714 protein-coding genes, 15 tRNA genes, 3 other RNA genes, 3 pseudogenes, 1 CRISPR repeat array, 4 riboswitches and 3 other annotated features (1 of these 743 running past the window's edge) are annotated in these 797,351 nt (G+C 38.8%); of the genes and pseudogenes, 253 read left to right on the top strand and 482 right to left on the bottom strand.

Annotation, left to right across the window (positions count from 1 at the left end):
* Window positions 1–163: 163 nt before the first annotated feature.
* The 6 genes from PKC96_04280 to PKC96_04255 form a co-directional block, all read right to left on the bottom strand.
* Window positions 164–1,003 (bottom strand): hypothetical protein, encoded by an 840-nt coding sequence (locus tag PKC96_04280; protein HMM00539.1) that lies wholly within the window; start codon window positions 1,001–1,003, stop codon window positions 164–166.
* A 1,237-nt stretch (window positions 1,004–2,240) separates the two neighbouring features.
* The gene (locus PKC96_04275) at window positions 2,241–4,835 is read right to left on the bottom strand and encodes a heavy metal translocating P-type ATPase (protein ID HMM00538.1); all 2,595 of its coding nucleotides are present in this window, start codon (window positions 4,833–4,835) and stop codon (window positions 2,241–2,243) included.
* Window positions 4,836–4,849: 14 nt separating this feature from the next.
* On the bottom strand, window positions 4,850–5,224 hold the full coding sequence (locus PKC96_04270; GenBank protein HMM00537.1) for a metalloregulator ArsR/SmtB family transcription factor: 375 nt from the start codon (window positions 5,222–5,224) through the stop codon (window positions 4,850–4,852).
* A gap of 624 nt (window positions 5,225–5,848) precedes the next feature.
* A tRNA-Ser gene (locus PKC96_04265) sits at window positions 5,849–5,939 on the bottom strand.
* A 102-nt stretch (window positions 5,940–6,041) separates the two neighbouring features.
* On the bottom strand, window positions 6,042–7,484 hold the full coding sequence (gene proS / locus PKC96_04260) for a proline--tRNA ligase (protein ID HMM00536.1): 1,443 nt from the start codon (window positions 7,482–7,484) through the stop codon (window positions 6,042–6,044).
* A gap of 6 nt (window positions 7,485–7,490) precedes the next feature.
* Window positions 7,491–9,245, bottom strand: a complete 1,755-nt coding sequence (locus PKC96_04255; GenBank protein HMM00535.1) for a hypothetical protein — start codon at window positions 9,243–9,245, stop codon at window positions 7,491–7,493.
* Window positions 9,246–9,352: 107 nt separating this feature from the next.
* On the opposite strand from PKC96_04255, the gene PKC96_04250 reads away from it, so the two are divergent.
* From PKC96_04250 to PKC96_04240, 3 genes are all read left to right on the top strand, one after another.
* Window positions 9,353–9,443: transfer RNA gene (locus PKC96_04250), tRNA-Ser, on the top strand.
* Window positions 9,444–9,756: 313 nt separating this feature from the next.
* Window positions 9,757–10,665, top strand: coding sequence for a hypothetical protein (locus PKC96_04245; GenBank protein ID HMM00534.1), 909 nt, complete (start codon window positions 9,757–9,759; stop codon window positions 10,663–10,665).
* Window positions 10,666–10,727: 62 nt separating this feature from the next.
* The gene (locus tag PKC96_04240) at window positions 10,728–11,720 is read left to right on the top strand and encodes a DNA cytosine methyltransferase (GenBank protein ID HMM00533.1); all 993 of its coding nucleotides are present in this window, start codon (window positions 10,728–10,730) and stop codon (window positions 11,718–11,720) included.
* Between the two features lie 39 nt (window positions 11,721–11,759).
* Here PKC96_04240 and PKC96_04235 read toward each other — a convergent pair whose 3' ends face one another.
* From PKC96_04235 to PKC96_04220, 4 genes are read right to left on the bottom strand one after another with little or no spacing between them, the layout of a single operon-like run.
* The gene (locus PKC96_04235; GenBank protein ID HMM00532.1) at window positions 11,760–11,963 is read right to left on the bottom strand and encodes a helix-turn-helix transcriptional regulator; all 204 of its coding nucleotides are present in this window, start codon (window positions 11,961–11,963) and stop codon (window positions 11,760–11,762) included.
* Between the two features lie 7 nt (window positions 11,964–11,970).
* Window positions 11,971–13,773 (bottom strand): AAA family ATPase, encoded by a 1,803-nt coding sequence (locus PKC96_04230; protein ID HMM00531.1) that lies wholly within the window; start codon window positions 13,771–13,773, stop codon window positions 11,971–11,973.
* Between the two features lie 3 nt (window positions 13,774–13,776).
* Window positions 13,777–14,214 (bottom strand): hypothetical protein, encoded by a 438-nt coding sequence (locus tag PKC96_04225; GenBank protein HMM00530.1) that lies wholly within the window; start codon window positions 14,212–14,214, stop codon window positions 13,777–13,779.
* Window positions 14,198–15,151, bottom strand: a complete 954-nt coding sequence (locus PKC96_04220; GenBank protein ID HMM00529.1) for a hypothetical protein — start codon at window positions 15,149–15,151, stop codon at window positions 14,198–14,200. Before PKC96_04220 ends, PKC96_04225 begins: the two co-directional genes overlap by 17 nt.
* A 286-nt stretch (window positions 15,152–15,437) precedes the next feature.
* Here PKC96_04220 and PKC96_04215 point away from each other — a divergent pair, with 286 nt between their 5' ends.
* The 59 genes from PKC96_04215 (at window position 15,438) to PKC96_03925 (ending at window position 55,690) form a co-directional block, all read left to right on the top strand.
* On the top strand, window positions 15,438–15,956 hold the full coding sequence (locus PKC96_04215) for a hypothetical protein (protein HMM00528.1): 519 nt from the start codon (window positions 15,438–15,440) through the stop codon (window positions 15,954–15,956).
* Between the two features lie 69 nt (window positions 15,957–16,025).
* Window positions 16,026–16,235 carry a hypothetical protein gene (locus PKC96_04210; GenBank protein HMM00527.1) on the top strand — a complete coding sequence of 70 codons (210 nt, stop codon included), beginning with the start codon at window positions 16,026–16,028 and terminating at the stop codon, window positions 16,233–16,235.
* Window positions 16,180–17,415 carry a DUF2800 domain-containing protein gene (locus PKC96_04205; protein ID HMM00526.1) on the top strand — a complete coding sequence of 412 codons (1,236 nt, stop codon included), beginning with the start codon at window positions 16,180–16,182 and terminating at the stop codon, window positions 17,413–17,415. The genes PKC96_04210 and PKC96_04205 overlap by 56 nt, the downstream gene beginning before the upstream one ends.
* Window positions 17,412–18,383 carry an ATP-binding protein gene (locus PKC96_04200; GenBank protein HMM00525.1) on the top strand — a complete coding sequence of 324 codons (972 nt, stop codon included), beginning with the start codon at window positions 17,412–17,414 and terminating at the stop codon, window positions 18,381–18,383. The genes PKC96_04205 and PKC96_04200 overlap by 4 nt, the downstream gene beginning before the upstream one ends.
* Window positions 18,384–18,385: 2 nt before the next feature.
* The gene (locus PKC96_04195; protein HMM00524.1) at window positions 18,386–18,874 is read left to right on the top strand and encodes a hypothetical protein; all 489 of its coding nucleotides are present in this window, start codon (window positions 18,386–18,388) and stop codon (window positions 18,872–18,874) included.
* An 11-nt stretch (window positions 18,875–18,885) separates the two neighbouring features.
* Window positions 18,886–20,463: a DEAD/DEAH box helicase gene (locus PKC96_04190; protein ID HMM00523.1), complete on the top strand. Its 1,578-nt coding sequence runs from the start codon at window positions 18,886–18,888 to the stop codon at window positions 20,461–20,463.
* Window positions 20,464–20,475: 12 nt separating this feature from the next.
* Complete coding sequence (locus PKC96_04185; protein ID HMM00522.1) at window positions 20,476–22,473, top strand: AAA family ATPase; 1,998 nt, start codon at window positions 20,476–20,478, stop codon at window positions 22,471–22,473.
* 226 nt (window positions 22,474–22,699) lie between these two features.
* Entirely contained in the window at window positions 22,700–23,116 is a 417-nt protein-coding gene (locus PKC96_04180; protein HMM00521.1) for a RusA family crossover junction endodeoxyribonuclease, read from the top strand.
* Entirely contained in the window at window positions 23,113–23,547 is a 435-nt protein-coding gene (locus PKC96_04175; protein ID HMM00520.1) for a hypothetical protein, read from the top strand. Before PKC96_04180 ends, PKC96_04175 begins: the two co-directional genes overlap by 4 nt.
* Before the next feature lie 226 nt (window positions 23,548–23,773).
* Window positions 23,774–24,295 carry a hypothetical protein gene (locus tag PKC96_04170; GenBank protein ID HMM00519.1) on the top strand — a complete coding sequence of 174 codons (522 nt, stop codon included), beginning with the start codon at window positions 23,774–23,776 and terminating at the stop codon, window positions 24,293–24,295.
* An 8-nt stretch (window positions 24,296–24,303) separates the two neighbouring features.
* Entirely contained in the window at window positions 24,304–25,407 is a 1,104-nt protein-coding gene (gene dcm / locus PKC96_04165) for a DNA (cytosine-5-)-methyltransferase (GenBank protein HMM00518.1), read from the top strand.
* Complete coding sequence (locus PKC96_04160; GenBank protein HMM00517.1) at window positions 25,404–26,636, top strand: DNA modification methylase; 1,233 nt, start codon at window positions 25,404–25,406, stop codon at window positions 26,634–26,636. The genes dcm and PKC96_04160 overlap by 4 nt, the downstream gene beginning before the upstream one ends.
* Before the next feature lie 95 nt (window positions 26,637–26,731).
* Window positions 26,732–27,043 (top strand): hypothetical protein, encoded by a 312-nt coding sequence (locus PKC96_04155; GenBank protein ID HMM00516.1) that lies wholly within the window; start codon window positions 26,732–26,734, stop codon window positions 27,041–27,043.
* On the top strand, window positions 27,036–27,464 hold the full coding sequence (locus PKC96_04150) for a hypothetical protein (protein ID HMM00515.1): 429 nt from the start codon (window positions 27,036–27,038) through the stop codon (window positions 27,462–27,464). Before PKC96_04155 ends, PKC96_04150 begins: the two co-directional genes overlap by 8 nt.
* Complete coding sequence (locus tag PKC96_04145) at window positions 27,464–27,841, top strand: hypothetical protein (protein ID HMM00514.1); 378 nt, start codon at window positions 27,464–27,466, stop codon at window positions 27,839–27,841. Before PKC96_04150 ends, PKC96_04145 begins: the two co-directional genes overlap by 1 nt.
* A gap of 52 nt (window positions 27,842–27,893) precedes the next feature.
* A complete protein-coding gene (metK, locus tag PKC96_04140; protein HMM00513.1) occupies window positions 27,894–29,045 on the top strand; it encodes a methionine adenosyltransferase in 1,152 nt (383 codons plus the stop codon).
* Window positions 29,011–29,295 carry an HNH endonuclease gene (locus tag PKC96_04135; protein HMM00512.1) on the top strand — a complete coding sequence of 95 codons (285 nt, stop codon included), beginning with the start codon at window positions 29,011–29,013 and terminating at the stop codon, window positions 29,293–29,295. Before metK (PKC96_04140) ends, PKC96_04135 begins: the two co-directional genes overlap by 35 nt.
* Window positions 29,296–29,327: 32 nt before the next feature.
* On the top strand, window positions 29,328–29,774 hold the full coding sequence (locus tag PKC96_04130; GenBank protein HMM00511.1) for a hypothetical protein: 447 nt from the start codon (window positions 29,328–29,330) through the stop codon (window positions 29,772–29,774).
* A 103-nt stretch (window positions 29,775–29,877) separates the two neighbouring features.
* Window positions 29,878–30,315 carry a hypothetical protein gene (locus PKC96_04125; GenBank protein HMM00510.1) on the top strand — a complete coding sequence of 146 codons (438 nt, stop codon included), beginning with the start codon at window positions 29,878–29,880 and terminating at the stop codon, window positions 30,313–30,315.
* A gap of 55 nt (window positions 30,316–30,370) precedes the next feature.
* Window positions 30,371–30,706: a hypothetical protein gene (locus PKC96_04120; protein ID HMM00509.1), complete on the top strand. Its 336-nt coding sequence runs from the start codon at window positions 30,371–30,373 to the stop codon at window positions 30,704–30,706.
* The gene (locus PKC96_04115; protein ID HMM00508.1) at window positions 30,703–32,340 is read left to right on the top strand and encodes a terminase large subunit; all 1,638 of its coding nucleotides are present in this window, start codon (window positions 30,703–30,705) and stop codon (window positions 32,338–32,340) included. The genes PKC96_04120 and PKC96_04115 overlap by 4 nt, the downstream gene beginning before the upstream one ends.
* A gap of 25 nt (window positions 32,341–32,365) precedes the next feature.
* The gene (locus PKC96_04110; GenBank protein ID HMM00507.1) at window positions 32,366–32,989 is read left to right on the top strand and encodes a hypothetical protein; all 624 of its coding nucleotides are present in this window, start codon (window positions 32,366–32,368) and stop codon (window positions 32,987–32,989) included.
* A gap of 15 nt (window positions 32,990–33,004) precedes the next feature.
* On the top strand, window positions 33,005–34,219 hold the full coding sequence (locus tag PKC96_04105; protein HMM00506.1) for a phage portal protein: 1,215 nt from the start codon (window positions 33,005–33,007) through the stop codon (window positions 34,217–34,219).
* A complete protein-coding gene (locus PKC96_04100; protein ID HMM00505.1) occupies window positions 34,203–34,397 on the top strand; it encodes a hypothetical protein in 195 nt (64 codons plus the stop codon). The genes PKC96_04105 and PKC96_04100 overlap by 17 nt, the downstream gene beginning before the upstream one ends.
* Window positions 34,394–34,990 carry an HK97 family phage prohead protease gene (locus PKC96_04095; GenBank protein ID HMM00504.1) on the top strand — a complete coding sequence of 199 codons (597 nt, stop codon included), beginning with the start codon at window positions 34,394–34,396 and terminating at the stop codon, window positions 34,988–34,990. Before PKC96_04100 ends, PKC96_04095 begins: the two co-directional genes overlap by 4 nt.
* Window positions 34,991–34,994: 4 nt before the next feature.
* The gene (locus PKC96_04090; protein ID HMM00503.1) at window positions 34,995–36,122 is read left to right on the top strand and encodes a phage major capsid protein; all 1,128 of its coding nucleotides are present in this window, start codon (window positions 34,995–34,997) and stop codon (window positions 36,120–36,122) included.
* A 25-nt stretch (window positions 36,123–36,147) separates the two neighbouring features.
* Window positions 36,148–36,438 (top strand): hypothetical protein, encoded by a 291-nt coding sequence (locus PKC96_04085; protein ID HMM00502.1) that lies wholly within the window; start codon window positions 36,148–36,150, stop codon window positions 36,436–36,438.
* Window positions 36,425–36,763, top strand: a complete 339-nt coding sequence (locus tag PKC96_04080) for a hypothetical protein (protein HMM00501.1) — start codon at window positions 36,425–36,427, stop codon at window positions 36,761–36,763. The genes PKC96_04085 and PKC96_04080 overlap by 14 nt, the downstream gene beginning before the upstream one ends.
* The gene (locus tag PKC96_04075; protein ID HMM00500.1) at window positions 36,747–37,124 is read left to right on the top strand and encodes an HK97 gp10 family phage protein; all 378 of its coding nucleotides are present in this window, start codon (window positions 36,747–36,749) and stop codon (window positions 37,122–37,124) included. The genes PKC96_04080 and PKC96_04075 overlap by 17 nt, the downstream gene beginning before the upstream one ends.
* Window positions 37,114–37,467: a hypothetical protein gene (locus PKC96_04070; GenBank protein HMM00499.1), complete on the top strand. Its 354-nt coding sequence runs from the start codon at window positions 37,114–37,116 to the stop codon at window positions 37,465–37,467. The genes PKC96_04075 and PKC96_04070 overlap by 11 nt, the downstream gene beginning before the upstream one ends.
* Window positions 37,457–38,026, top strand: a complete 570-nt coding sequence (locus tag PKC96_04065; GenBank protein ID HMM00498.1) for a hypothetical protein — start codon at window positions 37,457–37,459, stop codon at window positions 38,024–38,026. Before PKC96_04070 ends, PKC96_04065 begins: the two co-directional genes overlap by 11 nt.
* A 1-nt stretch (window position 38,027) precedes the next feature.
* Window positions 38,028–38,363, top strand: a complete 336-nt coding sequence (locus tag PKC96_04060) for a hypothetical protein (GenBank protein ID HMM00497.1) — start codon at window positions 38,028–38,030, stop codon at window positions 38,361–38,363.
* Window positions 38,364–38,569: 206 nt separating this feature from the next.
* Window positions 38,570–40,711, top strand: a complete 2,142-nt coding sequence (locus PKC96_04055) for a hypothetical protein (protein ID HMM00496.1) — start codon at window positions 38,570–38,572, stop codon at window positions 40,709–40,711.
* Window positions 40,708–41,532 carry a hypothetical protein gene (locus PKC96_04050; GenBank protein HMM00495.1) on the top strand — a complete coding sequence of 275 codons (825 nt, stop codon included), beginning with the start codon at window positions 40,708–40,710 and terminating at the stop codon, window positions 41,530–41,532. The genes PKC96_04055 and PKC96_04050 overlap by 4 nt, the downstream gene beginning before the upstream one ends.
* Window positions 41,533–41,537: 5 nt before the next feature.
* The gene (locus tag PKC96_04045) at window positions 41,538–42,656 is read left to right on the top strand and encodes a hypothetical protein (protein HMM00494.1); all 1,119 of its coding nucleotides are present in this window, start codon (window positions 41,538–41,540) and stop codon (window positions 42,654–42,656) included.
* A complete protein-coding gene (locus PKC96_04040) occupies window positions 42,656–43,435 on the top strand; it encodes a hypothetical protein (protein ID HMM00493.1) in 780 nt (259 codons plus the stop codon). Before PKC96_04045 ends, PKC96_04040 begins: the two co-directional genes overlap by 1 nt.
* A 14-nt stretch (window positions 43,436–43,449) precedes the next feature.
* Window positions 43,450–44,136, top strand: a complete 687-nt coding sequence (locus PKC96_04035) for a hypothetical protein (GenBank protein HMM00492.1) — start codon at window positions 43,450–43,452, stop codon at window positions 44,134–44,136.
* Window positions 44,136–44,681 (top strand): hypothetical protein, encoded by a 546-nt coding sequence (locus PKC96_04030; GenBank protein HMM00491.1) that lies wholly within the window; start codon window positions 44,136–44,138, stop codon window positions 44,679–44,681. The genes PKC96_04035 and PKC96_04030 overlap by 1 nt, the downstream gene beginning before the upstream one ends.
* 1 nt (window position 44,682) lies before the next feature.
* Window positions 44,683–45,105 carry a hypothetical protein gene (locus PKC96_04025; GenBank protein ID HMM00490.1) on the top strand — a complete coding sequence of 141 codons (423 nt, stop codon included), beginning with the start codon at window positions 44,683–44,685 and terminating at the stop codon, window positions 45,103–45,105.
* 18 nt (window positions 45,106–45,123) lie between these two features.
* Window positions 45,124–45,426 (top strand): hypothetical protein, encoded by a 303-nt coding sequence (locus tag PKC96_04020; GenBank protein ID HMM00489.1) that lies wholly within the window; start codon window positions 45,124–45,126, stop codon window positions 45,424–45,426.
* On the top strand, window positions 45,423–46,076 hold the full coding sequence (locus PKC96_04015; GenBank protein ID HMM00488.1) for a hypothetical protein: 654 nt from the start codon (window positions 45,423–45,425) through the stop codon (window positions 46,074–46,076). The genes PKC96_04020 and PKC96_04015 overlap by 4 nt, the downstream gene beginning before the upstream one ends.
* Entirely contained in the window at window positions 46,073–46,501 is a 429-nt protein-coding gene (locus PKC96_04010; GenBank protein ID HMM00487.1) for a phage holin family protein, read from the top strand. The genes PKC96_04015 and PKC96_04010 overlap by 4 nt, the downstream gene beginning before the upstream one ends.
* Window positions 46,494–46,814, top strand: a complete 321-nt coding sequence (locus tag PKC96_04005) for a hypothetical protein (GenBank protein HMM00486.1) — start codon at window positions 46,494–46,496, stop codon at window positions 46,812–46,814. The genes PKC96_04010 and PKC96_04005 overlap by 8 nt, the downstream gene beginning before the upstream one ends.
* A gap of 268 nt (window positions 46,815–47,082) precedes the next feature.
* Window positions 47,083–47,463 carry an RNA polymerase subunit sigma-70 gene (locus tag PKC96_04000; GenBank protein HMM00485.1) on the top strand — a complete coding sequence of 127 codons (381 nt, stop codon included), beginning with the start codon at window positions 47,083–47,085 and terminating at the stop codon, window positions 47,461–47,463.
* Window positions 47,456–47,662: a hypothetical protein gene (locus PKC96_03995; protein HMM00484.1), complete on the top strand. Its 207-nt coding sequence runs from the start codon at window positions 47,456–47,458 to the stop codon at window positions 47,660–47,662. Before PKC96_04000 ends, PKC96_03995 begins: the two co-directional genes overlap by 8 nt.
* A 4-nt stretch (window positions 47,663–47,666) precedes the next feature.
* Complete coding sequence (locus PKC96_03990; protein HMM00483.1) at window positions 47,667–48,971, top strand: recombinase family protein; 1,305 nt, start codon at window positions 47,667–47,669, stop codon at window positions 48,969–48,971.
* Complete coding sequence (locus PKC96_03985; protein HMM00482.1) at window positions 48,971–50,560, top strand: recombinase family protein; 1,590 nt, start codon at window positions 48,971–48,973, stop codon at window positions 50,558–50,560. The genes PKC96_03990 and PKC96_03985 overlap by 1 nt, the downstream gene beginning before the upstream one ends.
* Window positions 50,561–50,726: 166 nt before the next feature.
* A complete protein-coding gene (locus PKC96_03980; protein HMM00481.1) occupies window positions 50,727–51,170 on the top strand; it encodes a hypothetical protein in 444 nt (147 codons plus the stop codon).
* A 311-nt stretch (window positions 51,171–51,481) separates the two neighbouring features.
* Window positions 51,482–51,901, top strand: coding sequence for a hypothetical protein (locus PKC96_03975; GenBank protein HMM00480.1), 420 nt, complete (start codon window positions 51,482–51,484; stop codon window positions 51,899–51,901).
* Between the two features lie 111 nt (window positions 51,902–52,012).
* The gene (locus PKC96_03970; protein ID HMM00479.1) at window positions 52,013–52,204 is read left to right on the top strand and encodes a hypothetical protein; all 192 of its coding nucleotides are present in this window, start codon (window positions 52,013–52,015) and stop codon (window positions 52,202–52,204) included.
* A 57-nt stretch (window positions 52,205–52,261) separates the two neighbouring features.
* A complete protein-coding gene (locus tag PKC96_03965; GenBank protein HMM00478.1) occupies window positions 52,262–52,444 on the top strand; it encodes a hypothetical protein in 183 nt (60 codons plus the stop codon).
* A 104-nt stretch (window positions 52,445–52,548) separates the two neighbouring features.
* Window positions 52,549–53,052 carry an aminoglycoside nucleotidyltransferase gene (locus tag PKC96_03960; GenBank protein ID HMM00477.1) on the top strand — a complete coding sequence of 168 codons (504 nt, stop codon included), beginning with the start codon at window positions 52,549–52,551 and terminating at the stop codon, window positions 53,050–53,052.
* Between the two features lie 110 nt (window positions 53,053–53,162).
* On the top strand, window positions 53,163–53,570 hold the full coding sequence (locus PKC96_03955; protein ID HMM00476.1) for a hypothetical protein: 408 nt from the start codon (window positions 53,163–53,165) through the stop codon (window positions 53,568–53,570).
* A gap of 164 nt (window positions 53,571–53,734) precedes the next feature.
* Complete coding sequence (locus PKC96_03950; GenBank protein ID HMM00475.1) at window positions 53,735–54,097, top strand: hypothetical protein; 363 nt, start codon at window positions 53,735–53,737, stop codon at window positions 54,095–54,097.
* Window positions 54,098–54,117: 20 nt separating this feature from the next.
* The gene (locus PKC96_03945; GenBank protein HMM00474.1) at window positions 54,118–54,543 is read left to right on the top strand and encodes a hypothetical protein; all 426 of its coding nucleotides are present in this window, start codon (window positions 54,118–54,120) and stop codon (window positions 54,541–54,543) included.
* Window positions 54,544–54,573: 30 nt separating this feature from the next.
* Window positions 54,574–54,840 carry a hypothetical protein gene (locus tag PKC96_03940; GenBank protein HMM00473.1) on the top strand — a complete coding sequence of 89 codons (267 nt, stop codon included), beginning with the start codon at window positions 54,574–54,576 and terminating at the stop codon, window positions 54,838–54,840.
* Window positions 54,818–55,180 carry a hypothetical protein gene (locus PKC96_03935; GenBank protein ID HMM00472.1) on the top strand — a complete coding sequence of 121 codons (363 nt, stop codon included), beginning with the start codon at window positions 54,818–54,820 and terminating at the stop codon, window positions 55,178–55,180. The genes PKC96_03940 and PKC96_03935 overlap by 23 nt, the downstream gene beginning before the upstream one ends.
* The gene (locus tag PKC96_03930) at window positions 55,170–55,472 is read left to right on the top strand and encodes a CPCC family cysteine-rich protein (protein ID HMM00471.1); all 303 of its coding nucleotides are present in this window, start codon (window positions 55,170–55,172) and stop codon (window positions 55,470–55,472) included. The genes PKC96_03935 and PKC96_03930 overlap by 11 nt, the downstream gene beginning before the upstream one ends.
* 44 nt (window positions 55,473–55,516) lie before the next feature.
* Window positions 55,517–55,690, top strand: coding sequence for a hypothetical protein (locus PKC96_03925; GenBank protein ID HMM00470.1), 174 nt, complete (start codon window positions 55,517–55,519; stop codon window positions 55,688–55,690).
* A 457-nt stretch (window positions 55,691–56,147) separates the two neighbouring features.
* Here PKC96_03925 and PKC96_03920 read toward each other — a convergent pair whose 3' ends face one another.
* A complete protein-coding gene (locus tag PKC96_03920) occupies window positions 56,148–56,999 on the bottom strand; it encodes a DUF3737 family protein (protein ID HMM00469.1) in 852 nt (283 codons plus the stop codon).
* Window positions 57,000–57,148: 149 nt separating this feature from the next.
* On the opposite strand from PKC96_03920, the gene PKC96_03915 reads away from it, so the two are divergent.
* The 6 genes from PKC96_03915 to PKC96_03890 all read left to right on the top strand — a co-directional run bounded on the left by PKC96_03915 (window position 57,149) and on the right by PKC96_03890 (window position 63,034).
* A complete protein-coding gene (locus PKC96_03915; protein HMM00468.1) occupies window positions 57,149–57,586 on the top strand; it encodes a MerR family transcriptional regulator in 438 nt (145 codons plus the stop codon).
* A 226-nt stretch (window positions 57,587–57,812) separates the two neighbouring features.
* Complete coding sequence (locus tag PKC96_03910) at window positions 57,813–58,667, top strand: Fic family protein (protein ID HMM00467.1); 855 nt, start codon at window positions 57,813–57,815, stop codon at window positions 58,665–58,667.
* 446 nt (window positions 58,668–59,113) lie between these two features.
* Window positions 59,114–59,800, top strand: a complete 687-nt coding sequence (locus PKC96_03905) for a hypothetical protein (protein HMM00466.1) — start codon at window positions 59,114–59,116, stop codon at window positions 59,798–59,800.
* 778 nt (window positions 59,801–60,578) lie between these two features.
* Window positions 60,579–61,925 (top strand): AAA family ATPase, encoded by a 1,347-nt coding sequence (locus PKC96_03900; protein HMM00465.1) that lies wholly within the window; start codon window positions 60,579–60,581, stop codon window positions 61,923–61,925.
* 271 nt (window positions 61,926–62,196) lie between these two features.
* Window positions 62,197–62,691, top strand: coding sequence for a TM2 domain-containing protein (locus PKC96_03895; protein ID HMM00464.1), 495 nt, complete (start codon window positions 62,197–62,199; stop codon window positions 62,689–62,691).
* A 4-nt stretch (window positions 62,692–62,695) separates the two neighbouring features.
* Window positions 62,696–63,034, top strand: coding sequence for a TM2 domain-containing protein (locus tag PKC96_03890; GenBank protein HMM00463.1), 339 nt, complete (start codon window positions 62,696–62,698; stop codon window positions 63,032–63,034).
* A gap of 50 nt (window positions 63,035–63,084) precedes the next feature.
* On the opposite strand, the gene PKC96_03885 is transcribed toward PKC96_03890, so the two are convergent.
* Window positions 63,085–64,089 (bottom strand): YitT family protein, encoded by a 1,005-nt coding sequence (locus PKC96_03885; GenBank protein ID HMM00462.1) that lies wholly within the window; start codon window positions 64,087–64,089, stop codon window positions 63,085–63,087.
* Window positions 64,090–64,286: 197 nt separating this feature from the next.
* Between PKC96_03885 and PKC96_03880 the strand changes: the two genes are divergently transcribed.
* Both PKC96_03880 and pgeF read left to right on the top strand, forming a co-directional pair.
* Window positions 64,287–65,066 (top strand): hypothetical protein, encoded by a 780-nt coding sequence (locus PKC96_03880; protein HMM00461.1) that lies wholly within the window; start codon window positions 64,287–64,289, stop codon window positions 65,064–65,066.
* A 101-nt stretch (window positions 65,067–65,167) separates the two neighbouring features.
* The gene (pgeF, locus tag PKC96_03875) at window positions 65,168–65,938 is read left to right on the top strand and encodes a peptidoglycan editing factor PgeF (protein HMM00460.1); all 771 of its coding nucleotides are present in this window, start codon (window positions 65,168–65,170) and stop codon (window positions 65,936–65,938) included.
* Window positions 65,939–65,956: 18 nt separating this feature from the next.
* On the opposite strand, the gene coaD is transcribed toward pgeF, so the two are convergent.
* From coaD to PKC96_03860, 3 genes are read right to left on the bottom strand one after another with little or no spacing between them, the layout of a single operon-like run.
* On the bottom strand, window positions 65,957–66,448 hold the full coding sequence (gene coaD / locus PKC96_03870) for a pantetheine-phosphate adenylyltransferase (GenBank protein HMM00459.1): 492 nt from the start codon (window positions 66,446–66,448) through the stop codon (window positions 65,957–65,959).
* Window positions 66,445–66,978: a 16S rRNA (guanine(966)-N(2))-methyltransferase RsmD gene (gene rsmD, locus PKC96_03865; GenBank protein ID HMM00458.1), complete on the bottom strand. Its 534-nt coding sequence runs from the start codon at window positions 66,976–66,978 to the stop codon at window positions 66,445–66,447. The genes coaD and rsmD overlap by 4 nt, the downstream gene beginning before the upstream one ends.
* A gap of 1 nt (window position 66,979) precedes the next feature.
* Entirely contained in the window at window positions 66,980–67,342 is a 363-nt protein-coding gene (locus tag PKC96_03860; GenBank protein HMM00457.1) for a YlbF family regulator, read from the bottom strand.
* Window positions 67,343–67,453: 111 nt separating this feature from the next.
* Between PKC96_03860 and def the strand changes: the two genes are divergently transcribed.
* The 3 genes from def (at window position 67,454) to PKC96_03845 (ending at window position 70,321) form a co-directional block, all read left to right on the top strand.
* Complete coding sequence (gene def, locus PKC96_03855; protein ID HMM00456.1) at window positions 67,454–68,002, top strand: peptide deformylase; 549 nt, start codon at window positions 67,454–67,456, stop codon at window positions 68,000–68,002.
* 91 nt (window positions 68,003–68,093) lie between these two features.
* Window positions 68,094–69,776 (top strand): ribonuclease J, encoded by a 1,683-nt coding sequence (locus PKC96_03850; GenBank protein HMM00455.1) that lies wholly within the window; start codon window positions 68,094–68,096, stop codon window positions 69,774–69,776.
* Window positions 69,773–70,321 carry a Maf family protein gene (locus PKC96_03845; GenBank protein ID HMM00454.1) on the top strand — a complete coding sequence of 183 codons (549 nt, stop codon included), beginning with the start codon at window positions 69,773–69,775 and terminating at the stop codon, window positions 70,319–70,321. Before PKC96_03850 ends, PKC96_03845 begins: the two co-directional genes overlap by 4 nt.
* 12 nt (window positions 70,322–70,333) lie before the next feature.
* Here the strand turns inward: PKC96_03845 and PKC96_03840 are convergent, their stop codons facing one another.
* Both PKC96_03840 and PKC96_03835 read right to left on the bottom strand, forming a co-directional pair.
* Window positions 70,334–70,711: a hypothetical protein gene (locus tag PKC96_03840; protein ID HMM00453.1), complete on the bottom strand. Its 378-nt coding sequence runs from the start codon at window positions 70,709–70,711 to the stop codon at window positions 70,334–70,336.
* 12 nt (window positions 70,712–70,723) lie between these two features.
* Window positions 70,724–71,512: an NAD kinase gene (locus PKC96_03835; GenBank protein ID HMM00452.1), complete on the bottom strand. Its 789-nt coding sequence runs from the start codon at window positions 71,510–71,512 to the stop codon at window positions 70,724–70,726.
* 79 nt (window positions 71,513–71,591) lie between these two features.
* On the opposite strand from PKC96_03835, the gene PKC96_03830 reads away from it, so the two are divergent.
* Window positions 71,592–72,179 (top strand): CYTH domain-containing protein, encoded by a 588-nt coding sequence (locus PKC96_03830; GenBank protein HMM00451.1) that lies wholly within the window; start codon window positions 71,592–71,594, stop codon window positions 72,177–72,179.
* A 47-nt stretch (window positions 72,180–72,226) separates the two neighbouring features.
* Here PKC96_03830 and PKC96_03825 read toward each other — a convergent pair whose 3' ends face one another.
* Window positions 72,227–72,658: a Spx/MgsR family RNA polymerase-binding regulatory protein gene (locus PKC96_03825; protein HMM00450.1), complete on the bottom strand. Its 432-nt coding sequence runs from the start codon at window positions 72,656–72,658 to the stop codon at window positions 72,227–72,229.
* Between the two features lie 259 nt (window positions 72,659–72,917).
* Here PKC96_03825 and trpS point away from each other — a divergent pair, with 259 nt between their 5' ends.
* Both trpS and PKC96_03815 read left to right on the top strand, forming a co-directional pair.
* Window positions 72,918–73,892 (top strand): tryptophan--tRNA ligase, encoded by a 975-nt coding sequence (gene trpS, locus PKC96_03820; GenBank protein HMM00449.1) that lies wholly within the window; start codon window positions 72,918–72,920, stop codon window positions 73,890–73,892.
* Window positions 73,892–74,713 carry a Cof-type HAD-IIB family hydrolase gene (locus PKC96_03815; GenBank protein ID HMM00448.1) on the top strand — a complete coding sequence of 274 codons (822 nt, stop codon included), beginning with the start codon at window positions 73,892–73,894 and terminating at the stop codon, window positions 74,711–74,713. The genes trpS and PKC96_03815 overlap by 1 nt, the downstream gene beginning before the upstream one ends.
* Window positions 74,714–74,740: 27 nt before the next feature.
* Here PKC96_03815 and PKC96_03810 read toward each other — a convergent pair whose 3' ends face one another.
* Window positions 74,741–76,441 (bottom strand): phospho-sugar mutase, encoded by a 1,701-nt coding sequence (locus PKC96_03810; GenBank protein ID HMM00447.1) that lies wholly within the window; start codon window positions 76,439–76,441, stop codon window positions 74,741–74,743.
* 12 nt (window positions 76,442–76,453) lie between these two features.
* Window positions 76,454–77,416, bottom strand: coding sequence for an RluA family pseudouridine synthase (locus tag PKC96_03805; protein ID HMM00446.1), 963 nt, complete (start codon window positions 77,414–77,416; stop codon window positions 76,454–76,456).
* A gap of 125 nt (window positions 77,417–77,541) precedes the next feature.
* On the opposite strand from PKC96_03805, the gene PKC96_03800 reads away from it, so the two are divergent.
* The 3 genes from PKC96_03800 (at window position 77,542) to PKC96_03790 (ending at window position 79,021) form a co-directional block, all read left to right on the top strand.
* A tRNA-Ser gene (locus PKC96_03800) sits at window positions 77,542–77,632 on the top strand.
* 752 nt (window positions 77,633–78,384) lie between these two features.
* Window positions 78,385–78,723, top strand: coding sequence for a hypothetical protein (locus tag PKC96_03795; protein ID HMM00445.1), 339 nt, complete (start codon window positions 78,385–78,387; stop codon window positions 78,721–78,723).
* Window positions 78,704–79,021 carry a hypothetical protein gene (locus tag PKC96_03790; protein ID HMM00444.1) on the top strand — a complete coding sequence of 106 codons (318 nt, stop codon included), beginning with the start codon at window positions 78,704–78,706 and terminating at the stop codon, window positions 79,019–79,021. Before PKC96_03795 ends, PKC96_03790 begins: the two co-directional genes overlap by 20 nt.
* Before the next feature lie 508 nt (window positions 79,022–79,529).
* Here PKC96_03790 and PKC96_03785 read toward each other — a convergent pair.
* The 10 genes from PKC96_03785 to PKC96_03740 all read right to left on the bottom strand — a co-directional run bounded on the left by PKC96_03785 (window position 79,530) and on the right by PKC96_03740 (window position 89,361).
* Entirely contained in the window at window positions 79,530–79,895 is a 366-nt protein-coding gene (locus PKC96_03785) for a hypothetical protein (protein ID HMM00443.1), read from the bottom strand.
* 103 nt (window positions 79,896–79,998) lie between these two features.
* Window positions 79,999–80,850, bottom strand: a complete 852-nt coding sequence (locus PKC96_03780; GenBank protein ID HMM00442.1) for a DegV family protein — start codon at window positions 80,848–80,850, stop codon at window positions 79,999–80,001.
* Window positions 80,851–80,997: 147 nt separating this feature from the next.
* Window positions 80,998–81,213, bottom strand: a complete 216-nt coding sequence (locus PKC96_03775) for a helix-turn-helix transcriptional regulator (GenBank protein HMM00441.1) — start codon at window positions 81,211–81,213, stop codon at window positions 80,998–81,000.
* Between the two features lie 30 nt (window positions 81,214–81,243).
* Window positions 81,244–82,113 (bottom strand): hypothetical protein, encoded by an 870-nt coding sequence (locus PKC96_03770; protein HMM00440.1) that lies wholly within the window; start codon window positions 82,111–82,113, stop codon window positions 81,244–81,246.
* A 3-nt stretch (window positions 82,114–82,116) separates the two neighbouring features.
* On the bottom strand, window positions 82,117–82,962 hold the full coding sequence (locus PKC96_03765) for an HAD family hydrolase (protein HMM00439.1): 846 nt from the start codon (window positions 82,960–82,962) through the stop codon (window positions 82,117–82,119).
* A gap of 106 nt (window positions 82,963–83,068) precedes the next feature.
* Window positions 83,069–83,617, bottom strand: a complete 549-nt coding sequence (raiA, locus tag PKC96_03760) for a ribosome-associated translation inhibitor RaiA (protein ID HMM00438.1) — start codon at window positions 83,615–83,617, stop codon at window positions 83,069–83,071.
* Between the two features lie 131 nt (window positions 83,618–83,748).
* Entirely contained in the window at window positions 83,749–84,930 is a 1,182-nt protein-coding gene (gene metK, locus PKC96_03755; GenBank protein HMM00437.1) for a methionine adenosyltransferase, read from the bottom strand.
* Between the two features lie 287 nt (window positions 84,931–85,217).
* Window positions 85,218–85,793 carry a phosphate propanoyltransferase gene (gene pduL / locus PKC96_03750; protein ID HMM00436.1) on the bottom strand — a complete coding sequence of 192 codons (576 nt, stop codon included), beginning with the start codon at window positions 85,791–85,793 and terminating at the stop codon, window positions 85,218–85,220.
* A 30-nt stretch (window positions 85,794–85,823) separates the two neighbouring features.
* Window positions 85,824–87,086, bottom strand: coding sequence for a lysophospholipid acyltransferase family protein (locus PKC96_03745; GenBank protein HMM00435.1), 1,263 nt, complete (start codon window positions 87,084–87,086; stop codon window positions 85,824–85,826).
* A complete protein-coding gene (locus PKC96_03740) occupies window positions 87,064–89,361 on the bottom strand; it encodes a flippase-like domain-containing protein (GenBank protein ID HMM00434.1) in 2,298 nt (765 codons plus the stop codon). The genes PKC96_03745 and PKC96_03740 overlap by 23 nt, the downstream gene beginning before the upstream one ends.
* Before the next feature lie 143 nt (window positions 89,362–89,504).
* Here PKC96_03740 and PKC96_03735 point away from each other — a divergent pair, with 143 nt between their 5' ends.
* The 4 genes from PKC96_03735 to PKC96_03720 all read left to right on the top strand — a co-directional run bounded on the left by PKC96_03735 (window position 89,505) and on the right by PKC96_03720 (window position 93,508).
* Window positions 89,505–90,023: a GtrA family protein gene (locus PKC96_03735; GenBank protein ID HMM00433.1), complete on the top strand. Its 519-nt coding sequence runs from the start codon at window positions 89,505–89,507 to the stop codon at window positions 90,021–90,023.
* Window positions 90,013–91,578 carry an NAD(P)/FAD-dependent oxidoreductase gene (locus tag PKC96_03730; GenBank protein ID HMM00432.1) on the top strand — a complete coding sequence of 522 codons (1,566 nt, stop codon included), beginning with the start codon at window positions 90,013–90,015 and terminating at the stop codon, window positions 91,576–91,578. The genes PKC96_03735 and PKC96_03730 overlap by 11 nt, the downstream gene beginning before the upstream one ends.
* Window positions 91,562–93,376: a glycosyltransferase family 39 protein gene (locus PKC96_03725; GenBank protein HMM00431.1), complete on the top strand. Its 1,815-nt coding sequence runs from the start codon at window positions 91,562–91,564 to the stop codon at window positions 93,374–93,376. Before PKC96_03730 ends, PKC96_03725 begins: the two co-directional genes overlap by 17 nt.
* 47 nt (window positions 93,377–93,423) lie before the next feature.
* Window positions 93,424–93,508: transfer RNA gene (locus PKC96_03720), tRNA-Leu, on the top strand.
* A gap of 204 nt (window positions 93,509–93,712) precedes the next feature.
* On the opposite strand, the gene PKC96_03715 is transcribed toward PKC96_03720, so the two are convergent.
* Window positions 93,713–94,243 (bottom strand): NgoFVII family restriction endonuclease, encoded by a 531-nt coding sequence (locus PKC96_03715; GenBank protein HMM00430.1) that lies wholly within the window; start codon window positions 94,241–94,243, stop codon window positions 93,713–93,715.
* 652 nt (window positions 94,244–94,895) lie between these two features.
* Here PKC96_03715 and PKC96_03710 point away from each other — a divergent pair.
* Complete coding sequence (locus tag PKC96_03710; GenBank protein ID HMM00429.1) at window positions 94,896–95,555, top strand: redox-sensing transcriptional repressor Rex; 660 nt, start codon at window positions 94,896–94,898, stop codon at window positions 95,553–95,555.
* Between the two features lie 33 nt (window positions 95,556–95,588).
* On the opposite strand, the gene PKC96_03705 is transcribed toward PKC96_03710, so the two are convergent.
* The 3 genes from PKC96_03705 to PKC96_03695 form a co-directional block, all read right to left on the bottom strand.
* Entirely contained in the window at window positions 95,589–97,283 is a 1,695-nt protein-coding gene (locus PKC96_03705) for a M3 family oligoendopeptidase (GenBank protein HMM00428.1), read from the bottom strand.
* 24 nt (window positions 97,284–97,307) lie between these two features.
* Window positions 97,308–98,912, bottom strand: a complete 1,605-nt coding sequence (gpmI, locus tag PKC96_03700) for a 2,3-bisphosphoglycerate-independent phosphoglycerate mutase (protein ID HMM00427.1) — start codon at window positions 98,910–98,912, stop codon at window positions 97,308–97,310.
* A 67-nt stretch (window positions 98,913–98,979) separates the two neighbouring features.
* On the bottom strand, window positions 98,980–99,495 hold the full coding sequence (locus PKC96_03695) for a hypothetical protein (GenBank protein HMM00426.1): 516 nt from the start codon (window positions 99,493–99,495) through the stop codon (window positions 98,980–98,982).
* 186 nt (window positions 99,496–99,681) lie between these two features.
* Between PKC96_03695 and PKC96_03690 the strand changes: the two genes are divergently transcribed.
* From PKC96_03690 to PKC96_03620, 15 genes are all read left to right on the top strand, one after another.
* On the top strand, window positions 99,682–100,518 hold the full coding sequence (locus PKC96_03690; GenBank protein HMM00425.1) for an HAD family hydrolase: 837 nt from the start codon (window positions 99,682–99,684) through the stop codon (window positions 100,516–100,518).
* A gap of 93 nt (window positions 100,519–100,611) precedes the next feature.
* Entirely contained in the window at window positions 100,612–101,325 is a 714-nt protein-coding gene (gene ispD, locus PKC96_03685; protein HMM00424.1) for a 2-C-methyl-D-erythritol 4-phosphate cytidylyltransferase, read from the top strand.
* Window positions 101,315–101,707: a S1 RNA-binding domain-containing protein gene (locus PKC96_03680; protein ID HMM00423.1), complete on the top strand. Its 393-nt coding sequence runs from the start codon at window positions 101,315–101,317 to the stop codon at window positions 101,705–101,707. The genes ispD and PKC96_03680 overlap by 11 nt, the downstream gene beginning before the upstream one ends.
* A complete protein-coding gene (locus PKC96_03675; protein HMM00422.1) occupies window positions 101,704–102,984 on the top strand; it encodes a glucose-6-phosphate isomerase in 1,281 nt (426 codons plus the stop codon). Before PKC96_03680 ends, PKC96_03675 begins: the two co-directional genes overlap by 4 nt.
* A 131-nt stretch (window positions 102,985–103,115) precedes the next feature.
* Window positions 103,116–103,191, top strand: a tRNA-Val gene (locus PKC96_03670).
* A 22-nt stretch (window positions 103,192–103,213) separates the two neighbouring features.
* Window positions 103,214–103,297, top strand: a tRNA-Tyr gene (locus PKC96_03665).
* A 6-nt stretch (window positions 103,298–103,303) separates the two neighbouring features.
* Window positions 103,304–103,379 (top strand) — tRNA-Gln (locus PKC96_03660).
* 5 nt (window positions 103,380–103,384) lie between these two features.
* Window positions 103,385–103,460: transfer RNA gene (locus PKC96_03655), tRNA-Lys, on the top strand.
* 1 nt (window position 103,461) lies between these two features.
* Window positions 103,462–103,550, top strand: a tRNA-Leu gene (locus tag PKC96_03650).
* Window positions 103,551–103,935: 385 nt separating this feature from the next.
* Window positions 103,936–104,664 carry a hypothetical protein gene (locus tag PKC96_03645; GenBank protein ID HMM00421.1) on the top strand — a complete coding sequence of 243 codons (729 nt, stop codon included), beginning with the start codon at window positions 103,936–103,938 and terminating at the stop codon, window positions 104,662–104,664.
* 183 nt (window positions 104,665–104,847) lie between these two features.
* A complete protein-coding gene (locus tag PKC96_03640) occupies window positions 104,848–105,228 on the top strand; it encodes a hypothetical protein (protein ID HMM00420.1) in 381 nt (126 codons plus the stop codon).
* Window positions 105,229–105,230: 2 nt separating this feature from the next.
* On the top strand, window positions 105,231–105,701 hold the full coding sequence (locus tag PKC96_03635; GenBank protein HMM00419.1) for an NfeD family protein: 471 nt from the start codon (window positions 105,231–105,233) through the stop codon (window positions 105,699–105,701).
* A 14-nt stretch (window positions 105,702–105,715) separates the two neighbouring features.
* On the top strand, window positions 105,716–106,654 hold the full coding sequence (locus tag PKC96_03630; protein ID HMM00418.1) for an SPFH domain-containing protein: 939 nt from the start codon (window positions 105,716–105,718) through the stop codon (window positions 106,652–106,654).
* Window positions 106,655–106,981: 327 nt separating this feature from the next.
* On the top strand, window positions 106,982–107,365 hold the full coding sequence (locus PKC96_03625) for a desulfoferrodoxin family protein (protein HMM00417.1): 384 nt from the start codon (window positions 106,982–106,984) through the stop codon (window positions 107,363–107,365).
* A 155-nt stretch (window positions 107,366–107,520) separates the two neighbouring features.
* A complete protein-coding gene (locus tag PKC96_03620) occupies window positions 107,521–107,763 on the top strand; it encodes a NifU family protein (protein HMM00416.1) in 243 nt (80 codons plus the stop codon).
* 36 nt (window positions 107,764–107,799) lie between these two features.
* Here the strand turns inward: PKC96_03620 and PKC96_03615 are convergent, their stop codons facing one another.
* The 26 genes from PKC96_03615 to PKC96_03490 form a co-directional block, all read right to left on the bottom strand.
* Window positions 107,800–109,284 (bottom strand): 5'-nucleotidase C-terminal domain-containing protein, encoded by a 1,485-nt coding sequence (locus PKC96_03615; GenBank protein HMM00415.1) that lies wholly within the window; start codon window positions 109,282–109,284, stop codon window positions 107,800–107,802.
* Entirely contained in the window at window positions 109,281–110,057 is a 777-nt protein-coding gene (locus PKC96_03610) for a 3'(2'),5'-bisphosphate nucleotidase CysQ (protein HMM00414.1), read from the bottom strand. The genes PKC96_03615 and PKC96_03610 overlap by 4 nt, the downstream gene beginning before the upstream one ends.
* Window positions 110,050–111,000, bottom strand: a complete 951-nt coding sequence (locus PKC96_03605) for a bifunctional oligoribonuclease/PAP phosphatase NrnA (GenBank protein HMM00413.1) — start codon at window positions 110,998–111,000, stop codon at window positions 110,050–110,052. Before PKC96_03605 ends, PKC96_03610 begins: the two co-directional genes overlap by 8 nt.
* Window positions 111,001–111,058: 58 nt before the next feature.
* Window positions 111,059–111,922: a class II fructose-1,6-bisphosphate aldolase gene (fba, locus tag PKC96_03600; GenBank protein HMM00412.1), complete on the bottom strand. Its 864-nt coding sequence runs from the start codon at window positions 111,920–111,922 to the stop codon at window positions 111,059–111,061.
* A gap of 35 nt (window positions 111,923–111,957) precedes the next feature.
* Window positions 111,958–112,353, bottom strand: a complete 396-nt coding sequence (gene rpoE, locus PKC96_03595) for a DNA-directed RNA polymerase subunit delta (protein ID HMM00411.1) — start codon at window positions 112,351–112,353, stop codon at window positions 111,958–111,960.
* A 20-nt stretch (window positions 112,354–112,373) separates the two neighbouring features.
* Window positions 112,374–114,005, bottom strand: a complete 1,632-nt coding sequence (argS, locus tag PKC96_03590) for an arginine--tRNA ligase (GenBank protein HMM00410.1) — start codon at window positions 114,003–114,005, stop codon at window positions 112,374–112,376.
* Between the two features lie 81 nt (window positions 114,006–114,086).
* On the bottom strand, window positions 114,087–114,563 hold the full coding sequence (gene ispF / locus PKC96_03585; protein HMM00409.1) for a 2-C-methyl-D-erythritol 2,4-cyclodiphosphate synthase: 477 nt from the start codon (window positions 114,561–114,563) through the stop codon (window positions 114,087–114,089).
* A 4-nt stretch (window positions 114,564–114,567) separates the two neighbouring features.
* Window positions 114,568–115,677 (bottom strand): redox-regulated ATPase YchF, encoded by a 1,110-nt coding sequence (gene ychF, locus PKC96_03580; protein HMM00408.1) that lies wholly within the window; start codon window positions 115,675–115,677, stop codon window positions 114,568–114,570.
* Window positions 115,678–115,799: 122 nt separating this feature from the next.
* The gene (locus PKC96_03575) at window positions 115,800–116,000 is read right to left on the bottom strand and encodes a cold shock domain-containing protein (protein HMM00407.1); all 201 of its coding nucleotides are present in this window, start codon (window positions 115,998–116,000) and stop codon (window positions 115,800–115,802) included.
* Between the two features lie 192 nt (window positions 116,001–116,192).
* Window positions 116,193–118,979, bottom strand: coding sequence for an ABC transporter ATP-binding protein (locus PKC96_03570; GenBank protein ID HMM00406.1), 2,787 nt, complete (start codon window positions 118,977–118,979; stop codon window positions 116,193–116,195).
* Window positions 118,976–120,193 carry a hypothetical protein gene (locus tag PKC96_03565; GenBank protein HMM00405.1) on the bottom strand — a complete coding sequence of 406 codons (1,218 nt, stop codon included), beginning with the start codon at window positions 120,191–120,193 and terminating at the stop codon, window positions 118,976–118,978. The genes PKC96_03570 and PKC96_03565 overlap by 4 nt, the downstream gene beginning before the upstream one ends.
* Entirely contained in the window at window positions 120,193–120,879 is a 687-nt protein-coding gene (locus PKC96_03560) for an ATP-binding cassette domain-containing protein (GenBank protein HMM00404.1), read from the bottom strand. The genes PKC96_03565 and PKC96_03560 overlap by 1 nt, the downstream gene beginning before the upstream one ends.
* A gap of 34 nt (window positions 120,880–120,913) precedes the next feature.
* Window positions 120,914–121,144, bottom strand: coding sequence for a DUF951 domain-containing protein (locus PKC96_03555; GenBank protein ID HMM00403.1), 231 nt, complete (start codon window positions 121,142–121,144; stop codon window positions 120,914–120,916).
* The gene (miaA, locus tag PKC96_03550) at window positions 121,125–122,015 is read right to left on the bottom strand and encodes a tRNA (adenosine(37)-N6)-dimethylallyltransferase MiaA (protein HMM00402.1); all 891 of its coding nucleotides are present in this window, start codon (window positions 122,013–122,015) and stop codon (window positions 121,125–121,127) included. Before miaA ends, PKC96_03555 begins: the two co-directional genes overlap by 20 nt.
* Entirely contained in the window at window positions 122,012–123,838 is a 1,827-nt protein-coding gene (gene mutL / locus PKC96_03545; GenBank protein HMM00401.1) for a DNA mismatch repair endonuclease MutL, read from the bottom strand. Before mutL ends, miaA begins: the two co-directional genes overlap by 4 nt.
* A 10-nt stretch (window positions 123,839–123,848) precedes the next feature.
* A complete protein-coding gene (mutS, locus tag PKC96_03540) occupies window positions 123,849–126,371 on the bottom strand; it encodes a DNA mismatch repair protein MutS (protein ID HMM00400.1) in 2,523 nt (840 codons plus the stop codon).
* Window positions 126,372–126,426: 55 nt separating this feature from the next.
* Entirely contained in the window at window positions 126,427–126,747 is a 321-nt protein-coding gene (locus PKC96_03535) for a YlbF family regulator (GenBank protein HMM00399.1), read from the bottom strand.
* Window positions 126,740–128,188: a tRNA (N6-isopentenyl adenosine(37)-C2)-methylthiotransferase MiaB gene (miaB, locus tag PKC96_03530; protein ID HMM00398.1), complete on the bottom strand. Its 1,449-nt coding sequence runs from the start codon at window positions 128,186–128,188 to the stop codon at window positions 126,740–126,742. The genes PKC96_03535 and miaB overlap by 8 nt, the downstream gene beginning before the upstream one ends.
* Window positions 128,185–128,985 carry a TIGR00282 family metallophosphoesterase gene (locus PKC96_03525; protein ID HMM00397.1) on the bottom strand — a complete coding sequence of 267 codons (801 nt, stop codon included), beginning with the start codon at window positions 128,983–128,985 and terminating at the stop codon, window positions 128,185–128,187. Before PKC96_03525 ends, miaB begins: the two co-directional genes overlap by 4 nt.
* A gap of 45 nt (window positions 128,986–129,030) precedes the next feature.
* Entirely contained in the window at window positions 129,031–130,590 is a 1,560-nt protein-coding gene (rny, locus tag PKC96_03520; protein ID HMM00396.1) for a ribonuclease Y, read from the bottom strand.
* A gap of 333 nt (window positions 130,591–130,923) precedes the next feature.
* Window positions 130,924–132,066, bottom strand: a complete 1,143-nt coding sequence (locus tag PKC96_03515; GenBank protein ID HMM00395.1) for a hypothetical protein — start codon at window positions 132,064–132,066, stop codon at window positions 130,924–130,926.
* A 98-nt stretch (window positions 132,067–132,164) separates the two neighbouring features.
* On the bottom strand, window positions 132,165–133,202 hold the full coding sequence (recA, locus tag PKC96_03510; GenBank protein HMM00394.1) for a recombinase RecA: 1,038 nt from the start codon (window positions 133,200–133,202) through the stop codon (window positions 132,165–132,167).
* A gap of 49 nt (window positions 133,203–133,251) precedes the next feature.
* Window positions 133,252–133,722 (bottom strand): CinA family protein, encoded by a 471-nt coding sequence (locus PKC96_03505; protein ID HMM00393.1) that lies wholly within the window; start codon window positions 133,720–133,722, stop codon window positions 133,252–133,254.
* Window positions 133,709–134,344: a CDP-diacylglycerol--glycerol-3-phosphate 3-phosphatidyltransferase gene (pgsA, locus tag PKC96_03500; GenBank protein ID HMM00392.1), complete on the bottom strand. Its 636-nt coding sequence runs from the start codon at window positions 134,342–134,344 to the stop codon at window positions 133,709–133,711. Before pgsA ends, PKC96_03505 begins: the two co-directional genes overlap by 14 nt.
* Before the next feature lie 28 nt (window positions 134,345–134,372).
* Window positions 134,373–134,706, bottom strand: an RNA gene (gene rnpB / locus PKC96_03495) — RNase P RNA component class B.
* A 3-nt stretch (window positions 134,707–134,709) separates the two neighbouring features.
* Window positions 134,710–135,069, bottom strand: a complete 360-nt coding sequence (locus PKC96_03490; protein HMM00391.1) for a DivIVA domain-containing protein — start codon at window positions 135,067–135,069, stop codon at window positions 134,710–134,712.
* Window positions 135,070–135,182: 113 nt separating this feature from the next.
* On the opposite strand from PKC96_03490, the gene PKC96_03485 reads away from it, so the two are divergent.
* A complete protein-coding gene (locus PKC96_03485; GenBank protein ID HMM00390.1) occupies window positions 135,183–135,929 on the top strand; it encodes an exonuclease domain-containing protein in 747 nt (248 codons plus the stop codon).
* Window positions 135,926–136,516, top strand: a complete 591-nt coding sequence (gene recU, locus PKC96_03480; protein HMM00389.1) for a Holliday junction resolvase RecU — start codon at window positions 135,926–135,928, stop codon at window positions 136,514–136,516. The genes PKC96_03485 and recU overlap by 4 nt, the downstream gene beginning before the upstream one ends.
* On the opposite strand, the gene nth is transcribed toward recU, so the two are convergent.
* The 8 genes from nth to PKC96_03440 all read right to left on the bottom strand — a co-directional run bounded on the left by nth (window position 136,504) and on the right by PKC96_03440 (window position 142,309).
* Window positions 136,504–137,157: an endonuclease III gene (gene nth, locus PKC96_03475; protein ID HMM00388.1), complete on the bottom strand. Its 654-nt coding sequence runs from the start codon at window positions 137,155–137,157 to the stop codon at window positions 136,504–136,506. The genes recU and nth overlap by 13 nt on opposite strands.
* Window positions 137,144–137,791, bottom strand: coding sequence for a DnaD domain protein (locus PKC96_03470; protein HMM00387.1), 648 nt, complete (start codon window positions 137,789–137,791; stop codon window positions 137,144–137,146). The genes nth and PKC96_03470 overlap by 14 nt, the downstream gene beginning before the upstream one ends.
* A gap of 40 nt (window positions 137,792–137,831) precedes the next feature.
* Complete coding sequence (locus PKC96_03465; protein ID HMM00386.1) at window positions 137,832–138,500, bottom strand: CCA tRNA nucleotidyltransferase; 669 nt, start codon at window positions 138,498–138,500, stop codon at window positions 137,832–137,834.
* Window positions 138,501–138,567: 67 nt separating this feature from the next.
* Entirely contained in the window at window positions 138,568–138,840 is a 273-nt protein-coding gene (locus tag PKC96_03460; GenBank protein ID HMM00385.1) for an HU family DNA-binding protein, read from the bottom strand.
* A gap of 112 nt (window positions 138,841–138,952) precedes the next feature.
* On the bottom strand, window positions 138,953–139,960 hold the full coding sequence (locus PKC96_03455) for an NAD(P)H-dependent glycerol-3-phosphate dehydrogenase (protein ID HMM00384.1): 1,008 nt from the start codon (window positions 139,958–139,960) through the stop codon (window positions 138,953–138,955).
* 1 nt (window position 139,961) lies between these two features.
* The gene (der, locus tag PKC96_03450; protein ID HMM00383.1) at window positions 139,962–141,272 is read right to left on the bottom strand and encodes a ribosome biogenesis GTPase Der; all 1,311 of its coding nucleotides are present in this window, start codon (window positions 141,270–141,272) and stop codon (window positions 139,962–139,964) included.
* On the bottom strand, window positions 141,269–141,952 hold the full coding sequence (gene cmk, locus PKC96_03445) for a (d)CMP kinase (protein HMM00382.1): 684 nt from the start codon (window positions 141,950–141,952) through the stop codon (window positions 141,269–141,271). The genes der and cmk overlap by 4 nt, the downstream gene beginning before the upstream one ends.
* 15 nt (window positions 141,953–141,967) lie before the next feature.
* A complete protein-coding gene (locus tag PKC96_03440; GenBank protein HMM00381.1) occupies window positions 141,968–142,309 on the bottom strand; it encodes a hypothetical protein in 342 nt (113 codons plus the stop codon).
* Between the two features lie 151 nt (window positions 142,310–142,460).
* Here PKC96_03440 and PKC96_03435 point away from each other — a divergent pair, with 151 nt between their 5' ends.
* The 3 genes from PKC96_03435 to PKC96_03425 all read left to right on the top strand — a co-directional run bounded on the left by PKC96_03435 (window position 142,461) and on the right by PKC96_03425 (window position 144,562).
* On the top strand, window positions 142,461–142,655 hold the full coding sequence (locus PKC96_03435) for a ferredoxin (protein HMM00380.1): 195 nt from the start codon (window positions 142,461–142,463) through the stop codon (window positions 142,653–142,655).
* A 93-nt stretch (window positions 142,656–142,748) separates the two neighbouring features.
* Window positions 142,749–143,663, top strand: coding sequence for an ABC transporter ATP-binding protein (locus PKC96_03430; GenBank protein HMM00379.1), 915 nt, complete (start codon window positions 142,749–142,751; stop codon window positions 143,661–143,663).
* A 2-nt stretch (window positions 143,664–143,665) separates the two neighbouring features.
* Window positions 143,666–144,562, top strand: a complete 897-nt coding sequence (locus tag PKC96_03425) for an ABC transporter permease (GenBank protein HMM00378.1) — start codon at window positions 143,666–143,668, stop codon at window positions 144,560–144,562.
* A 1-nt stretch (window position 144,563) separates the two neighbouring features.
* Here PKC96_03425 and PKC96_03420 read toward each other — a convergent pair whose 3' ends face one another.
* The 10 genes from PKC96_03420 to sufC form a co-directional block, all read right to left on the bottom strand.
* On the bottom strand, window positions 144,564–145,166 hold the full coding sequence (locus tag PKC96_03420; GenBank protein ID HMM00377.1) for an ECF transporter S component: 603 nt from the start codon (window positions 145,164–145,166) through the stop codon (window positions 144,564–144,566).
* A gap of 48 nt (window positions 145,167–145,214) precedes the next feature.
* Window positions 145,215–145,331: riboswitch (FMN riboswitch) on the bottom strand.
* Window positions 145,332–145,365: 34 nt separating this feature from the next.
* A complete protein-coding gene (locus PKC96_03415) occupies window positions 145,366–146,193 on the bottom strand; it encodes a ParB/RepB/Spo0J family partition protein (GenBank protein HMM00376.1) in 828 nt (275 codons plus the stop codon).
* On the bottom strand, window positions 146,180–146,950 hold the full coding sequence (locus PKC96_03410; protein ID HMM00375.1) for an AAA family ATPase: 771 nt from the start codon (window positions 146,948–146,950) through the stop codon (window positions 146,180–146,182). The genes PKC96_03415 and PKC96_03410 overlap by 14 nt, the downstream gene beginning before the upstream one ends.
* A 72-nt stretch (window positions 146,951–147,022) precedes the next feature.
* Complete coding sequence (gene rsmG / locus PKC96_03405; protein ID HMM00374.1) at window positions 147,023–147,727, bottom strand: 16S rRNA (guanine(527)-N(7))-methyltransferase RsmG; 705 nt, start codon at window positions 147,725–147,727, stop codon at window positions 147,023–147,025.
* The gene (mnmG, locus tag PKC96_03400) at window positions 147,727–149,598 is read right to left on the bottom strand and encodes a tRNA uridine-5-carboxymethylaminomethyl(34) synthesis enzyme MnmG (protein HMM00373.1); all 1,872 of its coding nucleotides are present in this window, start codon (window positions 149,596–149,598) and stop codon (window positions 147,727–147,729) included. The genes rsmG and mnmG overlap by 1 nt, the downstream gene beginning before the upstream one ends.
* Before the next feature lies 1 nt (window position 149,599).
* Window positions 149,600–150,997 (bottom strand): Fe-S cluster assembly protein SufB, encoded by a 1,398-nt coding sequence (gene sufB, locus PKC96_03395; GenBank protein ID HMM00372.1) that lies wholly within the window; start codon window positions 150,995–150,997, stop codon window positions 149,600–149,602.
* Complete coding sequence (locus PKC96_03390; GenBank protein HMM00371.1) at window positions 150,990–151,442, bottom strand: SUF system NifU family Fe-S cluster assembly protein; 453 nt, start codon at window positions 151,440–151,442, stop codon at window positions 150,990–150,992. Before PKC96_03390 ends, sufB begins: the two co-directional genes overlap by 8 nt.
* The gene (locus PKC96_03385) at window positions 151,429–152,655 is read right to left on the bottom strand and encodes a SufS family cysteine desulfurase (GenBank protein ID HMM00370.1); all 1,227 of its coding nucleotides are present in this window, start codon (window positions 152,653–152,655) and stop codon (window positions 151,429–151,431) included. Before PKC96_03385 ends, PKC96_03390 begins: the two co-directional genes overlap by 14 nt.
* Entirely contained in the window at window positions 152,652–153,515 is an 864-nt protein-coding gene (locus PKC96_03380; protein HMM00369.1) for a SufD family Fe-S cluster assembly protein, read from the bottom strand. The genes PKC96_03385 and PKC96_03380 overlap by 4 nt, the downstream gene beginning before the upstream one ends.
* Window positions 153,512–154,339 carry a Fe-S cluster assembly ATPase SufC gene (gene sufC / locus PKC96_03375; GenBank protein ID HMM00368.1) on the bottom strand — a complete coding sequence of 276 codons (828 nt, stop codon included), beginning with the start codon at window positions 154,337–154,339 and terminating at the stop codon, window positions 153,512–153,514. The genes PKC96_03380 and sufC overlap by 4 nt, the downstream gene beginning before the upstream one ends.
* A 203-nt stretch (window positions 154,340–154,542) precedes the next feature.
* On the opposite strand from sufC, the gene PKC96_03370 reads away from it, so the two are divergent.
* The 3 genes from PKC96_03370 (at window position 154,543) to PKC96_03360 (ending at window position 158,330) form a co-directional block, all read left to right on the top strand.
* Window positions 154,543–156,300 carry a peptidylprolyl isomerase gene (locus PKC96_03370; GenBank protein HMM00367.1) on the top strand — a complete coding sequence of 586 codons (1,758 nt, stop codon included), beginning with the start codon at window positions 154,543–154,545 and terminating at the stop codon, window positions 156,298–156,300.
* Window positions 156,287–157,789 carry a hypothetical protein gene (locus PKC96_03365; GenBank protein ID HMM00366.1) on the top strand — a complete coding sequence of 501 codons (1,503 nt, stop codon included), beginning with the start codon at window positions 156,287–156,289 and terminating at the stop codon, window positions 157,787–157,789. The genes PKC96_03370 and PKC96_03365 overlap by 14 nt, the downstream gene beginning before the upstream one ends.
* Window positions 157,790–157,907: 118 nt before the next feature.
* On the top strand, window positions 157,908–158,330 hold the full coding sequence (locus tag PKC96_03360) for an HIT family protein (protein ID HMM00365.1): 423 nt from the start codon (window positions 157,908–157,910) through the stop codon (window positions 158,328–158,330).
* 23 nt (window positions 158,331–158,353) lie between these two features.
* Here PKC96_03360 and PKC96_03355 read toward each other — a convergent pair whose 3' ends face one another.
* From PKC96_03355 to PKC96_03340, 4 genes are read right to left on the bottom strand one after another with little or no spacing between them, the layout of a single operon-like run.
* Window positions 158,354–159,289: an HD domain-containing protein gene (locus PKC96_03355; GenBank protein ID HMM00364.1), complete on the bottom strand. Its 936-nt coding sequence runs from the start codon at window positions 159,287–159,289 to the stop codon at window positions 158,354–158,356.
* A gap of 3 nt (window positions 159,290–159,292) precedes the next feature.
* Window positions 159,293–160,084, bottom strand: coding sequence for a RecX family transcriptional regulator (locus PKC96_03350; protein HMM00363.1), 792 nt, complete (start codon window positions 160,082–160,084; stop codon window positions 159,293–159,295).
* A complete protein-coding gene (locus PKC96_03345; GenBank protein ID HMM00362.1) occupies window positions 160,062–161,234 on the bottom strand; it encodes a glycosyltransferase in 1,173 nt (390 codons plus the stop codon). Before PKC96_03345 ends, PKC96_03350 begins: the two co-directional genes overlap by 23 nt.
* The gene (locus PKC96_03340; protein HMM00361.1) at window positions 161,231–162,514 is read right to left on the bottom strand and encodes a lysylphosphatidylglycerol synthase transmembrane domain-containing protein; all 1,284 of its coding nucleotides are present in this window, start codon (window positions 162,512–162,514) and stop codon (window positions 161,231–161,233) included. Before PKC96_03340 ends, PKC96_03345 begins: the two co-directional genes overlap by 4 nt.
* 176 nt (window positions 162,515–162,690) lie before the next feature.
* Between PKC96_03340 and PKC96_03335 the strand changes: the two genes are divergently transcribed.
* Complete coding sequence (locus PKC96_03335) at window positions 162,691–164,469, top strand: ABC transporter ATP-binding protein (protein ID HMM00360.1); 1,779 nt, start codon at window positions 162,691–162,693, stop codon at window positions 164,467–164,469.
* Window positions 164,470–164,482: 13 nt separating this feature from the next.
* Window positions 164,483–166,411, top strand: a complete 1,929-nt coding sequence (locus PKC96_03330) for an ABC transporter ATP-binding protein (protein ID HMM00359.1) — start codon at window positions 164,483–164,485, stop codon at window positions 166,409–166,411.
* Between the two features lie 46 nt (window positions 166,412–166,457).
* Here PKC96_03330 and PKC96_03325 read toward each other — a convergent pair whose 3' ends face one another.
* The 26 genes from PKC96_03325 to PKC96_03200 all read right to left on the bottom strand — a co-directional run bounded on the left by PKC96_03325 (window position 166,458) and on the right by PKC96_03200 (window position 200,558).
* Window positions 166,458–167,102, bottom strand: a complete 645-nt coding sequence (locus tag PKC96_03325; protein ID HMM00358.1) for a Type 1 glutamine amidotransferase-like domain-containing protein — start codon at window positions 167,100–167,102, stop codon at window positions 166,458–166,460.
* Between the two features lies 1 nt (window position 167,103).
* Window positions 167,104–167,961: a metallophosphoesterase gene (locus tag PKC96_03320; GenBank protein ID HMM00357.1), complete on the bottom strand. Its 858-nt coding sequence runs from the start codon at window positions 167,959–167,961 to the stop codon at window positions 167,104–167,106.
* The gene (locus PKC96_03315; protein ID HMM00356.1) at window positions 167,958–170,387 is read right to left on the bottom strand and encodes a glycoside hydrolase family 3 C-terminal domain-containing protein; all 2,430 of its coding nucleotides are present in this window, start codon (window positions 170,385–170,387) and stop codon (window positions 167,958–167,960) included. Before PKC96_03315 ends, PKC96_03320 begins: the two co-directional genes overlap by 4 nt.
* Window positions 170,371–171,420: an alpha/beta fold hydrolase gene (locus PKC96_03310; GenBank protein ID HMM00355.1), complete on the bottom strand. Its 1,050-nt coding sequence runs from the start codon at window positions 171,418–171,420 to the stop codon at window positions 170,371–170,373. Before PKC96_03310 ends, PKC96_03315 begins: the two co-directional genes overlap by 17 nt.
* Before the next feature lie 61 nt (window positions 171,421–171,481).
* Entirely contained in the window at window positions 171,482–173,989 is a 2,508-nt protein-coding gene (locus PKC96_03305; protein HMM00354.1) for an ABC transporter ATP-binding protein/permease, read from the bottom strand.
* Window positions 173,986–176,145 carry an ABC transporter ATP-binding protein gene (locus tag PKC96_03300; GenBank protein ID HMM00353.1) on the bottom strand — a complete coding sequence of 720 codons (2,160 nt, stop codon included), beginning with the start codon at window positions 176,143–176,145 and terminating at the stop codon, window positions 173,986–173,988. The genes PKC96_03305 and PKC96_03300 overlap by 4 nt, the downstream gene beginning before the upstream one ends.
* A gap of 218 nt (window positions 176,146–176,363) precedes the next feature.
* Window positions 176,364–177,281, bottom strand: a complete 918-nt coding sequence (locus tag PKC96_03295; GenBank protein ID HMM00352.1) for a hypothetical protein — start codon at window positions 177,279–177,281, stop codon at window positions 176,364–176,366.
* Window positions 177,282–177,284: 3 nt separating this feature from the next.
* On the bottom strand, window positions 177,285–177,701 hold the full coding sequence (locus tag PKC96_03290) for a (deoxy)nucleoside triphosphate pyrophosphohydrolase (GenBank protein ID HMM00351.1): 417 nt from the start codon (window positions 177,699–177,701) through the stop codon (window positions 177,285–177,287).
* A 6-nt stretch (window positions 177,702–177,707) separates the two neighbouring features.
* Window positions 177,708–178,391, bottom strand: a complete 684-nt coding sequence (locus PKC96_03285; GenBank protein HMM00350.1) for a CBS domain-containing protein — start codon at window positions 178,389–178,391, stop codon at window positions 177,708–177,710.
* A gap of 96 nt (window positions 178,392–178,487) precedes the next feature.
* On the bottom strand, window positions 178,488–180,050 hold the full coding sequence (locus PKC96_03280; protein HMM00349.1) for a hypothetical protein: 1,563 nt from the start codon (window positions 180,048–180,050) through the stop codon (window positions 178,488–178,490).
* Window position 180,051: 1 nt separating this feature from the next.
* Entirely contained in the window at window positions 180,052–182,763 is a 2,712-nt protein-coding gene (locus PKC96_03275; protein ID HMM00348.1) for a hypothetical protein, read from the bottom strand.
* Window positions 182,764–183,043: 280 nt separating this feature from the next.
* Window positions 183,044–183,388 (bottom strand): DUF1801 domain-containing protein, encoded by a 345-nt coding sequence (locus PKC96_03270; GenBank protein ID HMM00347.1) that lies wholly within the window; start codon window positions 183,386–183,388, stop codon window positions 183,044–183,046.
* Window positions 183,389–183,421: 33 nt separating this feature from the next.
* Window positions 183,422–184,225, bottom strand: coding sequence for an ABC transporter permease subunit (locus tag PKC96_03265; GenBank protein HMM00346.1), 804 nt, complete (start codon window positions 184,223–184,225; stop codon window positions 183,422–183,424).
* Window positions 184,218–185,108: an ABC transporter ATP-binding protein gene (locus PKC96_03260; protein HMM00345.1), complete on the bottom strand. Its 891-nt coding sequence runs from the start codon at window positions 185,106–185,108 to the stop codon at window positions 184,218–184,220. Before PKC96_03260 ends, PKC96_03265 begins: the two co-directional genes overlap by 8 nt.
* A 4-nt stretch (window positions 185,109–185,112) precedes the next feature.
* Window positions 185,113–185,730, bottom strand: coding sequence for a TetR/AcrR family transcriptional regulator (locus PKC96_03255; GenBank protein ID HMM00344.1), 618 nt, complete (start codon window positions 185,728–185,730; stop codon window positions 185,113–185,115).
* Window positions 185,731–185,844: 114 nt separating this feature from the next.
* A complete protein-coding gene (locus PKC96_03250; GenBank protein ID HMM00343.1) occupies window positions 185,845–186,999 on the bottom strand; it encodes a hypothetical protein in 1,155 nt (384 codons plus the stop codon).
* A complete protein-coding gene (locus PKC96_03245) occupies window positions 186,992–188,149 on the bottom strand; it encodes an NADP-dependent malic enzyme (GenBank protein HMM00342.1) in 1,158 nt (385 codons plus the stop codon). The genes PKC96_03250 and PKC96_03245 overlap by 8 nt, the downstream gene beginning before the upstream one ends.
* Window positions 188,150–188,167: 18 nt before the next feature.
* On the bottom strand, window positions 188,168–191,275 hold the full coding sequence (locus PKC96_03240; protein ID HMM00341.1) for an Ig-like domain-containing protein: 3,108 nt from the start codon (window positions 191,273–191,275) through the stop codon (window positions 188,168–188,170).
* A gap of 15 nt (window positions 191,276–191,290) precedes the next feature.
* Window positions 191,291–193,273, bottom strand: a complete 1,983-nt coding sequence (locus tag PKC96_03235; GenBank protein HMM00340.1) for an alpha/beta hydrolase — start codon at window positions 193,271–193,273, stop codon at window positions 191,291–191,293.
* Window positions 193,274–193,372: 99 nt separating this feature from the next.
* Window positions 193,373–194,254, bottom strand: a complete 882-nt coding sequence (locus PKC96_03230; GenBank protein ID HMM00339.1) for a LysR family transcriptional regulator — start codon at window positions 194,252–194,254, stop codon at window positions 193,373–193,375.
* Between the two features lie 151 nt (window positions 194,255–194,405).
* Window positions 194,406–195,761 carry a hypothetical protein gene (locus PKC96_03225; protein HMM00338.1) on the bottom strand — a complete coding sequence of 452 codons (1,356 nt, stop codon included), beginning with the start codon at window positions 195,759–195,761 and terminating at the stop codon, window positions 194,406–194,408.
* A 186-nt stretch (window positions 195,762–195,947) separates the two neighbouring features.
* Window positions 195,948–196,032 (bottom strand) — tRNA-Leu (locus PKC96_03220).
* A 132-nt stretch (window positions 196,033–196,164) separates the two neighbouring features.
* Window positions 196,165–196,971, bottom strand: coding sequence for a MetQ/NlpA family ABC transporter substrate-binding protein (locus PKC96_03215; protein ID HMM00337.1), 807 nt, complete (start codon window positions 196,969–196,971; stop codon window positions 196,165–196,167).
* An 18-nt stretch (window positions 196,972–196,989) separates the two neighbouring features.
* A complete protein-coding gene (locus PKC96_03210) occupies window positions 196,990–197,652 on the bottom strand; it encodes a methionine ABC transporter permease (protein ID HMM00336.1) in 663 nt (220 codons plus the stop codon).
* Entirely contained in the window at window positions 197,633–198,643 is a 1,011-nt protein-coding gene (locus PKC96_03205; protein ID HMM00335.1) for a methionine ABC transporter ATP-binding protein, read from the bottom strand. Before PKC96_03205 ends, PKC96_03210 begins: the two co-directional genes overlap by 20 nt.
* A gap of 36 nt (window positions 198,644–198,679) precedes the next feature.
* Window positions 198,680–198,918 (bottom strand) — a binding site (T-box leader).
* 155 nt (window positions 198,919–199,073) lie between these two features.
* A complete protein-coding gene (locus tag PKC96_03200; protein ID HMM00334.1) occupies window positions 199,074–200,558 on the bottom strand; it encodes an aldehyde dehydrogenase family protein in 1,485 nt (494 codons plus the stop codon).
* Window positions 200,559–200,780: 222 nt separating this feature from the next.
* On the opposite strand from PKC96_03200, the gene PKC96_03195 reads away from it, so the two are divergent.
* Window positions 200,781–201,287 (top strand): GNAT family N-acetyltransferase, encoded by a 507-nt coding sequence (locus PKC96_03195; protein ID HMM00333.1) that lies wholly within the window; start codon window positions 200,781–200,783, stop codon window positions 201,285–201,287.
* Between the two features lie 177 nt (window positions 201,288–201,464).
* On the opposite strand, the gene PKC96_03190 is transcribed toward PKC96_03195, so the two are convergent.
* The 18 genes from PKC96_03190 to PKC96_03105 all read right to left on the bottom strand — a co-directional run bounded on the left by PKC96_03190 (window position 201,465) and on the right by PKC96_03105 (window position 216,845).
* On the bottom strand, window positions 201,465–202,121 hold the full coding sequence (locus PKC96_03190) for a Pr6Pr family membrane protein (protein ID HMM00332.1): 657 nt from the start codon (window positions 202,119–202,121) through the stop codon (window positions 201,465–201,467).
* Between the two features lie 549 nt (window positions 202,122–202,670).
* Window positions 202,671–202,746 (bottom strand) — tRNA-Thr (locus PKC96_03185).
* A 3-nt stretch (window positions 202,747–202,749) separates the two neighbouring features.
* Window positions 202,750–202,824: transfer RNA gene (locus PKC96_03180), tRNA-Val, on the bottom strand.
* A 67-nt stretch (window positions 202,825–202,891) separates the two neighbouring features.
* The gene (locus PKC96_03175; protein ID HMM00331.1) at window positions 202,892–204,271 is read right to left on the bottom strand and encodes an MATE family efflux transporter; all 1,380 of its coding nucleotides are present in this window, start codon (window positions 204,269–204,271) and stop codon (window positions 202,892–202,894) included.
* 53 nt (window positions 204,272–204,324) lie between these two features.
* A tRNA-Ile gene (locus tag PKC96_03170) sits at window positions 204,325–204,401 on the bottom strand.
* A gap of 141 nt (window positions 204,402–204,542) precedes the next feature.
* Window positions 204,543–206,333, bottom strand: coding sequence for an NADH-dependent [FeFe] hydrogenase, group A6 (locus tag PKC96_03165; protein HMM00330.1), 1,791 nt, complete (start codon window positions 206,331–206,333; stop codon window positions 204,543–204,545).
* A gap of 11 nt (window positions 206,334–206,344) precedes the next feature.
* A complete protein-coding gene (gene nuoF, locus PKC96_03160; GenBank protein HMM00329.1) occupies window positions 206,345–208,261 on the bottom strand; it encodes an NADH-quinone oxidoreductase subunit NuoF in 1,917 nt (638 codons plus the stop codon).
* 52 nt (window positions 208,262–208,313) lie between these two features.
* Entirely contained in the window at window positions 208,314–208,823 is a 510-nt protein-coding gene (locus PKC96_03155) for an NAD(P)H-dependent oxidoreductase subunit E (protein HMM00328.1), read from the bottom strand.
* A 134-nt stretch (window positions 208,824–208,957) separates the two neighbouring features.
* Window positions 208,958–210,205 carry an MFS transporter gene (locus PKC96_03150; GenBank protein HMM00327.1) on the bottom strand — a complete coding sequence of 416 codons (1,248 nt, stop codon included), beginning with the start codon at window positions 210,203–210,205 and terminating at the stop codon, window positions 208,958–208,960.
* A 92-nt stretch (window positions 210,206–210,297) separates the two neighbouring features.
* Window positions 210,298–210,699, bottom strand: coding sequence for a 30S ribosomal protein S9 (gene rpsI / locus PKC96_03145; GenBank protein ID HMM00326.1), 402 nt, complete (start codon window positions 210,697–210,699; stop codon window positions 210,298–210,300).
* A 2-nt stretch (window positions 210,700–210,701) separates the two neighbouring features.
* Window positions 210,702–211,154: a 50S ribosomal protein L13 gene (gene rplM, locus PKC96_03140; GenBank protein ID HMM00325.1), complete on the bottom strand. Its 453-nt coding sequence runs from the start codon at window positions 211,152–211,154 to the stop codon at window positions 210,702–210,704.
* 187 nt (window positions 211,155–211,341) lie between these two features.
* On the bottom strand, window positions 211,342–212,061 hold the full coding sequence (locus PKC96_03135; GenBank protein ID HMM00324.1) for a YebC/PmpR family DNA-binding transcriptional regulator: 720 nt from the start codon (window positions 212,059–212,061) through the stop codon (window positions 211,342–211,344).
* Between the two features lie 138 nt (window positions 212,062–212,199).
* Window positions 212,200–213,009: a histidinol-phosphatase gene (locus PKC96_03130; protein ID HMM00323.1), complete on the bottom strand. Its 810-nt coding sequence runs from the start codon at window positions 213,007–213,009 to the stop codon at window positions 212,200–212,202.
* Entirely contained in the window at window positions 212,999–213,736 is a 738-nt protein-coding gene (gene truA, locus PKC96_03125; GenBank protein ID HMM00322.1) for a tRNA pseudouridine(38-40) synthase TruA, read from the bottom strand. Before truA ends, PKC96_03130 begins: the two co-directional genes overlap by 11 nt.
* Window positions 213,736–214,611, bottom strand: a complete 876-nt coding sequence (locus tag PKC96_03120; protein ID HMM00321.1) for an energy-coupling factor transporter transmembrane protein EcfT — start codon at window positions 214,609–214,611, stop codon at window positions 213,736–213,738. The genes truA and PKC96_03120 overlap by 1 nt, the downstream gene beginning before the upstream one ends.
* A gap of 1 nt (window position 214,612) precedes the next feature.
* Window positions 214,613–215,542, bottom strand: a complete 930-nt coding sequence (locus PKC96_03115; protein ID HMM00320.1) for an energy-coupling factor transporter ATPase — start codon at window positions 215,540–215,542, stop codon at window positions 214,613–214,615.
* On the bottom strand, window positions 215,533–216,348 hold the full coding sequence (locus PKC96_03110; protein HMM00319.1) for an energy-coupling factor transporter ATPase: 816 nt from the start codon (window positions 216,346–216,348) through the stop codon (window positions 215,533–215,535). The genes PKC96_03115 and PKC96_03110 overlap by 10 nt, the downstream gene beginning before the upstream one ends.
* 20 nt (window positions 216,349–216,368) lie before the next feature.
* Window positions 216,369–216,845 (bottom strand): dCMP deaminase family protein, encoded by a 477-nt coding sequence (locus PKC96_03105; GenBank protein ID HMM00318.1) that lies wholly within the window; start codon window positions 216,843–216,845, stop codon window positions 216,369–216,371.
* A 102-nt stretch (window positions 216,846–216,947) separates the two neighbouring features.
* Here PKC96_03105 and PKC96_03100 point away from each other — a divergent pair, with 102 nt between their 5' ends.
* Window positions 216,948–217,259 carry a hypothetical protein gene (locus PKC96_03100; GenBank protein HMM00317.1) on the top strand — a complete coding sequence of 104 codons (312 nt, stop codon included), beginning with the start codon at window positions 216,948–216,950 and terminating at the stop codon, window positions 217,257–217,259.
* A 23-nt stretch (window positions 217,260–217,282) separates the two neighbouring features.
* On the opposite strand, the gene PKC96_03095 is transcribed toward PKC96_03100, so the two are convergent.
* The 21 genes from PKC96_03095 to PKC96_02995 form a co-directional block, all read right to left on the bottom strand.
* Window positions 217,283–218,920: an alpha-glucosidase gene (locus tag PKC96_03095; GenBank protein ID HMM00316.1), complete on the bottom strand. Its 1,638-nt coding sequence runs from the start codon at window positions 218,918–218,920 to the stop codon at window positions 217,283–217,285.
* 16 nt (window positions 218,921–218,936) lie between these two features.
* Window positions 218,937–219,095 (bottom strand): hypothetical protein, encoded by a 159-nt coding sequence (locus PKC96_03090; GenBank protein ID HMM00315.1) that lies wholly within the window; start codon window positions 219,093–219,095, stop codon window positions 218,937–218,939.
* A gap of 111 nt (window positions 219,096–219,206) precedes the next feature.
* Window positions 219,207–220,115 carry an alpha/beta hydrolase gene (locus PKC96_03085; protein HMM00314.1) on the bottom strand — a complete coding sequence of 303 codons (909 nt, stop codon included), beginning with the start codon at window positions 220,113–220,115 and terminating at the stop codon, window positions 219,207–219,209.
* Between the two features lie 96 nt (window positions 220,116–220,211).
* The gene (gene smpB / locus PKC96_03080) at window positions 220,212–220,676 is read right to left on the bottom strand and encodes an SsrA-binding protein SmpB (protein HMM00313.1); all 465 of its coding nucleotides are present in this window, start codon (window positions 220,674–220,676) and stop codon (window positions 220,212–220,214) included.
* A gap of 12 nt (window positions 220,677–220,688) precedes the next feature.
* Complete coding sequence (locus PKC96_03075; GenBank protein HMM00312.1) at window positions 220,689–221,984, bottom strand: alpha-amylase family glycosyl hydrolase; 1,296 nt, start codon at window positions 221,982–221,984, stop codon at window positions 220,689–220,691.
* 9 nt (window positions 221,985–221,993) lie between these two features.
* The gene (locus PKC96_03070) at window positions 221,994–222,197 is read right to left on the bottom strand and encodes a metal-sensing transcriptional repressor (protein HMM00311.1); all 204 of its coding nucleotides are present in this window, start codon (window positions 222,195–222,197) and stop codon (window positions 221,994–221,996) included.
* 56 nt (window positions 222,198–222,253) lie between these two features.
* Window positions 222,254–224,749: a heavy metal translocating P-type ATPase gene (locus PKC96_03065; protein HMM00310.1), complete on the bottom strand. Its 2,496-nt coding sequence runs from the start codon at window positions 224,747–224,749 to the stop codon at window positions 222,254–222,256.
* A gap of 124 nt (window positions 224,750–224,873) precedes the next feature.
* Entirely contained in the window at window positions 224,874–225,653 is a 780-nt protein-coding gene (locus PKC96_03060) for a hypothetical protein (GenBank protein HMM00309.1), read from the bottom strand.
* A gap of 327 nt (window positions 225,654–225,980) precedes the next feature.
* Window positions 225,981–226,793 carry an AraC family transcriptional regulator gene (locus tag PKC96_03055; protein HMM00308.1) on the bottom strand — a complete coding sequence of 271 codons (813 nt, stop codon included), beginning with the start codon at window positions 226,791–226,793 and terminating at the stop codon, window positions 225,981–225,983.
* Window positions 226,794–226,923: 130 nt separating this feature from the next.
* Window positions 226,924–226,998 (bottom strand) — tRNA-Gln (locus tag PKC96_03050).
* Window positions 226,999–227,062: 64 nt separating this feature from the next.
* On the bottom strand, window positions 227,063–228,601 hold the full coding sequence (locus tag PKC96_03045; protein ID HMM00307.1) for a glycosyl hydrolase 53 family protein: 1,539 nt from the start codon (window positions 228,599–228,601) through the stop codon (window positions 227,063–227,065).
* On the bottom strand, window positions 228,598–229,974 hold the full coding sequence (locus PKC96_03040; GenBank protein HMM00306.1) for a hypothetical protein: 1,377 nt from the start codon (window positions 229,972–229,974) through the stop codon (window positions 228,598–228,600). Before PKC96_03040 ends, PKC96_03045 begins: the two co-directional genes overlap by 4 nt.
* A gap of 20 nt (window positions 229,975–229,994) precedes the next feature.
* Entirely contained in the window at window positions 229,995–230,855 is an 861-nt protein-coding gene (locus PKC96_03035; protein HMM00305.1) for an ABC transporter permease subunit, read from the bottom strand.
* Window positions 230,852–232,615, bottom strand: coding sequence for a sugar ABC transporter permease (locus tag PKC96_03030; GenBank protein HMM00304.1), 1,764 nt, complete (start codon window positions 232,613–232,615; stop codon window positions 230,852–230,854). Before PKC96_03030 ends, PKC96_03035 begins: the two co-directional genes overlap by 4 nt.
* Window positions 232,616–232,631: 16 nt before the next feature.
* Window positions 232,632–233,843: an extracellular solute-binding protein gene (locus PKC96_03025; GenBank protein HMM00303.1), complete on the bottom strand. Its 1,212-nt coding sequence runs from the start codon at window positions 233,841–233,843 to the stop codon at window positions 232,632–232,634.
* A gap of 13 nt (window positions 233,844–233,856) precedes the next feature.
* Window positions 233,857–234,945 carry a glycosyl hydrolase 53 family protein gene (locus PKC96_03020; protein ID HMM00302.1) on the bottom strand — a complete coding sequence of 363 codons (1,089 nt, stop codon included), beginning with the start codon at window positions 234,943–234,945 and terminating at the stop codon, window positions 233,857–233,859.
* On the bottom strand, window positions 234,938–235,183 hold the full coding sequence (locus PKC96_03015) for a hypothetical protein (GenBank protein HMM00301.1): 246 nt from the start codon (window positions 235,181–235,183) through the stop codon (window positions 234,938–234,940). Before PKC96_03015 ends, PKC96_03020 begins: the two co-directional genes overlap by 8 nt.
* Complete coding sequence (locus tag PKC96_03010) at window positions 235,156–236,967, bottom strand: hypothetical protein (protein ID HMM00300.1); 1,812 nt, start codon at window positions 236,965–236,967, stop codon at window positions 235,156–235,158. The genes PKC96_03015 and PKC96_03010 overlap by 28 nt, the downstream gene beginning before the upstream one ends.
* A complete protein-coding gene (locus tag PKC96_03005) occupies window positions 236,963–239,032 on the bottom strand; it encodes a glycosyl hydrolase 53 family protein (protein HMM00299.1) in 2,070 nt (689 codons plus the stop codon). The genes PKC96_03010 and PKC96_03005 overlap by 5 nt, the downstream gene beginning before the upstream one ends.
* Window positions 239,029–239,841: an AraC family transcriptional regulator gene (locus PKC96_03000; protein HMM00298.1), complete on the bottom strand. Its 813-nt coding sequence runs from the start codon at window positions 239,839–239,841 to the stop codon at window positions 239,029–239,031. Before PKC96_03000 ends, PKC96_03005 begins: the two co-directional genes overlap by 4 nt.
* A 359-nt stretch (window positions 239,842–240,200) precedes the next feature.
* On the bottom strand, window positions 240,201–241,649 hold the full coding sequence (locus PKC96_02995) for an O-antigen ligase family protein (GenBank protein ID HMM00297.1): 1,449 nt from the start codon (window positions 241,647–241,649) through the stop codon (window positions 240,201–240,203).
* A gap of 121 nt (window positions 241,650–241,770) precedes the next feature.
* On the opposite strand from PKC96_02995, the gene PKC96_02990 reads away from it, so the two are divergent.
* The 3 genes from PKC96_02990 to PKC96_02980 all read left to right on the top strand — a co-directional run bounded on the left by PKC96_02990 (window position 241,771) and on the right by PKC96_02980 (window position 244,334).
* Window positions 241,771–243,009, top strand: coding sequence for a nucleotide sugar dehydrogenase (locus tag PKC96_02990; GenBank protein ID HMM00296.1), 1,239 nt, complete (start codon window positions 241,771–241,773; stop codon window positions 243,007–243,009).
* Window positions 243,010–243,089: 80 nt separating this feature from the next.
* Entirely contained in the window at window positions 243,090–243,485 is a 396-nt protein-coding gene (gene tagD, locus PKC96_02985) for a glycerol-3-phosphate cytidylyltransferase (protein HMM00295.1), read from the top strand.
* Window positions 243,486–243,491: 6 nt separating this feature from the next.
* On the top strand, window positions 243,492–244,334 hold the full coding sequence (locus PKC96_02980; GenBank protein HMM00294.1) for a LicD family protein: 843 nt from the start codon (window positions 243,492–243,494) through the stop codon (window positions 244,332–244,334).
* A gap of 12 nt (window positions 244,335–244,346) precedes the next feature.
* Here the strand turns inward: PKC96_02980 and PKC96_02975 are convergent, their stop codons facing one another.
* The 34 genes from PKC96_02975 to PKC96_02810 all read right to left on the bottom strand — a co-directional run bounded on the left by PKC96_02975 (window position 244,347) and on the right by PKC96_02810 (window position 282,545).
* The gene (locus PKC96_02975; protein HMM00293.1) at window positions 244,347–244,961 is read right to left on the bottom strand and encodes a sugar transferase; all 615 of its coding nucleotides are present in this window, start codon (window positions 244,959–244,961) and stop codon (window positions 244,347–244,349) included.
* Window positions 244,943–246,133: a glycosyltransferase family 4 protein gene (locus PKC96_02970; GenBank protein ID HMM00292.1), complete on the bottom strand. Its 1,191-nt coding sequence runs from the start codon at window positions 246,131–246,133 to the stop codon at window positions 244,943–244,945. Before PKC96_02970 ends, PKC96_02975 begins: the two co-directional genes overlap by 19 nt.
* A gap of 12 nt (window positions 246,134–246,145) precedes the next feature.
* Window positions 246,146–247,156 (bottom strand): polysaccharide biosynthesis protein, encoded by a 1,011-nt coding sequence (locus PKC96_02965; protein ID HMM00291.1) that lies wholly within the window; start codon window positions 247,154–247,156, stop codon window positions 246,146–246,148.
* Between the two features lie 14 nt (window positions 247,157–247,170).
* Window positions 247,171–248,292, bottom strand: a complete 1,122-nt coding sequence (gene wecB / locus PKC96_02960) for a UDP-N-acetylglucosamine 2-epimerase (non-hydrolyzing) (protein HMM00290.1) — start codon at window positions 248,290–248,292, stop codon at window positions 247,171–247,173.
* Window positions 248,293–248,448: 156 nt separating this feature from the next.
* A complete protein-coding gene (locus PKC96_02955) occupies window positions 248,449–249,747 on the bottom strand; it encodes a Wzz/FepE/Etk N-terminal domain-containing protein (GenBank protein ID HMM00289.1) in 1,299 nt (432 codons plus the stop codon).
* Window positions 249,748–249,861: 114 nt separating this feature from the next.
* Window positions 249,862–250,974, bottom strand: a complete 1,113-nt coding sequence (locus PKC96_02950) for an NAD-dependent epimerase/dehydratase family protein (protein HMM00288.1) — start codon at window positions 250,972–250,974, stop codon at window positions 249,862–249,864.
* A complete protein-coding gene (locus PKC96_02945; GenBank protein ID HMM00287.1) occupies window positions 250,971–252,161 on the bottom strand; it encodes a glycosyltransferase in 1,191 nt (396 codons plus the stop codon). Before PKC96_02945 ends, PKC96_02950 begins: the two co-directional genes overlap by 4 nt.
* On the bottom strand, window positions 252,158–256,249 hold the full coding sequence (locus tag PKC96_02940; protein HMM00286.1) for a glycosyltransferase: 4,092 nt from the start codon (window positions 256,247–256,249) through the stop codon (window positions 252,158–252,160). The genes PKC96_02945 and PKC96_02940 overlap by 4 nt, the downstream gene beginning before the upstream one ends.
* Window positions 256,239–256,670 carry a hypothetical protein gene (locus tag PKC96_02935; protein HMM00285.1) on the bottom strand — a complete coding sequence of 144 codons (432 nt, stop codon included), beginning with the start codon at window positions 256,668–256,670 and terminating at the stop codon, window positions 256,239–256,241. The genes PKC96_02940 and PKC96_02935 overlap by 11 nt, the downstream gene beginning before the upstream one ends.
* 71 nt (window positions 256,671–256,741) lie before the next feature.
* Window positions 256,742–257,749, bottom strand: a complete 1,008-nt coding sequence (galE, locus tag PKC96_02930; protein ID HMM00284.1) for a UDP-glucose 4-epimerase GalE — start codon at window positions 257,747–257,749, stop codon at window positions 256,742–256,744.
* Window positions 257,750–257,851: 102 nt separating this feature from the next.
* Window positions 257,852–258,937: an NAD-dependent epimerase/dehydratase family protein gene (locus PKC96_02925; GenBank protein ID HMM00283.1), complete on the bottom strand. Its 1,086-nt coding sequence runs from the start codon at window positions 258,935–258,937 to the stop codon at window positions 257,852–257,854.
* Window positions 258,938–259,096: 159 nt separating this feature from the next.
* On the bottom strand, window positions 259,097–259,933 hold the full coding sequence (locus PKC96_02920; GenBank protein ID HMM00282.1) for an ATP-grasp fold amidoligase family protein: 837 nt from the start codon (window positions 259,931–259,933) through the stop codon (window positions 259,097–259,099).
* Window positions 259,934–260,228: 295 nt separating this feature from the next.
* A complete protein-coding gene (locus PKC96_02915; GenBank protein ID HMM00281.1) occupies window positions 260,229–261,335 on the bottom strand; it encodes a sugar-transfer associated ATP-grasp domain-containing protein in 1,107 nt (368 codons plus the stop codon).
* Between the two features lie 73 nt (window positions 261,336–261,408).
* The gene (locus tag PKC96_02910) at window positions 261,409–262,143 is read right to left on the bottom strand and encodes an acyltransferase (protein HMM00280.1); all 735 of its coding nucleotides are present in this window, start codon (window positions 262,141–262,143) and stop codon (window positions 261,409–261,411) included.
* 2 nt (window positions 262,144–262,145) lie between these two features.
* Window positions 262,146–263,606, bottom strand: a complete 1,461-nt coding sequence (locus tag PKC96_02905; GenBank protein HMM00279.1) for a polysaccharide biosynthesis C-terminal domain-containing protein — start codon at window positions 263,604–263,606, stop codon at window positions 262,146–262,148.
* A gap of 249 nt (window positions 263,607–263,855) precedes the next feature.
* Window positions 263,856–265,037, bottom strand: coding sequence for a hypothetical protein (locus tag PKC96_02900; GenBank protein HMM00278.1), 1,182 nt, complete (start codon window positions 265,035–265,037; stop codon window positions 263,856–263,858).
* A gap of 49 nt (window positions 265,038–265,086) precedes the next feature.
* Window positions 265,087–266,133 carry a glycosyltransferase family 2 protein gene (locus PKC96_02895; protein HMM00277.1) on the bottom strand — a complete coding sequence of 349 codons (1,047 nt, stop codon included), beginning with the start codon at window positions 266,131–266,133 and terminating at the stop codon, window positions 265,087–265,089.
* On the bottom strand, window positions 266,130–267,068 hold the full coding sequence (locus tag PKC96_02890) for a capsular polysaccharide synthesis protein (protein ID HMM00276.1): 939 nt from the start codon (window positions 267,066–267,068) through the stop codon (window positions 266,130–266,132). The genes PKC96_02895 and PKC96_02890 overlap by 4 nt, the downstream gene beginning before the upstream one ends.
* The gene (locus PKC96_02885; GenBank protein ID HMM00275.1) at window positions 267,065–268,066 is read right to left on the bottom strand and encodes a glycosyltransferase; all 1,002 of its coding nucleotides are present in this window, start codon (window positions 268,064–268,066) and stop codon (window positions 267,065–267,067) included. Before PKC96_02885 ends, PKC96_02890 begins: the two co-directional genes overlap by 4 nt.
* Before the next feature lie 116 nt (window positions 268,067–268,182).
* Window positions 268,183–269,259, bottom strand: a complete 1,077-nt coding sequence (locus tag PKC96_02880) for a glycosyltransferase family 2 protein (GenBank protein ID HMM00274.1) — start codon at window positions 269,257–269,259, stop codon at window positions 268,183–268,185.
* A gap of 4 nt (window positions 269,260–269,263) precedes the next feature.
* Entirely contained in the window at window positions 269,264–269,842 is a 579-nt protein-coding gene (gene rfbC / locus PKC96_02875; protein ID HMM00273.1) for a dTDP-4-dehydrorhamnose 3,5-epimerase, read from the bottom strand.
* Window positions 269,839–270,765 carry an NAD(P)-dependent oxidoreductase gene (locus PKC96_02870; GenBank protein ID HMM00272.1) on the bottom strand — a complete coding sequence of 309 codons (927 nt, stop codon included), beginning with the start codon at window positions 270,763–270,765 and terminating at the stop codon, window positions 269,839–269,841. The genes rfbC and PKC96_02870 overlap by 4 nt, the downstream gene beginning before the upstream one ends.
* A 1-nt stretch (window position 270,766) precedes the next feature.
* Window positions 270,767–271,834 carry a CDP-glucose 4,6-dehydratase gene (rfbG, locus tag PKC96_02865; GenBank protein HMM00271.1) on the bottom strand — a complete coding sequence of 356 codons (1,068 nt, stop codon included), beginning with the start codon at window positions 271,832–271,834 and terminating at the stop codon, window positions 270,767–270,769.
* Window positions 271,821–272,606: a glucose-1-phosphate cytidylyltransferase gene (gene rfbF / locus PKC96_02860; GenBank protein HMM00270.1), complete on the bottom strand. Its 786-nt coding sequence runs from the start codon at window positions 272,604–272,606 to the stop codon at window positions 271,821–271,823. Before rfbF ends, rfbG begins: the two co-directional genes overlap by 14 nt.
* 50 nt (window positions 272,607–272,656) lie before the next feature.
* Window positions 272,657–273,397: a sugar transferase gene (locus tag PKC96_02855; protein HMM00269.1), complete on the bottom strand. Its 741-nt coding sequence runs from the start codon at window positions 273,395–273,397 to the stop codon at window positions 272,657–272,659.
* 172 nt (window positions 273,398–273,569) lie between these two features.
* The gene (locus tag PKC96_02850) at window positions 273,570–275,189 is read right to left on the bottom strand and encodes a Na/Pi cotransporter family protein (GenBank protein ID HMM00268.1); all 1,620 of its coding nucleotides are present in this window, start codon (window positions 275,187–275,189) and stop codon (window positions 273,570–273,572) included.
* Window positions 275,190–275,239: 50 nt separating this feature from the next.
* Window positions 275,240–276,445: a carbamoylphosphate synthase large subunit gene (locus tag PKC96_02845; GenBank protein ID HMM00267.1), complete on the bottom strand. Its 1,206-nt coding sequence runs from the start codon at window positions 276,443–276,445 to the stop codon at window positions 275,240–275,242.
* A gap of 134 nt (window positions 276,446–276,579) precedes the next feature.
* Window positions 276,580–277,134: a flavodoxin family protein gene (locus PKC96_02840; GenBank protein HMM00266.1), complete on the bottom strand. Its 555-nt coding sequence runs from the start codon at window positions 277,132–277,134 to the stop codon at window positions 276,580–276,582.
* Between the two features lie 157 nt (window positions 277,135–277,291).
* A complete protein-coding gene (locus PKC96_02835; protein ID HMM00265.1) occupies window positions 277,292–278,206 on the bottom strand; it encodes a cation diffusion facilitator family transporter in 915 nt (304 codons plus the stop codon).
* A 5-nt stretch (window positions 278,207–278,211) separates the two neighbouring features.
* Window positions 278,212–279,138 carry a nitroreductase family protein gene (locus PKC96_02830; GenBank protein HMM00264.1) on the bottom strand — a complete coding sequence of 309 codons (927 nt, stop codon included), beginning with the start codon at window positions 279,136–279,138 and terminating at the stop codon, window positions 278,212–278,214.
* Between the two features lie 176 nt (window positions 279,139–279,314).
* Window positions 279,315–280,118: a LacI family DNA-binding transcriptional regulator gene (locus tag PKC96_02825; protein HMM00263.1), complete on the bottom strand. Its 804-nt coding sequence runs from the start codon at window positions 280,116–280,118 to the stop codon at window positions 279,315–279,317.
* A 131-nt stretch (window positions 280,119–280,249) separates the two neighbouring features.
* Window positions 280,250–280,990 (bottom strand): amino acid ABC transporter ATP-binding protein, encoded by a 741-nt coding sequence (locus tag PKC96_02820; protein HMM00262.1) that lies wholly within the window; start codon window positions 280,988–280,990, stop codon window positions 280,250–280,252.
* On the bottom strand, window positions 280,974–281,714 hold the full coding sequence (locus tag PKC96_02815) for an amino acid ABC transporter permease (protein HMM00261.1): 741 nt from the start codon (window positions 281,712–281,714) through the stop codon (window positions 280,974–280,976). Before PKC96_02815 ends, PKC96_02820 begins: the two co-directional genes overlap by 17 nt.
* 3 nt (window positions 281,715–281,717) lie before the next feature.
* Window positions 281,718–282,545: a transporter substrate-binding domain-containing protein gene (locus tag PKC96_02810; protein HMM00260.1), complete on the bottom strand. Its 828-nt coding sequence runs from the start codon at window positions 282,543–282,545 to the stop codon at window positions 281,718–281,720.
* A gap of 99 nt (window positions 282,546–282,644) precedes the next feature.
* Window positions 282,645–282,818: riboswitch (Lysine riboswitch) on the bottom strand.
* A 172-nt stretch (window positions 282,819–282,990) separates the two neighbouring features.
* On the opposite strand from PKC96_02810, the gene PKC96_02805 reads away from it, so the two are divergent.
* Window positions 282,991–284,694: an alpha amylase N-terminal ig-like domain-containing protein gene (locus PKC96_02805; protein HMM00259.1), complete on the top strand. Its 1,704-nt coding sequence runs from the start codon at window positions 282,991–282,993 to the stop codon at window positions 284,692–284,694.
* Window positions 284,695–284,842: 148 nt separating this feature from the next.
* Here the strand turns inward: PKC96_02805 and glmS are convergent, their stop codons facing one another.
* Complete coding sequence (glmS, locus tag PKC96_02800; protein ID HMM00258.1) at window positions 284,843–286,630, bottom strand: glutamine--fructose-6-phosphate transaminase (isomerizing); 1,788 nt, start codon at window positions 286,628–286,630, stop codon at window positions 284,843–284,845.
* 92 nt (window positions 286,631–286,722) lie between these two features.
* A complete protein-coding gene (locus tag PKC96_02795) occupies window positions 286,723–287,793 on the bottom strand; it encodes a hypothetical protein (protein HMM00257.1) in 1,071 nt (356 codons plus the stop codon).
* Between the two features lie 259 nt (window positions 287,794–288,052).
* On the opposite strand from PKC96_02795, the gene PKC96_02790 reads away from it, so the two are divergent.
* Window positions 288,053–288,571 carry an isochorismatase family cysteine hydrolase gene (locus PKC96_02790; GenBank protein ID HMM00256.1) on the top strand — a complete coding sequence of 173 codons (519 nt, stop codon included), beginning with the start codon at window positions 288,053–288,055 and terminating at the stop codon, window positions 288,569–288,571.
* Between the two features lie 124 nt (window positions 288,572–288,695).
* Window positions 288,696–290,690 (top strand): DEAD/DEAH box helicase, encoded by a 1,995-nt coding sequence (locus PKC96_02785; protein ID HMM00255.1) that lies wholly within the window; start codon window positions 288,696–288,698, stop codon window positions 290,688–290,690.
* An 11-nt stretch (window positions 290,691–290,701) separates the two neighbouring features.
* On the opposite strand, the gene PKC96_02780 is transcribed toward PKC96_02785, so the two are convergent.
* From PKC96_02780 to PKC96_02745, 8 genes are all read right to left on the bottom strand, one after another.
* On the bottom strand, window positions 290,702–291,412 hold the full coding sequence (locus PKC96_02780) for an HAD family hydrolase (protein ID HMM00254.1): 711 nt from the start codon (window positions 291,410–291,412) through the stop codon (window positions 290,702–290,704).
* 57 nt (window positions 291,413–291,469) lie between these two features.
* Entirely contained in the window at window positions 291,470–293,080 is a 1,611-nt protein-coding gene (locus tag PKC96_02775) for a formate--tetrahydrofolate ligase (protein ID HMM00253.1), read from the bottom strand.
* A gap of 143 nt (window positions 293,081–293,223) precedes the next feature.
* On the bottom strand, window positions 293,224–294,219 hold the full coding sequence (locus tag PKC96_02770) for an aldose epimerase family protein (GenBank protein ID HMM00252.1): 996 nt from the start codon (window positions 294,217–294,219) through the stop codon (window positions 293,224–293,226).
* Between the two features lie 2 nt (window positions 294,220–294,221).
* A complete protein-coding gene (locus PKC96_02765) occupies window positions 294,222–295,559 on the bottom strand; it encodes a family 1 glycosylhydrolase (protein HMM00251.1) in 1,338 nt (445 codons plus the stop codon).
* 118 nt (window positions 295,560–295,677) lie between these two features.
* Complete coding sequence (locus tag PKC96_02760) at window positions 295,678–296,649, bottom strand: carbohydrate ABC transporter permease (GenBank protein HMM00250.1); 972 nt, start codon at window positions 296,647–296,649, stop codon at window positions 295,678–295,680.
* A gap of 1 nt (window position 296,650) precedes the next feature.
* Entirely contained in the window at window positions 296,651–297,646 is a 996-nt protein-coding gene (locus PKC96_02755) for a sugar ABC transporter permease (GenBank protein ID HMM00249.1), read from the bottom strand.
* Window positions 297,647–297,735: 89 nt separating this feature from the next.
* Entirely contained in the window at window positions 297,736–299,109 is a 1,374-nt protein-coding gene (locus PKC96_02750) for a carbohydrate ABC transporter substrate-binding protein (protein ID HMM00248.1), read from the bottom strand.
* A 52-nt stretch (window positions 299,110–299,161) separates the two neighbouring features.
* Window positions 299,162–300,187 (bottom strand): LacI family DNA-binding transcriptional regulator, encoded by a 1,026-nt coding sequence (locus PKC96_02745; protein ID HMM00247.1) that lies wholly within the window; start codon window positions 300,185–300,187, stop codon window positions 299,162–299,164.
* A 314-nt stretch (window positions 300,188–300,501) separates the two neighbouring features.
* Between PKC96_02745 and PKC96_02740 the strand changes: the two genes are divergently transcribed.
* Together PKC96_02740 and PKC96_02735 are read left to right on the top strand one after the other, a co-directional pair.
* The gene (locus tag PKC96_02740) at window positions 300,502–302,922 is read left to right on the top strand and encodes a glycosyl transferase (protein ID HMM00246.1); all 2,421 of its coding nucleotides are present in this window, start codon (window positions 300,502–300,504) and stop codon (window positions 302,920–302,922) included.
* Window positions 302,923–302,977: 55 nt separating this feature from the next.
* Complete coding sequence (locus tag PKC96_02735) at window positions 302,978–304,180, top strand: arginine deiminase (protein ID HMM00245.1); 1,203 nt, start codon at window positions 302,978–302,980, stop codon at window positions 304,178–304,180.
* Here the strand turns inward: PKC96_02735 and PKC96_02730 are convergent.
* The 4 genes from PKC96_02730 to PKC96_02715 form a co-directional block, all read right to left on the bottom strand.
* On the bottom strand, window positions 304,177–304,821 hold the full coding sequence (locus PKC96_02730; GenBank protein HMM00244.1) for a hypothetical protein: 645 nt from the start codon (window positions 304,819–304,821) through the stop codon (window positions 304,177–304,179). The two genes, PKC96_02735 and PKC96_02730, sit on opposite strands and share 4 nt — an antisense overlap.
* An 84-nt stretch (window positions 304,822–304,905) precedes the next feature.
* Complete coding sequence (locus PKC96_02725; protein ID HMM00243.1) at window positions 304,906–305,406, bottom strand: GNAT family protein; 501 nt, start codon at window positions 305,404–305,406, stop codon at window positions 304,906–304,908.
* Window positions 305,407–305,409: 3 nt separating this feature from the next.
* Window positions 305,410–306,075: a CatA-like O-acetyltransferase gene (locus tag PKC96_02720; protein HMM00242.1), complete on the bottom strand. Its 666-nt coding sequence runs from the start codon at window positions 306,073–306,075 to the stop codon at window positions 305,410–305,412.
* Window positions 306,076–306,087: 12 nt separating this feature from the next.
* Window positions 306,088–306,591 (bottom strand): GNAT family N-acetyltransferase, encoded by a 504-nt coding sequence (locus tag PKC96_02715; protein HMM00241.1) that lies wholly within the window; start codon window positions 306,589–306,591, stop codon window positions 306,088–306,090.
* 108 nt (window positions 306,592–306,699) lie between these two features.
* On the opposite strand from PKC96_02715, the gene PKC96_02710 reads away from it, so the two are divergent.
* A complete protein-coding gene (locus tag PKC96_02710) occupies window positions 306,700–308,073 on the top strand; it encodes an MFS transporter (protein HMM00240.1) in 1,374 nt (457 codons plus the stop codon).
* A 2-nt stretch (window positions 308,074–308,075) separates the two neighbouring features.
* Window positions 308,076–309,107, top strand: coding sequence for a DUF2804 domain-containing protein (locus PKC96_02705; GenBank protein HMM00239.1), 1,032 nt, complete (start codon window positions 308,076–308,078; stop codon window positions 309,105–309,107).
* Between the two features lie 47 nt (window positions 309,108–309,154).
* Here PKC96_02705 and PKC96_02700 read toward each other — a convergent pair whose 3' ends face one another.
* Window positions 309,155–310,360: a GGDEF domain-containing protein gene (locus tag PKC96_02700; GenBank protein ID HMM00238.1), complete on the bottom strand. Its 1,206-nt coding sequence runs from the start codon at window positions 310,358–310,360 to the stop codon at window positions 309,155–309,157.
* A gap of 345 nt (window positions 310,361–310,705) precedes the next feature.
* Here PKC96_02700 and PKC96_02695 point away from each other — a divergent pair, with 345 nt between their 5' ends.
* The 12 genes from PKC96_02695 to mtnN all read left to right on the top strand — a co-directional run bounded on the left by PKC96_02695 (window position 310,706) and on the right by mtnN (window position 327,244).
* On the top strand, window positions 310,706–313,732 hold the full coding sequence (locus PKC96_02695) for an EAL domain-containing protein (GenBank protein HMM00237.1): 3,027 nt from the start codon (window positions 310,706–310,708) through the stop codon (window positions 313,730–313,732).
* 28 nt (window positions 313,733–313,760) lie between these two features.
* Window positions 313,761–313,835: riboswitch (cyclic di-GMP riboswitch) on the top strand.
* A gap of 26 nt (window positions 313,836–313,861) precedes the next feature.
* Entirely contained in the window at window positions 313,862–314,698 is an 837-nt protein-coding gene (locus PKC96_02690; GenBank protein HMM00236.1) for a hypothetical protein, read from the top strand.
* 1 nt (window position 314,699) lies between these two features.
* The gene (locus PKC96_02685; GenBank protein HMM00235.1) at window positions 314,700–317,060 is read left to right on the top strand and encodes a hypothetical protein; all 2,361 of its coding nucleotides are present in this window, start codon (window positions 314,700–314,702) and stop codon (window positions 317,058–317,060) included.
* Window position 317,061: 1 nt separating this feature from the next.
* A complete protein-coding gene (locus tag PKC96_02680) occupies window positions 317,062–317,877 on the top strand; it encodes a hypothetical protein (protein HMM00234.1) in 816 nt (271 codons plus the stop codon).
* Between the two features lie 253 nt (window positions 317,878–318,130).
* Window positions 318,131–319,024, top strand: coding sequence for a hypothetical protein (locus tag PKC96_02675; GenBank protein HMM00233.1), 894 nt, complete (start codon window positions 318,131–318,133; stop codon window positions 319,022–319,024).
* 112 nt (window positions 319,025–319,136) lie between these two features.
* Window positions 319,137–319,529, top strand: coding sequence for a hypothetical protein (locus PKC96_02670; GenBank protein ID HMM00232.1), 393 nt, complete (start codon window positions 319,137–319,139; stop codon window positions 319,527–319,529).
* Window positions 319,530–319,605: 76 nt separating this feature from the next.
* Window positions 319,606–319,689, top strand: a riboswitch (cyclic di-GMP riboswitch).
* Between the two features lie 205 nt (window positions 319,690–319,894).
* Window positions 319,895–321,046: a hypothetical protein gene (locus PKC96_02665; GenBank protein HMM00231.1), complete on the top strand. Its 1,152-nt coding sequence runs from the start codon at window positions 319,895–319,897 to the stop codon at window positions 321,044–321,046.
* A 73-nt stretch (window positions 321,047–321,119) separates the two neighbouring features.
* On the top strand, window positions 321,120–322,661 hold the full coding sequence (locus PKC96_02660) for a hypothetical protein (GenBank protein ID HMM00230.1): 1,542 nt from the start codon (window positions 321,120–321,122) through the stop codon (window positions 322,659–322,661).
* Window positions 322,662–322,671: 10 nt separating this feature from the next.
* The gene (locus PKC96_02655) at window positions 322,672–324,147 is read left to right on the top strand and encodes a hypothetical protein (protein HMM00229.1); all 1,476 of its coding nucleotides are present in this window, start codon (window positions 322,672–322,674) and stop codon (window positions 324,145–324,147) included.
* Window positions 324,148–324,151: 4 nt separating this feature from the next.
* On the top strand, window positions 324,152–324,958 hold the full coding sequence (locus PKC96_02650) for a S26 family signal peptidase (GenBank protein HMM00228.1): 807 nt from the start codon (window positions 324,152–324,154) through the stop codon (window positions 324,956–324,958).
* Window positions 324,936–326,519, top strand: coding sequence for an EAL domain-containing protein (locus PKC96_02645; protein ID HMM00227.1), 1,584 nt, complete (start codon window positions 324,936–324,938; stop codon window positions 326,517–326,519). The genes PKC96_02650 and PKC96_02645 overlap by 23 nt, the downstream gene beginning before the upstream one ends.
* Complete coding sequence (gene mtnN, locus PKC96_02640; protein HMM00226.1) at window positions 326,516–327,244, top strand: 5'-methylthioadenosine/S-adenosylhomocysteine nucleosidase; 729 nt, start codon at window positions 326,516–326,518, stop codon at window positions 327,242–327,244. The genes PKC96_02645 and mtnN overlap by 4 nt, the downstream gene beginning before the upstream one ends.
* A 52-nt stretch (window positions 327,245–327,296) precedes the next feature.
* Here the strand turns inward: mtnN and PKC96_02635 are convergent, their stop codons facing one another.
* The 3 genes from PKC96_02635 to PKC96_02625 all read right to left on the bottom strand — a co-directional run bounded on the left by PKC96_02635 (window position 327,297) and on the right by PKC96_02625 (window position 330,152).
* Entirely contained in the window at window positions 327,297–328,211 is a 915-nt protein-coding gene (locus PKC96_02635) for a YitT family protein (GenBank protein HMM00225.1), read from the bottom strand.
* Window positions 328,212–328,254: 43 nt separating this feature from the next.
* Window positions 328,255–329,544: an aspartate--tRNA(Asn) ligase gene (gene aspS, locus PKC96_02630; protein ID HMM00224.1), complete on the bottom strand. Its 1,290-nt coding sequence runs from the start codon at window positions 329,542–329,544 to the stop codon at window positions 328,255–328,257.
* Between the two features lie 218 nt (window positions 329,545–329,762).
* Entirely contained in the window at window positions 329,763–330,152 is a 390-nt protein-coding gene (locus PKC96_02625) for a hypothetical protein (protein ID HMM00223.1), read from the bottom strand.
* Between the two features lie 162 nt (window positions 330,153–330,314).
* Here PKC96_02625 and PKC96_02620 point away from each other — a divergent pair, with 162 nt between their 5' ends.
* On the top strand, window positions 330,315–331,052 hold the full coding sequence (locus PKC96_02620; GenBank protein ID HMM00222.1) for an NAD-dependent protein deacylase: 738 nt from the start codon (window positions 330,315–330,317) through the stop codon (window positions 331,050–331,052).
* A 64-nt stretch (window positions 331,053–331,116) separates the two neighbouring features.
* A complete protein-coding gene (locus PKC96_02615) occupies window positions 331,117–331,992 on the top strand; it encodes a hypothetical protein (protein HMM00221.1) in 876 nt (291 codons plus the stop codon).
* Window positions 331,993–332,468: 476 nt separating this feature from the next.
* On the opposite strand, the gene PKC96_02610 is transcribed toward PKC96_02615, so the two are convergent.
* From PKC96_02610 to rmuC, 3 genes are all read right to left on the bottom strand, one after another.
* Window positions 332,469–332,544, bottom strand: a tRNA-Ala gene (locus tag PKC96_02610).
* 54 nt (window positions 332,545–332,598) lie between these two features.
* Window positions 332,599–333,315: a VTT domain-containing protein gene (locus tag PKC96_02605; protein ID HMM00220.1), complete on the bottom strand. Its 717-nt coding sequence runs from the start codon at window positions 333,313–333,315 to the stop codon at window positions 332,599–332,601.
* A 269-nt stretch (window positions 333,316–333,584) separates the two neighbouring features.
* Entirely contained in the window at window positions 333,585–334,832 is a 1,248-nt protein-coding gene (gene rmuC / locus PKC96_02600) for a DNA recombination protein RmuC (GenBank protein ID HMM00219.1), read from the bottom strand.
* A 175-nt stretch (window positions 334,833–335,007) separates the two neighbouring features.
* On the opposite strand from rmuC, the gene PKC96_02595 reads away from it, so the two are divergent.
* On the top strand, window positions 335,008–336,246 hold the full coding sequence (locus tag PKC96_02595; GenBank protein HMM00218.1) for a damage repair protein: 1,239 nt from the start codon (window positions 335,008–335,010) through the stop codon (window positions 336,244–336,246).
* The gene (locus tag PKC96_02590) at window positions 336,243–336,554 is read left to right on the top strand and encodes a YolD-like family protein (protein ID HMM00217.1); all 312 of its coding nucleotides are present in this window, start codon (window positions 336,243–336,245) and stop codon (window positions 336,552–336,554) included. Before PKC96_02595 ends, PKC96_02590 begins: the two co-directional genes overlap by 4 nt.
* On the opposite strand, the gene PKC96_02585 is transcribed toward PKC96_02590, so the two are convergent.
* The 8 genes from PKC96_02585 to secG form a co-directional block, all read right to left on the bottom strand.
* A complete protein-coding gene (locus PKC96_02585; protein HMM00216.1) occupies window positions 336,546–337,883 on the bottom strand; it encodes a hypothetical protein in 1,338 nt (445 codons plus the stop codon). The genes PKC96_02590 and PKC96_02585 overlap by 9 nt on opposite strands.
* A gap of 45 nt (window positions 337,884–337,928) precedes the next feature.
* A complete protein-coding gene (locus PKC96_02580; protein ID HMM00215.1) occupies window positions 337,929–338,528 on the bottom strand; it encodes a manganese efflux pump in 600 nt (199 codons plus the stop codon).
* Between the two features lie 157 nt (window positions 338,529–338,685).
* Window positions 338,686–339,906, bottom strand: a complete 1,221-nt coding sequence (locus PKC96_02575) for an aminopeptidase (protein HMM00214.1) — start codon at window positions 339,904–339,906, stop codon at window positions 338,686–338,688.
* A gap of 110 nt (window positions 339,907–340,016) precedes the next feature.
* Window positions 340,017–341,066, bottom strand: coding sequence for an NAD-dependent epimerase/dehydratase family protein (locus tag PKC96_02570; GenBank protein ID HMM00213.1), 1,050 nt, complete (start codon window positions 341,064–341,066; stop codon window positions 340,017–340,019).
* A 92-nt stretch (window positions 341,067–341,158) separates the two neighbouring features.
* Window positions 341,159–341,755, bottom strand: a complete 597-nt coding sequence (locus tag PKC96_02565) for a hypothetical protein (protein HMM00212.1) — start codon at window positions 341,753–341,755, stop codon at window positions 341,159–341,161.
* Window positions 341,736–342,539, bottom strand: a complete 804-nt coding sequence (locus PKC96_02560; protein HMM00211.1) for a bifunctional 5,10-methylenetetrahydrofolate dehydrogenase/5,10-methenyltetrahydrofolate cyclohydrolase — start codon at window positions 342,537–342,539, stop codon at window positions 341,736–341,738. The genes PKC96_02565 and PKC96_02560 overlap by 20 nt, the downstream gene beginning before the upstream one ends.
* A 60-nt stretch (window positions 342,540–342,599) precedes the next feature.
* Entirely contained in the window at window positions 342,600–344,750 is a 2,151-nt protein-coding gene (gene rnr / locus PKC96_02555; GenBank protein HMM00210.1) for a ribonuclease R, read from the bottom strand.
* Between the two features lie 55 nt (window positions 344,751–344,805).
* Window positions 344,806–345,036 carry a preprotein translocase subunit SecG gene (secG, locus tag PKC96_02550; GenBank protein ID HMM00209.1) on the bottom strand — a complete coding sequence of 77 codons (231 nt, stop codon included), beginning with the start codon at window positions 345,034–345,036 and terminating at the stop codon, window positions 344,806–344,808.
* Window positions 345,037–345,284: 248 nt separating this feature from the next.
* Between secG and PKC96_02545 the strand changes: the two genes are divergently transcribed.
* Window positions 345,285–345,704, top strand: a complete 420-nt coding sequence (locus PKC96_02545; protein HMM00208.1) for an Hsp20 family protein — start codon at window positions 345,285–345,287, stop codon at window positions 345,702–345,704.
* Window positions 345,705–345,732: 28 nt separating this feature from the next.
* Here PKC96_02545 and PKC96_02540 read toward each other — a convergent pair whose 3' ends face one another.
* From PKC96_02540 to PKC96_02475, 14 genes are all read right to left on the bottom strand, one after another.
* Entirely contained in the window at window positions 345,733–346,428 is a 696-nt protein-coding gene (locus PKC96_02540) for a DNA alkylation repair protein (protein ID HMM00207.1), read from the bottom strand.
* Complete coding sequence (locus tag PKC96_02535) at window positions 346,425–346,955, bottom strand: hypothetical protein (protein HMM00206.1); 531 nt, start codon at window positions 346,953–346,955, stop codon at window positions 346,425–346,427. Before PKC96_02535 ends, PKC96_02540 begins: the two co-directional genes overlap by 4 nt.
* A 1-nt stretch (window position 346,956) precedes the next feature.
* The gene (uvrB, locus tag PKC96_02530; GenBank protein HMM00205.1) at window positions 346,957–348,930 is read right to left on the bottom strand and encodes an excinuclease ABC subunit UvrB; all 1,974 of its coding nucleotides are present in this window, start codon (window positions 348,928–348,930) and stop codon (window positions 346,957–346,959) included.
* Window positions 348,923–349,891 (bottom strand): YitT family protein, encoded by a 969-nt coding sequence (locus tag PKC96_02525; GenBank protein ID HMM00204.1) that lies wholly within the window; start codon window positions 349,889–349,891, stop codon window positions 348,923–348,925. Before PKC96_02525 ends, uvrB begins: the two co-directional genes overlap by 8 nt.
* Window positions 349,884–350,991, bottom strand: a protein-coding gene (gene prfB / locus PKC96_02520) for a peptide chain release factor 2 (protein HMM00203.1) whose coding sequence is annotated in 2 segments (ribosomal slippage) — window positions 349,884–350,918 and window positions 350,920–350,991 — 1,107 coding nt in all. Because the reading frame shifts where the segments join, the coding sequence is not laid out codon by codon here. The genes PKC96_02525 and prfB overlap by 8 nt, the downstream gene beginning before the upstream one ends.
* A gap of 11 nt (window positions 350,992–351,002) precedes the next feature.
* Window positions 351,003–353,435 carry a preprotein translocase subunit SecA gene (secA, locus tag PKC96_02515; protein ID HMM00202.1) on the bottom strand — a complete coding sequence of 811 codons (2,433 nt, stop codon included), beginning with the start codon at window positions 353,433–353,435 and terminating at the stop codon, window positions 351,003–351,005.
* 247 nt (window positions 353,436–353,682) lie between these two features.
* The gene (locus tag PKC96_02510; protein ID HMM00201.1) at window positions 353,683–354,303 is read right to left on the bottom strand and encodes a phosphoribosyltransferase family protein; all 621 of its coding nucleotides are present in this window, start codon (window positions 354,301–354,303) and stop codon (window positions 353,683–353,685) included.
* Window positions 354,293–355,441 (bottom strand): helicase-related protein, encoded by a 1,149-nt coding sequence (locus PKC96_02505; protein ID HMM00200.1) that lies wholly within the window; start codon window positions 355,439–355,441, stop codon window positions 354,293–354,295. The genes PKC96_02510 and PKC96_02505 overlap by 11 nt, the downstream gene beginning before the upstream one ends.
* A 78-nt stretch (window positions 355,442–355,519) precedes the next feature.
* Window positions 355,520–355,969, bottom strand: a complete 450-nt coding sequence (gene rpiB, locus PKC96_02500; protein HMM00199.1) for a ribose 5-phosphate isomerase B — start codon at window positions 355,967–355,969, stop codon at window positions 355,520–355,522.
* A 2-nt stretch (window positions 355,970–355,971) separates the two neighbouring features.
* The gene (locus tag PKC96_02495) at window positions 355,972–356,583 is read right to left on the bottom strand and encodes an L-threonylcarbamoyladenylate synthase (GenBank protein HMM00198.1); all 612 of its coding nucleotides are present in this window, start codon (window positions 356,581–356,583) and stop codon (window positions 355,972–355,974) included.
* 7 nt (window positions 356,584–356,590) lie between these two features.
* Window positions 356,591–357,472 (bottom strand): peptide chain release factor N(5)-glutamine methyltransferase, encoded by an 882-nt coding sequence (gene prmC / locus PKC96_02490; GenBank protein ID HMM00197.1) that lies wholly within the window; start codon window positions 357,470–357,472, stop codon window positions 356,591–356,593.
* Window positions 357,438–358,514: a peptide chain release factor 1 gene (gene prfA, locus PKC96_02485; protein HMM00196.1), complete on the bottom strand. Its 1,077-nt coding sequence runs from the start codon at window positions 358,512–358,514 to the stop codon at window positions 357,438–357,440. The genes prmC and prfA overlap by 35 nt, the downstream gene beginning before the upstream one ends.
* A gap of 219 nt (window positions 358,515–358,733) precedes the next feature.
* A complete protein-coding gene (locus PKC96_02480) occupies window positions 358,734–360,482 on the bottom strand; it encodes an ABC transporter ATP-binding protein (GenBank protein ID HMM00195.1) in 1,749 nt (582 codons plus the stop codon).
* Window positions 360,469–361,947 carry an ABC transporter ATP-binding protein gene (locus PKC96_02475; protein HMM00194.1) on the bottom strand — a complete coding sequence of 493 codons (1,479 nt, stop codon included), beginning with the start codon at window positions 361,945–361,947 and terminating at the stop codon, window positions 360,469–360,471. The genes PKC96_02480 and PKC96_02475 overlap by 14 nt, the downstream gene beginning before the upstream one ends.
* 764 nt (window positions 361,948–362,711) lie before the next feature.
* Between PKC96_02475 and PKC96_02470 the strand changes: the two genes are divergently transcribed.
* The 12 genes from PKC96_02470 (at window position 362,712) to PKC96_02415 (ending at window position 372,022) form a co-directional block, all read left to right on the top strand.
* Window positions 362,712–363,665, top strand: coding sequence for a metallophosphoesterase (locus PKC96_02470; protein HMM00193.1), 954 nt, complete (start codon window positions 362,712–362,714; stop codon window positions 363,663–363,665).
* Window positions 363,662–363,817, top strand: coding sequence for a hypothetical protein (locus tag PKC96_02465; GenBank protein ID HMM00192.1), 156 nt, complete (start codon window positions 363,662–363,664; stop codon window positions 363,815–363,817). The genes PKC96_02470 and PKC96_02465 overlap by 4 nt, the downstream gene beginning before the upstream one ends.
* A complete protein-coding gene (locus PKC96_02460; GenBank protein ID HMM00191.1) occupies window positions 363,810–364,088 on the top strand; it encodes a hypothetical protein in 279 nt (92 codons plus the stop codon). Before PKC96_02465 ends, PKC96_02460 begins: the two co-directional genes overlap by 8 nt.
* A 101-nt stretch (window positions 364,089–364,189) precedes the next feature.
* Entirely contained in the window at window positions 364,190–365,980 is a 1,791-nt protein-coding gene (gene dnaX / locus PKC96_02455) for a DNA polymerase III subunit gamma/tau (protein HMM00190.1), read from the top strand.
* Window positions 365,980–366,288 (top strand): YbaB/EbfC family nucleoid-associated protein, encoded by a 309-nt coding sequence (locus tag PKC96_02450; protein ID HMM00189.1) that lies wholly within the window; start codon window positions 365,980–365,982, stop codon window positions 366,286–366,288. Before dnaX ends, PKC96_02450 begins: the two co-directional genes overlap by 1 nt.
* A gap of 2 nt (window positions 366,289–366,290) precedes the next feature.
* Window positions 366,291–366,902 (top strand): recombination mediator RecR, encoded by a 612-nt coding sequence (gene recR / locus PKC96_02445; protein ID HMM00188.1) that lies wholly within the window; start codon window positions 366,291–366,293, stop codon window positions 366,900–366,902.
* A gap of 4 nt (window positions 366,903–366,906) precedes the next feature.
* Window positions 366,907–367,539: a dTMP kinase gene (tmk, locus tag PKC96_02440; GenBank protein ID HMM00187.1), complete on the top strand. Its 633-nt coding sequence runs from the start codon at window positions 366,907–366,909 to the stop codon at window positions 367,537–367,539.
* Window positions 367,536–368,516, top strand: coding sequence for a hypothetical protein (locus tag PKC96_02435; protein ID HMM00186.1), 981 nt, complete (start codon window positions 367,536–367,538; stop codon window positions 368,514–368,516). Before tmk ends, PKC96_02435 begins: the two co-directional genes overlap by 4 nt.
* 1 nt (window position 368,517) lies before the next feature.
* On the top strand, window positions 368,518–369,426 hold the full coding sequence (ricT, locus tag PKC96_02430; GenBank protein ID HMM00185.1) for a regulatory iron-sulfur-containing complex subunit RicT: 909 nt from the start codon (window positions 368,518–368,520) through the stop codon (window positions 369,424–369,426).
* A gap of 5 nt (window positions 369,427–369,431) precedes the next feature.
* Window positions 369,432–370,295: a 16S rRNA (cytidine(1402)-2'-O)-methyltransferase gene (gene rsmI, locus PKC96_02425; protein ID HMM00184.1), complete on the top strand. Its 864-nt coding sequence runs from the start codon at window positions 369,432–369,434 to the stop codon at window positions 370,293–370,295.
* A gap of 127 nt (window positions 370,296–370,422) precedes the next feature.
* Window positions 370,423–371,049, top strand: a complete 627-nt coding sequence (gene upp, locus PKC96_02420) for a uracil phosphoribosyltransferase (GenBank protein ID HMM00183.1) — start codon at window positions 370,423–370,425, stop codon at window positions 371,047–371,049.
* A gap of 1 nt (window position 371,050) precedes the next feature.
* Complete coding sequence (locus PKC96_02415) at window positions 371,051–372,022, top strand: ribose-phosphate pyrophosphokinase (GenBank protein ID HMM00182.1); 972 nt, start codon at window positions 371,051–371,053, stop codon at window positions 372,020–372,022.
* On the opposite strand, the gene hpt is transcribed toward PKC96_02415, so the two are convergent.
* From hpt to PKC96_02280, 27 genes and pseudogenes are all read right to left on the bottom strand, one after another.
* Window positions 372,023–372,550 carry a hypoxanthine phosphoribosyltransferase gene (gene hpt, locus PKC96_02410; GenBank protein HMM00181.1) on the bottom strand — a complete coding sequence of 176 codons (528 nt, stop codon included), beginning with the start codon at window positions 372,548–372,550 and terminating at the stop codon, window positions 372,023–372,025.
* 46 nt (window positions 372,551–372,596) lie between these two features.
* Window positions 372,597–376,127: a YfhO family protein gene (locus PKC96_02405; GenBank protein HMM00180.1), complete on the bottom strand. Its 3,531-nt coding sequence runs from the start codon at window positions 376,125–376,127 to the stop codon at window positions 372,597–372,599.
* A 453-nt stretch (window positions 376,128–376,580) separates the two neighbouring features.
* Window positions 376,581–376,910: pseudogene (locus tag PKC96_02400) on the bottom strand (nucleotide pyrophosphohydrolase).
* Window positions 376,911–377,147: 237 nt separating this feature from the next.
* Window positions 377,148–377,486 carry a hypothetical protein gene (locus tag PKC96_02395; protein HMM00179.1) on the bottom strand — a complete coding sequence of 113 codons (339 nt, stop codon included), beginning with the start codon at window positions 377,484–377,486 and terminating at the stop codon, window positions 377,148–377,150.
* A 125-nt stretch (window positions 377,487–377,611) separates the two neighbouring features.
* A CRISPR array of direct repeats spans window positions 377,612–378,900; the repeat unit is 36 nt; unit sequence GCATAAGTTAGTAATCAAATAACACATCTCTCAAAC.
* Window positions 378,901–378,963: 63 nt separating this feature from the next.
* On the bottom strand, window positions 378,964–379,647 hold the full coding sequence (gene csn2 / locus PKC96_02390) for a type II-A CRISPR-associated protein Csn2 (protein HMM00178.1): 684 nt from the start codon (window positions 379,645–379,647) through the stop codon (window positions 378,964–378,966).
* Window positions 379,644–379,949 (bottom strand): CRISPR-associated endonuclease Cas2, encoded by a 306-nt coding sequence (gene cas2, locus PKC96_02385; GenBank protein ID HMM00177.1) that lies wholly within the window; start codon window positions 379,947–379,949, stop codon window positions 379,644–379,646. The genes csn2 and cas2 overlap by 4 nt, the downstream gene beginning before the upstream one ends.
* A gap of 11 nt (window positions 379,950–379,960) precedes the next feature.
* Complete coding sequence (cas1, locus tag PKC96_02380) at window positions 379,961–380,824, bottom strand: type II CRISPR-associated endonuclease Cas1 (GenBank protein HMM00176.1); 864 nt, start codon at window positions 380,822–380,824, stop codon at window positions 379,961–379,963.
* Between the two features lie 19 nt (window positions 380,825–380,843).
* On the bottom strand, window positions 380,844–385,106 hold the full coding sequence (cas9, locus tag PKC96_02375) for a type II CRISPR RNA-guided endonuclease Cas9 (protein ID HMM00175.1): 4,263 nt from the start codon (window positions 385,104–385,106) through the stop codon (window positions 380,844–380,846).
* A 271-nt stretch (window positions 385,107–385,377) separates the two neighbouring features.
* A complete protein-coding gene (locus PKC96_02370; GenBank protein ID HMM00174.1) occupies window positions 385,378–386,373 on the bottom strand; it encodes an RluA family pseudouridine synthase in 996 nt (331 codons plus the stop codon).
* 1 nt (window position 386,374) lies between these two features.
* Window positions 386,375–386,683: a hypothetical protein gene (locus PKC96_02365; protein HMM00173.1), complete on the bottom strand. Its 309-nt coding sequence runs from the start codon at window positions 386,681–386,683 to the stop codon at window positions 386,375–386,377.
* Window positions 386,684–386,729: 46 nt separating this feature from the next.
* Window positions 386,730–387,077, bottom strand: a complete 348-nt coding sequence (locus PKC96_02360) for an ASCH domain-containing protein (protein HMM00172.1) — start codon at window positions 387,075–387,077, stop codon at window positions 386,730–386,732.
* Between the two features lie 453 nt (window positions 387,078–387,530).
* Window positions 387,531–388,442: an aldo/keto reductase gene (locus tag PKC96_02355; GenBank protein ID HMM00171.1), complete on the bottom strand. Its 912-nt coding sequence runs from the start codon at window positions 388,440–388,442 to the stop codon at window positions 387,531–387,533.
* A gap of 23 nt (window positions 388,443–388,465) precedes the next feature.
* Window positions 388,466–389,017: a hypothetical protein gene (locus tag PKC96_02350; GenBank protein HMM00170.1), complete on the bottom strand. Its 552-nt coding sequence runs from the start codon at window positions 389,015–389,017 to the stop codon at window positions 388,466–388,468.
* Complete coding sequence (locus tag PKC96_02345; GenBank protein HMM00169.1) at window positions 389,007–389,549, bottom strand: hypothetical protein; 543 nt, start codon at window positions 389,547–389,549, stop codon at window positions 389,007–389,009. The genes PKC96_02350 and PKC96_02345 overlap by 11 nt, the downstream gene beginning before the upstream one ends.
* Window positions 389,550–389,602: 53 nt before the next feature.
* A complete protein-coding gene (locus PKC96_02340; protein HMM00168.1) occupies window positions 389,603–389,962 on the bottom strand; it encodes a thioredoxin family protein in 360 nt (119 codons plus the stop codon).
* A gap of 1 nt (window position 389,963) precedes the next feature.
* Window positions 389,964–391,130, bottom strand: coding sequence for an FAD-dependent oxidoreductase (locus PKC96_02335; protein HMM00167.1), 1,167 nt, complete (start codon window positions 391,128–391,130; stop codon window positions 389,964–389,966).
* 73 nt (window positions 391,131–391,203) lie between these two features.
* Window positions 391,204–391,995: a lysophospholipid acyltransferase family protein gene (locus PKC96_02330; GenBank protein HMM00166.1), complete on the bottom strand. Its 792-nt coding sequence runs from the start codon at window positions 391,993–391,995 to the stop codon at window positions 391,204–391,206.
* Window positions 391,996–392,010: 15 nt separating this feature from the next.
* Window positions 392,011–392,358: a hypothetical protein gene (locus PKC96_02325; GenBank protein ID HMM00165.1), complete on the bottom strand. Its 348-nt coding sequence runs from the start codon at window positions 392,356–392,358 to the stop codon at window positions 392,011–392,013.
* A gap of 42 nt (window positions 392,359–392,400) precedes the next feature.
* Window positions 392,401–393,159, bottom strand: a complete 759-nt coding sequence (locus PKC96_02320) for a glycosyltransferase (GenBank protein ID HMM00164.1) — start codon at window positions 393,157–393,159, stop codon at window positions 392,401–392,403.
* A gap of 78 nt (window positions 393,160–393,237) precedes the next feature.
* Window positions 393,238–394,671, bottom strand: a complete 1,434-nt coding sequence (locus PKC96_02315; GenBank protein HMM00163.1) for a monomeric [FeFe] hydrogenase — start codon at window positions 394,669–394,671, stop codon at window positions 393,238–393,240.
* Entirely contained in the window at window positions 394,661–395,428 is a 768-nt protein-coding gene (locus tag PKC96_02310; protein ID HMM00162.1) for a phosphotransferase, read from the bottom strand. The genes PKC96_02315 and PKC96_02310 overlap by 11 nt, the downstream gene beginning before the upstream one ends.
* A gap of 161 nt (window positions 395,429–395,589) precedes the next feature.
* Window positions 395,590–396,084, bottom strand: coding sequence for a hypothetical protein (locus tag PKC96_02305; GenBank protein ID HMM00161.1), 495 nt, complete (start codon window positions 396,082–396,084; stop codon window positions 395,590–395,592).
* Window positions 396,085–396,117: 33 nt separating this feature from the next.
* Complete coding sequence (gene feoB, locus PKC96_02300) at window positions 396,118–398,277, bottom strand: ferrous iron transport protein B (GenBank protein ID HMM00160.1); 2,160 nt, start codon at window positions 398,275–398,277, stop codon at window positions 396,118–396,120.
* Window positions 398,270–398,506: a FeoA domain-containing protein gene (locus tag PKC96_02295; GenBank protein ID HMM00159.1), complete on the bottom strand. Its 237-nt coding sequence runs from the start codon at window positions 398,504–398,506 to the stop codon at window positions 398,270–398,272. The genes feoB (PKC96_02300) and PKC96_02295 overlap by 8 nt, the downstream gene beginning before the upstream one ends.
* Before the next feature lie 220 nt (window positions 398,507–398,726).
* Entirely contained in the window at window positions 398,727–399,236 is a 510-nt protein-coding gene (locus tag PKC96_02290; GenBank protein ID HMM00158.1) for a flavin reductase family protein, read from the bottom strand.
* The gene (locus PKC96_02285) at window positions 399,233–399,517 is read right to left on the bottom strand and encodes a SemiSWEET transporter (GenBank protein ID HMM00157.1); all 285 of its coding nucleotides are present in this window, start codon (window positions 399,515–399,517) and stop codon (window positions 399,233–399,235) included. Before PKC96_02285 ends, PKC96_02290 begins: the two co-directional genes overlap by 4 nt.
* Window positions 399,518–399,519: 2 nt before the next feature.
* Entirely contained in the window at window positions 399,520–399,936 is a 417-nt protein-coding gene (locus PKC96_02280) for an ester cyclase (protein HMM00156.1), read from the bottom strand.
* A 182-nt stretch (window positions 399,937–400,118) separates the two neighbouring features.
* Between PKC96_02280 and PKC96_02275 the strand changes: the two genes are divergently transcribed.
* Genes PKC96_02275 through PKC96_02245 form a run of 7 tightly spaced genes read left to right on the top strand, consistent with a single transcriptional unit; the run spans window position 400,119 to window position 406,985 of the window.
* Window positions 400,119–401,051 (top strand): substrate-binding domain-containing protein, encoded by a 933-nt coding sequence (locus PKC96_02275; protein HMM00155.1) that lies wholly within the window; start codon window positions 400,119–400,121, stop codon window positions 401,049–401,051.
* A 17-nt stretch (window positions 401,052–401,068) separates the two neighbouring features.
* Window positions 401,069–402,025 (top strand): phosphate ABC transporter permease subunit PstC, encoded by a 957-nt coding sequence (pstC, locus tag PKC96_02270; GenBank protein HMM00154.1) that lies wholly within the window; start codon window positions 401,069–401,071, stop codon window positions 402,023–402,025.
* Window positions 402,022–403,242, top strand: a complete 1,221-nt coding sequence (gene pstA / locus PKC96_02265; GenBank protein HMM00153.1) for a phosphate ABC transporter permease PstA — start codon at window positions 402,022–402,024, stop codon at window positions 403,240–403,242. Before pstC ends, pstA begins: the two co-directional genes overlap by 4 nt.
* Window positions 403,239–404,006 (top strand): phosphate ABC transporter ATP-binding protein PstB, encoded by a 768-nt coding sequence (gene pstB / locus PKC96_02260; GenBank protein ID HMM00152.1) that lies wholly within the window; start codon window positions 403,239–403,241, stop codon window positions 404,004–404,006. The genes pstA and pstB overlap by 4 nt, the downstream gene beginning before the upstream one ends.
* 17 nt (window positions 404,007–404,023) lie before the next feature.
* Complete coding sequence (gene phoU, locus PKC96_02255; GenBank protein ID HMM00151.1) at window positions 404,024–404,668, top strand: phosphate signaling complex protein PhoU; 645 nt, start codon at window positions 404,024–404,026, stop codon at window positions 404,666–404,668.
* 8 nt (window positions 404,669–404,676) lie between these two features.
* Complete coding sequence (locus PKC96_02250; GenBank protein HMM00150.1) at window positions 404,677–405,351, top strand: response regulator transcription factor; 675 nt, start codon at window positions 404,677–404,679, stop codon at window positions 405,349–405,351.
* The gene (locus tag PKC96_02245) at window positions 405,348–406,985 is read left to right on the top strand and encodes an ATP-binding protein (GenBank protein ID HMM00149.1); all 1,638 of its coding nucleotides are present in this window, start codon (window positions 405,348–405,350) and stop codon (window positions 406,983–406,985) included. The genes PKC96_02250 and PKC96_02245 overlap by 4 nt, the downstream gene beginning before the upstream one ends.
* A gap of 80 nt (window positions 406,986–407,065) precedes the next feature.
* On the opposite strand, the gene PKC96_02240 is transcribed toward PKC96_02245, so the two are convergent.
* The 8 genes from PKC96_02240 to PKC96_02205 form a co-directional block, all read right to left on the bottom strand.
* Complete coding sequence (locus PKC96_02240) at window positions 407,066–407,680, bottom strand: deoxynucleoside kinase (protein ID HMM00148.1); 615 nt, start codon at window positions 407,678–407,680, stop codon at window positions 407,066–407,068.
* Complete coding sequence (locus PKC96_02235; GenBank protein HMM00147.1) at window positions 407,677–408,270, bottom strand: hypothetical protein; 594 nt, start codon at window positions 408,268–408,270, stop codon at window positions 407,677–407,679. The genes PKC96_02240 and PKC96_02235 overlap by 4 nt, the downstream gene beginning before the upstream one ends.
* 83 nt (window positions 408,271–408,353) lie before the next feature.
* Window positions 408,354–408,992 (bottom strand): hypothetical protein, encoded by a 639-nt coding sequence (locus PKC96_02230; GenBank protein ID HMM00146.1) that lies wholly within the window; start codon window positions 408,990–408,992, stop codon window positions 408,354–408,356.
* A 144-nt stretch (window positions 408,993–409,136) separates the two neighbouring features.
* On the bottom strand, window positions 409,137–409,907 hold the full coding sequence (locus tag PKC96_02225) for an amino acid ABC transporter ATP-binding protein (protein HMM00145.1): 771 nt from the start codon (window positions 409,905–409,907) through the stop codon (window positions 409,137–409,139).
* Window positions 409,894–410,577 (bottom strand): amino acid ABC transporter permease, encoded by a 684-nt coding sequence (locus tag PKC96_02220; GenBank protein HMM00144.1) that lies wholly within the window; start codon window positions 410,575–410,577, stop codon window positions 409,894–409,896. Before PKC96_02220 ends, PKC96_02225 begins: the two co-directional genes overlap by 14 nt.
* 4 nt (window positions 410,578–410,581) lie before the next feature.
* Window positions 410,582–411,403, bottom strand: coding sequence for a transporter substrate-binding domain-containing protein (locus tag PKC96_02215; protein HMM00143.1), 822 nt, complete (start codon window positions 411,401–411,403; stop codon window positions 410,582–410,584).
* 80 nt (window positions 411,404–411,483) lie between these two features.
* Window positions 411,484–411,714, bottom strand: a binding site (T-box leader).
* A gap of 71 nt (window positions 411,715–411,785) precedes the next feature.
* Window positions 411,786–413,558, bottom strand: coding sequence for an ABC transporter ATP-binding protein (locus tag PKC96_02210; protein ID HMM00142.1), 1,773 nt, complete (start codon window positions 413,556–413,558; stop codon window positions 411,786–411,788).
* Window positions 413,551–415,386 (bottom strand): ABC transporter ATP-binding protein, encoded by a 1,836-nt coding sequence (locus PKC96_02205; GenBank protein ID HMM00141.1) that lies wholly within the window; start codon window positions 415,384–415,386, stop codon window positions 413,551–413,553. The genes PKC96_02210 and PKC96_02205 overlap by 8 nt, the downstream gene beginning before the upstream one ends.
* Window positions 415,387–415,727: 341 nt before the next feature.
* Between PKC96_02205 and PKC96_02200 the strand changes: the two genes are divergently transcribed.
* Window positions 415,728–416,645, top strand: a complete 918-nt coding sequence (locus PKC96_02200; GenBank protein HMM00140.1) for an NAD(P)-dependent oxidoreductase — start codon at window positions 415,728–415,730, stop codon at window positions 416,643–416,645.
* Between the two features lie 52 nt (window positions 416,646–416,697).
* On the opposite strand, the gene adhE is transcribed toward PKC96_02200, so the two are convergent.
* The 5 genes from adhE to purB all read right to left on the bottom strand — a co-directional run bounded on the left by adhE (window position 416,698) and on the right by purB (window position 425,960).
* Window positions 416,698–419,319, bottom strand: a complete 2,622-nt coding sequence (gene adhE, locus PKC96_02195; GenBank protein ID HMM00139.1) for a bifunctional acetaldehyde-CoA/alcohol dehydrogenase — start codon at window positions 419,317–419,319, stop codon at window positions 416,698–416,700.
* A 495-nt stretch (window positions 419,320–419,814) separates the two neighbouring features.
* Window positions 419,815–422,061 carry a hypothetical protein gene (locus tag PKC96_02190; protein ID HMM00138.1) on the bottom strand — a complete coding sequence of 749 codons (2,247 nt, stop codon included), beginning with the start codon at window positions 422,059–422,061 and terminating at the stop codon, window positions 419,815–419,817.
* Window positions 422,062–422,277: 216 nt separating this feature from the next.
* Complete coding sequence (locus tag PKC96_02185) at window positions 422,278–423,165, bottom strand: fructose bisphosphate aldolase (GenBank protein ID HMM00137.1); 888 nt, start codon at window positions 423,163–423,165, stop codon at window positions 422,278–422,280.
* A gap of 81 nt (window positions 423,166–423,246) precedes the next feature.
* Window positions 423,247–424,521, bottom strand: coding sequence for an adenylosuccinate synthase (locus tag PKC96_02180; GenBank protein HMM00136.1), 1,275 nt, complete (start codon window positions 424,519–424,521; stop codon window positions 423,247–423,249).
* A gap of 8 nt (window positions 424,522–424,529) precedes the next feature.
* Complete coding sequence (gene purB / locus PKC96_02175) at window positions 424,530–425,960, bottom strand: adenylosuccinate lyase (GenBank protein HMM00135.1); 1,431 nt, start codon at window positions 425,958–425,960, stop codon at window positions 424,530–424,532.
* Between the two features lie 421 nt (window positions 425,961–426,381).
* Here purB and PKC96_02170 point away from each other — a divergent pair, with 421 nt between their 5' ends.
* On the top strand, window positions 426,382–427,017 hold the full coding sequence (locus PKC96_02170; protein ID HMM00134.1) for a hypothetical protein: 636 nt from the start codon (window positions 426,382–426,384) through the stop codon (window positions 427,015–427,017).
* Window positions 427,018–427,111: 94 nt separating this feature from the next.
* Window positions 427,112–427,270 carry a rubredoxin gene (locus PKC96_02165; GenBank protein ID HMM00133.1) on the top strand — a complete coding sequence of 53 codons (159 nt, stop codon included), beginning with the start codon at window positions 427,112–427,114 and terminating at the stop codon, window positions 427,268–427,270.
* Between the two features lie 46 nt (window positions 427,271–427,316).
* Here the strand turns inward: PKC96_02165 and PKC96_02160 are convergent, their stop codons facing one another.
* From PKC96_02160 to PKC96_02120, 9 genes are all read right to left on the bottom strand, one after another.
* Window positions 427,317–429,458: a hypothetical protein gene (locus PKC96_02160; GenBank protein HMM00132.1), complete on the bottom strand. Its 2,142-nt coding sequence runs from the start codon at window positions 429,456–429,458 to the stop codon at window positions 427,317–427,319.
* Window positions 429,439–429,639: a hypothetical protein gene (locus PKC96_02155; protein HMM00131.1), complete on the bottom strand. Its 201-nt coding sequence runs from the start codon at window positions 429,637–429,639 to the stop codon at window positions 429,439–429,441. The genes PKC96_02160 and PKC96_02155 overlap by 20 nt, the downstream gene beginning before the upstream one ends.
* Complete coding sequence (locus PKC96_02150; GenBank protein HMM00130.1) at window positions 429,620–430,636, bottom strand: ABC transporter ATP-binding protein; 1,017 nt, start codon at window positions 430,634–430,636, stop codon at window positions 429,620–429,622. The genes PKC96_02155 and PKC96_02150 overlap by 20 nt, the downstream gene beginning before the upstream one ends.
* The gene (locus PKC96_02145; protein ID HMM00129.1) at window positions 430,629–431,699 is read right to left on the bottom strand and encodes an ABC transporter ATP-binding protein; all 1,071 of its coding nucleotides are present in this window, start codon (window positions 431,697–431,699) and stop codon (window positions 430,629–430,631) included. The genes PKC96_02150 and PKC96_02145 overlap by 8 nt, the downstream gene beginning before the upstream one ends.
* A gap of 2 nt (window positions 431,700–431,701) precedes the next feature.
* The gene (locus tag PKC96_02140; GenBank protein ID HMM00128.1) at window positions 431,702–432,610 is read right to left on the bottom strand and encodes an ABC transporter permease; all 909 of its coding nucleotides are present in this window, start codon (window positions 432,608–432,610) and stop codon (window positions 431,702–431,704) included.
* A 2-nt stretch (window positions 432,611–432,612) separates the two neighbouring features.
* A complete protein-coding gene (locus tag PKC96_02135; GenBank protein ID HMM00127.1) occupies window positions 432,613–433,662 on the bottom strand; it encodes an ABC transporter permease in 1,050 nt (349 codons plus the stop codon).
* Between the two features lies 1 nt (window position 433,663).
* Window positions 433,664–435,595: an ABC transporter substrate-binding protein gene (locus PKC96_02130; protein ID HMM00126.1), complete on the bottom strand. Its 1,932-nt coding sequence runs from the start codon at window positions 435,593–435,595 to the stop codon at window positions 433,664–433,666.
* A 74-nt stretch (window positions 435,596–435,669) separates the two neighbouring features.
* Window positions 435,670–437,163, bottom strand: a complete 1,494-nt coding sequence (gene xylB / locus PKC96_02125; protein ID HMM00125.1) for a xylulokinase — start codon at window positions 437,161–437,163, stop codon at window positions 435,670–435,672.
* On the bottom strand, window positions 437,160–438,542 hold the full coding sequence (locus tag PKC96_02120; protein HMM00124.1) for a glycoside hydrolase family 32 protein: 1,383 nt from the start codon (window positions 438,540–438,542) through the stop codon (window positions 437,160–437,162). Before PKC96_02120 ends, xylB begins: the two co-directional genes overlap by 4 nt.
* A 73-nt stretch (window positions 438,543–438,615) precedes the next feature.
* Here PKC96_02120 and PKC96_02115 point away from each other — a divergent pair, with 73 nt between their 5' ends.
* Window positions 438,616–439,587, top strand: a complete 972-nt coding sequence (locus PKC96_02115; GenBank protein HMM00123.1) for a LacI family DNA-binding transcriptional regulator — start codon at window positions 438,616–438,618, stop codon at window positions 439,585–439,587.
* 40 nt (window positions 439,588–439,627) lie between these two features.
* Here the strand turns inward: PKC96_02115 and PKC96_02110 are convergent, their stop codons facing one another.
* From PKC96_02110 to PKC96_02015, 20 genes are all read right to left on the bottom strand, one after another.
* Window positions 439,628–440,410 (bottom strand): hypothetical protein, encoded by a 783-nt coding sequence (locus tag PKC96_02110; protein HMM00122.1) that lies wholly within the window; start codon window positions 440,408–440,410, stop codon window positions 439,628–439,630.
* A gap of 348 nt (window positions 440,411–440,758) precedes the next feature.
* Window positions 440,759–441,880: a family 43 glycosylhydrolase gene (locus tag PKC96_02105; protein ID HMM00121.1), complete on the bottom strand. Its 1,122-nt coding sequence runs from the start codon at window positions 441,878–441,880 to the stop codon at window positions 440,759–440,761.
* Window positions 441,881–441,888: 8 nt separating this feature from the next.
* A complete protein-coding gene (locus tag PKC96_02100) occupies window positions 441,889–443,103 on the bottom strand; it encodes a family 43 glycosylhydrolase (GenBank protein ID HMM00120.1) in 1,215 nt (404 codons plus the stop codon).
* Window positions 443,090–444,121: a family 43 glycosylhydrolase gene (locus PKC96_02095; protein ID HMM00119.1), complete on the bottom strand. Its 1,032-nt coding sequence runs from the start codon at window positions 444,119–444,121 to the stop codon at window positions 443,090–443,092. The genes PKC96_02100 and PKC96_02095 overlap by 14 nt, the downstream gene beginning before the upstream one ends.
* A 42-nt stretch (window positions 444,122–444,163) precedes the next feature.
* The gene (locus PKC96_02090) at window positions 444,164–446,179 is read right to left on the bottom strand and encodes a hypothetical protein (GenBank protein HMM00118.1); all 2,016 of its coding nucleotides are present in this window, start codon (window positions 446,177–446,179) and stop codon (window positions 444,164–444,166) included.
* A 46-nt stretch (window positions 446,180–446,225) separates the two neighbouring features.
* Window positions 446,226–447,959 (bottom strand): glycoside hydrolase family 2 TIM barrel-domain containing protein, encoded by a 1,734-nt coding sequence (locus tag PKC96_02085; GenBank protein HMM00117.1) that lies wholly within the window; start codon window positions 447,957–447,959, stop codon window positions 446,226–446,228.
* A gap of 2 nt (window positions 447,960–447,961) precedes the next feature.
* On the bottom strand, window positions 447,962–448,843 hold the full coding sequence (locus tag PKC96_02080) for a carbohydrate ABC transporter permease (GenBank protein HMM00116.1): 882 nt from the start codon (window positions 448,841–448,843) through the stop codon (window positions 447,962–447,964).
* Window positions 448,844–449,767, bottom strand: coding sequence for a sugar ABC transporter permease (locus PKC96_02075; GenBank protein HMM00115.1), 924 nt, complete (start codon window positions 449,765–449,767; stop codon window positions 448,844–448,846).
* Between the two features lie 11 nt (window positions 449,768–449,778).
* Entirely contained in the window at window positions 449,779–451,083 is a 1,305-nt protein-coding gene (locus tag PKC96_02070; protein ID HMM00114.1) for an extracellular solute-binding protein, read from the bottom strand.
* 9 nt (window positions 451,084–451,092) lie between these two features.
* Window positions 451,093–452,202 carry a family 43 glycosylhydrolase gene (locus PKC96_02065; protein HMM00113.1) on the bottom strand — a complete coding sequence of 370 codons (1,110 nt, stop codon included), beginning with the start codon at window positions 452,200–452,202 and terminating at the stop codon, window positions 451,093–451,095.
* A 2-nt stretch (window positions 452,203–452,204) separates the two neighbouring features.
* Window positions 452,205–454,214 carry a carbohydrate binding domain-containing protein gene (locus tag PKC96_02060; GenBank protein HMM00112.1) on the bottom strand — a complete coding sequence of 670 codons (2,010 nt, stop codon included), beginning with the start codon at window positions 454,212–454,214 and terminating at the stop codon, window positions 452,205–452,207.
* A gap of 19 nt (window positions 454,215–454,233) precedes the next feature.
* The gene (locus tag PKC96_02055; GenBank protein HMM00111.1) at window positions 454,234–455,202 is read right to left on the bottom strand and encodes a LacI family DNA-binding transcriptional regulator; all 969 of its coding nucleotides are present in this window, start codon (window positions 455,200–455,202) and stop codon (window positions 454,234–454,236) included.
* Window positions 455,203–455,476: 274 nt separating this feature from the next.
* On the bottom strand, window positions 455,477–456,139 hold the full coding sequence (locus PKC96_02050; GenBank protein ID HMM00110.1) for a TIGR00266 family protein: 663 nt from the start codon (window positions 456,137–456,139) through the stop codon (window positions 455,477–455,479).
* Between the two features lie 476 nt (window positions 456,140–456,615).
* The gene (locus PKC96_02045) at window positions 456,616–459,015 is read right to left on the bottom strand and encodes a hypothetical protein (GenBank protein HMM00109.1); all 2,400 of its coding nucleotides are present in this window, start codon (window positions 459,013–459,015) and stop codon (window positions 456,616–456,618) included.
* Between the two features lie 76 nt (window positions 459,016–459,091).
* Window positions 459,092–460,837 (bottom strand): glycoside hydrolase family 2 TIM barrel-domain containing protein, encoded by a 1,746-nt coding sequence (locus PKC96_02040; GenBank protein ID HMM00108.1) that lies wholly within the window; start codon window positions 460,835–460,837, stop codon window positions 459,092–459,094.
* Window positions 460,838–460,840: 3 nt separating this feature from the next.
* Window positions 460,841–463,303, bottom strand: a complete 2,463-nt coding sequence (locus PKC96_02035) for a family 43 glycosylhydrolase (protein HMM00107.1) — start codon at window positions 463,301–463,303, stop codon at window positions 460,841–460,843.
* Window positions 463,300–466,107 carry a GDSL-type esterase/lipase family protein gene (locus tag PKC96_02030; protein ID HMM00106.1) on the bottom strand — a complete coding sequence of 936 codons (2,808 nt, stop codon included), beginning with the start codon at window positions 466,105–466,107 and terminating at the stop codon, window positions 463,300–463,302. Before PKC96_02030 ends, PKC96_02035 begins: the two co-directional genes overlap by 4 nt.
* Window positions 466,108–466,121: 14 nt before the next feature.
* Window positions 466,122–467,024 (bottom strand): carbohydrate ABC transporter permease, encoded by a 903-nt coding sequence (locus PKC96_02025; protein HMM00105.1) that lies wholly within the window; start codon window positions 467,022–467,024, stop codon window positions 466,122–466,124.
* Window positions 467,021–467,962: a sugar ABC transporter permease gene (locus PKC96_02020; protein ID HMM00104.1), complete on the bottom strand. Its 942-nt coding sequence runs from the start codon at window positions 467,960–467,962 to the stop codon at window positions 467,021–467,023. The genes PKC96_02025 and PKC96_02020 overlap by 4 nt, the downstream gene beginning before the upstream one ends.
* Window positions 467,963–467,964: 2 nt before the next feature.
* Window positions 467,965–469,488: an extracellular solute-binding protein gene (locus PKC96_02015; protein ID HMM00103.1), complete on the bottom strand. Its 1,524-nt coding sequence runs from the start codon at window positions 469,486–469,488 to the stop codon at window positions 467,965–467,967.
* A 158-nt stretch (window positions 469,489–469,646) separates the two neighbouring features.
* Here PKC96_02015 and PKC96_02010 point away from each other — a divergent pair, with 158 nt between their 5' ends.
* Entirely contained in the window at window positions 469,647–470,576 is a 930-nt protein-coding gene (locus tag PKC96_02010) for an ArsR family transcriptional regulator (protein HMM00102.1), read from the top strand.
* Between the two features lie 152 nt (window positions 470,577–470,728).
* Here PKC96_02010 and PKC96_02005 read toward each other — a convergent pair whose 3' ends face one another.
* Genes PKC96_02005 through PKC96_01990 form a run of 4 tightly spaced genes read right to left on the bottom strand, consistent with a single transcriptional unit; the run spans window position 470,729 to window position 473,634 of the window.
* Complete coding sequence (locus tag PKC96_02005; GenBank protein HMM00101.1) at window positions 470,729–470,905, bottom strand: hypothetical protein; 177 nt, start codon at window positions 470,903–470,905, stop codon at window positions 470,729–470,731.
* Between the two features lie 4 nt (window positions 470,906–470,909).
* Entirely contained in the window at window positions 470,910–473,168 is a 2,259-nt protein-coding gene (feoB, locus tag PKC96_02000; GenBank protein ID HMM00100.1) for a ferrous iron transport protein B, read from the bottom strand.
* Window positions 473,165–473,410 (bottom strand): ferrous iron transport protein A, encoded by a 246-nt coding sequence (locus PKC96_01995; protein ID HMM00099.1) that lies wholly within the window; start codon window positions 473,408–473,410, stop codon window positions 473,165–473,167. The genes feoB (PKC96_02000) and PKC96_01995 overlap by 4 nt, the downstream gene beginning before the upstream one ends.
* Before the next feature lie 2 nt (window positions 473,411–473,412).
* Complete coding sequence (locus PKC96_01990; protein ID HMM00098.1) at window positions 473,413–473,634, bottom strand: FeoA family protein; 222 nt, start codon at window positions 473,632–473,634, stop codon at window positions 473,413–473,415.
* A 235-nt stretch (window positions 473,635–473,869) separates the two neighbouring features.
* On the opposite strand from PKC96_01990, the gene PKC96_01985 reads away from it, so the two are divergent.
* Window positions 473,870–474,253: a metal-dependent transcriptional regulator gene (locus PKC96_01985; protein ID HMM00097.1), complete on the top strand. Its 384-nt coding sequence runs from the start codon at window positions 473,870–473,872 to the stop codon at window positions 474,251–474,253.
* A 51-nt stretch (window positions 474,254–474,304) separates the two neighbouring features.
* On the opposite strand, the gene PKC96_01980 is transcribed toward PKC96_01985, so the two are convergent.
* The 4 genes from PKC96_01980 to PKC96_01965 form a co-directional block, all read right to left on the bottom strand.
* The gene (locus PKC96_01980) at window positions 474,305–476,026 is read right to left on the bottom strand and encodes a hypothetical protein (GenBank protein HMM00096.1); all 1,722 of its coding nucleotides are present in this window, start codon (window positions 476,024–476,026) and stop codon (window positions 474,305–474,307) included.
* A 232-nt stretch (window positions 476,027–476,258) separates the two neighbouring features.
* Window positions 476,259–476,954 (bottom strand): MBL fold metallo-hydrolase, encoded by a 696-nt coding sequence (locus PKC96_01975; GenBank protein ID HMM00095.1) that lies wholly within the window; start codon window positions 476,952–476,954, stop codon window positions 476,259–476,261.
* A 489-nt stretch (window positions 476,955–477,443) separates the two neighbouring features.
* On the bottom strand, window positions 477,444–478,433 hold the full coding sequence (locus tag PKC96_01970) for a YegP family protein (protein ID HMM00094.1): 990 nt from the start codon (window positions 478,431–478,433) through the stop codon (window positions 477,444–477,446).
* A gap of 395 nt (window positions 478,434–478,828) precedes the next feature.
* Window positions 478,829–479,578 (bottom strand): exodeoxyribonuclease III, encoded by a 750-nt coding sequence (locus PKC96_01965; protein HMM00093.1) that lies wholly within the window; start codon window positions 479,576–479,578, stop codon window positions 478,829–478,831.
* A gap of 369 nt (window positions 479,579–479,947) precedes the next feature.
* Between PKC96_01965 and PKC96_01960 the strand changes: the two genes are divergently transcribed.
* From PKC96_01960 to PKC96_01945, 4 genes are all read left to right on the top strand, one after another.
* Window positions 479,948–481,210, top strand: a complete 1,263-nt coding sequence (locus PKC96_01960; GenBank protein ID HMM00092.1) for an ATP-binding protein — start codon at window positions 479,948–479,950, stop codon at window positions 481,208–481,210.
* A gap of 3 nt (window positions 481,211–481,213) precedes the next feature.
* On the top strand, window positions 481,214–481,897 hold the full coding sequence (locus tag PKC96_01955) for a hypothetical protein (protein HMM00091.1): 684 nt from the start codon (window positions 481,214–481,216) through the stop codon (window positions 481,895–481,897).
* Between the two features lie 20 nt (window positions 481,898–481,917).
* Window positions 481,918–482,175: a hypothetical protein gene (locus PKC96_01950; GenBank protein ID HMM00090.1), complete on the top strand. Its 258-nt coding sequence runs from the start codon at window positions 481,918–481,920 to the stop codon at window positions 482,173–482,175.
* A gap of 248 nt (window positions 482,176–482,423) precedes the next feature.
* Window positions 482,424–483,392, top strand: coding sequence for a Gfo/Idh/MocA family oxidoreductase (locus PKC96_01945; GenBank protein HMM00089.1), 969 nt, complete (start codon window positions 482,424–482,426; stop codon window positions 483,390–483,392).
* Here the strand turns inward: PKC96_01945 and PKC96_01940 are convergent.
* The 4 genes from PKC96_01940 to PKC96_01925 all read right to left on the bottom strand — a co-directional run bounded on the left by PKC96_01940 (window position 483,389) and on the right by PKC96_01925 (window position 487,472).
* Window positions 483,389–483,931 (bottom strand): GNAT family N-acetyltransferase, encoded by a 543-nt coding sequence (locus PKC96_01940; protein ID HMM00088.1) that lies wholly within the window; start codon window positions 483,929–483,931, stop codon window positions 483,389–483,391. The two genes, PKC96_01945 and PKC96_01940, sit on opposite strands and share 4 nt — an antisense overlap.
* Before the next feature lies 1 nt (window position 483,932).
* Entirely contained in the window at window positions 483,933–484,529 is a 597-nt protein-coding gene (locus PKC96_01935) for a hypothetical protein (GenBank protein HMM00087.1), read from the bottom strand.
* A gap of 67 nt (window positions 484,530–484,596) precedes the next feature.
* Window positions 484,597–485,616, bottom strand: coding sequence for an NAD(P)-dependent oxidoreductase (locus PKC96_01930; protein HMM00086.1), 1,020 nt, complete (start codon window positions 485,614–485,616; stop codon window positions 484,597–484,599).
* A gap of 50 nt (window positions 485,617–485,666) precedes the next feature.
* Window positions 485,667–487,472, bottom strand: coding sequence for an EAL domain-containing protein (locus PKC96_01925; protein ID HMM00085.1), 1,806 nt, complete (start codon window positions 487,470–487,472; stop codon window positions 485,667–485,669).
* Window positions 487,473–487,958: 486 nt separating this feature from the next.
* Between PKC96_01925 and PKC96_01920 the strand changes: the two genes are divergently transcribed.
* Window positions 487,959–488,858, top strand: coding sequence for a diguanylate cyclase (locus PKC96_01920; GenBank protein HMM00084.1), 900 nt, complete (start codon window positions 487,959–487,961; stop codon window positions 488,856–488,858).
* Between the two features lie 31 nt (window positions 488,859–488,889).
* Here the strand turns inward: PKC96_01920 and PKC96_01915 are convergent, their stop codons facing one another.
* From PKC96_01915 to PKC96_01900, 4 genes are all read right to left on the bottom strand, one after another.
* On the bottom strand, window positions 488,890–490,341 hold the full coding sequence (locus PKC96_01915) for a tryptophanase (protein HMM00083.1): 1,452 nt from the start codon (window positions 490,339–490,341) through the stop codon (window positions 488,890–488,892).
* A gap of 53 nt (window positions 490,342–490,394) precedes the next feature.
* Window positions 490,395–490,628, bottom strand: a binding site (T-box leader).
* Between the two features lie 67 nt (window positions 490,629–490,695).
* A complete protein-coding gene (locus tag PKC96_01910) occupies window positions 490,696–492,498 on the bottom strand; it encodes an ABC transporter ATP-binding protein (GenBank protein ID HMM00082.1) in 1,803 nt (600 codons plus the stop codon).
* A 46-nt stretch (window positions 492,499–492,544) separates the two neighbouring features.
* Window positions 492,545–494,314 (bottom strand): ABC transporter ATP-binding protein, encoded by a 1,770-nt coding sequence (locus PKC96_01905; GenBank protein ID HMM00081.1) that lies wholly within the window; start codon window positions 494,312–494,314, stop codon window positions 492,545–492,547.
* Window positions 494,315–494,342: 28 nt separating this feature from the next.
* Window positions 494,343–494,768, bottom strand: coding sequence for a MarR family transcriptional regulator (locus PKC96_01900; protein HMM00080.1), 426 nt, complete (start codon window positions 494,766–494,768; stop codon window positions 494,343–494,345).
* Between the two features lie 159 nt (window positions 494,769–494,927).
* On the opposite strand from PKC96_01900, the gene PKC96_01895 reads away from it, so the two are divergent.
* Window positions 494,928–495,611, top strand: coding sequence for a YoaK family protein (locus tag PKC96_01895; protein ID HMM00079.1), 684 nt, complete (start codon window positions 494,928–494,930; stop codon window positions 495,609–495,611).
* 24 nt (window positions 495,612–495,635) lie between these two features.
* Here PKC96_01895 and PKC96_01890 read toward each other — a convergent pair whose 3' ends face one another.
* From PKC96_01890 to PKC96_01790, 21 genes are all read right to left on the bottom strand, one after another.
* Window positions 495,636–496,079 carry a GNAT family N-acetyltransferase gene (locus tag PKC96_01890; protein ID HMM00078.1) on the bottom strand — a complete coding sequence of 148 codons (444 nt, stop codon included), beginning with the start codon at window positions 496,077–496,079 and terminating at the stop codon, window positions 495,636–495,638.
* A gap of 465 nt (window positions 496,080–496,544) precedes the next feature.
* A complete protein-coding gene (locus PKC96_01885; GenBank protein HMM00077.1) occupies window positions 496,545–498,200 on the bottom strand; it encodes an FAD-dependent oxidoreductase in 1,656 nt (551 codons plus the stop codon).
* 211 nt (window positions 498,201–498,411) lie between these two features.
* Entirely contained in the window at window positions 498,412–499,851 is a 1,440-nt protein-coding gene (locus PKC96_01880; GenBank protein HMM00076.1) for a transglutaminase-like domain-containing protein, read from the bottom strand.
* Between the two features lie 152 nt (window positions 499,852–500,003).
* Window positions 500,004–500,735 (bottom strand): tryptophan synthase subunit alpha, encoded by a 732-nt coding sequence (locus PKC96_01875; GenBank protein ID HMM00075.1) that lies wholly within the window; start codon window positions 500,733–500,735, stop codon window positions 500,004–500,006.
* 12 nt (window positions 500,736–500,747) lie between these two features.
* A complete protein-coding gene (locus PKC96_01870; protein HMM00074.1) occupies window positions 500,748–501,533 on the bottom strand; it encodes a BtpA/SgcQ family protein in 786 nt (261 codons plus the stop codon).
* Complete coding sequence (locus PKC96_01865) at window positions 501,526–502,290, bottom strand: nucleoside phosphorylase (protein ID HMM00073.1); 765 nt, start codon at window positions 502,288–502,290, stop codon at window positions 501,526–501,528. Before PKC96_01865 ends, PKC96_01870 begins: the two co-directional genes overlap by 8 nt.
* 3 nt (window positions 502,291–502,293) lie before the next feature.
* Complete coding sequence (locus tag PKC96_01860) at window positions 502,294–503,247, bottom strand: PfkB family carbohydrate kinase (protein ID HMM00072.1); 954 nt, start codon at window positions 503,245–503,247, stop codon at window positions 502,294–502,296.
* Window positions 503,244–503,810 (bottom strand): isochorismatase family cysteine hydrolase, encoded by a 567-nt coding sequence (locus tag PKC96_01855; protein HMM00071.1) that lies wholly within the window; start codon window positions 503,808–503,810, stop codon window positions 503,244–503,246. The genes PKC96_01860 and PKC96_01855 overlap by 4 nt, the downstream gene beginning before the upstream one ends.
* Entirely contained in the window at window positions 503,803–504,720 is a 918-nt protein-coding gene (locus tag PKC96_01850; GenBank protein HMM00070.1) for an ABC transporter permease, read from the bottom strand. The genes PKC96_01855 and PKC96_01850 overlap by 8 nt, the downstream gene beginning before the upstream one ends.
* 1 nt (window position 504,721) lies before the next feature.
* On the bottom strand, window positions 504,722–505,834 hold the full coding sequence (locus PKC96_01845; GenBank protein ID HMM00069.1) for an ABC transporter permease: 1,113 nt from the start codon (window positions 505,832–505,834) through the stop codon (window positions 504,722–504,724).
* Window positions 505,806–507,395, bottom strand: coding sequence for an ABC transporter ATP-binding protein (locus tag PKC96_01840; protein HMM00068.1), 1,590 nt, complete (start codon window positions 507,393–507,395; stop codon window positions 505,806–505,808). The genes PKC96_01845 and PKC96_01840 overlap by 29 nt, the downstream gene beginning before the upstream one ends.
* Before the next feature lie 31 nt (window positions 507,396–507,426).
* The gene (locus PKC96_01835) at window positions 507,427–508,578 is read right to left on the bottom strand and encodes a BMP family ABC transporter substrate-binding protein (protein HMM00067.1); all 1,152 of its coding nucleotides are present in this window, start codon (window positions 508,576–508,578) and stop codon (window positions 507,427–507,429) included.
* A 35-nt stretch (window positions 508,579–508,613) separates the two neighbouring features.
* Window positions 508,614–509,345 carry a GntR family transcriptional regulator gene (locus PKC96_01830; protein ID HMM00066.1) on the bottom strand — a complete coding sequence of 244 codons (732 nt, stop codon included), beginning with the start codon at window positions 509,343–509,345 and terminating at the stop codon, window positions 508,614–508,616.
* A gap of 251 nt (window positions 509,346–509,596) precedes the next feature.
* A complete protein-coding gene (locus PKC96_01825; GenBank protein ID HMM00065.1) occupies window positions 509,597–511,858 on the bottom strand; it encodes a hypothetical protein in 2,262 nt (753 codons plus the stop codon).
* On the bottom strand, window positions 511,848–513,350 hold the full coding sequence (locus PKC96_01820) for a glycoside hydrolase family 127 protein (protein ID HMM00064.1): 1,503 nt from the start codon (window positions 513,348–513,350) through the stop codon (window positions 511,848–511,850). Before PKC96_01820 ends, PKC96_01825 begins: the two co-directional genes overlap by 11 nt.
* Window positions 513,351–513,423: 73 nt before the next feature.
* Window positions 513,424–515,646: an Ig-like domain-containing protein gene (locus tag PKC96_01815; GenBank protein ID HMM00063.1), complete on the bottom strand. Its 2,223-nt coding sequence runs from the start codon at window positions 515,644–515,646 to the stop codon at window positions 513,424–513,426.
* A 35-nt stretch (window positions 515,647–515,681) separates the two neighbouring features.
* Window positions 515,682–518,726 carry an Ig-like domain-containing protein gene (locus PKC96_01810; protein HMM00062.1) on the bottom strand — a complete coding sequence of 1,015 codons (3,045 nt, stop codon included), beginning with the start codon at window positions 518,724–518,726 and terminating at the stop codon, window positions 515,682–515,684.
* A 1-nt stretch (window position 518,727) separates the two neighbouring features.
* On the bottom strand, window positions 518,728–520,758 hold the full coding sequence (locus PKC96_01805; GenBank protein ID HMM00061.1) for a right-handed parallel beta-helix repeat-containing protein: 2,031 nt from the start codon (window positions 520,756–520,758) through the stop codon (window positions 518,728–518,730).
* 1 nt (window position 520,759) lies between these two features.
* Window positions 520,760–522,499 (bottom strand): hypothetical protein, encoded by a 1,740-nt coding sequence (locus PKC96_01800; protein ID HMM00060.1) that lies wholly within the window; start codon window positions 522,497–522,499, stop codon window positions 520,760–520,762.
* Window positions 522,500–522,504: 5 nt separating this feature from the next.
* A complete protein-coding gene (locus PKC96_01795; protein HMM00059.1) occupies window positions 522,505–523,374 on the bottom strand; it encodes a carbohydrate ABC transporter permease in 870 nt (289 codons plus the stop codon).
* Between the two features lie 8 nt (window positions 523,375–523,382).
* Window positions 523,383–524,357 carry an ABC transporter permease subunit gene (locus tag PKC96_01790; GenBank protein HMM00058.1) on the bottom strand — a complete coding sequence of 325 codons (975 nt, stop codon included), beginning with the start codon at window positions 524,355–524,357 and terminating at the stop codon, window positions 523,383–523,385.
* A 264-nt stretch (window positions 524,358–524,621) separates the two neighbouring features.
* On the opposite strand from PKC96_01790, the gene PKC96_01785 reads away from it, so the two are divergent.
* Window positions 524,622–525,479 carry an AraC family transcriptional regulator gene (locus PKC96_01785; GenBank protein HMM00057.1) on the top strand — a complete coding sequence of 286 codons (858 nt, stop codon included), beginning with the start codon at window positions 524,622–524,624 and terminating at the stop codon, window positions 525,477–525,479.
* Here the strand turns inward: PKC96_01785 and PKC96_01780 are convergent.
* The 5 genes and pseudogenes from PKC96_01780 to PKC96_01760 all read right to left on the bottom strand — a co-directional run bounded on the left by PKC96_01780 (window position 525,476) and on the right by PKC96_01760 (window position 531,918).
* Entirely contained in the window at window positions 525,476–526,816 is a 1,341-nt protein-coding gene (locus tag PKC96_01780) for an RDD family protein (protein HMM00056.1), read from the bottom strand. The genes PKC96_01785 and PKC96_01780 overlap by 4 nt on opposite strands.
* Before the next feature lie 593 nt (window positions 526,817–527,409).
* A pseudogene (locus PKC96_01775) lies at window positions 527,410–528,375 on the bottom strand (ATP-binding cassette domain-containing protein).
* Between the two features lie 201 nt (window positions 528,376–528,576).
* On the bottom strand, window positions 528,577–529,368 hold the full coding sequence (gene rhaD / locus PKC96_01770; GenBank protein HMM00055.1) for a rhamnulose-1-phosphate aldolase: 792 nt from the start codon (window positions 529,366–529,368) through the stop codon (window positions 528,577–528,579).
* Between the two features lies 1 nt (window position 529,369).
* Entirely contained in the window at window positions 529,370–530,605 is a 1,236-nt protein-coding gene (locus PKC96_01765) for an L-rhamnose isomerase (protein HMM00054.1), read from the bottom strand.
* On the bottom strand, window positions 530,602–531,918 hold the full coding sequence (locus PKC96_01760; protein ID HMM00053.1) for an FGGY family carbohydrate kinase: 1,317 nt from the start codon (window positions 531,916–531,918) through the stop codon (window positions 530,602–530,604). The genes PKC96_01765 and PKC96_01760 overlap by 4 nt, the downstream gene beginning before the upstream one ends.
* A gap of 95 nt (window positions 531,919–532,013) precedes the next feature.
* Between PKC96_01760 and PKC96_01755 the strand changes: the two genes are divergently transcribed.
* On the top strand, window positions 532,014–532,847 hold the full coding sequence (locus tag PKC96_01755; protein ID HMM00052.1) for an AraC family transcriptional regulator: 834 nt from the start codon (window positions 532,014–532,016) through the stop codon (window positions 532,845–532,847).
* Window positions 532,848–532,863: 16 nt separating this feature from the next.
* Here PKC96_01755 and PKC96_01750 read toward each other — a convergent pair whose 3' ends face one another.
* From PKC96_01750 to PKC96_01670, 17 genes are all read right to left on the bottom strand, one after another.
* Entirely contained in the window at window positions 532,864–534,990 is a 2,127-nt protein-coding gene (locus PKC96_01750) for an ADP-ribosylglycohydrolase family protein (protein HMM00051.1), read from the bottom strand.
* 13 nt (window positions 534,991–535,003) lie between these two features.
* The gene (locus PKC96_01745; GenBank protein HMM00050.1) at window positions 535,004–536,341 is read right to left on the bottom strand and encodes an extracellular solute-binding protein; all 1,338 of its coding nucleotides are present in this window, start codon (window positions 536,339–536,341) and stop codon (window positions 535,004–535,006) included.
* An 18-nt stretch (window positions 536,342–536,359) separates the two neighbouring features.
* A complete protein-coding gene (locus PKC96_01740; protein ID HMM00049.1) occupies window positions 536,360–537,220 on the bottom strand; it encodes a carbohydrate ABC transporter permease in 861 nt (286 codons plus the stop codon).
* Window positions 537,220–538,098 (bottom strand): sugar ABC transporter permease, encoded by an 879-nt coding sequence (locus tag PKC96_01735; protein ID HMM00048.1) that lies wholly within the window; start codon window positions 538,096–538,098, stop codon window positions 537,220–537,222. Before PKC96_01735 ends, PKC96_01740 begins: the two co-directional genes overlap by 1 nt.
* Complete coding sequence (locus tag PKC96_01730) at window positions 538,091–539,716, bottom strand: hypothetical protein (GenBank protein ID HMM00047.1); 1,626 nt, start codon at window positions 539,714–539,716, stop codon at window positions 538,091–538,093. The genes PKC96_01735 and PKC96_01730 overlap by 8 nt, the downstream gene beginning before the upstream one ends.
* A gap of 41 nt (window positions 539,717–539,757) precedes the next feature.
* Window positions 539,758–541,146, bottom strand: coding sequence for a hypothetical protein (locus PKC96_01725; GenBank protein HMM00046.1), 1,389 nt, complete (start codon window positions 541,144–541,146; stop codon window positions 539,758–539,760).
* A gap of 5 nt (window positions 541,147–541,151) precedes the next feature.
* Window positions 541,152–542,435, bottom strand: a complete 1,284-nt coding sequence (locus PKC96_01720) for a hypothetical protein (protein HMM00045.1) — start codon at window positions 542,433–542,435, stop codon at window positions 541,152–541,154.
* A 17-nt stretch (window positions 542,436–542,452) separates the two neighbouring features.
* Window positions 542,453–543,421 (bottom strand): LacI family DNA-binding transcriptional regulator, encoded by a 969-nt coding sequence (locus PKC96_01715; protein HMM00044.1) that lies wholly within the window; start codon window positions 543,419–543,421, stop codon window positions 542,453–542,455.
* A gap of 180 nt (window positions 543,422–543,601) precedes the next feature.
* Window positions 543,602–543,859 carry a kinase to dihydroxyacetone kinase gene (locus PKC96_01710; GenBank protein HMM00043.1) on the bottom strand — a complete coding sequence of 86 codons (258 nt, stop codon included), beginning with the start codon at window positions 543,857–543,859 and terminating at the stop codon, window positions 543,602–543,604.
* A gap of 240 nt (window positions 543,860–544,099) precedes the next feature.
* A complete protein-coding gene (locus tag PKC96_01705) occupies window positions 544,100–545,257 on the bottom strand; it encodes a Fic family protein (protein HMM00042.1) in 1,158 nt (385 codons plus the stop codon).
* Window positions 545,258–545,540: 283 nt separating this feature from the next.
* Window positions 545,541–546,521, bottom strand: a complete 981-nt coding sequence (locus tag PKC96_01700; GenBank protein HMM00041.1) for a hypothetical protein — start codon at window positions 546,519–546,521, stop codon at window positions 545,541–545,543.
* 759 nt (window positions 546,522–547,280) lie between these two features.
* Window positions 547,281–550,331: an AAA domain-containing protein gene (locus tag PKC96_01695; protein ID HMM00040.1), complete on the bottom strand. Its 3,051-nt coding sequence runs from the start codon at window positions 550,329–550,331 to the stop codon at window positions 547,281–547,283.
* Between the two features lie 73 nt (window positions 550,332–550,404).
* On the bottom strand, window positions 550,405–551,664 hold the full coding sequence (locus tag PKC96_01690) for a DUF3578 domain-containing protein (GenBank protein ID HMM00039.1): 1,260 nt from the start codon (window positions 551,662–551,664) through the stop codon (window positions 550,405–550,407).
* A gap of 443 nt (window positions 551,665–552,107) precedes the next feature.
* Window positions 552,108–553,091: an alpha/beta hydrolase gene (locus PKC96_01685; protein ID HMM00038.1), complete on the bottom strand. Its 984-nt coding sequence runs from the start codon at window positions 553,089–553,091 to the stop codon at window positions 552,108–552,110.
* A gap of 17 nt (window positions 553,092–553,108) precedes the next feature.
* Window positions 553,109–553,558 (bottom strand): cyclophilin-like fold protein, encoded by a 450-nt coding sequence (locus PKC96_01680; protein HMM00037.1) that lies wholly within the window; start codon window positions 553,556–553,558, stop codon window positions 553,109–553,111.
* Window positions 553,530–553,967, bottom strand: coding sequence for a cupin domain-containing protein (locus tag PKC96_01675; protein ID HMM00036.1), 438 nt, complete (start codon window positions 553,965–553,967; stop codon window positions 553,530–553,532). The genes PKC96_01680 and PKC96_01675 overlap by 29 nt, the downstream gene beginning before the upstream one ends.
* Window position 553,968: 1 nt before the next feature.
* The gene (locus PKC96_01670; GenBank protein HMM00035.1) at window positions 553,969–554,295 is read right to left on the bottom strand and encodes a carboxymuconolactone decarboxylase family protein; all 327 of its coding nucleotides are present in this window, start codon (window positions 554,293–554,295) and stop codon (window positions 553,969–553,971) included.
* 134 nt (window positions 554,296–554,429) lie between these two features.
* Between PKC96_01670 and PKC96_01665 the strand changes: the two genes are divergently transcribed.
* Window positions 554,430–555,002: a TetR/AcrR family transcriptional regulator gene (locus tag PKC96_01665; GenBank protein HMM00034.1), complete on the top strand. Its 573-nt coding sequence runs from the start codon at window positions 554,430–554,432 to the stop codon at window positions 555,000–555,002.
* Here the strand turns inward: PKC96_01665 and PKC96_01660 are convergent.
* The 5 genes from PKC96_01660 to PKC96_01640 all read right to left on the bottom strand — a co-directional run bounded on the left by PKC96_01660 (window position 554,999) and on the right by PKC96_01640 (window position 557,697).
* Window positions 554,999–555,598: a TetR/AcrR family transcriptional regulator gene (locus PKC96_01660; GenBank protein ID HMM00033.1), complete on the bottom strand. Its 600-nt coding sequence runs from the start codon at window positions 555,596–555,598 to the stop codon at window positions 554,999–555,001. The genes PKC96_01665 and PKC96_01660 overlap by 4 nt on opposite strands.
* Before the next feature lie 19 nt (window positions 555,599–555,617).
* A complete protein-coding gene (locus PKC96_01655) occupies window positions 555,618–555,968 on the bottom strand; it encodes a dihydropteridine reductase (protein HMM00032.1) in 351 nt (116 codons plus the stop codon).
* 121 nt (window positions 555,969–556,089) lie between these two features.
* Window positions 556,090–556,512 carry a pyridoxamine 5'-phosphate oxidase family protein gene (locus tag PKC96_01650; protein ID HMM00031.1) on the bottom strand — a complete coding sequence of 141 codons (423 nt, stop codon included), beginning with the start codon at window positions 556,510–556,512 and terminating at the stop codon, window positions 556,090–556,092.
* 14 nt (window positions 556,513–556,526) lie between these two features.
* Entirely contained in the window at window positions 556,527–557,024 is a 498-nt protein-coding gene (locus tag PKC96_01645; protein ID HMM00030.1) for a hypothetical protein, read from the bottom strand.
* 76 nt (window positions 557,025–557,100) lie between these two features.
* Complete coding sequence (locus PKC96_01640; GenBank protein HMM00029.1) at window positions 557,101–557,697, bottom strand: N-acetyltransferase; 597 nt, start codon at window positions 557,695–557,697, stop codon at window positions 557,101–557,103.
* A 290-nt stretch (window positions 557,698–557,987) separates the two neighbouring features.
* Between PKC96_01640 and PKC96_01635 the strand changes: the two genes are divergently transcribed.
* On the top strand, window positions 557,988–558,131 hold the full coding sequence (locus tag PKC96_01635) for a hypothetical protein (protein HMM00028.1): 144 nt from the start codon (window positions 557,988–557,990) through the stop codon (window positions 558,129–558,131).
* 160 nt (window positions 558,132–558,291) lie between these two features.
* Here the strand turns inward: PKC96_01635 and PKC96_01630 are convergent, their stop codons facing one another.
* From PKC96_01630 to PKC96_01595, 8 genes are all read right to left on the bottom strand, one after another.
* Window positions 558,292–558,666 carry a hypothetical protein gene (locus tag PKC96_01630; protein ID HMM00027.1) on the bottom strand — a complete coding sequence of 125 codons (375 nt, stop codon included), beginning with the start codon at window positions 558,664–558,666 and terminating at the stop codon, window positions 558,292–558,294.
* Window positions 558,667–558,676: 10 nt separating this feature from the next.
* On the bottom strand, window positions 558,677–561,115 hold the full coding sequence (locus PKC96_01625) for a DUF5050 domain-containing protein (protein HMM00026.1): 2,439 nt from the start codon (window positions 561,113–561,115) through the stop codon (window positions 558,677–558,679).
* A 13-nt stretch (window positions 561,116–561,128) separates the two neighbouring features.
* Window positions 561,129–562,022: a helix-turn-helix domain-containing protein gene (locus PKC96_01620; GenBank protein ID HMM00025.1), complete on the bottom strand. Its 894-nt coding sequence runs from the start codon at window positions 562,020–562,022 to the stop codon at window positions 561,129–561,131.
* A gap of 1,281 nt (window positions 562,023–563,303) precedes the next feature.
* Window positions 563,304–568,439: a DEAD/DEAH box helicase gene (locus tag PKC96_01615; GenBank protein ID HMM00024.1), complete on the bottom strand. Its 5,136-nt coding sequence runs from the start codon at window positions 568,437–568,439 to the stop codon at window positions 563,304–563,306.
* 6 nt (window positions 568,440–568,445) lie between these two features.
* On the bottom strand, window positions 568,446–569,468 hold the full coding sequence (locus PKC96_01610; GenBank protein ID HMM00023.1) for a hypothetical protein: 1,023 nt from the start codon (window positions 569,466–569,468) through the stop codon (window positions 568,446–568,448).
* Complete coding sequence (locus PKC96_01605) at window positions 569,461–571,020, bottom strand: hypothetical protein (GenBank protein HMM00022.1); 1,560 nt, start codon at window positions 571,018–571,020, stop codon at window positions 569,461–569,463. Before PKC96_01605 ends, PKC96_01610 begins: the two co-directional genes overlap by 8 nt.
* Window positions 571,017–572,507 carry a hypothetical protein gene (locus PKC96_01600; GenBank protein ID HMM00021.1) on the bottom strand — a complete coding sequence of 497 codons (1,491 nt, stop codon included), beginning with the start codon at window positions 572,505–572,507 and terminating at the stop codon, window positions 571,017–571,019. Before PKC96_01600 ends, PKC96_01605 begins: the two co-directional genes overlap by 4 nt.
* Window positions 572,508–572,534: 27 nt before the next feature.
* Window positions 572,535–572,720: a hypothetical protein gene (locus tag PKC96_01595; protein HMM00020.1), complete on the bottom strand. Its 186-nt coding sequence runs from the start codon at window positions 572,718–572,720 to the stop codon at window positions 572,535–572,537.
* A gap of 1,835 nt (window positions 572,721–574,555) precedes the next feature.
* Here PKC96_01595 and PKC96_01590 point away from each other — a divergent pair.
* Both PKC96_01590 and PKC96_01585 read left to right on the top strand, forming a co-directional pair.
* The gene (locus PKC96_01590) at window positions 574,556–575,122 is read left to right on the top strand and encodes a recombinase family protein (protein HMM00019.1); all 567 of its coding nucleotides are present in this window, start codon (window positions 574,556–574,558) and stop codon (window positions 575,120–575,122) included.
* Window positions 575,123–575,140: 18 nt separating this feature from the next.
* Window positions 575,141–575,758 (top strand): hypothetical protein, encoded by a 618-nt coding sequence (locus PKC96_01585; protein ID HMM00018.1) that lies wholly within the window; start codon window positions 575,141–575,143, stop codon window positions 575,756–575,758.
* On the opposite strand, the gene PKC96_01580 is transcribed toward PKC96_01585, so the two are convergent.
* The 7 genes from PKC96_01580 to PKC96_01550 form a co-directional block, all read right to left on the bottom strand.
* The gene (locus tag PKC96_01580) at window positions 575,750–577,006 is read right to left on the bottom strand and encodes a restriction endonuclease subunit S (GenBank protein HMM00017.1); all 1,257 of its coding nucleotides are present in this window, start codon (window positions 577,004–577,006) and stop codon (window positions 575,750–575,752) included. The two genes, PKC96_01585 and PKC96_01580, sit on opposite strands and share 9 nt — an antisense overlap.
* Entirely contained in the window at window positions 576,996–577,601 is a 606-nt protein-coding gene (locus tag PKC96_01575; protein HMM00016.1) for a restriction endonuclease subunit S, read from the bottom strand. Before PKC96_01575 ends, PKC96_01580 begins: the two co-directional genes overlap by 11 nt.
* On the bottom strand, window positions 577,591–579,270 hold the full coding sequence (locus PKC96_01570) for a class I SAM-dependent DNA methyltransferase (protein ID HMM00015.1): 1,680 nt from the start codon (window positions 579,268–579,270) through the stop codon (window positions 577,591–577,593). Before PKC96_01570 ends, PKC96_01575 begins: the two co-directional genes overlap by 11 nt.
* Window positions 579,271–579,285: 15 nt before the next feature.
* Complete coding sequence (locus tag PKC96_01565) at window positions 579,286–582,360, bottom strand: type I restriction endonuclease (protein ID HMM00014.1); 3,075 nt, start codon at window positions 582,358–582,360, stop codon at window positions 579,286–579,288.
* Between the two features lie 3 nt (window positions 582,361–582,363).
* Complete coding sequence (locus tag PKC96_01560; protein ID HMM00013.1) at window positions 582,364–582,552, bottom strand: helix-turn-helix transcriptional regulator; 189 nt, start codon at window positions 582,550–582,552, stop codon at window positions 582,364–582,366.
* Between the two features lie 387 nt (window positions 582,553–582,939).
* The gene (locus tag PKC96_01555) at window positions 582,940–583,413 is read right to left on the bottom strand and encodes a hypothetical protein (GenBank protein HMM00012.1); all 474 of its coding nucleotides are present in this window, start codon (window positions 583,411–583,413) and stop codon (window positions 582,940–582,942) included.
* Window positions 583,414–583,520: 107 nt separating this feature from the next.
* Entirely contained in the window at window positions 583,521–584,339 is an 819-nt protein-coding gene (locus PKC96_01550) for a DUF4373 domain-containing protein (protein ID HMM00011.1), read from the bottom strand.
* A 406-nt stretch (window positions 584,340–584,745) separates the two neighbouring features.
* Here PKC96_01550 and PKC96_01545 point away from each other — a divergent pair, with 406 nt between their 5' ends.
* From PKC96_01545 to PKC96_01535, 3 genes are read left to right on the top strand one after another with little or no spacing between them, the layout of a single operon-like run.
* A complete protein-coding gene (locus PKC96_01545; protein ID HMM00010.1) occupies window positions 584,746–585,054 on the top strand; it encodes a recombinase family protein in 309 nt (102 codons plus the stop codon).
* Entirely contained in the window at window positions 585,044–585,328 is a 285-nt protein-coding gene (locus tag PKC96_01540) for a recombinase family protein (GenBank protein ID HMM00009.1), read from the top strand. Before PKC96_01545 ends, PKC96_01540 begins: the two co-directional genes overlap by 11 nt.
* The gene (locus PKC96_01535) at window positions 585,312–585,962 is read left to right on the top strand and encodes a hypothetical protein (protein ID HMM00008.1); all 651 of its coding nucleotides are present in this window, start codon (window positions 585,312–585,314) and stop codon (window positions 585,960–585,962) included. Before PKC96_01540 ends, PKC96_01535 begins: the two co-directional genes overlap by 17 nt.
* A gap of 127 nt (window positions 585,963–586,089) precedes the next feature.
* On the opposite strand, the gene PKC96_01530 is transcribed toward PKC96_01535, so the two are convergent.
* From PKC96_01530 to PKC96_01465, 14 genes are all read right to left on the bottom strand, one after another.
* Entirely contained in the window at window positions 586,090–587,400 is a 1,311-nt protein-coding gene (locus tag PKC96_01530; protein ID HMM00007.1) for a Dam family site-specific DNA-(adenine-N6)-methyltransferase, read from the bottom strand.
* A gap of 1 nt (window position 587,401) precedes the next feature.
* Window positions 587,402–588,151, bottom strand: a complete 750-nt coding sequence (locus PKC96_01525; protein HMM00006.1) for a DUF6339 family protein — start codon at window positions 588,149–588,151, stop codon at window positions 587,402–587,404.
* On the bottom strand, window positions 588,144–589,058 hold the full coding sequence (locus tag PKC96_01520) for a hypothetical protein (GenBank protein ID HMM00005.1): 915 nt from the start codon (window positions 589,056–589,058) through the stop codon (window positions 588,144–588,146). The genes PKC96_01525 and PKC96_01520 overlap by 8 nt, the downstream gene beginning before the upstream one ends.
* The gene (locus tag PKC96_01515; GenBank protein HMM00004.1) at window positions 589,049–590,998 is read right to left on the bottom strand and encodes a hypothetical protein; all 1,950 of its coding nucleotides are present in this window, start codon (window positions 590,996–590,998) and stop codon (window positions 589,049–589,051) included. Before PKC96_01515 ends, PKC96_01520 begins: the two co-directional genes overlap by 10 nt.
* Window positions 590,999–591,009: 11 nt before the next feature.
* On the bottom strand, window positions 591,010–591,237 hold the full coding sequence (locus tag PKC96_01510; GenBank protein HMM00003.1) for a hypothetical protein: 228 nt from the start codon (window positions 591,235–591,237) through the stop codon (window positions 591,010–591,012).
* Between the two features lie 91 nt (window positions 591,238–591,328).
* A complete protein-coding gene (locus PKC96_01505) occupies window positions 591,329–592,756 on the bottom strand; it encodes a hypothetical protein (GenBank protein HMM00002.1) in 1,428 nt (475 codons plus the stop codon).
* A 115-nt stretch (window positions 592,757–592,871) separates the two neighbouring features.
* Window positions 592,872–594,848 carry a hypothetical protein gene (locus PKC96_01500; protein ID HMM00001.1) on the bottom strand — a complete coding sequence of 659 codons (1,977 nt, stop codon included), beginning with the start codon at window positions 594,846–594,848 and terminating at the stop codon, window positions 592,872–592,874.
* 160 nt (window positions 594,849–595,008) lie between these two features.
* Window positions 595,009–596,388: a 23S rRNA (uracil(1939)-C(5))-methyltransferase RlmD gene (gene rlmD / locus PKC96_01495; GenBank protein HML99999.1), complete on the bottom strand. Its 1,380-nt coding sequence runs from the start codon at window positions 596,386–596,388 to the stop codon at window positions 595,009–595,011.
* 19 nt (window positions 596,389–596,407) lie between these two features.
* Window positions 596,408–597,997, bottom strand: coding sequence for a methionine--tRNA ligase (gene metG / locus PKC96_01490; GenBank protein ID HML99998.1), 1,590 nt, complete (start codon window positions 597,995–597,997; stop codon window positions 596,408–596,410).
* A gap of 59 nt (window positions 597,998–598,056) precedes the next feature.
* A complete protein-coding gene (rpmE, locus tag PKC96_01485; GenBank protein ID HML99997.1) occupies window positions 598,057–598,263 on the bottom strand; it encodes a 50S ribosomal protein L31 in 207 nt (68 codons plus the stop codon).
* 185 nt (window positions 598,264–598,448) lie between these two features.
* On the bottom strand, window positions 598,449–599,009 hold the full coding sequence (locus PKC96_01480; protein ID HML99996.1) for a TetR-like C-terminal domain-containing protein: 561 nt from the start codon (window positions 599,007–599,009) through the stop codon (window positions 598,449–598,451).
* Between the two features lie 3 nt (window positions 599,010–599,012).
* Window positions 599,013–599,882 (bottom strand): DUF1295 domain-containing protein, encoded by an 870-nt coding sequence (locus tag PKC96_01475; protein ID HML99995.1) that lies wholly within the window; start codon window positions 599,880–599,882, stop codon window positions 599,013–599,015.
* Window positions 599,879–600,982, bottom strand: coding sequence for a glycosyltransferase family 4 protein (locus PKC96_01470; GenBank protein HML99994.1), 1,104 nt, complete (start codon window positions 600,980–600,982; stop codon window positions 599,879–599,881). The genes PKC96_01475 and PKC96_01470 overlap by 4 nt, the downstream gene beginning before the upstream one ends.
* Window positions 600,963–601,592, bottom strand: a complete 630-nt coding sequence (locus PKC96_01465) for a hypothetical protein (GenBank protein HML99993.1) — start codon at window positions 601,590–601,592, stop codon at window positions 600,963–600,965. The genes PKC96_01470 and PKC96_01465 overlap by 20 nt, the downstream gene beginning before the upstream one ends.
* 103 nt (window positions 601,593–601,695) lie before the next feature.
* Here PKC96_01465 and PKC96_01460 point away from each other — a divergent pair, with 103 nt between their 5' ends.
* From PKC96_01460 to mscL, 4 genes are all read left to right on the top strand, one after another.
* Window positions 601,696–603,093, top strand: a complete 1,398-nt coding sequence (locus PKC96_01460) for a TldD/PmbA family protein (GenBank protein ID HML99992.1) — start codon at window positions 601,696–601,698, stop codon at window positions 603,091–603,093.
* Window positions 603,090–604,412, top strand: coding sequence for a TldD/PmbA family protein (locus PKC96_01455; protein ID HML99991.1), 1,323 nt, complete (start codon window positions 603,090–603,092; stop codon window positions 604,410–604,412). The genes PKC96_01460 and PKC96_01455 overlap by 4 nt, the downstream gene beginning before the upstream one ends.
* 119 nt (window positions 604,413–604,531) lie before the next feature.
* Complete coding sequence (locus PKC96_01450) at window positions 604,532–605,404, top strand: DegV family protein (protein HML99990.1); 873 nt, start codon at window positions 604,532–604,534, stop codon at window positions 605,402–605,404.
* A gap of 98 nt (window positions 605,405–605,502) precedes the next feature.
* A complete protein-coding gene (mscL, locus tag PKC96_01445; GenBank protein HML99989.1) occupies window positions 605,503–606,033 on the top strand; it encodes a large conductance mechanosensitive channel protein MscL in 531 nt (176 codons plus the stop codon).
* Here the strand turns inward: mscL and PKC96_01440 are convergent.
* From PKC96_01440 to serS, 14 genes are all read right to left on the bottom strand, one after another.
* Complete coding sequence (locus PKC96_01440; protein ID HML99988.1) at window positions 606,015–606,572, bottom strand: hypothetical protein; 558 nt, start codon at window positions 606,570–606,572, stop codon at window positions 606,015–606,017. The genes mscL and PKC96_01440 overlap by 19 nt on opposite strands.
* Window positions 606,565–607,098, bottom strand: a complete 534-nt coding sequence (locus PKC96_01435; GenBank protein ID HML99987.1) for a sigma-70 family RNA polymerase sigma factor — start codon at window positions 607,096–607,098, stop codon at window positions 606,565–606,567. The genes PKC96_01440 and PKC96_01435 overlap by 8 nt, the downstream gene beginning before the upstream one ends.
* 41 nt (window positions 607,099–607,139) lie before the next feature.
* Window positions 607,140–609,311, bottom strand: coding sequence for an ATP-binding cassette domain-containing protein (locus PKC96_01430; GenBank protein ID HML99986.1), 2,172 nt, complete (start codon window positions 609,309–609,311; stop codon window positions 607,140–607,142).
* Between the two features lie 4 nt (window positions 609,312–609,315).
* Entirely contained in the window at window positions 609,316–610,638 is a 1,323-nt protein-coding gene (locus PKC96_01425) for a hypothetical protein (protein ID HML99985.1), read from the bottom strand.
* Between the two features lie 121 nt (window positions 610,639–610,759).
* The gene (locus PKC96_01420) at window positions 610,760–613,435 is read right to left on the bottom strand and encodes a calcium-translocating P-type ATPase, PMCA-type (protein ID HML99984.1); all 2,676 of its coding nucleotides are present in this window, start codon (window positions 613,433–613,435) and stop codon (window positions 610,760–610,762) included.
* 280 nt (window positions 613,436–613,715) lie between these two features.
* A complete protein-coding gene (locus PKC96_01415; GenBank protein HML99983.1) occupies window positions 613,716–614,831 on the bottom strand; it encodes a hypothetical protein in 1,116 nt (371 codons plus the stop codon).
* A gap of 11 nt (window positions 614,832–614,842) precedes the next feature.
* Window positions 614,843–616,015: an iron-containing alcohol dehydrogenase gene (locus PKC96_01410; GenBank protein HML99982.1), complete on the bottom strand. Its 1,173-nt coding sequence runs from the start codon at window positions 616,013–616,015 to the stop codon at window positions 614,843–614,845.
* Window positions 616,002–616,568 (bottom strand): TetR-like C-terminal domain-containing protein, encoded by a 567-nt coding sequence (locus PKC96_01405; protein ID HML99981.1) that lies wholly within the window; start codon window positions 616,566–616,568, stop codon window positions 616,002–616,004. Before PKC96_01405 ends, PKC96_01410 begins: the two co-directional genes overlap by 14 nt.
* The gene (locus PKC96_01400; protein ID HML99980.1) at window positions 616,565–617,476 is read right to left on the bottom strand and encodes a pseudouridine-5'-phosphate glycosidase; all 912 of its coding nucleotides are present in this window, start codon (window positions 617,474–617,476) and stop codon (window positions 616,565–616,567) included. The genes PKC96_01405 and PKC96_01400 overlap by 4 nt, the downstream gene beginning before the upstream one ends.
* 11 nt (window positions 617,477–617,487) lie before the next feature.
* A complete protein-coding gene (locus PKC96_01395; protein HML99979.1) occupies window positions 617,488–619,947 on the bottom strand; it encodes an HAD-IC family P-type ATPase in 2,460 nt (819 codons plus the stop codon).
* Between the two features lie 123 nt (window positions 619,948–620,070).
* Window positions 620,071–622,698 (bottom strand): ABC transporter ATP-binding protein/permease, encoded by a 2,628-nt coding sequence (locus PKC96_01390; protein ID HML99978.1) that lies wholly within the window; start codon window positions 622,696–622,698, stop codon window positions 620,071–620,073.
* A gap of 137 nt (window positions 622,699–622,835) precedes the next feature.
* Entirely contained in the window at window positions 622,836–623,297 is a 462-nt protein-coding gene (gene tadA / locus PKC96_01385; protein ID HML99977.1) for a tRNA adenosine(34) deaminase TadA, read from the bottom strand.
* 22 nt (window positions 623,298–623,319) lie between these two features.
* Window positions 623,320–623,408, bottom strand: an RNA gene (gene ffs / locus PKC96_01380) — signal recognition particle sRNA small type.
* A 136-nt stretch (window positions 623,409–623,544) separates the two neighbouring features.
* Window positions 623,545–624,831, bottom strand: coding sequence for a serine--tRNA ligase (gene serS, locus PKC96_01375; protein ID HML99976.1), 1,287 nt, complete (start codon window positions 624,829–624,831; stop codon window positions 623,545–623,547).
* A 391-nt stretch (window positions 624,832–625,222) separates the two neighbouring features.
* Here serS and PKC96_01370 point away from each other — a divergent pair, with 391 nt between their 5' ends.
* On the top strand, window positions 625,223–625,588 hold the full coding sequence (locus tag PKC96_01370) for a hypothetical protein (GenBank protein HML99975.1): 366 nt from the start codon (window positions 625,223–625,225) through the stop codon (window positions 625,586–625,588).
* 2 nt (window positions 625,589–625,590) lie between these two features.
* Here PKC96_01370 and PKC96_01365 read toward each other — a convergent pair whose 3' ends face one another.
* The 3 genes from PKC96_01365 to PKC96_01355 are packed head-to-tail and all read right to left on the bottom strand — an operon-like array spanning window position 625,591 to window position 629,596.
* Window positions 625,591–626,703: an alkaline phosphatase family protein gene (locus tag PKC96_01365; GenBank protein HML99974.1), complete on the bottom strand. Its 1,113-nt coding sequence runs from the start codon at window positions 626,701–626,703 to the stop codon at window positions 625,591–625,593.
* Complete coding sequence (locus PKC96_01360) at window positions 626,678–628,249, bottom strand: FGGY-family carbohydrate kinase (GenBank protein HML99973.1); 1,572 nt, start codon at window positions 628,247–628,249, stop codon at window positions 626,678–626,680. Before PKC96_01360 ends, PKC96_01365 begins: the two co-directional genes overlap by 26 nt.
* A 57-nt stretch (window positions 628,250–628,306) precedes the next feature.
* Window positions 628,307–629,596, bottom strand: a complete 1,290-nt coding sequence (locus PKC96_01355) for a hypothetical protein (GenBank protein ID HML99972.1) — start codon at window positions 629,594–629,596, stop codon at window positions 628,307–628,309.
* A gap of 312 nt (window positions 629,597–629,908) precedes the next feature.
* Between PKC96_01355 and ppdK the strand changes: the two genes are divergently transcribed.
* Window positions 629,909–632,557: a pyruvate, phosphate dikinase gene (ppdK, locus tag PKC96_01350; protein HML99971.1), complete on the top strand. Its 2,649-nt coding sequence runs from the start codon at window positions 629,909–629,911 to the stop codon at window positions 632,555–632,557.
* Between the two features lie 656 nt (window positions 632,558–633,213).
* Here the strand turns inward: ppdK and PKC96_01345 are convergent.
* The 15 genes from PKC96_01345 to rpmH all read right to left on the bottom strand — a co-directional run bounded on the left by PKC96_01345 (window position 633,214) and on the right by rpmH (window position 644,697).
* The gene (locus PKC96_01345) at window positions 633,214–633,939 is read right to left on the bottom strand and encodes a trypsin-like peptidase domain-containing protein (GenBank protein ID HML99970.1); all 726 of its coding nucleotides are present in this window, start codon (window positions 633,937–633,939) and stop codon (window positions 633,214–633,216) included.
* A complete protein-coding gene (locus tag PKC96_01340; protein ID HML99969.1) occupies window positions 633,940–634,431 on the bottom strand; it encodes a DUF5104 domain-containing protein in 492 nt (163 codons plus the stop codon). It abuts the gene before it with no gap.
* A gap of 22 nt (window positions 634,432–634,453) precedes the next feature.
* Window positions 634,454–635,185, bottom strand: coding sequence for a DUF4474 domain-containing protein (locus tag PKC96_01335; GenBank protein HML99968.1), 732 nt, complete (start codon window positions 635,183–635,185; stop codon window positions 634,454–634,456).
* Complete coding sequence (locus PKC96_01330; GenBank protein ID HML99967.1) at window positions 635,178–635,639, bottom strand: hypothetical protein; 462 nt, start codon at window positions 635,637–635,639, stop codon at window positions 635,178–635,180. The genes PKC96_01335 and PKC96_01330 overlap by 8 nt, the downstream gene beginning before the upstream one ends.
* 352 nt (window positions 635,640–635,991) lie before the next feature.
* Entirely contained in the window at window positions 635,992–636,252 is a 261-nt protein-coding gene (locus PKC96_01325; protein HML99966.1) for a hypothetical protein, read from the bottom strand.
* Between the two features lie 43 nt (window positions 636,253–636,295).
* Window positions 636,296–637,675, bottom strand: a complete 1,380-nt coding sequence (glmU, locus tag PKC96_01320; protein HML99965.1) for a bifunctional UDP-N-acetylglucosamine diphosphorylase/glucosamine-1-phosphate N-acetyltransferase GlmU — start codon at window positions 637,673–637,675, stop codon at window positions 636,296–636,298.
* 48 nt (window positions 637,676–637,723) lie between these two features.
* Window positions 637,724–638,581: a 4-(cytidine 5'-diphospho)-2-C-methyl-D-erythritol kinase gene (gene ispE, locus PKC96_01315; protein ID HML99964.1), complete on the bottom strand. Its 858-nt coding sequence runs from the start codon at window positions 638,579–638,581 to the stop codon at window positions 637,724–637,726.
* A 54-nt stretch (window positions 638,582–638,635) separates the two neighbouring features.
* Window positions 638,636–639,466 (bottom strand): 16S rRNA (adenine(1518)-N(6)/adenine(1519)-N(6))-dimethyltransferase RsmA, encoded by an 831-nt coding sequence (gene rsmA / locus PKC96_01310; GenBank protein HML99963.1) that lies wholly within the window; start codon window positions 639,464–639,466, stop codon window positions 638,636–638,638.
* The gene (rnmV, locus tag PKC96_01305) at window positions 639,463–640,008 is read right to left on the bottom strand and encodes a ribonuclease M5 (protein ID HML99962.1); all 546 of its coding nucleotides are present in this window, start codon (window positions 640,006–640,008) and stop codon (window positions 639,463–639,465) included. The genes rsmA and rnmV overlap by 4 nt, the downstream gene beginning before the upstream one ends.
* On the bottom strand, window positions 640,001–640,783 hold the full coding sequence (locus PKC96_01300; protein ID HML99961.1) for a TatD family hydrolase: 783 nt from the start codon (window positions 640,781–640,783) through the stop codon (window positions 640,001–640,003). The genes rnmV and PKC96_01300 overlap by 8 nt, the downstream gene beginning before the upstream one ends.
* A 4-nt stretch (window positions 640,784–640,787) precedes the next feature.
* On the bottom strand, window positions 640,788–642,116 hold the full coding sequence (gene mnmE, locus PKC96_01295) for a tRNA uridine-5-carboxymethylaminomethyl(34) synthesis GTPase MnmE (protein HML99960.1): 1,329 nt from the start codon (window positions 642,114–642,116) through the stop codon (window positions 640,788–640,790).
* A 79-nt stretch (window positions 642,117–642,195) separates the two neighbouring features.
* The gene (gene jag / locus PKC96_01290) at window positions 642,196–642,798 is read right to left on the bottom strand and encodes an RNA-binding cell elongation regulator Jag/EloR (protein ID HML99959.1); all 603 of its coding nucleotides are present in this window, start codon (window positions 642,796–642,798) and stop codon (window positions 642,196–642,198) included.
* Window position 642,799: 1 nt separating this feature from the next.
* Window positions 642,800–644,173, bottom strand: a complete 1,374-nt coding sequence (locus PKC96_01285) for a YidC/Oxa1 family membrane protein insertase (GenBank protein HML99958.1) — start codon at window positions 644,171–644,173, stop codon at window positions 642,800–642,802.
* Window positions 644,154–644,504: a ribonuclease P protein component gene (gene rnpA, locus PKC96_01280; protein ID HML99957.1), complete on the bottom strand. Its 351-nt coding sequence runs from the start codon at window positions 644,502–644,504 to the stop codon at window positions 644,154–644,156. The genes PKC96_01285 and rnpA overlap by 20 nt, the downstream gene beginning before the upstream one ends.
* Before the next feature lie 58 nt (window positions 644,505–644,562).
* Window positions 644,563–644,697 (bottom strand): 50S ribosomal protein L34, encoded by a 135-nt coding sequence (rpmH, locus tag PKC96_01275; protein ID HML99956.1) that lies wholly within the window; start codon window positions 644,695–644,697, stop codon window positions 644,563–644,565.
* A 119-nt stretch (window positions 644,698–644,816) separates the two neighbouring features.
* Between rpmH and msrA the strand changes: the two genes are divergently transcribed.
* From msrA to gyrA, 7 genes are all read left to right on the top strand, one after another.
* On the top strand, window positions 644,817–645,341 hold the full coding sequence (msrA, locus tag PKC96_01270; GenBank protein ID HML99955.1) for a peptide-methionine (S)-S-oxide reductase MsrA: 525 nt from the start codon (window positions 644,817–644,819) through the stop codon (window positions 645,339–645,341).
* Between the two features lie 419 nt (window positions 645,342–645,760).
* Window positions 645,761–647,119: a chromosomal replication initiator protein DnaA gene (dnaA, locus tag PKC96_01265; protein HML99954.1), complete on the top strand. Its 1,359-nt coding sequence runs from the start codon at window positions 645,761–645,763 to the stop codon at window positions 647,117–647,119.
* A gap of 139 nt (window positions 647,120–647,258) precedes the next feature.
* Entirely contained in the window at window positions 647,259–648,386 is a 1,128-nt protein-coding gene (gene dnaN / locus PKC96_01260) for a DNA polymerase III subunit beta (GenBank protein HML99953.1), read from the top strand.
* Window positions 648,387–648,491: 105 nt separating this feature from the next.
* Window positions 648,492–648,722, top strand: coding sequence for an RNA-binding S4 domain-containing protein (locus PKC96_01255; protein HML99952.1), 231 nt, complete (start codon window positions 648,492–648,494; stop codon window positions 648,720–648,722).
* The gene (gene recF, locus PKC96_01250) at window positions 648,712–649,797 is read left to right on the top strand and encodes a DNA replication and repair protein RecF (protein HML99951.1); all 1,086 of its coding nucleotides are present in this window, start codon (window positions 648,712–648,714) and stop codon (window positions 649,795–649,797) included. Before PKC96_01255 ends, recF begins: the two co-directional genes overlap by 11 nt.
* The gene (gene gyrB / locus PKC96_01245) at window positions 649,794–651,872 is read left to right on the top strand and encodes a DNA topoisomerase (ATP-hydrolyzing) subunit B (GenBank protein ID HML99950.1); all 2,079 of its coding nucleotides are present in this window, start codon (window positions 649,794–649,796) and stop codon (window positions 651,870–651,872) included. The genes recF and gyrB overlap by 4 nt, the downstream gene beginning before the upstream one ends.
* Window positions 651,873–651,889: 17 nt before the next feature.
* Complete coding sequence (gene gyrA, locus PKC96_01240; protein ID HML99949.1) at window positions 651,890–654,523, top strand: DNA gyrase subunit A; 2,634 nt, start codon at window positions 651,890–651,892, stop codon at window positions 654,521–654,523.
* A 97-nt stretch (window positions 654,524–654,620) separates the two neighbouring features.
* Here the strand turns inward: gyrA and PKC96_01235 are convergent, their stop codons facing one another.
* From PKC96_01235 to PKC96_01205, 7 genes are read right to left on the bottom strand one after another with little or no spacing between them, the layout of a single operon-like run.
* Window positions 654,621–654,956: a hypothetical protein gene (locus PKC96_01235; protein HML99948.1), complete on the bottom strand. Its 336-nt coding sequence runs from the start codon at window positions 654,954–654,956 to the stop codon at window positions 654,621–654,623.
* Window positions 654,957–656,489 carry an ABC transporter ATP-binding protein gene (locus PKC96_01230; protein ID HML99947.1) on the bottom strand — a complete coding sequence of 511 codons (1,533 nt, stop codon included), beginning with the start codon at window positions 656,487–656,489 and terminating at the stop codon, window positions 654,957–654,959.
* The gene (locus tag PKC96_01225; protein ID HML99946.1) at window positions 656,489–658,312 is read right to left on the bottom strand and encodes an ABC transporter ATP-binding protein; all 1,824 of its coding nucleotides are present in this window, start codon (window positions 658,310–658,312) and stop codon (window positions 656,489–656,491) included. Before PKC96_01225 ends, PKC96_01230 begins: the two co-directional genes overlap by 1 nt.
* An 11-nt stretch (window positions 658,313–658,323) precedes the next feature.
* Entirely contained in the window at window positions 658,324–658,944 is a 621-nt protein-coding gene (locus PKC96_01220; protein ID HML99945.1) for a TetR/AcrR family transcriptional regulator, read from the bottom strand.
* 53 nt (window positions 658,945–658,997) lie between these two features.
* Window positions 658,998–659,699, bottom strand: coding sequence for a pseudouridine synthase (locus PKC96_01215; protein HML99944.1), 702 nt, complete (start codon window positions 659,697–659,699; stop codon window positions 658,998–659,000).
* Window positions 659,689–660,282, bottom strand: a complete 594-nt coding sequence (locus tag PKC96_01210; GenBank protein ID HML99943.1) for a phosphatase PAP2 family protein — start codon at window positions 660,280–660,282, stop codon at window positions 659,689–659,691. Before PKC96_01210 ends, PKC96_01215 begins: the two co-directional genes overlap by 11 nt.
* 10 nt (window positions 660,283–660,292) lie before the next feature.
* Window positions 660,293–661,189, bottom strand: a complete 897-nt coding sequence (locus tag PKC96_01205; protein HML99942.1) for a DUF368 domain-containing protein — start codon at window positions 661,187–661,189, stop codon at window positions 660,293–660,295.
* Window positions 661,190–661,272: 83 nt separating this feature from the next.
* On the opposite strand from PKC96_01205, the gene pth reads away from it, so the two are divergent.
* The 16 genes from pth to rlmH all read left to right on the top strand — a co-directional run bounded on the left by pth (window position 661,273) and on the right by rlmH (window position 681,814).
* Window positions 661,273–661,827, top strand: coding sequence for an aminoacyl-tRNA hydrolase (pth, locus tag PKC96_01200; protein ID HML99941.1), 555 nt, complete (start codon window positions 661,273–661,275; stop codon window positions 661,825–661,827).
* A gap of 11 nt (window positions 661,828–661,838) precedes the next feature.
* Window positions 661,839–665,324: a transcription-repair coupling factor gene (gene mfd / locus PKC96_01195; protein ID HML99940.1), complete on the top strand. Its 3,486-nt coding sequence runs from the start codon at window positions 661,839–661,841 to the stop codon at window positions 665,322–665,324.
* A gap of 1 nt (window position 665,325) precedes the next feature.
* Complete coding sequence (locus PKC96_01190) at window positions 665,326–665,610, top strand: RNA-binding S4 domain-containing protein (protein HML99939.1); 285 nt, start codon at window positions 665,326–665,328, stop codon at window positions 665,608–665,610.
* Window positions 665,585–666,817 carry a tRNA lysidine(34) synthetase TilS gene (tilS, locus tag PKC96_01185; protein HML99938.1) on the top strand — a complete coding sequence of 411 codons (1,233 nt, stop codon included), beginning with the start codon at window positions 665,585–665,587 and terminating at the stop codon, window positions 666,815–666,817. Before PKC96_01190 ends, tilS begins: the two co-directional genes overlap by 26 nt.
* 115 nt (window positions 666,818–666,932) lie before the next feature.
* Window positions 666,933–670,337, top strand: coding sequence for a S8 family serine peptidase (locus tag PKC96_01180; GenBank protein HML99937.1), 3,405 nt, complete (start codon window positions 666,933–666,935; stop codon window positions 670,335–670,337).
* A 372-nt stretch (window positions 670,338–670,709) separates the two neighbouring features.
* Window positions 670,710–672,680 carry an ATP-dependent zinc metalloprotease FtsH gene (gene ftsH, locus PKC96_01175; protein ID HML99936.1) on the top strand — a complete coding sequence of 657 codons (1,971 nt, stop codon included), beginning with the start codon at window positions 670,710–670,712 and terminating at the stop codon, window positions 672,678–672,680.
* A 19-nt stretch (window positions 672,681–672,699) separates the two neighbouring features.
* Window positions 672,700–673,674, top strand: coding sequence for a tRNA-dihydrouridine synthase family protein (locus tag PKC96_01170; GenBank protein ID HML99935.1), 975 nt, complete (start codon window positions 672,700–672,702; stop codon window positions 673,672–673,674).
* Window positions 673,675–673,761: 87 nt separating this feature from the next.
* The gene (gene lysS, locus PKC96_01165; protein HML99934.1) at window positions 673,762–675,240 is read left to right on the top strand and encodes a lysine--tRNA ligase; all 1,479 of its coding nucleotides are present in this window, start codon (window positions 673,762–673,764) and stop codon (window positions 675,238–675,240) included.
* A gap of 191 nt (window positions 675,241–675,431) precedes the next feature.
* Complete coding sequence (rpsF, locus tag PKC96_01160) at window positions 675,432–675,719, top strand: 30S ribosomal protein S6 (protein HML99933.1); 288 nt, start codon at window positions 675,432–675,434, stop codon at window positions 675,717–675,719.
* A 20-nt stretch (window positions 675,720–675,739) separates the two neighbouring features.
* Entirely contained in the window at window positions 675,740–676,159 is a 420-nt protein-coding gene (locus PKC96_01155) for a single-stranded DNA-binding protein (protein HML99932.1), read from the top strand.
* Window positions 676,160–676,178: 19 nt separating this feature from the next.
* Window positions 676,179–676,406: a 30S ribosomal protein S18 gene (gene rpsR / locus PKC96_01150; GenBank protein HML99931.1), complete on the top strand. Its 228-nt coding sequence runs from the start codon at window positions 676,179–676,181 to the stop codon at window positions 676,404–676,406.
* Between the two features lie 156 nt (window positions 676,407–676,562).
* On the top strand, window positions 676,563–678,641 hold the full coding sequence (locus PKC96_01145; protein HML99930.1) for a DHH family phosphoesterase: 2,079 nt from the start codon (window positions 676,563–676,565) through the stop codon (window positions 678,639–678,641).
* A gap of 13 nt (window positions 678,642–678,654) precedes the next feature.
* The gene (gene rplI, locus PKC96_01140; protein ID HML99929.1) at window positions 678,655–679,104 is read left to right on the top strand and encodes a 50S ribosomal protein L9; all 450 of its coding nucleotides are present in this window, start codon (window positions 678,655–678,657) and stop codon (window positions 679,102–679,104) included.
* Window positions 679,085–680,593, top strand: a complete 1,509-nt coding sequence (gene dnaB / locus PKC96_01135; GenBank protein HML99928.1) for a replicative DNA helicase — start codon at window positions 679,085–679,087, stop codon at window positions 680,591–680,593. Before rplI ends, dnaB begins: the two co-directional genes overlap by 20 nt.
* Window positions 680,593–681,345 carry an MBL fold metallo-hydrolase gene (locus PKC96_01130; GenBank protein HML99927.1) on the top strand — a complete coding sequence of 251 codons (753 nt, stop codon included), beginning with the start codon at window positions 680,593–680,595 and terminating at the stop codon, window positions 681,343–681,345. The genes dnaB and PKC96_01130 overlap by 1 nt, the downstream gene beginning before the upstream one ends.
* Window positions 681,335–681,814 carry a 23S rRNA (pseudouridine(1915)-N(3))-methyltransferase RlmH gene (gene rlmH, locus PKC96_01125; GenBank protein HML99926.1) on the top strand — a complete coding sequence of 160 codons (480 nt, stop codon included), beginning with the start codon at window positions 681,335–681,337 and terminating at the stop codon, window positions 681,812–681,814. Before PKC96_01130 ends, rlmH begins: the two co-directional genes overlap by 11 nt.
* Before the next feature lie 4 nt (window positions 681,815–681,818).
* On the opposite strand, the gene PKC96_01120 is transcribed toward rlmH, so the two are convergent.
* The 3 genes and pseudogenes from PKC96_01120 to PKC96_01110 all read right to left on the bottom strand — a co-directional run bounded on the left by PKC96_01120 (window position 681,819) and on the right by PKC96_01110 (window position 685,366).
* Window positions 681,819–683,564, bottom strand: a complete 1,746-nt coding sequence (locus PKC96_01120) for a hypothetical protein (GenBank protein ID HML99925.1) — start codon at window positions 683,562–683,564, stop codon at window positions 681,819–681,821.
* Window positions 683,557–684,290 (bottom strand): annotated as a pseudogene (locus tag PKC96_01115) (ABC transporter ATP-binding protein). Before PKC96_01115 ends, PKC96_01120 begins: the two are co-directional and overlap by 8 nt.
* Window positions 684,291–684,481: 191 nt before the next feature.
* The gene (locus PKC96_01110; GenBank protein ID HML99924.1) at window positions 684,482–685,366 is read right to left on the bottom strand and encodes a PocR ligand-binding domain-containing protein; all 885 of its coding nucleotides are present in this window, start codon (window positions 685,364–685,366) and stop codon (window positions 684,482–684,484) included.
* A 142-nt stretch (window positions 685,367–685,508) separates the two neighbouring features.
* On the opposite strand from PKC96_01110, the gene PKC96_01105 reads away from it, so the two are divergent.
* The 5 genes from PKC96_01105 (at window position 685,509) to PKC96_01085 (ending at window position 690,626) form a co-directional block, all read left to right on the top strand.
* Entirely contained in the window at window positions 685,509–686,504 is a 996-nt protein-coding gene (locus PKC96_01105; GenBank protein ID HML99923.1) for an aldose 1-epimerase family protein, read from the top strand.
* The gene (locus PKC96_01100) at window positions 686,497–687,900 is read left to right on the top strand and encodes a hypothetical protein (protein HML99922.1); all 1,404 of its coding nucleotides are present in this window, start codon (window positions 686,497–686,499) and stop codon (window positions 687,898–687,900) included. Before PKC96_01105 ends, PKC96_01100 begins: the two co-directional genes overlap by 8 nt.
* 1 nt (window position 687,901) lies before the next feature.
* A complete protein-coding gene (locus PKC96_01095) occupies window positions 687,902–689,392 on the top strand; it encodes an FGGY-family carbohydrate kinase (GenBank protein HML99921.1) in 1,491 nt (496 codons plus the stop codon).
* Between the two features lie 10 nt (window positions 689,393–689,402).
* The gene (locus tag PKC96_01090; GenBank protein ID HML99920.1) at window positions 689,403–690,239 is read left to right on the top strand and encodes a class II fructose-bisphosphate aldolase; all 837 of its coding nucleotides are present in this window, start codon (window positions 689,403–689,405) and stop codon (window positions 690,237–690,239) included.
* A 117-nt stretch (window positions 690,240–690,356) separates the two neighbouring features.
* On the top strand, window positions 690,357–690,626 hold the full coding sequence (locus PKC96_01085; protein HML99919.1) for a hypothetical protein: 270 nt from the start codon (window positions 690,357–690,359) through the stop codon (window positions 690,624–690,626).
* 53 nt (window positions 690,627–690,679) lie between these two features.
* Here PKC96_01085 and PKC96_01080 read toward each other — a convergent pair whose 3' ends face one another.
* The 11 genes from PKC96_01080 to PKC96_01030 all read right to left on the bottom strand — a co-directional run bounded on the left by PKC96_01080 (window position 690,680) and on the right by PKC96_01030 (window position 701,420).
* Window positions 690,680–691,300: a S26 family signal peptidase gene (locus PKC96_01080; GenBank protein HML99918.1), complete on the bottom strand. Its 621-nt coding sequence runs from the start codon at window positions 691,298–691,300 to the stop codon at window positions 690,680–690,682.
* A complete protein-coding gene (locus PKC96_01075) occupies window positions 691,287–691,907 on the bottom strand; it encodes a V-type ATP synthase subunit D (protein ID HML99917.1) in 621 nt (206 codons plus the stop codon). The genes PKC96_01080 and PKC96_01075 overlap by 14 nt, the downstream gene beginning before the upstream one ends.
* Window positions 691,907–693,355, bottom strand: coding sequence for a V-type ATP synthase subunit B (locus PKC96_01070; protein ID HML99916.1), 1,449 nt, complete (start codon window positions 693,353–693,355; stop codon window positions 691,907–691,909). The genes PKC96_01075 and PKC96_01070 overlap by 1 nt, the downstream gene beginning before the upstream one ends.
* 9 nt (window positions 693,356–693,364) lie before the next feature.
* Window positions 693,365–695,113 carry a V-type ATP synthase subunit A gene (locus PKC96_01065; GenBank protein ID HML99915.1) on the bottom strand — a complete coding sequence of 583 codons (1,749 nt, stop codon included), beginning with the start codon at window positions 695,111–695,113 and terminating at the stop codon, window positions 693,365–693,367.
* Window positions 695,114–695,707 (bottom strand): hypothetical protein, encoded by a 594-nt coding sequence (locus PKC96_01060; protein ID HML99914.1) that lies wholly within the window; start codon window positions 695,705–695,707, stop codon window positions 695,114–695,116.
* Complete coding sequence (locus PKC96_01055; GenBank protein ID HML99913.1) at window positions 695,707–696,027, bottom strand: V-type ATP synthase subunit F; 321 nt, start codon at window positions 696,025–696,027, stop codon at window positions 695,707–695,709. The genes PKC96_01060 and PKC96_01055 overlap by 1 nt, the downstream gene beginning before the upstream one ends.
* 14 nt (window positions 696,028–696,041) lie before the next feature.
* Complete coding sequence (locus PKC96_01050) at window positions 696,042–696,494, bottom strand: ATP synthase subunit C (protein ID HML99912.1); 453 nt, start codon at window positions 696,492–696,494, stop codon at window positions 696,042–696,044.
* Window positions 696,495–696,505: 11 nt separating this feature from the next.
* Complete coding sequence (locus tag PKC96_01045; GenBank protein ID HML99911.1) at window positions 696,506–698,434, bottom strand: V-type ATPase 116kDa subunit family protein; 1,929 nt, start codon at window positions 698,432–698,434, stop codon at window positions 696,506–696,508.
* A gap of 12 nt (window positions 698,435–698,446) precedes the next feature.
* Window positions 698,447–699,478 carry a V-type ATPase subunit gene (locus tag PKC96_01040; GenBank protein HML99910.1) on the bottom strand — a complete coding sequence of 344 codons (1,032 nt, stop codon included), beginning with the start codon at window positions 699,476–699,478 and terminating at the stop codon, window positions 698,447–698,449.
* A gap of 11 nt (window positions 699,479–699,489) precedes the next feature.
* Window positions 699,490–699,801, bottom strand: coding sequence for a hypothetical protein (locus PKC96_01035; protein HML99909.1), 312 nt, complete (start codon window positions 699,799–699,801; stop codon window positions 699,490–699,492).
* Window positions 699,802–700,277: 476 nt separating this feature from the next.
* On the bottom strand, window positions 700,278–701,420 hold the full coding sequence (locus PKC96_01030; protein HML99908.1) for an EAL domain-containing protein: 1,143 nt from the start codon (window positions 701,418–701,420) through the stop codon (window positions 700,278–700,280).
* A 282-nt stretch (window positions 701,421–701,702) separates the two neighbouring features.
* On the opposite strand from PKC96_01030, the gene PKC96_01025 reads away from it, so the two are divergent.
* Entirely contained in the window at window positions 701,703–702,383 is a 681-nt protein-coding gene (locus PKC96_01025) for a recombinase family protein (protein HML99907.1), read from the top strand.
* Between the two features lie 234 nt (window positions 702,384–702,617).
* Here the strand turns inward: PKC96_01025 and PKC96_01020 are convergent, their stop codons facing one another.
* From PKC96_01020 to PKC96_00990, 7 genes are all read right to left on the bottom strand, one after another.
* Window positions 702,618–702,833, bottom strand: a complete 216-nt coding sequence (locus PKC96_01020; protein ID HML99906.1) for a hypothetical protein — start codon at window positions 702,831–702,833, stop codon at window positions 702,618–702,620.
* Window positions 702,833–704,710, bottom strand: coding sequence for a hypothetical protein (locus PKC96_01015; GenBank protein HML99905.1), 1,878 nt, complete (start codon window positions 704,708–704,710; stop codon window positions 702,833–702,835). The genes PKC96_01020 and PKC96_01015 overlap by 1 nt, the downstream gene beginning before the upstream one ends.
* A gap of 11 nt (window positions 704,711–704,721) precedes the next feature.
* A complete protein-coding gene (locus PKC96_01010; GenBank protein HML99904.1) occupies window positions 704,722–706,248 on the bottom strand; it encodes an ATP-binding cassette domain-containing protein in 1,527 nt (508 codons plus the stop codon).
* 75 nt (window positions 706,249–706,323) lie between these two features.
* Window positions 706,324–707,361: a galactose ABC transporter substrate-binding protein gene (locus tag PKC96_01005; protein ID HML99903.1), complete on the bottom strand. Its 1,038-nt coding sequence runs from the start codon at window positions 707,359–707,361 to the stop codon at window positions 706,324–706,326.
* A gap of 155 nt (window positions 707,362–707,516) precedes the next feature.
* Window positions 707,517–708,536: a substrate-binding domain-containing protein gene (locus PKC96_01000; GenBank protein ID HML99902.1), complete on the bottom strand. Its 1,020-nt coding sequence runs from the start codon at window positions 708,534–708,536 to the stop codon at window positions 707,517–707,519.
* Entirely contained in the window at window positions 708,526–710,235 is a 1,710-nt protein-coding gene (locus tag PKC96_00995) for a sensor histidine kinase (protein ID HML99901.1), read from the bottom strand. The genes PKC96_01000 and PKC96_00995 overlap by 11 nt, the downstream gene beginning before the upstream one ends.
* Entirely contained in the window at window positions 710,232–711,818 is a 1,587-nt protein-coding gene (locus PKC96_00990; GenBank protein HML99900.1) for a response regulator, read from the bottom strand. Before PKC96_00990 ends, PKC96_00995 begins: the two co-directional genes overlap by 4 nt.
* A gap of 203 nt (window positions 711,819–712,021) precedes the next feature.
* On the opposite strand from PKC96_00990, the gene PKC96_00985 reads away from it, so the two are divergent.
* Window positions 712,022–713,239: a cation:proton antiporter gene (locus PKC96_00985; protein ID HML99899.1), complete on the top strand. Its 1,218-nt coding sequence runs from the start codon at window positions 712,022–712,024 to the stop codon at window positions 713,237–713,239.
* Between the two features lies 1 nt (window position 713,240).
* Here the strand turns inward: PKC96_00985 and PKC96_00980 are convergent, their stop codons facing one another.
* The 9 genes from PKC96_00980 to PKC96_00940 all read right to left on the bottom strand — a co-directional run bounded on the left by PKC96_00980 (window position 713,241) and on the right by PKC96_00940 (window position 721,700).
* The gene (locus PKC96_00980; GenBank protein ID HML99898.1) at window positions 713,241–713,807 is read right to left on the bottom strand and encodes a GrpB family protein; all 567 of its coding nucleotides are present in this window, start codon (window positions 713,805–713,807) and stop codon (window positions 713,241–713,243) included.
* Between the two features lie 529 nt (window positions 713,808–714,336).
* Window positions 714,337–715,128, bottom strand: a complete 792-nt coding sequence (locus PKC96_00975; protein ID HML99897.1) for a helix-turn-helix transcriptional regulator — start codon at window positions 715,126–715,128, stop codon at window positions 714,337–714,339.
* Window positions 715,129–715,262: 134 nt separating this feature from the next.
* The gene (locus PKC96_00970; protein HML99896.1) at window positions 715,263–715,835 is read right to left on the bottom strand and encodes a hypothetical protein; all 573 of its coding nucleotides are present in this window, start codon (window positions 715,833–715,835) and stop codon (window positions 715,263–715,265) included.
* 60 nt (window positions 715,836–715,895) lie between these two features.
* Window positions 715,896–717,089 carry a serpin family protein gene (locus tag PKC96_00965; GenBank protein HML99895.1) on the bottom strand — a complete coding sequence of 398 codons (1,194 nt, stop codon included), beginning with the start codon at window positions 717,087–717,089 and terminating at the stop codon, window positions 715,896–715,898.
* 325 nt (window positions 717,090–717,414) lie between these two features.
* On the bottom strand, window positions 717,415–717,744 hold the full coding sequence (locus PKC96_00960) for a hypothetical protein (protein HML99894.1): 330 nt from the start codon (window positions 717,742–717,744) through the stop codon (window positions 717,415–717,417).
* Window positions 717,745–718,156: 412 nt separating this feature from the next.
* The gene (locus PKC96_00955) at window positions 718,157–718,339 is read right to left on the bottom strand and encodes an FRG domain-containing protein (protein ID HML99893.1); all 183 of its coding nucleotides are present in this window, start codon (window positions 718,337–718,339) and stop codon (window positions 718,157–718,159) included.
* A gap of 1 nt (window position 718,340) precedes the next feature.
* Window positions 718,341–718,610 carry a hypothetical protein gene (locus tag PKC96_00950; GenBank protein ID HML99892.1) on the bottom strand — a complete coding sequence of 90 codons (270 nt, stop codon included), beginning with the start codon at window positions 718,608–718,610 and terminating at the stop codon, window positions 718,341–718,343.
* A gap of 22 nt (window positions 718,611–718,632) precedes the next feature.
* The gene (locus PKC96_00945; protein HML99891.1) at window positions 718,633–720,099 is read right to left on the bottom strand and encodes a DUF4238 domain-containing protein; all 1,467 of its coding nucleotides are present in this window, start codon (window positions 720,097–720,099) and stop codon (window positions 718,633–718,635) included.
* A 77-nt stretch (window positions 720,100–720,176) separates the two neighbouring features.
* Complete coding sequence (locus PKC96_00940; GenBank protein HML99890.1) at window positions 720,177–721,700, bottom strand: metallophosphoesterase; 1,524 nt, start codon at window positions 721,698–721,700, stop codon at window positions 720,177–720,179.
* A gap of 547 nt (window positions 721,701–722,247) precedes the next feature.
* On the opposite strand from PKC96_00940, the gene PKC96_00935 reads away from it, so the two are divergent.
* Both PKC96_00935 and PKC96_00930 read left to right on the top strand, forming a co-directional pair.
* A complete protein-coding gene (locus PKC96_00935; GenBank protein HML99889.1) occupies window positions 722,248–722,655 on the top strand; it encodes a hypothetical protein in 408 nt (135 codons plus the stop codon).
* On the top strand, window positions 722,627–723,430 hold the full coding sequence (locus PKC96_00930) for an IS3 family transposase (GenBank protein HML99888.1): 804 nt from the start codon (window positions 722,627–722,629) through the stop codon (window positions 723,428–723,430). Before PKC96_00935 ends, PKC96_00930 begins: the two co-directional genes overlap by 29 nt.
* Window positions 723,431–724,074: 644 nt before the next feature.
* On the opposite strand, the gene PKC96_00925 is transcribed toward PKC96_00930, so the two are convergent.
* The 7 genes from PKC96_00925 to PKC96_00895 form a co-directional block, all read right to left on the bottom strand.
* Window positions 724,075–724,227, bottom strand: a complete 153-nt coding sequence (locus PKC96_00925) for a hypothetical protein (GenBank protein ID HML99887.1) — start codon at window positions 724,225–724,227, stop codon at window positions 724,075–724,077.
* 134 nt (window positions 724,228–724,361) lie between these two features.
* Window positions 724,362–724,514: a hypothetical protein gene (locus PKC96_00920; GenBank protein ID HML99886.1), complete on the bottom strand. Its 153-nt coding sequence runs from the start codon at window positions 724,512–724,514 to the stop codon at window positions 724,362–724,364.
* A 381-nt stretch (window positions 724,515–724,895) separates the two neighbouring features.
* Complete coding sequence (locus PKC96_00915; GenBank protein ID HML99885.1) at window positions 724,896–725,651, bottom strand: hypothetical protein; 756 nt, start codon at window positions 725,649–725,651, stop codon at window positions 724,896–724,898.
* Window positions 725,652–725,655: 4 nt separating this feature from the next.
* The gene (locus PKC96_00910) at window positions 725,656–726,285 is read right to left on the bottom strand and encodes a hypothetical protein (protein HML99884.1); all 630 of its coding nucleotides are present in this window, start codon (window positions 726,283–726,285) and stop codon (window positions 725,656–725,658) included.
* A 70-nt stretch (window positions 726,286–726,355) separates the two neighbouring features.
* Entirely contained in the window at window positions 726,356–726,820 is a 465-nt protein-coding gene (locus tag PKC96_00905) for a hypothetical protein (protein HML99883.1), read from the bottom strand.
* 287 nt (window positions 726,821–727,107) lie between these two features.
* Window positions 727,108–727,480, bottom strand: a transfer-messenger RNA (tmRNA) gene (gene ssrA, locus PKC96_00900).
* Between the two features lie 149 nt (window positions 727,481–727,629).
* The gene (locus PKC96_00895; GenBank protein HML99882.1) at window positions 727,630–728,223 is read right to left on the bottom strand and encodes a recombinase family protein; all 594 of its coding nucleotides are present in this window, start codon (window positions 728,221–728,223) and stop codon (window positions 727,630–727,632) included.
* Window positions 728,224–728,464: 241 nt separating this feature from the next.
* Here PKC96_00895 and PKC96_00890 point away from each other — a divergent pair, with 241 nt between their 5' ends.
* A complete protein-coding gene (locus tag PKC96_00890; protein HML99881.1) occupies window positions 728,465–728,917 on the top strand; it encodes a hypothetical protein in 453 nt (150 codons plus the stop codon).
* A 569-nt stretch (window positions 728,918–729,486) separates the two neighbouring features.
* Window positions 729,487–730,614, top strand: a complete 1,128-nt coding sequence (locus PKC96_00885) for a hypothetical protein (protein HML99880.1) — start codon at window positions 729,487–729,489, stop codon at window positions 730,612–730,614.
* Window positions 730,615–730,683: 69 nt separating this feature from the next.
* Here PKC96_00885 and PKC96_00880 read toward each other — a convergent pair whose 3' ends face one another.
* Both PKC96_00880 and PKC96_00875 read right to left on the bottom strand, forming a co-directional pair.
* Complete coding sequence (locus PKC96_00880) at window positions 730,684–731,268, bottom strand: thymidine kinase (GenBank protein HML99879.1); 585 nt, start codon at window positions 731,266–731,268, stop codon at window positions 730,684–730,686.
* A gap of 10 nt (window positions 731,269–731,278) precedes the next feature.
* Window positions 731,279–731,617 (bottom strand): hypothetical protein, encoded by a 339-nt coding sequence (locus tag PKC96_00875; protein HML99878.1) that lies wholly within the window; start codon window positions 731,615–731,617, stop codon window positions 731,279–731,281.
* A gap of 58 nt (window positions 731,618–731,675) precedes the next feature.
* On the opposite strand from PKC96_00875, the gene PKC96_00870 reads away from it, so the two are divergent.
* Window positions 731,676–732,479, top strand: a complete 804-nt coding sequence (locus tag PKC96_00870) for a Cof-type HAD-IIB family hydrolase (GenBank protein ID HML99877.1) — start codon at window positions 731,676–731,678, stop codon at window positions 732,477–732,479.
* Window positions 732,480–732,660: 181 nt separating this feature from the next.
* Entirely contained in the window at window positions 732,661–734,277 is a 1,617-nt protein-coding gene (locus PKC96_00865) for a CTP synthase (GenBank protein HML99876.1), read from the top strand.
* Window positions 734,278–734,282: 5 nt separating this feature from the next.
* Here PKC96_00865 and heR read toward each other — a convergent pair whose 3' ends face one another.
* The 7 genes from heR to PKC96_00830 form a co-directional block, all read right to left on the bottom strand.
* The gene (gene heR / locus PKC96_00860; GenBank protein HML99875.1) at window positions 734,283–735,065 is read right to left on the bottom strand and encodes a heliorhodopsin HeR; all 783 of its coding nucleotides are present in this window, start codon (window positions 735,063–735,065) and stop codon (window positions 734,283–734,285) included.
* 135 nt (window positions 735,066–735,200) lie between these two features.
* Window positions 735,201–737,057: a GNAT family N-acetyltransferase gene (locus PKC96_00855; GenBank protein ID HML99874.1), complete on the bottom strand. Its 1,857-nt coding sequence runs from the start codon at window positions 737,055–737,057 to the stop codon at window positions 735,201–735,203.
* A 60-nt stretch (window positions 737,058–737,117) separates the two neighbouring features.
* Entirely contained in the window at window positions 737,118–737,996 is an 879-nt protein-coding gene (locus PKC96_00850; GenBank protein ID HML99873.1) for a DegV family protein, read from the bottom strand.
* An 83-nt stretch (window positions 737,997–738,079) separates the two neighbouring features.
* Complete coding sequence (locus tag PKC96_00845) at window positions 738,080–738,910, bottom strand: lysophospholipid acyltransferase family protein (protein HML99872.1); 831 nt, start codon at window positions 738,908–738,910, stop codon at window positions 738,080–738,082.
* A 2-nt stretch (window positions 738,911–738,912) separates the two neighbouring features.
* Window positions 738,913–740,205 carry a glycosyltransferase family 2 protein gene (locus PKC96_00840; GenBank protein HML99871.1) on the bottom strand — a complete coding sequence of 431 codons (1,293 nt, stop codon included), beginning with the start codon at window positions 740,203–740,205 and terminating at the stop codon, window positions 738,913–738,915.
* 2 nt (window positions 740,206–740,207) lie between these two features.
* Window positions 740,208–741,035 carry a glycosyltransferase gene (locus PKC96_00835; GenBank protein ID HML99870.1) on the bottom strand — a complete coding sequence of 276 codons (828 nt, stop codon included), beginning with the start codon at window positions 741,033–741,035 and terminating at the stop codon, window positions 740,208–740,210.
* Entirely contained in the window at window positions 741,028–741,816 is a 789-nt protein-coding gene (locus PKC96_00830) for a hypothetical protein (protein HML99869.1), read from the bottom strand. Before PKC96_00830 ends, PKC96_00835 begins: the two co-directional genes overlap by 8 nt.
* Window positions 741,817–742,041: 225 nt before the next feature.
* On the opposite strand from PKC96_00830, the gene PKC96_00825 reads away from it, so the two are divergent.
* Both PKC96_00825 and PKC96_00820 read left to right on the top strand, forming a co-directional pair.
* On the top strand, window positions 742,042–742,629 hold the full coding sequence (locus tag PKC96_00825) for a helix-turn-helix transcriptional regulator (protein HML99868.1): 588 nt from the start codon (window positions 742,042–742,044) through the stop codon (window positions 742,627–742,629).
* Window positions 742,630–742,792: 163 nt separating this feature from the next.
* The gene (locus tag PKC96_00820; protein HML99867.1) at window positions 742,793–743,896 is read left to right on the top strand and encodes an alanine dehydrogenase; all 1,104 of its coding nucleotides are present in this window, start codon (window positions 742,793–742,795) and stop codon (window positions 743,894–743,896) included.
* Between the two features lie 73 nt (window positions 743,897–743,969).
* Here the strand turns inward: PKC96_00820 and PKC96_00815 are convergent, their stop codons facing one another.
* Complete coding sequence (locus tag PKC96_00815) at window positions 743,970–745,919, bottom strand: lamin tail domain-containing protein (GenBank protein HML99866.1); 1,950 nt, start codon at window positions 745,917–745,919, stop codon at window positions 743,970–743,972.
* 523 nt (window positions 745,920–746,442) lie between these two features.
* Here PKC96_00815 and PKC96_00810 point away from each other — a divergent pair.
* The gene (locus PKC96_00810) at window positions 746,443–747,909 is read left to right on the top strand and encodes an NAD(P)/FAD-dependent oxidoreductase (protein HML99865.1); all 1,467 of its coding nucleotides are present in this window, start codon (window positions 746,443–746,445) and stop codon (window positions 747,907–747,909) included.
* A gap of 393 nt (window positions 747,910–748,302) precedes the next feature.
* On the top strand, window positions 748,303–749,253 hold the full coding sequence (locus PKC96_00805) for a hypothetical protein (protein HML99864.1): 951 nt from the start codon (window positions 748,303–748,305) through the stop codon (window positions 749,251–749,253).
* Here the strand turns inward: PKC96_00805 and PKC96_00800 are convergent.
* Together PKC96_00800 and PKC96_00795 are read right to left on the bottom strand one after the other, a co-directional pair.
* Window positions 749,228–750,430, bottom strand: a complete 1,203-nt coding sequence (locus PKC96_00800; GenBank protein HML99863.1) for a hypothetical protein — start codon at window positions 750,428–750,430, stop codon at window positions 749,228–749,230. The genes PKC96_00805 and PKC96_00800 overlap by 26 nt on opposite strands.
* A gap of 5 nt (window positions 750,431–750,435) precedes the next feature.
* Window positions 750,436–751,059, bottom strand: a complete 624-nt coding sequence (locus PKC96_00795) for a deoxynucleoside kinase (GenBank protein HML99862.1) — start codon at window positions 751,057–751,059, stop codon at window positions 750,436–750,438.
* A 129-nt stretch (window positions 751,060–751,188) separates the two neighbouring features.
* On the opposite strand from PKC96_00795, the gene udk reads away from it, so the two are divergent.
* Both udk and PKC96_00785 read left to right on the top strand, forming a co-directional pair.
* On the top strand, window positions 751,189–751,815 hold the full coding sequence (udk, locus tag PKC96_00790) for a uridine kinase (GenBank protein ID HML99861.1): 627 nt from the start codon (window positions 751,189–751,191) through the stop codon (window positions 751,813–751,815).
* 58 nt (window positions 751,816–751,873) lie between these two features.
* On the top strand, window positions 751,874–752,491 hold the full coding sequence (locus tag PKC96_00785; protein HML99860.1) for a deoxynucleoside kinase: 618 nt from the start codon (window positions 751,874–751,876) through the stop codon (window positions 752,489–752,491).
* An 85-nt stretch (window positions 752,492–752,576) separates the two neighbouring features.
* On the opposite strand, the gene PKC96_00780 is transcribed toward PKC96_00785, so the two are convergent.
* The 3 genes from PKC96_00780 to PKC96_00770 all read right to left on the bottom strand — a co-directional run bounded on the left by PKC96_00780 (window position 752,577) and on the right by PKC96_00770 (window position 755,663).
* A complete protein-coding gene (locus tag PKC96_00780) occupies window positions 752,577–753,383 on the bottom strand; it encodes an HAD-IIA family hydrolase (protein HML99859.1) in 807 nt (268 codons plus the stop codon).
* A gap of 1 nt (window position 753,384) precedes the next feature.
* Window positions 753,385–754,863, bottom strand: a complete 1,479-nt coding sequence (locus PKC96_00775) for an MFS transporter (protein HML99858.1) — start codon at window positions 754,861–754,863, stop codon at window positions 753,385–753,387.
* Window positions 754,864–754,931: 68 nt separating this feature from the next.
* Entirely contained in the window at window positions 754,932–755,663 is a 732-nt protein-coding gene (locus PKC96_00770; GenBank protein ID HML99857.1) for a glycerophosphodiester phosphodiesterase family protein, read from the bottom strand.
* 246 nt (window positions 755,664–755,909) lie between these two features.
* On the opposite strand from PKC96_00770, the gene glyA reads away from it, so the two are divergent.
* The 13 genes from glyA (at window position 755,910) to PKC96_00705 (ending at window position 768,434) form a co-directional block, all read left to right on the top strand.
* Complete coding sequence (gene glyA, locus PKC96_00765; GenBank protein ID HML99856.1) at window positions 755,910–757,121, top strand: serine hydroxymethyltransferase; 1,212 nt, start codon at window positions 755,910–755,912, stop codon at window positions 757,119–757,121.
* 163 nt (window positions 757,122–757,284) lie between these two features.
* A complete protein-coding gene (locus tag PKC96_00760; GenBank protein HML99855.1) occupies window positions 757,285–757,692 on the top strand; it encodes a hypothetical protein in 408 nt (135 codons plus the stop codon).
* Window positions 757,693–757,703: 11 nt separating this feature from the next.
* The gene (locus PKC96_00755) at window positions 757,704–758,489 is read left to right on the top strand and encodes a FoF1 ATP synthase subunit a (protein HML99854.1); all 786 of its coding nucleotides are present in this window, start codon (window positions 757,704–757,706) and stop codon (window positions 758,487–758,489) included.
* A gap of 1 nt (window position 758,490) precedes the next feature.
* A complete protein-coding gene (atpE, locus tag PKC96_00750; GenBank protein ID HML99853.1) occupies window positions 758,491–758,766 on the top strand; it encodes an ATP synthase F0 subunit C in 276 nt (91 codons plus the stop codon).
* A 25-nt stretch (window positions 758,767–758,791) separates the two neighbouring features.
* The gene (atpF, locus tag PKC96_00745; GenBank protein HML99852.1) at window positions 758,792–759,328 is read left to right on the top strand and encodes a F0F1 ATP synthase subunit B; all 537 of its coding nucleotides are present in this window, start codon (window positions 758,792–758,794) and stop codon (window positions 759,326–759,328) included.
* A 1-nt stretch (window position 759,329) separates the two neighbouring features.
* Window positions 759,330–759,872: an ATP synthase F1 subunit delta gene (atpH, locus tag PKC96_00740; protein HML99851.1), complete on the top strand. Its 543-nt coding sequence runs from the start codon at window positions 759,330–759,332 to the stop codon at window positions 759,870–759,872.
* Between the two features lies 1 nt (window position 759,873).
* A complete protein-coding gene (atpA, locus tag PKC96_00735) occupies window positions 759,874–761,400 on the top strand; it encodes a F0F1 ATP synthase subunit alpha (protein HML99850.1) in 1,527 nt (508 codons plus the stop codon).
* Window positions 761,401–761,402: 2 nt separating this feature from the next.
* Window positions 761,403–762,248, top strand: coding sequence for an ATP synthase F1 subunit gamma (gene atpG, locus PKC96_00730; GenBank protein HML99849.1), 846 nt, complete (start codon window positions 761,403–761,405; stop codon window positions 762,246–762,248).
* 11 nt (window positions 762,249–762,259) lie between these two features.
* On the top strand, window positions 762,260–763,669 hold the full coding sequence (atpD, locus tag PKC96_00725; protein HML99848.1) for a F0F1 ATP synthase subunit beta: 1,410 nt from the start codon (window positions 762,260–762,262) through the stop codon (window positions 763,667–763,669).
* A 1-nt stretch (window position 763,670) separates the two neighbouring features.
* Window positions 763,671–764,111 carry an ATP synthase F1 subunit epsilon gene (atpC, locus tag PKC96_00720; GenBank protein HML99847.1) on the top strand — a complete coding sequence of 147 codons (441 nt, stop codon included), beginning with the start codon at window positions 763,671–763,673 and terminating at the stop codon, window positions 764,109–764,111.
* A 120-nt stretch (window positions 764,112–764,231) separates the two neighbouring features.
* Entirely contained in the window at window positions 764,232–765,443 is a 1,212-nt protein-coding gene (locus PKC96_00715) for a diphosphate--fructose-6-phosphate 1-phosphotransferase (GenBank protein ID HML99846.1), read from the top strand.
* 70 nt (window positions 765,444–765,513) lie between these two features.
* The gene (locus PKC96_00710; protein ID HML99845.1) at window positions 765,514–766,716 is read left to right on the top strand and encodes a response regulator; all 1,203 of its coding nucleotides are present in this window, start codon (window positions 765,514–765,516) and stop codon (window positions 766,714–766,716) included.
* Window positions 766,713–768,434 (top strand): sensor histidine kinase, encoded by a 1,722-nt coding sequence (locus PKC96_00705; GenBank protein HML99844.1) that lies wholly within the window; start codon window positions 766,713–766,715, stop codon window positions 768,432–768,434. The genes PKC96_00710 and PKC96_00705 overlap by 4 nt, the downstream gene beginning before the upstream one ends.
* On the opposite strand, the gene PKC96_00700 is transcribed toward PKC96_00705, so the two are convergent.
* Complete coding sequence (locus tag PKC96_00700) at window positions 768,429–769,397, bottom strand: hypothetical protein (GenBank protein ID HML99843.1); 969 nt, start codon at window positions 769,395–769,397, stop codon at window positions 768,429–768,431. The genes PKC96_00705 and PKC96_00700 overlap by 6 nt on opposite strands.
* Before the next feature lie 142 nt (window positions 769,398–769,539).
* Here PKC96_00700 and PKC96_00695 point away from each other — a divergent pair, with 142 nt between their 5' ends.
* From PKC96_00695 to PKC96_00655, 9 genes are all read left to right on the top strand, one after another.
* The gene (locus PKC96_00695) at window positions 769,540–770,946 is read left to right on the top strand and encodes an extracellular solute-binding protein (protein HML99842.1); all 1,407 of its coding nucleotides are present in this window, start codon (window positions 769,540–769,542) and stop codon (window positions 770,944–770,946) included.
* 19 nt (window positions 770,947–770,965) lie between these two features.
* The gene (locus PKC96_00690) at window positions 770,966–771,877 is read left to right on the top strand and encodes a sugar ABC transporter permease (protein HML99841.1); all 912 of its coding nucleotides are present in this window, start codon (window positions 770,966–770,968) and stop codon (window positions 771,875–771,877) included.
* Entirely contained in the window at window positions 771,874–772,809 is a 936-nt protein-coding gene (locus tag PKC96_00685; GenBank protein HML99840.1) for a carbohydrate ABC transporter permease, read from the top strand. The genes PKC96_00690 and PKC96_00685 overlap by 4 nt, the downstream gene beginning before the upstream one ends.
* A gap of 5 nt (window positions 772,810–772,814) precedes the next feature.
* Window positions 772,815–775,103 carry a glycosyl hydrolase family 65 protein gene (locus PKC96_00680; GenBank protein ID HML99839.1) on the top strand — a complete coding sequence of 763 codons (2,289 nt, stop codon included), beginning with the start codon at window positions 772,815–772,817 and terminating at the stop codon, window positions 775,101–775,103.
* Window positions 775,090–777,267 carry a glycoside hydrolase family 65 protein gene (locus PKC96_00675; protein HML99838.1) on the top strand — a complete coding sequence of 726 codons (2,178 nt, stop codon included), beginning with the start codon at window positions 775,090–775,092 and terminating at the stop codon, window positions 777,265–777,267. Before PKC96_00680 ends, PKC96_00675 begins: the two co-directional genes overlap by 14 nt.
* Window positions 777,261–777,908, top strand: coding sequence for a beta-phosphoglucomutase (gene pgmB, locus PKC96_00670; protein HML99837.1), 648 nt, complete (start codon window positions 777,261–777,263; stop codon window positions 777,906–777,908). The genes PKC96_00675 and pgmB overlap by 7 nt, the downstream gene beginning before the upstream one ends.
* Window positions 777,905–779,536, top strand: coding sequence for a glycosyl hydrolase family 28 protein (locus PKC96_00665; protein ID HML99836.1), 1,632 nt, complete (start codon window positions 777,905–777,907; stop codon window positions 779,534–779,536). The genes pgmB and PKC96_00665 overlap by 4 nt, the downstream gene beginning before the upstream one ends.
* A 131-nt stretch (window positions 779,537–779,667) precedes the next feature.
* Window positions 779,668–782,304, top strand: coding sequence for a discoidin domain-containing protein (locus tag PKC96_00660; protein ID HML99835.1), 2,637 nt, complete (start codon window positions 779,668–779,670; stop codon window positions 782,302–782,304).
* Window positions 782,305–782,335: 31 nt separating this feature from the next.
* Window positions 782,336–784,897, top strand: coding sequence for a hypothetical protein (locus PKC96_00655; GenBank protein ID HML99834.1), 2,562 nt, complete (start codon window positions 782,336–782,338; stop codon window positions 784,895–784,897).
* A gap of 68 nt (window positions 784,898–784,965) precedes the next feature.
* On the opposite strand, the gene PKC96_00650 is transcribed toward PKC96_00655, so the two are convergent.
* The 3 genes from PKC96_00650 to PKC96_00640 all read right to left on the bottom strand — a co-directional run bounded on the left by PKC96_00650 (window position 784,966) and on the right by PKC96_00640 (window position 788,497).
* Window positions 784,966–785,565, bottom strand: a complete 600-nt coding sequence (locus tag PKC96_00650; GenBank protein ID HML99833.1) for a nitroreductase family protein — start codon at window positions 785,563–785,565, stop codon at window positions 784,966–784,968.
* Between the two features lie 84 nt (window positions 785,566–785,649).
* Window positions 785,650–787,020, bottom strand: coding sequence for an aldehyde dehydrogenase (locus tag PKC96_00645; GenBank protein HML99832.1), 1,371 nt, complete (start codon window positions 787,018–787,020; stop codon window positions 785,650–785,652).
* Between the two features lie 130 nt (window positions 787,021–787,150).
* A complete protein-coding gene (locus PKC96_00640; protein ID HML99831.1) occupies window positions 787,151–788,497 on the bottom strand; it encodes an SLC13 family permease in 1,347 nt (448 codons plus the stop codon).
* Between the two features lie 396 nt (window positions 788,498–788,893).
* Here PKC96_00640 and PKC96_00635 point away from each other — a divergent pair, with 396 nt between their 5' ends.
* Window positions 788,894–789,673 carry an ABC transporter ATP-binding protein gene (locus PKC96_00635; protein HML99830.1) on the top strand — a complete coding sequence of 260 codons (780 nt, stop codon included), beginning with the start codon at window positions 788,894–788,896 and terminating at the stop codon, window positions 789,671–789,673.
* On the top strand, window positions 789,666–790,790 hold the full coding sequence (locus PKC96_00630) for an ABC transporter permease (GenBank protein HML99829.1): 1,125 nt from the start codon (window positions 789,666–789,668) through the stop codon (window positions 790,788–790,790). The genes PKC96_00635 and PKC96_00630 overlap by 8 nt, the downstream gene beginning before the upstream one ends.
* A 110-nt stretch (window positions 790,791–790,900) precedes the next feature.
* On the opposite strand, the gene PKC96_00625 is transcribed toward PKC96_00630, so the two are convergent.
* The gene (locus PKC96_00625) at window positions 790,901–791,386 is read right to left on the bottom strand and encodes an LURP-one-related family protein (protein HML99828.1); all 486 of its coding nucleotides are present in this window, start codon (window positions 791,384–791,386) and stop codon (window positions 790,901–790,903) included.
* 441 nt (window positions 791,387–791,827) lie between these two features.
* Here PKC96_00625 and PKC96_00620 point away from each other — a divergent pair, with 441 nt between their 5' ends.
* The 3 genes from PKC96_00620 to PKC96_00610 form a co-directional block, all read left to right on the top strand.
* Window positions 791,828–794,302: an ABC transporter substrate-binding protein gene (locus PKC96_00620; GenBank protein HML99827.1), complete on the top strand. Its 2,475-nt coding sequence runs from the start codon at window positions 791,828–791,830 to the stop codon at window positions 794,300–794,302.
* Window positions 794,303–794,475: 173 nt separating this feature from the next.
* The gene (locus tag PKC96_00615; protein HML99826.1) at window positions 794,476–795,504 is read left to right on the top strand and encodes an ABC transporter permease; all 1,029 of its coding nucleotides are present in this window, start codon (window positions 794,476–794,478) and stop codon (window positions 795,502–795,504) included.
* On the top strand, window positions 795,504–797,351 hold the 5' portion of the coding sequence (locus PKC96_00610; protein HML99825.1) for an ABC transporter permease. 105 nt of this gene lie beyond the right edge of the window; only the first 1,848 of its 1,953 coding nucleotides appear in the window; it begins with the start codon at window positions 795,504–795,506; its stop codon lies off the right edge, out of view. The genes PKC96_00615 and PKC96_00610 overlap by 1 nt, the downstream gene beginning before the upstream one ends.

The following is a 797,351-nucleotide window of genomic DNA, read 5'->3' as shown; positions in this document are numbered from 1 at the left end:
GATTTAAGCGATGTTGTTGGCACCTATTTTTATTTCTAAGAAAAATCTTACGTAGTTGGTAATACAACAACAATGTTTTTTTGTAATAAAACTGGTATAAGTTATCTTCAATTGTTATTAAAGAATAATAATTAAAAGTAAGGTATAAGCCAAATTTTTCTATCTAATTTTCTTTTTTAAATCTATAAAGCGTATTCGGCAATGCGTAAAGATAATCTTCAATAGTAAACTCCAATAAATTTGCATCAATTATGTTGGGAGTGAAAGAAATTACATATTTTTGCGATTTTCCGCTTCGAGGATAGAGCAAAAACACTTCTTTATACTCCTTGAGCAAACTCTTGATAGTGGCAATAGCCATTTTATAATTATCTTCGATAAAATCAAAAGTCATAGAAAAATTATCTTTCTCTATACTAACAGCGTCTTCCTCATTATTAATCAATGTATTTGCCATCTCAATTCGTCTTTCTAATGTGGCATTGTCTTCTTTTTCTTTTGCGACTGTTCGACAAACGATACCATCTTCCCTAACTATCTTGGGGTAATAATTGAAAAACATTGAGTTATATTTAATGTCATAACGGCGAATTTCAAAATTAAGTCCCCCATGATCTTCAATATAAGAGTTTAATTTGATAACATCTGGATTGCCGGCTCGACGTCTACGATACTTTCCGACAATCGCTAAAAGCCGTTCATATTCTGGATAAAATTCATCGTTCTCTTTAAAAAAATCGAAATTAGTAACTCTATTCCTTTTCTTTTCAAGTTTGTTTATCTCTTCTTGAATCATATTCTTTTTAATCTTATCGAACGACATCTTTTGACTACCATAGCAAAAACCCATATACGCCATACCCGCATAATCATGATCGATATTGGCACATTTGTATCCATAAGACTTACCATTACTTATAAAAGGTAGTTCGCTTTCCTTTTCAATTTCATAGCATACTACGGGAATATCATTTTTAATTAAGTCATTTTCATTATGCTTCAATTTATCATTTCCACCCTACTTAATTATAGTCTATTACTGCCAAGTTCATCTTTATTCAACATATGATTAACCTTGATATCTATTTAAAAAAATATAAATATAAGATTCTTTTCTCACAATGTATTTTTTGTTATTTGTATTATTCCATAAGTAAAAAAAAACGCGAAGAGTAAGTAGATAAAATAAAAAGTTCTTGATATTGAATCAAGAACTAATTTACTTAATGGCTTTATCGTTCAATATTAATACAAATCCGACACTTGGATATTTGACCCGACAGTAGTTTGCTATTTCCCCGACAGCACATAAGTCTCTACCCGACATAAGGTTTTTACCATAAATTTCCACGCGTAAAGCGGCTAAAAAACCTTTATTTATAAATGACTTTTATTAATTTTGCGCCTGATTTGATGCTTGATGCATCAATGTCTCTACCTACATATATGTCAAAATGGTGTTTACACTTGAGGCACTCAACTTCAAAACTACCATAGTCGTTTGCTCCTCCTGGATGTGTAAGACTACCTATTTTGAAACAATTACGCACCCTTACTGATTTATTCACACCCCTGCAAAAAGCTAACCACCCCAACAAAATATCTTATAATGAAGACGATTAATGATCATTACCTGCCCAATTAGTTTTGTCTATTTTGCTTCACTTCTTATTTAAGGTCTTTCCATTGACTAGATACGTCGAGTTTCGTGGATTGCTCGAAAAAAGTGCCTTGAAACTCGTAAAGTAACATATTTTGGATATAACACCATGGATCAAAGAGATCGGAATTAATTTTTATTGTAAAGAAAAACACCCCCTGCGCTGTAAAGATTTTAGCTGTTCCACATTAATGGCTTCGGATTTTTTCATCTGAAAATCTATGCTTGTGCTTAAACAGCAAATCTTTAACGGTATTTCTCGGCTTTAATTTCAAAACATAGCCATAGAAGAATTTTTGATTAATAACACCCAAAAACTCAGGGATTCTAATACATAAAAACATTGTTTTTTTTCGCTAAGATTTTTTAAGCCAACCGAAATATACTGAGAATGATGATATCAACGCAGGAACAATAATCTGAATAGTATTGACCTCAGGGGTTATAGTAATACCCAAAAGAGTTATTGGCAAATTCCACCATAAACCAAATGAAGCATGGACGATTGATTCCCAAGCAGTCAATCCCGCGAAAAATATAGCAAGGTCTTTATATATGCTACACACCCTTAATTCTGTTTTTACAAATTTTTAGTATTTATTACACGCATCGCATTTAAAATTGCTAGGACAGCAACTCCCACATCAGCAAATACTGCTTCCCACATGGATGCTACGCCTAATGCCCCAAGTACAAGGAATATAGCCTTAACTCCCAATGCAAAGATAATATTCTGCATGACAATGTTCCTTGTTCTTTTAGCAACTTTAATTGCTGTAACAATCTTGGATGGTTCATCTGTCATAATAACAATATCAGCAGCTTCAATGGCTGCATCCGAACCTAATCCTCCCATAGCCATACCAATATCCGCCCTTGCAAGCACAGGTGCATCGTTAATTCCGTCACCAACAAATACGATCTTACCCTTTTTTGATTTGTTAGCGTCTAGGAATTCTATCTTTTCCACCTTGTCTGCAGGCAGCAGTTCCGAATAAACTTCATCCAACCCTAGTTGGTTTCCTATCTTTTTGCCAACTGCTTTCATATCACCGGTTAGCATAACAGTTTTCTTTATGCCAAGTGCTTTTAATCCTTTAATTGCCTCTGCTGAGTCTTCCTTGACTTCATCTGAGATTACTATATTACCCGCATATTTTTTATTTATTGCAATGTGTACCACGGTGCCAATTGTTTCTATTTCTTGATATTTAATATTTTCACTAACCATTAATTTGGCGTTACCGGCAAGAACCTCTTTATCGGCAAGCTTAACACTTAAACCATGACCTGCGATTTCTTTATAATCATCTATTTTACTGAAATCAATCTCTTTCTTATAAACCTTCAAGATGGATAACGCAATCGGATGGCTTGAATGACTTTCAGCATATGCTGCATATTCAATCAATTCATCGTCTGTATAATCAATTTGAGCATTGACTTCTACAACCTCAAAAACCCCTTTGGTTAATGTACCCGTCTTATCAAATACAACCATTTCTACATTGTTCAAAGCCTCTAGATAATTACTGCCTTTTACAAGAATACCCCTCTTCGAAGCTCCGCCAATACCACCGAAGAATCCTAACGGTATTGAAATTACTAAAGCACAAGGGCAGGATACAACCAGAAACACCAGAGCTCTATAAATCCATTCTGAAAATGTGGCTCCTGGCACTACTAATGGTGGTATAATCGCCAATGCCAACGCTCCAAATACAACAACCGGAGTATAGTAACGGGCAAATTTTGTTATAAATTGTTCTGTAGGAGCTTTTCTACTACTTGCGTTTTGTACCAAATCCAAAATTTTTGATACTGTAGATTCACCAAAATCCTTTGTAACTTCAACCGTTAATACACCATTCTTGTTAATGAATCCACTTAAAGCATCGCTGCCAGGTACCAGTTCGCGGGGAATAGATTCACCGGTTAATGCTGCTGTATCTACCATTGATGTTCCATCTAGGACTTTTCCGTCGAGTGGAACTTTTTCTCCTGGTTTTACAACGATGATATCTCCGATGTTAACTTCTTCCGGTGACACTTTTTTAATTTCATCACCAATTTTAAGATTTGCATAGTCAGGTCGTATATCCATCAATGCACTGATCGATTTTCTGGAATGACCCACGGCCAGATCTTGGAACAATTCACCAACTAGATAGAACATCATAACTGCAACACCTTCTGGATATTCGCCAATGAAGAATGCGCCAATGGTCGCTACGCTCATAAGAAAATGTTCACTGAATACCTGACCTCTTGCAATTCCCTTGATTGCTTTTAATACAACGGGTCCACCTACTATAATGTAACTGATTAAAAACAAGGTTAGTTCCAGCCAATTCTGGAAATTAAATATCATGCCTACTGCAAATATTGCTCCGCCGATTATCAGCCTTGCTATTTCTTTTTTATTGTTATCTTCATCGTCATCATCATTTTCTTTTGTATTAGCCTTGGATGTATTCCCCTCAAAAACAACTTTAACATCTGGCTCTATTTTCTTTACTATACCTTCTATTGTTTCATTTAGTGAAGAAATATTGATGCCTGTATTAGTTTCCAACGTAAGTTTCTTTGATACAAAATCAACTGATGCAAATTTTACGTCTTCTAACTTACTCACTTCTGTCTCGATTTTTGCTGCGCAATTTGCGCATCCAAGTCCTTCAAGCATTATTGTTGTATTGTTACCCTTATTTTTATCGGTATCAATTATTTTAACATCCGGTTCAAGTTTATTTATGATGGCTGTTACTTCTCCAAGAATTTTACCAAATTCCTTTTTATTGACTGCTTCAATTGTCAGCTTCTTAGATACAAAATCAACAGTCGCACTATTTACCCCCTCAAGGCTTTGCGTTTGAGCTTCTATCTTTGCAGCACAATTCGCACATCCAAGCCCTTCAAGTATTAATACTTTTTTATTGCTCTTGTTAACAGTTTTTTCTATCACTACAACATCAGGTTCGTGCTTGTGCACTATGGTTTCAACTTTCTGTAATGTATTCTTATACTCTTTCTCTGATTCAGTTTCTAAAGTCAATGTCTTGTTCATGAAATTCATGTAAGCTTTGACTCCATTTATTTTATTAACCTCATCTTCAATTTTAGCTGCACAATTCGCGCAATCTAAGCCTTCTAAAATTACTTCCTTCTTTAACATTCCTTACTCCTCCTTTACTTTCTTCCTTCTGAAATATGAATTAATCCCTGATCAAATATTTGCTTTACGTGTACATCTTCAAGTGAGTAGAATACAATCTTTCCCTCTCTTCTGCTTTTTACCAATTCAGCCTGTTTTAAGACTCTTAGTTGATGTGAAATTGCTGATTGGGTCATATTTAATAAGAACGAAATATCGCAAACGCACATCTCTGCCTCATCTAAAGCCCAAAGAATCTTAATCCTTGTTGAATCACCGAGGACCTTAAATAAATCCGCGAGATCATATAGAGTTTCTTCTTGAGGCATTTTTTTTCGAACTTGATTAACAGTATCCTCATGTATAACATCACAGTCGCAGCTTTCAGCTGGTTGTATTTTCCTTGCCATATTATTACCTCCCTCGTTGAACATTGAACGGTTGAACAATCGTTCATATGTATTATTATACCTTGGCTGTATAATGTCAATACATAAAAGCCAAGATATTTCACAAACAGATTCTCTTTTCTGTTTTCCATCTCTTGAAAAGACTTCGCAACATATGTGACAACGGTTTCATATATACGGCCTATCCAAAATAATAGTTCACTTGTCTCGCGGGATAAAAAGTATCCCCATGGCCTCAACCCCACATTGCTTTACTCCGGGCTACTGTTGAACGATTAAAAAAAGGGTTCCGTTTATTGACACAAAAAATGCTACCCTTTTTGAGGTAGCATTCTCGGTGTTTAGAGATGGGGCGTATTAGGGGACTTAAACCCTAGATGCAACCCCCTCTCCCGTAATCGTTCAATCGTGCAACCCCTCTCCTTGTAATCGTTCAATCGTGCAACCCCACCCCCTAATCGTTCAACTAGTAGGTTTTCAAGATCGTTATTTTCCCCTTCTTTTTTGCCCTGAAAACCATTAACTATTACCGAAAATCATAGAAATCAGTATTAAATGGCCTATTTTTAGCGTTTTAAGCACAAAAAAAGCCTTGATAATTGTATCAAAGCCTCACTAGGCAGATGGCGGAGTAGGAGAGACTCGAACTCTCGCACCAGTTTCCCGATCTACTTCCTTAGCAGGGAAGCCCCTTCACCAACTTGGGTACTACTCCAAACCGCCCCTAAATCTTATCATAGAAGAGTAGGGGCTGCAATGTTTTTTTATGGAAAAAATATCTTGATTTCTATTAACTTTTGTCGAATAAAATCAACCCTTAATACGCCTTAGCTACAAGGACAACCTTGTGAGCTTCCTTGCCGCAGACCGGGCACTTTTCTTCACCAAAAGGAATTTGGTTAAACGGCATCACGCGCGCTGTTGCATTATACTTATCTTTAATTACATCCATGCATTCCTGTTCGCCACACCACATCATCTTAGCGTAGCCCGTGACGTCATTAAGAACGTGGTTAATTTCCTCCATACTTTGGACCTCAACTGTATGGGATAAAAGGAATTGAAAAGCTTTCTCATACATTTCTTCATGGATGACCTTCAATAAACGATTAACTTCCGTTTCACAATCGGCAAGCGGAATAGTTTCGCGGGTGCCATCATTGCGCTTGGCTACTGTAATCACGGCATTAGCCAAATCTCGTGGACCAATTTCGATACGTAGAGGGACACCTTTCATTTCCCATTCGGCAAACTTCCATCCAGGTGTACGGTCTGAATCATCGAGTTTGACCCGAATTCCCTTCGCTTTTAAAAGCGAGAACAACTCTTTAGCCGCGCCTAAAATGCCTGGCTTTTGCTGTTGAATAGGAATTATCACTACTTGGATAGGGGCTACTGCCGGAGGTAATACAAGTCCATTATCATCGCCGTGCACCATAATAATAGAGCCAATAAGTCGCGTCGAAACGCCCCAGCTGGTTTGGAATGGATGCTGCATCTTTCCGTTCTTATCTTGGAAAGTGATATTAAATGCTTCCGTAAAGCCCGTACCAAAATAATGTGAAGTACCGCTTTGTAGCGCCTTGCCATCGTGCATCAGCGCCTCGATAGAATAGGTTTCGACCGCGCCGGCGAATTTCTCCTTTTCGGTTTTTCGACCAGTTACAAACGGAACGGCAAGCAGGTCGCGTCCCATATTGTTATATACTTCTAACATCGACAAGGTTTCATGTCTCGCTTCCTGTTCACTCTCGTGCATCGTATGGCCTTCCTGCCAGAGAAATTCCGATCCCCGAAGGAATGGCCGTGTAGTCTTTTCCCACCGAACGACGGAGCACCACTGGTTGTACTTTTTGGGAAGATCGCGGTAGCTGCTGATAATCTTGGCGTAATGTTCACAAAAAAGCACCTCCGAGGTGGGGCGAATAATTAATGGGTCATCAATCTTGTTACTTCCCCCGATGGTGGCAATTAACGTTTCGGGAGCAAAACCTTGCACATGGTCCTTTTCCTTCTGAAACAAACTCGTAGGTATAACTAAAGGCATATAGACATTTTCATGTCCCGTTTCCTTAAATTTACGGTCAAGGTAGGACTGGATTTGCTCCCAGATCGCATAGCCGTACGGCCGATAGATTATAAATCCCTTAACCGATGAATAGTCCATCAATTCCGCCTTTCGGCAGACATCGGTATACCATTTGGCAAAGTCTTCATCCCGCGACGTAATCGCATCATTTTTAATTTTATTTTCTTCCATAAATCCTCACTTATTCAGGCTATCGAGCCTAAGCATCTTTTTTTTATCGATCGGTAATACCATCTCATCATTAGAGCCGATTTCTTCTGAAGAGATGAGCCTTATTCCGCTACGGACCACCAATTCGATATCCGTCCAGTTCTCTAAATCGCAAACGATAACCGGTTTTTCGTAACGCACCAATTTGCCGAGCGTGCCGTTTAAGATCATCCGTGCCCGCTCATCGCTATCAATGTTCGCCGTGAAATCGCCTCCGACTACGAAATAATCAAACATCTGATAAAGTTCATTCGGCAACATCAGTTGGGCATCGTTAATAACTAAAGCGGTACGATAGCCTTTGTTATTATAATCGGAAAAGTTTGCAATTACATCAGTAGTTTTATCAACTTCCAGAGCAATATCTTCCTCTTCGAAGAGCAATGTAATGGGAACCTCCCGACTATGGTTAACTTGCGGCAGTGTTTTGATGATTGACTGGTAGTCGGAAACGATGACCGGCAGGAATAGATTCAGCTTGTCGCCATCTCGCTGGTTAAAGAAACGGGGAATAATGCTTTTGGCAATCATTTGAAAAAGTTCCTGATCAAGTTTATTTTTCAAAGCATACTCTTTTAGTTCAGTAAAATTGTTAAAAATCGAATTATATGGCTGCACCGAAGAGAAATAGCCAATCGGTGATTTTGTGGTGGCATCCACGATCGCCCGATAATAAACTGTAATCTTCTTTTCCTTAATTAAGGTCATTAAGTCCTTGGTAAATGTTTTATCCAGTTGAAATTCGTCACTGTTCGAGCTTGCATCAAAATAAACGATATCCTCTTCTTTCTCTTCCGCGACGATGGCCATTTCCCGAGCTTGTTTCACGATTAAAGAGAATTTATTGAAGGACAAGTTATCAACAATTCCGATTGAAAAAGAATAAAGCTCATGGTAACCATTCACATCGAGAAAACGCGCCAAATCATTGGCTATCGACCGCGCTAGAGGTAAAAATACGCTCTTACCGCCGCTGGATTTAAAATCGAAAATACCAAGTTCAAGATCGCCGTAGTTTACTAAAAGGCGATTTCCGCCTAAAAATGGTATAATGCGGTTTTTTAAGTTCGCTACCAGAAGTCGCTCAAAGCGAAGATTTCGCTTCTGACGAGGGCTCATTTTGTAGAAGCGAACTATCATTGTGGTTCCTTTTTTATTATCCTTCAAGTGACTATATATTTCGGTGGCCCGCTTTTCGGTAATAAATAAATTGGTCGCGCGTTTTCCACTTTTAATGCGGGGGCTAAGAAAACGAAGCAGATAGCTTTCTAAATAAATTCGTTTTTCCTTTTTGTTGACCGATAAGACCTCCAAAAGCGAGAAAAAACTTGCTTTGGGGTCGCGATTCTTTTTAATAATTACATCCGCTTCAATAAAACTGCTGGGAGTAGCATTTTCATCAAGCAACTGATTAAGCCACTTGCGAATTCGTTCCCGTTCACTCGGATGAAATTGGGAGAAAAAATAATCCAAATTACCAGATTTACGTTTCTTTATAGCATTGCGATTAAAAAAAGTAATGCGATTATGTGCTAAATCTAGGTAATATATCCGCGCGGTGTTTATGTTGATATCAATGTCGGCATCAACTTTCCTTTGTCGAAGCCACGTAAAAACAATAAAACCTATAATCAAAAGCGTGGCAATTAAGATAATAAGCCAGATATTTTGAAAAATTGATTTAGCGGAATAAATTCTATTTGATAATAATAAATAGCCCATATATACCTCAAATAAATTATACACGATTTTTTTCCTCTTTTGGCTAGCAAATATTATCAAAATCATCTAGTCAAAATCTGGTTTTATGTTATAATAATCCCGCTTTTGGAGAAATACCCAAGCGGCTGAAGGGGTCAGTTTCGAAAACTGATAGAGGGTTCAAGCCCTGCTGGGGTTCAAATCCCCATTTCTCCGCCATATTAGCACGACAGTGTAGATACAATAGTATCGACTTTAATGAATAGGAAAATAGGGAGATAATCCCTTTTTTCTTACTTACCTAGGGTTTTCATTGCATCTTTTTTCTTTCTTGAAGTTACTTTTATTCAAATTTGATTGTATAAAAACACGAAAGGTCAATTAAAACACGAAAGGTAAATTAAAACACAATAGATTAACTTTAGGCTTTACATAGAAATTCTATGTATTTTGTGATACAATATTATATATTTGTCGGTTTGTATTTTTAAAAGATATTTATGTAAAAAATTATTGAATTGAGGTGCATTCTATGGCTATTTTTTCAAAGTCTGAACAATTTGTTTTAGGATTATTTAAAGTTGGAGATAAATTTTCATATAATGGAAAAGTATATACTGTTTTGAATTCTGGAAAACCTACTTGTTCATCAGGGGAACCAAAAACAGATATTTATTGTTCTGCAAAAAGTGATGTTGATTCAATCGAATTAAAAATATCATTTAAGCAATCAAATGCTGATTTTCTTGAAAATAAAACTAATAAAGAACGAGCTGAGCAAATTTTCGGTTCTAACTGGAAATCAATAATAATTAATGCAATAACGAGTATAAAAACTAAGTTTGAATCAAGACCAATTTTATTTTTACAAAAATCAGGAAAAACTGAAGAAGGTTGTTTTACTTTGGGCTGGAAGTTTGAATTACTCAATAAGTTGAGTGGGGAACTATCTAATGTTGTACCTTTAACTAGAGAACAAAAGATAGATGTTTATTCTGGGACAACACTTGTCGGGGATAAAAAAGATGCAATTGTAAATAGAGTTCAAGTTTTGAACTCGGGTGTCGCAACACATATTTTATTTGCAGATGTAAAAAACATTAAAACAATACAAGATGTAATTAATTCTTTAATTAGCGTAGAAGATTATATTGATAAACATTCTAGCGATATTTACTTTGCCTGCAAAGCATTAAATTATAGATCAAAATATAAAAAGAATGGTGTAGTAGGTAAATACGATGGTAATAGACCTTTATCTGTATATGTTAAATGGCAAGCTGTTAATGGGAAATTAAGTGGAACATTAGTATTTGATGAACCACTAGAACATGGTGGTGACTATGCATATAGTCTACTATCAAGTGCATTATCAACACTTAATATCAAAACAACTGATGATATAAAAAAAGAAATCCTAGATGGCATTAATTATTTATAAATTGCGTTGCTTTTTTTGGATTTTATTGTAATATAATACGCAATAGATAAGGAGTGCATAACATGAGTAAACCAAAAATAATTTCGTTATTTTCTGGCTGTGGTGGACTAGATTTAGGATTTGAAAAAGCTGGCTTTGAAATTTCAGTTGCAAACGAATTTGATAAGAAGATTTATGATACATATAAAATTAATCATCCAAACACTAAACTTATTGAAGGAGATATAAGAAGTTTGAGTGCAGTTGATTTTCCGTTGAATGTTGATGGCATTATCGGAGGACCTCCATGTCAATCATGGTCTGAAGCTGGTGCTTTAAAGGGAATTGAAGATGAACGAGGTCAGTTATTCTTTGATTACATAAGAATATTAAAAGAGGTGAAACCTAAATTTTTCTTAGCAGAAAATGTCAGAGGGATGCTATCAAATAGACACTCTGATGCTGTTAAAAACATATTAGAAATGTTTGATGAAGCAGGATACTATGTTACATTAAATGTTGCTAACGCAAAAGATTATGGTGTTGCTCAAGAAAGAATTAGAGTATTCTATATAGGATTTAGAAAGGACCTGGATGTTGACTTTGTTTTTCCTCAAGGATCAACTGAAGGTGATAACAAGTTAACCTTAAAAGATATAATATATGATCTAAAAGATACGGCAGTACCTGCGTTAGCAAGAAATAAGTATAATCCAAATGCAATAAATAATAATGAATATTTTGTTGGTGCATTTTCTCCTATTTTCATGAGTAGAAATCGTGTAAAGGGATGGAATGAACAAGCATTTACTGTCCAAGCATCAGGTAGGCAATGTCAATTACATCCGCAAGCACCTAAGATGGAGAAAGTAGGTGTTGATAAATATCAGTTTGTACCTGGATTTGAATCTCATTATAGAAGAATGACAGTGAGAGAAGTTGCAAGAATTCAAGGATTCCCTGATGATTTTAAATTTATTTATAATGACATAGACACTGCTTACAAAATGATCGGAAATGCTGTTCCAGTAAATTTGGCTTATGAGATAGCTATTCAAATAAAAAAATACTTATAATAAAAAAATGACCCATTCATGAACGAGTGGGTCATTTTTTTATTCTGGGATGTATTCCATAATATCTTTGAAATCACAATTTAAAGCTTTACAAATTTTACATAAAACATCAGTTGTAACATTTTCTCCTTTAGTTAATTTAGCTATAGAAGAAGAACTGACACCTGTAAGTTCAATCAACTGCTTTTTGTTGATTCCTTTATCTATTAGTAGTTTCCATAACTTATTGTAACTGATCATAATAACCCTCCTAACTTTTTCTTACTCCTTTTAGTAATCCGTATCTTCCGTTTTCTTCATCTTGAGTAAATTCAATTATCTTAACATCAGGATTAGAGTTCACATTTTCTGGAATGTCATTAGGAACAACATTCTCAATAATTATTATTTGATCATCACCTATATTATCAATTAGGTATTTGAAGAAACCACGTCTAACATTTTGAGTTTCTTCAACTCCGTTAGGCAAACTTAAACCATGTAGCGGTGAGTCAATCATGTAATAATGTGGATTATGTATAGCTACACTGTTAATGTACTCTCTCATTGATAAAATTAAGAGTGAGTTGAGCAATGAACGATACCCTTTTCCATGTGATTTCTTGTGTTCTCCATTAACAATGATGTCAAATGAAGACATATCGAACTCAGCAGAATTAATAGGTGAGAAGTTTACATTCTCAAGCAATCGCAAATAGTTATTACTAATAGTTGTTTTGAAGTCTTCTGCAAATAACTCCTTAGGTTTATATGGTTTACGTTGATTGACCGTTGCATCTAGGTTGGATAAGTCAGTTTCAAGAGTATCAAGTAAAGAACTAATTATTTTTAACTCATTTGTTGATTCAATGTAAGTTTTGAACTGATTAATCTGATTGACAATAGATGTCTTTTTTGGATTAAGTTCATTTTTGAGTGTATTATCTATGCTATTTTTAGCTGATTGTAACTCTTCCAGTTCTTTTAAAAGAGAATTGATTTCTTGTTGTGTATCTTTGATTGTTTTCGATAGTTCTTCACTATTAACAATTATTTTTTTAACTTCAGCTTTAGATGCTTCTAAATATGAACCTTCTTGTCTTTTCTTAATTTCACCATCGCAGAATGGACAATGTGCTGGGGAGTTATGCTTATGGATAATTTTCTCTCCTTGAACTATAAAACCTAATCTTTCAATATCGGCTAAATACTGAGATTCAAGTACTTTATAACGCTCAAGAAGAACTTTCTTTTTACGAATTGAATCTTCTTGTCTAACAATTTTTATACCAGTTTCACGAAGATCTATAATCGCTTTATTGATTACTTCATTGATTTGATCAAGTTCTTGTTGAAGTTTATTAATTACATCCTCAATATTGCTTGAATCAATGTTTCCTTCGTTAAGTATTTTTTCAAGCTGATTTTTTTGATTAATTAGTTTTTCCTTATTGCTAATAATATATTTTTGTACAGCAGCTTTTTTGGCTGCTTTTGTTTTTTTATTTTCTTCAGCATCAAACTCAGAGAAATCCTGATCATAAAGTAAATATAGCAAACAAGATAAAAATGCAGTTGTTGCCTGTCCAGTTTCAGGAAGTAAAATCGGTTTTTCAATATCAGTATCATCCTCACGAACCATAAGAAGAGGTTTTAATGTTCTAATAGAGAATTTTTGCGTTTGACCATCTTCATTTTTTGGAACTTTGAGGTTTTTAGGTAATTCTAAGAATTCTGCAAAAAAATCATCTATAGTTTCACTTTTTCCTCCTGAAAGTTTATAGGTTTTTTGATCATTTCCATTGGTCACAGCAATTTGTGATTCACCAATCTTTCGTGTAAGTGTTATGTCCTCTAACCCTTTTCTTAAGACTAAAGATATAGTATCGTAACCAATTGAAGAATCAAATGGTACTGTACTCTTAGATCCCAATAAATAGTAAATACATTTATAAATATAGGATTTCCCAGTGTCGGAAGGACCAGTAATGATGGTCAGTTTTTCTCCGAATTCAAGAGTAGAAGTTCCCTTTTCTCCTGTGATTATTAACTTACTAATGTGTATTCTATTCATACGTTACTCCCTTCCAACTGCTGATTTAGTAGCATAATTGACTAATTCAGTTTCTGACATATTAGATGTTTTGCGAATAACTGTTGAAAGAGATTGAACATACTTATTGAAGTAATCTCCCTCCATGTTCTCACAAACCCATATTCCATGATTATTTATCTGATATAAAAACCCATATTGATTTTTAAGAGGTTTAATCATTCCTTTAGTTACTAAAGTTTTTAATGCCTGTGTTATAAGTTTTCTTCTTGATGCGATTTCACTAAAACTATAAGAACTATCACCATGAAGGTTGCTTTCAAGTAGATTATAGTTTTTTCCATATGTAGTAAATAAATCTAATGCTGTAATGGTATCTACAGAGTGAGATTTTTTAGATACATATAGGAGGATTAATATTCGAAGAGAAATTTCTAAATCAGTATTAAATATCTTTGTCATAATCAACCACCCACTCAATCTTCCCATCATTTACGAGCATATGAACCAACCCTTGCTTTTCAGAAGGTCCGACTAAACCATTAGTACTACGTCCTAAATACGCCTTACTATAAGTAAAAAGTACAACATGTTCCATCGTTTTATCAACTCGTTCCATTGCATCTTTATATGCTCTTAATACAACACTTCGAACACCCATATATGTTTCATTTTTTACGTTATTAAACTCCTCTTCACCATCAGTAAATATATCTCTAATTTGATGCAATAAACTTTCAGCACTAAAATAATATTCACGTTGGAATTTTAGATGTGTTTCATATCTTGGGTGCATTGATTTAAGGTCATCGATGGTAATAGAACCAAATTTTTCAACATGTGAATAGACACGTAATAATGCAGTAATATATGGAAGTTCAAAATCTGAAAAATCATCTGGTGGTAATAATTCAGGTGGTAGGTTAAAAGTCCTACCGACTATTTTTATTCTTCCACTACCAATAAATTCAACATCTCTAACACTTGTAGATGGTTTGAGATTAACAATGTAATAAAGAATTTGATCGAATGTTTCAGTGATGTCCCTTTCAAAAGTATCGATTGAAATATTAATTTTATGTTTATTAAATTCAAGGATCATTTTTTCTTTAGCTTCATATGTCATGTCGTTACAAAAATCTTCAAAAGTGCTAGAGTCTATGTTTGATCTAATAAAAGAAGCAACATCTTTAGGTAAAGCTTCTGAACCATTAAAAATCTTACGTAAGTAATCGTCAAGTAATTCATCAAGTGGATTTTCTTCATCGGATGGCAAAATAAAAGCATTCAAATATGCTTTAACTTTATCGCCAATTGTTACTCTTCCGGTGGATGATCCACTTTTTACTTTATAGTCTAAATGCTGGTCTAAAATTCCTAAAAATTCGCTTAATTTCACCCAATAATATCCCCCTTTTATTCCGGAGTTGTTAGGACACTCCGTTTGGCTCCGAGTTAGAATTTTTACTTGATATAAAATTATGACGTAAATAAAAGAAATGTTTGTTTGATACTTAAATTATATCACAAATTATTTATATTTACAATTTAACTCGAAGTTTAAATTCGTGATTGCAAACTTGAAAAAGAGATTACTTGTTTGCCCAGTTCTAGAATGGGTGTTCGCAAAAACAAGTAATCTCTTAAATACAGCAGAACAAACTATTGCGAGGGATGTCTGCAAAATGAAATGGAAGTATACTCAACTACCATTCTTTTTGCGACGTCCTAATTTGCGTAAAAAAGAAGAGACTTCCATTTCAGAACATCAATCTGATTTGGAGGTTTTTTATATGAAGATTAAGTATGTTTTTGCAGATGGTACTGTTAGTGAAGTCGAAGTAGATGAAGAGTATGGTCGTTTACATTTGGAAGCTGAACGAAAGATCGAAAATGACAATCGTAGATGGAGATATCACGTTAAAGCATCTCTTGACAATTGCGATTATGAAGGTGAATGGTTCCAAGATCCAAATCCAACACCACACGAACAAATGTTGATAGATACCGAGTATGTAGAATCAGAAAAGAAAGTTCAAGAATTCAAGAAGACTTTAACTGATATTCAATTAAAAAGATTAGAAATGCTCGAACAAGGAATGACACAAAGAGAGATTGCTGATAGAGAAGGTGTCAACTTGAATGCAGTTCAAAAGTCCATTGAGCAGATTAGAAAAAAATATAGAAGATTTTTTGACAAATAGGGTGGTCAAAAGGTGGTCGAAATCTCCATACAGTGAGGGACAAAGATATCCCCAGAAAGGAGATACAAGATGAAACACAAAATGAATATTAATGTTTCAAAGGAACAGGAATCAAATGGTGTTCTGACTTGTAAAAAGGTGAAGATGAAAAAAGGCTTATTTAAAAAGTTTTTTGGAGACTCACAAAAAGTAACAATCATTATTCCAGGAGATTCAGTAAGTGATGTCACAATTAGTGAAATCAAAGAGAAGGGTGATGGTGGAAGCGGTGGCAGATAAATTACATTCAAGAACTCATTCACCAAGTAAGTCATCTATATATTTCACATGTCCAGCTAGTACGAAGTTTTTTGAGATGTTTCAAGACGAACCAGGACTTGAAGCTATTTATGGTACGGAAACACATACATTAGGTGAAACACTTCTAAGACAATCCCTTCGTATATCTAATTTTGAAAACAATGAAATCAAGTCAGCTGAGGAAGTCATAAGAGATTTGACACAGTACGATGATGAGATGCAAAAGCTCGCTGAAGGATACGCAAATAAAGCTATGAGTCTAATTGAATCTGAAAGAAAACGAATCGGACATGATCCAATAGTTTTTATTGAAGAAACTTTAAACATGAATTGGCTTATGGAAGGTATGGTTGGAACCTTAGACTTAGGAGTTATTGCTGATGATGTTATGACAGTAGTTGATTTAAAAACTGGTCGGTCAAGGGTTGATTCATGGGTTACAAAAGAAGAAGGTAAGAAACAGCCAAACTCACAAATTGGGTTGTACTCATTAGGACTTTACCACAACATAGGAAAACTATATCCAATTAAAAAAGTAAGACTAATCATTGTACAAGAAAGAATAAATCATATTTCTCAATACGAGCTAACTCTTGAAGAATTGTTGGAATGGGAAAAAGATGTAGTTGTTCCAGCTATCCAAAAAACACTTGAACCTAATCCTATAGCAGTTCCAAATAAGGGATGTAAATGGTGTCCTGGAAAACATGTTTGTGTGGCAAGAAAGAACGCTAATCTTGAATTATTTGAGAAATCACCAAAAGAGGTTGAATTACTCTCTGATGATGACATTGAGGAGTTGCTACCTAAGATGGATGAGCTCATCAAATTTGCTGAAGACATAAAGGCGTATGCATTGAAAAGATTACTTGATGGTCATAAATACAAAAAGCATAAATTAGTTTATTCAAGAGTAACACGCTCATTTACTGACAACGATAGTGTCGCAAAGATACTTGAAGATAACGGTTACGAAGCTTATAGCAAACCCAAGTTACTAGGAATAACTGAGATTCAAAAACAACTAGGAAAGACAAAACTAAATGAACTTTTAGGTGAATACATCACCACAACGAAAGGTTCGATCACCATTGCTACATCTGATGATGAGCGTGAAGAAGTAAACATTGAAAGTTATAAGGAGGATAAATCTATATGAGTTTTGCATTTGAAATTATTAAGGGTCAAGAAAATAGACCAATAAAACTAGGTATCTATGGAGCTGAGGGAATTGGTAAGACAAGCCTAGCCAATGAACTCCCTGATGCTTTAATCGTTGATACAGAAAACGGTAGTTCAAGAATCAATTGTAGAAGAATTAAATGTTCAAGTTGGGAAAATCTTATTGCCATTGTCAAAGCAGTTATTGATAATCCTCCAATCTGTAAAACGTTAGTTATTGACACATTAGATAAAGCTGAAAGTTTCTGCATTGATTATTTATGTCAAAAGTTCAGAAAAGCAAATATCGAAGATTGGGGTTACGGGCGTGGATATACCATCTTACAGGATGAAGTAAATCGTTTATTTGAACAATTAAACAAAGTAATTGATGCAGGTATTCATGTAGCAGTAATCGCACACGGTAAACCAAGAAAGTATGAATTACCGGAGGAAGCCGGGGCTTTCGATAGATGGGAGTTAAAACTCACTAGGCAAGTAGGACCTCTCTTCAAGGAATGGTGTGATATTTTACTTTTCTGTAATTACAAGACCTATGTGGTTACAACCGAAAACAATACTAAAAAAGCTCAAGGTGGAAAACGTGTAATGTACACCACTCATCATGCTTGTTGGGATGCTAAAAATAGATTCAATTTACCCGAGGAATTAGAACTTAGCTATAAACCTATTGCTCATCTATTCAGTGGTAGGGTAGATGTTCAAAAAAAGGCAGAAGATGACTCTTCAAAAGATAAGTCAACCAATCATACAAAATTACAAAAGTTGATGGAAGAGTCAAATGTTAGAGCAGACGATTTAGAACAAGTCGTTATTGAACGCGGACATTATCCAGAGAATACAAAAATTGATGGCTTTTCAGAGGATTTTATAAATCGATGGATATTCCCTAATTGGAAAAAAATCGTAGACACAATCAATAAGAATAAAGAAGGAGATAAATAATTATGGAAGAAAATAAAAACTATTTAATCGATTGGAATGATGAAATTTCAAATGAAGGTCAGGAGTTTGTCACTCTTGCAGAAGGAGATTACTTATTTAGAGTAATCAAGTTTGAACGTGGAAGATATTTAGGATCAGCTAAAATTCCGCCATGTAATAAAGCAATCATTACAGTTGAAGTTCCTACTGAAAAAGGCGTAGCAATCGCAAAAGTAGACCTTATCTTATATCGAACACTTGAATGGAAATTGTGTGCCTTCTTTAGATCTATCGGGCAAAAGAAGCATGGTGAAAAACTTGTCATGGATTGGAATAGGGTGCTAAACGCTGTAGGCAAAGCTCACTTTAAACCTCGTACTTACACTAATCAAAATGGTGAAGAAAGAATCATAAACGATATTGAAAAGTTTATCGATTACGATGAAGAATTCTTCAAAGAACAAGGATTAGACAGCCAAATTAAAATCTCAGATGATGATTTACCGTTCTAAGAGGTGGTTATATGTTAAGACCATATCAACAAGAATGCATTGATGCTATTAAGCATGAATGGTTTGAAGAAGAGCACTCTCGAACTTTGGGGGTGCTCCCTACAGCTTCTGGTAAAACAATCATCGCAGCTGGATTAATCCAAGACTTAATTGATTCATCTAAAAGAGTGCTATTTTTAGCACATCGTAATGAATTAATTAATCAAGCCTATGACAAAATTAAAAGTTTTACAGGCATTGAATGTGCAATTGAAAAAGCGGAAGAAACATCAATTGGAAAAGATAACAAAGTCGTTGTGGGGTCCATACAAACTCTTTGTCGAGAATCAAGACTTAGTAAATTTCCAAAAGACTATTTCGACATGATTATCGTTGACGAATGCCATCATATTTTAGCTGATTCATATATGACAATTCTCAATCATTTTAATGAAGCTAGAGTTCTTGGTATTACTGCAACTCCTGATCGTGGCGATCAAAAGAATCTAGGACAATTTTTCGATTCAAAGGCATATGAATACACAATGGCACAAGGAATAAAAGATGGGTGGTTATCACCAATTAAAGCACAAATGATACCACTTCAACTTGATATTCATGATGTTTCAATTACACAAGGTGACTATAATGCAGGTCAAATTGGTAGTGCCCTTGAACCATATTTAAACCAAATAGCACTAGAAATGCTTAAGTACTGTAAGGATAGAAAAACTGTCGTGTTCTTACCACTTGTTAAAACTAGTCAAAAGTTCTGTGACTTGTTGAATCTTTATGGAATGAGAGCGGTAGAGGTCAATGGCAATAGCAAGGATAGAGACCAAATCCTAGCTGACTTTGAAGCTGGTGAGTATGACGTTCTATGTAACAGTATGTTACTTACAGAGGGATGGGATTGTCCATCAGTGGATTGCATTATTGTCCTTCGTCCTACAAAGGTAAGAAGTTTATATCAACAAATGGTCGGTCGTGGATTACGCATCGCTCCTGGAAAGAAAGACTTATTATTACTTGACTTTCTTTGGATGACTGAAAGACACGATTTATGTAGACCAAGTGTGCTAGTTTCAAAAGATGCCGATATTGCAGAAAGAGTCAATCAAAAGATTGTAGATAGTGGAGCAGGAATAGATCTTATTTTTGCTAACGAAAGTGCTGAAAAAGATATTATTGCTGAACGTGAAGCTGCACTTGCTCGTGAACTTGCTGCAATGAGAAAAAGACAACTTAGACTTGTTGATCCAATTCAATATGCATTCTCTATTGAAGCAGAAGATTTGGCACGTTATCAGCCTACATTCGTTTGGGAAATGGGACCTGTCACTGAAAAGCAAAAAGACTACCTTGAAAAACATGGCATATTAGCTGACACAATAGAAAACTGTGGACTTGCAAGTCTTATCATTGATAAGTTAAAGAAACGCCAAATGGAAGGTTTAGCTACACCAAAACAAATTAGATACTTAGAAAGCAGAGGATTCCGTCATGTGGGTACATGGAGTTTCGATGATGCTACTGACATGATTAACAGAATCGCAAGTAATAACTGGTTCATACCTAGAGGTATTAATGCCGCTACATATCAACCTTAATAGGAGGGTCATATGGACAACAACATTATTAAAGCTCTTAAAAATCTAGATGTTTCATCCTTAACATATCAAGAATGGATTAATGTTGGTATGGCATTAAAAGCTGAAGGATATGATTGGAATGTTTGGGATGATTGGAGCAAGAATGACTCTCGATACAAACCAGGAGAATGTGAGAAGAAATGGAGGACCTTTACAGGGTCTTCCACTCCCATCACTGGCGGAACAATTATTCAAATGGCAAAGGATAGAGGATATGTTTCGTTTTCCTTTGATGGCGATGGATGTTTAGATTGGGATTCTGTAATTGAGTATGATGGTGATGGAATCGTATATGAAATGCCAAAATGTGATACACCAGTTGAACAGCTAACAAAGTATATAAAAACATTATTTAAAGAAGATGAATATGTGTCATACTGCACCAATGATGTGTGGCAAGACAAAGATGGAAAATTGATGCCTTCAAAAGGTGCTTATGATAGAACAGCAAAAGAACTGCTTGAAAGTTTAGAAAAACATCCTGACGATTTAGGAGCAACAGTAGGAGACTGGAAAGATGAATGTGGTGCTTGGATTAGATTTAATCCAGTTGATGGAAAAGGAATAAAGAACGAAAACATTACACGTTTTGAATATGCTCTTGTTGAGTCAGATGATTTAGCAATATCAGAACAAGACGCAACATATCGAAGACTTGAATTACCTATTGCTTGCTTAGTAAGTAGTGGTGGTAAAAGCCTACATGCAATCGTAAAAGTCAATGCGAGTGATCAAGAAGAGTATCGTAGAAGAGTCGACTTTCTTTATGACTATCTTGAAAAGAATGGATTAAAAGTCGATAAGCAAAATCGAAATCCATCACGACTATCTAGAATGCCTGGTGTAACAAGAAATGGAAAACAGCAAACATTAATTGCAACAAACATAGGTAGAAAAGACTGGACCGAGTGGATGGATTTTGTTGAAGGTATCAATGATGAACTACCAAGTTTAACGTACCTTGCTGATGAACTGAAACATCCTATAAAATTACCGGAAGCTTTGATTGAAGGTGTATTAAGAGTTGGACATAAGATGATTGTTTCAGGTTCATCAAAAGCAGGTAAATCCGTTTTACTTATGGAACTTGCTATATCACTTGCATGCGGTGGTTTATGGCTTAACTTTAAATGCAAAAGTTCAAAAGTGCTTTATGTGAATTTGGAAATTGATCCTGCATCATGTATCAACCGCTTTAAGACAATTATGGATGCAAAAGGTATCGATTATAAATATGCAGATAATATCGCAATATGGAATCTTCGCGGACATGCTATCCCAATGGATAAACTTGTTTCAAAACTTATTAGAAGAGTAAAGAATCAAAACTACTCTGCTGTGATAATTGATCCGATTTATAAAGTTATTACAGGTGATGAGAACAAAGCATCAGATATGGGACAATTTTGCAATTACTTCGACCGTATTTGCTCAGAAACAGGAGTGTCGGCTATTTATTGCCATCACCATTCTAAAGGCACACAGGGGCAAAAAAAAGCCCAAGACAGGGGGTCTGGAAGCGGAGTGTTTGCACGTGACCCAGATGCTATCATTGACCTTATTCAGCTTGATACTACACCAGAGTTTATTCTAAAAAATGCAGCGAATGAATTTTCAACAGCATGGAGAGTTGAAGGTTCACTACGTGAATTCCCTAATTTCAAACCAGTGAATATTTGGTTTAACTATCCAGTCCATGTGGTCGATGCAACAGGAGTACTACAAAGTATTTATGCTGAAGGTTCGAGAGATGCTAATCTCGCTAAGTCAGGAAAAAGAAAGCAAACAAAGGAAGACCGTGAAGAGGAGTTCGATGATGCATTTGATGCTGCGTGTATGGGAAAGAAAAGCTGTACAGTAAAAGAACTTGCTGAGTACTTAGATGTTACTGAAAGAACTATTCAATCAAGAATCAAAGAGTTTAATGATAAGTATTTATGCAGTAAAGGTGAGGTGTTTAGAAAGTGATGCATGAAACGAAAAAAGGAGCAAATATCATATTTTCGCAAAACGAAGAAAATAGGAAAAATTACCTATTTTCGGAAAACGAAAAAAGGGCTTATATATATAGTTTCGCTTCGCTTACACACGCTGACGCCTCGTTTTGTAGGAAAGGGCATTTAATGATGCCCCTTTCCCAAAACAAAGCATCAAGAGGCAACTCCCTTTTTTCAAAAAAAAATGAGGTGGTCTCATGAAGATATTTTTACTAATTGATCCACCGAAAACGACAGCTCAAATGCAGAAGATAGCAATGGTAAATGGAAAACCTAGAATCTATAAGCCGTCAAAGGTTTTGGAAGCAAGAAATATACTAATCAAACATCTTAGACCTTTCAAACCTAAAGAAACGATACAAGGACCTGTTGAACTCAAAGTCACATGGCTATTTCCAAGAGGAAAAAAACATAAGCATAATGAATGGAAAGTAACAAAACCTGACACGGATAATCTGCAAAAGATGTTAAAAGACTGTATGACTGAATTGGGTTTTTGGAAAGATGATGCTTTAGTGGTTAAAGAAATAGCAGAGAAGATTTGGTCAGATGAACCGACTGGTATATGGATTAATATTGAAGTCTTAAGTAAGTTTAAGGAGGAAGCTGGATGAATATAAAAGAATATCTATCTAGATATCACAATACACAAGTGAAAATTGAAAAGTTAGAAATGATAGTTGCTGAATACATTCGTCTTGCAAACTCCATACCAGGAATCAATTACGATCAGATTAGAGTTGATGGCACTAAGAGTTTAAAAGCACCATTTGAAAAGTGGATTCTAAAAGCACTTGATGATGAGTTAATCATTAAAGCATTAAAAAAGGAACTACCGATTATTAAAGGTGAAATAATCACAACTATTGAAGCATTACATGATTCGGATTGTAAAAGGGTATTAATTCATCGCTATATTGATTGGTTAAGTTGGAGTGAAATCTCTAAGTTAATGTTCTTTTCAACAGCTACTATTAGACGATTACATGATAAAGCTCTCCTAGAAATCAAAGAATTGTTGAATGGCAAGGCTGAGCAGGCTTGAGCAGGGATGAAACATTGTGAAACTGTCAAGTGTGTGATAAGATTAAAATGTATAAAGATGTAGCCAAAGGGCGGTTACAAAAAATTATGGAATACTGGCTTTATAAACCAGCCTAGAAACTAATGAAAGAATTCAGAAATGAGTTCTTTTTTGTTTTTGCAGAGATACTTGTAGTATTCCAACTGGTAAGCTATTACAGTTATTTACCTACAGTTGGAGTGATTATATGAAAGGAAAATTGCTAGACCTATATGAACGATGGGAAAAGTCAGGGCATTTAGAGAGTAAGTTAAAATCAATTGCTGAGATGGTATCTAAACGTGCAACTCAAAGACAAGTTGCTGAATATTTAGGTGTCACTGAGAAAACGATTATCAAACTGAGAAAAGTACATCCAAAGCTGAATGATGCATTTCAGTATGGGGATGAAGAGTTAAAACACAAACTACTTGATGCTATATATCAAAGAGCTATTGGTTTTGAATATGAAGAAACACAAACAGTAATTGAGGAAACAAAGACTGGTACTAAGAAACGAATCACTAAGTTTAAGAAACAGTCTCTTCCAGACATTGCTGCAATTAAATATCTACTCATTACGAAGTTCGGTATTGAGTACAACGAGAAAAAGGCGGAAATTGATCTTATGGCCAAACGCCTAGAAAAAGATGATGAGGAATGGGTAAATGAATACTCTGATGAAACTGTCATTGACAAAAAGAAGGCACTATCACAACGAAAGAAATAGGTATCTATATGTTAAAAGTAATTGAGTTGTTTGCAGGTGTTGGATCTCAAACTGAATCACTTAAAGAGATAGGCATCGAGCATGAAGTTGTAGCCATATCAGAGATCGATAAGTATGCATCAAGAGCATATGAGTTATTACATGGTAATGTTAACAATTTAGGAGATATTAAATCCATAGATGAGTTACCTAAAGCTGACTTGTGGACTTACTCGTTCCCATGCACGGACATTTCACTCGCAGGAGCACAAAAAGGATTCGATAAAGGTTCAAACACACAAAGTAGTCTGATATGGGAAGTTGAAAGACTACTTAATAAGGCAAAAGACACAAATACACTACCATCAATCCTACTCATGGAAAATGTAAAGGCACTCGTAAGCAAAAAGTTTATTACTGAGTTTGATGTATGGTTAAAGTATTTGGAATCATTAGGTTACACAAATAAATATCAAGTTCTAAACGCAAAAGACTACAACACTCCTCAAAATCGTGAGAGAGTGTTTTTATTTAGCTTTAAAGAAGATACTGACTATCAGTTTCCTGAAAAGCAAGAACTATTACTAAAACTAGCTGATTTGTTGGAAGACAAAGTTGACGACAAGTATTTCATATCGATTGAACGAATTAATAACTTCAATGATATGACGAACAGGAACGGATTTATTAGAGGTTTAACTTTTAAGCCGCATGAAATAACTAGTCCTTTTGCTTATACGATTACAACTCGTAGTGGAGCAAGGTCAACTGATAACTTCATCATTGTTCCTGAAAAAACAATTCGTGGATATAAAGAAGCAGAAGTTGGAGATGGTATTTATATCAATAGACCACATCAAAAACGTGGTGTTGTTCAAAAAAGTAAAATCCAAACACTAAAAACAACTGTGAATGACATTGGAGTAGTGGTTAATAGAGATGATTTAATATCTATTCGCAAAATTACACCTCGTGAAGCTTGGAGATTGATGGGGTGGAAAGATGAACGTATAGATTTAGTAATAAGAGAGTTTTCTGATTCACAACTCTATAAAATGGCTGGAAATGGAATAGTTATCAATGTACTTAAGGCAATGTTTGAAAAATTGAAGATAGATGGGGTAATAAAATGAATATAGTGATGAAAAAGCCATCGGAGTTGTTAGTATACGAAAACAACCCAAGAAATAACGATACTGCAGTCGATGCTGTGGCAAATAGTATCAAAGAGTTCGGATTCAAGGTTCCAATTGTAATTACGAGCGATAATGTAATTATTGCTGGACACACAAGGCTTAAAGCAAGCCTTAAACTAGGATTAGCAACTGTGCCTTGTATTGTTGCTGATGACCTCACAGAAGGGCAAATAAAAGCCTTTCGTTTGGCTGATAACAAGACGGCAGAGCTTGCTACATGGGACTTTTCTAAACTCGAAGAAGAATTATCAAATATCGAAATGGATATGAGTGTCTTTGGATTTGAAGCATTAGAGGCTGAGGTTCCTGATAATGCAACAGATGATGATTTTGACCCTTCAAGTGAATTGAGCGAAACACCGTACTCAAAGCAAGGAGATATATTTGAGTTAGGTTCTCATAGAGTCATGTGTGGTGATTCAACTGATAAAGAAAGTGTAGAGAAATTACTTGATGGACAAAAAGTAGACATGACATTTACCGATCCACCTTACAATGTTGATTATGAAGGTACAGCTGGGAAGATTAAGAATGATAAGATGGGAGATGAAAGTTTCTATCTTTTTCTTTTTAATGCGTTCAAGAACATCTTTGACAACACGAAACCTGGTGGAGCAATCTATGTTTGTCACGCTGATACGGAAGGTTTGAACTTTAGAAATGCGTATAAGAATGCAGGTTTTAAGTTAGCGGAGTGTCTTATTTGGGTAAAGAATGCATTAGTACTTGGTAGACAAGATTATCATTGGCGACATGAACCAATTCTTTATGGATGGAAAGAAGGTGCTGCTCATTATTTTATTGATGACCGCACGCAAGATACGATTTGGGAATACAACAAACCTAAACGAAATGAAGAACATCCAACGATGAAACCATTGGAACTTTGTGGAAGAGCAATTTCTAACTCATCAAGAGTTGGTGAAGTTGTTTTAGACTTATTTGGTGGTTCTGGATCAACTATGATCGCATCGGATCAGCTTCAAAGAAAATCTTACCTAATGGAACTTGATGAGCGATTCGTTGATGTTATTGTAAAAAGATACCTTAGACACAAAGGTTCGATTGCAGAATGCTACTTAATAAGAGATGGCAAAAAAATAGAACTCAGTTCAATTGATGAGTTCAAAAATGTATTAAATGATATTGAAGAAGTCTCAAAATAATAGTCACTATAGTGAAAAATTGACTTGCTATAAGTCGTTTTTTATTGATATATAGTAGTAACCAAATAAAAGTGGTTAGAAAAGAGGCATAGCAAATGAAGGTTTTATTTGAAAGAAAAGCATTCAAGGAACAAATCATACCACAAGATGAATTTGTGATTGAGAAAGTAGTAGAGATTCCAATCAAGCAGTTTAATAAGTTCTTAGACGACATGCTTGGGGATTACAACTTCATAAAAGAACATAAGGATATGATGCATATCGATAACAATAACGTATGGCATTCAATTTTAGTTACAGCTAATGATGTAGACTTTGGAATCCTTGTTCAATCAGAAGGATACAGTTATGCAAGATACTCAGCTTATATTAGAAAAGATGAAATAGGAGGTTCTAGCAATGGATAAGCAACAATCTCTTAATCATTGGATCAAAGAATTTAATGAAGGCAAGTTTGATTCAAAGGACACAAAAGTTCAAATAGAAGCTGGATGGTATGATTGGTTTTGTAAAGATACAAGTCTTGCCAATAAAACTATGAAGATGGGTAACATCATTAAACAAATTAAACCTTGCGGAAAGGTCGACCTGGAAACAAGCTATGTATGGTTCAAGAATAACTGTCCGATAAGTGGTCCACTATTTGATGATTTTAGAATTGCAGACATTGAAACAAACAATACCTTAATCCTAGTTCAAATGGATTGTGTGTGGAACGATTCAAAATACACAGTGTATGAACGATTAGACGGATTCGATAAGCCAGTACTTAAAACCAACTCTTCAAGAGAACTAGTCAAGTGGTTGAATAAAGGATGGAATGAGTAATGTTCAAAGAATATAACGCACATCCAAAAGGTATCAAAACGACTGATTGTGTCGTAAGAGCTATCAGCACTGCAATGGATAAAGATTATGTGGAATGCAGGAGAGAACTCAATCAAAAGAAACGAGAATGGAAATTCACAAGTTATAAAGATACTGAGTTCTTATACAGATATTTTGAAAGCAGTCCAAGACTTATATTCAAAGCTGTAAAAGGTGAGCCACGAATTAAAGGTAGCGACTTCTGCGAACTACATCCAAAGGGAACTTACATTTTAAAGATGGCAGGGCATGTTGCAGTGTGCATCGATGGAGTTATTCTGGATACTTGGGATTGTTCATATCGTTCGGTCTATACCGCATGGGAAATAAAAAAATAGTAATTGGGAGCGTTAAGCTCCTTTTTTACTCGTTAATGGAGGAAGTTAAAGTATGCAAGTAATAACAAGCGAATCAGTGTTTAGTGGACATCCAGATAAGGTTTGTGACCAAATCAGCGATGCAATTCTAGATGCTATATTAGTACAAGATAAAAACGCAAGAGTAGCAGTTGAAACAGCCATCAAGGATGATTTCGTATTTGTCTTTGGTGAGGTTACAACAACTGCAAAAGTTGATTATAAAGAAGTAGCAATTAACAAACTAAAAGAAATAGGATACGATGAAACATTTAATGTCCTAGAGAAGATTAGTAGACAATCACCTGATATTGCACTTGGTGTTGATTCAACTGAATCACACGAACAAGGTGCAGGTGATCAAGGGATCATGTTTGGCTATGCATGTATTGAAACAAAAGAATTAATGCCGTTACCAATTATGCTAGCAAATCAAATCTCTAAAGTAATGGATAAAGCTAGAAAAGAAAAGTATTCAAACATCTTTGGTCCTGATGGTAAATGTCAGGTTTCAGTTGAATATGAAAAGGGTAAACCGAAGAAGGTAAAAACAATTGTTGTTTCAGCCCAAACAAAAGAGTGGGTGACTAGAGAACAATACGAAGGTATCATCATCAATGAAGTACTAACAAAAGTACTAGATGAGAAGACAATCAAAGAAGCTGTTATTTTAATTAATCCAACAGGAGAATTTGTGATTGGTGGTCCATATGCAGATTCAGGTTTAACCGGTCGAAAGATTATTGTAGACACATATGGTGGATATGCAAAACATGGTGGTGGAGCCTTTTCTGGCAAAGACGTGAGCAAGGTTGATCGAAGTGGGGCTTATTATGCTAGGTTCGTAGCAAAAGCCATTGTAAGGGCAAATTTAGCGGACAGGTGCGAAGTTCAGCTTGGGTATGTGATTGGTATTTCTAATCCTGTAAGTATTCATATAAATACGTTCAATACAGGTGTTATTAGTGATGAAGCAATTCAAGAACTTGTAAGTAAGATATTTGATTTTAGACCTTCAATGATTAGAAAAGAATTATTACTTGATGAAGTTAAGTATCAAGACTTAGCTAAGTATGGTCACTGTGGAAGAGAAGATTTAAATGTTGCTTGGGAATCAGTAGACTTAAAAGCTAAGCAGTTAAGGAAATTATATGAAGAAACCAAAAGAGCTTCACAGGTTCTATAAATCGAAGGCTTGGTTCATTGCTCGCAATATCAAAACAAACGCCACACAGGGCAAGTGTGAGCGATGTGGTGCCGTAGGTGAAGAGGTCCATCACAAGATAAGACTAACAACAGAAAATGTCGTTGATAGTAACATTAGCATAAATCAAGACAACCTAGAGTTGTTATGTAGAGATTGTCATAATGATGAGCATGGAAGGTTTAAAAAGAAAGAAGTTCTATTTGATGAAGATGGTAATTTTATACCTTGAATGATAAAATTGAAATAAGGGGGTAAATTGCTATGCACACTTTAGAAGAAAACTTTATTAGAGCAGTATTATTAGCAAACGCTATCAATAATAAAATTGATATAAAGACAAAGTTATTATCTCAGGAAGAATTAAATAAATCACTTGAATTAATTGTTTATCAAGATACGTCAATGATGGTTAATCAAATGATTGTTTTTCAAGCTAGAAAGTTATATGAAGCAGAAAAACTTAGAATCGATAATCAATTGTTTGGTTTGACAGACGAAGAATGGAAATATCTGAAACTATTAAGAGAAGAATTTACACATGCAAAAACGGATGAATCACAAAGACTTAGAGTTTTAGGCGACGCAAATACTGAATTATACCCATTAATTGGAAAACTATTTGATTTCATTGTTAAAAAACACTTATTGAATAACGATGATTTTAGTAAATTTAGTAAGGAATATGAGAGAGTCATTTTTGAATTATAATCCCCCCCAGTGCGCTCTAACATCATCTCAAGGGGTACCGCATGGGTGGGCCTTTAAAAAATGGAAGCCTGATTTTTTGAAAATTCAGATCTTGGAGGACAAAATGATTATGCAAGACCTAGAAAAAAGTTTCTTAAATGTCTTATTACTAACTCATGGGATCACTGAAAAGATAGAAAAGAAGTTTATTGAATCAAAATTAACTAATATAAAATTCATTAATGAATATCCATCATATGCAGATTTGAATCACCTGATGTATCAATCAGCACTTCTTCAAGCACGCAAACTTTGGGAAGCTAATCACCGTTACAACTTAACAAACGAAGAATGGCTCAAGGTTAGAGAATTTAGAAATGAGATTGTTCATTCTGATGATAAAAATAAGCAAAATCTGAAAGTCATAGGCGATTTGAACTTTGAGTTAATTCCTCTTTTAAACAAGATTAGTGAAGCAATTTATGAGAAGTATAATCTTAATGGCAACTTAAAGTATGAAGAATATGTTAATAAATATTTAAAGGATATAGAGAATTTCTAAAAATTATCAAGTCACTACGGTGGCTTTTTATTTTCATTGAAAGTGAGTGAACAATATGGCAGTGATTGATAAAGTACAAATTGAATATGAAAGATTAAAGACGCTCTTTTTATCAGTTGAACAATCAAAGAGTGAACTTGTGGATAATTTAATCAATGAAGCAGCTTTTATGAGAGTTCAATTAGAATCACTTCAAAACCAAATTAGAAAATATGGTGCAGTGCAGATTTCTAAAAAAGGTGCACAACGTCAAACTGAAGCAGCCAAGTATTACACGAAACTAGTGAATGCATATGGAACAGTCATCAAAACACTTAATTCCATTATGGGTAAAAACATAATTGATGAAGATGATGAATTTGACAAGTTCATAGGCAGAATGTCAGAATGAACTATTTATTAATGTATTACAATGAGATTCAAAAGGGCAAAATAAAAGTTGGTAAAGAATTACTAACAGTCCTTGAATCACTTATTAAAGATATGGATAATCCTAGATACACTTTTGATGAACGTCCTGGAAATACACGAATCGAGTTTATAGAAACTTTCTGCAAACATACTAAAAGTCCATTTAACGGAGAACCATTTATTCTTGAACTTTGGGAGAAAGCAGTACTTCAAACTGCTTATGGATTTAAAATGGCAGATACTAATTTAAGAAGATTCAATGAAGTATTATTGTTGATTGCTAGAAAGAATGGTAAGACAACATTCATTGCAGGTATTGATTTAGCTGAGTTTTTCTTATCTAAAGGTGGAGTTGATATCGTATGTGCATCTAATACATCTGAACAAGCGAATATCCTATTTGAAGAAATCAATAACATGAGAGAAGGTTCAAAAGCTCTATCGAATGCAAAAAGAAGTAAAAAGAATATCTTTCATATTTACTCGCCAAAAACGAAAAACAAGATAAAAAAACTATCTGCACAATCTAGAAACAAGGATGGCTACAATATAGAGGTTGGATGTATTGATGAGGTTCATGAAATGACTGATTCGAAAGTCTATGATGCCATCAAGCAAAGTCAATCTACCAAAGAAGAACCTTTGATTTTCATCATTACAACTGAAGGTAATACAGTCGGTGGTTTCTTAGATAGTAAACTTGATTATGTTAGAAAAATGATCAAAGGGGAGATCCACGATGAACGTGTACTTCCCTGGTTATATACTCAAGACTCAATTAATGAAATATATGAAGATAAAAGTACATGGCAAAAAAGTAACCCAAGCTTAGGTACTGTTAAGACTTACTCATATCTTGAGGATTTAATGAATAAATCCAGACACGACTTAGCAACACGAGTTACGATGCTTTGTAAAGACTTCAATGTTAAACAGTTAGAACAAGGATCATGGTTGACTTATAATGATTTAAATAATGAAACAACCTATGACATCAATGAGCTAAGAAACAGTTACGCTATTGGTGGTGTTGACTTATCATCAACAACCGACCTTACAGTTGCACTCTTATTATTAATTAAAGATGGTAAGAAGTATGTTATTCCACAATTTTTTATGCCAAGTGAAGTAATTAAACGTAGAAAAGAAGAGGATAATGTACCCTATGATATATGGGTTCAAAGAGGATTAATTACTGTAACTGAAGGTAATCAAAATGACTTCACACTTGTGACACAGTGGTTTCTAACAATGATAAGAACCTATGAGATTAGACCTTTATGGGTTGGGTATGATCCATGGAATAGTCAGTACTGGACTAAAGAAATGGAAGACTTAGGTTTTGAAATGGAGAAGGTCAGACAAGGGATTTATTCTTTATCAGAACCAATGAAACAATTAGAAGCTGATCTAAAAAATGGTAATGTGATCTACAACAATAATCCAATTATGAAATGGAACTTATCAAATACACAAGCTAAGATTGATATCAATGGAAACATTCAACCATCAAAACTTGGAAGTAAATATAAAAGGATTGATGGAGCTGTAGCACTCATCATCGCCTATGCAGTTCTTAATCGATATAAACTTGAATATGAAAACATGTTATAATTGCTTTAAAGAATAGGTGGTAATCATGGATAAACAAGTAGATTTTAAGAATTTTACAAAGTTAGACCTAGATAATTTAATAAGTGTTGCATTTCCATTTCATATTGCTCTATTAGGTGAGGCGATAATTGGTTATTTTATGCAAGAATATTTGAAGTCCATTTCTGTCAAGGTTGAGAAATATCAAGTGTTTCAATCTAGTATATACTTTGAACACGCACATCTTACTATTTATAAGTTGCTACTTGATCAATCAGGAAAATCATCTTTAAATATACAAAAACTAATTAGCATTTTAATTGATCTTGAATATAATCCAGATAAGAATGATGACTTACAAGAGTTAAGAAAAGAAATTCAAGCAAATGTTATCAAAAAGTATGAAGGAGTTTTAAATCATGTTAGAACTTTTCGAAACAAGCTTCATGCCCATATAATTGTAATGCCTATTGAAGAAAAGCCTAAATTGAGTAATAACTCAAATATCTATTACAAAGACTTGATGCCATTGATAAATGCGACAATAGTGTATTACATAAAACTCATGACTATTTTAGGTTTTAATCATGATTTAAATGAGTATATCGATTTAGATAAGACTATTAAAAATAGACTTGAAATACTTCTTGGTCGATATAAAAATGCTTAACAATCGGAGGTCAAAATGGCCATATTTAAACGAAAGAAAAAACTGGGCTCAGCTGAGTCCTTTAAATTTATCAACGAAATTAATCTACCACTTACAAGCTTTGGTACTAATATCTCTAAATCTGATGTTGTAAAGGTTGCTATTGATAGGATAGCAAGTCAGTGTGCAAAACTAAAACCACGATATATAAAGAAAGCGAACGATAAGACAGTTACGGAGAAATCTGGCAAACTGTCTTTTATTTTAAAGCATCAACCGAATGAGGTCATGACTCCTTACCAATTTATTTATATGGTGATTACGACACTACTCATGAACGACAATGCATTTATCTATCCTATGTTTGATGGTTCAACCGGTGAAATCAAAGCACTATATCCACTTAAACCGTCCATCGTTGAGCCAATCATAGATTCAGGTGGTAGTTACTATTTAAAGTTCAGCTTTGATAGAGAAGAATCCTTCACGATTCCATATGAGAACATTATTCATATTAAAAGGTTTTACCATACGAATCAGATCTTTGGTGGTTCGGGTTCTAAAGGTGACCAAGAAGCACTCTTAAAAACAATTCAAATTAATGAGAATGTGCTTCAAGGAATTGATAACGCACTTAAGAGTTCCATGCAGATTAAGGGACTTCTTAAAATGAGTGCTATGTTAAGTGAAACAGATAAGAAAAAACAACTTGAATCATTTAACGAGATACTCAAAGAGTCCATTAGAAATAAAGGCAGTTCAATTATTCCTGTCGATTTAAAAGGTGATTATGTACCTTTAACAACAGATCCAAAGTTAATTGATAAAGACACCTTAGAGTTTTTACAATCAAAAATCCTAGATTACTTTGGTGTATCAGTTCCAATCTTTCATTCCAAATATACAGAAGATGAGTTCAACTCATTTTATGAACAAACCATCGAGCCTTTAGCCATTCAAATGTCTGAGGCTTTTTCTTTAGGCTTGCTTACTCAAAATGAAATCATGCGTGGTGAAGAGATTATCTTTTACAGTGAAAGACTTCAATACGCATCTTGGAACACAAAGGTTACAGCGATTGAAAAGCTCATGGGGTTAGGCATTATGTCACTGAATGAATCAAGAGGGTTGTTAGGACTTGAACCAGTAGAAAACGGTGATAGAAGATTACAATCACTCAATTACGTCGATGCTACTAAGGCAAACGAATATCAAGTAGGGAAGGATGATTTAAATGAAGGTAACAATTAACGGTAAGGTTTCAAAAGATGTATTAAATACGGTCTTAGAGGAACAGAAAGACAAGATTAATACAATCGAAACCTTTTGTAAGACACACAAGATTAGTGAATTTTCATATAAGGACAATGAGCTTGAATACGTGTATGAAAAACAAGTAGCAAAACCTAAGGAGGTCGAAAAACGATGAAGAAGGAAACCAGAATAGCAGAAGTTAGGCTAGAAGAAACTGATGACAAGATGATCTTAGAGGGTTATGCGATCGTTTATGATGAACCCACTTTAATAGGTGATGAATCCTATGGGTTTATCGAAAGCATTAGTAGAAGTGCAATCACTGATGCAGCAATCAAAGATGTGCCAATGAAGTATAACCACATGGACTCATTTTTAATCATCGCTCGAACTAAAAACGGCTCACTTACTTTAACAAGTGATGATGTCGGATTAAAGGTTAGAGCTGAGTTACTAGATACACAAAGCAATCAAGATATTTTTAAGATGGTCAAATCAGGCTTGTTGGATAAGATGAGCTTTGCATTTGTTGTAAGTGAACAGGAATGGAATCGTGATGGTGATATTCCAAAAAGAACTATCAGAAAGATTGAACGTTTATATGATGTTTCAATCGTTGACACACCCGCTTATGATAAGACTTCGATTTATGCTCGTTCTTTAGAGGCTATGGACTTAGAACTAAAGACTATGGATTTAGCAGAGAAAAATATGAAGGCTGAGCTTATAAGAAGAAAACTAAATTTGAAAATAAAAATAGGAGAATAAGAAGATGAATTTAGAAAAAAGAAGTAATGAAATTAAAGCACGCATCACTGAAATCAAAGGTTTGATTGGTGCGGAAGTAACACTCGAAGTGTTAGAACAATTAGAAGCTGAAGTTGATGAACTCAATAAAGAGAAAGATACAATCGAAAGAAAGCTCGCTATTCAAAATAAAACAAAAATCAACCCTGTTGTTACTGAAAGATCTAATCATGTGGACAAAGATCAATTAGAAACACGTGGTAAGAACTTAAGAGAAAGTAGAGTCGTTCAAGTTTCAAGTGAAGAGATTCTATTACCTGAACACATTGCCGATGGTATTGCACCGCATCCATTTGCACAAGTATCTGCATTAGTGGATAAGGTAAAAGTTGTGAACTTAAATGGTGGGGAAACCTACAAGAAGTCATTTGTTAAAGGTAGTGGTATTGCTGGTTTAACTGGAGAGGGTGAGCCTTATTCAGAAACAGAACCTGAGTATGGTTATTTAACAATCACTAAGGTGAAAGTTACTGCTTATACAGAAATCACTGAAGAGTTAGAAAAACTTCCTAACTTACCTTATCAAGCTGAAGTCTTAAAGAACATTAATCTATCACTTAAAAAGAAGATTAGTGAACAAATCCTAAGAGGACCAGGTACATCCAATACATTCACAGGCATCTTTAGTGATAAGGCAATCGCTCTATCTGATACTGCTGATTTAGAAATCACCTCAATTACCGACTCAACTTTAGATGATATCATCTTTGCTTATGGTGGTGATGAAGAAGTCGAAGGTGGAGCATACTTAATCCTTAACAAGAATGATTTAAGAGCATTTGCTGGATTACGTACTGCAGAAGGTAGAAAAGTCCACACGATTGACTACATCAACAACACAATTGATGGTATTCCATATATCATTAATTCTCATTGTAAGGCTATTTCAGATACAAACACTGCAGCTGGAGAATATGGTCTTGCATATGGATCCTTACTTAACTATGAAGTGCCTGTTTTCTCACCTGTTGAGATTAGCAAGTCTAATGATTACAAGTTTAAAGATGGCATCATTTGCTACAAAGCGTCCGTATTTACAGGCGGTAACGTTGTAGGCTATAAAGGCTTCTTAAGAGTTAAAAAGAAAGCCTAAGTACCGATAGAATAGAGGTTAGAATATGGGACTACTTGAAACAGTAAAAAAATCATTATTGATTCCAATCAGTGAAACATATGCTGATGATGAATTAAATAATCATATCAGTGCATGTAAAAACTTACTCGTATCCACAGGGATTACAACAGCAGTTGTAGATAACCATCCATTAGCTCATTCGCTAGTGGTTATTTACTGCAAGACCTTCTTTGGGTTTAAAGCAGATGGTTCTGTTAAAGATTTACCAAAGAGTTTTGACATGCTCTTGAATCAACTAGCATTATCAAGTGGTGATTATCATGTTTCCGAGTAGTCCTAATATTCGACTGACTTTATTAAAGATCACATTAGTTAAAGATGAGATCGGCAATCAAGGTTATGGTTTCATTTCTAAAAAAGAAGTCATTGGCATTTCAAAGTCAGTAACTTCTAAAGAGTATTATGAAAGTAAGAAGAACGAATACAAAGTAGACATGGCACTTAAGATTCAAAGCTTCTTGTATGACGGCAGCAAGTACGCAATCATCGATGACTTGATTTATCAGATTGAACGAACATATCTACAAGGACAGTTTTTAGAACTTTATTTGATGGAAACGAATATAAAGGTAAGTGATATAAATGGCTACGTTGAATGACTTTGTCGATGAAATAAATCATGAAATATCAGAATATGCAGAATCAGTTAAAAAGGAACTTGAACAGAAACTTGATGAAACAGCAACCTTGATACTAGAGTATGTCATTTCTAACACACCAAGAAGTGGTAGAAAAGATGCGATGGCCGATGAGTTTATAAAGACTGACATTGGTGAAGGTCACACGAAAACAATCGTTATCCATGCAAAAGAAAAGGGTAGATTGGTTCATTTGATTGAATTTGGTTTTCAACATAAGAGTGGAAAGTATGTCGCTGCAAGACCATTCATGAGACCTGCATTTGACTACTTTACACCAAAAATGATGGATGATATCAGGAGGATTATACGTGGAAACTAAAGAAAGATTAACATACGTTTATGGACTCCTTAACGAAGTCATACCAGGTAATGTTCATTATGCTCTTTATGTAACTGATAATGCTGAACCACCTTTTATCGTCTACCAGGAATTGAATAAAAATCCAAAAGTCTATGCAGATGATTCGTATTTAATTAAGCAAGTGACGATTCAAATCACGCTTGTGACCAAAACAAAAGATACAACGATTGAATCTAGTTTAGAAGAAGTATTACAAAATGCAGGTATTGATTTTAGAATGATTAGCGAATATTCACTAATTGATACTGGCATTTATCGAATATATGAAATAAAGATGGAGGAATATAAAAATGAGCAATAAAGTAACATTTGGACTTAAGAACGTCCATTATGCAATTGCAACACCAACCGAAGATGATACTTGGGACTTTGGTACACCTAAGAAACTACACGGAGCTCAAGAACTTAGTGCAGAAGTCATTGCAGGTAAAACTGATGTTTACGCAGATGATAAAATTGTCGCAACCTTAGCATCAAGTAGCGGATCCAATATTACCTTAAAGTTAACCGAACTTGACGATGATTTCAAAGTTGATATTTTAGGGTTTGCAAGAGATTCTAATGGCAACCTAGTAGAGATTGTCAATCATAGAACTAAAACATTCGCACTTGGATATGAAATTCAAGGTGATGTGAAGTCAAGACGTATTTGGTATTTCTTGTGTACTGCAAGTCCAGTTAGTGATGCGACTAAAACAAAGGCAGAATCAATCGAACCGAATGCGGTTAGTATTACAATTACTGCAAGACCTATTGAGGTTGGAAACGTATCTGTGATTAGAACGATTGCGAAATTTGGTGACACAAATTATCAACAGTTCTTTGCACAAGTTCCAACTTTACCTGTTATAGGTGTGTAGTATGGAAAAAACAATTAATCTAAGAGGTGAGGATCTTAAACTAAGGTCTTCACTTTTTACTATTATTTCGTATCGTAGTGTATTTGGAACCGAGTTATTCAGTGACATTAAGAAACTTGAAAACTTAAATAAAGATGAAACGGATGCAGCGTTAGTCATTGATATTCTTTTTAGAATTATCTACATCTTGCATAAGCCATACACAAAAAAGAACTATGATGAGTTCTTGATGGACTTGGATTTTAGCGTATTATCTGATGTGAAGGAACTTGAGAACATTTCAAATACAATTACCCTAATGTTAGGTGGTAATGAAGGTACACAGGACCCAAAGTAGATATACAAGATGAGCAGAACACAACCGCTAATATCATTTATAACCTTGCTCATCTTGGCATCTCAATAAAGGATACAGAGTACTTCGATATTGATGTATATGCAATGCTGATTGAGCTCGAGGTCAAAACACTATCCAATGAACCACAAATGAAAAGAGCAACTCAAAGAGACATAGATTTATTCTTATTATAAAGGTAGGTGAGTATGATGGCAGAGACAATTAAAGGCATAAACATTAAGTTGAGTCTTGATGGCAAGGATCTTGATAATGAACTAAAAGAGATAAATAAAGAGCTCAAAGAACAACAAAAAGACCTCCGTGCCATTAATACAAACCTAAAGTATGATAGCTCAAATGTTGAGCTGTGGCGGAAGAAACAAACCCAGTTGAATGAGATGCTTGAAACAACTAAAAAACGGTTAGATACGCAAAATAAAGCGTTAGAAAAGGCAAAACAAGGTCTCAAACTTGGTACTACTTCAGATGCTGAATTTAGAAAGGTTCAACGCAATGTTTCTTATAGTGAATCTGAAGTAAAACGACTTAATAACGAGTTAGACAAAACAAAATCAAAGATTAAAGATTTAGGCAATGCTAAGTTTGACAATATCGCAAAGGTTGGTAGCACCTTGACTAAAAGTCTAACGGTTCCTATTCTAGGTGCCGTTACTGCTTTAGGTGCACTTGCTAAAAAAGGTGCTGATACTGCAGATGCCTTAAATGATACAGCTCAAAAAATAGGGATGTCCATTGAAGCACTACAAGAATGGAATCATGTAGCAACCATCGCTGGAACAGAAACCGGTAGTTTAGAGCGTGCCTTTGTTAAGGTGAATTCAATTCTAGGTGATATTGCATTAGGTGATGTTAAGAATATTGCAGGTCCGCTTCATGCACTTGGCATTTCGATGGAAGACTTAGAAGGTAAAGATACGAGTGAAGCTTTCGAGATTATGAGAGATGCCTTATCTAAAGTAGAGGATCAATCTTTAAAGACTGCACTTGCTAACCATTTATTTGGTGACAAGTTAGGTTCTGAGCTGCTTCCAATGCTTAATATGGAATCAGAAGCAATAAACGAGTTAAGAGAACAAGCAAGAGCACTTGGTATCATTACGAGTGAACAAGCTGAAACAACTGGTGCATTTAATGATTCGCTTGATAGACTAAAAGTTTCAACAACAGCACTCACAGTCGAACTAGCGGTAGCACTTGTTCCAGCTATGCAATCTGTCGTTGAAGCTATCACGAATAAACTCATTCCTGCAGTAAGTAACATGATTTCATGGTGGACGAATCTTAGTAGTGGCACACAGCAACTGATAGGTTTCTTAGTTGGACTTGCAGCTGCCGTTGGACCAGTGTTAACCATCATAGGTAAAGTTGGTCCTATATTAAAGATAGTAGCAGTTGCTTTAAAAGGTGTAGGTGCTGCTGGTGCCATCGCTGGTATTGGTATTAATGCTGCAACCTTAGGTATTGGTGCTTTGATTGCGATTGTAGTTATGGCTTTAATGCGTAGCGAAAAGTTCAAAGAATTATTAGAAAAACTCATGGAGACTTTTATGAGACTCCTTGAACCTATCATGCAGATAGTTGAAGTTTTAATGGATGCATTGATGCCTATTGTAGAGATAGTGATCAATATATTCACAAGACTAATTGATATATTAGTTCCGATCATCGATATGATCTTAGCTCCAATGATTAAACAACTCGAATTCTTAGGCGATATTTTTGAAATGATTTCACCGCTGATTGAAATTGTTGGTAATGTTTTACAAGCAATCTTAGTTCCTGCATTTAAAGCATTAGAGTTCATATTAAATCCCATTATGAAAATATTAGAAACGATTATCGGATTCTTTACAAAGATATTTGATTTCGCAGGTAGTGTTGGAGATGTTGTTGGTGGTGCATTAGGCGGTATTGGTGATACGATTGGAAATGTTGTCGGTGGTATTGGTAATTTTATCGGAGATGTTGCAGGTAAAGTTGGCGATTTTGTTGGCGGTGTAGCTGATAAAGTCACTGGTATTGCTTCAAATGTGGTTGATACGGTATCGAACTTTGCAGGTGGTGCAGTTAAAGGCGTAACAGATGTCGCAAACAATATCGTCGATGGCGTTTCTAACTTTGCTAATAACACCAAAGAAAAGGTCGGTGGCATATTCGGTAAGGTTGGCGGTTGGTTCAGTGATACATTTAATCTGAAAAAAACTTCTAATACGAGTAACCAAACGTCCAATAAGAGCACAACCAATAATGCAATCACCATCAATACATCATCATCCACATTCGATATTGATTCAATCAACAGAGCGTTAGGTGGTAAGTTTATATGACAAGAAGATTTTACTTAGAGAATGAACATGGCCAACAATTCCATTTTAAGTATCACAGTGGTGTCTTACTATCGAATGTTATAGGATTAGGTTTTCAACTCAATATGACGTACTTGAAATATGGCCATATCCATAAAACAGTCAAAAGAGAAACGCCTTTATCAGAAATAAGTGGACTACTCAATTTCATGGATGGGTATCAAGGTTATCAACGATTTATCGACTACTTAAATCAAGGTCGAGATAATTTGAAACTATACTATGTTTCCAATGACATAAAGTATGTTCACGTTGACGTGGTTTCATTAAGTAAAGCAGAGATAAAAGCTGGATTACTAAGCTGTGAAATCACATTGAATAAGAAGAGTTATTGGATTAAAGAAAGACAAATCATCATTGATATAACTGAAGTTCTTGATGGCAAGGTTTATCCTTATCCATATGCTTACACGTATCAGATTACACAAGAAGGACAAACCACGATTGATGTGGGTGGTTCATTTAATGCAAATGTGATTATTGAAATGGAAGGGTCAGTCGATCATCCAGAGATCAATGTGATCCAAAATGGGACACTAGTCTCAAGTCTAAGACTGAACTTAGTTGAAGACGATATCAAAATACAAATATCATCCGTAGCTGACAATAAGTATTTGAAGATGATTAAGAATGACATTGAAACAGATATCTATGCATATCAGGATTTTGAGAAGCATAATTTTATCGAATTAAAACCAGGTAGAAATACATTAGAGTTTAAATCTGGTGTGATGGAAGATACGTTATGTAAAGTTCATATCTTTGAATACCATTTGGGGTGATTACTATGGATTTAATTATATTAGATCACTTGGATTTCACATATAAAGATCATGCTTATATAGGTGATGAGTTTGAAATTATACATGACATCGTCATTACGCAAAAATCACATTTCAAGATAAACAAAAGCAAGCTTAATGTTGCAGTTGGCGATTATGTTTATGTGAAAGAAGATAATGGCTACTTTGGTATTGTAGAAAATATCGAAGATGAAAAAACGCATCTTGTTATTGCTAGTGTTGATTTTAAAGAGCTATTTAAAGTTGAAGTGTTAGTCGAAAGTTTCAATGGTAATGTGGCAACCTATATAGAAGAAATAATTAGAAAAACATATCTTCAAAACAGTGATACCAAACAAAACTTAAACTACCTAAGCATCAGTGTGGAAACATCGAAGCTAGGTAGTTTTGTTTTTGATGTGGATAAAGTCATGACAATTTATGAACTATTAGAACTGGCTAACCGGATGTATGGCGTCTATATCAAGCATGAAGTAGTGTTTAATAATGGAGCTTTTAGTGGTGTTTTAATAAGAATCGTTAATGTGACAAGAGGCTTAAAAATAAAAGCAGATAGCCTCATCTTAGAAGACTTAATCATTAATGATTCAAGTAAAGAAAGCACGAATAAGGCGATATATTATCCAAAGACAAGTAACTTATTCTTTAAGGATACAGTTATTTATTACCTATTAACAGATGGCACGATAACAAAAGATAATACCAGTAATCTAAGATATCCAAAAGTCATATCAAAAGTTGAAACATATTCAGATAATGATTACTTAGATTTGGATACGAAAGTTCGCTCAGTTCTCAGTATTGATAAAACAGATCATCAAATTAGTTTTATGATCCAAAAAAAGAATCACTCATTAGATGTTTTAAGAACATTAGATATTGGTGATTTTGTTGAATTTATTCATAAGGGCAAACGCTATGATTCATTGGTTACGGGTATTAAGTATGTGAACACTTTTGAAGTAGCAACCATCACACTTGGTGAGTATCGTTTGAAACTAACTGAGAAAATTCAAATATTAAGTAAGAACGTAAATAGTAAGGTCGGAAATGTCACAGTCAATAATAGTGGTTATTCTGATTTAGATGGAGGAGAGTTTTAATGGGAATACAAAAAATAACCTTTGATGGTTCAAGCGTCACATCAAAACATGATGCAGATTTAAATGACTTCATATTTTCAGTTGGAACTGGAGTGCTTTTAGGTAGTAGAGGTAGCGTATTTTATACTCTTGCCAATAACACCATTACATTTGAGGATGGTTATGTCATGGTTCAGGGTAGGTTAATCTATATTGAAAATAATACGCAAGTCACTGTTACACCAAATGCAAATCGCTTAGGTTATGTAGTTTTAAATGTGGACTTAACCGATAATGAAGTTTCAATTTACACGAAAGAACAAGCATCAACTTATCCGAATCTAGTCCAGAATGATTTAAGTAGCGGTCAAGGTCAATATGAATTTGCACTATGTGCATACACTAAGACAACAACATCGGTCACTTTAAACAATACATTTAATAGACAAACTTTATTGAATGCTGATAGTCTTGTCTATAATCTTGAGCAGAAAATCAGGAATCAAACGACACCAACTGTTCACACTCCAACATATATTTCTCAAGGTGTTTATAGGATAAGTAATTATTATTCGAATGACCTAATGAGAGCATTCATCATGATTGTATTAAGCAACGGAACGGTTGTGAACTTACCAGGACCGTTAATTTTTGAAATCATAGGATCGAGTACTTCGGTAGCATACACGTACAACGGTATTACATATTCGATGTTTGTTTCATATCAAAATGGCAATACAACATTTACATGTGGCTCAACGACTCACACAATCAATCGAGTCATCATATATCGTTTCTAAGGAGGAAATAAAAAATGGCAGTTATACAAATTAAAAGAAGAACATCTGCTGGTACAGGACCCATTGTGGGAACAGCAGGTACGATTAAAGCCGGTGAACCTTTAATCGATTTGAATGGGACAAATCTATATATATCAAAGGCTGATAAAACAGGTTCTAGTGCGAATCCATTAACAAGTAATGATTATATTGAGTTTGCAAGTAAAGCAAATGCTGAAGCTACGATGGATTCAAAGATTAGTGCACTTGGACTTGGGACAGCTTCCAAAAAGAATACAGGTACAACGAATGGTACGGTGCCTTTAATTGGTGCAGATGGAAAACTTCCAACCTCAATCATTCCAGCAGTGAGCCCTGTAACAAGCGTTAATAGTAAAACTGGTGCTGTAGTTATCACATTATCAGAACTAGGTGGAGTTGCAACATCTACTTATAATGCACACGTATCAAGTAATCTTCACTTAACTGATGACCAAAGAACAAAGATTGCTAATGTGAAAAATGTTGCCTTGATGCAAGGTGTAGGTGCTAAGTTCGATACGACAAAGGCATCATTCGATGCATCAGTTCTTGATAATGGATTAGTACTCCATAGTATTCAGGATACAAACTATAATCCAGTTAAAACTTTTTATTACATTGGTATTGATAAAACAAAAGTACTCACACCAACATCGGTTATTGATGGTGGAACATACTAATGGCTATCATCAGAGTTAAAAGAGGCACATCGGTTCCAACCACAAGCCATTTGACTCAAGTTGGTGAGCTGGGTTTCGATACAACAAATAATGAATTATACATCAGAGGTAACAGTAGTGTTATTAAAATAGGTGGTGGATTCTCATTGCTATATGAGGGTAATCTTTCGATACCTACGACCATTACAGCTAATAACATTTCGCTCAATAGATCGATTAATCTATACGATAAGATCCTAGCGTTTGAGGTTAGAGCAGTTACAGCCACAGATTCTTATGAAACACATATTGTTTACGGTAGGATGGGTACGAATAGCACAACATCAGCAAGTCCAACATACGATAGACTTTATTCATGGACTACCTTCGATGGCCAATATTTCAAAACACATTCATTCAAAGCATATGTTTCAAACTCAATCTCAAATACGATGACGATTGGATATTTAAGACATTTGATTGGAAACTTTAGTGGCACATCAATCGCATGGACTACGAACACATCAACAACTGTTTACTTAGAACGTATTTGGTTGGTTAACTAGTATGGCTTATACATTAACCATCCATAGTATAAGTCCTACAAGTGCAGCAAACACAGGGAATGTCGGATTAGTCATCAATTTCACTTTATCAGGCAGTGGGTTTTCACTCCCTGGTTTTTCTTTAAGTTTGTATGATGCATTAACTGGTGGAACTTATGTAAAGTCTTTATATTATGATGACATCAATGATTTACAAAGTGGCATGGCTAATACTGTTTCATTTTCAGGGGTTAGTCCAGGAACCTATTATGTTGAAGTATTCTTTAAAGCACCAGGCTCAACTAGAAGAGCAATTACAATTACAGGTTCATCTGGAACTACTGAACTGATTACATTAAATGGAAGTAAAGTCACATCAAACTCGCTAAATGGGAGTCATATTACAAATGAAATAGTTAATGGAGCCAAAGTATATGGCTCTTAATAAGAGGAGGAACTAAAAATGGCAATAATTAAAAACTTACAATCAAGGGTAGGGGTTGATGTTAGTTATCATCGCATTATCGGTATCAATATCAACTATCGAAATAGAAAGATTTTACTTTGTGTTGCATCCTACATTTCAAAGGATAAAAGATTTGATAATTGTGAACCCTTAGAAGTCGTAGATATTGAAGTGCCTGATGTTGATTTTGATTTATTCATCAACGAAGATCCAAGAGGTATTGCATATCTTTGGCTAAAAGAAAACGTTGAGGGATTTGAACAATCAACGGATGATTTAGAAGTAGAGGAGGATGTATGATGCCTAGAAAGTTTACCAACAGCAAGCTAACAGAAATCGTTGTTAATATGTTTGCTATGAATGAGGTCATGTTTATTTATTACTGTGGTTCAGATAACTATAAGACAAAGCAAAAAAAGTCTGACACCGATTTAACGGTAGTTCTAAGTAACTTCAATGGCATCATTCATGCTTCAATTGAAGGTGTTGATATATTCGCTTATGGATATGAGAACTTCTTACAAAGACAGTCTATGAATGACACATTGCCACTTTACAACCTGATTCATTCGGATGATGTGATCAACATGGCAGATAATCTGATCTATCTAAATCCAAGTTATCAAACAGAGTATAACAGGATCATTGCGTTGAAGTTTGAAGATGTACTACCCCTTTATTTGGATGCAGTCATCGAGTATTTTAATCAACTAGTTAATGTTGAAAAGGTGATAGTCAAAAGAAGCTATCACATTATTAGAATTAGGGGTATTTTGGAGAAATACTTAGAAACAGGAAAATACGATGTCAACCTAAATGAGGTGTGGTTGAACAAAGTATTTGAACATAAAAAGAACTGGGATAAAGAGTTGAACACATCTGACCACTTAACCCAGTTAAAAATATATCTTGATGAAATAATTACAATTAGAGAAGGTTTGAGAACGTGAAAGTTAAATACTTAATACTAACAATTGTAGGATCCTTAGGTTCCTTAGCCTCATACCTATTTGGAGGATTTGATAAATTGTTAATCGCACTCATAATCTTCATGGTTATTGATTTTCTATCTGGCTTAATCTTAGCAATCGTATTTAAGAAGAGTAGTAAAACAAAAAATGGCAGAGTGAGTAGTGAAGCTGGTATTAAAGGACTAGCTAAGAAAATATTCATTCTGTTTTTAGTTGCTTTAGCTGAACAACTAGATATTGTATTAGGTACGAATCTTGTAAGAGATGGAGCTGTGATCGCCTTCATATCGATGGAAGGTGTAAGTATCTTAGAGAATTCAACGCTTGCAGGATTGCCTGTTCCTAGAATGATTAAAAATGCACTTGAAGTGCTAAGTAAAGGTGAGGATAAGAAAGATGAATAATACAGAATTATTGACGACCATAATCAGTGTGATACTTTCGCTTGTATCTATCGGTCTAGGTTACTGGTCAAAAAGTAACTCGAAAGCAAAAGTTTACTATGAAACGTTTATCAAAGTTGAAGAGCAAATTAGAAAACTTTGTATTGATGCAGAAAAGAATTATACCAAGGGCGATCAAAAGAAGAAATACGTGATCTCAAATATAAATCAGTTCCTGCTTGATCAGAAGATTACAATTGAACTAAGTACTATTGACGGAATTATTGAATCGATTATAGATGTTTCTAAGCAAATTAATAATTCAAATAAGTAGTGATTTTACAGCCACATTAAGCCATTTAACATTGACTAAAACGAATAAATTTGATATAATAAATATGTAGCATAACATGTCGGTAACCATTCCGCTTGTTATGCTACTTTTTTTATTTATACTAACTTAATATGGTCATAGAGTTGTGGAAAATCAACAACATGACGATATAAAAAAGTTGTAAATTGTAAATGAACTGAAAAAAGATTGTTTAAGAGGGTGGTCAAAAGATATCTCATTTCTCCATATGTTGAAGGAGGTAATCTTTATGACAAATCATGATAAAGAGCAAATTAGAAAATTGAGATTAGAAGGTAGTGGTTATGGAAAAATTGCTCAAATTCTAAATCTACCTAAAAGTACAGTCAGCTCATTTTGTAAGACAATGACTAACCAATCATTACTTTGCTTACACTGTAATAAAAAACTAAAACAAACAAAAGGTCATAGACAAAAGAAATATTGTTCTGATAAATGTAGAATGAGTTATTGGAAATCTAATAAAGCTGAAATTAATCGCAAACCAAAATATCTTGTTGAGTGTTTTCATTGTCACAAGAGTTTTACAACTTACCAAAGTTTGAAAAGAAAATATTGTTCACGAGATTGCTTCTTAAAAAATAGAATGGAGAATAGAAGCAATGGATAAAAACTCAATTGATTATCTCAATACTATGTTTCAACTTAGAGCAATGGCCAGAGAAGGTTTAATCACTGAAAAAGATTACATTCAAATTGAAGAAAAAATGGCTAAAAAATACAATCAAAAAGAAACGAGTTTATATCGTTTAAATGACTTGATAATATCCCCTTTTAGAGTGATTAATATAATACAAGAAAAGGAGTGATAATATGGCAAAAATAAGAGTAATAACAAAGCAACTCGAACTTCCAAAGTTGGTAAAGGTTGCTGCTTATACAAGAGTATCATCTGACAAGGATGCTATGCTGCACAGTTTGTCGAATCAAGTAAGTTATTTCAGCAGCTATATTCAATCTAACAAGAATTGGATTTACTGTGGCGTTTACTCTGATGAGGCTCAAACTGGAACTAAGAGCAAACGTAGTGCTTTTCAAAGAATGATACAAGATGCAAAAAATGGAAAGATTGACATCATCATTACAAAGTCGATTTCTAGATTTGCACGTAACACTGAAACATTACTCAAGACAATTAGAGAGCTTAAAGAAATCAATGTTGATGTTTACTTTCAAGAACAAAACATCCATACCTTAAGCAATGATGGGGAACTGTTGATGTCCATACTAGCAAGTTATGCCCAAGAAGAATCAAGAGTATCTTCAGAAAATTCGTTGTGGAGAGTAAAGAAGAATTTTAATGAGGGCAAAATCTATGGTGGTAAGAATTGTCTTGGATACAAAATCGTTGATGGACAATTTGAAGTAGTACCAGATGAAGCTGAGTTAGTAAAACTTATATTCAATCTATGTGAACAAGGTTATGGCGATGATAAAATTGCAAAAACGCTAAATGATATGGGAGTTAAATCTTACTTTGGCAACCTATGGTATAGATCATCTGTAAGAGGTGTATTAACGAACTACAATTATACTGGCGATTTGATTCTTCAAAAAACATATCGTGAAAATCATCTGACTAAAACAACCAAAATCAACTATGGTGAAATGGATATGTTTCATGTGGTAAATAATCATGAGCCAATAATCAGTAAAGAGCAATTTCAAAATGTAAAAAGAATTAGAGCAGAACGTTTACCAAGAAATCATAGAGTAGCATTTACACTTCATTCATTCACTGGGTTCCTTAAATGTGGAGTTTGCGGAAGAAGTTATAAACACAAGAAAAACAAGTATTTAGAATATTGGGTATGCTCAACGTATGAGCAATTAGGAAAATCGTACTGTGATTCAAAACAAATTAGAGATGATGTATTAAAAAAGGCAACATGTCAAGTTCTAAACCTAGAAGAGTTTGATACTCAAAAACTAGACCAATTCATAGCACAGATTGAAATCTTAAACGGAAATAAACTTACCTTCAATATGCACAATGGTGAAAAAAGAGAGGTTAATTGGGACGTTCCAAAAAGAAGTGATAGTTGGACTGATGAGATGAAAGAAAAAGCACGACTAAATGCATTGAAACGAAAAACCGTTGCAGGAGGTAGTGAATAATGGCAAAAGTAACGATTATACCATCCAAGATAAATCCAATAACTCAGTTACCTCACAATTCCTTAAATAAAAGAAAAGTTGCAGCTTATGCTCGTGTGTCCACACTACAAGATGAACAAGTAAGTTCTTATGATGCACAGGTAGATTACTACAAAAAGTATATTGCTGAAAGGCAAGATTGGGAGTATGTTGATATTTACACAGACAAAGGTATATCAGGAACAAATCGAAAAAATAGAGCAGGCTTTAATCAAATGATTGAGGATGCTATAAATGGAAAAATCGACTTGATTGTTACCAAGTCAGTCACTAGATTCGCACGTAATACCTTAGATACGATAAGTGTTACAAGAGAATTGAAATCACATGGCGTTGAGGTTTTCTTTGAAGAACAGAACGTTTATACATTTGAGTCAAGCGGCGAGTTAATGCTCACGATTATGGCGAGTATTGCTCAAGAAGAAAGTAGAAACATTAGTGAAAACGTCAAGTGGGGAAAACGCAAGAAATACAATGATGGTATTACATCATTAGCATATAAGCATTTCTTAGGATATGATAAACACCCAACTGATCCAAAAAAGGGATTTGTCATAAACGAGCAACAAGCTCAAGTAGTAAGATTAATTTATAAAATGTTCATGAAGGGTAAGACCTTATCATACATTGCGAAGTTCTTAGAAGAAAAAGAATTTAAAACCCCTATGGGCAAGGAAAAGTGGAGATTATCTACTATTGAGAGTATTCTTACTAATGAAAAGTACAAAGGTGATGCACTTATCTGTAAAACATATGTTAAAGATTTCTTGGATCAAAAACTCATTAAGAACAACGGTGAAGTTGACCAGGTTTATGTTGAAGGGCATCATGATCCAATCATTGACCCTAATCAATGGGAACTTGTACAAGCTGAACTAACTAGAAGAAAGAATCTAAGCAACAGCTACAAATGTAAGAGTGCTTTTTCAAGCAAACTTGTATGTGCTAATTGTGGTAGTTTCTATGGCCAAAAGGTATGGCATTCAACAAGCAAGTATAGAAGACAAGTCTACCAATGCAATGACAAGTTTAACAAGAGTCACACAAAATGCCAAACGCCTACAATTACTGAAGATGATGTCATTACAAGGTTCATTGAAGCATACACAACGTTCATGGGCGATAAAAGTAAGGTCATTTCTGATTGTAAGGATATAATCAAGATACTCGATGATACAAGTGAGATGGAAAAAGAAATAGAGCATCATACAGCTAGAGTAAATGAAATAGTTGTATTGGTTCAAAACCTTATAGACAAAAATGCATCTTTTCCAATGTCTCAAGAAGAATTCCAATCCAAGTATGATGAATATGATAATGAATACAAAGAATTAAATACTAAAGTTAATGAGATTGAAGAATCGATTAGACATAAAAAAGCACAGTCAAAAAATATCCAAGCATTCATAAGTGATTTAGCAAATAGACCTAGTGTTCTATCTGAATGGGATGAAGAAGTTTGGAACTATCTAGTTGAAAAAGCAACAGTTAATGAAGATAGATCAATAACATTCTTATTCAAGAGTGGCGAAGAAGTTAATGTAAAATAAGTTTAACAACAACGTTGTAAACAGCTGCCAAATGAGGTGGCTGTTTTTTTAACTTCCAGTTCAAATAGAGTAGTTTTTATGATATAATTTACATATTGATATTTTTACTTTTTTGACTTGAGGCAATGCCTACATCACATGAGATTATTCAAAGGGGAATGAAATCTTGGATTTAAAACCATTATGCTTAAGAATAGCCGACCAACTAGGTATTGAACCACTTGATATTAGATTTGAAGATTTAACTGATGACAGTAGACTTTACATAAAAGAAAACTATGTCGCCATCAATAAAAAGTATGATAATAATTATGAGGAATGTGCGAAAAGTATCGCTCATGAATATAGACATGTTTTCCAAATATTCTATGTAAGTATGTTTTCCAACGAACGTTCCAAAAGATGGAAAAATGAACTTAAAGGAGTTATTAATAGTTCGAACATGGATAGCAATGGTAGTAACTACATAGCTCAAGAAATAGAACTTGACGCATTCGCATTCACTAAATACTATCTTGAAGAGTTTGAAAATATAGAAGTAGTTAATAAGATAGATAAATTGGATGTTTATATTTTGGAGTACATAAAAAGGTCAAAGGATATATTGTAGAGTTTCGTGTGAGATTAAAGAGGTGTTTCATTGGATGAAACTGTTATAAAAATAATTAAAGTTCTTGTTTTTTGGAATAGTGGCATGGGCAATATCAGATGTAGTTTTCAATATTCTTTATGAATCTATTGATAATGCGATTGTATCATCCGGTGAAAATGTAACCGGGCTATTAAAAGCAATGAAAGTTATAGCTGGACTCCTAGCTTATGACGGAGTATCTTTTGCAATAGGTCTTATAACAGCAATAATCACGGTTATTGATGTCTTAAATAAAAAAATCTAGTAAATAATTAGGAAGGAATAAAAATATGAAGATTAAAACTAAGAAAACAACATTGATAGGACTGTTAATTGTTATTGCTGTGAGCATATTTGTTTTTATCAGTAATTATTCAAAGTATCTTGACATACCTACAAATTTAGGTAAGCAACTGAACTATTTCTCACTCACCATGATATCAATTTTTGCCATCGCTTTATTTATAGGTACATTTTTTGTTGATTTAGGCAATTTATCTCAAAAAAAGACCAAAAGATTGTTTATGACGATTGGGATATTTTTCTTCATATTAATCATTACAAATATTGTTTTACTCATTATGCATTCAATACAATTAGAACAATCTGATTCAACAATGATTCTTGTTTCAGTGATTGCCTTAATAGTGTTGTTGATTTTTATTAGTATCAACACGCTTAATATACTTATAAAAATCAGTAAAAAATGAATTCAATAATCACTGTTTATGATGTCTTAAATGGGGAAATAATATACTTGTGTAGGAAATCAATATACTTTTAGTAGTAAATAGCAGTAAATAGTGAAATGAGGCGATTTAATGCAAATAGATATTCAAAAAACAAAGGAATACTATCAATCAAACTTAGAGGTATGCAATTGTGATGCATGTCAAAACCATATTAAATCGGTTGCAGAAGCATATCCTGAGTTAATTACTTATTTGAAGTCAATTGGTATTGACTATAAGAAACCATTTGAAACATTTTGGCTTGAAAATAGAAAAAATTAAACAATATACTATGAAGGTATACAATATATTGTTTTTGGAGAGTGGAACAAAGATTTTATGTTTGAGAAAGCAGGACATCGTATTTCTTGTGCATCAAATCACCCAACCACAAGTATTATAGATAAACATTTTGTAATTGATATAGATGATATTGTATTGAAATGGAGTTTGGAAAAAAACTTTGAAGAAGTATTCCCTTTTGAAAAAAAGCAAAGCTTGTTATCAAAGATATTCAAATGAAACTAGGAATAAAGTAAGATATCATCTATGCAATAATCAGTGCTAGTATTCCTCGATACGTAATTGTCATGTTTTTAGGGGTAGGTTTAAAAAGGAGATATTTTATGGTGAATAAAACAGATGCAATTGAAATTATACATTGGGCTTTCGATCATGGAATTTCAGTTTGGTTAGATGGCGGATGGGGTGTTGATGCTCTCTTAGGTAGGCAAACAAGACCACATAATGATATAGATTTATTTATAGAATTAAAACATCGAGATTTGTTTATCAAAATTTTATTAGAAAAAAATTTTAAAGAGGTAACTAAATCATATACGACATATGATCATACTGTTTGGAAAGATCCCTTAGATAGGATTATTGATTTACACACGTTTAGATGGAATAGTGATAAAAGTATTATTTATGATGGTATGGAGTTTCCAGGAAACACATTTGATGGTATTGGTAAAATAGATGATATAACTGTAAATTGTATAAACGCTCAGTCGCAAGTAGAATTTCATCGTGGATATGAATTCAGTGATAAAGACATCCATGATGTTAAATTACTTTGTGAGACATTTAATATTCCAGTGCCAGAAGAGTATAAGGATAAGATTTGATCATAATCTATTCAATAATTACCATTTATGACATCTCAAATAAGACAAGGATATACTTGTATGGGCAGTATATAGGTTAAATTAAGTATATAGTGGGAAAGGAAAGTCGCATGACCGATAGAGAAAAAATCAACGAATTGATTGAAAAATTGAATGTCAAAAAAATTGAATTTTTAGAATTGAATCGTTATCGAACAGAACGTTATAAAATTGATTATTATGATGTTTCTAATCTGGGGTTTTCAGGTATTATCGGTATGGACACATTTTCTTATTGGCCGGGTATTGATGCATCACATGTCAACAGATATGATATTTATGTATTTGATGATTTACATACGTGGAAACATTTTAATATTGCCGATAAAGATAATTACAAATTTACGCATAATTTTATTATTTTAGCCTATACAAAAGATGAAAAACTAGGAAACATTTTTGGACAACAAGCTGAAACAAGTATTATGAATGAAATCATTCAAATCGTCAAACCATTTATTGTGGATAGGGATTATTAATAATTTATTACATTATTTTTATTAGTTTTAAGGTGATTAACATTATTAATATTCTTTAATAAAATCGTATTAAAATGAATTCAATAATAATCACAGTTTTCAAACTTAAAGATATTGATTGAAAAGAAAGTTAAATTTTATATCCAAATTTGAGGAGGAGAAACATGAAGGTAGAGTTTAAAGAATCAGAGCATTTTGGATTGTCATTAGTAATAACTTATATTGAATATATGAAGGCGTTGAAAAATGATGATGAATTAAATAGTTTAAGACTTGCTATTGATTCTTATAAGAATTTACTAAAATTGAATTATGATTTTGATTTAAGAGAATATCAGCGAGTTACCAAATTCTTAAAGAAAGATTCGATTGTCTACTATCATCCACTAATTTTAGAGTACCCTTCTAGAAGAGAACTGTTGATTACTGCCATACAAGATAATGAAATCAAACCTATTAGGAAACAGTCAACTAGAGGAGAAGTATTTACACCATTTTACTCAGTCATATCAGATAAAAATGAATAATGACTAATATATAATGTGAGGTGAGAAAAATAGGATACTATATTTCAAATAAAAGTAAAAGCATTAAATGTATCAAGGAGAATAGTACATTTTCAACTATCGAAGAATTATATAAAGAGCTAAATGATCGTGGTTGGAATTCAATGACTGTTTTTTTAAAAGAACAATGGAATCCTGATAACAAATGTTCTGGACAATGTAACGCTACTGTACTACTGGTACAGGAGTACTTTGGTGGAGATATCATATCTTATCCGAATCCTGAACCTGATAAGAAAGGACACTACTTTAATCGCATCGATGGAACTGATATAGATTTAACATCTGAACAGTTTGAGGTGAATCTAAACTATTTAGATAAAACAAAAAAAGGAAGCTTCGGTAGACATTCATTCAGTTGTGAAAAATCTGCATATATAATTAAAAAGAATCTAGGTTTGTTATAAGGGGTACGAACTTTTTAAAGGGGTACGAAATTGTATCAAAATAGTCGCCCTTACACATTTGAAATGAAACTGCTCCCTGATTTTGGGCCAAATACTGGTACAATTGAAAGGGAGCTTTTTTATGAAAACAACTCTAGAAGAGAATTTAAAGTGCGTCATTCTTCATTTAATGGTTCGCTTCCTAATGATTTAAGAAAATGGATGGATTTATATCAGGTGCCAATATACATTTATGAATCATACACTTCGCTAAAGATGAAGGAGGTGAAGAAAAATGCCAACCAAAGGCAAAAGTAACCTATACGGACGTGGAAAACGTGGCCAATCAAATGAACACATCAACTATAAGTATGCAAGACTATTATCGCCAAAGCATCGAGAAGATCATGTTAATAGACATGGGATACAAGAAATGAAGTTGAGTAATGAGAATCAATATAAAGCAGCTGCAATTTCATTCGCAAACAGAGTAGATAGGGATAATCACGATAGTTTTGTAAGAGCAAATGGCGTGACATTAAAGTTTTCTAAAACAACAGGGGAGTTTGCTGTTATAGATCAGGAAGGTACAGTAACAACATATTTTACGACATCGGAAAAATGGTGGGAAAGTGAGAAAAGAAAAAATGGAAGATAATCAAAGCAAGAAAACAGTTGATACTATCATTTGTCCATGTTGTGGGGAATCAACAATTGTCGATTTATTTGATATTTGTCCAATATGTGGATGGGAGCATAACCTGACACAGTTAGATGATCCTGATTTTACAGGAGGCCCAAATATCCTCTCTTTAAATCAAACTAGGGAATGGTTCAGATTAAAGCGTCAAATGGATACTGGCTATACATGGAAAGCAAATGCAAAAAAAGATGGGAATCCGACTTTAGATGATTTACATAAATTACGAGATTTAATCAAAGAAAAATAAATTTTGTTTTCAAATTTTAAAGTTTAAGAAAGGATGGTGAAAACATGGGAAAACTATTAGGAAGCCTTGGTGTAATTCTATTGATTGGTGTATTAGCAAGTAGTAATATCGATTTAAATCAATTTTTTGATTTTATGGGATCAATTATTAGATTTTTTGCTACAATAGTCGTAGGTATCTTTCAAATATTCATAACGATAATAGAAACTATATTATAATGTATTGAGGAGAAAAACTATGAATTTCCAAGTACCAAAATGATCCATTCTTAATTCAGTTGAGAATGGGTCATTTTATTTTCATTAATTATATTTGTTCATAATCATGGATAATCAATATTTGGGGTGCTAAAATTGTATCAGTATTGGTAACCTTAGATATATTAAAAGCATAGGTTTGATACAAACGTATCAAGCCTTTTTATTTGCAGAAAGGGGAAATCCCCTTATTCCAAAATACATACCGATCATAGTTGATTATTTTCAACAAAATTAAGGTGCATTTTTTCATTACTCAAAAACCATCTACACGATTACAATCAGATTTACACGATTATAAACATAAATACACGATTTGAGATGGGCTCACATGGTCACGTCTTATATGTAATAACGCCTGTGTCATGTGAAGTATAATTTGATAGGTACTTATATCAATTAATAAAAGGCATTTTTGTCACTTATTCGGTTTTGTTTCAATCACTGCATCTGTGAGCATAATTGATTGAGACAAAATGATTTCTCCAATCGTGTCAGCTTTAATATATCCGGATTTTGGATTTTTAACGGAATCTATATGCCCGATAATATCTGCTTCAACATCTGAGTATTCAAATGCTAAATCGGCATTTTTCATCGTACAATTCTTGAGTTTAACACCTTCTGTATAGCATAATGGTTGTGTACCAATGATTTCACAATTAATGAACGTTAAATTTTTGCCATACCAACCAAGATAGGCACCATTAACTTTACTGTTTTCTACAATAACATTTTCGGAATGCCAAAATGCATCTTTTGTGTCTAATATAGAATCTGTAATTCTTACATTTTTCATATATTGTAGACTATATTTGCCGTCAATATGTGATTTATTAATTGTAATGTTTTTAGCTTTAAGTAAAGGGTAGTCTCCTTCGATATAAGTGTTCTCGATTTGCATGTCATTACAGAACCAACCTACTTCGCTTGCAATGATGATTGAATCTTCAATTCTGATATGTTCAGCATTTCTTAGTGATTTGATAGTATTGATTTTCACGTTCTTAAGTAACCCATATGTTGAGTACCAAAAAGCAGCTCTAGCCATATCATCTAATTGAGAATCAATTAATTCAAAATGATGTGCGTGCCACAATGGATATCGAAGATTGAAATATGAATCTCTTATGATGATATGATTGGTTTCTTTTAAACTGGATTCGCCATCAAGTGGTCCGTCAAAACGGCAGTTAATTAATTCTGCATCTTGAAGATTATATAAAGCTCTTTCTTCTTGGAAAATTTGATCTTTAATAATTTTGCTCATTTGTTGCCTCTTTTAATCTATACAATTGACACTTTTTTTGTTTGTGATACGCTATTATCAGAAAGTTCAAGTTAATACTACTACTTAAAGTCAACTTTAAGTCAAGAGATTTATTAAAAAAATATAAAAATATGTTTGGAGGTTATTTTATGTATTATACAGTTAGTGAAATCGCTAAAAAAATGGATGTAAATGCATCAACATTAAGATATTATGACAAAGAAGGGTTATTACCATTTGTTGAAAGATCACGTGGTGGCATCAGAATGTTTAAGGAATCTGATATCGGGATGCTGGATATTATTGGATGCTTAAAACAAACAGGTATGTCAATCAAAGATATTAAGAGTTTTGTTGATTACTACAAAACCGGTGATACTGACTTTGCCAATAGAATCAAGATACTTGACAATCAAAAAGCATCAGTTCTTGAACAAATGGAATCGTTACAACATAATCTTGATATGCTTGAATATAAGAAATGGTACTACCAAAAAGCTATTGAATTAAAATCACTTTCTGAAGTTGCAAATTTGCCAGTTACAGACGTACCAAAAAAATTCCATAAATTTTTGATTATAGAGTAATTCATTTAAATAAAGCAGTTCTAGTATTTCAAATATCTTTCCACGAAGGGTATGTAAAATAGACTAGAGATACGCAAATTTTGAAATAGGTGCGTAAATGTATTTAAACAGGTAATTCACCCAGGGTAGATGACCAACTTTGATACATAATAGTGCCAAAGTTTCATTATATGGCAGTTGCATACAAATTGTAGACAACTGAAACGCAGTTTGTTATCATATTAGTATGATAAAATCTTTTCTAAGATTGTTTTTAAATAAGAGAATTCGCGCCGTATGGGATGATGATGATTCTAAGTGGTGGTATTCATCTATTGATGTTGTTTTTGCGTTGACCGATTCAAAAAATCCACGTATTTATTGGAATGCGATTAAGAGAAGGCATCCAGAGTTGAATACATTTTGTAGACAGCGGAAATTATATGCTGATGATGGCAAGAAATACCTTTCAGATGTCTTGGATGAAAATGGGGTCAAGAAACTCGGTTTTATTCTTCCTAGTAAAAATAGTGCTGATTTTCAAATTTGGATTGAAGGACACTTGGATCCTATAGACGAGCAGAGCAAAAGAAAAGCCCACACATTATTTAGATCTGAAATATTAGATTTTTCATGTGTTGGTAAGACAAAACTACTAAAGCAAATCCATGCTTATTTATTTGAAGGAATCTATGATTTTGCGGGCAAGATTAGAACAAAAACAATCTCCAAAGGTGGTTTTATGTTTGCCAATGGTGATTTCTTACCTCAAGTATTAAAAGATATCGATAAGATGCCAGATAATACATTCCCTGAAATATTGGATAAGTATATCGAAATGAATATCGCTCATCCATTTATGGAAGGAAATGGAAGATCGACTAGAATTTGGCTTGATTTATTATTAAAAGCGAGAATACAGCGATGTGTTGACTGGTCAAAGATTGAAAAAAACGACTATTTGTCCGCAATGAAAGAAAGTCCAGTTAACCCAAAACCAATCTTTGATTTATTAAATAACGCGTTGACCGACGGCATAAATAATCGAGAAATTTTCATGAGTGGAATTGATTGTTCATATTATTACGAAGAGGAAGAATAGCAATCAGGGACAAATGTTGCGAACCCCAAAATAAAACTAATAAGTCGAAATATCAGTTTAAATGTCGGTTTAAATAAAACAGAAAATAAAGTAATAGGACTTTTAATAGAACATCCAAGCACCGCATATCTTGAAGCAACAGTGCAATAGACGTGGCTCAGAGAACAACCAGGAAAGCATTTAACTTGCTGAAGGATAAGAAAATAATTGAAAGAATTGACTTAAAAAGCGATGGCTGTTGGATTGTTATTAAATATTAAAAGATGTAATTAATGATGAAAGTTGGAGTACGCGGACGGCGTGAAATATTAAAAATAAGTTCTGTTGACAATAGAAATACAGTTATTGATAGGTTACAATTGGTGTAGGTTCATTAAAATATTCTCCAACTTTATCGAGTCATTTCATTTTTGCTACGACCTGGATTTTGAAAGGAAAGATATTCGATGAGACGATTCAAATACCCATTTTCAAAGCACATTGACAAAAAAATGCTTAGAAAAAGAATTGATTTACTAAATAATTCAGCACGACAAAGATATATTGCTAATAGACGGCTTAGCCTAATTTTTGGAACCCTATTTTGGATTTTGTTCGTTTTTATTCTAAGTATTATGATTGTTCTCGAACAAAAGATAGAACCAGTAATTGGAAAGACATTATATACGATTTTGGTTATTTTTGTCAGCCTAATTTCACCGGCATTGGTTTTATTATTTCCATATCAAAAACTGGAGAAACATTATCCACCTCAGTCATTAGAAGCCATTCCAAGAGATATTATTGCAATGGCTAATATAAAGTTATTTAAATACTATAAAATTCCAGAAAGCTATTTAGTTACCAAATGTTATAATTGTACAAATCGACTTCTTATTGATAAGGATGTACTGTTATTCTTTCATAATGACAAATTAAGGATAGTTAATGATTTTACATCAACAATTAAGGATTTTGGCTGCTATGAATTTGGGTTGGATAAGTTTGATTTGTCATATGAGAAAAAAGAGGATATCGTTACAACCGAGATTAAGACAGAGAAGTTTCATTTATCATTAGGAAAAAGAGCTAAACCGTTTATTAATAATAAGGGGGGAAATAATGATTACCAAAGAATATTGGAAATACATTAATGGAGAACGTCTAAAAGATAGAGAATTTGTTTTTAAAGAATACAAACCAATAAACGATGATAATAATCACGATTATTGCAGTTTTTGCTAGGCTAGGTTAAGCTTAGCAATCAATGATGCGCTAAACGAGGGTTATCAAACAATCTTGAAACCTATTATTGGGAAAGGTAAGGAACGAAAACGCGATGAATGGGTCTGCTCAGAATACTTCAAGGATTTTCAAGACATTTTAGGCTTGAAAATAAAAGATTCAGAGTAACTCAGAAAATTGAATCAGGATGTTTGTAAGTATGTTTCACACATCATCAATTTTTTGATTTTATGAGATCAATTATTAGATTTTTTGCTACAATAGTTGTAGGTATCTTTCAAATATTCATAACAATAATAGAAACCATATTATAATGTATTGAGGAGAAAAACTATGAATTTTCGAACTCCAAAATGACTCACTCTTTATTCAATTTGGAAGGGGCATTTTTGTTTTTACGGACATTGCTTGTTCATGATTTATTGATTCAAAGTGCAAAAAATATCAAAAATGTATTGTTTAATAATTTTTTCTAGTTTATGCATCGAATCCCATATTTTACTTAATGTAAAATATGGGAATAATGTAACATCACTCCTCATTTTAAATGAGAATAAATATATAATACCTAAGAGTCAATTCATGATAACGTGATATAACAGCACTTTAAAAAATCAAAAAACGTGTATTATTTTCCATATTAAAAATCAAAAAACGTGTATAGTATAGTTATAAGAGGTGATATTGATGAGGCTAGAACGTAAAATATATAAGCAATTGATTGCGTGGAAAAATGAAAATGGCAAAACCGCATTACTCATAGAAGGCGCAAGACGCGTTGGAAAGAGCACTGTGGTTGAAGCCTTCGCAAAAAAAGAATACAAGTCATATATACTCATAGATTTTAGTGTTGCAAGTACTGAGGTTAAATCGCTTTTTAAAAAATACGCATCAAATCTTGATGATTTTTTCTTTTTCTTAACATCAATCACTGGAATTACATTATTCGAAAGAAATTCACTTATTGTATTTGATGAAGTGCAATTATTTCCTCAAGCTAGGCAACTGATAAAACATCTAGTGAAAGACAACCGCTATGATTACATTGAAACTGGATCTTTATTATCAATCAAGCGTAATGTAGAAAGTATTTTAATACCTTCAGAAGAAAGGGCAATCAAAATGCATCCGCTTGATTTCGAAGAATTTTGTACTGCTCTTGGAAGAGGAGATGTTTTTCCTCTTATTAAAAAGCATTTTGATAATCTAAGACCCCTTGGCGAAATTCATTCAACGATTATGAAACTATTTAGACAGTACTTGTTAATCGGAGGTATGCCTCAAGCAGTTATGGAATTTTTAGATACCAATGATTATACAAAAGTAGATCGGATTAAAAGAGATATTTTAAAGCTTTATAAGAACGACATTTCAAAATATGCCAAAGGATATGAACATAAAGTGCTTAGTATTTTTGATGAAATTCCTAGTCAATTATCGAAACACGAGAAAAAGTTTATGTTAAGTTCATTATCAAAAGATGCGAGATTTAGAGATTATGAGGATGCTTTTACATGGTTAGACGAAGCCATGATTACAAATGTATGTTTTAATACATCCGATCCCAGTTTTGGATTATCTCTAAATCGGGATAGATTAACGCTTAAAATGTATATGGCAGATACGGGGTTATTATTGAGTCATGCATTTAGTGAAAATGATGAAATGCATCAAGAAGTAGCAAAAGCCATTATTCAAGATCGACTAGATATTAACAATGGTATGATATTTGAAAATATCGTCGCTCAAATGTTTACTGCTTTAAATAAGAAATTATATTTTTACTCAAGGACTGATAATCAAGACCGCTCAAATATGATGGAAATAGATTTTCTAATTATCGATCAATCTAAACCAACTAAAATATCACCTGTTGAAGTTAAGTCTGGCAAGAACTATACCACGTCGTCATTGGACAAGTTTAGTATCAAGTTTAAAAACAAACTGGGTAAAAAATACATTATTCATACAAAAGATTTAATGCAAAAAGATGGTGTTATCTATTTGCCTGTTTATATGACTATGTTTCTATAAAGCTATCGTGATGAGAATAAGTAGTTAATCAAACCAATGTCTTCAAATGGTTCGGGTTATATGATCATTGATGATACTAGAATAAAAATAGAACACTAATATTTTTTTAAATATTTTTATTTGCTTTTTTTACCTTGTTTGATTGACACATTTTCTTGGCCATCATTTAAGAAGTCCTTTTTCAGCGCTTATAGATTAAATATATAAACATTTGTGCTATTTCCATTTAATATATTTGCAAAATACAATACAATATATAAAAGGAGCAAATATGGATAAATCTTTTGTGAGTCTATACTTAATGACTAAAGGAAAGTACTTTGAACCTTACCAAGTAAATTTTGTCCGTAAATCATTAATTGATCTTGAAGATGATAATCGAATTACAATTAGTTCCATTAATCTACGTGATCCGCTTATTGTGCTTCTACTAAGCATTTTTCTTGGAGGCCTAGGAATCGATATGTTTTATATCGGTGAAAAAACACGCGGTCTGCGGAAATTGATTTTAGGAGTGGTGTCCTTCGTTATCTTTTTGGTTGCCATAGCTTTGGTAAATGTAAATATGAATCCGTATGGCGGAATCAACTCTCCAGGATTACGTGTTCTAATCGGCATCTTGATGGTCGTGGCTAGCATTACAATTTTGGTTCAAATGGTTTTTGTAATCATTGATTGGTTTAAATGTTCAGAACTAACAAAAAAGAAAAACTATTTGTTGTTCACTCAAGCATTGAATGCCTGCAAGAAAGGAGGAGACAAATAATTGTATGGAAAAAGAAAAAATTGATTTGTTTATCATGCAAAACGCTAAGAAACTTCCACCGGAACAATTGCCCTTTATTCGGGAAAAGCTCGCCTTATATCAAGGTGATGAAACGCTTCTCGTCTATGGAATTGATTTGATGGATCCGATGATGTTGCTTTTAGTTTCAATCTTCGTCGGTGGTCTTGGCATTGATCGCTTTATGATTGGCGATATAGGTATGGGGGTTTTAAAACTTCTAACCGGCGGTCTATTCGGTATTTTATGGATATATGACATTGTCACTATTTCTGAAAAAGTACGGGAAAAGAACTTTCTGAAGTTAATGACATTCCTTAGTTAAAAACAAAAAACTCAGACGTTGCTTGAAGGCATTGTCTGAGTTTTTTTATGTTAGCGAACAGGTTGGACGAAGAAACGACCATACACCTGATGCAGACTGATGACGTTTATAAAGGCATGAGAATCAACTTTCTGCGCCACTTTTAGCACTTTCTTGACTTCATTGGTTGAAACCGTCATATAAATAATAATCTTTGCTTCGCCCGTATACGCTCCCGTTCCTTGAATGATCGTCGCACTGTGATGGAAATTGGCGATTAAGATTGGCGACATATTTTTGCTGGTTGTAATAATTTGAATCTGCGCCTTTTTATTTCGTACATTGATGAAGTCAATCACTAAGGCGGAGACAAATAAGTAGATTATGGAATAAACGAGTGCGGTAAGGCCGGTTGAAAATGGGTTATCTAGACCATTCTTATTCGCCGCGATGATGGTAATTAGTGAATATAAAACAACGATGACGGCATTGAAACTGATGCTATATTTGCCGACGTTCGTCGACTTCTTATTCGCCAGATAATAAGAAACAATATCCATACCTCCGGCCGATATATCCGCTTTAAAGGCGACCGCCGCGCTCATTCCCGTGCAGATGCCGGCGAGTAATGTGCGCGTCAATTGGCTATCTAAAGTAATTAAGCTTTCCCAATTGTTGGGAATAATCGAAATAAAAAGCGATCCCAACACTACGTTTATCAACGAATAAATCGTAAAGCGTTTGCCGATGCCAAACCAGCCCAGAATAATAACCGGAATATTGAAAACGATATAAAGGATTGACTGAAGATTATACTCATTATAATGAAACCCCATAATCTCGATTAAAACCTTGACGACATCTTGAGCAAAACCGCTGATGCCACCGCCAGCAAATTTGACAATGGCCGGGTCGGTAGATGAGGGCGAAATAAACAAGCGAAAACCGAAAGCAAAGATAAAAGCGCTGAACGTACAGAAGAAAAGTGTAAAAAAGTTTTCAACTATCCACCTTACGGCTGGGTGGTCAAATAGGAAATCATCATAATGCTTTGCAAGTTTTTTTATCTTCGACATATGTGCCTCACTGCGACAAGTATAAGCGAGAAAAAACACCTTTTCAATATCCTACTTATTTTGTAAAATAAGGATGGCGATAATTGTTCGCTTTCAGTGAAAAAAATAAGCGCTTTTATTGTTGAATAATACCCAACCTAATGATATTATTAACGTGCTATGTTCGTCTAATTTGTCGACATATGGAGGAGTCTTTCATGAAGAAAAGCAGTAACGGAAATATATTCGCCCGGATATGGAATTGGATTAAAAACACCGCCTGGATTCAGCCACTATTAATCGTTGGCATCATCTTTGGTATCATCTTTTCAATTCCATCGATTACTTCGGCTATCAAGAACGCAAAAGAAAAAAATGATAGCGCGGAAACTTTTTATGCCCGGTATCAAGTGACATTGGAGGGAAAAGAAAATTCTGCCGCCCAAAAACTTATCAATGATATCGCGGAAGAAAAACTTGACGGTCAAAAGTTTTTCTTGATATTTGTTTCTTCCGATTGTTCGGCTTGTGAAGAAGCCAAGGATGGATTCGCGGAATTAAAGAATTACACAACGAGTGAACTCGGTGGTAATAAATTTGCCCTTAAGACAATTTTCACCGATGAAGAAACCGATGATCAAGATGAATTAAGCACAACTCCATTCTTGAATTTTCTCACTAGTGATGACACCAATGAATTTATGAATTCAACTGTTGATTGGGTTCAACAAAATTCAATTTACTACAGCAAGCATATGCTGGGAAAATCTTCCTTTGCCGATGCCGACTCCGTTCTGGATTCAATTAGCAACGGCTACGAGGAAAGCAGTTCCTTCCAAACCCCGACCATCTTCTTGGTTGATTTCTCGCAGGAAGCGATCGATGCTGGTAAACAGGGTGTTAAGGAAGCTTTCGTCGGTGTCCCCGGCTCCGATAAGTACGAGAAGGCTGAATTCCTTGCGGAATGCTGGAATACAACTGGTGATTTTGCCAAGTAAGCGACAATAGTCATAATTAGGATCGAGCATTCGATCCTTTTTTTATATTCTTTTTAATCGAATGATTTAATTGTATACTAATGGTAATAGAGGTACTGAAGATGAAATATACTCCTTGGGCCCAATTTAGTTCACTCGTCGCGGGTACAACGCAAAGAGTTGAAGGATATTCGCAAGCCCCTTTTGATTCGTTTAATATGGCCCTCCAAGTCGGAGACGATGTAACGGCAGTAAAAAAGAATCGCGATGATTTTATTAAAGATTTAGGCATCAAATCCAATCAAATGATTTTTACTCATCAATCACATAGCACAGTGATGAGAAAGGTCAGTCGCGAAGATGGTGGCCGAGGATGGACAAGTTTTGAAAATGGAATTGAAGCCGATGCCTTATATACCTTTGATACCGATTTATATCTTGCCATCTATCATGCTGACTGTGTCCCCGTCTTCTTCTACGCCCCATCGCGCGGTTTGATTGGCATTATTCATGCTGGTCGACAAGGCACCTTAAAGCAAGTCACGGCCTTGACCATCGCCAAATTGATGGACGAGGAAGGACTTACTCCTGATGAATTATTCTTTCACTTGGGGCCATCAATTAGCTTCTCCCATGAAATTATTTCCGAAGAAGAAGCCAAACGGATTGCCGCGATGAGCAGCCAATTCCGTCAGGGAGTAAAAGCCACCGGCGGGGTTTACTTTTTGGATACAGCTCTCATTAACTTTCTTGAATTAAGAAGATTGAATGTGCCGGTGAATCACATATCTTCGTCCTTTGCTTGCACTTATGAAGACGGTGATTTGTATTTTTCTGCCAGAAGGGATCACCCGACTGGGCGAATGGTATCATTTATAGCAAGAAATAAATAAAGCGATCCGAAGATCGCTTTATTTCTTTTGTTCGCTCAATTTCTTTTTTAATGCTTCCGCCACCGCCGGCGGCACTAACGGTGAAATATCTGTGCCGTGCATAAACAGTTCTTTAATCGTCGATGAAGAAAGAAAGGTGAAGGCTGGGGCCGACATAAAGAAAACCATGTCAATTTTTGGATCGACAAAGCGATTGCCGGCGGCCATTTTAAATTCATATTCAAAGTCGGTCGCTGCCCGCAGTCCGCGCACCAAAGCAATCGCATCATGCTCACGGGCGTAGTTAATTGATAGCCCTTCGGTCATGTCAACGCTTACTCCGGGGAGCTCTTTTGTTGCTTCCTTAATCATCGCAAACCGTTCGCCAAGAGAAAAAAGGCTTTTTTTCGTCGGTGAAACCGCCACTAGAATAATAACTTCATCAAAAACGCTGAGCGCACGCCGAAGAATTTCCATATGACCATTCGTCATCGGATCAAATGAACCGGGATAAACCGCTACTCGTTTCATAATTTTCTCCTCAAAATATGAACCAAAGTTTCACCGTATTTATATTGCCGAGTGATGGCAAACTCCTTCGGCACGAAAAAATCCGAACTTTGATTTTCGATTACTATTATAGCATCTTGATTGAGTAATGTCGGCTTTAACAAATTTGCAAAGAGATCCGCATAATTCTCAAAGGCATATGGCGGATCGATAAAAACCAAATTAAAAGTGTCGTTGGTTACCTGCAAAAAATGATCATAGGAGTCAAAAAACACTTTACCTTCAACTCCTAAATTACTTATATTTTCCTGAATGACGGCGATTGCTTCCCGGCGGGTATCGACGAAAGAGGCTGCTTCTGCCCCCCGCGACAGTGCTTCTAGACCCATCGATCCGGAACCGGCGAACAAATCTAAAACGCGCCGATTAAGACAATTGTGTCCCAAAGCGGAAAAAACAGCTTCACGGATACGGTCTTTAGTCGGACGCGTTTGCGTATCAGAAATAAATTTTAATTGTCGATGGCGATAGATGCCCCCGATAATGCGCACTCTAATAGCCTCCGCAGCTCTTACTTCCACCAAAGGGGCTAAATAATTTCTTTTGTATCTCGTCGTAAAGGTCGTTTACTGGACGAAAAGCAGCATAGTACTCACGCACCAACGGATGCTCATCAAGTTGCTTCTTGGCCTCATATAATGCCTTTTGCGCGGTAACCACTTCTAAAGACTGCGTCGCATATAACTTTAAAAAATCATTAAAGCGATCCTGCGCTACTTGATAGACAAAACTCAAATGTTGAACCTCAACATTGTTTTCCATTTTATCTTCGATTTCATCAAGTTTTTTCACTAAAGGATGGTCCTTTAATGCTTGCTTTACACTGTAAGTTAATTCAATTAATTCATCTGTCATATTCATCACCCATGGTATTTTATCACTACACTACAAATTATACATCAATTTGTAAGCGGTTTATTAACACAAACAAAACTTTTATGCTATTATAACTACCGGAGTACAAGTATGTTAAAAATTATTGACGACACCCATCCGAGTTTGCGGGAAAAATCGGTTGCTGTTTCTTTGCCCATCAATGAAGAAAATCGAGCTCTTCTTTTAGAAATGCTTGAGCATTTGGCGATGTCCCAAGATGAGGTGTTGAGTGAAAAATATCATCTTCGTTCTGGAGTCGGTTTAGCCGCTCCTCAAGTGGGGGTTAATAAACGTTTAATTGCCATTTATTATCCGAAGGATGAGGAAAAGAAGCAATATGTCAAATATGGGCTTGTTAATCCGCGCATTGTGTCCAATAGCGTTCGTGAATGCTATCTATCTAATGGCGAAGGATGCCTCTCGGTTCCCCTTGATCATCCGGGCCACGTATATCGCTCATTCAAGATTACGGTTGAGGCCTTTGACATCGTGACCAACAAAGACATTGTAATTGTTGCCCGAGGATATGATGCTGTTGTCTTGCAGCATGAAATTGATCATCTTGACGGCATTCTTTATTACGATCGAATTGATGCTCGTAAAGGACAACTTGATGATCCCAAAGCGCTTGCAATTTAAAGCGAATGGCTTGAAAATTTGAATAATTCATTTATAATTTAGATAAATTAGATGTTAAAACGATAACAATCATTTTGGAGGAATATATTTTATGGCGGCTTTAATGCCTTCGCCGGTTTCGGTCTATGCCCTTGGTGGTTTAGGCGAGGTTGGCAAAAACACCTATGTCATTGAAAATGACAAGTCTTTAATTTTAATCGATGCCGGGGTGCGCTTCCCTGAGGAAGATTTGCCGGGAGTTGACTATGTTATCCCGGATTATTCTTACCTAAGGAATAATCGTGGGAAGATTAAGGCGCTCTTCATTACCCATGGCCACGAGGATCATATCGGTGGCATTCCATTTTTAATTCAAAACGTCTTTATTCCGGTGATTTACGCACCCAAATTAGCCGCGGCTTTAATCCGCCATAAGCTAAAGGATATGCGGATAAAGGAACCGGTTAAAATCGTCGAATACGAAGAAAACGATGAGTATTACGTCGATGATTTTCATGTTTCCTTCTTTCATGTAACCCATTCAATTCCTGATTCATTTGGAATTTGTATTGACACCCCCCACGGTCGAATTATGACTACGGGTGATTTTAAAATTGATTTAACTCCTATCGGACCTGATATCAATCTTGGACGAATTGCTCGCCTTGGAAACGAAGGCGTAGATCTATTTTTGAGTGATTCTACCAATGCTGAAGTTCCTGGTTATACCCCCAGCGAACGTGCCGTTATCAGTGCCATCAACGATATTTTCGCTAATGCGCCCGCGCGGCTCATCGTTTCAACCTTTTCAAGCAATATCTCACGGATTCAACAGATTGTTGAGGCCAGTGTGCGTTACAACAAAAAGGTTGTTATAGTCGGCCGGTCGATGAATAATGTCGTCAATACATCACGGGAACTCGGATATATTAAAATACCCGATGCCAACCTGGTCGATGTCGATGATATCAAAAAGTTAAAACCGGAAGAAACGGTTATTTTATGCACTGGGTCTCAGGGCGAACCGATGGCGGCGCTTTCGCGTATTGCTAACGGCGATCACAAGACGATTAAAATTATTCCTGGCGATACGGTTGTTTTCTCTTCTTCGCCGATTCCCGGAAATGGTCAGTCCATCGATAAGGTGGTTAATCAGTTAACCCGCGAAGGAGCGACGGTCCTTACAAAGTCGATTCTTTATAATATCCATAGTTCCGGCCATCCATCCCAGCAGGAATTGAAGATTATGTTAAAATTAGTGCGCCCCCGCTTCTTTATGCCGATTCACGGCGAGTATCGAATGCTAAAAATTCACGCGGAGATCGCCCAAGAACTGGGAATGGCGGAAGATCATACCTTCGTCTGTGGAAATGGCGATAGCCTCGTGCTCGATAACCATGCGGTCAAACGGGGAATTACCTTACCCGCGGACGATATTTACATTGACGGAAATGATATTAACGGCTTGAGTAACGCCGTTATCCATGACCGGAAGATTCTTAGCGAAGATGGAATGGTATCCGTTCTTCTTGTCTTAGATTCGAAAAACAACAAATTACTGGCACCCGCTAAAATATACACGCGCGGATTTATTAAATGGGGCTTCTCCCACATTATTCCGCATGCGGAAAAAAGGACCAACGAGGCACTTGAAACGCTGTTTGCTTCCGGACATGTAACTTTTGGCGAGATTAAGAATGTGGTTCGTTCCACGGTCAAACGCTATTTATTTACCAAGACCGGACGGTCACCGATGATTATTCCCGTCATTATGAACAAAGTGGAGGGCAAATGATTATTCTCGCTTCGCAGTCTCCTCGGCGCAAGGAATTGCTCCAAGAGATTATTCCTTCCTTTGCCGTTATTCCTGCCGATATCGACGAGGACGGCGTTCCGGTGGATAATCCCGAACTGCTTCCGGAGAAGTTGAGTCTTCTCAAGGCCGAAAAAGTCTTTTCCTCCCACCCTGCCGATACCATTATCGCCTGCGACACCATTGTTTTAATTGACGGACGCATCATGGGTAAACCGCATGACGGGAAGCAAGCCTACGAAATGCTCCGCTGCCTAAGTGGTCGCACTCACAAAGTAATCTCGGGTTATACTATTCTTAAAACCGACAAGCGAATATCCAAAAGCGTCACTACGTTGGTGACGTTTAATAAACTTGATGACGAGTTGATTCATCAGTATGTGGCTACCGGATCCCCGATGGATAAGGCCGGAGCTTATGGTATTCAAGATAAGGATTTTCCTCTAGTCGAAAAGATTGAAGGAAGCTTCTATAATGTGATGGGACTGCCGGTTGAAAGTCTAAAAAAAGAATGGCGCAATATGTAATAAAAAATTTCCTCAGTGCGAGGAAATTTTTATTTTATACTGCTCTAGAGTTTTAATGATTGCTTTTTTATCTGCATCCGCGATAAGCAGTGTCAGCCGGTCACTCATCTGAACGAAAGGTCCAAATCCTAATTGATCGAGAACCGAACGTTCCAATTTTGCTTGATCGATCAAATAAATATTCATGCGAGAACGCACAAAACTGATCTCTTTGACGTTGTCCGGACCGCCTAGAGCTTCAATCAATCGACTGCCTGAGGCCAAAGAAGGAGTCGACTTGGCCGGTCGTAAGAAAAAATATATTAAGAGAATTATCACCAGTAGAGCCGCAACGCCTAAAGCAATGTATAGCCCATACCGGTATAGAAAGTCATTTATTTCGTTTGCCATAATATCTTCCTCTTAATCCTTAATAAATGTTTTACGGAGAACTTCAAAATAGGAGTGGTTGTTTTGATGATAAATATTGACCTTCTTTGAAGATAATTTTACGGTTAATTTTTCCACCGGACTCATAAGAGTCGCACTCATATGATCAATGCCGACAATCGCATCGGGAAAATTACCGGTGAATGATATCTCCGTATTTTTCGGTAAAATCAAAGAGGAGCCCAAGGAACGAAAGGCATTGTTTTGAATGGTAGCAATCTCGGTCAATTGAACCATTTCCATTTCGGTACTGACAAGCGCCCCACCAAGTGAGCGATTATAGCCAGAAGATCCGAGTGAACTAGTTACAATAAGTCCGTTGCCCCGAAAACGTTCCAGCAATTTACCATCGATATGCACATCGGCGATAAGTGTATGGAACGGATCTTCAAGTCGAATTTCATTTACGCCATAAAATGATTTAACTTTGCTCCCGTAATTTACCTTTGCTTCCAAAAGATGGTAGGCATGGGCCGTAATATTTTTATCCTCAATATTTTTAATTAAAAGATCGATATCCTCTTCTTCATAATCGCAAAAGAAACCCAATGTACCCGCATGAATGCCCACAAACGAAATATGATCAATTTGATCAATGTAATGGTTTACCGCGCGCAAAAAAGTTCCATCTCCGCCGACAAAAACAACAATATCCGGGTGTTTTTCATTAAGCGTATGATTCCGTAACAAAAGTGCTTTTTCTAGTTTAGTGGCGATTCGACAACTATTATCATCATCGCGACAAAAGATTTGAAATTGCATAGGCCCACCTCTTACCAAAATGGTAATTTTATTGTATCATTATTTTGTTGCATTAAAAACTACTAAGGAGCGCGAAATCATGTCCACTAATATTGAAATTGAAGTTAAGGTATTGCTTAGCAAAGATCAATTTGATCAAGTAAAGAAAATAATGAGCGCCGATAAGCATGAGGTTAAGGTTCAAACCAATCACTATGTTGATACCTCAACCTATCAATTAAAAAAGTATGGCATGGCCTTAAGGGTAAGAGAGACAAGTGAATATGTTTTGACCTTAAAGACACCGCTAGCCGAGGGCCTACTCGAAAAAAATCAATCGATAACTAAAAGCGAGTTTACTGCTCTGGCCGGTAAAAAAATCTTTCCGGAAGGATCAATTAAGGATTTCCTTATTAGTTTAGGAATAAATGTTGAAGATCTTTCGATCATCACTTCTTTAACTACCGAACGGGTTTCCCTTGATTATCAAGACTGCCTTTTTTCAATGGACGCTAATTCCTACTGCAATACGACCGATTACGAATTAGAAATGGAAGGTTCCTCTATCAGTAATGCCGAGGATCAGTTGCGCGACATCTGCGATAAATGTAAAGTTCCATTTATCCTTAACACCCGTTCCAAACAGGCACGGGCGATGGCGGCAGCCAAAAGCTTAAACAATAAATAATTAAAATAAAAAGGCCCTGTTTGATTACAGGTGCCTTTTTTTGTTGCTTAATTGCAGTTTTGAGCGTGCTCACAATCACCGAATTTATCGCATTCTTCAGCCGAGCAGTATCTTTCCGCCAGTCGTCTTGCCCGCGGAATAAAAATGCGAATTTCCTCGTCATTGTAGCCGACCTGAATCCGTCGATCGTCAACCATAATCGGCCGCTTTAATATTGATGGATTCTTTTGAATAAAGTCAATCAACTCACTAACCGTCATCGCTTCGAGGTCAATATTATTCTCTTTAATAATCTTCGACCGGGTAGAAATAATGTCATCAAAGCCATTTTCCGACTTAAATAAGATATCTTTCAATTCCTTTTCATCGAGAATTGTTGCGAATATATTATGTTCCTCGTAGGGAATCTTCTGTTCGTCAAACCACTTCTTAACCTTGCGGCAAGAGGAGCAACTTGGCGATGTATATATTTTAATCATTTAGCATCATCCTCTCTGCGTTTATTTTATCTTATTTAGTTGTTTGACACAATAAACAATCACGGAATATTTGCCCGCAAACGCTTTCTTTTTCTACCCCGGTTTATTCTTTCCATAGATATATAGATTTTTTCGATTTATATCTTATAAATCGATAGGAAACAGACCTTGGGGATGACAGGAAGACCGGATTTTGGGAATAAAATTGCTTTTAAGCGGATGAAGCCTTATAATTTCTTCATGACTGGAGGCTATATTTATGCGTGTCTTATCAGGAATTAAACCAACCGGAAAATTAACTCTGGGAAATTATATTGGAGCTCTAAAAAATTTTCCTAGTTTTCAAAATGAGGGTGAAACTTTTATATTTATTGCCGATCTTCATGCTTTAACAATGCCAATTGATCCCGAATTTTTAAGAGAAAACAGCAAAATCATCGCTTCCTTTTATCTTGCGGCCGGGTTGGACCCCAAAAAATGCACTATCTTTCGTCAGAGTCGCGTCAGTGAACATAGTGAATTAGCCATTATTTTACAGAATTATCTCTATATGGGCGAATTATCACGGATGACTCAATTTAAAGAAAAATCACAAAATATGAATCAGAATGCCATTGGTCTTGGACTATTTGCCTACCCGGTTTTGATGGCGGCCGACATTCTTCTTTACGATTCTGATGTCGTCCCCGTCGGAGAAGATCAAACTCAACATGTGGAATTGGCCCGGGATTTAGTTAAACGTTTTAATAATCATTACGGTGATATTTTGAAAATGCCCGAAGCAAAAATCGGCAAAGTTGGAAAGCGTATTATGTCCTTGTCCGATCCGAGTAAAAAAATGAGTAAGTCCGATCCAAAAGGAGATATTTTTTTGCTCGATGACATGAAGACCATTCGCAAGAAGATTATGAGCGCGGTTACTGACTCAGGGAGCGAAGTATTTTTTGATATTGAAAACAAGCCCGGAATCGCTAATTTGCTAACCATCTACGCTGCGATAAAAAATATCACGATTAAAGAGGCGGAAGCCACATTTGTCGGCTATCGCTATGGTGATTTTAAAAAAGCCATCGCCGATGCCGTTGTTGAGGAAATAGAACCTTTTCAAAACCGCTTTTATGCTTTCTATAACGACTCGCAGACGGAAAAAATTCTTGAAGAAGGTGAAGCTAAAGCATCCGCTATCGCTCGGGTTGTCCTCCAGCGGGTACAGAAGGCGGTCGGTCTGCGCTAATGATTAAAAAACATACGCTTATCGCGCTTGACATGGATGGCACGCTTTTAAACGATGACAAGACGATTTCATTAAACACCATTAATTATTTGAAGGATTTGGATCAAAAAGGCTATCTGATTGTTTTAGCCAGTGGTCGCCCCCTTCGCGCCTTAGCCCACTACCAAGATCAACTTGACTTATCTTCTCCCCTTGTCTGTTATAACGGAGCTTTGATAACTTCACGTCACGACCGCGATTTTCCAACCTTTAAAAGTAGTTTTAAACAAGATATTATTAAGAACATTATCAGTGATATCGGACTTGATAATCTTGATAATGTCATGGTTGAAACTCCAGATGACATATGGTTATTGCGGGAAGACGATGACTTAAATGCCTTTTTTTGGCATGATAACGTTAAAATTGTTTATGGAGACGTCAGAGAAAATATCAATGAAGATCCGATGACGCTAATTTTGAAGTCGAAAGTAAAAAATTCAGTTATCGACGGCATCATTACCTCTGCAATCGAAAAATATCCCCATTATAAGGTCCGTTTTTGGTATGGCAGTGACTATAGTGAAGCCTACCTCGATTATGTAACTAAACGTGATGCTCTAAAATATATAGCCGATTACTATCACATTCCTCATAACCGCACCATTGCTTTTGGTGATGCCGAGAATGATATTCAAATGTTAGCCTGGGCCAATATTGGTGTTGGTATGCTGAATGGCAACGAATATTGTAAAGCGCATGCGGATATGATTACGCTTGCGGATAACAATCACGATGGAATAATTAAAACTCTTCCTCTTATTCTAGATAAAATAAAATAAGGATGTCCGGTTTGGACATCCTTTTTCTTATATTTTCAACAGGCGAATCAACTCTTGATGCAGGCTGTCCGCCTTGCCTTTAATAGCGGCACTGCTTTTTCCTACCACTTCGTAATAAAACTTGCACTTGGGCTCGGTCCCGCTCGGACGAATAATAATCGTGCTCTGGTCATCCAAGACCATTTTATAGACGTCGGCTTTAGGAAGATAAATCGGTCGCCGATGACCTTTTTCAACCATTTCGCTAGCCAGGTAATCTTCCACCCGAACAATTTTTTTGCCGGCGATTTCCTTTAGAGGGCTTAGCCTTAACGAATCCATAAGATTAGTCATTTTTTTCGCTCCCGCTTCACCGGGGAACATTATTGAATAAACTTTATCCGCATGATAGCCGAATCGAGCTTGCATATCTTCATATACTTGTATCAAATTCTTACCCTGCTTCTTGTAGAATAAAGCCATTTCGCTATACATAACTAAGGCCTGCAAAGCATCCTTATCGCGAACAAAGGGCTTGACTAAGCAACCGTAACTTTCCTCGTAGCCAAACTCAAATTTAGGTCCCTTATTTTCGATAGCTTGCTCAATCGCGTCCCCGATATATTTAAAGCCGGTAAGAAACAATTGTGATTCAACTCCGTAATAGGCAGGGATGATTTCCGAATAGGAAGAGGTAACAATGGTCGAATAAACGATTCCATTAGAAGCTAAGATACCCTTCTTTTTCCGTTCGGATAAAATATAATCAAGAAGCATCGATCCCGATTCATTCCCGGTAAAAAGGCGATAATCGCCAGCGCTACTGCGCACTCCGAGTCCAACTCGATCCGCATCGGGATCAGTAATAAGAATAATATCAGCCTCTTTTTCACGGGCTAATTTAATTGCCTCTTCATAAGCCCGTACATCTTCGGGATTAGGCGAAGCGGTATTCTTAAAATCGGGATCGTGACTACACTGGCTAAGTACCGGATATACTTCGTATCCCAAGTCTTCAAAAATCTTCATGGCGTTTTCATAACTTGTTCCGTGTTGAGGCGAAAATACAATTTTAAAATCGCTCCGATTCAAATCTTTGTTTATTTGGATACTCTCCACTTCCCGACGATAGGCTAGGTCGATGTTTTCATCATAAACTATCGATTCACCAAACGGCGCCACCTCATCAATTTCAATCTCTAAAGGCGAAGGAAGATGCGCTATGATCTCCACCAAACGGTCGATTTTTTCCGGGACAAGCTGGCAGCCATTTTCATCATATACCTTATAACCATTATATTCTTTCGGATTATGCGAGGCGGTAATCATTATGCCCCCGACCGCATGCGAAAAGCGGACGGCAAAGGATAATTCTGGGGTTGGCCGCAAGCTATCAAAAATATAAGTTTTTATTCCATAGCGATTAAGCGTTCTGGCACTGTCGAGCGTAAATTCCCGCGAAAAGAAGCGATTGTCATGACTTAACGCCACGCCCCGTGATTTTGCATCGGGAAATTTTTCAAGTAGGTACAAAGCAAAGCCGATTGTTGCTTTACGAACCGTAAATAGATTCATACGGTTTATGCCTGGCCCTAATATTCCACGCATACCGGCGGTGCCAAATTCGAGTTCCCGATAAAAGGCGTCGGCCTTTTCTTCGGCGGTCATCTCCTTAAGTTCTTTTCTCTCATCATCGCTTATTTTCGATGATGCAAGCCACTTTTGATACAATGCTTCAATTTTTTCCATATTTTTTTCTCCTTATTCTTTGGCCAGCCTATCGATAATGGTTTTCTCTTCCTCCGGCCATGGACAAACAAACTTACGATTGGATAGATATTCAAGTGGGGGTGGCACGTTGGTAAAACTTAAACTACGAGCAAAAAGAAACTGATGCTTTAATCCGTAAAGTTGCGCATACTTTTTATTGATAGAAAAATCACCATACTTATTATCGCCAATTACCGGATGATCAATTGCCTGCATATGCACCCGAATTTGATGGGTTCGTCCGGTTAAAATGTTTACCCGCAAAAGGGATGAATCACCAAAGTGTCGCTCAGTGTGATAAATTGTTTTCGCCACTTGGCCATTCCTATAAGACACCTTAACGGTTTTTGCCTTTTCATCTTTAAGTAAAGGAAGATCTATCGTCCCCTCATCCTCCGTATGACCGGCAACCAAGGCATAGTACTCCTTAGAAATATCATCCTTATCTTTGAATAATTTTTCTAATATCTGAAGGGAGGGAAGGTCCTTGGCAAATATGATTAAGCCACTCGTGTTCCGGTCAAGGCGATGTGCCGGAGCCGGGGTAAATCCTACCATATCCGTACTATATTCACCTTTCTGGATCAAGTAAGATAAAACTTCATTTTGCAAGGTTACTTTTTTTTCATTCTCGTCGCCATGAACTAACAATCCACTTGGTTTATTTACAATCAGCACATGGCTATCTTCATATATAATCTGCCGATTAAAAGCAATCTTATCGACCGGCTTGGGTTTAGCAAATTCTTTTAGTTGAACGTCGGTAACATAAATTGAAAGCTGATCTCCGACTTTTACAATATAACCGGCATCCACCCAATGACCATTAATTTTTACATCTTTCTTACGAAAAAGTTTATAAATAAAACTTAACGGCGCTTCCGAAAGGTACTTGCGAACAAATTTATCAATTCTTTGATTTTGGGCCTCAGGGCCAATAATTAGTGACTTCATAATTAACACTTAATATAATAGCACAGAGGCCCTGTTTTCTCGATATCTACGAAAATATTTTTACGTAAAATTTTAATATAAAATTAATGACAAGTAGATAGTTGCTTGATATAATAAAACACGCTGGAGAAATACCCAAGTGGTTGAAGGGGCAGGCTTGGAAAGCTTGTAGACTTGTAACAGGGTGCGAGGGTTCGAATCCCTCTTTCTCCGCCATTGTTAAAAATTCGACATTCTGAGTCCATCAGGATGTCTTTTTTTATGCTTAATGCTGCTAACATTAATCGTTTTCCTGTTTTTCAATAATTCGACAATGTCTATTTTCCAACTAGCAAACACTCTCGTTCATTCGGTTGCTCTTATTTCGTGTTTACGTCCGCTCAAACAACGTTTATCTGACCTGTTGCCTTTAGAAGATTTATTGTTCGCTTGCTATTTTTTTCGAATGAGTCATTCATCGACAACTAGGAAGGAGTATTAATTAGACGAAAATGATAAGAAACAGTATTAGACAAATTCTATATTTTTTTATCACGATAAAATTAAGTAAAAATTTCATATGATATAAATAAGTTTTACTACAGCAAATACTCAAAATAACCAAAGTAAACATGATTGGTATGTTTATTTAAATAAACTTTCAGAAAAAAATTATAAAGTGCAATTATGTCTAATTTACTGAGAAGATTCTTTTACTCCTAATCGAAATATAAATTATTATCAAAATAGCGAAACCTTTTTGTTATTGTGATTATCTCTGATGAAGTGAATAAACACATTCGATTACGGTGGGGATGAGTATTAATCTGGCAATTGTTCAAATTTGAGTGTAAATCATATATATTATGGCGTAGAAAGCATAATTAATACTTTTTTGATAAGGACACAACAATAAATATAAAAATTCATTAAAAAGCAAATAATTTCAAACATATATATTGAGAATATTTTTTGGAAAAAAAGTATACTTGTTTATCAAGGCTCAAGACTTTAGTGTAAATAACAGTGCCGAAATCTCTTCCGGTAGTTATGCTCTGGCTGCAGGCGAAGAAAAAACGGTAACCTTATTTGTTGATCGGCAAGTGGATAAAATTGTCGTTTGGGTAAATGCAAGTAAATATGACGGAAGTGCCGGGGCTACTACTGAAGGCAGTATCCGTCTTACCAACCCGGTCTTTAGCTTTAAAACCGCGCCTGAAGTCGCTCCTGCCTGGTCAGGCAATAGTTTCTATCAGATAACCGATAACCAAAACGGAACTGTAAGCGTATCTTACGAGAATTTAGTTCATGACAATAACCACGCTTAGTTATAACATTCAAGCCTCTGTGTCTCATGACTTGGAAGCCGCTAATGGGATTGTAATTGATTTTAGTAACACCGGGTTAGAGGCCGTGCATATTCAAGTTGTGCTGCGGGATATGTCAGGCGAGTTTTCTTGGACACCATTTTGGATTGATGTAGACTGCACATATCATTATTCCAAAAAAGTCACAAAGCAAATAAGCAAAATAGTTCTCTTTATAACTTCCATAAATACTGTTCCCGACGGAACATATTCCGGAAGTTTTGTTATGACAAATCCCGTTTTTACTAATTTAGATTAGGACCAAACTATATAAAAGGTAATTTCAAAAAAGTTAAATACAAAATATTTGACTTTTTATTTGCTTAAATAATCCATAATGTTAATGGCAAAAACCACTGATTACATTACAAATAATAGAAAAGATATTTTATCCTGATGGCTTTTTTTAATCGAGAAACCACTATACTATCGATATTAATGAAAAATTAGTCATAAGACTTTAATAAATTAAATAATAGTCTTTGAAATCACGTTATAAGTAAGAATATGCATTCAATCATCTATCGCCGGCTTCATCAATAATTGGATTGGGGAAATAATTATTACGTCCATAGGTAAAAAGCCTTGTCAGAGCTTTAAATTTTTTTTCTTACAACTTTGTCATTTCTTACATTTATATGAATATTTTGTGCTGCCGTTATTAAAGAGCTTCAAATACTAATTCGTAATTACTCGCATATTCATATGAAAGAATTAAAAAAGCCGGCAATTCCCCGCCGGCTAAACACTTAAATTATAAAGTACAATTACTCCGAAACTTTTTCCGAAGTCTCGTCGACAGTCACTACCTCTTGATCATCTAAAGCAGCACTCAATCTCTGCGCCCTTCTAAGGCTCTTCTCAGTACTAATATCAACTTTCTTCGCATAGTATAAGGTAACGATAAGATAGATGGTCAGGCCAATAAGTAAGAGTATCAAGGCCCAAACGGCTAAATTGACATTCCATTTAAAGAAACCAGCCAGTGCCTCCTCAACCTTACTGATCCAATTTCCACTATCTAAATAGCGATTAATAAAACTAATAACTCCAAAAAATAGTCCTGCTAAAGCGAAGAAACCCGCAATTGAGTCCCAAACAATTTCTGCCTTTTTAATTTTTCTTATTTTCATAAAATTCGTCCTCATTATTCACGTTTGATATTAGCATAGAAAGTGCATATTTACAATAAAAAGTCCGCGTTTAACGGACTTAAATTGTCAATCATTTTCTCCGTTATGCCGCTGTCGCTGCAAAACCATATCCATCTTCACCCAGTGAAATCATGAAGACTGGATTAACCCGAGTTAAAAACTTAAGGTGAACATTGGGAAAAATATTTTTCAACTCATTTGCGATGGCCGGTGTAATCTTATTATCGCCGATGGATACAATAGTAATGAATAATTCCTTACCGGCCTGAGCGATGCTATTTATCGCTGCAACAAAGGTTTCTATTACCCCGCGTGTAGTTCTTACTTTGGCAATCAGATGAAGTTTGCCCTCAACCATTTTTACGACCGGTTTAATTCTAAGAACACTCGCTGCGATAGCGGCTAATCTGCTCAATCTTCCTGAACGATGCAGATTTTTTAGATCGATAACCGTGAATTCCAGGGCGGAGTTTTCACCCCGAACCTTTAATTCCTTGACAAAATCTTCAAATTCAATACCATCGGCAATCTCATTCCAAAAAGTATCGAGTAGAGTTGTCCATCCAACATTAGCTAAATTTCCTTCGTAAACAAAAATTGTGGTATCTCCGTGCTCAAAGAGTTCGATTGCCATCTCCGCTGATTGAGCCGTAGATGAAAGTCCACTGGAAATTGGCAGTACCGCGATTGACCGGTATCCTTTGGCATAAAGCCGTTCATAGGCCTCTGCAAATGCGGAAGGCGAAGGGGAACCAGTACGCATATTGGCTCCTTTTGCAAAATGGGCTTTAATTTCAGCTTCACTAATTTTACTTTCGCTATATGATTCGCCATCAATTATCACATTTAAATCAACAATTTCGACATCAAACTTTTCTTTAATTGATTCTTCCAAGACGGTTGTGGAATCAACAACAATACCAAATTTTTGCATAAGATACCTCCATAACTACGTCTTAAGTATAAGAACGTTGCTGAAACAGAACAATTGAATTGCGCAAAAAATTAACATAGCGTAAATAATTCTTTTGATAAAAAAAAAAATCCGGAAAAACCGGATTTTTTCATAAATGTCTTGTGTTTAATTAAGCGCAAAATCAACATAGAACAGTTGATCCGGCAGTAGGCCAAAAAACTTTGCAATTTTTACCGCCATAACATAGTCAAGACTCCGCCGTCCGTTTTCAATCATCGATAAGTAGGCCTTAGAAATATTAAGACTCTTCGCAAGTTCACCCAAAGTGATATGCCGTGATTTACGAACGCCACGAAGTCGGTTTAAAAACGCCTTCTTCATTACGATCACACTCCTTTGAATAATAAAGTACTAAGCTAAGCTACCGTCATTTCCACCGGAATTATCCGGGGTTTTTGTTGCTTTAGAAGCGGCGCTTAATGCCTCGGACATCAATATCCGAAATTGATCCCGCCAGGCAGTTTCAGCCGGCCCCAGCAACGCAACAACAGCCTGATTTGTTTCCTTAAATAAATCAGGGAATTTTTTCCCATCGGGTAGAGCCCGTTTTCCCTCCATTGATTCAACCAAGGCCATACATTGGTCAAATGCGGCGTTAAAATCCGCCTCAACAATCCGATTGTGCTTCTTTTCAAAGAGCACCAAGCCATATAACTTCCGCATATCTTCAACCACAAAGTTGCTTAGTGGAGAAGGCTTACCCTTCTGTTCGTTCATCAACTTGTTGAATTCATTAAAGCTAATAACAATATCACCGACAATATTCAAAATTGAATAAATACGGAAGAACTTCTCATCTAAATAAACTAGTTTATCCACTCGCTCATCGTAGAGATTTTCTTTTTTGGTATAGCCAATGTATCCCTGAAGTATATCAATCAAAGTCTGATAAATACCAACAATTTGCTCATAAACGGTCAAGTGTTGGTTGTCATCGACGCGAATACCTTCAGCTGCAACTTTAACAATCGTCGATTTATCCGAATAGATACTCTCTTGAAAATTGCGTAAATTTTCGAGAACCTTTCCTGATTTTTCCCCGTTTGCTTTCACAAATTGGGGAAGTGGCGCGCCTTCGGCTAAAAGAATATCGAGACCTTTTTTTCTCTCTTCGTAAGCCTTAACCTCATGCGCCCGATTACGTACGGTGTACTCGAGACTGTCGCGAACAATAAGTGCGACTTGATAGATTCCAAGAATGTAAGAATTGACATTATTCATAAATTAGTCTTTGCTCCTGTTTTTTAAAACTATGGTCGATAAGTCGGAAAATTGTTTCAGCGTGTGCTTAGCATATTTCTTAACCTTTTCCGATGCATGCTCCATGCAGTAACTGTTTTCGTAAAAGGTATTAAACATAGAAATATCATTACCCGAATCGCCTACTACAATTATATCATCTTGCGCAATATTTAGGTATCTACAATATTTTTTTAATCCCTCCGCTTTAGAAATGTTTTTTCCGGTAATCTCGATAAATCCATTAGACCAACTAGATTCAATCATCGGATAGGTGGCGCGAATATACTTATTGGCTTCCATCGCGCGTTTTTTCCCCTTGCCAGTAAGACCAAAATAAAGCATGAACTTATAAATCTGCCCGCTGTGCAGTTCTCGATTCCAGACTTTTTGGTCAAAAGCGTAATTTTCGCGATATATTCCCTGCAAGCGATAATAAATGTTATAGAACAAGCGTAGCGGTCCCGAAAGTGCCGCCGTCTCTAAGGCTAATGGAACATTCTTTGACATTAGCATATAGCCTCGCAGATGATATTTTGTCTGAATTTCATGAAAAATATCCGGAAAATTATTAGGTAAAAAAACTTCATCAACTATTTGATTATTGACATACATCACCGCCGAGTTACAACCGATAAAATCTACTTTTTGACCAATGACTTCAAAAACCTTTTCCGCGTAATGAAAGGAACGACCGCTGACTAAGACAATTCTTCCACCCTCACTAATAAATGATTTAATTAGATCGACATTTTTTCGGGGGATCATCTTTCGGCGACGGCGAGGATAGAACAATGTTCCGTCTAAATCGGTAGCGATAACTCTAATCATGGCCAAACTCCTCTATTTAAATAAGTATACATTAGTGTTGCTTTTTTAGCCATTAAAAAAGGGACCGAAGTCCCTTAATTTTACAAAATATAATTAGCGATAATGGTTATTTAACTGCGTTTTCCGCTTGGATAATTCCATATCCGCCATCATTCCGGTGGTAAAGAAGACTAATGCGATTATCTTCGGCATCTAGATACATAAAGAAGTCATGTCCCAGTGCTTCCATTCTTGTAATTGCTTCCTCCAAGTCCATTGGCTCAAGGAAGATTTCCTTTGTTCTTACGACTTCATCTTGCTTAGCTTCACTTAGATCCTCTTCGATATTTTCCAAGGCAATTGATTCGCTTAAACTCGGCTTATTGCTCCGGTCAAGACGAGTCTTCAACTTCCGCATCTGACCTTCAAGTTTATCGACCGCTAAATCAACACCCGCATACAGATCCTCGTTAGTAACCTCGGCTCGGAAATCCATCATGTGGGTAAAAATGGTAATCTCGACTTTAGCCCCTGTCCGGTAGGTTCTCACCACCGCTCTACACGTCACATCGTCTGTAATAACGAAATACTTGTCCATCCGCGAAAGTTTCTTAACAATCGCATCGTGAATCGCCTGCGTCACTTCAACGTTCTTGCCAACAATTTGGTACTTCATAAAAAACACTCCTTTCCAAAATATTGAGCAAAACTACATTTATATTGTTGCATTTTTTTTATTTAATTGATAGTATTTAACTTTTTTTTGATTATGCTAGAATGAAAATATGAGCGCCTAAACGCTTTTTTTTATTTTTGCGAATACGCGGCTATTTCCGCCTCGATAAGTTCGACTTTATCGAGTTTTTCCCATGGCAGTTCAAGATCGGGGCGACCGAAATGACCGTAGGCCGCCAAGGACTCATAGGCAAAGCCTCGGGGATGTTTTAAATCAAACATTTTAGTAATAGCACCCGGTCGGCAATCAAAAAACTTGTCGATAATGGAAAGAATTACGCGATCATCATATTTTGATGTTCCATAGGTGGCAATGCCGATACTGACCGGTTCAGCAACGCCGATCGCATAGCTTAATTGAACTTCCATCCGTTTGGCAATTCCTGCCGCCACGAGATTTTTGGCGATGTAGCGAGCCATATAAGCACCGCTGCGATCAACTTTTGATGGGTCTTTACCGGAAAATGCCCCGCCGCCATGACGAGCCGTTCCACCATAAGTATCGACAATTATTTTTCGACCGGTTAATCCCGTATCGCCCCGAGGACCGCCGATGACAAAGCGTCCGGTCGGATTAATTAAAAAGCGAAAATCGGTATTCAAGTGGAAGCTTTCCGCGACCGGTATCATAATTTTTTCATGAATAAAGCGCCGAAACTTTTCTTCATCAATACCGGGAGCATGTTGAACTGACATTAAACAGGTATCGATTCGCGGTTGACTGCCCGAATAATCGATAGTCACCTGACTTTTCATGTCCGGTCGGGCTCCGATAAATTCGCCACTTTTGCGCAGAGTGGAAGCAATTCGCACCAATTTGTGGGATATGGAAATAGCCAAAGGCATGTACCCTTCGCTTTCATCCGTCGCATAACCAAACATAATGCCTTGATCGCCTGCGCCCTGATTAAGCTCATTTCCGTGATCAATGCCGACAGAAATGTCCGGTGATTGGTTATCGATGCGGATATCAATGCGGCAACTATCAGCGCCGATTCCATCTTCTGGGTTATTGTAGCCGATTCTTTTTAACACTTTACGAGCGATAGCTTCGTAATCCACCTTAGCCAAGGTAGTTATTTCTCCCGAAATCAAAATATACTCGCGCGTGGCAAAGGTTTCGCATGCCACCCGCGAATTGGCATCTTGCTTTAAACAGGCATCAAGGATGGCATCGCTTATCTGATCGCATAATTTGTCGGGATGCCCTTCACTGACTGACTCTGATGTAAACAGTATTTTTTCTTCGCGCATATTTACCTCCAAATAAAGAAAAAACTTTCCCACAGCGGAAAGTTAATAATAAACTAACCGTCACTTATCGCTCAGGGTGGGCCCTGCTGAGGAAGAGCACTTAATTATCCGCATTCAAACCGATAATAGTTGCTACCGCGTTAGTTCGTCCTCTATGACGCGGTTCTTGATAAGCGAGTATTTTACTTGCCGGTTGTTATTATCTACCATTTGATATTTTTAGTCAATTACAAAGAAAAAGAACCGTCAAGAAGGCGGTTCTCATCTACTAAACATCACTATAAAAGTTAAAGTTTGATAACTTCGCCAAAGGTCTCGCCGCTGATACCAGCAGCATTGCTTTCATCGGTATCAATATGCATCGCCAGCGAAAAATCCGAGCGAACGCGAATAACGACATCCTCAAAAATTAATGAGCGTTCGGCAGTTTTAACACGCACGCCAACAATATCGCCATTCTTAACCGCAAACGCTTCCGCATCGGCGGGAGTCATATGAATATGGCGTTTTGCCACGATTGCCCCTTCGCTTAAGTCAATACTTCCAGCTGGGCCAACAAGCCGAACAGGAGACGAACCGGCGACATCGCCTGATTCTCTAATCGGAGCACTGATGCCTAATGTCCGGGCATCAGTAGCGCTAACTTCAACTTGGGTTGCTTTCCGCACTGGTCCCAAAATGGATACGCGAGCCAGGGTATTCTTCGGACCGACGATATCTAGACGCGTAGTCGAAACATATTGTCCCGGTTGACTTAAGGGGGCCCTGACTTCTAATTGATATCCTTTTCCACATAAGGTTTCTAAATCAGCTTGAGTAACGTGGATATGCCGAGCTGACGTTTCTACTAAAACTTTTCCCATAATTTTAACTCCTATCGTAGTTATTATACTCTATTTTTTACTTCGTAAATAATTTGTTGCTGAAACAAACAGGTGTCCGGAAAAAACTCGCTTGTGCGCCCAGACTCGATAGCGGATATCGCCGCGATCGATCTCATAAACATCCTTGTATTGGACAAGGCAACGAATGATTTCCTCATCAAATGGTATCGTGTGAATCAATCTGCCCTTGGAATTAAGCAGTTCAACTCGGTTGCAAAATAAATTAATAGTTCCGAGCGTATATTTATGGCGGAAAAAAGTTCCGACTTTGGTCGTATGAAAACGAATTTTATCATGCGAGAAAATCAATTGATCAGGGTCGCTAATTACACTTAAGTCCCTATATAACTCTTCTAGTTGCCAATCATTCCAGGCGCTGGTATCGGAAAATTTTGGATAGGGCATGCCCATTTGAGTATCGTCATAGTCAAAAAACGAATACTGATTAACATGGGTGTGAAAGGTGCAACTATCACAATAAAGATCATTATCATCGCAATGAAGCGATTGGTATTGACCGCAATTGGGACAACGGAATAGTCCCAATTCTAGCCACTCGGCTCGCCGATGACGAGCGTGACCGAGCTTCACCATATTTTCATGTTGCCAGGCATTTTCATGATGAGAATAGCCCGCAACAATACGGCTGTACAGTGTATTTAATTGCATATTTCGAACTTCGTTTTGCGGAATAATATCTGTTATTGTGTAAGTAATTTTAGATCTACGGGCTTTATTAGCTACGCGCGGGGCCCGTAGATGCGCTCCCGTTATTCGCATCACAACCACCGGTATATCCAACATTTTAGCTAATTTGGCCAATGACTTATCAACCGGCAAGGTATCGCCAAACATCGAAATGTCTCCCTCCGCGTATAAGCCGATGGAGCGGCCTTTTTTCACAAGACGTTTCAATTCGCGGATGTAACTCACATCCGTCGGGCTCATTCCTCTTTTTATCTCGCCCAAAATCCATCCGCTAAAAAAACTCGTCAGGCGATTATAAAACATCTCCTCATTGACCACGAAATGGATGATGCGGGAATAAAACATCGTGTCCATATACATCCCATCATAGTTGCTATGGTGATTAGAGACAAAAAGAAGCGGACCTTTAGGTAGTTTATAACCATTATAATTGTAGTGAAGGTTATGAAAAAGTTTAAAACCGAGATTGAAAAATGGTTTTAGCGTGTAATAGAAAAAACCGCTGACGATCGCATGTAACCAGTCCCAGTGGTGTTTTTTTCTATTTTTTGGCGAGTTTTTCATAGTAGTCCTCTATTATTCTTTCATAGTTCACTTTGACTTCTTGAACGATATTATCCCATCCAAGGGGAATCGTATTCTGGGCTTTCTTTCCGACTCCAACCATATCCTGCGGATTAGTAAAGATGCCTTGAATACGGTTGAACATATCGCTGACGGTCGGAACTGCCAAGTAGCCATTTACTCCGTCGGTTATCGGCTCGGCACAGCCACCGCCAAAACTTACAAGAGAAGGAATGCCCATCACTGACGCTTCCCGTAAAACAATCGAAAAAGTTTCATACATACTGGGGAAAAAGAACAGATCAGTAACCGAATATATCCCTTGCAGTTCCTCGCGCTCTTTGATTGCTCCTAACCAATTTACGTCATCATAAATTCCAATTCGCCGAGCGTAGTCCTTAACTTCCTTTTCATTTCCCCCTTCGCCCACTATCGTTAAAGCATATGCAATGTCTGCTCTCCTTAAGCGAGCGAAAGTATCAAGCACCAGTTTTAAATTCTTCTGCCAAATCAGATGACCAACGAAAAGAAGATTTTTATTTTTCTTTTCAATATGATATTTTTGACGAATTGATTCCTTTTCCTCTAAAGTAATCTCCCTTTTAAAGAAATCGGTCCCGTTGGGAATAACGCGAATCGGCCCATGATACCCATATCCTCTCAATACTCCCGCCGCATAGAAACTAACTGTCCAAACTTCATCAACCGCATTAAAAAAATTGACCACATAACGAATTCCGATTTTACTCATTGCCTTTGAATGAGTGGCCTCATAAAAATCGTCGTAAAACTTGCTATGAAAAGTGGCGATGATCGGAATTTGTTTTTTAATGGCAATTCTCAAGCCCAAATGACCGACGATAAAGGGTGAATGGGCATGAATGACCGCCGGACGCTGACACTTAACAAGTTTTAAAAGCTGCCGATCAGGAATTCTTTTGGCAACCTCATATTCCGAAAATGAAAGCTTATAAGAGGGAAGACGAATAATCGGATAGGAAAAAATACTATCATTCGCCGCTTGATAAAAGGGGGCAACAACCGAAGTAGGATGACCCTGTCTATTCAAGGTAAGCGCGTAATTGTCCACCACTTTAATGACGCCATCGACTATCGGATAATAGTTGTCGATAAATTGATAGGTGCGGATAGGAAGATTCGGTTCCGGTCGGTAGGGACGGCGGCGGTGAAAGATTCGGCTGGTAACCACCGTTATTAGGAAACCGGCAAATATATAGATGTAGAAAACCAAGAATCTCCATATAAACATTGCCCAAGTAAGATAGGTCCCCGAAATAAACGTGGCAAAGATGCTGGCAAAGGAGTACTCCGCTCCCCCACTACCGCCTGGCGTTGGCATTACATTAGCGAAGTTGACCGCATACATGCACATCGCAAACACCGTTATGATATTTAGATTCGCGGTGTCTAAAATTGAACTCGGCACCGCTTTGATAACAAAAAACGGAATAATATTATATGCAAATTGACCCACCAAGGAGATAAGAAGCATCAACAAGAGCAAAAGCTTATTGTCCTTAAATTCTGCGATTGCCATTTGGTAATTACGAATCGTTTGAATCAATTTGCTTTTAATTTCGGTCGCTTTCTTTAGATGAAGCCAATCAATTATGCGAAAAACAAGTCGCATAATCACATTTGTAACTCGCGGAAAAAATGATAACGTCATCACCGTACAGGGAAAAATAGTTGAACTGAAAACCCCTAAATAAGCCACTATCCGTAGAAAAAGATTTATTTCTAACTGTGGCACCATTAAAAAAGCCCAAATAGCGAGAATAAAAAAAGCTACCCGTGACGTGAAAAAATTAACCACCGCCACCGAAGTGGCCTGCCCGACACTTAAATGACACTTTTGAAGTCGATACACTTGATATGGTTCGCCCGCCGTTGAATATGGGGATATTAGATCATAGTAGCGCCCGACAATATGGGCATTAAGCGAGGCCTTGAAATACCAACGGCCATTTTTACTATGCGTCAGTACCGAAAATTTAACAGCGTTGGCGATGACATAAATAACCAAACATAAGAATGCTCCCACCAGCCATGGCCATTGAGGAAAGAAACTTGGAAGCGCCGAAAAAAAGTCGGCAAAACTCTCCGGCATATCTTTTTTTAGCGTGCGATATATAACAAATGCAATTAGAAAAAGCGACAACAAAAGCATGGCAACACTTATTAATGTTTTCCGCTTGCTTTGCATTTTTTCTTTATTTTCATTCCCTGCGGGAATCCCACTTTTTTCCGTCATAAAAACTCCATTTAAATAATTCGACTTATTATATCATAGAGGTTGTTTTTACTAAAGAATAGTTCGGTTTTTTTTATTTGATAAATGATAGGTGTTTTATTGCTTATAGGTGGTATAATAAAAGCACGTTTTATGGAGTTATTATGAAAAAATTTATCGACTCGCACCGCGAACAATTTGATGAGGTTGTTCGTTTCATAATCGTTGGGGTTATCGCTACGATTGCCGATTATGGAACTTCACTTATATTTAAGTATCTAATTTATAAAGACCCCGGCCAATGGGTGATTTTGGGCATTGCTTTTACAAGGAATTTAACGGTTGCTACTTTAGCCGGTTTTGTGGTTGGCGTTATCGTCAACTACGTTATGTCGATATTTTTTGTCTTTAGAAATGTTGCCAATAAAAAAATCTCTCGCTCCGTCGGTGGCTTTGTCGCCTTTGTTGTTCTTGGCTTTATTGGTTTACTGATAAATGTTGGCATCAAACAAATTGGCGATAACATCTACACGACAGAAAACTTCTGGTGGTTTTCATTTGTTTTTGCCGTCGCCACTCTCATAGTTCTCATCTATAATTATATTACCCGGAAATTAATTCTTTTCCGACCAAACAAACAGCAGCATAATCAAGAAAACGGGGAATCAAAAGATGGAAAATAAAAAAACGGCTATCATTATCGGCGCCGGTCCGGCCGGACTTACCGCCGCCTATGAGTTATTAAAGAAGACCGACATTCATCCAATTATACTTGAGGGTTCATCTACCATAGGAGGAATTTCACAAACCATTGCCTATAAGGGCAATCACATTGATATCGGTGGACATCGCTTTTTTTCGAAAAGCGAGGAAGTGAATAAAATTTGGTCCGAGGTTATGCCTTTGCAAGGGGCTCCTGCCGCCGATGATTTACTTCTAAATAGGATTAACGAGCACTATGCTAAAGACGGGCCAAACCCCGAAAATGACGATGTTGTGATGCTAATTCGCCATCGCGTTTCACGCATCCTTTACCTTCATAAGTTTTTTGATTATCCAATTTCTTTGAGTGCCAGAACCCTTAAAAATATGGGCTTTTCTCGCACGATGCGGGCCGGATTTGGCTATCTTGGATCTATGGTTCATAAGCGGAAGGAAGACTCTTTAGAAAACTTTTATATTAATCGTTTCGGCAAACCTCTTTATGGTATGTTTTTTGAAAAATATACCGAGAAAGTCTGGGGCCGTCATCCGTCGGAAATCGATGCTTCCTGGGGGGCTCAACGGGTAAAAGGCCTTTCTCTTTGGAAGACGCTAACTCACGCTTTAGCCAAACCTTTCCGCAAGAGCAGTAAACATGTTGAAACCTCTTTAATTGAGGAATTCTTTTATCCAAAAAAGGGCCCTGGCCAACTTTACGAAGTCATGGCTCAAAAAATAATCGCTCTTGGCGGTGAAATAATTATGCAGGCCGAAGTTACAAAGATTAATGCAAACAAAAACGAGATTACCGGTTTAGTATATGAGCACGAGGGCGAAGAAATTCAAATAAACGGCGATTATTATATATCGAGCATGCCTTTAAAGGATTTGTTCTTGGCTTTGGGTGAAAATGAAGATAATCATATTCCTTATGAAGTTGCTACTCACCTTGTTTATCGTGACTTTATCACCGTCGGTCTTTTACTCAATAAAATACTATTGAAGAATGAAACCAACATCAAAACTGTCAACGGTTTGATACCGGATACTTGGATTTATGTTCAGGAGGAAGATGTCGGTGTCGGACGCTTACAAATATTTAATAACTGGTCACCCTACATGGTGGACGATTTCCAAAAACACGTTTGGCTCGGTATGGAGTACTTCGTTAATGAGGGCGATGAAATGTGGGAGATGAATGATGAAGACTTCATCGCTATGGCTATCGACGAATTAACGCGGATTAAAGTCATTGATCCCGAAGATGTTGTAGATGCCGTGCGCATAAAAATCAAGAAGGCCTATCCGGCATATTTCGATACTTATAAGGATATAGACCTCGTTATTGACTATCTTAATACTTTTACCAATCTTTTCTGTATCGGCCGTAATGGTCAACATCGATATAACAACATGGATCACTCAATGCTAACCGCAATTGAAACGGTGAAATCAATTCAGAATCCCAAATCTTTCCCTAAAGAAAACATTTGGAAAGTGAATACGGAAAAAGAGTATCATGAGGAAAAAAAGTAGATCTATAAGCGAGTTTTTAGCCACCTTTGATGGTGAAAAACTATCACAAATATTCAAGTCATTTACCAAAAAGTGGTATTACCTTTGGATTACCAGCTTCGCCCTTTTAATTCTAATTTATCTTTTTTATTTTCTTTTTGCCTATACGCGAAATGTCCCTGACTTATCACTGGTACCCGCCTATCCTACTGCTCCTAACCCAACTGATTTTGTTTTACCTTCAAGTTTTATTAACGCCCAAAATATTTATTTTAGTCAATTACGTAACTACTATGGGGCTTTAGAGTCGGCCTATCGCACGATGAGCGGAAGTGGAAATACCATCGGTCTTGTATCCACTATTGCAATCATCGTCTTGCTCTTGTTGGCTTACACCGTCAGCCGAGTCCTAAAGCGCGACCAATCCTGGCCACTATACATCGGCATCGTCTTGATTTTAGGCATAGTTATTAGAATGGGGTATGGTTTTTACACGGACGCAATTGTCACTCGTCAGCATGATGTCTGGCATTCATTGGGCTATGGACATTATGGAATCATTGTTTCTATATATGAAAACAACGCCATTCCCAGTATTCCCTTAAAACTAGTTGACGGCAGTCTAGTGCCAAACATCGAAATGGCATATCAGATGTACCATCCTAAGTTTTCGCATTACATTCTCGCCTATTTTATGAAATTTAACTCGCTATTTATGGGGGGAAACATTTGGACATTGTATCAGGCTAATCGGATCCTTCTTATCTGGACGATGGTAATGAGTCTACTTTTTGCCAACGAGATTTTTAAAGATTTGAAGCTTAGTGACAAAGCTCGCCTTCCTGCATTAATGATTGTGAGTTTTAGTCCGATTTTCTTTAGATTGTCGGCCATGACAAATAACGACAATATGATGATTTTCTTTATGTTCTTAGCGCTTATGTTAGCGGTTAAATTCTTTAAGAAACCGAACGTGTTCACAAGTATCGGCTTGGCCTTATCTATCGGCTTATCCATGGGCTCAAAACTTTCGGGAGCTCTGGTCGCCATTCCTATTGGAATGATTTTACTTCTTAAATTTCTCTTTGTCATAGAAGAAAGTAATGAAAAAAACAACTATCGCTCGCTTTTTTATTTTGCAATGTACATATTAATATTTGCAATTATCGTTTTTCCGGTCGGACTTTACTGGCCGATATATAATCTTCGAAACTACAATCAACCGCTTAACTATGTTTTTGAAGTCACAAACACCAATCTTTTTGTAGACGAAGCACATATGGGACTTATCGATCGTTTTCTTTCTTTACCGATATACGAGTTTATAAAATCGCCCTTCGTAATGCTTTGGAAAAGCAGTGCTGTCGGGCAAGATTATAATATTTATTCAACCCTATTGAAAAGTTCTGCTTTTGGCGAGTTTTCATCAAACTTCTTTATTGGGGCAATTTTGCTTTACGTATCTACTCTGCTAGTTTTTATTGGTTTTATCATATCTATTATTTACTACATTTTTCAGTCGATTCGCCATCGCCACTTTTATTCTTTAACTTCCATCGCCAGCGGATTGATCATCATGCTAGTTTTCTTCTTGAGCTACGCCTATTTTAACTACCAATTCCCGGCCACCTGCACGATGGACTTCCGTTATTTGGTTCCATTAATATTGGGCTTAGGAATCTACATAGGTGGATTCGTAAATGCCCAAAAACCTCATTCAAACAATAGAATTGATGTTTCTTATCTAATTATAATTGCTGTTTTATCCTTCTACGGTTTCTCTTCGCTTCTCTACTATACTTTTTTACCAACAATTTAATTTTAGCGGTTGTCTTTTAGTTTAATTTTGCTATAATTATCTTCGCTGCAGCCATGGCGGAACTGGTAGACGCGTACGTTTGAGGGGCGTATAGGGTAACCTGTGTGAGTTCGATTCTCATTGGCTGCACCAATAGGAAAATAAGTCGCATTTAATGCGGCTTTTTTTTTATGGTATCAATTAGGTATCTTTTCCAAATTTTATTGTATGGTAATGATTTTTTATGACTTTACTTGTATGATCTTGGGGCAATTATTGTAACCAAAGATTTTCTAAGTTAATAAATTGCAATACTTGCATCTATTTTTATACTCTTCTAATTACGTTTTCGGTATATTAAACATCAACATCAGAAAGAACATAATTATAAAGAAAATCTTCATAGCCACCAACTTCCACAAAATCAAGCCTATATGTTCCATCGATTTTTTCAAAAACAACCGCATCAATTCCGATTGCTAATAACATATCATAAGTAAGTAATTTATTATATGGAATGTTAAGAATGTCTCTAAGTATCCATTTTCCAAGCACTCTGTTTGGATTTGAAGTTAAAGCTTTTCCATTATCTTGGCTTACTTTCATTGATATTATTTTTCCATCAGGCAGTTGAACATTGAATGGAGTTTTTCGATTTGGAAAGAAATTTTCAAAAGTTGTTCGAATTTCTGCGGGAAACGGAATGTAAACCTCGTCAGTATTTCTCTTTCTTCCAGCCGCATTCCATATATTTAAACCACTTTTTGGGAAAACTGTTTTTTCACCTTTTTTAAAAGAGTAAAGAGGAACAACAATTCGTTCCAAAATTTTTGCTTTCTCGCCTGCTAGATTTAGTTTTTCCAGCTCTTCTAAAGGATTTTCAAGTATTTTTACATTAATAGAAGCAAACGATTCATCTGTTTTAAACTTCTTGTATAGCGTGCTTTTAGATACATCAAACTTATACTGGCAAAAATTATCTTCAAAAGATATAAATTAAATCACATTGCTACTTCGGATATTATGTGTAAATCAGTCCTTGATGGCGTGCTGTCAATCGCAGAAGCCGATGAAATTTGGATTCAAATGATTGCGAAGAAAAGAAAATTGCCCTTTAGCACATTTTCAGATTACCTAAACAGTTTGTAAACTTAAGGGAATCTAAGTCCAATACCAATATCAACTAACAAAAAAGCAGCGAATAGAAGAACGGCGAAAAACATTTCCTATTTGGAATTGTATAAATAATAGCCATCTGCAAAAAAAATAGATATTGTTACTGTCATAATCCAATATAGAACCGCCTAACATGCAATATAAATTTAAGACACAATCTTTACCAGTGACACTTATAGCAAATCTATGTGATTCTTTTACTATCATCGCTAATTATTATCGCTATGTACAACCATATCAAACACCCTTTTAATTGCATTAAATCGGTAAAAAAAACATAAATTAATTGCATGCATTTATTTTTCGTATATAATTGTTCTACTGAAAGAAATATTTAAAATTTATTTTCTTGGGAGATTATACGATGAAACGTGTTAATAAAATTTCCAAAAATCAACTTCAGCGACTTCCTGCCTATCTTTATCATCTCCAAATGCTAAGAGCCAGCGGTGTTAACCGGGTTACAAGTCCCCAAATAGCCAAAGATCTTGATTTAAATGTCGAATTAGTGAAGAAAGATTTTGCTTTGGTTTCCAGCACACAAGGAACTCCTCGTGCTGGTCGAGATATCGATGATCTCATTCATGATTTAATAAAATTTCTAGAGTATGACAAGGAAAGCACGGCGATTCTTGTCGGATGTGGCTCATTAGGACGCGCCTTAATCGGTTATCGTGGATTCGATGATTTTGGCTTTAATATAGTTGCCGCATTCGATAATAATCCCGATTTGATCGGCACAAAAATTGGCGAGCTAACTATTTACCCGCTTGAGCGCTTAAACGAAATTCAATCCATCAAAAAAGCTAAAATTGGCATTATTACCGTGACCGCCAAAGCCGCCCAATTAGTAGCGGATCAATTGGTAAAAGCGGGAATTGGCGCTATCTGGAATTTTGCTCCCGCCAATTTAATGTTACCTTCCGATATTATTGTCCAGGATGAATCAATGGCTTCTTCGCTTGCGGTTTTATCACATCGTTTAAAGATGAAAGAGCGCAGTTCAAAAAGAAAATTGAAATAAAAACTACCGGCCTTGAATGGTCGGTAGTTTTTTTTACATATTCAAGTCGTCGTAGCCGGCTAATTCTTTAGCTAGTGGTCGAATGACTTTTTTTACGTTTCCTTCGATAAATGGATTGCGAAGTTTGGCATGCTCTAGCAAGGTGACAAATGGGTAACGGCCGCCTAATTTACATAGACGCACGTATTTCTTCCAGGCCTTGTCATAATTTTTGCGCATCTCAACGGCAAATTGGAAAGCCACAACCTGAGCTAAAGTATAATCGATATAATATAGCGGTGACTCAACAATGTGATGTTGTCTCATCCACCGGCCACCTTTTTCCAAGAATGAATTTCCTGAATAATTCAAAAGAGGCATATACTTCTTTTCGATTTCCCGCCACTTGGCATTGCGTTCTTCCGGTGTGGCTTCTGGATGTTCATAAACAAATGCCTGAAACTCATCGACGGTCACGCCGTAAGGAAGAAAATTAATCGCTCCGGCGAGATGATCAAAGCGGTACTTGTTCGCATCGCTGCCAAAGAATTTTTCCATGTATGGCTCGGCGAAGAATTCCATACTCATCGAGTGAATTTCGCAGGCCTCTAAAGTTGGAGACTGATATTCCGGAACTTTGATATTGCGGGATTCATAGCCTTGAAAGGCATGTCCTACCTCGTGAGTCAGGACATCAACATCGCCGCTGGTACCATTAAAATTGGCAAAGATAAACGGCGCCTTATAACGGGGCATATAAGTCATATAGCCCCCGCCTTGTTTTCCCGTCTTCGCATCGAGATCAAGTAAATGATTCTCAAGCATAAACTGGAAGAACACACTAGTATCAGGGCTGATGGCATCGTACATCTCTTTGGCTTGCTCAACTAAGAAAGCCCGGTCGCCAATCGGAGCCGGATTCCCCGAAAGAAAGGCTAAACTCATATCGTAATATTTCATCGTAGAAATTTTAATTCTCTTCGCTTGACGTTTTACTAATTTTTTCCAAACGGGAGTGACTTCTCTAAGAATTTGGTCACGATATACCGCAACCATTTCTGGAGTATAATCCACGCGGCCTAAACGCCGGTAGCCTAATTCAAGGTAATTTTTGAAACCCAACTTCTTTGCCATCTGGTCCCGAATATGAACGAGTTCATCATAAACTTTTTCGATGGCTTCCTCATTCTGCTCAAACCATTCCCAATAAAGCCGATTGCTCTCCTTACGAGTTTCCCGGTCTTTATCCTGCATAAACTTTCCAAGTTGACTAAGGTTATAAACCTCGCCCCGAAATTTAATTTGGGCGCCTGCTAATAATTTAGCATATTGACTCGTAAGCCGGTTTTCTGTTTGAAGATGGGGTACAATCTCCGGTGAAAAGCACTTGATGGAGTTATCAATCATCGTAAACAAATAACTGCCAAAGGCTTTTTCTAGTTCCTTACGGAAAGGAGAATTCACCAGAAGGATGTTGTACTGGTTAAAAATGGCGGAAATTTGGGGGGAAATCTCATCCATCGTATCGTGCGCTTTTTGATAGATTTCATTTCGGGTATCAATCGAAAATCTAATCGAAATGATTGTCATATCAGTCATTAAATCGCCGTTAAACTTGTTGACCTTCTTCACAACTTTAATCGCTTCGGCAGCATCTTTGGCGTTTTTAAACTCTTCAATCAAACCGCCAAGTTTCTTTTCAACTTTGGCGAGCGAAGGAACACGCAAAGGGTATTCTTCAAATGTCATATATATATTCCTCTTTCTTATATTTCAGTGGACAAGCATACTTGGCTCATCCATCTCTTCTGGAGCTTTGTCTCCGAGAAGTTCGATGATGGTCGGAGCAATGTTGCTTAACTTTCCACCTTTTTCCAATAGTTTGGCTCCTTTTAGATTTATTCCAAAAAGAACCGGGTTCGTCGTATGGGCCGTAAACGGATGACCTTTTTCATCAAGTAGTTGCTCCGAATTGCCGTGATCGGCGGTAATCATAATCGTACCGCCATTTCTATCAATCCATTCCAAAATACGACCAACTTGAGCATCAACCGTCTCGACCGCTTTGATTACCGCGGGCATAACCGCTGTATGTCCAACCATATCGGTGTTGGCAAAATTCAATATAACTACGTCAAGATCCTTTTTATCCAGTTCAACCAGCAGTGCATCGCATACTTCAATGGCACTCATCTCTGGCTTCAAATCATAAGTGGCAACTTTCGGCGAGTTTATAAGCACTCGGCGGCTGTTTTTTAACTCGGGCTGTTCTACCCCGTCAAAATTAACCGTACCATCAAAGAAGAAAGTCACATGCGCATATTTTTCCGTCTCCGCTATCCGTAGTTGACGGTAGCCATGATCAGCTAACCATGGTCCCAAAGTATTGGTGAGCTTAGGAAGCGCAAAAGCAATTTCTCCTTTTACGGAATCAGCATACTTCATCGTGCAAACAAGAAAAATATTTTTAAGCGGATGAAGCGGGGTATAGGGCTTAAAAGCCAAAGTCCCATCCGCCTTTTGAGCCGGGTGCGTGTAAAAAGTGGGATTGGTAAATAAAGTTGCAATCTGAATTGCCCGATCCGGACGAAAATTGGCAAAGATAATCGCATCATCATCACCAATTCGACCATCGACATTAGCATTGAATGCGGGAATTACAAATTCATCCGAAGGATCCCGCCCGAGTTCCGGTAGAACTTTCGTATATTGATCAGCAAAGTAGTCCTTATAGTCGATAAACGATGGTCCATCGTGGTCAACCATAACCCGGTAGGCCCGATCAACCCTATCCATATTTTTATCGCGGTCCATTGCCCAGTAACGGCCGCTGATATCCGCGATATGTCCAAAATGAATCTCATCCATTACTTTTACAAGTTTCGCAATGTAGGTCGCACCCAATTGGGGATCAACATCGCGACCATCCATAAAGCAATGAACAAAGACATCATCGACGCCCTCGTTTTTTGCCAACCTTATCAAGGCAATAATGTGGTCGATGTGAGAATGCACGCCGCCATCACTTGTAAGTCCGAAGATATGGAGCTTGCTATGATGTTTTTTCGCATGCTCTATCGCTCTTAAGTAGGAAGGATTCTTAAAGAAAGTTCCTTCCTTAATCGCCTTATTTAAGAAAGTCAGTGACTGGTAGACCACGCGGCCCGCACCGATATTCATATGCCCAACTTCTGAGTTTCCCATCTGTCCTTCGGGAAGGCCAACCGCCTCGCCACTGGCTTCGATCAAGGTATGAGGATACTCGCTAAAGAAGCGGTCTAGATTTGGTTTCTTTGCAGCTATAACCGCATTCCCGTATGGATCTTCACGATAGCCAAATCCATCGAGGATGCAGAGAATAATTGGTTTATTCGCCATGTTAAATTTCTTCCTTCTTTCCGAAGTAATTATAAGGTGTAAGCGTGAAAAATAAAAGATTAAAGCGTCATTTCTTGGGGAAAAGTTCCCCTTCTTTTAAATTGAAGAGGCGGCCAAAAATAAAAAAGATAAAACTCTTTATCCAATAGTTATATATGGAAACGCTTCGATTATACTCAATCAGACTTTTACGAAATGATTCATTGTCGCGCGCAAGTGAATTTATTAAAAGGGCAACTCGCCCTTCTTTCAGCAGTTGAGGCCGATTCCTCAATTCGATAAACACCTCTTTTTCCAGATGATTATTATCCTCATGTAACTTTAGCAAGCCGTTGAAATCCTGCGCAGCAAATATGCGATTAACATCAACGCTACTCTTCCGCTCTAATAAATTTATGCCACATAAAGGCGACAAAAACTCCAAGGCGTTTGAGCGCTGCTCAACATGAAAAAGAATAACACTGTACTCATGCTTCATCGCCTTTCTCAAACGATAAATCACATAACCGACAATGCACACAATTAAGACATAAACGGCTAGAAGTGAAAGGATGACAATTCTAAAAACTTCAGTTGCGCTCATATTATTTTATTATATCACTAGACATATTACTTTTCTTATTCAATAAACTATAAATGCATTTTTTTCTTCTAATTGGTTTACTTTTCCGCTATTTTTCGCTTTTTTTCTTTACTTTAGTAGTTTTTTAGGGGTTTTTTTGACTTAAAAAAACGTTTATGATAATATTTCTTTCGCGAGGTATCAAAAATGGCGGCAAAATCGATTGTCGGTATTCTATATGACTTTGATAAAACCCTCTGTACAGAGGATATGCAGAATTATTCCTTTATCCCGGCTCTTGGGATGACTCCACCGGAATTTTGGGGCGCAACTACTGAATTTTCTGCAAAAACCAACGTCGAGAGAATTTTATCTTATATGTATATGATGGTGAAACTTGCCAAAGAAAAAAACATTAAATTAACCCGGGAATATTTGAACAATTTAGGCCGGGAGATTAAGTTCTTTAATGGCGTTACTTCTTGGTTTAGAAGAATTAATGAATTCGGCGCAAATCTCGGCGTTCAAGTTGAACACTACCTTGTAAGTAGCGGAACAAAGGAGATTATCGACGGGTGCGCTATCGCAAAAGAGTTTAAAGCTATCTATGGCTGTGAATTTTATTTTGATGAAGACAGCGGCGAGCCTATTTGGCCTAAAACGGCGATTAACTACACTGCCAAAACGCAATATTTTTTCCGCATTTCTAAAGGCGCACTTGACCAAAGTGATGACAATAAAGTTAACGAGAAGATATCCAATCGACGCATTCCCTACCGGAACATCATTTATTTTGGTGATGGAATGACCGATATTCCGATTATGATATTGGTCAAAGAAAATGGGGGTAACTCCATCGCCGTCTATCAACCCGGATCAAAAGAAAAGGTCGAATCATTGTTTGAGGATGGACGTGTAAATTATATTGCTAAAGCCGACTACTCGTCGGGCAGCGACTTAGACAAAGTGGTAAAACTAATTATCCAAGAAATTGCCGTTAGCTCGGAGTTAGCCAAAAAACAAAGTCAATTATTAAAAAAGTAGCCGACTTATAAACTAAGTCGGTTTTTTTATTTGCTTGATACTTTAATTGAAGAAGATTATTAATAATAGTAATATTATTATGGAGGTTATAAAATGGTCACTGCAATTGTATTAATCGCCGGAAGTGGTTCACGTGTAGGGACACAAATTCCTAAGCAATTTTTATTGGTAAAAGGAAAACCTCTTTTTTTGTATGCGGTAAATTCATTTGAAGAAAACCCGGAGGTTGATAGTATCGTCTTAGTGGTGCAACCTGAACATGCGGCCGAAGTGAAGGCGATTTGCGAGGCTAACCACATTAGCAAAATACGTCTGATCACCGAAGGTGGAACATCGCGCCAGGAAAGTGTATTAAAGGCCCTTAAGAAACTCAAAAAGACACTAAAAGATGATGACATTGTCTTAATTCATGATGGAGCAAGACCATTGGTTGATGAGAAAATCATCAGTGAGAATATTTCTTTGGCTGAACGATTTGATGCGGTGGAAACTGCCATTGCTTCGCCCAATACGATTGCTATTAGTAGTGATGGAGAATGGGTTGAAGAAGTACCCGACCGTTCCCGTTTATTTCAAGTTCAGACTCCGCAAAGTTTTAAATTTGACTTGATTTATCAGGCGCATATGCTTGCTCAAAAGAAGGGCATCACTCATTGTAGCGATGATGCTCAAATCGCCATTTATGCCGGCCATAAGGTGCATATTGCAAAAGGAAGTACTCTGAATTTTAAGATTACCACCTATGAAGATTTTTCTATTTTTAAAGCCCTAGTTGAACTAGTCGAAGGAGATAACAATGTCGGATAAACTTTATAATACGGGAGATATTTGTGAGGGAACTGTTATCGAAATACGCCCCTATGGTGCTATTTTAGCCTTCGATAATGAACAGGAAGGGTTACTGCATATTTCGGAAATATCGACCAAATTCGTTCGAAATATTGCTGATTTTGCCCCAGTTGGTTCCAAAATTCAAGTTATTATTGTCGATGTTGATCACAAGAGTAACTTCTTGCGGCTATCAATTAAAAAAATACCTCAAGTTTCGCCCAACAAGCGCGATTCCGAGAAAAGACGAAAATTAATTTCCGCCTCTGAAATTGATTTTAGCCCTCTAGAAGAACGTCTCCCAAAATGGATTAAAGAAGCCAAAGCAATGGCAACTACGAAGAAGGAAAAGAAATTATGATTAAATTAGATTTGTCTCACGTTATTGAAAAAATTGATTTTACTGCTTATCAAGCAAAGGTTGAAGCAATTAATCGGATGATTGATGAAAGAACCGGCGCCGGAAGTGATTTTCTAGGTTGGACAACTTGGCCGAATGACTATGACAAAACGGAAGTGGCTCAAATTAAGCGCGATGCCGCCTATGTGCGCCAAAATTTTGAAGTTCTCGTCGTTTGCGGAATCGGCGGTTCTTATTTGGGCGCCCGTTCAGCCATTGATGCTTTAAGAGGTCTATACTCCGCTGCTAAACCGGAGATAATTTATCTCGGGCAGACCTTTTCTAGTACCTACATTCATCAAGTTTTGACATATTTAAAAACCAAGAAGTTTGCAATTAATGTTATATCTAAGTCAGGAACTACCACCGAAACCTCCGTTGCTTTTCGCTTGGTAAAAGAATTATTGGAACATAAAGTTGGTAAAAATGAAGCTCGCAAGGCTATTTTTGCCACTACCGATAAAGCAAGGGGCGCATTAAAAACTTTAGCCGATAAAGAAGGATATCAAACTTATGTCTTACCGGATAATATCGGAGGCCGCTATTCCGTTATTACCGCGGTCGGCCTTTTCCCTATTGCCTGTGCGGGATTTGATATTGATAATTTGCTTTTAGGGGCCAAAGATGCCGCTAAGGATTTTTCTAATCCCGACTTAAACAGCAATGTTGCCTATCAATATGCCGTAGCGCGCGATTATCTTTATCACCACCACTATCAAGTAGAAATGTTTGTGCTCTACGAGCCTCAGTATACGCAGATCGGCGAGTGGTGCAAACAGTTATTTGGTGAGTCCGAAGGTAAAGAAGGAAAAGGGTTGCTTCCTGATTCCGCGACTTTTTCGACCGATCTTCATAGTCTTGGACAGTTTATTCAAGAGGGAACGCACATTCTCTTTGAAACGGTTATTCACGTTGAATCTTCCGCCTACGAAGTCAAGGTTCCGCATGATGACGATAATCTCGATGGCCTAAATTATCTAGAGGGAAAAACTTTAAATTTTATTAACGACAAAGCATTTGAAGGAACAGTTGCCGCCCACGAACAGGAAGGTAAAGTACCGAACATAATTATTAATATTCCGACGATTGATAGTTATAACATCGGTTATATGTTCTTCTTTTTTATGAAGACTTGTGCGATGAGCGCTTACCTTTTGGATATTAATCCCTTCAACCAACCAGGGGTGGAAATTTACAAGCGTAATATGTTCCATTTATTGGGTAAAAAAGGCTACTAGTCGGCACATTTTTCATTTTAAAAATAAGGGATTTTACTCGAGAAAACCTCGAAAAAAAATTCCTTTTTTTTCATTGACTAATACGGGGGTCAATGATATATTTATTAAGCACGTGTATCGGAGTGTAATGTGGATGTTTAGCTCAGCTGGGAGAGCATCGCCTTTACACGGCGGAGGTCGGGGGTTCGAACCCCTCAACATCCACCATTGATACATTGCACCACGTTGTGGAGGAGTAGCGAAGTGGCCAAACGCGGCTGACTGTAAATCAGTTCCTTCGGGTTCGATGGTTCAAATCCACCCTCCTCCACCATCTTTTTGGGGTATAGCCAAGCGGTAAGGCAACAGACTTTGACTCTGTCATTTCCCTGGTTCGATCCCAGGTACCCCAGCCAATCATGACTCGTTAGCTCAGTCGGTAGAGCACTTGACTTTTAATCAAGGGGTCAAGAGTTCGAATCTCTTACGAGTCACCATGCCCAGGTGGCGGAATAGGTAGACGCACAGGACTTAAAATCCTGCGAGGTTAATCCCTCATACCGGTTCGATTCCGGTCCCGGGCACCAACCTTTATGTTTTGTTTATCGTTTAAATATGATGACAAAATAACCAGAATAGCATGGAAAGCTCCTTGTCGTAAAAGACTTGGAGCTTTTTATGTGTCGTTATGATTAAGGTAATTTAATTGACGCCAATATTGTACATAAATTCGGTTTAATAACTATTTGACGATTTTAGTATCGCATAATCACTTTTTACTCTATAATCATGCTTATATAAGACATCATTTTTCGAATTAAGCTGTCGATAGTTTAATGAAGATGGTTACTTGACTTTATTCATCGAGTATCCGAATTATTAAAAAAATAATTTCCTTAACTATGCAATTAAAAACAATTGACAAGACAGCATTTGCGAAATGATGTAAAATATTACCAGAGAGGACTCAATATGAAGAAACTTAAATATGGTTATGGTTGGTTGATTAAGTGGGTTTTAGCCGCCATTTTAATAGGTGTCGGCTTGGCTCCGGTCTTTGCAAACGGAATTGTTTATTTAATTAGTGGCATTTTCATTGTTTCATTTTCTTTGCTGCGCGTATATCCCTTGTTAAGAACCTTAAAGAAGGAAGGGCTGCGCACATTAAATCTTGTTGAAATTATTCTGGATACGATTTTAGGCGGTTTACTTCTCTATGTTGGCGTCAGAGCCTTGCAAGAAGGTAACAGTTGGGATCCAGGAAGCGCCTGGGGACTTGTCTACAAGTACTCGCTGGTGTTTGTGCTGGTTTTTCGGGCTATCGTGTTCTTTTACTCCGTTACTTTCCTTGGCGAAAAGACGGAGCAGCCCAAATTTTGGGCTCACATCGGCTTATTATCTTTAGGATCAATCATCTCGGTTCTCAAGGATTTCACGCCAAAATGGATTGCCTGGATGTTGCTTGTTATCGCCGTTTTGGGTGCTATCTATCTCGCAGTCGATGGGTACTTTGGATATCGAAACTATCGTAAGTATCAAGCCGAACTAAATGCGGATAAGGTTAAAAAGGTTAAGACCGCAAAAGCGGAAAAAAATATTTCAACTCCTTCTTCACCTTCGGTTGATAAACCAAATGATCAACACAGCATTCTTGTAGATAAGAAAGATGACGCAAACGATAAGCCGACAATTATCAATTAAGCGCAAAAATGATTTTTTTGACTCCTCACTTCTAGCGGTGAGGAGTTTTTTTATACTCGTATATTTAGCTGTTTTAAAAGAAAATAATATCTTAAATTGTTTCTATAAATATTTTTTTGTATTTAATTGTATTTTTTCTTTTTATCATCTATAATATTGCCATAAGGGGAAAAGGAGGAGAAAATGGCCTTAACATGGTTCAATAAAAAAGTGTCTCAGGGAATAGCAACAATTTACGATACCAATATAACATTTAATACTACCGCGATGGAGGCGATTAAGACCGCCTACCGCGTTATGGTGGGCTTTGATGATGAAAGAAATTCCATCGTTGTTAAAAAGGTATCCCGCGCCGCCTCTATCCGGGGCGACATCGATAATGATAGTTTGCTTCCGTTAACTGTGAAGAATAGTTACTCGCGTATCGCAAACAAAAAGCTGATTGAAAAAATATCCGGCTTAGCCCATACTGAATTTGGACGAAGTCCAAGGAAGTTTCTTACGAGTTGGGATGACGACAAGGAAGTCCTCGTTGTAAATCTAAATGAAGAGGTAATGAAATAATTATGGATAATTATATGGTTTGGATTTGGTTGGCAGTATTTATCTTAATGATCGTCATTGAAGCATCAACTGCCAGCTTAGTAACTGTATGGTTTGCTATCGGAGCTATTGTGGCAATGATTTTAAGCATTATACCCGAGGTCCCTTTTTGGGTTGAAATTGTTGTCTTTGTGGCTGTATCCACGGTTGTTCTTGTTCTATTGCGGCCATTGGTTAAGAAACTGCTTGGTCGCTCAGAAATCAAGAGTAACACCGATGAGATTATCGGCCGCCGGGCAACCGTTGTCCATCCAATTACTGATATCGAGTATGGAGCCGTCAAACTCAATGGAGTTATTTGGACGGCAATGAATACTGATTCGCATGGTGGTAAAATAAGCACAGGTAGCATCGTCGAGATATTGGCCATTTCGGGCAATAAACTCGTCGTAAAACTCATTAAAAGTAGTGACAGTGATGCCATTACCAAGTAACAGGAGGAAATAAAATGAGTGGTATTGAAGTTTTCTTGGTAGTTCTTGCAATTATCGTTTTTATTGGTTTATTGATCTTTATTGGTTCAATTCGGATTGTCCATCAGACTAACAAGTATGTCGTGGAACGGCTTGGCGCCTATCACACTACTTGGACCGTGGGCTTCCACATTCTGGTTCCATTTATTGACCGCGTGACCAAGATTGTTACTATGAAAGAGCAGGTAAAAGATTTTGATCCGCAACCGGTTATTACAAAAGATAACGTCACAATGCAGATTGATACAGTCGTTTTCTTTACGATCACCGACGCAAAGTTATATGCCTATGGCGTAGAGAATCCTCTCGCCGCAATTGAAAATCTGTCGGCAACCACATTGCGTAATATTATTGGTGATCTTGATTTAGATGAAACCCTAACCAGCCGGGATATTATCAATTCTAAAATGCGGGCTACTCTCGATGAAGCAACCGATCCCTGGGGCATTAAAGTCAACCGGGTGGAAGTTAAAAACATTCTTCCTCCGAAGGATATCCGTGATGCGATGGAACGGCAAATGCGGGCTGAAAGAGAGCGCCGGGAAAAGATCCTTCTTGCTGAAGGGGAAAAGAAATCAGCTATCCTGTTGGCCGAAGGTAAAAAAGAATCCGAAATTTTAAATGCGGAAGCCGATAAGAAAGCCGCCATTATGCGGGCTCAGGGTCAAGCCGAATCAACTCTGACCATTAAGCGGGCAGAAGCCGATGCGCTCATTATGGTAAAGCAAGCGGAAGCACAGGGAATCGAAGCCATTAAAAAAGCTTCACCTAGCGAAGCCGTCTTGAAGATTAAGCAATATGAAGCCATGATGAAAGTTTCCGAAGGCCAAGCGACGAAAATCATTATTCCTGGTGATATGCAAAACATCGCCAGCATGGCTACTGCTATTAAAGAAGTTATCAAAGACAAGTAAACTACTAACTAAAGGTCTGCGACGCAGACCTTTTTTTGTTGCCCTTTTTCAATTGAAAAGAACGATAGTATCCAATTCGGCAAATATATAAGTCAATGTTTTACTAAAAAGTAATAGCACGACTTAATCGATAAATGAGATATTTTATAGTTATATAGGTAAAAAGCGTGCTTCTGCTTTGTGCTTTTAATCGTTATCTATCAAAGCAAATCACTTTCACGATTACTTTTCTTTTGAACTTTTTGTATTTTATTTTGCCATAATTGCGCCACAGGTGTTATTTTTTGATATACTAAAGGCGGATTAAAATCCAAGGAGGAAATTGAAATGGCGGTTAAGTTTTACAAATGCATGCATTGTGGAAATGAAGTCGATATGATTTATGATAGCGGCGTCAACCCCGTATGCTGCGGAACTCCAATGACCGAGTTAAAGGCCAATACGAAGGAAGGCGTGGCAACGGAAAAACATATTCCGGTTGTTAAAGTTGATGCTAACCAAGTTACGGTTACTGTCGGTGAAGTACCCCACCCAATGGTTGCTGAACACTGGATTGAATGGATTTACCTCATTACTGACAAAGGTGCCTATCGTCGGGTTTTAAAACCGGGTGATAAACCGGAAGCCTACTTTGGACTCGCTAAGGATGAAAAGATTTTGGAGGCCTATGCATTTTGCAATATTCATGGCCTTTGGAAAGTCACCTTATAATTTAAAGAGTAATAGTCTAATTTATAAATGCCCCTGGAACGTAAAGCCTGGGGCATTTTTTAATAGCCGAATGAAGTAATTAAACCCGATTATTTTTATCACATTTGATGTTTAATCAGTGGCATTGTGCTAGAATAATCGACGAGGTAGGTATTATGACTATTGAGGAACAAATTGAACAGACTTTAGATAAAATTCGCCCTTTTATTCGCCGCGATGGCGGAGACGTTAAATTTCTTCGTTTTGATAATGGTGTCGTCTATGTTTCGATGGTCGGTGCTTGTCAAGGTTGCTCCTTGATTGACACTACTTTGACCCAAGGAATTGAAGTTATCCTGATGGAGGAAGTTCCCGGCGTGCTCGGTGTTAGCTTGGAAAATGATCCTAGTCTTTATTAAATAAAAAAGCTTCCGATTATCTCGGAAGCTTTATTTTTATATTGCGTAAGCACTATAAGTATTCGGATATACCGTTCCGTTATCCCGGAACTCTTGAGCGATAAGATCACGGACAAAACCACTGATAATAACGCCATCATCTAGTAAATACGGTGCCGCCCGACCTTCTGATAGGTAGGAGATAATCGCAATCTTATAAACTTGGCTATTAACTAACTCCGTCTCTTTAACCGTAGCCACTGCCGAGTATTGATTGGCCATCTGTTTTATGGATTCGCCGCTCACTTCAAAAATAGATATGTAATTATCAAAGGGAATCGTCTTATATATGTCGCCATACGTCATCTGTCCCTTGGGCCATGAATCCACGCGTATTCCTCCATAGTTATTATGGAAAGCGGCTACCACCGTATCATCAACCGTTCTTGCGTGCTGAAGCATTGTATAGCAGGCCATGTATGAAATTTGCATCAGGTTCATGGTCGAACCGACTTTACCCACAACTTCTTCTTTAATGTCTTTAATAAAATTGTAGTAGTAATAATCATAGATTTCCTGCGCTAAAGTGTCAGGGGTTAAACCGGAAACATATGTCGATGAGTCTAAGACCTCATAAGTGGTAGGAGTGACTTCCCCCGTTTCCGAGATTGCTAGTTGAATATGCATAATCTGCTCGCCCATACCGGTAGTCTGCAAAATAGGAATGTTATTTTCCAGATGCCGATCCGTAACATGGGCATGTCCCGAAAAAACGGCATCAACATAATGGTTATCAACGATTGTTCGTCCATCCAAATAGAGCGTGGCCCAGGAATCATGAGTAAGAAGAACAACCGCATCCGCACCTTCATCCTTTAAACGTTCACTCTCATCGGCAACAATCGGAGCCTGGGGAGCGAATTCGTAACCAGCAAGCGCGGAAGCTACGATGGAACTCTCTAAATTTGCGCCGATCGTACCGATGATTCCGATATTCAGTGGGCCGCGTTTTATCATGACTGAAGGAAGCGCAAAGTCCGCCCTTTGACCAGTTGTACTGCTGACAATGTTAGCTCCTAGAAAAGGGAAATTAGCCTTTTGCGCATTTTCTTCAATTTGCGAGATTTCCCAATCAAATTCATGATTGCCGAGCGCCATGGCATCAAAACCAACGTAGTTCATTAAATCAACGACCAATTCACCATGGGTAATATTGCTATCGGCTGATCCTTGCCACATATCACCGCTAGAAACAATCACGGTACCGCCGGGATTCTCCGTCCGTTTTTCTTTCAAAAAGGCAGCGATTTTGCTAAAACCGGGTTGACTTTCCGCCTCATCTTCGGCCACGGAACCATGAAAATCATTTAGACCATAAAAGTCCAATAGATAGTTACCCTGCTCATCCTTATTGGGTTCAAGCGTATTATCGTATGATGTATTAAAACTTGGCACACTATAGGAAGAATGACTGCTGCTAGCGCTGGGATTGCACCCGGCCAAAAGCAAAGGAAGAAGAACAAATAAAATTCTTTTTTTCATAATAATAAGTTTTCCTTTCGATTAGTAATAACATAGCCTTCCCGATTAACGACGTCTTCGCGGTTGTAAATATAGCGACTTCCGTCCGGTTTAACAAAAATACCGCCGGCTTCCTCAACAATAATTTGATTAGCCGCCGTATCCCATTCCTTGGTTCCACTGGAAAAGCGATATGACAACTCTGCTTCTCCGGCCGCAATATAACATGGCTTCAAAGAAGATCCGACGCTCATAACCCGAACAATCTTGTTTTTGTGAACATTGATTGTTGTTCTTTCTTTTTCATTCATGTGATATCGGCTGGTAAGAACCGTCAAGCCTTCGGTTTTGCCATTAACATGCAATTTCGTAATAATATTGTTTCTTAAGCGAAATGAGCCCCCATTTTTGAGCGCATAATATATGTCGCCACTGACGGGAACAAGCACGACTCCAAGAACAATTTCATGCTTATAGGCCAGGGCAATATTAATTGTAAATTCATCGTCATGATTGACAAAATCTTTCGTGCCGTCTACCGGATCTACAATCCAAACATAGTCATTTTGTAAGCGCGTCTTATCGTCGATACTTTCCTCCGTCAAAAACGCATAATCGGGAAAACGCTTTTGAAGAAAAGTACGAATGATTCTGTCCGCACCTTTGTCAGCTTCAGTAACGGGAGAATTATCAGCTTTAATCTCCACTGCAAATGAAGTTTCATAGACTCCAAGGACGTGCCTCTTTGCCTTAATAGCGGCGTCAATCGCCGCTCTTAGCTCTTGTTCAAACATTGTCGTCATCTCCTTTAGCCGCTCTATTTAAGGCCGCTAAAACATCCGGAATGCGTTTGATTGAATCCAACCGGCATCCAGCCGCCTGTTCATGGCCACCGCCACCAAAAGCGCTTGCCACTGGTTGAATGTTTACTTTTTTGGCTCGAATTTCACAATTGACTATTCCATCTTCTCGCTCGACGAAACTAATCCAAATCGGAAATCCATCCATATTGGCTATTCCATTAACTAAGCCATATGCATCGCCGCTTTTTAGATTACGGGCAAGCAAAAAAGGCTGATCAATAACTAGATACGCCACAACTCCATTGGTCTGATAATTAGCGACCACTTCGCTTTTAAAACGAACAAATTGGGGATTATAAACATAAATCAAATCATATAGTTCACTTGGATTAGCGCCTATTTCAATTAATTCGGCCGCCAGTCTAAATGTGCGTTCCGATGTTGGAGCATATTGAAAACGACCGGAATCGGCACTGATACCGGCAAATAAGGCCCGCGCGGCGGATAATGGCATCCGCATATGATTAAAAATAACAAAGTCGGCAATCATTTCTGAGGCCGCGACATACATCGTATCGATCCATTCATAATCAGCAAAGGCTTCGGTAAAAATATGGTGGTCGATTTTAATCATTTTCTTGGCGATGGAAAACCTTTGATCTTCAATTCTTTCGCGATCGCCAACATCGACAATTATTGCCAGAGACTTTTTAATAGTTTCGTCGTCAATTACATCCATTTTGCCGACATAATCGAGAAGCCGACTGGAGCCGGAACCCAAGGCATATATTTGCTTATGGGGAAAAGTCTGACGAAGGGAATCGCGAAGTCCAACTTGCGACCCATAGCAGTCATCATCCGGATTGACATGACCAAAAATAGTAATAATATCTGAGCTCCGGATTAAATTATAAATACTCTTTTGTATACGCATAAATTTCCTTCCAACCTACGACCAAATAAAAAGGTCTCCGTAGGAGACCTATTATAACTTATTCGGCTTTGCCAATGCAACCAAAGACCTCACATTTGGCCTGGACAACGTTAGCAATACCTTTCATTCCCGGGCCGATAACCTTCCGTGGGTCATAAACTTTTTCATCGTTTTTCAATACTTCACGCACAACTGCCGTGAAGGATTGCTGACATTCGGTGTTAACGTTAATTTTAGCTGTTCCCCGTTCGATGGCCATTTTAATCTGAAAATCAGGAATTCCTGATCCACCATGAAGGACGAGAGGAATTTTAACGAGTTCACTAATCTCTTTCATCTCTGGGAAACCAAGCTTTGGCTCACCTTTATATGGACCATGAACGCTTCCGAGAGCCGGAGCCACACAATCAATTCCACTCTCTTTAATCATCGCTAAGCATTCATCTGGCCGAGCGTACATTGTTTCAGCAATGACATCTTCTTCTTGTCCGCCGACATGGCCTAGTTCCGCTTCAACCGAAATTTCCCGATTTTGCGCGCGCGCATAATCAACAACCTGCTTGGTAATTCGAATATTTTCTGCCAATTCATATTTGCTGGCATCAATCATCACCGATGTAAAACCAGCGTCAATTGCCGTTTTGCATAACTCAAAACTGGCTCCGTGATCCAAGTGAATTGCAATCGGAATCGTATATCCTTTATCAATAATTAATCCTTCAACCATCTTAACAATGACATGGAATCCACCCATATATTTGGCGGCACCGCTGCTTACCCCTAGAATTACTGGAGCTTTGAGCTCTTGACACTTATCAAGAATGGCAATTGTCCACTCTAAATTGTTTATGTTGAATTGTCCCACCGCATAGTGTTCGGCTTTGGCTTTATTCAACATCTCTTTCATACTAACTAATGGCATAAAAATCTCCTTTCACCTCGTGTTAGCTCGGAAAATTAAAGGTCTTCCCGAAAACCTTTGTCATCGGTTTCTTCTTCGTCATAATCATCTTCAGCCGGTGTATCATCAAAGGCGCCAATCTCTTCTTTAAGTTCCGCCTCTTCTTCTTCGTCGTTATCGGTCATCTCAACATCCGAATAAACATCGTTGATGTCGATGTGAACTTTGTCATATGTATTGTTTTTACGCAAATCCCAAGTATTGTCGCCTAAATTAACAAAGCGCCCATCCAATGACAGATTAGTGTAAAACCGAGAAATGTGGTGATGTCTTTCTCCCTCATCATACCCTTGAGCCTCAGCAACCTTTGTCCATAAGTTAAAAAACGACAGCGGTCCTTTGTTTTCTTCAAGAATTTCAAATGCGACATCTAGTGTAGCTCTGGCAACCATATTTTTTCCTCCAATGTATTTTACATCTTTTCCGGTGCCGATACACCGATAAGATTTAAAGCCTTTCTTAAAACAATCTCCGAACAATCAACCAAGGCTAAGCGCGAGCTGGTCAAAGGTATATTTTCTTCATCAATTACCCGACATTCGGTATAAAATCCATGAATCGCCGAAGCTAACTTCTGGATGTAATTGGTGATTTTATAGGGTGAACGGCTGATGGCCGCATCCCATTCGATATTCGGAAAATCCGCCAATAACTTTAGCAGCGCCACTTCCGATGTAGCCGACAATCCCACTCCCGAATAATCAAACGCAAACTTTTTGGCTTTGCCCAAAACGGTCGCCAAACGAGCGTGAGCATATTGCGCATAATAAACCGGATTAGCACTTGACGTCTCATGAGCTAAGTCAAGATCAAAATCAAGATGTGAGGAAGCCGCTCGACTCACAAAATAGTAGCGAACCGCATCCACTCCGACCTCATCGCATAACTCGCGCAACGTCACTGCTTTGCCACTTCGTTTACTCATCTTGAATTCTTGCCCGTCTTTAATCAAACGCACCATTTGAATTAGTTCGACATCCAAAATATCTTCCGGGTAGCCAAACATTTGTAGAGCCGCTTTCATCCGGGAAATATAGCCGTGATGGTCCGCGCCCAACACATCGATAAGTTTTGAAAAATTACGTGAAAGTTTGTTCAAATGGTAAGCAATGTCCGGTAAAAAATAAGTGTATTGGCCATTTTTCTTAACAACAACCCGATCCTTGTCATCACCAAAAACCGTAGTTTTAAGAAACAGGGCACCATCTTCTTCATACAAAAACTGCTTATTCGTTAGCGCCTCAATAATTTTCTCAACGCCATTATCATTGCGTACATCAGTTTCAAATGAATATTTATCAAAACAAACCCGGAAAAGATTCAGGTCATTTTCAATCTTCGCTAATTCAAGTTCAACGCCCCGACGCATAAAAAAACGAGTGGATTCGCTGGAATCAACCATATACTTATCATTTACTTCGGTTTTAATAATCTTTGCCAATTCGACCAAATCTTCGCCGTGATATCCATCTTCTGGAACGGCCACATCATCATTAAATTCTTGATGGTAACGAGCGCGAAGGGACTCGCCCAAATGATTAATCTGAATGCCAGCGTCGTTCACATAGTACTCCCTGACAACATCAAATCCCGTATCGGAATACAACCGGCAAATGACGTCGCCTATCGCCGCTCCACGCGCGTGACCTAAATGCAAATCACCGGTCGGATTGGCGGAGACAAATTCAACATTTATTCTTTTATGGTTACCGTTTAAAGACGCGCCATAAGTGGCACCATCGGTTTTGATCTTCGTCAGTACTGATGTCAATGTTTCCTCTTTAAGAAAGAAATTTAAAAAACCCGGCCCGGCAATTTCGATGTGTTCGATGCCGTCCATATTGATAATTTTGGCGATATCTTCGGCTATCTTCCGCGGGTTAGACTTAAGAGCACGCGCATTTTGTAAAGCGACGTTACTAGCGAAGTCACCATGCGCCACTTCTTTTGAGTGCTCAATGATGATACTATCGAGCGCAACTTCATGACCAAGTTCTTTTAATGCCGCGCTGATCTTTTCTTTTAATTTAGTCTCAATACTCATGCGTTCCTCCGCCGAATTCTAGTTTATTATACTTTAGTATAAAGAATAAGCAAATAATTATTAAGCAAAGCCGATAATAATTCATTCTTTTTCAAGTAAAACCACTGCCGTTGCTTCAATTGCTTGTTTTTTTCCGACGGCATCCATTTTTTCGCGCGTCCCCGCTTTTAAACTAACATTAGTCGCATCCGTCATGAATAATTTTGCAATATTAAGTTGCATTTGCTGGATATAGGGGCGTAAAACCGGCTCCTCTGCTTCGATTAAAATATCGATATTTCCGATTCTATAATCGGCTTCTTTCATCAGTCGGCAAGCCTCTTTAACAAACAAACTGCTATCGCAATTTTTATATTTAATATCCGTATTAGGAAAACGAGTTCCAATATCACCGAGGGCCAAAGCGCCTAAAACCGCGTCGGTAAGTGCGTGGTAAACAACATCCGCATCACTGTGACCTTCAAGCCCATAGGAAAAGTTTATTTTCACGCCTCCCAATATTAGAGGCTTTCCGCTCACGAGACGATGAATATCTTTTCCAAACCCCACGCGAAACATATTTTTATACATTAAACCGGAAGAAGACGATATCACCATCTTTCATCCGATATTCCTTTCCTTCAATTCTTAATTTTCCGGCTTCTTTAACGGCCATTTCACTGCCTAGTTCGTGTATGTCACCATAACTGTAGACTTCCGCTTTGATGAATCCTCTTTCAAAATCAGTATGAATTATTCCCGCACAATTAGGGGCACTCATCCCATTTAAGAAAGTCCAAGCCCGTACCTCGTCCTTACCCACAGTGAAGAAAGTCGATAGATTCAATAAGCGATAGGAAGCCTTGACAACCTTATCAAGTCCGCTTTCTTTTGCTCCAAGCGAAGCTAAATACTCATGTTTCTCCAAAGAGGATAATTCGCTAAGTTCGGCTTCAATTTGACAAGAGACAGGAATTGCTTCTGCCTTCTCGGCGGCTGCGATTGTCTTGACAACTTGATAGTATTTATTGGCGTCCGGATTAGCGTAATCCTCCTCCGAAACATTAGCGACATAGATAATCGGTTTCATCGTCAAAAGAAAGTAATTTTTGATAACAAAATCACGCTGGTCGTCACTCAAATTGCCGACAGCGCGGGCAGGGATTCCTTTTTGTAAAGCGGCAATTAACGTCTCATCGATTTCCGCCTCTTTAATCGCCTCTTTGTCCTTAGCTACCCGGGCTTTGGTAGCGATTTTAGCATAGCGTTTATTTACCGTATCTAAATCGGCCATAACTAGTTCGAGATTGATTATTTCAATATCACGTTTCGGATCAATTGTATTTTCGACATGGATAATTTCCGGGTTATCAAAACAACGCACCACCTCGACAATCGCATCGCACTCGCGAATATGCGATAAGAACTGATTGCCTAATCCTTCACCTTGACTGGCACCCTTGACAAGGCCGGCAATATCATAAAACTCAAACGTGGCAAAAATAGTCCGTTTTGGTTCAAAAAGTTTTGTTAAGAAATCAACACGTTCATCGGGAACGGTAACAATTCCGGTGTTGGGTTTAATAGTTGCAAATGGATAATTGGCTGCTTCCACATGCGAGTTGGTAATCGCATTGAAAAGAGTCGATTTACCAACGTTAGGCAACCCGACAATTCCCGCTTTTAATGACATAATATTTGCCTCCAAACTATATACACAAGCAATAGTATTATAGTGGTCAAAATAAGAAAAAACAATTTAAAAAGCTACCCAAACCGGGTAGCTTTCGCTGTTCTAGCAATTTGTTAATTCAATTAAGCAACTTTCTTGATATTAGCAGCTCTTAAGCCGCGATCAGATTGTTCTAAATCGAATTCAACTTGTTCACCAACTTCGGCGGTTTTGAAACCGTCCATTACGAGTGATGAATAGTGGAAAAAGACATCTTTGCCATCTTCGCTATGAATGAAGCCGTAGCCTTTTTCCGCGTTGAACATCTTGACTGTACCTTTCATCGGACCAACCTTTCCTCTAAACCCTTACGAATAGAATGTGTAATAGAATACCTATTACCGAACATATATTATCACTTTTATTATTTGATTACTACTTTTTTTATTTTTTTTATAGTCGGAAGAGAAAAAACAGTTATTAAACCGCATTAAATTAATCCATCTACCTCGATAATATTGTTTTTTAAGTTTAATTCACGCTTTTTGATGGCTTTTTTTGTTGGTTAGTAGAGCGTTACTAAGGATAGAAAGTAAAAAAGCAATTAAGGCCATGGCCATAAAACCTTTGAGATTAAAGGCAAAGTAAAATTGATTATGAAAATACTGGGCTAAAAAATATGTCATTCCGTTAGAAAGCAAGATAAATTGTCCCCAGGATAGAAATAGAGATTTAATAATCAAAAGAAAATTTCTTTGCTGATATATTTTTAATCTTTCGGTCTTTTTTATTCCGATATGCACAAGAATCATTCTTTCTTTTTGCTCTTCTAATCGGGAAATGCCGCTAATGATAAACAACAGCATAACGGTAATAATTGCAGATAGGGAAGCAAATATCAAAAGGACAAAACTTACCGCATCTAGCGTCGAGTTCAGCGTCATAAAGAACTCCTTGCTGGGGGAGGAAACAATCAGATCAGGAAAGGCCCTTTTTAATTGATTGATAACCGTATCTATTTTTTTATTGATCGGAAGAGAAATGATTGCTCCGTCACTTATTAAGGATAAAGGCGACATGCCAATTTGTTCGCTAAAGAAACGGGATGACCAATCGGAGTCATGAATTATCTTGTTACCCGAAAGATCAAAAACACCACTTACTCTTACCGCGACTACTTCATAATTTCGAAGTGTGTAGCCATTTTCAAGTTTGGTGAGTGTCCTGGGATATGATAAGTAAATCGTTTGTCCTGGAGCTTTACTCTCCGCCATAAAGAAGTTTACAGCCAAGGAGCGCGAAAGGGCGATTTCTTTCAAACCCTGGGGCCATTCACCTGAAAGAGGGGGACCGGAAGCGGAGGAAAACGTTAGATTGGTTGTGCTTGTATTAATAAATGATCCGCCTACTATTTCCTGCGGAAAATGATAATCAGTTGGATCATTTTGGGCCGGTAAATACGATAGTTCATCAATTATAGTTCTTAAACTGTTCTCATTTCGACTGACTAAAAAAGTATCGATAAATCCAAAAACAGGAGTTCCACTGTCAGCAAAGTAACTTCCCGTGTTGGTAAGTACCCCCCGCGCTGACAAAATTTTTTCCATTTTATCCAAGTCACTGCGATGAAAGGCTTTGTTACGCAATCGATATAAAATAATGCGGTGTTTTCTTACGTTATCCGGCAAAGTGGAAAAGAAAGTATTCGTTGCGCTATTGTCGAAAATGGTAAAAGCTAGATTACTGTCTTTTTGCGCCTGCGCTATAAACTTTTCCGCTTGTTGGCTATAGACAAAACTTTGACATGCAATCTCCCACGGATTAATTGAGGACTTCGCCTGGTGTTCATACGTGGGAAAACCCATCTTTTCCTCGACAAAATGCTGAGTCCATTGAACTTCATTGACCACAATGCGGGGCACATCTGAAGGAAAGACACCTCGAACGGCAAATATGTGCTCATCTTCATATCCCCAGTTTGAATTGGCCAAATGAAGTATTATCGACAAGGGATTGGCCACTAGGTAGTTGCCTAAGTACGAGTAATCGCTTAAAAACGGTAATTTTAAAGCTTGTTTGACTGTCTCATAATCAACGAACGGAAGTCCCAGTATTATGTCCTCCGGCTCATTTAGTTCCACGCTCAAGGGGTAAATTGTCGCATCTTCCATTTCAAAATAAAGCAACGGCTCGATAAAATTAATGAAGGAAAACGATGGCAGATAATATATTAAACCATCCGTACCAACTGATACTTGATTGACCGTCTTAAAAAAAACATCCCAATTTGCATAATAGGCATATCCCGACTTCATCTCTTTATCGAGATTTATGCATAGATTATTTACCTCCTCCAGCCGATATCCGTGATCATCCAATTCGATTGGCTGTCGGCTTTTGACAACAATTTGATTTTCACCTAGATAGTTAGTTAAGCTTTCCTTTATTTTCGAATAAAGAATATCGCTCAAGCTAAAACTCAAACCGAAACTTAAAAGCGCGAAGGAGAGAATAAAGCGAACAATCATTACTCTAAACGGGCGATGCTTATCAAATGCCCTGTTATAGTGATTAATCGTTGTGTTATCAAGTTTGGGCTGAACTCGAGCTTTGATATTTAACAAGGAAAATGCGGCCTCTATACTTTTTTGCGGTGATTTTATTTTTATTTGTAAGTTATGATTAACGATAGTAATAACTTCCTGACACCATATTTGAGCGCCTTTTTCATCGTGCGTGACCATTATTACCAGTCTATTCACACTCAGCCTCGTTAGTAACTCATAAATGGCTTCTTTTTCACATCCGCTTAAGGCCCCCGTTGGCTCATCGCAAAGGATGATTGATGGATTATTGATTAAGGCCCGTACAAGGGCCACTCTTTGCCTCTCTCCACCGCTTAGTTTCCCTACTTTCTTCATCATTATCTGATCATTTAAACCGACAAACGATAATAGGGTGCTAATTCTGGCTTCAACCATCTCCTTTGAAACTTGGTATCCATATCGAAGTGGAAGCGTAATGTTATCTTTAACTGTCAGACTTTCGATGAGAGAATCGCTCTGCTTTAAATAACCTACCGTAAATAAACGGAGGGCCACACAGTTTTCAAGATTACACTTACTTGTTACGCGCCCATCGATAATTACTTGACCTCGATATTCATTATCTAATCCCGCGAGAATATTTAATAAGGTGGTTTTCCCCGATCCGGAAGCGCCGACAATTGCCACAAAGCCCTTATCGGGAAAACAAAAGTAAGGAACACGAAGAATATCACTTTCCTTAGAATATGATTTAACTAAATTCTTAATTTCAATCATTCTTCTTTCAGCTCCTGCGATAAATTAATTTTTTTAATAAAGATATGACTGATAAATCCAATTCCCAGTAATAAAAGCATTGTAATTCCGATAACTAAGGGAAGAATTCTGCCCATGAAGAAAGCAAAAGACGCATTCGGATACACCAAATTGCTCAGCCCCGTTTTATATTTTAAAAGCCGCGATAAAATTTGTGAGATACTCGGCAGCAAAAATAAGGGGAGTATACTCAGGCCGGCAATAAGGATGTTCTCTTCAAAAAGAAAGAAAACAAGATTTGCTTTGGTGACACCCAGACTCATTAACTCCGCCAAGTCATGACGACTTGCCTCCATTCTAAACAAGGATATGAATACTAGAATTACAATTTCACTGAGAAAAATAAAAATAAGGAAAAGGGTTATTCCAATTGCCAACAGTGCTTGATAGGATTCGATTATGGTTTTGGAATTAATCGCCCTTGAGGTCAAGAAAAACAAATCTATAGATGCAAATAAAGCAATCATAGAGCGAATATTTTGCTTTTCGACTGTGACCTGCCAGGCATAATTTGTCTCCACTTCGTTTCCGTTATAGGTAAAAAGTTTCTCGTTCAGATCAGGATAAACCTTAAGCAGTTCATTCCAAAAAAAGTCATAATCTAAAAAAGCGGCTGGCTGCGGAAAAAACGCACTTTCCATCACCTGATCGGGAAAGGGCAGGGGGACTTTAACTTGCTCTTCTTTATCAATCAAAATAAAGTTTTGATTATCTTGCTTTGACAAGCTTACAAACTGGTTAATCGCAAATTGGGAATTGCTATTTTGATTCGGTAATCGATGAACAATTTCAATCGGAACATTAAGCGGAGAATCGTTATAGAGAATTTGAAAATGTGAAGTATAGTATCTTAAATCCGGACGATAGGAAAAATATGGCCACAGCGTATAAATTTGATCCATTTCTTCAACTGACGGCCGCCGCATCTTCTTAATCGACATTCCCGAATTTAGCGACTTTCCCTCTTCGTAGCGACTGATGTAAAAATTATTATAGTCGTAATAATCAAAGATAATATTGTGCTCATTGTAGTCCATTCCTTGCTTAATACCCACGGCTAAAAGAGCAAATAAAAGGGCAACGAAGTTTGCCAATGTCGCCCAAATAGCCGTTTTTTTCGTAGCCCAAAGATGACGGCTGACATAGGGCAGACTAATAGGCCGGGATGAGCCCATCAGTCGCTTGCTCCGCGCCTATCTATCGTCCGGAGTTTTTGTCTTTCAAGCCCAAGAAAAGTGGCGTTGTCATAAGCGGAAAACAGTTCTTGATTATGCGTGACGACAATTACCAGTTTTTCTTTGGCAAGCGAATATAGGCGGTGACAAATTGATTGAGCATTGGCTAAATCCAGTTCGCCCGTCGGCTCGTCCGCCAATAAAATAGGCGTTTCTAAAGCTACGCTTCTCAACAACGAGATACGGGCTTTCTCTCCTCCCGATAAAGTTGTCACCTTGCGGTTGCATAAGTGCAATAAATTGTTTTTTTTCAAGAGTTCACGACTCTTTTTTATTGCTATAAAGGGAGCATATCCCGCCAATTCATAGGCTAAAGACAGATTATTGCGAACATTTAAAAAGCCGAGTAATAATTTTTTTTGATAGACAAAGGCAAATGCTTTTCCAAGATTAAAATGCCCGTCAGAGTTTAATACGTGACCCTGATCGATTAATTCCACTGCTCCTCTTTCTGGCTTCAGCATTCGACAAAGTAAATTAAGAATGGTCGTTTTTCCCGAGCCGGACGCCCCTACGATAATATAAAGGCCCGGAGATTTAAAACAATATGTGATTTGATTTAGAATTATTCGTCTCTTTTCACCATCCAAAATTGAGTAACTTACACTATTGAAGTTTATATCCATTTAAAAAACCTCACTATGGAAATAGCGAGGTTTTCTATTTACTATCTTTTTTTACAAATAAAACATCATCGTGATGACTGATAATTTTTTTTAAGCGCTTATTGAAATCGAATCGGGGCATCATAATAATGTTGCCACAGCCCTGACATTGAATCTTAATATCGGCTCCCACGCGCACCACTTGAAATAATCGGCTACGAGTTTGGCACGGATGCTCTTTTTTCATCTCCACCAAATCAAAGAGGTCAATCTTGATAAATTCCATTCTTGTTTCGCTCCTCAATAATATATTTATAGGCCTCGTCCCAACTCTTAAACCAATGCATCGGCAATTGATGACGGAAAAAAGTCATCTGTCTTTTGGCATAGTTCCGACTGGCTTTTTTTATATCCTCGACTATCTCAGCCTCGCTTTTTTTCTCCGCCCGACCAAGCAGAATTTGATGATAACCGATGGCTTGGGCGGCATGCTTAAGCGGGGAATGGCGGCTAAATATCTGATCAGCCTCCGCAAACAGCCCCTGTTCAATCATTCGATCCACCCGTAAATTAATTAGTTCATAAAGGTGATTGCGATCATAGTCAACACCGATAAATTCAACATCGTAAAGAAGTCTATGTTCCTGTTTGGCTTCCAAAGAACTTTTATTTTCACCGCTTGCCAAAGCTATCTCAATTGCCCGTAGAACACGACGTTCATTATTGGGATGGAGCTTTGCCGCGGTAATCGGATCGAGATCCCGCAGCACTTGGTAGCGATTATCGGCACTCAATTTTTCAAACGGAGCCATATCAACCGGCGGAAGCGGGTTAAAATCGTAGTCAAAAAAAGTTGCCCGTAAATACAGGCCTGTTCCACCGACAAAAATCAGTGGACGCTTTTCGGTGGCAATGATTTTGCGGGCGGCCGCTTGATAAAGAAAAACGTTGTAATCAGTTTCTAAATCCACAAAATCATAAAGTCGATGAGGAATTCGTTCCCGTTGCTCGCTTGATGGTTTTGCCGTTCCGATATCCATTTCTTTATAAACTTGAAAAGCGTCGCCGTTGACGATCACGCCGTTAATCTCCTCCGCCAGTTTTAATGCCAAGGCCGATTTACCTGATCCCGTCGGCCCCGCAATGACATAAATCATACTCCCGTCCTCTTAAACATCTTCTCAATTTCATATCGCGAAAAATGGATGATGGTCGGTCGACCGTGTGGACAAGCATACGGGTTGTCACAGCGGCTTAACCGATCGAGAAGATATTGCATGGATTGAAGATCAAGGCGGTCGTTGGCGCGGACCGAAGCCTTACAGGCCATCGTTGCAAAGGCATGGGTTCGCAAGCCGGCTAAATCGAGATGATCATCATGAATAAGCTGATCAATCATCGCCTGAACATAGGTTTGAATATCATATTGTTCTTTAAAAACCGGGACGGAAACTATCTTATAGGTATGACTGCCGAAGGGAATAATCTCCACTCCGACCGCCTTCAGTAACTCTAGTTTATCTTCGGAAAGGCGCAAAGCATCAGCCGATGACAAATCAATAATATAGGGAACCAGTGGCTCGCGCATTACTACTTCCTTCATCATTTGATTGCGAAAAGCTTCATAGTTAATGCGCTCATTCGCCGCGTGCTGATCAACAAGATAAAACCCACCCTCATCATCTTCGGCAATGATATAGGTTAAGTTAATCTGCGCGAGCGCTCGAAAACTAAAACGCGGTTTTGCGTTTTCCTTTTCCTTCAGTGGTGGTTCTTCGCTAGCCGGATTTGCCATCGATGTCACGCTGCTATTATCACTTTGCCTATCAATCTCTTCCCGTTTTGGACTAAAAACGGGAGCCGCAGCCGGCACCGAATCATCTTCGCGGCCAGGGTCGGAAAGTTTTAACTCTAACTGTTCAGTAATTTCGTGCCCACCCTCCGATAGTGGATTAGCAATCAAAGGCTGATCTTTGTTTTGATAATCATAGGCTAAATTCGCCTGGTGAAGCTGGTGAGGTATCGCCTGACGAAGATCGGAAATAAGCTCGTCTTCTTTTGAAAACCGGACTTCCCGTTTACTCGGGTGGACATTTACATCCACGAGTGCCGGGTCAATTTTTAAATTTAAGATTACAAACGGATAACGACTCGGAGGAATAAAATCATGATAGCCGTCGATAATCGCCGCATTTACTTTGGGCATAAACACATTACGACCGTTAAGAAGCGTAATAATGTAGTAACGACTGCTTTTTGCCAATTCTGCTGTTCCTAAATATCCTCCGACACTAAAATCATTGTTAGCCATATTAAATGCCAACATCCGTTTAGCCACGAACGGACCATACAGGGTCATCACCGTTTCCAAAAGATCTCCGCGACCGGTGGTAACGAAACTTTCCCGCCCATCAACGGCAAAATGAAAACTAATATCCGGATGGGCAAGCGCCAAGCGCTGCATCACTTCAAGGGAAGAAGCGTTTTCGGTATAATCCTTTTTAAGATATTTCAAGCGCGCAGGCGTATTATAAAACAATTCCTCAACAACGATTGTCGTTCCTTTTCGCAAACTGGCATCTTCTACTTTCATCTCATCTTCTACAGCCAATATATGCGTGCCCACACCCGCTCCGGTCGAAGTAGTCAAAGAGAATTTTGAAACCGAGGCGATAGAAGGAAGGGCTTCCCCGCGAAAACCAAGCGTTTTAATTCTAAACAAATCAAAAGCCGAGTGAATTTTACTCGTGGCGTGGCGTTTCAACGATAAAAGGGCGTCTTCTCGCTCCATTCCCTCGCCGTCATCTTCAACCATAATTAAAGTTCGTCCGGCATTTTCAATCGCGACCGAGATGTTTTTTGCCCGCGCATCGATACTATTTTCAACTAGTTCTTTTATTACACTACTTGGCCGTTCAACCACTTCACCGGCGGCGATTTGGTTAGCAAGGCTATTATCCATGACTATTATCTTGCTCATTTATATGACCTCACATTTTCTTTTTAATATCATATAGAAAATTTAAAGCCTCCAGCGGTGTCATCGCCAACGGATCGATTTTCCGTACTTCATCAATCCATGGATCTTCCGTGATCGAAGCAATGTTTTCCGTCGGTGAAGAAAAAGGTACTTCCTTCTTTTCCAAAGTCGATAAAATAACCGTCGCCCGTGCTAAAAGATCATCTGGAAGATGCGCCAATCTGGCCACATTGATGCCATAAGACTTGTTCATCGATCCGGGAAGAACCTTATAAAGGAAGGTGACATGGTCATTTTCCTCTTTTACTTCAACGTGAATATTCTTAATTCCGAGTAAGTCTCCATCGATTTTTGTCAATTCATGATAATGAGTCGAAAAAAGTGTTTTGGCGTGAATTTTGCTTGTAACGTATTCAATAATGGCTTGGGCTAAAGCCATGCCATCAAAAGTTGAAGTTCCTCTTCCAATCTCATCAAAAAGCAGCAGCGAGTCGGAACTGGCGTGGCGAAGCGCATAATTCGTCTCGCTCATTTCAACCATAAAAGTCGATTGACCACTTACCAAATCATCACTCGCGCCAATCCGCGTAAATATTTGATCAAAAACCGGAAGTGAAGCGCTTTTAGATGGAACAAACGACCCTATTTGAGCAAGAATAACGATTAAAGCCATCTCCCGCATATAGGTTGATTTACCGCCCATGTTGGGGCCGGTAATCAACAAAACATCCGTTTTGGCATCCATCATAATATCATTTGCGACAAATTTTGATTGTTTGAGCACCTTGTCTATAACCGGATGCTTGCCGTCGATAATTTCCACTTTTCGCTCATGATTAAAAGTCGGAGCTACGTAGCGGTTTTTGGCCGAAACTTCAGCTAAAGAAGCCAAAACGTCTAATTCGGCTAACGCATTAGCCAGATTTTGAATTTCAAGGGTGCGATGACTGATGGTATCGCGGAGTTCAACAAACAGCTGATATTCGAGTTTTTTTTGCTTTTCATCCGCAGAGAGAATCAACGCTTCCTTTTCCTTTAACTCCTCGGTGATGAAACGTTCGCCGTTGACCGTCGTCTGTTTGCGAATATATCCGTATTCATCCTTAATAAGCGGTTTAAAGGAATTGGAAATTTCAATGTAATAACCGAAAACTTTGTTGAATCCAATACGAAGATTCTTTATTCCGGTCCGTTCCCGTTCCTTCGCTTCCAAAGAAGCGATGTATTTTTTGGAATTGTGGGCAATATCCAGCAGTTCATCCAATTCTTGATTATATCCGGGATTAAAAATTCCACCTTCCCGAATCGTAATTGGCGCTTCCGCCGATACCGCCTTTTCTATTAAGCGGCAGATGTCCTCCAAGGGGTTCATTTTAGCGGCCAGATTAATAAGATTGCCATTGTTAACGGCAGCAATTTTGCTCTTAATTGAAGGGACAATTGCCAGCGAGTTCTTTAACTGCAAAAGGTCGCGCCCATTGGCATTTCCGAAAGATATCCGCGCAATAAGCCGTTCAAGATCATATACCTCATTTAAATAATCTCGCAGTTCATCGCGCGATAAAAAATTGGCTATCAAGGTTGAAACAATATTTTGACGTCTGAGAATCTCATTTAAATCACTGCTGGGGGCATTGATCCATTTTTTTAATTCCCGCGCGCCCATCGCCGTTTTAGTGTCATCGAGAAGCCAAAAAAGAGAACCGTATTTTTCCTCGCTGCGTATCGTCCGCGTCAACTCTAAGTTTAAACGGGAAAAAGCATCAATCTGCAGTGTTTTACTTGCTTTGATTACTACCGCCGGGCGAAGATAACTCAACTGCCGACGCTGTGTTTCTTGAAGATAGGTAACGAGGCGAATCACGGCCTTCATTTGAAAAAGATCCTGCACCTCATTTAACAGCGGTTCCTGTTCCAAAGTAAGCGTTTGTTGATCTTCGCGGCTGATTAATATTCCGCGATGAGAGCGAATAGCCTCCAAAATTTTTTCAGAAAAATCCGTCTTTACCACCAATTCTTTGGTGGCTATATTGTCAAGAGCGCTCAAAAGAGAGTGTTCATCATGCTCAACGTTAGTCACATATAGTTCACCTGTCGAAAGGTCGCAGTAGGCAAGGACAAAGTTAAATTCCGTTTCATCTAAAGACGCAATATAATTATTTTCACTGCCATCGTAATCAATGAAAGCTCCCGGAGTAATGATTTGCACCACATCCCGGTCCACCAAGCCAACCGCTTCGGCCGGATCTTCCATCTGCTCGACAATTCCGACTTTATATCCGTTGGCAATTAGTTTTGCGATATAACTCTTGATCGCATGATAAGGAACGCCGCACATCGGAACTCGATCCTGAGCCCCGGCATTTTTTCCTGTAAGTGCCAGTGAAAGCACGCGACTGGCGAGTTTGGCATCATCAAAAAACAATTCATAAAAATCCCCTAAGCGAAAAAGAATAAGCGTGTCCGGATACTTCTTCTTAATCGATAAATATTGCATCATCATCGGGGTATAAGGTTCTTTTTTATTTTTCATAATCAACTCCACGATGTACTTATTTTAACACAAAACAAAAGAATAATCGGACATTTTAAGGGCGAAGTATCTCTCTTAATTCAAAGAGGAGATTGTAGACATTCTCTTCTAAAAGCCGAAAGTTCAATAGCGGGGGATACGAATCAAACTTCTTTTGCAATGTCTCATATTCTTCCTTTGCCTTTTGGTGAGCAGTATCGTCGTTAAAAGATTGAGCCAAAGCTTTTTTCTTCACCCTAAGTTCTTTCTCCATAGCTTTCAGAACTTGATCGTTGTCTAGTGCCGATTTCGAAAATAAATATTCCTTAATAAGCGGCAATGAAAAAAGGTGTTCAGACAAATTGTCGAGGGCAGTTTTAAATTGATCGTTATTCACTTACCAACTCTCCCCGAAGTGAATAGACCTTCGATTCCAAAATTTTCACTTTAACAATCTTGCCAATCAAATCGACTGTTCCCGGGAAATTAACCAGTTTATTGTTCTCCGTATATCCCGACATCACTTCTTCGTTGCGTTTAGAGACCGAATCGACCAAAATCGAGTAAATTTTGCCCACCATTTTTTCGGCGTTCTTACTCGCGCATTTTTCGACAGTGTCCACCAATTCATCAAAGCGGCGATGTTTTTCTTCCTCGCTGACATTATCCGCCAGTTTAGCGGCCGGGGTTCCCGGTCGAGGCGAATAAATGAATGTGAAGGCATTATCGAATTCAACATATTCAACCATCTTTTTAGTGTCACAGAATTCTTCATAAGTCTCGTTTGGAAAGCCGACAATAATATCGGTGGTGAAACTTACTTCGGGAATTTTCGCCTTCATCTCATCGATCAGAGCCCGATAACTATCCGGAGTATACCGGCGACCCATCCGGCGTAATATATTGGCATTTCCACTTTGAAAGGGAAGATGAATAGCCTTCATAATATTGGGATATTCACCTATAACTTCGATCATTTTGCTCGAGAAATCCCACGGATGGGAGGTTGTGAAGCGTAGACGAGGAATGCCTAACTCAGCCACATCCGCCAACAGCCCGGCAAAGTCAGTTCCATCCGCTAAATCTTTTCCATAAGCGTTAACATTCTGACCGAGAAGGGTGATTTCCTGATAACCATCCGCCACCAATTGCCGACACTCCTTGATAATTTCTTCCTTCTTGCGACTCCGTTCCCGCCCGCGGGTGTAGGGAACGATGCAATAAGTGCAAAACTTATCGCATCCATAGATGATGTTGACAAATGCTTTGTAGCGATCGATGCGAACGGAAGGTAAATTCTCAATTACTTCCCCTGGCTTTGAAATAACATCGACGATTCTTTTCCGCGTGGTGATAATTTCGTTCAGATAATCAGGTAGATACTCGATATTATGGGTGCCAAAAATTAAGTCTACCTGCGTGTACTTATTCTTTAACGTATCAACAATAACCCCCTGTTGAACCATACAACCGCCGACGGCAACAATTAGCCCGGGTCGCTTGGCTTTCAAACTCTTAAGGGACCCCACTTCCCCGAAGACTTTATCTTCGGCATTTTCCCTAACCGCACAGGTGTTGATAATAATGACATCCGCTTCATTGTAGTCATCGCTATGAACAAAGCCGATTTCTTCAAGGATTCCCATCATGGTTTCGCTGTCGCGAACATTGGCTTGGCAACCATAGGTGCGAATAAAATATCGCTTTCCTCTGGCATACTCTCTTAAAAGCGAGCTTATCTTAAGTTTGGCATCGCTAAAAATCGTATCGGCTTTCCGTCGATCGCGGGCTTTATTAAAATCCGGTTCGTTATGAATAACAATTTTTTGATCTTTCATCTTAATTCACTCGCCTTTACAATAGAATAAACAGGAAAAACACTCTGACAGGCGCCCGTCATCTCGTCGATATCGAGCACAACCGCACTAAATAAACCATCATCTTTTTTTTCATAACTGAAGTGAGATTTTTCTCGATTAAACATCTTAGAAATCACTCCTTCTTTATCTGTGCCCAAGACCCCGTTGTAAGGCCCGGTCATTCCCACATCACTGATATAGCCGGTAAAATCATCGATTATGCGGTAATCGCGTGTTTGCACATGCGTATGCGTTCCAATGACAGCACTGATTTGACCAGCGAAGGCCAACCCAAACGCCTGCTTTTCGGCGGTCGCTTCGCCATGGAAATCAACTATGTGAATATTTGTCGGCTCGATCGTCTTTAAAAAGGCCTCAAAGAATAAAAAGGGATTCTCGACGTCCATCTCTAGAAAAGCCTGTCCCAAAAGATTAGTTATGCGAATCGTTGTTCCATCTTCACTTTTAAAAACCGCGCTTCCCACGCCCGGGAAATCTTTTTTTATGTTCAAAGGGCGAATAACTTCGGTGGCCGCGTCAAGATATTTCTCAATTTCACTTTTATCATCGTAATGATTGCCCAAAGTAATGGCATCGATTCCGTAATTCAAAAGCTCCTGGTAATGATGATAAATCAACCCTTTTCCGTGCGTGGCATTCTCGCCGTTAGCGATAACAAAATCAATCTTATATTTTTCAATCAATCCCGGCAGTTCGTGCTGAACGGTTTTGCGTCCGACTTTGGCCACGATGTCACCAATAAATAAAATTCGCATATTAACTCCTAATTATAAAAGGGGCCGAGGCCCCTTTAAGAACACTTATTTGGCTGTTTCTTGCGCTCTAAATTCTCGGATGACCGAAATTTTAATCTGACCCGGATAGGTCATTTCATTTTCAATACGTTCGCGAATGTCGCGCGCCAATTTAAATGCCGCCAAATCATCGACCTTATCGGGGACAACCATAACCCGAACCTCGCGGCCGCTTTGCATCGCAAAACAATTATTAACGCCTTCGTACGATTTACAAATTGTCTCCAATTGTTCAATTCGTTTAACATAGTTTTCCATCGTCTCGCTACGAGCTCCCGGACGGGCGGCTGATAAGGTATCCGCAGCGATAACTAGTTGGGTATAAATGTATTTGCTTTCCACGTCTCCATGGTGAGCCTCAATGGAATTGATAACCTCATCCGGTTCACCATATTTCTTGGCTAAACGAACACCGATTTCCACATGCGAGCCCTCGAGTTCGAAATCTGCCGCTTTTCCGATGTCGTGGAGTAATCCACACCGCTTAGCTAAATTCTGATCAAGTCCAAGTTCGGCTGCCATAATACCGCATAAAGTTGCGACTTCAATGCTATGTTGATAACCGTTTTGACCATAGCTGGTTCTGAATTTTAGGCGTCCGACATATTTAAGAAGTTCTTTGTTGATACGAGGAAGACCCAATTTAAACGCGGCTTCCTGACCGGCCTTATCTATGACTTCATCCAGTTCACTTTTAACCTTCTCAACCACTTCCTCAATTCGTCCCGGTTGAATCCGTCCATCGCGAACAAGGTAATTCAAACTACGCGTGGCGATCTCTCTTCGAATTGGATCAAAACAACTGACAGTGATAACTTCGGGAGTGTCATCAATAATCAAATCAACGCCGAGAAGTTGTTCTAACGAACGAATGTTCCGGCCTTCGCGGCCGATAATACGGCCCTTCATTTCATCGCTTGGAAGGGAGACTGTCGAAACGGTTCTTTCCGTTGTTACTTCCTGCGAATACTTATTCATAGCTAAGGCCAATAAGTCGCGAGCCTTCTCATTAACGGAAGCTTCCGCCTCCTCTTCCTTCGTCCGGATGAAGGCGGCGATTTCCTTGCTGAGTTTAGATTCAACCCGCCGGAAGATTTCATCCCGGGCCTCATTCATCGACATCTGCGAAACTTTTTCTAATTCGGAAATTATTGAATCAAGTTTCTTCTGATACTCCTCGTCCTTTTTTTCGACTTCCTTAATCTTGCGATTAAGGTTTTCATTTTTGTCCTCGAGAGACTGCTCTTTGCTAAGTAACGCAATGTCTCGACGATCAATCGACTGTTCTCTTTGCGCCATCTGATTTTGTAAGACGGCAATTTCCTGCTTCTTCTCTTTAATTTGGCGATCAGCCTCTTGCTTAGCTTCAATCGTGGCTTGCTTGGCATCAAGTTCGGCGTTTTTAATAATGTGTTCGGCTTTGATATCGGCATCGCGGATTATTTTATCTGCGCGTCGAAGAGCACTTTTAGCTTTAAAAAACGGAACAAAATAGAAACAAACAAGTCCAAGGATAAAACCAACAACAAGTGCAATCGCGCTGACGATATAGCCTAGCGGATTCATGTTTGTTGCTCCTTTAAGTAATAATCGGTAATTCCAATATCATAGAAGTTTGCCCTACAAAAAAAGGGGACATTCTATGCCCTGAGTATTTCTCAAGCGTTATTATCGTCATAGATGAATATGTATATTTATAGTCCCAAATGAGGACGAAATACAAACGAAGAGTTTTCTCAAGGATTGGTACTGATTAGGTACGCTTTTATTATATGTGAAACTGGGAAAATTGAAAAGAGAAAAAACTTGAACATCGCTTTAGGGCGGGCAAAAAGGGATTTTTTTGCAAATATGGCTAACAATGGGTTGAAAAAAGCCCTTTTTGAAAGGGCTAAATTATCATAAATCTTTAAAGTCAACAAATGAGTAACCCGGATATTCCGTCGGCTCATTAGGGGCAACCCCATAATGATTTTCGTAATTATACCAATCATTTGAGCCCGCTACATATTCGTTTCCCGCCGATTGCGAGCCGAAGCGTAGTCCCCAACCATTTTCATAGTTCAGATATTCCTGCATATCATTATAGTGGTTATAGGTGTAAAACACATGCCGTTCGTCAATATTCTTGGAATCGCTCGTATTTGATCCAAATATAAAGCGAGCCGCTCCCCGGGTTATCTTATAGCCGCTGTTATAAGGGTCGTCGGTATAGTTAGATGACCAAGAATTCATAAAGTATCCCGTCGTGCCAAAATCCGTTTCGGTATAGCTCACATAGTTAAGTTCTGGTAAAACCGGCTCGTAAGGATAACTTCCGGTGTCACCACTAAAATAATCCGTGTTGACTCGGCCATAGACTCCCCAATCACTGATTGATTGTGTTTGTCCGGATTTTCCCTTATCGTAGTCCGAGTTTGCCGGTACTTCTCCAAAAGCATATAAATAGGCGGCCACTTCTTCCATGGAAGTGTAAGCCCCACCATAATAGATAACGTGGGTGCTGGATTGACCTTTATTATCTACATCGGTTGCTGAGTTAAGATAATAGGCTAAATAATTTCCATTTACATCCAGAATATAACGACCATTTTGAACGCGATAACTAATCTCGTCGTCGATTTGATTGATAATCGGCTCATAGTAACTCGATAATTCAACGTTTTCACCGCTTAACAGATGATGCACCGATCTAAAATAACTATCCTCGTAACTTCCTGCCGGTTGATAATTCTCATAAAATTGCTCAACATCGACATCGGCATAAGGATCGTTTCCCAGCGCCGGTATATAGAACTGAGCACTGATTTTATTACCATAAGTTTGCAGATCAATATTATTGATGTTATCGACATATTCTCCTTCCGATAATTCTGAAGTGCTTGAAGTATCTCCACTTTGGGAGTCGGAAATAGAATTAGATGACTCTTCACTTGATGAGGTCCCAGAAATGGTGCTGGGCGGATTGCTAGTTTCGGACGTCGGAAACGAACAACTGGAAACCGTCAAAAGCGGGATAAGAAGAAAGAATTTTTTATGCATAATAACTCCTACAACAGATAAGTCTGTTTTACAACTTTACCACATACCGCATTAAGTTGAAAGAAAAAAAGTCCCAACTGGGACTTAATTCGGTTTTTTTATTCGTCTTCTACCTCGCCGCTATCATCGCCGTCGCCCGCCGGTTTCATTTCCGCTTTGACGCGATTTTTAATGTCTTCAAAGATAGATGCATTGTCGCTGAGATATGTTTTGGCCGCTTCGCGTCCTTGGCCCATACGATCGCCGTTATATTCATACCAGGAGCCACTCTTCTTGATAATGTCCAAATCAACGCCTAAATCGAGCAATTCACCGGTTTTGGAGATTCCTTGTCCATAGATAATATCGACCTTACATGATTTAAAAGGAGGGGCAACTTTATTTTTGACCACTTTAATGTTGGCAACATTGCCGATGATATTCGTTCCTTCTTTAATAGATTCCGAACGACGAATATCAATTCGAATGGTCGCGTAGAATTTCAACGCCCGGCCACCGCTGGTGGTTTCGGGATTGCCATAAACAACCCCCACTTTTTCCCGGAGCTGATTGATGAATACTACCGTCGTCTCGGCTTTATTTAAAATCGCGGCTAATTTTCTCATCGCCTTCGACATTAAACGAGCCTGTAATCCGACTTGGTTGTCACCCATTTCTCCATCGAGTTCCGCTTGAGGCACTAAGGCAGCGACACTATCAACAACGATAATATCTATCGCTCCGCTGCTGGCCAGCATTTCGACAATTTCTAGTGCCTGCTCCCCATTATCCGGTTGCGAAAGAATTAACTCGTCAATATTTACCCCCAATTTCGAAGCATATTCGGGATCGATTGCATGCTCGGCGTCAACAAAAGCGGCTTTGCCACCCTTTTTCTGACACTCGGCAATCGCATGTAGGGCAAGTGTCGTCTTACCGCTACTTTCCGGACCGAATATTTCAATAATCCGTCCTTTAGGATAACCGCCGACACCCAGAGCGTTATCGAGAAGAAGGGAGCCGGTTGGAATAGTATCAACATTAACGTGGGGACGATCCCCTAATTTCATGACCGCGCCTTTTCCATAGGTCCGCTCAATATTTTTGAGTGCATCTTCCAATGCGGCCTCCTTCGACTTATTCAAATCTTTTGCCATACAATTACTCCTCACTTATTAGATTGTATCAAAAATAGTCATTGTCTGATTAATATTTGTCTTGTAAACGCTGAAAAATAAAATTTATGGCCGCTGAAACTGCCTGTTGACGAAATTCGTTGCGACTCATAAATCCATTTATGGTAACAACTTCCGTCCCATACTTGTCACTTAAACCGATAAAGCCCAAACCCGCCGGTTTATTTTCCATCGTCGCCGGGCCCGCATTCCCCGTAAAACTTATAGCCAAGTCCACATTGAGCAGTTCTCTTCCCTTTAGGGCCATTTCAAAGGCGCACTCCTTGGAAATGACTCCATACTTCGCTATGACTTGAGAATCAACTTTGACAATATCGGTCTTAATTCGCGTCGCGTACGTCACAATCGTTCCCACGAAGGATTTCGAGGCCCCGTTATTAGCGGTTAAAGTCGAAGCGAATAATCCGCCGGTAAAGGATTCAACTGAGCCGATAGTCAATCCTTTTTCTTCAAGCAAAAGCAGAAGATTACTTGCGTTCATGTTTATTTGGTTCCCGTAAAACATCCCGATTTTGGTAGATGTAAATAATACCGGAAAAAAGGCTCGCCAGCGTGGCAAGGTAAATGACGATTAAAGCAATATTGGCTCCACCGTCAAAGAGGGTAAACGGCCAGTCATTGAGAAGGACCAACGGAATCGCCACCATTTGAAGAACCGTTTTTATTTTCCCAAAAATATTCGCGGCTAAGACACGATTTTGACTTGCCGCAATTAGTCTGATTGCATCGACGATTAAATCGCGGGCAATCATAATTAGTGTGGCTATAACGGGAATGGCCATTTGTATAGAGGCGTCCGCCGGAGTAACCGATGGCACCAAGAGAATGATCAATAGTCCGTTGACGAGCAGTTTATCCGCGATTGGATCCATGAATTTTCCAAAATTTGTTACCAAGTTATATTTCCGCGCGATATGTCCATCAAGAAAATCAGAGAAACTGGCGATTACAAAAAGCCAAAATACGATAAAATAAACGAGATTTACTTCCCCAAAAATAAAGGGGACTTCAATTCCTAAACTGGAGTAAGGAAAAAGCATGGCCAGCCAAATCACTACTACCATTGCCATCCGAAAAACCGTAATTTTATTTGGAAGATTCATTTCATTACCTCAAAAAAGTGAGTATCGATTCTGTAAGCCATGTTCTGTCAAGGACAACTATTTATCTAGGACTAAACCTATCGTTGGAAATTCAATTCTTTCCGCCGATTTCCCCTACCAAATTTGGGTTTCTCGCTTGTGGGGTTTGCCGCGTTCCACTCTAAAGTTTCCTTTAGACTTCGTCACTGTGGCACTTTCAGGTGTTGATCCTTGCTATAAAAGTTTAGGATTTTCACCGCCGTTAGGGACTCCTCCCTACCTAGCGTTATTTTTTACGCTAGCGCAATCACTCCAGCCATCGCAGACTGGGCGAGCATGGACTTTCCTCTAGTGAATTGCTTCACCAGCAGTCATCCGAATCGATGTTATTTTATCTTCGTAGGATCAACTCCGAGTTTGAAAAGAGCATTCTCTAATCGATTTACTTTTACTAGCAACTCAAGTCGATCAAGAGCGGCGTTGCGATTCTTATCTAGAACTTTTAGTTTCTCATCCAAGATCTCGTATTTAGCCTTCCATTCATCACGTTCTTGCTGAGTTTTTTTTAAATTGCTGTTATCAGCGGAAAGATGATCTATTTCTCTATCCAATTGTTCAACGCGCCGATAATCGGCTAGTATTTGATCGAGAAATTCGTCAACTTCATCCGGATCATAGCCCTTTAGATTAGCGCTAAATTTCTTTTCAAGCAACTTCGTACTATCTAGATTTAAATCGAGTTTCATTTACGATGCTCCATAATAATTATTATAATGGTTGAAACACTTCTAAGCAATCGTAAGCCGAAAAAATTACTTAAGTAAAAATTGCTTTATGGTATACTTACAAAGAGGATTTGATGATGAAAAGATTGATGCAATTAATCGATAAACATCCGGTATTGGTTTTTCTTGATTTTGAGGGAACCCAAATTAGTCACGAGATGATTGCTTTAGGAGCCGTCTTGGTGACTTTAAAAAAAGATGGTCATATCAAAAAAATACACAAGGGCTATAAACGTTATGTTATCGCTCATGAAAAAATCGGCTCTTATGTGGAGAAATTAACCGGTATTAAGTCGGACTTGCTCTTAAAAGAGGGCGTTACGTATAAGAGTGCTTTGGAAGAATTAAAAAAATATATCGGCAAGAATTATAAAAAAGCGGCTTTTATTACTTTTGGCAGTCATGATATACGCATTTTGCACCAAAGTCTTCATTTTTCAAGCGACGCCGATGGCGAAATCGTCCACTTTATTGATCATAATCACATTGATTTTTCCGATATTCTTTCCGAATATGTCAAAGACGAAAAAAACAATCCTCTTTCGCTTGCAAACTACTGCTTGAAATTTGGCGTTGCCTTTGAAGGGACTCCGCATGATCCATACTTCGATGCCTTAAATTTAGCCTACTTATATGAGGCTTCACTTTCAAAACCGGATATTCTCTACCACGAATATCTTTCGGTTCTCTCCCATATGCGCCACTTGCCTGTTCCTATTCAAAAAACAATCAGTCGATTAGTGAACAACGTTGATGTTTCAGCAAGTGACTTTGGTCATATTGTCGAGGACTACATCAACGCGGGAGTCGATAAAAAATGATTAATTATCCCTTTGGTAAGCGAGTTAATACCTCATCCACCACTTCCAGTCGCCGGAATAAAAATCTCACACTTAATTCCGCTAATCGGGGAATGAGTTTTGAAACAGACATCAATTTTAGCAACGACTATTACGCCCAAAAGCATATTGCTCTCATTACGAAACGCCCGACACCCATCAAAGTCGTGAAAGTCGATTATAGCCGTGGGGCCCGCATCACCGACGCCTATTTTTCTATGCAATCGACCACCGATTATAATGGCATCTATCACGGAAGATATATTGATTTTGAAGCCAAAAGTTCGCATAGCAAAACCAGTTTCCCCCTAAATAACATCACCCTGCATCAATTTGCCCATTTGAAAGAAGTGTTTTTACAGGGAGGAATCGCCTTTTTCCTAATTGAATTTACCAAATTGAACGAGGTATATTTTCTCGATGCTCGGTTTGTTGTCGATTGGCATGAGAACCAACAGAAAAAATCTATTCCGCTGGCGAAGATTAAAGAAAATGGTCGCTTAATCAAGCAAGGCTTGCGACCAAGAATAGACTATCTGCCGACGATAATTGATTTTTACTCACTTTGATAATTTTTCTTTTTTTCAAGACAGATATCCGCCAGTTGACATTCGTAGCAATGAGGCTTTTGGGCCTTGCAAAAATAGCGGCCAAAATGAATAAAGCGATGGTGAAGGCGAATATAGTCATCCGGAGAGTATAATTTCCGGAGTTTTTTTTCAATTTGTTCAACGTTGTCTTTAATATCGACTAGACCGAGTCGCCGACTGACCCGGGCAACATGCGTATCAACGGCAAATTCCGGTAAATGAAAAAGCTCGGCTCGAACTACATTGGCAGTTTTGTTGCCTACTCCCGGTAATCGCATGAGCCGCTCTTTAGAGGCGGGAACGACTCCCTGAAATTCGTCTAATAATTGTTGAGCAATCAAATGAACATTCTCGGCTTTGTGGTGATATAGACCAATCGAGCGAATATCCTGTTCAATGCTTAAAATAGAGGCTGACGCCAAGGAAGCCAAGGTCGGATAATGATTGAACAAGCCGGCCGTAACGCGATTAACGCTTGCATCTGTCGTCTGCGCGCTCAGCATAACGGCGATAACAAGTTCGTAATCCTGTCGATAATCTAATTCGCAACCGGCAGCGGGAAAAAGTTTCGCCAGATAATCCGCCACGCGCGCGGCTCTAGCTTTCTTATTTATCGTCATCGTCAAAATCCAGCCACTTTTCTTTAGCGATGGCTATAGTTTTGTCAATATCGTTCTTCCATGACTCATTTTGAGCGCTGTAGCCTTCCTTTTTTACATCCTCACTCGTCGCCCATTCAAGTAAAATTCGGTCGACAGCCTTAATTGAACGACGGTTCTTACTCAATGCTTCTTTTAGGGCATCGATAATCAAATTGGCATCATACCCATAGGCAATCCACTCGCGGACGCGCTGTATCTCGGCCGGGGATAGATTTCTACCCAACTCGCTTTGAAATGAACGAACGACCTTTTCGGTCGGGTTGTCGTCACTGCTTTGCTTGGCCTCATTACTCATCTCAATTTGAAATTCTTGGTATAGACGCTGACGTAATGGATTAAGCGTAGTCCGCATTGTCGCCTGATCGGTATTGTATTCCAAGTATCCTTTATGGAGTAAATTAACTAAAATATCGTCGATTTCTTTCGCTGAAAAATTCATTTTCAAGGAGAGGATATCCCCCGTGATCAAATCATTTTTTTCCTGGATCAAGTAATCGATAACAAAAATAACTGCCAATTCCTTTTCATTGAGACCAATTTTTTTATAATAATTAATTAATAAAAATCGAAAATCTAGTGCATCAGGTATCAAAAAAATCATCTCCTTTGATTAACGAAACAAATACATTTTATCAATAATGAGTGTCAAGATAAAAACTTTTTAGCAGGAGATTGGTTTTTTCAGAATCGACTGCCGTCATCTTAGCAATTTCCGTGTTCACTTTAGCCGGAGTTAACTGCCGTACTAAAGGAGATAAAACGCGCATTTTTTCCTCGAGCCCTCCCTCGATTTTAAAATCAAAAAGAAGGGAAAAGCGCAAAGCGCGGAGAATCCGTAACGGATCCTCCCTTAATCTAACTCCCGGATCACCAATCATACGAATGATATGATTTTGTAAATCATCACGTCCGTGGAAAAAATCGTATATTAGGCGTCCTTGGTCCATATATAGAGCATTAATGGTAAAATCGCGACGATAAGCATCCGGTTCCATATCGCTGACAAAAATAATTTTATCCGGATGACGAGCGTCCATATATCCTTCCTCACGTCTAAACGTTGTGATGTCAATTGAAAATCCGTTCTTTTTTAAAGAAACGGTTCCATAGCGGGCAAAGGTAAAATCGCCTTCAGGAAGAAACCTTTCCATCGCGGAAGGTCGGGCATCGGTGGCAAAATCCAAATCGTCCACTTGACGCCTAAGCAAAAAATCCCGAACCGTTCCCCCCACTAAGTAGAGATGAAAACCATTTTCGGCGAAAATAGCTGAAATCGATAGATACGTTTCAAAGAAATCCATATCTATATTTTACATTAATTATCAATAAAAAAAAGAGAGGTGACCCTCTCTTTCTTAATCCCTTTAATTATTGAACTTTTTCCTTAAGAGATTTTGAAGGTTTGAACACAACTGCGCGGCTCGCCGGAATTACGATTGTTTCCTGATTTTTAGGATTTACGCCATTTCTTTCCGCCCGTTCACGAACGGCGAAACTTCCAAAGCCAGAAACCTTAACGGCATCACCTTTAATCAAAGCTTTTTCCGCTTCTTCAAAAAAGATGTCAATTGCCTTTTCAGCTTCCTTTTTGGTCAAACTGGCCCGCTCGGCAACAATCTCAACCAAATCAACCTTATTCATAGTTTTGGACCTCCATTATTGTATGAATAACATTCGTCTAAAAATAAATTAACATAAAAAAGCGTTGTTATCAATACTTTTTACCGATTTAGGCCTGTTGCTACCGATATGGTCATTCGTCGTTTTCGTCTTTTAGTGGCCTAACCATCAAGCGGGACAAAAGCTCACTCGGGCGTTTATCTTCATAAAGAACAGCATAAACCGCATTAATAATTGGAAGATCAATGTTCATTTCCTTTCCCATACGGTAGATGACTTTTGTTGCATATATACCCTCAACTGTCGCCTTATTCGTTGCCCAAAAATCACTTGATGAGTCGTCTTTGCCAATCTTATATCCGGCGACAAAATTACGAGAATGAAGCGAATTGCATGTCACCATAAGATCGCCAAGACCGGTAAGACCGAGGTAAGTTTTAAGTTTTCCCCCCAGGCGGGTGCCAAAATTGACCATCTCATGCAGCCCACGGGTAACGAGTGCGGCGCGAGCATTATCTCCGTAGCCAAGACCGGCAAGGGCTCCGCTGGCAATGGCTATCGCATTTTTCATCGCCACGCCAATTTCCGCTCCAATCTCATCGTTGTTGGTATATACCCGAAAATAGTTGTTGGCAAATATTGATTGAATGTGGCGAGCTGTTCTTAAATCGTGCGAAGTGGCGGTAATAGCCGTTACCATTCGTAAAATAACTTCCTCAGCATGGCTGGGGCCAATAAGCGAAACCAGCGGGTGTCTCAATTCCGGCGGAATGACATCTTCAAAAACCTGACTCATTCGTTTTTCAGTTCCGGCCTCAATTCCCTTTGCCGTATTGATAAAGTATTTACGACTTTTTAGAAATGGCTTTACTTCGTTTAAAACCGGACGAATGGCATTGGATGGAACCGCGACTAGAATAATGCTTTTCCCGTCGAGAGCCTGCGCCAGCGAGGTCGTGGCTTTAATTGACGGTGAAAGCAATATGTCGCCGCCAAAATACTGTTGGTTTTGATGATGTTTACTGATGTCATCAATTTGTTCCTGATTATTTCCATAGATTGTCACTTGATGCCCGTTATCGGTTAAAACCTGCGCTAACGCCGTGCCCCAGGTTCCGCTTCCTAAAACACAAATTCGCATATTATTTACGCTCCCGGCAGATAATTTTTATTGGTGTCCCTCTTAATTCGAAGGTTTCTCTAAGCCGATTCTCTAGATAACGAGTATAAGAAAAATGCATATGCTTAGGGTTATTGACAAACAAGACAAATGTCGGCGGTTTAATCGCCACTTGATTGGCGTAATAAATTTTAATTCTTCCCTTGTTGAAATAAGGGGCAGGGTTAACAATTTGCGCGTCTTGAATTACATCGTTTAAAGGCGAAGTGCCGATGCGAAGATTATATGATGAATAAGCCGCCTCAATTTCCGCAAAAACCGTTGAAATTCGGGTTCTTTCTTTAGCGGATACATATACGATTGACGCGTAATCTAGAAACTTGAATTCCTTGCGGACTTTCTTCGTAAATTCATCCATCGTACTTGTGTCTTTAGTAATCAAATCCCATTTATTGACAACAATGACAATCGGTTTGTTTGATTCTATTGCATAACCGGCAACATGCTTGTCCTGCTCAATAATGCCATTGTCGGCATCGATAACCAAAAGGACAATATCACTTCGATCAATCGCACTTAGGGCCCTTAAAGCGGCATATTTGTCGACGGATTCGTATATGCGGCCTCTTTTTAATAGGCCGGCGGTATCAATCACTTCATAATTTTGACCCGAGCGAACAAAAGGAGTGTCAATCGCATCCCGCGTAGTTCCGGAAATATCGCTGACGATGACCCGTTCTTGATTGAGCATAGCGTTTACTAACGATGACTTTCCGACATTGGGTCGACCGACCACACAAAACCGAATAACATCGTCATCGGGAGTTTTATCTTTTGAAGCAGGAATTTTCTTAACCACTTCATCCAGTAAATCACCGACCCCGACGCCGTGCGTTGCCGCCATCGTCACCGGCTGTCCGAAACCCAATGCATAAAATTCATTAACGTAGAGTTGAAGTTCCTCATTATCGGATTTGTTAACCACCAAAACAACCGGTTTTTGCGATTGAAAAAGCATTTTGGCAATCATCCGATCGTCTTTTGTAAGTCCCAATTTGGCATCGGTCAAGAAAATAATTACATCTGCTTCTTCAATTGCAATCTCCACTTGGGCCCGTATTTGATCTTGAAAAGGGGTATTTGCAATTTCAATGCCACCGGTATCGATAAGACGAAAAGAACGGGTAAGCCAAGTTGCTCGGCCATAAAGCCGATCGCGAGTCACACCCGCTTGATCATCAACTATAGCCTGACGTTCACCAATAATTCGATTAAATAATGTCGATTTTCCCACATTGGGAGCTCCGACAATAGCGACTATAGGTAGACTCATAATTTCGGGACCTCATACCCGGTTTTAGCAACGATAATCTCTAGAACGCGAACCACTACCTCTTCAATACTCATTAAAGAGGTGTCAAGTAAAACTGCATCCGGAGCCTGTCTTAAGGGGGCAAACTCGCGGTTGGAATCGATATAATCCCGACGAATTAAATCATCTTCAATTTGCTGCAATGTACATTGAATGCCTTTTTCAAGATTCTCTTCATACCGACGAATAGCGCGGGTATGAACACTTGCGACCTGAAAGATTTTTACATCGGCATCGGGAAGAACATAGGTGCCGATATCACGGCCGTCCATAATCACCGAATTATTGCGGGCAAGTCGTCTTTGCTGTTCGACTAACGCCAGCCGAATCGCCCGATAAGAAGCAATATAGGAAACATTTGAAGAAATATAGGTCTCTCTAATCTGTTTGGTGACATCCTCCTGATTTACTAAAACAATGTCCCCCGGTTCAAGATTTATTTCCACTTCTGGGATGAGAGCGCACGCCGCTTCTTCGTTTTGCGGATCGACGCCCTTCTTCATCACGTAATAGGTAAAAGCACGGTACATCGCTCCGGTATCAATGTAAGTAAAGTTCAAAATCTTGGCGACTTTTTTGGCGATGGTCGACTTTCCTGCTGCCGCGGGTCCATCAATGGCGACCGAAATAATTTTTCTCATAAATTCTCCTGGTTTTTAAAATAACAACTGGTAAAGTAGGGCCGCAAGAAAGATAACAAATAAAAGAACGATAAAAGATATGGCTATAATGCCGATTATCTTCCATCGCTTCTGAATTTTTTCATCTTCAGATAAATCTTGCGCCGATGAATCCTGAACAAGAGCATCATGCTCACGCATAATCTCGTCAAGGCTCAAAGACGTAGTTGCTTGCTTAGGTGAGGAATCAACATCCGTTTTAGAAGGTTGAGTGTTGATTGACTCCTTGGAGTCGGGGGCTAAAAAAGATGGCTCCGCCATCGATTTAATCGTGGAGCGGTACTTGGCATATCGGGACTTGCGGTTCTCTTCTACCATACGACCATCCTTTTCATCTAACTATTATATTAAAGAAAGCCAATAATTCCTAGTGGCATGTGTAATAAAAACAAGATTTTTCTCTTCTTATTTCAACCTTGTCTAAGATAAGTATTTTGGTTTATAATAGCGGTGTCATTAGGAGGAAAGTATGGCAAAGAAAGTTCGTATTGAAAAAGATGCTTGCATCGGCTGTGGCCTCTGCAACGCTACCGTTCCAGATGTATTTGATTGGGATGATGACGGCAAAATGAAGACGGTTGTTGAAGATGTGCCTGAAGCGCTTGAAGAAGCGGTTGAAGGCGCAGTCGCAGATTGCCCCGTTCAAGCCATTATTGTTGAGTAGATTCTATAATAGTTAAAGAGAAACCGGTTGCGCAACCGGTTTTTTCTTTTTTTTAAAAAATAAAAATATTATTATTTGGTATGAGGTAAAAATATGGATACCATTATATCAGTAAAAGACCTTAGCAAAAGCTACCAGGAAATTAAGGCTGTTCAAAATATTTCCTTTTCAATCAAAAGAGGAGAATTCTTTTCATTTCTTGGGGTTAATGGCGCGGGCAAAACTACGACAATAAGAATTTTGGCGGGCTTATTGGCAAAAGACGTCGGATCGGTATTTATCGATGGCCTTGATATTGAAAAAAATGGTGACCAAATAAAAAAGAAAATCGGCATCGTCTTTCAAAACAGCGTTCTAGACGAATCACTTTCTGTGCGCGAAAACTTGTTGTCGCGCGGAGCGCTTTACGGAATAGCAAAGGGAGCTCTTCATCAACGAATTACCGATTTAAGTCAACTGCTTAATCTCGACAATATTCTGAAACGCCAGGTAAAAACCCTCAGTGGCGGCCAAAAAAGACGGGTGGATATTGCTCGCGCACTTATTCATCAGCCATCCGTTCTGTTTCTTGACGAGCCTACTACCGGACTCGATCCCCAAAATCGACAGATCGTTTGGGATATTCTCTCCCAGTTGCGCCTAAAACAGCATCTGACCATTTTTCTAACCACACATTATATGGAAGAAACCGAGAATAGTGATCATGTCATTATCATCGATGAGGGGCGAATCGTTGCTGAAGGAACTCCGCGCGATTTGAAAAATCGTTTCACGCATAACTACTTATACATTCATCACGCGGAAGATCCGGCAATCAACGGCGCATTGCTTCACAGTCAACTTACATATGAGTATTCAGGTGATCACTATCGAGTTACCTTTAGCGACTCTCAGTCAGTGACCGATTTTATAATTCAATATCATGATTTGTTCGTAGATTACGAAGTCGTACGGGGCAATATGGACGATGTTTTCTTGCAGGTAACCGGAAAGAAATTGGAGCGTTGATTATGAGAACTATTTGGCAATTAACAAAAAGAAATCTGTTGATTTTCTTTCGGGATCGAATCTCAGTCTTTTTCTCGTTTCTTACGCCTCTTATCGTTTTGCTTCTTTACATTCTGTTTTTAGGCGAAGTTCAAATTAGAAGTTTGGAAGACAGCCTTCTTTCCATCCCCGGAATGACAAGCGGAATGATAAAGTCTTTCGTAGACGCCTGGTTTCTATCAAGCGTATTGGCCGTTGGAGCTATTTCGGGATCGGTAAGCGGAGCCCAAATTATCGTTCAAGACCAAGCCAAACGGGTTTACGATGATTTTTTGGTAACCCCCACCAAAGCCTCTTTCATTTCGATTTCCTATTTCCTCAGTGCGGTTATAACTTCGATTCTTATCGAAGTGGTCGTTTTTATTTTTACGGGACTTTATCTTTTAATTCGGGGTTCACTGGTTTTTGACTTTCTCGTTTTGGGAAAAATCATTTTGTTGATTATAATCGGATCCGTCAGCGCAGTATTGTTCGTTTTACCGGCCGGAAAATTATTTCGGAGTGAATCGTCATTCGGTGGTTTTATCGGTCTTAGCTCCGCCTTATCCGGATTTCTACTTGGAGCATACATGCCTCCGACTATGTTTCCGGTGTTCATTCAAAATATTATTGCTTTAGTTCCGGGAGCACATATTGCCGCTTTGTTAAGACAAGTGACAATGAGCGGACCTTTAAACAGCATGACGGCTTATATCGGTACGGAGGCCGCCAATTCGTTAGCTGACGGATTTTCCTTCCATTTAAGCTTCTTTTCCATCGAATTAGGAAATATCTTCAGTTATCTATATATCGGCGGTTTCATCATTATTTGCGCGATTATCAATATTTTTGCCTTCCGCAAAAACGGTCGGGTTTCGTAATTCATAAGCGATCAAACAGACGATGAACACTCTTATAGGCCAAGAAGGTTACGATTGAAACCATCACATCTTTGATCAAGTTGAAAGGGATCAGCCATTTTAGATAGGTTCCCATGTCCATGAGATTAAAGATGGCTCCGCCAAATAGATTGTTGTAAAAGTCGGCAATAAAATATAAATTCCCCGCCGTCGCCACAATGACTTGCGATGTCGTTCCGAAAATAAGCGCATAAATCGCTCCTTTTAGAGTGCGATTTTGATGATAAAGCAGCGTGGCTGGGAGAACGAGAGCTAAGCTAAATATTAAATCCGCTAACTCGCCAACCATCGCCGTGCTCGAAAAAGGAAGTTTGATTATGGTTCGGATAACAATTACCAGTGATCCGGCTAATGGGCCATAGGCAAAGCCGGCAATAAGCGCCGGTACTTCATCAAAGTGAATTGAAAGAAAACTCACTTGCGGAAATATTGGAAAGTTAAACGGCGGAAATGGCAATAAATAAAGGATGGTCGCAATAGCGGAGAATACCGCAATGCGGGCGATAGCATGGACAGAGAATAGTTTCTTTGGCTTCTTTTGAACTGGTGGGGTTGTCGGTTCCATATTTTTGCTCCTTAAAATAAAAAATGCCCACTCCGGGGCGAAAAAAGCAAAAATCCTCTTTTATCCAGACTTTACTGTCGCCACTGGAATTGCACCAGTTCGTGCTCACATGAGCTCGCGGGGTATACCGCCGGTGGGGAATCGCACCCCGCCCTGAAGATAAGCATATTATCGTTCAAAATAATTACTCATGCAACCATTATTGTTTGTTTTCAAGATAATAAAGAAAATCTTCCATCTCCTGCAAAGAAGAAAAACTCGCTTTTAATTCTATCCCATTGATATGAATTACTTTTGAATAGGAAAATTTCTTTGCAGGTTTTTTCTTTTCTTTACGATAGGATTTATTGATTAAATCCTCGGTTTGACGAACAGTTAAATGATTGTTTTTTATTTGTTCATAAACATCCAATCGCCGGTCTTCACTTACCCCGCAGAGCGCTCGTGCATGACCATAGCTCAAATTACCGAGCGATACTTCATCCATAATTGGCTCCGGCAGTTTCAGTAACCGCATAATGTTTGTCACCTGGGGTCTACTTTGATGCGTGAGCGTGGCAATTGCACTTTGAGTATAGCCAAACATACTGACAAGATAAGAAGCAATCAACGCCTGTTCGATTGGATTCACATCATGTTCATCCCGAGCGATGGCCAATAAAACCAACAAAACCTCTTCATCGGTATATTCCTTAACGATAGCGGGCAGGTGAGAAAGTTTGACTTTTTGCGCGGCCAAAAGACGTTTTCTGCCCATAACAACCTCATAGCGTTTTCCTTTCGGACGAAGGACAAGCGGCTCGATAATATCGCCATTTTCAAAGGATGAAGCCAATGCCGATATGGTAGTCACGCGCATCGGAAGTTTTTTCAAAAATGAATTATCATCAATTAAATCGGTATCGATATAAAAGGCGGGAGCGCTTTTATATTCGCGCTCCATGGAATGAATAACATCGCTTTGGGCGTACTTCTTAACCAGCCGTGAGAGATTGGTTTTAACAATCGTCTCATCATTGCGCTTCATTGAGCAAAATCTCCTTGGCCAAATTAAGATATGCCGTGGCGCCGGAACTGGTCGGTTTATAAAGGGTAACCGGTAATCCCCGGGCACTGCTCTCCGGGATGGATATGTTGCGCGGAATCTGCGTTATAAATGTTTTCTCTTTAAATAATCCGCGGATTTGGGTTGAAATTTCCACTCCGAGCCTCGTGCGCGAATCATACATAGTCAAAAGGAAACCTTCAATTTCTAAATGGTGATTGTAGGTTGATTGAATTTTGCTGATTGAAGATAGAATAGCCGCGACCGCCTCCATCGCAAAATATTCGCATTGAACGGGAATGATAACCGAATTAGAAGCTACAAGGGCATTGATGTTTAATATGCCTAGTGAGGGCGGGCAGTCGATAATCATAAAATCGTAACGATTATCAAGGGCGGAAATCACCCCTTTCAACAAATAAAACGGAGCGATATTTTTGCCGATTACTTCGACATCAATCGAAGCCAGTTTTAAGTTTGCCGGCAATAAATCCAAATCCTTTATCATCGTTTTGCGGAGAGCCTTTTCGGTTTCTATTTCCCCCAAAAGGCACTGATGAATAGTATTTTTAAGCAGTGATATATCGCAGCCTAATCCGCGGGAGGAATTGCCTTGGGGATCCATATCAATCAAAAGAACCCGTTCGCCGTTCTGGGCCAGCGCACTCGAAAGATTGATTGCCGTGGTGGTCTTTCCCACCCCACCTTTTTGATTTGCAACGGCTATAATATGCGCCATAACTACCTCTCCATAATATCGTCAATAGTATATCAGTAGTTGGGCTAATCTTCTAGGGTTTACCGCACAAAACTAGGAAATAAGCGGATGTTTCTTTATCTCACCAAATTGGCGGGGATATTTTTTAGGAGTGGGCTTTTCTTTTCCGATTTCGATGATAGTTCGCGTCTCATGCGATGGTAGCAAAAAAGAATTTGTTTTCCGATAGTTGCCTCCTAGACGAATGATTCCCGATAGCGAACAGGCAATTTCCGCCGCGGTGTCCTTGGCTTTCATCGGATAAAAAGTTCCACCGACAGCCGTAAAGGGTAAAGCCAACTCACTTAAAATGGCCAGTTGAGCAACTGCCCGGGCGGTAACATAAAAAAATGCTTCCCGTGCCTGATGAGCAAAATCCTCCGCTCGTTCATTTACCACTCGAATTTTCAGCAGTTTCAAAGATGAGATGACCAATTCCAAGAAGCGGGCCCGTTTACCCGTCGGCTCAAGCAAAACAACATCCAGTTCCGGAAACAAAATTTTAATTGGGATTCCCGGAAGTCCGGCTCCGCTGCCGATATCAAGTAAATTATGATTTTCTTTTAGAAAGGGAGCCAAAAGGAGCGAATCATAGAAATGTTTTTCAAGAATGTCGCTTTCGCTGGTAAGCGCCGTCAAATTTATTTTTTGATTCCATTCGTTCAGAAGATCATAGTAAAGATGAAACTGGTTTATTTGGGTTGCTGAAAGGGGGAAACCAAGTTCATCCGACGCAATTATGAATTCATTCCAAGTCATCAGTTTTTCCCCTTTCGAATGTTCATGATTAGAATGGCGACATCGCTAGGATTGATACCGCTGATTCGACTCGCCTGCCCGATGGTAAGCGGGCGAAATTTATCTAATTTCTGTCTGGCTTCAAGAGCTAAACCATCCATATGTTGATACTCGATATTCATCGGAATTTGTAACTCCTCCATCTTCTGAAAGTTTTGCGCATCCTCAATCTGTTTATTGATGTATCCGACATATTTTACCATAACTTCCAATTGGCTAATCGCCGTAGTGTCGAGTTTAAGTGCCGATAGTTCGGGAATAAACGGAAGCAGATCCTTTAAGGAAACGTTAGGCCGCCGAAGCAGTTCTTCGCCGGTTAATCCACCTTGATAATCGGGGTATCCGACAGAATCCAAATAGTCGCGAAATACCGGACCGCTTGTGTGAAGCGTGGCCAGTATTGCCTTGGCTTTTTCAATCGCAACATTTTTTGCGCAAAAATCCCGATAGCGATCCTCGTTAATTAAACCAATATCATAGCCGATTTTTGTAAGGCGAAGATCAGCATTGTCATGTCTTAACAAAAGCCGATATTCTGCTCGTGAAGAAAGAAGACGATAAGGGTCTGTGACACCCTTAGTTACGATATCGTCAATCATAACGCCAATATAGGCTTGGTCTCTCCTAAGGATAATCGGCTCTGATTGCTGAATTTTGCGAACCGCATTGATACCGGCCATCAAACCGAGACCTGCCGCTTCTTCGTAACCAGATGTTCCGCAAATTTGACCGGCGATATATAGGCCCGGCCATTTTTTCATTTCAAGAGTAGGAAGTAATTGAAAGGGATCAATCGCATCGTATTCAATTGCATAAGCATATTTTAGAATAACCGCCTTTTCTAGTCCCGGCAGCGAATGGACCATTTCGTCTTGCACATTCTGGGGCATCGAGGTAGAAAAACCCTGTAAATAGATACTGTCGGTCATTCTTGACTCCGGCTCCAAAAACAATTGGTGCCGGGGTTTATCGGCAAAGCGAACAATCTTATCCTCGATTGAGGGACAATATCGCGGCCCAACCCCGCGAACACACCCGCCATACATCGCCGAATCTAAAAGATGTTCGCGGATTATCTGATGAGTTTTTTCTGTGGTATAAGTCAAATAACACGGTTCTTGCTCATTAAGAGGAATAAATTTTTTGGTTGTGTAAGAAAAAGCCAGCTCGCCGGGAGTCCCTAGCTGAATTACTGTTTTTGAAAAATCGATAGAATCCCGCTTAATTCGCTGCGGAGTACCTGTTTTCAAACGCATTAATTTAATGCCCATCGCTGCTAAAAAGGGCGATAATCCACGGCTGGGATTCTCCCCATCCGGACCGGCAGATTTGCGTGCGTGACCAACGAGAACTTCACTTTCCATGTAGGTTCCCGTGGTTAAAATAACCGCTTTTGAAAATATTTTTTCACCATTTTCTAATTCGACGCCAAAAACATTTTTGTCATCGTGCAGCAACCCGACCACCATCGCTTCAAGCAGACTCAAATTATTCGTGTTTAAAGCCAAATGCTGCATGTATGCCGGATATGTTTTCTTATCCGCCTGCGCTCTTAGACACTGAACGCCCGGGCCCTTGCCGGTGTTGAGCATTTTCATTTGGAGATACTCATGATCGGCGCCGATGCCCATCATGCCTCCCAGCGCATCAATTTCTCGCACGACGATACCTTTTGCACTTCCACCGATGGAAGGATTGCATGGCATATTTCCCATCATTTTAATATTCAAAGTACACAAAAGAGTATCCATTCCCATATGGGCGCTGGCCATCGCCGCTTCGAGACCCGCATGCCCCCCGCCGACGACGATTACATCATATTCTGTTTTCATACTAACCAACCGACCCCTCCATATCCAGGGCGATTAGACGATTTAATTCAACGGCATATTCCATAGGAAGCTCGCGTGAAAATGGTTCAATAAATCCCATGATAATCATCTGGGTTGCATCTTTTTCACTTATTCCGCGACTCATAAGATAGAATAATTGATCTTCGCTAATTTTACTGACAGTGGCTTCGTGCTCGATATAGGATTCATTGTTGCGCATATCGTTGGTCGGAATCGTATCGGAACGGGAAGCGTGGTCCAAAATCAAAGTGTCGCATTCAACATGCGATTTCGCATTGATGGCCTTTGGTAAATGCCGGACTGTTCCCCGATAATTGGCCACGCCGCCATGACGGACAACCGACTTAGAAATAATGGTTGAATTTGTATCCGGGGCTAGATGTATCATGCGTGCCCCCGCATCCTGATATTGGCCGTTTGATGCCACGGCCACGGATATGCATGTTCCTTTAGCTCCGCGTCCGGCAAGAATACACGATGGATATTTCATATTTAATTGACTGCCGATATTGCCATCAATCCACTCCATCGATCCATTTTCTTCGACATAGGCGCGCTTTGTAACAAGATTTATTATATTGTTCGACCAATTTTGAATAGTTGAATAACGGCAACGTCCGCCTTTTTTAACAATTATCTCTACGATAGCGGCATGTAGAGATTCCTTGCTATAAATTGGCGCCGTGCATCCTTCAACATAATGCACGTCAGCCCCTTCATCAACCACAATAAGCGTTCTTTCAAATTGGCCCATCTTCTCGTTATTAATGCGGAAGTAGGATTGAAGAGGTTTATCCACTTTCACTCCTTTCGGAACATAAATAAAAGAACCGCCACTCCAAACGGCGCTATTTAGGGCCGCGAATTTATTGTCGGCAGCTGGAACTACGGTTCCAAAATACTTTTTTACTAATTCTGGGTATAGTTTGAGAGCCATATCGGTTGATAGAAAAATAACTCCCTTATCCTCAACTTCCTTGAGCATATTATGGTAGACCATCTCCGACTCATATTGAGTGGCGACCCCACTCAAATACTTCTGCTCAGCTTCAGGAATCCCCAACTTATTAAAGGTGTCTTTAATCGTATCTGGAACATTATTCCAATTGGTTGCTTCCCGCTCCGAAGGCCGGGTAAAATAGGTATATGAATCAAAGTCAATCAGACTTAAATCCGGTCCAAACGATGGCATCGGGGCTTTTAAAAAAGTCGCATAGGAACGTAAACGGAACTCCTTCATCCAAGAAGGCTCTTCTTTTAAAAGAGAAATTTCCTCCACCACTTTTTCATTGAGACCTTTGCCCGTGTTTAAAATTGAAACATCCTCATTGTGAAACCCATATTTGTAATCTTCAGAAGGAATATTTTTATTATCCATGGTGATGTTCTTTTTCCTCCTCTAAAATCAGATCTTGCAAACCAGTCCAGCCGATTGTCGCACACTTAATGCGCGCTGCTTGGCGAGCGGTATTCATAAAAACAATCGCCTCGTCTAAAACCGAATCATCAAAAGATTCCTCATGAATCATTTTTAGATATTGGTCAATAATGTAGAGGGCATCATGGGCGCTTTTCCCTTGCACGAGTTCGCTCATAATCGACGTTGAAGCCGTAGAAATAGTACAGGCAACGCCATCCCAAGCAACGTCCTCAACTCTGTCATCTTTCAATAATAAATACACCCATATATCATCGACACAGGAGGCCGAATCCATATGAATTTTGCTATATTTATCAACATCTATCGGGGTTCGTTTATTCCTTGGATTTTGATAGTGATCCATAATAATGGCTCGCATCATCTGGGGATTAAAGGTAAGCATCGAGAAAGTCACCTCCGTGTTTAGCCGCTTCGACAAAAGCATCAATTTCCGCCTTCGTGTTATAAAAATAGAACGATGCCCGGCATGTCGAAACAACGTGCAAAAAGTCAATTAAAATCTTAGCGCAATGTTGACCGCTGCGAACGGCTATTCCGCGACTGTTGAAGAAACTGGCCGCATCTTGAGCAAAGACATCTTTGATGTTAAAAGTTACAATTCCCGCTTCGCTATGCGGATTATACACGACAACATTATCCACTTCAGCCAATTTTTCAATTGCATAGCGCTTCAAATCACGCTCATATTTTTCAATATTATCCATCCCTATACTCGTTAGGTAATCGATGGCCGCCCCCAGGCCGGCAATTCCGGCTAAGTTTTGCGTTCCGGCTTCAAATTTTATCGGTGGCGCAAGAAAGTTCACATCACCGCACATATCAAACTTTGCTGTTTGTCCACCGCCCGTCATAAATGGATCCATTTTTTCTAGAAGAGAGAATTTACCATAAAGAACGCCGATGCCGGTCGGACCAAGCATTTTGTGGCCGCTGAAAGAAAGAAAATCCACATCCCAATCTGTCACATCCGTCTTCATGTGGGGAACGCTCTGAGCACCATCGCAGACCAATATTGCTCCTTGTGCGTGTGTTACTTTGGCGATTGCCTTGATGTCAACGACAAAACCCAAAACATTGGTTACATGAGCCACCGCGACGATTTTCGTTTTACTGGATATGACCTTCGCCAAATTATCTGGTGTCAAGCGCCCTTCTTCGTCAAGAGGAATATAATTGATTTGGGCTCCGGTCATTTCCGCCACTTTAAACCAGGGTAAAACATTGGAGGCATGCTCAGCTTGTGTGAGCAAAATCTCGTCTCCCGGCTTCAAAAACTTCATTCCGTAGCCAAAAGCAACCATATTTATCGACATTGAAGTTCCGCTGGTAAAAACGATCTCCGTCGCTTTACTTTTAATAAAGTCAGCAACTTTCCTGCGGGTATCTTCAACCATTACATCCACTTGATGGGCAATGTCATAATCACCGCGATGAGAATTAGAGGTGTAATTAGTGTAATAATCCGTTATCGCTTTGATGACCGAATATGGTTTAAAACTAGTGGCGGCATTATCAAGATACACCAGTGGTTTCCCCTGCATTGATTTACCCTCAAGCATCGGAAAGTCCCTGCGGATTTTTTCTATATTAATCATGCTTTTACCCCTGAAGAAATATAATCAGCTATCTTCGCTTTCAATTTGTCATCGCTAAAAGCATTCAAAACCGGATTGAGATATCCTAGAGTAATCAAATACTTTGCCGTAGAACGGCTTATTCCGCGCGACGTAAGATAAAACAAGTGTTCATCATTAACCTTGCCCACGGCCGCGGCATGACTAGCTTCAACTTCATTATCGTCAATTTTTAAAATTGGATTGGCCTTTGCTATGCAATTCTCGTCAAACACCATAATTTTGGCTTTTTGATGAGCAGAAGAATCGTCAGCATCGGGAAAAATATGCGAAACTCCGGCAAAAAGGAGATGACCGCCATTTTGACATACACCATAATTTTCCATCATCGAGTAGGTATCACCCACAACGTGATCAAAAGAAATATGGAACTCCTTGTCATTATCCGTACCATCGGCTAAAGTGGCTAAACGCCACTGGGCACTGGCTTTCTTTCCCAGAAGCCGAAAAAGATAATTAACCTTTCCTTTGGCAAACGAAAAGTCGGCTAATCCCGCTCGAACATGAGCCCCGGTTTCAAGATTAAAAACCGCCTTAAAATTCGTCTCTTTGCCCAATATGGCAATTCCATAATTGACTTCGGAATTCGCGCCCAAAAAATAATTGATTTCTAGGTTTGGTTTTAAATTAATTTCCGTTATGTCGGAATGCGAATAAGCGGGAATACGAATGCTGATTTTTTTTACAAAAGCGCTTAATTTTTCGTAGTCTAAAAGAAATGTATCGGCGGTTTTTTGACTTCCTAAATCAAGCTCAAGACAAGCGTTTTCCGCCATATCATCGGTTAATTTTAAAGTTTCAAAAAGGTCAACTTGTTTCACTTTTTAAGACCTTCCTTCGCAGCGCATATTCCAATTGAAGTGGCGGAAATCGGTTCTTCTTTATCTTCCTTACTAATGCTGATTCCCAACTCTTTACTAATCCATTCATAACCGGTCTGGTCAACTTTTTCTATCAACTCCGGTCCCCCGGTCGTAACAACCCGTCCATCGATAATAATCGCCACTTTATTCGGCGAAATAAGTGAATAAAGACGCGCATAATGGGAAATAATCAAAAAGGACATCCCTTTCTTCTTCAACTCGTTTATCTGATTAGCGACAACTTGCAACGCATCGACATCAAGCCCGGAGTCTATTTCATCAAGCATTGATAAGTAAGGCTCAATAAGCGTCATCTGAAAAATTTCGTTCCGCTTTTTCTCCCCGCCGGAAAATCCTTCATTCAAAGACCGATTAGCCATATCAAGGCTGATACCCATCTGCTTTGAAGTTTTGTCAATCAACCGATATAATTCCATCGCACTAATCGGCTTCTCGCGACGGGCGTTGAGCGCGGCCTTGATAAAATCAGCGTTGACAACCCCCGGGACTTCGCTTGGATACTGCATCCCCAAGAAAATTCCCGCCCGGGATCTCTCATCAACCGACATGCTTAAAATATCTTGCCCATTGAAAGTTATCGTTCCACTCTCAACTTGATAACGTGGATGGCCCATAATCGCATTCAAAAGTGTTGATTTACCATGACCATTCGGTCCTAATATGGCGTATACATCGCCTTTCTTAACCGTGAGATTAAGTCCTTTGAGAATCATTTTTCCATCGGCACTCACGAAGAGATTTTTAATTACTAATTCATCCATAGTTTCTATTCTCCAAAATCGTTAATCATTCTAGAACAAAAAACTCTTAAAGGCAAAGAATTTGATAATTTGCAAATTTGCTCTCTATTTTTTACAAAAATAGGAAAAAGATTAAAGAAAATCACATCCGGCTCTAATTCTTATTGAATTACCCGCCTACTTTCGATAAAATATAAACGCTACATTTGTATAGGAGGAATTAAATGCATATGAAGAAAAGTCGCTTAGCTCTTGCTTTGACTACGCTTTCTTCCATCGCCCTGCTTTCTGGCTGTGGTAATGTTGTCACGCGTAGCAAAGACGGCTTAATCCTTTCTTTCACCGGCGCAGACGGTCAAAGAATTGATTATACAGCTGACGAACTGTTTTCGGGCTATAGAACCGATGCTGACACAATTACCAAATATTACTCGGCTATTTACGAGGTCCTAGTGCGTAACCTTTTCGAAGGTAACTCTATGGCTTTGAAAAAAGATGAGTTATATAAAAAAGCCGAAAAGAAAGTCAGTTCAGCAGAAGAAACCGCGAAAAGCAACGCAAAAACAAATGGTACCAGTTATGATACCGAAATTCAGGCTATCTATGATTCTTATAGCGTAGAAAACAAAAGTGAATTACTTGAGTATTTTGCCTATAAGGAAATGGAAACAGAAGTTAAATCCGAATTTTATGACGCCAGCGCGGATTGGACTAAAACCGGTGTTGATGGTTTGTCCAATACATGGAAAGATTTGACCGGTGATTACTTATCCGAAGAACTTCCCTTCCACGTTAAGCATATTCTCGTGAAATTAAATACTTCTTCGACCAATGGCTACACGGCAAGCCTCACTGAAGGTGAAGCAACCAAACTTGCTGGTGTTGTTACTCGTTTAGCAACGCGCAAAGGTGGAGATACCTTCAACAACCTAGCGCTTGAACAAAGTGACGATAGCGGCTCCCAAACCGCCAGCGGTGATCTTGGAATTATGGACAAGGATACTTCTTATGTGAATGAATTCAAACTGGGCGTTTACGCTTACGAGACATTGTTCAATCAAGTTACTTCAGCGTCGACATCCGCCGCTACGAAGTCACTGCTTGTTCCTGAAGATGTTCAAGCCAAGATGGAAGCGATCGGATTAGGAGAAATTCCTTATGAAGCTGCTTTGAAGATTAAGGATTATGCCACGATTACTAAGGATGCTAACGGTGATACCTATAATGATGGTGATGCCGCCTATTATCCACGTAATGTTTACTTCAACAAATATTTCAATCGTCATAACATCAGTGTTATTACTCCAAACTCCGTCGATTCTGCGAATGAAGTTGGAACTCCTAACGCTACCTATGAGGCCATGTCCGGTTTCCAAAGCGTTCCCGAACTCGGTGGTAAAAAAGTTTTATGCGACGAAAACGGAAATGTTATCCTTGTGACCAAAGCCAATTTTTCCGGCGATAGTTACGAAGGTGTGCACTTCATCGTCGTTCAAAGAAATGCACTTGTTCCTGTTCAAAATGGTGTCAGCCTTGAAGACTATTACACCACAGCCATTCCCGGAGACAGCGACTATCCAGTTGATGGTAGCAATGATCCGCTCGACACTTATGTCAACTATATGACAACTGAGCGTTCGACTTATCAAACTCGGGCAAACACCGTTACGGATAAAATCAAGAACTTTGATAGCAATGTTGATTATCGGATTTACAATCAACTTCTCACCTATGAAAATGTTGAAATCCATGATGCGGATTTATCCCAATCATTAAATGATTATATCGACATGCAGATTGCTTCTGGCAAAATCAGTGATACCAAGAGTTTTGAACAGACTTGGAATACATGGATTGAACAATTAGATGAACTCGAATACTTGAGAGAGCATCGTTTGATTAGCGAATCCTGTGCAATTTCCTTTGTCAACAGTGATTCCGCAGAATTTGCTGAAGGAGGTGCCTGCTATGTCAAAAAGTAAAAAGATTAAATCTTTCTTCCTCGCGGCCGCCGCTTTACTCCTTACGGGATGTACAACGATAGCGGCAAATCCGAGTTTCTATGATGACAAACTCGTAAATGTAGGCGATAACGAAGTTTATAACAATATTGAATCGACCGTTATTGATCTTCTTAAGGATCAATCAACCACCAAATCGGATGTCCGTGATGCGGTCTTAGCCAAACTGGCTGAATCCTACTTTGGTAAATGGGAAGATGTCGATAAAGAAAGCGACTTTGCAAAAGACGTTAATCGTCGGGTGGCTAAGTTACTTCTCGATGATATCAAAGGCGGTTCTTATTCTTATCGGAGCAAATTCGATGAGGAAAAATTTGCCTTGTCTATCGTTAAAAAATTCTATAAGGTTAACGGCTCTTATGATTTGTCGCTCACCTCTGCCTGGCATAAAGATGTCATCTTTACTCCTGATGTGACTGAGGATAACGTGGGCACCGTTGCCCTTCACCTCGACTACTACAGTGATTACATCAACGATGTTTTAGTTCCAAAGGTTTATCAATCTAAATTGGTTGAAAAATATCTTATTGAGAACGAGTATCGTTCACTATACTTGAGCCATGCACGGAAGGTGCATTATGTGGCTATCACAATTAATGACAACCATCCTGAAGCGGCCCGTTACTTAATTGACGAGTTTATCGACAGCAATATTATCAACGGAACCGCGGAAACTGCCAATCTTGAAATTTTAGCCAATGCATGGCGGGGTGTTGATAGCCAATTCATTTCCAATGAGTCGGCCCTATTAAATGCCGCTGAACTCGTTGGCACCGGTTTCGATAATACCATTTATGGTGACTTATTAAGCGACTATAACAAGATTACTGATGATGTGAAGACCACCGACTCATCTATTGAGTCAACCTTTACAAGCAATGGTTCCTATACCAAGGAAGTCGGCTTAGATATTAAGACGACTGACACTAAGGTGCTTGATTACACTACCGATGGATGGTATGTCCGTGACGGTGGTCTCTCAAGTTTACCGACAGCGATTCGTGATCGTTTATTTAGTCGCTCGGTCGAAAGTGGAGTTGACTACGTACTTGATGATGAAGGCAATTCCGAAAATGGCGGCTATTTATCAAATGATGAAATTGAGATTAATAGCTATGTCCGCAACATTCATGGCAAATACTATTTGATGCCAGAATCCGTTGATCGGAAAGACTCCCGCAACTTCCTCAATTTTGATGCCAGCAGCAAAACCTACTATATTATTCAGGTTGACGAGGCGGTCAATCGGGCGAAGTTCACCGTTGGCGACGATAGTGTTTATCAAGATCTTGATGCGATCGTCGGCGAGGTTGCCAAAGTCTTAGCTACGAAGGATACCAATAAAACATTGGCGCTATCAAAATATATCGAAGATATGGATATTAAATTCCATGATCAAGATATTTATGATTACTTCAAAGAGCAGTATCCAGATATTTTTGATAAGTAATTATGTTTAAAAAGGAGACACTCGTTTGTCTCCTTTTTTTATGCCTAAACTTGAAGTTAACTGATTACTCATCTAAAATAAGAGCAGTTGATTTATTGCTTAGGGAGGTTATCATTATATGGATGATAATTGTATTTTTTGTAAGATTGCCAAAGGCGAAATTCCTTGCCACAAGGTCTACGAAGACAATGAGGTGTTAGCTTTTCTTGACTTATCTCAAACGACCATCGGTCATACTTTAGTTATTCCGAAGGAACATTACCCAAATTTTCTTTCGACCCCGCAAAATGTCATGCATCATGTCCTGGATGTCGCTCAGCGGGTTGGTCAGGCCCAAATGACCGAACTCTTAGCTAGAGGAGTGAATATTCTCAGTAACGTCGGCGAAGTTGCCGGCCAAAGTATTCCTCACTTCCATGTGCACGTAATTCCTCGCTATGCCTCCGGCGACGGCCTGCGGATTACCATGCTCGACAATGAAAAACGAAAAGATCTTAATTTGCCCGTACTGGCCGAGAAAATTGCCGGTGGAATCAAATAAAAAAACTCCATTTGGAGTTTTTTTTATCTTTTCTTGGGCTTATAGAAATAAGAGTCATTCAACGGCCAAATGCGCGTGGTAAACTCGCCTTCGGCAACTCCCTCAAATGCCTTATCAAGAATCATCATTTTTGCATCGATGTCATCGATAAACGAGAGCAGTAAAGCCTCACGGGTCAGTGGCAATACGGGACTTCCATATTCAAGATGACCATGATGGGCCAGTACCATATGCTCGAGAAGAGTCGGTACTTCGCTTGTGATTTTTAGTTCATCGGCTATTTCATGAATTTCACTAGCACAAATCGAAATATGACCGAGAAGTTTCCCTTCCGTAGTGTATTTAGTGATAATTGGTCCCGATAATTCCACCACTTTGCCTAAGTCGTGAAGAAGCACTCCACCAATAAGAATATCGCGATCAATTCCGGAGTAATATTGAGCCATTAAATCCGCTAATCCGGCCATGGACAGCGTGTGATAAAGAAGACCGTTAGCAAATTCATGATGATTTCGGACCGCTGCCGGAAAAGTAACATAAGCTTCATAGTGACGATCAATTAATGAATTTACAATTAAGGCCACTTCCGTATCTTTAATTGATTGGAGCAGTGTTTTTAGTCTAGCTTCCAACTCGGATTGAGGAATCGGACTGGCAATCGTATACCGGGCGATGTCGATGCCTTCAATCGGAAGCTTTTTCCCGCTTATTATTTTTAGTTGCAAGCCATTACGGTAAAAAATTACATCAGCATCTAACTCAACTATGTTTCCAATCGCAAAAACGTCGGTGTCTTCAGCGTAGATTTCCCATTTTTTACCCTCAATGGTTCCCGTTTTATCCTGAAAAGTAACCGTAAAATATGTTTGATTATTTCCAGTCACTCCCTTAGTTACGTTTGTTATAAGAAAAGTATCATGCAGTCTTTCACCATCAACTAAGTCTTTAATATAACTCATCCCTTATTCCTCCAAAACTAAACTTATATCTTCGTAATTATAACCTTTTTGCTCTAGAAGATAAATGATGCGTTGTCTTAAATCACGTCCCGAATATTTGCTTTGATAACGTTTTTTGGCTTTTGCAAGATCACTTTGTAAGTTTTCCATCACCAAGCTATGCGGAATTTCCGGGAGCTTTTGCACGATTGCGGCCGCCTTAGACTGAGAAAATCCATTTCGATAAAGAAAGGCAAATACCGCATCATTTTGTGCTTTTTGATTGGAAAAGCTCTTGCCGTGCAAAAACTTTTTGGCCATCCTGTCAACTTGATCATCGCTATCTAGCGAGGTTAAAGGTAGATTATTTATAATCGTCGGACTAATTCCTTTTTTAAGCAGGTCATTTTTAACCCGTTTAGGCCCGTAACCACGGTGCAGAGCATATTCCATATAGTCATTTGCAAAAGTTAAATCATTTATTAGATTGTTGTCAAGAAGTCGTTTTACAATTGAATTAATCGTCGCATTCTCAACTTTTTTATTCCGTAGACGACGGCGGATTTCCATTTCGGTATAACTATGACGGGCAACCAGTGACCGCGCATATTGCTGAGCGGAAGCGACTTCTGCCCGCTGCTTAATTCGAGAAATTTCCTCGATACTGACCTTCTTTCCTTCAAATAGAAAAAAATCAGTAAAGGTGTCTATATCTATTTTTATTTCTTCCTGCGTGGAAAAAAGGATCTTAATGCTCTTTTTATTATGCGCGATTTTTGTAATCGTTATTTCCTTAGAAGTGGCGACGGATGGCACGATTATAAACCTCCATAATATTCAAATAAAATTGGTCAATTGAATATTTTTCAATTAATTGGGCACTATTGGTTAACATTTGTTTTTTTCTGGGCGTGGATAGGTTAATCAATAAATTGAGGTTGTTGATGAAACTCTTTTCCTCATTAAAGAAATAGCCGGTCTCACCATCGACGAGAACATCTGATAAATTTTCATCGTGACGGGCAAGCAGAAGAAGACCGCTGGCCATTGCTTCCATAAAAGTTAGGCCTTGCGTTTCCGTCACTGAAGCCGATACGAATAAATCCGCTGCGTGGTAATAAAAGGGAACATCGGCCGGGGGCACCGGGCCAATAAAAACCACCTTGTCCCCCAAGTTTAATTTAATCGCCTGATTCTTAAGGCTAGTCAACGCCGGTCCGCCGCCGACAATCAAAAGTTTGACTTTAGCTTCGGGGTTAAGCGATATATACTTGGCAAAATTATCAATAATAACATCAATTGATTTTTCCTTGGCTACCCGACCCAAAGAAAGAATCGTAAAGCAATTATCTAAATTATATTGATGCTTAAACCGGGCCAGTTTTTCCTTATCAATTCTATCATCTTTAAAACGGGAAAAATCAATGCCTGTAGGAACAACATTTATATATCTTTCCACTCCATATGTTCGCAAAATATCTTTTGTTTTCTGGCTGGGAGAGATAAATTCAGTCGCCCCCTCAGCCTTAAACCGGGAAAATTCCCGAACAATTTTTTTGGCAAATACGTCGAGGTGTCCCCGAGTAACGTAATAGGTGTAATCTTCGTACATCGTATGATAGGTATAGACATTGGGCAAATCCAATGTCCGAGCCACGTAATTACCAAAAATACCAATTCCGGCTTCTGTTTGAACATGAACCAAATCCGGTTTAATCGCCTTGATTATTTTCATCGCTTTACTGTTATATAGACCCGCCATCCGATAGCCATAAAGTTTTTTTAATTCAATGCCCGGAATTCTGATAACTCGATTGTCATACATTAAAGTGCGAGTAAAGGGATTGGTTGTAACCACAACACACAGGTGTCCATGGGCAGTCAAAACATCCTGAAGTGATTTACTTGAGGTTGCGACGCCATTGATCTCGGGCGGAAAGGTGTCCGAAAAAATAACAATTCTCATGGTTTTTTATTATGATCTTTTTCTTCATCGTCTTTTTCTTTTCGGGAAAAAACATTAGTCTTGAATTTTTTGATTTTATCTTCCACTTCCCGCGTAGAAAGGGATGAGGTCCGGTACATAAAATCGGATGAAGCCTTCCGGGCCTCAAAGGTTTCACGTTGAATATCGACGAAGGTCTTGGAAGCAAAAGCATAATCTTCCTCGTTTTCCATTCGCGAATGGTAGAAAGCGGAAACAAACCCGCCGATAATTAATCCAAAATAGAAAGTAAAGAACCGCCACAGAATTTGAGCGGATGCCACCAGCGCCTTCGTCTGGAAGATACCGATAAATAGTTGCTGGAACATGTACTCCGAAATACCTGCTGCGCCCGGCAATGGAACCAGCGAGGTAATCATCTGTAAAAAGCTATACATAAACACACTATTCCAATACTGACCAGTCATATCAACTTTGAGTGTCAAACCGACAAGATAAGGAATTGAATATATAATCAGAAAGCGAATGGCGAAAATAATTGTGATTAAAATGGTGACTGGAATATTACTTTGAAGACGCCGAAGTTCGATACGGAAGTTTTCCGTTGTGACTTGAAGCCGAGCACGGGTTTTTTCCGGGCTCCGAACCAAATGGAGCCGCCAAGCCAGATTTACACCCGTATTGATAACAAAGTTATGAATTTTACTGGAATAGGACATGATGAGCAAACCCGAGATGACCGCGGCATTAATGATAAAGCCAATGAGGGCCAAAACCCATATGGGTAGGGAGATATTAAAAACCACAATTGGCTGAGAAGTAAGAATCAAAGTTTTAAACTTCAATATCATTGCTAATATTCCAAAAAGCATCAAAACCACTTGGAAAATAATAAAGTGCATAACCAATATGGAGGCCGCAGTCGATACTTCAACCTTCTGCTTGCGCATCGTGTTGGCTTGCGCAATTTGACCGCCACTTGAAGAGGGCGTAATGTCCGAATAGAATTGACCGATAAAGGCCACGGCTAATCCGCGATGTACCTTGTAATGAGTCGTATAAAGGCGCGCCAAAATAAATATGATCACGCCATCTACTAGGTAATATAAAAACATCGCAATCAGAATAAAAACAATGTAACGAACATCGGCTTGGCTAAGCGCTGAAGCCACATCGCCAAAATTGTCTTTCAAAGTCAAATAGCCGACCAAAACGGCCATAGTTAAGACGATTGCTATGTTAATAAAATATTTTTTTGTTTTACTGTTTTTTTTACTCGGGGTAGAAACTTCATTTGCCATATATTATCAATCCTTAATCGCTTCATTATAACATAGTAGCGAAAGCAATAAATTGTCTTTTATTATAGAAACTAAAAAATATTAATTACTATGTAATACATTTTGTCTTTTGTATCTTACTTATTTATATGTTTACGTTTATAATAAACACGTTTCATTAGCTGTGAGGTGATTTTATGGGAAGATATGCCAAAATTATGTTTAAGATGACAAAGGGTCATCGCGGACTGTATTTGTTCGGTTTTTTTCTTACCTTTTTAGGGGTGGTTTTTTCCTTAACAAGCATCTATGTAAATAAGATTCTAATCGACGTTTTAAATGGTGATGCCCCAGCGGGAAAAATTGCCATTTTCATCACGAATAATATTTTGGGCGGCCAAGAATTTTTAAGACAGAATATTTGGATTTTTGCCCTTTCAATCATTGGAATAACTACCGGAATGGCGCTGATTCAAACTTCTAAGAATATCGTTCAAGCCGCCGTTAATACTTCAATCATGAAGGAAATGCAGCTAAAACTCTTCTATCATATTGAACGTCTTCCCTATCCTAAACTTAAAACGATGAAAAACGGGGACTTAATTCAAACATGTACTCGTGACGAGGAAGTCCTTCGCAATTTTGTTATCGGTCAGATTAATATGATTGTCTATACTTTCTGTATTGTTATTCTATCCTTCTTGATTTTGCTTACGGTCAATGTAACTATTGCCGTAACATCAATCATTATTCTTCCTGTATTATCCATTTACTCCTTTTTCTTGATTAAAGAGGTAAGAAAAAGATATCGGAAAACCGATGACAGCGAATCACGCATGACAAGCAAAATTGAAGAAAACCTATCTGCCGTGCGTGTGGTCAAGGCTTATAATAACGAAAAATATGAGATTGAAGATTTTGAAAAATATCTGGCCGATTATGAAAAAAAATTCATCCGCTGGCGGAAAACTTCCTCTTTTTACTTCGCCAGTTCGGATATTTTGGTTTTTGGTCAAATTGTCCTTTCTCTTTTAACCGGCATTTACCTTGGCACCCAAGGAAAAATGAATATCGGCGATCTCTACTTAGCGGTCACCTTTACTTCAATGATTGTGTGGCCAGTCCGTCAGGTCGCCCAGATCCTATCCAACCTTGCCCAGGCAATTGTTTCAATGGATCGCATGGATCTTATTCTCAACGAACCGCTTGAGGATATTACTACCGGACTTACTCCCACCATTCAAGGTGACTTTATCTTTGATGGAACCGGATTCCAATATGCCGATGGTAACGAAGAGGTTCTTCACGATATTAATCTTCATGTCCATGCCGGAGAGACCATCGCCGTTATGGGCAAAACCGGCTCGGGAAAATCGACGTTTGTTAACTTATTGACTCGCTTATACGACTATACCGAAGGGCATATTCTTCTTGATGGTGTCGAACTAAAAGATATTCAGAAAGAATACTTGAGGCGTAATATTGCCTCTGTTTTGCAAGAACCATTTCTCTTTAGCAAAACCATCATCAATAATTTGAAGATGGCAAATAAGAATGCTTCCGAAAAAGAGATTTTGCGGGCGACTACCATCGCAGACATTCACAATACTATTCTATCCTTTGAGCAAGGCTATGATACTCCTGTCGGTGAAAAGGGCGTCACTCTTTCCGGCGGACAAAAGCAGCGCCTTGCCATCGCTCGAACAATTATTAACGATGTGCCGATTTTAATATTCGATGATTCGCTGAGTGCAGTCGATACGGAAACTGATCTCAATATTCGTAGTGCCTTAAAATCAAGGGCCAAAAATACGACTACCGTAATTGTTACGCATCGAGTGGCGACGGCAAAAGATGCTGATCGAATTATTGTTTTTGAAAATGGTACCATTACTCAATGCGGTACTCATGATGAGTTAGTCAATAAAGACGGACTCTATAAACGCGTTTATGATATTCAGACGCGGATTATTTAAGGAGGTGTAAGATATGGCAAATCCATTCTCGATGGAAGAAGAGCCGATAGCAAATAAAATTAACGCGCGGATTTGGCTAAGAATTATCCGTTATTCTTTTAAGTATTGGTATATTTTAGCGGCGCTTTTAATCACTCTTCTTTTTACCTCGCTCTATGACTCAAGTTTTACTCCTATTATGAATCGCGCGGCCTTAACCGCCATCGCCGACTTAAATCTCAATCCGGTCAGTCTGGCTGATTTTCGTCTGACTGCTATATTCTATGGCATTACCATATCGCTTACTTTTGTTGAATATACGTTGCTTTTGGTTGCGGCATTACTTATACGAGCGGTAGTAATTTACTTCACCTTTTTCTTAACCAACTACCTGGACATGAAGATTATGTTGGCTTTAAGAAGAGACTCATTCCATCGCATTCAAGAATTGAGTTTCTCCTATTTTGATCGTACCTCCTCCGGCTGGCTTATCGCTCGGATGCAAAACGATACCAGCCGCATCAGCGATATTCTATCGTGGGGCATTATTCGCATGATTTGGATGGCGTTTGATATCGTTATTACCTTAGTAACTATGTTTTCGATGGATTGGCGTCTATCGCTGATAATTCTTGCCTCCACGCCCGCGATTATAATTATCTCTCCGATTTTTGAAAAAACCATTTTACGTTTGGCCCGGGTGGCGCGCGCAGCTTACTCTGGCTTTGTTGGCTGGTTGGCGGAATGTATTAACGGCTCAAAGACAATTAAGACTCTCGCTATTGAGGGTACTACCTACGATGAAGCCGAAGAAATTGTCGAGGACATTCGGGCCAAGAATTTTAAACGGATGCGTTTTCAAAGTTTCTTTCAACCATCCGTCAATATGATTGCGGCGTTCACCACTGCGGCGATGATTTTGTTTGGGTATAAACTTCTTCCGACCAACGCTCAAGGGATTGCCGATGTCGGCCTTCTAACAATTTTTCTAGGATTTGTCGGTAGTATATATAACCCTATTCAAGAGGGGGCTGAACTATTTGCTGAAGTCATGGCCACCCAGGCCAGCGCCGAAAAAGTGTTATCCCTGATTGATGAGCAACCCGTAATCGTCGATAAGGAAGAAGTTCTTGCTAAATATGGTTCTGTCTTTGCCCCTAAAAAGGAAAACTACGAGCCAATGTTGGGAAATATTGAATTTAAAAATGTCAGTTTCTCCTATATAACCGGACACGAAGTTATCCATCAGATGAATTTAAAGATCAAACAGGGCCAAAGTATCGCCATTGTTGGTGAAACCGGATCCGGTAAATCGACGACGGTTAATTTGCTCTGCCGTTTCTATGAACCAACCGAGGGCGGTATTTATATTGATGGAGTTGAATATCGTGATCGGAGTGTCGGCTGGTTGCGTTCTAACATCGGCTTTGTTCAGCAGAATCCATTTATTTTTGGAGGAACAATCGCTGATAATATCCGATATGGAAAACTCGATGCCACGATGGAAGAGATTATTACCGCGGCAAAAGTTGTTGACCTTGATGGTTATGTCCAAAGCCTACCCGATGGTTACAATACCATTCTTCAAGACGGCGGAGCTGAGTTATCCGTGGGGCAAAAACAATTGATCAGCTTTGCACGGGCAATTATTCGCGATCCCAAATTGATGATTTTAGACGAAGCCACCTCAAGTATCGATACGGAAACCGAAGCGATTATTCAAAAAGCCATTAAGCGGGTTCTAGTTGGCCGTACGGCGATAATCATCGCCCATCGGCTTTCAACCATCGTCGACAGTGATCGCATTCTTCTTATGGATCAAGGTGTCATCAAAGAGGATGGCAGCCATGCCGAACTGATGAGGCAACATGCCGGTTACTATAAACTCTATATGAATCAATTTCAGGATTTACAAGTGGATGCGCAAATCGAAACCTTTGAAAAGCAGCTTAAAGACATTTAGTCATTAAAATAAAAGGAAGTTTAGCTTGTCAGTTAAACTTCCTTTTTTAATTGTTGCGGCTTTCTCCCTTGACGAAGTAGTAGTCATTTCGCCCTTTGACAAAGATCCCTTCACCATCATTTAGCTTTATTACCTTTTCTTCTTCTTTATGCTCATAGTAACTTACTATCCGTCGATAGTGCGGATAACATCTGCTTAAATATTGCCAATGCGGGACAATACTGGCATTGATGAGTTTGTATCCGCTGATATCGCTCAAGTGAACATCGGCATTCATATCTCCTTCATCCTCTTTAAGTCGGGCGATTAGGCGTAGACTGTTTTGCAAAACAATACTCCCAGCGCTATAGCCGATAAGCAAAATATTTTTTCTGAGTATCGCTTGCAAAACGGCGGAAAAATTTAATTCTTTAAGCCGCTTTAAAAGCAAAAAAGGATTCCCTCCCAATAATTCAATAACATCATAGTCGAGAAGAAAATTTAAGTCTTTTCTTCTCCGTAAACTATCACTTCTAAATGAGCCGGCTCCTAATTTAGCCAACTCTTTTTTCACCGCAAAAAGCGAACGGTCTCGGCTACCGATACCCGATGCCGTAGTGATAAAAATCACTTTAGCCTGCGGCTTAATATACGATTTAGCTTCGAAAAGCAAAGCGTCACTTGATAATCCGTCACTCGTAAGAATAATCATCTTAAACCCCTCTTATCTTTGTCAATGTTACTTCCGCATTCGTCCCGTTTCCAAAGCGAATCTTTAGTGTGCTATAGCCGATTCCCCGCGAATTTATCATTGTTGACGATTGTTCGTAGAAGATCCCTCCAGAATAAAATGGGCGCTGAGAAACAAGATTTATAAGGTCGTCGCGCCCCGGAAAGTTAATCTGCCCGCCGTGGGTATGCCCGGAAAAAATAACATCCGCCCCATAGTTGGCATATTCTTTGAAATACTCGGGCCGGTGGGCTAAAAGGATTGTCGCGGCCTCATGGGGAATATTGTTCATCTCTTGTTCCAGATCGGCAAAATAGAGTTCATCATTTTCTTCTCGAGTAATATCTTGACCCGCATATTGATAGGGGTCATCAACTCCGATAACATACGTGGAACTCAAACGCGCAAGGGGATAGCAATTATTCTGTCCTAAACGGATGATATTGTATTCATTTAAAAGGGCGAAAAACGCCATGCGCTTGTCCTCGTCCATCGCAAATTCATGATTGCCGGTAACATAAAAGCATTCGTAATTAGCGTAGTGCGCAAAGAGTTCCTCCACCTGAGTAAAATCTTTGGTTCTTTCATCCACAATATCCCCGGTGAAAAACACATAATCGAAAGCATAAGCGTCTATCACATCGAAAAAATTGCCATTATCAAAGACGTATCCTCGATTATGAAAATCGCTGATCTGAAGAATTGTCGCCGTGCCGGAATGTGCACTTAGATTGATATCATAGGCAGTAACATTTAACTTATAACCCTGAAATGTGCTCATGACTAAAAGAGCGAAAAAGCCAAGACGGGTTAGAAAATTAATCAAAAGCAATAAAATCATGATTTACTCTTTCCCGATTTTTTTACAAGCCGAAAAACCCCGCGAATAAGCCGACCATTAATTACGTCAAGTAAGCCCAAAGATTGCTTATGAGATAAAATTCCTCCACTTAGGGCGGATAATGAACCGATCGGCGTATCTAGAACCGACAGAACATACATTTTTGCTTTTATCTCGTCTTCTCCCGCCATCTTTTTGGCTACTTTAATTATTATTTTCTTAGCGAGTTTACCTATTAAGTAACTATGAGCATCGTCAATCGTACTATCCAAAGTAAACGGCCGATGGGTCGCGGAATAAACATGATAAATTCTTCTGCCGTATATTGCCTCAAACTCGCGGAAATGGGTTTCAAAGTGACCATCCGATTTTAAATTATAGTAAGTCGGGGCAAGCGTCTGATAATCCATCACTTCATTTCCGTCATCTTCAATTATAAACTCTTGTCTTAGATGAATGTCGCGTGAACTCGAGCCGACTTCTACGGCATAACGCCCGCCTTCAATTGCCCAATTATGGATAATTGTATTCCAGTAACGGTAATCGCTCGCCTCAATTGAAAACTTGACAATCGTGCTTTCCTTTGGAGCCAACTCAATCTTTTTAAAAGCGATTAATTGTCGCTGACTTCGGAAAAGTTTAGATAAAGAAACGCGTGAACCGTAAAGTTGAACAACCTCTTTTCCTTTTCGTTCCCCAATATTCGTCAATTGAAAAGAAATATTTATTTTTCCTTTCAAAGAAAGGTTCTTTTCATCGATAGTTAAATTATCATAGGTAAACTTTGTGTATGAGAGGCCATGGCCAAAGGGGAAGAGGACACTTCGCTTTGCCGTATCGTAATAACGATAACCAACAAAGATACTCTCCCGATACTCAATGTTGCGATTGACGCCCGCGAAATACTGAAGCGAGGGCGTATCATCGCGCATTAAAGGAAAGGTTTCCGCGAGGTGCCCGGAGGGATTTACTTTGCCAAAAATCACATCCCGCGTGGCTTGACCGCTGGCTTCGCCCGCAAGGTAAGCCATCAAAATTGATTTCACCTCATTAACCCAGGGCATCGCAACCGGAGCCCCAGCCGAAATGACAATAACTATATGCTTATTTACACCGGCCAAAGCCTCAATCAGGCGATTTTGATTGTCCGGAAGCCGGAGATATTCGCGATCAGCGCCTTCGGCCTCATAAGTCGGGGGCAATCCGCTCATCACCACAACTTGATTGCTCGTCTTCGCCGCTTCAAGCGCCTCGTCAAATAGAGCCTTGTCAGTTTCTTTGTTACCATCGATAGAAAACCCGGGAAAATACTCATATTCGATTCCTTCTTCCTTAAGTGCAAGAAGAAAATTATCCCGTTTATAGGGATTAATTTGTGAACTTCCCGCTCCCTGGAAGCGACTGTTTTCCGCGAAAGCACCGATGACAATAACTTTATCAGTTTTGTTGAAGGGAAGGATTTCATCGTCATTCTTTAGTAAAATCATCGAATTGCTCGCAATATCTCGAGCAACAGCAAAATGCTCATCATAATCGACTTTTGCGATCGGTGAGCGACGATTTTCCTGTAATTTAAACGATAGATTGGCGATACGGGTAACCGATTGGTTGACATGCTGAATATCCAAATCGAAAGAATTGACGGCTTTAATTACGGCTTTATCCGGTTCATTTTGCCCAGGCATAGCCAAGTCCGTTCCCGCGCGCACGCCGCTCACCGGGTTGTGCATCGCCCCCCAGTCGGTCATGACCACTCCGCGGTATCCCCATTCTTGCCGTAAAATATCATCAACGATTTCTTTGTTCTCACTCATGTAATCACCATTTACCATGTTATAACTGCTCATAACACAAAGGGGTTTCCCCTCTTTAATGGCGATCTCAAACGCGCGTAAATAGATCTCTCTCAACGTCCGCTCATCAATGATGGCATTATTTAATAGCCGTTTCGTCTCCTGAGAGTTGGCGATAAAATGTTTGGCCGTGGCCCCGACCCCTTCCGCCTGCACTCCCCTAATAAATGCGGAGGCCAGCTTTCCCGAAAGAAATGGGTCCTCACTAAAATACTCAAAATTACGGCCACAGAGTGGCGAACGCTTAATATTCAGTCCCGGGCCGAGAATTACATCCACCCCTTGATCCCGAGCCTCCAAAGCCATCGCTTTAGCCATTTTGACTATAAGTTTTTCATCCCAACTGGCAGCGATTAATGATGATGTTGGGAAAGCGGTGGCCGGATAAGAAACATCCAGTCCGGATACGTTATTCATTACCTTTCGCAATCCATAAGGACCATCACTCATCGTAATGGACGGGAGTTCAAAGCGCGAAAGCGGAACCGTATGCCAGGCATCAAGGCCGGAAAGTAAAGACACCTTCTCTTTGACAGTTGCTTCCGATATGATTTTTTCAATTCTTGGATCCATTGCTATGCTCCTTGATTAGTTTATCTATCATTTCAAATACCATCATATCATCGTTTCCCAATAGCCCATAGTCAATTGACGAGTAAAAGGATGATAACAGTTGATCGTTTTTATTTTTCTTTAACTCATGCTGCCGATATAACATCGTCATAAGTGCCGCTTCACTTTCCTCCGTCAAATAGGGGTTATGATACTTATTTTGAAAGACAAGCGGGCGGATATTATCTTTGTTTTGACTGACGTTTAAATACAAACGGCCGCTATATTTATATGCCACCACTTGGTCTTTTTCTCCATGAATAAACAAAGTTGGAGTTTTACTGGACGCAATCGAATCGCTCGTCTTCAGTTTGGCCACTTTACCATAGCGGATACAGGCGAATAAATTTAGCACTCGCTCAAGGGTTGCACTTCCTTTTAAAAAAGCTCTTCCCACTTTGGCCATCGATTCAGGGGCGGAAATGAATGTAACGGTCTTAACCTCTAAAAACGATTCCACTCGTAAAAGATTGGCAGCGACAAATCCCCCCCACGAATGGCCGACTAAATGAATGGTTTGGGGCGAAAATTGCCTTATAGCAAAATGAACTATCGCTTCAGCATCAATCAACGCATGATAAAAGCCACCGGTTTTTTTGCCATCGCTTAAATCGCAGCCCTGATAATCAATCGCTAAGACTGGCTTATGCGTTTTTAAAACCAAGGTTCTTATTTCCTTTGTATAGGCTAAATGTCCCATCCCCCAACCATGGAAAAAAACAATCAGATCGGTCGTATCAACCGATTCACCATTTAACGAATATAGATATCCGCGAAGAGTAATCCCCGCGTAATTTTTTAGTTCAACTTTATCCGCGTTTAAATCGGCAAAATCACCAGCTTCAAAGTACTTCAAATTAGGATTTCGCTTTTGGCGGTGGGTAAACACTTGGTTTAGACTAGTCCATATTATAAGGTAATAGATAACAAAAAAAACAAAAAGCGTCATCACGGCTGTTCCTAAAATGAGCATAACTTTCCAAAATATATCCATATATTTATACCCTCATCTTAAGATTATAAAACAAAATTCCACCGAAGTGGAATTTTGCTCACTAAATATCGTGTTTTTTAATTATATCCGCCGGCGATTTCCCTAGAATTCCCGCCATAGCCAAGCGCCCAATTACAAAATTAATTGCGTAGAGCAGTACGCCGGTTACGATAAATAACCACCACGGATAGAAGAAGGTAGAAGCCAGGGTGCCTTTCACTGCGGCGAATAAGAATACCGAACTAAGAATAAATGATACGCCCCCGCCATGAATTGTAATAAAGAAGATCTCGCTGTCAAAAATTTTACGGATATCACCTTTAGCAATACCAAGCGAACGATAAACACCAATCTCATAAATTTTTCTTATCATTGAAGAGCGCATTACAAAATAGAGGAAGATGAGCCCGACGATAATAGAAACTCCGCCAAAAGATCCAATAATGCTTATGGTTGAACCCTGCTGGCTACGATACTCACTGATCGCATCGCTAAGTGGGTGATAGATACTGATGTTACTATAGCCATGGGATTGATATATCTCTTCAATCGCTGCCTGTTGATTTCCTCGATTATAGACAATCAGTCCCTGACCGGAAACGTTTGCCAACACTTTATAGTATAAGCCATCTATCGTGTCCTGATGCTGAATAATCTTAGAGTATTCGCTATTGTCATAGTAACCATCGACTTCGAAATATAAATCATCGATATTGGCCGTTTTGTTACTGGAACTAATATTGGCCATATCGTAAAAGCTCTGCGGAACAACCGATGTCCCTTCCGGTAAAGAAGATAACGGCACAATATCACCATTTAAATTATGATAGTTTTCCACTTCTGTTACTTTATCAATGTCAACAAAGCGGCTTTCGTAGCGGGAATCCACAATACTCGAATAAGAACCAAGTATGTAATCATATATAAAATCATCACTCACGTAGGCAACATATTGATTGGTGTTGCTTATCGCGGCAATCTTTCCGGCATAGAACGATGAGGACAAGGAATAACTATTCGCTAAATACAATTTCTTGCCAATCAAATCTTCCGCCTTGCTAAGACCACCAGCTTTTATTGATCCTTCTTTTAGCCAAGCATTAACCACCAGTTTATCCAGAATTAATTCATCGGCTTGAATCTCGATTGTTTGGCCATTTACCACATCTTCCTTGCCATAACTTATTTTGCTCGGCGACAGCAAATCAAGTTGGGCAAAACCGGGTGAACGAACGCTAATCAAACTGTTTTCCATCTGTGTAAAGTATGGTAAGTTAATACTGCTTAAAACTTCCTTGGAAATATCCGGTAAGACCGTATGTCCGGTTTCTTCACTCAAATCCTTGACCGTTGACGCGTCAATACTTATCGGCATTTGATAGTTGTTAACCGCCTTAATAACCAGCGTTTCCGTATGGTTAGTTAAAATACTTCCTCTATCAGGAAAAATATACCGCCCTATAGTGGCACTTGAAATCGTAAGCAAAGCGGTGGAAATAAAGAATATTACCATCATTAGTTTTTGCTTGGCATGATAACCTTTAAATGAAGAGTGCCCCATTTTAAAAGCATCCATAGAAGACAGAGAAGCCTGCAGTTTTTCTTCTTTCTTCAAAGGAACAAAGGTGATATTATCCTCGGTTGCAACAACATTATCATTAATCTCGCGATCGATAAAAAGTTTCTCTTTCGGATTGACTAAATTGATACGGTGATTCTTTTCGTCATAGGCTTCAATGAAGAAAGTATCATTATGAAAAGCAACGCGAAGTTGAAGTTTGGGGGCCTTATCTTTATAAAAATAGGTCAAATCAAATTGTTCGCCGGTAACTTCTTCTTTTTCGAGGCCATGAATATTAATTTGATTTTCATCGCGATGAACGTATGCCCCAGCATCGGGCTTGTTGAGTTCATCCTTAATAATTTTTCCATCTAAAAGCCGAATGATTCTATCGCTATATGAGTATGCAATCCGCTCCTCATGCGTAACCAAAATTACCAGGCAATTTTCCGCCAATTTACGGATGATATTCATCACGGTTAAAGTATTGGCTTCATCGAGATTTCCCGTCGGCTCATCGGCAATTATTACCGAAGGCGACTTTACAAGTGCCCGAGCGATAGCTACCCGCTGCTGTTGACCGCCACTCAATTGACCGGCTGGGCGCTTTTTAAGTTTCAACATACCCACCGAATCAAGAGCAGCTTCGATTCGTTCTTCTTTTTCCTTAGCCGTCAAGTCGAATGGTCTAAGCACTAAATCCAAATTATCAAACACCGTTAAACTTGGCAGTATCAAATAACTCTGAGCTATAAAGCCGATATTCTTCAGTCGATAAATATCTATTTTTTTCTCTGAATATTCTTTCTTATCAAAGAAAACTCGTCCGCTATCCGGATATTCTAGGCCGCCGATAACATTTAACAAAGTGGTTTTTCCACATCCTGACTCTCCAAAAAAGGTCACTAGTCCTTTATTTGGGAGTTCGAGATTAACATTGTTAATAACGTGAATCTCATTGCTTTTATTGCGGTTGAAATACTTGTCAACCTGACGTAGCTCGATCATAGTTCGCTGGTCCCCCTTACTTCACTCAATAAGGATTTTTTCTTCATATACTTGGTAAACTTTTTAATAATGTAAAGCGATAGAATAAGCAAGAATCCATAGATGGCGACAATCACGAAGAAATTTAAATTACTGATCAAAACCGAGAAAAGTCCTAAATGTGAAAGGCGAACTGCGGTTAAGACTATTAATGTTACGACAAAGGAGAGAGTAAACGAGAGCCATAATTCCAAAAGGGATAAAATATCGATTTCCTTTTTGTCTAATCCGATGGTTGATAATATGGCATAATCCTTTAGTTTTGCCCGAAGCATCGAACGCATAACTAGATAGGTTCCAAGTCCGATAAATAGCATCAGTAAGCCATTGCGGAGGAAAACCAACAGATAAGCGAGAATCTTTAAAACAGCGATGTTATCCATTCCAACCTCCGAAGGAATGACCACCCGGTAGCCAAGGGCTTTTAAGCGTGAAGCCACCGTGCTTCGAAACATTATGTCACTGACGAAAACACTGGCCTGTCTATTCGGTGTTTCGATAGAAAACTGTGATAGAAAATCCGGCCCGATAATTAGAGTTCCATAGTCATAATTGTTGTATCGGGTTAAATTTCCGCTTCCTATATTAAATGAAACATTATCTATCATTCCATAATATGTATTATCAACTTCATAGTCGATCAGAAAGGCATCAGTTCCCGAAATATCGGAATCATAACCAATTTGGCTAACCCGAAAACCACTGGTATGCGCTTGATCATAAAAAACAGTAATCCGATCTTCCAAATCATTAATTTTGAAAGTCGAAGCGATGCTGGTCATGGCCTCTTCGGAGAAAAAAATTGTATTTTTAGTCCGACCATCGTCTTTCGCAACCCCAACTATACGAATATCCGGAACAATTGAAGCCAACTGACTGCTTCCAAAACTAACCTCTATGGGCAAAGATAAATTTCCATAATAATCAATGACGTCGTAGGAAACAATGGCATCAAATTTATCCAGCGGAGTTTTGCCCTTTAAAATTGGCAATTGTGAATAATACTCCCGCATAAAAGTATCGGCGAAATAATAGTTGGATGCTGTAGTGCCAAAATTTAACGGAAATTTCGTATCGACCATCTTATCATTTTCGGTAACATTATTTACATTTATAATTCTGCTTATTCGGTTGCTGTCCGTCTCCGTCCACTCGCCGCCATCCATAGGCGTAACCACAATGCGTGAGGGATCAGTGTTAGCATAATTTTGCTGCATCGAAAAAAGATTTAAAACCGAAGATAACTGATAAGCATCCGCCAGCGCATTGCCGGTGTTAATGGCGACAAGAACCGTCGCAAGTAAAGAAACGATAAAAATAAAGATCGAACGTTTGGGCTGACGAAACAGATTGCGCCAAGCAAAGTAAAGGGCATGATGCCATCTCTTCTTCTTCACCGGCTCAGACAAAGGGGCAATATTTTCTTCAACTGAATTTTTAGCTTTAAGTTCGCGATCTTCGATAACTTCGCCGTCGACCATTTTAATTTTACGGGTGGCATATGGTTCAATTTGCGGATAATTATGCGAGACAACAATTACTAATTTATTCTTGGCAATCTCCCCTAAAAGAGCCGATATTTGTTTTCCACTTTCGGCATCAAGGTTGCCCGTTGGCTCATCCGCTACTATGATTGGCGTATTTTTGGCTAAAGCCCGAGCAATCGCCACTCTTTGCTTTTGACCGCCGGAAAGCCGCGCTGCACGTTGATTTTTCCATTTTGAGAGCCCGACACGAGCAATGATATCATTGATACGCTTTTTTCTTTCACGTGGATTGACATCAGTCAAGACCAAGGCACTCTCTACATTTTCATAAACTGTATAAGAATCGATAAGATGATAATTTTGAAAAATAAATCCGATATAATTTCGCCGATAATGATCCCAGTCTTTCTCATCAAATCCGCTCGTGGGAACTCCATCGATTAGCATCTCGCCATCTTCGTAGGTATCTACCCCCGAAATAACGTTGAGTAGAGTTGACTTCCCGGATCCCGATTCGCCGGTGATGGCTACAAATTCACCCAAATCAAAATCGAGAGAAACCTTTCTCATTCCTTGGGCGACGATGTTATTTTCATGATAGTATTTCGAAACTTCGACTAATTTAATCATGTTATTATACCCCGTATATAATATGAGTATATTGAATTAAGGCTTGTTTATCAATAATAAGTGGATTTTGATACCGATTTATTGGTCGCGTTCATACTTTGTTTTTATGCTCGAATCCTGAAATCATCATTAATCAACGCTTTGAGTGGACACCAAAATTTCCGTATTTACAAAAAAAAGGGATTATGTGTTTTACTCCACTATCCCTTCCAATCAAGTTAGTTGGCAAATATGGCAAAGGCAGTGTAAATAGCCGCCAAATACCGATGCGCCTCAATCTCACTTTTACTGTCGAAAATTGATAGTTCCTTCAGCAAGGGGCGAACATTTTCGCTGACCAGGTGGGCTTCATCCAAATGAAAACGGATATAAGCGATCATCCACCCCAATTCAAGGCGATTGCGATCATCATTGTCGACAATCGGTGTTATACCCTCTTCTGAATGGTGAGCGAACGGAAAAGTTGTTCCATATATTTCTTCGTCGAAGCGCCGATACTTTTCCGGAATCAGATACCAAATTTGGGAAAAGGTCTTGTTCGCTCCTAAGTATCCACGGAGCGCCATATATAAAAGAATTTTAATTGCTATAATCGAGCCATCTTCCACCATAAAAGCCCCGGTTTTGTCGGCCAGCAAATCATCAATTTCAATCCGAATATCCATCCCGTTTTCCATATGTGCCCATATTTCATCAAAATCGATAGCTAGAGGCGCGATAACCGTTTTTTGCGGATCGTTATATATTGCCTGTTGAAAATTTAAATCACGCTTTAGGCTGCGCGCAGTTAAGGTTTTATAGACATGATATACAATCGGTTCATTTTTGACATTGAAACCAGCGACCGGTGAATTTCTAGTCTGCCCTACCATGTGAATAAAGTCTCGGGCTTCCCGATACTGCGGAAGGTTTAGTTTTTGCTTAAAAACTTCATCGATAAGTTTTCTAATATCCGCCCTGTCACTTTTTAAATCCGCTTCGTCAAAATACTCGCTTACATTTATTTTGCTAAAACCTTCGGCCTGACTATCCATCGGAAGGGCTAAGATTTCCTGCAAAATGTGCTTTTTTTCTTCATCCCCCAAATCATTAAACTTATTAATAAACCCATAATCGAAATATAGTTCTTCGGCCATAATTTATTTACCTCCAATTGCTGCCAAATTTTTATTTTGTAATGCCTTGACAATAATACTATCGGCTGGTCCAAAGGCGAGCTTACTCAACTCCGATGCCCTTCCCCAAAAAATCGATGAATGCTCCTGAGGCACAAGCTCATGACTAGTCAATAAAGCAAAATAAGCGTGAAGTGTCATCGTAAAATCATCGTACTCGTAATCGACGTCCATGAAGTGACTTTGAACTTCAATGGATGCGGAAAACTCTTCCTTAATTTCCCGGGTCAATGCCATTTGATGGGTTTCATCGGCTTCGACTTTTCCGCCCGGAAATTCAAATTTATCTATGGTTTCCTTGTTGCCGTAACTCCGACAAGCAGCAAAAATCTTCCCCTCTTTAATAATTATCGCTGCTACTACTTCGATATGTCTTTTCATATTTCCTCACAAATGGTAACGCAAGGCGTCATTACTCGTCATCATCGCTAGTAATGGTTCCTTATTGGTCCCGTTTTGGGTAATAAAAACCGCACCGAGAATTTTCTTATCATCCGTCGCCTGATGAAAAAGGGCAAGCGATTCATAAAACAGGGCTCGCTTCTCGATAAAACGAAAAACTTCGTCCGGACTTGCCTTCAGATCGAAATAGGGCATATATTGCTCGACAAAGCCCAAATTGTTGATATCGATAACCCCACCATCTTTTTGAATTAAAAGCTTTAAAATAGCATCGGTTGTAATTATGCCTCGGACTAAATTTTTCTCATCTAAAATTGGGAGGTAAGTAAAATCGCTGGCAATTAGAGTATCGAAAACTTGCCGAATAGAAGTCTTAAAAGTAATAAGCGGTATTTTATTGACCTTCGTCGCATAGGCATAAGCCTGAGCCGAAATTTCCAAATTAAAATCTTCTATTTTGGCAAGAATAGAATCGGAAACAATAAATGGGTAGTCAAAATCTTCGTCCGAATTATGTGCTAAATCATTTCGCAAGTGTCGAAATAATTTCATTTGTTCCGGATATTTATGGTCAAGATAGTTATAATTTCGTTGATTGGCCTCGAGTTTGGCATAAACGCGTAGAAAACGATAAGTATTGTCAATTGAGTACTTGTTATTATCGGTCATAAGTCATTTCTTCTTTCCGTTTAAAGGATAACATTTTTTGATAAATACAACCATTATTAGACCTTAATTAATAAAAAAGTTCATTCTTGGCGTTCATTAATCTTTTTGCGAATCAGTTTCTTGGCAGTAGGGACACATAAAATCCATTTTATTATTGAGTCGGGTAATATTTCGAAAAAACATCGACGACTCTATCGCTCGATTATACTCCCATTCTTCATCAATACTAAAATCGCGACGGTTAATAGTCGACTTCCTAAGATGTGCGATATCGGTTAAAAAATATTTTTTGCCATTCTTATCGCATGTTTTTTCTTTTATTTGCGTCATGCAATCGGGACACTCATATTGGGATAGAGCCCCTCGCTTTTGCAGTTTTCCTCCACAGAATGGGCACGTGTCGCGGCTCAGATCCGCATAAATCATTCCCCGAAGAATAATCTGCTGGAGGCGCCGAAAGGAATCGATGTCATCTACACTTAAGTAGACATCATTACGACTGGTATAGTTATTTTCTAACTGACTGGCAAAGACAATTTCATCCGGTTCATCTTCACCAGCGGTGATATCAATTTTATTCTGGTCGACGATATTGGGAACAATCAAAATTTTATAAACGCAATCCTTCGTAAAGGTCAGCATCACTTCTTTATTAAGACGGTTGAGAATGTTTAATGACCACCCCTTAAAAGTCAGCGTGATATCCAATGCCTTCAAATTCATTTTACTGCTCTCATCCAGCCCAAAGTTTAGATGCATCGCCGAAAAAATTGTCAGTATTTGAATGTAAAGAAGATAATTCTTTATGAGTTCATCAAAGTTTACCGCATCTATGTTCTTCAACTGTTTGGGGCGTACATCGATCAATTGTTTATAAGTGCGAAAAACCCGCCGATAGTCTTTCTGGGCAAGAAAAATATTGGTCTTTTTTAAAGATAATTTTTTATTCCGAATTCGATTTTTTTGATAGATTGGTCTTTTTAGTCGCGGTTGAATAGTATGACTAATCGTCGAGAGTTCATCCAGCAGTCTTTTTGATAAATTTAAATACTGGCTATAATCGCGGATATACCCCGTGTGGAGTTTCCCCAAAGCCAAGAAATAATTAATATGATTGGCTTTCTCCAACAGATTAAATTCAAGAATGCTTCCCGCATATAAAAGATTATTCAGTGTTTTGCGGTTTCTTCTTACATAAGATAAAATTTCATCGATATAATTGCAAAAAACTAAATTCTCATAGATCGAATAGTCATCCTCATAAACCCTGGTTAAAAGTTTCCGCGGTTTAACTTTCCGTTTGGAAATATTGGTTACATTTTGGGTGTGATTAGCCAGATGAAGAAGGGTATTTTGATTAATGGTGCGAACATTTTCCACCGGCAATACGTCATCTGAATCACGAAGAATGATGATAGGTTTAGCAAAAATTCTTTTTATCGGCCCCAAATTGCCGAGTAACAGTTTCAAAGTTTCTTCCACCTGCAGAAAGTTAAAATTAGGATCGATGGAAAAAAGCGTTAAATCATGAACAACATAATAATCAAACTCAAGATAGGTTAGCGTGGGATGCTTCTCAACAAAGGTTTGGACTCCGCTTAACAAAGAAGAGAGACGATGATATTCCTCAATTTTGGCATTGCTAAGTTGGCCTTCCATCTTATTCTCCATCAAGATGCCGAATAAAGTCTGCGCACCGTTCTAAATGCAGCTTTTGAAAGTCTTCAACCAGTTTTTCCTTATCATCTATGGCCTTAACTTCGAGTTTAGCCACCACTTTGCTCAGCAATATTGCTTCTACGGCCTCATCTTCTACTTTTTCATTGGGAAAACAGGCCGTATAGACATTAACAAAATCCTCAATCTGCTTCAAAATACGATTCCCAAATGAAATATTGAAGGGAGCAAGCAAAGCCTCGACACTTCTAATTATCTCGTTATTTTCCGCATCAAAATGGCCTTTTTCTTTAGCGGCAGACAGTAGATTATTTATCGTTTCATAGTCGTAGAATCGCCGACTAATTGGATCTTGATAATTACGAACTTTAGCTGCTCGTTTCGTAAAATTCATCGTGTGCGCCCGATCATAAACTTTATCCGAGATAACAAAAGTCGATTCATCGCGGTTGGCGGTTCCGATAAACCAAATGTTCGGGGGAACTTTTAAGGTATTGCCATTATTGAGCGCGAGATATTCGACTCTTTGGCCCTCAACCTCCCGGGCAAGATTGATATTGATGAGTTTTATCTCTCTTCGGTCTTCTTCATTTTCCATCAAGGATAAGAAATCCGAAAAATAATATTCAATCCGCGATAGGTTCATTTCGTCAAGTACAATAAAAGTGAATATATCCTTGTTGAGTGCGGCTTTATAAAGACTTTGAGTAAATTTCTTGGGCGTATATTTCATCGAAAACTCATTGTAGTAACCTAATAGTTCATTCTTGTCTTTCCACGAAGATTCGACCTCGATAATTTCGCAATTGCCAAAAATAGCCTCGCTAAATATTTTCGGAAGGCTTGTTTTACCGGTTCCCGACATACCTTGCAAAATAGATAATTTTGCGGCCCCAAGTCCGGCGACAAAGGTGGCGATGTTTTCCGGTGTATACGAAAGGTGCAATCGTGAATTACGGGCGTAATCGACCACGAAATTAACGAGTTCATTCAACGAAGTGTCTTTGACTTTAAATTCGCTTCGAAGTGCCATCTCTTCCTTATACTTGTCAACTCGGCTATCCAAATCCGTAAAAGCGGGACAGGGATCAAAATTAAGGGCGATTCCATCGTCCGGGGTATCGCCATCTGCGTTTTTGCCGGTTCCAAACTGATCCGGTTTCGAACCGCCGACATATAGGTCGGCTTCTAAGGCAACAATCTGCTCGGTTTCAAAGGCCTTGCGCAAAAACATGATAACCGTCACCAGCACGGCGATAAGCAAAGAGTAGACCACATCCGTAGAGACTTTATACTCATATTCATAACCTGAAGGAATAGAGATACCATAATGATCAAAAATACTTTCGATAATTGAACGGTCGATTTCCTTGGCCACCGAAAAGTAAAATCCCGATATTCCGATGACAAAAAGGAAAAAGACATTTACAAAAGTGGCCGTCTTCACAATCGTATTAAACTTTGTATACTTGGCCAAATAGCTGGCAATCGCCAAGATCAAACATAATCCCGAGGATATCAGCATGATGATAAGCAGAAAGGCTACCGCCCGATAACTGGCGTCCAAAGTCGCATAATCCCGGAGAATAGTAAGTCCCGTAAGTCTTACATTTTCGCTGTAGTTCGACCAAGTAATATCAATCTTTACCACATTGAAGAAAAGCGATACTACCGTTACAGCAGTTAGAATAAAGACGTAAATTAATGGCTCAATTCGATAATAACGAACTTTTTTCACTTTCACTTCCGTTTGGTTAAAAAGATCAAACCGGCCTTTTAAAATGGAATAAGCAAAAATAACAATGGTCATAATTGCCATCGGAATATAGGCGATTGATGTCGTAGCAACCCCTTTTAGATTGTAATAGACGCTGATTCCTAAACCCAAAAGAAAGAATATTAAAGCCATCAAGGAAGAGTAAAAAACGAGCGCTTTTGATTTTTCAATGAATTTTTCCTGACTATAAAAATAGTTTGAAAGACAACTCGCAAAGTAAAATACCACGCCCACGAACATTGCAAATGTGACCATAAAGTAAATGGTCTGTTCAATTGAGGCCGAACTAGAGAATAAAACGCTTCCTAAAATCGTGCTCGTCGCGGTAGCCCCGCTTCCTTGCGAGTATAGGGGAACCATAAACATACTCAAAAGTATAAGAATCGTCATAACGTCGATAATTAAGACGGCTAATGCGGTTTGTTTCATTCCTTGTATACGTTTTTTATCGCTGATAACGTTCTTTATCTCGGCTTCGCCTTGCTCTTGCTTCAGCAGGTGCGCCCGATATAGGTAAAAAGCAAAACTTATGGCTAATAAGACAACATTGACAATAATTAAACTTAAGGCCAATGAACTCAGATACTTAAAAACCAACTGAAATGATAAAAAGAGCAATTCAAAAACAAAAAAGTAAAAGTGGGACAAAATAAAGCCCCAATTACTCTTGCGCCAAATGCTGATGCCGGATAAAAGGACGATGAGGATTGAACCGAAAAACAAGGTTTTAAATATGATGCTAAAAACCGTTTCATAATCAAGGTTTCCGCTATTTGCAATCTGCCAGAGATTCAACGAACTATAATACCCACCGACTAAATCCAACGATATAATCTGTAGATTTATAAAAAGAACCACGATGGAAATTACAACCATTATGGAACCGATAAACCAAGGCTTTCGTGCTATTTTTTTCATCGTTTTTCAAACCTCTTAATTTAAATTTTGAACGCGTAAATATCCAATCTATAACTTCATCTTATTAGATTTATTATAAAATAGTTTTGCGCGTAATTCTATATCCTTTGCTTGCCCCCTATCGATTTTATTGCCTCAGCTGTTATTGATAGTTTTTTATAACACCATATTTTGGAGCCTTTCATCAGGTTATCTAATTGATTCTTAAAAAATGCGCAAAGTATATTCATCTATAAATACTATTTTATCCCCCATATAATTTGAAAAAAATACGAAATTTTTATTTTACCAGCAAAGAGATATTGTACTTTACTATCTTTTCAATCAGTTCCATAGGCAAAGAATCGGCAATCGGGATTTGAATCGCGCCTTTGGATGTTTTATATCGTTTTAAATCAGTTTTAAAATTTTCAATCGCCAAGGCATGAGGGTACAAGCCGATATGGTGCTTAAAAACATAAAAAGATAGAAGGACTTTTTTAAAAATAAAGCTGGGCATATTATATGATATTCCCTCGCTTATTTGCGGATTGATACTTAGAATTCGTAAGCGGAGTTCATTAAGTTTGGTTTTCTGATCGGCGCTTAAACTATCGATGTATTGATCTACGTTATCCCATTTCATAACCGAGCTCCTTATAAAGTAAATATTGCTTTATTAAATTGATAAGTCGCGTCTTATAAAATTCCCGATGCCTAAGCCATACAAGCTTACCGATAAAACAATCAAAGCGACCAAATTCCATACTGAAGCCCCGCTGAAAGCAATCGCCTCATCGGGGTTAAATAGCGTAAACGGAGTTAAAAACCGAAAGAAGTCATAGTCCGGTAGGTTGCCAATCATCGAGAAGACAAAAAATATTGCCGGAACCCCGACATTTAAACTAGAAGCGAGCTTCCCTTCAAAAGTTGTCGATGAAACAAAGGTTAAACTGGAAAGAAGCATCAGGAAGAAAAACCACTGGCTTAGAACATAAAGAATGGCCCCATGATTTAATTTCCCCGGAGCATTACTCTCGGCCGTAACCGCGATTGTCAAATACATAACAAGCCCTAAAAACAACACTGTTAGGGCGATGAATATCGCTTCGGTAAAAATAACTTTTTTACGGGAATTAGGCGTCGTCAGTAAATAGACCATCGATCCTTTGTCGATATAGCGAAACACCACTTTATTCACAAGAATGATAACAAAAATAAGCGGAAACATTATAAAGATAAAACCGAATAAATACCCGGATATAAAGGCGGCATAATTGGTAAAATTGTCGACATTAAAATTAAGCAGGGCGAATAATTCGGGGAATTGCGCCTGCATCTCAGCGAAAAGACTTCCGGCCGCCGGATCGGGATTATACATTGCCGTAATCATTGAACCATAAAGCAAAATAATCGCCACAAAAGTGATAATCAACCAAATATTGCCCCTGATTTCTTTTTTAAGTAATGTTCCGTTAATCATTTTCGCCACCATAATACTGCATAAATATTTCCTCCAGCGACTGCGTTGGCACTTCCAGATTTGAAACTTGAAAATGTGAAAGATCACTGATCATTTTATTAATATCTCCTTTGGAGTCAATTTGAACTTGCTGATTGCCAATATCGATGGCATCGGCGTTCATCGCTATTAGCCGGGAAATCTCCGTCTGTGAACCGAGCGTGACAATAAAACGTTTACGGCGTTTGGCTTTTAAATCTTCCATCCTATCGTCCGCCACAAGCACCCCGTTTTTAATCATTAATACGCGGTCTGCGGTTTTCTCCACTTCCTCGAAAATATGCGAGGATAAAAAGACAGTCGCTCCCATATCCTTGTGACGTAAAATCAGATCGATAAGTTTTTGTTGCATTAATGGATCTAATCCGGTGGAAGGCTCATCCAATATAAGAACATCGGGTTTATTCATAAAAGCGATAACCACCCCTAACTTTTGTTTCATTCCTTTGCTCATTTTTCTAATACTTTGATGGGGATTTAAATCCAAGTAAGTTAATAATTCATGGGCATAAGTCAAGTCATCCATCTTCTTCATTTTGGCCATAAATCTGATAAACTGTTCCCCGTTTAAATCCTCGATAAAACTTATCTCACCGGGTAAATAGCCGATTTGCTTTTGAATGGCGACCTGCTCTAAAAAACAATCGTGTTCGAAAATTTTTGCTGTTCCCTGATGATGATAAATAAAACCAAGTAAATGCCGAATTGTGGTGGTTTTTCCCGCTCCGTTGGGACCTAAAAAGCCAACCACACTGCCTTTTTTAATCTGAAATGAGATATCAAAGATTCCTTTGTGATTTCCGTAATCCTTCGTTAGATGGCATACTTCGATTGCAAAATCCATATTCTTAACCTCGCTTAAATTTTTCTTTCATTTTCGCAAACAACTTTAATAACTGGTCATTCAAATAAGTACTATCTGCCCCTGGTTCTCGATATAAATATAGGCGCATATAACCGAACGATATCATCGAGAGCCAAGTCATCAAATCCGAAGGAGAGATATCTTCGCTTAATGTCGAGAAATCAACCTGCTGAAGAATTGCCGAACTTTCTTTTTCATATCGGGCTAAAATCGGCATTTGTTTCGACTCTTGGAGCAAAGAAGCATCCTCACTATATGCTTTCATTATAAATTCAACTAAATAAGGCCTTTTTTGAAAAAAAGCTAATTTTTGTTGCGTTACATAGGTAACATAATCAAACACTTCCAGATGATCTTTTTGAGGCTGGACATCAATATTTGCCATCATTTCCGTAATCGCATAGTCGAGCAAATACAAAAATAATTGTTTCTTACTCGTAAAATAATAGAACAAGGATCCTTTGGATATTCCCGCTGATTGGGAAATAAAGTCAGTGGGTGCTTGGTGATATCCATACTTTGAAAACACCTCGCTCGCTGCATCCAATATTCGATTTTGTTTTTCAATCGGTAACGATTCAAAAAGTTTAATGTTGCTCATATTTGTATGATATTCTCATTGACCGTTTTAGTCAATCAAATAAATGCAATACCTTTTCTTCCATAAAAAAACTTTCGGCCGTTAGTGAAACCAGGTTTACTAAGACCGAAAGAATTAGGCTAATACTTGATTTATAGTTTCGACTAAAGTTTCAGCTGAACGCTGATGGGTTATGTATGAAGCATGTCCATTTGCTCCCGCTGCATCGCCATTTGAACCGACATCTTCGATTACCACCATATGGACGTAATCTGAATCCGTCTTATCCAGTTGATTGATAACTTGCAAAGCGGCGGTTCCGTTTAGCGAACCTTCAGTCATCGTCCAAAAAATGTGCGCTTTAGGATTGTCACTGCGAAGTTTAAGAATAAAATTCGCCACTTGGGTCTTAAAGGCTCGTACTTTATCCTCTTTATCAAAACCGGAAGCTTTATTGATAACTGCGCTATAGTCATTTCCCCCGGCATTCACAATCACGACATCGGCTTTCTTATTATGGTTGTAATTGACATCGACTAAATCTTGATTGGCATCAATGCCGATCTTATCATATGCCTGCACAATATTAACATTCCCCGTAGTATCATTAAACCCATATTTTATTCCCCAACCCGAGTTACTGACAAACTCATAAGTCGCGTTAAATGCGCGAGCGGTCAAATAACCAAAGGAATGCAGAGAAGAGGAATTAGCGGTCGTACGCTTTTCGTTGGGCTTTCCTAGCGCACCATGACCGGAAATTCCGGAAGCGCCGATAAGTAAAAAATGAAGAGGCGTTTCTGCGGGATTTTCGTATGGTAAAAAATAACCGTTAGTCGATGCCCTTCTTAAACTGGTCACTCCGTCTTCAGGCTCACTTCGCTTAATCAACTCAATCGAGTGCTCAGCGTATGTATCAAATTCAATTCTTAGTTTTTCGCTCGCTTTCTGAACATAAACATCCGCTTCCAGCAAATCTTGATTATCGCGCGATAAACTATAGTAAATGTCATTATTCTTGTCTTCAAGTTCTAGTTCCAAGTCAATTATTCGACCAAAAAACTCGATTTTAAATCCGGTTGCTGTATAGTAAAAGTACTCTTTTTCATCGGTAAAATAATGGCGACCCCGCCAATTCACATAATCACTATTAAGATCTTCGCTCTCTAGAATGGAAACTGTGTTTAAACTAGAAGCCGATGAGGAGGAACTGCCCGTCGCTTGCTGCGAGCAAGATGAAAAGGAAAGAGCCAGCGATATCATTAAAATTGAGGCTAAATTTCTATTCATCAGTTCCTGCTTTCATAACCGCCTTTGCTACTCTTAAGGCTACTTTTCGATTGAATATGCTAGGAATAATATAGGTCTCCGTTAATTCACCCGGCCGCACTATATGAGCCAATGCTTTGCAGGCGGCAATTTCCATTTTGGGCGTAATCTGCCGAACACGAGCCGCCAGCGCTCCTTTAAACAATCCCGGAAAAACTAAGGCGTTATTAATTTGATTGGGGAGATTTGATACCCCGGTACCAACCACCCGGGCCCCGGCTTTGAGTGCCTTATCTCGGGAAATTTCTGGAGTGGGGTTGGCTAAAGGGAAAACGATGGCGTTCGAATTCATAGATTTAATCATCTCTTCCGTCACAACATTTCCAACCGACACACCGATAAAAACATCTGCCTGATTGAAAGCATCGATTAACAATCCTTTTTGCCGGGCAAGATTTGTTTTTTGGGCAATTTCTTTTTGCGCAAAATTCAACTGCTCATCGCCATCGACAATTATGCCAAACCGGTCGCATAAAACTATATTTTTAGCTCCTAGCGAAAGTAAAAATTTCGCGATGGCAATTCCAGCCGATCCAGCGCCATTAATGACAATTTTAACATTACTTATGGTTTTCTTAACTAGTTTAAGAGCGTTAAGCAGAGCCGCTCCACACACTATGGCCGTTCCGTGCTGGTCATCATGAAAAACGGGAATGTCGCACAATTCTTTGAGTCGCCGCTCCACCTCAAAGCAGCGTGGCGCCGATATGTCTTCTAAATTTATTCCGCCAAATGACGGAGATAGACGATATATAGTTTCTACCAACTCATCCACATTCTTTGTATTAAGTACGATTGGAATAGCATCAAGTCCGGCGAATCTTTTAAATAAGGCCGCCTTACCTTCCATAACTGGAATCGCCGCCAAAGGTCCGATATCCCCTAAACCAAGGACGGCTGTACCATCAGAAATAACCGCAATTGTATTGCTTTTTGCCGTTAGATTATAAGCTTCTTCCGGTTGATTCTTAATGGCAAGACAAGCCGAAGCAACTCCCGGCGTATAAACGAGCGACATATCGTGCATGTCTTTAATTTTTTTCTTACTTTTAATCTCAATTTTTCCCTTTAGCTGACGATGCAGGGCTAAAGATTCGTCCATAATATCCATAATTTAAATTCTTCTTTCTTAACCGATAGCGGTGCTACCAAAGCGATAATTATATTCAGTTCCATCAATGTTAATTGTAATAGTAAACGCGCCAATATTGCTTTCAACTGGGTCGACGGTTACAACATAAACACTATCTATTAGTTCATAAGTAACGATTGCCCGCGTATTTGATGAATCGGCATTAAAGGTCGTAACCTCTCCACTAGTAATAGTTACTAGAATTGAGAAAGTTGGTGTTCCCTCTAACGTTACTTTAGTCTCCGCTCCTCCATTTGCCAAGGGAAGAGCATAGCCTAAACCCTCAAGTGATGGTGAAGAAACAGCATATTCTAGCCCTTCGGGAGTAGGAGCATTGATTCCTAAAAAGCGATACTCCAATAATCCGGAACTACCAACTGAAGTGTCTTCGAAAAGGATTTTAATCGAAAAATTCCCTACGCCGATAACCGAAACCGTTAAGCCATCAACGGTGGCTCTTCCTGTCTGCGATGAAACGACAGAGTAATTTTTATTACTGGCATTTTCGGGAGCGATATTAACTGTAAGTGTAAACATCGTCCCAACTTCAATTTCTTTTCGGTCTTCCGAATTGTTGACCGTCGGCAATTGATATTCATCAGAGGTTACAACCACCTCGCTAATTGGTGTATCCACGGGGGGAATAGAAGCGGCGACAGTTTTAAACCGATATTCGAGATCTTGGAATGATGAGTCTTCAAAACTAATTGTTATCGATACATTACCAGCGCCACTTCCTAAAACAAACTCCACTTCATTGCCATTAACAACGGCTCGAGAATTTGAAGAATCAAGAACATAGCTTTGATAATCAGCGTCTTCAGGTAGAATTTCCACTGTAAAGTTTAAGACTGTCCCAATTTCGATTTCAGGCCGATCCGCTGAATTATTCGGCTCCGGCAAAGTTATCTCTGAGGAAACATTTACTTCGGCGATATGAATATAATCCTCAACGGTTACAAGTATCGAATCGGTAAACCCACCATCGCGAGTAGTAACGGTAATGGTTGCACTGCCAACGCCAATTCCTTTAATGATTCCTTCGCCGACGATTTCAACGATCGTATCGTCTGAAGATGTCCAAACCGTTAATTGATCAGGTGCCGAAGACGGAAGAACGCTATATTCTAGGGTTGTCTGTTGTCCAAAGGGAAGAGCGAGCGTTTCTAAAGTAATATTGACTCCAGTAACTGCTCCCTGTTGCCATAACAAGGTTCCATTTTCCGTAAATTGACTACCGACCAAACTCCAATCATCGGCTGTAAAAGATGGTAAGGCGGGACTGGCAACATCACCTGGAATCCAAGTGCTTCCGCTTTCGCTGTTTAGCAAGTCTTTAGCAAAGGTCGTATTGGTATCGTAGCCATTGGAAGCAATCGCATAGGTTGTGGCGGTTGTCTTCGTATTAGCAGATGTGACTTTCAGTCCGCCATCATCTTTAATAGCCACTTCGGCAAAAACATAAGTGTTATGAATATTAGAACCGGCCGTTGTTAAGCCGGAAACTCCGCCGACGTAATCGCGACCGCCGATAAGCGCGCCGCCCACATAAGACGATGAAACTTCTCCCGCATTTATGCCGGCGATGCCTCCGACATACATATCGCCATGAATTGAGGCAACGCCCAAATTATTCGCGGCATCGCTTAGTTCCGTTGCCCGGGATTTGGCGATAAATTCCTTGGAGGACATTGATCTAGCAAAGGCTGCGTTAGAAATCAATCCTTCGTTATAACCCGCAATTCCGCCAAAGCCGATATTTTTACCTTCATTGCCATCGCCGGCAGCGGCATAAGCACTTTGAGCAAAAACTCGTCCGGAAACGGAAACATATTGAATGGTTCCAAAGTTAAAACCGACAATGCCGCCCGCATAAGAGTAGGTGTTTGATGATTTGGCCGAATTGGCTTGATTTCCCGCAGGAAGAGTCGCCGTAACCGTGGCATGTTCAATCAAACCCATATTATAGGCCGCCACCCCGCCGATTCCTCGTCCAGCCTTAACTGCTCCTGAACCGGATATGGTTACATTGCGAATAATTCCGCTGCTACCATTGATGCCGACAAGTCCCCCGGCACCAGTTGAGTGATCGGCGGTATCTACTGCTTCAAAAACCGGCAGGTCGCCTTGAAGGTGATTATCCTCCAGTAATGCGCGCGATGTGACGTTATCAATTAATCCATTATTAATATCGCTTATAGCTCCAATTGGATAGGTATTTGCTTCCGACGCATATAATTGCGTTGTGGAATCGATGACAAGATTTTTGACAGCACCGGTCGCTGTAATTTCATGAAAGAGTCCGCCATTGCCAGTAAATGAAAGGCTATGATTTCCTCCATCATATTGACCGGAAAATGTTGATTTTAAACTATTAGATATTTCAAGAGGACTAGTTATTGTTGAAGCAATATCATTATATTGTAAATAATTCTTGTCGTCATATGTATGGGTCGTATCCGATAATATTGCTTGAATATCGCTTATCTCATCAACGATATATGGATTAGCTGGCAATCCCTCGCCCGATAGAATTAATTCATCACTGATAACTTCCTCCCCACCGCATGAAACTTTTACATAGTAGGCTCCGCCTTCGGGAATAACGTCCGGAGTAAAGGTAACAGTGTTAAGTTCATCACTCGTATCAACGCTTATATCGCCTTCAATAACCGTATAATTTGCCCCATCCACCGGTTTCAGCGCGACAACGAAAGTTTGATTTTGGGCTTCCGTTTGCCGCCAGGTGAGAATTGAGGAAAATGGTTCATCGGTAACGGATATATTACTTGGGCTACTTGATAGTTCGAGCCATTCAGCCACAAGCGTTAAATTACTTGTCACTATGTCAACATCGAATTCCCACGGGAAATCGCCATTTAACCAGTCGCCCGCAAACACATAGCCCGGCCGCTCAGGATCATTTGGTCTTGTGACCAAGCCACCATTTCTTATCGACTGTGATTCAATAACCGTACCGCCGCTTCCAGTATCAAAAGAAACAATAAAATAATTACCTTGCGAGCTTGTTCCTTTGCCACCGCAAGACGCTAACGTAAGCACGGCAAGTAGACTCCAAATTGGTTTGAAACTTATTTTTTTCATAATGTGGTTTCCTCCTTATAATGGAATATATGCCACTGAGTTGTTTAGACTCATAATGACAAAGATTATGCAAATAATAATTGGACCTAAATAGGAATTGCCCGATACCTTATAGAACCAACGGTTGAAGAAAGGCATCAAGAACATCACTGGAATTAGAGTAAAGAGAATGTTGACGTAAAGCCATTGGGTGGTTCCGTCGGGGAGTTCGGTAAAAGCAATTGTTCCCGTTCTCACAAAAGTAATATATTGAATTAGAAGAATAATGGTTAATCCAGCGATATTCATTAATCCGGCTAAAGCCAACTTTGCCCACTCGGGCAAGGCTCCCCGCATTTGCCCGCCATTAACGCGAATGGAATTTGATAGATAGAATATAAAGAATAAAGGAAAGTACATCAATAATTGAATCAGCACCTTACCATTAAGTGGCCGGGCGGCCATAATGAACAGCAACCGATAATCAACATGGAAAATTGCAAATATGAGCATCAGTATTCCGAAGTAAACAGCAGCAACGGCAACACCAATAATTATTGTTTTTAGGGCATTAACCCAACCGGTTTTGATTCCCCATGTTTCAATCATTTTGGACTGACTGACCTCAATATGATCAAAACGCTTGTGGATATAGCGATTCAAGTATTGGCTTATCAGGAAAACACCGATGGCAAATATTCCCGACAAAACCGCCCAAACCGCAACCGCATTATTCATTCTTTGCGGAAAAAACCAAGTATTCTGTGAGGCGCTGGCTTCCGGGAATAGCGTCAGCGTCATTTTGGCGCTCGGAAGGTAGGTTAAAGCCGCAAATGTCGCCGTAATTGCAAATACCACCAAATAGTTGACAATGCTTCCCCAACTTCTCTTCTTTGTGTTATAAATCGGCGCTTGCCGGCTTTTTTTAAACCAGGGAATGCGATAAAACAGCATTGCAATTGGCACGATCATTCCTAAACTGGCGATTAAGGAGATTGTTGTAAAAACCTCTTTATATATCCACACCATACTGCTCGGGGCAATTGAATCATTGTAGAAATTCATCGCCACTTCAAAGAAATCAATCATCGCTGTATTTGCCTTTGTATCATAAGGCTGAAACGCATGAATGACTTTGGTGTTAAAAACTTGCCGCATATTCTTTAAATTGGGATTACCGTATATTCTTCCAATTTCCACTTGCTCCGAATTTGGAATCGTCGGTAACCCGGCTTTTTCTAATCCCGAATTAACAAAAGTATGCGATTCAACTGCCCAAGACATATCCGATTTGCTATAACCGGCCGGGGCATCCGGATTCTCTTGATTCCGAAACGCTCCTTCATCATAAAGGGCATAATCCATTCCCATATTGGATTTGGAGTAGGCAATCGAGGAATTAATCGAAATTACATAACCGGATATATAAACCGAATTAACTTTCGAAACCCCGTTGTTGTTAACTGCTTCCTGACCAAAATGGACGGCCGCTTGATAGGCGGCATTACCCCCGGCGGAATGACCGGTAACGCCAATTTTCGTTTTGTCGATAAATGGATATACTTCGCTGTTATCATAGATGTAATCAATCAAATCAAAAGAACCATATCCTTCAATCGTTGCTATGGCGGAGCCTTGCGTCCCTTTCGAAGAGGTTGAGTCGCCCTGTGAGTAGGGATCAATATTGATGACTACATAGCCGCGGCGGGCAAATTCAATGGCTAGATGTCCCTGGGTCTCCCGTGACCGTTGAAAGCCGGGAATAATGACGATTAAAGGCGCCTTATTATCTTCTGTTGCGGTCTTCGGCGTATACATATCGTAGGCCACGACCTGACTGTCCCGAGCTTCAAAATAAACTGTGTTAACCTTAACTGATCCCCAATTGCTTTGGATCATACTGGCAAAAAAGGATGAAATAAAAATGATAACCAAAAGAATAGTTGTCCATATTCCCGGTTTTCCCATCTTATTTAAAAACTTTTTTACGGGATGTTTCGTATTTATATTATTTTCCATGTAAGCGCTCCCTCAAACTAATTATATTCAAGCGAAAATAAAAAGCGCCCTCTTTTACAAAAAAAGGCGTTTTTCATTCTTATAGTGTATAAATTTTATTTATAACTGCTTTTTGAAAGCTTTAAGATATTTGATGAATTCTATAGCTCCGCTATGAAGCGTGGCATTCTTTTGCCAAATAAGACCGATGGTTAATTTCAACGGCTCCTGCAAAGGGATGCCGATAATCGAATTATCATCTTGATCAATCAATTCTTTCATCAAAAAGGCCCCTCCGGCATTTGCTTTGACAAAGTTTCGGATAACCGATAATTGCGAGGAGACAAGAATGATGTTCAGACTCTTGTTGAAGTCAGCAAACATATTATTGATGAGTTGATTTTGGTAGAATCCTTCCTTCATGAGAATAATCGGTTGGTCGATTATATCTTGAACGGTCAAGACAGCCTGCTTGGCCATCGGATTATCCTTTGAAACACAGAATAAAAATTCACTTTCCAAAATGACTTCTTTCTTATAGTGTTCATTATGCGTATCATTAAGAATCGAAAAACCAATATCGAGGGTTTTATTCTGAATTTTCTTCCGGATGCTCAATGAACCTTCTTCCCAAATTTCAAACTTGGCATCGGGATGCTCCTGCATAAAGCCACTGTATATTTTGGGAAATAGGAATGAGCCTATCATGGGGGGAACACCGATTCGAATCGTATATTTTTGTTTGGATAAGCCATCGAGATCTTTCTCAAGTTCCGATGTCGCTTCAATTATAGACTTAGCTTTTTCGTAGAAAAACTCCCCTTCATTTGTCAAGGTAAGCCCGTGGTTTGTTCGATTAAATAATTGAAGATTGAACTCTTTCTCCAATTGATTTATCGCATTAGTGAGCGCTGGTTGCGTAATGAAGAGTTGCTTGCTGGCAAGATTAAGTGAACCATTGTCGCATACAGCAATAAAGTATTTCATCTGTAAAAAGGTCATATGCAATTTCCTTTCAACGACTTTCTTCCATGATTGACGAAAAAAGTCGATTACTTCACAATCTTTTTAGCACAAAGGAAAACATAAAAAAAGGATTTTAAGTCAGCAGACATATATAACTTTATTCTAAAGTTAAAAACAGACAAACAAATTATTTCTTTTCAAGAAGAAAGAACTTGGCCCTCATTGTTTCATATCCAAAGCCATTAGGTGAAAAAGTATCATCATTCTTGCTTTTGTCACTGCTGCTGGGAAAGGTCATTACCGCTAATTTTGTTCCAAATGAATGGGCATATATGCGAAATGTTTTCCAAGTCAAAAAACCAATTTGAAATTGTTTGGTGCCATTATTATCATAAATTGTCAGCTGCCCGAAATCATTTATCGTAATAAAGAAAATATTTCCGTTTACCTCGATAACCCGAACCATCTTATACTCCGCTTTGCCATTGCCAAAAGGTAATTTTCTCTCCGTAAGTTCACCATTTTCAATTTGAAAATATTTTATTTCATCGGCATAACTTTTTAAAGAAACAGTAATGATATGAAAAACATTATCAATTTGGGCAAAACTGCTGTTTTCAACAAAATGGGTATTATTGATAAAATCGGCATTGGGATGATCCCGATAATCTACAATCATTTTTTCTGCCCAAATGCCTTCATTATAAGAAAACATTTTTGTATAAAAGTACATTGAATTTGGGTGTTCTAGATCGGAATAATCCTCTTCGACCAAAACATCAAATTTGCTAAGACTACTCATTTCAACATAAGCATACATCATTCCATCTTCTAAACCGGTATATGTCATATGTGACCATAATGCTTGGTTGACATCAAAAAAATATACCTCAATTTTCTTGTCATATGTTCCATAGACAAAAGCGATATTACCATCTCTATCCATGTCCACGCCCGCCCGAATTTGGCCATTTTCAAAATAATCAGGACGAATTATTTCTTCAACTCGGTTGAGAGTTATCCGCTTTGTCACAGGTTCAAAATCATAGACGTACATCATGGTATAGTTTTGCATCGCCGAGTTGGACCAAGGACTATCTAGACCATGTTCTCCTTTGGGAGCAATCGCAAAATAATATACCAAGTTACGAGTTTCATCCGTTATGACATTAGGAGCATTTCTCGTCGGTATATTTTCCTGAAATGTGATAAATTTCGTTCCATCAAAATAGTTGAGACTCGCCGTATTGGGATGCTCTTCACTCTCCGGGAAAGAAAAATAGTTTTCATTGTGGAGTTCGGAAGAAAAAACAGTACTGCCAATACTCGCCATTTTTTTCTGGTTATGCCCCCACCAAGAGCCATTCATTGAAGCTTCACTCTTATGAATAGTGACATTAGATTCTAAACTAAATCCAGTTTGATTTAGCGGCATTGCATTTATGAGCCCGTATGTACTCATTGCCGTAATCCCAACGACCAAAATAAATATTCCGAAAACACCTAGTATCGTCCAGATAATTCTCTTGCGTTTATTTTTCATTTTGTCACCAGTATCTAAATAATATCATAAAAAAATAAAGTATTATACTTGTTGATAAACGCTTATAAATTAATTTTTAGGGAGCTTTTGATACTCTTTTATACAAAGCAAAAGCCCCAAGAATTTTATGTTTTCTTGGGGCTTTGCACTTTATTGTATGATTACCCAGTAATCAAGCACTCATTTTGGTGCTCTGAACAGGAATCGAACCTGCACGGGTTTCCCCACTAGATCCTAAGTCTAGCGCGTCTGCCAGTTCCGCCATCAGAGCATAGGGCTGAAAATAGACCACCTTATTCAGCGGGTTTAATTATAGCGATATTCTTCTAACATATCAACAATCTATAAAAAAAATACCCCGCTTCTATCAGTAATAGATTTGGGGTATCATTTTTAAAGGCTTTTAAAAGATAGGCACAACCGCGTCACCGAAGGTATCAACGATAAAGTCTCTGATGGCTTCGCTGGTCAAAACGTCCGCCAAAGCCTTAATCGCGGGATGATTTTGATTGCCATCTCTTACGACCAGTAAGTTGGCATAAGTTGTTGCCGCTAATGAATCATTACTTTCCAAAACAAGCGCGGAAGGAAGGTGGGCGGCCAAGGCGTAATTGCCGTTGACAACCGCAAAATCAACATCCTGAAGAGCATTGGTTATTTGAGCGGCCGCCAATTCCACAATGTCGAGATTGAGTGGATTATCGATAATATCTAATTTTGTAGCCTCTAGTCCGACTCCCTGTCTCAAAGTAATCAACCCTTGAGCTTCAAGTAGAAGCAAAGACCGGGCCTCATTCGTCGTGTCATTGGGCACGGCAATTGTATCGCCGCTTTCAACACTTCCAAGATCACTCTTTGCTCCAGCATATATGCCGAGTGGCTCATAATGAACCGCTACCACTGATACGAGGTGCGTCTTATTGTTTCTATTGAAATCTTCAAGGTAAGGCAAGTGTTGGAAGTAATTGGCCGCAACCTCTCCTGATTCGGTAGCTAAGTTCGGAAGCACATAGTCAGTGAAGACATTTATATTAACCGTGTAACCCTCTTCTTCCAAAATTTCAGCGGCTCTCTCCATAATTACTCCATGAGGGGTTGGAGATACCGCTACTGTAATTTCTGTTTGACCGTCTTTTAGCAGATAATCTCTTCCTCCGCAGGAAGTTAGAGTAAGCGGTAATAATAAAGCAAATAAAACAGTTTTTTTCATACTTTTTTCCTTTCAATTTTATTGATGGCGATGGTCATATTTTTTATTGATCCACAGCCCAGTATTTTGAAAAACAATGACGATGATGACCAATAGCACAACCGTAACCAACATAATAAGTTTATCATACCGATAGAACCCATAGTTGATGGCTATCGCTCCTAAACCACCGCCGCCGACAAATCCTGCCATCGCCGAATAGCCAAGAATGGTAGTAAGCGCAATCGTCGCTCCCAAGATTAAACTTGGCATCGCCTCTTTTAAATAAACGTGAACTATTATTTGCCAGGGACTTGCTCCCATAGCTTCGGCTGCTTCAATCACACCATGTTCCACTTCATCAAGCGACTGCTCCACCAGGCGAGCAATAAAAGGTATTGCGGCCACCGTAAGCGGAACAATCGTCGCACTGGCACCGATAGCTGTCCCGACGACTAGTCGGGTTAATGGTATAATCGCCACCATTAAGATCAAAAAGGGAACAGAACGCCCGACGTTAATAATAACATCCAACACGCGATAGAGGGCTTTATTAGGATAGAGTCCTTTTTTGCCGTTGGTCAAAGTCAGTATAATTCCTAAGGGAAGTCCAATCAAATAACTGGCTAGAGTCGAAACAATCGTCATGTATAGCGATTCGAGAATACCATTGCCAATTAAATTAATTATTTTTGGATCCATATGTTTCCTCCTTGATGAAGTGAATCTTCCGTTCATTTAGAAAATCGGCGATCTTTTTTTGGTCGTCTTTGATGTCAAAAGTTAAAACCATCTCTCCATACGCCCCATCATGCAACGTTTTGATATCGGCACTATAGATGTTGGGGTGGACGCCCACCTCTCGGGCCAAGGTGGCGATTAATGGCTCTTGCAGGATATCCCCATGAAAAACCAAACGCCAAAATGGTTCGTTGCGAGGAAGCATATCCGCTTGATGCTTGAGAATAATCTTTTGGGCCGCCGCTGATTTTGGTGAGTAAAATATATCCTTTACTGGACCCTCCTCTACAATTTGACCTTGATCGATTATCGCCACTCGATCTCCGATAGCTTCAATCACTTCCATTTGATGGGTAATGATTACCACCGAAATGCCTGTTTGCTCGTTTATTGAACGAATAAGGCTAAGAATTTCGCCAGTGGTAGCTGGGTCAAGAGCGCTGGTAGGCTCATCGCATAACAATACACTCGGATAGTTGGACAGGGCGCGCGCGATGGCTACACGTTGCTTTTGTCCGCCGCTTAATTCGCTCGGATAACGATCAGCCTTATCCTCTAATCCGACCAACTTGAGCAGGTCGCGGACTCGAGTATGACGCTCATTTTTCCGTACGTGCTTAAGCACGAGAGGAAAGGCGATATTCTCCGCGACCGTCTTTTGATTAAGCAAGTTAAAGCCTTGGAAAATCATGCCTATTCGCTTACGTGCTTCCCGTAATTTTCCCTTTGTTAAATCGCGTAAATTAATCCCTTCAAAACAGACTTCTCCTTTGTCCGGTCGCTCCAGTAAATTTAGGCAGCGAATGAGTGTCGACTTACCCGCTCCGCTGGCCCCAATAACACCATAGATTTCACCTTTTTCTATGCTGAAAGAGACATCGTTAAGCACTACTAAGCGCCCGCTTCCGTCGGCAAAACTTTTGGTCAGATGTTTTACTTCTAATACTGGCATGCGCACCTCTGCGAGTATAAAAAAACACTCGCCCTCCATAAGGACGAGTGTTAAATTCTCGTGGTACCACCTTATTTTATCCGCAGCTTACACTACGAACCTCAATGAATACTATCATATTCCGATGCTATAACGGGCACTCCCGAGAAAAGTTACTGCTTTCACTTCTCTAGCTCCTAGGCCATGTTCGTTAGTTCTCTCAATATCCTCTTACACCGAATGAGGACTCTCTAGAAAAGATTAAACTAATTACTCTTCCTATTCGTCGCTTCTATAGTTTTCATTATACAAAAAACTTTTTGTGGTGCAATAAGAAAACGAAAAAATTATTTTGTAAGCGTTATCGATATTTATTGCTGTTATTTTTAAAAAAGCATATTAGATAAAAAAAAGTCCCCGGACAATTCTGTCTAAGGACTTATAAATCAACTTATTTCTTTACGAACATTCCCGCCGGCTTTTCCGCAAGATTAATAATTATATTCTTCGTTTGGCTGTAGTGATCGAGAGCCACTTTAGCCGTCTCGCGGCCAACTCCTGATTCTTTATAACCGCCAAACGGAGCTCCGGCTGGGAATGAATTATAGGTATTAACCCACATCCTTCCGGTTCTTACACTCCTAGCGACTTTGAGCGCGGTATTAATATCGCGCGTAAATACCCCACCCGCTAGTCCATAGTCACTATCGTTGGCAATGGCAATTGCTTCATCGATGTCCTTAAAAGGAATAACCACACCTACGGGACCGAATATCTCTTCCTGAGCCACGCGCATTGAGTTCTTGACGTCAACCAAAAGTGTCGGTTCCATAAAGAAGCCTTTAGCCGCTTCACCTTCCGTATAACGATGTCCGCCGACCAAAACACGGGCTCCTTCTTTTTGACCAATGTCAACATAACCAAGAATCTTGTTTAGTTGCCGTTCGTCAACTTGAGCTCCCATCTGCGTATTTGCGTCGAGGGGATTGCCAACTTTAACCTTCTTAAAGGCTTCGGCAAGACGATTTACAAATTCGTCATATATATCTTGATGAACAAGAATTCTTGAGCCGGCTGAACAAACTTGACCTTGATTGAAAAGAATGCCCATTTGTGCTCCCTCTAAGGCCATGTCCAAATCGGCGTCTGGGAAGAAAATATTTGCCGATTTTCCACCCAATTCCAAAGTGGAAGGGATGATTTTTTCCGCCGCGGCTAAACCGATTCCTCTTCCAACTTCAGTCGAACCGGTGAAAGCTAACTTATCAAGGCCGGCATGATGCACTAAATAGTCGCCACTCTTTGAGCCTTTGCCGGTAATAACATTTATAACTCCATTGGGAATAACTTCGCGAATTAATTCCATAAGTTTTAAAACACTCAACGAAGTCGTTGAAGATGGTTTTAATATTGAAACATCACCCGCCGCAATAAGAGGGGCAAGTTTCCATGCCGCCATCAAAAACGGAAAGTTCCAGGGGATAATTTGCCCGACAACTCCGACTGGTTCTCTTAAAATAACATTCATCGTATTGTTGTCAAGCATGGTTGCCACCCCTTCATCCGCACGAGTGACCGCCGCATAATAGCGGAAATGATCGGCAGCTAAAGGTATATCGGCATTCATAGTTTCACGAATCGGTTTCCCATTATCCATCGTCTCAATGGTGGCGAGTAATTCGCGGTTTGCATCGATTATATCGGCAATCTTATTTAGAATTGTCGCCCGTTCAACCGGAGTGGTCTTACTCCAGGTTTTGAACGCCTCCTGCGCGGCTTTCACCGCCAGGTCGACATCTTCATTACTGGCATCGGCTATCGAGGTTAAATATTCCCCATTCGCCGGATTGTAGACTTTAATTAAAGCTTTGTCGCTGGCATCCTGCCATTTACCATTAATAAACAGTTGATATTGATTTTTAAATTTTACTTCCATTACTTTTTACCTCCTGTGGTATAAGCACACTTTAATTTTATGAAGGTGATGTCGTTTGCGCAAATCAAATGCTTAAAGACGCTCGCCCTCTCATTTTTTCTTTTCTGATCTTAATTTGTCAATCATGCTTTACTATGCTAAAATACTGCCGAAGTTAAAGAACCGGTAGAGATTATCTAAAAGGCTTTATTCGTTTTATCGCAAGGTAAGGAGGAAAAAGCCATGAACATTTCTCTTCGGCTGGAAGTTAAAAAAAGCGATGCCATAGATATAATTCGCTGGTTAGAAAACAAAAATATCACTCAATATTTGAATGAAGATATTAATTCTATTTACTCGCTAAACCGCATTATCGAAAGTGGTCAAAGCGATCTTTTGACCTACTATTTAAATCAGGATGGGCGCTTTTTTCTTATTGATGAAAAAAACTTGGGCTGCATCGGGTTTTTAAATCTTTTTACCATTCATCATCGGCACACTTATGAAATCGTTATCGCCATTGGTGAGGAAAAGAATTGGGGTAAACAATATGGGAAAGAAGCAATTAAAATGATTATGCGCGAAACTTTCCTAACCTGGCGAATCGAACGATTGGTAGCCAAAGTGAAGAAGAAAAATGAGCGTTCCGTTAATATGTTTGAGCATCTTCACTTCTATAAAATAAAAGAAACGGAAAACTACTTTTACTACTCTATCAACAGTATTGAGTATTTAAAAAGTTTGAAGTAAAAAATGTTGTTCTTTTTATTTTTGCCCTTATAAAGGGTGGAAACGATTCCTAGTTTCTTATTTAGAAGCGGTTTTTGCTAAACAAATAATGCAACGTTGCCAATATCAAGTGATCGGTAAATAAAATAATCCTCGGTCATATGTTTTTAATTGATTAATAATTGTCGTTAAGCGGTTTTATTTGATGCCTTTGTTTTTGATGTTGTAAATTCGCGCCAAATATGCGATTCCAAAAAAGAAGGCAAACAAGGCGAGGATATATGCAATCATCCATAAACCGACTTTATCATAATCCATAAAGAAATAGGGGAATCGCGTAGTTTCCCCTCCGGAATATTGATAGGTGAAAATATTTCCAAAACCGACAATAAATGAAAATACGAGATAAATAAAAGGGAAGGATAATGACAGCAGCAGATCCGATTTTGTAACTGACCCTTTTAATGAGAAAAAGAGATATTCGCCTATCATCAAAATGGGCACGATGGCATGAACCACGATATTTAAAAAATTATAGGCCACATCGGGAGCAATATAGGGAACCAGCATCACCCAGTAAACAAGCATTGTTACCGTAATCCAAATCGCTGCTAGAAATGTGATTCTGGTTAAAGACGGACTCGACTGATAATTGTCTTGTCGATAGTGTTTGAGAGTATAAATCAGAAGGGCGGTAAAAACTACCGCGCAGATAATATTACTCTGATTAGTATAATAAAGGAGCATATTGCCGCGCAGTTTTCCTTCAAAAATGCCCAGGCTAATTATTATCCCCAGCCAACTAATTATGACTTCAGCAAACCTTACAATAAGTATAATTTGTTTCTTTGCCATTTTACTGTTTTCCTTGTTGTTGATTATGTGTTTTGTCTATGAATTATCCGGCACTTTAACTACTTATAATTGTATCTAAAAGCGTCATTGCTTGTAAATAAGACTTTATTCATAATTATTTGTTGATAATCGCTAGACCAAGGAACTATTTGTAATCAATAAAAAACTATTTTTTGATTGGGAACGACAGTTATTATGAAAGTTTATATTTAAACGCGAACCATAACTGTTTAAAATATTCTATTTTCATTTTTCTCATACAAAGCAAAATGTCCCTTTTAAGGCGACTTATTTGGCAAATAATGCCATAAGAGAACAAATAAACTTACACTTTTTGAGGAAACACTTAAAAGTGTCCCATTGTCCCTAAACATATCCTTTAGAGGACATGATGGGAAAGCATGACTTATTATTTGGATAATCAGTACCGACATATGTGCTTTCCATCCATGAGTTTTTCAGTAATAATATGCGTAAATTATTCTAAATTTTACCTACAGGCAATAATTAAAGTAAAAAAGACCCACAAGGAGTCTTTAATGCTATCTATGGTGCCGACGATCGGAATCGAACCAACAACCTATTGATTACAAATCAATTGCTCTGCCAATTGAGCTACGTCGGCGAATGGTGGGCACTAAGGGTTTCGAACCCCCGACCTCTTCCGTGTGAAGGAAGCGCTCTCCCACTGAGCTAAGTGCCCTTAACTCGCTTAATTAATATAGCAAAAGAGGGTGCGCTTTTCAACAAATATCGGTAAGGATTATTAACTAGGCAACCATTTCAACGTCATTTTTAAAATCGGTCGTTAGATTGACTGCCCAATTACTCTTTTTAAGTAAAATCAGACCGACTGCCGACTTCAATAAATCAACTGATTGAACAAGGACATAAATCCACACCAAAGGTAGGGGTGTAAATAAGACGATAAGCCATGTCATCGGGACGGTAATGATCCACATAGAGAAAGAATCAAGTAAAAGGATCAATCGTGTTTTGCCTCCCGTTCGAAGAATGACAAAGCAACAAACCGCGATTGCAAAAATAGGAATAAAGCAGCCATAGACGATCAATAACTGGCTAGCCAGAGCCTTCTGCTCGGGCGTTACTTCATCAAATAGAAGAGGAATAACCCCAGAGAAAATAATGAATAAAGCGCCGATTATTAATCCGATAACCACACCCAAAAATATCAATTTATAGGCATTATTCTTGGCTTCTTCAACATCTCCTTGCCCTAATGTATTCCCGACCATAACCGATATTCCAACCGACAGGCCCAAAAAGACAATTGAGAAAAGGTTGCTCATCGTTGAAATCACGCTTAGGGCGCTTAATACATTGCTTCTTTGAGCATAGGCTAGAGATAGAATAATCATACCGACCGCCCAAAGGACTTCATTGAGTAAAAGGGGGGCTGTCTTCTTGCTTACCCGCGTCAATATCGGCTTTGATATATGAAAGGAAGTCCATACTGTTTTAAAAGAAAATATCTTTTCCTTCTGCGCCAATAGTAAAGTGGCAACTAACTCCAAGGCTCGCGCCGCCAATGTGGCAATCGCCGCCCCATAAACACCGAGTGATAAAACATACATAAATATGTAATTGCCGACAATATTGACTACCAGAGCGACTGCACTGGCAATCATCGGATAATGGGTTTTCCCAATCTCACGAAAACTAGTGGCATAAGCCACTGTAAAGGCATATGGTACATAGGACAAATATATAATAGGTGCATACTTTAACGCATCCAGCATCACTAGGTCGCGCGCATCATCATTACGGGCGTAAAAGCCGATTAAGTAACGGCCAAAAATAAAACATAAAGGAATTATTATCGCTAGACCGATGATGCCGATGATAAGCTTATAGCGATGGGCTTCCTCCAAGCGAGGATAGTCTTTGCTGCCATAAAATTGTTGAATGTAAATGCCCGCACCAGCCACTAAGCCCCCGGCAATAACGAAATAAAGAAAACTGATCTGGTTGACAGCATATACTGCAGAAACGGCATTATTGCTAAGTCCACTGACCATCATTGTGTCGACCAAACTCACGACAAAAGTTATCAATTGTTGGACCATTGCTGGCACCGCCACTTGAAAGAATCGTTTTATAAAGACGCGGTTGGGTAAAAATTTTCTCATAGTTTTTTCAAAATAAAACCCAGAGAAGTGGACATCTCTGGGCAAATTTCAAATGGTGGGCCTTAATAGACTTGAACTATCGACCTCACCCTTATCAGGGGTGCGCTCTAACCAACTGAGCTAAAGGCCCGCATTCGCACGCTTGCGCGCTTTAATAATATAATATAGACACTTACAAAATGCAAGGAAAAATAACCCTTATCCTGAAACTTTTCCGGTTTTAATTTACGAAAAAAGACGAGCCCGATAATCAAGCTCGTCAATTTATGGTTCAGTCTTTATTTTTTGATGGGTACCGGGTTTTCTTCGCATAGTGCGTATGAAGTAAAATATGAGCCAACTCACTGTTGGGCGCGCCTAAATAGTCACGATAAAGCGCCTTAACTTCTTCGTTTTCGTGCGACTTTCGATGTGGCATATTCGCATCTTGCCGGTATAAGACTTTCGCTCTCAATTCGGCCGGATTAATCTCGTCGCGTCGGATACTGCTTACTATTGGCTGTCCTCCCCCGTTAACACAGCCTCCCGGACAGGCCATAATTTCAATGAAATGATATGTCTTTTCCTTGTTTTGCACGCGTTTTAGAAGTTCTTCCGCTTTGCCAATTGAATGGGCAATTGCATAATTGATTGTTAACGGCTGCCCCTTCATATCAATAGTGACCGAGCCCTCTTTAACCCCTTGTAAATCGCGGCAGTCTTGATACTCAATCGCTTGCAAATTCTGACCGGTTAATATGTCCGCTGCCGTTCTTAAAGCCGCTTCCATTACACCACCGGTTGCCCCAAATATAACCCCGGCTCCGCTATATTCACTGAGAAGCGGATCGGGTTTTCTCTTTGGAAGCGCCAGTAGGTTCATACCCGCTCGTTTAATTAAACGCCCTAGTTCGCGCGTGGTTAAGACATAATCAACATCGGCGAGGCCTAAGTCGTTTTTCATTTCACTACGTCGCGCTTCAGCCTTTTTCGCCGTGCAGGGCATAATGGAAACGGAAACAATTTTCTTCGGATCAAGTTGCATTTTATCGGCATAATAACTCTTTATAACCGCCCCCATCATCTGTTGAGGACTCTTACATGAAGAAATGTTTTTCAAAAGTTCCGGATGCTTGAATTCCGCAAAACGAATCCATCCGGGCGAACAGGAAGTTATAAGCGGTAACGGACCTTTGGTCGTGATCCGATTAATGAGTTCCGTCGCCTCTTCCATGATAGTTAAATCTGCCGCAAATGTCGTATCGAAAACGCGGGCAAATCCAAGCCGATGAAGTGCGGTATATAATTCTCCGGTCACATCGGATCCAATCGGTAGTCCAAAGCATTCCCCCAAGGCCGCCCGTACCGCGGGAGCAACTTGAACTACGACATGTTGGTCTTTATTCTCCAGCGCTTCTAACACGGCATCGATGTCATCTTTTTCTTTTAAGGCCGCTACCGGACACGCTTCGACACATTGGCCGCAAAGAAGACAGTCAACTTCATTTAGAGAATACTCATAAGCGGGGCCAATTTCGCTTTTAAATCCCCGTTTGGTATAAGCCAAAACTCCCATGCTTTGGATTTTTTGACAAGTGCTTACGCAGCGGCCGCAAAGAATGCACTTTGATGTGTCGCGAACGATAGAAGGCGAAAAATTATCGATGGTTATCGGGCGATGTTCGCCTTCAAAACGAATTTTGTCGACACCCATTTTTTCACATAAATTTTGCAATTCACAATTGCCACTTCGCGCACAGCTTACACACTCCCGATTGTGATTGGCAAGAATTAACTCTAGATTCATCTTAACGGCTTCCCGAACGCGCTTAGTATTGGTACGGATATTCATTCCTTCCGCCACTTCCAGGGCACATGATGCGGGTAAGCCCCGCATCGGCCGTCCATTTATATCTGCTTCAACCACGCACATCCGACAATTGGCGGTTTCATTAATTCCCTTTAAAAAACAAAGGGTCGGAATATCGTAACCCGCTCTTCTGGCCGCTTCTAAAACTTTTTCCCCGCGTTTTGCGATGACGGGCTCACCATTGATAGTGATATTTACAATGTTTTCTTCCATGATGATTTCTCCTATTTAACGACGATGGCATGGAAGGCACAGCCTTCAAAACATGCCCCACAGCGAATACAAAGGTCGGGATCAATATGATGCTTGGCTAGAGGTTTGCCGGTAATTGCATGCACCGGGCAATAACGGACACACTTGGTACATCCGCGGCAATCATCCGTGATTTCGTAGCCTAAAAGTTTTTTACAGACGTGCGCTGGACACCGTTTGTCGACGATGTGAGCCAAATATTCGTCTTTAAAATTTTCCAAAGTTGAAAGAACCGGATTGGGAGCCGTTTGTCCAAGGGCGCAAAGAGCCGTGTCCTTTAAATGCTGACCTAAATCTTCCAAAAGATTAATATCGCTAAGTTTGCCTTTTCCTTCGCTGATGCGGGTAACTATCTCCAATAGACGCTTCGTTCCCTCGCGGCAAGGTGTACATTTTCCGCAACTTTCACTTACGGTAAAATCAAGGTAAAAACGGGCGATGTCAACCATACAGTTATCTTCGTCCATAACAATCATTCCACCGCTTCCCATCATTGAACCGATAGAAGTTAAATTGTCAAAATCAATCGGTAAATCCAAGTATTTCGTGGTGATGCATCCTCCGGACGGCCCTCCTGTTTGGATGGCCTTTAGTTCTTTGCCATTGGGACACCCTCCGCCAATATCATAGATAATTTCGCGCAACGTAATCCCCATTGGCACTTCCACTAAACCCGTATTGGTTATTTTTCCTCCTAGAGCGAACACTTTTGTTCCTGGAGACTTCTGCGTCCCCATCGCGGTAAACCACGAGGCTCCTTTTAGAATAATCTGTGCCACGTTGCCTAAAGTTTCGACATTGTTAATAATTGTTGGCTTGTTAAACAGACCACTGTGGGCGGGGAAAGGTGGCTTATTGCGGGGCATGCCCCGCTTACCTTCCACTGAAGCAATTAAGGCCGTTTCCTCACCGCAGACAAAAGCCCCGGCTCCCAACCGAATATCAATATTGAAATCAAAGCCGCTGCCGAGGATATTCTTTCCCAGTAATCCCATGTTTTTGGCCTGATCAAGAGCAATATTAAGCCGCTTAACCGCAACTGGATACTCCGCTCGCACATAAATATATCCCTGATGGGCGCCGATGGCATACCCAGCGATTATCATTGCTTCAATAACTGAATGGGGGTCGCCCTCGAGAAGCGAACGATCCATGAAAGCGCCCGGATCCCCCTCGTCGGCGTTACAGATAAAATACTTTTCGTCACCTGGTTCTTGATAGGCAAATTTCCATTTAACACCGGTCGGAAATCCTGCGCCCCCTCTTCCTCTTAAACCTGAGGCCATGATGATATCGATAACTTCTAACCGTTTTAGTTCTAACAGTGATTTAGCCAGGGCAAAATACCCATCCATCGCAATATATTCATTGATGTCTTCCGGGTTAATCAAACCACAATTATGCATAACAACGCGCTTTTGTTTCGCATAAAAAGGTAGATGCGTAATGTCTAAATCAACCTTTAAATCGCGAATTAATGGTTCGCTCGCCGGGATGTCATCCATTTCCATTTCGCTTTCGTCAAGGGAGGAAAGGGCAATGTTTGTCTTATCCAAACTTAGCTCTTCTTCAAAGGCTTTCGCCATTTGGTAGCCTTGGAGAGTATACTCATAAATCGGTTTGTGACCAGCAAAATGGCTCTTCACTACTTGTACACCTTTTTCCGGCGTCATGAATATGTAAGAGATTTTTTCCTCTCCGGGGCAAAAAACTTCAACAATCGGCTCATATGTGCAGGAACCGATACATCCGGTTACTTCAATATCCACATTGGTCAATCCTAGACTCTCGACCTCTTTTTTCATTGATTGATAGACGTAGTTTGCCCCGGCCGAAAGTCCGCAGGTCGCCATTCCAACGACAACCCGGTAGTGGTTGCCGGCATTCATTTTGGCTAAAGTTGCGGTTTTTATCGCCAATAAATCCGTGCGATTCATTATTTTACTCATTGACTTCTTCCTCCCGATATTTATCAAGAATGCCCGGTATTTTCTCTAAATCGACTAGATTAGCATACACTTGCTCATCAATCATCATCACCGGAGCCAGCCCACAGCAGCCTAAGCAACGGGCATTTTCTAAAGTAAAAAGCCCGTCTTCGGTGGTTTCCCCGACTTCAATTTTTAAAATATCCCTAACCTTATCTAGCACCTTCTGAGCTCCGCGTACATAGCAGGCGGTTCCCAAGCAGATAGAGATTGTGTGCTTCCCGCGTTTAGTTAAGGTGAATTGACTATAGAAAGTTGCCACCCCATAGAGTTCACTTAACGGAACATGCTTGTAGTCACTTATGTGCTTTAAGACTTCAATCGGCAGAAAGCCAAAAATGCCTTGCGCTTTTTGAAGAACAATTAGATTTGTCCCTTCCTCGTCACTAATGGAATCAATATAATGATCAAGGTCTTTAAACCGGGGATCATTGTCCGCAATAATCGAATTATTTTTTGCCATAAAAAAAGCTCCCTAATATCTACTAATAGCATAATATTTGGAGAGTTTTTTTCAAGGTATTTTGATACCGATTTACTTTATTTTTTTATTTTCGTTTGGCTTTTTTGCCGCTTTTCATAGTTTAGTCGTCTATATTATCCATCGATTTTTTCTTTCGTTATTTTTTTACCGCTATCGATATACGCGGACATGAAATAAAATACTGTCGCCAACAGCGAAACCGCCACACAAAAGATGACCATCCAAGTGATGCTTTTCTCAATTAATAAGCCGATCAAGACTGAACCAGCAAACCAGGCAATGCCATATAGCCCCTCGAAAAGTCCGTACCCCCAAGCCCTTCTTGCTTTTGGAACAATCGTTGCCACTGCCGCCTTTAACACACTTTCGTTCGCGCCCATTATCAGTCCCCAGATGGCAACACCGGCAGCCACTGATCCTAAACTATGGGTGAGAAAAATTAGGGGTGTCAGCAAAACTCCAAGTAAAGAAACATAGGGTAAAAGACGAATGCCAAATCGGTCAAAAAGAAGGCCAAAAATAAACGCGCCCACTGCGTCTATTAACATGGCAAAGGCATAAGCCAAAGGTAAATATTCGGCGGACAGATATCCTTGGTCGCTGATATATGCACTAATCAACGGAAAATCTAAAAAGGCGATTGCACTCAATAAAGAGGCCACAATATAAATAATGAATACTTGTTTATTTTTGCCGGCAAGTTGCTCTTCACTATTTACTTCTTCCGCCGTCTCATAATCCTCCGGCTTCGGATATTTGATTCGGGCGATAAAAAGAAAAATTAAACATAGTATTGCCGGAATAAGCAAAAAGAGAAAACTAAGACGATACCCGGTCAAAGTATCTTCGTTTTTTGACAAAAGAAGCACTCCTGTCAGCATAACCGGGCCTAAAAATGCGCCTATTTGATCCAGAACTTCCAGCATGGCGAAACTTTTGCCGACTCCCATTTTATGTGAAACAAAGCTCACCATCGTATTTTTAGCCGGCTTTCTTATCGCCTTGCCGATACGCTCAGCGATAATCAAGGCACCCGCCCAAATGTAGCCTCCCGGCATTACCAGGGCCAGTGCTGGGATCGCCAGCATATTAATCGCGTAACCAATAAAGGTCATCAGCCAATATTTTTTTGTCCGCGAGGCAATGTAGCCTGTAACAAAGATAAGCGAAGATCCTAAAAACTCTCCAAGCCCTGATATAAGCGATATCGAAAAGTATGAGGCTCCGTTTAATCTTAAAAAATCACCATAAATGCTCTTTGCCCCCTCATGGGTCATATCGCTTAGAAGGCTGACAATTCCCATTATAAGGATAAAAAATAGGGCTGTACGCGTCGCTGAATTAATCTTTGCTTTTTTCATATTGTTACCTTCGAAATTATAAGTCTTCTACCAAAAATAAAAAAGGCCTTCTCGTAAAGAAAAGGCCTTGTGTCATCAATAACAATAAGCGATTAACGCTTGCTGAATTGTGGTGCCCGACGCGCAGCTTTAAGACCGTACTTTTTACGTTCTTTGCTCCGGGAATTCCGGGTTAACATACCAGCGACTTTTAAACTTGAGCGCTCGGCTCCGGCTTCAAGAAGAGCCCGGGCAATGCCAAGCCGAATCGCGCCAGCCTGTCCGGTAAATCCACCGCCAGTAACTGTGGCATCAACATCAAATTTATCAAGATTGTTGGTGAGAGTTAATGGTTGCTTCAAATCCATAACCAGCGTGGCATAAGGCATATATTGATCAACGGGACGACCATTGACGGTAATTTCACCTTTACCGGGAACTAAATAGACACGGGCGATTGACGATTTACGCCGACCGGTTCCGTAATATTGAACGGTTTTCTTTTTCGCGGCCATGATTATTTACCTCCTAAATAACGAAGTTCAAGAACTTCCGGTTGTTGAGCCTCATGCTTATGATCGGCTCCCCGATAAACAAAGAGTTTCTTCGCGACCTGACGACCTAAACGGCCTTTGGGAAGCATGCCCCAAACAGCCCGTTCTACCATTTCTTCTGGATAGTTAGCGATCATTTCCGCCGCTGAACGGGTCCGAAGATGGCCGAGGGTCTTACTGGCATTGAAATATTTTTTACCAGTTAATTTATCACCACTTAAGGCGACTTTTTCTGCGTTAATAACGATGACGTAATCACCGCAATCGACATTGGGAGTATAAGATGGCTTGTTTTTTCCCATTAAAACAAGGGCAAGTTCACTAGCTAGACGGCCGAGTGGTTTGTCGGTTGCATCGACGACATACCATTTACGAACGACTTCTAGCGGTTTTGCTAAAGTTGTTTGACGTTGCATATAATCCTCCTTACCAAACAGTACTCTTACCGGGACTACTATTAGGCAGATTGTGCCACTGACAAATATATATTTATTCTAAATATAAGTCAATCAAAATCTTTTATAAATGCGAATATTTGCTAAATTCGCCCTTATGCCTAAATTGAAAGGCAACTATTGCCCTTTTTTAATCCCTTGATATCGGCTATTCTTCACCGCTCATATCGACATTATGATAGACACCCTGAACATCCTGAACTTCATCCAGCATATCGAGAAGCTGCTGAAACTTAACCAGTTCATCGCCTTCGAGTTTAATCTTATCATTAGCTACCATTCTAATTTCCGCCATGTCAAAATCTTTGACTCCCATCGCGGTTAATTGGTCGCGGGCATGTGCAAATTCGGTGGGGGCAACTGAAACTTGAACAATCCCTTCGCTCTCGCTAACATCCCAAACGTCAACGTCATTGAGAATAAGTGTTTCTTCAACCTCATCCCGGTTAAAACCCTTAAAAGCAAAGACCCCGGTTTCCGTAAAGTTATAACCGACGGAAGCCAATTGTCCGCCCTTGCGGGTAATGGTCGTGCGAACATCAACCAACGCCCGATTAACGTTGTCGGTTAAAGTATCGATAATAAGATTGGATCCCCCCGGGCCCATCGCCTCATAGCGACCGGCAATATAGGCTTCTTGATCGCCCGCGCCGGAAGCCTTCTTGACCGCCCGATCAATAACGTCTTTCGTTACGCCTTGGCCTTTAAATTTTTCAATGGCGGAGCGAAGCGCTAAGTTAGAATCCGGATCGGGAATGCCCGATTTAGCCGCCATATAAATCTCTTTACTCGCCCGCATATAAAGAGCGGATTTTTTAGCAGCAGAGCCGGCCATCGCAGCGGCTCGAACCTCAAAATGTCTTCCCATAAATAAATACCTCTGTTCGAAATTAAGTTTTTATCTGTCATTTTGGCCGTCATAAAAAGACTTTGATGACAAATCTCAACAATATTTTAGCACTCGGGCATAATATCTACTAATATTTTCCACTACTTTTTGCTTTTTTTAGCGAACTGTCGGGTGAACATAATTCAAATCAAGGGCAAAAAAATCTCGAAGTTCGGCATAACTTTTTTCTAATTTAAAATCATTGGGACTATGCGCATCTACTCCGATTACCACTTTGGCTTTACTATCCGCCACCATTTGCCAAAATTCGATAACTGGATAGCGAAAACGCAGCTGATTGCCGTATTTTCTTTTGCCCACCCGCGGCCCACCAAAATTCAATTCCAGGGGGATATCGCATTCGATGGCCGAATCAATTATTGTCTGCGCTATATTCCGGGCAAAATCATCAAATTCCGGATAGACGCACATGAATAAATCCGGGTGGCATACATAACGGAATAATCCGCTTTTCATACCTTTGATTAAATCATCCCGATAATGGATTATTTCCTCTTTCATCCTTGATGATTGGTCATAAAAATAAGAAGCGGTATCCTTAGTGTCGGAATCGTAAAAACAATGTTGACCAAGAATAAAATATTCGATTCCCGGATAGGAATGAATTCTATTCAGTACATCTTCCAGTCCAATTAGATACTCGGCTTCAAATCCGATATGAATCTCAATTTGCGCGCGATACTTTTCTTTTAGTTTGCTCAGTGAATCAATATACTCATCAAGCATTGAAAAATCGCCTCGCATATGAGGATGGAAAATGTCGGGGAGGAATATATGGTCGCTGAATCCGAGAACTTTAATCCCTGCGGCTATGGCCGCTTGCACATATTCTTCGTCTTCACCAAAGGCATGACCACATCTCTTTGTGTGGGTATGAAGGCAATAATCCAAAGGCCTATCTCTCATAAAAAACCTCCACTAACACCAATCCTTGGGCCGGGGCTTTATATGATATGGGCCGGCGAATTCCGTCTTGAAGTGAATTTCTGATATCTTCAAGTTCAATTTTACCTTCGGCTAAGGCGATAAGAGTTCCTACCATCATTCGCACTTGATATTGCATAAAGCCATCAGCAAAAAAATCCAGCGTCAGAATTTTGTTTTCCGTGTTTATTCTTATATCTTTCACAAATCGATGAAAATTTCTTTCATCTTCCTTGCGTACGGTGTAATTGAAAAAATAATGGTCACCGATAAAAAGTTCCGCTCCCGCTTTCAGTTTATCAATGTCGAATGCTGGGGTACGTATTGTATAGGAAAAAAACCGATCAAAAGGATTTTCATCCTGCAGATTAATCCGGTAGCGATAATGCTTTCCGCTGGCGGAGTGACGTGCGTGAAAAGTTTCGGGAACAACTTCAAGGCTAATTATATGAATGCTTTTAGGAAGTAGCGAATTAAGCCCATTTCGCAAGACCGCAAGATCGAGTTCTTTATCGCTATCAAAATGCGCACACTGTCCGTAAGCATGGACACCAGCGTCTGTCCGGCCGGCACCGTATATCAGTGTCTTTTGATTGAGAATTTGACTGAGACAGTTCTCAATTGTCGCTTCGATTGTCGGTTTGCTTATCTGCCTCTGCCAGCCATAATAATCCGTCCCATCATAAGCAATTTTCATTAGATAGCGCATCAGAAAAGGCCTCGAACAACATTGATCAGGTCTTTGATTAAAAGATAAAAATCCACTTTTGCCACATCAAGATAGATAAAAGCGCCCAAGGTCGCCAAGGTCAAAACAAAGGCCAACGTATCTGCTGGTCGCCATTTCAATATCCGATAACGTGTTCTTTTAGCGCTGGGATTATAGCCGCGAGCTTCCATCGCGTTTGCCAAGTCATCGCTGCGCTGAAAAGCAGAAATAAAAAGCGGAATGATAAGTGCGACAATCGCCCGTAATCGCTCCTTAATTTTACCCTTTTTAAAATCGACGCCTCGACTTTCCTGTGCTTTCATAATTCGCCCGGTCTCATCAAGAAGGGTCGGAATAAAACGCAGGGCGATGGAAATCGTCATCGCCACTTCATGAACGGGAAAATGAATAAACTTCAACGGATACATATACCATTCTAATGCATAAGTTAAGTCCAAAGGTCGCGTAGTTCCGGTCAAGACCATCGTCAAAGCGATCATCAGCACTAAACGCAGAAAAATATAGGCAGTCTGAATAAACGGTGAGTAATAAAAAGAATAATTAAAAAGGGTAAACCATACCTTATCGCCCGCGGTTCGGAAGGTGAAAATATTGATGATAAGAAGAATTATCATCATCATCCACAGGGCTTTCAGCTGGCGAAATAGAGAGCGAATTCGAATATGCGCTATCAGCATTAAGGCTAAAATAAGCAAACCTAAAATGCCGTACATGATAAAATTCATTTCGGTTGAGGAGAACCGGAAAAAAACCATCACCATAATTACGATAACCGAGAATAGTTTTAGTCGCGGATCCGCGCGATGGATGAAAGAATTAAAGGGGATGTAGCGACCTAAAGTAATGTTTTGCATTTTACTTTCTCCCCTTGGCAATCATCTTAGCCAAATCCTCTTCACTCTTCAAAGAGCGGATATCGACTGGATATCCCGCCGCTATCATCTTTTTTGCCACTTGATATAGCATTGGTATTTCCAAAGAAAAGTCCTCATTATCTTGCCCAAAGAGTTCAATCGGCGTTCTCCGTTCGACGATGCGGCCCGCTTTCATGACGATAACTTCTTGAGCATATCGAAGAACGATATCCATATCGTGGGTGACCATGATTATGCCCGTACCTCTTTGGTGGATGGAATCAAAAAGGTTCATCATCGCTTTGGCTCCTTGAGGATCAAGACCGGCGGTCGGCTCATCTAAAATCAAGATGTCGGGTTCCGTAGCGATAATACCTGCGATTGCCACTCGGCGGCGTTCGCCGCCGCTTAATTCGAACGGTGAACGTAAAAAATAACTCTCGTCCAATCCGACCTTTTTTAGCGCAATGTGAGCTTTATTCAGTGCTTCCTCTTTATTAAATCCAAAATTGAGCGGTCCAAACGCCACATCTTTTTCTACAGTTTCCTCGAAAAGTTGATATTCGGGAAACTGAAAAACAATGCCCACTTTTTTGCGAATACTCTTTAACTGATAATCTTTCTTGATTTTAATAAATTCAAGCAAGGTTTTAAAACGCGGGTTATTGCCCTTGTTTTTATCTAGTCGGCGTTCATATTTTTTTCTTTTTTCGGGCACGATTACTTCATCATCGACAGCCACCGCGCCGAAAGAGGGTAAAAGCAAGCCATTAATCATCTGAACCAGAGTCGATTTTCCACTCCCGGTATGACCGACGATGGCGCTGAAACCATGTCCATCGATAACTAAGTTAATATCTTTAAGCGCTTCATACTCAAAGGGCGAGTGGGGTGAATAAGTAAAATCCACCGCTTTAAATTCTATCGGCATAGATATTTCACCAACCCTTCTAGGTCACTGATATTAGAAACATCAATTCCCTGTTTCGTCAATGATCTTTTCATCTTATAGAAGAAAGGGATATCTAAATTGTTTTTTAAAAGAATTTCTTCCTGCGAAAAAACCTCATCCGGGCTGCCTTCGAGAAGAACATTGCCGCCACTTAAAACCAGAATATAGTCGCTTAGATAGGCTTCTTCAATATCATGGGTAATGGAAAGAATAGTTAGATTAGGATGGTCACCGCGCATTTTAGCAATTACCTGATGGATCTCTTTTTTGCCACGGGGATCAAGCATTGCCGTCGCCTCATCAAAAATGACAATATCGGGATTCATCGCAATAACTCCAGCAATTGCCACCCTTTGCTTTTGTCCACCCGATAGATTGGTCGGCTCCTTTTCAAGAAATTCTTCCATACCCACCACATGAGCCGCATTGTTAATTATCGCGTCCATTTTTTCGCGAGGAACAGCCCGATTTTCCAATCCGAAGGCGATATCATCACGCACCGTCGCTCCGATAAATTGATTGTCGGGGTTTTGAAAGACAATTCCCACGCGGCGGCGAATTTCATTTACCGTATCTTCGTTAAGTTTTTCGCCGAAGATTTCAATACTGCCGGATTGGGCTTCCAAAAGACCGATAATTAATTTAGCAAGGGTTGATTTGCCACTGCCATTATGACCAATTATCGAAACATACGAGCCCGCCGGCACCCGAAAAGAAACCCCATGAAGAACTTCCTTGTCGGCCTCATAGCCAAATTTTATATCTGTTGCTTTTATTGCTTCCATGAATATCTGCTTTCTTGAATTTAGAATTTAATCGCCGGGATTTTGCCTTCATAGGCTCTAATTTTAACTCCGGCCATCGCAAGCATTTTCTTGCTGGCAATCGTGGTTACACTATCGGCATATTTATCATCGGCATAAATAATTTCCGCGATTCCGCTTTGAATAATCGCCTTAGCGCATTCGTTACAGGGGAAAAGAGTTACATAGAGTTTACAACCTTTCAATGCCGATCCGTTGCGCGTATTCAAAATCGCATTGAATTCCGCATGGCAGACGTAAAGATACTTGCTCTCTAAGCCTTCCCCATGTTCCCACGGCAGTGCATCATCATCCATCCCAATCGGCATGCCATTATAGCCTACGCTGACTATTTTATTGTCATTGTCCACAATTACGGCTCCCACTTGGGTAGAAGGGTCTTTTGAACGAAAGGTACTGAGAAGGGCAATCCCCATAAAGTACTCATCCCAACTTATATAACCAACACGTTTGCCCATCTTGTCTTCCTCCATATCGCGCCTATTATACCATGAACTTTAGATACTTTTCTTTAATAAATATCGTTTTTGCTTTATCATAGATAAAGAAAAAGGTGCATTATGTATTTTACCGATGAACAAAATCGTCTTCTGGCCGATTACGAAATCAATATTCATTCCTTTGAAAAGAAAAGCAACATGATGGGAATGCTATTTCTAATCGTCTTTTTTATCGCCAGTTTTCTTTTGGCTTTTTATTTTGCCAATTTTATTTCACTGCTTCTTTTACTGGCCGTTGCTTTTTATCTTCTGGCAATTTTATTTTTATGTCTATGGATTATGTTTGCCACAAAAAGAAAAGCCCTTCAAAGCGAATATCAACTCAAAAAGGAGCAGATAATCTTTATTAATAAACAAAAAGACCGCCAGTAGGTGGTCTTTAGAATCAATTTCGGCTACTTGATTTTTATAATCAGACTTTCGTAAGGTCTAATTTTTTTATTGGCAACCGAACTGTCTGAATAGTTGGCCAGTACCAATTCCCCTTGGCAGAAAGGCTGTTTTCTAATCTTTGATCCCATATTTGCCAATACGAGATATCTACTTTTTTTATAATCTCGATAATAAGCGTAGACATCACTGTCAGCATCTACCTTAGTGTAAGTTCCCGCATATAGCGCCGGGGTTACTTTTCTTAAGGCAATTAGCTTTCGATAGTAGTTAAATATCCCATTTGCGTTGGCGATGTCCGCCTTGACATTAATTTTGCCGAAGTCGGGAGTGGCCATCAGCCACGGGTCAGTAAGCGAAAAGCCGCCGTTAGGGCTTCCATCCCAAGCCATCGGTACGCGAGCATGGTCGCGTGCTATGTTCATTATTAATTTAAAAACAATCGGTCGGGGTAACAAATACTGCTTAGTGAGAAGATTGTAAATGTTATAGGCCGTAACATCTTTCATTTGCTTGACATTTTTGAACGGCACATTGCGCATTCCAATTTCTTCTCCCTCAAAAATAAAGGGTGTTCCACGAAGAGTCAAAAGAATTGTCGCCAGCATTTTAGCCGATTCTTCCCGCAACTTTTTATCATCGCCAAAACGCGAAACAGAGCGGGGGATATCGTGATTCTCAAAGAAAATAGGATTCCAATCCACATGGGTCTGCCACTTATCTAAAGCCGCAATCATCTTTTGTGGGCGGTATTTCTTCTTAAATATCGGCACCGATCCCTGATCGACACTCGTGTGATCAAAGGGGAAAACCATCGTTAATTCATCGTGGGTAAACTGCACGGCGTCTTCAAGTTTTACTTGCGTCGTTTCGCCAACGGTGAAAGCCTCGGCGGGCGCAAGCACATCATGATTAATCCGCTTTAATATTTGATGGCATCCGGGGCGTGATAAATAGAATTCTTTCCCAGTTAAATATTTGGTCTTTTTTCCATCCGCCAAGCTGTCTTTCCAAATGCAGTTGATGACATCGCAGCGAAACCCAGCTGCCCCAAGATCAAGCCAAAAGCGCATGATATTTTCCACTTCTTCCAACACCTTTGGGTTGCGCCAATTTAAGTCCGGTTGCTCGGGAGTAAATAAATGCAAGAAAAACAAATTGTTACTTTTCTCATATCCCCAAGCGCTGCCGATAAACATCGAGTCCCAATTATTGGGGGGTTCAATTTTTCCTTTTTTACCGATTTTGCCCGGTTGCCAAATGTAATAATCATGATAAGGGGAATTTATATCTTTGCTTTTCAAAAACCATGGATGCTGATCGGAGGTATGGTTGACAACCAGGTCCATTACAATGCGAATATTACGTTTTTTGGCTTCGGAAAAAAGTTGTTTCATGTCATCCAAAGTGCCATATTCTGGATTAATGTCGCAATAATCCGATATATCATAACCATAATCCTTATTAGGACTCTTATACACCGGAGAAAGCCAAATGGCATCCACCCCAAGTTCTTTTAAATAATCCAACTTAAGAATAATGCCGGGTATATCACCGATACCATCGTTATTGCTATCGGCAAATGAGCGCGGATAAATCTGGTAGAAGACGGCATTTTCCCACCACTTTGGTTCTTTTCCCATTTTTTAATCTCCCTCTTTATCGATCAAGCAAGGCCAACATTTCCTCAACATTGACCGGTTTTGTTTTCTGCTTGCTATAGGCTCGCCAGGCAGCTAAATCATCGCTATCATCTTCGGAGATGTTTTGCGGTTTGTCCCTCTTGTCTTGTATCTTGCTTATTTTCTTTTCATCCATAGATAATAGCTCCTTTATGTTTACTTTAGCATGATTGCTTTGTTAAGGTAATAGTTTTTCGTTGAGGCAAAAAATTGCCGCTAATCCTGGAAAAAAGAAATAGTTAAAAACTTATATTTTTTTGATAAAACTAAGCACGTCTTGATAGACGAGAAGATAATCTTTTTCATTAAAAATCTCATGCCGCATATGGTGATAGATAATTTTCGTTACTCCGTTAAGCTTGTGCCGATGATAAAGATTATTTAATTTTTCAACCCCTTTACCATTATGGCCAACCGGATCTTCCGCACCGGCAATAAGCAAAATTGGTAAGTCCTTTTCCACTTGACGCAGACCTTTTGTGCTGTATAAATGGGCTAAAAAGTGCATAAATTCATGATAAAAGCCATTGGTTGAGCCGTATCCGCAATAAAGGTCGGCTATATAATTCTTGACATTTTCCTCGTTATAACTCAACCAGTCAAACTTGGTTTTGGCTCCGGGGACAGCTTTTGCGTAACCGCCAAACGCCAAATTATTAAAGAAAACCGCTTTTTTGTTCCAATTGCGTTTATTGATAAGAACGAAAGAAAGGAAACTGCCCAACTTAAAACTGATATCCGGACCATTACTACCCGACAATACCAATCCCTTAACCGGTAAATCCGGATTTTGCACCACCTTTTGAGCGATAAATGAGCCCATGGAATGGGCGATAATATAGATTGGCTTGCCATCGCTAGACGATAATTTTCTAATCATCGAACGAATAGCTTCCACATAAATCTTAAAGGCCTTTTCGGGAACCGCGCCCAGGGAATTACTTCCCTTTTGAACATTTAGTCCCTGCCCGAAAAAATCTAAAGAATAAACATCAAAATGATTTTCGCAAAGAAAAAGTGCCAACCGCTCATAGCGAGCAGCATATTCCTCCATGCCACTTACTATCACAATATGACCTTCAATCTTCTCATTCTTCCAAGCGTAGCCAAGAAGAGTAGAATTCTCCTCATAAACAGTAATTATTTGTTTATCCATTTTTGACAACCTCTTGTTTATATATTAAGCCAATTTGAGCATAAAAAAAAGATGGTATTAACCATCAAAAAAGTTTTCATAAAATATTAGTCTTTTTTACTCGTGACTGCCTTTTTGCGCTTTAGCCATCGCTCTTTCATCGTCACGCTTTTTTATTGTTTCCCGCTTATCATATAATTTCTTACCCTTGCCAAGAGCAATTTCAACTTTGGCTAAACCATTTTTAAAATAGATGCGGGTGGGAATTACCGTAACACTCTGCTCTTTAACTTCCTGGGCAAGTTTGAGTATCTCTCGCTTATGGAGCAAAAGTTTGCGTTCCCTTAATGGATCATGATTAAAAATATTGCCCTTATCGTATGGAGCGATATGCATATTGATAATATAAGGTGCTCCGCTACGAAAAATAACGTAAGCATCATTAAGATCGCAGGAGTGAAGCCGAAGTGACTTTATTTCGGTGCCAGTCAAAACGATGCCCGCTTCTCGAAAGTCACTCAAAAAGTAGTTAAAATGTGCTTTACGATTGTTGCTAATGAGTTTTTCGCCACTTGTTTTCATATTTTGTTCCGCTTACTCGTCAATCTTGGCAATTATCGGTTCCTGAACAATAATCTTGCCGTTACGAAGGGGATAACTATCACCGGTGATGATATCCGTTAATTCCTCATCTTTAATATTCGTGCTGACACCTACTTCTAGACCGGTTAAATTAAAAATGCCGGCATACTCGCTTTCCTTGTCCTTGATACGGGCAATTATCACATCACTATTTTCGTCTTTACGAACATCAAAACGCGTCTTCCGATTAAAAACCGGCAACTTCTTTATTTCAATTAACCGTTTAATAAAGTCGTAAAACTTTTGATCCTTGATGTTTAAATCAATCGGATCTTTTTCGAATAAATCAGGTCGCTTGTCTGCTAATGTTTCTTGACCGGCGTATAAAAAACCCACTCCCGATGCAAAGAAGCTCCAAGCGGTAAAATTACGCAGAGTCGACAAGTCCGGTATCAATGCATGAATACGTTCCACATCGTGATTTTCGGCAAAATGGAGTTTTAAATAATCCTCCGGAAAGGCGTACTCTTGCATGGCAAAAGCCTCGACATATTTATTAAGCGAATTTTTCTTTTGAAAAAAGTTCCGGGCATAACCGTAAACATCATAATCATAGAGAATATCAAAAGCCTGGTACATTTCGGCATCGCTGTGGGCTTCATAGCCCTGCTCCCGCATCCATTTGATGAACTCCGGCTCAATTGATTCCGACAACCATACAACATCGGCCTTCTCCTGAGCAACTTTTTTCCGGGCTTCAATCCAAAAATCAAGAGGAATGATCGGAGCTACGTCGCAGCGAAATCCATCAACTCCGCGCTTCACCCAAAAGATTAAGGTATCAATCAGGTACTGGCGAAGCTCGGGTTTAGAAAAATCCAGATCAGCAATATCCGACCAGTCGCCGACCCGGTTGGCCGGTTTTCCGTCTTTTAAATAAAACCAATCCGGATGATCGATCAACAGTACCGAGTCGCGTGAGGTATGATTAAAAACAACATCCATCATGATTTTGATGTCGAGATTGTGAGCTTCGCGAACGAGGGTGTCAAAATCCTGTATCGTGCCAAGATCCGGCGATATAGCCCGGTAATCCTTGATTGAATAAGGACTACCCATTTTCCCTTTGCGGTCTTTTTCACCGATGGGATGAATGGGAAGAAGGTAAATAAAATCTATTCCTAAATCACTGAGTCGTGGCAAATCTTTTGTAATCGCATTCAGATTGCCGGCTACCGAATAGTTGCGCGGAAAAATTTGATAGATAGTTGCATTTCGCAGTTGATGCCTTTTAGACGATAAATCCATGTTTACTCCTTAATCGATGCGGTCGAGAAGCCGTTTAATTTCATCTAGTTTATCCTCGAGATCATCACCTTGGGAATTACGGACGCAATGCCCAAGGTGAGCGAGAATAATCTCATTGTTGGCCTTCTTTAAAACCGATATTGCAGCGAGAATTTGGTTGGAGATATCGATGCAATAAGCATCATTATCCACCATCCGGCTTACGCCGTCCAGTTATCCCTTTGCAACATTGAGATAGCGAACGACTTTTTTTCTATTCGCCTGCATAATCATTCGCGACCGACATACTTATATCCGGCAGCGGCTACCGCTTTGGCGATTTGCGCATCGTCAACCGAATGATTTACGTCAATTATAGCCTTACCAGTTTTATAGTCAACCAGAGCCTTTTCGACGCCTTCAATTCCTTCTAGCGCCTTAGTAACATGCATCTGGCAATTCATGCACATCATTCCTTCAATCTTTAATGTTTCTTTTTCCATATTATTTTTCTCCTTATTGATTTCTTGAAAATTTTGACCAGTATCGACTTTACTTATTTTAACACGTTTTATCCGGAGCGCATTTAAGACTACGCTTACCGATGATATCGACATTAGACCGCTGGCAATCATCGGATTTAACTTCCAGCCCCAAGCCGTATAGAAGATTCCGGCGGCCACCGGAATACCGATTATATTATAAATGAAGGCCCAAAAGAGATTCATTTTAATATTGTTCACCACTTTTTTCGATAAGAGGAAAGCATTTACCAGATCATTTAGTGAACTCCGAACCAATATTATATCCGCCGAATCAAGCGCGATATCTGTTCCTGATCCGATGGCAATGCCGACATCAGCGGCTTCTAAAGCCGGAGCATCATTGATTCCGTCCCCGACCATGGCGACAATTTTTCCTTCCTGTTTCAATTGATTGACAATGGCCACTTTTCCTTCTGGACGAATTCCGCTATAGACATGCTTGATATCCACCTCCTGTGCCAAACTAGTTGCCACCTCTTCATTATCTCCACTAACTAAATAGAGTTGATGTCCGTTTTCTTGAAGAAGTTTTATCGAATGATGGGCTTCTTGCTTTATTTCATCTTTCAAAGCCGCAAACCCGCTATAGACGTTATCCAGAGCAAAGTAGATGATACTGGCTCCCTTCGGAGTAGTAACCCGGGTTTTCTTGCTTACTACTTTTACTCCGTTATTTTCCAGCAGCGCTTGATTGCCGACTAGATACTTCTTGCCTTGATAAATTCCTTTTACGCCCAATCCGGGTGAGTAATCAAACTCATCAACTTCGTGGCTCGAATATCCGAGTGAATTCAAATAAGCTCCCAGCGCCATCGCCAAAGGATGATCGCTCAATTCTTCCAAACTTCGAATTGCCGTTAAGATTTCGTCTTTACGTTTCCGGTCGATAACTTCAAGCGCACTGACTACTAGATGCCCACTGGTAATGGTTCCGGTCTTATCAAAAACGATTGCATCTACTCGACTTAGATCTTCAAAAGCGGATGCCGATTTGACCAATATTCCGTTTTCGGCTCCTTTCCCTGTCCCAACCATCACGGCGACGGGAGTGGCAAGACCTAAAGCGCACGGGCATGAAATAACTAGAACACTCACCGCCATATCAACAGCAAATGCCGTATCTCGGTTAAAAATCTGCCATCCCAGAAAAGTTAATAAGGCAATACCGATGACTATCGGAACAAAAACGGCCGAAACACGATCAGCAAGGGCCGCCAATTTAGCCTTGGAACTCGCGGCTTCCTCCACTAGTTTAATTATCTTCTTAATAGTAGTGTCTTCACCAACACGCTCCACGGTCATCGTAAACGAGCCCGTTTTATTCATTGTCGCTCCTATGACGCTGTCCCCCACTTTTTTATAAACGGGAAGTGACTCGCCGGTAATAGCGGCTTCATCAATATGTCCATATCCGGTAACTATTTTGCCATCCAGAGGAACTCTTGCCCCCGGTCGAACGAGTAAAGTGTCCCCGACATGCACCTCGCCAATAGCCATTTCTTTTATTCCGCTTTCGGTCGTAATCAAAACCGTTTCCGGAGTTAATTCCATAAGTTTCTCTAAACTCGTGGTTGTTTTCGCTTTAGCCAGGGCTTCAAAGTATTTTCCTAAACTAACTAAAGTTATAATCATTCCAGCCGCTTCAAAGTAAACATTATGCATCCACATATGTATTATGTCTTCGTTATTATTGACGGTTCCCATGACGATGAGAGCAAATGCGTATGCTCCATACACAAAGGACACACTGCTGCCAACGGCAATTAAGGTCTCCATGTTGGGATGCAGTTTAAATAACGACTTAAAACCATGGATAAAATAATTAAAGTAAATAATGATTATTCCCAGCGCCAAAACCATCTGGATGCCAACAAGTACCCATGCCTCAGTAAACGGAAGAGGCCAATTAAACATCATTCCCATTGAGAAATACATGAGCACGGCTAATAGTGCAAACGAAACAATAAGTTTATTGCGCGTTTTGGTCAGTTCCTTTTTGCGGGCTTTTCTTCTCGTTTTAACACTTTCATCCAGTGAAAATGAAGCCTCATATCCGGCTTCGTGTACCGCCTTAAAAACCTCTTCGTCATTTGCCTTATTCTTAAAGACGACCTTCATTGAGTTAGTCAATAAAGCTACTTCAACTTTTTCTATATCCGGAAGTTTTGCTACCGCATTATGAACGTGCGACTCGCAAGCCGCGCAAAACATACCGGTGATCTTGTACTTTTTTTCTTCCATTGCTCTCTCCTAACACCCCCTAGGGGTATCTATATAATAGCTTGTTTATATTACTTTGTAAAATAAAACGAAAAGGTACCGACTTAGTCAGTACCTTGATAAGCATTAAATTAACAACTAATCTTCATCCTTTAATTTTTTTTTTGTTAAGAAAGTAGAATCCGCCGAGTAAAGTTAAACCAATTATACCTATTGTAACTATGAGTTCGGATGAACCACCTTCACTAACCAGAGCTGGAAGCGAGTCCGAATTTACTCCATAAAGCGCCTGCAAGTAATCTAAACGGGTGGCACCCGTCTCTGATCCGCCGACAGCCAAACTATCAAACTGATTCTTTTCAAATGTTGATAAACTATTATAGGTACTTAAGGCCGTTGCTACGGCCGACGAGTTACATATTTCAGCCGATGTATCTAACGTTGCGGCAAAATTTGAAACAACATCCGTGGTCACGGGAGAAAACGCTATTGCACCTGAAACCTCATTCTTGCCCTCCACATCGGAATTCCATAACTCATATTTATAAGTATTACAACCTCCAACTGGCACATTCACAGTCTGATTAAAAGCCTCATTAGGAATAGCCACTTTTATTCGCGTAAAAATAACCGTTGTCGTATCAGAAGGAACGTCATAATACCAGAGACTATTCGCACTATCATGGAGCATGCCAACGCCAGCCCAAGTCGCTTGAACCGATCCGCCAAAATAGTAGATGCCAACTTGAGAGTTAGCTGAGTCTCCCGTCCACCACTCAACATAATCGGGTGAAAACCAAACGCGTTTAGTCTCAGTAGTCGCCGCCTTAACTTCAACATCACGAACGCTTCCTTTGACAGCAAATGATCCAAAGGATAGAAGAACGGCTGTGGTCATAACTATCTTTGACATTATTTTTCTCATCTTGAGGCCCTCCAAAATTATATTAATTTACCTCATAATATTGCTACTTTCCTTTTTGCCAAAAATAACTGATAGAATTGAAATCAATTTATTTGATGCAAAAAAGTATAGTAACCGCTAACAATATTTTAATTGAGCCCAAGAAAAAATCAATATATTTTTACAAAAATAAGTTAGATTTAAGTGGGGGCTTTTTGCACAAACAAGCGATTTAAAGCCTTAAATTTGTTTTAAAAACGCAAATCTACAAAAAAAATTAAATACATGTAGTAATTTTAGTTAAACTTTTAAGTAAAATTATCTGTTGCAAAATTCTAAATTTTGCAACTAAATATTTTCAATTTCTTGCGCAAAATGAAGGGGTGATTTGCCAACATTTTTCCGAAATTCCGTAGAAAAATGCAGTTGGTCATCATATCCAACCATTGAAGCGATCTGTTTGACTCGGTAATTCCCCGTGAGCAAAAGGAATTTTGCCCTCTCCATTCGATACTTGGTTAGGTATCTTTTAGGTGACACGCCTTCGCTTTTTTTAAATAGGGAGGCCACATAAGCCGGCGTGTTATTAATTTCATTGGCCAAATCTTTGATCGTAATCCGCTGATTAATATTGGAAGCAATATAATTTTTTAATGCAAAAAGGTCGCGACCTTGATCGTCCAGTATTTCTTCTATCGGTTCTCGACGGGAAAAAAGGAAACCAAAAATATAATAAACTATTCCTAAAGCCCTTAAATCAAGATATCCTAAATCGCTATAAATTTTTCCTAAACCAATTAAATACGTCTTAAGCGATAAGTCCTTATCATAGTAATATGGATCAACCGAATTAATAGTTAGATCATATATTACTTTGTCTATAAAGGCCCCGGACATACTAATCCATTGTGTTTCAAAATCGGAATCCTGATTTATAATTTCCATTTTTACTTTAGGAAGCATAATAAAGAGCATTCCCTTTTTAATCGGATATTTCTTATCCCTAATTTTTAAATCGGCTTTTCCGTCTAATACGTAATATAAGATATGCCGATTTAGTTCTCGCTCTTGAGAACTAAAAAGAACTTTTTGCAAGTCTTTCCCTGTCGAAAAAAGTTGTAATTCGAGCATATTGTCGGCGTGATTATACGATGAATCCATGTTTCATAACCCCCCTTTATGAAATTGGCTAAAAAATAATGGAACTACTTTAAGTATAAGGAATCAATTGGATTTTTCAACTTGGCAAATATATAAAAACCCGGATTAATAAACCCGGGACATTATTCACTGGCTGCCGAGATAGGATTCGAACCTATGCATGAGAGGTTCAGAGCCTCTTGACTTACCACTTGTCCACTCGGCAAATGCATTATTATATTACGCTAACCCAGTGAAAAATGCTAGAAAAAAATTGTTCAGTGCGCCCTTTAGTCGTTAAAGACATTTATTGATGGCAAAACGTGCCCATCATAGGTGAATAAGGCTTGATTGGCCCACGAATTTTTGCTTCGACTATCGGCCCAGCCAACCCCTTTGACAGGAATAAAGGCCCCTTCCCAATAAAAAAGACCATAGCCATTTTCAATACTATCGACCGCTTCAAGCAAATCCCTTATCATCAGCGCTTGGCCTGATGTAGAAACCGGATAGCCACTTATTACCTCACCATTATCAAAAATATTGCTGACAAGAGCATCCTTTGCGAATGTATATCCGTAACTTGTCTCGGCCAACGTTATCTTCTTGCTGGGAAATGCGTCGGCAACGGAGATTAGCCCACTTTTTATTACCGATGGTCGCCCCTGATAGTAAGGATAGGCAGATAGGCCGATGACATCATAATCAATATCGTTAAACTGATTAAAATAATCGATAATATAGTTGGAATCACTGAGACCTTTTGCAAGATGTATCATTGTCAATATTGTGGCATCCACATCTTTAACCGCCGCATTGGCAGATGCGATATAATCGTGAAAATTTTTACTCTTGTTGGTTCCCCTTAAAGCGGTTGGAGCATAATATGCGCCAGTTGTATAGCCGGGTTCCCCACCCGTCAATTCTTCATTCGTGGGGCCGGGAAACTGCAGGAGCATTCCCGGCGTCGTTTCGTTTCCAAGCGATACCATATCCGGCAATGCCCCGACTTCATCAAAGGCGTTAAGAACAGACCTTGTGTAATCATAAATCGCACTCTTGACTTCATCGGCGGTCGTAAAACTCGTCCACGCCTTAGGAAATATCTGCTTGCTTGGATCGGCCCAAAAGTCACTATAATGAATGTCCAGATATAATTTTAAGCCGGCGTTTTTAGCTAGATGGGCCATTTTTAAGTCAGTGCTTAAATCATTGTTCCCGCCTCCGTAACTTACCTTGCCTTGGCTGGTGTAATTATTTGGGTCATTCCAAAGCCGTAAGCGAACATAATTAACTCCCGCATCGCGGATAATCCGAAATACATCTTCCGCTTGACCCGCGGCATTATAATAAACAGCTCCGGCATCATAGATGGCTTGAACGGTCGACATATCAATGCCTTTAGGAAAATCATCATGTTCAATATCCGCTTTAATGCTGTTTAAAGGCGAAAGCCATTCTTCACTTATTTCCTCGTTACGAGTACTGGCATACTCGTCCAGGGGAGAGGTCACAACAAATTCATCGACATGACCAAGTGCATCGCATGCTTTTACATTGGTTATTGTGTTCGATTGATGGATATAAATAACATGATTGAAAATTGATATCGCATCTCCTTCAAATTCATAGGTTAAATCTAAAGGTTGATCTTTACCAATCGGAATAATAGTTGCCGTTTGATTGACTTTCAAAGTATAATCACGAATCCGATAAGGCGCGGGTTCATTAAGGTTGCCTGAAGAGGAGGAGATATTACTCCCCCCTTCAGCGCAGCTAGAAAGAACTAAAATACTCAATGATAAAAAGCCAAGAAGTTTCTCTTTCATTGTTTGACTGTTAAGACAAAATTGTCCAATTTAATCCAGGTGTTGGATGCTGTTGTTTGAATGCGAATCGCGATGGTTACCTCTCCTTCGCCTAAAGATAAATCCGCTAAATTTATTGTCGCATACGTTCCGCTTGGGCTGATAAACTCACTTGCCACCACGGAATCGGACTGAATCACACTAATGGTTGTATTTGCCGAATTTTCTTGGCTATAGTCTCCGCCATAGATATCGTAGGAAAGAACATAGGTGCCGGCGCTAACACTGATTGTTTGTGAAATAGTAAAATCATCTTCGGTTGAGGACCCATGCCAGTAGTTGATTCCGTAACTTCCGTCATTGGCCCCACTGCTATCAACCTTTAAATTGGCTCCCCAATCATTGGTGCCGGGAGTTCCAGTCAGTGACCAAACACTTTGCATTGAGAAATCACCACCGACAGCCCCGAGTTCTTCAAAGCTGCCATCGCTTAATAAATTGGTGACTTCGGGAATTTCCGGTTTTTTATCGCCACTCACCAGTTTGATGTCATCCACATAACCCCAGTTGACGTCGCCATTCGCTCCAAAGAATTTAAGTTTCACCTCAAAGGTTTCACTTGTTTGCTCAAAGACGACATAGTTTGTGACATATTTGGAACCATTTAAAGTTAAGTCTCCGTCGGCCCAAGAATAGGCTATGCCATTGACTTCTGCTTCTAGCGTGGATAGGGCGCCAACAATATCAAATTCCAACGTATAAGTTCCAGCCACTAAAGTATCATCGGTAAATGTATAGCCCAAAGAAAAATCAACTAGGCTGCTAACTTCCGGCGTCTCGTTTGTCGCCGCTTGATAGTCGCCTGTCCATAGTTTTAAAGCTAATCCCTCATGATTGCGACTGCTGTCAGAGTCAGCCTCTACAGTTTGTAATGCGGCGGTCGTGCCCGTAAGATTAAACCGATCCAGCGCATCTTCGGCTTCAAAACCACCGTCGTCGTTAAATTGTTCCCATGGAGTTATCTCCGGTTCGGGAGCGGCGGTGACATTAACCGTAAACGAATCGCTCAAATCGGTGGAGTCAGTAGTTCCAGTTACATTCGCCACCCCCGGCTTTAAACCGGTTAAATATCCGGATTCAGTGATCGTTACGACATCGTCGCCGCTGGTGATGACAAAATTAATCGTATCCTCCGATCCTTCGGGATAAAAGTCCACATAATCATATAAATCAACACTTTCTTTTTCTTCAATCGTAATATCCGCAATTACGATTGAGGGCGAAGGACTGCTACTTTCACTAGAGCTATTTCCCTCTCCGCAGGCAGCTAACGGCAGAATCAACAGTGTCGCGACAAACGGCAATAATCGAGTATGTTTGTGGGATAATTTCATCTTGGTGTACCTCCTTTGAATTATCCTTTAACCGCTCCGGCCGAAATTCCTTCTACCATGAAGCGTTGTAAAGCCAAATATAAGATAATAATCGGAATCGCGATAAGAATGCAGCCTCCGGCAAACATTGTGAAATTTTCCACGATGCCCCGCGGAGTTTCCACCATAGCATAAAGACCAACCGCCACCGTCATCTCATTGGGGTCGCGAAGAATAAGCCCGGCCAAAATAAAGTCATTCCACGGGGCCATAAATGCCATAAGTGCCGTATATATAATGATGGGTTTAGCTAATGGCAAGAATATTTTGAAGAAGATAGTCCATTGGTTTGCGCCGTCAATTTTAGCTGCATCGTCAATATCTGAACTGATAGTGTCAAAGTAGCCCTTCGACATAAAGAAACCGAGTCCCGCTCCGCAAACATAAACTAGCAATAGCGCAAATTTGTTGTTGATAAGTCCCATTAAATTGATGATAAAGTAAACCGCAACCATAGCCATAAAACCCGGAAACATTCCCAAAATGAGCGATATATTCATCAATGGACGGCGCATTTTAAATCTTAAGCGACTCAGAGTATAGGCGGTTATGATGGTAAAAAATGTCGTTAATATTGTATTTAGCACCGCAATTTCAATCGTATTAATGACCCAGGTTACATATTTGCGGCTGCTTGTTACGGTAAAAAGTTTTATATAGTAATCGAGCGTAAAGGAAGAAGGGAAGAAAGTGGCCGAAGCTAGACCGGGGTCATTTTTAAAAGAACTGATTCCGACCCAAATAATGGGCAAAATCCAGACGGTTGCCAAAAATATAATGAGCGCATGAGACCAAACGCCAGTAAAGAAACGCTGCCGACGAAGAGATGTGATTTTTTTCATTTTCGAAACTCCTCTTCATGCTTATAGGCATTTGAGCGACGATAGACCGTTAAACTGACCGTCGCCGAAATAATAAACATCAAAATGCCTATGGCCGACCCAATATTGTACTGAGCGGTGTTTTGGTTATACATCGTTAAACGATAGAGCCAGGTAATTAAAATATCGGTTCCTCCCGCCACTCCACCTGTTCCCTGTCCGCTTGGTCCGCCTTGATTAAGCAGCCAAATGACGTTGAAGTTATTGATATTGCTCACAAAGCTGGTAATAATTACCGGCGTAGTCATATACCAAATATACGGAAAAGTTATTTTCCTAAACATCTGGCCACGATTAGCCCCGGCAATCGCCGCCGCCTCATAATAATCGTTGGGGATATTCAGCAGGAGTCCACTCATAAGAAGCATATTATACGGAATGCCTACCCACATATTGATGAAAATAATTAAGGTTTTAGAAGCGAAAACCGAACCCCAAAAATCAATTCGACTGCTGATCCATCCCCAATTGAGCAACAGCGTATTAATAGGTCCATATTCCGCGAACATGGAATACATCACGCGCAAAGAAACAAATTGGGGTACCGCTAGGGAAATAACGAACAGGGACCGCCACAAAGTTTTAAGTTTTATAACCTTTTTTTGCAGGAGCATCGCTAAAAACAAACCTCCAAAATAACAGGTAAAAGTAGCAAGAACGGCCCATATAAAAGTCCATTCAATAACATTGACCAGCGCTTTTAAATTTGTTGAAGAATCAAAGAGTTGACGGAAACTGTCAAGTCCCGTCCACGCAAAACGATTGATGCCGATTGCCTGCGCCATATTGTAATTTGTAAAGGCGAGAAGAATCATAAACAGCAAGGGAATAACCGTGAAAAGCATTGCGCCTAAAACCGGGACAAGGAGGCTTTGCCGATAAAATTTCTCATTATTTATCGCTTTTATTTCTCCGTGAAAGCTGATAAGTGATTTCTTTTCATAACGCAATTGCGCATTGCTTAAGGCTCCTTTTTGAGCTAGAAAATAGTAGATTATGAAAAAGATTATCAATAGCAAAGTGATCACTCCATAAATTAACACTTGCCGGTGATCTCCAACATAGGTATTCATGTTAAAGAAATGAATCAAACTGCGGCCGCCAAAAACAATCATATATATGACGAAACCGACTTCGCTTAATAGATAAAATACCCCTGATAAAAACTGGCGATGATAGATCTGATTGGCACCCATCAATAAGTAATTAAGCGAAAGCATCCTTCGCTCTTTAACATCCACTTTGTCATATAAGTATCCAAGATTACGGAAGTAATTCGCCAGCGTTTTATTAAGATACTTTTGCGCGCGCTTTAAATAAGGCAATGGCAGTTGCCCGTGATTAATCTTTTGAAGCGCATAATAAGTTGTCATTCGAAATGAAGAGAAATAGACAAAAAGGTAAAGAACGATAATGATAACGGCAACTAATGGAAGCGATAAATATGAAAGAGTAATGCTTCCATTAAGAAAGCTTATTCCGCTTGTACGCATAAAATAGACAAAGAGCGCGGTCAAAAGCAATCTAAAGCCACCTTTTTCCCATTGCCCGAAGATAATTTCTCCCATACCGGGAAGGAAAAAATTAATTAAAAGCGCGATTCTTTCTTTTTTAAGACTTTCATTCCAAACTGACCGAAAATGAGTGAAGGGCCACTTGATGTAGTGTGCTATTCGCTCCAAACGGTTCGGTGGTAAGGAAGAATCTACGTTAAACTCCATTTTTTTCTCCTCGGAATCAGGCAATTTTATTTTTGATTGAGCCTGTCGTCGTCGATAAAATCGTCGCTACGGCTGAATCGGTCGCACTTGCGCCTAGATTCCATATCTCCGTAATGGCATCTTGCATATCGGCCCAATAACTTCCCATGGCAACAATATTCGGCATTGTTAAGGAATTATTTAATGATTCAATAAAAGTCGTTGCTTCGCTAGAAGAGGCTACCCGCGAATTGAGCGAAGTATTGTCAACTAGGGTCGGTATCAGTCCTTTTTGAACAAACCTTATTTCTTGCGCCAAATCACCGACTAAGTATTTGGCTAACATCTGTGCCAGTTCGGGGTGTTTAGAATATCGGGAAACGCCATATCCTTTATATCCGCTGAACGGGCGCGCGGTGAGACCGTTAATACTGGGAACAACCGCCATTTTAGCCGAAGCTCCAATTCTGTCTTTAAATGTGGACCAAAGATAGGGTGAGGAAATAACCCCGCCGGCATCGCCCACGCCGATAATCGTCAACGCTTCATCCGGAGTCCCGTTAACGATTACATTTTGATATTCTTTAGTTAATGTCGTGAGGTTATTGACCGCCTGGGTGGTAGCAAGATTTAATTGATTTTTGTCCACTCCATTTTCACCAAATAGGTTTACATCATTTAAAAAATTAAATGTATAGTAAGCGCAAGAGGATGAGTTAGCGACGTCCTGCACTATTTTTTGGCCACTGGCCTTGATATTTTCATAACTGGTCACATCGTTGGCCGTAAGTTTGTTGCCATCGTACATTAATACCAGCGATTCACTCGTTATCGGATAGCCATAGACAATATCTTCATAGGTAAAAGCTTTCACCGCTTCCGCACTATGGTGATTTAATAGATAGTCGGAATCGCTTACCGGTGCAATCAAATCATTGTTGACCGCACTGCTTAATGTGTCGTGGACAAAGGCAAAAACATCCGGTCCGTTGCCGGCAGGACCATCGCGTGACAGATCGTCGGTCGCCGCACCTTCGGTCTCCTCGACAAAATTGATGGCAATATCGGCGGCGGAAGGATACTTGGTTTTGTAATTGGCTATAAAGTTTTCCGCGACCGTTTGAAGCATTTCGTGATTATTGACATCTTCCCAAACTGTGAGGGTGATTTTACTTTCACTGGTGCCACTTCCTCCGCAGCCGGATAGCAATAAGATACTTGATAGTCCAAGAATAATTTTCTTTTTCATTTTTTTGGCTCCTTTATCCCTTTTTTATTTCCTGCCAAGCTAGTAAAGACTCACCTTCATAATCAAAAAGTGCATGATTGCTCCATTCATTGCCATCGCTTTTTTCTTCCTCGTGGATATACACTCTTCCTGAAGCACTGCTCCAACTGATATTTTTAGCCGGCAACCAAAGTGGTTCCCAGTAATAGAAGCCTAAAATTTGTTGTTCTTTAATAAACTTAATCAAATCACGCATAAATAAAGCCTGTCCTTCCTCGCTATAGGGATAGGGGACATGGCCGGATTCATAATCTTCAACCACCATCTTGGCTCCCGGTGCCGGGAGCAATGTATGCACATAACCGGTTTCGACAATCAAAGTCGGATGGTGCAGTTCATGATGGCACAATTCGATCGTTTGCTTAAGGTTGACAATCGCCCCATGATAGAAGGGATAGTAACTTAAGCCGATAATATCGAAGACAACCCCGTTCTTTATAACATTAGTAAACCATTCACGATAAATCTTTTGATCTCCGCTCCGTTCTAAATGAAGAATAATCTTGGCCTCGGTGTCAACTTTTTTTACGCCTTTAATTGCACTCTTTAAAAGCATAGACATTCTTTCATAACCGCCAGCAATAAGTTCGTTCTGATTATAAAGCTTTCCGTCCGGCCACAAAAAGCCATTGGTAATTTCATTTCCGATTTGAATATAACTCAATTTAATTGCATGGTCTTTAAAAGCGCGAATCGTCTTTTCGGTATATGTCCGTATAGTGGTATTCAATTCATCAAAAGAAAAGTTTTTCCAGGCCTTCGGTTTAATTTGCTTGCCCGGATCGGTCCAAAAATCCGAGAAATGAAAATCAAGGAGAAGCGTAAATCCTGCTTTGGCCAAGCGCTTGGCCATAAGCAGAACCCGATTTAAATCGCAGGTTCCTCCAAGATACGGTTCACCCTCGGCATCATAGGGATCAACCCACAGCCGAAGACGAATAGAGTTGATACCTTGCTCTCTTAAAAACTGGAACATATCCGTAATCAAAACATGCTGATAGTAATATTTTTGATTGCTGGCTTCCATTTCTAAAAGGGAAGATATATCTATTCCTTTAATCATGATTACTTTCCTTTTCATCGCCGTCATCCGGATAGGAAGTTATTCTTTTTTCCATCAGACCATAGCGAAACTTTGCCATTTCGTTTAACTCTAGGATTCTTTTTTCGTCGCCATGAAAGTTACACCGGAGGCAGTAATACTCCTCTTTATTTGGGTCGTAAAATAAATCGACGTCCAAATCGCGCATGAAGCAACTTGGGCAGCGGTAATTTAATTTTTCTTTTCGAGATTGAGCCATGTTACCATCGTCTCCTTTTCGCACAGTTTTTTTCTTAATGACAAGGTAAACATCGGTGAAAAAGCATAACCTTCGTGCGCCATTGCTTGATCAATTTGTTGGCCGGACGCCACCAATTGAATATTTAAAGGCGGAATATCAGCGCTGGCTTGTCCCCCGTTCAAAACTATTTCCCGGTCTTGATAAGCATAATCGAGCGTTTGGCGGCGCTCGCCATCACTTACGGATAAAACAATCGAAGTCATATCTTCCGGATATTCGGTCGTACCATAACTCGCCGTAATATATTCCTCGGCCATTAAATCCGCCTTTGGATCAGACATCGCCAAAATTTCTCTTTCAAAAAATATTCGACTTTCATTTTCTTTAAAAACAATACGCGAGGCGATTTTAACTTTTAAGCCGTCCTTAAAGATAATTTCCACCGGTTCAACAATTAATGATCGGATGGTTCCTTCTTGCCGGTAGTGGCCTTTAGTTCGACATAGGGCTAAGTCGATTTTTTCCTCACGATGATAAAAGCGAACGGATTTAAGCGTTCCTTCACCCGCATAATGGGTAAAAAAACCCGCCCGATAATTGGCTTGGATTAAAAACGGATAGGAGGCATCGACTATATGTTTAGTTCCGATTCCAACCGGCCAATAGAGTTTGCCCGCATAAGGCCGTAAATCGACAATGGCTCCGCCCTGGTTTAAATCCGCCAAAAGACGCATATTGCTATCAATATACCAAAAATATTGTTTGTCTCCGCCATAGAGAATATCATTCCAAAGGGCAATCTCCGGCTGATGATAATGATGAGTAGAGCGATAGTAATGAGCAAATTCACTCATTCCCATATCGATTAATTCACCTTTCTTTTTTAATTCACCATAATAGTTTAGTCCATCTTCATAACTTTTCTTAAGAAGTGAAAATGGAGCTTCCCAGCGACCTTGCTTATTTAGCCATCCCGGTCCGACAAACATCATATTGTAGGAAAAACCATTATTATACTTTCCTAGATGACGATATTGATCAATCAGTTTATATAAATAAGGATATTTACCATCCCGATAAATCATTCCCCGGAGAACGTTCTGAGGATGAGTTCCGAAGTTTGAGCCATTACCATCATAGCAGGCATTTAAGTCTCGACTGAGATGAGGTATGGCCACAATTCCGCTATCATCATCGAGTGAGGCTGCCGGAATGTGCGAATTAATCTTACTTGGAATCCACGGATTCCATGGCCCGCCGTCCATAAATGTATACCAGGAATTATTCGTCGTGTGATAAGCTTTTGGGCCCTCTTCAAAGCAAGTTGCAACCGCCGCCACCACCATCGGGTATTTTTCTTTGATGTAGTTTATTAAATCGGCATCCATAAAATACGATCCGGTTGCCGTCGGATAGAATCCAAACACTTCGAAAAATTTATTAAAAACATCATCAACAATCCGCATTTTATCCGCAAATGAAAACATCCAAATACAAAAATCCCGAGTCTGATATTTTTGCTTAAAAGATGGGCAGTCAAGTCCGAGAAAGGTAAGAGCTATCTCGTCACCATACTTGGCATGATGCTCTTTCGCGGTCTTAACCGCCAACGGAGAAAACAAGGAAGCATAAGTCATTTGAATCGTTGTTTTAAGCCCATTCCTATGAGCGATTTCCTGTTGAAGAAAGAAAATTTCCAGCGATTCTTTCTCTAGTTGGTCGCGAGAAGAAAGGGCTCCGTTTATCGCATATTCGGGAGCTAGTTCCGGTCGGTGAATAAGATTAAGCATCAGCATATTAATCCACCTTTACCAGTGACCAGTCATCAGCATGGCCCCAAGCTCCAGGCTGACCTTGACCTTGAATTCCAATACTAACCTGATCTCCTTCTTGAATAGAAATATTATCAATTTGCGCTAAAATATAGTAATTTTCCGGTGTTCCCCAACCGATGACTTTATCCTTCATTGATAAAAGCGTCTTAACTCCATTTATCTCTACATAAACATCAAGATAATCATGCGCAATATCGCTTTCAGCTATGGCCATAATATACGTTTTTAAACTGTAAGTTCCACTGGGTAAAGAGTTGATTTCTTGTTTGACATCAAAAGTAAAAACGGCTGATGAATGGTACCAATTTAAATCGCTGATTCCCGAACGGACATCCTGTGGCTTTCGATTCAGTTTCACCACAACCGCATCATCAGGTGTCGAACTGGCAATAACCCATGGCAACAGTAACTGATCCGTATCGCCTTGATTTTCAAATCCTCCGTCGCGAATATAATTTTCAATTACGTTAACGTTAGCCGTAACCGAATAAGAATTATTGACCGTTCCGCGGACAACATAATTGCCCGGGACTTCTAACTGAGCTAAATCAATGGTGTTCCAACTTACTGGCGCTTGCCGAATAGCATCAAAATTCGTCTCCACACCATAAGTGGTAGGCATCTGTTCGTGCTCGGCGATATTTAAAGTAACACTAATTGAGGAGCTTCGAACTTGACTAACCGTTTCTTCAATCGGGTTTTGCGGACCCCGCATTAATTTAAAAGTTGCTAAACTCGGTAGAACCTTCCCCGTGTAGGAGAATAAACCCTGATTACTCCAAGTAGCCAGCCCATCGTTAAACTTGCTCACATAGGTCGCGGAATATCCATCTCCGTATTCGGCCCAGGCTTGCCCCTCTGCTGTCGCCCAACAGGCGCCTTCGATCGGCAGCCATCCCGGTTCCCAATAGAATATTCCTAATCCAAGATTATTGGGGACATCAGCCAATATTTCACTGACATCGTGAATGGCGGTGGCCTGTCCCTGAATTGAGGTTAAATACTTTCCGGCATCTTCCATCGCGCTATTATAGGTGTTGGCCGTATAGGCATTACTTTCCGTCGTATACCCATAACTCATTTCCATAATCATAATTGGCTTTTTAAATTTGGTCGCCAGATTATCGAGATTAGACTTTAATGCCTCTAGTGTTCCATGGTAATAAGGATAGTAACTAACTCCAATTATATCGTATGGTACCTTACGTTCAGTTAAAGCACTAAAATAAACATCAAACTCATCTTTTGCGCCCCCATTAGCCAAGTGAATTACCGTATAAATATCCGGATTTACTTCTTTGGCTCCAGTTATTCCTGCTTTTAAGAAATTTGCCACTTGGTCAAAACCGGCCTTGGAATCGTTCCAATCGATTTTGCCATATGGATATAACATTCCGTTGTTTATCTCATTACCAATTTGAATGGCATTGACCTTCACTCCCGCATTATGAAATTGATTAAGCGTTGTTTTGGTAAAATTCTTAACCGCTTCTTCCACCTCGCTCGCGTCGTAACTCATCCATTTTGTCGGTGTCCGTTGTTGATCGGGATCAGCCCAAAAATCACTATAGTGGAAATCGACAAGAACATTTAGTCCGGCGGCTTGAGCCCGTTTACTCATCGCAATAGCACTTCTTGCATCCGTATCGCCACCCCCATATCCATCGCCAACCGCATTCATCGGGTTATTCCAAAGGCGGACTCGGAAAAAATTTACCCCATTGTCGGCCAAAATTTGAAATACGTCTTGCTCTTGACCGCTGGAGTTAAAATACTTCCCTCCAAGCGATTCAATCTCTTGCACCATCGATGCATCCACTCCCATAGCAAAATCATCGCGCAGATTGCTTATCGGGTTAACTTTCAGGGCATTATAATCATACATTTCATCATTGGTCGCACTCCCAATTATGGGAGTAAAATCGACATCTTGATAGGTGAATTTAACGTTGCTGGAATTATTGCCTCCTCCGCAACCGGCTAATAATGAAAGGCTTAGAATGGCAAGCGTCAACTCCTTGTTTTTTTTCATGAAAGGTTCTCCTTGATGTATTCCATCGGAGCCACTCCGACGTTCTTTTTAAACTCACCGGAAAAATGAAGCTGATTATCGTATCCGACCAGTTTGGCTACGGCTTTGACGTTGTAAGCTCCATTGCGTAAAAGTAATTTAGCTTTATCCATGCGATACTCAGTCAAAAACCGCTTTACCGATATTCCGTAAGTATCCTTGAAAAGTCCGGCCAAATAGTTCGGTGTGACACCGACATTGTTGGCAATATCTTCAATACTGATTTTAAATTGATAATTGTTTGCGATAAAAGTTATCGCCGCGACAATGTGTCTTTTTGGTTTACTTACTTCTTCCAATAGACGCTCCTTGCGATAAAGCATATCGCCCAACACCTGGTAAAAAATGCCTATGCAACTAATATCGATAATGCCTCGTTCTTGGAAACGGTGATATATCATTTCAAAGTAATTGGCCAACGTTCCCTCGCCATCAAAATAAATCGGATTAAATCCATCGATACCGAGCGAATCAAGCATCCCCTTAACTTGATTGCCTGTAAAACCAATCCAAACATACGTCCAAGGATTCTTTTGATCGGGATGGTATTCAGGTTCACTAAATGGTTCAAAGAAAAAGGCCATTCCTTTCTTTAGATGATAATTCTTGCCATTTAACGATAATGATCCTTCGCCATCAATTATGTAGTGGACAAGGTAATAGGTCTTTGAAGTAAAATGAAAAACCTTATTGGGGATACATATTTCGCGACCACATTCCTTAAGTTCAAGGTCGCTAAAACCGTCATTAGTGTTGATGAATGCGTTCATATTTTGCTTATTTTCCTTTAATCTACAATTTCAGTATATGGAGTTTTAATGAGTTTTCAATATATTTTTATGCAAAAAAATTATACTTTTGGTCGATGTAAGCCCTTTTTTACATAAAATATTAGATTTTTATATATCAATTATCAGGTAATATAACACACGAAAAACCATAATTATCCACTGATATGCCATTTATTTTCTTTTTCTAACTAATCAGTATTCACCATAAAAATACTTAAATCGTGAATTGATTTCCTATTTTTTCCTATACGATTATTTTCATAAAAATTAAGTTTAATTAAGTTAAAAAAAGCCTATTGGCAAGCCATTCCAATAGGCATTTTAAATTTTAACAATCGTTACTTATTATCGTTCACAGCAATAAGGCTCGTATGGCCGATGCCAAACTCGATTACGGGATCTTTTTTTATGTACTTATGATAGTAGATTAGTTGAGGAAGAATAACGGGTATTGAGTGGAGAACGCCTTCACCCGAGAAAAGGAAAAGGGATATCGCCTCATCGCTAGAATGAAGCAAGAAGGTGATAAGGGCAATAAAGGCAAAAACACCATATTTCTTATCAGTGCGGAAAATTCTAAAATCGACATAGAACATAAAAACAATAAACGCCATATAGGGAATAAAAAGAATTAATCCTCCAGTCACAAGTGTTTCGATATATCCGCTGTGGAAATTGCCAAGAACATAGGCAAAATGGGCTGACGGCTCATAACTGAGTGCGTACCCTAAAAATGTCTTGGATAAAAAGAATCCTTTTCCAAGAATCAGCGATTTTAAACTATCAATAAAAGAAATCGAAACTCGCCATATGACATATCGCGCCTTTATAGTCCCTCCAGTAAACATTGAATCGGGAAGATATTTAACCAATATTAAACCGATAGTCGTGTCTTTTAGTTGAGCTGAAAATCTAAACGCCAAAACACTAGCGCCAATTGCCAAAAGAAATACAAATGTCGATATTGATAAAGCTTTGTGCACTTTAAATTTTGCTATCAGCCAATAAAAATATATCCCTGCATAAGCTATTGTAGAAATGATAATATTTGTCTTTGATAAAGTGAAAAATATCACAATATAGAATGGTATAGAAAGCAATATGTAAATCCAGCCATGTCGCTTGGCAGTGGCAAAGAAATACAACAAAAATATAAAGGAAAAGAAAAGAAAACTAGCAAACTGATTCCGGTGGACAAAGGCACTGTTAATTTTCCAAGACATATTAATTACATCGCCTTGTACAAATCCAACATACGCAGTCCATTCAGTAATCAAACTATAGACTATGAAAGCGAATCCCATAATCACGCCAATATACCCAACTTGCCTGACATAAAAAATCGCTTTTTTTCTCCTTGGCAAAGCAATTAAAACCGAAAAAATAAATAGGGCATTCGTAAACATATAAAGGATTGATCTTAACCTATCCAGGGTGTCAACCGGAATATCAATCGTTTGAATGGATCCCGAGCTCAATAGAAAAGAATGCGAAAAAGAGTTGGAAAAAGAAAGAACATTAAGCGCATGCGCACCAAATAGAACAATCAAATATATTAAAACTATAGTTCCAAAAGTGCTTAGGCGATACATTACATCAGATAAAATAAAGCGAATGTTGAAAGCCACAGCAAAAATTGAGATGATCAAAAAGTACACAAAGTCAAAACTATATAAATCAACTCCAGGCACTATAAAACTATTCTCAAACAACAATATTGTCGCTAATAACAATGCCCAAAAAAGAATATTATCAAATACGTGCGCAAGTTTTTTTTCGGCCTTCATCAAAAAAGTCCCCCTGAAAGCAAAATGTAGTCTATCATAAGTGTATCAAATTTTACATTGTTTTGTTTATAAACTCTTTATTTTTGCTTATAATTGTAAAAAAGGAAGAGAGAGGTACAATATGAAAATTGCAGTCGCCGGTACAGGATATGTCGGCCTTTCGTTAGCAACTTTGCTGGCACAAAAAAATGACGTCATTGCCTTGGATATTATTCAAGAGAAAGTAGATAAAATCAATAATCGGATTTCACCGATTCTAGATAAAGAAATAAGTGAATTTTTTGCCACTAAAAATTTGAATTTAACCGCCTCGTTAAATCCCCAAGAAGCAATTAAAGGAGCACACTTTGTAATTATTTCAACTCCGACAAATTATGATCCCGTGAAAAATTACTTTGATACTTCTTCCGTCGAAGCCATAATCGAGGAAACTAAGGCTATCAACCCTCAGGCCATAATTGTAATTAAGTCAACTATTCCCGTTGGCTATACCGAAAAAATACGGAAGAAACTTAACTATGACAATATACTTTTTAGCCCTGAATTTTTGCGGGAAGGTAAGGCTTTGTCAGACAATCTCTCTCCCAGCCGGATCGTAGTTGGTTATGATCGAAATAACCAACAGCAAAAAATAGAAGCTGAAGCATTTGCCAAACTCTTAAAAGAAGGCGCAACAAAAGAGGAAATCGATGTAATCTTTACCGGAACCACCGAAGCTGAAGCAATAAAACTTTTTGCCAACACCTATCTTGCTTTGCGTGTAGCTTTTTTTAACGAATTAGATACCTATGCGGAATCGAAAGGACTAAATCCAAAGGATATTATCGATGGTGTATCATTGGATCCGCGTATTGGTTCCCATTACAACAATCCATCTTTTGGTTATGGCGGATATTGCCTGCCCAAAGACACTAAGCAACTATTAGCCAACTATGAAGATGTGCCTCAGAATTTAATTGAAGCCATCGTACAAAGCAACAGCACAAGAAAAGACTTTATCGCCGATCGAATAATGGAAAAGGCCGGTTACTTTTTTGATCGGGATAAAGGCTATTACGTTGCTCCTGAAGAAAAAGTCAGAGTTGGTATTTATCGTTTAACTATGAAATCTGAATCCGACAATTTTCGGGCGAGTTCTATCCAAGGGATTATGAAACGTTTAAAGGCTAAAGGAGTTGAAGTCATCGTTTATGAACCAACCCTTCCCGATGGTTCCGATTTTTTCGGCAGTGTGGTTGTTAATGATTTGGCAAAGTTTAAATTGCTGTCAAAAGTAATCGTCGCTAATCGAATAAATAATAAGGATTTAGCCGATGTAATTGAGCACGTCTATTCGCGCGACTTATTTGCTCGCGATTAATTTTCGATTTCTTTGATGAATATTTACAAAAACCATTTATAATATTCAATAGAAATCAAGCACATTAAGGAGGCACCTGTATGCGAAGAGTTATTACTTACGGGACCTTTGATTTACTTCATTATGGTCATATTAACTTGCTTAGAAGAGCTAAGGCTCTCGGCGATTATCTGATTGTCGCTTTGTCCACCGACGAATTTAATGCCTTAAAGGGTAAAAAATCATTTTTTCCTTATGAAAAAAGAAAGTTGTTACTTGAAGCGATTCGCTATGTTGATCTAGTCATTCCCGAAGAAAATTGGAATCAAAAAAAATCGGATATAAAAGAGTATCATATCGATCTTTTTGTAATGGGGGATGATTGGAAAGGTAAATTTGACGAATTGAAAGATTGTTGCGAAGTGGTTTACCTTCCACGAACTCCCGAAATTTCCACAACTGAAATAAAGAAGACGCTTCATGACCAGGAAAAGTAAAACACTATGAATGAATTACAAGCCAAACAATTCGAACTTTTAAAAGCTTTTGTCGGGGTGTGTGAAAAGCATCATCTAAAGTATTTTCTTTATGGCGGAACTTGCATTGGCGCCGTCCGCCACAAAGGCTTTATTCCTTGGGACGATGATGTCGATGTCTGTATGCCCCGGCCTGACTTCGATAAATTTATAAAATTACAAAAAGATTTTAAGGATGGTTACTTTATTCAAACTTACAAATCGGACTTTAATTATTCATATTTATTTGCCAAAGTTCGTGATAGCAATACGACATTTATTGAAAAAACATTTGCGCACACAAATTTTAATCATGGTATTTATATTGATATTTTTCCTTTGGATGGAATCACCAAAAAGAAAGGTCGAACACAAGGTCGAGGTCCTAAACCTTATCTGATGTGGTTCTTTTGGTATTTCCCTTATTTGGGGCATCAATGGTTTCCTTGGAAATGGAAAAAACTTTGGCTTGATATACCCGCTACCATTGTTGCTCTTGCTTTTTCCCCATTTATAATTGGCAATTGGTCACCACGGCTGTTAGAACTTTGGGCCAAGCATATTCCATATGACAAGGCGACGGTAATTGGCACCTATCATACGATGCACTTTCATCATGAAACCTATCCAAAGGAATGGTTTGGCGACGGCGTGGAAGGCGAATTTGAAGGTTTGAAAATAAAACTTCCTTCAATGTATGACACCTATTTAACTCAAGTCTATGGAAATTATATGCAATTGCCACCCGAAAATAAACGCTATGGCCATCATTATCATAGCGGGGTCAGCACTACAGTCGGTTATAAAGAATACATAAAGAAACAAAAATAAATTGACTTTAATCTAGCGGCGAACGACAAATGATATCGTTTTAAGAAGGAGTTTCAGATCCATCAAAAACGATATCTTTTTATTATACTCACCATCAAACTTTGCTTTTTCTTCAATTCGAAAATACCGAAGAGAATTTATTTGCGCTAAACCGGTCAAACCAGGCCTTAATAAGTAGGAGCCATTTGTTTTTCTAAGTTTTAACAAATCCTTATCAACCGATATCGCGGGGCGTGGTCCAATAAATGACATATCCCCTTTTACGATATTAAGCAATTGCGGGAGTTCATCCAAACCGCTTTTACGAAGAAAATAGCGAAATCCTCCAATAGCTTTTTTGTCGATAATCAACTCCTCGGAAGTTACATAACTTGGCATGGAGATTGGTAGGGTGCGAAATTTAAAAAGCGTAAAGTTTTTTTCGTTAGCGCCTACTCTTGTTTGAGCAAAACAAGGATGTCCTTTGTTTTGGAAAAGTAAAACAATCGTGATAAGTATAAATAGGGGGGATAAGAATATCAGTGACAATAAAGAAAAAATAAAATCAAATAACCTTTTTATAACGTAATTATAAAAATAATTCCCAACCCTAATTGATTGTCTGTTACTTAGAGTAGTTTTTTCCATAATGCAATATTTCTTTCTTTAGCATAGTATTCTTCTAAAGCTGAATCGCCTTGAAACGCGGGTCTTTTTTGTAAATCAGATAATACGGCGGCTAATTTCATGTAGTCACCACAATTAACGATATAATTCCCTTGCTTGAAGGATTCGGCATACTTCGAGTTTTCGTCAACAATTAAAATCATTGGTTTTTGAGCCATAACACACATTGATGTTTTGGAAGGGCAAGCGGAAAAAATCGCCCCTGGTTTTAAAGAGATAAGGTTATAATCCGCTAAAAGGTAGAGCCATTCCGCTTCTTCCTGACTAACCCGCGGATAAAAAGCAATATTCCGCAGTTGATATTTCTTTAATAACTTAAAAAGGTGCTTTTGCTTTGATCCTGAACCGACAATTGAAATTTTTACTTGATGATTAGTTTCATTTATTTTTTTCGCTGCCTTAACAATAACATCCATGTCCTGAAATACGCCAAGATTACCGATATAAAAAGCATTTACTTTGGAACCATCAAACTCAATATTTCTTTTTAAGGCCTCTAAATCATGATTGGTTGAGTCAGGTAATTTTGACTTAACTCGTGGCCAATTGGGAATAACATGTATTTTATCGGAGGGAACTCCTTTTTTTAGCAATGAATCTTTTATATCCGTGGATATAACAACAATTTTGTTTACTCTTTTTAAGGCTCGCACCAAAATATGGTTTAAGGGATGATAAAAAGGACTTCTGGATTTAAAAAGAATATCTGGGTATAAGTCATGAATATGATATATCAATTCAATATTTCTTTTTTTAGCAAAGCGACTCACTGCATGAAGCAAAAAAAGCGGTGGGGTGGAAGGAATAACAATTTTATCAATTTGACCAAGTTTTTTTAACGCCTTTACCTCTTTATGAACAAGCGACAGCATCCTTAAGAAACGCCCAAAAAACGAATTTTTAAAGCCGGTAAAGCATTGGAAACGATATATTTTTCCATATTCATTTTCTTCATAAGCAATGGAAAACTTCTCAATTTGACTTTTGCTAACCCCACGAACCGGAAAAGGAGCGATAATGATATTCTCATTATTGTTTTCTTTGCTGGCCAAAAGCAAATCATAAAAAAGATAAGTGCTTGAAAATATTTCTGGAATAAAATACTGTGATAAAAAAACAACCCTCATCATCATCCCCGCTTTCCATCAAAGCAAATGCAATTCTTGAAGAAGACTTTTAATTTCCGCAAAACTCAATTGTTTCGTATTCTGTGACGTATACATCTTCTCCAATTCATTATTATCATATCCTTGCGAAACATATTTATCATAATTTAAATCACGATTGTCGGCTTTAATACAGAAAAAATCCGGGTACTCTTCTGCGCGAAGCATTTCTTCCGATGTAATAAGAACCTCATCAACTTTTTCCCCGTGACGAGTTCCGATATAGGTTTTTCCGCCCTTGCTTTTGGTTAAATCTAATATTGCGTCCGCCAAAGTTTCAATATCCACGGCCGGACCCTTTTTAATAAAAGTATCGCCCTGCTCTCCATTTTCAAAAGCATATAAGACCAACTCGACCGCATCATCTAAGCTCATCATGAATCGCGTCATGCGTGGATTGGTAATCGTAAGCGGACGATGATTATGCGCTTGCTCAACAAAAAGCGGAATAACGCTTCCTCGACTGCCCATAACATTTCCATATCTTGTTAAACAAAAAATAGTATCGCCTGCTATCATTTGCCGCGAACGCGCAATAATGTTTTTTTCCATCAAAGCTTTACTCATTCCCATCGCATTGATCGGATAAGCAGCTTTGTCTGTTGAAAGAAAAACCGCTTTTTTTACTTTGTTTTCGACACATGCCGTAACAACATTATCACTGCCTATTATATTGGTCTTAACCGCTTCTAAAGGATAAAATTCACAAGAAGGTACCTGCTTTAACGCCGCGGCATTAAACACGTAATCCACGCCACGAAAAGCACCATGAATTGAGGCATAGTCACGAATATCACCAATGTAAAATTTTAATCGATCATCATCAAATTCCTTCCGCATATCATCTTGCTTTTTTTCATCGCGAGAAAGAATTCTTATTTCCTTGACTCCGAGCTTTAAAAATTTACTTGTTGCAGCGTGGCCAAAACTCCCGGTGCCACCAGTTATAAGTACAATTTTTCCCGTTAAAACTTGCTTGCTATTTTCCATATAGGACCTCGCTTCTATTTATGATATATATGCTTGTTGATTACTCGCGTATAATGCGGTATTAAACTTATAACTCGTGAAGATACATCTTTATAATCGTATTCATTTGGTAAATCAAAATCCGACTCCTTATGCAATATCATATCCAGTGCCAAAAGTATTGAATCTGGAGTATTTCCACCCAATACAATTGTCCCGGCTTCTTCCGCTTCTTGTCGCTCATTACTGGTCCGCATTAATACTCCCCGAAAATGCAGTAGACCAGCTTCTTCTGCCAAAGTACCACTATCACTAATAACCGCTTTGGCATCCATTTCAAGAGAGGTATAATCGCTAAAAGATAATGGTTCGATAATTTTTATTAAAGGATTAGAAAACACTTTTGCGGTTAAATCAATTTTTTTCCGCGTTCGAGGGTGAAGAGAAACAATAATGGGTAGTTGATATTTTGTAGCAACCGCCTCGATTGAAGCGACAACTCCATCAAGAGTTTTAGCATCATCAACATTTTCTTCCCGATGAAAGTCAAAAAGAAAATACGCGCCTTTTTCTATATTTAAGGAAGATAAAACAGCACTATGAGAGATTTTATCCCGCATGGAATTTATGACCTCCGCCATTGGCGAACCAACAACGAAAATATAACGATCATCTATTCCTTCGTGGATTAGGTTTCTCCGTGCTCTTTCTGTGTATGGAAGATTTATGTCACTAATATGATCTACAATCATTCGATTAGTCATTTCCGGGACATTCCAATCCACCGTTCTATTTCCCGCTTCCATATGAAAAAGGGGGATGTGCAGTCTTTTAGCAATTATGGAGGAAAGAGCACTATTCGTATCACCTAAAATCAGCACTGCATCTGGCTTTTCTTTTTCCATAACCTCATAAGCTGAAGCGATGATGCTTCCAATATTCGTACCCAAGTTTTCTTTATTAATTTCCAGAAAATAATCGGGCGTTCTTAAATTCAAATCCTCAAAAAAGATATCTTTTAAACGATGATCATAGTTTTGTCCGGTATGAACCAAAATATGGTCAAAAAACATATCCGCTTTTTTAATTATTTGGGAAAGGCGAATTATCTCCGGACGAGTTCCGATGATAGTCATTAATTTAAATTTTTTGGGCATTACTTTTGCTCCTTAGAAAATACATCTAAATTATAAGCATAAAATCGTGAATTGTCTTAATTTTATTAAAAATACAGACAAATATGCTTTTTTAATAAAAACAGACCGCACTTTATCTATCCCTGCAGTCTGTCGTTATTATTTTTTAAATTACCCCTATTTAACTAAAACTGTAATCGGCAATGCATTTTCCTTAATCGTTGCCAGCCGGTTAAATGATTCAGTAAACTGCTTTTTATTATCAACTCCAGCAACAACCGGTAAAACAATCGCATCAGCATATTTGCCAAGAAGAAGAGGAATACTATCATTAACTACGTTGTTCGTATTAATAATTATATAATCAAATTCCGAAATCAGTTTGATAATGTAACTGTCAACTTTTTGCGATTTAAGACTGTCAATCAAATAAGGGCTATCCGGCATACTAATGTACGCAACTCCATTTTCACTTGCAATCTCTTTTGCACTTCCTTCAGCCAGGCTAACGATATCGGAAGAATGATTTTTAACTTCATTGGCGGTATCAATAATAAGAGTTTTCTTTCCATTTAAAGCATAAACTTTTGCTAAATCGCTGGCTAAATGAACTCCCAAGTAATTAGGTTTTATCTGCGAGAGCAAAATCGTTCTTACTTGTTTAGAAAGAATTGATCCATCAATAAAATTTTGAAGTTCAAGAACAGAATCAGCTTGATAAGGTCCCTTTGTTTTCGGTTTAAATAAATCTTTTAGTGTTTGAAGAGAAAAGAACTCTTTAAGCGATTGCTTTTTCTCATCGCTCTTTAATAAGAAAATTTCTCGTAGACCAAAATCAAAAACGTCACTTTTACTACGAATAACGCCTTTATCAATATCAATGTAGGCAAAGATAAATGTTGATATCACAAAAAACGCCAAAGTAAAAGCCAGCACAACAATTTTCTTGGAAGTTCCCGTGTAAGCATAGGATGAAGCTCTTTGATAAATGGAAACATTAGGAGCAATTGCACTAAAGGAATCATTATTGGAAAGAAAATCGGTATACGTATCCATCGTCTCATTAATAACTTTGACAACAATTGAAGGGTCACTTGACGAAAAAGTAACCGCATAAGTACGTGAACTACTTGCCACAGCATTTGAAGAAATACCACCAGTTATATCTTGTGCGGTAATGGCTTTTCCGCTGGCAAATGTTATTTCTAAATTTTCCACCACTCGTTCAGCTACAACCGAAGATTTAAATGTTGAATTCAAAGTACTCGCAATTTCCGCACTGATTGTATTTTTGTATGTCAAATATCCTGTCGCAGTATACCTTGGAGTCATAACCCCACTTGAGTAAGTAACTCCAGCTATAACGCCAATTAAGGTTACGACAATTATCTTCCATAAATTACGCCAAAAAATACGAAAAAGTTCGCCTACCGAAAGGCCTCTATTTTCTTCGCCAATAAGCCCGTTTTCCATCATATTATTCTCCCGTTATAAAAACTATACCAAAGGTATTTTACCATTTATACTTAAAAACATTAAGATATTTTATCATTTGCACAACAAATCTAACTTTTTCTATAAAGCATTCTTTCATTCATTATCTATATAAGTGTCTAGATTGCTCTCATCGTACAATCTGCTGGCATAAATAAGAACCATAAGCGGCGATGAAGAATCGTTAATTAATCTATGGGAAAAGCCAGGCATAATATCGATCATCTGCTTCTTGCTTTCATCTAGATTGAAAGAAAAAAAGGCATTATTTATAACATTTTTAACTTCTATTCTCCCTTTTCCTTTAAGAATAATAAAACGTTCCCACTTGCTCATATGGTAGTGATTGCCTTTAGTTTGATACGGATTAACGACATTAAGAGCGAACTGTCCACCAATCGGAGCTTTAACTAGTTCCATGAAACTACCCCGATTATCGCTATGTGTTTGGATAGAATGCTCCCACATTGCAAAAGGAATATAACTTAACAAAGTAGCTAAGAGGCTTACATCAAAATGGTTACTATAATCCCCAATCAACGTGTTAAGTTTATACATTTTATATATGTTTTCTAGACGGGAAAACAGTTCATCTGCGGTTAAAGGTACACCCTTTTCGATTGAGCTAGTCTTTCCTAATTCATCACGATGTTTGTTTTCACTATATTCCATAAATAAATCTATTAAATCATCAATATAAAGGTAAGTTTTAACTTCTTGTTTATTGATAAAAGGCGGCTTTATTTCACGGATAATGCAATCGGAAAAAGTAGCGACAACTGAATGATGATTTATCTTTGCCCATTTTCCAAAAATATTTGGCAAGCGCAAAATATAGATTGGATAGCCACTCATTTCAAAGAAACTTTTTAGAACATCTTCCGCTTCTTTCTTGCTCTTTCCATATTCACTATGGATATCATCCGCCTGTAAAGAGGAAGCAAACAAAAGTGGAATCCTCATCGATGTCTGTTTTAGCGCCTTAACCACTGATTCGGCAAAGGTTTTATTGTCGCTAAAATTTCCTTGCTCCGGTCGATTAACCCCTGCCAGTAAAAAGATAAAATCACTTTTATCAATTAAAAGAGGAAGCTTTGTTAAATCATCGTTATGGTGAAAAACAAAAACTTGATGCCCTTTTCCTTTGAGATAGGCAGCAAAATTAATTCCGATAAATCCACCGCCGCCAATAAGAAGATATTTGCTCATCTTTTTTCCTCCATAACTTGATTAAAATAGGCTAGATAGTTTTTGCAAAAATTATCAACACTAAATTTGGTATCAAGGGATATATGATCACGCATTAAAAAAAGTTGATTGCTTATAAAAGTTAGCATTTTTTCAAAACGAAGTGGATCACTACTTTGAAGCAAAAGGCCATTATGCTCATTTATAATTTCCTTATTGCCTCCCACATCATAAGCAATTATCGGGGTTCCATTTGCGAGGGCCTCTAGATTTATCGAGGGGAAGTTGTCACCGATACTGGGGTTAAAAACTACGCTAGATGAACGATATAAATGCTTTATTTCTTCCTTATCGGCGATAAAGCCAATCGTTTTTACCCGCCGATCAATATTAATATTGCCCTTAATTTTTCCGACTAAAATAATTTCTTGGTCCGCATTTAAAAGGCTCGCCAGATGATTGATGTCCTTTATGTTCTTGCGAAAATCCCAGACATTGGCAATAGCGAGGATGGTTGTAATGGGCTTCTCGAAAGAAACTTCCTTTTTATGAAGCAACGGGACCTGACTACTTATGCCGTTATGGATGACCGAACTCGGATATGCGCTTAAAAATGATGACTTTAGTTGTCCTTGCATATAATTTGAAGGGCAGATGAAATGAAGTCGCAGCGCACGCGTAAATATTTGTTTTTTTAAAAGATAATTCTGCTTTGAACGGTCGATGAAAGATGCCGGGTAATCCCTGCGTCCCGGGCATTGATAACAGGCGGTTTTATACTTCGCACATTGATAAGTATCAGGAAAAGGGCAATGACCAGTAAAAGCCCAACTATCATGAAGCGTCCAAATAACTTTAATCTTTTCTTCTTGAAAGTAAGCAAATAGTAATGAATATGATAAATAATGACCGTGAAGATTATGAATATTAACCACGTCGGGATGGAAAACCTTTAACTCGTTAACTAAGCGCTTTGTGGCTAAACGCGAATAAGCCCCTTCTTTGTCAAACAGAAAAGCCATAGTCTTATGCCATAACAGTGAAGTAATTCCTTCAATTTTAATGGCCTCTTGCTTATCAACCTTTTGGCCGCGTCCATAGAAAACCTTGACTTCATGTCCTTGCTGACGACAATACTGCGCCAATTCAAAAACAATATCGCCGGTGCTTCCGCTATGATAAAAAGAATTGATGAAAGCTATTTTCATAATGCTATTTTATCCTTCGCTATCATTTTTTCATAGTCGCTATATTGATTAATTCTATTTATTATTGGAATAAAAATCGCTTTTTCTGCTTTATTCATAAGTAGATTGTAGGTGATTAGTAAATACGCAATGATGGCAAAAAACACTTTGGCTAAAAACCATATTGTATCGGCCTGGGGAAGTAAAAAGAAGATAAATACCGACACACCCAAGAAGATTATCTGACCCGGCAAAATTGCTAAATGAGTCTTTTTAAAAAACATTTTAACATCAAGTCCAAGATGTTTATGAAAGTAATAATTACGCACTATCCCATAGCCTACAATCTTACCAACAAAAATCGAAATTGCCCCTAATAAGAGAACATAATTTGGGAAAAGTGCCCCAAGAATAATAGATAAGCCAATTGAAATACTGGCCGCAACAATGGAAGAGTAAGCAAAGTACTTTGTTTTGTTTTCAATGAGCAAGAGCGAATTACCGATTTCCTGCGTGTAAGTTATAAGCCCCGGTAGGATTAGAAGAATCAGTACAAGCGTCGCTTGCGAATAATCTTCCCCATTGGAAGCGCCGATTTTCCAAATATGGAGAATAAAATCATTTCCAAAAACCGTTATACCAAAAATTATTAACCCCATAACAATTAACTCATACCGGCCAACTTTAATCATTAAATTAGTTTTGTCTTCACTGCTGGCTTTATTTCTATTCATTTTGGCCAGATGAGGGAGAAAGAGACCATTAAGCGCATCCGAGAAATAATAGACATAGCCTTCAATTGCCGAGGCAAGGGCGAAGACGGCGACCGGAATCGTCCCTCCAAAATAGGCTAATATGGTCGGCTCAAGGTTAAGAATCAAGCGAGCCGCTAAGCCTTCAATTGCTGCCAACGCCATTAATGATAAAAATTTACGTTTTAATTTTGCTTCAATTTTAAAACGTGGATGTATCCCCAATAGTTTTTTTCGTTTTGCATATAAATATTTAGTAATCGCTTCCGCCACATTGCCAAGAGCAAAAATTAGGGCGAAAAGATAAAGATCTACTTTTATTGATAAGGCTATAACAATACCAACAACACTAAGCGCCTTAAAGAAAAGGGCTATAGTCTTTAGACTGGCATATTCTTCGTTACCAATAATGACTCCATTAAAAGGGATAAATTGAAGGGTAATCAAAGAATAAATGGCAAAGATTACATAGACCATCCTTAAAGCCACCAACTCATCGTATGCGAGACTAGTAAATAAATATTCGAGCGAAAAATATAAACCTAGTAAAAGCACTGTAAATACTAGGGCTAAAATTAAAGTGATTTTTATGGCCAATCCAGTTACCTCGTTCGCCTCCTTTTCACTGCGTGTTGCTCTAAATTTTGCAATCAACGTGGATACGGTAGTTCCGATGCCAAAATCAAAGGTAAAGATAGCAACAAGCGAAAATGACAGTGAGTATATCGCATAGGATGATTGACCGAGTGTATTGATTAACCATGGGGTGTAGAAAAAACTGATCAGTGCAATCAATAAAACCGAAAGATAAGAAACCAAACCATGAAAACGTAGAGTATGCGCTTTTTTATTAAAAGCCGTTACTTTTGGGGGTGAAATAAGCTCTTGGTCGCCTTCGATCATTTTGTTACGAACTTCAACTTCACTTATGATTTGGCATTGGGATAAAAGGTGGCTTTCACCAGAAGATAAATTTTCTTTATGTTCAATTAATCCCTTAAGCTTTCTTACTCCTAAACCTACGTCGTAGTTTTCTTTATAAAAAGCATAACTTCGCTTGCTCATATCCAATATGAGATTGGGATTGTCTAGCAGGTATGTTACTTTATTTATAAGATCATCAGTTCTTGGGTAGTCAAATAGCAGTCCCTGGTTTTTATGCTCAATAAGAAAGGGGGCCGCTCCTGAAAGATAGGAACTGACCACCATCGCTCCATTAGCCATCGCTTCCGCTATTGATACTCCAAATCCTTCCTCGCGATCAGATGTAGAAAGAAGAATATCACTTTTACGAATGCGCTCAATCGTTTCATCGTGATTTAAGAATCCGGTTAATTCCACTTGGGCACCTAAGTGATATTGGTCGATTAACTGATTTAAATTCCTCTGCTCTTCTTCGTTGCCTCCGCCGATAATGGTCAGTGAAAAATTATATTTTTTCAACTTTAGGGCATGAGCTAACTCAATGGCCAGTTGCGGATGCTTAAAATCAACCAAACGTGAAACCCAAACTAATTTAAAGGTGTGGGGCTTTTCTTTTTCATTCCAATGACGCTGGACGACATCTTCTGAAGCCAGCGGAGCAAAATATGTCCATTGATAAGTTCGATTAAGAGCAAAGTCATTTAAGTCATTATCAAAGGCCGTATAGGCGGATAAAGACAACACTCGAACTTGAGCTAAATCAAGCCATTTATTTATCAGATAATCAACTGCTACTCGTAGGGGAGAGTAAACTTCGTAGTCGCCTTTTTTGTAACGTCTTTCCGCTAAACGATATATTTGTTTGCCCTTATGATGACGGATTAAATAAAACACTAGTCGATAGGGCATGTTGCCGTATATTATTACCTGAGCGGCAGATATTTTTTTCTTAGCAGCAGCAAAATCTTCCTTGGTATGAATTAAAGTCGTTTGCGGATATTCCTTTTCTTGCTCATAATTCTCATGCCCTAAGCCTAATTTAGCGAAAGTAATGGCTTGATAGCGCTCCTTAAATTGGCTGATCATTTCTTGATGAAAGGAGTTATTGTGCGCAGATATAAAATTAGTGGCAAATAAAACTTTATAATCACCAGTGATAGAAATAGTTTTATCACGCTGGCTTTGAGCAATAATCTTCATTCTTTCGAGAAATCCAAGGCCCATCATCACCCAAAGAAAATAAATGAGATTACCTTCAAAAACCGGCTCGAGCAAGAAATAAAAACCTGATACAAAAAGAAAAGCCATAATGTGATCAAGGGATTTATTATGAGTCTTTATAACAAGCACTGCGTTACGGATGCTATATATTGTTATGGCAAGAAAAGCTAATGCGGGCAAAAAGCCCCCTAGAGCATAAAAGTCCAACCAAACGTTATGGGCGTAAAGAAAGAGTACTGAATGACCATTATCGATGAATGCCACTCCCGACATTCCGCCAAATGGATAATAAAGGAAATTGTTAAAGAAAATACGATAGAAAGAAATCCGCTCACTGTTCGATTCGTTAAGGGCAATAAAGCGGGAGAACAAGGGGTGGGTGCTTAAATAGTCACGCATCGAAAATAGATTATAGTGAATAGTCAAAATCAAAAATAACCCTAATATAATTAACACAAGAAAACTACTAGCTAAAAAGCGGAAAACTCTGGTTTTTCCGTAACCGTAAAAATAGTAAAGCAGATAGAGAGCAATCGCTAACGGTAAAACGAAGAATAAGGTTCGCGTTCTTAATACTAGCGACATAGCGATTGATAAGATCACTCCTAATAATCCAACGATAAGCGGAACTAAGTTCTTTTTAACTTTGAACAGAGATGCGAGTAGTAAAGCGCATAGCGGGAACATATAGGAAACGACCATCGTGGGCGATAAGAGAATTGCACCTTTACTCCAAAAGTCCAACAATCGGCGTGAACTATAAAGGTAGGGATTTAGTCCATAATCAGATAAGTATTTACTAAATTGCAGGCCGAGAAATAAGAGCGTTCCAAGCGCATAAGCAACCAAAAGATACATCAATTCTTTTTGAAGTTTTTTTCTACCAAAGGCTCCACCAATTTGATAGAGCAGATTGGGTAGTATTAGATAGGCTAAGAAGGGATAGAAACCAAGCCCATAATGATATGTATAAAAGGAGAATATGAAAATAGAAAAGAAGAACACCAAAAGCGCACCGAATGTTAATCTAAGGTCGCGGGTTAAAAAGAAACGCGAGAAAAGCAGTACCGCCAGAAGTCCCATTAAATAGCTATCATAATTAAAAAAGTTAATGCCGATTAAAAAAGCCAGCAAAGTTTCAATGATGATTATCGCCTTTTTAATTTTTGGAAAGTATGGCGAGTAGTTACTTGCTATAGTTTTAAGCGACATAAACAAACACTCTCTTCTCCCCATACCCGCTATTAATTTCGGTTTCGGTTAAGATTCTTTCTTGGCTATCAAAGTAAAAATCTGTTTTAGCGCTCTGATTGTTGTCGTCTAAATAAATAAGATGAATTTGATCTTCGTGGATTTCATTTCCACTTTCATCGTAAGTTTTGTTACCTCGGTCATCATAGACAAAATCAACACTTCGCCCCCAAGTTCCCGTCAGACTAGTTGAAGTGTTTTGGTCAAAAATAACGAACTGATTGTTGGCTTTTAATTCTAAAGACTGGATTATTAATTCACTTATGAAAGAATATTTACCTATCGGTGTATGCGCATAATAGTTGCAACTAGATAACAAAAAAACACCGCAAAAAATCCAATATTTGAAGTATTTATTTTTTTTGGTGCTCTTTACTTTCATATCCCTACCCATCGTTTACTAATATGATAGAGAAATATGATTAATTTTACAATTTAATACGGAAAATAAAGTTATTTTCCACTCTTGTGCTTTTCCCAATTCCACGAATCGCGGCAAGCATCTTTAGCTGTCAGTTTTGTTTCCCAATTAAGTTCTCGTTTCGCCTTGCTCGCGTCCGCCCAGTAGGCTGGTAGATCTCCTGGCCGTCTTTTGTCAATCACATAATTTAACTTCAAGTGGTTGACGCCCTCAAAATCGTGAATAAGTTCAAGAACAGAAATTCCCTTACCTGTACCGAGATTATAAACGACAAATCCCGGATGGCTTTCCAATTTTTTCAAGGCCGCCAAATGGCCTAAGGCAAGATCGACAACGTGAATGTAATCACGTTCACATGTTCCATCTTGGGTTGGATAGTCGTTGCCAAAAACATGAAGCGTATCCAGTTTGCCGGCGGCTACACGCGTGATATAAGGCATGAGGTTATTGGGTAATCCCTGAGGATCCTCGCCGATCAGTCCCGAAGGATGAGCGCCGATAGGGTTGAAATATCTTAAAACGGCAACGTTAAGTCCTGGGTTGGCGTGGTTGACATCTTTTAAAATCATTTCAATAAAAAGCTTAGTTTTCCCATAAGGACTTGTCGGGGTTCCTAACCGCATGGTTTCAACATAAGGAAAATCATTTTCCTCGCCATAAACAGTAGCGCTGCTACTAAATACGAGGTTGTTAACCTTAAATTGGCGCATTACCTCAAGCAGCGATAAAGTAGAATCAATGTTGTTCCGGTAATACTCTAACGGTTTTGAAACCGATTCTCCCACGGCCTTAAGGCCTGCAAAATGAATGACTTGGTCAATTTTGTTTTCCTGAAAAACCTTTTTTAACCCCGCTTTATCAATGACATCTAAATTATAAAAACGAGGTTTTTTACCCGTTATCGTCTGAATTGCATCAAGCACTTCTGGTTTAGAGTTAATATAGTTATCAACAATAACAACCTCATATCCGGCATTTATCAATTCGACGACAGTGTGCGAGCCAATATAGCCTGTTCCACCGGTAACTAATACACTCATAAAATTCTCCTTTATCCGTAACCATTTATAATCTTATAACTTTGTATCTAATAAATCTATACTTGGCGACCCGCCTCAAAAAAAGTGACATTCTTCAAAATTCTATTTTGAATAAAAAGCCTTGTACCATTGAGCAAACTTACGAAGTCCATCTCTTAACGAAGTAGATGGCTTAAAACCAAAGTCATCTTCTAATGGCTTTGTATCCGCATAGGTAATAGGTACATCTCCCGGTTGCATTGGGACTAAATGCATATGCTTTTTCAAATCAAAGTCCGGTGGTAAAACCTCAGCTTTTATCAACTCCTCGGCCAAGATTTGCACAAACTCAAGCAAATCCTCCGGATGAGAATTACCTATGTTATAAATTTTATAAGGGGGTATTGGTAGACCATCCTCGCCATTTTTCTTTTCAGGCGCTTTTTGCATAACGCGGATAATGCCCTCAACGATATCATCAATATAAGTAAAATCACGTTTGCATTTCCCAAAATTAAAGATCTCAACCGGCTTATCTTGAACAAACTTATTTGTAAAGCCAAAATAGGCCATATCCGGCCGGCCGGCCGGTCCATAGACAGTGAAAAATCTAAGCCCCGTTGAAGGAATATTATATAGTTTTGCATAGGCATGAGCGATAAGTTCATCCGATTTTTTAGTCGCCGCGTATAGTGAAACCGGATTATCAACCTGATCATCCGTCGAGTATGGAACTTTTTTATTGGTCCCATAAACCGAGGAGGAGGAGGCATAAATAAAATGCTTTATTCCCGGTCTGCCATCGTCATATGAATGCCGGCAAGCTTCTAAAATATTATAGAAGCCAATTAGGTTTGCCTCTATGTAGGCTCCAGGATTAGTTATGGAATATCGCACTCCCGCCTGAGCTGCTAAATTTACAACAATATTAAACTTATTATCTAAGAATAATTTATCAATTAAGTCCTTGTTGGCAATATTCCCCTTGATAAAATTCCAATGAGTGCTCGGATGATTGGCAACAAGACTGGATATTAAGTTTAATCTTTCCTCTTTTATGGAAACATCATAATAATCGTTCATATTGTCGATGCCCACGATTGAAATATCTTCAAATCTTTTGATCAGTTCCATAACCAAATTGGCACCGATAAATCCAGCAGCCCCCGTGACAAGAATATTCAATTTACTTAATTCTAAATATTTCATATATATATTTTTTTCTTTGCTATTATAACATGAAAGTTATATTCGATTCTGAAATTAATAAATTATTTAAGTTATTTATTATTTGAAAAAAAGAAAGAAAACGTAATTTTTTTATTTGAGAATACATATATATTTAGAAAAAAAACATTTAAGAAAAAATTATTTAATATTATATTTCTCCATTATTCCTTCAAAGTACTTTCCAAATATTTCATTATACTTTAATGGATAAAAGGATGAGACTCCTCCAAAATGGAAAAAAGTAAACTCTCCAAAATATATCTTGTTGTTTTCCGAGTATAAATCAATTCTTACAGCCGGAAAATTGGCGGATAATTTCCTGGATAATTCAACCATTTCGTCAAAATTGCTTGGTTTAAGCAAAGGTTGTTTTGAGTTAAAATGTTCATTCATGACTGGTAGATGATTCCATTCCAAATCAAAAAAATCAAAAGTGACATTTTTGTCGCGATTGGCCGCAACGAACAAGAATCTTGGCTCGCCATCAAAGCAAAAAAACTTATAGTCCTTTGGTGCGCATCCATCAACTGTCTTAATGTATTCTTCGACAATAATCTTTTTCTTAATTCCAGAATAGACCCACTCTTTATAAATATTAGAAAAACCATTTGACTTCATATGCTTACTAATTAGTTTATCAGCTTTTTTAATATTCAATTTACTTTTATCTTGTACCAAAAAAACTCCACCAGAATCATTATTTGTTTTAACAACAAAAGAATTGGGAAGCGTGTCGAAATCAATTTGACTAAAGGAGTCGTAAACCCCATATAGTTTTGGCAAGGAATCTTCAAATCCGAGTGAAATCACATAATTACGAACAAGGTATTTATCAGCACAAATTTTAGCTAAATCATTTCTCCATTTTAATTTCAATATTTGAATATAGTCGTTAAAAGAACTTGGGTTATCAAGATTTAAGTGATAGCCGTTTTTAAGAAAAAACATCTCTTCAACATATTGTCTATCGTCCATTTTCGACGACTTCTTTATTAGTTTACGTATTTTAAAATAATTGTTTATGTACGGAAGTAATCTTCCTGTTTTTTTTAAATATTTCGCTCTATTTATTTTTTTGTTAATAACTTTAAGCATTCCCATAAAGATCACTTACGTTTTCCTTTGAATGTATTTTAGTCTACGAACATACAAAAATCAAACTATCTATAACAATAAATGATTAAACTTAATTTTGTAAAAGCCTAATTGATATTTAATAGTATAGTTGAGTAAATTATTGATGAAAATTTGTCATATGGTAAAACTATAATTACTTTTTTCTAACTTCTGAAAGGAGCTCCCAAATATCGTCTCCAAACATTCCTTTTCCAGATGACATTTGTGGCAACCAAGCGCTACCACCTCTCATATTAGCTTCCAAGAGAATTAATTCTCCATTTTCATTAATTGTAATATCCCAGTTTACTATTCTTATTTGAGGAATCAAAGCGTGCATGGATTTTGCTGCCAAGAGAACAGAAGGAAATTGCTCAACTTTATAACCTTCAAATTTAACATGTGAATCCGGATGCTCGGAAAATTTTTGGTTAAATTCAGTAAAGGCAATCGGCCCAAAATTTCCCTCATCATCTACGGAGAGAAATATACCACCAGCGTGAGCATTATCTAAAAAAGAATTGTTTCGTCCCATTCTAAATGTCGTGGGCGTGTTTTTTATTGTTCCATCTTTTAAAATGTAAGTAATTACTCTAAATGTATTAACGCTTGATGGATTAAAAATACTAATTACTTTATTGGGAACAATCTGCTCTTGAACAATAAAATCGTTGCCATATTTTTTAAAAATTGATTCAATATTTGATTTCGATACTAAATCGACTCCATCTTTAATATCGAGAATCGCACATCCGCGTCCAGAACTTGAGTCGATAGAGGGTTTAATAAAACACTTTTCAGCATTCTTTAAGATTGAAAGTGCTTCTTGATAAGAAATCAACTGCAAGTTTCCATTTCGATAAATTCCGTTTATCTTCGACAAAAACGTTTTTGGCGTTCTAATAGAATCTGTTCCTTGCGTCAAGAAAAATAAATTGTTTTTATCTTCCATTGCCTTCTGATAATATTCTCTTGAAATCACATTTTCTAAAAGTGGTATACACAATAATTCCGGCATATATCTATAATCAAAATTACCAGTAAAAGCAGTGTAATGTCTATGCCAAGTATAAGGAATTTTTTTCCCATAATACTTCTTAAAATAAAAATCTATTTGCTTTTTTTGATCTTTTGTTAAGGTGATTGTTTTAAAAATCTTTTTTCTTTTCTTACTTCTAAATTTCTTTATTTCTCGATGCTTAAGACAAAAAATGTAAAATTTTGCATATAGTCCTTTCAATGCTTTAATTAGTTTCCTCATAAACCATTACCTCTTGCATTTATTGCCTTTTTATTTATGCTTTGTAACTATTACATAAAACTGAACTAGAAATTTATTTCTGTTTCTGGGAAATAATCTTAAAACAATGATCAATGAATTCTTGATATGATGAAAATATTTTTGTTGAGTGATTATTATAATAGCAATCAGTTAATGCACTATTATATCCATTTACATATAATTTTTTTGAAAAAGCCTTATTAAGATTCTGCTCATTTGGATTATGCCACAAAGTAAAAAATTCATGAAATTCTTCTTCTTTTGGAATGCGTTTAAAACGTTGATAATAGTATATGAATTGAACCTCAGCGTCATGAAGTAAAAGTGATTCCCGTTTGGATATGTATTGCTCTATGCTGCAGATAAAGTGTGCAGGATTTCCAGCCCATACTTCATTACTGGGGATACTTTTTGTTACGACTGATCCCGCGCCAATAACAACATTATCACCAACTGTTACTCCGCCAAGAACAAGAACATTAAAACCAAAAAAAACATTACTACCAATGCTTACCGGTTTCGCGTTGCCAACAATTGATCCATTAATACCTTTGATAACTGACCAACCAAAATCACGTGTTAGAAGAACAAAACCCGTAGATATTTTTACATTGTTTCCAAACGAGACTAAATATGGTCTAGTTAAGTCAATATGTGTTTGTCTTGGATTAAAGAAAAAAACTCCATTGCCAATAATCACTCCTTTTTTCCGCAAAAACCTACATAAAGATTGTGAGTTTGATTTGTGCCCAAATAAGATTTTCTTAGCCATCTCTTTTATAATCATTTTTATTTTTCCTTTTCAATACCTTTTTTTAAATGAAAAAAGACTTTGTAAAATTCGCGACTAGGAGAAATGCGAAAAATATAAATTGAGCCTAAGGCAGAATAAACAACAATTCCCAATAAGATTTCAAAAACCAAATTTAGCAAACTATCACCCATATAATTTCCGATAAGAACAATACTTCCATACATTATGCTACCAATAACCAAGAAAGGAATCAAATTACCAATGACAATTCTTGGAGAAATGTATTTCCTCGCAAAAAATATTTGCATAATTTGTCCGACAATTTCTGCAGCTATAGTACCAATTATAGCTCCATAAATATCCAAAATAGGAATCAAGGCAAGCGAAATGACAATATTAGTTATTGCTGCAATAATTATGCTAAAAACATACTTCTTATCCTTTTTCTGCGGAATTAGGTATTGCGTTCTAAACAAATCACCGATGCTAACAAAATATATTATTGGACTCAACGCCATCATACAATAGCCAGATGTAACAAAATCACTTCCATAATAATAAATCGAAAAGGGCTTCCCAACAGCCAATATTCCAAATGTAGCCCCAACAGAAAAGAAGGTAATTAGCATTAGTGAAACCAATGAATAATTTTTTGCTTGCTCTATTTTTCCTTCCGCGTTCAATTCGCATATTTTTGGAAATAAAACTGTTCCTAAAACGCCACACAACACCATTGGTACATTCACAATTCTGCTCGCAAACTCATAATATGCCACATTTTCCTTTGTAGACATAAGACCAAGCAAAGTTTTATCGAAAACATTATATAAACTAACTGCTATTACAGCTAAAGCAAAATACAAGATTGGCGCTATATGTGGCTTTATGTCAGAAAAAGTTAATTTGATTGGCTTTACTTCTCTTATGGCCGCAATAAATAGAATTACTTGTGATAAAAATGTTGTCAAATAAGTAATTTCCATATAAGTCGTAAGATTATTCTCCGATTTAACAAAAACAAAAATTAAAGATAATTTCAAAATGGCTAAAAATGTCCCAACTGTCGTAACAAATTTAAAATTTTGTCTTCCATAGAAGAGCCAAGTAATATCAAAAGTAGCAGATAAAACATATATGAATGTAATTGAATAAATTGTTATTTGCGATTTAAATACAGTAAAAAGTAAAATTACATAAACCGCCTGAGAAAAAAAAGATGCAAAAGCATGTAGAGTATACAATGACCAAAAATTTACACGCAACTTTTCCTTATCATCCCTTGTTTGAGCTATCATCCTCTGTCCATATTTAGAAATTCCAAGATTTGAAGCAATCAAAAAATAATAAGCGATAGAATTCGAAAAAGCATAAATGCCAAGTTGGGTCGCACCTAAAACACGGGAGAGATATGGTGAGATAACAAGCGGTGTTACAAAAATAACAATCTGATAAATAGCCTGAAAAACAATATTTACTTTTGTCGTCCCTTTCTTCATAATTTCTCCTTTATTTAAAGCACAATTTATTGAATAATAACCGATTATAAACTAAAAGAGTCTAAACATCTAATCTTGTAAAAATAGCAAGAATAACATTATCACCAAATGACATTGTTTGCAATTAAACCCGCCTATAAAACATTGCTCCGATAGCAATGTACAACTGTGATTTTTAATATATTTTTTTCGTTAATAATTTTGGCCAATTATTTACGAGTGCTTATTTTTATTATGTAGACATATAGTTTAAATACGTTTAAAATTTAAAAAATTTATATTGGTCTTTGCAGTTTTACTGTTTTGAAAAAAATAAATGAATGGAACAATAGCAAAAATATTAGTAAAAACTTGAATAATGGTTGATTCCATTATTCCCAAGACAAATACAAATATAAAGCATACAAGTAGCCCATACTCATTTCTACTAGATGCAATATCAATAGAATGAATAATCATATAGCCAACCAATAGAAAAACTAATATCCCATAGTTATACAACATACGACAGTATGCATTATCAAGAATAAGCGCTTGTGTCGAAGTTGATAATGACTGTGAACTGGAAACATATGGAATATAGATACCAAAAAGGCTAAGCGAAAAATGCTCTTGAACATAATATGTAAAATAGATTCTATTTGATACTAAAGTATTTAGGTACTTTACCAAATCACTTTTATCATATATGTAGGAAAATAATATGCTTAAACCGGCAAGCGAGAAAAAGATTAATAAAACCCAGTTTCGAAGAGATTCGATTTTAATCTCTCTTATTACTGGATCCATAATCACAAAGATGGATAAGACAACAAATAGCAAGGAAGTTGTTCTAGATAGTGTCACATAATATATTATAAAGAAGGAAAAGGCGTAAAAAAGCAAAAGTAAAAGTGTTCTTTTCCTAGAACAAATAGTCCAAAGGTAATATAAACTCAGCCCAATTGAAAAAAGCAATATACCAGGCATATTGGCATGAACAAAGCCCAAATGGTTACGAGATTGACTACCGCGAAAGGAAATTCCGCTTTCTATAAATCCTATTCTTGACAGAATAAAAACAAGCAAGGTTAAGGGCAGAAAAACTTTACAATATATAGCCAGAATTTCTTTAAAATCTTGGCCTTTCGCACCCAATCCAAATACCAACGTATCTAGTATAAATGTACTTTTTGAAAAATAAACTGACATAATACCCGCAAAAGCAATAAATAAAATAGCGAATTCTCTCCCCTTATAACGATCGCATAGAATGATTTTTAATAGAATCATAGAAAAGGAGAGAAGTCTAAATCCTTCAAATAGAATATCGCCATTGCTTGAAAAAAAAGAATCATATAAATTGGATAAATTAAAAACATACATTGCTAATAAAAAAATCAACAATGCTGTGATATAAATATAACTAGACAATTCTCTTTTCTTGCCCATAAATTAACGTATAAATTATATCAAAAAAAAACTAACATTTCTTATAAATCTATTTATCATGCAATTTATTTAATATTTCATTAATTTGATCCTGCCCAGAAAACGTCACTGTGTGCTCGCCCGATGGGATAATTTCATGTTGTTCAAAGTATTGTAAATATCTTTTATACTCGCTGCTATTATTTGCGTATGATCCGTCTGCTACAATTTTTCTTATTTTTTCAATATCGCTATTATAATCCTTATAGTGCAAAAGCACGAGCTGAAGTGGAGCCCTAAAATTGCGTGAATATGGGTATAAGTAGTGACAATTAATCATTACAACATTTTTGGAAAACAAAAACAGTGGATGCTTCTTTATTAAGGGAGTGCAATTAAATACTCTTTCACGCATTCCGCCATAAATGGCCTTAAAATCTCGGTGATAATTTGTTCTAAAAAAATTATCGAAAGAAATAAATTCATCCGAATTATTTGCCTTATACATATCAACCATAACTGCACCATAGGATCTAAATGGTTTTAATGAAGTAAGCGAGTCAATGCTGACCTTATTATAGGTATACAAAAACTCATCACTATCGATAATTAAGTACCATTTATTTCTACCTATTCGTTGCATAACTTGATTGATCCATCCAACTTTGCGAGCCGTATTGAAACTATCTTTAGCCTCAAAAACACAGCAACCCTCATTTAGCAATTTTTCAAAAGTACCATCCTTTGAATCATTATCAATAAATACAAAATTGGTAATCCCAAGACTTTTATAGTGATAAAGAAGCTTCTCTAATTTTGTTACTTCGTTTTTTATTACACAAATTAAAACAGGTTTTGAACTATCAATAATTTTTAAATTAAAACTTTCAAGTTTTGAATCATAAATACCCGAGATAAAATTATCAAAGTATTTAATGTCATATCGACAATTCAAAAAAGACTTAAATACAAGTTTCCAGTCATAATCGACTTCACTAATAGATGATTTTTTTTTGATTCTCTTTTTTAAATAAAAATATTTTAGTGAAAACACATTTTTAATATAAACGAAAAAATTTATTAAATAGTGAAAATACTTATAAGTTACTTGCCTCATAATAATTCTCCATCAATAATTTTACCATAAAATGTTTTCTTGTTTTTTACGTGATAAACAAACTCACTGCCAACAATTTCTTTTTTGTATGATAATTTAAAAAACTGAGTGTTACTTTTTAAACTTTCCCATATATCTTCTGAATATGGCTGATTTAATAAAGGCAAAAGTTCATTAATATTTTCGTTTGTTATTGGAATTCTACTATAGTCATCCTTACAAACCGGAATATTTTCAATAGCTAAAGCTATTCCAAAATCGACTAATAAATAATCTATCAAGAAACTATTTTTCTTCCAGTAATCCATAAAAAAGTCATTTAAAAACTTAAACAAAATTGTCCCTTTAGGTGCATATAGAAGAAATCCTGTCCAACGATTGTTTATTATTAAATTTGTCTTTGTTTGATTTTTAATAGTAAAAAACGGCAAACTGCGCATAGGTTCTAGCGAAACTTTTGAAGACACATAAACCGTAGCGTCAATCCATAATCCACCATGTCTAGACAAAAGATTTGCTCTTATTAAATCCGAAAAGTGAGTCAAAGTTATTTTCTTACTTGCTAACTTAGAATAAATATATGAAGGAAAATCGCAATATTCTTTAATGTTCTCGCTAGTAATTAAAAAAACGTTAAATGATAAAGGAGAGAAATTTCTATAAATTGAATCTACACATTTTTTAACTATTTCCGGAGCAGAATTCACTCCTTGCCACCAAAAAATCCAAACATTGATCTTTTTATTTTCATCAATATTTTTTTCGTTTTGCTTATTTTTGTACAAAGAAATAATTGAAGAATAATCTTCGCATAATCTTTTGTAAATAAGGCGATTGTATTTTTCTTTAGACATAAGTCTAGTGGTTAGACACTTAAATGCAAATGCTGTTCCAAATCCCATTCTCAAATCTTTTATATGTTCAAACTTTTTCATAACTGTTCCTTATTAAGTAAACTTAAATAAATCGATTGCAGCCTTTTGGCATTATCTCTAATGTCAAAACCTTTTTCCGATATCATGGCTAGATTTTTTTCTTCGGTAGCCTCCCGTTGATTAATGAGTGGTGCGCTTTTAATTATTTCTTGAACCCATTTTGAAACATCCGACGCTTCAATTGGAAGAAAATAAACATTAGGCGTGAGTTTAACTTCGCCGGTAATACGATTAGAAATTAAGCACTGCAAATTGGAAATTTGCGCCTCAACAACAACATTAGGTAGCCCCTCAAATAAAGATGGAAAAAGAAAGATATCAGACATCGATAAAATTTGAGCTATATCGTCACGATTTTGTAAAAAGATAACTTTATCACTTAAACCATAAGTTATAACTTTTTCTTTAATCATCGGTAATAAAGGTCCGGTTCCCACAAGGACTAATTTATAGTCATTTTGCTGATCTACTTGGCAAAGCTTATTAAAAACCTCTACCAAAAAAACATGATTCTTCTGATCGACAAATAAGCCGATATTCAACAAGACAATCGTTTTATCCGCAATTGAAAAATCTTCACGATACTTATTTCTATCAAGTAAGCTAAAAGAGTTTTTATCTATATCATTTCCGTTATTTATAACTGTAAATTCTCTGTTGGGAAAGAGCCATTGTCCTGCTTTTTCGCCACAAGCAAAAAAGTCTGTTGCCGTATGATAAAAATATGGGCGTAATATCTTATCAATTATCCTATGATCACACTTTGTGTTGCGACTATGAACTATTCTAATTGGGCATTTTGCTCTTTTAGCGGCAAAAAGCTCCACAGCCATCGTGGCACTGTTGCCATGGATATGAACCGCATCATATTTGCCATTTGAAATTATTTTTTTCAGTTTTGACGCATAACGAAAGGGATGCCTATTGCGGCCAGCAATCGTAAAAAGCATTCCTCCAAAAGAAGAAATTTTTTTCTTCCATTTTTCCGGAACATCCAAATTACTAGACAAAAAATCCGCCTTGACAAGTTGATGATCAATGTATGAAAAGTAGTTCATGACATTATTCGATATTCCATCATTTGCAAGGGGGCAAGTAAAAATAACTAAAATTTTCATTTATGCTCCTTTGCAATATTAACATGCTCCGACTTAAGTTTAACAAAAAACGACGGATGCCTTTTTTTAAAAGAATTAATAAACTTTGCCTCAGCAAGGCACAATGAGCAAGACCGCGTTTTAAGTGGCAATACCATAAAGTGCATCAATAAGCCCTTAGGATGTGCTTTAGCGATAGCTACTCTTGCTTCTGGATCATTTAAAATAGCCTTAATTTTGTCTTTTTTTTCTTTTTTAGATAGCCTATTATTGCCATATAATTCTTGAATGGATTGAACAATACGTTCAGCAAAATATGTATATAAAACATTCCATGCCTTTTTGTTTTTTAAATTCCAATTATCAAAAACGTTTTTTGTATGCAAGTAATGCTCTTTCTTTTTAGCAAATAAATCAAATTTGTACACAAATTCAAGTTCACTTTCGGGGCGAGAGCGAAAATAATGATAATAAGGTTTATCGATAAAAATGGCTGAAGAAATATTCATAATAAAATCCATATTAAAATGATGGTCTTCTAGCTTTGTTTCTTTGTACCTAATATTATACTTTTTAATAATCTCATTTCGATATAATTTATTCCATGGGACACTCAAAATAGATTGGTTCAAATACCTATATGCGTTTTCTCTAAAACTTGAAGCTGACAAATACTCAGCATTAATTGGCATTACTGGATAAGAAAGAAACTTATCATCTTGGTAGTACTCCATAACCCAGCCAAAAACAACCAAATCAACATTTTTTGTGTCGGCTAACTTATAGATACTTTCTAGAGCTTCAGTTTCCAAATAATCATCTGAATCTATAACATATATATATTTACCTTTGGCAATATCTAGAGCCTGATTCCTTGCACAAGCCAAAGACTTATTTTTTTTATTTTCAATAACGACAATGCGTGAATCTAAATTCTGATATTTTGAAATAATCGACGCAGAACCATCCGTGGAGCCATTATTTATTACAATAAATTCATAGTCAGAAAAAGTTTGGTTTAAAACGCTTTGAATGGATTTTTCTAGATAGCTCTCGGTGTTAAACACCGACATAATAATTGAAATTGAAGGCATTTTTTTAATCCTTTAAATTGCTTGATTCAAAAAATTGCAAAAACGAAGGCAATTGCATATCTTTTTCCGCCAAAATCAGTCTATCCTTTCCACCAATTTGTTCCAAAGGCCAACTAACGCCAATAGTTGGATCATCCCATTTTATTCCGCCGTCATATTCACCATAAAATTTTTCTGAACATTTATAGGCCATAATCGAATCTTCCAAGGCTAAATAGCCATTAGCAAATCCGGCGGGAACAAGTATTTCCGTAAAATTATCGCCCGATAAATCAAAACTCATCCATTGTTTAAATGTTTTTGAATCTGGCCTTAAATCAACAATTACATGAAATACGTGGCCTTGGATGCACCTCATCAGCTTTGGCTGCTCCTTGATAACTTGAAAATGTAAAGCTCTAATAACTCCCTTAAAAGATTTTGTGTAAAATGTTTCTTTCAAATCATAGGAAATACCATTTTGTTCAAAAATTTCCTTTGAGTAATCTTTACAAAGTAGTCCTCGGTTATCAGTCGCACAAAATGGGGAAATTTTATATGCGCCTTCGAGAGGAAGTTTTTCAAAAACCCATTTTTGTATCATATTGTACTTTCCTCCTTCCGTAGCCAATCAATAGTTCTTCTCGTGCCTTCGGCAAAACTGACTTCAGCATAAAATCCACAATCAATTTCAATTTGTTTAGTAGAGAAAACTTCTAAAGGCAAATTAACACCTGTGTATTCTATGTTCCCGAAGTTTGGGTACGTACCTGGCGCATTTTCGTTTACCATATCAAGTATAAAATCTCTTAAAGGTCTCGCTCTACCTGAGCCAATAATATAATTGTTATTAGCTTTTCCCTTTATGCCAAGCAAATAGAAAGCTTTAACTACGTCATCAATATAAATAAAATCGTAGTTTTGAGTGCCTGAAGTAAATTCAAGCCTTTCACCTTTTATTATTTTTCTCAGTGTTGAGTTAATGAAACGTGGTGATTTCTCGCCGACTCCATATGTATTAGTAATGTATGCCCAAATTAAATCAATATTTAGTGAATTAGCAATTGGTTTACATAATTCATGAGCGAGAGACTTTCCGATTCCATACAAATAAGAAAGAGTTGGCTGAGTCCCTTGATCATAAATAGCATAGTAAGCTTCAAATTCCATTATAGAGCCAGCAACTACAAATTTTTTAATTCCTAAATCATTCGCGGTTCTTAAACAATTGACTGTCCACAAGGCGTTTTTAACTTGAACATTTTCATCCATTCTAAGTGGTCCGGCTGAGCCGACCCATGCAAAATGGAAAAACACATCATATTCATTTTTCTTAACAATCTTCCGTAGTTGATCAATGTTTTCGACTGTCAAATTTAAAAAAGAAATTTTTGCATCGTCAGGAAGACGATCATCATTTCGTTGTAAGTCAATACAAAGAATGCTTTCTGTTTCAGAATGCAATAATAGTTCCTTTACTAATCTACTACCGACAAAGCCACTGGCTCCCGTTACAATATATCTCATGTTATTCTTTTCCAAAAAAAGATTCTATTTCCGCATCCATTTCTTTAGAAACCGAATGTTGATCTTTTAGATACTCCTTTGTCCATTTTACAACCATTTTTATGGCATCATCAATGTGCCATTTAGGTTTCCATCCGAAAACTCTTTTAATTTTTCCATTATTAAGTTTTAAAAAAGTTGCCTCGTGAGGACCACCATCATACTTGCTTATCCAAGTAATTCCTTCGCCCCATGTTGAACAAAATTTCTCTACCAATTCTCCAGTTGTGACACAGTCACTATCATCCGGCCCGACATTATAATAACCTTGGTATTTTCCGTCATTAAATTGTTTACGAACGATTTGTAAATAAATAAACAAGGGTTCTAAAACATGTTGATATGGCCGGGTTGAGTAGGGATTGCGAACAACTATCTCTTTTTTTGCTTCTATAGCGCGGACACAGTCGGGAATAATTCTATCATTTGCAAAATCGCCACCGCCAATAACATTACCTGCTCTAGCCGTTGATATTGAACATCTAGAGTCCGCAAAAAAAGACTTCTTATAACTATGCGTTGCCAATTCCGAACATGACTTTGAATTTGAATATGGATCAAATCCATCTAATGGATCTTCTTCACGAAATGATTGAGTATCACTATCGTCATTTTTATATACTTTATCCGTTGTAACATTTAAAAAAGACTTAACTGACTCGGTAAGCCTAACACACTCCAAAATGTTGACTGTCCCCATAACGTTTGTTTCATATGTGTATCGTGGATTCTTATATGATTCCCGAACGATTGGCTGAGCCGCCAAATGAAAAACACATTCCGGTTGATACTTCTTAAAAACTTCCATCAAATGATCAAAATCCCGGATGTCGCCGATAATAGAAATCATTTTGTCTTTAATTCCAGACAATTCAAAAAGACTTGGATTCGTCGGCGCCTCAAGTGAGTAACCAACTACCTTAGCCCCGGCTTTTATCAAAATTTTTGATAGCCAAGTACCTTTAAACCCCGTGTGTCCTGTTATTAAAACAATGCGATTCTTGTAGAATGATAAATCATTCATATCTATTTCTCCAAATTTTCCAAGGACAGTCGGCTTTTTTATCCAAATCTTCCAAGTACTCTTTTTCCTTCATTGTATCCATACATTGCCAGAATCCATGATGAACATAAGCATTAAGTTGATTCATTTCCGACAGTTTGGAAAGAACATCTTTTTCAAGAATGGATTTATCATCATTAATTAGCGATATAACTTCTGGTTCAAGCACCATAAATCCTATATTAATCAAATCACCATCAAGATCCGATTTTTCCCTAAAAGCATTAACGTTTCCCGTAGGGCTCACATCAACAACACCCTTGCTTTGACCAAAATTATAAACACATATAGTCCCAAGTTTTCCTGATTTTTTGTGCGAATCCATAACCGCATTAATATCAATATCACCTACTGCATCGCCATATGTAAGAAGAAAAGTTTCATTACCGATATATTTTTTGGCTCTAAGTATTCTCCCTGCTGTCTGAGTTCTTTCACCCGTATCAGCTATAGTCACTTTCCAATCAAATTTTGGTTTTTCATGAACAATTCTATTTCCATTTGAAAAATCAAATGTCACATCATTGGTATACATATCAAAATGGGCAAAGTATTCTTTTATCGACTGTTGTTTATATCCAGCGCATACAACAAACTCATTAAAACCTTGGGAAGCATATATCCGCATTATATGAACAATGATTGGATAGTTTCCAATCTCAATCATTGGTTTGGGCTTAAGATGTGATTCCTCTGAAATTCTAGTCCCCAATCCCCCTGCTAATATGACTACTTTCATGATTGTTTCTCCTTTAAATGAGTGATAGATTTTGCCAAGCGATTATAAAGCTACTTAGCCCCGTCTCTTTTAAAGACTGCAAATAGAGTAAGAAAAATAAGCCAAAGGTCGTAGAAGAAACCTCTTTTATTTTCAATGTATTTAAAGTCCATTTGAAGCATTTCATGAAAGGTAGTATTGCTTCTACCTTTGGCTTGCCATTCACCAGTCAATCCTTGAGGAACAAGTAATCTTTGTTTTTCATAATCAGTGTATAACTCATATTCACGATCTGTGCACGGCCGTGGTCCAACAAATGTCATATCGCCTTTTAAAATATTAAACAATTGGGGAAGTTCATCAAGAGATGTTTTCCTTAAGAAACGACCATATTTAGTAACGCGAGGATCATTTTCCATTTTGAAGGTTACCCCGCCCTTAACTTCATTTTTTTCTAAAAGTTGACTTAACTCTTTTTCGGCATCTTTTCTCATGGACCTAAATTTATAAAACCGAAATTTCTTTCCATTTTTTCCGATACGAGTGGAAACATAAATCATTGGACCTTTAGAGGTAAGTTTTACCCCTATGCCAATTATCAGCATCGGTATAAATAAAATAATCAATGCAATGATTGAAGCAACTATATCAAAAAGTCGTTTTATAAAACTATACAAAAACTTCTTTCTATAAGTAATTGTTCTTGTCGTGTGAGACTGATTTAAATACAAACAAAAGGTCAAGTTATCAATCCCATATTGATCAACCTTTAAGCGCTGTATATCGCCCTCGTTATTCATTTCAATTTCCATAATAATTTACTTGTTAATTCTCTTCCGAAAATAAGACTGAATCCACGAAAAAAATAAGTGCATTCAGTTATTGATATTATTTTACCATATGGTAATTTTTTAGCAAACATTTGATAACGCATACATGCGCAAAAAAAGCCGTTTTTTAATTAGTCAAAACTAACGAAAACGATTACCCATGGAAAATGAAATTCAAGTGGTCTCCCGCCCTTTCGAGATTGCTAACTAAATTGATATATACTGCACTGCTATTAGGAGAGCATGTTCCTTCATTTAACCGTTTTATATGATCATCTATCATCGCTGTCCGTAAAGCGTCGATATCGTTTTCAATTTCGTCGGCTTGCTCAACAAATTTATTGTCTGGTTTTAGAAGATAATTAGCCGTCAAATTACTCTCTTTTTCAATCAAAGAAATCATTCGATTTAAGTCGAGATACACGTTGTCACTAAAAGCCATTTTCTCGTTATGTTTCCGTCGCTCATACTTACGAAAATTATCGCTTATCTCCACTAGACGCATATAGTCACCTAATACGTGATGAAGAAGCGCAATATGCTTTTCATCTATCTCGGCTACATCTCCACTGGTAACTTCAATTAGATAATTGGTTATCTCTTTACTTAATTCCTCTATTTCACGGCCCCCAAGTTCTATGCTTTCTAAGTTGGCAAAATCATCATCGATAAATACCTTGACCGAATCAATTAAAAGATGGGTTGCTTTTTCGCCTAAACGAACTACTTCCTTTGTCAGTTGAACTAAAGCTAGTGAAGGCGTTTCTAATAAACGCTTATCAAATTGGGAAAAAGTCTTTTTTTCTTCTTTCTTATCCTTAATGAGCAAGTGTGAAATTTTAACAAATTGAGGCACAAGGCCCAAAAACAATAGTGAGCACGTGACATTAAAGAAGGTATGGAACATCGCTATTTGTGTTGCAGGATAGGCAAACCATTTACCAAACGTTACGTCCATAAATGATGGCCAAAGGAGGAGCAGTACCATAAATAGCAATGAGCCAAAGACATTAAACATTAAATGAATCAAAGCCGCTCTTTTTCCGTTGTTTGTTGCCCCAATGGAAGAAAATAAGGCCGTAACGCACGTACCGATATTTGTTCCTAAAACAACATATAAAACGTCATTGCCCCCATTACCAATAACCAAGCCCGCGGCCACCATCGAAATTAAAATGGTGGTTACGGCACTGCTGCTTTGCACTAAGCCCGTAAAAGCTATGCCGATAAACAAAAGTAGAAAAGGATTATTAACCGACATCAAAGCATTTACAATCGTTGGTGATTCCTTAAATATCGACATTGAATCCGCCATTATCTCCAAGCCCACAAAAACCAATCCTAAACCCGCCAGGGCATAAAATAGGCTCTTCATGCGATCCTTATGGGAAAACAAATTACCAAAAATACCTATAGCTGTAAGGCTCATGGCGAAAAAAGAAATATCAAATGATTTTAGCGCTACTATTTGCGCGGTAATTGTGGTGCCAATGTTGGCGCCCATAATGATTGCTGCCGCCTGAAATAAGTTCATTACTCCGGCGTTGACAAACCCAACAACCATAACGGTTGTAATACTGCTTGATTGGATAATCGCCGTAACTCCCACTCCGATTCCTAGACCAACAAACGGATTGGTAGATACTTTGGCAAAAATCTTTTTTAAACGATTGGTGGCAATCTTTTCTATATTGTCACTGAGAATATGGAAGCCAATTAAAAAAGCTCCTAGACCTGCTAAAAGATACACGACGGCTTTGACGTATTCGTTCATGGAATGATTCCTCTCTCATACGGGGCCGGTTGGCGTAGCAACCTGCTGGTTTATTGATTTTTACGACTCAAGATGAAATCCCGGAAGGCCAAAGCTTCCTCTAAAGTATGAAAGCGTCCCATATAGAAGAAATCTCCCATTCCGGTTGCTAATACTGAAGGATATTGGCCGCTATTTTGAAGTTCATCGCGGTACCGCTCATGAATGGTCATATCGTCATTTGCATAAGTTCCGATATGCTCTTTACGGCGGGCACATTCCATACAATAAAACTTTTTCCCATCTAGATGCAAGGTGGTTTCATCATTTTTCATTACATCGGCATATATTTCGTAACAATCCAGCGACTGCGAGATATTAATCATGTCCGGCGTATATCCCCCCGCCGGACGCATATTGACTTCCAAAGCGACAATGTCTCCTTGCTTTCCGCTATATTGGTCGTGATTTAGTCGGAAAAACTCGAGATGAAAAAAACGTTTTCTTATTCCAAAAGCTTTTAACACTTTACGGCCGACCGCTTCCAAATCGGAAGGAACGTAAGGCAAGGTATAGTAAAAATCATCAGTTAATTCATTCACAAGAATGTCGTTGGGTTGTGGAAAAACGTGCGAAACCATCAATACTGGTTCCGAATGGGAATTAACTATTCCATCAAAGGACACAACTGTTCCATCAATGAATTCTTCAATAATGTAGGCTGAAGCTGTATCGTGATTCTCCCAAAATAAATCTATATCCGATAAGCAATTCATCTTGAATGTGTGGGTGGCGCCAACGCCGACATTCGGTTTAGCAAAAAGAGGAAAGCCCACTTTTTGTACAAAGGATAAAATATCGTCTTTTACCACGGGTAAAATATAGCGCGCAACCGGAACTCCCGCCTGCCTATAAAACACTTTCATTTTTGATTTTTCTTTGATGTTGCTTATAAAGTTATTCTGAGGTCCCGTGCCAATGTTAAAATCCGAGCGCAATCGAGCATCGCTTGCCAGCCAATACTCATTATTCGACTCGATATAATCCATCTTGCCGTGTTTAAATGACAAAAAAGCCACCGCTTTGTATAAAGATTGATAGTTTTCCATGTCCGAGCAATAGTAGTATTCGCTTAGGCTTTCTTTTAATTCGTTGCTTAGTTCATAGTATGGGGCATTGCCGATGCCGACGACATTAAAACCTTGACGTTTCAAAGCTCGAGCGAAACGCCAATAAGTTGAAGGAAATTGAGGTGAAATAAGTAAAAAATTTTCCATGCTGATCCCCACCAAGAATAGAATAAGCTAATTTTAATATGTTCAATTAAAAAAAAACAAAAAAACATTTTTTTATATTATTCGAAAGGGGTTTCTTTCCGTTAAAAGAAAAAACCGGCATTTACCGGTTTCACCTATTGAATATTTTTTCCTAAATTTTCTGCTTCTTGCAATGCCACATTTTTATCAATATCACCTGGGTCCTTAACCCCTGTAGCAACAACCATGCCACCGTTCTTCCAAGCAAAGACTTCGCACAATCGGTTAAATTCCGCTTTCATCAAATCGAAATCTTCAACTTTATCAGTAGCCCCCACTCCTAGAAGAATTGCCTCTTTAATTCGAAGATTCTTTTTTCGATTCGGCAGCGTATAAGCTACCATCTTCTCCGTAATTAATTTAATTGAAGCCGATAGCCCGGACCAATAAAGCGGTGAAACTAAAACTAAAATATCACTCACTTGAAGGTATGGCGCTAAGGAATTAAACGCATCATCGACAATGCACGGCCGACCTTTGCTCCAGCAATTTTCGCAGCCGCGACACGGATGAATGATTTTTGTGGCAGCATCAAAACGACGGACGGCGTTACCGCTGCTCCGCGCTCCGGCAATGAAAGTCTTTGCCAACTCAGAACCATTACCGTCAGCGCGAGCACTTCCAGTAATAACGAGGATATTTTTTGCCATAAAAACCCATTCTCCTTTCTTCTTATATATTATACACGAAAAAACCTAGAATATAAGGGACTTTTGGCTTATTGGCAATATTAAACACCTACCGGGTGGCGATAAAAAACCACCTAAGATGGGCTTTTTTCATATCTTTTTTACCGATGGATAAAAATTAGTTTTCCTCTTTGGCATAGGCTCCGCGGCCAACATCCGGATTAACGTGGACCATAATATGTTTAATATCGACATTGCTTTGTTCAACTTGATGGTGCACTTCCTCAGCGATAGCATGCGCTTTCCGCAACGAAAGATTGGCATCGACGGCAATCTCAACATCAACGTAGATACGTGATCCAAATAAGCGTGTTCTTAAATCGTCAATACGCACAACACCCGCGACGCCGATAATCGTAGTGGCAATTTCTTCAATCGTTTTTTCGCTAGCCGCATGGTCGGTCATTTTGTTAAACGCATCATATAAAGTTCTGATGCCCGTAACAATAATAAGTAGACCGGTAATTATCGCCGCCAGCGGGTCAATCCAAGGTAAATCTAAAACGATGGCTAAAACAATACCAATTAAGGCTACGCCCGTCGATATGACGTCCATCTGATGATCCATGGCTAAACCTTGAATAGCGGAGCTTCTACTTTTACGTCCGATACGGAATGTATAGAGAAATAGCCCTTCTTTGATTGCCATAGCAATACCTGCGACAATCCAAGCCAGTTTATTAGGAAGTGATAACTCAATCTCTCCGCGTAAGGCTCGTAGTAAAGAGGCACCGCCGACTACGATAATACCGATACCCGTAATAAAGAAAAAAATCGAAAGAATGATCGCCGCGACATTGTCCATTCGCTCATGACCAAAAGGATGATTTTCATCCGCCTTCTTGGTTGAAGACTTAACCCCAATCATCACTACAATGGTCGAAATAATGTCATCCAAGGAATTGATCCCGTCGCTGATTAAAGCTTGTGAATGAGCAATAATACCACCGATAAGTTTTCCTAGTGTTAGTAAAATGTTGGCCCCTAATGAAATGGATGAGGCACTTTCAGGAGAATTAATGTTTTTTTTCATAAATGTTACCAATGATTAAAGTGGGTTTTATCAAATGGCGCCGACCCATGAGGGGTTTTTTCTTCTAAAGGATGACCAAGAGCAATTATTCCATATATTTTCATTTCCTGAGGAATACTTAGTTTTTCAAAAAGAAATGAAGTCTCCTGCTCATCTTCTGTTCCAATCCAAACCGCCCCAAGTCCGAGTGCTTCTATCGCCAGCAGTGCATTTTCAATTACCGCCGAACAATCATTATTTAAATAGAATTCGTTCGCCTCTTGTTTTGTGTCGCCGAAGACGGCCAAGACCACCTGGGCTTCCGAAATCATCTTTCCGTATTTAGTGGCTTCTTTCAAATCTTCTTTTATTTTTTCGTCCCGTAAAACCAGGATATGGACCGGTTGTCTGTTCTTGGCCGATGGGGCTGATAAAGCGGCATCCAATATCTTGTTAATCTCACGTTCGGTGACCTTCTCTTGCGTATACCGACGAATGCTTCTACGCGATAGAATGGTGCTGATAACTGGATTTATAACATCGCTGTCGCTTGTGGAAAGATGTCCTTGATAATAGGTTAATATGTCCCGCCGAGTGACAATTCCGATAAACATTTTCCGATCATCCAGGACAGGAGTGAAATTTTGTCTTAAAGCCAATTTAAACATTTGTTCCAAACTGGCATTGATATCGACGGGAACATTATCCCGCCGGCGCTTGACCTCTTTAATGTTCAACTCTTCCGCCTTATACAAGTCCATATCCGTCTGGTTTTTAATGAACCAAAGAAGGTCTCCCTCGGTAATTGTGCCGATATATGTTCCATCACCAGCTAGCAACGGAATCGCTGTAAAGCCGTGGATGGTCATTTTTTCGACACATTGACGAATCGAGGAATTGACGTCAATATAAGCCACCTCGGCTTTTGGTTTTAAAAAATTCAAAATATGCATATTCGCCTCCTACGGGAAAATTATAACATTTAATTAAAGTTAGCATTAGGCAATTAAATCCATCCAACAATCGCAGCAACTTAATTGAAGGAAATCATAATAAATATTCGTTTTTCGAAGAAAAAGAGGGATTTTATATCCCTCGTTTAGGTTTACACAAACTAGAATAGGCAAAATTAAATTTCAAAATGCTTTTGGATAACTGACTGCCGACCAATCGCTTTTTGGCAGCAATCCCAAATGCAATCCATCTTGTCGCTACTAACAACATCAAAGGGAATTATGTCCGGTTTAATCGCCCGCGCAATCTCAGCTAAATTAGCACCATATACTATCATGTGCTCATTTTGACTGGCCTTAAGAAGATCGGTTAATTCGCTGACACTGCCGACCGAAATAGTGTGATAACTGCGGCGCAAAACACTCCGTACCTGAGGTGATAATCCCTCCGGGAAAACAACTGTAAAATCATCATATCCGAAATTATCCGAAGCGATGTCTATCAAATCTCGATAGTTGCTGTTTATTTGGAAGAAAAGCGTGTCATTGATATATAAATCAACGGCAATCACCGGAACAAAATTCAACTGCGATAATTCGCGAAAAAAATCGATGGTTGTTCCGTGGCATATAATGGCATCCACATTGTCGATGCGTCGAATTTCATTATCCGGTTGGATGACGAGATGATAACCATCTTTGACCATCGTGTCCCGTAATTTTGCAATGAAAGACCATTCTTCTAATTTGCCAATTCCTCCAGCCGCCTCTCCGGTAAATAGGGCGACCTGCTTAGTAACACCCGACGCCAAATTACGCGAATTATTCGACTGATAATTAAATAGATTAACAATCTGAAGAACCTTTGCTTTCGTCGCTTCACTTATCTTTTGATCGGTGCGGTTGTTGAGAACATAGGATACTGTCGCCACGGACACACCGGCTTCCCGGGCGATATCTTTAATCGTTACTTTTTTCATAGTGTCCCTATTATACTACTTTATTTAACTTAAACAACTCGATAACTTAATTTTTTCTTTTATCACTGAATAAAAAAATGCCATTTCATTAAAAAATGGCAATTTATAAGGATTTTATCAGTTACTATTACTTACTTTTTCTTGGCCTTTGGGTTAATAAATGATTGAAGTCGATCGTTATCCATTGTCTCAATTGCCCGTTTCGGCGTACCATCAAAAATAATTTTGCCTTGATCTAACATCAAAAGACGCGTCGCGACATTTAAGGCAAAATTCATCTCGTGGGTGACGATTAACATCGTCATTCCTTCGCGGGCTAACTTTTGAATAACACCTAATACCTCATCCACCATCTCTGGGTCTAAAGCGCTAGTTGGTTCATCAAAAAGCATTACCTCTGGCTCCATACATAAGGCGCGAGCGATGGCCGCCCGTTGCTTTTGACCCCCGCTTAATTGAAAAATTTTAAATTTAGTGCGGTCGCCAAGCCCAACTTTATCAAGATTTTTTAAGGCGATTTCTTGCGAAAGCCGCCGTGATCTTTTTAAAACCAGTTTCTGCGCCAGTATACAATTGTCAATCACATTGTAGTTGTCAAAAAGGTTAAACTGTTGAAAAACCATCCCCATTTTCTCTCGCAAATGATTTATGTTTGCCTGCGGACCAAGTATGTTTTTACCTTCAAAGAAGATTTCGCCACGCGTCGGATCTTCTAGTAAATTCAAGCACCTAAGAAGCGTGCTTTTACCTCCGCCAGAGGAGCCGATTATGGCAATTACTTCACCTTGATTGACTGAAAAATTTATGTCATCAAGCACGACTAAACCGCCAAACTTTTTTTCAAGATGGCAAACATTAATTATGGATGACATGATGCAACTGCTCCTTTTTCTCGGAATATGGTTGGCTTAAATGCTTCTCAATCATTTTCAACAACCGGCTGGCGCTTATTGTCAAAAGAAGATAAACCATTGCAATAATTAAATAAGATTCAACAAAGAAGTAAGTGTTGTTGGAAGCGATTTTTGCCGCCATAAAAAGTTCCGATACCGTTATTACATTTAGGACCGACGAATCTTTAATATTGGTAATGAATTCATTGCCTAGAGCGGGAATGGCATTTTTTAAAGCCTGGGGAAAAATAACCCTTACCATCGCTTGAGTATGGGTCATGCCCAAACTTCGAGCCGCTTCCATCTGTCCCCTGTCGACACCGTTAATCCCCGAACGAATGATTTCCGCCATATAGGCGGCTGTATTAATTGAAATTACCACGAGACCGCAACTTAAGTATGTCCATGGAATTCCCAGCGCCTTCCCACCAAAATAAATAATGATCGATTGAACCATCATCGGTGTCCCTCGGAACAGCTCAATATATCCGAGGGATAGTCCCATAATGGTCCGCTTCCAAACCCGCGTAAATAAACTGTCGGTTGGCAACGAATGAAGATTACGAGCCATTGATAGTAATAGCCCAAACAGCAGTCCAGCAAATGTGCCGACAACCGCCAAAAGAAGAGTGACTAACGTTCCTTGCCAAAATAGTCCTCCGAAATGGCGCAAAAGATAAATTATCTTATCAAAACTACTCATTTTTTACTCGCTGAGCGCTGAACGTGCAATAGCTCCGTCCATCATCGCTTGCCGGTCAGTATCACTCAAATCAATTAAAGCGTCGTTAATTAGATTAATCAATTCTTGATTTCCCTCTTTAACCGCGACCGAAACGCTTAAGTCATTAGCATCAATACCACTAAAACTATCCGTAAAAGAAACGATGGCTAGATTTGAATTAGCGTTAACGATGGCCCGGGCTACTGGGTATTCGGCTAACATTGCATCGGCATCCCCGCTATTGACCATTAATGCGGCACTTGAAAAAGTGTCGGTCCCCGTCATATGAATAACATTGGGAATCTGATCGATAATTTGATCTTGAATTGTTCCTAGCTGCGAAATAACCTTCGCGCCGGATAATCCAGCAATCGTATCGACATCGACATAGGGGCTATTTTTGCGAACGATTGCTACAATGTTACTTTGGTAGTAAGGATTAGTAAAATCAACCGACAAATCACGCTCCTCACTATAGCTCATCCCGGCAATAATCAAATTAATCTGGTTAGATTGAATCGCGGGCACTAAAGCTTCCCAATCAAATTTTTTAATCACTACTTCCTTGTCTAAAGTGGCGCTTAGGTAACGGGCAACTTGAATATCGTATCCATCGGCGTATTGTCCATCCAAGCCATCGATTGGAAGTGTGTAATCACTTGTGCTCAACGCGGTCCAATTAAACGGAGCATAATTGCACTCCAACCCAACTACGAGACGTGAATTGTCGTAATTTTTTGAGCCACAACTGGTCAGTAACATACCGAGCGCTGCCACTCCTAGAATTGTCGTCTTTTGAAATCTTTTCATAGTGTTTCTCCTTTTTCATTGCTAGAAAGAAAAAAAGGATTGAACCACTACGCGGTGCAATCCTAAAGAGATACCCAAGGAAATATCTACTCAAGATAAGCAATCGGTAGCGCCTCTACCCCCGCTTATCGGGAGTAGGAGTCCAAAAGGTATTTCCTCTTGGCCCAATCACCATTATTGCCACAATGGTGTTTCGACGGCATCACCTTTCAATGTAGTCGACGGATGCCTCCTCGTACATTTACTCTTCTTTGCCGCACCTCTAACAATGCAAAACCATAATAGCATAGTTTTTTAGTCTGTCAAAAAAAATTAAGTAGCCTCCAAGTATTAAAAAGAATGAATTTCTTTGATAATGGCGTAAAAAGGCTGTATTTATTGGCGTTAAGCCCTTACAATATAAAAGCACTTAACAAAAAATATTTTTTTAAGGAGAGTAATATTTATGAACAAGCAAGCTATTTGCCACCAACCAGAGAGCCCTCTTGGATTCGCCACGACCCCCACCAATTTCGTTCTTCGTCTACGGGTGGCCAAAAATGATAATTTTAAATCTATCAAAATCATCTACGGAATGAAGTATCTTTTTTCTGCCAAACGTGAAGAAAAAAATATGGAGCGCTGCTATGAAGATCAACTTTTTGCATACTATGAAATCAAATTGGCAACCTCGGACACGCGTTTAGCTTATATTTTTCTTTTGTCTAGCACAGAAGGAGAATTTTATTATAGCGAAGACGGACTTACTACTACTTATGATTTTAACACCGCTTTCTATAATCATTTCCAATTGCCATACACTAATGATATTGATTTAATTGATGTTCCTAACTGGGTTAATCACACTGTTTTTTATCAGATATTCGTCGAGCGCTTCGCCCGCGGGCAAAAAAATAAAGATGATGGTTATATTACCATCAAATGGGGGGATCCCGTTACGCCAAAATGCTTCGCAGGCGGCGATATTCAGGGAATAATAGATCACCTCGATTATCTATATCATCTTGGAATTAACGCTCTATATTTGACCCCGATTTTTCTTTCGCCCAGCAATCATAAATACGATATCGTTGATTATAAAACAATCGACCCCATGTTCGGCGATGAAGAGGTTTTCAAAACACTCGTCAAGGAGGCACATCAACGCGGAATTAGAATTGTTTTAGACGCCGTCTTTAACCATTGTTCAGATAAGAACCCCTGGTGGCAAGATGTCGTTAAAAACGGAAAGGATTCCCCGTATTTTGATTACTTTATTGTCCACGGCAATAAAGTATCCTTTAACCCAATAAATTACGAGACCTTTTCTACCGTTCGCTACATGCCGAAGCTCAATACTTCTAATCGCCGCTTACAGACCGAACTATTATCGATAGCCACCCACTACATTCGCAAATTTGATATTGATGGCTGGCGCCTCGATGTTTCCGACGAAGTTTCTCACGCTTTTTGGCGGGAATTTCGTAAGGCAATCAAGGAAGTTAAGTCGGAAGCCATAATCCTCGGAGAGAATTGGCACGGAAGCCAAAGCTGGCTTCAAGGAGATCAATTTGATGGCATCATGAATTACTCCTATACCAAAGCGGCACTTGACTATTTTGCCACCGAACGCTATACCGCCAAAGATATGGCCGCTCGACTCAATGAAATACTTCTTCGCTATCAAGACCCCATCAATCGCATGATGCTGAACTTATTAGACAGTCATGACACTCATCGCTTTTTTACCCAAGTACAAGAGGACAAAAACAAGATGCTTTCGGCTATCGCCTTGACAATGGTCTTTCCCGGTATGCCTTGCATATATTATGGAACGGAGATTCCCCTGCCTGGCGGCTACGATCCCGACTGCCGACGCTGCTTTCCATGGAGCCAAGATATTACAAACACAGGTTTCTTTCAAAAAGTAGAATCTTTGATTGCTATTCACCGTGACAGTGAAGTTTTTGATTACTGTCAATATCGAGTCGAAAGTGATAGTAATGGTCTTTTATCCATCACGCGTTCGTCGCCGAATAATGAAATCGTCTATATATCCAATGAAACCGACCAGCCCCAAGTAATTACGGATTATAAAAAAATATTAATTGCGAACAATTTTAGCAAAGATATACTCTTTCCAAACGGTTTTATTATCGGTCAAAAATAAAAAAAGCCAACTCGTGGATTAAGCGAGCTGGCCGGCATACGGATGGATGGGTTTTTCCGTAAGCCTGAAAACGGGGATATTGCAGATGATCTCTCATCTACACCCTTAATACTTTTTTCAAAATGGTTTTATTGGAATTTTTTTATTTTTATTCAACTGTTACTGATTTGGCCAGATTGCGAGGCTTATCAACATCGTATCCTAACCGGAGCGTGGCATAATAACTCAATAATTGGGCATATATGACCTCGATAAGAACATTTACCTGAGGATTGATTGAAGGAAAAGTGAATTTTTCTTCAGCCTGTTCATCATCTCTTATTCCTATGATGTACGTTAATCCTCCCCGAGCCTTTGCTTCTTCTAAATTGCTCATTAAATGCTCATAAGATCGCCCGTCGCCACAAAAGCCAATTACCGGTGTTCCTTTTTCGATTAGCGCAATCGGCCCGTGTTTTAACTCTCCGGCGGGAAAAGCTTCGCTATGGAGATAGGTGATTTCTTTAAATTTTAGTGAGGCTTCACGCGCCAATAAATAATCGAGTCCGCGCCCAATAAAATATATATCATGGTGAGTGACAAGTTTACCTGAAAGATCGCTTATGGTCTCCTTGAAGGATAAAACTTTCCTTTGGGCCGGTCCGACTTTTTTAAGTTCTTCGATCGCGGCAACATTGTTAACTGTCGCATTGGCTAAGAGCAATAGCAACGCGACTTGACTTATAAATGTCTTCGTGGAAACAATTGCCACTTCCAAACCGGCGAAAAGAGGCAAAACATAATTACTTCGCCGAGCCAAAGAAGATGATTCGATATTAACAAGACTTATTACTGGCCAGTGGTGATTTTTTATAACGTCAAGTGACCGCAAAACATCCGCAGTTTCTCCGCTTTGTGAAAGGAGAATAAAAACCGGGCTTTGGGTTCGCACCTGTGGGTAATAAGCCCATTCGCTGGCAATATATGCATAGGCATTAATTTTTGCATTAAGTAAATACTCGCAGCCTAAAAGCGCGGCATGATAACTACTTCCCGATCCAATAAGAATCACTTCTTCGCTATTTGTTAAAAGGGCCAAAAGTGCCTTATCAAACTTGTATTCGCCGTCTTTGGTATATTCCTGAAGGATTTTATCGGTAACATATGCTCCCTCATTAATCTCTTTTTCCATATAATTAGCGTAGTTTCCTAAGGCAATATCACTGCGCCTGATATCAATTGGCAAAAAGGATGGATGCTTGCTGCTTTCCTTATCATAGGCAAAAACAAAAGCGTTATCCCCTTGTAAGTATCCGTATTCGCCATCGGCAATATCATAAAACTCTTCAACCTCAGGAGCAAAAGCAATTTTGTCGCTGGCTAAAAGATTCATTCCTTGGCCGCGCCCTAAAAGAAGGGGCGTCCGCCACTTGGCAAAAAAGATCTTATCCGGATCTTGCTGATCTAATATGGCCAAAGCAAAGGAGCCTTTCGCCACATGAAAAAGTTGCTTAATGGCTAAAAGAAGGCTTCCCTGACGCTTTTTCTCTTCCTCCAAAAAATCGGCGATAACTTCGGTGTCCGTCTCGCTGCGAAACTTATATCCCTTAGCGGTTAACCCGCTCTTTATGGCTAAAAAATTATCGATGACACCATTATGAACAATGGCGATATTATTAGAAAAAGAAAGCTGCGGATGGGCATTTATCTCACTCGGCGCTCCATGCGTAGCCCACCGATTATGAGCGATGCCGATATGCGAAAGTTCCGGAGGATTCTTCTCCAGTTCAGCTTTTAAAACGGAAACTTTGCCGGTCTTTTTTCTCACCGTCAGTACCCCGTTTTCGCATAATGCTAAACCCGACGAGTCATAACCGCGATATTCAAGATATTTAAGACCATCAAGAAGAACCTTCTCAATGGAATCATCAGTTATCCCACCAATAATACCACACATACAAACCCTACCATTTCTTGTTTATATTTTACCATAAGTTTTATTTGGAAAAGAGTCTTTATGGTCCCAATAATAACTTCTTTAATTTAGTTTCAAGACGAAATTCGCCGATGGAACTCCTGGAATTTCTCTTTGGTTGTCGCTAGGATGTCTCTAAAAACCTTTTCTTTTTTTCCGATTTCCTTCATCAAAGTCGTATCCAATTCAAATAATTTCTCCACATCGACACGAATCATTTCATCAAATGTCTTCCAATAGATGTTAATTAGATAATCCTTTAAAGAGATGATTTTGAAATCGGCTTCATTAATTAGATATTCGTGCGTAAAAGCTGAGGCTAACTGATAGTGTGAATAAAATGTTGCCAGCCCAGCAAAATCCAACAAAGATTGCGAGGTAATCTTTTTATCTTTAGGAAAAACCGGGACAATCCACGCGAAACGTGCTACTTCCCAGGACCATTCGCTAACATTGGCTCGGTTCATATTTTGCTTTTGAATACTACTTTCTTCTTGAGAAGAAAGACTAACGATATTGAGATGACCTAAAACGTTTCTTTTTCTCGTATCAAAACTGCCGCTGACAACATTTTCATGTTTTGTCATTACTCGAGCGTAGGCCAGCGTCTCTAAAAGAGCCCGATAGATGATGGCCGCTTCGGGAAGTTTTTTATCGCTAATAAGCGTTATTCCTGAAACCATTTGATCAAGAATCCGTAAATACAGCAAATGGGGATTGCTTCGCTGACGCGCGGCATTCGCATACCTATGATAAAAGTAGAAAATATACTTGAGCGACTCAACAGTTGAATCGCCGACGTCACTGCGATTGTTCGTATGATGTTCCTGAATAAGGTTGTCGATAGCCGTATTAATGATTGAGATTAAGAAATGAGCGTTTTGCTGAATATTGTTATCGATATCTTTCGTCTTTTGAGCAGTCGCAAAATCATGACATACTTTTTCCGCAAAGCAATCAATACTAATAACGTTGTTTGCTTGCCCGGATTTTTTTCGATAAGTCTGATACTCGTGCTCAATTGTTTTCTGAAAAAATCCATATCGTTCTTTTTGCTTGCCATTTTCGCAATTATATTTTTCTTTGAGAAACTTGGCAATTGTTCGATATGACAATTGGTGATTATTTTTTCCTTTATTATTCATATAATTATTTATAGATAGTTAGTTTATAATGCTCAAAACAAAAGCGTATTATTTACGTCTTTGGCATAATTTTATGGTAACCACTATTTAGCCCCCTATTATTCTAATATACAAAATGATGCAAAGAAAGATTTTATCTTTTTGGCATTTTTTGATGAACAAAGCGCTTTCGTAAACGTAAAAAATACCCTACAATGTTTTTATGTTGCTTATTTACTGATTTTGGTTATCATTATTAGGCGATTAATAAGGAGGAATTATGAAAAAACTTTTAGTGGTCGTTGATTACCAGAAAGACTTTGTCGATGGAAGTCTTGGATTCCCGGGAGCAGAAAAACTTCTTCCCTATATTTTAGACCTTATTAATGAATATGATGTCAATGGTGACGATGTCGTCTTTACAAAAGACACTCATAGTGATAATTATCTTTCAACGATTGAAGGCAAGCATCTCCCGGTTAAACATTGCATTCCAGGGACTCCCGGCTACGCTTTCTATGGTCCCTTAGAAGAAATCAGTCAAGACCATCTTGTGTTTGACAAACCGACATTTGGTTCCGCCAAACTCTTTGACTATTTGCGCGAACACAATTATGAAGAGATTACTCTGGTTGGACTAGTCAGTAACATATGTGTCCTTTCCAATGCAGTCTTAGCTAAAACCGCACTTCCCGAATCGCACATCCTCGTTGATACTAAAGGCGCAGATTCATTCGATAAAGAAATGCAGGCCAAAGGTTACGATATATTAAGAAATCTTCACATTTCAGTTATTTGATGGTTATTTACGATTTTTAATGTTATTCATAAGTGAATATGATAATATAACGCAGGAAAAGAAAGTCACCATGTTTTTTCAAGGTAATTCTCTTATTTCAAATGAATGAACCTTGGAGAATATCATGACATTTAACGATTTTAATTTTACTAATTCAATCCTCAAAGCCGTTGAGAAAGAGGGCTACTCGATACCGACGGAAATTCAAGCGGAAGCCATTCCGCTTATTTTGGCTGAAAACAACCTTTTAGCCAGCGCTCAGACCGGAACCGGAAAAACTGCGGCCTTTGCTTTACCCCTACTTGAACTTATTCAAGCGAAGGTCAAAGACTATCGCCAAAGCAAAATAATTCGCGCTTTAGTGCTGTCTCCGACTCGGGAATTAGCCAGCCAAATAGCGGACACTTTTGTAACTCTCGGGGCTTTTTTGCCCTTGAAAACCGCAGTTGTTTTCGGTGGCGAACCAGCCTTCCGCCAAAAGAAAAAATTGCAAAACGGGGTGGACATTCTCGTTGCTACGCCCGGACGATTGCTTGATTTTGTCAATCAAGGGGTCATCGACCTGCAAAATGTCGAACATTTTGTGATTGATGAAGTTGATCAAATGATGGATATGGGCTTTATTCGCGACGTCAAGAAAATTGCCCACCTTCTGCCCAAGCAAAGACAAACTTTGATGTTTTCAGCTACTATCCCGTTGGAAATTGAAAACTTAGCCAACGAACTATCTTCTTCCCTGAAACGTATTTCAATCGCTCCCGTGACTGAAACGCTCGACAATATTACTCAAAAATTAATTTATGTGAGCAAACAGAATAAGGGTGCGCTTTTGGTAAAACTCTTATCCGACCCAACGATTACCTCCCTTTTGGTTTTTACCCGAACGAAACGTGGTGCGAATAAGGTGGCTTCCATACTTGAAGGACAGAATATTTCCGTTGAACTTCTGCATGGAAACAAATCGCAAAAAGCTAGGACTATTGCTCTTTCGCGTTTTAAAAATCATCAAGTCCGAGTGCTTGTCGCCACGGATATTGCCGCTCGTGGAATTGATATCGACCATCTTTCTCACGTTTTAAATTATGATTTGCCGGAATTCCCTGACACCTACATCCACCGGATGGGAAGAACCGGTCGTGCCGGATTTACCGGAACTAGTTTATCCTTCTGCAGTAAGGAAGAGTTAACCTTATTGAAAGCCATTCAAAAGCATATCGATCAAAAGATACCCGTCGATACCGATTACGGATTTAATGATGTCTATGAGTCCCTCCCCGAAGTCAAAAAAGAAAATAAGCCTGATGGCGATAAGGAAAGAAATTCTTTCAAAGCCGACTCGGGCAAAAACCGCAAAGATTATTCCTCCAAGAATCGCCGTCGGGATGATTCTCGGCGTGATGGTTTTAAAGCGCAAAAATCTCAAAGACAATTTACTGCAATTGATGATGATGATACCCTAACAGGTGAACCTAAGAAAAAAGAATTTTCGTCCCGGAATCGGAGTCGGGGGGATTTTCGCCACGATAGTTTTAAAGTAAAAAGATCTCAAAGAAGTTTTTCTGACACCGATGGCGATAATAATGACACCCCTACTGGCGAACCAAAGAAAAAAGAGTTTTCGCCTCGGAATCGGAGTCGCGGTGCTTTCCAACATGATCATTATCGAACAAACAAAAGCTCCAAAAAGTTCACCCAAAATGGCTTCGAAGAACGCAGCGATGATTTTGACGGCAAAAGAAGAGACTTTTCGTATAAAAATCGACAAGAAAACCCCTCTCGTCGAAACTATCATAAGTCTGAGCGCTTAAGCCGTGGTTCTTCGGCTGAACCAAGAACGTTTAATTCTAGAAACGATAATGGCCTGGAAAATAAACGTTATGGTAATGATCGCCCCCAAAGACGTTTTAAGAGTGGTAACAATTTTAAGAGCGCTGATGGTGCATCCTATCGGGAAAGACATAATAGTAATGAAGATAAGCCCTATAATAAACGTTCAAGTTCATTCAAAGGAAAAAGATTCTCTTCGTCCAGTTCCAGACAAAGTGACCAAGCCTCTCGAGGAACGCATTCTTCCTATCGCGGTAAGCCGAGTGGCCGATATAACAAGGGGAAAAAATAGTTTAGTCAAACTCAATTGATCATATATAATTCGTCAAAGCCCTTAATGATCCGCACCGCCAGAAGTTTGTCGGGAAGAGTTTCCCAATTTTCGTGATGATAGTAAACTGGCGTCCAACCGGCATTGTACGCACCGACGACATCATGAGCATAATCATTGCCGATAAAAAGAACGTCACCGGCTTTTATGCTATTGCTCTTTCCTTTTATTGCTGTCAGAGCATAATCAAAGAAACGCTTGTCTGGTTTTCGATAGCCGAAGTCCGCGCTGGAAAAAACGTCCCGAAAATAATTTAATACATTGAGCTCTCCCAGCCTTCTTTTCAAAGCGTAGGAGCCAAAAATCGAATTAGATAAAATATAAAGGGGGATGCCTTTTCTTCGATAATACTCGAGTAAAACCCGTGTTTTATCGTTGACGAGAAGTGTGTTGCACGAAGAAAACACGCGATATTCAATTTCATTGAAATCGGCATCATCAACCAAGCCTAATTCCCTATTCAATTCATCTAGATAATCATGATATATGTACTCTTTATTAGTATCTTCTCGTTTAATAAAATGAGAAGCCGCAAATCGATTATTAAATTCCTCAAAGCGTTCAAAACTTACTTTTGGATTTACATAGTGCTCAAATAAATAGCGCTTCGCTTCTTCTATGTCGTAACGCTTAACGTCAATTAGGGTATCGAACAAATCGAAAACAACTACTTTTGGTTCCATAAAACACCTCGTCTACATTCTAGAAAACTATCCTTACTCCACCAAGCAATATGCTTGTTAATAATCTTCTTCTTCCATTTTGACCGCACTTGGGCGAGCCCCGAGTCCGGGCATAACCATAACGTCACCCGTTAAGGCTACTAAAAAGCCGGCTCCGGCCGAAAGATTTACCTCGCGAATTGTCATTGTGAATCCCCGTGGAGCGTTAATTTTAGTTGGATCGTCGCTAAAACTATATTGGGTTTTAGCCATGCAAATCGGGGTCGCTCCATATCCCATCGCCTGATACTTTGCAATTTGCTTTTTTGCTTCGGGAAGAATTTCAACTTTTTCGGCACGATAGATTTTCTTTGCAATAATATTTATTTTTTCTTCAATCGGAAGTTCCTCGTCATAAAGGACATGGAAATCGCTTTTTTCTTCAGCTAGTGTTTTCATCAAAACTTTGACCAGTTCCTTGGCCCCGCTTGAGCCTCGAGCAAAAGAATCGAGAAAAGCAACCGGATAATTTTCCTTCTCGCACCACGCCCGAAAAGCGGCGACTTCCTGCGGTGAGTCGGATGCGAAGTGGTTAATCGCAATAACCGGGCTTACTCCAAATTGCTTAATGTTTTCTACATGCTGCTTAAGATTGTCCGTACCTTTTAATAAGGCGGGAATATTTTCGACATCAAGATGATCAATGTCTTCCCCGCCATGCATTTTTAATGCTTTTATCGTGGCAACCACGACCGCAGCGGCCGGTTTCATCTTTGCTTCGCGCATACAAATATCAAAGAATTTTTCCGCACCAAGGTCGGCACCAAAACCAGCTTCCGTTAAAACATAATCCGCCAGTTTTACACCCGCATTTAATGCAATTATCGAATTGCATCCATGAGCGATATTAGCAAAGGGACCGCCGTGAATAAGAACCGGATTGCCCTCTAGAGTTTGAACTAAATTGGGCTTAAAGGCTTCGCGCAATAATTTCATAACCGCATGAGTGATTTTGAGATCACCAACTGTGATTGGCTGGTCATTTTTTGTGTAAGCGACGACAATTTTTGCGAGCTTATGCAAAAAATCTTCTGGCGAGGTGGCAAGGCATAAAAGCGCCATCAATTCACTGGCGACTGTAATTTGAAACCCACTTTGATGGGGAAGACCATTGCCTTTTCCTTCCGCCACGGTAATTTCTCTTAATGACCGATCGTTCATATCCAAGGCCCGTTTCCATACAATCTTCTCCGGGTCAATATTTAAAGCATTGCCTTGAAAAAGGTAATTATCCACCACTGCAGCAATGAGATTGACAGCACTCGTTAAGGCATGAATATCCCCGGTAAAATGGAGGTTGATATCTTCTTCGGGAATAATCTTGGCTTTGCCTCCGCCGGTAGCCCCACCCTTCATGCCAAAAACTGGGCCCAGTGATGGTTCCCGGAGGCAAGCTATAGCCGAGTATCCTTCTTTTTTTAATCCATCTAAAAGAGCAATCGTCGAAGTGGTTTTGCCTTCGCCGGCTTTTGTGGGAGTAATCGCGGTCACTAAAATTAGCTTTCCGGGTTCTTTATCGGCATATTCAGTGAGGAAATCCATATTAATTTTAGCCTTGTAAGGTCCATACAATTCGATGTACTTTTCGTCAATACCGGCTTTTTTGGCAATGTTGATAATCTTTTCCATATTGATACCCTCTACTTCTTATTATGAGTATAGTTTGAAATTCTTTAACTCGCAATTGAATAAAAAATAAAAACGCCTTGAGCAACGAATTCTTTTTTGACATCAGGCAAAAAAATCGGTTTCTTTCAGGCGTATTTGATAAATCAGATTAATTTAAAACGATAACTTATTTGATGATGAAACTCTTCATCGGCTTCCAGTATGCCTGTTTCCTTCTGACCAAAAGGTTCATTCATGGCATCGGGGAATATTTGACACTCCAAAGCCAATGCTTCATACCGTCCTAAAACCGCGGCGACATTCATTTTTTCTCGGCTGGGATAATTGCCGCTATAGAAGACAAGTGCCGGATAATCTGAATAGATATCCATCTGCATGAAATCGCCTTTTAGTGATGCTACCGGTTGAGAACTATCCTCCGGGTTATCAATAACAAACGGATGGTCATAGCCGCCGCTTATCGCCACCAAATCTTTCTCGGCGATATCCTTGCCGATAACTTTTCCCATCCGAAAGTCCATCTGCTCATCCACCGGGAAAATGCCCAGCGGATAAATTTTCTTATCCACTTTGCCCGCCAATGAAGAACGAATAGTTAAATTATGATTAAGAATCGTACCTCCGCCATTTAAATTCCAATAACTGTGGTTGGTAAAATTAGCAATCGTTTTTTGATCACTATTTGCGGAGTATGTAACATCAAGGCGATTTTCATTGGCAAATAGTTTATAAGTTACTTTTAAGGATAAGTTACCGGGAAACCCACATTCCATGTCGGGGCTGAAATAAGAAAAAATAACCGCTTCGCCATCGGCAAGATGGCGTTCAATAAAGGCAAAATCGCGATAAGGAAGGCCGTCAATTCCTCCGTGCAAGCCATCTTTAGTAACGGCCTCCACATGATAATGCACTCCGTCTAAGGTGAAATTGCCATCTTTAATTCGGCCTGCGTTGCGCCCGATGGTCTTTCCATAGTAGGCGTCGGATACCTCAAAGTCATCCAAAGACGCAGGATGAACCATAACATTTTTTAAAATTCCTTCTCGGTCGGGAATCCGTATATCAAAAATAGCGGCCCCTACCGAGGCAAAAGTGACTTCCATACCCAACTGATTAACAACCCGAATAAGTCTTCCCATAATTACTCCTGGTGGTCGGCAATATATTTCTGATAAAAATAGAAAGAATCTTTAGGGTAACGTTTCATCGATTGGTAATCAACATAGATGAGTCCAAATCGCGCGCTATAACCAAAAGCCCACTCAAAATTATCAAATAGCGACCAAGCAAAATATCCTTTGATTGGAATTCCATCTTTTTTTGCCTTTGCCATCTGTTCAAGGTAGCAGCGATAATACTCGATACGCGCTTGATCATGTATTTTATGATCTCGCGTTAAAACATCGATAACCGAAATTCCGTTCTCACTAATAATAATCGGTTTTTGATATCGTTCATAGAGAAATTTTGGCCCGTAGTATAAAGTCTTCGGCATTTGATGAAGCCAAGTAAAAACATAGGCCGGATTTTCGTCGGTATAAGGAAGAATCTTATATCCCGTTTCCTTATCCGCTTTCACAAAGTAACCGCTATAAATATTTTGGTAACAATAATCGATCGGCGAAGAAATTATTATTAAATCTTCCTTGAGCGTGGATGGTAGATACGGTTGATAGTAATCATAAAATTCCTTTGGATAGTCTCCTAAAAAGATTGGATCGCTATATAATGTTACTTGATCAAATTGTCCTTTAGCCAAAGAAAAATAGCATCTGCGCGCTAGATCGATATTTTTTTTGCTATCATCAAGCGGAATCGCCGGCGATGATGTCGCCGCAAAACCTATTTTCGCTTCACTATCTATTTTCCTTATGGCCTGAACGGCTAATCCATGTGCTAAAAGAAGGTTGTGAACGGCAATAACCGCCGCCTTATCTTCTAGGTAAATACCCGGTGCGTGCTCTAGTGTTTTATGACCGAGATTAATGATGCACTGGGGTTCGTTGATAGTTATATAGTCATGGCAACGATGCTTAAATCTTTGCGTGACTGCAAAGACAAAATCGGCAAAAGCAAAGGCCGTATTGCGATTAGTCCATCCACCTTTATCCTGTAACCACATGGGTAAATCCCAATGATAGAAAGTAATGAATGGTTTTACTCCATATTTAGCCAGCTCCTGAAGTATATGGTCATAGAAAGCCATCCCTCTTTCATTGATTTTTCCATCTGCATTGGGAATAATTCTACTCCATGAAATCGAAAACCGATAACTGTTGACCCCTAATTCCTTTAAGTACTTCAAATCTGTTTCAAAAAGATGATAGTGATCTATTCCCTTTCGTCCGTCATCACGATTAAGAATCTTACCTTCTTCGAGTGTGTACGCATCCCAAATAGATGGCGTGCGACCATCAAGATTCGCCGCCCCCTCAATCTGGAAAGATGAGGTCGCCGTTCCCCAATAAAAATTTTTCATTTCTTGATCCTCACTTCTATTATTTAATTATTAAATTCACAATATGCCAACCGCTCAATCTATAAAAAAAGCTCGAGCGGAGAAGGAGGACAAACTCCGCCCGAGGCCAAAATGGAAACTAGCCCTTGACACTTCCGGCCGTTAAACCGGAAATTATCATCTTCGAGAAGACTAAATATACGATAAGCAATGGAACAATTGCGACCGTAAGAAGCATATAAATAACTCCCAAGTCGAATGTCGCCGGATTGCTTGACCGTAATAAATTAAAGATTAAAGGAATTGTTTGTTTGCTGGAATCGGTGAGAATAAGCGCCGGCATAAAGAAGTTATTCCATGAACTGACGAAAGCAAAAATAAATTGAACGGCCAAAGCCGGTTTCATAATCGGCAAAACCATCTGGTGAAAAATTCTTATTTCGCTTGCGCCATCGATCCGGGCCGATTCAACTATTTCCTTAGAAAGAACACTTTCCATATACTGCTTAATGTAGAAGAAGGTTACCGGTGAGGCTATCGCGGGGACCACAAGTGGAATGAAAGTGTTAACCATGTTTATTTTGTAAGCAATCGCCACCAATCCCATCGCCGATATTTGCGAAGGAATCATCATAACAAAGAGAATAAACATAAAGGCAAAATTTCTGCCTTTGAAACGATACATGAAGATACCATAAGCTGTTAGCGCAGAGAAATAGCAGGTAAGAATTGCCGTTGAGAAAGAAATAAATAATGAGTTCTTAATTGCCGTGCCAATCTGAATGCTAGAGAAACTCAGTAAATTTTTCCAGTTTTCGACAAAACTATCGCCCGGGAAAAAAGAGAAGCCCTTTTGGATATCCGCATTAGCCCGCGTGCTATTAATGATCATGATGTAAAAAGGAACGATACATAAAAGCGTTAATAAAACCAAAACTGTATAAACAATTATTCTTCTTACTATCAGAGCCCTTTTGGCGCTTTTTAGGTGTTTGCTCTTTAAAGAAGGAGGAATGTTACCTTTATAGGAATCAATTATTTCTTCCGGAGACGCTTTTTTATTCGCGGAAGAAACGTTACTATCCATTTTCATTGCTAACGTGTTTTTCATATTACTCACCATCCACTTGCTTTGGTTTACGTGTTACATCCATCACATGATACTTCTTGTCCTTACCATCGCCCTTGCCTTTTGTTTGTGGAACAAGGTAGCGGAAGACGATAGAGCTCAAGCCTAGCGTCAAGAAGAAGATTAGCATTGATAGGGCCCCACCTTTACCATAGTTCTTGGATGGAACCAAGTTTTCATATAAATACATAATCAGCGTTTTACTCGTGTTATTGGGATTACCACTGCCACGGGTAAATATTTGCGCAACATCAAATAACTGCACGCCTCCAATAAGTGAAGTAATGAAAACATAGATGAATATAGGCATCAAAAGAGGCATTGTAATTTTAAAGAAAGTTCTAAATGCTCCGCTGCCATCGATAGCAGCCGCTTCATAGATTTCGTTGTCAATTCCCATAACTCCCGCCATCAATAGCAGTGTGGTATTGCCAAACCACATCAGGAAGTTAATAAACGCGATTACTCCTCGCGTTCCCCAAACGCTAGAGTCAATTGTAAATGTGGCCGGTACCGCTTTGGCTTCGATTAAAAATGAAATAATCGGTCCATTGGCGGCAAATAAAGTTAAAAACAGCATACCGAAAGCGCTGGCCATAACCAGATTCGGCATATAGACAATCGTTTTCCAAAACTGCAATCCCCGAAGTTTGAGCCGAATATCGGTAAACCATACCGCAAGTAAAAGCGAAATGATAATCTGTGGCAAAAAGCCCATTATCCAAATAATGAATGTGTTCCATAAATACTTATATAGTTCGCTGTCCGTCAAAAGGGTAATGTAATTTTGCAGCCCAACAAAATTCGGGCCTACTTGATCAAATCCGTCCATAAATGACTCAAAGAACGAATAAATGAATGTTGATAACAAAGGAATCAAAGTAAATAACGTAAAGACAATAAAAAAGGGAGCAATAAATAGATATCCCCATTTGGCATACATGTTAGACGTTATTTTCTTTGGCTTCTTTGCTCTCATAATACATTCTTCCCTTCCGATATGTAGATAACGGATCTCCCTAGATTAACTAGGGAGATCCCGCTATAAAATTAGTACTAGTAAGACTTTTACCGTGACAATGCCGGATATTTAGTTAAAGCCGCGGTATAGAAGTTATCTAAAGCCGTTTCATAATCGACTGTTCCAAGGAAATAGTCGCGCATGGCGGTTTGTAATCCTTCATTTAAACCTTGATCGTAAGCAGAAATGTTCTTCATGCTGATTTTAGCAGCGCTTTCGACGAAGAGTTTAATATGGTTTTGTCCACCAAGGAAGGCACTTCCATAGGTTGGATCATCAGCAATTTCTTGCATACCGGTTTTCGTATTAGTGAAATCTTCGGTATCAATTGTAATTTGCTTCATAATAGTCTTATTGCAGGTGAGGCTGAGCATAATGTCTTTGACAAGGCTAACATTATCCGTGCCGTTGACACCAGCAAGCCATGTTCCACCCCAATAGTAACTGGCTGGTCCTTGACAGACTGCCCATTTACCGAAATCACCATTACCAACTTCATGAGGTCCGTTAGCATCCGCTAAAGAATTTCCCAACAGGGTGAAGTTAATACCCCAAGTAGAATAGAAGAAGCCAAATACTTTTCCTTCTGGTCCTTGATCGGCTGCCCATTCAGTACTCCATAGTGAAGTTTGATTGTTGTAGCCTTCGGTGGTGTATTCCTTCGTTTGCTCAATCCAGGTAAGAACACTTGGATCAATAACAATCTTCTTATTGGCGTCAACCCATGGTGAAGCCACATTGTTCGAGAATGTCCGATAAGCATCATCAAATCCCGATAGCATATAATAGCCTTTAGCCTTCATCTTAGCCGCAACATCATCAAACTTGGTCCAGTCGCTTAATTGAGCTTGAATTTCGGTTGGATCCTCAGTTCCAAGTACTTCTTTGGCGACATCACGACGATAAGCATAGAGCCCCGGAGTTGCCTGCCATGATGAACCTTTGATAGCTCCACTACTATCAGTGACGATATCTTTGGTATACTGATATTGGTCTGACATATCTAACTCAGTTAGACCAATGTCCTTGATAACGTCCAACGAGTACGATGAGTTCGCATATTTAAGCGCATAATCCGCTTCCATAAGGAACATATCAACTCGATCATCAACAGCTTGTGAAGATCTGTTCTGAAGTGCGTTATCGAGGGCATCCTGATAAGCGTTTCCTTGATTGGCGACCATTGTCCATTTGACCAATGTCCCGTCTTTCAAGGTGTCAACATCGCCGGCATCATTTGTCGACACATAGCCTGGATAGTAGTCTCTAAACCGACCTTGGAATTCGTCATTCCAGCAGTAGATATTGAGAACCTTACCTCCATCTGAAACCGACACCTGTGATCCTCCGCCCCCGCATCCAGCTAAAGCTGCTAGCGGAAGAATAAGTGCCATCGTCTTAAATAGACTGTTCTTGTGCATTTTTTTCTCTCCCTTCAAAGTGAATTTGTTTGCACTCTATACTTTTTGATGCTTACTTGGCATCAATTAAAGCCGTAATTGTACTTCCTGCTTGAAGTTCACCCGAAACAACAATTTGCTCGGGAACAAATAGCCGCGGATTCTCGATAATATCAATCAACTTATCGCTAGCTAGGCGGCCAATTTCTTCCGTGTTCTGGCGGTATGTCGTAAGAATTGGGCGGAGAAGTCTTGAGAGTCGTATTCCATCATAGCCAGCGACCGATATATCTCGACCTATAACAAGACCATGTTTTTCGATTTCAGTAATGCCGGCCAAAATAGCGTAGTCGTCTGGGTATAAGATGCAGGTCGGTCTTTCCTCTTTGGGCAGAGCCAATAGTTCGCGAGTAGCCATTCCCGAGGGACCGGGGGTAACGTAGCGAGCATATTTTATATATGGCAAAGGTATGCTTAATCCTAAGTCAGACATCGCTTTGTAAAATCCTGCCAACCGCTTTTTAGTTACGTCCTTGTCTTTTTCACCCGTAATAAAGGCGATTTTTTCATGGCCCAAGCTATGTGCATAGCGAACTAATGATTCGGTGCCATGCGTGTTATCACTCATAATTGCAGTTGAGTTGTTATACACGTAATCAATCGTGACCGTCGGTATTTCGCTTTCAACTAATCTAATTACTTCTTTATCCTTGAAGTCCACGCAGGCGATAACTACTCCATCAACATTCCGGTAACGAGCATGCTCATAATATGATTTGCTGCTTTTGAGATTCCCACTGATGAAAGTAATATCGTATCCATGCGCTTCAGCATTGACTTTTAACGCATTAAGAATTGAAGAGAAATATTCATGTTCAAGTCCAGAATTAGCCTCATCAATAAACAAGATTCCAATGTTATAAGAACGATTTGTTTTTAAAGAGCGGGCACTTGCATTGGGAATATATCCCATTTTACGAGCCGTATCCCGAACTAATTTGACCGTTTCTTCACTGATTTCCGAATCACCATTCAGTGACTTACTAACAGTAGCGATAGAAACGCCACATTTTTCAGCAATATCTTTTAGCTTGACCATGATATTTTCCTTTCGTCCTTAATCGTTTTCGCGGTTATATTCTAAAGCGCTTACAAAACACTGTCAACTTTACTTTTGCTATTTTATTACGAAACTTTTACCCCTTTTGTGGGCGTTTTTTTGAATAATGTAGTTATAGAGCGATTTTTTTGTCCGAAAATATGGTTAAATCGTATGTATTCGACTTAACAAAAAAAATAATCATCCCCTATTGTGTTTTTATTTTGTAAAATATATAATGTTTTTGCGTTATTTAATCGTTTTCGCTAACATTAAATAAAATTTCTCTACTTAACGAAGGGAATCGCAAAATTATGAAATATGGTCATTTTGACGACAAAAAACGAGAATATGTTATTGAAACACCTTATACTCCAACACCTTGGATTAATTATCTTGGAAACAATGGCTTTTATGGCCTAATATCCAATACTGGTGGCGGATACGATTTTTATCAGGATGCAAAGCTACGTCGCCTTACTCGTTATCGATATAACAATATTCCTAACGATTTAGGTGGGCGCCTATATTATATAAATGATAACGGACTCATTTGGAGCCCAACTTTTTTGCCTGCATCAACGATGCTTGATTCCTATAAGTGTCGACACGGGCTCGGATACACTGTTTTCGAAAGTGAAAAAAATGGTATATCAACTGAACTCCTTTGTTTTGTTCCTCAAGATGACAACTGTGAAATAAACCGACTAAAATTAGTTAATAATAGCGGCGAGACTAAACACCTTATTGTTTATGGCGCTCTTGAGTGGTGTTTGTGGAATGCAGTTGATGATGGGACAAACTTTCAACGCAATTTAAACATCGGGGAAGTGGAAGTTGATGATAATACCATCTATCACAAGACAGAATATCGCGAACGGCGCAATCACTTCGCCTTTCATTACGGAAATCGCTCCCATAACGGATTTGATAGCGATCGGGAGCATTTTTTAGGTCGATTTAATTCTTTTGTTAATCCCCGGGCCGTAACGGAAAAAACCAGCTACCAAAGCATCGCTGCCGGGAATGCTCCTATCAGCGCTCATCGCTATGAAATCACTTTGGCGCCTAATGAAGTTTCATCTTTGATTTTTATACTCGGTTATGTTGAAAACAAACAGGAAGAAAAATTTATCAGTCTAGACGTAATAAACAAGTCAAAAGCTTATGGAATTATAAATCGCTACAACACAGACTTTTTAGTCGATGAAGCCTTCAAAGCAGTGAAAATATATTGGCAAGACCTGCTTCAAAAGTTCCAGATAAAATCCACCGACGCTAAATTGGATCGGATGGTAAATATTTGGAACCAATATCAATGTATGGTCACCTTCAATATGTCGCGGAGCGCTTCTTATTACGAAAGCGGTACTGGTCGTGGCATGGGATTCCGTGATTCCTGTCAAGACATTCTTGGCTTTGTTCATTTGATTCCGGAAAGATCTCGCGAACGAATTCTAGACATTGCTTCTATTCAAAGTAAAAATGGTTCTACTTACCATCAATATCAACCTTTAACTAAACGGGGAAATGCTGATGTTGGAAGCGGGTTTAATGATGATCCATTATGGCTAGTTGCCGGAACCGCAAGCTACATAAAAGAAACCGGCGATTTCTCCATTCTTCATGAACTCGTTCCCTTTGATAATGTTCAGGGAAGTGAAGTCCCATTATTTGATCATCTTCGCGCCTCAATGCACTACATCGCAAATCATTTAGGGCCGCACAATTTGCCATTAATTGGCCGGGCTGATTGGAATGATTGTTTAAATTTAAATTGCTTTTCAACGACTCCGGGTGAAAGTTTCCAGACAACGGAAAATGTTGATTATGGTAAAGCCGAAAGCGTATTTATAGCGGCGATGTTTGTTTATTATGGCAAGGATTATATTACTATGGCCGAATCAATCGGACAGAAAGAGGAAGCAGCCGATGTTGAACAAACTCTTAAAAAAATCGAAGAGGCCGTTATTCACTATGGATGGGACGGAAACTGGTATCTTAGAGCTTATGATTCTTTTAGCAATAAAATAGGCAGCCAAGAAACCAATGAAGGCAAGATTTTTGTTGAAGCTCAAGCTTTCTGTTCGCTTGCAAATATCGGAGACAATCTGGGCTATCCACGCAAGGCTCTGAAGAACGGCTTAAAATATCTGCTAAATGACTTTGGCCTTGAACTTCTATATCCCGCTTATACCACCTATCATCTAGAACTTGGCGAAATCAGTTCCTACCCACCCGGAAATAAAGAGAATGGTTCAATTTTTTGCCACACAAATCCGTGGTATGTCATCGCTTTGATTCAACATCAAGAAGTTGACGCGGCCTTTGATCTTTATAAGCGATTTACTCCCGCCTATATTGAAGACAAAAGTGACATTCATGAAACGGAGCCCTATGTTTATTCTCAAACAATCGCCGGCCGCTCATCGAAAAGTTTTGGCCGCGCTAAAAATTCATGGTTAACCGGAACGGCATCATGGGCGTTTGTGGCCGTGAGTCAGGCTATTATTGGTATCGTTCCGACCTTTGATGGACTAAGGATTCATCCGGCTCTTCCGACTTCAATTGATGAAGTTTCCGTTCATCGTCATTTCCGCAATTGCGATTATGACATTGTCATTAAACATCGAGGTTTAAAACAACCCGAACTGTTTATTGATGGGCATAGAGTAGACGGCGACATCCTTCCGCTAGATGAACAGTTAAAACACCAAATCGATTACATATATTAAAATAAGCCCCCGTGGGGCTTTTTTCTTTATAGCAAATCCATGGTATCATAAGCATATGAACTACATAAACATCCATTCAGAAATCGGCCGTTTACGGCGAGTTGTAATTCATCGCCCGGGCTATGAATTACAAAACCTTACTCCCAAATTTTTATCGGAGTTGCTATTTGACGATATTCCTTTTTTACCCGATGCCCAAAAAGAGCACGATGAATTTGCTTTGCTTATGAAAAACGAAGGGGTAGAAGTTGTCTATCTTGAAGATTTATTTCAAGAAGCAGTCAGAGACGAGAAAGTGCGTTTAGCTTTTCTCTACTCGTTTTTCAAAGAAAATGAAATCGTTGACACTCACGATCAGGAAAAACTCATTGGATACTTTCAGCAGTTGCCTTTGCCTGCTTTAGTGAAGAAAATTTTTTCCGGTGTAACCGAAGAGGAATTTCCTTCCTTTAATGAGGGACGGCTTCGGTCGTTTATTGACGACTATCCATTTATAATTGATCCGATGCCAAACTTATATTTTACCCGCGATCCCGCCTTCGTCCTTGGTAATCACTTATCTATTAGCCGCATGGCTAGCCCTGCCAGAAGAAGAGAAACCCTGATTATGGAGACCATCCTTAAAAATAATTCCGATTTGGCCGGTAACATCCCCTTGTATTCAAGAAACAACATTTCGTCGTTAGAAGGCGGAGATATTTTGGCTCTTGGAAAAGACAAGATTCTCATCGGATTATCTGAACGCAGCGAGCCCGCAGGAATTGAAAAGTTGGCAGAAAACGCTTTTAAAAATAGTGATATCCGTGAGATTTATGCCCTAAACTTGCCCAAGAAAAGATCATTTATGCACCTTGATACAGTATTAACGCAAGTTGATGGTGATAAATTTGTTGCTCATCATCAATTTATCAGTCATAGCGAATGCTTTAGAATTTTTCCAAAGCGAAAAAGCGTTGGCATCAGCGTTGAAAACGGCTCTTTAGGAAAAGTATTGAGCAAGATTATCAAAAGACCCGCTCTCGTTATTCCCTGCGGAGGTAATAGTCGCATTGCAAGCGACCGCGAACAATGGAATGATGGCGCAAACACTTTGGCTCTTGCTCCCGGAAAGGTAATCGCCTACAAGCGAAATTACGAAACCAACCGGATGCTTGAAATAAACGGAGTAAAAGTAATATCTACTACCAGCAGTGAATTGGCCCGGGGTCGCGGGGGACCCCGTTGCATGAGCATGCCGTTATATCGCGAGGAAGTTTAGATATAATTGGCAATTAATAAAATGTTTTCAAAATAAAAACTCATGCAGGCAAAAATTTCAAATTGATTATACAAATCAGCGATGTTACTTAGGCTTTCATTGTTCTCATTATGGCCGATTAACGACTGAATTTGCTGCATTAAAGCAAAACAGGTGTGGGCCTGCTCATAGTATAGGTGCAGGACAAACCGAAAATCACTCGACAGATGATTATCAATAACAAAAGGATAGAGTTCCCTCCGCTCATCGTATATTTTTTCTTCCAAATCTCTTCTTAAAGTGACAAAAAGATGGTGGATTGATTTAATATTTTCAACTTTCTTTTCACCTAATAGAACTTCATTAATTGCATAATGCGTACGGCACATTGCTTTTTCCATTTCTTGCTTTAATGGATAAAAAACGTCGCTAATAATTTCTTTAATTGTTTTATTCGCGCAGATGGAACGGATATTTTCGATTGGCTGATCACCGTAATCTTCGTTTTTTAGCGAATTAAAAAGCGCAGGGGTAATACCCACACGATCTAATTCTTTAAATAAGTAATTTGCCTTTCCCCGCCAATAAAAAACTTGTGGCTCAAGAGACTTTTGGTCGGAATACTCTAAAAACGAAAAAGTATTCTCCTTATCATCATCCATATTATCTTCCTAATTCCCCACTTTATTATGAGTGAATTATACCATAAAATAACAAAAAAAGGTCCTTTTTGAAGTATTTACTCATTATTTAATTTTTAGGCAATAAGCGAGCCTTTGATTATCTTTTTCATAGGAAAGAAAAATCACGCCAACAAAGATAAAACCCGATTTAATTAGCAGATTTCTCATTGGAATGTTCATCTCATGGGTATCAATCCGTATGCTCTTAATTTTCTTAAAGGTTTTAACGTAATCAAAAAATTGTGTAGCTAAGCCCTGATGATGCGCTGCGTTAGCAATAGCTATTCGATGTATGACCGCATAGGGAGAAGAGTTTTTAGGCCAAGCGCCTCCATATACCTTCTCGTATGTCGGTTCGCTAAAATAAAGACTCATCACTGCCGATATGCCTTCTTTTTGTTCGTTCACAAATAGCGCCTTATTATCTAAATCACGCCAAAAAGAATTTTCATCCGGTCCATGCTCTTGCCATTGGGGAGAATTATAACTGGCAATAAAATCTCTGGCTTCTTGATATATTTTTAAAACGAAAGATAAATCTTCTGCCCGGGCGCTTCTAATCATAATTCAATCGGCAAAAACGCGTTCTGGATGATTCAGAGCATCCTGAATGGCAATAAAACCTTGACTGAGCGGATATCCATCAATTAATGCGTGATGCACAATAATGTTGAAATTGCATGTTACCTTATCTTCGCTGATAGCAAACTTATCCCAAGCAATGCGCGGAATGAAAGCAAATTCGTTGTTCGTCATCGGCTGAGTTAAGGCTTTAAAACTAATCCATGGCAAGCAAGTGAAATAATATTGATCTACCCGATCATCTATCTGTGGATTATTCAATCCCATTCCTGATTTGAGATCGTTTACCGCTTTTTGAGCTCGTGTTAAATAATTATTAAATCCCGAGCCTAAATCCACAATATCGACATTATCAAAAAGGCCTTGATCGGTCATGATTGTAAACGCGGGATCTATTCTCTCGAATAGAAGGATTTCCCCGTCTTGATAGCGATAACGAAATTCTTTTATTTGGTTGAGCGCACAAGTAACGAGATAGATAAGGGATAGATAAGTCGGAATTTTTCTTTTCTTAACGAAACGGTAGAATTTCGTCAAATCCATTTCGACGGTCATACCATAAGTCGGATCATCATAGTCTAGGAACCACCGAAAATGCTTTCGCCCGGCAAAACTATCAAGTTCAATCGTTGTGCTTGGATTATGATTCACGTTTCTTACCTCTCATATTGTCCGTTTAAGAATGATTGAAGTCATGAGATGATTTTCTCCTCTCGCCAGTGGACGACGGCTTACTTCAGCAAAGCCAACTTGAGTGAGAAACGTCAATAATTCATGCTGACTCTCAAACACTTCAATATATTGACTTTGATTATATTGTTGCTTTTGAAATTGCGTAATAGCCGCCAATAATTTTTTTTCTATATTCTGACCATCAAAGTTTTTTTCGACCGAAAGAGCAATTATCTTTCCTAAATCGGGTCCTTTAGTCACAGCAACTATTACCCCTACTATTGTATTAAAATAAGTGGCCACAAAAAATTTGCGGCCTCTGGAAGCATCAATCAAATCGCCGCTAATACGCGCTAACGTCACCGTAGTGGGCCAAAACAATTCGATTCCATAGATTCCAAAATCATTTTGCACTTGGCTTTTGCTGGCATTTTTGATTAATTCAAAAACACGAATGCTATCGCCTATACTTGCTGGACGAACTTCGATTTCCATATTTCTCCCCTATATATAAAATATATCACGGTTCTTTTCCGAGTAGAACACAAAAAAAGGATAACATAAGCAATCATTTTTATTATAATAATAACTGAGGAATAAAATATGGATAATAAAAAAACACGCTCTCTTTCGCATGCTCGTGAGTTGTTGCTCATTTGGGTGATTGGCATCGCCGGTCAACTTTGCTGGAATTTGGAAAATTTTTGGTTCAATACTTTTGTTTATAAGAACATTGGCCCTTACTCCTCAATTGTCGGTTGGATGGTAGCAATAAGCGCTATTGTTACGACATTCTCCACCTTCTTTTTTGGTACTATAAGTGACCGAAGCGGCAAACGGAAACGTTTCATATGGCTCGGTTATGTTATTTGGGGATTCTTCACCATCGTTTTTGGATTCACTGGCTTTTTAAGCAAATTGGATGCGCAGTTGTGGCTAGTAGGAACCATGGTCGTACTTGCCGACTCAGTGATGTCTTTTTTCGGTTCAATGGGTAATGATTCCGGTTTTAATGCCTGGATTGCCGATATAATCGATAACAAGAATAAAGGTTCGATTGGCGCGGCCTTAGCAATTCAGCCAGTAATAGGTACAATTATCGGTACCATTTTAGGCGGACTATTAATTCAGTGGTTTGGATATATGGCCTTTTTTGCCATTATGGGAGTAATGGTTTCTTTAATCGGTCTATTTGCTTTCTTCTTTTTGGCTGATTCACCCAACCTCAAACCCAACAAAAAAGGATCGTTTTGGTCCCAATTTCTTGAGTCGTTCGATTTTCGCACCTTCAGCCGTCAGAAAGAACTTATGCTGGTAAACATTTTAGCCGCAATTTTCTTCATCGGTTTTAATGTTTATTTTGTTCACATTGGTAACCTATTTATCTATAACTATGGCTTTAGTGAAGGCGACGCTGGAATTATCCAAGGACTAGGACTGGTGATTGCAATTATCTTCACTATTCCTGCCGGTAAAGCCATAGACAACAATAAGTCGCCTTTAATTGCCCTTATCGCGCTTATCGTAAATATTATCGGTTTGCTGGAACTGACATTTTTTGCTCCCAGTGCCGATAGTTCCAATTTAACCAGCATTGCCAATATTCCTCTTTTGATCGGCGTTATTATTGTTGGCACTGGCTATGTTCTTTTCATGCAAACGGCAATGGTTTGGAATAAGTCACTTTATCCGGAAGGAACAAAAGGTCGATTTGAAGGAATAAGGGTTATATTTTTTGTGCTGATTCCTATGGTCTTTGGTTCCCTTATTGCCAATCCGTTAATTCAAGTCTGGGGAAAAGATGCCATCATTGAAGTGGCCGGCGTTATGCGAGCGGGAAAAGCTCCGAGTGAAGTCCTCTTTATCGCCGCGGCAATAATTACCCTTTTCGCCTTTATTCCTTTATATTTCGTCAATCGTGAATTTAACAAGCGCATAGCAAACGAAAACAAATTGCAAGTTTCCTTGGAGGAATGAAGATGATTAATGAAAAAGAGATTCTCGTACCAAACACCCCAATTTTTGATAAACGGGGGAAAAGTATTAATCCCGGTTTTGCGCGTCATTTGTTTTTTGCTTATGACAATAAGAAGGTGCGGCGGTTTTATCGCCTGAAAGAGTGGGACTTTTATCAAATTAATAATGACCGTTATGTTGTTCAACTGACAATAGGGCACGTCTTTTATGCTCAAAATGCCGCTTTAACTTTGATTGATCTTAAAGAAAAGACCACTGAAACTATCAGTCTTTTGCGCCTGTTTAAAGGGCCAAGTTTAAATTTGCCGGCTAACGAAGAACTTGATCATGTTAGTTCAATTAGTTATCGCGGAACAAACATTCGTTTTGAAAAAAAGGGAAGCGCGCGGTACCTTGAAGCTGACGGAATTAAAGATCGCATTCCTTGGAAGTTTTCATTCGTGCTGGAAGAATTTCCTCAGCACGAAGCATTGGCCATAAATACTCCCTACGCAACATCCCATTATCAATTCTATTTAAACTATAAAATAAATAGTCTATTGACTCATGGTCTCGTTACCATCGGAGATCGAAAAATTACTTTTGATAAGAAGGATAGTTTTGGTCTTCTAGATTGGGGACGAGGAGTTTGGCCCTACGAAGAAGTTTGGTATTGGGGTAACCTTTCGGCCTACCTCCCCGATGGACGGCTGCTTGGATTAAATCTCGGATATGGTTTTGGAGATTTATCTAATTCAAGCGAGAATATGCTGTTTATAAACGGAAAAAGTTATAAATTAGGACCCGTTAAAATTATTAATGATATCGTAGGAAAATATAATGATCCTTTTATCATTAAGGATACCGAAGGCAAAATCGACTTAGTAATGGATCCGGTTTATGATCGTTTTACAAATACCAATTTAAAAATAATTTTTATGACGTGTCACCAAGTTCATGGTTACTTCAGTGGTACAATCATTCTTCCGAATAATGAAAAAATTGTTTTGGACCATCTTTTGGGGTTCTTTGAACGTTCACATAACAAGTGGTAAAAAAAACGGTGCATTTACGCACCGGCTTTTTCAAAACAAACACTGACCTATATTTTTGTGGTATCTTCACTATCGATAAAATCGCTATCGCCGTTATTTTTGCCACCTTCATAAAATGAAGGAGACATTGAATGGAGATATTTATCCTCATACATCAATTTATCAACCACATTTTTAAATTGCTTTGCCGTCATTCCCGAATTTTTCCGATAGACGGAGTAGCCAATACTAAATTCAATTTTATATGGCCGCGATGAAGCCTGATTATAGCGAATTGTTTGGCGTTGAATCTGCCAAACAAGGGAACGAATATCCCGTTCGCTATCGATGTTACTTATAATAAAAAATTCATCTCCTCCAAATCGGGCTAAATAATCATGAGGGCTGACGACTCTTTTTAATATATTCGCGGCTTCTTCAAGGGCCGTATCGCCGGCATTATGACCATACTTATCATTAATTATTTTGAAGTTGTTCAAATCAAGCATAAAGGCGGCAAACTTTTCATTCTTCTTCATATTCTTTATTTTACGGGCCAAATAAGTATCGAGACTTCGCCGGTTATAGACCCCGGTAAGAAAGTCTGTCGTGGCATTGGAATATTGAATATTCATTGCCCCGATGATAAAGCCAAATACCATTCCCAAGATTGAATAAGTGACTCCCGGTGCAAAATATTGAATAATTAATCCAATTAACGGGAAGATATTAAATCCGAGTGATGTAAAAAAGCGATCATGATCGATATTCTTATAATTAGCTAAAACAAGAATTACCGAAGCAAGGATACAAGCGAGAATGAGAAATACCGAGAAGGGATATAACGAGGCGCGATGGTAAATGTTTCCGCTGTCGATAGTAAAGTACAAATCGGTCCCCGGAATAAGTGAACCAATGGTTAAAATCGCGTTGGCAATCGCCAACACAAAGAGTACAACGACAAGAAAAGTATTTTTTTCGGTCGATACAAGCGTGTAATAGACGTAGTATATCCATAGGCAAGCCGCTACTTGGGCGAGCATAAATAAACCCGTATTCCCGACTTTATTCAATATTGGATACCATGGTGAAGAAACACCATCTAGGCTTCCCAACATATCAAAGACAAGAAGGCCAATCGTCACAAAAAGCAACAAGAAAAAAAGTTTATTCTCTTTTTGATCTTGATCAATCTGTTTACGCACAAGAATGAACAAAACCACGAGAATAACCATTGAATAAATATCGATAATCAACTTCCCCATCAGTGTCATAATATTTATCTCTTTTCGATATACGTCATAACAAAAGCTGTTAAAAACCTATAAAACTTTTAGATATTATAATATCTTCGCATAAAATATAACATAGTTTTTTATTATATTTAATAAAAGCCAATTAAAAACCACTTTTTCTTCGATTTTTTGCCTGTTTTAAGACAGTTTCTCCCACTTTTTAGTATTGACAAACTTTTTAAAACCAATACATGTATTGAAAAATTGGCATTTTCGGCATTTTTTTGATTTATTTTCCAAGTAAAAATCGAAAAATTTGCCATACGCTACCACTTTTTGCCAAATATACAATATAATAATGTTTGCTGAAGTTGAGGGTTTATTGTGAAATCAATTAAAAATACGCTTGAAGATCAGATAGTAACTTTTGTGTCCGTCATTTTTGTTACCCTTATACTCGCCACAGCTAGTATAATTTGGAACTATTTTTCTTCTGGCCTATTCATTATATACTTTTCCATATTGATTGTTTCCTTTGTTATTATTTTTGTCTTATCTTATGAGATTATCATTACCGCCAAAAAAGCCGGGAATGAAATCCGCAATGCCATCAATCAATTGGAAAGAGAAACTAATAACTTTGGTTCCAATCAGTTGGATAGCGAGAAGGGTGAGATATCAATTGAAGAACTATCATTGTTAGAGAATACCTTCCATAATCTTTTAGCTCGTTTTGCCTCCATCGGGCGTATTTCAGAAGATGATTTGATTCCTGCGGAGATTAAAGAGCGAATCAAAAGTCATCTTCCTCTAACCAAAGGGGAATTTAATCAAACAATATATTACTTATTGCGCTCCAACCAATCCTATCGATCCGCTTATATGCTCGTGCAAATAAAGAACTTTAACTCAACTTTTCGCAATGATCTCATTGATCACATTCAATCTTTTTTTAAAACCGCTATTATCGGCGAATACAGCGATGATACTTTATCGATTTTTCTACCCGAGATTGATTCTATATCTTTATTGAAATCGCGCATCCGCCTTTTTTATTCGAGTTTTGCCTCCGCTACTGTTGATAAAAACCGTGAGAATATAGCGATTGCCGACATTCGTGTTTCCGCTGTTATCTATCCATATTCGGGAAGACGCGATCTAGAACGCGATGCGGATTTTGCTCTTCGAAAAACCAAAAATTATATTGTTTATATCCCTCAAAGACGAAATAAAGGACTTGCCCGCTATGAAAACATCGAAAATATCAGTCGCCTTTTTCTTCTCAATTCAGAACCGATTTTTAAAGAGATGCGAGAAACAAAGGATTTCAAGTCCTTCTATGACTTTTTAAAAAACAACTTATTGAAGTTCGCTCGCCAATTTGGCTATATGAATGCCGGATTTCTTCTTTTAAATCCCTCCCACGAATTCTACGATGTCTATTTTGAAGACACGCGAATGAATTCTCCGGCGACTTTCCGGCGCCTTGATAATATTCCCACAAATTATCTGACTCCAATCTTTGAAGAAGCCGGAGATGATCATTGCTTATATGGCGATTCCTCTGATCCCCTTCCCCCCAAACTTTCTTCTATCCTTGATAATCTCAATATATCTTCGTTTTTCTTTCAAACTATCGTTGATGACGATAAAACAAATCTTGGTCTTCTTTACCTTTGTTCATCCGAAAAGAGTTTAAGGCCTCTATCGGTCAGTGAGCAAACAATATTAATTTTTATCAGCGCCCTATTTGAGCAACTTGTTCGACAGATGCGTGAAGTTCATCAGGATAAAAGACGGGATTCGCTCTTAGAACATATCTTAAAAATAAACGAAGAATATGTTTATATAGTTGATAAAAGAACGCGCTTAATTCACTATGTGTCACAGAATCTTGCCAGTTACTTCCCGCATCAGCCGCTGATTGGTCAGAAGTGTTACAAGGTTTTTAGAAATCGGGATGAAATATGCCAAGACTGTCCGTTATCTAACAAAGAACCGGTGATCATAATTAACGAGATATCGCCTTCCCCGCTACAAGCCCGCGTTTTAAACTATACCGGAAATCCGAATGAAGAAACTATTGTGTTAAAAGTTCCAAGTCGCGAAAGTTTATTGAGCAACGCCCTTTTTGTCGATAAAGATTTATCTATTAAAAATCGAGCCCGCTTAATTGCCGATATCCGTGAGGCTCTCTACACCAACCACCGCGGTTTTATTTTAGGCATTCGCCTTGCTCTTGATGATAGTGAAATTAATCCTCTAACCAAAGATGATAAATTATCTTTCCTAAACGCTATCAGCCAGTCGATTATCGAGGCCGGATATGAAAATGTCCTTTTTCGCATTGATGATGATGCTTTAGCTATTAATTTTGTCGAAGCACCTCGACCGGCGACTTTTAATCGGCTTGAGGATATTTATAAACATATAGCCATTAAAGCCCATCACCTTTCCGAAAAGATATCGTTTAATTTGGCGTTACTTGAATACCCAACCGATTGTAATGACGCCATTATTTTGGATAAGACCATTGACGACGGCCTAAATAAATCAGCTAAGGTGGGGAAAAATATTCTTTATATTATTCGCAATCGCGTTTCAAGACCGGCTGATCGCAATGCTTATATCCTTAACTTCTATGAAACGGCAACTAGTCGCAATTACTGGGAATCATATGTCCAACCGCTTATCAACCTTGACAATGAGTTTGTAACGGGTGGCGAAATGCTGTTGCGCTTGTATGATCCTAATCGGGCTGGCTTTATTCCACCGAATGATTTTGTCGATTTATATAGCGATAATCGTCTAATGTGCGATCAAGAAAAAGCCATTATTCGCCGTGTTGGAGAAATGTGGCGGTCGCTCGGCTATACGTTATTTAGAAGCCGAGGTATTGATAGAATTTCGGTTAATATTTCTTTTGACACCATTATCAATAAAGATTTTCATGGTTTCTTAAGTGGCGTTATAAATCAATACAAATTTCCGGCTAATTTTTTGCAACTTGAAATTGATGAGGATATCGCTATGCTCCATCAGGATGAAGTACGCGCCTTTATTAAGCGCAATTCCGATTTAAAGATATCATTTATTTTGGATAACTATACCGGTAGAAACCTTTCACCAAACAGCATTAATTCACTTGGATTCCATTATTTGAAACTTGAGCAGGCCGCAATTCGTTCTATTGAAAATGACTCTGATTCCTATGTTAATTTTACGCATATGGTCAACCGATTGAAAACTTTGAACCTAGAACTTATCGTTAAAGGGGTTGAGACTGAACGGCAGGTAAACATTATTAAATCGCTCGGTATTCATTATTGCGAAGGTTACTTTTACGCCAAGCCAATGCCGATTGACGATTATGAAAAATATATTGTTTCAACCGATCAGCAAACTATTTGACAACTTTTTTATATGTATATATAATCATGCTAGACAAAAGCAAAACTAGAGGAATCTAGCGACGCAAAGCTATAGGGCCTAATAAAGGTAGCCAGTTGCCAACATTTGAAGGAACGGCTACCTTTTCTTATGAAACTGAGAAACAAGATTCTGACCAGTACTTTGTTCATTCTCGGTGTGAGTGCTATCATGCTCACAGGGTTTTCTTACGCCTGGATAAATTCAAATAATAATATCGCAGAAATAAATCTTCATAGCGGTGACGCTGATGCCAAAATAAATGGCTTTTTATTTAAGCGTCAAACCAATCAAGATGATAATACTTCAATTTTTCTTAATAATGAGCCGGATATTACGGCCACTCAAACGAACTCAGGAAATGGTGAACTATCATTTACGTTTAATGATGATTCCGGAACGGTGTTTTCAACTTTAAATGCTCTAAGTCTATATCACGATGAGAATAGTATCAGCGCTCAAGCGATGCCGGGGTACTATGTAGAAATACAGCTTTTTACTACTGTTGAGACTTCGTATATGTCCGCTTCCTTGTCTTACGCCAGTCTAGCAACAGCCGTCGACTTTTCCCTCTTTACTTATCGCTACACCTCAGTGACTAATAATATCAACTCGCCACTGGCCTATGCGGCACCGTCTATTATTAACACTTTAGCTAGTAGGTCTTTGAACCCACTTTTTCAAACCGAAGTCAGTCAAAGTGAAACTGTCACTTTAACCGATGAAGCTAACGGAAATGCCTATTTTACTAATACGATTTCTACCGCCGATCAAGCATTTTATAAAACGCACTTTTGCCGGAGTATTATCGTTGAGGTGATGCCGGATCCGATCGCCTTAATCAGTTATTTTAAGAATAATCCAAGCGTGAGCTATGATGATTTTTCGATTGGCTTCTCTTTTAATTTATCGGTTGGTTTTTCCTTAAACCCAATTGGAGGAAATTAAAATGAAAAAGCGCACCCGTCGGCAGGTAACGGGTCTTGCCTTTTCGCTTATAGTCGGACTTTCCGCCTCAGTAGTTGGTATGACATACGCGGCATATGTATATAACCGTCGTTATTCAACCCCGATTGAATATAACATTGGCCACCTCTCATCCTATTTTGCGGGCGGCAGCGGTGTTTCGGCGGCACCATATATTATTGAAACGCCCGAGCAAGTTAGAAACTTACAAAAATTAAATATTTACGGTGTTTTTAATAAAGACACCTATTTTAAACTTAGTGATAACATTCCTGAAAATGGTATGGACTGGGATGGTGAATCTCTTGCACCGATTGGTTCCGAAGATTATCCCTTTTATAGCAATTTTAATGGCAATGGTAAAATCATCAACAATCTTGTAGTCGATGGCTCTCAAACCAGTGATATCGGCATGTTTGGCTATGTCACCATGGGAGCAAGTGTCGCCAATTTAGTTTTAGCTTCTCCCACCATTAATGTAACAAATGAAAACAACCCTACCGCCGCCTCTACAACCAACCCGTTGGCTTCGGTTTTTAGCGGAACCGATGGGGCCGCTAGTCTTGAAATAAGTTTGACTACACGTACCAGCAGTTCTAATCTCGCTCATTTTACAGTCAACAAGACTAGTTTAAATGCCAATGGAGTAAATTACTCGATAATATATGAAAGTTCCAATGAAGATCTTCTCTATCAAACCGCAAATAACATTTGGTATACCAAAGTCCCCAACAATGCTGTAAGTGGTAAATTATATCCCGTTCAACTGTCAGCAAAAGTTTTTGCCCTTTACGATAATAAAGTTATTTCTTACACTCTCGAACGTTGGGAAATAAATGTCGAATACAACGGTGATGTTAGCGTCGGCAATATTGCCAATGGCGAATATCCTGGCTTTTTTAAAACTTTGCATGCCACTAGTCTATTTGGACCTCATGGGACTTATGTAGGCTTTTTGATCGGTCATCTTGACGGAACTGCAAATAGTCTTGGCGTTTACGGTGGTAATGAGTTAAATACGGCCGTTAATACAAATAATGCCAAAATTATGGTTCACGGTCGCCAAGTGATGTCTTACAGCAGCTTAATTGGTCGCACTTTAAATGATAATGTTTACGATGATGCCAATGCCAACTTTGATCGTAAATACTTTGATTTTGATAAGATTATCCGTGCCAATATTGCCGGTGGAGTCAGTGGAGGGACATATGCCATCTCTAATCCTAGCAGTTATTTGTCGACTGACTATTCATCCGTTATTAATAACGTTGCCGTTCAAGCTTCCACCTATTATGGATTGAATTCTGAAGAGGCATCTTATCTTCGTTTTTATCCAGGATTATCAAACGGCAGTGTGGCTTATTCTTCCGGAGAAGGCAGTGTATCTAGTTATGCTTTAAGTATAGCTAATGCTCCCTTATCAGCGAGCGTTCGTAGCGATAAAGGCAGCAGTTACAATAAAAATACCAATTTTTTCCTCCGAAATGGCATATGGCTTTGGCTAAATGCCGGGTCGGAGCAACGGACGATTGATTTGTTTAGCGACGAGGCATTTACCGTCATTATTAAAATAACTTATGTGGCTACCGGTTCAACGAACAATTATTTTCAAATTCTCTTTAATAAGTATAATCCCAGTCTGAGCTACCGGAAGGTTCGTAACGATCACTGGAACAATCTGAGCAGCGCTACCGATAGCAGCGGTAATTACGTATACGATGCCACTGCCCATCCTTTAATTATGAATGATGGCCAAGGTAATTCCTCTGCCGGCCAGTTGGTCTCCCAACAATTGAGTTTCACTGTCAACAAGTCTGACTCTTTTTGGGATGGCTTATTTTCGGATAATTATGGCGGATTGTTTACTACCGACTTTTGGAATTATTTCTTTGGAACATATTACTTAATGTTTGGAATCGGTGTCGGCTCGACGATGGAAACCAGCAATAGCGACTACACAACCAACAGTACAGGGAAAATTTTATATTCGAATGAGAGTTTTTATTATGAGCCTTTCTCTTTAAATATTATCGGACTTGATATCTATTTTACGTCTATTAATGGCGATTTAAATCGTCAAGTGACAAATGTTGATTTTTTATATGACATGCCGACTTATGAAAACGGAGCATATACTGCTTGGAATAGCGACAGCAATGTTAAGATAAAATTCACCGTAGGCTCATCAATGAATAACTCTTCTCTGAATGCGGCCTATAACTACTACCGGACTAATACCGGTGGTTACTCCGGAACGGCTGTTCACGTAAAATATACCGGCAACACGGGTTATAGTTTTGAACCTACAAATACTGATGGTTACAACGAGGCGGTGATTGATTAATATGAAAAAATTAAATGCGACTTCACGGTTAAAAACTCAGCTTACCGTTACTTTGGTTGCCTTGGCATTTTCATTGACATCGTTATTTTATATTTCCTATGCCTGGTTTCAGTTTATTCGAAGCAAACAAGTTGAAGTAATGGATGTAAGTGTCCCCCAAGGAATTGAATATTCCTTAAAGTACTTTGTCGGCAACGGAGAAAATGGTTACCCCAGCCCTGATATGTTTACCAACGACACCGATGCGAGCGTGACTGACTACGAGAATGACTTTTTACCGGTTGCTGAAGATTATGGTGAAAACTACAGTTTTCTAAAGGAGCCAGGCTATCGTCAAACATTTGCCATCGAATTATCCAGTGATTTGAATTTCCCCCAGAATATAAATCTTGCTCTTTCAGAATTTACATCCGTCGCCTCTTTAAGTCGCTTTAATAATAATTCCCAAGAAGGCATTAGATTAGCAGAAGCTATTAACATATATATTGCCGATATCAATGGTTCCGATACAAATAGCGCTATAACTTCGGAGGCTAATACTTTTGTGCAATCACAAAATCCCCCCGGCGGTGATCTATTTGATGGCAGTGATCAGACTCATATTCTGGCAACATCGACTCTTGGCGGAAGTTCGTCGCAAAAGAAGATCTTCCTCTTGACCATCGAATTCAGTGATACCAGTGATACCTACTATTCATTTGATCATACCGATAGTGGGATAGACTATTACAATAAATCCATCACCGGCAATTCAAATGTTTATCAGAATTTGGAATTTGTCATTAACAAACTAGAAATAACTACGATTAATGAATAATTAAAGACTCTCTTACAGAGAGTCTTTTTTTCACAATTTGTCCACCCAAAAACTTTTGTAAAAAAATATTCAAAATACTTGCATATATTTTTAACTGGACTATAATGATGTTGCTTTTAAAAACAATTATTGCCCCCTCAATGATTGCAATATAATTAGCGAAATTGCCCGTTAATTATCATCTAAGTCCCATTAACTTAGGTGCCAACCCCTTCAAAATTATGAAGGGAGAATCCAGAGGAGGATTTTTATCATGGATAAGAAGAATAAGATTTTATTGTCGTCTGTTGCTTTATTACTCGTCAGCGGAACTGCGGTCACTGCTGGTACCTATGCTTGGTTTACTACCGTTCGGTCTGCGACTATCAGCTATTCGTCTGCGACAGTTAGAACGGCTGAAGGTAACTTAAATGTTGCTTACAAGTCTTCACTAAATACCCTTGCTGCTAACACCGACACTGAAGGCGTTATTGCTCTTACCGGTGCCAACAAAGTTACCGATATTTCGGGAGATGGTGTTTCTTTCTATAAACCAGTCTGGAATGCTCATGACACCGACAGAACCCTAGCTGATAGCATTGAGAATGTCTCTTCAACTGCCGATGGCTATTTTATTGACTTTACCGTCACTATTTCTCGGACCAATGTTGATCCAGAAGCTAACGGTATGTACGTTTACCTTGGTCAAGGAACATCAATTTCCGCTGTTAATTCCGGCAATGCGGCCGACGTTGCTGCCGCTGCTGCTGCGCGTTTAGCCGTTGTTGGCTATGACGATAGAACTTCTGAAGGAACCGCTGCTACCAAATTCATTTGGGCACAAAGTCCAGCTGCTAATTCACAGTATCTTGCTTCGGCTGAGACTGGAACTACTGCCTATGGAGTCGATGCCTATCAATTAACCGGCGTCACCGCTGCCAATGATGGCGATTTACTCTATAGTGGAGCAATTACCAATGTCAACAATCCAACCAATTCTGTGTTACCGAAGATTGCTGATTTATCCTTTGATGGTGCGACTCCGTTGACCACCGAGGATATTACTTTCCGGGTTTGGCTTGAAGGAACCGCAGTTGGTAATTCAGCCTTAAATGGCGTGTTTAAAGTTAACCTTGACTTATACGCCCTTGAAGTTGCCGCCGCTTAATTAGAAAATATTGCTTAAAAACTGGAGTTTCATTGGATTTTCATTTGACACTCCAGTTTTTTTTATGTAGTATTAGTTGACGAAATGCGTTTTTATTTAGGAGCATTTAATAATGAGTACAGAAAATGATGCCTCAAAGAAAAGCGGTTGGTTAAGAATTGGCTTAACTATCGGTGAGATCGTCCTAATTGCTTTTCTGTTAACCGTCTCGATTATTGCGATGACGACAGTTGGTAGCGCTAGCGGAAGCACCAATCCCTTTATGGGTTTCATAAAGTGGTTGCAACTAAATCCCTTGTTCTTTTTCCTGTTAATTGTTTTCCCCCTGATATTGATTTTCCTATTTAACATCTACTTGCTAATTAAGAATTTGAATGACAAAAATGAGAAAGCAAAATTAACCATGAGTAAGGAAGAATTGCTGGAAGAAGCAAAGCGCCAAGCTCGGGAAGAAGTTTTAGCAGAGATAGCAAAACAACAAGCTCAAAATCAAGAAAAAAAGTAGTTGAATCCTAGTAAAAAGCAGTCATAAAAAGTGACTGCTTTTTTGTTGACAATTGTTTCAATTGATATATAATTGTTCTTGACAAAGGCAAAACTAGAGAAATCTAGCGACGCAAAACTAAAGGACCTGTAGCGGATAGCGATGGTAGCCAGTTGCCGTACGGAATAAAAAAGATTTGATCGATTCCGGGCAATGATTGGTTAACATCGATTTTTTTATTTCCATGGGGTCTCGTCAATCGTTAAGAATGATGAGAGGCAGCCAAACGAAATTTATCCGCGTAGTAATGGAACGCAGAAAGATGGAGTTGGCAAGAAAAGGTCTATCTTTTCTATCTTTTGTCGTAACTTGAAAGGATAATCGATATGGGAGCACCAAGCGAATTACTTAAGAACCGCAAGCGCGCCAAAAAAGCCCGCACCCTGCTGGCCATATCGGCAAGCCTGCTGGTTACATTTGTAGTTATTTCTTATGTGGGAGCGACTGTCGCTCGCTATTTAGCGAATTCAACGACCGTGGCTTTTTCGAACAAATCTACGGGTGATGCCAATTTGATGAAAGTTGGTTTTCGCGTCCAAGAGCCCATCGGGGAGAGTGAGCTAGAAACATATCACCTTACCAGCGATTCGAATAATTATGCTGGTGGAGGCTATGTTTATTGGAGCGATTTATCCGTGGGAGCTAAAACGATGCAATACATCGTTAGCCATGAAGGCTATTCGGATTCAAACACGGTAAAGCCTATTACTAGTAAAAGGTTTCAAACCGGCGATGAGATTACTTTATATGATCGTCCGTCCAGTAATAGCGCAACTTATACCCGAGTGGTTGATTTTTCGAGTGAGGCCAATAAGAGTGATTATATCGCTTTTGATATTCTCTTTAATGTCGGCATCATTCGTCAAGATGAAACGGTATCCGGCGTAGAAAATAACGCTATATATTTTGACAACGATACGGCTTTTGCCGGTAAGAACAACATCACTCAGGCTCTTCGCCTTGGTTTTGAAAGTGCCTATGCCTCGGATATTATTAGCCCGGGGAGAAATGAAAAGGGTTCGATAGCGGTCGGTGGTAGGATGGATTTAGACGAGGATGGCTATTTTGATTTTACAAGCGATCCGACTCTACTTGAAGATGGGGAAATTGATGAGACTCTTTATGAGATTGCTTATGGCGATTTTGTCGATGAGCTAGCCGATGATAGTTGGGGCCCGGCCGAAAATGAAGACATTCCCGCAGATACAAGCGAAGTTGCCTTCTATAATGGCGGCACTAAATCAGGTGTTCGACCTTTAACAAATGCGGTCCCGGCAATGGCAGGTTACGATAAGATCAGCACTTACCAACAGGGCACTGGCAATATGCCAATTGCCGTAACTGATGAAAATGGTATTGCGGAAGTAAAAATTAAAATTTGGCTGGAAGGCTGGGATCATGCCTGCACTAATCTTCTTGTTTCAGGAACTTTTGGTGCGCAGTTAAAATTCATTTCTTCGCCACTTACTTCTAATTAATTGTTGCCCCTTTATTTTTTTGAAGATAATCAAGGCTGGATGGCCTTGGTTTTGCCTTTATGAAAGGATATCTATGAGTAATTTCTTTAGTTATATTCGGGATTTATTTACAGCCCTTTTTCGTAATCTAGGGGATTTTTTCTATACCGGTATAATTAAACCATGGACCTTCATAGGCAGTGACTTTTCGGAATACGATGCCATTCTTCGTACTTATTTAGACGGATTTGGTGTTTGGGGATGGATGTTATTTGTTCTTTTTCTTTTAATCGTGGTTTCAATTATCGGTATTCTTGGCTATTTGCTTTATCTGCTTATCTATCGAATTGTCAAAATTGGGCGTAACGATATGACGAGATCCAAAATGCTCGCCCAAATTCAATCTCTAAATGACCAGTTATATGCCGCGGTGATGGAGAAAAACGAGATTTTAAAACTGAAGGTCGGGTCCTTGGGAATCAATCCCAACAGTTCATCACTTAACTCCGATGGAACTTCCCGGGATGAGGAAAATAAAGTTAATGATTCGATGTTCCCAAAATTGGCGATGATCGATAAGAAATACCAGGATTATCATCCGCGGGTGGATTCGCCAGATATGGATGCCAATATCTCATTAGAGGAGCTTTCTGCTCGCTTTCGTCTTTTTGCCGCCTCACAACTTGGACTTTATTATGAGACTTCGATGATTAGGATTGTATTCGCTGCTTTAGGCACGAGCCGGCTATTAATTCTTGAAGGCATATCTGGTACCGGTAAAACTTCCTTGCCTTATGCTCTAGGCAAATTTTTTCAAAATGATGTCCAAATATGCTCAGTTCAACCTTCGTGGAGAGATCGGAGTGAATTGATTGGTTACTACAATGAATTCACTAAGAAATTTAACGAAACTGATTTTTTAAAGGCAGTTTACGAAGCAACTTATCGCGAAGATAATTGCATAATTATTCTCGATGAAATGAACTTAGCCCGGGTGGAATATTACTTTGCGGAATTTCTATCCATTATGGAAATGCCGGATCCGAGTGAATGGAAAGTTGAAGTTACAAACACTCCCAGTGCCGATAATCCCCGTCATCTTGAAAATGGTAAGTTATTGATTCCGCAAAACTTGTGGTTTTTTGGAACGGCCAATAACGACGACTCGACTTTTACCATTACCGACAAGGTTTACGATCGGGCGATGTCATTGCAGTTAAATAATAAGGGCGTTGCTTTTGACGCTGAATTTACTGAGCCTGTAGCTATAACTTATAACTATTTAGCCCAACTCTATAATGAAGCACAGACAAACTATCCTGTTTCCGAAGTTAATTTAGGCCGTTTTGCTAAATTAGACACATTCGTTATTGCGAAGTTTCATATTGCATTTGGCAACCGGATTATGAAACAACTAAAACGCTTTGTCCCTAATTACGTCGCCTGTGGAGGCACCGAATTAGAGGCACTTGATTTTATATTTTCAAGTAAGGTTTTAAAGAAATTTTCCGCGCTTAATCTTGCTTTCTTACATGAAGAGTTAAAACAACTTGCGACCGAATTGGAAAAACTCTTTGGCAAGAACACTTTCAAATTATCCAATCAAGTTATTGATGATTTCATTAAGATGAGTTAGGTTGATTTAAATGACAAAAAAAGTAGATAAAAAAAAGGTCGCAACCAGCAAAAAAGAAAAAACCAAATCACCTTCAAAGAAGAAGAGAAAAAGATTAACTCCGGTTGAAAAGGTAAATCGGATGAAAGATAAGTATACACGTCAATTGACGCGTATTATTTTGCGTAATCATGATTTGCGTGAAGTATACAATTTAATCAGTACGAATAAAGACAACAATTTTAGTGGCCTTTCGCGCACTGAAACTAAAAAGTATAATGTTGATTTTGTGGAAAAAATTGAAGAGAAATTACCTGCGATTGAAAAAGTTGTTCAAAATCCGCGACGATTCATAAATGAAACGCATGAAATCGTCCCGATTGAAAATGCCAAGCGTATCACTCCGACCGCTGTCCGTCATCTTGGTCAACATAGCGAGTTTATCAAATCCGTCAATCCGGATGGGACCGTTATGCCGGAAAAAATTCTCAATTCATTTACGGAAGACGAGTTGGCCATTTATGAAAACCGCTTTATAATGACATTAATTAGACGGCTTCAAGTTTTTATCGAACTCCGTTACAAATACATTATGGCTCATGGCGACACCCAAAATAGCGATATCATCAAGATGTCAACTCAAGTGGTAATCGGCGGGGCCACCTATGAATATACCGGCCAACTAAAACAAGTTATTCCCAGCGATGATAATGGGGAACGCAGTGCCAACGAAGATGTCTTAACTCGACTAAAAGAGATTCGCCGACGGGTTATGTTTTTGGCCAGTTCACCCTTTATGATCATGATGAATAAGGCCGTTCCTGTTAAAGATCCTATTCAACAGACCAACATTATTCGTATGAACCACGACTATCATGATTCATTTTTGCTTTGGTCCTACATAAGCCGCTACGACGAACTTGGTGTTTCCTACTCAATAAAGCAAAAGAAAAACATATTTAGCGAAGAGTATTTGAAAAACCTTCATAGTTTGATGGTGGCTTCTTATCTTACCTTAAGTACTGACAATGCCCGACCAATTGAACGGGGCACACGGGCCTACACAATCAAACCTCGTTTTACGGATATTCCCGAAGGCGTCATCGCTGGCGATGAGCGTTTCTTGGATACGGATTTTGCCTTTGCTCTAGTCGCTAAACCGAAATCTGCAAAGCAAATTGCCCTTGAAAAGAAGCGTAAGGAAGCCAAAGAGCGGCTTATTGAGAAACGCCGCAAAGAAAAAGAGCAGGCGGAAATTAGAAAGCAAAAAGAAAAAGAAAGAATTTTTGCTAAAAAAGAAGCTGATCGGCAACGGAAATTAATGCAGAAAGAGGAAGCCCAAGAAAAGAAACGTCTACTTCTTGAAGCTAAAAAGAAAGCCGCTTTAGACAAGAGGTTGGCTCAGGAAGAGGCCGCCCGAATAGCAGCGATTAATAGGGAAGAACAGCGCAAGTTGGAAGAAGCAAAAAAGAAAGTAAAGATTAAAGCCGAAAAGGCTCGTGAATAGTTATATGAATCAATCAACCACCATAAAAAAGAAAAAAAGCAAAATCGGAACAATCGTTTCTTGGGTTTTAGGAAGCCTGATTGCCCTTCTGTTTGTCGTGGAAGCCTCTGGCTTTATCACCGCCCGAAGTAATTATGGGGTACCAAACTTTTTTGGCTATCAAACAATGACCGTTTTAACGGATTCAATGGAACCCGTAATGCCCGTGGGCGTCGGCATTATCGTGCAAAAAGTTGATGTCACAACTCTAAAAGCCTCCAGTGAAATCGAAAATCACGATGGGGATATTATTTCTTTTTATAACCCCAATGCTAAAGTTATAATTACGCATCGTATTATCGATATTATTATCGATGGTAACGATAATTATACTTTTTATACTCTTGGCGATAACTTGGAAGCCGAATCTTGCTATGTCAACTTTGGCCATGCTTGTGACTATAGCAACTATGATGTCGTTCCCGAAAGATATGTTTTAGGCAAAGTAATCGAAGTATCAAAGCCAATCGGTGTCGCTTACCAAACTTTATCCAATGTCTACCTTTTTCCCATCGTAGTTTTAATTCCTCTGCTTTGGGTATTTATTTCGGCAATGCGGGATATTATTAAGGGAACTAAAGAGGAAAATACCGCGACAGGTGTTAACGGAGATTCCCTAAAAAATGATAATATAAGTGATGATGATGACTTTGAAGATATGAAGCAAAGGGAAAAATTGCGGATACTGGTCGAGATGGAAAAAGAAAAATTGCGTCAGGAAATGAATATAGAAAACAGGGAAGAAAAAGATGAAGAAAAAAGAAAAGAATAGAAAACTTGGCAGCCGCAGTCTTCACCATATGCGGCCTCTGAACATCGTCATTATCGTATCTTTTTTCGTGCTCATCGGAGCGATAGTAAGTGAAACTTTATTGCTCATGAAGATAAAGTTTGCGATGCCTTCTTCTGTAAGTAATATTTTCTGGTGGACGGTAGTGATTGCCTTTGCCTTGCTTTTATCCGTACATGCCATCATTATCGCCTCTTATCAAAAACGCATTTACTCTAGTCAAATGCGCTTCAACTATGATACATTTGCCACGATACGTGACGTGTTTAATGAGCACAAATTCTTAAATGCCATCAACAGCCGTTACCGGCATAGTCACTTCAATTATGCCATTATCAGTTTTTCCGTTTACCAATTAAAAAGAGAGATTTTCTCGCACTACGGTTATGCTGTCGGATCCAAAATTACCGGCATTGTTTTTCAGGCAATTGAAAACTTATGGCTCAATGATCGGCGTCTAATTTATGGATATGATTATAATGAAAACTTCTTATTGGCTATTCCTTACCTTCAAGAGGGCGAAATACGCGAGTTGACTGACTGTGTTACCTCCGAGGTTGATACTCGGCTAGAACAAAACGGGCTGGCGGCAAAATCCAGTTTCTTTTTTGGAACCTGCTTCTCTACCGATAAAAAAACAACCGCGGCGGAGATGCTTCAACATTCGCTGATTGCTGGAGATTTTTCTCGAATCAATAATGAACGGCCCGGATTAAAAATTTACGAGGAAAATATGTTCAACACGATGGCGGCAAATGTCCATTTGGCCGACGAAATTATCCGCGGATTAAATGATCGGGAGTTTGAAGTGTTTTATCAACCAAAATATGATTTAAACCTCAAAAGATTTATTGGGGCTGAAGCCTTGCTTCGGTGGCACCACCCTACAAAAGGACTTTTGACTCCGGCCGCTTTTATTCCTTTCGCCGAGCAATCGGATTTAATTTTACAAATTGACCACTACGTTTTTGACACCGTCTGCCAGGACATTACCGCCTGGAAAAATAAACGAGAAAGACTATTGCCAATTTCAATTAACTTTTCCCGACGGACGTTATTTCAAACTGATCTAGTTGGATTTGTATCAAACAAGATTAATGAGTACAAGGTTAATCCCATGTTGATTGAGGTGGAGATTATCGAATCGCCAGCTTCACGGGATGTTCTATATTTACTCTCCTTGATTAAGCAATTTAAGGCTATGAAAATCAAGGTTGGCATTGATGACTTTGGAACCGGGTACTCGTCACTAAGTTACATTAAGCGCCTTCCTTTTGATACGATTAAAATCGATAAGGTGTTTTTGGATGACATTGAAATCGACGAAAAATCCCGGGAAATTGTTTCAACCATCGTTCGCTTGGCGCATATTCTTGAAGCCTATATCGTCGTTGAAGGTGTTCAGGAATATAAACAAGTCCAACTTATGAAGAAAATTGGTGTTGACTGTATTCAAGGTTACTACTATTCTCGTCCGCTCTCCCCCGAGCAATACTTAACGTTTTTAAAAACCAATCGTTTTGAAAAGAGGGCCAAAAAATGATTTTAATTTTGGGAAATAATGCGGATGATATCATCTATATTAAGACAAAAATGGACATTGAACGGGTTGATGAAATTGCTTTAAATCATTCTGTTTATGTTGGAGTCTACTCCGGCAAAGACATTGTTTTAACCTATACCCAGTCAACCAACACTGTCTCATCAATAATTACTGCGCTTTGCATTGAAAAATATCGTCCCTACATTGTCATAAGCATCGGCAGTGTCAGCGCCTATAACGAAATTCTTCATCAGGGAGATATTCTCCTTGTGGAAAGAATTTATAACGGCGATGTCGATTTAACCACTTTTGGTAATGTTAAATATGGGCAAATAGCTGGTCTTCCTGAGTTCTATACATCGGAAGATGATTATATTTCGATGGTTGAAACCATCAATAGTCGCAGTATTAATCACAACATTCATCGAGCGTCGCTAATTTCAACCAATAGGTTTTATACCAGTAAAGAAGCCGCTAATGAGTTAATTAATCTTCACTTCGCGGCCGTTGATCGTATTGGAGCTTTTGACACCGAGTTAGGCGGAATTGCCAGCGCTTGTGCCGTTTTTGATACACCTTGGCTTGCAATTAAATCCGTCAACTATGTTATCGGCCACGATGATGAACTTCTAACCTTTGTCCGCAAGGGGATTGAAACTGAGCCGATTGTCGGCTCCCTAATTAGTTCCCTATTCAATAATCTTATTTATTCGATTGAAAATTAATTTAATTGATGTTTGAAAATAAAAATATAGATGATTGCTCATCTATATTTTTTTATTCTCCGACTTTACTATACTCGCTCTTACCAAATTTTAAATCGACTCCCATCGCGTCGGTAACATCACTTATCGTGACAAACGATCGATCGTCAACATTTTTAACGATTGATTTTAACCGACCGATTTCAAAACGGTTAACGACAACATATAATATCGTCTTCCCTTTTTGGGAGTAATAGCCATAACCACTCCAAAAAGTCACTCCGCGCTTTAATTCAGAAGATATTGCTTCCGCTATTTTGTTGGGTTCCTCTGTAATAATAATCGCGGCTTTCCCCCGATCAAGACCCTCAACGACAAAGTCAACCGCACGCTGACCAATCATATAGGTCACGATTGAATAAAGGGGGATTTGCCAAGAAGAGTAAATAACGGCTACGAGTAAATACAGAATAACGTTATAAACCATGACAATCGCTCCTACCGTCGTCGATAGCCGCTTGTGAATAAGAATAGCGATAACTTCCACTCCGTCCAGGGCTCCGCCACTTCGAATTGTTAAACCCGAGCCGATACCTGAAAGTAAGCCGCCAAAAATAGCTGCTAAAAACACATCATTGTGAACAAAAGGCGAGCCTTGGTTCCAGTCAATCGGCAGCCAATTTTGAATAATTAGGGCCACAAAAGAATAAATACTGATTGCATAAAGAGAATATAGAATAAACTGCAGTCCCATTTTTTTTGTTCCCAAAATGAAAAGGGGAAAGTTTAGGACAATAAGGAATAAAGACAGTGTTAAATAGGAAGGGGTAACACTGTTTAACAAAAAGGCCGTTCCCGAAAATCCGCTATCAAAAAGCGTCAGCGGAATTAAAAACATGGTGACGCCTATCGCATTGATAATGCCGGCAATCGTCAGAAATAAAAAGTTTTTGGGCGATAAATCCCGCCATGAGAATTTTTTCATCATGTTCCTCCTATGTTGAATTTTAAACAAATCAAAATAAATTAATTCACGGATTAAGTCGATTGGGTCCCCGGAAAATAAACATCGCTTCCTTAATCGTAAGGCCTAATAAAAGCATCGTTAACCGGTCAAGACCAATTCCAAAACCGCCATGAGGCGGGCATCCATAGCGGAAAAATTCCATATAGAACTTTACATCTTCGCTTAATCCCTTTTCATCCGCTTGACGACGGAGAACATCGTAACGATGCTCACGCTGCGCGCCAGTAGTAATCTCACATCCACGCCAAATCAAATCATATCCTTGAGGTACACCTTTTTCATCTCGCATATGATAAAATGCACGATGAGCGGCATCATAGTCGGTAACAAAGAGAAATTCGCTATTAAACTTATCCATTGCTAAACGAGCGCAGAGGCGCTCAGCTTCGGTTGTTAAATCTCCCTTTTCCTCTTCGCTTACTACAAGACCATAACGATCGGTTAGCTCCTGGTAAACATCCTTTAATTTCATTACTGGAAAAGGTAAAGTTGGAACAATCACCTCTAATCCAGTCAACTCCTTTATTTGTTCACCAAATTTTTCCTTCACTGCCTTTAAAGCAAAAGTTAATAATTCGGCTTCTAATTGCATTACATCATGAAACGAATCAATATAACTTATTTCCAAATCGAAGCCGGTAAACTCGGTCGCATGTTTATTTGAGAAAGATTTTTCAGCCCGAAAAACAGGACCGGTCTCAAATATGCGCTCAAATCCACTGGCCATGGCCATCTGTTTATAAAACTGTGGGCTTTGAGCAAGGTAGGCCTTCCGATCAAAATATTTAAGTTCAAAGACATCGGCCCCACTCTCACTTGCCGTACCAATTAATTTTGGACTATGAATTTCTACAAAGTGATTATCGAGCAAAAATTCCCGCATTTTAGCACTGAGCAAGGTTTGAACTTCGAAGATCAAAGTATTTTTTTCACTTCGTAGGTCAATCCACCGATAATCAAGTTTTTGGTCGATAAATGAGTTATCTTCAATCGGTAGCGGTTCAGCTACGCTTTCGATGACTAGTTTAGTCGGAATAAACTCTTTCCCGCCTTGTTTAACGTGTGCGTTTTCTTTCAGTTCTCCCCAAATAGAAATAACCGAACCCGGAATCGCCTTTAAAACTTCGGCGCTCATTTCTGGTGCTAGTCCCTTATCAAAAGAGACTTGAACGTGGCCGCTTATATCTCGCAAAATAACGAAAACCATGTAACGCGTGTCCCGAAGTTTATCAACAAAACCCGATATTTTGCATGGCTCATTAAATTTCATCTCATCCAATCTAATTCTTTCCATAGTTCCTCCTTAAATAAAAAAACCTTGTGAAAAATCACAAGGGACGATTTCATCGTGGTGCCACCCTATTTTAGAATATAGATATCCATATTCCCTTATAACTTTTGGCGAAGTTTGCTCGCTGAATTTGCTCCGATTTGTGTCACGCTGATCCCTCAGCAAATCTTCATTGCATTTTCAGTGATATTATCATCTAAAAAAACTATTTTGTAAACCGATTACTCAATTGTTTCCCCCTTTTCATCCATGAAATGAAAGATTCCCTTTTGCCTACTTTTATTTAACAATGCCTTATGTGCTTTGAACTTATCAAAGAGAACCTCTTTAATGCGTTTAATGTGCGTAATACCCCGCCAATAGACAACATATATTTTGCTTTTGGCAACCAGTGATATGTCCTGAATAGCACTTTCGGCATCGTTTACGCGCCAATGTCCAGCGTAATGATTCTTATAATATACATCAATAAGAAATTCCCATGAATCACGGTGCTGCATTATGTTAACAATAACATCTCCTTTTTGCCATGAGATCACTTCACTTCGATTGCCAATCTTTTCCAAATGAGGTGAACATACTAAAAAAAGTCCTTTATACTGTTTTACCATTTCGTATACATATTCTAAATCTGCAATTTGATGCCCAATAACACGCGCATGTTTAATATTTTCTAGAACGCGCCAAAAATAATGAATGCACCCAAAACTTCTTTTGAACTGTAAAAATCAAATGGTTTTTACATTTACTTCATAAACCACTATTGTTATAGTATGGACTTAATAGCAAGTTTATCTGATCTAATTAATCGTGCTCATCATATTGTCTTTTTTGGTGGCGCAGGAGTTTCGACCGAAAGTGGAATTCCCGACTTTCGAAGTCAAAACGGGCTCTACAATTTGAAAAGCAAATATGGAGTTCCCTACGAAGTTATGCTGTCGCATAGCTATTTTGAGAGTAATCCGGCAACGTTTTTTGCGTTTTATCGGGATTTAATGATAAATGATAATGCTATTCCTAATTCTGCGCATTTATTCCTCGCCCACTTAGCGGAAAAGAAAGATGTTACGATTATTACGCAAAACATAGACGGTCTTCACCAAATAGCCGGTAGTCGTAAGGTAATTGAACTTCACGGTTCTATTCATCGAAATCACTGCGTTAAATGTGGTAAAAGTTTTCCTCTATCAACCATTGTCGCGAGCCAGGGCATTCCTTTTTGTAATCAATGCGGAGGGGTTATTAAGCCGGATGTTGTCCTATATGAAGAACCCTTAAGTGATGTAATAATTACCCGAGCTTTAATTGCTCTTCAGTCCGCTGACCTTTTAATTATTGCGGGAACTAGTCTTAATGTCTATCCCGCATCAAGCCTTATAAACTACTTTTTTGGTGACAATATTGTTGTTATAAATAAAGATGATATTTTTATTAATAGGCCTATTAAACTAAAAATAAAAGGGAAAATTGGCGATGTTTTTTCCCGGGTTGAAAGTTTAATAAAGCCATAGACTATGAGACCTTGTCTTTTTATTATAAGTAATTTTTGCTAATATAAATTTATAGGTGTTACATATGAGTCATCAATTATCGAAAATAAAAAAGCTTTCACTGGTGCTAGTTATTCTAATTGGTGTATTTTGCTTGCTCTTTTCAATGGCCATTTTGTTCAATAAGATAAAATTGTCTTTTCTTCCCTTATATCAATATGAAAATATGATTCTTATATCGCTTATGTCAATTATCGCTTTGCTTGTATCTGCTTTATATGTGATTAATGCCGCTAAAATTGATTCAATAATTGTTTTCTTTTTATTAAGTTTCTTATCAGCAATGCCACTTTTTTATTATGGAACAAATGGATCATGGATGATTATATTTTTTATCATCACCATTTCAATCGCGGGATTTCCACTAAAAAAACTATATAAGTTTGCCTGGATACTACTGGCTACTGTTGTCTTATTACTTTTAATTCTTCGGTTTCAAACTTATAAACGCCCTGTTGTTTTTTGGATAACACTATTGGGACTGGTTATTTCCTTAATATACGTTCTTTTTCCCCACAAAATAGTTAAAATAACCGCCTCATTTTTGTCGCTCGCTTTTCCCTATTATGCGCTTTCCGTCATGATTATATTAAGCAGCAGCTTCTCTAATTTATATATTGAAGACAATAATCATCTTGAAATTAATATTCAGACCCCTGCTCAGCAAAATTTAAAAGTTATTATGGACATTAAAAACGATTTATTTGATCAAATTCTTGATGTCGGTATATATAAACCCCTAGGAATTGGCTTTTATCAGCGAGTATCAAGTTATTACTTCGTCGAATATTATCAAGATTTAAATTTTACTTTTGAAGATTTTCAGTGGCTGGATTCTGAAGCGGCTGATTATTTATTAGTTATAGAAAAGATTGATGCGGAAATATTGATTACGCTTTAGCCCCATTATCCATTTTATATTAATCATAATAAATATTTTGATAAACGCCCTCCTTCACTCTCACGCTAAACATCTCTCTACTTAAAAGGCCGGAAAAAGACCAAAAGTTACCGTTGGAAATCCAAAAAATTAAAATCCAAATAGAAACGCTCACACACCCCTCACTATAAATAGAACCATTATCCTTGAATTCGTACCCTTAAAAGCAAAAGATTCCTCACTACTAATGGAAACTTTTTTGATTTGTGGCCCTGTTTTATGTGTTCGGTGACAACAAATTTTAGAGAAAGAAGAAGCCACCGACGATGGTGGCGGGTTGAGTGGAGATTTCCGCTCACGAAAAAAGAGAGCCTGGGAGACTCTCTTTCTATAATGGCTTACTTGATGCTAGGCTTCATCGGCTTAGTAATAGCAAACATTAACGCAAATCGCCCTTTCGATACGAGTATCAAACGAGTGTACGTCTGGCGAACATTTGGTGGAGCTGACGGGGATCGAACCCGCTACCTCATCGTTGCGAACGATGCGCTCTCCCAGATGAGCTACAGCCCCAAAACGGCTTTTATATAATATTATTTTTGTTGGCTTTTTGCAACAGATACCTCACTACTTTTGCAGTTTGTTTTCCCTTACCTCCAAGACTTTTTCTAGCATATTAGCGAACATAATAATAATTCCCATTGCAATTAACAAATCAATACCAACAACGATCAAACCGCGCAGTCCTAAAGAATGCCAAGGAATAATATTACCAATAAAAATAGTGGTGGCTATTCCCACCGAGCGAGTAAGAAGTGTCGTTAATGAGAAATAGGAAAAGGGCATTTTGGATAAGCCAGCGATTAAAACAATCTCGTCATCGGGCATCGCTGGCATTAACATAAATATCGGATAGTATATTTTGGCTTTCCGCACCAGTAATGGTTGATACTTGTCTACCACTTCATCACCGGCAATTTTGCGGACAATCCGCTCCCCAAGCGTATAGCCAATAAAGTAATTTATAATACTTGAAATCATCATTCCTAAAGTGACCAATATAAACGATTCTATCGGCGGAAATAGAACAATTGAAATGGCAATGAAGGTCATTGTTTGCCCGGGAATAATAAATAACAACACGTTATAAAGTACCTGAAGAAGAATAAAAACCCCCCAGCTCCAAGCGCCGGCCGATTGAATTGTATCCCTAATTTTATCGATGCTAGTCCAACCGAAATGACGAGCAAGAAGTATTACTAGAAGCATGGCAAAAGCCATTGCCGAAAGAATGACAATTCCTTTTTTTACCATTGATTTTGTTTTGGGATTTAGTTTTTTCATAGTGATAATTCTATCATATAGGAAAGTAATAATTTAGTAGATTTGACCGATATTTTATTCATTTTTCATAAATGCAAAAGATTTTCCAACAATTCTTAAAAAAGTAAATAATTTTATTTAATAATTCTATTTACAACTTCTATAAACAAGCCTAATATATTCACGTTGGGCAATTTGAACCCAACCGGATTTTGATGAAATAGGGCATCCCCCCACAAGCCCTTTTCATAAAAGGTGCCTGCTTTTTTTAAAAGTACGGCACCCCTTTTTTATTCTTCAATCGTCTCGCTTTGGCCACTTGTTTCCAAGGCAGAGTCTTCGCTAATTCCAGCGTTAATTTTGTTAAATTTATGAGATATTTTCGTCACTGTTTTATCGAGTTCTTCCTGCGACTTACTGACCGTCTTAATACTTTGGGTAAGTTTATCCCATCTTAACGTAAACCGCGAGAATTCTTGTCCTAAAGAAACTAAGGCTCGATTTAATTCTTCTAATTTTTCCGCTCGCCGATACTCGATGATTAGTCCGTGAATGGAAGCCAGCATCGGCTGCAAAGTCGAGGGCGAAGTCAAAACAACATTTTGCCTTTGTGCTTCATCAACTAAATCCGGGAAGTTAACATTTATGTAGGCATATATTCCATCGCTGGGTATAAACATCAACGCTTCGCGCGAAGTATATCCCAAGACGATATATTTGCTGGCAACATCCCGAATCTGATTTTTTACATCGCGTTTAAAACTGGCAATCTCCTCTTTGCTTCCACTTCCGTCGTAGACTTTTTCATATTGAGAAAAAGGGAATTTGGAATCGATACAAACTAATTTATTCGGTTCAGGTAAAAAAATCACTGCATCCGGGCGAACGGTTTCGCGTGAAGGAATCTTTAACTCATATTGGGTTTTATAAAGATCGCGGGTTTCACCGAAGACATTTTCCAAAATTCGATTAAGGGTAAATTCTCCAAATTGCCCCCGTTTTTGATTGTTGCTTAAAATGCTTGATAGAGTTACTACCTGCGTTGATAATTCTTCAACTTTTTTGCGCGCCTCTTCAATCTTTGTGAGGCTTTCAACCATCTTACTAACATTGTCTGTCGTACTTTTAAATCCGGCATCCAATCGCTCATCAACCCGTTTATTGATATCCTTGAGAGCTAAATCCACCCGCTCCGTAAGCAGGCCCATTTTTTTATCTAGCGACTCGGTAATGTTTTGCTGGAAACGCTCGAGTTTAGCATTTCCTTCTTCGCTGTTTTTTATATTTTGCTGAAGAACTTTAATCATTTCTTCATTAAGCGCATCATGAATATCCTTTGTCGTTTTTCCTTTTAAATCAGCGATATTTTGTCTGATTTCGCCAAACTTCCCCATCATTTCCCCCCGCAGAGTCGAATCGTCATAGCCTTTTGCTATCTCTTCCTTATGGCTACGGGTAACTAAAACCACAAGCAATATCAGTGATATCACCACTAAAGTCAATGAGATAATCGACAGGATAAGAACAGTAGTGTCCATATTTTTTACTCCAAACAAGAAAATAAACATCCCCATTATATTTTTTCTTTGATTTTATTATAGCATTTTTTACCGACTTAAAATCACAATCTAAAGTGCGAAAAGTCAATAGAAAACTCAAGACTAAAATTTTGTTTTTTTATCCCTATAATAGATATTAGAGGAGGGTACTTCCATGGGCAATTACTACGCGGCTATTGATCTTAAAAGCTTTTATGCCGCTGTTGAATGCAACGACCGTCACCTTAATATGTTCATGACCCCGCTTGTTGTCTGCGACACACGCCGGGGGGAAGGCACGATTATTCTTGCCACCTCACCCTATCTTCGCCGTATGGGTGTCCCTTCCCGTCTTCGAAGAAAAGACCTTCCTAAGGATATTCCGATTATTTATGCCCGGCCGCGTATGGCCCGTTATCTGGAGGTAAGTGCCGAATTCAATCGTTTGCTTCTTGAATATGTCGGAGAAGATGATTTGCATATTTATTCTGTTGACGAGTGTTTTATCAATGTTGGGCCTTACTTAAAACTATACCGCCTTTCGGCCAAAGAACTAATTAAAAAAATTTTACATGAAATCGAAGACCGCCTCGGTCTAATTGCTACCGCGGGACTTGGACCAAATATGTTTTTAGCCAAAGTGAGCATGGATATCGAGGCTAAACATAACCCGGATAATATTGCCCAGTGGGATCAAAAAGATATTGAAGCCAAACTTTGGCCTTTGACCCCGCTAAGCAAAGTTTGGGGCATATCCAGAGGATATGAAAAGAAGCTTAATAATCTCGGCCTTTTAACAATGGGCGATATTGCCCATTATCCCAAAACAACATTAAAGTTTTATCTCGGAGTTGTCGGTGAAACTTTTTGGGAACGGGCTAATGGAATTGATGACACCGACATCCGAGAAAAATACTCCCCCCTTTCCACCTCTATCAGTGTTGGTCAGACCCTAGAAAAAGATTATTCCCTCCATGATGCCAGGCGCCTTTTAATGGAAATGAATGATGATTTAGCGCGAAGATTGAGACGGCGGGGTGATTTGGCGCAAGCAGTAAGCATAAGCCTAACTTACTCTTTAGCCGAGGGAAACTATCAAAACGGAACGCGACTATTGCTCCCAACCGATATTACCTATGAATTGGATGCTATCGTGCAGAATCTTACTTTAGGATTTGATAAGAAAAAGAAAATTCGCGGACTTTCAATTGCCTACTTTAACTTGGTCAGTAATGCCTGTTGCCAATTAGGGCTTTTTGATGATGAAAAAAAAGAGGATGAACGCATATTTGATCGGGCTTTAGATCAAATTAAAGCTCGCTTTGGAAGTAATGCCATCCTGCGTTCATCATCACTTTTAAAAAATTCAACTGCGCGGCGGCGCAATGAGGAAATTGGAGGCCATGCCCGATGAATCGAGGAATGAAACAGTACATGCCGTTTGCTTCATTAAATGAACAGGTAAGTTTTGTTAAGCATATGCTATATGAACGTTCTAAAATAGAGAAAAAAAGTCTCGGCGATGATGAACAAGAATCGATCAATCGCGCTTTGATTGGCCTCAAACCGAAACAAAAAGTGGTCATCACTTTTTATAGGGATGGCCACTATTATACTGAAGAGATGATTGTTAAACGGATTGACTTTGCCTATAAAAAAATTCTTTTTGATAAGTCCTTCGTTATCGCAATCGATGATATCACCGCTATTGAATTAATTTAAGATAAACTTCATATAAACCGGATTATGATCGCTATAAACAAATCCCAAGCCATAACGGGGATCAGTAGGCTCTAAGTCTTCTACTTGTGAGCCGTTAGGACCGCTGCCGATTGTTTTAACCTCATTAACGCTGATATTGTCGCTAACTAGAAAGCCGTCGATACTAATAAGAAAATTATCGACCATTCCATTATCATTTTCATCCTGTAAAGGAAGCGCCGCATCCCGGCAGGTAGGTAGATTAGTTCCCGTATAAACATTGAGATGATCTTCCGTTCCAAAATCAAGTTGATAGGGCTCTTCTTGGCCACTGTGGACATTGATTACATCGGTTCCAACCTTGCTCTCATCTAGATGAAAATAATTGTACCAACTAGCCTTCGTGCCATCAATTTCATAATTGTCCCACCAGTTAATGTTGGCCAAAGGTGTATAACGCGGATTATCCACAACCAAATCATGGTTGAAGTCCCCACCGACTATCACGTAATTATGTTCGCCATCATAATCCATTCGTAAAGCAATCTCCTCTTTGAGTTGAGCCAGTTGTGCAGCACGAATAAGCCCACTTGCGTCATAGGCTGACATATGAACATTGAAGATGTATAGTTTCTTTGTTGAACCTGAGATAGCTATTTCACTGACCGAAAAGCACCGATCAAGATCAAATACTTTACTAAAGCCTTTAGCAACCGTAAACTCTTTTCGCTCGGCCTTATCAATATTGTAATTGGAAAAAGTTACGATTGAAGATGTAGATTTGCCGATTGGCTCATTAAAAGGATAGGCAAGGTAGGCTGAGTGATAGTTGACCGCATAAGTCATATCGTATTCACTATGGACCTCACGTCCCATTTCTACCTGGTTAATATGATAGGAACGGTCTGAATCCAAATCAACCTCTTGATACAAGGAAAAATCTGTTTTGAGAGTTGTCCCTAAATTATCTTGGAGGTCAGCAATGGTTGCAAAGGCCCCCGTGGTGTTAGCTAAGGCATCATCCTTACTCAAAGCCTGGGAATGGGTACCAACCACATGAGTCGAGTTATGCTCACTTTGGTATTCATCCTTATAGTATCCTTCGTCCATAAAAAAGGAGTAAGGTCGATTATAAGCTCCAAATCCGATATTGTATGAGGAAATAACAAATTCTTTGCTGCCAACGTCGGATTGGCTGATTGTCTGGCTAGTTCCGTTGTCCACTTCCAGTTCAATGTCACCTAACCGCGAATAATCGATAAAGACGTAAGCAACATAACCGCCGATAACTAAAATAAAGACTCCTAAGATAATTCCTAATATCTTCAGTATTCTTTTGAGTGGTTTCATATTTATTCACCTTTTGCTTTATTATAGCAAAAAAAGGCGGAAAGACTATAAGCCGGTTAAAATTCGCGCTCCGAGTAAGACGAGAACAAGGCCACCAATCAAAGGAGCATAGCGCTTCATAAAAACTCCCATTTTAAGTCCGGCAAAGGATCCGATGAGGCTCATGATAAAGGTTACCAACGCAATAACGGACGCGGCGATAAAAATGTTGGTATCTTGACTAATTCCATCAAAATTAGCCACGCAGATGGATAATCCAACCGCGAGAGCGTCAATACTCGTAGCCACAGCCTGAATCCAAATTTTTTTATAGGATAAATTAGTTAAAGAAACTGGACAATCTAATATTTCCTTTTCCTTGATTGCTTTGATACCATCGATAATCATTTTTAATCCGAGAAGTGACAATAGAATAAAGGCAACATAGGTTCCAGTGGAAGCCACCCATGTGGCCTCTTCCTGAAGAAAATAATATATCCAGTACCCAATTAATGGCATTGCTCCCTGAAAAACTCCAAATAAAACTGAAGAGAAAAAAAGCCGTTTTTTCTCTACCCCAACATGGCACATTCCATTTGTAATGGATACAGTAGTTGCGTCGATGGAAAGAATTACGGCATAAAGCAATAGGGTAATAATATTCATAACAAGGTTTAATATACACTATTTATAGCACCAATAAAACACTGAATAGTTCCTTGTCTAACTATTTAGATTTTAATAATCAGTTTGGCTTTTATTTTCAAGAAAAAACTGGGTTTATTTTAAAACCCAGCCTATTCCTTTTAAGTTTTAATGCTAGTTAAAAAGCCCAATTTCCATCCTTAAATATCTGAATTCGTTTGCCATTATGATCAATTCCAACAATTGACAAGTCCTTTGTGCCGATCATAAAGTCGACGTGTATCATTGAATCATTCACGATTTTTTTCAAATCCGCTTTACTCATTCTTTCATAGCCCTCAATACAATTTTCAAATCCGTGTCCAAGCGCTAAATGACAAGCGGCATTTTCATCATATAAAGTCGACCAAAAAGTAATACCCGAATTGCGAATCGGTGAATCATAAGGGACAAGAGCAACTTCGCCAAGCATCGAGGCCCCTTCATCCATTTTCACCATTTGTTTCAAAAGCGCTTCATTCTTTTTGGCACCGACTTCCACCACTTTTCCTTTAACAAATTTCACAAAGAAGTCTTCAATGACTTCTCCCCGATAGGATAACGGACGAGAAGAATACACAATGCCCTCCACATCCCCTTTGCGGGGTGTAGTAAAGCATTCCTCGGTTGGAATGTTGGGATTGAAGAAAACCCCTTCCAGTGTCTTTTCCCCACCGGCGATAAATTTGGCATTAGGTAAAAGACCCACTTTAAAATCCGTTCCGTTTCCAGCTTTATATTCCAGAAAAGCCAGGTGAAGATTATTTAGGTAAGTAGATCGTGCCGACAAATTCCGATTATGCTCATCCCATGCTTTTAAAGGATCACCTGTAGCCCGGGAAACATAGAGTATTGACTCCCAAAGTTTCTCTTCCGCCTGAACTCGAGGTAAATCCGGAAAAACCTTCTTTGCCCATTTTTCACTTGGAACACCGGCGATAACCCATTGATAATGGTTATCCATCTGCTCGCGATAACCTTTAATAATCGGAAAATAGAGTTGTGTAGCCTTAGCCATTTTTACTTGGTTAATGCCCTTTGAACCATCCGGATCATCACTTTCCAAATAAATGCGCACGGGATTGGTTTTAACATAATGCTCAAAGCGCGCCTTCTCCCAATCGGTTACTTCGCCAAGGGTACGGATAGTTTGATATTTAACATTAACTTTCTCAAGGGAGTGATAAGACCAGCGGACTTCGACATGCCGGGCTCCAGCTTTATAAGCCTCGATAACAACCATCTTTACAAATTCCGGTTGATCAAGACGAGCTTGAATAATAACATCTTGTCCGCGTTGGACATTTGCGCCTTTGCGAACAATGAGTTTGGCATAATTCTTTAATTGAGCTATTTTCATATTTTTCCTCTTTTCGCTTATATGAAAAAACATTTCTAGTCAAAAAACAAGGAAAAACGGCGTTTTTCAAAATGTAAACGCTTTTAGTAAAAAGCTATCCCTTTATAAAATTAGGCGCTTTTATTCTTTTTAATACCGATGATTTCCTTTTTTGAGGCGGTAAAATCACTAATTTCAATATACTTTACCATATCGTTTAATGTCGCATCCAATGGACGAACTGCCAGTTTTAACTCCTTAACCGCCAACTGGTTATCAAATTGGGCATTAGCTAAAAGTGTATCCATTGAGTAAGCAGTAAATAATGGTGTCTGCTTCCGCCGACGATAATGCGCTTCAATAATCCAAGCGAAAAGTTTTATAAAGCGGGGGGATAGAAATATTCTTACCCGTTTTTTCTTCGTAATAACACTTAGAGTATCGAGAATTGTTTTAACCGAATAATAATTGCCACTCGCCAAGTAAAAATGGCGCGAAGGATGCGAAAGTAAGGCCAGATTAATTGTCGCCTGGGCCACGTCACGCACATCGACAAAGTCATATCCGCCTTTTACCGCTACCTTAAATTTTCCCCGAACAAACATAGTGACTAAGTTACCTAAGAAATCTGCACTATAGGAGTTTCCCGGTCCAAGAATTCCCGATGGAGCAATAACATAGGTGGCGAAAACATCGTCGTTGGCCGCCAAAACAAGTTTTGTCGCTTCGGCTTTAGTCTTAGCATAGCCTCCACGCACAGCGCTCACAGTAAATTCTTTGGCATCAAGTTCGCTAACAACTTCGTTATGTTTTTTCTCTTTGATCGCGTGGACACTGCTGATATATACAAAACGTTTTGCTCCCGCTTCCTTAGCCGCGGAAAGCATATTTTTCGTTCCTTTGACATTGACCTCATAAAGCCGTTTATCAACCCGGGCATTAATCGAAACGATGCCAGCGGCATGAATAACGATAAGTTCCTCATCCGGGTTAATTTTCAAAAACGAACGCAACGTTGAGATATCGGTAATATCCCCATAGAATACATTCGCGCCGGAAAAAGTCGGTTCTTCATTATTAAAAAGTAAGGCGCGAACAGTTTGATTTTGATCTAATAAGTATTGGACGAGATAATGGCCTAAGTGACCTCCTGCGCCAGTAATCGCAAAAATTCTTTTCATAAAAAGTTCCTCCTTCACTTTTATCCTAGCAAAGAATTCTTTTTTAATAATCAAAAAAACCGCAAAGTAAACTAGAGGTTAAAAAAAGCGAACTAAGTGTTCGCTTTTTGCGTAAAATCGATGAAATGCGGTAAACTATCACACCAATCACAAAAATCGTGCCATTCGCTCAGTTTGTGATTTTTCCGTTGGCGATACATCGTTTTTAGTTGCTGATAATTAGTCGTCATCGTCGCCGTAAGACAAAATCCGGAAGGAAGACTGGCAACAATTTTTCTCCATGCCTTCTTCCGCGAGTCGCTATCATCTTCTGGAATAGCTTGGTAGGCAGTAAGCAAATCGCGAATCACTTCCAAAATACGGGCATCAGTATCATCTACCACGCGCGTGGCAATATCAAACTTCAATAAGCAATGCATCGTCGACTGGCTGGAAATAAAATCAAACCAATGGTAGCGTTGCGCTTCTTTCCACCAGAATAGAGGGGCGGTAACATCCATTTGAACCAATATTCCCTTAAGAAAATTATCGTGGCCTTCCCCGCCTTGTGTTCGTCCTAAACGCTCCGCTCGCAAAAAATCTTTTTCTTCGCAATCCCCGGTTTCAATGACGGTTCGCATCGGATTTCCGCTTGCTTTGACTGCTCTTTCAAGCCCGTAAACACTTGTATTAGTGATGGAAAAATGCATTTTTATAAGCCTCCGTAAGATTGCATAATAAGGTAAGACGAGTCAAAAGTCCAACTCCTCCTGGAACAGGAGTCTGAAGACGAACATTTTGCTCGGGTTCAATATCACCATAAGTAACGCCATCAAGGCGGTTAATTCCAACATCAACCAAAACCGCATCCGGTTTATATGAAAAACTGTGGTTAAGAAAGTACTTATGACCGATGGCAATGACGATTAAATCGGCATGTTTAACATAAAACCGAAGATCATCTTTCTGCGTGTGAGAGTGAAGAACCGTAACATTCATATTCTCTTTCATCAACAAGCGCGCCATCGGCTTGCCAACAATATTGGAGCGACCGATAACTACGGCATTGCGGCCATCTAAAACAATGTTTTCTTCCTTTAAGTAATTAATTATCCCCAAAGGAGTGCAGGGAGAAAATTTACTTAATGGATGAAATCCATCGATATCCTTGGCGGGATCAACGAGAGTTTTAATGTACTCTTCATCAATACCCTTTGGTAATGGCATCTGAATAATAAATCCGTGAACCGACGAGTCTTGATTAAGTCGTTGAATAAGTGCACTTAATTCCGTTTGGGTCGTGGTAACCGGAAGTTTAATCAGTTCCGCTTGAATTCCCACTTCTTGGCTATCGCGCATTTTACCGCGAATATACGTATCGGAGGCCGGATCGTCATTAACCTGTACAATCACCATTTTTATCGGTGTCGAAAAATGGCTAATCTCTGCTTTTAATTCACTTTTGCGTTTAAGAACATACTCTTTAATTGTCATAATTAACCTCGACTTTTTTTATTATATCAAAATGCCAATTGGTTGCTAGCGTCTAAATTATCAGTGTCTTCTCTTCGGATGATGCTGATGTTGCCGGCCATTGTACTTTTTATCTTTTTTATCGACTTTTTTGGCGTTTATGTCCTTGCGCGAGGAAACGTTTCCCCGTCGAGAAATTTTTTTATCATCAATCAATAAATCCACGTTTCCATTTTCCTTGTTAGCCGCGGCGACCACCACTTCCACATGATCACCGAGCATAAAGCGTTGGTGATGACGTTTTCCTATAGCCATAATTCTCGCTTCATCAACCGCATAAAAATCACTGAGTGAATCAAAGCGTATGAGGCCATTAATACCATTTTCTAATGTGACAAAGAGACCGACATTAGTGATGCCATCAATGTACCCTTTATAATGATTACCGAGATTTCCGCTCATATATTCAGCAGCTTTCATGGCTTCCACTCGCCGTTCGATTGTCACTGCTCGCCGCTCTTTTTGCGAAAGATCAAATCCCGCTTCATGCAGGTAATCTTGGTCGTCTTTATTAATCGAACGATTATTTAAAAAGAAGTATTTACGAATCAACCGGTGAACGATCAAATCCGGATACCGTCTAATTGGCGAAGTAAAATGGGTATAGCAACTGGATGCCAGCCCAAAGTGACCTTTATTTTCATCCGCATAGCGGGCCTTGGCTAAAGAACGGAGCGTGGCTTCACTAATAACCGGTGCATCGGCATCGTCTTTATATCTGTTTAACAAGTGCTGTATGTCTAAAGAAGTAACTTTGCGCGGATTTAATTCCGGTTGATGGCCCAATCTTTTTAAAAGATAATTTAAATTATCAATCCGCTTGCTATCCGGCAGTTCATGAATTCGATATAGCATTGGCAATTTGCGCTCGGTAACAGCGGTTGCCACCTCTTCATTGGCTAAAATCATCAAATCCTCAATCATCGCCTCGGCTTCGTTGCCGATTTTCTTATGAATACCTATGGCCTTGCCCGAACTATCAACCTCAATTTCCATCTCATCGGTATCTAAATCGAGCGAGCCTCTGCGAGTTCGCACTCGACGAATTTTCTTAGCAACCTCATCCAAAAGTAAGAGCATTTCTTCGCGCTCATCTTTAGCCTTCCCTTGATCAAAAACCGATTGAACATAAGTGTACGTCAAGCGTCCATGCGAGCTGATGATGCCCGGATAAATCTCCCGGCGAAAACATTGGCCCCGATCATCGATATCCATAATAACGCTCAGAACTAAGCGATCCACGCCCTCATTAAGCGAGCAAATACCATTGCTCAAAGGAAAGGGTAACATTGGAATTACCCGGTCGGTTAAATAGATAGATGTTCCCCGACTGTAGGCTTCATTATTAATAGCCATCTTCGGTTTAACATAATAAGAGACATCGGCTATATGCACTCCCAAGCGATAGCCAAAAGGCATCTTGGTTACACTGACAGCATCATCAAAATCACGGGCGGTTTCCCCATCGATCGTGACTATCATTTCCTGCCGAAAATCATGCCGGTTTTTAATCTCCTCGGCACTTACTTCATAGGGAATATCCTGAAGTTCAACGTCCACTTCCGATGGAAATTCATAAGGGGCATTTTCTTCAATAACAATCCGTGTAATATCATTTCCCGGAGCATTTTTATCTCCTAAAGAACGGACAAAACTAACTGTGTTTTCCTTCTCACCATAAGTGATAATTTTTGCCACTGCCAATTCGCCAACACGGAGATTTGTGTCTTTAAAAACAAATTTGACGGTCGCCGGAGCTATACTTTTAACCTCTAAAAGCTGGCGCTTGCCATCACTTATAATTTCGCCCACCACTGTTTGATGTTTATGAAAAAAAATACTATAAACAGAAAATTCCCCGCGCTCGGTAGTAATTAAGACGCGGTCGCCGAGCATTGCCCCTCCTGCATTTCGCGCCTCAATTCGTAAGTCATCCTCTTGATCACTGAGGCTGACGAAAAGAAAATTACTTTTGACAGAAACAATCTCGCCCTTTTGCAAGTGAAGGCGTTTTAAAGAATGGAATTGTCCATTCCACTCTACAACGTCACCCGAGGTAATTAATTCTTCCAAATCTTCATTCAAGAATTCGTCATCTTCAAAGTTGTCTTGCAAGTCCTTAAAACTGACCGGACTATTATCATCAATAAAAACTCTTATTTTTTCCATCATATGATTAAATCACCTCGCGTAATAAAAATGGGCTGCCAGGCAGCCCATGTTTGTTTTAGTTTAGCACATTTACGAGAATGGCAACGAGGAAGAAAACCATCGCACAGATGAAGGTAATAATTGTAATCACCTTATCGATGCCTCTTTCCTTCGTATTCGTCGCGAAGATATTCATGCCTCCGCCGGTAATGGCTCCCGAAGCACCTTCACTTTTTCCACCCTGTAAAAGAGTCACAATAATTATTATCACCGATATGATAATAAAGATAATATCTAAAGCATTCATAGTCACGAGCTCCTAACGCTTATTTGCTTATTTATAATACTATATTTTGATTATTTAATAAACAATTAATTTGCGTTATCTCTTATATTGATTGTTCTTTATTATGACCGGCTGTTTTTTGTCCGCTTTTGTTAATTGCCAATGCGTATTTTCAAAAGATTTTAGCACTCTCGTATTGACAGTGCTAAAAAGCGTGCTAAAATTATAATTGCCCGATGAGGGAACAAATAAAAACGGAGGTGAGTTATATGTCGAGAAATGAAAAAAACTTTTTAAGTACCGTCTTACAACCGTGGAATCTTTGGCCCTTTAAAGATGATTGGTCGAAGGAGTTGACCAATCAATCATCGCTATTAGCCACAGACATTGAAGAAAAGGATAATCTTTACCAAATGACTGTTGATGTTCCGGGAATCAAAAAAGACAATATCAGCGTTCACTTGGATAACGGCTATCTTACTATTCAGGTCAAAGCTCAAGAAGAAGAAAAGGATCATAAAGGTTTCTATCATCGTGAACGGTATGAAGAAGCGTCACGGACCTATTTTGTCGGTGACGGACTGAAAGAAGCTGATTTTAAGGCCAAGCTGGAAAACGGCACCTTAATCTTAACTTTCCCGAAAAAAGAGAAAGCGTCCAATGAAAGTGGTCGCATCTTGATTGAGTAAGGGGAAAAGAGCCCTAAGCAAACATTGCTTAGGGCTCTTTTTTATAACGAAGCGTCTTTAAATAATTTTTTCGTTCCGGCGATACCCGGAAACTATCAATTGCTTTTTGAATGCTCTTTTGATGGATTGAATGACTTAAGATTCGCTCTTCAAAGTAGCCGACTGTTGATTCATACTGCTTGATTAAACCATATGAAAAATACCAAGCAATCGCCATATCCAAGTAATAATCATCACTGACAATGGAACTAACTATTTCCATTTGCTCAGTTTGAAAATTTTCGTCCATATAATAAGACAAAAGAAGAACAATCCCCAAGCGTTTCACATATATTCTTCCATCGGCAAGATACCTTTTGATTGCTTCATAACCGACTTGTGGCTGCCTGCGAAAAATTTTTGCTTCCGAAGCCAGTTTATCGGTTTCACCCCAGCAGCAAAGAAAAGGTAATAACTTATCGATCTCTTGCAGCAATAAAGAAATATCTTTCGTCTTGGTTATCAATAAAATATGAATTATCATCTCCTCATAATAGGCATGAGGAAGATCCTGCAAGAAAGGAAGAATGTCCTCTTTTGGTATTTTCCGCTTTATTTCCGCTATTTCGGGATTGGATAAGCCTAAAAAGTAATCCGACGAGAGTGAAGGAAAATAATAAGCCACTTTCTTCGTATCTCGATTTTTAGCAAGTGATAAGAGATGTCGGGAAACGCTGTTGCTCATAATTTAAGTCCATAAGGTGCATTGATAGTTAGTTTGGGTTCCACATCTTTGAGTTTAAGCAACTGTTCGGTAGCGAGAATTTCTGCCAAGGTGCTCGTTCCACCTTGCCCGTCTATAATGGTCAGTTTTCCATAAAAGTAATCGCTAAAATAACGAATATCAAACACCACTGAACTAACATCCGAAAATTTAATTAATTGACCGATAGTTTCATCATAATGGCCATCACTTTGACGGCTAAAAAGGAAAAAACCGTTTAAAGAAAATTCGCCAATTTTCTCTCTTTTTATCATCTTGCGTGAGGCATTATTCAGAAAATATCCTCCCGATCCACATATGATCAAGGCAACGGCAGCGATAATCATTACCGTCGTGTTGCGAGTTGCTAGCAGGGTGACTAAGGAAGCCACCGCTAGCAAAATAAGTACAAACGAGGTAATACGAATGGTTTTGAATGCCGGGTGTGTGCGGATGATAAACAAATCTCCACTATAGGTATTCTCCGGACTTACTACTTCTGGCTCCATATTATTCCTCCGCCTTTAATTCAAAAATAATATCCCGAAGCTCCGCCGCCCGTTCAAAATCAAATGTTCGAGCCGCTTCGCGCATATCCTTTTCTAGTTGCTTAACATATCTTATTTTTTCTGACTTGCTCATCTTTGCCGATTTCTTGTCTGCGACCATACTCTCCTGTTCAAAGTTATGAATTGGCGGACGAATTTCTTTAATAATCGTCATCGGAACAATACCATTTTCTTCATTATACTGACTTTGTATCGCCCGCCGCCGATTGGTTTCTTGAATCGCTTCTTTCATACTATCGGTCATTTTGTCGGCATACATAATTACTCGGCCGTGTTCATTACGTGCGGCCCGACCGATAATCTGAATCAGCGAACGAGTCGAGCGCAGAAATCCTTCTTTGTCGGCGTCAAGTATGGCAATTAAACTAACCTCCGGAATATCTAATCCCTCCCGCAAAAGATTGATGCCGACAAGAACATCATATTTTCCTTTTCGTAACTGATAGATAATTTCCGTCCGCTCCAACGTTTTAGTTTCATTATGAAGATAGGCAACCTTAATTCCTCTCCCCTTCAAATAGTCGGTAAGGTCTTCTGCCATTCGAATCGTTAAAGTTACAATCATCGTCCGCTCATGAAGCGCGATACGCTTATTGATCTCATCGACCAAATCGTCGATTTGTCCCAGTGTCTTTCGCACATCAATAATCGGATCCAAAAGCCCGGTCGGACGAATGATTTGTTCAACAAATTGTCCTCCCGTTTTTCCCAACTCATAATCCCCCGGAGTTGCTGAGGTGCAGATCACCTGATTGATTGCTTGTTCAAATTCTTCAAAACGCAAAGGCCGGTTGTCCAACGCACTCGGCAAACGAAAACCATAATCAACAAGATTCATTTTTCGAGCGCGATCCCCATTATACATTCCTCGTACCTGCGGCAGTGAAACATGACTTTCATCGACAAAAAGCAGGAAATCCTTCGGAAAATAGTCAATTAGACAAAAAGGGCGACTTCCCGGGGCGCGACCATCAATATGGCGAGAATAATTTTCAATGCCCGGACACATTCCAAACTCCTGGAGACTCTCAACATCTTGCCGCGTACGCATATCAATTCTCTGCTCTTCAAGCAATTGATTATTGTTATGAAAAAAGGCCAATCTTTCCGCCAGTTCATCAAGAATACCTTTGCAAGCTTTCTTTATTCTTTCATGCGTGGAGGCATGATCATAGGCCGGGAAAATCGGATATGTGGAAAAGTTCTTTTTTATCTCCCCCGTGAGAATATCGACCATTTGGATATCTTCGATTTCATCGCCAAAAGTGTCGATACGAATAGCATATTCATTCGTCGATGCCGGGACAAACTCGATGATATCTCCGTTGACACGGAATGAACCCGGAGCAAGATCGATGTTGTTACGTTTATATTGAGCATCCACCAAGCGCTTAAAAAAGGCCTTGCGGTCAATTTCTTCGCCGACTCGCACTTCAAAAACAAGATTCCGATATTCGTCCGGGTCAGTCAGTCCATAAATGGAAGCGACTGAGGCCACAATAATCGTATCGCGCCTTTCTAAAACCGAATTGATTGCCGAGGTGCGAAGCATTTCAATTTCTTCATTCATCATCGCACTTTTTTCAATATAAGTGTCCGATTTTGGCAAATAAGCTTCCGGTTGATAAAAATCAAAATTGGAGACGAAGTATTCAACCCGATTATGCGGAAAAAGTTCTTTAAATTCCGCATAAAGCTGCCCGGCCAAAGTCTTATTATGCACTAAAACTAAAGTGGGTCTTTGCACCGCCTCAATAACATTGGCCATAGTAAAAGTTTTGCCGGTGCCGGTCGCACCGAGTAGCACTTGAAACTTCTTTTCTTCCTTTAAGCCGGCAACCAACTCTTTGATGGCTTCCGGCTGATCGCCGGTTGGCTTGTAAGGACTGACAATTTTAAATTTTTCTTCAATCATTGGTCTTCTTTCCCTGTTTGGCATGATGGTCGAGATGATTAAAGCCTTCGCCAAAGACATTTTGGGCTTGGGTAACCGTCACAAATGCCTTGGGGTCGATATGCCCCACTCCCGCATAGAAAGCCAAATACTCACGCCGACTAAAAACGACAATAATCATCCGGTAGTTATCAAATTGATATCCTCCGCGGACATCCATAATGGTCGTGCCGCGTTGAAGTTTATCTTGAATAAAAACATTGATGGCTTCCCATTTTTTGGAAATGATACTCGCCACATAAGTCTGTGATTTGCCCGTGAAAACAAAGTTAATCATTAGAGCACAAACCACCGCGGCAATGACTCCAATCAATCCCTCAACAATAAATTGATCGCCTAGAATAATCATTCCCCCGAGGACAATGGAGGCGTCAAGAATCAAACTGCCAACCGATTGCTTTAATCGGAGATACTTATACATTATAAACGTTAATACGTCCAATCCGCCAGTTGAACCGCCGCCTAGGAAAGTCAAACCGACACCAATACCGGTTAAGGCTCCGCCAAAAAGACCACCGATAAGATAACTGCTCGTCGATATTCCATCACCGTCGCTCACAAAAAGAAGGTCCGGTATATGTTGAAAGAAGGGAACGCGTAAAACGAGGGATAGGGCCAAAGGATACACTATCGAAGCGATAAGGGTATTTAGAGTAAATTCTTTTCCCAAGAAAATCAATCCGATTAAAAGTAGAATTACCATCGCTCCGGCAACAAATAAGTCGACCGGGATTAACCCTTGCGAAAGATGAAGAACAATAATGCCTAGTCCGCTTAAACCACCGGAATTAATATTGCCGGGGACAAGAAAGACTCCGGCGCCAAAAGCTAAGACAAAGGAGCCGACAATAATTAAACTAAGATTGATGATTTTTCGTTTCCATTCTTCCTTAGTCCATCGAATTTTCAATTTTTCAGTCATGCTTTTTCGCCTCGCTTTCTAAATAGGCAAAAAGAAATCCGTCAATGTCGCCATCCATAACCGCAGGCACGTCACCCGTTTCAAAATCAGTTCGGTGATCTTTGACTAAAGTGTAAGGACAGAAAACATAGGAACGAATCTGACTTCCCCATTCGATCGCCTTTTGTTCACCGATAATATTATTCATCTTCGCCTGCTTCTCTTGTAGCTGCCGTTGGTATAATTGATTTTTCAACATTCCCATCGCCAATTCGCGATTGGATAATTGTGACCGCTCAATTTGACAGGAAACAACGATCCCGGTCGGAATGTGCGTTATGCGAACGGCGGTCTCCACTTTGTTGACGTTTTGTCCGCCCGCTCCTCCACTTCGATAGGTATCGACCCTTAAATCAGCCTCGTTAATATCAATGTTGACTTCATCGGTAAATTCAGGAATAACATTGACCGAAGCAAAAGAAGTATGGCGTCTTCCCGCCGAATCAAAGGGGGATATTCTTACCAGCCGATGCACGCCTTTCTCACTTTTTAGTAGGCCGTATGCATTCGCGCCGCGAATAATAAAGGAAACGCTGGTTACCCCCGCCTCATTACCCTCTTGCAAATCTACCATTTGAATTTTATAACGGTGTTTTTCTGCCCAGCGAACATACATACGATAAAGCATATTCGCCCAGTCTTGGGACTCTGTTCCTCCCGCACCACTATGAATTTCCAGGATGGCATTCAAGTGATCATATTCGCCCTGAAAAAGAATCAGATGCCGCAGTTCATCAACTTTCGTCTTTAATTCTTCTAATTCTTCCGTTGCCAAAGGCAAGAAATCGGTTGCTTCTTCATTATCTAAATCAGCTATCTCTTTTAAATCCTGAAATTGAGATTGAATAGCCAAAAACTTTTCTAGTTTTGAGCGGTGATCATTAAGTCGATTCACGACTAAAAGAGCTGCTTTTTGGTCATCCCAAAAATGCTCTTCATTCATTATTTTCTCATCTTCGGCAACAACTGTCTTTAATTTATCTAAGTCAAAGGGAGTCGCTAATCTGTTGAATATGATCAGCGACTAAGTTGACCTCATTACGAAATAAAACTATATCCATAAATTCTCCTCTTACTGCTCTTTGGCAACAAGAGCAGGTTCTTCTGGCGTTAATCCATCGTTGGTTGCATCCGGATTTTGACCTTCTTGTGTCTCAGGTTTCTTAATTTGAACTTGAGCGTTTAATAAGTTAAGAACCGCCTCAATGGAAATTGAATCCATCATTTCTTTAAATAGGGCATAGCCCTCATTAACATAATCCTGCAGAGGATTGCGGTTAGCATAACCCCGAAGGTGAATGGATTGCCGTAAATTGTCCATTGTATCAATGTGGTGCGTCCAACTACGATCGACCGAACGCAGCGCGATGCTCCGCTCAACCTGACCAGCAATTTCCTCTCCCCACTCTTTACGCCGCTTAGCATATCGACGCATCATCAGAACTGCCAAATCATCTCCAACTTCCTCAACTTGTGATTCGTCGTAAGCTGAAGGATCAATCGTTCCTGGTTCTAAGAATTGAGGTTCCGCGACTGTTTTTAAGCGCTCGCCTTCCACCAACCCCGCCTTATCCTCAGGATTGACGGCTTTAACCGCCAAAGCGTGCCCGGTCGTAGCAAAGAAATCATCGATGATATCCTTGATGTTTTCCGCGTATAATATCTTGTCCCGGCGCGCATAGATAATTGTTCTTTGCTTGGCGAGAACATCATCATAATCAAGTAAGTTTTTACGAGTGTCAAAGTTTTGACCCTCAATTCGTTTTTGGGCACCGGTGATGGCATTCATGAACATCTTATTCTCCAATGGCTCATTGCCCATATTCGCAGCTAATTTCTGCATTGAGTCACTTGCAAATCGCCGAAGTAATTCATCATCAAATGACACGTAGAAGCGCGAGTATCCGGGATCGCCTTGCCGACCACTACGACCTCTAAGCTGATTGTCAATGCGGCGAGATTCGTGCCGCTCGGTACCGAAAACACATAGTCCACCAGCCTCAACTACGCCCGGCCCAAGTTTAATATCCGTTCCCCGTCCGGCCATATTCGTCGCAATTGTAATTGCGCCTTTTTCACCAGCATGCTTGATAATTTCCGCTTCGCGTTCGTGATTCTTGGCATTCAAGGTGTTATGAATAAGGCCTTCAGCTTCCAACAGACGAGAAACTTTTTCCGATGATTCGACTGAAGTTGTACCAATAAGAATCGGTTGTCCGATTTCATGCCGTTTTTTCACTTCCGCAATCATCGCCTGCAATTTATCTTCATTATGGGCAAATACCAAATCAATGTCATCATGCCGTTTAATCGGCCGATTGGTGGGAATGGTAATAACCCGCATATTGTATATTTTCTGAAATTCTTCCTCTTCGGTTTTGGCCGTACCTGTCATACCTGAAAGTTTCTTATATAACCGGAAGAAGTTTTGGTAAGTAATCGTCGCCATCGTCATCGTCTCTTGTTTAATGTCGACATTTTCCTTAGCTTGAATTGCCTGTTGGAGTCCGTCGCTATATTCCCGGCCTTTAAGTACCCGGCCAGTAAACTGATCAATAAGTTGAATCTCATGATTGGCATCCACCATATACTCGACATCGCGGCCCATAATGTAATTAGCTTTTAATGCCTGGTGAATTCGGTGGACAAGATCATTGTTTTCCGGATTATATAGATTAGGAATGCCAAACATTTTTTCGGCAACACTCACTCCATCATCGGTAAGACTGCATGTTTTATCCTTGATATCGACGGTAAAATGCGTATCCCGTTTCAGTGTCTTTACGAATCGATCCGCGATGCGATAGGCGGAAGCCGAAGCTTTTGATCCGCCGGAAATAATAAGCGGAGTCCGTGACTCATCAATTAAAATTGAGTCAGCCTCGTCGATAACGGCATACTCCAGTCCCCGAAGAACCCGGGATTCTTTATTCGGCGCCATATTGTCGCGCAGGTAGTCAAATCCAACCTCGGAGTTGGTGGTATAGGTAATGTCGCAATTGTAGGCTTCTTGCTTTTCGGTCGAGGTTTTCTCCCGAAGATTAACGCCCACCGTCAAACCTAAGAAACGATATATTTGGCCCATCCACTCCGCATCACGTTGCGCCAGATATTCGTTGACCGTTACGACATGAACCCCCTTGCTGTTTAAAGCATTAAGGTAAACACTCATGGTCGCGGTTAAAGTTTTACCTTCGCCCGTTCTCATCTCTGCCACATCGCCTTGATTCAAGACGATCGCGCCCATAATTTGCACTCGATAAGGAAATTGTCCGAGCGTTCTTTGCGCCGCTTCGCGGGCAACCGCAAACGCTTCATATTCGATGTCAGCTAACGTTTCGCCATCAGATAACCGTTTTCTAAACTCAACCGTTTTATCCCGCAATTCGTCATCGCTTAAAGCCCGCATCTTTTCTTCAAAGGCGATAACTTTGTCGGCTCTTTGTCCAATTTTTTTAATTTTGCGCTCTTCGACGCGGAAGAGTCTCTCGAAAAAATTTGCCATTAATCTTACTTCCTTAAATTATCTTTCTAATACTTTGTTTATAAATAAACAATGATACCGAAATAAATATTATCATTTATCGGCCTTTCTAACAACAGAATAAGGGTGATAAAAGACTTTTAATACACTAAATAATCGTTGTGGCTTAACGAATAGTAAAAAAGAATAATTCTTTTTCAATTGGTGAAAATAAAAAATGAGGTTTTTCATTTCTTTAATCGCCCATCACTGATTTCATAAAAAGCGACTAATCCTCGGTCGGAAACCCGATGCGTCTAGCGATCGTCAGTACTTTTATTTTTCGGGGATTAGCCTGTTCCACGATTTTTATCATCGCTTTTAACGTGAAACCGGTAGTAAGCACATCATCGACGATAAGAACTTTTTTGCCTTTCAGTTCCGCCAAATTATCCATAGGCATCAACTCATTTTTTATTTGCTTACGCGCAAAGAAACGTCGACTAGACTGTTTGCTCAAAGATGTTTTCTTAACGGCAATTATTATAGGTATTTTTAGATTGCAGAATACTTCTTGCACATGATTGAATCCTCTTTGTTTATCAGCCTCGATATGGGATGGTACCGGAACAAGTACATAATCGCGATAAAAAAACTTCAGCAACTTCTTATACGGAGCAAGAAACACTTCCTTCAGTTCATAATCTTTACCTCCCTTGTATCGATAGATTAATTCGCGAATAAAGGCATTATATGCATAGATGGAAGTGATTGGATATCCTAGGATTTTCCCGTGGAAAAACTGGGGATTCATTTTCTGAAAACATTTTTCACATACGATTGGATTCATTTCAAGAAATAAACGAATTCCCGTTGATTCAAAATCGGCAAAGCATATCTTACAAATCAATATTCTTCTCCTTGATGTCATTTATGGCATCTTTCATCGCCGTCGTTACAGTTTCACTGATAAAGATGACTCTACCGATAGGGTCGGATCTTTTTCTTCCCGACCGACCGGCTATTTGGACCAAAGTCGCCCGATCAAAAAGATAGTGATCGGCATTAAAAACTATCACTTTTAGTTTGGCAACCGTTACCCCACGTTCAAGGACGCTTGTGCAGCAGAGATAACGGTATTGGTGATTGCGAAATCTATCGATTATTTCTGCTCGTTTTTTTCTTTGACTATGAACGTAGTTGCCTTTTTTAAAGAAAATATTTAAAAACCGGAAAGTTTTTTTGGCCATCGCTATTGTAGGGACAAATATAAAGACGGGAGCTGCCATTTTTAAGAGTGTGCGCACTGTCCAAAAAAGATGCCAATAATTGATAACCCCCCAGCCTTGAACGATACTTGGAATCGGTAATGGCCTTCCGTGATAGCGATGAAATAACTCTATAACTTCGCCTCCTTGCTTTTGAAAATTTGCCTTATCCGTTGGATCGACCGTCGCCGATAAGTAGATGATTGTCCCGCGCACGGCTTTTCGCAAGAAAGATGATAGAACAATCGAATCACGATAGGGAAAGGCATCGATTTCATCGAAGATCAACAAATCAAAAAAGTGGTCGTAGCGATACAATTGATGCGTGGTTAAAACAATAATATCACCGCCTAAATCACTGTTTTGCCCTCCGTACACCGCGGTAATAACAGATGAAGGAAAGGCGCTTTTAAGACGGCCGGCAATTTCAACGACGACATCTTTACGCGGTATCGCAAAACCAACTCGTTTTCCTTGATGTAACGCCATGAGCATTGAGTAGTAAACCAGCTCTGTCTTTCCCGCCCCCGTGACGGCATGAACCAACGTATTTATATTATTTTCAAAGTTTTTCTTAATTCTTTGAGCTATTTTTTCTTGCTCAATTGAAAGCTTGTAGTCTAACTTAAGAAAATGGTTTCTATGTGGAAGAGGCGTATAACTAGGCGCGCTTTTTCCTTGAAAAGAAATGCATAGGCGACAATATTTTTGGCCTTTAATCACGCCGATATAGCGACTGTTTTTATTCCCGCATCGCGGACAGATGTATTCTTTATCCATTACTTAGTAGATTGGAACTTAAAGAGCAAAATGGACGATATAAAAAAATAGGAAACGTAAATTTCCTATTTTAAGTTACTATTTACTATGCTTGTCTTCATAGTCAGTAATCTGCTGAACACGAAGGGCGTGCCTACCGCCTTCAAAGGGGGTGGTAAGAAAAATATCCACACGCCTTAATACATCATTAAGGCTCATCTCTCGTTCACCAAAAGCCAGCATATTGGCATTATTATGCCGCCGGGCAAATTCACTAACATGGTCATCATAGCCGATTCCGCAGCGAACGCCTTTTACTTTATTGGCCGCAATTGATACTCCTTCGCCACTAGTGCAAACCAGAAAGCCCAATTGAGCTTCGCCACTGGCAACTTTTTCGGCCGCGGGAATGGCAAATTCCGGATAATTGCAACTATCAGTAGAATTAGTACCGACATCAATTACTTCATGACCCAGCTTATTGAGATGCTCCTTGATTTCATTTTTGTAATGAAATCCTCCATGGTCGGAGCCCAAACTGATTTTCATATTTAATCCTCCCAAATTTTCTTGATTTCGTCAAAACTGACCGTGCCTTGCCGTATAAGGGTCAATTCATCCTGGCTGATTTTTATTATTGTTGAGGGAACGCGACTGGTCGCAACTCCGTCAATAATAGCCGGTATGTCCCCCTTAAATATATTATACGCTTCCTTGGCGCTATATGCCGGTGTTTCGCCTGCGCGATTGGCTGAGGGAACCAACAGAGGCTTCCCGCATTGCCGAATCAAGTCGCGGACTAAATCCAGCGAGGAAATGCGAATACCGATGGATCCGGTATTTAAAGTAACCCAACTAGGTACATTATCCCGGACATCAACGATAATCGTCAATGGTCCCGGCATGAATCGCTTAATAATTTCTTTTGTCTTAGAACTGATCTTTGCGTACTTTTCGATATCTTCTGAATCGGCACACATCAAAGTAAATGGCTTATCGGCCGGTCTTCTTTTGACTGTCACCAATTTGGCAAAAGCTTCTTCGTCATCAAAAACTACTCCCAACCCAAATACAGTTTCCGTTGGAAAGCACACAACTTCGCCTGAAAGTAAAAACTTTGCCACTTCGTTAATTTGCTTTTCTGAATAAATTTTCGTTTCCATATATGCCTCACTTTTGACTGCTTTCAATCATCAGCATCCGATCAATATTCTGCATATCTCTATAAAAAGTGCATTTTGCCTTCGGCAGTCGGCGGCTGACAAGGTCTTCTAAACAATCCTTTTGATCGATTCCAAACTCAAAAAAGATTATAGTCTTATTTTTTTGAATTTGAGATAACCTAGTTAATATTTTTTCATAGTTGGTAATTCCTGGCTTAGCTAGAAGCGCTAAATGCGGTTCATTTTCCCAAACCAAAGGGTCAATGGTTAAATCCGAATCGATGTAGGGAGGATTAGAAATTAAAATATCGACTTTAATGCCGCGCTCAATCAGGGGATCGAGAAGATCGCCGGAAATAAATGTCACGTCTGCATTTAAGGCCAAAGAATTTTCGCGCGCCAATTCTAAAGCCGGTAGCGAAATATCCGTTGCATAAACCTCGGCTTGAGGAAAACTCTTAGCCAAGGAAATGGCAATAGCCCCCGATCCAGTTCCAATATCAGCAATGACCATTTTTTGATTAGGGAAACTTTTTTTAATTTTTTCAATAGCCAGCATGACTAATTCTTCGGTTTCAGGTCGGGGAATCAATACCCGCCTATCAACTTTAAATGAATGTCCACAGAAAGAAGCCTTTCCACTTATGTACTGCGGGGGTTCATTTGCTATTAAGCGTTCATACCACCGCGTAAAAATGGCTGGTGTCGGCAGGAGTTCATTGGCTTTTTTCTTCAACTCCCAATAGTTGTCTAAATTCAAATAATCCAAAAAAAGCAACCGCAGATGGGCTTCGTTAATGGTTGATGGCAGCCAAGAACAGCCGGCATTGTAGGCCTCGCCGATGGTTAAATTATCAAAGTTCACCGGCGATTTTTTGCTGTTGATCATAGTGAATTAAGGCCTCGATAATCTCCTCGAGTTCGCCTTCCATAACCCGATCCAATTTCTGGGTTGTAAAACCAATACGATGGTCGGTGACTCTATTTTGCGGATAATTATAGGTTCTGATTTTTTCGCTTCTTTCACCGGTTCCAACTTTCAAGCGTCTTTCGGTGCCGATTTTTTCTTCCTGTTCGGAAATTTTAGCCGCCAAAATTTTTGCTCTCAGCATATTCATGGCGATTTCTCGGTTTTGAATCTGACTCTTTTCCACTTGGCAAGAAACCACAATTCCGGTTGGAATATGAGTTATGCGGACGGCAGACTCTGTCTTGTTGACATTTTGTCCCCCCGCTCCTTGTGAACGATAAGTATCAACCTGCAAATCTTCCGAACGGATATCCACTTCAATTTGCTCGGCTTCAGGCATTACCAAAACTGTCGCCGTTGAAGTGTGGATTCTTCCCGAAGCTTCCGTCTTAGGAACTCGTTGAACCCGATGAGCGCCACTTTCAAATTTTAATTTGGAATACACGCCCTTTCCCTTAACCATGAATGAAACCAGCGAAAAGCCTCCAGCCTCAGAAGAGTTCTCATCGACCATTTGCACTTTCCAATTATTTTTTTCGGCATAACGGGTATACATTCTAAACAAATCACCCGCAAATATATTGGCCTCATCACCGCCAACCGCTCCTCTAATTTCAACGACAATATTCTTGTCATCATTCGGATCCTTAGGAATAAGCAGTAACTTAATATCTTCAATCAATCTATTTTCTTCCTCTTCCAAACGCCGATATTCCTCTTTTCCCAGTTCGATAATATCGGGATCGGATTCTCCCATCATTGCATAAGCATCATTGCGATTGCTTTCCACTTTTTGATACTCATTATACTTTTCGACCGTTGGCTCAATATCGGAGCGTTCTTTCGATATCGCTCGAAAATGATTAATATCATTGGTGATTTGGGGGTCTAAAAGCTCCCGGTCAATTTCTTCCAGGCGTCTCTTTGTAACTTCCAATCTTTTACGCAAACTATCTTCCATATTATTTGTCCTTCCAAATCGTCATATTTTACCATAACCAAAAGCTATAATAAAACAATAGCCATAATAAAAAACAATCTAGTTATAACAAATATGTTACGTTTTTATACTTTATTCAATGTTTTATTAAAAGCAAGTGTAGCAATATCGGATAAAAATAAGTAAAAAGGCTATTAACATACAGGGAACAAATTTCTTATAAGGCCACAATAACTATGTTTATAAGAACAAATCGCTCTGTGATTTCCACAAATGATGATATGCCCCCTGTTTTGCCAACAGTTCTTTATGCGTTCCCATTTCAATAATTTCCCCTTTATCCATAACGATTATTTTATTTGCCAGTTTAATGCTCCCAAGACGATGGGTAACAATACACCCCGTTTTTCCTTTTAATAGTTTAGCAAACGCCAAGTAAATTTTATTTTCTTCAATTGGATCAATTGCACTCGTTGGCTCGTCAAGAAAAACAAGATTTGAGTCCTTATAAAAACCGCGGGCAATCGCTAGGCGTTGCCATTGTCCCCCCGACAAATCTTTTCCATTAAATTCGCTTCCTAATTTTGTTTGAAGGTTGATACCATCAAATTTGCAAAAATTCTTGAAATGCATTTCGGCTTTATTTTCGTTATGATTAAAGGCATCGCCAATTTCTATGTTATCTAAAATTGTCATTTTATACTTGGCAAATTGCTGAGAAACGATCGTGGTTTGAGAATAGAGGTCACTTTCCTTGTACGCTTTAACGTTAACCCCATTAAAGAAACTTTGTCCCCTTGAAGGAAGAAATGTACCGTTTAATATGTTTAGAAGGGTTGTTTTACCCGATCCATTTTCCCCGACAATAGCAACAATGTCGCCGGAATTGATTTTTAAATTGATTTTTTTAAGAACATAGTCAAAAGATGGTCGGTACTTAAAATAAACATTTTTTAACTCAATAACACTGGTTTCGGATCTCGGTTTATCATTTTTATAGTTTCCATCGCGATTGGCGATGTGCATGAAGTCAAAATAAGGTCGCACCATCGAACTAAACATGTTGTAATAGCCGATTGTTTCTCCCAGTTCGTTATAAGAGGCCAAAAGAATAAAATAAGCTGATATTGAGGCGGCAAATTGTTCGCCGCGAATTTGATCAAAATAAAGTAACACTAATCCCAGAGTAATCGCCCCGATTTCCCCAATCAAAGAAAGGGGCAAAAGGTATAAATTTGTAATTAGTTCCGCTTTTTGATTCTTTCTATCCAAGTTTCCCTTTTTTTTGAGGCTTTCTTTATATTTTTCAAAAATAACGTTGAAAGCATGCGCAACCCTCATTTCACTAACAGCCTCTTTCGTCATCATCGCTTTCTCATATTCCTTTAAATGAAGATCAATTATATTCATTTCATCATGCGTTTTCATCCAGCGTTTAGTTCCAAAAAAGTGCTTCAAAATGGCATGAATTGGCGAAAAAAGAATTAGTAACAAGAAGAAAGCATTAAATGAAGAGATATATATTGTTATTGTTACAATCATCAAAAGGCTAAAAATCAATGAAATAAAGGACTCGGTTAAACGAAAAAGGTTTGTTGCCGAATGTATTGATTCAAATAATTTCGAGTTTATACTCGGTTCTTCAAATAATTCTGAAGAAATTTGCGCACATTTATCATGCAACATCATTTTAGTTTTTCTTTCAAAAGAGGGAATAAGAATAAACTGAATTATATAACGTTTATAAATCACTAGATAAAGTCCGCTCATAAGAAATGAAAAAGCATAAATACCAATAAACATGTAAAAGTTAGTCGCCTCATTAATATTGTTAATCAGTGCAGAAGAGTAAAAAAACACTTGCTCAATTGAGTAAATGGATATCACTCCCGCTATGACATTAATTATTTCTAGAATAATCATTGTTAAAAACGAAAAAGGAATCAGCTTAAAGGCATAAAAAGTAAATGTGGTTTTATTCGTCTTCATACATTTTCCTCTGTGAATCGTAGAGTTCTCTATAGTAGTCATTATCAGTGTATAAATCCTGATGAGAGCCCCTTGCTTCTATCGACCCTGATTTCAAAACGATTATTTCCTCCATATTTTTCAAAGCTCCAAGGCGATGAGAAATAAAAAGCGAGCCACGAGTAAACAATTGTTCATATATTTCATACATTTGCCTTTCGACAATTGGATCTAGTGATGCATTGGGTTCATCTAATATAGTAAAGGGAGACGAAGCCAAAACCGATCTAGCAATTGATATCTTTTGTAATTCGCCGGATGATACATTGGAAGCATTTGAATCTATATTCATTAAATCGGTATCGATACCATTTTTTAGCCTATCAATTGTTTTTTTAAGGGCCAATTTATCTAAAACTGAATTAATCTTCTCTCTACTGATGTCTTTGCCTTTGCCAAAAACGATATTTTCCTTAATTGAAAGCGGAAATCGATAGAAATTTTGAAAGACGGTTGAGAATATTCGGCTTTTTTCTTCTTCCGTGTAATTCTCTATTAATTTCCCTCCAAGATAAATATATCCCGAATTAGGTTTAAGTAACCCCAGCATTAGTTTTACAAACGTAGATTTCCCCGAGCCATTTTCTCCTACGAGAGCGTATTTTTTTGTCAAATCAAAACAGATATTTAGATTTTTTATAACGTAATTTTCGTTTCCGTTATATTGGTAGTTAACATCAACAAAGCGCAACTGAAAGGGGGAAGAAAATTGATTATTTTTTTCTATTATGTTGGTTTTTTTCTTAGGATAATAATTTGAAAGAAATGAGTTTAGTTGTTTAAGTTTATCTTTAGCTAAATGATTCTCTATTAGATTTAAGCCAAGAGAACTGGTTGAGCTGAGCAAATTAAAACTTAATAGGAATAAAGGGATTAATGAGGAAAAAACAATTGGGCGGTTTTTATTTAAAGCGACATACAACATCAAAATTGCAACTGGGAAAAGTGAGGATAGAACTTTTTCAAAAACATCCCCAATCAATCTTTGCCTGCCCATTTTTATATTTTCAACAGCTGCTTTTTTATGCAAATCTTGATATCTACTATTCAATTTTGAAGAATAATTAAATATCTTTTTCTCGGTAGAATAATTCCGAGAAATAAGTACTTCCGATAGATAATTTGGGAAGCGCATTCTCAATATATATTTTCTCCAAAAGCCATCCATTCGCTTAATGTTCTTTAAACTAATTAAAAATAAAAAGAAAGAGAAAACCACAGCAACAATTGCCACCAGCCAATTTGTTATACCAAAAAGAACAATTGTAAATATGAGGGAAAGGATATTAGAAGTAATCAGCGCTTGTGTTCTATATTTTTGAGCGTAACTCTTGATGCCCTCAATTGCTCCATTAAGCGAATCGTAAAAATGTGCATATTCAAAATCTTCATAATCAAAATCGTTAGTTCGTTTAAATACATCCATATAGAGGCGTCCTTGGCAATGGGTATCAAAACATTTATGCGCATAGTTTAAAAACACCCCTAGTCCTAGATAAAAAAGAATCGTACTTACATATAACCCTAGATATATGGCAATTCTTGCTAAACTAGAGTTGTCTTCCATTGAATGATTGGTTACCAATTCAATAATATTTTGCATAAATAAAAGACTTAATGGTGGCAAAATCGCAATTAATATTGAGGAAAAGAAAATCAAAAAAACCCAATAGTTGTTTTTCTTAATTTGCATACTATAGATACTTATGCTCCAAAACTAAAAGATTGATATTAATGCATATGGTTTTTTTACTTAAATATTTGTTTTCCATGTAACCACTTAGATAATATGAATAAAGTTTACAAATGCAAGATTTTGTTAAAAATTTTTATTTATCAAACTGCTTGGCAAAATTCAAAAACCAATTTTTACCAAAAATAGTCTTTAAAAAAGGGAGCATTACATAAACGCAACCTTTTAAATTAATTTGATCACCTTAATTTATTATGATTTTGACTTTTGCATAAATAGTCATAACACTCCCTTTTCTTCATTTAATTTTTGTATTAAATGTCAACTGTACATTTATTAGCAAAAAATATCGATACGTGGAATAGTGATGTAATAAGAAATCGTTTTTTAGTAATGAATGGCTGTTTAATGTTGCTTGATATTTTATTTAGCGGTTAGCTTTTTATTCTTCGTTTTCTTTTAAAGGACGATTATAATGAAGAAAAGGCAATAATTCAATGAAAAACACAACCATAACCCGTGGCTTTCTTCTATTGGCAAGTTTACTAACCGTGGCTAGTTGCACCACGCCTAATTATTTTACTGATGATGATTATTTATCTTTATCGATCGCGGATGATAATTTACGCATCCTGCAAGTTACTGATCTTCACCTTACCTATGGAATCGACTATAACGACCGCCATACCTTGCAATTAATCAAAGAACTAAACGATGCAACCAATCCTGACTTGATTGTTATTACTGGCGATATTTCGATGTCGCCTTTAGGGCCATCTTTGTTTACTAAATTAATTAGTTATATGGAGGATTTGGATACTCCTTGGACCTTTGTTTTCGGTAATCATGAAACTGATTTTGATGACTATGGGAAGTTCTTGGAAAAAATTCAGAATACCAAAAACCTTTTGTTTAAAGTAGGACCCGCTTTTGACGACACCAAAAGCTATGGTAATTTTCGGATTCAAGTTGAAAGGGACGGAAACCCGTTTCGCCAATTGTATTTTCTTGACAGCCACACCGAAAACGATACCGAATCTGGATATGGTTATCTAACTGAAAACCAAACAAATTGGTTTCATAATCATCTAATGGAAGATCAGCTAACGGCATTGCGCTCGCTGGCTTTTATGCATATTCCCCTCCAACAATATACCGATTATCCCAACCACCCGTTGATTGATGGGGCAATGGAAGAAGGAATTATTTGCTATCAAGGAATCGATACTGGATTCTATCAGGAAATGGTTAATTTTGGACTTACCGATGGTGTTTTTGTTGGTCACGACCACAACAACAATTTTTCCTTCTTAAAGGACAATATTCTACTGGCATATGGCCAAACGACTGGTTATAACGGTTATGGCTTTTTAGAACGCGGGGGTCGCGTCATCGACATATCCTCGACGGGAGTTCTATCAAGTTACAACATAACGGAGGCCGAACTATGATTATCTCGCGACGCGATCGCGTATTTATCGCCTTTAATCTCTTTTTCTGGGGACTGGTTGGCTTTTTCTTTACCGGTTGGTATTTATTTGCTTTATTGCCTCTGTTCGGCGTAGTTTTTATCTTCCTTAAAGGAGGAAAAAAACATGTTTGAATTTGCGGTTGGTCTCATGATATATGCCTTTTACTTCACCTTGATTTTTGGCCCATTGACCTTATTTGTCATGCGTTTGGTCTACTTATGGCCGATAAGAAGGGATAAGAAAACTTTTTATAGTGCTTTATTCTTACCCTGTTCAATTGGGTTTTACTATTATTTTCCCAGTCAGAGCAAATTCAAAAAAATCTATAACTCCATCAGCGCTGTTTTCTTTGCTTTAACTGTCATTGCCAGTTTTTTCATTATTTATCAAATCAAGTGGTAAAATAATGCAAACAAAAATATTTTTTAAAACAAAGGGCAAAAAATAAAAAACGTCTAATGAAGAAGGCCTTTTTTGTGTATAATTATTCTATAGGTGAATGTATGGCATATAAAGCTCTTTATCGGACTTATCGCCCTCAGACTTTTGAAGAAGTCGCCGGGCAAAAAGTAATTATTCAAACTCTAAAAAACGCTTTAGCAAAAGGCAAAATTGCCCATGCTTATCTTTTTAGTGGTCCACGCGGAACCGGTAAAACGACAATGGCCAAGTTGTTGGCCAAGGCCTTAAATTGTGAAGAAGGCATCGGCCGCCAATGTAATCAATGCTCTAATTGCCTTGCCGTTATCGACGGCTCACATCCAGATGTCATCGAAATTGACGCTGCCAGCAACAACGGCGTCGATAATGTTCGCGATCTAGTCGAAAACGTTAAATACTCCCCGATTAAGGGAAGATATAAAGTGTATATTATTGATGAAGTTCACATGATGAGCGCTTCGGCTTTTAATGCTTTATTAAAAACCCTTGAGGAACCGCCTTCGCATGTAATTTTTATTCTCGCCACAACCGAGCCCCATAAAGTTTTACCAACGATTGTAAGCCGTTGTCAGCGATTTGATTTTACCAAAGTAAGCGACAAAGATATTCGGGAGCGGTTAATTCATATATTAGATGAGGAAAAAGTCTCTTTTGAGCCGCGGGCCTTAGATCTCCTCATTGAACTGGCTGATGGTGGCGTCCGCGATGCCTTATCGATGCTTGATCAGATTTTGTCTTATGCCGGAGATAAACTGGTTGAAAAGGATATTCTCGATGTATTTGGATTGGCCAACAATCACGAAAAGGTTCAATTGATCAAACAGATCACTCAACATCAACTTCCGGGAGTTATTGAGAAACTGGATTACTTTCAAAAGTTAGGCATTGACCTTAGGCGACTAAATAATGATCTTTTGTCAATTGTTAAAGATGCCTTGGTTTACTGTAAAACCCAGGAACCCGACCTTTTAAAGGAATTAACGGAATCTGAAGCCAAAGATATAGTTTCCAGATCAAATGCCGATGACTTATTAAAAATACTTGATGCCTTCATTAAAACTGACAATGATTTCCGCTACGTCAATAATGTTCGCTCCTTATTTGAGGTTTCCGTTATTGAGATGACGGTCGGCCCCCAAAAGGAACTTTCCTCTACAAATGAGAATGTAAATGCTGATCACGGTGTGACTCCCAAAAAGAAACTTACCCCGGAAGAAATTAAAAGCGTTATTTCACCGGTTGACGATGAAATCGAATTAGAGCCGACGGAAGCGGAAATCAATTTGACACCGGCGGAAGAAGAGAAAAAGGAGCCTACCCCGATTAGTGCGCATGAATTACATGAAAACAAGCCACTTATTCGTAAACAGATCCTCGAGGAGAATAAACCTGTGTCCGCTTCAAACCACGATTCATCGTTGCAGCCAATTTATGAAACCGGGGATGTTATTTCGATGGATGAGAACATGCTCATTAATACGATGTGTATCGGCGATCGTGACGAAAAACTGGCTCTCATTGAAAAATGGGATGAACTTAAGAATTTTTTCTCCGACTTTGAATTGGGACGTTATGCCGCTTTACTAAAGGATGGTCAACCCTATGTTTTGACCAAGGACGTTCTCATCTTAAATTACCTTTATGCTAATCGGGCAAAAAAAGTCAATATCAAGCAGAATCAAAATGCCCTCTCTACCTTGGTAAGCAAATTGATTAATCGTAAAGTTGTGGTCTATGGGGTGTATGATAAAGAGCGAGCCCAAGCTCAGAAAAAGTTTATGGAATTATCGCAGTTGGGACGACTTCCCAAAGCGAAGAATATCATTATTAAAATCAAAGGAGTAAATGACTAATGAATGAAATGCAAAGATTAATGTTCCAGGCGCAAAAAATGCAACGGGAATTAGCAAAAGCCAAGGAAGGCTTGGCCGAAAAGGTGTTTTCAGTTACCAAAGGAGGCGGTCTAACCCTCTCTATGAAAGGTGATTATTCCGATATCAAAGTCGCAATCGCCGATGACCTTTTGGAAAAAGATAACAAGGACATGCTCGAACAATTAATCTCGATGGCAATCACCGAAGTTATTGAGCAAATTGCCAAAGAAGACGAGGCCAACAACGAACGTATAACCGGTAATGCCTCCGGTTTTGGAATGCGTTAATCATGGATAATCTTCCTCATTTAGATCTTCTCATTGATGCTTTCCGTCACTTGCCGGGGGTCGGACAAAAAAGCGCTGAACGGATGGCTTATTCAGTTTTAAAAATGAATAAGGACGATGTGCTGGCTTTTTCGAAAGCCCTGCAAGAAGTCACGACTTCCATCCACACTTGTCCTATATGCGGACAATATACCGAAGATGAAAAATGCCATACCTGTTCAGACCCTACGCGCGATCATTCAATTTGTGTGGTCGTGAGCGATCAAAAGGATGTGTTAAGTTTTTCACGCATCGAGAATTTCAATGGTGTCTTTCATATTCTAGGCGGTGTTCTCTCCGCCAGCAGTGGGGTATCAATTCAAGATTTAAATGTGGATTCGTTATTTCAGAGAATCGAAAACGAGCATATCAAAGAAGTAATTGTTGCTACTAATCCGACAATTGAGGGAGAAACAACCGCACTATATCTTGCCCGTCTATTAGAGCGATTCCCGGTAAAGACCACTCGACTAGGCTATGGTCTACCTATGGGCGGTCATCTTGATTATGCTGATGCTCTAACATTAAAGAAGGCCTTGGCGGGCCGTACAAACATGAAGGAAGAAAAGGAATAACAGTATGGCTATTTTTATTACCTTTGAAGGGCCCGAGGGCAGTGGGAAAACAAGCGTTCTTAAAGAGGTTGCCAAACGTCTTCAAGACGAGGGAGTCCCCATCGTTTTAACGAGAGAACCCGGGGGCACGCCCATCGCAGAAAAGATTCGTCATGTAATTTTAGATCGGGATGAAACCGCGCTTGATCCGCGGGCGGAAGCTTTGCTTTTCGCCGCGAGTCGAAGACAGCATCTCGTCGAATTGATATGGCCGTCATTATCCCGAGGAATCAATGTTCTTTGCGACCGCTTTATCGATTCATCTATGGCCTATCAAGGCGGTGGCCGCCATCTCGGCGTCGACGAAATTTTAACCATTAACACATTTGCTACCGAAGGTAGATTGCCTGATTTAACTCTCCTTTTTGATTTGTCGCCGGAAGTGGGACTTGCCCGCATCGCCAAAAACAAGAATCGGGAAGTAAATCGACTCGACCTTGAAGAGTTAAATTTTCATCGGCAGGTTCGGCAAACATATCTTGAGCTCGCTCAAAGATGGCCGCAAAGATATGAGATAATTAATGCTGAGAATTCCTTTTTGGAAGTCTGTGAGAATGCCTACCGGATTATAATCCGTCATCTAAAGGATAATTCATGATTGACCAAGAGTATTTAAAACGTTATCAACCGATCATTTTTCGCTCATTTGCTAATGCAATAAATGAGGATCGGCTTTCCCATGCCCTGCTTTTAAGCGGGGAGCCCGGGCTTCCGTTAAAAGAGGTGGCGCTTTTTTTAGCCCAATCACTAGTCTGTGATCATAAATCACCTTTGGCCTGCGGACATTGTTTAAACTGCCTGCGTTTTATGGATGGAAATTATAGCGACTTTCAATTGATTGATGGCTCGATTTCCTCCATAAAAAAAGAGAATGTTCTTACGCTTGAAGAAGATTTTTCAAAGACGGCTATCCAAAAAGATGCAAAGATGATTTACATTATTCATCTTGTGGAAAACATGACTTCGGAAGCCACTAATTCACTTTTAAAATTTCTTGAGGAACCGCATGCCGGCGTATATGCCATTTTAACGACTGAGAATGAATCTAAAGTACTGCCGACAATCATATCCCGCACGACGAATATGACCATGGTACGAAGTGATAGAAAATCAATCATCGAGCAAACTCACGATTTAACCGTCCCCTTAAATGATGCGATTCTTCTCGCCGACATCGCTAACGAACCATCGATGCTTTTTAATCTTTATCAAAGTGACATCTATCAATTGGTAAAAGAGAATTTTTTATCGTTAGTCAAATCATTTTCGCTTGATGCTCAGGCGGCAGCTTATGTTTTACAAAAGAATATCGCCGCTAATATTAAAAGCAAAGAGGCCACTCGCCTTTTCTTAGATTTGATGATTACACTTCTGGAAGATACGATCAAAATCAGAAATAACAAAGAAATAAATTTCTCGTTTTTGAAACCGGAAATAGAAAAAATTGCAAGTAATGTAATTCATCCCGAAAAAATTGTCAAAGAAATGGTAAAATTAAGAGGTGAGATTGATTTAAGTTTAAATCTTGCCCTAGTGTTTGATCACCTAGGCTACTATATAATTAAGGAGTCGTAATATGGAAGATGCATTAAATAATGGGGCCGCTAGCAAAGCGCCGACCCATTTTGTTGGTATCCGCTTTAATAATTTAGGCAAAGCTTACTTTTTTTCTACCGATGACAGTTCGCTTGTCATCGGCGATTTCGTGGTTGTGGAAACCATCCGGGGCATTGAACTCGGGAATGTGGCTATTCTCCCCCAAGAGATTATCGAATATAAGTCATCTTTAGGCCTAAAACCTATTTTGCGGCGGGCGGAAGAAGAAGATATTAAAGCTTATAAGGCTAATTTACTAGCCGCCGATGAAGCCTTTCGCTTTACACAAGCCGAGGTTTCCCGCCTCAACTTGGAAATGAATTTAACTTCCGCCGAATTTACTCTCGACCGAGCTAAGATTATCATTTCCTACTTGTCGGAGCACCGGGTTGATTTTCGCGAACTGCTGCATTCCCTCGCCGGAAAACTTCATACCCGGATTGAATTTCGGCAAATTGGTACTCGCGATAAGGCCAAGATGATTGGCGGCGTCGGTATCTGCGGCTTGCCCTTATGCTGTTCAACCTTCCTAAATGAATTTGACGGTATTTCAATCAATCGGGCTAAAAATCAGATGCTGGCCTTGAATATTCCCAAATTAAGCGGTCATTGCGGCAAACTGATTTGCTGCTTGAAATATGAGGACGAATTATACACCGACTTAAAAAAGGATTTCCCACGCTTGGGCTTGCGTTTTAACTACAATGGATCCCAGTATCGCATAACCTCGCTAAATGTCTTGAATCGCACGGTGAAGATTGAGGGCAGCGGCGATGTCCAATTTTTAGATTTATCGACCATCAAAGATATTCTTGCTAAGGATAAAAGCCTTATCCCAGGCAACGGTAAAAAAGATGAGGATAGCGATGATAAAATTGACGAAGAATAAGGGTTATGAAAAGACAATTCACTTATAAGGAGTCCCTGCGAGGAATCTTGTATCTCGTTGCAACCCCGATTGGCAATTTGTCAGATTTATCCGCCCGCGCCCTTTCCGTATTAAAGGAAGTCGATGTGATTGCGGCGGAAGATACGCGCAACTCGGGCCGTCTTTTAGCACACTTTGATATTAAAAAACCACTGATCAGCCTGCATGAGCATAATGAGGCAGAGATGAGCGAGAGAGTGATCTCTTTCTTGACGGATAAAAAAAATGTCGCCTATATAAGCGACGCCGGTTCTCCCGGCATAAGCGATCCCGGACAACGGCTTGTTCAAAAGGTGCTCGCCGCCGATTTTCCGATATCCTATGTTCCCGGTCCTGTCGCCGCTATAACCGGACTTATCCCTTCGGGAATTAATTCCGATCATTTCCTATTCTATGGTTTCTTGGATTCTAGAAAGAGTCGCCGGCTTCAAGAATTAAATAAATTGGCCGATTTTCCTTATACCATTATTTTTTATGAATCGCCCCACCGCATCAAAGCAACAATAAATGATTTCCTGTTAGTTTTTCATAATCGAAAAGCCGTTATCGCTCGTGAACTGACTAAAATCCACGAAGAATACATCTATGGCTCACTCGAAGAATTAGCCGCGCTTGAAGAAAATACTTTAAAGGGAGAAATGGTGATTGTTGTCGAAGGATTAAGCAGCGATGATACAAGTTTGGATGAAGACACTGTTTATCGCGAGTTGAAAACGCGAATCCAAAATCAAATGAGCGCTAAAGATGCCATTAAAGAAGTCAGTATTCTTTACAAATATCCAAAGAATGAGGTCAGTCGTCTTTATTATCAGAAATTAAAGAAGGAATAATTTCTTCTTTTATTTTTATATTTTCAATCAGCGAATAAAATGCTAGTATATCTACGGCTTAAAAGCCGCTTTATTTCCCCTTTCAGTTTGAATTAAAAGGAAGTAAAAATAATTTAGGAGGGTCCAAATGTACCACGTTTGTCAACACCCTCTCATTAAAATCAAATTACCATTAATGAGAGATGAAAACTGCTCAATGGCAGCTTTTCGCGACTATCTCCAGGAGATTACCTATCTGCTGGCAGCCGAAAGTCTATCTCAAATTCCCCTTCAGGAATCATCGACTCCCGTCCAGAGCCCGACCGGTGCGTCTGCTAACGCTTTCACGTTAGCTCGTCCGGTCGTTTTTATTCCCATTTTGCGGGCAGGTTTAGGAATGATTGAGCCCTTTATGCATCTTCTTCCTGATGCCCAAGTCGGATATTTGGCAATGGCCCGAAATGAAGAGACCCTCAAGGCGGAAAATTACTATGTCGCTTTGCCTAAGGTGGAAAATCCGATTGCAATTATTATTGATCCGATGCTTGCCACCGGAGGAAGCATAATTGAAGCCATTAATGAACTTAAAAAGCGGGGATATGCCGATATTCGTGTCGTAAGTTTAGTCGCTGCTATGGACGGCATAACTGCAATTGAAAAAGCTTTTCCGGCAACCGAAATTCTTGTGGCGGCTCTCGATGATCACCTCAATGAAAAAGGCTATATTATTCCCGGCTTAGGTGATGCGGGCGATCGCCTTTTTGGAGGCAAATAACATGGATAACAATGCCATTGTATACGCTCTGAGTGCTAATAAAAAAATGGCGATTGATATCGTCAACCAACTTGGTCTTAAAATGGGCGAAAGCGAAGTTATTCATTTCGCCGATGGCGAAACCATCGTGGAAAACAACACTACCGTTCGGGGGAAAAATGTTTATGTTATTCAATCCACTTGTCCTCCGGTGACGGAACGTCTCTTTGAACTTTTAATTTTCATCGATGGATTAAGACGGGCGTCGGCCAAAGAAATAAATGTTATTATTCCTTATTTTGGTTATGCCCGTCAAGATCGAAAAGTTCGCCCTCGCGAACCCATAACCGCGCGACTGGTTGCTGATATGCTGCAAAATGTCGGCGCCAATCACATTATCGTCACCGATCTTCATACTCCGCAGATTCAAGGTTTCTTTACCTGTCCAATCGATGATCTTTCCGCCATTCCCCTATTCGCGGAATACTTCTCAAGCGTGGTCAAAAAAGATGACCTGGTCGTGGTTTCTCCCGATCACGGAGGAGTGACTAGGGCTCGAAAATTTGCCGGATACTTCAATCAGGCGGGAATCGCCATTATCGACAAGCGTCGCCCATCCGCCAATGTGGCGGAAGTAATGAATATCATCGGCGACGTCAAAGGCAAAACCGCCATCATAATTGATGATATTGTCGATACCGCTCAAACCTTGACCTTAGCTGCCGGCGAATTAAAAAAAGCCGGGGCAATCAAAGTTTTTGCGGCGATATCACATCCGATTTTGTCTAATGCGGCCTGCCAGTTAATTGAGGATTCCGCTTTGGAAAAAGTAATCGTCACCGATTCGATTCCTTTGGCAAAGGAAAAATGCACGTCCAAAATCGTCGTTCTTTCGATTGCTCCGATGATTGCGCATGCGATTGAATTAATTGAAAATCAAGGTTCCCTTGGAACCGTTTATTCTATTTTTAAGCGGCCGCAAAATGACGACTGACTAATTGAGTTTTAAAACACCAATATATGGAAGATTACGATAAAGTTCATCATAGTCAAGACCAAAACCGATGACAAATTCATTGGGGATTTCAAATCCACAGTAGTCGAGATGGACTTCGTAATCTTTTTTTACGTCTGGTTTCATAAGTAAGCAACAAGTGCGAACACTCTTAGCTCCTTTTTCTTCCATCATCGCGGCGATACAACTCATGGTTTGTCCGCTGTCAAGAATATCATCCACAACCAGCACATCCTGCCCGTGAATATCTAAATCCAGATCATGTACCAGTTCCAGTTTCCCCCGTGTCGTGGTTCCGCAATAGCTTTTAGCGCGGACAAAATCAAAACGCAAAGGTAAACTGATATGCTTAACTAATTCGGCTAAAAACGGCACTGACCCATTCAGCAAGCCCACAATTACCAAGTTTTTGTCTTGATAATCCCGACTGATAATCGTCCCTAACTCCTGACACCGATCGACAATCTGTTCGTGCGTTAACAATACTTTTCCAATTGAGGCACTCATTTTCGATCTCCTTTAATTTTATTTATCACCAAGGAAACATTTGCCCTTAATGACCAACGGGGGTTTCGCGGGTCTTAAATGTCAATTTTTGACCACGCTTCTTTTCGAATAAACAATATATACCGTAACTCCCTCCGGCCAATAAAAGCCCAAAGGAGGAAAGAATCAAGCCGATTCCTAAATATGGAGTGAAATACGATATCGTTATATGATTGCTTCCGCTTGGGATGACAAAGCCGACGAATCCCCCTTGGGCCCGATAAACCTTTGGCGTGATTACATTGTCTTCGTCATCAACTATCTTCACGGACCATCCTGTATCGTAGGCTACATTAGTAACGGCAAAGCGGGTTGACATGTAATTAGTATCGAAAGCATATTTGTTGTAGGAATGGGTGATGCTTTCAAAACCATTTTCCCTATATTGAGTAAATTGGTTTTCCATCTGCGCATTGTTGATTGAAAAAATATACGCTGATGTTGGGACGGTAGTCCATTTGCTCATCGGCATAATAAGAATAGATTGGACTCCGACGGGTGAATAAAGGGCTCGCATCGCTTTAAACGAAGTTCCAAGCGAGCCTCCATGCGTATCGAAAGTAATAAGTTCATTATTGATTCCGTATAGAAAAATTCTTGCGCTGTAATTATATGAAAGTTGAACAATAAGTTCCCCGGCACTGCTCGTAATCGGCTGGCCGTCGGTTCGAGAAATGTAAATTCCATTATTTCCCGGGTTCATCGAAGTGGCTTGAGGAAGCAGGCTGCAGGATGAGGGAAGAAGTGAAATATCCTCAAATGGCAAGCGGTCGGAGCAGCCATAGTAATCTAGTCCAAGGGTGCCGCTACGACTTGCAAAAAGCGTTGTTCCATTTTTAGGAGCATAATAATAATTTGCGGTAGAAAATTCCGGATAGGCACTCAGAACTTCATCGTAGTCATCGGTATCTAATATGCCATAGTTTAAATACATTTCTTCATTACGAACTACTTCCTGAGGCTGCCCTGAATAAAAATTGCTTATTTTCTTCCCCTCAGGATCAGTGGAAGGAAGATAATTTGAGCGCATTAAAGTATCAAAGCTGCTTCCCAGCTCCACAAAATTATCATTGCGATATAAGCGGTAATCCTTGGTATCGTAATCTTCAAGATGGCTATAACCATAGGGAACATTGTCATATGGAGCTTCCAGTCTAAATGTCTCGGTTCCGTCAGCGGTCACATAACTAATCGTTGAAACGCTATTTTGAACCATATAGTACTTTACCCCAAGAAACATATCCAAGTTGTAACGTTTCTCATGTAAGCCCATTGACCAGCCGTTATAATTGTAATTAACGTGACTCCAAGAATTGAATTCCATAAGATTGAAGTTATAGAGGCTATGAAAAGCCCCCAGACCATTGTAATTTTCCCGCATCCCAACATTATCATTACCTTTATAAGCATTGGAGTTAAAAACCCGGAAGAAAGTGTCATCCTCTTTATTTATATGATCGATTATGCTCGTCTCTTGTCTGACTGCACTTGTTCCGCCCCCGACATTATACTGATAACTGACAAAACCGTGATTAAACATGGTTGCTGTTCCCATGATGATAACTTCAACCGCAGTAAATGCCGTTAAATACTTAGTTAAATTCAAATCTTTATGAGCAAAACGGTAAATTAAATATACGATAACAATCGCAGCAAATTCATAGTAAGCATCATAAATGCGCTCATCTATCATCTGGAAAAAAGCCTCTCCTTGATAGTTATAAGCCCAGATATAAGTCAGCAAAGCCCCGGTAGTGATAAGGAGGAAAGAGGCATCATAATACCATCCCTTCCACTGCTGATGTTTTTCATAATTCAAAGCGACATAAGTTATGAGGACAAAACTTACAAACAACTGCCATCTCCCATATTCCTTAGTAAAGCCGTGAAGGGCATTATAAGAAAAAGGAGTGAATATTGCCCATACTATTAACACCAGGGCTACGATATGCGATACCTTTTTCTCTTTAAATGAGGTTATTAAGGAAGGAATAACCATCAGCATCAGGGGAGTGTAAATAAATAAACTGCTGACCGTATTATCATAATTGGAAGTATTTAAAAGCGCGGAACTTCGGTCGCTGAGAGTGGGGAAAAAGAACGTTATTAATGGATAAAACTTCTTATAAACGTAACTCGGAGACTGCGCTTCCCAATTGTTTAAATAATTAAAGAAGGTCGCCCAATCTTTGGTTTTAAATGCATCGAGAATAACTGATAAATAGGTAGCGTTAGTCACGCGATCTGATCCGGCCGAAATATATATTCCCGGCAAAAGTGAGATTGAAGAAATCATTATTGCTACGAAGAAACCGGCGAATCCAATACCCATGACAAGAAATTTTTCTTTAGTTGTATAAGTTTTAAAAAGTTGGAAATAGCGGAAGACCGCATAGATAACCCCCAAAATCGAGGTGGAGACAAGGAAGAAATAATTAGCAACGCCCAACACTCCTAACCAAGTCATCAGCATCCACGGTTTCCGTTCCCGTAATATTTTCTCGATACCTAAAAAGACTAAAGGAAATAAAACGGTAATCTCCATGAAGTGATTGAACCATAAATAATAGGTATTCCATCCGCAGAAAGCATAGGCCATAGCAAAGAAAAGAGCGTTTTCTTTCTTTACCCCCATATAGACCAAATACTTCTTCATGGCAAACGCCGCTAAAACCAACTTTGCAATCATCAAGCAGGCGATGCCTTGAGGGATGAGGCTTCGAGGAAAAATTAATATCGGCAGGAAAAAGGGATTAAGCGCGTAGTAGAAAGCGTTACTGCCGATATTGTTGACTCCGAGATTGGTTGATGAATCCCAAAGCGGAAATTCACCCGTGGTAATAAAGTGCCACCAATCATCATAACCATTAGTATAGAACGGAATTGTTTGCTGTGTGTAATCGCCCCCCAAGGGAACGGTCCACAGGTTGGAAAATAAAGCACTGGAAAAATAAGCAATCGCCAAAACGGTAAGAAAAATAGCATAAAACTTCCAATTGCTAATATCAAATTTGTTCCAAAAATCCTTCCAAGCATCCCGAAGCGTGGCCTTCTTTGATACTTCGATAACCACTTTATTTGGGTTATCGTTCGTCGATTTGATGACAATCGTTTGAGCCGGGCCATCTTCTAGCAAAAAGTGAAAGGACACTATCGACAAAATAAAGCCGATAGTCGAAAGCACCAAACTGACGATAAAAATCAATTTAAGATAAATTGGAAACGGAAAATCAATGCTTTGAATTGAATCAAAGCCGAACAGCCAAAAGAAACTAACGTAAAGGATTCCTAGCAACGGTACCAAAAAAACGTATTGTTTTTCCTCGGCTTTGGACTTCACCAGACGTTTGATGAAGTGGATAAAAAGGAATACTTCTCCTCCGATTAAACCAACTAAAATAAGCACTTTCCACCAAGGAAAAGAAAACTTTACCCCCGGCATAATCCACATAGAAACAATAAAAGTAATCGCCCCCATAACAAGGCTATAAAGTGCAAATTGATTGCAGTATGCTTTAAGCTTCTTTAGTTCTGGCATCAAGCACCCTCCGTCAGAAATTAATATGCTATGAAAAGTCTTTTAGACTATCAAATAAGACAAAGTTTATTATACACTTTTCGCCACTAAAAAATAACCACCTAGCGAATGGCAAACAAAAAGGGAAGCCTCTCGGCTCCCCATAAAATCAGCGGCCATCTTCCGAAGGGAAGAGGAAATTGAACGCTAATTTTTCGCTTAACCAAAAAAGGGGTAATTGATTAAGCGTAGTTATTATTACAAGTTTCATTGCCTTTTGCAAGTAAAATGATATTAAACTTTGCTATTTTCGAAAATAATTGTTTTAATTAACTCTTCAGAAAAACCATATTTTTCAACTAGTTGAGCAACGCTCATTTTTTTATCAATATAATCGCTTCTGATCGCCAGGCGATTGTTATCAACGACTAATGCTGCCTTTTTATACTCCTCATCGTCTTTCATTTCTTGAGCCAATTTGATATATTTGTCGCTGCGGCCATAGGCCTTTTCCCGCGGATATTTTCTTTCGTTGACTTTTAATTTATCCATCACAATTTGATCTATATCCAGGTGATAATGATCGGCAATTAAAACCGCATACATAAAAACATCCGCTAATTCTTCTTTGATCTTATCTATGCTTTCATCAACCTCCAAATCATTGGCCGACCATTGATATATTTCAAGCAATTCATTGACTTCCAAAGAGAGAGAAAGAGCCAAATCCTTCCCGTTATGAAATTGCTCCCAATTACGTTTAGCGGAAAAACTAATAATATCCTCTATTGTCTTTTTATCCATACCAATAACCTCTTTTTATATTATATCGATAATTTGGCTTTTCAAAAAGAAAAGGATGGCCGGTTCCCCCACCAGTCATCCTTTTTGGTTGAGATTTATCTCTAACCAACTTAATATTAAACGCTTTTTTGAAAAAAGTTAAGTTTCGTTTATTTATTTGTAACTTAAAGAAATTATGACATGTTTTACTTTTTGGCTTGACTGAAAACTCATCGTTAATGAAGAATATGAAATTAACTATTCTTCATCAATACTTTGTTGACGTTTACCAATATCTGAAATTTCTTTTTTTATTAGAAATTCACGAAATCCACGAATTTTTCTAGTTGTTAATAAATAACAAGCATATTTTTGGTCAACAAAAAGCTGGAGCGCGATAAAAGCAATAATTGTTAAACCCAAGCCAACATACCAAAAAGCCCTGAAGAATAGAAGAAAAGCAATCAATGGAATAAAACCAATCGCTAAAATATAATCATATACACTTTTGGTTTCCTCTTTAAAACACTTTTCAATTGTTTCTTTTTCTGATTTACTCAAATCCTTATAGCTTCGATATTGTTGAGAACTTTCCATAGATGTCACCCTTTCATATGATATAACGCTACACCATTAATGTATATAGTTGAGAATTCATTATTAATACAAAATCTTTACATCAAATAGTTAATTATTAGCCCACTATATATACATAGAGCCGTGCATAAGTTAGTAATCAAATAACACATCTCTCAAACGCTGACTTTAGTCAGCCGGAAACCATGTATGCATAAGTTAGTAATCAAATAACACATCTCTCAAACAACGAATCGCGCGAGCGTCGCATAACAGTGGCATAAGTTAGTAATCAAATAACACATCTCTCAAACACTTTTGGCTTTGACATCAAGAAAGTTAGTGCATAAGTTAGTAATCAAATAACACATCTCTCAAACGTATCGTGGACGAGATAGTAAGTGACACATGCATAAGTTAGTAATCAAATAACACATCTCTCAAACGTTCCAATGGTCTCAACACTCGACGGCTCAGCATAAGTTAGTAATCAAATAACACATCTCTCAAACTACCGCCGGGGGTATAATACTGGGTATTTGGCATAAGTTAGTAATCAAATAACACATCTCTCAAACCCTTGCCGGCATTGTCTTAATTGTCGTATTGCATAAGTTAGTAATCAAATAACACATCTCTCAAACGTAAGCTTGACTTATTCCTAGCTTGTTTTTGCATAAGTTAGTAATCAAATAACACATCTCTCAAACAGAACGAGGACATTATGTCCTTAAATTGGGCATAAGTTAGTAATCAAATAACACATCTCTCAAACGACCCGGACCCTGCTGATTGGGTTAATATGGCATAAGTTAGTAATCAAATAACACATCTCTCAAACCAGGGGAAACGCTATCGTCATCATCTGGAAGCATAAGTTAGTAATCAAATAACACATCTCTCAAACACCGAATAACCAAACAAAAAAAACAATTTAGCATAAGTTAGTAATCAAATAACACATCTCTCAAACTTAAGACATTGCATAATTTACTCCTTTCTAGCATAAGTTAGTAATCAAATAACACATCTCTCAAACAAGCGTAGGGGGGTTAAGTGAGGACGCGGGGCATAAGTTAGTAATCAAATAACACATCTCTCAAACAACGGAAAGACCTTTCAAGGTCAGTGTTTGGCATAAGTTAGTAATCAAATAACACATCTCTCAAACTTTAGTCTATATTTTATATGCTATTTCTATGCATAAGTTAGTAATCAAATAACACATCTCTCAAACAAGAACTATTTAAAACTTTAAATTAAATTAGCATAAGTTAGTAATCAAATAACACATCTCTCAAACTGTGATAGTTTTATCTAGCACATCCTCTAAGCATAAGTTAGTAATCAAATAACACATCTCTCAAACAGATTGACCGCTATATTGTTTATGGCTATGGCATAAGTTAGTAATCAAATAACACATCTCTCAAACCTCAAAATAAATTTGGGGGTGAGACTACTTACACTTGTAGTTTTATGTTATTTGACAAAAATATTATAAATTATTTGTTCTAATAAAGCATCTTTCTTTGTCAAGAATATAAGTTTCTGTTTGTATTTCTTTTTCACTTACATTGGTGTCAATTGAGACGATTATAAGTTTTAAATATTCTATTTCCTTTTTTATTGCTTCAACTTCGCCAATTGATAATAATGAAAACAAGTTAGAAACCACTATTATCTTCGGATGAACGAAGATATCTATCATTTTAAAAATATCTAAGATTGTATTTAAGTGACTTTCTTCATTTACGCATAATCTTATGTTATAAAGTTTTAGAACATCTTGGACAGGAAATTCTTCGTTTATAGAAATTCCTACATCAAAATCCGCAATTTCGCTTAGTATCATTCTTCTTAATGTATTATTAACTTCGCCTAATTTTGTTTGAAAATCGTAGTTGTTTCCAACTTTAGATATAATCTTTTGAATTAATAGGCCTTGATTCTTTTTGGAATTTGGATCAAATGAAGTAATGTTTTCAATCCAAAATATATTTTTCTCTATGTCATAATTTGTAGATCCGTCAAAAACAGAAAAGAAGTCTTCGCTCTCATCTAAAAAAGAGAGATTCTTAATGAAATCGAAATAAGCTGATGGATTTTCAATAATAATCGACAATAAAGTTCCATCATTTATATCAATGGCTTCATCAAAAAACTTACATCCTAGTTTCATATTTCAATATACCTTTCGTCAGTATTAATTATTTCACTTTTATTTTCTCCAAGTAGTATCGTCATATCTCCAAATTGCTTTTCCGTTATTTTTATTAAAAACACTTTTCCATCGTCCGGCATAATACGCTTTATTCTTGCTTCAACAAATTTTGCTGATGCTAAAGTAATGGCTAATTTACAATATACCGACTCTTGCAACATCAAAAAGCCCTCATGTTTTAATCCATTAACAAATTTACGATAACGTCTTCTTTGCGAAGATGTTCCTACCGGTAAATCAAAGAACAATATCATTCGCATATATCGATAGTTCATTTCTTATTTGGAAACATAATTGCATATGGTTTTATGTTTTTCATTGCATCAAAGAAAGTATGACAATAACGAGCAATTGCATTATCAAAATGCGTTTCTTCGCCATTGAAAAAAACTATCAAATTCAAAATATTGCTCAGTTCTTTCTTAAATTCTTTCTTATTATCCATTTTAAAAACAATGTCATCAATCCAAGGCCTAAATGGCTCCATTAAATCGCAAGATAAATTAAATTGATTGAAGTTATTGTCATGCCATATTCCCAGCTGAGTTAAGTAACCATCAGCAACAATCTCCCGATTAATCGCCGACAACAAAATAGCATATCCATAATTCAGTGCACTATTGATATCATTATCGCTTCTACGGCTAAAATCATTGCCAAAAAGATTATTAAAATATACTTTAGCCGCGTGTCCTTCGCGATTATTTTCATCGCCTAAAAGCATTTCGTTAATATAATCTTCTAATTGTTCCGCTGCCTCTTGATGTCCATTACTAAGAAGATTAGTTTGTTGATTGCGTATTTTTTCTTTTATAATTCTTGTCCAAACCAACTGTTTGCATTCTTCTGTCCAAGATATTTGTTCCTTTAACCTGGCGCTTGTATTGTATCCATTGGCATAAGGGGCATTCTCAAAACATGGATTTGCTTTCTCATCACAAAAAATCACTTTTATATTCCGTTTTGTTAATTCAACCAATAACGCCGCCGTTACCGCGACGCCCGTGGACTGAACGATAAAAAGAGATACTTCACTTATATGTATCTTAAAATCTTCTTCTCCTCTAACCAGAATATACCCTAATTCAAGACTGACCTTGCATCGGCTTTTAATAATAACTGTTCGAAAACCCATTAAAAGTAATTTTACCTTCTTACTTACTCAATCGGATTTTATAGGAAAATAACCCCGTTGGAGAGTCTGTTACAAGATCCAAATCATAACTAATATTCATTGAAATTCTTATCTCTAATCCATGCATCTTTTTTTTCTTTTTATCTTCTGTGGATAAATTTTTGTCTTCTGCAGATGACTTTTCCTTAATCAATGATAAGTCTCCTGCATTACTTTTTGCTTGAAGCGTTTTAATTATTTCCAAAATGGCTTTGGCTTGATTATAAATATTCAAGCCAACAAAATTTTCTTTACCGGCGACCAATTTCTCAAAATAATTATGATGATTTGTGCCTTTAAAAATCGGCAAATCATATTTTTGAGTTAAAATGTCATAAACTTCTACGTTTCTCTTTTTGGTAATATATGAAGGTTTAGTTTTAATTTCTCCGGTAATCGAATCTATGACTTCATTCAGTACAATCTCGTTTTTACTTTGAAAGTATTCCGCAATGCTTTCCGGTTTGTCGCCCGTATAAAGTCTTATAAGTTTCCCTAAATTTTTAACATATTGGGCCGTCTCGCTATTTAATAGCAACTGAACGCCGTTGTGCAAAACAAGCCGAACTCCTGATGTCCCAGCTAAGTATGTTGGCATCCCGTTAACAATTAGTCTCGAATGAAATGGTATACATTTTCTTATAATAACCGGATTATTAAGGCCATAGTAGCCTTCCAAAACAGTGTGCCTTAAGTACTCATCATTTTCTAATGCCTCTTTTGCATAAATGATTGGCACGCCGACAAGTATGCGTTTTTTACTTCCTTTTTTTTCATATTCAGCGAGGGTAAAGAATGAATTATTCTTACCTGTATACCCCCCATACTTCTCGGTATTGGACAACGGATTATCCGCATCCGTTTTCGATGGAAATAAGTCGTTTCCTTTAGGCGATAATTTTAAGTTATAAAAGCCTTTTCCATCGCCATCTGAAAAACGAACCATTGTTTTCTTAACCACTTTTGCCGACGAAATCTTACGATTTACCTCTTTAATGGTTGTAATCGTTCCATTATCCCCACTAACCCACGCATTTTTAATATTAAATTTAAACAAATCGGCGAAGTTCAAAGTTTCATAGAAGTTGCGTTCCCGAACAAAGTTCCTCGTATATTTTGTGTCATAGGCATTGCCAACAACAATATTGAGATAAGCATCCATCGCATGATGAAGGTCATTGATCTCGCGAACTTTAACTAAGTCAAAGTCTCTTCTAAATGAAGAAACATTACTCGCTTTGGAGTATACAACCTTGGTATTTGGATAAAGTTTCTTGATAATATCGGCAACTAATTTAATCGATTGCGAGGTAGAAACGACTTGTCGGTTAATAAAACTCGCCATTTCATCTTCTGAAAGATGCGTGGTTCTCGTTAATCGCTCATATTTTTCCTCGCTGATCAATTTCGACTTTTTTAAATAGTTCCAAAGAGGTTTCATCTTTAATTGAACTTCCGGTTTTATCGGATAAACATCCCCTTTGTCAGAGTTTGCAATCCGTTTAACCAAGACGCGATTATTGATGCTGTCATCTTTTATTTTTGATTGGGGATAAATATGATCGATATCATATAAATCTGTATTTAGTCTTGATAAATCAATTGGTTCCCCTGTATACATACATAGTCCAAACTGCAGGTAGTATAAAAATAAGCGGTCGCTCCGAAAATCTCGTTCCGTCTTTTCATTTATATCACTAATTTTAGCCTCGTAATCTATCTTGTGGTTTTGGTTACTTAAAACATCATTATTAAAAGCGATAATGTCCTTTCTGGATGCCTTCCATAATTCCAATAACTGATTTTTCCGTGAAGTTGTTTTTTTACCTTTTTTCTTTTTATCTTCACCTCTAGTGACTTCAACAAAAATTTTGGTCGGTGGATTTTTCTTTATAGAAGCTATTTCTTCCACCAGTTTTATGGCATTATGTGTCGCTCTTTTTACCATCGGCGAAACATAGGACTCATCAATCAAATTTTGGACGCTATCTCTCTCACTACCATCTTGATTATTGTATGCTTGAATGGCTTGAGCAATTCCATACCGTTCATCATTTATAATCTCCATAAAATTTTTACTTGTAGCACGAAGTAGCTGCAAAATAGAAGTAACTTCTCCTTGTTCGTCATGAACGATAAAATCTGGCCCAATTAGCAATTGTTGCGAAAAGCGACCCCAGCCCTGGTAATTTAATCGCGCCATTCTTTTAATATCTTCTTCGCTAAAAACATTAGAGTAGTTTTCTCTAATTTTTCTTCTAACCGTTTCCTTATCATCAAAGACGGTAAGCCAAAGAATAACATCTTCAATTTCCTTCTTCGCCCCAGCAAATTTTTCGCCAAGAATTGATTTAAAATCGTAAATTGAGCCAGCGGAAAGTTTTTCTTCTTCATCAATTCCGCCAATAACAACTTCGGTTCCCGGATGCATACTTTCCAACATTTTCTTGATTTGCTTGGGAGTAAGATTTTTTTTGTTTTCAATTTCCGAAAGAATAAGGTGCTTCTGTTCATCGCTTAATCTAATATTATTGACGGTAATTGTGTTTATATGATTCAATAGATCATATTCACGATATAGTAACGAGTTCACGGGCAATACATCTTCTTCATGTAGATATGTGCACTTGTTGGTCATTCGGCGAATAAACTCGGTTTGAGTAGCGCCATAGTCAACAATTTCATCAATATTATAAGGATTAATTTGTTCCTTTTCTTTACCTGGCTTTCGCACCAACCAGGCGAATCCATTCTTTTTTCCCTTATGCTGGTCATTAATCGGTCCGACATAATAGGGTATTTTGAATTCAATAAGGGTAATAACCCGGTCTAAAATTGATTGGTTGCTATCCTTAGATTCAACGAGTAATTCAGTATAATACTTGGATTGATTTTTAATTATTTGCCGTGCCTCGATGACATTAAGTTGATAAGGAAGCGAGGCATTGTCCCGATTATTTATCTTTAATAAAAATTCTGGATTATTTTTGTCCAATAAACCTAAAATAGAATCCCTGGTTTCGATAAAGACCGGATCTGAACTTTCTTTACTGGTAAGCAGGTTTTTAACATAAGTATAAAAATCATCCAAACTACAGTGACTACCCGTATGCTTCAGTTTTTGGGTTTTACTCATTCCGATATAGCGCGGATAATTATTTTCTTTGTCATTAAAAACCCTAAACATTTTTATGTAATCTTCGTGAGAAAAATATTTTTTAATAAATTTTTTAAATTTATCCAGTTGGCCTTTGTGCCCTTCATAACGCTCAACCATGGCTTCCGCGACATAGTTGGATTCTCCCATTATTTTTTTCATTGTCGCGTAACTATAGATTTTGCGTAGACCCTCGATTGGAAAAAAATTATCTCCCAGTAATCCAGCGAATAACGGAGCCTTTTCCTCATCAAAATCACTGTCGGAAAAGGAAATCTTATCTACATCTTCGTCAATTTCTTCTCCAGGTAATAAGTGCGAAATCTTCTCTTTTGCGCCCGCTAGCAATCCAATAACGGCTTTGATGAAATCCTTTTTTTCTTTACTGCAACCTTCTAAATGAAAAAATGGCGCCAAGGCTTCAGATGTCTTAGAAACGCCTCGGTTGCTCGTCATTTTTATGATTATATCGCTTATATTCTCAATGATAATTGGCGCTCCAAAATCAGAAAAGTTTTCTTCATAAAATATATTAATCTCCTCAGCCAAATTGGCTATGGACTCCAAATCTTGCTGATTATCAAAATTCTGACCCTCCATAAGAAAATGTCCGCGATACTTCACTAAATGATGTAAAGCCAGGTATATTTCGCGAATATCAAATTTTCTATCTTCGGTCAGCAATGCCTTTTGAAGATGGTATATTGTTTTATATTTATGATGGAAATCAAAGTCAGTGAAATTTTTATCGGCAAATAATGCATATTTGCTTTTAACCCGGTCATCCTTATCCTCCAAATATAGTCGGCTGTTATTTAAGCGAATGAAAAAATTCGGATCAAGCGGAAAAATTAGGGGGGCAAATAACGCTTGCAAACGATTGATACGCGCGTGCTGCCTTGCCAATCTTCTTCTTTGACCACGGGCTAAGCGCCTTTTTTCCGCAGTTGATGCCTCATCAAATAAGTATGCACCCCAAAGGTTTTCGCCTTTGGCCCGTATTAATTTATATTCTTTATTCGTCGCCGCCCACCCGACAGAATTAGTTCCAATATCTAGGCCCAAATAATATTCTTCTTTTTCCATATTTGACAAATCCCTTTCATTTATCTAAAATGGGATTGTCAAATAACACACGAGTTCAAATAAAAATTTGTCGAAAGACATATTCTCATCGCTAGTTATTACTAGTTCGCAGTGTGCGAATTTATCTCGCTTCGGCGAGATTTTTTTGTTGTCCCATTTTCTTTACCTAAATTATAACAAAAAAAACACTTGGGAAATAGATTATTTCATTTTTCCCAAATGTAATCTGGCTTCATATGTTAAGAAAAACAATATTACTGGACCAACAAATTTAATTCTTTAAAAAATCTTCAAACTCTTTTGGCATCCTAGCCACAATCTTAATTTTTTTGTTCGTGATCGGATGAATAAGATCAAGCTCATAGGCATGAAGACCCAAGCGATGCAAAGGATTATCCTTATTATCATACTTATCATCGCCGATCAGAGGATAACCGGCATGCTTCATTTGGACGCGGATTTGATTTTTCTTCCCAGTATCAATATCGATATCCAATAAAGCGTAGTTTTCGTTGGACCTGATGACTTGATAATGAGTTATCGCTAAAACGGTCGTCTCTGACTTATGGCCTACATACATCAGATTAGTTGCATTCTTAAAAAGAAAATTTTTCAAGGTATCTTCTTTTTTAGAAGGAACCCCCGAAGTAATCGCATAGTATCCACGTTTTTTGACGATATCATTCCAATTTTTCTGTAATTCATCTTTTATCGCTTCATTTTTGGCAAAAAGAAGCACTCCGCTTGTTTCCTTATCAATTCGATGGACAACATATATTCGTGCATGCTTATCCCGATCTTTTATATAATCACTCAGTAAACGATAGGCGGTAATGCCCTTTTCTTTATCGGATGCAACCGAAAGAAGACCATGCGGCTTATTGATTGCTATCAGTTCATCATCTTCATATATCACATCTAGTTTCTGCGTCTTTAAGGTCTTTTGTGAGCGCGCTTCAATCGAAACCTCATCCCTGCTGGATAAGGGAAAATCAAATTGCGTCACCGGCGCTCCGTTAACAAGGATTTGCCGGCGTGAAAGATATCCTTTAATTTTGTTGCGGCCAAATTTGGGAAGTTTAAGCATCAAAAAGGCTAAAAGCGTGTTTTCTTCCTTCACCCCAAAGCTAAAAAGCGGAGGTGTAACCCGAACGGGCCGTTTTCTTTCTTCCGCTCCGCGCTTTACAAATTCACGCTCACTTCTTTTCGTGCTGCGGGATTTTTTGTTTTTTACTTTTTTAAACGACTGGACGATTCTTTGAGCCATATTATTCTGCCCACTTTATAAAAATATGAAGGTGATGACGCGGCATTTTTACCAATGAAAAAGGTAAAGAAAAAATACGATTCTCATATAGGCCCGCCACCTTTTTATCCTGCGGAAAGCCAATTGCTTTAGTGACGTCAATCGGTTGTCCATGACGAAGCCAAAGAATCAAATAATTTTCACTGTCCGTATGAATCATAATTTGATATTTTTTAAAGATAAAATAATAGACCAGATAAACTAAAATCAGCACTCCAAGAGCGATAAAAGTTATCGTTGATGATAAAGACAAAAAAAGTAAACGCGCCATAATAACCTCACATTACCCACCCATTATAGGAGGAAACGTCAATAAATTAAAGAAGTTTAATTTCGATTCCGAGAACCCCTTCTCTTTGCTCGCGTTCCGGCGAATAAATCATGTAGATTCCTTTGAGCATTTTTTCTATCGAATCGGTTGCCATATAGCCAAATTTTTCCGGGGGGAATGCTTTAAATAGGGCTTTAAAATTTGGAAATGGATATAGACTGACCACTTCCACCATCATCGATTGATTAAAATGATCGGGTTCCCGGGTAAAGGTGATGGTATCACCAACCTTTATCTGACGTCTTTTTTCATCATAACAACGAATTTCAATTGTCTTCTGTCCGCTTAAGATCTTCTCAAATGGGCCGCCTTGTAAGTTCATGAAATGATGCATATTCAAATCCTCTCCCATATTATATTAGCATAAAAATCAGTCGGTAAATGAATACCTTTTAATGCAAAAACAAAAAAAGAATACTTAATTTTATATTTTCTGCCATTAAAAAAGGCAATAAATAATCGTTTTATGGTATTTATTGCCCTGATAATAACTTAAGAATAAATAATATTAAAAAAAGTGTTGCCAATAAAAAAGAACTTTGCTAATATACTCGCATACTAAGTAAGCTGCTTAGTAGCCGAGGTCAGAATGGGCGTCACGCTGGCCTATGGTCTCAGGCTTTATGCCTTGTTAAACAGATGAAAAAGGTTTAACCTTCGGGACTTGATCACCCTGAAGCCGCAACTATGTGATAGGCACGCACTATCAGATTCTGCCGTCGCCCGCAGGCTGAAAAGGCTCTTTGGAGTTTGTGCCAGTGCCCCGTCTATGACGGGGTTTTTTTTATTAAATAATAACGTGTCCCGCTGCCCGATAAAGGCGATACCATTCTTCTTTTGAGAGTTTGATGTTTCTCGCCACTAAGATATCCGCGATGTGCTGTTCGTTCATGGAGCCGTAGACCACCTGAAAGTGAGCCGGGTGGCGCAAAATCCAAGCGATGGCAATCGCATGCTTGCTGACTCCGTTCTTGATGGCTAAAGTCTCCAGTTCCTTATTCAATTCCGGATACTTGGGATTGTCGACAAAACTATCTTCAAAGAAACCGACGATAAAGGGCGACCATGCCTGAGGCGTAATATGATGAAGACGGCAGTAGTCAAGAGTGCCTAAATCATAACTGACGGCTTCCTCCATGTGGTTATTTACTTTTAATCCCGCATCAATAAGCCCGGTGTGCATCAAGCCAAATTGAAGTTGATCTACTTCAATCGGTAATTTAACGGCACTGGCGATTAACTCCATTTGATAGGGATTCATATTCGAAACCCCAAAGTGACGTATCTTTCCTTCATCATACAGTTCGTTAATTGCTCTTCCGACCTCTTCCGGTTCCATCAAAGCATCGGGGCGATGGAGAATAAGCATGTCGATATATTGGCAGTTCAATCGTTTTAAAGAGGATTCAACCCCGCTTTTTATATAATCATAGGAAAAATCATAACGCGGTTCATCCCCTTTGACGATGCCGACTTTTGTTTGAATGTAAATCTTGCTCCGCAAAGAAGGATTCTTTTTAAGAATCGCCCCAATTAGTTCCTCGCTTTTTCCGCGACCGTAAATATCGGCCGTATCCAAGACTTCAATTCCTTCTTTCAATTCATAGTTAATCAGCTTTTCCAAATCTTCCTCAGAGAGGTTTTGCACCCGCATCAAACCATGAATAAGCGGGTAATCAGTAATCTTATTTGACAGCATATCAATAATCCTTCTTTCTTTAATTAATAGTCGTTTGGATCGATCTTATATTCATCTTTATCGTCTTTAGTTTTCGGAGCATCTTCCTTCTTTTGATGGAAGTGGTCGAAAATGTTTTTTTCTAGTTCCAAGCGCATCGGAAGTTCCTTATAATCTTGGTTAACTAAATAATATCCGGCAACCGCAAATGCAACCGGCAGTAAATCTAAAGAGAAATTAAATGCTCCGGCGCTTATTTTGATGTTAACGATAAAATTAAATGCCGTGTAAATACCGGCGACGATAACATTGGCGACCAAAAGTGTACGATAGTTTTGAAAAAAAGCCGTGTGAACTTGGTATTTTTTAGCCGTTCCGTCCGCATATTGCATCGCCTTAATCGACAACGCAGCCACGTAGGCGCCAAAGACAAAAAAGCCGATTCCAACTAATAACCGAATAAGCGGTAGTGATGTCGTTCCCCAATTACGGATAAGTCCGAAGACGAAAAACGGTAAGCGCACCAAACGTAAAAAGTAGTAAACCATAAACATAATTGCCGCTCCATAGGTGCGCTTGTTACTTTTAATATTCATCCGCCGATTCTCCATTTTGGGTGCTTCCCGTCGCTAAACTAATCCGTCTAAATTCATCATACTCCCTAAGAAGCTTAAGGTAATATAAATATGCAAAATAATCATCCAGCCGTCTCTTGCTTGAAAAAACATCCGACCATAGGAGGATAATCGGAACAATAATCCCATACATAGAAATAGCAAAAAGGCCAAATTTAACTCCCGGAACCATCAAAGCAAGTTTGACTCCGACAAAGTATAGATAATAGACGAAAAAAAGACTCGCCACTAAAATCATAAAAGGGAGATGACGATCATAGACCAGTGGGTTTTTAATGCTGATGAAGAAAACACGTGCCGCTAATAGTAAGAGCAATACTTCCATAAGAAGGGCTCCCATAGCATGATTGAATGATAAAGTGGCAGTTGGAATTTGACCGGATAAATCCATTACGTCCCAATAGATACTCCACGCCAAAAAAGCCATCATAAGTGTCGATCCTAAAGTAGCTAAAAAGTTGTTTGTTTTGCGTTTAGGTTGCGGTTTTTCCATATGTTGTTTCCTCGATAATTCTAGCACAATTATCGGAAAAATAATCGAGAATATTAGGCTACAAATTTATCGAGAAATTCCGCGAGATCATCATAACTTTGCTCGCCCATCAGCCGACCTTTTTCCACGCCCTTATCATAGACGATTAAAGTCGGTATGGAATTTACTTCTAATGTCCGGGCGAACCCTCTGTTCTCATCGGTATTAGTATAACGAAATTGCAGGCGACCTTTGAATTCGCCCTCAGCAGCTTCCACTAAAACCGGATGAAGGTTTTTGCAGTTAATGCACCACTCGGCGCCAATATATACTACGACCGGTAAATCTGCTTTTTGAAGTTGCGGATAATATTCCTCTCTGTTTAGAGGAATGAGCACCTCCTTATTAACCTTAAATAACGTAGAACGATCCATACTAATCACTCTCCTTTTTCCCATTTATATATTTTATAACAGCAAATGGTTCCTTAATTGCCAGTCGGTCATATAACAAATGCTGACGGGAAATATCCTGGCGATATACCATGTATCCTTGCTCGCCAAGAATTTTTTCTTCCTGTCCAAGACGGCTTAAATTTTCTTGATCATAGGGGGAATAAAAGATAAAAGCGACTTTGCCGCTTTCGGCAGTGAGAAGGCGTTTAATACCGCTGACTTCCTTTAAATATCTTTCAATGGCCGTAGCGGCAACGGCGCCGTCGCTCGCGGCAACAATTATCTGACGAAGATAGGTTACTGTGCAGTCTCCCACCGCATATAAGCCCGGAAGACTTGTGGCCTTCGTTTCATCAACATATATGTAGCCATTGCGGTCAATTTTGACTGAATCTCGTACTATTCCCGTATTAGGAACCATCCCCACAAACGAGAAAACGGCATCCGCGGGAACGGTTTTTATTTCTCCGCTTTTTACATTTTTAATTTTTAGGCCAATTACTTTACTGCCGTCTCCTAAAACCTCGTCCAAAGTTGAATTCCAAATAAAATCAATCTTTGGATTCTCTTTTACGCGATTAAACGACAGCTGATTGGCATCCACGTGCCCCTCTTCATGAATCACAATAATGTGAACATTCCTGGCAAAACGAGTTAAAAAGTCGCCTTCTTCAATAGCTTGATCGCCCGCGCCCAAAACATATACTTCCTTGTCTTTATAAAAAGCTCCGTCGCAGGTCGCACAATAATGCACTCCGCGGCCAAAATATTCTTTTTCGCCGGCAAGCCCTAAAACCCGCGGTTCGGTACCAAGAGCTAAAATTACGCTGTCAGCAGTAAAATCGCCTCGCCTTTTAGTTGAAACAGTAAATATGTCACCATCTTTTTTTATACCGGTAACTGTCGTTCTAATCAAAGAAACGCTTGGAAATAAAAGTGCATGCTGATAAAAATGTTCCACTAATTCCGGTCCGCTAAGCGTAGCTGCTCCTAAATAATTGCTTACCTCCAGAGTGTCTTTAACCCGCCCGCCTTGGGCTCCTTTTTCAATGATGAGCGTCTTCATTTCGCTTCTGCCAGCATAAACCGCTGCCGATAATCCACCCGGCCCGGCGCCAACAATAATTACCTCATAATGGTTTTCCATATCTTCCACCTCACATACATAATATAAGCGATAAATCTCTTTTTTTGATTTCTAACGCTCAAAAAAAGCTAGTCTATACACTAGCTTTATCTCTTTTCACGTACCTAATATATTCGTAGTTGTCCTTAGAAGATGTCTTATCCTTTAAAAATTCATAAACTTGATCGCGCAGTTTTTGCTCCGCTTCCTTACGATCCAAATTAGCATCAGGGTAAAAGGGGGTACTGATATGAAGAGTAATCCTTGGCTTTTTACCGGCCTTTTTAGGCGCGCGCCAAGTACCCGCTAAAGCGATTACCGGCTTGTTCGTTTTAACCGGATAAAAAAACGAGGAAGAAGAAAAATCTCTCAGGCCCGTATAATAAGGCCAAATATGAGCCTCAGGGAAAATTATTATCACTTGTTTTTTCTTCAGGCGATAATTGATGCAATCAAGAAATTCGCGCGTCCGCTGATAACTATCCGGCAGCGGAGTAGCGCCTATCATCTGGACAAAGTTCTTTAAAAAAGGGAGTGATACTGCATCGGGATTAGCGATGATATATGCCCGTTTTGGGCAAACGACTTTTGTCGAAGTGAAGAAGGAATCTCCCCAGCACGAATGATTTCCATAAACGAAAAAGCCTGTTTTCCGTAATGATTTCAAGTTTTTTCTTCCCTTAATCCGAACGCCAAATTTGATGGAACCAATCAATCCTAAAATCGGCCAAGCGATAAAATAATAGGCAAACCATGAACCAAAACGCCAGAAAATGTTTCGATGAATATATTTAAAGCGAGGGCCCAGTTTTTTTTGTTTAATATTGTTACCGGCAAAATCATCCGTCAGCTCATTATCGTAGTAGACGATGCGCTGTTTATCCATAGTGAATCTCTCCTTTCACTGATGTGATTTCTTCCTGGCGGTGGAGACTATCATCTCTTCCATTCTATCCATGCAGGTTTCAAAAGCAAATTGATCGGTAAAATGTTCGTAAAGTCTGCGGTTTTCGTCCTTTTCCTTTGGATGCTCAATCCAATAATCAATTTGGTTGGCTAAATCATGGACATTATTAACTTTAAAAGTATTCGCAGGCGTCAAAGCAAAGTGGCGGGCGGCACTCCGATGGGAGTTGCTAATAAGCGGCACTAAGCCGCCGCTGATGGCTTCAAGACAGGCAATTGATTCAATTTCAATATCGGCTGGGTGACAATATAAATCCGCCGAATAAATGACATTAACCATCATTTCATGATCGAAAAACCGCATGATTGGTTTATTGGAAAGACTCTATCCAAGATGACGGTACTTTTTTTCTAACGGTCCTGCGCCCGCTAAAACAAGTTGAATATCCTTCTCGTGACGACTCTTTTTTACCGCCCTAATTAAAACCTTTTGACATTTTTCGTCACTATAGCGCCCCGTAGACAATATAACATAATTGCCATTCAATTCTTCTGGCCGCTTAAAATCATCCGGCCGTTTCTGAAAGCGTAGGTTGACCCCATTAGATATCACAAAAGCATTTGTTTTATGCCCGGAATATTTTTCGAAAACCTGATGAATAAATTCCGTTGGATAATGAATTGCGTCCACATAACGATAAAAAGAATTGTAAAAAACTTTGTAGACAATAAAGTTGCTCAACTTTTCGTTTTTCAAAAAAAGATGCGAAGTGATATTTTCTGCCTGGGTGTGGAAACCGGCGGAAATAGGCAAACCCATTTTCCGAGCCATCCGCATTGCGCTTTTTCCCAAACCGAAGGGAAGCATGATATGGACGGCATCCGCTCCTTGTAAGGCAGAACGAACGACTTCTTTGTCGGGCTTCGCCAGCTGGACTCCGTTCTTTGCTACATAATTGTTAAATATCCCCAATGATAAAATAGGGCATACATAGAAATTTTCCTGACCTTTTCGGTCTTGATCGCAGCATAATACTCTAACTGTGTGACCTCTTTTTTTTAGGGCACGAATGAGATTCATAGCGGCGATTGTCGTCCCATTATTCTCTTTTCCTAAAACGTCACTAACAACCGTTATAATCATTTTATTCCTTCCATTTTCTTTGCAAAATGTATTTTTTTTGAGACATGTATGCTTTATATTCTCGTTTAAAAAGTTAAATCAGTCAATATCGTTTAATGAATCATTGATTGTGGCGCGTCCCGTCCGGGCCATTTTTTCAACCATCATTTTATCCCGCATCTCATGGTTAATCATCGCCGGTCCCCCAATACATCCTCCCGAACAAGCCATACCTTCAATAAAGTTAAAGTCCGCTTTTTTAGAGACGACTTTTGCGACAACCTCTTTGACTGCTTCCATGCCGTCAACGGCAACCGGGCGCAGAATAAAATCTTCGCGACCCTTTTCCTTAATCGCCTGCGCAACCGCTTCCGATAAGCCTCCGCAGCGAGCAAATATTCTTCCAAAGTAACTTGCCCCCGAGAGCAATCCATCCGGCTGAGTGGTTAGATCCACCTCTTGGGCGGCAAACATTGCCAAAAGTTCCTCAAAGGTTAAAGCCACATCAACATATTTATTGACTTCGGGTAATTGACACTCCATCTTTTTAGCGATGCAGGGACCCACAAAAACCAAATGCAATTCCGGATCTTTCTGCTTGATAAAGCGGGCGATGGCCGCTTGAGGTGAAAGGTTGTGCGATACGTGATCGGCGATGCTTGGTTTATGAACTTGGATATAACGGACAAAAGCCGGACAGCAAGAGGAGGTTAAAAATCCTTTTTCAAGAAGTTCATCGCTCTCGTCTATCGCCACCATATCCGCTCCCTTGGCCGCCTCTATAACGCTCGAAAAACCTAACTCTAATATTCCGCTTACGACTTGGGTCAAGCGAACATTTTCGAATTGCCCGGCGATACTCGGGGCAACGATCACCCCAACCCGATAATTTTTATCCTTTTTAGCCCTTTTTAGCATTTCAATAACATCAATCATATAGGACTTATCCATAATGGCCCCGAACGGACACTGATAGGCACACGCTCCGCACCGAATGCATTTTTCTTCATTTATTTCACTGGCGCCGTCTTTATCAATCGATATGGCTCCAACCTTACAAGCCATCTCGCAGGGTCGTTTCATATCCAAAATAGCGCTATACGGACAAGCTTTGGCACACATTCCGCAGTTGACACAATTGGTTTTATCAATCTTGGCAGTATGGGTAATCGGATCAATATGAATGGTATTTTTAGGACAGACGGTCTGACATTTGTGAGCGATGCAGCCACGGCAAGCATTGGTAACCGTATATCCGCCCAGCGGGCATTCATCGCACGCCGATTTAATCACTTCAAGAATATTCGGATTTCGAAAATCGCCGCCACAGGCAATTTTAACGCGTTCTTTGAGAATCGCTTGCTCCTTGTAATTACAGCAACGCATCGTCGGTTTGGGCCCGGGCATAATCTCTTCCGGTAATTTGTCATAATCATCATAAAGTCGGTTGGAAAAAGCTAATTTTGCCACCTCGCGGAGAACGGCATGTTTAACGGATTGAACATTGCTGTCAAATTTGATTTTATAATCCATTTTCTTGTTCTCCTCTTTGGCTGATAAGCTTCCATAGATACTTTTTGTCTTTTGCCGGAGCGCCGGTATAGATAACCGCCGCCACGATTGGCTTCCAAAGCAGCAATTCCTCTTGGGCAATACCGCTTTTGCCGGCATAAAGTTCTAAATATTTATCGCTTAAATTCTGATAGCCATGCGTATTAAGCCAAATAAAAGTATTGATGGCATCAACCGCGCCCGTTCCGCTGACCGCGTGTGACCAATCGATAATCCAAGGCTTATTATTGCCGTCAATCACAATGTTGGAAAACGAAAAATCAAAATGAATAATTTTATGATTCTTGGGAAATCGCAAATATTCTTGAAGAAGACCAAAGCGAATCGTCGGCAGAAATTCATTGCTTGTAACTAAAGAACTATGAAATATCGCCTGGAAAGGTTTTAAGTATGGAACCTCTATCTTTTGCATCTCCACCTGAAGATCGACAAAAATTTCTAAGTATTTATCCGTGTTTTCAGGGTGAAGTTTAATCAATTCTCCAATTGTCTTTCCTGCAATTTGCTCGGAATAAATCGCCCAAGCTCCGGTTTCATCCGGTTCAACTTTTAGAATCTTCGGAACATTGATGGATGTTTTCTCCATATAACTTTGATTTAATGCTTCATTAAAAATCCGTGCCAAATCAAACCCGGGTTTGAATCTTTTCACAATTTGTCCGTCAACGGCATATACCGTTTTATAATCACGTTTTGAGATAATGTCTTTTGAAACCATCGGCACTCTCCTCTTATCTTTTTTAAAGATAACTTTGTTTATAATTATAAACTTTATCCTCTGTACCGACAACCTTCCTCCGACGTTTATCGGTAAAAAACCGCAATAAAAAAAGTCGCTCATATCGCGACTATCAATTTATATAAAGACTCGTTACTTTTTTACATTAATGAATAGATTTTTAACAGTCGATATCCGCCGGTGGATATCGAACTAATCGCCACTCGATCAAAGTGAATTCGTCTTGGTAGAGCAATGCCATTTCGAAGTTTTTCTTGCTCCTCCCCGGACAAATTTTTAACATTAAACATTGTCATATGAAGATAAGACGGCATGGCTTTTATCAAATCCGTATTGGCGATGAGCCGCTTGAAAATCTCTTCCATTTCTAAACTCATATTACTCTCAAGGCGCAACAAATTATTAGTGATTGTCATTCGGTCAAAAACAAGAGAAAAGGAAGGAATCGAGTTGAGGATACTTTCTAATTCATACCTAACCTTGGTCGTTTTAATTCCGGAAAAAGTCAGCAAGGTAACATGGGGGTAAAAGCCCTCGGTTTCCGCTTCAAAAGAAGCCGCTAAAAGCTCGTCCGCTTGTAGGCGCTTGCTGTCTAGATTAGCCGGAAGAAAAATAATGGAAACATTCTTATTCATGGTTATATTTTAGCAAATGAAAAGCAAAAACAATTATTGTTGAATTACTTTTTTATCCTTTTTAGAAGGCAAGAAAATCCAAACGAAGAAAAGCACAAGAACAAACAATAGCACCGGAATAAGAATTGTTATAGTTCCCACCCAATAGACAATCATCGATACAACATAACTGGTGACGATCCAAAATAATATGGTCTCGATAAATTTTCGACGACTACGCAGTTCACTGCGCGCGGCACTGACCGAAGCCATGCAAGGAACCGTCAGTAGGTTAAAAGCCATGAAGGAAAAGGCCGCGGGCAAGGATAAAGAGCCAATAAGTGCCTCTTCTGAAATACCAGCAAATGTCCCTAACGTCGCCGGCACCATCTCCTTAGCGACTAAACCCGTGAAAGAGGCCACCGTATACATCCATCCATAACTTCCTTGAGCCCATCCAAGCGGATAAAAAACATAATTTATTACTTTGGCAATTTGCCCGAGCATCGAGTAATCGATATTATCGACCATGCGGAAGGAAAAGGAGAAACTGGATAAAAACCAAATTACGACAATCGAACCGGCAATAATTGTCGCCGCTCGATGCAAATAATCCTTTAATTTTTCCCAAAGGTGCAAACCGACGTTTTTCGCCTGCGGAATATGATAGGCCGGTAATTCCATAATAAAGGGCGAACCGGAATTGCGACTCCGCGATAGTTTTGAAAGAAGTAAGGCCGCGATAATAGAAACCAAAATTCCCAAAAGATAAATTAAAAATACGACAAGCCCGGCATATTGGCCCTGATACAGGAAGGCACCGAAGGCGGCCCAAATTTGTAATTTAGCACTGCAACTGAAAAAAGGAGTAAGCATAATAGTTAGGCGCCTCTCTTTTTCACTTTCAAGAGTTCTAGTAGCCATAATTCCCGGAACAGCACACCCAAATGACATTAGAAGCGGAACAAAAGAACGCCCGCTCAGTCCCATCCGGCGAAATGCTCGATCCATAATAAAGGCCGCGCGGGCCATATAGCCGCTGTCTTCAAGTAAGGTAATAAAGAAGAACAGCGAAATAATTAGTGGGATAAAACCCAGCACAGTCGATAATCCGGCCCATAGTCCCTCGACAATAAGCCCATTTAGCCAGGTGGGAGCCGTTTTTAATACGGAGGTTAAACCGAGACCAATTAAGTCGCATAAGTATGTCACCGCCTCGGACAAAATAACCCCCGGCGAATTAATCGCGTCGGTTCCGATGATTGGAATATCGAAACTGTTTTTGGGAATAAAGATACTTAAAAATAGAAAGTCATGACTAAAGACAATATGAAACACCAAAAGCATCGTCAAGAAAAAGATTGGAATTCCCAGCCATTTATTAGTTAATATCCGATCAATTTTATCGCTTTTAGTCAAGGCATGCGGGTTGTAATTACTGCGGACAATCTCAGGAAAATGCTCGGTGATAAAGTTGTAGCGAGCATCGGCGACTTTACCCCCGAAGTCCCCTTTAAAATTATCAAGAGGCAGCGTTAATTCAATTTCCTGAACTTGCTGATAGATATGGGGATGCATCGCTTTTTCCATTTCATCACCTTCGATAAATTTTACTATATGAAAGGTGTGTGACCCGATGGAAGGTAAGCTTTCAACCAAGGGATGAACTTGATCGAAGACTTTTTTCAATGAACTGCGTTCAATTACCGACCAGCCATGCCGCGGGTGCCGAGCGACGATAAGAGCTTTCTGCATCAAAGTTGCAAGTCCTTCATTTTTTAAAGCGCTGATGGGAACCACCGGCACTTGAAAAATCTTCATCATCGCCTCAATATCAATTTTTTCTCCTAATTCTAACGCAGCATCCATCATATTGAGCGCAATGATAACCGGAACATCAATCTCCAAAAGTTGCGTGGTGAGATAAAGATTTCTTTCTAAATTGGTGGCATCGATGATATTAATGACGCAATCCGGTTTTTCATCGATTAAAAAATTACGGGATACAACTTCTTCAGGGGTATAGGGCGAAAGCGAATATATTCCTGGCAAGTCCACTACTTGGACGGTTTCTTGACCGGCTTTATAAGTTCCGACCTTCTTATCAACCGTAACTCCCGGCCAATTGCCAACCTGAGCCGTCGAACCGGTCAATGAATTGAAAAGGGTTGTTTTTCCGGAATTGGGATTGCCCGCTAACGCAAATTTAAGCATCCTTAACCTCCACTACTACCTCATCACCTTCGACTTTTCGAAGCGAAAGTTGATATCCCCGCAGTTTAATTTCAAATGGATCACCGAGCGGCGCGCGTCTGACCATCAATACTTCAGTTCCCGGAGTAATACCCATATCGAACAGACGCTGACGGATGCGGCCCTTGGCTTGCATTTCAACAACTTTTCCAATTTCACCAATTTTTAGTTCTGCCATCTTTTTTTGCATAATGGTCTCCGGTTTCTATCAAAAAATATGAGTTAGGGTTTGCTAACCTTATATATTCTACTTTATTAAACATAATTATCAATCAGTAAACAAAATAAAGCGCTTGCTTGATTAGAGTTAATCTGGCAGCAAGCCTTCAAATAATTAATTCTTCTTTCAATGGGGCAAAGAAAAACCGCTTTTTAAGCGGTTTAATTATCGCCTACTCCTTCATAATAAACTACTGATTATCTTCATTGCTGTAAGCCGAAACAATCTCCCCGATATATTGAAGCGAAAAATCGTCTTTCGGATAGTTGGTTGAAGGAATCTTGCTTTCTAAAAAATTTTCTTTTTTAACCGCTGAAACATATATTTTTTTACAGACGAGAGTAAGGTACGCCTCCTCAAAAGTAAAACCATGCTCCAAGGGTAAAACCTTAAGTCGTGACTTTTCAACTTTTCTTTCTTCCTCATATCCACTGATGGTTCCTAAATATTCATAGGCCGAATGTCCAAAGGGAAGAAAGGAGATGACAAAGTATTCGCTTTGATCAAGAAGTTTTTTGGTATAACGGGAGGGCCGAACATAAATGGTGAAAATCGGCTTATTCCATAAAAGCCCTATTTGCCCCCAGGCGGCTGTCATGGCATTTCTTTGTCCGTTTGCCTCTGTATTAATCAAAAAATAATCCCGTCCGATGGCCTTGATTGGTCTAAACAAAATGTCCTGAGACTTAATTGATTTCATTCTCTAACTCTAGCCTCCTGTCTTCTTTTAATTCGATCCCGAATAATAAAGCCTAAGATAATCGCATTGAAAACAAAAGTAATAACATTGGCAATAATCAGGGCAAAATCCATTTTATAGAAGCCATAACCTGCCCAACATCCGATTCCCACAACCATGGCGATATAGGTGTTCATGGATAGATCACCCGTTCCTTTGGTCTTTAAAATTTTAAAAATCTGCGGCAGCGTTGAACTGGTAGTTAAAAAGGCCGCTATATACGACAAAAAAGTAAAATCCATATCTAACCTCTCTGGTGCTTGACGTTGGCTAAGAGGCTTTTTTGAATTTGACTGTCGGGCCAATATCCCCACGATTCAATTATTTTGCCTCCGGCATTCATACGGAAAATTTCGACCGCTTCCCAGCTGATTTCCGCATTAGTGGCGGGAACTCCCAAGTACTCTTTCCTTTGGATTCCGGTGAAAAGAAATTGACCGGCGATTAAATCATCTTCTTCAATCAATCCCAAAACTTCGACGCGAAGATTACTAAAAGCTAGGTGAACTTGCTTTATCGTGTCGATTGCATCTTCACTCGAGGAGGCAATTGCCGGGGAATGATTGAAGTAAGTAGGTGTTAAAAATCCGAGAGCTGCCTCGTAGTTTTTCTGATTATAAGCTGCTTCATAGAAGCTGCGCACTACTTCCTTATTCGTCATAATTTCCTCTCCCGTATTAATATTAGTGGAAAATGATATAACTTGCTAATGAAATGAGTAATGGTTTTCGCTTTTACCTTTTCTTTACATTTATTTACGGGCCTTTGGTTTATTCGCCACTTTATTTTCTCTTATAATCGACTCGTAAAACAAAGAAAAAAGGAAAAATGAAAGAGGAAAGAATGAAGAAAACAAAACTTTTGGGATTTATCCCCCTCTGCCTAGGAGCGATTACCCTAGCCAGTTGTAATCAAGGATTTGATCAATCGGCCAAGATTACTGTTTATACTCGTGATGTTACCAGCGGAACCCGCGACGGTTTCTTCACCAAAATCAATTTTAAGGAAGCGATTAAAGACAACACCGTTCTTGTTAACGATTATGTCGAGGTCGATGGAAACGGTTCAATGATCAGTTCAATCAGCAATGACAAATATGGATATGGGTATATTTCCTTATCGTCGTTAGAAGATTCTGGATTAATTGGTCTAAAGTATGCGGGAGTTGTTCCCAATGAAGCCAATGTCATCAACGGAACTTACAACTTAAGCCGAAACTTCAACTACATTGTCCGCACCAACTTTGATAGTGAAGATAAAGCCGAATTAGTATCCGCTCTTGTTGCCTATATGAGCACGCAAGAAGGTAAGGCGACAATTAAGTCACAAGATGGCATCGTCGATATCAAATCGACCGATCCCAAGTGGGATGATATAAAAAGCAGTTTTCCTGTTCTAAATAAAGATAACAGCAGCATTACCATTCATGTGGGCGGATCTACCTCGGCGGAAAAAGTCGCCAAAGCCCTGACTGCTGAATTTTCCAAAAAAGCCGGCAACTTTATCGCCGAACATAATCATACCGGTAGCGGAGACGCCTATAAGCGGACTCAAGGCAGCGAAAAGGATGGGGCCAATTATTTAGACATCGGTTTTGCCTCACGGGAATTTGAAGAGAATGAGCCCGCGAGTGAGGGAACTATCGGTAAAGTTTGCACTGATGCTATCGTTAATGTCGTCAACAAAGCCAACGGATTAATTACCGATATTGATGCCCTGACGGTACATAAAATCTACGATGGAACTTACACCACCTGGAATCAATTGGTTGCTTGATGCATAAGGTCTAATCAATGAATCGAGTCTCCAATCAAGCCCTTTTAAGTCGAAATATGAAACTGAAAGCCTGGGGTGATAAAATATCCCGCTGGCTTTTTCTCATTTTTGCTCTTCTCGCTTCTTCAATAATTGTGGTGATAGTCATTTTTATTTTTTATAAGGGGATAACCCCATTTTTAACCACCTACACTATTGGAGGAACTAATTATCGTGTCTCTTTGGCTGATTTTATTTTTGGCCTAACTTGGTTTACGCCCCCCATCAGTTATGGTATTGGATTTGCGGTTATCGATACGCTTTACATCGTATTGCTGTCTCTTATCATTGCCGTCCCCATCAGTGTCTTGACTGCGCTTTTCATCACGCGAATCGCCCGTCCAAAGTTAGGGAACGCCGTTAACTACGTGGTTGAACTTTTAGCGAGCATTCCCTCGGTGATATTTGGACTATTTGGTATGGGATTTATCGCTCCTATGGTCCGCGACTTGGCGATGGTTTTTGGTCAACAGACAGCCGGAGGACTATCCATTTTGACAACCGTAATTGTCCTGTCAATGATGATTATGCCGACGATTACCATGTTCTCGATTACGGCAATTAAAGCGGTTAATCCCACACTGATTGCCGGCTCATTGGCCTTGGGGGCTTCGCTGACACAAACAAATTTTAAAGTTGTCCTTAAAGCCGCGCGTTCAGGTATTTTTGCAGGGATTGTTTTAGGAACCGGCCGGGCTCTTGGCGAAGCTACTGCCGTATCCATGGTAATCGGTAATGCCGGCAGCGGTCCTACCTTCGGATTATTTGATCGCTCGCGAACGTTAACTTCCACCATGCTGTTAGGGTTTAATGAAACCGTCGGCGTCGATTACGATATTCGCTTCTCCGTAGGAATAATTCTTATCGCCTTGATTCTGTTTAGTAACTTGCTTCTTAACTATTTAAAGAAAAAACTCGGGGATAATGCACAATGATTCAACAAAATTTTAAAAAGCGAAAGCGTAAAGACGGCTTTTTAAATGCCATAACCTACATTTTCGCTTCTTTTGGCTTAATTATTTTAGTTTCAATTATCGCTTTTGTTTTTGCCCGTGGTACTTCCACTTTATCTTGGGATTTTATAACTGGCAATTACGCGGAACAGGTCACCAATGCTTATTTAGTTGATTCTCCAAACCTAGGTAACTATATCAATCCTCAAATTGAAGGCACTTTTTTCTCTTCAAAATGGGGAGTTGCTTTAAAGGATGGCAGGACACGAAGTAAAGAAAGCGTTGTTTATATCGAATACGTAGATGAAAACTCGCCCTTAAACAATCTAAATGAAATGAATTCCAGCGAATATGTTCGTCTGTCCGCGGATGAGTATATCACTAAATTAATGATGGAAGATATTGACGGCAACCTTCTGATTGTTTTAGGCAAAGATGGTGCTGAAACGATGGCTTCGACTTTCGATACGGGAATTATAATCACCGATTTAGTTTATAAAATTCCCGGGGAGGGAATCCGTGGATCGCTGATATCAACTTTTTATCTGATTATATTCAGTCTGTTATTTGCTTTACCTCTAGGTATTGCTGCGGCAATTTACTTATATGAATATGCTCCAAGAAGTCGGGCTAATCGCATTATGAGCACGATGATCGAAATGAGTTCGGGAATTCCTTCAATTATTTTTGGGCTGGCCGGGGCTGTAATATTTATCCCTTTGATGAATAAAATTATTAACTCCGACGGCGGTTCCATTATGAGCGGAGCCTTAACAATGACAATTATTTTGCTTCCCGTTATCATTAAATCAACCGAAGAAAGTTTAAAGACCATCCCCGACGACTATCGCCTGGGATCGCTGGCTCTAGGAGCATCTAAAACGCAGACTATTTTTAAAATCGTAATTCCCAATGCCATCCCGGGAATACTGACCGCCACACTGCTTTCCATCGGAAGAATTATCGGCGAAAGTGCCGCTTTAATATATGCAATCGGCGCTTCCATTAAAGACAACATTGCTTTAAACGGACGCTCCGCGACCTTAGCTGTCCATATTTGGACCGTATTAAAAGGGGAAACCCCAAATGTCGAAGTGGCCAGCGCCATCTCTATTATTATATTGGCCGTGGTATTAATTCTTTCCATCACAATAAAATTAATATCCAAAAAACTTATCGTTAAGGAGAAAGTCCTATGATTTCCAATCTACCTTCCGATGTCGTTTTCCAAATTAGAAACTTAAGTGTTTCCTACGGCAGCAAAAATGTGATTAAAAGTGCCGATATGGATATTTATCGGCATCAAGTCGTGGCTTTTATCGGCCCCAGCGGTTGCGGAAAATCCACTTTTTTACGCTGCCTCAATCGAATGAATGACCTTATTTCCAACTCAAAAGTCGAGGGAAGCATCACTTATAACGGAGCGGAAATAAACAGTATTTTACCGCTGAGTCTAAGAACCAAAGTCGGCATGGTCTTTCAAGTTCCGAACCCATTTCCAATGTCAATTTTTGACAACGTGGCTTACGGCCCTCGCTGCCAAGGAATAAAGAATCGCATTGAACTGAACAAAATTGTCACCGACGCGTTAAAGAAAGCCGCCCTGTATGATGAGGTTAAAGAGCGTTTAAATGAAAGTGCCCTGTCTTTATCCGGGGGACAAAAACAGCGCCTTTGCATCGCTAGGGCTATCGCCATGGAACCGGAGGTCATACTTATGGACGAGCCAACCAGTGCGCTCGATCCGATTGCCACGCAAAAAATTGAGGATCTCATCGGCGAATTAAAAAAGGAATACACCATCGTAATTGTCACGCATAATATGGGTCAGGCTTCGCGCATCAGCGATTACACGGCCTTTTTCCTTTTGGGTGAAGTCATCGAGTATGATCGAACAGAAGTTTTATTTAAGAGTCCGAAAAATCCGAAAACGGAAGCCTATATAACCGGACGATTTGGATGATATCAAGGAGAAATGATATGCACATTGATGAAGAATTAAAAGAGTTGAATCAGTTACTGTATCAGATGGCATCACTTGTTGAAAGCAACATTCACCGCGCCATCGACATTTTCACACATCCGGAGGATGAGGATGAAAAATATGTTGTCAACGATGATTTGGTTGACCATTATGAACGCCTGATTGAAGAGAAGTGTCTCGATATTATGGTGCGAGAAAAACTATATGCCAACGATTTAAAAATCGTCACTGGCATTTTGAAAATGTCGAGCGACCTTGAACGGATTGGTGACCATGCGGAAGATATTATGGAGTATAATCAAAAGTTAAGGGGGTTAGGTCATGGTAAAATGGAGTTAATAAACCATATTGCTGAAATTGCCATCGCCATGGTCGATGATTCGGTAAGCAGTTTTATAAAAGAAGATAGCGACTTGGCGCGGGAAGTAATTGCTCGCGATGATGAAGTTGATAAACTATATGAAGATGCCCAAAAAGAAATAATTGCGAAGCTTCAAAGTCAAGAATTAGAACCCGCTTTTGCGATTAATTCCACTTTTATTCTTAAATATCTAGAGCGAATTGCCGACCATTCGGTCAACATTGCCGAGTGGGCAAACTACATTAAGAGTGGATACTATAAAGATACCCAAATATTTTAAAGGAGCAGATGATGGAAAACTTAATTTATGTTTTGGAGGATGACCGAGATATTGCTCATCTATTGGAAATCGTCTTAAAAAAACAAAACTATCAAGTCGAGCATTTCGAAACTGGCGAGTCCTTGCTACAAGCACTGAATAGGCAGGTGCCTCAACTTATGCTACTCGATATTATGCTTCCCGGTATCAGCGGAATTGAAGTCCTTAAACAAATTCGCTCTGATAGCCATTATGACGATATATCTATTATTATGGTAACGGCCAAAAACCTGTTGAGCGACAAGATTGAAGGCCTTGATTTAGGTGCTGACGACTATATTTCAAAGCCATTCGACATCATGGAATTAGTCAGCCGAGTAAATGCTCGGTTTCGGCGTTTGCATCAGGTAAGCGCCATTGACTATGGCCCGTTAAGTATCGATATCGACCATCGCTTGGTAAAAATGAATAATCAAGAGGTGATTTTAACCAACAAGGAATTTGACATCCTCCTTCTTTTGGTTGAAGCAAAAGGAAAGGTCGTTTCGCGCAAGGAGATACTGAAAGATATTTGGAAGTCTGATGCCGCTTTAGAGACGCGGACTATCGATATGCATGTTCAGTCTTTAAGAAAGAAACTATCCGATCGCGGGGGAAAACTCATTGCCACCGTCTTTGGGGTTGGATATAAAGTAGTAATATGAAAAAGCGTGAGGTTGATAAGAAAAGTTTTTTTCTCTTTACCTTTATCGGCCTTTTAGTTGCCTCATTGGCCAGTATCATCACCAATGCCGCAATCAATCGTAGCGAAAAAGATAATTTTAAAGATACGGCGCAAAAAATCTATCAGATGGCGGATATCGCACCTTTTGGCGACCTGCTAAATATTTATGGTAAAGAATATCAAATCGCACTTTTGGATGGCGATTTTTCCGTCATTGACGGCAATATTGCGGCCGATTTTTCCGGAACAGAAATATATTTTGCGCGTTTAGGCACCACGAAAGAAACGATTGCCAATTTTAATCGTTCTTTCGAAATCTCTTTCCGCAGCAACAATCGCTATCTATATATAAAATGTGTCAATCCTTTCTTTTATTCCTCCGCCTTGTCCCTTTGGATTATTCTCGTTATCGGCGATATCGGTTTGGGAATTCTTTTGATTTTAATTGCCGACTATCAGCAAAAGAAAATTCTATCCCCAATTATCGAGGGTATAAATGATCTCGCCCACAAAGCCAACATGCCCGGAAATGATGATCCGCTGTTGACAATTGCGGATTTAAACATCGCCACCGCGAATCGAGAATTGGCTTTACAATCCGAGCAGGACAAAGTCGAATTGATTTTGAATAGCATGAGTCAGGGCATTATCGTTTTAAACAGCGGTGCGACCGTCGTAATGATGAATAAGAGTGCCGCCCATGTTTTTCATTGCAAAGAAGAAGAGGCGATCGGCCGACATCTGAGTTTTCTATCTGAGTCTTATAAGATTATTAGCGCCGTCGATGACGCACTCAAAAAGGCGCAATCCTCTATTTTGCGCTTGCCGATTGATTCGCGTATTTACCTTACTGTTATCACTCCTATTCAAAGTAATGCGGCTACCATTGTTCCTATTCGCGATGGAGCGGTTATCACTCTCCTTGATATCAGTGAATCAGCCAATGCGGAAAATATGAAACAACTTTTTTTCACCAATGCCTCCCATGAACTAAAATCACCTTTAACTACAATTATTGGATACCAGCAAATGCTTATTGAGGGCATGCTTGTTTCGGAAGAAGAAAAAAAAGATGCTCTCTCTCGTTCGCTACGCGAAGCTTTACGGATGAAAAACATCATTACCGAAATGTTGGAATTGGCCCAGATTGAAAGCCAAAGTGAAATTGTTGATGCCAAGTTAATTGATCTCGATCGCGTTATCACCGATCTGCTTTCCTCAATGGAAAAAGATATTAAAGATCGTGACTTAAAAGTAATCACTGACTTTAAAAACTTATTCGTATATATGAAAATAGAGCACGCGCGGGAGTTGGTTCATAATTTGATTGAAAATGCGGTTAAATACAACCGCCCTCATGGTCATATCTATATTGCCACCGATGGAGAAAAGAAAACCCTCATTGTTCAAGACAACGGAATCGGCATTGCTAAAGAACATCAAACTCGAGTTTTTGAGCGCTTCTATCGCGTCGATAAAGGAAGAAGCAAAGAAGAGGGGGGCACGGGACTCGGTCTTGCTATCGTAAAACATGTCGCCATGCTATATGGGGCCAAAATAACTTTAAAAAGTGAGGAAAGCGTTGGCTCAACCTTTATAATCACTTTCAAGTAATATGCTGTTGATAGACTAAAAAAGTCATATTTGCGCCTGACAACAAACATGACTTTCGGCTTATATCGTTAAAATGAGACTTACTTGCTTTCGCTATAGGCTCTTTCAATCTCTTTAATGACCCGAGCAAATTCCTTCGGCTCATTAACATCTCCGAGCTCCAGCCATAGAATTTTTTTAGCCGGAACACGATAATTATCGTAGATACGTTTCAATACCTTGTAATAGTTATTATAGTGAAAATTAAGGTAATCTTCCTGCCCTTTTTCAATTACCCGTGACCGCTTGCGAACATTGGCAAACAAGGCATCGTTGGAACGAACCAAAACCACCTGCAAATCCAAATCCGGAATCCGTTTTAAGTGTTCATCAGCAATCGCATAGGTAAGGGCCACTTCCGTAGCATTCATATACCCTTCTAAACGCAAAAGCTCCGTGAAGACCAGATTGGAATATACCGTCGAATCACATATAAGATTATTTTCGTCCTTTAAACGCCACATAGATAAAAATAAAGCACTGTAGAAAGCATTTTGTGATAGCATGGCAAATGTCGCTTTGTCCGCATAAAAATATGGCAGATACTCATTCTTCTCTACCGGCTCTTCCATCAATGGACAGCCATAATACTCCGCCATCATTCGACTTAAAGTTGACTTTCCAGCTCCAATCGGCCCAATAATTCCTATTCTCATAAATGCTCTCCTTTAAATTCTTTCTCAATAAACGTTTTTATTGTATCTAATTTTTGCGGCTCTAACCAAACTATATCGCTTTCAGTATATCCGAAACTGGCAAGGACACTAACTGCGGCTGGGCGATAGTACTCGCGCATCAAATCAAATTTGCCTACAAAACGCTGATTTTGACAGAGCGAAAAAAACTGCTCTTGGAAAAACTCCCCGCCTCTTGAATCGACAAAAATATATTTTTCCTTATTAAATTTAATCAGGTCCTGTTCGCATTTTTTTAGTAGCAAAAGGCAATCTTGATTCGATAAAAATCCAAAGTTACGAAGGATTTCGGCTAATATGGCCACTTCTAAAATGCTCCGACCATAAAAACGAGAAGTCTTTTTGCCTTCCTCGGTAGCGGAAAAATATCGCCATCCATATTCATCCATTAAGAAAGGTAAGGCAAAAGTCTCGGGAAACGAAAGAAAAGGCGGAAGATAATCGCTGACTTTTTGGCGACGCAAAGTATTGCCATCGACATTTTCCAGTTTCAGATCATCAAACTCCGCTTTTAACGTTTTGAAATTAAGCGAAACAAACATCATTCCCATATTGTTTGATACCCACTTTTTTATTATAGGTCATTAATGAATATGGGCCAAAAGAATACGTCCTAAGCCGTCTTTATTTACAACTACTTGTTATCTACTAGTGAAAAATCGTTTTCCAAAAGAGCTTCATTATAGAACTCTTTTAAAATGTGATGCCGCCTTTGAGCTTCTTCTTTTCCTTCTTGCGTGTTGAATAGAGGCAGCAATTTAAATAATTTATCCGTAAAGTGATCCAATGTAGGTTTTACGTTTCCGTCATCGATGAATAAAGGACGGTGCATCAGAGCTCCATAACTAAAAGCGCGGGCGATGCCGATAGCGCCGACAGCTTCCAATCGGTCGGCATCTTGGACTATTTGACCTTCGGTAGATTCTTCTCTTGCCCCCTGCTTATAGGCTGTATAAGATAAATTGGCAATAATAGTCTCAATCATCTCGCAATCTGCATCAGTAAAAACCGGCAGGGAAGAAATAAAATCTCTGACCGATTGGTGGTCTGACTTTAAGGCGGAAATTACTTTTCGATCCTCTACATCGTGAAGGAGCGAGCAGGCAATTATAATTTTTATTTTTACTTGCGGATAAAAACCGGCTAAATGCAAGGCATTTCCCAATACTCGATGGGCATGCTCTATATCATGCCCACTGGAATGATTTGAAACTTCTCGCAGCAAGTAATTATCTATTTCTAAAACTAAAGACCGATCGTTTTCATTAAGCATATTTTGTTCCTCGCATATATTCTCGCAACAAACGGTAAAAAAACAAGAATTTTAATTAAAAAGGATTCTGATAGCCCATCGATGGCCATCGGTTGCAAAATAAAAAGCCGCTGATTTTTAAGCGGCTTTCCGACGGAAAAATAATTACAACATTGCTTTCAAAAACCGAATTGTGCGTTCATTGTGCGGATGGTCAAAGAGTTCATCAGGGATATTAGACTCAACAATCATTCCATCATCCATAAAAATCACTTCATCGCTTACTTCACGAGCAAACTTCATTTCGTGAGTGACAATAATCATCGTAATTCCCGTTTCCACCAAACTTTTGATAACTTCCAATACTTCTTTAACCATTTCGGGGTCAAGGGCACTCGTCGGCTCATCAAAAAGAATAACATTTTGATCAAGGGCCAAGGCACGAGCGATAGCCACCCGTTGCTTCTGACCTCCGGACAGTTTAATTGGATATTCATTAGCCTTATCCGCGACGCCCACGCGCTTTAAAAGGGCCAATGCCAGTTCGCGCGATTCCTTCTCACTTTTGTGTTCGAGATGCATCGGTGCTATAGCCACATTGTCGATGATGGTCTTGTTATTAAATAAATTAAAGTTTTGAAAAACCATACCGATTGATTGGCGGGCTTCATCTAACTGATTTTCACTGATAAGAATAGCCGGCTTGCCTTTTTCATTAGCGCCGAATAGCGGCAGTCCCATATAAGTAATCACTCCGTCCGTCGGCGTTTCTAAAAGATTGAGGCATCTTAAAAAAGTTGATTTGCCACTTCCTGAAGGTCCGATTATGGCATAGACCTTTCCTTGTTTAAACTCATAATTGATTCCTTTTAAAACTTGGAGTTGGCCGAAATCCTTATGTAAATTATCAACCACAAATAAATTATCGCAAGGCATAAAGGTTAAGCCTCTTTTCTATCTTATTGACGAAGTAAGTGAGAATGGTCGTGATTATGAAATATAACAACGCCGCAATAATAAGCGACTCAAAAACTTTCAAAGTGGAAGCTTTCACTAAGTCACTAACCCGAGTGATGTCATATATGCCAAGAATGGAGACAACCGAGGACTCTTTAACCACTGTTACAAATTCATTACCAATCGCAGGAATAATGTTCTTAAACGCCTGTGGGAATACAATTTTTCGCATCGCAAAACTGCGGGAAAAACCCATTGAACGGGCGGCTTCCATTTGTCCGGGATCGACCGCTTGAATTCCCGAACGATAGATCTCTGCAACATACGCCGTTGAGTTAAGTCCTAAAGCGATTACGCCCGATGTATAAATACCAATGTTTAAACTGGGAAAAAGAGTGGGAATCCCATAGGCGAAAATATATAGCTGAATCAAAAGCGGCGTCCCGCGAACAAAGGAAATATAAAAATTGGCGATGCTGGAGAGAGCCTTATTTCGGCTCATGCGCAAAAGCGCCATGCCAAATCCAAAGACTGCACCAATCAAAATGGTCGTGATGGAAAAAACGATGGTCGTGGCTACCCCGCGCATGAAATTGGGAAAAAATTCTAACACCGGATAGAAATTTAAACTAGCTAAGACTAAATCCATGAAATTAATTTCCTAACGATTCATTTAGAGCATCGACAAATAATTCATCGAGAACACCATTTTCTTTGTTCGTCGTAATAACCCCGTTGATTAAATTAATCAGATCTTCCCCGATATTATAGTTGCTGGCAAAAGCATAGCCATCATCATCGGGAAAAGCGATATTATCAATTATTTTATAGCCGCTACTTTTGGCGATTATATTTTGAGCAACCGGTTTTTCCACCATTAAAGCGTCAATATTTCCCACAGATAAGTCACTCAATAGAGTGGCAATTGATCCGAGCGGTTTAACACTTCCGCTATTAGTGACTGCCTCGGATGCAAAATCCACCTGGACGGTTCCCAGTTGCGCGCCAATTGCCATCCCCGCTAACGAAGCATAGTCAGTAATGGAATTGTTTCCTTCTTTAACCACCAATACCGTTTCGGCTTGGTAATAAATATCCGAGAACAAAACAGATTCCGCACGCTCGTCGTTTTTAGAAAATGCCGCGGCGATAAAATCAATTTGATTGGCATTCATTGATCCAATCAGACCATCGAAAGCCATATCTTTAATTACAACCTTTAAATCAATGTCATATTGACGCTCGATTTCTTGCTCAATGAGACTTACAACGTCCATGTCGTAGCCATACACTTCGGTTGACGCTCCCTTTAGATACTCGAACGGGGCGTATTCGGCATTAGTTCCGATCACCAATGTTTTGGTTTTAACAATCGCCGCTAAATCTCCGCCATGGCCAGACACATTTCCACAACCCGAAAGACTCGTAACCGCCAACACCGCAAGCATCAGCGTAAGGCCTTTTTGTGATTTCATTTCTTTTTTTCCTCCTATTTTGAAACGATGAAATGAATGTCTTACCTAAGAAAATAAAAAGTCCTTAGGCAAGAATATTGCCTAAGGACGTAATTAACGTGGTACCACCTTAGTTTACCCTAACTTCATAGTTAAGGCCTTAGCAAGTATTGCTACTTGTCCGCTAATAACGGGCGGTCCCGATGATTCATACTCCATTCCGAATCATAGCTCATAGATGCGTTCGTTTCTTGCTTCCACTTCGCCCTTCCACCATCGGCGAATCGCTTTTGAAAGTTAAAGAAATTACTATCTCTCTTCATTGCTGATAGCCATAATTATAGAAATAATTTCAAAAAGTGCAATAAGTTTTTTTATCAATTTTCAAGAAAGGCTTATCACGTTATTGAAGCTGGTAATTTTTTGCTTGGGTAGCGAAGAGTTTGTAGTAAATCGAATCGTGTTTTTCCATTAGGTGCTCATGCGTATCAAAGTCGCTTACCTTACCTTTATCGATGACCAAAACCTTATCACAGAAAACCGATGATGACATTCGATGGGAAATATATATAGCGGTTTTATCTTCAACAAGAGAGTTAAAGTTTGCATATATATCCGCTTCAGCCAGTGGGTCCAAAGCACTTGTGGGCTCATCTATTATAACTAATGAAGCATCTTTATATAGGGCACGGGCAATTGCCACTTTTTGTGATTCGCCTCCTGATAAGTCCACTCCTTTTTCGTCATAAATCTTTGAGTAAAGAGTATTTATGCCCTCCGGAAGCGCGTCGATTTTATTTTTTAACCCAACTTTAGCCGCAGTTCTATAAGCCTCATCTTGATGTTGATCATCATTACTTATGTTTTCAGCAATCGTCCAAGCAAAAAGTTTAAAATCCTGAAACACGGCACTGATAGCTTTAATATAACTAGATAAGTCATAGTCGTTAATATTCTTGCCGTTGACAGTTATTTCTCCCTCATTTGGCTTGTATAGCCGACAGAGAAGTTTAATAAGCGTTGTCTTGCCGGCGCCATTTAATCCGACGAGTGATATTTTTTCTCCGTGATTGATTTTAAACGAAACCTGATCCAAAACTAATAGATCGGTGTGAGGATAAGCGAAAGACACATTTTTAAATTCTATTTCATTGATGGATCCAACAAATTTCTCCTTAGCGCCGATATCCTGCTCGGACTTAATTTCCATTAAACTGACTAATGGTTTGATGTAGGCGGCATTTTGAGCAAAGCTCATGCTTGTCTCCACCACCTGTTCCATCGTCGTCGAGAAGGTTAAAGCGGTTGATATATATAGGGAAAACAAACTGATCGAGAGTCCAAGACTCAGTGTGCGATATGCGACAAAGCCATATACCAAAGCCATTTCTAAATATTTTACCAGCGCCGAAAGCCCACTATAACCACTCATTTTGCGCATAAAATGGATAAAGTAATCAACCGAAGTCCGTGAATAATTCTTCAGCCGATGGGCCATGAGATCTCCCACCGGATACATACGATAATCTTTTCCCTTTTTTTCATCCATAATAGTGTCGATAAAATACCCGTAGCGGCGATTTATCGGAATTAAATCTTGGTAAAATTTCATCTGTGACTTCATTGACAAAGTAAAAATGATAATGTTGCTTATCAAAGCAACGAAAACGATCACAAAGAGCCAAATATCAAAAGTAAACATCACTCCCAATAAACTAACTATTGTAATAATGTATTGCAACATGCTGACACTGCTTCTTAAGAAAAAAATAATCGCCCCTTGATTATGCACTGCGAACAGGGCTCTTTCCTTCAAATCTAGGTAATATGGATCCTCCAAATAGTTGAATGGCAATTCCATTAACTTGATGGCAATTTTTTGGTCGACAGCCTCCAGCATCTTTGCCTCTTCAACTTCATTTAGACGGGCAAATAGTTTATTCAGAAAATAGAAAATAAAATTGATGACGACGATAACGCCTCCGACAATAATGGAATAATCATAGGTTGCGGTTTCTAAATAATGGATTAGTAGCGAGAGCGAATAGGCATTGAATACCGTTAAACCAGCGTTAAATAAGGCAGTTATAAAGGCGAGGAAAAAATATGGGGGATACGCTTTATAGGCAAAATGAAGAAACTTTAACAAACTATGTTTTACTTTTATTTCATCCATGGATTGGTTCCTCCTTTTGCTTCATTTGATAGTACTTACCTTGGGTCTTAAACATCTGATAGTATTCACCTTTTTGCGCCATCAACTGATTATGACTTCCGTCTTCGATAATGCCTTCGGGTCCAAGAAGAACTATGCGATCGCAAAATTTTGTGCTGGACAGGCGATGCGAAATATAAATTGCGGTTTTATTTTTAACTAGATCATCAAATGACTGGTAGATGGATGCTTCGGCTAAGGCATCTAAAGCGCTCGTGGGTTCATCCAAAATAACGATATTTGCATCTTTATATAACCCGCGGGCTATTGCAAGTTTTTGCGATTGTCCACCGCTTAATTCCACTCCTCCCTCATCGACGATTTTTAAAAGGGGGGTATCATACTTCAGGGGCAGTGATTCGATTTTCTTTTCAAGTCCAACTCGTTTGAGGCACTCTATCGCCCAGGCTCGATTCTCGGCACTGGGATTAGGACCGGTAATATTTTCAATAACTGTTCCCGCATAGATATTTACTTCTTGATAAACGGGAGCAAACATTTTCTGATATTCGTCTTCCTTGAACTCTCCGCTATCAATTCCGTCGATAAATATCTTGCCTTTGCTCGGCGTAAATAAACCGGTTAAAAGTTTAATTAAAGTTGATTTACCCGCGCCATTAATTCCCACGATTGCAACTTTCTCCCCGGCTTTAATTTTTAATGAGAAGTCACTGAAAATATTTACTTCGCTGCGCGGATAATTGAATGTCAAATGCCTAAACTCAATAGCAAAAGGATGATTGGCCACTAGCGCATTCCTATTTCCGCGCTGACCGTAAAGCGATTCATCATCGATAAAATGAAAATAATCGGCAGTATATCCGGCATCCTTTACCAACTCCGCCAGCTCACTTGATAAGAGTCGAAGCGTAGTCGATAAAGCGATAACCAGTCCGACATACAAGGAAACGTCCCCTAGGGTAATGCTGTTTTGATAATAGCCTTGAATGATAAAGAAATAGGCTAATCCATCTTGGATAACGAGCATAATGAGTTCTAGTAAGCCTAATTTAAAACGCCGATTAGAAATATTTTTAACCACCGATATATAAGAGTAAATGGCTCTTTTATAGTCGCCGCTTATCTTTTGATTAAGGTCGTAAACTCGAATATCTTTACCAAAAGAAAAATCGCTTGCAGTCTGATAAAAGTATTGTTTGTGCCGACGCTTACTCGAAAGTTCATCCCGTTTTTTCAACGCGTATTCGGCGATGGCTTTATTGATAAAAAAAGTAATTAATGCCCCTACTACGCAGGCGACAAAGATAATCGGTTTAAAGAGACCAATTAAAACAGAATATAAAACAATGGAAAGAATAAAAGGGAATATTCGCATAAAACGATGAAAAATTGACTCAAATCCAATATTGTTGGATTGAAGGGCCATTGTTCCTACCTCAATTCGATCCCGAAAGGAAGGATCTTCTAAGTGCCAATAATCAATGTGCTCATACTTAACCGAAACCCGATCGAATTCCTGCATTCGAATGTCGATAAACTCACCATTTACAAATAGATTTGCGACTGCGGCTACGACTCCTAAAATCAGGCTGATGCCTACAAGGACTCCCACGTGTTGAAGCAAAAGATTTATTTCGATTTCATTGGTTAAATCATCAATTATTGTGCGTGGAATAAAGGTTGCTATAACGGGCAAAATACCCGCGGCAATCATATTTAAAAAGAAGAACAAATAAACGTGGTCGTCTTTATTCTTGTGAGCCGAAATGATTGTTCGGCGAATCGCTTTTATAATATCGGATCGAGAATGTTTTTCTTCTTGTTTCATAAGTTTAACCTCAACATATTTTCAACATGCCTATATTATCTAATAACATCATCCAGAAACCTAGCAATCATTGGTTGCTTATAATCGGTTTTCAACAACCATTAGTTGCAATTTCAACCTACCGATGGTTGAACAGGCTGCAACTTAAACTAGACAAAGGCAAAAAAATGCGATACAAAAGACACCATATTATTTATATGTTTATTATTGGCTAAAAATCCTGTTGTTTTTACTTTTCTAATATTTTGGCGTTTGGAAAGTGCTTACTAAATTTTCTTTTTAAGCGTTCGAGTATCCCCGCGTTGATAATCGCATATAATAGTAATAAAGAGGTGAAAATTATGAAAATATGCGTTCGCCCGGGAATTTTAAGCTTTGAGCATCAAAAACTTCTTAAAGAAGACTTTCCCACCATTGATTTTGTCGATAAGATTGAAAATGATGCCGAGGTTCTCATTTCCTTTCCTGGTAGCATTAAAAAAGAAACTTTGGATCCCTTGTCCAATTTAAAATGGATTCAATTGTTTAGCGCCGGGTTTGACCAAGGAGATCTTTCCTACCTAAAATCGCGTTCTATAACTTTAACCAACGCTCGCGGAATATATAGTATTCCCATCGCTGAGGATGTGGTTGCTCGTCTTTTGGCCATCAATCGTCAATTGCCACAATACATCCAAGATCAGGAGCAAAAAAAATGGGATCCCAAATTGGATGGATATGAATTATACGGCTCTACCATCGGATTTTTAGGAGCTGGATCCATCGCTGTTGAAGCTGCGAAGCGACTGGTGGGATTCAATGTTCGCCTGCTTGCTTATCGAGAGCACCAAGGAAAAGTTGAGCCCTTTGATGAAATCTTTACTGGCGAAAAGGGTCTCTATGATCTCATTCGTCAAAGTGACTATATTATTTCGGTTCTTCCTTCCAATAAGGAAACCGTTCATCTTTTGGATCAAAAGCGTCTGCGGTTGATGAAGAAAGATGCCGTGCTTATTAATGTTGGCCGCGGAGATTTAATTAATGAACAAGAACTTGTCGAAGTATTAAAAAGTGGCCATCTGCGGGGAGTCTCCCTCGATGTTTACGAAGAGGAACCTTTGCCAAAAAACAGTGCCCTATACCTACTGCCGAATGTATTGCTTACTCCCCATCGGGCCGGGGCCAGTTCCCACACAAGTGAGCGCCTTTATCAATTGATAAAAAAGAATATCCGGCATTTTCTTACAAACGGGGAATTGGATAACGTTGTTCACTTATAAAAACCGTTAATAATAAAAAAGGAGAACTATATTTGTAGTTCTCCTTTTTCGTTTATTCTCCTAAGTATGCCCGATGCATAATCGCAATCATATCTTTTACCATCGGTATCCGTGGGTTAGCCGGCGTGCATTGATCTTCAAATGCAAGCATGGCCAACTGCGGTAAAGCCTCGTCCCAAGTCTTCTCATCGATCTCTGTATTGGCCTTAAAACTCATTTTTATACCTAAATAAATTGACAGATTATAAACTGCCGAAGCCAAATTTTCGACCGCCTCTTTTGTCGTATCGGCCTTTAATCCCAATAGTTTAGCGATATCCTGATATTTCTTATCACAGACATAGGCTTCATACTTTGGCCAAATTGCTAAATGCGTCGGTACTTCCCCGTTATAGCGAATGGTGTATGGCAACAGGATTGCATTGGCCAAACCGTGGGGGACATGGAAAAGGCCACCGATTTTATGCGCCATTGAATGGTTCATGCCCAGAAAGGCATTGGCAAATGCCATCCCGGCCATTGTGGAGGCATTATGCATTTTTTCTCGAGCCTCTAAGTCATGTTTGCCATCTTTGACCGCCCGCGGCAAATACTCGAAAACCAGTTTAATCGCTTGAAGAGCAAGTCCGTCGGTATAGTCATTTGCTAAGGTTGAAGTATAAGCCTCAATTGCATGCGTTAAAACATCCATACCGGTAATCGCTGTAACAAATGGAGGAAGGTTGGTGGTAAATTCGGCATCAACAATGGCAATTGTTGGCGTCAGGCTATAGTCGGCTAAGGGATATTTCTTGTTGTTGGCTTTATCGGATATAACCGCGAAAGGAGTAACTTCTGATCCCGTTCCACTGGTGGTGGGAATACAAATTAATTTGCTCTTTTTACCGAGTTCAGGATAACGGAATGCCCGTTTGCGAATATCCATAAATTTTTGCTTTAAATCGGCGAAGTTAACTTCCGGATGCTCATAAAATAACCACATTCCCTTGGCTGCATCCATTGCCGATCCGCCCCCAAGAGCAATAATCGTGTCCGGTTGAAATGCCTCCATCAATTTTGTTCCCCGCCGAACGGTTTCAATATCCGGATCTGGCTCGACATCCGAAAAAAGTTGGATCTGAACTGGATTACGGCGCGCGTTTAACTCATCGGTAACTTTGTTAATATAACCAAGTTCCACCATTGTCCGATCTGTAACAATAAATACCTTACTTACGCTATGACAGGAACGTAAGTACTGAATTGAATTTCGTTCAAAATAAATCTTCGAAGGGACCTTGAACCATTGCATGTTATTTCTTCTTTTGCCTACTTTCTTAATGTTTAATAAGTTAATAGCACTGACATTTCCTCCGATGGAATTATGACCATAGCTTCCGCAGCCTAAGGTTAAAGACGGTAAAAAAGAATTATAAACATTACCAATACCACCAAAAGTTGACGGTGAATTCCAAATAATCCGCATGGCTTTGCATTTTTCACCAAACGCATCCGCCATCTCTTGGGTTTTAGTATGAATTGCGGCACTATGACCTAAGCCGTTAAATTCTACCATTTTAGCTGCATACTCAAAACCTTCGTTCCAGTCTTTTACTTTATAGAAGGCTAAAACCGGAGATAGTTTTTCGCGGGAAATCGGTTCTTTTGGACCGATGATTTTGCATTCTACTCCTAAAATTTCGGTATCTTCCGGGACTTTGAAGCCAGCTTGCTCAGCAATCCAAACGGCACTTTTACCAACGATAACTGGATTGAGTTTGCCATTTTCAACATTTTCATCTCCCTCGGCAAAACCAAACATATAACGGGACAATTTTTCTTTTTCATCCTTATTTACAAAGTAAGTTTTCAACCGCTTAAACTCTGAAATGCATTCTTTATAAATTTCACTATCAATGATTGTTGCTTGTTCGGAGGCACAAACCATACCATTATCAAACGACTTTGATAAAACAATGTCGTTGACAGCCCGCGAAATATTGGCACTTCTCTCAATATAGGCCGGAACATTGCCCGCTCCAACGCCCATCGCCGGCTTACCACAGCTATATGCTGCCTTGACCATAGCGTTTCCCCCGGTTGCTAAAATTGAGGCCACGCCAGGATGATTCATTAAAGCGCTAGTTGCATCCATCGACGGATGCTCAATCCATTGAATACAATTCGCGGGAGCTCCAGCAGCTACCGCGGCCTCTAGCATCACCATCGCCGCCTGTTTTGAACACTGCTGGGCCGAGGGATGAAAAGCAAAAATAATCGGGTTTCTGGTTTTTAAAGCAATAAGTGATTTAAATAAAACTGTACTTGTTGGATTAGTAACCGGCGTAATTCCCGCGAGCACTCCAATCGGATCGGCAATTTCAGTTATTCCCGTAACTGAATCCTGGCTGACAACACCCACAGTCTTAAGGTGCCGCATATTGTTGACAACATATTCACAGGCAAAAAGATTCTTGGTTGCTTTATCCTCAAACACTCCTCGTTTCGTTTCCTTTACCGCCGCTTCGGCCAAAATACCATGATTATCCAATCCGGCGACAGAACACTTAGCAACAATGTAGTCAACCTGCTCTTGATTCAATAATAAAAACTCGTCTAAGGCTTGATGAGCATTCTTTACTAAGACATCCACTTCTTTAGCAAAATCAATGCTTTCTTCTTTTTTCACTTCCATGTTTTATTTCCTATCCGTATCAAGGTCCCAATAAGCATTTTTGCTATTCGGTATTTTGATACCGCTAAAATAATACTTATTTAACCCTCTGCGTTCAAGGGAAAAATTTATAAAAGCGTTTACATTAAAATGCAGTTATAGCCTTATTTTTACCGATTATCGAAAAAAATATACCTATTTATTTTTTGCTTTTTACTTAACTTTTTTTTGCAGAATAATTATGTTATTTTTTAAAAAAACTTTCTTTTCTAAAATGATGCCTTCTTATAATAGGAAAAAGATAATTTGCTTTAATTGTGAAAAGTTTTATTTGAATGCTAAAAGCATTAAGTTAACTTAAAATAAGTCATTCTATTTTGTGCTTTTTATATCTAATTGCAGCTTTGATTCTATGGATTTTTACTGAAATATTTTTACATTAATTAAAAGTAAAAATCATATAAACAAAAACTAATTAGTTAAAAAAAAATTAAAGATCAATTATTTCCCTATAAATTAGACTATTATAGTTTGAACAATAAAAGACATTCCGGAAGAGCCGTTTGCCGGATTATACATATAGCTTATAGAGAAGGAAAACCTGATTGCACTATCTGATATTACGGCAAAAAAAGTCATTTGCCAGCCGGCATCATAAAAATACATATTTCCGCCTCTAAATGGGTGACTCTCATTATTTAAATCAATAAAGGTAGTAGAAAATACACTTAATGCGTAATTGTAAACTTCCGCTTCGCTAACTCCAAGAACGTCAATTTGATAATAATCATCTTCAAATGGTACCGCTCCAACCAAAAACGATGCTTCTTCTTTTAGAGTTGGCAAGCAAGAAAAAAAGCTTTCAATTTCCATTTTGGTATTATCGTCAATTCCATAATTGAGTAATCCCTTTATCGTATGTTCGCTTAGTGCCATTAACCCCGAGGCAAAGGATGAATATGTTTCATGATAAATCTTTCCGATAGCGACTATGCACGTTCCGTCAAGCAAGTCAATTATTGAGATTGTTACTTTCGGATAATTTGTATGAATATATAAAGAAGTAGCAAAGGGATGCGATTGCCAACCCATTATCTTTGTTTTTACTTCTGGACGTTCCGAATCGATGTATAAGAAAGAAGTGTTAGGATGTAGTTGCCATCCTTCGTTTAAAAGCTCAGCTATATAAGTATCAATAACCATTGTTGAATCAGATAAGACATGAACAGCGGCCGTTGGTTCTGGATAAGCGAATGAGGCGTCAATAAATGTAAAAACCGCATTTCCTTCTATAGGATAAAATAGATTTGACACCTCGTCTCCAACAATATCCACAATCGCTTCTGTTGGCCAAACAGAACTATACTCTGGTTCAAGTGATACCTTTGGATAAATAAGAATGAGCATATATGAATACCATTCATACGCAGTAATCTGCCATTCGTCAAAAACAATAGACCAGCCGCCTTCCGTAAAAATCGGATCTTCAAATACGCGAATTCCTCCCCTAGAAACTAAAGTAGCCTGATATTCCAAAAGAGAAATTTCCGGATTGGAGACAATGACAGCCACACAATCATTTTCTTCACGATCATCAATAAACTCGTATTCAGTCCCACCTATTGCCGGAAATTTATAGATGCCTACTTTTTCTAATTGCTTATACGGCCATCCACTTGGGTAAGCAGTGGGGATTCTCCCTCCATAAATTGTTATTATGTTATCTGTTTGTGCTTCCGCACTAAGAAAAAGAAGGCCGGTTGGGTCAGAATATGCCGATTCAAAAGGAGAGATATCAACTCGTTCGGTCCAACCAGCCTCGGTTAGTGTATAATACCAGTCAAGAATCGCTTGACTAGAATTACCATCAAGATAAACTTCAAAAGTAAATGTTTCAGTATAAAATAAATCTTCAATCCAAGTTTCTGAAATATAGTACGATTCGGTATCTATCGAAGGAATGTCTACTCCAAAATATTCGCCAACCTGCACAAAGGGAGAAGGCGGTAAAGGGAGCTCTCCATTTTCATAATAATCGTCTGCACCCGGAATGATCCCTTCACCAAAGAAAAAATTCAATTCGCTAATAAGCGTATTTTTGAAGAACATTTTGGCTCCTGTGACTCCCATGATATCGATATCAAATGAAATGTCGCATTCAACCCGTCCGAATATAGCTGACCAATTGGCAAGAGTGATTTCTATTAAGTCATAACTGATGTAGAGTCCGCCTTCAATATCTTGGCATTGTTCTAGAAGCGATAATCCATTTTCTATATAAAAACTAGGACAAATGTATGTTAACAAAAGTTCCCACTGCATTTGCCCATTAGCTACTGGGACAAAAGTTCTCAGTTCATCCGTATAATATCCGCTAATAACAGTCCCGTCTCTATACTCGGCAACGCTACCTGCGCTTAAATTCGAATCGGAATCATATAGTCCATGCTCGGAAAGAATAATTTCATCATTGCCGCTTATATACTCATTATTATTTTCCACTTCAATTCTTACGTTATGTTGATCAAAATTTTCAATGAACACCTCAAGCGCTGCAATCTTATCTAAGTAGGTTAATTCCAGTAATTCACTGCTACTATCGACAGCAGAAATAACAGTTGTTGCTTCACCGCCACTATTATGCGACTGACTTGTTGTCGACACAGAAGATTTCTGAGATGAACTGGTTGTAAAAATACCGCACGAAGTTAAAGACAAAGTAGTTAATGTCAACAATAGAATATTTACTTTTTTCCTTTTCATAGTTTCTTTTTACAATCAATTTATTTCTTGAAAAGATAATTTTTATGTGAATTGAAAGTTAATTATTTTATTATCAAAAAACTACTTGCTTTATAAGTAATCGTGTAATAAAAGTATATTTTATGGTAATAAAAGCATTTGAGCTATGAAAAGCTATTTAAGGTAAAAAAAGACCTAGAAATTAACTTCTAGGTCTTGCTAAGCATAAATTCCGTTTTACTTAACGGAAGCCCGGTATATTTCCTTCACGGTATTCGCCAGCATTTCATCGAATTCGGCCGCACTTTGATGTGCATTTAATCCTTCAAGCAATGCCCGAGAAAAAGAAGCGATTAATCCCGGATTGAGGAGTAACCTCCGGTCGGCTTCCTCCCGAGAATAGCCTCCCGATAAAGCAACCACGCGAACAATATGCGGATCTTCCATCAAATCCGAATAAAATCCATCCAGCGTCGGAATCGACAGTTTTAACATCACCAAATCACCCTTTGGCAATTTTGATAATTGCACCTTAATCTCATCCTTCAGTATTGCTTCCGCCTCTTTCTTCAAGGGACTATGAATATCAACCTCGGGTTCAACAATTGGCACCAGTCCATAACTAATAATTTTTTTAGCCACTTCAAATTGCTGCTCAACCACTCGATGAATTCCTTTTTTATTTGCTGTCTTAATCACCGAACGCATCTTGGTTCCAAAAATACGGTGGACAACCGCCTCTTGAAGAAGTTCATCCAATTCAGGCATCGGTTTCATTATCTGAACGTCATCTTCGACCGGAGCAAGTCCTTTATCAACTTTTAAAAAGGGAACCACTCCTTTTTTCTGCCATAAGAAATCAGCAGTATAAAGATTGTCTATCTTTCTCTTCATTGTATTTTCAAACAAAATCGCGCCTAAAATATAATCGCTGGCAAAAGCCGGACTCTTAATAACCCGAGTCCGCATTTCATGAATTTTGGCATACATCTCATCCTCGCCGTTATATTCGTTTTCCTCCACTCCGTAAAGCGCTAACGCCTTGGGAGAAGAACCACCACTTTGGTCTAAGGCGGCAATAAATCCCGGCTTCGTCTTCATAATTTTCAGCTGTTCTTGATTCATATTAACACCTTCCACTTTCTGTATATATTTTACTCCGTAAAAATAAAGCGAGCAAATAAAGTGAAATAATTAAAAGCATGATTAAAAAAGTTTAATATACTCCTCGCGACTGGGTCCGACGGAGACATACTGAATTGGGCAATCCACAGCCTTTTCTAGATAACGAATATAACTTATTGCTGCCAGTGGTAAATCCTCTAAACTTCGAGCCTTAGATATATCTTCATTGAATCCAGGAAGATACTCATATATTGGCTTGGCTCGTTCAAGTTCTTCACCTTTAGGAAAGAAGTCAATTTGCCTGCCATCGACTTCATAGGCGACGACAACCGGTATTCTTTTTAACCCGCTTAAAACATCTAGTTTAGTGAGCGCAATTGCGGTAGCACCTTGCATTAAAACTCCGTAACGGGAAGCCACGATATCAAAACCACCGACCCGTCTCGGCCGTCCCGTTGCCGCGCCATATTCATGTCCGGCTTCGCGGAGAGCATCTCCCTGTTGATCAAACATCTCGGCCACAAAAGGACCCGCGCCAACACAGGTACTATAGGCTTTCATAATCCCCAGAGTTTCATCGAGATGAGCAAAAGGAATTCCTGAACCAATCGGGGCATAACTCGCTATGGTGTTTGACGATGATGTAAATGGATAAATTCCATAGTCGATATCTCTTAAGGCACCTAATTGTGCTTCAAACATGATATTCTTATTTTCCTTCATCATCGACCTCAAAAATGTCGTTGTATCGACGATATAGGGAAGAAAATAAAGTCCGTATTTTTCTAACCATTTTATTAATTCGTCAACTTTAATTGCCTCATGACCATAGCCTTTTTCAATCAAAAGATTCTTCCATTCTACTAGAGACGGAAGTTTGGTTTTTAGTTTGGCAAAGTCTTTTAAATCGCTCATTCGCAGAGCTTTCTTCATATATTTATCGCTATAAACCGGAGCAATACCCCGACGAGTAGATCCAAATTTATTAGCCCCAAGCCGATCTTCTTCCAATTCATCCAAAAGCTTATTGAATGGCAGACAAATAGTGGCTTGGTCACTTATTTTTAAATTTTTCGGGCTGATGTTAATTCCCGATTGACGGAGATGTTCAACTTCATGAAAAAGATGTTCAACATCAATAACCATTCCCTGTCCCATCACATTAATCGTCTTTTCCCTTAGGATGCCGGACGGTAGAAGATTAAGAATGAATTTGCCCTTCTCATTAACAACAGTATGACCGGCATTATTGCCGCCTTGGTAGCGGACAACCACATCATACTTATCGGATAAAAGGTCAACCATTCTCCCTTTGCCTTCGTCGCCCCAGTTAACTCCTACGATTGCTGCAAGCATATTTCCTCCTAAAGAGTTACTTCACTCTTCATTAGCTTAATATCACTATAATCCGCAAGAAGCGGATTTATGACCTCACTTATAAAGTCGATAACCTGCTGAGGAGCGCGACCGATGAAATTCTTAATATCCAATAAATGAATAATTTCTTCATGGGTAATGGCTAATCGTTGATCTTCTTCAATATATTTTAGAAGCCGATTTTCTTGGCCCTCCATTTTAACTTCCGCTCCCGCCTTCAAGGATAAATCTCGCAAAATAGAATGAACGTTTTGTCGGTCCTGGCCCTTATCATTCACAAGATACATAAGAATGTTTTCCGTAGCCATAAAAGGCAATTCTTCATCGAGGTGTTTTTCCATCATTTTAGGATAGACAACCAGTCCACTGATGATATTTAAATATAAGTCCAAAACAGCATCGGTGGCCAAAAAGGCCTCCGCAACTGAAAGTCGCTTGTTTGCGCTGTCGTCAAGTGTTCTTTCTAACCACTGATTAGCGGCTGTCCAGACCGGGTTTAAATTGTCTACCATGACAAACCGAGCCAAAGAGGTTAACCGTTCGCTTCGCATCGGGTTTTTTTTGTAAGGCATGGCCGAAGAGCCAATCTGCTCACTTTCAAAGGGCTCGTCTACTTCCTTAAGATGAGCCATAAGTCGTATATCATTGGCAAATTTACTGCCGCTTTGCGCAATTCCGCTCAAAACGGACAACGCTCTGCTATCCCATTTGCGAGAATAAGTTTGTCCGCTCACCGGTACGATATGCGTAAACTCAAGATCCTGAGCGATAAGTTTTTCTAATTTTTTAACTTTTTCTTCATCGTCAGCAAACAGTTCCAAAAAACTTGCCTGAGTTCCGGTTGTTCCTTTACAACCAAAAAAGGGCAAATCATCTAGGAGATGATGAACTTCGCTTAAGTCGAAAACTAAATCATTCATCCACAGCGCGGCTCTTTTTCCTAATGTCGTTGGCTGCGCGGCTTGAAAATGAGTATAGGCAAGGGTCGGCTGATATCTATGTTTAAGAGCAAAAGCACTCAATTCTTTAATCAGGGTAACAAGCCAGCTTTCAACGACTAATAAAGCATCGCGAATTTGAAGTAAATCACCATTATCCATAACATATGAACTCGTGGCTCCTAAATGAATGATGGGGCGGGCCAACGGACATACATCGCCATAGGCATAGATATGTGCCATTACTTCGTGCCGAAAACGATGTTCGTATTTTTCCGCCACTGCAAAATCAATATCATTAACATGAGCAGATAATTCTTCAATCTGCTCATCGCTTATATTTAAGCCCAATTTTTTTTCGGCTTTAGCCAAAGAAACCCAAAGTTTTCGCCATGAAGCGAAACGATATTGGGCACTGAATATATACTTCATCTCATCACTCGCATAGCGATTTGACAAGGGACTAATGTACGTATCCATTTTGGCCTCCCAAAGAGAACACCTAATTCTTGCATAAATAAAACATAAATCAACACTATTTTACTTTTTTTACAATGAAACCGATTATCCAAATAGAACCTAATTTTATTAGGGTGCCATTTACTTCATAAAATGCTAAATAAGATTAAACCCGTTTTTTATCATTAAGTTGGAAATAGCAATATATAATCAATTATTTATAGCTATTTTTGCAACGCATTTTTAAAATAAAAACTAAAAGCAACATTTCAATACAAAAATATATCGTTTCATTATGAAATCATGCTAAAAATGATAAATGCAAATATATTATATCAATATCTTAAAAAAATAATTATTAATAGGTGGCACAGGTATGCTTGCAAATAAAACATATTCTTAGTGACTATTCTAATATGTAATTATAAAAAAGGAGGCTTTTATGACAGATAGCATTCTAGAAGATAACGAGGGGATCACACCTTCAACGAAAATAACTTTTTCTAAAGGTGTAACTTCTTTAGGGCAGAAGATTTATTCCAAGTATATTTTTGTGTTGTTTATCGTTTTTGTATGCCTTATGGGAGTAACGACGTTAACCAGTTTATCTAGCCTAAGCTCCTATAATCAAACCTTAGCTGAAATGAGTGGATTATCCTCTTTTCCACAAGATTTATATCAACTTTTTTTGAGTCTTCGACCACTGCTTGTTGTGGAATTGCTTCTTATAATGTTGGTCTTAGGGGTGGCTATTTTAGGACTTGTATTTTCCGCCGGACTTCGTAAACGAGCCCTATCTACAGCTAGCAAGGAGCAATTAGTTAAATATGCCTCACTTCAACTAATTTCTTCAATTGCATTTCTAGTGGTTATCTCTATCTACACGATTTTTGAAATTTACGCAATTTGTCGTTCGATAGATATTTATACTGAAATCAATAATAGTTATGGTTTAGGCCTTGTTTCTCCCGATTATGTACTACCATCAATTAGGTTAATTGCGGTTGTGGGATTATCAATCCCGATGGTGATACTCGCACTGGGTAATAAGCGGGCTGTTTTAACTATCAGCGAATAGTTTTTCCGTTTACATTATTTAGCTTTAGTCTTTTCTTCTAAGACTGGATTTAACTTCTAAAAATTATTATAATAATTAAAAAGGAGCAATGAATATGGAAAAATATCAATGCACAGCCTGTGGCTATATTTACGATGAAGAAATTGGTGATCCGGATGGTGGAATCGCTCCCGGAACAAAGTTTGAAGACATTCCAGATACTTGGGTATGCCCCGTCTGCGGCGTTAGCAAAGACATGTTCATAAAACTATAATAAAAACTGGAAGCCACTATGATGGACTTCCAGTTTTTTTATGACTTTATAGGGAGTATACGTACTGACCCGGAGTTAACATAGATACCCTTACATCTTTAATTAAAGCCGCTTGGTCGTCCGCAAAAAGCGAAATTGTAAAGTCTTGAAGTTCAACGTTATCCATTTTTCCTGTAAGCGAATATTGGTCATCAATAAATAGTTCGACAAAAGTTCCTTCGATAATAACTTTCACATTGACTTCGTCTTTTAACTCGATATTGGATAATTTACTTCTTGTTTGAATTCCTCCCGAAGTTTTCTTAATTAACTGAATTTGCTTGCCATCGACATCAATTATTCCGGCACTGTACTTGGTAGAATTTTCGCTATCAAGTCGAAATCCAAAGCGACTAGAATCTTTCTTTTCAACTTTAAACTGGAGCATTGTTCGGGAGTAAGTGTCGGGAATCATAAACGTGTGTAAAGGATGGGCGGAAATTCCTGTTTCGCTGGTTGTGACATCGGTAAAATGTATAACTCCGTCCTCAACATCATATTGATTACTAATAGCACTTTCATCGTTTAAAGAGGAAAATAAAAGACCTCCGTTTAATAAATTTGTCATATAAGGATCTAGCCTTGTAGCCAACGATCCATCACTTTTTTGATAGACTTCCCGCATGATATTAAGCGCCCCTCCCCAATCACCGGCATCGGCTTTTTGAGGAATCCAGCCAAACATATAAACCCGATCGTTAACCTGAACCAATTGTGCTGCGCATAAATCTTCGCCATCGAGCCGTCGTTCACCGTTGGATAAGAAATTTGCTTTGTCGATTGTCTTATTTGCCTCTCCTGTCCAATAGGATAGAGCACCGACTCCATGCACCGACTGCCCGTATAAGGAAGCGAATATATACCAGCGATTTCCTATCTTCATCATTTGCGGACATTCTGGTTCATCGCGTTTGGATGCCCCCGCATTATCAAAGCGCAAAACTTCCCGTTGCTGATCTTGCCAGTAAGCCATACTATCTCCGACTGAGGTCACAACTGAAAGCCCGCAGTCAAAATCATTGGGATTTTGTCCTTCATAAAATTTATTATTATAGTAGCCTAAATATATCGCGCGATACTGATTGGTATCCGGATCATAAAATACATATGGGTCGCGGGCCCCTCCCGGATAAGAAACTCTAGGCAAGAAGGTCGTTACGAAATTATCATCTACGCCCTGACCATCTTCCCAAACTAAAAGATCTTTACTTTTTGATCCAAATATGACGCTGCTGCTATAACCAAAAAGAGAGCGATATTCATCCCCTTCTTTAGTAATTCCCAAAACATAATAAGGAGCCGTCGGCCCATTTGTTCCATCTTTTCTTAGCCCTTCGTTAGGAGCAAAGTTAATCATATTTCCGCTATCGGTAAGTAAGGTATCATAGTTTCCATTGGTCGCCAGATAATACATATACATTTTTCCGTTAGCGTAATAAGGATGAACATCCCCGTAATGTTTAACTTTGCCATTTTCAAAAGTTCCGGTCAAATCTTGATGAAGCGAATCAAACGTCAAATTTCCATAACTTAAAATCGGATTGAAGCTAATTTCAAGATTCCCTTCCAAAACAAAATCAAGCTTGTCTCCGCCTTGCACAAAGGTAGTAAAGGAAAAAAACCGTCCATCTTTTTCATCTCCGTTTAAGGGTACGCGCTTAAGAACTAATGATTCTTTCTTAACCAAAAGAAAACCGTTTTTATTTGGACTATCAACTGGAATAATACGTCCAAAAATATTTACGGTTCCCTCCCCGCCTTCTTTTACGACATACCGCCTTACCGCGCTAACATCGGACGTTGACTTCATAATCTTTCCGTCAATATAAGCGGATTGATTTTCCCAACGGTTGTTCTGCCATATCATTTCCCCTTCTCCGGCTGAATTCTCAAATTGATAAAACCAATTATTATGGCCTTGCTGATCATTTTGAATATAACCCTGTTCTGCCATCTGCGGGCTTAAAGGCGAAATGTATTCATACCTCGTCGTTCGATAACCTTGGTAAATACTCTCATACGGGGTAGTTGGAATAAATTGATTGTCGCTAGTAGTTCCCATAGAACCTCCAAAACCATTACAGGCTGATAAAACAAGTAAAGTAGTCGCCATCGCCGGTAAAAGAAATTTACGTTTCATCTTTTCCATTATAGATCTCCTTTCTTAACAAGATTGCCGATATAAGACAAACCCCGGCATTAATAATTGTTGAGATAACCGAAATATAGAATTCAGCGCTTCCGGCATCTGTCAAAAAGCAAAAAATTAGGGACATCAGCCCGATGATTAATGAAGCACGGACAACATAGCTATATATCTTTGTTCGCATTTAATATCTCCTCATAATAGGGGCACAGTACCTTCATCTTGCCGACAGTTAAATACTCTTTCTTATCATCTTTACAATCCGGGTGACAATATGGACACCGAGCATAAAAGGGACATCCACCATTACGATTTTCTAAGGAAGACATCTCCATGCCTTTGATTTTAATTTCCTTAACTTGCCGCGCTATTTGCGGATCGGGAATAGGAACGGCCGAAATAAGGGCCTGCGAATAAGGGTGCAGCGGTCGTTTAATAAAATCTCTGATCGGGCCAAATTCAACAATTTGTCCTAAATACATAACCGCAACATTGCCTTCATCGGCTATAAACTTTGCGGTTCCTAAATCATGCGTTATATACACGAAAGCAATATTTAATTCCCGATTTAGATTGGCCATTAATTTTAGAATCGATAACCGCATTGAAACATCAATCATCGATACCGGCTCATCGGCTACAATTAACTTCGGTGATAGCGAAAGGGCTCGCGCCATCAGAATTCTTTGCCTCTGCCCACCGGATAATTGATGGGGATATTTGTCTAGAAACTGTTCGGCCGGTAAAAGCCCAACCAATCCTAATAATTCTTCTATGCGCCTATTTATTTGCTCCCGCGAATAATCGTGATGATGCGCATGAATCGGAGCATAAAGAGACTGAAAAATTGTCCGAACCGGGTTAAGCGCGGCATAGGAATCCTGCTGGATAAACTGAACATCGTTACGAAAGGTTTGAAAATCTTTTTTAAAAAAGCCATATACATTATTGTTTCGATACTTAACCTCGCCCTTAGAGGGCTTCAGTAATCCGGTGATTATTTTGCCCAGTGTTGTTTTACCACAACCCGATTCCCCGACAATGGCAACTATTTCTCCGGAATGGATATCTAGATTGATGTTTTTTAGCACATGAAAATTATGCTCTTTAATACCGTATTTACCCACTTTTGAAAACACGACATTAACGTTTTTTAGACTTAAGATTACTTCCTTATTCATGGCTATCTCCTTTCGTTTTGTCAGAATATAAATGACAAAGTACTTGGTGCCCATTGGGGAAATAATGGCGGTGAGGCCGTTCTATTTCACAACGATGAAAACATTTATGGCAACGGGGCGCAAAAACACATCCCGGCGGTAAGTTACGGATGTCGACCGGATTTCCTGGTATGGATTCTAACTTGTTTACATCGGCGATGATTGAAGGTGTCGAGGAAATAAGCCCATCTGTATACGGGTGCAGTCTTTGTTTGAAAATATCCGTTGTGGTTCCGAATTCCATAAGTTGTCCGCCATACATAACCCCGACATAATCGGCAAACTTAGCAACAATTCCGACATCGTGGGTTAAAAGGAGCATTGTTATTCCTTGTTCACGATTAATTCTTTGAAGAATTTTAAAAATATAATCTTGCGTTATAACGTCCAGCGCAGTTGTTGGTTCATCGAGAATAATAAACTTCGGTTGCAGTAAAAGCGCAAAAGCTATCATTACCCGCTGCTTCATTCCGCCGCTTAATTCATGGGCATACATCTTAAGGACGCGATCGCTGTCAAGATTGACGATATCCAGGACTTCGCGCGAACGTCTCTCAACTTTTTCTTTGAACTTTTTATAGGGCATCGGTGTTTGCTGGTGAACACGCATCGTCTCAAAGAACTGCTCAAAAATTGTCATCAGAGGATTAAGCGCACTTTGAGCTCCTTGAAATACCATCGATGCCTCTAGCCAACGGAAAAAATTCAATTGTTGGTTGTCCATCTTTTCCACATGGGTTACAAAGGTATGCTCATCAATTCGCTCCGCATTGCCGAATTGATGATTATATGTTCCATCGTGATAATAGAGGACTTCTCCTTCGACAATTTTTCCGGGTTCGGAAATACAGTTTATTAATGCAGTGGCGATTGTCGTTTTCCCCGAACCGGATTCACCCACAAGCGCAGTGATACTTCCCTTATGGATTGCAAGCGAGACTTTATTAACCGCACGCAAAGAGTATTTTTTCAGCTGATAGTCGATACAGATATTTTTCGTTTCAAATACAAATGGATATTCCATAATTAATTTCTCCTCAGACGGGGATTAAATGTTTCATCAAGCCCATTAGATAAGAGAATGGCGCTTAATTGAAAAAGGGCAATACAGACGATTGGAGAAAAAAGCCAGATTCGGGCCTCGGGAACAATTAATGCTCCATAGTCCTTGGCCGTGACGAGGATTGCTCCCCAGTTTGTCGGCTCAAAAGCCGCTAGGCCCAAAATCATTATGCCCACACTTCCCGTAATGGCGTTTTTCATGGCTAAAATAAAATTAACCAGAATATATGAGGCCACGTTAGGCATAATCTCCTTAAAGATTATGTGCGCCTTCGATAAGTTCATCACTTGACATATTTGAATAAAATCCCGCTCCTTTAACGTCATGACCTGCGCTCGAATTGATCGACATAGGCCTGCCCAAGAAAAAAGCGAAAGAATGAGGGCCAGTCCAAGTGAACTTCGAATGGTAAAAAGCGAGGCCAAAATCAGAAAAATCGGTAATGATGGAATCGTAAGAAAAACATTGGTAATCATCTGGATGATTCGATCGGCGATTCCTCCGGCAAATCCCGATATAAGACCAAATATCACGCCCACCGAAATTGAAATAATCGCGGTATAAAAAGCGATTGCTAAAACATCGTTTGTACCGGCAACCAGTTGTCGAAAAACATCTCGGCCAATGTTGTCCGTCCCCAATAAATGCTCCCAGGAAGGAGCGGCCAAATGGTTTTCATAAACAACTTCCGGATCATATGGCCAAATTAAAGGACCGAAAATACCAATTAGGATAAACGCAAGCAAGATGACCATTCCAACACTTGACTTTCCATTGGAAAAAAACGTCTGTTTAAATTTTACTAAAAATCTTTTTAAAATTGATTTTACTTTGCTTAGCGCCCTTTGAAAATTTTCAGTTGCACGTTTCATACTTATCCCTTCCTTATCCGCGGATCAATTAATGAATAAATTGAATCGGCTACTAAATTGACAAAAATTACTACCACGCTGATAAAGAAAAGTATTCCCTGCACCATAAAATAGTCTCTCCGGCCGATGCATATGGAAAATTGTTGTCCGATGCCTGGATAGTTGAAAATTGATTCCATTACGGGCGAGCCGCCAAATAGAAAGGCAAAAGTAATGGCTAACGATGTAACCAACGGCAATAAGGCGTTCCGCTTCAAATATCGGCGAATAATAATCTTGTTAGGCAGTCCTCTGGCTCTAGCCGCGTTGATATAATCTTCGCCCAAAACTCCGACCGCGCTACCTTTAGCCGATAAGGCCCAGCCTCCAATTTGGGCCAGCGAATAAGCTAGAATTGGCAAAAAAGCATAATAGCAACAACTAATGATAAATTGGATATTAAATCCCGGACTGGCTACCATTAAATCATAGGCTCCGTTACTGGGAAATATTTTATTCTGATAGGCTAAAAAGTATAGAAGAATCAGGCCGATTAGGTAGTCGGGAATCGAAGAGGTTATGACAATAAAGGAGGAAGAAATAACCTCTTCTGCTCCCTTGCGTTTCCAAGCCAAGCGCGTTCCCATTGCCGTTCCGATAAAAAAGGAAATCGCCAAGGCAATCGTAGCAACAAATAATGTCCATGGGAGAGTCTTTTTAATAACATCATTCGCGGTTAAGCCGTCAATATACATCGAACTGCCGAGATTGCCCTGCAATAATCCTCCGATATATCGGAAAAACTGATGAAACATGCTCTCATCCGGATTCCAATTCAAAATTTGGATAGCCAGGCGCCGGGCCTCTTCCAAAGTAATGTTTCTTTGGGCCGCTAATTCAAGGGCATAGGAATCGATTAAACTTCCGGGCATGGATCTTACTAATATAAAAGTTAAAATCGTCGTAAGAAATAAAGTCAAAATAGCGATTCCAATTCGCTGCCATAAGAAACGATAGCGAAAGAAAAACCATTTGATTCCAGCCATTATTGAGTGAAAGACCTTTTTAATCATTTTATTTCTCACTTATCGTTGGGTAGAGCATTCCGCTGATAAAACTTGAAGCGTAAGCATAATAGAAATTTAGTTTTCCGTATGCCATAAAATCATCATAATTATCACTCTTGTTGGGAACGTAAGTCATATTCCTATTTGTATCCCAAAGATCACTGTTGGGTAATCCGCCGACTTTGGCCTTGTTAAAAAACGAGCCGGTTACATTTTGATACATTTGAACGCCATAATTCTTTTTGGCTAATCCTAAAACTAGGTCATCGACGGTCGATGTCAATTCCTCATCACTGAGGCAATACATTCCATCCAAAACATCACTGGGATAGAAATAACCGCTGCCATCAGACTTTTCCAACTGAAGTTTATACTTGCCGATGTAAGATGAATCAGGCGCATCGTCGGCCGTATACTTTTCTAATTGTAATACTTTGGCGGTGATATCTTTATAGAAATATATAAACGAACCGGTTGGATAGGAGAAAGACATATTTAAATCCGTCCAGCACATTGACATATCCTGAGCAAAAGCCGCCGATGATGCACTCCCTAACCACGAATTAAAGTCACTCGCCTTCTTAAGAGTACAATCAATACCAAAGGCATTTAAAGCCGCTTGGGCGGCAATAGCAGCTCCGCTTTGTCCGGGGTGAGAGCCATCATAATGAAGGGTCAAACTCATTTTTACGCCGTTTTTGTACCACGACTCCCCCTCTTTATTCCACCCATCTTCCTGTAATAACTGCGTGGCTTTACTCTCGTCATGATTATAACTTGGTAAGCGATTAAAATTTTCATCGCTCATGTAAACTTTAGCTTCGCTTGGGGCCATAGACATCATCGAATAATAGGAGGTGACCGCATAAGGATTCCCTGAGTCTTTAATTTTATCACGGTCAAAAATATACTCGAATGCTTCCCGCACTTTATCCGTCCAAAGAGCTTCTTTTTCTCCGTTAGGACCAGTTTTCTTTTTAGCATTAAGATTAAAAACTATCCCTATCGCCCCTGGATCAAACATCTTGTAGTGGGCCATATTCGGATTATTATTAATAATTGCATTTAATGTGTTTTCTGGCGCTAAGCCATCCTGATAATCTATTTTTCCGCTTTGGAGCATGGAATAGATCTGATTTAAATCCGAAAGCGAGTTGGTCGCTTTAATATATTTGAACTTCAAATTCTCCCGCGCCCAATAGTTTTCATTGCGAATAAGAATCATTTCCGTCTCGCTTTGCTTATAGGGCATATAAGGACCGGTAGCGACAAAGGTTGAAGGATTAAATGCCTTAAACTCCGTATAGTTTTGTAGATATACCGTTTGGTCATTTTGTGATGCCAAATGACCAAAAGGAGCCCAGCCCGTATATCCTTCTGGAGCCGAAGGAGAATTGTCGAGTACCTCTTTGGCTTTATCCACAAATTGATGAAAAATGCTGTATTGGACACTACCGGAACGATCTACCGCCAAAAGAAGCGTCTTAACGCGGTCATTAGGTTCCATAGCTTCCTTCCAATTAATTATGAATTCTTTATCACTTATCTTTGTAAATGATTGAATATAATTTGTTACTTCCCCTTGATTCAAATAATAATAACCAATAACGTCATCCGATACGAAATCCTCTCCGGTCTGCCATTTTGCGTCTTCCCGAAGACGAATGGTGGAAGTATGGTTGCTATTATGTGTCACACTCTTTGCGAGAATATAAAAAATTTCATCGGTTGAGCGCACGTATTGAACAAGCGACTCAACTGAAAACCAGTTAATTGGTCCCACATTAGAGCCACTATTAAGATGGTTTTTCATTCCGACTTTATCCCAGTTGGATAAAATATTGAAAGTTAAAGCTTCGGTATTTTCGCTTCCTTGATTACAACCGCTGACTAATAAAGCTGTCGATAATAATAGAATTTTCAGTAATTTGTTTTTCATATTACGTTCTCCATTTTTTGATGTGTAATCGTTTACACATTGAGTATATCATAAGTCCTTTCTTAAATAAATATTTATCTAAAAAGCGTTTTAAGTTGCTTATAGATTCCTTGATAAACCAAAAAATTTTCCTGATATATCAGATTATTTTCTTTGTTGGGTATCACCGAAGTCTTTGACTTGGAAAAAATAGTTTCGACCGCTTTATCCATGTTGGGATAAATGTCGGCGGCGATCATAGCTAAGATTGCTGCCCCTAAGCAACCGGTTTCACTTACCGATGATAAATCCAATTTTAAGCCTAAAGTATCCGCGACAATTTGCCGCCATAGGGGGCTTTTGGCTCCACCCCCGCCGATTCCAATTTGTTTGATCGATTGATTTTTTAAAACAACCAATGCACAGTCCTTAATTGAATAGGCCACCCCTTCCATTACCGCTCGCGCCATATCACTTCGATGCACATTGGTATTTAAGCCGAAGAAAATCCCTTTGGCATTAGCATCGAGGTGCGGTGTTCTTTCGCCCATCAAGTAAGGAAGAAAAATTACTCCATTACTGCCGGTTGGGCTGCCATTTGCATCGCTATTTACTCTGTTGATTGCCGTCTTTTTATCCTCGATTTCAGAATAAAAAGTACTAATAAACCAGTTTAAAGAGGTCGTGCATGCCTGCGTTACGCCGATTGTTAAAAAATTGTGTCCGTCCGCATGAATGAAAGTTTGACTCTTTCCACTGCTATTGAATGAAAACTTATCGCTTATTGCTAAAAATACACCGCTGCTTCCCATCGAAATGGATGCTTCTTTGTTCTTGATTACCCCGACACCCAAAGCGTTTGCAGCCTGATCGGATGCTCCTCCGGCAACTATCACTTCTGCGTTGAGACCCAATTCTTTTGCAATGCTGTTCTTTATGGTCCCTCCATTATCATAACTGGCGATAATTGTTGGATAGACATGTCGCGGCAAACCGATAATATTCAAAATATCCTCATCATAATCTTTGGTTATGAAATTAATAAACTGCGTTCCGGATAAGTCGCTTAATTCACTTTGATGTTTACCGGTAAGCATGTATCGTATATAGTCTTTGGGCAGCATTACTTTATCAATCGCCGAGAAAATATCCGGCTCGTATTTTTTTATCCATAACAGTTTTGCCAAAGTCAAACCGGCAATCGGCAAATTGCCCGTGCGTTTTAGAAAAAAATCTTTTCCATATTTTGTAATTAATTCCTCACTTATGCCTTCACTTCTCAAATCACACCAAAGTAAAGCCGGACGCAAAACCTGATCTTTCTTATCTAGCAAAACTAAGCCGTGCATTTGACCGGTTAATCCGATGGCAATAATATCTTTCTTTGGCTCTGAAAATAAATTTAAAAGGCGCCGCAGCATATTCAGTGTCGCTTTTTCCCATTCGCGAGGATCTTCTTCGGCCCAATTGGTTTTTACCTGAGTTAAAGCGTAATCTTCACTATCACTAACTAAAGCTTGCCCCTGCGAGTCAAAGATTGTTCCTTTGACTCCTGATGTTCCTAGATCAATTCCAACCACCGCTTTCATAAAGATTCACCCTCAAAATTTCGGTATTCGATGTTATTGACTATAACGTTTCCATTTTCAATTTTAACTCCCAAGTTATTTCCTTCTCTGCTATAGATGCGGGTTGATAACGCTATGTGATTATCTAAATAAAGGACAAAAATATCGTTGTCTATAAAAACATCTAGGTGATGCTGGATGTTGGGGGATACAATTACTCGCCTCTCGACCCCAACAAAATTTGCAAAATGCCATTCGGGATTGGGATAAAGATTAAATCGGATTCCGGTACTGGATATTTCAAACTCATATCCTTCGTCCTTCTTATCACTGAAGCATAGGATCGGGGCAACACTGCCTCCCTCTTTCAAAAATTTAAAGTCAAAGGAAAAACAACCTAGGTTATGATTCTTTGGAGTAAAAAGTTTCATTCCCGATCCTGAACTTACTTTATAATCACCGTATATAATCGGTTCAACCTCGTCTATTAATTTTCTAAGCGCCGGAATCGGCCGTTCAAAAAGTTCCCCCTCTTCGACAAATAATTCATGAACGACAAGTGTCCCTCCCCACTGCCAATCGGCATTGTCGTCGTCTTTGTTTTTGGTGGGAACCCAGCCAAATGAATACCGTTTACCGTCATATTTTAACGTCTTGGCCGCGTAATATGCTCTTCCATCCAGTACTTCCGTTTTTCCTGCTTGCCAATTTTTTCCATCATCATCAGAGTAGACATACCGACTGACTCGATCCTTGCTGAATTCCGAAAATATTAAGAATTGCCTCCGGTTCTCAATAAAAGTATCCGGGCATTCATGGGTAAAATATAAATCAGGCGCGTAATACTCTGAATCGAGTTTCCAGGCATTTAAATCGTCGGAGACAAAACACAAAGTGAGTCCCCCTCTTCGAATCGCATCTTTTTTTCTTCCCGCAATGAGCATTTTATATATATTATTTTTTTCATCGTAAAACACAAATGGATCCCGCCAATCATCGGGTGAGTAGGCTTCCAGATGAGAAAAAGAAAAGTTTGAATCTTTTTGATAATGAATCCCATCTTTACTCGTGGCTTTAAGAATAACCTGAACCGGTTTTTGCCCTAAAAAATGCGGATTATGACCGGTGTAAAAAATAATATATTGACCGTCTTTTTTAATCGCCGAACCCGTAAAGACAAATAAATCTTGCTCAAGGTTTGATCCGCGAGCTATCGCCTCTCCAAGAGATTCAAAATGAAGGAAATCCGTTGAAGTCAGAACTCGCCACGGGGTTCCTTCCCCGTATTTTTGGATATCGCGATAATCATGTAAATAGTATAAAAACACCTTTTGTCCGTCAACAAAGGGTATAACGTCGCATAGATAGCCATCTTTTGGCCGATAAAAGATATGTTGCATAAGAATTCCTCTTTTTGTGTATACGTTTGCATTTTGCAAAGAAATGAGTGAAAATATTAAGGAGGACCATATAATGATAAATATTAAGGATATTGCCAAGGCATGCAATGTCTCCGTTGCAACCGCTTCGCGCGCACTCAGAAATACGGGTTACGTATCCAAAGAGAAGCGCGATTTAATCCATCGAGTAGCAAAGGAACATGGCTATATTGTCGACTCGAATGCCCAAAATTTAAAAAATGGTAAATCCAACACAATCGGAATAATTGTTTCTGATATTAAGAATTTCTTTTACAACATGGTTTTAGAAAACTTGATTGTTGAGTTTAAGAAATTTGGCTATCGCGTAATTATTTCCTATTCTTTTGAAAATTCACTTACCGAAAGGGATTGTTTTCAATTTTTACTTTCAAGCAAGGTGGATGCCATTATTTTCACTCCGATTTCCAACACCAATCAAGATTTAGTCGATATTACCCAAAGACGAGATATTCCGCTTTTGCAATTATTTCGTTCCGCCTATCCGGAAATCGACTCGATCTGTGTGGATGATGGTTATGGAGCTTATTTGGCTACGAAGCATTTAGTCGCCCATTCATATAAGCGTATTATGCTTGTCTCCGTAAAACTCCCGTTTACTCCCAATCGTTCTAAAGGCTATAAACGGGCTTTAGAAGAAGCCTCTATTCAAGTCAATGAAGATTTAATTCAAAGATTTGAAATCGGCAATTCGATTGAAGCTAAATTAACTGAACTTATTGATCGTCTTAAACCCGATGCCATCATCGCCGGCACAAACACTTTTGGTTTAAATGCAATTGAGGCCATGAATTCACTGGGCATAAATCTGCCTTTGGTTGTTTTCGATAATCTAGACTGGCTTAAACTGCTGGGGATCACCACCATCGCTCAACCGATTAAACAGATATACGAGCAGACGGTTGAGAATATAATGACCAAATTAGAAAACGGAAATTCATCTTCTGATGAGGCGGTAAATATTAAAATTAAGCCTGAGTTAATAGTTCGCCGGTCAACTGATTAGTAAGGCTTCCAGAAAAATCCTGGAAGCCTTTTTTTCGCTTTTAGATAACCTTTGAAAGTTTAAAATAATCCCAATTCAGGTGTGACCCTTGACCAGCTCCCATTATATGTGCCGCATTGGCATCAATTTTGCTGAGACCCGGCAAGTAGATGACAGCCTCGCCATCAATTGAAATAGTAACATCTGAATGTGAGTCATCCGCCCGAATAACCTGAATACTATAAGTGTAATAGGTATCCGGATTCAAAGTAAGATTGGGAGCCAAACCGCCTTTTGCCGGATCGTTGCTCGCTCCCAAATTTGTTCCGTCTGGAGTATATACCATAACTCCCGACCAGCCGCCTTCTTTTACACCGATGTTGAGTTGAGCGTCCAGCGTCCAATCGTAAGAAATACGAATTGAAGCTACGGCAGTGTTGTTTTCCATATCCGCACTGACAGCTTTAACTTTAGTTTCTAAAATAAAGTTAGCCGCATCGTGATCATAGCCACCGGAAACAAAGGTCCAATTATCCGCAGGTCCCTCTTCAAGATCGCCGTTTTTCACGGTTGAAGCATAGCCACCTTCTTTTACAACAATTCCCGTTCCTTCCATAAGCGTAGGAAGAGCGAGGGAATCGACGTCTTCTAGACTGTCAAACTCGTAATCATAAATTTCCTGGAGTTGCGCTTCTGATGTTGTTTCTTCAGAAGTAGTCGAAGTAACCGGCTCTTCGCTTGTCACAGAAGATTCTTTTAATGATGAGCTATCACCATTTCCTCCGCATCCGGCCAGCAACAATGCCGAGCTAGCTGCCACTACAAAAATTAACGTTTTCTTCATATTATTTCTCCTTTGTTAAATATGTAAACGTTTTCCTACGTCCATATATTAAAACTAATATGTAAACGTTGTCAATAGAAAAAACATAAGTTTTCTTTGCTTTTTTGATATAATCTTATAGTTTCAAGCAATAATTTCTTGATTTATATATGCTAATTAAGAATTAACTTCAAGCGAAGCCACCACAATTTAATGAAAGAATTTATAAGTGTTTATCTGTTTTAAACAACTCAATTTGATTTCGACTCTCATTTTATGCACCAGAAAAGTAAATAACCGATTATGAATAACTTGGGATTTTAAATACGAAAAGAAAAGTTTAATTGAGCCCGCTATTTATTAAACAGGTCAGATATTGTCGGTAAACAAACTAGGTCCGTCTTTTAAATTGTTTGAGGGAACGTCGGCAAAAACATGGGGAAAACCTTGGCTGCCGTTATCCCAAAGCAGTTTATCCATTAAGAGAACTCTTCCCTTTGAATGATCGTCCTTATGATACCCATGATAAAACGTCCAATAATTGCCAGCATCGTCCACCATTATCGAATTGTGTCCGGTAGCCTCCCATTGAGCGTTGCCTTTTACAACGTAACTTCCCGTATCTGGCGTCTTTAAGTCCCGCCCCTGCAGATCTAAATAGGGGAGACTCTCGCTGACGCCAACTTTCAGCGTATAGGAGAAGGGAGTGCCGCAGCAAGCTCCCGAACTGCCAAAAAACCAATACTTGCCATCTTTTTTTATAATGTAGGAGCCCTCAAACGTGGACCCATCAAAAGCGGATGCCGTATCTTTACCGGCGATTCTTATTTTATTATCACGGGCGGCTTGAACACTTCCATCATAAAAACCGAGTCCGTCATCAGTAAGACGAATGACATAATTTCCGCGAAAACTGCCCCAAATTAAATAGACACTTCCGTCTTCTTCAATATAGGCCATGGGATCAATGGAATTATTAACTCCAATTTCATCGCTTAAAAACAACTTGCCTAAATCCGTCCACGGTCCGGCCAAATCGCTTGCCGTCGCAATGCCGATTCCGGGATTGATATCATCCCAAACGGAAAGCGAGTAATACATGACATATTGTCCTTGAATTCTTTTAACGTCCGGTGCCCACACATTGGCTCCGTTGGTTCCCCACTTTGGCTTAGTGGGAAAAATAACGTTGGGGGATAGTTCCCAATTAACTAAGTCCGATGATCTAATCGGGCGATCGCGCGTTCCGAAAACATAGTAATACCCATCTTCGACACTTTTGACAATTGATGGATCGGGGAGATTTGAATCAAATACGGCATTACGATACTTTTGAGAAACGAGAATTTTATCATCTTCCGAAGAAGAGTCAAAACTTATACTTGACGATTCGCTTTCAAAAGATGAAGAGGATAAACCGTGACTTGAAGAGTTTCCTTCCCCACAACTGGCCAGCATAAGAACTAGAATACATATTATTCCTTTTTTCATATTACCTCCTAATAATCTACGTAATACGCCGGCCCCTGATGCCGGGTTACTGAAGGAACTTTGCCTTCGATATATGGCCACCCTTCTGCATCAAAAACAATCTTATCCAAGAACAGGACTCGATAGTCATCATCCGTGTCGCGATAGCCGTGATAATACATCCAATAATCACCATTAGCATCAATCGAATACGAATGATGACCCGGGCCGCTGACGCCATTTCCTTTTTCAATTACTACGGAGCCAACTCCACCCTGGGTCATAATTCGATTATTTTTATCATAATATGGACCCACCGGATATTGGCTTCTTCCAACCACCACTTTGTAGGTTGAGTTTACGCCTTCACAACACGATCCCGTTGACAGCAGCAAATAGTAATATCCTTCTTTATAAAATACATTTGCCCCCTCATAGGTATTAGCTGTCCATCCAACGGAAGTGTCCAGTCCCGCAACGCGGATTTTGTGTTCTTTTTGAAAATTTAAACCATTAAAAAGCGATAGTCCGTCATCGGTTAATTCAACCAAATAATTTCCTCGCATGGAACCAAAAATCATATACACTTTGCCGTTTTGAGCAATAAAAACCTCCGGATCAATACAGTTGTTAACTCCGATATCATTATCACGAAATAAGGGTCCCAGATCGGTGAAGGGACCATATGGGGTCAAGGAAAAGGAAACGCCAATTCCCGGGTTGTTATCCCCCCATGTTGACAAGGAATAATAGAGAAGATATTTATCTTTTATTTTAATAAACTCGGATGCCCAATATCCGTTTCCCGTCGTTCCCCACGAAGGAATACCATTGGTATATGTCGAATTGGGCAAAGGTGAAAAACTGACTTGATTATACGAGCTAAATCCCTTAGCCCCGGTTGAAAACAAATAGGTCATATTTGTTTCTTCATCAAAATAAACTGTCGGGTCCGCTACTTCACCTTGATTTATAAGAATAGGATTCCTGTAAGAAACACTGGTTATTTTACCACTTGAATTATCATCGCTCGTAACCAATGAAGAATTGGTTGTCTCGCTTATACTGTCCGAATTTGAAAGCGAATTATTTTCACTAGACGAAGTATTGTATGAACCTGAATCAGTGTTGCTATTTATGGAAGAATCAATCAGGGATGACGGGATTGAGTCATCAGAAAAATAGCATCCCGAAAGTAGCAATGTCATCGTAAAGATCAGAGATATATTTTTAATCTTTGCCATAATATGCCGGTCCTTTCTCGTTTCCAAAAGATGGGACTTTCCCCTCGACTTCCGGAAATTCATTTTCATCATAATGTAGTGGGTCGATCATTAATAAACGTCTGTTGGGAGAGTCCAGATTATAGGAATGATATATAATCCAGTCCGTTCCCTCTGAATCGCTATAAATGGCATTATGTCCCGGTCCTCGGAAATAGGCGCTCGAGGTAAGAACAAGATTTCCTCCTCCGCTTATCGCGTCAACGCCATTTTCGTCCAGATAAGGTCCTTTGAGATTATCACTTTTAAAAACGACAGTTTCATAACTAGAGGATAAGCCGTTGCAGCATCCGCCGCGGCTAAGATATAAGTAATAATTGTTTTCTTTTTTATAGATAAAAGAGCCTTCAAAATTACCTGCAATTTTGATTTTATTGTGATATGCTTCATCAATTCCGCCTAATAAACTTCGCCCATCGGCGGTAAGTTCAATCAGATATACCCCCGAAAAGCTTCCCCAGGTCATATAAACTCGGTTGTTCTCTACAATAACAAAAGGGTCGATTGAATTATTGACTCCTATTTCACTTGATAAAAAGAGTTTTTCTCCTAAAGTCCATATTCCTTCATATAAATCGGTCGTATAACAATATCCGATTCCCGGGTTGGCATCACCCCAGGCGGAAAGAGAATAATAGTAAATATAGTATTCCTCTATTTTGACCACGTGCGGTGCCCAAATATGCGCTCCGTTTGATCCCCATAAGGGTGTCCCACTGGTAAAGAATACATTGCCCACATATTCGGTGGTTTTAAAGTCTTTTGTCCTTATATAGCCACCTTCGGTTGCAAAAACATATACGTAGCCATCGTCGTCTAAAAAGGCGCTTGGATCAGCAAATTCATAATCGGTAATTGGATTTTGATAAACGCTAAATTTTAGACTAGAAGTCTCTATAGAGGTATTAGCTCCGCTGCAACCAGAAATAAAGGTGAAAACCAATACGAGCATAAAGGATAAAAATTTACGATATTTCATTATTAAGGAAGGCTGCCCAAAAGGACAGCCTTCACCTTTCTATTAAGCTTTTGCTGATTCAAAAATTCCGTCTTCGTAAACATAGAAGGCTTGCGCCTGATTGTTCAGCGTATGACCGGCGACAAACCACCAATCATCACCACCACCAACACCCGTACCACCACCGCCATAGATAACATCGCCTGGTGTCTTCCAAGCAAATCCAATGCGGACACTGGTCGCCGTTCCATAATAGGCATGCGGTATAAAATACTCAGCGATAGTTTCATATGCCGCTTCACCTTCCGTATATTCTCTGCTTACCATGACACCGTTACCGGTGGTATGTTCGTTTTTGGAGTTAACATAACTTTGGACTCCGTTAACGAAGAATTCAAAATTGGTATTTTGATACCATGAGGAGGCATCGTTAATAAATGTATCATGATGGGCTTTTACGGCAAGGAACAATCCCTCATCAACGAGCATTGCATACCAAGTAACATCTTTATGAGCACTGGCATCCGTTCCTTGTAAATAAACTGAATTGGTCGTGTAAGCGTCGTAGCCTTCCCAATCCGATAAGTCACCATCAATTGTTAAGGTTGTCGGGGTAAAATTGATACCCGAGTTCTTATGGAACCCATTGACGTCGACAAATGGCTGATCGGAGTTATTTGTCCAGGTTCCCTTCGGAACCCAATAAGAATCCTCACCGCCTCCGGCCGCTTCTCCACCTGTATTGACATCACCCTCTGTTTTCCAGGCAACCCCAACACGAATTTCACCGGCGACGACCGAATTGGCCGGTAAGTTGGCATTAGAAACAAAAGCTTCCATAACGGTAATATAGACGCTTCCGCCATTTTCATGTTCTGGATTCTCTATGGTAACGACCGATTTTTGATCAACCGTTGCCTTCTGCTGTCCTTCTGGTCCCGCCGTAACCCAGTATTGGTTTCCACCATTGATGAAGAATTCAAAGTTGGTATTTTTCCACCAGGCATTTTCGGTTGTCTTCAATACATCGTGATGAGCGATAGCCACAAGTTTTAAGCCAGTGCTCGTCAATGCAGCCGCAAACTTAACACTCTTATGGGCAGTATTAGCCGTAACTCCCCATACTCCCCGATAATTCACGAAATAGGCCATGGTATTTTCCCAATCGGAAACATCACCATCAATTGTGATTTCTTCCGGAGAGTCAAATACTTTGAGTTCAAAAGAAATATCCGAAATAACAATAATATTATCCGCGGCCCCTACGCTCTCATCCAACGGAACAACCGAAATCACCAATGATACGGCTTCTCCTTCTTGGAAAGTCAAAGCGACTTGATTGTCATCCCGAACAAACACTTGTTCAACTCCATTTACGCTACCAGTGAAGGTTATGCGGGAGTTTAGTGTCAGTGTGAGATAATAGTAAGAACCGGCTACTCCTTGGGCATTTTCTAAATAGAAATGAATGTCTTGGAGTTCCTCCGACTCACCAACAACATATCTGAGAGTATAAACGCCTTCTTCTTGGGTGCGTTCAGTTACCTCAACTTCCGAAGTGGCTTCATAATAGACTGTGCCCGGGCTCGCAATGGCCTCTTCAGCTGATCCTTCGTGAATAATGTTCGCCGGGAGGACGGAAACAAAATAGAACACCAAGTCAGAAGCATGGACATCGGATGGGCTAATAGTAATAAAGAAAGCTCCCAAATTTGAGTAGTCACTAGCGATAGTGACACTTCCTTCGGTAGTGACCGTTGCGCGATCATTACTGACGGCAAATGAAACCTCCTTATTACTCGCGTCTTCTGGTAAGTATCCGATTGCAAGATCAAAACTGACGCCGGCCTCTAAAAACACAGGACTGGCTTCACTTTCTGAAAGATCAACGGGACTTGTAGCAGAAATAGAAATCAAGTCAACCGGGACCGGGACTGGGGTCTCAGAAGAACTCGAAGTTTGGGAAGATGGGGTTGAGGTTGAGATTGATTCAGACGAACTCTCGGAACTCGTATTATTGCCACCACATCCCACTAAAACTAAAGCGGCTAAAAGCGATAAAAGTTTAAAGTTTTTCATGGAATCTCCTTTCATTAAACCTTTTTTCAACAAAGCCTCGACGGTTTTATCGCGGTCCTCCTTTCGCGATAGACGAATTAACTTTTCTGACTTTATTAGGTTTGATCTTATACTTGCGATCAAACGTTAATAACCCATTTATCTCTTGCTGCACGTCGGTTAATTGCGTGTAGCAAAACCCCGCTAGACCAGAAGAATTTTTAACGGCATCTATAATTCTCGCGTATTCTTCCAAGAGCTCATTGCTGTTCTTGACCGATGTATATCCCCAACCATTATTTGAGTTATAGGCGATGCCCCCAAATTCACTTAGAATTATGGGTTGTCCCTTATACGCATATCCGTCAGCGTAGATTTTTTTCTTGGCGGGAGTAGAAGCAATCAACTTTTCCACCGACGAAATATCATTAGAAAACTTCCTTTGCTTCTCTTCATCGCTTCTTTGACCATGGTTATAGTTGTGGATGCAACATAGATCGCCGATGGTCTGTTCCCAACCATCATTAGATACCACCAGTCGAGTCGGATCCATTTCTTTAATAGTATTTACGATATCAACGGAAAACTGCTGCTGAGATTTGTCATAAGAAATATCGGGAACTCCCCATGACTCATTTAAAGGAATCCAAGCGATAATTGATGGATGGTTATAATCACGCGCGACAATTCGTTTCCAATCGTTAATTTGGCTTTTTACCAGTTCATCGTTAAATTCGTAGCCGCTGGCGTCTTCTCCCCATACGATATAGCCCAATCTATCGGCATAATATAGAAACCATTCATCCGCGACTTTTTGGTGAAGACGGGCACCATTAAATCCCATTGCCTTGGTCATTAAAATGTCTTTTTTCAGTTGCTTATAGGATGGTGCCGTCAAAAGCGACTTTGGATAGTATCCTTGATCAAGCACCATCTTTAAAAAATATGGTTCATTATTTAATAAAATTCTTCCCGCCTTGGCTTCAACTTTTCGCATTCCAAAATAAGATTTAACCTTATCTATTCCGTAGCAAAATATAATTGGAAACAAGAAAGGATGTTCCGGAGTCCAAGATTTTCTTTTTTTGACATTTATATCTTTAAAAACTTCTATCGATATTTTGGTTTTCTGATCAGAAGCTATCCCCTTAATCGTCTTGCCTGCGACTTTTATCATATATGGTCGTCCGGGATTATTGACAAAGAGCTCAATGCTCACCTTTCCTTCATCGTAAAGGGGTGTGATCTTGGCCTGGGTTATGTGATCGGTAGGCAGATACTCCGCCCAAACACTGCCCCAAATACCCGTGGTTCGGTTATACCAAATAATCTCCGGTTTTTCTTTCCAATATTGTTTTCCCCGGGGTTGGCTTTTATTTTCCATTTTGTCTTCGACGTAAACGGAAATAACGTCGTTCTTATAGTTTAATTTATCGCTGATATCAATTGAAATTGGCGTTTGCCCACCGATATTTTCGGCAACAAGCTCACCATTTAAATAATACTTTGAGCTGTAGTCCACCGCTTGAAAGTGAAGAATAACCACCGGGTTACTTTTATCACGTCTTAGATTAAGCTCGCGATAATACCAAACGTGGTCATGATGTTCCTGGCGGTTAATTCCGCTCAACTGTGTTTCAAAAGTATATGGGACATTAATCAACAGTGGATACTTGTCTTTATTTGAATACCATTGTTCCCTAACTCCAATATTGTCATCGTCAAAAGCAAAATGCCAAGTTCCATTAAGGGAAACCCATTTTTTTCGTAAGAATGAAGGCCGTGGAAAACGATTTAACATAATTATTTAATTCCTGTTCTAGCCACACCGTCGATTATCTTTGATTGAACAAAAAGGAATACGATCAATATAGGAATAATTGACAAGACGGTGGCAGCAATTACAAATCCATAGTCATAGTTGTTTGAACCCTGCATCGTGGCAAGGCCTGTCTGTAGTAAATAAAAGTCCGTTTCACCAAATATCGTACCGATGATTGTTGGCCACATGTAATCATTCCAACTTCCGATAAAAGCGAAGAGGGCGGCGACGAGAATAGCGCTTCTTCCCAGGGGGAAAATTATTTTGAAAAGTATTTTGAAATCACTTGCTCCGTCAATTCGCGCCTGCTCAATTAATTCATAGGGTATCGAAAGGAAAAACTGACGCACAATAAATAATCCAAATGTTCCTCCTAGTCCCGGAAGAATAAAATTAAGGAAGACAAGAAAGTAATTCTGACCGGTATCGCTATATTGTGGAATCCAACCAAACTGATTAATCATCTGAAATAACGGTATTAAATTTATTATTCCTGGGATGACCATCGTGATAAGAATTAAGCCAAAGACTACATTCCTTCCCTTCCACTTTAAAACCCCGAATACATATCCGGCAAAAAACACAATGACGCTGTATAAAGCGGTAAAAATAGTCGAAACCATCAATGAATTTCCCAACCACCGAAAAATTGGATAAGTATCCATATCCTGAAATAGCCGTATATAATTATCCAGGGTTGGATGATAGGGAATTATTGATAAAACATGATCGGCAATATCGCTTGGGGATTTAAAAGAGGTGCCAAACATCCATAGCAAAGGTAAAATCCAAATTGCGGAAAGAACCAGTAAAATCCAAAATGAGACTCTTTTTCTGATTTTTTTATTTTTTGTAAGTCCCATTTATTTTTCCGCCTTTCGTTGGTAAATGAACTGCGTGACACTGACCAGCAAAATTAAAAAGCCAAATATAATCGCCGCGCTGGCAGCAAGACCGCCCTTCGTCGTATCGAAGACCAATCCATAAATCCACATCGTCGCCGAAGTGGTCGATTTTTCCGGCCCGCCTTCGGTCAATAATGCCGATTGTCCATAAAGGTTAAACGATGAAATAACCGAGGTGAAAAGAGCTAAAAACAACTGATTTCTAATCCCGGGAATAGCGATGTGGATAATGCTGTTGAAGTAACCGCAACCATCGATTGAAGCCGCATCGTAGAGTTGCTTATCGACATCTTTTAAACCGGCAGAGAAAATAACAACATTCGTTCCTATGGTCCACCAAATAGTGGTGACAAGAATGGCTATCCAAGAAAAAGGTTGCTGGTTCAGCCACGAAACGGAGTTAATTCCAAACAGGTTTAAAATTCCGTTTACAAATCCATTGTTGGAATCAAACTGCCAACGAAATATAAGGCAAACAACCGTTACCGACAAAACGGTAGGTAAGAAAAATATTGCTCTAAATACTTTGTAAAACTTTGGTTCATTATCCAATAAAATAGCGATAAATAGAGGGATAATGATTAAAAGAGGGACGCTTATAAAGACAAATAATAAGGTGTTTTTGATTGAATTAAGAAAGTCCGAACTTCTTTGTGAGCCGGAAAAGAGTAATGTCCAATAATTGGAACCCGTTCCAAACCCTAAGAAAACACGACTTCCCGGATCAAAATAATCCCACTTGAAGAAACTGATAAATATTCCGTAAAAGAAAGGGACAATAAAGAAAGTGATGAAAGCCACAAGGTAGGGAGAAAGCAATAGCCCTACGGTGCCATATTTCTTAAAGTTCTTCTTTATTTTGCTTTTAGCTAAAGCGGTCATTGGATTTATTCCTATTCGTTAGCTCGGGCTTCTGCAACCAGTTCAATTCCCTCTTCATATGCTTCTTGAAGCAGAGAGGAACCATCATAATCGGAACGGCTTAAAGCCGTAGTCAACCGAGAGAACACCGGCGAGTAGGCTTCATAATAATATGGAGAAGGAGCGTTTAACGTAAAACTATTCACATCGCCATAATGTGAGTGATAAGGTAGGGCAGCATATTCCGGAGTTGCCCGCGCTATGTTACTAGCCGGTACGTGCCCACCTTTTTCGGCCCATAAAGAAGCGTGCTCCGTCATATATTTGATAAAAGTCAAAGATGCTTTTTGCTTCGCAGCATTTCCTCGTCCGTTAGGTAATATGAATGAGTGTGAACGACTGGCGATCTCATCAGAAACAGCGGTTGGGGTGTCAACAAACATATTAGACAGCGACGCCACTCCAAAATTAACCCCCGAATCCAAAACCGAGTTAAGCATCCAGTCACCATTTATGTGAAACATTGCCTTGCCTTGATTGAAGGTCATAAGATCGGAATCAACACCGACATTTAAAGGTGAAAGATGGTATTGATGAATTAAATCCGTCACCGATTTTAAAGCAGCAAGTCCCGCGGCTGTGTTATAAGCAGGATTGCCTTCAGAATCGACTTCCGTGCCTCCGTTTTGGTATAAAGCTGTCGTATAGATATACTCACTCGGCCAGGCGGTTGATAATGGAAGTCCCCATCCACCACTAGGGGTATTGGGCATTGAACTGGCAGCCGCGATTAATTCCGCCCGATTGGTAGGAACGTGACCGTCATAATACTGATCAAGCAGATCCTTATTGTAATAAAGAACGACTGTGTGAATATCCAACGGAACTGCATAGAGTTGATCATTATATTTCATCGCATCAAAGACATCCGGCAGATAATCTTCCCGTTTAATGTCAATGCCATTATCGGTAATTAAATCATCAAGAGGAGTTAAGTAATCTTTAATTGCAAAATTGGGAATCTTATAGGAATGAATTAAAGCTACATCGAAAGCTCGTTTCATCGGAATCGACAAAGAAAGAGCTTGATAGTATTCCGTTTCCGGAGTAAAAGTTTCGGTGACTTTGATCTGTCCGGTATAAGCTTCATTAAAATCTGCTACCAACTGACGCATCGCAACCCCGTCAGCACCGGTGATCGGATTTCCATAGGTAATCAATACTTCGCCTTGCGAAGTTGAATTCCCCTCGCTGCTTCCATCTGCCGAAGATTTTTCGGTAGTGCCACATGATGACAGCACCAGCAGCAAAGTGGCTAAAATAAGTTGTTTTTTCATATTTTTCTCCTATTGATTTATAACTGGATAACGGGCATTTTCACTCGTTCCATAATCTTTCGTATGTGGCCATCCGTCAGTCCACAGAAGTTCTTCAATTAAAAGCGATCTCCGATTGGTTGTTCCTTCTTTTGGATCTTTAGTCTTGTCATATCCGTGATAAACAAGGTAGTAATCCCCTGCATCATCTTCAATAATTGCATTATGACCCACTCCGACAAAGCGCTCATTGGCGGTAACCACTAGGGTTCCCCGATTTTGAGCATTCGCCATATCGTTTCCCTCTTCGTCTAGATAAGGTCCACCGACTGATTCCGCCCTCGCGACTACTACTTTATAGGTGGAACTGAACCCGGCGCAGCAACTTCCCGTTGATAAGAATAAATAATAATAATTGCCGATTTTTCTTAAGTAGGCACCCTCATAGTTTCCTAAATTAAAACCACCCGTCGTCCCTGCCAAAAGTACTTTATGGCTGTTTTGATAATCAATACCATTTAAAAGTCCCAAGCCATCACTTGTTAATTCAATGAGGAAAATGCCAACAAATGATCCCCAAGCCATATAGACGTGATCATCATCAACAAAGACACTTGGATCGATTGAATTAGCGACTCCAATTTCGCTGCTGCGGAAAAGTTTGCCTTGATCGACAAATGGTCCTAAAGGATTGTCTGCGATTGCCACTCCGATGCCGGCATCCGCATCACCCCAGGTGGAAAGTGAGTAATACAGCAGGTAGTTATCACCGATCTTAACGATATCAGGAGCCCAAATTCCGGCTCCCATAGTTCCCCAAGAAGGTGTATCGATAGCTTTGGGAAAAGCGGAATTACGGAATTCCCAATGAACGAGGTCGACACTAGATAGAATTGGTACATACTTCAATCCGTAATCATTTCCCCATCTGGCGGTATCGGATGTACCATAGGCATAAAACACTCCATCTTCTCCGCGGATAATTGAAGGATCTGCTAAAACCGGCTCCCAAACAGGATTGTTATATTCTGTTTCCTGGCTTGAGGGAAAAGAAGAATTTGACGATGCTGATGACATTTCACCACCTCCGCATCCCGTGAGAAGACATGTAACAAGCAATGCCGAGAAAATTTTCTTCATAATCAAGCCTTAGTAATAACTAGCGAATCAACCGTTATTAGACCGCTGGCCTTCCCAATCAGTAAGGCAACCTTGCCCCGAGAATAATTCTCTTCGGGAGTAAACGTGAGCGTGAAATTCTGATATTCACTAGTTAATGTCACTGCTTTTTTATCAATGTTATCCTCGCCATTATTATTGGTTACTTCCATATCAATATTGGTTGTTCCCGAATCAACTTTGGCTCTTAACGTAAGCGTATAGGTAAAATCGGTAGAAAAGATTTTTCCGTCTTGCGCTAACTGAGCATGCCAAGATTGACTTCCCGGAGTAACGACATTTAAAGTCACTTCTTCTGAAGCAAGATTGGTTCCGAATTCAACTAACGCACCATTGGTCGCTTCCTTGATAAAGCCGTAACTGCCGTATTTAAAGTCTGAATTGATTATCTGCCAGTCTTCATAACTCCGGGGATCAACTTGCGTAGCCTCCCCTGCGGTTATTTGTTGATTCTCAAATTTATCAATCGTAACAACGTTACTCCCTTGCCCACCAAGAAGAATTGAATATTTGGCGTTAAAAGTAATCGTCGCCATAAACTCGACTGTAAATGTTTGAAACTCCGTGGTAAGATTCAACGTTTCTGCCACAACACGCGCAAAGGAATTACTCGGATTAGAAACCTCAATAACGACAGTTCTTGCAACATCGGCTTTGGCTATTAAAGTAATACGGTATATTTGGCCGGAAGTTATACTGACATTCGATTGCCATAGTTGAATATGCCAACCTTCGCTTGATCCCGAAACAATATCAATCGTCGCCTTAGAGTCTCCGGCTGAGAAATTAGCATTGCCATTGCCATTAGTCTGATTTACGTCCTTGGTCCAACCTTGAAATCCGTTATCGAAATCGGCATTAATCAAATTGTATGGATGATCTTTTGCGATAATAAAACTGACTCTGCGATTGATGAATCCAAAGTTTCCTTCACTGTCGGACACGCGATAGGAAACCATCATTCCCGTTTGAGCATTAACATTGTTGGGAACTTCTCCGATGGTTAGCATACTGGCGGTAATATCTTGTCCTAAATAATCTTTGACCGTAACTTGGGGAAGCGCATCAAATTGATCTTTAGTCGATACAGTTACCGCGCCCGCATTTTGAAAAGTGGGAGCTTTTTCCGAAGGTGCCAAATTGACTTCTCTTACTTTAATGTTGTCAATCGTACAGTCAATTGGACTAGCACTGGTTGCAGTGTCATCAATTGAAAGATTATAGCCAAGATAAATAACTGCTTTAACCAAAGATACATCGGCGGAAACCGAAGCGATAACGGAGTAGGTTTGATACTCACCGGTTAAGGTAAGTGCTTGGTATCCACTTACGAGCATTGCGTAGTTGTTGGAAACATTTTCAAAGCCGGCAGAAATCGCCCGTCCGGAAGAAGACTTGGCCTGAAAGGTCATCTCATAAGACTTTCCGGCTTCAAAGGAGATTCCCGATTGATATAGCTGTATTGCCCAAGCTTCGGTTCCGGGATCAGTAACCGTAATATAGGCCGCTCCATTTTTAATTGAAAAAGCGCCGTTTCCGCCTGGTCTATCAAATGTCCAGTAGGTCTTACCGCTGGAAAAATTACCATTATAGACATTAACGCCGCGAATAACTTGAACTGATCTCGTCACGGTCGAAGTTGTTTGAACTGAGTTTGTCGCCGAATAAGTAATCGTATATCCAGCTTCAAAATCCGAACTAAAATAATCATCATCCTCAATTTTTACTTCTAATTCTCCATCGATTCCGTCATAGGCATGAACGCCTTCCATAAGATCAAAAGCATCACCTAAAGGAGCGATGGCATCTTCAACTCCTTCCCATGTAATCCCATGTTCGGGAATGGTGGTGCTAATTGATGAATTATCGTTCGAATCGTTGGATGAAGATCCAATGGAGGACGAATTACCTGAACTGCAGGCAAATAACATAGAAGAACATACAAGCGACAGTAATATTTTGCTTATTTTCATAGTTTCCTCCTATAAGCGTTTATTGTTCCCGAACAACGAGAGAAACATCTAAAACTTTTCGAGTCAGATTTTCTTTAGTCCCTCCCACGATCATTCGGTTAAGGCTTTCAACACTTTCATAAGCTATTTCGGTTGTCTTATGGTTGACACTTGTAATATTGGGAAGGTAAGTCAAAAATTTCTTAATATTATCGAATCCCACCATTTGGATACCTTTTATTTTGTCTTTCACATTTTGAATTTGCGAAAGAATGGAATAGCAGATATCATCGTTAAAACAAACAATGCCCGTGTTTTCGTCCAGCATTGAACGTATTTCGCTGATATTTTCATTATCAATGACGTCCGCATAGTAAAATTGCGGAATAATTTTTGCATTCTTTAATCCGTCTTTAAGTCCCTCATAACGACGAATCGAACATTCAATTTCTTTAGGACCAACATAGATTACTTTTTGCGATTTGTTCTCCAAAAGATAATCGGCGACAAGTTTGCCACCCTTATAATCATCCGTACAAACATAACTGATGACGTTGCTATCGCTTTTACGACCGATTAACAAGACTGGAAGCGACGTTTGATCAATAATTTCAAGCGCTTCCTCCGATGGTTCAAGAAATGTTAACACCCCTTCAATTCGCTGCTGAATAATACTTCTAAGGAGGGGCGGACTAAGCCGCGAGGTTGAAGAGGGGATGATTAAAGCATCATAGCCGAAAGTCCGAAGCTTGCTGATTAGTTTATGCGCGGTTAAAGAAAAATACGGGTTACGCATATTATCGTATACTAGAGCTACGACATGCGTACGACCATTTTTTAAAGACACGGCATTTTTATTGGGAATATATCCCAATTCCTTTGCCTTGTCTTTAACTTTTGTTTTCAGTGATTCGCTGATATCAGGGAGATCTCTTAAAGCATGGGAAACCGTGTTTTTCGATACTCCTAAGGCATCAGCTAAATCCTGCATGGAAATAAGGTTTTTCATAAGTTCATTTTTATACTACATTACCGATAATGTAATGTCAATAATAAATAATAAAGGGCTTACATAAAGCCGGAAATAAAAAGCGGCTTTTGTTAATCATGAAGCCATTAATTAGATTATTTTTAAGTTACTAGTTTTCTATAATTGTGACTATAAATAGAAGATGGTGTTTTTTTGAGAAAAGTATGCCAAAAATATAGTTGCAAGTTGACGACAAAAAATGATTGCTACCAATTAGTAAATTTTATATACCCATAAATAAACAGCGAATTATTCAACGCGTAGTAAACATCGATGCTAATTTAAAGGCCGGCATTGTTTGCAGATATACGCGCCCGGGACCTCTAAGAACAGTATTGAATATTCCCTCTCCGCCGAGAAATACATTCTTAGCTCCGCCCACAGTTCGAATATCCATCTGTACTGTGGCCTCCATTCCTGCAACATATCCAGTGCTTACAATTAATTCCTCGCCTATATCAAGATCTTTTATAACCACCGATCCATCAATTTCTAAAAAGGCAGTACCTTGTCCAGTCAGCTTTTGCATAATAAAACCTTCGCCGCCAAATATTCCGGCTCCTAGTTTCTTTCTGAAGAAAGTAGAAAGTTCCACTCCCATTTCCGCACAAAGAAAAGCTCGCTTTTGTGCAATAAAAGGTGCATCGGGAGTGATGTCGATTGGAATAATCGAGCCCGGCATACATGCCGCTAAGCTTATTGTTCCCGAAGTGTTTTGCGCAGTATAGTAATTAAGAAAAAGACTTTCTCCCGAAAGTATTCTTCCAAATACCTTTCCAACATCGCCACCGCGAGTTTCCATTTTCATATTAGGACTCATCCAAGCCATTCCGCCCGCTTCGGTAATGATCGTTTCATTTGCTTCAAGTTCGATATTAACTACAGGTAATTGGCCACCATCAATTTGATACTTCATAAATTGCTCATTTCTCTTTTTGGCTATTATTGCTAATAATAGATATTTATATAATACTCATTTTATGGTTATTATCTAAATAATATTCATATTAAAAAATCACAAACTTACTTGAATTGTTTATTTTTTTTCTAAAGTGCCTTATCGTTTTCTTAATTATGACCAAAATAATATTAGGTATTAATATGCTAATAATATAAATAGCAATGATTCCTAGAGCATATATTGTATCTGAGTTCATATTAATGTTTTCCTTTCGTGCATAAAACATCTTTTGGTTGTTCATTTATTTAAAACACATAATTGACTTTGATTTAATCACCCTTTTGCGCCTTTTAAAATATATACGTACTGAGTTGTTTATTCTTCGTAATAAAACGAAATATGCCAATGCAAAAAAAAGCAGGCTTTTTGACTGAATAGAAAGTCAATTTAAGCCTGCAATTTTTTATAATTACTTTTAAACCAAGATGAAATCAAGCAACAACAATATTTGTGAAAGCAACCTTTCTTGTTTGGGCTCTCAAACCATAATATGTTCCCAGCAATGGCGTATTGTCGGTAAAATCGATCAAAGCAACTTCATTAATGCTGACTTGAATCTGCCCGGCATTCATCGTGATGTGAACCGCATTATTTTGCGTCAAGTAATCGCCCGCGGGAGCAGATGCAAGGGTCGTCCATCCATTGTCAACTTTTGCCAAGACAGCATCGTTATTTACACTTATGAAGAAGAAATAATAGGAGGCATCTTCCCAAGTGACACCAGCATTGTTTAAAGCAAAAATAACTCCGTTATCACCATGAATATCCTTTTCCTCCATCGAATAAGCAAAGCTATTGGCCGCTCCCGGTGTTTTAAAAACCGCCAAATTATCATTGGTTACCGTTTCGTAGCCATTTGTGATTTCTTTTGTCCACCCATGATTGTTGGTATAACTATCCGGAATCGGCTGATTGCCTGTTCCATTGGCCACGATACTGGCGTTGGTATAAACGACATCTGGATTTTGTGCTCTTAAGCCTACCCGTGTTCCGCTTAAGGGAGCGCTATCGGTATATTCAATCACCTTTACTCCATCAACATAACATTCAATCAAACCATCTTCATGTAATTCCGCCTTTAATTCATAGGTGTCAAGAGGGTCGAATCTCGTTTCTAAAATTGGTGAATAGGATAGGGTCGTCCAAACGGATGGCATGGTTTTATCCACCTTGGCTAACAGCAATGTCGCATTGACATTTAGAAAGAAGAAATAATATGAAACCCCATCTTCGGTTTCCCAAAAGGAACTATTACCGCCGGTTGAGACAGCAAAGACAATTCCTGAATCATTTTTGACTTTAGGACTTATGTTTGCCTTGTAGGCATTTCCGACAGTTATTGAATCCGTCTTGTTTAAAACCAGCGAACCGCCTGATTTAGAAGTAATGCTTTCCGTCGTTTCATCAAATGCTCCTGCGTATAGATCGTAGTTAACAAGAGTATATTCTGGCCGAGGAGCAATTTCGGATGAAACGGAAACATCTTTGTAGATTGTATCGGCCTTTTGCGCACGGAATCCATAGGATGTTCCTGTTAATGGCGAGGCATCTTGATAAGAAATTCTTTCGAATCCGTTACAGTAAACGGTAATTGTTCCGTCTTCCGACCATTCAACCTTTAAGTCGTAATTCCTATTCATGGAAGCATAATCAGGCATCGACAGTGACTTAAGTTCGTTCCAGGCGCCATTATTTACCTTTGCTAAATAAATTCCTCCCCAGGCAGTTTTAAATGCAAAGTAATAACTGGCATCGGCTTCCCAGAAAAATTTATTTTGATAGGATTCCTCGAGACCAAAGATAATTCCCGTGTCTCCCTCATCTCCATTTTCAACAATGGTTGTTTCCATTGTGCCGTGTGCCCAAGTTTGGTTGCGTACTACGGCGAGAGAATCATTGACCGTGCTTACCAAATTATCGCTTTCATTAAGAGAAAATTTGCCATTGGCAATATTATATCCCGCAAATAACGGATCAGTTTTAACTTCCTCTTCTACTTCTGGACTATCAAAAATCGTTCCTTCGCCGCTGGTGCGATATCCGACACTTGTCCCAGTTAAAAACGCATCATCGTGATAACGAATATATTGCTTATCGTTGACGAAGCAATTAATGTTGCCGTCTTCAACCGAGACCGCTAAATTAACCGTATTGCCGTCAGTGTAGTTTTCAAGCGGTACAACATTACCCAACTGATTCCAAACCGATGTGCCATCCGCAGTAATTTTTGATAAATAAGCATTATTGTCGACGTTGATGAAGAAAAAATAATAAGATGTTCCACTTTCACTTTCCCAAAAGTGCTCCCCGGTATGGGAAAGTCCGAATATTATTCCGGCATCACTCGTAGCTGTACTATTCTTCGCCATATCGACACTATAGGTTCCCGTGACGAGCGCCATATCCTTGATAGAGGCCAGACTATTGGCCTCGCTAGAAATAATCAATCCATCTTCATAACTAAAATCGCCTTGAAAGACATCATATCCGGCTAACTTATAAACAGCATTGACAACGATATCCTCGGTGCCCAATGTGTAATCTTCCCAACTGCCGACATATCCCGTTTTAGTCGGAACAGCCGGCTCCGATATTGATGTATCACCAATGGTAAAGGTGACTGAATCAACCTCTTCTCCATCCGCTAAAAACGTAACTGTCTTCGTCATTAAAATGGAAGAAGAATCCTCTACCGACGAACTCGTTGTTTCGCTGGTAGGCACTTCCGTGGTACCACTCGTAGAACCGCTAATTGAAGAAGCGTTTTCACCGTTACAACTAGCAAGCAGTAACAGTGCCGTTATTGAAAGCGTCAATAAACCTTTTTTCATATTGTTTTCCTTTCCGATATTTGGTTTATGCAATAATAAATCCCTTTTTAAATGTTATTTTTCCAATGTTATCCTCCTAACGTTTTTCCATAATTTTCTTGATAATTGAAATATCGACTTTGACCTTGCGGTCAATCGTAACTAATCCGTTCTTTTCCTGTTCGACATCACTAAATTGGGTGTAGCAAAACCCCGATAAATATGGCAGTTCATAGATGGCTTCAATCAATTCCCGGTAGCGAGTATAAAACTCCTCGATGCCATCGGTAGCTCCGCCATACCCCCAGCCGTCGGCAGTATCCTTTTTTAAAGCGGCCCCGCCAAATTCCGAGAAAATAAACGGTTGCCCTTCATACTCGTATCCATCGGCCAATAATTTACGCATCGATAAAGAAGAAGTTTTTCCGCTCATAACTAAATTGATGTCTTTGTAGAAACTTAACAGTTTATCGGCCGATTGTTCATAGTTATGAATGGTTAGAATATCGCTCTTTGTATGTTCCCATCCATCGTTGCTGATTGCCGGGCGATAAGGATCAAAGGCTTTGGTTAAAAAGTAAAGCGCATCGACAAAACTCTGTTCTAATTGATTTTCACCGATTTCTCTTATTCCCCATGATTCATTGAATAAAACCCAAACGAAGATGGATGGATGATTATAGTTTTGATGAAGAATTTCCATCCATTCTTTAAGAACATTGCTATTGGCTTCAAGATTAAAAATATGCGGGGACGGCATCTCGCACCATACGATAAGTCCCAGTTCATCACATAGGGCAAGAAATCTCTCATCAATTATAGTTTGATGTATCCGAATGCCATTAAACCCCAGTGCTTTCAACAGAAGAATATCTTCTCTGGCGCTTTTTAAATCCGGCAGAGTCATATTGCTTAATGGCCAATAAGCCTGATATAGACAAAGTTTAGAATAAAAGCTGAAACCATTGAGCAGCAACTGCCCCTGTTGCGCCCGATACTCTCTAAATCCAAAATAAGAATCCACTTTATCGCAAATCATTTGATCTTCACAAAGCATAAACTTGATATCATAAATTTTAGGTCGATCCGGATGCCAAAATTCATTTTGGAAAGAGAGGTATGGACTTGCCAGTTCAACGACTATTTTTCCGGATGGATAAGCTAAGGAGGCTATAATCTTGCTGGTTGTTTTTCCCTCAAACAATATTTCACTGGAAAGCGTTAGATTAGAGCGAAAGTTTTCTATGGTATATTCAATTTCAACATTCATCCGGTCAACGCGAGGCGTAATTTTTAATTCGCTAATCCGGGTATGACTGACTCTTTCCAACCACACCGACTTCCAAATGCCGCTGGCTTCTTTGTACCAACAGCCGTAGTTTTCATTCATCCATTTTTGTTTTCCCCGCGGCTGAGCGACATTGTAGGAATCGAATGTCCGAACCACCAATTTATTAGATCCGATTACCATCGCCTGATTGAGGCACAAGGAAAAGCGGGCATATGCGCCTTCATGGCTTCCGATAAAGTGCCCGTTAAGGTAAACGTCCGCCCGATAGTCGACTCCTTCAAAATTAATCATCACATCCTGCAGAAAATCTTCCTTATGGATAATGATTTCGCGTTGATACCAAAGAACATCAACTCTTCGCCTTTGATTAATTCCACTTAGCGCGGTGGAATAAACGAATGGCACATTTATGGTTTGACTCTTTTCGAAACCGCGATAATATCCTTCCTTTAACCCCTTGTCTTCGTCGTCGAAAAGGAAATCCCACTCGCCATCTAAAAGTTCGTAATTTTCACGCCTTAGCTGCGGACGTGGATAACTGCTTTCAATCATAATTTATTTAACTCCTGTAATCTTTAAATCCTTGTAGTAAGATTCGGCTGATATCGAATATAATCCAACCATGCCATGAGTGAAGGGATCGGGATCGGTGTACTCAAAGGCATATTCGCCATCAAAATAGACTTTAATATTGTTGCCTTTGCATACCGCGCGCATTTCGTGATACACATTGAGGGTAAAATCACCCGTCAGTGAAGCAACAGTCATTCCGTTATAATTCATCCGTTCCATCACGAGTTGCATATTATTGAAAGTGATAAGGTAGCCTTCCGCACATTCATTAACCTGTCCGCTCATAATGGAAGGATTAAGTGTCCGCAACATAATGCCGGCAGACGCCCCATTGCTTGAATCCATAGTAATTTTGACTTTAACGCTCACTTCATAATCGGTCATTCCTTCACTTCCGAAGAGAAGCATATTATTACTTCCGGCTTTTGAATAATGGGCCTGTTCCTGCTCATCAATCTTCCATAACGTCATATATTTGGCGCCTTGACTTACATAGTCGGATAGGTCATTTGCAAAATCGGGAGAAAATTGACTGTCCAGGAAGGTATTGTAATAAAGGCTTTCATATTTACCCGATACCAATTCGAATTTGATCGTATGCAATCCTTTGGTCAAAGGGAGTTCTAAGATAAGATTTTTAATATAAGTTAAATTTTCTTCATAACTGCCATAGTTGTTTGTAAAATCAGCTCCTGGAAGTTCAACTAAATATGGAAGATTATTGTCTATTTGAATAGTTATTTTGCTTCCGATTGATGCTATCGAGTAGGTATTTTCGATTCCATAAAGACCATCTTCAAGAACATCGATGGGATAAACAATCCGCTCCTGACTTTTGCTGAGACGGACTCCGTCCGCTTCGGAATATATTAGGCGATCATCATTGACATCGCGCTCTAGCGTGTATTGATTATCGACCTTTGAAATGTTTTTCAAGTAATCAGTCGCAAACCAGTCGCTTCCCATAATTTTCGCATCGCTGTTTTGACTTGAATCAAATGCCGAATTGGCAAATGTCGTCGTTCCGATGGAAGCGCGCGCAACTCCGCTGTAACCGATTTTCCCCTTTAAAACGGTCTCAGAAATTGTGCTGTCAATCTTTGTCAGATTATCGAATGTCACTTTAAGCCGATGATCGGCATAACTTAGACGAAGTGTGTGAAGCTGAGTGAAATCAAAGTCTTTGAACAGAGTCCCTTGGGCCACAAGCGTCTGATTATAATAAACATTAAGATTCTTCCCATCAATTGTTACATATCCGCTATTAGTGCCATCGACTCCAAAAAGAAATTTGCTACTGCCATCAGACTCTATATCTTTAAAGTTATATTCCACCGAGAAAGTATCATCGGTAGTCAATGAGGAATAATAACTTCCTCCATTTTCTTCAAGTGAACCTTGCTTTTCGCCCAAACTGGTATTGTCGGCAAGAACGTAAAATTCCGGCATCATCGGAACCATGGCCCCTTGATAAGTTGGTCCTAAAACATTCATTCTCGTTCCCGCAAAAGTCAGACGGTTGAGGTTGAAAGAACGAATCGGACCCGAGGCTGAATCCAAATTGTGATAGGCGATATAATAGCTATCAAGGTTGGGCCCCAATACTGTTGAAGAGTGCCCTAATCCATTTTGCTCGCCCATACTGGATAGCAATAATGAATTATTACTCGGATATTCAAACCCGGATCGCGGGGATGATGAAAATGAATAATCAACCCGGTAGCCGCGAGATTTAACATGATTGCCCGTATAGGTAAGAAAGTAATTGCCATCGTGTTTTATCATATATGGGCCTTCCGTCCATTTGACTAGCGGAGAGTATAATTCTTCTCCGCTGGCATTATCAATTTCGGTTGGTGAATTCATCTCATAGGAAGTTATCGCCCCATCGCCCGCCGCCATAAAATACATCTTTTCATCATCATCAATAAAAACACTGCCATCAATGGAAAGACCGATATTGTTAGTAACAGCCCTAAACTCACCAAATGGTTGCCGGTCAACTGATTTAAAGATGTAATGGCCCTTACCATCGGGAGAAGAGTACATATAAAAATCGCCATTCCAATAGATGACTTCCGGAGCGTAAGCCGTATGCAGCCCCGTGGTTGATCCATCCGCTTGAGTAAGGGGATACTCACCTAAGTAACTATAGTGAATAAGATCATGTGACTTCCAAACTCGATAACCATATTCGAAGTTCTTAGTGGAAGCATATAGATAATACTCGCCATTAAACCGCATAACATAGGGATCACCGATTCCATAGTCACTCCACTGATTGGGAATATTTTCCTCACCGAATATGTTGTCATACCGCTCCCGCTCTTGGAGTTGATAATTAACTTCTGAGAAACCTTTAAGACTGTTCATATTTTCTCCTCCGCATGAAGTAAGCGCCAACACAAACGGAAGCGCCATCAATAGGGCTCTTGTTTTTTTCATATTGAAACTCCTTTGCCAATTTGGCTATAAATTGTTCCTTGACCATTAGCGCGTATTCCATAGCCTTCACCCGCCAGCCGATTTAAATCCTTGTAGGAAATAAGCTTGTCGCCGTTCAAATACCCCTCAATGGTTCTTCCATTCCAAACAACTTTTAAACTATATTCACTTTCCACCTGATATGAAGCGATGCTGATTTTAGTTAATTCAGAATAAGTGCCATCGACGATTTTGCTCAGAACCAAATCTCCGTTAATCGATATAAAATAGAAGTAATATGAAACGCCACTTTCCCAAAAATATGTCTGATTATTAGTGGAAAGGCCAAATATCAGTCCATTATCACTAGGGGAAGTTGCTTGAAGATTAACTGAAAGATAACCTCCATCATTAACAAATGTGTCACTGCTATTTACAAGAATTGAAAAGGGAGAAGAGGCAATATAATTATTATCATTTTTAGTAAAGTCACCGCTTGCAACATCGTAACCGGCAATTGTGTCATCAATCGCGGGAAGCGACAGTGCCTCCCTAATTAAATCTCTTATCATCTTATATGCTCCGCGATTAAGATGGAGTCCGTCTGCAAAATAGCCATTAATATATTGGTTTTCGCTATCTAAGAATAAATTTACCGTATTAATAAATCTGATGTTTTTATCAGCCGCCGCCAAGGATGATAAATAATTATCAATATCATCAATGCTCGCTTTATACTGATCGCGCATGGGGCACTTGTGGATTCCGATAATAACAACAACTAAACTTGGCATTTGCTCTTGAATCTGGTTTATAAACAGGCTGTAATTATTCTTTATTACTTGCACGCTGGCTCCCATTGCCAAATCATTTGTTCCCATATCAACGAATAAAGTTGAGGGGTTACAGGCTTTTATGATTTCAAGCATCGATAACCAATAAGTAGTCGTAGTTCCACCGACTCCAAGATTAGTAATGTTGCCTAAACCGGTAAGGTCACTATCGGCATTTGTCCACAATTCCATGATCGAATCACCGACAATTAAGGCCTCAGTTTGATCATCGGCAAGAACGGAACTAATATTCAAAGAACTGAAAGTTGTTCCTTTAAAAAGAGATTTAATTCCATATTGCGTCCCGCTGAGTGGATTATCATCTTGAAATAAAATAAGCAGTTTGTCTTCAAAATATCCTTTTATAAGGCCTTCCTCGAAGGAAACCTTCAAATTATATTTGCTGTTAACGCTATAGCCGGCGGTTAAAAGGCGAGTGGAGAGATTAGTGATTGTTCCATTTTCTACTCGATCAAGAACCAACTCATGTCCGGTATTAATCATTAATTGATAATAGCTGGCACTGTTTTCATAGAAGGTGTCGCTCGCTGATGCTAATCCAAAAACGAGTCCATACTGATTGAGTCTTAGCGCCATTACATCGACGTTTAAAGTACCTCTATCCAAGGTAGCATCGCTTTTTATCATTAATGATGATTGGGCTGTGGCGACATAGCCATTATCGTTTTTAAATCCGCCGCTGACCGTACTAAAACCGGATATAGTCTCACCCGGCTCATCTTTGGTATCGACGATTGTCGATTCACTGGTAGTAAGCGAACTGAAGGTAACTCCTTCCGCTCCCGCCCGTAAGCCGATTCTTGTCCCGGTAAGGAACGAACTATCCGTATAGGTAATATAGACAGTATCATCGATTAAACCATATATCGTATTACCGATTATAACTATCCTTAAATTGACGGTTTTATCAGTTGCAAAGCCAGCAACATTGGATGACACTTGTATGGTATTCCACGTTCCGTTTACAACCTTGCCCAGAAACGCATTGCTATCGCGATTGATAAAGAAGAAATAATACGAGGCTCCGCTTTCCCAAAACAATGCATCCGTGGCCGATAAACCAAAAACGATACCATTATCGGAGAAACTTGGCGTTTTCATCGTTGCCGTTATAGTTCCTTGAGTAAAACCGACTTCCGATAAGGTCATCAATGAATTAGCGCTGCTCGCTGTATAGGTTCCATCATCGTTTTTAAGAAATGTCCCGCTATTAATCATATAATTATCTATCTCCTCGGTTTGCACTCCTGTTTGATTAATCGCGACATATGTATCCGGAATCTGCGGATCAGGGGTCCATCCAAACCAATCTGATGTCGTTAAGTTAGTTGTCTTATTTCGGCAACCGAAGGCAATACCTACGGTCGATGTTTGATCAAAGCCGAATGTTTCATAGGGTAAAAACAATTCCACTGACCAAAAGGCATCGTCGTCAGCATCATTATTGATTGTTCCATCCACGCTTACCGCATAGTCGACAACTCCACTCCAAGGTCCCCACCATTTGCCACCTCCCACTTGAAGCATGGCATATCCTTCTGGATTAATTAAGAATTCATAATCGTCAGTTTGGGGTCCATTGCCACCATCATTTTTTGTATCAATATAGAATTCAACATTATCACTGTTGATGACAAACTCTGAATCGGAATAATTTGTTGAGGCGCTGATGAATTGATCGATCAAGGTAAATCCGATTGTTAATCCTTTTTCGCCCCAAAATATCTTTGCAGTAACGCGATTGTTTTCTCCAAAGTGGCAACTAAAAATATCGGGATTGCTCCAAGCTTCTTCATCGAGAATTCCATCTATTTTTAAATCGCTGGCAACCATATTGCCGGGGTATGTAAAGTCACTATCACCCGAGACCTTACTGTCTTGGTTCGCATAGTCGCTAGGATTAATTCCGCATGAACTTAGAGCCAGCAATCCTCCGGTCAGTAAGATCAACCAATTAAAGTGTTTTTTCATTTTTATCGCTCCTTTTAATTGTCTTTTGAACTTGAAAGCATAAAGGTATTTACAAAATATTTTTGGAACACGATATAGATGGCAATCGTCGGAATGCTCGATAGAACTGAACCGGCCATGATTGTCGGAAGATTCTTCAATGTTCCGCTTCCCGTTTGGTTATCCAAATATTTGATCATTACCTGAATGGTCTTATTGTTGAGGGTCTGAAGATAGATATCGGGTCCGAAAACATCATTCCAAATTCCCAAGAACCAAAATATTACCTGAGCGGCGATCGCCGGCCGAACTAAAGGCAAGAATATATTCCAATACAGGCGGAAAAAGCCACATCCGTCAACTTCCGCGGCCTCATAGACACTGTCCGGAATGCTTAAAGCATATTGTCGAAGGAAGAACATCATTGAAACGTTGCCAAAAAGTCCCGGCAAAATTAAGGGATATAGGGTATCGACTAACCCCAGATGAGAAAAAGCACTAAACTGTGGCGTCAACACCGTAATGTATGGAACCATCATTGTCGTGAGCACCATATAGAACAAAAAGTTTTTACCTCTGAACCGAAGTCGGGCAAAAGCGAAAGCGGCCATCGTTGTTGATATGGTTCCAAACGATATCACAAAAACCTCGATAATTAAGGTATTGAGGAAGCCGCGAGCCAAAGGAATAATCGTAAAAATATCAACATAATTAGTGAGTGTAAATTCTTTGGGGAAAAGATAAAAGGCTAAGTTGTTCACTACTTCATTTCCCGATTTAAATGACATCGAAAGCATATATAAATAAGGAAATAGCATCAAGAAAGCGATCGATATAATAATAAATAAGACGATAACTTTAATCGTATAAAAGGAAGCACTGTAATGCTTTTTATTAGCTTTTGGCGCGACGTTTTTAGTGATATTGACTGTACTCATTGTGCACGGGTTCCTTTTTTTAATTTTCGAGAGCTAAAATTTTTCCGTCCACTTCCCACATGGAGAAACTTGAATAAGAACAATGTCACAATCAGAAGTCCAACAAAAACAAAGAGGCTGCCGGCACTCACCAATCCATAGTTGCCTTTTTTCATTTCGTTCCATAGATAATAGACTATCGTATTGGCACTGGATGAACTGACGATTATGTAGTTATCCGCGAAGGCCAATATTCCTCCGATTACCGAAGTAATAAGAACATAAAAAGTTGTCTGCTTCACCAAGGGGATGGTTATTTTAAAAGTTTTATAGAATAGATTAGCCCCTTCGATATCCGCTGCCTCATACAGCTCATGCGGAATATTTTGCATGGAGGCAAAATAAAGCAGCAGTGTTCCGCCTATTCCCCCCCATACCCCTTTAATTATGAGTGTAATTTTTACAATACGCGGGTCACTAAGCCAGAGAATGTGCGTGCCAAATATTTGATTGATTGCCCCGTAATCGGCATTAAACAACCACTTCCATACCAATCCGACAGCAATTGCCGAACTGACAGCCGGAAGATAGTAAATGATTAAATATGGTTTTTTAATCTTGCAATACCTTGAATTAATTAAAGTAGCCAACACAAACGACAGGACCATTCCTACCGGAATTCCCATCATCAGATATATGGTGTTGGTAATTGATTTAATAAAATTAGGATCGGCAAATAACTCTTGGAAATTTCCTAAGCCAATATAATTTCCAGCTCCCGGATTGTAGTTAAAATCCGTCAGTTCATGGAAAGAGGCAAATATGGAATAAAGCAGGGGAATGAAGGTAAACAAAAGAAATCCGATTACCACTGGCGCCACAAATAGGTAGCCTGCCATCTGCTCCTTAAATCGTCGATTACTAACTATGGTTTTTAGACGGTTGCGTATATTCATCATTATTACCAAGCGTATTTGGAAGTTGTTTTATCTAAAATTGTCTGACACCGACTTTCTAAGCCCGATAAGAATTCATTGTTGATTCGGCTATTAGTATTCCAATCCCAAACATTGAGATGTCCCCCATACGAGGAAGTCAATGACCAAACGCGGAAAAGTTTGTAACTGTCATCAGATGACTCCCACATTTCATCAAACCAGTCCGCATTATAGGTATAAGCTTGAGGCCGCCGTTCACTATTGGCCATCATATCGACATATACCTGACGATTTAAAGGACGATTATAACCCATGGTTGCATTTTTCGGGTCATTTATTGTCGCATTCATAAACTCGCCATTTGCCATATCAATTAGATTAGGCACCGCTTGTCCCAATTGATAGTTTATTCTTTGAGCCGCGGGTGAAGCCGTTAAAAATTCGGCTAATTTATATGCGCCTTCCGGATCCTTGCTCCCTTTATAACAGGAAATGCCAACCGATCCTAAAAAGGATTTTGATGAAGATCCACTCCGATATCCATCTTGCCAGTTATCTAGATTGCCACTTGCATTGGGAACCGGAGTATAAAGAATGTCCCAATCAAAATTGCACTCCCATAGTTCAGGTGTGTCCCATGCTCCAACGAAAGACGCGCCAGCCAATCCGCTGGAAAACCGTTGTAAACCGGCTTGCGATGCCTGCCCTTCTGCCGTCGTCATAACTTGATATTTATTCGATAAGTCGGCGACAAATTGGAGTGACTCGGCAAAATTGTTGTTATCAATGGTAACTAGTTTGTTGCTATCGTCCAGGAATCGTTGTCCCATCGATGCCATGGCGCTTTCTAACGGATAATGGGTAATCCCAACAATGGAATTGGAATCGCTCAATGATCCTTCCTTTATGTCTTGGCAAAAAGCGATAAACTGAGCCCATGTCATAGCCACTTTGTCATTTAATGTTTTCGTAGATGGATTATAGCCATATTGACCAGCGCTATCGCTGACAATGGTAACCCCTTTGCTTTGTACGAGCGTTTTGTTATAGGCCAAAACATTAGGCCCCAAATCTTTGGGCAAGGCATAGATATCGCCTGTCCCTAATTTCTTATTAACGGTATCATATCGATAAGCATCAATTCCTTCGCTCCAAATATTGTCTACGGAGATGGAACTTGATTGTTCAATATAAGGAGTTAAATCCATCATGATATCAGATGAATTTATCCATTGCACAAAGTTTATATCCGGCATATAGAAGACATCGGGCATATTTCGTGTGTTATTCTTATAACTACCTAAAGTTGTGATGTAATTATCGGAAGTAACTGAGGAATACACCACATCATATTGAGGATATTCCTGAGTGAATTCAGCAATCATTGTTTTAAAAATCTGCTGCTCGGCAACCGAACCCCAGCCAAAAAACTTCAGTACCGATTTTTTATCACCACTGGAATCAGAAGTCCCTCCGCACGCGGAAAGTACTAAGGATAAAAACATTGCGGCCATAAAGGACAGGCTTATTTTTTTGGTTTTTCGCATATAAACACCTCTTGCAACCTAATAGTAATGTGGTAATCGCTTACATTCAATGTCAAATTTTCAATTTTTACAAATTAACATTATTAATTCGAAAATATTCGAAATTCGCTTGCAAGCCAAACCAAGTAGTGATTAACTAAAATTAAAAGAGGGATTATATGCGAAAATTAACTTTAAACTTAAATGATGATGGTGTGCTGGAAAAGATCGGCGATTCATTCTCGTCCCCCATCCGCCGCAAAATATTGCGTTTGGTAGCCAATAAATCCTATTCCATATATGAAATCGCTCAAGAATTAAACCTGTCTATGTCAACGACTTCATTTCATATAAAAATTCTAAAGGAAGCAAAACTTATTAAAGCTATTCCTTCGCCATCTAAAAAGGGGAATGAGAAGAATGTATCAATTGAATGTGAATCAATGACTATATTTGTGAATGGTGATTCGGAAATAAGCAATTTAAGAAAAATCATAACTATTCCCCTTGGCTCCTTCATTGACTATGACATTACTCCACCCTGTGTAATCTGCACGAAAGAAATGGCTCTTCAACCTATTGATGATCGCAATGTCTTTTTATCTCCCACCCGAATTCAAGCCCAATTAATATCTTTCTACAAGGGACATATTACTTTTCCTATTCCCCTCGATGGCGAAGAAGGCACGCAATTGGAATCGATAACTATTTTTATGGAACTTTGTTCTGAATGTCCCAACTACAACAACAGTTGGAAAAGCGATATTACTTTTTGGCTTAATGGCCAGGAAATTGCAACTTACCTTTCATTAAGAGATTACGGCGATCGCCGTGGTGCTTACACTCCTTCGTGGTGGCCATCTAGTTCAACTCAGTATGGCATGCCGGTCAATTTACGAATTGATACGGAAGGAACCTACATCAATGGCGCCAAAGCCAACTCGATAAATATTAACAGCCTTGGAATAAGTAATAATGAAGTTCTTCACTTTACTCTTGGAGTAAAGGACGATGCCAAATATGTCGGAGGCATCAATATATTTGGCAAAAATTTCGGTGATATAAATGAAGATATAACCGTTCAAATTGCTTTTGAAAGAAAAAAATAATGGCTCTTTTACTATCAGTTGCCGGTCTAAAGGATTCATTTATTGCTTAATCATGACAAATATAAAATAAAAAAATAGCTCAACCTTGATGAAAGTTTCAAGCTATTTTTTTGTAGTGAATGATGATTAACAAATCATTGTTATTTTATGCGCTATTTGCTCCCTTTATATTTCTTGCGATACATTTTTACTAATCCGCCACCTTTGCTCGCACACGATGCACATTCACCCGTAGGAAGATGGTGAACTTTTTTATAAACGTAGCGGGCGATTAGGGTTAGAAGAAAAACACCTGTTAAAACAATAACAATAATCTCAATTGGTTGCATAAAATCAAATTCCTTCCTTAAATATTTTTTGGTCACGAGCGCGATTGACAAAGTGAATTATGATAATGGCGGCAAGAAAAACTGCCAGAAAAATAAATGATGTCCACCACCAAGTGCCGATGAGATATACCATACTTCCAACGACAAAGGAGGCAATAAGCCAGAAAGCAATTGTCGATATAAATTTTCCTTTCGGCAATTCGGCTTTGGCGGTAGCCACTGCCGCAAAACAGGGAACGGTTGTCATATTAAAGGCCACAAACGCTAATAGCCCCGGAACCGTAATATTGGTTGCCTGAGCCATAACCATTACCGCTTGAATTCCCTCTTCATCGCCGGCAAAGCCCGCGACAAGACTGGCGGCCAAAGTTCCAAAAGTGGCAATGACATTTTCTTTAGCAATTAATCCAGTAATTGCTCCGACAACAAAAACCCATCCGAATTCCCCTAACTGGGAGCCAAAACCCATCGGGGTAAAAATCGGCGCCAGGAATTTTCCAAAATTGGCGAGAATTGAAGTCCCCATTTCCTCATCACTTAGAAATTGAAAACTAAATGAAAAATGCGAAATAAACCAAATAAGAATCGTCGAAGCAAGGATAATGGTAAATGCCTTTTTTACAAAATGCTTGGTTTTATCCCATAGGTGAACCATAAGTGATTTTAGTTGAGGAACGTGATAGGCGGGAAGTTCCATAATAAACGGTGGTACTTCCCCTCGCATCGTCGTATTGCGCATAAGTATGATTGCTACAATCGCACTTACCATTCCTAAAAGATACATGCCCAGAGTTATGAACTCCGCATTGCCGATACCAAACATTTGCACAATTCCTCCGCTTATCGCGGTTAAAATCGGGAGTTTAGCTCCACAACTGAAGAAGGGAATAACTCTAATCGTTGCGGTTCTTTCGTTATCATCTGCTAAGGTACGAGTGTTTATCATGGCTGGTACCGAACAGCCAAAGCCCATAATCATTGGCATAAAAGCACGACCAGACAGACCGAATTTACGGAATATACGGTCAAGAATAAAAGCGACTCGAGCCATATATCCGCTGTCTTCTAAAATGGAGAAGAAAAGAAATAAAAATAGAATCTGTGGCAAAAACGATAAAACGGCGAACAGTCCTCCAAGAACTCCGTCGACTAAGAAGCCACTGACCCAGGCGGGAGAACCGGCTAGAGCCGTTCCTGCTATTTCTGAAAGCCACGCCGTCACGCTATCGAGAAAATTGAAAAGTATAACTCCGGGCGAGTTTATTCCTCCATTGGCAAACAAACCTTCAAATATCGTCCCCGGGAAGGATATTAATCCGTTTGGACCCAATAAGTGCATTGCGTTGAGATAAAAAAGATCTTCCGCGAAGGTTAAATGAAATATAAGAAAAAGGATAAATATGAAAATGGGTATTCCTAGCCATTTATTTGTCAGTATTCGATCAGCGCGATCAGACGGAGTTCCCTTTTTGCTTTTGCTATTTTGACTGTAGGTCTTTACCTTTGCAAAATGATGAGAAATATATTTATAACGTGCATCGGCAATTACCGCTTCAAAGTCATTACCGAAAACATCATCCTTAAATCCATTTTTGTATTCCTCAACCATTGAAACAAGGTTGGGATGATCCTTGGTTTCTAGCTCATCTAGTTCCGCTAGTTTAATTGCATGAAATAGGGCATTGGGAACGTTCAGACCGCGAAATGCAATTTCACAATCACTAACAAGATGCCTTAACGAATTGTTTTCAAGAATGGTTGTCGCTCTTCTTTTTGACAAAGAAGTCTCATAAGCCACCTTCATTAGATGTTCAATGTTGTCCTCGCGTAGAGCACTGATTGGAACAACTGGAACTCCAAGTTTTACCGACAATTCCTTAACATCAATTTTTTCTCCCCGTTTATTAACCACGTCAATCATATTAAGTGCGATTACTAACGGAATGTCAATTTCCATCAATTGCGTGGAAAGATATAAATTGCGCTCCAAGTTCGTGGCATCGACAATATTGATAATACAGTCCGGCTTATCATTAAGAATATAGTTTCGAGAAATGACTTCCTCTGGAGTATAAGGTGAAAGCGAATAGATGCCGGGAAGGTCAACGATTAAAATCGGTTCTATCCCCTTACGGTAGGTTCCTTCGCGCTTATCAACCGTAACTCCCGGCCAATTGCCAACATGTGCTGTCGATCCCGTTAAAAGATTAAATAATGTGGTCTTGCCTGAATTAGGATTCCCCGCCAACGCAAAATGTTTCATAATGACTCCTCAATTTCCACAAAAACGTTTCTAGCCTCGGTTTTCCGTAAAGACAATTCATATCCGCGAAGCGTTATTTCAATCGGATCGCCTAAAGGAGCTTGCTTTTTTATTAAGACAACCGCCCCCGGAGTAACCCCCATGTCGAATAGTCTCCGCCGAATTTTTCCTTCACCTTCTACTTTTTTGATTAGTCCGCTTGAACCAATCTTCATTTTGTCTAATTGCACTAATGTGGTCATGTTTATGCCTCCTGATTAACCAAAATGCGCGTTGCTATGCCTTCGTCAATGCCCAAACGGCCTTCTTTAATCTGACAGATAACACTTTTTCCTGAACGGCTTAAAATTACGATTTCTGAGTTGATCGTAATGCCAAGACTTTCAAGATGTTTCTTTATTTTTCCTTCCGCCAAAATCTTGAACACTTTCAGTTTTTGATTAAGCGGAGCGATAACCAACGGCATACAACACCTCCCTAGTTAGTTTTAACTAACTCATCTTCAAAAATAAATCAGGCATGGCCTGGTAATAAGCTAGCCTCTGCTAACTCAAGCACTATTATAATTGCTCTGCTTTCGCTGTGTCAACCTAAAAAATAAAAATCTGTAATTGGGTTTTGCTGTTTATTCGTGGCTTATAAGGTCGATTAATTGAAACCCCTATAGAAAAATGCTAACATTAAAAAACGAGGTATCAAAAATGAATTCCAAAAAATCGCGTGAAGACTATCTTGAACGGATTTTAATGCTTCAAGAAGAGCATGGGAGTGTCCGTTCGGTCGATATCGCTAATGCGATGAATTTTTCTAAGGCTAGTGTAAGCATTGCGCTAAAGAAAATGCGTGAAGAAAACTTAGTTAATTTTGCCGATGATGGCACCGTCCATTTGACTACCTCAGGTTTTTTAACCGCTACTACAATTTATGAGCGCCATAAAATTATATCTGCCTCGCTTATGGCACTAGGGGTTGATGAAAAAACCGCATTAGAAGATGCTTGTCTTATTGAGCATGATTTAAGTCCCGCAACCTTTGAAGTTTTAAAAGAACATTATCTAAAGTATCGCGATAAATTGACTAAATAAAAAAAAGAGAATGGACAAAAGCCATTCTCTTTTCCTTATCATAATATTTGTTTAATCAACAATAATTTGAATTGGGCATCCGCGCCAATATGAGCCACTGGACTTAAGTTGCAAATTTTGAACTCCGACAATCATCTGAACCTGTTGCCCAATATATGGTTCAAGCCAACTAAAATCATTGGCGTTATTTTGCGAATAGAGCGGAAGTCCAACCGATGAATCCTCAATACCATAAAGGGTGTATGAGCCATATTGTCCCGATGATTTATAAACCGTACAAGTCACAAGATACATATTACCCGTAAGATTGGTACTGGGGCGAGTGGCCGTAATGGCCTCTATAGAACTGGCGCTATAGGCTGCGGAAGGAATATCAAAAGCGTTTCGATCAATGCTTAAAACTTCCGCCTCGGATAATTGAAAATCTCCAGCATATTCCTCCGATGCCGCATTGGTGGCATCTTTAACATAGTGAGTAACCGTCGCCTGAATAACAATTTTATTTCCTTCTTCTAAATCGATAAGATTGCCTTGAGTTGAGGTTCCGTTATAAACAAACATAGTTCCCGTTTCATCAGCAAGAAATAATCCCTGCTTAACCATTGAACTCTTGTAGGTTAATTTTGCGACTACTCCCTCAACGGTCACAATTGTGCCATCGCTGGCTTGCTTTGCTTCCGCCAGTGAAATTGTATCAATATCCGGTTTAGCAATAATAGTGAAATTTTTTGTTCTTGAAACAGAAGTTCCATTGTAAGTCGCTTCCGCCACTAAGGACACATCACCCAATATTTGTGATTTAATGGAAATGTAATTGTTAGTCTCGTCGGTTGTAACCGTAATTTGACTGGAAGAGGAGGTGTAAGCGATGGTCAGTCCCGCCACTTTCTCATCATTTTTAGCCATTGTTATAACCGTATCAGCGTTATAGGAATTTGCGATTGGAAGTAATGCCCGATAAGCTCCTCCCGTCGCCACTTCTTCATCCGACAAGGTTGCTTCGCCTAAAATACTAATCGGACAAATCCGCCAAAGATTTTGCGATGGCTTTCCGATACTAACAATAAATTCAATATCAACCAATTTGCCATCCCACTCATTTGTCCAGGCATAGTCCTTACCATTTGATTGCGTATAGGCCAATAATGTATCCGTAAGATTGGCATCTTCAATCTCATAATTCACATAACTTACGTTATCATAGACATGATAGTAAGCTTTTGTTCGATAGATTTTACCAGTAATATCTTCTGTCAGCGGTATGGAATTAATATCAGCAACGCTGAGATTTGAAATAACCTCATTAGGAATCTCATTGTCGGTTTTATTATCATTACTAACAATGACGGGGGAAGTTAATTGAACCATTCCTTTATAATTAATAGCCGCGGCGCTTCCCGCATCATTTTGCGGAATATAATAGGCTTTAGTGCCTAGGACCGTAACTTTATTTCCCGGCTGAACACTTTTGGCGACATCTTCGCCATAAATATATATACTGTCTGTCTGATCTGCTAACCAAAAACCAGTTATATATGGGGTCGATTGTCCGGTGTAATTATATGCAACAACCACCCCCGTGACGGTGAAACTCTCGTTTACTTCCCCGCTGCGGGCGGCAGCAATCGAAACACCTGTCTCTTCGGAAGTTGTGACTTCTGATGTATTTTCAGGCTCGGAACCGGTTGTTCCTGAAGAAGTCGCATCCTGACATGAGGCAAGTGTGAATAAAGCAACAATAACTAGAATTAGTGGAAATCTTTTGCGATTCATTTTTTTCTCCTATTTTAACTTTCTTCTTTTTTTGAACATCTTATCCATCATAAAAAGTAGAACGCCAAAACATTCATCGCTTACCCATCGCTTCAAATAAAAAATTCACACTCCTTCCAATGTAAACAAAAGAATGTTCTTTTGGGGGAGTTAGTGAATTACTAACTACCAATAGTATAGCAAAGAGCCCTATTATTTATAATACCTTTATGTAATTTTTTTGAAAATTTTATCAACTGTTATTGATTTCCATCGGCCCGCCATGATAACAGATAATTTTGCTTGGACTTAAACGCAATATGCGATCAAATGATTTTTTGGCCGTCACTGCATCTAGCGTATAGACGGGATTGGCAACTTCAAGACGATTGTCTTCAATAACCATCGCATCTCCGGCTACAACTACATTAAATTTTTCTAAAAGAAGCGATATATGACCCGGCATATGGCCCGGAGTGGCTATAACCTTCACCCCGCCAACCCAAGGCAAAACATCACCATCACGCACCATAATATCGACCGAAACCGGCTCAACGCTACGAAGTATATTAATGAAATGAATACCATCAGTCCTTTGAATGCCATTCAGTTTTGACTGCAGTTTTTCCGCTTGCTCAAGGCGTAGCGACTTCTTTTTCCCGGATATATATGGTGCTTCAATTTCGCTTGCTACCACTTTAATTCGCGGGTATTTTTTCTTGAAATCGGAGAGGCACCCCATATGATCGTGGTCATGATGGGTTATTAAGATATGCGTCAAATCGGCGCCGTCATAACCCTGTGAACGAAGGGCCTTTACAATAAGGGGAAAGAATCCGACATAGCCGCAGTCAACAAGAACCAAATTATGGTCATCAGCTAAAAGCGTAGGATAGATGGCATTATTACCATTATTAAAACTAATGTTTAAAACGATTACTTTGTCCATATGTTTCCTCTGTATGTATATATTATATTCAAAATTATGGATATAGACAAAAAAGAAATGTAATCGATATTATTTATTGATTCTAATATTGACAAAAAGTATTTACTGTTTTTTTAGCAAAATGCGAAAAGGATAAATAAAATGTATAAAATACCTATTTTAATCAAATGGCTTTATTATAATTCTCTCAGAATAAGAAGGTTAACTGAATTTCCTTTTAAGATAACTTTTTTCTCATCGTTAATTTGTTCATTTGTAGGTAATATTTGATTGGGATAATCAAAGGTGTTTTCCACTCTGCTCGGACCCTAGATTATCGAAAGGTTCAAAAAGCCTTAACGGAAGCAGGAGTCGACCTATTCAGCGAATAATCGATTAAATAAATAAAATTAAAACCGGAGAATAAACTCCGGTTTTTTGTAATGTAAACAGCTATACTTCGCCAATTAAATGATAAAAAACTAATGCCTGACTCAATCAAGGCTCTAACTATGCATCGATTACTTTGGCATCTTTAATAAAACGTCTGACGGATTCAACTGCCGAAAGCGCGGCTTCTTTGCTGCTGTAGGTTTCACCCACAACCAACACTTGATTGATTGAAGAATAGAGCTTGAATTGATACCGATTTTGCTTATCGCGATTAATCCGAAAAACGCCTTTTTCAACTATGCCATTTTTAATGGCTTCAATTCCCTTAAGAACGGTCGCTTTGCTAGCATAAATATCGGTGACAAACAACACTTCCCCATTAGAAGCTTTTAAAACGGCCTGATATTTTTTATCTTCAATCAATTTTATTTCGATCTTACCATTACCATTTGTTTCAACCGGTTGACTCTCGACAATCTCTTCTCTCACCTCTGCGGTCGGAATATCATCCAATTGAATTATCTTATCGGTTGAAGCAAATTTCTCTGTAGAAGCCAAAGCTTTTTCGGCGCTGGCTTCCCTGTCATAAAACTCGCCGGCTAAAATAACCCGGGCTCCGTTGGTGGTATATATTCTAAACTGAGCAAATCCATTCTTATCCTTAACAATAACCCCTTTGCCTAAGGATATATTCTTTTTTAGAGTCTCGATTCCTGCCTCGGCACCACTACGGCTGGTATAGCCGCCGCTTACCAAAAGAATCTCTCCGTTAGATGCTTTTAGTCGATACTTAAATAGACCAGCCTCGGGAAAGATTTCATATTTACCGCTATACCGCTCGTTTGCCTTGTCATTTTTAACAGGAGTTGGTTCCTTTGCTTCGCCCGCTTCTACTTTTTGTTCAGCTGTCTTCTTGCCTGGCGCCACTAAAACCGGTTTTTTCTTTTCGACCGCAACCTTTTCCTTCGGCTTAGCCGTTTCAACAACCGGCTCTTCCTTTTTCGTAGTCACAACCTTTTCTTCTTTTAAAGCATTGGTTTTTTCCGCTTCCGCCTGCTTCTGAGCTAAAGCTTTTTGTTTTTTCTTTTTTCGCCAAAAAAAGCACATATAAAGTTCCTCCACTTAATATATTAATTATAACTTAATATTTAATAAATTTGTTAACAAACACTTTTTGGAAATAACTTTTTTTCTTTTTCTTTCATTACCTTATGGATAAAACTAATTAAGTGTTAAATAGGCAAACAAAGGCTTTCTTTCTATAATCTTAAACTGATTATCGTTTTTCAAGGCCTTCTTCTAAAAGTCAAAAGAGCAAAATAAAAAAGTTGGAATAGAAAAAGCTACTTAAAAAAGCGATTTCTAACAATAGAATCATTCGTGTTTTATGTTGTATCGCCTAAGCCTTTTGCTTAGGAAAAGATCCAATATATTAATCGCCAAAATAAGGTGGTGTTTGTCTTTAATCGAACTTTATTAAAACGAAATCCCGATTTTAAAGGCTAGATGGCAAGGTCAAGAACGACCGGACAATGATCCGATCCTTCAACTTCGTCAAGAATAAGCGCATCAATAATCTTATCTTTGATTCTTTCTGAAACGACAAAGTAATCAATCCGCCAACCGATCCCTTTTTCCCGCGCATGAAACCGATAAGACCACCACGAATAGCGAACGGTCTCCGGGTATAAGAATCGGAAAGAATCGACAAAACCATTTTTTAAAAGGAGTGAAAATTTTTCTCTTTCTTCATCACTGAATCCGGGGTTAAAGTGATTGGCCTTAGGATTCTTTAAATCTATTTCTTGGTGAGCGACATTTAAATCGCCACAGAGAATAACCGGTTTAATTTTATCCAGTTCAACTAAATAATCACGCAGTTTATCTTCAAAAGTCATCCGATATGGCAGTCGCCTTAACTCCTCTTGTGAATTGGGGGTATAGGAGGTTATAAGAAAATAATCGTCAAATTCGGCAGTAATAACTCGGCCCTCATCATTATATTCACCATGTATTCCATAGATGACATTCAATGGCTTTTTCCTTGTTATTATCGCCGTCCCAGAATAGCCTTTTTTGTCTGCCGAATTCATGTATAGATAATAACCGGGAAAGTCTATTTCTAATTGCTCGGGCTGCATCTTCGTTTCTTGAATGCAAAAGGCATCCGCCTTCTCTTTATTAAAGAAATCAATAAAGCCTTTGTTTATCGCCGCCCGTAAACCGTTAGTGTTCCAAGAAATAAATTTCATAAAATAAAACCTCTTTTTTATTATAAACAATATCGACAAAAGGATAAACCTTTTAACTTTCTATAGCTAAAAAGACGATTATTATATCAATCATTAATTATCTGCGCAGCGCTTTTTCTAATTATCGGTCACTATTATTTAAAGACATCATTTGGTAAAATGGCAACTAACCCTTCCTTTATAGAAAATCAAAAACTTGATGCTGCTTTGATAGACACAAAAATAAATTTCTATTTCTTTTTACTAGGAAATTTTTTATACCGAAAGCAAATGCTCTTCAGATTAAGTTAAGAATAAATTATGTTTCGTGCTAAAACATTGCATAAAATATAATAACATGATATTATCTTCATCGAAGAGGTAAATATTATGATTTTGGAAATGAGATTTGATAACTATAAAATGTTTAAAAGCGAAAATGTATTATCGTTCTCGGCAGATACTAGAATAAAAAAATTAGGGTCAAATTACTTTAGTTTACTAAATCGCAATGTTTTAAAATCTATTGGCTTGTATGGACAAAATAATATTGGAAAATCAAATGTCTTGCATTTGACGAAGCTTATAAAGGACTTAATGCTTGGAGTTGAAAATATTTCTTTTAATAGGAATATTTTTGGGGATTCCGCAAGGAGTGATATTTCCATCACATTCAAAACAAGCGCTGATATAAACTGGATGAAGTACTCTTTTACCTATGATAGTTTTAAGCATGAAATCATTAAGGAAGCATTAGATGAAGTCGTGTTTTATGAAACGGGTAATTTTTCAATTAAGAACGTTTATTCAAGAGATAGAGAAAAAGAAATACTGGTCATTTTAGGAATTGATAAGTCTGATTTATTGAAATTATTACCTTCAAAAAAACCATTCTTGTACTGCGTATCATTGGATAACGATGTTTTTGCATCACTTAAACCTTATTTGAAGTCTTTTAAATCATTTGCCGATTCATTGGAAATTATCCAATTGTTTAATATTCCAATTGAAAAAACTATCGATGTTTTGAAGGGAAAAGATGAAAATAAAAAGAAGTTCATTGTAGATTTTATAAAGCACGCTGATTTATCAATTCAAGATTTTCATTATAATGAAAAAGCAATTTTTAAAGGTAAAAATAACGAAATTATAGATGAAGAAGTGTTGAAAAAAATAGATATAATTGATCAGTTTAGACTTTTTACGAAATATGATGGAGCCGAAGTTCCTTCAATAATATTTGACTCAACTGGGACTAAGAAAATTGAAGCCATTGCATCTTATATTTATGAAACGATTATCAACGGGAAAACGCTGATTATTGATGAATTAGATAATGGCTTACATTTCAAACTATCAAGAGCTATTTTAGCCACATTTAATAGCTTTGCCAACACAAAAGGACAACTACTATTCACTGCTCATGATATTGAATTGATTTCTTGCAAGCATATGATGCGTAAAGATCAAATTTATTTTTCTTTTAGAAATGATGACTTAACGAGCAAGTTGTTTTGCTTGAAAGATGCGCCTGTTGCGGAAGGTGGGCCTAGAACTGCCGAAGATTTGCTTAGGCATTATAATCGATCGGAATTTGGCTATGTTCCATCTCCGAATTTTGTTAAATATCTGTCATCACTTAATAAAGAGTGATTTATGGGAAAGTATTACATCAAGATTATTGTGGAAGGCAATGAAGAAAAAGTGTTTTTTGACATTGTTGAACAATTGGCTACAAATGAAAAATTTGCTCTTGATGTGGAAAACGCAAATGGATGTGGCGGTATCGCAGATGCATTTCTTTCTGCTTTGCGTGAAGATGCTTTATTTGATTGTGTAATTTGTGTTTATGATGTCGATAATAAAATCAAAGATACAAATTCGCCCTATAATATAGTGAGAAGACAATTGATGTTACTTTTTGAAGATGATTCTATTGTAGATTCTATAAGTTTCTGCACAAATCCCAATATTTTGCAGTTCTTTTTGTTAGCAGCTAATTGCTTGAACCAAGTTGCTTTAACCTCAACTTCTAAATCTACAAACTCTGAGTATGTTCATAGATATTGGCCGGCAATAAATTCCAAAAAAACTGATGAATTGGGAAGGAAGATTAAACCTGAATATAACGCAAGTAAGTGGCAATTGGAAATAATTAAATATTCGATTATAAACAACGAATATACATACTCAAATCTATTAGAAAATGCCCGTAGTTTGCCACAAAATTATAAGGAAAATTTGCCAGCCAGTAATCTTTTGCCAATGCTAAATGCTTTAAAAGATGGTGATGAAAATTTTTTTAAAAAAATTAACGCGCTAATTGAAAAAATCGAGTAACAAAGAAAGGAGGTTAAAGTATGTCTAAATATCCAAATAAGATTGTTACAAATAGAAAATCACCTGCCAACGAAAAGGATTATGTGGCGACTTACAAAGAGTTAAATCCAAAGTCCAATAGAAAAGATGGCTTTGATATTGCCGCAGTAAGATCCAAAGATGGAGTGCCAGGTCACGCTTTATTGGATCAAGGAATTAATAGAAGCAAGGATAGAGATTCACATAGAGGGCAAAGCTTTATTCCTGACGAAAAACTCAGAAAGAAGATCAAGAGATAGAATAGAAATCCACATAAGTTTTATCAAACAAAAATAAACCGCATTTATTTGCGGTGGCATAATGTTTTATTACTCCTGTTTTCTAAAACTTCTCAACAGCAAATGTAAGAAAAAAATTGACTTGTCTAGTATTAAAATAAACTCCATTATAAAATAAAAAAGTTTTTATGACCTTAACTTCCTTTTATTTTTTGCTATTATTGAGTAGGAATATGTAGATATAACTATTTTCATATTGAGGTTTAGAAATGAAAAATTTTGCGGTAGTTGGAACCAATTTCATATCGGACGCTTTTATGGATGAAATCGCCCTTTATTCTGACTATAAGGTTATCGGCATATTAGGCAGCAGTCCGGAAAAAGCCCGCCTTTTTGCAAACCGCTATCAAATAAAGAAAGTCTACACTTCCATTGAAGAAATAGCTTTTGACCGGGCTGTCGATGCTGTTTATATCGCTTCTCCAAATCAAAATCATTATCCGATGGCTAGGACTTTAATTAACGCCCATAAGGCGGTTTTACTTGAAAAACCTTTCACAATTACTTTGGAAGAGGCTAATGATTTGGTCGGTTTAGCGGCAATGAATAATACCCTTATTATGGAGAATATGCGCGTCTATTATGACCCCGCTTTTTTCGTTATTCGTGAGCAAATTAAACGCATTGGAAAAATTAAAAATTTCACTTTGCGGATGGAAAAACAGTCCTCACGCTACAGTAAATATCTTCATCATGAATACATTTCTACCTTTGATCCCAAGAAAGGCAACGCTGCTATCCTAGATTTAGGGGTTTATTTGATCGCCGCGACCATAGAACTATTCTCTAATCCAATCAATATAACCGGCCAGTCATTTTTTCTTGAAAACGGAATGGAAAAAAATGGTTTTATGACGGTAAAATATGAAGATTATATGGGAACCCTTTTTTACTCAAAAGTTGCCGATAATTTTCAATCTTCCGTCATTGAAGGAGAGAAGGGAACAATATATATTACGGATATTGCCAATCCCACCCAAGTAACGGTCGTTTTAAATGAAAAAAAAGCGGAGATGGTTTTCTCCCGTCCGCAAATAAATTATATGAACTATACACTGCCGACTTTTTTAAAGGCTCTGGAACGCAGTGAATTCTCCAGTTCCCTTGTTGAAAAAACCTCTTTTTGCATGGGGGTTGTCGATTTTTTAATCAAACACAACGGAATCAAATTTAACTAATTGAAATTTCTAATTAAGACCAGTCCTGCGCTTTTATTTCCGTTCTCTTCAATAAAGAACTTTTTTATATCAAATGCCAACTTAAAATCTTGTTTGCGATAGATACTGATGGCCTGAAGCCAATTTTCATTAACAATAAGCACCGCCTTATTTAATTGATGAAATTTCCTTTTAATATCTTTTAAATAGCAATCAAAAAAATAGGTTCCTAGTCCCTTATTTCGGAATTGAGGATGTAATTCAAATGAAGAAATGTAAAGAACCGATCCCTTTTTATTCAGAACATCCTCTATTGAATGGTTAATTGCCAAATTATTGTCTTCTTGCGTCGGTAATTTTGACCAGATTTCCGAAGTTAAAAATCCGATCACTTGCGCTTGATATAGAAAGATGTAAAATCCTTCCGCAAAATACATTATTCGCTTTTTAAAAACATCGCTGCTCTCTTGAGTATTGGCATTAAAAGAGAGGCTTTCAATTTCCATGATTACCGCTAAGTCGCTTAGCTCTGCCGGCCGGACAAAATATTGCTCAATCATATTAAATTAAAGAAATGCTAATTTTTTTCAATATATTATCTTCATCATTAAGAACACTGCAGCCTTGCTGATCTCGATATTCATGCCATAGTTTGGCCAAGCGGAAAACATTGACATAATACTTTTGGCAGGGCAGTAATTCGATCTCTTGCACCCGGGCATTATTTATTAAAAGAAAAAACTGATAAGCAAACAAATCATCAATCATCCAAATTTTTATTATCTTTCTTGATATCAAGGAATATATCACCTCAAAAAAAGTCATGTAGGCCGCAATCGCCGAAATATCATCCTCGGTAAATGGATTATTTACTTTATCCGTTCGTTCATACTTCTCCATTTTCAAGAACAAATCATAAGTCAACTTATTCTCTGTGAACTGCTTGTTCAAATTGACGATAAATTCGCCTTCGTTAAGGCGCTTGTTCTTGTTCATCTGCAGCCAAATCGCGCAAGCACCGATAACCGCCGTAATGGTGGTGATGGCTTGCCCGATAAACTCATCATGGAATACCATAACCAGCGTCCCTGAAGTAACGGATGAAAGAATAATCAAACCAACGATAATCGGCGTGACAAAATCTTTGTGTGTGTTCATAAGTTTTCCCTGTTTAAATAATATATTACCACGATTGAAATGTATTATATATCAAACTTAAAATGAGTTATTCGCCTTTCATGTCGACGACATCATTTACCTTATTATCGATAATATCGAGACATAGACTGACCGAATCACCGATGCGCGCTTCTATATCATCGGGCTTAACTCCCAGAAATTCCGCCCCTTCTTCCTTGTTGATAAACAAATTTGTGGTTTGCATTTGGGTAAACTTAGCCATATTAAGTCCGCCCTCAATATTGTGACGGGCGCGCATACGGTCAATTTGACGACCCTTCATTCTAAATAGGAAATCCGGTATTGTTATAATCTTCCGCTTGGGTGAATAACCCATGTGTTTATGGAAAACAGTCAGCATTTCTTTCCAGGTCATATTATAGTAACCAAATGGATAAAGGGTCCCACCTTGATTATTCGTTAATGCTCCGGCCAATCCTTCCGCCACCTGGTGGACGGTAACCATCGTCGTCCCTCCCCGAGGATAAAAAGTTGCTATTTTCATAGCTCGGATCATTTCCACTAGAAACGTCCAAACCGGTTTTCTTCCTAATTGCGTGCCAAAAATATATGGTAATTCCAATATCGATACCGCAAAATCGGCATCGGCAAATGAAAGCGCCATTTCTTCTTGATCGATTCGCGAGCGAATATAGGGATGATACTCAGTTAATCTCCATTCTGGAAAACGGCGGGCAAAATAAGCAAAATAGGAGCCGCAAATAGCCACGTGTTTTACTCCTGCCTCCTTCGCCAAGCGAAGCGAACGTTCCAAAGCATCGATGTTATACTTCTTAAACATTTCATAAACCGGTGGTTTGCCTTCCACTCGTTCGTCGATTCCGGCAGCAAAAACAAAAGCATCCATGCCGATAAACTGGCTCTTTAATTCTTCGTCACTCATATCCATATAGTTTCCATAGCTAATTTTCATGGCTTTGGGCAGGGCTACTCCATGCGGAAGCGGAGGCAGAGCCAATGAACTTACTTCGTGTCCGCGATCCAATAATACACGGGCTGTTTCTGAACCCAACAAACCCGTCCCGCCAATGATGAATACTTTCATATTTCTTGCTCCCTCGTCTGGCTTAATAAGCCTAAAGAAATCTCGATGAATTACTTTTTACTGTCGAAATTTTTAACAAAATCAATAAAATCCGCAAATTGAAGTGGCTTTGCATAGTAGTATCCCTGAACCATCTGACACTTCTTTTCCCGTAGAAACTCCACTTGTTCAAGGGTTTCGGCTCCTTCAGCCACAAGTTTTAGATTAAAAAGATGCGCTAAAGAAATAATCGCTTCCGCCACTTTTCCGTCATCATCCTTCGGATAATCCTTAATAAAACTACGGTCAATCTTTAACGTATCAATCGGCATGTCCCGAATATATCCGAGCGATGAATATCCCGTACCAAAATCGTCCAGGGAAATAGTAACTCCTAATTCTCTGATTTTACTAAGGTAGGCTATCATTTGCGCCCGATCGTCAATCAGGATACTCTCGGTGATTTCCAACTCCAATTGCTTAGCATCGATATGCGAGTTGCCGAGTACTTCAATAAGCGTTTCATACAAGCGATTTTGAACATACTGCGAAGCGGTCGTATTAACCGAAAATTGAAGGTGCTTTTTGTTAAAAATACTATTGATAATAACTAGATCATTTACCGCTTTGCGAATAACAAATGCGCCGATATCATTCATTAATCCTAAGCGCTCCGCTACCGGGATAAAACGCATCGGGGAAACCAATCCCAGGGTCGGAGATCGCCACCGTAATAAACCTTCCGCCCCAACCACTACATTATTTTGAATATCAATCTTGGGTTGATAGAAAAGTTCAAACTCATTATTTTTAATACCATTAACAAGTTGTTCTTTTATCTTTTCGTCTTCGGTTATTTTTTGTGATAGTTCAGGACGATAGAATATATAATCGCGCTTGCTATCCTCATTAATTTTACTTGTCGCTATTTGCGCGTTGGTCAAAAGAGTAACCGCACTAACCCCATCCTCTGGATACCGGCTGATTCCGCATTTGAAGGTGAAAAGAAGATTATCCTCATTGTTAAAATTAATCTCCCGTTCATCAAGACGGATTATTTCTTCTACAAAGGCCGTGATTGCGCTTATTTCGCTTAAGGGAGAGATAATTAACAGTGAGTCGTCGCTAATTTGAGCAAACGATTCCGAAGGCATATTCATCTGGATTGCTAAGTGTTCGATAAAACTTACAATCGCTCGATAGTATTTCTCCTGTGACTGAGTGATTTGAAGATAACTATAATTGCTCACCCGCAGGAAAATGATTGAGAAGGGTTTCTTGTCATCAATAAGGGCATTCATCCGTTGAATCATCGCATTTTGATTTAAAAGATTGGTGCTAGGAACATAGTCTCTTAAAAAAGTAATTTGCTCTTCCGTTTTATGTGCGATAGAGAGATCCTCGTGAGTGCTGACATAGCTAATACCAAGGCCAAAAACCCCTCGAATAGCATAAATACTGATGCGCTTGGGATAAAGTGTACCATCTTTTCTCCGGTCCCACATTTCTCCCGTCCAAAATCCTTTATCACGAATATCATTCCACATATTATGATAGAAGGTGGAATCGTGGCGCCCGCTCGATAATATGCGCGGATTTTTGTTTTTTAATTCCTTAAATGTATAGCCTGTCAATTCTTCCATCGCCGGATTTACGTAAAAAATTCGCCGATGGCGATTGGTGGCAATCACTCCGATTTTTAACGACGAAACCGTAAACCGCGCCAATTTCCGACGATGACTGATATATGAGATTATAACCGATAATACCACGAGACCTAACGCTAAAAATAAGATAACTACGAGAGTTATTAATTCGATGTCGTTTAAAGATAAACCAACGATAAATAGTTTAGTCCCGATAAAGAGCTGTTGCATAAAAGACTCCTTCGTTTATTTGAACGCCCCCAACGCCAAATCGATAAAATTATTTGTTGTTATTACTGGTTCCACTTAAAGCTTCATCCTGACAAATAATATGATAGCATAAATGATTAAAAGTTAGAAACGACCGATGAAAACTGATTATTTTTTGCCCGGATAAAAAGTTCGTTCCCCAATGATAACAAGCGATAGCAAATTTTCTTCTTTACCTACATCCCAGAGTATATGTTTTATCAATTATTAATATATTTTTTAAGAAGCTATTGCTACTCATAATATAAGTTATTTCTTAATAAAATAAAAAGAGAATGCTTTTATTGAATAAATTATACTTTTACTTAATTTTTAAGTTGCTTAGTGTTAATCGCTCGCATTTTTAATCGACACTTGTGTATAATCATCCTGGATGGTTTTTGTTTTAATGTCTTTTGAGTCCATTTAATCAGGCAGAATAAATGTCTTACCTTTCCGGGAGAACCAATGAAAGAAAAAATCGATGAGTATGCCAAAATTTTGGATACAAGTTATGATGGAGTCTATTACGTTGATAAGGACCGTAAAATTTTGTATTGGAATAAAGAAGCGGAAAAAATTTCCGGTTACGGAGAAAAGGAAGTGGTCAACTACCACTGTTTTGATAACATTTTAAACCACGTTGATGAAGAAGGGATATGCCTATGTACAACGGCCTGTCCTCTATCCAAAACAATGAATGATGGTATTCGTCGAGAAGCTAAGGTCTATCTTCATCATAAAAAGGGGCATCGTGTCGCGGTTACTATCCGTACGGTTCCGTTGATAGTAAATGGCGAAATTGTCGGTGCATTCGAGTTTTTTGTTCATAACAGTGACAATATCCCCGTCTCCAAGATTGACGAACTTACCTATTTGGCCCTCCATGATCAACTGACGGGTATTCCTAACCGCCGCTATATCGATTCAACGCTCAAGAATTTTATTCGGCAATATAATGATCTTAATCTTTCCTTTTCCGTTATGATGATTGATATCGACCACTTCAAGTCGATTAATGATACATATGGCCATGATACGGGCGATAAAGTACTAAAAATGGTTGCCACCACGCTTTCAGATATATTCACTGAGCCGACCTTTATCGGTCGATGGGGAGGAGAGGAATTTATGGTTATCTCCGGTTGCCATTCCCCCCGTGAGTTAGAAGAAATTGCCAGTCATGCCATTACTTTAGTCAAAAATTCCAATTTTGTTGACCATGGTAACAATATATCGGTCACTATTTCCGTCGGCATTACCATTGCCCAAAAAAATGATGACGAGGAGTCGATCACACGACGGGCCGATCAAGGGATGTATGAGAGCAAAAATAAAGGTCGTAATCGTTTTACGTTTATAAAATAAGGACACGCATATGTGTGTCCTTTTTCATATTTTATAGGGCATCGATACCAAAATCTTCGATGAACTTTTCTTTCAGTTTTTCTTGCCAATCGCCATTTTCCTTTAAACGACCAATAAAGAAACGCATAACTTTTGGTTCCTCCACAAAATGCAGTCCGCCGATAAGATTGCGATTTTCAAAAAGCCAATTTAAACGATCGGCAATAAAGGTTATTTGCGAAAGAGTAAATACTCGCCGCGGAAGGGCTAGACGCACAAGTTCCATGCTAGCCGGATGCTCACTGCCATCGGCATTGCGCGTTTCTGATATCGTCCCCCGCTCCATCCCGCGGGCGCCACTGACAATATATATTGCCGCGGCTAATGCTCCCGCCGGATATTCTTCCGATTTAACATGGGGAATAAATGCCCGCGCGTTAAGATGTAATCCTAATCCCCCAAATGGAGTAATAACCGGGATGCCATTTTTTTGGAGCATCTGCCCAAATGCCGCGATAAACTCCGGACCCTGAGATATCATATCAATATCCAGTGTCTCTTCGATTCCCACAGCCAAAGCCTCCATTTCCCGGACCGACATCCCTCCGTAAGTAAGAAATCCTTCAAATAGTGGAATAAGATTCTTCATTTTATCGAAAAGTTCTTGGTGCGGAGTAATAATGCCACCACCGCGGGCACTTCCGAGTTTTCTTCCGGAGAAATAGATGATATCGGCAGTCTTGGCTATAGCCAGAACAATATCATGAATACTCATATTCTCCGCTATCGCTTCCCGGGTTTTAATAAAGAAAAGATTATCCGATAAAAGGGAAGCATCAATTACCAGCATTATATTATTTTGATGGCAAAATTCGCCGACCTCTTTGATGTTATGCAGTGAAACCGGTTGCCCGCCGATGAGATTTGTTCCCATCTCTAAGCGCACAAAAGGTATCCTGTCTTTACCAACGCGACCGATGAGAGCTTTTAATTTCTCCAGATCCATATCGCCCTTAAATGGATTTTCGCTTTCCGGAATAATGGCCTTATCAAAGAAACACTCTTCCACCCTTCCTCCGCATTCCATAATATGGGCTTTGGTCGTGGTAAAATGGTAGTTCATCGGAACGACATCGTTCGGCTTAACAAATACCTTGGCTATGATATGCTCACAAGCCCTCCCTTGATGGGCAGGAAGAAAAAACTTCATGCCGAAAAAATCTTGCAGAACTTTCTCTAAGCGAAAGAATGTCTCGCTTCCGGCATAAGAATCATCGGCGATGGACATTGAGGCAATTTGCCGATCGCTCATCGCGTTGGTTCCACTATCGGTTAGCATATCAAGAAAGACATCGCGATTTCTTAAAAGAAAAGTGTTATTCCCGGCTTCTTGAATCGCTTGTAATCGTTCATCAATCGGAAGTAAATTTAATTTCTGAACAACTCGTACTTTGTGCATTTCTAACGGAAACGGCTCGGCTTTAAATCTGGCAATGTGGAACATATAGTTCTCCTTTCTAAACGGGAGAAAATAAAAAACGATTTTCTCCTTGCTTTCACAGGGACGAAAATCGTTCAGATATTCCGCGGTACCACCCTAATTATGGCCATAGCCATCACTTATCGAGTCCAACAACTCTAGTCGTTTTAACGGACAACTACCGGGAGTGCCTACTAGTTTCAGCCTCCGACTCCGAAGTGTATATTTTGTTTCAATCTAATTTCCATTTGCACCGCGACTGGACTCTCTAAATTTAGATTTAAAACTTTTCTCTTCATCAGCGTCTTTTAATATTTGGTTAACTATATTCTATCGGCAGCGGTTAATAAGTCAATGCTTTTTACAGTAAATTACTTACTATTCATTCATAGCATCAAATTGGCTATTATACAAATCGGCATAAAAACCATTTTTAGCCAATAGTTCGATATGGGTTCCACTTTCAACTACGTTACCATCCTTTAAAACCAATATTAGATCGGCATTTTTAATAGTCGACAAGCGGTGGGCAATGACAAAACTTGTCCGCCCGTGCATAAGTCGATCCATCGCTTTTTGAATTATTATTTCGGTTCTGGTATCAACCGAACTCGTGGCCTCATCCAAAATTAATAAGGGCGCATCCACAATCATCGCCCGGGCAATGGTCATCAATTGTTTTTGACCAGCGGATAGATTCAATTTGTCCGTCAAAATGGTATCATAGCCGTTAGGAAGCGTTCGAATAAAGAAGTCGATTCCCGCCACTTTGCAGGCTTCTTTAACCATCTCATCCGTTACTCCTTTTCGGCTATAAGCGATATTTTCCTTGATGGTTCCTTCAAAGAGCCACGTATCCTGCAGAACCATACAGAATTGGTCATGAACATTTTCCCGCGGTACATCTAAAGTGGAAGTTCCATCAATTTTAATTTGCCCATCTTGAACTTCATAAAAGCGCATTAAAAGGTTGACCAAAGTTGTTTTACCGGCACCGGTAGGACCGACGATGGCTATCTTTTGTCCGGCTTTGGCTTTCATGGAAAAGTCGGGAATAATCACCTTGTCACTGTCGTAACCAAATTTGACATGATCAAACTCAACGTCACCTTTGACTTCCTTAAGAGTATTTGCTTTGTCCTGTTCAGCACTCAATTCGGATTCATCAAGAAAACTGAAGACTCTTTCTGAAGCCGCCGCTCCTGATTGAATACGGTTCGCGGCCTGAGCAAATTGCGACATGGGTTGAGTGAATAAACGGACATATAACATAAATGAAGCTATCACTCCAAATTGTATTTTTCCGTTAATGGCTAGCAAAGCTCCCACTATGGAGACTACGACGTAGCCGAAGTTACCGATAAACTGCATGATAGGCATCATCAGTCCGGAAAGAAATTGCGACCGCCAAGCATTGATAAACAAATCGTCATTCATGCGATTGAAAGTTTGCATCGCAGCCTTTTCTCCGTTATAGGCCTTGACTACCGTGTGTCCGGAGTATACTTCTTCTATATGACCGTTTATCGCTCCAAGTCCGTTTTGCTGATTGAGAAAGTACTTTTGTGATTTTCTAATGATGATTATCATTAATAAGAAACCGATTAAAGTGGACGCCACCGCCGCAAAAGCCATAATATAATTGGTAAGAAACATCATAATAAGTGAACCAAAAAACATGGTTATGGCACTAACCAAGGTCCCTAAACTTTGGTTTAAAGTTTGGGCAATCGTATCCACATCATTGGTTACCCGACTTAAGACATCTCCGTAAGAATTATTATCAAAATACTTGAGAGGAAGGCGATTAATTTTATGATCAATGTCCCGTCTTAGTTTATAAGAGAGGCGTTGGGCAATCGTCGCCATAATATAACTTTGAATATAATTGAAAATAAAGCCTAGACCATAGATAACAATAAGAAAGATAGATAGTTTTTTGATTTCGGGTAAATTGATGGTTCCGGTGATTCCATTGACAATATAATTGGTGATGTCACCGATTTTTTGTGGACCGATAATGTTCAGTGTGGTGCCGCTTATTGCTAAAATGATAGCAATCACTCCAAAGATTACGAAGCTTTTGCCATAGGCAAGCAACTTACTAACCGAGCCTTTAAAATCTTTGGCCTTTTCGCCGGGAGCAAAGCCCCCGTGTCCAACACGTCCTCCCATTCTCATCTTAGAATTATTCTTATAAGTGGCCCCTGACACTTTTTCTTTACTATCACTCATGCTTCAATTCCTCCTGGGTAAGCTGAGACAAAGCTATCTCTCGATAGACTTCACAATTTGCCAGCAATTCTTGGTGCTTTCCATAGCCGACAATTTTCCCTTCATCAAGGACAAGAATATGATCGGCATCCTTGATGGTACCAATCCGTTGAGCGACGATGATGCTTGTCACTCCCCGCGAATACTTGCTTAAAGCTTCGCGCAGTAGTTTATCGGTCTTATAATCAAGCGCCGAAAAGGAATCATCAAACACATATATTTCCGGCTTTTTGTAGATCGCGCGCGCAATTGAAATACGCTGCTTTTGTCCTCCGCTAAAATTGGACCCTCCTTGAGCAACCGGTGCCAACTCCTGTTTGGGAAGTCGGTAAACAAAATCTTCCGCCTGAGCCACTTTCAATGCCTGAAGGATGTCATCTTTTTCTTGTTCTGCGCTAATATCGGTTTTAGAACCATAGATAACATTGGAAGCGATTGTGCCGCTGAATAAGATAGCTTTCTGGGATACATATCCGATTTTTTGATGAAGAGCTTCCTGCGAGTAATCCTTGACATTAATTCCGTCAATAAGGATTTCCCCTTGCGTTGCATCATAGAAGCGCGGTAAAAGATTAACAAGCGTGCTCTTTCCACTTCCGGTGGCGCCGATAATCGCTAAACTTTCCCCTTGATGAAGCGTAAAGTTAATGTTTTCCAAAACATTATCCGCGGCATCGGGGTAGCAAAAAGATACATCGCGAAATTCAACTTCCCCGCTAGAATCGCTGACTATACTATTCTCTTTGCCATCAACAATTCGCGGCTTGGTATCTAAGACCGCCATAATCCGCTTAGCCGAAACGCTCGCCCGAGGCAGCATAATGAATATCATCGTCAGCATCATAAAGGACATGATGACCTGCATCGCGTAGGAAGAGAAAACTATCATATCGGAGAATACTTGAATGCGATTGCTAAATGGAGCGTTGTTAATGAGAATTGCCCCTATCCAATATATGGCTACCGATAAACCGGAAGAAATGATTGTCATCGTTGGTTGAATAATTGCCATCAACCGGTTCGTAAAGAGATTGGTTTTTGTAAGTTTAATATTTGCACTATCAAATTTATTTTCTTGATAATTTTCAGCATTATAGGCTCTAACCACTCTTAAACCCGACAGATTTTCGCGGGTGACCCGATTTAAGCTATCGGTCAAATTTTGGATGATCTTGAACTTTGGCACCGCAAAAATAATGATAACGCTTAGCATCGAGACCAAAATAACAACGCCGATTGCCGTAGATAAAGTCCATTCCCAACTCTTGTTGTGTATTTTGATAATTGCCCATACGGCCATGATCGGCGCCCGAACAATAAACTGGAGTCCCATTCCGATAAACATTTGAATTTGCGTAATATCGTTAGTGGAACGAGTAATGAGACTGGCTGTCGAAAAATTGTTTATTTCCTCCATAGAAAAAGAAATAGTCTTGTTAAATACTTCACCTCTCAAACGCATTGCCATCGTTGCGGCAACGAATGATGATAAAAAGCCGATTGCTACCGCCGCGATGACACTTCCAATCGCGCATAGAAGCATATATCCACCTTGAATGAGGATATCCTTCATCGCACTACCTTCGGTCTCGACCAGGGTGGTTATTTCCTGCATATATTCAGGCAATTTTAAGTCAAGCCAAACCTGCGCAAAGATAAAGCCGACACTGACAAGAATGGCCAACCATTCTTTTATTCTTAAATACTTAAAAATTCTTACCATAAAGGTCTCCTGTATCTTTCAAAAAAAATTATTCCAAATTAGCCTTAATTTTATCGATTGTGGCAAAAAAGCAATTCATTTCTTCATCACTGATTCCACGGCGCATACTGCCTTCAATCTCGTGAAGAATGTTCTCGATCAATAGATGCTTATCCATCGCCTTCTGTGTGAGAACAATCTGCTTTTGCCGAGCATCACTTTTTGAAGGAATGCGCTCAATCATTCCGTTACTTTCCATCAAAGCCAACATTCGAGAAATGGTTGAACGGCGCATTGAAAATTTCTTTTCAAAATCGCGCTGATATACTTCGTGACCATGATTATTGGCAATGTAATGAATAATCAGGCCATGAACTGCGGTTGTTTTATGAAAGTCTATCGCGGCTTCACTGGCAACTCTTCTTTTAACAAGATTGCCAATATTTCTCATTTCTAATCCAATTGATCGTTCCATAATTTGCCTCCTAATTTTGTTAGCATGCTAACGTTTTATCACTATCGATAATCAATGTCAATTAAAATAAAGCGCTATCTTAACAATTAGTAAAAAAGCTGTTTAAAGGATGGAAAAATAAATTCAATAGAGTAAAATACTCCTGGTATGGAAAATGCAATTGGCAACCGCCGGCAAATATCAGAATCGTTGATCGTCGCTATTTTCTTAACCCTCTCGGGCGGATTTATGGATGCTTATTCATATCTAGTTCGCGACCACGTCTTTGCCAACGCGCAGACGGGAAACCTTCTTTTGCTCGGAATAAATTTATCGACTGGTAACTTCTCGATTGCCACGCACTACCTGTTTCCAATATTGGCTTTTGCCCTCGGCATCGCTCTATCCGAGATAATACGCCACGCGTTCAAAAACAGCGACCATTTTCATTGGCGCCAGCTGACGCTTTTAATTGAAATAATAATTCTTATTGGAGTCGCGTTCATTCCTAAAAGTGAAAATTTAATTGCCAATAGTTTGATTTCTTTTGCCTGTGGCGAACAGGTGGAGAGTTTCCGCAAAGTCAATGGGACCGGCATTGCCACCACCATGTGTATCGGCAATTTAAGAAGCGCCACCCAGTCCTTTTGCGACTATGGGTTTACCAAAAGTAAAAAATCATTAAATGAGGGGTTTATTTATTTTCTTATCGTCCTTATTTTTGTTATCGGCGCGGTGATTGCTTATTACTTTATTCAATGGCTTGATGTAAAAGCCATCATGATCAGTTCTATTCCGCTAATTGTTAGTTTTATTCTTCTTTTTGATTATCGAAAACTTCCTGCTGATTCTTTTAAAATATAAAAAAGAGCGGTCAGGCCGCTCCTATCACGACAAATTCATTTTAATCATCGGCATATAATCTACTGGGCGGAAACCCTTATGCATATAAACTGCTTTTGCCTGTATATTATCCATATTTACAAGTAAAGAAATTGCTCGATGATGGGGAAACTGTTTTTCCACAAATTCAATCATTTTACTAGCAATACCTCGCCTTTGATATTCCGGTTTAATATATAGTTCATCAATAGTAATCATCTCTCCTCCTAATTCATTTGAGTAGGAGAAGGTCAAAAGCATATAACTAGCCACTTTACCATTTATTTCGTAGACGTAACCTTCCAATAAAGGATTGCTCTCAATCAGTTGAACAAATGTCGATTCTAAATGCTTGGGATCCTTTGGCTCGATAAGGGCTTTTGACGTATAAAAACTTTTTGACATCGCAAAGTAATCATTGCGATCTTTCTTTAAAATTCTTCGAATCATTATTTCACTCTCCATTCTTTTAATGAAGAATTTGTCGTGACTCTTTATGCCGATTGGCTAGAAGTTGTACATTGAGCAACTAGTTAATTCATACAAAAATATCAACTCAATATAGTATCCGCTTCCCCCGAATGAAAACATTTTCAAGTTTTCATTTTTTAAAATCACTTATGCCCGCAAAACTAACTTTTTTTATCCCTTTGCCGCATAATAAAAAAACATTTATATATCATATCTCCTCCTCTACTAACGTATTCATATAATTATATATAGTATATATCAAAATGGCTTTTTTGCCAAAAAAGTGACTTTTTTATTCAAATTATCATTTAACCCATAAAGTTATCAATCGCATACAACAATTGCTTTATGCAGTAAAAAAAGACCCTCCTGTTAGTTGGTCTAACATTTGGGTCTCATCTCAAATTTGTTTCTTTTTAATGTGCGCATAGAGGCGGTTAAAATCTACTTTTTGTTAATTCTTTGGTAATTCGCAAAAGTGGAATATCCGCCATTTAGACTATACACGTTTTCAAATCCGTGATTAATAAGAATGTTTTGAGTGGCGTTGGCCGTCACTCCTTTGGAGCAATAGGTAAGGATTGTGGCTTTTTTATCCAGATTTTGAAGATAGTCTCTCATATCTTCCTGCGCGACATTGATTGCCCCTGGAATATGCCCCGCACGGAATAATTCTGGACGGCGATTATCGAGAATCACAACGTCTGACGAGCTGTTTTGCGATAAATTATCGACCTCGTGAGCCGTCATTTGTTTACGTCCATATAAAATGGAGTTCTCAAGAATCATTCCGCTATATATAATCGGATCCTTGGCCGTTGAAAAGGGAGGAGCATAGGCTAAATCCAGAGCTGCCAAATCGCTTGCCGTGGCTTTAAAAGAAATCGCTGTGGCTAAAACGTCGATTCTCTTGTCAACTCCCGAAGTTCCAATAATTTCCGCTCCTAAAATCTGCAAATTATCCTTGCGAGCAATAACTTTCATAACCATTTCTTGACCGCCCAAATACTCTGGTTTCTCCGGTTTAATATTAAAACTTACTTGATAGGGTATGTTTTCTTTAATAAGTTCTTTTTCAGTTAAACCGGTCTGGGCGACCGCTAGGTTAAAAACTTTATATATCGCTGTTCCAATCACTCCTTTAAAAGTCAGTACTGGCCCACCAGCAGCATTATTACCGGCGATACGTCCCGTCTTATTAGCCGTTGATCCCATCGGCCGATAAACCGGCTTTCCGGTAAGAGCGTGATACTCTTCCATACAATCACCGACCGCATATATATCCGTCACACTGGTTTCCATTCTATCATTAACGGCAATCGCTCCGGTCACCCCTATTTCAATTCCGGAACTGCGGGCTAAATCTACATTCGGCCGAACACCGGTTGCGATTAAAACTAAATCCCCATTTATAAATTCATCACCTTCTAAAACAACTCCATTATCGGTTATTTCTTGAATGTTTTGATTGACGAGAACCCGTACTCCGTTTTTCGTTAATTCATCTTGAACAAGGATCGCCATGTCGCTGTCTAACGATGGTGAAACCTGCGGCATCTTTTCAATCAAAGTAACTTTAATACCAAGACGGGTTAAATTTTCCGCCACCTCTAAGCCAATGAAGCCGGTTCCAATAATCGCGGCTGTCTTTGGGGATTTATTGTCGATAAACGCTTCAATGTTTTCCATATCTTTTATCGTTCTTAAGGTAAAAACATTAGCGTGTTCACGTCCCTTAATCGGTGGTACAGAAGACCGAGCTCCGGTCGCAATAATTAATTTATCGTAGTGTTCGGCAAAAGTAGCTTTTGTCTTAAGATCGATAATCATAACTTCCTTTTTTTCTACGTCCAAATCAATGACTTCATGTTCGGTATAAATATCAATGTTGTACTTCTTTTTAAAGTAATCGGCATCGCGCGGAGCTAATTCCTCTTCCTCGGCAACTTGTTTTCCAAGATAATACGGCATCCCGCATCCCGCATAGGAAATGTGTTGATCTTTCTCATACACCACAATATCGGCAGTTTCGTTTTCTCTTCTGGCTTTTGCCGCGGCCGAGGTCCCCCCTGCCACCGCACCAATAATAACAATTCTCATAATGACTCCTTTTATTTCAGTTTCATTATAAAATAGTGACGTAAAAAGGTTTAAAAAACGCTCATAAATATCCCATATTAATAAATAGTCTGCTAAATATAAGCAAAGAGTAATCGCCCTATTATTTTTTAGTCATTAAAAACCGCCTTTCATAAAAAAAACTTCCTAAGCATTTTAAGGTGCCGGAAGTTTAGTCTTATTTAATCGATGATTAGAGTGTGATTAATATTAGTTCGTTATCAGAACCGATAAAACCGCCAAAGTTTAGTCCGGTCTCACTCCGTGCTTGAGCGATAGCGGCATTGATATCCAGACCATCCGCATATTGAAAGTTCATTACTTTCTTTTCATCGTTAATTGAAGGATAATCAGCGAGTAATTGAGTGAACTTCACAACATCGGAAGCATTTTTAGCCACTAGATTATGAGTGAAATCATTGTATTCAATCGTCGTATTAGCATAGAAACCATAATCCGAATCGGCCTTGGCTAAGGGGAAGCTCGTCTGTTTATAAACAGCATCGATTGTTGCATTAGAAACCAAGAATAATTCCTTGTTCCCTAATTCATAAAGCGTATCACTTACTTCTCCCATCGTGTTGTTGCTTGTTGGACAAGCCGCATACCATTCGCCACCTAATTGGACATAGTTCCATGCGTGTCCGGCTCCTTGGCCACTGGCGATAACGTATCCCGTTACCCGTACCGCGGGGATATTTTCAATTGATGACAATAAGACAAGCGCCTTCGACATCCCGTCGCAAACGGCGATGTGGCGATTAAAAATGCCCTCTAAATAATAGCAGTCATTTTGATATTGATAACCGACACCACTATAACCTTTCTCATAGGCGGTGTAATCGTAGAGAATATCGTTACCCAACCAGGCAAAGATTTTCCTTTCCTTTTCGACATCGTCATCATCGTTAGAGATATATTCTCGCGCAATGTCCAAAGCTTCGTCATAAATTGCTTCCGCTTTTGATCCGGCGACCGGAACCGGTAGGTATCCCCTGCTGGCCGCATACCAAAGTTGTTCACTGGTGGAAACAGAAATGCTATGTTCCCGTGCATTAATCGGAAAATCACTAAACCCCGCATTTCGCTTTTCTCCGCGATTTAGGAAAATATCGTCAACAACACTTAAGGTTTCGGTTGCATTTAATTCCGTTCCTTGATTTTGAATCCCATAATCTCGATAGTCAATGGTATAAGTGTCGATATATTTTCCGGCGCGGGGTGTCGTTTTAAAATCGACATCTAAGTTAATATTCCATAAAGAAGAATAGTCGTAACGTGCGCTTGATCCACTGTCGACGAACGAATAGGCAATTGTAAAACTCGTATCCATATTAAATAGATGAGCATCCAGAAGATTAATATATTGTTGTATATTATCACAGACAGCATCGAAATCATCGCCTGAAGGAATGGGCAAGAAATAATCTTCCGCCCCCGATGGCAAATACTCCATATCCTCGGATGAAGATGATGGAATAAAAACTGAAGAACTTCCAGATGAATTTGTTTCACTCGCGGACGATTCACTACCAGTACTAGCTATAGAGTTAGAGGAAGAACCTCCCGTTTGGGCACAACTTGCCAGAAGTAAAATAGAAAATAGAAATATTCTTTTTGTTACTTTGAGCATATAACCCTCCCGTTGTTCCAATTATAGTTTCGTTTAAATAAATCAAGAGATAACAATCATATTTTTATGCCTAAAACCGCTTACACCAAACGTCGTTTTTTTTGTTGACATAAAAAAATAGACACATGGGGAACTGTGTCTATTTGGGGGAACTACTTTACTTGACCGCTGGCGATTGCCTTTAGTTCTTTGACCTTGGCAATAAGCTTTTCCGGTTGTCCATGCAGGTTCATAACCTGCGTGCCGATAAACACTCCATCCGCTCCGGCGTCACGAACCATTCTAACTTGATCATAGTCATGAATTCCGATACCGCAGTTGATTTCATTGGAAATACCCCGTTCTTCGCGCAGGTACTTGATAATTGACTTAAGATCTTTATATTGAGAATGGAATTTGCCAGATGGTGTCGCCTGCAGGTAAACAAACCCCGTTGTTTGCTTGGCTGTTTCAATCTCATCTTCGGGCAAATGGTATTCGATGTAGGCACTGACTTTTAATTTTTCTTTTAAAAGCCGAGCCCGAACTTCCGGATGCCGCGCTCCAACCAGCAACACTTCCTGTAAATTATTTCTTCTTAAGAAAGCCAGAAATTTCTCCATACCAATTGCCATAATCGTTTCTTCATAAATCAACATATAAAGATGAATTCCTGGATGCTCCTTCAAAATGGTCTCTACCGACTTCATGTATTTGTCATAATCGTGGCATTTTGTTAATGCTTCATGCATCCGAATTTTGATGTTGTCTCCGTCAAGATAGGGATCATCTGCTGGAAAATCCGTCTCGACTACATCCGCTCCACCCTCAACATAACAATCGACGACGCGATGGCTGGCTTCAATTGAAGGCGAGCCATGATTAAGAAAACAAATTAAACGCATATTCTTCTCCTCCTATTTCTTATATGCTTCAATTAGCTCTTTGGCTAAATCGAAATCAACCGGTAAACTAACTTTGCCTTTGTCTTTTAGAGAACTGCCAACGATAACGCCACTGGCAATACTCAATTGATCTTTAATGTTTTTAACACTCACACCCGAGCCAACATAAACTGGAACCGTAACGGCTTTTTTGACCTGCTCAATATCTTCAATTGAAGTTGGCTTACCCGTCAAAACACCCGTTACAACTACGGCATCGGCTCCGCTTGCTTCTGCTAGTTTAGCCGATTCTTCAATACTCATATCATTAACGAGCATATGGGTGTGCTTAACCTGTAGGTCAGCCATAATCAGCACTTTTTCAGCGTCAATTTCCCGCCGATAAATTAAGGCATCGTGCGCCGAAGGATAGATAATGCCATTAGCGTAGACCACCGTATCGATAAAAACGGGAATGCGAATGAAATCTGCTCCGACTGCCTTAGCAATGGCTAAAGCACTGCGATAATCACTGAAAGCACAATCAATTCCTAAAGGAAGATCAACCGCCTCTTTTATCATCTCGGCGATTGCACTCATCGCTGTGATTTGGGCTAAATCCATTTTTTCGGCATATGGAGCGTCGCCCATATTTTCAATCATAATCGCATCATAACCCGCTTTTTGAAGCGTAAGTGCATCGGCTAAAGCCTGTTTACGCACTTGATTTAAATCGGAATAACGGGCTGTCCCTGGCAAAGGCAAACAATGGACCATACCAATTATCGTCTTTGGATATTTCTTAAAAAAATCATTCATTTATTTTTTCCTCCTTCACAAAATTAACCATCGAATCTAGCGCCAACCGACAAAGTTCATCTTCTTTTCGCCTCCGTGTTTTTTCATCCAATAAGGCGGCGAGATTTTTCAAAACTGTGACTAAGGTCAATGAGGCAAACGGCACTTTCATAAGCGAGGCAACTACCATCAGTGCAGATGTTTCCATGTCGACCGAGATAATGCCTTCTTGTTCTAACTGCGTAAAGTTCCTTTCAATGTCCACTCGCCGTATTTTTGAAAGTCGAGATTCCTTCATTTGCGAATAATATCCATCCATGGTCGCACTTTCGCCAGTGATGACTTTTTGCCCTGCGCTTGTTACGGTTTTGATGATGGACTGAAGAAACTTTGGATCGGCTTTCGCCGGATAATTTTCATCAACATAGGTAAGGCTTGTTTTCTCTAATCTTTTCGAAGAAGCGGGAATAATGTAATTTCCCAAATCCGCTTTACTCAGCGACATTGCTGTTCCCATTCGTAAAGCCACTTTCATCCCGGCATCGAACATTTCTTCGAGGGCAATTACGGCCGAAGGCGCGCCAATTCCGGTGGAAGTAATCGTGATGGGCAAGCCTTTATAGGTGCCGGTATAAGTATTGAATTCCCGATAAAAACCAACGCTTTGAGGATTGTCAAGGTAACTTTTTAGGACTTCCACCCGCCAGGGATCGCCGGAAAAAATCACATATGGAGCTACACTTTGGTCGGTAACTTTTAAATAGAGTGTCGGTTGCATAATTTATTCCTTTCCAAAGAAACGATAATACCGTTCCCACAATTGCTTTTCATCTGGAGCCGAGCTTGTAGCTCCGACCCCCTCAATAATACAAGTCGCCAATGTGGCCCCAAGCTTCGCCGATTGTAAGTAATCCTTCTCTTTGATTAATCCATAAATAAAGCCTGCCATATAAGCGTCGCCCGAACCAACCGTAGAGACAAATTCATCCGCCGGGACAATTCCAATCGTAGCTTTTTCAATCTTATTGTCGTTACGATAATAAATAGTGCTTCCTTTTTTACCATTAGTGACAACAACAAATTGCAAATTGCTATTAAAAGAAAACATTTGATTGGTATGTTCGATATGAAGAATTTGCTTAATATAAGTGATTTCTACCTTATTAGCAAAAACACCGCTGACTCGTTTTAAAACTTTGCGAAGAAAGGCTGGAGGAAAAGCCGTTTTATCCATTTTCATCCCAAAATAGGTGGGTAAATGGTATTTGCCTGTCAGCGCGAGAAATGCTTCATTATCCTTTCGGCTGGCTACTGTCATAAGGGCGAATTTGCTTTCCTTAAACCAATCTTCATCGTAACTAAGAAAGTACTTTTCATCCATCGAACCCGGATAATATAGCGTGATGTGATCCATACTTGGGTTTTCAACCAAATAACAGGAACTGCAATTTACACCGGTTACTTTTTTAATGGCAGCTTCGCTTAAGCGGTGATTTTTAACAAAATAAGCAAAACCACTGCTTTCATAGTCATCGCCCACACGGATAACCGGGAGTGTTTTATAGCCAAGCGTCGCCAGATCAACGGCCACGTTAATTCCGCAACCGCCAAACTCGATAACATTATTATCATTATTGGTGATGATTGAAGTTTTGCCGATTTTAGCGAGACTGGCAATTTTAATCACCCGATCAAAAGCAATATATCCACTGATGATGACATCGTATTTTTTCATAGTATCCCTTCCTGAAGATGAGCAATAATCTCCCGGTCACTCATTACTTCACATAGGTATTTGCCCATATCCCGAAGGTATACGCCATTAGTTTCATAATCGGTAGTGCCTACTAATTCTTTTGGAACAAACGCGTGATAGTTGAGATTATACGCATCTAAAACTGTAGCAAAAACACAGTTGTTCGTTTTTGTTCCCGCAACGATAATATGGTCAATTCCGCGACTCTTTAATTCTTGATCAAGCCCGGTCTCAAAAAATGAACTGTACTTATGTTTTTTAATTACCAAATCCTCGGGTCGGATTTCTAAACGCTCGTCAATCTGTTCACCCTTGGTACCGACCAAGCAACATTCTCTCGTTTTCTTCGGAGACTCTTCAAGCATTCTCTTTGTTACTGAGTGTTGCATATAAATGATTTGAACCCCATATTTTCTGACTTCGGCAATGAAATCCTTAATTTTAGGCAATAAGTCGACATTTAAGGGATAGAAGATTTTACCATTGGGATTAGTAAAATCGTATACCATATCAACCACAATTAGCGCATACTTCTTATTCATAAATAAACCCCCGATATAAGCTTTTCCGATTTTTAATTAAGGCAACAACGAAGAGCACGATGACGATAGTGATATAAGGAATGATTTTCAATAACCCCGCAATACTGCCGATTCGAATAGCAAGATTGACCGATAGTGCCTGCGCAACTCCAAATAGAATTGCATATATCGAAACCTTTCCCGGGTCACCGTCACCACAATATATCGCCGCTAAAGCGATGAAGCCCATACCGGCGGTAATATCCGTTGTGTACGACGACAGTTGCACAATAGCTACTTCATACCCGGCTAGAGCGGTAAAAATTCCGCCGATAATGACCGCTAAGTACTTTATGCGGTTAATGTTGATTCCGACTGACCGTGCGGCTTCCTCCGATTCACCTACCACACGAACATAAGTTCCAAACTTTGTTTTCTTCATAATGAAGCCGACAAGGAAGATACTGATATAGGCGAAATATGTGAGATAAGTATGGCCTGAGATAATTGGGCCAATAAAAGGAATATCTTCGATTAGCGGAATATTTAATCGACTGGCCCCCGTCGATAGAATGCCAATGACATTGATTGAGGTGTCGTGCATAAGCGCTAGAGCGTATTTGCCGGCGGCGGTCGATAACAGACCGATTGCAAAACCGGTGATAATAAAATTTGCTTTTTTCGTTACTCCGAAGAAGGAGAATAATACTCCCAGCAAAATGCCGATTACAATACCGCCAAGTAAGGCTAAAGCCCAACTCTTCGTAAAGTAAAGAATTAAGGTTGAAGCTAGTGCTCCAAAAAGCATAAAACCATCCAAACCGATATTTACGATACCGGCTTTATAAGCAAAAAGGCCTCCGAGAGCAATAAGGATAATCGGTCCACTAAAATATAGCGAATCAAACAAAATTTTAATTATAAAATCCATGTTACTTTTCCGCCTTTCTTTCGTCTCTGACCTTTTCTTTTTTAAAGTGGGTTTCCTTTGTGTTTACGCGCGGTTTGACAAAGGTTTTAAGCGAAAGCATCAAAACAATCAAAGCTTGAATGAGCAAGACAATTTCCGAGGGAACGTTTGTAAATATGGCTACGCTGGAAGAACCCGTTTTTAATACGGAGTAAAATATCGCCGCCACCAATATCCCCAACGGGCTATGATTTCCTAAAAGGGCAATAAGCATTCCTTCCCAGCCTAAGCCTGCCGTTCCGGAAAAAGATAAAGTATAGGAGAATTTTTCCGACATCATCCAGCCCGCCCCCGCCAAACCCGCCAATGCTCCGCTGGTCAGCATAATGACGATGATTTTCTTTTGAATATTCATGCCAGTGGCTTCAGCGAAACTTCTGTTTTTTCCTAAGGCAGTTATCTCAAATCCCAACTTGCTGTGATTCATAATAAAGTAAAACAGAACAAATACTGCCAGGACGATAAAGAAGAAAACAGTTAGCTTGCTATCACCGATACGGGTGAATATTGCATTGTTGCCAATCATTGGTGTGGAAACATATCCGCTTCCGGGGTCACGGAAAATATTTGAGGTAAGATATTCAAGAATTAATGCAATCGCATAATTTAAGAGTAAAGTAACAACCATTTCATTAACGTTGTACTTCGCTTTTAAAATGGCGGGAATGATGGCCATTATTACCCCTGTAATGGTTCCGATAATAAGCAATAAAGGAATGAGAATTATCGGAGGAAGAAAAGCCAGCTTGTTGCCAAAAATAGCCACGACAAAGCCGGCTGATATAATTTGCCCTTCAATTCCCATATTGAATAGACCGGCCTTAAAACTAAAGGCAATTGCCAAGCCCGATAAAATCAATGGCGCCGCATAGTGAAGAGTTTTTAAGAATCCGTCCCACTTTAAAAACGAACGATAGAAAATGGTACCATAGGCCAACAACGGATTTTCTTGAGCTAACAAAATGGCCACTGCTCCTAAAAGGAAAGCGATAATAATCGGGATAATAGCGTTTAAAGTCCCATATCCGAGCTTAGTCCATTTCTCTTTACTCATCGATAACATTTTGACCTTCATGCTCGCTACCTCCTTCTTTACTATCAATAATTCCCATCATCAAATACCCAACTTCTTCTCGGGAGGCATTCTTTGCATCCAACTGGCCGATAATTCGTCCTTTGTACATGACTAATATCCGATCGCTCAATGACATTATTTCCGATAGTTCGCTTGAAACCAAAAGGATTGATTTCCCGTGATTTTGTAGATCAAGCAGACTCTTATGAATGTACTCAATCGCTCCGATATCCACGCCTCTTGTCGGTTGAGCGGCAATCAAAATATCCGGATCGGAAGCAAATTCTCGCGCAATAATTACTTTTTGCGCATTACCGCCGGAAAGAGAAGAAATATTGTCTTTTAATGAATTAAGGCGAATGTCATATTTTGAAGCTAAATGTTCGGCTTTATCCATTTTCTTTTTTGCCGAGATAAAACCCATATGGCAAATATCATCGCTATCGTGATAGCCGGCAATCATGTTGTCACAGATCGTCATATCACGGCATAAACCCTGTTCGTAACGATCTTCGGGAATAAAGGCCATGTGTTTTTTTCTTAATTTTTCCGGCAGGACGTTGGTAATATCTTGATTATGAAGAAAGATTTTTCCTTGGGTTGATTGCAAAAGTCCACTCATTAGATCCAAGAGTTCACTCTGTCCATTTCCTTCAACCCCGGCTATGCCGACAATTTCGCCCCGATGGAGATTTAGGCTAACATCGGATACCACTTCCACTCCGCTGCGATTAATTGTCGATACATGTTCCAATCGATAAACCGATTCTTGCTTTTGATAATCCGCATAGGTCTTGCTGACGTTTAAAAGGACATCGCGCCCCACCATCAGTTGAGCTAATTGTTTTTTCGTCGTATCTTTAGTGGCTAAATTTGCAACCACTTTTCCTTTTTTAATCACTGTGACTGAATCGGAAATGTCGATTACTTCCTGCAACTTATGGGTAATCAAGATAATTGTGGTCCCTTTGGCTTTTAAGTTTCTGAGCATCGTGTAAAAAACAAGTATTTCCTGCGGAGTTAAAACCGCCGTTGGTTCATCAAAAATTAGAATTTTAACTTGCCGATAAAGCATCTTTAAAATTTCGACTTTTTGTTTGGCTCCGATGGAAAGTTTCTTGACCTCTTCATCCGGATTTATATTTAACTCATACTTATCGATGAGATTTTTTACAACTTCAAGTTCCTTGTGACGATTAATACCCGGTAATCGAATTCTCTTTTTACCAACTGTCACTTCTTTATTAATTTCGACTCCTAAAAGAATATTTTCAAAAACGGTCAGGCTGGGCACCAACTTAAAATGTTGGTGCACCATCCCGATTCCGCGACTAATGGCATCATTTGGCGAGCGGAGAGTGACTAGTTCGTTTTCGACATAAATCTCTCCGCTCGTCGGCTTAATCAAACCATAAAGCATGTTCATTAACGTGGATTTTCCGGCCCCATTTTCACCGACAATTGCCTTAACCTCATTATCCTTAACGGTGAGATTAATGTGATCGTTAGCTACGAGGGGACCGAATTCTTTGGTTAAATTTATCGTCTTGATGATATCCATGTTAATATAACTTCCTTAAAAATTTTAACGACTAGTTGGCTTTCGTAATATTATGCAAAGTTGAAAAATCCAATGTCTCACCTTTTTGAGAATCGACAACCGTAATCGTTCCGTCGGCGATATCATCTTTAATATCTTCAATTTTGTCTTTAATCTCCGTCCATTTGGCTTGTGCCGTTTCTGACGTATCAATATAACTGGAAATCGTGGCTAAATCGGTAATCCCGGTCGCTCCGCTGTCAAGATCATAGTAATAATCTTTCTCGGTGAGTTTATTGTCCAAGAATTTTCCGACTAAGTCATAGACTGCTACTTCGGTGTTTTTAAGCACGCTGGTTAAAACATATCCAGGAACGGAGGCGTCTTGATTGGCATCAACATCAATTGAAAGTTTTCCCTTATTACTAGCGGCATTTTTCATATTTGTTGAAACGCCACCTGCCGCCGCAAACACGACATTGACACCGGCGTCATAATAGGAGGCAATAGTATTGTAGTTTTCCGTTGAAGCCCCAAATCCGGCACTATATGTTTGATATAGATTGTAATTCACATCGGCGTCTTGGGCGGCGTAGTTGGCGCCTTGGGCAAATCCATTGCCGAAGACGGTAATTCCATCTGATTGCGTTCCGCCGATGAAACCTACACCCCGATATTGATTTACTGGGGTAAAATGGTAATCATCCGAGGTAAATAAGACATCGTTCGCCTCATTGACCATAACCGCCAGTGCTCCGGCTAAGAATGATGACTGGGCAATGTTAAACAACACTTCAACTACGTTGTCATGAACCCGAACTCCCGTGCTATCCGTATTAGCGAAAGCATTGAAGACGACGAAAGTCGTATCCGGATACTTCTCCGCAATTGATTTGCCCGAACCATCATTGGTAATTAAGGCATCGAAATTGTACTCGAGGGAGAAGATAAGTTTATAACCATCTTCAGCCAAAGCTTCCAATGAACCCGGCACGTCATCGGCACTGTTAACAACTTTTTGCGAGATATTGAAATCACTCGCCGCCTTAGTCAAACCCGCAATCGCCGACTGATTGTACCCGTTATCATTGGCTCCCGCCGCGGATACAATTAACCCCACTTTAGTAGATGAATTGCCACCTCCACATCCGGCAAGCATCAACGGCAACAACATCGACATCGACAACATCCACTTTTTTTTCATACTTTCTCCTTTCGTGATGAAACAGTGTATATGTTTCAGCCAATTTTTACTTGGCTAATTGAGAATCGCCGATTGTCAGACCGATAATAAGATTTAAATGATTCAATTGGCACTTCTTTGCCATTAACTAAGGCATAGGTTGTTCCTCTAAATAGAATCACTGGTTGTTTTTTAATTTGAAGCATCTCGGCCACGCCTTCAGGCGGATTTATTGCTTCAATTGTTCTTAGACCACGGGTAATCTTTACTCCATAATCTTTCTCAAGGACTTCAAATAAGGAATTTTTGACAAAATCATACTTTTCTAATCCCGGAAAATATTTATACGGAATATAGGATATTGTTCGAGTAACCGGTTCATCATCACCTAAATACAAACGATCGATAATGATTAACTTGTCATTAGGATTTATCTCTAACTCTTTTGTTCGCTTCGGAAACGAAGGAGCAATTTCCACACGATTGACAATACGGCGCGGTTTCTTATTCATCGCAATAATGTCTTGCGTAATGCTATTAAGGGTTATTATGTTTTGCTCAAGTAAATTACTTTTAACAAAGGTACCCTTGCCTTGAACGCGATATAGGTAACCTTCACTGACCAATTCATCGATGGCCCGACGAACGGTAATACGCGAGACACCATACTTTTGGACCAATTCGCGCTCGCTGGGAATTAATTCGCCGTCTTTAAAAACTTCGTTGTCAATTTGATGAACAATTTCCTTTTTTAATAAGTAATACTTAGGGGCTAAAAAATCTTCCATAAGTGCTCTCCGTTTAACTGGTTATAACATCATAACCACATAAATATTAACACCAATGTAAGCGTTGTCAACACTTAACTAAAAATTAAGTAATGGAAAAGAAAAGCGCTTTCTTTTTGCCCTTGTCGAAATTAATGGGTGCTGATTACTTAAAAATCCAGTTCTCATCGAAATAAGTTTTATTTTTATAAATCGTCAAAAAAAGTTTTTAGGAATACTTCAAAAAATCGTCTTTTTTATCTTAAAAACATCTACTCATAGATTATCTGATATATATCCGGCTTTATAATACTTATCTTTCCGTGATTGTTTGAAATTGTAATTGGTCCGTATGACGTGTCAATTTCATACGCTGCATTTTTAGGAAGGGCTTTTGAGCGCATAACTAAATAATGTCCGTGGTGATTGATTTCTTTGATTCCCAAATATGCTTCTAAGAGAATATTCAACAAGCAACTTGTAAGTCCGTGGTTTAAACTTGCTGTCGGCGAATCGTGTTCCCATATGGTTCCGGTAAGATCCGCCATTCGATAAAAATAATTGATAGTTTCATCTTCGACTTGAAAAAGGTAGGAATAATCAAGAAGAATAAAAAGACGTAAATAGTCACCAATTAAAACATTGGATTTATATACTTGCGGATAAATGGTTTTATCATCCCTTTTGGGACCAAATTTTTCCAATAAAAGCTTAAATAATTGCGGGCGACTTTCTTGGGTCGCTACCTTAAAGTAAAAGGCATAGTATTGGCAGGTTTCACTGATGTGACCGGTTTTAACCAGTTTATTGGTTTTATCCCGCAAAAGATTATCTTGGTAAAACTGCCCATCAAAACTATATTTATTAATTGCCTCTTTTATCGTTTGTGCTTTGATTGATAGCGAAGGACGCTTTAGTAGAATTGAGGCCGCTTCCAGCGCGGAGGCATAAAGCATATTTGACGGAAAGTTAACCCCAGAGACAAAATCATCATCATTAGCCTTGGACCACTCAACAAATATCCATCCTTGCAGATTTTCTAAAAGGCCTAATTCATTTTCAAGCCTTTGAAAATACTCCAGTAAATGTTCAACGTTATCTAATGATGCTTTAACCAGTTTTTCATCCCCCGTATATTGAAGATACTTGGCTAACTCCAAAATATAAAACAAAGACCAATTGGGAATAAAAACCCCATCTGGAAATTCTCCCGGGTAGCACATGGGTATCATACCTTGAGGCAGGGAAGGATATTGCTTAAGAAGCGCATAATTTTCCAGAAAGTTTCGCTCGACTTGATTATTGCCGGTTAATATATTTTCCGCCATCGAAGTGAAGAATGAATCAAAAAGCCAGCCAGCTCGTTCACGGGACGGGCAATCCATTAAAATATCGACCGCATTTTGAGCAAAAGTCGCCGTTGCCGCTTTGCTAATAGTCGCTATTTTCTCATCGCTAAATGATAATTTGGCCTTTATTGAAGTGTTCTCATATTTAACTAAATTAATGCTTGAAACACTTACTTCTCCTTTTCCAACAATCAATCGCAAGTACTTCATTGTATAAGGTTCCATAGTCATATGATGATAATGCCCGGATTGCATATGGTATGAGACGATGTTATGGGTTGTGTTTCTAAAAAAAGATATATCGATTAAATTCCCATCCGAATCTTGATCAATTTCATCAAAAACAAAGTAAATATCGCATTCTTGTCGACAATCAAGTTCAAAATCAAGAAAGCCTGTCTTGGAATTTTCTAGCTGATAGGTACAAAAAGTTCCCGCTTTTAAGGTTTCAATTTCTGCTTTTTTAAAGCGTAAAGAGGATATGAAATCGTTGGGATTGACTTCCCACTGATTAGGAGGAAATATTTTTAGAAAATCCAAATCCATGTAACGATCATGATATTTCCGTTTGGTCTTATCAATGATAAAACGACCGACTTCTTTTAATACAAAACATTCATCACTAAAGATAGGAAAAGCGACATTTCGCGGTAAGTACTTTTTGTTAGTTAAAATATCGAAGGCCACCGGGGGGTAATCTTCTGTCTTTTTAAGCAAAAACAAATCCGGATTTTCGATAAAGTTATATGATTCAGAAAACGTTCTCTGAAAAGAAAATCGCACAACCTTCTGAATGCGGGATAAATTACGAAAACATTCAAATTTACTGTCGCCTGTATAGGTAATAATATGGCCATTTTCTTCAGCCTCTGCCTGCAAAAAAGGCTCGGTATTTAAGCAATAATAGGAATTGCAATTATACCCAACCAGTTCAATAACAATTCGGTGATGGGAAGTTAAAGAAAGCGCAAATTCATCGATTCGATAATACTCGTGAGCGGCTCTTGCCGGACCATAGCCAATCATTTTTCCGTTATCAAACACGCGATAGATACTATTGCCTGTTACTCTTAAAATACCGGCACCCGAAGTCTCGATCTCGCTTACAAAGAAAAAAGTCATATTCATTTCGTGAATGTACTTTTTAGGATATATCGGAAGTGCTTTAATGAATCTATCTGACATATTGGACTTTGCCTTTTAACTCCTCTTCACTGAATTGAGAATTATCATAAAGCGGTGAATAGTTTTCGCCTTGATATTGATAGAACGGCTCACCATCATCCTTCTTGGTTAAAAGCATATCACCATAAAGCAAAATATTATCTTCTATACGAACCTCATAGTCTAATTCAACACTAATTTTATCATTATTTGACATTGATAATTTTATAAAACCCGCTTGATCCTTTTCAAATCCGCGAGCTTTTATCCCCCGTGGTAGATAGATAAGAACATTTTTTCTTGTCTTCAGATTTCGTCCTTGAATAAGGATGACCTTATGGGCATAAAAATCATTTATAAAATCAATTTCAGTTTCGTTTTTATGATAGGTAAAGTCCAATCCAAAAGGAATATACAGGTCGTCATTCTTTTCAAATCCAGCAAAAGATGCTATCTCATAGAATCCTTCGGCCAAACGCATTGTGCAACAGAAAAATGCCTCATATAGGTGGCTTTTAATCTCATAATGATGATCAATGGCACACGTCGAGCAACCGGCCCCCCCATTATCGCGTTGAAATGTGCGCAAAGAATTAACGTAGACGCGATTATAAAAATGTAAGTAAAATTTGTCGCCGGTAGTTATAAAAAGATTCTTAGCCAATATCAGACTATCAATAATGCAGCAGGGTTCCGTCCAACTGTCCATATGCTTAAACCAATTGATGTTCGCATAGTCATAGGTAAGACCATAATTGATATATTTATTAAATATTTGAATGACGGAGTCTAAATACTTTTGATTTTTACTCACTAGATAAAAACGAAAAATGCCGCGGGCACAAGATAATGTAGCGTGTGTTTGACATTCCAATTGCACACAATCTAAACCCAAAAATCGGTCAATAATGTCTTCAATCGCTTTTTTTAATTCTAAGCTGGGTAAAATTTCATAAACGGCGCTCATTCCATCGAGCATAATAAACGCACAACCGACATCGCTTGACACTTTCCATCCGTTGATAACCTGTTCGGTAATATGCCCACCCACTCCTCCTACCTCACGCCGAGCAAAAACAGGATAGTTCTGATAATAAGGGGCGATAGCTAAAAGAAATCGGTCTCTAATAATTTCTATTTGATGCAGGTATTTGGGGTTTTGATTCAACTTATAGTATTCAATTAATCCACGAATATACCAAGAGTTTCCCGCCACTTGCTGTTCATCAATTGACGTGCAGTCAAAAAGTGACCCAAAATAACCATACGCGTTTAAATGCTGATTAATACCATCAAAAATCTTTGCCAATTGTATACTGATGCCAATCTTTTTTTGATAATCATTCGCATACACTTTGTAAAGCGAACAAAGGGCCAAAATATCGCGGCCTTGAAAATCTCCCGGCCAATTTTCCCCTTGTAAAAACACCTCGGGACTTTGGTAGATATCGTCGCTAAGACGTTTTCGATTTAAATCTATTCGACGTAACAAATCACCTGCTATGATGTTCATAAATGTTCCCTATTTAAATTAGGGGCCTAACTAGGTTTTAGCTAGGCCCACTGTCTCTACACTTCTTTCAATACTAGTTATTAATACCGACTAATTTAACATTGACATTAGCAATATAGACCACGCCATTAACATCTTCCGGGGCATAGAACGAAAAGAAATCTGCCGTTCTTGTCGCCGTCCAACTGATAGTTTCCTCATGGAAACCAGCGCTCATATATGCGCTCGAGCCATTATTGCCAACTTCTATAAAAGCATTATTGTCCATGTTGTACATTAAACGGGCCCCTTCACCAACTGGAGTCCAAGACTCTACAAAGTAGGTCAATTTAATTTCATAATCTTGACCATTTTCTATCTTGCCACCAGCTTGAAACCACTCCATGGTGGAGTTGCCGCCGCTGAAGGTAAATTTTGTGGGTGCCGTACCCATTCTTTCATCGGCAATAGCCTCGGCATTGTTATCAAAAGCTTCGGTTTTAATCGTGGTTTTATCCTGATTTCCCCATTGACGAGAGGAAACTGTCCAATTGTCACCGACCACATAACCATTTGGCGTTTGATCTTCGATGACGGGATCAGGTTCACTTAAGGTGGCGGTCAACTTACCGAGATATATTTCAAAATTAGCATTTCCGGCGCCATAAATATTTAGTTGACGCCAACCGCTCATAATGACACCCGTATAAGTAACTCTATAGATTCCCGAACCTAAGTCGTTTTTGGTAACGGCTAAAGTTGGATTCCCGGAATCGCCCATCATAATTAAATTAAATCCGCCATCACTAACTGCGTAATAAACAATCTCAATCGTTAATTTTTTGCCTTCAATCATATTATTCTTCGTCAGTCCACTGAACAAATGACTGTCGGCGTTAACCAATTTCAGCGCATTACTAGAGAAGTATTCGCTTCCGCTCATTGTTGTTCTTGCGGTTTCATTCTCTAAATTATTGATAATGACTGTTTCACCGCTACTCGCGGTTGCACCATTTGTTTCAAAGTCCCAGGTAAATCCCGCAGTTAAATCCTCCGCCAACGGTTCTACCGGCGTAACTTGAGCTAATTGAATTGTTTCAATCGTGAAATTATCGACCGCAATTTTTATGTCACTCGTATCTCCCGATAGTTTAAAGAAGAAGAAATAGGCATTTCCCGTCGCCGGAATCTCTGTTCCCGGGAAAGAAACCGCGTAGCTGTAAACTTGGTTTTGAACGGCTCCCGAAGTTACAAACTGACTATTCATACCATTAGAACCATCCCAAGATAATCCAAAGTAAACATCACCAAAATTTTGGGATGGAGTCAATACTTTATAACTGAAAGATACCTTATATGTGGCTTGCTCTGACCGTTTGAAGTAGTCATTAAAAGCACTTAAGAAAACTGAATTAGCCGCGCTTCCGGCCGTCTTATTCATATCAATTACCAACGAATTTCCCGCGATGGCCTCGCTTGTGCCGGTAATATATGTGGCATTGTTGGAATCGTTCATGGCCGCTAACGGCGATTTACGTCCTTTTTCAAAGTTTTCTTTAAAAATACCATATTCACTCATAATACTCGGATCATTGTAGCCACTGACATCGAAGGATTCCGCCGTCGCCGGAGTAACCGTAACGACAACTTCGTCTTCTTGATAACGACCATCTTCTGTCTCAACGTAGTAACTTAAAATATGCTCGCCGGCAATTTTAGCTTGGAACTTTCCATCGCTAATCGTGCCTTTTTCTGCCAGGTCTTCGATTTCAATAAATGAAGATAAATCACTGCCATCGTAATCAGTGGCGCTTACAGCCGGAAGAGAAATCTCTTCTCCGGCGGCCGCCGTCAACTCTTTATCACCATTAAATTCAAAAACCGGTGCCGATTTCTCATTCACAACCAAGGTGGCTTCGCCAGTAATGGATCCGTCGGTCGCTATCGCAATAATATCAACCGTCCCCGCTTTTAAGGTGGTAATTTCACCATTACTTTCAATGGTAGCAACTAAAGAATCCGAGGTCTGCAAAACATAAGTTTTATCATCGGCATTTTCAGGTAAGACGGTAACCGAGGCTGTCGGTTTGTCCCCCACATAAACACTAGAACTTGATAAAGTAACCGATACACTATCAACATGAATAACTGGATCAACATAAGAACTAGAATCTTCGCTAGAAGTAATATCGGAAGTAATTTCCGAAGTCGTGCTTACATCTGTCGATGATCCGGAACTGCTGGTTCCTCCCCCATTGCAAGCTGCAAGTCCCATAATCGCAGCAACGGCAATAAGAGAAACAATTTTTTTCTTCATTGTTTTATTCTCCTCCTTGAAAACAATTTAGATGTTTAGTCAAAGATATACTGGGGCATCCGAGCGGTCTTCGTCTTATAGTCCTCCACAAAGTGAGGAACATTCGACATTTGAATCCGCTTAAGTCCAAGATCTGCCCGTTCAGCATCAGCAACAACGATGGCAATATCAATAGGATTACCTGCTTCAATTGCCGTTTTAAACTCCGGAGCAAAAGTAAACGGAATACAGACTTCACCGCGATAGCCTGTTTCAGTCAGCACTAATTTGGCCTGAATTAGTGATTTCTTAGTCAAATAAGTAGAATTTGTTCTAACTTCGGATAATGCGGTGTAATTATCCGTTTCCCAACGGGTTGCGAAGGCGGCTTGAATAACACCACCATCATCTTTATAAACCTGCATATCTGCATTGGGCATATCGGTAACAGTCGACATAAATAATTCGACGCAATCGCCAAGCCAGAAATCATTAACTGTCTTAATATTTATTTCGTTATCGAAAACATCAAAGCCAAAGTATATTCCTAAAGCATCATGTGTAATCAATAGCTCATTAATTGCAAAATGATCACTTAACTCAGCGGCGGTATGTTTGCCTCCTTCGGCATCTGAAACGCCATCAATCTCAATTGATGTCACTTCTTCCGCATTCCAATCAGACAAGTCACCATCAATTGTCAACGGAGTGCTGATTGCCTGAACATTAACAATTGGTCCGGCCTCAGTGTTTTTTTGAAATTCTATATCATAATTATTTTCTAAAACGTCAATATCACTCTCACTGGTCTTGCCCTGGAGAACAATTCCCGAAAGGCCATTGTCCAATGTGTAATTGTTATAATTGCCATCCAAAATGATGTCTGAAGCATTGTATAAATGGACTAAACAATTAAAGGTATCACCGGATGGTTGACTGGTGCTTGCATCGTTAAAAAGGTTGTCTTTTACAATCGAATCTCCACCGACCCCCCGCATCGAAATTGATGCGTTTCCGTTATGAGAAATATAGTTATTTTCAATTGTAATGCCGTGTATTGTTTCGGCAGGAGCGACACTGGCATTACTCGAGATGGCAAAGATGGAAATATCCCCATATAATGGCTCAGGTTTAAGGAAGCAGTTGTTAATGAATTTGTTGTTAGCGATTGTCAAGCCTTGAGGAAGTGTAGCTTCGTTATAAACATCCATCGCCGAAGCGGCTTGAATTGAGCCGTGGCCAACATTGATAAAGGCATTATTTTCAATGGTGGCATTCGGGACTTGCACCAATACTCCGCGATTGCGCTTGTTGCGAACTATATTATTTGCAAAAACAAAATTTGGTGTATCTGATAGAAACGTCACTCGTGCCACTCCCCAATCGGATACATTGCTCATCCGTTCGTTAACGGTTACCACATAGCCTGTTCCTGATTTTGTGACTGAAGCAATCGTATAATATCCTTGCGTCGGATTATAACCAGCAAATGTTTGCTCGTCATAAACGGCAATTTTATCGCCCACATTCGGTTGGGCAACTTCGCTCGTAATTCGAGCCAAGGTCATTGACTTAGTTGTTCCCCCTTCCGCATCCGCTAACTTATACCAATATCCTTGTTTGATATTTAAGGCGTCATCGTGTGAATTTTCAATTAAGCAATTGGTGACAAATACATCCCCGTGCATGGAGACAAAATGCATCGCATCAGCGGTAGCTGTCATTAAAGAGGCACTATTTTCTCGAATTGCCAAATTAAAGCGATTGACATAAAAGTTAGTTACTGATGAAGCGGTCAAAGCCATTCCGGCAGCATTGTTCATTGTCATATTTTCTAAATAAACACCTTGAGAGTTTTGAACAGTAAATCCGTGAGCATCGTATTGCGAGAATGATACCGCAACGAATGATTCATTCCGGGGACGGCTGATTGCACTATTGAATACTACTTTCAGTGAATAGCCATTCGTACTATCGCCCGTAAATTCGTAACTGGTAAAGCTGTCTACTAGGAAGTTACCCCCTTGCAAAGGCGCTTTGGTTTGGTAATTAAATTCCACCCATGAACGGATTGAAGCTTTAGGTGAAGAGGCTAAAACTCTTTCTACCAAAGGATTAAACTCCGCATCAACTTTTATGGTAAGACTCTTATCGACCACGTTACCCTCAATGATTGTTCCCGTTAAAGAGGAGGGGACATCAAGCCGCATCGTAATATTATTAAAATGAATATTTTGGGAATTTTTAATATTAAAGTACCCCTTCCAGTTTAATGAAGCATACTTTAGATTAATTATCGTATCAGTCCCTTCAAAATAAGTGCCATTCAAGCCATCAACAACAAAGGCAAACCCGGTGGTTGATAATCCACTATCGACATCAACTAATCCACTGGGAAATTTAATCTTTGCCATCCTTCCACTATCATTAATTACTTTAGCCAGATTAATTGCCGTTTGAATTTGGTAGTAGTTATTAGTTTCCGTCGCTTCGGGAAAATAGACCTTAATGGAAGTTAAAGTAATTTCATTTGTGGTGATAATACTGTCTTCCGCAAATTCATCATCACTTAATGATGGATATTTTTCGTCGATTAAAGACGCATCAACACCAACGTTTCCACTGCTACTTAAACCATATTTATCTTTACCCGACAAATCGGATATAGCATAGGGGCTAGCATCCAATTTCTCGACATAGTCAGAAATACTTAAATAACCATTTTCAGAAGCAGGAATGACTTGAAGATCCACCGTATCTTGAAAGTTTCCATCATGTGTGGTAACGGTGACGGTGGCTAGGCCTTCTTTAATGCCTGTGACAACTCCTAGGCTCGATACTTCAACGCAATCGGTAGAACTACTATAGGTTACCGACTTATCAGTTGCCTCAAGTGGAGATATTGTCACATTTAGTTGAAGAGTATCATCAACCTTAATTATCGTTTCTGAAGATGATAGGCTCACTCCGGTTACTTCAATGATGTTTGAAGGAAAAGAGGTGTCTTCGCTAGAACTATTGCTGTGATTGCAACTTGATAAAGTCATAACTGCAACCATCAAAATAGCACTGGAAACATATTTAAATAATTTTCTTTTCATCTTAAATCGACTTCCTTTCACTATTATTTTCAAGCGTAATTCCAACCTGACCACCGGCCACATCAATAAAAGTGAGGGTCTGAGTAGAATCGTTAATTAAGACATTGCCACTTATCGTCAAATTTTCCGAAGCCTGAACCCGAATTAAACGATCGGCTTTAAAGCTATCATAGTAGAAGAGATTGTTTTGAATTGAACCCGTGCCAGTTGCAAGCAGATTAATCGCTAATGATTGACCATTAAAGAAGAAATTATTACTTACTTCCACATTTTTAATTGTCGAAGGAACACTACTGGCCGATCCCTTTGATCCATAAGCAAATATCGATACATCTTCATAATTAGTCAAAAACTTATTGTTGATAATTTTTATGTTTTGAGGAACAATTGCTTCCCGAAAAATATCATAAACCGCGAGGACTTGTATCGCCCCCATCACGACATTTTGAAAAGTGCAATTTTGAATAATCGAATTCCGAGTTTGCAAGAGAATTCCCCGGTTGCGTTTATTACGGATGATACAATTATCTAATAACAAACTGGTTGTCTTCGTAGCATTACCTACATTCGCACCGGAAGGAATATCCCGTGGACGAGCGTCTACGGTCAAAGTGTAATTACTGCCTAGTTTAACTAAATCGGTAATTGTATAGGATCCAATAAGACCCATTGTTTCTGGATCGTAAATATCGATAGTATCGCCAATATCATAAGAAATTAGCACTTCTGTTTGGGTTTGTTGAACTTCAATTTCTTTGGCTGAAGCATTTACACTTACCACTTTGGTGTAAAAAGTCTTGATATTAAGCGCATCATCGTGCGAGCCTTCAAGAAGACAATTGGAAATCTGCAGATCGCCTTCTAGAGCCGCTGAATGGATGATGTCAGCCGTGCAGGTCATAATCCTTTTTGAACCCGGCCGATTCATGAAGTTAACTCGGTTGAAGTAAACATTTTTCCCCATATCAATGCGCATTCCCATTCCGCCCGTTACATAAACATTAATATCTTCCATATAAACATCTTGGCATTGATAGAAATGAAATCCATGGTTTTCGTACATCGTAAAAGCAAAGGAAACATTAGCCCCAATTACTGGTGTTTTATATTGGCAATAGGGAAAAGATTTATTTAAAGTCACTTTAAACTCGCGCGTGGCGGCATTGTAACTTGCACTAGCTATGCCTTTGCTAGAAGCACTTGTCGGTGAATTGTAGAATAAATTGTGATTGCGGTCCGGAACATATTTTTGTGTCGCTTCATCAAAATAACATTCCATATACGAGCCAGTTTCACCCTTCCAACCCGTGTAAAGTGGATTGGTTAGATCAAACTCATCGGGAATTGACAAATAGATATCAGCGGTTTGTTCAAAATTATCAACGCGCACGATTGTTCCGGAAATTGTCGGTGAATTTTTCATATCAAAGGCAATATTACTAAGGTGGATATTTTGAGAGGCTTTAGCCTCAAAATAAGTTCCCCATCCGGAATATATAAATTCTGTGTTTCTCGTTCCAACGAGGTAAACATCCTTAATACCGGTGATATCAATTGTCCCAGAGAACGGATAAACGGCATCTTCAAATTGAATGATTTTATTCCCTGATACGCCGATGATATTCTTTAGCAGAATTGATAGTGAACCCGTGTTATTATTACTGTCCGGAGAAATGCCATAATCTTCAGCCTTATAGAAGGTTCCATCACTAGGAATATTAAATTTGGTTTCGTTTGCAAAGCGATTGCTATCTACGCCTACCCGAGTTAAATCATCTATGCCCACATCTTCGTTGGTGTGAATATCGGAGCTAAATGGCGTCGTTTTCATATTTTGTAAGACTTCCTCTGTACTCATAAAGTTTTCCTCTTCGCTACTGCTGCTATTTGAAGTCTCACTTTCGGATATCGATGAATCGCTAGTTACTGTTTCGCTTGTGGAACTAACGGAATCACTTGAAGATGATCCGCCATAAAAGCATCCACTTAGAGCTAATAAAGATGTAAGCAAGATAAAAATGCGCTTTTTCATTTCAGGCCTCTTGTTTATATCTTGTCAAAGCATCGTTATAGCATTTGATAAGATTATCCGCACCAAACCCCTTTAAATCCGAAACAAATGATTGCCAACTGTTATCATCAAACGGATCTTTTCCGTTATCGCCACGAATATAGCTTGCTTCTAAATATTTAAGTTGAGGATCAAGCGAAGCTTTTATTGTCGTGATCTGCGAATATTCATTGGAGTTGAGCTTTATTTCACCTGGTTCGGGATTTTTTAAATAAGGACGATAAATCTCCGACATTTCATTTAACTTCATAATAATTGGATCATTCATTTTGCCAACAAAGTCATTAGCCCAATATAAGGCCGAAGCACTGCCAACATTTGGGGTTATCGTCGCGCGATATTGCTCTTGGTTTCCCGTCCAATCATTAGGAACATTAAAGGTCCAAGAGGTGTGGTTAGTGTCATCCCACGTCCAGTCCACTCCTTCAACTCCATAAGAAATGAGCTGAGCTCCTAATGGACTATACATAATATCCAAAAGCCGCGCCACCTCACGAACATAGGGGGATTTTTGAGGGATGCACGCACCATCCGCTTTAAAAGACCCAAAACCCCATTGAAGCGGTGTTCCCGTATAGTAACTTGATGTTAATGGTCCAAAAGTTTGGTAGTCACTTTCGTAATCATAGCCCACGGTTAAATAAGCCGCGGCAGAAACAAAGCTGCCTAATCGGTTTTGAGTCCCGTATTGAGCCATTTGATTGTCAGTTGTAATGGAAAAAGTGCTGTTATGAAGCAATCCCTCGCTCCATAAGGTGTTCATGAACTGAAGGTATTTTCGATAGGCCACCGTATAAGGGACATAAGTAAATTGGGATTGATCATTTTCAATTTCCGCCCCTTGAGAAACATATCCATAACTAGCTAAAACAAAATTTCGTAAGTATTCCAATGATTTGGATGTGACTGGAATTTCATCATCGGTCTTGCCGTTATCATTAGCGTCTAAATTCTTAAAGGCCCGAAGCACATTTAAGTATTGTTCCACAGTTTTTATTTGGTCGGCCGCCGGTAATAATTGTCCGTTATAACCACCATAATTGTTGTTTATATTGTCAATCCATTTTTGATTAACAAACATCTTAAAGGTTAAATCGCGAGCTACATCACTAACCGATAATGTGGCATACATTTTTCCATCCGATAGTGTAGCTACCTTCTTCGCGTCTTCCTTCTCACTGTCAACACCAAAATTATCGATTAATCCCGCCTTATAGTTGGGCATGTAATTGTCGATAATATTTCCAACTGCCACTGTCTCACTGCCCGTTTTAAATTGGTAATTATCATCGTTAAAAGGTACATAGGCATCGTAGCCTAATTCTAGATACTGAACCTGCTCAGAAACGGCATTGTTAAATAAGAATAAATCCGGTAGTCCTGAGCTATTCTTCCAGACACTTGCTCGTTGATTAGAATAAGCCGAGGTATCAGGAGTAGTAAATTCGAAATTCAAGCCGGTTATTTGTGAAAGATACTTGAACATTGTCAAATCCTTATATTCCGGATTGCCTGCACTATGAGGAGCGAAAATTTTAATTGTCACCGGATCTTTAACGATACGATAAGGATTATCCTCCGTTCCATTTAAAAGGAAATTTTCAGCATTATAGGTGGCAGTTGTGCCACAGCCCGCAAGAAAAGATAAGATAAATGCTAGACTTCCCAGCTTGGATAAAACTTTAGTAACTCTTTTTTTCATAGTGTTTAGCCTTTCACGCCACCGATGGTGACACCTTTTTCAAAATACTTCTGGAAGAAGGGATAGATGATTAATAAGGGAAGTGAGGAAACAACGATGATGACATACTTTAGTTGTTCCGCCGTATTGATATCGGTTACGCCCCCGCCTAATGAACTTTGATTTGAAATTAATATGTTATTTAAAATATTTTGTAGAGGATACAGCGATTGATCTTGCACATACATCATGGCGTTAAAATATGAATTCCAATATCCGACAACTGCGTAGAGAATCATCACGGCAATAATCGGGCGACATAAGGGGAGAACTATCCGAAAGAAAATTGAAAAATCACCACAGCCATCAATCATTGCCGCTTCTTGCACCTCCATAGGAATTGATGTTTCCATATAAGTTCGAATGACGATGATATTAAAGACCGATATGCATCCCGGTAAAATAATCGCCCAAATTGTATTGTATAGGTTAAGTTGAGTAACCAAGATGTAGGTAGGAATCATTCCTCCACTGACGAACATCGTTAGCACCAAGAAAAGGTTGATAAATTTTCTTCCTTTAAAATCTTTCCGTGATAACGGATAAGCGCATAGCATCTGCGCAGTCACCTGAATAACGGTTCCAATCGCGGTATAAATTAGGGAGTTCTTAAATCCCGTCCAAATCGTATTATTCTTAAATATCTCCTTATAGCCGTTTAAAGAAAACTCCACCGGGAAAAGTCCTACATCTCCCGCCACAACCCGATCGGCCGAAGAAAAGGAACTTGCTAAAACATTAAGTAAAGGCACAAGAAAAGTAATCGCAATTATGCCAACAATCACCATAATCGCAATATCGAATATTTTTTCTTTTCCCATACTGTTTTTTACCATAATTGATCCTACCAAAGTGAATTGTCACTTACTTTTTTCGATACAAAGTTCGCTAGAATTAAAATCAAAATATTTACGAACGAATTGAATAATCCTATGGCTGTGGCATAGGAGAACTGCGGTATCCCCCCAAACTCTGGAAAAGATACTCGATATACATAGGTAGCAATAATTTCTGAGGATGAGAGATTGGTCGAAAGCTGCATCAAATAGACTTTTTCAAAGCCGACGCTTAAAATGTTTCCAATCGACATGATAAACATGATTGTTGCCAAAGGAATAATCGCTGGTAAATTTACGTAGATGATTCTTCTTATTCGACCGGCACCATCAATAATCGCCGCATCATGAATGTTAGGATCAACATTAGATAAAGTTCCTATATAGACAATTGACCACCATCCCAAGCCCTGCCATAAGCCCGAGACCACATAAATCATGCAGAAATAATCTGGGTTCTCCATCAAATTAGCGGCATTAAATCCAAAGAAAGCAAATACGCGAGTAAAGATGCCGCTGTCGGAATTAAAGAAGGCAAATAGCATGCCCACAAGAACACTTACAGAAATAAAATAGGGAGCGTACATCAACGTTTGGACCACTCTTTTATACTTTTTTACCCGAACTTCGTTTAGCAATAAGGCAAAAATAATCGGACAAAGAGAATTAAAAAAGATAGATGCAAGGGAAAGAGTCAAAGTGTTTTTTATTATCGTCCAAAAATTAGGCGATGTTATAAATGTATAAAAATGTTTAAATCCGCCCATTGAAGTCCAGGGAGAATCAAAAATTCCCTTAAATGATGAATAATCTTTAAAGGCAATCACCAATCCACCGATGGGAAGGTAATGAAAGATAAATATATACAAAACCGTGGGTATCGTCATCAAAAAAAGTCCCAGGCCCATTTTGGAATACCATTTTCTTTTTGCTGGAGCTTTAATCAATTCTTTGATTTCATTGTTTAGGGCATTTGCATCCATGATTTTGTTTCCTTTGAAAGCGCTTTTAGTATAACATTTCTACTTGTTTATTCCATGAATAAAACCGACATCAAATATATACTTTTTTGACATTGGCTTTACTGACAATAAATATTTCTTTTAAAAAATATAATTATTGGCATTTTTAAGGGGCTAAATTTGCTTTTATGCCAATACTGCTGATCTTTTCCATTTTTTATTATTTTGTAAAATTTACACTTTTTTGATTATGCGCTATGATTAGAGGGAAAAAGGTGGCTGGATATGAGCAAAAAGAACTCCCCTCTAAATAATACATTATATTATCGAATAATTTTTGACGATTATAATCTTGATCTTAGTCCTTCCATTATTGGCTTTGAAAAGTGTTCAAAGAACAAAGGAACCATCAATTTAAAGAAAAGTTGCTATGTTCTTCACTTTGTTTTAAGCGGTAAAGGTTATATTTCGTTTAATAATGGGGAGAATATTGAAATTGGCGAAAAGACCTGCTTTCTAATTGAGCCTAACTGCGTCGCATCTTATTATCCCGATCACGATGACCCCTGGTCTTATTTTTGGATTGAGATGAATGGTGAGATGGTAACAAAACTGTGTTATGCCGCTTCCTTTAAAGAGCATAATATGATGCTCGAAATTAATAATATGCATGCCATTCGCGGAATCATTAATCGGATGTTTGATGAGGAAGCCATATGTCCCAATCAAAACGGGGAAACGCTCCGCATCAGCGGACTTATTTATGAGTTGTTTTCGCTCGTGATTTCCGAGCATCAAAGAATGGACTCCGTTCGTCAGTTATCCAAAAAAGAGGAGCAGGTAAAATTAATAATTGAATGTATTAACAGCAATTTTACTTCGCCAGGACTCAGCGTCAAAAAAATAGCCGATCAATTTTACTTTAACCCTTCATATCTAACGCGGATGTTTAAAGAAACCACCGGAGTTGCTCCAACAAAATATATAAATCTCTTGCGGATGCGGCGCGCAGTCGAATTGCTAAAAATGAAAAATTTTAGCATATCGCAAATTGCCTATGCGCTGGGATACAAAAATCAGTTTTATTTTTCGCGAGAATTTAAACGCCACTTTGGCACTCCACCCTCAAAATATGATCTTTAATCGTCGTGCGTTTTACGCTCGGTGTTGTTGAATGATGAAGAATCGAGAAAATGTTCTCCCGTCAATTTTTCATTTCTTAAAGCATTTAATTCTTTCCTTTCTTGCTCTTTTAATATCTCTTCGCTCTCCGTCGGCGAAAGATGATAACGTTCATCAATACACATTGTGTCCGTGATGAAATCATGTAGGGCTTTTTTCTTTTTGCCAATTATCATTACTAATAGGGAAACGATTTCCAAAAACAAAAAGATAATCATTATAGAAAATAATGAGAAGCCAATTCCAGTTATTTCAAACACGGGATATAGCCAACCCGCATTTAGTCCACCGGCAAGAAATGTGGGGATTATCATTACTCCAAACATTGACAAAAATATAACTGAATTTCTGCCTAATTGCTGAGTAAGTGTCGCTTTATATCCCTTATCGTCAATGACCCGGATTGAGAACACTTTTTTTCCTAACGTTTTGCCGTCTTTAAGGAAAAACTGCGGTAAGATATAAACGCCTAAAAAAGCCACCAAATAAGACAGTGAGATTGCTCCATCCATAAGAAAGGCACATTTGGCGTAGTTTTCTTTATAAAGAAGATAATGATCTTGAAAACGAGAGGAAGCGATTAATTCATCGACTTGTTTATTCCATAAATTTAAATAACCGGTTGCAAGATAGTTATAATTCGTTAATCCGGCCTGATAGGCATCGTCCACGAATAAGTATTTATATAAATCTATAGCGAAATAAGGGTCTAAATGCGGAAGCGTATAGTTTTGTTCATCAAATACCCAGATATCATTACGAACCATATTATCTTTCAATTGTTTATAAAAGAAAAACTGCGTATTGTCATCCATCGGGACAACATCGTTTTCTTTACCGTTATAACTATTGTTGTCGGCAGCATAATAAACATAGAAATAGGCTAATGTGTCCGTTTCATAACTTGCGGGCGGAAGGCTCTTTGGATTTTCGATTTCAATGCCATAATTGGTAAATGGCGTGGCATCAAGCGAATAAGTATAGAGGATGTGCATCAAACAATAGTCTTCAAATATCGCTTCTGATGAACGAGGATTACTATATTTATCCTCGCCTTCACCAATAAATTGATATATTTTGGCTTCTTCTTCAATCTGATAACAGGCTAACATTTCAGTCTTAACCGTTGCGGCATAGGATTGATAACTGTCCATATTGGATAAAGCGGTCATCGAAGTGATAATCAAGCCAAAAGCGACCGCCATTAAAACAAAAGCATCAAGTAGGAAAGCTTTTATTCTTCGGTTACTAGCTGCCGGAAGATCGTTTTTATAAACTCGTAAATTATCATTACTCATGGTTACTATTTTATCAGTTTCTGGGTAGTGACATCAAACAAATGTATTTTTGAGATATCGAATACCAGTTTTAAAATATCGCCGCTGTCAACAATTGTCCGCGCGTGAATCTTAGATACAATTTCCCCATCTTCAAAGTCACTATGACAGTAATATTCGTGCCCCAAAAGTTCCGCCACCGACACACTCATCTCAAATTCTTGTGAGATAGCTTCGTCAGTTAAAACACGATTCGATTGGTAAATATCTTCCGGCCGAATTCCAAATATAACTTCAACATCCTTGTTGGTGTTAATCTGGCTTAGTTTGTCGATAGCGTTAATTAAGAACTGCCTCTGCTGCGAAGCTTCTTCACACGATCTAAGTTCTTTTTCCAATTGATTTAGTTGCTTTGTATGTTTCTCGAGGTGCTGCGGTTCAAGGGAAATTTTTTCTTTAATTGTCTCAATCTGCTTGATGTAGTTATTCCGTTCAATAAAATCATTATCAAATTGATTAAACCGGTTCTTTAGGCTTACCAGTTCTTCCTGGTAAAATTTCTTAAATGCCTGGTCGAAGTCGGGTGTGAGTTCGATTTTCTTGCCTTGAGCAAAAGTGATAACTCCATTGTTATAGGTGGCTTTTAAAAGATTCATTGAGGGTGAGCCAATAAAAGTTGCCACAAACATATTTGCGGGGTGATTATATATTTCTATTGGGGTGCCAATCTGCTGAATATGACCTTTATTCATTACCACGATGCGGGTAGCCATTGTCATCGCTTCCGTTTGATCGTGCGTAACATAGATGGTCGTGGCATCGAGCGACTTATGAAGACGAATAATTTCACTTCGCATCGCCACGCGAAGTTTGGCATCAAGGTTAGATAAGGGTTCATCCATTAAAAATACCTTTGCATTTTTAACGATTGCTCGGCCTAAGGCCACTCTTTGACGTTGCCCACCCGATAAGGCTTTTGGTTTGCGGTCTAAGTAATCTTCAATTTGCAAAATATGGGCGGCCGCTAGTGTCCGTTTTCGTATCACATCTCGCGGAAGATGCCGTTTTTCATAAATTTCGACTGGAGTAACCTTTAAATACTCAATTTTTTCTTTTAAATTATCAATATCGCCTTGAATAAGTTTCTTCTCTTCTTCAGCAACCGTAGGAAGATACTTTTCTAAATCGCGAAGTTGATTAGTAAGTAGTTTGATTGCCCGATGATTAATTCCTAGAATTGGCTCGCCTTTCTCATTTACTTTGAGTGTTGGAACACGACGGATTCTCAGTCCAAAAGACATATTGCCGGCAACTGACATATGGGGATATAAAGCGTAGCTTTGGAAAACCATGGCAATATCCCGATCTTTAGGGTGCAGGTCGTTAGCGTAAGTTTTATCAATAAAAAGATCGCCTGAAGTTATATCTTCTAATCCCGCGATCATCCGCAAAGTGGTCGATTTGCCGCAGCCAGAAGGACCAACGAAAACAATAAATTCTTTCTTTTTAATGTCTAAAGAGAAATCATAGACCGCTTGAACTTTATTGTCATAAATTTTATTGATATGTTGAAGGCTGATATAAGTTCCTGCCGGAGCATGCTTTACCTTCTTTTTATTTATTTTTTGATAGGCGATAAGTTGATTGTAGATCCGTGTTCGCTGTGCTAATAATTGCTTGTCTTTAAGTTTTTTCTCTTTAAGCAACTGACGGTTTCTTTGCTTATCAATTCTTATTTCTTCACTCTTACTCATAGGTCAAAGCTCCTTTGTTATTTTCTGTTAGTCGATTATTCCCTTACGATAGTCAATATTGAAGGCTTGGGCTAAAAGACGAAGATTCTCATCGCTAATGGTCTGATAAATCTTCTTATCACCTATTTTAATATAAATCTCCGCTGCTTTTTCAATTGTTTCAACCAGTCCAAAAGCTTCATCAATTGATCTGCCGGTGCAGAAAAGTCCATGCTGAGCCCAAACGACTGAACGATACTCTTTCATTTTATATGCAGTTGCCTCGCCAATTTCTTCACCCCCGCATAAAATCCAAGGTAAAACAGCAATGCCTTCGGGAAAAACAACTATTGACTCCGTTTGCATCTTCCATAGATCCCTCGTCCAATGCGCGGAATCCAAGTCATGAACATGAGTCATGCAAATGACATTGGTTGGATGACAATGGATGACTATCCGGTGTTGAGAGTCAACTTTTAGTCGTTCGATATGACATTTTAAATGTGTCGGGGCTTCCGAGGTTGGTCTCCCGCCATCATCATACCCCCAGAGCAGGGATAATGTATGGGCATCTGTGACTTTTACAATTCCCAGATTATTACTCGGATCTTTAAGACAATTCTTAAAGTATTTTCCCGTTCCCGTAATGATAAGATACTTGCCAATTAAAGGAGTAAGATCGAAATTATAGTAAAAAGTTCGGGATATCACTTCTTCTTTAACGATATTATGCACTTCCTCTTCCGTAAGCAGGTAGGATAAATTACCACCATTACGCTCATCCCAACCATGTTTGTACAGCAAATCTAAAATCTCGGCCACATCCGTTACACAGCTCATTTTAATTACCTCTCTTTAATAAAACTTGCGTTTCATATTTCTTTATCTCTTCATACCAGCCTTTTTCGTCTAACACTCCCTCTTCACGACAATATTGTTCCCAGACATCCGCCCATGGCAATGTTTTAATTTCCTCTTGAAGGGCCAAAACCCGAGTATGGTCATAATTGTCTTGAGCCGCTTTTAACAAATTCCAAGGTGTAAGTAAAGCTTTGAGCAAGGCTTTTTCCATATTGCGGGCTCCGATGACTAAAGCCGCAACCCGATTGATGGATGCATCAAAATAATCAAGACCAATATAGGAACGATCTAGTGCCTGACATTTCACTAACTCATCTGCAACATCCTGCAAATCATCGTTTAATTTTAAAACATGATCACTATCCCATCTGACCGGTCGCGAAACATGAAAAGCGAGTCGGGGATAAAACAAAAGCATTGAGGATATTTTATCCGCTACACTTTCGGTGGGATGAAAATGTCCAGTATCAAGCAGGCAGAGAATGTTATTCTTGGAGGCATAATTCATATAGAACTCATGCGAGCCAACCGTATAAGACTCGAGCCCGATTCCAAACACTTTTGATTCAACGGCAACATCGACCAAACGCCGATTGTATTTATATTTTAGAATTTCATCCAATGACTCTTTAAGCCTTTTTCTCGGACCTTCTCGATCGGCAGGGCTTTCCTTTAAGCCGTCGGGAATCCATATATTACAAAGCGATTTTTGCTTCAGTTCTTGAGCAAAGTATTCGCTTACTTTAATGGAGTTTATACAGTGCATAATCCAATACTTGCGTATCGAATCATCCACGGAAGATAGGCTCATTCCATCAATCATTTTGGGAGAAGAAAAAACAGTCGGATTAAAGTCGAGTCCAAGATTTCTTTCTTTGGCAAAATCGACCCAACGTTTAAACTGGCGACCGGAGATATCCCGTCGATCAACGATTTCATCCGATTGATAGATTGCATGAAGATTGATCTTCTTCTTTCCGGGAATATATTTAAGAGCCTCGTCCAAATCGGAGGTTAATTCTTCAAAATTACGCGCCTTGCCTAAATAATTTCCGGTGGTTTGAATCCCTCCCGTCAGGGTTTCATTGCCTTCAAACCCAGACACGTCATCCAGCTGCCAGCAATGAAGAGAAATTTTTACTTTCTTTAGTTTTCTTATCGCTTCATTGACGTCAATTCCTAATTCTTGATACTTTAATCTGATTTCTTTTCTCATTTGTCTTTCTCCATTTGATTATAGATGTTGCCAATAGCCGCACACTCTAGCGGTCGAGCAATAACTTTCTTCTTTGTAAATTCTTCCGTAAGTTTATTTAAATATTGATTTTTAGCGCCACCCCCGACAATATATAGGCAATCATATACTTCGTTTGTAATTGCTTCTAACTCCTGCATTGCCGTCTGATAGGATTTAGCTAGCGAACGATAAGTGGCATTAATGATATCGCTATCGCTTGAAGGCAATGGGCGGTTGTGATGATAAAACCAATCCATGATTTCTTTTTTCATGCCCGTCGTCGCTAAAAAAACCGGATCGTTGACATCAAACAGTTCTTGATAAGGACTACTTTGTGCCATTATTACCATCTCGCTAAAACTTTTATTGATATCTTTGGCTAATTCTTGAATAATCCAAAGTCCCATAATATTCTTCTGAAAACGAATATAGTCCGGTCCATATTCATTGGTATAATTTGCTTTCATTGCCTTTAAAGAAGTAATTCCTTTTTCCATTTTAATGCCCAATAAGGACCAAGTACCACTGGAAATGTAGGGGGCATTTATGGTCGTCATATCAATACCCTCAACCGCAGCTCCAGTATCATGTGAAGCGCATAGTTTAACCAGTATATTACCGCCTATTTCATCTTGAACCTCTTTTAAAAAATTACCGACAACCGTACCTGGTTTATATAAACTTCTTTCAAAAAAGCGCTTATTTAAATTTAGCTTATCAATAACATCTGTAGAAAATCTTTTTGTCTTTATATCTAGCAGTCCGGTTGTGGAAGCGTTTGTATATTCGTGCAATTTATGGCCTGTCAATCGAAAATTTAAATACTCGGGTATCATTAGGTAATCCGTGGCTCTCTCACTGCGACCAGTAATTTTATCTGTGTAAAGTTGATAAATCGTATTGAACGGTTGAAACTGAGTTCCCGTTATTCCATAAAGGGAAGAAAAGGGGAGAATCGAATGGACTAAATCGACAGCCTCTTTAGTCCTGGAATCGCGATAGGCATAAACCGGGCTTATCTTTTCATCATTAGAAAGCAAAACATAATCTACCCCCCAACTGTCTATTGCCATCGAGTCAATTGTCGGAAATAAAACCAAAGCCGCTTTTATTCCCTCTTTGACCTCACTAAAAATATGTTCAATATCCCACACAAGATGGCCGTCAGTTCTATTAATTCCGTTTGAGAATCGATATACCTCTTGTGTATGTAAGTGGTTTTGCTCATCTTTCCAACCGACGATGTGGCGTCCGGAAGATGCCCCGATATCAATTGCTAAATAGTATTTCATATTCTTTACCCGTTTATATACTACATTTTTAAATAAGAGCAAAATATAACAATATTGCACTTTTATATAATTATTTTGTAGCGTATATTATTAGTATGCATCAAAGAATTCCCTTGACGAGTTACACCAACAATAAACTTCTCTATATATCAAAGACCGATATTAGCGATGATTTTAAAGCAAGCTTTCACTCGCATCCTAACTTAGAAATTCTCTTGTTCGTCGCCGGAGAAGGAAAAATTCTCACCACCCATAAAACAATTTCCATAAAGAAAAATGATCTAGTAATAATCAACACAAACTCCAACCATTGTGAAGTATCTAGTTCAAATTGCCAGTTCTTAGCTTTAGGCGTAAATCAACTAAACGCATATTTAAATGATGCTTACAGCAAAAAAATTCTTTATTTTTCGTTAACCGATGACGAATTTACGAAAGTAAAAGCGTTATATGAAATCATTTTTAACGAGTCGGAAGTAAAAAGTGAACCCAATATTATCGAGTCCACCTATGAAAACTTATTAACTTTGATTCAACGAAATAGCAATTTATTTTTTGCTTCCACGGCGAAAGAAAACTATAGCAGTCTCGTGAGCAATGCCAAAAACATAATTGACAATTACTACTATTCCAATTTAAGTATTAATTCCCTTGCTCATCGATTATCGATTTCTTCCTCTTTGCTTTGCCATCGGTTTAAAGAAGAAACTAAAATGACTATTATCGAATACAAGCTAAAATGCCAAATTGAAGAAGCCTGCAATTTGTTGCGAATTACTGATATGTCAATTCTTGATATTTCTTCGGCAACCGGTTTTAACAATTCGGCTTATTTTTCTAAGGTATTTAAAACCCTAGTGGGAGTTAGCCCCAAAAAATATCGCTTGGAAAACCTAACACCAAATAAAATAAAAAACTCGGCTATATAACCGAGTCTTAAGTTATTTATCTAAACATATATTGTTCTTTTTCAATAACAGATATCTTCCCCATATAAATACTGGCGCCGATAAAACTCAATGTAATTGTTTCTTGATCTTCACTAAAAACGTATGGAATATAAACCATCCCCTGACCTGAATTATTATCTTTGGAAGTCTTTGACATAACAAAACTTCCTCGTGATTGCCCATTGCTGGAAATATTGGCATAGATAATATTATCAGTACCATTACGATAATTTAAGGAAATCATCACTTCTTTTCCTTTGATTGGAGATGTAAAAGAAAACGTATACTTGTTTAAAAACTTTTGCATATCGCCATCGCGGATAACGGCTATTTCTGATTGGGAAATCATTTCCATCATCAAATCATCCATTACTACATAACTATCTGGATAAGCATTTTTATCCAATCGAATTCCGATGCGCATCGCCGACTCAGTTGCTTTAAAAACAAGAACTTTATTAATCGGGCTAGAAATATTATAGAAATCTTCTCTGGAGATAATATTGCTTGCCTTATCCATAGCGACTAAAGCCCCGGATACTTGATTGGAACTGGCAACAAAAGTGGATACTCGATAATAACTCCCTACATTTAATCCCGTATAAACATGATAAGCATAGGCATCTTTACTGCTGTCATCGGCCATCAGTTTTAAAGCTCGATAGCCACTGTGAGACAACATATTGGTTCCTTCTTCAACCAATGAAAGATTTCCGTTGCTACCGACAAAATTAGAGGTTGTTCGATCTTCAACATCATAGTTTGAAAATAGTTTTGACCGATCTAAACGAACACTTGTCGTCGGGATTAAATAATTATCACCATCAATTTCACCGCCATTTTCCAGTAATAACTTTTCAAAGTTTTTTTGATACAAGGAAACAATATCCGTTATAAGTTGCCGTTCTGGATACTCTCCATTAATATAGGGCGGATAATTACCATTGCGCAAATTTAAATATGTTCCTTCACCGTCATAATAAATACGATTGTTAATTTCTTCATATTCCGGATTAGAGACATCAAAACCCTTGATAACTCCCATTAATCCCGTGACAATCGCGGCTGTACAATCGCCATCAAATCCCATAATGCTCGCATACTTGCAAGTTTCAAGGTAATCGTTCTGCCCATATAGTATTGATAGAATTGCGAATGCTCCATTCACGCCCGGATCTGTTTGAATATTATCTATGCCGAGAACATTCCGCCGGTAACTAGCCACTTCGCTTGCGGCCAGTTTATAATCTTGAGGATATTTATGGTAGGCAGCTAGTGAATATTGATACATACGATAAGGCCAACTATTTTCCGGCAAAACTTTCGCCGCTTCCTCCATAACTTGCAAAGCGTCATCATAAAAATAGGCTAAAGAATACATCGCGCCATAAAACTTAGCCCAAATAACCGGGTCAAGATAACCTACATTACTGGCAAATGTATCAATTAAATCTGTGGCTAAATTCGGCATGCCTGGAGCATTCATGCCCAAAGTTTCATTTTCAATATATGCCTCCGTGCACCAAGCATAGCGATTGCCGGCTTCAACTGTTCCAGTAAAAGGTGGCAAGAGATCTTTTTGGCGAATAAGTTTCATCGCGTCTAAGCCACCTCCCCAGTCGCTAACACTGTAATCCAGCCAAGCATCATGAATGGCTTTAGCTGATACACCATAGTGGTCAATAATAAGTTGATTAAAAAAATCAATATGATAATCATCGTCATTAGCTACTTCATAATGGCCAGTAGATGAATTGTATATCAAGCGATTATAAACGTTTTGATAATCAGGAGTGGCCAGTATTCCCGGTTGGTAATGTTCGTAATTACCGGCGTATGGTCCGTTGATAAAGCTGAACCAACTTTGAGGCATCCCTACATATGGATCTGGGCCATCCCAGACAAACTCATAGCCAGACAAAAAGCCTGCTATTTGTCCTAAAGCCCCGCCAAGTGTCTTTTTATAATAATCTTCCTTACTGATTGTTTTCATCGTTACTGGAGGATCAATAAGGAGTGAGGAAGTGTCAATCGACGCAGATGATGATCCGCCTCCATTACATGCCACTAAAAGAGATGTCGCTAAAAGAAATGGAACTGAGTTTAATTTTGCTCTACTCATTTTATCCTCCTGCTTAATTGTCGTTATCGATGGCTTCTTGCATCGTTTGGTCCATAAAATCGACAAAATTATGCGCCGTCATTTGCCCACTCAACCACACTGACATTTTTTGATTAATTATTTGATCAACTGAATTGTAGTAGGTCGTATACGGCACATGCAAACCATGATCTAATCCATCAACAAAACATTGAACATCAGAGGCAGTGAATTTTTCGTCTAAAGCATTCTCATAGGTGGATAAAGCATCACGGCGAACGGGAATACCTCCTACTCCAGTAGCACTCAAAGCGGCAACCGCTTCTTGAGAAAGAAGAGCTTTGATGGCTTTTTTATCTTGAACTGGGGTCTTACTATTTCTTACAGCGAAGAAACAGTCGGTAAATTCTGAACTATAAGCTGATTGTCCCTCAATGCCAGTTGGAGTTGCCGCTACCCCCACATTAAATTGAACCAATTTCTCGTTTGTCATATCGCCCATCCACCAAGCACCATCAACAATCATGGCCATATTTCCGGCTTGAAACTTATCCATGGCCGTTTCAATACTAGTATCCGATGGTTTCGGCATTGAATTGTCAGTTTGGATCATACTATCGAACCAATCGTATACTTTATAAAACGGCTCGGATTTGATCGCACTATTACCGCTACTATTAAAAACGTTATCGCCCCCAGCTGATTTGGCGTACATTCCGGCATAGGCGAGATACGGTCCCGCAGAAAAACCAAAATCACGATTTGGTCGCGATCCCGATGACAGTTTAGCCGCCATATCTCTTATCTGTTCAAAGGTGGCCGGATTATTCCAATCACTGCTAGGATAATTAATCATTAAACTCTCATCTTTTCCTGTGTTATAGGCGTCAAAGTAATCTTTGTTATAGTAAAGAACCATATGCTGAATCCCCGTCGGCATCCCATAGTATTTCCCGTTACTATAAGCGACTCCACCGAAAGCTGATTCTACATAGTCGTCCATGTTAAGACTATTATATACTTCGGATAAATCCTGCAATTGATTGCGTTTAATCATCAGTGGGATATGACTTTCGGCTATCCGCCCGATTGTTCCACCGATACCCCCGGCCATATTCGAAGCCACCTTTGTGTAGTATTTATCCCACTCATCGGTTTGAATAATATCCGGTTCAATTTTTATGTTATCATCGGCTAGGACTTCGTTAGCCGCATCAATCATTGCTAACCATCCCGCATTTTCATTGACCGAGTTCATCAGCGACATTTTTACGATGGTAAGCCCCCCTTCGCTTGAACTTCCACCTCCACAACTTGCTAGTAGCATCGGTAACAATAGTAACATCACACGTTTAATCTTTTTGTTTTCCATCTCAAGTTTCCTCCTTTTTTACTTGATTCCCGTCGTTGCGATACCTTGAACAAAGTATTTTTGCGACTTTAAATAAACAATGGAAATAGGAATAATCGAAAGAGTCGTCGCCGCCATAATCATTCCCCATTGAACACCGTTAGCGTGCGTGTCTTTGAGACTGGCGATAAATAAAGCTATGGTCATCTTATCGGGACTAGACAAATAGATTAGTTGACCAAAATAGTTGTTCCAAGATCCAATAAATGTAAATAAGCCCAGAATGATTAATGCCGGTTTACATAGAGGTAGGATAATATGCAAATACTTGCGGAAATATCCACAGCCATCAATTTCAGCCGCTTCCAATAGTTCGTTTGGTATTGAAACCATAAACTGGCGAAGCATAAAGACGCCGTAAGTATTAATGAATATCCCCGGAATGATAAGGGGAAGAAAGGTGTCCGTCCATCCGATTTTGGCAAACACCATAAACAATGGAAGTATCGTCACTTGCCCCGGAATCATTAAAGTAGCGATAAAAAGAGCGTAAATTCCATTCTTCCCTTTAAAGCGTAATTTAGCAAATGCATAAGCGGCCAATGAGGAAGTAAAAAGAGTGCCGATAGTTAAAGTTGTCGAAATAATAAGCGAGTTTAAATATGCTCGCCACAACATTCCATTTTGCGCTAAAAACACGCTGATATAACTGTCTAAGGACAAATGTAATGTAAATATATCCACTGGAGTCTTGAAAATTTCATTAGGTAATTTCAATGAATTTAACACCATCCAGTAAAAAGGAAAAATGGCAATTAACGACACACATATCAAGGCGATGGTTATTACAACATTTGAGGCTTTTATCTTTTTTTTCTTGTTCTTTAATGTGGTTTTCATTATTCAAACACCACCTTTTTCTTAAACTTGAATTGAATTAGTGTTACAAAACCAACAAAGATAAACAGCACCCAACTAGCCACGGAAGCCTTTCCCATATCAAACTCGCTAAAGGCTTGAAAGTATATATACATTGAAAGGGTATATGTTGAATAATCTGGACCGCCTCCCGTCATAATGTAAACTTCATTAAAAATGTTAAAAACATCGATGCAAAGCATAACCATAACAAAGAACATAACGGGGGATAATAATGGCAGGGTGATTTTTTTAATTTTTTGCCAAACATTCGCCCCGTCAATTTCGGCTGCTTCATACAAGTCTCCTGGAATATTCTTTAATCCGGCATCAAAAATAATGTAGTAATACCCCATTTTTAACCAAATAATAACCACCACTACCGCAAAACGGGCATATCGACTATCGGTTAGCCAGGCTGGAGGATTGCTTATTCCTAATCCCATTAATAGAGAATTTAAAACTCCTCCATTGGGTTCATAGATAAAATACCAAACCATCGCAATCGCTACCGTTGAAGTAACCATCGGAAGGAAAAAAGCCGCTCGATATAGTTTTAGAAAATGCAATTTTCGATTAGTTAGGATAGCTAGTGTCAGACTGGTGAATATAGTCAAAGGAACAGCTAACACTAAATAGATGAATGTATTGCCGATTGATTTCCAAAATACCCGATCACTAAAAATTGCTTTGACGTTATCCAAACCAACAAATGTCGGAAAATCGATAAAATTCCACTGGGCAAAGCATAAATACAAAGAGAAAACTAAAGGGAAAACAACAAATAAAACAAATCCCAAAACCTGCGGGGCAATGAGTATCCAGCCAACTCGATTCTCCTTTTTTTCGCGCTTAGTCATTTAAGTAGAGCTCCTCATATTTTTTCGCTTGCTCAATAATTTTAATAATTTTAGGTAATCCATTTTTTATAGTGCCATCAACTAAGGCCATCGTCGGTATTATTCCTTTTCTTAGTGGCACCATTACTTCATCGTTGATTCCCAATTCATGAACACCCGTTGATCCTCTTGCAACATCGCCTAGACATAGGTGAGCAAATTCGCGAGCATAATTTGTAAAGATGTTTTCATTGGGTTGATCATGATAATGTAGCCGACCTTCCGTATGTCCGCTTTGAAAAAGGGGCATAGCCATCGTCAGTCCGTCATACCAGCCTTCACCCGAGATTAGAAAATTAGGCCTTCCGGCTTTTAATCGCCGGCAAAGTTCATACACTCCCGGAACAACATCATATCGCCGATCGTTCACCCAACAGGCGGCAATATCTAGGAAAGCGGCATCAAAACCATAAATCTTTGTCGCATTATCTATTTCATTAAATAGTTTATTTTGCCATTTAGGAGCACCCGGGTTAAGTTGAGAGTTGACATTATGATCATAATGACGGGCCGAATCCCAATCTACGGATCCATTTCTCATCATGCCGCCGCTGGCTAAAATAAATTCACTTTGAGGCCCCCACATGCCAAAATCATTCAAATTGTGATTGGCCATATTTATGCCATACATCGCCATCACTTTGACTCCTAATTTATGGGCACCATCGACCAAATTCTTCAGTCCTTTGTTTCCACCTAGTCGATCATCAGCAACGTAATTTCCATATTTAAAATAATAGCGACCCTCCCACCCGGGAATATAGAATAAAATGTGTTTGCCATCAATGTACTGACATAGTGCTTTTAAGTCGTCAAGCGCACTTTGATATGTGTGAAAAATCTTCCCTGTCCAATGTTCCATATGGCATGTTACGACCAGAGAAATATCATGAAACCAAGATGGCACATCGCTGCGTTCATCAAATGGAACTAAGTGATAATTCTGGCAATTAATAGATTCCATTGCGCGAAATATACTATCGATTGAATTAGAAAAGCCTATTTCCCAAAGGGGAACATCTATCGCATTTTTGATGTCGGTAGCTAAATCTTCAAAAATCAACTCCACCCGCATTGTTCCGTCATCATTGCTTTTTAAAAAAAATCTTTTTTCCCGAACTTTTTTATCGTGCGAGCGAACGTAAAGGTAACCGCCATCGGCAAGAGCAAAAATTAATTGGGGAGTATTTATTGACCTCCAGCCTTCGGGATAGTGATATAGATTGCCATAATTTGTAATCTCAACTGGGCCGGATGGAAGTGATACTAGTTTCCCTTGCGGTAAATCTAAAAGAGAAAGTTTAAGGCATCTGATCGGCTGATCGAGTAAAGCATCAATTTTTATCTGACTATTTTTTTGGCTTACTTCATTGATCTGAATGCTTACTTTAGACCCCTCAACTGTCTGATCATCACCCCATAAAATTGTATGGGATTGCAAGATATCATGATTTTTGATAAGCGTATTCGGCGCAATGGTAAAAAGATTATCAAAGGAAAAAATTTCCACTGTAGCATGATATTTATTAATCGTAAACACTTCATTTTGAGGGATAAAACTTAAATCCTGCATTTGCATAAATATGTATTAGGGGCCAAAGCCGCCTCTACCTTTCCTTTTTAACTAATAAGCGTCAAAACTAAACAATCAACAGTAAACCAGTTGCTGCCATCTTCTCTTGTGACATAAATATGATTGCGGCCGTAATTTAATACGATTTCAATTTCATCGGGAGCCAGAACCGGATCATTCCATGCCTTACCCCCCGTATAGGGAAGAGCAATCGTCTGCATAATTGTTTCCTCATTTACTCGAATAGAAGCAATTGACTGATTGTCCCCATTGGTATGGGAATAAGCAATCTGAACTCGATAGGTACCGGCTTGAGCAATATTTGCCCAAATATCCACCCCTTGCCCAGTTGCGTTTATTCCGCCTTGAGTATAATGATTGCTCGCATTTGCATTATAGGCAGCCGCATCGCCACTATTATTGACTTTAGCTAATTCACCTTCCAATTTAGTACTGGTAAAAATTGGCCCGCTTTCTAATGGGACGTAATCATTTCCCGTGCCTTTAATAACAAAATAGTCAAGTTCAGCCCAACCACCATAGGCTGGATTATCAGAACTGATTCCATCCTTTATGACTGCAATTCGATTCCATCCTTCATCAAGATTAATCGATACTGTCACCGATGATGGATTATAACTATTCTCTGCTCCCCAGCCAGTATTTACTGAATATACGGCTTTAGCAGAATATTCGCCGTTAACATAGACATTATGGTAGGAATTGGGCGAACCCGTCGTGTAGTAGATTTCAAAATCATGGGCCCCGGGTATATATGAATAAAAGTCAATTTGCACCCCTTGCCCGCAGTTATCGATAGCGCCAACATATGCTCCTCCATGAGCAAGGCTATTTTCCCGGTACATATTTTGATTGATAAGCCCCGTCTCAGCTTCCACTAGTGCATCTTCTTCAACGGGCCTTCTTTGACATGTATAATCAATTTTAATTGAGTAAATTTGCGTGTCATCATTGGCAATTACTTTAAAGAAGTTCATTGATGGGCTAACGGAATAAGCAATGCCACTTTGAAGCGTATCCGTAAGTGTGAAATCATCTGCTGTATATCCCGCTTTTAACGATACTGGCGTTGAACTTATATAAATGACTGTGATAGTGCCGATACCGGATATGGCATCGAGGTTTCTAATATAACCGTCTAAGCCCAAGAAGGCATGCTGATCGGCCGCGCTTTTAACTTGTCCGTATTCATAATGAATAGGATTCCCTAATGGCGTAGCAACTGCATTTTCATAGAAGTCAGTTATTATATCTGGCGAGACACTTGGCGCATTGCTTGAAGTTAAATTAATTTCATATGCCGTATCTGTAGCTCTAGGAAAAAGGATATCTTCCGAATTATTTTGTGTTACATAGAAACCAAGGACTAGCGAAGACAGAGCCAAAAGGGCAAATGTTAGTTTTCCTTTTTTCATATTATTTACTCCGCTTCAATTAATGAAAGCGTAATATAGTCAACTTGGAATGATTGAGATCCTTCGTTCTTTTTGCAGTAGATAAAATTATCGCCCGCATTAAGAGTAATCTCCACTGTGCTCGAATTTACCACCGGATTTCCCCATCCTAAGTTGGTAGTAGGTAAATTCATAATGATTGGCGTCCGGTCTTCACTGGTAGTAAAAGTAGCAAATGTATTCCCTTCAGTATTAGCGTGCGCGTATGCCAATTCAACTCGGTAAGTTCCTGTTTTAGGTGCACTAAAATGCCATTCAATTCCGTCGCCAACAGCATCGATATTACCCTGAATATAATGGTTGCTTGCATTTTCAGAATAGGTAGCCGGATTCGATGTAGTCCAGGCATCACCATTCCATTTAATCTGCGTGCCTAATTCTCCTTCTAACTTATAGACCGGGTTTCCTACAATAAAATCATCCGGATTATACTCTTCGCCCGTTCCTTTTATGACAAAATAATCTAGTTCGGCCCACCCTCCATATGATGGATCATCGGCGCTGGTGCCGTCTTTAATAACATCTATCGTATTCCATCCACCAACTAAATTAATCGTTACTGTGACTTCAGCCGCATTATAACTGCCGATTCCGCCCCATCCGGTATTTTCTTCATATACGGCGGTTGCTTGATTTACGCCATTAACGTAAACATTGTGGTAGGAACCAACAACGCCTGTAGTATAGTAAATTTCGAAATCATGACCGCCGGCGATGTAAGAGTAATACTCAAAATGAACGCCTTGGCCGCAGTTGTCTATTCCTCCGGCATACGCTCCTCCATGCGCCAAATCATTGTTACGAAATGTCGAATTATTTTTATCACCAAAACCAATAAGTCCATTTTCCGCCTCTAATATGACATCCTTTTCGGAAATAAGAACTTCGATTTCTAAAGTTGCTGCTTCACTTCGGCCATTGTTAGCCACCGCAACAACAGAAAGCATATTCGTTCCTTCAAGCCCTAAGCCATCAGTATCATACGATGTTGTATCAATTGTCGAATTAAAAACAACTGCATCTTCTTTCGTAATCTCTATTTCGTAGGCCTCGGCTCCACTAACTTCATTAAACGAGATTACCCCATTAGCAAATTGCAGATTTTGAGGAGCGTCAAGCGTCACCGGGAGCGAAATGCTTCCCGAGGATGTGGTTGAATTCCCACCGCTAATACTTTCCTCTTTGCCACCACAACCAGTCAAACTTAGAAGTGCGACAAGCGTTAACACATAAGTAAATTTCTTTTTCATAGTTCCTCCTTGAATTTCTATGAATTCCCTAAAAATAAATGCACATCATACTTTTTTACTGTTGAAGGAAGAGAATTGTTCTCTTCCACCTGACAAAGCAAAATTTCTGTTGCATCTTTAACCATCTTTGAATAATCGGCCTGAATAGAAGTTATATCAAACGGGTAATCGAGAATTCGGCTAACAGCATCGTAACCGATAACTTTTATCCTCTGCGAATCATAATGATTATTATCATGCATTTTATTAATTATTCTTGAAGCTAATTGATCATTAAAACAGAATATGCCATCAACTCCGCTGCTTACTATTTTCTCTACATTTTGTTCAAAATATGTAGCATCAATCGAAGCGACATTTTTTATGCCTAATGCCTGCGAACGCTTGATAAATCCATCTCGCCGAGGAATGCTGCATTCAATAGTGGAGACCTCAGCATAAGCCAAGTTTTTGCATCCTTTACTTATTAAGTATTCTGCAGCTTGTTCCCCACCCTGAATATCATCGGTATAAACAATATTTAAGTTCGGCTCACTTGATGTCCTTCCGAATAAAAGCAAGGGTAACTTATTAAGCGTCGCCATAATCACTGCTTCATGTTCCGGAACAATAAAGGTTACAACCGCATCGGCTTTAATCTTTATGCACTCTTTAATGAGATCTTCTGATAGCTTATAACCCGTGGCGGGGACCACCATGGCATAGTAATTGCGCTGGGCAAACTCTCTGATCATCATTTCAACAATCATTCCAAAATATGGGGAGGCAATATTGTCAAGAACTATGGCGATAATTTGGCTCTTTCCACTGCGTAGTGATTGAGCAATTGAATTTGGTATATAGCCTAATTCCACAGCCTTTGCCCGAACTATTTTTTTAGTTTCCTGCGATATATCATCGCAATCGCGAAGTGCGTGCGATACCGTGTTAATTGATAAATTTAGTTCGCTAGCAATCGTTTTTAGACCTATACTATTTTTAATCATACTGGAAGCCCTTTCACGTCAATAAAATATCAAACATTAACGTTAATGTATACATATTTAGTGGCAATAATGCTAAAAAGTAATAAAAAAAATTAAGTTCTAAAGCCACTTTTTCAGAACTTAATTATTTTTTTAATGATAAATAGAATAATCTGATTTTAATAAAATATCGTTGAAAACTTATCCCTTTAATCCATTTGATTGCCGAATCATATCTTCAATAACAATGTCAAATATTTCCCCTAGCGAAGAGCAATACTCAAGTACTTTCCAAGGTTCATTCGTATGATAATGAATTTTAATCAGTTCAGGATCGCCCACAACCAGTAAACAATCGCCAATGAAATTATCCTGAATGTAGTCGATAATGGTATCCTCAGATAAGTTTTGTCCTTCAATCAATAATTGCGTATCGTAACGAAATTCTGTCTCTTCCATTTTCTCGCACCTCTGTCTTTCTAATAATATCAATATAGAACATTTATTCAAAGCAAATAATATAGATAATCAATTTTGATAAGTCTCTTAAAACTGAAACACATAAGACTTCTTATCGTCTTTCTACTCATCGTTAAGCATTTCCTTTTCTAGAGGAAAGAGTAAATCTTCCACCCATTTTTTAAAACATAAAAATCTAAATCCCTGAAACAATCTTATATGACTACTAGAAGCGACGCCTTATTTTGCTTCAGTTCCACTTTCTAGGATATCGGCGTACTTATCGAATCGGTAGGTCACATATCTTTGTTTGCTCTTATCAATGGAAGAAATAATCCCCATATCAACAAAATCTTGAAGGAGTTTGCCGGCAGTCGGTTTACTTACTTCGAGTCCACTTACTACATCAGTAGAATCAATGTATGGGTGTTTCAAAAGAAGAGTTAATAAACGCAATTGATTTCCTTTGGCGTGCGAAGCACCTCTATTGATTAGGTTAATACAATCATCTCTTGTTTTAGATAACTCGCCTATCGTTTTGATGGATTGCTTGCTCATTAAAGTTACGCCGATAAGAAAGAACTTAATCCATTCTTCATATCGACCTTTAAATCTCACATCCATGAGGAGTGAATAATACTCTTGCCTATTTTCTTTAAAATAAAGGCTTAAATATATAAGCGGATAGTTAAGTACCTTGCTTTCTTTTAGCCATAATGGGATAAGAAGTCTTCCTAATCTTCCGTTTCCATCAAGGAACGGATGGATGGTTTCAAATTGATAATGAATCAAGGCAATTTTGATTAAGAATGGCACCTCAATCGTAGAATTCATATAGTTTTCTAAATCGTAAATACAATCATCCATTTTATCCACTGATGGTGGAACATAGGTGGCATTAGTTAATGTGCCTCCTGCTGGTCCGATCCAGTTTTGCGAGCGACGGACTTCCCCCGGGTTCTTGCTTTCGCCCCTAACCCCTTTTAGTAGTTCTTTGTGAAGCTCTTTAATATATCTAAAAGAAATAGGAAGAGTGTCTAATAGAGAGATTCCCATATTGAGCGCGCGCACATAGTTAACGACTTCTTCTGTATCTTTACGTTTTTTGATATCCTTTTTTTCAACTTGCAAGAAATCACTTAAAGAAGTTTGAGTTCCTTCTATCTGACTCGATACAGTAGCCTCTTTTTTAACATACATCGAAAGAAACAAATCACGATTGGGTAGAGAGGTGGCAATTCCATCTAATTGGCCAAGAAGAAGGCTAGCTTCCGATAATAAAGAAGAGAGTTCATTGTCATTGTTAATATTTATATTAAATAAAGAAGTAGGAACAAAGCAATCATAGTCGCTTTGGACATGATATATTTTTCCCGCTCTTTCGCTATATAGTTTCATACTCATCCCATCCTTTACTTAACCACATCATAATGCATTATAAGTAAACTTTCAATAGTAAACATTTACTTAAATGCAAAATAAAAGAATGTAAGTAAAGCTTTAATCAATGAAAAATGACTAAATCACTCAAAGGCTTCAAAACAATTATCGAACTACTTATCTATAATTCTATATCACTCAAAATACTTGGCAGTCGAATTAAATAAAAGAAATACTCTTATTCTTTTTCTACATACCAAGGCCCATCCCTCCTAAAAGATTTATGTAGATATCCATTAAACTAGTTTCCCCCCACTATATTTAATTCTTTATTATGATTACGTTCTTTTAACGCCCTTATTCGTAAAAATCTTTTTTCTTCGATAATACTTATTGCCCAATGAATCACCATGCCGAAACCAAACATTAAAATGATGGTATCCATGCTAAAAGCAATAGCACTATTTAAATATAGAACAAAGAATGTTCCGTAGTATAGGAAATTAACTATTAAGGAGCAGATAAGTGAGTATATCGTTTTACCCATGCCGATAAAAATTGAATCAGGAATAATCGTGAGTCCATATGCAATATAAAAGGGAGTGAGTTTAATGGTAATCGAGTAGATTGCTTGGAAGTTTTCTAATTGTTGCACATTTTGAAAAAATGGAATCCAAACTGGAATTGTTATCGCCCAAATCAATACTGAGAAAAAAACAATAAGGTAATAATTTTTTTGTTCTAACTTAAAGTAGCCATCTTTGCAGTCATGTCTTATCACTTCCGCTAAGGCTGCGATTGGAATCAAAAGCCATCCCCAAATAAAATTGTTTTCCGACCAATAATTGCCTTGCTCCGCCACCATATTAACCATTTTGCCAATCATTAAGGCATAAACAATGTTGTCAACAAATTGCTGTCCACCGGAAAACAAGCCAACTTTTGCCCAAGTTAAACCATTTGCTAAATCATCTTTTTTAAACCAACTTAATTTTAAAAATCCTTCCAGACGCAAAACGATTATGCCCACAACCGCGACTATGGAATTAGTAATAATATTAGAGATGGCTACCCCGTTTACTCCAAAATTTGGAATAAAAATAAAATCCGTTAAAATACCCAATATAATTTGAACAATCATAAAAATATAAACATTTTTTGCCTTGCCAATAACAACAAACACCACATTAATGAAACTCATTATAATGCCAATCATAAAAGAGATTGTCTCTAATCTTAAATAAGAAAATACTTCAGCAATGTCAACTGAATTGGGATTCATAAATCCCACTAAATGAAGGCCATAAATAAAAACAATAATAGAAAAAACGGCATAGATTAAAATCGTTATGACTCCCGTTTTAAAAACATGATAGGGAAAATTCAATTTATCGTTTTTGAATATTTTATTTAAAATCGAATAAAGAGGTATGATGAGGAAAGCACGTATAGTCTCATCAATTTAGTCAAACCATTCCATTTGTCCGATGACATCAATACCTTGAGTTGAAGTATTTACTGAGATTAAAAAAGTACGGACGGACATATAGACGGCCGGCACCAAACTCAATGCGCATAGTGAAAAAAATAGCACAAAATTAAAACTTCGAAAATCCCTGAAAATTTTTCTCAATTCCATAATAAATTGTTCCCTTTGTATTTTTTTGCTAAATAATTTTACCACGCCTGTTTGCATTCATTAACATATTTTATTTTTCATTTCATGCACTATTTTTTTCAAGTCAATATAAAAGCATGTAAGTTAACATGCAAGTTAACGTGTAAGTTATTATTAGTAATATATTTATGGGCATGACTTGCGTAGTAGCAGAAATAAAAGTACATGCCATATAAATTGCCATTTGAATTAGAATAAAAGAATGACTGATTCGATCTTTAAGATAATGAAAGTATCGGCTGTTTAAATTTTATTAATGACATTAAAAGTTTTTATGTCATAGGTAAATTTTCCGTCCAAAAAGTATTTAATCTTCCATTACTTTTTTAGTTCAAGAAAGCAGAAACAACCATTCTCATTAAATTATAACTCTACAAGTAATTTTATAATTTGGTCTCGTACGAAAATATATCTTCTGGAATAATCATTATCAATTGTCAAAAGCTTTATGTTATTGTCACGACATATTTGTTTTTTTAACTCATCAAGTTCTATTCTTTTGGCATTTGTGTAATGCTCATGGCCATTAAGTTCTATTATAAGAACCGGTAGTTTCGTTGTCTTACTATAAAGAACAAAATCAAAAGTAGACTTTGTTCCAAAATCAAACTTCCGTGTATTGGTAAAATTCTCCAGAACATCAGACATTTTGCGTTGTCTTTCAACAATGTATGAATTGTTAACCGAAGTAAAATGAAAAATAGTGTCAAAAAGTTCTTCTTCTTTTTTAGTATTATATTGTCGATAATTCATCGCATTAACGATTAATTTATCATCGCGCATTGTTAGCTTATCCGTTATTCCATTGTCTTTGACATAATCAACTAATTCGCATAAATCATTAGGCGTGTTTTCCGATAATTGATGAATCCAATTAACATTGCAAGGAATAATCAATTGATCTTGAGCTCTTGTAACAGCAACATTAATAAGCTCCACATTATTTTTTATCCATCCAAAAGTTTTTTTGTTAGTTTGACGAGTAATTGCGGGACTAAAATATATAACCTTTTTTTCGTCGCCTTGAAAGGAGTGAATAGTTCCAACATTCTTCGCATCCATATTCTTATCTTTTAATACTTCTTTAAATAATTCCGCCTGTCGTCTGAAGGGAGTGATAATTCCATAATTGCTGACATTGTTCGTTTGTATATGATCTATAATCGCACTTATTTCTGATAATGATGTATTTCTTTCTATTTGCTTTGCATCCATCATATTCCTGCTTAAATCAAGCAAAACAAGCGCATCTTCTCTATCATTTTCTCGCATTAATTTTAATTGTTTTTTGTAATATTTATAATTAGAGAAATTGATTATTTTTTTTGCGCATCGATAATGTTGATTGAGTAAAATAAAAGGGGAAATTGTATCATTATGCTGCGCAAGCCGCAATATAGAATTTTCTATATAATTAAATTGAGTCTCTGATATATCATATTTTCGCATCAGTTTTTCATTCAAAAACCGATTAAGTGAAATTACTGGTTTAAGTTGATTTTGATCCCCGACTAACACCATCTTTTTTCCACGCACAATACTAAATAGCGCTGGTCCTATTGGACACTGAGCCGCTTCGTCTATTACAACCATATCAAACTCTGGTTCTGGAGTTCCCAGTCTAAAAGCTGAGGCGTTTGTTGTTATAATAATTGGAAAAATCTTGATGAATCTTTTTAGATTATCCTGATTGCTAAGATACTTGTTAAATTGTTGAACCCGGTCACTCTTTTCGCTTATATTTAAAATTGCAATTAACTCCTTATAACGTTCCGAATTAAAAAGATGCTTATAAGAACTTAATGATGAATAATAAAGCCACATTAGTAAATCGGTATTCGCTCGTTTAATGTGATGTTCCGGATTATCCACTTCAAGCAAATCCAGTTCGTGAAGTCTCTTCGAAAGCTTATTAAACTCATCACTTAAAGGGATTGTTTTCAGGCTCCCATCAAAGCGTTTTATTACTGTTTGCAATGCGTCAATCTTTTCCTTAATATTTTCCTTTTCCTCATATAACTTAATCATTTGATTTATATCTTGAAAATATGTTTGACTTTGGTTGTGCTTATTCAGCAATTTTTCTTCATTTGGGCGATCAAATTCAGCTCTATATTGTTGTTCGATTTCTAAAATGCGCTCCAGCGCTTGATTGACATACTCACTGCTACCAAGTCTAATAACCGGTAGCGGAATAACTCTATTGCGATAATTAAGATTGATCAATTTATCATATATGTCATTTAACGGCTTGTTATTATTTGAGGCCATCAAAACTGTTTTCTCATTAAATAAAGCCGAAATTAGTAAATTCAGTATACTCTGCGTTTTCCCAGTACCAGGAGGCCCTTGAACAATCGTTACTGGATGCTTAAGTGCATTGTAAATTACTCGTAACTGACTTGTGTTTACTCTCTCATTTAAAGTCACTATCTCGAACTTATCTTTTTTCCCTAATCTATTAGTGCTCATACCACCAAATAAAGAAAGCAAAGGAACTGAATTTTCCTCTTTAAGTTGAGTTTCGACGCCATTAAGCTGTTCTAAAAAGGCTGAAATAAATCTATGAATCAATTTGAAAAAATATGGTCTTGAATCAAGAATTTCTCCTTTTCTTAAACTATCTTTAAGCATATCAACTGCTTCGCTTCTATTGGTGCGATATAAGTCGAGAAATTCATCAACTCCAACGTCTAGATAGTTTTGCAGGTTATGGACAAACGCCTCCTTTTCGTCCGCGGAAAAAGTGTAATTAAAATATATGTCTTTGTCGATAACCAATTCTCTAGTTGATGGATCTAGCAAAACTTTACGATAGGCAACAACATAAAATCCCTGGCTAGTAACAATGGAGAGATCATTTAAAATATACTCCTGTATATGCCGCATTTTATTTTCAACTAAATTATTAAGATTCCCGAATTTTTGAGCCATTGATTCAAGTTGAGAAAACGAAAGTTTGTATACTCCATTTCTAGCAAGCACTTGCTCATCAATCTTTTGAATAAGTACTGCATCTTGAATATAAGGATTGGTGTCAAATACAATGCAATCCTTAAGATAAGATATGATGTTCTCATTACTATAAGAATAATCGAGCCATTGCAGACTCAAAATATTGCTTTCAATTTTATCGATTAATTCATCGGGAACCTCATATGTCGTTCCACTCAAAATAAGGGCACTCTCTATTTTTTCAAAGGAAAGAAACACCATTTTATCAATTAATCCACTATTGTTTTCGTCAATTTTATTATAATTAAAAGCTTTAACACAAAGTACTTTCTTTTCAATATCTATGTCATATACGGCACACCAAAATGAAGTACGCTCTTTTTGGCTATTAAGATATTCAATAGCAATCCACTTACCTTCTTTTATTGCCGTAGAAATAGTATGTCCTATGCTATCCATGATCTGCCCCTTGTAGTGTATAGATTAGCATTTTTAGCCTAAAAAATAAACTTTTTAGGTCTGCTTTATATATTTAAGGATTAGAATTAGGGGCAATCAATTGCTTCAAATATGGAAAATCTGATTGCACAATTTTAGCTTCCTTTTTCAAAGTCGCTTTATAGGTTTCTGGATTTAAATAAAAGTTATTTTCTATAGCGCCTTGCACGCGATAAAATTTTGGCATGTTAGAAGAAGTTGAACAGTCATATACTCTATATAGCCAGTAATCTTTTTCCAATTTTAATGACTGGTTAACCTCATTTTTACTAACAAAAAAATCCACATCTTTTTGGGTGGCCGATGTCTTAACTTCAATATATATCTCATGAATCCCTCGATTATCGATGTCAAAGGATTTTATATCGTAGCCAAGAACGTCATTGTTTATAGCAACATGTTCAATTTTTTTAGCGTATTCTTCAAGGCCAAGTCTATTAAGGCGATCAATTTCAAACTCAAGAACAAGTTTTTCTCCTAGCAAACCAGTTTCGGCGTTTTCCTTAGCTCGTTTTAAATAATCGATTTTACGGTTAGATGGCGTGCTTATTTCTTTAAAGCGAGTCGGACGATCAATTTTAGGAGTCACCTCTGTGAGTTTCTGCGGATGAGGCTTTAACGCTTGATAAATAACATTCTTAATATCATCAATTGCTTTTTCTGCGTTCTCAAATTGAATAGTGTGATCGGCCAAAATGTTTGGAATTATTCCTTCGTATGAATAGCCATCAATTGTGGCAATAATGTCATCATAAAGAGCAGACAATTCATCTAAGTCCTTGTATATTTCTTCATCTGAAAAAGATTCCTTGGCAAATAAGCGACTGATTACTGTTGTTTTCTCAAAACCATAGCCGTTATCACCTTTTATTCCTCCTAAATGAATTGTATCTACAAATTCACGAGAGACAATTTTTTCCTTAAAATAACGAGCCGCTTCCTGTGCTTTCGCATACCCCTTGCTTTTGTATTTTTCTTTAAAAAATGTTATTCCTTGATTCAAAGCAAGATAAAATCCACTCATATCTTTCTTAAATAAAAAAGCGATATATAATCCCTTCTGCGGAGTTCTTGTAATATCACTGTTCATAATACAAACCCAAGGATAAAATGTCCGGGTTCCGATACCATCACTGCCCTTAATATAATAGTGAGATAAAGTGGGCCGCTTATTTAGTTCATCGACAATTTTATTGCATATCAAAATATGATCTTCGCTTGTGGCATCAACGCGATGACTTTTGTTTTTAAGATAAATATTCATAAATCTATTTAGTAAAGTAGATAATCCCATTTTTACACCCTAAAACCATTCACAGTCTATATCTAAATTGCGCTTTTAGCAAATATATGCCTAATTAGAATATAAGTATTTATTTTTTCAACTAAAATTTCATAAGAAAATCTTATCAATGGTTATCTTGGCCTACCGCCAAGTACGAGCAAGTTCATATTCAGTATATGGAGTGCTTCTTTTCCAGAAAATATCAAATCCTTCATCGCTATTTTGACACTTCGTCAATTCATTAATTATATCTCGCTTATTTTCTTTTATAAAAAAATTAGTAGACAGCCAAATCAATTGGCCGCGCATTTTTCTTGATGAATTCTTTAGCTTTTTCTTTTCTCATCATTTTGTTCCTAATTTAATAATCGCCACTATTTTTAAATACAATAAAAAAGGGCTTTAATTTTGAAATTAAAACCCTTTGTCGCCATTGCCTTAGAAAGAATGTCTTACTTTAAATTAGCTTTAAAAAAGCTTTCTATTTTATCAAACGGAATAAATTCATAGTTATCATATAGATCAGTATGAACGGCTCCCGGAATAATCATCAGTTCCTTGTTGTCGCCTTTAAGGAGCTTAAATGCCGCTTGCGAGAAGTAAAGCGAATGTGCCTTTTCACCATGAATCATTAAAACAGGATTACGAATTTCACTAACAAACGAAAGTAACTTCGCATTCAGTAAAGACATATTCGCTGTTGCTAAGAAGCCTCCATTAGCGTTTGGACATCTTTTATGATAGCCCCGTTTAGTCATGTAATACATTACATAATCTTTGAGGAAACTCGGCGCATTGGCGGGTAAACTCTCTACCGTCGGCAGTCCACCAGCTGTTTGATAAACACCATTTTTAAAATCTTCTGTTCTTTGCTTATTAAGCTTCTGTCTTAGTGCATACCGTCCATCTTCATCTAAACTATCGAAGTAGCCATAAGCTGTAACCCGCGACATGTCGTACATGGTGGAAGTTACTGTTGCTTTAATCCGTGTATCGATGGCCGCCGCATTAAGCGCAAATCCTCCCCAACCACAAATCCCGATGATGCCAATCGCTTCCGGATTGACGTTATCAAGCGTAGACAGGTAGTCAATCGCGGCCGAAAAATCCTCCGTATTAATATCGGGCGAATTGGTGTTGCGCGGTAAACCGCCCGACTCTCCTGTAAAGGAGGGGTCAAAGGCCAATGTCAAAAAGCCACGGCTTGCCATTTCTTGCGCATAAAGTCCGGACGACATCTCCTTAACCGCTCCAAAAGGTCCGGCAACGGCAAGCGCCGAAAGTTTTCCTTTATAATTCTTCGGCGTGTAAGCATCCGCTGCTAAGGTAATTCCAAACCGGTTAACAAATGTCACTTTTTGATGATCAACCATACTATTCTTGGGGAAAACTTTATCCCAATTTTGCTCTAAAACCAAATTTTCAGCTTTAAACATATTAATTTCCTTCTTTCTTACAGGGAAAGGGTAACTTGAACGTCACCCGGCCCAAAAATTCTTAATAATTCTTCCTTGGAAGTATTATTGATTTTTCCCAGGCGCGTAAACGACCAGGAATTCTTCCCATAGTAGATGACCAGATATCTTCCTTGAAAAAGGATAACATCCCCCGGTTCGGTCGTAATTGCTTCGTCATTTCGCGGCAACTCGTGACCGAGATCCCCGACTTTTTCAAAATTTTCATAATCTGACATCGGCACAACCAGAGGCTTTTCCTTTAGAATTTCAATTAAATTCCGGACGGATGAATTATCAACCAGATCCACATTCAGACTATATCCGTTTGCGCTTATATTCATAATAGAATTTTCACTTCCTTTATTTTGCACATTATCCCCACAGCCACTAAGTAAAAAGCAGACGACAAATGCCCAACTAAATAAGGCGCTTATAATCTTCTTCATCTACCGGTTCCAGCCATTCGTTACTGGTGTCCTCCCCGGGAATCTCTATCGCGATATGTGCAAACCAAGAATCTTTTTTAGCTCCATGCCAATGCTTGATCTCCGGCTTTATTTCAACGACCATTCCCGGTTCGAGGGATATCGGCTTTTTCCCTTCTTCTTGATACCAGCCTTCGCCGGCAACACAGATTAACGTCTGACCGCCGCCTTTTTTGGCGTGATGTATATGCCAATTATTTCGGCATCCGGGTTCAAATGTTACGTTAGCCATAAATAGCGGGGTTTCCTTTGGATCAGTCAACGGATTAAGATAGGAATTGCCAATAAAATACTTTGCATAATTGACATTCGGCATCCCTAATCCAAACACATTTTTCTGCTCAAAATCACTTTTAACCATATATTTCATACTATTTTTGCCCCTCGGTATATATTTTTTTGCCTATATTGAAAGCCGCCCAGGCCTTAGGCCATCCGGCATAAAAAGCGATATGCGTAACAATTGCGGCAAATTCGCTCAGACTCACTCCATTTTTCTTAGCATTGCTTATGTGATATTGAAGCGATGTGTCCGTTATTCCTTGGCTAATCAGGCTACTCAAAGTAACGATGCAGCGGGTTTTAATATCAATCCCGGAATCGTTCCAGTTTTCACCGAAGAGAATGTCATCATTATAATGAGCAAAAGCGGGGGCAAAATCTCCTAGACTTTTTCGACCGGCATCTTGTTTTATCATTTCCTTTTTCCTTTAACTTGCTTTCCTTTCCATTTCTACGATAATTTAAGTAATAGGGGAAAACAATTGCCAATATTACCAATGTGGGAATTATACCCCAGTTATGTAAAACTGGTAATTGAAGGAGGTTGAATATGCCAAAAGAAAACAAAAATGACTTGCGGGTAATCAGAACCAAGTCCGGTATTAAATCCGCGGTTAAAGAGTTGATTATGGAACTTGATGCCTCAAAAATAACCGTCCAGAGAATCACTCAAAAAGCGATGATAAATCGCAAGACATTTTATCTGCACTTCAGTTGTATAGAAGCGCTGTTTGATGATCTATTCCAAGAGCTGGTATCTGATTATGCCTCCTTTATGGATCAGTATCCCCTTATTCATTCTTTTAAGGACACGAATAAGGTGTTTTTTGAGTTTATGGCCAAACAGGAACCTTACATGGAGAAATTAGTTTGCTCCGATTCATATCAAGTTTACTCTAATCGCTTCTTTGAAGTAATGCTGAAGCGCAATCGAAGCCTTTATAATCCTTACCAAAAATATAGCCGAGAAGAGCAAAATATTATCAATACATTTCTAGGATTATCATCCGTAAACATATATCGACAATGGGTAAAAGATGGAAAGAAAATCTCTATTCAGCACTTAATTAACTTGACGGGCAACCTATTTACCGAAGGGGTTAATTCGCTTGATCTAAATTAAATAATACTGCCGTTATTGGTGTGTTTAACACAGTTAGTTATTATTTCAATCACCTCGTCAATTGGCGTCATGCATCCTTCCTTGATCCACTCCTCCATAATAGCCATCATGCCGTGAATAAAATAGGAAATATAAAATGGCTGTTTTGCGGCAGGTATGTTAAAACGGCTGAGAATCGGCATAAATATTCTTTCGCTTAATTGGCGATAACTTTTATCGGCATTCATTGTCTTAGGGTGACCGATAAATGCTTTAAATAGTTTTTTATTTTCTTTAACATAGGTCAAATAGGGGGTTAAATAGGCAGGAGTGATTAAATCCAACTTCGCAAATTCTATCGTAGTGATTTGATTGACAAAGTCACTTTGCTGATTTTGAAAAGAGAAAAAGAATTTATTTTCATAGTATTCTATCGTCTCCTCTAGAAGATCATTAATCGTTTCATAATGCAGATAGAAAGTCGAGCGATTAACTCCAGCTTCCTTGCATATTTCCTTAACTGTAATAAATTGGTATTCCTTTTTATTCAAAATATTAATCAGCGCTTCGTCAAAAAAACGAGCAGTATTGAAATATTTCGATTCGGATTTATTCATAATACTGCTCCCTTCTTATTTAGTCGGTAATCTCATTAGCCAAGGCAATAATATCCGCGGCATATTTTCTTTTTGACTTTTCTAAGATCTTGCTATAAATCGGATAATTGAATCCACAGCCAGCGAATCCTAGTAATCCTATTATAATTCCGAGGATAAACATGGCGGGGGTTTGGGGCCCGATTACCTCCATTGACAAACACATGCCAACGCCTAACACTAATGAAGAAAAAATGCCAAAGGTGTAGGTGAAGATACTTGCGGGCAATTTGGCTCGCTTATCTAATTTTTTAAGCGCGATTACCTTAGACGCATCTTTAATCGAATATTCTTGAGCGACATGCTCGGCATAAATTTTATCTGTATTCATTTTCTGCTCCTCCTTAATGACTACACCCTTAATATAGGATGCATCCTAAGTGAACCGAACAACACAGAATAATGTAAATGTTGATTTAAAGGCTTTTTGCCATTAATTAAGCTTTGCTTGTTTATACCCCAAAAGTAAGTTCATATCTGGTTCCATTACTAAAAAGAACCCCATTATTTAATCTAATACAGAGAATAATGGTATTTTTATCGGCAAAATTGTTATGCCCGTTATTAATCCACGAAGAAAAAACCTTCGCTAGTTTATTGGCTAATTTTTTATTTTCGTCTTTGCCAAAATACCCTAGATTAATAGCCACTCCATGCGCTGAAAACCACTCTCCAGATAGAGCAACATGTGGATTATGGTCAATATGCTTCATTTTATTGGATAAGGCGTGCGTAATAATATAAAAGCACTCATTTTCATAATAGACATTTACTGTTCTAACACTCGGGTAGTCACCGTTTATGGTTGCTAAAGCCAGCAGCGAGTCTTTTTTAAATCGTTCGTCCAAAATGGCTTTAATCTGTTCATTTAACATGTCGTTCTCCTTTTTTACATCAATAAATTCATTGAAACATGACTTACGTGCACAATAAAAAACAAAATCCCGGCAATGGTTAGAATATAGTTCTTTCTCCATAAACCCAAAAATACATAATATAGAGGAACCGCGGCAACCAGACATACGATCATAAGAGCTTTACTTTGATAGCCATTAAAATAAAATGCCCAACCGCCAAAATTTATGCCTAACATCACCATTGCTAGAATAAAGAAAATAAGTTCCTTTTTTGATGATAAGGAAAACCACCTTGAGTTTTTTTCAACGACAAGAATTAGGGCGGCGATTGATAATGTTCCCAATACTTTTTCTAATATGTTTAGAAACGGGGATGCTTCCGTCATTTCCATAATTGGATTCGCCGAAAGATGAAATAAGGGCATTATCCCATAGGGCAATTCTTGAACGGCAAATAAAAGAAGGCCTAAAGCAAAGAATCCTAAGTATTGGCTTTTATAAAGCCTAATCCATTTAACCATTTCATCCACAACCTTCTTAAAAAATATTATTCATTATATACCTACGATTTGTTAAAACTCAAAATATCTTAGACGACCTTTTTATTTACTTTTTCCACTGGCCAGGTAAAACCTTTTTTTCTAAAGGCGGAAAGAGGCTATTATATTTTTCGACTTCATTTCGATCCAAGCCAAAAAACACCGCTGCTTCTTTAAAAATGCCGGGATTGTTATCAAAATATCCTTTTTCTAATTCTAGGCCCATCAAAGCCGGAAATTGAGTCCCATCGTCCATCCTAATTCCTAACTTATAACAATCTTGGAACCCAAAACGTGGATAATACTCCGGCACACCCGTTATCACAACAGCTTTATAGCCAATTTTTTTAACTTCTTTGATAAATTCCTGTACTAGCATTCCCCCGATACCCTGATGCTGGTACTTAGGATCTACGCCCAAAGGACCAAAGGTAATGATATCATCACTATTATATTTAGCTATACTCCCATATATCGCTCCCACAACATAATCATTGTCTAGAGCAAGAAACGATAAATTAGAAATATAATTCGGTGAATTTCTCATTTTATGCACCAAATAATGTTCTTCACAACCAGGCATATAAACATTCCAGAAGGCCCTTTGAATGCATTCTTCCGCTTGATGATAATACTTTTTTGTCTCTTTAATAATTCTTAACATAATACTTATTCCCGATTTATTATAGCCCTATCTGTCTTTAACAAGTACGACAAAAAAATATTTTAATTAAATTACTTTAATAAAAATTATTTTCTTATATCTATCTTATGGTAAATGCGAATAATTCCCCTTACAATCATCGTCTAAAAGATTTGCGATAATTAACGGTCTCAAATCTCAGTACATAGATAGATGCAAAGGGAATCATATAGTTTGTTAGGCGAGAAAAATTAAAGATTTGTGTTAAAAAACATTATGATTATAAAATTTGACCATAAGATATTAATTGAATGTACTTCTCGTTTGGTAATTATAATTCTAATGATGCGATAAGTGACCTCGACATCAGTAAACAAACCGCCAAAAAACTCATCCAAGATTCTATTGATATGGTCATTATTTCTTCCACCAATAAGGAAAAACAAAGATTGTGACCTACTAATATGATAAGTACCTCGATATCCTAGAAATTAAAACTGAAACAGAATAAAACGTCGCCTCCAGTAGTCTATACAAGATTTTTTCACTGGTTTAGTGCTAACACCGGAAACACAAAAAAACATGCAAATTATCAGTTTTCTTTGGTAATCAGTTCTAGATTAAAGGCGTAACTTCCTTTACAACGGCATCCATTTTACTCTGAACATCCGCATTAAAAGCCTCTATTCTTGTTTTTTGATTCAACTTAAATGCTACATATACAATGCCGGGAAAAATCAAACAAGCAAATGCAATAAAACACCACAAACCATCTATGGGTGTGTAGTTTTTCTTTTGATTTTTAAGATCAAAATACTTGCTTTCGAGAGCTTTAACAAGTTTGTAATTTTGCATGTCTTTATCTCTGGCAAGAATATATTCACTATAGTAAGACCTTCCACTTAATCTCCTAACTTCCTCGGTGTGGCTCCAGCCAAACTTCAAATATTCATCGACACCATACCTGATGGTTTTCGTTTCAATGTTCATAAACGCACTCCTAATTTATTTCGCTTATTGCTTTAGTGTCTAGATTGATTTGATAAAAATGGGCATTCCCAAGCACTAATTTAGGAATATAGTTCAAAAAATAAAGATAGCCCGATGCTGAAATTGATAGACTAGAAGCATAATATAGATTATTATACCCGAGAATTAATTCTTGCGTTCCATCACCTGATGCCGTCTTTCTAACCCTATAAAATCCTGCACTGCCTGAAGCAGTAGCGGCATAAGAATAATAATAAACGTATTCACCACTTAAGATAATCTCGCTCGGATTTGTTTTACTGCTTGCAAGTTTAATCCCCGCGTCTAAAGATGCGAAATCAGTCCTTCTGACAGAGTTTTCGATTGTTCCGTTATAGATATAAAAGATATTATCGTTATCAAATGCAAACTGCTTAACGTTCTTAATATCTTGAGAAAGATTTGTCCCCCCTAGGTTTTCTGAAGAAGAGGTAATTGAATTTAGAGAAATAAATTCGATGTCACCATTGTCCTGGCCGGTTGAGGAGTTGATATAATAGAGTTTTTCGTCTCTAATAGTTAAATTTTTGGCCCCATTGCACTCGGAAAATTTCACATAATCAGTGCCGTCTAATTTCATTCTTGAAATGCCACCGCTGGCACCAGCAAAATTATAATGGGTAGCGTAGATATAGGTTCCATCGGAAACCATATTTCTAACATCGTTGGGACTCAATTTTGTCGCTTCCCCACCAGTTGATAAGTTAACAGTGTATAAATCATTATTCGTTAGCATTGTTACTTGGTTAAAGTACATAATGCCGTCATAAATAAAGAAGTCGGCAATTTTATTAGAAGTAAGTTGAGAACTTTTCTTTGCTACCTCATCGTAAACATATAGTGTCTTGCCGGCATACATATTTAAAAAGTATGTTTTGGTACCTATGGAAATAGTTTTTCCGCCAGTATTTAATGGTATTTCTTCAGGAGCAACAAAGTCTGCTAACAAGTCTACTTTGGCTTTTGAATCAATATCATAACGATATAAATGATAATCTTCAGTATCGATATAAACTAGTGTAGATAAGGAGTCTACATCAAAACCATTCACATCCTCAGTTGCAAAGATATGCTCTTTTGCCAGGCTTGATAGATTAATTCGCCACACGCCTTTAATCGAAGAATCAATATGGGCAACTAAATCAGTACAATTAAAGTAAAGATAGCCGTTTTTAATTGTTAGGTACTCACCTGCATAATCAGTAATTTTTGTTAATTCAAAACTAGTGTCTGTTAAGTCTACATATCCAATATAATCGTTGAGTAAGCCATTGACCGTGCAATAAAGTCTATTTCCATCAATAACATATTCATGTACTTTTTCATTTAGTACTAATGAAATCGTGTTTGTGGATAAATTCATTCTATATAAATGTTTGCTGTCATTGCCATTGGAAAAATAAAGACTATTTCCGTAGATGGAGAGATTGTCACTCTTTCCGGTGAAGACTTTTGTCACAATCGGTTCCGCATCTGAGTCCGTCGAATCTACCCTATAAATTCCAGATTTATCCGCTTTTAATGAATTGCTTGAGTAGTAATATACGGATTCACTATATTTTACAAAATCGTCAATATTTCCATCAGTATATAAAACATTAACGTCACCATTTTTAATTTGTTTGGCCGAATTTAAAAAGGCCGATCCAGTAATAAAAATAGCTTCTGTGCTACTATATTTGTTAAATTCTTTAGGCGATGAATAATCAATCAGATTTAAGCCGTCAGCGGAATCCCAAGAATATAGATAAGAGTTATGTAAACCATTTGAAAAATATGTTTTCCCATCACTAGAAACAAACACTGGCATATCTTTCTTTTGGGCTTTTATGGTTAAAGTCGCACTCTTTGTTAACTGAGTATAATTTTTATTTGTAATAACAACCTCATATGTATAAGTTCCGACTTCAATCGCACTGGTAACTTGTTCACCCTCCGCATTTGTTACTGTTTCTTCCGTTGAGGTGTCGGGAGGAAGAACACCCACTAATTTGACATCATTAATGTGTTCTTTCCCATCATATGTTATGGTAACACTTTCATATACCAAGCCACTAAAATCAGCGGGACTAATCGTAAGACTGGCATTTAAAGTTTTATCATTATAGCCTTCTTTTGTTAACTTAGCCGTTGCCGGATATGTTCCAACATCGGTATAAGCTTCTCGTCCTGTATAAACAATATTTGTATTGTCCGGCACACCCCTCACTTCAGAAAGAATGTGGGAGCCGCCGTCATATATAAACGTGCCACTATCGAAGAAAACGTCGTTAAAATCTTCCTTTGCCGGTTCCAAACTGCTGGAACCCGAGCCGCTAGAACCCGAACTGCTAGAATTGTTTGATGAAGTGTCGCAGGATGCTAATAATAGAACCAACACCAACGGAATAACCACAAACCTTTTTTTCATATAAAAACCCCTCCTAATAATGTGTTTTATTATAAATGAGTAAAGGAACAAAAGAAAAAACCGACAAAATTACGGATAATCCCAGCGCCAGCAAGAACACTGCAACCCCAAACAAAAATCCAAGAATTAAAAATAAAATCTTCATGGCAATCAACCATATAAAGCCATCTAAATTCCAACTAAAAATCAGCCCAGGAAAACGGATGGACCATGAAGACACTTCCATAAAGACATCACTTACGTATGAGGCTGTAAAAATGCAGTATATCGTTGAAACAAATGTGTATCCTATAATGAGAGGAGCGCAGATGGTCCAAACAATTCCCACACTTTCATAGTTCACAAGGCAAATAATAAGCGTAACAACCAGCGATAATATTCCAAATATAATCGCCCAAATCAAAGGCTTTTTATCGTTTCTATCAGTTATTTTATGAAAAATACCTTTATCTTTTTTGATATCTGAAGGTTTTGCTTTCATAGAGTCTTCGACTTCCTGAGTGCGTCTATCAATTTCTTCTTCATGTTTTTTAAAACATGCGTCACAAATTGTAACCATCTCTTTTACACCCGAAGAAGTTCTTCTTTCAATATTATGAACTATATCATTATGAAGTAACTCTTTACCGCAATCACAACACGTGCTGATTTTATTTTTTTCTTGTTCGAGCACAATTTCACTTTCGTCGTCGATTGTTTTGTTATCCTTATTTCCATCCTCAAATAAATAATCGTACGAACAACCATAAATTTTGGTAAGTGTCTTCAAAGTCGTAATATCAGGCTCATTTTCATCATTTTCCCATTTGCTAATGGTTTGAAAAGAGACATTCAATTGCTCTGCTAGTCCCTTTTGTGTTAAGTCTTTTTCAATTCTTAAGCTTTTGAGTTTCTGTCCTAGTGTCACGCCAATCACCTCCTCTCCTATATATTCACTTTTTTGGGGAAAAATTAAATAACTAATAACGGGAATTTATTCGCGAATAAAGGGAATTGAATTCCTGTGACTAAAAATCTTTATATTTTTAATAAAAAACATCAAAAATACGTTATACTCTCAATCATATTTGTTTGATTAGTAAATCCCCTTTTACCTTCACTTGTTATTTGTGTCAAATTATTTTAGCAAAAAAAAACAATATTTGTAAAATTTATGTTACTTCGTGATGTTTAAATAAATCAAATAAACTCTTTTTAAGCAAAAAAACAATTATTTCCACATGATTCGGAATTGCTTTTACGTGTATCTAATTAGTCTATATAAAACACATATTTTATATATGCGATAATTTGAAACATGCTTAATCAACTTGAGCATGTTCTTAATAGGGGTAACAATTTCTCATCAAGCATAATCATGAAGCCATTATTAGCGAGGTCACCATCAAATCACAATTCAAGTCCATAAAAGAAAAGCTTAAGGAATATGAAAATGGCAATCTTAACCTATTAGGTGAACTGCTCAATGACTTCATCAATAAGATTCTAGCGATTGATAATGAACGTATCGTTTACTTGATTTCTAAAAAAAATATCGGCAACAGAGGGAAAAGCAAAAAGAAAAGAGTGAGTAAAGAAACTCGAAATCCATAGCGGTTCTTATGAACAAAAGTTCAACGCCAAAATCCATAAATTAAATAACAAAATCATCTTTATTTGAAAACGTACCAAACAGCCTAAAATGGCAAGAATTAGCGCCAATAAATGAACTAAATTTTAAATTGAAAAAAATCTTGTTTGAAGATTTCTTATATTTATCTAGTGGCATAGTAATTTTTTTGTCTTCCTTAATTGCATTTTCTAAATTTCTTGCTGCTTATTTCTTATCTCTAATTGACATACACCTTGCCTTTGAATGTATAAGAAGGTCAAAAAGATAAGAGATTTGTTTGAATCACAAAAAGCAACATACTTGAAATCCAAATTAGTTATTTGAAATTTCGCATGTAGAAAAACTCTTCTTACATCAAAAAAATTTTTCTAAAGAATCACAAAAGATATATGAACAAAAGCTGTTTTAACCAGACGATGTCCCCTCACTTATAATAGTAAATTCCACTCCAAAAATTATGAATAATTTTCAAAAAAACGGCTTTAGCAAAAAATGTTATTACAAAACAAGAAAATAATTTTGAATAATTTTAAAATTTAAGGGTATATAGATTATTTGGCTTTCGAAAAAAAGATACTAAATAATCCTCTTTATTTGCTCAATGACATTAGGCAACGAATATGTGATTTCGAAATCACTATATCCTTGTGTTTTCTTTCTTAAGAACGCGTGTGAAATCTTGAATTTATTGCCTGATATAGTCAACATGTCGTCAGCTATGGACCAGGTTCCAACATTTTCGTTACTCAAAATATTTGTCAACGGAACACAAATATTCTCAGTTTCGGTTGTAGAGAAGTCTTCATGTAATTTTGATTTAGTAATCCAAGTTAGCAAATCTAAAGCAACCTTTTTATTAAAGAAATGCTGTAATCTCTGATTCCAGAAATTACATATATCTTGATTGTCATCATTCATTAAAACTTCTGCAGAGTCTTTAAATATTTCATCAAGATTTGCTTCGATTTGAGTTGAATATCCAGCACCGCTTGACAAGCTATCATAGAAATAAATATCAACAAACTTGCTAGTTCCATCACTTCTAGTTCTAGTTCCTATCGCTAAGTCGTTATAAGAAATATCAAGTATTCTACTAGCGGACAACTTCATTGTTTCGTATAAAGTAATTGCGGCTGATTTCAAAATCAAATCATCATCTGTAATTTTGTTTACATCAATATAAATTTGCATGAAAAACATGTCTGTTCGAAAACTTGTCCCTAAAAAGACACCTTCTTCTGTGTTTCTATGACTGCATGTAACTCTTGATCCTTTGTATGTAAAAGGCGCACCAATACCATTTTCCTTTAATGATTTATCATTATGAGGTTGCGCTGCTCCACAATCTCTACAAATATCAAAACCTTCAGAATAGTTTCCTTTATTTAGGATAATTACTTCTTCGTTAGTTCTATTACAAATCCTTAAGTTCGGATATTTTGTTTCTTTCAAATCAATTGATGGGGTGGCTGAGTAACAAGGTTCATCCGTATAAGTGAGTTCAGAGTCTAATTCGCTTTCTGAAATTTCTTTTGCATTAATAGGTGCAAACCCCCACGGTCTGATAACGTTTCTTTCCGAATCTTCCTCAAGTTGTTTTCCACAGAACGGACAGACGTTGTTTTGTGGCATTGTTTTTCCAAACCAGCCACACAAAGGGTTTTTACACATATAAACATGTCTATAAAAACCGTTTTCTTCTTTGAAATAAGGCAGTGCCGGTTTATAAAAATTCTCAATGTCTTTACGTATCATTGGCGAATAAATGCCACCGGATTTATAAGTCTTCTTATCCACCACTATGGTCCTCCCTGGAGCATATTCACTTAAGGCAATGTCAATTCCTCTTTGAGGAGATAATTTTGTTGATCCGTCAAACCCTTCAATATTAAATTCGACGACGTCTAACGGGAATGAATATGTTGGTAAAATACCTGTTGTAAATAAATCATCAAACAGTTTCTTCTTATCATCACCATCAAAAGCATTAACAAAATTATCAATATCTTTGAGAAGTTTCGTCTTGAAGGCGTCTGTCTCATGTTTGACAAACAAAACATCAATTTCTTCCTCGGTGAAGATTATTCTATTGACAAACTCTTCAAATATTGAAATTTGAGACACAAAATCTTTAGTCGTGCAATCATATAATGAATCCACCCTTGTATCAAAGAACCTGGTAAAGACGACCAGATTGAAATGTCTGCAGATAATTTTTTCGCTCTTAATATCAATCCAGGGTTTTCTCGGCTTTCCTTTAATGATCTTTTCTGGATTGTTGAAGTAATAAGTGTCATGGGGGCCGCCTTGTGCATATACTGAAATCGTTGACAAAGAGGTTCCTCTTCTACCGGCTCGGCCCGCCCTTTGTTGATAATTTTCTCTTAAAGGAGGGACATTTCTCAAGCCTATAGCAGTTAAAGATCCAATATCAATACCAACTTCCATGGTTGTTGTGCAACTTAAAATATCAATAGGATTGGCATTTTCCTTTTCTACATTAATATCTTGGAAACGCATCTCGTAGTCTTCGGTTTTAGCCCAAGTCTCGATTTTCTGATCTTTATAAGACAATTGAGCAGTGTGTTCTTCGGTGTTTAATGATTTTATTATTTCTTCACTAACAATGGGTTTTCTCCAATAATCAATTTGCTTTAGATCCTTAACGTTTCTCTCTTCTATGTTGCTAGAGCCGCAAATAGAGCAACGATTTTCAATTGAAAATGGATGAATTGATTCACATCTCTTGCAACGAACCCACTTAGCATAATCAGCATCCGTTAAAACAATCTTCGCGGTCTGTAGATTTAAAAAATAATACTCATCTTCTTTGCGAAAAAAGTTTTGCACGATTGCGTCATATATTTTCGAATAACTTAACGGATATTTTTCTTTAATTTTCTCATTGATATAAGAATCGTATTTGTTAAAGCCATAACGATTTCCTTTAATATACTTCACTTCTTTTCTTATGTTTTCAGGAACTGTATTATCAAAGGCAAAGGAATCCGTAAAAGCTTGACAGATAAATGATAAGAAAATTTTGATGAACTCATCTTCGGTTAATCTGGGCTCATCAATATCCAACAAAGCATCTTCAAGCTTTTCTTTTAATGGAGCGATATATCCTAAGCCTAGATTGTGGAAACTAATTGTCGGACTGCAAAAAAGTTCGATTAAATCAGCCTGGTACATCGCGCAGGGCGTATTTAATTCGCTTTGCATCCTAGAGTAATCATTTTTACGGTTTAGTCGCTTATTTCTCTCTAGCAATCTGGCCAATCTCTTTTTATCTTCTTCGAATTTATCTAATTCTTTTCCGTAGAAGAATCGTAATTTGTTTTCAATAGATGTTTCAACAAAAGCAGGATATAGATAATTCATTGGCAGTTCATTGCTTTCTACCGATGAATACACTTTTCCCATAGCAAGGTAAATTGCTTTTTTAAATGCATCAGCATCCGATAGTTTAGTGAGGTCTCTTGCTAAAATTGCGGCAGATTGTCTTGAGTCTGAAAATAACAATACTTTTTTACCGCCATTGGGAAGAAATTTTGATGGTTCTTTCGTCATTGGCTGAGCATCAAACTGAGCTTTTATGATGCTGTAAAAAGGAAGATTGCCCTTAACTTTAAAGTCTGATAGACCAATGAATTTGAATCTTTTTCCACATTTAGGACATGCTTCGAAATGAACCTCATCCGTATCAAATACACTGCTTTTCAACACTCGGATGCATGTCTTCTTATTGATGTTCCTTGAATATAGTTTTCCAGACATAAAGTCAAAGTAAGCTAGCTCTGTGTTTTTAGGCCTAGATTCCAAATCATAATTTGGAGGCAGAATAAACAAGGGACATTCCATTAATTCTTCTTTCTCATCTATCCCTTTTCTGGGCCAGCAGTTCACTTCGATTGCATTTATTGCGTCTTTATGAATAAATGTTTTGATAAATAAGGCGCCACAACGCCTATCATTAATTAATTCAAAAACTTTTGAATGACAATATGGGCATTGCTCTTTCTCTCTTGTGAAAAGCGCCCCGATTTTAACATCGTCTCCTGCATGTGGGTGGTGACATTCCGGATTCAAGCAAGCATATATTCCGTTCAATCCTCTAAAGAACAAATGAATCCGAGCCGGGAATAAAACATTTCCTCCGTCATCTTTTGCTAGAGGTGCTAAAAGAAGTAAATTTTCAAATGCTTTATTGCCTTGCTCATCAAGTTGTCCGATGGTCTCATCCTGCATTTCATTATATGAAACTGCGTTGCCCTTACATAAATTGAGCAATTTTACAAAGGGCTCATATCTTGAAATGTTTTTGTATAACCATAACTGCTCATTGTTTTTTATTTCTTCGCCAAATATTTCTTTGGCAAATATTCTTATATTCTGAGCAATAGTTTCATCAGATAAAACATCATTTTTCAAGGCAAGATCTGCTAACGCTTTAACGTCGAATTTTATTGGATTGTTTAAAACAACATCTTCAGTTTCACCAAAGTTATACTCAAAAGTGTCATCCCTGCAAGTAGAGATTGCCTCAACAAAATTTCGAATATAAACCATATCCTCTTCACTGCCGTGTGGCATACTGGCGCTTGTCATGATGAACTGAATTCTATCATTATTTATTCCAAGTTTAGAGAGTAATCTTCTAATCAAGAAAGCAACCTCGCCACCACTCGCGCCAGAATACATATGAGCTTCATCAATGACGATGAGGATTTTGTTGTCTTTGCTCTGATTTAGCCAATTAATTGTGCTATACCAAATATTACTTTCAACTTTCCTAACAAGCATATATTCAAGCATAGAATAGTTTGTAATCAAAATGTCTGGACAATGTCTTTGCATTTCGTATCGAAGCATTAGTTCAGCATCATTTGAAGAATCATAATCTCCAGGTGTATCGCTTCTTAAAGCGTTGACAAAGGTTTTCATATTTATAGAAGGATATTTATTTATTCTCTTTAACCCTTCAATATCTTTTTCTTTCTCAACTTTTTCTTCCTCGGTTAAAGCATCCTCGATTAAATAGCTCTTTTCATAGGAATCGGCGATTTCTTTGTTGTTTTTCTTTGAAATACCATTCCCGGAATATGGCGTTCTACCAGTGTACATGCCAAATTGTGGTCTTCGTTCATTAGGGGCAAATGCATTTAAAAACTTTACAAACTCATTTTTCTGATCACCGATAATAGATCTAAGCCTTGCGATTTGATCAGAAACCAAGGCGTTCATCGGGTAAATAACAATTGTTCTAACGCCTCTCGTTTCCCATGTCTTTGGCGCATTTATAGCTTCGTTTACCAATTTATAAATTATTGGCCACATAAAACATTCAGTTTTACCTGATCCAGTTCCTGTTGCCACGAACAAATTTCTTCCCTCAACAAATTGTTCCAAAGAATCAACCTGATGTTTAAAAGGAGTTTCAAAGACTCCAAGTTTCTTATCAATTAATGCTAAGAAAAATTTTTTAACCTTTTCATCAATATTGGAATTCTTTATACCATCTTTTACTTTCTTATATGATGGGGTTGATTCGATAAACGGTTTCTGAAAGAGATTGGTGTTGTTTCTTAAAAGCTCATCTGCAGAATTTAACAATAGTTGATTTTCGCCAAAATACTGGCTTGTAATGTAATCGACAAAACGATCTTTCATCAAATCATGAGTTTTTCTTATGCTTAAAACGTTCTTCATATCCGCTTAGTCCTCCATTATTCCTATCGACAAATGATTTAATAGCGCTTTAATTGGCTTTCTCATATATTCATAAGTAACAAACTCATTGATTTCATTGCAATCATTTAATGGCCAACACATTGTTTTAAAAAGCGCAAACTCATTAAAAGGCAAAACGTACCCACCTAACGAAATCTTTATCGCATCATCACAATATTTTTCTATCGTGCACAAGGCAGAGTTCTCACAATAGCCACAAAGGCCCAATATTATTCTCCAAATTTCTCTTATAAAATTATCGTCTTTCTCAGTTTTTGAATATATTGCTGGCAGTGAAGAGACATACGGTTTATGATCTACAATCTTTAAAATTTGGTAATCTAAACCATTATCGATTTTCAAGATTGAATAAGGATATTTATATGCTTGTTTATCATTGAAGAAATCCCATCTGTTCTTTTCAATATTGTAGATTTCAATTTTGCTGTTTTCATTAAAATAATCGAACTTCAGATTCTTTAGCATTCCTTCGAAATATGTAATTGAATCATATTGAATCATCAAAAACTCATTTAAAGATAAATCTGTTTCTTTCGGCTTTCTCCAAATTCCTAAGCCAATCATCCTTTTAACGCTAGTATCTAAATTAATAATCAATGTTTTTTCTCCAATCACTACTGTTTGTTTTGTTGTTGGATATTTAAACGAATAAAAACCTGATTTAATGTAACCTAAATTTAGATATATAGACTCAACTTTTCCAACAAATTCATCTTCATTTGAAAAATAATCTTTTAGTTGCGGTTCAATTTTTATGTATGCCTCCAAAACATTTTTTGCGGAAATTGTAACATGGGATTTAGACACTCGAATTGTACAGTCTTCTTCAAAATCACGATCTGCAAAAAGCTGTATTATCCATTTTGCAATTGCTGAATAGACTAGTCTCTTATGAAAATTATCTTCTGATTCACCCGTAAAAGGGTCAATCAGCAGGTCTTTCGAAATCGTTCCGAATAAATCTTTTAAAGAAGAATTATTAATCATCGAGGCACACCTCACATGCGCTTCTAAGTTTTGGATCAATTATTTTATTAACCAAGTCTTCTTTGCTTATTCCATCGTGAATTGCCTTAAATGGAATTAGAGAATAAGCTAATAGCCCGTAGAATTTGACATTTGCTAGGGTTTTATCCTCGATATTTATTTCTAATAACTCAAGGTTATTTGCAAATTCGTTGTTATTAATTCTTTGTCTTTCTTTAATAGGATGAACATAGCGATATTCAATATAGGATGAATTCATTTTTCCGGAATAAAAAATAAAATCATCTATGGTCTCTTCAGGCAGAAACTTCAACTCGTTTTCATATTCTATTTCAAAGATAAATTTGCAGTCTGGTTCTTCCGTTCTAATGCTAGTTAGCCATGAATGATAAGAGTCGACAACGCCAATAACGTTTTTTATTAAGAATACCGGGGTTATTCCGCTAACTTTTATCGTATTTATCTTAGCTATTAGAACATCAATGTCACAATATTCACCTGCTGTTACAGCACAGTAATTTCCACCACTCACAATTGATGAGATTACAGAAGCAATTGAATCGGAATTTTTAGAAGCTACAAGAACGGGTTTATTTGAATAAATGGCTTCTTTTAAATATTCTCTAAAGATATTAAGTTTGTCTCCTGTGGCGATTTTCTCAATAACGTCCCCAATATCTTCATCGATATACTCGTCATCATCCATCACATCATAATCATCGTGAGTGACTTTTGAGATCTTAAATCCATCTTTTGAGCGAGCTGTTTTTGAAAGATTCATCTGGCTTTCTAGTCTTAAAATTTTGTCTTTTAATTCAGAGATTGATTGAGGCTTGTCTACATTTTCAAGCTTCATTTCAATTTCCTTTTTTAAACATTTCTTTTGCTCATATATCTTTGAATCGACATATTCTTTATCCACTAAATTATCTGCGTTTGCCTGTATGAGCTTGGCATTTTTATCTTGCCATTCTAAGTTTTTATTTACTTGACCTTTTATCTCGGCGAGTTTTTCAGAAATTTCGCCAAGTCTGCGATTAATAGCTTGCATGTCGTCATTTATTTTTTCGTTCTTTTTATCTATGTATTCCGTAATCTCTTTGCTGTTATTTGTATTTTCCTTTTTTATTAAAGAGAGAAGATTAATATTTTCTGATATTTCTTTTTGGGCCTTTTCATCAATATTTTCAAGACGATAAAACAATGGTCTAAAGTCCTCATTCAATGATTCATTCACTACAATAGAAGAAGCCATGGATTCACTGTATCCATCTTCTATCAGTGACTGCTTTTTAAGATTCATATTAGCTAAGTAATTATCGTAAAACCTTGCAAGTTCCTTAAGAAGAATGGCGTCCTTGTCGCGCTTTATTAAATGGCACGATGTGTTAACAAGCATTTCATGAGGGGCTTTCTGGGAGCGAAACCCTTTAAGTTTTTCTGCAAGTTTAGAAATTTTAACATAAAGACTCCTCAGGAAATTTTTAGGAATTCCATAAGTTAAGAATGTCTTTAATTCTTCCTCTGTTAAATCTAATAAACTCGTTTTCATAATCCCTCCTCCATAAGCCACCGTTTAGCAAGCTTTTTGATTTTTTTTTGTCGAAGACACATTCCCAGATATTCAACAATTAATTGGTTCTCTTTGTATTTTTTATATAAGATGAGATATTCATTATCTGTCAGTTGTGAATATGGCCTTGAATATCTAGTGATATTTAATAACTCGTTTTGATCTAATACAGGCGTTTGCCTTTGCGGTGCAGAATAAACCATTCTGTTCAATCTATCTTGAATAACAATGACTTCCTGTTTTGGCTTTAAAGAGGCAATACTATCGACTCTTTTTTTCAATACTCCATTTTCAAATAAATAATTTTTTCCACTATCATCTGTAGCATTATTGCTTTCTAAATAGACAATACTAGATGCAGACTTTTGCTCAGGCTTCTTTGTCTGCTGCGTCACATAAAACGAATCAACGTTATCGTTATTGATTTTAAACCAAAGCATGTCAGTTGAATGCGAATATAAATCGATTACTCGAGAATTATTCTCAAAAGCCATAAACATATTTGTTTTATCTTTTTTGTAATATTTATAATTGCCAACCGAATTGACTGGGGGCCAAATAATCACTGCATTGTTCTTTTCTACTAATGTACAATTCCTTGATGAGCAAAATTTTTCTGTGCTATTTGTTAGCCTATGAAAAACAATATCAAATGCGTAATATACTTGATAATCAGCATTCAATTGCTTGTTGAAAATGATTCTTCTAACCGTAGCTTCGCTTTCGGATAAATTGAAACAGTTTTCATAAGCGAATACTAAATAATGTTTCCCGAGGTATACTTTTCCGCTCACTCTTTTGCACGCGAACGATTTGATGTTTTTTAGACTATGATCACCAGTTGTTTCGGAAAAATATTCTTGGAGAATCAGATTTGAATATATCTGAAAATCCGGACGAAAGCACTCAAAATCATATGAGATATTGTGGGAGTTTCCATTCCCGGTAATAGAAATGCGCGCAGAATTAGGAAACCCTTCTAGACTAATTCGTTTAATTTCACCCGAACTAAAATGGCCCTCGTCGATTGGTAATGAAAGTGATCCCCGGTAAGAAGTCGAAACAGATAACAAAGAGTCGTTTTGCTGATTGCTTTTTATCTCTTCTTTTTTCAACGGTGGGATTGTTATCAAACTAGTCCATATGTCGCCAAAATATCTAATTTCAAAGTTTAAAGATATGTCCTTGTCTCTGAATAATTTCTTTCTAAATAAAGCTTCGCATGTTTTCGATTCTTGCCCTTCATGATAAAAGGAACAATAACTATGTCCTTCATGAGTAGGAATATGCTTGAAAAAAGAGGTATTATGCAACCCGTTACAATAAATTATTTCATCACCACATTCAACGCAGATTATAGCTTTAATGTTGCACCATTGTGGATGCTCACTAATATAGTGCTCATATTCTTGAATCGTCATCTCCCGGTGTTCAAGCGTATGAAATACTTTAGGTATACTAGGCATAACGTTTTACCTACTTTCTTTGTTTAGCTAATCAATATAATCTTTTCTTTTCTGCTTCATCAAGCTTCTTTCACATTGAAGTAAGTCATAATAGTATTTGGTTGATACATCCGGAACATAACGGGAGTCATGCCAATCGAAGTCGCTGAGATTATAAGGATTATCAACGGCTTTTAGGTTTTCCAAGATAAATCCCTTTTCTTCAATGGTCATAAGACCACCGTAATAGGTTTATCTGGATATCCCCTACTTTACAATGCCGATATAGATAGGAATGATCTGTATCCTTTCCTCTTCCTTCAACTCTTTAAGAACTTTCTGAATGGTACTAGCCGATACATTAAATTGGTCTTCTTTATTTTAACTGAAGAATCTTTTTTCTTTCCGTTGGTTATCTGGCCTTCACCGCTCTCAAGAGAAATAGCACTATGGAAGGTTTTTTGAGTTGTGCGTATTCTAGAGTAATCTTTCAAGTTTAGTTGATTATATCGATCTTCTTTTTAGGCAAAATGTGCGTAAGACTTGAAACGAAGAAGTATTCTTCAAACAATTTCTCGTCATCAATCCTGACTAATTAAGCAATAAAACCATGGGCCATCGTGAACTTAAGCATCAAGTCTCTGCAAGTAGCCTCTCTCACCGAGTAGGTGATTCCACGCCGTTTAAGTTTTGCAGTTTCTTCCACAACTGCTTTCTTTGTGTGTCGAGGTTATTATCAAAGCGATTGATAACTTTCATCGGAATGATGCCTTTTTCATATTCGCGTGGTTTTTTAGTTTTTGACTAAATAATTAGCGATATCCTAAATAAGGTTTGTCTTCTCCCGAACATTTTTGTTTGTTTGCTTTTGTAATTCGCTTGTATTTATGTTTTAACTTCCGTCTAAATTCATTTATTTCAATTTCCCATTTGGAATATGTTCAGTGTGTTTGCATTGTTTTTTTTGAATAATTACCACATTCCTAGAATGACCTGAATAGGTTTGATGTTTAACTAACTTCGCACGCGAATCGTACAAATTTTCGTGTGCGATTCATTATATTCAGAAACAACGCGTTTATAATTTTCTTCCTTAAACAATTTTCTAAATTCCTAAGAGTTAACCCGATGTTCTAAGACACCTACATAGATTTTTTCGGCTTTATTGCAGCAATCAGACTCCCTTTGATGTTTTCTTTGGATAATAGAATCTGGGTTCCACTAATACTGATAATCGTTAAACTTAATTGTGAAACCCATATGGTACCTATATCCAAAAAAGCTAAAGCAGTTGGTCATCTTATCCTTCTCTCCATTCAATCTGATTTCTATCGCATATTTTCTTTAATTGTCTTCTTTGTAACATCGTAGGTGTATTTTTTCCATTTCCCCATCTATTTATCGTAGCAAAAGACGCAACGAGTTTATCGGCGAACTCTGTTTGTGTTAACAATAGAGTCCCTCTTATCTCTTTTACTTTCTTAGGCCAGTCCATAGACTAACACCCCTTAAAATTATTTATTTCATTATAACATTTTTTGTACAAACGTCATATTTTTGTTGCAATGTTTTTTCAACTTCTTTTAAAAAAGGCAAGCTCATCGTCTTGCCCTTAGAACATCTTGAAATGTCTGAATGCTTCCAAAATGTATTCTTCTTTTTTTTGCGAGACTCAGCTGCTTGGAATCTTCGTTCTTAGGGAAGCTATCGCATTGTCTTTCCTTGGTTCCGTATTATTCTTTGCATTGAATAATATTCGAGGAAGATACCTGAACGCCATGTTTCTTTAGAATATAGCTTTTGATACCTAGATAGGAAGCTTTGCTATCTGCTTTTGCTAAAGAAGTGTTTTTATCTTTTACTTTGAACTTAACGTAATCATCAGGCTCTCGGTGGGACAAAAAGAATACCATCTAGACGTGCGATAACGACCTCTATGATTGAAATCATTTGTACAGAAAATGTAGTCAGTAAGAAACGCTTGTTAATCTTTTGGCTATGATGAAAATGGCTTTTGGTGCTCTTTACATTAGATAATGTTATTACTGCGATAAGCACGGAGGATTGCCATGATATACGGATACACAAGAGTAAGCACCAAAAAACAATTAGATGGATATGGTCTGGAAACTCAAAGAATAGAAATAACACAAAAATACCCAGATGCCATAATCGTAAAAGAACAATATACAGGTACTAAACTGAATAGGCCTCTTTTTAAACGATTAATCAAGAAGCTTGAGCCAAACGATATTCTTGTTGTTTCAAAACTGGATAGATTCGCTCGAAACACGGTTGAAGGAATAAAAGTAGTAGAAAACTTGTTCCATAAAAAGATTGCAATTCACATTCTTAACATTGGGCTTTTAGAAGATACACCGATGGGGAGATTCTTTTTAACAACAATGCTCGCTGTAGCTGAACTAGAAAGAAATACAATTATTGAAAGAACTCAAACAGGAAAAGAATTAGCAAGACTAAGCCCTAATTATCGAGAAGGAAGACCACCTAAGTATTCTCACGAAGAATTAACCACTGCTATCGATCTATTGATTACTCATACATATAAAGAAGTTGTCGAATTAACTGGAATAAGCAAATCGTCGATTGTCAGAGCTAGAAAAGCCATCAAATAGAACCATAAGTTACAAGATTTGGGTCACACCATTTTCTGTCAGCTTTTTGCGAACGAAAAAGAGCAAATTTCTCTATTGAAATTCCCATACATTCGATTGATAAAACCGGGCCTAGAAAGATTCGCAGGAACGAAAAAATATTTAGCTACGGCTGACGTGGATAATGCCTCTGTGAACATGAATCCATCCATCATTGATTATGAGAATAGAGAAAGTCGAGCTAATATGCAACCAATAAAGAATAGCGTTTGGTTTGCAAAAATGAAAAATAGTGTAAAACACATTTTCCTGTCTGATTCAGCTAATTATCTTACAAATGAATTTGTTTTTTCAACCGGGTTTTGTGGTATTAAATGTGACACAATCTCGTTTGAATATGTTCTCAATTACGTATCCTTGCCTTACTTTGAAATCACAAAAGACAAATTGGCACATGGTGCCACACAAGAAGCAATTAACAATGAAGATTTGACTTCGTTATCAATACATCTTCCACCCAAAGACAAACTAGCTAATTTTCATCAAAAAACCGAAAAGTTATATCGTTTTATTACAACAATCGAAGAACAGACTTATCGATTAATTCAAGAGAAAGAAAAACTTTTGCCATTGCTTATCAATGGGCAATTACAATAGTTGTTGGTTTATTAATAATGGCATAAGCTTGTTTTTTAGCTTACTTAGCTCGCAATTATTCTGAGAAACTAGATACTTTAGGCGAAGCAAGGGTGACACAGCCTTAGTAAAGGAAGTCATTATCTCTTTTGGCGGAATAAGAATGTCCATTTCTTCCAAAAATGAAATCCTTATGCCATTGAAAACACTTCCTATAGAACCGTGCTCTGCTTTTTTGATGAAATAACGACTCATGAAAAACAAGTACAAATATTCGGAGGATACGTTCAAAGAATTGGGCTTAATAGAAAAAACAGATTCGTTTATTTCCCAACTATATGGTGTATCTTCAACAAGATAGCATCTTCCTAATGGAGCGATGCTAGCAAAAAGAATGTCTCCTCTAGAAAGTTTTGAACGCTTCCTAATCAATTGTCTCGTGCTCTCATTTATTGTGTCACAATCGGAAAAATCTAATTGCCCTTCAGTGGTAATATTTTTGACTGTTATATACTTAATTTCGCCATCGTTTAAAATGAAATTATCTCTTGGGTTCAGACCAGTGACAATATGATCGATGCAGTCTTTTACTTTTACAGCTTTCCAATCTTTTGGTATGGTCCGTTTTAGAGTTGGGTCAAAAGAGAAATCAGTTGATGAGAAATTTGGGAAAGTAAAATGATAGAAAAACCTCTCATAAATTAAGCGTGCCAAATCTTGTAACTTTGTAACCATTTCATTGTTTTTCTCAATCTGAAAATCGAGTCCTGACAATAAGTCTCCAATAATTATTTGCTTTTCATAATCGGGTAAAAGTATCGGAGTGTTTTGGATTATTTCCAATGTGAGTGTGTATCTTTGACCACTTCCGGAAGCAGACTGTTCATAGTATTTTCTTGTGAAATAAGATTGGATAAAAGCATTCAAATATTTGCTATATACCTTTTTTGTATCGGGTTTAATTAAGGCACAATGATAACCAAGAATTACATTATCAAAATCATCAGCGAAATAAGTGCCAACACCGATATCATCTCTTGTTTCACTATCTTTTGTTATTGCAAGATACCCCTTCTTGACGGTAAATCTTCTGATTGCTTGTGGAGATGCAGTGGCTTCTAAAAACAAAGGAATCATTTTCTTTGTTATTGCGTAGTTCTTATAAACATCAACAAAATTACAAAGCTTTATTTTTTGTTCATTTGTTTTACTTTTTTTATCCACATTACTGAGTAAGACTTCAGCAATATCACCAAGTTTAACAAACATATGTCGTCCCTCCTTTTGAGAAGAAAGCGGCATGGTTTATTAATGGTAACTTTTGAACCATTTCGTTGTTTCTTTGTATCTGTTTATCAATGCTAAGAAGTATCTTTCCGATCTTTTCTTGCTGAACGATTTCCGGAATGAAAGCTATGCAGTCTTTTATTTTGTCTGGCGATGTATGTCTAATCTTAGTTTGTTGAGCTGCTGCTCCTAGCTGCTTTTTGATTGATTGGGAAGAAAGAAGATAATAACAAAATGATGAATCCAATTTGCCTCTTTTTGGCAAAACAAGACCAACATCTCCGCTTTGTATATACTTATTAGATTCCGGAATAAGTGCTGTTTCTCCAAGTAAACCTGCTGCTTGTTCGGTTAAAGGCGTGATAATATCGCCTTTGTTTAGAATGAATTCCTTTCTAACTTTCCCTAAGAAATAGATGTCATCTTTTGCTGTATTCTCTTTAAAACCCCCATTTGGATAATTAAAATTTCCAAGAGTTAAACGGATATACTCCCCTTGAGTAGAGTAAAAATCGCCACATAAACTAGCACCTCGTTTTATATCAAGAACTTCTCCGAGCTTTACTCTATTTATCATGGATTTTTAGCCCTTCCAAAACTTCTTTTATCTCTTTTTGAAACTTAGTTGTTTCGTTAGCGTATTCTTCAAAGTCTTTATTGAAGTCATCAATCATCTTTTCATATTCTTCTTGTGTGATATCAACATATTCGATTTTCACTTCAAAATATTGACCGGCTGACCAAGAATAATTCTTTTCTTGAATTGCTTCATTCTTCACAAGAATTGAGAAGTCTTCAATAGCCTCTTTCTTGATGAAAGTATCAATAATTTTATTGTTTTCTTCTTCGCTAAGAACGGTTCTTTGATTCTTTCCTTCCTTAACTTTTGTCCCAAGTTTAGAAGCGTCGATTAGAATTACTTCATCACTAGTATTTGTTTTGTCAAAGAAGAGAACAGAAACATTTGTTCCAGTATTGGCGAAAATATTAGATGGCATCGAAATAACGCCTTTAAGCATCTTTTTATCAGTCACATACTTCCTTATCGCGTATTCAATACCACTTTGAGCAGTAATAAAACCGGTAGGGACCACTACTGCAGCTTTGCCATTTGGCTTCATAGAATAAATAATGTGTTGAATGAAAAGCAGATAGATAGGCATTGATTCTTTTTTCTTATTTGGAATCTTTGGAACACCTGCAAAGAATCTCTTAAGTCCATCTTCGTTCGTAATGTTTGACCATGTTGAATCAATGCTGTCTCTAGTCGATGAGAAGTCTAGCTTAAAAGGTGGATTAGCAACAACATAATCAAATTGCTTTAAACCAGATGTGTCTTCGCTATCAACCTTAAAATGTGCTGGCTTCAAAAGAGTGTCACCTTGAATAGCATGATTAAGTGATTCGGTTAATCCATTAAGAAGAAGATTAATTCTTAGGAATCTAGATGATTTTTGAGAGATGTCTTGCGTATAAACAATGGCTCTGCCATAATCACCATCTTTGCCTAATTCATTAGCTAAATGAAGGATCAAAGAACCAGATCCTGCTGATGGGTCATATATCTCGCTAGCAGTAACTTTATCAGACATTCCGACAAGTATCTTAGCGATGATCTTGGAAACTGCCTGAGGTGTGAAATACTCAGCATACTTACCACTAGCAACATTGTAATCTTTGATTAAGTATTCAAATATTTTGGAATAGAAATCAAAGTTCTCATCAAACACGCCAGAAAAATCTAATGCTTGTTTTGAAATGGCACTAAAGACACTTCTTACAAAGTTATTCTTTGCGGACTGTTCCACTTCCTTGCTTATACCTTCAAATAAAGGCTTTCTTGTTCCATCGCTGGTTTCGATGTTAAAGTTCGAGTTTCTTGGGTTGTTGGATATTCTTTCTAGTGCATTATCAAAAAGTTCATAGAACTTATCGTTGCTAGAAAGATTGATTAAATATTCGATTGTGTCTTCGTTGTTAAAAGCAACGTATCCACTATAAGAATCATAGAACGCATCAAGCTCATCATTTTTATTTGCGAAAATATCTTTAATCGGTAATCCGATGTCTTTTGAGAATTTCCTAAGACAATGCATAAACTTATCATTGAGGAATTTGTATAAGAAAGCAGTCGTAATAACACGTTCTTCCCCACCAGCGTTTCCTAACCCGGACTGGTTACAAATCCCTTTTAAATCATCGATTATTGATTCAATTTTTCCCTCTAGTTGTGCGTAATCTGCCATATATATTCCTTCTTCCTAATATAGTTGTAAATTAACATAGACTCTTGCAAGAACGTCATCAAAGATGTCTTTCAAGTTTAACTCCTTATATAATCCCTTTTTGAGAAGAGCGGCACTAGTTTCTTTTTTAACATTTGCCATAAAATTGTGTCTGCCGGTTAAAACAAGATTATTGATGGCATTTATCTTTATCACTGCTTCATCAATTACTTTTAGTAATTCAATAAACAAATCTTCGTCAATTTCAGGATGGTCCTTCTTATAGTCTTGGTATGTTTTTACATAAGCAAAGTGGCCATTGAATGTCTTAGCAAGTTCGCGGTTCTCTTCGTTGATTCGTTTCGCTTCCAAGATTGCTTCTTTGATTTCTTTGTCGAGTTCTTCAAAGTTGTCACCATTAACAACTTTCATCTTGTCAAAGGCACTGCGTATAAGTTCATTAAGTTTGATTACACGTTCATCGTCTTTGTTTTGAATTGCAGAAACTTCACCCTGCAATGTTCTAGTACCTTCGGATAGGCGATGCATCCACCCTTCGATCTCAGGAGTTTTCTCCATATTGAGAATTCTTGTTTTAATGTTAATGAATTCAAAGATAAGCTCCACTACGTCTTTTTCTGACAAAACCGCTAACGAATTAACAGGGTCGCCAGACAGATTAATGAAATCAATCCTGCTTTGAACTACCTTAAGCAGTTTCTTGAAATGCGTTTTATCAATTTGATTTGCTTTCTCGTCATCTCGTGAAAGCATGAATTCGGTTTTACAATCCAAAATAGTTTGAAGAATCTTCCTAATCTTAAACAAAGGCCCCTTATCATCAATTCGGTCAAGGAACAATCTGAAGTCCTCAACATTGTCATGGTCATAGATATCTTCTAATTTCAACAAAGCATCTTCATATTTCTTTTGAATGGCATTAACATCAAAAACCAGTTTACTGCCAGTTTCTTGATCTGGATTATCTGGGTCTTTAATCTCATCTTCTATCTCTTTGAGATAAGCCGCTACAGTTCTATCGTATTCTTCATCAATGTCGACGAAGTCAGAGATATATCCATATTTGTAGACCTTTCCATCAGGATTCCTATATGGTCTGTTGACTCTTGAAATCGTTTGAAGAAGAGAATGCTCTCGCGGGACTCTTAATAAGTACATCTTTTTCAATCGCTTAACATCGTAACCGGTTGTAAGCATAAGATGGACTATCAATAAGTCGATTCCGTTCTTAGCATCTTTAAAGTCTTCTTGTATCTCTTTATTCACATCGCTTGGGTTGTTATGAATAACCACTCTAGTGATTAACTTCGAGTTCTTTTCAGACCAAGTCTGCATCTTGCGAGCTTGCTCATTTGAAGAACAAACAATCATTCCGGCGATAGTTTTATCGTTATCATTAATGTATCTAAAGTTGATGAAATCCTTATCAATATAGTCGCCAAGCGCAGTGATATATTCGTCAGATTCCAAAATCTTCTGTTTTTCATTAGCGGTCTTGCCCTCAAACTGAAGGTTCTTTTTAATGTCCGCTCTTGCTACTGTGGCCATTTCCTCTTTCTTAATTTGAAGAGTGTAACCATCTAGAATGGACTTATCGTAGAAATATTTATGTATATAATCCCCAAATCTAAGATTGCTTCTTTCTTTTTTTGAAAGCAATGGGGTTCCAGTCATTGCAATGAAGATGGCATCTCTATCAACAAGCATAAGGTTCTTGAAGAACTCACCAGTACCTTTTGCATAGCTACGATGTGCCTCATCGACAAAGAAGATTCTTTGAACATTGGCATCATAATCATTTGTGATTTCTGGGAGACTATCCGAAAATTTTTGAATGTTAACAACAGTGCATAAGCCAATGGCTTGTGGGTTGTTCAACATATCTATATTTCTTTGAAGTTCTGTTACAAAAGCTTCCTTATCATCTACTGTTGCAACTTCTAATCCTCGAGAAGTACACTCGATTTTCGTTTGATTAAGAAGCTCGAGTCTATCGACAACATAAAAGAATCTAGCGTTAATCTTTTTGCTAGCAAAATAATCCTTAAGTATTCGGTTGCAATACATGGATAGTTCAGTTTTTCCGCTACCCTGAGTATGCCAAATAATACCTGACTTATCACCTTTACGTATCTTCTCTAATATTGCTTGCGAAGCAAAGAACTGAGGATAACGCATTATATGCTTTTCTCTTATGTCCTTATCCACATACATGATTCCATATTGAAGGAAGAACAGAATTCTTTGTTTAGAAAAGATGGATGTAATGAATCTATTGCAAGGAGTATTAATCGCGATATTTGACTCATATTCAGGGGTACTCATGACCACTGGTGAATATCCATTATCTAATAGTAGTTTCTTTATTTCTTCATCATCATCTTCATCCAAAGTGCAAATTGCCGCTTTTTCTTCTCTAAAGAAATTAAAGGTTGTCTGGCTTCCGTTAGGAGTTGAATAGAACGATCCAGCTTTGGGCTCTAATTCTTTATCATCATTCGTTTCATATTCCATGTTGTTGGAAAAACAAGTGAGCTGTAATAGGTTGAAATATTTCTTATACTCCTCAACTTTGTAACGCTCATTGACCATTCTGTTGAATTCTGCCTGGATTCCGCCTTCGTTATCTGGCTTCTTAACTTCCAAAAATGCTAAAGGGATTCCATTGATGAAAATGTCTACGTCAGGGCGAAAATGGCCAGAAGGTTCATCAGGATTCTTTTCAAAACGAAATTCATTGAAAACCTCAAAGATGTTGTTCTCTGGGTTCTTGAAATCTATTAAAGTTACTTTATCAATTGGGTTAATTAACCACTGATAGAATTCTTTTCCTAAATCATTGTTACTAATCACAGAATTGATTTTATTAACTAACAAAGTAACATCTTCATCGGACAGTTCTTTCCCATTTATCTTTGATAAAGCCTTTTTAAATGATGGCAAGTATATCTTGGTGCTTTTGTCGATATTACCATTAGAAATAGCAGTGGTATAAGAAACATACTTATAGCCAAGCCTTAGAAGGTGAATCGTTGCAGGGAATTTCACTCGTGTATCTTCATTAAAAGCAATTTTCAGTTCATTTGCCATAATCTATTCCTCTTTGATTCCGCTCTTTAAACATAATTCTCTAATCTTCCGTCTGTCTCTCATGATTGGCAAATGATGCCCATTTTCCCAACGATTAATCGTTGCGAAAGAAACACCAAGAACCTCAGCCAGTTCTGTTTGTGAAAGTAAAAGAGTCTCACGAATATGCTTTATCAACTTCGGGTAATTCATATCTTTAATATTGATTATAACAAAGTTATGCCAACTTTTCACTCCCCAAAATTAGGACATTTATTGAAACTGTTTTCCAGGACTTAGAAATCTTGTCCCACACATTTTAGAGGTGGGGCGAACGGTACTATGGAAATTGGCAAAAATCCGAAGGCGAGGGGAGTATAACTGTATTATTTCTTTGCGTATAACGTTAGGTTCATACCGCTTAACTCAATCTTTTCAATTTTGTAATCGTTAAATAATTCTTGAACTTAAGTATCGTTTCGATAGCTCAAGCCATCGCCATCATAAACAAAATCTTCTTTCTTGGTATCAAAGAGAATGAACATATCATCATAATAATTTACGAATTCTCCTACTCTTATTCTTTGTCTCTCCTCTTTCTTAAATCCGAATCCCAAGATTCTTTATCGTTAAGAAAATTTTTTTCTCTAATATTTCTAATTCATATCTCTTTGATGAAAACTCTTTTCCAAATTTAATGGTTAAGAGATATTTACAAGCATCAACATCCGGTGGATATGCCTTCTTGGTTTTAACAATTCTTTTCTTTTGTTTATCATTAACAGCTTCAAAAGGTATCACTTCATCAGTTGTTGCAACCCCCACCGCTCTTTTATAGACGACATCAATGAGATCATTCTTTAATGTCTCTTCGCCTTCTTCTATCGCTTTTCGAATCTCGAGGTGTCTATTTTTAAGCATTGTAGAAGTCTTTGGACTAATACCCAGTTGTTCACTAATTACGATTTGAGATGAACGATGAGAAACCAAGGAAGAGACAAGAGAAAGCTTCGATTCTAAAGAACCACTTTTCTTCCAAAGATCAATTGTGTCACTTTTTCTGTTTCTAGCCATTATTATCTCTTTTCTTAGCACGAATATTGTAAATAATTACTTATCGGTGAAAAAAACACCAAATACACCACCATGAGCGTTTAGTTCATTTAGATGCCTAATATGACTTATTCCATCATCAATAGTCCTTCTGATATGTTACTCATCTTATCTTCAATTGAATAGCCATCCTCGTCCATCCATTTCGAGCTTCTGATTCTGTAGATAGCGTACTTAATAATGTCTTTAAGTATTCCTTCACTATCTTCACTTTGAACAGATTCTAGATAATCATTGAGTTCATTAATGAAAATATCATCGCAGAATACGATTCCTTCATTTATGAACCATATCAAATAATAATTTGGATTAAAGGACAAATCCGTTATATCTAATTTATCCTTTTTATTTCTTTTTCTTTGACTACCACTGTTACTATTTCTTTTACTTTGTGTACGTTGGTTTAGATAATCTTCATCTTGCCCACCCAAAATGGAATTATCACCACTCAAAATGGCTTTTTGCTTAGCGCCATCAAGAATGAACTTGATTCTTTCTTCAGTTAGTAAACAGCATTCGATAAGATCATGTTTTTTTCTAGATTTCGTGGCGAATAGAAACTGCTCTTGTATGGGTGTGCTAGTGAGATATCCGTTATCAAATGAATCCTTATCAAATAGACCAAGTTCCACTAAATCATTGATTATTGCTTCTGCCGTTTCGATACTGTCACACATGGAATAACTTATCACGATATAACAGAGATTCTTTAAACTTAGAAATTTCAAATAATACCCGTTAGCGAGGATATCATCCAAAAGGGATTCATACGCTCCAATAGCGATATTGCTTTTGTATTTGCTTCTTAAAATTGCGTAGTTACTATCATGTAATCTATTAACTGAACTCACGTGGTAATCTAATCCTCTTTTAGGTCTTCCTGCCATAAATTTACCTCATCTTGTTCGCCTCTTTTCTATATTCCATGAAGATTTACAAAAGCCTCTCTAACACGGGAGGTTTTATTCATAATCGAGACAATTAAATATCATTATTCAAAGTTGGTTCTAGATGAGATTTATCAGTCTGGTATTTTAAGACTAGATGAACACATTGAAGTCATCAAATTAATCAAAGAGAAATACTCAGATAATAAAGCACCTATATCCTCTGATAACGTTGATATATGCGCACATAAGAGCAACGTATATGGTAGGGGTTATAAGGAGAAAAACAGCGATGTCAAACGTTGAAATCATCGAAGCTAAGAAAGAATGAATCCAAAGTGAAACTGGCATTTTTATTGAACGCAAAAAACGAGTAGCTGCATATTGCAGAGTTTCCACTGATGATCTGGACCAAAAGAACTATTATCAGGTTCAAGTTAGTGAATATACAGAAAAAATCAAATCTAATTCTGATTGGGAATTTGTAAGGATATACGCTGATGATGGAATATCCGGAACTGATACCAAAAAGCGAGAGGGTTTTAATGAAATGATGAGAGATGCTCGAGAACATAAGTTTGATTTTCTTATCACTAAATCGGTATCGAGATTTGCTAGAAGCACCATCACCACTGTTCAATCCATTAGAGAACTGAAAATGCTAGGAATCTATGTGAAGTTTGAAACCGAAGGAGTCACCACTGATGACCCATAAGCGTGCAATAAATAGAGGCGAAAGGCAACAATTTTTAATCAAGCATAATCATGAAGCTGTCGTTAGCGAAGAACTATGGGATAAAGCAAAGGAAATAAGAAAAACAAGATTCCATAATCAATTAGGAAATACCGGAACATTTGCTAAATACTTAAATAAGTATCCATTTACTGGACCCCTCATGTGCATGCCCTGTGGTGCTTCTTATAACGAAGATATTGGAACTATGGTTATTCCTCTCAAAGAGTGGTCCTTCAATGCGCGAGCATATTAATGATTCACCATCTTGTGATACTGGTTCAATCGATCTCACCGCTTTAACCGAATGTTTCAAGCAAGTAATCAAAGAGATATTTGATAATAGAAAAGACATCATAGAGGAATTAACCGATATCGTAGGAAAGGTTGTCAAAACCAATAATGTCGATATCAAGATTGCATCATTGAAAGAGCAGAAAGCTATTCTTGTTTCAAAGATGTCGTCACTTCTTGATATGAAATTGAACTCAAAATCAGTAGACGAAACAAAGCTCTATGATGAGAAATACCAGTCTCAAGTGGACGACCTAGGCAAGATTAACCGAGAACTAGATAAATACGCCGACCTAGATATTAGCGAGGTCACCAGTAAGTCACGATTAGAACTAGTAAAAGAAAAACATAAGGAATATGAAAATGGCAACCTTGAATTAACTGGCGCGTTGCTCCTTTCCTTTATCAATAAGATTCTAGCTATCGATAACGCGCACATCATTTATCTGGTTCCTAATAAGAAAGAGTTATCAACACCGGAGATAAAAGCCAAAAGAAAAGAGCTCATCAAGAAGCTTAAAATACATAGTAGTTTCTACGAAAGAAAACTCAACACCAAAACCTATAAATTGAATTATAAAATCATCCTAATTTAGTAAAAGTTTCAAGTAACCTAAAAGAGCAAGAATTGACGCTCCTTGCTCTTTCTTTAACTATGTTATGTATTAGTGAAACAAAAGTAACATATATTATTTCTCATAGAAAACGTTACAAAAATCTCCTCTATCTTTTTGAATCAATCGATTTCATCCATTCAACCCATGCTTTAATTGTTGATGATCTTCTATTAATTGTTGATTCTGAGAGCTTTTTATTATTCTGTTTTATGACTTGTTTGATTATCGATATGTCTACTGCTTTTTCGTTTTTGAAACGCTCATAAAAACTTTCAAACATTTTATCCAACAATAATTGAGAGTAAATGTCATCAATAAGTAAACCTCTATCTTTGTAAAGAGAGAGAGCTTTTTCAGAGAATTTTTTATCGTGGGTTAGATACCTAAAAAATTGAAGTGCGGAAAAATAGTAAGCAACTTGTCTAGTACTGCTGACTTCAATGATCTCCATTGCTTTCTCTTTATTCTCCAAGATTTCTGGACCATATAGGACCAATCTAATAATTTTTTCCATATTATTCGCTTGTGGAAATGGCACGTTATTGTCCATACCCCAAAAAATAGCTTCTCTTCCGGTTTTTCTCTCGGCTCCATTGCAGTTAATAGAGCGAAGCGTTGGAAATTCGCTAACATCATAAAAAATCTTATATTTTGGATCCTCTTCAAATAAATGAAGAACTTTCTGTGTTGCATTATTACTTATAACAACAAAAGCACCTTTATTTAAGGCTTTATCGCATTCACCTTTAAGCTTAACAAAATCTTCAAACTCAAAACCGGCCAACTGGTATTTCGTAAAGCCATCATCATCCTCATAATCATAAGGTGGGTCCAAATAGATAATATCTCCATCTTTAGCTAATTTGACTACTTCTTCATATGAAGAACACATAATCCTTATGTCATTCTCTCTTGATGATAAATAATTGTGTATCTCAACAATATTAGGTTCATCGCAGATTGTCGGGTTTTTGTATCTTCCGATTGGAGTATTGAACTGACCTTTCCCGTTCACTCTATATAAGCCGTTATAACACGTTCTATTTAAAAAGATCATTCGAGAAGCTCTTTCTACATTATTGTGATTTGTAGGCCATCCTTCTTCTCTGTCCCAACCTCTAACTTCATAATAATAATCATCGGGGCCTTCTTTATAATTCACGCTGTGAATGCGCAAAAGCCTAATCAGTTCTAAATAGTCATCTGATTTAATAACTCTGTAGGCATTAATAAGATCTTCGTTCAAATCGTTGATAATTGCTCGCCTTGGTCTTTTGCTAAAGAAAACAGCTCCACCACCCAAGAATGGTTCAATATATGTATAGGAATCATCTCCATCGGCAGAATCATCGATAAATTCATTAATTTTGGTTAGGATTTGCCTTTTTCCACCAGCCCATTTCACAAAAGGCTTCATTCTATTCAGCACCTTTCCCAATTAGCTCTTTTACTTTTCCGTAAATCATTGCTGAAATATCTTCTTCAGATATCGCATCAAGAAGACGAACGCTTCCAATGACTGATACATATTTTCCTATTTCAGGATAAATTGCAGTTCTTTCTTTGCTTGGATTTTCATCTATGGCTTTTTTCTCACCCTTTAAAATTCCTCTTACTAAATGAGTTTCAGAGGAAAACGATCTCCATGTCAAGTTTCTGTATCTCTCAGGATTCTCAATCACCCATTTAGTGAGCTCGTATTTATCTTCAAGTGAATCATCGACAGACAAAAAAACCCTAAAGAAGCATCTAGACAAAACGCCAAACATTAAGCCTCTTCTTGTTCCTTGCGTATGCATCCACATGTTTTCAACTGTGGATTTACCATTTATTTGCATCATATTTCTAACAATAGAGTAAAACTTGTCAAAATGAAGCCAAAGCCAGAATCTTTCATCACAAAGAATATATCTAGGTAATTCATTTAGGTTTTCAAAAAGTGTTCTAGAGTTATCAAAATCAATTTCCCTGTTTTTGGAATCTGGATTTGAGACTAATTCAAAATCATTTATCAAAGATTTCTTTTCGACGAATATCGGCTGAGGAAATGTGTTAATTATCCATTCATTGCTTTCTGATTCCTTGATTTTTTGAGCAACATACTCAGCATTTGTTTTGAGATAAGCCAAAGCATCTTCACTCATTATTTTAATGTGAATTCTATTCATTCTCATTTCCTCCATCTTCTAATTTGTTTGTTTCCACCACCAGTTTCCCAAGTGCTTGTCCTAATGGTTTGCCTAAAAGGAGCTGCGCAAGTGTTACAGGCGAATAACCCTTTAAATCTTGTACAGATAAATCATTTCCAAATAATTTCTTATAAGCAGATTGAATTGACCTAAACCAAATATATTGATTTCCGACATCCTCTAGATCTTTTGATTCATCTTCTAATACGTTCTTGCATAATGACAATCCTTCGATGAGAGAAGGAACTAAAATCATATTAAAGAAGACCTCTTTATATGCAGGAACAGTATAAATAATCTTATAGTTCTTGTGGTCGTTAATTGAAAGAGAAATTGTTATTTTCTTACCCATATTACATTCAACTACATAAGCACCATCTTCAAGATCTTGGTTTGGAATGACTGAGAATATTGATTGTACTAGATTATCTTCCGCTTCTTCATGCTTAAAACGTAAATTGAAGCCATCATTAGCGGCAACAATATCATATTTATCAATTTCAAATGAAATGCCATTATAATCTTCAGCAAATTCATCAGAATCCATAATAAAATTCTCTTTTGCATAAGCAAACATGGAAATATCGACTTTTTCTGTGAAGTTAACTTTCATTAAAACAATGTCTTGACCTGTTTTGCCTAAACAAAATGACTCTCTGTAAACAGTATCCGAACATTCAATTATCAACGTAATGTCTATCTTTTTTTCTTCGAATAATCTGTTAATCAACGCACTCTCTGTTTCGAATCTGCACCCCTTTAAAATATAAGAAGTATCCGTTTCAAGAGGTTCAAACACGATAACAAAGTCAGATTCTTTAAAAGAAGAAAAAGCTTTATTGTGATTAATTATCGGATATGGGAAAATTTTACTTTTTACTTGCATATTACTTTAACCTCGCTTCCAAAATAACCAGTTGCTTCAACAGTAGCATCGAGTTGTATTTTTTGGTTCGTTTTAATAGCGAATGGACCGAATTCTTTCGAATCATCGCATTGTATGTTTGCACCATTGCATATTAACGAATTAATAGCGATAGGAGTCGAATTATTCACATCATCCAGTATTGAGATGCTGAGATAACAGTTTTCGTAATCAATTGGAGCCATAAAGAGAATTCTGATTTTACCCTCAGTTTTATTCAAAGAAATAACGCGATATCTAACGCCTGCTAGTTTTGAGCGTTTGAAAATGACGTTGTCGCCTTCTTTTTCACCGCTTTCTTCACTCCCTGGGTGCCTTCCACCGCCTTGTTCATCGTTCTCACCAACAGGATGCTGGACATTGCCTTCTTTGCTGTCATCGACTTCACCGATATCGGGCTCTAGTCCTGTTCCGTCGTCGCTTTTATCTCTAGTATTCTTTTCAAATGTCAGGTTATCTTTTGGCTTTGATACAGAGACCGCTTCAGCTGGTAACTGATTTCCGTTAGAGTCTGCTTTTGAGTCACCGACTTCAACGTCAGGAAGAAAATCACCTGCACCATTTGGGTCTAATGGATTATCATCTCCTAATTGAAGACATTCAATTACTCTTTGCTTAATCTGCTCTTTAATCTCTTTAATTACATTTTCAATCTCTTTACGAACAGATTTGTCCTTTATTCGTTTTGGTTCCCAGTCAACGTGTTGAGGGTTTTCAATATCTCTTAGGGCTTTTCCTAGCGTTCCTTCACCTATAATGCACATAGCAGAAACTCTAAAGCTAGATCCTAAAGGCTCATCTTTAATTTTCATTAAAGGATGTCTGATCATTGCGCATTTATGAGTTGCTAATTCATCTTCCTCTTTCTTATAAGGAAGAATCATTAACTGACATGAGCCATAATCTGTATCTATATCAAATAGTTTAACGTTATCCCCGTCAGTTAAGAGACGGTATTGAGAAACAATATTTGCTTTTTGATTTTTAAATATTATCGAATCATCGTATACAATGCTTCCAACCGTTTCTTTTGATATTTCAAGGCCATTAAACCTAACAATTAGCTCACCTCTTACTATAGTGGACATAAAGGAATCTAAGATGCTATTAATGACCTCTTTTTCCCATCCGTCTCCAGGAATAAAACCAAGAATATAGATATCGGTTCCTGGCTTGCCATTTCTTTCTTCTTGGTGTGTACCCAGTTTTAACAAATCAGTCATAGCAGAATTGACATTGTCTCTAGCGAAATAACCAGTTCCCTGAGTATAATCTCGATCCTCAATTATGACGTCATCTATATAGCCAGAAACCAATTCAGCAACACCAATCGAACCACTATATTGTCCCGCACATCCATTAATATCTTGATTTGCAATTGTTGAATAGAATACCGTTCGCAAAGCAGACATTAGAAAAACTGCATTCTTGCCAACGCCCTTAGATCCTCCAGCCATGCTGCCTGTTTTCTCAGATACTCCAGTTCCTTTTGTTAAAGCAAGGAACTTATTATTTGCTTGATCTTTCGAATCTACTCCAATCAAGCCAGTTGTATTATAATCGCTTACTCTTAGGCACCTAATCGTCCCTTTGTTAAATACCTCAAGCATATCATCACATTCTTTAACGTAATCTGGTTTGTGAGCCCAGAATTCTTTGCATCTCCTTATTGCGTTTTTTAAATCAGGACAACCAGGAATGTCAGAAGTGTTCATTTCAAAAATAGAAAACTCAACTTTTGTTGGTTCTTCATCTGTAGCTCTTGCATCGATGGAATTTTGAAGCACTTCTCGTGCAAATGCTTGGAAAGGTGATTTTTTGAAAGCCTCAGTGTCTCCACTACTAATTCCTTTTCTTTCACCATGCCCGCTGGCCGGAAATCTCCATTGATTTTCTTGCATAAATTTTCCTCCTATAATTCGAACCTTTTACTGGTTCTCTTTTTCCCATTTGCTTTAAGTAAAGCGTTTTTAGTATTCTTTGTTTCTGTTTCTATCGCATCAAAGATTTTTTCTATTTCTTCATCAGTGTATTCGTAGAACGATGAATTACTCAAATTTGTAAGTTGCGACAGGAGCGTGAGAATCTTAGATACTCTGTTTTCGGATATTCTTTTAAAGTTTTCCTTTTTGTTTTCCATATAGACACTCCTCCTTTCAACTCAAAATATCATACAACAAAAAAGACGCATACACAATAGTTGAGTAATATTTTTTAACTATTTTCTTTTTTTAGTTTTTTTGTTCCTTTTTTTCAATAATAAAAGAATACTTTTTATAGTTATTTGTACATGGTTTTACAACTAATTCGTCTTTATAATATGCATTTGCAATTCCGGAAAGAAGAAACTTATTCCACTCATAATCTGGTATAGAAGGTAACGATGAATAGCCTTGATAGGTTTCACTATCGATTGGCCCAAAACTATTGATGTAAAACACAAGATCCTTCTTAATCTCGTTTAAAATCGAATTATCGATATTCATTTTGTCTTTTGTCACAAGAACATCCTGTGAAACTTGTATATATTCATCTGACAGCATAAAGATAAAATCCAAATAACTGTCCATTTTCTTTAGGTGCATGCTTTCAATATATTGATTAACATCGTCTATCGAAAAGAAATCAAAAGTCCTAGCGTAAGCCTCAATTATCTGATCATTAGTAATGCTTTCGATTTGTTCTTTAGAAATATATGGGAATGAGTAGAAATATTCTTTTCTCAAGAAAACCGAGCAAATAATGTAAATTCCTTCAGCATTATTGTATTTCCCAAGTTTTTCCAAACTTGTTTTATGTATGATTGACATCCTTGAATACAGTTTGCTTGAAAGAATAATTTTGGAATCCATTTTATTGAATAACAATGACAACTCGCTTCTGATTTCGTCTAGTAAAGAAGAATCCACCGGATTATTAATAGTCCAAATAAAAAAATCTCTATTTTTATAAAATGTATCCAAATAAGTTAAACACCTTGAGATCACTTTAAAGTTTTTATCACTTTGTAGATGTTTCTTCGAAAGATATTCAAGAGTTTTTGAACGATAATTCGTGAAGTACGAATAATCATCAAATAGGAAAAAGTCGTCAAAGCCTGGAGATACTTTCGATAAATATTTATTGATAATATCGAAATTTTTGATAATCGTTTCTGTCCTATCTTTTTCAAAATCACTTATTAAAAGGCTGTTTCTAAACTCCCTGATGGTTTTATTTTTGACAAACTCTCTAACTTCTGATGGCTCACAAATGAAATGGCGTCTAATCAAAAAGTAACATTTCGTTGCATCAATACCATACGCATTAAGAATGCATTGAATGCTCATCATAGAATGCGTAGAAGTGTGATTCGTATTTAGATAGATCTCTTTAAATGGAGTATAGTTTGTTCTTTTGGCCGAGCTAAAAGGCGCGGTTTTTGACCACGTATATTGGAGAGATAATAATTCTTCTGATGATTTTGGATTTCTTTCATCGATTGCTTCTAAAATGCCAAGAGCCATTTTGTTCCAAGAAGATTCGTTTACCTCAATTCCGTCATAATTAAAATAAAACGGAACTGCATTGTCAAGAATTGGCAAAGATTCTGTCATATCAAAAAGATAGTATCTTTTTTCATTCACATACACTATCCCGTATTTTTCTTCTAAAGTCATATTTCCCTTCCTTAAATTATTTAAGCAGCTATTCTGATAATTAATAGTCCAAAAAGTAATAGTTCGTTATCTTTTGTGTTAGTGAAACATAAGTAACACTGATTACTTCTTGTTACTAAATCTTCGAAATATAGTCATAAACAAATTTTGAAAAATAAGAAAAGGAATAAGGGTTCAGGCAAATAGCATAAGCACAATTTAAATGAACAATATTGTTAAGCTCATCTTTTATAGCTTGAAGGTGTTTCCCGCGCCCCAGCGATTCTCTAGCCAAAAAGACTTTTTCAAAATTAGAAAATGCGCTTGTATCTATTTCTTCATTATATGTAATGCTCAAAGGTCCGAAAACATGGCCTGATTTATCTCTAATCTGTTTCAAAATTTTATTTTCGTTCGTTTTTTTACTTTTTAGTAATTCAATGATTTCTTCATATTTTGTCTTATGAATAATTGCGGATAAGTATTGATAAATTACTGAATTTTTAGAAACCTTATTAGTGACTTCAAAATATAACCTCAAATTAATGGAAATTTGATAATTCATGTTTCCAGCAAACGAAGATAAACGTTTATCAATAAAACTTTCTAATGAATCAAAGTCGGAACTTTTAATAGGCCTAATTTCATCTTTATCAAATGTTTCCAGGTAATCAATAAATCCAGTATCGTTTGCAAATCTAGCTTGTAATGGAGAAACATCTTTATGAGAACTAATCTCTTTAATTGATTTTTCACTATGAAAAACTGCAAACTTAGCAAACACTAAATCATGTGAAAGAACCAAAACTGTAGAATTCTCATGAAGTTCATAGATGATATCAAAAATTACTTTTCTTCTATATTCATCAAAAGAGCTTGCTGGATCGTCAATAACAAGCATCTCATATTTACTATTTGCTAAAAGAAATAAAAGCAATGATATCAGATTTTTTTCACCAAATGATAAGGATAACGACATGTCATTGACTTCGTTAATATCCTGATTATGGGCAATAACATATTCCGCTTCTTTTTCGTCTTCAGAGAATAATGTTTTGCAGAACTTATAAGGGATACCAAGGATATTCAATTTTTCATTTATTATTTTTGAATGTTTATTCAGCGTCTTCTCTGTTTCGGCTTTTAAGGCTCCATAGGTCCTTTTGACATCTTTTGCTTTGCCTGAAAAAGCAATAAATGCATCATAAATTTCAGGAAAAAGTTTTTTGCACCTTGTAGATGGGGTCGGAACCGATAATGTCGAAAAAAACTGAGCGTTATTAATAGAAGAGATATCTAAGAACGAACAAAATGACTCTAATTCTGGTTTTAAAGCAAACATTTCTTTCAACCGTTTATCAAAAAGGGCAATTTCCCTCTTCTTTTTCCAATCTGGAAGAACGATTCCAAGATGTAAAAAAGCATCAGTTTTTGAATTGATTTTTTCAAAAGTTTTTGAGTCAAAAGAAATAATTGATTCAATCTGTTCTTTTCTTCGATTCTTTAGTTTAGAGCCACAAAACGGGCATTTGCCATCGGCAAAAGGTAACATCTTCGTTCCATCAAGAACCCATTTAATTTCTTTTGAAGAATACGTAATTACATTCCGATAATTTGGAAGAGACTCCACGTTCTTCGTCATTTTATGTATTAAACAAGCAGAACTATATTTATCTTTTTTGTAAGCCACTTTCAATTCATCCACTATGTCTCTTATGTCAGAAAGAGTGAAAACAACTTTATCTTTGACTAGCAGCAAATCATTAATCGCTGACAAATAAGAACTTTTGCATTCTTCGATTTTTCCACCTTCACCATACAAAATAGAATAAATATCACTCTTCTTTGTTTTTTCAATTAGAACATCGTTGCAATAATTCATGTCAAAAATCTTGATTCTGTCATGCGAAACAGTAGAACCATCAACCAAGACATTCATAGTTCCAGGTTTTGCGCCTATTTGTAAGTGAGGCAATTCATCTTGATTTGCTAACGCTGAGGCAATACTGCTCTTGCCAGAACCAGAAATGCCAAACAAAAAGTTAATATGGTTGTTTTGAATTTCATATGTTAAATTCGAAATATTATTATAGTTTTGAATTTGAATTTTCATAATAAATGTGCTCCTTCATTATCGTTTATGTTCCCAAACTCGCTCTTTATCAAAATAAGTAAGTATCATTGAATACTTTGGCGTTATTTCCATTATTCTAACAAAATATGACGAAAATTGCTCCGTTTATCATTGCTAAACTATGCTCAACTTTGTCGAACTAATGCTCTTTCAAACTTAAAGCACAGACCGTCTCGACATGAAAGGTCTGAGGAAACATATCGACTGGAGTAATTGATTCTATTTTATAGCTTTTAATTAAAGTAGCAATATCTCGTGCCAGAGTTGCCGGATCACAACTCACATATATTATTTTATTTGGTTTCGCGGCTAAAACACTCGAAAGAAATTTTTCATCCGCGCCTTTACGGGGAGGATCCATAAAAAGCACATCAAGTTTCTTGCCACTTTTAACAAAGTCGAGCATAAACTCTCCGGCATCATCGACATACAATGAGGCATTGTTAATGTCATTACGCCGAGCGTTATTCTTTGCATCAATAATTGCTTCTTTTACAATTTCGACTCCAATGACTTCTTTAGCTTTTTTAGCCACGATTAAAGAGATGGTTCCGATGCCACAGTAGGCATCTAGGACCACTTCCTCACCGGTTAATTGAGCTTTTTCAATTGCTATTGAATATAACTTTTCCGTTTGAAGAGGATTTACTTGATAAAACGACTTGGCGGAAATCCGATAACGAACACCTAAAATATCGTCCTTAATAAAGCCCGGGCCAAAAAGAACATTATCTTGATTGCCTAAAATAACATTTGTATCGCGCTTATTAACATTTTGAACAATGGTGGTAATCTCTGGATGAGCCTTTTTCAACGCTTTAACAAAATTACCTCGGCTTGGAAAACTATCCGCATTGGTAATAATAACCACCATCACTTCGGGGTAATGGAAAGAGGTACGGATAAGGATATGCCGGATGATTCCTTCCCGAGTGTCTTCGTTATAAGGGAGAATCTTCATTGAGGTCATTAAGCCCTTAATTGTCGTTAATATTCCCGAAGCTTTTTTGTCCTCGATTACGCACTTATCGACAGCGATAATATCGTGACTCTTGGCCCGATAAAAGCCACTGATGAGTCTTCCCTTGCGGTCTAGTCCTAACGGCATCTGGGTCTTATTGCGATAAAAGTATGGCTCATCCATACCCACACAATCTTCAACCGGAAAATTAATCCGCGCGATATTGTGAAAGGCGTTGATTACTTTTTCCTTTTTAAATTCTAACTGCTTTTGATAATTTAAGTTTTGAAACGAACAGCCCCCACAGGCGGTCGCCACCGGACAAAGCGGAGTAATCCGATCTTGAGAAAGCAAAGTGATTTTCCTTATCTTCGCATAGTTGGCTTTCATCGAAACAAAGGTAACCTCTACCTCGGCTTCTTCACCTTTAATCAGGCCATTAACAAAAAAGCTCAGGCCTTCTTTGGTATCAAGGATGCCCAAGCCGTCGTAAGTATAGCCGTGGCAGACACCATGAAATAAAGAACCGACTCGAATATTACTCATCTTTTCTTTCATTGGATACGCCCCTCTTTACTTATTTTTTATTTGTCATTAAATCTTTAATAAAATTAACTTCCACTTCCACATCTAACCGTGGGAATAAAGGCTCGATTTTTTCCACTTTTTCACCGCCCAATATCCCAAAAGTACGAACGTGTTCATATTTACGTTTCTCTTCACTGACGCCTAAGGCATCAAAGAGCTTTTTCGGAGCATGCGTTAAAACCGGCTGTAGGAGAATACCCGCTTCATAAAGAACATTGGCTAAATGATTCATCGCGCTTGCCAACTGCTTTTCTTCCCCATTTTTCTTTAGATTCCAAGGCTCGGTATTATCAATGTATTTATTCGCCGCGCTGATGAGTTTGAAGACGCCCACAAATGCATCGGTGATTTTTAGATCTGCTAAAAGCGTCTCGTATTCTTTAACTGTAAATTCGGCCAATTCACGCAAATCTTTATCAAAGGGGGTAACATCGCCCTTATATTCTGGAATAACCCCATCAAAGTACTTGATAATCATCGCAATCGTCCGATTGAGAAGATTGCCAAAATCATTGGCTAAATCAACGTTAATTCTTTCGACAAATTGTTCCGGCGTAAACTGACCATCACTGCCGAAAGTTGTCTCGCGAACAAGATAATAACGAACTGCATCCACCCCATATCTTTCTAATAACGGATATGGATCGACCACATTGCCCTTGGACTTGCTCATCTTGCCATCTTTCATCATCAAGAGGCCGTGAACAAATTCCCGGTCGGGAAGCCTTAATCCTTCGCTCATCAAAAACATCGGCCAATAGATTGTATGAAACCGGGTAATGTCCGCACCGATAACATGAATGATTTCCGTGTTTTCATCCGCCCAAAACTTTTTAAAGAGGGCGTCGTTATCGCTATCATATCCGAGCGCTGTAATATAATTGGTCAAAGCATCCAGCCAAACATAGACAACGTGGTCTGGATTTTCTAAAACGGGGATACCCCACTTAAAGGATGTCCGCGAAACGCTCAAATCCTCCAGGCCGGGTTTAATGAATGTATTGATCATTTCATTTTTCCGACTTTCGGGAGTAATAAACTTAGGATTTTCATCGTAGAACTTTAATAGGCGGTCGAGATATTTACCCGTCCGGAAGAAGTAAGCCGGTTCACTGTCGCGGGCAACCGGCCGACCGCAATCGGGACAAAGATGATTCGGCCCTACCTGGGTATCTGTCCAAAAAGCCTCGCAATGAGTGCAGTACCAGCCCTCATATCTGCTTAAATAAATATCGTCCCGCTTAATCATTCGCGAGAAGATTCTCTGCACCACTTCATAATGCCGTTTCTCCGTGGTACGGATAAAATCATCATTGGTAATTTCAAGAGCCGACCATAACTTATGGAAACCAACCACGATATCATCAACAAATTCCTGGGGAGTTTTACCCGCTATCTGCGCATTCTTTTCAATTTTTTGCCCATGTTCATCCGCTCCCGTCAAAAAGTAGGTTTCATAACCTTGCATTCTCCGAAACCGGGCATATACATCACAAAGCGTCGTGCAGTAAGCATGACCGATGTGGAGTTTGGCGCTGGGGTAATAAATCGGGGTTGTAATGTAAAATTTGTTCTTCATGGTTCAATCTCCTTTAAAGAATAGAAAAAACCGCCATCAAATCGATGGCGGCGTTCCGTTTACTTTTTTAATCCGTATTTCTTGTTGAAACGATCAACACGGCCATCAGCTTGGGTAAAGCGTTGTTTACCGGTGTAGAACGGATGGCAATTCGAGCATGTATCAACCTTGATTTCTTTTAAGGTCGAACCGGTTTCGAAGGTGCTGCCACAAGTAACGCATGTCACTGTGCACCGATGATATTCAGGGTGAATTCCTTTTTTCATAAGACTATCTCCTTCCGCCTTGAGCCTCTTTTGGACCCAAAGAAAGTATCGCTAGAAAATATTACCATTAACAAAGTTAATACGCAACCATTTTAATGCCAATTCGGCTTTATTTTGAATACCATTCTGGTAATACTCGAAAACAGTATAAAAGCCTCAATACTTATTAAGAAACAAAAGGCTAACTACACCCGATAACTAAAGATAAAGTCCTTTAGTCCGGCATTTATCAATAAAACCCATTTATCAACAAACTCCTGCCCGTCAAATCTATATCGCCCGCCTATCCATTCATTGACCAAATAGGCAAAGGCGGATGTAAAATAATCATTAATATAACGCTGGTCGTTGTATTGCAATCTCTTTCCGTCAAGAAAAGTCATCGCTAAAATGCTGATTTGCTTTTCGATAATTAAGTCAAACATATGCTTTAATTTTTGTTGGCGTTCAAGCGGAAACACCTTAACATAAAATTCCCTATGCCTTTTTAAATAAGCAATAAAAGATTGCATTCTATCCCGATAATTATCTTTATTCATCTGATAAAGCGTATCTTCCAATATCTCCTGTTGAAAAATAGTCGCCACCACATCCTGCTTAGCGGAAAAAACTTTATAAAAAGCGTATTTAGAAAGTTTCACTTCACTCAAAATGCTCTTAAGCGTAACTTCCTCATATTTTTTGGTTTGCATCAATCGCTTGAATGCGCCGATTATGTTGGCTCTATTATCTTCCAAAGACAGCATACATCAGCCTTTTCTCGGTATGGGAAAGAGCATATGCGTCCGTTGCTTGTAAGAGGCAAAATCGGTCTTATAGGTGGCCATATGATTTTCTGCCATCGGGACAGAGATAAAGACGAACATAAGATTATTGGCAATGGCTCCCACTCCGGTCCAATAAAGGGAAGGCGCAAGCGCTACCGCTATAAAAAACAGTCCCCACCAAAACAAAATCTCCCCTAGATAATTGGGGTGCCGGGAATGCTTCCATAGACCGACATTAATAATATCGCCCTTGCCTTGTCGAATCTTTTGAAAGTGATGCATGGCAATGTCGCTATGGATTTCCAAATAGATCCCGAGCATGGAGACAAAGGCGCCAATAAGCGCCAACGGATTAAAAGCTAGATTATTAGCAAGCAAATAGATAAACGGAAGCATCGCTAAATAGACGATTAAAGTTGGGGTCAGATGAATTCCTAAAAAATTGACCGCAAAATAAAGTTTGCCACTTTTCTTCTTTAATTCATCGTAGCGCCAATCCTGATGGCTAAGGTTTTTAAAAGTTATTATCCAGTTGATTGTTAATCGTAGTCCCCAAATCCAAATAATGGCTAAGGTGAGAAGCGCACCGACCGAAAAGTTCTTATTTAATATGACAAGAAATAATGACACAAACATCGGTTCAACGCTCCAATAAGGGTCATAAACTGTTGCATTTTGGAAAATAGTTCCCACGAGATAAACGAAGAAGGTAGCTATTACATCTACCAAAAGAATAGAAAGCCATACTGGATTGGATTTAATAAAAAGAAAATATAAACCCGCTTGAAGTCCAAAGGAAAGCAAATAGGTTAAGCCAATAATTAATAGACCGATCTTTTTCGAACTTTTCATTGCTTAGTTCTCCTATTTTGTCTTTGAATCGCTTTGGCTTTTTTTATTCTCGCTTTTCTCGTCTTTAAAATATTGTCTTTATCGTTGATAACTTTGGTATAAAAATCAATCCAAATCTTTAACACATGCTCAGCCGTATAGTAGGAGGCAATATTTTTTGAATATTCTTCGGCTTTTTGAAAGAAAGCAGAATCGGAAGCCAGCTTGTTCAAAGTAGAAGCAAAATCCTCATTGGTATTTCCCGAAAGGTAATCGCCAAAAAGAATATTCTTATACAAATCTAAGTCACGCAGAAGCAAGGGTGTATTGCTGTTGACCGCTTCGAGAATTGCCATCGGGAAAAGCTCGTTATAAGACGGCATGAACAGGACATCGGCTAAATTATATATTTCATTCATATCTTTTCTTGGAACAATGCCAAGAAATTTCACGTTCGATGGCGGATTATCCATTATTGCCTTCAATTCCTTATAACCATCGGTGATACCTTTAAAGGAAAAGCCCCCCGCCCAAACAAATTGCATCGTCGGATTCATTTTGGCCACTTCAACAAAATCTTTCACCCCTTTGCGGGTCTGAACTTGGCCGACGCCCAAAACGACGAAGGCCTTTTCATCAATCGCATACCGCCTTCTGATTGTGTTTCTTTCCTCGTCAGGTAAGCGGCGAAAAGTATCGTGGTCAACAAAATTGGGAATATAGACAACTCGGTCACCGGCAACCCCCAATTTAATCAATGGCTCAATAAAAATCGGATTGACTACGACTACGTAATCGGCATGAGTATAAAAGCTAACTAAATAGCGTTTAAAAATCCCAAAGAAAAGTTTAGGCAGTTTAATTGACCCGTCCAGCGTATCTGGAAGTACGTGGCAATACATCACCGTCGGACATTTCGCCCGGGCAAAAGTGCGATAGAATTCCGGATTTACCGTATGGACGTGAATTAAATCCGCTTTTCCCTTTTTATTTATCCGCATTTCAAAAAGATCACCAGCCCCTTTTTGCAACAGATTTACCTGTTCCACATAGGCGCTTCCGACCCCTTGGCCATCAACTGAATCGGCTCGACTTAAGACACTAATTACCTTCTTGCTCATGTTGTTTGTTACTCTCCTCATGATGATAGAATGCACGATATTCTTCCGTCCAGTAACGGCGGGGCAAATAAATTGCTTCCTTGGAGGCCGCCGGATGGATAAGTAAAAGGTTGATTCCCAGTGAAAAATCATAAATATGTTGTTCTTTCACACTCACGTACTGTAAATATACTAACTGATTGTCGGTTAATTCCAAAGGAAGGGTCACATATGCCGGCTCGCTTAGTTCCCCTTTTATCATCGTTTGCAAACGATGGTTTTTAATTCCCCTTTGTGATTCGTCATCGGCAAATTCTAAAAGGCGGGCCGCCACTTTTTCTAGAAGAAGCGGCTCCGATTCAAACTTCTTGGAAGGAGAAAATAGACACCAACTTGGGTATGGGCGCGATGCTTTTCCTTCGGGAATATACGTTTTATAGGTATAGCAATAGACAATCTCACCTTCGCGAATCAGTTTTTCCCGTTGATAATAATCGCGCGTAAAAACGCCGATGAGTTTGCCTTGCCGACTATCTTTATTGGCAATAAATTTTACTTCATCGGGAGTTAAACGAATTTGTTTTTCGTGATAGTCCGCGCGAAGTGAAGACAAAAGTTCTTCCCAGTTCATATTTACCTCACCGATATTATACTTTATCAACTTATTATTTTGTAATATAATTCAAATACTACGTAAATCGTAAAAATATGGATTAAATACGGGAGGAAAATTCATGATTTCCAAATCATTAGCGCTCCAAGTATTGAATGCAGGTCTTGCAACCGGCGCCGATTTCGCGGAGATTTATCTTGAAGAGGTAAATAGCAGCGTACTTCGGGTGGAAAACGGTAAAACGCAGGGCACAAGCACCGATACGACATATGGCGCGGGGATTCGTCTATTAAACGGATTCAAAAGTGTCTACGGCTCTACTAACGATCTTAGTAAGAAAGGCTTGGTTGATCTAGCATCAACTCTCGCCGCCTCTTTTAATGAAAAACAGAAAGTCTCAGTAAGCCAAATTAAAAAAGTTCGCAGTAAAACTCATCATCTGCCGAGAAGATCGACCAAAGATGTGAGTCGAGAAGAAAAGATTTCTTTGCTTAAAGAATGCTCAAATATTATGAGCGAAGTCGGGAAGGAAATCGTGAGAAGTATCACTTCTTTGGTTGAAGAACATAAAGAAGTTACCATCTTTAATTCCGATGGTAAGGAGTTGTCCGATTCTCGGGAAAGAAATCGCTTCACTATGGCTGCGGTCGCGGGTAGCGCTGATGGTATGGAAACTTCCTTCAGCGGGCCGGGCGCGCAGGCCGGTTTTGAGTATTTTACCGATGTGGTAAAGGTAAAAAAGCTAGCCGAGGAAACAGCTGAGAAAGCTATTAAAACATTGAAAGCCGTCGATTGTCCAAGTGGCAAAATGCCGGTGGTTATCGGTAACGGTTTTGGCGGGGTAATCTTCCATGAATCTTGCGGCCATCCGTTGGAAGCCACTTCGGTTTCAAAAGGATTTTCGATCTTTGCCGGTAAGAAGGGCGAGCAGATTGCTAACCCGGTAGTTACGGCCATTGATGATGGCACGATTGAAAATGGCTGGGGAAGCGGAAATATTGACGATGAGGGAACTCCTTGCCAAAAGAATGTCCTTATTAAGGATGGAATTCTTACCAGCTATATGGTCGACCCCTTCAACGGGCGGAGAATGGATGCCAAATCAACTGGCTCTTCCCGTAGAGAAAGTTATCGTTATGAGCCGACATCAAGAATGACAAACACCTATATCGACAGTGGCAAATCGACCCCTGAAGAGATTATTGCTTCGGTCAAGCTTGGCTTATATGCCAAATCACTTGGCGGCGGTTCAGTAAATCCCGCGACTGGTGACTTTAACTTTGCGGCGGATGAAGCCTATATCATCCGTGATGGCAAAGTTGCCGAACAGGTCAAGGGGGCCACTCTAATTGGCAACGGCAGCGATATTCTCAAGCATATCGATATGGTCGCCAATGACCTTGAGCGGGCTCAAGGAATGTGCGGCTCGGTATCCGGTTCAATTCCGGTTGATGTCGGTCAGCCGACAATCCGCGTCAATGAAATTACCGTCGGTGGTAACGGAGGAGAGTTAAAATGAACTTCAAGAAATTTTTTGAAATCGGTCAGGCCCAAGGGCTTGATTCATTGGAACTCAATTATCATGCCGGACGGGATTTGAATATTTCGGTTTTTCATGGTGAAGTGTCCCAATTCTCCGTCGCTGATGCGAAGGTAATCGCGGCCCGGGGTATCTATAACGGCAAGTTTGGTTCGGCTTCATCGGAAAAAATTGAAGCCTGCACCCCAGCTTATCTCGTCGAGGAAATAAAGGAAAACGCTAAAGTTAACGAAGAGGAAACGCCTGCGATTATATTTCCTGGATCAAAACAATATAAACGGAAGAATATGTTCAATCCCGCGATTGAAGCGTGGTCAACCGAAGATAAGATTGCGCTTTTACTCAAAATTGAAGATCATCTTAAAAAAGCCGATTCGCGGATCAGCGATGTTGAGGAAGTTCAATACTCCGAGTCGATGGACGAGAGTATTAAAATGAATTCCTTCGGCTTGAAGCTGAAAGAAAAAAGAAATTACTTTGTCATTTATGCTTCGGTTATTGTCAAAGACAAGGGTGATACTAAAACCGGATATAAGATTTATCTCGGCAACAATCCTCAAGAATTCGATCTTGATCAATTTGTCGCCGAAGTGGTTAAAAATGCCGTCAGCAAGTTAGGCGGAGCGCCCTGTAAGAGCAAAAAATACCCGGTTGTGTTAAATCCGCGGGTAACGGCGAGTCTTCTCAGCGCATATATGAGTAATGCCAGTGCCGAGCTCGTACAAAAGCACACTTCATTATTTGAAGGTAAAGTAAACCAAGTTGTCGCTTCCAAAAAAATCACCATTATTGAAGATCCCTTAGCCAAAAATGTCTTCTATACCTATTTTGATAGCGAGGGCGTTGCTACCTATAAAAAGACCTTCGTTGATAAAGGTGTTCTTAAGCAATTTGCCTATAATCTAGGTACCGCGGCCAAAGACGGCGTTGAAAGCACCGGCAACGGTCAGCAGGGCGGGGCAAAAATCGGAATTGGATTCTTTGGCTTAACCATTAAACCCGGCCGAAAGAGCGAAGATGAGGTTTTAGGCAAAATCAAAGAGGGTGTTTACTTGACTGAGGTTCAGGGACTACATGCTGGTCTCAACCCCCGGAGCGGAAACTTCTCCCTTCAAGCAAGCGGATTTATGATTCGGGACGGCAAATTAGCCGAACCCGTTAATCTTATTACCGTCGCCGGCAATTTAGTGGAGATGTTTAAGAACGTCAAAGAGGTAGCCAATAACAGCGAGCTTCAACTTAGTTCCACCAACACCCCATCAATTCTTGTCAGCAAACTAGCCATTTCCGGAAAATAAAAACTGATCCCCGTCTAATTTAAGGCGGGGATTTTTCTCATAATTGAAAAAACAATACGCTTTATTTATTAAAAATGAGTGACTTTTGATATAATACTTTTATCTTGAGGAGCGGATCTATGCGAAAAATTAAAATCATTACTGATTCTACTTGTGACATTCCACCTGAGCTTATTCAAAAATACGATATTACTATCGTTCCCTTATATGTATCTTTCGGTGAGGAAACCTTCGCTGATGGCGTAGAAATAACTGTACCCGAATTATTCGCCAAAGAAAAAGCCACCGGCATTATGCCCAAAACGAGTGCTACCGGACCCGAGATTTTTAATCAAGTATTTAAAAAGTACATTGATGAAGATTACGATATTTTTTACACCGGTATTGGCTCGGGATTTTCTAGCACCTTCCAAAGCGCAACCATCGCCCGACAAGAATTTACCGAAGGACGAATTGCCTTGGTGGATTCAAAGAATCTCAGCAGTGGCAGCGGACTTTTGACTTTAGAGGCGGTCCGTTTACGGGAAGAAGGAAAAACGCTTTCGGAAATAGCTTCTTCCGTTGAAGAACTGGTACCGAATGTCCGCGCGCAATTTATCGTTGATAATCTCGATTACCTCTATAAGGGCGGACGTTTAAGCGGGGCAAAGTTTTTCTTTGGAAGAATGCTTCGCGCTCACCCTTTCATTGTTGTTAATGACGGAAAGATGGATGTTGCCGCTACCCCAAAAGGAAAGATTATTCGGGCTCTTGACCATCAGTTAGACATTTTTAAAAAACATTTAGCGGAGGGGATTCGTCCTGAACGGGTAATCATTACTTCCGTGGTTGCCGAAGAGGCAGAAAAATACTATTTTGAGGAACTTTCTAAATTGGTGGACCCCAAAACTATCGTTTGCTCTAAAGCGGGATCGGTTATCGCCAGTCATTGTGGAGTCGGAACGATTGGTATCCTCTACATTCGTAAAGTCAAAAACGGATTGGATAATTAAGCATAAAGAAACGCGGTCAAATTATGAAACCGCGTTTTTTTATGTTTTCCAAAATTGGAAATTAAAGTAAAATTAATAGTAATAAGTGAGGAAAAAATATGAAAAAGTTTTGGTCGGACTTTAAAGCCTTTATTTCACGGGGGAATGTATTGGATATGGCTGTCGGTGTCATTATCGGCGCCGCTTTTAAGGCCATCGTTTCTTCATTTGTAACCGATATTATTACCCCTTTGATTTCGCTGTTGGTAAAAGCGGATGTAACCGATTGGTCGGTGACATTGCGGCCGGCGGTTACGCACCTTGAAGGCGCGGAAGTAATCATTGATAAGGCGGCGGTGGTCCTTACATACGGCATCTTCATTCAGTCGATTATCGATTTTCTGATGATTGCTTTTGTTTTATTTGTAATCATAAAAGTGGCAACTGCTTCGGCCAACAAGCGCGCCGAACTGATTGCTAAAATCAACAAGAAAAAGCAAGCCGGAGAAACGCTTAATGAAGAGGAAATTAAAGTTGATGCCGCCACCGTTCCTCAGGACGTTATCCTGCTTCAAGAAATACGCGATTTACTAAAAGAAAAAGCGGATGGAGAATCCGCTTCTAGTAAAGATCAAAGTAAAGCCGAATAATCGCCGAAGACAAACGCGAAACTGCTCGTATAAAAGACAGTGATGCTCTCTTTAAAAGTGATGCTCATATTGAAGTCATTTTCTTCGATGGCCAGCTCGCTTATTTCGTTATTGCTTTTTGTCTGATAACTTGTCGCATCATAAGAAAAGGTGGCCGTCGCCAATAACGGCGAATAAAAATCAAATACGAGGAAATACTGACTATCTTCTTTTGCAAAATATAAACTGACGTAAGTGTCATCTTTTTGAACGCTATAAATCGGTTTATCCAGGTAGGTTTCAAAGTTCATTGCCAGATATTGACTAGCCCGTGAAGAAGCCATCGGTGTGGGGGCAAAAGCTTGTCCTAAAAAATATCCCCCCGAAAACACTCCAACCAAGCCAGCGAAGGCTAGACCGATTTTCCCCATTAAAGGCCACGTCTTTTTTTTGCTCGGAGGATTGGAAAAAGTCATTCCTTTTTTTACCGAAGCCAAATCCGGCTCAAAGGCAAATGTCGTATTATAATCGTCGAGAAAGTCCCTTACTTTCTTATTCATAGATTTTTTCCCTTTCATTGCATTTTTTTATCTTCTTAATCGCCCGATCATACTTGCTTGTAACTGAACTAAGCGTCGCATTTTTTACCATGGCGATATCCTTAAACTTCATGTCATCGCTTAAATGCAAAACCACGATGTCAATCTCATCATCCGTCAGCACTTTCCGAAACTTATCCATCATTTCATCGAAGGATTCGTAACGTTGAATGCCGCTTTCCCCATCCTCAATCTCTTCCTCATTGAGTTCTTCCTGTTCGCGTCTGCTTTTTACTATTTCTAAGGCCAAATTTTTAGCAATCGCCAATAAGTAATACTTAACATTCTTCTTCGGATTCAACAACTCGCGCGAGGCATAAAACCTAGTGAAGGTTTCCTGAACCAAGTCTTTCGTTAACTCATAATTGCCCACGATAGGAAGAACAACATGGAAAACCAAACGGCCATATTCAAGGTAAATATAATCAAAGGCACTTTCGTCTCCCTTTTTTATATCGTTCACCAACCGCGCGTTCGTATATTTCATAATGCCAATATTATAGTAAATAATACTGACAAAATAACCACTTATGCTAAATTTCGTTTAAAAACATTAGCAATTGTGCATTTATCTATCTTTCTAACCGATAAAATCGATATTAAAAAGGGAATGACTAGCAGCAAAATGAAAGTTAAAAGAAACGAATATAGGCTGTTTGTAAGTACCGAGAATGTGAGGAAGTAGGTTCGGGCAAAATAATTTGCTAAGTGGACGGTAACGAATGAACCAAGTAAAGTGGCAAGAACAAACACCACCAAGGAGATTAAAAGGTTCATCGTAACAAATATTCCGCGGATAACCCACTTCTTCACACCCAAAGTCTTTAGTAAGCATATATCTTTTTCACTCGTTTTAATGTTTCCATACGAGTAATTTAAGATAATGGCAAACGATAAAGTTAATAAGGCAAAGCCTATGGAAATAAAAATATCTGATATGTTATGAAGTACGCCTAGGACATACATTCCATTTTGAATTGGATCAATTGAAGGAGCGCTTAAAATATAGGCTCCGCTCGCTATTTCGCTTACAACCGACGGCAAATCCTGGTTACGGATATAAAATTGAGTCGCTCCATCATATAAAATTGGAATTTCAATTCGGTTATAAAATGAGTTGCTAACAAATATTGTGCTATCCTGCTGATCATCATCATAAACTCCTACTATTTTAAATTTGGCAAAATAAGCACTCAAATCATAGTTCATCGTTCGAGAAGATGATAAGGTAAAATCTTGGTTGAGAACAGCAGCATTATTACCAGAAAAATAATTATCGACATATCTCTGCGAAACAGTTATTTCAGAGGATTCAAGCGGTGCTCTACCATCAACATAATCTTCCATTCCTGATAAAGAATAATTAACGATATGACTGCTATTTATTGATGATACATAGTCGAGAGCAGTGATTCCGGTTAGCTTTGTTAATTCAACATATTGAGAATCATTAATGCAGGCGAAACTATAATCAGTTGCCGCTAAATCGATAAATTCAGAATGTGAATACTTTGCTTCATTTACTTTGTAATCCGTCTGCACTATATGTGATATTACAAAACTTTTTCCAAGAATGGTTACATTTTGATTTAAAGCATAGTTGCTTGTATCCGCCACATAATCGGATATGCCAATTTCACCATCTGAAAGGACGATGCTTTGATCAAATATATTAATTTCTGACCCGAAAAATAACTGCAGGTTGTTGCCATCTGCCTCAATAAGAGATGACTTTAATGGCTCTTCGTCAATTTGAGAGGTAAGCCTAATAAAGAATTCCCGACCATTGCCTAAAGGAATACTATTATCATCCTGATTGTATTGAAACACTTGATATAGATTAACATCGGACGCATCAATTGCCCGTTTCAAAAGACCCTCTTGATCATAAAAAACAACGTTAAAACTAACAAACAAGAGGATAGAAGAAATAAATAAACTAAGAAAAGAGAAAACTAATTTATATTTTTTTTGTCCAAATCTACTAAAGATATATTTGAACATTATTCGCTTTGAGAGCTGTCCGTCGGTTTTTTCCCCCCATGGACTTATTCCGACATCACGGCCTCCCTTTTGGTGCAAGACCTTCTCTTCCACCAAATGACCATCCTGCAGGATGATAACTCGATCACCGAACTTCATTGCCGTCGCTTCATCATGAGAAACAACGATGATTATTTTCTCTTTGGCTAAACCACGAAGAATTTCATATACTTGCCGCGAATTTTCCGCATCAAGATTTCCTGTTGGCTCATCAAGAAGAATAATCGGTGTCTTTTGAAGAACGGCTCTTGCGATTGATAATCGGGCACGTTCACCTTTTGAAAGGAGGTTAACATGGGTACCAAATGGTTTGTTAAGTCGAACTTCTTTAAGAACTTTTTTTATTTCAGCATCCGAACCAGAAACAATGCGTAGATTGTCAATCAAGGACAAGGAGAAGATTAAATTCTCATCTTGAAAGACATAAGCAATTTCCTTGGTAGGATCGAAATCAGATCTATCAAACACGACTGTTCCGTTCGTCGGCTCCTCTTCGCCACCAATGATATTAAGGAGAGTCGACTTACCAGAACCCGACTTGCCAGTGATGAAATATAGTCCAGTATCATCGAACAAATAACTTACATGGTCAATTGCTTTAACAATACCTTCTCCATCACCGAACATTTTTGAGATATCATTAAGTTTTATTTTCATAAACTTAAGATGCCAAATTTAGGAATGTATTAGAGACGGCTAATGGCGTTTGAGCATTCAAGGCAACAATCGGATCTAAAGGACGTAAACAATACTGGTATCCTTGCGAAGGAACATAGACACTTTTCCAAGCATCTACACCAAAAGTTGTCTTTACTTTTTGCTTTAACACGGAAACATTACGATATGCGTCGCCCCATCCATAATTTGTTAAAAAGTAAGTATCAGTTTGCCCATAAGCGATAACTGCATGATCAATGTCGGCCGTAAGCGCAAATCCAATTAATTGAGGACTTCCCCAGTTAAGTCTTTCGCTGGCCCGCTTGTAAGCATTCCCAGTTAAGGTATCCCAAAGGTTACCTTCAATATATTGGTATGTGTAGTAAGCTGAAATAAAACCAACCGATTTCATATAAGCTTCAAATACTTTTGGAACTTGTTTTCCATTAAGACTATAGTAGTCAGTTGAGCGATCAGCATATCCAAGTCCAACGCCAACATCAATTAATCTTTGATGGAAGGCTTCGGTTGAACCCGGTGAATAACTATAAGAAGCGATTGAAAAAGGCATATAGGCAGTAAAATTTTTAAATGTGTTATATGAATTCGGAATAATGTTATCGTTATAGAATGTGTCTAAATAGCTCAAATACATTTGAAGAGCAATGTATGCACATGATCCTTTTGCATTATATCCAAAGTCACTTAAGCGAGAAAAATATTGATAGTTAGCGACATAGGTATAAATACCATCCACCACAACGGGATCAAAAACATCATTTGCCGGAGCTATCAATGTTGCGTTCATTGATGGTAAGTCCTCGTCATCAGTGTATTCACTTGGAGGTATCACTCCATCCTCAATAATCTCGGCATTTTCCTGTTCGCTTTGATAGCGATCATCAATCCATTCCCGATCAAAATTTTCATTGGTTAATGGATTGCTATATTCTTCATTGTTGGCTGAATGAAGGTATTCAGTAGGACCAAGATAAACAAAAGAACCGGTATCGACATTGGTATAGATATAAGGATTATCCGCGGTAAGCGAATACTCGGTAAATAAGCCTTCTTCTAAGTCAAAGATGGAGTACCCTCCATCTTTAAAGCCGGTGGCCACATATCGAGGTTCATTAAGGCTGGAGTCTAAAAGCATTTGAAAGCATTCCGGTTTGCGGACGCCAAATACATCGGTTGTCGCTGCAACATATTGTTTTATTTCGTTCGTTGTCATCTGCTGAAAAATATCTAATCCTGTGGGTACTGTTCCCCAGAAAAGACGCGATATGACATTTGAACCAAGCATGATAAGCGTAAATAAATCCATTATGTTATCCTCTCTATCCCCCTAGAAAATAATATTGTTTTTTACTCGTTTTTTTTCGGTTAAATTAAAAAAACTTCTCAATTTTTATCTTGAGAAGTTTCAATTATCGATAAAATTAATATTATATTTGTTTTTTAGCCTTATTTTTGATGAACAATCCAAAGACAATTATCTCGTGAACAATTAGCGGCGCGCTCGAAATGAGAGCTAGAATCAACCATTCGGTAATACTTAATTCCACGGTATTAAAGGCCAGGGTTAAAAAATGTACTTCGGTAACTAATATCTGAAGTCCAAGCCCTAATATGAAAGCCACCCAAATTAGCCATTCCCGCGGGCGGAACAAACGGAATGCGCTCTTGCGTATGTTCGCCATACCCAGCATATGGAATAATTGGCTAATGCCTAAAACGGTAAAAGCAAAAGTTTCCGCTTTGCTCAAGGCCAAGGGATTATCGTTAAAGAAAGTGATTATTGCCGATAATGAGGTCGCGCCTCCGTTGACAACCGGCACATAAAGAAAAGCCAGCAAGGTGGTCACGGCGATTAAAAGACCGTAGCCAATCGTCACCTGAAGACCGCCGTGGGCAAAGAGTGATTCTTTGCTATTACGTGGCTTATCGCCCATAATATCCGGATCTTTGTCATCCGCCCCTAAAGCTACGGCGGGTAAGGAGTCAGTAATGAGATTAACAAAGAGAATTTGAACAGCGACTAGAGGAACCGGAAGTCCAAGAATAATCGCCAAAGTCATAACAAAGACTTCGCCGAAATTTGAACTTAAAAGGAACCAAACCGTTTTCTTTATATTCGAATAAATACCTCGACCCTCTTCCACGGCTTTTTCGATTGAGGCAAAGTTATCATCGCTCAGCACCATATCGGCCGCGCCTTTAGCCACATCAGTCCCAGTAATGCCCATAGCAATGCCGATATCCGCGGCTTTCAAAGAAGGCGCGTCATTTACTCCGTCTCCGGTCATTGCCACGATTTCGCCATTGGCTTTTAAAGCTTTTACAATCTGCACCTTGTTTTCCGGCGACACCCGAGCAAAAACTCGAACGTTCTTAACCTTATTTTGCAATTCCTCAAACGATAATTTATCAATAGCCTCACCCATTATTGCCTGCGTGGCATTTTCAGCTATACCTAATTCTTTCGCGATGGCAAATGCCGTATCGACATGATCGCCGGTAATCATAATTGTAACGATGCCGGCTTTCTTTAATTTTGCCACAGCATCCTTTGCTTCCGGACGTGGCGGATCAACCATTCCCACCAAGCCGATAAAAATGAGATTTTCTTCTTCAATCTGTTGCCCATTATATTCGTGTTTTGCCAAGGCGAGAACGCGCAAGGCACGATCAGACATCGCTTTGTTCGCCTTCATAATCGCTTTTTTGTCTTCTTCTTGAATCGGACGAATATCCCCGTCAATCTCGATACGGTTTGCCCTTTTCAGGATGGAATCCAGCGCGCCTTTGGTATAGATTATTTTATTCGCATTAACAACGTGGAGGGTGGACATCATTTTTCGGACGCTGTCAAAAGGCAGTTCTCCGATACGGGGAAATTCTTTTTCCAAATAGGCCTTTCGATATTCAAAAACATTAGCAAATTCCACCAGCGCAATCTCCGTCGGATCACCATAAACCCCGTTGTCGACACTGGCGTTGCTAGCCAAAGACATTCCCATCGCCAGTTCATCCAACTCTTTCTTTTTAAACCCGTATATATCGGCCGCTTTATTGTTGACGTAAGCTTGAACGACCGTCATCCGATTTTGAGTTAATGTTCCGGTTTTATCTGAACAGATAACACTTACCGCTCCTAAGGTTTCTACCGACGGCAGTTTTCTAACGATAGTGTTTACCTTTACCATCTTTTGCACCCCAAGCGACAAAACGATGGTTACCACCGCGGGCAATCCTTCGGGAACTGCCGCAACCGCTAAGGAAATTGAGGTCAAGAACATATCGAGAATGTCTCGCTTTTGAATAATTGCCACGATGAAAAGAAGCGTAACTACGCTGATAGCCAATATTCCAAGAATTTTTGAAAGGTCGGCTAAACGTTTTTGTAAAGGGGTTGCTTCATCTTTTTCCGCCGAAATAAGCTCCGCTATGCGGCCAATTTCTGTGTCTTTTCCAGTTGCGACAACCACACCTTCACCCCGCCCATAAGTTACGGGAGTAGACATATAAGCCATGTTTTGACGATCACCGAGCGGAACTTCGCCCGAAGGGAGAAAAGCCGCATCTTTTTCCACCGGCACCGATTCGCCCGTGAGCGACGCTTCACCAGCCTTCAAATTAATGGCCTCAATTAGTCTTAGATCCGCCGGTATTGTTCTACCTTCTTCAAGGATAACTATGTCTCCCACGACAAGATTTTCGGCTTTTATTTCACTCAGTATTCCATCCCGACGGACGATGCACGTTGGGGCCGAAAGTTTCTCTAAGGCCGCCAGAGCATTTTCGGCCTTCATTTCTTGGACCGTGCCAATTACGGCATTAACAATCACCACGAACATGATGATTATCGTATCAAGATAGTCCGTTTCCTTCTTCAGGATACTTATTACCAGCGAAATAACCGCCGCCGCCAGCAAAATATAGATAGTGACATCCTTCATTTGCGAAAAAAAGACTCCAATCAAAGTCTTCTTTTTTTTCTTCGGCAAAAGGTTCGGTCCGTTTGCATTCAACCGCTCCTTTGCCTCTTGTTCACTCAGTCCTTGCGTTGGGTTTGTCTTAAATTGATCAAACACCTTTTTAAGCGTTTCTCGTTCAATCATATTTTTCTCCTCTGGACTAAAATAAAAACCTTTAGTCCCAAAAAAACGGTACTAAAGGTCTGGTTCCCGAAAGATGTCGCGGGTCCTATCAACCAGGAATTGCTTCCGTAATGTTGGCGATAAGATGGTAACTACTCCCCTATTAGGAAACTCGAAAGAGTTCCTTGTAATTATAAGGTTAATATTTTTGTTTGTAAATAAAATTGAAAAGCAAAGACCCTCATTCCTTAATTAATAACAACTAAGAACAGAGCTGACTTTCGAGTTTTAAATTCGTAAACTAGTGAATTTCAAATTCCCAATCGGGGTTCGCGGCTTTAATTTTGGCGAGAGCCTCATCAAACAAAATGTTTTCTTTGGTCAAACGCGCGTTCGTTTCTAAGCGTTTTACCGCTCTTGGTCTGCGATTAATCGCGTAGGCACATTCCGTCGCGCTCTTGGCTACTATTCCCGAATAAAGAAGATATACCCGAATAGTTTCCAAGGCCCAATCCGCTCCGATAAGTCTTCTGATTTCATTGACTTGGCTGAGCCAATACTTTTCTATTTCTTCATCTGCAACCTTATTATTTATCATAATATATATCTTTTGTGCGGTTGCCCGAGCCAGAGTCGAGGTATTAATCTTATCTTTGTTGGCAATAATGGCATCGACAAGTTTTTCCGCTTCAATCAGGTTTTTTTGATCCTCAAAGTCGTATACCTTTAATAGATTGACACTAGCAGTAAGCGAAGTGATCTCCTCGAAGACGCGAATATCTTTAACTTCAATCCCTTGATAGTTTAAGCCCTGAATTCGCATTGTCTCATTATAGGCTTCAACATTGATGGGTTTTGAAATCAAAACCAAACGATATCCATCGTTAAGCGTATCCAATTTGAAGGGCATGATGTCATAAATCGCCAGCATCGCCCCTACCGAAGCAACAACCATTGCTCCTTGCTTGATGAAATTATCATTAGGAAGAAAACTATAAACCCCAAAAATTAAAATGGCAAATTCAATCACGAACAGCATTATTGGTCCCCAAATATAGGGTTTAGGATTCGATTTTGCCGTCTTCGGCATCACTTTGGTTTCACCGGTCAAACCGTCGAAACTTTGAAACCGAACCTTCCATCTTTTTTCCGTCCGATAAATACAAATACCGGCAAAATTAACGGAAATAATCTGATATTTTCCAAGTTTGGCACCGATAACATGGCCAAGTTCAAAGAGGAAAATATTTAAGACTGCGCCGATAATAATCGTGATGAGGGCAAATCCCACTCTTTCACTCGTAGCAAGCAGACCCAAATCATCAAGAGCGGGTCCAATTACTTGAATCCCGATAAAGATAGCGGCAACCATCATAATGGCATATACCATCAGAGTTAATAAATCGTCTTTTGTCATTGTTCTTTCTCCTATAATGCTAAAGTATATATTTCTTTAGCTACTTCCTCATCCATCGGCTTTAAAAAATGAAAAATCGGCGTTGTTCTTCCTTTGAATAAATGTTCAACCAGAACATTAATTTCCTTCTCGGTAATTTTAAAATCCTTTAAACCGGTCGGCATTCCCAATTCGTGAAAAAAGTTGGCGAAGAAATCTACCGCAGCAATACCATCCCGCTCCATATCGTTTGTGTTAACATTCAAAACATTGTGAGCAAATTGAGCAAACTTCTTGCCATCGATTTTTTGATAGTATTTTGCCCAAGCCGGGAATAAAACCGCTAATCCGGCCCCATGAGTAATATTTGGGTCATAAGCGCTCAATATATGTTCCATTTGATGAACCGGCATCAAGGGTAATTTTCCCATGGAAGTAATTCCATTATGCGAGTATGAACTCGCCAACATCAATGTTCCGCGCGCGTTGTAGTCAAAGGGATCTTGCATGGCTTTTCGGCCGGCAACAATCACCGACCTTAACAACCCTTCCGCTATAAAATCGGAAAACTCAATTTCATCCGATTGATTAAAATACCGTTCTAGCGTATGCATCATAATATCGGTGATACCGGCAGCCAATTGATAGCTTGGCACTTTGTAAGTCAATTCCGGGTTTTCAATAACAAACAATGGGCGATTGAGTTGCGAATTAAAGCCCATTTTAATTCCTAATTCCCGGCTGGAGATGACGCACGATGTGCTCATTTCGCTCCCGGCGGCAGCGATGGTAAGAATGACTCCTAAAGGTAGTCTCTTCTGGGGTTCAGCTTTATGAAGACTGATGTCAAAAGGATCGCCGTCATAGTCGACACCAACGGCAATAAGTTTAGCCGAATCGATAACCGAACCTCCACCGACAGCCAAAATAAAATCAACTTGTTCTTTTCTTACTAATTGAATGGCTTCGCGCACCAAAGAAACATCGGGGTTGGGTTCAACTCCGCCCAGTTTAATATAGTCCACTTTTGCTTCTTGAAGCGAATGCTCAACCGAAGCTAACAATCCCGAACGAATTACCGACCCTTGACCATAATGAATTAGAACCTTATGGGGACGATAGTCTTTAATAATCCGTCCGACCTCATTTTCTTTTCCCCGACCAAATATGACACGCGTCGGAGTTGAAATTTCAAATTCCCGCATCTTCATCCTTCCTTTTAGAGGTAAATTTGTTGATCGCATCCTCTAAGTAGTTATCGGCAATGACAGAGCATTCCCGGACCAACGTCTCGGGGTCGTCTTTCATTCCTCCATCAATCCATCTAACTACCATATAAACGAAGCTTGGGGCATAGAAATTGGAAATAAAACGTTTTTGATCTTCACTGAGTAATTCGTTTCCAGGCAATTTATTGATAACCTCTAATTGGGTGGAAAAAGTGGTTGAATAAAGAAATTCGATAAATAACTCGCGGCCGGCACTACTGAGTGTGTTTTGCACAAAAGCCGAATTTTCTTTGACATATTGGAATATGAATTTTAAAGCATCATCCCAGTTGGTGACCTGATCGAGATTTTCAACCGATTCATTGAGATAAATCCACGTCAGCAAATCATATATATTCCGAAAGTGATAATAGAATGTTTGCCGGTATACATGACAGTAGTCAGTCAAACGTTTAACGGTAATCTCATCCAGCGGCGTGACCGTCATCATGTGTTTTAGCGCTTCGCCTAATTTCAATTCCGTCTTCATTTATTTTGCTCCTTTGTCAGGGCAAGTGCAACTTCAGCGCCTAATTTGGCATTGTTTTTAATTAAGGCAATGTTCGCCTCAAGTGACTGTCCACCGGTAATCTCAACAATTTTCTTCAGTAAAAAGGGTGTGGTCTCTTTACCTTTTATTTTAAGTTTATCCGCTTCCGCTAACGCTTTTTGGATAGCAATTTCAATTTCATTCGGATCCATTGAGTAGGCTTCGGGAACCGGGTTGGTCAGCAAAATACCGCCCGCTAAATGATTTGTTCTTTTCGCATAAATTACCGCCGCCATTTCCGATGGGGAAGCGATTGCCGCATCAACTTTAAAAGGAGATGTCCTGGTATAAAAAGCCGGCAAAACATCCGTTTGATAACCATATACCGGAACACCATGCGTCTCTAAATATTCCAGGGTAAGTCCCAAATCCAAAATGGCTTTTGCCCCGGCGCAAATTACCGTTACATCCGTCTTAGCCAACTCTTCCAAATCCGCGCTGATATCGAAGGTGGTTTCGCCATGGCGATGAACACCGCCTATGCCCCCGGTGACAAAAATTTCGATGCCGGCTCTTTTAGCAACCATCATCGTTGCCGCTACCGTGGTCGCTCCCCATAATTTATGAGCAATAACATAGGGGAAATCGCGCCGCGAAACTTTGACAATTCCTTGCCGCTTACCAAATTCTTCAATCTCTTCTTTATTCATGCCCACAACGGCAACGCCATCAATAATTCCGATGGTTGCCGGTATCGCTCCCGCCTTTCGGATAACTTCTTCCACCTCCAAAGCGGTTTTGACATTCGCTGGATAGGGCATTCCATGCGAAATTATTGTCGATTCTAAAGCAACAATCGGTTGCTTATTTTCAATGGCGGCTTTAACTTGGGGATTAATTCTTAACATAATTTACACTCCTAATAGTATTTTCGACTTCGGGCCAGACGACCAAAGACCCAATCCAACAATAAGTATACTGGTATTGCTCCAATATTTATAAACAATAATTGTCGAATGTTTATCGCTTCTAAATAACGGAAGTCGACATCAAATAGATTCCAGCGCATATAGGCACTAAGCGCCACCACTCCGCCGGCAAGAGTGAATAAGGTTGAAAAGAGAATCACTCGGTAGCGGTTGAAAGGGAAACACACGCGGAAAAGAATAACAAAACTAAAGAAGTCCATTGTCAAAAATGACATTACCACCGCAGTTTCTTTGTATACAACATCGGTCGTACCATGATATATACCTTCAAAAGCATACATCGCAAAAAAAGTTAAAACTTGGAGAATCATCACAATCGCCGCCGGAAAGGCACGCAATATGACATTGCTCATAAAAGTTCCCTTAACCTTTGCGTAATTCGGTTGCATGGCCAAAAAGAATGCCGCCACACCAATCGTCGCTATTTCCCAGACATACATGTTTTGGGTTGAAAACGGATATGATACTTGCGTCGTCCGAGGAGTAACCACCGCCGCGATAAGAAAAGTTAAAGTTAAAGTGATGGTGAAGATGGTTTTTACTAAGAATAAAGACCATGTTCGCTGCAGATTGTTTATAACTCTTCTGCCCTCTTGAACAACCGAAGGGAGCGCGTTGAAATTAGAATCAAGCAATACCATATGAGCAACATGGCGCGTAGCTTCCGACCCACTGGCCATCGCCACTGAACAATCGGCGTGTTTTAAAGCTAAAATATCATTCACTCCATCGCCAATCATCGCCACTGTTTTATTGTCGCTTTTAAGTTTATTGATGATAACTTCTTTTTGTTCCGGAGTTACACGTCCAAAGACAGTTTTTGTCATTGCAATCATGCCGACGTCTTCATCGCTGAGTCCGGCTAAAGAAACCGGATCTTCCGCTCCCAGCACTCCCACGCTCTGACAAATCTCACCAACTGTCGTAGGATGATCACCCGAGATAACCTTTATTTGTACCCCGTTGTTTTTAAACCATTCCAAGGTTGTTGAAACGTCTTCTCTTATTCGGTCTTTAATAATAAGCAAGGCGACGGGGAGAATTTTTTTAGGAAGGCGACTTCCCTTGATGGTATCTTCGCTATGAGCGAGAAGTAAAACTCTAAGTCCGCGGCTCATATACTCGCGCTCCAAGTCGCTGATTTTGGCATACTCTTTCTTATCGAGAACGAAGTTTGCCGCTCCCACAACAAAACTGCCAGCCCCTTCAAAGGTAACAGCCGAGAGTTTGTCCGCACTATTGAAAGGAATAACTCCGGTCGATTTATAAGTGTCATTTAACGGGCAAGTATCAATGATTGCCTGGACCGTACTCGACTCATCTTTGGTCGCAAAGAAAAAGCTGCCCAACAATACTTCAATTTTTTTCTTATCAAAACTGTCATCGATTATTTTTATTTCATTTAATGCCATCGTTCCATCCGTTATCGTTCCCGTCTTATCAATACAGATAACATCCGTTCTGGCCAGCATTTCTATCGCATACATCTCCTGCACTAAAGTGCGCTTCTTGCCAAGATTAAAAACCGCGACGGCCAAAGTCATTGAAGTCAATAAGTACATTCCCGACGGAATCATCGAAACTAACGAACCTGACACGGCCTTTACGCTCGTAACTACATCAATCCCCTGATAAATATTACTCAATATCATTAAAGCCCCCGTCAAAAAGACAAAGGCACCGATGGTTTTAAAAAGTCCGTTGATCGCTCCCAGTAATTTTGACTTAGGGCGTTTAAAGGCTTTCGCTTTTTCTTGTAACTGGTTAATAAAGGTATCGCGACCAATGCGATTAACTTGCACATAGGCTTTGCCCGCCGTCACATATGAGCCGCCAAGAACTTGAAGACCAACACTTTTTTTAACCGTATAGGACTCACCGGTAAGCAGTGATTCATTAACGCTTAGCTCCCCATTTACCACAATTCCGTCGGCGGATACTTGGTCGCCGTTTTGCAGAAGAATAATATCGTCCAGAACAATTTCACTGACGGAAATGGTAGTTTGTTTCCCTTCGCGTATTACTTTTGCCTTCGGGGAAGTCACCAACTGAAGCTTCTCCACCATTCGCTTAGCGCGTATATCTTGATAAAGGCCAATAAACATATTAGAAAATAATATAACGAGGAAAAAAAGACCTCCGAAGTAACCGACGATAATCATCGCGGCCGCGATGATATAGAGAAGAACGTTAAAAAAGGAAAACACATTGGCATAAATTATATTCCAATAGGACTTGCCAACCCGTGTTTGCGAAGCATTGACGAGACCGTTAGTTTTTCTTTCTTGCAGTTGTTCCTGATTGAGGCCATAGGAAAAATCGACCGTGTAACGGACAATATCGACATTTTTTTTATATTTACGTCGATTGGAAAGTCGCTTCAAATTCATACACGAGGCCTCTTCTGTAATAATTTTATTATATAATAAAAACTACCACCATTGGTGATAGTTTTTTTAATTAAATGAATATTTATCGACTTAAAATCGAGTTTTTATCCATTTAGGCGAAATTTATTCGGTACGTAAAGCTACAACCGGATCCTTCCGCGCCGCCGCCCGAGAAGGAATAATGCCACAGGCCATTGTCAACAAAATATTTAAACCAACCAAAATAAGCGCATGGAGCGGATTCAAGGATGCGATTGCTCCCAGTCCGGCATCTGCATATAAGCTGTTCAAAATGGCATTAATCGGGAATGAGAATAGATAGGTGATTCCGATTCCAATCAGCCCGGCGAAAATGCCGATAATAAAGGTCTCGGCTTCAAATAGACGCCCAACATCTTTCTTTCGTGCTCCCAATGCCCGAAGAACACCGATTTCCTTAGTTCTTTCAATGACAGAAGTATACGTCAATATCCCGATCATAACCGAAGAAACAACCAAGGAAATGGAAGAAAATATAATTAAAACGATGCTGACGACATTGATCAGGGTCCCGATGGTAGCTGTTACGCTGGAAATCAAATCCGTATAGTAAACATGGTAGGGAGAGTCGCCGATTTGACTGGCATCTAGCCATTCTTGATCCTTAATCGCATTATAACGGTCAATTGCATCCTTAATTGCATCCTTCCCTTTTGAGTCTTTTGGAAAAACCGCCACGCTATAATATGGCGAATAGGTCATATCCAAGTAGGTTAAATCCGTAAGCCCGGTTGGTAAAAACTCCTCAAACCAATTGAGAAAGTAATGGTTGGTAAATGTCGCCCCAAGTTTTGTTCCTTCGCTGAGGTAATTGGTAAATTTGATTTTAGTAGGAATTCCATCGGACTCTGCAATCGGACTGTAGAAAGTAAAAAACTGGTCCACGAGAGGCGTCAAGAAAGTTTGGGCGTTAATTCCTTCGGGAATGCTGCTCACGATCGCCTGAAATTCAGCCTGCGTTTTATCAATTGTATAATTATATGCCAAATCTTGAGCGATCTGACTGGAACTGTTTTCCGCGAAAACATAATCGCTTAAAGCGCTGGTGTAACCAATGCCGTTATCCATCAAGTTGCTGTAAGGAGCATCTTCTCGAATCCGAAGAATACCGACAACGGATAAATCCAGTCCCTGACTGTCGTCATTATAAAGACCCGCCAGTTGCGTGCTTGTAGGTACGGCATACTGGGTAATTTCCTTATTTTCTCCGGTATAGACATCGCTTGCGCTAACCGAATCTTTCTTTGTGTAGTATTCATCATTGGTGAAAATCTTATATTTCTTACCGATTAAATCGTTAAAATCGATTTTTTCAAGATTCTGGTCTTCGCTAATTATTCCTAATTTTACAAGTGTGGATTTATTAATCTGATTATACTTATCGATGATTAAAGCCACTTCATTTTTGGCGCTTGGATATTTGGATTCGCTTCCGATTGGCTCATAGTATTCCCGAACAAAATTTTCATCGCCCAATAGTTCATGGAAACTTCCCGCCGGAACCGCAGATAAGTCTGAAAGGCTTGTATTTCCGGCGGCGATGACATCACCATCCGGATCCTCAGTTGTAAGGTGAAAATCCACCTGATAATTCTTAATCACACTGGAGGCATAACCAGGAGTCAATATATCCGAATCAATATAGTTTATTAAGTCGGTCGTAATAATGTTGCGTTTAATGGTAATCGCCGGAGATGCTTGGTCGGTATCGTCCTTAACAATAACCTCCTCGTCGACCGGAAAAGGATTCGGAGTGCTCCGGTCAAAACTGGTATTAATCATCATCGCATTGGTGTATATCCCCAAAGGATAAACAGAAAGCGTTCCTGATTCTACCCGATTAACATAGTTTTGAAATCCGTTGCTTACTGAAAGGACTAAAGCGACGCCGATTATGCCAAAGGAGGCGGCAACCGAAGTCATGATGGTTCTTCCCTTTTTGGTTCTGATATTTTTCCACGAGCTCTTCAAAGCACTGTAAAAGGACATAGATGTCCGTTTATTCTTTTCTTTGCCTTTTGAGATTTCATTTTCTATTTCGGGTTTGCTATCATCGGTAATTACCCCGTCTAGCATCCGAATAATTCTATTGCTGTACTCTTTAGCAATTTTCTCATTATGAGTAACCATGATAACAAGTCGCGATTTGGATATTTCCCTTAAAATATCCATCACCAGGCGACTGGTTTTGGTGTCCAATGCCCCGGTCGGCTCGTCGGCTAAAATAATGTCCGGGTTGTTTACTAAGGAACGAGCAATCGCCACTCTTTGCATCTGCCCACCCGACAATTGATTGACGCGTTTATGAGACTCGCCCTCAAGTCCCACTTCTTTTAAGGCTTGAAGTGCCCGCTCATGCCGCTCGCTGGCGCTTACTCCCGCCAATTGCATTGCCATTTCGACATTTTCAACCACATTAAGATGCGATATTAAATTGTAAGATTGAAAAACAAATCCGATACGGCGATTGCGGTAAGCATCCCAATCCTCATCATTGAAATCCTTAGTTGATTTTCCATCGATGACAAGATCGCCATCCGTGTAATGATCAAGGCCGCCGATAATGTTCAACATTGTGGTTTTGCCACATCCGGAGGGGCCAAGGATAGAGGCAAATTGCTGTTTGGGAAATGATAATGACACATCCTTCAAAACATGAAGAGGCCGCTTATCAACATAGTAATCTTTAACGATATTTTTTAACTGTAACATTCTATTTCCTCCTACAAAAGAAACGTATTGTTCGCTTAATTATAAGCGATTCAAAATAAAATACAAATAAATACAAAAAAATTATATTTATGGAGTTTTCCCGTCCTAATTAGAATTATATTAAAAATTATTTTAATTTACATTTTTTTGCGTTTTTTTTGGAAATAAATACTGATGATAGCGCTACACTCAGCCTCCAGCACCCCTCCCGTCACCTCAGGTCGATGATTAATTCCCGAAACCTCATACAAATGAGTGGACGACACCAATGCCCCGCCCTTCGGCTCTTTTGCTCCAAAATAAACATGACGAATTCGCGACCAAAGGATGGCGCCCGCGCACATGGCACATGGCTCAATAGTTACATATATATCGGCATTTTCAAGACGCCAGGAATGAACTTTTTTATTTGCCTTTCGCAGAGCAATAATTTCTGCGTGGGCACTTACATCCTGACTCTTTTCTCTTAAATTATGGCCGCGAGCAATTATTTTATTATCAAGAACGACTACCGCTCCAACCGGCACTTCATCCATAAGTTCGGCTTTAGCGGCTTCTTTTAAGGCGGCACGCATAAAAAACTCCGGTGTTCTTGTCATATATATTGCTCCTTTACTCGAAAAATAAAACCACCGCACATGAAACCCGATCTTAAGGCTGCTACGTTCCCGTCCTGACCTGGTTCGAAAGTTTTCCATCGCGATGGCGAAGTAATTATAACAATGTTTGATAATTTAGTCTATGTAGATAAGTAAATGCTCATTTTTTGCTTTCCTTTTAGCCTACAATACTTTTCTTGTTATTAAAAAAGGAAGAGGCATCAACTCCATCTTCCTTTGCGTTTAATTACTTGCGATCTTTCGATTTGATAATGGAAATGCCCCCCATAAAAGGCCGAAGCACTTCTGGAACAATCACACTTCCATCTTCTGTTTGAAATTGCTCAACAATTGCCGGGATTAGTCGACTAGTAGCTAAGCCGCTGGCATTGAGCGTATGACAATACTTTGTTTTGCCACTCTTTTGATCCCGATATCGAATCATGCCTCTGCGCGCTTGATAGTCGCGGCCATTAGAGGCACTGCTTACTTCCTTATATATTCCCATTGAAGGAATCCAAACTTCAACATCATAGGTCCGAGCCATCGAATGAGAACAGTCACCGGCGGCTAATTTGCTTATTTGAAAGTGCAGGCCTAATTTATCGACAAGACTGGTGGCTTTATTAACTAATTCCTCAAACGCAGCGTCGCTGCCCTCTTCGGTCGTGTACTGAACCATCTCAACTTTATTAAATTGGTAGCCTCTGATCATGCCCCGTTCTTCAGTGCGATAGCTACCCGCCTCTAAACGGTAGCAGGGAGTATAGGCAAAATATTTTTTAGGCAGTTCATTCTCCGAAAGAATCTCATTGCGGTGCAGATTAACCAAAGCCGTCTCAGCAGTCGGAAGCATAAACCGATGGGGTTCGATTCCGTCAAGCCAAAATACATCACTTGAGAACTTAGGAAACTGCCCGGCCGTATAGCCGGATTCATAGTTTAATAGATGCGGTGGCAAAATCATCGTGTATCCGTCTTTTAGATGTTCACTAATAAAGAAATTTAAAAGTGCCCACTCCAATTGCGCTCCAAGGCCGGTATATATCCAAGTGCCTGATCCGCTGATTTTTGCTCCTCGTTTGTAATCGATGAGTCCCAGCGATTCACACAATTCGACATGATCTTTCATCTTAAAACCAAATTCCGGTTTAACACCGATTGTTTTAATAACCCGATTGTTTTCTTTACCGCCTGGAAGGAGATCCTCATCTGGAGTGTTGGGGAGAACCTCAATAAACTTTTGAATGCGATCCTCAATTTCCCTTAACAATGCTTCCTTATCTTCATTGGCCTTTTTAAGAGTTTTAACTTGCTCAAAAATAGGACTTACGTCGCCGCCGGCTTTTTTTACTTGCGGGATGGAAGAAGAAAGTTTATTTTGCTCGGCTTTATTGGCCTCTACTTCCAAGAGAAGTTCCTTCCGTTTTTTGTCATCGTTAAGAAGGGGGGTAAAATCGACTTCCCATCCTTTACGCGCCAAAAGTTCCTTAATGTGTTCTCCGTTTTCACGAATTAAATTAATATCTAACATACCTTTTTCCTTTCAATAAAAAAACGTCCATAAAGGACGTATTTAACGTGGTACCACCTAAATTATCAATGAATATATTCACCGATATCTCATATTGCTAATAACGCTAGCCGCGGAGAGATTAATCTCGTTCTCGCAGGTGGAATTCATCCCTTATCAATTGACGCTCACACTGTCCGTCATTCGCTTGGATTGATTTTAAGACTACTAAGCCTGTTCCCTGAACAATTATATTTTATCTTAGTACAAAGTTTTTTTCAATTAAAGACCGTGTTATTGCTGCTATAAAAGCCATAAAATTAAGTACTGTTCGCATTTATTAACTCCGTAATGAAAAATATGGATATTATAATTTAAAAAAGTCGGGTCAAGTAATCTATAATACTTGTGTATGAAAAACGCTATTGATGTCACGTTATTATATATTGCCATTGTTTTAATTGTTGCCCTTGCAATTATTATTTTTGATCGCGAATTAAAGAAACATCACCGCAAGGTAACGATAATTAAGAACTTTCGCTTAAGTAAACTGATGATTTATTATCGTCAACCCATTAATGAAATTACATTGCCCACGATAATAATAAACTTTTTTTATTATGGTTATGCTTTATATTCGCTTGTTACCGTTATTCTCTACTGGATTAATAATAACTCCTCGTACCACAATCATCTTGCCGTCTATTCGACATTGATACTTTTGATTTTCTTACCTCTATTGCTCATCATCAGTTGGTGCTTTCCAAAAGAAAAATAGCCCTATTTGTTGACTAAGGTTAAATTTATATCCATCTCTTCGCTCAACAAGCCCGCATGATGAGCTTTCATAAACGGCTTTTCTTTTAATGAACTATAATAGAACCCATATTTATCTGTCGCAAGTGCAACATAGTCACCTAAAAATTCTTGAATATCCTTTTTCATCGGTTTTGGCCCGAAAATATTCTCCTGCAGAACTTCACTTTTGCTCTTGAGAAGAAAATATTGGCCATAATATTTTTTAAATAAACGAATAAATTCTTCCTCATGATGTTCCTTGACAAAAAAGGTAGCTGTCCGTGGTTCAAGCGCGAATGGGCGTTTTAATGTAGAAAAGAAGTCGGCATGTTCTTGAATATCAAAGAAGTGAACATCGGTCAGCCCATGGTCGGCCATTAATACAAAAAGCGTATCTTTGTTGTGCTTTGTTAAATTCCGAAGGAAAAAATCAATTCTTCGAATGACTCTTCGTGTCTTCCTGCCCGAAACCCCATCCATATGTATTGTATGATCGGGCTCTATCCAATAAGCATAAACCAAAGATTGGTCCTTGTTTTTAATTGCTTTACCAATCTTGCGGGTAAAAGAAAAAATGTTCTTCGCTCCCTTTGGCCGAAAAGAAGGCCAAACTTCCTCAACATCAATCTTTGGGCAATTTGCTTTAACAATTGAAAAAACATTTTGGTAACCATAGCGTTTGCTCATAATGTTTTCTCCTAAAATCTGTTTATTTTCCCATGGATCATAGTTTTGAAACACGTTCAGAGCCCGGTTGTCTTCGGCAAAATATTGCGTCCAACCCAACCAGCCTGTTTCCGAAGGAAAACGACCGGATAAAAAGGCATTTGTCGCCGCTACCGTTGTTGGCGGATAAACCGAAGTAATCCCGATAATATCATTATGAGTGAAAATAGACTTTCGCTTATTAACATTAATATCGATTATCGATTTTCCTAATCCGTCCAACAGAATAAAAACTATTTTTTTGTGTTGAGAAAGAATGCTATCCAAATCTAAAAGTGAGTCATTAAATTGCGGCTGTCCAAATCTTTTTAAGATTGAGTTGGAAACCGCAACCAAGGACCGCTTAGGATCTAGCCACCGGATAGACATTGCTATACTCCCTTAATCGCTTATATAAATCTCCCAGTCGAGGATATACTTTACGATAAACTTTTTTATATAAATATTCATACTGCTCATGGTTTTTCATATTTGGTTCAAAGCGGTCGGTGGGGTGAACCATTGACTTTATTGCCTCGCCGTAACCGTTGAAATCACCATGGGCAATAAAAGCCGCCATCGCCGTTCCTAAGGATGCCGTTTCATAGGTTTGAATTCTTGAGACCGGAATTCCAAAAATATCCGCGGTGATTTGACATATGGCATCGCTTTGCGAGCCCCCGCCGGAAACGCGAATTTCCTTAACTTTATGGTGCTGACGTTTTTCAATTCCCTCAAGTCCATCACGTAAAGCGAAGGCAATACCCTCGACTATGGCTCGGTACATGTGCACCCGCGTATGAACATCACTAAAGCCAATAATGGCCCCGCGTGCTTCAGGTCGCCGTAATCCCGGTCCCCAATAAGGCTGAAGAATCAATCCTTCACTACCGGGGGGAATCGCCAACATCTTGCGATTTAAGACTTCTTCCACCGCCAAATGTTCAATTTCCGCTTCCGCCGTTTCCGCGCCAGCAAACTCTTTCATATACCAACCTATCATCCAATATCCGCGATATATTTGCACTTCCATTTGATAGAATCCTGGAATTGGCGCCGGATAATCGGGGAGAAATGGTTCCGGTTCAATATACTTAGAATTATTCACTTCGATTGTTGAGGCCGTCCCATAGGAAATGGATGCCATATCTTTCATCGTACAACCGGTGCCGATAGTCTCGGCGCCTTTGTCGGTTCCCGTAGCATAAAACTCAAGTCCCTCGGGAATTCCGGTATCTTTGCTCACTTCAGCGCTGATCTTGCCTATCAATGAGCCGATCGGAACCAAATCAGGTAGCAAACGATGGGGTATGCGGAAGATCTGACCTTTCAAGGCGTTGTCTTGATAAAACTTCCGCTTTTTAAAATGTATCGGATAATGCCCGGTATAGTTCGCGGGGCTGTCTACTAATCGTCCCGATAGCTTATAAGTCAGGTAGGTGGATAAGGCCACATAATGATGAATGCGCGACCAATTTTCCGGTTCATTCTCCTGCAGCCATATCGCCGGAGTTCGCTTCATGTTTAGACGAATTGTTTCTTTCATTCCAACCAGCCAAAATAAAAAACGACGTGGCCATGAGAGTTTCTTCTTCAATTCGGCTTGACGTTGATCAAGCCAAAGAATCGAAGGACGGACAACCTCACAGTTCTCATCGAGAAAAACCGGCGTATCCCGAAAGGCGGTTATCGAAAAAGTCACAACCTGTTTCAGTAATTCGGGTTGACTTTTACTCAATGCCAAAGTGGCCTTTTTCATATGCTCCCAGTAAAAATTCGGATCCTGTTCTGCATATCCGGGCGCCGATGAAAAATATGGTTGCCCATAAGGGGATTTTTCCATAGCTAGAGTCGTTCCCGATTGATCAAAAATAACGGCTCGGACGCTCTGCGTTCCAAAGTCAATAACTAAGGCTAAAGGATTATTTTTTTTCATAACAAAACTACCTCGGCTATATTTTAGCATTGTTTGCTTCTTTTAGCGGATAATCTATTATTTTTCGTCGGTTTTTTCTCGTGCTTGGTAAAGTTTATGCAATTCTTCAACCGCAAAATGAATTTTAGTTACAATGTCCGGAGTAATCTGAGGAAAAAGATAGTAGGTATCATCATTGTCGGATATGCTGACAAAATTTCCTTTGTTAGCATAGTTATATTCAATATGAACGGAATAATTATCCGCGACTCGCCGTCTAAATACAAACGGCTCTCCACGAAAATTCCCCGAGAGCACAAAGCCATCTTCGCCATGAGTTAAACGACCCTCGCCAAAACGATAAAAACCGTTGGCGCTGGGTAAACTGTCGATAATAACCGGAATATCAATATAGTATTTTCCTTCAATTATCTCTTGACGAACCATCTCTCGTTCCCACTCATACCAGTCCGGTATATGGGTGAAAGTATTCGCGCCATCGACGGCAAGAAGTTCGCCATATTCGCTCATAATATATTCTTTGTGGCAATGGTTACACCATAGCCGATCATGATCGCTTTCCATCATAAATTCTGCCCCACAGGTTGGACATCTATAAAGCACATGCTCGAGTCCTTCCGCCCGATGAGGATCAGTGATAGAAATCTTATTTGCTTTTTGATAAGCAAAATCGTCATAGAAAAAGGCTTCCTTAAGTTTGGCATTAATCTCATCAACACTCATTTTTTCAATTTGCTCTAACGAGAAAAGTCCCGTCATGGTAGCTTCTGTTTTTAGTTTGCGTTTATGACTTTGATTCCAAAGTGGTTGGCGAAGATGGTTGCCATTTGTTATTAATGTTACAACTGGCATTTTGAGCATTTTAATCATCTTTCCTAAAGATTCTGGAAGTATCGCCGTGGTCCCAACTAAGGAGTAACGAGCTTCCGGATAAATTGTGCAGTTAACACCTAACTTTTTTAATGAATAAGCAATATGACGAACAAGAACAATATCATTAACAAACTTTCGCTTGCCGAAGCATCCTACCCTGCGCATTAACTTTTCCAAACCAATAAAGCCATCGATGGCAACGACATAAGTTGACGGATGGGGAAAAATCGCTTTAGTCAACACTTTAAAATCAAAAAAACTGTTGTGATTTCCTAGTATTAAATAAGGAGACTTAAATTGTTCCATATTTACTTTATGAATTTTCTTAACAATATGAAGGGCTTCAGGCAAGGCCAATAACCATTCAACCGGCAAAAGATACCATGGACAACGGCGGGGATGGCTCATCAAATCAAAGTGAGGAACCACCTTTACTTGCGATGGTGTCGCATAAACAATATCCGTTTTTTTCATAAATTTAATTTTATATTTCTTTCGCTAATATATTACTCTATTTTGACATATAGGCAAGAGTGTATAAATCGTTTGTTTTTAGAATTCGTTTTTTGTATTGATTTCATTAAATTAGAGGTTTCTGTCTTGAATGAGTAAAAACCAATCTAATTATTTAGTTATTTATCTTTACCTTTCAACCTCATGCAAAAAACGATATCTTTTTGTCGTTATTGAGCCTTTTTTCTACCAAAAAATATAATATCTATGATATTATTATAGTCGCGAGTGTGTAAAACCATTCACACACGAAATATTTCAGGAGGAATAAAAATGGCAGAAAAGAAGTATGTTTACCATTTTCAAGATGCTTATGGCTTAGGCAAAGAGCTTCTTGGTGGTAAGGGTGCCGGCTTGGCTGAAATGACCCATATTGGGGTTCCGATTCCGCAAGGATTCACAATTACAACCGATGCCTGCACGCTCTATTACGAAAGTGGAAAGAAATTACCACAATTCATCATTGACCAAGTGTTTGCCGCTGTCAAAGATGTCGAAAAGGAAACCGGCAAAAATTTTGGCGGTGACCATAATCCTTTACTAGTTTCCGTTCGTTCCGGTGCTCGGGTTTCGATGCCTGGTATGATGGACACAATTCTTAATCTTGGCTTAAACGACGTTACCGCCGCCGCCCTTGCGCGCGAAACGGGAAATGAAAGATTTGCTCTCGATTGCTATCGGCGGTTTATTTTGATGTTCACCAATATTGCTAAAGGACATCCAAGAACCGAGATGGACAAAATGCTTGAAAAACTCAAGGAAGAAAAAGGTTACAAACTTGATACCGAAGTTACTTCCGAAGAGTTAAAGGTATTAGTCAAAAAGTATAAAGAATATTACAAGGGTATTTTTGGTGAGGAATTCCCTTCCGATCCAAAAGTTCAACTTACCGAAGCTGTTACCGCCGTCTTCCGGAGCTGGGATAACCCCAGAGCCAACGTTTATCGGAAGATGAACAACATTCCTTACGACTGGGGAACCGCTGTCAATGTTCAATCCATGGCCTTTGGTAACAAGGGTGAAACTTCTGGTACCGGTGTTGCTTTCTCTCGTTCACCATCGACTGGTGAAAAGAAGATTTATGCCGAGTATCTTCCAAACGCTCAGGGAGAAGACGTTGTTGCCGGTATTCGGACTCCGTTACACATTGAAGAACTTCAAAAGAGAATGCCGAAAGTATATGAAGAATTCATCAAGGTTATCACCACGATGGAAGGTCATTACAAGGACATGCAAGACATGGAGTTCACCGTTGAAGAAGGAAAACTTTATTTCTTACAAACACGTAATGGCAAACGGACGGCTAATGCCGCTTTAAAAATTGCTTGCGATTTAATTGATGAGGGTCTAATTGATGAAAAGGAAGCCGTGCTTCGGATTGATCCACGGACACTTGACACCTTACTTCACCCTTCATTTGACCCTGCCGAACTCAAAAAATTAACCCCAATCGGTGTTGGCTTACCTGCTTCTCCAGGTGCTGGTTCAGGCAAACTTGCCTTTACCGCCGAAGATGCGGAAAAGCGTCATGCCTTGGGTGAAAAAGTGGTCCTTGTTCGGGCAGAAACTTCACCGGAAGATATCGTCGGTATGACTAGTTCTGAAGCTATTCTTACCATGCGTGGCGGTATGACTTCTCACGCGGCTGTTGTGGCTCGTGGTATGGGCAAGACCTGCGTCGTCGGTTGCTCAGCCGCTGTCATCAATGAAGAGGAAAAAACCTTAACCTTAGGCGGAAAAGTCTATGGTGAAAACGATATTATTTCAGTGGATGGCACTACTGGTAGTGTTTATTCCGGATTAATTAAACTCGTTCCTGCTGATTTAAGCAGTGGCTTCTTCGGCCGGATTATGGGCTATGCCGATAAATATCGGCGGTTAAAAGTTCGGACTAATGCGGACACTCCTCGTGATGCCAAGCAAGCTGTTTTCTTCGGCGCTCAAGGTATCGGCCTTTGCCGGACTGAACATATGTTCTTCGATACCAATCGGATCTTCTTTATGCGGAAGATGATTCTATCGGAAGATGTGAAAGTAAGAGAAGCGGCCTTAAATGAACTTCTTCCTTTCCAACGCGATGACTTCTATCAACTATATATGGCGATGGGTGGACTTAATGTCAATATCCGTCTGCTTGATCCGCCGCTTCATGAATTCCTACCTCAAGAGGAAGAGAAGATTGAAGAATTGGCCAAGGCTCTCAACACCACTGTTAAACACATTAAAGAGCGGATTGAGTACCTCCACGAATTTAACCCCATGATGGGTCATCGTGGATGCCGTCTTGATGTCACCTATCCTGAAATCGGCCGGATGCAAGCAACCGCGATTATTGAAGCGGCCTTACAGGCAAGCAAAGATTTAGGAAAAGATATCGAACCGGAAATTATGATTCCATTAACTTTTGGTATTAAGGAATTCCGTTTCGTTAAGAGTATTATTACCGAAACCGCCGATGCGATTATCGCCAAAGCTGGTAGCAAAATGAAGTATCATGTCGGTACCATGATTGAGATTCCAAGAGCCGCCATTACGGCTGGTTCGCTTGGAAAAGAAGCTGAGTTCTTCAGTTTCGGCACCAACGACTTAACCCAAATGACCTTTGGTTTCAGCCGTGACGATGCCACTAAGTTCCTACCTGACTACTACGCCAATAAGATCCTTGAACAAGATCCATTCGCCACTATCGACCAAGAGGGTGTCGGCCGGTTAGTTAAACTTGCCACTTCTGAAGGTCGGGCTGCCAATCCTGAACTTCACGTTGGTGTCTGCGGTGAACATGGCGGCAATCCTGATTCAGTGGAATTCTTCCACAATGCGGGATTGGACTATGTCTCCTGCTCACCTTTCCGGGTCCCGACTGCTCGTTTATCGGCAGCGCAAGCCGCGATTAAAGAAGAGCGGGCCAAGGCTAGCAAATAGTTCTTTGTTTATTTAAATAAAAAGGTCACTGAGGGAATGATATGTACCCGGTTTCCTGGACAAGTTAACTAGACTATATCATAAGGTAGATATGGATGCTTCCCTAAATAATGAAGGGGGCATCCATTTTGTTTTGGACTGAATCTTTTCGTTGTTGTAATAAAATATATATTCATCTACTACTTTTTCGAATTTTTTGAATAATTTGAACTCCTTCTCATGTCCATAAAACATTCCAATTTTCATATGAGCAAAGAAGGCACTTGCCTTAGCAATTTGCTTTTCCAGACATTGATTGAACAGTCCCCTTGTCTTTTAGGCGTTTCGAATGATCTTCCATTTAATACTGCCCGCCCATATCGCTATGAAAGATCGGGCCTTCAAGTTTTGGATGCTTGGCAAACGCTTCATCCAGCATTCTCGTTGTTTGTTAATAATTTGCAAATAGAGATAAATCGAAACCGATCAGTTCATCGGTGAACATATCAACGATCGGAGATAAATAGCATTTTCCAAACAGACAGTTATTTTGTAATTAGTCCAATGGTAGAATTTTATAAAAGGAGTCTTTCAATTATAAAAGCCATTGTGAAACGGAACAAATAAATTATTGACTAATCATTTATAAGGCTTAAATATTGCTGTGATAACGTATATTATGAATTTATATATTCTATAACTATATTTACCGGAATAGCATAAGCAATTCCATAAATTATATTTCCAGAATTATCCTTTGTTCTAAAAGTAGTAATGCCGATAAGTTTACCCTTTTCATCCAAAAGAGCACCTCCACTATTACCTTCGTTTATTATCAAATCACTTTGAATAACATTTCTTATGTTTCCATCATAAGTGATATTAACTTGCGGTAAGCTGACAATTCCTTTAGTTATTCCAATACCATGGTTCATACCATTACCAATGGCATACACTATATCTCCAGAGTTTATTTTAGAGCTATCTCCAATAATAATTTTTCTATTTTTCGCATTCGAAATCGAATCTAATTTAAGAATTGAAATGTCTCGAATAAGATCGTATTTGATTAATGATGCTTTTCTATAATATGTTTCAAAAGAAAAGCGAATTTCAAATGAATCATATTCTCTATATATGCCAGAGTACTTATAACTTACCATATGAGCATTTGAAACCAGCATCCCTGCTTCTTCAATGAATACAGCAGTACCATAGGCAACAATGTTATCTTCTGTCTGCACTTTCAGTTCAACAACAGAGTATTGAGATTCTTTGAATACTTCATTCGGACTTGGTGTTTTAGGAATAAAAGCATTCACAATTACAAAGATTCCTACAAACAAAAAAAGCAATAAGTTTATTGCTTGAAAAATCCATGGTTTTAAATTGCTTTTTTTCATTTAAATCAATACGATGCCTTTAGTCCATTCTTCAAGTGGGGTTGGCACAGCCTCAAAATCTTCACATCTTTCAACAATCATTGACCATATGCCAACATTATTAGAATCCCAATCATCCCTAATGCACCATTGAATTTTGAAAAAATAAGCAAAATCACTTGAAATAGCAGTATAGAACATTTCAAAAATCTTGATGACTTTTCCATTTTCAATTGGCCCTGTTGATCCAAGACCGCGAGCGGCTGTTGAGACATGCTCTCCAATATAGTATTCAAATAAATCATCAATCTGACTATCTAAATATGAAACTTCATCTTTGACAACTGGTGCGAACAAATCTTTGAGTTTCTCTTTTTCATCAGATTCTATGTAGTCTAGTATCTTCAAAAAATTCTCCCGTGCAACATGTGAATCGCTATCAAAAATGAAACAACCCGTTACCGATAAACTAGTAACAACTATCAAGGGGATTAATAATAATTTTTTTCTCATTTCAACATCTCCTGAAATCTACTTAAAACGTGAATGAAAAGACTTGAGATGATGAGTTGTATGTCCATCTCCTTGATTCGTCTACCCACTGCTTTTTAAACTCGTTTCTAAGATTATTGTCAATGGTTGAACTGTATCCTTTAGTAATAAATTTTGCTTCAAATGTTGCTTCTAACTGAGAATGGCTTACATACAGGTAACCTGGATCAAATCCAGTGATCCACCATTGCTTTTGCCTGTTGCAATCGTTAGGAAAATATGTCTTAGGATTCCAATCAATGATCGTAGTCGGTGTAGATGAAGTGTATTTTTTATATTTAAGTTTTAATGTCATATCTATCGCTAAGTTTTTATCAACATACCAAATCTCAGACTTTCCTAGTCTTCGGTAGATTCCTAACTCTGCTCCAGCTCCTAACGACCAGTAATCACCTTTCCATGCCCATAAAACATAGTCTTCATAGCCATCCTTATTTTCATCATAGAAAGGGCTTTTACTTGGTAACATACTAGAACCTAGTTTGAATACAAAGTCATACAAATCGTTATATCCACCCATTGATTGCCATGCATCAAAGTCAGCATGGTAATCTCCATATGTATCTTTATACATTGATAAAACTTTGGCTCCATTTTCCAGCCCAATAATATTAACCACTATATTAACAGCACAGCGGAAGCCTAATACAATAACATTGACAATCGCATCCGCAATCCCTTTGAGCCAGTCCCAAAATCCAACTTGGTTAATCAACCCCATCTTCAAGAAAGTCTGAAAGCCACAAAACTTGTTCTTCGTTTGCAAACAATACATCCACTTCATCCGCTTCATTAAAGGTAACAATACCTTCAACGGTTTCTATTAATTCGATACTTTCATTTTGAGTTTTAATATTAAGAATTAATTTACTTTGTGATTCAATGAATTGAATTGAGTAATCAATATCAACATACTCATTATTGTCAGCATTAACTAAATTTATTTCCTCAAATATAGAGGAACTGTAGGATTTTACTGCAATCAGTTCAAACCCATCCTCATTTTCCAAAAACACATGAGAATCAAATTCGTCAAACAATCCTTCATTGTTTATAATCTTTTCTCCATAAACCACAGTTCTAACTTCTTGATTTAGGTCATCTTCAGACGGGCATGACGCATACCCCAAGGTAGTTTCAAGTATCAAGATACCAAAAATAAGCTTCATCAAACCTCGGTTTTTTTCATAGTAATGTTTCCTTCATTATTATTTACAATATAACTTTATATTCATTTTTAATCAAGAACGCTTTAAAAGAATCTAAAAAAATAGAAATCACATCTTAGAATATGATCCTAGTCATCTATTTTTCTTTAAAAAAGATTATATAGATTCAATAGACTTACCATTTAATCATCAACCTCACTGTTCAATGCAAATAAATGGTGTTCTCCACCAGACGCATAAACATAATCAAGTTTGATTTTTTTGTGTATTTCATGAAAATACCACTTCTCTGGTTGTCCGGGATTGGGGATACACTTCATTCCCGTAGTGACCTTTTTTATTGGATTGTCGTCTACATAATTAACTTATCTATGGTTTTACCATCAAACACTAAATCACGACGCGCATTAATTTCTCCGGCGTGAACATCACCAAGGAAAATATCTATTTCATCTTGGATATAGCCGACATTTTTCCCTTTTAAATAGATGTAACCCTCATCATCAATGGTTGCAACAAGTTTGCCCAGCATGTATATGCCGCCTTCATGGTCAACATATCCAACTAAGTTTTTATCGACGTAAACGTTGTGGCCGCGAAAATCTTGGGGCATTTTTATTTTCCTTTCTATAAAAAATAGGCCAATTTATGGCCTATTAGTCTTTCTTCTGATATTTTTTTGCGTAGCCGGGTTTATGAACCTGACGTGCGCGGGCAATGCTTAATTCATCCTCGATTACCGGTTCGTTAATTGTCGAACCCGCGGCCGTGATGGATCGATTGCCAACTTCAATTGGAGCAACAAGAATAGTTCCTGAACCCAAGAAGACATCCCTGCCGACTTCGGTATGAAATTTGTTTTTCCCATCGTAGTTAGCCGTTATTGTCCCACATCCGACGTTGGAATTTTCTCCGATTGATGCGTCGCCAAGATAACTGAGATGCGCTGCTTTGACTCCGTCATGAATTACCGCATTCTTTAACTCAACAAAGTTACCGATGCGCGTGTGGGAGCCAATCTGCGTATGAGACCTAATTTTACTGAACGGGCCGACCTCATTCTTGTTTACCATTGAAGTATCCGTAATATAGGAAGAGACAATGCTATTGCCTTCCCCAATCGTTACATTTTCGAGGTAAGTTGAGGGTCCGATCCTATTAACTGGCCCGATGGTCGAATAGCCGAGTATCGTCGTATTGGGCCGGATAATCGTATCCTGCCCAACGGTAACATTGGGCCCAATATAAGTATTATCCGGGTCTTCAATGGTGACACCGTTTAACATCAGTTTACGATTTATTCTCAATTTCATCACTTTAGCCGCTTCTGCTAATTGAACCCGATCATTAATTCCCAGCATCTCTTTTTGATCTTCCAGGATTGAAGCTCCGATGACATAACCTTTCTTACGAAAAAGAGTCAATACATCGCCTAAATACAATTCTCCCTGCGCATTATCCGCGGTTAAATTGTCTAATTCTTGGAAAAGTTTGCGGTTATCAAAGGCATAAACCCCGGTGTTGACTTCCCGAATTTTCCGTTGCTCATCGCTCGCATCTCTTTGTTCGACAATACCTTCCACGAGATTTTTTTCGTTGCGGATAATTCTTCCATAACCAAAAGGATTGTCCACTACGCAGGTCATAACCGTTGCATCATGGCCCTTCTTCTCAAAATCCTGTATGAGATTTTCCAAGGTGGCGGTAGTAAGTAATGGTGTATCTCCGCATAAAACTAAGGTGACACCATCTTCATCCTTAAGAAAGGGTGAGGCTTGCAAAACAGCATGTCCGGTTCCTTTTTGTTCTTTTTGCCAGACAATGCCGGTTAGATCTTCCACGATGGTTTTGGTGGCTTCGCCTCCATAACCGACGATCGTATATATTTTTCCATTGACCAAGGGCCGAACGGCGTTTACCACATAGCGAACCAGCGGCACTCCAAGAATGGGATAAGATACTTTTGAATGCTCCGGATCTATGGACTTCATTCGTGTGCCTTTACCGGCTGCCAAAATAACGGCATTGATTTTCATAAAAGGTTTCCTCCGTGTCTACATTATAGACGAAATAATATTAATAATTTATTTTTTTAGACCTTTGGTGGCCGTCAAAATGACAAGATGCCCCTGCTTTTCCATTTTCGCCGCCACATGGCTTAAAAGATGGTGATTATCGCTCAAAGCATAAACAACGGAACCGGAGCCGCTCATCATAACTTTGTCTAGTCCCATTGCCTTCAATTCGTTTTTAATATCTTTCACAACCGGCAAAAGACGAAATGCCGGCTTTTCTAAAGCGTTAAAGAGGTTGGCGGAAAGAAGTTCATCATCACCTTTGGTTAGGGCTAGAAGTATGTTATCCGGTTTTGAGTGCACAGGCTCTTCGTTATCGTAAGCGCTAAAAACCTCTTTGGTCGACAATCCCGCTTCCGGTTTAACGATTAATACATCATAACGCTTAGCGACCTTTATCGGGGTCACCTCTTCGCCGATGCCTTCAACATAGGCCGGTTGCTCGAAAAGAAAAAAGGGTATATCAGCTCCAAGTTTCTTGGCTAAATCAACCAGTTCTTCCACCGGGCGATGAAGCTTCAACATATTTGAAACTCCCAGAATAACCGCCGCCGCGTCGCTGGAACCGCCGCCAAGTCCGGCCGACATCGGAATGGACTTATGAATTTTTATTCTGAATTTAGCTTTAAAATGATACTTATCGCGCATTGCCTTCAAAGCTCTGGCCGCTAAATTATACTCGCTGACACTCAAAGAAAAATCATCGCAGGTAATTAAATCATCGTTATTCGCCGGTATTTGAATAATTTCCAATGAGTCGTGCAACTCCAAAGGCAACATAACCGATTCTAAGTCATGATATCCATCGTCTCGTTTGTTGATTACGTCCAAATATACATTGATTTTGGCCGGGGCCTTGACAATCATTATTAGTTCCTCTTCTAAGTAGATATTTTATATCAAGTAGTTATCCCATTCAATTTATAATTCACGAATGGTGTTGAATAGTTTTTCCCATTGTAGTGGGGTAATAGCTTCCGGTCGCAATTGCAAGTCAAGGCCGTTTTCTATAAGAACATTTTTAGTCTTATTTTCATCATGGAGATACCCATAAAGATTATTATAAATAGTTTTACGGCGATTATTAAATAATTGTTTTAAAAACCGAAAAAAGTCCTGAAGGTATTTTCTTTCCCTGCTTTGGGAAAAGGAATATGAAAATACGGCTGAGCCGACATGTGGTTGCGGAAAGAATTTGTTCGGCCCAACTTTGAAGACTCTTTTCCCTTCGCCGAATAAGGCAATCATAATCGGCAACGGGCCATAGTCTTTACTTTTAACCGGAGCCAGCAGTCGATCGATAACTTCACTTTGAATCATTACTGTGAAACTTTTAAGCGCCGGCCCCGCTTTCATCAGTTCTTCCAAAATCGGGGTCGTAATATAGTAAGGTAAATTGCCGATAATTTTTGTCGGTTGAGCCAATAAGGAAAAATCATAGCGTAAAATATTCATCGTACTGACTTTAACACGCGCATCTTTCTCATAGGTGGAAGCCAAATAATTGGCCGTCGTGCGATCAATTTCTACCAGTTCCACCCGTCTTACGGGACTGTTTACCAAATAATGAGTCAAAGCTCCCAGTCCCGGGCCAATTTCAAGTATATTGTCCTGCGGAGTGAGACACAATTGTTCAACTATATCCTTTGCCACCTCTTCATCAATAAGAAAGTTTTGCCCGTAGCGCTTTAATGGCCGGATCATTAATGTAGACAGAAGATTAATTACTGTTTCTTTTTTAGCTACTTTCATATATTGCTTTCCTCAACCATTTTCTTTAATTCATCATATGTAATTCCCAACGAATTAAGCCGATAAAGAAAGGTTTTTCCGTTTGGTACCCCAAGATGAAATATCTTAGAAATATTATCGCGCTTAATCTTTGCTTCCCTTTCACCTATGAGGCCTAAAGAAATGAGCTGGCTGCTGGTTAAAGTCCCACGCTTTGTCGCTTTTGAAGGCACAATATTTCTCAATGCTTCCTGAACTGCCTGGCGATTACTTTCGGCAATTCCCAACTTGTGCCTGCCAATACATTGTTGACGCTCAACATAGACATGAGATACCCCGGGAATAGCATTTTCAATAATGCTCCTAATTCTTAATCCCGGAGCATCGGGATCGGTCATAACAATTATTTTTTTCAGTTTTGAAGCCACTTTTAAGTACTCTATAGTTTCACGTGAAACTTCGCTCCCATTGGTGATTACAAATTCACTTTTAATAAAATTCTGCAAAAAATTAACATCCGTGGTGCCTTCCACCACAAAGATGGAGTTCTCGTAGTTATCCATTTTGTTTCACATGAAACAGATTTGCTACATTGTTCATTACTATCTGTTTTACTTCCTCATCGCTCAAATTCCGTAGCTGAGCTATTTCCCTAACGATTAATGGGATATTTTTTGATTCGTTGATTGTGCCTCTCAACGGGTGAGGCGCTAAATATGGGGCATCGGTTTCTACCAGTAAAGATCCGCTGGGTATACCCGCGGCAACTTCTTTGGGTTCATGGGCATTTTTAAAGGTTACCGGCCCTGCGAACGATATATCCATTCCTAGTTTAATAAACTCTTTTGCCATTTCTAAAGATCCGGAGTAACAGTGCATCACGCCTTTAAATAACGGAGGATGTGCTTTTAAAATAGTTAAAGTTTTTGCGCTCGCATCCCGACTGTGAACACAAATCGGCAGTTTTAACTCATTAGCCAATTCAATCTGCCGAATAAATATTTCCTCTTGCCGCTGATGAATATTCTGATCTTTAGTCCAATGAAAATCCAGTCCAATCTCCCCGATGGCTATGACTTTATGATTTTCCCTTTGCATTTGCCTTATCTTGTCCCAAATATCATCCGAATAAGAATCGATGTTTTCCGGATGTAGCCCAATAATGGCATAAACTTCGCTATACCTATTGGATAATTCAATCGCTCGAATAGAACTCTTTAAATCCCATCCCACAACAAAAATAAGCCCTACCCCCGCTTGACGGGCGTTATTCAAATATTCTTCTTCCTTATTAATAAAGGCTTCATCGTTAAGATGGCAATGAGTATCGATGTACATTTTATTACTTTCCCAAACAGAATCGAGCAAAAATTTCGTCGGTAAAATCCGGTTGAATATTCTCGCCTAAAATTTCACTTACCGCTTGATAAGCGTTTTGAAGCGAAACGGCAACTATATCCAGGGGTAATCCGTTTTTAGCATCGGCTTGTGCTTGTTTTAAATCTAGAGCAACCTTTCTTAATAATCCTAATTGCCGGGCATTATTAAGCGAAGGCCGCGCGTAAGAAGTTTCCTCGATCGCAAAAAGATTAAGAATTGCCTTTTCAAGACTGCTCGTATCCTTTTGAAGCGCACTAATATAAAGTTTATCTTCATCCTTCTTTTTAATAAGATCTCCCTTGTTGTAAATAATTAAATGCTTTTTATTTTCAGCAAGCAAAAGTAATTTCTTATCTTCATCATCGATGCTCTTGCTCGCATCCAGCAACACGAGAACTAAGTCCACCTCGTCGATAAGCCTTTTCGCTTTATCGATACCAAGATTCTCGACAAGATCGCGCGCATCGTGAATTCCGGCCGTATCAAAAAGATGAAGAATAATTCCATGAAGATTGATTTCTCCCTCAACGATATCGCGTGTTGTTCCGGCAATATCGGTCACAATCGCTTTATCTTCTCGTAATAAAGCATTTAAAAGCGATGATTTTCCGACGTTGGGTTTGCCGATGATTGCCACTTTAATTCCTTCGCGAATAATTTTTCCCTGGCGACCTTCTTCAATTAAACCTTCCGTAACGTTAAGCATCTTTTCAGTATCAGCCATAATCTGATCTTTGCCAGCTTCTTCGATATCGGTATATTCCGGATAATCAATGTTGACGTCAATCAGCGCGAGCAGATCCGCGATTGATTTTTTTAAGGGCTTGATTTTGGCGCTGGTATCACCTTGAAGTGAAAAAAGCGATAATTTTTTTGCTTCACTCGTCGTAGCGTTGATCATATCATTTATCGCTTCCGCTTGAACTAAGTCTATTTTGCCATTCATAAACGCCCGACTGGAAAATTCTCCCCGCGTGGCCATGCGTGCACCATACTTAATTAATAAAGCTATTATTTCATTGGCAATCAAAAGTGATCCATGACACATGATTTCCACCACATCTTCGCCTGTGAATGATTTTGGGGCCGTGTAAGTTAAAACAACGACCTCATCGATTATTTCCTCATCATCGTGAATAAAACCATGCCAAATGTTTCGCTCACGAGAAAAAGGCTTGGATGAATTAAAAATCTTTTGCAAGCAAATAAAAGCCTTCGGTCCCGAAAGACGAATAACTCCTAAGGCGCTTTTTATCGGTGCTGTTGCTAAGGCAACAATAGTATCAAGCATGGCTGTTTCTCCTCGCATAATTTTAACATAAAAGGAGCCAACAATGGCTCCTCTTTACTTTATTAGTTTATAGTACTATTTAATCAATATACTTAATCATAACCTGGCGATGATGACCATTACCGACAGATTCGGTTTTGATGTGAGGCATTTTGCCAAGCGTATTATGCACAATCCGTCTTTCATCCGCCGGCATTGCTTCAAGCGTCGCATCGGTATGCGTCTTTTGGACTTCACGCGCCGTGCGCTTCGCAATTGATATAATCTTATGATACTTCCCATCTTTATAATCATTAATATCGAGAAGAATTCTTATCCGCTTCTTAAACTTGGTTGAAGTGGCAAGTTTTACCAGCTCGTTTAAAGCCTGTAAAGTCCGACCGTTTTTTCCGATTAAAATTGAATTGTGATTGCTGTCGATTGTAATTCGAACGATATCATCTTTCAAAGTCGGGGTGAATGTAGGCGTAATTTCAAATGATTCAATTACCTTCTTCAAATATTCGGTTGCAAACTCGATTATGTCGCTGACCTCATAGACACGAATGGTCGCTTTTTTGGAAAACAACCCTTTCTTTTCCTCGATCACTTCATAGATGATGTCTTCAACGGATTGTCCGCCTAAATCAAGAAGCGCAAGACTAATCGCTTCATCAACTGTTTTTGCACTAAATGTCTTCATACTATTTCTTGGCCATCACTTTCTGCGTAATTACGGTTTGAACAATGGAAACAAGCGCTCCGACAAACCAATAAACTCCCATCGCGGCCGGCAAACTCCAAGACATGAAGATAATGAATATAAACATAACCGTCATCATCATCTTCATTTGACTCTGTTGTTTGTTTTCAGCCGGATTCTTACCCATCCGAGTAATTTTCTTTTGTTTACCTGCCGTCATCCACTGCGGTAGTTTCATGGAAATAAACTGGGCTGCTGCCATCAAGACAAAGAGGCAGACCGCCACCCACCAGCCGGAACTGAAGAAATTTCTCAGCATCTCCGTTCCTAGCGAAGCATTGAGGTTGAGTCCCATAACGCTATCCGAAGCCAAAACCGCACTTCCCGTCATCGCTCCCCAAACAGCAATAAAAATCGGAAATTGGAAAAGCATAATAATAATTTGGCTAAACGGATTTATTCCGTTCTTTTTGTAAAGAGCCATTTGCGCTGCTGCCAACTGTTGCTTCTCATATTGATTGGTATTCGAATTTGGATATTTTTGCTGCAAAGCATCAATCTCCGGCTTAAGAAGTTGCATTTTTTGCTGCGCCATCGTTGACTTAAAGGTCGCGGCAATCAAGACGCCACGAACAATAAGCGTCACAATGAGAATTGCCCAAACCTGTCCCCAGCCATTTGCGCCAAAAACGTTGGTAAAGAATTCCACAGCCGCAGCAACCGGATAAACTAATAAACCCTCAACAATGCCTTTATTAAAAGCATCGCCCCAAGTTTTACCTTCGACGGGAATCTTTTCTCCCGTTGGACCATATTCGCCATCTTTAAGAGCGATACATACCCGTTGAGACGAAATTTCTTTTTGCAGCTGAGATTGGTAGTAGGAAGAAAAATCACTATCCGGCACTTGGCTCACACCAAGTTCAATAGAAAGTTCGCTAACCCAATAATTCCAGTTTCCAAAAAGATACTTGTCAGTAGATAAAGTATCGCTGTTTTGTGAACCAAGAAATTTTACATAGCCAAATTCTTTTAAAAGCACGCTGTCATCGCTTGGCAGGGTAGCAGTTGCGCCATAAGTTTCGGTAAAAACCACTTTGGCATAGTCGATAACTTTAGCATCGAGTTCCACAAAAAATTGGTCGCTAGGAATTGCATATCCCGCTTTAGCCGCATTAGTTAAAATTGTCTCCATTCCGCTTGAAAAAGTAAGCGGTGAGTCCTCGTTGATAGCAACAATTCCGCTATCTTTTTGGTAAAGCATATAAGCTTGGTCTTTAGGAGAACAAAAATTAGCCGTACATGAGGCGGCAAAAATGGTTACAAACAATCCCAAACCAGCAATTTTTAATACTTTATTTTTCTTCTTTGCCATGAATGTTCCTTTCAAGTATCGCAACAAGAGTCAATAATTGTTCTTGCATTCCAGAGAAATTCTCAAGATCGTAATCTTTACGGACAACAATAACCAAATCATAATTTTGTTGAAAATTAATTTTCTGTTCACAAATACTTCTGATCTGCCGACGGATGCGATTTCTTATAACCGCATTGCCTCGACGTTTTGAAACCGAGACTCCAATTCGAACAAATTCCAATTTATTTGATTTAATTGTCGCTACAAAACAACTGTTCTTGCGGGTAATACCCTGGTCGATGATTTCTTCGAAGTCACGATTCCTTTTGATTCGATTTTTTTTCTTCATCACCGACATCTCCTTTTAAAAAAGCCACCTCAAAAGTAAGAGGTGGCAAACAAGTGCATTAAGCCGAAAGTACTTTCCGACCTTTGGCCCGACGACGCGCTAAGACGTTGCGGCCATTTGGTGTTGCCATCCGTGCCCGGAATCCATGAACTCTTTGTTGATGGATGATACTAGGTTGATATGTTCTTTTCATATATATTCCTCCGCGATATAAAACATTTTTATTTCTATTACGCGATAGCAATTATATTATGTAATAATATCTAAAGTCAAACAATTACTGACTTTAATATCTTTTTGGGAGGTATTTTCATGATTGAGACCGCAATTTTTGCTGGAGGCTGCTTCTGGTGTATGGTAAAGCCTTTTGATCGCTACCAGGGTGTAATAAAAGTAGAGTCCGGTTATACGGGAGGGCATACCATCAATCCAACCTACGAGGAAGTTTGTTCAAAAAAGACCGGCCATGTCGAGGCTGTGCGGATTACCTTTGACAATGAGCAAATCGCATATTCCACTCTTCTTGACATATTTTGGCGACAAATAGATCCAACTGACACTGGAGGACAATTTGAGGATAGAGGAAGCAACTACTTATCAGCCATTTTTTATACTTCAGAGTCGCAAAAAGAAATCGCTAATGAATCAAAAAAAGCTTTGTCCGAAAGCGGTTTATTCAAATGTCCAATCGTAACAAGAATTCTTCCTGCGACCGTCTTTTATCTTGCCGAAGACTATCATCAAGATTTCTATAAAAAGAATCCCCTTCGTTTTGAAGAAAATGAAGCTTTTTCCAGTAGAAACGACTTTATCAGTGAACATTGGAAAAAGAAATAATATGCATATCCATATTTGTTTTTCACAATTTTAGCGTTTTTTTTGAGTTTTTTTATTAAAAAGTGTGTTTTTCGTGGTAAAAAGCCACGATATAAAGTGTAAAAACAACTTTTCCACAGTCTGAAGAAACAAAAAAATTTTCCGGTGGAAAACATTTAATTATCTTTTATTTATCAGTGTTTTATCGGTGTGGAAAAAGTTTTATGCTGTGGAAAAAATATAAAAATTGCCACAAAGTCCACCGTGTAAAAGTTTTCCACAAAGTTTTCCACAATAAAATTTTGTGGAAACTGTGGAAAAGTGCTTTTTTACTGCCGTTTTTAGGTTAAATTTTGTGGATAAAATAATCTATTGTCAAATGTATGAATTTTCTTATTGTGGATATGTTAAAATTTACCTGCAAACAAAGAGGTATGTATATGGTTAAATCAATCAGTGAGATTGCCCAACTTTGGGAAAGAATCTTATCCCACATTCAGGCAAAGCTGAGTGACCGACATATTTATGACTCGTTTTTTTCGGGGAGTTATATTTATCGAATCGATGGCGATGCGATGCTTATCGTCGTCAACAGCGGTCTGGCGGCAAATCTTTTAAGCACACGGTATTCCGACTTAATTAATGAATCGGTTTCCGAAGTAACCCAATCAACTTTCAAGTTGAAATTTGTTCAGGAAAACGACATTCCTAGCATTAACGATAAGCCTGTTGAAGAAAAATCAAGTTTCTTTTCGACCTCTTACGTTAACCCCAAGTATACTTTTGATAATTTTGTCGTCGGACCTTCTAACCTTGAAGCTTCTCAAGCTGCGTTAATGATTGCCTCTAATCCTGGAAAAATGTTCAATCCTCTATTCATTTACTCTCAGAGTGGCTTAGGAAAAACCCATCTTTTACATGCGATTGGGAATTACATTCGGGAACACGCCCCGGTTTTAAAAATCTTATACATAACAACCGACGATTTTGTCGACGAATTTATCCGCTATGTCCATGGCGATAAGGAATCAGAAACACTGAAGGATTTTTTCAAGGGAATTGATGTCCTTCTTGTTGATGATATTCAGTTCTTAGCCGATAAAACAAAAACTGAGGAAATGTTTTTCCATATTTTTAACGCACTAGTAAATTCCGATAAGCAGATTGTTTTGACAAGTGATCGGCATCCAAGTGAATTAAAAGGTCTTGAATCAAGGCTTGTATCTCGTTTCGGTAGTGGGCTTGCAATCAATATCTCGCAACCTGATTTAAGCACGTCACAGGAGATTCTTAAAAAGAAAATTGAGGCAAACGGTTTGGATCTTAATCGTTTTGATCCCGAAGTTATACGCTTTTTTGCCGAAAAATTTTCATCCAACATTCGGGAATTAGAAGGAGCGTTAAATCGCCTTCTTTTTTACATTATTAACATCAAAGAAACCAGTCAAATTACCATGGATGTCGCTTTAGAATCCGTCCAGTCGCTTATTAACGTCAGCGATGCAAAAACAAAACTGAGCGAAACTAAGGTAATTAATACGGTAGCTGATTACTACAACTTAACTCCCGCCCAACTTATCGGACGTAGTCGGACCAGCCAAATTGCTATGGCTAGACATATATCAATGTACCTGATTAGAAGCTTGCTTGATGTCCCTTTTCAAAAGATTGGTCAATCATTTGGGGGTAAAGATCATTCGACGGTGATAAACGCTATTGAAAAAGTGGAAAAACAGTTGAAAAGTAATAGCGATTTTTCTTTAGCTGTTAACGAATTAAAAAAGCGTCTAAAAAACTAGTCTTTATATAATAAAGACTGTATCAATCAACACTTAATTATGGTAGAATAAGAGTATTGAATATCGGGTACAAATGTAAGTTTTCCACATAATTCACACCCCTTATTATTATTGTTATTTCTTTAGGAGGAATACATAAATGAAACTGACGATTAATCGCGAGCAACTTTTAAAAGGACTTAATGTAATCTCGAAATCGATTAATGACAAGCATCCGATTCCCATCATGCGCAATGTTAAATTGGAATTAAACCACGAAGGGTTGGGACTTATCGGTACCGATAACGAACTTACAATTAAAACAGTCGTTCCGTTCATGATTGGGAGTAGCGAAATTATTCGTAATTATCAACCAGGAGCGACACTGGTAAGTTTTAAAATTCTTTTTGAAATAACAAGAAGACTTGACGGTAATGAAATCACCTTAGAAGTAATTGATGAAACAATCGTTGAAATAAATGACGGAAGATCAAACTTTCGTTTGAACTCAATTAAACCGGAAGAATATCCGGACATTGATTTAGATCCGACTGGAGTTACTTTTAGCCTGGCAGGTAAAAAACTAGCCGAGATTGTCGACCAAACCGCTTTTGCGGCTTCACAAAAGGAACAGCGGCCGATTTTAACCGCGGTGAATTTTTCAACCGAAGGCAACAAACTGGTGGTTGTGGCTACGGACAGTGCCCGTCTTGCGCACAAAGAAACGACAATTGATGAAGAAGTTAAGTTTAATGCCAATGTCCCGGCTAAGGTTATTTCAGAAATTTCCCGCCTTTGCTTGGATGAAGAAAAAGTTACTATTTCGATTTCAGAAACAAAAATCTTATTCGCTTTTAATGGCACGGTCGTAAATTCTCGACTCATCGCCGGGGAATATCCTTCTACCAAAAATATTATTCCAAGAAGTTATAACTATTTTCTTGAAGTTAATTCGGAAGAATTACTTAAGGCCATGGATCGCGTGGCGTTGCTTAGCAGCAGCGACCGCGAAAATGTTGTAAAACTGACAATGAGCGAAACTGACGGGGTTCAAGTTTCAACCAAGTCTGCCCAAAACGGAAGTGCAACCGAGCAATTGGAGACTTTCCACTTTACCGGTGAAAGACTTGAAATATCATTTAACGCCGCATTTGTCGCCAGCGCCGTTCGGGCTTGCAAGAGTCAAGATGTTATGCTGGGCTTTTTAGGCGAAATGAAGCCGTTTAGCGTTCGCAACGATAAGGATGATTCACAGATTCAAATTGTCACGCCGGTTCGCACATATTAAGCCTTAAAATTGATTTTGACAGGTCGATTATCAAGGGAATATTACATATTCCCTTTTTTGTTGAAAAATGGTAAAATATTAGAAGTCGGGAAATGAGGAAAAAATATGGCTGACAACACGCAAAATGTCTTGGTTAAAGGCGAGTATATTACTCTCGGTCAACTGCTTAAAAAAGTTAATCTGATTGCGACCGGCGGAGAAGCAAAAACTTACCTTCAAGGGCATTCTGTTTTTGTTGATGGAGTGATTGATGCGCGACGTGGTCGGAAGTTGTTTCCGGGGATGTGCGTCAAAGTTGATTCCTCAAGCTATGTGATAACAGCGGATGATCGTTAAAACCATAACTCTTCATAAATTCCGTAATTATGATGATTTGACTCTTGAATTTCCTTCCGGGCTCAATGTTATTGTTGGCCCAAACGGAGCCGGTAAAACCAACATTGTCGAAGCGATTCAGTATTTATCGCTGGCCCGAAGTTTTCGGACTGGCAACGATCAAGAATTGATTAAAGATGGCGAAGCCGGAGCTAGCATTAAGGCGATTCTTTCAGATGACGGTCCTTTTAAAAAAACGCTTCAAATTGATTTTGTCAATGGCGGAAAGAAAATTTCCCTCAACGGAACTCCACTTAAAAGAATCAGTGAACTGAAAGATGTTGTTAATGTTTTAGTCTTTGAGCCTAAAGATGTGCTTTTTTTTAATGATTCGCCACGAATTCGAAGACGCTATCTCGATACTTCACTATCCAAACTGACAAGTAATTATCTCGATTACTTTAGTCGCTATGAGAAGCTTCTGGATGAAAGAAATCGGCTCTTAAAGTTAAATCATCCCGATTTATTGGCAATAGACGTCATTACAAAGCAGATGATAACCTTTGCTAAGCAGATATCTTTGTATCGAAAAAACTTCATTGATTCGTTAAACGAGACTTTGCCTTCACTAATGGCAAATCTTGAAGTTAAAGAGAAGGGCGAGGTAAAAATAGAATATCTGCCTTTCGTCGAAGTAAACGGAGAATATGAGCAAAGAGCGATAGAGGTCTATAAAAAAAGCTTGGATAACGATTTAAGATATCGAACGACAGGGGCCGGAATCCAACGCGAAGATATCGTTACTTACTTTCGTGGAAAGCCGATTGATCGATTTGGTTCACAAGGCCAAAAAAGGCTGGTTGCGCTGGCGCTAAAACTCGCGCCTTACTATTTGACCGAGAATAAGGAAAAGCGGCCGATAGTGGTCTTAGATGATGTTCTGAGCGAACTTGACGGCGATCACCAGCAGCGGCTGATAGCTTTACTGAAAAATTGGACACAAGTGTTTATTACCGCCACCACTTTCAATAGTCGTGACGTGAATGTATATGAAGTAACACCCACTCAAAAAATTGTTAGGAGGAATTTTCTATGAGTACTCAAGATAAGAAAAAAACCGAGAGAGAGTTGGCGCTGGAAGCAGAAGAAGAGCGGAAAGCCTCGGAAGCTAACGCAAAGCGGGAAGCCGAACAGCAAGAAGAACTGAAAAGAGAGAAAGAATTAGAGCGGGCGGATGAAAATTACACGGCGACTAACATTCAAGTTCTCGAGGGCTTGGAGGCGGTTAGGAAGCGTCCGGGTATGTATATCGGAACTACAGCTGCAGCCGGATTACATCATTTGGTGTGGGAGATTATCGATAACTCGATAGATGAAGCCTTGGCGGGCTACTGCGACACGATCAAAGTAAGCATAAATAAGGGCAACACGATTACCGTCAGCGATAACGGAAGAGGGATTCCGGTTGATGTAGTCGCTAAAACGGGAGTGAGCGCGGTCGAGACGGTTTATACTGTCCTGCACGCCGGCGGCAAGTTTGGCGAAGGCGGAGGCTATAAAGTATCCGGCGGACTGCACGGCGTTGGCGCCAGTGTTGTTAACGCCCTTTCTGAATGGCTCGAAGTTAAAGTTGAAAAAGATGGCGGACTCTACTTTATCCGTTTTGAAAACGGCGGCCATCCGACGGAAAAATTAAAGAAGACTGGAAATTCTGTTAATCGTGGAACGACCGTTACTTTCAAACCGGATTCGACCATATTTACCGAAACGACAACTTTTGACTATGACACGATTCGTGAACGTTGCCGGCAGATGGCTTTTTTGAATCGGGGAATTAAAATTGTTGTTGCCGATGACCGCGGAGAAGAACCAATCGTCGCCGAATATTGCTACGAAGGCGGAATCAAGGAGTATGTCCTGGCGTTAAATAAAAATAAAGAACCGCTTTTTCCCAATGTCATATATTGCGAAGGAAGAGAAGAGGCGGAAATTGGCGCCGGTAAGTTTGGCAACATATTTGTAGAGGTGGCTCTTCAATATTTTGATGGTTACACCCAGAATGTTTATTCGTTCTGCAATAATATTCATACCCATGAGGGCGGAACTCACGAAGAAGGTTTTAAACTCGCTATTGGACGGGTCTTAAATAAGTACGCTCGCGATAACGGGTATCTAAAAGAAAAAGATGAGAATTTTAAAACCGAAGATGTTTTAGAAGGTTTAACCGCGATTGTTTCGGTTAAACATCCCAATCCCCAATACGAAGGGCAGACAAAGACTAAATTAGGAAATTCGGAAGTAAGAAAAATTGTCTCCGGAATTGTCGGTGAGCAATTAGAACGCTTCTTGCTTGAAAATCCAAAGATTTCTCGACAAGTGATGGACAAGATTGTTTTAGCTGCGAACGCTCGCGTTGCCGCGCGGGCCGCAAAAGAAAACATTCGACGTAAAGGGGCACTTGATATAACGACGCTTCCTGGCAAACTTGCCGATTGTTCGAGTAAAGATGCGAGTCGATGTGAACTCTTTATCGTTGAGGGTAATTCGGCCGGTGGCTCGGCCAAAAACGGACGCGATCGTGAAACGCAGGCCATTCTTCCTTTGAGAGGAAAAATTCTCAATGTACAAAAAGCACAAGAAAAGCGGATTTATGCCAATGCGGAAATCGGCAATATGATCACCGCCATCGGAGCCGGTATTGATCCGGAATTCGATGTCAGCAAAATTCGTTACGATAAGATTGTGATTATGACCGATGCTGATGTTGACGGTTCGCATATTCGCATTCTGCTGTTAACTTTCTTCAATCGTTTTATGAAGGAGTTAATCAGCGAAGGACATATTTTTATTGCGCAACCGCCGCTTTATAAAGTTGAGTATAAGGGAAAGCCATATTATGCCTATAATGATGGGCAACTTGATGATTTAAAGAAACAATTGGGATTACGTCCCGGGTATCCGTTCCAACGCTACAAAGGTCTTGGCGAAATGGATGCGGAGCAGTTATGGGAAACGACTATGGATCCATCCAATCGAAAGCTGGTTAAGATCACGCTTGAAGATGCGATGGAGGCCGACCAAATATTTGATGATTTGATGGGCGATAATGTTGAACCACGGCGGGAATTTATCCACGCTAACGCTCAATTTGTCAAAAATCTTGATATTTAGAAAGGAGCGCTATAACAATGGATGAAGAGAACAAAAAGAAGCCTTTGACGGACGAAGACGAAGAAAATTTGGAAACGCCCGTTCAAGATGAAGAAGAGATGATAGACGAAGAAAATAAGGACGAAGACCAAAAAGAAGATAGCGAGAATGTTAATGAAGAGCATCTTGGGGATGCGGTCAGCAATGCGATTCGCAGCGGCATTGTCGGAGGAATAAGCAATGTGGAAGTGAGTGACGAAGTCCGCTCCGCCTTCCTTGATTATTCAATGTCGGTTATTGTCTCGCGGGCCTTGCCGGACGTCCGTGACGGGTTTAAACCGGTTCACCGCCGGATTATTTATGGCATGAATGAAGTCGGAATGACTCCGGATAAACCCTATAAGAAGTCAGCGCGTATTGTCGGAGACGTCATGGGAAAATATCACCCCCATGGTGATTCGGCTATTTACTCGACATTAGTTCGTCTCGCGCAACCTTTTTCCATGCGTTATCCGTTGGTGGATGGCCATGGTAACTTCGGTAGTGTAGATGGTGATGAAGCCGCTGCTATGCGGTATACCGAAGCGCGTTTGAGCAAGATCGCGTTAGAGATGGTAAAAGATATCGATCAAGATACGGTCGATTTTATGGATAACTATGACGGTACGGAGAAGGAGCCGCAGGTACTTCCTTCGCGTTTTCCCAACCTTTTAGTCAATGGTTCCAGCGGTATTGCCGTTGGTATGGCCACCAATATTCCTCCTCATAATTTACGGGAAGTAATAAATGCGGTTATCGCCATTGCCCACGATCCTGAACTTTCGCCGTTAGAGATAATGACGAGTTATTTATTTGGGCCGGATTTTCCAACCGGCGGCATTATTCTTGGCAAGGGAGGAATTCGGAAAGCTTATGAAACCGGGCAAGGAAGTGTTGTCATCCGTTCAAAAGCACATTTTGAGGAATTAGATAACGGCAAGCACCGAATCGTGGTGACGGAGATTCCATATATTGTCAATAAGGCAACGATGATTGAAAATATCGCCAACCTTGTCAAAGACAAAGTTATCGAAGGAATAACCGACATTCGTGATGAGAGTAACAAAGAGGGCATTCGGGTTGTTATTGAATTACGCCGGGATGTTATTCCCGAAGTTATTTTGAATCAATTGTTCAAGAATACGCAATTACAAACAAGTTTTGGCATCATCATGCTTTGCTTGGTAAACAATGCACCTAAAGTCCTGCCGATCAACGAGGTGTTAAAAGAGTATTTAAATTATCAAATTGAGATCATTGGGCGAAGAACCAATCACCAATTACAAGTAGCGATGGCTCGGCATCACTTGGTTCAAGGATTACTGCAAGCCATTAATCATATAGATGAAATCGTTAAGATTATTAAAGACAGCAGTTCACCCGATGAAGCCACAGCGGCTTTAATGAGTCAATTTGGTTTTTCTGAATTACAGACAAAAGAAATTCTTTCTTTGACTCTGCGGCGATTGACGGGATTAGAAGAGCAAAAATTGGAAAATGAGCGCAATGGTTTAGAAGCCAACATCGCCAAGTTCCAACATATTCTTGAAAGTCGCGATAATATTCAAGAGGTAGTAATCAGTGAATTAGAAGAGATTAAAGCTAAATACGGAGATGATCGCCGCACTGAACTCAGCAATGATCTTGCCAGTATCGACGATGAAGATCTCATACCTGTTGAGGATGTTATTATCTCTTTAACAAAGAACGGCTACATTAAGCGGTTGTCACCGGATACCTTCCGGACTCAGCACCGCGGCGGACGGGGAATCAAGGGAATGGCGACACAGGAAGATGATGTGGTGGATATTATTATTCATACCATTACTCATTCGGATGTGCTCTTCTTTACAAACCGAGGAAAAGTTTACCGGTTGCGGGGATATCAGGTACCCGAATTTAGCCGGACATCCAAAGGCATCCCGGTTCAAAATTTACTTCAACTTGAAAAAGATGAAAAAGTCCGTTCGATCATTAGCATTGACTCGACCAATATCAGCGAAGGAGATCATCTCTTCTTTGCGACGGTAAACGGCACCATTAAGCGGACTTCCATTTCGGAATTTGCTTCAATTCGCCAAAACGGTAAAATTGCCATAAGTTTAGCTGAAGGCGATGAGTTGCTCGCGGTTAAGCACACGAACGGAGAGGCGGAAATTGCTCTTGCGTCCAGCAAAGGGAAACTTTGCCGGTTTAAGGAAAGCGATGTTCGTTCTATCGGCCGTAACGCAATGGGGGTAAAGGGAATGGATGTCGACGGAGGAAAGCTCGTCGGATTTACCACTTCGCTTGAAGGAGAGTATATTCTCTCCGTCACCAGTCGCGGATATGGGAAAATGTCCCCTCTCGTTGACTATCGGGAGACGAAGCGCGGCGCAAAGGGAGTTATTACCATTAATGCTACGGAGAAAAACGGCGAGCTTGTAGGTATCAGAGCCGTTCATGGGAACGAAGATTTAATCATTATTACGGCTGCGGGAATTGTTATTCGAATTTCGCTTGAGCAAGTCGCACGTACCGGTAGAAATACGCAGGGAGTAAGAATTATTCGCCTTGAAGACAATGAAGCTTTATCATCATTCGCGGTTGTTGACCCGAGTGATGAAGAGGAAGTTGAAGAAGTAGAAGAATAAAAAAATAAGTCTCAAACGTAGATGTATCAAGCAGGGCAAGACCTAACTTGAGGTAATCAGACGATTGAGACTTTTTTTGTTGCTTATTAAAGGGAAATTAGGATTCGACTTCTTCGTTCGCGCCTTCCTCTTGTTCCATAGGATTGGTTCCAAGGAACTGGGCGTTATATAGATCGGCGTAAAAACCATGGGCGGCGAGAAGTTCGTTATGAGATCCGGATTCGATAATGCGGCCTTTCTTCATTACAAGAATGGTTTTAGCGTTTTTAATTGTTGATAGGCGGTGGGCGATAACGAAACTGGTGCGTCCTTCCATGATCCGGTTCATCGCACTTTGAACCAATGCCTCGGTTCGCGTATCGACCGAACTTGTAGCCTCGTCAAGAATAAGAATCTTCGGTCGAGCAAGCATTGCGCGCGCAATGGTAATCAATTATCTTTGTCCCTGAGAAATATTAGTTCCGTCTTCATTTAAAATGAAATCATATCCTTCGGGTAAAGTGCGAATAAAGTGGTCGGCATGGGCGGCTTTGGCCGCGGCCACAACCTCTTCATCAGTCGCATCTCCCCGACCATAACGGATGTTGTTTTTAATTGATCCGGCAAAGAGCCAAGTGTCTTGCAGAACCATACCGACGCTGGTGCGCAAAGCCCCGCGCGAGTAATTGCGAATATCAACGCCGTCAAGCGTTATCTTGCCTTTGTTGATTTCGTAGAAACGCATAATTAGATTGACGATTGTGGTTTTACCCGCTCCCGTTGGGCCGACAATGGCAATTGCATCGCCGGGAAGAACATGAAGATTCATATCTTCAATCAGAGGTTTATCCTTGCTGTAACTGAAGGCCACATGTTCAAAGACAACTTCACCTTTTACCTTGCTGTTATCACTTATGGCATCGAGAGCATCAGGCTCCATTTCTTTCGCATCCAAGAGGGTAAAAATTCTTTCCGCGGCCGCGATGGTGGCCTGGAATATGTTGACGATACTGCCAAGATTCTGTAAAGGTTGTCCGAAAATGTTCAAGAACATGAGGAAGGCGATAATATCCCCAATTTGTACAGCTGAGATTAAACCTCCGGCGACAGTTACGGCCACATATCCGAGATTATTTACAAAACGAAGCAAAGGGTGAATGACGGCACTAAAGAATTGGGCTTTGTATTCTGTCTTTTGCATTTCACGATTAACGTCTTCAAAATCATTGATGACGTCTTTTTCGCGATTGAATAATTTAACAATCGTATAGCCGGTAAAGCTTTCTTCGGCCTTTCCTTCCAATACGCCAAGTTTGTTTTGATATTTGATGAATTGCCGTTGTGAAATAACCGCGATTCCGCCGGCAAGAGCGAGGGATATTGGGATGATGCAAAGAGCGACAAGCGTGAGTTGCCAACTTACAATCAACATTGCCGCGATGCTTGCGACCAATAAAGAAACACCAGAAACAACTTGGGTAACTATATCCTGAAGAGAGCGGGATATCGTATCGACATCGTTAGTGCCGTTGGATAAGATATCGCCAACGCTTCGGCCATCAAAGTATGACAGAGGCAAACGATCTAGTTTCTCTTTAACCAGTTTTCGCATGTAATAGGTATAATCGGCACTGATACGGACGATAATCCAACTGGTGATCCAACTTAATAATGCGGACACGATATAGAGAATAAGAATAATACCAAAATCAAAAAGCAAAACTGACCATTTGACTTCGATAATCATTTCACTCGTAATCATGAAGTAGGGGTTATCGGTAGTCAATTGAGCTTTATTCATTATGTTACGTAAAAGAATAGGGGAAGTTACGGTCAAAACGGAAGAGATGATTAAAAGGAATACGACGACTATCACTTTGGGCAGGACCGGCTTAAAAAACTTAATCAAGCGTTTTAATGTGGGCCCGGTTTTTGTCGGAGCTCCGGCATAAGACCGTTTTGGTCCGTTATTCATCCGTGGTGGCATTAACGGTCACCTCCTTCCGCAGCAAGTAAATCTTGCGTCATCGATTTTGTCTTTTCAACCTCATCGGGATCAAGCTGAGAAGCCACAATTTCTTGATACACTTTACACTTTCTTAACAGCGCATTATGTTTTCCGATGCCGACAACTTTTCCCTCATCAAGGACGACAATCTGATCGGCATCCATAATTGATGAAACGCGCTGACCAACAATAATAACCGCACTGTTTTCGGTATAATTTTTAAGCGCGGAACGAAGGCGAATATCTGTTTTAAAATCGAGGGCGCTAAACGAATCGTCAAAAATATAAATTTCGGGTTTTTTAACTAATGCCCGCGCTATGGCTAATCTTTGTTTTTGACCACCGGAGAAATTCTTACCACCCTGAGCGACTTCACTATCAAGGCCCTCCGGCTTTTCTTTTACAAAATGCTCGGCTTGGGCGACCTCTATAGCCCGCCAGATGTCTTCATCTGTAGCATCGCTGTTTCCAAAAAGCATGTTTGACCGGATGCTTCCCGAGAAAAGAAGAGCTTGCTGAGGAACAAAGCCGATTTTGTTCCTCAGGACTTCAATGCCATATTCTCGAACATCAACGCCATCAATTTTAAGCGAACCGCTGCTGATGTCATAGAAACGGGGAATTAAATTAATAATGGATGATTTTCCGCTGCCGGTCGAACCGATAATAGCGGTGGTTGTTCCCGCCGGAACGGTGAAATTAACATCGGTTAATGTTGGTTCTTGGCTATCGGGAAACTGAAAGGTAACATGCTCAAATTCTACCAGGCCTTTAACATCCGGATCACTGTCCTTAGAATTAACAGGGTCAGTAATGGAATTCTTAATTACAAGTACCGAATTAATTCTGGTTGCCGAGGCGCTTGCGCGCGGAACCATAATGAACAAAACGGCTAACATTAGCATGCTCATCATGATTTGACTTACATACATAGAAACGGAAATAGAGGAAGCAAATCCATTCATCGTGGTTTCGGATATGACTTGTTTATCGATGACAAAGAAACTAACAAGAAAAACCGCTACGAACATAACATTCATGACAATCATCACCACCGGACTTAGAAAACTCATGGTCCGACCCACCTTAGCAATGGTATCCGTCATCGCGTGATTGGCTTTGTCAAAAAATTTGTTTTCCCGTTCTTGCTGGTTAAAGGCGCGGACAACTCGAACACCCGTTAAATCTTGTCTTAAAAGAAGGGTCACTCGCTCAAGACGCTCTTGAATCTCAGAGAAAAGAGGTATAGCAAGATGAAAAATAATCCCAATTGCCAAAAGAATAATCGGGACTCCGGCCCCAATCAACCATAGGTAGCCTATATTCAAGGGAATAACTTTAATGATGGCAATAATAAGAATCATCGGTGATTGAATAATGATTCGGATTCCCATCTGCACGACATCCTGCACATTTCTAACATCGCTGACAATTCTCGTCAGTAAGCTTGCTGTTCCGAATTTTTGGTACTCGTGCAAGGACACTTCTTGCACATGTTTAAATATGCTTGAACGAAGATTGGCGCCGAATTCGGTAGCTACGCGTGTGTTAAAAAAGGGCGCTAAAACAGCAATGATCATAAACCCAAAAGTAATAATAATCATTGTCAATCCGTAATGCCAGATATTATCCACCATAACGGAACGGGTGATATTTCCTGCTTGGAAAGCGTACATCTGCTCGCTGATTCTCTGCATATAATCAGGAATCAAAAGCTGAAGATAAGCTTGCCCAGCGACAAGGGCTATGACAATGATAATCCGCCACCACATGGGAGCGAGATACTTTAAAATTTTAAACATAATTTTCTCCTTTATTGAACAAATATCGCCATGATAACTTCGACCGAAGGATAAGCAAATCGCTTTTGACCAAGAGCAATACGATTGCTGATGAGACCGGTCATCAGATTTAGATACAACATCGCTAGATCTTCAGGACTGAAATCCGCTTTCAATTCATGAAGAGCCTGGCCGCGAACAAATGTTTCCTTGATAATATCATAAGGAGATTTTATATCCATTTTCGTCAGTTGATTGTAAAAGCGTGTTCTTCGATCGGTTTTGAACGAATGTAGACTCACGTAGATGTTCAGTTCATGAACGAAGGAACGGTTACGCTCTTTAGACACGATTTCAAGTAAGTAACTGGTTAGATCCTTTAATCCATCCCGCGGAGTTTCCTTCATTCTTTCAAGATAGGGGGAAAGTTGTTTCATATCGTTTAAAGTCATGTTTATAACGGCTAGAAAGGCATCATCCTTATCGCGGAAATAATGATAGAAAAGACCATGTGAGCAATCGGCAAGATGAACAATGTCATTAATGGTAACAGCTTCAAAGCCCTGACGTGAAAAAAGTTCCAGGCACACATTTAAAAGGTCCTGGCGGCGCTGATCGCGAATCTTGGCGTTTTCCGAAGCACTACGTGGCATAAATTCTCCTTGCTGTAATGGAATTATAGACTAATTTTGCCACCTGGAAAATGCTAACGCAGAAAAAGAAGTAATTTATTTACTTCTTCCGGATTTAATTCACGATATTCACCTTCTTTTAAACCCGTGCAATCAAGGAAGGCAAACTGGGTTCGATTGAGGGAAACAACATTGTAGCCGCAGGCGATAAACATTCTTTTTATTTGATGATATTTTCCCTCGTGAATGGAAACGCGAGCATGATAATCATCAACAATCTCCAGTCGGGCAGGAGAAGTTATATATTCATCGTTGATGTTTAGCCCTTTTTGAAAACTGTCGATTAGTTCAGCGGACAGGGGGCGATCAACAACAGCATCATAAATTTTTTCAACGTGAAAGCGGGGATTGAGAAGCGAATGGGCTAATTTGCCATTATTGGTAAGCAGAAGGGTTCCGGTTGTATCGACATCGAGGCGTCCGACCGGAAAAAGGCGAAAAACATCCGATTGAGGAATTAAACCGGTAACAGGGGGATAGCGTTCTTCGATAGTCGAAGACATATAGCCACGCGGTTTGTTAATCAGAAAGTATCGAAATTCCTTATATATAACCGGTTCATTATCAAAGGATACGCGATCGATAACGGGGTTTATATTCAGTGAAATGGATTTGATGATATTGCCGTTTACCATCACTCGTTTATCCATAATGTAACGATGAACTTCTCTTCGGGTACCAACTCCGGCATTAGCCAAGTAGCGGTCAATGCGCATTTTTTGGCTCCTTAAGGCGAAGAGTAATTTTTTTGGATATAGTAACCGCGAGGAAAGAGACTAAAACGCCATATATTAAGCCAGCTATTACATCGGTTGGATAATGAAAACCAAAGTAGATGCGGGAAAAGGAGACCAATGTGGCAAAAACAATTAAAATTGGGGTTAAGCGACGATGAAAAATACTGATTGTGGTTGCAAAGATAAAAACGCTAACCGTATGACCACTCATAAATGAGTAACTAGTGGGTTTAGGAATGAAGGGAAGTAAATTCCCGGTGAAAAAATTTTGAGCATAATCCAATAAGAGCGGGTCAGAATAAATTGGCCGAGGACGGGCAATTATATTTTTAATCAGCAGATTGTTACCCACAATTCCAAAAATTAAAAGGCCGACAGCTAAAGCAATTCCCATTGGTCGGAACTTACGCTTAATAATGAAAAAGACGACCAAAGGTCCCATCCAAATGAATGCCCACCAGCCATCGCCAATAATGGTAAGAAAAAGCATGATTTTATCGATGATAGCCGAAAAATGACCATGTTCCCATAGCCATCTAATGAATTCAAGTTCCCAATTCATAGAATGACCCTCACTCTTTTATCGCCGGGGCCAGTCCGGTTTCCGGATCATGATCACTGGCATATTTAAGGGCAAAAAAGGAAATGGCAAAGCCGCTGGTCAAGGCCACCAGTGATAGAACAAGAGTAATCCAATCGAAATTGGAGTAGCTGGAGCGGACATCGCCGTTAAAGTAGCAGGCGAAGATTGATCCAACAATAAAGCCGAGAATAGCGTAGTAAGTAGGAACGCGGAATTTGGCTAAACACCACTTCATAAAGATGGAAATAACAAAGAAACCGATGATGATTCCTATGGCGAAAATTCCTAGGGCCAAGATGTTTGTCAAAGTGTTTACCCCTTTAAATATATCCGTCACGGATTGCAGTAAACCGGAAAAATAGCCAATGGCTAATAGGAACTGAGTTCCGCTGATACCGGGAGCGACCAAAGCCGCAGAGGCAAAAAAGCCAATAATAAAAAGCAAAATAATTTCCTGGAAATCAAGAGGAATAAATGTAGCCGAAGCATTGGAATACCAGCTGATCGCCCCGATGGACGCCGCGATTAAAATTCCGGCGATAGCGAGAAAAATGTTTTTAAGATTAGCATGTCCCTTGGTAATAGAAGTTAATTCGCGAAAACCTCCGAGCGTTAGTCCGACAACAAAGGAGATCGTAATAATTGGAAAGCGGTCAAGCAAGAGTTTTAAAGGAACGATTAAAGCTCCGATTCCGATAATCATTCCGACCGCCCATGGCCAGAGAACCTTTAACTCTTTCTTGGGATTTTTAGGAAAGTTTGCAATCGAGGCAATAAGCTCATCATAAATGCCAATGAGAACAGCGACGGTTCCGCCTCCCATGCCGGAAATAAGAGCAAATCCAAGCAATAAACCTTGGACGATTTTTTTCAGATACGATTTCATAAAACAATCTCCTGTCTTTCTAGTATAAGCATTTTTCTAGAAGAAAAAAATGTTATAATTACACCGTTATGTGAGGTGTGAGGATGAAATTGATTGTTGGGTTAGGAAATCCAGGTAATAAATACGCTAAGACAAGGCACAATATGGGCTTTATGGCCGTTGACCTTTTAGCGGATATTTGGCGGATAGATGTCGATAAAGAAGACTTTAAGGGAGTTTATGGGAGAGGAAAAATTCTTAATGAAGACGTTATTCTTTTTAAGCCTCAAACATTTATGAATCTCTCAGGCGAGGCGGTTATTCTTATTGTCAATTACTTTCGCATCCCTTTAGAGGATATAATCGTTATTTTTGATGATATGGCCTTAAATCCCGGAAAAATTCGTTTACGGGATAGTGGCTCGAGCGGCGGACAAAAAGGAATACAGAATATCATCGACTTGCTGCACACGGAAGACATTCATCGGATTCGCGTTGGAATTGGAGAGCCGCCTCAGAAGGATGCGGTTAACTATGTTTTAGGAAGACCGGATGCGGCGGACACCGTCAAGATTCAATTGGCCCTTGATAATGTTGCAGCTGCGATTCGTGAGACGATTGAACACGATTTTCATCACGCGATGAGCAAATTTAACTAGAGGTTGTTATTTTGGAAGATTTATTTCCTTACTTAGCCAATAATAAAGCAGTTGAAAGCTTTTTAAAAAAAAGCGGATCTTTGGTGGTTGATGATTCCATCGGAGCCGCCCTTTTAATCGCGGTTAGTTTTCAGAAAAAGCCCAAAGACTATATTGTGGTAGCCCCAAATCTTTACAGTGCCCAAAGCATCTATGACTATATTTCTTCCTTTATCGGTGAAGACAGCTGCCTGTTTTTCCCCGCCGATGAGATGCTCCGTTCTGAGTCTTTAGCGGCGAGCAAAGAGATGCTTTCGCAGCGATTATATGTTTTGGAAAAATTACTTGATGATGTCAGTCCGCATATTGTTGTGGCAAATCTTTCTGCTTTTCTTCGTTATTTGCCGGACCCCAAACTGTTTAAGAATCATATTTTAGCAATAAAAAAAGGCATGAATCTTAACCTTGAAGATGTTAAAAGCACTCTCGTGGAAGCAGGTTATTTACGGGTAAATAAAATTGACCAAAGTTTGCAATTCGCTATTCGGGGAGACATTCTCGATATTTATTCAGTCAATGCCCCGGCGCCAGTTCGGATTGAGTTTTTTGATGACGAGGTAGAAAGCATTCGTTATTTTGATATAGCCACGCAGACAAGTTATGAAGAGATTGATGAAGCGATTATGATTCCCGGAAGTGATTTGTTGTTATCTTTGGAGGAAAGGAATCAAATAGAAGCAAAAATCACTTTTCAAATGAATGAAGATAAGACTCACTTTACACCGCAGACGATGCTGGAGTTTAAAGAAGCCGTTAAAGAAGATATTGATCGATTACAACATTTTGATTATCGGGCAAGTTTGTATAAATATATGGCTTTTCTTCAAGATAAATATTTTTCACTTCCCGATTATCGCCCTCAGGCGACAATTGTTTTGAGTAATCGCGATCAAAATCAAGATTCGGAAATTCTTTTGGCCACCGAAGCCTTAAACTTTCTTGATGAACTCCATAAAGAAGGCAGAACTATATCGCATTTAGGATTATATCAATCAATGACGGGCGTTTATTCTAAAGGCAGTGGAATGATTAGCCTTCATGAACACCATGAAAAGGAAAATGAAATCATTTTTAATGTTCGGCCGCTTCTAGGACAATATGGTAATTTAAAATTGGCCCTAGGATTGGTGGAAAGTTATATTAGAAACGATTTTCGGGTGGTTTTGACTTTAGCGAGTGCCAATCAAGTTAATTTATTAAAATCTGCGCTTGAAGAAAAGAAAATTCCTTATTCCTTAGGGGCAGAGTTGGCGCTTCCCGAAAAGGGAGTGGGAATAAATTTATATAATTTAGAGGCCGGGTTTGAAATTGTCGACGAGCGAATCGTATTTATCTCCAGCAAAGAGATTTTTGGCGTTCAAAAGCATAATTCACGCTTTATGTCGCGTTATAAGGAAGCGACGATTCTTCGATCTTATGAAGATTTAAATCCAGGCGACTATGTGGTTCATGAATATAACGGAATTGGAAAATTTCTTGAGATTAAGACATTAGAAGTGGATGGTGTCCATCAAGATTTTCTCCATATTGCCTATGCGGGTACGGACGCACTTTATGTTCCGCTATCGCAATTTCGGCTGGTGCGAAAATTTTCCGGGCGCGAAGGCGTAGCCCCGAAATTAAATCATTTAAATTCCAGTGAATGGGAAAAAACTAAAAAGCGGATTCGCGAACGGGTGAATGACATTGCCGATAAGCTGATTACTTTATATAGTTCTCGCTATCAAGCAAGAGGAATTTCTTTTCCTGTCGATGACGAAATGAATGTGGCATTTGAAAAGGAATTTCCTTTCGAGTTAACCGCGGATCAAAAAAAGAGCTATCAGGAAATTAAAACGGATATGGAAAGTGATAAACCGATGGATCGCCTGCTGTGCGGAGATGTCGGCTTTGGAAAAACTGAAATTGCTTTCCGGGCGGCGTTTAAGGCAATCAATGCAGGTTATCAGGTGGCTTTTTTATGTCCGACTACGCTTTTGGCGCGTCAACATTATGAAAACGCGCTTCTTCGATACCAATCATTTGGTATAAGAATCGCTATTTTTTCGCGGCTAATTCCCGAGAGTATTCAAAAAGACTATATCAAACAAATAGAACGCGGAGAAATTGATTTAGTCATCGGCACACATCGTCTGCTCAGCAAAGAAATTCGGTTTCAAAAGCTAGGACTTTTAATTGTTGATGAAGAGCAACGATTTGGGGTTGAGCAAAAGGAACGAATCAAAGAAATGAAGAATAATATCGACATTCTCACTCTTTCGGCAACGCCGATTCCCCGAACCTTACAAATGTCATTGGTGGGAATTCGGTCTCTTTCGGAAATCAACACTCCTCCGGAAAATCGGATGCCAATCCAAACTTATGTTTTGGAGTATAAAGAAAACGTTGTTAAGGAATTGATTGAACGCGAATTAGCCCGTTACGGACAAGTTTTTTATTTGCATAATCAAGTGGCGACCATTTTTAATGTTGCCAACCGCTTGCAGCGGATGATACCCAAGGCCGTAATCGGCGTTGTGCACGGGAAAATGGATAAGGATTCGATAGAAGATACGATGATGCGTTTCTATAATGGTGAAATAAATCTTTTGGTCTGTACATCAATTGTTGAGAATGGTATAGACGTTCCTAATGCCAACATGATTATTGTTGAAAATGCCGAGAACTTCGGCTTAGCCCAACTCTATCAAATAAAAGGACGAGTTGGCCGAGGTAATCGCATTGCTTACGCATATTTACTTTATAATAGTAAACGGAAGATGAATGATGCTGCCCGCAAGCGGCTTAAAGCCATTGAGGATTTTACGGAATTAGGCAGTGGGTATAAAATTGCTCAACGCGATCTGATGATACGTGGAGCGGGTGACCTTTTGGGACCGGAACAGGCCGGGTTTATTGATACGGTCGGAATCGATATGTATATCAAGTTGCTCAACCAAGCAATTGAAGAAAAAAAGACCGGTCGGATAGTGGAAGAAATACCGATTAAACCGGCACCAGCACTTGCTATAGATGCCTATATACCCGCGGACTATGCAAATGCTTCCGATAAAATTGAATTATATCAAGATATTGAAAATGCAAAGAAGCGCGAAGATTTATCAAGAATAGGTTCGGAAATCCGTGACATATACGGACGCCTACCGGAAGAGGTTGAAAAGCTTTTGCGGAAACGGGCGCTTGATATCGATCTGCAGGGGGAAGAGTTTAGTGAGATCGTAGATGGCAGTAGTCAAGTGACAATCAAATTATCGGATAAATACAATCAAATAAATGGCATTGGGACCGCTTTATTTCAGGCGCTTATTCCGCTATCGAAAGTTTTGCGGTTCCGTTATGCCAGCCGGGAACTGCGGATTCAATTATTAAAAGATGGTGATTGGCTTACAAACTATGAGAAATTGATTGAAATTGTAAAGCATGTTTATATTGAATATCAGGCAAAGGAAAGTGAATAATATGCGATTGGATAAATTTTTAAAAGTTAGCCGACTTATCAAGCGGAGGACCATCGCCAAGGAAGTGCTGGAACATGGTTTGGCCGATGTCAATGAGCACAAGGCAAAGCCAGCCAGTGAAATCAAAATCGGCGATATAATTCACATTCGTCTCGGCCGGCATTTGTTGACGATAGAAGTTATCGATACAGCCGATACTCCGACAAGAAAAAGTGCCGGAGATTTATATCGTATTTTGGAAGACAAGGTAATAGAAACTGATGGAAATTCAACTGGACAAGAGTAAAAAATATCTTTTGGCCGCTAGCTATGGACCAGATTCAATGGCTCTTTTGAGTTTGCTTTTAAAAGGAGGCTATCGATTTGAGATTGCCCATGTAAATTATCATGTTCGAGAACCAGAGGCGGATGAAGAAAGCGCGGCTCTTTTTCGTTACGCGGAAGCGCATGGACTGAAATTTCACCGATTGGATGTGGACGGCGAGGCGTTTACCGGTAATTTTGAAGCCCAAGCACGAAGCGTTCGCTATCAGTTTTTTTCTCAGCTTATCATTCAAAACAGTGAGTTATATGCGGTTTTAACAGCCCATCATCAAGACGATTTGCTGGAGACTTATTTGATGCAAACTAAGCGTCAAAAATATCTTTCCTATTATGGAATTCGAGCCGAAACAATCATTGACAAAGTCCGGGTCATTCGGCCGTTACTTGCTTTTTCCAAAAAGCAACTTCTTGATTATGACTTAATAAACAAAATTCCTTTTGCAATCGATAAAAGCAATTTTGATCTGCGCTACACCCGTAACTATATACGGCATAAGGTAGTGGCGAAGATGACAAGCAAGGGGAAAAAAGAATTAATTGCCACAATTAATCAACTTAACCTGCAAAGGGAGCAAGAGTTTCTGTTTGCTGACGGACAGCTTATCGATGGGCATAAGTATTCAATCAAAGTATTGCTAAAATTAACTGAAGAGCAAAAATCAGGTTTTTTATATTTTCTCTTAGCAAAGTACAAATTAGAAAAGAAATTTTCATCTAAACTAATGCGTCAGTTGGAAAATTTTATTGTTTCTAGAAAGCCTAATGTTCGTCGGTGTCTATTAAATGATTATTATCTCGCTAAAGAATATGATTACGTACTTATATACCGCGACAGTGAATTAAAACCCTACGCGTATACAATTGAAAAACCGGGGGAGTACCATTTTCCTCAATTGAATGTCAATTTTGATAGTTTGGATAAGAGACTTCAGTTTCCCTTATCTTCCTATCCTCTAACCATAAGATCGATAAGAAATAACGACTTTTATTACATTGGAAACAAGCGTAAATCAGTGAAAAGGTTATTTATTGATTGGAAGGTCCCTTATCATCTTCGTCTACAATGGCCACTATTTGTTGATTGCAAGGGGAAAGTAATCTTCATTCCTCGTTTTCGTTCTCAATATAGCGGGGAATCCAATTCGACATTGGATGTTTTGTTAAACTAAATTTGACTTTTTTTCTGGATAATAAAACAATGTATTCATCGGTTGTTTTTTGGCAATGAAATAAGTGGCAATAATGTTTTCTTTCGTGGTAAAATTCAAAAAACAGGGATTTTATATGAAAAAAATTGGATTGATGAAGTTTGCTACTATACTTATGATTCCTATAGCCATTTCCTTTTGCAATTGGGGAAATCCGGAGAAGGACCCATTTATAACTGCTAAAGTTAAACCGGTGGAGACAACATCGCAAGTTTCTGCCGATGATTTCTCGCGTTTGATAAGTTCGGAGCCGTCTTTTTCTAAACAGTTCCATTTTAACCATTTGAATCGCGGAACAATCTATGATACTTATCGCGGGGATGGGGTTACAGTCGCAATTATTGATTCAGGATTAAACACTTCGCATGTTGATTTTTTTGATGGCAGCAATACGAACATCTTAGATACCTCAGCATATATTGAAGAAACGGGATCAACCTATTCAAATATTAAGATTCAAAAAATTGCCACCTACGGCCGCTCTATAATTGAAGACCCATTGGATAATGGGCACGGCACAAATGTCGCAGGAACAATTGGGGCGATGGTAAATGGTGTTGGCACGGCTGGGGTATCCCCGAATGTTAATTTGATGATTTTAAAAACAAATTATTACTTTACCGAAATAGATCGTGCAATTCGTTATGCTGCGGATAATGGCGCCGATGTGATTAATATGTCAATTGGAGCTTATGCTGAAACATTTACTGATGGTTTTGGTGATCGTCAAGAAGGAATATCAGGAGCAGACACATATTTTCAGGCATCGATTGACTATGCTTACAATAAAGGGGTGACATTGGTTGCTGCCGCCGGAAACGAAAAAACAAATAAAAGTTCTTATCCCGCCAGCAACAATCATGTTATTGGTGTGGGTGCTTTAAGCCGAAATTCGAGTACAACAATTGCTTCCTACTCTAATTATGGAACAAACAATGTTGATTTAGTCGCCCCAGGCTCGGTTTATGTTGCTGATATTGGATCATCAACAAGTTACGTTGAAACTCAGGGAACATCTTTCGCTTCACCAATTGTTGCTAGCGCGGTTGCCCTTTACAAAGGAAAAGATTCCGGTGCAACGCCAGCTCAAATTGAAAACCGGTTAAAAGAAAGCGTTTTTGATTTGGGAGCAGTTGGTAATGACCCTACCTATGGATATGGAAGATTGGATTTAACCAATTTATTAGTTACTGATGATATCCCAGTAACGGGGGTAACTTTAAGTCCGTCGAATTTGGTTTTAAGGGTAGGAGAATCCGCGACAGTTGTGGCCAGTGTATTGCCATCAAATGCAACCAACAAAGATGTTATATATATTTCAAATGACGAAAGCGTTGCTATTGTTGATGAAAACAGTGGTATTGTAACTGCTGCGGGTGTGGGAACAACTCAAATTGGAGTACTGACTGATGACGGTAGTTTTGAAGATGAAATTGACATAACGGTCATGGGATCCGATGAGAATCTTAACGTTGATAGCATTGTTATAGATGAAGATAATGTCGACATAGCAGTAAACAGCAGCCACACTTTGGCACTGACACTGAGCCCTGAAAATGCGCTTTTAAGTGATCTTTCATTTGCGAGCAGTGATTCAAATATCGCATCGGTAAGTGAGACCGGAGTAATCAGCGGGCTTTCCGTCGGCAGTGCCACGATAACGGTAAGCGCAAAAATTGGAACAGCCAGCGCTTCAATTGCTGTCAATGTAAGCAATTATAATGAAGTAAACAAGACCTATTCTTTTTCCTCTTTAAATTGGGGAGCGATGCCAGAGAATTGGCAGAGTGTGAAGAATGGTAATGGCTACGGCAATTCAGGAGTCCAGGTAACAACCGGAACTACTGACGCAAGCGCCATTTCACCTCATAGTTTTAACAATATTCAATCGTTGACGATCGGATATGCCACTAACTCTAGTAAGGGCGCAGGCAGCATAAGCGTATACTTGTTGGATGGAACTACGGCTAGCGCGATAAGTAATCGTGTTTTGGTTGGAACATATTCTGTAACGACAACTGGTGGAACAACTAAACGCGACACGAGTGCATATATTCCTAAAGACATTGATGATGGATACATTCAAATTGAGGTCAAAACAACAACTAATAGTATTTATATTTGTGATATTGATATTGAATATCAAGAAGTAGTTGAAGCACCAATTGAAGTTACCGGAGTGACTTTTCAAAGTGAGAGTATTAGTTTAGTTGAGGGAGAGACGCAGCAAGTTATTTATGAAGTTTTACCCCTCGATGCCACAAATAAGAATGTTGATTTTTCTAGCAGTGATGAGGAAGTGGCAACTATTTCCTCTAGCGGTTTAATTAGCGCTCACAAGCAAGGAACAAGCGTTATTACCGTAACCACCGCTGATGGCAGTTATACGGATAGTTTGACTTTAACCGTCAATGTTCCAATTACTTACGAGCCTCTATTGACACTCCAAAAAGATGACTTTAAAGTCAATTACACTTTTAAAGAAACATTAGATTTGGGACACCTGAGCGCGACATATCGTAATTCCAAAGGAGAAATTACATATTTGGATGGATATGATTTGACCGTTACTAGTGGCGGAACTTCGATTCTAGGAAGAAGCACATTAGTGTTCGGTTATCTTGAGCAGAGGGAAACAGTTGAAATCACAGTTACTAATGTCGGCTCAACAAATGGAGGGGAAGTGACTAATGGCGAAATTGCTTTAACCGCGGATGCTTTTGACATAACCTTGACAACAACTGGAACTACTTATTCGGGAATAAAAGCCCAAGACATGGTTTTTAATGCCAAGGGTTTAAGGCAGAGCGCAGGTAATCTCTTTATTTATACTGACGGCTATATATACAACACTAATGATTTAGGTAATATTCAAACCATTGAGTTTAATTATTTGGATGGAGGATCGGCCAGTTCTCATCAGGACATTCGTTTTGCTTCAAGTGCCATTTCTTCCACCAGTGGCATAAGTATTACTCAATCGATAACATCTTCGTCGGAAAACACTTCTACGACAGTGAATGCGCCAGCAGAATCAAGTTTCTTCCGTTTGGATGTGTCAAATAAGAATCTTCAGGCAAACATTACTATCACCTACCAATCGGGAATGGTTTTACAGTTTACCCCCGAAGAACAAGCCGCAGCTTATGCCGATTATTTTATGAATTTAACGGGTGTGGAATGTGCGGCCGCCAATGTGCAAACGGAAACTTGGCATACTTTACAGGTTGAGTATCAAGCAATGACTTTGGAAGCAAAAGCGTTAATTAAATCATCAACAGCTTTTGAGCAATTACTAGCGCGATACAACATAATTCTCGGTACCTATAATTACGATGATTTTGTATACGATGATTCTTCATCGACGGGAAAAATTATAACTGAATCGCCAGCCAACTCGAATATTATGTTTTTGATGGTTTTAATATCGGTAGGATTTGTAGTCGTCGGTCTTTATAGCAAAAAACGCCGATACCATTAGTTGTACTAAACTAAAAACGATATGAATTGTTGAAAAACCGGTCAGTTTTTTAAAACCGGTTTTTTTGTAATGGCAACTTCAACGGCAAATAGTTGGCGGTCGACGAACAAAAATGAGTTAATGATTTTTTCTAAAAAATCAATACTTATTATTTTTTGCCATATATGGTTTTGGCAATGACAAAGATATGAATATTTTAACTTTGTGTGAAAAAAGTGCGTTTTTATATCGATGAAGGCATAAAATATAGTGTGTTGCCGTTGTGAATAAAGGGCGAAGTTTGTATAATTGGATTATCTACCATCGGGGTAGTTTTCTTTAAGTGTCAGGTAAATGGCCTTATTGATTAATAACACTAAAAAGGAGTTTAACATGAACGAACAGCAAAATCCCCAAAATAAAGGAAAAGGCGTTCTCTCGTTTCTATTGCCATATATTATCATGGCGGTGGTAATCGCTCTTTTTGTCTACATTGTTTTTCAAGGTAGCAACAGTACGATAACCCAAAAGGATCAGAGTAACATTTTAGCCTTTATTGCGGATAACAATATTACTTCAGTAAAAACAACCACGACGACGAGTGTAACTTATATTGAGGGTGTATACGGAAATAACCAAGCTTTTTCGGCAGTTATTGATAATGCCTTCTATAATAATTTCGTTCTTGAGGCTTTAAGAAATGAAACAACCTTGTCTAGTTGGCAAATTGTCAACGCTTTTAAAACCAGTTGGTGGGATTCATGGGGACCAACCATTATTCTTCTTGTTGGGACAGTAGTCTTAGTATTCTTCTTATTTTCAAGAATGTCGAGTTCAGTTAACAATTCTAATAGCAAAGCAATTGAATTTAATAAATCAAGAGCCCGGATGGTCAGTGATTCAAAAACTAAGTTTGCTGATGTCGCTGGCTGTGATGCCGAAAAAAACGAAATGATGGAATTGGTTGATTACTTAAAGACACCTAAAAAGTATTCAAAGTTTGGCGCTAAAATTCCTAAGGGCGTACTTTTGGTCGGCCCTCCAGGAACCGGTAAAACTTTGCTTGCCAAGGCAGTTGCGGGTGAAGCTCATGTTCCTTTCTTCTCGATATCCGGCTCTGATTTTGTCGAAATGTTTGTCGGTGTTGGCGCAGGCCGTGTACGGGATATGTTCCATCAAGCGAAGAAAAACGCACCATGTTTAATCTTTATTGATGAGTTGGATGCAGTCGGCAGACAAAGAGGTGCCGGTTTAGGCGGTGGCAACGATGAACGTGAACAAACCCTGAATCAATTATTAGTTGAGATGGATGGATTTGAAGATAATTCAGGCATTATCGTTATTGCGGCGACGAACCGTGAAGACGTATTGGATCCGGCGCTTTTACGGGCCGGGCGTTTTGATCGTAAAATTACGGTTGATTTACCGGACCGTGAAGGACGGGCCGCTATTTTCCGCGTTCATGCCCGGAATAAGAAGATTGCTCCCAATGTTGATTTTAATAATTTAGCTCAGCGGACAGTGGGATTCTCCGGCGCGGATATCGAGTCAATTTTGAACGATGCTGCAATTCTGGCGATTCGTAAAGATGAAGATATGATATACCTAGCGGATATTGATGAGGCGGTTGATCGGCGGATTGCCGGACCGGCTAAATCATCTAAAGGGATGAATGAACACGAGCGTAAAGTGGTTGCATATCATGAGGCCGGACACGCAGTTATCGGTTTGTTCCTACCTTATTCGGATAAAGTTCGGAAGATAACAATTATTCCGCGCGGGCGTACGGGCGGACATGTAATGATGACTCCGGAAGATGATCGTTTCTTAATGACAAAGAACGAATTGGAAGCGCGAATCGTCGGCTATTTAGGCGGCCGTACTTCAGAGGAATTATTTTTTAAAGATGTTTCGACGGGCGCGGCCAATGATATTGAAGTAGCAACCACAATTGCTCGTTCAATGGTAACGGAATATGGAATGTCGGCATTAGGACCGATCCAATATGAAAAAGACACAGGCTCAGTTTTCTTGGGCCGTGATTATGCTAGTTCGCAGAAAAATTTCTCGGCTGAAGTGGCCGTTGAAATTGATAAGGCTATTCGAAAGATTATTGAGGACGCTCATGATAAAGCACGCAAGATATTAACGGAACATCATGATGACGTCGTGCTAATTGCGGAAACACTTCTTTCAAACGAAACGATAACAGCGGAGCAAATCGATTACCTAATGAAGAATCATGTGCTTCCTGCCGAAGAAGCAAATCCCAATTCTTTGGGCTTAAGTGAGGGCGATTTACCGCCGGAGGAAAAGCCGGAAGAAAAGACAACCGATAATGAAAAAGGAGAAGTGAAGGAGTAACTTCTCCTTCTTTTTTGAAATGTGGAAAATTGGAGACACTGAAATTCAAGGGCGGGTTGTTCTTGGACCGATGGCGGGAATTACAACCGCAGCTTATCGTGAGTTTATGCGTCCTTTTGGAATTGCTTTAGCGTATACCGAAATGATTAGCGATTGCGGATTGATATACGGCAATGAAGAGACATTCTCCTACCTGAAGAAGGGCAAAGGGGATCGACCGTTAGCTATTCAATTGTTTGGCGGCAGTAAGGAAACGCTTCTTCAAGCAATCGATATTTTAAATCAAAGCGGAGCCGAATATGATTTTCTTGATATTAATTTGGGATGTCCGGTTCCGAAAGTGACTCGTGCCGGTTCTGGAAGCGCGTGGCTGAAGCGGCTGGATGAACTTGAAGAAACGATGACGGCAATAACCGAAAAATCATCCAAACCGGTAACGGCTAAAATTCGCCTTGGCTGGGATGATACATCAATAAATTTCCGTGAGACAATCAAAGTGTTGGAGCGGGCAAATGTAAAGATGATTGCCCTTCATTTAAGAACGCGTTCAGCGCTTTATTCGGGCGAGGTTGATTATCACATTGCGAAGGATCTTCAATTGCAGATGAAGGTACCACTGGTTATAAGCGGCGATATCTTCACATATGAAAAGGCCGAAGAAGCTTTAAATATAACCAAAGCAGCAGCAGTTATGGTTGCGCGTGGGGCATTGGGAAATCCGTGGCTGATTCGGCAAATTAATCAAGTCGTTGAAGGCAAAAAAGTGGATGCTTCGGTTTCTTTAACAACACAACTTGAATACATGCGGACTTTTTCTCGTCTTCTGATAGAAGAGAAAGGCGAATTAATCGCAGTCCGACAACTTAGGGGATTGCTGCCGAAGTTTCTTAATGGGTATCCGGGCATGAAGCCCTACAAGGCAATGATTGTAAATTCAATTGTATGCTTTAGCGATATTGAAGCAATTTTAGAACAAATTAGCGAAAGCAGTTAATAAAATTGCCTAAATATAGTAATATATTAGCGATTTTACAAAAGTAGAATGATAGAAGGAGAAGGGGATTTATCCCCAAAAAATGAGATGGAAAAACAATATTCAGAACAAGAATTAGTTCGGCGGGGGAAACTTGCCAAACTAGTTGAAGCCGGCGTTGCTCCCTTCGGGGAACGTTTTCAAAGGACTGATACAGCGAAGAGTATTCGCGAGTATGCCGAGGGCAAGACCCGCGAGGAATTGGAAAATAATCCGCACATGGTTAAATTTGCGGGACGAATTATGTTTATTCGTAAAATGGGAAAAGCTTCTTTTTTCTCGCTGCAGGACCGGGAAGGAAAAATGCAGGCCTTCATCCAAAGAGATGTTGTCGGCGAAGAAGCATATGCGCTTTTTAAAACGGCCGATCTTGGCGATATTGTCGGTGTGGAAGGCCTGGTTTTTAGAACCCAAACGGACGAAATTACCGTTCGGGTAGAGAAATATACTCATCTCACAAAGGCCCTTCGACCCCTACCGGAAAAATTTCACGGACTGACAGATATTGAGGAACGTTTTCGGCGCAGATATGTTGACTTGATAACCAACGATGAGGCACGTAGAGTGGCGTTTCTTCGTCCCCGGATTATTCGTGGTATTCAAAACTATCTTGATGGTCAAGGATACGTTGAAGTTGAAACGCCGGTTCTTAATCCCATTCTTGGCGGAGCATCAGCCCGACCATTTATCACTCATCATAATGCTTTAGACCGGGATTTTTATTTAAGGATTGCCACTGAACTTCCATTGAAAAGATTAATTGTCGGGGGAATGGAAAAAGTTTACGAAATCGGACGTTTATTCCGAAATGAAGGCATGGATACCCGGCATAATCCGGAATTTACTACGGTTGAAGCATACCTTGCCTATGGTGATTTGGAAGATATGTTTGACTTGGCCGAGGGAATGATCAGAACACTGGCTCAAGAAGTGGTCGGCACGATGAAATTAGAATACGATGGTAAAATTATCGATGTTGAGCCCGAGTTTAGACGGGTGCACATGGTAGATGCCATCAAGGAAAAAACCGGCATCGATTTTTGGCGGCCTATGGACTTGGAAACAGCTAAGAAATTAGCGGCTGACCATCATGTTGAAGTTGAAAAACACTTTACGGTCGGACATATTATTAATGCGTTTTTTGAGGAATTCTGCGAAAAGGACTTTATTCAACCGACTTTTGTCTACGGACATCCGATCGAAATCAGTCCTTTGACCAAAAAGAGTCCCGATCCACGCTTTACCCTGCGGTTTGAACTTTTTATCAATGGTTCGGAATTGGCTAACGCATATAGCGAATTAAATGATCCGATTGATCAACGAGAGAGATTTGAAGAACAGCTTAAAGCGCGGGAGATGGGGGACGAGGAAGCTAACGAAATTGATGATGACTTCCTTGAAGCGCTTGAATATGGGATGCCTCCAACCGGTGGCATTGGCATCGGTATTGATCGGTTAGTGATGCTTTTGACCGGAATGACCAATATTCGGGAAGTAATCCTGTTCCCAACGATGAAAACTCGTTAATTTTTAGACAATATCGCCGTTATTACGCAATTTATATATTGTATGGATAACGGCTTTTATTTTGGACTTTTCTTTACAAAACGTCGCTCACATATTATAATCACACTGATATATAAGGCATACTTATATATACATTACCGCTCTGCTACCGCGTCCGTAGGTAGCCGAAGGTCCATAGGGAGGTAAAACACATGGAAAAGTACGAAATTATGTACATTCTATCCGCCGGTCTTGATGAGGAAGCTCGCAAGGCTGAGATTGCCAATTTAGCAAAAATTCTTGCTGACAATGGCGCGGAAGTGACCAAAACAGATGAATGGGGTCTACGCGACTTCGCTTATGAAATTGATGGTCAACTTAAAGGATACTACGTAGTGCTCAAAGTTTCCGCATCGGTCGGTGCAACTGCTGAATTTGAACGTTTAGCAAAGCTCAACGCCAATGTGGTCCGTTATTTAGTGACTGTTGATCAAGAATAACTAACTAGGAGGCATATTATATGATTAATCGGATTATATTAGTTGGACGTCTTACCCGCGATCCGGAGTTACGGAAAACTCCAAATGGAGCTTCGGTAGCTTCGTTTACATTAGCGGTAGACAATCGTCCGACCAAAGGCGGCGAGAAATCAGCCAGTTTTATTCCCTGCATCGCTTGGAACTTGACGGCCGATAATGTTGCTAAGTATACCCGCAAAGGCTCGCTGGTTGGTGTCGATGGTCGTCTCACGCAACGGACTTATGATCGACGTGACGGCAGCGGCAAGGCTCAGGTCTTTGAAGTGGTAGCCGATTCAGTTCAGTTCCTAGAACCAAAAGGAAGTGGACAACCAAATGTTACTGATGCCGATATGCCAGAAGAAGATAATAGTCAAAATCTTGATTCTGTCGATTTAGTCGGTAACGATCTACCATTCTAAGAAAGGAAATAAATACATCATGGCTTTTAAGAAAATGAGACCTCGGAAAAAGGTCTGCTACTTTACCAAGAATAATATCAAATGGATTGATTACAAAGATGTGGAATTACTTAAGCGGTTTGTTTCGCCTAATGGTAAAATTGCTCCTCGTCGGGTAACTGGTACAAGTGCTAAATATCAACGTCAATTAGCACGGGCAATCAAGAATGCTCGTTTCATGGGACTTCTCCCTTACTTTGTCGATTGATTTATATTAAGGCCTTCCTGTGAAGGCCTTTTTTTATTGCTTGAAGTTCTATCAACCAAATAAGCAAACCCAACGGCATTTAATTGAAGTTAATAAAATTACAAATAGTCATAGAATTATAGTAAAATATAATAAATAACAAGAGGTGAGAGTCTGATGCTAAAAACTATTCGTCGCTTACGTTATATCATCCTTGGCCTTTTTGCAATTGAGGCCATTTTTGTCATCCTTGTCGGAGGAGGATATATATACGACTGGTTCAACCTTAAGAATGTTTTAACTTTGCCGATGATTTTGTTAGCGGGAACAATCATTGTTGTTTTGGATGCGCTGATGATTTTATTTGGTCTATTTGTCGTACAGAGAAAGCATTCCTTGAGCGAACTTACCTCGGCTAAAATTATTGGCAGTGATGTTAAAGAAGCTTATGACTTTGGAATGATTGGATTAGTGGTTGTTGATAAAGACTTTCAAGTAATTTGGACAAGTGAACTATTCGTGACGCGGAAGATCAATATTCTTGATCAAAATATTTTAGAATGGCAGCATTCATTGGAAAAATTGGTGGATAACGCGGAAGACGAAGATGGAGATGAAAACTTGGTTGTAAAAGTGGAAATTAATTCTCGTAACTATGCGGTCAAGTATCTTTCCGATGCGGATTTGTTTATTTTTAAGGATATTTCCGAAAATGAATACCTCTTTCAGACCAATCTTAACCAATCTCCGGTAGTGGGTATAATGATGATTGATAATTATACGGACTTAAGTGTAAATCGTGAAATCAACAATCCAGTTACAGCGATGGCAACATCGGCTATTTTTGAATATGGACATAAGTTTGATTTTCTTGTTCGCCGCTATCGCGATGATGCCTTTCTGCTTATTGGCAACTATAAATCTTTTAAAAAGGTTTTAGAAGATAAATTCTCTATTCTTGATAAAGTGCGAGAAATGGAAAGCGATCAGGATAGCACATTAACACTATCAGCCGGCTTTGCCTATAATTTTCCCGACTTTACTAAATTGGATGAAATGGCAATTAATGCAATCGATCTAGCCATGTCACGGGGTGGGGACCAAGTGGTTGTTTCTAAGTATGGCAGCGAGCATCAGTATTTTGGCGGAGCTTCCGTTGCTTCTGAAAAACGCAACAAAGTTAAAGTCCGTCTGACAAGTGACTCACTGGCGGCGATTGTTAAGAACTCATCCAACGTTATTATTATGGGGCATGCAATGGCGGATTTAGATGCCATTGGGGCTTCACTTGGGCTAAAAGTCCTTTGCGATTACATTAAACGCAAGGATGCGGAAGTGAGTAATAAGAAATTTATCGAGGCAAAAATTGTCTATGATTCAAAGAATGTCGAAAAGAAAACCAAGAGAGCGCTACTTAACTCCTTTAGCAAAGATGAGATGGAGAATATATTTGTCAGTCCGCAAGAGTTGGCCAGTGAGCGGGTGTCTAACTCCCTGATCAAGACCAATACCTTACTTATTATTGCTGATGTTTCCCGACCGGCATATGTCATGTATCCACCGCTTCTTGACAAGATATCTTCGATCGCGGTAATTGATCATCATCGCCGGGCGGAAGATTTTATTACCGATCCTATTTTTCAGTATATCGAAACCAGTTCGTCTTCTACCAGTGAACTTGTAACCGAATTATGCGAATATGGAAATTTTCCTTACATCGATATTCCGGAGAAATATGCGACGCTCATGCTTGCAGGTATCTTCCTCGATACGAACTACTTCCGCAATAACACGACCGGAATGAGAACTTTTGAAGCGTGCATGATCCTGAAAGATTATGGGGCCGATAATGGTAAAGCGGATGATTTTTTAAAGGATGAATACGAAGAATATGCCCTCGTTACAAAAATAATGGCGACACTTAAAACTCCATTTTACGGAGTAGTGGTTGCCAAAGGCGATGCCAAAGACATCATTGATGCGGCGACCATTGCTAAAGTTGCCAATCAGTGTATTCAAATAAAAGGAGTAGATGCGGCCTTTGTTATCGGACGGACGGGTGAAAAAGAAATTCGCATCAGTGGCAGAAGCGACGGATCAGTTAATGTCCAGTTGCTCTTGGAAAAACTGGGCGGCGGCGGTCATCAGGCGGCCTCGGCAGTTGCACTAAATGATATTACGGTCGATAAAGCGGAAGAACAGTTAATCCAAGTATTATCGCTGTATTTAAATGACAGTCGAATAAAAGAAAATTAACGGAGGAAAAATTATGCGAGTTATTTTACTGCAAGATGTGCGCAATGTCGGGAAGAAAGATCAAATTGTCGAAGTTAGCGATGGGTATGCAAATAACTTTTTGATGCCAAAGAAATTAGCGGTCCTTTATACCGATCGTTCGATAGAAATATTAAATAGCCAAAAGGAAAATCGCGCGAAAGCGGTGGCTGAGGAAAAGCAAAAGGCGGAGCAACTTGCCTTAAAGCTTAAGGATATCACGGTCGAATTTACGGCGAAAGTCAGTAAAGACGGACGTATGTTTGGAACCATTTCTCCCAAGCAAATTGAAGCAGAACTTAAATCAAAATATAATATCGTTATCGATAAAAGAAAGTTTGTAGATCATTATCCGGTTAATGCCATCGGCTATACCCGTTTGAGAATTGAATTATATAAAGACGTAATCGGCGTGGTTAATGTCCATGTCAGTGAGGAACAATAGTTCAGCCATGAGTGTCAAAATGCCTAATAACGAGATGGCGGAAAAGTCCGTTCTCGGTTCAATGCTTTTATATCCCGAAGCCGTTGCTCTGGCTCTTGGGTCTTTAACGATGGATGATTTTTATGTGGGCAATCGGCCTAATCAAATTGTTTTTGAGGCGATTACCAATGTTCATAATCAAAAATCTTCGGTAGATATTCAAACAGTTTATAACGAATTAGTAAATATGAAGGAGATTGACAAAGTTGGTGGAATTGATTATCTCAAAGAACTGGCTGATTCTTCTTTTGGTTACACTAATCTTGAACACTATATTAAAATTCTTCAAGATCATACCGTTTTAAGAGCCTTTTTATCGACCATGGAGGATGTGCTGGACGAATACTCTACTCGGCAAATTGAAGACATAAGCGAATTTGTTGCTATCGGCAGCGATCGGATTGCTCGGGTCGCCGAAAAAAGACGTATCAGTGATTTTCGCTCCACCAAGCAGATTACAAAAATTATTTCGGAAACGTTGGCGACAATGAAAGCCAGCGGCGACAACCATCTTACCGGAGTTACAACCGGCTATCCGCGCCTTAATGAATATACGCATGGTTTTCAACCGGGTAATATGATTATTATTGCCGCCCGTCCTTCCGTCGGCAAAACAGCATTGGCAATTAACATGGCGATGAATGCAGCCGAACGTGATAATAAGACGGCCGCGATATTTTCTATTGAAATGCCGGCTGAACAGTTGGTTTTGCGTTTGATTGCTAATAAGAGCAATGTCGATCTAGGTAAAATTCAGACCAATAATCTAGCTTCAACCGAACAGGCAAAAGTAGGAGCGGCCATAAATACGATCGCATCGCTTCCGCTTTTTATCGATGACACTCCGGGAATTCGCCTTTTGGATATTGTGGCCAAAAGCAAGAAACTGAAAGCGGCTCACGAGGATTTATCCTTAATTGTTATCGACTATATCGGACTTATTACCACGGGTAAAGACAGCGTCGAAAGTAGGCAACTTGAAGTGAGCGAGATATCGCGGACTTTAAAGGAGTTGGCACGGGAACTAAAGATACCAGTAGTGGTTTTATCTCAGCTATCACGGGAAGTTGAAAAACGTCCTAATAAGCGTCCAATGCTCAGCGATTTACGTGAATCGGGTTCAATTGAACAAGACGCCGATGTGGTATTAATGTTATATCGGGATGACTACTATACTAAAACCGGCCAAAAAGGAACGCCTGCCACCAAGTACGGCGAGAGTCGGGAAGACAGTGAGCGCCGAAGCGCCAAACAAAAAGAAGATATGGAAAAAAATGGTCCCGAAAATGGTGACTACTCGATGGTCGAAGTTATAATTGGAAAAAATCGAAATGGAAAGACAGGCGTCGTACCATTAATTTTCTTTAAATCTTATGGCCGATTTGATACTCCAACCCAGAATTTTGAGCAAGAGTATATGGGGGCTGGACAACAGCAGTACGACGAGTAATGAAATATTATATTTTAGCCAGCGGTTCCAAGGGGAATTCGACGGTTGTTGTTTCGCATGGTCGATCCATTTTAATTGATATGGGATTATCCTTAAGCGAGTTTCGTAATCGCTTATCTAAGACACCGATCAGTGAAAATGCAATTGAAGCGGTATTTTATACTCATTCCCACGGAGATCACCTCCGCCCTTTAAAATTCTTTGATGATTCAAAAATTTTCGCAACCCAAGGGACTGTCAATCGCGATACAGTCAATCATCTCGATTTTTATGCCACTTACCATGTTGCCGGTTTTTCCGTTACGGTTTTACCGACGAGCCACGATGCTCGCGATTCCGCCGGATTCATTGTTGATGATGGCGAAAAGCGTCTCGTATATATGACTGATACCGGATATATAAGTGAGCATAATCAGACATTAATGAAAGATGCCAATTTTTATATTTTAGAAAGCAATCACAATGTCCGTATGTTATTAAAGACCAATCGACCATACGACCTTATTCAGCGTATTTTGGGTGATGAAGGACACCTTTCTAATGAAGATTCAGCCATGTATGCAAGCGAGTTATTAGGTCCGCATACGCAGGAAATTGTTTTAGCTCATCTTAGCGAAGAAGCGAACACTCCCGAGGAAGCGCTCAGTGCCTATGAAAAGATTTTCCGGCGGCAAAGGGTTGACATAACGGGCATTCGCATTCAAGCGGCGGCTCAATGGGATATTACCTCCGGGGGCGATGATGAAAATTAATTTATATTGTGTGGGAAAAATAAAAGAGCGAGCGGTTACTCTTTTAATATCCGAGTATATGAAGCGGCTTCAAGGATATGCCGAAGTCAATATTATCGAAGTTTCGGACGAGAAGATTCCCAATAATGCCTCCTTACTGGAAGAGGAAAAGGTCAAGCAAGTTGAGGGCATGAGAATATTGAAATATATTAGTTCTGGCGATTATGTTATTACTTTTGATTTAGCTGGCAAAGAGATGGATTCTATTGCTTTTGCCACTTATATTTCTGAGGCTTTTGAACGCGGGAAATCGACGATAAACTTTATTATCGGCGGTTCTTTAGGCCTATCGCCGGAAATAAAAAAGCGGGCAAACTCCAGCGTGAGTTTTTCCCGCTTAACTTTTCCTCATCAACTAATGAGAGTATTTGTTTTAGAACAGCTTTATCGGTCTTTTAGAATAAATAATAACGAACCATATCATAAATAGCCGTTTATTCAATGTGACTTAAAATTAAATCACCCTTCTTTTTAACTTGACGATCGAAAATATAGATTACTAAAGCCGGAACGGCCACCATTATGGCAATGGAGTATAAAGCACTATACTTTCCGGCATAGAGAAGAACAAGCGTTCCTAAACCGATATATATAATAGCGGCCACCCATCCAATCAGCATGCCTAAGAAGGTGTTTAAATTTTGTTTGGTAACAATTATTTCGTTCGTCCAATGAAGCATCGGCCGTCTTAAATCAATAAGAACCATGGCATAGTTGATCATCACCACATTCAAAAAGCAGATGACGGCAAGCATTATTGAATATAACCAATTGAGGTTTAAGAAGAAAACTCCCGCCAATATTATCAGCCCAAGAACAATGCTTGAAAGGATTACACCTTCAAACATTTTTGAGTAGATTTGTTTCTGAGGGGACACGGGCATAACTTTCATTAAATAAGCATTCGGTCCTTCTCGACTTACTGCGGTTGCAGAAACCAGAACGGTTGAACCGAAGAAACCGGCGATTGCCGCCCCATAAAAAGCAACAGCGCCACTGTCGATAGTAGTTAAACTGCTGCCGACCTGTCTTAATGTTTGGATAATACTAACGCTTTGTCCGGACGTGGATGAATCACTGACGATTATGATTACGAATGTCGCAAGAGTGATGAACACCATAATAAAAATGGGAAGAATGAGTTGCGAGAAGTAGATTCCACTCCGCCACAAGGTTCTGCGCTCCTTACTTATAAGAGCTCTTAAAGGAGTTTTGTCCGGCTTTTCTAGTTTGATTTCTTCATCGACACCCTTACTTTTGCGTCTCGAACCTTTATCATCACTTCCAACGATAACGCTTGAATAAAATAATTGGGCCAAAAGAAGCGAAATACCCAGGAAGGCAATTGATATCAAAATATAAATTCCCGCATAACCAAGGCTGGATATTCCATTACCCTGCATAGCCAGAGCAAAAGGATTTCTAAACCAATCTAAGAAGGCAGTCGATTTTACAATTAAAGCAATATTGCTGGCCAGTTGCTGATAACCTTCGGATGTAGGCAGGTTAGTCGTCGGGTCAATTAAATCGGTCGTTCCAAGAATAGAGGTAGACATTCCTGCGCCAATAAAGAGGATAAACATCATTGCAAACATAATACCGCTGACCATCTTGCGATGCTTTTGAATATTAAAAACTTTAGCGATAAGTAAGAAAACAACAAAGATGAGTCCTAATGAAATTAATGGGTTAAAGGTAAATAGTAGAATTTGATTAATAATGGCAAATACGGTGACTCCCATTATCATATCGTAGGCGATAAAGACAGGAAGTAAGAAAACCACCTGTACTAGGTAGGCACTGATCAGTGTCGCAAATAAGCGAGCAAAGAATATATGACTGGGCTGAATCGGCAAAGGAAGATAGGTGTCATTATCCGTACTAAGAAAGAAGAAGGAAACGGTAAAATTAAGGGTAAAGGCAAAAGTCCATATAAAACCCACAAGGGAAATTACTTTTGCAAAGTCGTCCATATAATTTCCATTTTTAGCCAATATCATTTCACTATAATAGGAAGCGGTTAAACTTCCGGCGGCAATCAGAAGAATTAATAAAACGAAAACAAGAGAAAGAGGACTGTTTTTCTTCGCCCGGCCATTTGCGCGCCTCATGCCTCCGGTGCCCGCAAAAGCGCCACCGGCTTTAAACATGACTTTCGTAAGTGCCCAAATCTTACTCATGTTTTACTAGATCAAGGAAGAGATCTTCCAATGATTTCTCACTTTCATCAGCGTGCAGATAGACTTTTAATTCTTCAATTGTGCCAACAAATAACAATTTACCTTTATTAATTATTCCGATACGATCACAAACTTTCTCAGCCACTTCTAAAACGTGGGTAGAGAAAAAGACGGTTTTTCCTTTGTCGGCATGTTCCCGCATCATTTCTTTTAAGGTGAAAGCCGATTGAGGGTCCAATCCGGTTAATGGCTCATCAAGAATCCAAATGTTCGGATCGTGGAGAAGAACACCGATGACGATTATTTTTTGCCGCATACCATGGCTATAATCTTCGATACGGCTGCCGAGAGCATCCGCCATTCCGAATTTTTCGGATAAGGACTTAATCTTTTCATCTCGAACTGATTTATCAACGTCATATATTGAGGCGATAAAGTTTAAGTACTCAATTCCTTTCAATCGTAACAAGACATCAGGATTGTCAGGAACAAATCCAAATTCACGCTTTGCAACTAGTGCATCAAGTTTTATCGATTTGTTATTTAGATATATCTCGCCTTTGCTTGGTGCAGTAATTCCGGTTATCATCTTAATGGTTGTGGATTTACCGGCCCCATTGGCCCAAGGAAACCAAAGATTTCCCCATCCTTAATGTCCAGACTTAAGTCATCGACGGCAAGGGTGTTTTTGCCATAGACCTTGGTCACATTCTTTAACTCAATCATAAGTATATTTCACTCCGTTCTTTAATTGATATTATAGCAAAGACTTGCATATTCTATCACATATTCATAAAAATACAAAAAAATACAATAACATCTATACGCCAATTTTTAGAATTTGTTATCGAAACTTTGAGTATGCGAGTGATTATATTTTAAAAATTTACCATGGAAAAAACGCCGGCACATTGTGCCTAATCCAAAGGAACGCTAACGGTAATTCCGTTATCGTTGATCCCGGAAAGAAGTTTTTTTTGATAAGCGCGGGGAGAAATCCCGTTTTCACGCGTAAAAACAGTTATAAAATAATTATAATCGCTATAACCGCATTGAGAGGCAATCTCAAAAAGCGATAAGCCATCATCCTCAGCCAAAAGATCCTTGGCCAAATTCATTCTTAATTCACGAATTTGCTCGGCGATGCCATGTCCGTATAATTGATTGGACAATGCATAGAGTTGTGTCTTTCCAATAGACAAAGATTGACAAAGTTTTGAAGCGCTGATTTTCTCCGTGTAATTCATGGATAATAGATTATCTAGCTTAACCGCCAATTTATCCTCTTGGAGAGTAGCCATGCGTTCCATAATTAAATAAGAGGCAACCGCATGTAAGATGTGAGCGGCTGAATTAATATGATTTTCATCAATAATAGGGGCCTTATATACCGCTTTTTTCAGTTCATTTTCATCGATGGCAAGGCGCGAACAGGAGTTCTTAATCAAAGACCATCCTTCATCGTACGTATTGTAGGAGAACACATGTCCAAACAATAAGTATCCCACCAAGAGATCTCCGACGAAAAGTGGAGTAACCGCCTCAGTTAAACCGGCATGGCATCGATAGATATAAGGACCTTTCTTTTGAGCGGCCACAAGGCAGGCCTTTATATCACATTGGGCGCAAGCTTCAAACCCTTTTTGCGTGCCACGAATGATTTTACAATAAGAGGCTACTTCATTTGGATAGGAAACAAGTTCATTCATATTTTCGTCAAAAACAGTGATTCGAATATGACTTATTTCATAAAAATCTTTTAATAATCCGTAAAGTTTATCCAGATCAAATGCAGAAATCATATACTACCTCCATATCATGGATGCTACTTAAAAATTTTACTATTTTGGCGAACAAAATCAAAGTGTTTCAGACAAAACTCTATATATTTAGAGAATTTTATTTAATAGAATATAGCCAGCAAAATGAAATCGAGGTGAGACCGTGCAGGACTTACTTAAAGAAGGCTACATCGGGAATCTTTCACAACTTGTTACCGCTCGGCGCTTAGTTATAAGCGAAGGAACGGCTAAAGGCTGTGAAATAATAGAGGTCAAAACAGCGGGCGGATTAGAAGTCGATATCCTTTTGGACACAGGACTTGATCTTGGTCAGTGTCGATACCGAGGAATCAACATGTCTTGGTTAAGTAAAAATGGATATGACAGCCCAAGTAAGATTTTGCCCTATGAAAATGAGTTTGTTAATACGTTTCCAGGCGGATTACTTTACACCTGCGGACTGCGTTCAGCTGGGCCGGCAAATCGCGACAACGGAGAATGGCATCCTCTTCATGGTCGTTATCATGGTTTAGCGGCCGAGCACGTAAGCGTAGATATTCGAAATGCAGAGATTATAGTTCAAGGTGAAATAAAAGAAACGGCTTTATTTGGGCATTTGCTACAGGTAAAACGTGTAATTCGATTGTCCATTTGGGGAGCTTCCATCGAAGTGGAGGATCAAATCAGTAACCTTACTCCTCGGGATGAAGAACTTATGATGATCTATCATTGTAATTTTGGTTATCCTTTGCTAAGCGAAAACACCAGGTTGTTTTTACCCTCTGCCCGTAAAACAATCCCCAGGACTGATTTTGCTCAGGAGGGTCTAATGTTGGCCAATACTTTCGAAAAGCCGGTAGATGGCAAGAAAGAGCAGGTTTTCTTCCAAAAAATGACCGATGAATTTTGGGCGAAAATCCAAAATCCCTCCCTTGGTATCGGAATGAAGATTTCTTGGAGTGGGGATACGCTCCCAATTTTATCGCAGTGGAAGAGCATGGCTAGTGGTGACTATGTTTTGGGTTTAGAACCGACAAATTGTTTCATAATGGGCCGTCACGAAGAGCGAAAAAACGGAACATTACCGGTTTTAAAAGCTTTTGCCGAAATAACTAATAGAATCAAAATTGAATTTATGGAGGAAAAGAAAGATGAATAAAAAAATTACTTTTGCCTTGGCTTTTTGCAATCGAGGATTTATGCCCGGGGAGCTAATTTACGGGGCGCGTGAAGATATGGTCAAGGCAGTAACAAAGGCCGGTTATGACTATATAATAATGGACGCCGATTTGACGCGCTATGGGGGTATCGAAACACGCAACGAGGGGCTTCTCTATGCAAAATGGTTAAAAAATCATGCCGGTGAATACGATGGAGTGATTTTCTCGATGCCTATTTTTGCCGATGAAAATGGGGCAATTACGGCTTTGCAAGATGCCGGAGTACCTATTTTAATGCAAGCTTACCCAGACGAAATCGGGAAAATGGATTTTGCCCATCGTCGGGATGCTTATTGCGGCAAGTTTTCTGTAACAGACGTTTTTACTCAGTATCAAGTTCCTTTTACTGTTCTTAAACCGCACGTAGTTCATCCCTTGAGCCCAAAGTTTCAAGATAACTTAAATGAATTTGCGGCGATATGTCGGGTTGTTAATGGTATGAAGAGATTTAATCTAGGCTGTATTGGGGCACGGACGACCGCTTTTAAAACAGTCAGGTTTGATGAACTGGCATTACAAAAACATGGAATAAATGTCGAAAGTTTCGATTTGAGTGAGGTTTTTGATAAAATCGAGGCCAAAAAAGATGATGATTCCGCTGTCTTACTTAAAATTGAACACCTTAAAAACTACACTGATTTCTCACATGTTCCGGCGAAGAATATGTTGAATATCGGTAAATTGGCGGTTGTTTTGGATGAGTATATTGATGAGTATCATTTGGATGCCATCGCCGTTAGGTGTTGGAATGAGATGGAAAGCCATCTAAGAATTTGTCCCTGTGCTATTTTATCGGAATTAAATGACCGAGGAATCGTGGCTTCATGCGAGATTGATATGTGTTCGGCAATTTGTATGCGGGCTATGAATCTAGCAACCGAACGGCCAACAACGGTTTTAGATTGGAACAACAATTACGGAGATGAAGAAAATAAAGTGATCTTATTTCATTGTGGACCTGTTGCCCAAGGACTAATGACATGTAAAGGAACGGTGACTAATCACAAGATGTTTGATAAAGTAGACCCGGGTTCCGGTTGGGGGTGTAATGAGGGACGAATTAAAGAGATGCCCATTACAATTTCTAACTGTCAGACCGTTGACGGAAAGATCATCATTTATGCCTCAGAAGCAAAATTTACAAATGATTTGATTGAAAACGGATATTTCGGGTGTGCCGGTGTTGCCGAAATACCCGAACTTCAGGATAAAATGATAACTTTGGCTAAAGGCGGATTTAAACATCATACGGCGATTGGGGAAGGACATGTTAAAAATATACTAAAAGAAGCCTTTACAACATACTTACACTACGACTGGGTGGATATTGATTAATATGAAGATTGGTGGGTTGGATATTGGTACGACCGGTTGTAAGCTGACTATTTTTGACACACATGGAGAACAGGTTGATAAAGCATATAGAACTTACTCTTTTCTACGGGCAGTGAGTAAACATGAAGTAGATGCATCGGCAATAATGAATGCCGTTTATGCAGTAATTAAAGAATTATCACTAAAATATAACGATATTGTCGGTATCGGAGTAACAAGTTTTGGCGAGTCATTTGTTTTAACCGATGAAGAAGGGAATCCGTTGTCTTTATCAATGCTCTATACCGATCCCAGGGGAAAGGAAGAGTGTCAAGAGCTATGTGAGAAACTAACAACCGATAAAGTAATCAATATAACCGGTTTATTTCCGCATGAAATGTATTCAATCAGTAAACTCATGTGGCTAAAAAAGCATCGACCGGATGTTTATAACCAAACAAAACACGTTTTTCTAATTGAAGATTTTGTTGTTTTTAGTTTAACCCGAAAAGCGCAGATTGATTATTCTCTAGCTACCCGAACAATGGCTTTTAATATAAAAAGTTTAACTTGGAGTGAAGAAATATTTTCGGTGGCCGGCATTGATATTTCGATGATGAGCAGTCCCGTGGCCAGTGGTACAAATGCGGGAAATATAACGGCTGAGATTGCTGAAGTAACCGGACTTAATCGTCAATGCCAAATTATATCAATCAGTCATGATCAACTAGCGGCAGTTGTCGGAACAGGAGCATTTACTAGCGGCATCGCTATAGATGGCGCCGGAACGGTCGAATGTCTTACTCCCATTTTTGATTCTTTACCCGCTATTCAAGACTTAAGTAAGGGATCATTTGCCGTTGTTCCATATCTGATAAAAGGGAAATATGTTGCTTATGCCTTTTCCTACACGGGTGGCGCCCTACTTCAATGGTGTATAGATACGTTGGCCAAAGAAGAAAAACAAGAAGCAGAAATAAAGAAGATCAGTGTCAATAAACTTCTAGAAGATCAATTGCCAAGTGATGAACCGACAGGAATATTGGTTCTTCCCCATTTTGCTGGGGCGGCGACTCCGTATATGGATACCGGCTCAAAAGGAGCGATTATCGGACTGACAACGAGTCATACGCTTGCCGACATATATCGAGCATGTATGGAGGGAGTGGTCTACGAAATGTATTTGAACTACGAATTACTGGTTTCGGCGGGAATTAAATTTACTCACTTAAATGCGACCGGGGGCGGATCTCGTTCTAAACTTTGGATGCAGATGAAGGCGGATGTATTAAATTTACCGATTACTGTTCAGAAAAATATTGATGCCGGAACCATTGGCAGTGCGATGTTGACGGGGGTGGCAATTGGAATTTATAAAGATCTTTTTGCGGCCGCTGATTTATTGGTCAAAAAAGGCGATACTTTTTATCCTCGTGAAGAAATGCATAAAAAATATATGAAAATATACCAACGATATAAGGGCGTGTATAATGCAATACGCCCCCTGGTATGAGGTAAAGAATATGATTATTAATTTAATAGATATATTAAAATTAGCAGAAAAAAAACACTGTGCCGTTGGAGCATTCAATACTCCGAATCTCGAATGTATTAATGCGGTAATAAGGGCGGCGGAAAAACTAAATGTTCCCGTCATTATATCCCATGCCGAACTTCATGAGGGAGTATCTCCCTTAGATGTAATCGGCCCAGTTATGGTAGAAGTAGCCAAAAGAGCAAGTGTACCTGTTTGTGTGCACTTAGATCATTGTGAGCATCTCGATTACATGGCTCGGGCGCTGGCCATCGGCTTTACAGGAGTGATGTATGACGGCAGTGCCCTTTCCTATGAAGACAATGTAGCAAATACGATTAAAGCCGTCAGTATGGCGCATAAATATAAGGCAGGAGTCGAAGCCGAAATCGGGACTTTAGCCTCGCGCGAAAACGGAGAGCAGGCTGCAAGCGGACCCGTATATACTTCACCAGAATTAGCTGTTAGTTTCTGCAAGGATACGGGCATTGATGCTTTGGCGCCAAGTTTTGGAACGGCACATGGCATTTATAAATCCAAACCAATTCTTGATTTAGCTCGGGTAAAAACAATTGCCGAGTTGACAAAACTACCGCTGGTTATGCATGGTGGAAGTGGCGTTTCTTGCGATGATTACCGAACAGGAATTAAATACGGATTACGCAAAATCAATTATTATAGTTACATGTCGAAAGCGGGGACTATGGCTGTTAAGGACCTTCTCTCAAAACAAGATATTACTTTTTTTCACGATTTGGCTTTGGCTGCGGAGCAAGCAATGGAAAAAGATGCCGAAAAAGCAATGAGAATTTTTGCCAATTTATAAAAAATTAAATATGAATATTTAAATATAAAATATGCAACCTGCAAAAAAAAACAAATATAGTATTTTTTTTTACATATTGTATAATGAAATCATTAAAAATCGGGGGTGATGATTTTTATGTTTAGAAAACTCATTTGCGGACTCTTCTTCGTTATTTCGTTAATCGCGCTTGTCTTTGCAGGTTTTGCTATCGGCGATTTATCATCAGCAATGGGAGTTACCATTGACTTTGCCGCCGTTCAAACCGCAATCAGCTCTGGCCAATTCATGACAATCTTGTCATCGCTTGGAATCTTTTTAATGGCAATCCTCAATGTTTTCGGATTACCTTTGCTGGTTTTCCTTGTGAGTTTGATTGGCCTCACATTACCGAGAAAACGGGCCTGAAGTCAAAATTGCCAGTGAGCAAAAAGAAATGCTCCGAGTCAATCGGAGCATTTTTATTTAGAATTAACTTTTTTCCTATGATGTTTTGTAAGATAGTAAATTCCCACACTGACGCCCGCGATGCCGGCAATCGCTAAATAGAAGTAAGTAGAACTCACAACAATTTTCATTTCATCAATAAGATCGGCGCTGGGTATTAATTTACTATATACACCAACTAGATCCTTTTCAGTAACGTAATAAGGAGTTGATTCGGTCCCCCAAGTGTCATATTTATCGGGATTATCAGCTTCGTAATTTTTCTTTTCCTCACTATAGGTGAGAATGTGTCCGTTATCATCGACATATCCGAAGTAATGAATGACAACCACGCGCTCAGTAACCGGGATGCCCGTTAATTGAGCATTAGTTTCAAAGACGATTATTTCGCCTTCGGTTAGATTTTCAAGCTTGGTCTTCTTTACCACGACATAATCATTTACACGGATTGTCGGTTCCATTGACGGAGAAGTAACCCGATAATAACCGACACCAAACACTTTAATTAATCCGTTTGGAACCACGGTTGTAAGAAGAAAAATAAAAATAACAAAAGATAAAATGCCAACATAAAGGGTGTTGGCAATTCGTTTAACTATTTTTCTTTTTTTGGAGAGAACTTCAGTCTCCATCATTTAATTTGTTCGCCTTAATAACTTTCATCCGAACAAACTCCTCACGATCGCGCTCTTCTAGAACTTCGCCGATATATTTAATATTGGCAGTAAGATTCGGAATAACGACGTTTTTTAAAGCATTGGCCCGCTTTTGACTGTGACGTATCGCATTGGCAAGTTTATAAACAGCGTTGTCGATTTCCGCGAGGGTAATAGTTAAATCGCGTGCTTTTTGAAACATCTGGTAAGCATAATCAAATTTTGTGTTGGTGGCTCTTAGGCCATAAGAAAGTTTAAATTTTTGAGTTTCGTGGCTTACGACTGGAATATCGACCCCCATCACATTACGATAGGTAATATGAACATTTTCGTCAATTGGGATAGCCTTGGCGATGTCTTCCACAATACCGAGGGTAATGTTGGCTTCTTGAAGAGCCATATAAGCTTTTGCGTATGTTGAACTTATCTGATCACGAATTTCCACCACTTTTGGCAATAGTAAAAGCATTTCCCGGACGAGAATGTTCTTCTTCCGGTCCATGAGTGACTGCCCAACAATCGCTAAATTTTGCGATTTTTTGAGGGCCATCAAATTGCCTTTGGTTGGAATTACGTTGGTGTTCATTATTTGGCCTGCTGTCCCTGATTAATAATTTTGCTTACAAGGTTAGAATCGGTGATTCCGAAACGTTTGCTGGCCCGTTTGGGATCATAATATTGGGTGATATACTTTTCATCTAGACGCGATAATTCGCTGGTTGGAAGAATACTAATTAGATCCCATCCTAAATCAAGCGAGTAGTTGATATCGCGGTTTTCATCTTTTTGATTTAAGAAAAATTGTTCAAAAAGATTGCCGAACAGCATATAGGTTTGATCGGTTTCATTTAATTCATCTTCGCCGATTACCGCGGCTAATGAACGAATTTCCTGCACTTTGGCGTAACTGGCGAAAAGTTGATTGGCCATAGCTTGGTGATCTTCACGGGTATATTCGGCACCGATGCCATCTTTCATTAAACGTGAAAGGGAAGGTAAAATCGAAACCGGTGGAAAAACGCCCTTTTGGTATAATTCGCGATCCAAGACAATTTGACCTTCGGTAATATACCCAGTCAAATCGGGAACAGGGTGCGTAATGTCGTCATTGGGCATAGTTAGAATCGGAATTTGAGTGACGGAACCCGGCCGACCATGGACCATGCCTGCCCGTTCATAAAGGCTTGCGAGGTCACTGTATAAGTAACCGGGGAATCCTTTCCGACCGGGAATTTCGCCTTTAGAAGAAGAAAACTCCCGTAAGGCTTCACAATAGGCGGTCATATCAGTAAGGATAACCAAGACATTGTATCCTTTTTCAAATGCAAGATATTCGGCTGCGGTTAACGCGCAGCGCGGAGTAAGAATCCGTTCGATGATCGGGTCGTTAGCAATATTGGTAAACATTACTACATGATCCATAACATGAGCATCTTCAAAAGCTTGCTCAAAGTATTGAGCAACATCGTGCTTAACTCCCATCGCGGCAAAGACAATACAGAATTTCTCGTTATTTTTGTCAGCAATTTTGGCTTGGCGAACAATTTGAACGGCCAGTTCATTATGAGGAAGGCCGGTCCCGGTAAATATCGGAAGTTTTTGTCCGCGGATAAGTGTCGTAAGAACATCAATTGAAGAGATGCCGGTTTGAATATAGTTTCGAGGATAAACCCGAGATACTGGGTTGAGGGCCTCGCCATTGACGTCACGGCGAACACTAGCGAAAACCGGTCCCAATCCGTCAATCGGTTCGCCAGCACCATTAAAGATACGTCCGAGAATTTCCTGAGATAGTGGAAGCTCTAATGGACGGCCTAAAAACTTTACTTTGGCTTCCTTTAATCCTAGTCCCTGCGTTCCTTCAAATACTTGAATGGCAACTTTATCACCATCGATTTCAATGACACGTCCATTACGGACTTCGCCATTATCAAGTCGCAATTCTACGACTTCATCATAGCCGACGCCATTTACACCTTGAAGAAAAACCAATGGGCCATTAACTGCAGTTAAACCAATATATTGTAATGCCATGTTTTCTCCTTACTTAATGGATTCGATAGTTTTGGTGATTTTTTCTTTCAAATCATCAAAATGCTTCAATTCATTATTTTTAATATCGTATTTCATCTTAATTACTTCATCGAAAATGCCAGTCTTCAAAAGTAGACTTAAAGCGTGACTGCCGTTGATAAATTTGGTGGCAGAATCATACAAGAAAAGAATAACATCCATCATTAAGAGTTGTTTCTTAAGCGGTACATAGGTATCTTCGGGGTGAAAAGCATTTTGTTGAAGAAAACCGACACGGATGACGCGTCCAATTTCAATAACCAACTTTTGATCATCGGGCAAAACATCGCCACCAATTAAGCGGACGATCTCCATTAGTTTTTCCTCTTCAGCCAGCAAAGTCCGAATACGAGCCCGATCTTTTAAGAAAAGCGGACTCACATGGCGATTGTACCAGGGGGATAGATCATTAAGATATTCACTATAACTGATATTCCAGTTAACCGCGGCATAGTGCCGTTGGTAAGCTAAGTTCTTATCGAGTGCCCAAAAGCAGCGTACAAAGCGCTTGGTGTTTTGTGTAACCGGCTCACTAAAGTCTGCTCCTTGTGGGGATACGGCACCGATGATGGTGACCGAGCCTTTAGTGTTATTGAGGTTTTCGACACTTCCCGCCCGTTCATAAAACTGAGCGATACGGGATGGAAGATATGCCGGGAAACCTTCTTCGGCCGGCATTTCCTCTAATCGACCGGAAATCTCTCTTAAAGCTTCCGCCCAACGAGAAGTTGAATCGGCCATAAGGGCAACGTTATAGCCCATATCCCGATAATACTCGGCAATGGTCACTCCGGTATAAATGCTAGCTTCACGAGCGGCAACCGGCATGTTAGATGTATTGGCAATTAAAACAGTCCGTTCCATCAATGATTTATGAGTGTGGGGATCGATGAGGGCTTGGAATTCTTCCAAAACCTGCGTCATTTCATTTCCCCGCTCCCCGCAGCCGACATAGACGATTAAATCGGCATCGCACCATTTGGCTAATTGGTGCTGCATCATGGTTTTTCCGGTACCAAATCCGCCCGGAACGGCCGCTGCTCCGCCTTTAGCAAGCGGGAAGACGGTGTCGATAATTCTTTGTCCGGTAATTAAAGGTGTGTCCAGTGGAAGTTGCTCTTTAATCGGCCGTGGCTTTTTAATGGGCCATTCTTGAACTAGGGTAATTTTTTCATCCTTGCCATCATCAGTTTTAATCGTAGCAATAATATCATTAATCCGATATTGACCATCGGTTACAATATTAGTTATCTCTCCTTGGACGAACGGAGGAACCATTATTTTATGAATGATTGAATCCGTTTCCTGAATGGTAGCTAATATGTCTCCGCCTTGAACTTTGGATCCGTTTTTTCCAACAATTTTTACATCCCAAAGCCGAGTTTCATCGAGTGGATTAACATCACTGCCCGGGGCAATAAAAATTCCTTTAGCCGAGGCAATTTCCTTCAAGGGGCGTTCGATGCCATCAAAAATATTTTTAATGATGCCGGGACCCAGTTTAACTGAAACCAAACTGTGAGTACCGACAACTTCATCGCCTTTTTTTAAACCAGTAGTGCTTTCATATACCTGAATGACAGTTTCGACATCGGAAATAGAGATTACTTCGCCCATTAATTTAAGGGGGCCGACGTAAACTTTTTCCAACATGGAGAAGTCACTGGTGTTACGTACCTTAATGACGGGGCCATTAATTGAATAAATTGTGTTTTTCATTTACTTTTCCTCCCCTTCATTAAACCAAGCGGCATTGTCGTAGAACCAAGCATGAGATTCATTTATTCGATTCTTTAAAGATTCGTCGGAAAGTGTTTTTTCATCCTTTGAATAAATGATAAAACCGCCGATTAAGTTGTCTTCCAAAACGAGTTCCAAATCTGTGTCCTTGATTATTTTAGCGGCTACCTTGTCATTCTTATCAATGGCAATCTTGCGGTAATCAGCAAGCTTATAGCCACTAAGACTCTGCTTAAACCATTTTTCGTAATCCTTACTGGCAACGAAAACATTTATTTCATTGATTAAACGATTGAAAATTTCCTCAAGTAACTTTTGCCGATGATCCATTACTTCGAGATCTAATTTTCTTTGATAGGAAGCAAGTTTTAACTGATACTCACGTTCCAAATCACTCTTTTTAATATTTATAATATTGTCTTGCTCTTCTTTAAGTTCTTTTTCAATCGATACCTGAGCTTGTTGTTTTAAAGAGGCAATCTCCTCTTCGAGGGCCTTAACTCTTTTATCAACCTCGGCATTGATAGTTTTCTTAAAGTAAAAATATAAACTATCCTTTTTTTGGCCGTCCATTATTTACCACCCTCCAAACTTACTCCAATCGCTTTACTGACATAAGCATCAATTGATTCGCCAATTTTGCTATGCCCGTGGCGGTCGGGAATTTCGACTAGTAAAGTGTGCCCTGCTCGTAACTTAAGTTCACTGATGACATTAGGAGCCATTTCGATTAACTTCGTCGTGATTAAAACAATGCCGATGTCATCGTCGCGCATGACTTCACCGAGACGTTTCAAAAGTAGCGGTCGCTCATGTATGACTTCGCCCTTGATTCCTACTAAACGCATACCGATTAAAGTATCGTCATTATCACTTAATACGTAGAACTTCACTTTCATCAACCTTCTTACGCTAAAGTTGGGATATTGTTGAGAATTAAAATTGAGATAAGCAAACCATAAATGGCAACACCTTCACCAAGAGCAACGAAGATTAATGACTTACCTAAGTTTTTAGGATTCTCAGAAATCGCTCCAATAGCAGCTGGAGCGGCGGCGGCGACGGCAATACCGGCACCCAACGCGCTTAATCCCGTGGAAAGAGCGGCGCCTAAATAGCCAAAGCCAGCAGCCTTACTGTATAGTTCGAGAGCAGCACCATCGGTGGGGCTGACAGTCGCGCCTAATACGTGCGGCGCCGAAACGGCGGTAATCACAAGCAAAGTAAAGAATAGGGCAACATGAAGCACGACCCGCTTCTTAGCCGAAACAGCGGCAACCTTACCTTTAAAAACTTTGATAAGGGGTAAACAAATAAGAGCAATACCAGCGATAATAAACGCTAAAACAATCCATTCCATCTTAATACCTCCTAAAAGATTGGATTAAATAGTATTCCGTCACCTTCAAAGTAACGGGAGAACATCTCGTAAAATTCAAGCCGCAAAACCTGAATACCGACAATAAGACCTTCGAGTCCCATAACAAATAGATTGCCGAGAACCGAAACCACAATACTACCAGCCCCGCTTGCCATATTCATCAACGTGGCAACCACGAGCATCATCCCGGCGTGTGATAGGACGAAACCTCCAACCCGAAGAAAGGAGAGGGTGTTAGTAACATAAGATAATAAAACTTCAAACAATTCAAAGAAACCTTCGGTGATAAATCCACCGACCCCTTCGGGAAACATCGCTTGATGAGCTAGTTTGCGCTCAATCGGTTCTTTGAAGAAGATGAGAATAATCGGGATAACAATAAATAAGATAATAGTTACGGGATTAAACACATTTTTAATACCAAGAAGCATCTGCATAACGATGCCGGCAAGCACAAATCCATAGAGCAGAAGTCCGCTTAGTCCATTTGAGGAGAAGAGCGCATCCGCATATTTCTTGACGCGGAACTTCGTCACCGTGTTGATTATAATGGAAGACAGGATTATTGCCGCTCCAATGGCGACCGTGGCAAGCAATAGATTCATCGTCACCGTGTTATCCATCGGATGCAGTGGGTGAATCTCCGTGTTGAATATTTTGCTTAGCCATCCATAGAAAGGATCAAGGAAAGTTTCATTTCCGAAAGTTTCTCCGTATACAATTCCAAAGAAGGCACTGGAGAATCCAATCCGCGTTAATATGGGCGCGAGGGAATTCTTGGTTAATTTTGAGAGTATAAAGCCGATGAGGGCAACGGCTAACCCCTGTCCAAAATCACCAAACATAATCCCGAACAGCAGAGAGTAAGTTATACTTACCATCAATGTTGGATCAATGTCATGATAAGAGGGGACGCCGTACATTTCCACAAAGAACTGAAATGGTCTTGTAAACCAATTGTTCTTTAACTTAGTCGGTGGTTGGAAACGCTTGTCCGCATCCGCGTCTTGAACCTGGATTTCAATGGAAGGGACACCGGCAAAATGCTCTTCCAACTTTTTAACGCTTGACTTATCGATATAGCCGGTCAAACTTACCCGTTCGCCTAGACCGACAGCGTATTGCTTAGCTTTATAAATGTCACTGAGAAATTCAAGTTCGCCTTTGACTTTATCAAAGTTATTTTCATTACTCTTAACGTATTCAATAAGTTCATTTTTCAAGGACTCGAGTTTAGCTTTGTCCTCATCAATTTTATTGCTGAGAGTAACTCGGGCCGTCTGAGGCGCGCCATGAACGAATTCGGGAATGTAGACTCTTTCAAAAAACATCGAGGAGAATATGTTATCAATTTCCCGCTCGTATTCTTGAGTGGTTAGATACAAGCACCAAACATATCCGCCTTCTTCTGTAAATGGAACGAAGATAAAAGGTTTCTGTTCATAAAAACGCAAGCGTTCAACAACATCGCTTGGAAGTTTTCCAAAGCGAATTGACACAAATTTAGCATTAAAGAAATCTTCAAAGGCAATATTCATGTCCTCGACTTTTTGCACTTGAAACAGGGCTTGTTCATAAGTCTTAATCTCGTCTTCGACCACTTTGATTTCGTTGTACCGGTCGCTGACTTTCTTATGCTCATCTTCGATATATTGATGAATTTCATCTAAAGAAGAAATAAAGCAAGATATTTTCTTGGATTCAAACTTGAGATTGATTTTGTTTTCAATTTCCTTTATTTCGTCAAGCAGTGGATCACAAGGATTATTACTTTCAAAGGAGCGAGTGCCATGAACGGAAGAGATAATCGTATTGGGATCGACTGGATGAAAGCCGGAAAAGGTTACGAAATTATTCAATAAAATTTCAAAGTTTTCTTCTTTAACCGTCAGACTGATTAGTTTTAATTTACTTATCATGGGCTTACCTCCTTAATAGACCAGCATCGTGCGAATTTCGCTTTCATCAATTTGGTATCGAATACCCTCGATGATATAAGTTAAATTTTGCACTTCTAAATCGTTTAAAAACGTATAGGCGAGAAACACTTCCGGGGCTTGAGTGGAAAAGTACATAAAGCGATTGGCAATTAACAGGCGCATATGATCGCGATAATACTCCAAGTTGACCTGATTCTTATTTGTCATGTAAGGACCAACGCCTGAGTCGATGATTACCTTTAAGATATCGTCAGGATTTTTAATGGCGATTATCTCATCAAGTTTTCTTTCCGAAATTCGCGATGACGGAATAAGAATAGCCTTGATATCGCTATCGGCCACTCCGTAGAATTTCTTCAGCCGATAGATTTTTATCATATTCTCCATCTCAATGCGAGTTCTAAATGCATCCAACAATTCTTTTCGCAATTTACCGCGATAATTCTTTGTCGTTTGAGTGAAGGCAAAATTATAATAATCATTCTCGAATAACGCCTCAAACTCATAGTAGCGGATATCGTCGTTTTTAACTGCCGCATACGGCTTTAGCATTGCCGCATAACGGGTATTGCCCAAAGCGGATATCATCTCTTCAACATTTTCGGTTTTGGTTAGGGCAACGAAATCAATTTTCGAGTATTTATCGAAGTAATAAGGGATTTGATCGACAACATCGTAATCTTCGTGTGATATATAACTTCGAATTACTGCCAATATAACCTCGTGTTCCATTTTTATAAGGCTGAGCATATAAAAACTCTTATCCTTAAGGCTGATGAAATTGACAAGTTTGATTGTCCGATCAAACTTTTGTCTTCTAATCAGTCCCTCAAGGCGACTGCGGTTAAGGGTGACCTCACTAACATTGGCAAGAATATCTTGATAAGCCGGATGCTTTTTCAAATAGGTTCCTATATCCGGGATAGTGTCTCTACGGAGCAATTCTTGATAATCTTGGGCGGTTAAATCGGTCGCATGTAAATTTTTAATCTTAGCAATTAATGCATTACCTACAAATGACATGATGTTTTATCTCATTTACCTAAACAATAGGTCACCAACTGCTGAAGCCAGTCTTGATTGCTTTTCTTATACGCGTCGCGAATATTCTTTTCTTTTTCCTTAGATTCAATGTCGATATTTTTTTGACGTAGTAAAAAATCATCCTTAATTTTTTTCTCGATAGCCGCTTCTTTTTTTTCGGTTTCCGCCGCATAGCGATCAGCTAAATTTTTACGCATGGTTTTAAGGACATTTGAAAGTTCATCCTTCTCTTTTTCAAGAGCGGAAATCTGGGCTTGTCCTTCTTTATCGAGTTCAATTACTTTACGGACTAAATCATCCATATTATCATCCCTTCCTCTAAGGTAAATCACTTTAGGCAAAAAACAAAAATGACTGTGCAAGTGCACGGTTTACTCTAGCATAGCCTTGCGATAATCAACTGTCAAGGAAGGCGCGGGCAAAGGGGTTAATGCATAACCAAATTATTTTCGTTTCCTACAATACTATTATTCTATGAATAATACAATACCCATAATTTTGTCGGTTGTCATAATTTTATCAAGTTCGGAGGCAAAAGCCTGATAAAATGTAAGCGTGAAACCCGTTACAAAAAACCACTTTTGGCGGGGTTGATAGTGAAGATAGAAGAAATTACCTTTTTGGTAAGCAAAAACAGCCATAAAAAAAGTATAAAATTGCCTCCCAAACAGGGTGAGACTATTCTTTTCGGAGCAATTGGAACAATTAAACGACGATCAATTTAAGCGGAGATTGTTTTTACGTTTTCAAACATACCATAGTGGCTTTCTATAAACTTCTAATGGCTAACTTGAAGAATTTCCTCTAAACTCAGCGGTTTACCGAAGTAATAACCTTGGATACTGAGATGCTTCATTTTTGGTAGATAATTAAGTTGACTTTTCGATTCTAATCCTTCAATTACAACTTCATAACCGAGGTTTATAAATAATTTTGGCAGGTACTCCAAAATATTTGGATAATCAATGTAGCGGTCAGTTAATGATTTGTCGATTTTAATTTCATCATAACGGATTTTTTCCAATCGATAAAAATTATTGTAGCGACTGCCGAAGTCATCAATTGACAGTTTTATTTTATTTTTCTTAAATTCTTCGAGGATGGATTTAATTAAAGAAAAATCGACAATGTCCTCGTCCTGAGTTATTTCAACATAGAGTTTGTTCAAAGGAAAGTGCTTTTCTTCCGCATAGCGTTTTAGTAAGGCAAGATGATAATTCTGTTCTAATTCCTTGATTGTTAGATTGATGGAAATAGAGGGATGATCATATTTTTGGGCCAGCGATAAGTAATCGTCAGTAACTTTTTTCAAAAGAAATTCATCCACTGCCCGCATCAAATTAAATTCTTTAGCCACGCGAATTACTTTTTCGGTCGAAAAGTATGAATTATCTTCGGCTTTAAGTCGTAAAAGAGCCTCAAAACCTTGGATTTTGCGCGAAGTAAAGTCCACCTTAGGTTGATAGAAAAGTAAAAGATTATTCTCATAGATTGCCTTTATTAAGGCGTTGCGGATAGTTTCTTTTTCGCTGATATACTTCTCGATAACTGTGTTTGACAAAGCAATGCGCCGCTGTTTTTGAATAGCGGTGTCTAAGGCATGGATGGCCTTGTTAATCGCGGTTTTATCATTGCCCTGAGCAATACCTTTATAAATAGTCAGCAAGGCCTCGGGTTTTGACTTGGATATTTTGAAAAGTATTTGATCGATACATTGGTCGCAATTTATGACATTATGAAGATCATTAACGACAAGATAAAAATTTAAGTTATCCTTAACGACCACCGTGCAGTATTTTCGACATTTTCCAAGTTCATGAATCAACCGATGATAATATTGGAGATATTTTTTTTCGCCTAGATTACTTTCAAGCATGCGCTTATTTACGACTTCGCAATAAACTATGTATGTTTCGTTCACGGTAACAGACTCCCTTTTAGATAGGTTATTAACCTACACCTTATTTACATTATGAAAAAAGAGATAAATTTATGCATTTTTTGCTAAATTCACTAAATTTCAGTTAACCTTCGCTAATTACCGATGAAAATTGATGATTTTATTGAATTATATGATAAAATTTTAAGTGTCAAAAAGGTGTACCATTTTTACGTAAAATATAAGATAATAAGCGGTTTTAGGCCGCTTTTTTAATAATTTAAGGGTATATAATAGGCTTAATTTTTATTGGAGGCACTACCTATGACTTATGGCTATGTTCGAGTATCGACAATCACCCAAAATATTGACCGGCAGATGGATGAAATGTATAAACTGGGGCTTACTGACAATCAAATATATATCGACAAGCAAAGCGGTAAGGATTTTGAACGAATTCAATATCAGATATTGAAAAAGAAATTAGTTTCGAAAGACTTAGTAATCATAAAATCAATTGATCGTTTAGGACGTGATTACTCGATGATAATCGATGAATGGCATTATATAACAAAAGTGATTGAAGCGGATATTTTGGTCATTGATATGCCTTTATTGGACACGAGGAATGATTCAAATAATTTGGTGGGTAAATTTATCAGTGATATCGTGTTGCAAATTCTGTCTTTTGTCGCGGAAACCGAACGGAAAAACATTAAACAGCGACAGGCTGAAGGAATTAAACTAGCTAAAGAAAGAGGCGTCCATATGGGACGACCGCGAATCAAATTACCCGCCAGTTTTCAAAAAATTCGCGCAGCCTATATCGACAGGGCAATCACGTGCACTGAAGCCGCTCAAATTCTCAACATATCCCGGGGAACGTTTATGAAGTATGTTGCATTAGATGCCGACGATAACATTATTGCGGATCAAAAGGTACAAAATACCAATATGCAGTGCCAAGAAAAGGATACTCAATCCCAAAAAGAGATGAGAATTTAGTGAGTCTTCTTTGCGGATTGGTTTTAGGAAAATATAGGACAGTATCAGTCCAAGACTGCCAAAAAGGGCTCCGATAAATAACACCTCCGGCAGATTAACGCGATAGGGCGGATTATAATCGGGATCGTAAGAGTGCTTTAAATCTACGGCATAACGGGAAGCTAAAAATAAAGTAGCCATACTTTCAATAACAATGATGATAATTGCCCAGTAATAATTCATTTTGCTTTCCTTTTAAACCGATGTTGATGAAGAACCGATATCTGGCAAATAGCCAAGTGCTCCTAAAATGACGATGGCAAAAATAATGGCAACGGCAATAAAAACCACCAGATAAATATAGATATTTTTTGTTTTGCCGGCGGCATTTTTTGATAAGAAGAGCCAGCTCTTTTCTGGAGCTGGTTCTATATTTTTTTTATTATTAGGGATCTTTTCATCTTCATTCATTATTTTTTAACGATGTATTTTTTCATATCGAGGGCAACGGCAACCAAAATTATGCTGCCCTTAACAATATTAATATAGGCGGTAGAGACGCCGAGTGCAAGTAAGCAACTATCAATTACTTTCAATAGTAATGAACCAAGTAAAACACCGGACACTTTACCGATACCACCGGTAAAGGATACGCCTCCGATAACAGCGGCGGTAATCGGGTCGAGCTCACCGCCGGTCCCGGTCGAAAGTTGAGCTCCACCATTAATTGGGTTGTATTGGAAACCACCGACACCATAGCAGGCGCCGGCGAGAACGAAGGTTAAAAGAATTGTACGCGAAACGTTGATACCGCTGACATTGGCCGCTTCGGGATTGCAGCCAACCGCAAACATGGCCTTACCGAATTTTGTCTTATTCCAGATAAACCACATGGCGGCAAGCAAAACGATGGCCATGATGTTATACCATTCTACCAACACATCCCCAAGGTAAAAACCGCTACTCACAAAGTTATAGTAGGATTGGGCGGTAGCGTTATTCATCTTATAAATAACGGATAGATTATTCAGGCTTGATCCGAGAAGAAGTATGGCGCCATATATAATCAGTTGAGTCGCCAAGGTAACAATAAAAGGGTGAATGGAGAACTTGGCTACAAAGAAACCGTTAATGCCACCGGCAAAACCGCCGACACCCATGACGATAATCAGGACGACAATAATCCAAATCCAGGGCATGTTTTGTGTCCATTCGAGAATGACACCGTTAGTACTGCCATACCCGAGCAGAATACCGGATATCAAAGCTGTTAAGCCCCATATTCTGCCGAGCGACAAATCGGTTCCGGTCAAGACAATTGTACCGGCAACGCCGAGGGCGAGAGGCAGCAGGGAGGAAGTATGCTTCACAATCGTAATCAAAGTATCGAAGGAGAACCAAGCTGGTTTGACGGCGGCGGTAATAATGACCATCAATAAAATAATCAAATAAACGGCGCTTTTAATAAACCAGTTAGAAAGACCAGCTTTCGTTGTAAATGCTATTTTTTGATTGCGCACAAAATTGTTTCCGAACTGGACAAATTTTCTGCCGACTTGGTATTGAAAAGGCGCAACCGGAGAGTAGTTGTCATTGAGAATGTTCTCTTGTTCTTTCAAGGCCCGAATCTTCTCTTTTTCTTCTGTTTTTGCGTTTTTGATAAGAGTTCCCACATGATTGGTCTTTAAATGAAGATTATTTTCAATAACTTTAACTTGCTGAGAATAGCCCTTTTTCAGTTTGGCGATTTTGTTTTTTAAATCGAGAATATCCAATTCGGCAGTTCCGGTATTGCTATAAATCTGGCCTTTTAAATTATCGAGGGCATCCTCTTTATCGCTCCTTTTCATCGCTGCGCTTTTTAGTTTTTGATACTGGGCTCGTAAAACTTTATCTTTTCTTTTAGCTTCAGTTTTGATTTGAAAAATGCTGTTTTTGTAAGCCGTCAATTGAGTGAGATAATCATTTTTTGCGCTTGCAAGTTGTTCTTTAGCGATAATTCGAGCCTTCTTTACCTCGTCTATGGGAAGAGCATGCTCATTTTTTCTAATATTTTCAATTTTTTGACGATAAAAAGATTTTAGTTCAGTGATGGCTTTCTTTTTATTAAGCAAATCTTCTTTCACTTCGGCAACATGGGCATAATAATCATTTTCTTTTTTTTCGTAGTCCTTCATCACTTGATCTTTGGCCAGTTTTAAAGCATCCGGATCCAAGTCCTCAAATTGCAAATCGTAAAGGCGGCCTTTTATTTCGCGCTTTTCAGCTTTTAAAGCATTGCGTTCGGCAAAAAGACTATTTTCAATTTCAATTTCGGTTGCGACTTCTTGATTCAATATCTCTTCCATGCTGTTTCTCCCTACATGTATTTAAGAGCCAAGTTCATTAATTTTTCTTGATTGGCCTCTTTTTGATCTAAGATACCGGCTAAACGATGATTGCTCATCACGGCAATTCGATCACATATACCAAGAAGTTCCGGCATTTCGCTTGAACAAACGATAATGGTCTTGCCCTGTTTCGCCATATTTATAATTAGTTGATAGATTTCATATTTTGCGCCGACATCAATGCCTCGAGTCGGTTCATCGAGCAATAGCACATCGGGATCGGTCAATACCCAGCGACCAATAATTACTTTTTGCTGATTGCCGCCGGATAAAGATTTAATTTGCGTTTTTTGTGATGGTGTCTTTACGTTCATCGCTTCAATTGCCCAGTTGGTATCTTTGCTCATCTTATTGCCGTCAAGGCCCAACATTGAATTATAGTTGTTCAGCGAGGCAATAACGGTATTATCCTTAATGCTCAGCACACCGAATATGCCGGTTGTCCGCCGTTCTTCGGTAAGAAGGGCGAATCCATTTTTAATAGCATGTTCAGCCGTGTCATTTTTAACCAACATCCCGTCTTTGAAAATCTGCCCTTCACTTTTTGTCCGGACCCCAAAAATGGTTTCCAACAATTCGCTGCGTCCGGCTCCAACGAGTCCGGCAAGACCGAAGATTTCCCCTTTACGAATATTAAAGGAGACATTTTTAATGGCGTTATTCCCGTATAAAGAGGAAAGATTTTTGACTTCTAAATAATCTTTTCCCGGCTTGTTGGTTTTAGGCGGAAAACGATTATTTAAATCACGACCAACCATCGCTTTGATTATCGAATTAAGTGTGCAATCCTTTGCCGATTTGGTTTCAACCCATTTGCCGTCACGCATAATTGTGACTTCATCGGATATACGAAGAATTTCATCCATTTTATGGGAAATATAGATAATTCCGCAGCCCTTCTTTTTCAGCATCTTGATAATTCTGAATAGTTGCTCCACTTCGGCATCAGACAGTGAAGATGTCGGTTCATCGAAAACCACAATCTTGGCATCGTAAGACACCGCTTTTGCAATTTCTACCATCTGCCTGGTTGCCACCGAGAGAGTGGAAATAATGGCTTTAGGATCAATATGAATATCAAGTTTTTGAAAGACGCTTTGCGTATCGCGATACATTTTTGTCTCATCGATGGCGAAACCAAAACTCACGGGATAGCGGCCAAGCCAAAGATTATCCATTACCGTCATTTTTTGAGCTTGATTCAATTCTTGTTGAACCATAGCGATGCCGTCTTCAAGTGCTTCTTTTGTCGAGTGGTACTCGACGGAACGGCCTTGAAAAATAATATCGCCTTCATCGCGCTTATATAAACCAAAAAGACACTTCATCAGTGTTGATTTTCCGGCCCCGTTTTCGCCCATTAAGGAATGTACCGTTCCCGGTCGCACTCTCAGTTGAGCGTGATCTAAGGCCTTTACTCCGGGAAAAGATTTTGAGATATTCTCCATCTCTAGGAGATATTCGTTGATTTTGTTATCTACATTTGTTTTTGCCATAGCTTAATTCCTAACTTGATAATAGAAATTAGGGGTGGTGGAAAGGAGCACACCACCCCTAAACAAGAAGACTATTTACTTGGTATAACTACCGTAAGGAATACGAATCTTATGAACCGTCGCGCTGTCCCAAGCATAACTGGTTCCATCTAAGAAGTCTTTACCAGCTAACTTGTTGGCGGTTAACTCGGCGATACATTGAGCCATGGCTTGGGCATCCTGCTTAACGGTGCCGTACATCTCACCCGCATCAATAGCGGCTTGAGCAGCGGCGGTAGCATCAACACCGACGACGAGCAAGGCATTCTCCCCACCCTTATTATAATCCTGGGTTTGTAAGGAAGCGACTGCTCCTAAAGCCATATCATCATTGTTTGCGATAACACATTCAATCGCATTGGCACCGGTTAGACCATAAGTAGAAATGAAGTTATCCATCGCCTGTTTTGCGTTGTCTTTACTCCATCCGGCATTGTAATCTTCGCCTAAGTGAACAAGAGGATCAAGTCCGGCTTCGGCCAGAAGACGATTGGCTTCTTGAACGGAGTATCTTGTCCGGCCGTTTGCTTCGGCATTGGACTCATCCGCTCTTAGCATAACATAGTTAATTTTTCCATCACCATTCTTATCCCATAATGGGTTAAGTGCACCATCTTTAATCAAGGCACCGGCAAGAATTTCACCTTGCATGTAGCCGGCTTGATCAGGATCAGTACCAACGAAGGCGTTGTCCGGATAAGTGGCTGGATTCACGGAACTGTCTGGAACTTCACGGTTGAAGAAGATGACCGGGACATCTTTGGCTTTGGCTTTTTCCGCAACCGCATCCCCAGTGGCGGTTTGCTCAACGAGGTTGGCTAGAAGAATCTGGCTACCGGTTGAAAGAGCAGACTCGATTTGCTGAGTCTGAGTAGCTTGGATACCACCGGCATCATAGAATTTGGGTGTGACCCCTTTTTCTTTGAGGTTGGTCTCAAGCGCGGTTCTAACAGTACCGATATAAGTGTCGGAGAACTGATAGATGAAGACATCAGCGGTCAGCCCATTGGTATGGGCGCAGGAAGTGATAAAGCCTAATAGACCTAATGCAACAGGAATTAATTTCTTTTTCATGTTTCCTCCTAATTCCATGGCTTAATTAAAGCTCTGTCGAAATGACTAATGCTTTTTTTTGCCAAATGTATTTTCGCTTATTAGACCAGCAAAAAAAATGTAAGATTTTACATAAAATTTGCATTATTCTCTATAAAAAGTTCAAAAGTAAGCGCTTAATGTGTGTTTTTTGTTATTTTTTCACCTAGGATATGGTAGGCATTTTTCGTAATTTCAATGTTGGCATCATAATCGGGTAAAGCGACACCATCAAGAATGTTTTTGATTATATCAAAAATCACTTCGGCCTGTTTTTCACCATCATTTAAAACCGTGCCGGAAAGAGTGCCGTCTTGAATGGCTTCCATAGCTTGGGTGGTGCCATCGACACCGATAATCGGAAAAAATTCTCGTTCGAAGGGAAGGCTTGAATTGGCGACAGTGATGGTTTTTAGATAATCGATCGCGCCTAAAGCCATATCATCGTTGTTGGCAAAAAGAAGCTCAATGTCATTTGTATAAATGCTTTCCATCATCTTTTTGGCGGTTTCTCTTTCCCAATTACAGTATGATATCTGAAGAATATCAACCTGGTAACCGAGATTCCTTAATTCGGCGATACAATTTTCACTTCTTTGCTCGCTATCTTGATGTCCTTCCTCCCCTTTCAGGATGGCCACTTGAACAATACCGTCACCATTTTTATCATAGACGGACTGGGAATAGGAGGTGGGGCCATCAAAAATATCATTGGCTATATCACCTTGGAGAATACCTTCATATGAAGAGTTCGCTCCGACATAAAAGCAGTTTTCTTGCGACCAATCAGTTGCCAGAAGATCGCCCATCAAGGGTTCACGATTGACAAAAATAATCGGAACATTTTTCGTCTCTCCTTTTTCGATTATAGCGCTAGAGGCGAAGCGATCGACCGTATTCATCACTACCACACTGGTTGATTTATCATCGATAGCACTGATGAAGTCATCGTTTTGAATAGTCTGTTTCCTTTTCCCATCATAACTCTTATAGTCAATATAGCCATTTAATTTTGATTCAATATTAGCAAACAAAGATGAAATGAAGGTGTCATTCGCATCGTAGGAAAAAAGTTGCGCTGTTCGTGAAGGACGGCTACAGCCACTGAGGTAAAAACTGCTTATCAACAACCACAATGTTATTTGTTTATTCCTCATCTTTAATGCTCACTTTCGGAATAATTATTCTTATCGTCGTACCGATATCTTCTTCGCTGGTTATGATGACATCGGCAGAAGAACCATAGTAGATGCGAATGCGCTGATAGACATTTTTGAGTCCAACCCCTTTATATGTGGAAGCGTCACGCATCGCAGTGGACAACTCCTCCACTTTTGCTTTTGTCATGCCATATCCATTATCTTTTATTTCAAAAACGATCATATCCGCCTCGGAATGGACGTTGATATTGATGAAACCTTCCTCGCCTTCCTTAATTCCGTGGCCAATTGAGTTTTCGACAATTGGCTGAAGAATCAGTTTGATTACGGGATACTCATCCAGCCCCTCTTCAACATTGATTTTATATTTGAATGAGTTGCCAAAGCGCATTTTTTGAATTAAGAGGTAGTTACGGACATGCTCTATTTCTTTGTTTAAGGGAATGACGTTCTTGCCACTGGAAATTGATATCCGGAAAAAGCGTGAAAGCGCGATGATCATCAATTGGGCGGTCTCATCGTCTCCTTTTTCAATAAGAGCAATAATGCTGTCGAGAGTGTTATAAAGAAAATGGGGATTAATCTGATTTTGAAGAGCTTTTAATTCCGACTTTCTTTGCTCTTCTTTTTCGGTAATTAAGGAGGTATTAAGTTTTTTAATTCTTGTCATCATTTGATTGAAGGAACGATTCAACTCCGAGATTTCGTAAGTACTGGAGAAATTATGATGGAGATATCCTTCATAATTAAAAGATTCAATTTTCGCCATTTCCTTCTGTAATTCCTGCAGCGGATCGGTGATATTGTTAGTCACAATAACCATCAAAATAAAGAAAATGGCAATTACAAAGACCATCAGAACAATAATGTAAACCGAAAAGGAATAGATTGCACTGGCAATGGCATCATTGTTAATGAAAATGGCCAATCGCCATGAGGTGTTGGATATGGAAGAGCAATATAGATAAAGCGAATGCTTATCAACGCTGACAACGCTATTACCGAGGACCAAATGTTTAATTAAAGGTAGTTCGGTTTCGAGATAGGTTGAATCGGAACAATAGACGACATTGTAATTTTTGTCATAAATAATAAAACTTCCGCCTTCCCCCAATGTGGTGGAGGAAATGGACTCAACAATTTTTGTAAAGTCAAAATCAACGCGTAAAACCCCGTCAAAATCACGATTTTTCTCAAAAAATAAAACCTTGGACAGTAAAAAATGATAAGTGTTAGTTGAGGATGCGGATGAAGGAGAAAAAATATTAATTAAAGGGTTTTCTTTCGCATCGACAAACCAATTCTCAAGTTTAATGTCCGTGGATAAATCAACATAATTACTACTCGAAGCCAGTAGAATGCCATCGCTTTTTCGGTAGATGGAGATATCCTCAATTTCATGTTTGATTGACATAATTGAATCAAAATAAGTCTGCATATCCGAAGATATGTTGTCCTCATTTTCATTAGAATATTCACCTAAAAGGGCGTTGCTGACTTCAATTACCGAATCAAAATATGTTTCATAGTTATTTAGAACTTGCTGAGAAGTGGCGTGCAACTGTTTCAGCGAATTACTTCTGACATTATTGGAAAAAAGCACGTACGCGGAGAAAACAATCAAAATAGTCAAACTTAAAAACATCGCCGAAGTCGGGACTAAAAGCTTGGTTTTCGCCCGCATTGGTTTTCTCATAAAGATTTACGATATTCCATTGGCGATAAGCCAAAGTGCTTTTTAAAACAGTGGGAAAAATAGAAGGGATCTTCATAGCCGATCTGATCGGCGATGGTTGCCATTTTATTACCCGGATTCGCCAATAGTTCCTTGGCTTTTGCCATTCTGGCATCGGTAAGCATCTTTGTGAATGAAGTATCTTTTTTCTTTAGAATAGCCGATATATAGGAAACAGAGTAATCCAATTCCTTAGCGACATCACTGAGTGAAATGCCGGGATTAGCATAGTTTTTTAAAATAAAGTGGGCAATGTGGCTATAAGCATCTTCAATTCCCCCACTTCTGACTTTTTGATTAATCTTTATCACTTCGTCAATTAGATTATTAAAACTTGCCTTAATGGCTTCGGTCTGCTTTGAACCATAGATCAAGTTCACAATATCGATATAGGAATGATATATGGCATATAGTTCATCAATAGCGATGCAGCTTTTGATTATCGTGTCGATCAGGTTATTGAGAATTAAAAAATAGTTCTCCTTATATTCAATTGAAGAGATGGTATCGATTAAATGGTCAATCTGTTTTTTGACCTTGCGACTTTTACCATAAAGCAGTGAATAAGATATTTGTTTGTATTCGTTATCGTCAACTTTGCCAATGTTACTCGCCTTTTTGACCAAGTCACTATAAAAGAGAACCACATTAGGACCGACAACCACGCGATATTCGAGTGTCCATTTGGCATGGCGATAAAGTTTTCGGTAAGAAATTGCGGTGTCATTTTTAATAATGTCTGAAACGCCCACCGATAATGAGTATCCGCAGGCCTTACGGATCTTTGCGGCAATCAGCGAAAGCCGTCTTTGAATATCATCTTTGATAAATGGGACATTCGACAAAAATAAAACACTTTTGTTTAAATCGTTTTCGAAAGTGTAAAATTTATATCCTTTAAAAATCTCCTTCAAAAATTGATCGACATAGAAAGAAACAATTTCGCTGTCTTCAAACGATAGCTCATCTGCTTCCTGATCGGAATCAAAGATAGCGAAGAAAAGGTGTTGGCCTTCTAAAACAATACCATCGGTAACCAGTTTTGCCTTAAAATTATCAGGAATTTTTTTAAGAGTAATCAGTTTATTCAAATCGTTGTCTTGAACCGCCTTTAAGGCCGATTCATTTTGCGCTTGCAGTTCATGAATGTTCTTATTTACGAGCAGGTTCTTGTCCATTTTTTCCTTAGCCTTGCTCAACACCAGACCAATTTCATCGCCAGTCACAGGTTTGCTGATATATCCAATTACTCCGAGATCAATTGCCTGCTTGGCAAAATCAAAACTATCGAAACCGGTCACAATTATGGTCTGGACTAAGGGGAGTTCAATCTTGGCGCGACGGATAAGTTCCAATCCATCAATAAAGGGCATCTTAATATCCGTAATAATTAAATCCGGTTCCAAAGGAATGCCGGTCTCCAAAGCGTCATAGCCATTTTCAAAAAGGCCAAGAACTTCAAAATCATTCTTTTTTGTTTCCAAAATGGCTTCGAGGCGCTTGCGGACATTGGGCTCATCATCAACGATAATTACTTTGTACATATTAATTTTATGATAGCACTTTCAGTGTTAATAAAAACACCCTTTTGTCTTTTATGCAAAGAAAGATTTATTTATTTTTTTGAATGCTATAGAATAACAAATGGGAATGATGTCTCCCTTCAAGTCCAACTTGAGAACTGTAATTTTTTTACTAATGACTTCTGTGTTTTTTGACACAGGAGTCATTTTTTTGGAGAAAAACTATGTTACTTTCACTTTCATTGATGTTATTGGTTGGTCTGTCCGTCTCCTATATTTTTAAAATTTTGAAGATTCCGAGCATTCTCGGCTACATGATAACGGGCATTATACTGGGACCTTACGTCCTTAATTTAATAGCTCCGGAAATTCTTGCTATTTCCGCGGATCTTAGAACGATAGCGTTGGTGGTAATTCTATTGCGCGCCGGACTTTCTTTAAACATTAAAGATTTAAAACAGATTGGAATTACCGGAATATTAATGGCCTTCATCCCGGCCAGTTTTGAAATAGTGGGGGTTGTAATTTTTGCTCCCATATTGCTGGGATTGTCACTGGTCGATTCCCTTATTTTAGGCACGATCTTGGGCGCGGTGTCTCCGGCCATCATAGTCCCTAAAATGTTGAAATTAATGGAAAACAAAGAGGGAACCAAAAAATCGATACCGCAACTTATTTTAGCGGGAGCCTCAATGGATGACATATATTGTTTAGTTCTTTTTGCTTCGGCAATAAGTTTAGCGCAGAATCACAGCTTAAGTCTTGCCACTTTCGTCCATCTTCCCGAATCGATAGTTCTTGGAATTGGGCTGGGAATCGGGTTAGGGCTTATTTTTAACTACTTATTTCGGCAAATGCATATGCGTGACACCTTGAAAGTAATAATTGTCTTAACCACGGCCATCCTTTTGACTGTGTTTGAGGAATACATTAAGCAATATATCGGTTTTTCGTCATTGCTGGCAGTTATCGCTTTAGGAATTACCCTTTTAACTCTCTATCCTAGACTGGCATCAAGAATGGTAAGAAAGTATGAAAAAATATGGCTGGTTGCTGAAATTCTTTTATTTGTTTTAGTAGGCGCCGCGGTTAATATTCTCACCATAAAAGAAGTCGGATTGAATGCCATTATCTTAATTTTAATTATTCTGCTATTTCGGACGATGGGAGTTATTTTTGCCACATTGCCATCTAAGTTAAAATTTAAAGAAAAGGTGTTTGTGGTGTTTGCTTATTTGCCCAAAGCGACCGTTCAGGCATCAATTGGCGCCATTCCGCTTGAAATGGGCTTTGCTACGGGTGGAGTAATGCTCTCCGTGTCGGTTTTAGCAATTCTAATAACCGCCACGATTGGATCTTTTTTAATTGATATTACGCATAAAAAACTTTTACAAAAAGATGATATATTTCCCGACAACAAAGAGGATGAACTGATGGTTTAAGTCATTCATAACGATGAGGATAAGCCGCTTTCGCTCTTGCGGTAATTCGTTTGATAAAATCGGTTTTAGCGTTAGTATACCCATCGCGATTATGACGGAAGTGAGGTTCCAAAGAGAGCTTTAATTGCTCGTACTCTTTGGCTATAGAAGGGTTATCCCGTAGATAATCTCGAAAATATAATTCGTCGATATCATTGGGCGTACGAACATGAATATGATAGACTTTTTCGGCAAACCCTTCTTCAGTATAGCCCTTGTTAAAGGCCGCTCTTCCATTTTCGGAATACATTAATTTGTAGTCAGTACGTTTTAGGGTGTAAATCGTCTTGGCAAAGTTTTCGGCGCTTACTTCAATGAGAATATCGACAATATCTTTGGCGTATATATTGGGGATAGATGTACTTCCAATGTGCTCTATATGAATAAACTCAACGCCTTTTAGATAGGATAAAAGTAAATTTTTTTCTTCTTGATAGTACCGCTCCCAAGCATCTTTATGAGGGACAAGAACTATCGGAAACAATTGCCATAATTCTTCCAAAGACATCTCACTGAGTTTTTTCTTCATTTTTATCTCACTTTTAAAACAGGATTATAGGAAAAACAATAAGTTTTTTTGAGCATACAATTCCCCCGTGTTTGATTGACTGGACGGTAAGCAAGAGTCAAATGCGCACCCGGATGCTATAAGGAATACAAAAAAAGAACCATATTTAATAAATGAACAATCCATAAATTTCCTCTTTTTTTAGATTATAGCACCATGTTTTTAGCAGGGTATAAAAAAATATTGCTAATGGCTATGAGAATTTTTTTTTGAAGTCTATAAGGGGGCAAGAGAAGTTTACTTAGTTTAGAAATTCACTTACTTTGAGGAATTAAAAACAAAAAGCGAACACTTTTGCGCCTAAAAATAGATATAGCATGACCTAAAAGCGCTTAAAACATAATTCAGCCTTATTCATGAAAAATCCTTGCCTATTTTTAATTGACAATCATAAAAAGATATAAACATAGTGCATGCTTAAAAAATTCGTGCGGTAAATTATTTGTTTAGACCCGCTATTATCTTAATGAAGGAAATATCAACGAGGGGATTATAAAATGTTTACCTCGTGGACCAATTTCATATTTTCACCCCCGAAGCCATAAGTGAAAACTCTTATTTTCCCGTCTCCGACCGCAATTCCAAAACAAAATCCGCGATTGGTTTCTACTTGATTGGCCCAATAATCCTTTCCCTTGTCAAGGTGAAGATACTCCCCGGGGAGTTTGTTAAGAGAATCTATTTTTATAAATTCGGTTTCAAGACATCTGATTTGATCAAATAATTGGGGATTGTCTGCATAAAACAGTTTATCAATCGCCGCATCTTCACCAATATATTTATAGATAACATTTCGCATTTTAACGGATTGAACAACGGAATTTACTTCTTCCTTGGTTATGGAGTATCCGTCCATTAAATATTGAATAATTATTTCGGTGATGAGGATTTCTTTTGAATCGTCATCTTTCATGAACTTTTCAAAATCAATATTCATTTTTTGATTAATACCTTCAATCGCTCCCCGATAAAAGGTTGATTTTTCTCCAAAATAATTTCGTAGATTGTCGAGAGCTTTTAAGCCTTCTAAAATGTCGTTCACATCAATTCTCTTGTTTTTTCTTAGAACTAGAATGCCCCCGGATAAAATCTTATCCACCGTTGTTTCTAAGACATCGGCTAAAGCAAGAAGCATACTGGTATCAGGAAGGGTCTCTCCCGTTTCCCACTTGGAGATTGCCTGGGGACTAATCGATAATTTATCGGCAAGATCTTTTTGCGTAAAACCCAAATCTTTTCTTTTTCTTTGAATAAATAGACCGACTTCATGGTTGCTTGTCATATTAATTACCTGCCTATGTCCATATTATAAGAAATAAAAAAGCAATTAACTATAACTCGATATTTGTTGAAAAACCCGTTCTAGTTGATTGCTTTATAAATATAACTTCTAACTGTTAATACACGTGTCTTGTGCTATTTTATGGCTTTCTTCAGTGGCTTGAATTTATTCATCGGCATATTTTCTTTAAATATCGCGTTTAACTCATCAACACTGCCTTCGATTATTTTATCTTTAAAAACAACAAAACATTGATTGACACTGATAAAAAGTGACCACGATTCCGCTTCTTCATTAATTCGATAAATAAAACTATAATCGGCTTCGATGTGATCCTTAAATGATTCGCCTTTGTTTGAATCAATAATTACTTCCTTTTCGTCAAAGCAAAAGGCCATTTTCGCTCCCCCATTCATTAAGGGTTGTTTCTTATCGATCGCTTTTTGAAGAGGACGAATAAGAATAATTTTTGCTAGAGGTGGGAAAAACAAACAGCCGACAATAGTTAACACAATGCCCCATATGAGGAAACCCGTGTCCAAAGGCTCTCCGGATGCTTGCTCGCCGATGCTTACTAGAATACTAACAACTCCCAAAGCAAAAAGAAGAATACTTAGGAACCAGTATACCCATCTTAATTTTTTAAAGCCGCTTTTATTTATTTCTTTCGATATGCGTGAATCAAACGGCTGCTCAACTCTTACCATGTAATTTCCTCTTTCTTTTCTATAAATGATAACAAGCAAAAACAAAATTGCAAATCATATTTAGAGGCGATTTACTTTGTTAACAAAGATGGGAAAGTTGTCTTTTAATGAAAGAGCGTAAAAAGGACGGTTAACTTCAAGATTGACGGGCTCACCATCAAGCGGTCCGGTGGATCCAACGGCTTCAATGGCTGTCACGCTTTCCCCGGCGACACCATATTTATTAAATTCAAAATCGGAGTTTTGCATAACCGAAATCAATTGCAAATCATTATAAACATCACTCGCGAGCAATTTGGAGAAAAACATTTCTTGCCCGGTCAACTTATTCTGCAAGTAAGCAGTTAAATCAGCGTTGGAGGTTACAAGATGAAAGAAGGGAATATAGCCATAAGCGGAAACGTAGTTCGCTTCGGCCATAAATGATGAGTAAGTATCGGCGACGGATATGGATTCCAAACTGACTCCTTGGTTTGGAAGGATAATTAGCAAACTGGTATAATTCATTTCCATTTTAAAAGCCTGGTATGTTTCGCCGGCCCAATAAAGTACTGGCTGCGGAAATGAATAACCAAAGGAATAGGTATTAACCATACTGGTTATATTTTCGCTGGTGAATTCTTTTTGTTCTTCATATAAACCATTGGGAATATAATCTTTAATTTTAATTGCGCCGTAGGTTATTACGCCATCATCCATAAGTTCAGAGTCTGGAAGAGGGATGCTTAAATCAATTTGCTCATTTAAAAAATTTTGCGCATCACTTGAATAGTTATCTAGATTAGATACCATGGTAGCAATATATTTATCACTGACTTGTTTACGAGCTTCCTCATCAAATTTATAGGTCGGTCCGACTTGCTGATGCAAAACGGCGGAACGAAAATATGTGTAATCAGAATCGCTAGGGGAAGCGTCATATGCAAAATTCCAAGCTTCAAGTAAGCTTTTTACATCATCAGAGGCATCAGTTTGAAGTCCAAAGGATGAATTATCGAACCCTTCAGAAACGGCCGATAGTCCACTGACAGCTAATAAATAAGAGGCAGGCGATACAACACAATCTTTATTCTCTGGTGCTTGAAAGTAATCGTCAAGCGACTCCAAAGTGGGAGCAACAGTTCGTTTTACAATGTCTTCATCCAGGTGTTGAAGGGCGTTGCTTGTGGGAATATTTACCACGAGATTTAAAGTGGTGTTAGCACACGAACTTAATATCAATAAACTTAATAGTGGATAGGCTTTTTTGTTCATATTTTATTCCCCCTATGAATCAAATAAGTCATTTAGAATAATCCCCATCTAGATGTTTTCTAATCAATTAAAAAAATTATAGCAAAGAACAATTTATTTCGTCAATCAACGGTCCACTTAGCCTTTGCTTTTTTCTTTCAAAAAGCTTATTGGTCTTAATGAACGTTTGACTAAGATTTTGCAATTTCTAAAAGTCTTTTGATGGTATTTGCCGTTCTTATGGTAATTAAATTTTTAACATCGTCGCAAGCGGTTTTTGACCACCAATTTGTCTTTTGGTATTCACTTCGTTTATAGGACCAGAATATATAGTTTTTGTAACCCTCTACTTTTTCCGGTTCATCTTTGGAGGCTCCAACATGCTATGAGTACGATGCAATAATGACAAACTGCTTTTTTCCAAAGTTGAAGTTCCCTGAATATAGTCATAATTATGAAAATATTTAAAACCAAAAGGCAACGAGCCGCCAACATCCAACTCAGGAGCCGCAGTAGTAGCACCAGAACCTGCATTAATGATTAGCCTTCTAGCAACATTTTGATACCATGTATAGGAACTAAATCCTAATCTATGTGTTCCGTAAGTAGCACAAAAACTTTCCGTAACCGGTGTTCCAAATGCAATCTGGAAACTATCCTTATTTACATACTGCATTAGAAACACGTCACGCTACACGCCATAGACGTTTATTGTAACCTCAAATTGTGTAGATTTTTCCTGTAATCGTGTAAAACTTAATTTGATTCACCAAAATTTACCACTTTTTCCGATACGTTTTACTGGCAAATTGATATTAAAAAGTCCAAAAAGATTTTATTTGGTGCAAAAAAAGGATTGACAAAATTTGTCAATCCTATGCTTCTTATATGGTGTCTCTTCAAACTAAAAAGGTAGTGTTTTTTAGCCTAACAATAACGTAACAGCAAGTTAAAATCCGTTTTTGAGTAAATAAGGGTAACTGTGGGTACTGGTGCGTAAATAGTGGAAAAACAGGTTGTTTGTTTAACTGGTAGTTAGAGGACGTTTTTGGGTAAATAACGGAAAAATCAGGAAAATAGTTGCCTATTCATTCAAGAAAATGTTTATAAACTAAATTCTCATTTTCAAAAAGAATATCAAATTTAAGTTTACTAAATAGCATTACTGAGTCTTCACTTTCTTCAAGGGCAAAGAATAATGAAATCATTGGATTTTTTGTTATATCAAGTAATCTTGTAGGAATCCCATAATGTTGCATTTTAGCTAAAATATCAAGATTTTAAAAACCAATAAAAATCTTCTGGCTGTCTTCTCAGTATTCTATAGTATATCTCATCCTCAGATAATTTTTTAACGTCTTTTTCCCCTTCTCTAAAAAGTGACGGTACACAAGGTTGTTCATACAGTTGTTTTTCTCCACGAAAGTATATTCTGACATTTGTTTTTTCATACTCAGTTTTTAACTCATCTTCAAATATTCTAATATAACCTGATAGACTCTCGATTTCATTAGATAAAACTCTAATCAACTCTGAACTCATAACCATATCCCTTTCTTTAAATTCATCTTATATATTTCTTTTTCTTATTTTTGACTCGATTTAAATCTCTTTTGATAAGTTTAATTCTTTCATTTGGACTGCCCATAAAACTAAAGTTACTCATTTTTCTAACCTTGTCTTCATTTGAAAGCAAATATTCCAATGCGTAGCGGTTATTTCTCGTATCATTGATACACTGTTTAGCATAGTGATCTAAAAAATCATATGGATTATAATTTGGTTTCAAGTTTTCTTTTTCTTTGAAATGTTTCCATATATAGTTAAAATCATCATTTATCATGTGCTGTGTAAGATTGGTCAGGTTTTCGATATAATTATCTCCATATACATCCTTATGATCGTGCATTCGCATTGTAAGAAAAGCATATAGTGAATCCTTAATTTTTTCAAATGTTACAAACCCAAGCAATTTGCTAGTTTGTGATAGAAATAAATTATTTATATATATGGTATCTAAGTAAGATAACTTGACTGGTTCATATTCAAAGATATCATCCATAGAATATGAACCACTATTTTTGTATATCGTATTTGGAAAAACTACAACAGAATTACTGCTAACAAATGATGGCCATATATCAGGTTTATTCAGTTTAATCACATTGTTAAGATTATTAATAGTAAATCCTTGTTTGCTAAATAATCTAAAAAAAGGATTAATAACTACAATACTTCTTTTTGAAGATAAATTGAATATACTGAAATTTTCATACATAATCGTTATTTTTTCAAATAAATCTGCATATACCGCTTTTGCTTTATTGGATTTTGCAGTTTTAATCATGCTCAATAAATAAGAGGACTTAGATTGGCTTAATCCTTCAAATACTATATGAGAAGGTTCGTATTCGGTAGTCAATCCATTATCAGTTAACACAAATTCTTGTTCGTTATTTGCATCCCAAAATGCAATATAACCATCAAAAAATGATTTAGCCCAAATGTATAATTCTCTTGTTGCATCTCTATGCATCAATATTTGTATTGTATTATCAGTCTCTATAAAGACTCTCAATGCTCGATCAAAAGCTTCTTCTGAAGATTCACTGATGTCAGTTTGATATGGTAGATAATCAGGCATTTCTTGTCTTACTTTTTCCATCACACTCCAGTAATTTCTAACTGTTTGACTAAACCCTGTAATAATCTTTAAGTAGCCATCAGAACCTAGCGTTCTTATACTCTCCAAAAGCAAAAATTTCTTAATCAACATTAATTCAGAGCGAGTGATTATTATTCTATCTTTATCAATTATTTTTTTATCAAGCAATTGTGCAAATGGTGTTTCCAACACCCTACTTAGTTGTTGTTCTACATAATCAGAATAAATATCGTATCTACAAAAAATATTAACTGATTTTTTATTTTCTAAAACTGTTTTTCTAACAACATCAAATATATTTATCCTATCGTTCATTTCTGAAAATCTTTTAATAATCAGTTGTGACACATAATGATTTTTAGCCATATTTCATCTCCATTATTACATGATTCAGTTATATTGCTACCCTGCTTATACCATAAAAACCAATAAATCGCTTGTTTTCAATAAACAATATGTGATTCAATAATATTTAAATAATCATATGTGTTATTTACAGCGTATAAACCAATTAGCATTTTATCATCGTCCAACTTAATTATGTTATAACACTTATAATTCATACCAAACATTTTGGTGTGTCCTCCTGTTGATCCACAGGATAATATAGGAAACGATCTAGTATTGTCATCATTCAAATACGGTTGATGATTATGCCCATTTAAAACTAGTTTAACATTATACTTTTTAAGCCAGTTCATAAAAATATTAGAATCATTCAATCTAATTTTGTTATCCTTAAACTTTTTAAACCATCCCTCTTTTCTCCATTTAAGGTCAGGGGTAACAACTACATGATGATGTAAAGAAACTATGATTCTTTTTTTACTCAAATCTTTTATTTTAAGCAATTCCACATCAAACTCATCCATTTGTTCGTTGCTAATCATCCCTGTAAAACCGCTAGATTCCTTGTTAGAATCAAATAAAAGCAATACTACATCATCATTCAAGTGAACTATTTTTTCTTTGTAAATAGTAGTATATATTTTTTCTATCAAATCGGAATCCGTAGAAGTTACAAGTCCCGATATTTTTAAATCATGATTTCCAGGTAAAGAGTATATTGTATTAACATGCTTTCTAATTGAATTATAAAAATCATTATATGCTTCTAAATAACCAATATTTGGTGTGTCAATACAATCACCTGTAATTAATAGTGTTATATTAGCATTTTCTTCAAATTGTTTTATCTTTGATTTTAATTCCTTAATCATAGAGTCGTTTTTTATGATAGAATTTCCATTTCCAAAATGCAAATCACTAATCTGTATTATATAATGATTAATCCTTTTTTCGCTCTCAATAGTGTGTCTTATTGAATAATATTTAAGGCCTTCACTCCCATATCTACTTATTGAGTTTGCTATATCAAAAATTTCATAAGTATTATCTATTTTTATTAGATGCATCTTTTTTTTATTGTCACATCCAAATCTATCTTTTTCCCATGCCAAAACTAAAGGCCACTTATCACGGCTATTTATAGCTTTCTCAATTCCAGGAAATACATTCAATAAACTTATGGATTTTCTGTCGATATCTTCAGGCCATAAATAAATTGCATCTTGGTACATTACGTGTTTGAGCTTGTTCAATATTTCTCTTTTATTATTTGAATAATCTGGATCCAGTATTAAAAATCTATACTTAAACCTCCCTAGAATCTTTGACATTTCAAACAATAAATGATAAACTTCTTCATTTTCTTTATTAATAGAAAAATCTATATTCTGTTCAATATCACTAAATTTAACTTGTCTTAAAGTATCTCTTAGTCTATTTACAATATTCAAATAAGTTTCTCTCCTATTAGTAAAGATTGATTCATCAAAATTATCTAAAAAACTAATAAAATCATAATATTTGTCTTCTACAGTTAAGTACTGCAGTATACCATCAACTTTACCGTCAATTAAATTAGATATAATATTTGCGTGTTCAAGTTTAAAAATCATTCCCATAGTTTCTCTCCTTTAATCAAATCAAGTTTTATACTTATTAGATGTTCATAGCAGAATAATCATCCACTATTTTATAGCATTAAGAATGATTCCTCTTTTTATTAGTACACTACATGCATTTTTTCCCAAGGACTCTGCAACTGATATAACCTCAATTGAGTGTGTTAATCTAGTTCGAGCAAAATCGTCTTTTTCAAGTGGAAAAACCTGTGTTTTATCTTGCAATCTTCTAAACTGTGAACTTGATGAAACCTCATCAAAATCAATATCAAAATCATTTCTATTATCCTATGATGATTTTTGTTCTTTTTTTCTTTTAGAAATTGTTTCAGTACAAAGAATTTTATCCCAATCCATATTTCCCCCTATAATTGTTTATTAAAACAATACTTTTATATATGATATCACAAGATTTATCTTTTAAAAAAGACACATTTGTCACATAGTAGTAGTTATGATGCATTAATATTTGTACTGGTAACCTCAAAGTAGACACATACACTTTTATTGAGACAGGAAAGTATAATGTGTAAACAAGGAGGTAAATATGAAATACACAATCGAAGAAAGACTAGACATTGGTCATCGTGTTTGTGAACGCGAAAAGACGATTAATGAAGCGTCAGCGTTTTACCATGTCAGCGTTTCAGCCATCGTAAGTTACATGCGGCTCTATCGGGTTTCTAGTGGCGAGGCGGTTGTCGGTAAATCAGTCACAGCGCATTCCAAAGCCGATTATGAGGGAATGAGTAAGGACCAATTGATCCAGCAACTTATGTTGAAAGACATTGAGGTGGCCCGAGCAAAAAAAGGATACGAGGTGAAAGGGGATGGTATCAAGAAGGCATACGTTTCTTTAAGCAAAAGAATACGAAGTAGTCCTGGAATTGTCGGGAAAATGGCCGGTGAATGGCATGTGCCGACTCATGACAATCAACCGATCGGGCTTCTATAAATGGAAGCGGCGACTGGAACATCCGAATGCCAAGCTCATTAAACGAGCTAGTGACATCGCCTTGTTCAAAGACTATCACGGTAGATTCCCCTCGCATGGGTATCGCCGGCTCAATGCGAAGATTAAATTGGATACGGGCAAAGTAATATCAAACCAATATGCCCATTGGTGTTGTAAAAATGCTGGGGTCGTCAGCGTTTCCAAGCATTATCGATACAAGAAGCCAGGGGATTCATTCAAGTTATATCCCAACCTTTTAGCGGCCGGATTAAACGTCAATTCAAGGATGGAATGCATCGCCTCGGATATGACAGCGTTCTATGTCAAAGGAGTCTATTACGAGTTGACCTTATATATGGATCTATGGAACAACGAAATCGTTGGTTATGGTCTTTCTTCCAAGAAGGGTGACCGTGAGACATATATGGATGGACTAAGACGGTTAATCGAAAAGAAAAAGGAATATCAGGATCTCAAACTTGTACTGCATACAGACCAAGGTTCCGTCTATTCCTCGAAGAGCTTCAACGAGCTGCTTCCCTTATATAATATCATTCATTCAATATCGCGAGCAGGAACTCCAACAGATAACGGGGCGATGGAATCAATCAATGGGTGGATTAAAACCGAAATGTTCACTGATTTTCATATCAAAGAAACAGAGGACGTCGAGGTGTTCATCAAAGAATACCTGACGTATTTCAATGAGCAACGACCAGCCTACTCTTTAAACTATCTGACTCCAAAACAATACCGGGAGGTGTTCAATTGTTAAAAAGAGAATAACTATTTGAAAGTGTGTCTACTTTTCGTTGACTAGTGCAGTTTTAACGGCTTAAATATGCTGTTTTTTAATTTACTCATATTTGTTTGATTTTGTATATCTATTACTTATACTAATATAGATTTTTCCTATCCGAGACGACATACACTCGTGTTATTGAATTGTTTGTTGGATTATATTTTATCCTAAGTCATAATGCCAATCGAATGCCACCTTCGTTTGATTTTGTAACAGGATGTAATGTATTAGAAGTCTTTTTGATGCTTTATTTCCTTGTATACCAATATTGCCATCGCCAAGAATATATACAGCAGTTAAATTCATTCTGCCATCTTTTCTAACCCAGTACTACCATACATATCCAAAATATGATGATCTTCTTAAATGATTGTTGATATCTTTTCGCTCAAACCAGTGTCGTTGATTTTTACCCTTATTAAGTAGCAAATCCAAAATATCATTAAAATAAGGTCTAACCATTTTTTCTAAAGATAGAATAAATATCTTATCTTCAGTATCTTGCCCATCTCCGAGATAATACCATCTGTCACCATTGTTTTTGTTTATCGTGGTTATAATACGATTTTTTTGATTGTTTGTGAATGAGTTCAAAAAATCATTGTTAAGGTATTTTCTTAATGAGCTTGTCTCCCAGAATACCACCCCATGTTTATTGTGGTATGCTTTTGCTCAATTATTTCTCTGGTGATGATTAATTCTTTATCACCCATAATGTCTAAAACATTCCATTCATAGTTACCAAATTTAATGTTATCGCCTTTTTCCATACTTATTGACCTTTCCTTGATTTGCTCATACTACACCAAATATAAATGAAGTTATTCATAATGTCTTTATTACTCAAATAAACATCTTAAAACACCTTTCTACATTTGAACTGGCGAGGAGTTATCTAAATATCTCATAATATTAATTTCGTTTCCCTTTTCAGTTTTTTAGCTAAATCCTTTGATATCCCCGGTTCAATACCAAAATTTAACATCTTTTCCAAATCATTGTCAAAAATTCCATATTGTTTTGCAAGAGCATATACCGAATATTCTCCTATAATCATATTTGAACTCACAGCATACTTATCGCTAAAGCAACCAATGATTGGCAAAAACAATTTATAAAGTATGTACTCATAGTTACTCATTTTGCTTAAAGGAAATTAAACATTATTGTCGAACTAAACATAATGTTTGAATAAATATCTATGAATCATCTTATTTCTTAAGTTTTTTAGTTTTTTTAAGACAAGACATGTTCTATTAACATAATGAATAGTAGCAAAGATTCAAAATAATATTCATCTTCAATCATCTTGATAATATAAATGAACCGTAAACCAAAAAATCTAGAATGATACTACAACTCATCTCTGATTTCATTCAGGTCACAATTTTAATGAATATGATTCCAATCAAACTTATCCATTAAGACTTCATCCCCTTCAATTTATATTCACAACATCTCGAGAATCTAACTTCATTAGTTGTCTTATTTCTTTTTCATTGACATTAGTTTTCTCATACTTACAAGCCTCAATCTCTGCGGTAATTCCACCTTTACCAGTTTTTCCATATCTATACTCTTTAGGTAGTAGTTGTCTTAAATTCTTGATATTATGCTCAAGAGAAATATTGCTAACACCATCAACTAGGCACGATTTGAATTTATAATTGATTAAAAAGGCATGATGACTAACTGCATTTCTTAACTCTTTTACAGCATCAAGATTTGATTGAATTTCGATTGTACAATCAAACATCTCATTTATGTCTTCTGCGGAGATTTTTTTAATTTGACTTATCAAATCACCAAAATCTATTGATTGAAGCACTTTTGAAACACTTTCCCCATTGAGAATTCTTGTTTTAACTTTCGAACGAGAAAATTTTCCATCCTTCCAAAAAGGTTGAATAGGATTATCTTCATATTTGTTACTTAAATAGGCTCGTATATATTCTTCGAGTGTAGCTATATAAATGTAGATTTTATCTCTCAACTTTTTATCATAACGTAGTAATGCTGATACCTTTGACCATTCAATTATTGATTTGTCATCATGAAAATCAACACCAAGATAAGTCATAATCTTATGATGAAAAGCAACTCCTTTAACTCTTAAATAAAATTCCGCATCATTATATTCTTCATTACTATTTGGCTCGAAATATAGTTTTTTCATTAATTCGTCTTTTGTCATAAGTTTATTCCACATGATTATTAACTTCTTCATAGAAGATATGAACTGAGGATATTCTATCTGCTTCATGTTTATCCTTTTCTTCAATTACTCTTGGGATAATATATTTTTCAAGTAGGAGTCTTTGATCATCTGCTGATAGTCCATTAAATTTTTCATATATATAGGAGTTTTTACTAGGAAGTTGAACCCAGGTATAAGCATTAGGAGCATTTCGTCTTATCCTCTTTGATTCATCAATGCTAATAATTACAAAATCAAAAGAAAACTTTTCTTTACTAGCATCAAAATATCCCTGATTTTTAGACGTTCTTACAGTGACAACTGTAGTTGAATTTTCAACTTTCTCGTTTTGATTTTTACAATCCGAAAAAGCCTGAAGAAAGTCGGCTTTAATTTGAGTGGGCATAGAATCACCTTGTTTTGAATTCTTTGTCAAAATGATTTGATAATCCAAATCATATTTTCCATCAGAATCTTTTACAATGCATCTTCTTTTCCCAGAGCCAATTAATCTGTGATAAAACTTATAATGTCCTTTAATTTTAGAGTGTTTTCTTACCTCTTCTATTAATTTGGTGGCTCTTTGTCTAGCTTCTTTACTTTCATTGTATGTTACTAATTTTGCTATCATTTATTCTCCCCTGAGTCAATTTGTAATTTGCTCGATATTTCTTAATGCCGACCGTAAGTTATTCATTAAACTATAATTTTATCCAACATAACTTTGGTGAAGTTCTATCAATTTTAATCAATAATCCAAACTTATACGCATATCCACTAGATGGTTTCATGAAAGCTTTAATCTTTTTTATATCAAAATTTTGATCGGGATTCCACCATGTTTTAAATTCGATTACTAATAAATTATCAGAAGTTCCTCTTTTGTGTATTACTAAATCAGGATATACATTTTTTAGTTTATCATCTATCGTGATACGTTTTATATCATATATATTTCTATTATATTCAGCATCCACTTGATATAATCTTAAATCCTTATCTCTTTCTAGCAAGTTAATCATATAGTGTCCAAACCTAAAAACTATTGAACGTTCAGCGTTGTGTACTTCAATTAAACCACCAATGTCTATTTTGATTAAATTAGGTTCTTCTGAATAAAGTTTATCCAAAGATGTTCTAATAAAAGTTTCAAGTTTACTTTTCATTTAATATTTATATCCCTTTCCCTATATTAATTTAATGTTTTATTTTATTGTTATTGCAACATTTAATTACAAAACTCGATTCACATATAGTATATTGTAAAAAGTTAGGTAATCGTGTAAATTGTTGTCGAATCGTTAAAAGGGTGAAACTGTTTTTTTAAACCTCATTAAAAAACTATCTATTTTCATTATAAACCAGTTCTTACAAATTTACATATAGGGAAAAATCTCCCTTTTTGTAAGTAAAAAAGGTTTGCTACATTTGTATCAAACCTTTGCTTCTTACGTGGTGGAGATGCGGAGAGTCGAACTCCGGTCCAAAGATAATCCTACACCAACATCTACAGCTTAGACGATGTTGAATTTTAACTGATGCGACGTAATCGACAAACGGTTCATCAGCGAGGTTATAAAGTTTTCTTCGATAAACGCTAACTAAATTTATCGCCTATTCTCTTGTTATGACACTTATCCTATGCGTGAGAGACGAAACCATAGGAAGTGCGCTTCCGGCAATGCCGGCCTCAGTAAATTGGGAGCTTAATTAAGCTAAAGCGTAAGATGAAGTTCTGTTGCCAGATACTTTTTGTTTGGTGATAACGTCACCACTCGGCTGCAGTTGATGCCGAATCGAATCCCTGTCGAAACCATGACATCCCCATGTCATACCGGCGAAAACATTTTAGCATAATTCGGTTTAACTACAATAAAAATGATTAAATTTGGTTGATAGGCTAAGTTACAAAGCAATTGCAAGGAAATGGAATTCCGTCTTTTCTTTTATAAGAAAAATATTTTTAAGCACTTTTTCAACTATCTTTCATATTAGCATATTTGAGAAATGTGCCACGCTTCATATTAAGCAGATCTGCTGCTTCGCTATTAGTGACTTCTTTTTTTTGATATCTTAAAACCATTTCATTAAAGCCTGCTGGTAGTTTATATTTTGGCCTTCCCATATGCACACCGCGCGCCTTTGCAAGTCTAATTCCTTCCGCTTGTCTAAGCTTAATGTTTTCTCTTTCTGTTTCAGCAACAAATGATAGTATCTGTAAAACAATATCACTAATAAATGTACCAACTAAATTATTTGTTTCACTTCTCGTATCAAGCAATGGCATATCTATAACCAAAATATCCGCTTTGATAATCTGCGTAATATACCGCCATTCTTCAATAATCATCTTGTAATTTCTGCCTAGTCGGTCAATTGATTTAATAATAAGCAAGTCTTTTTCCCTTAATTTTTTCTTCAGTTGCTGATAGGCTTTTCTTTCAAAATTTTTGCCACTTTGTTTATCAATGTAAATATTCTTATCTATTAAATTAAGTCGGTACATTTCATTCATCTGACGATCAATATTTTGAGTGATTGATGACACTCTCACATATCCGTAATCCATGTTTTCTTCCTCCGTTTTCTAACCATTATAGCAATCATATAATAGCCTTTGAAAGAAAGAAAAAGGCACCCAATTATGGATGCGAGTTGATAAAGGTACACCTTTATTTTATGCATATATTATGACATATTTAAGCGCAAAAAAACAACTATTTATTGCTATAAGTGGCTATATTTGTTTTATTTTTTTCTTACATGTTAAAGACACAATCCTGTGCTTTTAAACACCATTAGGAGTAAATATGAAGGAAACAAAAAGTGTTACAGTTAGTCCGTCACAAGAGAACGCAGAAATTGCTATTTGGTCAGATTTCGGGTGGGAGCTACAAAGCAGTCAAGAAATTTTCAACCAGGATTCAGGCTTAAAGCGCAGAGGGGACACAATCTATAATGTTACGACAACTACCAATTATGTTAAGTTGGTATTCCAACGTGACAATTCAATTGCAAATTATTCACAAATCAGGCAAAAAGAAACGGAATTTGATTCTTTACTTGATATACCATTAAAGCACGGCCCGGCTATTAATATATGGTGGATCATATCATTTTTACTTTATGGCATTGGTCTAGTGATATTTATTATTCTTAAAGTGATTAATAAAAAACATAATTCGAAAGCAAAACCTGTGAATGAAAAAAATGGGCAACGTAGAGCTGCTTTAAGAAGAGAAGCGCGGGCCTTGTTGTCCTAGAATTGCCAATTGCCTTAAATGGCTAAAAAAAATATTTTTATTACTATATCTTTCTAATATGCTATGGATATTTTTATTTGTTTTTTGATGAATGTTTTGGTATTGCCATAATTCTATACATAATTTTATATTTTACAGTAAAACCTTTTTCATATTCATCTAAGTCTGCTGTTTCTTTGCAATTGATGCAAGACATATATTAGAAAAAAATTGACAGCCAAATTAAGCAATGACCCGTTTAACAAAAGAAACTTTAAAATAAAACTTTATTCTAAGTAAGGTTAGAAAAACAACAGACCTTTTCAATAATCATGTGGTGGCAATAGCGGTAATTCATTCTTGGATATGTCTTTCATTTTCTAGGAACGTATTTGACATCAATTTGCCGTTTTTCCGTTTGATACTTCAAGCCATACGGAATCTTTTATAATCCCCTTTTTTTATTTTTCATCCTCGATGCGCCACATCAAAGGTAAAGCAACACAGATTAAATTTGGTAGATATTGATATTTGTTTGCCTAAGTTAAGTTAATTATATATAATTAAACTCGCAGTTAGAGGAAGAAAAAATGAAAAACACAAAGAAAACACCGCGGAAACAGACTTGGAAAGTTATATTATCTTCACTTTTTAGTAATAATGCCGTGGTTGAAGGCGGAAGACATCGGGCATGGTATATAGCACTAATTATGCTAGTGCTGGGAACAACCGCAGCTCTTGCCCCATCAATGATTAGTATCGGTAAGACCAGTGGCGCGGATATTATGTCATCGCCGCAATATAGTTTTGAAAACGGCAGACTGGAGTTTGCTAAAGAGCTGAACCTCCAAAACGTGAGTTTAAAGGTGGTTGCTGAAGAAGAAGACGGCACGGTCAACTATCGCTTGAAAAATATTGGTGATAATTGGAATTCGACTTTCGAAGATAAGACAACTGTCAACAGCACCGACTACCACTATTATTCATATTCGGCAAGCGACGGCGAGAAATTACGGGTCTACTATGTTCCGTTAGGAACGGATAATCCCGCCACCACCGATGATGAAAGCTTATCCGGCTATTCCATTCTTCTAGAGTATTTAAGTGGTCTGACCTACGATAGTACCAATGAAGAAGCCCCGGGCACCAAGCCGATCAGTTTTATTGTCTTCGGGGAGTCTACTTACCGGGTAACGCTCTATAATCCGACTACTGTTACCAAGGGAAGTGAATATGAAAAATCACTCGCGGGCCTATATACCAAAAAATTGGTTGATTTAGATTTCAAGGATTTTGTCATCAAGGATGTAAATGGTAATTCAATTGTTGGCTTAGATGAGAATGCCGCTACATTTTCTCAATATCGTGCGGGCGTTGACAGTAACTATAAGAATTTCTTTGTTGAATCTTATCGGACGGTAAAGACAATGACTTTTTGGACCAATGTAGGAGTGTTCGCCGGAACATATGTTTCCATCTCACTCGCGATGGGGCTTATTATATTTATTATGACAAGAGGCAAGACTTCTCCGACACGCGATTGGACTTTCTGGCAATCAATGGCCATTTCTTTTTGGGCGACATTATCACCAGGCTTATTGACATTTATCATTGGCTTATTGATGCCACAATATGCTTCTATGGCCTTTATTATGCTTCTCGGTATGCGGATTATGTGGATGTCGATGAAGCAGATTCGCCCGCCGGTCACGCGATAAAACTAATATTAAAAGGCTAGATAAGTTTATCTAGCCTTTTTGTTTACAAAATTTAGGGAAAAATAAAAACTAATTTTTCTTCTTTTTTCCTGGAACCTGGTGGCAGCGACGGCAGCGCGCCTCATAAGCCTCTGTGGCCCCGATAAGAATAATGGGATCATCATAATTCGCCGGTTTTCCATTAACGAGGCGTTGGGTTCTAGTCGCTGGAGCATGACATTTAACACAGACAGCAGTCAATTTATCAACTTGATCAGCAAGCGCGAGTAGCCGTGGCATAAAGGAAAAAGGGTCACCTCGAAAATTGCGATCTAATCCGGAGACGATAACGCGAATTCCTTGGTCAGCTAGATTCTCGCAAATCTCCACAGCGTCTTCATCTAGGAATTGAATTTCATCGATGGCAACAATATCCGTATCGTCTTTTATAAAATTCCAAATATCTTTTGCCTTTGAAATATTAATTGAACGCGTGTGTGATTTATTGTGAGACACCACTTCACCTTCGGCATAGCGATTATCAATAACGGGTTTAAAAACCAAAATATTTTCTTCGGCATACTCTGCGCGCCGAACCCTTCTTAATAATTCTTCTGTCTTTCCAGCATACATGGGGCCGGTTATAACTTCAATTCTTCCTGTTTGATTGCGCATGGAATGCTCCTTAATCTCCGTAGTCACTGCCTCGGGAAATGTCATCAACAAATAATTTTAAAGCGTCGGTAATGTCGATTAATTCCCGTAAAACATAGCTTTTGTCACTAATTGGACAGTTTTCATAGTCGCTACAGAAAATTACCTGTTTATTTTTTTTGACAGTTGCCTTCATTTCCTTTAGAATATCGGCAATGTGCTCCGGGTAACGGTCAAAGAAACGAAGTAACTGAGTGTAGAAAGCAGGCTCCAAAATGAATTTTGAGCCATCTTCAAGCAGGTATCCTTTCATTAGAGGGTACGGGGAGTTTGGTAAAGTCTTTAAATCAGCAAATTCTTCATAGTTCATGTTTATCACCGTTATCAATAGTAGCATAATTATAAAAAGAAAGGAGAAAAAAACATTGATGGATAAAATCAAAGCAGAAAAAATAAAGGTTGTCATCACCGATATTGACGGCACGCTGTTTTCACATGTTTCTAACCAAGTTCCACCATCGGCAGCGGAAGCTTTTCATAAGCTTCAACAGAAAGGCATAAAAGTTTTTATTGCCTCAGGTCGTAATCGCTACCTTATTCGGAAATCAGGGATTCTCGACTATGTCAGCCCGGACGGCTACATTACGATGAATGGGGCTAATGCGATTATTAACAACAAAGTTGTTTATCGCTATCCGATACCATCGGAAACGGTTGATGCATTGATTAAGTTTGCTAAAAGACTGAAGTTTGGATTGACTTTAATCGAAGAGAACGAAGGCCATATTAATATGGTTGATGAACGCGTTATTTCCGCTCATGAAAAATTCGGAACAAGATTTCCCCAACCGCGCACTTTCCCCGATCATTATGACCGCATTGTTTATCAAGCAATTGCTTTTTGCGATGAACTTGACGAGTCATTATTTCTTCCCCACTTGAAGGGTTGTAAGACCGCACGCTGGGACGAATATGCCGTTGACATCATGCCCCAGGATAGTGATAAATCAAAAGGTGTTCTCGCTGTTTGCGAGTATTATGGCTATGAGCCAGAAAACGTCCTTTGCATTGGTGATGCACTGAATGATGTGGAGATGTTATCGTTGGCAGGCATTAGCATCGCGATGGGTAATGCTCGTAGCGAAGCCAAGGCAGTAGCGGATTTTGTGACTGACGACATTGATCAAGATGGTTGGTCAAACGCGATGAAACATTTTGGACTAATCGATTAAGGGCATCCTCGATGCTCTTTTTTTGTTGTCCAAAAAACCAACATTTTTATTGTTTTATTTACTCCTTGGAAAATATTTATTTTTGTTATAATCAATTCCATTTAACTGTGGCATAATAAAAAGGGCACCCCCAAAGAAAAGAAATAATGTTTACTATTTCTTTTTTATTTTAGGAGGCTTTATGGAGACTAAATATATTTTCGTTACTGGCGGAGTTGTCTCAAGTTTAGGTAAAGGTATATCGGCCGCTTGTCTGGGGAGATTACTAAAAAAACGTGGGCTCAAGGTTTTTATGCAAAAGTTTGATCCCTATATCAACATTGATCCCGGTACGATGTCTCCTTATCAGCATGGTGAAGTTTACGTGACCGATGACGGTGCGGAAACCGATTTAGATCTCGGCCATTACGAACGTTTCCTGGGGGAAAACCTCAGTAAAGAATCAAACGTTACTGCAGGAAAAATATATCAGTCAGTCATCAATAAGGAACGGCAAGGCAAGTACTTGGGGGCGACTGTACAAGTGGTGCCTCATATTACCGATGAAATAAAAAAACGACTGGTTGATGCAGCGAGTGTCAGCGGAGCCGATGTGATTATTACGGAAATCGGAGGAACGGTTGGGGATATTGAATCGCTTCCTTTTCTTGAAGCCATCCGTCAGGCACGTTTAGAGTTTGGTTATGACCGAACACTCTATATTCACAATACTTTAGTCCCATTTCTAAAATCTTCGGAAGAAATTAAAACTAAACCGACACAGCATAGCGTAAAGGAATTGAGCAGTTTAGGCATTCAACCGGATATCATTATCCTTCGTAGCGAAGTACCGGTTCCTCTTGCCAGCAAAGAAAAAATTGCTCTCTTCTGCAATGTTTCTAAAGCGGCGGTTTTTGAATCGCGCGATGTCAAGGTTCTCTATGAGGTGGCTCTTAGCTTTCAAAAGCAAGGCTTGGATGATTTTGTTTTAAAACATTTTCATCTGGAGTGTCCGCCTGCCGACATGAGTGATTGGGAAACGCTGGTGACAAAAATTACTAATCTTCATGAGGAAGTTCATATTGGGCTAGTTGGTAAATACATCGGACTACATGACGCATATCTTTCGGTAAGCCAAGCATTATATCATGCGGGCTACTTTCACGATAAAAAAGTAATTATTCATTGGATTTCGGCGATTGATCTTGATCGAGCAGAAATAGGGGAAGAGTTTTCAGAGTTAGATGGGATTCTTATTCCGGGTGGTTTTGGGGTTCGGGGCGCCGAAGGAAAGATGAAAGCCATTCATTATGCACGCGTGAAAAAAATACCTTTATTAGGAATTTGTTATGGCATGCAATTGGCAGCGATTGAATTCGCCCGCGATGTTTTAAAAATGGAAGATGCCGATACGAGTGAGAACAACCCGAACACCCACTATCCGGTTATTGATTATCTTCCCAATCAATATAAGGGCATCAATTTAGGCGGAACTCTTCGGTTAGGGCTGTATAATTGCCGTTTAGAAAAAACAAGCAAAGCGTTTATGGCCTATGGCAAAGAGAATATTGCTGAACGCCACCGCCATCGGTATGAGTTTAACAACCAGTATTTGGCCGCATTCAATCAAGCGGGATTGCTGGCATCTGGGCTTAATCCAGAAACGGGGCTTGTGGAAATCTTTGAGTTAAAAGACCATCCTTGGTTTGTAACTTGCCAATTCCATCCCGAGTTCTTATCGCGCCCATTAAACCCCCATCCTTTATTTCGTGATTTTATTAAAGCCGCTTCAGATTTTAAGAAAACGAAAACCGACTGATTGCTTTATGGCTGCATAGCACCGAATAATACCAGCCAAGCCAACAGGGTCTTAGCGACAAGACTTAGAATAATGTATACGCGTTCGCCATAAAGGTAATCTTTCCACTTGCCTATTTGCCGATATTGAAGAATCATATTGACGGGGAAGGTGTTGAAGGCGATGAAGTAAGTTCCAGCGATGAGCCAAACGAACCAAGGAACAAGACTTAAGTCATTAATGCCTCCCATATAGATAAAGATTACTAACCAAGGGGTTATGCCGGCTATTGCGCCTAAGACAAAAGGCAGCCAGGTAACTTTCTTCTTGTCCTTACCGCTATTCATTTTTTCCATAATAAGGCCGAATAAATTCATAATGGCATTTAGCACAAAGATAAGGATTAAAGAAGCGATATCATAAACTCCAAACAGGGTGGCAATTAAACAGATCATTATCGATGAACTTAAGGCATACTCAAACCATCTAAATTGATTGATGCCTTTTTCTAAATCGCTGATATAACGCTTTTTAAACAGCACAACCAAGACATGGGCCAGGGCAGATAAAAGCAAGAAAATTCCCACCAAAGTGGCAAAAGGAAGCTCAAATAAGGACCGTTGATTTAAAAACAGTGATTGAGTGAGATAATCATAATCAAGATAGTACTGAACAATAGTGGGCCTAAATTGGGCAATATTAACCAAAAGAGCCGGAATCAAGAAAATCATCAGCACCCCTTGAATAAGGTGTAGTCCGCCCATGATAATATTGAAACGAAGGAGACTCTGGGTCTTAATTTTATCCATATTTTTTAATCACTATTAATAGTGCCTTTCTATTTAAATTATATCAATTTTATGAAACAACAAAATTAATGCATTATATAAACACATGCACAAAACCAAAACATGCAGTTATTTTTTTGTGATTTAAATAAAAAATCAAAATTTATCAAAGCAAATTAAATCTCTTTTTGGAAACAACAAACTAATAGGCGTTTGTTGATTAGGGACAATACCGATGGCATATTTTGTGAGCGTGGCAATATCTAAACAAAGGGTGGGCTGTTTATCGCTTATTACCCAATTTAGTTTATAATCGTTAACGCCAATTTCTAAGGTGAGATTATTTTCTGCAATTAACGGATCATTTATACGAAGAGTAAAAGTAGAAATCATTTCTGCCGAAGGACGATAGTTGGCGAGAAACAAGAGAACGCTGGTTATTCTTATCATTTGGCCGGTGGCATCGCCCCCGAAAGATGGGATTTTTAGTTTAGAAAAATCAAAGTGAGAATTTACGGGGAAAATAGGTTTAAGCAGAATCGCCTCATCGGCTTCTTCGCCACTATGGGCTAAGTATCCGTAAACCTCCTTTTCATGTTTTATTAAATCAAAGGAAGTTCCATCTTGGGCCAGTGAATTCATAAAGTATGACCAGCGTTTTAAGGATCGATCCATATAGCCTTCTCTGCCCTTTATCGCCTCTTGATAAATATCGGCCAAAAGTTCGGGTACAACCGCCGCTTCTAGCGTTACTTCAACATGTGGCCAATTTATGTCTAGCGGAGCTTCGAGAATATAATTTATGAATCCGGATGAAGTATAATAGTGCGAATCAACAGGATAAAGAAAAATAAAAGCGTGATTAAGATTAATTGCCTCTTTAATTGCTTTTTTTACCACTTCTTTTAAAAGTCCTTGTCGACGGTAGGCCGGATTGGTGGCCATGCCGACGATTAGCGACAATGGCCAATTCTGGCCGTTATAGTGCATAGTTCTATCGATTAGAATTAATCCGCTGACTATCTTTTGATTACGTTCGACACTGATGATATTGTGCTCGCGGGCATCATAAAGAAATATATAGTCTCGATAGGCAAATGAATCGGAGAAAGAACTGGCATACAGCTCATAATAATCCCTAATTTTTTGCGAAAAAACCAAGGCGTATTTTTTCTCTTTCTCGATAGGATGCCAGCTGAGCTTTGCTGCTCTTAATTCGGTGATACCCATGTCCTCTTGCCGGGTGATTATTTCTAAATCTTTATATCTTTTCTCGTATGAAAGTTTGGCGATGGCGACAAACGAACCAATATAGTTATAATCGGCCTTTTCAAAAAGAACCACCCCATAATTTCTTTTGCTGATTCCACCGATACTAATGGCGACTAAAGTTTGATTGGCATAGAGTAAATCGGCAAAAAGTGATAACTCTTTTAAGTGATCAAGCGCATAACAAATGGCAGGTAAATCATCATCCGCGCCACCTTCATTGGTGTACCGATGTAAAAAAGACAGAACCTCTTCTTGAAGCCCGGCTTGATAATCAATCAATTCATAGTTATATTTTTTTTCAAATTGATGCCATAGATTGCGTTTTCGATATAGTTTGTTACCTTTTAATTCAATAAAGTTCCTGGGGTCATAGATGTATTCGGCATAGTCATCATCATAAAGGGATAAAGTATGGGGGATATCGACTAAGGAAAGCATTTCTTCACTTATCCCAAGAATAAAAGCGTGAGGATCATAATCATGAATAATTTCTATTCCCCGTTTAAATTTTTCCTTACTGTCGGCTAGAGGGGGCAAATAAACATATCCCCGTTTATCCAGGCTGCGCAAAATAACAATACCCTCGATCAAGGCAATTTCGTTGTCGGCATGATAGTTCCAAGCCAGAAGGTTAAAACTTACCAGTTCAGAAGCATGATAGTTATTAAGATAGGGGGCTTTAATAAAAAGATCGTCGATTGTTTTTTGATCGGAAATAGTCAGTTTGCGAAAAGTAAGCATAAAAAAATTCCTTTATCATTATTATAGCGATAAAGGAATTGATTGACCATTTTTTATCTTTTAACGATGAGTTCCCCGAAAAAAGAGAGCGATGGTTCCCGGACCAGAGTGGGCGCCAATAACCGGTCCGATGTGACCATAAACTATTTTTTTAGGATGGAAGGTTTCGGCGAATTTATCTCCGAGAAAATGAGCCATTTCTTCATCATCCGCATGACCGATAAAAATCACTTGGTCTTTGGCAAAATCGGCGGTAAGTCGTTCTTTAGATAATTCAACCATTGTCAAAAGTGACTTTTTTCTTCCCCGGGTTTTCTGAAGACTGACAAGGCGGCCTTCATTATCGGTGTATAACACGGGCTTGATATCGAAAAGATTGGCCAGAATGGCCGTGGCTCCGCTAATCCGGCCACCGCGTTTCAAAGTGGTTAGATTTTCTACTGTAAATAGGTGAACAAAGGAAAGACGGTTGTCCTCCACCCATTCAGCGACCTCTTCAATGCTCGAGCCTTCTTTTTTCATATTGGCGGCATAGTAGACTAAAAGCCCAAATCCCATCGAGGCAGAGAGCGTATCGACAACGACAATTTTTCTTTCGGGAAATTCAGTTTTCAATTCCTCAGCCGCACTGAAGGCTTGTCCCACTGTTCCGCTGAGTGTGGAATCAAATCCCAGGTAGAGCAAATCCTTGCCACCGGCAAGAATCGGCCGAAAGGCTTCAAGGAATCGATGTTCATTAATGAGCGAAGTCGACGGCATCGATCCGGCGCGCATCATGCCATAAAATTCTTTCAAATTCAACTCCCTTTCGTCGGGGTAGTTATAGTAAGTTTTGTTATTAATGGTAACGGTGAGGGGTATGACCATCACTCCTGTTTCCTGAACTAATTCTATAGTTAAATCGGCACATGAATCGGTAACAATAACATAATTATCCATGAGTAATATCCTCCTTTTTGTATTTTAACATGGCACTTTAGTAATGAACGACATAGAGGTTAGTTTGTAAACACCCTGTAAATTTATTTGGCTTTTACAGCAGTAAGCGGGGGGAACGTACTTGGAATCGGTTCTTGATAAAAATTTTCATACTTGTTTACAAAGGCATTCCAATTTGCCTTTTCAAGATACTCTTTATTTTCTTTTAAACTCCGCTTTTCATCGGGGAAAATCGGTGGCAAAATGTTGACGACAAATTTCTTTTGCATAATGCCGTCATATCCGACGCGATTAGAAGATAAAAAAGTTATGAAAACAGGAATAATCGGTACCATATTTTTGGCGGCATAGTGAAAAGCTCCGCTTTGAAAAGGGCGTGGCAGTTCATATTCCCACCATTCTGATCCCTCTGGGAAAAACAGAACGTAATTTTTATTTTTTAGCAAACTGGAAAGTTTAATGTCAAAGTTTCTCATGACCGAGAGGCGATTTGATAAAGGCATCGTGCGGGTGGCGCGCATATAATCGCCCAGTTTCCCTTTTTGGTTATTAAAATCGCCGACAGTGACGTAGAGACGGTGCCCCCGAAGAGCCTTTCTTACGGCTAGGGCATCAATCTTATTAACGTGATTGCAAGTAATAATCGCTCGCTTAATGCCTTTTAAATTTTCTCTTCCGCGGACGGAAGTCATCAGATAACGGTGATTGCTAAACCACGAGTAAGGATTAATGATAAAGAACCGAATTAAAGCGTATTTAATTCGGTCACGGAGTGAGTACTTATAATCGTAATCATCAGTCATCGGAATGGCATTATCATAGTTAATAGGATCTAAGTGGTCATTAAAGCGGCCTTCTTTTTCCGCTATTTTGATTTTTTCGAGAACCTCTCGAGTTGTTTCAGAAAGATGCATAGTTATTCGCCTCTATTTTCCGTTTGAAAATTAACGCGATCAATGCTTTCCCACGTTTCAGCTTTATGGCTGAAGAGGGCCTTACTGACAATTTTAATATATCCCATATAAAACAAAGGATGAACAAAAAGTAAGACTAGTTTACGATACCATGGAAGGGGATTGCGTTTTCCTTCCGCGAGTAAGATGGCAAGTGTCAGGAAGAAAAAGGCGAGATAGATTAATCCAAAATGAATCAATCCCAAAGTAAGAAAATCCGCGGCTATTGGATTGGAAAAACCAAAGAACGTGAGGGACGCAAACGAGTAGGCAATTCCTCCAAGCAGTAAGTAGCCGATATACCAATAAACGATGTAGAGACTATATATATAGTAGTAATTAATCTTTTCCTTCAAACTTTTGAAGGAGAGGTTCTTAATCTCTTCACGATAAATCCGATCGGATTTAATCAATCCGCTCATCCACCTTTGACGTCTCTTATTAGTAACATTAAGTTTTTTAGCTTCTTCTAAATAAAGAACGGCATCTGGATTATAGAGAGTGGAATAGTGGTTTAAGGCGGCATCCCGTTGAAGTTCCATGTCTTCAGTCATTGTCTGGTGGTAAGGCCAGCCTTCCCACTGTTGAATCAAAGACTTATGAATCATTACTCCAGTAGAAATGGTCATGATTGTTAAATTGTGAGCGGACTTATAACGGTTGCCAAGTTCATCGATGATTGTCCAAATCAAGCCATTGCAATCACCAGATAATGAAGAAGCACCCTTTTGTTTTAATAGATAATTTTTAACCAATTTTTTTCCACATATAATATCCTTCTTGGTTGCTAAGGCATCATTCATCGCACTGACAAAATGGGCATCAAGCATACAATCGGCATCAACGATAACGTAACTTTCGTAAGCGTCTGGATTTTTACTAAGAATATCTTTTAATGCGAAGTCAAGCGCATCGGCCTTACTTTTTTGTTCGTCCGCCACATATGTGAAGCCATTGATCATATCCTTTGTAAATTTGATTGCCGGATCATTTTTATCTTTAACGATGACATGTACATCAAAATAGTCATGATCGTAATCTTGCTTCTGTAAGGAAGCTAGAAGAGGAATAATAGCTTCGCCTTCGTTACGAGCGGGAATTAAAACGGCAATTCTGTTTTTAATTGGGTTATGATAGTGCTTATTTTTTCTTAATGCCCCAAACCATCCGATGACTCTTGGCAGGTAAAAAGCGACAAATACAATGGAAATAATAATAAGAATTTTATAGGCAAGATTTAATATTTCGCGATCCATAATTAATATATTCCTTTCAAGCGAAGGTTGGCGACATGAGCAAGATATTCATAGAGCACGCCATCATAAGCATTGAGATGGTAGATATCATGAATTTTATCCACTTGCCAAGGTTTAATATTTACTGTGTGATAGAAGGGGAAGAAACGAATTGATTTTGAAAAGTGCTGAATGACAGTATCTTTACGAAGCTTGTATTGTTCGTTATAGCGGCGGGGTAAAAAACACTTCTTTTTATTGAGTTTATTAAGCGCAGTTTGATCGGGAAAGGCCATCTTCTTGTTATTGCACATTTCCCGGGCCTTTTTAAATAATCCGGTTTTTCTAACTTCTGCAAGATTAAATAGAAGCACCCCGGCATTCATATAATTGGGGGATATGAAGAACCGACCAAGATTATCTTTTACTCCGGCGAATTCATACCCGGTTATATCCTTATTAAATAAGGGAGCAATATCGCCATTCGCCATTGTATCGGTGTCAAGATAGAGGACTTTGTCTGGCAAAGGTAAGGTATCGGCAAATAAACGAAGGAAAGTATAAGGAGTATAAAAACTTTTAATATTTTTGGAATGGCCCATTTCTTGACGAAATAAATCGGTTATATCAAGTAAAGTCACTTTGCTGGCCGCATTTTTTCTCTTCAATATTTCTTCTAAATATTCTGCCCGAATATTGCTTATTGGCTGATTGCGCGATTCAACATCGCTTAAGTTCATCGTTAGAATAAAAACATTTAATGGTTCTTTGGTATTATTAGCGATGGATATAAGTGAAATCATCATTCCGTCGTAAGCTTTTTGGTTACCACCATAGAGTAAGTTAATCATGGATAATCTCCTTTTTTTGATAAGTAATGTATTCGTAGTTGCTGTTCTCACTTCTTTTGCGCATTGCATCTATAACTTCGTCATGAAGAAGAATTGCAGCATCTTTTTTGTTAACGTCAGGTGTTGGATAGAAGGGACCGTCTAAATAAATTGTAATACGGGGTGTCTTTCTCCAATGCCGCTTTTGGTAAGTTACAGTAAAGGCAAATGTCGGTACATTGAAACTAATTGGATAGGAGAAGGAACGATAATCAAATGGCCGGATCTTGGTGTAATATGGCCAAATATGAGCTTCGGGATAAATGGTAATAACGCTATTCTGTTTAAGGCGCTTCTCTATTCCGTTTATAAAATTTTTTGTGGCGTGGAAATCGCTAGGAAGGGGATAGGCCCCAATCATTTTCATAAAAGTTCTAGTACCCTTTAAGGCCAAATTCTCTGGGCTCACAATCACATAACTTTTTTTTGGAAAAGTAATCATATTGGGAATATACCCATCACCAGGCACTTGAGTGTGGTTGCCATAGAGAAAGTATGGTTGTTTTTTAATTCTTTTTAATACAGATTTGTTTTTAATTTTGTAATTAAATTTTATTTTTAAATAGATAAAGGCAACCGGGGTCATAATTAGGCGATAGACAATAAAAGCAAAAAAGCGGTAGAAAATATTGTTATTAATATAGCGAAAATGTTCATCAATGGTAATTTTATCCCGGGTTATTCCGGAAAACTCATCATGCACTTCATCTTCGTAAATAAAAATTGGCTTTTCTTTACTCATCACTCTTTTCCTCGCCCTAATATTAAGTTTTAACTCAAAAAAATGCACCCTACTGATAAATATGCAAATTATAATGTTTTAAACCCTAATAATAGAGGCGATTCTCTTCCTTTGAGACAAGCATAGAGTTCTCTACTGGCAGTAGAATTGGGGATATATTTCGTGTATTGCATTAAAAAAATATAAATATTACAATGTATCTAGCCGAAACAGTGGAGAAGAATTATGGAAAACTTAAAATCAATTATCGCCACCAATCTCGTGGAATTAAGAAAGAAACATCATTGGACTCAAGCCGAACTAGCCCTTAAATTAAATTATTCGGATAAAGCAATTTCAAAATGGGAGCATGGCGATGCCCTACCCGATATTGAAATTTTGGCTCAGATTGCTGAATTATATGGTGTCACTTTAGATTATTTGACACATGTAGGAACTTTTGAAGAAAAAAAGCAGTTTGTGAAGGTTAAGGAAAAGAAAGCAAACAAGTTGATTATTTCACTGCTATCCATCACTTTAGTGTGGTTCATAGCGATGATTTTATTTGTTTTCTTCCAAAGTCAATTTCCAACCGGAAAAATGAACTGGATTGTCTTTGTTTGGTCGGTCCCTTTATCCTGCATTATTGGCGTTATATTTAATTCCATTTGGGGAAAGACCCGTAACAACTTCTTTATTCTCTCAATCTTTGTGTGGTCGCTTTTAGCCGCGGCCTATTTAACTCTGGTTCAATATAATATGTGGTTATTATTCCTTTTGGGCATTCCGGCTCAAGTGGCAATTATTCTTTGGTCGCAAATAAAGGGAAAGTAAAAAGTAAAGCAACTATTATTAATACTGCAATTTTTTGATTACTAACTCGATTTGCGCAATCGGGCTTTTTTCGCTAAAATATAAAGGTAAGGTCGATTTCATAATCATTGAGTAGATTCCATCTTTTTATGGATGTCATGATCTTAAAAGGAGGTTGTTTTTTATGTTAATTGGAATTATTGCAAGTTCGACAAAAAAGAATGAAAAAAGGTATCCGCTTCATTACCAACATATTAATGAGTTGGACGAAGAGGAACGCAAGCAGCTCATTTTTGAGGAAGGATATCCGCATTTGGACAAAATCAAGCACCATGAGAGTTTAGTGATTGCTAGTCGAAAAGAAGTTTTTGATAAGGCCGACTTGGTAATTATTCCCAAGCCGACAAAAAATGATTTTCCTTTCTTTAAGGAGAGACAGATTATTTGGGGATGGCCGCACTGTGTCCAAGGGAAAAATATTACCGAGGAAGGAATTAAAAAACAGCTTACTTATATCGCTTTTGAAAATATGTACCAATGGCGAAACGAAGAAAAAGGAAGACATATTTTTGCTAGAAATAATGAATTGGCTGGCTATGCATCCGTTATACACGCCTTTTCTTCCTTAGGACTAACCGCTGGAATTTATGGTCCGGCATTCAAGACGGCAGTCATTGGATATGGATCAACCGGCAGAGGCGCCATCAGCGCGCTTCGCGGGTTAGGAGCCAATGACATAACAGTATTCACACGGCGGAGCAAATTTGAGCTTACTGATGCTTTGCCAGGAGTTAAGTTTAGACGCTATCGGGTAGATAGAAATGGGAAAACGATTATGGATGAAAAGCCCGCTAGTGAATCTTTGGCTGAATATGATGTGATTGTTAATTGTATTTTACAGAACCCCCTTCATCCAATAACCTTTTTAAAGCGAGATGACGCTTTACAAATGAAGCATTCTTTACTGATTGTTGATGTTAGCAGTGATGAAAAAATGGGATTTGATTTTGCACATCCAACCGGTTTTGACCAGCCTTCATTTGAAATTGGTAAAGTGACTTATTTCGCCGTTAATCACTCACCAACGTACTTTTTTGAGTCGGCATCATATGAAATCAGTGGAGCTTTGTTTCCATTTTTAAAGCACATAATAAATAATGGAACATATAAGGGCAATATCACCTTGGAGCGGGCTGTTGATATTGAAGAAGGTAAAATAACCAACAAGGCAATCATTGAATATCAGCATCGAGAAAAAACCTATCCTTATAAAGTGATTGTAAAATAATAATAAGTTATAGAAAATAAAAAGGCTTAGGATTTGATTCCTAAGCCTTTTATAAATTTAGTCTAAGAAACTATTAGGCCTCTTTTTTCTTATTTAAGATATAGAAACCAACTAGAGCGGTGAGACCAAGTGATCCAATAAGAACAATGTTTTGCAAAGAATTACCAGATTTATCTTCTGTCGGTTCCATAGTTGAACTTCCATTCGTAGCCACATAAGCTTCAATAAGATCCATTCTAGCCCGGGCATTAACAAATAATGTATCGCTGCTTGTTTCAAAGATAGTCTGTGAATCTTCAACCATATAGTTATATTCAGTTTGCAGTAATGGATACACAGTTTGGCAGCTGCCAGCAGCATTGCTTCCGATACCAGTCATCACATAGTCGGCAAACGCAGTGGCTTGTTCTAAGGCCGTAACGTCATGTGAAGCGAAGGTATGAGTTCCGACATTGTCAGATTGTTGATTAGCAATAGCAACCCATTCACCCATACTGAATGTTGTATTTGGTGAAGTAATACTTGGGGCTCTTCTAAGTGTCATATCTTTCGTACTGCCGGCATTGCCATCGGCGTCGGTTCCGGTCCATTCCGTTCCGGGATCTTGTCCGATAACACCGATAACGTCAATTAAAGTGTCATTTTTGTATAATCCAACAGCATCATTACCATTAAAATAAGTAATGCTTGTCTCAACGTATTTTCCAACTTTATAGGCAGAAGTGGCGTCTTTATTAACAAAACAGAAGGTTTCGCCATTTAGCAAGATGGTCTCTTCAGTAAATGTGTATGTATAACTTGCGGTATTAGCTCCATTGGCAAATTCTTTTATTGAATAGTCTTGTAAGTCAATTGAGGAACCCGTCCCGTTAAATATTTCAACAAGTTTATCGTTTCCAGAACTTGCTTCAATATATTCAGAAATAAATATTTCACTTGAATTAAGAACATCGCCAACATCGGCGTTTTCATTGGTTACTTTTACTTGGTAAGTAGCGGTTTTTCCACCGAAGGAAATGGTCGCTGACTGATTACCAATAACTCCAGAATTTACGCCAGTAACGGTAAAGCCAGAAGTTAAATCTACACTTTCATTATTGTAATTAGCAGTAATTGAAAGTCCAGTATAACTAAAGCTTTCGCCGAGCCCAAATGTAGTTTTTGTAGCCGGAGTTTTGATTTCAATTGAGTTTAACACAATCGCTTCAACGGTAATTCCGGTTATCGTAGTAGTTTTCTCAACTCCGCCAAACGAATAAGAAACAGTTAGGGAAGTAACACCAGTAGATAGTGATGAAGGCGTAATAGTCACTAATCCGGTCACATCATTGGAAGAACTATCATCAAAATAAGCTGTGACTTGAAGTCCCGCTGGATCAAAGTCCTCTCCATCAAAATAAGCTTTTTTGGTGGGTTCGTTTGTAACAGCGATGCTCGTTAATGCAACGCTAGATCCAGAGCCGGTTTCAAAGGAAATGCTTAATTCTTGCAGTCTGACATATTTCGAAGTTGTGATAGTTCCTACACTATCTAATGCCACCTTTATCGAACTAATGTTCTCGGGGTTTGCTGGTTTGACTACAGTAATTGTCGGCCCTTGCGCATATGATTCAGTAGAACTAGATAGATTGGTATTTCCTATTTGCGAGGAAAGAACATTGTTTTGACTATCAAGTAATTCTACTTTGAATACGCCTTGTTGTCCTGAGCCACCATAGGTTCCAATCTTGAATTCAACCACCAAATCGCTAGCTAAAACATTGCCTTCGCCAAATAAATTTGCCGATGTAGCCGAAGCATAGTGAGATAAAGTCGCAATTCCTATGTAATCACTACCTAGGTTTTGATAGCTTGTTGCCCAGTTATTTGTTTTTCCTGAGCCGAATTGTACAACTTCAGTCGTGGTAGCAGCCTTAACACCAACCACTCCGCTGTCGTTAGCTCTTAAAAAAGAAAAGCCAGCACCAAAGAGCAACATGGCACTAGCAAATAGAAAAAAGCCTTTTTTGAATTTAGTTCCCATCCTAAATATCTCCTTTTTTATTCAATTTTATTGTATAGGCCGACTTCTTTAACAAGATAATATTATTACACATGTGTTTAAATTACAACTTAATTTTTATTTGCTAGCGCTTCCAAAAATGTAAAAAATCGGTAAATATACATTGATTTATGCAATTCAATGAAAAAACAGATACTTAACCTCTAGTAAAAAAACAAATAATTATATTAATAAAAAATGCCATTTTTTTTAGAAAATTTCATTTATAATAATGCGATTGCATTAGATTTTTATTGGGATAAAAGGCTGATGTAAAGGACGCTTATTCAATATAAAACAAACACATAAGTTGCCATCTATTAAATTTTGTAAACCACGTGCATTTTAACAAATATAGAAGCTTACTCAAAGCATTTTTTTCCTCTCTATATTTTGAAACCGCTTTTGCTTTTTAATATTAAAAAAAACTACAAAAAATCGTCAAAAAAAGCATAAAACCCCTATAATTGATAAGGAATAAACTTCCAGGAAGTTGGATATAACTATGGATAAGTATAATGTAATTGTTGTCGGGGCTGGACCGATGGGTATTTTTACGGCTTATGAATTATCCCTACTGAATAAGGATGCAAAAATACTACTTGTTGATCGCGGCATGGATATTTATCGTCGGCATTGTCCAATTCATGATGGCAAGATTTCTAAATGTCCAGTCAATCGAGACGGAATTCTTGGCTGCTACCCGGCTTGTTCTATCACCAGCGGCTTTGGCGGTGCAGGAGCTTATTCCGATGGCAAGTTTAATATAACAAGTGAGTTTGGCGGATGGATGACAGAGTATCTTAGCGATGATGATGTCCTTGATCTAATCCATTATGTCGATAGTGTTAATCTTGCACATGGGGCGCCCGAACAGTTGACCAATCCTTATACCAAGGAAATAGAGGAAATAGAACGTCGCGGCTTGGCTCATGGTTTAAAGTTGTTGCGAAGTCAGGTTCGTCATTTAGGTACGGAAGTAAATTTAAAGGTATTGACCGGAATTTATGAGGATTTGAAAACCCGCATCGATTTCCGCTTTGCGAGTAATGTGACGGATTTAATTGTCGAGAACGGTCAAGTTAATGGAATTATAATTTCTGATAAAGAAAAAATTTATAGTGATTATGTTGTATTAGGTGTCGGCAGAAGTGGGGCAGAATGGCTTGATCACACCTTGAACAAATATGGAGTCGCATTTAAACATAATAAAGTTGATATTGGCGTGCGAGTGGAAACTAACGACATCGTAATGGAAGAAATAAATCGTTCGTTATATGAAGGAAAATTTATTTACTCCACCAGCATGGGGACGACAGTAAGAACATTTTGCTCTAACCCCTCGGGGCATGTCGTTATTGAAAATCAAGACGGAGTAGCGGTCTGTAATGGCCATTCCTACAGTGACCCCAGTCTTGGATCACACAATACAAATTTTGCTTTGCTGGTATCCCACGGGTTTGATGAACCATTTAAAGATCCGAATGCCTATGCCATAGAAATATCGCGCCTAGCCAATAAGCTTTCGGCCGGATCGGTTATTGTTCAAAAGTACGGCGATATAAAACGCAATCGTCGTTCCACCCCGAAAAGAATAGCGGAGGGGTTTGTAAAGCCGACATTGAAAGAAGCGGTGCCAGGTGATTTGGGACTCGTGCTGCCCTATAAAACGATGCGCTCCATCATCGAAATGATTGAAGCGCTTGATAGTGTTACTCCCGGCATTGCAAACGATCATACGCTTTTTTATGGGGTTGAGGCAAAGTTCTATAGTGCCCGTCCAAACATCAACGGGGAATTTGAGACTGCGATTAAGAATCTTTTTGTTGGTGGCGATGGGGCCGGACTTACACGTGGTTTAGCTCAAGCTGGAGCTAACGGGGTTTTTGTCGCGCGAGCGATTAATAGGCGAATTACTCGTTGTAGAGTTGTAAATGATGTGCGACCAATTTCTTCAAAAAAAGAAGAGTGATTTGCTAATATTATTTAGGCAACCATTTCTTTCATTATTAATTGTTCACTTTTTTGTAAAGGCGTGAGCCACCCGAATGAAGAACGGCAGATAGTATTTGATCGAACTATGTAAGCTTTCATTTGTTTGACTAAATCATTGTGGTTGTAGAAATGTGTGATAACGCGTTTAAATCTCGCACGGGAAATGTAATAAACTTTGCAGGGGTGATTTAGAATCCTTCTGTAAAGATTTCTGACCTTACAGGAATATTATAGGCTACCCCCTTTTTATTTCTAGGAAAGACTCACATCAATTGTAAAGTAACGGGCAATTAATAGGAAAATTACTCGTTAACTTGCGAATTATTCTTTGCCTCAGTAAAATAACAATGTTGGTAAGGGGATTAAAAGCATGGATAAAAAATTAAAATCTTTTTTCTTTTTTCTAATCTCAGCATTTTCTTTTGGCCTAGCATTGATGCTTATTCCACCAGGTCAGCCGGTTTTGGCAGATACGGGACCCAAGTCACAAATCAATATCACTATTGATAATGCCAACCCGAATGACGATTTATATTTTGGCTTTTTTTCGGATAAAGGCAGTGGCCCAAACTCGCTAATGGATGAAGACGCTGCCAGTGATTCCTATTTCAGCGCGGATTTAGAAGATCCGATTATTCAAAGATTCTATCAGGCAGGATTAGATAACGGCGGGTATTACTTCATGCGGATTTTTATGCTGGAAACCGGATATTTTCATAACACCAATTATCTGGGATTCACTTATATCGCTCCGAGCAATTTCAAATTGGGCATCTATGAAGCCAACACCGGAAGTTTACTTATGACCAATCCGGGATTGACTAAATTTACCTTTCAATCCGACTATGTTTTAGATTTACAAAACATAGATTTTGGAACCTTATCTTCAACTGCAACCAACTATATTATAGCGTCATCCATCTTGACTCCCGATGCCGACACGATAAATAACAATATTCTCCGTTTGCTAGGAAGAATCATTCTTACCATAGTTATTGAACTTGCGGTCGCCATTTTATTCAAGTATCGGAAATTTATCCCTCTATTGACGATTGCCATCACTAATTTGGTTACGCAGATTGGTTTGAATTTTTTTATTTTTAATGCGTATAAAACATCGGGCGACATTGGCTATACCTTAGGTCTAGTTATCGGCGAGGCAATTGTTTTTTCGCTGGAAGCGTTAGTATATTACACTCTATTTAGGTTATTTAAGCGTAAAGAAAAAATGGATGACATCGGTCATCCGATTCTTTATGCGTTAGTGGCCAATGCGGTTACATTAGCCATTACATTTATTCCCTTACTGGCATACCAGTGATTTTTTCCAAGTATTGTCTAATAACCAATGCCGTTTCTTTGTTACGGGCAATCATATGATGAGAATAAGGTGATTGATAAGTTTGATACATGGTGGTGTAGATGGGTTCATCTTTGTATTTAGGATTAATTTCTCTTCCCTCAATGGCGTCAAATCCTCCGTTCACCATCGCATTCATTAAATCATTGGGTGATTTTTTTTGAAGCAAGGCCTTGACGAAAAACCGTCCTTTTAGTTCAGGCATTCCACATTCGCGACAAACGAGACACCGATCAAAGACGGTATTCATTAAAAGACTATTCTTTTCGCAAGGCAAAACGTGTTCCCGAAGGAAAGTGACATCGTCATATTTAACATCCATCTGCGAGGAGACCGGAATAAAACCATCATATGATCTTCGCCAGCCAAGCAACGAATCGTTATAAACGCCGCAGGTGCTGACCACAAGCGATAATCGGGGACGATCTTTAGTTTTGTAAAAGTTCTTTTTAAGCCGCTCCAGGTAGTTGGGCGTTAAATACACTTTAGCATTTTCAATTAAGTTCTTGGTTTGTTTATCGGTGATTTTCCCACGGATAATCTGCCGAAAATAATTTCTAAAAGCCTCATCGCCGAGGTGAAGCAATCTAATCATTGTAAAGGCGTCTTTTACCGGTTGAACTTCGCTATAAGGCGAATTAATGGATATTATTTGATCAACCATGCCTTTGGATCGAACGGCAGTTAATAAATTAACGACTCCGCCTTGACTATGACCGATTAAAACAATGCGAGCCCGGGTTTTTAAATCCCGTTTTAAATAGCGAATGCAATACATTAGCCGCGAGACTTGAAGTTCAATTGTGGCATCGACATGGCGGCCGCAAAGACGGGGATTAATCAAAATATATTTTCCTTTGGTTTTGCCGGCCAATTTGCTTATTCGTAACAAACGGTTTTGGATATCGATTTCCGCCGTTTCATTTTTAAAGGCAATAATGCCTTTTTTAGGATCAGCACAATCCGTGCGATCAAGATTAAGAAGCGGGCCTCTTACATAGCGACGAGGGGAATCAAATATCAAATTGTTGGCGAGGGGAAAAAGGGCTTTTTCATCGGCGGCATAGCCCGAAACAAAAAACACGATGGTTGAAGGATTTATCGGAATGGTTTTGGCCGGTAAATTGATTTTTGACATATATTTTACTCGTTTTCTTTGCCTTGATTATATCGAGTTTCAATAAGCCTAGCAATACGCTGTATCTCGTTTAAATCCTTTAAGTCGCCCACTTCAATCATCAGTATGTTCTTCTGAGGAATACCAAACTCGCGATAGACTGCTTGAGCGACGGGATAATAGTTATCAAAGTGAAAATTCAAATAATTATCTTGGCCTTGCTCCATCTCCCGATTTCGATGATGGACATTTTGAAAAAGCACATCCTTCGGTCGTTTTATAATAATTTCTAAATCGAGTTTAGGCAGATGACGAATGTGTTGTTTGGCAATATCAAGCGACAACTGATATTGATGCTCATTCATATAGCCCGCAAGATGAAGTAGTTTCGTATAGATGATATTACTATAAAATGTCGAATCAAATATCACATTCTTTTGGTCTTTATGATCCCACATTAAAGTGAACATTGCGGCATAGAAAGCATTTTGACCTAAATAGGAGAAAAGATCTTTGTTCTCATAAAAAAAATTGAGATATTCATTTTTTTCAATCGGCTCTTTTATCAACTCATAATTAAAAAAAGCGGCGAGTTGCCGAGTCAGCAGTGACTTGCCGGCACCATTGGGTCCATTTATTCCTAAGCGCATATTTGTCCTCCGGGTGAACATACTTATTATAATCAAAAAAATGATGTTTTTGGTGATGTAAGCGTTTTATTTATTTTCCGGTTTTTATCAGCGTTTATAAATGCTAATATGGGGAAGGAGATAGTACGCATGAGCAAGGTATTCGTGATTGGAATAGCTGGCGGTACCGCTTCGGGCAAAACCACTTTGGCCGAAAATTTATTTACCCAATCAGAATGTGATACCACTCTCGTACTTAGGCTTGATAATTATTATCGCGATTTTCCGGAAATGCCTCTTGAACAAAGGCAAAAGCTCAATTATGACACTCCGGAATCTTTTGATGTACCGCTTATCGTCAAGCATTTAAAATCCTTAAAAGCCGGCAGGGAAGTTGCAATTCCCAGTTATGATTTTTCTTTTCATCGACGGAAGGAAGAGACACAAAAAGTAAAAGCAACTCCAGTTATAATCGTTGAAGGCATTATGGTTTTTGCCATTAAGGAAATCCGGGATCTGCTTGATTTTAAAATTTTTGTCGATACTCCGGCTGATGTTCGCTTGTTAAGGAGAATTCAGCGGGATATCAATGAACGGGGGCGCACTTTGACTTCGGTTGCCAATCAATACCTATCAACCGTTCGTCCGATGCATGATCTTTATGTGGAACCTTCCAAGGTCTATGCCAATATAATTATTCCTGAAGGGGGATATAATAAGGAGGCTACCGATTTATTGGTAGCCCGTATTCGTCAGATGGTTGAAGAAAGCCGTTAACACCTTTCCTTCAAACATTCCCAATTCGTTTTGCCACCTTAAAGGAGGTTCAACCAAAATGAGACTTGGAGTTATCGGCCCGACTGGTGCGGGCAAGTCGTTATTATCCCAGAAAATTGCTGACTATTATCACGCAACTTTAATCGAAGAGCCGGTGGCTAAATCACCCTTTCTTCCGATTTTCTATAACAACAAAGAGACAATGTCGTTTATCGCTCAAAATGCCTTTTATAGTGAACTATTTATTCTTCTTTACAAGGAAAGAAATAATGACAATATGGTCAGTGACTCCACGATGTTCTCCAATCTGGTGTTCAGTGAGCAACTTCATGGTGAAGGCTACATGGATCAGCATGAACTTGAACTTGTCTATCAAATCGCGGAGGAAGGATTAAGAGCGTTGCCAGAAGTGGATGTGCATATCGTCATTATGCGGTCCAACGAACAGTTGCTCGGTAACGTAAAAAAAAGAGGCCGCGCGATTGAGCAAGGACAGGAAGCTTATCTTTCAAAACATAACACTAATTATTACCCGGTTTTGAGAAAAATATTTGATTATTATAAAGTCAACGATAAGCATATACTGTGGCTTCCAATTACCGATATGGAAGATCCTAAGGAATTTGCTTCGATAATTGAAAGAATAAATCGGCAGTATAAGAAAGGGCTTGACTAAACCAACGAATTAAAAAAAGGCGGTTAGGATATTAAAATCTTAACAAGCCTTTTTTTCATCGCCGTTACTTATTTATACTTGTAGTCTATGGAATCAACTCACCGATAGAATTGACAACCCAGGTTGGCTGGCTTGAAGATGCCTTTAAATCATTTAAAGAGGCTTCCCCGCTTAAAACGAGAATAGAATCAACCCGAGCGTTAACCGCGCTTTGTATATCGGTATAAAGGCGATCGCCAATAACAACAACATCCTTCTTTTGTATTTGATATTTATTAGCGACAATCTCAATCATATCCGGCTGAGGCTTTCCAATAAAATAAGGCTTTTTACCGGTAGCCTTCTCAATCATAAACGCGAAGGAACCACAGTCGGGAATATAGCCAAAGTCAATCGGACACACCCAATCGGGATTGGTGGCCAAGTAAGGAATATCTTTGGTTGATAGTAGTTCACATAAGTCAACAAGCTTCTGATAGGTCAATTCTCGATCATAAGCGAGTAAAGCGCAGTCGGCCTCAACGGAAGATACCAATTGAATTCCTCCCGCTTTAAGCGCTTCAAGAAAGGAAGTGGTTCCGAGGGCAAAAACTTTAGCCTGCGGATAGTGTTTTTTTAGAAAAATTATCGTAGCCTCGGTTGAAGTAAAGAAATCATCCGCATCCGTTTTAATACCGAAGGCATCCATTCTTTGAATATAACTTGAAACCGATTGAGAAGAGTTATTAGTGATAAAAATATATCTGGCGCCCAGCTTTTTAATGTAATCTAAGAAGTTTTTGGTTTGAGGAAAAAGGACGGAACCATTATAGAGCGTTCCGTCTTGATCCAAAAGAAATAACTTTTTTGTTTTGATAATATCGAGCGAGTGATTAAAAATATCGAGTGTCATACTAATCTAAATCAATTTCCACAACCTCATCGTTGATTTGTTTGCTGTCGCCGTGACGGACAAAGAGCATCGTGACAAAGGCCAAAGCGGCAAAGACGGCACAATAAATAAATAGGACCCGTCGATCAATGAGATCCATAAGAATACCGCTAAAAATCGGTGTGGCAATTTGCGCAGCCATTGAAGCGGTGTAGTAGTAGCCGGTATAAACGCCAATATTAGACCCATGACTCATTTCCACGACCATTGGGTAGGAATTAACATTGATTGTTGCCCAACCGATACCGGCCAAAGCCATTGTAACAAACATGAGGAAGTTGGTTTCTTTAGTCACAAAGTAACCGAGAATAAAGGCCACGAGAAGAATAATAATTCCTCCGAGAATCGTTTTTCTCCGTCCCAGTTTGGTAGAGATGATTCCCACCGGATAGAAAGAAATAATCGCTGCCACATTGGCAATCATTAAAGCCAATGCCCACGAGGAGAAATCCACCACGTTGGTAGCATAATCACTAAACTTTGAAGTTGCCGCATTATAAGCCATAAACCAAAGGATAACGGAAGCTAAGATGAGCAAGAAAGATTTTTTGACATCCTTCGGCATTTTTTCCTTATATTTAGGATCGGCATCTTCTTTAGCGATAGTTTCTTTCTTTTCAATGCCATAACGGATGGAATCTTCTTCCATCGATTTTGACCAAGGAACCTCACGCACTAGAATCATAAATACGGAAAGCATCACCAGCATCAGTCCACCGATAAGGGCAAATAACGGGATGTAGTTTTGATAATCCTTACCCAGGAAGTTAGTCGCCAGTAAGGCCACGAGCCCACCGACAGCTCCCATTAGGTTTATCACCGCATTTGCTTTTGAACGTAAAGGTTTAATCGTTACATCAGGCATCAAACTAACTGCTGGAGTTCTAAAGGATGCCATAGCAATTAAAACAATCAGTAGAATACCGATGAAGGCGACAAGATATCCGGAATAATTGGTGGTTATCACTTGGAAAATATACGTACTACGAGCAGTAGCCACGACACTTTTAACTGGATTTGAGGTGCTAATTACTCCGTTGACCGTAAAATAAAAGCCATCCGTTCCTTCTAAAACTCCGGAAATGGCTTCCTTGGCGATGACCGCCTGTTGGAAAAAGTCGACAGCGGCCAAGCCGACAAAAATAACAGCGGCAACAATCGTGCCGATAAGAATGTAAGGCGTGCGTTTTCCCATTTTTGTACGCGTCTTATCCGATAAAGCGCCAAAAAGGGGAAGTAAGAAAAGGGCGATAATATTATCCAATGCCAAGAGAACTCCCGACCAAGTTTGGTTGAGTCCAAAGTCATTGATTAACATCTTCGCCACGATATTGTCATAAACCGACCAAAACATCGAAATAAGTAAGAAAGCGAAACCGACACTAAATGTCCGTTTCAAATTAAGCTTAGGCGCAGTGTGACCAGCATCCGACTTTGTCATAAATTATGCTCCTTTATGTTTTAAAACGACTTTCATCAACATATTATCACTTATTTGGCGGCTAAGCATTAAAGTTTTATCGTCTCAAAAATGATATTGTCGCTATATTTGCGCCCTTTTTGCAATTTCTCTTCACTGTTGATAGTCCAACTTAAAATAGGCATTCCTTTTTTCCTCAGTCGGCGTATGCGCCAGAAGGGAAGAAAATTTATGTCGTAAGAAACAAAATCAGGATGCGAAATTTTATTTACAAGTAAGGTTTTAAAAACAAAATGCACCATTTTGCTTTGTCCGGGCAAGTCCTTGCTGATTAATTGTCCGTAGGGAAAGCGGTTGGGATATTGCGCGCGGATATACTTAATGGCATAAGGATTAAATGATTGAACAGCCGTATTTTCCAAAAAGGGATACTTCTCAAGGGATTTCATAACGAGATCAACCAATTTTGGATTGAAATCATTTTCGACTTTTAGTTCGATAAGAAGTGGGACTTTACCGTTGACGAGGGCAAGAACCGCATCGAAAGAGGGGATTAGTTCGCCCCCAATCAGTAAAGGATATTCCTTTAATTCCTCGGCAGTTAAATTCTCCACAAGGCCGTCTTTACCGGTCACTCTTTTTAAATTGTTATCGTGGACAACGACAAGACTTCCATCTTTTATCAGATGAACATCCAGTTCAATTCCATAGCCAGCAGCGACGGCATTTTGAAAAGCTCCGAGAGAGTTTTCGGCGAATTGTTGATTATGCAATCCGCGATGGGCCAACGGAGTCTTCAAGAAATTAGTGAAGTTAGTCATAATAAATTACCTGAACTTTCTTTTTTAATTGTTTATTTTATGCCTATGTTTGTCAATTGTGTTTTGCGATTGATTACTGATATTGGTCGCATAAAGATGAAGAAATCTATATTGATAATTTTAATCCGTGTTTTTTTCGGTAAATTAAATAAAAGAAGAGTTTAAAGTAAAGACGGCGATTACATTTATTAATAATTTTTTAAAACATCATCTATAATAGAGAAATAAAAGTGAGGATTTAAGAATATGGATCCAAAAATTAAAGAGTATTTAACGGCCGAAACCAATCGGCAAAATAATGGGTTGGAATTAATCGCAAGTGAAAATTTCGCCTCCAAGGAAGTTCGCGCGCTTTGCGGTTCGATTCTTACAAATAAATATGCTGAAGGCTTTCCCGGACATCGTTACTACGGGGGGTGTATTAATATTGACTTAATCGAGAATCGAGCCATAGAGTTGGTGACAAAAATTTTCGATGCCAAATATGCTAATGTTCAGCCGCACAGTGGCTCCCAGGCGAATATGATCGCCTATTATGCCACTTTAAACCCGGGGGATAAAATATTATCGCTCGGTTTAGATGAAGGCGGACATTTAACTCACGGATCAAAAGTTAATTTTTCCAGCAAATACTATAATTTTGTTCATTACCATCTTTTAGATGATGGTCATATTGATTATCCGGGACTTTTAAACCTTGCTCAAGAAGAAAAACCACAGATGATTTTGGCGGGTTTTTCGTCCTATCCATATACAATTGACTTTAAAAAAATTGGCGAGATTGCTCATAGTGTCGGAGCGGTTTTTATGGTTGATATGGCCCACATTGCCGGTCTAATTGCCGCCGGGCTGCATCCCAATCCTTTGCCTTATGCCGATATTGTTACTTCAACCACTCATAAAACGTTGCGGGGACCAAGGGGCGGAATTGTGCTTACTAATAGCGAAGATATCATTGCCAAAGTAAACAAGGCTACTTTTCCGGGCCTTCAAGGCGGACCGTTAGAAAATATAATCGGAGCTAAAGCGCAATGCTTTTTTGAAGCCAGTCAACCCGAGTTTAAAGAATATGCACGCCAAATTATTGCTAACACGAAAGCTTGCGCCGAAGAATTTGAGCGTCTTCAAGATGTGGTAAGCGGAACAGACAATCATTTGTTTTTGTTAAACACCAAGGCGAGTTTTGGCCTTACCGGTGACAAAGTAGAAAAAATGCTTGAAGAAATTGGTATTACCGTCAATAAGAACATGCTACCTCATGATGAAGAGCGGCCGACGGTTACCAGCGGAATCAGAATTGGCTTTGCGGCGTTATCAACCAGAGGAATAAACGAAGAAGGGGCAAAGGATGTAGCCCGGATTATCGATAATTTTTTGAGGGGCACGGCTACGAAAGAAGAAGCTTCAGCGCGAGTGACGGAACTGGCTGCCGGATTAAAAAACATTGAAGAATTATAAATTACGCTTAGATGTTTTATAATAGGAACACAAAGTTTTTATGTTGGCAATGCCAAAGATACACCGGAGCATAAACCTTATTATCTATCAAGTTTAATTAGTTTCAAACCATAGTGGGTTATGTTATAATTTATTCGTCGTTATCGACCAATTATCGTAAATTATGGAAAATAAATCATTTAATCAACATGCGCTTCTTGCGGCGGCAATTATCTCCGCTTTAGGGACTATCGTCTTCGGAATACTTTGGGCGCTCATCGGCACGATGAGTTTGTTTTTAGGGTGGGTGTTGGGAGTGACTATCGGGTTTATAAATTATGGTCTAATCGCTTTTCAAACTTCGATGACAATCAGTGGGGATGCCCGACCATTGGCCATGGCGTTAGCAGGCGGTGGTTTCTTCATTCGCATCTTGCTCTATGGAGGGGCGATGTTTCTTTCCTTGTTTTTATGGAAGAAAGGATATGATGTCTTTAATGTATTCACTGTTTTTGGAGGCTTTTTCCCCGTTCGTATCGGCCTGTATTTTGCTGAATTCTACGAACGGAAAAAGCAAAGATCAAAATCTTAAGGTAAAGTAATATGCAGGCAATTATTGATTGGTTAGCCACAATAAATCTACCGGGAGAAATAATTACTTCAATTATTATTGTTTTTATTGTGCTGATTATTTCCTTAATCATATATTTTAAAGTAAAGCATACTGACCCGCTGAAACGGCCTCGAGGGATAGTCCATCTTGCTGAATTGATGGTTTCTTCCATTGACAATATGGTAAAGAACAATATGGGAACTAAATACCATCGCTATGGGGGGTATTTTTTGGCAGTCGCGATGTATATGTTCTTTGGCTTTACTATCGGTCTTATTGGTTTACCGACCCCGATGACCAATTATATGGTTCCTCTGTCATTGGCTTTGATTACTTTTATTATGATTCACGTCACGGCAATCCGCGCTAATAAGTGGAGGTACTTTAAGCGATTCCTGGATCCATTTGCCGTGTTTTTACCGGTGAATCTTATATCGATGTGGGCGCCGCTCATTTCACTTTCTTTCCGTCTATTTGGCAATGCTTTGGCTGGATGGTCAATAATGACTATTGCCTATTGGGCGACAGAATCACTTTCGACCGCACTTTTTGGATGGCTGATTCAAGGTGGAGTTTCAAGTATCTTTGTCGCTCCGCTGATTACTCCGTGGCTCCATATGTATTTTGATTTATTTTCGTCCGCCGTGCAGATTTATGTGTTTATTATTCTCTCGATGATTTTTATTTCACTCGAAGATCCAAGTCCGGATACAACCAGTGCAAAATCGTCAGGAGAAGTTAATAAAAAAGAGAGAATTATAGTAAAGGAGAACTAATATGTTATTGGATTTATTGAATTCTTTTTCTCGGATTTTAGCAGATGCCTCCGTTGGCGACGGCCTTATTGCTTTAGGCGCAGGCATCGCCATTCTAACGGGTGCCGGTTCGGCCATGGGCGAGGGCAAAGTGGTTGCAAAGACGATTGAAGCGATCATGCGCGCCCCCGAATTGGAAGGAAGACTGAGAAGCACGATGTTTATTGGCGTGGCTTTAGTTGAAACCACCGCCATCTATGCACTTTTAGTCGCTCTGTTGTTGATTTTCGTTTTCTAAAATATTTTGTTAGGGAGATGGTTTTATGTGGATTTTTTCCAGTGGTTCGCCGTTTAATGCCGATGATTTTTATCGCAAACTGATACCAGAAAACATCTGGTCTTTGGTTACGCAATTATTGGCTTTTGGTGTGCTTGTTATTATTGTCGTTAAACTCGTATATAAGCCGGTAAGGAAAATGCTTATAACGCGAGCGGATTACATTGAAAAAAATATCAAAGATGCCGAATCCCAGAAAAAAGAGATGGAAGACAAATTGGCGGCAGCCGACGCTCTCGTTCTCGAAGAAAGAAAAAAAGCGGTCAATTTAGTTATGGAAGCAAAGGCGCAAACTGAGGTGGCACGAGAAAAAATGATGGCGGAAGCCAAAGAGGCCGCTCGTCAGGAAAAACAAAAGGCGCTGGAAGAAATTAATCAGGCTCGTCAGGAAGCGGAAGCAGCAATTCATGATGAAATTGTTAATGTCGCCCTTTTGGCTTCTAAAGAAGTTTTGGGTCGGGAGATTAATGAAACGGATAATCGTCGCTTGGTTGATGATTTTATCAAGGATATAAAGAACTGATATGGAAAGCATTGCCGAGCGTTATGCGATAGCCCTATATGGTATTGCAAAGGAAGAAAAAAGAACTGATCAATATTTAGAAGCCGTTTCTTTTCTGCTTCGTGCCTTTCATGAATTTCCGCAATTTTATGCGGTTTTGACCTCCGAGTTTATTAGAAGAGAAGACCGCCATCGCATCGTCGATAAGGTTTTTAAACAATTTGATATGCCGTATCTGATTAATTTTGTGAATTTATTAATTGATCGGCGTCGGCTTCGCGATATCAAAGAAATAGCAAAAAAGTTTCGCTATTTAGTCAATGCGGATAAGGGAATTGAGGAGGGAATTGCCTTCTCATCGCAACCGTTGACGGATGGCGAATTAACAAAATTAAAGCAGGCGCTATCTGCCGTTCGCGCTCACCAGGTGGAGTTAACGAATCGACTGGAGCCGAATTTGATCGGCGGAGTTAAAGTTACTATTGGCGATGAAGTTTATGATGGTTCGGTCAGTCATCAAATAAACGAGTTATTACTCAAGTTGCGCAAAGGAAAGGCGGAGTAACATGACAATCAATACAAATGAAATCAGCGCTTTAATTAAAGCGGAAATCAAGAATTATAAAACCCAAATTGTCGCTAGCGATGTGGGGACCATTGTGAGTATTGGCGACGGTATTGCTATTATCTATGGATTAGACAGCGCGATGCTTGGCGAATTACTTCTCTTTCCCGGCGATGTTTATGGGATGGTGCAAAATTTGGAACCGGACAATGTCGGTGCCGTTCTTTTAGGCGATGATTATGAGATAAAAGAGGGCGACACAGTTAAGCGGACGGGTAAAGTGGTGGAAGTCCCGGTTGGCGACGGACTTATCGGCCGGGTAGTCAACGCTATCGGCCAGCCAATCGACGGTTTAGGTCCAATTAAATATTCTAAGACAAGACCAATTGAGCGAATTGCTCCCGGAGTTATGCTTCGGCAACCAGTCAATGAACCTTTATTGACAGGCATCAAAGCCATTGATTCGATGATTCCAATCGGAAAAGGACAACGGGAATTGATCATTGGCGATCGACAAACGGGGAAAACGGCAATCGCCATCGATGCGATAATCAATCAAAAAGGAAAAGATGTTCTTTGCGTATATGTCGCTATCGGCCAAAAGCAGAGTAGTGTGGCAAATATTGCCGATCGTTTAAGGCATGAAGGAGCGATGGGATATACGACGATAGTTTCGGCTACCGCCAGCGAACTGGCTCCCCTACAAATGATTGCTCCATTTGCTGGAGTAAGCATTGCCGAAGAGTGGATGGAACAAGGAAAGAATGTCTTAATAGTCTATGATGATTTATCAAAGCATGCGGTTGCCTACCGCACATTGTCATTACTTTTGAAAAGGGCTCCTGGCCGGGAAGCTTATCCCGGAGATATTTTCTATCTTCACTCGCGGTTATTGGAAAGAGCCTGCCGTCTTTCGGATGAAAACGGCGGCGGATCGATTACCGCTTTGCCCATCATTGAGACGCAAGCCGGCGATCGCTCGGCCTATATTCCGACAAATGTTATTTCTATCACCGACGGGCAAATATTTCTCATGTCCTCACTTTTTGCGTCAGGTCAAAGACCGGCGATCGACAGCGGCCAATCCGTTTCTCGGGTTGGCGGATCAGCCCAAATAAAAGCGATGAGACAAGTGGCGGGGTCGTTGAAAATCGAATTAGCAAACTATCGTGAACTGCAAAGTTTTTCCCAATTCGGCAGCGATTTGGATTCTTCCACCAAAAGGGTGCTGCGGCACGGGGAAGTGCTGATGGAAGTTCTGCGTCAACCGCAATATACCCCCTTTAAGTTGGAGCAAGAAATTTTTGAATTGCTGATTGCTAAATCTCGCCTTTTGGAGAATATTCCCCTATCTTCAATTCATACTTTTTTAGAGGAAGCATACGGAACCTTGACCATACAGCATCCGGAATATTTAGCTTCTGTCATGCAAAACAAAAAATTTGTCGATGATTTAGAAGAGAAAATAGTGACATTTGTAAAAGATCTGTTATCCACTAAGACATTTACAAATGATGAGGCAATCTAATTATGTCGGTTGCAATGCAGGTAACGAAACGCCGTATCACTTCAATCAAGGCCACGAGTAAAATTACTAAAGCTATGAAATTAGTGGCGATAACCAAATTAAAAATATGGCAGAAGCGCTACGAGGAGAACAAGCGTTTTTCGGATGACTTTATTGAGCTCATGCGGAATACGATTAATACCGATGAAGAAATCACCTCGGTTTATTTTAGTGAGCAAATAGAGGCCGAAGGTGATTTGCATGTCATCATTACTTCATCGCTTGGATTATGCGGATCTTTCAATAATGCCATCTATGCGAAAGTGGAACCGATTTTGAAACCGGCGGATGCGCTTGTTATCATCGGCCGGCGCGGTCATCGTCACTTTCAGGATACCCCCTATACCAAAATTGAAAACTTTATTGATTTAGGCATTGATTTTGATGAAACGAGATTCTTAGCTTCTTTTATCCGGCATGCCTATGCACAAAAGAAGTATAGGCGAGTCATCGTTCATTATACGGAATATCTTAATTCCCTATCAAGTCGGGTAAATAGCGTACAGTTGCTTCCTTTAAAAAATGCAAAAGACACTCCGTCACCTATGGAAAATCTTCACCCGGGAGCAATTGTGGAACCGACAAGAGAAGAATTCTTTATTAGTTTACTTCCAATATACATAAACTCTCGCCTATATTCGTTCTTGCTAGCCTCTCAGGTTTCTGAGCAAAGCGCGAGAAGAAACGCCATGGAGCAAGCCACCAAGAATGCTGATGATTTAATTGATCGATTAATGATTGAATATAATACCGCCCGACAAGCAGCAATTACCCAAGAAATAACGGAAGTAATTGCCGGCGGAAAGTGAGGATCAAGCACATGAACAAAACAAAATTAGCGGAAGGCAAGATAATTCAGGCTATCGGACCGATTATCGATGTTCAATTCCCCGAGGGGCAACTCCCCAATCTTTTGACCGCTTTAGAGATACCGTTATCAAAGAAGGAACCATTGGTGGTAGAAGTGGCTCAGCATATCGGAGATGACGTGGTACGAACGGTCGCCATGGGACCTACGGACGGGATAGTTCGAGGAATGAAAGTGTTAAATACCGGTGAGCCGATATCCGTTCCGGTTGGAAAATGTACCCTCGGCCGAATGTTTGACGTCTTAGGGCGCCCAATTGACAATAAGGGGGGAGATTTTTCCCATGAACTTCATCAGCCCATTCATCGTAATCCACCATCTTTCAAAGATCAGAATGTCAGCCATGAAATTTTGGAGACCGGAATTAAAGTTCTCGATTTGATGTGTCCATATTTAAAAGGCGGCAAAGTCGGGCTTTTTGGCGGAGCGGGCGTAGGCAAAACCGTTCTTATTCAAGAATTGATTCATAATATCGCCACCGAAAAGAGCGGTATTTCAGTTTTCGCGGGTGTCGGTGAAAGAAGCCGCGAAGGCAATGACTTATATCTAGAAATGACAAAGAGCGGAGTCCTTGATAAGACGGCGCTTGTTTTTGGTCAAATGAATGAGCCGCCGGGCGCAAGAATGCGGGTAGCGTTAACGGCACTTACAATGGCGGAGTATTTCCGAGATACGGCCCATCAGGATGTCCTGTTGTTTATTGATAACATATTCCGTTTTTCACAGGCTGGAAGTGAGGTTTCAGCCTTGCTCGGCAGAATGCCTTCCGCAGTCGGTTATCAACCGACTCTAGCCACGGAAATGGGGCAACTTCAAGAGCGGATTACCTCGACCAACAATGGCTCAATTACTTCCATTCAAGCAATTTATGTTCCCGCGGATGATCTCACCGATCCAGCTCCGGCGACAACTTTTACTCATCTTGATTCGAAGACTGTTCTCGATCAAAACATTGCCGCATTGGGCATTTATCCCGCGGTCGATCCCTTGGGCAGCAACTCACAGGCGTTAAGCCCGGAATATGTTGGCGAAGAACATTATATGGTTGCGCGACAAGCGCAGGAGATTCTTCAAAAATACAAAGAACTGGCGGATATTATCGCTATTCTGGGAATGGATGAACTTTCAGAAGAAGACAAAGGAGTGGTAAATCGGGCTCGAAGATTGAGAAATTTCCTTTCACAGCCCCTGCATGTAGCCGAGGCTTTTAACAATCAACCGGGTATTTTTGTGCCGGTCAAAGATACAGTTCGTTCAGTAAAAGAGATCATTTCCGGCAAGTACGATAATCTTCCCGAACAAGCTTTTCTGTATGTGGGAACGATAGAGGATGTATTGCTAAAAGCGGAGACACTCAAGTAGTATGGAACGATTGACACTGGAGATTCTTACCCCAGAAAGAAAGAAATTTTCTGGAGAAGTAGATCTTGTTCATGTACCCACTAAAAGTGGTCCTTATACAGTGTTGCCTAACACCTATCCTTTGAATGTGGTCATTGAAACGGGTGAACTTTATTATCAGGTTGATGGTCAGCAGATAAGTTTTGCCATCAGCGGTGGGGTCTTGATGGTAAAAAAAGACATCACGACTATCTTAGCCGAGACGATTGAAAGGTTTGATGAAATTGATTCTGAACGCGCAAAGATGGCAAAAAAGCGGGCCGAAGAAATTATTGCCAAGCAGGAAAGCAACAAAGATGTTAAGAAGGCGACGGCAGCCTTGATGCGGGCCTTAACTCGACTTAAAGTCGGTGAATATAGCGGTGATTTTGATAAAAATCCGTCTGATTCCGACCTTAGTTAATGAATTAAAAGAGAGTGGCAATGCTCTCTTTTTTAATTATTTAAGTAATTTCAGTTATTGTTAACGCTTTCATTATGTTTATAATAGTAATTAGCAAAGAAATATTAGAGGAAAAAATTTATGAAACGAGCATTGCTTTATCTCCAAAGTGGAGGGCCGACGGCGGTTATCAACACTTCCTTATATGGTGTCATTAAGGAAGCTAAAAAACACCCCGATTTAATTGAAGGGATATATGGATCCCTATATGGAATTGAAGGATTATTAAAAGACAATATTATTGACTTAGAACAGGAAGAGGCGGAGCAAATTGAACTTTTGAAGCAAACGCCAGGGGCAATACTTGGATCGACGCGCTATAAACTAAGCAAAGATATTTCGCATGAAGATTATCAAAAGATTCTTTCGACCATAAAAAGACACAATATCGGATTTTTACTTGTCAATGGCGGTAATGACTCAATGGATACATGTCATAAACTGAGTTGCTTCTTTGGACAGAGCGATTACGATTGCAAAGTTATAGGGATTCCTAAGACGATTGATAATGATTTGTATTTTACCGATCATTGTTTGGGGTATCCCAGTGCGGCCAAATATGTTCTTCAAACGCTGCAAGATATTCAAATTGACAATCATTGCTACGACAAAGGAAAAGTTGCTATTGTCGAAGTTATGGGGCGCAACGCCGGCTGGTTAACGGCCGCGGCCGCGCTTTTGCCGTCTTCGCTTCGTGCGGATGACATATTTTTACCGGAAGAGAGTTTTGATTTAGAAAGATTCTTGGAACGGGTTAAAAAAATCTATGAAGCAAAAGGAAAAGCCTTCATTGTTATCAGCGAGGGTGTGCAGGCGTTTTTACCCGGAAAAAATATTTCGGTTGACGCCTTTAACCACATTCAATTGGGCGGAGTTGCTAATATGCTAGGAGAAGAACTCAAGGAGCGATATGGGATTCCGGCTCGGCCGATTGAATTCTCTTTAATGCAACGGGCGGGAACTGTGCACATTACTCCTACCGATCAAAAAGAGGCGATTAAAGTTTCCTCAGTGGCGGTTAAACGAGTTATTGGCGGACATTCAAACGCCATGGTAATCATTAAGCGCAACCTTGACAAAAAAGGTGTCTATCATTCAACCTATGGTCTAAAACATCTGAGCCGAATTGCCAATGCGGAAAGAAAAATGCCACCGGAATTGATAGCGGACATTCATGGCGAAGGTCAACTCATGCGCGAGTATCTTTTGCCTTTAATTCAGGGCGAAATAAAACAGAAATTTAGAGATGGCATGACCCAATACGCCTGCTTTAAAAAGATTAAAGCAGAGTAGTTTTTGCAGTATATTCTACCATTGTATTATATTTGATATGGGACTATGCTATAAATAGATGAGGTCCCCAATGTATAAGTTACTGATAATAGATGATGAATATTTAGTCCGTGAAGGACTCAAAATGACAATTGATTGGGCGGCGAACGGCATTCAAATCGTTGGCGAGGCCAGCAACGGACTCCAAGGTTTTGAGGAGGCGATGCGCCTGAATCCCGACCTTATCATTTCTGATGTTCGGATGCCGGTTATGACCGGAGTTGAACTGGCGGTTAAGTTAAAGCAAAATAACTTCACCGGAAAGATAATTATTCTGTCCGGTTATCGCGATTTTGAATATGCGAAATCATCATTTGAGAATGGCGTTGTCGCTTATGTTTTAAAGCCGGTTGACAATGATGAATTAGTGGCAGCAATAAAGGGGGCACTCCGTCAATTACAGCAAGAAATGGCACATCAGGCCCTCATCAGTGAACTTAGCGAACAGCTACCGGTTGTTAAACAGCAATTTATTCGCGACCTTTTTAACGGCCAAATTCACAGTTTGGAAGAAATTGAAAAAAAAGAAAAAATCCTCGATTTTCATCTCCCGGCACGGGGCTTTTTGGTCAGTATGCGCTCCGATGACGAAGCCGGAACCGGCTTTTCTTTTTCCCTTCTTCAAAAATGCATTAATGATCATATGGATGATGAAGACAATGTAACGCTTATTTTGGACCGGCGACTCTACATCTTTGTGGAGAAGACTTCAAGTGAGGCGGTGGCCGACAAAATAAGGATGATTCTTGAGGAATATGAGCGATTGGAAGATGAAACCGTTTCGGTATCAATTTGCCAATTTGGTTCGCTTTTGTCATTAGCCGGTGCCCATAAAACCAGTGAAGATTTATTAAACAGCAAACTTATGATCGGCCTAAATACTATCGCCCTAGAAAACTCGCCCATCGGTCGGTATCGGAAAACAATCACCGATGCTTTAGCTTATATCAGTCATCACTACGCGGATGATATTACGGTTAAGCGGGTCGCCGAGGAACTTCAGGTCAGCGAATCCCACCTTATGCATCAATTTAAAGAAGAAACCGACAAAACCTTTAATGAAATTCTTACCGACTATCGGCTATTGGTCGCCCGTAAATTATTGCGCAACGGCTCCTACCGGGTTAATGAAGTAAGCTATCTTGTCGGTTACCACGACGTAAAGTATTTTTCATTGGTTTTCAGTCGAAAATTCAATATTCTTCCTAGCGCGTATATGGAGCAATATCGATGAGAAAAACCAATTTAAAACGGACAATTTTGTGGCGGTATATCACAATCGTATTCACCGTTCTTATCGCCGATGCGTTGGTGATTCTAGGCGGTTCCTTTTTGGCTTCATCGATTTTAACCGATGAATATCTTAAAACGAGCATTTATGTTCAGCAGGAACAAGTTGGAAGCTCGTTGGATCAAATTGTATATGAGACATTGGCTACTTATGCGCGAATTTTTACAACGGATAATCTTGATGAACTAGCCGATAGCAGCGATATTGATGCTAGTTATGAGGAATTAATTAACCAGGCGCATATTAATACGATGATCTATGCGGGCGTAGTAACTGAGTATCAGGGGCATGAATTATCCAGCAATGAAAATTTGCCAACGCCACTAGCGGTCGATCAGGAAAAAGTCGTCAACAGCGAAAGCTGGATTAATTACCTTCGCACCTCACCAAGCCAAGACGGCAAAGAGTTATATTTGGTATTCGGAAAGAGAGTTATTAATTCTCTTCAGGACGATGCCCCGGTGGCAACAACTTTCTTTTATGTCCATCATGCTTTGGTGGCGGATATTATCACTAATATTACCGCTTCAACCGGGTTTTCATTTTTGATGGATAGCGGGCATTATATCATCGCCTCTCAGCAGCAAGCTAGTGCCGGAACTTTCTTATATAATCCTAACTATTATCCAATTAAGGATGATGCTCACCACGAAATAATAAATATTGATGGCAAGCGAGAAGTTATAGCGATTACACCTCTATCGGAAATTACGTCATCGTATGGTTTTAACTGGCATTTGGTTTCAGTCCAACCCTATCAAGTTTTGTTTTCTGAATTACAAAGTATGCAGACTCTGATTTTTATCACAGCCTTTATCGTTTTACTTCTTTCCGTTGGCCTATCGATTATTATGACGCGAAGACTCGTTTCGCCGATAAAAAAATTATCGCAAAAAATCATCGGTTATGACCCGGCTTTGCCCCCGTCGTTTACCGCCATCACCGTTGAGGATGACGAGATTGCCCAATTGGAGAGAAGCTATGATGAAATGATTACCCGAATCTATTCCTTAATGGAAAAAAATCGGGAGGATGCAGAGTATCAGCGAAAACTAGAATTAGACTCTCTCCAGGAACAGATTAACCCGCATTTTCTATATAACACCCTTGATACAATTGCCTGGATGGCCAAGATTAAGAAGGAACCCGACATCGAAAAATTGGTTTTAGCACTGGCAAAATTCTTTCGTATATCGCTTCATCGCGGAGATAAATTCATTACGGTGGAAGAGGAAGTGGAGTTAATTCAACATTTTATGGCTATCGAATTAATCCGCTTTCCAGATAAGTTTTCGGTCACTTACAATTTGAGTGAGGAAGTAAAACCATATAAAACGCTAAAAATACTTCTTCAGCCAATTGTTGAAAACTCGATTAAACATGGTATATCCTCGCTAGAAAGAATGGGTCATATCGAGATTAATGCCTATCTGGACAAAAAAGATGTCGTTTATGAAATAATTGATGACGGAATCGGTTTTGAACCCAAAGATGATCTTTTTAAAAGAAAAGAAAAAACCGCCCTCCATAAAGGTGGGTATGGGCTTTACAATGTTAATGAGCGGATTAAACTCGAATATGGAAATGGCTATGGTCTGAAGGTAAAAAGCACTGTTGGCAAAGGAACAAAGATAACCATTCGCATTGCCGCCCGCCTATAATTTTTGCGTTTTTATTTTATCGACTAAAGAGTCGAGGGGCGAAACTAACTTTTTTACCATTCTTCGCGCCAAAATAAAGGCGAGAGTTATCAGACCGATGTTAATGACTCCCATAGATAAAAACAAAATCAAATTAGCATTGTTGTAATAACTATCACTCGTAATTAAATAGAAATCATAATCATCGATAAGGGTAGTCCGGTATTGATGATAACTGCCTTTAAGCGAAACCAATTGCTCATAGTCTGAATTCAAATTGTAACGTTGAGCATAGTCTTCATTGCCACTATAGCGAAGATATTGTTGATTGCTGACAATGAAGCTCGCCAACGGATTGATTGAACGATAACTATTAAAGTTAAAGTAATCGCGATAGATGGTTTCAGAATTAACGTCGGCAACAATGATCCCTTGCACCTGCTCCTCTTCAAAGATTTTTACAACTATCGACAAAATGCCATAGCTGTCATCGTAGGAAAGAAAAATGTAATTATCGGGAATGTTGGTAAAACGTATCCAAGGAAAGTAGGCTGCTTCATCATCGCCGATAAAATCGTTTAAGCGATCATCTTCAAGGAGCGAAGAAAGTGAAGAATAACCGCTGACTCCATTAGAGGCAATTTGAGCCGGAACATTTAAACTATAGGCGCTGACTCCCAACAGTCCGGATGAAGAGGTCAAAGTGGATAGTTTCTCTTGCGTTTTCTCAATGGAGCTGCCATCTTTAGCGAAGCTAATAACGGCTTGATCTTCGCTTACTAAGGCAACATCTTCGGCCATAAGCGAGAGATGAAAAGAAAAATTTGTCTTTGCCATATTAACCGCACCGGCGGTAGTTGATGAATAATTCCCCCGCAGATAGTTGTTGGTAAAAACGATTGTTAACGAAGAAATGGTCAGCAAAAAGATGCTAGGAATAACGAAGATGCTGAGATATATTCTGCGTGTCAATTTGGGAAACATAAGTTTTTACCTAACTTCATATAGCATTCTATGCTCCTCGTGCATTTTTGTCTAACTATCTTGCAGTTTTGCTCCGTTTATAGCATCTCAATAGCGTTATATAATGCTATTAGCAAAAGCGCTTTCAGAAGGAGGGCTCACCATGAAAAAAAATAAGTTTCTTTGGCTTATAACTGGTGTTTTTACGATGTCACTGCTTAGTGGTTGCGGATCAAGCGGCAAGATTGTCGTTACGATTGGTATGTGGCCAGAAAGTCAACAACTAAAAGATATCGCAATGTTTAATATTTGGAAAGAACGGTTTGAAACAGATCATCCAGAATATGAAATTGTTGGCGAGCCTTATACTTATTCGGTTGAAACTGTCCACGCCAAAGCCCAGGCCAACAAACTCCCAACCGTTTTTCAAACATGGTTTACCGAGCCTTCGATGCTGGTCAGCAATCGCTATATAAAAGATGTCACTGCCGATTTAAAAGAACTCGGCTGGTATGACAAGATGGACCCGGAAATGCGCGCCAATTTAACTTTTGATGATAAAATCTATGGCGTTCCTCGGGATGGATACGGACTGGGATTGTTTTTAAATCTTGGCCTTTTGCGTGATTATGGAATTCTTTCCGACAACAACGACGATGGCAAGGTCGATATCTATGATGAGGAAGGCAATCCATTATATCCAACGACATTCGAAGATATATATAATGTCTCATCCACGATAGCCGAACTTTCAGAAGGCCAAACTCAGGGGATGCTGATATTAACTTCCAATAAAAACGGCGGCTGGCAATTTTCTAATATTGCCTGGAATTTTGGTGCCGAATTGGAAAAGGAAGTTGATGGTAAATGGGTGGGAACCCTTAATGATCCCAAAGCAGTTGAGGCTTTAGAGTGGATTCAGAGTATGAAAGCGGAAGATTTATTACCGCCTAACACGACGATTTCTTATAGTGACTGGTACACAAAAATCACCTCTCAAGTGGCTATGGCTTTTGTTGGAAGCGATGTTATCTCTTTGGCTGTTACTAATGGCGGAATGAATAAAGACGATATTGCTTTTGTTCCGATGCCGGAAGGACCATACGGGGATCGTTACTCTTTGTTTGGCGGGACTCCATATGTGTTTTCCTCCTCAAGCAGCGATGAAGCCACAAAAGGTGCGATCATGTTTTTAGAATATATGGGAAGATCACCGGAGACGAGTTCGGCTTCGCGTAAAGCAATGCGCGAAGGCAACAACGTGGCTTATGAAAAGGGCAATCCCATCATTCCGACGATTAAACCTTGGATAAATGACGATTATCTAGAAGTCGCTTCTGCCTTGGAAGAGGAATTTGTAAATGTCGATATGACATACTTTCATGAGTTTTTTGATACAGTCAAAACACTTCGTCATTCGGAAGTTCCCTACTATGCTCAAGAGATGTACACCCTATTAGATACCGCTATACAGGCGATCTTTGTCGACCCATATACGACTTCAGCTTCGGCTCAACTGACGACCGCCAATTCAACATTCAATAAGCAATACATGTCAAAATTATCCTAAAAATTAGCTGGAGTTAATTATGAAATTTTTGCATAAAAAAATAAGTCGCGCCAAAATAAAAAAGAATCTAATTGGCTATTTACTGATGATACCATCGCTTTTTCTTTTTGGCTTTTTCGTTTTTGCTCCGCTTATAAGCAATATTTCTCTATCATTTTATTCGACAATCGGTTTTGAAAAGGACCAATTTGTAGGTTTTGCAAACTATGCGGCCGTATTTAGTGATGCAAATTTTATCGCCGCCTTAAAGAATACTTTCCTCTACGCCTTTTGGTCGTTACTTATCGGTTTTTTACTTCCGATTTTTCTTGGTTTACTGTTAAGCGAAGTAACGAGATTTAAAGGTTTCTTCCGCGTAACTTTATACTTACCAAGCATTATTTCGGGAATAGCTGTAGTTATTCTTTGGACTTTTCTTCTCGATCCCGCTGCCGGGGCACCGCTAAATGCTTTAATTAAGGCATTTGGGGGAAAGCCGTTGCTTTTTCTGGATGATCCTAAAATGACTATTCCGTTAATTGTCATAACAATGACCTGGCGCGGAGCAGGAAGCAGCGCATTGATTTACCTTAGCACGATGCAGACGATCGGAACGGACCTATATGAGGCCGCTCGTTTGGAGGGCGCGGGGATGTTTCAACGCATCCGCTATGTAACATTGCCGCACTTGAAACCTTTGATTAGTACGATGTTCATCATGCAGATGATCTCCGTTTTGCAGGTGTTCTATGAGCCATTAGTGATGACGGACGGCGGTGGGCCGGGAAATTCTTCGCTTTCTTTGATGCTGCTTAGTTACCTATATGCTTTCCGTGATAATGCTCCGGCGAAAGCGGCAGCGGTAGGAGTCATTCTCTCCTTTATTATTATTGTTTTGACGGTTGTTTATTTTATGGTTACTAACCGTCAGGCGAAAGGAGAAAACAAATGAAATTACCCTTTTTTAAAACGGCGTCAAAAGAAGAGCGCGCGGCAAAAAAATTACGCAATAAAAAGGCCGGTATTCTTACTTGGATTGACTATCGTTATCCTTGGGCACATGCGGTTTACACTTTTATTATCGTGGTTTTGGTTTTCTTTGCCTTATTGGCGGTTGCGCCGGTTCTTTGGCTATTCATCTCAAGTTTCAAAAATCCGGCCGAATTATATCAAGTTCCGTATGTGTTTTGGCCTAAAGATTTTAATTTCAACAAGATCATAGAGGTGTGGAATTACATTAACTTCGGCACTTACTTTTTAAATTCTACCATCGTTGCTTTGGGGGCGGTTATTTGCGCAATAGTCTTCAACGGCTTTCTTGCCTATGTTTTAGAAATTGTTCGCCCTTGGGGACACAAGGTGATATTCGGCTTAATTCTTCTTTCATATATGATTCCCACCGCGACCAACATCGTTCCGTTATTTAAACAGATCGCGGCATTAAACCTCATTGACAGTTACATCCCGCTTTGGTTTGTCTTTGGAGCTAACACCTTCTACCTGGTTATGTTCAAAAGCTATTTTGCTTCAATTCCCAAGCCTTTATTTGAAGCTGCGCGAATGGATGGGGCAAATGACATTCAAATCTTTACCCATATTCTTGTTCCTTTAGCGCGCCCGATTATTGGTGTCGTTGCGATTTTCGCTTTTACTGCAAGTTGGAGTGATTTCTTACTTCCGTATTTGACTTTGCAAAAAGAAAGTATGCAGACAATTATGGTCAAGATATATTCAATTCAATCAACGATGGCCACCAGTTCTGATTTTGGGCCAGATAAACTGTTGATGTTATTAGTTATTTCCATCATTCCCCAAATAATTATATTTGCTCTTTTTCAAAAGCAAATTACGGGAACAAACACCAATTCGGGAATTAAGGAGTAAAAAGTATGGGAAAAATTGCCAATCGTTATTTGGAAGTCCTGCCATTTGCTATTTGCGAGAAAGGATTTCATGCCGACCGTAACAGTGTCAGCGAATCTATTTTTGCTTTAGCAAATGAATATATGGGAGTCCGGGGAACATTTGAAGAAGGAATAAGCAATCTTGATTCGCTTCAGGGTTCGTATTTTAACGGCATATATGATTATGCGCTTGAGCCTACACCGATTCATTATAAGGGAATTGTTCAACGGACGCACTTTATGGTCAATGCGATGGATTGGTTAAAGATTACATTAATAGTTGATCATGAGCGAATTGATTTAGGTAAAAAGAACCCGCATGATTTTGTTCGCAATCTTGATTTAAAGAGCGGATTATTAACGCGGAAATTTACTTATATTCTCGATAACGGCAAAGCAATCAATCTATGCTTTTCCCGTTTCCTTTCGATGAGTCACGCCCATCGCGGATATCAAAAAATATCCATTAGCGCCAATCAAGATATAGATGTCAGTCTGACTTTTCATTTAGATTCAAATGTGTTGATGTGGAAAAGCGATTGCTATTTCACCGATCGAGACCATTTTGATGATAATAAAATAAGCGGACTCGGGGTTAAGACGCTCACAACCGAAGGCAGAGTGTATTCGGTAATGAAAGTTGATTCCGCTTACGAATATGAATTTATGCACACCAAGCGGGAAGTTAAGCGCCTTTATAATTTTCATTTAAAGGCTAACGAACAGGCGGACTTTACTCGCTATGTCGTTAACAATATAGCTAAGCAAGGTGAAAAAACATTCAAAGAATTGAAAAAAGAAGCGATTCAGGAATTGGAGCAGTCAGCGAATGATGGATACGATTCGGCTTTGGCTGACAACTCCGTCTTTTGGAATCGGGTATTTGACGAACGCGATATCGAAATATTCGGCGATGAAGTAAATCAACAGGGAATCCGCTATACTATTTTTCAGTTAACTCAAACTTATCATGGAGTAGATCCTTCGGATAATATCGGCGCTAAAGGTCTAACCGGGGAAGCCTATAGCGGACATGCTTTCTGGGATTCGGAAACTTATTGTCTACCATTCTATTTATTCAATGAACCCGAGGCGGCGCGCAATTTATTGCTATTCCGCTATCACACGTTGAAACAAGCTAAAATCCGGGCAAAGGATCTAGATTGCGATGGAGCCTGCTATCCCATCGCCACATTAAATGGCGAGGAAGGGTGTAATCTTTGGCAACATGCGTCCACTCAATTTCAACCATCTACTGGGGTAGCCTATGGCATTTTCCATTATGTAAATGTCACGGGGGACATCGGGTTTATTTTTGATTATGGCCTCGAGATGCTTTTAGAAATAACAAAATTTCTACTTACCCGAGGACAATGGAACAGTAATCATACCCACTTTGGATTTTATGGCGTTATGGGACCGGATGAATTTCAATTGATGGTCAATCATAATACCTATACAAATTATATGGCTAAAGCCACATTCGACTATACGCTTAGTCTTTTGAATGAATTTCACGCTCAAGATAAAGTTAAAAAGTTACTCAAGAGAATAGAGATTAGCGATGAATTAATAACTAAAATCAAAGAAGCCAGCTCAAAGATGCTGATTTTATTTGACCCAAAGACAAACCTTTATGAACAGCATCTTGGGTTCTATGATCTTCCTCACATCGATCCCAACTCGATTCCTGTGACCGACTTTCCTCTTTACTCCCATTGGTCGTATGACCGCATATATCGGAATGATTTAATCAAGCAACCGGATGTTTTAATGTTTATGTTCTTATATAGCAGTCGGTTCTCCTTGGCGGAAAAAAAGGCCAATTATGATTTTTATGAACCAAAGACGATACATGAATCTTCATTGTCGCCGTCGGTCCACTCTATTTTTGCTTCGGAAATTGGCTATGAGCAGGCGGCGTTAGATTTTTTCGGCTTCGCAACGCGGATGGATTTGGATGATTACAATCGCAATACGAGCGAGGGATTACATGTCACGTCCATCGCCGCCAGTTGGATGAACATTGTTTATGGCTTTGCCGGTTTAAGAAGTGACGGCGAGCAGTTAGTACTCAATCCGCACTTACCGATAAATTGGCAAGGGTATCGATTCCATTTGTTATATCGGGGCAAACGGCTGGTGATTACTGTCAGTAATAAAGAAATAGCCATCGACGGTTTAGATGATAGTAAAGTCAAAATAATTATCTATGGTCAGAATTATGAGGTGGGCAAACACATAGTTTTGCCCTTGCAATATGAAAAAGAATAAACTTTCTTTTCCTTCTTTTGATATTGATAAGCAAGATTACTATGGAAACCTTTTGCTTATTGGCAATGGTCATATTGGTTATCGAGGAAGTTTCGAAGAGATGGATAAGAATTCAAAAGTTGGTTTTAATCTTGTCGGGAAATATGATCAAAAAGACAATCTTTGGCGGGAATCAATCAATCTGCCCAATCCCCTTTTTGTACGCGTTTCTTTTGATGATCAAAAACTGAGCGTTCTCTCTTCCGCAAGCGAAAGCCATCAAATGGGACTTATATTAGATAAAGCCATATTTTATCGGCACAGTTCGTTTCCGCACCTCAACATCGATAGTGAACGGTTCATTGTTGACGGCGATACGGACGAACTTGTTTCCCGCTATGCCATCGAAGTAAAGGAAGCGGGGCAACTAACAATTGATTATGGTCTGGACAGTGACATTTGGGAACTTAATGGACCGCATTATCAGAAACGAAGTTTTTCCGATGAAGGTCAGGGGCAAGTTCGTTTTATCGGTATAACCAATCAAAAAGCCATTGTCTTGGAAAAAGTCAGTTACCGGTTTTCAATTGAAATTGGCAACCAAAATTTTGTTGAGAATTCTAATCGCTACCTAAGCAAGGTAAGCATAATGGTTAAGCCGTTTGATAAGATTGTCTTAACCATCAAAGCCGTAGTGGCCGTTATTGAAGATGAATCCTTTATCGATGAAAAGGATACACAGATGAACGATCGGCTGAAGGTTTCTTATAAAAAATGCCTTTATAAGCATATTATGGATTGGAAACACGATTGGGAATTGGCAAAAATCGAACTTAAGGGACCGGAGGACGATGTTCAAAAAGGTGTAGCTTATTCAATTTATCATCTTCTGACTTTGGCCCCCCATAAATATATAACTTCCATCCCGGCACGGGGACTCAGCGGACAAACCTACAAGGGAGCGATTTTTTGGGATACGGAGATTTTTCTGGCGCCCTTTTATAATTTGCTTTTCCCAAAGGTGGCCAGAAATCTACTTGTTTATCGTCTAAACGGATTAAATGAAGCCATTAAAAAGGCGCAGAAATATGGCTATGATGGCGCCTTTTATGCCTGGGAAAGTCAGGAAAACGGCTTTGAGGCCTGCTCGGAATATAATATCGCCGATGCAAAAACAAAAAAGCCGGTTCGCACTTATTTTGTCGATAAGCAAATCCATATCAGCGGCGATGTGGCTCTGGGAATGTTTAACTATTACGAAGCGACCAAAGACGCCAGCCTCTTCTATCTGGGGGGGATTAAAGCCCTTTTGGAAATAATGCGGTTTTACTATAGTTACGCCCGTTTTGACACCCAAACAAACCGCTACTATCTCGATGATGTAATTGGGCCGGATGAATATCACGAACGAGTAAACAATAATGCTTTCACCAATTATTTGGTAAAAATTATCGGAGAAAAAACTCGTGCCATTATATCTTCCCTTTATCAGGATAATAAGCAAATGGTACAGGAAGCGCTTAGTCCATATCAAGAATTCTTCTATCAACAATTGCCCTTTTTCCTTGAACATCTTTTTTTGCCTTCAGCGCAAAAAAATCATTTGATTCCCCAGTTTGATGGTTTCTTTAAATTGGAAGATATCACCGCGTGCGAACTGGTTAAAAAACGGACAACCCCCAATGAATACTTAGGGGGCACCACGGGACTGGCCAATAAGACGCGGGTTATAAAGCAAGCGGATGTCGTGACTTTGCTCGCTCTGTTTCGCGACTATTTCTCACCGCGCATAAAACGCGCCAATTATGATTTTTATCTTCCTTATACCGAACATGGGTCTTCCCTATCCAACAGTATGTATTCCTTACTTGCTTCAGAAGTTAAAGACCCAATTAGAGCCTATGATTTTTTTAAGCGAAGTGCTTTGCTTGATCTCAAAGGGGACAGCAGAAATTATGCCGGCGCAACTTATATAGGCGGACTTCACCCCGCCAGTGCCGGGGGAGCAGTGCTGGATTTAATATATGGATTTGCCGGTTTAAAATTTACCGAAGGCCAAGGGATTGTTTTTAATCCTCACCTGCCAACAGAAATTAAATCGATTAGGTTTAAATATTATGATCAAGGAATCCTATATGAGACTTTTATTACAAAACGGAAATGGTTAAAAAGGAGAATATTATGATAAAGGCAATTATTTTTGATCTTGACGGAGTACTGGTTTCGACGGACCACTTTCATTACTTGGCGTGGAAAAAATTGGCGGATCGTGAACAAATCGAGTTTGACGAAAAAATAAACAACCGCCTGCGCGGAGTTTCACGAATGGCTTCGCTCGACATTATTTTGGAAAAAACCAAGCATATTTATACTCCATTTCAAAAAGAAGAAATGGCGCGTTTTAAGAATGAATATTACGTTTCTTTAATCAGTAAAATGACGCCGGAAGATGTTGAACCGGTAGTTCTTCATACGCTGGAAACATTAAAAAAGCGCGGCTTGAAATTGGCGGTCGCTTCCTCATCAAAAAATGCGCCTTTGATTTTAAAGGTAACCGGACTCGCCGCATTATTTGAAGTCATCGTCGACGGATCAATGATTAAAAACTCAAAGCCGGATCCGGAAGTGTTCCTTTTAGCCCAAAAACTTTTGAAGACCAAAAAAGAAGAAGCCTTGGTGGTCGAAGATGCAGTCGTTGGGATTGAGGCCGCACATCAGGGGGGCATGAAGGCGGCGGCGATCGGCGATGCGACCAAAGACGAACAAGCGGATTATCTTTTGAGCAATCTTGGCGATCTTTTAGAAATATCCGGGAGTGTTATATGAGGAAGAGGGTATTTCTTCTTCTATCATTCATCAGCATTTTTGTCGTTGGGTGCGCTTCCCATAACGACTCTTCAGCGTCCAACATAAGTGTATCCAGTGAAACCAGCAGCGAAGATATTTTGCCTTCTTCTCCGGTTGATGTCATGGATCTGCCGGGGGGAGTAAATCAATATACTTATTCACGTTTGTACACGATTGACGGACAAGAAATTCCCCTTTATGCCACAAAAATAAACGATTCCCAGGTTTGGAATGGCCTTGCTCCCAATCGTTATGACAGCGGTCTTGCGATCATCGGATTTCATGGACCGGTCACATTGCGCTTAGTCTGCCAAGAGGCGATGGGCGACAAGACAGTCATTCGCCCCTTGTCCAGTGAGGTTGATTTTGAAGTAAATGCTTTAGATCGGCATGAAATGACATTTGTTATTGATAAGCCGGGGGTCTATGTTTTAGAACCGGATGGTGAAAAAATTCTGGCGGTTCATCTTTTTGTTCGGATAATTGAGGATGATAGCAATTATCAAAATAGTTCAAATGTTATTTACTTTGATAAAGGGCTTCATGATGCGAGCAATGATAATCGCCTAAGCAATTCAACGATAACCCTCGAAAGCAATCAGACGGTATACTTGGCTTTTGGGTCAATTGTTAGAGCACGTTTCGTTGCTAGCAATAAGCAGAATATTAAAATTATTGGCCCGGGAATTATCGATGGCTCGACATTCGAGCGAATTGCCGGTCAAAGTGAAGGGAATACGCAATTCATTCCATTTGATTTTTCCTACTCATCCCATATTGAATTTGCTGATTTTGTCATGAGTGATCCCGCGGGATGGTGCGTAAATTGGTATTTTGTAACCGACTCTTCAATTTCTCGCATCGGTATTATCACTTCGCGTTCAAACGGAGATGGAATTTCTCTTCAAAGCACACAGCGAATAACCGTCGAAGACTCATTTGTTCGCGGATGGGATGATAACTTAGTAGTTAAGAATTACCCGCAGTGGAACAATACAAATGTCGAGGGTTATACCGATGATATCACCTTTTCGCGGTGTGTTTTATGGACGGACTTGGCACAGTCGATGGAAATAGGCTATGAGACAATCGGTCAAACGATGAAGAACATTACATTTGAAGATATTACCGTGCTTCACGCTTTACATAAGCCGGTTATCTCCATCCATAATGGTAACAATGCGAATATCGAAAATATTAATTATCAGCGGATAACCGTCGAAGATGCGTCTATGGGGCGAGGAGACAGTCAAGCAAACAGTCAGTTGATACAAATTCAAAATATCTATTCTAGTAATTGGTCCTCGGCCCACAAAATAACAAGTCTAGGAAGCATCTTGGGGGTCAATATCAGTAATTTAAAAGTATTGAAAGGCAAATCAATTCTTCCGATAGCAATTTCGGGAACAATTGATCCGCGGAGTGAATATCCCGATGAACCTCATTTCGTTGATGATGTCCATTTGACAGATTGTGATTTTTACGGGGAAAAAATTGACGGGAATTATCCCGGTATTAATGTTGGATCCTATGTCCGCGGGTTTTCAATTTCTAAGACGAGTCAGGAAGTTACCGGAGCGACAAGCCTGCCAAACTTTGTTTTTTAAACAAATTTGTAAGGGTTTACAAAAATTGTCTTGTTCTAGCAGTTTTGCCTACTAATTTAGCAGTTTTATCACATTTTTTTAAGTGATAGGTATTTCTATAATGTTATTAGAAATACGGGATGGAGAGAAAAATGAAAAATAGATTAAGAACATTGTTTGCTTTTATGGCTTGTGCGGTAGCGCTTTCGGGATGTAACGGAAGTGGAAAAAGTAGTGATTCCTATTCATCGAATTCATCCTCTTCGGAAACGGAAGTTATGAATCCGGAAGACTTTTCTTTTCCCGCCAATCAGGTGACCACGACCAAACTTGTTACCTATCCAGGACCGGATATTATGGATAGTTCAAGCAAAGTTTCAATCACCGTTAATGATAATCCTCTATTTGTTTATGAAACGCGCGTTAACCATATGCGCAGCTTCACCTTCACTTATTCACAACAGACCAACCCCGTCGCCATTTTTGACTTTGAAGGCCACGTTGAAGTGGAAATAGATGTCCATAATGTTGAGGCGATTTCTTCGGTAAAAATCAGTCCGGAAGCCTATGCGGTGAATGCCGAAATAAGTGGAACGACGATTAAGTTTGGTCTTGATTATAGTGCGAACTACATTATTGAATATAATGGCGATGCCGATAATGTCATCCATCTTTTTGCTAATCCGTTGGAGACGGATCCAATCGATCCAAACGATGTTCCCGCCAACGTAACCTATATTGGACCTGGAGCCTATGATGCGGATGCCATTCCTTTAAAAAGCGATTCGACCATTTATTTGGCCGGCGGGGCATACGTATTTGGCCAAATCAGAGCCGAAGGCGTAAGTAACGTAAAAATTAGAGGTCGGGGAATTCTTGACGGTCAAATCTATGATCGGATGAGCGATAATCAGTTTACCCTCCCGATTGAATTACGCAATTCGACAAATATTGAAATTGATGACATTGCCATTCTTGATCCCGCGGGTTGGGCGATAACCCTTTATTTCTGCAATCAAGTGACAATTTCTAATATTAAGATTATTACCGCGCGCGCTAACGGCGATGGTATTTCTGTTCAATCATCGAGCAATGTCCTTGTTACGGGCGGATTCGTTCGGACTTGGGATGACTCTTTGGTAGTAAAAAATGTCGATCGGGGATCGACAGAGAACATTCATTTTGACAATGTTGTCGTATGGACAGATCTCGCTCAATCAATGGAAGTCGGTTATGAAACATATGGCCCTTCCATGGATGAAATAACCTTTTCAAACATTACCATCGTCCATAACTTTCATAAGCCAGCTATGAGCATTCACAATTGCGACGATGCCAATATCACCAATGTTACTTATGAAAATATAACCCTTGAGGATGGGCAGATGTTAGGCGATGTGCGTGATGATGGGGAAGATGATTACTTAATTGATATTACCATCGCTTATAACGTCGAATGGACTAAATCCGCCGGAGCCAGAGGTTCGATAGACGGAGTAACTTTTAAAAACATTAAAGTCCTCAACATGGCGGACACGATTATTTCGCGTATTAATGGCGAATCTGAAACTTCGATGGTTCGGAACGTTAGTTTCGAGAACATCAATATTGCAGGAAAGACAGTTGAAAAGGCCAGTGATTTAAAATTGGTTAATAACGCCTACACCAGTGGATTTACTTTCACCGGCGGCGAAACAGCGCGGGGAGCGATTATTAACTTACCCTACACCTTGACTCTGGCGGATAACGATGTAGCAGTTGACAATGTGATCGGTATTGAGCAGGCGGGTTTAATTGTTCCTGAGTTTGCTTGGCTTAAAGGCGGATTGAGTTATGCCGGCGTTCCAGCAAGCGGTGACTTCAGCGCCGCTGCGACCCATGGTAGCGGAACATTAGCCGTTACCCCTGGGGATGATGGCAGCGGGGCCTTTGAGCAGAGTGGACATGAAGCAGACGCCATTTTAAATGGTTCGGCCGATACCACCTGGATAAGCGGAGAATGGAAAGATGAAAAAGATGAATTTGCCGCACTCACGATTGAATTTAATGCAATTAAGTATGTTGGGCAAGTCCGTATTTATGGATTGGCTGACAATATATTCTCTTATGAATACTCAATGCAAATTTGGGGAAAGAAACTTAAGAGCGATGGTTCAATCAGCGATAAGTATGTCCGAATTCTCCCTACTCGGGACTATATGATGACGCCTCAAAACGGAAATGCGATTGATGTGGTAATAACCGCTCAACAATACGCGGGCATCCAGATTCGTTTTTACCGCACTGAAGGGTTCTTAAAAGCTCCTCATATTGAAGTAAGCAAAGTGGATTTCTTTGCTCCGTCACTAACATTTGCCAAAGCGATTGTGGATAGCACGCCTTATGAAGACGTGTATGATGTCAGTAAAATTAACGATGGCAATACAGAAGGAACTTCCTATTATGAATCGGAGTCATTGCCGGCTTATGTCGTAATAGATATGGGCGATGTTTATAACATCTCTTATATTGTTCTATCGCTTCCGCCATCCTTACTATGGGATCCGAGAACTCAAAACATCGAAATTCAAACTAGCGCGGATAATGTTGCCTATGATGCTGCTAAGACGAGTTTTACCACTTTATTTGCGGCCGCGGATTATTTGTTTGATCCGGCCCGGGGAAATATGGTGGCGCTTCCGCTTGATAATTCGGTTTCAGCCCGCTTTATCAAGATTATCATCTCATCCAATAGTGCTGTCGGCGGATACGGGGCCCAGCTATCCGAAGTCAGCGTCTATGGAGAATAAATTCATATAATCAGTCAAAGGAGGCAGAAATATGAAAAAAAGCAAACTAGTTGTTTTGCTTGCCGTAACCGGTCTTTTGACCGCATGCGGTACCACAGGTGGTTCTAGTAGCTCATCCCAAACGAGCACGCCATCATCTAGCGAATCAAGCAGTGAAGGTACATCTTCATCGTCTTCATCATCCAGTTCTTCCGAAGGACTATACGTTGAAGATCCGGAGCCAACCCCTACTTATGAAGATGAAACCCCGGTTGTAACGAGAGCATTCAACCCATTATTTGATAGTTATCTTGATGATTTTTCTTCGTCGACACCGAAAGGTACCGTTGAAGGCGATGCCACTTATTTAGGAACGCCATATCTTCAAGTTAACATTGATAATACGGGGGAAGAAAAAACGGGCAATACTCCAGATGCCGCAGTCTACAAATATGCGACGGGAACCTATGCCCTCCAAGAATATCAGATAGCATTTAAGCTCAAACTGATTGCCGGCTCCTTAAATCTTCACGATTTGAAATTGGGACTACGGGGAGACGACAGTTACGAAGTCTATTCGATACCTTTTGATGAAGTGTATGATGGTGATTTAGAGCCGATGGCAGAACTTTCAACGGAGTATCAAGAGTATGTCATCGATCTTAATAACACCATTTCAGATGATAGTGTTGAGTATAAATTATTTAGTGACGGATCTGACTCCGGCGTTCGTGTTCTGGAAAAAGTCCTTGGACTTCATCTTTTTGTCGGAGATGATGTTAAGGCAAAATTAGGCGTCGGAGAAGTTGCCATTTATAAGGCTGGTGTTAAAACCGTTCTTGATGATTTTGCTCGGGTCGATGTCAGTAAGGCTGATGCCAACTGCTGGTGGCGGGGAAGCGTGGGAAGCATTGTTCAACGCAACGTAAAACTAGTTGATGGCGGAACCTATTCGGTCAGTGATGCGAGTGCCTTAAGTGAATACGGTAATCTTGCCCTCACTATGAAGGGTGATTTCCGTAATTTACTCGTTTATCCTATTCTTAGCGGGGAGCAAGGAAATCCTATTTCCTGGTCGGAAGCGCAAGATCCCGATGGAAATGCCCTCTTCTTAACTTCCCATTCATTTAAAACCGCAGTTTTAAATTTTGCCAACAGTGGAATTGAAGGTGAAGTAACGGGCTTTGTGTTTATCAGTACTTCACAAATGTGGATTAATTCTTTATTTGCGACCAATCTTGAATCCAAGACGGCCGAATTACAATATCCATATGTTGATTTAGCCAATGCTCAGGTGTTTGATAATTTCGATGGTCGGATTCAAGCCTCATTAAATGATGACTATGAAGCCAGCAGTACCAATCCGGATATCATCGCCGCCAACCTATATTACTCGCTATCCTACAACAACGGCAGTATGGTCAGTGTTAAAGATGGCGTCTTGACTTTTGATGCCACTTCATTACCAAGTGCCGGATATATTCAGGCCAAGGAAGCCAGCAGCGTCGTCAATGGGGCACATTACCAATATATGGTTATTGCTCTTAAAGGCGAGGAAGGTGCTGATCTCAGTGGCTTTAGAATTATGGGTACGGGATCAAATGCTGTTTATGCAAATGATTGGTATAGCGGATTTGGTTTAAGAACTCCTGCGCTTGATGTTACGGACTATCCTTACATCGATGCCAACGGTTTTGTCTATATGATTATTAACCTCCAAGAATCAGGCTTAGAAGTTGCCGATACTCTGGATATGTATTATTCGGGAACCGGAAAACTGATTATTAACGAAATTCTCTTCGCTAATAAAGTTGCTCCTTTTGATGAAACAAAAGCCGAATCAATTGGCGATGAAGGAGACGTTGACTTTACTTCCGGAAGTTATACCTATAAGTATCTGGGATATAACGGCGATCAATTCCCATATTTAGCCTTGACCTTTAAGGGTGACGGGACTGTCGATTTAGCAAGTTTCAGAATCGGCAATAATGGGGCGACCAGTTGGTTAAAAGACGGTGCTTTAATCGATCCTTTCGGCAATCCCATTACGGATGTAGGCTTAACTACGGAATCAAGAACGATTATTATTGATCTTGTAGCGAGCGGACTTTCGGTGACTGATCCGGATCTTCATGGTCACTTTGGCGATTTTGGCGATAATAATGGCGTGGTGACAATTGAAGCGGTGGAGGCACTTCCGTTAGCAACCTTCACGCGGATAATCGATGCTTCTTCGCATCCGATTACCTATACGGCTGATGGATATACCTACGGATTTGGCATCGGTGATTTAGACAACCCGGCTCGGTACTTGACTTTGAGTATCGTAGGCGATGGAACTGCTGACTTGGCAAGTTTCCGTCTTGAATTCGCAGGGGCAACAATTTGGAGCAGTGCCCTGGTTGATCAAACCGGCAGCCCAATTGCCAGTGTCGTTCCAAGCACGGAAGGAACAATCGTGGTTATTGATATGTTGGCTTCCGGATTCGACATTGATGCTATGTACGGAGCCATGCATTTCCACTTTGGCGGATCAGGCGTTGGCGGAACAATTACCATCAATGAAGTTGCTTATATGGACTATAGTCCGATGAGCTATGCCGATCTTCTATAGTTAATTGATAAGTCGATAAAAAAAGTTAGGAGTTACGCTCCTAACTTTTCTTTTTGGTTATGAAACAATTACCGTTTAATCAGTAAGCGTTCTTCGATGGGGAGAAAACTCTTGTCGGAATCGGCTTCGCCATGTTTTTCTCCAAATGGCATCTGCGCAATCAACGACCAAGAAGATGGAAGGCTAAACACGCGTTTGACCTCATCGTCAATCAACGGATTATAATGCTGTAAACTTGCGCCGAGATTCAAATCGCTTAGTCCCACCCAAATAGCATATTGGAGCATGCCATTTTGCTGCTCCGACCACCGTATGAAATTTTCGCGATATAGTGGGAAGTCATCGCCATACTTCTTTGTGACCGCGTCATCGTTAAAAAAGAGTACGGTTCCATAGGCGGCTTTAAAGGTGTTGATTTTTGCTTCCGTTTTAGCAAAACTTCCCTCCGGAACAATCTTTCTTAGCGTCTCCATAACGATATCCCACATTTGGTTGTGACTTTCATTTAAAAGCAAAACCACTTTTTGACTTTGCATATTAAAAGCCGAAGGAACGTACTTAACACTTTGGGAAATAACCTCTTCAATCTTGCTTTCGCTGACGGAAATATCTTTTCCAAGGGCGTAAATAGTTCTCCGGCCTTTAAGAAATTTATTAAAATCGTCCATATACTTCATCTCCTTATTCTTTAGCAATATCATTATATCGACCTTAATTAGCGGCGACTAATGAAACGCTCATAGAAAAGAAAACTACTTCAGAATCTTTTTTAAAAAGGAAAGCTTTCTGTCGCTACCAGGCTGATAACGAACGCTAAGATCGGGATGATAGAATTTTTGATGAATACTCTTGTAGTGCGAAAAGGTTTCAAATCCCCATCTTCCGTGATAGCTTCCCATACCGGAATTGCCAACGCCGCCGAACGGCATGTAAGGAGAAGCAAGATGTACGATGCAATCATTGATACACCCGCCTCCAAAGGATACATGGGCGATTAAGTAATCGGCAAAAGACTTTCTTTTGGTAAAGATATAAAAAGCGAGGGGCGTGGGATTCTTGTTAATAATGGCCATAAGTTCGTCATCGTTATCGTAGGTAATTATGGGGAAAATGGGTCCGAAAATCTCCTCCTTCATTACGGCGTCTTCAAGGGTGACATTATCTAAGACCGTTGGACAAATTTGATTGGTATTTGGATTTGCTGTTCCTCCGAATACTACTTTTGTTTGATCGATTAAGCCAAATATCCGTTCAAAGTGTTTTTCATTAATTATTTTTCCATAGGCCGGATTTTTAAGCGGGTCATCACCGTATTGTTTTCGAATTTCTTCATTGATGGCAGCGACTAATTTGTCTTTGATTGAGCGCTGAACGAGAAAGTAATCCGGAGCGACGCAGGTCTGACCGCAATTTAAGAGTTTTCCAAAAACGATTCTTCGGGCACTGACGGCAATATCGGCGGTTTCATCAACAATCGTAGGTGATTTTCCACCCAATTCCAACGTTACCGGTGTCAGGTGGACACTGGCCTTTTCTTGCACTAAATGGCCGACAGATGGAGAACCGGTGAAGAATATATACTCAAATTTCTGATCCAATAAGGTTTGATTTTCCTGTCGGCCTCCCAAAACGACGGCCACATAATCCGGAGGAAAAATCTCCTGGAAAATTTTTTCTAATATCAGACTAACCTTTTTCGAATAGCTCCCCGGTTTTAATACGACGGTGTTGCCACTGGCAATAGCCGCGATTAATGGGTCGAGAGTAAGCAGAATCGGATAATTCCAGGGGCTCATTATTAGGACATTTCCAAAAGGAGACGCAATCCGCCAACTACGGCCGCGAAAATTGGCTAAAGTGGTTTTAACTTTTTCTTTTTTCATCCATTTTTTAAGATGCTTCTTAACATAATGAAGTTCGTCATAGACCATACCGATTTCACTGAGATAACTTTCGAAAGGACTCTTTCCGAGATCAAGTCTTAAGGCTTCGATAATATCGGCCTCATGACTATGCAGGCTTTGCTCAATTTTATCTATAGCTTGCTTGCGGAAAGAATAGGATAAAGTGATTCCTGTAGCAAAAAAATCTTTCTGTTTTTGGACTATGTCGGCAATTTCCATAATACTGACCTCCAAATTCATTATAGCCTATTTTTATTTTCTTTAAATAATGTGGAATTTTTGAAACCTAAAATAAGTAAAATTTTTACGTTTTGCTTATCCTTTAATATTGAAATTAAGTGTTTATATCTTATAAACCTAAACCAAAGAAAAGCCATACTAAAACATAGGCTGAAAAAGTAGCAATGAGCGTAAACGGAACGCCTATTTTCATAAATTGTCCGGTGGATACCGTATAATTTTTCCTTTTTAGCAGTCCAATTGCAGCAACATTAGCCGAGGCTCCGATAGGAGTCAAATTACCGCCGAGAGTTGCCCCGCAGAGCAGGCCGAAATATAACGGAGTAGAGATGCGTAATATTTCTGTGGCAGTCGCCCCATCACCGGCGAAAGTAATTCCTAAAATCCGTACGACTCCAAGCATCATTGCCACATAGGGAATATTATCAATAAAGGCGCTGATAAGAACTGACACCCAGACGATAATTGTGTAAGCAATAAATAAATTAGAGTTTGATACCGTGGCAATTCCTTTTCCAATCCAGTCGACGATTCCCGACTGAGACAAGGCGGCTACAATGACGAATATCGAAAGTAAAATAGTAAGAGTTTGATAGTCGACTTCCTTAATGGCCTTTTTAGCAACTGCGCTGTTATGCGAACGAGCAATTTCGTATATGAGACCGATAATCATAATAGCTAGACAAATGACGCCATTGATTAACGGAAATTCAATGGGTAAGAACGAGGCAACAATTAGCGCGAGCAGTAGTAAAAGCATAAGGTAGGAGGGAACAAAATCGGTAACTTTAGTCTTTTCCTCAATAACGATGGATTGCTTTTCTTTACGAAAGACAAACAAAAGCACAACGGCTCCCAGTACAAGACCAATTTGATTATAAAAGAAGAGAGAGGGCTTTCCTAAAAACCAAAAGAAATCAGCGAAGTTTAATCCCATATATCCGCCGAGAAGTATAGAGGTGGTATCGCCTACTAGCGTGGCTGCACCTTCCAGATTACTGGCAACCGCAATGGCAATGATGGCATTTACTGGATTAGCCTTGGCTTTTTTAGCGGCATCAAAAACGATAGGAGCAATCATCAGAACTGTTGCCACATTATCGATAAATGCGGAGACAACACCGGCAAATAGAGCCAAAGAAATAATAGCAAAGCGATAATTAGGCGAACGATCCAATATTTTATCGGCGATCAGAGCCGGCATGCCGGTATCAATAAAAAGCGATACGAGGCCCATTGTCCCAAACAGCATCATTAGAACATTCCAATTTATTCCTTCAAAAAATAGATAGTGGAGCGACATATTGGGAATAAACCCTATCAATCCCAATATGAGCATAATAACGGCGCCACCTAAAGCGAAGAATACCCGTTTTTGGGCAAATACCAACATTAGTGAGTAGGTTAATACAAAGATGATAGTCACAACAATCATTGTCGTATCAAAAACGGGCATAAGAAACTCCTCCGGTAAAATGATTCTCCTTATTATATCTTATGACTAAGCGGTTGTCGGCATAAAATTGGTTTTATAGCTATACTAAAATATAATTGATGGGAAATATTAAATTTCGCCGAATTTTAATCATTAGTTTTTCTTCGAAAAGAAATGTTGGTTTAGTCGTAATTTATAAAATAAAAAAATATTATTTTATGACTTGTTGGTTTTTATCCAGGTCGATTAAAGCCGGTGTTTTTTATTTGATTATGAAAAGAAACGCAAAAAAGCAATTCGGCAATTTTGACTTTTGTCTTTATGTATTTTTAATTTATAAAGTGAATTAGGAGATGGCTTATTTTTTTATACATATATAGTTATATAGATGATAAAATGAAAAACTAGGAGGTCGCTATGGATTTAATTCTCGAAGTTAAGAACTTAAAAAAGACGTTTATCCTTTCTAGCAAACAGCAGAAAATTGAGCGGATAAAAAGTAAGACAAGGACAGCGGTCAATAATTTATCCTTCAACGCATACAAAGGGGAAATCTATGGGCTTTTAGGCCCTAATGGGGCGGGTAAAACCACGACTTTACGAATTATTTCCACTTTAATTAAACAGGATGAAGGCGATGTTTTTGTGGACGGGTTTTCAGTTAAAAGCGCTCCTGATCAAGTCCGTTCACGGATTGGATTTCTCACGAGCGAACTTAAACTAGATGACTTTTTTACTCCTAATTACCTATTTGATTATTTCTCCGATTTGCAAGGTGTTGATAAGCCAACTTGCGCAAAGCGCAAAGAAAAACTCTTTGCTCAGTTTGGCATCGATAAGTTTAAAGAAGTCAAAGTCAGCGATTTATCAACGGGAATGAAGCAAAAGGTTTCTTTGGTCATTTCCATTGTCCACGATCCTTCAATTATTATTTTTGACGAACCCACCAATGGATTGGATGTTATTACAGCTAAAACGGTTATTGATTTTTTGCTGGACTTAAAGCAGGAAGGAAAAACGATTATTCTTTCGACCCATATATTCTCGTTAGTAGAAAGAATATGTGATCGGGTGGGGATAATTATCGACGGGGCGATGGCTTTAGAAGCGCCAATGAGCCAGTTTAGTGAACCCAATAGTTTAGAAAAAGAATTTTTTGTTTTGTACGATAAAATTAAAGGAGAATCACATGCGTAATCTATGGACAATCATTAAAAAAGAATTAAAGCGATTTTTTACTGATAAACGGATGTTAGTTTCTCTAGTTCTGCCAGGATTAATGATTTTCTTGCTCTATTCTATTATGGGGAGTGTCATAACTAGCAATTTGGGACAGAGCGAAGAGCAAGTCTACTCACTTAAAGTTGATTATGAACCATCTGGATTTGGCGAAGCTTTAGGAGAAATCTATCATTTAGATTATCAAAATGACCTTACGGAGGATGAGGCCCTTGCTAAGGTCACTGACAAAGAACTTGATTTATATGTCATATTTCCAAGCGATTTTATGGATCAATACGCTGCCGGCAACCAGCCCAATGTCGTGATAAATTACAATGGCGCCTCTTCCACCAGCAGCACCATCGCGGAAATATATAGTTCCTTTTTAAGCACCTCACTTCAAGGTTATACAGTTGAAGCGAACAATCACGCCACCGACTTGGATCTTAGTGTTCAAATAATCACCGGGTTAATTCCTTTTCTACTCATTACCTTTCTATATACCGGGGTTATGGCGGTTGCTCCAGAGAGTATCGCCGGAGAAAAAGAACGAGGGACCATTGCCAGTTTATTGATTACTCCGGTCAAACGAAGTACGATTGCTTTAGGAAAAATAATCGCCTTAAGTATAACGGGCCTTGCCAGCGCAACCTCAAGTTTCATTGGGCTAATGATTAGTCTTCCAAAACTTGCCGGCACCGACAGTGGATTTGATCTGTCAATATATGGTGCCGGAACATATCTTTTAGTCTTCTTGGTTATCATTTCGACAGTGCTGGTCTTTACTGTTTTAATATCATTGATTTCGACATATGCAAAGTCAATTAAGGAAGCCAGCAGTTTCGCAATGCCCTTAATGATAATTGTTATGCTTGTCGGAGTTTCCACCATGATGGGAACCGCCTCGGACAACACCGCGCTTTATTTAATACCAGTATACAATTCGACGAATGCTCTATTATCAATCTTTAGTCTGAAAGTTGATTATTTAAATTTAGCAGTGACCATTATTGCCAATCTTTTACTTACAGGTTTTGGAGTTTTTGTTTTAACACGAATGTTTAATTCGGAAAAAATAATGTTTAGAAAGTAGATTGCCAGCCTCTATTTATTCAATTAAGAAATAAAATTATTGATAGATAGAGGCTTTTTTAATGTCACTAAAAGATAAATGACTATAAAAACATTCAGCAATTTGAAAAACTAATCGTTATTTTTACTTTGATCTTCGAGCACACAGTCAATTCCTAAAACAATGCCGATAACAAGAATTTCATAACGTTCATCCTGGATATCAATTTCATAAGTATCTGACCAGGCCAGCCATTTCTTATGAATGCGGGCAATTACTTTTTTATCCAGGATGATTTCATAATCATGAGCGAGAATTTTTCCTTCTACTTGGACATCTAAACCAGTAAAGTAAAATCTCGGCCTTAGCGAGAAGAACCTCCTAGAAATACTTACTTCTTCTTTCCCGGCAATATTTAAAAAATAAGTATTAACGAAAGAAAAAAATTTTCTTTTCAATTCTAAAACAACTTGCCCTTGCAAGTTATAAAGGGTGGTTGTATTTCTAATTGAAAAAAATTTATCTTTCGCCTCGTAGATAACGACTTGGTTTTCGTCATAAACCTTAAATCGATCGTGAACCGGTGAGAAAAATTTTTGCTTAATATATAACTTCATAAAGCTTTTGGCCTTCCTTTTTATTAATAATATACAACGATTCAAAACAATAAATGACAATAAATATGTATATGAATCGACAATGCCCGATTTTAAAAAAGCATTTTCGACTATAGATTTTATTAATATTTATCGGGTGTTTATGAAATCATGAAAGCGTTTCCAAAAGCGCTTACTTTTCAACTGTACTCCTTAAACTTTAAATTTTGACGATTTAAAGTCTCTTTTCATATATTTTTGCGTGTATACGCGCGCACGCGCGATAGCAGTGTCCTAATGATAGGGTCAAAAGACGGAGATTAGAAAAAAAGGCAAAAAAAAGCCGTTTTTTTTGAAAGCGCTTTTACAAAATTATTTTATTGATTTTTTTTGGATTTACTTTTTTCCTATTTATTATTGTTGTATCAATATTTTTGCAATATTGAAAGGAGAAAGGAAAATATGAAAAACAAAAAATTATTTGTTCTTTCACTCTTTGGAGTTTTAGCCCTAACATCATGCGGTGGCGGCGGCGGCTCTACAAGCAGTGGAGGATCAGGTAGCTCAGGCTCGCAAACTAGCGGATCGGAGCTTCGTTTAGCTGGTGGCGAAGAAGGCGATATTATCAACTACTCAGCCAGTAGCTACGCAGAACGCGCTAAGATTTTGGAACAACTCGAAAAGTATACGCTTGATAACTTCCTCGGTGGTATTCCGATGTATGATAGCGCAAGCAACGTTATGTATTCGACACGTTTACAAATTCCAAGCGACACTTACATTCCTAACTATGGTTTCGGTGTTGGTCAAGGTACCATTACTACGGCATTAACCTCGGCTCAAGAACCGGAAACGAAATACGCGATGTATTTCCATAGTTGGCAATCACAAGATCCAGGCAGTTTAAACTACTGGAATGCTAGTGACTCTGTCACCGCTGATTTAAATGCCCTTATTACTTCGGCCTATTACGGAACCGAATTTACGGAAGATAAGAGCAGCTATCAATGGTATGATTCATTGGCAACCGAAAAGCCGATTGCTCTCAATCCAGATGGAAATGGCATGGCTACTAGATGGAGAGTTAAGGTTAAGACGGTTACCGATACTCCAACCCTCGTTTACAACACGCTCTCAACCGCTCCGGATAGAGCTGCCTATGACGGAAGAGGAGTGGTCCTTGCTGACTATTTAACTCCATTCAAGGCAATTCTTGACAATCAACTTTATCGTTCTACCGATTTAGGGTCTTCATCCTCAGGCTTCGTTGGCGCTGCTCAATATAGTGCTGATGTCGCTGCCGGAAAGACTCCAAACTGGAATTCCGTTGGTATTCAACTTAACGAAGCCGAACAATCAATTGATTTTGAGTTTGTTACGAAGAAGACCCAATTCTACGCAATGTATAACTTGTCCTCAAGTTTATTCTCACCGATTCCGCAAGACTTCTTAACCCTTATTGGCGGAGCTGCTAACTTCGGTTTACAATCGGGTGGCGTTAATAACGTGTTATCACTTGGTATGTATACCTTAGAAGAATGGCAAGCCGACAAGCAATTGGCCTTTAAGAAGAACCCGACATTCTTTGAAAAAGATCGGGCTAACTTTGCTGGCTATAAGTACACCATTCTTGGTAGTGCTAACGTCGCCTTTGATGAATTCTTAGCTGGCAAACTTGACTCAGCTGGTATTCCTTCAACCGCGCTTGATCAATACAAATCAGACCCACGTACCCGTCGGACCCTCGGTGATACCGTTTGGAAACTTCAAACCAACACCACGACTGAAGCGGGATGGGAATCATTATTTGGTGAAACAGGATCAGTATATCCTCACTCCGAGGACTCTTACTGGGATGTTAAACCAGTTATGTCCAACAAAGACTTCTTAAACGGCTTATACTTCTCAATCAACCGTTCTGAATTAGCGGCTGAAGAAGGCAAAAACCCAGCTGCGGCATTCTTATCCGATGCTTACATGATTGACCCAGAAGAAGGTATTTCCTTCCGTTCGAGTGATGAAGGTAAAGCTGTTCTTGAAGACCGTTTACCTGAAAGCAATGGTTATGATACCGAAATTGCCAAGGGCTTATTCCAAAGAGCTATGACGACTCTTGAGGGTGAAGGAAAATATACTCCAGGAACCCCAACTTCGCCAACGCCAATTACGCTTGAATTGATTTATCAATCACAAAGCCAAGTTGATACCGAAGGTATTACGATTAAGAAATACTTCGAAGAAACATTTAATGCAGCCTGCCCGAATTATAAGTTAACCATTCATACTTATGCTACTTCTAACTGGATGGATGCTTACTATGCGGCTATGCAAGGCGACTTCGACTTATCGTTTGGTTCAATCAGTGGTAACACCCTTGACCCAATCTCCTTCATGGATACCGTTTGCTCGGATAACCGCTCTGGATTTACCCTTTCTTGGGGACCTGATACCGGTGCCGTCAATATGGATAGCCCAATTGTCTATGATAATCAAATCTTCTCCTATGATGCCTTATTAGGCGCCGCCAATGGTGGTGCGGTTATCAAAAATGGTGAAGCTGCTAATATGTTTAAACTTACAAGCATTGAAGCTGGCGAAGCTGTTGATGGTAAATTCACTGCTACTGGACATGGTACTTACTTCTACAATGAGGAGTTTGTAGACCGTATTCAGGTTGAAATTGACGCCGTCGAAATTTGGTACTACAGTGCACCATTGCCAGAAGGTGTTAGTGAAGATGGATTCGTTTCCCCAGAACTTGGTGTAAACCTAACCATTAATATGAATACTGATGGCACATTTGAAGTTATCGTTACCGATCTTCCACTTGATGCCGGCGGTGCTTACGATATGACCTTGTACTTCACGATTACAGTTGATGGTGTCTCAACAAGCAGCTCAACTTACGTTACGTTCCAAGGACCAGCCGCTGCCTAATTAATTATTGTTGCTAAAAATTATTGGTTAGGGTAGTCGCATAGGCTACTCTAACCATCATGGTGAAAATTTCAGAGGCATTGCCGGCTTACAGCCGGCAATGTTTCTCTGTATTTATATATTCGTATAGATTAAAATAGAAATATACTTTTTAGAAAAAAGGAGAAATTGATATGTGGAAATATATAGTAAAACGTATCTTATTGATGCTCTTAACCACTTTCATTATCCTTTCGTTAACTTTTATTCTCATGAAGATGCTAAAGATGCAAACCGCTCCAGGAACGGCAGAACAGCAAAAAGCGTTTTATGACAATCAAGTTGCGTTAGGCTACATGTATATAGTTACGGATCATACGGTCGCATCTGATGTGACATTAGCGCCTATCGGCGGCGTGGTTTGGCGGTACAACATCTATCCGGTTATGTACCAATATTTTATTTGGATTCGTAATATTGTTACGAAATGGGATTGGGGAACCTCAACAAGAATTGCCTTTAATGATTCAGTTATGACCATTATAGCGCGACGTCTTCCCTATTCGATGAAACTCAATGTTTGGGCAATGGTCTTTTCCATCCCGCTTGGATTTATTCTTGGTATTTGGGCGGCTTTAAAGAAAAATAAACCGGCTGACCACACTATTTCCACGTTAGTTATGGTTTTCATTTCAGTTCCTTCATTTGTAATTATTTCATTTTTGATGAAAATATTGGCGTACGATGCAGGCTGGTTGCCGACTCAGTGGCCATCAGATGGAGCACCGCTTGCTATTAGAATTCAAGGCTACATAATTCCTGTAATGTGCTTGTGTTTTGGCACAGTCGCGGGATTCACTCGGTATACGCGAGCGGAACTTACAGAAGTTATGTCGAGTGAATTTCTTCTTTTGGCACGTACAAAAGGATTAACAAAATCTCAAACAGTAATTCGCCACGCCTTACGGAACTCGTTAGTACCGATTGTTCCGATGATTATTGGAGAATTCATCGGCATTCTTTCTGGATCGATGATTCTCGAACAATTATACGGAATTCCCGGAATAGGCTCATTATTCGTTACAGCTATCACGGTTAAGGACTATAACGTTATTATGGTCGATATGGCCGTTTACACAATGATTGGGCTTGTTGCCATTTTATTGGTTGATCTCAGTTATGGCATTGTTGACCCAAGAATCAGAATGGGGGCCCGCAAATAATGGAAAATGAAAAAAAGAAAAACCCTAATATTGAAACGGGGAACGATGGCATTGAAGCCGGCGATTTTCGTTTTGTCCAAAAGGATAAAGCGATTCACGATGTTAAGTTTCAAACAAAGCCCACAACCTTTTTAAAGGATGCAATTACTCGTTTTGTTAAGAATAAATCGTCAGTGGTGGCGGGTATTATTCTTTCGGTTATTGTTTTGATGGCAATTTTTGTTCCGATTTTGAATACTTCAGATATCGAAAGTTCCAAAAAACCCGAAGCTTTATTAAGCCCAAGGTGGTATGGATTTGAAAATTCGTCTATTTTAAATGGAACCAGAAAATACTCTGGCGTCGTTGTCGATACCATCACCGATCCGGAAAATCCGACACCAGCCGGATATAAGAGTGAAGCGGTTAGAAGTATGTCTACTTATGAAGACTACATCAGCAGTCCTTCACAATACGGATGGGGAGGAATGGTTGCTTTACGGGCGGACACGCGCGATAAAAATGTGGCTATTGCTTCACCGGCTTTCTACGTTTACCCGGATGAAGATTACACTTTTACCTTCAACTTTAGCGAAGAGGAAAATGCGGCTTTAGAAGTAAGCGCCAACTACATGATTTCTCTTTGGGTGAGTTATGACAATAACGGCAGTTATACCCAATTATTGTTAAAACCTTACTCCTCTGATTTTGGAGCGATTACGATTGATAATGTAAGCCAAGTCATTGAAGAAAATAGACCGTTGGCCAATGTTGAAACCTTCTTTAATGTGAAGTTATTATTGACTTTAAAGACAGCGACATCAGGTACCTATCCGACTTTGCTCATTAATTCTATTTCTGGGGTTAATGATAATGATGAAACCGATGATTTCTTTGATAATATTGGTTTTGTCGATGGCAATAGTTACATGCTTCGAGAAGTGACCGGAAGTTCACTGGCGGCTTATAAATGGGGAATTGCCTCTGGATATAGCGGCTCGAAGAGTCTATACAAAGGATTAATCTTAAAGGCTAACTTCGTTTATGACCAATATTTGGCCGTATATGGCGAGCAGAGCGACTTCCAAGTAGGAAAATCGGAAGTTGATGTCTATATTTCTAAGGGCTGGATGAGTTATGACTACGATATTGGACCGTCTTCCTTTGTTCGATTAAGCGAGCATTGCCCGATTATCGAAGTAACATCCCAAAAAACCAGCACGGCGCAGGGAATTACTTCCATTTACGTTATTGGAAAAGTTTCAATGTATCGTTATTATGGTTATTCTTCCATGCCCCACTTTCTTTTTGGAACAGATATTTCTGGACATGATTTCTTTAAGCGGGTTTTTTCCGGCTTGAGAACTTCGTTGATGCTGGGCGTATTGGCAACGGTCATCAATGTTACCGTCGGTATTATTTGGGGTGCTATTTCGGCTTACTATGGCGGTTGGACAGATTTAATTATGGAGCGTCTTACCGATATCTTAGGCGGAGTTCCGTGGATTGTCGTTATGACTTTGGCAATCTTGCATTTTGGCAACAACATGTGGACCTTCCTTATGGCCATATGTTTGACCGGCTGGATTGGAACAGCCAGTGTCACCCGTTCCCAGTTCTATCGTTATAAGCGTAGAGAATATGTCTTGGCATCGAGAACATTAGGTGCCAGCGATGGTCGATTAATCTTCCGGCATATCTTACCTAATGCGGTAGGAGTTATCGTCACATCATCGGTCTTAATGATTCCTTCAATTATCTTCTCTGAAGCTACAATCGCTTACTTACAACTTGGTTTACAAGGGGTGCCGAGTTTAGGTGTGGCCCTTAGTGAGGCCCAGAATTATTTAAAAGATTCGTCTTATATG

This window comes from Bacilli bacterium (assembly GCA_035326105.1).
Classification (GTDB): Bacteria; Bacillota_I; Bacilli_A; order RFN20; family CAG-826; genus UBA7706.
The sequence above is the reverse complement of the archived record's forward strand: the minus strand, read 5'-3'. Positions and strand labels throughout refer to the sequence as shown.

Excerpts from the sequence above, each read along its gene's own strand:
- PKC96_00715 (HML99846.1), top strand. The coding sequence starts at position 764,232 with ATGAAACGAGCATTGCTTTATCTCCAAAGTGGAGGGCCGACGGCGGTT.
- PKC96_04105 (HMM00506.1), top strand. The coding sequence starts at position 33,005 with ATGGCCATATTTAAACGAAAGAAAAAACTGGGCTCAGCTGAGTCCTTT.
- mtnN (HMM00226.1), top strand. The coding sequence starts at position 326,516 with ATGATTTTAATTTTGGGAAATAATGCGGATGATATCATCTATATTAAG.
- PKC96_03370 (HMM00367.1), top strand. The coding sequence starts at position 154,543 with ATGCATATGAAGAAAAGTCGCTTAGCTCTTGCTTTGACTACGCTTTCT.
- PKC96_03620 (HMM00416.1), top strand. The coding sequence starts at position 107,521 with ATGACTATTGAGGAACAAATTGAACAGACTTTAGATAAAATTCGCCCT.
- PKC96_04080 (HMM00501.1), top strand. The coding sequence starts at position 36,425 with ATGTTTCCGAGTAGTCCTAATATTCGACTGACTTTATTAAAGATCACA.
- PKC96_03775 (HMM00441.1), bottom strand. The coding sequence starts at position 81,213 with ATGAAGAAGGCGTTTTTAAACCGACTTCGTGGCGTTCGTAAATCACGG.
- PKC96_02715 (HMM00241.1), bottom strand. The coding sequence starts at position 306,591 with ATGGAAATCGAAGTTCGTCCAGCAAGTATAGGCGATAGCATTCGTGTT.
- PKC96_02895 (HMM00277.1), bottom strand. The coding sequence starts at position 266,133 with ATGAGGCAAGTAACTTATAAGTATTTTCACTATTTAATAAATTTTTTC.
- PKC96_01960 (HMM00092.1), top strand. The coding sequence starts at position 479,948 with ATGATTTTGGAAATGAGATTTGATAACTATAAAATGTTTAAAAGCGAA.
- PKC96_03920 (HMM00469.1), bottom strand. The coding sequence starts at position 56,999 with ATGAGCAAAATTATTAAAGATCAAATTTTCCAAGAAGAAAGAGCTTTA.
- PKC96_01390 (HML99978.1), bottom strand. The coding sequence starts at position 622,698 with ATGTTACAGTTAAAAAATATCGTTAAAGATTACTATGTTGATAAGCGG.
- atpE (HML99853.1), top strand. The coding sequence starts at position 758,491 with ATGTTATTGGATTTATTGAATTCTTTTTCTCGGATTTTAGCAGATGCC.
- PKC96_02850 (HMM00268.1), bottom strand. The coding sequence starts at position 275,189 with ATGAACGAATACGTCAAAGCCGTCGTGTATCTTTTAGCAGGTCTAGGA.
- PKC96_04000 (HMM00485.1), top strand. The coding sequence starts at position 47,083 with ATGACAAATCATGATAAAGAGCAAATTAGAAAATTGAGATTAGAAGGT.
- PKC96_02790 (HMM00256.1), top strand. The coding sequence starts at position 288,053 with ATGAAAAAACTTTTAGTGGTCGTTGATTACCAGAAAGACTTTGTCGAT.
- PKC96_00795 (HML99862.1), bottom strand. The coding sequence starts at position 751,059 with ATGCGCTTAGGAATAAATGGACCCAATGGTGCCGGCAAGTCACTGCTG.
- PKC96_02725 (HMM00243.1), bottom strand. The coding sequence starts at position 305,406 with ATGATTAGAAGCGCCCGGGCAGAAGATTTATCTTTCGTTTTAAAAATA.
- fba (HMM00412.1), bottom strand. The coding sequence starts at position 111,922 with ATGCCATTAGTTAGTATGAAAGAGATGTTGAATAAAGCCAAAGCCGAA.
- PKC96_03310 (HMM00355.1), bottom strand. The coding sequence starts at position 171,420 with ATGGATATATTTTGGAAAGTTATGCTCATTTTAGGAACAGCCGTGATG.
- PKC96_01860 (HMM00072.1), bottom strand. The coding sequence starts at position 503,247 with ATGAAAAAATACGATGTCATCATCAGTGGATATATTGCTTTTGATCGG.
- secG (HMM00209.1), bottom strand. The coding sequence starts at position 345,036 with ATGAATGCTTTAGATATTATCTTTATTATCATATCGGTGATAATAATT.
- recA (HMM00394.1), bottom strand. The coding sequence starts at position 133,202 with ATGGCAAAAGATTTGAATAAGTCGAAGGAGGCCGCATTGGAAGATGCA.
- PKC96_00985 (HML99899.1), top strand. The coding sequence starts at position 712,022 with ATGTTACTTTCACTTTCATTGATGTTATTGGTTGGTCTGTCCGTCTCC.
- rnr (HMM00210.1), bottom strand. The coding sequence starts at position 344,750 with ATGATGGAAAAAATAAGAGTTTTTATTGATGATAATAGTCCGGTCAGT.
- PKC96_02835 (HMM00265.1), bottom strand. The coding sequence starts at position 278,206 with ATGAAAAAAAACATTAATTCTCCTGAAAGTGCCTCATCCATTTCATTA.
- PKC96_00635 (HML99830.1), top strand. The coding sequence starts at position 788,894 with ATGGATTTAATTCTCGAAGTTAAGAACTTAAAAAAGACGTTTATCCTT.
- PKC96_02185 (HMM00137.1), bottom strand. The coding sequence starts at position 423,165 with ATGAATCAAGAACAGCTGAAAATTATGAAGACGAAGCCGGGATTTATT.
- PKC96_01900 (HMM00080.1), bottom strand. The coding sequence starts at position 494,768 with ATGGAACGATCAATTGGATTAGAAATGAGAAATATTGGCAATCTTGTT.
- PKC96_01510 (HMM00003.1), bottom strand. The coding sequence starts at position 591,237 with ATGGAAAACAAAAAGGAAAACTTTAAAAGAATATCCGAAAACAGAGTA.
- PKC96_03570 (HMM00406.1), bottom strand. The coding sequence starts at position 118,979 with ATGATTGAAATTAAGAATTTAGTTAAATCATATTCTAAGGAAAGTGAT.
- PKC96_04100 (HMM00505.1), top strand. The coding sequence starts at position 34,203 with ATGAAGGTAACAATTAACGGTAAGGTTTCAAAAGATGTATTAAATACG.
- PKC96_01080 (HML99918.1), bottom strand. The coding sequence starts at position 691,300 with ATGATGGAGACTGAAGTTCTCTCCAAAAAAAGAAAAATAGTTAAACGA.
- PKC96_00990 (HML99900.1), bottom strand. The coding sequence starts at position 711,818 with ATGTACAAAGTAATTATCGTTGATGATGAGCCCAATGTCCGCAAGCGC.
- feoB (HMM00160.1), bottom strand. The coding sequence starts at position 398,277 with ATGCTTAAATTTGCGTTAGCGGGCAATCCCAATTCCGGAAAAACAACC.
- gpmI (HMM00427.1), bottom strand. The coding sequence starts at position 98,912 with ATGGCGAATAAACCAATTATTCTCTGCATCCTCGATGGATTTGGCTAT.
- miaA (HMM00402.1), bottom strand. The coding sequence starts at position 122,015 with ATGATTTATGTCATTGCGGGGCCGACGGGATCAGGTAAATCGGCCTTG.
- PKC96_03825 (HMM00450.1), bottom strand. The coding sequence starts at position 72,658 with ATGATTAAAATATATACATCGCCAAGTTGCTCCTCTTGCCGCAAGGTT.
- PKC96_02570 (HMM00213.1), bottom strand. The coding sequence starts at position 341,066 with ATGAAAAGAATTTTTGCGATTACTGGCGCAGGAGGTCACTTAGGCCAT.
- PKC96_00980 (HML99898.1), bottom strand. The coding sequence starts at position 713,807 with ATGAAGAAAAAACTCAGTGAGATGTCTTTGGAAGAATTATGGCAATTG.
- PKC96_02765 (HMM00251.1), bottom strand. The coding sequence starts at position 295,559 with ATGAAAAATTTTTATTGGGGAACGGCGACCTCATCTTTCCAGATTGAG.
- PKC96_01425 (HML99985.1), bottom strand. The coding sequence starts at position 610,638 with ATGGATTTATTTACGCTTATCATGCTTGGTTCAAATGTCATATCGCGT.
- PKC96_03950 (HMM00475.1), top strand. The coding sequence starts at position 53,735 with ATGAAGGTAGAGTTTAAAGAATCAGAGCATTTTGGATTGTCATTAGTA.
- PKC96_00690 (HML99841.1), top strand. The coding sequence starts at position 770,966 with ATGAAATTTTTGCATAAAAAAATAAGTCGCGCCAAAATAAAAAAGAAT.
- PKC96_03115 (HMM00320.1), bottom strand. The coding sequence starts at position 215,542 with ATGCCGATAGAATTTAAAGCGGTGGATTTTACTTATTCACCCCACTCG.
- PKC96_00805 (HML99864.1), top strand. The coding sequence starts at position 748,303 with ATGGATAAAAAATTAAAATCTTTTTTCTTTTTTCTAATCTCAGCATTT.
- PKC96_00615 (HML99826.1), top strand. The coding sequence starts at position 794,476 with ATGTGGAAATATATAGTAAAACGTATCTTATTGATGCTCTTAACCACT.
- PKC96_03690 (HMM00425.1), top strand. The coding sequence starts at position 99,682 with ATGGCGGCAAAATCGATTGTCGGTATTCTATATGACTTTGATAAAACC.
- PKC96_01980 (HMM00096.1), bottom strand. The coding sequence starts at position 476,026 with ATGAATCGCAAAAGATTTCCACTAATTCTAGTTATTGTTGCTTTATTC.
- PKC96_03335 (HMM00360.1), top strand. The coding sequence starts at position 162,691 with ATGGGAAGATATGCCAAAATTATGTTTAAGATGACAAAGGGTCATCGC.
- PKC96_00625 (HML99828.1), bottom strand. The coding sequence starts at position 791,386 with ATGAAGTTATATATTAAGCAAAAATTTTTCTCACCGGTTCACGATCGA.
- PKC96_03985 (HMM00482.1), top strand. The coding sequence starts at position 48,971 with ATGGCAAAAGTAACGATTATACCATCCAAGATAAATCCAATAACTCAG.
- PKC96_01690 (HMM00039.1), bottom strand. The coding sequence starts at position 551,664 with ATGGGATTATCTACTTTACTAAATAGATTTATGAATATTTATCTTAAA.
- PKC96_02160 (HMM00132.1), bottom strand. The coding sequence starts at position 429,458 with ATGGAAAAGATGAAACGTAAATTTCTTTTACCGGCGATGGCGACTACT.
- PKC96_04095 (HMM00504.1), top strand. The coding sequence starts at position 34,394 with ATGAAGAAGGAAACCAGAATAGCAGAAGTTAGGCTAGAAGAAACTGAT.
- PKC96_01120 (HML99925.1), bottom strand. The coding sequence starts at position 683,564 with ATGAGTAAGATTTGGGCACTTACGAAAGTCATGTTTAAAGCCGGTGGC.
- PKC96_03435 (HMM00380.1), top strand. The coding sequence starts at position 142,461 with ATGGCAAAGAAAGTTCGTATTGAAAAAGATGCTTGCATCGGCTGTGGC.
- PKC96_01020 (HML99906.1), bottom strand. The coding sequence starts at position 702,833 with ATGAATGAAGATGAAAAGATCCCTAATAATAAAAAAAATATAGAACCA.
- PKC96_00995 (HML99901.1), bottom strand. The coding sequence starts at position 710,235 with ATGAGAAAACCAATGCGGGCGAAAACCAAGCTTTTAGTCCCGACTTCG.
- tilS (HML99938.1), top strand. The coding sequence starts at position 665,585 with ATGGAAATTCAACTGGACAAGAGTAAAAAATATCTTTTGGCCGCTAGC.
- PKC96_01060 (HML99914.1), bottom strand. The coding sequence starts at position 695,707 with ATGGACGGCCAAAAAAAGGATAGTTTATATTTTTACTTTAAGAAAACT.
- pstA (HMM00153.1), top strand. The coding sequence starts at position 402,022 with ATGATTCAACAAAATTTTAAAAAGCGAAAGCGTAAAGACGGCTTTTTA.
- PKC96_03975 (HMM00480.1), top strand. The coding sequence starts at position 51,482 with ATGAAGATTAAAACTAAGAAAACAACATTGATAGGACTGTTAATTGTT.
- PKC96_02495 (HMM00198.1), bottom strand. The coding sequence starts at position 356,583 with ATGGAAACGAAAATTTATTCAGAAAAGCAAATTAACGAAGTGGCAAAG.
- PKC96_04245 (HMM00534.1), top strand. The coding sequence starts at position 9,757 with ATGGCTATTTTTTCAAAGTCTGAACAATTTGTTTTAGGATTATTTAAA.
- PKC96_01100 (HML99922.1), top strand. The coding sequence starts at position 686,497 with ATGAATAAAAAAATTACTTTTGCCTTGGCTTTTTGCAATCGAGGATTT.
- rmuC (HMM00219.1), bottom strand. The coding sequence starts at position 334,832 with ATGGACACTACTGTTCTTATCCTGTCGATTATCTCATTGACTTTAGTG.
- cmk (HMM00382.1), bottom strand. The coding sequence starts at position 141,952 with ATGAGAAAAATTATTTCGGTCGCCATTGATGGACCCGCGGCAGCAGGA.
- PKC96_03625 (HMM00417.1), top strand. The coding sequence starts at position 106,982 with ATGGCGGTTAAGTTTTACAAATGCATGCATTGTGGAAATGAAGTCGAT.
- PKC96_01560 (HMM00013.1), bottom strand. The coding sequence starts at position 582,552 with ATGAATTACCCGAAGTTGATAAAGCATATTCGTGAGACTCTTTTACTT.
- PKC96_00650 (HML99833.1), bottom strand. The coding sequence starts at position 785,565 with ATGGACGATTTTAATAAATTTCTTAAAGGCCGGAGAACTATTTACGCC.
- PKC96_01945 (HMM00089.1), top strand. The coding sequence starts at position 482,424 with ATGAAAAATTTTGCGGTAGTTGGAACCAATTTCATATCGGACGCTTTT.
- PKC96_02110 (HMM00122.1), bottom strand. The coding sequence starts at position 440,410 with ATGAAGAAAACGTTAATTTTTGTAGTGGCAGCTAGCTCGGCATTGTTG.
- PKC96_02435 (HMM00186.1), top strand. The coding sequence starts at position 367,536 with ATGATTGACCAAGAGTATTTAAAACGTTATCAACCGATCATTTTTCGC.
- PKC96_02450 (HMM00189.1), top strand. The coding sequence starts at position 365,980 with ATGAATGAAATGCAAAGATTAATGTTCCAGGCGCAAAAAATGCAACGG.
- PKC96_03850 (HMM00455.1), top strand. The coding sequence starts at position 68,094 with ATGGCGGCTTTAATGCCTTCGCCGGTTTCGGTCTATGCCCTTGGTGGT.
- PKC96_01555 (HMM00012.1), bottom strand. The coding sequence starts at position 583,413 with ATGGCTAGAAACAGAAAAAGTGACACAATTGATCTTTGGAAGAAAAGT.
- PKC96_01480 (HML99996.1), bottom strand. The coding sequence starts at position 599,009 with ATGCTGTCTTTGGAAGATAATAGAGCCAACATAATCGGCGCATTCAAG.
- PKC96_03930 (HMM00471.1), top strand. The coding sequence starts at position 55,170 with ATGGAAGATAATCAAAGCAAGAAAACAGTTGATACTATCATTTGTCCA.
- PKC96_02805 (HMM00259.1), top strand. The coding sequence starts at position 282,991 with ATGAACAAGCAAGCTATTTGCCACCAACCAGAGAGCCCTCTTGGATTC.
- PKC96_04025 (HMM00490.1), top strand. The coding sequence starts at position 44,683 with ATGGCTTATACATTAACCATCCATAGTATAAGTCCTACAAGTGCAGCA.
- PKC96_01470 (HML99994.1), bottom strand. The coding sequence starts at position 600,982 with ATGAGCAAGAAGGTAATTAGTGTCTTAAGTCGAGCCGATTCAGTTGAT.
- PKC96_04185 (HMM00522.1), top strand. The coding sequence starts at position 20,476 with ATGGACAACAACATTATTAAAGCTCTTAAAAATCTAGATGTTTCATCC.
- PKC96_00915 (HML99885.1), bottom strand. The coding sequence starts at position 725,651 with ATGACAAAAGACGAATTAATGAAAAAACTATATTTCGAGCCAAATAGT.
- dcm (HMM00518.1), top strand. The coding sequence starts at position 24,304 with ATGTTAAAAGTAATTGAGTTGTTTGCAGGTGTTGGATCTCAAACTGAA.
- ispF (HMM00409.1), bottom strand. The coding sequence starts at position 114,563 with ATGTTTCGCGTGGGGTTTGGAAAAGATATTCATCGTCTCGTGAGCGGA.
- PKC96_00665 (HML99836.1), top strand. The coding sequence starts at position 777,905 with ATGAGGAAGAGGGTATTTCTTCTTCTATCATTCATCAGCATTTTTGTC.
- rpmE (HML99997.1), bottom strand. The coding sequence starts at position 598,263 with ATGAAAAAAGGAATTCACCCTGAATATCATCGGTGCACAGTGACATGC.
- PKC96_01370 (HML99975.1), top strand. The coding sequence starts at position 625,223 with ATGAAAAACGCTATTGATGTCACGTTATTATATATTGCCATTGTTTTA.
- PKC96_01535 (HMM00008.1), top strand. The coding sequence starts at position 585,312 with ATGCGCGAGCATATTAATGATTCACCATCTTGTGATACTGGTTCAATC.
- PKC96_02355 (HMM00171.1), bottom strand. The coding sequence starts at position 388,442 with ATGCTGTCAAATAAGATTACTGATTACCCGCTTATTCATGGTTTGATG.
- PKC96_01155 (HML99932.1), top strand. The coding sequence starts at position 675,740 with ATGATTAATCGGATTATATTAGTTGGACGTCTTACCCGCGATCCGGAG.
- PKC96_02290 (HMM00158.1), bottom strand. The coding sequence starts at position 399,236 with ATGAAATCAATTAAGTCTCAGGACATTTTGTTTAGACCAATCAAGGCC.
- PKC96_02090 (HMM00118.1), bottom strand. The coding sequence starts at position 446,179 with ATGAAAAACTTTAAACTTTTATCGCTTTTAGCCGCTTTAGTTTTAGTG.
- uvrB (HMM00205.1), bottom strand. The coding sequence starts at position 348,930 with ATGATTGAAGAAAAATTTAAAATTGTCAGTCCTTACAAGCCAACCGGC.
- PKC96_03360 (HMM00365.1), top strand. The coding sequence starts at position 157,908 with ATGGATGATAATTGTATTTTTTGTAAGATTGCCAAAGGCGAAATTCCT.
- PKC96_02575 (HMM00214.1), bottom strand. The coding sequence starts at position 339,906 with ATGAAAATAGCTCAATTAAAGAATTATGCCAAACTCATTGTTCGCAAA.
- PKC96_02130 (HMM00126.1), bottom strand. The coding sequence starts at position 435,595 with ATGAAAAACAAATTACTGAAAATTCTATTATTATCGACAGCTTTATTA.
- PKC96_01685 (HMM00038.1), bottom strand. The coding sequence starts at position 553,091 with ATGTTTAAAGCTGAAAATTTGGTTTTAGAGCAAAATTGGGATAAAGTT.
- PKC96_02995 (HMM00297.1), bottom strand. The coding sequence starts at position 241,649 with ATGAAGGCCGAAAAAAAACTTGCGCACGTATTTGATAATATTCTTTTT.
- PKC96_03515 (HMM00395.1), bottom strand. The coding sequence starts at position 132,066 with ATGCATAAAAAATTCTTTCTTCTTATCCCGCTTTTGACGGTTTCCAGT.
- PKC96_01230 (HML99947.1), bottom strand. The coding sequence starts at position 656,489 with ATGCCACCACGGATGAATAACGGACCAAAACGGTCTTATGCCGGAGCT.
- PKC96_00905 (HML99883.1), bottom strand. The coding sequence starts at position 726,820 with ATGAAAAGTAAACTTGAAACTTTTATTAGAACATCTTTGGATAAACTT.
- PKC96_02665 (HMM00231.1), top strand. The coding sequence starts at position 319,895 with ATGGGAGCACCAAGCGAATTACTTAAGAACCGCAAGCGCGCCAAAAAA.
- PKC96_03005 (HMM00299.1), bottom strand. The coding sequence starts at position 239,032 with ATGAAAAAAAACAAGGAGTTGACGCTTGCCATTCTAAGCCTTTCATTA.
- PKC96_01465 (HML99993.1), bottom strand. The coding sequence starts at position 601,592 with ATGAACTGGGAAGAACTTTTGTCTTCACTTCGCGCGGACTATCACGAA.
- PKC96_01395 (HML99979.1), bottom strand. The coding sequence starts at position 619,947 with ATGAATTTGAAGCGACTTTCCAATCGACGTAAATATAAAAAAAATGTC.
- PKC96_02020 (HMM00104.1), bottom strand. The coding sequence starts at position 467,962 with ATGATGAATATACGCAACCGTCTAAAAACCATAGTTAGTAATCGACGA.
- PKC96_00770 (HML99857.1), bottom strand. The coding sequence starts at position 755,663 with ATGACTAACTTCACTAATTTCTTGAAGACTCCGTTGGCCCATCGCGGA.
- PKC96_01580 (HMM00017.1), bottom strand. The coding sequence starts at position 577,006 with ATGTTTGTTAAACTTGGTGATATTGCTGAAGTCTTACTCAGTAATGTG.
- PKC96_03615 (HMM00415.1), bottom strand. The coding sequence starts at position 109,284 with ATGAAAAAAAGAATTTTATTTGTTCTTCTTCCTTTGCTTTTGGCCGGG.
- PKC96_00960 (HML99894.1), bottom strand. The coding sequence starts at position 717,744 with ATGCAGTATGTAAATAAGGATAGTTTCCAGATTGCATTTGGAACACCG.
- secA (HMM00202.1), bottom strand. The coding sequence starts at position 353,435 with ATGGCAAATTTTTTCGAGAGACTCTTCCGCGTCGAAGAGCGCAAAATT.
- PKC96_03900 (HMM00465.1), top strand. The coding sequence starts at position 60,579 with ATGAGGCTAGAACGTAAAATATATAAGCAATTGATTGCGTGGAAAAAT.
- PKC96_04155 (HMM00516.1), top strand. The coding sequence starts at position 26,732 with ATGAAGGTTTTATTTGAAAGAAAAGCATTCAAGGAACAAATCATACCA.
- PKC96_01355 (HML99972.1), bottom strand. The coding sequence starts at position 629,596 with ATGAAAAAAACGGATATTGTTTATGCGACACCATCGCAAGTAAAGGTG.
- PKC96_02170 (HMM00134.1), top strand. The coding sequence starts at position 426,382 with ATGACAGATAGCATTCTAGAAGATAACGAGGGGATCACACCTTCAACG.
- PKC96_03150 (HMM00327.1), bottom strand. The coding sequence starts at position 210,205 with ATGAAAAAAGCAAAGATTAATTCAGCGACGCGTACAGCCCTATTTTTT.
- PKC96_01505 (HMM00002.1), bottom strand. The coding sequence starts at position 592,756 with ATGACTTTAGAAGAAAAATACGGGATAGTGTATGTGAATGAAAAAAGA.
- PKC96_03890 (HMM00463.1), top strand. The coding sequence starts at position 62,696 with ATGGAAAAAGAAAAAATTGATTTGTTTATCATGCAAAACGCTAAGAAA.
- PKC96_01955 (HMM00091.1), top strand. The coding sequence starts at position 481,214 with ATGGGAAAGTATTACATCAAGATTATTGTGGAAGGCAATGAAGAAAAA.
- PKC96_00810 (HML99865.1), top strand. The coding sequence starts at position 746,443 with ATGGATAAGTATAATGTAATTGTTGTCGGGGCTGGACCGATGGGTATT.
- recF (HML99951.1), top strand. The coding sequence starts at position 648,712 with ATGATCGTTAAAACCATAACTCTTCATAAATTCCGTAATTATGATGAT.
- PKC96_03285 (HMM00350.1), bottom strand. The coding sequence starts at position 178,391 with ATGACCGATAATAACAAGTACTCAATTGACAATACTTATCGTTTTCTA.
- atpH (HML99851.1), top strand. The coding sequence starts at position 759,330 with ATGGAAAGCATTGCCGAGCGTTATGCGATAGCCCTATATGGTATTGCA.
- PKC96_01880 (HMM00076.1), bottom strand. The coding sequence starts at position 499,851 with ATGCTCAAAGTAACAAAAAGAATATTTCTATTTTCTATTTTACTTCTG.
- PKC96_00660 (HML99835.1), top strand. The coding sequence starts at position 779,668 with ATGAAAAATAGATTAAGAACATTGTTTGCTTTTATGGCTTGTGCGGTA.
- metG (HML99998.1), bottom strand. The coding sequence starts at position 597,997 with ATGAAGAACAAATTTTACATTACAACCCCGATTTATTACCCCAGCGCC.
- rplI (HML99929.1), top strand. The coding sequence starts at position 678,655 with ATGCGAGTTATTTTACTGCAAGATGTGCGCAATGTCGGGAAGAAAGAT.
- ppdK (HML99971.1), top strand. The coding sequence starts at position 629,909 with ATGGCAGAAAAGAAGTATGTTTACCATTTTCAAGATGCTTATGGCTTA.
- PKC96_03295 (HMM00352.1), bottom strand. The coding sequence starts at position 177,281 with ATGGCCGAAGAACTATATTTCGATTATGGGTTTATTAATAAGTTTAAT.
- PKC96_02990 (HMM00296.1), top strand. The coding sequence starts at position 241,771 with ATGAAAATTGCAGTCGCCGGTACAGGATATGTCGGCCTTTCGTTAGCA.
- PKC96_02245 (HMM00149.1), top strand. The coding sequence starts at position 405,348 with ATGAAAAAGCGTGAGGTTGATAAGAAAAGTTTTTTTCTCTTTACCTTT.
- PKC96_01450 (HML99990.1), top strand. The coding sequence starts at position 604,532 with ATGCGAAAAATTAAAATCATTACTGATTCTACTTGTGACATTCCACCT.
- PKC96_02005 (HMM00101.1), bottom strand. The coding sequence starts at position 470,905 with ATGCAACCAATTGAGATTATTGTTATTGTTTTAACAGGTGTTTTTCTT.
- PKC96_02845 (HMM00267.1), bottom strand. The coding sequence starts at position 276,445 with ATGGAAAATTTTTTACTTATTTCACCTCAATTTCCTTCAACTTATTGG.
- der (HMM00383.1), bottom strand. The coding sequence starts at position 141,272 with ATGAGTCTACCTATAGTCGCTATTGTCGGAGCTCCCAATGTGGGAAAA.
- PKC96_02115 (HMM00123.1), top strand. The coding sequence starts at position 438,616 with ATGATAAATATTAAGGATATTGCCAAGGCATGCAATGTCTCCGTTGCA.
- PKC96_00620 (HML99827.1), top strand. The coding sequence starts at position 791,828 with ATGAAAAACAAAAAATTATTTGTTCTTTCACTCTTTGGAGTTTTAGCC.
- PKC96_02565 (HMM00212.1), bottom strand. The coding sequence starts at position 341,755 with ATGCATTTTTCCATCACTAATACAAGTGTTTACGGGCTTGAAAGAGCA.
- PKC96_00875 (HML99878.1), bottom strand. The coding sequence starts at position 731,617 with ATGAACTATGAAGAATTTGCTGATTTAAAGACTTTACCAAACTCCCCG.
- PKC96_01255 (HML99952.1), top strand. The coding sequence starts at position 648,492 with ATGGCTGACAACACGCAAAATGTCTTGGTTAAAGGCGAGTATATTACT.
- PKC96_03260 (HMM00345.1), bottom strand. The coding sequence starts at position 185,108 with ATGGATTTTGCAATCGAAGTATGCCATCTAACGAAGGATTACGGAAAT.
- PKC96_01710 (HMM00043.1), bottom strand. The coding sequence starts at position 543,859 with ATGGAAGAGACAGAATTTCGTTACGATACGCAATTATTGATTGAAGGA.
- PKC96_04205 (HMM00526.1), top strand. The coding sequence starts at position 16,180 with ATGTCACAATTAGTGAAATCAAAGAGAAGGGTGATGGTGGAAGCGGTG.
- PKC96_01890 (HMM00078.1), bottom strand. The coding sequence starts at position 496,079 with ATGATTCGAAGAATTTTAAAGAAAGATCGCAATGATTACTTTGCGATG.
- PKC96_00780 (HML99859.1), bottom strand. The coding sequence starts at position 753,383 with ATGACACTCGATATTTTTAATCACTCGCTCGATATTATCAAAACAAAA.
- PKC96_02395 (HMM00179.1), bottom strand. The coding sequence starts at position 377,486 with ATGGAAAGTTCTCAACAATATCGAAGCTATAAGGATTTGAGTAAATCA.
- PKC96_04005 (HMM00486.1), top strand. The coding sequence starts at position 46,494 with ATGAATAATACAGAATTATTGACGACCATAATCAGTGTGATACTTTCG.
- PKC96_01095 (HML99921.1), top strand. The coding sequence starts at position 687,902 with ATGAAGATTGGTGGGTTGGATATTGGTACGACCGGTTGTAAGCTGACT.
- PKC96_02840 (HMM00266.1), bottom strand. The coding sequence starts at position 277,134 with ATGGCAAAAAATATCCTCGTTATTACTGGAAGTGCTCGCGCTGACGGT.
- PKC96_01530 (HMM00007.1), bottom strand. The coding sequence starts at position 587,400 with ATGAAGCCTTTTGTGAAATGGGCTGGTGGAAAAAGGCAAATCCTAACC.
- PKC96_04130 (HMM00511.1), top strand. The coding sequence starts at position 29,328 with ATGCACACTTTAGAAGAAAACTTTATTAGAGCAGTATTATTAGCAAAC.
- PKC96_04015 (HMM00488.1), top strand. The coding sequence starts at position 45,423 with ATGATGCCTAGAAAGTTTACCAACAGCAAGCTAACAGAAATCGTTGTT.
- rpoE (HMM00411.1), bottom strand. The coding sequence starts at position 112,353 with ATGGTTGCCAGAGCTACACTAGATGTCGCATTTGAAATTCTTGAAGAA.
- PKC96_03885 (HMM00462.1), bottom strand. The coding sequence starts at position 64,089 with ATGTCGAAGATAAAAAAACTTGCAAAGCATTATGATGATTTCCTATTT.
- PKC96_03960 (HMM00477.1), top strand. The coding sequence starts at position 52,549 with ATGGTGAATAAAACAGATGCAATTGAAATTATACATTGGGCTTTCGAT.
- PKC96_01000 (HML99902.1), bottom strand. The coding sequence starts at position 708,536 with ATGAGGAATAAACAAATAACATTGTGGTTGTTGATAAGCAGTTTTTAC.
- PKC96_03265 (HMM00346.1), bottom strand. The coding sequence starts at position 184,225 with ATGATTAACGGAACATTACTTAAAAAAGAAATCAGGGGCAATATTTGG.
- PKC96_04085 (HMM00502.1), top strand. The coding sequence starts at position 36,148 with ATGGGACTACTTGAAACAGTAAAAAAATCATTATTGATTCCAATCAGT.
- PKC96_01635 (HMM00028.1), top strand. The coding sequence starts at position 557,988 with ATGTACTTCTCGTTTGGTAATTATAATTCTAATGATGCGATAAGTGAC.
- PKC96_01750 (HMM00051.1), bottom strand. The coding sequence starts at position 534,990 with ATGAGTAGAGCAAAATTAAACTCAGTTCCATTTCTTTTAGCGACATCT.
- PKC96_03895 (HMM00464.1), top strand. The coding sequence starts at position 62,197 with ATGGATAAATCTTTTGTGAGTCTATACTTAATGACTAAAGGAAAGTAC.
- PKC96_01715 (HMM00044.1), bottom strand. The coding sequence starts at position 543,421 with ATGATTAAAAATAGTATAGGTCTAAAAACGATTGCTAGCGAACTAAAT.
- PKC96_01570 (HMM00015.1), bottom strand. The coding sequence starts at position 579,270 with ATGGCAGATTACGCACAACTAGAGGGAAAAATTGAATCAATAATCGAT.
- metK (HMM00513.1), top strand. The coding sequence starts at position 27,894 with ATGCAAGTAATAACAAGCGAATCAGTGTTTAGTGGACATCCAGATAAG.
- PKC96_04120 (HMM00509.1), top strand. The coding sequence starts at position 30,371 with ATGGCAGTGATTGATAAAGTACAAATTGAATATGAAAGATTAAAGACG.
- PKC96_01345 (HML99970.1), bottom strand. The coding sequence starts at position 633,939 with ATGAAAAAAAGCAATTTAAAACCATGGATTTTTCAAGCAATAAACTTA.
- PKC96_02295 (HMM00159.1), bottom strand. The coding sequence starts at position 398,506 with ATGCAAAAAAAGATGGCAGAACTAAAAATTGGTGAAATTGGAAAAGTT.
- PKC96_03105 (HMM00318.1), bottom strand. The coding sequence starts at position 216,845 with ATGGGCAAACGTGTTGGTTATATAAGTTGGGATGAGTACTTTATGGGG.
- PKC96_01950 (HMM00090.1), top strand. The coding sequence starts at position 481,918 with ATGTCTAAATATCCAAATAAGATTGTTACAAATAGAAAATCACCTGCC.
- csn2 (HMM00178.1), bottom strand. The coding sequence starts at position 379,647 with ATGAAACTAGGATGTAAGTTTTTTGATGAAGCCATTGATATAAATGAT.
- PKC96_02280 (HMM00156.1), bottom strand. The coding sequence starts at position 399,936 with ATGACGAATAAGGAAGTAGTGCGCAGCTTCTATGAAGCAGCTTATAAT.
- PKC96_01840 (HMM00068.1), bottom strand. The coding sequence starts at position 507,395 with ATGGATATCATCAAGACGATAAATTTAACCAAAGAATTCGGTCCCCTC.
- PKC96_02240 (HMM00148.1), bottom strand. The coding sequence starts at position 407,680 with ATGAGAATAGGAATTATTGGGCCGATTGGAGCTGGAAAGTCAACTTTA.
- PKC96_02905 (HMM00279.1), bottom strand. The coding sequence starts at position 263,606 with ATGAAGAAAGGGACGACAAAAGTAAATATTGTTTTTCAGGCTATTTAT.
- proS (HMM00536.1), bottom strand. The coding sequence starts at position 7,484 with ATGGAAGAAAATAAAATTAAAAATGATGCGATTACGTCGCGGGATGAA.
- xylB (HMM00125.1), bottom strand. The coding sequence starts at position 437,163 with ATGAAAGCGGTGGTTGGAATTGATCTAGGAACATCAGGAGTCAAAGGA.
- PKC96_03015 (HMM00301.1), bottom strand. The coding sequence starts at position 235,183 with ATGGCTCAATCTCGAAAAGAAAAATTAAATTACCGCTGCCCAAGTTGC.
- PKC96_02235 (HMM00147.1), bottom strand. The coding sequence starts at position 408,270 with ATGGGAATGATGTTTGTTTCGCTTAATTTCAAAACGTTAAAAGCGGAG.
- nuoF (HMM00329.1), bottom strand. The coding sequence starts at position 208,261 with ATGAATGCCGGCAACCACTACCGGGTTGTCGTTGGAATGGCGACCTGC.
- msrA (HML99955.1), top strand. The coding sequence starts at position 644,817 with ATGATTGAGACCGCAATTTTTGCTGGAGGCTGCTTCTGGTGTATGGTA.
- PKC96_02730 (HMM00244.1), bottom strand. The coding sequence starts at position 304,821 with ATGGATGATGATAAGGAGAATACTTTTTCGTTTTTAGAGTATTCCGAC.
- dnaX (HMM00190.1), top strand. The coding sequence starts at position 364,190 with ATGGCATATAAAGCTCTTTATCGGACTTATCGCCCTCAGACTTTTGAA.
- PKC96_00855 (HML99874.1), bottom strand. The coding sequence starts at position 737,057 with ATGCTTACTTTTCGCAAACTGACTATTTCCGATCAAAAAACAATCGAC.
- PKC96_02325 (HMM00165.1), bottom strand. The coding sequence starts at position 392,358 with ATGATGGTTAATGTCATTTATTCGGCGGATTTATATTGTCACCCAGCC.
- PKC96_03640 (HMM00420.1), top strand. The coding sequence starts at position 104,848 with ATGGCCTTAACATGGTTCAATAAAAAAGTGTCTCAGGGAATAGCAACA.
- PKC96_01795 (HMM00059.1), bottom strand. The coding sequence starts at position 523,374 with ATGGTAAAAAACAGTATGGGAAAAGAAAAAATATTCGATATTGCGATT.
- PKC96_04115 (HMM00508.1), top strand. The coding sequence starts at position 30,703 with ATGAACTATTTATTAATGTATTACAATGAGATTCAAAAGGGCAAAATA.
- PKC96_00890 (HML99881.1), top strand. The coding sequence starts at position 728,465 with ATGAAGGAAACAAAAAGTGTTACAGTTAGTCCGTCACAAGAGAACGCA.
- PKC96_01410 (HML99982.1), bottom strand. The coding sequence starts at position 616,015 with ATGCGGGAATTTGAAATTTCAACTCCGACGCGTGTCATATTTGGTCGG.
- prmC (HMM00197.1), bottom strand. The coding sequence starts at position 357,472 with ATGATCAACAGCAAAAAATCGCCGGTGAACTTTGATAATTTAACCATC.
- PKC96_02320 (HMM00164.1), bottom strand. The coding sequence starts at position 393,159 with ATGATTATAACGGTTGTTAGTGACGTTTTAGGAAAAGAGAATAATGGG.
- PKC96_01065 (HML99915.1), bottom strand. The coding sequence starts at position 695,113 with ATGAAAAACACAATTTATTCAATTAATGGCCCCGTCATTAAGGTACGT.
- PKC96_03430 (HMM00379.1), top strand. The coding sequence starts at position 142,749 with ATGGATACCATTATATCAGTAAAAGACCTTAGCAAAAGCTACCAGGAA.
- PKC96_01995 (HMM00099.1), bottom strand. The coding sequence starts at position 473,410 with ATGACCACATTAGTGCAATTAGACAAAATGAAGATTGGTTCAAGCGGA.
- PKC96_03175 (HMM00331.1), bottom strand. The coding sequence starts at position 204,271 with ATGAGAAAATTTTTACCCAACCGCGTCTTTATAAAACGATTCTTTCAA.
- jag (HML99959.1), bottom strand. The coding sequence starts at position 642,798 with ATGAAGACATTTAGTGCAAAAACAGTTGATGAAGCGATTAGTCTTGCG.
- PKC96_02650 (HMM00228.1), top strand. The coding sequence starts at position 324,152 with ATGAATCAATCAACCACCATAAAAAAGAAAAAAAGCAAAATCGGAACA.
- rny (HMM00396.1), bottom strand. The coding sequence starts at position 130,590 with ATGAATCCGCTAGGCTATATCGTCAGCGCGATTGCACTTGTTGTTGGT.
- PKC96_02350 (HMM00170.1), bottom strand. The coding sequence starts at position 389,017 with ATGAATATTAAAAGTAACAAGCGCACCTATGGAGCGGCAATTATGTTT.
- PKC96_02645 (HMM00227.1), top strand. The coding sequence starts at position 324,936 with ATGAAGAAAAAAGAAAAGAATAGAAAACTTGGCAGCCGCAGTCTTCAC.
- PKC96_03195 (HMM00333.1), top strand. The coding sequence starts at position 200,781 with ATGAACATTTCTCTTCGGCTGGAAGTTAAAAAAAGCGATGCCATAGAT.
- rnpA (HML99957.1), bottom strand. The coding sequence starts at position 644,504 with ATGAAGAAAAAAAATCGAATCAAAAGGAATCGTGACTTCGAAGAAATC.
- PKC96_03245 (HMM00342.1), bottom strand. The coding sequence starts at position 188,149 with ATGGATATTATGGACGAATCTTTAGCCCTGCATCGTCAGCTAAAGGGA.
- ftsH (HML99936.1), top strand. The coding sequence starts at position 670,710 with ATGAACGAACAGCAAAATCCCCAAAATAAAGGAAAAGGCGTTCTCTCG.
- PKC96_04030 (HMM00491.1), top strand. The coding sequence starts at position 44,136 with ATGGCTATCATCAGAGTTAAAAGAGGCACATCGGTTCCAACCACAAGC.
- PKC96_02660 (HMM00230.1), top strand. The coding sequence starts at position 321,120 with ATGAGTAATTTCTTTAGTTATATTCGGGATTTATTTACAGCCCTTTTT.
- PKC96_01365 (HML99974.1), bottom strand. The coding sequence starts at position 626,703 with ATGTCTATCCGGTGGCTAGATCCTAAGCGGTCCTTGGTTGCGGTTTCC.
- PKC96_01920 (HMM00084.1), top strand. The coding sequence starts at position 487,959 with ATGAAAGAAAAAATCGATGAGTATGCCAAAATTTTGGATACAAGTTAT.
- PKC96_03205 (HMM00335.1), bottom strand. The coding sequence starts at position 198,643 with ATGCCAGTATTAGAAGTAAAACATCTGACCAAAAGTTTTGCCGACGGA.
- PKC96_03345 (HMM00362.1), bottom strand. The coding sequence starts at position 161,234 with ATGAGAATTGTTATTTTTTCGGACACCTTTCCGCCCGAGATCAATGGC.
- PKC96_00760 (HML99855.1), top strand. The coding sequence starts at position 757,285 with ATGGAAAATAAATCATTTAATCAACATGCGCTTCTTGCGGCGGCAATT.
- PKC96_02055 (HMM00111.1), bottom strand. The coding sequence starts at position 455,202 with ATGAAAAACCTTATTTCCATGCAGGATTTAGCTGATGCCTTAGGAGTA.
- PKC96_04275 (HMM00538.1), bottom strand. The coding sequence starts at position 4,835 with ATGTTAAAGAAGGAAGTAATTTTAGAAGGCTTAGATTGCGCGAATTGT.
- ychF (HMM00408.1), bottom strand. The coding sequence starts at position 115,677 with ATGTCATTAAAAGCGGGAATTGTCGGGTTGCCTAACGTTGGTAAATCG.
- PKC96_02965 (HMM00291.1), bottom strand. The coding sequence starts at position 247,156 with ATGGAAAATAGCAAGCAAGTTTTAACGGGAAAAATTGTACTTATAACT.
- PKC96_02135 (HMM00127.1), bottom strand. The coding sequence starts at position 433,662 with ATGATTAAAAAGGTCTTTCACTCAATAATGGCTGGAATCAAATGGTTT.
- mnmE (HML99960.1), bottom strand. The coding sequence starts at position 642,116 with ATGCTTGATACTATTGTTGCCTTAGCAACAGCACCGATAAAAAGCGCC.
- PKC96_02040 (HMM00108.1), bottom strand. The coding sequence starts at position 460,837 with ATGATTGAAAGCAGTTATCCACGTCCGCAGCTAAGGCGTGAAAATTAC.
- PKC96_01990 (HMM00098.1), bottom strand. The coding sequence starts at position 473,634 with ATGCCGTTGGTTATCGCTCCGCTTAATCAAAAACTGAAAGTGTTCAAG.
- aspS (HMM00224.1), bottom strand. The coding sequence starts at position 329,544 with ATGGAAAGAATTAGATTGGATGAGATGAAATTTAATGAGCCATGCAAA.
- rfbF (HMM00270.1), bottom strand. The coding sequence starts at position 272,606 with ATGAAAGTAGTCATATTAGCAGGGGGATTGGGGACTAGAATTTCAGAG.
- PKC96_04215 (HMM00528.1), top strand. The coding sequence starts at position 15,438 with ATGAAATGGAAGTATACTCAACTACCATTCTTTTTGCGACGTCCTAAT.
- PKC96_03780 (HMM00442.1), bottom strand. The coding sequence starts at position 80,850 with ATGCAAAAATTTGGTATTGTTGTTGATTCCACAACCGTCTTGGAAGAA.
- glmS (HMM00258.1), bottom strand. The coding sequence starts at position 286,630 with ATGTGTGGTATTATTGGTGGGATAACTGATGATTCCATTGAGAAGGTT.
- PKC96_02205 (HMM00141.1), bottom strand. The coding sequence starts at position 415,386 with ATGAAACAAGAAGAAAAACATTCTCGATCCGATATTATAAAAGCGATT.
- PKC96_04200 (HMM00525.1), top strand. The coding sequence starts at position 17,412 with ATGAGTTTTGCATTTGAAATTATTAAGGGTCAAGAAAATAGACCAATA.
- PKC96_01455 (HML99991.1), top strand. The coding sequence starts at position 603,090 with ATGAACTTCAAGAAATTTTTTGAAATCGGTCAGGCCCAAGGGCTTGAT.
- PKC96_02220 (HMM00144.1), bottom strand. The coding sequence starts at position 410,577 with ATGGATTTAGTCTTAGCTAGTTTAAATTTCTATCCGGTGTTAGAATTT.
- PKC96_01130 (HML99927.1), top strand. The coding sequence starts at position 680,593 with ATGAAATATTATATTTTAGCCAGCGGTTCCAAGGGGAATTCGACGGTT.
- PKC96_01460 (HML99992.1), top strand. The coding sequence starts at position 601,696 with ATGATTTCCAAATCATTAGCGCTCCAAGTATTGAATGCAGGTCTTGCA.
- PKC96_03340 (HMM00361.1), bottom strand. The coding sequence starts at position 162,514 with ATGGCAAATGAAGTTTCTACCCCGAGTAAAAAAAACAGTAAAACAAAA.
- PKC96_03565 (HMM00405.1), bottom strand. The coding sequence starts at position 120,193 with ATGGGCTCATCCCGGCCTATTAGTCTGCCCTATGTCAGCCGTCATCTT.
- upp (HMM00183.1), top strand. The coding sequence starts at position 370,423 with ATGTACCACGTTTGTCAACACCCTCTCATTAAAATCAAATTACCATTA.
- PKC96_01740 (HMM00049.1), bottom strand. The coding sequence starts at position 537,220 with ATGAAAACCACATTAAAGAACAAGAAAAAAAAGATAAAAGCCTCAAAT.
- PKC96_01205 (HML99942.1), bottom strand. The coding sequence starts at position 661,189 with ATGAAATCGTATCTGAAAAAAATCGTCCAAGGTTTATTGCTTGGATTT.
- PKC96_01865 (HMM00073.1), bottom strand. The coding sequence starts at position 502,290 with ATGCAACCGACACTCTATTTAAAAGTTACCGACCAAAGTGTAGCTCCA.
- PKC96_01835 (HMM00067.1), bottom strand. The coding sequence starts at position 508,578 with ATGAAAAAAAAGTGGATGTTGTCGATGTCGATGTTGTTGCCGTTGATG.
- PKC96_04150 (HMM00515.1), top strand. The coding sequence starts at position 27,036 with ATGGATAAGCAACAATCTCTTAATCATTGGATCAAAGAATTTAATGAA.
- PKC96_02505 (HMM00200.1), bottom strand. The coding sequence starts at position 355,441 with ATGGATAAAGAATACATCTGTCCGCGATGCGGGAATAAAAACAGTCGC.
- PKC96_03385 (HMM00370.1), bottom strand. The coding sequence starts at position 152,655 with ATGATTAATATAGAAAAAATCCGCAGGGACTTTCCGATGCTTGAGGGT.
- PKC96_02750 (HMM00248.1), bottom strand. The coding sequence starts at position 299,109 with ATGCACAAGAACAGTCTATTTAAGACGATGGCACTTATTCTTCCGCTA.
- PKC96_03425 (HMM00378.1), top strand. The coding sequence starts at position 143,666 with ATGAGAACTATTTGGCAATTAACAAAAAGAAATCTGTTGATTTTCTTT.
- PKC96_01800 (HMM00060.1), bottom strand. The coding sequence starts at position 522,499 with ATGAAAAAAAGAGTTACTAAAGTTTTATCCAAGCTGGGAAGTCTAGCA.
- PKC96_03925 (HMM00470.1), top strand. The coding sequence starts at position 55,517 with ATGGGAAAACTATTAGGAAGCCTTGGTGTAATTCTATTGATTGGTGTA.
- PKC96_03605 (HMM00413.1), bottom strand. The coding sequence starts at position 111,000 with ATGCGTATACAAAAGAGTATTTATAATTTAATCCGGAGCTCAGATATT.
- PKC96_02925 (HMM00283.1), bottom strand. The coding sequence starts at position 258,937 with ATGAAATATTTAGAATTAAGTAAATTGAATATTCTTGTCACGGGGGCT.
- PKC96_02615 (HMM00221.1), top strand. The coding sequence starts at position 331,117 with ATGAGTCATCAATTATCGAAAATAAAAAAGCTTTCACTGGTGCTAGTT.
- PKC96_01520 (HMM00005.1), bottom strand. The coding sequence starts at position 589,058 with ATGCAAGTAAAAAGTAAAATTTTCCCATATCCGATAATTAATCACAAT.
- PKC96_01435 (HML99987.1), bottom strand. The coding sequence starts at position 607,098 with ATGAAATATACGAACGCGCGGTTGGTGAACGATATAAAAAAGGGAGAC.
- PKC96_03235 (HMM00340.1), bottom strand. The coding sequence starts at position 193,273 with ATGGAAAATAATATAAATACGAAACATCCCGTAAAAAAGTTTTTAAAT.
- PKC96_03045 (HMM00307.1), bottom strand. The coding sequence starts at position 228,601 with ATGAAAGAGAAACTTCTTGGCTTTTTATCATTGAGTATTTTAGTTCTT.
- PKC96_01825 (HMM00065.1), bottom strand. The coding sequence starts at position 511,858 with ATGTCAGATAGATTCATTAAAGCACTTCCGATATATCCTAAAAAGTAC.
- PKC96_01035 (HML99909.1), bottom strand. The coding sequence starts at position 699,801 with ATGGATGATTTAGTCCGTAAAGTAATTGAACTCGATAAAGAAGGACAA.
- PKC96_02770 (HMM00252.1), bottom strand. The coding sequence starts at position 294,219 with ATGGGAAGACTTATTCGGGTTGTTAATCAGTTGGGTATGGAAGTCACT.
- PKC96_03095 (HMM00316.1), bottom strand. The coding sequence starts at position 218,920 with ATGGGAAAAGAACCAAAGTGGTGGGAAAATGCCGTCTTCTACCAGATT.
- atpG (HML99849.1), top strand. The coding sequence starts at position 761,403 with ATGTCGGTTGCAATGCAGGTAACGAAACGCCGTATCACTTCAATCAAG.
- PKC96_03090 (HMM00315.1), bottom strand. The coding sequence starts at position 219,095 with ATGGATGAAAAGAAAATAAGCAAGATACAAGACAAGAGGGACAAACCG.
- PKC96_03740 (HMM00434.1), bottom strand. The coding sequence starts at position 89,361 with ATGACGGAAAAAAGTGGGATTCCCGCAGGGAATGAAAATAAAGAAAAA.
- PKC96_02675 (HMM00233.1), top strand. The coding sequence starts at position 318,131 with ATGGATAAGAAGAATAAGATTTTATTGTCGTCTGTTGCTTTATTACTC.
- PKC96_00910 (HML99884.1), bottom strand. The coding sequence starts at position 726,285 with ATGATAGCAAAATTAGTAACATACAATGAAAGTAAAGAAGCTAGACAA.
- PKC96_04110 (HMM00507.1), top strand. The coding sequence starts at position 32,366 with ATGGATAAACAAGTAGATTTTAAGAATTTTACAAAGTTAGACCTAGAT.
- PKC96_01050 (HML99912.1), bottom strand. The coding sequence starts at position 696,494 with ATGGAATGGATTGTTTTAGCGTTTATTATCGCTGGTATTGCTCTTATT.
- PKC96_01660 (HMM00033.1), bottom strand. The coding sequence starts at position 555,598 with ATGAATAAATCCGAATCGAAATATTTCAATACTGCTCGTTTTTTTGAC.
- PKC96_02145 (HMM00129.1), bottom strand. The coding sequence starts at position 431,699 with ATGGAATATCCATTTGTATTTGAAACGAAAAATATCTGTATCGACTAT.
- PKC96_01010 (HML99904.1), bottom strand. The coding sequence starts at position 706,248 with ATGGCAAAAACAAATGTAGATAACAAAATCAACGAATATCTCCTAGAG.
- PKC96_02680 (HMM00234.1), top strand. The coding sequence starts at position 317,062 with ATGAAAAAATTAAATGCGACTTCACGGTTAAAAACTCAGCTTACCGTT.
- PKC96_01760 (HMM00053.1), bottom strand. The coding sequence starts at position 531,918 with ATGAAATACTATTTAGCAATTGATATCGGGGCATCTTCCGGACGCCAC.
- miaB (HMM00398.1), bottom strand. The coding sequence starts at position 128,188 with ATGAAAGATCAAAAAATTGTTATTCATAACGAACCGGATTTTAATAAA.
- smpB (HMM00313.1), bottom strand. The coding sequence starts at position 220,676 with ATGAAAACAAGTGGCGAAAAACTCATTAGCAACAATCGTAAAGCACAT.
- PKC96_03000 (HMM00298.1), bottom strand. The coding sequence starts at position 239,841 with ATGAACGCATTCATCAACACTAATGACGGTTTTAGCGACCTTGAACTT.
- ricT (HMM00185.1), top strand. The coding sequence starts at position 368,518 with ATGGAAGATGCATTAAATAATGGGGCCGCTAGCAAAGCGCCGACCCAT.
- galE (HMM00284.1), bottom strand. The coding sequence starts at position 257,749 with ATGAGTGTATTAGTTACCGGTGGAACAGGCTATATTGGCTCGCACACT.
- PKC96_02590 (HMM00217.1), top strand. The coding sequence starts at position 336,243 with ATGAATCGAGGAATGAAACAGTACATGCCGTTTGCTTCATTAAATGAA.
- PKC96_00970 (HML99896.1), bottom strand. The coding sequence starts at position 715,835 with ATGGTAAGAGTTGAGCAGCCGTTTGATTCACGCATATCGAAAGAAATA.
- PKC96_01730 (HMM00047.1), bottom strand. The coding sequence starts at position 539,716 with ATGCAAATGCAGGATTTAAGTTTTATCCCTCAAAATGAAGTGTTTACG.
- PKC96_02940 (HMM00286.1), bottom strand. The coding sequence starts at position 256,249 with ATGTCGCTTAAAACTATAGCAAGTAACTACTCGCCATACTTTCCAAAA.
- rpsR (HML99931.1), top strand. The coding sequence starts at position 676,179 with ATGGCTTTTAAGAAAATGAGACCTCGGAAAAAGGTCTGCTACTTTACC.
- PKC96_03330 (HMM00359.1), top strand. The coding sequence starts at position 164,483 with ATGGCAAATCCATTCTCGATGGAAGAAGAGCCGATAGCAAATAAAATT.
- PKC96_02465 (HMM00192.1), top strand. The coding sequence starts at position 363,662 with ATGATTATCTCGCGACGCGATCGCGTATTTATCGCCTTTAATCTCTTT.
- dnaN (HML99953.1), top strand. The coding sequence starts at position 647,259 with ATGAAACTGACGATTAATCGCGAGCAACTTTTAAAAGGACTTAATGTA.
- PKC96_00645 (HML99832.1), bottom strand. The coding sequence starts at position 787,020 with ATGGAAATTGCCGACATAGTCCAAAAACAGAAAGATTTTTTTGCTACA.
- PKC96_02820 (HMM00262.1), bottom strand. The coding sequence starts at position 280,990 with ATGTCATCCATAATTAATGTTTGCCATCTTGAAAAAAAGTTTGGCGGT.
- PKC96_00880 (HML99879.1), bottom strand. The coding sequence starts at position 731,268 with ATGCGCAATCAAACAGGAAGAATTGAAGTTATAACCGGCCCCATGTAT.
- PKC96_02030 (HMM00106.1), bottom strand. The coding sequence starts at position 466,107 with ATGAAAAAACACTTTAATTGGTTGATCTTACTGACCGGAGGATTGCTG.
- PKC96_01700 (HMM00041.1), bottom strand. The coding sequence starts at position 546,521 with ATGAATCCCAATTCAGTTGACATTGCTGAAGTATTTTCTTATTTAAGA.
- pth (HML99941.1), top strand. The coding sequence starts at position 661,273 with ATGAAATTGATTGTTGGGTTAGGAAATCCAGGTAATAAATACGCTAAG.
- PKC96_02605 (HMM00220.1), bottom strand. The coding sequence starts at position 333,315 with ATGAAAAAACTAAATCCCAAAACAAAATCAATGGTAAAAAAAGGAATT.
- PKC96_01300 (HML99961.1), bottom strand. The coding sequence starts at position 640,783 with ATGTACATCGATACTCATTGCCATCTTAACGATGAAGCCTTTATTAAT.
- dnaA (HML99954.1), top strand. The coding sequence starts at position 645,761 with ATGGTTAAATCAATCAGTGAGATTGCCCAACTTTGGGAAAGAATCTTA.
- PKC96_04055 (HMM00496.1), top strand. The coding sequence starts at position 38,570 with ATGATGGCAGAGACAATTAAAGGCATAAACATTAAGTTGAGTCTTGAT.
- PKC96_01745 (HMM00050.1), bottom strand. The coding sequence starts at position 536,341 with ATGGAAAACAAAAAGATTAAACGTGTGATGTTACTATTGTTACCGATG.
- PKC96_04060 (HMM00497.1), top strand. The coding sequence starts at position 38,028 with ATGGAAAAAACAATTAATCTAAGAGGTGAGGATCTTAAACTAAGGTCT.
- PKC96_02035 (HMM00107.1), bottom strand. The coding sequence starts at position 463,303 with ATGAAAAAAACAAGAGCCCTATTGATGGCGCTTCCGTTTGTGTTGGCG.
- PKC96_02810 (HMM00260.1), bottom strand. The coding sequence starts at position 282,545 with ATGAAAAGATTTCAAAAGACGACAATTCTAGGAGTGGCAGCGCTCGGT.
- PKC96_03905 (HMM00466.1), top strand. The coding sequence starts at position 59,114 with ATGAGACGATTCAAATACCCATTTTCAAAGCACATTGACAAAAAAATG.
- PKC96_00800 (HML99863.1), bottom strand. The coding sequence starts at position 750,430 with ATGTCAAAAATCAATTTACCGGCCAAAACCATTCCGATAAATCCTTCA.
- PKC96_02585 (HMM00216.1), bottom strand. The coding sequence starts at position 337,883 with ATGAAACCACTCAAAAGAATACTGAAGATATTAGGAATTATCTTAGGA.
- PKC96_00680 (HML99839.1), top strand. The coding sequence starts at position 772,815 with ATGGGAAAAATTGCCAATCGTTATTTGGAAGTCCTGCCATTTGCTATT.
- PKC96_03485 (HMM00390.1), top strand. The coding sequence starts at position 135,183 with ATGATGAAAAGATTGATGCAATTAATCGATAAACATCCGGTATTGGTT.
- recU (HMM00389.1), top strand. The coding sequence starts at position 135,926 with ATGATTAATTATCCCTTTGGTAAGCGAGTTAATACCTCATCCACCACT.
- PKC96_02915 (HMM00281.1), bottom strand. The coding sequence starts at position 261,335 with ATGAGGAAACTAATTAAAGCATTGAAAGGACTATATGCAAAATTTTAC.
- PKC96_01225 (HML99946.1), bottom strand. The coding sequence starts at position 658,312 with ATGTTTAAAATTTTAAAGTATCTCGCTCCCATGTGGTGGCGGATTATC.
- PKC96_02095 (HMM00119.1), bottom strand. The coding sequence starts at position 444,121 with ATGAAATATCGTAAATTTTTATCCTTTATGCTCGTATTGGTTTTCACC.
- PKC96_01405 (HML99981.1), bottom strand. The coding sequence starts at position 616,568 with ATGAAGACGGAATTGAAATTAGGCGAAGCGCTAAAACACATGATGACG.
- feoB (HMM00100.1), bottom strand. The coding sequence starts at position 473,168 with ATGAAACATTTTGCGTTGGCGGGGAATCCTAATTCAGGCAAGACCACA.
- cas2 (HMM00177.1), bottom strand. The coding sequence starts at position 379,949 with ATGCGAATGATATTGTTCTTTGATTTACCGGTAGGAACATCTTCGCAA.
- PKC96_03880 (HMM00461.1), top strand. The coding sequence starts at position 64,287 with ATGAAGAAAAGCAGTAACGGAAATATATTCGCCCGGATATGGAATTGG.
- tadA (HML99977.1), bottom strand. The coding sequence starts at position 623,297 with ATGACAAGAACACCGGAGTTTTTTATGCGTGCCGCCTTAAAAGAAGCC.
- PKC96_03705 (HMM00428.1), bottom strand. The coding sequence starts at position 97,283 with ATGACATTTGAAGAATACCCTTTGCGTGTTCCTTCGCTCGCCAAAGTT.
- mnmG (HMM00373.1), bottom strand. The coding sequence starts at position 149,598 with ATGAAAACAGAATATGATGTAATCGTCGTCGGCGGGGGGCATGCGGGT.
- PKC96_03810 (HMM00447.1), bottom strand. The coding sequence starts at position 76,441 with ATGGAAAAAATTGAAGCATTGTATCAAAAGTGGCTTGCATCATCGAAA.
- PKC96_02360 (HMM00172.1), bottom strand. The coding sequence starts at position 387,077 with ATGCATCATTTCATGAACTTACAAGGCGGCCCATTTGAGAAGATCTTA.
- pduL (HMM00436.1), bottom strand. The coding sequence starts at position 85,793 with ATGGGAAAAGTTTTAGTAGAAACGTCAGCTCGGCATATCCACGTTACT.
- PKC96_00885 (HML99880.1), top strand. The coding sequence starts at position 729,487 with ATGAAAAACACAAAGAAAACACCGCGGAAACAGACTTGGAAAGTTATA.
- rlmD (HML99999.1), bottom strand. The coding sequence starts at position 596,388 with ATGAAAGAAAAGATGAGTAATATTCGAGTCGGTTCTTTATTTCATGGT.
- PKC96_02180 (HMM00136.1), bottom strand. The coding sequence starts at position 424,521 with ATGCTTGCAGCAATCGTAGGAGTTAACTGGGGCGACGAAGGCAAAGGG.
- PKC96_02050 (HMM00110.1), bottom strand. The coding sequence starts at position 456,139 with ATGAAGTATCAAATTGATGGTGGCCAATTACCTGTAGTTAATATCGAA.
- PKC96_01110 (HML99924.1), bottom strand. The coding sequence starts at position 685,366 with ATGATTTCTGCATTTGATCTGGATAAACTTTACGGATTATTAAAAGAT.
- rsmI (HMM00184.1), top strand. The coding sequence starts at position 369,432 with ATGAAAAGACAATTCACTTATAAGGAGTCCCTGCGAGGAATCTTGTAT.
- PKC96_02970 (HMM00292.1), bottom strand. The coding sequence starts at position 246,133 with ATGATGATGAGGGTTGTTTTTTTATCACAGTATTTTATTCCAGAAATA.
- PKC96_01420 (HML99984.1), bottom strand. The coding sequence starts at position 613,435 with ATGATTGAACGAGAAACGCTTAAAAAGGTGTTTGATCAATTTAAGACA.
- PKC96_02825 (HMM00263.1), bottom strand. The coding sequence starts at position 280,118 with ATGAAAAAAGTAACGATTAAAGATATCGCCCGGGAAGCCGGTGTGTCC.
- PKC96_03965 (HMM00478.1), top strand. The coding sequence starts at position 52,262 with ATGTTTGAGAAAGCAGGACATCGTATTTCTTGTGCATCAAATCACCCA.
- PKC96_00845 (HML99872.1), bottom strand. The coding sequence starts at position 738,910 with ATGCATCTTTCTGAAACAACTCGAGAGGTTCTCGAAAAAATCAAAATA.
- PKC96_02760 (HMM00250.1), bottom strand. The coding sequence starts at position 296,649 with ATGAAAAACACGTTAGCAATGAAAATGGATAGTAACGTTTCTTCCGCG.
- PKC96_01915 (HMM00083.1), bottom strand. The coding sequence starts at position 490,341 with ATGTTCCACATTGCCAGATTTAAAGCCGAGCCGTTTCCGTTAGAAATG.
- PKC96_03190 (HMM00332.1), bottom strand. The coding sequence starts at position 202,121 with ATGGCAAAGAAACAAATTATACTTATTGTAAGGTTTGCTGAAGTCATA.
- PKC96_03275 (HMM00348.1), bottom strand. The coding sequence starts at position 182,763 with ATGAAAAAAATAGCACGAAAGCCTTGGTTTATCGGTTCCATAATGGTT.
- PKC96_01190 (HML99939.1), top strand. The coding sequence starts at position 665,326 with ATGCGATTGGATAAATTTTTAAAAGTTAGCCGACTTATCAAGCGGAGG.
- PKC96_04040 (HMM00493.1), top strand. The coding sequence starts at position 42,656 with ATGGGAATACAAAAAATAACCTTTGATGGTTCAAGCGTCACATCAAAA.
- PKC96_02345 (HMM00169.1), bottom strand. The coding sequence starts at position 389,549 with ATGGAAAAACCGCAACCTAAACGCAAAACAAACAACTTTTTAGCTACT.
- PKC96_00930 (HML99888.1), top strand. The coding sequence starts at position 722,627 with ATGACAATCAACCGATCGGGCTTCTATAAATGGAAGCGGCGACTGGAA.
- PKC96_00935 (HML99889.1), top strand. The coding sequence starts at position 722,248 with ATGAAATACACAATCGAAGAAAGACTAGACATTGGTCATCGTGTTTGT.
- PKC96_03525 (HMM00397.1), bottom strand. The coding sequence starts at position 128,985 with ATGCGAATTTTATTTATTGGTGACATCGTGGCCAAAGTCGGACGCAAA.
- PKC96_00945 (HML99891.1), bottom strand. The coding sequence starts at position 720,099 with ATGGCTAAAAATCATTATGTGTCACAACTGATTATTAAAAGATTTTCA.
- PKC96_02920 (HMM00282.1), bottom strand. The coding sequence starts at position 259,933 with ATGGACGATAGACAATATGTTGAAGAGATGTTTTTTCTTAAAAACGGC.
- PKC96_02735 (HMM00245.1), top strand. The coding sequence starts at position 302,978 with ATGAACTACATAAACATCCATTCAGAAATCGGCCGTTTACGGCGAGTT.
- PKC96_02225 (HMM00145.1), bottom strand. The coding sequence starts at position 409,907 with ATGCCTTGCGATAATTTATTTGTGGTTGATAATTTACATAAGGATTTC.
- PKC96_02880 (HMM00274.1), bottom strand. The coding sequence starts at position 269,259 with ATGCCTTCAATTTCAATTATTATGTCGGTGTTTAACACCGAGAGCTAT.
- PKC96_03805 (HMM00446.1), bottom strand. The coding sequence starts at position 77,416 with ATGAAGTCACTAATTATTGGCCCTGAGGCCCAAAATCAAAGAATTGAT.
- PKC96_02340 (HMM00168.1), bottom strand. The coding sequence starts at position 389,962 with ATGGATCGTTCTACGTTATTTAAGGTTAATAAGGAGGTGCTCATTCCT.
- PKC96_04090 (HMM00503.1), top strand. The coding sequence starts at position 34,995 with ATGAATTTAGAAAAAAGAAGTAATGAAATTAAAGCACGCATCACTGAA.
- pstB (HMM00152.1), top strand. The coding sequence starts at position 403,239 with ATGATTTCCAATCTACCTTCCGATGTCGTTTTCCAAATTAGAAACTTA.
- PKC96_02535 (HMM00206.1), bottom strand. The coding sequence starts at position 346,955 with ATGGAGCCAGAAGTAGTAAGTCCGGAGAATACCTATAGTGGAGATTTG.
- PKC96_04190 (HMM00523.1), top strand. The coding sequence starts at position 18,886 with ATGTTAAGACCATATCAACAAGAATGCATTGATGCTATTAAGCATGAA.
- PKC96_01015 (HML99905.1), bottom strand. The coding sequence starts at position 704,710 with ATGGAAGAGATATTGAATCAAGAAGTCGCAACCGAAATTGAAATTGAA.
- PKC96_02780 (HMM00254.1), bottom strand. The coding sequence starts at position 291,412 with ATGGAACCAAAAGTAGTTGTTTTCGATTTGTTCGATACCCTAATTGAC.
- PKC96_00940 (HML99890.1), bottom strand. The coding sequence starts at position 721,700 with ATGGGAATGATTTTTAAACTTGAACACGCAAATATTATATCTAATTTA.
- PKC96_04255 (HMM00535.1), bottom strand. The coding sequence starts at position 9,245 with ATGGGCTATTTATTATTATCAAATAGAATTTATTCCGCTAAATCAATT.
- PKC96_02405 (HMM00180.1), bottom strand. The coding sequence starts at position 376,127 with ATGCCAGAACTAAAGAAGCTTAAAGCATACTGCAATCAATTTGCACTT.
- PKC96_03100 (HMM00317.1), top strand. The coding sequence starts at position 216,948 with ATGTATTTTACCGATGAACAAAATCGTCTTCTGGCCGATTACGAAATC.
- PKC96_02620 (HMM00222.1), top strand. The coding sequence starts at position 330,315 with ATGGACTTAATAGCAAGTTTATCTGATCTAATTAATCGTGCTCATCAT.
- PKC96_03645 (HMM00421.1), top strand. The coding sequence starts at position 103,936 with ATGAAGAAACTTAAATATGGTTATGGTTGGTTGATTAAGTGGGTTTTA.
- PKC96_02120 (HMM00124.1), bottom strand. The coding sequence starts at position 438,542 with ATGCAACATATCTTTTATCGGCCAAAAGATGGCTATCTATGCGACGTT.
- prfA (HMM00196.1), bottom strand. The coding sequence starts at position 358,514 with ATGGAAGATAGTTTGCGTAAAAGATTGGAAGTTACAAAGAGACGCCTG.
- PKC96_01630 (HMM00027.1), bottom strand. The coding sequence starts at position 558,666 with ATGAACATTGAAACGAAAACCATCAGGTATGGTGTCGATGAATATTTG.
- tmk (HMM00187.1), top strand. The coding sequence starts at position 366,907 with ATGGCTATTTTTATTACCTTTGAAGGGCCCGAGGGCAGTGGGAAAACA.
- PKC96_02595 (HMM00218.1), top strand. The coding sequence starts at position 335,008 with ATGGGCAATTACTACGCGGCTATTGATCTTAAAAGCTTTTATGCCGCT.
- rhaD (HMM00055.1), bottom strand. The coding sequence starts at position 529,368 with ATGAGCTGTGTAACGGATGTGGCCGAGATTTTAGATTTGCTGTACAAA.
- mutL (HMM00401.1), bottom strand. The coding sequence starts at position 123,838 with ATGAGCAAGATAATAGTCATGGATAATAGCCTTGCTAACCAAATCGCC.
- PKC96_03635 (HMM00419.1), top strand. The coding sequence starts at position 105,231 with ATGGATAATTATATGGTTTGGATTTGGTTGGCAGTATTTATCTTAATG.
- PKC96_01285 (HML99958.1), bottom strand. The coding sequence starts at position 644,173 with ATGGCAAAGAAGAAAAATAAAGTATTAAAAATTGCTGGTTTGGGATTG.
- PKC96_03020 (HMM00302.1), bottom strand. The coding sequence starts at position 234,945 with ATGATTAAAGGAATAGATATATCTTCCCTTTTAGAAATGGAAGCCAGC.
- PKC96_01965 (HMM00093.1), bottom strand. The coding sequence starts at position 479,578 with ATGAAATTTATTTCTTGGAACACTAACGGTTTACGGGCGGCGATAAAC.
- PKC96_03065 (HMM00310.1), bottom strand. The coding sequence starts at position 224,749 with ATGGAAGAAAAAAAGTACAAGATCACCGGTATGTTTTGCGCGGCTTGC.
- PKC96_01695 (HMM00040.1), bottom strand. The coding sequence starts at position 550,331 with ATGGATAGCATAGGACATACTATTTCTACGGCAATAAAAGAAGGTAAG.
- PKC96_01360 (HML99973.1), bottom strand. The coding sequence starts at position 628,249 with ATGAAAAAAAATAATCCTTTAGCCTTAGTTATTGACTTTGGAACGCAG.
- PKC96_03460 (HMM00385.1), bottom strand. The coding sequence starts at position 138,840 with ATGAATAAGGTTGATTTGGTTGAGATTGTTGCCGAGCGGGCCAGTTTG.
- PKC96_03735 (HMM00433.1), top strand. The coding sequence starts at position 89,505 with ATGAAAAAATTTATCGACTCGCACCGCGAACAATTTGATGAGGTTGTT.
- PKC96_01805 (HMM00061.1), bottom strand. The coding sequence starts at position 520,758 with ATGAAAAAGCGCATTTTTATCTTGCTTACATCTTTATTAGCTCTAAGT.
- tagD (HMM00295.1), top strand. The coding sequence starts at position 243,090 with ATGCGAAGAGTTATTACTTACGGGACCTTTGATTTACTTCATTATGGT.
- PKC96_02560 (HMM00211.1), bottom strand. The coding sequence starts at position 342,539 with ATGACAATTAAAGAGTATGTTCTTAAACGCAAAAGTGAATTAAAAGCA.
- PKC96_01845 (HMM00069.1), bottom strand. The coding sequence starts at position 505,834 with ATGAAGGTCAAAATGTTATCGATGAGTAAAGAGAAATGGACTAAGCTC.
- rsmA (HML99963.1), bottom strand. The coding sequence starts at position 639,466 with ATGAAAGTAGCTAAAAAAGAAACAGTAATTAATCTTCTGTCTACATTA.
- PKC96_02140 (HMM00128.1), bottom strand. The coding sequence starts at position 432,610 with ATGAAACGTGCAACTGAAAATTTTCAAAGGGCGCTAAGCAAAGTAAAA.
- PKC96_03110 (HMM00319.1), bottom strand. The coding sequence starts at position 216,348 with ATGGAAGCAATAAAAGCAACAGATATAAAATTTGGCTATGAGGCCGAC.
- PKC96_01985 (HMM00097.1), top strand. The coding sequence starts at position 473,870 with ATGAATTCCAAAAAATCGCGTGAAGACTATCTTGAACGGATTTTAATG.
- PKC96_02480 (HMM00195.1), bottom strand. The coding sequence starts at position 360,482 with ATGAAGACGAATAAAACCACATTTACTTTTTATGCCTTTAAGCTGATT.
- PKC96_01820 (HMM00064.1), bottom strand. The coding sequence starts at position 513,350 with ATGAACATCATAGCAGGTGATTTGTTACGTCGAATAGATTTAAATCGA.
- PKC96_01930 (HMM00086.1), bottom strand. The coding sequence starts at position 485,616 with ATGAAAGTATTCATCATTGGCGGGACGGGTTTGTTGGGTTCAGAAACA.
- PKC96_03675 (HMM00422.1), top strand. The coding sequence starts at position 101,704 with ATGATTAAATTAGATTTGTCTCACGTTATTGAAAAAATTGATTTTACT.
- PKC96_02470 (HMM00193.1), top strand. The coding sequence starts at position 362,712 with ATGAAAAACACAACCATAACCCGTGGCTTTCTTCTATTGGCAAGTTTA.
- PKC96_03410 (HMM00375.1), bottom strand. The coding sequence starts at position 146,950 with ATGGCGCATATTATAGCCGTTGCAAATCAAAAAGGTGGGGTGGGAAAG.
- PKC96_02060 (HMM00112.1), bottom strand. The coding sequence starts at position 454,214 with ATGAAAATAAGCAAAATATTACTGTCGCTTGTATGTTCTTCTATGTTA.
- PKC96_02785 (HMM00255.1), top strand. The coding sequence starts at position 288,696 with ATGACATTTAACGATTTTAATTTTACTAATTCAATCCTCAAAGCCGTT.
- PKC96_02545 (HMM00208.1), top strand. The coding sequence starts at position 345,285 with ATGTCGAGAAATGAAAAAAACTTTTTAAGTACCGTCTTACAACCGTGG.
- cas9 (HMM00175.1), bottom strand. The coding sequence starts at position 385,106 with ATGGAAAAAGAAGAATATTATTTGGGCCTAGATATTGGAACTAATTCT.
- PKC96_03365 (HMM00366.1), top strand. The coding sequence starts at position 156,287 with ATGTCAAAAAGTAAAAAGATTAAATCTTTCTTCCTCGCGGCCGCCGCT.
- PKC96_00865 (HML99876.1), top strand. The coding sequence starts at position 732,661 with ATGGAGACTAAATATATTTTCGTTACTGGCGGAGTTGTCTCAAGTTTA.
- PKC96_02070 (HMM00114.1), bottom strand. The coding sequence starts at position 451,083 with ATGAAAAAACAACTTATTTTAGCCACTTTGCTGCTGGTGCTGTCATCA.
- PKC96_01145 (HML99930.1), top strand. The coding sequence starts at position 676,563 with ATGCTAAAAACTATTCGTCGCTTACGTTATATCATCCTTGGCCTTTTT.
- truA (HMM00322.1), bottom strand. The coding sequence starts at position 213,736 with ATGCGCTATCTAATGAAAATTGCTTATGATGGGACGGATTATTATGGC.
- PKC96_03575 (HMM00407.1), bottom strand. The coding sequence starts at position 116,000 with ATGAAAGGTACAGTCAAGATGTTCAACGCGGAAAAAGGCTACGGCTTC.
- PKC96_04270 (HMM00537.1), bottom strand. The coding sequence starts at position 5,224 with ATGGCAAGGAAAATACAACCAGCTGAAAGCTGCGACTGTGATGTTATA.
- PKC96_01665 (HMM00034.1), top strand. The coding sequence starts at position 554,430 with ATGCCAAAAGAAAACAAAAATGACTTGCGGGTAATCAGAACCAAGTCC.
- PKC96_00630 (HML99829.1), top strand. The coding sequence starts at position 789,666 with ATGCGTAATCTATGGACAATCATTAAAAAAGAATTAAAGCGATTTTTT.
- rpsI (HMM00326.1), bottom strand. The coding sequence starts at position 210,699 with ATGGCCGCGAAAAAGAAAACCGTTCAATATTACGGAACCGGTCGGCGT.
- sufB (HMM00372.1), bottom strand. The coding sequence starts at position 150,997 with ATGGATAATAAAAATATTCCTTCTGAAGATTACAAATATGGGTTTCAC.
- PKC96_01605 (HMM00022.1), bottom strand. The coding sequence starts at position 571,020 with ATGAAAACGAGTTTATTAGATTTAACAGAGGAAGAATTAAAGACATTC.
- dnaB (HML99928.1), top strand. The coding sequence starts at position 679,085 with ATGTCAGTGAGGAACAATAGTTCAGCCATGAGTGTCAAAATGCCTAAT.
- PKC96_01725 (HMM00046.1), bottom strand. The coding sequence starts at position 541,146 with ATGAAAAAAGGAAAACTAACATTTGCCCTTTTGGCTCTGTCTTCGCTA.
- argS (HMM00410.1), bottom strand. The coding sequence starts at position 114,005 with ATGAGTATTGAGACTAAATTAAAAGAAAAGATCAGCGCGGCATTAAAA.
- PKC96_03935 (HMM00472.1), top strand. The coding sequence starts at position 54,818 with ATGCCAACCAAAGGCAAAAGTAACCTATACGGACGTGGAAAACGTGGC.
- PKC96_03290 (HMM00351.1), bottom strand. The coding sequence starts at position 177,701 with ATGAAAAGACATATCGAAGTAGTAGCAGCGATAATTATTAAAGAGGGG.
- PKC96_02870 (HMM00272.1), bottom strand. The coding sequence starts at position 270,765 with ATGAGATATATTGTAACGGGAGCCAGTGGCTTTGTCGGTAGTAGATTA.
- PKC96_03955 (HMM00476.1), top strand. The coding sequence starts at position 53,163 with ATGACCGATAGAGAAAAAATCAACGAATTGATTGAAAAATTGAATGTC.
- PKC96_04170 (HMM00519.1), top strand. The coding sequence starts at position 23,774 with ATGAAAGGAAAATTGCTAGACCTATATGAACGATGGGAAAAGTCAGGG.
- PKC96_00950 (HML99892.1), bottom strand. The coding sequence starts at position 718,610 with ATGAGTTCAGAGTTGATTAGAGTTTTATCTAATGAAATCGAGAGTCTA.
- PKC96_01025 (HML99907.1), top strand. The coding sequence starts at position 701,703 with ATGACTTATGGCTATGTTCGAGTATCGACAATCACCCAAAATATTGAC.
- PKC96_03025 (HMM00303.1), bottom strand. The coding sequence starts at position 233,843 with ATGAAAAAGAAAATTATTCTTGGACTATCAAGTATCTTATTGCTATCC.
- pstC (HMM00154.1), top strand. The coding sequence starts at position 401,069 with ATGAATCGAGTCTCCAATCAAGCCCTTTTAAGTCGAAATATGAAACTG.
- PKC96_03555 (HMM00403.1), bottom strand. The coding sequence starts at position 121,144 with ATGGAATTTATCAAGATTGACCTCTTTGATTTGGTGGAGATGAAAAAA.
- PKC96_00695 (HML99842.1), top strand. The coding sequence starts at position 769,540 with ATGAAAAAAAATAAGTTTCTTTGGCTTATAACTGGTGTTTTTACGATG.
- PKC96_03725 (HMM00431.1), top strand. The coding sequence starts at position 91,562 with ATGAGGAAAAAAAGTAGATCTATAAGCGAGTTTTTAGCCACCTTTGAT.
- PKC96_02475 (HMM00194.1), bottom strand. The coding sequence starts at position 361,947 with ATGGATGTATTTAAACGAACTAACGATTTTGATTATGAAGATTTTGAA.
- PKC96_02015 (HMM00103.1), bottom strand. The coding sequence starts at position 469,488 with ATGCGAAAAACCAAAAAAATAAGCCTGTCCTTTATGGCCGCAATGTTT.
- PKC96_03305 (HMM00354.1), bottom strand. The coding sequence starts at position 173,989 with ATGATCGAGCTACGTCAGGTTGACAAGTATTTCAACCGCAATAAAAGC.
- PKC96_01070 (HML99916.1), bottom strand. The coding sequence starts at position 693,355 with ATGGCATTACAATATATTGGTTTAACTGCAGTTAATGGCCCATTGGTT.
- rpiB (HMM00199.1), bottom strand. The coding sequence starts at position 355,969 with ATGAAAATCAGTTTGGGCTCCGACCATGGAGGATTTCATTACAAAAAT.
- PKC96_04145 (HMM00514.1), top strand. The coding sequence starts at position 27,464 with ATGTTCAAAGAATATAACGCACATCCAAAAGGTATCAAAACGACTGAT.
- PKC96_01650 (HMM00031.1), bottom strand. The coding sequence starts at position 556,512 with ATGTTAAATGAACAGATTAAAGCCATTTTGGACGAACGATTTAAAAAA.
- PKC96_03270 (HMM00347.1), bottom strand. The coding sequence starts at position 183,388 with ATGAAATGGGATAACGTAGATCAATACATCGATAGTTTAAGCGCCGAT.
- PKC96_02910 (HMM00280.1), bottom strand. The coding sequence starts at position 262,143 with ATGATTATAAAAGAGATGGCTAAGAAAATCTTATTTGGGCACAAATCA.
- PKC96_01905 (HMM00081.1), bottom strand. The coding sequence starts at position 494,314 with ATGGTAAGAATTTTTAAGTATTTAAGAATAAAAGAATGGTTGGCCATT.
- PKC96_01790 (HMM00058.1), bottom strand. The coding sequence starts at position 524,357 with ATGGATGCAAATGCCCTAAACAATGAAATCAAAGAATTGATTAAAGCT.
- PKC96_03610 (HMM00414.1), bottom strand. The coding sequence starts at position 110,057 with ATGTTTGAACAAGAGCTAAGAGCGGCGATTGACGCCGCTATTAAGGCA.
- PKC96_04065 (HMM00498.1), top strand. The coding sequence starts at position 37,457 with ATGAGCAATAAAGTAACATTTGGACTTAAGAACGTCCATTATGCAATT.
- nth (HMM00388.1), bottom strand. The coding sequence starts at position 137,157 with ATGACGATAAATAAGAAAGCTAGAGCCGCGCGCGTGGCGGATTATCTG.
- PKC96_03300 (HMM00353.1), bottom strand. The coding sequence starts at position 176,145 with ATGATTAAATTAGTCGAAGTTTCGAAATACTATCATGAAAATAACATC.
- PKC96_03030 (HMM00304.1), bottom strand. The coding sequence starts at position 232,615 with ATGGAGTTTAACGTAGATTCTTCCTTACCACCGAACCGTTTGGAGCGA.
- PKC96_02330 (HMM00166.1), bottom strand. The coding sequence starts at position 391,995 with ATGGATAAACAGCGCATCGTCTACTACGATAATGAGCTGACGGATGAT.
- PKC96_02210 (HMM00142.1), bottom strand. The coding sequence starts at position 413,558 with ATGGATGAAATAAAAGTAAAACATAGTTTGTTAAAGTTTCTTCATTTT.
- PKC96_00675 (HML99838.1), top strand. The coding sequence starts at position 775,090 with ATGAAAAAGAATAAACTTTCTTTTCCTTCTTTTGATATTGATAAGCAA.
- PKC96_02075 (HMM00115.1), bottom strand. The coding sequence starts at position 449,767 with ATGACCGCTTTAGCTAAAAGCAAAATAAAGAAGAACTTTAAGAAATAT.
- mutS (HMM00400.1), bottom strand. The coding sequence starts at position 126,371 with ATGAAAAATAAAAAAGAACCTTATACCCCGATGATGATGCAATATTTA.
- PKC96_03230 (HMM00339.1), bottom strand. The coding sequence starts at position 194,254 with ATGACCTTTTTACAGATGAAATACTTTATTGCTGTATGCGACAATGGT.
- PKC96_03790 (HMM00444.1), top strand. The coding sequence starts at position 78,704 with ATGACAATAACCACGCTTAGTTATAACATTCAAGCCTCTGTGTCTCAT.
- rlmH (HML99926.1), top strand. The coding sequence starts at position 681,335 with ATGAAAATTAATTTATATTGTGTGGGAAAAATAAAAGAGCGAGCGGTT.
- atpD (HML99848.1), top strand. The coding sequence starts at position 762,260 with ATGAACAAAACAAAATTAGCGGAAGGCAAGATAATTCAGGCTATCGGA.
- PKC96_01705 (HMM00042.1), bottom strand. The coding sequence starts at position 545,257 with ATGAAACTATATAGCGAAAGAGCGGGAAAAATATATCATGTCCAAAGC.
- PKC96_01815 (HMM00063.1), bottom strand. The coding sequence starts at position 515,646 with ATGAAGAAAAAAATTGTTTCTCTTATTGCCGTTGCTGCGATTATGGGA.
- PKC96_02950 (HMM00288.1), bottom strand. The coding sequence starts at position 250,974 with ATGAGCAAATATCTTCTTATTGGCGGCGGTGGATTTATCGGAATTAAT.
- PKC96_01780 (HMM00056.1), bottom strand. The coding sequence starts at position 526,816 with ATGAGTAATGATAATTTACGAGTTTATAAAAACGATCTTCCGGCAGCT.
- PKC96_02655 (HMM00229.1), top strand. The coding sequence starts at position 322,672 with ATGACAAAAAAAGTAGATAAAAAAAAGGTCGCAACCAGCAAAAAAGAA.
- PKC96_00705 (HML99844.1), top strand. The coding sequence starts at position 766,713 with ATGAGAAAAACCAATTTAAAACGGACAATTTTGTGGCGGTATATCACA.
- PKC96_03830 (HMM00451.1), top strand. The coding sequence starts at position 71,592 with ATGTCCACTAATATTGAAATTGAAGTTAAGGTATTGCTTAGCAAAGAT.
- PKC96_02285 (HMM00157.1), bottom strand. The coding sequence starts at position 399,517 with ATGGATTTTACTTTTTTGTCGTATATAGCGGCCTTTTTAACTACCAGT.
- PKC96_01525 (HMM00006.1), bottom strand. The coding sequence starts at position 588,151 with ATGAATAGAATTCACATTAAAATAATGAGTGAAGATGCTTTGGCTTAT.
- phoU (HMM00151.1), top strand. The coding sequence starts at position 404,024 with ATGCACATTGATGAAGAATTAAAAGAGTTGAATCAGTTACTGTATCAG.
- PKC96_01085 (HML99919.1), top strand. The coding sequence starts at position 690,357 with ATGTTTAGAAAACTCATTTGCGGACTCTTCTTCGTTATTTCGTTAATC.
- PKC96_02370 (HMM00174.1), bottom strand. The coding sequence starts at position 386,373 with ATGGCTCAAAGAATCGTCCAGTCGTTTAAAAAAGTAAAAAACAAAAAA.
- PKC96_03990 (HMM00483.1), top strand. The coding sequence starts at position 47,667 with ATGGCAAAAATAAGAGTAATAACAAAGCAACTCGAACTTCCAAAGTTG.
- coaD (HMM00459.1), bottom strand. The coding sequence starts at position 66,448 with ATGAAACGAGTAGCGGTTTATCCCGGTTCATTTGATCCGATGACGAAT.
- PKC96_00965 (HML99895.1), bottom strand. The coding sequence starts at position 717,089 with ATGAACAAAAAAGCCTATCCACTATTAAGTTTATTGATATTAAGTTCG.
- PKC96_01885 (HMM00077.1), bottom strand. The coding sequence starts at position 498,200 with ATGAGAATTGTTATTATTGGTGCGGTGGCAGGGGGGACCTCGGCCGCG.
- PKC96_01830 (HMM00066.1), bottom strand. The coding sequence starts at position 509,345 with ATGGAAGATTTTTTAGCCCCTAAGTATTACTTATTAAAAAAGGAAATT.
- PKC96_02755 (HMM00249.1), bottom strand. The coding sequence starts at position 297,646 with ATGAGAGCAAAGAAGCCAAAGAAAATAACGTCTAACATGTATGCCAAA.
- PKC96_02080 (HMM00116.1), bottom strand. The coding sequence starts at position 448,843 with ATGGGACTTACAAAAAATAAAAAAATCAGAAAAAGAGTCTCATTTTGG.
- PKC96_03680 (HMM00423.1), top strand. The coding sequence starts at position 101,315 with ATGTCGGATAAACTTTATAATACGGGAGATATTTGTGAGGGAACTGTT.
- PKC96_04160 (HMM00517.1), top strand. The coding sequence starts at position 25,404 with ATGAATATAGTGATGAAAAAGCCATCGGAGTTGTTAGTATACGAAAAC.
- rpsF (HML99933.1), top strand. The coding sequence starts at position 675,432 with ATGGAAAAGTACGAAATTATGTACATTCTATCCGCCGGTCTTGATGAG.
- PKC96_02540 (HMM00207.1), bottom strand. The coding sequence starts at position 346,428 with ATGAGCAACAGCGTTTCCCGACATCTCTTATCACTTGCTAAAAATCGA.
- adhE (HMM00139.1), bottom strand. The coding sequence starts at position 419,319 with ATGGAAGTGAAAAAAGAAGAAAGCATTGATTTTGCTAAAGAAGTGGAT.
- PKC96_02525 (HMM00204.1), bottom strand. The coding sequence starts at position 349,891 with ATGACTGAAAAATTGAAAATTCGATGGACTAAGGAAGAATGGAAACGA.
- PKC96_04240 (HMM00533.1), top strand. The coding sequence starts at position 10,728 with ATGAGTAAACCAAAAATAATTTCGTTATTTTCTGGCTGTGGTGGACTA.
- PKC96_01765 (HMM00054.1), bottom strand. The coding sequence starts at position 530,605 with ATGAGAAAAGAAATCAGATTAAAGTATCAAGAATTAGGAATTGACGTC.
- def (HMM00456.1), top strand. The coding sequence starts at position 67,454 with ATGTTAAAAATTATTGACGACACCCATCCGAGTTTGCGGGAAAAATCG.
- PKC96_01180 (HML99937.1), top strand. The coding sequence starts at position 666,933 with ATGAAAAAAATTGGATTGATGAAGTTTGCTACTATACTTATGATTCCT.
- PKC96_02215 (HMM00143.1), bottom strand. The coding sequence starts at position 411,403 with ATGAAATCACAAAAAGGCCTTACGCTGATGCTTGCGGTGTTGGCGGTT.
- PKC96_01640 (HMM00029.1), bottom strand. The coding sequence starts at position 557,697 with ATGTTAAGAATTATTAAAGAGACAAAAAAGTATTATCATCAAGCGGAA.
- PKC96_03785 (HMM00443.1), bottom strand. The coding sequence starts at position 79,895 with ATGAAAATAAGAAAAATTAAAAAGGCAGAAATTGTTTGGGACTCAATT.
- PKC96_03035 (HMM00305.1), bottom strand. The coding sequence starts at position 230,855 with ATGAAAAAAATCACATCTCTTCGTCGGCAGCGTTTCTTTACTGGCGTT.
- PKC96_02690 (HMM00236.1), top strand. The coding sequence starts at position 313,862 with ATGAAACTGAGAAACAAGATTCTGACCAGTACTTTGTTCATTCTCGGT.
- PKC96_02010 (HMM00102.1), top strand. The coding sequence starts at position 469,647 with ATGCGAAAATTAACTTTAAACTTAAATGATGATGGTGTGCTGGAAAAG.
- PKC96_02815 (HMM00261.1), bottom strand. The coding sequence starts at position 281,714 with ATGAGTAGTTTTGATAAGATAATTTATCTTTTGCGCCATTTCGGAGGA.
- glmU (HML99965.1), bottom strand. The coding sequence starts at position 637,675 with ATGAAAATCAATGCCGTTATTTTGGCAGCCGGTAAAGGCACACGAATG.
- PKC96_01610 (HMM00023.1), bottom strand. The coding sequence starts at position 569,468 with ATGATTAATAATTCTTCTTTAAAAGATTTATTCGGAACGATTTCGAAA.
- PKC96_00835 (HML99870.1), bottom strand. The coding sequence starts at position 741,035 with ATGATTAACTTACTCTATGGTGGTAACCAAAAAGCTTACGACGGAATG.
- PKC96_03390 (HMM00371.1), bottom strand. The coding sequence starts at position 151,442 with ATGCTTACCTTTAATCCCCAGATGATGCGAGCCATTATTATGGATCAC.
- PKC96_03815 (HMM00448.1), top strand. The coding sequence starts at position 73,892 with ATGATTAAAAAACATACGCTTATCGCGCTTGACATGGATGGCACGCTT.
- PKC96_01785 (HMM00057.1), top strand. The coding sequence starts at position 524,622 with ATGAGCAAAAAGAACTCCCCTCTAAATAATACATTATATTATCGAATA.
- PKC96_02935 (HMM00285.1), bottom strand. The coding sequence starts at position 256,670 with ATGAAAGTAAAGAGCACCAAAAAAAATAAATACTTCAAATATTGGATT.
- PKC96_03915 (HMM00468.1), top strand. The coding sequence starts at position 57,149 with ATGTATTATACAGTTAGTGAAATCGCTAAAAAAATGGATGTAAATGCA.
- PKC96_01935 (HMM00087.1), bottom strand. The coding sequence starts at position 484,529 with ATGAACACACACAAAGATTTTGTCACGCCGATTATCGTTGGTTTGATT.
- trpS (HMM00449.1), top strand. The coding sequence starts at position 72,918 with ATGCGTGTCTTATCAGGAATTAAACCAACCGGAAAATTAACTCTGGGA.
- PKC96_02230 (HMM00146.1), bottom strand. The coding sequence starts at position 408,992 with ATGCTTAATGAAAACGATCGGTCTTTAGTTTTAGAAATAGATAATTAC.
- rpmH (HML99956.1), bottom strand. The coding sequence starts at position 644,697 with ATGAAAAGAACATATCAACCTAGTATCATCCATCAACAAAGAGTTCAT.
- PKC96_01590 (HMM00019.1), top strand. The coding sequence starts at position 574,556 with ATGATATACGGATACACAAGAGTAAGCACCAAAAAACAATTAGATGGA.
- PKC96_03255 (HMM00344.1), bottom strand. The coding sequence starts at position 185,730 with ATGAGCAACATTAAACTTTTTGAATCGTTACCGATTGAAAAACAAAAT.
- PKC96_03215 (HMM00337.1), bottom strand. The coding sequence starts at position 196,971 with ATGAAAAAAACTGTTTTATTTGCTTTATTATTACCGCTTACTCTAACT.
- PKC96_02700 (HMM00238.1), bottom strand. The coding sequence starts at position 310,360 with ATGACACTGATGGGGAAGTTGATTATCGATATTTATTCAATGGTTATT.
- PKC96_03040 (HMM00306.1), bottom strand. The coding sequence starts at position 229,974 with ATGAAATTATCCCACAAACATACTCGATTATTGCCGTTTGTCGCGACA.
- serS (HML99976.1), bottom strand. The coding sequence starts at position 624,831 with ATGTTAGATATTAATTTAATTCGTGAAAACGGAGAACACATTAAGGAA.
- PKC96_03320 (HMM00357.1), bottom strand. The coding sequence starts at position 167,961 with ATGATTTTATTGCTTTTGATTAATTTTCTAACCCGTCTTGGCTTTTTC.
- PKC96_00700 (HML99843.1), bottom strand. The coding sequence starts at position 769,397 with ATGTTTCCCAAATTGACACGCAGAATATATCTCAGCATCTTCGTTATT.
- PKC96_02200 (HMM00140.1), top strand. The coding sequence starts at position 415,728 with ATGAAAATATGCGTTCGCCCGGGAATTTTAAGCTTTGAGCATCAAAAA.
- PKC96_01515 (HMM00004.1), bottom strand. The coding sequence starts at position 590,998 with ATGCAAGAAAATCAATGGAGATTTCCGGCCAGCGGGCATGGTGAAAGA.
- PKC96_02625 (HMM00223.1), bottom strand. The coding sequence starts at position 330,152 with ATGGTAAAACAGTATAAAGGACTTTTTTTAGTATGTTCACCTCATTTG.
- PKC96_01440 (HML99988.1), bottom strand. The coding sequence starts at position 606,572 with ATGAATAAGAAAGTAAGGGACTTTCTCGACGATTATAATACGACATTT.
- PKC96_00870 (HML99877.1), top strand. The coding sequence starts at position 731,676 with ATGGATAAAATCAAAGCAGAAAAAATAAAGGTTGTCATCACCGATATT.
- PKC96_02335 (HMM00167.1), bottom strand. The coding sequence starts at position 391,130 with ATGGAAAACCATTATGAGGTAATTATTGTTGGCGCCGGGCCGGGTGGA.
- gyrB (HML99950.1), top strand. The coding sequence starts at position 649,794 with ATGAGTACTCAAGATAAGAAAAAAACCGAGAGAGAGTTGGCGCTGGAA.
- rsmG (HMM00374.1), bottom strand. The coding sequence starts at position 147,727 with ATGACTTGGAATGAATTCATAATTGCGTCGGATGAACTTGGTTTCCCC.
- PKC96_02310 (HMM00162.1), bottom strand. The coding sequence starts at position 395,428 with ATGGTTTCAAAAGACATTATCTCAAAACGTGATTATAAAACGGTATAT.
- PKC96_01625 (HMM00026.1), bottom strand. The coding sequence starts at position 561,115 with ATGAAAAAAAGGTTTGTGGTTATTCCGTTGGTGTTGGTTCTATTATTA.
- PKC96_01540 (HMM00009.1), top strand. The coding sequence starts at position 585,044 with ATGACCCATAAGCGTGCAATAAATAGAGGCGAAAGGCAACAATTTTTA.
- PKC96_02045 (HMM00109.1), bottom strand. The coding sequence starts at position 459,015 with ATGAAAAAAGGTTTATTGACGCTTTCAATAACGGCACTGTTACTGCTT.
- PKC96_00820 (HML99867.1), top strand. The coding sequence starts at position 742,793 with ATGTTAATTGGAATTATTGCAAGTTCGACAAAAAAGAATGAAAAAAGG.
- recR (HMM00188.1), top strand. The coding sequence starts at position 366,291 with ATGGATAATCTTCCTCATTTAGATCTTCTCATTGATGCTTTCCGTCAC.
- PKC96_01755 (HMM00052.1), top strand. The coding sequence starts at position 532,014 with ATGCATCAAAGAATTCCCTTGACGAGTTACACCAACAATAAACTTCTC.
- PKC96_02085 (HMM00117.1), bottom strand. The coding sequence starts at position 447,959 with ATGTTAAATCGTTTTCCACGGCCTTCATTCTTACGAAAAAAATGGGTT.
- PKC96_03210 (HMM00336.1), bottom strand. The coding sequence starts at position 197,652 with ATGGATCCAAAAATAATTAATTTAATTGGCAATGGTATTCTCGAATCG.
- PKC96_02830 (HMM00264.1), bottom strand. The coding sequence starts at position 279,138 with ATGCATATTTTGAATTTTTTAAAACCAAAAGCCGAGGTGGCTTATATT.
- PKC96_02275 (HMM00155.1), top strand. The coding sequence starts at position 400,119 with ATGAAGAAAACAAAACTTTTGGGATTTATCCCCCTCTGCCTAGGAGCG.
- PKC96_01615 (HMM00024.1), bottom strand. The coding sequence starts at position 568,439 with ATGAAGAACGTTTTAAGCATAAGAAAAACTCATGATTTGATGAAAGAT.
- PKC96_02250 (HMM00150.1), top strand. The coding sequence starts at position 404,677 with ATGATGGAAAACTTAATTTATGTTTTGGAGGATGACCGAGATATTGCT.
- PKC96_01575 (HMM00016.1), bottom strand. The coding sequence starts at position 577,601 with ATGATAAATAGAGTAAAGCTCGGAGAAGTTCTTGATATAAAACGAGGT.
- PKC96_02460 (HMM00191.1), top strand. The coding sequence starts at position 363,810 with ATGTTTGAATTTGCGGTTGGTCTCATGATATATGCCTTTTACTTCACC.
- PKC96_03200 (HMM00334.1), bottom strand. The coding sequence starts at position 200,558 with ATGGAAGTAAAATTTAAAAATCAATATCAACTGTTTATTAATGGTAAA.
- PKC96_02155 (HMM00131.1), bottom strand. The coding sequence starts at position 429,639 with ATGCGAACAAAGATATATAGCTATGTTGTCCGTGCTTCATTAATCATC.
- PKC96_03845 (HMM00454.1), top strand. The coding sequence starts at position 69,773 with ATGATTATTCTCGCTTCGCAGTCTCCTCGGCGCAAGGAATTGCTCCAA.
- PKC96_02315 (HMM00163.1), bottom strand. The coding sequence starts at position 394,671 with ATGGATTATAAAATCAAATTTGACAGCAATGTTCAATCCGTTAAACAT.
- PKC96_02190 (HMM00138.1), bottom strand. The coding sequence starts at position 422,061 with ATGAAAAGGAAAAAAGTAAATATTCTATTGTTGACATTAACTACTTTG.
- PKC96_00755 (HML99854.1), top strand. The coding sequence starts at position 757,704 with ATGCAGGCAATTATTGATTGGTTAGCCACAATAAATCTACCGGGAGAA.
- PKC96_03325 (HMM00358.1), bottom strand. The coding sequence starts at position 167,102 with ATGATTATTCTTACGAGTGACGGATTATCAAGTGACGCTTTGCTTTTC.
- PKC96_00895 (HML99882.1), bottom strand. The coding sequence starts at position 728,223 with ATGGATTACGGATATGTGAGAGTGTCATCAATCACTCAAAATATTGAT.
- PKC96_00840 (HML99871.1), bottom strand. The coding sequence starts at position 740,205 with ATGGATCGCGAAATATTAAATCTTGCCTATAAAATTCTTATTATTATT.
- PKC96_04075 (HMM00500.1), top strand. The coding sequence starts at position 36,747 with ATGGCTACGTTGAATGACTTTGTCGATGAAATAAATCATGAAATATCA.
- pgeF (HMM00460.1), top strand. The coding sequence starts at position 65,168 with ATGAAATATACTCCTTGGGCCCAATTTAGTTCACTCGTCGCGGGTACA.
- hpt (HMM00181.1), bottom strand. The coding sequence starts at position 372,550 with ATGAGTGCCTCAATTGGAAAAGTATTGTTAACGCACGAACAGATTGTC.
- PKC96_03155 (HMM00328.1), bottom strand. The coding sequence starts at position 208,823 with ATGGCAAAAAATAATTCGATTATTGCGGACAATGATCCCCGGTTTAAA.
- PKC96_03315 (HMM00356.1), bottom strand. The coding sequence starts at position 170,387 with ATGGATCCAAGAATTGAAAAAATCATATCGGAAGCAACTGTCAAAGAG.
- gyrA (HML99949.1), top strand. The coding sequence starts at position 651,890 with ATGGATGAAGAGAACAAAAAGAAGCCTTTGACGGACGAAGACGAAGAA.
- PKC96_01595 (HMM00020.1), bottom strand. The coding sequence starts at position 572,720 with ATGACCATTGAAGAAAAGGGATTTATCTTGGAAAACCTAAAAGCCGTT.
- PKC96_04050 (HMM00495.1), top strand. The coding sequence starts at position 40,708 with ATGACAAGAAGATTTTACTTAGAGAATGAACATGGCCAACAATTCCAT.
- PKC96_02305 (HMM00161.1), bottom strand. The coding sequence starts at position 396,084 with ATGAATAAGAATGTTTCCATTATTTTTCTTCCGGCTAATCTAGACAGC.
- PKC96_03730 (HMM00432.1), top strand. The coding sequence starts at position 90,013 with ATGGAAAATAAAAAAACGGCTATCATTATCGGCGCCGGTCCGGCCGGA.
- PKC96_03075 (HMM00312.1), bottom strand. The coding sequence starts at position 221,984 with ATGGATTTATCGTCTAAAAGGCATCAACTGCGAAATGCAACTATCTAT.
- PKC96_04195 (HMM00524.1), top strand. The coding sequence starts at position 18,386 with ATGGAAGAAAATAAAAACTATTTAATCGATTGGAATGATGAAATTTCA.
- rplM (HMM00325.1), bottom strand. The coding sequence starts at position 211,154 with ATGCAACGTCAAACAACTTTAGCAAAACCGCTAGAAGTCGTTCGTAAA.
- PKC96_01090 (HML99920.1), top strand. The coding sequence starts at position 689,403 with ATGATTATTAATTTAATAGATATATTAAAATTAGCAGAAAAAAAACAC.
- PKC96_00785 (HML99860.1), top strand. The coding sequence starts at position 751,874 with ATGAGACTTGGAGTTATCGGCCCGACTGGTGCGGGCAAGTCGTTATTA.
- PKC96_03970 (HMM00479.1), top strand. The coding sequence starts at position 52,013 with ATGCAAATAGATATTCAAAAAACAAAGGAATACTATCAATCAAACTTA.
- raiA (HMM00438.1), bottom strand. The coding sequence starts at position 83,617 with ATGAAGTACCAAATTGTTGGCAAGAACGTTGAAGTGACGCAGGCGATT.
- PKC96_00830 (HML99869.1), bottom strand. The coding sequence starts at position 741,816 with ATGAGTAAAGAAAAGCCAATTTTTATTTACGAAGATGAAGTGCATGAT.
- PKC96_03860 (HMM00457.1), bottom strand. The coding sequence starts at position 67,342 with ATGACAGATGAATTAATTGAATTAACTTACAGTGTAAAGCAAGCATTA.
- PKC96_01655 (HMM00032.1), bottom strand. The coding sequence starts at position 555,968 with ATGAATACAGATAAAATTTATGCCGAGCATGTCGCTCAAGAATATTCG.
- PKC96_02100 (HMM00120.1), bottom strand. The coding sequence starts at position 443,103 with ATGGCAAAGATTAAAAATATATCTCTGATCTTTACGATGACATTGCTA.
- pgsA (HMM00392.1), bottom strand. The coding sequence starts at position 134,344 with ATGAATCTTCCAAATAAAATTACGGTTTTTCGGATGGCAATGGTAGTA.
- PKC96_03420 (HMM00377.1), bottom strand. The coding sequence starts at position 145,166 with ATGGAACCGACAACCCCACCAGTTCAAAAGAAGCCAAAGAAACTATTC.
- PKC96_02775 (HMM00253.1), bottom strand. The coding sequence starts at position 293,080 with ATGGAAAAGATTATCAACATTGCCAAAAAAGCCGGTATTGACGAAAAG.
- PKC96_02580 (HMM00215.1), bottom strand. The coding sequence starts at position 338,528 with ATGAATATTATTACCCTATTGCTTTATGCCGTAATTCTTTCCATCGAC.
- PKC96_01400 (HML99980.1), bottom strand. The coding sequence starts at position 617,476 with ATGTTAAGAATTAATCCCCAAGTTAAAGCCGCCATTGAAAATAAGCAA.
- PKC96_03455 (HMM00384.1), bottom strand. The coding sequence starts at position 139,960 with ATGCGAATTTGTGTTTTAGGAAGCGGAACCTGGGGCACGGCGTTAGCG.
- rnmV (HML99962.1), bottom strand. The coding sequence starts at position 640,008 with ATGGATAACTACGAGAACTCCATCTTTGTGGTGGAAGGCACCACGGAT.
- PKC96_01810 (HMM00062.1), bottom strand. The coding sequence starts at position 518,726 with ATGAAAAGAAAATTATTTAAATATGTTTCCAGTGCTATTTTGATGGTT.
- PKC96_00640 (HML99831.1), bottom strand. The coding sequence starts at position 788,497 with ATGCCCGTTTTTGATACGACAATGATTGTTGTGACTATCATCTTTGTA.
- PKC96_02945 (HMM00287.1), bottom strand. The coding sequence starts at position 252,161 with ATGAAAATAGCTTTCATCAATTCTTTTTATCATAGCGGAAGCACCGGC.
- PKC96_03225 (HMM00338.1), bottom strand. The coding sequence starts at position 195,761 with ATGAAAAATAAACGCAAGAGAATTATCTGGACGATACTAGGTGTTTTC.
- PKC96_01475 (HML99995.1), bottom strand. The coding sequence starts at position 599,882 with ATGAAAAGTTCGAAAAAGATCGGTCTATTAATTATTGGCTTAACCTAT.
- PKC96_02415 (HMM00182.1), top strand. The coding sequence starts at position 371,051 with ATGGATAACAATGCCATTGTATACGCTCTGAGTGCTAATAAAAAAATG.
- PKC96_03415 (HMM00376.1), bottom strand. The coding sequence starts at position 146,193 with ATGAAGCGCAATGATGAGACGATTGTTAAAACCAATCTCTCACGGCTG.
- PKC96_02795 (HMM00257.1), bottom strand. The coding sequence starts at position 287,793 with ATGAATAATAAAGGAAAAAATAATCACCAATTGTCATATCGAACAATT.
- PKC96_02890 (HMM00276.1), bottom strand. The coding sequence starts at position 267,068 with ATGAAAAAGTTTGAACATATAAAAGATTTGAGAATGGGATTTGGAACA.
- PKC96_03745 (HMM00435.1), bottom strand. The coding sequence starts at position 87,086 with ATGAAAAACTCGCCAAAAAATAGAAAAAAACACCACTGGGACTGGTTA.
- PKC96_04210 (HMM00527.1), top strand. The coding sequence starts at position 16,026 with ATGAAACACAAAATGAATATTAATGTTTCAAAGGAACAGGAATCAAAT.
- PKC96_02635 (HMM00225.1), bottom strand. The coding sequence starts at position 328,211 with ATGATGAAAAAATTCTCATGGCGGGATTTATCGCCCAAAAACTTTTTA.
- PKC96_03840 (HMM00453.1), bottom strand. The coding sequence starts at position 70,711 with ATGGCAAACGAAATAAATGACTTTCTATACCGGTATGGGCTATACATT.
- PKC96_03165 (HMM00330.1), bottom strand. The coding sequence starts at position 206,333 with ATGGAAGAAAACATTGTAAATATCACTATCAATGGTGAGCCCGTCATC.
- PKC96_03710 (HMM00429.1), top strand. The coding sequence starts at position 94,896 with ATGAAACGTGTTAATAAAATTTCCAAAAATCAACTTCAGCGACTTCCT.
- PKC96_03355 (HMM00364.1), bottom strand. The coding sequence starts at position 159,289 with ATGAGTTATATTAAAGACTTAGTTGATGGTGAAAGACTGCATGATACT.
- PKC96_04020 (HMM00489.1), top strand. The coding sequence starts at position 45,124 with ATGGCAATAATTAAAAACTTACAATCAAGGGTAGGGGTTGATGTTAGT.
- PKC96_04125 (HMM00510.1), top strand. The coding sequence starts at position 29,878 with ATGATTATGCAAGACCTAGAAAAAAGTTTCTTAAATGTCTTATTACTA.
- PKC96_03130 (HMM00323.1), bottom strand. The coding sequence starts at position 213,009 with ATGAGAGATAGGCCTTTGGATTATTGCCTTCATACCCACACAAAGAGA.
- PKC96_01340 (HML99969.1), bottom strand. The coding sequence starts at position 634,431 with ATGAGAAAAAAATTATTATTAATCCCCTTGATAGTTGTTACTAGTTTA.
- PKC96_01500 (HMM00001.1), bottom strand. The coding sequence starts at position 594,848 with ATGAAAATTCAAATTCAAAACTATAATAATATTTCGAATTTAACATAT.
- PKC96_03695 (HMM00426.1), bottom strand. The coding sequence starts at position 99,495 with ATGAGCGCAACTGAAGTTTTTAGAATTGTCATCCTTTCACTTCTAGCC.
- PKC96_02065 (HMM00113.1), bottom strand. The coding sequence starts at position 452,202 with ATGAAGAAAATTTTCTCGGCATTGCTTGTTACATGTCTTCTCACGGGA.
- PKC96_03120 (HMM00321.1), bottom strand. The coding sequence starts at position 214,611 with ATGCAAAACATTACTTTAGGTCGCTACATCCCCTTTAATTCTTTCATC.
- PKC96_03440 (HMM00381.1), bottom strand. The coding sequence starts at position 142,309 with ATGGTAGAAGAGAACCGCAAGTCCCGATATGCCAAGTACCGCTCCACG.
- PKC96_01875 (HMM00075.1), bottom strand. The coding sequence starts at position 500,735 with ATGCGTTTAATTTGTTTTCTTAATCATGGCTCGCCTTCAATTGAAGCC.
- rfbC (HMM00273.1), bottom strand. The coding sequence starts at position 269,842 with ATGATACAAAAATGGGTTTTTGAAAAACTTCCTCTCGAAGGCGCATAT.
- PKC96_01735 (HMM00048.1), bottom strand. The coding sequence starts at position 538,098 with ATGACTAAGCGCGAAAAAAAGGAGAATCGAGTTGGCTGGATACTCATT.
- PKC96_02165 (HMM00133.1), top strand. The coding sequence starts at position 427,112 with ATGGAAAAATATCAATGCACAGCCTGTGGCTATATTTACGATGAAGAA.
- PKC96_01325 (HML99966.1), bottom strand. The coding sequence starts at position 636,252 with ATGCCCCAAGATTTTCGCGGCCACAACGTTTACGTCGATAAAAACTTA.
- PKC96_02685 (HMM00235.1), top strand. The coding sequence starts at position 314,700 with ATGAAAAAGCGCACCCGTCGGCAGGTAACGGGTCTTGCCTTTTCGCTT.
- PKC96_03055 (HMM00308.1), bottom strand. The coding sequence starts at position 226,793 with ATGGATTCATCGTATAATCACGCCGACAATATGCTCGAATTACAACTT.
- PKC96_01975 (HMM00095.1), bottom strand. The coding sequence starts at position 476,954 with ATGGACAAAGTAATCGTTTTAAACATTAGTTTTAATAATGGTAATAAT.
- PKC96_02150 (HMM00130.1), bottom strand. The coding sequence starts at position 430,636 with ATGAATAAGGAAGTAATCTTAAGTCTAAAAAACGTTAATGTCGTGTTT.
- PKC96_01675 (HMM00036.1), bottom strand. The coding sequence starts at position 553,967 with ATGAAATATATGGTTAAAAGTGATTTTGAGCAGAAAAATGTGTTTGGA.
- PKC96_01075 (HML99917.1), bottom strand. The coding sequence starts at position 691,907 with ATGAACACCAACGTAATTCCAACCAAAGGCAATTTGATGGCCCTCAAA.
- cas1 (HMM00176.1), bottom strand. The coding sequence starts at position 380,824 with ATGGGTTTTCGAACAGTTATTATTAAAAGCCGATGCAAGGTCAGTCTT.
- PKC96_03910 (HMM00467.1), top strand. The coding sequence starts at position 57,813 with ATGATAAAATCTTTTCTAAGATTGTTTTTAAATAAGAGAATTCGCGCC.
- PKC96_03490 (HMM00391.1), bottom strand. The coding sequence starts at position 135,069 with ATGAAACTCGATTTAAATCTAGATAGTACGAAGTTGCTTGAAAAGAAA.
- metK (HMM00437.1), bottom strand. The coding sequence starts at position 84,930 with ATGCGCGAAGAAAAAATACTGTTTACATCAGAGTCAGTCAGTGAAGGG.
- PKC96_03060 (HMM00309.1), bottom strand. The coding sequence starts at position 225,653 with ATGAGAAAAATAATGTCAAAGATAGTTATGACCACAGCCGTTCTTCTA.
- lysS (HML99934.1), top strand. The coding sequence starts at position 673,762 with ATGGAAAAACAATATTCAGAACAAGAATTAGTTCGGCGGGGGAAACTT.
- PKC96_00815 (HML99866.1), bottom strand. The coding sequence starts at position 745,919 with ATGGGAACTAAATTCAAAAAAGGCTTTTTTCTATTTGCTAGTGCCATG.
- atpA (HML99850.1), top strand. The coding sequence starts at position 759,874 with ATGACAATCAATACAAATGAAATCAGCGCTTTAATTAAAGCGGAAATC.
- PKC96_01925 (HMM00085.1), bottom strand. The coding sequence starts at position 487,472 with ATGCAACAGCTCTTTATCGGGACTAAACTATTTATCGTTGGTTTATCT.
- PKC96_01045 (HML99911.1), bottom strand. The coding sequence starts at position 698,434 with ATGATAAGTAAATTAAAACTAATCAGTCTGACGGTTAAAGAAGAAAAC.
- PKC96_01855 (HMM00071.1), bottom strand. The coding sequence starts at position 503,810 with ATGAATAAGAAGTATGCGCTAATTGTGGTTGATATGGTATACGATTTT.
- glyA (HML99856.1), top strand. The coding sequence starts at position 755,910 with ATGGATCCAAAAATTAAAGAGTATTTAACGGCCGAAACCAATCGGCAA.
- PKC96_00850 (HML99873.1), bottom strand. The coding sequence starts at position 737,996 with ATGGATAATTATGTTATTGTTACCGATTCATGTGCCGATTTAACTATA.
- PKC96_01680 (HMM00037.1), bottom strand. The coding sequence starts at position 553,558 with ATGAAGAAGATTATAAGCGCCTTATTTAGTTGGGCATTTGTCGTCTGC.
- PKC96_02705 (HMM00239.1), top strand. The coding sequence starts at position 308,076 with ATGATTAATGAAAAAGAGATTCTCGTACCAAACACCCCAATTTTTGAT.
- PKC96_04225 (HMM00530.1), bottom strand. The coding sequence starts at position 14,214 with ATGACAAAGATATTTAATACTGATTTAGAAATTTCTCTTCGAATATTA.
- PKC96_03135 (HMM00324.1), bottom strand. The coding sequence starts at position 212,061 with ATGGGAAGACATTTTGAGGTTCGAGCCGCTGCGATGGCCGGCTCTGCT.
- udk (HML99861.1), top strand. The coding sequence starts at position 751,189 with ATGAGCAAGGTATTCGTGATTGGAATAGCTGGCGGTACCGCTTCGGGC.
- PKC96_03465 (HMM00386.1), bottom strand. The coding sequence starts at position 138,500 with ATGGATTTCTTTGAAACGTATCTATCGATTTCAGCTATTTTCGCCGAA.
- PKC96_02855 (HMM00269.1), bottom strand. The coding sequence starts at position 273,397 with ATGGAAATTGAAATGAATAACGAGGGCGATATACAGCGCTTAAAGGTT.
- PKC96_00775 (HML99858.1), bottom strand. The coding sequence starts at position 754,863 with ATGACAAAGTCGGATGCTGGTCACACTGCGCCTAAGCTTAATTTGAAA.
- PKC96_02105 (HMM00121.1), bottom strand. The coding sequence starts at position 441,880 with ATGAAAAAAGGAATAATATGTATTCTAGTTCTTATGCTGGCCAGTTGT.
- PKC96_01005 (HML99903.1), bottom strand. The coding sequence starts at position 707,361 with ATGAAAAAGAAATTAATTCCTGTTGCATTAGGTCTATTAGGCTTTATC.
- PKC96_01170 (HML99935.1), top strand. The coding sequence starts at position 672,700 with ATGTGGAAAATTGGAGACACTGAAATTCAAGGGCGGGTTGTTCTTGGA.
- PKC96_04175 (HMM00520.1), top strand. The coding sequence starts at position 23,113 with ATGAATATAAAAGAATATCTATCTAGATATCACAATACACAAGTGAAA.
- PKC96_01910 (HMM00082.1), bottom strand. The coding sequence starts at position 492,498 with ATGAGAATGGGAGGACGTGTTGGACACGGGGGCTTTGCTCCCGGCGAA.
- PKC96_03560 (HMM00404.1), bottom strand. The coding sequence starts at position 120,879 with ATGGATATAAACTTCAATAGTGTAAGTTACTCAATTTTGGATGGTGAA.
- mscL (HML99989.1), top strand. The coding sequence starts at position 605,503 with ATGAAAAAGTTTTGGTCGGACTTTAAAGCCTTTATTTCACGGGGGAAT.
- PKC96_03505 (HMM00393.1), bottom strand. The coding sequence starts at position 133,722 with ATGAACGCAAGTAATCTTCTGCTTTTGCTTGAAGAAAAAGGATTGACT.
- PKC96_01215 (HML99944.1), bottom strand. The coding sequence starts at position 659,699 with ATGCGCATTGACCGCTACTTGGCTAATGCCGGAGTTGGTACCCGAAGA.
- PKC96_02980 (HMM00294.1), top strand. The coding sequence starts at position 243,492 with ATGAATGAATTACAAGCCAAACAATTCGAACTTTTAAAAGCTTTTGTC.
- PKC96_00920 (HML99886.1), bottom strand. The coding sequence starts at position 724,514 with ATGATTATAGGAGAATATTCGGTATATGCTCTTGCAAAACAATATGGA.
- PKC96_02710 (HMM00240.1), top strand. The coding sequence starts at position 306,700 with ATGGATAATAAAAAAACACGCTCTCTTTCGCATGCTCGTGAGTTGTTG.
- PKC96_01720 (HMM00045.1), bottom strand. The coding sequence starts at position 542,435 with ATGAAAAAGAAATTTACTTATGTGTTAACGCTTGTCGCACTTCTAAGT.
- PKC96_02365 (HMM00173.1), bottom strand. The coding sequence starts at position 386,683 with ATGGCGCGTTTACTTTTTTTGTCTTTATCATCAACGATAACTTTTATC.
- ispE (HML99964.1), bottom strand. The coding sequence starts at position 638,581 with ATGATTGTCAAGGCCCCGGCCAAAATCAATGTATATTTGGACGTAATC.
- sufC (HMM00368.1), bottom strand. The coding sequence starts at position 154,339 with ATGGATGAATTAGTAATTAAAAATCTCTTCGTGAGTGCCGATGGAAAA.
- wecB (HMM00290.1), bottom strand. The coding sequence starts at position 248,292 with ATGCCCAAAAAATTTAAATTAATGACTATCATCGGAACTCGTCCGGAG.
- PKC96_02900 (HMM00278.1), bottom strand. The coding sequence starts at position 265,037 with ATGGGCAAGAAAAGAGAATTGTCTAGTTATATTTATATCACAGCATTG.
- atpF (HML99852.1), top strand. The coding sequence starts at position 758,792 with ATGTGGATTTTTTCCAGTGGTTCGCCGTTTAATGCCGATGATTTTTAT.
- PKC96_02740 (HMM00246.1), top strand. The coding sequence starts at position 300,502 with ATGAAATATGGTCATTTTGACGACAAAAAACGAGAATATGTTATTGAA.
- PKC96_03995 (HMM00484.1), top strand. The coding sequence starts at position 47,456 with ATGGATAAAAACTCAATTGATTATCTCAATACTATGTTTCAACTTAGA.
- PKC96_01850 (HMM00070.1), bottom strand. The coding sequence starts at position 504,720 with ATGGATTTTATAATTAAAATTTTGTTTGATTCGCTATATTTTAGTGGA.
- PKC96_01670 (HMM00035.1), bottom strand. The coding sequence starts at position 554,295 with ATGATAAAACAAGATGCCGGTCGAAAAAGTCTAGGAGATTTTGCCCCC.
- PKC96_00825 (HML99868.1), top strand. The coding sequence starts at position 742,042 with ATGGAAAACTTAAAATCAATTATCGCCACCAATCTCGTGGAATTAAGA.
- atpC (HML99847.1), top strand. The coding sequence starts at position 763,671 with ATGGAACGATTGACACTGGAGATTCTTACCCCAGAAAGAAAGAAATTT.
- PKC96_01040 (HML99910.1), bottom strand. The coding sequence starts at position 699,478 with ATGTCATTTGTAGGTAATGCATTAATTGCTAAGATTAAAAATTTACAT.
- PKC96_04180 (HMM00521.1), top strand. The coding sequence starts at position 22,700 with ATGAAGATATTTTTACTAATTGATCCACCGAAAACGACAGCTCAAATG.
- PKC96_01415 (HML99983.1), bottom strand. The coding sequence starts at position 614,831 with ATGACAAAAGACGATTTATTAACTCTGATGGTATATGCCATTATGATG.
- PKC96_02975 (HMM00293.1), bottom strand. The coding sequence starts at position 244,961 with ATGGAAAAAACTACTCTAAGTAACAGACAATCAATTAGGGTTGGGAAT.
- PKC96_03835 (HMM00452.1), bottom strand. The coding sequence starts at position 71,512 with ATGCAATTTCAAATCTTTTGTCGCGATGATGATAATAGTTGTCGAATC.
- PKC96_02955 (HMM00289.1), bottom strand. The coding sequence starts at position 249,747 with ATGATGGAAAACGGGCTTATTGGCGAAGAAAATAGAGGCCTTTCGGTA.
- PKC96_01220 (HML99945.1), bottom strand. The coding sequence starts at position 658,944 with ATGCCACGTAGTGCTTCGGAAAACGCCAAGATTCGCGATCAGCGCCGC.
- PKC96_03085 (HMM00314.1), bottom strand. The coding sequence starts at position 220,115 with ATGGATAAACAAATAATTACTGTTTATGAGGAGAATTCTACTCTTCTT.
- PKC96_01565 (HMM00014.1), bottom strand. The coding sequence starts at position 582,360 with ATGGCAAATGAACTGAAAATTGCTTTTAATGAAGATACACGAGTGAAA.
- ispD (HMM00424.1), top strand. The coding sequence starts at position 100,612 with ATGGTCACTGCAATTGTATTAATCGCCGGAAGTGGTTCACGTGTAGGG.
- PKC96_01430 (HML99986.1), bottom strand. The coding sequence starts at position 609,311 with ATGAAAATAAAACTTAATGATATCTCAAAAATGTTCGGTGATGGAGAA.
- PKC96_01210 (HML99943.1), bottom strand. The coding sequence starts at position 660,282 with ATGAATTGGGAACTTGAATTCATTAGATGGCTATGGGAACATGGTCAT.
- PKC96_04035 (HMM00492.1), top strand. The coding sequence starts at position 43,450 with ATGGCAGTTATACAAATTAAAAGAAGAACATCTGCTGGTACAGGACCC.
- PKC96_01870 (HMM00074.1), bottom strand. The coding sequence starts at position 501,533 with ATGAATGATTTTTTTAAGAAATATCCAAAGACGATAATTGGTATGGTC.
- PKC96_02745 (HMM00247.1), bottom strand. The coding sequence starts at position 300,187 with ATGGTCAAGCTAAAAGATATTGCTGAAAAATGTGGCGTTTCTATCGCT.
- PKC96_03630 (HMM00418.1), top strand. The coding sequence starts at position 105,716 with ATGAGTGGTATTGAAGTTTTCTTGGTAGTTCTTGCAATTATCGTTTTT.
- PKC96_01970 (HMM00094.1), bottom strand. The coding sequence starts at position 478,433 with ATGTGCTTTTTTTGGCGAAAAAAGAAAAAACAAAAAGCTTTAGCTCAG.
- PKC96_01940 (HMM00088.1), bottom strand. The coding sequence starts at position 483,931 with ATGATTGAGCAATATTTTGTCCGGCCGGCAGAGCTAAGCGACTTAGCG.
- PKC96_00975 (HML99897.1), bottom strand. The coding sequence starts at position 715,128 with ATGACAAGCAACCATGAAGTCGGTCTATTTATTCAAAGAAAAAGAAAA.
- PKC96_01330 (HML99967.1), bottom strand. The coding sequence starts at position 635,639 with ATGAAGCTTATTTTTGGTATCTTGATACTTGAAACTACCTTGGGGTAT.
- PKC96_00710 (HML99845.1), top strand. The coding sequence starts at position 765,514 with ATGTATAAGTTACTGATAATAGATGATGAATATTTAGTCCGTGAAGGA.
- heR (HML99875.1), bottom strand. The coding sequence starts at position 735,065 with ATGGATAAAATTAAGACCCAGAGTCTCCTTCGTTTCAATATTATCATG.
- PKC96_03280 (HMM00349.1), bottom strand. The coding sequence starts at position 180,050 with ATGGAAGGCCAACTTAGCAATGCCAAAATTGAGGAATATCATCGTCTC.
- PKC96_02025 (HMM00105.1), bottom strand. The coding sequence starts at position 467,024 with ATGAGTACAGTCAATATCACTAAAAACGTCGCGCCAAAAGCTAATAAA.
- PKC96_03240 (HMM00341.1), bottom strand. The coding sequence starts at position 191,275 with ATGAAAAAAATAAGTTTCAAACCAATTTGGAGTCTACTTGCCGTGCTT.
- PKC96_01600 (HMM00021.1), bottom strand. The coding sequence starts at position 572,507 with ATGCCTAGTATACCTAAAGTATTTCATACGCTTGAACACCGGGAGATG.
- PKC96_01550 (HMM00011.1), bottom strand. The coding sequence starts at position 584,339 with ATGGCAGGAAGACCTAAAAGAGGATTAGATTACCACGTGAGTTCAGTT.
- PKC96_04230 (HMM00531.1), bottom strand. The coding sequence starts at position 13,773 with ATGAATAGAATACACATTAGTAAGTTAATAATCACAGGAGAAAAGGGA.
- PKC96_03770 (HMM00440.1), bottom strand. The coding sequence starts at position 82,113 with ATGAATAATGTCAATTCTTACATTCTTGGAATCTATCAAGTCGCACTT.
- PKC96_00925 (HML99887.1), bottom strand. The coding sequence starts at position 724,227 with ATGGAAAAAGGCGATAACATTAAATTTGGTAACTATGAATGGAATGTT.
- PKC96_00685 (HML99840.1), top strand. The coding sequence starts at position 771,874 with ATGAAATTACCCTTTTTTAAAACGGCGTCAAAAGAAGAGCGCGCGGCA.
- purB (HMM00135.1), bottom strand. The coding sequence starts at position 425,960 with ATGGATACGTACATTAGTCCCTTGTCAAATCGCTATGCGAGTGATGAG.
- PKC96_04135 (HMM00512.1), top strand. The coding sequence starts at position 29,011 with ATGAAGAAACCAAAAGAGCTTCACAGGTTCTATAAATCGAAGGCTTGG.
- PKC96_04045 (HMM00494.1), top strand. The coding sequence starts at position 41,538 with ATGGATTTAATTATATTAGATCACTTGGATTTCACATATAAAGATCAT.
- PKC96_02670 (HMM00232.1), top strand. The coding sequence starts at position 319,137 with ATGAGTACAGAAAATGATGCCTCAAAGAAAAGCGGTTGGTTAAGAATT.
- PKC96_03250 (HMM00343.1), bottom strand. The coding sequence starts at position 186,999 with ATGAATAGAAATTTAGCCTCAATTTTAATGATATCGCTGGCTCTTTCC.
- PKC96_03765 (HMM00439.1), bottom strand. The coding sequence starts at position 82,962 with ATGATTAGAGTTATCGCTACCGATTTAGACGGAACATTGTTCTATCCT.
- PKC96_00655 (HML99834.1), top strand. The coding sequence starts at position 782,336 with ATGAAAAAAAGCAAACTAGTTGTTTTGCTTGCCGTAACCGGTCTTTTG.